At 32.8% G+C, this 922,746-nt stretch carries 835 protein-coding genes, 5 tRNA genes, 4 pseudogenes and 2 riboswitches (2 of these 846 only partly in view); of the genes and pseudogenes, 429 read left to right on the top strand and 415 right to left on the bottom strand.

Annotation, left to right across the window (positions count from 1 at the left end; all coding sequences use genetic code 11):
• Together ATE84_RS00725 and ATE84_RS00730 are read right to left on the bottom strand one after the other, a co-directional pair.
• Positions 1-407 carry the beginning of a hypothetical protein gene (locus ATE84_RS00725; protein WP_101444982.1) on the bottom strand. Its footprint begins 508 nt before the window's first position, so the window shows 407 of its 915 coding nt (coding positions 1-407); its start codon is at positions 405-407; its stop codon lies beyond the left edge, outside the window.
• Between the two features lie 90 nt (positions 408-497).
• Positions 498-1,208 (bottom strand): DUF547 domain-containing protein, encoded by a 711-nt coding sequence (locus ATE84_RS00730; protein WP_101444984.1) that lies wholly within the window; start codon positions 1,206-1,208, stop codon positions 498-500.
• Positions 1,209-1,525: 317 nt separating this feature from the next.
• Between ATE84_RS00730 and ATE84_RS00735 the strand changes: the two genes are divergently transcribed.
• The 7 genes from ATE84_RS00735 (at position 1,526) to ATE84_RS00765 (ending at position 9,542) form a co-directional block, all read left to right on the top strand.
• The gene (locus tag ATE84_RS00735) at positions 1,526-2,830 is read left to right on the top strand and encodes an NAD(P)/FAD-dependent oxidoreductase (RefSeq protein ID WP_101444985.1); all 1,305 of its coding nucleotides are present in this window, start codon (positions 1,526-1,528) and stop codon (positions 2,828-2,830) included.
• A 78-nt stretch (positions 2,831-2,908) separates the two neighbouring features.
• The gene (locus ATE84_RS00740) at positions 2,909-4,510 is read left to right on the top strand and encodes a 4Fe-4S dicluster domain-containing protein (RefSeq protein WP_101444987.1); all 1,602 of its coding nucleotides are present in this window, start codon (positions 2,909-2,911) and stop codon (positions 4,508-4,510) included.
• Between the two features lie 146 nt (positions 4,511-4,656).
• Complete coding sequence (locus tag ATE84_RS00745; protein ID WP_143273539.1) at positions 4,657-5,139, top strand: toxin-antitoxin system YwqK family antitoxin; 483 nt, start codon at positions 4,657-4,659, stop codon at positions 5,137-5,139.
• The gene (locus tag ATE84_RS00750) at positions 5,140-5,832 is read left to right on the top strand and encodes a glycosyltransferase family 2 protein (RefSeq protein ID WP_101444990.1); all 693 of its coding nucleotides are present in this window, start codon (positions 5,140-5,142) and stop codon (positions 5,830-5,832) included. It begins immediately after the preceding gene.
• Positions 5,832-7,304 carry a cellulose synthase family protein gene (locus tag ATE84_RS00755; protein ID WP_101444992.1) on the top strand — a complete coding sequence of 491 codons (1,473 nt, stop codon included), beginning with the start codon at positions 5,832-5,834 and terminating at the stop codon, positions 7,302-7,304. The genes ATE84_RS00750 and ATE84_RS00755 overlap by 1 nt, the downstream gene beginning before the upstream one ends.
• A 107-nt stretch (positions 7,305-7,411) precedes the next feature.
• Positions 7,412-8,701 carry a mannosyltransferase gene (locus ATE84_RS00760; protein WP_369828475.1) on the top strand — a complete coding sequence of 430 codons (1,290 nt, stop codon included), beginning with the start codon at positions 7,412-7,414 and terminating at the stop codon, positions 8,699-8,701.
• A gap of 13 nt (positions 8,702-8,714) precedes the next feature.
• Entirely contained in the window at positions 8,715-9,542 is an 828-nt protein-coding gene (locus ATE84_RS00765; protein WP_101444996.1) for an alpha/beta hydrolase, read from the top strand.
• Between the two features lie 26 nt (positions 9,543-9,568).
• On the opposite strand, the gene ATE84_RS00770 is transcribed toward ATE84_RS00765, so the two are convergent.
• Positions 9,569-10,453, bottom strand: coding sequence for a pseudouridine synthase (locus ATE84_RS00770; protein ID WP_101444998.1), 885 nt, complete (start codon positions 10,451-10,453; stop codon positions 9,569-9,571).
• Positions 10,454-10,504: 51 nt separating this feature from the next.
• Positions 10,505-11,458, bottom strand: coding sequence for a carbon-nitrogen hydrolase family protein (locus tag ATE84_RS00775; protein WP_101444999.1), 954 nt, complete (start codon positions 11,456-11,458; stop codon positions 10,505-10,507).
• Positions 11,459-11,911: 453 nt separating this feature from the next.
• Between ATE84_RS00775 and ATE84_RS00780 the strand changes: the two genes are divergently transcribed.
• Positions 11,912-12,250: a hypothetical protein gene (locus tag ATE84_RS00780; RefSeq protein ID WP_101445001.1), complete on the top strand. Its 339-nt coding sequence runs from the start codon at positions 11,912-11,914 to the stop codon at positions 12,248-12,250.
• A gap of 60 nt (positions 12,251-12,310) precedes the next feature.
• Here ATE84_RS00780 and ATE84_RS00785 read toward each other — a convergent pair whose 3' ends face one another.
• From ATE84_RS00785 to ATE84_RS00795, 3 genes are all read right to left on the bottom strand, one after another.
• The gene (locus tag ATE84_RS00785) at positions 12,311-13,219 is read right to left on the bottom strand and encodes a geranylgeranylglycerol-phosphate geranylgeranyltransferase (RefSeq protein ID WP_101445003.1); all 909 of its coding nucleotides are present in this window, start codon (positions 13,217-13,219) and stop codon (positions 12,311-12,313) included.
• Between the two features lie 11 nt (positions 13,220-13,230).
• Positions 13,231-14,166, bottom strand: coding sequence for a mevalonate kinase (locus ATE84_RS00790; protein WP_101445004.1), 936 nt, complete (start codon positions 14,164-14,166; stop codon positions 13,231-13,233).
• A 149-nt stretch (positions 14,167-14,315) separates the two neighbouring features.
• Positions 14,316-15,401, bottom strand: coding sequence for a diphosphomevalonate/mevalonate 3,5-bisphosphate decarboxylase family protein (locus ATE84_RS00795; protein WP_158237146.1), 1,086 nt, complete (start codon positions 15,399-15,401; stop codon positions 14,316-14,318).
• Positions 15,402-15,682: 281 nt separating this feature from the next.
• Here ATE84_RS00795 and ATE84_RS00800 point away from each other — a divergent pair, with 281 nt between their 5' ends.
• Entirely contained in the window at positions 15,683-16,156 is a 474-nt protein-coding gene (locus tag ATE84_RS00800; protein ID WP_024772464.1) for a TspO/MBR family protein, read from the top strand.
• 26 nt (positions 16,157-16,182) lie between these two features.
• Positions 16,183-16,752 carry a TetR/AcrR family transcriptional regulator gene (locus ATE84_RS00805; protein ID WP_101445006.1) on the top strand — a complete coding sequence of 190 codons (570 nt, stop codon included), beginning with the start codon at positions 16,183-16,185 and terminating at the stop codon, positions 16,750-16,752.
• A 108-nt stretch (positions 16,753-16,860) separates the two neighbouring features.
• On the opposite strand, the gene ATE84_RS00810 is transcribed toward ATE84_RS00805, so the two are convergent.
• The 4 genes from ATE84_RS00810 to ATE84_RS00830 form a co-directional block, all read right to left on the bottom strand.
• Complete coding sequence (locus ATE84_RS00810) at positions 16,861-17,649, bottom strand: hypothetical protein (RefSeq protein WP_101445008.1); 789 nt, start codon at positions 17,647-17,649, stop codon at positions 16,861-16,863.
• A 110-nt stretch (positions 17,650-17,759) separates the two neighbouring features.
• Complete coding sequence (locus ATE84_RS00815; RefSeq protein ID WP_101445010.1) at positions 17,760-18,974, bottom strand: NAD(P)/FAD-dependent oxidoreductase; 1,215 nt, start codon at positions 18,972-18,974, stop codon at positions 17,760-17,762.
• The gene (locus tag ATE84_RS00820; protein ID WP_101445012.1) at positions 18,971-19,648 is read right to left on the bottom strand and encodes a glycerophosphodiester phosphodiesterase family protein; all 678 of its coding nucleotides are present in this window, start codon (positions 19,646-19,648) and stop codon (positions 18,971-18,973) included. Before ATE84_RS00820 ends, ATE84_RS00815 begins: the two co-directional genes overlap by 4 nt.
• A gap of 423 nt (positions 19,649-20,071) precedes the next feature.
• Positions 20,072-23,479, bottom strand: coding sequence for a tetratricopeptide repeat protein (locus tag ATE84_RS00830; protein ID WP_101445015.1), 3,408 nt, complete (start codon positions 23,477-23,479; stop codon positions 20,072-20,074).
• Positions 23,480-23,791: 312 nt separating this feature from the next.
• Between ATE84_RS00830 and ATE84_RS00835 the strand changes: the two genes are divergently transcribed.
• The 3 genes from ATE84_RS00835 to ATE84_RS00845 all read left to right on the top strand — a co-directional run bounded on the left by ATE84_RS00835 (position 23,792) and on the right by ATE84_RS00845 (position 25,694).
• Complete coding sequence (locus ATE84_RS00835) at positions 23,792-24,376, top strand: RNA polymerase sigma factor (RefSeq protein ID WP_101445017.1); 585 nt, start codon at positions 23,792-23,794, stop codon at positions 24,374-24,376.
• Between the two features lies 1 nt (position 24,377).
• A complete protein-coding gene (locus ATE84_RS00840) occupies positions 24,378-25,115 on the top strand; it encodes a hypothetical protein (protein ID WP_101445019.1) in 738 nt (245 codons plus the stop codon).
• 336 nt (positions 25,116-25,451) lie between these two features.
• Entirely contained in the window at positions 25,452-25,694 is a 243-nt protein-coding gene (locus ATE84_RS00845; RefSeq protein ID WP_101445021.1) for a hypothetical protein, read from the top strand.
• A gap of 161 nt (positions 25,695-25,855) precedes the next feature.
• Here the strand turns inward: ATE84_RS00845 and ATE84_RS00850 are convergent, their stop codons facing one another.
• Complete coding sequence (locus tag ATE84_RS00850; RefSeq protein WP_101445023.1) at positions 25,856-27,034, bottom strand: acyl-CoA dehydrogenase family protein; 1,179 nt, start codon at positions 27,032-27,034, stop codon at positions 25,856-25,858.
• 534 nt (positions 27,035-27,568) lie between these two features.
• On the opposite strand from ATE84_RS00850, the gene ATE84_RS00855 reads away from it, so the two are divergent.
• Positions 27,569-27,886 (top strand): hypothetical protein, encoded by a 318-nt coding sequence (locus ATE84_RS00855; RefSeq protein WP_101445025.1) that lies wholly within the window; start codon positions 27,569-27,571, stop codon positions 27,884-27,886.
• Positions 27,887-27,996: 110 nt separating this feature from the next.
• Here ATE84_RS00855 and ATE84_RS00860 read toward each other — a convergent pair whose 3' ends face one another.
• Genes ATE84_RS00860 through ATE84_RS00870 form a run of 3 tightly spaced genes read right to left on the bottom strand, consistent with a single transcriptional unit; the run spans position 27,997 to position 29,843 of the window.
• Positions 27,997-28,710 carry a tRNA1(Val) (adenine(37)-N6)-methyltransferase gene (locus ATE84_RS00860; protein ID WP_101445027.1) on the bottom strand — a complete coding sequence of 238 codons (714 nt, stop codon included), beginning with the start codon at positions 28,708-28,710 and terminating at the stop codon, positions 27,997-27,999.
• 59 nt (positions 28,711-28,769) lie between these two features.
• On the bottom strand, positions 28,770-29,294 hold the full coding sequence (gene rimM, locus ATE84_RS00865) for a ribosome maturation factor RimM (RefSeq protein WP_101445029.1): 525 nt from the start codon (positions 29,292-29,294) through the stop codon (positions 28,770-28,772).
• A gap of 15 nt (positions 29,295-29,309) precedes the next feature.
• On the bottom strand, positions 29,310-29,843 hold the full coding sequence (locus ATE84_RS00870; protein ID WP_101445030.1) for a 30S ribosomal protein S16: 534 nt from the start codon (positions 29,841-29,843) through the stop codon (positions 29,310-29,312).
• A gap of 446 nt (positions 29,844-30,289) precedes the next feature.
• On the opposite strand from ATE84_RS00870, the gene ATE84_RS00875 reads away from it, so the two are divergent.
• The 9 genes from ATE84_RS00875 to ATE84_RS00915 all read left to right on the top strand — a co-directional run bounded on the left by ATE84_RS00875 (position 30,290) and on the right by ATE84_RS00915 (position 43,042).
• Positions 30,290-31,129 (top strand): DUF6252 family protein, encoded by an 840-nt coding sequence (locus ATE84_RS00875; protein WP_101445032.1) that lies wholly within the window; start codon positions 30,290-30,292, stop codon positions 31,127-31,129.
• Between the two features lie 216 nt (positions 31,130-31,345).
• On the top strand, positions 31,346-35,731 hold the full coding sequence (gene dnaE, locus ATE84_RS00880) for a DNA polymerase III subunit alpha (protein WP_101445034.1): 4,386 nt from the start codon (positions 31,346-31,348) through the stop codon (positions 35,729-35,731).
• A 269-nt stretch (positions 35,732-36,000) separates the two neighbouring features.
• Positions 36,001-36,687 (top strand): hypothetical protein, encoded by a 687-nt coding sequence (locus ATE84_RS00885; protein WP_101445035.1) that lies wholly within the window; start codon positions 36,001-36,003, stop codon positions 36,685-36,687.
• 187 nt (positions 36,688-36,874) lie between these two features.
• The gene (gene trxA / locus ATE84_RS00890; RefSeq protein ID WP_024772480.1) at positions 36,875-37,192 is read left to right on the top strand and encodes a thioredoxin; all 318 of its coding nucleotides are present in this window, start codon (positions 36,875-36,877) and stop codon (positions 37,190-37,192) included.
• A gap of 139 nt (positions 37,193-37,331) precedes the next feature.
• Complete coding sequence (locus tag ATE84_RS00895; protein ID WP_101445037.1) at positions 37,332-38,261, top strand: DUF58 domain-containing protein; 930 nt, start codon at positions 37,332-37,334, stop codon at positions 38,259-38,261.
• A gap of 86 nt (positions 38,262-38,347) precedes the next feature.
• A tRNA-Asp gene (locus tag ATE84_RS00900) sits at positions 38,348-38,421 on the top strand.
• Between the two features lie 151 nt (positions 38,422-38,572).
• Positions 38,573-38,830, top strand: coding sequence for a GIY-YIG nuclease family protein (locus ATE84_RS26780; protein WP_101445039.1), 258 nt, complete (start codon positions 38,573-38,575; stop codon positions 38,828-38,830).
• A 286-nt stretch (positions 38,831-39,116) separates the two neighbouring features.
• Entirely contained in the window at positions 39,117-39,848 is a 732-nt protein-coding gene (locus ATE84_RS00910) for an SIMPL domain-containing protein (protein WP_101445040.1), read from the top strand.
• Between the two features lie 332 nt (positions 39,849-40,180).
• The gene (locus tag ATE84_RS00915) at positions 40,181-43,042 is read left to right on the top strand and encodes a M4 family metallopeptidase (RefSeq protein ID WP_101445042.1); all 2,862 of its coding nucleotides are present in this window, start codon (positions 40,181-40,183) and stop codon (positions 43,040-43,042) included.
• A 264-nt stretch (positions 43,043-43,306) separates the two neighbouring features.
• Here ATE84_RS00915 and ATE84_RS00920 read toward each other — a convergent pair whose 3' ends face one another.
• From ATE84_RS00920 to ATE84_RS00930, 3 genes are all read right to left on the bottom strand, one after another.
• Positions 43,307-44,395, bottom strand: a complete 1,089-nt coding sequence (locus ATE84_RS00920; protein WP_101445043.1) for an AraC family transcriptional regulator — start codon at positions 44,393-44,395, stop codon at positions 43,307-43,309.
• A gap of 173 nt (positions 44,396-44,568) precedes the next feature.
• Positions 44,569-45,063, bottom strand: coding sequence for an AraC family transcriptional regulator (locus tag ATE84_RS25955; protein WP_158237147.1), 495 nt, complete (start codon positions 45,061-45,063; stop codon positions 44,569-44,571).
• A 774-nt stretch (positions 45,064-45,837) separates the two neighbouring features.
• Entirely contained in the window at positions 45,838-46,338 is a 501-nt protein-coding gene (locus ATE84_RS00930) for a DUF456 domain-containing protein (protein WP_101445046.1), read from the bottom strand.
• A 370-nt stretch (positions 46,339-46,708) separates the two neighbouring features.
• Here ATE84_RS00930 and ATE84_RS00935 point away from each other — a divergent pair, with 370 nt between their 5' ends.
• From ATE84_RS00935 to ATE84_RS00955, 5 genes are all read left to right on the top strand, one after another.
• Positions 46,709-47,161 (top strand): hypothetical protein, encoded by a 453-nt coding sequence (locus ATE84_RS00935; RefSeq protein WP_101445048.1) that lies wholly within the window; start codon positions 46,709-46,711, stop codon positions 47,159-47,161.
• 158 nt (positions 47,162-47,319) lie between these two features.
• A complete protein-coding gene (locus ATE84_RS00940) occupies positions 47,320-47,679 on the top strand; it encodes a BlaI/MecI/CopY family transcriptional regulator (RefSeq protein ID WP_101445049.1) in 360 nt (119 codons plus the stop codon).
• Between the two features lie 5 nt (positions 47,680-47,684).
• Complete coding sequence (locus tag ATE84_RS00945) at positions 47,685-49,322, top strand: M56 family metallopeptidase (RefSeq protein WP_101445051.1); 1,638 nt, start codon at positions 47,685-47,687, stop codon at positions 49,320-49,322.
• Positions 49,312-50,481, top strand: coding sequence for a lipopolysaccharide assembly protein LapB (locus ATE84_RS00950; RefSeq protein WP_101445052.1), 1,170 nt, complete (start codon positions 49,312-49,314; stop codon positions 50,479-50,481). The genes ATE84_RS00945 and ATE84_RS00950 overlap by 11 nt, the downstream gene beginning before the upstream one ends.
• Positions 50,482-50,712: 231 nt before the next feature.
• Positions 50,713-51,711 (top strand): IS1595 family transposase, encoded by a 999-nt coding sequence (locus tag ATE84_RS00955; protein WP_101444842.1) that lies wholly within the window; start codon positions 50,713-50,715, stop codon positions 51,709-51,711.
• Here ATE84_RS00955 and ATE84_RS00960 read toward each other — a convergent pair.
• Positions 51,708-52,100, bottom strand: a complete 393-nt coding sequence (locus ATE84_RS00960; RefSeq protein WP_101445054.1) for a hypothetical protein — start codon at positions 52,098-52,100, stop codon at positions 51,708-51,710. The two genes, ATE84_RS00955 and ATE84_RS00960, sit on opposite strands and share 4 nt — an antisense overlap.
• A 173-nt stretch (positions 52,101-52,273) precedes the next feature.
• Here ATE84_RS00960 and ATE84_RS00965 point away from each other — a divergent pair, with 173 nt between their 5' ends.
• The 13 genes from ATE84_RS00965 to ATE84_RS01025 all read left to right on the top strand — a co-directional run bounded on the left by ATE84_RS00965 (position 52,274) and on the right by ATE84_RS01025 (position 61,776).
• Complete coding sequence (locus ATE84_RS00965; protein WP_101445055.1) at positions 52,274-52,753, top strand: hypothetical protein; 480 nt, start codon at positions 52,274-52,276, stop codon at positions 52,751-52,753.
• Positions 52,754-52,807: 54 nt separating this feature from the next.
• Entirely contained in the window at positions 52,808-53,365 is a 558-nt protein-coding gene (gene ruvC / locus ATE84_RS00970; protein ID WP_074407176.1) for a crossover junction endodeoxyribonuclease RuvC, read from the top strand.
• 61 nt (positions 53,366-53,426) lie between these two features.
• Entirely contained in the window at positions 53,427-54,563 is a 1,137-nt protein-coding gene (gene hemW / locus ATE84_RS00975; RefSeq protein WP_101445057.1) for a radical SAM family heme chaperone HemW, read from the top strand.
• 30 nt (positions 54,564-54,593) lie between these two features.
• Positions 54,594-55,340: a cyclase family protein gene (locus ATE84_RS00980; RefSeq protein ID WP_101445058.1), complete on the top strand. Its 747-nt coding sequence runs from the start codon at positions 54,594-54,596 to the stop codon at positions 55,338-55,340.
• 2 nt (positions 55,341-55,342) lie between these two features.
• Positions 55,343-55,699: a DUF4260 domain-containing protein gene (locus tag ATE84_RS00985; RefSeq protein WP_101445060.1), complete on the top strand. Its 357-nt coding sequence runs from the start codon at positions 55,343-55,345 to the stop codon at positions 55,697-55,699.
• Between the two features lie 104 nt (positions 55,700-55,803).
• Positions 55,804-56,178: a hypothetical protein gene (locus ATE84_RS00990; RefSeq protein ID WP_101445061.1), complete on the top strand. Its 375-nt coding sequence runs from the start codon at positions 55,804-55,806 to the stop codon at positions 56,176-56,178.
• Positions 56,179-56,226: 48 nt separating this feature from the next.
• Positions 56,227-56,844, top strand: a complete 618-nt coding sequence (locus ATE84_RS00995) for a DUF4230 domain-containing protein (RefSeq protein ID WP_101445063.1) — start codon at positions 56,227-56,229, stop codon at positions 56,842-56,844.
• Between the two features lie 6 nt (positions 56,845-56,850).
• Positions 56,851-57,258, top strand: a complete 408-nt coding sequence (locus ATE84_RS01000) for a GNAT family N-acetyltransferase (protein WP_101445064.1) — start codon at positions 56,851-56,853, stop codon at positions 57,256-57,258.
• 3 nt (positions 57,259-57,261) lie between these two features.
• Positions 57,262-57,618 (top strand): MmcQ/YjbR family DNA-binding protein, encoded by a 357-nt coding sequence (locus ATE84_RS01005; protein ID WP_101445066.1) that lies wholly within the window; start codon positions 57,262-57,264, stop codon positions 57,616-57,618.
• Between the two features lie 114 nt (positions 57,619-57,732).
• Positions 57,733-59,502 carry a DNA mismatch repair protein MutS gene (locus tag ATE84_RS01010; RefSeq protein WP_101445068.1) on the top strand — a complete coding sequence of 590 codons (1,770 nt, stop codon included), beginning with the start codon at positions 57,733-57,735 and terminating at the stop codon, positions 59,500-59,502.
• A gap of 158 nt (positions 59,503-59,660) precedes the next feature.
• Complete coding sequence (locus ATE84_RS01015) at positions 59,661-60,026, top strand: cupin domain-containing protein (RefSeq protein WP_101445069.1); 366 nt, start codon at positions 59,661-59,663, stop codon at positions 60,024-60,026.
• Positions 60,027-60,114: 88 nt separating this feature from the next.
• Complete coding sequence (locus ATE84_RS01020) at positions 60,115-60,531, top strand: DUF3995 domain-containing protein (protein ID WP_101445071.1); 417 nt, start codon at positions 60,115-60,117, stop codon at positions 60,529-60,531.
• A 33-nt stretch (positions 60,532-60,564) separates the two neighbouring features.
• The gene (locus tag ATE84_RS01025; protein ID WP_101445072.1) at positions 60,565-61,776 is read left to right on the top strand and encodes a phytanoyl-CoA dioxygenase family protein; all 1,212 of its coding nucleotides are present in this window, start codon (positions 60,565-60,567) and stop codon (positions 61,774-61,776) included.
• Between the two features lie 12 nt (positions 61,777-61,788).
• On the opposite strand, the gene ATE84_RS01030 is transcribed toward ATE84_RS01025, so the two are convergent.
• Entirely contained in the window at positions 61,789-62,649 is an 861-nt protein-coding gene (locus ATE84_RS01030) for an AraC family transcriptional regulator (protein ID WP_101445074.1), read from the bottom strand.
• Positions 62,650-62,786: 137 nt separating this feature from the next.
• On the opposite strand from ATE84_RS01030, the gene ATE84_RS01035 reads away from it, so the two are divergent.
• The 5 genes from ATE84_RS01035 to ATE84_RS01055 all read left to right on the top strand — a co-directional run bounded on the left by ATE84_RS01035 (position 62,787) and on the right by ATE84_RS01055 (position 69,472).
• Positions 62,787-63,713: a dihydrodipicolinate synthase family protein gene (locus tag ATE84_RS01035; RefSeq protein WP_101445075.1), complete on the top strand. Its 927-nt coding sequence runs from the start codon at positions 62,787-62,789 to the stop codon at positions 63,711-63,713.
• A gap of 74 nt (positions 63,714-63,787) precedes the next feature.
• The gene (locus ATE84_RS01040) at positions 63,788-65,371 is read left to right on the top strand and encodes an aldehyde dehydrogenase (NADP(+)) (protein WP_101445077.1); all 1,584 of its coding nucleotides are present in this window, start codon (positions 63,788-63,790) and stop codon (positions 65,369-65,371) included.
• 44 nt (positions 65,372-65,415) lie between these two features.
• The gene (locus ATE84_RS01045; protein ID WP_101450762.1) at positions 65,416-67,146 is read left to right on the top strand and encodes a DUF885 domain-containing protein; all 1,731 of its coding nucleotides are present in this window, start codon (positions 65,416-65,418) and stop codon (positions 67,144-67,146) included.
• On the top strand, positions 67,139-68,149 hold the full coding sequence (locus ATE84_RS01050; RefSeq protein WP_101445078.1) for a 4-hydroxyproline epimerase: 1,011 nt from the start codon (positions 67,139-67,141) through the stop codon (positions 68,147-68,149). Before ATE84_RS01045 ends, ATE84_RS01050 begins: the two co-directional genes overlap by 8 nt.
• A gap of 75 nt (positions 68,150-68,224) precedes the next feature.
• Positions 68,225-69,472, top strand: coding sequence for an FAD-binding oxidoreductase (locus ATE84_RS01055; protein ID WP_101445080.1), 1,248 nt, complete (start codon positions 68,225-68,227; stop codon positions 69,470-69,472).
• 54 nt (positions 69,473-69,526) lie between these two features.
• On the opposite strand, the gene ATE84_RS25960 is transcribed toward ATE84_RS01055, so the two are convergent.
• Both ATE84_RS25960 and ATE84_RS01060 read right to left on the bottom strand, forming a co-directional pair.
• A complete protein-coding gene (locus ATE84_RS25960) occupies positions 69,527-69,700 on the bottom strand; it encodes a hypothetical protein (RefSeq protein ID WP_158237148.1) in 174 nt (57 codons plus the stop codon).
• Positions 69,701-69,836: 136 nt separating this feature from the next.
• Positions 69,837-71,477 carry a helix-turn-helix domain-containing protein gene (locus ATE84_RS01060; RefSeq protein ID WP_158237149.1) on the bottom strand — a complete coding sequence of 547 codons (1,641 nt, stop codon included), beginning with the start codon at positions 71,475-71,477 and terminating at the stop codon, positions 69,837-69,839.
• 425 nt (positions 71,478-71,902) lie between these two features.
• Here ATE84_RS01060 and ATE84_RS01065 point away from each other — a divergent pair, with 425 nt between their 5' ends.
• Entirely contained in the window at positions 71,903-74,173 is a 2,271-nt protein-coding gene (locus tag ATE84_RS01065) for a hypothetical protein (RefSeq protein WP_101445083.1), read from the top strand.
• Positions 74,174-74,414: 241 nt separating this feature from the next.
• On the opposite strand, the gene ATE84_RS01070 is transcribed toward ATE84_RS01065, so the two are convergent.
• From ATE84_RS01070 to ATE84_RS01100, 6 genes are all read right to left on the bottom strand, one after another.
• Positions 74,415-75,515, bottom strand: coding sequence for a DUF4407 domain-containing protein (locus ATE84_RS01070; protein ID WP_101445084.1), 1,101 nt, complete (start codon positions 75,513-75,515; stop codon positions 74,415-74,417).
• Between the two features lie 114 nt (positions 75,516-75,629).
• On the bottom strand, positions 75,630-77,540 hold the full coding sequence (locus ATE84_RS01075; protein ID WP_101445086.1) for a M56 family metallopeptidase: 1,911 nt from the start codon (positions 77,538-77,540) through the stop codon (positions 75,630-75,632).
• On the bottom strand, positions 77,537-77,908 hold the full coding sequence (locus ATE84_RS01080; protein ID WP_101445087.1) for a BlaI/MecI/CopY family transcriptional regulator: 372 nt from the start codon (positions 77,906-77,908) through the stop codon (positions 77,537-77,539). The genes ATE84_RS01075 and ATE84_RS01080 overlap by 4 nt, the downstream gene beginning before the upstream one ends.
• 144 nt (positions 77,909-78,052) lie before the next feature.
• Positions 78,053-81,202: a M43 family zinc metalloprotease gene (locus ATE84_RS01085; RefSeq protein WP_101445089.1), complete on the bottom strand. Its 3,150-nt coding sequence runs from the start codon at positions 81,200-81,202 to the stop codon at positions 78,053-78,055.
• A 254-nt stretch (positions 81,203-81,456) separates the two neighbouring features.
• Complete coding sequence (locus tag ATE84_RS01090) at positions 81,457-83,106, bottom strand: hypothetical protein (protein ID WP_101445090.1); 1,650 nt, start codon at positions 83,104-83,106, stop codon at positions 81,457-81,459.
• Positions 83,107-83,598: 492 nt separating this feature from the next.
• Positions 83,599-84,987 carry a dipeptidase gene (locus ATE84_RS01100; RefSeq protein WP_101445094.1) on the bottom strand — a complete coding sequence of 463 codons (1,389 nt, stop codon included), beginning with the start codon at positions 84,985-84,987 and terminating at the stop codon, positions 83,599-83,601.
• Between the two features lie 78 nt (positions 84,988-85,065).
• On the opposite strand from ATE84_RS01100, the gene ATE84_RS01105 reads away from it, so the two are divergent.
• Together ATE84_RS01105 and ATE84_RS01110 are read left to right on the top strand one after the other, a co-directional pair.
• Positions 85,066-85,755, top strand: a complete 690-nt coding sequence (locus ATE84_RS01105) for an aspartyl/asparaginyl beta-hydroxylase domain-containing protein (protein ID WP_101445095.1) — start codon at positions 85,066-85,068, stop codon at positions 85,753-85,755.
• 169 nt (positions 85,756-85,924) lie between these two features.
• A tRNA-Leu gene (locus ATE84_RS01110) sits at positions 85,925-86,006 on the top strand.
• A 73-nt stretch (positions 86,007-86,079) separates the two neighbouring features.
• Here the strand turns inward: ATE84_RS01110 and ATE84_RS01115 are convergent.
• The 10 genes from ATE84_RS01115 to ATE84_RS01155 form a co-directional block, all read right to left on the bottom strand.
• On the bottom strand, positions 86,080-86,883 hold the full coding sequence (locus ATE84_RS01115; protein ID WP_101445097.1) for an SDR family NAD(P)-dependent oxidoreductase: 804 nt from the start codon (positions 86,881-86,883) through the stop codon (positions 86,080-86,082).
• A 33-nt stretch (positions 86,884-86,916) separates the two neighbouring features.
• The gene (locus tag ATE84_RS01120; protein WP_101445099.1) at positions 86,917-87,855 is read right to left on the bottom strand and encodes an LLM class oxidoreductase; all 939 of its coding nucleotides are present in this window, start codon (positions 87,853-87,855) and stop codon (positions 86,917-86,919) included.
• Positions 87,856-87,925: 70 nt separating this feature from the next.
• Entirely contained in the window at positions 87,926-88,771 is an 846-nt protein-coding gene (locus ATE84_RS01125; protein ID WP_101445100.1) for an enoyl-CoA hydratase/isomerase family protein, read from the bottom strand.
• 15 nt (positions 88,772-88,786) lie between these two features.
• Positions 88,787-89,113: a nuclear transport factor 2 family protein gene (locus ATE84_RS01130; RefSeq protein ID WP_101445102.1), complete on the bottom strand. Its 327-nt coding sequence runs from the start codon at positions 89,111-89,113 to the stop codon at positions 88,787-88,789.
• Positions 89,114-89,225: 112 nt separating this feature from the next.
• The gene (locus ATE84_RS01135; RefSeq protein WP_101445104.1) at positions 89,226-90,068 is read right to left on the bottom strand and encodes an AraC family transcriptional regulator; all 843 of its coding nucleotides are present in this window, start codon (positions 90,066-90,068) and stop codon (positions 89,226-89,228) included.
• A 141-nt stretch (positions 90,069-90,209) separates the two neighbouring features.
• Positions 90,210-91,895 carry a glycosyltransferase family 4 protein gene (locus ATE84_RS01140; RefSeq protein ID WP_101445105.1) on the bottom strand — a complete coding sequence of 562 codons (1,686 nt, stop codon included), beginning with the start codon at positions 91,893-91,895 and terminating at the stop codon, positions 90,210-90,212.
• The gene (locus ATE84_RS01145; RefSeq protein ID WP_101445107.1) at positions 91,892-93,529 is read right to left on the bottom strand and encodes an asparagine synthase-related protein; all 1,638 of its coding nucleotides are present in this window, start codon (positions 93,527-93,529) and stop codon (positions 91,892-91,894) included. The genes ATE84_RS01140 and ATE84_RS01145 overlap by 4 nt, the downstream gene beginning before the upstream one ends.
• A gap of 147 nt (positions 93,530-93,676) precedes the next feature.
• Positions 93,677-93,817 (bottom strand): hypothetical protein, encoded by a 141-nt coding sequence (locus tag ATE84_RS25965; RefSeq protein ID WP_158237150.1) that lies wholly within the window; start codon positions 93,815-93,817, stop codon positions 93,677-93,679.
• 374 nt (positions 93,818-94,191) lie between these two features.
• Positions 94,192-94,638 carry a DUF6438 domain-containing protein gene (locus ATE84_RS01150; protein WP_101445109.1) on the bottom strand — a complete coding sequence of 149 codons (447 nt, stop codon included), beginning with the start codon at positions 94,636-94,638 and terminating at the stop codon, positions 94,192-94,194.
• Between the two features lie 79 nt (positions 94,639-94,717).
• The gene (locus ATE84_RS01155; protein WP_101445111.1) at positions 94,718-95,650 is read right to left on the bottom strand and encodes a hypothetical protein; all 933 of its coding nucleotides are present in this window, start codon (positions 95,648-95,650) and stop codon (positions 94,718-94,720) included.
• 577 nt (positions 95,651-96,227) lie between these two features.
• Between ATE84_RS01155 and ATE84_RS01165 the strand changes: the two genes are divergently transcribed.
• The gene (locus ATE84_RS01165; protein ID WP_101445114.1) at positions 96,228-97,136 is read left to right on the top strand and encodes a FecR family protein; all 909 of its coding nucleotides are present in this window, start codon (positions 96,228-96,230) and stop codon (positions 97,134-97,136) included.
• Positions 97,137-99,695 carry a carboxypeptidase-like regulatory domain-containing protein gene (locus ATE84_RS01170; protein WP_101445116.1) on the top strand — a complete coding sequence of 853 codons (2,559 nt, stop codon included), beginning with the start codon at positions 97,137-97,139 and terminating at the stop codon, positions 99,693-99,695.
• 126 nt (positions 99,696-99,821) lie between these two features.
• Here the strand turns inward: ATE84_RS01170 and ATE84_RS01175 are convergent, their stop codons facing one another.
• Positions 99,822-100,436: an HmuY family protein gene (locus ATE84_RS01175; protein ID WP_101450764.1), complete on the bottom strand. Its 615-nt coding sequence runs from the start codon at positions 100,434-100,436 to the stop codon at positions 99,822-99,824.
• 19 nt (positions 100,437-100,455) lie between these two features.
• The gene (locus tag ATE84_RS01180; protein WP_101445118.1) at positions 100,456-102,540 is read right to left on the bottom strand and encodes a TonB-dependent siderophore receptor; all 2,085 of its coding nucleotides are present in this window, start codon (positions 102,538-102,540) and stop codon (positions 100,456-100,458) included.
• Between the two features lie 108 nt (positions 102,541-102,648).
• On the opposite strand from ATE84_RS01180, the gene ATE84_RS01185 reads away from it, so the two are divergent.
• The gene (locus tag ATE84_RS01185) at positions 102,649-103,542 is read left to right on the top strand and encodes a DUF6607 family protein (protein WP_101445120.1); all 894 of its coding nucleotides are present in this window, start codon (positions 102,649-102,651) and stop codon (positions 103,540-103,542) included.
• Positions 103,543-103,565: 23 nt separating this feature from the next.
• On the opposite strand, the gene ATE84_RS01190 is transcribed toward ATE84_RS01185, so the two are convergent.
• On the bottom strand, positions 103,566-104,564 hold the full coding sequence (locus ATE84_RS01190) for an IS1595 family transposase (RefSeq protein ID WP_101444842.1): 999 nt from the start codon (positions 104,562-104,564) through the stop codon (positions 103,566-103,568).
• Between the two features lie 77 nt (positions 104,565-104,641).
• Between ATE84_RS01190 and ATE84_RS01195 the strand changes: the two genes are divergently transcribed.
• Positions 104,642-105,166: an FMN-binding protein gene (locus ATE84_RS01195; protein WP_143273541.1), complete on the top strand. Its 525-nt coding sequence runs from the start codon at positions 104,642-104,644 to the stop codon at positions 105,164-105,166.
• 1,257 nt (positions 105,167-106,423) lie between these two features.
• On the opposite strand, the gene ATE84_RS01205 is transcribed toward ATE84_RS01195, so the two are convergent.
• From ATE84_RS01205 to ATE84_RS25970, 3 genes are all read right to left on the bottom strand, one after another.
• A complete protein-coding gene (locus ATE84_RS01205) occupies positions 106,424-107,092 on the bottom strand; it encodes a response regulator (RefSeq protein ID WP_101445125.1) in 669 nt (222 codons plus the stop codon).
• Positions 107,093-107,108: 16 nt separating this feature from the next.
• Entirely contained in the window at positions 107,109-109,064 is a 1,956-nt protein-coding gene (locus tag ATE84_RS01210) for a hypothetical protein (protein ID WP_143273542.1), read from the bottom strand.
• 90 nt (positions 109,065-109,154) lie between these two features.
• The gene (locus ATE84_RS25970; protein WP_158237151.1) at positions 109,155-109,304 is read right to left on the bottom strand and encodes a hypothetical protein; all 150 of its coding nucleotides are present in this window, start codon (positions 109,302-109,304) and stop codon (positions 109,155-109,157) included.
• A 339-nt stretch (positions 109,305-109,643) separates the two neighbouring features.
• Here ATE84_RS25970 and ATE84_RS01215 point away from each other — a divergent pair, with 339 nt between their 5' ends.
• The 17 genes from ATE84_RS01215 (at position 109,644) to ATE84_RS01295 (ending at position 123,704) form a co-directional block, all read left to right on the top strand.
• Positions 109,644-110,192 carry a hypothetical protein gene (locus ATE84_RS01215; protein ID WP_143273543.1) on the top strand — a complete coding sequence of 183 codons (549 nt, stop codon included), beginning with the start codon at positions 109,644-109,646 and terminating at the stop codon, positions 110,190-110,192.
• 420 nt (positions 110,193-110,612) lie between these two features.
• The gene (glp, locus tag ATE84_RS01220; protein WP_101445131.1) at positions 110,613-111,788 is read left to right on the top strand and encodes a gephyrin-like molybdotransferase Glp; all 1,176 of its coding nucleotides are present in this window, start codon (positions 110,613-110,615) and stop codon (positions 111,786-111,788) included.
• A gap of 186 nt (positions 111,789-111,974) precedes the next feature.
• Positions 111,975-112,310 (top strand): winged helix-turn-helix domain-containing protein, encoded by a 336-nt coding sequence (locus tag ATE84_RS01225; RefSeq protein WP_101445132.1) that lies wholly within the window; start codon positions 111,975-111,977, stop codon positions 112,308-112,310.
• Between the two features lie 17 nt (positions 112,311-112,327).
• Positions 112,328-112,912, top strand: a complete 585-nt coding sequence (locus tag ATE84_RS01230) for a molybdenum cofactor guanylyltransferase (protein WP_101445134.1) — start codon at positions 112,328-112,330, stop codon at positions 112,910-112,912.
• A complete protein-coding gene (locus tag ATE84_RS01235; protein WP_101445135.1) occupies positions 112,896-113,132 on the top strand; it encodes a MoaD/ThiS family protein in 237 nt (78 codons plus the stop codon). The genes ATE84_RS01230 and ATE84_RS01235 overlap by 17 nt, the downstream gene beginning before the upstream one ends.
• Before the next feature lie 23 nt (positions 113,133-113,155).
• Complete coding sequence (gene moeB, locus ATE84_RS01240; protein ID WP_101445137.1) at positions 113,156-114,259, top strand: HesA/MoeB/ThiF family protein; 1,104 nt, start codon at positions 113,156-113,158, stop codon at positions 114,257-114,259.
• Positions 114,260-114,261: 2 nt separating this feature from the next.
• Positions 114,262-114,705 carry a molybdenum cofactor biosynthesis protein MoaE gene (locus ATE84_RS01245; RefSeq protein WP_101445138.1) on the top strand — a complete coding sequence of 148 codons (444 nt, stop codon included), beginning with the start codon at positions 114,262-114,264 and terminating at the stop codon, positions 114,703-114,705.
• A gap of 32 nt (positions 114,706-114,737) precedes the next feature.
• Complete coding sequence (gene moaCB, locus ATE84_RS01250; protein ID WP_101445140.1) at positions 114,738-115,649, top strand: bifunctional molybdenum cofactor biosynthesis protein MoaC/MoaB; 912 nt, start codon at positions 114,738-114,740, stop codon at positions 115,647-115,649.
• Entirely contained in the window at positions 115,642-116,646 is a 1,005-nt protein-coding gene (moaA, locus tag ATE84_RS01255; protein ID WP_101445142.1) for a GTP 3',8-cyclase MoaA, read from the top strand. The genes moaCB and moaA overlap by 8 nt, the downstream gene beginning before the upstream one ends.
• Positions 116,647-116,742: 96 nt before the next feature.
• A complete protein-coding gene (locus ATE84_RS01260; RefSeq protein WP_101445143.1) occupies positions 116,743-117,582 on the top strand; it encodes a universal stress protein in 840 nt (279 codons plus the stop codon).
• A gap of 23 nt (positions 117,583-117,605) precedes the next feature.
• Positions 117,606-119,027: a cardiolipin synthase gene (gene cls / locus ATE84_RS01265; protein ID WP_101445145.1), complete on the top strand. Its 1,422-nt coding sequence runs from the start codon at positions 117,606-117,608 to the stop codon at positions 119,025-119,027.
• 12 nt (positions 119,028-119,039) lie between these two features.
• Positions 119,040-119,822, top strand: a complete 783-nt coding sequence (locus ATE84_RS01270) for a patatin-like phospholipase family protein (RefSeq protein WP_101445146.1) — start codon at positions 119,040-119,042, stop codon at positions 119,820-119,822.
• Complete coding sequence (locus ATE84_RS01275; protein WP_101445148.1) at positions 119,815-120,447, top strand: Crp/Fnr family transcriptional regulator; 633 nt, start codon at positions 119,815-119,817, stop codon at positions 120,445-120,447. The genes ATE84_RS01270 and ATE84_RS01275 overlap by 8 nt, the downstream gene beginning before the upstream one ends.
• Positions 120,448-120,595: 148 nt before the next feature.
• Positions 120,596-122,008 (top strand): rhodanese-like domain-containing protein, encoded by a 1,413-nt coding sequence (locus tag ATE84_RS01280; RefSeq protein ID WP_101445149.1) that lies wholly within the window; start codon positions 120,596-120,598, stop codon positions 122,006-122,008.
• 26 nt (positions 122,009-122,034) lie between these two features.
• Positions 122,035-122,670: a trans-aconitate 2-methyltransferase gene (locus tag ATE84_RS01285; protein ID WP_101445151.1), complete on the top strand. Its 636-nt coding sequence runs from the start codon at positions 122,035-122,037 to the stop codon at positions 122,668-122,670.
• A 58-nt stretch (positions 122,671-122,728) separates the two neighbouring features.
• Positions 122,729-123,286, top strand: coding sequence for a YeeE/YedE family protein (locus ATE84_RS01290; RefSeq protein WP_101445152.1), 558 nt, complete (start codon positions 122,729-122,731; stop codon positions 123,284-123,286).
• 4 nt (positions 123,287-123,290) lie between these two features.
• Complete coding sequence (locus tag ATE84_RS01295; RefSeq protein ID WP_101445154.1) at positions 123,291-123,704, top strand: DUF6691 family protein; 414 nt, start codon at positions 123,291-123,293, stop codon at positions 123,702-123,704.
• Here the strand turns inward: ATE84_RS01295 and ATE84_RS01300 are convergent.
• From ATE84_RS01300 to ATE84_RS01370, 15 genes are all read right to left on the bottom strand, one after another.
• Positions 123,693-124,697, bottom strand: coding sequence for a 2-hydroxyacid dehydrogenase (locus ATE84_RS01300; protein WP_101445156.1), 1,005 nt, complete (start codon positions 124,695-124,697; stop codon positions 123,693-123,695). The two genes, ATE84_RS01295 and ATE84_RS01300, sit on opposite strands and share 12 nt — an antisense overlap.
• Positions 124,678-125,343, bottom strand: coding sequence for a hypothetical protein (locus ATE84_RS01305; protein WP_101445157.1), 666 nt, complete (start codon positions 125,341-125,343; stop codon positions 124,678-124,680). Before ATE84_RS01305 ends, ATE84_RS01300 begins: the two co-directional genes overlap by 20 nt.
• 39 nt (positions 125,344-125,382) lie before the next feature.
• Entirely contained in the window at positions 125,383-125,907 is a 525-nt protein-coding gene (locus ATE84_RS01310) for a hypothetical protein (RefSeq protein WP_101445159.1), read from the bottom strand.
• Complete coding sequence (locus ATE84_RS01315) at positions 125,904-126,347, bottom strand: hypothetical protein (RefSeq protein ID WP_101445160.1); 444 nt, start codon at positions 126,345-126,347, stop codon at positions 125,904-125,906. Before ATE84_RS01315 ends, ATE84_RS01310 begins: the two co-directional genes overlap by 4 nt.
• Before the next feature lie 92 nt (positions 126,348-126,439).
• Positions 126,440-126,883 (bottom strand): Hsp20/alpha crystallin family protein, encoded by a 444-nt coding sequence (locus tag ATE84_RS01320; RefSeq protein WP_101445162.1) that lies wholly within the window; start codon positions 126,881-126,883, stop codon positions 126,440-126,442.
• 100 nt (positions 126,884-126,983) lie between these two features.
• Entirely contained in the window at positions 126,984-127,406 is a 423-nt protein-coding gene (locus tag ATE84_RS01325; protein ID WP_101445163.1) for a hypothetical protein, read from the bottom strand.
• 275 nt (positions 127,407-127,681) lie between these two features.
• On the bottom strand, positions 127,682-128,638 hold the full coding sequence (locus tag ATE84_RS01330; protein WP_101445165.1) for a hypothetical protein: 957 nt from the start codon (positions 128,636-128,638) through the stop codon (positions 127,682-127,684).
• 106 nt (positions 128,639-128,744) lie between these two features.
• Positions 128,745-130,115: an MBL fold metallo-hydrolase RNA specificity domain-containing protein gene (locus ATE84_RS01335; RefSeq protein ID WP_101445167.1), complete on the bottom strand. Its 1,371-nt coding sequence runs from the start codon at positions 130,113-130,115 to the stop codon at positions 128,745-128,747.
• An 11-nt stretch (positions 130,116-130,126) separates the two neighbouring features.
• On the bottom strand, positions 130,127-130,963 hold the full coding sequence (locus ATE84_RS01340) for a restriction endonuclease (RefSeq protein WP_101445168.1): 837 nt from the start codon (positions 130,961-130,963) through the stop codon (positions 130,127-130,129).
• Positions 130,964-130,998: 35 nt separating this feature from the next.
• Positions 130,999-131,421: a hypothetical protein gene (locus ATE84_RS01345; RefSeq protein ID WP_101445170.1), complete on the bottom strand. Its 423-nt coding sequence runs from the start codon at positions 131,419-131,421 to the stop codon at positions 130,999-131,001.
• 79 nt (positions 131,422-131,500) lie between these two features.
• A complete protein-coding gene (locus ATE84_RS01350; protein ID WP_101445171.1) occupies positions 131,501-132,352 on the bottom strand; it encodes a universal stress protein in 852 nt (283 codons plus the stop codon).
• 66 nt (positions 132,353-132,418) lie between these two features.
• On the bottom strand, positions 132,419-133,267 hold the full coding sequence (locus ATE84_RS01355) for a universal stress protein (protein ID WP_101445173.1): 849 nt from the start codon (positions 133,265-133,267) through the stop codon (positions 132,419-132,421).
• A gap of 85 nt (positions 133,268-133,352) precedes the next feature.
• Entirely contained in the window at positions 133,353-134,207 is an 855-nt protein-coding gene (locus ATE84_RS01360) for a universal stress protein (protein WP_101445174.1), read from the bottom strand.
• A gap of 20 nt (positions 134,208-134,227) precedes the next feature.
• Positions 134,228-135,079, bottom strand: a complete 852-nt coding sequence (locus ATE84_RS01365) for a universal stress protein (RefSeq protein ID WP_101445176.1) — start codon at positions 135,077-135,079, stop codon at positions 134,228-134,230.
• Between the two features lie 12 nt (positions 135,080-135,091).
• Positions 135,092-135,940, bottom strand: coding sequence for a universal stress protein (locus ATE84_RS01370; protein WP_101445177.1), 849 nt, complete (start codon positions 135,938-135,940; stop codon positions 135,092-135,094).
• A 139-nt stretch (positions 135,941-136,079) separates the two neighbouring features.
• Here ATE84_RS01370 and ATE84_RS01375 point away from each other — a divergent pair, with 139 nt between their 5' ends.
• From ATE84_RS01375 to ATE84_RS01425, 11 genes are all read left to right on the top strand, one after another.
• Entirely contained in the window at positions 136,080-138,479 is a 2,400-nt protein-coding gene (locus tag ATE84_RS01375) for a heavy metal translocating P-type ATPase metal-binding domain-containing protein (RefSeq protein WP_101445179.1), read from the top strand.
• Positions 138,476-139,090: a pyridoxamine 5'-phosphate oxidase gene (gene pdxH / locus ATE84_RS01380; RefSeq protein WP_101445180.1), complete on the top strand. Its 615-nt coding sequence runs from the start codon at positions 138,476-138,478 to the stop codon at positions 139,088-139,090. The genes ATE84_RS01375 and pdxH overlap by 4 nt, the downstream gene beginning before the upstream one ends.
• Positions 139,091-139,246: 156 nt before the next feature.
• Complete coding sequence (locus ATE84_RS01385; protein ID WP_101445182.1) at positions 139,247-140,509, top strand: alginate export family protein; 1,263 nt, start codon at positions 139,247-139,249, stop codon at positions 140,507-140,509.
• Positions 140,510-140,514: 5 nt separating this feature from the next.
• Positions 140,515-140,754, top strand: a complete 240-nt coding sequence (locus ATE84_RS01390) for a hypothetical protein (RefSeq protein WP_101445183.1) — start codon at positions 140,515-140,517, stop codon at positions 140,752-140,754.
• 4 nt (positions 140,755-140,758) lie between these two features.
• Positions 140,759-143,083, top strand: a complete 2,325-nt coding sequence (locus ATE84_RS01395; protein ID WP_101445185.1) for a molybdopterin-dependent oxidoreductase — start codon at positions 140,759-140,761, stop codon at positions 143,081-143,083.
• Between the two features lie 3 nt (positions 143,084-143,086).
• The gene (locus ATE84_RS01400; RefSeq protein WP_101445186.1) at positions 143,087-143,785 is read left to right on the top strand and encodes a nitrate reductase cytochrome c-type subunit; all 699 of its coding nucleotides are present in this window, start codon (positions 143,087-143,089) and stop codon (positions 143,783-143,785) included.
• Complete coding sequence (locus tag ATE84_RS01405; protein ID WP_101445188.1) at positions 143,778-144,404, top strand: cytochrome c3 family protein; 627 nt, start codon at positions 143,778-143,780, stop codon at positions 144,402-144,404. The genes ATE84_RS01400 and ATE84_RS01405 overlap by 8 nt, the downstream gene beginning before the upstream one ends.
• Positions 144,405-144,448: 44 nt before the next feature.
• Entirely contained in the window at positions 144,449-145,570 is a 1,122-nt protein-coding gene (locus ATE84_RS01410) for a 4Fe-4S dicluster domain-containing protein (protein WP_101445189.1), read from the top strand.
• 126 nt (positions 145,571-145,696) lie between these two features.
• Positions 145,697-146,917 carry a sulfate reduction electron transfer complex DsrMKJOP subunit DsrP gene (gene dsrP, locus ATE84_RS01415; RefSeq protein ID WP_101445191.1) on the top strand — a complete coding sequence of 407 codons (1,221 nt, stop codon included), beginning with the start codon at positions 145,697-145,699 and terminating at the stop codon, positions 146,915-146,917.
• Between the two features lie 545 nt (positions 146,918-147,462).
• Positions 147,463-151,062: an Ig-like domain-containing protein gene (locus tag ATE84_RS01420; protein WP_101445192.1), complete on the top strand. Its 3,600-nt coding sequence runs from the start codon at positions 147,463-147,465 to the stop codon at positions 151,060-151,062.
• A gap of 50 nt (positions 151,063-151,112) precedes the next feature.
• Positions 151,113-151,997: a type IX secretion system membrane protein PorP/SprF gene (locus tag ATE84_RS01425; protein ID WP_101445194.1), complete on the top strand. Its 885-nt coding sequence runs from the start codon at positions 151,113-151,115 to the stop codon at positions 151,995-151,997.
• Positions 151,998-152,227: 230 nt separating this feature from the next.
• Here the strand turns inward: ATE84_RS01425 and ATE84_RS26700 are convergent, their stop codons facing one another.
• Complete coding sequence (locus ATE84_RS26700) at positions 152,228-152,362, bottom strand: hypothetical protein (RefSeq protein ID WP_255411970.1); 135 nt, start codon at positions 152,360-152,362, stop codon at positions 152,228-152,230.
• A 641-nt stretch (positions 152,363-153,003) separates the two neighbouring features.
• Between ATE84_RS26700 and ccoS the strand changes: the two genes are divergently transcribed.
• From ccoS to ATE84_RS26530, 8 genes and pseudogenes are all read left to right on the top strand, one after another.
• A complete protein-coding gene (gene ccoS / locus ATE84_RS01430; RefSeq protein ID WP_101445195.1) occupies positions 153,004-153,198 on the top strand; it encodes a cbb3-type cytochrome oxidase assembly protein CcoS in 195 nt (64 codons plus the stop codon).
• Positions 153,199-153,200: 2 nt separating this feature from the next.
• A complete protein-coding gene (gene ccoN / locus ATE84_RS01435; RefSeq protein ID WP_101445197.1) occupies positions 153,201-155,378 on the top strand; it encodes a cytochrome-c oxidase, cbb3-type subunit I in 2,178 nt (725 codons plus the stop codon).
• Positions 155,379-155,407: 29 nt separating this feature from the next.
• Positions 155,408-155,593, top strand: a complete 186-nt coding sequence (locus ATE84_RS01440) for a CcoQ/FixQ family Cbb3-type cytochrome c oxidase assembly chaperone (RefSeq protein ID WP_101445198.1) — start codon at positions 155,408-155,410, stop codon at positions 155,591-155,593.
• Positions 155,590-156,480, top strand: a complete 891-nt coding sequence (locus ATE84_RS01445) for a cbb3-type cytochrome c oxidase N-terminal domain-containing protein (protein ID WP_101445200.1) — start codon at positions 155,590-155,592, stop codon at positions 156,478-156,480. Before ATE84_RS01440 ends, ATE84_RS01445 begins: the two co-directional genes overlap by 4 nt.
• Positions 156,481-156,555: 75 nt before the next feature.
• Complete coding sequence (gene ccoG, locus ATE84_RS01450; RefSeq protein WP_101445202.1) at positions 156,556-157,977, top strand: cytochrome c oxidase accessory protein CcoG; 1,422 nt, start codon at positions 156,556-156,558, stop codon at positions 157,975-157,977.
• A 120-nt stretch (positions 157,978-158,097) separates the two neighbouring features.
• Positions 158,098-158,544 carry a FixH family protein gene (locus ATE84_RS01455; RefSeq protein ID WP_101445203.1) on the top strand — a complete coding sequence of 149 codons (447 nt, stop codon included), beginning with the start codon at positions 158,098-158,100 and terminating at the stop codon, positions 158,542-158,544.
• Positions 158,545-159,246: a sulfite exporter TauE/SafE family protein gene (locus tag ATE84_RS01460; RefSeq protein ID WP_101445205.1), complete on the top strand. Its 702-nt coding sequence runs from the start codon at positions 158,545-158,547 to the stop codon at positions 159,244-159,246.
• Between the two features lie 131 nt (positions 159,247-159,377).
• A pseudogene (locus tag ATE84_RS26530) lies at positions 159,378-159,676 on the top strand (sterol desaturase family protein); the annotation flags it as partial.
• On the opposite strand, the gene hemN reads toward ATE84_RS26530, so the two are convergent.
• From hemN to ATE84_RS01485, 4 genes are all read right to left on the bottom strand, one after another.
• Positions 159,624-160,988, bottom strand: a complete 1,365-nt coding sequence (gene hemN, locus ATE84_RS01470; RefSeq protein ID WP_101445207.1) for an oxygen-independent coproporphyrinogen III oxidase — start codon at positions 160,986-160,988, stop codon at positions 159,624-159,626. The pseudogene ATE84_RS26530 and the gene hemN overlap by 53 nt on opposite strands.
• Before the next feature lie 91 nt (positions 160,989-161,079).
• Positions 161,080-161,916, bottom strand: a complete 837-nt coding sequence (locus tag ATE84_RS01475; protein WP_101445209.1) for a universal stress protein — start codon at positions 161,914-161,916, stop codon at positions 161,080-161,082.
• A gap of 84 nt (positions 161,917-162,000) precedes the next feature.
• On the bottom strand, positions 162,001-163,062 hold the full coding sequence (locus tag ATE84_RS01480; protein WP_101445211.1) for a response regulator: 1,062 nt from the start codon (positions 163,060-163,062) through the stop codon (positions 162,001-162,003).
• Positions 163,059-164,294, bottom strand: coding sequence for a PAS domain-containing sensor histidine kinase (locus tag ATE84_RS01485; protein WP_101445212.1), 1,236 nt, complete (start codon positions 164,292-164,294; stop codon positions 163,059-163,061). The genes ATE84_RS01480 and ATE84_RS01485 overlap by 4 nt, the downstream gene beginning before the upstream one ends.
• A gap of 108 nt (positions 164,295-164,402) precedes the next feature.
• On the opposite strand from ATE84_RS01485, the gene ATE84_RS01490 reads away from it, so the two are divergent.
• From ATE84_RS01490 to deoD, 7 genes are all read left to right on the top strand, one after another.
• Entirely contained in the window at positions 164,403-164,807 is a 405-nt protein-coding gene (locus ATE84_RS01490) for a hypothetical protein (RefSeq protein WP_101445214.1), read from the top strand.
• Between the two features lie 22 nt (positions 164,808-164,829).
• On the top strand, positions 164,830-165,717 hold the full coding sequence (locus tag ATE84_RS01495; protein WP_101445216.1) for a DnaJ C-terminal domain-containing protein: 888 nt from the start codon (positions 164,830-164,832) through the stop codon (positions 165,715-165,717).
• A 10-nt stretch (positions 165,718-165,727) separates the two neighbouring features.
• On the top strand, positions 165,728-166,021 hold the full coding sequence (locus tag ATE84_RS01500) for a chaperone modulator CbpM (protein ID WP_101445217.1): 294 nt from the start codon (positions 165,728-165,730) through the stop codon (positions 166,019-166,021).
• Between the two features lie 203 nt (positions 166,022-166,224).
• Complete coding sequence (locus tag ATE84_RS01505) at positions 166,225-167,109, top strand: RsiV family protein (RefSeq protein ID WP_101445219.1); 885 nt, start codon at positions 166,225-166,227, stop codon at positions 167,107-167,109.
• Positions 167,110-167,196: 87 nt separating this feature from the next.
• Positions 167,197-167,496, top strand: coding sequence for a thioredoxin (trxA, locus tag ATE84_RS01510; RefSeq protein WP_101445221.1), 300 nt, complete (start codon positions 167,197-167,199; stop codon positions 167,494-167,496).
• Between the two features lie 2 nt (positions 167,497-167,498).
• Positions 167,499-168,143, top strand: a complete 645-nt coding sequence (gene deoC / locus ATE84_RS01515) for a deoxyribose-phosphate aldolase (RefSeq protein WP_101445223.1) — start codon at positions 167,499-167,501, stop codon at positions 168,141-168,143.
• Between the two features lie 6 nt (positions 168,144-168,149).
• Positions 168,150-168,848 (top strand): purine-nucleoside phosphorylase, encoded by a 699-nt coding sequence (gene deoD / locus ATE84_RS01520; RefSeq protein ID WP_101445225.1) that lies wholly within the window; start codon positions 168,150-168,152, stop codon positions 168,846-168,848.
• Positions 168,849-168,897: 49 nt separating this feature from the next.
• Here the strand turns inward: deoD and ATE84_RS01525 are convergent, their stop codons facing one another.
• A complete protein-coding gene (locus ATE84_RS01525) occupies positions 168,898-169,737 on the bottom strand; it encodes a universal stress protein (protein ID WP_101445227.1) in 840 nt (279 codons plus the stop codon).
• A 132-nt stretch (positions 169,738-169,869) separates the two neighbouring features.
• Here ATE84_RS01525 and ATE84_RS01530 point away from each other — a divergent pair, with 132 nt between their 5' ends.
• Positions 169,870-170,142 (top strand): acylphosphatase, encoded by a 273-nt coding sequence (locus ATE84_RS01530; RefSeq protein ID WP_101445229.1) that lies wholly within the window; start codon positions 169,870-169,872, stop codon positions 170,140-170,142.
• 219 nt (positions 170,143-170,361) lie between these two features.
• Positions 170,362-171,027: a peroxiredoxin gene (locus tag ATE84_RS01535; RefSeq protein ID WP_101445231.1), complete on the top strand. Its 666-nt coding sequence runs from the start codon at positions 170,362-170,364 to the stop codon at positions 171,025-171,027.
• 186 nt (positions 171,028-171,213) lie between these two features.
• Here ATE84_RS01535 and ATE84_RS01540 read toward each other — a convergent pair whose 3' ends face one another.
• From ATE84_RS01540 to ATE84_RS01560, 5 genes are all read right to left on the bottom strand, one after another.
• Positions 171,214-171,663 carry a YHS domain-containing (seleno)protein gene (locus ATE84_RS01540; RefSeq protein ID WP_101445232.1) on the bottom strand — a complete coding sequence of 150 codons (450 nt, stop codon included), beginning with the start codon at positions 171,661-171,663 and terminating at the stop codon, positions 171,214-171,216.
• An 85-nt stretch (positions 171,664-171,748) separates the two neighbouring features.
• Positions 171,749-172,267, bottom strand: a complete 519-nt coding sequence (locus ATE84_RS01545) for a DUF350 domain-containing protein (RefSeq protein ID WP_101445234.1) — start codon at positions 172,265-172,267, stop codon at positions 171,749-171,751.
• A gap of 5 nt (positions 172,268-172,272) precedes the next feature.
• The gene (locus ATE84_RS01550) at positions 172,273-173,187 is read right to left on the bottom strand and encodes a hypothetical protein (RefSeq protein ID WP_143273544.1); all 915 of its coding nucleotides are present in this window, start codon (positions 173,185-173,187) and stop codon (positions 172,273-172,275) included.
• Between the two features lie 107 nt (positions 173,188-173,294).
• Positions 173,295-174,275: an acyl transferase gene (locus tag ATE84_RS01555; protein WP_101445238.1), complete on the bottom strand. Its 981-nt coding sequence runs from the start codon at positions 174,273-174,275 to the stop codon at positions 173,295-173,297.
• A 118-nt stretch (positions 174,276-174,393) separates the two neighbouring features.
• Positions 174,394-174,741 (bottom strand): T9SS type A sorting domain-containing protein, encoded by a 348-nt coding sequence (locus ATE84_RS01560; protein ID WP_101445240.1) that lies wholly within the window; start codon positions 174,739-174,741, stop codon positions 174,394-174,396.
• A gap of 445 nt (positions 174,742-175,186) precedes the next feature.
• Between ATE84_RS01560 and ATE84_RS01565 the strand changes: the two genes are divergently transcribed.
• Positions 175,187-176,593, top strand: coding sequence for an MATE family efflux transporter (locus ATE84_RS01565; RefSeq protein WP_101445242.1), 1,407 nt, complete (start codon positions 175,187-175,189; stop codon positions 176,591-176,593).
• 73 nt (positions 176,594-176,666) lie between these two features.
• Here the strand turns inward: ATE84_RS01565 and ATE84_RS01570 are convergent, their stop codons facing one another.
• From ATE84_RS01570 to ATE84_RS01600, 7 genes are all read right to left on the bottom strand, one after another.
• Entirely contained in the window at positions 176,667-178,130 is a 1,464-nt protein-coding gene (locus ATE84_RS01570) for a T9SS type A sorting domain-containing protein (RefSeq protein ID WP_101445244.1), read from the bottom strand.
• Between the two features lie 107 nt (positions 178,131-178,237).
• Entirely contained in the window at positions 178,238-178,663 is a 426-nt protein-coding gene (locus tag ATE84_RS01575) for a hypothetical protein (protein WP_101445246.1), read from the bottom strand.
• A gap of 360 nt (positions 178,664-179,023) precedes the next feature.
• Positions 179,024-180,241: a hypothetical protein gene (locus ATE84_RS01580; RefSeq protein ID WP_101445248.1), complete on the bottom strand. Its 1,218-nt coding sequence runs from the start codon at positions 180,239-180,241 to the stop codon at positions 179,024-179,026.
• A gap of 135 nt (positions 180,242-180,376) precedes the next feature.
• Complete coding sequence (locus ATE84_RS01585) at positions 180,377-183,142, bottom strand: TonB-dependent receptor (protein WP_101445249.1); 2,766 nt, start codon at positions 183,140-183,142, stop codon at positions 180,377-180,379.
• A gap of 516 nt (positions 183,143-183,658) precedes the next feature.
• Positions 183,659-184,987 (bottom strand): hypothetical protein, encoded by a 1,329-nt coding sequence (locus ATE84_RS01590; RefSeq protein WP_101445251.1) that lies wholly within the window; start codon positions 184,985-184,987, stop codon positions 183,659-183,661.
• A 41-nt stretch (positions 184,988-185,028) separates the two neighbouring features.
• Positions 185,029-187,839 carry a TonB-dependent receptor gene (locus ATE84_RS01595; RefSeq protein WP_101445252.1) on the bottom strand — a complete coding sequence of 937 codons (2,811 nt, stop codon included), beginning with the start codon at positions 187,837-187,839 and terminating at the stop codon, positions 185,029-185,031.
• A 382-nt stretch (positions 187,840-188,221) separates the two neighbouring features.
• Positions 188,222-188,581 carry a toxin-antitoxin system YwqK family antitoxin gene (locus ATE84_RS01600; protein ID WP_101445254.1) on the bottom strand — a complete coding sequence of 120 codons (360 nt, stop codon included), beginning with the start codon at positions 188,579-188,581 and terminating at the stop codon, positions 188,222-188,224.
• A gap of 272 nt (positions 188,582-188,853) precedes the next feature.
• On the opposite strand from ATE84_RS01600, the gene chrA reads away from it, so the two are divergent.
• From chrA to ATE84_RS01625, 5 genes are all read left to right on the top strand, one after another.
• Positions 188,854-189,984, top strand: a complete 1,131-nt coding sequence (gene chrA / locus ATE84_RS01605; RefSeq protein ID WP_101445256.1) for a chromate efflux transporter — start codon at positions 188,854-188,856, stop codon at positions 189,982-189,984.
• 281 nt (positions 189,985-190,265) lie between these two features.
• Positions 190,266-191,465 carry a porin gene (locus ATE84_RS01610; protein ID WP_101445258.1) on the top strand — a complete coding sequence of 400 codons (1,200 nt, stop codon included), beginning with the start codon at positions 190,266-190,268 and terminating at the stop codon, positions 191,463-191,465.
• 77 nt (positions 191,466-191,542) lie between these two features.
• Entirely contained in the window at positions 191,543-193,930 is a 2,388-nt protein-coding gene (locus tag ATE84_RS01615) for an inorganic phosphate transporter (RefSeq protein WP_101445260.1), read from the top strand.
• A 214-nt stretch (positions 193,931-194,144) separates the two neighbouring features.
• Complete coding sequence (locus ATE84_RS01620) at positions 194,145-194,828, top strand: response regulator transcription factor (RefSeq protein ID WP_101445262.1); 684 nt, start codon at positions 194,145-194,147, stop codon at positions 194,826-194,828.
• The gene (locus tag ATE84_RS01625) at positions 194,828-195,907 is read left to right on the top strand and encodes a cell wall metabolism sensor histidine kinase WalK (RefSeq protein WP_101445264.1); all 1,080 of its coding nucleotides are present in this window, start codon (positions 194,828-194,830) and stop codon (positions 195,905-195,907) included. Before ATE84_RS01620 ends, ATE84_RS01625 begins: the two co-directional genes overlap by 1 nt.
• On the opposite strand, the gene ATE84_RS01630 is transcribed toward ATE84_RS01625, so the two are convergent.
• Positions 195,845-196,900: a glycosyltransferase gene (locus tag ATE84_RS01630; protein ID WP_101445266.1), complete on the bottom strand. Its 1,056-nt coding sequence runs from the start codon at positions 196,898-196,900 to the stop codon at positions 195,845-195,847. The two genes, ATE84_RS01625 and ATE84_RS01630, sit on opposite strands and share 63 nt — an antisense overlap.
• 332 nt (positions 196,901-197,232) lie before the next feature.
• On the opposite strand from ATE84_RS01630, the gene trmB reads away from it, so the two are divergent.
• From trmB to ATE84_RS01655, 5 genes are all read left to right on the top strand, one after another.
• Positions 197,233-197,907, top strand: coding sequence for a tRNA (guanosine(46)-N7)-methyltransferase TrmB (gene trmB, locus ATE84_RS01635; RefSeq protein WP_101445268.1), 675 nt, complete (start codon positions 197,233-197,235; stop codon positions 197,905-197,907).
• Positions 197,908-197,921: 14 nt separating this feature from the next.
• Positions 197,922-198,551: a LysE family translocator gene (locus ATE84_RS01640; RefSeq protein WP_101445270.1), complete on the top strand. Its 630-nt coding sequence runs from the start codon at positions 197,922-197,924 to the stop codon at positions 198,549-198,551.
• Positions 198,548-198,904, top strand: a complete 357-nt coding sequence (locus tag ATE84_RS01645) for an MGMT family protein (RefSeq protein WP_101450766.1) — start codon at positions 198,548-198,550, stop codon at positions 198,902-198,904. Before ATE84_RS01640 ends, ATE84_RS01645 begins: the two co-directional genes overlap by 4 nt.
• Before the next feature lie 172 nt (positions 198,905-199,076).
• Positions 199,077-200,216 carry an Mrp/NBP35 family ATP-binding protein gene (locus ATE84_RS01650; RefSeq protein WP_101445272.1) on the top strand — a complete coding sequence of 380 codons (1,140 nt, stop codon included), beginning with the start codon at positions 199,077-199,079 and terminating at the stop codon, positions 200,214-200,216.
• Between the two features lie 3 nt (positions 200,217-200,219).
• Positions 200,220-200,459: a NifU family protein gene (locus ATE84_RS01655; protein WP_101445273.1), complete on the top strand. Its 240-nt coding sequence runs from the start codon at positions 200,220-200,222 to the stop codon at positions 200,457-200,459.
• A 50-nt stretch (positions 200,460-200,509) separates the two neighbouring features.
• Here the strand turns inward: ATE84_RS01655 and ATE84_RS01660 are convergent, their stop codons facing one another.
• The 3 genes from ATE84_RS01660 to ATE84_RS01670 all read right to left on the bottom strand — a co-directional run bounded on the left by ATE84_RS01660 (position 200,510) and on the right by ATE84_RS01670 (position 203,849).
• Complete coding sequence (locus tag ATE84_RS01660; protein ID WP_199176847.1) at positions 200,510-201,637, bottom strand: acyltransferase family protein; 1,128 nt, start codon at positions 201,635-201,637, stop codon at positions 200,510-200,512.
• Positions 201,638-201,760: 123 nt separating this feature from the next.
• On the bottom strand, positions 201,761-202,939 hold the full coding sequence (locus ATE84_RS01665) for an AraC family transcriptional regulator (protein ID WP_101445275.1): 1,179 nt from the start codon (positions 202,937-202,939) through the stop codon (positions 201,761-201,763).
• 13 nt (positions 202,940-202,952) lie between these two features.
• The gene (locus tag ATE84_RS01670; RefSeq protein WP_101445276.1) at positions 202,953-203,849 is read right to left on the bottom strand and encodes a metallophosphoesterase family protein; all 897 of its coding nucleotides are present in this window, start codon (positions 203,847-203,849) and stop codon (positions 202,953-202,955) included.
• A gap of 191 nt (positions 203,850-204,040) precedes the next feature.
• On the opposite strand from ATE84_RS01670, the gene ATE84_RS01675 reads away from it, so the two are divergent.
• The 5 genes from ATE84_RS01675 to ATE84_RS01695 all read left to right on the top strand — a co-directional run bounded on the left by ATE84_RS01675 (position 204,041) and on the right by ATE84_RS01695 (position 207,935).
• The gene (locus tag ATE84_RS01675; RefSeq protein WP_101445278.1) at positions 204,041-204,769 is read left to right on the top strand and encodes a sulfite exporter TauE/SafE family protein; all 729 of its coding nucleotides are present in this window, start codon (positions 204,041-204,043) and stop codon (positions 204,767-204,769) included.
• A 124-nt stretch (positions 204,770-204,893) separates the two neighbouring features.
• Entirely contained in the window at positions 204,894-205,676 is a 783-nt protein-coding gene (locus ATE84_RS01680; protein ID WP_101445280.1) for an ABC transporter permease, read from the top strand.
• Complete coding sequence (locus ATE84_RS01685) at positions 205,676-206,428, top strand: ABC transporter ATP-binding protein (RefSeq protein WP_101445281.1); 753 nt, start codon at positions 205,676-205,678, stop codon at positions 206,426-206,428. The genes ATE84_RS01680 and ATE84_RS01685 overlap by 1 nt, the downstream gene beginning before the upstream one ends.
• 27 nt (positions 206,429-206,455) lie before the next feature.
• Positions 206,456-207,457 carry an MlaD family protein gene (locus ATE84_RS01690; protein ID WP_101445283.1) on the top strand — a complete coding sequence of 334 codons (1,002 nt, stop codon included), beginning with the start codon at positions 206,456-206,458 and terminating at the stop codon, positions 207,455-207,457.
• The gene (locus ATE84_RS01695; protein ID WP_101445284.1) at positions 207,447-207,935 is read left to right on the top strand and encodes a hypothetical protein; all 489 of its coding nucleotides are present in this window, start codon (positions 207,447-207,449) and stop codon (positions 207,933-207,935) included. The genes ATE84_RS01690 and ATE84_RS01695 overlap by 11 nt, the downstream gene beginning before the upstream one ends.
• On the opposite strand, the gene ATE84_RS01700 is transcribed toward ATE84_RS01695, so the two are convergent.
• The 5 genes from ATE84_RS01700 to ATE84_RS01720 form a co-directional block, all read right to left on the bottom strand.
• Positions 207,932-208,141 carry a hypothetical protein gene (locus ATE84_RS01700; RefSeq protein WP_101445286.1) on the bottom strand — a complete coding sequence of 70 codons (210 nt, stop codon included), beginning with the start codon at positions 208,139-208,141 and terminating at the stop codon, positions 207,932-207,934. The two genes, ATE84_RS01695 and ATE84_RS01700, sit on opposite strands and share 4 nt — an antisense overlap.
• A 111-nt stretch (positions 208,142-208,252) precedes the next feature.
• The gene (locus tag ATE84_RS01705) at positions 208,253-209,059 is read right to left on the bottom strand and encodes a DUF6544 family protein (protein ID WP_101445288.1); all 807 of its coding nucleotides are present in this window, start codon (positions 209,057-209,059) and stop codon (positions 208,253-208,255) included.
• Between the two features lie 20 nt (positions 209,060-209,079).
• Positions 209,080-209,754, bottom strand: coding sequence for an ABC transporter ATP-binding protein (locus ATE84_RS01710; RefSeq protein WP_101445290.1), 675 nt, complete (start codon positions 209,752-209,754; stop codon positions 209,080-209,082).
• A gap of 7 nt (positions 209,755-209,761) precedes the next feature.
• On the bottom strand, positions 209,762-211,024 hold the full coding sequence (locus tag ATE84_RS01715) for an FtsX-like permease family protein (protein ID WP_101445292.1): 1,263 nt from the start codon (positions 211,022-211,024) through the stop codon (positions 209,762-209,764).
• Positions 211,024-212,106 (bottom strand): efflux RND transporter periplasmic adaptor subunit, encoded by a 1,083-nt coding sequence (locus tag ATE84_RS01720; protein ID WP_101445293.1) that lies wholly within the window; start codon positions 212,104-212,106, stop codon positions 211,024-211,026. Before ATE84_RS01720 ends, ATE84_RS01715 begins: the two co-directional genes overlap by 1 nt.
• Positions 212,107-212,309: 203 nt before the next feature.
• On the opposite strand from ATE84_RS01720, the gene hpf reads away from it, so the two are divergent.
• Complete coding sequence (gene hpf / locus ATE84_RS01725) at positions 212,310-212,612, top strand: ribosome hibernation-promoting factor, HPF/YfiA family (RefSeq protein WP_101445295.1); 303 nt, start codon at positions 212,310-212,312, stop codon at positions 212,610-212,612.
• A 552-nt stretch (positions 212,613-213,164) separates the two neighbouring features.
• Positions 213,165-214,016: a M12 family metallopeptidase gene (locus ATE84_RS01730; RefSeq protein WP_101445296.1), complete on the top strand. Its 852-nt coding sequence runs from the start codon at positions 213,165-213,167 to the stop codon at positions 214,014-214,016.
• 117 nt (positions 214,017-214,133) lie between these two features.
• On the opposite strand, the gene tyrS is transcribed toward ATE84_RS01730, so the two are convergent.
• Positions 214,134-215,429, bottom strand: coding sequence for a tyrosine--tRNA ligase (gene tyrS, locus ATE84_RS01735; RefSeq protein ID WP_101445298.1), 1,296 nt, complete (start codon positions 215,427-215,429; stop codon positions 214,134-214,136).
• 265 nt (positions 215,430-215,694) lie between these two features.
• On the opposite strand from tyrS, the gene ATE84_RS01740 reads away from it, so the two are divergent.
• Positions 215,695-216,705: an NAD-dependent epimerase/dehydratase family protein gene (locus ATE84_RS01740; RefSeq protein WP_101445300.1), complete on the top strand. Its 1,011-nt coding sequence runs from the start codon at positions 215,695-215,697 to the stop codon at positions 216,703-216,705.
• Here ATE84_RS01740 and ATE84_RS01745 read toward each other — a convergent pair.
• Genes ATE84_RS01745 through ATE84_RS01755 form a run of 3 tightly spaced genes read right to left on the bottom strand, consistent with a single transcriptional unit; the run spans position 216,680 to position 219,227 of the window.
• Positions 216,680-217,156 carry a DUF4296 domain-containing protein gene (locus tag ATE84_RS01745; RefSeq protein WP_101445301.1) on the bottom strand — a complete coding sequence of 159 codons (477 nt, stop codon included), beginning with the start codon at positions 217,154-217,156 and terminating at the stop codon, positions 216,680-216,682. The two genes, ATE84_RS01740 and ATE84_RS01745, sit on opposite strands and share 26 nt — an antisense overlap.
• The gene (locus ATE84_RS01750; RefSeq protein ID WP_101450770.1) at positions 217,153-218,493 is read right to left on the bottom strand and encodes a dihydroorotase; all 1,341 of its coding nucleotides are present in this window, start codon (positions 218,491-218,493) and stop codon (positions 217,153-217,155) included. The genes ATE84_RS01745 and ATE84_RS01750 overlap by 4 nt, the downstream gene beginning before the upstream one ends.
• A 2-nt stretch (positions 218,494-218,495) precedes the next feature.
• Positions 218,496-219,227: a polyprenol monophosphomannose synthase gene (locus ATE84_RS01755; RefSeq protein ID WP_101445303.1), complete on the bottom strand. Its 732-nt coding sequence runs from the start codon at positions 219,225-219,227 to the stop codon at positions 218,496-218,498.
• 78 nt (positions 219,228-219,305) lie between these two features.
• Here ATE84_RS01755 and ATE84_RS01760 point away from each other — a divergent pair, with 78 nt between their 5' ends.
• Together ATE84_RS01760 and ATE84_RS01765 are read left to right on the top strand one after the other, a co-directional pair.
• Positions 219,306-219,977 carry a DUF4271 domain-containing protein gene (locus tag ATE84_RS01760; RefSeq protein WP_233195728.1) on the top strand — a complete coding sequence of 224 codons (672 nt, stop codon included), beginning with the start codon at positions 219,306-219,308 and terminating at the stop codon, positions 219,975-219,977.
• A 34-nt stretch (positions 219,978-220,011) separates the two neighbouring features.
• A complete protein-coding gene (locus ATE84_RS01765) occupies positions 220,012-220,758 on the top strand; it encodes a uroporphyrinogen-III synthase (RefSeq protein WP_101445306.1) in 747 nt (248 codons plus the stop codon).
• 77 nt (positions 220,759-220,835) lie between these two features.
• On the opposite strand, the gene pckA is transcribed toward ATE84_RS01765, so the two are convergent.
• Positions 220,836-222,392, bottom strand: a complete 1,557-nt coding sequence (gene pckA / locus ATE84_RS01770) for a phosphoenolpyruvate carboxykinase (ATP) (RefSeq protein WP_101445307.1) — start codon at positions 222,390-222,392, stop codon at positions 220,836-220,838.
• Between the two features lie 69 nt (positions 222,393-222,461).
• Entirely contained in the window at positions 222,462-222,860 is a 399-nt protein-coding gene (locus ATE84_RS01775) for a DUF423 domain-containing protein (RefSeq protein ID WP_101445309.1), read from the bottom strand.
• 137 nt (positions 222,861-222,997) lie between these two features.
• On the opposite strand from ATE84_RS01775, the gene ATE84_RS01780 reads away from it, so the two are divergent.
• Both ATE84_RS01780 and ATE84_RS01785 read left to right on the top strand, forming a co-directional pair.
• Entirely contained in the window at positions 222,998-224,368 is a 1,371-nt protein-coding gene (locus tag ATE84_RS01780; protein ID WP_101445310.1) for a saccharopine dehydrogenase family protein, read from the top strand.
• Positions 224,369-224,490: 122 nt separating this feature from the next.
• Entirely contained in the window at positions 224,491-224,961 is a 471-nt protein-coding gene (locus tag ATE84_RS01785; RefSeq protein WP_101445312.1) for an Lrp/AsnC ligand binding domain-containing protein, read from the top strand.
• 96 nt (positions 224,962-225,057) lie between these two features.
• On the opposite strand, the gene ATE84_RS01790 is transcribed toward ATE84_RS01785, so the two are convergent.
• The 17 genes from ATE84_RS01790 to ATE84_RS01860 form a co-directional block, all read right to left on the bottom strand.
• Positions 225,058-225,267, bottom strand: coding sequence for a DUF2892 domain-containing protein (locus ATE84_RS01790; protein WP_101445313.1), 210 nt, complete (start codon positions 225,265-225,267; stop codon positions 225,058-225,060).
• Positions 225,268-225,286: 19 nt separating this feature from the next.
• Positions 225,287-225,424 (bottom strand): hypothetical protein, encoded by a 138-nt coding sequence (locus ATE84_RS26435; RefSeq protein WP_199176848.1) that lies wholly within the window; start codon positions 225,422-225,424, stop codon positions 225,287-225,289.
• On the bottom strand, positions 225,424-228,624 hold the full coding sequence (locus ATE84_RS01795) for an efflux RND transporter permease subunit (RefSeq protein WP_101445315.1): 3,201 nt from the start codon (positions 228,622-228,624) through the stop codon (positions 225,424-225,426). The genes ATE84_RS26435 and ATE84_RS01795 overlap by 1 nt, the downstream gene beginning before the upstream one ends.
• Positions 228,625-228,754: 130 nt before the next feature.
• On the bottom strand, positions 228,755-229,831 hold the full coding sequence (locus ATE84_RS01800; RefSeq protein WP_101445317.1) for an efflux RND transporter periplasmic adaptor subunit: 1,077 nt from the start codon (positions 229,829-229,831) through the stop codon (positions 228,755-228,757).
• A 45-nt stretch (positions 229,832-229,876) separates the two neighbouring features.
• On the bottom strand, positions 229,877-231,190 hold the full coding sequence (locus ATE84_RS01805; protein WP_101445318.1) for a TolC family protein: 1,314 nt from the start codon (positions 231,188-231,190) through the stop codon (positions 229,877-229,879).
• Positions 231,191-231,402: 212 nt separating this feature from the next.
• A complete protein-coding gene (locus ATE84_RS26440) occupies positions 231,403-231,546 on the bottom strand; it encodes a hypothetical protein (RefSeq protein ID WP_199176849.1) in 144 nt (47 codons plus the stop codon).
• A gap of 55 nt (positions 231,547-231,601) precedes the next feature.
• The gene (locus ATE84_RS01810; RefSeq protein WP_101445320.1) at positions 231,602-233,062 is read right to left on the bottom strand and encodes an NAD(P)/FAD-dependent oxidoreductase; all 1,461 of its coding nucleotides are present in this window, start codon (positions 233,060-233,062) and stop codon (positions 231,602-231,604) included.
• Between the two features lie 144 nt (positions 233,063-233,206).
• The gene (locus ATE84_RS01815) at positions 233,207-234,214 is read right to left on the bottom strand and encodes a DUF3365 domain-containing protein (protein WP_101445321.1); all 1,008 of its coding nucleotides are present in this window, start codon (positions 234,212-234,214) and stop codon (positions 233,207-233,209) included.
• Positions 234,215-234,221: 7 nt separating this feature from the next.
• On the bottom strand, positions 234,222-234,590 hold the full coding sequence (locus ATE84_RS01820) for a cupin domain-containing protein (protein ID WP_101445323.1): 369 nt from the start codon (positions 234,588-234,590) through the stop codon (positions 234,222-234,224).
• A gap of 333 nt (positions 234,591-234,923) precedes the next feature.
• On the bottom strand, positions 234,924-235,619 hold the full coding sequence (locus tag ATE84_RS01825) for a zinc metallopeptidase (RefSeq protein ID WP_101445324.1): 696 nt from the start codon (positions 235,617-235,619) through the stop codon (positions 234,924-234,926).
• Between the two features lie 110 nt (positions 235,620-235,729).
• Positions 235,730-236,845: an alanine dehydrogenase gene (gene ald / locus ATE84_RS01830; protein WP_101445326.1), complete on the bottom strand. Its 1,116-nt coding sequence runs from the start codon at positions 236,843-236,845 to the stop codon at positions 235,730-235,732.
• A 348-nt stretch (positions 236,846-237,193) separates the two neighbouring features.
• Positions 237,194-240,190, bottom strand: coding sequence for a leucine--tRNA ligase (locus tag ATE84_RS01835; protein ID WP_101445327.1), 2,997 nt, complete (start codon positions 240,188-240,190; stop codon positions 237,194-237,196).
• A gap of 142 nt (positions 240,191-240,332) precedes the next feature.
• Positions 240,333-241,256, bottom strand: a complete 924-nt coding sequence (locus tag ATE84_RS01840; RefSeq protein ID WP_101445329.1) for a ketopantoate reductase family protein — start codon at positions 241,254-241,256, stop codon at positions 240,333-240,335.
• Between the two features lie 197 nt (positions 241,257-241,453).
• Positions 241,454-242,437, bottom strand: a complete 984-nt coding sequence (locus ATE84_RS01845; protein WP_101445330.1) for an IS110 family transposase — start codon at positions 242,435-242,437, stop codon at positions 241,454-241,456.
• A 387-nt stretch (positions 242,438-242,824) separates the two neighbouring features.
• Positions 242,825-244,585 (bottom strand): thiol-activated cytolysin family protein, encoded by a 1,761-nt coding sequence (locus ATE84_RS01850; protein WP_101445332.1) that lies wholly within the window; start codon positions 244,583-244,585, stop codon positions 242,825-242,827.
• 273 nt (positions 244,586-244,858) lie between these two features.
• Positions 244,859-246,604 carry a thiol-activated cytolysin family protein gene (locus ATE84_RS01855; protein WP_101445334.1) on the bottom strand — a complete coding sequence of 582 codons (1,746 nt, stop codon included), beginning with the start codon at positions 246,602-246,604 and terminating at the stop codon, positions 244,859-244,861.
• A 281-nt stretch (positions 246,605-246,885) separates the two neighbouring features.
• On the bottom strand, positions 246,886-247,872 hold the full coding sequence (locus tag ATE84_RS01860) for a phosphatidylinositol-specific phospholipase C (RefSeq protein WP_101445335.1): 987 nt from the start codon (positions 247,870-247,872) through the stop codon (positions 246,886-246,888).
• A gap of 454 nt (positions 247,873-248,326) precedes the next feature.
• Between ATE84_RS01860 and ATE84_RS01865 the strand changes: the two genes are divergently transcribed.
• Both ATE84_RS01865 and lgt read left to right on the top strand, forming a co-directional pair.
• On the top strand, positions 248,327-249,205 hold the full coding sequence (locus ATE84_RS01865; protein ID WP_101445337.1) for an ABC transporter permease: 879 nt from the start codon (positions 248,327-248,329) through the stop codon (positions 249,203-249,205).
• Between the two features lie 8 nt (positions 249,206-249,213).
• Complete coding sequence (lgt, locus tag ATE84_RS01870) at positions 249,214-250,035, top strand: prolipoprotein diacylglyceryl transferase (protein ID WP_101445339.1); 822 nt, start codon at positions 249,214-249,216, stop codon at positions 250,033-250,035.
• A gap of 164 nt (positions 250,036-250,199) precedes the next feature.
• Here lgt and ATE84_RS01875 read toward each other — a convergent pair whose 3' ends face one another.
• Complete coding sequence (locus tag ATE84_RS01875; RefSeq protein WP_101445341.1) at positions 250,200-251,615, bottom strand: CAP domain-containing protein; 1,416 nt, start codon at positions 251,613-251,615, stop codon at positions 250,200-250,202.
• Positions 251,616-251,863: 248 nt separating this feature from the next.
• Between ATE84_RS01875 and ATE84_RS01880 the strand changes: the two genes are divergently transcribed.
• The 6 genes from ATE84_RS01880 (at position 251,864) to ATE84_RS01905 (ending at position 256,189) form a co-directional block, all read left to right on the top strand.
• On the top strand, positions 251,864-252,268 hold the full coding sequence (locus ATE84_RS01880) for a hypothetical protein (RefSeq protein ID WP_101445343.1): 405 nt from the start codon (positions 251,864-251,866) through the stop codon (positions 252,266-252,268).
• Positions 252,252-252,518: a DUF3098 domain-containing protein gene (locus ATE84_RS01885; protein WP_101445344.1), complete on the top strand. Its 267-nt coding sequence runs from the start codon at positions 252,252-252,254 to the stop codon at positions 252,516-252,518. The genes ATE84_RS01880 and ATE84_RS01885 overlap by 17 nt, the downstream gene beginning before the upstream one ends.
• Before the next feature lie 64 nt (positions 252,519-252,582).
• Complete coding sequence (locus ATE84_RS01890) at positions 252,583-253,377, top strand: undecaprenyl-diphosphate phosphatase (protein WP_101445346.1); 795 nt, start codon at positions 252,583-252,585, stop codon at positions 253,375-253,377.
• Positions 253,378-253,389: 12 nt separating this feature from the next.
• Positions 253,390-254,097, top strand: a complete 708-nt coding sequence (truB, locus tag ATE84_RS01895; RefSeq protein ID WP_101445348.1) for a tRNA pseudouridine(55) synthase TruB — start codon at positions 253,390-253,392, stop codon at positions 254,095-254,097.
• A gap of 33 nt (positions 254,098-254,130) precedes the next feature.
• Complete coding sequence (locus ATE84_RS01900) at positions 254,131-254,823, top strand: hypothetical protein (RefSeq protein WP_101445349.1); 693 nt, start codon at positions 254,131-254,133, stop codon at positions 254,821-254,823.
• 661 nt (positions 254,824-255,484) lie between these two features.
• Positions 255,485-256,189, top strand: coding sequence for a hypothetical protein (locus ATE84_RS01905; protein ID WP_101445351.1), 705 nt, complete (start codon positions 255,485-255,487; stop codon positions 256,187-256,189).
• 111 nt (positions 256,190-256,300) lie between these two features.
• On the opposite strand, the gene ATE84_RS01910 is transcribed toward ATE84_RS01905, so the two are convergent.
• The gene (locus tag ATE84_RS01910) at positions 256,301-256,915 is read right to left on the bottom strand and encodes a thioredoxin family protein (RefSeq protein WP_199176850.1); all 615 of its coding nucleotides are present in this window, start codon (positions 256,913-256,915) and stop codon (positions 256,301-256,303) included.
• Positions 256,916-257,470: 555 nt separating this feature from the next.
• On the opposite strand from ATE84_RS01910, the gene ATE84_RS01915 reads away from it, so the two are divergent.
• Genes ATE84_RS01915 through ATE84_RS01925 form a run of 3 tightly spaced genes read left to right on the top strand, consistent with a single transcriptional unit; the run spans position 257,471 to position 259,832 of the window.
• The gene (locus ATE84_RS01915; RefSeq protein ID WP_101445352.1) at positions 257,471-258,778 is read left to right on the top strand and encodes a leucine-rich repeat domain-containing protein; all 1,308 of its coding nucleotides are present in this window, start codon (positions 257,471-257,473) and stop codon (positions 258,776-258,778) included.
• Between the two features lie 51 nt (positions 258,779-258,829).
• A complete protein-coding gene (locus tag ATE84_RS01920; protein ID WP_101445354.1) occupies positions 258,830-259,393 on the top strand; it encodes a DNA-3-methyladenine glycosylase I in 564 nt (187 codons plus the stop codon).
• A gap of 34 nt (positions 259,394-259,427) precedes the next feature.
• A complete protein-coding gene (locus ATE84_RS01925) occupies positions 259,428-259,832 on the top strand; it encodes an ACT domain-containing protein (RefSeq protein WP_101445356.1) in 405 nt (134 codons plus the stop codon).
• Between the two features lies 1 nt (position 259,833).
• On the opposite strand, the gene upp is transcribed toward ATE84_RS01925, so the two are convergent.
• The 4 genes from upp to ATE84_RS01945 all read right to left on the bottom strand — a co-directional run bounded on the left by upp (position 259,834) and on the right by ATE84_RS01945 (position 262,700).
• Positions 259,834-260,487 carry a uracil phosphoribosyltransferase gene (gene upp / locus ATE84_RS01930; RefSeq protein ID WP_101445358.1) on the bottom strand — a complete coding sequence of 218 codons (654 nt, stop codon included), beginning with the start codon at positions 260,485-260,487 and terminating at the stop codon, positions 259,834-259,836.
• Between the two features lie 90 nt (positions 260,488-260,577).
• Entirely contained in the window at positions 260,578-261,216 is a 639-nt protein-coding gene (aat, locus tag ATE84_RS01935) for a leucyl/phenylalanyl-tRNA--protein transferase (RefSeq protein ID WP_101445360.1), read from the bottom strand.
• A 221-nt stretch (positions 261,217-261,437) separates the two neighbouring features.
• Complete coding sequence (locus ATE84_RS01940; protein WP_101445361.1) at positions 261,438-261,815, bottom strand: DUF3127 domain-containing protein; 378 nt, start codon at positions 261,813-261,815, stop codon at positions 261,438-261,440.
• A 12-nt stretch (positions 261,816-261,827) separates the two neighbouring features.
• Complete coding sequence (locus ATE84_RS01945; RefSeq protein ID WP_101445363.1) at positions 261,828-262,700, bottom strand: flavin reductase family protein; 873 nt, start codon at positions 262,698-262,700, stop codon at positions 261,828-261,830.
• 135 nt (positions 262,701-262,835) lie between these two features.
• Here ATE84_RS01945 and ATE84_RS01950 point away from each other — a divergent pair, with 135 nt between their 5' ends.
• Positions 262,836-264,023, top strand: coding sequence for a HAMP domain-containing sensor histidine kinase (locus ATE84_RS01950; RefSeq protein ID WP_101445365.1), 1,188 nt, complete (start codon positions 262,836-262,838; stop codon positions 264,021-264,023).
• A 79-nt stretch (positions 264,024-264,102) separates the two neighbouring features.
• Positions 264,103-264,462: a hypothetical protein gene (locus ATE84_RS01955; protein ID WP_101445367.1), complete on the top strand. Its 360-nt coding sequence runs from the start codon at positions 264,103-264,105 to the stop codon at positions 264,460-264,462.
• On the opposite strand, the gene ATE84_RS01960 is transcribed toward ATE84_RS01955, so the two are convergent.
• The 3 genes from ATE84_RS01960 to greA form a co-directional block, all read right to left on the bottom strand.
• Positions 264,459-264,869: a thioesterase family protein gene (locus tag ATE84_RS01960; RefSeq protein WP_101445368.1), complete on the bottom strand. Its 411-nt coding sequence runs from the start codon at positions 264,867-264,869 to the stop codon at positions 264,459-264,461. The two genes, ATE84_RS01955 and ATE84_RS01960, sit on opposite strands and share 4 nt — an antisense overlap.
• 6 nt (positions 264,870-264,875) lie before the next feature.
• Positions 264,876-265,265: an HIT family protein gene (locus tag ATE84_RS01965; RefSeq protein ID WP_101445370.1), complete on the bottom strand. Its 390-nt coding sequence runs from the start codon at positions 265,263-265,265 to the stop codon at positions 264,876-264,878.
• Positions 265,266-265,391: 126 nt separating this feature from the next.
• A complete protein-coding gene (greA, locus tag ATE84_RS01970; protein ID WP_101445372.1) occupies positions 265,392-265,868 on the bottom strand; it encodes a transcription elongation factor GreA in 477 nt (158 codons plus the stop codon).
• 120 nt (positions 265,869-265,988) lie between these two features.
• On the opposite strand from greA, the gene ATE84_RS01975 reads away from it, so the two are divergent.
• Entirely contained in the window at positions 265,989-266,429 is a 441-nt protein-coding gene (locus ATE84_RS01975; RefSeq protein ID WP_101445374.1) for a hypothetical protein, read from the top strand.
• A gap of 4 nt (positions 266,430-266,433) precedes the next feature.
• Here the strand turns inward: ATE84_RS01975 and ATE84_RS01980 are convergent, their stop codons facing one another.
• The 11 genes from ATE84_RS01980 to ATE84_RS02030 form a co-directional block, all read right to left on the bottom strand.
• Positions 266,434-266,844, bottom strand: coding sequence for a hypothetical protein (locus ATE84_RS01980; RefSeq protein WP_143273545.1), 411 nt, complete (start codon positions 266,842-266,844; stop codon positions 266,434-266,436).
• A gap of 63 nt (positions 266,845-266,907) precedes the next feature.
• Complete coding sequence (thiH, locus tag ATE84_RS01985; protein ID WP_101445377.1) at positions 266,908-268,020, bottom strand: 2-iminoacetate synthase ThiH; 1,113 nt, start codon at positions 268,018-268,020, stop codon at positions 266,908-266,910.
• A 61-nt stretch (positions 268,021-268,081) separates the two neighbouring features.
• Positions 268,082-268,432 (bottom strand): four helix bundle protein, encoded by a 351-nt coding sequence (locus tag ATE84_RS01990; protein WP_101445379.1) that lies wholly within the window; start codon positions 268,430-268,432, stop codon positions 268,082-268,084.
• 85 nt (positions 268,433-268,517) lie between these two features.
• The gene (locus ATE84_RS01995; protein WP_101445381.1) at positions 268,518-269,291 is read right to left on the bottom strand and encodes a thiazole synthase; all 774 of its coding nucleotides are present in this window, start codon (positions 269,289-269,291) and stop codon (positions 268,518-268,520) included.
• 3 nt (positions 269,292-269,294) lie between these two features.
• Positions 269,295-269,921, bottom strand: coding sequence for a thiamine phosphate synthase (locus tag ATE84_RS02000; protein ID WP_101445383.1), 627 nt, complete (start codon positions 269,919-269,921; stop codon positions 269,295-269,297).
• A 62-nt stretch (positions 269,922-269,983) separates the two neighbouring features.
• On the bottom strand, positions 269,984-270,445 hold the full coding sequence (locus ATE84_RS02005) for a GNAT family N-acetyltransferase (protein WP_101445384.1): 462 nt from the start codon (positions 270,443-270,445) through the stop codon (positions 269,984-269,986).
• Positions 270,446-270,458: 13 nt separating this feature from the next.
• Complete coding sequence (locus ATE84_RS02010) at positions 270,459-271,235, bottom strand: hydroxymethylpyrimidine/phosphomethylpyrimidine kinase (RefSeq protein ID WP_101445386.1); 777 nt, start codon at positions 271,233-271,235, stop codon at positions 270,459-270,461.
• Positions 271,236-271,253: 18 nt separating this feature from the next.
• Positions 271,254-271,856 (bottom strand): thiamine phosphate synthase, encoded by a 603-nt coding sequence (locus ATE84_RS02015; RefSeq protein ID WP_101445388.1) that lies wholly within the window; start codon positions 271,854-271,856, stop codon positions 271,254-271,256.
• Between the two features lie 97 nt (positions 271,857-271,953).
• A complete protein-coding gene (gene thiC / locus ATE84_RS02020) occupies positions 271,954-273,813 on the bottom strand; it encodes a phosphomethylpyrimidine synthase ThiC (protein ID WP_101445390.1) in 1,860 nt (619 codons plus the stop codon).
• Positions 273,814-273,890: 77 nt separating this feature from the next.
• Positions 273,891-274,091 (bottom strand): sulfur carrier protein ThiS, encoded by a 201-nt coding sequence (thiS, locus tag ATE84_RS02025; protein ID WP_101445392.1) that lies wholly within the window; start codon positions 274,089-274,091, stop codon positions 273,891-273,893.
• A gap of 72 nt (positions 274,092-274,163) precedes the next feature.
• A riboswitch (TPP riboswitch) is annotated at positions 274,164-274,263 on the bottom strand.
• 54 nt (positions 274,264-274,317) lie between these two features.
• A complete protein-coding gene (locus ATE84_RS02030; RefSeq protein ID WP_101445394.1) occupies positions 274,318-276,537 on the bottom strand; it encodes a TonB-dependent receptor in 2,220 nt (739 codons plus the stop codon).
• 152 nt (positions 276,538-276,689) lie between these two features.
• Positions 276,690-276,796, bottom strand: a riboswitch (TPP riboswitch).
• A 110-nt stretch (positions 276,797-276,906) separates the two neighbouring features.
• On the opposite strand from ATE84_RS02030, the gene ATE84_RS02035 reads away from it, so the two are divergent.
• The gene (locus ATE84_RS02035) at positions 276,907-279,339 is read left to right on the top strand and encodes an ATP-binding protein (protein WP_101445396.1); all 2,433 of its coding nucleotides are present in this window, start codon (positions 276,907-276,909) and stop codon (positions 279,337-279,339) included.
• Here the strand turns inward: ATE84_RS02035 and ATE84_RS02040 are convergent.
• The 8 genes from ATE84_RS02040 to ATE84_RS02075 all read right to left on the bottom strand — a co-directional run bounded on the left by ATE84_RS02040 (position 279,336) and on the right by ATE84_RS02075 (position 285,465).
• Entirely contained in the window at positions 279,336-280,697 is a 1,362-nt protein-coding gene (locus tag ATE84_RS02040; RefSeq protein ID WP_101445397.1) for a sigma-54 dependent transcriptional regulator, read from the bottom strand. The two genes, ATE84_RS02035 and ATE84_RS02040, sit on opposite strands and share 4 nt — an antisense overlap.
• 171 nt (positions 280,698-280,868) lie before the next feature.
• A complete protein-coding gene (locus tag ATE84_RS02045) occupies positions 280,869-281,204 on the bottom strand; it encodes a hypothetical protein (RefSeq protein WP_143273546.1) in 336 nt (111 codons plus the stop codon).
• A gap of 194 nt (positions 281,205-281,398) precedes the next feature.
• Entirely contained in the window at positions 281,399-281,800 is a 402-nt protein-coding gene (arfB, locus tag ATE84_RS02050) for an alternative ribosome rescue aminoacyl-tRNA hydrolase ArfB (protein ID WP_101445401.1), read from the bottom strand.
• Positions 281,797-283,362, bottom strand: a complete 1,566-nt coding sequence (locus tag ATE84_RS02055; protein ID WP_101445403.1) for a DUF4301 family protein — start codon at positions 283,360-283,362, stop codon at positions 281,797-281,799. Before ATE84_RS02055 ends, arfB begins: the two co-directional genes overlap by 4 nt.
• Positions 283,346-283,927, bottom strand: a complete 582-nt coding sequence (locus ATE84_RS02060; protein WP_101445405.1) for an AAA family ATPase — start codon at positions 283,925-283,927, stop codon at positions 283,346-283,348. Before ATE84_RS02060 ends, ATE84_RS02055 begins: the two co-directional genes overlap by 17 nt.
• Entirely contained in the window at positions 283,888-284,520 is a 633-nt protein-coding gene (gene pnuC, locus ATE84_RS02065; RefSeq protein ID WP_101445415.1) for a nicotinamide riboside transporter PnuC, read from the bottom strand. The genes ATE84_RS02060 and pnuC overlap by 40 nt, the downstream gene beginning before the upstream one ends.
• On the bottom strand, positions 284,504-284,764 hold the full coding sequence (locus tag ATE84_RS02070; RefSeq protein WP_101445417.1) for a hypothetical protein: 261 nt from the start codon (positions 284,762-284,764) through the stop codon (positions 284,504-284,506). Before ATE84_RS02070 ends, pnuC begins: the two co-directional genes overlap by 17 nt.
• 59 nt (positions 284,765-284,823) lie before the next feature.
• Positions 284,824-285,465 (bottom strand): 4'-phosphopantetheinyl transferase superfamily protein, encoded by a 642-nt coding sequence (locus ATE84_RS02075; protein ID WP_101445418.1) that lies wholly within the window; start codon positions 285,463-285,465, stop codon positions 284,824-284,826.
• Positions 285,466-285,597: 132 nt separating this feature from the next.
• Between ATE84_RS02075 and ahcY the strand changes: the two genes are divergently transcribed.
• Entirely contained in the window at positions 285,598-286,908 is a 1,311-nt protein-coding gene (gene ahcY / locus ATE84_RS02080) for an adenosylhomocysteinase (protein ID WP_101445420.1), read from the top strand.
• Positions 286,909-287,008: 100 nt separating this feature from the next.
• Here ahcY and ATE84_RS02085 read toward each other — a convergent pair whose 3' ends face one another.
• The 10 genes from ATE84_RS02085 to mutY all read right to left on the bottom strand — a co-directional run bounded on the left by ATE84_RS02085 (position 287,009) and on the right by mutY (position 294,319).
• The gene (locus tag ATE84_RS02085) at positions 287,009-287,344 is read right to left on the bottom strand and encodes a hypothetical protein (protein ID WP_101445422.1); all 336 of its coding nucleotides are present in this window, start codon (positions 287,342-287,344) and stop codon (positions 287,009-287,011) included.
• Between the two features lie 41 nt (positions 287,345-287,385).
• Positions 287,386-287,988, bottom strand: coding sequence for a hypothetical protein (locus ATE84_RS02090; protein ID WP_101445424.1), 603 nt, complete (start codon positions 287,986-287,988; stop codon positions 287,386-287,388).
• Between the two features lie 194 nt (positions 287,989-288,182).
• Positions 288,183-288,443: a 50S ribosomal protein L27 gene (gene rpmA, locus ATE84_RS02095; protein ID WP_024768273.1), complete on the bottom strand. Its 261-nt coding sequence runs from the start codon at positions 288,441-288,443 to the stop codon at positions 288,183-288,185.
• 48 nt (positions 288,444-288,491) lie between these two features.
• Complete coding sequence (gene rplU, locus ATE84_RS02100) at positions 288,492-289,055, bottom strand: 50S ribosomal protein L21 (RefSeq protein WP_101445425.1); 564 nt, start codon at positions 289,053-289,055, stop codon at positions 288,492-288,494.
• 100 nt (positions 289,056-289,155) lie between these two features.
• Positions 289,156-289,629 (bottom strand): DUF4199 domain-containing protein, encoded by a 474-nt coding sequence (locus ATE84_RS02105; protein WP_101445427.1) that lies wholly within the window; start codon positions 289,627-289,629, stop codon positions 289,156-289,158.
• A 98-nt stretch (positions 289,630-289,727) separates the two neighbouring features.
• Positions 289,728-290,603: a DMT family transporter gene (locus ATE84_RS02110; RefSeq protein ID WP_101445429.1), complete on the bottom strand. Its 876-nt coding sequence runs from the start codon at positions 290,601-290,603 to the stop codon at positions 289,728-289,730.
• 94 nt (positions 290,604-290,697) lie between these two features.
• Positions 290,698-291,270 (bottom strand): gliding motility lipoprotein GldD, encoded by a 573-nt coding sequence (gene gldD / locus ATE84_RS02115; protein ID WP_233195729.1) that lies wholly within the window; start codon positions 291,268-291,270, stop codon positions 290,698-290,700.
• Complete coding sequence (locus ATE84_RS02120) at positions 291,251-292,582, bottom strand: gliding motility-associated protein GldE (RefSeq protein WP_233195730.1); 1,332 nt, start codon at positions 292,580-292,582, stop codon at positions 291,251-291,253. Before ATE84_RS02120 ends, gldD begins: the two co-directional genes overlap by 20 nt.
• A 24-nt stretch (positions 292,583-292,606) precedes the next feature.
• Positions 292,607-293,068, bottom strand: a complete 462-nt coding sequence (locus ATE84_RS02125; protein ID WP_101445431.1) for a single-stranded DNA-binding protein — start codon at positions 293,066-293,068, stop codon at positions 292,607-292,609.
• A gap of 192 nt (positions 293,069-293,260) precedes the next feature.
• Positions 293,261-294,319, bottom strand: a complete 1,059-nt coding sequence (mutY, locus tag ATE84_RS02130; protein ID WP_101445433.1) for an A/G-specific adenine glycosylase — start codon at positions 294,317-294,319, stop codon at positions 293,261-293,263.
• 130 nt (positions 294,320-294,449) lie between these two features.
• Between mutY and ATE84_RS02135 the strand changes: the two genes are divergently transcribed.
• Positions 294,450-294,740, top strand: coding sequence for an HU family DNA-binding protein (locus tag ATE84_RS02135; RefSeq protein WP_024768281.1), 291 nt, complete (start codon positions 294,450-294,452; stop codon positions 294,738-294,740).
• 284 nt (positions 294,741-295,024) lie between these two features.
• Positions 295,025-296,563, top strand: a complete 1,539-nt coding sequence (locus ATE84_RS02140; RefSeq protein ID WP_101445435.1) for a ribonuclease E/G — start codon at positions 295,025-295,027, stop codon at positions 296,561-296,563.
• Between the two features lie 238 nt (positions 296,564-296,801).
• On the opposite strand, the gene ATE84_RS02145 is transcribed toward ATE84_RS02140, so the two are convergent.
• Together ATE84_RS02145 and ATE84_RS02150 are read right to left on the bottom strand one after the other, a co-directional pair.
• Positions 296,802-297,029 (bottom strand): hypothetical protein, encoded by a 228-nt coding sequence (locus ATE84_RS02145; protein WP_143273547.1) that lies wholly within the window; start codon positions 297,027-297,029, stop codon positions 296,802-296,804.
• A gap of 135 nt (positions 297,030-297,164) precedes the next feature.
• A complete protein-coding gene (locus ATE84_RS02150) occupies positions 297,165-298,883 on the bottom strand; it encodes an AraC family transcriptional regulator (RefSeq protein WP_143273548.1) in 1,719 nt (572 codons plus the stop codon).
• 286 nt (positions 298,884-299,169) lie between these two features.
• On the opposite strand from ATE84_RS02150, the gene ATE84_RS02155 reads away from it, so the two are divergent.
• From ATE84_RS02155 to ATE84_RS02170, 4 genes are all read left to right on the top strand, one after another.
• Positions 299,170-299,682 (top strand): hypothetical protein, encoded by a 513-nt coding sequence (locus ATE84_RS02155; RefSeq protein WP_101445440.1) that lies wholly within the window; start codon positions 299,170-299,172, stop codon positions 299,680-299,682.
• Between the two features lie 46 nt (positions 299,683-299,728).
• A complete protein-coding gene (locus tag ATE84_RS02160; RefSeq protein ID WP_101444842.1) occupies positions 299,729-300,727 on the top strand; it encodes an IS1595 family transposase in 999 nt (332 codons plus the stop codon).
• A 91-nt stretch (positions 300,728-300,818) separates the two neighbouring features.
• Positions 300,819-301,445, top strand: a complete 627-nt coding sequence (locus ATE84_RS02165) for a hypothetical protein (RefSeq protein ID WP_101445441.1) — start codon at positions 300,819-300,821, stop codon at positions 301,443-301,445.
• Between the two features lie 114 nt (positions 301,446-301,559).
• Positions 301,560-301,883 carry a hypothetical protein gene (locus tag ATE84_RS02170; protein ID WP_101445442.1) on the top strand — a complete coding sequence of 108 codons (324 nt, stop codon included), beginning with the start codon at positions 301,560-301,562 and terminating at the stop codon, positions 301,881-301,883.
• Between the two features lie 50 nt (positions 301,884-301,933).
• On the opposite strand, the gene ATE84_RS02175 is transcribed toward ATE84_RS02170, so the two are convergent.
• Positions 301,934-302,806 carry a thiopeptide-type bacteriocin biosynthesis protein gene (locus ATE84_RS02175; protein ID WP_101445444.1) on the bottom strand — a complete coding sequence of 291 codons (873 nt, stop codon included), beginning with the start codon at positions 302,804-302,806 and terminating at the stop codon, positions 301,934-301,936.
• A gap of 73 nt (positions 302,807-302,879) precedes the next feature.
• Entirely contained in the window at positions 302,880-305,165 is a 2,286-nt protein-coding gene (locus ATE84_RS02180) for a lantibiotic dehydratase family protein (RefSeq protein WP_101445445.1), read from the bottom strand.
• Positions 305,166-305,388: 223 nt separating this feature from the next.
• Between ATE84_RS02180 and ATE84_RS02185 the strand changes: the two genes are divergently transcribed.
• Entirely contained in the window at positions 305,389-305,865 is a 477-nt protein-coding gene (locus tag ATE84_RS02185; protein ID WP_101445446.1) for a regulatory protein RecX, read from the top strand.
• A gap of 56 nt (positions 305,866-305,921) precedes the next feature.
• On the opposite strand, the gene ATE84_RS02190 is transcribed toward ATE84_RS02185, so the two are convergent.
• The 6 genes from ATE84_RS02190 to ATE84_RS02215 form a co-directional block, all read right to left on the bottom strand.
• A complete protein-coding gene (locus ATE84_RS02190; protein WP_158237153.1) occupies positions 305,922-307,310 on the bottom strand; it encodes a S41 family peptidase in 1,389 nt (462 codons plus the stop codon).
• 176 nt (positions 307,311-307,486) lie between these two features.
• Positions 307,487-308,632, bottom strand: coding sequence for an AraC family transcriptional regulator (locus ATE84_RS02195; protein WP_101445449.1), 1,146 nt, complete (start codon positions 308,630-308,632; stop codon positions 307,487-307,489).
• Between the two features lie 125 nt (positions 308,633-308,757).
• Positions 308,758-309,624 carry a cupin-like domain-containing protein gene (locus ATE84_RS02200; protein WP_101445450.1) on the bottom strand — a complete coding sequence of 289 codons (867 nt, stop codon included), beginning with the start codon at positions 309,622-309,624 and terminating at the stop codon, positions 308,758-308,760.
• A gap of 164 nt (positions 309,625-309,788) precedes the next feature.
• A complete protein-coding gene (gene bioB, locus ATE84_RS02205; protein WP_101445452.1) occupies positions 309,789-310,892 on the bottom strand; it encodes a biotin synthase BioB in 1,104 nt (367 codons plus the stop codon).
• A gap of 83 nt (positions 310,893-310,975) precedes the next feature.
• Positions 310,976-311,938 carry an alpha/beta fold hydrolase gene (locus ATE84_RS02210; protein ID WP_101445453.1) on the bottom strand — a complete coding sequence of 321 codons (963 nt, stop codon included), beginning with the start codon at positions 311,936-311,938 and terminating at the stop codon, positions 310,976-310,978.
• Positions 311,939-312,023: 85 nt separating this feature from the next.
• On the bottom strand, positions 312,024-313,184 hold the full coding sequence (locus tag ATE84_RS02215; RefSeq protein WP_101445455.1) for a beta-ketoacyl synthase N-terminal-like domain-containing protein: 1,161 nt from the start codon (positions 313,182-313,184) through the stop codon (positions 312,024-312,026).
• 128 nt (positions 313,185-313,312) lie between these two features.
• On the opposite strand from ATE84_RS02215, the gene ATE84_RS02220 reads away from it, so the two are divergent.
• Positions 313,313-313,762 carry a cytochrome c oxidase assembly factor Coa1 family protein gene (locus tag ATE84_RS02220; RefSeq protein WP_101450778.1) on the top strand — a complete coding sequence of 150 codons (450 nt, stop codon included), beginning with the start codon at positions 313,313-313,315 and terminating at the stop codon, positions 313,760-313,762.
• A complete protein-coding gene (locus ATE84_RS02225; protein ID WP_233195731.1) occupies positions 313,743-314,753 on the top strand; it encodes a hypothetical protein in 1,011 nt (336 codons plus the stop codon). The genes ATE84_RS02220 and ATE84_RS02225 overlap by 20 nt, the downstream gene beginning before the upstream one ends.
• On the opposite strand, the gene bioA is transcribed toward ATE84_RS02225, so the two are convergent.
• The 5 genes from bioA to ATE84_RS02250 all read right to left on the bottom strand — a co-directional run bounded on the left by bioA (position 314,750) and on the right by ATE84_RS02250 (position 321,874).
• Complete coding sequence (gene bioA, locus ATE84_RS02230) at positions 314,750-316,015, bottom strand: adenosylmethionine--8-amino-7-oxononanoate transaminase (protein WP_101445457.1); 1,266 nt, start codon at positions 316,013-316,015, stop codon at positions 314,750-314,752. The genes ATE84_RS02225 and bioA overlap by 4 nt on opposite strands.
• 43 nt (positions 316,016-316,058) lie before the next feature.
• The gene (gene bioD / locus ATE84_RS02235) at positions 316,059-316,679 is read right to left on the bottom strand and encodes a dethiobiotin synthase (RefSeq protein ID WP_101445459.1); all 621 of its coding nucleotides are present in this window, start codon (positions 316,677-316,679) and stop codon (positions 316,059-316,061) included.
• Positions 316,676-317,077: a DUF2007 domain-containing protein gene (locus ATE84_RS02240; protein WP_101445460.1), complete on the bottom strand. Its 402-nt coding sequence runs from the start codon at positions 317,075-317,077 to the stop codon at positions 316,676-316,678. The genes bioD and ATE84_RS02240 overlap by 4 nt, the downstream gene beginning before the upstream one ends.
• On the bottom strand, positions 317,074-318,222 hold the full coding sequence (locus ATE84_RS02245) for a pyridoxal phosphate-dependent aminotransferase family protein (protein WP_101445461.1): 1,149 nt from the start codon (positions 318,220-318,222) through the stop codon (positions 317,074-317,076). Before ATE84_RS02245 ends, ATE84_RS02240 begins: the two co-directional genes overlap by 4 nt.
• Positions 318,223-318,595: 373 nt before the next feature.
• A complete protein-coding gene (locus ATE84_RS02250; protein WP_101445463.1) occupies positions 318,596-321,874 on the bottom strand; it encodes a S41 family peptidase in 3,279 nt (1,092 codons plus the stop codon).
• Positions 321,875-322,432: 558 nt separating this feature from the next.
• Between ATE84_RS02250 and ATE84_RS02255 the strand changes: the two genes are divergently transcribed.
• Positions 322,433-322,972, top strand: coding sequence for a GNAT family N-acetyltransferase (locus ATE84_RS02255; protein ID WP_101445464.1), 540 nt, complete (start codon positions 322,433-322,435; stop codon positions 322,970-322,972).
• Here ATE84_RS02255 and ATE84_RS02260 read toward each other — a convergent pair.
• From ATE84_RS02260 to atpD, 3 genes are all read right to left on the bottom strand, one after another.
• Entirely contained in the window at positions 322,950-325,799 is a 2,850-nt protein-coding gene (locus tag ATE84_RS02260) for a S9 family peptidase (protein ID WP_101445465.1), read from the bottom strand. The two genes, ATE84_RS02255 and ATE84_RS02260, sit on opposite strands and share 23 nt — an antisense overlap.
• A gap of 266 nt (positions 325,800-326,065) precedes the next feature.
• Positions 326,066-326,344: a F0F1 ATP synthase subunit epsilon gene (locus ATE84_RS02265; protein WP_101445467.1), complete on the bottom strand. Its 279-nt coding sequence runs from the start codon at positions 326,342-326,344 to the stop codon at positions 326,066-326,068.
• A gap of 94 nt (positions 326,345-326,438) precedes the next feature.
• The gene (gene atpD / locus ATE84_RS02270; protein WP_101445468.1) at positions 326,439-327,947 is read right to left on the bottom strand and encodes a F0F1 ATP synthase subunit beta; all 1,509 of its coding nucleotides are present in this window, start codon (positions 327,945-327,947) and stop codon (positions 326,439-326,441) included.
• Positions 327,948-328,217: 270 nt separating this feature from the next.
• Here atpD and ATE84_RS02275 point away from each other — a divergent pair, with 270 nt between their 5' ends.
• Positions 328,218-329,492 (top strand): sterol desaturase family protein, encoded by a 1,275-nt coding sequence (locus tag ATE84_RS02275; RefSeq protein ID WP_101445469.1) that lies wholly within the window; start codon positions 328,218-328,220, stop codon positions 329,490-329,492.
• Positions 329,493-329,545: 53 nt separating this feature from the next.
• Here the strand turns inward: ATE84_RS02275 and ATE84_RS02280 are convergent, their stop codons facing one another.
• The 5 genes from ATE84_RS02280 to ATE84_RS02300 form a co-directional block, all read right to left on the bottom strand.
• On the bottom strand, positions 329,546-331,036 hold the full coding sequence (locus ATE84_RS02280; RefSeq protein ID WP_101445470.1) for a G-D-S-L family lipolytic protein: 1,491 nt from the start codon (positions 331,034-331,036) through the stop codon (positions 329,546-329,548).
• A 32-nt stretch (positions 331,037-331,068) separates the two neighbouring features.
• The gene (locus ATE84_RS02285) at positions 331,069-333,831 is read right to left on the bottom strand and encodes a TonB-dependent receptor domain-containing protein (protein WP_101445472.1); all 2,763 of its coding nucleotides are present in this window, start codon (positions 333,829-333,831) and stop codon (positions 331,069-331,071) included.
• 227 nt (positions 333,832-334,058) lie between these two features.
• A complete protein-coding gene (glmS, locus tag ATE84_RS02290) occupies positions 334,059-335,906 on the bottom strand; it encodes a glutamine--fructose-6-phosphate transaminase (isomerizing) (RefSeq protein WP_101445473.1) in 1,848 nt (615 codons plus the stop codon).
• Between the two features lie 22 nt (positions 335,907-335,928).
• Positions 335,929-337,620, bottom strand: a complete 1,692-nt coding sequence (locus ATE84_RS02295) for a DUF4270 domain-containing protein (protein ID WP_158237154.1) — start codon at positions 337,618-337,620, stop codon at positions 335,929-335,931.
• Positions 337,621-337,641: 21 nt separating this feature from the next.
• Positions 337,642-338,451, bottom strand: a complete 810-nt coding sequence (locus ATE84_RS02300) for a glycogen/starch synthase (RefSeq protein WP_101445476.1) — start codon at positions 338,449-338,451, stop codon at positions 337,642-337,644.
• A gap of 111 nt (positions 338,452-338,562) precedes the next feature.
• Between ATE84_RS02300 and panC the strand changes: the two genes are divergently transcribed.
• The 5 genes from panC to radA all read left to right on the top strand — a co-directional run bounded on the left by panC (position 338,563) and on the right by radA (position 343,415).
• Positions 338,563-339,411: a pantoate--beta-alanine ligase gene (panC, locus tag ATE84_RS02305; RefSeq protein WP_101445477.1), complete on the top strand. Its 849-nt coding sequence runs from the start codon at positions 338,563-338,565 to the stop codon at positions 339,409-339,411.
• Between the two features lie 19 nt (positions 339,412-339,430).
• Entirely contained in the window at positions 339,431-339,781 is a 351-nt protein-coding gene (gene panD / locus ATE84_RS02310) for an aspartate 1-decarboxylase (RefSeq protein ID WP_024768330.1), read from the top strand.
• 3 nt (positions 339,782-339,784) lie between these two features.
• On the top strand, positions 339,785-340,750 hold the full coding sequence (locus ATE84_RS02315) for a lysylphosphatidylglycerol synthase transmembrane domain-containing protein (protein ID WP_101445479.1): 966 nt from the start codon (positions 339,785-339,787) through the stop codon (positions 340,748-340,750).
• A 48-nt stretch (positions 340,751-340,798) separates the two neighbouring features.
• Positions 340,799-341,944: an alpha/beta hydrolase gene (locus ATE84_RS02320; RefSeq protein WP_101445480.1), complete on the top strand. Its 1,146-nt coding sequence runs from the start codon at positions 340,799-340,801 to the stop codon at positions 341,942-341,944.
• A gap of 103 nt (positions 341,945-342,047) precedes the next feature.
• Entirely contained in the window at positions 342,048-343,415 is a 1,368-nt protein-coding gene (gene radA / locus ATE84_RS02325; protein ID WP_101445482.1) for a DNA repair protein RadA, read from the top strand.
• Here radA and ATE84_RS02330 read toward each other — a convergent pair.
• Positions 343,412-344,443, bottom strand: a complete 1,032-nt coding sequence (locus ATE84_RS02330; protein WP_101445483.1) for an aldo/keto reductase — start codon at positions 344,441-344,443, stop codon at positions 343,412-343,414. The two genes, radA and ATE84_RS02330, sit on opposite strands and share 4 nt — an antisense overlap.
• A 370-nt stretch (positions 344,444-344,813) precedes the next feature.
• Between ATE84_RS02330 and ATE84_RS02335 the strand changes: the two genes are divergently transcribed.
• Positions 344,814-345,137, top strand: a complete 324-nt coding sequence (locus tag ATE84_RS02335) for a hypothetical protein (RefSeq protein WP_101445484.1) — start codon at positions 344,814-344,816, stop codon at positions 345,135-345,137.
• 400 nt (positions 345,138-345,537) lie between these two features.
• Here ATE84_RS02335 and ATE84_RS02340 read toward each other — a convergent pair whose 3' ends face one another.
• From ATE84_RS02340 to ATE84_RS02360, 5 genes are all read right to left on the bottom strand, one after another.
• Positions 345,538-346,251, bottom strand: coding sequence for a DUF434 domain-containing protein (locus tag ATE84_RS02340; protein WP_101445486.1), 714 nt, complete (start codon positions 346,249-346,251; stop codon positions 345,538-345,540).
• A 71-nt stretch (positions 346,252-346,322) separates the two neighbouring features.
• The gene (locus tag ATE84_RS02345) at positions 346,323-346,619 is read right to left on the bottom strand and encodes a phage repressor protein (RefSeq protein ID WP_199176851.1); all 297 of its coding nucleotides are present in this window, start codon (positions 346,617-346,619) and stop codon (positions 346,323-346,325) included.
• Between the two features lie 175 nt (positions 346,620-346,794).
• Positions 346,795-350,073, bottom strand: a complete 3,279-nt coding sequence (locus ATE84_RS02350) for a tetratricopeptide repeat protein (protein ID WP_101445488.1) — start codon at positions 350,071-350,073, stop codon at positions 346,795-346,797.
• A gap of 442 nt (positions 350,074-350,515) precedes the next feature.
• On the bottom strand, positions 350,516-351,196 hold the full coding sequence (locus ATE84_RS02355; RefSeq protein WP_101445490.1) for a TerB family tellurite resistance protein: 681 nt from the start codon (positions 351,194-351,196) through the stop codon (positions 350,516-350,518).
• Between the two features lie 299 nt (positions 351,197-351,495).
• Positions 351,496-352,008: a hypothetical protein gene (locus ATE84_RS02360; protein WP_101445492.1), complete on the bottom strand. Its 513-nt coding sequence runs from the start codon at positions 352,006-352,008 to the stop codon at positions 351,496-351,498.
• A gap of 301 nt (positions 352,009-352,309) precedes the next feature.
• Here ATE84_RS02360 and ATE84_RS02365 point away from each other — a divergent pair, with 301 nt between their 5' ends.
• Positions 352,310-352,708, top strand: coding sequence for a hypothetical protein (locus ATE84_RS02365; RefSeq protein WP_101445493.1), 399 nt, complete (start codon positions 352,310-352,312; stop codon positions 352,706-352,708).
• Between the two features lie 61 nt (positions 352,709-352,769).
• Here ATE84_RS02365 and ATE84_RS02370 read toward each other — a convergent pair whose 3' ends face one another.
• Together ATE84_RS02370 and ATE84_RS02375 are read right to left on the bottom strand one after the other, a co-directional pair.
• Positions 352,770-353,729, bottom strand: a complete 960-nt coding sequence (locus tag ATE84_RS02370; protein WP_101445495.1) for an OmpA family protein — start codon at positions 353,727-353,729, stop codon at positions 352,770-352,772.
• A gap of 174 nt (positions 353,730-353,903) precedes the next feature.
• A complete protein-coding gene (locus ATE84_RS02375) occupies positions 353,904-354,668 on the bottom strand; it encodes an exodeoxyribonuclease III (protein ID WP_101445496.1) in 765 nt (254 codons plus the stop codon).
• Between the two features lie 148 nt (positions 354,669-354,816).
• Here ATE84_RS02375 and ATE84_RS02380 point away from each other — a divergent pair, with 148 nt between their 5' ends.
• On the top strand, positions 354,817-355,185 hold the full coding sequence (locus ATE84_RS02380; RefSeq protein ID WP_143273549.1) for a hypothetical protein: 369 nt from the start codon (positions 354,817-354,819) through the stop codon (positions 355,183-355,185).
• Between the two features lies 1 nt (position 355,186).
• Here ATE84_RS02380 and ATE84_RS02385 read toward each other — a convergent pair whose 3' ends face one another.
• The 3 genes from ATE84_RS02385 to ATE84_RS02395 form a co-directional block, all read right to left on the bottom strand.
• Entirely contained in the window at positions 355,187-358,183 is a 2,997-nt protein-coding gene (locus ATE84_RS02385) for a T9SS type A sorting domain-containing protein (RefSeq protein ID WP_101445499.1), read from the bottom strand.
• 224 nt (positions 358,184-358,407) lie between these two features.
• On the bottom strand, positions 358,408-359,943 hold the full coding sequence (locus ATE84_RS02390; RefSeq protein ID WP_101445501.1) for a glycine--tRNA ligase: 1,536 nt from the start codon (positions 359,941-359,943) through the stop codon (positions 358,408-358,410).
• A 176-nt stretch (positions 359,944-360,119) separates the two neighbouring features.
• Positions 360,120-361,001, bottom strand: a complete 882-nt coding sequence (locus ATE84_RS02395) for a hypothetical protein (RefSeq protein WP_101445502.1) — start codon at positions 360,999-361,001, stop codon at positions 360,120-360,122.
• A gap of 73 nt (positions 361,002-361,074) precedes the next feature.
• On the opposite strand from ATE84_RS02395, the gene ATE84_RS02400 reads away from it, so the two are divergent.
• On the top strand, positions 361,075-361,755 hold the full coding sequence (locus ATE84_RS02400) for a ComF family protein (RefSeq protein ID WP_101445504.1): 681 nt from the start codon (positions 361,075-361,077) through the stop codon (positions 361,753-361,755).
• Positions 361,756-361,769: 14 nt separating this feature from the next.
• Here ATE84_RS02400 and ATE84_RS02405 read toward each other — a convergent pair whose 3' ends face one another.
• Positions 361,770-362,768, bottom strand: a complete 999-nt coding sequence (locus ATE84_RS02405; RefSeq protein WP_101444842.1) for an IS1595 family transposase — start codon at positions 362,766-362,768, stop codon at positions 361,770-361,772.
• A gap of 235 nt (positions 362,769-363,003) precedes the next feature.
• Here ATE84_RS02405 and ATE84_RS02410 point away from each other — a divergent pair, with 235 nt between their 5' ends.
• Complete coding sequence (locus ATE84_RS02410; protein ID WP_101445505.1) at positions 363,004-364,617, top strand: Ig-like domain-containing protein; 1,614 nt, start codon at positions 363,004-363,006, stop codon at positions 364,615-364,617.
• Here the strand turns inward: ATE84_RS02410 and ATE84_RS02415 are convergent.
• Entirely contained in the window at positions 364,609-365,391 is a 783-nt protein-coding gene (locus tag ATE84_RS02415) for an amidohydrolase (protein ID WP_101445507.1), read from the bottom strand. The two genes, ATE84_RS02410 and ATE84_RS02415, sit on opposite strands and share 9 nt — an antisense overlap.
• 330 nt (positions 365,392-365,721) lie before the next feature.
• Between ATE84_RS02415 and ileS the strand changes: the two genes are divergently transcribed.
• The 8 genes from ileS (at position 365,722) to ATE84_RS02455 (ending at position 374,969) form a co-directional block, all read left to right on the top strand.
• Positions 365,722-369,126: an isoleucine--tRNA ligase gene (gene ileS, locus ATE84_RS02420; protein ID WP_101450780.1), complete on the top strand. Its 3,405-nt coding sequence runs from the start codon at positions 365,722-365,724 to the stop codon at positions 369,124-369,126.
• A 5-nt stretch (positions 369,127-369,131) separates the two neighbouring features.
• Entirely contained in the window at positions 369,132-369,515 is a 384-nt protein-coding gene (locus ATE84_RS02425; RefSeq protein ID WP_101445508.1) for a TraR/DksA C4-type zinc finger protein, read from the top strand.
• Positions 369,516-369,832: 317 nt separating this feature from the next.
• Positions 369,833-370,366 (top strand): RNA polymerase sigma factor, encoded by a 534-nt coding sequence (locus ATE84_RS02430; RefSeq protein ID WP_101445510.1) that lies wholly within the window; start codon positions 369,833-369,835, stop codon positions 370,364-370,366.
• A 5-nt stretch (positions 370,367-370,371) separates the two neighbouring features.
• Positions 370,372-371,169 (top strand): HEAT repeat domain-containing protein, encoded by a 798-nt coding sequence (locus tag ATE84_RS02435; protein WP_101450782.1) that lies wholly within the window; start codon positions 370,372-370,374, stop codon positions 371,167-371,169.
• Between the two features lie 25 nt (positions 371,170-371,194).
• Positions 371,195-371,950 (top strand): DUF4097 family beta strand repeat-containing protein, encoded by a 756-nt coding sequence (locus ATE84_RS02440; RefSeq protein ID WP_101445511.1) that lies wholly within the window; start codon positions 371,195-371,197, stop codon positions 371,948-371,950.
• Between the two features lie 34 nt (positions 371,951-371,984).
• On the top strand, positions 371,985-372,698 hold the full coding sequence (locus tag ATE84_RS02445) for a hypothetical protein (RefSeq protein ID WP_101445513.1): 714 nt from the start codon (positions 371,985-371,987) through the stop codon (positions 372,696-372,698).
• An 81-nt stretch (positions 372,699-372,779) separates the two neighbouring features.
• Positions 372,780-374,228, top strand: a complete 1,449-nt coding sequence (locus tag ATE84_RS02450; RefSeq protein WP_101445514.1) for a S41 family peptidase — start codon at positions 372,780-372,782, stop codon at positions 374,226-374,228.
• 129 nt (positions 374,229-374,357) lie between these two features.
• Positions 374,358-374,969 (top strand): lipoprotein signal peptidase, encoded by a 612-nt coding sequence (locus ATE84_RS02455; protein ID WP_101445516.1) that lies wholly within the window; start codon positions 374,358-374,360, stop codon positions 374,967-374,969.
• A gap of 14 nt (positions 374,970-374,983) precedes the next feature.
• On the opposite strand, the gene ATE84_RS02460 is transcribed toward ATE84_RS02455, so the two are convergent.
• The 5 genes from ATE84_RS02460 to ATE84_RS02480 form a co-directional block, all read right to left on the bottom strand.
• A complete protein-coding gene (locus ATE84_RS02460; RefSeq protein ID WP_101445517.1) occupies positions 374,984-375,385 on the bottom strand; it encodes a two-component system response regulator in 402 nt (133 codons plus the stop codon).
• 65 nt (positions 375,386-375,450) lie between these two features.
• Positions 375,451-376,020 (bottom strand): 5-formyltetrahydrofolate cyclo-ligase, encoded by a 570-nt coding sequence (locus ATE84_RS02465; RefSeq protein WP_101445519.1) that lies wholly within the window; start codon positions 376,018-376,020, stop codon positions 375,451-375,453.
• Positions 376,013-376,993, bottom strand: coding sequence for a succinylglutamate desuccinylase/aspartoacylase family protein (locus ATE84_RS02470; protein WP_101450784.1), 981 nt, complete (start codon positions 376,991-376,993; stop codon positions 376,013-376,015). The genes ATE84_RS02465 and ATE84_RS02470 overlap by 8 nt, the downstream gene beginning before the upstream one ends.
• Before the next feature lie 4 nt (positions 376,994-376,997).
• Positions 376,998-377,870: a 30S ribosomal protein S6--L-glutamate ligase gene (gene rimK, locus ATE84_RS02475; protein ID WP_101445520.1), complete on the bottom strand. Its 873-nt coding sequence runs from the start codon at positions 377,868-377,870 to the stop codon at positions 376,998-377,000.
• Entirely contained in the window at positions 377,870-378,298 is a 429-nt protein-coding gene (locus tag ATE84_RS02480) for a RimK/LysX family protein (protein WP_101445522.1), read from the bottom strand. The genes rimK and ATE84_RS02480 overlap by 1 nt, the downstream gene beginning before the upstream one ends.
• A gap of 168 nt (positions 378,299-378,466) precedes the next feature.
• Between ATE84_RS02480 and uvrC the strand changes: the two genes are divergently transcribed.
• The 9 genes from uvrC (at position 378,467) to pgi (ending at position 391,578) form a co-directional block, all read left to right on the top strand.
• Positions 378,467-380,266: an excinuclease ABC subunit UvrC gene (gene uvrC, locus ATE84_RS02485; protein ID WP_101445523.1), complete on the top strand. Its 1,800-nt coding sequence runs from the start codon at positions 378,467-378,469 to the stop codon at positions 380,264-380,266.
• A gap of 2 nt (positions 380,267-380,268) precedes the next feature.
• Positions 380,269-382,551 carry a patatin-like phospholipase family protein gene (locus ATE84_RS02490; RefSeq protein WP_233195732.1) on the top strand — a complete coding sequence of 761 codons (2,283 nt, stop codon included), beginning with the start codon at positions 380,269-380,271 and terminating at the stop codon, positions 382,549-382,551.
• A gap of 176 nt (positions 382,552-382,727) precedes the next feature.
• The gene (locus ATE84_RS02495; protein WP_101445525.1) at positions 382,728-383,885 is read left to right on the top strand and encodes a homogentisate 1,2-dioxygenase; all 1,158 of its coding nucleotides are present in this window, start codon (positions 382,728-382,730) and stop codon (positions 383,883-383,885) included.
• A 179-nt stretch (positions 383,886-384,064) separates the two neighbouring features.
• The gene (gene hppD / locus ATE84_RS02500) at positions 384,065-385,204 is read left to right on the top strand and encodes a 4-hydroxyphenylpyruvate dioxygenase (RefSeq protein WP_101445527.1); all 1,140 of its coding nucleotides are present in this window, start codon (positions 384,065-384,067) and stop codon (positions 385,202-385,204) included.
• A gap of 205 nt (positions 385,205-385,409) precedes the next feature.
• Positions 385,410-386,402: a fumarylacetoacetate hydrolase family protein gene (locus ATE84_RS02505; RefSeq protein WP_101445529.1), complete on the top strand. Its 993-nt coding sequence runs from the start codon at positions 385,410-385,412 to the stop codon at positions 386,400-386,402.
• Positions 386,403-386,908: 506 nt separating this feature from the next.
• Positions 386,909-387,688, top strand: a complete 780-nt coding sequence (locus tag ATE84_RS02510; RefSeq protein WP_101445530.1) for a DUF3108 domain-containing protein — start codon at positions 386,909-386,911, stop codon at positions 387,686-387,688.
• Positions 387,688-388,653, top strand: a complete 966-nt coding sequence (locus ATE84_RS02515; RefSeq protein WP_101445532.1) for a tryptophan 2,3-dioxygenase family protein — start codon at positions 387,688-387,690, stop codon at positions 388,651-388,653. The genes ATE84_RS02510 and ATE84_RS02515 overlap by 1 nt, the downstream gene beginning before the upstream one ends.
• 12 nt (positions 388,654-388,665) lie before the next feature.
• Positions 388,666-389,928 (top strand): peptidoglycan DD-metalloendopeptidase family protein, encoded by a 1,263-nt coding sequence (locus ATE84_RS02520; RefSeq protein WP_101445534.1) that lies wholly within the window; start codon positions 388,666-388,668, stop codon positions 389,926-389,928.
• Between the two features lie 3 nt (positions 389,929-389,931).
• Entirely contained in the window at positions 389,932-391,578 is a 1,647-nt protein-coding gene (pgi, locus tag ATE84_RS02525; RefSeq protein ID WP_101445535.1) for a glucose-6-phosphate isomerase, read from the top strand.
• A gap of 128 nt (positions 391,579-391,706) precedes the next feature.
• On the opposite strand, the gene ATE84_RS02530 is transcribed toward pgi, so the two are convergent.
• Positions 391,707-392,705: an IS1595 family transposase gene (locus tag ATE84_RS02530; protein ID WP_101444842.1), complete on the bottom strand. Its 999-nt coding sequence runs from the start codon at positions 392,703-392,705 to the stop codon at positions 391,707-391,709.
• 342 nt (positions 392,706-393,047) lie between these two features.
• Between ATE84_RS02530 and ATE84_RS02535 the strand changes: the two genes are divergently transcribed.
• The 3 genes from ATE84_RS02535 to ATE84_RS02545 all read left to right on the top strand — a co-directional run bounded on the left by ATE84_RS02535 (position 393,048) and on the right by ATE84_RS02545 (position 398,222).
• A complete protein-coding gene (locus tag ATE84_RS02535) occupies positions 393,048-396,305 on the top strand; it encodes a carboxypeptidase regulatory-like domain-containing protein (protein ID WP_101445537.1) in 3,258 nt (1,085 codons plus the stop codon).
• Between the two features lie 262 nt (positions 396,306-396,567).
• Entirely contained in the window at positions 396,568-397,620 is a 1,053-nt protein-coding gene (locus ATE84_RS02540; RefSeq protein WP_101445538.1) for a cytochrome-c peroxidase, read from the top strand.
• Positions 397,621-397,781: 161 nt separating this feature from the next.
• A complete protein-coding gene (locus ATE84_RS02545; RefSeq protein WP_101445540.1) occupies positions 397,782-398,222 on the top strand; it encodes a hypothetical protein in 441 nt (146 codons plus the stop codon).
• Here ATE84_RS02545 and ATE84_RS02550 read toward each other — a convergent pair.
• Complete coding sequence (locus ATE84_RS02550) at positions 398,219-398,641, bottom strand: secondary thiamine-phosphate synthase enzyme YjbQ (protein ID WP_101445541.1); 423 nt, start codon at positions 398,639-398,641, stop codon at positions 398,219-398,221. The two genes, ATE84_RS02545 and ATE84_RS02550, sit on opposite strands and share 4 nt — an antisense overlap.
• 221 nt (positions 398,642-398,862) lie before the next feature.
• On the opposite strand from ATE84_RS02550, the gene ATE84_RS02555 reads away from it, so the two are divergent.
• Positions 398,863-399,675, top strand: coding sequence for an HAD family hydrolase (locus ATE84_RS02555; RefSeq protein ID WP_101445543.1), 813 nt, complete (start codon positions 398,863-398,865; stop codon positions 399,673-399,675).
• A 5-nt stretch (positions 399,676-399,680) separates the two neighbouring features.
• Here the strand turns inward: ATE84_RS02555 and ATE84_RS02560 are convergent, their stop codons facing one another.
• Together ATE84_RS02560 and lepA are read right to left on the bottom strand one after the other, a co-directional pair.
• On the bottom strand, positions 399,681-400,751 hold the full coding sequence (locus ATE84_RS02560; RefSeq protein WP_101445544.1) for a hypothetical protein: 1,071 nt from the start codon (positions 400,749-400,751) through the stop codon (positions 399,681-399,683).
• Between the two features lie 92 nt (positions 400,752-400,843).
• Positions 400,844-402,640: a translation elongation factor 4 gene (gene lepA / locus ATE84_RS02565; protein WP_101445546.1), complete on the bottom strand. Its 1,797-nt coding sequence runs from the start codon at positions 402,638-402,640 to the stop codon at positions 400,844-400,846.
• A gap of 349 nt (positions 402,641-402,989) precedes the next feature.
• On the opposite strand from lepA, the gene dusB reads away from it, so the two are divergent.
• The gene (gene dusB, locus ATE84_RS02570) at positions 402,990-403,982 is read left to right on the top strand and encodes a tRNA dihydrouridine synthase DusB (protein ID WP_101445547.1); all 993 of its coding nucleotides are present in this window, start codon (positions 402,990-402,992) and stop codon (positions 403,980-403,982) included.
• Positions 403,983-404,410: 428 nt separating this feature from the next.
• The gene (locus ATE84_RS02575; RefSeq protein ID WP_101445548.1) at positions 404,411-407,803 is read left to right on the top strand and encodes a CHAT domain-containing protein; all 3,393 of its coding nucleotides are present in this window, start codon (positions 404,411-404,413) and stop codon (positions 407,801-407,803) included.
• On the opposite strand, the gene ATE84_RS02580 is transcribed toward ATE84_RS02575, so the two are convergent.
• Positions 407,800-409,002, bottom strand: a complete 1,203-nt coding sequence (locus ATE84_RS02580) for an ABC transporter permease (RefSeq protein ID WP_101445549.1) — start codon at positions 409,000-409,002, stop codon at positions 407,800-407,802. The two genes, ATE84_RS02575 and ATE84_RS02580, sit on opposite strands and share 4 nt — an antisense overlap.
• A gap of 120 nt (positions 409,003-409,122) precedes the next feature.
• Complete coding sequence (gene rbfA, locus ATE84_RS02585) at positions 409,123-409,515, bottom strand: 30S ribosome-binding factor RbfA (RefSeq protein WP_101445551.1); 393 nt, start codon at positions 409,513-409,515, stop codon at positions 409,123-409,125.
• A 54-nt stretch (positions 409,516-409,569) separates the two neighbouring features.
• On the opposite strand from rbfA, the gene mce reads away from it, so the two are divergent.
• Positions 409,570-410,001 carry a methylmalonyl-CoA epimerase gene (gene mce, locus ATE84_RS02590; RefSeq protein ID WP_101445552.1) on the top strand — a complete coding sequence of 144 codons (432 nt, stop codon included), beginning with the start codon at positions 409,570-409,572 and terminating at the stop codon, positions 409,999-410,001.
• Positions 410,002-410,144: 143 nt separating this feature from the next.
• Positions 410,145-410,218: transfer RNA gene (locus tag ATE84_RS02595), tRNA-Ile, on the top strand.
• Positions 410,219-411,094: 876 nt separating this feature from the next.
• On the opposite strand, the gene ATE84_RS02605 is transcribed toward ATE84_RS02595, so the two are convergent.
• The 11 genes from ATE84_RS02605 to ATE84_RS02660 form a co-directional block, all read right to left on the bottom strand.
• Positions 411,095-411,526 carry a hypothetical protein gene (locus tag ATE84_RS02605; RefSeq protein ID WP_101445555.1) on the bottom strand — a complete coding sequence of 144 codons (432 nt, stop codon included), beginning with the start codon at positions 411,524-411,526 and terminating at the stop codon, positions 411,095-411,097.
• A 107-nt stretch (positions 411,527-411,633) separates the two neighbouring features.
• Positions 411,634-411,819, bottom strand: a complete 186-nt coding sequence (locus ATE84_RS02610) for a hypothetical protein (protein ID WP_101445556.1) — start codon at positions 411,817-411,819, stop codon at positions 411,634-411,636.
• A 19-nt stretch (positions 411,820-411,838) separates the two neighbouring features.
• Entirely contained in the window at positions 411,839-412,363 is a 525-nt protein-coding gene (locus tag ATE84_RS02615; protein ID WP_101445557.1) for a hypothetical protein, read from the bottom strand.
• A 39-nt stretch (positions 412,364-412,402) separates the two neighbouring features.
• Entirely contained in the window at positions 412,403-413,482 is a 1,080-nt protein-coding gene (locus ATE84_RS02620; RefSeq protein WP_143273550.1) for a hypothetical protein, read from the bottom strand.
• A 603-nt stretch (positions 413,483-414,085) separates the two neighbouring features.
• The gene (locus ATE84_RS02625) at positions 414,086-414,799 is read right to left on the bottom strand and encodes a hypothetical protein (RefSeq protein WP_101445561.1); all 714 of its coding nucleotides are present in this window, start codon (positions 414,797-414,799) and stop codon (positions 414,086-414,088) included.
• A gap of 3 nt (positions 414,800-414,802) precedes the next feature.
• Positions 414,803-415,459, bottom strand: coding sequence for a hypothetical protein (locus tag ATE84_RS02630; protein WP_101445562.1), 657 nt, complete (start codon positions 415,457-415,459; stop codon positions 414,803-414,805).
• Between the two features lie 53 nt (positions 415,460-415,512).
• Complete coding sequence (locus ATE84_RS02635; RefSeq protein WP_101445563.1) at positions 415,513-416,643, bottom strand: hypothetical protein; 1,131 nt, start codon at positions 416,641-416,643, stop codon at positions 415,513-415,515.
• Between the two features lie 350 nt (positions 416,644-416,993).
• The gene (locus ATE84_RS02640) at positions 416,994-417,266 is read right to left on the bottom strand and encodes a DNA-binding protein (RefSeq protein ID WP_101445565.1); all 273 of its coding nucleotides are present in this window, start codon (positions 417,264-417,266) and stop codon (positions 416,994-416,996) included.
• 289 nt (positions 417,267-417,555) lie between these two features.
• Positions 417,556-418,035 (bottom strand): hypothetical protein, encoded by a 480-nt coding sequence (locus tag ATE84_RS02650; protein WP_101445567.1) that lies wholly within the window; start codon positions 418,033-418,035, stop codon positions 417,556-417,558.
• 84 nt (positions 418,036-418,119) lie between these two features.
• Positions 418,120-418,338 carry a hypothetical protein gene (locus tag ATE84_RS02655; RefSeq protein ID WP_101445569.1) on the bottom strand — a complete coding sequence of 73 codons (219 nt, stop codon included), beginning with the start codon at positions 418,336-418,338 and terminating at the stop codon, positions 418,120-418,122.
• Positions 418,339-418,348: 10 nt separating this feature from the next.
• Positions 418,349-418,615 (bottom strand): hypothetical protein, encoded by a 267-nt coding sequence (locus ATE84_RS02660; RefSeq protein ID WP_101445570.1) that lies wholly within the window; start codon positions 418,613-418,615, stop codon positions 418,349-418,351.
• A 212-nt stretch (positions 418,616-418,827) separates the two neighbouring features.
• On the opposite strand from ATE84_RS02660, the gene ATE84_RS02665 reads away from it, so the two are divergent.
• The 3 genes from ATE84_RS02665 to ATE84_RS02675 all read left to right on the top strand — a co-directional run bounded on the left by ATE84_RS02665 (position 418,828) and on the right by ATE84_RS02675 (position 423,607).
• Positions 418,828-420,519 carry an AraC family transcriptional regulator gene (locus ATE84_RS02665; RefSeq protein ID WP_101445571.1) on the top strand — a complete coding sequence of 564 codons (1,692 nt, stop codon included), beginning with the start codon at positions 418,828-418,830 and terminating at the stop codon, positions 420,517-420,519.
• A gap of 136 nt (positions 420,520-420,655) precedes the next feature.
• Complete coding sequence (locus tag ATE84_RS02670; protein WP_101445573.1) at positions 420,656-421,744, top strand: S8 family serine peptidase; 1,089 nt, start codon at positions 420,656-420,658, stop codon at positions 421,742-421,744.
• A gap of 177 nt (positions 421,745-421,921) precedes the next feature.
• A complete protein-coding gene (locus ATE84_RS02675) occupies positions 421,922-423,607 on the top strand; it encodes an AraC family transcriptional regulator (protein ID WP_101445574.1) in 1,686 nt (561 codons plus the stop codon).
• A 5-nt stretch (positions 423,608-423,612) separates the two neighbouring features.
• Here ATE84_RS02675 and ATE84_RS02680 read toward each other — a convergent pair whose 3' ends face one another.
• The 3 genes from ATE84_RS02680 to ATE84_RS02690 are packed head-to-tail and all read right to left on the bottom strand — an operon-like array spanning position 423,613 to position 425,731.
• The gene (locus ATE84_RS02680; RefSeq protein WP_101445575.1) at positions 423,613-424,401 is read right to left on the bottom strand and encodes an MOSC domain-containing protein; all 789 of its coding nucleotides are present in this window, start codon (positions 424,399-424,401) and stop codon (positions 423,613-423,615) included.
• Positions 424,402-424,458: 57 nt separating this feature from the next.
• A complete protein-coding gene (locus ATE84_RS02685; protein WP_101445577.1) occupies positions 424,459-425,352 on the bottom strand; it encodes a DMT family transporter in 894 nt (297 codons plus the stop codon).
• Between the two features lie 58 nt (positions 425,353-425,410).
• Complete coding sequence (locus ATE84_RS02690; protein WP_101450788.1) at positions 425,411-425,731, bottom strand: antibiotic biosynthesis monooxygenase; 321 nt, start codon at positions 425,729-425,731, stop codon at positions 425,411-425,413.
• 89 nt (positions 425,732-425,820) lie between these two features.
• Between ATE84_RS02690 and ATE84_RS02695 the strand changes: the two genes are divergently transcribed.
• The 4 genes from ATE84_RS02695 to ATE84_RS02705 all read left to right on the top strand — a co-directional run bounded on the left by ATE84_RS02695 (position 425,821) and on the right by ATE84_RS02705 (position 427,979).
• Entirely contained in the window at positions 425,821-426,414 is a 594-nt protein-coding gene (locus ATE84_RS02695; protein ID WP_101445578.1) for a CGNR zinc finger domain-containing protein, read from the top strand.
• An 11-nt stretch (positions 426,415-426,425) separates the two neighbouring features.
• Positions 426,426-426,815 carry a RidA family protein gene (locus ATE84_RS02700; RefSeq protein WP_101445580.1) on the top strand — a complete coding sequence of 130 codons (390 nt, stop codon included), beginning with the start codon at positions 426,426-426,428 and terminating at the stop codon, positions 426,813-426,815.
• A 37-nt stretch (positions 426,816-426,852) separates the two neighbouring features.
• A complete protein-coding gene (locus tag ATE84_RS25980) occupies positions 426,853-426,996 on the top strand; it encodes a hypothetical protein (RefSeq protein ID WP_158237155.1) in 144 nt (47 codons plus the stop codon).
• Between the two features lie 143 nt (positions 426,997-427,139).
• A complete protein-coding gene (locus ATE84_RS02705) occupies positions 427,140-427,979 on the top strand; it encodes a PhzF family phenazine biosynthesis protein (protein ID WP_101445581.1) in 840 nt (279 codons plus the stop codon).
• Between the two features lie 43 nt (positions 427,980-428,022).
• Here the strand turns inward: ATE84_RS02705 and ATE84_RS02710 are convergent, their stop codons facing one another.
• On the bottom strand, positions 428,023-428,361 hold the full coding sequence (locus ATE84_RS02710) for a hypothetical protein (RefSeq protein ID WP_101445582.1): 339 nt from the start codon (positions 428,359-428,361) through the stop codon (positions 428,023-428,025).
• A gap of 474 nt (positions 428,362-428,835) precedes the next feature.
• On the opposite strand from ATE84_RS02710, the gene ATE84_RS25985 reads away from it, so the two are divergent.
• Complete coding sequence (locus ATE84_RS25985; RefSeq protein ID WP_158237156.1) at positions 428,836-428,991, top strand: hypothetical protein; 156 nt, start codon at positions 428,836-428,838, stop codon at positions 428,989-428,991.
• Between the two features lie 130 nt (positions 428,992-429,121).
• Here the strand turns inward: ATE84_RS25985 and ATE84_RS02715 are convergent, their stop codons facing one another.
• A complete protein-coding gene (locus ATE84_RS02715) occupies positions 429,122-429,709 on the bottom strand; it encodes a riboflavin synthase (RefSeq protein ID WP_101445584.1) in 588 nt (195 codons plus the stop codon).
• A gap of 87 nt (positions 429,710-429,796) precedes the next feature.
• Here ATE84_RS02715 and pdxA point away from each other — a divergent pair, with 87 nt between their 5' ends.
• From pdxA to ATE84_RS02775, 12 genes are all read left to right on the top strand, one after another.
• Complete coding sequence (pdxA, locus tag ATE84_RS02720) at positions 429,797-430,855, top strand: 4-hydroxythreonine-4-phosphate dehydrogenase PdxA (protein WP_101445586.1); 1,059 nt, start codon at positions 429,797-429,799, stop codon at positions 430,853-430,855.
• A 176-nt stretch (positions 430,856-431,031) separates the two neighbouring features.
• Entirely contained in the window at positions 431,032-431,574 is a 543-nt protein-coding gene (locus ATE84_RS02725; protein ID WP_074406846.1) for a DUF177 domain-containing protein, read from the top strand.
• Between the two features lie 7 nt (positions 431,575-431,581).
• Complete coding sequence (gene rpmF, locus ATE84_RS02730; protein ID WP_024768393.1) at positions 431,582-431,779, top strand: 50S ribosomal protein L32; 198 nt, start codon at positions 431,582-431,584, stop codon at positions 431,777-431,779.
• 173 nt (positions 431,780-431,952) lie between these two features.
• On the top strand, positions 431,953-432,948 hold the full coding sequence (locus ATE84_RS02735) for a beta-ketoacyl-ACP synthase III (protein WP_101445587.1): 996 nt from the start codon (positions 431,953-431,955) through the stop codon (positions 432,946-432,948).
• 28 nt (positions 432,949-432,976) lie between these two features.
• Complete coding sequence (gene accB, locus ATE84_RS02740; RefSeq protein WP_101445589.1) at positions 432,977-433,462, top strand: acetyl-CoA carboxylase biotin carboxyl carrier protein; 486 nt, start codon at positions 432,977-432,979, stop codon at positions 433,460-433,462.
• Between the two features lie 88 nt (positions 433,463-433,550).
• Entirely contained in the window at positions 433,551-434,900 is a 1,350-nt protein-coding gene (accC, locus tag ATE84_RS02745; protein WP_101445590.1) for an acetyl-CoA carboxylase biotin carboxylase subunit, read from the top strand.
• 103 nt (positions 434,901-435,003) lie between these two features.
• Positions 435,004-435,987 carry an AraC family transcriptional regulator gene (locus ATE84_RS02750; RefSeq protein ID WP_101445591.1) on the top strand — a complete coding sequence of 328 codons (984 nt, stop codon included), beginning with the start codon at positions 435,004-435,006 and terminating at the stop codon, positions 435,985-435,987.
• 182 nt (positions 435,988-436,169) lie between these two features.
• Positions 436,170-437,852 carry a CocE/NonD family hydrolase gene (locus ATE84_RS02755; RefSeq protein ID WP_101445593.1) on the top strand — a complete coding sequence of 561 codons (1,683 nt, stop codon included), beginning with the start codon at positions 436,170-436,172 and terminating at the stop codon, positions 437,850-437,852.
• 193 nt (positions 437,853-438,045) lie between these two features.
• Positions 438,046-439,167 (top strand): FAD-binding oxidoreductase, encoded by a 1,122-nt coding sequence (locus tag ATE84_RS02760; protein ID WP_101445595.1) that lies wholly within the window; start codon positions 438,046-438,048, stop codon positions 439,165-439,167.
• An 18-nt stretch (positions 439,168-439,185) separates the two neighbouring features.
• The gene (gene mtgA / locus ATE84_RS02765) at positions 439,186-439,863 is read left to right on the top strand and encodes a monofunctional biosynthetic peptidoglycan transglycosylase (protein WP_101445596.1); all 678 of its coding nucleotides are present in this window, start codon (positions 439,186-439,188) and stop codon (positions 439,861-439,863) included.
• 4 nt (positions 439,864-439,867) lie between these two features.
• Positions 439,868-440,323: a 3-oxoacyl-ACP synthase gene (locus ATE84_RS02770; protein WP_101445597.1), complete on the top strand. Its 456-nt coding sequence runs from the start codon at positions 439,868-439,870 to the stop codon at positions 440,321-440,323.
• Positions 440,324-440,431: 108 nt separating this feature from the next.
• Positions 440,432-441,373: an alpha/beta fold hydrolase gene (locus ATE84_RS02775; RefSeq protein WP_101445599.1), complete on the top strand. Its 942-nt coding sequence runs from the start codon at positions 440,432-440,434 to the stop codon at positions 441,371-441,373.
• Positions 441,374-441,484: 111 nt separating this feature from the next.
• Here the strand turns inward: ATE84_RS02775 and ATE84_RS02780 are convergent, their stop codons facing one another.
• Both ATE84_RS02780 and recJ read right to left on the bottom strand, forming a co-directional pair.
• Complete coding sequence (locus tag ATE84_RS02780) at positions 441,485-441,838, bottom strand: hypothetical protein (RefSeq protein ID WP_101445600.1); 354 nt, start codon at positions 441,836-441,838, stop codon at positions 441,485-441,487.
• A 61-nt stretch (positions 441,839-441,899) separates the two neighbouring features.
• Entirely contained in the window at positions 441,900-443,585 is a 1,686-nt protein-coding gene (gene recJ, locus ATE84_RS02785) for a single-stranded-DNA-specific exonuclease RecJ (protein WP_101445601.1), read from the bottom strand.
• Between the two features lie 129 nt (positions 443,586-443,714).
• Here recJ and ATE84_RS02790 point away from each other — a divergent pair, with 129 nt between their 5' ends.
• Positions 443,715-444,305 (top strand): carboxymuconolactone decarboxylase family protein, encoded by a 591-nt coding sequence (locus ATE84_RS02790; protein ID WP_101445603.1) that lies wholly within the window; start codon positions 443,715-443,717, stop codon positions 444,303-444,305.
• Between the two features lie 64 nt (positions 444,306-444,369).
• On the opposite strand, the gene ATE84_RS02795 is transcribed toward ATE84_RS02790, so the two are convergent.
• The 9 genes from ATE84_RS02795 to ATE84_RS02830 form a co-directional block, all read right to left on the bottom strand.
• Positions 444,370-445,023, bottom strand: coding sequence for a response regulator transcription factor (locus ATE84_RS02795; RefSeq protein ID WP_101445604.1), 654 nt, complete (start codon positions 445,021-445,023; stop codon positions 444,370-444,372).
• Positions 445,024-445,091: 68 nt separating this feature from the next.
• Positions 445,092-445,874, bottom strand: a complete 783-nt coding sequence (locus tag ATE84_RS02800) for a sensor histidine kinase (protein WP_101445606.1) — start codon at positions 445,872-445,874, stop codon at positions 445,092-445,094.
• Positions 445,875-446,142: 268 nt separating this feature from the next.
• The gene (locus ATE84_RS25990) at positions 446,143-446,283 is read right to left on the bottom strand and encodes a hypothetical protein (protein WP_158237157.1); all 141 of its coding nucleotides are present in this window, start codon (positions 446,281-446,283) and stop codon (positions 446,143-446,145) included.
• Between the two features lie 78 nt (positions 446,284-446,361).
• Positions 446,362-447,033 carry a hypothetical protein gene (locus tag ATE84_RS02805; protein WP_101445608.1) on the bottom strand — a complete coding sequence of 224 codons (672 nt, stop codon included), beginning with the start codon at positions 447,031-447,033 and terminating at the stop codon, positions 446,362-446,364.
• A gap of 19 nt (positions 447,034-447,052) precedes the next feature.
• Positions 447,053-447,799: a hypothetical protein gene (locus tag ATE84_RS02810; RefSeq protein ID WP_101445609.1), complete on the bottom strand. Its 747-nt coding sequence runs from the start codon at positions 447,797-447,799 to the stop codon at positions 447,053-447,055.
• A gap of 232 nt (positions 447,800-448,031) precedes the next feature.
• A complete protein-coding gene (locus tag ATE84_RS02815) occupies positions 448,032-448,730 on the bottom strand; it encodes a M50 family metallopeptidase (protein ID WP_101445611.1) in 699 nt (232 codons plus the stop codon).
• Positions 448,731-448,790: 60 nt separating this feature from the next.
• Entirely contained in the window at positions 448,791-449,462 is a 672-nt protein-coding gene (gene rsmI, locus ATE84_RS02820) for a 16S rRNA (cytidine(1402)-2'-O)-methyltransferase (protein ID WP_101445613.1), read from the bottom strand.
• The gene (locus ATE84_RS02825; RefSeq protein ID WP_369828486.1) at positions 449,462-449,806 is read right to left on the bottom strand and encodes a DoxX family protein; all 345 of its coding nucleotides are present in this window, start codon (positions 449,804-449,806) and stop codon (positions 449,462-449,464) included. The genes rsmI and ATE84_RS02825 overlap by 1 nt, the downstream gene beginning before the upstream one ends.
• A gap of 9 nt (positions 449,807-449,815) precedes the next feature.
• Positions 449,816-450,661: a hypothetical protein gene (locus ATE84_RS02830; protein WP_101445617.1), complete on the bottom strand. Its 846-nt coding sequence runs from the start codon at positions 450,659-450,661 to the stop codon at positions 449,816-449,818.
• Positions 450,662-450,766: 105 nt separating this feature from the next.
• Between ATE84_RS02830 and ATE84_RS02835 the strand changes: the two genes are divergently transcribed.
• Both ATE84_RS02835 and alr read left to right on the top strand, forming a co-directional pair.
• Positions 450,767-451,414 carry a thymidine kinase gene (locus tag ATE84_RS02835; RefSeq protein ID WP_101445619.1) on the top strand — a complete coding sequence of 216 codons (648 nt, stop codon included), beginning with the start codon at positions 450,767-450,769 and terminating at the stop codon, positions 451,412-451,414.
• Complete coding sequence (gene alr, locus ATE84_RS02840; protein ID WP_101445621.1) at positions 451,407-452,516, top strand: alanine racemase; 1,110 nt, start codon at positions 451,407-451,409, stop codon at positions 452,514-452,516. Before ATE84_RS02835 ends, alr begins: the two co-directional genes overlap by 8 nt.
• Positions 452,517-452,533: 17 nt before the next feature.
• On the opposite strand, the gene ATE84_RS02845 is transcribed toward alr, so the two are convergent.
• Positions 452,534-453,532 carry an IS1595 family transposase gene (locus tag ATE84_RS02845; protein ID WP_101444842.1) on the bottom strand — a complete coding sequence of 333 codons (999 nt, stop codon included), beginning with the start codon at positions 453,530-453,532 and terminating at the stop codon, positions 452,534-452,536.
• A gap of 146 nt (positions 453,533-453,678) precedes the next feature.
• Between ATE84_RS02845 and mscL the strand changes: the two genes are divergently transcribed.
• Together mscL and ATE84_RS02855 are read left to right on the top strand one after the other, a co-directional pair.
• A complete protein-coding gene (gene mscL / locus ATE84_RS02850; RefSeq protein WP_101445623.1) occupies positions 453,679-454,095 on the top strand; it encodes a large conductance mechanosensitive channel protein MscL in 417 nt (138 codons plus the stop codon).
• Positions 454,096-454,332: 237 nt separating this feature from the next.
• Positions 454,333-455,325 (top strand): aspartate-semialdehyde dehydrogenase, encoded by a 993-nt coding sequence (locus ATE84_RS02855; RefSeq protein WP_101450790.1) that lies wholly within the window; start codon positions 454,333-454,335, stop codon positions 455,323-455,325.
• Between the two features lie 176 nt (positions 455,326-455,501).
• On the opposite strand, the gene ATE84_RS02860 is transcribed toward ATE84_RS02855, so the two are convergent.
• A complete protein-coding gene (locus tag ATE84_RS02860) occupies positions 455,502-456,500 on the bottom strand; it encodes an IS1595 family transposase (RefSeq protein WP_101444842.1) in 999 nt (332 codons plus the stop codon).
• A gap of 56 nt (positions 456,501-456,556) precedes the next feature.
• Here ATE84_RS02860 and ATE84_RS02865 point away from each other — a divergent pair, with 56 nt between their 5' ends.
• The 3 genes from ATE84_RS02865 to ATE84_RS02875 all read left to right on the top strand — a co-directional run bounded on the left by ATE84_RS02865 (position 456,557) and on the right by ATE84_RS02875 (position 460,338).
• A complete protein-coding gene (locus ATE84_RS02865; RefSeq protein WP_255412048.1) occupies positions 456,557-456,913 on the top strand; it encodes a DoxX family membrane protein in 357 nt (118 codons plus the stop codon).
• Positions 456,914-457,112: 199 nt separating this feature from the next.
• Positions 457,113-459,281, top strand: coding sequence for a prolyl oligopeptidase family protein (locus ATE84_RS02870; protein ID WP_101445627.1), 2,169 nt, complete (start codon positions 457,113-457,115; stop codon positions 459,279-459,281).
• 91 nt (positions 459,282-459,372) lie between these two features.
• A complete protein-coding gene (locus ATE84_RS02875) occupies positions 459,373-460,338 on the top strand; it encodes an ABC transporter ATP-binding protein (protein WP_101445629.1) in 966 nt (321 codons plus the stop codon).
• A gap of 2 nt (positions 460,339-460,340) precedes the next feature.
• Here ATE84_RS02875 and ATE84_RS02880 read toward each other — a convergent pair whose 3' ends face one another.
• The 7 genes from ATE84_RS02880 to ATE84_RS02905 all read right to left on the bottom strand — a co-directional run bounded on the left by ATE84_RS02880 (position 460,341) and on the right by ATE84_RS02905 (position 465,815).
• Complete coding sequence (locus tag ATE84_RS02880) at positions 460,341-461,099, bottom strand: UDP-2,3-diacylglucosamine diphosphatase (protein ID WP_101445631.1); 759 nt, start codon at positions 461,097-461,099, stop codon at positions 460,341-460,343.
• A 51-nt stretch (positions 461,100-461,150) separates the two neighbouring features.
• A complete protein-coding gene (locus ATE84_RS02885; protein WP_101445633.1) occupies positions 461,151-461,603 on the bottom strand; it encodes a 6-carboxytetrahydropterin synthase in 453 nt (150 codons plus the stop codon).
• Between the two features lie 300 nt (positions 461,604-461,903).
• A complete protein-coding gene (locus ATE84_RS25815) occupies positions 461,904-462,269 on the bottom strand; it encodes a hypothetical protein (protein WP_143273551.1) in 366 nt (121 codons plus the stop codon).
• Between the two features lie 210 nt (positions 462,270-462,479).
• On the bottom strand, positions 462,480-462,656 hold the full coding sequence (locus ATE84_RS25995; RefSeq protein WP_158237158.1) for a hypothetical protein: 177 nt from the start codon (positions 462,654-462,656) through the stop codon (positions 462,480-462,482).
• A gap of 240 nt (positions 462,657-462,896) precedes the next feature.
• Entirely contained in the window at positions 462,897-463,661 is a 765-nt protein-coding gene (locus tag ATE84_RS02895) for an enoyl-CoA hydratase/isomerase family protein (RefSeq protein ID WP_101450792.1), read from the bottom strand.
• A gap of 328 nt (positions 463,662-463,989) precedes the next feature.
• Positions 463,990-465,318 (bottom strand): MATE family efflux transporter, encoded by a 1,329-nt coding sequence (locus tag ATE84_RS02900; RefSeq protein WP_101445637.1) that lies wholly within the window; start codon positions 465,316-465,318, stop codon positions 463,990-463,992.
• The gene (locus ATE84_RS02905; RefSeq protein ID WP_101445639.1) at positions 465,315-465,815 is read right to left on the bottom strand and encodes a GNAT family N-acetyltransferase; all 501 of its coding nucleotides are present in this window, start codon (positions 465,813-465,815) and stop codon (positions 465,315-465,317) included. The genes ATE84_RS02900 and ATE84_RS02905 overlap by 4 nt, the downstream gene beginning before the upstream one ends.
• A 211-nt stretch (positions 465,816-466,026) precedes the next feature.
• On the opposite strand from ATE84_RS02905, the gene ATE84_RS02910 reads away from it, so the two are divergent.
• From ATE84_RS02910 to ATE84_RS02925, 5 genes are all read left to right on the top strand, one after another.
• The gene (locus ATE84_RS02910) at positions 466,027-466,827 is read left to right on the top strand and encodes a universal stress protein (RefSeq protein ID WP_101445641.1); all 801 of its coding nucleotides are present in this window, start codon (positions 466,027-466,029) and stop codon (positions 466,825-466,827) included.
• A gap of 80 nt (positions 466,828-466,907) precedes the next feature.
• Positions 466,908-466,981 (top strand) — tRNA-Ala (locus ATE84_RS02915).
• Between the two features lie 327 nt (positions 466,982-467,308).
• A complete protein-coding gene (locus ATE84_RS02920; protein WP_369828487.1) occupies positions 467,309-470,350 on the top strand; it encodes an aminotransferase class III-fold pyridoxal phosphate-dependent enzyme in 3,042 nt (1,013 codons plus the stop codon).
• Positions 470,351-470,620: 270 nt separating this feature from the next.
• A complete protein-coding gene (locus ATE84_RS26705) occupies positions 470,621-470,752 on the top strand; it encodes a hypothetical protein (protein WP_255411974.1) in 132 nt (43 codons plus the stop codon).
• Positions 470,753-470,874: 122 nt separating this feature from the next.
• Positions 470,875-471,681: a hypothetical protein gene (locus ATE84_RS02925; RefSeq protein ID WP_101445643.1), complete on the top strand. Its 807-nt coding sequence runs from the start codon at positions 470,875-470,877 to the stop codon at positions 471,679-471,681.
• 133 nt (positions 471,682-471,814) lie between these two features.
• Here the strand turns inward: ATE84_RS02925 and ATE84_RS02930 are convergent, their stop codons facing one another.
• Both ATE84_RS02930 and ATE84_RS02935 read right to left on the bottom strand, forming a co-directional pair.
• Complete coding sequence (locus tag ATE84_RS02930; protein WP_101445645.1) at positions 471,815-472,030, bottom strand: hypothetical protein; 216 nt, start codon at positions 472,028-472,030, stop codon at positions 471,815-471,817.
• 202 nt (positions 472,031-472,232) lie between these two features.
• The gene (locus ATE84_RS02935; protein WP_143273552.1) at positions 472,233-472,436 is read right to left on the bottom strand and encodes a hypothetical protein; all 204 of its coding nucleotides are present in this window, start codon (positions 472,434-472,436) and stop codon (positions 472,233-472,235) included.
• Positions 472,437-472,759: 323 nt separating this feature from the next.
• Between ATE84_RS02935 and ATE84_RS02940 the strand changes: the two genes are divergently transcribed.
• Together ATE84_RS02940 and ATE84_RS02945 are read left to right on the top strand one after the other, a co-directional pair.
• The gene (locus ATE84_RS02940) at positions 472,760-475,636 is read left to right on the top strand and encodes a T9SS type A sorting domain-containing protein (protein ID WP_101445648.1); all 2,877 of its coding nucleotides are present in this window, start codon (positions 472,760-472,762) and stop codon (positions 475,634-475,636) included.
• Between the two features lie 155 nt (positions 475,637-475,791).
• Complete coding sequence (locus ATE84_RS02945) at positions 475,792-476,790, top strand: IS1595 family transposase (RefSeq protein ID WP_101444842.1); 999 nt, start codon at positions 475,792-475,794, stop codon at positions 476,788-476,790.
• Here ATE84_RS02945 and ATE84_RS02950 read toward each other — a convergent pair.
• The 16 genes from ATE84_RS02950 to ATE84_RS03025 all read right to left on the bottom strand — a co-directional run bounded on the left by ATE84_RS02950 (position 476,787) and on the right by ATE84_RS03025 (position 499,025).
• On the bottom strand, positions 476,787-478,364 hold the full coding sequence (locus tag ATE84_RS02950; protein ID WP_101445650.1) for a solute:sodium symporter family transporter: 1,578 nt from the start codon (positions 478,362-478,364) through the stop codon (positions 476,787-476,789). The genes ATE84_RS02945 and ATE84_RS02950 overlap by 4 nt on opposite strands.
• 166 nt (positions 478,365-478,530) lie before the next feature.
• Entirely contained in the window at positions 478,531-480,561 is a 2,031-nt protein-coding gene (locus ATE84_RS02955; protein WP_101445652.1) for a hypothetical protein, read from the bottom strand.
• 15 nt (positions 480,562-480,576) lie between these two features.
• Positions 480,577-480,852 carry a glycoside hydrolase family 97 N-terminal domain-containing protein gene (locus tag ATE84_RS02960; RefSeq protein ID WP_101445654.1) on the bottom strand — a complete coding sequence of 92 codons (276 nt, stop codon included), beginning with the start codon at positions 480,850-480,852 and terminating at the stop codon, positions 480,577-480,579.
• A 121-nt stretch (positions 480,853-480,973) separates the two neighbouring features.
• Positions 480,974-483,220, bottom strand: a complete 2,247-nt coding sequence (gene bglX / locus ATE84_RS02965; protein WP_101445656.1) for a beta-glucosidase BglX — start codon at positions 483,218-483,220, stop codon at positions 480,974-480,976.
• Positions 483,221-483,266: 46 nt separating this feature from the next.
• A complete protein-coding gene (locus tag ATE84_RS02970; RefSeq protein WP_101445658.1) occupies positions 483,267-484,637 on the bottom strand; it encodes a glucoamylase family protein in 1,371 nt (456 codons plus the stop codon).
• Between the two features lie 59 nt (positions 484,638-484,696).
• A complete protein-coding gene (locus ATE84_RS02975) occupies positions 484,697-486,139 on the bottom strand; it encodes a RagB/SusD family nutrient uptake outer membrane protein (RefSeq protein ID WP_233195733.1) in 1,443 nt (480 codons plus the stop codon).
• 10 nt (positions 486,140-486,149) lie between these two features.
• Positions 486,150-489,161, bottom strand: a complete 3,012-nt coding sequence (locus ATE84_RS02980) for a TonB-dependent receptor (RefSeq protein ID WP_101445660.1) — start codon at positions 489,159-489,161, stop codon at positions 486,150-486,152.
• Positions 489,162-489,356: 195 nt separating this feature from the next.
• Positions 489,357-492,110 (bottom strand): hypothetical protein, encoded by a 2,754-nt coding sequence (locus tag ATE84_RS02985; protein WP_143273554.1) that lies wholly within the window; start codon positions 492,108-492,110, stop codon positions 489,357-489,359.
• A gap of 190 nt (positions 492,111-492,300) precedes the next feature.
• Positions 492,301-493,350 carry a S41 family peptidase gene (locus ATE84_RS02990; RefSeq protein ID WP_101445664.1) on the bottom strand — a complete coding sequence of 350 codons (1,050 nt, stop codon included), beginning with the start codon at positions 493,348-493,350 and terminating at the stop codon, positions 492,301-492,303.
• Between the two features lie 39 nt (positions 493,351-493,389).
• Positions 493,390-494,163 (bottom strand): hypothetical protein, encoded by a 774-nt coding sequence (locus ATE84_RS02995; protein ID WP_101445665.1) that lies wholly within the window; start codon positions 494,161-494,163, stop codon positions 493,390-493,392.
• Positions 494,164-494,188: 25 nt separating this feature from the next.
• A complete protein-coding gene (locus tag ATE84_RS03000) occupies positions 494,189-494,656 on the bottom strand; it encodes a hypothetical protein (protein WP_101445667.1) in 468 nt (155 codons plus the stop codon).
• A 97-nt stretch (positions 494,657-494,753) separates the two neighbouring features.
• The gene (locus ATE84_RS03005) at positions 494,754-495,692 is read right to left on the bottom strand and encodes a S41 family peptidase (RefSeq protein WP_101445668.1); all 939 of its coding nucleotides are present in this window, start codon (positions 495,690-495,692) and stop codon (positions 494,754-494,756) included.
• A complete protein-coding gene (locus ATE84_RS03010; RefSeq protein ID WP_101445669.1) occupies positions 495,659-496,636 on the bottom strand; it encodes a hypothetical protein in 978 nt (325 codons plus the stop codon). The genes ATE84_RS03005 and ATE84_RS03010 overlap by 34 nt, the downstream gene beginning before the upstream one ends.
• Positions 496,633-496,836 (bottom strand): hypothetical protein, encoded by a 204-nt coding sequence (locus ATE84_RS03015; RefSeq protein WP_101445671.1) that lies wholly within the window; start codon positions 496,834-496,836, stop codon positions 496,633-496,635. Before ATE84_RS03015 ends, ATE84_RS03010 begins: the two co-directional genes overlap by 4 nt.
• A gap of 168 nt (positions 496,837-497,004) precedes the next feature.
• Complete coding sequence (locus ATE84_RS03020; protein ID WP_101445672.1) at positions 497,005-498,108, bottom strand: AraC family transcriptional regulator; 1,104 nt, start codon at positions 498,106-498,108, stop codon at positions 497,005-497,007.
• An 86-nt stretch (positions 498,109-498,194) separates the two neighbouring features.
• A complete protein-coding gene (locus tag ATE84_RS03025) occupies positions 498,195-499,025 on the bottom strand; it encodes an AraC family transcriptional regulator (RefSeq protein WP_101445674.1) in 831 nt (276 codons plus the stop codon).
• 102 nt (positions 499,026-499,127) lie between these two features.
• Between ATE84_RS03025 and ATE84_RS03030 the strand changes: the two genes are divergently transcribed.
• The 4 genes from ATE84_RS03030 to ATE84_RS03045 are packed head-to-tail and all read left to right on the top strand — an operon-like array spanning position 499,128 to position 502,006.
• Entirely contained in the window at positions 499,128-500,111 is a 984-nt protein-coding gene (locus ATE84_RS03030; protein WP_101445675.1) for a polysaccharide deacetylase family protein, read from the top strand.
• Complete coding sequence (locus tag ATE84_RS03035; protein WP_101445677.1) at positions 500,108-500,521, top strand: MauE/DoxX family redox-associated membrane protein; 414 nt, start codon at positions 500,108-500,110, stop codon at positions 500,519-500,521. The genes ATE84_RS03030 and ATE84_RS03035 overlap by 4 nt, the downstream gene beginning before the upstream one ends.
• Positions 500,518-501,624 (top strand): alkene reductase, encoded by a 1,107-nt coding sequence (locus ATE84_RS03040; RefSeq protein WP_101445678.1) that lies wholly within the window; start codon positions 500,518-500,520, stop codon positions 501,622-501,624. Before ATE84_RS03035 ends, ATE84_RS03040 begins: the two co-directional genes overlap by 4 nt.
• Positions 501,625-501,628: 4 nt before the next feature.
• On the top strand, positions 501,629-502,006 hold the full coding sequence (locus ATE84_RS03045; protein WP_143273555.1) for a hypothetical protein: 378 nt from the start codon (positions 501,629-501,631) through the stop codon (positions 502,004-502,006).
• 7 nt (positions 502,007-502,013) lie between these two features.
• On the opposite strand, the gene ATE84_RS03050 is transcribed toward ATE84_RS03045, so the two are convergent.
• The 13 genes from ATE84_RS03050 to ATE84_RS03110 form a co-directional block, all read right to left on the bottom strand.
• Positions 502,014-502,892 (bottom strand): cation diffusion facilitator family transporter, encoded by an 879-nt coding sequence (locus tag ATE84_RS03050; RefSeq protein ID WP_101445681.1) that lies wholly within the window; start codon positions 502,890-502,892, stop codon positions 502,014-502,016.
• A gap of 2 nt (positions 502,893-502,894) precedes the next feature.
• A complete protein-coding gene (locus ATE84_RS03055) occupies positions 502,895-503,263 on the bottom strand; it encodes a DUF3703 domain-containing protein (protein WP_101445682.1) in 369 nt (122 codons plus the stop codon).
• A 55-nt stretch (positions 503,264-503,318) separates the two neighbouring features.
• Positions 503,319-503,735, bottom strand: a complete 417-nt coding sequence (locus ATE84_RS03060) for a Fur family transcriptional regulator (protein WP_101450798.1) — start codon at positions 503,733-503,735, stop codon at positions 503,319-503,321.
• 2 nt (positions 503,736-503,737) lie between these two features.
• Positions 503,738-504,931, bottom strand: coding sequence for an efflux RND transporter periplasmic adaptor subunit (locus ATE84_RS03065; RefSeq protein ID WP_101445684.1), 1,194 nt, complete (start codon positions 504,929-504,931; stop codon positions 503,738-503,740).
• 2 nt (positions 504,932-504,933) lie between these two features.
• Positions 504,934-509,322: a CusA/CzcA family heavy metal efflux RND transporter gene (locus ATE84_RS03070; protein WP_101445685.1), complete on the bottom strand. Its 4,389-nt coding sequence runs from the start codon at positions 509,320-509,322 to the stop codon at positions 504,934-504,936.
• 127 nt (positions 509,323-509,449) lie between these two features.
• On the bottom strand, positions 509,450-509,764 hold the full coding sequence (locus tag ATE84_RS03075) for a DUF6660 family protein (protein ID WP_101445687.1): 315 nt from the start codon (positions 509,762-509,764) through the stop codon (positions 509,450-509,452).
• Between the two features lie 642 nt (positions 509,765-510,406).
• Positions 510,407-511,006 carry a type 1 periplasmic binding fold superfamily protein gene (locus tag ATE84_RS03080; protein WP_101445688.1) on the bottom strand — a complete coding sequence of 200 codons (600 nt, stop codon included), beginning with the start codon at positions 511,004-511,006 and terminating at the stop codon, positions 510,407-510,409.
• A gap of 16 nt (positions 511,007-511,022) precedes the next feature.
• Positions 511,023-513,416 carry a TonB-dependent receptor gene (locus ATE84_RS03085; RefSeq protein ID WP_101445690.1) on the bottom strand — a complete coding sequence of 798 codons (2,394 nt, stop codon included), beginning with the start codon at positions 513,414-513,416 and terminating at the stop codon, positions 511,023-511,025.
• A gap of 77 nt (positions 513,417-513,493) precedes the next feature.
• Positions 513,494-513,778, bottom strand: a complete 285-nt coding sequence (locus ATE84_RS03090; RefSeq protein ID WP_101445691.1) for a hypothetical protein — start codon at positions 513,776-513,778, stop codon at positions 513,494-513,496.
• A gap of 57 nt (positions 513,779-513,835) precedes the next feature.
• Positions 513,836-514,684 carry an alpha/beta hydrolase family protein gene (locus ATE84_RS03095; protein ID WP_369828489.1) on the bottom strand — a complete coding sequence of 283 codons (849 nt, stop codon included), beginning with the start codon at positions 514,682-514,684 and terminating at the stop codon, positions 513,836-513,838.
• Positions 514,685-514,726: 42 nt separating this feature from the next.
• Positions 514,727-517,462, bottom strand: a complete 2,736-nt coding sequence (locus tag ATE84_RS03100; protein ID WP_101445692.1) for a PD-(D/E)XK nuclease family protein — start codon at positions 517,460-517,462, stop codon at positions 514,727-514,729.
• 186 nt (positions 517,463-517,648) lie between these two features.
• The gene (locus tag ATE84_RS03105) at positions 517,649-519,037 is read right to left on the bottom strand and encodes an OmpA family protein (RefSeq protein WP_101445694.1); all 1,389 of its coding nucleotides are present in this window, start codon (positions 519,035-519,037) and stop codon (positions 517,649-517,651) included.
• 285 nt (positions 519,038-519,322) lie between these two features.
• Positions 519,323-522,475 (bottom strand): exodeoxyribonuclease V subunit beta, encoded by a 3,153-nt coding sequence (locus tag ATE84_RS03110; RefSeq protein WP_101445695.1) that lies wholly within the window; start codon positions 522,473-522,475, stop codon positions 519,323-519,325.
• A 193-nt stretch (positions 522,476-522,668) separates the two neighbouring features.
• On the opposite strand from ATE84_RS03110, the gene ATE84_RS03115 reads away from it, so the two are divergent.
• A complete protein-coding gene (locus ATE84_RS03115; RefSeq protein ID WP_101445697.1) occupies positions 522,669-523,277 on the top strand; it encodes a superoxide dismutase in 609 nt (202 codons plus the stop codon).
• A gap of 266 nt (positions 523,278-523,543) precedes the next feature.
• On the opposite strand, the gene ATE84_RS03120 is transcribed toward ATE84_RS03115, so the two are convergent.
• Together ATE84_RS03120 and ATE84_RS03125 are read right to left on the bottom strand one after the other, a co-directional pair.
• Positions 523,544-525,442 carry an amidophosphoribosyltransferase gene (locus ATE84_RS03120; RefSeq protein ID WP_101445698.1) on the bottom strand — a complete coding sequence of 633 codons (1,899 nt, stop codon included), beginning with the start codon at positions 525,440-525,442 and terminating at the stop codon, positions 523,544-523,546.
• A 79-nt stretch (positions 525,443-525,521) separates the two neighbouring features.
• Positions 525,522-526,451, bottom strand: coding sequence for a PfkB family carbohydrate kinase (locus tag ATE84_RS03125; RefSeq protein WP_101445699.1), 930 nt, complete (start codon positions 526,449-526,451; stop codon positions 525,522-525,524).
• A gap of 442 nt (positions 526,452-526,893) precedes the next feature.
• Here ATE84_RS03125 and ATE84_RS03130 point away from each other — a divergent pair, with 442 nt between their 5' ends.
• Entirely contained in the window at positions 526,894-527,859 is a 966-nt protein-coding gene (locus tag ATE84_RS03130; RefSeq protein WP_101445701.1) for a M12 family metallopeptidase, read from the top strand.
• 128 nt (positions 527,860-527,987) lie between these two features.
• Here the strand turns inward: ATE84_RS03130 and ATE84_RS03135 are convergent, their stop codons facing one another.
• Both ATE84_RS03135 and purN read right to left on the bottom strand, forming a co-directional pair.
• Positions 527,988-528,623: a viroplasmin family protein gene (locus tag ATE84_RS03135; RefSeq protein WP_101445702.1), complete on the bottom strand. Its 636-nt coding sequence runs from the start codon at positions 528,621-528,623 to the stop codon at positions 527,988-527,990.
• Between the two features lie 384 nt (positions 528,624-529,007).
• A complete protein-coding gene (gene purN / locus ATE84_RS03140; RefSeq protein WP_101445703.1) occupies positions 529,008-529,592 on the bottom strand; it encodes a phosphoribosylglycinamide formyltransferase in 585 nt (194 codons plus the stop codon).
• A gap of 181 nt (positions 529,593-529,773) precedes the next feature.
• Here purN and ATE84_RS03145 point away from each other — a divergent pair, with 181 nt between their 5' ends.
• From ATE84_RS03145 to pyk, 5 genes are all read left to right on the top strand, one after another.
• Complete coding sequence (locus tag ATE84_RS03145; RefSeq protein WP_024768509.1) at positions 529,774-530,007, top strand: acyl carrier protein; 234 nt, start codon at positions 529,774-529,776, stop codon at positions 530,005-530,007.
• Positions 530,008-530,024: 17 nt separating this feature from the next.
• Complete coding sequence (gene fabF, locus ATE84_RS03150; protein WP_101445705.1) at positions 530,025-531,278, top strand: beta-ketoacyl-ACP synthase II; 1,254 nt, start codon at positions 530,025-530,027, stop codon at positions 531,276-531,278.
• A complete protein-coding gene (gene rnc, locus ATE84_RS03155; RefSeq protein ID WP_101445706.1) occupies positions 531,279-532,013 on the top strand; it encodes a ribonuclease III in 735 nt (244 codons plus the stop codon). It begins immediately after the preceding gene.
• Between the two features lie 180 nt (positions 532,014-532,193).
• On the top strand, positions 532,194-532,685 hold the full coding sequence (locus ATE84_RS03160; protein ID WP_158237159.1) for an IPExxxVDY family protein: 492 nt from the start codon (positions 532,194-532,196) through the stop codon (positions 532,683-532,685).
• Entirely contained in the window at positions 532,685-534,112 is a 1,428-nt protein-coding gene (gene pyk / locus ATE84_RS03165) for a pyruvate kinase (protein ID WP_101445709.1), read from the top strand. The genes ATE84_RS03160 and pyk overlap by 1 nt, the downstream gene beginning before the upstream one ends.
• A gap of 57 nt (positions 534,113-534,169) precedes the next feature.
• On the opposite strand, the gene ATE84_RS03170 is transcribed toward pyk, so the two are convergent.
• From ATE84_RS03170 to ATE84_RS03185, 4 genes are all read right to left on the bottom strand, one after another.
• The gene (locus tag ATE84_RS03170; RefSeq protein ID WP_101445710.1) at positions 534,170-534,583 is read right to left on the bottom strand and encodes a response regulator; all 414 of its coding nucleotides are present in this window, start codon (positions 534,581-534,583) and stop codon (positions 534,170-534,172) included.
• Positions 534,584-534,602: 19 nt separating this feature from the next.
• The gene (locus ATE84_RS03175; RefSeq protein ID WP_101445711.1) at positions 534,603-536,054 is read right to left on the bottom strand and encodes a PAS domain-containing sensor histidine kinase; all 1,452 of its coding nucleotides are present in this window, start codon (positions 536,052-536,054) and stop codon (positions 534,603-534,605) included.
• 34 nt (positions 536,055-536,088) lie between these two features.
• Positions 536,089-536,484 (bottom strand): DUF2721 domain-containing protein, encoded by a 396-nt coding sequence (locus tag ATE84_RS03180; protein WP_101445713.1) that lies wholly within the window; start codon positions 536,482-536,484, stop codon positions 536,089-536,091.
• Positions 536,485-536,698: 214 nt separating this feature from the next.
• Entirely contained in the window at positions 536,699-539,551 is a 2,853-nt protein-coding gene (locus ATE84_RS03185) for a glycosyl hydrolase (protein WP_101445714.1), read from the bottom strand.
• 451 nt (positions 539,552-540,002) lie between these two features.
• Here ATE84_RS03185 and ATE84_RS03190 point away from each other — a divergent pair, with 451 nt between their 5' ends.
• The 4 genes from ATE84_RS03190 to ATE84_RS03210 all read left to right on the top strand — a co-directional run bounded on the left by ATE84_RS03190 (position 540,003) and on the right by ATE84_RS03210 (position 546,231).
• The gene (locus tag ATE84_RS03190) at positions 540,003-541,295 is read left to right on the top strand and encodes an aminopeptidase P family protein (protein WP_101445716.1); all 1,293 of its coding nucleotides are present in this window, start codon (positions 540,003-540,005) and stop codon (positions 541,293-541,295) included.
• Positions 541,296-541,378: 83 nt separating this feature from the next.
• Positions 541,379-543,034: an AraC family transcriptional regulator gene (locus tag ATE84_RS03195; RefSeq protein WP_101445717.1), complete on the top strand. Its 1,656-nt coding sequence runs from the start codon at positions 541,379-541,381 to the stop codon at positions 543,032-543,034.
• Between the two features lie 612 nt (positions 543,035-543,646).
• The gene (locus ATE84_RS03205; protein WP_101445721.1) at positions 543,647-544,708 is read left to right on the top strand and encodes a hypothetical protein; all 1,062 of its coding nucleotides are present in this window, start codon (positions 543,647-543,649) and stop codon (positions 544,706-544,708) included.
• Between the two features lie 71 nt (positions 544,709-544,779).
• A complete protein-coding gene (locus tag ATE84_RS03210) occupies positions 544,780-546,231 on the top strand; it encodes a hypothetical protein (RefSeq protein ID WP_101445723.1) in 1,452 nt (483 codons plus the stop codon).
• Here the strand turns inward: ATE84_RS03210 and ATE84_RS03215 are convergent.
• Positions 546,127-547,125, bottom strand: a complete 999-nt coding sequence (locus tag ATE84_RS03215) for an IS1595 family transposase (RefSeq protein WP_101444842.1) — start codon at positions 547,123-547,125, stop codon at positions 546,127-546,129. The two genes, ATE84_RS03210 and ATE84_RS03215, sit on opposite strands and share 105 nt — an antisense overlap.
• Positions 547,126-547,314: 189 nt before the next feature.
• On the opposite strand from ATE84_RS03215, the gene ATE84_RS03220 reads away from it, so the two are divergent.
• The 5 genes from ATE84_RS03220 to ATE84_RS03245 all read left to right on the top strand — a co-directional run bounded on the left by ATE84_RS03220 (position 547,315) and on the right by ATE84_RS03245 (position 552,327).
• On the top strand, positions 547,315-548,649 hold the full coding sequence (locus tag ATE84_RS03220) for a hypothetical protein (protein ID WP_101445724.1): 1,335 nt from the start codon (positions 547,315-547,317) through the stop codon (positions 548,647-548,649).
• A gap of 433 nt (positions 548,650-549,082) precedes the next feature.
• On the top strand, positions 549,083-549,370 hold the full coding sequence (locus ATE84_RS03230; RefSeq protein WP_101445727.1) for a hypothetical protein: 288 nt from the start codon (positions 549,083-549,085) through the stop codon (positions 549,368-549,370).
• A gap of 138 nt (positions 549,371-549,508) precedes the next feature.
• Positions 549,509-549,895 carry a lipocalin family protein gene (locus ATE84_RS03235; RefSeq protein WP_101445729.1) on the top strand — a complete coding sequence of 129 codons (387 nt, stop codon included), beginning with the start codon at positions 549,509-549,511 and terminating at the stop codon, positions 549,893-549,895.
• 253 nt (positions 549,896-550,148) lie between these two features.
• Positions 550,149-551,873 (top strand): AraC family transcriptional regulator, encoded by a 1,725-nt coding sequence (locus ATE84_RS03240; protein WP_101445731.1) that lies wholly within the window; start codon positions 550,149-550,151, stop codon positions 551,871-551,873.
• Between the two features lie 79 nt (positions 551,874-551,952).
• Positions 551,953-552,327 (top strand): glyoxalase/bleomycin resistance/extradiol dioxygenase family protein, encoded by a 375-nt coding sequence (locus ATE84_RS03245; RefSeq protein WP_233195735.1) that lies wholly within the window; start codon positions 551,953-551,955, stop codon positions 552,325-552,327.
• 27 nt (positions 552,328-552,354) lie between these two features.
• Here the strand turns inward: ATE84_RS03245 and ATE84_RS03250 are convergent, their stop codons facing one another.
• The 4 genes from ATE84_RS03250 to brnQ form a co-directional block, all read right to left on the bottom strand.
• Positions 552,355-553,032, bottom strand: a complete 678-nt coding sequence (locus ATE84_RS03250; protein ID WP_101445735.1) for a cytochrome-c peroxidase — start codon at positions 553,030-553,032, stop codon at positions 552,355-552,357.
• Between the two features lie 6 nt (positions 553,033-553,038).
• Positions 553,039-554,037, bottom strand: coding sequence for an IS1595 family transposase (locus tag ATE84_RS03255; protein WP_101444842.1), 999 nt, complete (start codon positions 554,035-554,037; stop codon positions 553,039-553,041).
• A gap of 35 nt (positions 554,038-554,072) precedes the next feature.
• Positions 554,073-554,759 carry a cytochrome-c peroxidase gene (locus ATE84_RS03260; RefSeq protein ID WP_101445736.1) on the bottom strand — a complete coding sequence of 229 codons (687 nt, stop codon included), beginning with the start codon at positions 554,757-554,759 and terminating at the stop codon, positions 554,073-554,075.
• Between the two features lie 90 nt (positions 554,760-554,849).
• Positions 554,850-556,121, bottom strand: a complete 1,272-nt coding sequence (gene brnQ / locus ATE84_RS03265) for a branched-chain amino acid transport system II carrier protein (protein WP_101445738.1) — start codon at positions 556,119-556,121, stop codon at positions 554,850-554,852.
• Positions 556,122-556,342: 221 nt separating this feature from the next.
• On the opposite strand from brnQ, the gene ATE84_RS03270 reads away from it, so the two are divergent.
• Complete coding sequence (locus ATE84_RS03270) at positions 556,343-557,122, top strand: alpha/beta fold hydrolase (RefSeq protein WP_101445739.1); 780 nt, start codon at positions 556,343-556,345, stop codon at positions 557,120-557,122.
• A 248-nt stretch (positions 557,123-557,370) separates the two neighbouring features.
• Positions 557,371-557,640, top strand: coding sequence for a hypothetical protein (locus ATE84_RS03275; RefSeq protein ID WP_101445741.1), 270 nt, complete (start codon positions 557,371-557,373; stop codon positions 557,638-557,640).
• Between the two features lie 8 nt (positions 557,641-557,648).
• Here the strand turns inward: ATE84_RS03275 and thiL are convergent, their stop codons facing one another.
• Positions 557,649-558,695: a thiamine-phosphate kinase gene (thiL, locus tag ATE84_RS03280; RefSeq protein ID WP_101445742.1), complete on the bottom strand. Its 1,047-nt coding sequence runs from the start codon at positions 558,693-558,695 to the stop codon at positions 557,649-557,651.
• A gap of 149 nt (positions 558,696-558,844) precedes the next feature.
• Between thiL and ATE84_RS03285 the strand changes: the two genes are divergently transcribed.
• From ATE84_RS03285 to gwsS, 16 genes and pseudogenes are all read left to right on the top strand, one after another.
• Positions 558,845-560,092, top strand: a complete 1,248-nt coding sequence (locus ATE84_RS03285) for a choice-of-anchor B family protein (protein ID WP_101445744.1) — start codon at positions 558,845-558,847, stop codon at positions 560,090-560,092.
• 295 nt (positions 560,093-560,387) lie between these two features.
• Positions 560,388-563,090, top strand: a complete 2,703-nt coding sequence (locus ATE84_RS26785) for a choice-of-anchor B family protein (protein WP_369828491.1) — start codon at positions 560,388-560,390, stop codon at positions 563,088-563,090.
• Positions 563,091-563,112: 22 nt separating this feature from the next.
• A complete protein-coding gene (locus tag ATE84_RS03295) occupies positions 563,113-564,477 on the top strand; it encodes a hypothetical protein (protein ID WP_101445745.1) in 1,365 nt (454 codons plus the stop codon).
• Positions 564,478-564,482: 5 nt separating this feature from the next.
• Positions 564,483-565,256 (top strand): MbnP family protein, encoded by a 774-nt coding sequence (locus ATE84_RS03300; RefSeq protein ID WP_101445747.1) that lies wholly within the window; start codon positions 564,483-564,485, stop codon positions 565,254-565,256.
• Between the two features lie 6 nt (positions 565,257-565,262).
• Positions 565,263-566,309 carry a cytochrome-c peroxidase gene (locus ATE84_RS03305; protein WP_199176916.1) on the top strand — a complete coding sequence of 349 codons (1,047 nt, stop codon included), beginning with the start codon at positions 565,263-565,265 and terminating at the stop codon, positions 566,307-566,309.
• A 132-nt stretch (positions 566,310-566,441) separates the two neighbouring features.
• The gene (locus ATE84_RS03310; protein ID WP_101450804.1) at positions 566,442-566,771 is read left to right on the top strand and encodes an iron-sulfur cluster assembly accessory protein; all 330 of its coding nucleotides are present in this window, start codon (positions 566,442-566,444) and stop codon (positions 566,769-566,771) included.
• A 39-nt stretch (positions 566,772-566,810) separates the two neighbouring features.
• Complete coding sequence (gene sufB, locus ATE84_RS03315) at positions 566,811-568,256, top strand: Fe-S cluster assembly protein SufB (protein WP_101445750.1); 1,446 nt, start codon at positions 566,811-566,813, stop codon at positions 568,254-568,256.
• A 27-nt stretch (positions 568,257-568,283) separates the two neighbouring features.
• Positions 568,284-568,667, top strand: a complete 384-nt coding sequence (locus ATE84_RS03320) for a hypothetical protein (RefSeq protein WP_199176852.1) — start codon at positions 568,284-568,286, stop codon at positions 568,665-568,667.
• 45 nt (positions 568,668-568,712) lie between these two features.
• On the top strand, positions 568,713-569,465 hold the full coding sequence (gene sufC / locus ATE84_RS03325; RefSeq protein ID WP_101445751.1) for a Fe-S cluster assembly ATPase SufC: 753 nt from the start codon (positions 568,713-568,715) through the stop codon (positions 569,463-569,465).
• 4 nt (positions 569,466-569,469) lie between these two features.
• Positions 569,470-570,783: a Fe-S cluster assembly protein SufD gene (gene sufD, locus ATE84_RS03330; RefSeq protein ID WP_101445753.1), complete on the top strand. Its 1,314-nt coding sequence runs from the start codon at positions 569,470-569,472 to the stop codon at positions 570,781-570,783.
• Between the two features lie 333 nt (positions 570,784-571,116).
• On the top strand, positions 571,117-571,398 hold the full coding sequence (locus tag ATE84_RS03335; protein WP_101445755.1) for a TIGR04149 family rSAM-modified RiPP: 282 nt from the start codon (positions 571,117-571,119) through the stop codon (positions 571,396-571,398).
• A gap of 157 nt (positions 571,399-571,555) precedes the next feature.
• Positions 571,556-571,987, top strand: a pseudogene (gene tnpA, locus ATE84_RS03340) (IS200/IS605 family transposase).
• Between the two features lie 326 nt (positions 571,988-572,313).
• A complete protein-coding gene (locus ATE84_RS03345; RefSeq protein WP_101445756.1) occupies positions 572,314-574,062 on the top strand; it encodes a hypothetical protein in 1,749 nt (582 codons plus the stop codon).
• Between the two features lie 9 nt (positions 574,063-574,071).
• Positions 574,072-574,998, top strand: coding sequence for a hypothetical protein (locus ATE84_RS03350; protein WP_101445758.1), 927 nt, complete (start codon positions 574,072-574,074; stop codon positions 574,996-574,998).
• A complete protein-coding gene (locus ATE84_RS26000) occupies positions 574,988-575,137 on the top strand; it encodes a hypothetical protein (RefSeq protein ID WP_158237160.1) in 150 nt (49 codons plus the stop codon). Before ATE84_RS03350 ends, ATE84_RS26000 begins: the two co-directional genes overlap by 11 nt.
• Before the next feature lies 1 nt (position 575,138).
• On the top strand, positions 575,139-576,218 hold the full coding sequence (gene gwsS / locus ATE84_RS03355; RefSeq protein WP_158237161.1) for a grasp-with-spasm system SPASM domain peptide maturase: 1,080 nt from the start codon (positions 575,139-575,141) through the stop codon (positions 576,216-576,218).
• Positions 576,219-576,233: 15 nt separating this feature from the next.
• Here the strand turns inward: gwsS and ATE84_RS03360 are convergent, their stop codons facing one another.
• Entirely contained in the window at positions 576,234-577,586 is a 1,353-nt protein-coding gene (locus ATE84_RS03360; RefSeq protein ID WP_101445762.1) for a serine hydrolase, read from the bottom strand.
• Between the two features lie 78 nt (positions 577,587-577,664).
• Between ATE84_RS03360 and ATE84_RS03365 the strand changes: the two genes are divergently transcribed.
• The 7 genes from ATE84_RS03365 (at position 577,665) to ATE84_RS03395 (ending at position 582,661) form a co-directional block, all read left to right on the top strand.
• On the top strand, positions 577,665-578,879 hold the full coding sequence (locus ATE84_RS03365; protein WP_101445763.1) for an aminotransferase class V-fold PLP-dependent enzyme: 1,215 nt from the start codon (positions 577,665-577,667) through the stop codon (positions 578,877-578,879).
• A gap of 76 nt (positions 578,880-578,955) precedes the next feature.
• Positions 578,956-579,666, top strand: a complete 711-nt coding sequence (locus ATE84_RS03370) for a DUF4377 domain-containing protein (protein WP_101445764.1) — start codon at positions 578,956-578,958, stop codon at positions 579,664-579,666.
• Between the two features lie 40 nt (positions 579,667-579,706).
• Complete coding sequence (locus ATE84_RS03375; RefSeq protein WP_101445766.1) at positions 579,707-580,129, top strand: SufE family protein; 423 nt, start codon at positions 579,707-579,709, stop codon at positions 580,127-580,129.
• A 50-nt stretch (positions 580,130-580,179) separates the two neighbouring features.
• Entirely contained in the window at positions 580,180-580,506 is a 327-nt protein-coding gene (locus ATE84_RS03380) for a DUF59 domain-containing protein (RefSeq protein WP_024768566.1), read from the top strand.
• A gap of 52 nt (positions 580,507-580,558) precedes the next feature.
• The gene (locus ATE84_RS03385) at positions 580,559-580,996 is read left to right on the top strand and encodes a PaaI family thioesterase (RefSeq protein ID WP_101445767.1); all 438 of its coding nucleotides are present in this window, start codon (positions 580,559-580,561) and stop codon (positions 580,994-580,996) included.
• A gap of 17 nt (positions 580,997-581,013) precedes the next feature.
• The gene (locus tag ATE84_RS03390) at positions 581,014-581,523 is read left to right on the top strand and encodes a DUF2480 family protein (RefSeq protein WP_101445768.1); all 510 of its coding nucleotides are present in this window, start codon (positions 581,014-581,016) and stop codon (positions 581,521-581,523) included.
• Between the two features lie 184 nt (positions 581,524-581,707).
• A complete protein-coding gene (locus tag ATE84_RS03395; RefSeq protein ID WP_101445769.1) occupies positions 581,708-582,661 on the top strand; it encodes a DUF3078 domain-containing protein in 954 nt (317 codons plus the stop codon).
• Between the two features lie 81 nt (positions 582,662-582,742).
• On the opposite strand, the gene ATE84_RS03400 is transcribed toward ATE84_RS03395, so the two are convergent.
• The gene (locus ATE84_RS03400; protein WP_101445771.1) at positions 582,743-583,186 is read right to left on the bottom strand and encodes an N-acetyltransferase; all 444 of its coding nucleotides are present in this window, start codon (positions 583,184-583,186) and stop codon (positions 582,743-582,745) included.
• A gap of 122 nt (positions 583,187-583,308) precedes the next feature.
• Entirely contained in the window at positions 583,309-586,563 is a 3,255-nt protein-coding gene (locus tag ATE84_RS03405) for a S41 family peptidase (protein WP_101445773.1), read from the bottom strand.
• 374 nt (positions 586,564-586,937) lie between these two features.
• Here ATE84_RS03405 and ATE84_RS03410 point away from each other — a divergent pair, with 374 nt between their 5' ends.
• Entirely contained in the window at positions 586,938-587,963 is a 1,026-nt protein-coding gene (locus tag ATE84_RS03410) for a DUF3078 domain-containing protein (protein ID WP_101450806.1), read from the top strand.
• Between the two features lies 1 nt (position 587,964).
• Here the strand turns inward: ATE84_RS03410 and hflX are convergent, their stop codons facing one another.
• Positions 587,965-589,173, bottom strand: a complete 1,209-nt coding sequence (hflX, locus tag ATE84_RS03415) for a GTPase HflX (RefSeq protein ID WP_101445774.1) — start codon at positions 589,171-589,173, stop codon at positions 587,965-587,967.
• A gap of 115 nt (positions 589,174-589,288) precedes the next feature.
• On the opposite strand from hflX, the gene ATE84_RS03420 reads away from it, so the two are divergent.
• Together ATE84_RS03420 and ATE84_RS03425 are read left to right on the top strand one after the other, a co-directional pair.
• Positions 589,289-590,260 carry an endonuclease gene (locus tag ATE84_RS03420; protein WP_101445775.1) on the top strand — a complete coding sequence of 324 codons (972 nt, stop codon included), beginning with the start codon at positions 589,289-589,291 and terminating at the stop codon, positions 590,258-590,260.
• A 212-nt stretch (positions 590,261-590,472) separates the two neighbouring features.
• Positions 590,473-595,083, top strand: coding sequence for a DUF5689 domain-containing protein (locus tag ATE84_RS03425; RefSeq protein WP_101445777.1), 4,611 nt, complete (start codon positions 590,473-590,475; stop codon positions 595,081-595,083).
• A gap of 44 nt (positions 595,084-595,127) precedes the next feature.
• Here the strand turns inward: ATE84_RS03425 and ATE84_RS03430 are convergent, their stop codons facing one another.
• The 13 genes from ATE84_RS03430 to ATE84_RS03475 all read right to left on the bottom strand — a co-directional run bounded on the left by ATE84_RS03430 (position 595,128) and on the right by ATE84_RS03475 (position 608,624).
• Positions 595,128-595,379: a hypothetical protein gene (locus ATE84_RS03430; protein ID WP_101445779.1), complete on the bottom strand. Its 252-nt coding sequence runs from the start codon at positions 595,377-595,379 to the stop codon at positions 595,128-595,130.
• Between the two features lie 276 nt (positions 595,380-595,655).
• Positions 595,656-596,735: a methyltransferase domain-containing protein gene (locus ATE84_RS03435; protein WP_101445780.1), complete on the bottom strand. Its 1,080-nt coding sequence runs from the start codon at positions 596,733-596,735 to the stop codon at positions 595,656-595,658.
• 200 nt (positions 596,736-596,935) lie between these two features.
• Positions 596,936-597,103, bottom strand: coding sequence for a hypothetical protein (locus ATE84_RS26005; RefSeq protein WP_158237162.1), 168 nt, complete (start codon positions 597,101-597,103; stop codon positions 596,936-596,938).
• A 31-nt stretch (positions 597,104-597,134) separates the two neighbouring features.
• Positions 597,135-597,707: a transposase gene (locus ATE84_RS03440; RefSeq protein ID WP_101445781.1), complete on the bottom strand. Its 573-nt coding sequence runs from the start codon at positions 597,705-597,707 to the stop codon at positions 597,135-597,137.
• 155 nt (positions 597,708-597,862) lie between these two features.
• Positions 597,863-598,438 carry a hypothetical protein gene (locus ATE84_RS03445; protein WP_101445783.1) on the bottom strand — a complete coding sequence of 192 codons (576 nt, stop codon included), beginning with the start codon at positions 598,436-598,438 and terminating at the stop codon, positions 597,863-597,865.
• 2 nt (positions 598,439-598,440) lie between these two features.
• Complete coding sequence (locus tag ATE84_RS26710; RefSeq protein WP_255411976.1) at positions 598,441-598,575, bottom strand: hypothetical protein; 135 nt, start codon at positions 598,573-598,575, stop codon at positions 598,441-598,443.
• 77 nt (positions 598,576-598,652) lie between these two features.
• On the bottom strand, positions 598,653-599,273 hold the full coding sequence (locus ATE84_RS03450; RefSeq protein ID WP_101445784.1) for a hypothetical protein: 621 nt from the start codon (positions 599,271-599,273) through the stop codon (positions 598,653-598,655).
• A complete protein-coding gene (locus ATE84_RS03455; protein WP_143273556.1) occupies positions 599,264-601,414 on the bottom strand; it encodes a hypothetical protein in 2,151 nt (716 codons plus the stop codon). Before ATE84_RS03455 ends, ATE84_RS03450 begins: the two co-directional genes overlap by 10 nt.
• A 141-nt stretch (positions 601,415-601,555) precedes the next feature.
• A complete protein-coding gene (locus tag ATE84_RS03460; RefSeq protein ID WP_101445787.1) occupies positions 601,556-602,749 on the bottom strand; it encodes a T9SS type A sorting domain-containing protein in 1,194 nt (397 codons plus the stop codon).
• Between the two features lie 168 nt (positions 602,750-602,917).
• On the bottom strand, positions 602,918-603,091 hold the full coding sequence (locus ATE84_RS26010; RefSeq protein WP_158237163.1) for a hypothetical protein: 174 nt from the start codon (positions 603,089-603,091) through the stop codon (positions 602,918-602,920).
• Between the two features lie 561 nt (positions 603,092-603,652).
• Positions 603,653-604,213, bottom strand: coding sequence for a transposase (locus ATE84_RS03465; RefSeq protein ID WP_101445789.1), 561 nt, complete (start codon positions 604,211-604,213; stop codon positions 603,653-603,655).
• 74 nt (positions 604,214-604,287) lie between these two features.
• On the bottom strand, positions 604,288-605,682 hold the full coding sequence (locus tag ATE84_RS03470; RefSeq protein ID WP_101445790.1) for a DUF5689 domain-containing protein: 1,395 nt from the start codon (positions 605,680-605,682) through the stop codon (positions 604,288-604,290).
• 53 nt (positions 605,683-605,735) lie between these two features.
• A complete protein-coding gene (locus ATE84_RS03475) occupies positions 605,736-608,624 on the bottom strand; it encodes a TonB-dependent receptor (RefSeq protein WP_233195736.1) in 2,889 nt (962 codons plus the stop codon).
• A gap of 204 nt (positions 608,625-608,828) precedes the next feature.
• Between ATE84_RS03475 and ATE84_RS03480 the strand changes: the two genes are divergently transcribed.
• Positions 608,829-609,878, top strand: a complete 1,050-nt coding sequence (locus ATE84_RS03480; RefSeq protein WP_101445792.1) for an endonuclease — start codon at positions 608,829-608,831, stop codon at positions 609,876-609,878.
• A 38-nt stretch (positions 609,879-609,916) separates the two neighbouring features.
• On the opposite strand, the gene ATE84_RS03485 is transcribed toward ATE84_RS03480, so the two are convergent.
• The 3 genes from ATE84_RS03485 to ATE84_RS03495 all read right to left on the bottom strand — a co-directional run bounded on the left by ATE84_RS03485 (position 609,917) and on the right by ATE84_RS03495 (position 612,761).
• A complete protein-coding gene (locus ATE84_RS03485; RefSeq protein ID WP_101445793.1) occupies positions 609,917-610,183 on the bottom strand; it encodes a hypothetical protein in 267 nt (88 codons plus the stop codon).
• A gap of 195 nt (positions 610,184-610,378) precedes the next feature.
• On the bottom strand, positions 610,379-610,807 hold the full coding sequence (locus ATE84_RS03490) for a hypothetical protein (protein WP_143273557.1): 429 nt from the start codon (positions 610,805-610,807) through the stop codon (positions 610,379-610,381).
• Positions 610,808-610,925: 118 nt separating this feature from the next.
• Positions 610,926-612,761 (bottom strand): sodium:proton antiporter, encoded by a 1,836-nt coding sequence (locus ATE84_RS03495; RefSeq protein ID WP_101445796.1) that lies wholly within the window; start codon positions 612,759-612,761, stop codon positions 610,926-610,928.
• Between the two features lie 133 nt (positions 612,762-612,894).
• Here ATE84_RS03495 and ATE84_RS03500 point away from each other — a divergent pair, with 133 nt between their 5' ends.
• The 7 genes and pseudogenes from ATE84_RS03500 (at position 612,895) to ATE84_RS03530 (ending at position 622,742) form a co-directional block, all read left to right on the top strand.
• A complete protein-coding gene (locus ATE84_RS03500) occupies positions 612,895-613,752 on the top strand; it encodes a universal stress protein (RefSeq protein ID WP_233195737.1) in 858 nt (285 codons plus the stop codon).
• Positions 613,753-616,016, top strand: a pseudogene (locus tag ATE84_RS03505) (SulP family inorganic anion transporter).
• A 180-nt stretch (positions 616,017-616,196) separates the two neighbouring features.
• Positions 616,197-617,057 carry an MBL fold metallo-hydrolase gene (locus ATE84_RS03510; protein ID WP_101445797.1) on the top strand — a complete coding sequence of 287 codons (861 nt, stop codon included), beginning with the start codon at positions 616,197-616,199 and terminating at the stop codon, positions 617,055-617,057.
• Positions 617,058-617,070: 13 nt separating this feature from the next.
• Positions 617,071-618,747: a S8 family peptidase gene (locus ATE84_RS03515; RefSeq protein WP_233195738.1), complete on the top strand. Its 1,677-nt coding sequence runs from the start codon at positions 617,071-617,073 to the stop codon at positions 618,745-618,747.
• 7 nt (positions 618,748-618,754) lie between these two features.
• A complete protein-coding gene (locus ATE84_RS03520; protein WP_101445800.1) occupies positions 618,755-620,584 on the top strand; it encodes a M1 family metallopeptidase in 1,830 nt (609 codons plus the stop codon).
• 111 nt (positions 620,585-620,695) lie between these two features.
• On the top strand, positions 620,696-621,073 hold the full coding sequence (gene rnpA, locus ATE84_RS03525; protein WP_101450811.1) for a ribonuclease P protein component: 378 nt from the start codon (positions 620,696-620,698) through the stop codon (positions 621,071-621,073).
• A 46-nt stretch (positions 621,074-621,119) separates the two neighbouring features.
• Entirely contained in the window at positions 621,120-622,742 is a 1,623-nt protein-coding gene (locus ATE84_RS03530; protein ID WP_101445801.1) for a S41 family peptidase, read from the top strand.
• A 23-nt stretch (positions 622,743-622,765) separates the two neighbouring features.
• Here ATE84_RS03530 and ATE84_RS03535 read toward each other — a convergent pair whose 3' ends face one another.
• From ATE84_RS03535 to ATE84_RS03555, 5 genes are all read right to left on the bottom strand, one after another.
• Positions 622,766-623,686, bottom strand: coding sequence for a helix-turn-helix domain-containing GNAT family N-acetyltransferase (locus ATE84_RS03535; RefSeq protein WP_101445802.1), 921 nt, complete (start codon positions 623,684-623,686; stop codon positions 622,766-622,768).
• A 69-nt stretch (positions 623,687-623,755) separates the two neighbouring features.
• On the bottom strand, positions 623,756-624,202 hold the full coding sequence (locus tag ATE84_RS03540; protein ID WP_199176853.1) for a GNAT family N-acetyltransferase: 447 nt from the start codon (positions 624,200-624,202) through the stop codon (positions 623,756-623,758).
• Positions 624,203-624,207: 5 nt separating this feature from the next.
• Entirely contained in the window at positions 624,208-625,125 is a 918-nt protein-coding gene (locus tag ATE84_RS03545) for a cation diffusion facilitator family transporter (RefSeq protein WP_101445804.1), read from the bottom strand.
• A 3-nt stretch (positions 625,126-625,128) separates the two neighbouring features.
• A complete protein-coding gene (rpiB, locus tag ATE84_RS03550; protein ID WP_101450815.1) occupies positions 625,129-625,563 on the bottom strand; it encodes a ribose 5-phosphate isomerase B in 435 nt (144 codons plus the stop codon).
• Between the two features lie 550 nt (positions 625,564-626,113).
• Entirely contained in the window at positions 626,114-626,353 is a 240-nt protein-coding gene (locus tag ATE84_RS03555) for a hypothetical protein (RefSeq protein ID WP_101445805.1), read from the bottom strand.
• 547 nt (positions 626,354-626,900) lie between these two features.
• On the opposite strand from ATE84_RS03555, the gene rnr reads away from it, so the two are divergent.
• The 3 genes from rnr (at position 626,901) to ATE84_RS03570 (ending at position 630,577) form a co-directional block, all read left to right on the top strand.
• Positions 626,901-629,099: a ribonuclease R gene (gene rnr, locus ATE84_RS03560; protein ID WP_101445806.1), complete on the top strand. Its 2,199-nt coding sequence runs from the start codon at positions 626,901-626,903 to the stop codon at positions 629,097-629,099.
• A 67-nt stretch (positions 629,100-629,166) separates the two neighbouring features.
• On the top strand, positions 629,167-629,844 hold the full coding sequence (locus ATE84_RS03565) for a head GIN domain-containing protein (protein WP_101445808.1): 678 nt from the start codon (positions 629,167-629,169) through the stop codon (positions 629,842-629,844).
• A gap of 37 nt (positions 629,845-629,881) precedes the next feature.
• The gene (locus tag ATE84_RS03570; protein WP_101445809.1) at positions 629,882-630,577 is read left to right on the top strand and encodes a LysE family translocator; all 696 of its coding nucleotides are present in this window, start codon (positions 629,882-629,884) and stop codon (positions 630,575-630,577) included.
• 30 nt (positions 630,578-630,607) lie between these two features.
• Here the strand turns inward: ATE84_RS03570 and ATE84_RS03575 are convergent.
• Together ATE84_RS03575 and folB are read right to left on the bottom strand one after the other, a co-directional pair.
• Positions 630,608-630,678, bottom strand: a tRNA-Cys gene (locus ATE84_RS03575).
• Between the two features lie 95 nt (positions 630,679-630,773).
• A complete protein-coding gene (gene folB / locus ATE84_RS03580; protein ID WP_101445810.1) occupies positions 630,774-631,130 on the bottom strand; it encodes a dihydroneopterin aldolase in 357 nt (118 codons plus the stop codon).
• A 161-nt stretch (positions 631,131-631,291) separates the two neighbouring features.
• Here folB and ATE84_RS03585 point away from each other — a divergent pair, with 161 nt between their 5' ends.
• Positions 631,292-633,334 carry a glutamine--tRNA ligase/YqeY domain fusion protein gene (locus tag ATE84_RS03585; RefSeq protein WP_101445812.1) on the top strand — a complete coding sequence of 681 codons (2,043 nt, stop codon included), beginning with the start codon at positions 631,292-631,294 and terminating at the stop codon, positions 633,332-633,334.
• 55 nt (positions 633,335-633,389) lie between these two features.
• Here the strand turns inward: ATE84_RS03585 and ATE84_RS03590 are convergent, their stop codons facing one another.
• From ATE84_RS03590 to ATE84_RS03605, 5 genes are all read right to left on the bottom strand, one after another.
• Entirely contained in the window at positions 633,390-633,842 is a 453-nt protein-coding gene (locus tag ATE84_RS03590; protein ID WP_143273558.1) for a hypothetical protein, read from the bottom strand.
• 337 nt (positions 633,843-634,179) lie between these two features.
• A complete protein-coding gene (locus ATE84_RS03595; protein ID WP_101445814.1) occupies positions 634,180-635,124 on the bottom strand; it encodes an SPFH domain-containing protein in 945 nt (314 codons plus the stop codon).
• 70 nt (positions 635,125-635,194) lie between these two features.
• On the bottom strand, positions 635,195-635,362 hold the full coding sequence (locus ATE84_RS26015) for a DUF4177 domain-containing protein (protein ID WP_158237164.1): 168 nt from the start codon (positions 635,360-635,362) through the stop codon (positions 635,195-635,197).
• Between the two features lie 129 nt (positions 635,363-635,491).
• Positions 635,492-637,003, bottom strand: a complete 1,512-nt coding sequence (gltX, locus tag ATE84_RS03600) for a glutamate--tRNA ligase (protein ID WP_101445816.1) — start codon at positions 637,001-637,003, stop codon at positions 635,492-635,494.
• A 104-nt stretch (positions 637,004-637,107) separates the two neighbouring features.
• Positions 637,108-638,154 (bottom strand): alkane 1-monooxygenase, encoded by a 1,047-nt coding sequence (locus ATE84_RS03605; RefSeq protein WP_101445818.1) that lies wholly within the window; start codon positions 638,152-638,154, stop codon positions 637,108-637,110.
• Positions 638,155-638,255: 101 nt separating this feature from the next.
• On the opposite strand from ATE84_RS03605, the gene ATE84_RS03610 reads away from it, so the two are divergent.
• From ATE84_RS03610 to ATE84_RS03670, 13 genes are all read left to right on the top strand, one after another.
• The gene (locus tag ATE84_RS03610) at positions 638,256-641,669 is read left to right on the top strand and encodes a DUF4175 family protein (protein WP_101445820.1); all 3,414 of its coding nucleotides are present in this window, start codon (positions 638,256-638,258) and stop codon (positions 641,667-641,669) included.
• On the top strand, positions 641,662-642,081 hold the full coding sequence (gene ybeY / locus ATE84_RS03615) for an rRNA maturation RNase YbeY (protein WP_101445822.1): 420 nt from the start codon (positions 641,662-641,664) through the stop codon (positions 642,079-642,081). The genes ATE84_RS03610 and ybeY overlap by 8 nt, the downstream gene beginning before the upstream one ends.
• A gap of 98 nt (positions 642,082-642,179) precedes the next feature.
• Positions 642,180-644,051 (top strand): tRNA uridine-5-carboxymethylaminomethyl(34) synthesis enzyme MnmG, encoded by a 1,872-nt coding sequence (mnmG, locus tag ATE84_RS03620; protein ID WP_101445824.1) that lies wholly within the window; start codon positions 642,180-642,182, stop codon positions 644,049-644,051.
• Positions 644,051-644,518, top strand: a complete 468-nt coding sequence (locus ATE84_RS03625) for a hypothetical protein (RefSeq protein ID WP_101445826.1) — start codon at positions 644,051-644,053, stop codon at positions 644,516-644,518. Before mnmG ends, ATE84_RS03625 begins: the two co-directional genes overlap by 1 nt.
• A gap of 73 nt (positions 644,519-644,591) precedes the next feature.
• Positions 644,592-645,077, top strand: coding sequence for a hypothetical protein (locus ATE84_RS03630; RefSeq protein WP_101445828.1), 486 nt, complete (start codon positions 644,592-644,594; stop codon positions 645,075-645,077).
• 16 nt (positions 645,078-645,093) lie between these two features.
• Positions 645,094-645,945 (top strand): class I SAM-dependent methyltransferase, encoded by an 852-nt coding sequence (locus ATE84_RS03635; protein ID WP_101445830.1) that lies wholly within the window; start codon positions 645,094-645,096, stop codon positions 645,943-645,945.
• Between the two features lie 229 nt (positions 645,946-646,174).
• On the top strand, positions 646,175-646,711 hold the full coding sequence (locus ATE84_RS03640) for an OmpH family outer membrane protein (protein WP_101445832.1): 537 nt from the start codon (positions 646,175-646,177) through the stop codon (positions 646,709-646,711).
• Between the two features lie 416 nt (positions 646,712-647,127).
• Positions 647,128-647,475: a T9SS type A sorting domain-containing protein gene (locus ATE84_RS03645; protein ID WP_101445834.1), complete on the top strand. Its 348-nt coding sequence runs from the start codon at positions 647,128-647,130 to the stop codon at positions 647,473-647,475.
• Between the two features lie 544 nt (positions 647,476-648,019).
• Positions 648,020-650,086: a gliding motility-associated C-terminal domain-containing protein gene (locus tag ATE84_RS03650; RefSeq protein ID WP_101445836.1), complete on the top strand. Its 2,067-nt coding sequence runs from the start codon at positions 648,020-648,022 to the stop codon at positions 650,084-650,086.
• Positions 650,087-650,090: 4 nt separating this feature from the next.
• Complete coding sequence (locus tag ATE84_RS03655) at positions 650,091-653,354, top strand: PorP/SprF family type IX secretion system membrane protein (RefSeq protein ID WP_101445837.1); 3,264 nt, start codon at positions 650,091-650,093, stop codon at positions 653,352-653,354.
• A gap of 56 nt (positions 653,355-653,410) precedes the next feature.
• Positions 653,411-668,077 carry a T9SS type B sorting domain-containing protein gene (locus tag ATE84_RS03660; RefSeq protein WP_101445839.1) on the top strand — a complete coding sequence of 4,889 codons (14,667 nt, stop codon included), beginning with the start codon at positions 653,411-653,413 and terminating at the stop codon, positions 668,075-668,077.
• 94 nt (positions 668,078-668,171) lie between these two features.
• On the top strand, positions 668,172-669,128 hold the full coding sequence (locus ATE84_RS03665; RefSeq protein WP_101445841.1) for a type IX secretion system membrane protein PorP/SprF: 957 nt from the start codon (positions 668,172-668,174) through the stop codon (positions 669,126-669,128).
• 321 nt (positions 669,129-669,449) lie between these two features.
• Positions 669,450-671,801, top strand: coding sequence for a T9SS type A sorting domain-containing protein (locus ATE84_RS03670; RefSeq protein ID WP_101445842.1), 2,352 nt, complete (start codon positions 669,450-669,452; stop codon positions 671,799-671,801).
• 183 nt (positions 671,802-671,984) lie between these two features.
• Here ATE84_RS03670 and ATE84_RS03675 read toward each other — a convergent pair whose 3' ends face one another.
• From ATE84_RS03675 to ATE84_RS03685, 3 genes are all read right to left on the bottom strand, one after another.
• Positions 671,985-672,383 carry a DoxX family protein gene (locus ATE84_RS03675; protein WP_101445844.1) on the bottom strand — a complete coding sequence of 133 codons (399 nt, stop codon included), beginning with the start codon at positions 672,381-672,383 and terminating at the stop codon, positions 671,985-671,987.
• Positions 672,384-672,486: 103 nt separating this feature from the next.
• On the bottom strand, positions 672,487-673,641 hold the full coding sequence (locus ATE84_RS03680) for a DNA polymerase III subunit (protein ID WP_101445846.1): 1,155 nt from the start codon (positions 673,639-673,641) through the stop codon (positions 672,487-672,489).
• A gap of 115 nt (positions 673,642-673,756) precedes the next feature.
• On the bottom strand, positions 673,757-674,560 hold the full coding sequence (locus ATE84_RS03685) for a M57 family metalloprotease (protein ID WP_101445854.1): 804 nt from the start codon (positions 674,558-674,560) through the stop codon (positions 673,757-673,759).
• 276 nt (positions 674,561-674,836) lie between these two features.
• Between ATE84_RS03685 and pgk the strand changes: the two genes are divergently transcribed.
• The 4 genes from pgk (at position 674,837) to ATE84_RS03705 (ending at position 681,174) form a co-directional block, all read left to right on the top strand.
• On the top strand, positions 674,837-676,027 hold the full coding sequence (gene pgk, locus ATE84_RS03690) for a phosphoglycerate kinase (protein ID WP_101445856.1): 1,191 nt from the start codon (positions 674,837-674,839) through the stop codon (positions 676,025-676,027).
• Between the two features lie 208 nt (positions 676,028-676,235).
• On the top strand, positions 676,236-677,864 hold the full coding sequence (locus ATE84_RS03695; protein ID WP_233195739.1) for a LysM peptidoglycan-binding domain-containing protein: 1,629 nt from the start codon (positions 676,236-676,238) through the stop codon (positions 677,862-677,864).
• 20 nt (positions 677,865-677,884) lie between these two features.
• A complete protein-coding gene (locus ATE84_RS03700) occupies positions 677,885-678,880 on the top strand; it encodes a DUF4837 family protein (RefSeq protein WP_101445877.1) in 996 nt (331 codons plus the stop codon).
• A gap of 167 nt (positions 678,881-679,047) precedes the next feature.
• Entirely contained in the window at positions 679,048-681,174 is a 2,127-nt protein-coding gene (locus ATE84_RS03705) for a Tex family protein (protein ID WP_101445879.1), read from the top strand.
• A 64-nt stretch (positions 681,175-681,238) separates the two neighbouring features.
• Here ATE84_RS03705 and ATE84_RS03710 read toward each other — a convergent pair whose 3' ends face one another.
• Positions 681,239-681,430 carry a twin-arginine translocase TatA/TatE family subunit gene (locus ATE84_RS03710; protein WP_062055063.1) on the bottom strand — a complete coding sequence of 64 codons (192 nt, stop codon included), beginning with the start codon at positions 681,428-681,430 and terminating at the stop codon, positions 681,239-681,241.
• A gap of 364 nt (positions 681,431-681,794) precedes the next feature.
• On the opposite strand from ATE84_RS03710, the gene ATE84_RS03715 reads away from it, so the two are divergent.
• The 16 genes from ATE84_RS03715 to ATE84_RS03790 all read left to right on the top strand — a co-directional run bounded on the left by ATE84_RS03715 (position 681,795) and on the right by ATE84_RS03790 (position 699,065).
• Positions 681,795-682,667 (top strand): M23 family metallopeptidase, encoded by an 873-nt coding sequence (locus tag ATE84_RS03715; protein WP_101445885.1) that lies wholly within the window; start codon positions 681,795-681,797, stop codon positions 682,665-682,667.
• A 6-nt stretch (positions 682,668-682,673) separates the two neighbouring features.
• Positions 682,674-684,173 (top strand): GH3 auxin-responsive promoter family protein, encoded by a 1,500-nt coding sequence (locus ATE84_RS03720; RefSeq protein WP_101445887.1) that lies wholly within the window; start codon positions 682,674-682,676, stop codon positions 684,171-684,173.
• A 55-nt stretch (positions 684,174-684,228) separates the two neighbouring features.
• Entirely contained in the window at positions 684,229-685,923 is a 1,695-nt protein-coding gene (locus ATE84_RS03725) for a hypothetical protein (RefSeq protein WP_101445888.1), read from the top strand.
• A 4-nt stretch (positions 685,924-685,927) separates the two neighbouring features.
• Positions 685,928-686,920 carry a hypothetical protein gene (locus ATE84_RS03730; protein WP_101445889.1) on the top strand — a complete coding sequence of 331 codons (993 nt, stop codon included), beginning with the start codon at positions 685,928-685,930 and terminating at the stop codon, positions 686,918-686,920.
• Between the two features lie 78 nt (positions 686,921-686,998).
• Complete coding sequence (locus ATE84_RS03735; RefSeq protein WP_101445890.1) at positions 686,999-687,970, top strand: type I phosphomannose isomerase catalytic subunit; 972 nt, start codon at positions 686,999-687,001, stop codon at positions 687,968-687,970.
• 7 nt (positions 687,971-687,977) lie between these two features.
• On the top strand, positions 687,978-688,991 hold the full coding sequence (gene rfbB / locus ATE84_RS03740) for a dTDP-glucose 4,6-dehydratase (protein ID WP_101445892.1): 1,014 nt from the start codon (positions 687,978-687,980) through the stop codon (positions 688,989-688,991).
• Positions 688,992-689,102: 111 nt separating this feature from the next.
• Positions 689,103-689,960 (top strand): glucose-1-phosphate thymidylyltransferase RfbA, encoded by an 858-nt coding sequence (gene rfbA / locus ATE84_RS03745; protein ID WP_101445893.1) that lies wholly within the window; start codon positions 689,103-689,105, stop codon positions 689,958-689,960.
• A 1-nt stretch (position 689,961) separates the two neighbouring features.
• On the top strand, positions 689,962-690,507 hold the full coding sequence (gene rfbC / locus ATE84_RS03750) for a dTDP-4-dehydrorhamnose 3,5-epimerase (RefSeq protein ID WP_101445894.1): 546 nt from the start codon (positions 689,962-689,964) through the stop codon (positions 690,505-690,507).
• A 316-nt stretch (positions 690,508-690,823) separates the two neighbouring features.
• Positions 690,824-691,864, top strand: coding sequence for a hypothetical protein (locus ATE84_RS03755; protein ID WP_101445896.1), 1,041 nt, complete (start codon positions 690,824-690,826; stop codon positions 691,862-691,864).
• A 17-nt stretch (positions 691,865-691,881) separates the two neighbouring features.
• Complete coding sequence (rfbD, locus tag ATE84_RS03760) at positions 691,882-692,751, top strand: dTDP-4-dehydrorhamnose reductase (RefSeq protein ID WP_101445897.1); 870 nt, start codon at positions 691,882-691,884, stop codon at positions 692,749-692,751.
• Positions 692,751-693,875, top strand: coding sequence for a non-hydrolyzing UDP-N-acetylglucosamine 2-epimerase (gene wecB, locus ATE84_RS03765; RefSeq protein WP_101450819.1), 1,125 nt, complete (start codon positions 692,751-692,753; stop codon positions 693,873-693,875). The genes rfbD and wecB overlap by 1 nt, the downstream gene beginning before the upstream one ends.
• Positions 693,876-693,877: 2 nt before the next feature.
• Positions 693,878-695,092 (top strand): UDP-N-acetyl-D-mannosamine dehydrogenase, encoded by a 1,215-nt coding sequence (gene wecC / locus ATE84_RS03770; RefSeq protein WP_101445898.1) that lies wholly within the window; start codon positions 693,878-693,880, stop codon positions 695,090-695,092.
• Positions 695,092-696,366 (top strand): nucleotide sugar dehydrogenase, encoded by a 1,275-nt coding sequence (locus ATE84_RS03775; protein WP_101445900.1) that lies wholly within the window; start codon positions 695,092-695,094, stop codon positions 696,364-696,366. The genes wecC and ATE84_RS03775 overlap by 1 nt, the downstream gene beginning before the upstream one ends.
• A 3-nt stretch (positions 696,367-696,369) precedes the next feature.
• Complete coding sequence (locus ATE84_RS03780) at positions 696,370-696,957, top strand: acyltransferase (RefSeq protein ID WP_101445901.1); 588 nt, start codon at positions 696,370-696,372, stop codon at positions 696,955-696,957.
• A 5-nt stretch (positions 696,958-696,962) separates the two neighbouring features.
• On the top strand, positions 696,963-698,057 hold the full coding sequence (locus ATE84_RS03785) for a DegT/DnrJ/EryC1/StrS aminotransferase family protein (RefSeq protein WP_101445903.1): 1,095 nt from the start codon (positions 696,963-696,965) through the stop codon (positions 698,055-698,057).
• 63 nt (positions 698,058-698,120) lie between these two features.
• Positions 698,121-699,065 carry a Gfo/Idh/MocA family protein gene (locus ATE84_RS03790; protein WP_101445905.1) on the top strand — a complete coding sequence of 315 codons (945 nt, stop codon included), beginning with the start codon at positions 698,121-698,123 and terminating at the stop codon, positions 699,063-699,065.
• A 550-nt stretch (positions 699,066-699,615) separates the two neighbouring features.
• Here ATE84_RS03790 and ATE84_RS25820 read toward each other — a convergent pair.
• The 3 genes from ATE84_RS25820 to ATE84_RS25830 form a co-directional block, all read right to left on the bottom strand.
• Positions 699,616-699,810: a transposase gene (locus ATE84_RS25820; protein ID WP_158237165.1), complete on the bottom strand. Its 195-nt coding sequence runs from the start codon at positions 699,808-699,810 to the stop codon at positions 699,616-699,618.
• A 75-nt stretch (positions 699,811-699,885) separates the two neighbouring features.
• Positions 699,886-700,146, bottom strand: coding sequence for a transposase (locus ATE84_RS25825; protein WP_158237166.1), 261 nt, complete (start codon positions 700,144-700,146; stop codon positions 699,886-699,888).
• A 13-nt stretch (positions 700,147-700,159) separates the two neighbouring features.
• Positions 700,160-700,672: a transposase gene (locus tag ATE84_RS25830; protein ID WP_143273561.1), complete on the bottom strand. Its 513-nt coding sequence runs from the start codon at positions 700,670-700,672 to the stop codon at positions 700,160-700,162.
• A 410-nt stretch (positions 700,673-701,082) separates the two neighbouring features.
• On the opposite strand from ATE84_RS25830, the gene ATE84_RS03805 reads away from it, so the two are divergent.
• From ATE84_RS03805 to purD, 23 genes are all read left to right on the top strand, one after another.
• Positions 701,083-701,373, top strand: a complete 291-nt coding sequence (locus ATE84_RS03805) for a transposase (protein WP_158237167.1) — start codon at positions 701,083-701,085, stop codon at positions 701,371-701,373.
• Between the two features lie 245 nt (positions 701,374-701,618).
• On the top strand, positions 701,619-703,433 hold the full coding sequence (gene asnB, locus ATE84_RS03810; protein WP_101445910.1) for an asparagine synthase (glutamine-hydrolyzing): 1,815 nt from the start codon (positions 701,619-701,621) through the stop codon (positions 703,431-703,433).
• A 393-nt stretch (positions 703,434-703,826) separates the two neighbouring features.
• Positions 703,827-704,915 (top strand): lipopolysaccharide biosynthesis protein, encoded by a 1,089-nt coding sequence (locus ATE84_RS03815; protein ID WP_101445919.1) that lies wholly within the window; start codon positions 703,827-703,829, stop codon positions 704,913-704,915.
• A gap of 191 nt (positions 704,916-705,106) precedes the next feature.
• Positions 705,107-705,715, top strand: coding sequence for an imidazole glycerol phosphate synthase subunit HisH (hisH, locus tag ATE84_RS03820; RefSeq protein ID WP_101445921.1), 609 nt, complete (start codon positions 705,107-705,109; stop codon positions 705,713-705,715).
• Positions 705,716-705,720: 5 nt separating this feature from the next.
• Positions 705,721-706,482 (top strand): AglZ/HisF2 family acetamidino modification protein, encoded by a 762-nt coding sequence (locus tag ATE84_RS03825; protein ID WP_101445922.1) that lies wholly within the window; start codon positions 705,721-705,723, stop codon positions 706,480-706,482.
• An 85-nt stretch (positions 706,483-706,567) separates the two neighbouring features.
• Positions 706,568-707,689 carry an N-acetyl sugar amidotransferase gene (locus tag ATE84_RS03830; RefSeq protein WP_101445924.1) on the top strand — a complete coding sequence of 374 codons (1,122 nt, stop codon included), beginning with the start codon at positions 706,568-706,570 and terminating at the stop codon, positions 707,687-707,689.
• Positions 707,690-707,841: 152 nt separating this feature from the next.
• Positions 707,842-709,053: an O-antigen ligase gene (locus ATE84_RS03835; RefSeq protein ID WP_158237168.1), complete on the top strand. Its 1,212-nt coding sequence runs from the start codon at positions 707,842-707,844 to the stop codon at positions 709,051-709,053.
• Positions 709,050-710,342, top strand: a complete 1,293-nt coding sequence (locus ATE84_RS03840) for an oligosaccharide repeat unit polymerase (RefSeq protein WP_101445928.1) — start codon at positions 709,050-709,052, stop codon at positions 710,340-710,342. The genes ATE84_RS03835 and ATE84_RS03840 overlap by 4 nt, the downstream gene beginning before the upstream one ends.
• 151 nt (positions 710,343-710,493) lie before the next feature.
• Entirely contained in the window at positions 710,494-711,561 is a 1,068-nt protein-coding gene (locus ATE84_RS03845) for a hypothetical protein (protein WP_101445929.1), read from the top strand.
• Positions 711,562-711,707: 146 nt separating this feature from the next.
• Positions 711,708-712,844 carry an N-acetyl sugar amidotransferase gene (locus ATE84_RS03850; protein WP_101445931.1) on the top strand — a complete coding sequence of 379 codons (1,137 nt, stop codon included), beginning with the start codon at positions 711,708-711,710 and terminating at the stop codon, positions 712,842-712,844.
• Positions 712,841-713,455, top strand: a complete 615-nt coding sequence (hisH, locus tag ATE84_RS03855; protein ID WP_101445932.1) for an imidazole glycerol phosphate synthase subunit HisH — start codon at positions 712,841-712,843, stop codon at positions 713,453-713,455. The genes ATE84_RS03850 and hisH (ATE84_RS03855) overlap by 4 nt, the downstream gene beginning before the upstream one ends.
• Positions 713,456-713,458: 3 nt before the next feature.
• Positions 713,459-714,223 (top strand): AglZ/HisF2 family acetamidino modification protein, encoded by a 765-nt coding sequence (locus ATE84_RS03860; protein WP_101445934.1) that lies wholly within the window; start codon positions 713,459-713,461, stop codon positions 714,221-714,223.
• Between the two features lie 7 nt (positions 714,224-714,230).
• A complete protein-coding gene (locus ATE84_RS03865; protein ID WP_101445936.1) occupies positions 714,231-715,694 on the top strand; it encodes an MBOAT family protein in 1,464 nt (487 codons plus the stop codon).
• A 10-nt stretch (positions 715,695-715,704) separates the two neighbouring features.
• Complete coding sequence (locus tag ATE84_RS03870; protein ID WP_101445938.1) at positions 715,705-716,655, top strand: hypothetical protein; 951 nt, start codon at positions 715,705-715,707, stop codon at positions 716,653-716,655.
• A gap of 88 nt (positions 716,656-716,743) precedes the next feature.
• Positions 716,744-718,198 carry a hypothetical protein gene (locus ATE84_RS03875; RefSeq protein ID WP_101445940.1) on the top strand — a complete coding sequence of 485 codons (1,455 nt, stop codon included), beginning with the start codon at positions 716,744-716,746 and terminating at the stop codon, positions 718,196-718,198.
• Between the two features lie 90 nt (positions 718,199-718,288).
• Positions 718,289-720,409 carry a bi-domain-containing oxidoreductase gene (locus tag ATE84_RS03880; RefSeq protein WP_101445942.1) on the top strand — a complete coding sequence of 707 codons (2,121 nt, stop codon included), beginning with the start codon at positions 718,289-718,291 and terminating at the stop codon, positions 720,407-720,409.
• A complete protein-coding gene (locus ATE84_RS03885) occupies positions 720,391-721,974 on the top strand; it encodes an alginate lyase family protein (RefSeq protein WP_101445944.1) in 1,584 nt (527 codons plus the stop codon). The genes ATE84_RS03880 and ATE84_RS03885 overlap by 19 nt, the downstream gene beginning before the upstream one ends.
• Before the next feature lie 7 nt (positions 721,975-721,981).
• Positions 721,982-723,175, top strand: coding sequence for a glycosyltransferase family 4 protein (locus tag ATE84_RS03890; protein WP_101445946.1), 1,194 nt, complete (start codon positions 721,982-721,984; stop codon positions 723,173-723,175).
• A 55-nt stretch (positions 723,176-723,230) separates the two neighbouring features.
• Positions 723,231-724,376, top strand: coding sequence for an MraY family glycosyltransferase (locus ATE84_RS03895; RefSeq protein WP_101445948.1), 1,146 nt, complete (start codon positions 723,231-723,233; stop codon positions 724,374-724,376).
• Positions 724,373-725,686, top strand: coding sequence for a UDP-glucose/GDP-mannose dehydrogenase family protein (locus ATE84_RS03900; RefSeq protein ID WP_101445950.1), 1,314 nt, complete (start codon positions 724,373-724,375; stop codon positions 725,684-725,686). The genes ATE84_RS03895 and ATE84_RS03900 overlap by 4 nt, the downstream gene beginning before the upstream one ends.
• 1 nt (position 725,687) lies before the next feature.
• The gene (locus tag ATE84_RS03905; RefSeq protein ID WP_101445952.1) at positions 725,688-726,659 is read left to right on the top strand and encodes a UDP-glucuronic acid decarboxylase family protein; all 972 of its coding nucleotides are present in this window, start codon (positions 725,688-725,690) and stop codon (positions 726,657-726,659) included.
• Between the two features lie 94 nt (positions 726,660-726,753).
• Positions 726,754-728,046: an O-antigen ligase gene (locus ATE84_RS03910; protein ID WP_143273562.1), complete on the top strand. Its 1,293-nt coding sequence runs from the start codon at positions 726,754-726,756 to the stop codon at positions 728,044-728,046.
• Between the two features lie 169 nt (positions 728,047-728,215).
• Positions 728,216-729,487: a phosphoribosylamine--glycine ligase gene (purD, locus tag ATE84_RS03915; protein WP_101445956.1), complete on the top strand. Its 1,272-nt coding sequence runs from the start codon at positions 728,216-728,218 to the stop codon at positions 729,485-729,487.
• Between the two features lie 109 nt (positions 729,488-729,596).
• Here purD and ATE84_RS03920 read toward each other — a convergent pair whose 3' ends face one another.
• Positions 729,597-729,827, bottom strand: coding sequence for a uracil phosphoribosyltransferase (locus ATE84_RS03920; protein ID WP_101445958.1), 231 nt, complete (start codon positions 729,825-729,827; stop codon positions 729,597-729,599).
• Positions 729,828-729,953: 126 nt separating this feature from the next.
• On the opposite strand from ATE84_RS03920, the gene ATE84_RS03925 reads away from it, so the two are divergent.
• The 3 genes from ATE84_RS03925 to ATE84_RS03935 all read left to right on the top strand — a co-directional run bounded on the left by ATE84_RS03925 (position 729,954) and on the right by ATE84_RS03935 (position 732,834).
• Complete coding sequence (locus ATE84_RS03925) at positions 729,954-730,874, top strand: DUF6427 family protein (RefSeq protein WP_143273563.1); 921 nt, start codon at positions 729,954-729,956, stop codon at positions 730,872-730,874.
• 306 nt (positions 730,875-731,180) lie between these two features.
• A complete protein-coding gene (locus tag ATE84_RS03930) occupies positions 731,181-731,789 on the top strand; it encodes a DUF4254 domain-containing protein (RefSeq protein WP_101445962.1) in 609 nt (202 codons plus the stop codon).
• Positions 731,776-732,834 (top strand): glycosyltransferase family 9 protein, encoded by a 1,059-nt coding sequence (locus ATE84_RS03935; protein ID WP_233195741.1) that lies wholly within the window; start codon positions 731,776-731,778, stop codon positions 732,832-732,834. The genes ATE84_RS03930 and ATE84_RS03935 overlap by 14 nt, the downstream gene beginning before the upstream one ends.
• Before the next feature lie 37 nt (positions 732,835-732,871).
• On the opposite strand, the gene ATE84_RS03940 is transcribed toward ATE84_RS03935, so the two are convergent.
• On the bottom strand, positions 732,872-733,924 hold the full coding sequence (locus ATE84_RS03940) for a ferredoxin--NADP reductase (protein WP_101450823.1): 1,053 nt from the start codon (positions 733,922-733,924) through the stop codon (positions 732,872-732,874).
• Positions 733,925-734,050: 126 nt separating this feature from the next.
• Here ATE84_RS03940 and ATE84_RS03945 point away from each other — a divergent pair, with 126 nt between their 5' ends.
• The 4 genes from ATE84_RS03945 to ATE84_RS03960 all read left to right on the top strand — a co-directional run bounded on the left by ATE84_RS03945 (position 734,051) and on the right by ATE84_RS03960 (position 737,548).
• Positions 734,051-734,389: a PadR family transcriptional regulator gene (locus tag ATE84_RS03945; protein WP_101445964.1), complete on the top strand. Its 339-nt coding sequence runs from the start codon at positions 734,051-734,053 to the stop codon at positions 734,387-734,389.
• Between the two features lie 7 nt (positions 734,390-734,396).
• Positions 734,397-735,020: a hypothetical protein gene (locus tag ATE84_RS03950; protein WP_101445966.1), complete on the top strand. Its 624-nt coding sequence runs from the start codon at positions 734,397-734,399 to the stop codon at positions 735,018-735,020.
• A gap of 312 nt (positions 735,021-735,332) precedes the next feature.
• The gene (locus ATE84_RS03955; protein ID WP_101445979.1) at positions 735,333-736,805 is read left to right on the top strand and encodes a DUF5687 family protein; all 1,473 of its coding nucleotides are present in this window, start codon (positions 735,333-735,335) and stop codon (positions 736,803-736,805) included.
• A 5-nt stretch (positions 736,806-736,810) separates the two neighbouring features.
• A complete protein-coding gene (locus ATE84_RS03960) occupies positions 736,811-737,548 on the top strand; it encodes an ABC transporter ATP-binding protein (protein ID WP_101445981.1) in 738 nt (245 codons plus the stop codon).
• A 4-nt stretch (positions 737,549-737,552) separates the two neighbouring features.
• On the opposite strand, the gene ATE84_RS03965 is transcribed toward ATE84_RS03960, so the two are convergent.
• The 5 genes from ATE84_RS03965 to ATE84_RS03985 form a co-directional block, all read right to left on the bottom strand.
• Positions 737,553-738,230 (bottom strand): hypothetical protein, encoded by a 678-nt coding sequence (locus ATE84_RS03965; RefSeq protein ID WP_101445983.1) that lies wholly within the window; start codon positions 738,228-738,230, stop codon positions 737,553-737,555.
• 54 nt (positions 738,231-738,284) lie between these two features.
• On the bottom strand, positions 738,285-738,596 hold the full coding sequence (locus ATE84_RS03970; RefSeq protein WP_101445985.1) for a hypothetical protein: 312 nt from the start codon (positions 738,594-738,596) through the stop codon (positions 738,285-738,287).
• 110 nt (positions 738,597-738,706) lie between these two features.
• Positions 738,707-739,768, bottom strand: coding sequence for an AraC family transcriptional regulator (locus tag ATE84_RS03975; RefSeq protein ID WP_101445987.1), 1,062 nt, complete (start codon positions 739,766-739,768; stop codon positions 738,707-738,709).
• 190 nt (positions 739,769-739,958) lie between these two features.
• Positions 739,959-740,150, bottom strand: coding sequence for a hypothetical protein (locus ATE84_RS03980; RefSeq protein ID WP_143273564.1), 192 nt, complete (start codon positions 740,148-740,150; stop codon positions 739,959-739,961).
• A gap of 523 nt (positions 740,151-740,673) precedes the next feature.
• Positions 740,674-741,330: a DUF3592 domain-containing protein gene (locus tag ATE84_RS03985; protein ID WP_101445990.1), complete on the bottom strand. Its 657-nt coding sequence runs from the start codon at positions 741,328-741,330 to the stop codon at positions 740,674-740,676.
• 259 nt (positions 741,331-741,589) lie between these two features.
• Here ATE84_RS03985 and ATE84_RS03990 point away from each other — a divergent pair, with 259 nt between their 5' ends.
• The 11 genes from ATE84_RS03990 (at position 741,590) to atpG (ending at position 752,431) form a co-directional block, all read left to right on the top strand.
• Complete coding sequence (locus tag ATE84_RS03990; protein ID WP_101445992.1) at positions 741,590-744,244, top strand: hypothetical protein; 2,655 nt, start codon at positions 741,590-741,592, stop codon at positions 744,242-744,244.
• Positions 744,245-744,265: 21 nt separating this feature from the next.
• Complete coding sequence (locus tag ATE84_RS03995; protein ID WP_101445994.1) at positions 744,266-744,712, top strand: polymer-forming cytoskeletal protein; 447 nt, start codon at positions 744,266-744,268, stop codon at positions 744,710-744,712.
• 88 nt (positions 744,713-744,800) lie between these two features.
• Positions 744,801-744,974 (top strand): hypothetical protein, encoded by a 174-nt coding sequence (locus ATE84_RS26020; RefSeq protein WP_158237169.1) that lies wholly within the window; start codon positions 744,801-744,803, stop codon positions 744,972-744,974.
• Positions 744,975-745,034: 60 nt separating this feature from the next.
• On the top strand, positions 745,035-745,265 hold the full coding sequence (locus tag ATE84_RS04000) for an AtpZ/AtpI family protein (protein WP_233195742.1): 231 nt from the start codon (positions 745,035-745,037) through the stop codon (positions 745,263-745,265).
• A gap of 611 nt (positions 745,266-745,876) precedes the next feature.
• On the top strand, positions 745,877-746,947 hold the full coding sequence (gene atpB, locus ATE84_RS04010) for a F0F1 ATP synthase subunit A (protein ID WP_101450827.1): 1,071 nt from the start codon (positions 745,877-745,879) through the stop codon (positions 746,945-746,947).
• 31 nt (positions 746,948-746,978) lie between these two features.
• A complete protein-coding gene (gene atpE / locus ATE84_RS04015) occupies positions 746,979-747,170 on the top strand; it encodes an ATP synthase F0 subunit C (protein WP_101445998.1) in 192 nt (63 codons plus the stop codon).
• Positions 747,171-747,268: 98 nt separating this feature from the next.
• On the top strand, positions 747,269-747,769 hold the full coding sequence (locus ATE84_RS04020) for a F0F1 ATP synthase subunit B (RefSeq protein WP_101446000.1): 501 nt from the start codon (positions 747,269-747,271) through the stop codon (positions 747,767-747,769).
• A gap of 5 nt (positions 747,770-747,774) precedes the next feature.
• On the top strand, positions 747,775-748,302 hold the full coding sequence (atpH, locus tag ATE84_RS04025; RefSeq protein WP_101446002.1) for an ATP synthase F1 subunit delta: 528 nt from the start codon (positions 747,775-747,777) through the stop codon (positions 748,300-748,302).
• 9 nt (positions 748,303-748,311) lie between these two features.
• On the top strand, positions 748,312-749,844 hold the full coding sequence (locus ATE84_RS04030; protein WP_101446004.1) for a hypothetical protein: 1,533 nt from the start codon (positions 748,312-748,314) through the stop codon (positions 749,842-749,844).
• A gap of 20 nt (positions 749,845-749,864) precedes the next feature.
• Positions 749,865-751,445 carry a F0F1 ATP synthase subunit alpha gene (atpA, locus tag ATE84_RS04035; protein ID WP_101446005.1) on the top strand — a complete coding sequence of 527 codons (1,581 nt, stop codon included), beginning with the start codon at positions 749,865-749,867 and terminating at the stop codon, positions 751,443-751,445.
• 122 nt (positions 751,446-751,567) lie between these two features.
• Entirely contained in the window at positions 751,568-752,431 is an 864-nt protein-coding gene (gene atpG, locus ATE84_RS04040) for an ATP synthase F1 subunit gamma (RefSeq protein WP_101446007.1), read from the top strand.
• A 79-nt stretch (positions 752,432-752,510) separates the two neighbouring features.
• Here atpG and ATE84_RS04045 read toward each other — a convergent pair whose 3' ends face one another.
• The gene (locus ATE84_RS04045) at positions 752,511-755,348 is read right to left on the bottom strand and encodes a T9SS type A sorting domain-containing protein (RefSeq protein ID WP_158237170.1); all 2,838 of its coding nucleotides are present in this window, start codon (positions 755,346-755,348) and stop codon (positions 752,511-752,513) included.
• A gap of 484 nt (positions 755,349-755,832) precedes the next feature.
• Here ATE84_RS04045 and ATE84_RS04050 point away from each other — a divergent pair, with 484 nt between their 5' ends.
• The 8 genes from ATE84_RS04050 (at position 755,833) to ATE84_RS04085 (ending at position 765,151) form a co-directional block, all read left to right on the top strand.
• Positions 755,833-756,243 (top strand): hypothetical protein, encoded by a 411-nt coding sequence (locus ATE84_RS04050; RefSeq protein ID WP_143273565.1) that lies wholly within the window; start codon positions 755,833-755,835, stop codon positions 756,241-756,243.
• Positions 756,244-756,547: 304 nt separating this feature from the next.
• Positions 756,548-758,422, top strand: coding sequence for a hydrolase/aminopeptidase (locus ATE84_RS04055; protein ID WP_101446012.1), 1,875 nt, complete (start codon positions 756,548-756,550; stop codon positions 758,420-758,422).
• 296 nt (positions 758,423-758,718) lie between these two features.
• Positions 758,719-760,170 carry an oligosaccharide flippase family protein gene (locus ATE84_RS04060; protein ID WP_101446014.1) on the top strand — a complete coding sequence of 484 codons (1,452 nt, stop codon included), beginning with the start codon at positions 758,719-758,721 and terminating at the stop codon, positions 760,168-760,170.
• A 76-nt stretch (positions 760,171-760,246) separates the two neighbouring features.
• Positions 760,247-760,681 (top strand): dUTP diphosphatase, encoded by a 435-nt coding sequence (dut, locus tag ATE84_RS04065; protein WP_101446016.1) that lies wholly within the window; start codon positions 760,247-760,249, stop codon positions 760,679-760,681.
• A gap of 34 nt (positions 760,682-760,715) precedes the next feature.
• Positions 760,716-761,732 (top strand): sugar phosphate nucleotidyltransferase, encoded by a 1,017-nt coding sequence (locus tag ATE84_RS04070; RefSeq protein WP_101446018.1) that lies wholly within the window; start codon positions 760,716-760,718, stop codon positions 761,730-761,732.
• Between the two features lie 38 nt (positions 761,733-761,770).
• Positions 761,771-763,144 carry a lipopolysaccharide assembly protein LapB gene (locus ATE84_RS04075; RefSeq protein ID WP_101446020.1) on the top strand — a complete coding sequence of 458 codons (1,374 nt, stop codon included), beginning with the start codon at positions 761,771-761,773 and terminating at the stop codon, positions 763,142-763,144.
• Positions 763,145-763,151: 7 nt separating this feature from the next.
• Positions 763,152-763,925 (top strand): DUF4292 domain-containing protein, encoded by a 774-nt coding sequence (locus ATE84_RS04080; protein WP_101446021.1) that lies wholly within the window; start codon positions 763,152-763,154, stop codon positions 763,923-763,925.
• Positions 763,922-765,151 carry a murein hydrolase activator EnvC gene (locus ATE84_RS04085; RefSeq protein ID WP_101446023.1) on the top strand — a complete coding sequence of 410 codons (1,230 nt, stop codon included), beginning with the start codon at positions 763,922-763,924 and terminating at the stop codon, positions 765,149-765,151. The genes ATE84_RS04080 and ATE84_RS04085 overlap by 4 nt, the downstream gene beginning before the upstream one ends.
• A gap of 12 nt (positions 765,152-765,163) precedes the next feature.
• On the opposite strand, the gene ATE84_RS04090 is transcribed toward ATE84_RS04085, so the two are convergent.
• Complete coding sequence (locus ATE84_RS04090; protein WP_101446025.1) at positions 765,164-765,673, bottom strand: acyl-CoA thioesterase; 510 nt, start codon at positions 765,671-765,673, stop codon at positions 765,164-765,166.
• Between the two features lie 151 nt (positions 765,674-765,824).
• The gene (locus ATE84_RS04095; RefSeq protein WP_101446027.1) at positions 765,825-766,820 is read right to left on the bottom strand and encodes an SPOR domain-containing protein; all 996 of its coding nucleotides are present in this window, start codon (positions 766,818-766,820) and stop codon (positions 765,825-765,827) included.
• A gap of 147 nt (positions 766,821-766,967) precedes the next feature.
• On the opposite strand from ATE84_RS04095, the gene dprA reads away from it, so the two are divergent.
• On the top strand, positions 766,968-768,071 hold the full coding sequence (dprA, locus tag ATE84_RS04100; protein ID WP_101446029.1) for a DNA-processing protein DprA: 1,104 nt from the start codon (positions 766,968-766,970) through the stop codon (positions 768,069-768,071).
• A gap of 46 nt (positions 768,072-768,117) precedes the next feature.
• Complete coding sequence (locus tag ATE84_RS04105; protein WP_101446031.1) at positions 768,118-769,071, top strand: tetratricopeptide repeat protein; 954 nt, start codon at positions 768,118-768,120, stop codon at positions 769,069-769,071.
• A 53-nt stretch (positions 769,072-769,124) separates the two neighbouring features.
• Here the strand turns inward: ATE84_RS04105 and ATE84_RS04110 are convergent, their stop codons facing one another.
• From ATE84_RS04110 to ATE84_RS04135, 6 genes are all read right to left on the bottom strand, one after another.
• A complete protein-coding gene (locus tag ATE84_RS04110) occupies positions 769,125-769,481 on the bottom strand; it encodes a SnoaL-like domain-containing protein (RefSeq protein ID WP_101446033.1) in 357 nt (118 codons plus the stop codon).
• Positions 769,459-770,361, bottom strand: a complete 903-nt coding sequence (locus ATE84_RS04115; protein ID WP_101446035.1) for a sterol desaturase family protein — start codon at positions 770,359-770,361, stop codon at positions 769,459-769,461. Before ATE84_RS04115 ends, ATE84_RS04110 begins: the two co-directional genes overlap by 23 nt.
• On the bottom strand, positions 770,358-770,537 hold the full coding sequence (locus ATE84_RS04120; RefSeq protein ID WP_101446037.1) for a hypothetical protein: 180 nt from the start codon (positions 770,535-770,537) through the stop codon (positions 770,358-770,360). Before ATE84_RS04120 ends, ATE84_RS04115 begins: the two co-directional genes overlap by 4 nt.
• A gap of 69 nt (positions 770,538-770,606) precedes the next feature.
• The gene (locus ATE84_RS04125; protein WP_158237171.1) at positions 770,607-771,476 is read right to left on the bottom strand and encodes a GyrI-like domain-containing protein; all 870 of its coding nucleotides are present in this window, start codon (positions 771,474-771,476) and stop codon (positions 770,607-770,609) included.
• 63 nt (positions 771,477-771,539) lie between these two features.
• Positions 771,540-774,689: a S41 family peptidase gene (locus tag ATE84_RS04130; RefSeq protein WP_101446040.1), complete on the bottom strand. Its 3,150-nt coding sequence runs from the start codon at positions 774,687-774,689 to the stop codon at positions 771,540-771,542.
• A 172-nt stretch (positions 774,690-774,861) separates the two neighbouring features.
• Complete coding sequence (locus tag ATE84_RS04135; protein WP_101446042.1) at positions 774,862-775,206, bottom strand: helix-turn-helix domain-containing protein; 345 nt, start codon at positions 775,204-775,206, stop codon at positions 774,862-774,864.
• A gap of 100 nt (positions 775,207-775,306) precedes the next feature.
• On the opposite strand from ATE84_RS04135, the gene ATE84_RS04140 reads away from it, so the two are divergent.
• A complete protein-coding gene (locus ATE84_RS04140) occupies positions 775,307-776,044 on the top strand; it encodes an SDR family oxidoreductase (protein WP_101446044.1) in 738 nt (245 codons plus the stop codon).
• A gap of 275 nt (positions 776,045-776,319) precedes the next feature.
• Here ATE84_RS04140 and ATE84_RS04145 read toward each other — a convergent pair whose 3' ends face one another.
• From ATE84_RS04145 to ATE84_RS04250, 22 genes and pseudogenes are all read right to left on the bottom strand, one after another.
• The gene (locus ATE84_RS04145) at positions 776,320-777,087 is read right to left on the bottom strand and encodes a carboxypeptidase-like regulatory domain-containing protein (RefSeq protein WP_101446046.1); all 768 of its coding nucleotides are present in this window, start codon (positions 777,085-777,087) and stop codon (positions 776,320-776,322) included.
• 334 nt (positions 777,088-777,421) lie between these two features.
• A complete protein-coding gene (locus ATE84_RS04150; RefSeq protein ID WP_101446048.1) occupies positions 777,422-778,768 on the bottom strand; it encodes an IS110 family transposase in 1,347 nt (448 codons plus the stop codon).
• Positions 778,769-779,114: 346 nt separating this feature from the next.
• The gene (locus ATE84_RS04155) at positions 779,115-779,738 is read right to left on the bottom strand and encodes a hypothetical protein (protein WP_101446049.1); all 624 of its coding nucleotides are present in this window, start codon (positions 779,736-779,738) and stop codon (positions 779,115-779,117) included.
• A gap of 220 nt (positions 779,739-779,958) precedes the next feature.
• Complete coding sequence (locus ATE84_RS04160; RefSeq protein ID WP_101446051.1) at positions 779,959-780,339, bottom strand: hypothetical protein; 381 nt, start codon at positions 780,337-780,339, stop codon at positions 779,959-779,961.
• A 54-nt stretch (positions 780,340-780,393) separates the two neighbouring features.
• Positions 780,394-781,740 carry an IS110 family transposase gene (locus ATE84_RS04165; RefSeq protein ID WP_101446053.1) on the bottom strand — a complete coding sequence of 449 codons (1,347 nt, stop codon included), beginning with the start codon at positions 781,738-781,740 and terminating at the stop codon, positions 780,394-780,396.
• Between the two features lie 293 nt (positions 781,741-782,033).
• Positions 782,034-782,441: a hypothetical protein gene (locus tag ATE84_RS04170; RefSeq protein ID WP_143273566.1), complete on the bottom strand. Its 408-nt coding sequence runs from the start codon at positions 782,439-782,441 to the stop codon at positions 782,034-782,036.
• Between the two features lie 261 nt (positions 782,442-782,702).
• Positions 782,703-783,278, bottom strand: coding sequence for a nucleotidyltransferase family protein (locus ATE84_RS04175; RefSeq protein ID WP_101446057.1), 576 nt, complete (start codon positions 783,276-783,278; stop codon positions 782,703-782,705).
• A gap of 35 nt (positions 783,279-783,313) precedes the next feature.
• A complete protein-coding gene (locus ATE84_RS04180; protein ID WP_101446058.1) occupies positions 783,314-783,889 on the bottom strand; it encodes a hypothetical protein in 576 nt (191 codons plus the stop codon).
• 187 nt (positions 783,890-784,076) lie between these two features.
• The gene (locus ATE84_RS04185) at positions 784,077-784,724 is read right to left on the bottom strand and encodes a hypothetical protein (RefSeq protein ID WP_101446060.1); all 648 of its coding nucleotides are present in this window, start codon (positions 784,722-784,724) and stop codon (positions 784,077-784,079) included.
• A gap of 50 nt (positions 784,725-784,774) precedes the next feature.
• Positions 784,775-786,121, bottom strand: coding sequence for an IS110 family transposase (locus ATE84_RS04190; RefSeq protein WP_101446053.1), 1,347 nt, complete (start codon positions 786,119-786,121; stop codon positions 784,775-784,777).
• Between the two features lie 325 nt (positions 786,122-786,446).
• Positions 786,447-786,857: a hypothetical protein gene (locus ATE84_RS04195; RefSeq protein ID WP_101446061.1), complete on the bottom strand. Its 411-nt coding sequence runs from the start codon at positions 786,855-786,857 to the stop codon at positions 786,447-786,449.
• Between the two features lie 343 nt (positions 786,858-787,200).
• Positions 787,201-788,112, bottom strand: coding sequence for a hypothetical protein (locus ATE84_RS26445; protein ID WP_199176854.1), 912 nt, complete (start codon positions 788,110-788,112; stop codon positions 787,201-787,203).
• Positions 788,113-788,221: 109 nt separating this feature from the next.
• Positions 788,222-788,604, bottom strand: a pseudogene (locus tag ATE84_RS04205) (VOC family protein).
• A 106-nt stretch (positions 788,605-788,710) separates the two neighbouring features.
• A complete protein-coding gene (locus ATE84_RS04210; protein ID WP_101446063.1) occupies positions 788,711-789,265 on the bottom strand; it encodes a nucleotidyltransferase family protein in 555 nt (184 codons plus the stop codon).
• A gap of 79 nt (positions 789,266-789,344) precedes the next feature.
• The gene (locus ATE84_RS04215) at positions 789,345-789,938 is read right to left on the bottom strand and encodes a hypothetical protein (protein WP_101446065.1); all 594 of its coding nucleotides are present in this window, start codon (positions 789,936-789,938) and stop codon (positions 789,345-789,347) included.
• Positions 789,939-790,018: 80 nt separating this feature from the next.
• Positions 790,019-790,504, bottom strand: a complete 486-nt coding sequence (locus ATE84_RS04220) for a hypothetical protein (RefSeq protein ID WP_101446067.1) — start codon at positions 790,502-790,504, stop codon at positions 790,019-790,021.
• Between the two features lie 315 nt (positions 790,505-790,819).
• Positions 790,820-791,449 carry a hypothetical protein gene (locus ATE84_RS04225; RefSeq protein ID WP_143273567.1) on the bottom strand — a complete coding sequence of 210 codons (630 nt, stop codon included), beginning with the start codon at positions 791,447-791,449 and terminating at the stop codon, positions 790,820-790,822.
• A 113-nt stretch (positions 791,450-791,562) separates the two neighbouring features.
• Positions 791,563-792,606, bottom strand: a complete 1,044-nt coding sequence (locus ATE84_RS04230; RefSeq protein ID WP_101446071.1) for an adenylate/guanylate cyclase domain-containing protein — start codon at positions 792,604-792,606, stop codon at positions 791,563-791,565.
• A 151-nt stretch (positions 792,607-792,757) separates the two neighbouring features.
• Entirely contained in the window at positions 792,758-793,672 is a 915-nt protein-coding gene (gene bla / locus ATE84_RS04235; protein ID WP_101446072.1) for a class A beta-lactamase, subclass A2, read from the bottom strand.
• Between the two features lie 161 nt (positions 793,673-793,833).
• Entirely contained in the window at positions 793,834-794,730 is an 897-nt protein-coding gene (locus ATE84_RS04240; RefSeq protein WP_143273568.1) for a hypothetical protein, read from the bottom strand.
• Between the two features lie 233 nt (positions 794,731-794,963).
• Positions 794,964-795,500: a DUF2199 domain-containing protein gene (locus tag ATE84_RS04245; RefSeq protein WP_101446076.1), complete on the bottom strand. Its 537-nt coding sequence runs from the start codon at positions 795,498-795,500 to the stop codon at positions 794,964-794,966.
• Positions 795,500-795,949, bottom strand: a complete 450-nt coding sequence (locus tag ATE84_RS04250; RefSeq protein WP_101446077.1) for a hypothetical protein — start codon at positions 795,947-795,949, stop codon at positions 795,500-795,502. Before ATE84_RS04250 ends, ATE84_RS04245 begins: the two co-directional genes overlap by 1 nt.
• A 362-nt stretch (positions 795,950-796,311) precedes the next feature.
• Here ATE84_RS04250 and ATE84_RS04255 point away from each other — a divergent pair, with 362 nt between their 5' ends.
• On the top strand, positions 796,312-796,983 hold the full coding sequence (locus tag ATE84_RS04255) for a hypothetical protein (RefSeq protein ID WP_143273569.1): 672 nt from the start codon (positions 796,312-796,314) through the stop codon (positions 796,981-796,983).
• 315 nt (positions 796,984-797,298) lie between these two features.
• On the opposite strand, the gene ATE84_RS04260 is transcribed toward ATE84_RS04255, so the two are convergent.
• From ATE84_RS04260 to ATE84_RS04290, 7 genes are all read right to left on the bottom strand, one after another.
• Entirely contained in the window at positions 797,299-799,611 is a 2,313-nt protein-coding gene (locus ATE84_RS04260) for a DEAD/DEAH box helicase (RefSeq protein WP_101446081.1), read from the bottom strand.
• Complete coding sequence (locus ATE84_RS04265) at positions 799,608-800,291, bottom strand: hypothetical protein (RefSeq protein ID WP_101446083.1); 684 nt, start codon at positions 800,289-800,291, stop codon at positions 799,608-799,610. Before ATE84_RS04265 ends, ATE84_RS04260 begins: the two co-directional genes overlap by 4 nt.
• A gap of 226 nt (positions 800,292-800,517) precedes the next feature.
• Positions 800,518-801,612 carry a hypothetical protein gene (locus ATE84_RS04270; protein WP_101446085.1) on the bottom strand — a complete coding sequence of 365 codons (1,095 nt, stop codon included), beginning with the start codon at positions 801,610-801,612 and terminating at the stop codon, positions 800,518-800,520.
• 612 nt (positions 801,613-802,224) lie between these two features.
• The gene (locus ATE84_RS04275) at positions 802,225-802,986 is read right to left on the bottom strand and encodes a DUF4272 domain-containing protein (RefSeq protein ID WP_101446086.1); all 762 of its coding nucleotides are present in this window, start codon (positions 802,984-802,986) and stop codon (positions 802,225-802,227) included.
• 154 nt (positions 802,987-803,140) lie between these two features.
• Positions 803,141-803,626 carry a hypothetical protein gene (locus ATE84_RS04280; RefSeq protein ID WP_101446087.1) on the bottom strand — a complete coding sequence of 162 codons (486 nt, stop codon included), beginning with the start codon at positions 803,624-803,626 and terminating at the stop codon, positions 803,141-803,143.
• Positions 803,627-803,819: 193 nt separating this feature from the next.
• The gene (locus tag ATE84_RS04285) at positions 803,820-804,482 is read right to left on the bottom strand and encodes a CPBP family intramembrane glutamic endopeptidase (RefSeq protein WP_101446088.1); all 663 of its coding nucleotides are present in this window, start codon (positions 804,480-804,482) and stop codon (positions 803,820-803,822) included.
• A 124-nt stretch (positions 804,483-804,606) separates the two neighbouring features.
• Positions 804,607-805,443, bottom strand: a complete 837-nt coding sequence (locus ATE84_RS04290) for a LytTR family DNA-binding domain-containing protein (RefSeq protein WP_101446089.1) — start codon at positions 805,441-805,443, stop codon at positions 804,607-804,609.
• Between the two features lie 145 nt (positions 805,444-805,588).
• On the opposite strand from ATE84_RS04290, the gene ATE84_RS04295 reads away from it, so the two are divergent.
• Positions 805,589-806,587: an IS1595 family transposase gene (locus tag ATE84_RS04295; RefSeq protein ID WP_101444842.1), complete on the top strand. Its 999-nt coding sequence runs from the start codon at positions 805,589-805,591 to the stop codon at positions 806,585-806,587.
• A gap of 245 nt (positions 806,588-806,832) precedes the next feature.
• Here ATE84_RS04295 and ATE84_RS04300 read toward each other — a convergent pair whose 3' ends face one another.
• From ATE84_RS04300 to ATE84_RS04345, 10 genes are all read right to left on the bottom strand, one after another.
• Positions 806,833-807,411, bottom strand: coding sequence for a tetratricopeptide repeat protein (locus ATE84_RS04300; protein ID WP_101446091.1), 579 nt, complete (start codon positions 807,409-807,411; stop codon positions 806,833-806,835).
• 254 nt (positions 807,412-807,665) lie between these two features.
• The gene (locus tag ATE84_RS04305; RefSeq protein WP_101446092.1) at positions 807,666-807,986 is read right to left on the bottom strand and encodes a hypothetical protein; all 321 of its coding nucleotides are present in this window, start codon (positions 807,984-807,986) and stop codon (positions 807,666-807,668) included.
• Between the two features lie 53 nt (positions 807,987-808,039).
• A complete protein-coding gene (locus ATE84_RS04310; protein WP_101446094.1) occupies positions 808,040-808,441 on the bottom strand; it encodes a hypothetical protein in 402 nt (133 codons plus the stop codon).
• A 245-nt stretch (positions 808,442-808,686) separates the two neighbouring features.
• The gene (locus ATE84_RS04315) at positions 808,687-809,151 is read right to left on the bottom strand and encodes a hypothetical protein (protein ID WP_143273570.1); all 465 of its coding nucleotides are present in this window, start codon (positions 809,149-809,151) and stop codon (positions 808,687-808,689) included.
• A complete protein-coding gene (locus tag ATE84_RS04320) occupies positions 809,108-809,842 on the bottom strand; it encodes a hypothetical protein (protein WP_101446097.1) in 735 nt (244 codons plus the stop codon). Before ATE84_RS04320 ends, ATE84_RS04315 begins: the two co-directional genes overlap by 44 nt.
• Before the next feature lie 3 nt (positions 809,843-809,845).
• On the bottom strand, positions 809,846-810,550 hold the full coding sequence (gene tssD / locus ATE84_RS04325; RefSeq protein WP_101446099.1) for a type VI secretion system tube protein TssD: 705 nt from the start codon (positions 810,548-810,550) through the stop codon (positions 809,846-809,848).
• Between the two features lie 136 nt (positions 810,551-810,686).
• On the bottom strand, positions 810,687-811,403 hold the full coding sequence (locus tag ATE84_RS04330) for a DUF2071 domain-containing protein (RefSeq protein ID WP_101446101.1): 717 nt from the start codon (positions 811,401-811,403) through the stop codon (positions 810,687-810,689).
• A 153-nt stretch (positions 811,404-811,556) separates the two neighbouring features.
• Complete coding sequence (locus ATE84_RS04335; protein WP_143273571.1) at positions 811,557-812,144, bottom strand: hypothetical protein; 588 nt, start codon at positions 812,142-812,144, stop codon at positions 811,557-811,559.
• 125 nt (positions 812,145-812,269) lie between these two features.
• Positions 812,270-812,668 carry a hypothetical protein gene (locus ATE84_RS04340; RefSeq protein WP_101446104.1) on the bottom strand — a complete coding sequence of 133 codons (399 nt, stop codon included), beginning with the start codon at positions 812,666-812,668 and terminating at the stop codon, positions 812,270-812,272.
• 40 nt (positions 812,669-812,708) lie between these two features.
• On the bottom strand, positions 812,709-812,933 hold the full coding sequence (locus ATE84_RS04345) for a helix-turn-helix transcriptional regulator (RefSeq protein WP_101446106.1): 225 nt from the start codon (positions 812,931-812,933) through the stop codon (positions 812,709-812,711).
• Between the two features lie 120 nt (positions 812,934-813,053).
• On the opposite strand from ATE84_RS04345, the gene ATE84_RS04350 reads away from it, so the two are divergent.
• The 3 genes from ATE84_RS04350 (at position 813,054) to ATE84_RS04360 (ending at position 814,402) form a co-directional block, all read left to right on the top strand.
• Positions 813,054-813,263, top strand: a complete 210-nt coding sequence (locus tag ATE84_RS04350) for a hypothetical protein (RefSeq protein ID WP_101446108.1) — start codon at positions 813,054-813,056, stop codon at positions 813,261-813,263.
• A gap of 81 nt (positions 813,264-813,344) precedes the next feature.
• Positions 813,345-813,650, top strand: coding sequence for a helix-turn-helix domain-containing protein (locus tag ATE84_RS04355; protein WP_101446110.1), 306 nt, complete (start codon positions 813,345-813,347; stop codon positions 813,648-813,650).
• Positions 813,651-814,060: 410 nt separating this feature from the next.
• Positions 814,061-814,402, top strand: coding sequence for a hypothetical protein (locus ATE84_RS04360; RefSeq protein ID WP_101446112.1), 342 nt, complete (start codon positions 814,061-814,063; stop codon positions 814,400-814,402).
• 72 nt (positions 814,403-814,474) lie between these two features.
• On the opposite strand, the gene ATE84_RS04365 is transcribed toward ATE84_RS04360, so the two are convergent.
• Genes ATE84_RS04365 through ATE84_RS04395 form a run of 7 tightly spaced genes read right to left on the bottom strand, consistent with a single transcriptional unit; the run spans position 814,475 to position 819,840 of the window.
• The gene (locus ATE84_RS04365; RefSeq protein ID WP_101446113.1) at positions 814,475-814,999 is read right to left on the bottom strand and encodes a nuclear transport factor 2 family protein; all 525 of its coding nucleotides are present in this window, start codon (positions 814,997-814,999) and stop codon (positions 814,475-814,477) included.
• Positions 815,000-815,051: 52 nt separating this feature from the next.
• Positions 815,052-815,582, bottom strand: coding sequence for a hypothetical protein (locus ATE84_RS04370; RefSeq protein ID WP_101446114.1), 531 nt, complete (start codon positions 815,580-815,582; stop codon positions 815,052-815,054).
• 25 nt (positions 815,583-815,607) lie between these two features.
• Entirely contained in the window at positions 815,608-816,342 is a 735-nt protein-coding gene (locus ATE84_RS04375; protein ID WP_101446115.1) for a YqjF family protein, read from the bottom strand.
• Positions 816,343-817,449: a glycoside hydrolase family 3 N-terminal domain-containing protein gene (locus ATE84_RS04380; RefSeq protein WP_101446117.1), complete on the bottom strand. Its 1,107-nt coding sequence runs from the start codon at positions 817,447-817,449 to the stop codon at positions 816,343-816,345.
• Positions 817,450-817,479: 30 nt separating this feature from the next.
• Complete coding sequence (locus ATE84_RS04385) at positions 817,480-818,331, bottom strand: sulfurtransferase (RefSeq protein ID WP_233195743.1); 852 nt, start codon at positions 818,329-818,331, stop codon at positions 817,480-817,482.
• Positions 818,332-818,348: 17 nt separating this feature from the next.
• Entirely contained in the window at positions 818,349-818,804 is a 456-nt protein-coding gene (locus ATE84_RS04390) for a nuclear transport factor 2 family protein (protein ID WP_101446119.1), read from the bottom strand.
• A 40-nt stretch (positions 818,805-818,844) separates the two neighbouring features.
• Positions 818,845-819,840 carry an NAD(P)H-dependent glycerol-3-phosphate dehydrogenase gene (locus ATE84_RS04395; protein WP_101446121.1) on the bottom strand — a complete coding sequence of 332 codons (996 nt, stop codon included), beginning with the start codon at positions 819,838-819,840 and terminating at the stop codon, positions 818,845-818,847.
• 123 nt (positions 819,841-819,963) lie between these two features.
• Here ATE84_RS04395 and ATE84_RS04400 point away from each other — a divergent pair, with 123 nt between their 5' ends.
• Positions 819,964-820,887: a nicotinic acid mononucleotide adenyltransferase gene (locus ATE84_RS04400; protein ID WP_101446123.1), complete on the top strand. Its 924-nt coding sequence runs from the start codon at positions 819,964-819,966 to the stop codon at positions 820,885-820,887.
• 180 nt (positions 820,888-821,067) lie between these two features.
• Here ATE84_RS04400 and ATE84_RS04405 read toward each other — a convergent pair whose 3' ends face one another.
• Positions 821,068-823,533 (bottom strand): T9SS type A sorting domain-containing protein, encoded by a 2,466-nt coding sequence (locus tag ATE84_RS04405; RefSeq protein ID WP_101446125.1) that lies wholly within the window; start codon positions 823,531-823,533, stop codon positions 821,068-821,070.
• A 290-nt stretch (positions 823,534-823,823) separates the two neighbouring features.
• Here ATE84_RS04405 and ATE84_RS04410 point away from each other — a divergent pair, with 290 nt between their 5' ends.
• The 4 genes from ATE84_RS04410 (at position 823,824) to ATE84_RS04425 (ending at position 830,237) form a co-directional block, all read left to right on the top strand.
• Entirely contained in the window at positions 823,824-825,377 is a 1,554-nt protein-coding gene (locus ATE84_RS04410) for an aldehyde dehydrogenase family protein (protein ID WP_101446126.1), read from the top strand.
• 192 nt (positions 825,378-825,569) lie between these two features.
• Positions 825,570-825,938 (top strand): hypothetical protein, encoded by a 369-nt coding sequence (locus tag ATE84_RS04415; protein ID WP_101446128.1) that lies wholly within the window; start codon positions 825,570-825,572, stop codon positions 825,936-825,938.
• Between the two features lie 86 nt (positions 825,939-826,024).
• On the top strand, positions 826,025-829,714 hold the full coding sequence (locus ATE84_RS04420) for a T9SS type A sorting domain-containing protein (protein ID WP_101446129.1): 3,690 nt from the start codon (positions 826,025-826,027) through the stop codon (positions 829,712-829,714).
• A 61-nt stretch (positions 829,715-829,775) separates the two neighbouring features.
• Positions 829,776-830,237 carry a hypothetical protein gene (locus ATE84_RS04425; RefSeq protein WP_101446131.1) on the top strand — a complete coding sequence of 154 codons (462 nt, stop codon included), beginning with the start codon at positions 829,776-829,778 and terminating at the stop codon, positions 830,235-830,237.
• A gap of 123 nt (positions 830,238-830,360) precedes the next feature.
• Here the strand turns inward: ATE84_RS04425 and ATE84_RS04430 are convergent, their stop codons facing one another.
• The 11 genes from ATE84_RS04430 to ATE84_RS26025 form a co-directional block, all read right to left on the bottom strand.
• Positions 830,361-831,464: a DNA helicase PriA gene (locus tag ATE84_RS04430; RefSeq protein ID WP_101446132.1), complete on the bottom strand. Its 1,104-nt coding sequence runs from the start codon at positions 831,462-831,464 to the stop codon at positions 830,361-830,363.
• Positions 831,465-831,568: 104 nt separating this feature from the next.
• Positions 831,569-832,705, bottom strand: a complete 1,137-nt coding sequence (locus tag ATE84_RS04435) for an SPFH domain-containing protein (protein ID WP_101450831.1) — start codon at positions 832,703-832,705, stop codon at positions 831,569-831,571.
• 194 nt (positions 832,706-832,899) lie between these two features.
• Positions 832,900-834,327: a hypothetical protein gene (locus ATE84_RS04440; protein WP_143273572.1), complete on the bottom strand. Its 1,428-nt coding sequence runs from the start codon at positions 834,325-834,327 to the stop codon at positions 832,900-832,902.
• 280 nt (positions 834,328-834,607) lie between these two features.
• On the bottom strand, positions 834,608-836,200 hold the full coding sequence (locus tag ATE84_RS04445; RefSeq protein WP_101446136.1) for an alpha/beta hydrolase: 1,593 nt from the start codon (positions 836,198-836,200) through the stop codon (positions 834,608-834,610).
• Between the two features lie 181 nt (positions 836,201-836,381).
• Positions 836,382-837,137: a LytTR family DNA-binding domain-containing protein gene (locus tag ATE84_RS04450; RefSeq protein WP_101446137.1), complete on the bottom strand. Its 756-nt coding sequence runs from the start codon at positions 837,135-837,137 to the stop codon at positions 836,382-836,384.
• Between the two features lie 12 nt (positions 837,138-837,149).
• Positions 837,150-838,997 carry a sensor histidine kinase gene (locus ATE84_RS04455; RefSeq protein WP_101446139.1) on the bottom strand — a complete coding sequence of 616 codons (1,848 nt, stop codon included), beginning with the start codon at positions 838,995-838,997 and terminating at the stop codon, positions 837,150-837,152.
• A gap of 359 nt (positions 838,998-839,356) precedes the next feature.
• On the bottom strand, positions 839,357-839,833 hold the full coding sequence (locus ATE84_RS04460; RefSeq protein WP_101446141.1) for a hypothetical protein: 477 nt from the start codon (positions 839,831-839,833) through the stop codon (positions 839,357-839,359).
• A 480-nt stretch (positions 839,834-840,313) separates the two neighbouring features.
• Positions 840,314-841,042, bottom strand: a complete 729-nt coding sequence (locus ATE84_RS04465) for a metallophosphoesterase family protein (protein ID WP_101446143.1) — start codon at positions 841,040-841,042, stop codon at positions 840,314-840,316.
• A 22-nt stretch (positions 841,043-841,064) separates the two neighbouring features.
• The gene (locus ATE84_RS04470; protein ID WP_101446145.1) at positions 841,065-842,201 is read right to left on the bottom strand and encodes an ATP-binding protein; all 1,137 of its coding nucleotides are present in this window, start codon (positions 842,199-842,201) and stop codon (positions 841,065-841,067) included.
• An 85-nt stretch (positions 842,202-842,286) separates the two neighbouring features.
• The gene (locus ATE84_RS04475) at positions 842,287-843,042 is read right to left on the bottom strand and encodes an SDR family NAD(P)-dependent oxidoreductase (RefSeq protein ID WP_101446147.1); all 756 of its coding nucleotides are present in this window, start codon (positions 843,040-843,042) and stop codon (positions 842,287-842,289) included.
• Positions 843,043-843,066: 24 nt separating this feature from the next.
• Positions 843,067-843,312 carry a hypothetical protein gene (locus tag ATE84_RS26025; RefSeq protein ID WP_158237172.1) on the bottom strand — a complete coding sequence of 82 codons (246 nt, stop codon included), beginning with the start codon at positions 843,310-843,312 and terminating at the stop codon, positions 843,067-843,069.
• 162 nt (positions 843,313-843,474) lie between these two features.
• Between ATE84_RS26025 and ATE84_RS04485 the strand changes: the two genes are divergently transcribed.
• The 11 genes from ATE84_RS04485 to ATE84_RS04535 all read left to right on the top strand — a co-directional run bounded on the left by ATE84_RS04485 (position 843,475) and on the right by ATE84_RS04535 (position 855,813).
• Positions 843,475-844,476 (top strand): MoxR family ATPase, encoded by a 1,002-nt coding sequence (locus ATE84_RS04485; protein WP_101446151.1) that lies wholly within the window; start codon positions 843,475-843,477, stop codon positions 844,474-844,476.
• A 90-nt stretch (positions 844,477-844,566) separates the two neighbouring features.
• Positions 844,567-845,433: a DUF58 domain-containing protein gene (locus tag ATE84_RS04490; RefSeq protein ID WP_101446153.1), complete on the top strand. Its 867-nt coding sequence runs from the start codon at positions 844,567-844,569 to the stop codon at positions 845,431-845,433.
• A gap of 13 nt (positions 845,434-845,446) precedes the next feature.
• On the top strand, positions 845,447-847,099 hold the full coding sequence (locus tag ATE84_RS04495; RefSeq protein WP_101446155.1) for a BatD family protein: 1,653 nt from the start codon (positions 845,447-845,449) through the stop codon (positions 847,097-847,099).
• 2 nt (positions 847,100-847,101) lie between these two features.
• Positions 847,102-848,106, top strand: coding sequence for a VWA domain-containing protein (locus ATE84_RS04500; RefSeq protein WP_101446157.1), 1,005 nt, complete (start codon positions 847,102-847,104; stop codon positions 848,104-848,106).
• 59 nt (positions 848,107-848,165) lie between these two features.
• The gene (locus ATE84_RS04505) at positions 848,166-849,200 is read left to right on the top strand and encodes a VWA domain-containing protein (protein ID WP_101446159.1); all 1,035 of its coding nucleotides are present in this window, start codon (positions 848,166-848,168) and stop codon (positions 849,198-849,200) included.
• 6 nt (positions 849,201-849,206) lie between these two features.
• Entirely contained in the window at positions 849,207-850,100 is an 894-nt protein-coding gene (locus ATE84_RS04510; RefSeq protein ID WP_101446161.1) for a tetratricopeptide repeat protein, read from the top strand.
• Between the two features lie 55 nt (positions 850,101-850,155).
• Positions 850,156-851,922 (top strand): BatD family protein, encoded by a 1,767-nt coding sequence (locus tag ATE84_RS04515; protein WP_101446163.1) that lies wholly within the window; start codon positions 850,156-850,158, stop codon positions 851,920-851,922.
• A gap of 4 nt (positions 851,923-851,926) precedes the next feature.
• On the top strand, positions 851,927-852,676 hold the full coding sequence (locus ATE84_RS04520; RefSeq protein WP_101446165.1) for a tetratricopeptide repeat protein: 750 nt from the start codon (positions 851,927-851,929) through the stop codon (positions 852,674-852,676).
• Between the two features lie 78 nt (positions 852,677-852,754).
• Positions 852,755-853,084 carry a hypothetical protein gene (locus tag ATE84_RS04525; RefSeq protein ID WP_143273573.1) on the top strand — a complete coding sequence of 110 codons (330 nt, stop codon included), beginning with the start codon at positions 852,755-852,757 and terminating at the stop codon, positions 853,082-853,084.
• A gap of 188 nt (positions 853,085-853,272) precedes the next feature.
• Positions 853,273-853,902, top strand: coding sequence for a carbonic anhydrase family protein (locus ATE84_RS04530; RefSeq protein ID WP_101446169.1), 630 nt, complete (start codon positions 853,273-853,275; stop codon positions 853,900-853,902).
• 45 nt (positions 853,903-853,947) lie between these two features.
• A complete protein-coding gene (locus tag ATE84_RS04535; RefSeq protein WP_101450833.1) occupies positions 853,948-855,813 on the top strand; it encodes a SulP family inorganic anion transporter in 1,866 nt (621 codons plus the stop codon).
• Between the two features lie 69 nt (positions 855,814-855,882).
• Here the strand turns inward: ATE84_RS04535 and ATE84_RS04540 are convergent, their stop codons facing one another.
• Positions 855,883-856,410 (bottom strand): CvpA family protein, encoded by a 528-nt coding sequence (locus ATE84_RS04540; protein ID WP_101446171.1) that lies wholly within the window; start codon positions 856,408-856,410, stop codon positions 855,883-855,885.
• A 170-nt stretch (positions 856,411-856,580) separates the two neighbouring features.
• On the opposite strand from ATE84_RS04540, the gene ATE84_RS04545 reads away from it, so the two are divergent.
• Positions 856,581-856,823 carry a hypothetical protein gene (locus tag ATE84_RS04545; RefSeq protein ID WP_101446173.1) on the top strand — a complete coding sequence of 81 codons (243 nt, stop codon included), beginning with the start codon at positions 856,581-856,583 and terminating at the stop codon, positions 856,821-856,823.
• Between the two features lie 5 nt (positions 856,824-856,828).
• A complete protein-coding gene (locus ATE84_RS04550; protein ID WP_101446175.1) occupies positions 856,829-857,104 on the top strand; it encodes a hypothetical protein in 276 nt (91 codons plus the stop codon).
• On the opposite strand, the gene ATE84_RS04555 is transcribed toward ATE84_RS04550, so the two are convergent.
• The 3 genes from ATE84_RS04555 to ATE84_RS04565 form a co-directional block, all read right to left on the bottom strand.
• Positions 857,101-859,674, bottom strand: coding sequence for a carboxypeptidase-like regulatory domain-containing protein (locus ATE84_RS04555; RefSeq protein ID WP_101446177.1), 2,574 nt, complete (start codon positions 859,672-859,674; stop codon positions 857,101-857,103). The genes ATE84_RS04550 and ATE84_RS04555 overlap by 4 nt on opposite strands.
• Positions 859,675-859,753: 79 nt before the next feature.
• Positions 859,754-860,656 (bottom strand): FecR family protein, encoded by a 903-nt coding sequence (locus tag ATE84_RS04560; RefSeq protein ID WP_101446179.1) that lies wholly within the window; start codon positions 860,654-860,656, stop codon positions 859,754-859,756.
• A 57-nt stretch (positions 860,657-860,713) separates the two neighbouring features.
• Positions 860,714-861,226: an RNA polymerase sigma factor gene (locus ATE84_RS04565; RefSeq protein WP_101446181.1), complete on the bottom strand. Its 513-nt coding sequence runs from the start codon at positions 861,224-861,226 to the stop codon at positions 860,714-860,716.
• Positions 861,227-861,300: 74 nt separating this feature from the next.
• On the opposite strand from ATE84_RS04565, the gene ATE84_RS04570 reads away from it, so the two are divergent.
• The 9 genes from ATE84_RS04570 (at position 861,301) to ATE84_RS04610 (ending at position 870,243) form a co-directional block, all read left to right on the top strand.
• Entirely contained in the window at positions 861,301-862,878 is a 1,578-nt protein-coding gene (locus ATE84_RS04570) for a 7TM domain-containing protein (RefSeq protein ID WP_101446183.1), read from the top strand.
• An 84-nt stretch (positions 862,879-862,962) separates the two neighbouring features.
• Positions 862,963-863,841, top strand: coding sequence for a sugar-transfer associated ATP-grasp domain-containing protein (locus tag ATE84_RS04575; protein WP_101446185.1), 879 nt, complete (start codon positions 862,963-862,965; stop codon positions 863,839-863,841).
• Positions 863,842-863,873: 32 nt separating this feature from the next.
• The gene (locus ATE84_RS04580; RefSeq protein WP_101446187.1) at positions 863,874-865,007 is read left to right on the top strand and encodes a hypothetical protein; all 1,134 of its coding nucleotides are present in this window, start codon (positions 863,874-863,876) and stop codon (positions 865,005-865,007) included.
• Between the two features lie 192 nt (positions 865,008-865,199).
• A complete protein-coding gene (locus ATE84_RS04585) occupies positions 865,200-865,556 on the top strand; it encodes a hypothetical protein (protein WP_101446189.1) in 357 nt (118 codons plus the stop codon).
• 121 nt (positions 865,557-865,677) lie between these two features.
• On the top strand, positions 865,678-866,442 hold the full coding sequence (locus ATE84_RS04590) for an AraC family transcriptional regulator (RefSeq protein WP_101446191.1): 765 nt from the start codon (positions 865,678-865,680) through the stop codon (positions 866,440-866,442).
• Positions 866,443-866,515: 73 nt separating this feature from the next.
• The gene (locus ATE84_RS04595; RefSeq protein ID WP_101446193.1) at positions 866,516-867,823 is read left to right on the top strand and encodes a DUF885 domain-containing protein; all 1,308 of its coding nucleotides are present in this window, start codon (positions 866,516-866,518) and stop codon (positions 867,821-867,823) included.
• 112 nt (positions 867,824-867,935) lie between these two features.
• Positions 867,936-868,760, top strand: a complete 825-nt coding sequence (locus ATE84_RS04600) for a GNAT family N-acetyltransferase (protein ID WP_101446195.1) — start codon at positions 867,936-867,938, stop codon at positions 868,758-868,760.
• Positions 868,761-868,818: 58 nt separating this feature from the next.
• Positions 868,819-869,838, top strand: coding sequence for a phenylalanine--tRNA ligase subunit alpha (locus ATE84_RS04605; RefSeq protein WP_101446197.1), 1,020 nt, complete (start codon positions 868,819-868,821; stop codon positions 869,836-869,838).
• A 9-nt stretch (positions 869,839-869,847) separates the two neighbouring features.
• Positions 869,848-870,243, top strand: a complete 396-nt coding sequence (locus ATE84_RS04610) for a hypothetical protein (RefSeq protein ID WP_101446199.1) — start codon at positions 869,848-869,850, stop codon at positions 870,241-870,243.
• A gap of 142 nt (positions 870,244-870,385) precedes the next feature.
• On the opposite strand, the gene ATE84_RS04615 is transcribed toward ATE84_RS04610, so the two are convergent.
• Positions 870,386-871,093, bottom strand: a complete 708-nt coding sequence (locus tag ATE84_RS04615; protein ID WP_101446201.1) for a hypothetical protein — start codon at positions 871,091-871,093, stop codon at positions 870,386-870,388.
• Between the two features lie 311 nt (positions 871,094-871,404).
• Between ATE84_RS04615 and ATE84_RS04620 the strand changes: the two genes are divergently transcribed.
• Complete coding sequence (locus tag ATE84_RS04620) at positions 871,405-871,881, top strand: hypothetical protein (protein WP_143273574.1); 477 nt, start codon at positions 871,405-871,407, stop codon at positions 871,879-871,881.
• Positions 871,882-871,941: 60 nt separating this feature from the next.
• Here ATE84_RS04620 and ATE84_RS26030 read toward each other — a convergent pair whose 3' ends face one another.
• Both ATE84_RS26030 and ATE84_RS26035 read right to left on the bottom strand, forming a co-directional pair.
• Positions 871,942-872,085, bottom strand: a complete 144-nt coding sequence (locus tag ATE84_RS26030; RefSeq protein WP_158237173.1) for a hypothetical protein — start codon at positions 872,083-872,085, stop codon at positions 871,942-871,944.
• A 72-nt stretch (positions 872,086-872,157) separates the two neighbouring features.
• Positions 872,158-872,307: a hypothetical protein gene (locus tag ATE84_RS26035; RefSeq protein WP_158237174.1), complete on the bottom strand. Its 150-nt coding sequence runs from the start codon at positions 872,305-872,307 to the stop codon at positions 872,158-872,160.
• A gap of 83 nt (positions 872,308-872,390) precedes the next feature.
• Here ATE84_RS26035 and ATE84_RS04625 point away from each other — a divergent pair, with 83 nt between their 5' ends.
• From ATE84_RS04625 to ATE84_RS04650, 6 genes are all read left to right on the top strand, one after another.
• Positions 872,391-872,615, top strand: a complete 225-nt coding sequence (locus tag ATE84_RS04625) for a helix-turn-helix domain-containing protein (protein WP_233195744.1) — start codon at positions 872,391-872,393, stop codon at positions 872,613-872,615.
• 284 nt (positions 872,616-872,899) lie between these two features.
• Positions 872,900-873,451 (top strand): TetR/AcrR family transcriptional regulator, encoded by a 552-nt coding sequence (locus ATE84_RS04630; RefSeq protein ID WP_101446207.1) that lies wholly within the window; start codon positions 872,900-872,902, stop codon positions 873,449-873,451.
• Positions 873,448-873,858 (top strand): DUF6463 family protein, encoded by a 411-nt coding sequence (locus ATE84_RS04635; protein ID WP_101446209.1) that lies wholly within the window; start codon positions 873,448-873,450, stop codon positions 873,856-873,858. Before ATE84_RS04630 ends, ATE84_RS04635 begins: the two co-directional genes overlap by 4 nt.
• A gap of 8 nt (positions 873,859-873,866) precedes the next feature.
• A complete protein-coding gene (locus ATE84_RS04640; RefSeq protein ID WP_101446210.1) occupies positions 873,867-874,256 on the top strand; it encodes a hypothetical protein in 390 nt (129 codons plus the stop codon).
• Entirely contained in the window at positions 874,249-874,656 is a 408-nt protein-coding gene (locus ATE84_RS04645) for a hypothetical protein (protein WP_101446212.1), read from the top strand. Before ATE84_RS04640 ends, ATE84_RS04645 begins: the two co-directional genes overlap by 8 nt.
• 236 nt (positions 874,657-874,892) lie before the next feature.
• Positions 874,893-876,452, top strand: coding sequence for a cadherin repeat domain-containing protein (locus ATE84_RS04650; RefSeq protein ID WP_143273575.1), 1,560 nt, complete (start codon positions 874,893-874,895; stop codon positions 876,450-876,452).
• A gap of 222 nt (positions 876,453-876,674) precedes the next feature.
• Here the strand turns inward: ATE84_RS04650 and ATE84_RS04655 are convergent, their stop codons facing one another.
• The 3 genes from ATE84_RS04655 to ATE84_RS26045 all read right to left on the bottom strand — a co-directional run bounded on the left by ATE84_RS04655 (position 876,675) and on the right by ATE84_RS26045 (position 878,218).
• Positions 876,675-877,781 (bottom strand): DNA alkylation repair protein, encoded by a 1,107-nt coding sequence (locus ATE84_RS04655; protein ID WP_101446216.1) that lies wholly within the window; start codon positions 877,779-877,781, stop codon positions 876,675-876,677.
• A gap of 122 nt (positions 877,782-877,903) precedes the next feature.
• Positions 877,904-878,056 (bottom strand): hypothetical protein, encoded by a 153-nt coding sequence (locus tag ATE84_RS26040; protein ID WP_158237175.1) that lies wholly within the window; start codon positions 878,054-878,056, stop codon positions 877,904-877,906.
• 24 nt (positions 878,057-878,080) lie between these two features.
• Entirely contained in the window at positions 878,081-878,218 is a 138-nt protein-coding gene (locus ATE84_RS26045; protein WP_158237176.1) for a hypothetical protein, read from the bottom strand.
• A gap of 64 nt (positions 878,219-878,282) precedes the next feature.
• On the opposite strand from ATE84_RS26045, the gene ATE84_RS04660 reads away from it, so the two are divergent.
• Together ATE84_RS04660 and ATE84_RS04665 are read left to right on the top strand one after the other, a co-directional pair.
• On the top strand, positions 878,283-878,570 hold the full coding sequence (locus ATE84_RS04660) for a helix-turn-helix domain-containing protein (protein WP_101446217.1): 288 nt from the start codon (positions 878,283-878,285) through the stop codon (positions 878,568-878,570).
• Between the two features lie 454 nt (positions 878,571-879,024).
• Positions 879,025-879,666 (top strand): hypothetical protein, encoded by a 642-nt coding sequence (locus ATE84_RS04665; protein WP_101446219.1) that lies wholly within the window; start codon positions 879,025-879,027, stop codon positions 879,664-879,666.
• Between the two features lie 123 nt (positions 879,667-879,789).
• Here ATE84_RS04665 and ATE84_RS04670 read toward each other — a convergent pair whose 3' ends face one another.
• Both ATE84_RS04670 and trpS read right to left on the bottom strand, forming a co-directional pair.
• Entirely contained in the window at positions 879,790-880,161 is a 372-nt protein-coding gene (locus ATE84_RS04670; protein WP_101446221.1) for a hypothetical protein, read from the bottom strand.
• Positions 880,162-880,176: 15 nt separating this feature from the next.
• Positions 880,177-881,145, bottom strand: coding sequence for a tryptophan--tRNA ligase (trpS, locus tag ATE84_RS04675; RefSeq protein WP_101446223.1), 969 nt, complete (start codon positions 881,143-881,145; stop codon positions 880,177-880,179).
• A 213-nt stretch (positions 881,146-881,358) separates the two neighbouring features.
• On the opposite strand from trpS, the gene ATE84_RS04680 reads away from it, so the two are divergent.
• Both ATE84_RS04680 and ATE84_RS04685 read left to right on the top strand, forming a co-directional pair.
• The gene (locus ATE84_RS04680; RefSeq protein WP_101446225.1) at positions 881,359-882,099 is read left to right on the top strand and encodes a 1-acyl-sn-glycerol-3-phosphate acyltransferase; all 741 of its coding nucleotides are present in this window, start codon (positions 881,359-881,361) and stop codon (positions 882,097-882,099) included.
• Between the two features lie 388 nt (positions 882,100-882,487).
• Positions 882,488-882,886: a hypothetical protein gene (locus ATE84_RS04685; protein WP_101446227.1), complete on the top strand. Its 399-nt coding sequence runs from the start codon at positions 882,488-882,490 to the stop codon at positions 882,884-882,886.
• A gap of 248 nt (positions 882,887-883,134) precedes the next feature.
• Here ATE84_RS04685 and ATE84_RS04690 read toward each other — a convergent pair whose 3' ends face one another.
• The 5 genes from ATE84_RS04690 to ATE84_RS26050 all read right to left on the bottom strand — a co-directional run bounded on the left by ATE84_RS04690 (position 883,135) and on the right by ATE84_RS26050 (position 887,505).
• On the bottom strand, positions 883,135-884,739 hold the full coding sequence (locus ATE84_RS04690) for an outer membrane beta-barrel protein (protein WP_101446229.1): 1,605 nt from the start codon (positions 884,737-884,739) through the stop codon (positions 883,135-883,137).
• Positions 884,736-885,287, bottom strand: coding sequence for an RNA polymerase sigma factor (locus ATE84_RS04695; RefSeq protein ID WP_101446231.1), 552 nt, complete (start codon positions 885,285-885,287; stop codon positions 884,736-884,738). Before ATE84_RS04695 ends, ATE84_RS04690 begins: the two co-directional genes overlap by 4 nt.
• Positions 885,288-885,339: 52 nt before the next feature.
• Positions 885,340-885,756, bottom strand: a complete 417-nt coding sequence (locus ATE84_RS04700; protein ID WP_101446233.1) for a lipoprotein — start codon at positions 885,754-885,756, stop codon at positions 885,340-885,342.
• Between the two features lie 128 nt (positions 885,757-885,884).
• Positions 885,885-886,892, bottom strand: a complete 1,008-nt coding sequence (recA, locus tag ATE84_RS04705; RefSeq protein WP_101450835.1) for a recombinase RecA — start codon at positions 886,890-886,892, stop codon at positions 885,885-885,887.
• Positions 886,893-887,340: 448 nt separating this feature from the next.
• Complete coding sequence (locus tag ATE84_RS26050) at positions 887,341-887,505, bottom strand: hypothetical protein (protein WP_158237177.1); 165 nt, start codon at positions 887,503-887,505, stop codon at positions 887,341-887,343.
• 284 nt (positions 887,506-887,789) lie between these two features.
• Here ATE84_RS26050 and ATE84_RS04710 point away from each other — a divergent pair, with 284 nt between their 5' ends.
• The 7 genes from ATE84_RS04710 to ATE84_RS04740 all read left to right on the top strand — a co-directional run bounded on the left by ATE84_RS04710 (position 887,790) and on the right by ATE84_RS04740 (position 895,056).
• Positions 887,790-888,821 (top strand): rhodanese-related sulfurtransferase, encoded by a 1,032-nt coding sequence (locus tag ATE84_RS04710; protein WP_101446235.1) that lies wholly within the window; start codon positions 887,790-887,792, stop codon positions 888,819-888,821.
• 161 nt (positions 888,822-888,982) lie between these two features.
• Complete coding sequence (locus ATE84_RS04715) at positions 888,983-890,251, top strand: regulatory iron-sulfur-containing complex subunit RicT (protein ID WP_101446237.1); 1,269 nt, start codon at positions 888,983-888,985, stop codon at positions 890,249-890,251.
• Positions 890,238-890,729: a gliding motility lipoprotein GldH gene (locus ATE84_RS04720; protein WP_101446239.1), complete on the top strand. Its 492-nt coding sequence runs from the start codon at positions 890,238-890,240 to the stop codon at positions 890,727-890,729. Before ATE84_RS04715 ends, ATE84_RS04720 begins: the two co-directional genes overlap by 14 nt.
• Before the next feature lie 141 nt (positions 890,730-890,870).
• Entirely contained in the window at positions 890,871-893,201 is a 2,331-nt protein-coding gene (locus tag ATE84_RS04725; RefSeq protein ID WP_101446241.1) for a penicillin-binding protein 1A, read from the top strand.
• Between the two features lie 103 nt (positions 893,202-893,304).
• Positions 893,305-894,006 (top strand): CoA transferase subunit A, encoded by a 702-nt coding sequence (locus tag ATE84_RS04730; RefSeq protein WP_101446243.1) that lies wholly within the window; start codon positions 893,305-893,307, stop codon positions 894,004-894,006.
• Between the two features lie 52 nt (positions 894,007-894,058).
• Positions 894,059-894,397, top strand: a complete 339-nt coding sequence (locus tag ATE84_RS04735) for a hypothetical protein (RefSeq protein WP_101446245.1) — start codon at positions 894,059-894,061, stop codon at positions 894,395-894,397.
• 2 nt (positions 894,398-894,399) lie between these two features.
• Positions 894,400-895,056 (top strand): CoA transferase subunit B, encoded by a 657-nt coding sequence (locus ATE84_RS04740; RefSeq protein WP_101446247.1) that lies wholly within the window; start codon positions 894,400-894,402, stop codon positions 895,054-895,056.
• A 474-nt stretch (positions 895,057-895,530) separates the two neighbouring features.
• Here the strand turns inward: ATE84_RS04740 and ATE84_RS04745 are convergent, their stop codons facing one another.
• Entirely contained in the window at positions 895,531-896,529 is a 999-nt protein-coding gene (locus tag ATE84_RS04745; RefSeq protein ID WP_101444842.1) for an IS1595 family transposase, read from the bottom strand.
• Positions 896,530-896,940: 411 nt separating this feature from the next.
• Positions 896,941-898,632 (bottom strand): ABC transporter ATP-binding protein, encoded by a 1,692-nt coding sequence (locus ATE84_RS04750; protein ID WP_101446249.1) that lies wholly within the window; start codon positions 898,630-898,632, stop codon positions 896,941-896,943.
• Positions 898,633-898,735: 103 nt separating this feature from the next.
• Between ATE84_RS04750 and ATE84_RS04755 the strand changes: the two genes are divergently transcribed.
• The 3 genes from ATE84_RS04755 to ATE84_RS04765 are packed head-to-tail and all read left to right on the top strand — an operon-like array spanning position 898,736 to position 901,248.
• A complete protein-coding gene (locus tag ATE84_RS04755; protein WP_101446251.1) occupies positions 898,736-900,193 on the top strand; it encodes a HAMP domain-containing sensor histidine kinase in 1,458 nt (485 codons plus the stop codon).
• 40 nt (positions 900,194-900,233) lie between these two features.
• Entirely contained in the window at positions 900,234-900,440 is a 207-nt protein-coding gene (locus ATE84_RS04760) for a DUF4177 domain-containing protein (protein WP_101446253.1), read from the top strand.
• Positions 900,441-900,465: 25 nt separating this feature from the next.
• On the top strand, positions 900,466-901,248 hold the full coding sequence (locus ATE84_RS04765) for an enoyl-CoA hydratase/isomerase family protein (protein ID WP_101446255.1): 783 nt from the start codon (positions 900,466-900,468) through the stop codon (positions 901,246-901,248).
• A 135-nt stretch (positions 901,249-901,383) separates the two neighbouring features.
• Here the strand turns inward: ATE84_RS04765 and nadD are convergent, their stop codons facing one another.
• The 5 genes from nadD to ATE84_RS04790 all read right to left on the bottom strand — a co-directional run bounded on the left by nadD (position 901,384) and on the right by ATE84_RS04790 (position 904,642).
• Positions 901,384-901,965 (bottom strand): nicotinate (nicotinamide) nucleotide adenylyltransferase, encoded by a 582-nt coding sequence (gene nadD / locus ATE84_RS04770; RefSeq protein ID WP_101446257.1) that lies wholly within the window; start codon positions 901,963-901,965, stop codon positions 901,384-901,386.
• Between the two features lie 38 nt (positions 901,966-902,003).
• Positions 902,004-902,585 (bottom strand): guanylate kinase, encoded by a 582-nt coding sequence (gene gmk / locus ATE84_RS04775; protein ID WP_101446259.1) that lies wholly within the window; start codon positions 902,583-902,585, stop codon positions 902,004-902,006.
• Entirely contained in the window at positions 902,586-903,443 is an 858-nt protein-coding gene (locus ATE84_RS04780; RefSeq protein ID WP_101446260.1) for a YicC/YloC family endoribonuclease, read from the bottom strand.
• Positions 903,444-903,535: 92 nt separating this feature from the next.
• Entirely contained in the window at positions 903,536-904,084 is a 549-nt protein-coding gene (locus tag ATE84_RS04785; protein WP_101446262.1) for a GNAT family N-acetyltransferase, read from the bottom strand.
• A 6-nt stretch (positions 904,085-904,090) separates the two neighbouring features.
• Positions 904,091-904,642 carry a CopD family protein gene (locus ATE84_RS04790; protein ID WP_101446264.1) on the bottom strand — a complete coding sequence of 184 codons (552 nt, stop codon included), beginning with the start codon at positions 904,640-904,642 and terminating at the stop codon, positions 904,091-904,093.
• 400 nt (positions 904,643-905,042) lie between these two features.
• Here ATE84_RS04790 and ATE84_RS04795 point away from each other — a divergent pair, with 400 nt between their 5' ends.
• From ATE84_RS04795 to ATE84_RS04805, 3 genes are all read left to right on the top strand, one after another.
• On the top strand, positions 905,043-906,134 hold the full coding sequence (locus ATE84_RS04795; RefSeq protein WP_101446266.1) for an AraC family transcriptional regulator: 1,092 nt from the start codon (positions 905,043-905,045) through the stop codon (positions 906,132-906,134).
• 101 nt (positions 906,135-906,235) lie between these two features.
• The gene (locus ATE84_RS04800) at positions 906,236-906,760 is read left to right on the top strand and encodes a hypothetical protein (RefSeq protein WP_101446268.1); all 525 of its coding nucleotides are present in this window, start codon (positions 906,236-906,238) and stop codon (positions 906,758-906,760) included.
• A gap of 114 nt (positions 906,761-906,874) precedes the next feature.
• Positions 906,875-908,287: a S41 family peptidase gene (locus tag ATE84_RS04805; protein WP_101446270.1), complete on the top strand. Its 1,413-nt coding sequence runs from the start codon at positions 906,875-906,877 to the stop codon at positions 908,285-908,287.
• Between the two features lie 263 nt (positions 908,288-908,550).
• Here ATE84_RS04805 and ATE84_RS04810 read toward each other — a convergent pair whose 3' ends face one another.
• The gene (locus ATE84_RS04810) at positions 908,551-911,664 is read right to left on the bottom strand and encodes a glycosyl hydrolase (protein ID WP_101446272.1); all 3,114 of its coding nucleotides are present in this window, start codon (positions 911,662-911,664) and stop codon (positions 908,551-908,553) included.
• 156 nt (positions 911,665-911,820) lie between these two features.
• On the opposite strand from ATE84_RS04810, the gene ATE84_RS04815 reads away from it, so the two are divergent.
• The 10 genes from ATE84_RS04815 to ATE84_RS04860 all read left to right on the top strand — a co-directional run bounded on the left by ATE84_RS04815 (position 911,821) and on the right by ATE84_RS04860 (position 920,538).
• Positions 911,821-912,834 carry an AraC family transcriptional regulator gene (locus ATE84_RS04815; RefSeq protein ID WP_101446274.1) on the top strand — a complete coding sequence of 338 codons (1,014 nt, stop codon included), beginning with the start codon at positions 911,821-911,823 and terminating at the stop codon, positions 912,832-912,834.
• Between the two features lie 89 nt (positions 912,835-912,923).
• Positions 912,924-914,084: a PQQ-dependent sugar dehydrogenase gene (locus tag ATE84_RS04820; RefSeq protein ID WP_101446276.1), complete on the top strand. Its 1,161-nt coding sequence runs from the start codon at positions 912,924-912,926 to the stop codon at positions 914,082-914,084.
• Between the two features lie 267 nt (positions 914,085-914,351).
• Complete coding sequence (locus tag ATE84_RS04825) at positions 914,352-914,774, top strand: nuclear transport factor 2 family protein (RefSeq protein ID WP_101446278.1); 423 nt, start codon at positions 914,352-914,354, stop codon at positions 914,772-914,774.
• A 219-nt stretch (positions 914,775-914,993) separates the two neighbouring features.
• On the top strand, positions 914,994-916,988 hold the full coding sequence (locus tag ATE84_RS04830; protein ID WP_101446280.1) for a hypothetical protein: 1,995 nt from the start codon (positions 914,994-914,996) through the stop codon (positions 916,986-916,988).
• 1 nt (position 916,989) lies between these two features.
• Positions 916,990-917,499, top strand: a complete 510-nt coding sequence (locus ATE84_RS04835; RefSeq protein WP_101446282.1) for a hypothetical protein — start codon at positions 916,990-916,992, stop codon at positions 917,497-917,499.
• 37 nt (positions 917,500-917,536) lie between these two features.
• Complete coding sequence (locus ATE84_RS04840; protein WP_101446284.1) at positions 917,537-917,917, top strand: hypothetical protein; 381 nt, start codon at positions 917,537-917,539, stop codon at positions 917,915-917,917.
• Positions 917,918-917,998: 81 nt separating this feature from the next.
• Entirely contained in the window at positions 917,999-918,385 is a 387-nt protein-coding gene (locus tag ATE84_RS04845) for a hypothetical protein (protein WP_255412050.1), read from the top strand.
• A 1-nt stretch (position 918,386) separates the two neighbouring features.
• Positions 918,387-918,902, top strand: coding sequence for a hypothetical protein (locus ATE84_RS04850; RefSeq protein WP_101446288.1), 516 nt, complete (start codon positions 918,387-918,389; stop codon positions 918,900-918,902).
• A gap of 87 nt (positions 918,903-918,989) precedes the next feature.
• Complete coding sequence (locus ATE84_RS04855) at positions 918,990-919,988, top strand: IS1595 family transposase (protein ID WP_101444842.1); 999 nt, start codon at positions 918,990-918,992, stop codon at positions 919,986-919,988.
• A 181-nt stretch (positions 919,989-920,169) separates the two neighbouring features.
• Positions 920,170-920,538 (top strand): hypothetical protein, encoded by a 369-nt coding sequence (locus ATE84_RS04860; protein ID WP_101446290.1) that lies wholly within the window; start codon positions 920,170-920,172, stop codon positions 920,536-920,538.
• 131 nt (positions 920,539-920,669) lie between these two features.
• On the opposite strand, the gene ATE84_RS04865 is transcribed toward ATE84_RS04860, so the two are convergent.
• Positions 920,670-922,055, bottom strand: coding sequence for an MATE family efflux transporter (locus tag ATE84_RS04865; protein ID WP_101446292.1), 1,386 nt, complete (start codon positions 922,053-922,055; stop codon positions 920,670-920,672).
• Positions 922,055-922,746 carry the 3' portion of a ferrochelatase gene (hemH, locus tag ATE84_RS04870; protein ID WP_101446294.1) on the bottom strand. Its footprint extends 343 nt past the window's final position, so the window shows 692 of its 1,035 coding nt (coding positions 344-1,035); the start codon falls outside the window, past its right edge — the gene reads right to left on this strand; its stop codon occupies positions 922,055-922,057. The genes ATE84_RS04865 and hemH overlap by 1 nt, the downstream gene beginning before the upstream one ends.

A 922,746-nucleotide genomic window follows, 5' to 3' on the forward strand; every position in this document is an offset into this window, starting at 1 on the left:
TGTATTCTTATTGATGGCGCAATTGTAGTAAGTCCACTTCTGGCATCAGTAGTATTATCTTTAAAACTCAATACTTCCAGTGCTCCTGCTCCTCCATAAGTATTTGCTCTAACCTGAAAGATAAGTCCAATATTCACTCTCGAATTTTTACTAATCCCCGTAAATATTTCAGTAGTATTCGTAAAAAAAGTTTGTCTATCTATAGTTACCGATTTAGACCCCGAGTCGGTTTGTTCTGTTTGAGTATATATGCTATTAAAAAATTTTACATCCCATTGCCCTTTGCTTAACAGTTTGGATGGTGTAAATTCCTGAATATTTGACTTTCCCGAATCCTCATCCTGTGCAAATCCTATGGCCATAACAAAAATGCTTAGTGCCGTTATTAATCTTTTTTTGATTTTCATTATTGCGGTTTTTTATATAAGTATCCTCTTTCAAAGTAGCTTTGAAAAAAATCTTATTTGTTGTTAAAGATTATTTTGAAAAAATTGTGATTATTTGACTTGATTTAAGCTCCAATCATAGGAGTAATATGATACTTTGGCATTTGTCGGAATTTTCTCTTTTCGGAATTTATTTACAAAATCCACTTCTGACCCGTTTTGAGTAAAATCTACTTTATACCATTCAAAAATTTGTGACAACTGTACTTTATTACCCTTCACTTTAATAAAATTAGGGTTATTTAAAGCTTTTACCGTTTGGCGTTGTAATTGAGCTTCTAATGTTGAAGGCTTATAAGCCGAAGGTATAATCGGAGGACATCCAAGACCTGCACATACTAACACAAAGTGAAATCGAGCTTCATTAGGAAATTTTTTGCGAAGGATTTTATTTTCTAAATCATTGAGTGTTGTTTTTTTACCTCCTAATGTATAAGTCGTTTTATCAAAAAAACCTTTGATGTCTAATGGTGATTTTGTTGGATATTTATCTACTATCCCCTTTATTACTGCTAAATTATAAGCATTGATATAAAAAGCCTGATAGGTTTTAACGTCACTTGTAGTAACTTTTACATTTGCAGCTATTTTTAATAATTCTTCTAATGAAGATGGGTCCTTTTTAATGCTTTTATAATGAATCCTTCCGTTAGATACATAGGTTTTAAAAAAGTCATCTGCTTTAGTAAAAAACGCAGTACTACTTTGCGAAAACCCAAATTGAATTGAGAGAAGAACCAATAGAATTGTTATTTTTTTCATCCTTTACCTTTTTACCAGTTCAATCAAAAAACTGAATTTATAGTATTTTAAATTGTTAAAATTTACCTTGGTAATCGGGAATTCAGTCGAATGGCAAATCATCAACTTACAAACAATTTTAGATTTTTGTTCTTTCGTCTGATTATATGTTTCAAAACTCAAAGCATGTTCGATATAAAGTAGCAACCCTTACAAAATCATCAGTTTTTAGATTCATTCTAAATTAATCCAGCTCCTTAAGTTCTTATATTTATATACGACTTACTGACCGAAGTGTTCACTTCTTAGTAAATATTGACAACCAACAATTATCTTTTATGGAAGAACATATAGCAATTATCGGAAATGGAATTTCAGGAATTACTGCTGCCAGGCATATACGTAAAATGTCTGACAAAAAAATCACTATCATTTCTGCCGAGACCGAGTATTTCTTTTCGCGTACTGCTCTTATGTACATTTATATGGGACATATGAAATTCGAACATACGCAACCCTACGAAAATTGGTTTTGGGAGAAAAATAGAATCGAACTTAAAAATGGTTTTGTTTCCGAAGTTAATCACAAGGCTAATGAGCTTGTATTTGCGAGTGGAGAAGTCATGGCATATGATAAACTTATTATTGCAGTAGGTTCTAAACCCAATAAATTTGGTTGGCCAGGTCAGGATCTTGATGGAGTGATGGGTATGTATCACAAACAAGACCTCGAAAATCTAGAAAAACACGCCCCCAATAATCAGGTGTGCAAACGTGCTGTAATTGTTGGAGGAGGATTAATAGGTATCGAATTAGCAGAAATGCTTCATTCTCGTAATATCCCAGTTACATTTTTGGTACGCGAAAATAGCTTTTGGGATGCTGTCTTACCTGCTGGTGAAAGCGGAATGATTAATAGACATATCCAAAATCATCATATAGACCTTAGATTAGGAATGAACCTAAAAGAAATAGTTGCCGATGATAACGGCAAAGTCAAAGCTGTAGTCGTGCAAGAAACAGGAGAAGTCATTGATTGTAATGTCGTTGGGCTAACACCAGGTGTGTCTCCCAATGTAGATTTCTTAAAAGATTCTGGTATCGAACTGGGTAGAGGCGTAAAAGTGAATAGATTTCTCGAAACCAATATCCCCAACATTTATGCTATTGGCGATTGTGCAGAACAACACGAAGCCATAGGAAATCGCCGTCCTATTGAAGCCGTTTGGTATACAGGTCGTATGATGGGAGAAACACTAGCGCAGACTATCTGCGGAAACAAAACCGAATACAAACCAGGGCATTGGTTTAATAGTGCCAAATTTCTTGATATCGAATATCAAACCTATGGTTGGGTATTTGGAAGAGCACAAGAATATGAACAACAGTTTCATTGGATACATGAGGATGATACCAAATGTATTACCGTATCCTATCATAAGGAAACCGCAGAGTTTTTGGGTATCAATACATTCGGAATCAGAATGCGACATGAAATTTTTGATCGTTGGCTTACAGAAAAAAGAGATGTGAATTACGTGATGCAGCATCTTGCAGAAGCCAATTTTGATCCAGAATTCTATTCGGTCTATGAGTCTGATATTCTTTCAGCTTATAAAAAATCACAGCTTCAAACCACTTAAAAAATAAATTACAGACCATACAAGCGTATACTAAACCTGTTTTAATATCTCTTGTGAAGTCTTACTAAAATATATACGATGAGTAATAAATTAGATCATAGCATGTCCCTTGCAAATCCCAATACTAAAGGGGTTTCAATACAGCAAAAAATAGCTCTAGCCATAGGCTTGGTTGGGCTCTTTATTTTGGCTCTTGCCATTTTTAATACTAATTTCCCGAATCAGGGAGTGTTTTTAACTCTTTCTCTAATATTAATTACAGCAGGTACCATATTATTTGCAAACGATTTATACTTAAAAAAGCTAGAGGGGATCAAAAATGATGGAGTCTGGTTTAAATCTATCTCTTCGAGAGGTATTTTAGGATGGCTCACCGGAGTAGGACTAACCGCTTTTTATATTGTATTATATTTTAAAGCAGAACTACTGGGATTAGGAACTAATGGTGAAGCCAATACTGGATTAGTAGCTTTATTCGATCCTTTAAGTAGAATTTTAAGTGGAAATCCTGCCAGTCAATGGTTTGTGTATGGCACCCTTTATACTGTAGCCATCATTGTTTTTGGATATAAGTTCATTCTTAAATACAGACACAATCGTTATCAACAGATACGAACTGTTTCAGTGATGTTTTTTCAACTTGGATTCGCATTCTTGATTCCAGAGTTTATGGCAAGATTAAACACAAGTCCAGAGTATAATCTCCCTTATTATGATTTAAAAAGTATGTGGCCTCTTAATTATTATCTATTTGATGGATGGTCTCTTGATGGTCTTTTATCATCCCAAAACCTTGGTCTGGGGATGCTAATTTTTGGAGTGGTCACTATATTTGTAATCAGTCCTATTTTAACCTACAAATTTGGAAAAAGATGGTATTGCTCCTGGGTTTGCGGTTGTGGTGGATTAGCAGAGACCGCCGGAGATTCTTTCAGGCAGTTATCCAGTAAAAAAATGAGTGCCTGGAGAATAGAACGTTGGTTAATCCATACCGTTTTAGTCTTCTCTGTAGTGATGACCATTGCCATGATATATACATATCTGGGGAGTGATCCAAATAAATATTGGTTAACCCGAGGTACTTTCCTTGCCGGGGCAGCCACTATCCTGACTCTTGTTTTTTCAGTAGTGATGATTTTTAAAAGAAAAGAACTCGGTAAAGATGCTAGATATGGTGCGATTGGATACTTTGCAATTATAATTTCATTATTGATAATGCATTATACCGGTACTACAAACGAGGTGTTTTTTATTAAATCCGGAAGTTTAAGATCTGCATACGGATTATACATTGGTTCTATATTTTCTGGTGTTATCGGTACTGGTTTCTATCCTATTTTGGGTAACCGAGCATGGTGTAGATTTGGTTGTCCTATGGCTGCAATCCTTGGGTTTCAACAGCGTTTATTTTCTAGATTTAGAATTACCACCAATGGTGGGCAGTGTATATCATGTGGGAATTGCTCTACCTATTGCGAAATGGGAATTGATGTACGTTCCTACGCCCAAAAAGGTGAAAATATAGTACGATCCAGCTGTGTAGGTTGTGGAGTTTGTTCTGCAGTTTGCCCACGTGGAGTACTAAAACTGGAAAATGATACACTAGATGGTCGTATCAATTCTAATGAAATCTTATTAGGTAACGATGTAGATTTAATGGATTTTGTAAATAAAAAATAGTTCTCGAATCAAATTGAGCTAGAATATATACAATAAAAGCCATATCTAGAATCCAACTCTGATATGGCTTTTTTTAATCAAATAATTAAAAAAAATGTTAGTATGGATATTTGTTTTCGTCTAAGAGTCCATATAAAACTGTAATCATGATTCAAAAGCTTTGTATCCTTTTAGTTATGTTTTCCTTCTCTGGAAATCAAATCATAGCTCAAAAAGAATATCATTATGAATACTATCCTAATGGTGTACTTAAAGCTGAAGGATGGAAATTAGGAGAGTACAAAGTTGATTTTTGGCATTTTTATTATCCCAATGGAAAAGTATCAAAAGAAGGACATTTCAGAAATAATAAAAAAAATGGATACTGGTATTTTTATTCAGAAAACAGTAAATTATTGAAAGAAGGGCATTTTGTATACGATAAAGCCGAGAAATGGTGGATTATTTACGATATTGCAGCCGAAATAACTCGAAAATATCAATATAAAAGTAACAAAAAAGAAGGATACTGTCTATTGTATAAAAACAACAAACTTTTTAAAGCCGAACGCTATATCAATGATAAGAAAACCGGTGAGTGGACTGATATTTTTAGTTTTAAAAGAGACAATCCTAACGCTTCCTTATAAATGCCTCCCATTATAAACGTAATCATACCTGCTTTTAACGAAGAAGATTCCATAGCACATGTAATCAAAGAAATTCCGGATATTGTTTCTGAGGTTATTGTGGTGAACAATAATTCTACAGATCAAACCGAAAATGTTGCAAAAAAGGCAGGAGCCACTGTGCTAAAAGAAAAGCAAAAAGGATATGGTTATGCATGTCTAAAAGGAATGGAGTATATAGCATCAAAAGATATTAAACCAGATATCATCGTATTTTTAGATGGGGATTATAGTGATTATCCTGCTGAGCTTACTCAAATAGTTGCACCTATTATAGAGCAAAATATGGATTTAGTTATTGGATCTAGAGTCAAACATCTACGGGAAGCTGGTTCTATGACATCTCCTCAAATTTTCGGAAACTGGTTGGCTACAGGATTAATGAAACTTTTTTTTGGTGCAAAATTCACAGATCTCGGGCCTTTTAGAGCCATTAAGTATGATAAACTATTAGCCCTCGGGATGATCGATAAAACCTATGGGTGGACTGTAGAAATGCAATTAAAAGTGTTAAAGAAACGTTATAACTATACCGAAGTCCCGGTGCATTACAAAAAGAGAATTGGTGTCTCAAAAGTTTCAGGAACCATAAAAGGTGCTATATTTGCAGGCGTTAAGATTTTAAGTTGGATTTTTAAATATAGCTTTACGTAATGGATATTGCTATCATCATAACCTACACACTAGCCTTACTAATCATATTTATGTATAGTCTGGCGCAGCTGAATCTACTTTTTAACTATCTGAAGTCTCGAAAGCAAGCTGATAATTCACCTACTTTTGATTTTTCTAAAAAAGAAGAAATTCCGCATGTTACTGTTCAGTTACCAGTATACAATGAATTATATGTAATGGATCGTTTATTGGATAACATCGCAGAACTTGATTATCCAAAAGATAAATTAGAGATACAAGTACTGGATGATTCTACAGATGAGTCTGTTATTACTACTACAGCGCATATAGAAAAGCTACAACAAACAGGTTTAGACATACAACACATTTGTCGTGAAGATCGAACCGGATTTAAAGCAGGAGCACTAAAAGAGGGGCTTAAAATTGCCAAAGGTGAATTTATAGCCATTTTTGATGCCGATTTTTTACCCGGTAAGAATTGGTTACTACAAACTATCCCATATTTTAAAGATCAAAATATAGGTGTGGTACAAACCCGATGGGGACATATTAATAGAGATTATTCAATGCTTACCAAAATTCAGGCATTTGCTTTGGATTTTCATTTTACTATGGAGCAGGTAGGTCGTAATTATAAAGATCACTTTATTAATTTTAATGGTACAGCTGGTGTTTGGAGGAAGACTTGTATTGAAGATGCCGGAAACTGGCAAGGAGATACATTAACCGAAGATCTGGACTTAAGTTATAGAGCACAATTAAAAAAGTGGAAGTTTAAATACCTTGAAGAAGTAGAGACTCCAGCAGAATTACCTGTAGTTATTAGTGCGGCCAGATCACAACAATTTAGATGGAATAAAGGTGCTGCAGAGAACTTCCAGAAGCTATACTGGAAAATGCTTAGAGATAAAACCGTTCCTTTTAAAACTAAGTTTCACAGCTTTTTCCACCTATTAAATAGTAGTATGTTCTTATTAGTATTACTAGTTGCTGTATTGAGCGTTCCGGTAATGTATATTAAAAATAGTAATCCATTATTTAGTTGGTATTTTAATGTAATTGCATTTTTTGCCTTAAGCACTGTTATATTTTTCTTTTGCTACTGGTTTACTTTTAAAAAGATTCATGGTAAAGGGTTTTGGAATTTTATGGAATACATAAAAATGTTCTTCACCTTTTTCTCTATTGCAATGGGCTTCTCTGTTCATAATTCTATGGCAGTTCTCGAAGGGCATTTTGGAAAAAAGAGTGAATTTATACGTACTCCAAAATTTAATATCGAGTCGTTCAAAGGTTCATGGAAAGAGAATAAATATATTAACAAAAATATCTCTGGAAATACTATTATAGAAGCATTACTCATGGGATATTTTGGTTTTGCTTTATACAGTGCTTTTAAGCTTCAGGATTTTGGATTATTCTTGTTTCATATTATGTTATTTCTCGGATTTGGATTTGTATTCTTTAAATCTGTAACGTCTAAATTTTAATGTTTCGGCAATGGAAACATAATCGATTTTCCATCCTCCTTATTGTTGCTGGTTTACTTTTTTACTGGAGTTTTTCTTATCAGTTAGAACGAACAGATTTCATTAAAATGATCAGTCTTTGGGCTGCCTTATTTTTTGTTTCTTATAAAATCATTCAGCTCAATTCTGATAATTGGAAACTATTGGCCATTACTGCATTATTATTTCGGGTGGTCTTCTTATTTGCTATACCTAATTTATCACAGGATTTTTATCGATTTATATGGGATGGACGTATGCTTTTAGAGGGTTTCAATCCTTACTTATCCCTTCCCAAGGTATGGATAGCCCAAGGAAATGCTCCTATTGCACAAGCACAGGAATTGTATACCGGTATGGGAACACTTAACGGAAGTCATTATACCAATTATCCTCCTGTAAGTCAGTTTTGTTATTTTATCGCAGCCTTATTTGCCAGTAAAAGTATTTTGGGGTCTGCAATAGTATTTAGAATACTTATCATTTTAGCAGATATTGGTACATTTTTCTTCGGAAGAAAGTTATTACAATCATTCAACCTACCCGAAAAAAGAATCTTCTGGTATATTCTTAATCCTTTTATCATTATAGAACTTACAGGTAACCTTCACTTTGAAGCTGTGATGGTATTTTTTATCATATGGTCATTATATCTGTTGCATAAAGGCTATTGGTATTGGGCTGCGGTTGTCTTGGCACTTTCTGTTTCAGTCAAACTAATCCCACTATTATTTTTACCTTTATTTTTTCAGAAATTTATTCTTGACAAACAAAAGAATTTCAATACATCTAGCCTCACTATTGGATTACCAAAATTACTTGGCTTTTACAGTATCGTTATAGGCACATGCCTTCTAATTTTTGCTCCTTTCTTATCAGGAGAATTCTTAGCCAATTTTAGCAAAACAATCACTCTTTGGTTTCAAACTTTCGAATTTAATGCAAGTATTTATTTTATCATTCGTTGGATTGGATACCAAGTTGTGGGGTGGAATATCATTGAGACTACTGGTAAAATTTTACCCCTGGTAGTCATAGTAATCCTTTTAGGGCTAACCTTCTTTAGAAACAATCGAAGCACTCTACAACTAATTACAGGTATGCTTTTAGGTATTTGCATCTACTATTTTTTATCAACTACGGTGCATCCCTGGTATATAGCTGTTCCACTATCACTGTGTGTGTTTACAAAGTATAAGTTTCCGATCGTTTGGTCTTTTGTAGTTATTTTTAGCTATACTGCGTATCTTCATCCTGATTTTAAAGAAAACCTATGGATGGTAGGGCTTGAGTATCTTTTTGTTTTTACTATCTTTAGTAGAGAGATTATAAAGACTTATCGAAACAGAGCCCATAATACATTAGAAAACAACTCATAAAAGCATATCAATTTTGAAAATTAATTTCAGGAAAATAGGTCGTAGATTTGCAAGATTTATAGTGTTTATTGTTATCCTGATTCTTTCTGGATACCTGTTTTTATATCTAAGGCAAGAGCGTTTTTTCTTTAATCCAAAAATTTTGGGAAAAAACTATATGTATTCTTTTGATCAGCCTTTTGAAGAAATCAATATTTCGGTAGAAAAAGATATTACTCTTAACGCTTTACTTTTTAAAACAAATACTACCAGTAAAGGTCTTATTTTATATTTTCATGGTAATGCCGGAGCAATTCATGAATGGGGAAGACGCGCTTCTTTATACACAGAAAATAAATTTGACATCTTATTTGTTGATTACAGAGGTTATGGAAAAAGTGATAGCTTTTATGAAGAAGAATCAGAACTATATAACGATGCACAAAAAGTCTATGATTATGCCAAAACACGATATGATGAAAAAAACATTATCGTTTTAGGATTTTCTCTGGGAACAGGATTCGCTGCCTATACCGCAGCAAAAAACAACCCAAAACTCCTTATACTGGAGGCTCCTTATTATGCCTGGAATGATTTTATAGCAAGTATTGCACCTGTACCAAAGATGCTTATCAATTATGAAATCCCTTCGTATAAATTCTTAAAAGAAGTATCCTGTCCTATTCGAATTTTTCATGGTACTCATGACTTCCTAATTAAACCAGAAGAAAACTCTAAACGATTAGAAGCGTTATATCCCGATAAAATCAAACATACAATGATCAAAGGTGCTGGTCATAATGGTATCTATATCACTAAACAATACTATGATGAGCTCAAGAATTTGTTAGAACAATATTAATAAGGGTTTATTCTAAAATAAATGCTTTACATCATTCTAAGATTAATTACCTCTTGTTCAGTAAGTATTCTCCAGTGACCCCGTGGTAAATCTTTTTTGGTTAATCCGGCAAAGATTACTCTATCCAATTTGACTACACTGTAATTAAGATGTTCAAAAAGCTTATGAATAATTCCATTTTTAGCAGATTGCAATTGAACCCCTATTTCGTTTTTAGAAGCACCTTCTATATAAGAGATCTCATCTACGTTTATAAAACCTTCTTCTAATTTGATTCCTTTCTCTATTTTTTGAAGATCTTCAAATTTTAGATTACGTTCTAATTCTACGTGGAATATTTTACGAACTCCGCTTTTATGATGTGTTAGTTTCTTTTCTAAATCTACATCATTGGTAAAGAGTAATAATCCAGTTGTATTTCTTTCTAGTCTACCTACCGGTTTTAGTACAGATTTAGATGCATTTGCTACTAGATCCATTACCGTTTTAGTTTTCTCTGGGCTAGTACTGGTTACGAAACCTTTAGGCTTATTAAGCAGCACATATTCTTTTTTATGAGGAGTAATGAGTCGTCCATCAAACTTAACCTCATCGGTAAGCTTTACTTTATATCCCATTTCGGTAATGGGTTTACCATTTACCCAAACGCTTCCTGTTTTAATATATAAATCAGCATCTCTTCTAGAGCAAACACCAGAATTAGCCACATATTTATTAAGTCTTATTTCATCAGAATCAGAGAGTTTTTTTGGTGCTGCATTACTAGCTTTTTTTGCTAATGCCTTACCTCTTACATAAGGTTTATTTCCATAATTGGATTTACCTTTATCATTTGCATTCGACTTACTCTTTCCTTTTCCTTCCTGTTTTCTGCTAGTTTTCCCTTTACCAGAATTATCTCCACGACTCATATCTTAAATTTTGTGCAAAGATAATTGTTTAAAGCATAGGTACAACATCTATTATTCATCAAACCGAACTGTACTTTGACGCTTTCTATTTACATGTAACTGGGTCACATCTGGTCTTGAATAATGACCAACAGGATCAAAATTCTGGCGCTCTTGTAATACCCTGTTAAAATCTAAGGTTTCGATTAAGAGTCCTTCTTTATTCACTACAGGTTCCATTATCCATTCTCCATCGGGTCCGGCAATACATGAGCCTCCATTACCTAAAACATCAGGAGCTCGCTTTAAAATTTCATCCAAATGCGGAGTAGTTTTAGGGAAATCTTCTTTTCGCATCAAACTAGAAACCGAAATCACGTACGAACGAGACTCTCTGGCTATAAAGCGAGTAATATCTTTGGTGTTATAATCACTCCCCGGCCATACCGATATGTGTAAATTTTCTCCTTGACCATATAGTGCAGCTCTGGGCAAAGGCATCCAATTCTCCCAACAGTTTAATCCTCCAACAGTAAAAGCTTTTAGTGGATGTACCAACAATCCATTACCATCTCCCGGAGCCCAGGTTAATCGTTCTTCATATGTTGGCTGTAATTTACGGTGTACAGATCTAATCTCTCCCTTTTGATCAATATATACCAATGATGCATATAAACTATGTCCTCCCCGATCCATCGGTCGTTCAATAATTCCTAAATAAATAGCCATATTATATTGGGCAGCAAGTTCGCATATGGTATCCAAATCTCCATTTTCGATAACAATCGAATTCTGAGCATAATGTGCATGAATTTCTTTTTGGATCTTGCTATCGAATTTTGCGCCATCTGTTAATGATACCCAAAACGGATAACCTGGTAGTAATGACTCTCCAAAAACGATAAGTTCTGCTTCCTTGGAGGCCGCCTCAGTAATAGAATTTTCAATTTTTTTAATTGTAGCTGTTTTATCCAACCAAACCGGAGAGATTTGAGCCAATGCAACTGTTAGTAATTGATTTTTCATGAAAATGTATTAATGATGTATATTTTTATTCTCAGCAATCCAATATTTTTAAGAGGTTTCCAATATATGATTAACAAACAGTTAATATATAAAAAATTGATTTGCAACACATTAAATAATCAAAAAGCATTATGGTAAAACCTTGTTTTAACCTTATGGTAACATTAGAATTCTACTAATAACCTAAAAATTGATACTATTATGCTGCAAATATTAAGAATTCACTATTCTATAATCAATTTTATATTCAACCCTAAAAAGTAAACATATAAAAAGTATTTATTCTGCAAAGTTTAATTTACGTTAAAACCTACCTCTTTTAACATAATCGTAATCATTGTAATACATTCTAATAAAATAAAAAACGAAAATATTGGAGTATTGGACTCTACATTTGTCCTGTACAATTAAAACAAATAAACAGTTTAAACTCAAATCTTAAAACATAAAAAAATGAAAAAGTTAACAATTTTATTCGCAGTATTCGTATTAGGGTCAACGCAAATTTTTGCTTCAGACAGTAACCCTATTAATTCAGAACAACAATTAAGAAACCAAATCGCAACTCTTTTAAAGAATCCAGCATTTAATTTAAACAAACAACAACTTAATGCTAATATCGAATTTACTTTAAACGGTGAAGGAGAAATTGTAGTATTAACTGTAAACTCAGAAAATATTGACGTAAAAAGTTTTGTAAAATCAAGATTGAATTACAAAAAAGTAGATTCAAAAATATCTAATATAGGAAATAAAATATTTAAGGTTTCTTTGAAAATCTTAAAATCATAAGGAGTCCTCTTACCTACACAGAACAAGAAAGCAGTTGTACATAGTTACAGCTGTTTTTTTTTACCACAGAATTCTATCTAGAATCATATGTACATCAATTAAAATAATACTAAATGTTCCTGCTACTATAATAAGTTTCAAAATATTATGCAACCAAACATAATGTGTTCTTCCTGTTGACTTCCATATACCAAATAGAAAAGCAAAAAGCAATACAATACAGATATAAAAATAGAAATACATAAATCCTATCTCATATCTAGTGAGTAGAAAATAAATTGGAATACAAGAAGTCAAAACCAAAATACTCACTATTCTTTTTGAAGCTAGCTCCCCATACACAATGGGTATCGTTTTATAGTTCTGAGCAAGATCTCCTCTCAAATTCCCTAAATCTTTAATCATTTCTCTCATGATCAACATCAAAAACAAAAATGTTGCATGAACAAAAATGACTTCATCAAAATTTTTATAATAGATGAACACTGCAAAAAAAGGAGTTATCGCCAATAGGGAAGCAACAATATTACCAATTATCGGGAATTTTTTTAGTTTATGAGAGTAAAACCATATCCCAAATATATAGAGAGAGAAAAAAACAACAGCTCGAAAAGAAACATAACTAGCACAAACTACAGAAAGAAAATTAAGAACAAAATATCCCGTAAGTTTTGTGCGCTGACTCACTAATCGATCCAGCATGGTCTTTTGTGGCCTATTGATTAGATCTTTTTCTTTGTCATAAAAATTATTAATGATATATCCAGCCGCAATAACACCAGCAGAAGCTAATACAATAACAAATAAATTTGGATCAAGAATAACTTGTCGTAGTCTAATCTGAGGGGCTAAAATAAATATCGAAGTAAGATATTGTGCAAATACAATAATCAGAATATTATACCCTCTAACGACAGAAAATAAACTCAATAACTTGAGAAAAATGAGTTTGTTTTTTCTGGTAAGCATAACAATGCTTATTAAAAATTGTATACTACCTCTAACTTATAGTCCTTAAGTGAGGCTTGTGCTTTATCAAAATCCTGCGTAAATCCTAAAATATAACCACCACCTCCAGAGCCACATAACTTAAGATAATAATCATTGGTTTCTATACCATGTTTCCATAACGTATGAAATTGCTTAGGAATCATTGGTTTAAAATTATCTAAAACCACATGAGAAAGTTCTTTTATATTAAAAAACAGGGACTTAACATCTCCTTTTAAGAAATCATCTACACAAGCGTCTGTATATTTTACAAACTGATTTTTTAGCATACTACGAAATCCTTCTTGCTTCATGCTTTCCATAAAAATACTAACCATTGGGGCCGTCTCACCAACTATGCCACTGTCTAATAAGAAAACAGCACCTTTTTTATTCTCTACACTCTGAGAAGGAATTCCTGCCGGCTCAATATTGTCTTTAGAATGAATAAGAATAGGTAAACTAAGGTAACTATTTAACGGATCCAGACCAGAACTCTTTCCGTGAAAGAAAGATTCCATAAGTCCAAAAATCTCTTTGAGTTTTAATAATTTATCTCGAGTAAGATTTTCTAATACTGTAATTTTATTCGCTGCATATTCATCATAAATAGCAGCCACTAATGCACCACTACTTCCCACCCCATATCCCTGAGGAATACTACTATCAAAGTACATCCCAGAATTGATGTCAGAATGAAGTTTTTCAAAATCAAATTTTACCACTCCTTTATCATGAATCTCTTCAAGATAGGTCGCAAAATTTTTAAGATTTTCATTTGATTGTATAGCTTCTTGATCAGGTGTTTCTGATACTTTTAAAGCACCTTTAAAAAAATTATAGGGTATCGAAAGACCTTTAGAATCTTTAATAATACCATATTCTCCAAACAAAAGTATTTTAGAATAAAATAACGGTCCTTTCATCTATTATTATATGTATTTTTTAGAGCTTAGATAGAATCTTTGACGATTAAAGTCATCATTATCTTTATATGTTTAAAGATTTTTTAATCGAATCGATTTCATGATCTCTATAAATGTTATATCTAATTTGTCTCCTTACTAGGATAAAGTTACACTATTTTTGCTCCTAATCCTATTTTGTCGCAAATATACTGTCCATTCTGACAATACGCAACTAACTCGTTGGTAATGAAATCTAAAACTTGATTTTTTTCGGTATTTGGATACAAAACATGAACATTTGCCCCGGCATCCAATGTAAAACAAACTTTAGACCCTGTTTTTTCGCGATACTCCCAAATTTTATGAATTGCAGACAACGTATTAGGTTTCATTAATATAAAATAAGGCAAAGAAGTCATCATCATTGCATGTAGTGTCAATGCTTCACTTTCTACTACTTCGATAAAACCATCTACATCTCCCGAAATTAATATTTCTTTTAATTTAGAAATATTACCTGCTGCTTGTTCAAATCGTTTTGCTGCAAAAGGATGGCCGTGCATTAGGTTATGACCAACAGTACTACTTACTTGTTTTTCCCCTTTATCAATCAATAAAATTGTATCCTGATACTCATCAAAATTTTGATGAACAGAAAACGGAAATGGTATTGCATATGCATCACTGCTTCCACTTATATCCATATGTTCTCCCCAAACGGTGACAGGGCCTTCTATACTTCGGCATGCGCTCCCTGATCCCAAACGTGCCAAAAATGAAGATTTTTGAAGACATTCTGATTCCGAAATGCCTGGATTTATCTTTTTTTCTAACTGCATCAAGCAATATGCCAGTGCACTCATTCCACTAGCCGACGAAGCAATCCCACTACTATGCGGAAACGTGTTATTGGTTTCTATTCTGAATGTATATTGTTTAAGAAAAGGTAGATACTCTTGAATTCTTTCAAAAAAACTTTGAATCTTAGGTTTAAAATCTGGTTTAGGTTTTCCTTCAAAAAAGAGTTCAAAATCAAAATCTTTTCCAGCACTATCCTTCTTTTTATACGTCAAACTTGTTGTTGTTTTACAATTATCCAACGTAAAACTAATCGATGCATTCTCAGGTAATTGAATTGGTTTTTTACCCCAATATTTAACTAAAGCAATATTACTGGGTGAAGTACAAGTTACCATACCTTCTTCGGGTAATTTTGAAATTACAGGCGAGGTAAATTCTGGATAATCCGTCATAGTATACAATGATTTTAAGCAAAGATAAGTGTATCGTATATTTTAACACGTTTTATGTATTAGAAAATCTATGACATCTTGAAATCACTTTAAAACTACTGCCCAATTTATTTTCTAATTTAATTCAGGTTTAGCTATAATTATACAACACTAAAATCAAGAAAACATAACTGTAAATTGCACTTTTAAGTTTTAATACAAGATTCTAATGCATAAAGCAGGTTTAAGGGCATTGGTAGTAAAAATAAATTGCTATTTTAGTACTGCTCTAATGGGTTTCAATGAAAAAAAAATTATTTCGTATTGGTATTGCGGTATTGATATGTGGTTTGATAGGATTTTTGAGTAGTATCGCTACCCAAACTTCTGTTAACACATGGTATGCTGCTTTAAACAAACCTTCTTTTACTCCTCCAAATTGGATTTTTGGCCCCATGTGGATTCTGTTATATATTATGATGGGAGTTGCAGCTGGAATTGTTTGGAGCAAAGGCTTTTATCATAAATGGGTGAAAACTGCGTTATACCACTTTGGGTTTCAATTGTTGCTTAATGCTGCATGGTCCATTTTTTTCTTTGGATTGCAAAATCCATTAATTGCATTACTGGATATAATAGCCCTATTTATCCTATTACTGTTTACCATTAAATGGTTTACCGTAGTAAATTCTACTGCTGCCTACCTACTTATCCCTTATGTTGTTTGGGTTGCTTTTGCAACTGCATTAAATTTTGGCATATGGCAACTAAATTAGATCAGGAATAAGGAATATGATTTTTTATGAGTAAAAAAGCAATAGTCTTACAGACTACTCTAGAATTAATAACTAAACAAGGTATCAATGCCACATCTCTTTCTCAAATTATTAAGGAATCAGGTGTAGCAAACGGAACCGTATACCATCATTTTAAGAATAAAGAAGAGATCATTACAGAACTCTATTTGATGCTCACTCAGGATTTTGGGACGGTGGTGATGCGTAATATTCCAGAAGATGACATGAAGAAACAATTTACTGTCATGTGGCTCAATCTGTTCTATTACTTTGTCAATAATCCTCTTGCTTTTATATTTTCTGAACAGATTGCACGTTCTCCAGAAATTCCTCAATCTCTAAAAGATAAAGCAAGGCTATATTATGGTGACATCGAAAACTATTTTAAAAAAGGTATAAAGCAAAAGATGTTTAAATCTTACAATACCCTGGTTATGGAAGAGCTTTTCTTTGGAAATGTGGTGTCTCTTGTTAAGATACATGAAAATGAACAGGTCAAACTACAGGAAAAACACATTAATCAGGCTATCGAAATCTCCTGGAGAGGTTTTTTGAAAGATCAAACGATTATTTAATCGGGATTAAATAGACATCATGTAAAAAGCCTATCCTGCTATAAAGCAGCATAGGCTTTGCTTAGTATCCTGAAAATCTCGTACAAAACTTTGAGAATAAAATTTCATTTAATTAAACACAATATTTACACAAGAATCTTTATATAGGTTCTTAAGTACAAATTCTACTGCTCTTCGAGAATTACTTGTTTGGCCAATTAACCCTCCTTTATAGGTGATTTTTCCTGTATTTTCATTCCAATAATACTCTTTGCTCTCTGATTTAATAATCCGTTTTTTGTCTTTTGTCAATACCTGAAAAGCATTAAGCTCCTGGCTATACTCAAGCCCCGAAGGGAAATATACTTCGGCGATAAACTTAGTAGTGCCTTTCTCATAAAAGTAACAAACACATTCTCCTATATCTTTTGCTTCAGAGACCCGAACCATATTATTTTGTACAATCTTCCATCCGCCATTAATACGTATAGCAACCATATCCATTAGCATAGTTCCTTTTTCGGCAAGTCTTTTATCGACAAATGATTCAAAACTGATAACCGCAGAAATAGTTCCCGCTCTTTCTTTCTGACTTTGAAAAACTATTTTATCTACAGTTAATCTAAATTGATAATTATTATCATTAATAATATCGTCTAATTGAGAAGAAACATCTTTTTTAGTATAATTTTTTCTCACTAAAGTTCCTGATAGATTAACATAAACAGTATTTCCTCTATATTTTTCGTCAAATAAACTTAGTACATCTTCTTTTTGGGTTCCCTGGGTTAGTGCATTCATTTTATTGATATAATCTACCAATAACTTCTTTATGGGATCTTTTTCATTATAAGCTTTGACTAGATGAACACTACTAAATAAAAATATAAGGGTAAGAATAAGTGTAATTTTTTTCATAGTGATGGGGTATTAGTTAAACCCCTTTAAGATACGAAAAATTACTCAGAATCACTAATATTACCACATCACACTTTAACTCAAATCACTTAATTACACTGGTTTAATCATTATTTGGATGTTATTGCTTTTGCTGCAATAAAAGCTCCCGTCCATGCATTCTGAAAATTAAACCCTCCGGTAATTGCATCTATATTTAATACTTCTCCTGCAAAATATAAATTCTGATGCTTCTTACTTTCAAAAGTTTTAAAATTAACTTCTTTAAGATCAATTCCACCCGCAGTAACAAACTCCTCTTTAAATGTACTCTTTCCTTTTATCTTAAAAATTCCTTGAGTAAGCTGTTCTGATAGTGTTTTAAGCTGAATTTTACTCATATCGGCCCAACGAGTATCATTTTTTATTCCTGAAGCTAGTACTAAACTCTGCCATAGTCTTTTGGGCAATTCAAATTGAGTATATGTATATATCTGCTGTTTTGGATGTTGATCTTTGAGCACTTTAAGTTCCTCAAAAATTTCCTGCGATGAATAGTGCTGAAGCCAATTTACAATGATTTCAAAATTATACTGACATGCATTGAGTTCTATAGCTCCCCAGGCAGAAAGTTTTAAAATTGCGGGGCCACTCATACCCCAATGTGTAATAAGCAATGGGCCATCACTTGATAATTTTGAATGCTTAACCTGTACCGAAGCATTGGTTACTACACCAGGTAAATTCGCTATTCTTGGATCTTTACTATTAAAAGTAAATAATGAAGGAACCGCAGTGATAGTCTGATGCCCTAAATCCTGAACAATCTTCCATATTTTAGGATTACTACCAGTGGTGATCATTAGCTTGGTAGTCACAAAATCTCCGTGATTGGTTTCTACGAACCATTGTCTATCTTTTGGATAGAAATTTTTAACTGCATGGTTTTTTAAAACTTCAATCCCATGTCGTTTTGTCTCTGATAAAAAACAATTGATAATCGTTTCTGAAGAATCTGAAACCGGAAATATCCTACCATCATCTTCTATCTTTAGTGCTACTCCACGGCGATCAAACCACTCCATCGTATCACCAGTCATAAATGTATGAAAAGGCCCTTTGAGTTCTTTTTCTCCCCTGGGATAGTTCTTGCTTAATTCATTAGGAATAAATTCTGCATGAGTTACATTGCATCGCCCACCACCAGATACCCGAACTTTGGATAACACTTCTTTTCCTCGTTCCAGGATCGCTATTTTTAGTTTCGGGTTATTTTCTGCTACATTAATCGCTGTAAAAAAACCAGCTGCACCGCCACCAACAATTATTAAATCATAGTTCATCATGCAAAATTCGGAAAATCTGTGATGATACCCTCAACTTTCCATGATTTTGATTGTTCAATTTGTGTTTCCGTATTTACAGTCCATACATATATCTTGTATCCCTGGTTTTGTGCAAGATTTACCTCATCCCGACTTAGTGAAAAAATTGGGGGATGTATAGAAAATGCTTCTAATGCTTCGGCTATAGACAAAACTTCACTGATATTTACTTCACTTAACACACCTATCTTAAAATTAGAAGTAATTGTTTTTAGTTCGAACAACTGTGAATGATCAAAACTAGAAATGATAAAATGATCGTATTCCCAATCTGTATTTTTGATATAGTCTTCTAGTAATGCAACAGTAGGCAGAACTGTATTTTTGCCTTTCAATTCTATATTTAGTTCGCATTGTGCATTAATTATATCCAGCACTTCGTGTAATGTAGGTATTATAAATCCTTCTTCTGTTTCGAACTGCTGCAGCTCTTGCAAAGTATATTCTGACACATTTCCCATACCATTGGTAGTTCTATCCAGAGTTTTATCATGAATAACGACCAATTCTCCACTTTTACAGCAATGTACGTCTATTTCAATGCCATCTACCTCATAGTTCAAGGCTTTGGTGATAGATTCTAATGTATTTTCGGCAACCAAACCTGCTGCACCACGATGTCCGAATATTTTCATGAGTTAGGTATTTATCCATTTTCGATGTCCCAAGTTACTATAATACCAATTCTGATGTATACCTTTTCTTTTAAAATCATTACTATACGAAGCCTTGTATGTGATACAAACTGATACAACTATTGGCAATCTATTGCTATTACTCGCCCCCGCTGCGAGGGAACCTTATCATGTTGCGGGGATTGGTTTTCCCCTTGCGGGGGAAGGTAGCGGTATGCCGATGGTCGATAAAAACAGTGCGAGGGAAGGTATCCCTGCTGTGGGGATTGATATCCATGTACCGATGGTCGATAAAACTAATGCGCGAAGAAGTATTCCACTATACTGACCTCAATGTCAGTCTAAGCCCTTCGATAAAATTAGGACAAGCACTGTCGAAAACGTTTTCAAACTTTAGACTTTAAAATTTATCATTTTACATTTTTAATTCTTTTTCCTCCTATACCAAAACAAACCTGCAAATACTAACACTATCAATACTCCAAAGATCCAATACAATAGGGTATCGTTTTCAAAAAGAATCGGCGACGAATCTCCTACCAAGTAAAATCCTCCCCAATAGAATGGTTGGGTACGATTGATATTGGCCGTAGCCAGGTATTGTAATTTGGCTTGCTGTAGTGCTTTCGCTTTATTCATCCCTGCTTTAAGATTTGTATAGAAATATTGCATCAATTCTGGGGTGGTTTGATCCGATACTTCCCAACTACTTAAGAGCAAACTCTTGGTACCTGCGTACTGAAAAGCACTTCCTAAACTCATAATCCCCTCTCCTTTAGCAATCTTACCGGTACCCGTATGACAGGCGCTAAGCACAGTAAGTTCTGCCGGAATATCGAGAGCAAATAATTCGTGACTATACAGCAGATTATCCTCTATCGTATCTTTACTTTTGGTAAAATAGAGTTTTGAGTGCTCTGGTCGCTCATTATCTACATCACCGTGCAATGCCAGGTGAAGTATTGCATATTGGCCTGCATTCTTCTTAAAGTTAGCCTCTATAGCTTGTGATCCATAATAATACTGCCCATCGATAATGTTAGAGATCGCTTTGATTTCTTTTCGCGTACCCGGAAGATCAATACCGGTATCTCTTAATGTAGCCAAACTCATCGTATTGGTCGTTATCGTACTATCTGAAAACGAAAAAGCAAGACACTCTTGTCGTTTTTGTATAGGCTGCTCACTTTTATCTTTGGCGAATAACAGATTGGCTGCATTGGCATAGGTAATCGCATATTCTTTAAGCAAATAGGATAAGTCTGGAGGATTATTTGCTGTATCTTTTTGGGTTAACAATAGCTCAAAATTTAGGTGCCATAATGGCCCATCGGGAATAATAATCAACTCATCACCTATACATGTGTTTGCTATGGGCGCTATAAGCGTATTATATAATGAATACCCTAATGTTTTGTATTTAGCTAAATTCTGCGAAATAATCGCTTCTCGTAATTGTTCTATGGAACCCTTAAGATTAGGAGTCTGTAGTTCTTGTACCGCAATCTTATCTTTTGAAATCGTAAAAGCATAGGTGAGACTATCTGAAGTAAAAAACTCGAGTAATGTTGTACTATCGTTTAGATGATGCTGAATATCACGAACCGTAACAATAGTATTCTCATGTTTAAGTTGATAATATTTAGGGTAGTTTTTTTCTAATACTTTAATTAATGAATCTTGTCTGGTATTAATATCAAATAATTTATTCTCATAACGTGTCATTTTTAAAGAATCTTTGTTACTTGCCTTTAAGTCGTAGGATGCTGTGATTTTAGATTGATAAAACGCTTTATCAATTCTTAGTTCTTTTTCTAATGCCACAAGATTTGCTGGTAATCCTGTAAAGTGTTTGGCATTAGCATCGGCAAGTAGTTCTTTTAAGGTATTGGCTTTACTTTTCTCTGCATAGTAAAAGGCTTTTTCTAAGGAGGATCGTTCTTTTTCTATGTTGTATAGTAGTAACTGTGCTCCTATCGCCCCCTGGTATACTGCCGCTGCTTTTTGAGCAAAGCGTACCTTATCTTGATAATTCGTATAGCTCTGTCTGATGGTATTGATAAGGACATCTGCATTTTGATACGTCTGGATTGCACTGTTAAGATCATCAATATCGTTACTTTCTTTATACAAGGCGGTATAGGTTTTGGCTTTTCCTAATAAAGAAGTTATTAGAATATCTAAGTTTAAGTATTGCTTTGGTTTAAAGGTTGCCCTAGTTTGAACATTAGATATAGTATTTGCCAGAACTGCTTTATCATAATACGTTAAACTGGTTGTAAACTCTTTTTGTGTAGCATATACTTTTGCAATATCGTTATACGACAGTGCAACTTTAGGGTGCTGCTTACCGAATATCTTTTGTCGTATCGTTAATGTGTTTTGATAATTATCCATAGCTTTACTAGGCTCTTCATTATCAAAATAAATATTTCCTAAACTAGTGTAAGAATCTGCCACAAAGGGGTTGTTTAATCCAAAAATAGCTGTTCTAATTTTTAAGGCTTTATTGGCATAGTATAACGCTTTATCATATTCCATTTTGAGAGTATACAACTCCCCAATATCATTATAGGATTCTGCTATCTGAGAGTTGTTTTGATCAAATAGCTTTGTCCGAATACTTAATGCTTTTTTATAATACAACAGCGATTGATCATACTCTCCTTTTAATCTATAAATATTACCGATATTATTATAATTGAGAGGAACAAATGGATGGTTTTCTCCTTTAACTTTCAGATTTCTGCGAAGAGCCTTTTTAAGATAGATCAAAGCTTTTTCATATTCTCCCTTATATTTATATACTATTCCAATATTATTATACATTGGGTTATTATATTTTTCGTCAGCTTTAGATATTTTATTTTTAATATCGATTGCTCGATTATAATAGTGTAACGCTATATCATATTCTCCTTTATACTGATATATAATACCTATTTTGTTGAAAGCATATACTATCTTAAAATGATTTTCTCCAAAAACACCAATTAATATTTTCAAGTATTCTTTATAATAGCTTAATCCTTTATTGTAATTACCCTTTTTCCTATATACATCTCCAATCACTTTAAAGGGTTTAGCTATTTCTTTCCAATTCTTATTAGAATGATTAACTTGAATAGATAGACTTTTATTCAGATACAATAATGCTATATCATATTCTTCTTTCCGATCATATACAAGGCCTATATTAAAACAAGAATCACTAATCTCAACATGATGCATACCTAATTGTTTCTTTCGAATAATTAAGGATTTTTGATAATAAGCTAGTGCTTTATTATAATCTTGTCGCATAAAAAAGATATTCCCCATATCTATGTAAGAATTCGCCATATCCAAGTGATCTTTTGAGAGAACTTCTTCCCTAACAGCAAGAGACTTTTGATAATATTCTAAACCTTTTTTATAATCTTTATTCTTCCAATAATAATAATCTCCAATGTTATCATACCCATATGCTTTTTCCCTATTATGTTCTGGTAGATATACTTTACATATTTCTAGACCTCTTTGCGCATTTTTATAGGATTTATCATAGGTTGCATTTCGTCTTTGGCCTTCAGAAATTTTATTATAACATCTGGCTACACGTTCCCAGGCGTTGGCCTTTTGATAGATGGGTAAGGCTTTCTTAAAATACACTACGGCACTATCTAGTTTTCTTGCAGTCAGCAATGTATCTGCTTTGGAAAAGTGTTGTGAGGCAACTGTCGTATCAATTACAGTTTGTGCATAGCCAAAAGCAGTATATAAAAACAAGAGACACTTTGTAAGATATAAAAGTGTGTTTTGTTGTTGTACAGATTTTATAGTGATCGTCATTATATACTATTAATGCGTTTTATTATTATTTATCCTATCGCTCGACGGAAATTCAAATTATATATCCTAAATGGATTCCGGTCTCGTTCTTCAATGGGATGCAAGTATTTCCTTTTCTCTTTCTCATGCTTTGTTATTCCTGCAATTTGTATCCTGTCAAAAAACAAGACTGAGATAATAACATTAATTGATTTCTGATAGATTCTTCAATTATCTTCTATACTATTAATAGCAAAGAAACTAAAATTGTTACTTTTACAACAATTTAACATTACCCAAAGGTAACAATCTGTTATTATAGTACATGAACCTATGAATACTACCAAGGACCACAAAATTTTGGAAGGTATTGTCACTGGAAATGAGGTGGTCATTACTACGTTTTATAGAAAAAACCTACCGTATATAAGACAATATGTCTTACAAAACTCTGGTAGTAGCGAGGATGCCGAAGATGTGTTTCAGGATGCTTTAATTTTGATATATCAGAAATTAAAAACAGATTCTCTGGAGTTACATTCTTCATTACGAACTTATTTTTATGGAGTTTGTAAAAATATGTGGAGAAACAGATTACGAAAAAACAAAAAAATGATCATCACCCAAAAATTTCCTGAGGATGCAGAAATAATTACCCCTATAGTTATCGAAGATATAGAATATAAAGAACGGGAGCATGTATATCGTAGACATTTCCTAAAATTAAGTAACACTTGTCGTGAAGTATTAAGCTTACTTTTTAAAGGAAATAGTATGAAAGATATTGCACGTATCACTGGATATTCTGAAGGATATACCCGAAAGAAAAAATTCGAATGTAAACGATATCTAATCGAAATGATTGAAAAAGACCCTGCTTATCAGGAGTTACAACTAAACCCTGAAAAAGAATTCTAGTATGGAAAGAACTCCAGAAATATTCGACAAGATAGAAGGGTATATTGCACATACATTACCTAAAGAAGAAATAATAGCTTTTGAAAAAGAATTAGCTACCAATCCAGAGCTACAAGAAGAAGTCGAAAAGCATAGGGTTCTGCATAAAACGTTAAGTGATCAGGATACTCTGGATTTTAAAGAAAAATTGATGAAAATCAGTGCTTCCATTAAAGAAGAACAGAGCAATTCTTCTGCTCCGGTATCTTCTTCATATTGGAAAATTGCAGCATCCATTGCTATACTTTTTGGTGTAGGAATGTTACTCTGGCATACATATACCAATCAGCATAATACTCAAGATTTATATGGTGCATATTACGAGCCTTTTCCTGTAGAAGACGTAATGCGGAGTAATACCAATACTGAAGTACAGAGGATTATAAAAAACTATGCTAAAGGTGCTTATGATTCTGTAGCCGTTGTATTAGAAAAACGTCCAAACTTAGATAACCAACTACAATTATATCTGGGTAATAGTTACTTAAATACTGATCAGGAAGAAAAAGCTGTTTCTTTATTTAAGGACATTAAGAGTAGTGGCAAATATTATGAAGTTGCTAAATGGTATTTATCGCTTACCTATTTGAAATTAAATACTCCTAAAAAAAGCATTCCACTGCTTAAAGAAATTATTACATATAATGGAGTTTATAAAGATAAAGCTATACGATTACTTGAAGCGTTAGAAAAAAAATAGACATTATTTCGCACGACCAATATCCATTTATAGTGACTGTTAGATTTCAAAAGAATACTAAAAACAAGACCAACACAAACCTGTGAGGCCTTATCCTTTTCACACCTCTTCCTTCATACTATTAACCTGAGTTCGATGTAAGGTTTTAATTTAAGAGAACGCCATCAAATTCAGAAAAACAATATCTATATCAATTATAAAAAAATAAGATAAATGAGGTAACAAAGTTATATGTCGAGACATAAACACATGAATTCTATATACTGATTAATTTAATAATTCAATCTTCACTCTAAAGAAACAATTATGAATGTTATCATCAAACACGTTGAGCTTATGAATCGAATCGACCAACTAATTCGTTTGAAAGCTACAGGGAACCCTGTAGAACTAGCAGAACGACTAGGAATTTCAAAAACAAAACTCTATCGCATCATCAACATTATGAAAGAACTAAATGCTCCTTTAGAATATGATGTCGACCTAAAAAGTTATGTCTATGTAAAAGCTGTGGGGTTTAAATTCGGTTTTTTTACAAAAGAAAGAAATACAAAAGAATTTCACTCTTCTGTGGGATAAAATCCTTATTTCACGTCTTACTTTTCAAATCTAATTATTTTCACACAAAAAACTAATACCTTAATATTTATATCACACTGAGTCTGTCGAGGACTATTTGTTATCACTTTTCAAATTATTTCGATAGACTCAGATAAATATTTTCACTTTTTAGAGAACTTCTATTTAAAAGCCGACATACCTGTAATATCCATTCCTGTAATTAGTAAATGTATATCGTGCGTTCCTTCATAAGTGATTACACTTTCGAGGTTCATCATATGACGCATGATACTATACTCTCCTGTGATTCCCATTCCGCCAAGAATTTGCCTTGCTTCTCTTGCAATCTTAATTGCCATTTCCACATTATTACGTTTTGCCATAGAGATTTGTGCACTAGTAGCTTTACCCTCGTTACGTAATACTCCTAATCGCCAAGCCATTAATTGTGCTTTGGTTATTTCGGTAATCATTTCTGCCAGTTTCTTTTGTTGCAATTGTGTTGCTCCAATAGGCTTATCAAACTGAACACGTTCTTTGGCATATCTCAATGCGGTATCATAACAATCCATAGCGGCACCAATCGCACCCCAGGCAATACCATATCTTGCAGAATCCAAACATCCCAACGGCGCACCAAGACCACTTTTGTTAGGTAATATATTCTCTTTTGGCACTTTTACATTATCAAATATCAATTCTCCTGTAGCAGAAGCACGAAGCGACCATTTATTATGTGTCTCTGGAGTTGTAAACCCTTCCATACCACGTTCTACTACAAGGCCATGGATTCTTCCTTCTTCATTTTTGGCCCAAACCACTGCAATATCAGCAAAAGGCGCATTAGAAATCCAAAGTTTAGCACCATTAAGTAAGTAATGATCTCCGTTATCTTTAAAATTAGTCGTCATCCCGCCAGGGTTTGATCCATGATCAGGTTCTGTAAGACCAAAACATCCTATAAATTCTCCAGATGCCAGTTTAGGTAAGTATTTTTTTCGTTGTTCTTCAGAACCATATTTCCAGATCGGATACATCACCAATGAAGATTGCACAGAAGATGTAGATCGTACACCAGAATCTCCTCGCTCAATCTCCTGCATGATTAAACCATAACTAATCTGATCTAATCCAGCACCACCATACTCTTCAGGTATATAAGGCCCAAACGCCCCTATTTCTGCAAGTCCTTTAATAATCTGTGTAGGAAATTCTGCTCGCTGCGCAAAATCTTCTATAATAGGAGATACTTCACGTTTTACCCAACTACGAGCAGCATCACGAACCATTTTATGTTCATCACTTAATAACTCGTCAATCTGATAATAATCTGGTGCCTGGAATAAGTCTGGTTTCATGCGTCTATTATTTATTATTTTTTCAATGGTCAGATGGAATTTTCATAATAATCAGTTAGATTCTGATGAAATTCTCAATATGCTCATTTTGTTTTTTAAGGTATTTTCTAAATTACTGCGTATAAGCACAAAACAAATGTAGGTAATGCTAAAAAAGCAAGCAATTTTTTCGACATTTTTAAAAAGATTGATCATTCTACTATTGTATTTATTGTTTTTTGATCAAAAAGATATCCAAATACATTATTTTATTGTATTCATTATAATGACAAAGTCAATCTAGCGCATTACAGAAGCCAAAACTTACCTTACCTACCAAATAAAAAATTTGTGTATAATTTCCGCAGTTCACTCCTTTTTTCTACACAAATAAGGTGTGATAAAAGAAAAAATATTAATTCACAAAATTCACAAAATTCTAAAAATCAATTATTTACATTTAAAAACAGCGTTTCTAACTTCTTCTGGCATAATTATTCTATATATAAACACATAACCGTTTAAAAATTTATTAAAACTAAAATTATAATAACAATGAAAAATTTATTTGTATTACCGGTATTGGCTTTTGGATTATTAGTAGGAACTCAAAACATGAACGCTCAGGAAGTAGCTTCTAATGAAGACACAGAAGTAATTGCTCCTGTTCAGGAAAAATATATAGACCTAGCTGTAGAAAATTTACCTCAACCTGTTCTTGATGCTGTTGCAAAAGATTATGCTGGTGCGACTATCGAAAGCGCTGGAGCTAAAGAAGATGCTTCAGAATTTAGATTAGTATTGAAACAAGGGGATAAAGAAATGGAAGTTTTCTGTGATGCAGAAGGAAAATGGATTTCTAAGAAAGGATAATTCCTTAATGATATTTAAAAAAAGGTTTAATTTATGGTGATATGAATTAAACTGTAGAGTGATTGAATTTAGAAAAAGGAAGATATATATGTCTTCCTTTTTTTTATAAATCACATTTTTAGATAAAACGCTTTAGTAAGATTCATATAGGCATCGGTATACTGATGGCGTTTCGTTTCTATAATCAATTCATCAACTTCGATATCCATTTGATCACGACCAAACAACATCAGGCTTCTTTTAATTCCTGAAACAGGTGTCCCTTTTACCCTTGTGATCTTTTGCGGAAACAAAGTTACCTGTGTGGCTATATCAATAATACGTGATTCTTCTTTATATGGTATAATCACTGCAAATCGTCCCTTATCTGATAAAAGCCTTGATGCCCCAACTAAAAGATGTTCAAAAGGTAAAGCATCTTCGAATCTAGCCATATCTCGTTTGGTATCAGAAGTTTTATAGTCCTCTACATAAAAAGGAGGATTACTGATTATCAAATCATACTGATCATCGATTTCTGTTACAAACTCTTGAAATGAAGCATGATAACAAAATAGTCTGTCTCCCCAGGCTGACATTTCAAAATTTTCGACTGCTTGTTCATAAGTATCTGCATCGATTTCTATAGCGTCAATAACCTCTGCTTGAGATCGCTGTGCTGTCATTAAAGCGATTACTCCTGTTCCTGCTCCTATATCAAGAATTGAAGACACAGTGCTACTAATCGGAACCCAAGCTCCAAGTAGTACTCCATCTGTACCTACTTTCATAGCACATCGATCCTGGTGAATCGTAAAGTCTTTAAATACAAAAGGTTTAGTCATACTTTTACTATTCGTCGAGAAATATGGATCTCGACATTTACCGGAATGGTAAAATAAAATTAAAGATACAAATCAATGAGTCCTTCTGGAGTATGAACGGTTATCGTTTTCGATTCTCTATCAATTTTATCAATAAACTCATCATTCATAGGAATAAGAATCTCGACACCATTACGATCAATCTCGAATAAAGCTTGAGCCGTTGTATCATTAATAGCTTTAATAATTCCTACTTCTCCAAAAACAGAATCAACAATAGTAAAACCAATTATTTCATGGTAATAAAACTGAGTTCCTTCAAGTTTTGGCAATAATGCAAGTGGTAAGTACAACTCTGTCTTCATGAGGTCGTCTGCACCTTCTTCTGAATCTACATCCTCAAATTTTATACGTAGTAAATCACTTTTATGTAGCGAACATCTTTCAATAAAAAATGGAACCAGATTATTGTTATAATTAACAAATACCGATTCCATTTTCGTATAACTTTCGGGTTCATCGGTATCTAGTTTAACCAATACCTCACCCCTAAAACTAAATTTACTTACGATTTTACCTAGATAGAAGCATTCTTCTTTCTTCATCGTGAATAATTACAACTATTCTTCTTCGTTGTTAGCTTCCTCTGTTACTTCTGCTTCTGCAGTAGCTTCGACAGCTTCTTCCGCTTCAGCAGCAGTTTCTTCTGCTTTTGCAGCAGCTTCACGTTTAGCATTTACTTCTTTTTCAGCTTCCAAAGCTTTAGCTTTTTCCACTGCTTCAGCTTTTGCTAACGCATCTTTCTTAGCATCAACAGATCCTTCTTTTTCTGATACCCAAGCCTGATATTTTTCTTCAGCTTGTTCTTCTGTTAAAGCACCTTTTCTTACTCCACCAGCAAGGTGATTTTTTAATAAAGCTCCTTTATAAGATAAGATAGCTTTTGCAGTATCAGTTGGTTGTGCACCATTCTGTAACCACTTTACAGCTCCATCAATATCCAAGTCAATACTTGCAGGATTTACATTAGGGTTATAAGTCCCTAATTTTTCAAGAAATCTACCATCTCTTTTTGATCTAGCATCTGCTGCTACGATCCAGTAAAAAGGCTTTCCTTTTTTACCGTGTCTCTGTAATCTAATTTTAACAGGCATATATAAATTAATTTTTGGGTACTCGACCCTATTCATAATTAAGGGCGCAAAGATAATTATTTTTAATCAATTCAAATCAATAAATAAAAGTTTATTCTCTATTACATAATCATTTAATATAAACAATGCTTACATAAAACTGGATTTATCAGAAAATACACCTTTTTATCCTACTTTTCATTATACGAAAATTGAATTTTATGCATTTCATCGATAAAATATGCTCTTTTTTGATAAAAAATTAATTTTTTACGATTAAAAATAGAGTCAAAAACATTTTTTACAGCTATTTTTCAATATAAAAAGCAATGTTTTGTGTATTTCATCGATAAAATATGTTTTTTTTCGATAAAAAAGTTGACTCTTAACATTTTAACTATATATTTGTAGATGTAAACATATTTTACGGTTTTTCCGTAAAAAAATCATATTAAAGCCCCAAGCCTATGATTAAAAAAATTACCCCTCTATTAGCAGTAATCTGCCTTTTTTCAGCTTCATGCTCTACAGATATCGAAATAAACACACCAGCTTTACAAGCAAAAATTGACGGTGAGTTGTTTAGATCATCTATTAAAAATGCTGTTATTTATGATGATGGAACATTAGTAATATCAGGAAGCTCGGGAGACAAATCCATTAGCTTTACAACTACATCTACTAATGTTGGAACTTATAAAACAACTCTTAAAACCATAAGTAAAGCTAGTTTTCAAAAAAATAAAATAAAATTCATTTCTAAAGACGGAGAAACCAAAGGTGAAGTATTAATAACAGAAGTGTATAATAATGAAATTTCTGGAAATTTTCATTTTAAAAACCTAAAAGATGACAATGGCAATCCAATGAATTTTAACAATGGATGGTTTTATAGATTACCATTAGAAAATGGTACAATTGAAGAAGAAGTAACTCCAACAATTAATCCTTGCTTACTTAATGCTTCTTTAACTGCCGTGGTTAATAATACAGAAATGATTACCGATAATCATACAGCCAAATTATTTGGTGTAGATAACGCTTCAATTCTCATTACAGCTACCAATGAAACCGAAGAAATTAACATCGTATTTCTAGCAGATGTAGCACCAGGAACATACCCATTAACCGGATCTGGAAATTATAGTGCCTCATACGAAGTAAGAAATGACAAGTCTTCTGCATTGTCCGGAACTCTTGTTATCACCAATCACGATATCGAAACCAAATGTATTACTGGAAGTTTTGAATTTGAAACCAGAAGTGGTTCTCAAATATCAGAAGGTTCCTTTGATTTTGGTTATTAATATAATTACCCCTAAATAATTATATCACTTGACTTTGCCGATAAAAAGTGATCATTTATGAAATGATCGCTTTTTGTCATTTTCCTATTTTCTTGTGTCAACTACACTTAAAAACATAGTTAATAATTCTGGATAACTTTTCAAAAATTAAAGTATCATTTTGGTTATTTTTGAAAGTCCTTTGTAAGGGATAATTTTCTTGAAATACTTCTTTTTATGTACTTAGTTTTTGATACTGAAACCACCGGGTTGCCAAAACGATGGGATGCCCCTATTAGTGATACCGATAACTGGCCAAGATGTATACAAATTGCATGGCAGCTACACGATGCTATGGGAAACTGTATCGAACATCAAGATTACCTGGTAACACCTGACGGGTTTAATATTCCATATGATGCAGAAAAAATTCATGGTATCTCGACCGAGTTAGCAACACAAGATGGTATTACACTACAAGAGGTGTTAGAAAAATTTAATATCGCTCTATCCAAAACCAAATTTGTTGTCGGACAAAATGTAGGGTTTGATGTTAATATCATGGGCGCAGAATTTTATCGTCTTGGCGTAGAAAACAAATTACAGGAGCTTCCTGTTTTGGATACCTGTACAGAAACTACAGCACAATTATGCCAAATCCCAGGTGGTCGTGGTGGCAAATTTAAACTCCCGACACTTACAGAACTTCATCAACATCTATTTGATACTGCTTTTGGCGAAGCACATAATGCTACTGCCGATGTAGAAGCCACTACACGATGTTTTCTTGAATTGATCCGTAAACAAGTTTTTACAATCGAAGAACTTGATGTAGCACCAGACTATTTTCAAAATTTTGCAGAAGCCAATCCTAAAACAGTTCAGTTAATAGGATTAAAACATATCAATCTTAAAAAGGCTTCTCAGAAAATTCAAGAAGCTCTTTCTAAAAAAGAAGATTCTGATTTATCCCAACAAGAGATTGAAGATAATATTGCGGCTCTGGATGAAGTTAACTTTGCCCACCTGCATAATCACACCCAATTTTCTGTATTACAATCAACAACCAGTATTCCTGACTTAATAAAAGTAGCTACACAACACAAAATGAACGCGGTTGCCATGACAGATCATGCCAACATGATGGGAGCTTTTCACTTTGTTCAAGGAGTTGCTAATCACAATGCAACTGTAAAAGCAGCCAATGCCGAAGCAATAGAAAATGGGCAAGAACCAGAAGGAGTAGAGATAAAACCTATTGTAGGTTGTGAATTTTTTGTTTGCGAAAATCACACAGATAAATCCAGAAAAGATAACGGATATCAAGTAGTGCTACTTGCCAAGAATAAAAACGGCTATCATAACCTGGCAAAAATGTCCTCTACCGCCTTTGTTAATGGATTTTACTATGTCCCAAGAATTGACAAAGAAGTCATCAAACAATACAAAGAAGACATCATTGTTCTCACCGGTAATCTATATGGTGAAGTCCCTAGTAAAGTCCTAAATATCGGAGAGAAACAAGCAGAAGAGGCATTACTCTGGTGGCATCAAGAATTTGGCGATGATCTATATATTGAGATTATGCGTCATAATCAAGAAGATGAAAATAGAGTAAATCAGGTATTAATTCAATTCGCAAAAAAACATAATGTTAAGACCGTTGCTACTAACAACACCTATTATTGCGAAAAAGAAGATGCCAATGCACATGATATTCTTTTATGTGTAAAAGACGGGGAAAAACAAGCAACTCCTATTGGTCGTGGTAGAGGATATCGATATGGTCTACCAAACCAGGAATATTATTTTAAATCTCAGAAAGAGATGAAAAACCTCTTTAAGGACTTACCAGAAGCGGTTATAAATATCCAGGAAATCGTGGATAAAATTGAACCTTTTGTGCTTGCCAGAGATGTATTATTACCTGCATTTGACATTCCCGAAGAATTTAGATCCGAAGAAGATTTAATTGATAGTGGTAAACGAGGAGAAAATAAATATTTAAGACACATCACTTATGAAGGTGCAAAAAAACGATACGGTGATATAACTCCCGAGATCGATGAGCGTCTGGATTTTGAATTACAAGTAATCGAAAAAACCGGATATCCGGGTTATTTTCTTATTGTAGAGGATTTTATTCGTGCCGCCCGTGACATGGGTGTTTCTGTAGGCCCCGGCCGTGGATCGGCAGCAGGATCAGCAGTAGCATACTGTTTATGGATCACCAATCTCGACCCTATCAAGTACGACCTTCTTTTTGAGAGATTCTTAAATCCGGATCGTGTGAGCATGCCCGATATCGATATTGATTTTGATGACGAAGGTAGAGGGCGCGTAATGGATTATGTAATCGAAAAATACGGTTCCAACCAGGTAGCGCAAATCATTACTTATGGTACGATGGCTGCCAAATCTTCTATTCGAGATACTGCACGAGTATTGGATCTTCCGCTTGGTGATGCAGATCGTATCGCAAAGCTTATCCCTAACATGTCGAAACTCGGAAAGATTTTTGGTGTAGACGAAGCTATATTGAAGAAAAAATTTAGAAGTGATGAATTAGAAAAAGTCAATGAGCTTCTTAATATTGCAGAAGGTAGCGATCTCGAAGCAGAAACCCTTAATCAGGCTCGCGTATTAGAAGGTTCTGTTAGAAATACCGGAATTCATGCCTGCGGAGTTATCATCACACCAGATGACATCACCAAATTCGTCCCTGTAGCATTAGCCAAGGATTCTGACATGTACTGCACACAATTTGACAACTCTGTGGTTGAAAATGCAGGACTACTAAAAATGGATTTCCTGGGATTAAAAACATTAACCTTAATTAAGGATACCGTTAAAATCGTAAAAGCAAAACATGGAGTAGAATTAGATCCCGAAAATTTCCCTCTTGACGATGAAGAAACTTATGCTCTTTTCCAAAGAGGAGAAACTGTAGGGGTGTTCCAATATGAATCTCCCGGGATGCAAAAATACATGAAGGAACTTAAACCTACTGTTTTTGCAGATCTAATTGCAATGAATGCTTTATACCGTCCTGGACCATTAGAATACATACCTAGTTTTATTAATAGAAAACATGGCACAGAAGAGATTATATATGATCTTGAAGCTTGTGAAGAGTACTTAAAAGAAACCTACGGGATTACGGTATATCAAGAGCAAGTGATGTTGCTTTCACAAAAATTGGCAAATTTCACCAAAGGTGAAGCCGATGTACTGCGTAAAGCAATGGGTAAAAAACAAAAGGCAGTTCTTGATAAGATGAAGCCTAAATTTATAAAGCAAGCTTCAGAAAAAGGTCATGCCGAGGATAAGCTAGAAAAGATATGGAAAGACTGGGAAGCTTTTGCCGCCTATGCATTTAATAAATCTCACTCTACCTGCTATGCATGGATTGCTTACCAGACAGCATATCTTAAAGCACATTATCCTGCAGAATACATGGCTGCCGTACTTTCTAATAATATGAATGACATCAAACAGGTTACTTTCTTTATGGAAGAATGTAAACGTATGAAACTAGATGTACTTGGGCCCGATGTAAATGAATCCTACCGTAAATTCTCGGTAAACAAAGATGGCGCCGTTCGTTTTGGAATGGGAGCCATTAAAGGTGTAGGTACTGGTGCCGTAGCCACCATAGTAGAAGGCCGAAAAGAAGATGGACCATATAGATCTATCTTTGACCTTGCTAAACGCATCGATCTTCGGGCCGCTAATAAAAAGGCATTTGAAAGTTTAGCTTTAGCCGGAGGTTTTGATTCTTTTTCTGAAACTCATAGAGGACAATATTTTCACGAAGAAGGAGATGGCGTTACTTTCTTAGAAAAAGCAGTACGCTACGGATCCAAATTTCAGGAAAGTGAAAACTCTTCACAGGTAAGTCTATTTGGAGAGGCTAGTGATGTACAAATCCCCGAACCTATCGTGCCACCTTGCGAAGAATGGGGAACCATGGAGAAATTAGCACGTGAAAAAGAAGTAGTAGGAATTTACCTCTCTGGTCACCCATTAGATGATTTTAAATATGAAATGAAATATTTCTGTAATGGAACCTTACTTAATTTTGCAGATCTCGAAGCCAATATTAATCGTGAAATCTCTTTTGGAGGAGTAATTTCTAATGTAGAGCATCGCACATCCAAAAATGGTAAAGGCTGGGCTACATTTATAATAGAAGACTATAACACAGCTCACGAATTCAGGATTTTTGGTGAAGAATACCTAAAACATCGTCCTTTCTTGGTAAAAAGCACCTTTGTATATTCCAAAGCTTTTATTAAAGAGGGCTGGGTAAACCGTGATACTGGTAAAAAAGGAGATCCTAGAATACAATTTAATAGTTTTCAATTATTGCATGATGTAATGGAAACCTATGCAAGAAAACTTACAATTCAAATGGATATTAATGAACTTTCTGACTCTAGAATAGATGACTTAAAAGGATTGTTAACAGAGCATTCTGGAAATCATACACTCAATTTTGTAATATATGAAATGGCCGAAAAATTAAAACTGCACATGCCTAGTCGAAAACAAAAAGTAAATATTTCTCAAGAATTACTTATAGCTCTTGAGGATGAATCTATATACTACAAGTTAAATTAAAACATTGTATCTACTCTTTTACACAAAGAGGCACCTTACATAACCAATGGTATTTATGAAAAAAACGGAAGGTTTTGATTAGTTAAATCAACCAAAACTTTCTTGTTTTAAAAAAACTACCAAAAACTTCTTACTATCTGATTTTCTTGCCATAAGGCAAGAAATTTAGTTTAGAAAGCCACTACATTTGTTGTGAACATATCCAAGGAAATATAAAATACTCATAGTATTAGAATAAACAGCAGCCTTGTTAGATATAAAACTCTGTTATGTTAGAAAATTTAGCTCCGCATATTTCAATTATTTTCATTATCACCACATTTGTTAGTGTCTTTTTATTTTACAAAGCATCTCATAGCTCTAAAAAAGTTTTATTTCTTATTATAGCATGGGCGAGCATACAGGCTATACTGGGATATTCATCTTTTTATTTAGACACCTCATTACCTCCCCGCTTTAGTTTAGCAATTATCCCTCCTTTATTACTTGTTGTTATTTTGTTTTTTACAAAAAAAGGAAAGACATTTATTAGTCAGCTTGATATCAAAATACTCACAATACTTCATACCATAAGGATACCCGTAGAATTAGTTTTATACTGGTTATTTTTACACAAATCAATACCAGAGCTCATGACTTTTTCGGGTAGAAATTTTGATATTCTTGCAGGAATTACTGCCCCGTTTATGTACTATTTTGGGTATATATATAAAATTGCTTCTCCCAAACTTCTATTAGGCTGGAATTTAGCATGCTTATCATTACTATTATTCATAGTAATAAATGCAGTACTTTCCTTTCCTTTTCCGTTTCAGCAGTTTGCTTTTGACCAACCAAACATTGCTTTGTTGTATTTTCCATTTGTGTGGTTGGCATCAATAGTAGTTCCTATTGTATTATTTTCTCATCTGGTATCCATACAATATTTATTCAAACAACTTAAAACCCTAAAATAATTCAACTGATATTAATCATTTTTGAGGTGTAATTTGTTATAAAGTAATACTTTCATATTATATTTGGTATCAGAAAATTAAATAACCCTATAGTCAAAACAAATATTATTGTTGTAAGCTTTGGTAGAATTATTGACTAATTTTGTGAATATTAAAATAACAAGAATTTTTAAAATAATAAATAACTATGGCACTAGAAATAACAGACGCTACTTTTGATGAAGTAGTACTTAAAAGTGACAAACCCGTATTGGTTGATTTTTGGGCGGCTTGGTGTGGTCCATGTAGAATGGTAGGCCCTATCATCGAACAAATTAGTGAAGAGTATGACGGAAAAGCCGTTGTTGGTAAAGTTGATGTTGATGCGAATCAAGAATTTGCTGCCAAATATGGTGTAAGAAATATTCCTACAGTATTGGTTTTTCAAAACGGAGAAGTAGTAGGACGTCAAGTAGGAGTTTCTCCTAAGAATGTATATGCAGAAGCATTAGATTCTTTGATGTAAAGAATATCATTAAAAAATAAAAAAAGGTTTGACTTACAAGTCAAACCTTTTTTTATAAATACTAATTTTGTAATACGTATATTGTTATCGTTAACAAATTAAGGATGTAGATCTTCGCTTTTTATAAAAGAATATTACCATGGACATTCAAAAAGAGATTAATAAAACCGGAGGGTTCACTAATCTGGAGTTACTTGCCAAGCAGGTTGTAGAAGGTTTCATCTCAGGCATGCACAAAAGTCCTTTTCATGGTTTTTCTGCAGAGTTTGCAGAACATAAGGTGTACAATAACGGAGAAAGCACAAAACATATAGACTGGAAACTTTTTGCTAAAACAGATAAGCTATATACTAAACGATATGAAGAAGAAACAAACCTAAGATGTCATATTATTATCGACAATTCTTCTTCTATGCACTATCCTTATGTAAAGGAGCATCATCTAGGTTCATTAAATAAAATTAGTTTTTCGGTTTTAGCCACAGCCTGTTTGATGAACATCCTTAAAAAGCAACGTGATGCTATTGGGTTAAGCATTTATAGTGATGAATATGATTATTACGCTCCAGAAAAAGGTAGTGAACGACATCATCAAATGTTACTTAACCGATTAAACAAAACCACAACCAGTGCATCCAAAAGCAAAAATACCGACACTTTTAAGTTTTTACATCTAATTGCCGAAAAAATACATCGCCGGTCATTGATTTTTTTGTTCACCGATATGCTACAAGCTACATCTAATCCCGAAAAATTATTTGAAGCTCTTAGACATCTTAAATACAACAAACATGAGGTTATTCTTTTTCATACATTTGATAGCGAGAAAGAATTAAATTTTGATTTTAGCAACCGACCTACCCGATTTGTAGATGTAGAAACAGGCGATCACATCAATCTATATGCCGATAATGTAAAGGATAATTATCAAAAAGCAGTATCCTCTTATTTTTACGATCTAAAAATGAAATGTGCTCAATATGGTATAAAATATGTTGAAGCTGATACCACCAAAGATTTCGACAAAATATTAACCACTTATTTTGTTGAAAGACAGAAATTTACATAACACAAACATTTTAAAGGTAAAAAAAACAAAAAAAACATTTGCGGGTAATAAAATGAGGTGTATATTTGCATCCGCAATAAGGCCTTGGTCTGGTAGTTCAGTTGGTTAGAATACCTGCCTGTCACGCAGGGGGTCGCGGGTTCGAGTCCCGTCCAGACCGCAAAATTGCAAAAAAGCTTCAATTTCTGTTGAAGCTTTTTTTAGCAAGAAAATGTTGTGTTGTTCCCGAGTCACTCGGGATGGTTTAGTAGTAAACCGATGAGAAGCTTTTCCATAAATTTGGAGAGGCTTTTTTTAATTCAATATAAAAAATGAATCCAATATACACGGTCTACATAATTCAGAGCTTGAAAGACGATTCTTTCTATATTGGATATTCTGCAAATATTGAAGAAAGAATAAACAAACACAACAATGGAAATAGCAGGTATACCTCCAAAAAAATTCCATGGAAATTAGTCTACACTGAGGAATTTTCTTCAAAAACTAACGCAATCAAAAGGGAACGTTTTCTCAAAAAACAGAAAAACAGAAATTTCTACCTCAGATTAATTCAAAATAAAAATTGAGATCGTGGGTTTCCCGAGTACTCGGGATCCAGACCGCAAAATTGCAAAAAAGCTTCAATTTCTGTTGAAGCTTTTTTTAGCAAGAAAATGTTGTGTTGTTCCCGAGTCACACGGGATGGTTTAGTAGTAAACCGATGAGAAGCTTTTCCATAAATTTGGAGAGGCTTTTTTTAATTTGGAAGAATTCTCCCTTTTCTGATCAAGTTAAAATTTCAAATCACCCTGAATTCAGGGGATTCTATTTTCTTTTTTATCCATATTTTAGATTTAGATAAAACTTCAAAAAATGAAAACGAATATTAGTTCTGTTGTATTTTCACTAGCCATTGTTATTTCTTCTATTGTTTTAGGGAATGCCTATATGAATCGTAATAAACCCGAAAGAACAATCGCCGTAACAGGACATGGTACCACCAATTTTACCTCGGATCTTATTGTTTGGGAAGGAGAATTTACCAAAACAAATGTCGATCTGCAGCAAGCCTTTAAGGGCCTCAAAGAAGATAAAAAAATTGTTACAGGTTATCTGAATGCTAACGGTATCGATGTAAAAACAGTTGTTTTTGATGCAGTAACAACCGATCGTATGACAAAACCTGATTATTCGAATACCGGTAATTATCTCGGAGAAAGCTTTACAGGATACCAATTATCACAAACCATAACCATTAGTTCTAATGAAATCGAAAAAGTTGAAAAAATATCTAGAGAAATTACAGAGTTGCTAAATAAAGGAGTTCAATTTTATTCAAAAAAACCTCGGTATTATTACACAAAGCTGGCAGAATTGAAGATTGAAATGATTTCAAAAGCAACTGAAAATGCTCAATTAAGAGCAGAAAAAATTGCTAAGAATTCTGGGTCAACCCTAGACAAATTAACACTCGCCAAAATGGGTATTTTTCAAATAACCGGAAGACACTCTGGAGAAGATCACTCCTGGGGTGGAGCACTAAACACTTCTTCGAGAGAAAAGACAGCTTCTATTACCACAAAACTCATCTATACATTAAAATAATTTTTCTAGAGTGCTAATAACATAAAAAAGCAAAAAACAACCTTTTACATTGTTAAAAAAAACAGAATCATACACTTTGAACTGATGTTATTCTCGAAAAAAACGTTAAAACATCATGAATTAAACATGTTTTTATCCTAAAAAACCACCAAAAACCACTTTCTTATCATTCTTTAACAAAATTTCGCATTTAGCTGATTATAAACACATTAAAGTGTCTCAATATTCCCCATAAGCCGTCTTAACCATAGTTTAGGACAGGTATTTGTTGATCTAAGACTTCGTTTAGAATACTTTCGTCTGCTTAATATACAAACACAAACTCAATAATTATGAAAAAAAGATTAAACATCTTAATTGCATTTGCAATGATGATTATGCTTTCTTCTTATGGACAGGAGAAGTATAACATTGTTCAAAAAGGAGGCAACGGAATGGCTCCCAATGCTATCGATTTTGACGCTACTCAAAACGGAGCAAAAAAATCATCATTCTCTTCTCCAGAGAATTTTATGACAGAACACTTTGGTAAGGTATCAGGACAAGGAGTTATCATTACTGAAGTAGTTAAAGATGAATTAGGCTTTACACATTACCGTTTACAACAATCTATTAATGGGATTCCTGTAGAGAGTTCTATGTATTTAATCCACGTTAAAAATGGGCAAGTAACTTCTGCCAACGGAGAATGGTTTACGGCAACACCAGCTAAATCTTTTGCAAAAAGCAGTACGCTATCTTCTGATCAAGCATTACAAAAAGCAAAAGACGTAATCAAAGCAAAACGATACGTTTGGGAAGCTAGAGCTCCCAAAACTAACAACAAAACTTTCAATGATGAGAAAGTAAGTGGTGAAGGCAAATTAGTATACATCACTAAAAACAATGCAATGAATGCCAACGCATTGAGATTAGCTTACAAATTCGACATGTACTCTGTAGAGCCTTTTGGGCGTAAAGAAGTTTTTGTAGATGCTTCAACTGGTGATATTCTTTTTATTGAAGAAAAGATACACCACGTAGATGGTACTACAGACACAGGATATTATGGTCCTCAAAATATTACGGTTACCCAAAATGGTGGTCAATATGAAATGAGACAATCTGGTGATAGAAAACTTGCTCTGTATGACGTACAAGGAGCAGAAATTAGAGTAAATTTTCAAGGAGCAGCTATTGAACCTACAGGTTCTCCAATTTACTCTAGCCAAACTAAAGATTTTAGAATTGGTGGAGAGCAAAACCACAGAACAGCTGCATACTGGGGAGCAGAAAAAACCTGGGATATGTTTAAAAACGAGTTTAACCGCTCTAGCTATGATAATAGAGGAAGTAATATCAACATATATGTAAACGGAGCAGGTCGATATGGTGATGATAATGCTTTCTGGTCTGGTACCTGGATGTATTTTGGAAATACTAAACAACTTCAAGGAACTCCTGTTACTCCATTAGATGTAGTTGGTCATGAAATGGCACACGGGGTTACTCAAGAAACAGGTAAAATGGTGTATCAAGGAGAATCTGGAGCGCTTAATGAATCGTACAGTGATATGTTTGGATCTTTGGTAGAATACTATTCATTTAATAAAGTAGTAGATGCGAAAGTTTGGAAACTAGCAGACAAGCACCCAGACCCAAGACTTAAAAGAGATCTTTCTAATCCTAAATTACATAACCAACCTGATACGTACAGAGGTACTAAATGGGTATCAACTGCGCAAGGTTCTGCTGATAATGGAGGTGTACACACTAATAGCGGTGTAATGAACCACTGGTTCTATATTGTATCTCAAGGAGGAAAAGGATCTAATGATAGCGGAACAGCTTATGATGTAGAAGGTATTGGTATCGAAAAAGCAGGAAAAATTGCTTATCGTTCTTTAACAAATTACTTAACAAGAAGCTCAAAATATGCTCAAGCTCGAAATGCAGTAATTAATGCGGCTAAAGATTTATACGGTGCTAATTCTTGTGAATTAAAAGTAGCGACTAACGCGATGAACGCGGTAGGTGTAGGTGCTAAATTTACTGGTAATGCAAACTGTGATGGTGGCGGTGGTGACTGTTCTGCTGTAAGTGGAGTAGCAGCATCTAACGTTACTAAAAATGGTGCTACAATTAACTGGAACGCAGTTACAGGTATCTCTACATACACTTTTGAGTACAAAAAAACAGCAGATGCGTCGTATACTACATCTTCTGTAACAGGTACTAGCAAAACATTAGACGGATTAACCGTTGACACAGCATATGAAGTACGTTTAAAATATGCTTGCACAAATGGTGAAACTGCACCATACTCAACCGTAGTAAAATTCACTACTACTGCTGATGGTGGTGGAGGTGAATGTAAAGCCGTTACGGGAGTTAACTCGTCTAATATAACTATTAACTCTGCGACGGTAAGCTGGACTGGTGTAAGTGGAGTATCTGGTTATACTTTTGAGTACAAAAAAGCTACAGATGCTTCTTATACAACTTCTACAGTTTCTGGAGCTACTACTAACCTAACAGGTTTAGCTGCAAACACCAAATATGAAGCAAGAGTAAAATATACTTGTTCTACAGATGGTGGTACAGATCCTTGTGCTGGTGTACCAGCACATCAGTCAGGTCAGACATACCAAGTAGGCGATAAAGTTACTTATCAAGGGTATTTATATGAGAGAACAGCCTTCGAATGGAAACAACTTGGTCCATGTGGTACAACTGGTGGTAACCAGGTAGACGCCCCTTACTCTGCTGTAATAAGCTTTACTACTCTAGAAGATACTAATGGTAACAACTGTGATAATATTCCAGAATATCAACCAGGAAATACGTATCCTGTTGGATCTAAAGTAAAATACTACGGTACAATTTACGAAAGAACAGCTTCTGGATGGGTTAATGTTGGTTCTTGTGATTCTGTATTTTTTGCCTCAGCATTCGGAAATAACCTAAACAACACTACTGGATTTAATGTTTATCCAAATCCAGCATCGAAAGATCTTAACATATCTTTCAATTCTTTAGATAATGTATCTTCTCAAATCAGAATTGTTAATATACTAGGAAAAGTAGTATATAACAAAGAAGTAAAATCAACTTTAGGAAATAACACCATAAAGGTTGATGTATCTAGATTAAACTCTGGAATTTACTTTGTAAAGAGAGGAAATCAAGATGTGAAGAAAGTAATTATTAAATAGTAAGTTATTTGTGTAGTTATGAATATCAGCTAACTCTCTTATCTCGATTAGATTTAGCAACAATGAATCGCCTGGAAGTATTTCTGGGCGATTCTATTTTTATACTTTACTTAAGTTAACCACTTTAAGATATTGTATTTTAAACAACACTAAGACAACGCCAAAATATTCTCATAGGGTCAACTATTTTAGTTTAGGATTCTGATCACTACATGTATCTCACATTTTATAAATCTATTACCTATTAGTCAATCCTATTTAAAACTAAATAATATCAGAATTTAGGCTTTCAAAATAATCTGAAGGAGAAATACCGGCAATATCTTTAAAGTTTTTATAAAAAGAAGCTCTTGAATTAAACCCAGCTTCTTTTGCTAATGCAGTATTACTATATTTTTGATATTTCTCAGATTCGATAAGTGCTTTAAATTCTTCGACTCGGTAATGATTAAGATACATATTAAAGTTCTTATACTTCATTTCGTTAATAGTCTTAGAAATGATACGGCTTGACACTCCTACTCTTTTTGCAAAAGTTTTTAACGTCAAATCCTGATCCAGAAACGCTCTTTCATCTACCATATGCCTCTCTATTTCTTTTGAAACCCGCTCATACACTTCCTTACTTTCTTCTTGTTTACGTCTTGATAATTTTACCTCACTTTCAGATGTGATATTAACAATGTTAATTTGTATCAAACTTCCTATTGTAAAGTAATACAATAATAATAAAGCCAAACCATCAAGCACAAATCGTATATACTCACCTTCAAACGAAGTAATCACAGCACCAAATGCAATTAAATGATAACCAATGAATATCATACAGAATACAGCTAACCATACTAAAGATTTATATTTTACATCAGTATAAAAGAAAGGTAAAAACTTATTGTGATCCTTGACTACCAGTATCGTTCTCACACACATATAGATTATAAAAATAGTAGAAGAAAGCAAATCAAAATATAAAAACAAGACATACTCTATAGACTGTGCAAGATCTGGGTTTCCAATTACTTTTATAAGGAGTATAGAAAAAACAAGGAATTCTAGTATTGCGGGAATATAATATCGATACTTATTCTTAATCTCAATACCCGCAGTCTCTGTAGCATAGAAAAAAACGAAGACCATATTCAAAAAATTGAATGTAAATGGATTATACGATTTGAATAGTTCGTCCATATCCCATAATAACACAAAACTTAGCAATTCAATACAAAGAGAGATAAAGAAAAATCCCAAATACCTATTTATTTTTGGTTTTTTGGATTTATAGAAAAGTAAGATTAAGGCAACGATCAAGGATTGTATTCCTAGAGCCAAATAGAATATAAATAAAGTATCCATTATTTTTTAAAAAAAATTGATGCGTTAAAAAAAAATGATTTTTTGAACTAAAAAAACCTAAATATATATGATTTTTTGATTTTTTTTCACATTCATGCCTTGTGCATTAAACGAAAGAATGCATGATATATTGGTTAATACTTTTTTTTAAAAGTACTAACCATCATAAAAACCTATATGGTATCCTGATTTAAACTCTCAAAATAATCTGAAGGAGAAATCCCTACAATATCTTTAAAGTTTTTATAAAAAGAAGCTCTCGAATTAAACCCAGCCTCCTTAGCTAATGCTGTATTGCTATATTTTTGATACTTCTCTGATCCTATAAGCATTTTAAATTCTTCAACTCTGTAATGATTAAGATACAAGTTAAAGTTCTTATACTCCATCTCATTAATAGTTTTAGAAATAAGACGACTCGACTCTCCCGCTCTTTTTGCAAAAGTTTTTAATGTCATATCATGATCCAAAAAAGCTTTTTCCTCTACCATACATCGCTCTATTGCTTTAGAAACCCGTCTATAAATTTCCTTATTTTCTTCTTGTTTACGTTTTGATGATTTTACCTCACTTTCAGATGTGATATTAACAATGTTAATTTGTATTAAACTTCCTATGGTAAAATAATATAATAACAATAAAGACAAACCATCAGATATAGTTGTCATATACTTAAATTCCGATAAAACAATTACAGATGCTAATGCCATTATATGATAAATAATAAATATAATACAGAATATCTTTAACCATAACAGAGATTTATATCTTGTATCTGTGTAAAAGAAGGGCAAAAAAGTAGTATGATCCTTAATAACAAGTAGTATTCTTATACACATATATGCAACAAAAGCCGTGCAAGAAATGATATAAGAATACAAAAATATTATAGTATTACGAGAATATACTAAATCCGGGGTATTATTTACTTTAACAAAAATCAAAGACAGAATAAGGAATTCTAATATACCAGAAATATAATATCGATACTTATTCTTGATTTTAATACCTGCAGTCTCTACAGTATAGAAATAAATAAAAATTATATTTAAAAAATTAAATCTAAAAGGATTATAAGATGCTATATATTGATCCGTATTTCGCATCAAAACGTAGCTGAATAATTCTATACTAAGAAAAATGAAAAAAAAACCTAAATACCTATTTACCTTTTGTTTTTTGGATTTATAAAAAAGCAAAATTAAAGCAACTATTAGGGATTGTACACCCAGGACTAAAAAGAAAATAAATAGCGTATCCATAAAAAAGTTGAGTTTGAGTTTGTTTTTGCAAAATACTTATTTTTTTCACAAAATTTATACCAAATATGCAGTGAAACCTGTAATACACCTTTTGCATACCTTATATGTATAGATAACCAGTATATGGAGATATTATCATCAAGATTATTGTTAAGAAAGCTATGCTATAGATGTAAGAATTTAAAACAGTTCTCCCCAACTTTCCCATACTTTTACAAAAAAGAATATCAGGAACCCTACTGATACTATAAACTTAAGAAATGTACCTGCCAAAAAGCCAATAAAAGAACCAAAGGCAGCCTTTAATGCTTTTGAAGATTCACTACTATCTCTTATAAGTTCTCCTATAAAAGCTCCTGCAAAAGGGCCGATTATAATACCTAAAGGTCCCATAAATAGAATCCCTATAATAAGACCAACAGAGCTACCGATCATTCCATACTTGGTACCGCCAAATCTTTTTGTACCTAGAGCGGGAACGATATAATCAAGTACCCAAACCACTATAGATATCCCTAACGTAATTCCTAAAAAAGTCCAATTTTGTGGGATTGCATCTGTAAAATGGATAATCAATAATCCTATCCACGAAGTAAATGGACCAGGTAATACAGGAAGAAAACTCCCAACTAAACCTAGGAGGCAAAATAAAAACCCTATAATGATTAACGCTATATCCATATGCTTTATTTACCTGTTGTGCATTTAGATAATTTCTTAACCAAAATCCGTCAATTCGAGTGCTTCGACCGTAGGAAGAAGTGTATCGAGAATAGGATTTTGGTTAAAAAAGCTATTCTCAATACATTTTGTCTTCATTTCATTACGACAAAACACTCGAATTGACGCTTTTTTATAGTATTAGTTTTAAAATGCACAACGGGCTTTATTTATATGACGATAATGTTTCTGATTTGTTACGCAAATATCAATTAACTATGTGTTTTAGCGATTAATGCTTTCATATGTACTTTAATACATATTTATTTTATTTTTTTGCTCGAACAAATACAAATAAACCATTAATTGATTTAAAACTACCCAAAAAATTATGCGTTCTTTTTTAGTATTATCTTTCGGATTAATGATATTTTCTTCATCTTTTTCTCAAGATAACCCTTTTCTAAAATGTAAGAATTCTACCAATGAACGAGTAAGAAAAAACTGTATCATTAATGCCATACAAGAATTTGTGGATGCCAATTACGATATTGCATCTGTAACACCCTATGCAAAACCAGGCACCAACCGAATTTATACCCGATTTAAAATTGATCCAATTGGTCGGATCATCGACATCAAGGCAAAGTCATCATCTATGGAGTTAGAACTAGAAGCCATAAAAACACTGCAATCTCTTCCATATATAATTCCAAGATTTGAAAAGACTTCTTCAGAAAAGAAAGAAGTTTTTGAAAACGTATACACTCTACTTATTGTGTTTGAAGTACAAACAACAGAAGTCAACCTATCTTCACAAAAAAGAATAACCGGTAACGATTAATTCTGAATCCTATTTTATTAAACGCGCAGTTATCTCTTTAATTCTTTTCAACTAAAAAATTAGTTTAAACTAATTTTTTAGTTATATTTGTTTTATAGAACTAAGTTTTTAGTTAAATTATTCTCGCCTTTGCGGAAATAAAACACAACAGCAAATAGATGAAACAACTCACAAAAGCAGAAGAAGAAGTAATGCAATGGTTATGGCAACTAGAAGAAGCCAATGTTGCTTCTATTATTGAGCAAATGGCAGAACCCAAACCTGCATACAACACCATTTCTACAATCATCAGAATCCTCGAAAATAAAGCATTTGTTTCTCATCGTAAAGAAGGTAAAGGCTATATCTACTTCCCTCTTATAAAAAAAGAAGAATATAGTAATCAATCTCTTAACAAGTTGATGAACAATTATTTTAATGGCTCTTTTAGGAATATGGTTTCTTTTTTTGTAAAAAAGAATGATATGAATATCGAAGACCTGGAACAGATTTTAAAAGAAGTAGATAACGAAAAATAGAAATTATGCTCTACTACCTACTACAAACTGTCTTTTTTCAAATCTTATTTTTAGTGCTTTATGATGTGTTTCATAAAAAAGATACGTTCTTCTCTTTAAACAGATTGTACTTGTTAAGCACCTCTGTACTTTCTTTTATTTTGCCCTTTATAAAAATCAAAAGTATACGAGAAAACATCCCTGAAGAATATATCTTTCAGCTACCAACAGTATTTATAGGACAACAAACCGAAGTCGAAACCCTTTCTGCATTATACATTTCGGATCCAACAGGAAATATAAATTGGTGGCAGCTATGTTATGGAATTGGAGTCTTTTTTATGCTCATTTTATTCATCCGGAAAATTATAAAACTTAGGCTATTAAAAAAGTGTTCAGGTTTTAATCGCATAGAAAATTATACTGTATACACATTAGTAAGTAGTAAAGATGCTTTCTCATTTTGGAACACAATATACTTGGGAGATCAAATATCAGATGTAGAAAAAGAACAGATTATCACTCATGAAATTATTCACCTCAAGGAAAAGCATTCTTTAGATTTATTATGGTTTGAATTTTTAAAAATTATCTTTTGGTTTAATCCGCTAGTATATGTGTATCAATCTAAGACAAACACGCTTCACGAATTTATTGCAGATGCAAAAAGCATTAAAATACTAGGAAAGAGAAAATACTACGAACAACTATTAACTACTGTTTTTGACACAGAAAACATAAAATTTATCAATCAATTTTATGATCACTCATTACTTAAAAAACGAATCATGATGTTACAAAAATCACAATCACAATCGATCGCTAAATATAAATATCTAGCCACTATACCTGTACTGGCTCTCATGTTAATCTTTACTTCTTTTTCTGAAAAAGAACAAATTACAACATCGATCATAAAAGAAACAAAGCAATTACAAGTAAAAAAACAAATCCCTTTTGACAGTATTAAAAAAGGAATTCCATTTACCGAAATCGATAAAATCCCTACAACAAAAACTTGTAAAGAGATCACTGATAAGAGTCAAATGAGAAAATGTGTGTCTGACGAGATCAAGAAATTTGTAAATACCAATTTTAACATAAAAGCTATACAACCATATGCAAAACCAGGTATAAATCGTATATACGTTCGTTTTAAAATTGACAATACAGGAACAATCACTGATGTTAATGCTCGTGGACCTGCTGCTGCTCTTGAAATCGAAGCCAAAAGAGTGGTTAGTTCAATACCACCAATGATCCCAGGAGAATATGAAGGTAAAAAAGTAGCCGTTTTATATTCATTACCCATTATAATCCAAATAAAAGAGGATAAAAGTGAAAAAACCAAAAAACCAATACCTAATAATAAAGAGAATAAAGTACTAGAAGAAACACTTCTCGATGATAAGAAATATATTGCTAAACCAGGATACTATATGATTACTAATATTTTTAAACATAAAAAATATTTGGATAAGCGTCTACAAGAATTAAAAACAAGAGGGTTTAATCCGAAATTCTTTAAAAACCCAAAAGACGGATATTTTTATATGTATCTCGAAAAATACGATACTCAGGAAGAAGCTAAAAAAATGCTTGATTCGAATATGAATGGAAAATATAATGAAGATCTATACATCCAACGAATAAATGGTAAATAAAAAAAAACGTACAGTTCTATCATTACTACTAGTATTTTGTTTAATCATTCAAGTCAAAGCTCAGTCTTCTGCCTTGACCATAGCTGATAGTTTATATAGTTTTGGAGATTACTCTAATGCGATTAAAAAGTATCAGGAAATAGTACCTAAAGATCAATACACACTATTACAAATCGCAAAATCGCATAGAGCCAAAGGAACCTATACAGATGCACTATCGTATTACAAACAGGTATTAAAAAGTACGAACCCTACAGCTTCTGTAAAATTAGAGTACGCCAAATTATTAATGATCACCGGTAAACTAAAAAAAGCAGATAGCATATACACAGACCTTGTTTCAAGGTACCCAAACAACCCTGATTTTCAATATCGATTAGGGGTAATAAAAAAAAGACAAAAAGATACACTAGCGATCTCTTATTTTAAAGAAGCTTTTCGACTAGACAATACACATCAAAAAAGCTGTTTTGAAATCTCTAAAAACTACTTGAAAAAGAGAAATTATGACATGGTTCTAAAAACTGCAAATCTAGGTCTACGTTCATATCCTGAAAATGTTGAACTCATAAGTGTTTTGGGACAGAATTTCTTATTTCGTAAAGATTATGATACCGCACTTCCGTATTTTCAAAAACTGCTTGAACTAAATCAGGAAAGTGAATTTATCCATTCTAAACTAGGATTGTGTTATAGCAAAACCTATGAATATAAAAAGGCAATTTCTCATTTTAATGAGGTACTAAAATATAATAACAAATCCCCGAACACATATTCATTACTGGGATATGCTTATCAACAACTCGAAAAATATGATAATGCATTAGAATATTACAAAAAAGCACTCGAATTAAAAGATATTCCCATAGAAGAAGATCTTCTTTCTATTGCATTGATATATCGTTTTCAGGAAAAATGGAAAAAAGCGATACAGTATGCCAAACTAGCAATTAAAGAAGACCCAAAGAATGATAGAGCTCATTACCAATTAGCGATGTTTGCAGATGCTCACTATCAAGATCCTGAAATCAAAATAAAATACTATAACACTTATCTACAAAAGTTTGGCACTGATAAAAAAAATTATTTCAATATGATTGTCAAAAAAAGAATAGTTCAATTGGAAGAAGAAATCCAAAATAAAACCAAAAACAATTAATGCATAAAAATCATGCACCTCGACCATGCAAAACCAGATACCAACCTATCTTTAACCTATTAAAATTGCATACAAAATCATAAAGAGCTCGACATATGGTGGGATTGCCGAGCTCTTTTACATAGCCACTATAGATAGTATCTATAGAACTATTTTCTTAAAAGTTATTTAAAACTTAAGGCTAAGTTCTAATTAGAATATGTTTTATCTTTACTTTATAAAAACGGAGAAATGATACCAGAAGATTTTAGAGATTTTTTCATTAGTTCATCGGCTTTGGTTCAATCAGAAATTGTTTCCACATTATTGGAGATCTCTACTGAGGGTTCAGCCCTGATTGATAGCAATCAGAGTAAAGCCATAAGCTGTCCTCATTGTAAGTGCAATAAAATTAAGGCTAATGGTAAGCTCAAAGGAGTACAGCGCTATGTTTGTAATACTTGTCATAAAAACTTTAGTGAAACTACCGGTAAGTTCTGGTACAACCTCAAGAAGAAAGACAAAGTTAATCGTTATTTATTCTGTTTACTCTCTGGATATAGTATTCGCAAGAGTGCCAAAGAAACAGGGATTTCTATTCAGACTTCTTTTGATTGGAGGCACAAATTACTTGTCTCCTTTGGGAGCGTAAGTGTGGATGAATTCCAAGGAATCCTAGAGAGTGATGATCTTTTCTTTGCTTACTCTGAAAAAGGGAATCGAAATTTGGATCGTCCTGCTAGAAAACGTGGCGCAAAGGCAAGTAAAGCTGGTCTCAGTAATGAAAAAGTAGCTGTGATAGCCAGTTGTGACCGATCAGGGAACAAAGATTTCAAAGTAGCTACCAGAGGTCGCATTAGTAAAAGTGACTTGGAGACTATATTACAAGGGAAGTTGGCTAAAGTAGAAACCCTTTGTAGCGACAGTCACAGAAGCTATACTGCATTTGCAAAAGACAAGAAGGTAGCACACAAAAAATTTAATGCTTCGAAGGGTCAAAGAGCTGTTGACAAAATATATCACGTACAAAATGTGAATAATATGGATATGCGTCTAAGGAAATTTATGGAGCCCTTCAATGGAGTGGCAACAAAATACCTTCAGAATTATCTGAATTGGTTTTTAGTCTTAGAAAAAATAAAAAATTCAACCAGTAAAATGGCAACCGTAGCAGCTATAGCCTTTGCTTCCAATACTGCCTGGATGGAATTTAAAAACATAGTAGTAAATAATATGCTTTTTAGAACTTAGCCAAACTTAAAAGAAGGAAATGATGGAAAGGAAGGAAATGAAAATCCTTTAAAGAAATCTCCAAAACTTGGAAACGTAAAAGGTTTTATTTTCACAGGAGTACTCTCTGTTGCCTCACAGGTAACTTTTTTATACAATTTCCCGTTTACATAAATCTCTGTTGAAGTTACCCCATTTGAAGTAGATGAAGAAACAGAAACAGAAGATGAATTAGAGCTAACTGTAGCAGTTGAGTTACCAGAAGTAACTACTTTTGATGAACTTTGTACACAATCAGCTACCGTGTATTCTCCACATGGTGTACTCACAGTACATTGTGCGATTAAAGAAGTTGAAGAAGCTACTGCAAATACTACTCCTGCAATTAAATTTTTTGAAATACTTTTCATTTGTGTGATTTTAATTAAACATTTAATACTAACACAACAGTGTTTCTTTAAATCACCCTATTCTCTTAATGTTAAAAAAACACTAATGTCAAATATCAAATAGTGAATACAACTAATACTTCTCTCTCTAAAAAAATTTATGTAGTTTGGCTATCCGAAATAGTCTACGCATAATGAGTGTAAGGAATTGGTATATAGGTCTATTAGTTTTTACGTTATTTTCTTGTAAAGATTTTGTGCTTAAAAAAGAGCATAAAGACGATATCATAAAAGAAGGGTTAGAGAAACTAAACTGGAATGAGGTAGAGCAACCTCCTCTATTCGAAGTTTGTAAACAAAAATCCGAAGAAGAACTAGAACAATGCTTTCAGAATACAATCACACAGCATATATATAACTACCTTATAAAACATACCATTACCGTAAAAGAAGCTGTTAATGATACTATTTGGGTTCCTTTACTCATAACCAATGAGGGAGAAATCATACTCGAAGATTTTAGATTACCACATGATATAGAAGTACAAATCCCGAATCTAAAAGATAGTTTAAAGAAAAGTATCAGCTCTCTTCCAAAGGTTAAACCTGCCCATACACGTAGTACACCAGTTACCACGTTATATAAACTTCCTTTGGTAATACATATCGATTAAAGCAGTACTTATTCTTAATTGCGTAGTTTTGTAGTATAAAACATATCCTTTCTTTTGAGTAACGAAAAAATTATACTAGGTATTGATCCCGGAACCACAATTATGGGATTTGGACTTATTAAAGTTCAAAATAAAAAAATGTCTTTTCTGCAATTAAATGAGCTTCAACTCGGGAAGTATGATGATCATTATTTAAAGCTAAAACTTATTTTTGAACGTACGGTAGAACTTATCGATACCTATCACCCTGATGAAATTGCGATAGAAGCTCCTTTTTTTGGTAAAAATGTACAATCAATGCTTAAACTGGGGAGAGCCCAAGGAGTGGCCATGGCAGCAGGACTTAGCCGGGAAGTGCCTATCACAGAGTATTCTCCAAAAAAAATAAAAATGGCAATTACCGGTAATGGTAATGCAAGTAAAGAACAGGTAGCCAAAATGTTACAAAACCTCTTACAGCTCAAAACACTTCCTAAAAACCTGGATTCTACCGATGGTCTTGCTGCAGCGGTATGCCATTTTTATAATATGGGTCGAGCCGATATCGTAGGTAAAAGTTATACAGGTTGGGCAGCTTTTGTAAAACAGAATGAGAAACGAGTGAAAAAGTAACTACAAATTATAGTTTTTGACGATTTCAAATTCATAAATTCTAATTCTAAAATCTAACAATATTAGCGGTATCTATATTCATATTCCTTTTTGCAAGCAAGCTTGCCACTATTGTGATTTTCATTTTTCGACTTCGATGAAGAAAAAAGATGAAATGATTACTGCGCTATGCAATGAAATTAAATTACGAAAACCAGGAGTCAATAGCAATGAAACCATCAAAACCATATATTTTGGTGGTGGTACACCAACTGTGCTATCTATAGATGAGTTACAGCGTATTATAGATGTGGTTTACAAATATTATCAAGTTGCTGACAAAGCAGAAATTACAATCGAAGCCAATCCAGATGATCTTACCGAAGAGAAAATAGAATTGTTAGCCAAAAGTAACGTAAATCGTTTGAGTATAGGTATCCAATCTTTCTTTGAAGAAGATCTCAAAATGATGAATCGTGCTCATAATGCCAAAGAAGCTAAAAAATGCCTCTCTCTGGCGACTCGCTACTTTGAGAATATTTCAATAGACTTGATTTATGGTATCCCAAATATGTCGATAGATCGATGGAAACAAAATATACAATTAGCATTAGATTTTAAAGCTCCACATATTTCCTGCTATGCCTTAACGGTAGAACCTAACACCGCATTACCAAAATTGATCGAAAAAGGAAAAATCCCTTCGATTGATGATAGCTTGGCACAAAAACACTTTGAAATCCTTGTAGAGTCTCTAGAAAACGAAGGGTTTATACATTATGAATTATCCAATTTTGGTAAACCCGGATACTTCAGTAAAAATAATACGGCATACTGGCAAGGGAAACGCTATCTGGGTATTGGACCCTCTGCACATTCCTATAACGGAAAACAACGAAGTTGGAACATTAATAACAATGTAAAATATATCAAAGCGTTACAGCAAAATCTACTCCCCAGAGAGATTGAAGACTTAACTATTACCGATACCTACAATGAATATATTATGACAGGATTACGTACTATTTGGGGAGTATCCTTGCAAAAAATAGAAAAAGATTTTGGAGAAAAATATAAAGAATACCTTCTCAAACAAGCTCAAAAACATATCGATACTCATCTTTTATTTTTAGATGGTGATACATTATTTGTAACCAAAAAAGGAAAGTTTTTAAGTGATGGTATTGCAAGTGATCTTTTCTTACTAAATTTAGAGTGATTTTCTCCCTAAAAATAGTTGGAAGAACATATGATCACAATAATAGAACACAATAATCAGTCTTACAAAATTGATCTTTCAAAACCGTTAGATATATCCATTCCTTTAAGAGCATCACAAGAAAATGTAAATGCCTGGTATATCGATGGCCCCAGAATTGAGCCTGTAACTGATGGTGAATGGATCGGAAAAGTATCCGAAGGTGCTTCAACCAACTTTAATAATATTTATTTTAACCCTCATGGCCATGGTACCCATACTGAATGCGTTGGCCATATCACTCCCGAATTTTATAGTATTAATGATGCGCTAAAACAATTTTTCTTTATTGCTGAAGTAATTTCAGTTCAACCAAAAAAACAAGGAGAAGATCATATAATTACTAAAGATCATATCGAAACTGCAATAACTTCTGTACAACCAGAAGCATTAATTATAAGAACGCTTCCTAATACCGAAAGTAAATGCAACAAACACTACTCTAATACCAACTGGCCTTATCTTACAGAAGAAGCTGCTAGATACATCAAAAAATTGAACATAGAACATCTCCTCATTGATCTACCATCGGTCGATAAAGAAAAAGATGATGGAAAATTACTGGCCCATAAAGCCTTCTGGGGGTATCCTGAAGCAACACGGCATAATGCCACCATCACAGAAATGATTTATGTCGACACCAAAATATCAGACGGGCAATATCTTCTTAATCTTCAGATAGCATCCTTTGTAAACGATGCTTCACCAAGTAAACCTGTTTTGTATAAAATGCTGTAAAAATGAAAACAACCCTAAAGCTCGAAGAAATTGCAATGCTTGGATTAGGAATCTATTTATTTAGTTTACTATCCTATCCTTGGTGGTTATTTTTGGCTTTATTCCTCCTACCCGATATCGGAATGTTAGGATACATTATAAATAATAGAGTTGGAGCATTAAGTTATAATACATTTCATCATAAAGGGATAGCAGTTTTGATTTATATTATTGGAGTATACATCTCTAATGAACTATTACTACTTTCTGGAATTATTCTTTTTTCGCACACTGCTTTCGACAGAATTCTGGGATACGGCTTGAAATATGAAAAAGGGTTCAAATTCACACATCTAGGTGAAATAGGCAAAAAGGATTAGAATAAAGTTATTCCTTTTATGATTTTAACTAAAATATAACAATCCCCAAAGACAACTTTTTTGATACTATTACATCTAGATAATACATCAAAAGTTCTAAATTCATGAAAACAACACCATTCTCTTGCACATCAAAAATTTTTAGTCTTCTGTTTTTATTTGCTTCTTTTTCATTCTCCTGTTCTGGTGGTAATACCAAAGAACCAAATCTCAATACTGATTTGGTAAAACTTAAAATAACACCTAAACAATGTAAAGAACCTTGGTTACATTCAGAAGGAAACACTTTAGAAAATAAAGTTCGCAATTACCTTAAAGACCTAAATATCAAGCTTAGAAATTTCGAAAACATCACCCCAAAAGATGTGGTAATGTGCCAAGCCTGTGAGATATGTTCTGGTCCTACAATTACTATAAAAGTAGACAAAACTCATGTCGATCGTTTGATTAAAGAAGGATTTTCTCTAGTACCAAATTAATATAAATACCGCTATTTTCTGAAACGATATTCTTCATATCTTTACGCCATGGAGTTATTGTTTATTGGACTTTTAGGGGGAGCTATTGTAGCTTATTTCATTTTTGCAAGGTTTACTGCCGCAAAAAATAAATCATCTGTACGAACACAATCTGTTGTACTTAAAGAAAAAATTAAAAATGTTTGCAAGTTGGTTACTGTTGAAGGTGATTTTGCTGAAATCTACCATTATGAAAGTGTAAAAGAAAAGTTCTTCAAATTACTATCTGGAACCAAAAAAGCATTAATTATTATCGAAGCCAAAGCGTATGTAGGATTTGATTTATCCCAAATAACATTAGAAAGTGATACCAAAAAAAAACAAATTATCCTTACTCATTTTCCGCAGCCAAAACTCTTAACTATAGAAACTGATTTTAAATACTATGACAAAAAAGAAGGCTGGCTAAACCCATTTACCTCTGGTGACCTTACAGACCTTAATAAAGAGGCTAAGCAATTTATAAAAGATAAAATACCGCAAAGTGGACTTATGGAATCTGCGAAAAAGGAAGCCCTGACAGCTATTTCACTTATGGAAACTCTCGCAGAATCTATTGGGTGGACATTAGATTACTCTGCTTTAAAAATAGATGACAATAATCAAGATACAAAACAGTTAGAATAAAGAACGATGAGTATAGTTATTTCTACCGATAAAGAAAAATTAGATCTTAACTTTATCCATGAGTTTTTAACTCACTCATACTGGGCATCGGGCAGAACCAAAGAAGAAGTAATGATCAGTATAAAAAACACCTTAGCCTTTGGTGTGTATCTTGATGGAAAACAGATTGGATTTGCACGCATATTAACAGATTATATAATCTTTGGATATATAATGGATGTATTTATTATAGAAGAATATCGGGGAAACGGATACTCAAAACTATTGATGAATACAATTATGGAACACTCAGATCTTAATTGCATTAAAACATGGATGCTGGCCACAAAAGATGCTCATACGCTATATCAAAAATTTGGATTCAAAGCTATTGATGACCCTACCAAACTTATGAAAAAACTCGTAACTAAATAAAAAATGAACATCGAAGCATTCAGAGAATATTGTTTGTCAAAAAAAGGAGTTACAGAAGAATTTCCTTTTGATGAAAGCACTTTGGTTTTTAAAGTAATGGGGAAAATGTTTGCTTTAACAGGATTACAACGAATACCGTTTAGTGTAAACCTAAAATGTGATCCTGATCATGCTATCGAACTTCGTGAATATCACCCAGAAATAACTCCAGGATATCATATGAGTAAAAAACATTGGAATACTGTTAACTTTTCTGGTGGTTTACCTACTAATATGATAATCGAATTGATCAATCACTCTTATGATTTAGTAGTAAGCGGTCTGACCAAAAAAATAAAACAAGAATTAGAAGATCTTTAATAATAAAAAAATAGTAGAACCATTGATTACCTTCTCTAAGGATAATAAGAAGATTTTGTGTCCTCAATCCTTTTTAAAGAGAGATTTTCAATATTCTCATTTGATAAGTAAAAAATGAACAATCCTCAACAATTTTATAAAGAGCAAATTTCTCTTCATACAATATCATTAAAAAAAGTAAAGAAACAATTGGCACTTTCAAGTACCATACGTCTTTTTGTTTTTTTAGCTATCATAGCCGGAATATATTTTGGATATCCTAATACTCAAATTATTATCGGAAGTATTGTGATCGGGATTGCTGCTTTTATATTCTTAGTAAACCGGCACACCGATCTCTCTTATTCTAAAAATAAACTACAAAAACTAATTGACATCAATACACTCGAGCTTAATGTTTTTAAAGGTGATGTCAGTGATCTTACTCCAGGAAAAGAGTATATCGACACTACACATCCTTATAGTCATGATATCGACCTGTTTGGAGAGCAATCTTTTTTTCAATATACCAATAGAACAACTACTCTGGCCGGAAAAAACAAACTAGCAACTATACTTAGTGCTAATGCAATTGACTATATCGAGAAAAAACAAGAAGCAATAAAAAATATATCAAAACTCCCAAAATGGCGACAAGAATTTAGTGCCATTGCATCACTGGTTAATGTAAGTATTTCAGTTTCTTCGATACAAAAATGGTTGCAAAACTATACCACTTTTGTCCCTAAAATTATGCGCATACTTCCTGCAATAGTATCTGGCATTTCTCTGATATTGTTAACACTACTATTCTTAGAAATGATCACTTTTGCTATGTTTTTGGTTTGGTTTTTTATTGGCCTGGGCATAACCGGAACACAACTTAAGAAGATCAATAAACTATATAGCAATGCTAATAGAGTAAAAGATACTTTTGAACAGTATTATAAGCTAGTCGATAAAATTGAAAATGCTAATTTTGAAGCTGCCTTATTACAAGAAAAGCAGCAATTGGTAATCAGCGAACAAGAAAAAGCCTCACAAACTCTAAAGCATTTTGCCAGTATTCTTAATGCCTTTGATCAGCGCAATAATATGATGTTTGGTGTTTTGGCCAATGGATTAATGCTATGGGATATTCTACAGAGTTATCGTATCGAAAAATGGATCACCAAAAACCATGAAAAAGTAGCACAATGGTTTGGAGTTATTGCCTTTTTTGATGCTTATAACTCCCTCGGTAATTTTACTTTTAATCATCCCGATTATGTATACCCTAAGATAACATCAGGCAATAGTATACTAAAAGCCAAAGAATTAGGTCACCCAATGCTTAATACTCATAAAAGAATAGATAATGATATTACTATAGACAACGAACAGTTTTTAATCATCACCGGAGCCAATATGGCTGGAAAAAGTACTTTTTTGCGTACCGTTGCTTTACAAATTGTGATGGCTAACATAGGGCTGCCTATTTGTGCAAAATCATGTGAGTATCGCCCTATCAAATTGATTAGTAGTATGAGAACATCAGATTCATTAAGCGACGATGCCTCTTATTTCTTTTCAGAATTAACACAGCTTAAAAAAATTGTAAATGCCCTCGAAAAAGATGAGTACTTTATTATCCTCGATGAGATTCTAAAAGGTACTAATAGTAAAGATAAAGCAGCTGGATCACGTAAATTTGTAGAAAAACTAGTTAAAGCAAAAGCAACAGGCATTATAGCAACACATGATTTAAGTCTATGTGAAATTGCATCAGAACTACCACAGGTAGAAAATCGTTTTTTTGATGCTCAAATTGTAAATGATGAACTATATTTTGATTATAAATTTAAAGATGGGGTTTGTCAAAACATGAATGCCTCATTCCTGTTAAAAAAGATGGGAATTGTATAATTAGGATACAGTATCTTGGTCTAATAGAATGTAACATACAGAAATCATATCAGAATCTTAAAATTAAGAATTATGTCGTAATTGAAGCCCTTATTATAGTTACTGCAAAAAATGATCACTAGTAATGATAACCATACTACTCTAAATCAATAGTATATATGAAACTAACAGAAAAATTTAAAGACATTAAAGGTTATTTCTCTCCAAAAATAATTGGAGAAGTCAATGACACCTATGTTAAGTTAGCGAAAATAAAAGGAGATAAAGTACCTTGGCACAGCCATGAACATGAAGATGAACTCTTCTATATTGTTGAAGGAAGTCTCCTTTTTGAAATAGAAGGACAAGATTCTTTTACTATGAATCAAGGGGATCTGTTTATTGTAAAACGTGGAGTTAATCACAGGGTTTCTTCAATAGAAGAATGCAAAATTATGCTCATAGAAAACAAAACAACAGCTCATACAGGAAAAGTAAAATCTGAAATCACCAAAAATATTGACGAGCAACAATTAGAATCATGAAAAATCTATTTTAATTGTAAAATAATTTATAATTGATGTCTAGATATAATATATCTTTTAGCTAATAGAATGTAATTAATCAATACCAATGATATTAACAATATTGTTAAGTTTTATCTTTTTTATTCTGGGGATTATTCATTTTAATTGGGTTGCAGGAGGGACATTTGGATTTGAAGCCTCATTACCAACTAAGGAAAGTGGTGAACGCATATTAAATCCTAAAAAAATTGATAGTGCAATTGTTGGATTCGGTCTTATTGCTTTTGCTTTTTTTTATGTACTCAAATCAGGACTTATTGATTATGATTTACCCGAATGGATTTTGAAATATGTAAAATGGATTATCCCTTCTATTTTTATGTTAAGAGCTTTTGGGGACCTTAAATATGTTGGTTTTTTAAAAAAAGTAAAACATACCAAATTTGGCAAATTAGATACCAAATTATTTTCTCCTTTATGTCTAATCATTGGATTAATCGGATTGATAATAGCAGCGACATAATAACATAACCAAGTGAACACAAAAGGTAATTTTATGATGGAAGGCTATGAAAGCCTAGATGACTACTGGACAAAGACAAAGCTAAGTTCGTTTAAGAAATTGAAAGTACATGCAGCTGCTGTTTTTATCACCATACTTAAATTTATCATTAAACCTATCAGGTTCTTATTTGGAAAGAATTTTAATTTATTAGCAAATCTTGATGAGGATTTAGGAGAATTCAATGTATTGGGCAGTAAAAGAAAAGAAGAATTCGAAGGCCACTATCTCACACAATCAGAAATAAATAAATTCATGGATAGTGGTATTCATGGACCATTTCGTGTATTAGACACTAAGAAAGCCGAAAATCTTGCAAATGAAAGTGATGATTTATTTAAAAATCACTTTCACAAAACCACCATATTTGGTGAGGATATTTTGAGTTCGCTAAAAGCTTCGGAAGATTACTCCATTAATTATCTGGGGTTTTTTCAGGGATCAAAATACAAAAGACTATGGGATGTTTTGGTGCATCCAAAATTATCACAGCCTCTTCAGAGCATTTTAGGAGATGATTTACTATGCTGGAGGTCCCAATTCTTTGAAAAAAAACCAGGTCAAGAAGGTACATTTTGGCATCAAACTGGTACTTTTCGAGAATCTGATGAAAAACCAAAATTAGAACCCACCCGTCATACACATCCTGCTATTGCACAATTATCTGTATGGATTGCTTTGCGAGACACTAATAAAGAAACAGGATGCTTACGTATGATAGAAGGCTCTTTTAGAGATGGGCGTTTTGAAAGAATTGCAACAAATATTCAGGGTGATTTATCCGGTTATCTAATGTCTCTACCCTACTCAGAAATTACTAAAACTTTAAAAACCATTTGGTATACTACAGGTAATTTCAAAAAAGCGCAATTGGTGTTCGAAAAAATAAAAAAGGAAAATCCATCTCTTTTTGATAATGTTGTTATAAGAGATCTAGAAATGAAAGCAGGAGAGGCAATCATTTTTACTTCTTTAAACACTCATGCATCTTATGCAAATACTTCTGATGATCATGTGCGTTTAGCTCTGATAGGAAGATACACTCGATCAGATGTTCATATTTTCAAACATGAATCAACTTCTGTATTACCAACCAAAAGTGGTGGTATCCCATATAACGTACATAAAGAACCTTCTATTCCTGTGTCTGGCAATCCTAAACATTCAAAAACCAATAATGCAATAGCAAAATATCCCTCATCCTGAAAAATATTAAAATCAACTAAAACTAGGTTCATGTACTCTTTTTTTATAATCAGAAGGAGTCATTCTCTTTATTTGCTTAAATTTTCTATTGAAGTTAGAAAGATTCTTAAAACCACTACGATAGGAAACTTCAGAAATAGTAATATCCAATTCTCTAGATAGTAATCTGCAAGCATTCTCGATCCGTACTTCAATCAAAAATTGAAAAAAAGTTTTATTGGTTCGTTGCTTAAAATATCTGCAAAAAGCATTAGGAGTCATATTAGTCAAATCAGCAACTTCTTTTAAAGAAAAATCCCTATAATACTCATCCATTACTGCTTGAAAAACCTTAGCCATTCTTTTTCCTTCATTATCAGTATACCCCCTTTTTGAAATAAATGAAGATATCGTTTCGGTTTTTGATGTTTTCAGTATTTTTAGAATCTTTAGAAAAATAGTAAAACGATCAAGTTTTTCTTTCTTTTCAACAATTTTAAGAAACTGTTTTTTTAATTTTTCCTTTTTAGAAAATACCTTGATTCCATATACCGAGTTTCTAAAAAAACTAGAGAAATCATTAAATTCTGGAAGATTAAAAAATAGATTCCCAAAAGATTCTTTAGTAAAAAAAAGAGAAATCATATAAGACTCTACAGAAGAAAAAGCACTCTTTAATACATGAGGAACATTACTCCCAAAAATCAAAATATCATTGGCCTTGTAATCGGTTATTGTATCTCCAACAATTAAACTTCCTTCCCCCGATATTATAATGGATATTTGTATCTCCTCATGTTGATGAAATTTATCATAAAAGACAATTTCCTTATCTTCCTGAACGATTAAAGTGTCTGTTGAAGATTTTGGTATTTTAAAAGGTAATGCTTTCATTTCTAAGTCATCTATAAATCAATATTAATCATAATTATGCATATATTAACAATAAAGGGTAATATAGTATCATATATAGGTAATTTCTCGGTGTATCTTTCATCGGTTTCCTGATATCTTTGAATAAAACTTAAAATATGGTAATAGATTGGAAAGGTGTAATGCCTGCAGTGACTACAAAATTCACTAAAGAGGACACACTAGACTTAAAAATGTTCGGAATTAATATCAATGCACAACTTAAAGCTGGGGTTCACGGAATTATACTTGGCGGTACTTTAGGTGAAGCAAGTACATTGAGTAATGACGAAAAAAGAATTTTAGTTAGAACTACAGTTGATATTGTTAAAAACAAAGTTCCGGTTATCATTAATATTGCAGAACAAACTACAAAGGGAGCTGTTGAAGCAGCCAAAAAAGCAAAAGAAGATGGTGCCAGTGGTTTGATGATACTGCCACCAATGCGTTATAACGCAGGGGATCGAGAAACTGTAGTTTATTTTAAAGAGATAGCTAAAAGCACAGACCTACCTATAATGATTTATAACAACCCTGTTGACTATAAGATAGAGGTCTCTCTAGATATGTTTGAAGAGTTATTAGCACTGGATAATATACAGGCAGTAAAAGAATCTACAAGAGATATTTCTAATGTAACACGAATTAAAAATCGCTTTGGTGATAGGCTAAAAATCATGAGTGGTGTAGACACATTAGCTCTCGAGAGTTTACTAATGGGCGCCGATGGCTGGGTCGCGGGATTAGTAGATGCTTTCCCAAAAGAAACTGTAGCTATTTATGAACTTCAAAAAGCTGGTCGAATAAAAGAAGCTATAGCAATATATCGCTGGTTTTTACCTTTGCTGGAGTTAGACATAAATTCTAAATTAGTACAAAATATAAAACTGGCAGAAGTAGCTACCGGAATCGGTACAGAACATGTGCGTCCTCCCAGGTTACCACTTGTTGGAAATGAACGTAAAAAAGTATTAGAAATCATTGAAAATGGTTTAAGAACGAGACCTCAACTACCAGAATACAAAAACATTGAATTAATAGATTAATCAAAAAAGTAATAATGACGACATTATTCTTTCATTAAAAACTAATCTATTTTCACATTAAATTATTTGAAACCATGATCACAGGCAAAAACTATATAGGAAATCAGCTTTCGGCTTTAGGAAATAAAACCTACACAACTTTTAACCCTAAGCTAAATATTGAAAATGAACATACATTTTTTGAAGCATCAGAAGAAGAAATCAAAAAAGCAGTATTATTAGCTTCAGAAGCTTTCGAAATTTTTAGAAATATTTCTGGCCCTAAAAAGGCAGAATTTCTACATGCAATTGCTGATGAAATTTTGACTTTAGACGATCTTCTAATAGAAACATATCGATCAGAAACTGGTTTGCCAGAAGGAAGAGCAAAAGGCGAACGAGGAAGAACCATAAATCAATTAAGAACATTTGCAAATCTGGTTGCTGAAGGCTCATGGGTAGAAGCTACTATAGACACTGCTGATTTAGAACGCAGTCCTATTCCTAAACAAGATATTCGCAAATTGTTGGTTCCTCTAGGGCCAGTTGTTGTTTTTGGAGCAAGTAACTTTCCTTTAGCCTATTCTACAGCTGGTGGTGATACTGCTGCCGCGTTTGCTGCTGGATGCCCCGTGATTGTAAAATCGCATCCTATGCATGCAGGAACCGGAGAATTAATCTCTGCTGCAATTATTAAAGCTGCTACAAAAACAGGAATGCCAAATGGAGTATTCTCTAACCTTAATAGTGCTGGTATTGAAGTAGGTGTTCAATTGGTAAAACACCCTAAAGTAAAAGCAGTTGGTTTTACAGGAAGTATTAATGGAGGTAGAGCTCTATTTGATTTGGCTTCAAAACGACCAGAACCAATCCCAGTATTTGCAGAAATGGGTAGTATAAATCCAGTAGTTCTTTTACCAAAGGCAACAACTACCAAAGGGGCAGATCTAGCTAAAACTTATGCAAAATCCATAACATTAGGAGCTGGGCAGTTTTGTACAAATCCAGGTTTACTAATAGGAATCAAAGGAGAAGCATTAACCAATTTTATAACAATACTTTCTGAAGAAATAGTGAAAATCGAACCTTCTTGTATGTTGCACCCCAATATTATTGGCAATTTTGAAAGAAACAAAACAAATGTATTACAACAAAATGGATTATCTGTCACTGCTGAATTTGATAGTGATATTGCTGTAAATTATGCCCGGCAAACAGTTACTACAGTTGAAGGGAAAACATTTCTAGAAAACACAACTTTGCACCAAGAAGTGTTTGGGCCATTTTCGATGGTTGTACAATGTGAAGATACAGAACAATTAGAAGCTATAATTAATAATCTTGAAGGACAGCTCACAGGCACAATTATTGCTGAAAACGAGGAAGCACTACAATACAATTCGGTTATTGATGCTTTACAAAACAGAGTGGGGAGAATCATCTTCAATGGTGTACCAACAGGAGTAGAAGTATGTCCTTCTATGCTACATGGAGGTCCTTATCCTGCTTCGACCGATAGTAGATTTACAGCAGTTGGTATTCATTCTATAAAACGATGGGTACGTCCATTTAGTTATCAAAGCTGGCCTAATCATTTACTACCTATCGAACTTAAAAATGAAAATCCTTTAGGCATTTTAAGATTAGTTGATGGTAAGCAGACAGATCGCAAAATTTGATTTTTTCTATGATTAACAATAAAGAAATGAATACCCAATCCAAAATGAAGCTTTTTAAAGTCATAGCAATCCTAACATTGTTTTTTGGTAGTAGTTGTACCCAACAAAAAAAGGAAGATACATCTACCCCACTACATCAAATTATATCAGAAATAGAAGATCGGGAAGCGTATGATGATTATACATACCCATTAGGTCTTTTTACTAAAGAACATTTTAAAAAAGAAGCAGATTTTGCGCAACAAAAGATAGAAGAACTAAATAATATCGATGCATCTCAACTTAAAGAAACCGATAAAATATCTCTTGACCTTTTAAAATTTACATTACAACAAAAAGTTGATTTTTATGAATTCGAAATGTATCTAAACCCTCTATTATCAGATTCTGGGTTTCATAGTAATCTTAATTATATGGTTAGACCATTAACCAATTATCAACAGATTAAAAAATACCTCAATAAACTTAGCGCCATACCCGAATTTGTAGACCAGCATTTTATAAACTTACGAGAAGGTCTTGAAAAAGGGGTTTCTCAACCTAAAATTATCTTTAAAGGATACGAGTCTACCTATAATGATCATATCGTTGATAGCGTAAAAAACAGTTATTTTTATTCTCCATTTAAACGTTTACCAGAGACGTTAAGCCAAATGCAAAAAGATTCTGTGCTTAATGCCGCAACAGAGGTTATTAAAGATAGTGTTATCCCACAATTTAAAAGAATAAAAACATTTTTTGAGACCGAATATTTACCTAAAACAAGAACCGCTATTGGTGTATCGCAAACCCTAAACGGTAATACATATTATCAAAACAGAATAAATTTTTATACCACAAGCACAAAATACACTGCAGACGAAATCCATACTATTGGATTAAAAGAAGTTAAGAGAATCAAAGCACAAATGGAAGTCATCATAAAAGAGCTTAATTTTCAAGGAAGTTTTGCCGATTTTTTTCAATTTCTTCGTACCGATGAGCAATTCTATGCAAAAACACCGAAAGAGTTGCTTATGATTGCTAGAGATATAGCTAAACGAGCAGATGAGCAATTACCACGCTTTTTTAAAACTTTACCCAGAAAACCATATGGGGTAGCTCCGGTACCAGATGCTATCGCTCCAAAATATACAACTGGTAGATATATAGGAACTGAAGCGAATAGTACCGATCCTGGTTATTATTGGGTAAACACTTATCATCTAGCCAGCAGAACACTTTATACACTACCATCACTCACAGTACACGAAGCCGTACCTGGCCATCATCTGCAAGGTAGTTTAAACAATGAATTAGGAGATAGTATCCCTCAATTCAGAAAAGATTTATACTTATCTGCATATGGTGAAGGTTGGGGGCTATATTCTGAATTTCTGGCAGAAGAAATGGGAATGTACACCACTCCTTATGAGCAATTTGGAAAACTAACTTACGAGATGTGGCGAGCTTGTCGCTTGGTAGTAGATACAGGGATTCATGCCAAAGGATGGACACGTGAACAAGTTGTAGATTTTATGGCTTCGAATACAGCACTATCGCTACATGAAATACAAACAGAAACCGATCGATATATCTCATGGCCAGGTCAGGCGTTGTCTTATAAAATTGGTGAATTAAAAATTAGAGAACTTCGTAAAAAAGCTGAAACCACATTAGGAGACAAATTTGATATTCGTGAATTTCATGAAATCATTCTGGAACAAGGAACAGTTACGCTTTCAATTTTAGAAAACAGAATTAATACTTATATCGAAAAAGCAAAAAATGGCTAAAACCACTTTTAAATGTATCGACGCACATACCTGCGGAAACCCTGTACGAGTGGTTACAACAGGTAGACCTGATTTAATCGGAAAGACAATGAGTGAAAAACGTCAACATTTTCTTACCACATACGATTGGATTAGAAAAGGATTAATGTTTGAACCTCGAGGGCATGATATGATGAGTGGTAGTTTTTTATTCGAACCTCATAATCCGGATAATGATTTTGCTATTTTATTTATAGAGACCTCTGGATGTTTACCTATGTGTGGTCATGGCACTATCGGGACCATTACTATTGCCATCGAAGAAGGTTTGATACAACCTAAAACTCCAGGGGAAATTAAAATGGAAGCTCCGGCTGGATTGGTAGAAATAGAATACCAGCAAACCAATAAAAAAGTGGATTGGGTAAAGCTTAAAAATGTAAAATCCTATTTGGCAGCAGAAGGCTTAACTATAGAGTGTCCTGAGTTAGGAGAACTTATTTTTGATGTAGCCTATGGTGGAAACTTTTATGCTATTATCGATCCTCAAAAAAACTTCAGCGGGGTTCATAATTTTACTGCAAGTAAGCTAATCCAGTACTCTCAAGTGATACGAGAACGTATTAACAAAAAATATCCCAACGCATTTATCCACCCAGAAAATAATACGATCAGAGATGTAAGTCATATACTTTGGACAGGAGATCCTATTCACCCTGATTCCTCGGGTAGAAATGCCGTTTTTTATGGAGATAAAGCTATTGACCGTTCTCCTTGCGGAACAGGAACTTCGGCTCGAATTGCACAATTACATGCCAAAGGGAAACTACAACAAGGAGAGGAATTCGTTCATGAAAGTTTTATTGGAAGTACATTTATAGGTAGAATTGAAGAGGAAACAGAAATCAAAGGTATAAAAGCCATAATTCCCAGTATTCAGGGCTGGGCAAAAGTTTATGGATACAATACCATTATTATAGATGATGAGGATGACCCTTATGCATATGGGTTTCAGGTTATTTAATTAGCGTCTAACAAAATTTGGGTTAAACAAAACACAGTAGAATGTAACGCTAAATTTGTCTAAGTGTATACAATTATGAATAAAGAAGTTATTATTATTGGTGGCGGAATCATAGGTTTGTGTTCTGCATATTATTTGCATAAAGAAGGACATCATGTAACCGTAATAGATCAATCTGCAATGGATTCTGGGGCCTCATACGTTAATGCCGGATATCTTTCTCCCAGTCACATTATCCCACTTGCTGCACCTGGAGTAATGAAAAAAGGATTAAAATGGATGTTTAATTCTACTAGTCCATTATTTATAAAACCTCGCTTAAATTCAGATTTTTTGCGATGGACTTGGGCATTTAATAAGTCTTGTTCAACAAAAAATGTGAATCGTGGTATTTCTGCCATTAAAGATATCGCCATACTAGGAAGAGATTTGTATTCTGAAATCAGATCAGAAGAAAATTTTACTTTTCAATTAGAAAAGAAAGGACTTTTGATGATATGTCAAACCGAAAAAATGCTGGAAGAAGAACTTCATGTTAGTAAGATTGCTACCAAAGAAGGGTTACCGGTAAAAGAGCTTTCATTTGACGAATTAAAAAAAATAGAACCTAATGTAAAAATCCAGGCAAAAGGTGCTGTACTTTATGAATGTGATTGGCATACCACTCCACATACCTTTATGGAAGAAATGAAAGCTTTTCTTGAAACCTCGGGGGTAGCGATTCATAAAAATGAAAAGATAGAGGATATTAGTGTGCAGAACAATAAAATTACTTCGATACATACTAAAAATAAATCGTATACAGCAGATGAGTTTGTATTAGCGGCAGGATCATGGTCAAATTTGTTAAGCAAAAAACTAGGGATTAAATTATTGCTTGAAGCCGGAAAAGGATATCGTATAAATTCTGAAAGAAATCTAGGAATAAGTATGCCAGCTATACTAACAGAGGCTAAAGTTGCGGTAACACCAATGCAAGGATTTACTCGATTTGCAGGTACTATGGAAATAGCTGGTATCAATCATACTATTAATAAAGTGAGAGTTGAAGCTATCGCAAATGCGACGCAGCAATACTACCCCGATATTAAACTTTCTAATGTAGAAAAAGAAGCGGCTACATCTGGCCTAAGACCTGTTTCTCCAGATGGATTACCATACATTGGTAAATCTCATACTTGTAATAACCTTACCATTGCTACAGGACATGCAATGATGGGTTGGACTATGGGAACTGCAACAGGGAAATTAGTTTCAGAAATTATTTCTGATCAAAAACCTTCTTTAGGTATAGAGCCTTATCATCCTGGTCGTAAGTTTTAATCAAAAAAATAATAGAATATTTCCTGTTTTTACTTTATTCTGTAGTATCAATATTTATAACTTACAAAGGTCATCTGTAGCCCCATTAGGTAGAGATAGTATGCCTCCTACATTGCTACAAAGCGTACCTTTTTCATCTCCTCCTTTTACTTTTGAAATATTTAAATTGGTAAGCTTAGCAACCTTAATTTTTTTTAACTTGATGTTATTTTTTTTGTTCATTTTCATGATAAATCTAATTTTAAATTCTATTACGCCATAAATATAATTAACACACGCTAATTCTTTCTTACATCCTTTTAAGTTGTGGTTAAAATTTATAAATACGTAGTAATTTTATCACCCCAAATAATAATTTAAAGCGTTAATTATCAGTGTTTTTAATATATTCTGCAGGATTACATTGGTTTTTCTTATAAAATGCTTTAACAAAAGACTGAATATTATTAAAACCTACTTCTTTTGCCATGGAAGTTACAGAATAGCACCTGAATTTTTTGTCATTTTTTATTTGCTCTATACAGTGTTCTATACGTAAATCATTAATATAGTTTGCAAAGTTTTTTTGTTTATCCAGGTTGATAATCTTGGATAAATATGTTGAATTTGTTTTTAGTTTTTTGGCTACAATTGATAATGTTAAATCATTTTTTAAAAACACCTTATTCTTTTCAAATTCTTCCAGTTTTTTTAAAATTTCATGTTTTAGTTCAGGTGCTAGTTCTATATCTTTTGTTCTTGATACTTTTTTTTGATGTAGATTTTGTACTTCTAGTAATTTTTTATGATACGCTTTTTCATAGTTATTCTTTCTCTTTTTATAATAATAGAAATACGCCAAACTTATAAGTGTGATTGCTAATCCTCCAAACAACCATAAACGAGATATTGTTATTCTACTCTGATTTTCAATACTATTGATCAATTGTTCTTTATCTCTAATAAGCTGTATATTATCATATTTCTTAACAATATTTACGTTCAACTTCTTGTATTTTACATTAAAACTACTATCCAGTTTTATCAGTTTTTCCAGTATCTCTAGTTGATTACTTTTGTCATCATTCTTTTTATAGTAATCAATTAATAAAGTAAAAGCCTCTCTCGTTTCTAATATATAGTTAGAGGTGTGTATTGCAGAATCTACTTTTTTAAAATATTCGATTGCCTTCTCTTCATTATCGAGTTTTAATAGTGTTTTGCCTAAATACAGATAAGTCACAATTACATTAGCATTTGTACTTTTTTTGGATAATTCTAGAGATTTTTTTAAACTATCTATTGCCGTAGTATATTCTTTTCTATAATAGCTATTTACACCATAACAGGACAGCAAATCAGGGTAATAATTTTTACCTCCTAATATACTAGAACTAATACCCTTTCTTAGATAAAAGTTTGCAGAATCGTATTGTTTTAATCGATTATAACTATCTGATAATTTATAGAGTGTAGCTATATAATATTGTCTGAATTTTTTAACCGTATCTTGAGTAATTAAAAAGTAAAAATTTTCTTTATATACTTTTAGAGCTTCCTTATTTTTTCCTAAGGTTGTCTTCAATATTGCGACATTATGTTTTAGCGCAATGATATGATCCATATTCTTATTTATTTCTGCATATTTTTTTGCAGTCAAATATGACTCTAAGGCTTCATTATATCTTTCTAATTTTTGCAGTAAAGATCCTTTCAGTAGATATCCCCTGGCAGGATAGTATTCATCTTTTACTCCTCTGGTAATATCAATCATAGAATCGGTATATGCCAAAGCAACTTCTGGGATATTTATGTTAATTTCAAAAAATATTCGATAGCCATTAGCTATTTCAACAGTATCCTTATTTTTTTTTGCTTTAAAAAGATATGTATCAGCAATTTCTTTTGCAAACATATAATCTTTCCGATATTCATCATAAAGTGTCCAAAGCTCATCAAATGTTTTATATCTTAATGAATCCGAAACTGAATAGTGTTTTTCACCAATTCTATTTTTTGTTATCATACTCACTCCCATATTAGGGAGAAAGATCAAGCTTATAAAAATTAAAATAATACGATAGATAATCTTCAGTTTTATATTAAAAATGCTTAGTTAAAATTACTGACAAGATAAGGGATAACCATATCAATAGAGTGCAATTTTAATAACAAATCATTAAACCTTTTTAAAAAAGCAAATCCCCTGATAAAAAGCATTTTGAAATTAAAAATGATGGTTAAGATTTATAAATATACTTATCAAAATTTATAAATCCTAAGTTACTTCTCTTGTTATAACGCAGTTTTCGCTTTTACCTTTGTTCAAATTAAAACCGACAGACTTACACAAAATTTGATATAAATAATCAAAAAACACTCTCAATACAAAGCCTAAAAAACAAATCTTATTTAATAATTTATCAAACTAAAACTAACTCATTCATACTTATGAAAAAAATTATCTTTTTAGGTATACTACTATGCCTTACCCTAACTTCTTATGCGCAAAATATTCATATTCCTGATGCTAATTTTAAAAATGCTTTACTAGCATCATCAATAAACACCAATAATGACGTAAATATAAGTAAGCAAGAAGCAGAAAAAGCTTTGTCCATAAAAGCTGTAAATAAGAATATTGAAAACCTTACTGGAATAGAACATTTCATAAATTTAAAATACCTTACTATTCCTAAAAACAAGGTAACCTCTTTAAATCTAACAAAAAATACAAAATTACAATACTTGGATGTTAGCCAAAATCAGTTGACTAGTTTAAATATATCCACATGTACACAATTAGAACGATTGGATGCAAATAGCAATCAATTAGCACAATTAGATGTATCTAAAAATTTGGAATTATTTGAATTAAAAATATACAATAATAGATTTAAAAGAATTAATATTGATAGTAATACAAAATTATCGATACTTCATGCATGGAGCAACCAGTTGGAAGAATTAAATACTACTAAAAACCTAAATTTAACAAGGTTGTATGTATGGGGTAATAAATTAACAAGGTTAGATGTTTCCAAAAACACAAAATTAGATGAATTAAATATCGGTAACAACTTACTAACTACTATAGACGCTTCTAAAAATACAATGCTTACTCATCTAGATGTAAGAGAAAGTCTGTTGATTAGTTTAAAATTGCCTGTATCCTCAACGTTGAGGTATATAACCGTTAATAGAAACAACTTAAAATCTATTGATCTTACTGGAAATCCTAACCTAGAGAGATTAAATATAAGTTCTAATCAATTAACATCTATTAATCTTTCTAAAAACACTAATCTAGTTAGACTAGAATGTGCAAAAAACAAAATAACTAGTATAGATGCAAGAAATTGTAAAATTGTTGATCTAGATGTTAGTGAAAATTATCAGTTAAAAACCATGTTTTTGACACACCAATATCTAAGTAAATATATTAAGATCGAGAAATGCCCAAAACTAGAGTTTATTTGCTTACATAAATATTACTCAGATACTGCTTATATACAAAATAGAGTTAATGCATTAGGATATAATTGTGTTATCAGTAGTGATTGTAATTTAGCTCCTACTTCTAAAATCATAAATTTTAATGATCTCAATTTTAAAGCTGGACTAGTATCAAAGTATGATACCAACAGTGATAACGAAATTTCTGTAGATGAAGCAGAAAAAGTAACTACTATCGATCTTGAAAATAGAAATATTAGTGATATTACAGGAATTGAATATTTTACTAATTTAGGAGTTCTTCGTCTCAAAAATAATAAAATTACTACTGCTAACATTAGTAAAAATCCTAAACTAGGTTCTGTAGATTTAACTAATAACAAACTAACTTCAATAGATTTTAGCAATCAAAAATCATTGCGTATGCTTAATATTGATAATAATCAATTAAGTAATATAAATCTTAGTAAGAGTACAAAATTAGCTTATCTTAATGCTAATTTCAATCAATTATCTGAGATAAGCGTAAATAACAATCCTGAATTAAAAGTACTACACTTATCTAATAATCAAATAACTCAATTAGATATAAGATCTAATACTCAATTAGAATCTTTAAATATTAGTAAAAACTTAATATCCAAAATTGATATTAGAAATTGTAACTCTATAAATACACTAAATATTAGTAACAACCCAAATCTAAGAGAAGCATATCTAACAGGAAACCATTCTTTTTATAAAAGTTACAAGCATTTCTCTGGTGTAGTTCACCATGCCAGACGTCTTTACTTAGATGGTTGTCCAAAATTAAATTTTGTTTGTGTTAATTCGGTATCTTTTTTAAACGACATTAAAAACTATATAAGATTTACATTAGGTTATTCTAAATGTAACGTCAATACTAGCTGTAAACCTACCAAAACAAGTGCTTTTGATAATCACTTTATACTTTCGCCAAACCCAGCAAGTAATTATATAGCAATAACTCCTAAAGATCCTTTAACTACAGGTAATGCTACTGTAACTATACTAAGACTTTCTGGAGAAATTGTAAAGAAAGTAGTCGTTAAATTTGCCGTTGATCCTAGAGAAGAACTTATAAGAGAAGATCCTTTTGGTTCTCCAAGTCCAAGAACTCCAAATAATATGTTAATCGGCCTTAATTCTGTTTTGATCGATGTTACAGGATTACCTGTTGGCCAGTACATTCTTCATCTTCAATCTAGCAAAGGATTATTAACCACTAAGTTTATTAAAAACTAAATCGATACTATTTAAAGAAAAGAGGTTGTGTTATTAGCTATTATTTGTAAATAATTTCAGGGAAATAGGTTGAGTTAGAAATACAAAACACCTGTCATAAGATGAAGAATACGTATTCACAACCTTTTTTACTACTGATAATATAACCAATCATTTTTATATAAAAACATTGTTAAACGAACAGACCTCACAAGCCATAGTATAAGCTTGTGAGGTCTGTTTTTTATTTGGTGTTCCAAATTTATAAAATACCGGTTTGCTTTTTATAAAAAGCATCTTGTTGCTTTTTCATCATCTCACGGGCAATCTTTTTCTTATACGCATACAATTCCTCTTCTTCAGAAAGATCACCATATACCTTATCATTAATCGTATGATCAGTTTCTAATAAAACTTTTCGCTGATCTTCTTTTTGCGCAACCCATGTTTTTATTTCGCTTTCTACATCTTCCAATTTAAAATCATACTCCCCTTTGGGAGAGAATAACTTTGCAAAAATAGGTGAGGTTTCTATAGCCAGAAATAATAAAAAGATAAAAAATGAAGGCAACCAGGGTAACTCACTTAAGGCATTTACTCGAGCCATTAATCCATCAAAATTATCAATAATAGGTTGTGATGTAGTCACTTGATTATCATACTGGGTAACCAATTCTGTTTTTTGAATTTCTAAAGCAGTAACTCTCTCTGCATTCGCTTTTTTCAATTCGGCTAATGCTATCAAAGCTGCATCATGTTTCTCTCGTTTTTCTTTATATACAGGCCCTTTACCAATGATCTCAGTGCCTTTTCTTCCTTCGGCCTCTGCAATATAGGTTTCATAAAGATCGTTTACCTCGGTTTCTTTGGTTGTTACTTCCTGTTTAAGTGTACTAATTTCAGAATCAATTGTAGCAATAGCTGGAGTATACTGCGTTGCAATTTGCTCTTTATTAGCTAAAGTGAAATCATTCTTTTGTTCAAGTAAAACACGATCAATTTCTTTTTCAAAAATCTTTAGCTCTAAAGGTTTAGAAATCACAACAGCGATTATAATGGCCAGAATAATTCTTGGTGACGCCTGCAGGAGTTCATCCATAAAATTATCTTTCTTCTTAATAGTAGACACAATAAATCGATCCAGATTAAAGATCAATAGCCCCCAGATTAGGCCAAAGAAGATGGCTGTAAAATAGTTATCAAATACGGTATATAAGGCATAACTGGCAGCGATAAAAGCCATTACTGCAGTAAAAAAAACTGTTGCTCCAATACCTGCATATTTATTCTGTTCTCCATCAGAACTATTAGCTAATATATCGGCATCTGCGCCCGAGCATAAAATAAAAAAACGTTTTAACATGATCTAAGGATTTTTGATTGACAATAAGTATAACGCTGATTTATAGCGATATGTTGCACAAAAAAACTCCCTAAGAGGAGTTTTTGTTCTTAAAATTATCAGAAAATTGAGCTGTTAATTATTCTCTTTTTGCACTTTTCTTCGAGCTCTTTGTTGTTCTTTTTTAGATTTTTGTATCCGCTTTCGTGCTTCTTTTCTCTCTTTGACAACTTCTTTTCTTGCTACATCACGAGCTATTTTAGCTTCGTCCATAGCTTTTCTACGAGCTTTTTCTGCTTTCCTTCTAGATTTATCAACATTACTTCGTGCCATCGCTCTTGCTTTCTCAGCTTGCTGCATAGCCATTCTAGCTTCTTCTCTAGCCATTTTTGTATGAACCATTGCCTGTTTTTCGGCCTCAAACCTTACTCTTTCAGCATGTCTCATCGCTTCTTCTCTTACCTTATGAGATCGTTCCCGGGCTCTATTCGATTCTTCCATAGCAACAACTCTGGCCTTCTCAGCTTGTTCCATCGCTATCTCTCTTACTTGTTCTGCTTCATATCTTGCTTCTTCTCTTCGTTCCATTGCCAAGGTTCTTTCTACTTCTATTTGTTCCACCAATGCTTCTCTTTCTGCTGCCTCTCTTTCTACTGCTTCCATTGCTACTTCAGCTGCTTGCATCGCAAGTTCTGCTTCATGTTCAATTTCTTCATGTTCTGTCTGAGAATAAGAAGGTACTTTTGGAAGCTTCGATACTTTTGGTGCCTTATGCGGTTTTGGAGGCTTTGGAGCTTTTAATGCCTTATGTGCTTTTGGATAAGATTGAGGCATAGGAACAGTATTTACTCCTACTTTTGGAGGTGCTAGAGGTGCTGGAGGTGGAGGTGGAATGAGATCATGCCCGTCTGGATTGGCCTTATACAATCTTGTATTTCGGTAGACTTTATTGAGTTTTTTGATAAATTTATCATTTGTGTTTTCTAATTTGACGTTAAATTGAAACTCTGTTAACTCATGATCTTTCCACTGTTTTGTAGCATTATCAATAACAGTAGCTAAACCTGATAGATCAGTAGTTGTACCATTAATATTAATTTGTTCTCCACTAACTCTAATCTTGATTTTTTTATCAGGATGTGTTGGTGCTACAGTAGTACTAACTGTAGTACTTTTTTGTTGGGCTACCATCTTATTGTTAAATAAAAGAATACACCCGAAAAGGATTGGTAAAAATAACAGCAACCGAGTTGCAGCTTTTGTTTTAGAAAATTGTTGTGACATCATAACGATTCGTTTTTTGGTTAATGAATAATTGATAGGACTCGCTAGTGCAGTTTGATGAGAACTGTTTGGATAATTAACGAGTAAGTCCATATATTGATGTATTGAAAACTGCTGCTTCAATACTTTTTGATCTGCAAGAAATTCATGATTTAATTTAATCGATTTTTTTACCCAAAACCACATTGGATTGAACCAAAAAATCACTTGAAAAATCTCTACAAACAGAATATCTAAAGTATGCTTTTGTCGAACATGAGTTTTCTCGTGTAATAGTACTTCTTGTGGAATAGTTTTTTTCTGAAACTCTTTTTTCGGAACAAAAATGTAATGTAAAAATGTATGCGGAATCATAGATTTAGTGAGAAGAACATTGATATGTGAAGATTCTTTTAGATTTTCATTTCTTCTTACTTTCTTAATCAAATGGTATATATTTTTTATAAACCTAACTGAAAAAATCAAGGCACCTATTGCATAAACGCTCCATAATAGTATCGAAAGATAATTTAATGATGGCGCTTGTGATTGTACATTATTCGCCAGAATTACTTCGTTTATAACAGGTTCTGATTTTTCAAGATTAACAATTACATCTGTTTCATAGGTGATAGTGATCAAGGGAATTGTATATGCAAAAATCAAACTAAAAAGAAGATAAAATCTTTTAAAATGATGCATATTCTCTCGTTCTAAAAACAGCCTGTAAAAAGACCATAACAGCATCAAACAAAGAGACGATTTTATTACATATATAATCATTGTTTTTGTTTTTGAATTTGTTCATCCACAATCTTCTTAAGTTCTTCTAATTCTGTAGTAGACAAATTTGTTTCTGATGTAAAAAATGATGCAAACTGTGATGCCGAATCATTAAAAAAATTCTTGATCAATCCATTTACATGTTTAGAGAAGTAATCTGTCTTTTTTACTAATGGATAATATTCTCTCGATTTTCCATATAATGTATAATTCACAAAACCTTTATCAATCATTCTTTTCAAAAGTGTAGCAACCGTAGTAGTCGCAGGTTTTGGTTCTGGAAAAGAATCTAATAAATCCTTCATAAAGGCTTTCTCCAGTTTCCAAAGGTATTGCATTAACTGTTCTTCACTTTTTGATAATTGCATTGTTCTACATTATTAGAATTAACTCTACAAATGTAGAATAAAATTTTATAATTACAAAAAAACTACCTAAAAAATGAATTAAAGTACCCCATACTCTAATATTCACTTATTAGGTAGCTTATAAAAACAACCTGATTTATTAGGTTATTTTTTTACAATCGTGTGTATTTCTGAAGTTCCTTTCGATGTTATTTTTACAAAATAATTTCCTTTTTCGGTTATTGCTCCTCCAAAAGGAAGTACTCCAGGATTTCTGTCATAGTTTTTATGATAAATACGTCTTCCTAAAAGATCGTATACACTCATAGTAAATCTTTCTTTACCTAATTTTGTCAGGTCAATATTTGTAGTCTCAGTAAATGAATTAGGGTATACCTTAACCAAATTCTCTGCTTTTTCTGGACCTGCCGCCGCTGGCCTTTTGGTTGTAAGTCCTTGACCTGCATTAGTGTTATAGGCATAATCCAATATACTATACGATAACCCATCATTTGCTACAGTAGCATAAAACCATCCGTAATGGGTATTGCCACTAATTTTAAAAGTAAACCCTATGTAACCTGATTTACCATTCCAATTACTATATGAAGAAGAGCTCACTACGTAGCTATTCGATTCGGCAACAAAATTATTGGCAGTCCCAACTTCTACTCCTTCACTAAGCATGGTTACATTTCGGCTAGTACCTTCACACACTACATCCTTATTATAGGTAACTAATCGTACCGAGTTATTAGAAAACCATGCTCCAAACCCATTATCATCTCCTACTTCTATTCTGAAAAAATTCCAGGTACTTGATGAGCTTACAGCGATATCTTCATTATTTACATAGACAACTCCATCGTTAGTAGCACAAGGAGTACAGGATCCACCACAATCTACTCCTGTTTCATCTCCATTTTGGATACCATCGTTACATGAAGGGCCAGAGCCACCTGTAATATTTACTGTGTAATCTTCAGTTTCACCATAATTGTGATTTGTTTTACAAATTTCAGGTAAGCTTGTCGTATTATTAAAGTACTCCATAATGATACGCATTCTTGTACTTCCTGCTTTAGCTGTACTAGGCACAGTAAAAGTTCCTGTTATTACTTTATCTGTTGTAGGTGTCTTAGTAAATACACGTTCACCAGAATCAGTAAAGTCTCCATCATTATTATAATCTATCCAAACTCCATATGCTTCTTTGTATGTATTAGCGCTATTGGGTGTAATAGTAATTGTAGCAGAAGTATTTTGAGCTAAATTAGTAGAAACAGAGGTATGATCACCATAACCATTCGTAGACCGTGTCGTAGTATTGTTAATTGTACCCAGTTCAACTTTACTAATATATTCACCAGATGTTCTAGTAGATTTATCTTCACAATATACTGATGTTGGGCAAGGGTCGCAAGAACCTCCACAATCTATTCCCGTTTCGTCTCCATTTTGAATCCCATCATTACATGTTGGAGTATCTGGTTCTAATGTTGTACTTCCTGCTTTTATTGGACCATTTGGTTTTGTAGTATATGCGTATTCCAGTACGCTCAATTCTGTCCCAGCAGAATTAACTTTAACTTTCATCCATCCATAATTTACTCTTCCTCCATACATCGCTAATTGAAATCCTACATAGGCTGTTTTACCTCGCCAAGTCGTATAGGTAGAAGTTTCAACATCATGAAGATCTGGGTGTGGTTTACTGTTAACCCAATTACTATTATCTGAAATTAATTGATTAGCCTGAATCAATGTAACATTTCTTGTTCCAGACTGGCATACTAATGCTTTTGCGTATGTCTCTAATCTAAGGTTGTTATTTTCATAAAATGCTCCATATCTATTTGATGCTCCTCCTGCTATAATTGTAAAAGGTTGCCATACTGCACTTGCTGTAGCAGTTTCATCAGGTATATTTACATACACTATTTTATATGGATCGAAGAATGAGAAATTATAAGATACTTTATTAGAATTAAGTGTAGAAGTTCCACCGTTTATAGCTGCGTTTGTAAATGTAATTGTTCCTACAGTATTATTTGCTAAAGCATGGTTTGATACTTGACCATTAAATTTTACACGAATTTTTGTGTTATTTACAACCGTAATTGCTGCAGATAGCCCTTGTGGTAAGCTTGCCGAAAAATGAGTTCCTTGATTCATTGATCCACTACTTAAAGCAAAGGTTCCATTCTGCATATCTATATCATATGTAGTATCTGCTAAAGTTCCATTATTAGTATCTGACTCTTCAACGGTACTGTCATCTGTTACAAGAGAAGCTCCTGTTAGTTTTACTCCTGTTGCAGTTAAGTTTGATTGTTGCCATAATGGTCTTCTTGCTGCATGATCAAGAGCAGTGTTCATTCTTGATATCTGACCAGCAGTAAACATTTTGGCGCATCCTCCAGAAGACTCGTACCCCATATAATTCTCATAATTAATCAAATTACCACATTCGGTAGCACCTACTGTACATCCAAGATTCGTTGCATTTGTATCTTCTGTTGGTGTATCATTTACAAAATCTCCATTAGGATCATCACACCCTGTACCATTAAATGTATGATGTAAGTTTAACCAATGTCCAAACTCATGAGATAATATAGAGGCAAATTCTGTATCTGTATTGCCATGAAGGTATCTACCATTATATACAACTCTAGCGGTACCTGCATTAGACATGGATGTCATAGGAAACCATGCTACTCCCGAGCGATTTAATTTACCATCATTCTTAAGATCATTCATTATATATACATTCATGTATTTATAATTATCCCAAGCATAAGTAGCTATTTTATCATCATATCCAACATCTCCAAACCCTTTTTCTTCCTCATGAAATACTACTCCACTAGTACTACCTCCGTTAGGATCAATTTTCGCCAATGCAAATTCTATGTTTAATGTTCCTCTACGGTCTTTAAAAAATGGATCTACCGTATTGAAATCGGGATTCTGCCCATTAAAATCTTCATTAACAACCTCTACTGCTCTTTTGATTTTATCATAAGTAACCGTTTTCCCACTTTGAACTTTTCCATAAACATGAAATACAACAGGGATAGTATAAGTTGCAGCGGCCTTTGATGTAGCTCCTTTATTTCTTCTTTCTTCAGCTCTAGCTACTTTATTAAAAGCTTTCTGAACAGCTATCTCTTGTGGATACTTCACCAAAGTTGATTTAAGTGCATCCTCAAAAGAACATCGGAGGGGAGTATCATCATTTTCTTGCTGACTAAAAAGAAAAGGAACATACAAGAATAGCATAGCTGTTAAAATAATAGTTTTAGTTTTCATAACCGTATTGATTTTGTGTTATAGTTAATTATGAAAATTAAAACTATTGAAGTATTTAAGATTATACTATTGTAACCAAACAACATACTATGTTATCTGTTTCAACACGTAAACAACCAAAACATCAATATGATAACACAATTATTGTTTTTTTAATAAAAAAACAATACAAATAAGCACCCTTAAAAAAGGGTGCTTATTATTTTCTTGATCTATTAACTATTGATAAACTAAAACTAAATTTTAAAAAGAAATCATTGAGAAATAACCGAATTATTTCTATTTCCTTCTTGAATTATCGTTACTGATAATGAGGTGCCTTCTTGAGAAGCTTTCAAACTATTAGCATTACCATTTTGTTTTGCATTAAGACTATTAGAATCTCCTATCTGAGAGGTATATGTAGTATTAAATGATCCATCCTGAGCAGAAATCACTATATTCTTATCCCCATGCTGTAACTGCGATAAAAGGTTCTCTTCTCCACTAAGGTTTATAGTATTTTGTGTGGCTTCCATAGTATTGAATTCTCCTTCTATTTGAATTTGTTCAATGCCATTAGATATCCCCTTTTGTATACTCACTATTTGATTTTCAATTCCATTACTCTGAGCTACTGCTGTATTTCTTTCTCCTTCCTGAGTTTGTGTAATCCTAGTATCAATTCCTTTTTGCAGTATAGCCGTGGCTTCATTATAATTCCCTACCTGATTTTGTTGTATCAAGACTCTGAAATCTTGATAAGAAAAACTAGATGAACTATTTATAACAGCTTTATTGTCCTCTCCTATTTGTTTTTGAGAAGTTCTTACATTAGAGGCATAAACATGCGTTGTAGAAGCATCATTTCTTACTCCTTCTTGCTTCTGAGTGACATAACCTCTTCCTTGTAGATTAGCTGAAGCATGATTATCTTCTCCTATCTGGCTTTGGGAAATATCAGAAGGGGATATACTAGACCGATCTATTTTATCCTTAGAAGCGTGTGCTATATTTCTTATCCCTTCTTGATATTGATTAATTATAGAAAATTCTCCAAGTTCTTGTTGAGCAAACGCTTGATTAAAATCACCTATTTGATTTTGTGTAACAGCATAGCCATTATTCTGGATCACAATAGCATTATTATTATTTCCGTTTTGGGATTGATTAATAGAACTGTCTCCTAAACCATATAGTTGAGATGATTGACTAGCATCTGCTGTGTTTCCTGATCCTTTTTGATCCTGAATAATACTGCTTTGATCAACGTTTCCATTATATTGGTTTGCTACTGCATTATTGTATTCTCCAGATTGCCTCTGTTCAATACTAAAACTATAATATCCCGAAAACGAATTTTGATTTGCGATTGCTTGATTAAATTCTCCTTCCTGATCTTGCGTAATAACTCTAAGGTTATAATCATTGTCGGATTGACTTGCCTTTGCTATATTAAAATTACCTCTTTGTGTTTGATCAATATTATTTTTAATATTCTCTTCAAATATTAAACCTGTTCCTTGTATTGCTATTGCTTTGTTATAATTTCCTATTTGAGTTTGTGTAATTTTACTTTCTAAAACATCTGAATACTGAGTAGCCTCTGCACTATTTGATATTCCTAACTGATTTTGATGTACTGCATTTAAATCTCCTTGCTGCATAACATATACATCGTTTTGATCTCCGGTTTGGATTTGACTAATCACACCATTTCCTTTTGCAGAATCTTTTGTTCCCTGTGCTACTTTTGCTTTATTAAAATTACCTTCCTGAACAATATCTAACGTATTGTTTACTCCTTTTTGAGAAATACCTGTCTCATTTCCTTTTCCGGTTTGATTGATATCTGTAACATTAGTCTGGGCAAAAGTAAACGCTACACTTAATAAAGCTGAAAAAGCCAATATTGTTTTTTTCATTTGAATATTTGTTAATGTTAAAATTGATTTGTTTAAATGCACATTAATCCAAATAATGTTTACTATAAAGTTTTGAAGAAATTTAAATTAAGGGGAATTTTTATTCTTTTAAAAATACAATTAAAAAAAAGCAAAAAAGCAATATATTTTGCATTTTCGACAAAAAGTATGGGCAATAATTTTCATGTAGGTTGTTTCATTCATTATGAAGAACTAATAGTTAAAAATCAAAAAAATCATCTCATCTATAATTTGAATTTAATGAGACTTTTGTATGCGTTAGGGATAGCAGTGGCATCCTTTTTTGTTATCCTTAAACCTCTTAAAAAAACGTTGGATCGGTAACAAAAAAGATATAACGAATAGCCCGACCCTGATTAAAAATCAGGGTAACGCCATTGTTATTATCGTAGAGTAATTAATTGGGTAAGCGCTATGAGGTAAAACCCAAATAGCTTAACAAGTTCTGTACTATTAATTTATACAAGAACATTACTCACTCAATTCTGTAAAATATTTATAGAAATAAGGAATTGTTTCTATTCCTTTTAGGTAGTTCCAAACTCCAAAATGCTCATTAGGGGAGTGTATTGCATCACTATCTAATCCAAATCCCATTAAGATTGTTTTACTTTTTAATTCTTTTTCAAATAAAGAAACAATGGGAATACTACCTCCGCTGCGTTGTGGAATTGGTGTTTTACCAAAAGTATCCTGATATGCTTTACTAGCTGCTTTATATCCAATATTATCTATTGGGGTTACATAGCCTTGTCCGCCATGATGTGGAGTCACTTTTACCGTTACTGCATCTGGTGCAATGTTTTCAAAATGATTTTTAAATAATTCTGTAATTTCTTCCCAATCTTGATTAGGAACCAAGCGCATAGAAATTTTGGCATAGGCTTTACTGGCAATAACTGTCTTAGCTCCTTCTCCCGTATAGCCTCCCCAGATTCCATTCACATCCAATGTTGGTCGAATAGAATTACGCTCATTGGTGGTATATCCTTCTTCTCCATATACTGCATTGATATCCAGTGATTTTTTATACTCATCGAGAGAGAAAGGTGCTTTTGCCATTTCTGCTCGCTCTTCTGTTGAAAGATTTTCGACTTTATCATAAAAACCCGGAATGGTAATATGATTATTCTCATCGTGTAAAGAAGCAATCATTTTTGTCAAAATGTTAATTGGGTTTGCTACTGCACCACCATATAAACCACTATGCAAATCTCTATTAGGTCCTGTTACCTCAACCTCAACATAACTTAATCCTCTTAACCCGGTAGTAATAGAAGGAACACCTTTAGCAATCATTCCTGTATCGCTAATTAAAATCACATCATTCGCCAGCTTATCTTGATTACGCTCTACAAACCAGCCTAAACTTTTACTTCCTACCTCTTCTTCTCCTTCGATCATAAATTTTACATTACACGGTAACTGGTTAGTTTTGGTCATAATTTCTAATGCCTTTACATGCATATACATCTGCCCTTTATCATCACATGATCCTCTGGCAAAAATGGCTCCTTCGGGATGGATATCTGTCTTTTTAATTACAGGTTCAAAAGGAGGACTATCCCATAATTCTATTGGGTCTGCTGGTTGCACATCATAATGCCCATAAACTAACACTGTTGGAAGGTCTTTATCTATAATTTTTTCTCCATATACAATTGGGTACCCGGGAGTTTCACATATTTCTACAGCATCACATCCGGCATCTTTAAGGCTTTTATGAATTTCTGATGCTGTTTTGATTACATCATCTTTATATGCTGTATCTGCACTAACTGATGGAATTTTAAGTAGTTCAAAAAGTTCATTTATAAATCGATCTTTATGTTCCTGAACGTAAGATTGTATGTTTTGCATGAATCTGAGTTTATTTTCGCCTAAAAGTAGTAAAAATGAAGTAAATTAGTTGTTGTCTATTTAAGTATATCTGCTGATATGAATGCATTTTTAAAACTTCCGTTTTTATTTTCTGAAAATCGGCTATTACAAGACTTGAAATATTGTAAATCTCATCCGTTCATTTCTCATTTTAATACCGGCGATTATTCTGGTGATTGGAAATCTATTGCACTTCGATCTCTTAATGGAGATATCAATCAAATTTATGCACACTCATCTGGTGCCCATAATTATAAGAATACTTCTCTACTGAAGCATTGTTCTTATTTTAAGGAAATAATTGCGCTTTTTGAATGTAAAAAAGAATCTATTCGTTTACTCAACCTTTCTCCTAATAGTAGCATAAAAGAACATACGGATCATAATTTAGGGTATGAGGATAGAAGTTTTAGAATTCATATTCCGATCACAACAAATCCGGATGTTCATTTTTATATAAATAACAAAGAAGTGATTATGGATATTGGAGAATGTTGGTATGGAAACTTTAATTTGCTTCATCGTGTAGAAAACAACGGAACAACCGATCGTATTCATTTAATTATAGATTGCATCCGTAATGAATGGTCGGATCGTCTCTTTGCAGAAATCGGTTATGATTTTACTGTTGAAAACAAACCACTTCAATACCCTAAGGAAACTAAATTGAAAATAATAGAAGAATTAAAAACAATGAATACCGAAGCATCAAAAGCATTGATTAATCAACTAAAATCAGAATTATAGCGGTCAAAAAAGTGAAGGAACCTAAAGGAAGTATCCTCATTTCTTAAATTATTAGCTATTACTTTTCATATTCTTCAAAAAAAGTAATTTAAGTTCTTTGAGATTTATAAGGAATATGTATATTTGCACTCGCTTTTACAGAAGTCCTAAGTATTGTAAAAGTATTAATGCGGGCGTGGTGGAATTGGTAGACACGCTAGACTTAGGATCTAGTGCCGCGAGGTGTGAGAGTTCGAGTCTCTCCGCCCGCACAGCAAAAAAAAGCTTCTCTTAATCGAGAAGCTTTTTTGTATACAAAAATTTCACAAACTCCGACTTTAATAATCAGTGTCCATGAAGGAATTGATGAGTGGTATCAATAAGCTTATTAATTTCTATTTCGCTATAAGCATCTGGATGTGCTTTTCCAAAATCACCTCTATCATTATCAAAATACAACCCTGAAACACCTTTGTATTCTTCTGAAATTGCCAATTCACATAAAATGTTTGCTCCTTTATCTGCTGATGACCAAAAATTTCCAAAAGCTTTTTTTACCATTTTTGTGTTAAGTAACGACCCCGGATTTACTGCAATTACAGATATTTCTTGTAAGGTTTTAGCCAAATAGAAACTCCACATGGTTAATGCTAGTTTACTTTGTGCATAAGTTTCTCCTTCAGATTGCTTTTCTTTTCCTAACAATGTTTTGTATGATATAGAAGATTGTGCTGCCGAACTTAAATTTATAATGCGAGGTTCTGATCCTTTATTTAATAACGGGAGTAATTCATTGGTAACGATATAAGGCGCAAAATAATTTACAACAAATCGCATATCTATGCCATCAGTATTATGAGATACCGAACTATTATAAACTCCTGCATTATTAATCAATACATCAATTTGCAATACTTCTTTCTTAATTTGATGTGTCATTCGTTTGACTGAATCTAAATCTGAAAAATCGCCTATCACTCCTTTTACGTTCTCATTTTTTGTTATAGTTTGTATTTCTGAAATTACCGCAGAAAGTTTTTCTGAACTTCTTCCATGAACATAAACCGTATGTCCTTTTTCAGCTAATTTTATGGCAGTAAGTTTTCCTATGCCATCTGTACTACCTGTGATTAATATTGTCTTTTTCATAATACTATTTACCTTTTTGTCTAAATAAAAATACTATAACACTTTATTTGCTAAGCACTCAAGTGTGTCATTTATATTCATAGAATTAAAACGTAGATTTAATGCAACATGATTGACACCTATATCTTGTAATTGATTCAAATGTTCAATTAAATAATTTGCTCCAGTTCTAAAACCCAGTGAGATCGGTTGGGGTTTAAAATCATCATTTTTCTGTAAATCAATATACAAAGGTTGCATAAATGGTTTATTATACTTTTGTGTTTCTGTTATAAGCTCTCGCCATTGTGCAATGGTATTTTGCTGTCGATATAAATCTTTAGGATATGACATCCAACCATCTGTATTCTGTACATTCCATTCTAATGTTTGCTGGCTATATCCTGTCATTAATAACGGAATTTTATGAGTTGTAGGCTTGGGTAGTACGTCTATAGTACCTTTTAAATTACCATAATGAATGGTTTCCAAATTAGGGAAATCATTTTGTGCTTCACGAATATAAGCAAATGACTCTCTAAATAATTCTCCTCGTTTCTCATAGTTAATATGCATTGCTGGATATTCATCATATCTATCTCCTGATGCCACTCCCAAAATTAATCTTCCATTAGATAGTTGATCTATGGTTGCAGCAGATTTTGCTATATGAACAGGGTGGCGTAGTGGTAAGGCAATACTTGCAACTCCTAGTGCAATATCTGTGGTTTTTCCAGCTAGGTAACCCAAATAAGTAAAAGGATCAAAAGTTTGTCCTGCATCTCCAAAAGAAGGCACATTAAATGGAATATCTCTTAACCAAACGGCTTGAAAGCCTAATTCCTCAGCTTTTTGTACTCGCTCTATATGATCTTTCATTGTAGGGATAGCTCCTTGTGCATAGTTTTCAACAGGAACCACAAGTCCTATACTCAATTGCCTGGTTTTAAAAACATTATTATACCCTCTGTTTATAGATTCAAAATTTTCCATTTTTCTTTTTTCACATAAAATGCCTCTAAAAAAGAGGCATTTCCATTTTCTAGTATGGTGTTTCTATGAACTATTTCACATCCTGAATCCCTATGACAAGATCATTCCATGCTCTTTGGTTATTCATGTCAAATTGAGCACCATTATCATCGGCATATTGGAAACGTTTTTGTGCTGGTGTTTTACTCATAGATTGGTACAACCAATAAGCTTCTTCTTTAATAGCATCATCAATTGATAAATCTACAGAGGCATACACGGTACGCTTACAAGCTTCAATAGATTCTGCAGGAAATTTAGAAATTCGATCTGCTAACTCTTCGACATAATTTCCTATTTCAGATGCATCAAGAGCTCTGTTTATAGTTCCAAAACGTTCTGCTTCATCGGCATCAAAATCCTTTGCCATTAAGATAATCTCTAATGCTTTTCCTAAGCCCACTTGACGTGCCATGCGTGCTGAGCCTCCTCCACAAGGTAAAATCCCCATACCAACTTCCATTTGCATAAATTTTGCTTTTCCACGAGCTGCAAATCGCATATCACAGGCAAGCATAAACTCATGTCCTCCTCCTCTGGCAAAACCTTCTACTTTAGCAATAGTTGCTTGTGGTAGCTTACTAATTCTGTTTAAAACATCTTGTATATACAATGTTTTCACTTCTTCTCTTGGTACGGCAACTGTAGACATATCTTTCAAGAAATTTGTATCTGCATGCGCTACAAATATCTCTGGATGTGCCGATTGAAATACAACTACTTTTATAGAACGATCATTTTCTAGTTGTTCTGCCAAATTGTTTAAATCATCAAGCATCGGAATACCTTGTATATTAACGGGGGCATAATCAAAAGTTACCCAAGCTTGTGCATTCTTTACTGTTACATTAAAAGTTTTAAATTCTGTAGTATTCATTTTTTTGTTTTTAAATTATTTAATTATCCCCGAACATCTTTGATACTGAATTTTTTCATTTATTATTATGTAAATATCAGTTTCGACATTTCTGTTTTTCACAAACCAAATAAGGTTTATAATATTCGAACACATCGATTGTCTAATTGATTTAGCATCAAAATTCTTCAGTTTCGGAAGTATTTTTTTGTAAAACTTTAGTATTTCCTTTTTTCCTTTATAAGTACCCTCCGGAGTAACAAATAGAGCATCAGCAGCATAATTATCCATCACAGCAATAGGGTTTAAAGCTTCTATTGCTTTAAGATGATCCTCAAAAACTTCTTGTGGTTTTTTCTTCATTACTAAATTGTTTTAATTTTCTAATACAAAATTACCACCACAATCAAGATTTGATTGTGTAAAAAACAAAGTGATTTAAGTAAAAAACGAAGTTAAAGATGTAAGAAAGTGTCTACTTTTGAGATGTTCGAAATTCTCCAATGGTTACTCCTTTGTATGCTAGGAAAGTTTTATTTAAATGGCTAGCATCAGTAAATCCAAGTTCTGAAGCAATTTCAGAGAAATGTAAATCTGTGTATTTTAAACGTGTTTCAGCTAATTTCAATTTATAATTAAGGATATATTTTTTAAGACTGATATCCATTTGTTTCTTGAAATATTGTCCAATATAATTGTCTGCAATATTAAATTTTTCAGCTAAAGTTTTGTTCGTAATTAAATCTGACTCATAGATATGGTGATGAATATAATTGATGATATCCTGGATTTTAGAATTTTGATGTTTTGAAGATTTCAATGTAGCTGCCTGACTTGCATTTCTTGCTATAACACGCAATATTGTGGATAATGTATTTTGAACTATAATAGCATCGAAGAATTGTTTGTCTTGATTTTCTTCATAAAGCATTTTCATTAACGAGGCTAGGTTTTGTTTATCTGATTTTGACTGAAATTCAAATTCTTCTAACCGGCTTTCGTTACTCAAAACTGTCTCAATCTTTCTAAACCAATCATTAACTGGGATAGTTGAATTATTAAAAAAGCTTTTTAAAAATTTTATAGTTGTTCCTGTAGTGGGGGTATCTACTTGTAATATATATACGTCATCTGGTATAAAAACAAAAAAACTATTAGGGTGATATGAAACATTACTTCCATTAATCTTTATTGTACCATTTCCTTTTATGAAATGTACAACTTCAAAAAAACGAATACTAGTATATTGACAAAAATCGAAAAAAGTCATTTTCTCAAAATGTTGAATTACAATATTGTCAAAAATTGTTCTTGGCATAATAACAAATATACCTTTTTAGCAACTCTGCCACAAACATACCTCACCACTCTTCTAAACGACAATTTAGTTGTGAATTCATCTTACTTAAAAATATAGAAAACGAATTAAATCTTTAGTTTTTAAATATTTACTAAAAAACTAGTCATTCAAGATTTTCACATACCCATATTTTAATAACCACATGATATGCCTGCTTACTTTTTCTAAAGATAGCTCATCACTCTTTATTTGTTTTTTTAGCGCCCCAAATTCCTGGCTTACGCATTCATGTAAATTACTTATAACACTATATAATACAGGAATAGAAAGGTCGTTAAACGAGTCGTAATAGGAAATAAGTGATTGTTCTTTATTCGCTATTTTTTTTCCTTGTTCTGAAAGTATTATTTGTGTTGTATTACTTATTTTTTTTGAAGCATAGTGATTGAAATTTTTATAAAAAGCCGGAATCTCATATGTTTTTATAAAATCTATAGTAGTATTCTGCTTGCTGGCTCTTTCTAATTGTTTTTCCCAAAGTTGTTCATGCAGGTAAATACTATTTTTCCAATCATAAATTTTTAAAGCTCGTTCTCTGGATTTTTTACTCATTTGTGAGCATAGTGATGGAAAATCTAATAGCATTTGTAATGCTTTTTGGTAGGCTTCTAAATCAATAGCTATGGTTTGGGCAAATTCAAAATGATCCATTAGATTGTAGTTGTCATATATTCCTGATTTGATTGTTATTTCCTCATCTAAATCAGACATATACGTTGGAATCAAAAAACCAGTTTCACCATGTTGTACGGTATCTTTATAACCATTCCAATCAGATACTACCTGTGGAACTCCGCTAGCCATCGCTTCTATAGGAGTAATTCCAAAGGTTTCCTGAATGTTATCTGCAGGAGAAACAAATACGTCTGCACAGGAATGATATAAATGACGTTCTGATGTAGGCAAAGGCCTAATTAAAATGACGTGATCATTTAATTGACGATCACGGATACATTCGTCGATAATTTTATTAAAAATAACTTCACCAGTACCTCCAAGCACTAACCTTATTTTCTTTTCAGGATTCTCTTTTATAAGATTCTGAAGAATTATTAATAACGGTAACAAGTCTGCTTTGTCTAAAGGTGAAATTCTACCAATCCACAATATAATAAATGCATCTAATGGAAGCCCAAGCTTATGTCTTAGCTCTTTTTTATCTCTTGGCTTAAAAACTGTAGTATCAATTCCTATAGGGATTACCTCTGTATCCCCTTTAAAACCTAAATCAATATTATGAGAGTTTTTTAATCTTTCACAAACATGGTCAAAAATAGTATGTAATGCTTTTTGAGCTGCTGTACTGGTACATATAATCGTATCATAATCATGTATTTTTTTTAATAGAATTTCTAAGTACCAATCATGCAAAAGATATTGATAACTTAACACATGAAAAGTTGCGCTTATTGGGTAAGCTTTCGCACTGTATCGTTCACGTAAAGAAACTGCTTTAGAGAAATCTGCATCAGTTTCGTGCCAGATATCAAAATCAAACGTGTTATTTTTTACCTTCAGGTCATTAATATCGTTAATAGTAATAGATATATCTCCTCGTTGATTACTAATATCTAATAACTCCTTACGAGCATTAAAGATATTTTTTAAAAAGTCGAAAGTTTGATAAAATTGATAGCTCCTTGGTTTACCATGTAAAAGTAGTCCCTTTAGAAAATCATTCACAGCAATATCCCTTCCAAATATAGTTTCACCTTCTTTAACTGGAGGATAACTATTAAGATATATCCCTATATTATTTTTAATAATCGACTTCTTTGTCATCATATCATTACTAAATTTTCATTTTGTTTAGTAAACAAAGAATACATGGTGTACTCTAAAGCTATTACTGTATAAAAATCAATATTTGAATATTTGCTTCTTTGTCTATTATTAATATGCTTATGATAAGCACTTATAAATCTTTTTGGTTCTATATATCCCATATCTGCTAAACAAGAGTTCTTAAAAAGGTTATCAACCTTAATACTAGATTGTTGCAGAGCATGAGACATAACGGGTCCAAAATCTTCTGATTGTTTTGGGTGGCTAATTTTTCTTGAACACCCATGTTGAGTAAGAAATTCTCGTTGTAATCTCCGGTTTTTTCGCCAGGAAAAAGGAAGGCTTCTGCAAAAATTAATCAGTTCGGGTGTACAATATGGGCTTACTGGCCATATATTATTAGTAAGGTAAACAGGAGAACCATAGGCCACCGCCTCTATAGACGAATCTGACATTAATGACTTAGGTGCTCTTTTTATCGAATTCACGGTATCAGAATAAGTTTCATACAAGTCATTTTTTATAAATAACGGTACTTTATCTCTAGATAAATGAGCATTGGAGATGTATGATTTTTTGTCTACCTCATCCATTTCATCCCAATACGGAAAGAACAATTCATCACCGCCAAAACCTGTAAACAACACATTATCTTTCTTTTGTTGAGTTAATGATAACAGATGATTAAATGCTGCATGATAACATCCTTCCCAAGGAACCATTTCTGCATTGGTTACTCTATAGCTATTCTCTGAAAAAGGTAAAAACCCTTCTATATCTATACTCGTATCTTTATATCCAAATTTGGTTATCAACTCATCTCTTCTTGATATCTGCGCCTCTTTATATTCATCCATCACCAACAAACCATAAGTTTGTAATTTGCCTGAAATTAAAGAAGAAGCTAAAATAGAAACAATCCCAGAATCAAGGCCACTGCTTAATTCGGCAGATATTGTTTTAGTATCATCATGTACCCATCGTTTCATAGAATGATAAAGAATTTCTTTAAACATCCCTATAACATCTGCATTTGGTTTAAGTTCTTTAGCAAAAGGTTGTTCCACAGATGGAGGGTAGATAATTTCTAAAGTACCCTTCCCTTTCCATTGAGCCACAGATCGTTCTGTAAGCCTATGCATTTCGGGAAATATTGTTTTTTTTGAGTATGGCCTATAATATGTAATAAGATAATGAGAAACCAGTTCTTTATCTAATTGAAATGAAGAAAGGTTTTTATAATGTTCTTTAGGGTTCCAGTGCCCACGTAATGTATTTTTGCTTTCGACCAGGTAAATTGGAGCCACACCCCATTTGCCCGTGTGTATAGTAATAGTACTTTTATCTATTAACAAAGAAATATAATGCAATGACCACTTTGTAAGGCTCTTTTTTATTTGATAAAACTCAGTGTCACAAACATTTCGTAGCGCTTGATTTTCATTTGTTTTAATTACCTCTTGAGAATTACGCTCTCTAACCACAAATAAATATTGTCTTCCATTAGTAATAGCAAAAGACTCTAGTGATTGATGCGCAAATGGTTCTATATAGCTTTCTTTAAAACACCATCTTTTTGATGTTACTATACATGAGTGAGCAACATCCTTTAAATTAATCGAAAAACTAATCATAAGTAATCAAGGACAAGGCTGCCTAAAAATATCCTCTCACTATACTATGAGGGGAATAGAGAAAAACCCTTGGTTTTCAATATATTTTTAGTTTTTTCGAATGGAAATAAGTTTATTATTATTAGAACAGCCCCATCTTAGTTTCGGTTACCCGTTCTTTTTACCTTGAGCATCTCTATCCCCATCTCTTTTCCCTCTCAATTCTACCATTGATGAGTTTCTTTCTGGAGAGAAAGTTTTGCTTTTAAAAAGATCTTCTCCTGTGGGTACATTGTTGTTAATTTTCATAATATCAGTTTTAAGAATTAATAATTTACATCATAAATATAGCTTATCAATGAGAGATAAGAAATACGTATTTATACGGGAAATTATATAACCATTCTTTATACGGTGATATATTCTAATCTTTTCACCAAGTTAAAATTGGCTTTCTAAAACACTCCTATTTTAACATTTCATTTCAACCATTATCAGCTTATACAACATACTATTGTATATCCTTTGTAAAACAAAAAAACCTGACAAGTTAAACTCATCAGGTTCATAAATAGACACTAAATTAAGGGCAACCTTTATAAAATCAAATCACTACTACTTATTAGCCTAATCCCTTAATTGCATCTATTTTAAAGATATCTAGTTCAAGGCCTACCCAATTACTATCCTTCCTTATTTTCATGATTCAAAACAATATTATTCATTACGTTTTTTAGTTTGACATCAATTTCTTTTAGGGCACCATCGATCTTATTAGAGTAATACTTATACTCTTTACCGTTAAAACGTAATGTAGTTATTGGCCGATCTCGTATTTTTTTAAATACCCGATCACCGTACGAATCTTTATTTAATATTCTTTTTAATTCTTTCAACTCCTGTTCTTCTAATTTCCTGCTGATATTTCCTTTTACAGAGACATGGTTTATCCCAGAATAAGAGATTGAACCATCATGATATATCCACAAATCATATACTGGGCATTTTCCTAAACAAGGCCCTTTTGAATAATATACCAGTGCTTCATCTTTTGAAACATTAGCGGAAGTACTTTTTGTAGATTGACAAGAAAATCCTACCATTATCAAAATCATCATTACACATTTCATACCATACCTATTTTAATATTGTCAAAATACAAGAGATTTGTTCTTTTCATTCAAAACACTCATATACTTCTCAATCATTTCAGTGCTTGTTATGGCGACCACAGTGCATTTTATCTTTGTTACCAAACGTATTTGCATTTTTCCATGATCCTGGAGCGGGCAAGAAGCTTCTACTACTTTTTGCTATATTTCCTCTAATATAATTTCGCAAATTTATCATTTCGGGATTATCATACATCTGTTGGATTTTTTGCTCTGCTCTACTATTTCCATGTACTCCGTTTGCTGTTGTTACGAACATAGCAAAGACCTCTGCAATATCTTCTCCTGGATTAGTAGACGCATATTGCGTTACATAGCGCTCTTTATATTTATCATAAAATTTTTGTGCATCATTTTCATTATTCACTTTTCGAAATTCTTCCCAGATATCGGCCCAATGATTTTGATATAGTTTATTGATATTAGAATTATCTCTAGAGCATCCTTCTCCTGTAAAGAAGCTTTTACAACCGCCTTGAGATACAGAAGAATCAACCTGTACTTTATCCAAAGTAATGATATGTCCAAATTCGTGCACTATGGTATATGCCAGTTCTCCTCTTGTATTGAACCCTCCTTGATATGCAAAATCTATGGCAATACCCATTTGCCATTTTGAAAGATCACGCGTTCTTTCTACCACATATCCAGCGGTTCCATCTTTTTCACCTGCAAAAATTACAAATTCACTCATTCTCGATCGGTAATTTGCAGGAATAATTCTTTTCACCAGATTCCATATTTCTTGATGTTTTTTAGTATCCTTTTGAAACTCTAGTAATTTTCCGGTTACTTTATAATCCTTTTCTTTTACTATTTTATCGCCTTCAACTTTATAAATGGTTATACTCCCGTCATCATCTTCAGTTCCACTATCAGTCCCCGTATTATTATTTTCCTCGGTATTTGTATTTGAATTCGGCTGTGGGCCTGCTGCTGCATCATCTTTACTACAAGATTGGATAGACATTATTACAATGCTCAGAAAAATGATCAGTATATAATTCCCCTTTTTCAGGCTCCTCATAGTTTAAGTTTAAAATTAAACATCCTTTCCTATACAACAGTAAACTTTTAAAACACCCTATTTTTTTTATTCACTTTTTTAAAAATTATCAATATTATCTTTTTAGAAATAGGGTAAAAGCAAAGTATACTGTTGTTATCGTATATGGAGATATCATTACACTAAAAACTTAATGTAGAAGACATCAATAGAAAGAAAAATAACATCTTTGTACATTTTTTCTTTAAATGCCGTAGTTTTGAAAAAAACGAAGTATTTCTTAAGATGTTAAAAAAACAAACGTTTGTTAGTGATAAAAACTTTAGACTAATTTTTGATAATCATTCTGAAGTGCTCCTGAATTTAATTTATTATAAGTGTGGAGATATGAAACAATCAAAAGATATAACAAAGGATACTTTTGTAAAACTTTTGAAAAATTGCAACACAGCATTTCTTAACTCCAACCAAAACAAAGAGAACTATTTCTATTGAAAGAAAAGATAAAAATTAGGGCGTACGGCATAACAGAAAATAAAAAATGAAAAAGTCTGATAACATAGATGATTTTTTAGCCAAATGGGCTAGTGGAGAATTATCCGAAGAAGAAATCAATGATTTCAAAAAATCTAAGGATTATATTTTATATGAAACTATTCTCGAAGGAACAAAGCTACTTGAAGTACCTAAAGTAGACGAGGGAAAACTTTTTGATCGTATTCAAAAAGACATCTCCAAAGAGAAAAAAGTCTTCTCCTTGATTCCTGCATGGGCATACACAATCGCCGCAAGTATTGCGTTGATCATTGGGTACACTATATTTTTTAATCAAAACATTACGCATCAATCCGGATTTGGCGAGCAGTTAGCGATAACACTTCCTGATGGTTCTGAAGCTATTTTGAATGCTAAATCCAAACTGTATTATAAAAAAGGAAGCTGGGAAAATAAAGAACGAATCGTGTTTTTGGATGGTGAAGCCTTTTTTAAAGTAAAAAAGGGAAGTACGTTTACTGTACAATCTAAAACCAATTCTGTTTTGGTACTGGGGACACAATTTAACGTTAATACTATCCCAAATTTCTTTGAAGTAATCTGTTATGAAGGAAAAGTAAAAGTAAACAATAGTGATTCTTCAAAAATCATTACCAAAGGACAAGCGGTAAGAAGTGTCAACTCATCCTTTGAAGAATGGGAACTGAATGATGTTTCTCCATCATGGTTACTAGGAGAAAGTAGTTTTTCTAATACTCCATTACAATATGTAATATCAGCTTTGGAAAAACAGTATAGTATTACTATTCAAAGTAAGAATATTAATATAAATCAACGATATAGTGGAGGATTTACACACAATAATCTACAAAATGCTTTGCATACTATTTTTGATGCAATGGATATTAAGTTTATTTTTACAGATAAGAATACTATAGAATTGTCTGAAAAATAAATGAAATACTTCTTTTTGTTACTTATTTTTCTTTTTTCTCTATCTGCGAATGCTCAAGAAAAAAAGGAAGATTTACATTATACTAACATCTCAATAGATACTTTTCTAACCGAAATGGAAGAGCTGTTTGATGTGAAATTTTCTTATAATTCTTCATCATTCGCAAACATAGTGATTACGATAGATCAAGATGCCATATCTTTAAAAGAAATTATATCAATAATTTCCAATCAATACCCTATCCATTTTACACAAGTCGATGAACGATATTATATCGTAAAACTCAACAAAACAATTTCTTTTTGCGGTTATCTTATCGATAAGACCCACACCCCCGTGGAGGGGGCAACTATAATTAATGAGAGCAGAAAAACAGGGACTTTATCTGATAAAAAAGGTTTTTTTTCTTTAAAAAATAATAGCATATCAGATACCTTAACAATCTCTTATCTTGGATATAAAACTATTTCTATTCCTATTAAGAATGAAATCAACAAAAAATGTGATACCTATATTCTATCTCCAGAGGATTTTGTTTTAAACGAAGTAATTATAAAAGAGTATCTAACCTCAGGAATCGTAAAAACCAGAGATGGATCGGTTAAAATTCAACCTAATAATCTTAATATAATTTCGGGATTATCTGAACCTGATATCCTGCAAAATATTCAACTTTTACCAGGTATTGAAAGTCCACTTGAAACTGCATCAGGAATTTACATAAGAGGTGGTACACCTGATCAAAATCTAATTTTATGGGATGGTATCAAAATGTATAACTCTGATCATTTTTTTGGACTCATTTCTGCTTTCAACCCTTATATCACTAAAGACATCACAATATATAAAAGCGGTACTCAGCCTATTTATGGAGATCGGGTTTCGGGAGTTATTGATATCAAAACTGATCAAAACGTTCCTGAGAAAATACAAGGTGGTTTAGGGGTTAATATGACACATGCCGATAGTTATTTAAAATTTCCGGTATCAAAAAAATTTGGTGTGTTACTATCCGCAAGAAGATCGATTACAGATGTTATAGAAACTCCCACAATTAATACTTATTCTGATCGGACTTTTCAAAACACCAATATTACTGCCAATAGATCTTTATTTAATCCGCAGTTTTCAGAAAAAAAAGAATTATTTTATTTTACCGATGTCACTTTGAAGTTGATTGCAAATCTTTCTGAAAAGCATAATATCGCAATTTCTAATTTGTTAACCCAAAACAAACTTGATTATTCTTTTCAGGATATTGATTTTGTAGATATGTCGAGTGATCAGCTTACTATCAAAAATTTTGGAACAAACGTTTCTTGGAAAAGCAAGTGGAATACTCAATTCTCAACTGAAACTCAACTTTCATATTCTGAATACACACTTGAATATGATGGGAGGAACCTCTTTATTAATCAAGATCAAACTGTTAGAAAAGAAAATACCATCAAAGAGTATGGTTTGTTATTTCATTCTAGCTGGAACATCGATCCCTATTTTACTTTTTCTAATGGATATCAGTTATATTCTAATATGGTAGCTTTTTATATAAAAGTTAATGATTCTGAAATCAGAAATTCAAAAGACAATCCCACTCATAGTTTTTATTCTAACTTACAATACAGTTCTCCTAAAAACTGGCTAATTAATTTTGGAGTAAGAGGAAGTTATTATTCTGGATTACAATCTACTTTTATAGAACCTAGGATCTATGCAGAACGAAAAATAGGAAAGCATTTTAGGATTAAAGGATCTGCAGAGGTAAAAAATCAATCTATTAGCCAGGTTATCGAGTTTGCCACTCTTAATTTTGGCCTCGAAAATCAGTTATGGGTGGCAGCACAAGAAGATGATATCCCATTATTGAGAAGTAAGCAATATACTTTGGGTACACTTTTTCATAAAAAAACCTGGAATATTGAGATTGACACCTATTACAAAAGAATAAAAGGACTTACCTCACTCACCAAGGGATTCGAATCTACCTTTGAAAATTTTTCTAAAGGAAAAAGTATTTCTAAAGGAGTTGATTTTTTAATCAAGAAGAAAGTTGGCAAATATTCAACTTGGCTAAGCTATTCTATTTCTGATACAGAATTTGTATTTAATGCCATTAATCAAGGTAAAGGGTTTAAAGGAAATAATAACATCGGCCATTCTTTTTCATGGTCACATGCTCTTCAATGGAAAAAATTTCAGTTTTCATTAGGATGGAAATATCGTACCGGTATCCCATATACCAGAGCATCGAGATATGTAACACGAAATGGTACACCTAAAATAATATACGCCCCTATAAATTCTAAATCTCTGCCTGATTATCACAGACTAGATTTTTCTGTAGTATATGATTTTAACTGGTCGTCAAAAAATGATAATATAAAAAGTCGCCTGGGTTTTTCTTTATTAAATCTATATGGAAGAAAAAATATTTTAGATCGAAGTTATCCTCTCTATAGAATACCTGATTCTGAAAATAATATTTCTTATGAATTAAGAGAAGTCGATAAATTGTCTTTAGGCATCACTCCTAATGTTACATTTAGATTGAGTTTTTAAATTACTATATATTATTGTTTCTCATATAAAACAAAAAAACTCCTCAAGTTTTGAGGAGTTTTTATCATGAGTATAAAGAATTAATTCAACTAGCTAGTTCATAAATTTTTGTATCAAAATCATTATTTAAAGAGATGTTTCTCCTTTGTTAGGATTATACACATAATTAAATGTATAATATTGTGACTTTTTAGAAGTATCTTCATCCTGATAATAACTCAGTATTTCTACTTTTACATAGTTACCGTTACGGGTTTTAAAAATAAGTATTTTTCCAGGAATTGGAGAGATCAAATGAGTTGGAGGTCCAGCATAATTATACCACCCCTTATCACTCACTGTAGGGATAGCAAATGCAGCATCTGCATCTTGAGTAAAAATAACATCTTTTGTACTGGTTACACCTGCAAATGTACCCGTAACTATTGCCGCTCCTACGCTACCATTACGTGTAGGTTCTTCTGCTGCACCAGTAACTGTCCCTCCATTAATTGCTATGGTAGTACCTCTAAATGCAACATCCCAATCGGTATCACTAGTCGTTGTTTTTCCAGTTTCAAAATCAAACTTGGTAAATACCCCGCCTATAGGATTTCCAGTTCCCTGACCACCTGTTTGTATAGCTTCAAGATTAGAAATTTTTTCGGATTTAACGGGTACTAGAGCAAGTGTATCATCATCACTGCTACACGAAACAAGCACTGTACTAAGTACTAAAAATAATATTGATAATTTTTTCATTGTCATGACATTTAAAATATTAAAATTGATAGTTAAGTTTTGCATATAATTGTATTCCCGGTAAGGTGGGAATGTTTTCTTCGGTATAATCAAAAAGATTATTTGCACCTATTTGTAGTGTGAATTTTTCATAAAAAGTTTTACTGGCAGCAATATTTGTTGTTACAAATCCATCGACAAAGCTAGTGTCATAATCATCAATAAGATCATTACCGTTAGTATCAAACAAAGCATATTTACTTCTATATAGCAGTCTTAAGTTTATATTTGCATTCGCGGAAACGATATCATAAAAAACTTTAAAGTTTGCATTATGTCGTGAACGATTCACAAGTCCAAAATATTCTGATCTCGAGACTAGCACTGTCTGGTTAGTTTCTGGATCACGAGCAAATACCTCATCATTTTTCACTTGTTTTTCTTTTTCTTTATCAAAAGCATAGAGTAACTGATAGCCTGCACTCAATCTTACATTATCGGTTATTCTATAGTTGGTATTAAGCTCTAGACCTGTAGTGTATATTTTATCAAAGTTGAAATAGCTAAACACATTTTGCCCATTAGTTTTACGAGCAATAACACGTGTATCAATCAAATTCTTAAAATCGTTTCTAAAGAGATTAAGTTCTGCATTCCATTGCTTTTTCTTATAGGTCAATCCTATGTTATATCCTATAGAGCTCTCTGCTTCTAGCGGGTCTTGTAAAGATGATTCAGGAACAACCACATCAAGAATTTGTCCCTGAGCTTGTAGTTCATTTAATTTTTCTAAAGCCACATTATATCCCAATATGGTGTATCCTACAGCAGAATTTGTAAAGTCAAAATAAAGCTGTCTAAAATCCGGAGCTTTAAAACCATAACCTATCGATGCTTTGGCAGCCAGTGCAGCTGTAATTTTATAACGTAATGCAAGCTTAGGACTAAACTGGTTGCTATATTCTGAATGGTTATCAAAACGCACCCCAGCAATGATGTTTAATCGTTCAATAAGATTTAAATCATATTGGGCATACGCATATTGGGAGTTAAAATCTACCTGTTTATCAAAAAAAGTACGATCTAGCTGATCGTATTGAAAACCTATCCCGGTAGTAAGTTTACTTCTATTTCTAAATGTATAAGTAGTTCGTATCTCGGGGCGTAATAACCGTTGATCAAAATCACTATCGCTTACAGTATCACCAGAGGCCTCATCTAACAGTTGTTCTTTAGCATTATAATTAGTATAATAAAGCTCGTATTGCGTAGCTAGATGATCACTCCATTTGTGATCGAGGCGTAAATGCCCGTTCCATTCCTGCTCCTCGCTATCTCCTTCAAAACTCATGGTATTTGCTATGAATCCCGCATCCTGATATTGCGTATATAAACGACCAGACAGAAACAACGAGAACTGGTCAGAAAAATCATAATACAGCCTACCATTAAATGTATAATTCTCAAATGGATTTACGGTCTGGCCCGCAGTATCCGGATTTAGATCATAACCCTCGCTAGAAAAACGGTTTGCAAAAACACCATAACCAAACTTCTTAATGCATTGCTTAATATCTACATTAATATCCTGCTGGGTATAGCTACCTATTCTATAGGAAGCATTCCCTGATAATACATCACTTTTTGGTTTCTCTGTAATGATATTAATTACACCACCCAAGGCATCAGAACCATAAAGACTACTAGATGGTCCTTTAACCACTTCGACTTGTTTTATATTACCGACAGTTAACCTGTTTACATCAAAATTTCCTGCTTTTCTACCTACCAGAGGAACACCATCTATGAGAATTAAAATATAATCCGAAGTAATTCCTTGAATTTGCACTCCTTCAAAACCGCTTTCATCAGCAACAGTAATAATACCTGTTTGCTCGTTTAGAATTTCATTAAGTCTAATGGTTCCTGATTGCTTAATTATTTCCTGAGAAACAATAGTAACCGGTAAAGGCAGCGAAGAAAGTTGTCGCTCTGTTCGAGTAGCAGTAAGAACCACTTCCTGTAGTTCATTAACCATAGTAGTATCTATAGCTTTTCCTTGTGAATACCCATTAATGATAACAAAACTCGTTAAAACCCAGATTATCAGACTTTCAATTTTCATTTTTATTTAGAATACTTCTTAATAGAGTGCAAATATATATTTATTTTTATTTATTCTAAATAAGAATAGATGTTTTGTTATCAAAATTATAGAAATAACTTACAAATCATGAAAACAATATTTTGCACACTTCTAGGAATACTATTACTATCTGCAGCAACTGCCCAGGTAAATAAAAAACAATTAGATCGCGAAGCCATTAAAAAAATGTGCGGTTGTTATGAGGTTACATTTAAGTATACCGAAACATTTGCTCCTGAGATCGATTATGAGAAAAAATTAGACTATTCTGCAGCAGCTTTAGAATGGGCCCAATTGATCGTTGATCAAGATGACAAATTATCAATACAACATTTACTCGTAGTGCATGATACTACAGTAATAAAACATTGGCGACAAGATTGGTTATATGAGAATCGCAATGTCTTCTATTATAATAAAGACAACTCATGGATTTTTAAAGAAATGGAAAAAAGCAACATTAAGGGACAATGGACTCAAAAAGTATATCAAGTTGATGATAGTCCGCGATATTCTGGTAGTGCTACCTGGATACATGCCGACGGAAAAACATATTGGGAAAATAAAACAGACTCTCCTTTACCCCGCCGGGAATACACAAAGCGTAAAGATTACAATGTTATGTTAAGAGGTAATAGACAAGAATTAACAGATTACGGCTGGTTACATGAGCAGGATAACGATAAAATTATAAGAAAAGAGGGGGAAGAAGACGTATTATTAGCTCAGGAAAAAGGATATAACACCTATAAAAAGATAGATGATTCTCGATGTAAACTTGCACAAGATTGGTGGAAAGAAAACAATAAACTATGGGAGAAAGTACGAACCGTATGGACAGATGTTTATAATCGCAAAGGTAGCTTGACTATGCAAAAAGCAGTCGATAAACAACCCTTATTCATGCATTTCTATTCGCTTGACAATAGTAGTTCAACAGATGATATAAAAAGTATCATCGATAAATTCATTGTTAACTAATGGTCTTTGACAATACATTTTGGCTAAGTTCTAAAAAGCATATTATTTACTACTATGTTTTTAAATTCCATCCAGGCAGTATTGGAAGCAAAGGCTATAGCTGCTACGGTTGCCATTTTACTGGTTGAATTTTTTATTTTTTCTAAGACTAAAAACCAATTCAGATAATTCTGAAGGTATTTTGTTGCCACTCCATTGAAGGGCTCCATAAATTTCCTTAGACGCATATCCATATTATTCACATTTTGTACGTGATATATTTTGTCAACAGCTCTTTGACCCTTCGAAGCATTAAATTTTTTGTGTGCTACCTTCTTGTCTTTTGCAAATGCAGTATAGCTTCTGTGACTGTCGCTACAAAGGGTTTCTACTTTAGCCAACTTCCCTTGTAATATAGTCTCCAAGTCACTTTTACTAATGCGACCTCTGGTAGCTACTTTGAAATCTTTGTTCCCTGATCGGTCACAACTGGCTATCACAGCTACTTTTTCATTACTGAGACCAGCTTTACTTGCCTTTGCGCCACGTTTTCTAGCAGGACGATCCAAATTTCGATTCCCTTTTTCAGAGTAAGCAAAGAAAAGATCATCACTCTCTAGGATTCCTTGGAATTCATCCACACTTACGCTCCCAAAGGAGACAAGTAATTTGTGCCTCCAATCAAAAGAAGTCTGAATAGAAATCCCTGTTTCTTTGGCACTCTTGCGAATACTATATCCAGAGAGTAAACAGAATAAATAACGATTAACTTTGTCTTTCTTCTTGAGGTTGTACCAGAACTTACCGGTAGTTTCACTAAAGTTTTTATGACAAGTATTACAAACATAGCGCTGTACTCCTTTGAGCTTACCATTAGCCTTAATTTTATTGCACTTACAATGAGGACAGCTTATGGCTTTACTCTGATTGCTATCAATCAGGGCTGAACCCTCAGTAGAGATCTCCAATAATGTGGAAACAATTTCTGATTGAACCAAAGCCGATGAACTAATGAAAAAATCTCTAAAATCTTCTGGTATCATTTCTCCGTTTTTATAAAGTAAAGATAAAACATATTCTAATTAGAACTTAGCCTACATTTTTAAAAAATACAGTAGCATTGCTAGTCATTGCTACTGTATTTATGGCTTTCTCTTCAATTGAGACAAAAGATATCCCTGAAAAAGTTATCATTAAAGTAAAAAAAGCTATTAATGATACCTATGAGGTAGCTTCATTTGACATGAAACCCATTACCGTACCCCAAAATATTGACAAACAAACCAAAATAGATTTTGGTAATGAGAGGCTCGTTAGCATAAAAAACAATGAAACCATTATAGGGTATGCTTATATAGGTGAAACTGCCAGTATGAAGAATCTTTTTGATTATGTGATTTTTTTTGAACCTGATCTACGTATCAAAAAATCAAAAGTTCTGATTTATCGAGAAGATTATGGAAGACAAATAGGTAGCCAACGTTGGCTAAAACAATTTATTGGTTTACAAATAAGTGATACTATTGAGTATGGTGGAAATATCGATGCTATTTCTGGCGCAACGATTTCGGCTAGATCAATGACAATCGCTACCCAAAATGTCCTAAAATCTATCGCAATTCTTAAAGAGAATACTATATTTTGATGTCGTCACTACACCCATGCTACAAAAAAAGAGGACTTTTCAGATAACTTCTTTTGTTGATGATGCATGCATTAAATATGTGATTTTTCACTCTCCAACTTTGTAAATCTTAAAGATTTATGAAGTTGAGTCAAAAAAGATTTTTATTAATAAAACTTATGCGAAATAAATCTCAATCATTGGTTTATCTTAAACAGAATCAAAGGAAAGAGGTCGTAAAGAACATACATATAATAGTAGTTAAACTGTTATTCTGGACTTGATCCAGAATCTATTATATACTTAGGTATAGATCTTACCGAGCCCATAAGTGCTTAATACAAGAGTAAGTGAAGTACGAGAATAATAAGAGATCGATCCTGAAACTAATCCCGAAACAGGTTTTAATACACTATTTTATGATTACTTTTAAACCGTAACTTCTTACAACCAACTCTATAAAACACACAATATAAATTACTGAATCTTAGATTTTTAGACTATTATCATGGAATTTAACATAGAAATACTACAAAAAAAAATAAAAAAAAAGGAGAAATATCTTACGGGAAACCGTAATTATTTGAAAGCTTCTTACTATATTGTGCTTTAGGAAAATAGAACTACTAAAAAAGATAAAATAGTTCGTTTTATATTTTTTGGACACAAATATCTAATAGAAATAATATATAAGGATTTAGGGTTAAATCATTCAGAATCATATCCTTTTTTGAGCTATTTACTCTAAAAACATCCTTATAATGGTTGGTTTATTAAATCAATCGTTATTCAGACCCTGCTTTTGTTGGCTCGCCAAAGTTTTACAATTGCGGGGTTGTTTCTGTTTTATAGCTACTTGAGATAGCCTTTTACGATTGATATCTGCATGTAATTGTTGCTTTTTTAAACCAACAATCTCAATTATTTTAAGTATTACCTCAAATTTAAAGCTAATAAACGACAATTCCATATGGATTTCCGTAATAAAAGCGTTAAACTAATGTGAATCTGGTGTTTTTAAAATTTAAAATTCTGATTTTTAAATACTTATATTTAAGCATCTCCATTACATTATCTGGTAGTACTTCCTATTAGTTCAAGTACTTCATCAAGCTCCATACTGGATTTATAGTAGGATTCAATTACTACTTCCATAAATTCTAAATATAAAATGTAAAAATTGAAAGAAGATTTTTTTAGTCTCAGGCTACTGAAACCAGGCACCTATCTCCCTAAGCTCTTTATTAAACTCAGTGTAGGGTTTGCAGAGGAACCGACTTATAAAAGTCCTAAATCTTTGGTCATTGCCACCAGATGAATGGCATTTTTGGCTTTAAAATTATATTTCAATTTATTAAGTCGCTTTTCTATAGAGCTTGTACTATTAGGGGAAATTTGATTCTTCTTAAAATAATCCCCTATCTCCTCCTGGGTAAGGCCATCAGACAAATGCTTTAATAATAAAATATCATAATCCTGGAGTTCGAAAACATTATTCTTACTCATTGCACTTTCTAACTGTGGGGATACATATCGAATGTTATTAAACACATCGGTAACAGATTTTACCAATTCGTTTAGTCCATAGCGTCCTTTGCACACATAGCCATCTATGCTTTGTTCTGCAAAAAACGATTTAATTTTACCGGGTCTATCTTCCATAGAATATATAATAACTTTAACATTAGGTTGGATCTCTCGTATGGCTTCTACAAGTTCAATCCCCGAAGCCAATTTTCGTTCTCTGTGGCTCTCTTTAAACGAAAGATCTGTGATCAACAGATCAAAAGGGGTATGATCACTAATTGCTCTTCTAAATTTTAGGAGCGCATCATCACAATATTGTGCTTGTTGTATTTCATCAATCCCAGTTCTTTCTCGAAGAATATGTGCGATACCATGGCTAATACTACCAAGATCTTCTGTGACTAAAACTTTCTTAAACATAAGCTCTATATTATAATTAATTCGGAAAATTTATCTTTGCTTTAAAGCCTTTTCCTTTCTCTGAATCAAAGATAAATGATCCTCCGATCGTTTTAATACGGTTTTCCGTATTTTGGAGTCCGTTACTATATATTATTTCTTCTTTAGATACGCCAACACCGGTGTCAGCATACGTGATTACTATACCTTTGGGCGTTTTCTTAAATGTAATCGCTACCAGTTCGGCATGACTATGTTTTTTCATATTTACCATTAATTCTTGCAAAGTACGGTGTACAATGATCTTTTTTTCTGGATTTATCGCCTGCCAGTTGATCTCATCTATATCTTTAATAATGATCTTGGTACCATTGGTACTATAGCTACTTAGCATACCATTAAGTTCTGTAGCGTATTCCTCACCGGTTCTAAAACTATTATGCTCCCTAGAGATATCCCGGGTAGTATGGTATATTTCTTCTAATTTATCTAATACCCCAGGATCATTTTGATCATTCTGCATTTGCATCATCACCTGGTATACATCATTGGCCAGCTCATCATGTAGTTTTTTAGAGATCCGTGCTTCTGCATTATACACCTCCCGTATTTTTTCTCGGCGCAGTCGTTGTCTATACAAATAGAACACCAATCCTCCTCCCAAAAGAATAAACAAGGTACTAAACAAATAAATAACCTGTTGTCGTTCTTTTCTGGCCGTTTCTGCTTTTAGGATCAGGTTCTCATTGGTGAGTTTATCATTCTCATACCGAGTTACCGCATAAATCTCCCGGTTGCTTTGGTTTATTTCTTGTATTTTTTTATGAATTCGGTCATACTCCTTTGCTTCTTCATTCGTTTTTTCTTTTAGCTTAAATATAAATCCTAAGGCTTCTAAGAGTGATGATAAGCTATGTTGTTCTTTTGCATTATAATAAGCAGCTTCAGCATATTGTAATGCCTTTTTTTTATCCCTATCTAGATAATACTTTGTCAAATAAATCCAACTTGTAATCGACCCTGTAACATCATTTATTTCTTGCTGTTTTTCTAATCCAATAAGTAATAGTTTTTCAGAATCTTTATTGTTTTTATCTTCTTGCCATTGTACATACCCTAAATTGCCTAACACTCTTGCATATTCTCTTTGATCTCGTTGTACTATAGAATCGGAAGCCAATGTTTTTAACATCTTTATTGCTTCAAGATAGTTTCCTTGATTTGCTAATATCAAGGCTTTGGTATTTTTAAAAATCAAAATATTTTTGATTCCTATAGTTTTTATAGATACACTGTCTTTACCAAGTGCTAAAGCTTGTTTATTATATTTTATGGCCTCTGAATAATTTTTTTGCACCCTATTCGCTACTGAAATAATATGATATAATCCTGCAAGATTTCTTAAATCGGAAGTGTGTTCTAAATAAGTTACCCCATCTACAGCCGTAGTTTTACTCCCAGAATAGTCTCCTAAAAATGTCTGAATATTTGCCATTTGAAGTAAACTTCTACCTGCTCTTATTGTATCTTTAACAATTCTGTATATTTTAAAGGCTTCATTATGGTGGTTAAAAGCTTTTACTAATTCATTATTCCTTCTATAGTAAATTCCTAGTTTAGTATAGGCCTTTACCATATACACAGTATCTTTATTTTGCTTTGCTATATCGTATAACTGATTAGAATATATGATAGCACTATCATATTGTTTAATCTGGCCTAATAATTTTGTTTTCCGCATCAACCCAATATAGAGTAAAGAATCCTGTTGAAACTTCTTCGCTCCTTTTAAAAAAGTGGTAACATGTTTCAACCGTTCTGGTACCGATAAAGAATCTGTTTTACTTAAGTTATAATAATAAGCAAGATTATCTAGTTCGTTTTGAGATAGAGATGCTTTTAATTTTGTTTGGCCAAAAATAGACTTAGCACTACATAAAAGTAGTAGTACTATCATCATAATAAAGAAGGAATCGACACGCCAAAGTTTCATCCCTCTAAAATACTAAATATATTGGGTGTATATAATATAAAATATACTATATACACCCAATTTTAATTATTATTATTTAATAGATTTATTTTAGCCTTCATCTTCAGCATCAACAGTTCCATCACCTGTAGCAACTGTCTCGGCAGAGATATCTTCTGTATCGTTAATATTATCTGCAGTACAAGATGCAAGGTTTGCAGTGATAAATAGGGTCATAAGTAGGTATAAAAAAGTTCTCATAATATTTAATTTTTTTAAGATTTAACATGGGGATTGCCGTCTGGTTTTACACCAGGGATTTGGGATAGCAATCAAATAGTGAGGGAATTTTCCCTTGTTTTTTTCGGAAAGTTGAAATCCGACGCGGTAGTGTTTAGCCACTTTCCTTTTGAGCTTTTACCATCGCACTACGGATTTCCGTAACAACTAAATCAATACATTTACTATGTTAGCAAAATGAAACTGGAACTAATTGTTGAAGCGAATTTATATAGACCCCAAGTCTATTCCTGTAAACAATTCCAAGGATTCCAAAGATTCCATTGAAATCCTAAAGATTCCTTAATAACCCAAATACCTATGAAGACAAAAACAAGTAAGACCTACATGAATGCAATCTTAGAAAAGTACAAACAAGAAAAAGGCGGTGAGATGAGTAGCTACCTTCTCGAACCTACCCGCAAACAAATTAAAGAAGCTTGCCTATGGTTATTTAATCGTAGAAAAGGAAAGTATGATGAAGGTATTTTAAATCGTTTTTTTCAATTTGAAGAAGGAGAAAATAAATCATATGCTATTGATCGTATTAATGGCGATAAATTTAAACCTATCATCAATTTTTTAACAGGAGAAACAAAATCAACCACGCCCGCGAACTTAGAATTGATTGCCTGGCTTATTGATTTTAAACAGCGTCCGTTATCTATTTATTTAAAATCAAATACAGAAAATGAAGAGACATTACTTAAATCATTTCAAAAAAATGAAAATGCCTACTATCTTAAGAATGAAAATCAGGTCGTAGATATTATTCCTGAGACCAAAGTGATTGAAAAAACAGATAAGAGTATTACAATTATCTCTCAGATCAATCCTACTCTTAGGATTACAACTATCGTATCTTTATAATAGGATACAAAAATCATTAAACTTGTGCTGAATCAAGTTCAGTATAAGTCCAACAATTCAACAATAACCAGTGTAGTCATAGCGTGTCTGTCAAAATGTAATTGGAAAAACATGATTTATAATCATTGACAAGGCCCAGACTAGCATTTTTTAACAGAGTTTATTCAAGGAATAGGATAAACTCAACCCTAAGTATAAGACCTCATAGGAATACTGAATCAAGTTCAGTATTCCTATGAGGTCTTTTTAATGATAAACATCCGTTATTCTTTGTCATCCTGAACACTTCTACAAATTCAACACAGATACTGTCGAAATACTTAAACAGATAGACATATACTTAAAGTTAAAAAACTGTTGACCAATATACCGGGAAAATAAAATTTCGCTGTATCTTTGTGTACATAACGAAATTACTTTATGATAGCTGTAGAAAAAGCCCTGGAACTCATCAATAATAACATCAAAAAAACAGATGTTATCACTACAACATCTATATCAAAAGCATTGGGATATGTACTGGCAAAAGATGTTATGTCTCCTATCAATATGCCCCCTTTTAGACAATCTGCAATGGATGGATATGCTTTGGGATCTACCGAAGAGAGAAAATTTGACCTCATCGGCGAAGTAAAAGCCGGGGATGATACTGATCCTAATCTCGAACAAGGTAAAGCGATTAGAATTTTTACGGGCGCCCCTGTGCCATCAGGAGCAAAGGCTGTTATCATGCAAGAAAAAATAGAAATACATGATAATCAGGTAGTATTACAAGAAGTTGTATCACCTAATGCTAATATTCGTCCTCTTGGTGAGCAAATAAAGAAAGAAGATGTTGCACTCTCTGAAGGAACTACAATCACTGCTGCCGGTATAGGATATCTTGCATCTTTGGGAATCACCCATGTAAATGTGTATCAAAAACCCGCTGTAGCAATCATCGCTACAGGAAATGAATTAGTACCACCAGGGCAAACCCTTAAATATGGACAAATCTATGAGAGTAATTCTATCATGTTATCAATGGCTCTTAATAAAATAGGTTGTACTGATATTTCTTATTTTAAAGTAGAAGACGAATATGACATCACCCTTTCTCTTTTAGAAAATACAATAGCACATTATGATGTCGTTTTAATTTCTGGCGGAATATCTGTTGGAGATTACGATTTTGTAGGTAAGGCATTAAGAGCATTAGATGTAGAAGAGGTTTTTTATAAAGTAAAGCAAAAACCAGGAAAGCCACTCTACTTCGCCAAAAAACAAGGCACAACCATATTTGCATTACCCGGTAACCCTGCTTCTTCACTAAGTTGTTTCTATATCTATGTACTGCCTGCATTGCTTAAAATATCAGGATATGAAGACTACAGTTTAAGACGAACTACTGCTATTTCTAATCTCAAATATGTAAAAAAAGGCCAAAGAGCTGAGTTTTTAAAAGCATATACTGAAGAGGAAAAAGTAACTATCCTAGATGGGCAGGCATCTTCTATGTTACGATCTTTTGCTCTGGCCAATGCTCTGGTTTATCTTCCCGAAGATGTAACAGAAGTTAATATTGGTGATATGGTACAAGTAATTAATTTGCCATAGAGTTGGTGAGCATATAAGATTTTTAAGACCGGATCTCACAGGTTTTAAAAACTTGTGAGATCCGGTCTGGATTATTTGTTTTGTAGTATTGAACTCGTTTAAACTTTTTTAATTGTATTAAAATCTTCCAAAAGAAAAACATCTCTAAAAAAATCGTTGTATCTTTGAAAACCTAACGGTTTTAATATGGATTACATAATAAAGAGTAGAATTTGGATAGAATCTGAGCATGGTGTTTTTCTGGGTGAGGGAAGAGTAAAATTATTAAAAGCAATCGCACAAACAGGCTCATTAAGCAAAGCAGCCAGTGCTTTAGAAATGTCATATAAAAAGGCTTGGAACTTATTAGATAGTATGAACAAATCTACCAAAGAACCTCTGGTAATTACTTCTACCGGTGGTAAAGGTGGCGGTGGTGCTAATCTTACTCCATATGGTGAGAAAGTAATAGAAACCTTTGAGAACATTAATCAAAAATGCTGGGAATTTTTGGATAAAGAACTAAAACAAATCTCGCTATAATTATTTTTAAAATTCATATGAATGACCCAAAAAATATAACAGGAATTATTCTTGCCGGAGGAAAGAGTTCTCGAATGGGAAGAGAAAAAGGATTGATTCTACTCGACGGCAAACCTTTTATTCAACATAGTATTGATGCATTACAACCGTTAGTCAATACAATAATTATCGTTAGTAGTAATTCTGATTATGACGTTTTTGGGGTGGATAGAGTTGAAGATATCATAGCCGAATCTGGGCCGTTGGCAGGGTTACATTCTGGATTAATGCACAGTAAAACAGATTATAATTTGGTCGTAAGCTGTGATGCTCCATTAATTACGACTGAATTTTTAAAAAAACTACTGTATTATAAAAAAGAAGATTATGATATCGTTCAATTTGAAGCCGAAGGAAAAAGTATTCCATTAATCGCATTATATAAAAAACGATGTGCATATCAATGCCAGAAATTACTTGCTAATGGAGAGCGACGTTTACGTAAACTCGTTTCCGCAGTAAAAACAAAAACCATTACAGTACTTGAAAAAGAACGCGTTTTGGTAACCAATATAAATACCGTTGAGGATTTAAAAACAATTACAAATGCAATTGACTATTAAATATTTTGGTATGTTGGCCGAGGCCACAACAATTAATGAAGAATACCTGCAAACTGAGGTTTGTTCGGTTTCTCAATTAGTAAAAAAGCTAAAAAACCAATATCCGAAATTAGATACTACTGATTTCAAAGTGGCTATTGACCAACAATTAGTTGACCAAAGTCATATTATTAACTCAGAAGTAGAAGTAGCTTTGCTGCCGCCATTCGCTGGTGGGTAATTTAAATATTCAAAACATAGCTAATGAATTCTATTCATTCCAGATATCATAGACAAATCATTTTGCCCGAAATCGGCACTGCTGGTCAGGAAAAACTAAACACTTCTAAAGTATTAGTTATTGGAGCAGGTGGACTAGGTTGCCCTGTATTACAATATCTTACTGCTGCTGGTGTAGGTACAATTGGTATTGTTGATTATGATACCGTAGATATCTCCAACTTACATCGCCAGATTTTGTATGGCACTAGTTCTCTGGGAACAAATAAGGCTGTAGCAGCAAAACAGCGTCTTACAGACCTTAACTCTACACTAACTATTAATACATATACAGAAAAACTAACTCCCAAAAATGCCATATCTCTTTTTTCTGAATATGATATTATCGTTGATGGAACCGACAATTTCTCTACCCGATATCTAGTTAATGATGCCTGTATTATCACAGGTAAACCTTTGGTATATGGTGCTATTTTTAAATATGAAGGGCAAGTATCTGTATTTAATTATCAAAACGGTCCTTCTTATCGATGCTTATTCCCCGAGCCTCCAAAAGCAGGAAGTGTTCCTTCTTGTTCAGAGATAGGTGTTCTGGGAGTATTACCAGGTATTATTGGGAGTATGCAAGCCAACGAGGTTCTTAAAATCATTCTAGATCTGGGTGATGTACTTAACGGAAAATTATTAATGTACAATTGCCTAACGACACAATTCTCATTTTTCACCATTAATCGAGTTGCGGTAGAAGTATCCAAAGTACTCCATTCTGCAAATCGTTTCGAAACTAATGATTATGACCTTTTTTGTGGTGTGAAGCAAATTTCAGAAATCACTGCCAAAGAAGCTTTTTTAGTAAAAAACGCACAATTTATAGATGTTCGTGAGCCTCATGAACAACCAAAAATTGAAAGTTTGAACCCTATTTATATCCCACTAGGTATTCTCGAACAAGAATTAGATATCATTTCTAAAGAAAAAGAAACGATAGTCTTTTGTCAATCTGGTATTCGAAGCAAAAAAGCTTTAGAGATTTTACTTCAGAATGGATTCAAAAATGTATCTCATATAGAAGGAGGGGCTATAGCTTTATATGAAATTATTCCAGATCTAATAGGTCTAAAAAAATAACTATGGAAAAAAAGAAACCAAAAAATGTATTTGTGCAAGGTGCTATTTCGTCAGAATTTATAGGAACATCTATTGCAAAACATCAAACTAAAACCAGTATAGGAGCTCATAACATTTTTTTGGGACAGGTTCGCGCAGATGAAATTGATGGCAAGACAGTTACGGCTATTGACTATACTACTTATGAGGAAATGGCGAATCAAAAATTTAACGATATACGAGAAGCCACTTTTGAAAAATTTGACCTTACCTGTATGCATATTTATCACAGTTTAGGAACCGTAAATGCCGGGGAGATTTGTCTTTTTGTGTTTGTGTCTTCCCCAAGAAGAAAAGTAGTTTTTAAAGCCCTAGAATATGTGGTTGAAGCTATTAAAGCAGATGTTCCCGTTTTTGGAAAAGAGATTTTTGAAGATCAAACGCATCAATGGAAACAGAATAGTTAGTCCTGTTTTTGAAACTTATTATTTAAAAAAATATGGTAGACATCACTCATAAAACATCTACATTAAGAATTGCAACAGCTCAAGCAATTGTAAAGGTTAGTAAACCAGAAACCATAGAGGCTATAGAACAAGGCACCGTTCCCAAGGGGGACGTATTTGCAATGAGTAAAGCTGCAGGATTACTTGGTGTGAAAAAAACTCCGGATTTACTGCCTGATTGCCACCCATTACCTATAGAATATACTGGAATTGAGTATACCATTGAAGGGCTAGAAATTACCGTTTTGGTTACTATAAAAACAATTTATAAAACTGGTGTAGAGGTAGAAGCAATGCACGGAGCAAGTGTTGTTGCTCTAAATATGTATGATATGCTGAAACCTATTGATAAAGGTGTCGAAATTCATCATATCAAATTGCTCAATAAAAAAGGGGGGAAATCTGATTATAAGGATAAATTTAGAAGAGATCTTAAAGCTGCGGTTATTGTTTGTTCTGATACTATTTCTGAAGGTAAGAAAGAAGATAAAGCTGGTAAAGCCATCATCGCTAAATTAGAAAAATGCGACGTTGATATTTTAGATTATGTAATCATCCCCGATGAAACTGAAATCATACAGGAAAATGCAAAACAGTATCAACAGCAAGGAGCGGATCTCATTATTTATACCGGAGGCACCGGCCTCTCTAAACGAGATGTTACCCCAGATGCATTAAAACCACTTTTAGATCGAACCATCCCTGGTATCGAAGAGGCCGTACGTAAATATGGACAAGATCGTATGCCCTACTCTATGTTATCTAGAAGCGTAGCAGGAACAATTAAAAATACCCTTGTATTGGCATTACCAGGATCTACTAACGGAGCAAAAGAATCTATGGATGCTATTTTTCCTGAAGTACTACATGTATTTAGAATTTTAAAAGGAGCGAGACATGACTAAATCAAACCTACTTACCGATACCTTTGGCAGAAAACACAATTACTTGCGTATTTCACTCACAGAGCGATGTAATCTTCGATGTACTTACTGTATGCCAGCAGATGGTATTCAATTATCTCCCAAAGATCACCTTATGACCTATGAGGAGATTTATACTATCGCCAAAGAATTTGTAAGTATGGGAGTTACCAAAATTCGATTAACAGGAGGAGAACCTTTGATACGCAAAGATGCGGCTCTTATTATAGAAAAACTCTCCTCACTTCCTGTTCAATTAACATTAACCACCAATGGTGTGATTGTAGATAAATTCATAGATCACTTCAAAAAATGTGGTATTAAAACCCTTAATGTTAGCCTGGATTCTCTGGATACCCAAAAAAATAAAGAAATTACCCGTAGATCATACTTCGAAAAAGTATATCAGAATATCATTTTATTGGTTAAAGAAGGTTTTCAAGTAAAAGTGAATTGTGTTTTGATGAAAGATTTTAATGATAATGAAGTCATTGATTTTATTAATTTGAGTAAAAACCTACCCGTACATGTTCGATTTATTGAGTTTATGCCCTTTGATGGAAATCAATGGAATATGAATAAACTGGTTTCTTTACAGGAGGTTCTCTCTAAAGTACATTCTAATTTTAAAGAGGATGAGGTTATAAAACTCAAAGACGCTCCTAATGACACTACAAAAAGCTATCAAATAAAAGGGTATCAAGGCACTTTTGCTATCATAAGCTCTGTGACTAATCCATTTTGTGATGGATGCAACAGAATACGTCTAACTGCAAACGGGCAGATTAAGAACTGTTTATTCTCTTCAAAAGAATCAGATCTTTTGACCAGCCTAAGAGCGGGAAAACCAATAACTCCTATCATTCAAAAAGCAGTACAAACAAAATTTAAAGTACGTAACGGGATGGATACACTGGATAAATTTAGCCGATCAGATATGCATACAAATAATCGTAGTATGATTGCTATTGGAGGCTAATTTATTCTGAATAAACACAATAGATTAACATCATGACGGATATCATAGTAACTCTATGTTATCTAGTTTACTTTTAAGAATATAAATTTTTTACACATGAAAAATATCCTTCTCCCTACTGACTTTTCAGACAATGCTCGAAACGCTATACATTATGCTCTAGAATTTTTCAAAAACGAGCTCTGTACTTTTCACCTCTTAAATGTACAAAAAGCATCTCATTATACTACAGATGATTTGATGGCTGCCCCAGCTAATACAACAATCCACCAGTCAGTGATCAGCGATGTTAAAAAGAAGCTAAACCAAATGGTCGAAGAACTAACCGACCAGTATTCTAACGAAAATTATACATTTAATACAATTACTGATTATGATGTTTTTACTGATGCTATACGTCAAGCCGTAAAATCAAAGAATATCGATATAATCATTATGGGAACAAATGGTGCTACAGGTGCATCAGAAGTTGTGTTTGGAAGTAATACACTTAATGTAATTCGTAAAATAGATTGCCCTTTGGTCGCAATCCCCCAAGGATGTAAATTTAAAGTCCCAAAAACTATTTTATATGCTATAGATTACTGGGATCATTTTAATACAGAAGGTATCGAACCTTTAATGGATACTATCATAAAACATAAATCTTCTTTACGAGTTCTTAAAATTAAAGAGGATGATACTATTACTGTAGCCGATTTTGATGATAAAAAGCATATGAAGAAGTTTTTTAAAGAAATAAATCATACCTTTCATTCTATTATCAATGTGCCTACTGCTTTGGCTATAAACAGTTTTGTACAAATCATGGATGTTGATATGACCGCTATGTTTATCAAAAGAGAAACATTTTTAGATCGGTTTTTTAAGGGATCTGAGACTTCTAAAATAAGTTATGGAACAAGAGTACCTCTTTTGATTATGCATAGTCAATAAATCTTATAAAACTCATACAATATATGTTATTATATATTGCTACAACGCTTTATATCTTACTAGGATTTTTTATTGTCATTCGATTGCTTTTAAACGGAATGCGTCCTACAAAAACACTGGCTTGGCTCCTTACTATTTTCACTATTCCTGTTGGTGGTATCTTTTTGTACTTAATGCTTGGTAGAAATCGTAGAAAAAACAAATTATTTAGACTAAAACACACCCCAAAAGTAACTTCATACATTACAAAAGCACTAAATCAATATTCCTCAATAACAAAAGAAGAACATGCAGAACACCACAAAATCATTTCTTTAATTACTAAAAACTCTCACTTTGCTCCCTGTACAGGAAATGACGTGAAATTGCTTAAAAATGGCGAAGCTACTTTTCAGGCTATATTTGACGCTTTAGAACGCGCAGAGCATTTTATCCATTTAGAATATTACATTTTTGAAGAAGGCAAATTAACCTCTGATCTATTTGATCTTTTTCAAAAAAAAGTAAAAAACGGAGTAAAAATACGTGTATTGTATGATGGTATAGGTAGTATGTCTTTAAGTAAAAAATACATTAAGAAGCTTCAAAATATCGGAGTTGAAATCCACAAATTCTTACCTATAAAATTTGGTAAGTTTTTATCCTCGATAAACTATAGAAACCATCGTAAAATCATTGTAATAGACGGCAAAGTTGCATTTACAGGGGGCATCAATGTATCTGATAAATACGTAAAAGGCGATGCTAATCTAGGAGTTTGGCATGATATGCATTTACAACTCAAAGGCCCTGTTGTTCATAGCCTCCAGGCTATTTTTGCAATGGATTGGTATATGATTAGTATTAATGATGAAATCTTGGAAACATCATATTTTCATAGATATGAAAAAATAGAAGGATCTACAGTTCAAATTGTACATAGCGGGCCAGACTCTGACTTTTCGGCAACCCAACAGATGTATTTCTCGATAATCAATGAAGCTAAAGACTATATCTATATCACGAATCCTTATATCATTCCTGGAGAATCCATTCTGGACGCACTAAAAGTGGCATCAATGAGCGGAGTTGATGTAAGCGTATTACTTTCAGAAAAATCAGATAATGTTATAGTCAAATGGTGTATTCGATCTTATTTTGAAGACCTGCTACAGGCTGGGGTAAAGATATACCTATTCTCAGAAGGGTTTTTACACAGTAAAACCATTGTAGCCGACAATACCATATCCTCTGTAGGGACAACTAATCTCGATGTTAGAAGTTTTGAACAAAACTATGAGGTGAATGCGGTCATCTATGATGATAACTTTGCGATAGAATTAAGAGATGATTTTTTAAACGATATTAAAAACAGTAAACAATTAGATTTTAATACATTTATACAACGTCCCTGGATTGAAAAATTAAAAGAAGGTTTTGCAAAAATCTTTAGTCCGGTTTTGTAAATTTATTGTGAAATGAAAACATCAAAAAAAATAGGATTAGTCCTCTCTGGAGGAGGGTTTAAAGGTATTGCACATATTGGTGTGATACATGCTCTGGAAGAAGCCGGAATGACTGCTGATTTTGTTTCGGGAACAAGTGCAGGAGCCATTGTAGGATCTTTATATGCCGGGGGATATTCTACCGAGGAAATAAAAAACTTTTTTACAAAAACATCGCTATTCAAGTTTAATCGGTTCTCTAGAAAAAAAGCCGGATTCTTAGATTCTGAAAAATTTTATGATGATCTGCTTACTTATTTTCCAGAAAATTCTTTCGAATCCTTGAACAAAAAACTATTTGTTACAGCGACTAATCTTATAGAAGGAACAACACAAGTGTTTAATACAGGAGAATTGATTAAACCTTTATTAGCTTCTGCTGCATTTCCGGGTGTTTTTACTCCAGTAACAATCGACAATGAACTATATGCCGATGGAGGTATTCTGGATAATTTCCCTGTATCTCCACTCAAAAAACATTGTGATCTAATTATTGGTGTAGATGTATCCCCAATTAAAAAACCAAAAATCACCGATTTTAAACATTCCTACAATGTTATGCAACGAGCATATTATCTTAGAGCTATGCCAAATGCCGAAGCTAAATTTAATCTCTGTGACATTATAGTGCAACCAAAAAAACTGGTTAATCATGGTATCTTTAGCAGTAGTAGTTTAGACAAAGTATATGATCTGGGATATCAGGAAGCAAAATTACAATTAGAATCATTTTTAAAAAACAGGAAGAATGATTAAAGAAATAAAAAATAAGTACGGTCACCTTTTTGAAGATGAATTACTTGAAGAAATTAATCAGGTAGGAACGTTTAAAGAAATTCCTGAAGGGTTTGAACTTATTAAACCCGGAAGCTATATTAAATTCATGCCTTTGATTATTAGTGGAGCCATAAAGATACTTAGGGGAGATAGTGATGGCGACGAATTGTTATTATATTTTTTAGAACAAGGGGATACTTGTGCCATGACATTATCTTGTTGTCTGGGATATCATAAAAGCGAAATTAAAGCTATTGCAGAAACAGATGCTAAACTGGTAATGATTCCTATTGAAAAAATGGAAGAATGGACAACCAAGTATAAGTCCTGGAGGAATTTTATTTTTAATAGTTATCATAAACGACTGATAGAAACCATTGAGACTATAGACAGTATTGCTTTTCTAAAAATGGATGATCGATTGTTAAAATATCTAAGAGATAAAACCAAAATCAGCCATACCAAAATTATCAATACTACGCATCAGCAAATCGCATATGATCTGCATACTTCACGAGTAGTAATCTCAAGATTGCTCAAAAAACTTGAAAAAGAAGGTATTGTTAAACTAAACAGAAACAATGTAGAAGTTGTATCAGTTTAAAATAACGCTATCTAAGCAAAAAATCAAGTCGTACTAGCTTTGTAACAATTGTTACTGTATTGCAATGATAATTGCCTTATTTTTGAACACTAATTAATAAATAGATAGCTTTCTCCCTAAAATTGAGAAAAGCTTAAAAATACAATATATGAAGATAGAGCAAATATATACCGGATGTCTCGCTCAAGGAGCTTATTATATAGAAAGTAACGGAGAAGTAGCGATTATAGACCCTCTAAGAGAAATAAAATCATATATAGAAACAGCGAATGAAGATAATGCAAAAATCAAATATATTTTTGAAACTCATTTTCATGCAGATTTTGTAAGTGGACACGTAACTCTAGCCAAGGAAACCGGAGCCAAGATCATTTATGGGCCTAGTGCTAATCCATCTTTTGAAGCTACAATTGCTGAGGATGGACAAGAGTTTCGATTAGGAGAAATTACAATAATTGCGCTACATACTCCAGGACACACTATGGAGAGTACAACCTATCTTCTTAAGGATGCAACTGGTAAAGATCATGCTATTTTTAGTGGTGATACTTTGTTTCTTGGTGATGTCGGTCGCCCTGATCTTGCTCAAAAAGCAGCAGATATGACTCAAGAAGAGTTGGCAGAAACACTTTATGATAGTTTACGTAACAAAATTATGCCTCTGGCAGATGATGTGATTGTATATCCTGCGCACGGTGCCGGTTCTGCCTGTGGTAAAAATATGATGAAAGAGACGGTTGATACTTTGGGAAATCAAAAGAAAATGAATTATGCGCTTAGAGTAGATATGACCAAAGAAGAATTTGTAAAAGAAGTTACTGATGGTTTACTTCCGCCTCCATTATATTTTCCACTTAATGTGAAAATGAATAAAGAAGGCTATACCGATATTGATGAGGTAATTCAAAAAGGAACAAGGCCTTTTTCTCCAGAAGAATTTGAAGCTTTTGCCAATGAAACCGGCGCAATAGTTCTTGATGTAAGATACCAGAGTGAATATGTAAAAGGACACATCCCTCGCTCTATATTTATTGGCATCGATGGTGGTTTTGCACCTTGGGTTGGTGCTTTAATTGCCGATGTGCAACAACCCATTTTGTTGGTAACACCAGAAGGAAGAGTAGAAGAAACAATTACACGACTATCAAGAGTAGGATTCGACAATACTCTGGGATACCTCGAAGGTGGTTTTGAAGCCTGGAAAAAAGCAAGTAAAGACTATGACACCTTAACTTCAATCTCTGCTTCAGAATTTAAAAATACTATGGCAAATGAAGAAATCCCTGTTTTTGATGTGCGTAAAGAAAGTGAATTTACAGCAGAACATGTAGATAAAGCTCATAATACACCTTTGGATTTTATTAATGATTATCTGGCAGAATTCCCTACTGATAAAACTTTTTATGTACATTGTGCCGGAGGATATCGTTCTGTAATTGCAGCCTCAATATTAAAAAGTCGTGGTATTCATAACCTTATAGATGTAGCCGGTGGTTTTAAGGATATTAAAGAAGTAGGTATTGAGACAACTGATTATGTATGCCCTAGCACTTTAAAATAAAAAGTGCGCTGTCAAGAATACTTATTATGAAAGATTTTGATAGAAAAAAACACTGGGAAACTATTTATAATACTAAAGAGTTAAAGGATGTTAGCTGGTTTCAGAAAACACCTTTAACTTCTATAGATCTTATTACACAATTAGAACTTCCTAAAACTTCAAAAATAATTGATGTTGGTGGTGGAAACAGTCTTTTAGCAGATCATTTATTGGATTTAGGGTATACTAATATTACTGTACTTGACATCTCTGAAACAGCAATAAATAAAGCAAAAGAACGACTAGGAAATCTTGCTCGAAATGTTATATGGATAGTAGCAGATATTGCTAATTTTATGCCTACAGAAAAATATGACATATGGCATGATCGTGCTGCATTTCATTTTTTAAACGATAAAAAAGAAATCAATCATTATATGAACTCTTTAGAGTATGGTATACAACCGAATGGTTTTTTAATAATGGGAACTTTTTCAGAAAATGGTCCAAAAAAATGTAGCAAAATTGATATCACTCAATATTCTGAGACATCAATGAATAACTTAGTAAAAAACTCTTTTGAAAAGGTGAAATGCACATATATAGATCATAAGACACCATTTGATACTCTTCAAAATTTTATTTTCTGTATATTCAAAAAAGGAAAAACGACGTTAATGTAACATTAGTTACAGAAAACTCTTTTTCTATTTAATTACTTTGTCTAAAAAAATAATATAAATGAATTGGATTTATAACCCCTGGCCATGGTATGTATCTGGACCGCTAATCGCATTAGTACTCTTTTTATTGCTAATGGTTGGAAAAAGATTTGGGATGTCATCCAATCTCAGAACGATATGTACTATCTGTGGTGCAGGAAAGACATCAGATTTTTTCAAATTTGACTGGAAAGCTCAACGATGGAACCTTATTGTTGTACTTGGCGTAATTATAGGAGGATTTATCGCAAATACTTTTTTAACAACAGATAATTCTGTATCTCTTAATCCAAAAGTAGTATCTGATCTTCAGTCTAAAGGTTTTAATAGTGCAGGAAAGGGATATATGCCAGATGCATTATTTTCTAACGAAGTTTTATCAGATCCTAAAATACTCTTTTTACTAATAATCGGAGGAATATTAGTAGGTTTCGGAGCTCGATATGCAGGTGGATGTACCTCGGGGCATGCAATCTCGGGATTAAGTAATTTACAAATCCCTTCTCTTATTGCGGTGATCGGTTTTTTCATTGGTGGACTTACCATGATACATTTTATTTTTCCTTTAATTTTTTAAACATATGCGCTCAATTATATATTTAGGTATTGGAATTTTCTTCGGAATTGTTTTATTCAAATCGGAAGCAGCTTCTTGGTTTAGAATCTATGAAATGTTTCAGTTTAGATCCTTTCATATGTACGGAATTATTGGCTCTGCCGTAGGGTTAGGCCTTATAATAACCCAAGTTATAAAAAGGTTTAAAATAAAGTCTTTTTATGGCGATCCTATAATTTTTGTTCCTAAAGAAAGAAGTTTCATCAAGTATATATTTGGAGGAACCTTATTTGGATTAGGTTGGGCTCTTGCTGGAGCTTGCCCTGGACCAATGTTTGTACTTTTAGGAGCCGGTTACCTTCCCATTTTAATTGTACTTATCTCTGCAATTCTGGGTACTTTACTATATGGAATAGTCAAAAATAAATTACCTCACTAATTCTAGAGTTAATTCATTTTTACCTGACTCATTTTGTTGCCAACAATTGATATTATAAAATGTTATCTCTGCAAGAATAGTAAGTGCTTCTTTGGTAGCAAAAGCTTGATGTGGAGTAAGAAAAACAGTTGGTAAATCGATAAGTTGCTGTAAGATTTTATCTTCAGGTTTATTTTCAGAATGATCGTAAAAAAAGATACCACTTTCATGTTCGTAAACATCTGTCCCATATCCCGCTATTCTTTTTGATACTAAAGCTTGCAATAGATCTTGTGTATGGACTAATGCACCCCGAGCAATATTGATAAGTATCACTTCTTTTTTCATATGTTTAATACGATCCTTATCTATGAGATGATGTGTTTGTGAATTGAGTGGTGCGCTTAAAAAAATAATATCAGATTGCTTACATAAATGTTCTAAATCTGTATATGTTACCTTATACTCGTGTTCTAGCTCTTTGTCTTCATTTATATCGTTACCTATAATCTCGCAATTAAATCCGTGCATTATTCTGGCAATTGCTTTTCCTATTCTACCAGTTCCGATAATACCAACAGTCTTTTTATTGATATCTAAACCTACAAGATTACTCAATGAAAAATTATAATTACTAACCTGATGATTTGAGGAAATAAGTTTACGATTAAGTGCTAACAATAATGCAATCGCATGCTCGGCTATAGTTTGCGGAGAATATCCTGCTGTATTAGCTACTTTTATCCCTAATTTTTTAGCTGTATTAATGTTTACATTGTCATATCCCGTTGAACGAAGTGCTATATATTTTACACCAAAATCTTTCAATCTTTCTAAAACCATAGAAGATCCGTTATCTGCAGAAAAAATAGATATTGCATCAAAACCTAATGCCAGTGCAGCAGTTTTTGGAGTAAGTCGTTCTGGTATGTATTTGACTTGATGCTCTTCATTATTTGCTTTTTCCAGAAAGGGGATTTCAAAGTCCTTAGCACTATATATCAATATCTTCATTAGTGAGTTCTTCAATGATTAATAATTGCTGTCCTTTTAGTGCCCATACCAGTACTTTAACATAATCGCTTATTGCTTTTTTAGTATTTTCGGGTTCGGTGATATCTATTGATCCTTTCCAAATTAATTCTCTTTCTTTATCAGGACAGATACAATAGAGCGAGGATTCTGCATGAAAAATTTGATATTCCTCATAATAATCTTCATCATAATAAATATCCTGATTTTCATAATAGTCATCTCTAAAACTGTCAAATGTTTTATCAAGGTTTCTGTATGCTTTTACAACAGAAACTTTATCTTCAACTCCTAATACCTTTGATAATAGAATTGCATCAAAACCGTTTTCTATAAGCTGGGACTCTAGAGCCATCATTTCTTTTTCAGACTTTGGAGAAGTCGTAAAAGAGCTTTTAAAATAATCCAAACTTCTTACAGCACTCACTCCACTTTTCTTCAATTCATTAGTCAGTTTCTTTTCAAATACTTTTCGTGCACTTTCATCTGGGGTAATTCCAATGACCAAAACTTTTTGTGCTTCAAATGTATCGATATCTGGGTTTTTCCAGTTTTCTACCAATTCACTAGATGTACAACTGAACAGTAATCCGCTAACAATTATAAGGTATATATATATCTTGTTCATACTTTCTTGATATAGGTTATTAAAATTTATTGTGTGTTATTACTTTATTATTTTGTTTAGTCGATCCACCACAATATTGGTATATTCTGGTGTTTTTTCAATAATAGATTCACCAGATATTACATCAATATCTTTTAAGGCAATATTACTACTTCCTACTGTAGATAAGATAATGAGTTTATCTAATTGATCTGGGTGGTTTTTAATAAAGTTTTTTACGTTTCTTGGCGGACTCCCGTACTCCCATGAATTAATGATAACCAAAGCATCCCACTTATCAATATTAACAGTAAACATGGTATATGCATCTATTACTTTAAAATGAATAGCATCATTTTGGTAATGTTTTAGTATTCCTTGAACTAATGAATCTTTAAATTTACTTCCTTGCGAGGCTATCAAAACTTTAGTTTTCAGACTAGAATCATTAACCTCAAAAGGTATTACAGTATCCATAGAATATGTATATTCATACCATACCCAAAATCCGGCAAAGAGTAATAATCCAAAAAGGATTATAATCTTCAGGATACGTTTGATCGATTTATATTTACTTTTAATCAATTTAATAAGCGTTTTTGTTTGCCTTGTTTTATTATGGCTTTTATCAAATCAAAAATCTTCCTTTTTATTTCTTTATAATTATTGAAGTACGTACTCACTTCTATGGTTAACCCCCAATGATCTTCTTTATATTGTTTTTCTTTGATAGGCTGATCAATTCCATCTAACAATATGGTAAGCTCATTATGGTGATTAATAATCTTCTTTAATAATGGATCAATATTTTTTCTGCAAAGTGACAGTTCTTGAATTATTTGCTTACTCTTTTCAAAAGTCTTTTTTGAAATTAGTTGTAATGTGTGGTTTTCAATAAGTTCATCTAAAAAATGCTGTTCATCTTTGATAAATTTAAGTTCTGATACCCAACTTAGAGAAATCTCATGCAATTCCTCTGGACTTCGCCATTCTACATATTTTATATTTGGTTGCTTTGCTTTCATGATTTATTAATAATTATTTCACGTCATTCTTCCTAGATAAAAAAAGACAGAGAATAATCTCCTAAATCTCTTCTCTGTCTTTCTTGTATAGATTAATCTATTTCAATTACCTTTTTGGGTTGTTCTTTTGCTTCTTCCTTTTTCAGAAGATTAAGGGTGAGGACCCCGTTTTTGTATGTAGCTTTAACCTTTTCATTCTGGTTTACGCTAGTAGGTAATTGTAATTTTCTATCGAACTCATTATAACTAAATTCTCTACGTGTATACCCTTCATCCTCTTCTACTTCTTCTTTACTTTTTTGAGCACAAATGTGTAATACATCGTCTTCCATAGTTACTTCAATATCCTTTTTTGAAAAACCAGGTACTGCGAGTTCAATTTCAAAATCATCCTTGTTTTCTTTAACATTCATGGCAGGGAGTTTTTTGTCTCTTACAAAAAAATCATCTGCAAAAAAATCATCTGTATCTAACCAGGTAGAAACCCGATCATTGATCCAAGGAAATCTGTTTTTGTTAAATTTAATTAATGACATAATGTTAAGGTTTATTTAGAGTTATTATTATACTAAAGTTAAGTTGATAACAGGTATATCAAAATGATAATTATCAGTTTGACAGTATTTTAACTTGGATTTAACTTTGTTTTTTATTCTTTCTTAAAACTCCTCCTGCATAAAGAAAAACTTCGGATTTTAGTGTATTAAAATTTCTATAGAAATCATCAAACTCTCCCTTTACCAGTGTGTGGTTTTTATAATAAAAATTATCACAAGAAATAGTATCACATTCTAGCATACCACCCAATTCACTTTCGTGTTTTCTTATCTCATCATTTATATTTTTTGTTTTTTCTTCAATAGCTACGATTTGCTGCTTAAATTCCTGTATTCTCTCAAAGAGGTTTGGAGTTGTAGGTTCGAATATATAAGAATTTAATAATTGATTAATGAAATGTATTTCACCTTCTATAAATCGAAGACTTGATTTCCATTTTAAAATATCAAAATGTATTTCTTTTATTTCTTTTTCTGGAGAGTTATTGGTTGCTGTCATCATTATTTCTAAGTTTTAAAACTTACTAAAAAGATATCTAATCTTTTGCAATTAAAAAGTGATAATTATCAGGTTTTGTGAGTTTTAACAAAGGAAAATTTACAAAATGAAGTAATATCTCCTCGAGTCTTTTAACTTCGCTCAAGGCAGGCAAAGTCTAGAGATCACACATAGTAAGAACATCTATAATAACTAGATCTAGATCGGGCTCGACCTAGCATTTATAAAATATTTTGCATTAGATTACAGTTCGTTTGGGGTTTTGTGATTATTAGTTTTTACTCTCTAATTATATCTTTAATATCTAATCTTTTTCGTCTCCTTTCTGAGTATTCTTTTACTTTTCCTATCCGTAGTAGCATTTGTATTTCTCTGTCTATCTTTAATGATGTCTTTAATAAATCATAATATTCTTTTTCTTCTAGTACTTGACTCATTGGATGAACTGCAATTTCATTATGTATACATTCCAACCAAACTTGTTCTAATAATCTTCCTGCTTGTATTAATTCGATTTTACTATAAGAATCAGATGTGATCAAGATATATCCTGAACAAGAATTTAATTGTTCTTTTGCACTCTTAATAGAACTTTTTATAAATGCTTTGCCTGTGACTGATTTTTTTGAAATAAAAAGATTGAATAGAAAACGTTTAATTCCTTTTATTTCTATTGCTTCGGGTGTTATCCCATCTTTTCTCTGTTTTTCTTCTTTATAAGAAAAAGTCATCCATTTTGCTAATTCTCTAAGCTTATCTGTATCTTTCATCTGGAAACTATACGCATCTAAAGAACAATCAATAATCTTTTTGGTTTCTTTACTTTCCGATGGAAAGTACAAGATACTATCTGATATATTGGTTAGTTTTGTTATTGTTGCATCATCTATTTTTTTTTCTAAATATGGTTTCCTAATTGTTAAACGTTTCTTTATTAATTCAATATTTCGCTTTGTTTTTATCAAGTTATGGTCTTGTTGAAAATCAAGAGTTATTTCATCATCATTAATCGTTACAATCGAACTATACCCTAAATCTTGTGCCGATAACACGCAGTTTTCAATAAACGCTCCTATCGAAATCCATGTTTCTCTATTATTTGGATCAACAAATGGTAATGTTCTATCGTAATTAGGATACACTTTAATCTTTTCATTCTCTGGCATCTCAACAATCCACATTTGAGCATTATGACTACTTGGAGCATAAGAACCGTATGTTATTATTTCTTTCATATCAGTAGCTTAAGAAGAACTAAGTTTTCTGATAAAAAGAAAACCTAATCAAGTTGTTATTTTGAATTCTTTCATTTCTTTTACTGGTTTCATTTATCATAAAAAATCAAACCAAAATTTCTATGGTTTCATATAGTTTAGGAGTATGAACTTTCCATTGATAAGTGTCTTGTATTTTTACTCTCAATACATCTGCAGCAGTTGCTTCACCATGAATCAGAAACACTTTTTCCGGAATATTTTTAATCTCACTCATCCAACCTAACAATTCTTGCTGATCTGCATGGGCCGATAGGCTTTCTATCCCATAAATCTTTGCATTTACAGGATAATACTTGCCAAATAGTTTGATCTCATGAGCTCCTTCCTGCAACTGCCTACCTCGTGTTCCTTCTGCCTGAAAACCTACAAGCACTACAGAAGTGTTATCATTATCTACAAGCTGTTGTAAATATGTAAGTACTCTACCTCCCGTAACCATTCCGCTACCTGCAATTACAATCTTAGGACGAGGATTATCAACCACTTCCCATGTTTCTTTATATGACATCACTATATTAATATGATTACAGATAGCGTAATAATCATTCATGGGTACTTTATGCCAATCAGGAAAGCTTTCAAACACCGAAAGCACATTGTTTCCCATTGGGCTATCTACATAAACCGGAAGGTTTGGGATTTGGTTTTTTTGATATAATTTCCAAAGAATATACATTAAAGCTTGCAGTCTTTCTACAGCAAAAGAAGGAATGATTAATACGCCTTTATTATACAAGGTATCATTAATCAAAGTGATAAGTTTTTCTTCAACATCTTCATTGGGGTGTAACTTATTACCATACGTACTTTCTACAAAAAGAAAATCTGCCCATTCTGGTTTTTCTGGGGCATGAAGCAATACATCATTTGTTCTTCCCAAGTCTCCAGAAAACACCAATATTTTTCCATAAAGATTTAACTCTATAAAAGTAGACCCTATTATATGACCATTATACCTAAACCTAAATTGGATATCCTGAGATAACGAAATCCAGATATCTTTCTCCTCTCTTTTAAAATATCCAATTGTTTTTTCGGCATCATTTTTAGTATAAAAAGGTAATGCGGGATGATGCTTAGAATATCCTTCTTTATTAGCTCTTTCTGCCTCCTCTTCATGAATCTTTGCACTATCTCGTAAAATAATTTCTGTAATTGCCAAAGTAGGTGCCGTAGCTATAATATCGCCTTTAAACCCTTGTTTAATCAAACGAGGCAAGTAACCTGTATGATCCAAATGCCCATGAGTAAGGAGCACAACATCAACTGCCGAAGCATCGATAGGTAAATCTTGCCAATTTAATTCACGCAGTTCTTTAATCCCTTGAAACATCCCACAATCAATCAATATGTTTTTCTGAGGAGTTTCAAGATAAAACTTGGATCCAGTAACAGTGCCCGCAGCTCCCAAAAAGTGAATTTTAATTGATGGCATACGATTCTATTTTATGTTGTACACAGCATTTTGATTTCATTTATAATATTTTGTTTTCGCTGTTCAGAAATGCCTAAATGATCCAGAAAAAAAATCTGTTCTATCAATTGTTTAACTAAAACAACATCTCTACTTAATAGAAATTGCTTTTCCCGATTTGTTAAAAATGTAGAAACCGTTATTGGATATAATCCAAGACGATCAACTCTATCTTTAAGGCTATTATCTTTGGGATAATCCCAACTTAGTAAATATAATCCTGCACATTTACCATATTGAATTGCGTCTTTTGTAAAACGAGTATTGGTTACTACCCAACCATGATTAGGAATCATTTCTCCATTATTTTCATGATGTGTTTCAATATCTCTAAATCTAGAATGGATATATAAAGGAACTTTTACATTACAATTACGCCCTTCTTCGCTATGAAATTTACATTCTATAACCAAATAATCGCTATTTTTTCTAGCTACTACATCGACTTCATGGGATACACACATGCCTTGAATGACTTGCCCTATTTCTACATGATATCCAGAATATTGTAATATTGACGCAACAAAACGTTCGAAAGGAAAACCAGTTGGTCCCAATTCATAAATCGCTTTTTTCAATTTATACTTCGAAGCAAAAACAGATTTTTTCTTCTTAAGTAATGCAAAAGCTCGATTATAAATTTCTCTGGTAGAAATACCCTGGTATAATTCGTCTCTAACAATTCCCAAAATATATTCTACTGCTTTATCATCCGCGCCACTCCGCTTTAACGAATTGCGAAGTTTATGGAGTGAAAATTTAACTTTTTCTCCAGAAGATTTTATAACATCAAGATTCTGGTTTTGCATTAAAAATATTTAAATATGAAACACAACTAAATACCTTAGTGAATACGCTGCTGATCTTTTTTAAAGTATGATCTTACCAAAGCTTTGGTTTGATTATCGGTCATACTATCTGCTTTGAGCACATCTTTTACCTTTTTACTTATATCTTTATAATTTGTCGCTAATTCTTTATTGAATTTTTCTCCCGTTTCTGCAGGCCCGTAAATCACGATACTATCTGCATCTTTTAAAAGAGAAGCTATCTTCTTGAAATACGCCTTAAACTGATGTTTCTCACGCTCCAGATATTTACTATCCTGAACCACATCCTGTGGTCCTCCTTTAAGTCGTGTACCTGAACCACCATGAATACGAAAATTTTCAATTTCTGATGGTATCGTATTCATATCCTCACTATCTTCTTTGACAGAAATGATATGAGCTTTCTCTTTATCTATCCAAATTCCTATATGTTTCATCTGTTTACATTTTATGGTTAAAGAGTATTAACAAGTTGTTATAAGGTGTAAACTGCTTGTTGAATACATATTTACTTATTTAATTTGCTATATCATGCAAAGCCAACACAGGTACTTTAGAATGATGTCCTAAGTTTTTCACCATTGGTTTTGAAAATATACTTCCAAAAAAACTGTGTTTTCTATTGATAAAAGTAATCATATCACTCTCTCTACTTTCTACAAAACTGCTCAGCCCTCCTTTTACATCTATATTGTGTAAAGTATGAAAAGTATATTTTATACCATCTAGGTATTCTACGAGCAATTTCTTGTTGTTTTCTTGTTCTTCGTCCAAGTTATCATCATTAGTAACATGAAGAATTTTTATTTCTGCATTGGTGATCTTTGCAATTTCAGTTAGATATTGGAGCTCTCTGCGTTTAATTTGAATTTTATAATCTGTTGGAAATACAATTTCTTTTGGCTCCTTATAATCAGCACCTTCTGGGATAGCCATAACAGGGCAATTTCTTACTTTTTCCATCACCAAAACAGTATTACTACCATAAATCAGATCTCCAGCATTAGTCGCCCCCTTTGTTCCCATAACGATCATTTCTATATCCTTTTTCTCTACAGTATCTTTAATAGCACTCAATACATTATTGAATTGTGATATCATAAAAAATTTATGATCAGGGTTATCATCTCTAAAACTCAATCTTTCTTTGATCTTATTTAATCCGTTTTCTGATTTCTCCTTAGCTTCTTCGTAAATTCGTTCTCCAGGTTCGGGAATCATCATACTTTCTAATGCATAACCCGTCGCATTAAACACATTAAGAACGTAAAAATCACATGTTTCATTCTTATATAGCTCTATAGCATATAGTATAGCATTCCACGCATTTTTTGAAAAATCCGTGGGCAATAAAATCTTTTTTTTCATCACTTTAGGTCTTTAGATTAGTCCTATAAATTTATAGATATAGCCTTGCAAAAACTATGATAATTATCAGCTTGGCTCAGGAATGACTAAGAAAGGTACCGAAAGATGAAAACCAATTTTTTTAATTACTGGTTCATGCACAATACTTTCCATTAGGCTATGTTTATATTGTGACATACAAAGCATATCAATATTCATTTCATCAATAAATTCATTGATGAGTTTTGCTTTTTGAGTAAATCGAGGAATCCAATGTATACAATAATTATGGCCTTTAAGATTTTCTTTAAGACTCTTAAGGTTATGCTCTTGTATTTCGTCTAATTTTTCTTCTTCATGAATGTGCATTACCCTGATGTTTGAAGAAAACACGGTAACAATTTCTAGAAGAGGTTTTAAAGATTCTATAGTATATAGACATTTAAAATCTGTTGCAAAGCCAATTTCTATGGGTTTTTTAAAATCAAATTCATCTGGCACTGCCAGTATTGTACAATCTTTAATTTTTTTAATAACCTTAACTGTATTACTTCCTATAAGAACTTCTTTGGCACCACTAGCTCCTTTAGTCCCCATAACTACAAGATCTATTTTTTTACTCTTTATGGTTTTATTAATAGTGTCTGTAAGTTTTTTGGAAACAGATATCGTCTCAAATGTATGATTAAGATCCTCTGTATCCCTAACTATTGAGTGAAGTGTCTCTGTAAGTTTTTCCTGGGATTCATTACTTAATTGCTGATATAATGAATCTCCTTTTGCTGTATTCATTCTGCTAGTTAAAACTGGAGTGTCTACATCAAAAGTGTTTAATATACAGAAATGGCATTCTTGATCTTGAAATAGCCGAGTGGCATAAAAAAGAGCACTATAGGCATTATTAGAAAAATCTGTGGGAACGAGTATTCTTTTCATCGCTTTTCAGTTTTACAAATTACATCATAAAACTAGCTTTATAATACTAAGAATACTATGACAAATCTCATGTCTGCACAAACTCTCAAATTGCAGTATCAGCCGGAATTACTAAAAAAGGAATTGTAGTATGAAATGTCATTTTCTTGATAATAGGTTCTTTTATTATTCTTTCTATAAAACTATGTTCATAATTAATCATTACCAGAATATCGATCTCTAACTCTTCAATAAATTCCTGAATAGCATTCTCTACAGTTGAGAAATCAGACATGACATGAAAATCATATTTTACTCGTTTAAAATAGTGTTCTAATGTACTAGAATTATAGTGTTGTAAAGGGCCTAATCCCGGCTCATCATATATATGAATCATCCTAATAGTCGCATTGTAATTTTTAGCAAACTCCAATATAGGAGTTACTTCTGCCTTATGGTACATTCTCTCAAAATCTGTTGCAAAAGCTATTGCTGAAATTTCTTTAAAATATGAATCATCAGGAATAACAAGAATCGGACAATATGATATATTCTTAACTACTTTTTGTGTATTACTCCCTAAAAAAATGTTTTTGCTTCCAGTTGCTCCTTTAGTGCCAATAATGATCATATTAAAAGGATTGTTTTTTGAAAGCTTGTTTATATTATCAACCAAAGCCCCTTTCTTACTAATCATTTTAAAAGTATGATCCACACCAGGTTTAGAGTTATGGATATCCTCTATTGTCATTTTTAAACCTTGCTCAGATTCTATCTTAACTGCTTCATAAAGATGGCCAATTCTTTGAGAGCTCACAACATTTATAAGTTGTACTGGTTCAAGATCATAGGTGTTTAACAAATGAAACTCACAAGGAACATTTCTATATAGCTCTATAGCATACAATATAGTATTCCATGCATTATCAGAAAAATCTGTAGGGATCAAAATTCGTTTCATCTATTAAAGTTTATTATGTCTCACTGCATTTTTTTTTCAGAAGGAATTACCAAAAAAGGAATATTGGTGTGGTATGCAATCTGATTAATTACGGGTTTAAATAAAAGGTTTTCAAAAAAAGAATGCTTGTTATGAATCATAACCAACAAATTGATAGTATACTTTTTCTGAAAATCTTCTACCGCGTCCAAAACATCCATTCCTTCTGCAATATGAAAAATATGGGCATTATCTTTAAAATATTCATCCAGCCTTTCCTTTGTCTTTTGTTGTTCACTATCTAAGGCAACCCCATAATATGCATTTAAGATATTGAGCCTGCATATATACTTATCGCAAATTTCTTTTACAAAAGGTAAATATTTATTATCCACACTAAGGTTATAATCTGTTGGAAATAAAACATCCTTAGGTTCTTCAAATGTAAAACCAGAAGGGACTGCAATAACGGGGCAATTCACTTTTTTTATCGTATACATAGTATGCGTACCAATAAAAACTTCTTTGGCTCCTGTAGCTCCTTTGGTTCCCATTACGATAAGGTCAATATTATATTTTTCGACAACTTCTTTAATCTCACCAATAAGAGTATTAAAAGTTGATAATCTAACAAAACTATGTTTTGGATTATCAAATTCTTCCTTTATTTTTTCTTCTGTTTGTTCTACATCCCGTTTAGAATTGATCATTGCAATATCTTCCATTCCATACGGTGCAGGATTCTCTATAAGATACCCTGTATGGTATGATACTGGCGTAAAGGTATTAAGCAAATAAAAAGTGGCTTCTTCATCTCTAAATAGATTCAATGCATATTTGATCGCATTAAATGCGTTATCAGAAAAATCAGTGGGTAATAAAATTCGTTTCATCATTATATAATTTTAATATCGTTGTAAATTCTGCATCGCTAAAAAAGGAATCTTAATATGTAATCCTATTTTATCAATTGTAGATTGGTGTAATAGGCTTTCTAAATAAGAACGTCTAGAATTTATCATTACCAAAAAATCTATTTCATTACTCTTTATAAATTGATTAATACCATCTGTAAGGTCTTCTGATGCCTTTTGATGAAATATTAATTCTGCTGTAGGTAATGATTGTTTTAAAAAGTGTTTATTATCTTCCTGTCTTATAGAAAGTTTATCAAAATCAGATATATATAAAAAATTAATCACCGATCTAAAACTTTTGGTGAGTGTACTTAATAACTTTAACTCTCTTCGTTTAAATGGTAATTGATAATCCGTTGGAAACAAAATGTTTTTTGGTGGACTATAACTACAACCACTCGGAATTACTAATAAAGGGCATTTTACATATTTAAGCACTTGCAAGGTATTACTCCCAAAAGTAAGTTTTCGGTCATCAGTTTCTCCTCTTGTACCCATAATTAGAATATCTAAGTTTTCTTTATCTACCAGATCATTAGCTTCATCAATCAGACTTCCGAACATTGATAGTAATTTAAACTCATGTCGGGGGTTAGGTGAAATATTTTTTATTTCTGAAAGCATCTTCTCTAGGACCACATCAGAGTTTTTATGTACTTTTTGTTTTAGCTCATTAAAAACTTCGCGGGATACCACAGTGTCGTGATCATATACCTCATCTGCATAAGCATGTAGAAGAAAAAAATCACAACGCTCATATTTAAAAAGTTCAACAGCATATCGTAAAGCATTCATGGCATTTTCTGAAAAATCTGTAGGAATCAATATTTTTCTCATCGCTTGCTTTTTTGATATGTTAGATTCAAAATTAGGTAATTACAGACACAGAAACTATGATTTTTGTCAGTTGAAGAATCATGATATTTGTCATATTATATAAACGCATACTTTTTCATATTTGTAACAAATAAATTCTATGTCAGAGCATACTTGTTTTCATTGCGGAGATGATTGCAATAAGACAGTAATCAAATTTGATCAAAAAACATTCTGCTGTAATGGGTGCAAAACTGTATTTGAAATTTTTTCGACTCATGATTTATCCTGTTATTATGACTTACAATCTGCTCCTGGTGCCATTCCTGAAGAAATTCAAGGAAAATACGATTATCTCGATACTCCTGCTATTGCTGAAAAATTAATAGAATTTAATGATGGTAACACCCAAATCATTACACTGTATATTCCACACATGCATTGTAGCTCTTGTATTTGGATATTAGAAAATTTACATAAACTTCAGCCTGCTATTACAGCATCACAAGTTAATTTCCCTAAAAAAACAGTTCGTATAACATTCAACAGTGATGGTATTTCCCTTAAAACATTAGTCAGTTTACTTAATTCTATAGGGTATGAACCCTATATCAGTCTGGATGACTACACCTCAGGGAAAACACAAATCAACCGAAGCTTAATTTACAAACTTGGTATCTCTGGTTTTGCTTTTGGAAATGTAATGTTCTTATCATTTCCAGAATATTTTGAAGTATCGGAGTACTGGTTAGAACAATATAAAAACATTTTCCGCTGGTTAATGTTTGCTTTTTCACTGCCCGTTGTATTTTATGCTGCACAAGATTATTTCATTTCTGCTTATAAAGGGTTGCGATCAAAAATACTAAATATTGATATTCCAATCGCTTTAGGAATTTTGGTTCTTTTTCTACGAAGTACTACAGAGATTATTTTTGATTGGGGAACCGGTTTTTTTGATAGTCTCACCGGGCTGGTATTTTTTCTATTGCTAGGAAAATTCTTCCAACAAAAAACCTATTCTTTTTTATCCTTCGAGAGAGATTATAAATCTTATTTCCCGATCGCAGTAACAAGAATTGCTACAACAAAACAAAACAAAAAAAGAAAGGAAGAGAATATACAAGTTTACGATATTGAAAAAGGAGATCGACTATTAATCAGAAACGGTGAATTGATTCCTGTAGATGCCATTCTTATTGAAGGTGATGCACAAATTGATTATAGTTTTGTAACTGGCGAAAGTGAATCGGTTACCAAACAATCGGGTGATACTCTTTTTGCTGGAGGCAGACAACTTTATGGAGCTATAGAAATTGAAGTTTTAAAATCTGTAGAACAAAGTTACCTTACACAATTATGGAGCAATGATGTGTTTAATAAAGATAAAACTGCTTCATTTACTAATCTTACCGATACGATAAGTAAATATTTCACCATTACAATCTTATGCATCGCTATACTTGCTACTTCTTTTTGGCTATTTGTTGACCCTTCAAAAGCAGCACAGGTATTCACTGCAGTACTTATTATTGCCTGTCCCTGTGCATTGGCATTAGCACGACCTTTCGCCTTGGGTAACATTCTTCGCATCTTCGGAAAAACCAAATTCTATCTCAAAAACGCAGATGTTATAGAACGATTAGCTCTGGTAGACACCATGATTTTTGATAAAACTGGCACCATAACAACTACCATAACCAACAAAGTGACTTACGAAGGAATGGAACTAACACCTGAAGAAGAATCTTTGCTTAAAAACACATTACGAGCATCAAATCATCCACTTAGCAGAACACTCTATGATATATTAGCAGAACATGATATTCTAACTCTAGACGAATATCATGAACATATAGGAAAAGGAATTGAAGGTAAACTCGAAGAAGATACTATCAAAATAGGGTCTGCAAATTTTGTAGGAAATGATATCAATTCTGAAATCACAAATACTTCAGTTCACATTAGTACAAATAAACAATATAAAGGTCGTTATGTTTTTCATAACCAATATAGAAAAGGAGTTAAAAAAGTATTTGATCAATTATCTAAAAACTATCAACTCGCTATTTTATCAGGAGATAATGAAGGTGAAAAAGAATATTTAAAAAAACTACTCCCAGAAAACACTTCATTGCTTTTTGACCAAAAACCAGACGATAAGTTAAACTATATCAAATCACTACAACAGCATAATCAAAACGTCATCATGGTTGGTGATGGATTAAACGATGCTGGGGCTTTGGCACAAAGTGATGTAGGTATAGCTGTTTCAGAAAATGTGAATGTCTTTTCTCCTGCATGTGATGCGATTCTTGATGCTTCAAAATTTGATTCCATATCTTCTTATCTCGATGTATCAAAAAAAGCGATTACGATCATAAAATCGAGTTTTGCCCTATCATTTTTATATAATATTATAGGGCTATATTTTGCTGTTACTGGTCAACTTTCTCCTGTGATAGCTGCAATACTAATGCCATTAAGTTCTATCTCTATTGTTGCATACGTTACTGTACTGACAAACTGGTCTGGAAGAAAATTAAAATCAAAACAATGATAAACTCTTCTGAGGATCATAATCCAATCCAACATTTTCAACAATGGTTTCATGAGGTAGATAAAGCTCATCCCGAGGATGAAGCTAATGCAATGTTACTCTCCACCATCGGGGTAGATGGTTTTCCCAAAAGTAGAATTGTATTATTAAAACGCTTCACCTGGGAGGGTTTTATCTTTTTTACAAATTACAACAGTGAGAAAGGAAAGGCCATAGCGCAAAACAATAAAATCTCTATTGCCTTTAATTGGGCAGCAGCAAAAAAGGAAGTCTTAATCACTGGAACAGCAGTAAAAATTGCCAAAAACTTATCAGAAGGTTATTTTGAATCACGGCCCGAAGGGAGCAAATTGGGCGCATGGGCTTCTGATCAAAGTGAAGTAGTTGCCTCACGTAAAGTGCTAGAAAATCAACTACAGCAGTATGAAATCAAATTCAAAAATCAAGTCATCCCAAAACCAGAACATTGGGGAGGGTATTTGATTAAGCCTAATGGATTTGAGTTTATAGAACATCAGGTAAGGGAAGGGTTCGATCATATCACAAAATATAAACTACAACCAAATTATAATTGGTCTCTATCTACTAAAATTACATTAGCGCAAATATAGTTTTTTTGCAATCTGATTTTATATTATTCATTTTCAAAGACATAGTGAATCACCTAGAACAATAGAAGACTATTAAGTCCTATAAATGATAAATATCATATTATACATTATTTAATAAGTTAACATTTGTAGTCATTAATTCATATTATACCTCTTATGAAACTCATTAAACTCAGTACCGCAGTATTATTCGCATTATTTTTCACAAACATCAATGCCCAATTAAAAATCGATGCAGAAGTACGACCTCGATTCGAGTACAGACATGGATTTAAAACATTGTTCCCAGACGATGCAGACCCCGCAGCTTTTGTATCCCAGCGTACACGATTAAATGCTGGTTACAAAATGGAAAAATTAAATTTTTATTTAAGCTTACAAGATGTAAGAGTATGGGGAGATGTGCCTCAACTCAATTCGGTAGATAAAAATGGTTTTAGTGTTCACCAAGCTTGGGGAGAAATTCTTTTTACTCCTAATATTTCAGTAAAACTAGGTCGTCAAGAAATTGTATACGACGATCATCGTATTTTTGGTAATGTAGGTTGGGCACAACAAGCACGAAGCCACGATGCTGCCCTTATAAGATACAATAAAGATAGTTTTAAGCTTGACTTAGGTTTTGCATTTAACCAAGGAGAAGAGTCCCTAACAGAAACAACACTTACAACACCTAATACATATAAAAGTATTCAATATGCCTGGTTACATAAAGACTGGGAGAGTTTTTCGGGAAGCCTCCTTTTTCTTAATAATGGATTACAGTTTACAGATCCTGCCAATTCTGATAATGATGAAACCCGATATAGCCAAACTGTAGGAACTCACCTGAAATACTCAAAAGGAAAATTTGGCCTTACATCTAATCTTTATTATCAATTTGGAAATGATTTAGGTGATAATGATCTAAGTGCATATCTATTAGGCCTAGAAGCAGATTATAAATTAACTGAACAATGGAAAATACTACTAGGTGGAGAACTGCAAAGTGGTAATGAAAATGGAGCTCCTGCCAATGGAGATAATGAAGCTTTTACTCCTTTTTATGGTACTAACCATAAATTTAACGGGCTAATGGATTATTTCTATGTGGGTAATCACATCGGAAATGTAGGATTGATTGACCTATATCTAAAAACGAATATAAAATTCAATCAAAAATCTGCTTTAAACTTAGCTGCTCACAATTTTATGGCTGCCGCAGATTTACCAGGAGATGAATCCAAACAATTGGGAACAGAAATAGATTTCGTATATTCATATGATTTTCAGAAAAACATAAACATCAAAGCTGGATATTCTCATCTCTTTGCTTCAGATGGAATGGAAATATTAAAAAACAATTTTGATGGAAATACCAATAATTGGGGATGGATCATGGTTACGATTAAACCCACTTTATTTACAACCGATAAATAAAAAATATGCCTATTAAGAGCTACTTAGCCCATCCACAAAAAGGAGAAAAAAATGAACTCATCAATGCACTATCTTCAATAGAGCAATGTGAAGTCATGCCTGCCGATAATAAAGATGTGCTCATCTTAATTACAGAAACCGAAAATGAAACTGAAGAAGCTATTCTAAAAGAAAAACTAGACACGATAGAAAGCCTAAAATTATTGGCTATGGTTTCTGGATTTAATACACCACAAAACAACTAGTATTATGTATACCTCTCTCACCAATAGAAGAAAATTCATAAAAAAAATGGCGATGTTGTCTGCGATGACTGCCGCAGCAACTATGTTTCCCGGAATATTATTTGCAGACGAACAGGAAAAAGGATTGCCAAGTGGTGATATCGATTGGAAAAAAGCTCCATGTCGATTTTGTGGTGTAGGATGTGGAGTGCTCGTAGGAACAGAGAACGGAAAAGCTGTAGCAGTAAAAGGAGACCCTAAGAGTGATGTCAATAAGGGATTACTTTGTGTAAAGGGATACCACCAAATCATGTGTATTCAATCAAAAGATAGACTCACTCATGCGTTGGTAAAGAAAAACGGTCAGTACGTTAAGACACCAATCAATGAAGCTTTGGATATTGTTGCCAACAAAATGAAGGAAACGATTAAAAAGCATGGTAAAGATAGTGTAGCCATGTATACTTCTGGTCAATCTACAATTCCTGAAGGATATGTTGCTTCAAAACTAATGAAAGGAGCAATCGGAACAAATAATCTAGATTGTAATGCTCGATTATGTATGGCAAGTGCAGTAGCAGGTTTTTTGACCACTTTTGGTGCTGATGAACCTATGGGCTGTTATGAAGATATCGACCATGCAGACTATTTTGTTACTTGGGGTAATAATATGGCAGAAATGCATCCGGTGCTATTCTCCAGAATGCTCGAACAAAAAAATAGAAGAGGTGCCAAAATTATTGATTTTGCCACCCGAACAACACGTTCTAGTACTGCTTCTGACAGGTCTATATTGTTTGAACCTCAAACCGACTTAGCCGTTGCCAATGCAATTTGTTATGAAATTATTAATAATGGATGGGTAAACAACTCTTTTGTAGAAAAACATTGCAACTTTAGCAAAGGATTAACCAATATGGGATATGGCCTGGAAGATAAATACAAATTTAAAGACAAGCCACAAAAAATAGATTTTGAAGCCTATAAAAAATTCTTAAGCGATTATACTCCAGAAAAAGTAGCTAAGTACTCAAAAGTATCTGTAAAAGATATTAAGTATTTAGCCGCTATATACGGAGATCCAAATAAAAAGGTAGTTTCTTATTGGTGTATGGGAATGAACCAACATACGAGAGGAACCTGGATAAATAACTTAGTTTACAATATTCATTTACTTACCGGAAAAATTTCACAGCCAGGAAATGGACCATTTTCATTGACAGGGCAACCATCTGCTTGCGGTACTGCAAGAGAAGTAGGTACTTTTACTCACAAGTTGCCTAAAGGAGTCGTGATGAATGAAAAACATAGACGCTTAGCAGCAAAAATATGGAAAGTACCCTATGAGCGTATCCCTTCTAAACCAACGTATCATGCTACAGAAATGTTTAGAGCAGTTGATCGTGGGGATATTAAATTTATTTGGACACAAGTTACCAATCCTTTGGTTTCAATGCCAAAAACAAGTAGGTATCGCCCAGCTATGGAAAAAGACTCTTGTTTTGTTGTAGTCTCTGATGTTTTTCCTACACCTACATCTGATGTAGCAGATGTAATTTTACCAGCATCATGGCATATAGAAAAAGGTGGATTGTATGGAAACTCTGAACGAAGAACACAACATTGGGATAAAATGGTAGATGGTCCGGGAGAAACAACTCCAGATGCATGGATGACCGTTGAAGTTGCAAAGCGAATGGGGTATGGTGATTTATTTCCGTATAGTGAAGAAAATCATGTTGAAGAAATTTATAATGAATACCGGCAGTTTCACGAAGGAGCAAAACACGGAATGGCTCCTTTAGAAGTTCTAAAAAAAGAATCTGGTGTAATATGGCCATATGTAAATGGAAAATCTACACAATGGCGTTTCAATTCAAAATATGACCCTGCTTGTTCTAATGGTGAAAATTTTCATTTTTATGGAAAACCAGACGGAAAAGCAATAATCTGGCAACGACCATATGAACCGGCTGCAGAATTCCCTGATAAGGAATATCCTTTTTGGCTCAATACCGGAAGAGTTATCGAGCATTGGCATACAGGTTCTATGACACGTAGGATACCTGTATTACACAAAGCGATGCCAAGTGCCTATGTAGAGTTTCACCCAGAAGATGCGACAGCATTAGGAATTAGAGATGGCGAAAATATAAAAGTAACATCACGTAGAGGTTCATGTGTATTACCCGCATCGATAAACAAAAGAGGGTTACCCACCAAAGGCCAGGTTTTTGTACCCTTCTTTGATGAAAACATGCTAATTAATGACGTTACTTTGGATGCTTTTTGTCCAATTTCTAAAGAACCTGATTATAAAAAATGTGCTGTTAAAGTAGAAAAAGCATAGGTTATGAAAAAGAGACTCGGAATCATATCACTGTTTTTATTGTTGTTCATAGCTTTTATCACTATCTGGAATTATAGTTATCAAGAAGGTTTGGAAGAAAGTTATATCCCTATTGAGGAAAACTCAGCAGAAACGTCTATCCCATCAGAGAGTGGAGTATTCAAACGTTCTGGACTGGCATTAGAATATGCAAACATGCCCGTTGATGAAGAACATCAAAGATCACTAGACACCTATTATGATAATAGAGCATATCCTGGAGCGCCCCCCAGTATCCCACATCCGGTTAAGGAAGAAATGAGTTTAGGAGCAAATACCTGTTTGCAATGCCATGAAAACGGAGGATTTGTGCAAAAATTCAATGCTTATGCACCAGTTACACCACATCCAGAAATGGTTAATTGCCGGCAATGCCACGTAGTACAAAAGACCGAAAATCTCTTTACAGAAAATGGTTTTGCAAAAGCTCATGCTCCTAAAGTTGGAATAAATAATGCTTTACCCGGGAGTCCACCAATGATCCCGCATCAAATACAGATGAGAGAAAATTGCTTGTCTTGCCATGCCGGACCTGCAGCTCCAAAAGAGATAAGAGTATCTCATCCAGAGCGTATAAATTGTAGGCAATGTCATGTTCCTAGAGATAAAAAAGTAACTGATATTGAAGTTTTCACCAGAGCTAATATTACTGAAAATGAATAGATATAATAACATACATATTCTGATGTATACTTTCCTTACCGTCATATTATTTTCATGTAAACACGGGGAAGGCGAATACCATAGTATTACTGACAAAATAGAAGCCAAGAGTAAAAATTATCACGGTACTTCTATTTCTTCAGAACAGTATTTAGAGGGTATTAAAACAATAAAGATTACAGAAGGAGAACATACATTTTTGATTCCTGAACGTAAAAGCGAAATCAAATCATACGCCTGTACCGAATGTCATACCAAACCAATAGAAAAATTAAAAAGTGAAGATCCTTCAAAAAAAGCACATTGGGATATTAAACTGGCTCATGCGGATCTAAATACTATGAACTGCATTACCTGTCATAATGGAAATGACATGGATAACCTAACTAGTTTAACAGGTTCAGACATTGATTTTAATAGGAGTTATACATTATGTAGTCAATGCCATAGTAAACAGTTTAAAGATTGGAAAGGTGGTGCACATGGTAAAAAGTTAGGAGGATGGGCTCCTCCCAGAGCATCAATGACCTGTGTAAATTGCCATAACCCGCACAATCCAGGTTTTGAAACCAGGTGGCCTGCCGGGTATAATACTCAAAAAGTAAAAGAACGAGAATAGTTTAGCTATCACACTTTCATGTAATACCTCTTAACAATTTAACAATGAGCGACAATACTAAAAAATGGTTTTCTCTAAACCTAAATAGCAAAAAGAAACAAAGTACAGGTTCTTGTGGTTGCGGAAAAACATCTGGTGGATGCGGCTCTCATACTAAAGATCAAATTACTAATCAGGAATTTGATGCTGCAGTAGATGCTGCTATTGGTGATGAACGCAAAAAAGATGGTTTTGATCAAGTTTTTGATGTACAAATGGATCGTCGAACTGCTTTTAGAAAACTAACCGCAAGTTTGGTAATTGGCGCCGGAGCTGTAAGTACATCTTGTAATCTGACTTCTGGAGAAGAAAGTAAAGAAAAAGCACAAATCGATTGGGAAGAGCAGTTTAAGGGCAACTATAAATTAATGACCAATGATGAAAAGAAGGCTACAGTTGACCGATTAGTACGCTCCTATCAACTACGAAAAGGGCAAAATATTGATATGTCGTCTAAAAATGCTGAGAAAGATGTGCTTTTTGGATATGCCTTTAATATCTCTAAATGTCAAGGCTACATGGATTGTGTAAGTGCTTGTGTAGAAGAAAATAATCAGGATCGAAATTCGCAAATGGAATATATACGAATTCATGAAATGAAAGATGGAAAAGGTCTTAAGTTTGATGAAGCCGATGACAATTATTACCACGAAGTCCCTGCAGAAGGTCATTTTTATATGGGAACACAATGTTTTCATTGTGATAACCCTCCATGTGTAGAGGTTTGCCCGGTACAAGCCACCTGGCGAGAAGAAGATGGATTGGTCGTTGTAGATTATGACTGGTGCGTTGGGTGTAGGTATTGTATGGCTGCCTGCCCTTATGACGGACGACGATTTAACTGGAGTACTCCCGAAGTTCCTGAAAATGAGATTAACAAAAATCAACATTATCTGGGAAATCGTATGCGTAAAAAAGGAGTAATGGAAAAATGTACTTTCTGTGTGCAACGATCTCGGGCTGGTAAAAACCCTGCTTGTGTAGAAGCTTGCCCAACAGGAGCTCGAATTTTTGGAAATTTATTAGATCCCGAAAGTACAATACGCTGGGTATTGGAAAACAAAAAAGTGTTTAGGTTAAAAGAAGATCTTGGGACAGAGCCTAAGTTCTGGTATTTTATGGATTGATATACCGCGTGAGGGATAGCAGTAAGCTACCCTGCCTGGCCGATAGGCAGGCATGTAGCACGAATAGCCCGACCGAAGGGCACGCTCAAAAAAATGAATTAAAAATAAAGCACAAAATATATAGTCATGAGACGACTCAAAGTTTTTCGCAGTTTAGTAAAAGATAGCCTGGATACCACCACTCAAGGTTCTAAAAAATATCACTTATGGATGGCATTTTTGACCTTTGTTATGCTAGTAGGAATGTATTGCTATTCTGTACAACTAGATCACGGCCTTAGTGTTACAGGAATGACTGATAGAGTTAGTTGGGGATTATATATTTCTAATTTTACGTTTCTGGTTGGTGTGGCTGCGGCTGCGGTCATGCTAGTGATGCCAACGTATGTTTTAAAGGATATAGATTTTAAACAAGCCGTACTTATTGGTGAAGGATTAGCCGTAGCAGCATTGATTATGTGCTTAGCTTTTGTTGTTGCAGATATGGGTGGACCATCTGTATTGTGGCATATGATACCGGGAATTGGAGTTTTTAATTTTCCAGCTTCAATGCTAACCTGGGATGTTATTGTCCTTAATGGATATTTATTTTTAAATATCTCAATCCCTTTTTACATTTTGTTTAGACGTTATCAGGGAAAAGTGCCTAATCCAAAAATCTATGTTCCTGGAGCAATTTTATCTGTTTTTTGGGCAGTAGCTATTCATCTGGTAACTGCTTTTTTATATCAAGGATTACAAGCTAGACCATTTTGGAATAACGCTTTATTAGGGCCTCGATTTTTGGCATCTGCATTTGCTGCCGGACCCGCTCTGATTATTCTAGTATTAGCAATTATTAGAACTTTTACAAATTTCAAAATCGAAGATAAAACGATCAAAAAAATCGGGATGATCGTAACTGTTGCGGCACAAATCAACTTGATTATGTTAGTTTCAGAATTATTTAAAGAATTCTATGCGCCAACACACCATAGTGAAAGTGCGTATTACTTATTCTTTGGTTTACATGGTAAAACAGCATTATTACCATGGATCTGGACTGCAATACCGTTAAATATATTAGCAACAGTACTATTAACTTTTGGTAAATTACGTAACAACTTAAAGGTGTTATATTTCTGCTGTTTTATTCTTTTTATAGCGATTTGGATAGAAAAAGGATTTGGTTTGATCGTTCCTGGTTTTATTCCTGGACCTTATGGAAAAATTTCAGAATACACTCCCACGGGTATAGAAATTGGTGTAACTATGGGTATTTGGGCTCTTGGTGCCTTTATATTTACAATTTTAGCCAAAACTGCAATCAAAATTGAAACAGGAAATTTAAGATTTAAGAATAGATAACCTTATACATTTAATCATAAAATTCTTCTGAAGCCTTTATTGACAAGGGATACAAAATTGTCCACTTTTTTGTCCACCTCTGTTTTAAGGCTTCAATCGCTTCTTTTCATAATTTAGCCCAATAATTCAATCAAAGATTCATTTCAAAAAATTCAAATTATGAAAACCAAGTATTTTGATCAGTTTTTTATAGGTTTCTCGGAAACAGTAGCGTCTAAAAACAATTATTATTAAGGAAGATTTTCATAATAGTGATTGCATGTCTTGAATAATCAGAAGCAAATTTTCAGTGTTAAAATGTAATATCGATTAAGCTCCCCTCTTTACCCCATAATACTTGTTTATTAAAGCGGTAGTTTCGACATACTGTACTGCCGCTTTCTTTAAAAAAGTAAAACATGTATAACCTTCTGTATATTCAAGTATAAACAGTCTATTTATAAAAGATCATCAAAAAGTAGATTTGCTTCAACTATCCCATAAAAAAAAGATATCTCTAGTAGAGATACGAAATAAAAAAAGTAAACATTTTAAAAAACAAAATCGTGAAAACAAAAATACTTCCCACAGTATTATTCGTACTTATAAGTTTTATAAGTCTAGCACAAACTACCATCACTTTTGATGATCGGGGTTTTTCAAACAACCAAGATATAACAACTCCTCTTCTTAGCGGAATCTCGGGATATAGATTTGAATATCTCCAAAACGATGTTCAAAAATTTGGGACGCGCTACATAAATGATGGAGGGTTTGGAAACTCTGGATATTTCTCCCCACCTTTATTATTTCGTAATCAAAAAATTCGAATTTCGCGAGTAGATGGAAAACCATTTAAACTTAATGAATTTTTCACAAGAGGTGCTTTCGGAAATTCAGTAGGAATGAATTTTACAGGGTACCTGGGAACCGTTCCTGTCGCTACACAGAGTACAACAGCACTTAATAATGGTCAATCTCGTACAATTACACTTAATGTAAATTTTGGCAACGTTACTTCGGTAGTTATCGATGATAATGAAGCCCGTTTTGGTCTTGATGCTAGTTTTGACCATTTTGTTTTTGAACAAATAATAGATAATACAGCACCATCGGGATATACCATAGCTTGGAATGACACTAAGATAAATGCTACAGAAGCTCCCTCCACTTCTTTTACCATTACTGGTGGTGAGATCGGTGATGTTGTCAACTACCGTATTACCAGCTCGGGAGATGGCAACACGGCTACCATAACAAGTAGTGTAGCCATAAGCAGTATCCCACAGACTGTTACAGTAGATGTAAGTTCGCTTCCAGATGGAGTATTAACCAATCGGGTAACCCTCACAGATCCATCTGGTAATATAGGAGTGGCAGTTTCTAGTACAGCTACCCTGGATAAAATCGTACCTGGCGGGTATTCTGTATCCTGGAGTGATACTTTGATCAACGCTACAGAAGCCAGCTACACATCTTCTTTTACTATTAGGGATGTAGAAATAGGAAATACGATGGTATTTTCGATTACCAGCTCAGGAGATCCTGGTTCGCCAGTTTCGAGTACTCCTTTTACAATGACAAGTAATACACAAAACTTTCCTTTAGTTTTAAATAGTATACCGGATGGCGTTTTAACCATAGAAGTAACGATTACTGATCCAGCTGGTAATGTAGGACCTACAGTTTCAGATAATTCTGCTACGTTGGATAAGACCGCCCCTTCTGGTTATTCAGTAGAATGGGATAGATTCTTAATTAATACTGTTCAAGCAACAACTGCTAATTTTGCAATTCGAGGAGGAGAAATCGGCACTACAGCTACTTATGAAATATCAAGTGCCGGAGATAGTAATACCGCTACAATTACCAATAGTATTTTAATTACTTCGGATCCACAGTTTTTTAGTGTAAACCTAAGCACATTGTCTGACGGTGTATTAACTACAAATTTAACGCTCACAGATCTTGCTGGTAATGCAGGAGATGTGGTCATCGATAATTCGACCACCTTAGATCAAACTCCACCAACAGGATATTTGGCAACCTGGGATGATGTACTGATCAATGCTTCTGAGGCTGCTACAGCAAGTTTTACTGTAGAAAATGTCGAGGTAAACTCTTTTATTGATTACACGATATCAAGCTCGGGCGATGGCAATACAGCAACCATTACAAAAGCTGCAACAATGATATTTAGCGATCCTCAAACGGTTACTGTAGATATAAGTTCCTTAACTGATGGAGTATTATCCTATGATATAAAATTCTCAGACCCAGCATATAATCCGGGAACACCCACTATATCGGGCAACGATGTTACCTTAGATACAAATGCACCTACCGGGTATACAGTAACTATAGATCAAAGTCCTGTCAATGCGGGTAATGATGATGCCGTAAGTTTTACTTTTGCTGGAGCAGAAATAGGAGCAACTTATGATTATACTTTCAGCAGTGCAGGAGGTGGTACTTCGGTAACAGGAACAGGAATAATTACAACTACAGCCGATCAAATTACTGGAATTGATCTAAGTAGCTTAGGAGATGGAACTATTACTCTTGAAGCTTCTCTTACAGATCCTGCAGGAAATAGCGGAGCCACCGTAATGGACACAAAAAATAAAGACGTGGCATTACCAACAGCGACTATAGCTATAAATGATTCTGAACTCTCTATAGGTGAAACTACAAATGTAACAATTACTTTTTCTGAAGTTATAACTGGTTTTAACAATGCAGATCTAACTATACCAAACGGAACGCTCTCTACCGTAAGTTCTACTGATGGGAATATTACTTTTACAGCAACCTATACGCCAAATACCAATATAGAAGATGCAACAAACATCATTACATTGGATAATACAGGAGTTACTGATAATGGTGGTAACGCGGGTATTGGAACAACAGACTCTACAAATTTTGTTATTGATACAGCATCACCTACCTCAACAATAACAATTAGTGATAATGAATTAACCGTAGCAGAAACTGCTATAGTAACCATCACATTCTCTGAACCTGTAACCAATTTTGATACTACTGATCTTACTATACCAAACGGAACACTCTCTACATTGAGTTCTTCTGATGGCAATATCACTTTTACCGCTATTTTTACTCCAACAGAAGGTATTGAAGATCCAACAAACATCATTACATTGGATAATACAGGAGTTACTGATACTATTGGTAATGCAGGTATTGGAACAACAGACGCTACAAATTTTGTTATTAATACTATAGTACCTATATCAACAATAACAATTAGTGATAATGAATTAATCATAGGAGAAACAGCTACAGTAATCATCACATTCTCTGAACCTGTAACTGGTTTTGATAATACAAATCTAACTGTACCAAACGGAACGCTCTCTACCGTAAGTTCTACCGATGGTAACATCACTTTTACAGCAACCTATACGCCAAATGATGATATCGAAGATGATACTAACATCATTATATTGGATAATACTGCAATTACTAACAATGTTGGTAACGCGGGTATTGGAACAACAGACTCTACAAATTTTGTTATTGATACCACATCGCCTACTTCGACAATAACAATTAGTGATAATGAATTAACAATAGAGGAAACAGCAACAGTAACCATCACATTCTCTGAACCTGTAACTGGTTTTGATAATACAAATCTAACTGTACCAAACGGAACGCTCTCTACCGTAAGTTCTACCGATGGTAACATCACTTTTACAGCAACCTATACGCCAAATGATGATATCGAAGATGATAACAACATCATAACTATAGATAATACTGGAGTCGTCGATGCTTTAGGAAACCCCGGGATAGATACTACAAATTCTGAAAACTTTAGCATTAACACCCAGAATGTAACTCCAGCTTCAACTACTTTAACTTTTAATAAAGGATTCTCTCCTAATGGAGATGGGATCAATGATACATGGGTAATTGAAGGGTTAGAAAACTTCCCTAATCACCAAATTCAACTTTTTAATAGAACAGGTAACCCAGTTTTTAAGTCCAGACAATATCAAAATGACTGGAACGGAATCTCCCAAGGGAGTTCGACTTTTGGAAATGGAAAACTTCCCTCTGGAGCGTATTATTATGTTATCGAAACCGGGAATACCGAAGTAGCTCCTTTAACTGGTTGGATATACATTAACTATTAACCTGTTTTATTACAAAAAAAATCAATCCTTATTTAATTAAAAGCGAATCGATGAAAGATTTTACTCATATATATATTGTCCTATTACTTTTTCTTGTTTCATTTTCTGGAAAGGCACAACAGGATCCTAATTTCAGTATGTATAGATACAACATGAATGTTATAAATCCTGCATATGCGGGTACCAATGGTAATCTGGAGGCTCTTGTTAGTATTCGAAGCCAATGGGCAGGTGTGCAAGATGCTCCTGAGACCTATACCTTTAATATCAACTCTCCTGTAGGCAAAAATGTGGGTGTTGGTTTAAGTGTCGTCAACGATCAAGTATTTGTACTTGATGAAACTCATCTATACGCTGATTTTTCATATAAAATTAAACTGACAGAGCAATTAGATTTACATGCAGGAATAAAAGCAGGAGGATCTTTCTTAAATATAGATCTTAACAAAGTGGGAATAGAAAACGATCCTTTATTTGCAGAAAATGTGAGTAGATTTAACCCTAACGTAGGGCTTGGATTTTACCTCAAAGCAGAACGCTTTTATATCACATTATCTGCTCCTAATCTGTTGTCTAATGATCGCTTCGAAAAAGAGGGAGTTAATCCTGTTTCGGCAAGTGATGATCAACAGTTCTATTTGGGAGGGGGATATACGATCCCTTTTAATGATAATTTTAAATTACAACCTTCTGTATTAGGTAGGGCTGTATCTGGTGTTCCTTTATCGGTAGATATCACTACATCTGCATGGTATAAAGACAGGTTAGAATTAGGAGTTAATTATCGATTAGATGAAAGTTTTACTACATTTTTAACTGCTAATTTTATGAATGACACGCTCAGTTTTGGCTATGCTTATGAACATACAACCACTGATATAGGTAAATTTAATAACGGAAGCCACGAGATCATATTAAAAATTAGTTTTAGGTAATCCCTCAACATCAATATATAACACCTTTACTGATGTATAAAGATCAAATAAATTGAATAGCGTGTCTAAAAAGTCGTTTTTTATATCATCCAGAGCATAGGCAAGAGATAATCAACTTTGATTACTTTTGTTTTGCCAATCAAAATTGAAACCGGAAGAAGTATAGTTTAGAAATAAAAAAGGCCGAATTTTAATAAAATTCGGCCTTTTAGTATATAATAGTTCTTAACTTAATGTGCGTAACGCTTAATCCTGGTGAACAAAGTATCTTCATAATTATAAAGCTTTGGCGCGCAATCCAAAAACATATTTTGTTTTTGTGTTGCTATTTTTAATTGTTTTCTAATATTTCGTATAGTTTTCATGATGGTTAGTTTTTGATCCCAAACTGTTGGGATAGATTGATAAATCTGTATTATCTGTATCGCCTCTTGGCATTCCAGGTATATCCGATTGGTGCATTTAATTTTCTAGTGATTCTGTTACTATCTATAGTTCTCATAATTTCTGTTTTTTAATTGATTTATAAATTGTTTTATTCTATACCTAAAGATTATCTATATCTCCTCTTAGCATTCCAGGTATATCCGATTGGCGCATTTAATTTTCTAGTGATTCTGTTGCTGTCTATAGTTCTCATAATTGTTGATTTTTAATTGATTTTGGTTTTTAATAGTTGTACTTAAAATTATCGGAAACGTCTTTTTGAATTCCAAACATAACCTTTGGTTGCAGTTAATTTTTTAGTGATTTGATTGTTGTCTAAAGTTCTCATAATTTCTGTTTTTATAATTGATTTATACTTACTAGACGTCGGTATTTCATTTTTGTTACAGTACTATGTATAAAAAGGTACTATTTTAACAATTATTAACATTATACGCCTATAAAAACTGTATAAAACCAGATATTCTTATTAAGAATAGTCTTAAATAATAAAACCTGATAAATGTCATTTTTTTAGAAAATGTTCGCGCATACTTTTGGCTTATAATCAAAAGTAAGTATGGGTGTAATCTATATACTCTTAACGATTAGTATAATCGTTGCCATCGTCTTTTTTATTAGCTTCATAATATCGGTCAGAAATGGTCAATATGATGATGTTTATACGCCTTCTGTTAGGATGCTTTTTGACGATGAACTTATAAAGGAAAGCAAAAAAAAATCTTCGGAATCCACTAAAACTAAACAATCTTAAATATGGAAATGGAACAATTCTATTACGATAATAAAATCGTAAAAAAATTCTTATATGCTACCATCTTTTGGGGCATAGTAGGTATGTCAGTAGGTCTACTACTCGCATTCATGTTTTTATTCCCCAATCTAACAGATGGCATATCATGGTTAAGTTTTGGACGATTAAGGCCATTACACACTAATGCTGTTATTTTTGCTTTTGTAGGTAATGCCATTTATGCGGGAGTATACTATTCTACTCAGCGATTACTAAAAGCTCGTATGTTTAGTGATGCTCTTAGTAACATCAATTTTTGGGGGTGGCAATTAATCATTGTCGGAGCCGCAATTACATTACCATTAGGGTATACTACTACAAAAGAGTACGCAGAACTCGAATGGCCTTTTGATATCGCAATTGCCATTATATGGGTAGCTTTTGGATGGAATCTTATAGGAACCATGTTAAAAAGAAGACAACGTCATTTATATGTTGCTATATGGTTTTACCTAGCGACTTTTGTTACAGTTGCTGTTCTTCATATTTTTAATAGTCTTGAGTTACCGGTAAGTGCATTAAAAAGTTATTCGGTATATGCTGGTGTTCAGGATGCTTTAGTACAATGGTGGTATGGTCATAATGCCGTTGCATTTTTTCTTACTACTCCTTTCTTAGGGCTGATGTACTATTTTGTTCCTAAAGCTGCAAATAGACCTGTATATTCATATCGATTATCTATTGTTCACTTTTGGTCTCTAATATTCATTTATATCTGGGCAGGGCCTCATCACCTTTTATATTCATCATTACCAGATTGGGCTCAGAATCTAGGAGTAGCATTCTCTGTTATGCTAATTGCTCCATCCTGGGGAGGTATGATTAATGGTTTATTAACCTTAAGAGGTGCCTGGGATAAAGTACGTACTGATCCTGTCTTAAAATTTATGGTAGTTGCTATTACCGGATATGGTATGGCCACTTTTGAAGGTCCCATGTTATCTTTAAAAAACGTGAATGCTATTGCACACTTTAGCGATTGGATTATTGCACACGTACATGTTGGAGCCTTAGCTTGGAATGGGTTTTTGACATTTGGAATGGTGTATTGGTTAATTCCCCGAATGACTAAGACAAAACTTTGGTCAACAGGATTAGCGAATCTTCACTTCTGGATTGGAACCCTAGGTATTATTATGTATGCGTTACCAATGTATGTTGCTGGATTTGTACAAGCTTCTATGTGGAAACAATTTAACCCAGATGGAACACTTACTTATGGTAATTTCTTAGAAACAGTTAACGAAATTATCCCAATGTACTGGATGCGAGCAATAGGAGGTAGTTTATATATCTTAGGTGCTTTTGTAATGCTTTATAATATTATAAAAACCGTGAGAAGTGGTAGTGCTGTTACAGACGAACTTGCTGAAGCTGCTCCGCTTACCAAAGTAACTAAACATAGAACTACTAAAGAAGGATATCACACTTGGCTAGAGAGAAGACCTGTAAAACTAACCATTTTTGCTACCATAGCAATCCTAATTGGAGGTATCGTACAAATAGTTCCTACTTTGATGGTAGAATCTAATATACCTACAATTACCAGTGTAAAACCATACACTCCTCTTGAGTTAGAAGGAAGAGATATCTACATCAGAGAAAGTTGTGTGTCTTGTCATTCACAAATGATTAGGCCTTTCCGTAGTGAAGTAGAACGATATGGAGAGTATTCTAAAGCTGGTGAATATGTTTATGATCATCCATTCTTATGGGGAAGTAAACGTACAGGGCCAGATTTAATGAGAATTGGAGGAAAATATTCTGATAACTGGCACTTAAATCACTTTTATGACCCACAAACAACCTCATCGGGATCTATTATGCCAAGTTATAAGTGGCTGATCAAAAATAAACTTGATCGTTCTCAAACCGAGGATAAGATGAATGCTATGGTAACCCTAGGTGTACCGTATACTCCCGAAGAAATAGCCAGAGCACAACAATGGATGGATGAACAGGGAACTACAATAGAAAAAAATCTGTATAGCGACCCAGATTTTGTAAAAACATACGAAGCTGATAAAAAATATGCACAGGAAAATGGATTGGATTTTATCGAAATGAAGGATAGAGAAGTTGTAGCCTTGATCGCCTATATCCAAAGGTTAGGAACTGATATAAAAGTTAAAAACAAATAAACTGTAGTTCAAACTAAAGAATAAACGCCATGCTAAAATTTATAAAAGGCCATATGGAAAGTATTGAAGGTATAGAAATCTATCCTATAATTTCACTCCTTATCTTTTCCATCTTCTTTGCCATCTTATTCTGGTGGGTTTTCACCGCAAAAAAAGAACATATAAAAGAAGTTAGTCAAATTCCATTAGAAACCGAAAACGAAAACATGTTATGAGAAGTACTGCATCCTATATAAGAATTATTGCTTTTCTATTCATAGCATATCTATTAATAGAAGTAACTGTAGAATCAGGAGAAGAATCTGCATTTATAGCACAACCACTCACTTGGTTAGTATTAGGCATGGTTTTATTGTTTATTGTAGCAATAGAAATCAGTTTAGAAGCATTAAGAAGTATCTTATTTCGCTCCTTAAAACCTGATGCTCAAGAACGCTATCTTCTGGCAGAAAAAGCTAAAAAAGAAAAGCAATTTAGATGGTTTAAAAATATCTATTTAAAACTTCTTGATAGCAAACCCGTAGAAAGTGAAGAAGAGATTATTCTGGATCATAATTATGACGGGATTAAAGAACTAGATAATAATCTTCCACCATGGTGGGTATATATGTTTTATGCTACAATTATATTTGGAATAGCCTATCTAGTTCGTTTTCATGTATACAATGATTATACCCAGACAGAAGAATATGAAACTGAAGTAGCCGAAGCTAAAATTGCAATTGAAGAATATAAAAAAACTGCCAAAGATTTAGTAGATATAAATACAGTTACGCTGCTCACAGAAGCTTCGGATATCAATGCTGGAAAGGCGGTCTACACTGCCAATTGTGTTGCCTGTCACAAAGCTGATGGTGGTGGTGGAATAGGACCTAACCTTACCGATGAACATTGGATTCTAGGTGGAGGTATCAAAAACGTATTTAGAACGATCTCTGAAGGAGGTCGAGATGGAAAAGGAATGGTCGCTTGGAAACAAACTCTTAAGCCCGTTGAAATGGCACAGGTAGCAAGTTATATTATTACCTTAGGAGGTACAACTCCAGCCGAACCTAAAGAGCCTCAGGGAGAAGTTTGGACTGATCCTGATGCACAGAAATAAGAAAGTAGAAGAACGAAACCCCAAAATTGTTTTGGATTAGATAACCATAGCGATCAATAAGTAAAATCAAGACCATTGGAAACACCTGCAGACGAAAAATTTAGAGATTCTATCGGTACCATAAACGATGAAGGAAAACGTGCATGGGTATATCCGAAAAAACCAAGTGGTAAGTATTATGAATACCGTAAATGGGTAAGTTATGGATTATTGATATTCTTATTTTCTGCTCCTTTTATCAAAATTAATGGGAACCAGTTTTTACTGTTTAATGTTTTAGAACGTCGTTTTAATATATTTGGAGCACCATTCTGGCCTCAGGATTTTCATTTATTTGTTATTTCGATGATAATCGGAGTTATATTTATTACCCTTTTTACTGTAGCTTTTGGTAGATTATTCTGTGGGTGGGTCTGCCCGCAGACCATCTTTATGGAAATGGTTTTTCGCAGAATAGAATACTGGATTGAAGGTGATCGTGGGAAACAAATTCGTCTCAACAAACAATCCTGGAATGCAGAAAAAATTAGAAAACGTGTTCTGAAATGGATTATATTTTTCATTATTTCATTCCTGATTGCTAATATATTTTTAGCATATCTGATTGGTAGTGATCAATTAATACGATACATCACCGATGGTCCTTTTCAGAATGTAAGTACTTTAATTTCCTTACTTATATTTACAGCTGTTTTCTATTTTATATTTGCATGGTTTAGAGAACAAGTTTGTATTATTGCATGCCCTTATGGCCGATTGCAAGGAGTACTACTTGATTCTAAATCAATTATAGTTGCCTATGATTATAAACGTGGAGAAAAAGAAGCAGGAAGAGCTAAGTTTAAGAAAAACGAAGACCGCCCTTCTACCGGAAAAGGAGATTGCATTGATTGTTTTCAGTGTGTACATGTTTGTCCGACTGGTATCGATATTCGTAACGGCACACAATTAGAATGTGTAAACTGTACAGCATGTATTGATGCCTGTGATCATATTATGGAAAGTGTTAACCTTCCTAAAGGATTAATACGGTATGCCAGCGAAGATAATATTGCTAAAAAAGCAAAATTTAAATTCACACCACGATTAAAAGGTTATAGTGCTGTTCTGGTTATCTTAACCGGTGTTTTATTAGGAATGTCATTGCTAAGAAACGATGTAGAAGCAAATATCTTACGATTACCAGGACAATTATATGAGAGAAAAAATGATAACATCATTAGTAACGTATACACCTATAAGCTGGTTAATAAAACCACTACAAAAATTGAAGATGTTCGTTTTGAATTGATGTCTCATAAAGGAAAAATAGAACTGGTTACTCATAAAAAATTTAGCGTTCCTGAACAAGGAATTGCAGAAGGCACTTTGTTTATTGAAATCAATGGTGCGGCTCTAAAAGGTGATAGTGATCGATTAAAAATTGGAGTGTATAGTAATGATAAATTGATCGAGACAACGACTACCGCATTTTTAGGACCTAGAAGTTATAAGTAGTAGAAAGTATAAATTACAGTGGATTGCAGCCTTTGCCTGAATGGCAAGTATTTTGATATTTTGTTCCTTTTTGTCATTCTGGCATAGGCCAAACCCATAACAGAACTAAAGAAAGATATTATGAAAATAAACTGGGGAACTGCCATCGTATTAGTATTTATAGGGTTTATCTCTTTTATCCTGTATTTTGTAGTAAAAATGAATACCAATCAAAATTATGAACACGATTTGGTAACAGAAGATTATTACAAAAAGGAGCTTGCTTTTCAAAAGGAAATCAATGCTGAAAAAAACTCAAAAACACTATTAAAAAACATCGTAGTTAAAAAAACAGCCGAAGGTCTGGTCATCTCTTTTCCGAAAGATAAAAACTATAGTGATATTTCTGGAACTATATCCTTATATAGACCATCAAGTAAGAAATTGGATTTCGAAATCCCTATTTCTCTCACTGCTTCAGAGCTAATAATTGATGACAAAAATATGCTCGAAGGGCGTTGGAACATCACTATCGATTGGAAGTATGAAAACACTTCATATTTATTTAAAAAATCATTTACATATTAAATGCTTATATCTGCATTCATACTTGGCTTATTGGGTAGTTTTCACTGTGTGGGAATGTGTGGCCCTATTGCCTTTATGTTGCCTGTAAACAAATCTAATACTACTCAAAAATTCTTCCAGGTATTTTTATATCATTTTGGGCGATTATTATCCTATAGCATCATTGGATTATTCTTTGGAATCATAGGAAAGAGCTTAAACCTTTTTGGGTTACAGCAAAAATTATCTATTGCAGTTGGTGTTTTGATGATTATAATTGTACTGATCCCCTATCAAACCTTTTCCAAATACAATTTCTCAAAACCAATCTATAAAATTATCTCCAAAGTCAAAAACGCACTGGGTACAGCTCTAAAAAAGAAAACTCCAGATACTTTTCTCTCTATTGGTTTCTTAAATGGTTTTTTGCCCTGTGGTTTGGTTTATATGGCGGTTTTTGGAGCCATTGCTTCTGGTCATATCCTCAAAGGTAGTTTGTATATGACTTTTTTTGGATTAGGAACTATACCCTTAATGACAATGGCTGTATATGCTGGTAATTTTTTAAACAGAAAAGCCCGGCAACACATTCAAAAAATGATTCCTGTATTTGTAGTCATAATCGGATTGTTATTTATCATACGAGGTCTTGGATTAGGGATCCCATATCTTTCTCCTAAACCTATAACCGAAATAGTTTCTGCAAATTTCGAGTGTCACTAATTACTTGCTTTGATAGGGTTTATTATTGTTTTTAAGAAGAGTACTTTTTTAAAACCAATATTCAATTCTATAGCAACAGTCGCAAATATGATATTTTTAATGGTTTACTCATATTTTACTTCATAAGGCTTCTTAAATACACCCTTAATAACCCAATGCATTTATATCATCATTCTTATGCATTACCCAAAGGCTCATATGGTGTAAATTTTGGAATTAGTTAAGTCTTTGGGATTATATCTTTAAGACCAGTTATATACCTGAGGATAGCAGAACAATAGTATTAGGTTTTTCTGGTGATGAAAAAGTACCTGAAAATTTTATTGGTCAAAGCATCAAAACAGGAAAAAGAATAGTTTTTCAAGTTTTTAATACGGTCAAACAGTCATCGAAAACAACATTGTCTCTGGTATTTTGCGTTGTAACCTAAGGTCAAAAGCCATACAAATATTACGAACAAAAGGCCTACCTTTTTCTGTAACGTGTATATGAGAATCATCTATAACTAATAATTGATCTGCTTCCAATTCTTTTAAATTCTGTAAAACCTCTGGCAACTCTTTAAAATACATATGATCATCTTCCCATTTGGTACTGAAATGACACATCAAATTAAGAATATGTTTTCGTATAATCTGATCTTCTAAAGTTAAAATATGCCCTCGATAAACCGGGATAATACCTTCTTTTACTAAATGTTGGTACTCTTCTACTCCCTTTACATTTTGCGCAAAACCATACCAACTATCACTAATTGCAGATACTCCCAAACCAATCATTGCATGCGTTTTGGAAGCAGTATATCCCATAAAATTACGATGCAGTGTTTGATTTTCCATAGATTGGTATAGTGAATCATTTTTTAAGGCAAAATGATCCATACCGATTTCTACATAACCTACTTCCGATAGTAATTTTTTTCCAACCTCATATTGCTTTCGCTTTTGCTCTCCTGTTGGAAGATCTGATTCGTTAAAACCGCGTTGTCCATTACCTTTCTGCCATGGTACGTGTGCATAACTGTAGAATGCTAATCGATCAGGCAATAGTTCTTTTGTCTTTAAAATAGTACTAACTACTGCTTCTTGTGTTTGAAAAGGTAATCCAAAAATAATATCATGTCCAACAGAGGTGAAACCAATTTCTCTGGCAGTCTCTGTTACATATTTCACATTTTCAAACGGTTGAATTCTATGGATTGCTCTTTGTACCGTTTCATTATAATCCTGTACACCAAAACTTACTCTTCTGAAACCAACATCATACAATGCTTGCAAATGTTCTCGGGTGGTATTATTTGGATGTCCTTCAAAACTTAATTCACAATCTTCTGCTCGTTCTACTCCCGAGAAAATACCATTAATTAAATATTGTAAGTTTTCGGGTGAAAAAAATGTGGGTGTACCTCCTCCCAAATGCAATTCTTTAATTCTGGGTTTATTCTCAAAAATATTAAGGTACAATTGCCATTCTTTTAAAACCGTATTGATATAAGGTTCTTCTACATCATGTCGTTTTGTAATACGTTTATTACATCCGCAAAAAGTACACATACTCTCACAAAATGGCAAATGGATGTATAGACTTATCCCATCTGTATCATTACTTTCTGCAAATGATTGTTGTATCGAAGTTGTCCATTTCTTTAATGAAAAAGTATCAATGTCCCAATAAGGAACAGTAGGATAACTTGTATATCGCGGTCCCGGAATATTATATTTGTGAATTAAATTTGCACCCATTTTATTGTTTTTTGAACTATTCTCGATTGTCAACTTAAACCTAGTTGATGATATAACCCGACTATTTCTTCTTTCACTATTTATAAGTCACTCACTCATGCAATACCAGGAAAGGGATATTAATATGATAGCTTATTTTTTCGACTGTAGGGTGAAATAAAATACGTTGGAAGAAATTGAGGTTTTTGGCAATCATAGTAATCATATCGATGTCTCTACTTTCAACAAAACATTGTATGGCTTCTTCAATATTTGGATTAGACAGGAAGTGAAAACTATGCTCTATTTCGTCAATAGAATCATCTAAAAAATCTTTATTTTTTCTTTGTCGATCAGTTAATTCTTTTTCTTTTTTTGCAACATGTAAAACTCGTAAAGCAGCTTCATTTAAAGAAAGCGTATCCATAATTGTATTTAACACCCTGCTTTTATAATACATATTATAATCTGTAGGAAATGCAATTTCTTTAGGTTTGCTATAGGTCGCTTTTTCGGGGATAACCAAAACAGGACATTTCACTTTTGTGATCACATCTCCTGTATTACTACCTATAGTTTTTTCTTTAATTCCTGAAGCCCCTTTGGTTCCCATAACAATGAGATCTATATTCTTTTCCTTAACCTGTTTTCTAATTGCATCAACAAAAAAGATATATTCATTACTTGAGAAAAAGTTATGTTTTGTGTTTAGCGATAATTTTTCTATTCTTTTTAGCAATAATTGCATTTGTTCTTTATCGCTTTGTGTGCTCTTTTCTAGGACTGTTTTTTTTGAACCATAAAATGAATCTCCTCCTATCATTTCTTCAAAGGGAGAGACGTGTAATAAATAAAAATTACATTTCACCCTTTTAAAAAATGACAACGCATATGTAATGGCATTCCACGAATTTTCAGAAAAATCTGTAGGGATCAGGATGTTCTTCATTTTAAATACTTTCTAATACAACAAATGTATTAGGATGTACTCATGAAAAATATGATAAAAATCAGTTTGGGTATTTTTGTGTTTTTATTCTACCAGTTGAAGACCAGGTAAATCCAAAATTTTTATGTTGCGTCCTTCAATTTCAATTAGACCATCTTTTTTAAAACTTGATAAGGTACGTATTAAACTTTCTGTAGCAATCCCGGCAACACTAGCCAGATCATTTCGCGATATTTTTATATTATCTTTTGGTTTTTTGTTTAATACATCAGCAAATTGAAGTATGGTTTGAGCTGTTTTTTTACGTACCGAACTATAGGCCATTTGTAATAATTGCTCTTTGATTTCAGAAAGATTTTCGGTTAGTAGCTCCATTAATTCAAGAGAGATGTTTTTACTCTTTTCTAATATCTCTTTTAAATTATTTTTTGATATTCCTGCTAATTCTGAATCTTCAACTGCTGTTGCAGATTCTAGATATGGAGTATTATCTATAAATGAAGTAAACCCAAGAAAATCATCTGTTTTATATAATGTAGTGATCAATTCTTTACCATTCTCATCCATTTTATGGCTTTTAACAACTCCTTTTAGGATCAGATATATATTATTAGAATGTTCTCCTTCTTCATAGACTACTGCTCCTTTTTTAAATTCAGAAATCTCACCATGATCATCAAAAAAATTCTTAAGCTCATGTAAATTTCTAAGTCCGTTATCCTCAGAAGTGTTTGTTGTTGTAGAAAATTGTTGATCTTTAACAACCTTAGAAAGTAATGCTGATTTTGCCAAACGACTCTCGACAGCACTCAATAATTCATCTTCTTCAAAAGGTTTGGTAAGGTAATCATCAGCTCCCAGATCCATTCCTTTTCGAATCTCCTTATGTTCAGTTTTTGCAGATAAAAATATAAATGGGATGTGATTGGTATTAACATCATAAGACAATGCTTCTAGAACTCCATATCCATCAACCTCGGGCATCATAATATCGCAAATAATAATATCTGGTTTTTCTTCTTTTGCTTTGGTAATACCTACTTTTCCATTTGGGGAGGTGATTACATTATAATCAGAAAGTTCTAAAAGTTCTGCCGTATTTTCTCTAAGCGCTGTATCATCTTCAATCAAAAGAATAGTTTTCATGACTCGTGGGTATTGGTTGTATGTATGGTGACAGTAAATGTAGAACCATAATTTTCCTTACTTGTAAAAGTAATACTCCCTCCTAGGTTTTCCAAATGACTTTTCACAATATTTAGCCCAATACCAGTCCCTTGATCTAACAAGGCGTTTTCTGCTCTAAAATATCGTTTAAAAATAAAAACTTGTTCTTTTTTTGGAATCCCAATACCTTGATCGATAATCTTAAATGTAAGGATATCATCCTCAAAGCATACCTGCAAATCTATAGTAGTATGCTCTCCAGAATATTTAATGGCATTATTAATTAGATTTGTAAGTGTAAGCTCTAAAATCTTTTCATCAAACTCTATAACATAATCATCAATATCTTTAGGATAATTTATTCTTTGCCCATCTTTTAGTAACATATTAGCATTATAAACCACTTCGTTAACAACCTTACTAAGAGGAAACTGGCTATACTTATAGGTTACCTTACCTGTTTCTAAGCGCTCAATAGATAAAAAGTCATTAAGAATATTATCCAGGTACTTTACTTTATTTTTTATCGTGTCGAGATGTTTTTCTCTTTTTTCCTGTTGTTCTGTTTTGGTATATTTTCCGGCAAGTGTAGCCGAAGTAAGGATACCACTTAATGGTGTTTTAAATTCATGCGAAACAAGTGAAAGAAATTTTGTCTTTAACTCACTTAAATCTCTTTCTTTTCTTAAAGATTCTTTGGTTTGAGCTTCTGCTTCCATACGCAGTGCTACTTCTTCTTTTAATTCTTCTATCGTATGATGTAATTCTACAGTACGCTCTTCTATTTTTTGCTCTAGCTTAACATTCAGATCCTGTATTTGTTGTTCTTGTTCTTTCCTAAGCGTAATATCTATGACCAGAGCCATTACATAGTTGTTACCATAAATTGCAAATGGGTTTAAACCTGCCTCTACAGGGAATACTGTTCCATCTTTTCGTACCCCAAAAAGATCTCTCCCAGCTCCCATATGCCGTTTTTTACTATGCGCTATAAAATTGTCATAATGTTTTTCATGACCGTGATGATGTTTTTTTGGTATCAAAGTATTAAGATGTTTTCCTACTAATTCATCTGCTTCATAAGCAAAAATATGATTGGCAGATCCATTCGTTGCAACTATAATTTGATCCTCATTTACTACAATGATACCCTCTGAAATGGCCTCAGAAAGTAATTTGAAAACGTTATTGTCTTTTTCGAAAACTTTCATTCTTCAAAAGTAATCATTTTGATTTGTTACCAGAACTGATTTATGTCATAAAAAATATGACTTGATCTAATTAAATTTATATTCATTAATCGATAATTTTTTTATGATATGAATACTGCTCAAAACATAGGAATTACATTTTATCAAAACCTAGGCAAGCTATTTTATGCAATTGCTGCATCTGATAAAGTAGTTCGTAAATCAGAATACGATTCTTTAAGAAAAATCGTAAAAACAGAATGGTTAAAAGTAGATGATATTGAAGATGAATTTGGTGTAGATGCCTCTTTTCAGATCGAAATCGTTTTTGATTGGCTTGATTATGAAGAATTGAGTGCAGAAGAGTGTTTTACCCAATTCGAAACATTTTTTAAAGAGCACAAATCTCATTTTACCGATAAATTAAAACAACTCATCTGGACCACTGCTAATGCTATCGCAGGTGCATTTTCTGGTAAAAACAAATCTGAATTAATGATGCTTGGACGACTGAAATTAATTTTTGAAAAATAGTAACTAATTTATTGGTTAGCATATGGAGTTTATTGATTACTATAAAATATTGGGTGTCTCAAAAAATGCTTCAGAAAGTGATATTAAAAAGGCATATAGAAAATTAGCCAGAAAATATCACCCTGATCTAAATCCTAATGACAATGAAGCAGAAAGAAAATTTAAGGAGATTAATGAGGCCAATGAAGTATTAAGTCATCCCGAAAACCGAAAAAAATACGATCAATACGGTAAAGATTGGAAACATGCTGAAGAGTTTGAAAAAGCTAAAAAATCACAGCAACAATCTAGAGGAACTGGACAACAACAATATCACAGAAATTACTCAGAAAGTGATTTTTCAGATTTCTTTGAATCTATGTTTGGAGGTGCGGGAAGAAGTTCTGCACAAGGTAGAGCCAGATACAGAGGCGAAGATTATAATGCAGAATTACATCTTGACTTGATGGATGTCTATAAGACCCACAAGAGAACACTTACTGTTAACAATAAAAATATTCGAATTACCATTCCTGCCGGCGTCGAAAACGGGCAAACTATAAAGATTAACAACCATGGTGGGTCAGGAATTGGAGGGGGCCCTAATGGCGATTTGTATATCACTTTTCTTATTGACAATAAAACCTTGTTTAAACGTATCAAAAGTGATCTTTACCAACAAGTCGATATCGATCTTTATACTGCTGTTTTGGGCGGTGAAATTACCATCGAAACCCTTGATGGGAAAGTGAAATTAAATGTAAAACCTGAAACTCAGAATGGCACCAAAATAAAACTAAAAGGAAAAGGGTTTCCTGTATACAAAAAAGAAGGCCAATTTGGGGATCTTTTTATTACATATACGATCAAAATCCCAAACAACCTATCAGAACAACAAAAAGAATTATTTAGAACATTATCCAAGCTTTAAATGTATTATAATGACTAAAGAACAACTTATACCAGCAATAGAATTCTGTGCACGCCATGAGATAGAATTCTCTTTTATAAACTCATTACACGAGTTTGGATTAATTGAGATTATTACTATTCGGCAAACCGCATTTTTAAACTCTGATGAATTACCCAGACTCGAGCAAATCATACTATTCAACAAAGAATTAGAAATCAATCTCGAAGGAGTTGAAGTCATCATGCGTTTACTAGAACGAGTTCATCAAATTCAAAATGAAATGAATATGCTTAAAAGCAAATTAGGACTCTATGAGAATTAGTATTCATAGTAGTTCAAAAACTTAATCTGTACAGATCAAACTTTCAAAAAGGTAGCTTGATTACAGGTTTTTTTAATTACACACTACATAATAAAAAGTGGGTTTCACTTGAAACTCACTTTTTTATTCACTAATCAAGCTGATCAATATCATATTTTTTGATAATTTGCTATTCTATTTTTATATAAATTAAAAACATTCATATGAAAACTCTTATCACTTGTTTCGTTTTTTTAAGTTTCATTGCTTGTAAAAAACAAACCTCTACTCAAAAACCATCAGAGCAAAAGGAAACTGAACAACATATAGAACAAAAAGTAGAAGATACGGTAATGGTTTTTTCTGAAGAAAATCTTGAGCTTAACAAAGAGAAAACAAAAGCCATTAAAAAAGAACGATTAATAACAGCCAAAGATGATAAAACCAAATTACAGGAATTAGTAATTTCTAAAAGCTTTTTTAAGGAAGAAGACCTTTATGTTCTGGATTACAAATACCCATATCTCAATGAGAAAATTGACCCTTCGTATTCGGTATTTAATAATTTTATTACAGAAAATTATCTCAATATAGAAAAAACAGAAAATCAAATTCTTGAAGACAAAGAGTTGCTTTGCGACACCTTAAAAATCAATAGGTTTAGAGACAAGAGAATTATTGATTATAAGATCTATAATGTAAAAAATGATCGTATTAGTGTAGTACTTTACAAAGAGAATTATTATTCTGGGATGTTATATTCTACATATCTCTTTGATTGTGTGAACTTTGATCTTAAAAAACATGACTTCATTTATTTTGATGATTTTTTTGAAACAGGTACCGAAGAAGAAGTGTTTACAACTATAAATACAATTATAAAGGAAGGTATTCGTTCTGGAGATTTATTCTACGACTGTTGGGAACTGTCAAAAGGTGATTTTAAAGCTTATAAGAACAATTTTGTCGTAAATGATGATACTGTAGAATTTTATTTTGATGATTGTGTCATTTGCCCTTCCTACACGGGAACATATTCTATAGAAATCCCTATCAAAGATATAATGCATCTTATCAAAAAGTATAATGATCGACCGATAATAGGTTAATTTCTCTATTAAAAAATTTCTCGGTTCATTATTATAACTTAGCAATTAAATGATTTAACAGTATAGATAACGATTAAAAAAGAATAGATGAAAAGTAATTTTAGCAATATCATTGAATCAAAAACACCAGTATTGGTAGATTTTTATGCAGATTGGTGTGGTCCTTGTAAAATGCTTGCGCCTATTCTTAAAGAGGTTAAAGATGAACTAGGAGATACTGTCAAGATTGTAAAAATAGATGTAGATAAGAATCAACCTTTGGCATCAAAATATCAGGTTCGTGGGGTACCCACAATGATTTTATTTAAAGATGGTAAACAACTATGGAGACAATCTGGAGTATTGCAAAAAAATGATTTAATTGGAGTAATAAATTCACATCAATAATCATGATACTCAATACCTATATAGATCACACATTGTTAAAAGCAAATGCTACAGTTGATGATATTAAAAAACTTTGTACAGAAGCAAAAGAGCATCATTTTTATGCAGTTTGTGTAAACAGTTATTATGTTGGTCTGGCAGAAAGTGAATTAATGCATACAGATATTAATATAGCAGCCGTGGTAGGTTTCCCTCTGGGTTCTACCGTTACCAAAGTAAAGGCATATGAGGCTCAACAATGCATTGATGACGGTGCAAATGAAATCGATATGGTACTTAATATTGGACTATTAAAATCAGGGTATTATAAAATTGTTGAAGAAGAAATAAGAGCAATAAAAAAAGTGATTGGGGAGCATACACTAAAAGTGATTTTTGAAAATTGCTACCTCACTGATGAAGAAAAGAAAATTGCCTGTCAACTATCACTGAATGCTGGAGCAGATTTCATAAAAACATCTACAGGTTTCGGAACCGGTGGTGCTACCTTAAATGATGTAAAACTCATGAAAAATGAAGTGCAGGATGTTATACAAATAAAAGCTTCTGGAGGAATTAGAGATGTAGAAACAGCAAAGCAATATATCAACTTAGGCGTTTCCAGAATTGGCACTTCATCTGGAGTCACTATAGTAACTTCAAAATAAAACAGAATGAGTATACATATCGCAGCGCAACAGGGAGAAATAGCAGAAACAATTCTATTACCAGGAGATCCTATGCGAGCCAAATGGATTGCACAAACCTTTCTTGACAACCCTATGTGTTACAATGATATTAGAGGAATGCTCGGGTACACAGGAACCTATAAGGGTAAACCTGTCTCTGTACAGGGTACCGGAATGGGGATTCCCTCGGCTCTAATATACTGCCATGAACTTATTAATGACTATGGAGTCAAAAATTTAATTCGAGTAGGCTCTGCAGGTTCATATCAAAAAGATATTCACCTCAAAGATATCGTTATTGCCATGGCCGCTTCTTCTACTTCAAATATCAATACTGCTAGATTTCTGAATTCAGACTATTCTCCTACCGTAGATTTTGAACTATTTATGAAAGCAATACAGTATGCAAAAGACAATAACATTCCTATTAAAGCCGGAAATGTGTTATCCTCTGATGAATTCTACGAAGATAATCCTGATTCATATAAGCGTTGGGCAGAATTTGGAGTACTTTGTGTTGAAATGGAAACTGCTGGATTATACACTATTGCAGCAAAATACAATGTTAAAGCTCTGGCAATTTTAACGATATCTGATTCATTAGTTACAGGAGAGAAAGCTTCTTCAGAAGAGAGAGCAACCACATTTAGCAAGATGATTGAAATTGCTTTAGGAACTCTATAAAATAGATATAAAACCTCACAAGTTTTTAAACCTGTGAGGTCTTTATACTTTATATTTTAAAGGTGACCACTGGCTTGTTTGCATGATTTGCAATATCCTCACCTATGCTTCCACTAAAGAAATGTGCCAGACCTCGTCGACCATGTGTTGGAATTGCAATCATATCTGCATTGATCTTTTTGGTATAATTAAAGACTCCGCTTTCTACACTATAATCATTAAAGTAAGCTACCTTATCATACATCTCCAGATTACCAGAATCTGCTTTAAAAAGGAATTCTTTTACTCTTTCTTCCATTTGATCCGAACTTCTAAATCGTTCTCCTGGTAAATTAACATACAGTAAATGCACATTAGCATTTAAAGAGTTAAATAACTTGATTGCATTATGGTATGCTCGAATATTTTCAATTTTAAAATCGCAAGCAAATACTACTTCTTTAAGAGCAAAATCATCTGCTGGGTTTTTTATTATTAAAACAGGAATATCAGATGTACGCACTACTTTTTCTGTGTTTGATCCTATAAACACTTCTTCATGCAAGCCACTAATACCATGAGACCCCATAACAATAAGATCTGCTTCATTTTCATGAGCTACTTCATTAATCTCACTAAAAACCTTATAGTTTTGTACTGTTTCTTTAACTTTGATACCTTCTAGATATTCTTTGTCTAAAAAAGTACTAAACCTCTTTTCGGCTAGCTTCATATAATACATAGCTTCATTTGCTTCTTGAGCTTCGTTTTTAATCAATACAGCTTCAGACAACCCTAGCATATGCAATACTATGATTTCAGCATTTTGTTGTTTAGCTAATAGTGCCGCCACCTGCAATGCGTACTCTGAATATTCAGAAAAGTCTATTGGTACAAGAATTTTTTTCATGATTATCTGTTTTTATACAATCAAATTTAAAAGATACTATCGCCAATTAATATGATAATTATCATATCAATACAACACATAGAATGAGTTAAAAATAATTTTTTATCGTATATTTCTACAGTACTACAAACAATGAAAAAACATTATAACATTACAGTAAAAGGAAAAGTGCAAGGAGTCTGGTATAGAAAAAGTACTCAAGAAAGAGCCATAGCACTCCAAATTAATGGGAATGTAAGAAACCTACCTAACGGAAATGTTTATATAGAAGCTGAAGGCAATAAAAACAAGCTTAATCTTTTATTAGAATGGTGTGCTGAAGGTCCCGAATTTGCAAAAGTAGATGTCGTTTCTTTTGAGGAGAGTGTATTGCAGTTTTTTGAAAGCTTTGATATTTTACGTTAGACTTCATTTAGACTCTATTCCTAATGAAATCACAAATTGATTTAAGTTCTTGTTAAGTATGACATTTCTCATTTTAATCTGCTTGAACAGATTGTATTTTTAACTTATAGACTTAAACAGTAGGAATGAAAAATGCGCTTATGTATATGTTTAGCAACCTTCCTTTTGTGAGGATCATATCATAAGTCTTTCTCTTACTTAAATTAAAACAACAAAACTATGGAATCAATAGAAACAGAAACCAATAGCATGCCCAGAATAGGTGATAATGCACCTGATTTTGAAGCACTAACTACACATGGTACTTTAAAACTTTCTGAATTTGCAGACGGAAAATGGATAATTCTATTTTCGCATCCTGCGGATTTCACTCCAGTCTGCACAACAGAATTAAGCGGTTTTGCAGAAAGGAAATCAGAGTTTGAAGCCCTAAATACTAAACTCATTGGTTTAAGTATAGATAGTATTCATTCTCATCTGGCTTGGGTAAATAATGTAAAAGAAAAAACCGGAGTATATCTCGACTTTCCTATAATTGCAGATCTAGACATGAAAGTTGCTAAATTATACGGCATGTTACAACCTAATGAAAGCGCAACAGCTGCTGTGCGGGCTGTCTTTTTTATCGACCCTTACCAAAAAATCAGACTCATCATGTACTATCCACTTAATGTAGGTCGTAATATGGACGAAATTCTTAGGGTATTGCATGGCCTACAAGTATCAGATGAACACAAAGTGGCTTTACCACTGAATTGGAAAAAAGGAGATAAAGTAATCGTTCCTCCTCCTAAAACTCTAGAACAAATGGAAGAAAGAATATTAGACACTTCTTGCGAAAAAATAGATTTTTATCTTGCCAAAAAAGAATTAAATCTCGATTAACTAATTGATAACAATACAACCCAACCTCCTGTTTTATTAATTCGGGAGGTTTTTGGTTATACACAAACAAAAATACCTCTAACAAAACAACAAAGCCTACCAAGGTCTCCCTCCTAGCAGGCTTTGTCAACTAACCAATCAATTATTGAAAAAACTTAGCATTACATGCAGCTCAATAAAACCGCATTACTTTTTTATTTTAATTTTTTGCCAATTCACATCAGCTTTTTTCTGCAATTTTGATGCATCTTCTTCTAGCCATTTATCCAATGTATTAATACCCCATGAATTATAAAACAAGTATAATTTACCATCTCTTACTTCAAAAGTTTTAGGGTTTATATCTACTTTTTCGTTATTTATTGCTACTGCATAAGCACAATATCCTCCATATTGTGGAACATATTTATTAGGATTCTTTTTAAATTTTTCCAAGTTTTTTTGAGTTGCAAATTTGTAGCCTACCTTATCATGAGTTGCTATAAATTTGCTATTACCCTTTACTGCTTTGTTATTGAAATATTCTGTAACATCATATCCTTCTGCCACAAAATTTTTATTGGTATTATAATCAACTTGTTGAGCACTTGCTGTTGTTATAATGACTAAGAATAGTATAGTTAAAAATGGTTTCATATATCGATTTTCTTACTCTTATCAATTGAGTCGTAAAAAAATACAATCATTACATTTTTAACATAATTATAAGGTATTTAAGCAATTATAGTAGAAAATTAGTAGTTTCAGGATATGGTATCAGGGCACTAATCAATAGACTAATACTATCTTTTGCTATTAAGGTAATCGATAACAATGTAGCAGTAACTACTACAGCAGAAGCCACATTATTTTGTTGAATATCTTTAAATTCATTTACACCTTTGGTAAGAGCAGAAAAAAGCAAAAAAACCGAAGTATTAATAAGTAAGGCAAATACAAACCCTATACACAAATACAATCCTGAGTATTGAATAATTTTCCCAAACGTAATTTCATTTCCTCCAGACATGGATAATCGTATCATATTAGTAATTGAAGGGATAATCTCTCCTAGAATCATACCAATCGACAAGATAATTCCAGCTGCAAAAACAGAAAAAGCCATATTATCTTCTCTAAAAGAAATATTCTTAAAAAATACTCTTTGTAGAATTTTAAATGAAATAAATAATATGAGTACAGAAACAACAATAGCTAAAGCTATTTCTATAAAAGCGAGAGTTAAGAGTTTTGTCTGCATGAGTTTTAAGTATTAGTTAGTACAATATACCAATGATTTATATTATCAAAATTTTTGGGTAATGTGCCAATGGTAAAATGTTTATTTGTTGTTTCCCAAATGTAATATCGTTTTCCGTTTTGTAATTTATATATTCCTTTTGCAGGAATATGTAACCCAAGGACAGAGTGTTTATAGTAATCACTATTAAGAATGGCTACTTCATATCCAAAATGACTTAAAATAGCATAAATAATAACTGTTCTGGTATCGCAATCTCCTTTTAAATTCCCCATAAAACCCACTGGATTTTGGATTCCGAAAGGAATATTTCCGATACAACAATCAGAACATTTTTCTAATACCACCCGAATAGTTTCTTCATATTTTTCTGGAGACTCACAGTCATTTTCAAAAACAAAAGAATAAGGAATATCTTGTATAAAAGTCACTACCATTTCTGCGAACTCAAACTGATTAAGTTTATTTGTGTTTTTAATTATAGTAAATTCTTCAAAAATTAAGTCCAATTTAGGTGTATCAGATGTTGCTAAATATTGATATAGCTTTCCCCAGGATTGTTGTTTGTGTTTTTCTATAGTATTAAAATATTCTTTTTTAGAAGAAAAATAATCCTTTTCTCGTACTGAAAATTTTCCTTCAAAAGTATTACCATAATTATCACTCCATTGTCTATTCTGCCTTAATAACACTATAGAATCTCCTTCTTCCAGAGCTTTCTCACGATAAATATATTCTGAAATATCCGATTGTTGATTTTCTATAGATAAAGGAATAGAATCTAATACAGATCGTAATCCTAAAATAGATCCCAATACAAATGTGCTATATAATATATAACGCCAATGAAACCCTTTTCGATCGTTGTCTGATTTTCCGAGCAACCACGAAAGTAGCAATAGCATTAATGCAAATGCCATAAATAAAGAAATAGAAAAAAAAGCCCGTATGAAACTACTGCTAATCAAAGAGATCAATATAATCGCCGGAAATGAAAAACAACCTAATTTCTTTTTAATCGCCATATTTATAGTGCCATTAAATTACAGCCTCTGATATCACTATGGTCAAATCTACCAATAATTTCAAAACTACCGTCAACATGAATCTTACCCAAATCCTGAGTGGCAATAAAAGAACATGAATTGATATTTGCCAGATCTATAACATTTATACCTCCTGTTTTATTAACTCCTAATTGAGTTAAAGCATCTTCTGGATTTCGGATAGAAATTTTCATCCAAGGTGGGCAGTAAAAAAGACCATTGTTTTTAGAATACGCTTGTGATAGTAATTCTGTCATCCCATATTCACTATGAATCTGAGAAACTCCAAAACCATTTTTAAGAACCTTATGTAATTCTTCCCGAATCATTTCTTTTCTTCTCCCCTTCATCCCTCCAGTTTCCATAATTATAGATGCCTCATTTAACTGTACATTATAACCCTCTACAAGATCTAATAAAGCAAATGAAACTCCCAGGAGTAGTATTTTTTTATCTTCTGCTACAAGTTGTCGAAGGGTTTCTACCAATTTCTTAGTGTCATGTAAATAAAATCCACTTTGGGGATGATTACTATCTCTAATTAATTTTTCTGCCATATACACCAGAGAAGATCCGTCTCTTTCTAAATAAGAAGGTAGTAGCGCTAATACTATATAATCAGTGACATCTCCATAGAAATATTGAAATGCTTTTCTAAAACTTCTTTCATATACAGCAAGATCACTAACATAGTGTTTACTGGTTACACTACCTGTAGTACCACTACTCGTGAAAATTTTTTGTATTGATGTCGAAGTGCTTACAATTTTCTCTTGTTTAAAGAATTGGATTGGCAAATACGGAATATCATCAATATGGTTTATTGAAGTTCTTGCAACTCCCAAAAGATTACAAAATCTTTGATATGTTATATTGTGACTGTATTGATGATTAAAAACATGTAAAGCTGATCTCTCAAAATCTGTGTCGTTTTGAATAGAAAAAATAGTATCAGCATGCATAAGATTTGTTCAACAGATTTTGTAGAACAAAGGTATAAAAAAGACCATCTTTTTTAGTAGTGTTTTTTATAAGATAATTTTTAAAGTATATATATTAAAAAGCGATTATGCTTAAAAATTATTTAATGATGAGTTTTTTAGTAGCTTTCAATTCTCCTTCGGTGACTTTAATCACATATACACCAGGATTTAAATGACTAATATCTAAGTCTCTACCAATTAAAACTTTAAAAAGTACTTTTTCTCCTAAAACTGTAAAAATTGAAACTGTTTTGGTAAGGTTTTTAGTTGAGGTAATAGATAACATACTTCCAGCAGGTGCTGGGTTAGGGTACAAACGCAATCCTTCGATTTTTATATTCTTCGAATCTTGTTTTTCGGCTATATCAGACTGTGCTTGAATTCCTGAAGCAAAGGAAAAGCAAATAAGACTAATACATATAAGCAGCAAGTAGATTTTTTTCATATAAAAATTTATTTTGGGGCAATAAAGATACAACATTAAAATTAAAAATATTACAAATTATTAGCATACTTGTACACAAACCCCAGATTTAATGGTAGTTCTGTAACCATATTACGGTTTTCACTTACTTTGTGTTTTAATTTTTATTCTTACTACAAATTCATCATTTTACCCTTAGTTTTATCTTCTTCTATACCTTAGTTAAGGCTATAATTTTTTTCAAAGATATCATCTACAGATTAAAAACTTTAAATTCTAACTATCAAAATGAAATCAAATTTAAATTTTGTAAATCAAAAATAATGCCTGATATTTGTTTCATCATGAAGTTATAAAAGAATTATGTACATAATTGTGCGCACAGAGACCACTCGATTCAGAAGCTAAGGATTTCCTTCTTTAGTCCTTATCCTTTATTTCATTTAACTCATAATTCTTAATTATCATGATTAAAAATAAACTTACACTTACTCGTATATTTTCATATTTCAAAATTGCATTAACTGGTAAAGAGCAAGAATTCACTTCTGGCAGTATTCGTAGAGCAGTATTTATGCTTTCTGTTCCTATGGTACTAGAAATGATGATGGAATCTATATTTTTTCTTGTAGATGCTTACTATGTTTCTAGTCTTGGAGCTAATGCTATTGCCACGGTAGGATTAACAGAATCTGTACTTACTCTAGTATATGCTATTGCTATTGGGCTTAGTATGGGAGTTACCGCAATTGTTGCCCGTAGAGTGGGTGAAAAAGATATTAGTGGTGCTTCGCAAACTGCAATACAATCTATCCTTTTAGGAATAGTAATAGCACTAATAATTAGTGCTATAGGCATCATTTTTCCAAAAGAAATACTTGGACTCATGGGAGCCGATCCAGATCTTATTGCAGATGGATATGGCTATACTCAAGTATTATTAGGCGGAAACGTGACCATAATGCTTTTGTTTTTAATCAATGCCGTATTTAGAGGTGCAGGTGACGCTTCTGTAGCTATGCGAGTATTAATATTTTCTAATGTATTAAACATTATTCTGGATCCAATTTTTATTTTTGGGTTTGGTCCTGTGCCTGCTTTTGGTGTTCAGGGAGCAGCAATTGCTACTACAATAGGAAGAGGTAGCGCAGTAATATTTCAATTGTTAATCCTTTTTTATGGCTGGAGTAAGATCAAGGTTGCTTTTAAAGATATTGTTTTTCGTGCAGCAATTATGGGTAACTTGATCAAAGTCTCTTTGGGAGGGATTGGACAATTCATTATCGGAACATCTAGCTGGGTATTTTTGATGCGGATTATGGCTGAGTTTGGTAGTGAAGTACTGGCAGGCTATACTATAGCTATTAGAGTATTAATGTTTACTCTAATGCCTTCCTGGGGGATGAGTAATGCTGCGGCTACGTTAGTAGGTCAAAACCTAGGTGCTGCAAAGCCAGAACGTGCCGAGCAATCAGTTTGGAAAACAGGAAAATACAATGCATATTTTATGGCTATTGTATCTATATTTTACCTCTTATTTGCAGAAGCAATCATAAGAATCTTTAGTGATGAAGCATTAATCATAGAATATGGAGCCTTAAGTTTACGTGTAATTGCAGCAGGATATGTATTTTATGCCTATGGGATGGTAATCATACAGTCTTTTAACGGGGCTGGTGACACCAAGACTCCTACTATCATTAATTTCTTTTGTTTCTGGATATTTCAGTTACCATTTGCATATCTCGCAGCCCTGGTGTTTGATTGGGGCGCAATGGGTGTGTTTCTAGCCATTACCTTTGCCGAAGTTTTAATCGCAGTGATTGGAATTATCTGGTTTAGGAAGGGAAAATGGAAAGAGGTAAAAGTGTAGAACTTAGCTATACTTTACAATAAACCCCGTAAAATAAATTTTACGGGATTTTATCTATTTGCAAATCTGTAAGTTATTTAACCACCTTATAGGTTTCTGTACCATTTTTAATGATATAAAAACCTTTTGGTAAGTTTTTGGCAAGAGTATTTTCTCCTTCTTTATTAGCAACTGTTTTTTTTGTTACTTGTGCTCCAAAAATTGTAAAAACAGATACTTCGTAAGGTTTATTTGCTAAATCAACTTTAAAGAAACTGTTTCGTAAAAGCCTAGAACTTGCCGTTGCACTACTATTGTATGTGATAGGTATCGCCAAAAAATTATCTGATTCTCCATTAGACCCTTCACTATTTGTATTTGTTGCATCAATATCTACCAAGATATAGTAATTCCCATTATTTGCAGAACTTGAAGCTCCACTTCCCCATAGATCCCATCCGGTAATTGAAGTTTGGATTCCATAAGAGCTATTAGGATTACGACTAGGGATTGAAATATTCTTAACCCGTTTATCATTGTTTTTCTCAAGTGTATTATTTCGTGAAAAATAGAAATCAACTTTTGCTCCATTGGATATAGAGTTTCCAATATTTCTAATCTCCAATCGATTAAAATTAATATTTCCTACACCACCAGCAATCAAATGTCTTTTTCCGCTATTCATAAATGTATCCAAAAAGGGAGAGCAGCTTTGGCATTGAGAAAAAACTTTAGAATCATTTAGGTCAATAACTAGATTAGGTGTTTTTGGACATCCATTATTAGAAGCGGGACCTGCTACATCTGGACAATTGTCTTGATTGTCTTCAACACCATCACCATCTCTATCACATTTAATTTCAAGAAGTCTTGGATTTACAGAATATGCCCCATCAGTATCATAATGAGGTGTATCGTAAGCTCTTTTTACCAAAAAATAGCTATATCTGGTCTCATCATTTTCTATAGAACTATTTAGATAATAAACTTTGCCTACCTGCAATTTGTTTCCTAAGTACAAATTGTGTCTTCCCACAGTTCCAGAGTATCCATTACATTTTCTTTGTTTAGCAATTGTTTCACTAGTCCCAAGATTAACCATTCGGTGATGTTTTAGAGTAAAAACTTGTGAACAGTCAATATTTAGTAATAAAGGATTAGGGGAATACGCACCATCAGTATCATTATGAGGTGTGTCGTAAGCTCTTTTAACTAAAAAATAACCATACCTTGTCTGATCTCTTTCAATAGAACTATTTAGATAATAAACCTTACCTACTTGCAATTTTGTATCTAGATATAGATTATGCCTTCTAACTTCACCAGAGTAATCAGTACAAAATCTTTTCCTAGCAATTTTTTCGTCATTACCAAGATAAACCATTCGATGATGTTTAAGGGAAAGTACTTTCTTGTCAGTTACTGATTTTTCGATTGGTGTTGTTCCTTTTAGGAAACAAAATTCAGAAAAATCTGCTTCAATATCTTTAGCATTACTAATTATGCTTATAAGCATATGGATAATAATAATAATAAAACAGTGTTTAGTAATTTTCATAATAGAAAAGTTTTAAAAGTTAGATTTATATTTTATGAGTTAATTCTGAGGGTGAATCTATAATATGGCTAATTCTAAATTTCTTATAGACCAGCAATTCTCCAAGTCTATGTAGAACTGTCCACTTGAGCACTTGTATTATGAGGTGCTATTGTAGTAGCATCTACTACATCAATTTGTACATTAGATAAAGGAACATTATCTTTCATCTGAAGTGTAGTTGCATAACCATCTAGTAAAATATTAGTTATTGTAGCTTTACCACAGATAATAAGACCTCCACAATCACCAGGGTTACCATTTTCAGAAGACATTCCCACAAGTATATCAGCAGTACCTTGGACATCTATTTCACCTGCTTTTAAGACAGCAATATAAGCACTTACGCCTCCTAATCTAGCAGTATTTTTTTTACCGTCTATATGGGAATATAAACGATGACCTATTTCTTTTCTTATAGCTATCTCCGCATTAGAAAAAGTACTAAATGTAATTAACGATAATAACTGTAAAATGTAATATTTAGTTTTCATTGTTGCTTAGGTTTAAGATTTATGTTCAACGAAATTTAGTCAATAATCCATATAGCTGTATTACGGTTTCACCGTAGTCCAGAGTTAAATAATAAAGTCTTAAAACCATTAATGTTTTTATGATATTTTACTCATAAAATATTAACTTATAGGTAATAGATAAATATCCAATTTATCATAACAAAAAGTTTTTATTGCTGCCTCTATAACATTTTTATAGTTATTTTCTAAATGATTAATCTGCGCTTCGTTTTTGGCTTGCGTTCATTTTCTACAACAACATCTTAATAAGTTTCTAATAAAAAAACACCCTCAAAAATATGAGGGTGTTTCTATAATATGACTAATCTATTGTAACTATTATTTTTTAACAGTATATTTTGTCCAAGCAAATTTTGAAAAATCTGCACCAACTCCAGCTTTTATGGTTACAGTACCATCGGTAGCTACTGTAATCGCATCATTATCTGTAGTAAAAGCACCTGTAATAGTACCTCCTATTTTATCATCACCTACTGCACCTTGTTGTATTGCATTTGTAAAAGTAACTGTTCCGTTTCCTTTGCTATCTTTAGTATCTATTCTGTTTCCAAAAGTAGCATCATTTAATGTCCCAAAGAATAAGTTGTTGATTGTTACTTCTGAACCTCTTCTAATTTCAGCTCCTGCTTTTAATGGAGTTATTTTAGAAAGATTTAATACGGTAACTTTCTCAAAAGTAGGCATAGAAACAGGAGTAGCTGCATTGTTAGAACCATTGCTATCACCTTCGATACCTCTTGTGTTTTCTGTAGCATCATTAAATCCACTTTCTCTAACTCCAAAAAGGTTCGTTAAAGTTCCTGTATATCCTTCTGTGAAGTCAAACATATCATCTTTGATATTCACACAAAGAATGTTCTCTACATTTACTGTCCCACCAAAGAATTCTACACCATCGTCTGCCCCGTTAAAAACAGCAATATTATTAATAGTCGTTCCTGTACCTATCGTGTATAAAGAAATTCCATTGAATTCTTGATCTCCATTAATCTTAGCACCTGTATATTCTGCTATTACATACGTAAGAGTTCCTGAGTTATCTGCGTTATCAGTACCTCCATACTTAAGTTCAGCAACTTCAGTTTCTGCATTTGCTCCCTTGTTGGTAGGGGTTTTTCCTGCAATTACTATCCCTCCCCAATCTCCAGGTCTTGGGTTAGTTGCATCTGATGTGAATTTTATAGGAGCCGCAGCAGTACCTTTGGCTTCTATTTTTGCTCCTCGCTCAACAGCTAAGTACACATCTGTACCTCCAGCTTTTGCTTTTACAGTTGTTCCTGCTTCTATAGTTAACGTCTGCCCTGATTTTACGGTTAATGATCCAGTAAGAAGCCAAGTTTTACTTGCAGCCAATGTAATATTACCAGTAATATTACCTTTTAGATCTGCCTCATCCAAATCTGGATCGTCTTGAGAAGCTATTTCACCATCCTTTTTTGGATCAGCAGAAGGTTTCGTTGGAGTATCATCATCACTAGAGCATGCGAATATTACTGCTGCTATTACTAATATTGATAAAAACTTTAATTTTTTCATTTTGTTTGTTTTTGAGTTATTATTTCATTCTTAACAAAGAACCCTATAGCATCTAAACCTATAGTAAAGAGTTCATTATGTATGCGTTAAGTATCTTACTTTAATTTTATTTTAAGGTAAAATGCTTTTTATGTGTTAAAATTTATAGTTAAGTCCTAGTGAAAAATTTATCCCTCTTTGGTAAGATCTCATAACAAATTCTTGAGGCACATCTCTTACTTGTTCAATTTTGGGGTTTAAAAGGTTGGTAGCTTTGAATTTAATTCCGATTTGGTCATTAAATTTTCGCTCCATAATAAAATCAAGATTTGCAACAGCTTTTTGAACGATATTATTATTAAAATTTGAACCTATACTAAATACTTTATCAGTCTGATATGCAAACACCATGGTTGCCAAAAACTCTTTCTTATCATTAACACTTCTATAAGTGATATCACTATTAATTAAAATAGGTGCAGCTCCTTCTAATTCAGAGTCTTTACCTGTAACAAGAATTCCTTGATTCTCAAGTTTATCTGTGTCTTTGAATTCTAAATTTGTATACATGTATGTTACATTTCCTCCTACACTCAGTTTTTGAGATTTATCATCATCTGTTTCATTTTTATACAAATTCTTTTTTACTTCTATTTCAATTCCTGCTATGGTAGCATCTCCTAAATTGGCATACGTGAAGTTCCTGTCAGCTGCAGATATACGTTCTATTCTATTGATTGCATCACTAACTTGTTTACCAAATACTGAAGCTGATATCAATTCATCACTTTGTGGATATATTTCCCATTTTAAATCGATATTATAATTATCTGATGGTTTCAATTCGGGGTTTCCAGATTCTAAATAATCAATTCCTTCATATATAAATGGTGCCACTTCTTTAAATTGAGGATATGTATAGGTTTGACTTGCCGAGAGACGAAGTATATTTTTTTCGTTGATGTTATATTTTAAGTTAACAGAAGGAAGAAAATAAGTCTCATCGATATTCAAAGGTCCTTCATTATCTCTGTCTGAATTTGTAAGATTGGTAAACCATTCTACCTCCATTTTCACGTCCTCAAATCTTCCTCCTACACTGGCATAAAATTTTTCAGAAAACTTGTAATCTATACCTAAAGCAGCACTGTTCATAGCTTTATTAGCATCATATGTAAAAGGATCAAGAGCATTATCTGCAAAGCCAAAACCAGTTGTAAATCTAAAGACATCATTATCTAATCCTGACTGGTTTAAAGTAGTTTCCAAGTTATTAGGATCAATAACAATAGTACTAGGTAAATTATAATCGAAATAAATGGCTTCAAATTCTCTTGTCGTATTTCTAAAATTATATGCAAGAGTTATTTTTCCTTTATTTTCATCTTTCGCTCTTCCTCCAAAATACCTTGTTATTGTTGCTTTAGCATTAAGATCATTTTCTTTAAGGTTGTGATAATAACGACTATTATTTCTTGGAGTTCCAGAAGCTAAACGAGTGATATTATCATCGGTATTAATGATAAAAATATTTCTCTTTCTATTAGGTTCATCATTTTTCACCAAGTTATAAGAGGCTCCAAGATCGATATCAAAAGATTTCCCTATTTCATGTTTTGAAATAAGTTGATTAACATACAAAAGATTTTGGTTTTGGGTTTGTTGTACCACTCGAGCCAGTTCTCCATCAGTATCTGCAACGTCCGGTTTTGTTCCTAAATAATCCTGAACTTTTTGACTATTGGAGTGTACTAAAAATGTGTTGTAAGATATATCATTGGATAAATTTATTTTATACTTAAAATTACCCATTGCCACCTTAGTATTCGAGTAGTCAAATTCTTCGGCACTTGTATAGCTACTCCCAAAAGTACCATCGTTATTAAAGTTTATTGAACTGCCATCCTTGTAATTATATCCGTTACTAAAAGAACCTACTAAGAACATGGATAGCGAGCTTTCATCTCCAAAATTATATTTCTTTCCCCAATCCAAGGAAACACCAAGATTCAAGGGTATAATTCCAGATTGATCTGGCGCTAAATTATCATCAAAAGCATACACTGTTAAATCTGTTAATTTTGGATCCGTATGATCTGCTATTCCGATCCAATTGGCTCCATCTATCATCTTAAAGTCTTTTTTTTCAACAGCTTGAGAGTTTAATCCACTTGATACACTCACCTTAAAACCACTTTTACCTTCAAAAACCTTACTATTAATATTTATATTTGCACCTCCTACATCTCCATTTTGGTTATTAGAAAAGGCCTTACTTACTCCTAAATTTTGAATAATATCTGTAGGGAACAAGTCTAAAGAAATATTTTTATATCTAGGATCATTTGATGGTAACGGAAGACTATTTAAGGTTGTACTATTATATCTGTCACCAAGTCCTCTAACATAAACCTTATTAGACCCCTCTTGTTTTGCAACTCCTGATATTTTAGAGGCAGCAGCTGTTGCATCGCTAACTCCTTTTCGCGAAAGTTCTTCTGCTCCAATTTTTTGTTCAATTTGAATAGCATTTTTCTGTTCTATTAAAAGAGCTTCTTCACGTTCTCTACTTGTAACCACTTTTATTAAAACTTCTTCTAATGCTGCTGCTGTAGCTCCCATAGTAGCATCTACTACCGCTACTTTGCCCGCCTCTACTACTACATTTGGTATTTCTACCGTTTGATATCCCGTAAAACTAAATTGTAACGTATATGTCCCTACAGGAACATCTGTAATCTCATATAACCCATCAAAATCTGTGGATCCTCCTTTGGTAGTACCTCCTACAATTACATTGGCAAAAGGAAGAGGTTGATTGTTTGACTCTTTGTCTAATAATTTACCGGCAATTGTTCCGGTTTCTTGTGCAAAAACAGCACCTAAACAAAGTAGAGCTGCTATCGTAAATAATTTTCTCATTTCGTGTTTTAAATCTTTTACAAATAAATACGGTTTTACAGTAATAGATTTTATGCCACTATTATGGTTAGTTTAAGGGATTGTGATGTAGGAAAAAATAAATAAAAAGGTGAAACCTGTAGGATTTTCATGTGATTTTCATCAAGGATTTCACACTATTAAATCGTTAATAAGCTACTGGTTTACAAGGAATACTCTAAACAAATTAAGACATTTTGATCTATACCTTATTTGAGTCTCAAATGGCTATAGTAATTCAAAATCTATTTTTATAAATTATTAGAGAATTGTTACGAAGGTGTTAAACCGAGTAAATCCATAAAACCTGTCTTAACACTAAGATAAAATGCTATCACAAAATACAAGATTCTAAGATCAGTTTTCTTTGCGTTTTCAAGCTTCCAAATTGATTCTTAACTATTTATAAATTATTTATTCTGAAATACACAAAAAAAAAGAAGCTTGGCGATTAACCAAGCTTCTACAATTCAAATACTTAAATTATGGGATATTATATTATTGACGAGTCCAATCTGATGTCCAGGTATCACTCTCTTGTAATGCTCCAGCATAGTTAGCAGCGTCAAAGAATGCTCCTAATGTAGAAGGATCAAAATTATCTACACCATCTACTGCAGTAGTATATGCATAGGTTCCTCTGAAACCAGTAATTTCAAAACCAGTTGGTATAGCAGAACCTGCACTATTAAATGGAGCACCAGAACCATCTACCGTAAAATTATTAAAAGCTGCAAAGTCTGCCAGATCAACAGTTGCACCACCATGATCCAAATCAAACGATTTTGCATTATCGATGATAGAATTTTTAACAATTACTTCATTATTATTAAGGTTGATCAATGTTTGGTCATCATCAACTTCAATTCCTTTTCCTGGAAATGCTTTGATTATAGCATTGTAAATTGTTACTTTGGTTCCTGCTCTAAATTCAATTCCTTTATTTTCACCATCACCATCTTCTGCCCCGATTAGAGTGATATTAGATAAGGTAGGATTAGAGAACGGAGCTGCATCAGGTGTAGAAGATAAATTATCTGCTTCGATTCCTTTATCTCCTCCGGCAGAAGTTTGCTGTGCTATCCAGAATTGCCCATTTCCTATCCATCCATCTGTCCAGTCAAACGAATCATCTCCCGCACCGGTCACAATAGCATATTTAAGATTTACTGTACCTCCAAAAAACTCGATACCATCATCATTACCGTTAAAAGCTTGGATATATTCTAAAGTAGTTCCGCTACCAACACCATATAATGAAAGCCCGTTATATTCTGCATTATCATTAATTTTCCCTCCAGTATACTCTAAACGTACGTAACGCAATATTCCTGAGTTATCTGCTGGATCAGTTCCCCCATAGGTAAGGTTTGCAACTTCGGTAGTTGCTGTAGTACCTCTATTGATAGGAGCTTTACCTGCCAACAATAATCCTCCCCAATCCCCGGGATTAGGAGTAGATTTATTTGAAGTAAATACAATAGGTTGCGCTGCAGTACCTTCTGCGATGATTTTTGCTCCTTGTTCAATAGCCAAATAAGAGAATACTCCTCCTGCATCACCTGCGATAATTTTTGTTCCAGCTTCGATCGTTAATGTTACTCCATCTACCACTGACACACCTCCTCTTAGCTCATACACTTCACTTGATTTTAATGTAACATTTTGTGTAATCTGACCTTCTAATACCTCAGCTCCGGAAGTCTCACCTCCAGTACCTCCCTGGTTGATTGTGATATCTCCAATATTATCTTCCTGTATGGTACAAGCATTAAACAAAACTGCTGTTCCAATTAATATTCCCGTAAGTAAATTTTTAGTTTTCATTTTTATATAATGATTAATTTTAATTGTGTTTTCGTTTATAATTAAAGTTTAAAAATAACTCCAAGGCTAAAGTTGATTCCGTTATCAAATTTATAGGTGGTAAACTCCTGACCTAAATCTTCTTGATCCTGATATCGTTCTATAGATGGGTTTAATAAATTTTTAGCTTTAAGACTTATTTCGACATGCTTTCCTATCTCATCTTTGAAATTAAAATTTAGCACTCCGAATCCTTTTTCAAAAATATCTCCTACTCCATTTCCACCAGCAGAATACACTCGATCTCCAAAAAGGTTAAAATCTAAAGCTGAAGTAATTTTGTGGTTACCAAATTCTTTGGCATACACCACATCTGCATTTACCAGAAAAGGAGAAGCGCCTTGTAATTGTCTTTCTACATTAGTTGGAGCAATATTAGAGCCATTAAATGTTGTAATTGTTGGGTCAATTTCTACCTGTGTATACATTACTGTAGTATTAATACCAAAGTTTAGGTTGTTCCAGATGGTTTCTTCTATTTTAAAAAGATTACCCAAATTCTTTCTGTATTCTAATTCTGCTCCAAAGATTATAGCATTATCAGAATTTATGAATGTGTTTACATTTGAAGCTGACGCTACATATACTTTTTCGATTGGGTTTTCTATATATTTACCAAATAATGTAGCCGCTACCAATTCGCCAGTTTGTTCAGGGAAATGTTCCCATTTGATATCAACATTATAGTTATCAGAATTACTAAGAATAGTATTTCCCAGAGTAGCTTCGGTAACATCTTCATCTAAGAAAGGTGCTATTTCTGTGAATTTTGGCAGTGTAACCGTTTTACTAGCTGCAAAACGAAGGTTTGATGTTGAGTTTAATTCATATTTCAAGCTTATACTAGGAAGGATAAAAGTTTCGTCAATCTTTTGTGTTTTGAAAGGAGACGTCTCTAAATCCTGTTGTTCTCTATAAAATATATTTTGCTCAAACAATTCTGCACGAACACCTCCATTGAAAGTTAGTTTCTCTGTGAACGCATATTGTAAATTTGCATATCCTGCAATGGTTGATAAATCTGCTTCGTAAATTCTTGTTGGATTAAGATTTTCTAAAACAATGTACTCTCCTCTAAGGAAATTAGTTTCGTTTAGTACTGCATCTGGATTATTAAAATCTACATTTTGATTTACAAGACTATTAAGGTTGTAGTTTAACTGATTAGATTCAAAATCTCTATCTTTTGATCTTGCTGCTAATCCAACAGTAAGTACATTTTTAAAATTATCATCTTCATCCTTTCCGAAATTGATATCAAAATCAATCTTACCAGAATAATCATTTTCATTTAATTCCTGATAAAAACGTTGGTTGTTTGCTAAATCCGGACTTGTACGATTTCCTAAAACAAGATTTCCATTTTGTAATTCTGTAAACACCAATTGACGTCTGTCTGGTATTAGGCCCTTTGCTTTATTATAAGCAACTCCCCAATTTAACTGATATTTTCCTTCGTTAAATCTATGTTCTCCTGTAAGTTGCTGTGTAAACAGGTTATTTTGTTCATAGGTCCCTCTTCTAAGGCGAATACCAACATCTGTATCTTCACTACTAACACCATCTGTAAACTCTCTAAGTTCGTCTTCGGTATCATTAACAAACAAGGTAGTTGCAAGAATCTTATTACTACTGTTCCAGCGGTATCCTAAACTTCCTAATATTGTAGTGTTAGTAAAATACTCATATCGATCTACATTCTTAAAGTTTCCTATTCCAGTAATACTTTCTCCTTGAGAGTTAAAAGCAGCCTGATTACCTCCAAGAGCTGTTCTATGGCTTTGATCAAATGATGCTGTAACCAATACATCTAACTTCTGATCTTCTGCAATTGTGAAGGTTTTACCACCAGTAACACTCATCCCTCCATCGGGAGCATTAAATCTTTTTACCGGATTAAAAGAAGTATCAAAAGGATAATAATCAATTTGTGTACTATTATAATTATAGTTCGGAATGTCTAAGAAAACAGGAACTCTTCTTGATCCATCATCTAATCCCCATTCATCGTATTGCCCACCATTAAGTAAGAAAAAATCATTACTAATAGCATTAGAATTTACTCCCGAACTAAAACCTACTTCTAAAAAACCTTTTCCAGGACGGTCCTTGGTGTCAATATTTACACTTGCTCCTGCAAAATCACCATATATATCTGGAGAATACGTTTTATAAATCCCTAAATTCTCAACTATATCGGTCGGAAATATCCCCAGATCAATAAGTTTTAACTTTGGATTTAATGATGGAATAGGCAATCCATTTAAATAGGCATTGTTATAACGATCTCCTAATCCACGAACATATAATTTATCACTCTGCTTAGAAATACCTGTTGCTTTAGTTAAACCAGTTGCAACATCACTTACTCCTTTTTTAGAAAGTTCTTGCGCACCTATCTTTTGTTGAATAGTTACCGCATTTTTTTGTTCTAATAAAATAGCTGCTTCAGATTCTTTCTTAGTCGTGGTTTTAATTATAACCTCATCTAATGCAGCTGCACTAGCTGCCAAGGCTGTATTGACTGTAGTAGTCTCATTTGATTTTACGATTACATCCTTAACGTCTAAAGTTTCATATCCTATAAAACTAAACTCTAGTACATATGTCCCTGGTTCTAGATTTTCAATAGTATATAAACCATCAAAATCTGTTGTCGTTCCTTTAGTTGTTCCTTTAACTAACACATTAGCAAAAGGCAAAGGTTGATTATTAGATTCCTTGTCTAACAATGTTCCGGTAATCGATCCGGTTTCTTGCGCGAAGAGTATTCCTACAAAAAATAACGCAAAAAGTGTAACAATTTTTTTCATTTAACTTGTTCTGAAATTCCCGGCAAAGAACGACAGGCAGTGTTAAATGTGTGTTATTCAAAAATTAATTATGTATCATATTAATGTTAGAAAATTGTTACCTCACATTGTTTATTGAATGTTTTCTCAACATTAATTCAGTGTTATAACCACACTTAAGCTGTTACAAGCAAACAATTAACAACAACAAAAAGCTTCTTAAAAAGACTCCCTTTATTGTTAAGAAAACATATAACATATCAGTAATGTAAAAAAAATGAAATATATCTTAGATTGAAAAGTCAAATCAAAGAAGTAATATCATTCTTTTTTGAAGGTATGGTAAACAAAAAAAGACTCCCATATCGGAAGTCTTTTTTTGTTTATTTTTTGTAATAAAAACCTAATTTTTATAATTCACAACTACATTGTCTTTACCTGACCAAGTTGTTACATCAGCGATTTGGTTTTTATCATAGTTTACTTCTGATAATTTTTCTGCATTCCAGAAAAACCATTTCCCTGTTTTTACTCCATTGTTGTATTGCCCCATGGCAATTTTCTTTCCAGTAGCATCATACGATTTCCATTCTCCATGAAGCACTCCTTCATTATTATAGAATCCTTGTTGTCTTACTGTTCCATCTTCAAAATAAAATGTTCCTTTAATCTGATCTCCCTGCTTTTCAAAAGTCGGTTTTACATCCTGAGCCATTACAGTTGCAGAAAATAAAATGGCCATTGCTACTATTATCTTTTTCATGATTTTAAATATTTTAGATTATTTGGGATGTCGACTTATACTATAAAAGTAGTATTTATTTTACATTTAAACAACATTTACGTAACATTAAATTAACATTAATCGTGCAATTATTTGACATTTAACACCTTAACCAATGCTAATCTTTACTTTTTATACTATTTATAATCATCAATCTCATACTATTTTTGGTACTACGACTGGTATTATATTTATATTTTTGATGACATTAAATCACCTGTGTTACTCCATAAACCTATTATTGGATTTGAATGAATAAAAAGAAAAAGCTTATTGAGGTCGCTATTGTTTTCTTTAAGTTAGGTTGTTTTGCTTTTGGTGGTCCGGCAGCACATATTGCCATGATGGAAAATGAAATAGTTGATAAGAGAAAATGGATGGATAAGCAACATTTTCTAGATCTTATTGGAGCCACAAACCTGATTCCTGGTCCTAATTCTACCGAAATGACCATGCATTGCGGCCATGAGCGTGCTGGTATCGCAGGTCTACTTGTTGCTGGAGCATGTTTTATTTTTCCAGCAGTAGTTATTACGGGAGTTTTGGCCTGGTTCTATACTTCTTATGGACAACTACCCGAGGTAACTCCTTTTATTTCTGGAATCAAACCTGCTGTATTAGCTATTATTTTATCGGCAATTCTAAAATTAGGGAAGAAAGCATTAAAAAACTGGGAACTAGGTACAATCGGAGTATTAGTGCTAATTTTTAGTTTATTGGGCGTAAATGAAGTTATTGCATTGTTAGGTGCTGGTCTTTTTGGAATATTATATTTTTATTCTAAATCTAAATTAAGTACTTCGTCTAAATCTGTTGCTCCGTTTTTCATATTTAAAATTGCTACGCTTACTTTTATCAAACTTTCTTCTATTAAAGTTTTTTGGACATTTTTTAAGGTTGGCGCTATATTATATGGTAGTGGATATGTTTTGTTTGCCTATCTGGATGCAGAATTAGTAACAAAAGGATGGTTAACCAGACTAGAATTGATAGATGCTATTGCAGTTGGGCAGTTTACACCAGGCCCTGTTTTATCTACTGCAACCTTTATCGGTTATCAATTAGCAGGGTTTTGGGGAGCTATAGCAGCTACAATAGGAATCTTTCTTCCTTCTTTTCTTTTTGTATTACTTCTTAACCCACTAGTACCTAAAATGAGGAAGTCCAAAATACTTGGTTATTTTCTCGATACTGTAAATATTGCAGCGGTGGCCATCATGTTATCAGTATTATTTGTGATGTCTTTAGATGCTTTAATCGACTGGAAAGCAATAAGTATCGCTTTAGTAAGCACTAGTATGATTTTTGGAATTAAGAAAGTAAATCCAATGTGGATTGTACTTGGCGGATCATTTCTCGGATACGTGTTAAGTCTTGTATAGAGCCATTTTTAACGATAGCTTAAAGTTTTGGTAACATAAAAACTCGCCAAATAAAATATTTTTGGCGAGTCGTAAGACGACATTTGTAGTTTCAAAAAATCATATTAGTTTTTGTCGACTTAGATTTTTGAAATACAGGGCTAACCGAAAACGGTTAGCCTTTTTCGTTTTGCATAAATACTCAAAAAAAACATTTTAATATAATTATTATAAAACATTAAGTTAACATTAAGTTAACATAGATACAGGTTATTTGCAAGCGACAAAAACTAGTATCGATTATGAAATTAAAGAATACACTAACGGCGTTAGTTCTATTTACGCTTTGTTTTGTAAATGCTCAGGAAACTACTGAGACTAAATTCGGAAAAGGAATCCTAAATGTTGTTGCCAAAGATAGCTCCTGGAGCATGAAATTTGCAACTAGATTTCAATTACTTTCTACTACCGGTTGGGATATTAATGATGGCGATTATAGCAAACCAGAAACCAATTTTTTGGTAAGAAGAGCGCGTTTAAAATTTAATGGTTTTGCTTATAGTCCAAAACTTCAATATAAAATAGAACTGGGATTATCTAATAGAGATATTTCAGGGGCTTCAGAATTCACAAATAACGCTCCACGTTATATCCTAGATGCTGTTATAAAATGGAATTTCTATAAAAACTTTACACTTTGGGCAGGGCAAACAAAACTGCCAGGTAATGTAGAGCGTGTTATTTCTTCAGCAAACTTACAATTAGTAGATCGGTCCAGATTAAATAGTCGATTTAATATAGATCGTGATTTGGGAGTACAATTAAGACATCACTTTAATCTTTCAGACAAATTTATAGTTAGAGAAGCTTTTGCAGTTTCTCAAGGGGAAGGAAGAAATATTACCAGTGGAAATTTAGGTGGTCATCAATATACAGGGAGACTCGAATTATTACCTTTTGGTAAATTTAAAGGTAAAGGAGATTATAAAGGAGGAGATCTTAAGAGAGAACAAACTCCTAAATTAATGCTAGCCGCAACTTATGATTTTAACGCTGATGCCGTTAAAAACAGAAGTAATCAAGGCTCCTATATGCAAACCAATACTGGTTTTTATGAGACTAATATCTCTACAATATTTGTAGATGCTGTGTTTAAGTATAAAGGTTTCTCTTTTATGGGAGAATTTGCCGATAGAGATGCTGATGAAGCGATTGCGATAGAAGAAGATGGGACACCAACAGGAGATATCGTTCAGGTTGGTAATGCATTAAATTTTCAAGCTGGATACTTATTTAAAAGCAATTGGGAAGTAGCAGGACGTTATACCAATCTAAATTATGATGCAATTGTTGGTAAAAATCTTGAAGAACAATATACCTTAGGGGTATCAAAATATATTGCAGGGCATAACTTAAAAGTTCAATCAGACATAAGTTATACCACTGAAGACGGGGATAGTAGTGGGTTAATGTATAGATTACAATTTGATATACATTTCTAAATCACAAGCTAATACATAACAGTTTGGTAACATTAAGCTGAGAATTGATTATAATATTTGCACCTTAAACAAAAAGTATGGATAATATTTATTTATTAATGGTAGTCGCGCTAGCGATATTAGCGATTGCCGACCTTATTGTAGGAGTTAGTAATGATGCTGTTAACTTCCTAAATTCGGCTATTGGTTCTAAAGCAGTGTCTTTTAGAACAATTATGATTGTTGCCAGTATTGGTATTGCTGCTGGAGCTGTTTTCTCTAGTGGATTAATGGAAGTAGCTCGTAAGGGTATATTTAATCCGGGCGAATTCTATTTTGATGAGATCATGATCATCTTTATGGCAGTTATGATCACAGACATACTCCTGCTCGATTTTTTTAATACGCTAGGAATGCCTACTTCGACAACGGTATCTATTGTATTTAACCTTTTAGGAGCAGCAGTAGCTATTGCATTAATTAAAATTGGAGCAGATCAAGGGCTAACTTTTTCTGATTTAGGGAATTATATTAATACTAAGACCGCAACAAAAATTATTAGTGGTATTCTACTCTCGGTCGTGATAGCATTCTCAGTGGGTGCTATTGTACAATTTATAACTCGTTTGCTATTATCTTATAATTTCGAAAAGAAAGCCAAATGGGTTGGTGCTTTATTTGGCGGGATTGCATTAACTGCATTACTATATTTCATTTTCATGAAAGGAATTAAAGGAACTAATTATGCTAAAGCCATAATTGATGTTGTTTATAATGGTGGTCCAGAAGGATTATTAGACTGGGCTAATAATTATTTTGGTAGTGCATACGAAAGTGTAAAAGAATTAGCAAAAGCACAGAAAAGCTTATTCAAAATAGATGGAGATGCAGGTACTATTAAAATGACACTAAGAGGGTTTTTAGAAACTTATGTGTTTCAGATTGTAGCTGCTGGTTTTGTACTATGGTCAGTATTGTCATATATTCTTATTAATTTCTTTAAAATAAATATTTATAAGCTTATTATCATTGTTGGTACATTTGGATTAGCGTTAGCTTTTTCTGGTAATGATTTGGTAAACTTTATTGGTGTTCCTATTGCTGGTTGGCAATCTTATGAGGCTTGGGTAGTTTCTGGTGTTCCTGCAGCAGAATTTTCTATGGATGTTTTAGCTAAAAAAAGTGAAACACCAGTGTTATTATTATTCTTGGCAGGAGGAATTATGGTGCTTACATTATGGTTTTCGAAAAAAGCACGATATGTTGCCGATACCGAAATTAACCTTTCCAGAGAAGGAGAAGCCAAAGAACGTTTCAAGCCAAATTTTCTATCTAGAGGCGTTGTTAGAGGTACAGTATTGATATCCCAAGTACTTGCTGCTATTACGCCAAAGCCTGCAATGGAATTTATAGAAAAAAGATTCACTAAACCTGTAATAGATCTACCAAAGAACAAAAACTATGAAATGCCAGCTTTTGATATGGTAAGAGCAGCAGTAAATCTTATGGTTGCCGGAGTTTTGATTTCTATTGCAACTTCTATGGGATTACCACTTTCTACAACTTATGTTACTTTTATGGTAGCAATGGGTACATCATTAGCAGATAGAGCATGGGGAACAGAGAGTGCTGTATATCGTGTAGCAGGAGTACTTAATGTAATTGGCGGATGGTTCTTTACGGCTATAAGTGCATTTGTTGCAGCAGCAACAGTAGCATTTTTGATTAATCTGGGTGGACCTATAATGGTTGCCGTACTATTACTTGTAGCAGTATTGCTTTTAGCAAGAAATACTATAAATTATAGAAAAAGGGTTAAAGCAGAAAAAGCTGAAGATAGTCTTAAAAATTCTGAGAGTAGCTCTGTTCAAGGAGTGATCGAAGAAAGTGCCGATAATATCAAATCTTTTGTGAACAGAGGAAATAAAATTTATACAAGCACAATCGATAGCCTTATAAAATATGACTTAATTGCCTTAAAGAAAAGTAAAAAAGGTATTGCCAAACTAGACGAAGAAGTCGAAGAACTAAGAGATAATATTTTCTACTTTATCAAGAACTTAGATGAATCCAGTATAGGCGCTAGTAATTTCTATATCAACATCTTAGGCTACCTACAAGATATGTCTCAATCTTTAGAATATATAACCAAAGCAAGTCATAAGCACGTAAACAATAATCATAAAAAACTTCGATTCAATCAAATTAAAGATTTAAAAGTAATCGAAGAGCAATTAAATGAGTTGTTTAGACAAATCAAAAAAGCATTTAGCGACAGAGATTTTGATCATATAGATAGCATTATTAGCGAGAAACAAGAACTCTTTAATAAGGTAAATCAAAAAATTGATAAACAAGTTGCTAGAACAAGAACTGAAGAAAGTAGCCCAAAAAATACAACTCTGTATTTTGGATTACTATTAGAAACCAAAGATCTCATTGCAGCAACAATGAACTTGTTAGAAACGTATAGAGATCATAAATAGTAAATTTCATCTCTAAATAAATTACAAAGAAGGCTAAATAAATTGATATTTAGCCTTCTTAATTTTTATAAGAACAATTCAAAAAATAACTACATTAAGTAAATGTTACCTGTTCATCCTCTTAATGTTAGTTTATCGTTACCAAGTCTATATAAATGTGTATACTTGGTATTAAGTAGTATATTTATCCAATGTTATGTAATGCTATACAATAATGAATAAAAAAGATATTACGATACTGTTAGTTGATGATGAACCTGATATTTTAGAAATTGTCGGGTACAATCTTACTGCAGAAGGATATACAGTATTAACTGCAGAAAATGGAGTTGAAGCTGTAAAAGTTGCAAAAAAGAAAAAACCACATCTGATCATTCTTGATGTAATGATGCCAGAGATGGATGGTATAGAAGCCTGTGAGCATATACGAAAGCTACCAGATTTGCAAAATACAATCATTACCTTTCTTACAGCACGTGGTGAAGATTATTCTCAGGTTGCCGGTTTTGATGCTGGAGCAGATGATTATATCACAAAACCAATTCGCCCAAAAGTTTTGGTAAGCAAAGTAAAAGCTCTGTTAAGAAGACTCAAAGAAGAAGATTCTTCGGATAATGTGGTTAAGATAGGAAATTTGGTAATCAACAGAGACGAATACAAAATTGTTAAAGATAAAAAGGAGATCGTATTACCTAGAAAAGAGTTCGAATTATTATCTTTATTGGCCTCTAAGCCGGGTAAAGTTTTTAAGCGAGAAGATATTCTTGACAAGGTTTGGGGTAATGAGGTTATTGTTGGCGGTCGTACAATTGATGTACATATTAGAAAATTAAGAGAGAAAATCGGCGACACTAGCTTTAAAACTATTAAAGGAGTAGGATATAAGTTTGTAGTTTAATGGCAGAAAACTTTAAAAAGTCGTATAGATTTGCATATCTATCGTCTTTATATATAACCATATTATTAACGCTCGCATTGAGCGTTTTTTTATACACCCAATCACTGTTTAACCCATTCTTCGTAATAGGTTTTTTATTGCTGTGCTATCTGTTTTGTTTCCTCATTATTCAATATAGAGTAGAGAAGTTTATTTATCGTAGAGTACGTAAAATCTATGATGATATAGAAATGCTGGAAGTAGACTCTATTGGAGAAGGGCTTGTAACAACGGATATGAGGACTCTTATCAAAGAAGTTGAAAAGTTTGCAAAACAAAGAAAAACAGAGATCGAAACTCTAAAAATAAGAGAAGCCTATCGTAAAGAATTTATGGGTAACGTTTCTCATGAATTAAAAACACCGTTGTTTACCGTTCAAGGATATATTCTCACTCTTCTCGATGGAGCAATGGATGATCCTGAAATCCTAGATAAATACTTAAACAGAGCTAATAAAGGAGTTGAGCGTTTAATTTATATTGTGAATGACCTAGATATGATTACCAAACTAGAAGTAGGTGATCTTAATCTTAACTACACCAATTTTGATATTATAGAATTGGTACAAAGTGTGTTTGACTTATATGAAATGAAAGCTTCAAAAAAGAATATCGCGCTTACTTTTGATATGAATTATAAAGAGCCAATACTTGTACATGCCGATAAAGAACGTATACAACAAGTACTTTCTAATCTAATTGTAAATTCAATAAAATACGGAAAAGAAGACGGTACTACCGAAGTAAGTATCGAAGATTTAATCCGTAATAAAACCATTATCAGAATTACCGACAATGGTGAAGGAATTGCACAAGCCCATATTCCAAGATTATTCGAACGTTTTTATCGTGTAGATAAAAGCGGGTCGCGTAAAGAAGGTGGATCTGGACTCGGACTAGCTATTGTAAAACACATTATCGAGGCGCATCATGAGCGTATTTATGTAGAAAGTGATTATCGTGTTGGGAGTGAATTTTCATTTACTCTGGAAAAAGTGAAAAAGTTCCCTATAGTCAATGTCAGTACTAAAGCTACTTAGCCCTCTATATGCATTTAGATCTCTTAGTTTTGTTAATGTAAATTCGCTCTGATTACAACTAGGAACCAATTTATTAATAGTTAGCCGCTCTGCAAGATATTCTTGTTCGAACTGCCCAGGGGTAGGTATAAAAAAAGCCTTTTTCTTCAGTTTTGCAAGATCCATTACTGTTGTATATCCAGATCGCGAAATAATAAGGTTGCTACTATTAATAGTATCTTCTAGGTCTTTTCCGGTTAGATAATTATGAATAGTAATATTATTTTTCACAAACGTCTGTTGGGTTTCCTCAATAATACCACGTACAAATACAATTCTTTTATCGCTTTGTTCAAATTCGTAAAACAATTTTTGCTCTAGTAATGTACGTTGTGGTTCTGGTCCCGAAAGCAGTACCATAATATCATATTTTTTAGGCACAATTTGATATTCAAATCTACTCAACGGCCCAAGATAAGTCACAGGAATATTGTTTTTCCGGGGATGTCCTAATTCCCCGCTTAGATTAGGGTCATCTGCCATATCTGGCACCCAACATACATCAAATTTCTTAATATACTTATTATGTAATTTAGTACTTATAGAAGTAGTTTTTCCACTTAAAACAGTAAGTTGATGCGTAATAAACACAGAAGGAATATTCTTATGACGAACCCCCATTCTATTATCAGAGATAATACCACAAAATTTTTCTTCTTCAATGATTTTTTTTATTGCTTTTTTTTCAGCGCTAATTGCATGAGCAATTTTAGGACTGTTTAGCAACATCTTTAATTTAAAGTTACTTCCTTTTTTAGAATATTCTATATTATACGAAGGAAGTTCTCTGGTATGCAACAAAGGAAATTCTTTTTTCAACAATGATAAGGCAACACCATCAGAAGCAATAACCGGCTCCAGGCCTTCTGCTATTAATGCATTAATAATCGGGATACATCGGGTTGCATGACCTAACCCCCAATTAAGGGGAGCAACAAGTACTTTTTTCTTCAAACGTTCTAGTATTTAAGTTGTTATAGTAACTATCAATTTGATTCTTAATAATAAAAGTAATCCTATTTTCTTATGCATATATTTCCTTAATTTTACCAAAAAATTATCTTTAGTGAAACTTCATATTCAAAAAATAGTTAATTGGATATGCTGATTGAACATAAATAGAAGATAATAACAGGTATATCCTGTTATATAACGAGAACTAATTAGCCTGTATATTAAAGCATCAATTATGTAATCTCATGATAGAAAGAATTATACGAAACATAATTAGTGTAACGCAAGTAGAGTTATAAAGACAAGTAAGTAAAGAAATTTAAGAGAAATCAGTGGGAAGTAAGAATAAATTAAAACGATTTAACGAAAACAGAACCTTTCATAATGTGGTAGAACCTACCCGAGAAGATGTACTTAACAATACACTAGGGTATAAAGGTAAATGGAAGGAGAAATTTTTCAAAAACCAAAAACCGATCGTTCTAGAGTTAGGCTGTGGTAAAGGAGAATATACAGTAGGATTAGCCGAAAAATACCCTGACAAGAATTTTATTGGTATTGATATCAAAGGAGCTCGCTTTTGGCGAGGAGCTAAAACTGCAATCGAAGATGAGATGCATAATGTAGGGTTTATAAGAACTCAAATAGAATTAATCGACCATATTTTTGAAGAAGGAGAAATTGACGAAATATGGATTACATTTCCTGATCCACAAATCAAATACAAACGCACAAAGCATCGATTAACCAATCATGACTTTTTACAGCGCTATAAAAAAGTTTTAAAACCAGACGGAATTATACATCTCAAAACTGATAGCGAATTTATGCACGGATACACATTAGGATTATTACATGGTGAAGGTCACGAAATACTTTATGCCAATCATAATGTATATCATAATGAAGGGTCTCCAGAGGTTGTAACTGCGATTCAAACTTTTTATGAAAAACAATATTTAGAACAAAATAAACCTATAACTTACATCCAGTTTAGGATCATATAATTACCCCCGTAATTTTGGAAACTACCAAACTATTTTTAGTTACATTTTTTGCATCACTCGTTGGAGTAATACCTCCTGGATTGGTAAATATGACCGTAGCCAGAACTTGTCTGGAGAGAGGTAAAAATAATGGAGTCTTAGTTGCAGTTGGTGCATCAATAGTTGTAATATTTCAGGCACTGATAGCAATTCTTTTGGCTAAATATATTTTTTTCAACCCATATGTTAGAAATATATTACTCCGTACAGGAGCAGTGATCTTTTTTTTCATGGCTATCTATTTTTTCGCTAAGGCGAAACAAAAAAGCACAAAAATAAAAGTCTATCGAAATAACGATACCAGAAGCTTTTTTAAAGGTATTATGATGTCTGCAATTAATGTATTACCCATACCCTATTTCTGTGCTATTGCGGCTGGGATGAGTGTTAGTGGTAAAATAGAGTATGATGTCTTACGAATTATTGCTTTTATCATAGCAGCAGGATCTGGAACGTTTGTAACCCTATATTTTTATGTATTTTCTTTCCTTAAAATCGAAAAGAAAACAGCATCTATTACTAAATATTCTAATTATTTTATGGCTATATTAATGTTGATTCTTGTCGCCATAACCTTAGCGAGAATTATATACACATGGGAATGAAGAAAAATGAGATAGATACCGGGTCAGAGTCTGGTACAAATTTTTTTGATAGAGTATATGACGTTGCCAAACTCATCCCGTATGGTAGAGTTACTTCTTATGGAGCAATTGCAAAATATTTAGGTGCTGCACGTAGTGCCAGAATGGTAGGTTGGGCAATGAATGCTTGTGGGGGTCGTGAAGATGTCCCCGCGCATCGTGTAGTAAATAGAAAAGGAATTCTTACTGGGAAACACCATTTTCAAGGAACAAATCTAATGCAACAGTTGTTAGAAAATGAAGATGTTGAAGTTGTAGATAACCAAATCATAGATTTCGAAAAGTTGTTCTGGGACCCTATGAAAGAATTATAGCCTTCCTTATTTCCTAATTTTTCAAAAATTTACAAATATTAGGATATCATCAATAGCGATACTACTATAAATCATTTCAATTTATAGACTTCATAATCTTAACTTTTCGACCTATCTTTGCGGCTAGGATCAATCTGTATTGATAAATTAGTTAGAAAAAGAAATAATACTCATGAAGTTAGAGAAATCGGATATCTTAAAAGCATTAGAAACTATCACTGTAGCTGGCGAAGGCAAGAACATGGTAGAAAGTGGTGCTGTGAAAAATGTAATTACTTTTGGTGATGAAGTCATTGTAGATTTGGTGTTGACCACCCCGGCATTGCATATTCGTAAACGTGCCGAAGTAGATGTAATGAAAGTTATTCATGAGAAAGTATATGAGAAGGCAAAAATAAAAGTTAATATTAAAGTTGAAGCTCCTGCAGCTCAACCTCAAAACAACGAGATTAAAGGAAAATCCATCCCAGGAATTACTAATATTATTGCGGTAGCTTCTGGTAAAGGAGGTGTAGGTAAATCTACCGTAACTTCTAATATTGCAGTAACTTTGGCTAAAATGGGATTCAAAGTTGGGGTGTTGGATGCAGACATTTATGGCCCTTCTGTTCCTATAATGTTTGATGTGGAACGTGAGCGACCTCTTTCTGTAAAAGAAGATGGGAAATCCAAAATGAAACCTATAGAAAATTACGGAGTTAAGATCTTATCTATTGGTTTTTTCACACAACCTAATCAGGCTGTAGTCTGGAGAGGACCAATGGCAGCAAAGGCACTTAATCAAATGATTTTTGATGCAGCATGGGGAGAGCTCGATTTTATGTTAATTGATTTACCACCAGGTACAGGAGATATACACTTGTCTATTATGCAATCTCTACCGATAACCGGAGCTGTGGTAGTTAGCACCCCACAAAATGTAGCTCTTGCAGATGCCAGAAAAGGAGTAGCCATGTTTCAGCAAGACAGTATTAATGTACCTGTCTTGGGGATTATAGAAAATATGGCATATTTTACACCAGAGGAACTTCCTAATAATAAATATTATATCTTTGGTAAAGAAGGAGCTAAGTATCTTGCAGAAGATCTTGATGTTCCGTTTTTAGGAGAAATCCCATTGGTGCAAAGTATACGTGAAGCTGGAGATGCAGGAAGACCTGCGGCATTGCAAACAGCAACTCCTACAGAACAAGCCTTTGAAGAATTGACAAAGAATGTGGTTCAGGAAGTAGTAAACAGAAATGATAATCTACCTCCTACCGAAGCAATTAAAATAACAACAATGGCAGGCTGCTCTGCTATAAAAAAATAGAAAATGACTTCTGAAGAATTAAAAATTAATGTAGAAAAGGCGCTAGATGAAATAAGACCTTTTTTGGAAAGTGATGGAGGAAATATTTCTTTAATTTCTATTGAAGATGATAAGGTCGTTAAAGTTCAGTTAGAAGGCGCATGTGTAGGATGTAGTGTAAATCAAATGACTCTTAAATCTGGAGTAGAAATGACGATTAAGAAATACGCACCTCAGATCGAAGAGGTGCTTAATATAGAATAAATAGTAGTTGTTTACTATTAAAAAGGCCTATAAGTAAGAAGTTAAACTTCTTACTTATAGGCCTTTTTAAGCCCAAAAAACGGGTGTAAAACAGGTATTCTTAAAATGATCAAATGATAGGTCATCCAACTACCTAAAAATGTACCAAAAATTAATATTGCGAACTTAGGTATAAATCCCCAATCCAGATTCATTACATAATATCCTATTGCAATCATAATCGTTTGATGTAAAATATAAAAAGGGTACACTGCACGGTTACAATATGCTAATTTTTTACTTTTCTTATTTAAGAATTTTGCTCCGTATCCAAATAGCACCAAAATCCAAGACCACAAATTAATCACTTTAACTAATGCTTCAGAAAAATGCACATATGTGCTATCTTCTAGTTGCAACCATATCCAGATTTGTGTACTAAATGCAATAATTCCTATGGTTAGTGCCTTAGATTTTATACGATCTATACTATTCCAGAATTCTTTTCCAGATGCAATGAGCATAAATCCATAAAAAAACAAAATAAGGCAGTTTACAAAATTGAACCAATCATCGATTAATGCATGAGTGACAGGAAAAAAAGGTTCTAAAAATGCTTCCGTTAGATATAATGGTATAATAAAAAGATATAATCCATACTTTTTTTTCACTTTTTCTTTGATCCAAACAACCAATTTTGTCGGTCTTTTTTTTATCCAGATAAATACTGGGGAAAGCACTAAAGAAAATATCAAAAGATAAGGCAAAAACCAAAGGTGATGCCAACTAAAATTACCTTCTGGGTATATCCCTGTGTATGCTATGGTAGTAAAATACTCTATTAACGAACCAGAAAACTGATGGTTTGCCATACGTTCAAAATATACTTGTGGAGGAACAATAAGCAACATCCCAAAGAGTAATGGAATTGCCAATCTTTTAATACGTTCTAAATTGAATTGCCATAAATTTCGGGAAGAAAGCGCATAGTAAGTTCCCATACCTGATATTACAAATAATATTGGTAAACGCCATTGATTTAAAAAAAGCATAGGCCAGCGTAGCCAATCATAAATTATGTTGTTTTTAATATGAAACCCCCAAGGCACAAAAAACATTCCTACATGATAAAAAATCAATAATCCAAATACAATTACCCTTAACCAGTCGAGATCATACCGACGAATTTGTTTTTCCATAATACTTCTGATATTAAAATTTGTTTCACCAAAAGTGAAGTATTCTACTCATAATCAGCTATCAAAAAAATAGTATTACGTCTAGAATTATAATTTTAGACATTTTTTGACTGGTGTTTAGTTTTAAGAAGCAGGTTTTTGAAATTTTATAAATGCTTTTGGAGACATTTCTACGTGTTTTTTAAAAGCGTTGTAGAATGTAGCTTTTGATTTAAAACCAACAGAATTACCAATAGCTTCAATAGTAAGATGGCTATAGTTTTCATCTAATAATCTTTTTTTCGATTCTTCAATTCTATATTGATTTATAAAATCATTAAAATTTAAATTAGTATTTGCATTTATTGCCTGAGAAATATAATTAGAATTAGACCCTAAGGTTTTTGCTAAATCTTTTAATGAAGCTGTAGGTAATAAATAGTATGCTTCATCTTTGATATATGCTTTTATTTCTTTTATAGAATTTTGATCATTCTTAATTTTTGAAGTTTCATACTTATCGGCTATCCACGAATTTTCAAAGAATCGCGACTCTGAAAGTAGAACAAAAGTTGTGATTAGAATAAGTATCGTAAGAAAAATAAAAATATAATGATCCCCCGCATCATCTTCAAAATTTAGAAATACTAAAAAAACAAGGATAAATGTGGCCAAAAATCCAATAATCGTGTTTCTAGAAAAATCATATTTATTAACTTTTATATTATTTGCATTTTTGGTCTCACTTGCATAAAAATGTCTTACTATAAGTTTTATAGATAGTATAATGTAAATGACAAAACTGGATAAAACGAGCCATCTAAATTCATCTTTTATCCACAGGTAAGAATAATCTATATCATCTGGAACAGGAATTCTTGACATTTCTGAAAAATATGCTCCTAAATATGCATTAATCTTTATAGAAACAGGTTGTGTATAGTATTTTACCTGAGACAAAAAATATATTGCAGATGGCAAAATGTGTATCCAATGCTTCTTAAAAGTAATTGAATTTCTTTCTAGCAATGCATAAACAAACATATATATCGATGGTCCCAAAAGCAATACCAGAGGCTCTGTACTATCATTTACATGTGGTACATATTTTAAAAGACCTGTATAACATAAGAAAACATCAATTGCAATAATAGATTGCAGCAATAAAGACCACCCATATATTCTAAAGGCAGTATTTTTTGAGGTTCTAAAAAGAATTACTAAACTCAATAATACTCCTAAAAATATACCCAAAAACATAAAATATGATACCAGATCATGACGTATCGGGATCTTATCGATTATATATTGAATACTTTCCATCAAATAGGATCATCTATTCTGTAATAAATTCAGTTAATTTTTGAGGCCCTTCCAAGGGAACTCTAATGATTTTTAGTATTCCATCTTCAGTAGTAGAAATTTGCCATTTAATTAAGGTTATACTTCCATTTTCAATTTCCATTCCTGTAATTGATCTAGGATGCACACAACTTCCATCATTAAACAAAGCTAGTTCTCCAGCTTCTGGAAACCGAGGTCTGTGCGTATGGCCAATAATAGTCAACAAGTTATTGTTATTGGCAATCCATTTTTTGATTCTACGCTCTATTCGTATGGTTCCTTTGTAATTTTTTGCAGGACTTGTTGGATCTGCTATTCCCACTACCTGAAGAGGTTTCCATAAAATTCGCACAAGAAATCTATTGACTCTCCAGCCTATATAATTCATGAAATCTGCCTGATGACCGTGTATCAAAAACACTTCCTGCTCAGTATTTTCATGCTTTAATACAATAGCCTCATGATATTTTATATCAGGAAACAAAGGGACTTCCTGATCGGTCTTATGGTCAAAATAAGAGCTAAGATGTTTTTTTACATATTTTGGATCACGATACACCATATCATGATTACCCCAAATCAAATTCAGCCTATACTCTGCATGAAACAATTGTAACAACTCATATATATCTTTATGCGCTCTAAACACAGTCTCGAAACCTAAATTTTCCCACAGCTCATCTCCATCACCTAATTCGCAATAAGTAAAGCCTTCATTATAATAATGCTTTAATGCGTGATAATAAATGTTTCTGTTATTTGCAAAATCATCTGCAAAACTATTATCTCCCCGATGACAGTCGCTAAAAAAGATAAATTTAGAAGTATCATCAAATGGAACTACTTTGGCATTTTTATAAGCACGATCCAAACGGTACTGAGAAGACATACACTACATTTTTAGTAAATATACAATACTATATATTTTATTTGTGTTCGACTGCCTAAAAAATATCCTGATAAATATCCAGAATAAAAATAATAGATTCAATACAAATTTTATTTCAAGTTATTTGATATTTATCATAAATGCTGATTTAAATAAAATAAATTTGAAAACATTTCATTCTACATCTCATGATGCTATCTAGATATCTGCCTATTTTCGTAATACTAGCTATTCTTTCAGAAATATTAGGAACAGTAGGAGGTTTTGGTTCTTCAGTATATTTTGTTCCTATTGCCAACCTTTTTCTTGATTTCCAATCTGTTTTGGGAATAACAGCATTATTTCACTTGTCTAGCAATACGACCAAAATTGTATTTTTCAGAAAGGGACTAGATAAAAAGATAGTATTAGCTTTAGGCATACCAGCTATAGTATTTGTTTCTGTGGGAGCATATTTCAGTAAGCATATAGACCCAGAAATACTTACATATATTCTAGGTTTTTTTCTGATAGGATTAAGCTTATTGTTCCTTATTTTTAAACAATTTAAGGTAAAATCAAATACTAAAAGTGCAATTATAGGAGGATCTTTGTCAGGATTAAGCGCAGGACTTCTAGGAACAGGAGGTGCAATAAGAGGCATTACTATGTCTGCTTTCAAAATGAATAAAGACAAGTTTATAGCTACTTCGGCAGTAATTGATTTGGGAGTAGATTTTAGCAGAACAGTAGTATACTATTTTAATGGGTATATACATCAACATGATATGTACTTAGTTCCTATTTTAATTGTTGTGAGTATTATAGGAACCTGGATAGGAAAGAAAATTCTAAATAAAATCTCTCAGGAACAATTTAGAAAATTTGTGCTATTTCTGATATTAGGAATAGGAATCATAAGTGTAATATCAAACCTTTGATTTCCCTTCTTTCTAGTTATTATTTCTTATTTTTCAAAATATTTAAACCTTAGCTACCTGATTTATATCATTTTTATTAGAAAATCCTACGCCTATCTTTGAGTAACCTTGAAGCAGATTATTTATGACACAATCACTTCGTATAGTAGAAAGAATCAAAGCTTTTTTCACAGAGATTGGCGATTTATCATATTTCTCAGGGCGCTTTTTTAAAGAAGTATTTACCAGACCTTTTGAGTTTCAGGAATTATTGCGGCAGTGTTATAACATGGGTAATCGTTCTTTACTTTTGGTTGGAGTAACCGGATTTATTTTAGGGTTAGTTTTTACTCTTCAATCTCGACCTACTTTAATGGAATTTGGCGCAGAATCCTGGATGCCTTCTATGGTAGGAATTTCTATTGTAAGAGAAATCGGACCAGTAATTACTGCTCTTATTTGTGCAGGACGTATTGGCTCCGGAATCGGCGCCGAACTTGGATCGATGCGTGTAACAGAACAAATCGATGCGATGGAAGTATCGGGAACCAACCCTTTTAAATATCTTGTCGTTACTCGCATTGCAGCAACAACCTTAATGCTCCCTATATTAATCATTTTTGGAGATGCAATTGCTTTATTGGGCTCTGCCATTGTTGAAAATCTAAAAGGAGCTGTATCTTATCGACTATATTTTAATCAGGTTTTTGATGCTATAAAGTATAGCGATATCATTCCGGCAACAGCAAAATCATTCTTTTTTGGTTATGCTATAGGATTAGTAGGGTGCTATAAAGGGTATTATTGTAAAAAAGGAACTGCGGGTGTTGGTGAAGCATCAAACTCTGCAGTAGTATATACCTCAATGTTATTATTTGTCATTGACTTCGTAGCCGTATTTCTAGCAGATATATTTTTTGAAATTTAATGAAACCTAAAAAAAACATATCCCCTGTTCTTGAGATCAAAGATCTAAGAAAAAACTTTGGTGAGAATCATGTCCTCAATGGGTTTAGCTTGCAATTATTTGAAGGAGAAAATCTGGTGGTCATGGGTAAATCCGGTTCTGGTAAATCAGTAATGATCAAATGTCTTGTTGGTTTGATGCAAGCAGATGGAGGTAGTATACGAATAAAAGGGCAAGACATTACTGTTCTGGGACAAATAGAATTAGATTTGCTTAGAACCGAAATTGGTTTTTTGTTTCAGGGCAGTGCCTTATATGATTCTATGACCGTAAGAGAGAATCTCGAGTTTCCCTTACGTAGACATAAGGATAAATTAAATATGACTGGGCATACCGAAACACTAGTTCTTGAAGCATTGAAAAATGTAGGCTTAGCACATGCAATAGACCTAATGCCTTCTGAGCTTTCGGGAGGAATGCAGCGTAGGGTAGCATTAGCAAGAGCCTTGATTTTGAAACCTAAAATTATTCTTTATGATGAACCTACCACAGGGCTAGACCCTATAACTGCTAAAGAGATTATTCAATTGATGCGTAGTATTCAAAAAAAATACGGAACCTCATCATTGATCATTACACATGATGTGGATTGCGCAAGGGTGATTTCTAACAGAATCATTTTATTGGTAGATGGCATTAATTATGCAGAAGGTACATATCAGGAATTATCTCAATCAGATGATCCTCAAGTAAAAGCCTTTTTTAAACACTAGAGAATATAAAAATTAAAGTGAAATGTTATGAAAAAAACCACATCTCAAAAATTGAAACTTGGTGTTTTTGTAGTGATAGGTACACTACTGCTTATAGCAGCATTATATTCTATAGGAAATCGACAAAATCTCTTTGGAAGCAATATTAGAATCATGACGCAATTCACTAATGTCAATGGTCTTGAATTAGGAAATAATGTTCGCTATTCTGGAATCAACGTGGGTATTGTGAGTAGAATTAAGATGATAGGAGATACACAGATTATTGTAGAAATGCTAATTCAGGAAAACATAGGAAAACATATCAAAAAAGATGCAGTAGCAACTATCGGATCAGATGGTTTGGTAGGTAATATGATCGTAAATATTATTCCTAGAGAAAGCAAAAAACCTCCTGTGGTTTCTGGAGATACTATTCAATCTTATAGTAAAATAGGAACAGATGATATGCTTACCACTCTTAATGTTACCAATGAAAATGCAGCGCTGCTTACCGCAGACTTGTTGAAAATAACAACAAAAATCATTGAAGGCAATGGAACCATCGGATTATTGATTAATGATTCTGTAATGGCAAAAGATTTGAAACATACCATTTTTCAGTTAAAAAATGCAAGTACAGGAGCATCACAGGCTATTACAGAACTTAAAGACATTATTTCTTCTATGAAACAGGGTCAAAGTGTCGCAAGTGTTTTGTTGCAGGATAGCCTATCTGGTCAAAAAATGAAAACTATAGTGAATAACCTGGAACAATCCAGTGTGGATATTAGTCAGATAACCAAAAACCTAAATCTTGTACTAAAAGACATGAAAGAAGGAAAAGGAGCACTGCATTATCTAACTGCCAACCCAAATCTGGTTAAAGATATTGATTCTACTATGAGCAATATTAAAGAAGGAACATATCGTTTTAACGAGAATATGGAGGCCCTAAAACATAATTTTTTATTTAGAGGGTATTTTAAAAAGCAAGAAAAAGAAAAGAAAAAAGAAGAATCTTTAAAAAACAACAACAATGAAAATTGAACATCTCGAAGAGCGAATCAATGATTATAGAAACTCTATAAAAACAGTTGTAGATAAAAGAATGCTTTGGGAAAATGAAACCAAACCTATCCTTCTTAAAACCCTAAATGAGGTTGTAAAACAATACGATATCGGGTGGAAAGTTCAGGAATTGAGCTGGATTCATAATAACGAAGCTATAAATATTACTTTTGATTCCTTTCCTAAAGAATTGATAGATTGCACTAATCTGATACCTGCCTATCAGTTTTTACCAGGAGGAGCTTTAATTTTCTCGCAATCCTACAATGGTGATATCTATGTTTTTTTACTATTTCCCGAGATCGAAAATAAACCTCAAGAAAATAATATGATAGAATTAGGAGTATATACTCCAGAATCCATAACAGAAAAATTTATTGTTGAAAAGATAGATGAATTTCTAAAAGAGATTATTAAATGGGAGGTCCCTTCATTAAAAAACAAAGTAGGTTATTAATTATTATGAGTATCCATATGATGCTGTAACAGTTGTTTTAAACTATCCAAATAATTAGACAAAGCCTTTTCATCGGTTTTAGGGTGATCACTAGAAGGAATTGTTATAGGTTGCTCTTCTATAAATCGATACAATTCTGGATAATTTGTTTCAATATGTGTCGTTAACTCATTAATTTGAGAAATTATATTTCCTGAAGTATGCATAGCGAAAATATTTAGAATTTATTTGATGTAATATTGCTAACTGATTTATGCTATATAAGATACTATAAAATGGTGTTTTTCATAGTTAAAAAAGTCATAACATTCAGATTTTCAACATGTAGCAGATACTAATTTGTAATCAACAATACTAGCCTTAAAATAATTTAGTTTGCCTTTTTTAAGATTCCAGGCAGCAGTCATCGTATCCGGAATTAATAACTCGTTACGATCTTGGTATTTTCCGACTTCTCCAATAAAATTTTCTAATTCTGTATCTCTGTATCTTTTGGTTTTAAAATGATCTATCATTCCGTTTTGATCAAATATAAAAAATCCATCAAGGGTATTATTCTTTTTAGTAATCGTAGCTTTTACTGTTCTATCATCTATAGGTTCCCATGAGATATCTGGATCCAGAAAACCTATCGGAAACCAGATAAGTTCTCCCAAACATCTACCTAGTGAGCTTTGATCTACTTTTTGACCTGTAAACAAAACTACATCTTTTAACCCCAACAAACTTACTTTTACTTCTCCGGTATCATTCGTATATCTATCCCTAATTAACATAGGTAATGCTTTAGCTTTCCAGATGAATCCCGAATTATTAGAAGACATATATTGCGTAGCAGAAAATGGTAGCCACTTTTTTTTTGAACCTGTTCTAATCTCTCCTTTTTGAGTAAAAATAACATTGCAATATTTTGGTTTCCCTACAATTTTGACTTTGCTAAGGTAATTTTTCATCAGATCAGGAAAATCATCCAAATCTTTCTGAGTGATTTTTATATCTATTTCTCTACTTGTATTGAATAACAGTACTTTTTCTTTTTCTACAGAAGCATTAAACGATACTATCCCTACTATGGATATTACAATTAATAGTATAAATATACTTGCGATTATAATTAATATCATTTCTAAAATTGTTTTTAAAATCAACCTATAATTCTTCCATCCCCCATCTCTATAATTCGATCTGTTTTATTTGCAAAATCTATATCATGAGTTACTACAAGAAGAGATAACCCTTCTTCATCACTTAATTGCTTAAAAATATTAAATACATTTTCAGAATTATAACTATCCAGATTTCCTGTAGGTTCATCTCCCATAATGATTGCTGGGTCATTGATCAAAGCTCTTGCGATGGCAACCCGTTGTTTTTCACCTCCTGATATTCGCGAAGCTCTTTTTTTGGCAAGGTGATCAATCTTAAGAATCTTCAATTTCATCATGGCATCATGCTCGATTTCTTCAATAGATTTTTCTGCTAGTTTTTTGGCAGGAAGCATTACATTTTCTAGCACAGAAAATTCTGACAATAAGTAATGAAACTGAAATACAAAACCGATATGTTTGTTTCGTATATAAGAAAGCTTCTCTCTTTCCTGCCCTGTCGCAAGTTCATTATTCAAATACAATTCCCCTTCATAATCCGTATCCATTGTAGATAAGATATATAATAATGTAGATTTACCACATCCCGATTTTCCCATGATAGAGGCAAATTCGCCTTGATTTACAGTAAAAGAAATATCTTTCAGTACATGAAAAAGCACTGGTTTTTTAAAATATTTATTAATGTTTTTAGCTTCGAGAACTGTTTTCATAATGTTCTTATTGCCCTCTGATGATACGTACAGGGTCTATTTTTTTTGCTTTCTGAGAAGGTAAATACCCTGCCAAAAAAGTTAAAATCATCGCAAAGGTAATCCCAATACCATAAAACCAGGGATTATGATTAACAGGATAAGTAGTAACCGTGGGTAATGCTTCTGTTTCAAAAGGTATTTGACCAATCAAATGAGATAATCCGAATCCAATTAATAACCCCAAAACACCACCAACCACGCCTATAATCATAGCTTGACTCATAAAAATCAATTGCACATCTTTACCCGAAAAACCAGTAGCTTTCAGGATAGCAATATCATTCATCTTTTCATAAATAAGCATATTTAGAATATTATAAATCCCAAAACCAGCTACAATTAATAATGTAATAGAAACAGCATAGGTTATTAAATTCCTGATCGTAGTTCCTGTCTTAAATTGGGCATTGGCGGTATTAATATCTATTGCTTTAAGTTTGAATTGTTGTTCAATTTGTTGAGATAACGGTATGGCGTTCTCAATATCATAAAGTTTTACATTAATATCTGTAATATAGTTTTCGGCTTCCCCCAGGATACGTTGTACTGTTTTAATATTAACAAAACTTTGAATGTTATCGATATCAGCAATCCCGCTTTGATAGATTCCTACTATTTTTAGCGGAAAAACATCTCCTTTTATAGTACTGATCTGCACCTTATCTCCTATATCAAGCGACATTTTTTTGGCAACACCTGCCCCCAACAAAATACCATTATCATTATGATGTAAAGCTTGCGGAGTTCCTTGAACAATATAATCTCTAAAATTGAAAAACTCGACCTCTTTCATGATATCAACACCTGTTACATTACCTCCTAATTCAATAGATCCTGCGATATAAAAAATTTGTGTTTTGATCTGTGGTATTGCTCCTCTAACCCGAGTGTCTTTATTAAGATAATTAATAATAGGTAAAGCATTATGAATTCTTTTTTGACTTTGCTTTGGTTTGATCGAATGTACTACATTAAACGTATGTCGAAGCTCACCATACAAATCTACAGGTTGTTTTTTTGAAGGTTCTATCTCATTAAAAACATGAACATGTGGTGTTTGATTAAGAATTAAATCATCTAGCATTTTATTCAATCCAGTCATAAAGCAAACCAAAGTGATATACGCTCCTATACCAAAAGTTACTCCCAAAGCTGCAGTTGCAGTTTGTTTGATTTTGGTAATCAGGTGCGTCTTGGCAATATTTAATATGACTTTCCAGTTGATCATCATTCGGGTTTATAAATCCAAGTATCTTTGGTAATTCCTGATAATACTTCGACAGTATCCATACTCTGAAGTCCGATAGTGATTTTTACTACTCCTTTTTCGGTTTTTACCTTATGATCCTCAATCAAGTATTCCTTTGGTACAGTAAGCACTTCTTTTTTTCTGGCGATAATGATATTTGCCTCTCCAGATAATCCCGGATACAAAACTTCTGGACTTTTCTCAAAAAGTGCTTCAACCATAAATGTTTGATTGCGTTCATCTTTTTTGGGATAGATCTTACTTACTATTGCAGTAAACACCTTTCCGTTATAAGCATCCAACGTTATTATAACTTTTTGACTCTTTTTAATTTTCACAATATCTACTTCATCAACTAGCATTTCTATAACAAAAACTGTAGCACTACCTATTGCTGCCAAAGGTTCTACAGTATTTACAATCTCTCCGGGATTCTTATATAAGGCATATACCTTACCATTAATCTTACTATTGATGGTAAAATCTTTTGTGGTAATTACCGAAGTTCTATAATTGTTTTTTGCCTGCTTTAATTGCGTTTGAAGTTCTTCTTCTGTTCGATCATACTTACTTCTTAATAGACCTAGTGAATTTGAAGATAGCTCATAAGCTAATTTTTTAGTATCATATTCTAATTTAGAACCAATCTGTTGACTCCATAGATTTTTCTGACGACAATAATTAATAGAATCATTGGTCATTTTAAGAGTTGCAGATTTTATCTCTTCTTCAATACTACTAAGTATGGCAGCACTACCGCTATAATTTTTTTGAGCAAGCTCAAAAGATAGTTTAGCATTTTCTGTATTTAATTTAGGATTACTATTTACAATCTGAAGTATTGGGGTTTCTTTTTTAACATCGTCCCCCTCTTCTACAAGGTTATTGTCCAAAATACCATGTACAGAAGCATAAGCCTGATATAAACTATCTGGTTGGATCGTAATAGACGAATATACAGATTCTGTAATATCGGTAACCGTGGGAAGTATTTTTTCTTTTTTATCCGTGCAGGATAAAAAAACGACGCCAAAAAACACCCATAATACATATTTAGACATACATACATATTTTTACCGAATTTCGCTGAAAAGAGTGATTTTCGGAATGATATTTGTCATATTTAAAAAAGATACTAGTCTTTATTTTAGCATAGAGGTTAGGTCAAGTATTAGCTCTAATGAAGCTCAGAAAATATGTGAATTTTATACCAATACAGAGCAAAGTATACATCTAACAATTAAAAACCATAAAATACAAACAAATGCAAATCAATATTCAATTTGTACAAATGCCAACTAGCGAAACTATGGAAGGTTATGTACACGAAAGACTAAATAAATTATATAAAAAATACGATTGGATAATCAAATCAGATGTGTTTTTTAAAAAGGAAAATGACCCTAAAGGAAAAGGTAAAATCTGTGATGTAGAGTTGAGTTTACCAGGGCCAAAACTATATGCTACCTCTAATGAGAAGAATTTTGAAATGGCTTTTAAAGAAACACTTAGTGACCTCGAAACACAACTCAAAAAACGAAAACAAGAAATGAAACCTTATATCTAATATGATCTTTCTATAAAATTAACAAACAAAACTTTAAAAACTGATATTTATCATGTTTTACTAATGTTATTTGAATTACCTTAGTTCACGGTTAACAAATGATTTCTTTAAATTTTTAGTTAAAAAGAAATGGGTTTTGTTGTAGAAATGTAACAAACCCGAAACAAAGAAATTAACTCTATTCTTAGGTGAATAGTCCGAAACTTATATTTAGCAATAAATTGAACATTGAGGATTAGTATACCAATTGATAAAATTAATTTCTTTGAAGAAAACAGGTAAGTGTACACTTACCTGTTTTTGTTTTTATGCAAACTTATTTTATAATTCATCAAAAAAAATATTTTTTTTATTGGTTGTAAGAAAATTCTGTAAGTACCTGTTATTAAATACAATTCAATTTCTCACTACAAGACAACCGCAACTTTATTACGTTAAACACTTGATTTACAGGTTTTAAAAACAATTTCAAAATCAATACAAATACAATATCAAGTAGCTATTGATCGTTAATCCCTATACATAACACAAATTTAACTTAAAATTTACATTATGAAAACTAGTAAGTTCTTAGGCCTTTCGGCTTTGACATTATCTGTATTGATGTTTACCAATTGTCAAACAGAAGATGAACCTTTAGCTACAGAGGTTAACCCAGAAGCCTTTACATCAGAAGCTTCTGCAGAAGTTTACCCATTAACAGGAAATGAAAAAAAGATTACCAAGATGTTTTTTGGTGAAGAAACCGAATTTGATCAAGTAAATGATAATCTTATCCTTGGAGATATGATATTATCTCCTGAACAAGTAGATGAATCTAACAATCTTGCAAAAGGGGTAATTCGTAAAAACAGACATTGGCCCAAATCAGGAAGCTACTATTACATTCCTTATACTGTTGATAGTAATTTACCAAACAAAGGTCGTGTAACTAGTGCAATTAATCACTGGCAAAGCAAAACCAAAATACGGTTTATAAAAAGAACAAACCAAAGAGCTTATATTCGTTTTAGATCAGGATCAGGGTGTTCTTCTTCAGTAGGAAGAACAGGAAGTAGACAAAATATCACTTTAGCTTCTGGTTGTTCTACCGGAAATACTATTCATGAAATCGGACATGCGATCGGTATGTATCATGAACAACAACACCCTAAGCGTGATAGCTATGTTACTGTTAATTTTAATAACATCAAAAGTGGTAAATCTTCTAATTTTAAGAAAAGATCTTCTTCTTCAGTTAGAACATCAACATTTGATATTGGATCTATAATGATGTATGGTTCTTATTTTTTTAGTAAAAACGGAAAACCTACAATCGTAAGAAAAAACGGAAGTACTTTTAATGTACAACGTAGCAAATTAAGTAGTAGAGACCTAAGCGTTATAAAACGATACTATAAGTAAAAAGAATAGTTATTAATTAAAAAGGAGAAGAATATTTGATATTCTTCTCCTTTTTATATTTCAATTTTTAAACAAATTTGGTGTAGTCTCCTTAAATAGACTCTACTCACATCTTACTTATACCACTCTGATCACAAAATAGTTTTTCTTACCACGCTGTAATAAAACGAATTGATCATTAATCAAATCATTTTCTGATATCGAATAACTATCGGTAACTTTTGCTTTATTTACCGAGATAGAATTTTCTTTCAGTGCTCGTCTGGCTTCGCCATTTGATTTAAGAAATCCTGTGTGTTCTGCCAAAGCACCAATCATATCAATACCCTTAGCTATCATATCTTTTGCAATCTCGGCTTGTGGTACTCCATCAAAAACATCTAAAAAAGTAGCTTCATCCAAACTTTTTAGATCTTCAGATGTAGATTTTCCGAAGAGAATTGCAGATGCTTTTATTGCATTATCAAGATCTTCTTGAGAATGTACAATAACAGTAACTTCATCGGCCAATTTTTTCTGTAAGATTCGCTGATGCGGAACTTCTTTATGAGCTACCACCAGAGTTTTTATCTCTTCCTCGGTTAAAAATGTAAAAATCTTGATGTATTTTTCGGCATCTTCATCACTGGTATTTAACCAATATTGATAGAATTTATATGGCGATGTTCGTTTGGCATCCAGCCATACATTTCCACCTTCAGACTTACCAAATTTAGATCCGTCAGACTTCGTAATCAATGGGCAGGTCAAAGCATATCCTTTTCCTCCTGCAATCCTTCTGATTAATTCGGTTCCTGTAGTGACATTACCCCATTGATCGCTTCCTCCCATCTGTAAAGTACAGTCATGTGCTCTATATAAATGTAGAAAATCATACCCCTGGACCAATTGATAGGTAAATTCTGTAAACGACATCCCTTCTGATGATTCTGATGAAATTCGATTCTTAACAGAATCTTTGGCCATCATATAATTTACGGTAATATGTTTCCCTACATCCCTAATAAACTCAAGGAATGAGAAATCCTTCATCCAATCATAGTTATTTACTAGCACTGCTGCATTGGGAGCATCACTTTCAAAATCCAGAAATCTGCTTAATTGTGATTTTATAGCCTCTTGATTATGACGTAGTGTTTTCTCATCCAACAAATTACGCTCTGCCGATTTTCCTGAAGGATCACCAATCATACCCGTAGCTCCGCCCACCAATGCAAAAGGCTTATGTCCTGCTCTCTGATAATGTGCCAATAACATGATAGGAACTAAGTTCCCGATATGTAAGGAATCTGCTGTAGGATCAAACCCCACATAAGCAGACCTCATTTGCTCCATTAGGTATTCTTCGGTTCCAGGCATGGCATCATGCAACATTCCTCTCCAACGTAATTCTTCTATAAAATTTGTAGTCATTGTACTATAATTCAATTAAGAGCGACAAAGATAAAAATATGGATAATATCCAGCTATGAATATGATAGAAATTGGATGGTATTGATTTATCATCCTCATCAATTGTAATAACACTTGTTATACTAATAATTATAGTACTAAAAAATCATTCAGCATTTCACTGAAAACAAGGGATGTTTTTTCTGGAAATAACAATAATTTTCATTTCTATTCATTAAAACCAATTTATATTAATTGTTTACTTTAGTATCGTAGAATATATATTATGATATTAGTCACAGGAGCAACAGGTTTGGTAGGCACACATCTACTGGTTAAACTTGTACAGGGGGGGAAAACTGTACGTGCCTTATACAGAACTGAGGCCAAAAAAGAACATGCAAAAAAAGTGTTTTCTTCCTACTTCACTTGTGAAGAAAAACACCTGTTTGATAGTATCGATTGGGTGAATACCGACATTAATAATATCCCAGCTCTAACTGAGGCTTTTGAAGGAGTAACTCATGTGTATCATTGTGCTGCCAAAATTAGTTTTAATCCTTCTCACTATAAAAAACTAAGAAAAGCAAACATTCATGGCACAGCAAATATTGTAAACCTTTGTTTGATCAAAAAAGTATCCAAGCTCTGCTATGTGAGTTCTATTGCAACACTTGGAGAAAATTTATCCAATTCTCATATCAATGAAAAAGCAGAATGGAATCCCGAAATCCCTAACTCGGTGTATGCTATTACAAAATACGGTGCAGAGATGGAAGTCTGGAGAGGGATACACGAAGGTCTTACTGCAGTAATTGTAAACCCTGGTATTATCATTGGCCCTGGTTTTTTTGATACTGGTAGTGGATATCTCTTCAAAAGGATTGATGCAGGCATGAAATATTACACAACCGGTACTACGGGTTATGTTGCCATACAAGATGTTATCGATATTATGTATCGACTTACTGTAGGTTCCTATAATAACCAACGCTATATTTTAGTCAGCGAAAATTTAAGTTACAAAAGCGCTTTCAACATGATCGCTCAGTCACTTCACAAACCATTACCTAAAAAGAAAATCTCTCCTTTCCTAATGAAATTTGCTTATTATGCGCAACGCATTAGTCATACTTTGTTTAGAACGAACAGATCTATATTTAAATCATCTATACGAAGTGCATTTTCTACAAAATACTATGAAAATGATAAAATAAAAAAAGAACTTATCTATAGTTTTACTCCAATCGAAAAAAGTATCAAAGAAACTGCTACTGCTTTTTTGAAAGAGCATTAATTCCTTTATCAATTGCCCTTTCTTTCACATCCAGTTCTTCTTCAATCTTCAATGTATCTTTATGTCTTGCAATAGAGTCTTTAATTTTTTTTATTGAATCTTCTTCTTTTTTCAATTTTTCATACTTCGTAGCTTCTTTATCCAGATTAGCCTTTACTCGAGTAATAATTCCTTTATACTTTTCTATCTGATCAGAATACCAAATATTATTCTCTGTAAAAACAATGCTATCTATACCATGTTTTTTTAGAATAAAAGCCTCTGGATTAATACTTTTTTCTTCAAAGGTTTTTCTATTTGAACTTTTGGCCGCTTTTACAAAGGCGATATCAGTTAAGATCTCAACCATACGGTCTTCCTCTATAAATGTTTCTGGTTTGGAAGGTTTATTTACGCTCTGACACGAAATAAAACTCAAGAAAACCGCAAAGTATATTACATTTCTAATCATCTGTCAAAAGTTAATCGCTGTGCATGTCGCACATTATAGAATTTAAAGTTTTTGTATACCAAACTACCATTAACAAAAGTATGTGTCACTCTTGATTTAAAGGTAGTTCCTTCAAAAGGAGACCATCCGCATTTATATGCAATATTATCTTTGTTTACTGTCCATGGAGCATTAATATCAACTAAAACAGCATCTGCATGGTATCCTTCTTTGATAAATCCTCTTTTCTCGATCTGAAATAATATTGCCGGATTGTGACACATCTTTTCAACGATTTTTTCCAGACTTATTTTATTCTGATGATAAAATTCTAACATAGCAGGAAGCGCATGCTGTACCAATGGCCCTCCAGAAGGCGCTTTAGTATACACATTATCTTTTTCTTCTTTAGTATGCGGAGCGTGATCTGTAGCAATTACATCTATTTTATCCTTTAGTAATGCTTCAAATAATGCATCCCTGTCTTTTGCTGTTTTTACAGCAGGGTTCCATTTAATCAATGTCCCTTTTTCTTCATAATCTACATCAGAAAACCACAAGTGATGAATACAAACTTCGGCTGTTATTCTCTTTTCCTTAAGAGGAATTTTATTAGTGAACAATTCTAATTCTTTTGCTGTCGAAAGATGAAAAATATGTAACCGTGCTCCTGTTTTTTTGGCTAATGCTACCGCTTGTGATGATGATAAATAACACGCTTCTTCACTTCTAATAACCGGATGAAATTTTACAGGAATGTCATCACCGTACTCTGCTATATATTTTGCTGTATTACTTTTAATCGTTTCTTCATCCTCACAATGCACTGCAATTAACAGATCTGTAGACGAGAATATTTTTTCTAATACTTCTGGATTATCTACCAGCATATTTCCTGTTGAAGAGCCCAAAAACAGTTTAAGTGCCGCTACTCTTTTAGGATCTACTTTAAGAATTTCTTCCAGATTATCATTTGTACCTCCAAACATAAAAGAATAATTCGCATAACTCGTTTTTGCAGCGATTTCAAACTTTTCTTCGAGTTTTTCTATTGTTGTTGTTTGAGGTACAGTATTAGGCATTTCTATAAAAGAAGTAATTCCACCAGCTATAGCTGCTCTGGATTCAGTTTCTATAGTTGCTTTATGTGTTAACCCAGGTTCTCTAAAATGTACCTGATCATCAATGATTCCAGGTAATAAGTATTTACCTTCTGCATCAAAAATGTGCACATCTGGAGACTTTGCACTTATCTGTGGTGCAATTTCTTTAAAAATACCATTTTCTATATATACATCTCCATTAAAAACCTGTCCCTCATTAACGATGTTAGCATTTTTAATAAGCACATTATCCATAGTCATATTTCGTAACGATTAAATAAACTGTTAAATTTCATTTTTATAACTCCAAAAACAGCCTCAGAAATAATTCCTTTGCTCATTTTTGATGTCCCCCTAGTTCTATCTGTAAAGATTACGGGAATTTCTTTTATTTTAAATTTCAGTAAATGTGCCTTAAATTTCATCTCTATCTGGAAAGCATATCCCACAAATCGAATTTTTTTAAGGTTTATTTTTTCTAATACTTCTCTTTTATAACAGACAAATCCTGCTGTTGTGTCATGAATATCCATTCCTGTTATAAATCGAACATATTTTGAAGCTCCCCAGGATAATAGAACTCTACTCATCGGCCAGTTCACTACATTTACTCCTGTCACATATCTGGATCCAATGGCAACCTGAGAAGACCCTTTGGCACAAGCATTATACAATCGTATAAGATCATTAGGGTTATGAGAAAAATCCGCATCCATTTCAAAAATGTACTCGTAAGATCGTTCTAATGCCCATTCAAAACCAGTAATATATGCAGTACCTAAACCTAATTTCCCTTCTCGTTCTATTAAAAAAAGGGCCTCTGGGTATTCTAACTGTAACTCTTTTACTTTATCCACAGTTCCATCAGGAGAATTGTCATCTACAATAAGAATATGGAAATCACGCTGAAGCGAAAACACATTTCTAATGATGCGTTCCACATTTTCAATTTCATTATAGGTAGGGATTATAACTAAGGCATCCACCATCTAGGCTATTTTTCAGGCAAATATAACTAAATAATTACTAGTTATTTTCTTGTTTTTATGAGTTAATTGATCGTAATTTTGACCCCAGAACAGAATATGGAATTTATTTTACGAGAAATAACATCAACAAATTGGCTTACTATCATAATCACAGTCTGCCTGATGCTACTAGCTGCAGCCAAAGGAGTGAATGTGCTTCGCTTTACTGATTTCATAATGCTTTTTAGTAATAGCAAATATATCATATCATATCAGAAGTTAAATAAGCTTTCTTCTTTGTTTAATGCAATTTTGCTATTATTTCAGGTGGTTTCGGTGTCGCTATTTCTATATCTATGCTTTGGTGTATTCGAGTGGCAAATAGTACCTGATCAAATTACATTGTATTTTAAGATTGTAATCATATATACTGTTATCGTTATTTGTAAGTTACTTATAGAAAAAATAGTTGCAACTATTTTTTCTATTGACTCTATAATTGATGAATATTTATTTTACAAAGTATCGTATCGTAATTTTATGGGAGTCATACTATTACCTATTAACATCATATTTATTTATGCGTTACAACCTTCTAAAATTGCATTTATAATATTGGTGTTTTTACTAATTATTCTCAATACAATCATGCTTGTTTCTTTTTATAAGAAAAACGAAAATATTATTTTGAACCACTTGTTTTATTTTATTTTGTATCTTTGCGCACTTGAAATCGCACCCTATTTTATACTATATAAGCTTATTAGTTAATTAGTAAGATCTTTACAAAAAAGAAAGAAAATATATGAAAGTGAAGACAATTTTGGTTTCACAGCCGGAGCCTAAAGTGGAAAATTCACCTTATTTTGATTTAGAAGAAAAGGAAAAAGTAAAAATTGACTTTATCCCCTTCATTCATGTAGAGGGAGTTGATGCAAAAGAAGTAAGGTTACAAAAAGTAGATTTATCACTATACACTGCTATTATCCTTACCAGTCGTAACTCTGTTGACCATTTCTTTAGAATAGCTGATGAAATGCGTTATAAAGTACCAGATACATTGAAGTATTTTTGTCAAAGTGAAGCTGTGGCATACTACCTACAGAAGTATGTGGTATATCGAAAAAGAAAGATCTATGTCGGGAAACGTACTTTTCAGGAACTATCTCCTTTGATCAAGAAATATAAAAATGAGAAATTTTTATTACCTTCTTCAGATAAATTAAAATCTCTAATTCCTGAAACATTAGATACTCTAAAGGTAGAATGGAAGCAAGCTGTTTTTTACAGAACTGTGGTAAGTGATCTCTCTAATTTAAGAGATGTGTTTTATGATATTTTGGTATTTTTTAGCCCATCTGGAATACAATCTTTATTCGAAAATTTCCCTGATTTCAAACAGAACAATACCAGAATTGCTGTATTTGGAAACTCAACGGTTAAAGCTGCCGAGGAACACAATTTGATTGTTAATATCCAAGCACCAACCCCGGAAACTCCATCTATGACAATGGCACTTCAAAAATATATCAAAGAAGCAAATAAGAAATAGATAGTTTTTATTTATTTTCAATGTATAAAAAAAGGGATCGAATATCGATCCCTTTTTTAGTATTAAAACGAAAGGTCTTATTCAAATTGTTTAAAATTCTTTTTGAAAGAATTTACCAACTCTCCAGCCTTAGTGTCATAAGCTTCTTTATCTGCCCATGTATTTCTTGGATTCAAAATATCTGAAGGCACATCAGGACAACTTTCTGGCATACTAAGATCAAAATGATTATCAGTAATATAAGTTACATCATCAAGCTTACCTTCTAAAGCTGCATTGATCATTGCACGAGTATATTTCAATTTCATTCGATTCCCTGTTCCATATGCTCCACCGGTCCATCCAGTGTTTACCAACCAAACATTAGCTCCAGTCTTTTCAATTTTTCCCATTAGCATATCACCGTATTCTTTGGGGTGTAACGGCATAAAAGGAGCTCCAAAACAAGCAGAAAAACTTGGTAACGGCTCATTAACTCCCGCTTCGGTACCTGCTACTTTAGCGGTATAACCACTAATAAAATGATAAGAAGCTTGCTCCTTGGTTAGCTTAGAGATAGGAGGCAATACACCAAAAGCATCTGCCGTAAGGAAAAAGATATTGGTCACGGTTTTACCTCTACTAGGTACTTTGATATTTTCTATATGATCAATCGGATAACTTACTCTTGTATTTTGAGTAATACTGGAATCTGTATAATCTACAACTCCATTATCATCTATCATTATGTTTTCTAATAGTGCTCCTTTTTTAATAGCACTATATATTTCAGGTTCTTTTTCTGAAGAAAGATCTATTACCTTGGCATAGCATCCTCCTTCAAAATTAAATACCGTGTCTTCTTCTGTCCAGGCGTGCTCATCATCTCCTATCAGTTTTCTCTTAGGATCTGTAGACAAGGTAGTTTTACCTGTTCCTGATAACCCAAAAAACAAAGCAGTTTTACCATCTTCTCCTTCATTTGCAGAGCAATGCATTGGTAAACAATTACGTTCTACAGGAAGAATAAAATTTAAAGCAGAGAAAATCCCTTTCTTTATCTCACCAGTATATCCAGTTCCTCCAATTAAGGCTATTTTTTTAGAAAAATTAAGGATTGCAAAATTATGCTGTCGTGTACCATCTACTTTTGGATCTGCCATAAAGCCAGGCGCATTAACGATCAACCAATCAGGATCAAAGGATTCTAATTCTTTGTTTTCTGGTCTTAAAAACATGTTATATGCAAACATATTAGACCAGGGATATTCATTAACTACCCGAATATTTAATTTATATTCTGGATCGGCACATGCATAGCTATCACGCACAAATACTTCCTTTCCTGAAAGATAATTTGTTACTTTATCATACAATGCATCGAATGCATTTTGATCAAAAGGAATATTAATATCTCCCCACCACACTTTATCTTGTGTGATATGATCTTTAACAATAAAACGATCCATAGGGGATCGACCAGTAAATTCGCCCGTGTTAATTGCTAGCGCACCTGATTCGGTAATTTTCCCTTGACCTTTTTGTACTACTTCTTCCTGAAGGTTTTCAGAAGATAATTGGTAGCGCATTGTAGCATTTTCAATACCGTAATTCTTTAACGAAAACGTTTTCGTAGTTGGATACAGTGGTTCCATATATAATATGTTGTGTTTGTTATGTACGTGCAAAATTATAAATAATAATTACACCAACCGACAAAAAAATCACTTAATCTTCACTAATGAAATCACTAAGAAAAACCACCCAAGTATCAACAATAGACCTCCCAAAGGGGTAATAAAACCAATGCTTGACAGAGAAATCCCTAAAACCTCATCGATCACCAAAAGGTATATTGACCCTGAAAAAAGGGTTATTCCCCCCATAAAAAAATAAAAAATGCGCTTTCTGGTAACTTCTTCTAAAACAGACATATTTCCCAAAATAATACAAACGATAGCGTGATACATTTGATATCGTACTCCGGTAGTAAAAGAGTCGATACTCTCTGGATCAACTAATTTTTTCAGTCCGTGAGCACCAAAAGCTCCTAATAGTACTGCTAATAATCCTAACACCGCACCGGTAATCAAAATTGTTTTGTTTGCTGATATTTTATCCATAATTGACTATAACAAGCATTAAATTTTAAACTTTAGACAAATTTTTAAAAAAAATATAATTAATCCGCTACGATAGCCAACCTATTTTTTGCGGTATTTATTACATTCGTATCAAAGTTATCAAAATATTAGAAGTTATGCGAAAGATCTTAGTTATTGGTGCCGGTAAATCTACAGCAATCCTGATTAAATATTTTCAGGATAAATCTATCTCAGAGAATTTACACATTACGATTGGTGATATTTCTATTGAAAATGCAAAAAAATTAGCAGGTGACCACACTAATACTGAAGCAATACTTCTAGATGTTTTTGATCAAAATTCGCGAGAAGAAGCTATTCAAAAAGCAGATATTGTAGTATCAATGCTACCTGCACGTTTTCATATCGAAGTAGCTAAAGATTGCTTACAATTCGGCAAATGTATGGTCACAGCTTCTTATGTTAGTCCCGAAATGCAGGAACTTGATGCAAAAGTTCGTAAAAAAGGACTCATCTTCATGAATGAGATTGGCCTAGATCCTGGTATCGATCATATGAGTGCGATGCAAGTTATAGATCGAATCAGAAATCAAGGCGGTAAAATCGTTTTGTTTGAGTCATTTACAGGTGGTCTGGTCGCTCCCGAAAGTGATACTAATTTATGGAATTACAAATTTACATGGAACCCTCGCAATGTTGTTATTGCCGGACAAGGTGGCGCAGCAGAGTTTCTACAGGAAGGAACATATAAATACATCCCTTATCATAAATTATTCAGACGAACAGAATTTCTTGAAGTCGAAAATTATGGCCGTTTTGAAGCCTATGCAAATCGAAATTCTTTAAAATATCAAAGTATCTATGGATTAGATGATATCCTAACTCTATATAGAGGAACTATAAGAAGAGTAGGGTTTTCTAGAGCCTGGAACACCTTTGTACAATTAGGTATGACTGCCGATGATTATACTCTGGCAAATTCTGAGCATATGAGCTATCGTGATTTCACTAATTCCTTTCTTGCATATTCCCCTTCTGATTCAGTAGAACTGAAACTTCGTCATTATCTTAAGATTGATCAAGATGATATCATGTGGGATAAACTCCTGGAACTTGATCTTTTTAATCCCAACAAAAAAGTTGGTATTCCTAATGCTACCCCAGCCCAAATCCTTCAAAAAATATTGATGGATAAATGGACTTTGGATGAAGAAGATAAAGATATGATCGTGATGTATCATAAATTTGGTTATGAGCTTAATGGGAAACATAAACAGATCGATGCTACTATGGTAAGTATTGGCGAAAATCAGACTTACACCGCAATGGCCAGAACCGTAGGTTTACCGGTTGCCATGGCTACGTTACGTATTCTCAATAAACAAATTACGTCTCCCGGAGTACAGATTCCAATTCAGGAAGAAGTATATACTCCTATACTCAAAGAACTTGAAGAGTATGGCATCATATTTAAAGAGAAAGAGTGCGATTACCTTGGCTATAACCCTGATGGTGTAAAAGGATAGTTTATAAAATCTAAAAGCCTGACAATTGACTTAACTATCTAAATTTATAATAATTCCTGATTTTAAATTTCAATTATAAACCATTAATTGTATTTTAGTTAATAATTGTAATTTTATACTCTATGAAAGGTCAAAACAATAACTTAAAAATTGATGGTATTGATAAAGAGATTTTACGTAATCTCATGGAAGATGCCAGAAGACCTATTCTAGAAATTGGCAGAAAAGTAGGAATATCTGGTGCTGCTATCCATCAAAGACTTCGTAAACTCGAAGCTTCTGGGCTTATTGCCGGATCAAAATTTATTATCGACCCCAAAGTACTAGGGTATAAAACAATGGCTTTTGTTGGTGTACATCTAGACAAAGCGGTAAGCAACCCAAAAGCAGTAAAGCAATTACGAGATATCCCAGAAGTAATCGAATGTCATTACACTACAGGAAACTGGTCTATTTTTATCAAAATACTTTGTAGAGACAATGAGCATTTAATGAATGTATTGAATAAAAACATTCAAGCTATAGAAGGTGTGTCTCGTACAGAGACTTTTATCTCTTTAGATCAGCAAATTGATCGTCAGATTAAAATATAACACAAACCTTCATTTTCATTTCACTATTTCACTCAAAGTTTTCTTCATTTTATAAGTAACTCATAAATTCAGCAGGCATAACGCTTATCCTAAAATCTAATCTTCAGCGCAACAATTCCCTTCTTTATGCACTCCTAACTTGCGCAAAATATCTTCCATTAAACACCATTTTGTAAAAGAAGACTGTAACAGATTAGCGCCTACAAAAATGGTAAACCATAACCAGTTTTGATTAACGTACATTCCTAAAAGTACACTTATCACTACAAAAACGCCAGCAATGGCTCTTATATATCTATTGATCATTTTAAATTAATTTTAAAGATTATACATGTTTTTCAACAGGAACTACAACCGCTTTAATAGGGGTATTAGTTTCTAAATTTTGATTAAAAGCTTTTATAAATAGTTTTAAAACCTCATTTTGAAATGTTTCTACTGCCGTGACAATTACCAATTTCATTATTTATAGTTTTTACGTTCAATCATATAGTATACTAAAGGCACCACCAATAGGGTTAATACTGTTGATACTATCGTTCCTCCCATTAGCGAGATCGCCAAGCCTTGAAAAATTGGATCAAATAGAATCACAAAAGCACCAATAACCACGGTACCAGCAGTTAGCAAAATAGGTGTAGTACGTACCGCTCCAGCTTCAATTACAGCCTGTTTTATAGGAACACCTTCAGCTAATCGAAGGTTTACAAAATCGATTAACAAAACCGAGTTTCGAACCATAATTCCTGCAAGTGCTATCATTCCAATAAAAGATGTTGCAGTAAAAAACGCTCCCATAACCCAATGTCCTAAAACAATTCCGACCAGTGACAATGGTATTGCAACCATCATCACTACTGGTGCTTTAAAATTTTGAAACCAGCCCACAATTAGGATATAAATGATAATGATAACACCTAAAAACGCAATTCCGAGGTCTCTAAAAACCTCAAGAGTAATTTGCCATTCTCCATCCCACTTTACCGTATAATCCTCTTCAAAATCAGGCTGTTTTATATATAATTCATCCATTTTATAACCTATAGGCAGGGCTATGTTTTGTAATTTATCAGATATTCCCAGGATCGCATACACCGGACTTTCTAATTCACCAGCCATATCTGCCATTACATACACTACACGTTTTTGGTTTTTACGGTAAATACTTTTTGCAAGTGTACGTTGCTGGATCGTAACCAAATCACTAATCGCAATCATCACTCCTCGTTGTGATTTTATCTTTAATTGCGAAATATCTAGTATAGTTGATTTCTCTTTTTCGTCTAGTGCCACTACAATTGCTACCTGGTTAGAAGCATCCTCATCATACAAATTAGTAATAGCGCTGTTAGAGAGTGCCATATTCATTGTATATGCTATTTGTTGAGGCGCTACACCATATAGCATTGCCTTTTCTTTATCGATGATAAACTCATATTCTATCTGATCATCTTCGACCATCCAATCGATATCTACTACGTCTGTAGTATTTTTTAAGATGTCCTGAACTTCATTAGCAACTTCAATTTGCTTATCATAATTAGGCCCATAAACTTCGGCAACAATGGTAGATAACACAGGTGGTCCCGGTGGCACTTCAACTAATTTTACATTGGCATTATATTTTTGAGCAATTTCCTGAATATCAGGGCGCATCATTTTAGCGATATCATGACTTTGTAAACTTCTATCATGCTTATCGGTAAGATTTACCTGTATATCTGCCATATTGCTTCCTCCACGTAAATCATAATGACGTACCAGGCCATTAAAAGTTATAGGAGCTGATGTTCCTACATAATTTTGATAATTTACCACTTCTGGTTGTGAAGATAGATACTGTGCAATTTCTTTTGCTACCACTGCAGTACGTTCTAATGTTGTACCTTCTGGCATATCTATAACAACCTGAAATTCATTTTTATTATCAAAAGGCAGCATTTTGACTGCCACTGATTTGGTAAAAAACAACCCAACAGATCCTAATAGTAATAAGAAAGTTATCCCTAAAAACAACCACCTTTTTGCTCGGTTTTCTATCAATGGAATTTCAAATTTTGAATACACCCTATAAATAAAAGTATCTGTAAGATCTCTACTTTCATTCTCTTTTACCGTATCTCTTTTCTTATCTTTCTCACGTAAAAAAACAAAGCCCAGATACGGTGTTATGGTTAAGGCAACAAAAAGAGATAATAACATTGCAATAGATGCACCTATAGGCATTGGACTCATATAAGGCCCCATTAACCCAGATACAAAAGCCATAGGCAATACAGAAGCAATAACTGTAAATGTTGCCAAAATGGTTGGGTTTCCTACCTCATTAATCGCATATAAGGCTGCTTGTTTAAAGGGCAGACGTTTCATCTTAAAATGCCTATGCATATTTTCGGCAATAATAATGGAGTCATCTACTACAATTCCGGTAACAAAAACTAATGCAAATAATGTAATACGGTTTAATGTATAATCGAGCATATAGTAGCTTAACAATGTTAATGCAAAAGTCACAGGAACCGACAAAAACACCACCAGCCCTCCGCGCCAGCCCATTGCCAACATTACCACTAGCGTTACCGCAATAATAGCTCCTATTAGATGCATTAATAATTCTGACACCTTTTGAGACGCTGTTTCTCCATAATTTCGGGTTACTTCGACATGTACATCATCAGGGATTAATGTAGTGCGTAAGTGTTCTACTTTATTTATGATCACATCAGAAATTTTCATAGCATCTGCTCCTTTTCTTTTAGCTACAGAAATAGTTACAGCCTGGTATTCTGATGTATACATTGCAGCTTTTTCACTCGCTTGCCCAAATCCTAAAGACACATAATTACTTGGTATTTCTGGACCATCTATAATTGTTGCGATTTGCTTGAGATAAATAGGCTGATTTTGTTGTACTCCTACCACTAAATTATTTACATCTTCAACCGATTCTAAAAACTTGCCTGTTGTGATTAAAAATTCAGTATCATTTTTAGTAATACTTCCTGCACTTAATTGTTGATTATTAGCCTTAATCATTTCAGAAACAGACAAGAAATCCAAACCGCTCGCAGATAATTTATCTTTATCAAGCACTACACGTAGCTGTCGATTACGACCTCCTATTTTATGTGTGATAGCGACATCATTTACTTTTTCAATCTCATTCGTAAGTTCATCGGCAATTTGCTTGATTTGATAGTCATCATAATTTTCGCTCCACAAGGTTAGACCCAGCATTGGCACATCATCAATCGCACGTGTTTTTACCAAAGGCATCGTAACGCCTTGTGGCATTTGATCCATATGCTTATTGATTTCGTTATAGAGTTTTACAAACGAACGCTCTATATCTTCACCCACATAAAATTGAACAATCACCATTGCTTTCTCCTTCATAGCAGTAGAATACACATATTCTACACCTTTAATATTAGAAATCAATTTTTCTAATGGTTTAATAATACGCGACTCTACTTCTGTAGGGCTAGCTCCGGGATAGCCCACAAAAATATCTGCCATAGGCACATCTATTTGCGGTTCTTCTTCGCGTGGTATCAAAAACGAACTATACACACCTACGACCATAAATACAATCATAAGTAGTACAGTAAGCTTAGAGCCTATAAAACTTTTGGCAATTTTTCCTGCTAAACCTTCTTTCATTTTTCTATGTTTTTTGGGCGTTCGAGCGGGCTATCCGTTACAATCTTTTTAAGTTTCTCACCGCACCTAATGGTATTTAACGAGGCCTTCAAAAAGGATTTTCACTGCTATCCCTAACGCAACTTTTTAGTTATTGAATGGTAATTTTTGCACCATTAAACAATTTTCCTTCTGCATAAACGATGTACGCTTCATCTGATGATAAGCCCGATAACACCTCTATTTGATCACCAAAAGTTCTTCCTAATCGCAACCAACGTAACAATGCAGTATTGCTCTGACTTACTGTATACACACCAGACAACTGACCATTTGTTATCAATGCTTCTGTGGGGATTAAAACCATTGTGGTTTTTGCTTGCTTTTTTATAGGAAATTGAACTGTTGTAAACATTCCGGATAAGATATTTGCATTGGTAGCATCCAAGGTAATTTTTACAAGGTACTGCCCCCCTGTATTTCTCGCCGATGTGCTGACTTCTGTTACTTTTCCTTTTATAGTTGTATCTATTGATTTTACTACTACATCTACTTGAGTTCCTGATTTAATTTGAGTTATTTCGGTTTCTGGTATCATTGCCATTACCTCATAAGCCCCTGGGGTTTCTATAGATAGTAAAGGGGTTCCTGGATTTGCCATATCCCCTTTATCCACAGATTTGCTGGTAACAACACCGCTAAAAGGCGCTGTAATATTAGAATAAGCAAACTGTGCGCTTACTTCATTTTTCATTTGTTTTGCTGCTTCTAATCGTGCTTTTGCCATCTCAAAACGAGCTGTCATATCATCCATTTCTTTTTGAGAAGCACTATTGTCTGCAAACAAATTCTTAAATCGATTATAATCTTTTTGAGCATTATTAAAAGCTACAGTAGCTTCAGTAATACTAGCATTTACCTGTGCTTTTTTTGCTTGTAAGTCTGCATTATTGATAGCAACCAGCAACTGACCTTTATGTACCTTATCACCTACGTCTACATATACATTATTTACAAATCCCATCATTCTCGTACTTAAATCAGCACTGTTTACAGCTTGAATCTTACCACTAGCAGATAAAAATTGGCTGTTATTATTTGTAGAGACTTTATTCACTTTTACAGGAATAGGATCAGCAGTATCTGCAACTACTTTTTTAGTATCATTTCCACAACTAGCCATAATTACTGTTAATGAAAAGATTGCTGTTTTATATATTTTTCTCATTTTCGATATTTTTTACTCTTCTATTCTTACTTTCTGTGACTTATTTCATTCTTTGGTTAAAAATTGCAGATACGCCTGTGCGTGATTGTACTCAAAAATAGTTTGATAATACTCCAGTTGCTTTTGCGCATATTGCGTTTCGGCCATTAATAAATCTGTTGTTTTTTCTAATCCTTCTTTAAACCTATTAGTTCGTATTCTTAAGGATTCTTCAGATTGCTGCAATGCCAATGTGGTGAGTTTCAATTTGTTTTCGGCATCTACCAACATTCGCTTTACTTTATTTAATTCTAGATTACTTTGAGAGACATATTGCTCATATTCTAATTTAGATTTCTCAAATTCAGCTTTACTCTTTTGTGCTTTTCCAAAACGTTTAGAGCCTTCAAAAAGATTCCATTTCATTTGCGCACCAAATATGTAACCACTAGCATCTGCCCGGAAAATTTCATCATCATATAACTCATAACTTCCAAATGCGTTAAGGCGCGGTAAAAAAGCCATTTTATCCGCCTTGTTCATTGCTCCATAAGCATTACTGGCCAGTTGCATTGCTTTAATATCTGAACGGTTTTCAGAAATACCAATGTGCTCTTTAGGTTGCAGTGTTCTAATTGTCAAACTATCTACGGGTTGATACGTCGTATATTCTTTTTCATTCATTAAAAATGATAAGTAATCAGATGCATTTTTCACATTGCTTTTTGCCATTTGCAATTGATTTTGTACTTCTGTTACACGCACTTCTACAGCCAGCACATCAGCGCGTTGTAAGTAACCTTGTTTATAACTATCATTTGCCAATTTTCTATTAGCATTTGCAGCTTCGAGTACTTTTTGAAGAACGTCAATAGCTTTATACGCTAGCTGTAATTGCATATAAGCCTTATCTACTTCAAATACCAAATAATCTATAGCTCTCTGGGTTTGAAGAGACATTGCTTTCATATTTGCTTTAGCTGCCTTACGTTGGTATATACCATCCAGATTAATTAATGGTTGTTGGATTTCAAAACGGGTAGCGTAATTCTCAATTTGAGAAGGATCATTTAATAAGGCTGGATTAAAATCGTTCTGTGTTAAAATTTCTTGATTTAATTTTGAACCAAAAGCCATCAATGGATTAGTCGTCGCCATACCTGTATAGGATGCTGTAATATTGGGTAAAAAAACAGCATGGGTTTGTCTATAATCTGCTTTAGCCTGATTAAATTCTTCCCTCGAAATTTTAATCGAGGTATTTTCTTCTGTCACTTTAGTAAGAATTTCAGTTTTACTTACCGGTCTTATTTTTTGAGAATAAGCGATGCTAGACAGTAAAAAAACAACTAGTACTAACTTATATATATGATTGTTCATCAATTCTAATTTTATGATAGAACAAAAATACTTTCAGATTAACACCTGGACAGTAACATAAGTTACAGTTAGTATATTTACTGTGTTTTTTATGAAAGCATAAACAAAAAAACACTCCGTTACAGAATGCTTTTTACTAAATCACAATGAGTATATTTCATTGCTTAGTAGGCGATTACAAAGCACAAAAGATCAATGTGTGCAATCGGAAATTATAATTTATTTTCTGTTCTTGTTCCGCCATGTTTTCCGGCTACTACAATCATTATTTTAATACTTAAATACATGAATTTGAAAAACTGAAGAACAGGATTCATCATTTTGAACCGTTGATATTTTGAAATACGTTGTGTCATCATTTCTTTTTTTACAGGTTAAGGATTCTATCACTTATACTAGTTTCATCAGGTTTTATTCTGGAATTAACCACCACAAAGGTTTCATTTTTGCTTTATAAATAAATGCGTAATGTAATGCTAGTTTTAGCCAGTGACTTGCCAGGCCTATTTCTCCGAAGGTTTTGCCTAGTTTTCTACCTTGTGTTTTTGGATATTTATTGTAGTCTGGAACAATAGGGTAGGTTGTAATACTAATCCCGCTTCCTGAGATTAATCCAAACCCGGCAGATGCGATACAGGCAGCTCCCATATTCCCCATAGAGCCCTTGTGATGTAACAATTCTTTTTTGTTTTTAATAGAGTCTATAATATTATCTGCGACTACTTTTGCTGTAATTCCGGAAGGCATTCCTGTTCTGGGGGGTGCTGGAAATATTGCTGTTCCATTTTTACTTTTACGAGGCATTGATATGCTATGAGGTGGTGCAAATGCTATCCCTGGAGCAAATATATTTTTATAACTTGGGTTTTGATAGGTTTCTGGCCAGTCTTGAACAGACCAGTCCTCATAAGGCCTTGAAGTATAATCTGCATCTACAATCATAAATCCTTTAAAAAGTTTTTCTGTAATATCATCTTCTTTTTTATCATAGGCTTTAAAACCATGTCCCGAAAAAGAAGGTATGAGCATCGCAAAATCATAGCTCTCGGTTTTAAATTCTCCTTCCAAGTTTTCGTAATGTGCGATTCCATCTTCAATTTTAGTAACTCCTGCACCAAGAATCCACTTAATGTCCCGGTCTTCAAAAATCATTTCTACCAGTTCATTTGACTTCATCGTCATACTACCATATTTCAGCAACATTCCATCCATTCCAAAATCACCCAATTTATATTCATTAGAAATCCAGGTAATCTCTGCCTTATCACGCACCTTATGTCTACATAGTTCTTTTTCTACATTTAGGATATATTCAAAAGCAGCACCCTGGCAAGTAGCTTTTGCATGACCTGTTCCTATAAGAATTTTGGCCTTTTTACCTTGTTTCATTTCTTGAATCAAAGCATTTAAACCTTTCCAGGCATGATTTGCATGTGTATATGTACATACAGAATACGTTTTGTTTTTTCCTGGGATTAAACCTTCAGTAGCTTCAAAATTAAGTTTAGGACCTGTAGCATTTATCAAATAATCATATGTTATCTTTTCTCGCTGCCCTTTCTTCTCCTCTCCCATAACATACTCTGCAAGTACATATGGTTTTTCCTCGTTCACATCACCTTCAGGGTAAAATACCACTGCTTTGGCTTGTACATATCCTATTTGTTTCTTTTTATATAAAGGTTTAAGAGGAAATAAAATACTTTTTGATTTCATTCTTCCTACCCCAACCCAAATATTAGAAGGAATCCATTGGTAGTTACTGTTAGGGGAAACAACAATAACTTCGTGTTCTTTTGATAGTTTTCTACGTAAGTGTGATGCAGCTACATGACCCGAAATACCTGCTCCTAGGACTACTATTTTTGACATCTTGACTGGTTTTTAATAAAGATAGTGTTTGCCAAGAAATCTCACTGTCACTTTTGTTACATAAGCTTAGCCTCGTTTTTATGACACTATACAGCACATCTGTTTATTAAAAACCTGAGTTTTGAGTAATCAGTTACTAAAAATTTACTTTTCAAATGAAATACTCCAAATGCCACGCACTTGATTGATATCATATCCTAAAGCTTTATCATCAGGATATAAATTTGCCAATATATTTAACGTTTTTGATTGCACATCTTTTTTAGGCTTACCATGGCATTGTAAACACATAAGGTTTGTGGTAATAGGATAATAGAAGTGCGTTTTTTTATCGGTTTCTACTGTGATAGGCTCATATCCCTCATCGTTAGTGATTTTATTTTTGAAAATTTCTATATATTCGAGTTCTTCAGCAGTAGCCCTATTTAACGGATTACGAGGCTTATCACTTACTCTTTTAATTTGGGCGTTATACACTGTCGCCATACTATCGGTAAGCGTGTAGGCTTTTTCATTACAAAATTCTAATGCTGCTACAACTCCTTTTTTCTGAATAGTTCCCATTAAATTTTTACCAAGTACTTTCTTTGTACCCAGTGCATATTTCAGACCTATTTCTTTGTAATCTTTTGTCTCTAATCCTATTGTATTTTTTTCAATTTTCCCATCATTACGGTATTGCATTCTACCTCTTCCTTTTTCTTCTATATGCTGCTTAAACCATTTTGGTTCTTCGATCTTAAACTCATACATATAATCTGCAATCAAACGGATTTCTTCTTCAGAAAAAACCTGATACGGCATTACGCCAAAACGTCTTACTGCTCCTGGCATTCTAGATTTTTCCTCAGATGGTTTTTGAAGAAAATTCCAGATAGCATCACCGAACTCTTTTTTGGTGGTATCGTCATTTAAATAATGTGATTTTATAGCAACCATAGGAGGTGCAATGCTGCCATCATGGTCTGCTGATGGACTATGGCATAGATAGCATTTGGTCTCCATAATTTTTTTCCCAGGATGGGGTTTATTATCAGAAATTTCCACTTCTGTTTTTACCTGATAACCCTCATTTTTATTTTTGCAACTTGTAAACGTAAGAACACCAAACAACAAGCCTATTACTGTAAAAGATAACTTCGAAATTTTCATGATTAGCCTATTTAATGAGTAAAAACTTACAATCTGTAATAGGATATACCCCATGCAAAATATTTTTAGGAAGCGTGATAATATCTCCGCTTTTCAGTATATGTTCAGCATCTCCTATGGTAATTTTTGCACTACCTTCTAACATTAACAAAGGTGCATCTACAGGTGCAGAATGTGGTTTCATAACCTGATCGCTTTTAAGGGCAAAAGCTATCATTTTATAATCATTACTACTATAAACAACTGTATTATTTATCTTATCAGCATAAGCAACTTTACTAGCTAGATTATTCTCATTTACTGTATCGGTTTTAGCCTCTGGTGTACAACTAGAAAGTCCTATTGTACCTATCAAAATTAGGATGTATTTTTTCATAAGTTTTTAAACGCTGTTTTGTAGAAAGTGTATTCAATTATTTAAATGAATCTATGAAGAATAGCTCTTCATAAAAATTTATAATCTCAAAGCACTTCTTTACGAATATTGTTTGTTTTCAATTCAGTTATCTAAATAACAACTAGGTATAAATAACTTTATTTTTGTCTAATGTACAGAATCCTTTTTGCTCCTAAAGTAACAAACGTTACACATCAAAATAAAATATAGTTCGGATACCTTTACTTAATAACATATTGGAAAATATGACAAATTACATTTATATTTCCGACAGCTGTTTTTCAAAAACTTAGCAGGTAATTGAGTTGAAGTTTAGTCTCTTCTACCCCCCATAAAAATTGAGATAAAATAGAGTAAAGTTGCTAAAGAACCTAAAGCAGCTACCACATAGGTACGTGCGGCCCATTTTAATGCATCTTTGGCTCCTGCATGCTCCTGAGGAGTAAGCATATTATTATTTTCTAACCATGCTAATGCTCTGTTACTGGCATCATACTCTACAGGCAAGGTGATAAATGCAAACAGTGTTGTTACTGCAAATAATATGATTCCTATTAAGAAAAGAGTATTCCCAAAGATCACCCCGGATGCCGAAAGAATAAGTCCTCCCATAATCACAAAATTAGAAAGCTTACTTGCTACTCCTACTGCGGGTACAATCTTAGACCTCATGGTTAGCCAACTATATGATGTAGCATGTTGTACAGCATGCCCACATTCGTGAGCAGCTACGGCAGCGGCAGCGGCATTACGCTGGTTATATACTCCTTCACTTAAGTTTACTGTCTTTTTTAATGGATTATAATGATCTGTAAGCATTCCTGCAGTAGAAACCACTTGCACATCACGAATCCCATTATCCTGTAACATCTTGGTCGCAATCTCTGCGCCACTCATCCTGTTTTGTAAGTTGATATTAGAATATTTCTTGAATTTACTTTTGAGTTTATTGCTTACAAATGAGCTCACTAAAAATATAACTCCCGCAATGATATAATATCCCATCATAACTATTCATTTTTTTTATTGTAATTAAACTTGATATATAAAATACAAAAACCTCGCCATAATAACGAGGTTTTTGATTAAATAAACTTGAGTTAGCCAATAAATCGAGTTTAATTCAAATATTCATTTACATCTTTTAAAGGGAGATTAAACGCTTCTGATATCGCAGGATACACGACATCACCGTTAATCACATTTAATCCTTTTTTAAGTGGTTCATTTTCGTTACACGCTTTTTTCCAACCTTTATTTGCCAATTGCACTGCATATGGCAAAGTGACATTGGTTAGTGCCAAAGTTGACGTATATGGTACTGCTCCTGGCATATTTGCAACAGAATAATGTACAATATCATCAATAATATATACTGGATCCTGGTGAGTTGTTGGTTTTGTAGTCTCAAAACAACCTCCCTGATCTACAGCTACATCTACTATTACAGTTCCTGGTCTCATATCTTTAAGCATATCGCGAGTAATTAATTTTGGTGCTTTTGCGCCAGGAATTAATACTCCTCCGATAATTAAATCAGAATCTTTTATATGCTTACGAATATTATATTCATTAGAAAACTCTGTCTTCACATTTGCTGCCATTACATCATCTAAGTAACGTAATCTCTTCATACTGATATCCAAAATCGTTACATCAGCTCCCATTCCTGCAGCCATTTTTGCGGCTTGAGTTCCTACTACACCACCACCAAGTACTAGTACTTTTGCTGGTGGAACACCAGGAACACCACCAAGAAGAATTCCTCTTCCTTTTAATGGTTTTTCTAAAAACTTAGCTCCTTGTTGAATAGACATACGACCTGCTACTTCACTCATCGGAGTTAATAAAGGCAAGCTACGATCAGGATCTTCTACTGTTTCATACGAAACACAAACCGAACCGCTTTCAATCATTGCATTGGTTAATGCTTCTCCCGAAGCAAAATGAAAATAGGTAAATACTAATTGATCCTTTTTGATCAATTTATATTCTGGCTCAATAGGTTCCTTGACCTTAATGATCATTTCAGCAATGCTATATACCTCCTCAATGGTAGGTAAAATTTTAGCTCCTGCTTTAATATATTCTTCATCTTCAAAACCACTTTGAAGACCAGCAGTATGCTGTATGAAAACAGTATGACCATGTCTAACAAGCTCCATTGTCCCAGCAGGTGTTACACCTACTCTGTTCTCGTTATTTTTGATTTCTTTGGGAACACCAATTACCATATCTATAATTTTTGTGCCGAAAATATATGTTTTTCGCAAAATACACAATTAAAAAAACCCAAAAAATACACTCTTAACAATTTTGAAGAATCATTGACTTTTCAAAAAAAAATTAGATTTTCAACAGTATATTCCGTTTTTACTGAAATTTTTTCGATAGAAATCAAAAATCATTTTCAGATCAATATTCTGTGATTATATAAGGATCGTTATTTTTTTGATTAAAAGATTAAAAAAACAACATTTTAACGTCAAACAATAGTAAAATCATCTCCTAAAATGAGATCGGTGGCTTTGTTTTTACTACCTAATCATTTTTATAAAAAGAACTAACTAACATTCAATAGTCTAACCGACTACATTTACAATTTTACCAGGCACCACGATTATCTTTTTAGGTTCTCGTCCAGCAAGTTGTTCTTGTGTTTTTTCATGAGCCATGACCGCTTCCTCAATCTCATCTTTACTTAGGTCTAATGACAACTCCATTGTAAAACGCATTTTACCATTAAACGAAATAGGGTATTGTTTGGTACTCTCTACCAGATGCTTCTCTTCGAATACAGGAAATGCAGCCGTAGATATAGATTCTTTATGTCCTAATCTGTTCCATAGCTCTTCTGCGATGTGAGGAGCATAAGGAGAAATTAACACAATCAAAGGTTCTAAGATTGCTCTAGAAGTACATTTCTGAGTTGTCAATTCATTTACCGCAATCATAAAGGTACTTACCGATGTATTAAACGAGAAATTCTCAATATCTTCTTCTACCTTTTTGATGGTTTTATGCAATATTTTTAAATCGTCTTTGGTAGGTTCTGTATCGGTGACACCAAATGTCTCGCCATTGTGGTATAATTTCCATAATTTTTTGAGGAAAGAATGCACTCCGGTAATTCCCGCGGTATTCCACGGTTTTGCTTGTTCTAATGGCCCAAGGAACATCTCATACAGACGTAAACTATCTGCTCCATACTGCTCACAAATACCATCTGGATTGACCACATTGTATTTAGACTTGGACATTTTTTCTACTTCGCGATTAGTGACATACTCGCCGTCTTCATTAAGAATGAAGATTGCATCCTTAACAAAACTAAATATTGGATCCTTAATTAATGCTTCGACATTTAAGTTATCTGTAAGACCTTTTAAATAATCAATATTGACTCTAAAAGGAGTAAATGTACCATCAAACTCTTCCCCAACATACTTAACATTAAAACCTTTTTCTTTATATTCTTGAACAATTTTATCTACAATTTCGCTTGTAATTTCATCTAATTCATGTTTCTTGCCCTTTTCGTATGAATCTTTCGGAATTACAAACTTTTTATTTTGTCTTATTCCTTCCCTAACTGAATCCCCTAAGTCGGATACTTTTTCATAAGAAAAAGCTGGCCCAAAACCATATGCAAAAGCACTAGTACCCAAAATCATCCCCTGGTTGATCAACTTTTTAAACGGCTCATCAACGGTAAGGTATGCTCTATCTTTTAAGAATTTTGTCCAGAAACGAGAATATAACAAGTGACCGGTTGCATGTTCATTTCCTCCGATATACAAGTCCACGTTTTCCCAGTATTGCATCGCTTCCGCGGAAGCGAATTCAGTATCATTACCAGCATCCATATATCGAAACGGGTACCACGAGCTCCCTGCCCATCCCGGCATGGTATTTAATTCTAAAGGAAAGACTATTTTATGATCAATTTTATCATTAGACACCACCTCATTCTTCTCTGCGTCCCATGCCCAAACATCGGCACGACCTAATGGCGGCTCACCAGTTTCTGTAGGTAAATACTTTTCTACTTCGGGTAGTGCTAACGGCAAATGTGCTACATTGATCATCTGCGGCATTCCATCTACATAATATACAGGAAACGGTTCTCCCCAATAACGCTGACGACTAAATACCGCATCACGCAATCTATAATTCGTTTTACCTTGTCCCTGACCTAGTTTTTCTAGCTCATAAATCGCAGTTTTGGTTGCTTTTTTATAGTTTAGTCCATTCAGGAAATCAGAATTGGCTATAATGGTCTTTTCTTTATCAGCAAAAGCTTCTTCAGAGATATTTACGCCATCAAAAATATTAGTAATAGGGATATCAAAATGTTTTGCAAAGTCATAATCTCGTTGATCCCCACATGGTACTGCCATCACTGCTCCGGTACCATATCCTGCCAATACATAATCTCCGATCCAAATAGGTGCGGGTGCCTTGGTAAACGGATGCTCTGCATAGGCCCCCGTAAACACTCCACTAATGGTTTTTACATCTGCCATACGTTCGCGTTCACTACGTTTGGCCGTTGCTTCGATATAGGCTTCTACATCTGCTTTCTGCTCAGGAGTTGTGATCTTGGCAACTAATTCATGCTCTGGAGCCAATGTCATAAATGTAGCTCCAAAAATAGTATCAGGACGTGTAGTAAACACTTCGATTACCTCATCATGTTCTTTTACAGTAAAGGTTACACTAGCACCTACAGATTTTCCGATCCAGTTGCGTTGTGATTCTTTTAATGAGTCAGTCCAATCAATCGTTTCTAATCCTTGAAGTAATCGTTCTGCATAGGCAGAGATTCGCATACTCCACTGTGTCATTTTTTTACGAATCACAGGATATCCTCCACGCTCAGAAACTCCGTTTACAATTTCATCATTTGCTAGTACTGTTCCTAATTGCGGACACCAATTTACTTCGGTCTCTGCCAAATAGGTTAATCTATATTTTAATAGTACTTCTTGTTTTTCTTTTGAAGAAAAATTATTCCAGTCCTCTGCAGTGAATGGTGTTATATCTTCATCACAAACTGCATTGACGTTTGTATTTCCTTCTGAAGCAAAAATCGTTTCAAGGTCATCAATCGCTCTTGCTTTATCTGCGTCATTATCATACCATGAATTAAACAACTCTATAAAGATCCATTGTGTCCATTTATAAAATTTTGGATCACTGGTTTTTACTTCGCGACTCCAATCAAAAGAGAATCCTATTTTATCTAATTGCTCACGATAGCGAGCTATATTTTCTTTGGTCGTTATTGCGGGATGCTGCCCTGTTTGGATCGCATACTGTTCTGCTGGCAACCCAAAAGAATCATATCCTTGCGGATGCAATACGTTAAATCCTTTATGACGTTTATATCTGGCATAGATATCACTAGCGATATATCCCAGTGGATGCCCAACATGTAATCCTGCACCAGATGGATATGGAAACATATCCAGTACATAATATTTAGGTTTATCACTATTGTTTTCAGCCTTAAAAGTGCCTTTTTCTGCCCAATATTTTTGCCATCTGGCTTCAATAGAATTAAAATCGTAGCTCATCATTCTGAAATTAAGACCGCAAATTTACTAAAACCTTCAAGATAGTAGGGTAACATCACTAGTTAATTCTTAATGACGATGTTCCAAATGTAATTCATATCAACCTCGGATTCCTTATTTGAAGTATTTTATGATGTAAAGGTTATTTTCGTGCTTTCGTTTCCATAGGCTGTAAACAACTATATATAAACGTATTTACAGGTGTTAGAACTCCTAATTTTGCTCCTTCTTTTACAATAAAGCCATTAAAATTATCTAATTCTGATGGTCTGCCTTCCATAATATCACGTTGCATAGAAGCTGTAGAATCATAGGGTTGTTTACCGATAAAAGCCAAAATCCGAGATACAATATCTTCTGGTAAAGAAACGCCTTTGGCAATTCCTATATTATAAATCTCTGTAGCGGTTTGTTCTAAAATACGATGGGTTTCCGGATTTTCATATACTTCTCCGATCGTAGCTCTGGTAAGTGCACCAATGCCACTAACCGCAGTAATAAACATAAACTTGCTCCAGATATCTACTTCAATATCTTTAGAGATTGCATTGTTAAATCCTGCTTTATCAAATACTTTTTTTACTTTTTGCAGACGCTCGGTTTCACTTTTGTCTAGTTCTCCAAAAACAACTTCGGGTTGATGGCCAAAATGAGAAATAATGCCCGGAGCTTCTATTTTACTGTAGATTTTGCACAACCCACCCAGAACATACTTTGTCTCTACTACAGAGCATACTTTTTCTGCATTATCGGCACCGTTTTGTAATGGAATAATAACTGTATCTTCTTTTAAAATCGGTTTGATCAATTTTGCCGCTTCTGCCACTTGCCAGGATTTTGTACAGATCAGTACTATATCTGCTTTTTCTGTAGTACCAATCTGATCTGTTGCATGAAATGGATGAGTTACAAAATCCCCATTGATGCTTTTAACTTGCAATCCATTCTTTTTAATAACTTCGAGATGCTCACCTCTGGCTACCAAAGTTACTTTTTGACCAGAATCACTGATTTTTCCTCCGAAATAGCCGCCGACTCCTCCAACTCCTATAATGACTGTATGCATCTTTTACATTATTTTTAACACGATCAAAACGTATGCTCAAATTTAGTAAATTCTTCAAGCTTCTTAACCTTATGAATCAAAACAAAAAAGGAAGTGTCTTTTATAATAACACTCCCTTTCTCGAAAAAACTAATTAAAATAATGTCACCTGTTGTGCATTTAGAAATTAATAGCATAAAAATTTGTCAATTCGATTTCTATGACAATACCAAACGGTTTTCATAAAAAGATTTGTTTTTTATTAATGCCATTGCGATATGTATTAGTTTGTTTCTAACAGCATTGAGTACACTCATTTTGTTCTTACCTTCTTCTACTTTTCTCAAGTAAAAGTGTTTAAGATCGTTATCCATTCTTACTGCTCTCATAGCTGCCATTTGGAGCACGGATTTAAGTTGCATATCCGCCATTTTTGATACTCTTGGTTTTGTCTTTAGACTTGTTCCACTTTGTTGTTCGAATGGAACAACGCCAGCAAAACAAGCTAGTTTTCTCGGATTAGTCAATCGCACAAAACCATCAGTTTTCACAGCTAAAGTCCAAGCTGTAACTGATCCTATTCCTGGTATAGTTCTGATACGTTCTATGTCCTTTTCCAAAACAGAATCATTAGCTATCTCCTCTTTAATCAATTTTTCTATAGCCGCTATATGTTTATTAATCTGCTCAATTTCTTTTAAATTGATTTTCATTGAGGAACTTATTATTTTAGTCCTTTTAACTGTTTTAAGCTCCTTATTTTGTTGTTTAATAGCCTGTCTAGTTTTTACCTTATGTCTACGTTGGCTCATCAGTATTTTTATATTTTGTACAGCCTCACTTGTGGGCTTCCAGCAATCAAAATCTTGATAGTTCCTTTCAATAAAAGTAGCAATGCGCTTAGCATCAACTTTATCATTCTTACCACGAACTAAACCGATGCTTCGTTTAATGTGCTTAGGATCGATCACATAAACATTAAATGAATAATCCTTCAAAACTTCATATAAATTATAATTATAAAGACCAGTATTTTCCATTGCAATAAAGATCTCAGCATCTAAAGTAGTTATCTGCTTAAAGAGTTTTTTAATCGCTTTGATTTTATTTTCAATCTTAAAGAATGCTTCTGATTTCTGATCAACTAAACAAATATCTAATGTTTTTTTACTAATGTCAATTCCTAAATAAATACTTTTCATAATTTTACCTCTCTGAATGAAAAGAGCATTTTCATCATAACTCGACTCCTTGATAATGGGCTTAAAATCCCGAATTTCTATTAGAGATTGTTGATGAAAGAAAGAACTTAAGTCTAAATCGAACTATGAAGTTTACCCTTCTGAGTGTTATTAGTGTACTTAAGTTCTGCTCTTTTTTATTTCAATAAATATAATTATGCAAGTCTAAAGGAGTGGTTTTTCGGAATAGAATGAAGAAAAATTGTACTTCGGCAAGCTCAGCAGAACTACCGAGAATAGCTTTTTTGATTCAAAATTCTATTCTCGATACACTTCTTCCTTTGGTCGAAGCACTCGAATTGACGAATTTTGAATTAAAAAACCTCAAATTCACAACGGGTTAATGTCTTATTTTTTTATTACATATGATAAATAATCAACATATGTAACAATTCCTCCATTAACTTTAGACCTAGCTCCATTCCAGGTTCTTTGGTAAAAGGATGTACCTATGTTATAATTTGGAACGTATGGATTGTGCCTCTTAAAATCTTCCCATTTCTTTGTCTGGCTATTATACTGATACGTAATATATCTTCTCCCGTTCGGTAATTCTGTATCAATATATGGGCGACATCTAGCATCACATTCTCCTACTTCTGAGACAACTCTAAAACGTTGACCACTTCCTGTTTTTACTTTAAAATCTATCACTTGTTCTTTTCCTATTTCTCTTTTCTTTCCATTTAGCGGATAATAATCCCTTGTGCGGTGTTCTACACCATACCCCCAATATATTGTTCCGTCTACAGAATACCATCTGCGATTTTTTGCATCATATTTCTCTACATATAATCTTCCAAAAAGCTCAGCACCATGAGTCCCATGATCATCACCTTTACTTAAATGAACAGTAAGAGGATCTATTCTAATCGTCTCATAATTTACAAGATCACATGTTTTAACTTTATATCTTATATTCTGAGTTACTTTAAAAGGTCTATTATTTTTAACATAATTAACTTTATATGAAATTGGATATCCTGGATTTTGACGAGATACTTCTGCTCCTTTTGCCAAAAATTCTACAACTTTATCTAAGTTATTCGCTAAACCAGATAATGATGATGCGATACCATCTGCAGGATTCCCTCCTAATTGCCTAACCTTTACAGTAGCATTTTTAAAAATCTTCTTATAACGAACATTCAGCTCAGAATTAACATTACCAAGCCCATTATAAGCAAATTTCAAAGCAGCTTCTACTTCTGATGCTCTTTCTGTAGACTCGTATATCATGGTGTATAACCGCCCATACGTTACTGATTCTATAAAAGAAGATGGGTTTGCCTGATCCGCACTAACCTCTTTAAAATCGGTTACATAGGGATCAAGTCTTTTGGGAGCAACATTATTATTTAACCATCCATATTGGCCGATTATGTTCTCTTTGGGAGAAACAGAAGTAGTAAAAAAACGTTGCTGAAGTGTAACGGCAAACCTTGTTTTTTGTTCATTAAAGTTAATTCCTAACTTTCCGGATACATCGACACTTGGTCCCGAATACCCTGCACCTAAAGCAAATTGTAATTGTTGTTCGTTATGTATTCTTTCTATAGATATTTGAAAACTTGCAGGGAAATTTGCGCCACTATCATAATAATTATTTAGAATAGTATTTAGATTATCCTGTACTTTTCCTGGTGTTGGAGCAGGGATCGTTCTATGTGTCGAAGCAGATGTTCCTGACAACACATTTATTTTTACTTCTATAGGATTTCGATCTTCTCCATAAATCGGGATTGACACAGGCGCTCCTTCTTGTATAGATCTAGAAGCTAATAAATTGCCAGGCCAAAGTAAAGAACTATTAGGATCTAATAGAAAAAAATCTGAATCTGTTTGGTTAAAAGAAATGTTTTTTGTCATACAATTTTCTTCTACTACTGTTTTTGCATTAGGATCTGTGCTGTATTGTTCTGTTATAACAAAGTCACTAATACCATCAGGAATATCTTCATTAAGATATTGTTCTCTTGCCTCTAGATTTGAGGTCGTTGTATCATTGGTAAGATCATCGTTTTGACAGGATATTAGCGCTCCTAAAAAAAGCCCTGTAAAAGCAATAGCTCTATACCTTACTAATAAATCAGGTTTATTTTTTTTCATAATTGATTGTGTTTACGTTAATAAATTGGTTTTACGTTAATAAAATTTAGTTTTTATTGAATCAAACCTAATTATTAACTAATGAAGAACAAAAAAACACAAGGGGACAAAAAGGGGACAAAAAGGGGACAAAAAAAATAAATATATTGACAATCAGTAAATTACAAAAGACAGAACCTGTAATTGTTGTTCTTAACCTTCTAAATCAAAACAAAAAAGGGAGTGTCTTTGTAATAACACTCCCTTATCTAATATGATAAACAAATTATTATTCTAATTATCTATTATCCAAGTATAATAATCAAGATATACATCGCCTCCTCCTTCAACCTTAGATCTAGCCCCATTCCAGGTCTTTTTTCCAAAAGATTCACCTATTGTATAATTTGAAACAGCCTTATTGTGTTTTTCGACATCTACCCATTTCTTTGTAGTAGTATTATATTCATAATCAATAAATCTTGTCCCATCCGTTAATACAATACACTTGTCATCACATTCTCCTACTCTTGAAACAACCCTAAAACGTTCACCACTTCCTGTTTTTACTTTAAAATCTATCACTTCCCCTTTTGCTATTTCTTTTTTCACTCCGTCTAGCGGGAAGTAATCTAATTCTTGGTTATTATACCTCCCCCAATATATTTTTTTGCCTACAGAATACCACTTATTGTTATCTTTATTGTATTTCTCCACATATAATTTTCCAAAAAGCTCGGCACCACTAGTACCATGATCACTACCTCCATACAAAGCGACATCAATAGGATCTAATCTAATCGTCTCATAATCTACAAGATCACATGTTTTAACTTTATATTTTATATTCTGAGTTACTTTAAAAGGCCTATTATTTTGAGCATAATTAACTTTATATGAAATTGGATATCCTGGATTTTCTTGAGATACTTCTGCTCCTTTTTTCAAAAGTGCTATAACTTCATCTAAGTTATTAGCAAAGGCTGCCAATGAAGATGCGATACCATCTGAAGCATTTCCTCCTAATTGCCTAACTATTACATTAGCACTTCTAAAAATCTTCTTATGCTTAACATTCATCTCAGCATTAGCACTACCAACCCCTTTATAAGCAAATTTCAAAGCAGCTTTTACATCTGATGCTCTTTCTGTAGACTCATATATCATGGTATATAACCGGCCATACGTTACTGATTCTACAAAAGCAGATGGGTTTGCCTTATCTGCACTAACATTTTCAAAATCGGTCACACCATACTTCTTAAGTCTCCTAGGATCAACATTCTTATTTAACCAGCCTTTTTCGCCGATTATCCCCTCTTTGGGGGTAACAGAAGCAGTAAAATAAGTTTGAATAAGTTTAACGGCATACCTGGTTTTTTGTTCATTAAAGTTAATTCCTAACTGTCCAGATATATCGACGCTTGGTCCCGAATACCCAGCACCTAACGCAGCTTGTAATTGTTGTTCGTTATGTATTCTTTTTATAGATACTGCAAATTTTGCGGGGAACTTTCCATGATTAACCTGGAATGTATTTAAAATAGCATTTAGATTATGCTGTACTAGTGATGGTGTTGGAGCTTTGATCTTTCTGTATGTCGAATCAATTATTCCTGTCACCGCATTTATTCTTATTTCAATAGGGTTTCGATCTTCTCCATCAATCGAGACTACCCAAGGCGCTCCTTCTTGTATAGACCTCGAACCTAATAAATTGCCCGGCCATTGTATAGAAGTATTACCATCTAATAGAAAAAAATCTGAATCGGTTTGGTCAAAAGAAAAGGTTTTTGTGTTACAGTTCTCTTCTTCTTTTGTTTTTGCATTAGAATCTGTACTGTATTGTTCTTTTATAACAAAGTTACTAATACCATCAGGGATATCTTCATTAAGATATTGTTCTCTTGCCTCTAGATTTGAGGTTATTGTATTATTGGTAAGATCATCGTTTTGACAAGATATCAGCCCTCCTAAAAAAAGCCCTGTAAAAGCAATAGCTCTATATTTTCTTAAGAAACTGGGTTTGTTTGTTCTCATAATTAATTGTGTTTTTGTTAATAATTAGGTTTTACGTTAATAAAATTTAGTTTTTATTGGGTCAAACGTAATTATTAACCGACAGGAAGTAAAAAAAAGCAAGGGGACAAAAAGGGGACGCATTATGATAATCAATGAATTATAAAAGACACAGGATCTTAATTGTTATTATACACTATAGCTAATACAATTGACAGTAAAACAAGAGGAATCACGTTCTGTAAAGGGATTCCTCTTGTTTTACTGGTGTTATTAGGAGTGTGATTTATTGGGTTTATGTACTAAAAATTAGTTTTAATAATTAATTTATTTCTACTAGCTGTGGCAAAATCCATCATGATAGATCCGTAACGGCCAGAAGTATTGTTTCTAAAATAACTACTTATTTTAGGATTAATATAGTTAGAAATTTCGGGTATTCTAGGTACGCCAAACCAACCTGGTTTGTAACCACTAGCAAAATTAATGTACATCGTATTACTATTTCCATTTTTGGCAGCTCTCAATAAGCTAGTTATCCTATTCCATTTATTATTCTTGTCAGAAATTTTGTATTTATCTTGTATCTGTAAAGTTGCATTTGCACTATTTATAGTAAAGGTGGTGTTATCTTTCCAATTGGTAGCATTTATACCTTTGGGTGTATTACTTCTTTTATTAAATCTTCTTAATACTACAATTTTACCTCTTACACTATTCAATTTAGGAATATTTTCCCCCAAATACCATTTACTGCGGTTTTGGTTGATGTAGCTGGTTAAAGTAGCTTCAAATGAACGGCTATTATTACTTGGATCATGCTCTTCTTTTACCGACATGATAATGGTTTCGGTAGGATTGCTATTTAAAAAATTAAAGCAATCGTTTAGTACATCATTAAAATTAAGTTTTTGATATACCGATCCATGGTGTATCGTGAAAATGTTATTAATATGCCTGCATCTGATATCCAAAAAACGAGTACCGCTATTTAGTTGTTCTCTAATGGTTAATTTTTGGTTTTTTGCAGTACCCAAAAGAATAGAGTGATCAAACCTTGCTCCTGAGTTATGTGTCCCCGGAATACTCAATTCTGAAAGGCTTACATTTTTATTAATTGCCCCCATCCAATTAGATAAGGAATAACTAGGCACAGCTTTTTTAATGTTGCTAGCATCTAATGTGGTTTGGGAAACAGTAGGTTCTATATTATCATCCTTTTCGCAAGATTGAAAAAATAAAATTGCCACTACAGCTAAAATAAATTTAGTAATACAATTGATTCTCATAATTATAAATTTTTGGTTTTTGTTAGAAAGTTAAGTTCGTAGTCTCTCAAACTTAATTACAGATTCGTGAAGAATAAAAAAACCCAAGGGGACAAAAAGTAGACAGATCTGCGGTATTGTTGAAAATAAAGAAGATACGTTTCTTTAATTCTTGTTTTTTGTACTTATCATTTTGATATAACATTACTATTTCTAGAAATTAGAACAAAGACTTATACCACGTTTTTCTAGAGTATTGTAACCATAAACTCAAAAATAATTACGTCTAAGAATACGTTATTGATATACCGTAGTTAATAGAAATTGAGAAATCTGTTTTCAAAATTGATAACAAAGTAAAACTGATTCTGATCTTCAAGAGGACTGATTCAGCTAATTTATTCTAAAATGAGGTGCTTTTTAGAATAAAAAGTCTCGTTAACTTTATTATTTTTACGCACAAATCGATTTATTTATGAGCTCATCTTTTGAAAAATACCAAAAACGACGACTAATCTCTTCTTATTTTTCTGTGGTTATTAGTATTTCTTTGGTACTATTTTTATTGGGCTTATTAGGTTTATTGGTCTTAAATACTAAAAAAGTAGCGGATCATTTTAAAGAAAAAATTGCACTTACGATTTATCTAAAAGATACCGCCAAAGATGTTGAAATTAAACAACTAGAAAAAACTCTGGCTCTGGCAGAATATACCAAATCAACTACTTTTATTTCTAAAGACGAAGCCGCCGAAGAACATAGTAAGGATATAGGGGAGAATTTTATGGATTTTCTTGGTTACAATCCGCTTCAAAATTCTATTGATGTCTATTTAAAAGCTGATTTTGTAGATCAGGTAAAAATTGAAGAAATAAATGCTTCTATTATCAAAAAAGATTTTGTGGACGAAGTAATCTATGATAAACCGCTGATTTCGTTATTAAACGATAACATAAAGCGCATTAGTTTTTGGGTACTTCTTATAAGTGGTGTTTTTACTTTTATTGCTGTATTATTAATTAATAGCTCTATCCGTTTGTCGGTATATTCAAAAAGATTTATTATTAAGACCATGCAAATGGTGGGAGCTACAAAGAAATTTATTCGAAAGCCTTTTGTATGGAAAAGTGTGCGACTTGGTATGATAGGAGCAATGGTAGCTTTAATTGGAGTTGGGATTGTATTGTATTATCTTAATAAAACATTTCCAGAACTGGCATTGCTAGATGATGAAATCTTACTTATTATTTTATTTGCAGGTATTTTTGGAATTGGAGTACTCATCACCTGGATCAGTACATTTTTTGCTACGCAACGATTCTTAAATCTAAGAACTGATGAATTATACTATTAATCTGTTTTATGGGACCTCTAGAGTGGAATATTGATCCAGAAATCATAAAACTATTTGGAGTATTTCCTCTTAAATACTATGGTCTTCTTTTTGTTTTGGGCATTATATTCGCATATGGAGTTGCCAAACGTATATATACATTTGAGAATGTTCCTTTAGAAAAACTAGAGAAACTATCTACTTTTCTTATGATAGGCATATTAGCTGGTATGCGGCTAGGTCATTGTCTTTTTTATGATTTTGAATATTACTCAGATCATATTCTTGAGATTTTCCTTCCTTTTAAGATTACAAACGACGGATGGCATTTTACAGGATTTACGGGACTAGCTAGTCACGGAGGTAGCCTTGGAGCCATTCTTGCCATTATTACATATTCTCGAAAATATAAAACTCCTGTACTATGGATAATGGATCGCATGGCAATTGTAACTCCTATTTTAGGTGCATTTATACGATTTGGAAACTTTATGAATTCTGAAATCTATGGAAAACCTACTAATGGTAATTATGGAGTTGTATTTGTGCGGGATGATATGATCCCAAGACACCCAACACAGTTATACGAAGCTTTTTCATATTTACTGATATTTGGCTTATTATGGTATCTCTATAAAAAAACTAGTGTCGTACAAAAACAAGGGTTTTTATTAGGGATATTATTAGCTGTACTATTTACAGCAAGATTAATCATCGAGTTTTTTAAAGAAAATCAAGTTGCTTTTGAAGATGGTATGATTCTAAATATGGGGCAACTATTAAGTATCCCATTTATACTTGCTGGAATACTTTTGTTAGTCTTTAGTAAAAAACAAACGCTATATAAATAAATCAGGCCCTTAAAATAAGGGCCTGATTACATTATAAACCTGAGTTAGACGTAAGTTAATCATGTCAATTCGATTTCTATGACAATACCAAACGGTTTTTATAACATTTTAGCTTAGGTCGAACTCAGGTTACAAATGTTATAGTGATACTATCTTTTCTGATTTTATTTTTTCACTAATCGTTTAGTGATGGTTTTTCCATCCATAACAAAATTCACCAAATACATTCCCGGTGATAAATTTACTTCCAAAGTATTACCATTTATTTTTCCTTGATGTATTATCCTACCTGTCATGTTATGTACTTTATATACAGTATTGGCATTGTGCCCCACTATATTAATTTGATTTTGATCACCTGATAACAAGCTAGGGTACATCTTTAATTGTCGACTCACTTTGCTTACTGCTATAGAATTATCTTGTGATAACGCAGAGGATAATGGTCTTGCAAATACCTGAACCCAAAGATTCGCTACTCTAGCCATTCCTATCTCTGTATAATTAGCACTTAAGATATTTCCTCTATGCCCAGAGCTATTCATCCACGTATTGTGTACTTCCTGAACAGTACGCTGTCCATTTGCTATGTTTTCTGCTACTCTACTCCATGAGTATCCTTGATTCTGAACTCTATTACTCACACTTGATCCATTAGAACCTGTATGTGAGAAAAAGTTATTATTCTTCATATCATTTGCATGAAACTCTGCTGCTGCAACTAATTTAGCATTCATTTTTAATGGTTGTTTACCATCTGCTGCTCTGGCTTGGTTTACCAATTTTAGAAGGTCTAACATTTCTTTAGAAAACCCACCATCGGTTCCTTTTAGCGTAGTGATACTTATTGTATTAGAAAACTCTGATAGATCCCCTTGAACATTTTTTGCTCTTATCGAAAGGCTATATGCTGTCTCTGGTGTTAATCCATCCAGAGTAACTGCTTTACTTCCTTTTATGCTTTTTACAACTTCATTATTATGATATACATCAAAAGTGGTAAGGTTTGTAACTTCCCCTTGAGTCTCCCAGGAAAGACGTACTGAATTACTTGTAATATCAGATCCTACCAAATTTAATGGAGTTGGCGGTGGCGAAGCTTTACCAATAGTAAACGATTTGGATTCTGAAGAAGTAAATGAGCTTCCCGAAACAAGTGCTGTTCCGTTTAATGATACTGCATATGATCCTTGCCCATAAGAACAACAAAGCCCATCACCATATGAATCATTAATAATAAATGTATAAATCCCATCTTCTAGGCATACATTTTCTGAAACATCTGGAGCAGAGTTTTGATAACTACTTCCTGATACTACAACTTGCCCATTTTCCCTTTCTATTTTCCAACTGATATCCGAAGCATATCGATCAAAAACAATAGCAACAACAACTTCTGTACAACTAGCAGTCGTACTATTTGTAAAATTATTTCTATTGCTGATTTCTGAAACATTTCCAGTTTCATCATAAATTGCTTTATTCTCAGAATTTCCGAAAATACCAGGTGTTGGACTATCAGCATGCTTAGCATAGATAATTGATGTCCAAACAAATACGAATAAAATGATTTTTTTCATGGTTTTAAATTTTTTGTGTAATTATTATTTTTGTTTTGGTTAAGGGACTAAAAACTTAAAACACGATTTTCTATTGCCCATATAATTGTTAAAGTTTATATAATTATTCTTGAAAAAACATAGTTTTGGGTTCTATAAAATACATCTCATCGTAATCGTTTTATGCATAATAGTTAAAAAGGTAAGATGCGTTGCTTTGAAAAAAATAGCATTTAATATTAAATCAAAAACATAATAATATTTCTGTAATGGGTAAAATCGGTAAAATATATCTTTCGATCATTTTTGTACTTTTTATTGCCTTTATGATAGCGGTAATTCAAACATTTAGACCTGTACGTAACGTACAGCCCGATGATGTTATGAAAATTGAAGGAGTTGTAACCGATATACAAGAAGGACCAGGATTTGATATTGTACTTATCCTTAAAAATGATGAGCATTATTATTATATTAATCGCGGATTACAATATCAACTCACTTTAGAACAATTGCGCACAGATATTCTTAATAAAAAAGTTACTTTGTATGGTATAAAAAGATGGACTATATTTACCCGTGATAAAAACATGGGACATATATCCAAATTGATCATTGATAATGATGTAATATTTAACGAAATTGATAACGATGAGCATGAAAAAACAATCTAATAAAAATACACCTTCAAAACCTGATTTTGTTTTTGGAAAGAAAAACTATGTTGTTATGGCTATTGGAATAGCAGTAATTGCTCTTGGCTTTATTCTCATGGCAGGAGGAGGAAGTGATGACCCCAATATTTTTAATCCTGATATCTATAATTTTAGAAGGATTCGATTGGCACCAACTATTGTTTTGATTGGTTTTGGCATCGAAGTGTATGCTATTCTCCTAAATCCTGATCAGAAGAAAAAACAGTAATTCTACATTTTATTTTACGGTAGTTATATATTTGCGTCAAATTTAAGAAAATCCAAAATTCTCTATGGAAATCATCGACGCAATTATTCTAGGTATAGTACAAGGGCTTACCGAATTCTTACCTGTTTCTTCTAGTGGTCATCTTGAGCTTGGCAAAGCTATTTTAGGAGACCAGAGTGTACCAGAAGAATCTCTACTTTTTACCGTAGTACTACATTTTGCAACTGCACTTAGTACCATAGTAGTATTTAGAAAAGATATATTAGAGATTATAAAAGGAATACTGAAATTCAAAAAAAACGAAGAAACTCTCTTTTCATTAAAAATTATCATTTCTATGATTCCTGCTGTTATAGTAGGTTTATTTTTTGAAGAACAATTAGAAAAGCTTTTTGGAGGGAATATTATGTTTGTTGGCTTTATGCTACTCATTACAGCTGCGTTATTATGGTTTGCAGATAAAGCAAAAAGCACCCGAAAATCGGTAAGCAATTCAAATGCATTTATAATTGGTATTGCACAGGCAATTGCAATGCTTCCTGGGATTTCAAGAAGTGGTGCAACAATATCTACATCGGTATTGTTAGGAAATGACAAAACCAAAGCCGCTCGCTTTTCTTTCTTAATGGTTATTCCCTTGATTCTAGGAAAAATTGCCAAAGATATGCTTGGTGGTGACCTTACTTTTTCATCAGAAAACAGTGTTCCATTAGCCCTTGGTTTTCTAGCTGCATTTGTCTCAGGGCTTTTTGCATGCACCTGGATGATTTCCTTAGTAAAAAAGAGTAAGTTAACTTATTTTGCCGTATATTGTATTCTTGTTGGCTTATTAGCCATCAGTTTTGGTTTTATTAAATAGCCCCCATCTATAATGCTAACCGAACAAAATTATAAAGACGGTCAAATCCTTTTGATCGATAAACCGCTGCAATGGACATCTTTCCAAGTTGTAAACAAACTTCGTTGGCTTATCCGGAAGAATTTTGGTATCAAAAAAATTAAAGTAGGTCATGCAGGAACACTTGATCCTCTAGCAACAGGATTATTAGTTATCTGTACTGGAAAATTCACTAAACGTATACAAGAATTTCAGGGACAAGTCAAGGAATATACCGGAACAATACGACTTGGAGCGACAACACCTTCTTATGATCTAGAAACCGAAGTTGATCAAACCTTTGCTATAGATCATATTTCTGAAGAAACTTTACACAAAACAACACCTCTTTTTATTGGAGAAATAGAGCAGTATCCTCCTATTTTTTCGGCATTAAAAAAAGACGGAAAACGATTATATGAATATGCACGAGAAGGAGAAGCTGTAGAAATTAGCTCTCGGAAAATCACTATTAATGAATTTGAAATCACTAGAATCCAATTACCAGAAGTAGATTTCAGAGTTGTATGTAGTAAAGGAACATATATCAGATCATTAGCACATGATTTTGGAAAAGCATTAGATAGTGGGGCTCACTTAACTGTTTTAAGAAGAACTAAAATAGGATCATTTTCGGTCGAAGATGCTACTACAATTGAATCTTTTGAAAACCAGTTATCCCCAAAAATTGAAACTACATAAAATATTGTAGAATAAAAGTAGTTATAGATACCTATGGAATTTGTAGAAAAACATAAAGCTCTGATTATCACGTCAATGTTGATGGGGATTATTGTTCTAAGCCTTTACAATATCAATATGATAAATAAGCAAAAAGAACAATCTGAAATCTTAATGGAAATTCCTGAAGAATTTCTTGCCCAAGAAGAAGAGCCTGAAGAAGAACTAATCGCTCAAGAAGATCGACAATTAATTGCTGCCAAAAGGACCCACGCCGCTTTTAATGAAGATTTTGAAGATCCCGAAGAGTTTGAACAACGAATGAAGTCGTTGACAGAAACCGAAACTGCTGCCGAAGATAGCGAAGAAGCTACACCAACAGAGGGTGAAGTTGCTATTGATGAAGAAGAGGGAAATGAAAAGGAAAAAAAGGAAAAACCAGAACCCGAAGGTAAAGAAACCAACAACAGAAATAGCTCTCTTACTTATAGCTTAAAAGATAGGAAATCCATAGATTTACCTAATCCTGTATACACTTGTAACGGAAGTGGTAAAGTAGTCGTAAAAATCGAGGTCAATAAAAATGGATATGTAGTTAATACCAAAATTGACAAGAGAAATTCTACTACCCGAAATGAATGTCTTTTTGATAATGCCATGGATTATGCCAGAAAAGCTTTATTTTCTCGTTCTGATATAGAAGAACAAAAGGGCACTATTACATATTATTTTAATTACGGATCTTAATTAAATAATCTAATATATTAGCTATTCCATATTATAAGGAAAGTTAGTGTTCTGTGATACTATTTAGTGTTGAAATCTTTCTTTTTAAACAATTCTCTAGTATTGTATTTATATAGTAAGTGAGAAAGAAAAGCTTTTCTTCAGTTTGAATGAGACACCAATCATAACATATAATTCCCTTTTGTTTTTAGAATCCTTACTATTTTAGTCAGACTATTATAGTTTTAACTACTTCTGAGATCAATATATCTAAATATGAAACGATGTGAATTGTGAACCTTAAACTGTAATCAAGATATATTGAAAAAAATATCAACCCCTTGATGAAGTTTATGTTTATCATGGTTTTTGCAAAAATTCACTTGTTTTTTAGGTTAATTTTCTTTCAAAACCATCCTTTCCAAAGGAAATTCTCTTATATGAATTTCATGTTATTTTAAAGTTACTATTTGTGAAAAATTAAATCAAAATTGTTTTTAAATTATTGATTATCAAAGTATTACATTTTTTCATGTTTTCATAAAAAGAAAATAATTATCAACTACGGAGAACCCGTATCCTACTTATATTGGTTATTAAGTACTTTTATATAGAAGCATTTTACACTTCGTAACATGGATCGATAAAAACTTAATCAACTTTATAATAAATCACAAAAATCATGAAAAAAACAATGACAAAAAGACGTTTTAATTTATTATCAAAACTTGCATTATCTACTTTTATTTGTTTAACAGCTTGTCAATCAAATTTAGATGATGAAATAGAAACAAGTATTGAAAATAATGTAGAAAAAGCAGGAACTGGTGCTAACAGAGATATCAAGCTTGATTTTTATCTGGGCGATAACGGACTAGGGAATCAACAAGGTAGTGTAGAGAGTACCGGATGGGTTGCAAATAAGCAGAATCAATGGTCAGAATGGGGAGGAGATTCAAACTTTTTTGATCCAGATTGGATTGTCTTAAATTTGGTTACCAGGGCAACAAAAAATTTAAAAAACCTAGATTTTAGGATTGCTATTCAATTATCAGATGGAGGTAGTTCTGGTAATAATGCTGGTTTAGTTAGATATACCCCTTGGGCAAGCCAAGGTGGAGGGTGGTCATCATGGGCTACAGATTCGAATGCATTTGATTTTGATGCTGTTAGGTTTATGATACAAACAAGACCATATTCGGGATTAACTATAGAGGATGTTCGGTTTGGAGTTCAATTAACAGATCACGGAACCAGTTCTTCAAAGAAAGGAGTTGCTAAATATACGCCATGGTTATCACAAGGTGGAGGTTCTACAGGATATGCAGGAGATTCAAACTTTTTTGATCCTGATGCTATTAGAGTTAAACTAGAAGTTATTAAGTAATCAAATTTATTTCAGAAAAAAAACCTAATATTATTACAATACGTTATTTTTTTTGAACGCATTTTACTAAACCTCACAAGCTAAAACTTGTGAGGTTTTGAAAATATATAACTATAACAAATTCAAAATATCTTCTGCAATATTTGCACCTTTATCCTTATTATACCAAACTTGTAGGTCTTCCTTAAATTCTGGATCCAAACTACCGTGTTGTTCTTTATAATCATTTACCATTTGAGTTGCTATAGAAGGTCTGGGACCCCATGAATTTAACACCTCTTTATTTTGATTATCATACACAATCAATTTAGGAATTGATTTTCCTCCGTTGGTCAAAAAATTGTCCATCAACTCATCATGATCATCTCTGGAGATGATTTTTAAATCTATCCCTTCATTTAAGTCTGCAAGTTTATTCAATACTGGCAATACATGCGCAGCATCCCCACACCATCCTTCTGTTAATACTACCCAGGTTACATCTAGATTGGCATTAGAAAATGAAGTAGTAATCGATTCGTCAATTTTCAAGGTCTTATCCCACCGTTTCATTCTACGATCATTAAGCGTACTATAATTTGTTAATGCTTCAGATTGTTCGTGACCCGTAGATTTACCTTCGGTTAACAAGTCGCTAATCAGCTTCCTATATTCTTGATAAGTGAATGAATTATCAATTCCTTGAGTTATCAATTCTGGTATTGTCATAGTAGTAGGTTGTTCCATAATTATAGGTTTCAAAAATAGGTAAAACAATATATTTTAACGTCTTCACTGTATAGCTTTTAATATCAAGCTCATGAGTACTTAATTCATTTATTAACAGTATCTAGTAATATCTTAAAACCAACTTTTCATATCAAAATCTTATATCTGTCAATTTTTGAAGGTTTCTTATACATAGGACGATAGTTATCCTTAAAACTTACAAATATTATATATACCCTGAAAACAGTGGGTCTCTTTTTACTATAAATAGTGTACTCTACGTGCAATTAGATTCGAATCTTTGTATTCAATCTTTTTTGAATTTTGGTATAAAAACATAGTACAAAAACAGCATCTCAAGAGGGTGAAAAAACTTATTGAGCAAAAGATAAAAAAAGGCACATCTCATACGTTGAAAAGCATTTTCATCAAAAATAAAACGAAAAAAACATGGTTTTGAAGCTAATAATCAGTAATTTAAGTAATAACTTTACAAGAGGGACATTACAGACTTTACACACTACAGACTTTTAGCATCATTTCAAGGGGTTTTCGATAGAAAGTTTTAGATACATGAAAAAATCATTTACTATAATTGTATTATTAATAGGGTGTATAGCCGCGATTGGTCAGGAAAATAAAATTTACACCTCATTGCAAGAGGCATTGACCAATAAAGATCAGGTGTATAAATTAGATCTTAGCCATACCAAGCTCACAAAATTACCTGAGTCTGTAGCACAATTAAAACAATTACAATACCTCAACCTGGAAGGAAATGAAATAAGTGAATTACCAGAATCTATTAGGGATCTAAAAAAATTAAGAACACTTAATATAAAAAAGAATAAGCTCGTTGAGCTACCAGAATCTTTTGGTGATTTACAAAATATAGAAGTTTTGTTTTTATCTGAAAATCAAATACTTACTCTACCCGAGTCTATTGGGAATTTAAAAAAATTAGGCTGGTTATTCTTAAAAAATAATCAAATCAAGATCTTACCCGAATCTTTTGGTAGTCTTACAAACCTAAAAAAATTGGATCTAAGACAGAATCAACTTATCGAGCTATCTAATACTTTTGGCAACCTGATTAGCTTACAAGAACTTCTTATAGAAGGAAATCGACTTTCTGAATTACCTCTAACATTTGGGAACTTAAAAAACATAGAAGCACTTAATCTATCAAACAACCAAATTGATGAATTGCCAGAATCTTTTGGAAATCTAAATAATCTGGAGTGGTTGATTTGTAAAGAAAATAGGTTAGATCGTATTCCTGAAACATTTGGAAACCTTTCAAAATTAAAACTTCTATATTTAAATGCCAATAAAATCAGTGAGTTACCAAAATCCTTTCAAAATCTCACAAATCTAAAAGATCTTAACCTATCTGGTAATAGACTTTCTAAAACTGAAAAAGAAACAAGTAAACAACTATTGCCAAATTGTGAAATTAATTTTGAAAATAGTTACTACTCTTTACAGAAAGCCTTAGAAAATAAAAAAAATGTTGACATCCTGTATCTTTCTGATAGTGAACTAACAGAACTGCCTGAAACAATAGGAGAACTTAAAAATTTGCAAAAACTATATCTAATAAGCAATCAACTTAAGAAATTACCCAAATCCTTTGAGAAACTAAGAAAACTGGAAACCCTTTCTTTATCCTATAATAGTATTGCAAGTTTACCTAAATCTCTAAATAAGCTTAAAAATTTAAAACAACTCTATTTAGATAGCAATAAACTCTCTTCTTTACCAGAGTCTATAAAAGATTTAAAAAAATTAAAAATCATTCACCTATCTGGCAATAATTTATCTGATTTAGAAAAGGAAAAAATAAAAAAACTACTTCCTGATTGTTCTATTTCTTTTTAAAATAAACAGTATTTTAGAAATTTGATCTATAAAACAAACTAAGTATATACTATGCAAAAACACAGATGTGGCTGGTGTATTGGCGATCCATTATACGAAGCTTATCATGATACTGAATGGGGAGTACCACTACACGACGAGCAGCTTTTATTCGAATTTTTAATCCTTGAAACCTTTCAGGCTGGATTAAGCTGGATTACTATCTTACGAAAGAGAGAAAATTTCAAGATAGCTTTTGATAATTTTGATTATAAAATTGTTGCCAAATACAACGAAGCAAAGAAAGAAGAATTACTACAAAACGCTGGGATCATTCGCAATAAACTGAAGGTAAATTCTGCAATAACCAATGCTCAGAATTTTATGAAAATCCAAGAGGAATTTGGTAGTTTCAATGAATATATCTGGGGTTTTGTAAACGGAAAACAAGTTCAAAACAATTGGCCTCATCATAAAGATTGCCCAGCTACTACAGAGATTTCTGATACAATAAGTAAAGATTTAAAAAAGCGAGGGTTTAAGTTTGTGGGTTCTACTGTAATGTATGCTTTTATGCAAGCTATCGGTATGGTAAACGATCATGAAGTAGGCTGTTTTAGATACAAAGAAGTTTAATTATCGTATAGAAATTCATTAAAAACATCAAAAAATGAGTGGAGAAACTAATTTAACTACCCTTATCAGAAATATGTCCCCTGTATTACAAGCTGGTGAGTTTGTTTTTTCTACAGTAAAAAATACAGATAATATTCCCAGAGAAGATAGTATTGGTGAATTTAAAGAACAAGAAGGGGTAACTATTATACTTGATCGTAAAAAAGCAGAACAGCTTAATCTTTCTTATGAATATATTGCCTCATGGATAACTTTAAAAATTCACTCTTCTTTGGATGCAGTAGGTCTTACAGCTATTTTTTCGACAGAATTAGCAAAACATGAGATTAGCTGTAATGTAATTTCCGGCTATTATCATGATCATATTTTTGTTGACAAAAAAGATGAAAACAAAGCAATTAGCGTACTAAAGAAACTATCTAAAAATTATGAAGAATAGCTTACATTTTTATCCCAAAAGACAAGTCTCCGGCATCACCGAGACCAGGAATAATGTAGCTCTTATCATTTAATTTTTCATCAACTGCAGCAATCCAAAGATGAGTATTCTCTGGAAAAACATTTTTAATATATGATATCCCTTGTTCTGAACCAATTACAGAAACAATATGCACTTGTTCTGGCATGCCATGCCTTTTCATCACGGTAAAAGTATTCTCCAAAGTTTTTCCCGTTGCCAGCATTGGATCTGCCAAAATCAAAGTCTTATCCTGTAGAGAAGGTGAAGCTAGGTATTTTACCACAATTTCAAAATCATCATCATCATTTTGATGATCCCTATATGCCGAAATAAATCCATTTTCTGCAGCATCAAAATAATTTAATAGCCCTTGATGTAATGGCAATCCAGCTCTAAGAATAGAACATAATACAAGCGCATTCTTAGGCACCGAAATTTCTTTGGTTCCTAAAGGTGTTTGTACTGTTTTAATCTCATAATCCAAAGTTTTACTCAGTTCATAGCTTAGAATCTCACCTATTCGTTCGATATTCTTTCTAAAACGCATTGCGTCTTTCTGTATAGTAATATCTCTTAGTTCTAAAACAAATTGATTTAAAATTGAATTTTTTAATCCTAAATTATGAATAACCATTGACGTTACATTTTAAGAAGTTATTAAAAATCTTTTTATTGTTGTTATTTTTGAAATCAGTCGAAAATTAGAATTGATTTCTAACCTATCTCACTTCAAATATTTTATAAACGTTGCCCTTGTAATTTCTCTGGCCCCTAGGCTTGCCAAATGATCAGTATACACCTGGCAATCGATCAATTGTATTCCTTGTGCTATCAACCACTCTACCAAAGTAATAAAACCATATTTAGAAGCATTACTGGTTTTAGAAAACATACTCTCACCGCAAAATACTTTTTTATCTCTTAACAAGATCCCATACAATCCACCTACCAAAACTGATTCTTCCCAAACCTCAACAGAGATGGCATATCCCAGCTCATGAAGTTTTTTATACGCCTTTTGCATATCGTTTGTAATCCAGGTTCCTTCTTGTTCTGGACGTTTGATTGTTGCACAATGCTGCACAACACTTTCAAAAGCCTTATTAAATGTTACTTCAAACTTATTTTTTCTAATAAGTTGACGCATACTTTTACTTACTCTAAGTTCTGATGGAAAAAGTACCATTCTTGGATCGGGACTATACCATAAAATAGGTTGATCATCATCATACCAGGGGAAAATTCCATTATGATATGCCTTCAGTAATCTATCGACAGAAAGATCCCCTCCTATAGCCAATAACCCATTAGTATCAGCAAGAGTAATCGGTGGAAATTGTATTGCTTCTGTTAGAATATACAAATTATACTTATAAAACTTTATACAACGTTAAATATCAGTCAGTTGTTTGAATTGACCAAAAAAATCGCAATCTTTGTTAAGACCTTTTAAGATAAATTTTGTTCATCATTGCTTTTTTAAGTTTTATTAAGAGGTTAAACCTAAAACCACAATAATGAAAAGTCCGATATAAAATATCGGACTTTTTTCTTTTTATTAAAATATTGTATTGAACAACCTAATTAGAAAGGTAGGTCATCATGTTCTTCTTTAGAAAAATCTGTTGCAGGCTCAAAGGCATCTGCAGGTGGAGTTGGAGGAGCAGAAGCATTCTGAGCTGCAGGTTGCAAACTCTCAATTCTCCATCCTTGAATAGAATTAAAATACTTAGTTTCTCCTTGTGGATTTACCCACTCACGACCACGTAAATTAATACTTATTTTCACATCCTGACCTACTTGAAAAGGGTTTAATAAGTCACATTTATCCTGAACAAACTCTACCATGATATGCTGTGGGTATTGCTCTTCAGTAGTAACTACAACTTCTCTCTTTCTAAAACCATTGCTTCCAAAGGTTTGAGTCTCACCGATCATCTTTACTTTACCTTGTACTTCCATCTTATTGAATTATTATTTTGCTGCTATAATGTTCCATGCTGTATCTATATCATCCTGATCAAGATACTGCTTTGCAAATTTATGAATTTCTATTAGGTTAACCTCCTGAATTTTATCCTTAATATCACTATGGTTATTAACAAACTCTAAAGCCTCGGTTTTTGTTGGCATTCCTTCTACATTTCCTAGTTTACCTAAATCATTTCCTGTAAAAACAGTACTGTTTCTTACTTCTTCTGGCAATGCATCTATACCAATCCCTATTGAACTTAATGGTTTAGGCACTTCAAACATCCCCATATTGGCTCTACTATACCAATTTCCTCCCATACGGGCAACCTGATCTATTTTATGTTGATCTATTCTATTATTTTCGTCCATAACATTCTTATTAATATGCATAAGAACTACTTCGCAAATAACAAGATTACCTGCTCCTCCTTCATCTCCCATAGGAACTACCTGATTAACTTTGCATTCAAACTGTACCGGAGACTCACCTACACGAAATGGTTTTATTTTTTCTGAAGGAACCATAGTAAGTCCAGATTTCACAAATTCATTAACCCCTTCAGGATACTCTGTACTTGATAATGACATCTGCTGAACAATATCATAATTCACAATATTAATCACTACTTCTTTGGTAGATTCTGCATTTTCTAATGTATGTTTAGTAGTATTATCTCTTACTCGTCTAGCTGGAGAAAAAATAAGAATCGGTGGATTCGCACTAAATACATTAAAAAAACTAAACGGAGATAAATTAGCATTGCCATTTACATCCATCGTACTCGCAAAAGCTATAGGTCTGGGACCGATTGCACCAAGAATTAAACCATGTAATTTTCCTGTAGTAACCTCTGATGGATCGATTGTAATCATAATTTGTTTTATATTGAGCAAATATAACCAAACTTTGGTTTTAGAATCATTAAAAAAACAGGTTTTAGAATCTGTTTTATAAACAATAAAATCGTTTTAAAACGTTTATATTTAGGATTTAGTTAACTGGTCTGTATGAATTTTTCTGATGAGCGTAATTTTTCAAGCTATTTCATTATTATAGCTGTTTTAGTAATAACTGGTCTCGTTTTATGGAATACGTCGTTATTCATGCAACGTCTTAAGGATGATGAACGAACAAAAGTTGAAATATGGGTGCAATCCCAGAAAGCATTAGACAGTGAACAATCTGATGATTACCTCGAATTATCTATTGTCATAAATACTACAAACAAATCTATCCCTATTATCATTACAGATTCTAAAGGTGATTTTATTAGAGATTCCTTAGGAAAACCTGATCCTAGTTATTTTAAAAATTTATCTAAAAATGAAATAACAGATGAAGAAAAACTTAAATCATATTTAAAAACGTTAAAATCAGAAAATGACCCTATAGAACTCGATCTTAAAGATACGGTTCAATATATTTACTATGGAAATTCGGATATTTTAAATAAACTGAAATATTACCCAATGACCATTGCCATCATTATATTTCTGTTAATTGGAGTAATCTATTTCTTTTTTACTACCTCTAAAGCCAGTGAACAAAATAAACTTTGGGCAGGTATGGCTAAGGAAACTGCCCACCAAATCGGTACACCTCTATCCTCCTTAGTAGGATGGAATGAAATCCTTAAAACCGAAAATGTAAACCCCGAATATATCGTAGAAATCGAAAAAGATATTGAACGATTAAAGATAATCACAGAACGTTTTTCTAAAATTGGTTCAATTCCCAATCTCGAAGATGTTGATATTGTAGAAGAAACCCGAAATGCCTATACATATCTTCAATCCAGAAGCTCTAAACTTATTAATTTTTCACTTAACTTACCCGATAATCCTATTCACGTATCTTTAAACTCCCAATTATATAGCTGGACAATCGAAAATCTTGTAAAAAATGCTATTGATGCGATGCGAGGAAAAGGAGATCTTGAAATTGATCTTGTAGATGATGCAAAACGAGTATTTATAAGAATTAAAGATACTGGTAAGGGTATTCCTAAAAGTAAATTTACCAAAATTTTTGAACCCGGTTATACATCTAAGAGCAGAGGGTGGGGTTTAGGCTTATCATTATCAAAGAGAATTATAGAAGAATATCACTTAGGAAAAATTAAAGTTCTTAGATCAGATATTGGTAAAGGCACTACTTTTCAAATCACACTTCGTAAGTCTGGAGTTGATTCTTAGATAATAAATTTTCTTAAAGGGTATAACAATATTTTTTTCGAAACGTTATAGAATACCTAGAACGCCAAATCGAAACAAAGTGAAAACTGAGTATATCATTTTAAAAGAAACAACTCTTAACAATAATTGCCCTGAATGTTATTCTACTGATGGCATGGTACTTTCTTTCAAACAACAAAGAGTAAAATCAAAACTTCTGGTTAAAACCAAAAGTAATATTGTCGAAAGTATTAACTGCAATAAGTGTGAAAATCAAATTTTTCCAGGGCAGTGGACCACAGATATAGAGAGAGTATATGATTATCATAAAAAAACAATCTCTCGCCAATCTGGATCATTGCGTTTCACCAAATTGTTTTATCTGCTAATACTTCTTGCGATAGGTATAGCGGTTTTTGTGTATATCTATCTTTACAGACCAGATCTTTTAGGAATCTAATATTGTTTCATAAGCTGTCGTAATTCATCTGTTATCATAAAGGTTTTATCTGTATTAAAATCAAAACAAACTGCTACATCATGACCTTCAGCACAAAGTACTCCTTCATCATTATACAATTTATGATGTAATCCAAAACTAGAGTTTTTAATAAATTCAACTTTAGTTTTAATTATTACATTTCCCGGGAAAAACAAAGGATTTTTAAAATCACATTGTGTAGAAACCAGCATTGGCCCTTTTTTAGTTTCGGCATATAATGTTGCCAAACCGGATACTTCCCAGAATTGAACACGTGCACTTTGCATATATTTCATGAAATTTACATTGTTCACATGCTGATAGGTATCCATTTCACTCCAATCAATACGAAGTTGTAGAGATAATTTAAAATCAGATTCTTGCATATGCCTTTATAAATTCGATTGAATATCTTCTGCTAGTGTTTTAAAATCTGACTCTGACATAGAAATTTTATGCTGAAAAGTCATTTCTTTCATTTCATTTAATGGAATTAAGTGTACGTGTACATGAGGTACTTCTAAACCTACAACGGCAATACCAACACGTTTACACGAGACTGTTTTCTCTAGAGCTTTAGCTACTTTACGAGAAAAGCGCATTAACTCCAGATACTCATCTTCTTCTAGATCAAATATTTGATCTTCTTCTTTTTTAGGAATACAAAGTGTATGTCCTTTTGCATTTGGACTAATATCCAAAAAGGCGTAATAATTCTCATCTTCGGCCACTTTATACGATGGAATTTCGCCATTTACAATTTTAGTAAATAGGGTAGACATTAATTAAATTTTAGTTGGGTTACGGTTTTGGAAATATAGTTTATTTATCTGTAAGTCAAAACCATAAAAAAGCCTTTTTTTTAAAATTAAAAAAGGCTTGTAATAAAATCTAATAAATTGCTTACTTTATTCTCTTGTAATCTCTACAACATCAAACTTCATAATCCCATTAGGGACCTGTATTTCGGCTATTTCGCCAACACTTTTCCCTAGGAGGCCTTTTCCGATAGGAGAATCTACAGATATTTTTCCCGTTTTAAGATCAGCTTCACTTTGTGCTACCAATTTATAAATCATTTCGGCACCATTAGTTTGATTTTTGATCTTTACAGTAGAATGTATAAGGGCTTTAGACGTGTCTAATTGAGATTCGTCTATTAAACGCGCATTTGAAAGAGTCTCTTCCAATTTAGAAATTCTCATCTCTAATAATCCCTGTGCTTCTTTTGCGGCGTCATATTCGGCATTTTCACTTAAATCCCCTTTATCACGTGCCTCAGCTATTGCCTGAGAAGCTTTTGGACGCTCTATATCCTTAAGTTGACCTAGTTCGTCTCTTAGTTTTTTAAGCCCCTCTGCAGTGTAATAAGATACTTTGCTCATAACTTCATCGTTTATATAAATACAAAAAATCCCATAAGAATGGGATTTGTTATTCAAAGATAACAAAAATTTTACTGAAGACTACAAATTTACGTAATTTGCCAATACAATAGTAGTGTTATGAAAAAGACTTTATTTTTAGCAAGTGTTCTTTTGATTTTATCATGTAGTAGTGATAATAAAGTAGATAATAATCAATTTCTACCTCCGTCAAATGTTAATTATCAAATCAACCTTAATTTACCTCAATTTAACCCGCTTAAATTTCCGGGTAATCATCTTGTAGATAACACAGAAAATGGGAGTATTAGAGGAATCATCATTTATAATATTGATAACACTCAGTATGCCGCTTTTGAACTTAGTGACCCAAACCATTCTCCCAACAACTGTTCCGCTGTAAGTGTTGAAAATCAAACATCAATTACTGCTACTTGTGGATGCGATGACGGAAATAGTTACAATATTGTTACAGGGCAGCAAACCTCTGGTGATGGCCAATTTGGATTAAGGCGATATAATGTGCGAAGAGAAGGAAATACGTTATTTATCTCTAATTAGTACACTACCTTTTTAAATCTTCACTATCTTTTTTTGAAATTACCACCTTAAAAGACATATCATCTTCGTGGCCTTTAAATTCAATTTTATACTCTTGCCAAAATGAAGCAGTATATGTATGTTTTGATTTTCCATCTATCCCATGTATAGAAATTTCTGTTTCACCACAAGCATTCCCTTTAGATAGTGCCAAGTGTATGGTTTCTTTCGTTGGGCCATTAATATAGGGGCGTTTATATGTAAATGATTTTAACAAAATAGACAACGAATCTACAAGGTGTACTGGTTCATTGATTTTTAACTTAACAAGCAAAGGATTTTTATACTGTACGGTTTTTATATTCTGTTCTTTTTGGGAGTAGATTGAATAACTACAAAAAAAGAGAAGAAAAGTTATCGTAATTATCTTATTCATATCAATAAAATCATACATTCTATATTCACAATTGTAATTTTAAGCGCTTAAAGATATTATAATTTATTTCCAATTATGAGCCCAATCTTTCCAAACTACTTCTAGTCCTTTATTTTTAAGCATCTTCACGACATCTCCTGTAGAGCGTTCATCCGAAATTTCGAACTGTTCTAATGATTGAGGTGCTACAGCATAACCTCCTGGATTAGTTTTAGACTCGGCACTTATAGAAGTGATTCCGAGATTTACAATATGTTCTCTAAACACTTCGCTTTCTCGGGTAGACATAGACAATTCTACATCTTCATCTAATAATCGAAAAGCACATATCAACTGTACTAAATCTGAATCTGTCATTTCTACTTTTGGTTCTAATCCACCACTATATGGTCTTAACCTCGGAAAGGATATCGAATATTTTGTTTTCCAGTATGTTTTTTGCAAATAATTAAGATGCAACGCTGTAAAAAAGCTATCTGCTCTCCAATCCTCTAAACCAAAAAGTGCTCCTAACCCTATTTTATGAACTCCTGCTTTACCTAATCGGTCTGGGGTTTCTAATCGATAATCAAAATTAGATTTTCTCCCTTTGGGATGATGTTTTTTATACGCTGACTTATGGTATGTTTCCTGGTACACTAATACTGCATACAAACCATTCTTGATCAATAGTTCGTACTCAGACTGATCCAACGGTTGCACTTCTATAGTAATATTAGCAAACTTTGATTGTATGAGCTGTATTACATTATTAATATAATCTACCCCTACTGTTTTATTTGCCTCACCTGTAACCAAAAGGATATGATCATAGCCTTTGGATTTCAGAAAATCTACCTCTTTTAGAATTTCTTTATCAGTTAATGTCCTTCTCCGAATTTTATTAGTCATACTAAACCCACAGTATGTACATATATTTTGACATTCATTACTCAGGTACATTGGAGTATACATCTGAATGGTGTTGCCAAAACGTTTTTTAGTAGTATAGCTACTCATTTGCGCCATATGTTCTAGATATGGTTTTGCAGCGGGAGAAATCAATGCTTTAAAATCTTCGAGATCTCTTTTGGGTTTGGCAAGAGCATTCGTAACATCAGCTTCTGTTTTAGAAAAAATACTGGAAAGTGTTTCATCCCAATCATATTGTTCGAATGTTTTTTTAAAGGTTTTCATTTTTAATGGCTATTAGGTTTTGGGCATCAGCTATTAGCTTTCGGGTATAGGTAAAATCAAATTATCTAAATGACTTAATCAAACCATAAATCATTTTCTTAATACTAATAATACATTCTAAAAGCTCTTTATAGTTATCATGTGAAACAAATCTCAGGTCTTTAGATAAAAAAAGTAAATATTCTACTTCTGAGGCTGACCCTGAAGCTATTCCTAAAAAACGAACAAAATTTTTATCTGAATCATATCCACAACCTTCTGAAATATTAGTAGGCACTGAAGATGAAGCTCTTCTAATTTGTGATATAAGTCCATATTTTTCTTCTTCAGGGAATTTTTTTGTTATTTCATAAACGAGCAAACACAATTCATGACTTTTCTCCCAGACTTTTAGTTCTCTAAAATTTCTCATAATTCTTTTTATCTAAGCTCTACTCTATGTAAATATATTATACTTAGATATCAGAAATCTAATACCCGAGACCTGATACCTTTTTTCAGCCTTGTGTTAAAAATGATGTTAACGGGCTACTCGCCTCTGCATGCTCTCGAATAGGGGCTAATTTTGAATGATACGCCATACGGCCAGCTTCTACGGCCATTCTAAATGCTTTTGCCATCGTTATTGGTTGCTGTGATACTGCAATAGCCGTATTTACCAATACAGCATCTGCACCAATCTCCATCGCTTGTGCTGCATGAGAAGGGCTTCCAATACCCGCATCTACAATTACAGGAACATTACTTTGATCTATGATAATTTCTAAAAACTCTAATGTTTTTAATCCTTTATTGCTTCCTATTGGAGCACCTAACGGCATCACACATTGTGCTCCTACTTCTTCTAATCGTTTACACAAAACCGGATCTGCATGGATATAAGGCATAATCACAAACCCTTGTTTCACCAATTCTGAAGCTGCTTTTAAGGTTTCAATAGGATCTGGCAATAAATATTTTGGATCCGGATGAATTTCTAATTTTATCCAGTTAGTTTCTAAAGCTTCTCTTGCTAATTGTGCCGCAAAAATAGCCTCTTTAGCATCACGAACTCCAGATGTATTAGGAAGTAAATTAATTCGTGGATGATCCAAATGTTTTAATATATCATCGTTTTCATTATCAACATCAACTCTTTTTAAAGCTACCGTTACCAGCTCACTTTCTGAAGCAAGTAACGCTTCTTTCATTAATAAAGAAGAACTAAACTTTCCTGTTCCCGTAAATAAACGGGATGAAAATTCTTTTCCTGCAATTTTTAATTTTTCCATTTCTTAACGATTAGCTAATAGCTTTTTTATAGTTTCTATTTTTTTCTTCAGATCCGTTTGGTTTGTTAACATTCCAGAAATAGCAATTCCCGACACTCCTGTTTGCATAAGTATTTCAATATCTTTCTCTGTGATTCCTCCAATTGCAACTACAGGTACTTTTAAGTTTTTGTTTTTAAGCTGACCAAGAATATTTCTATAACCTTCTACTCCTAATATCGGGCTCAGTTTTTTTTTGGTTACCGTATGTTTATATGGTCCAAGGCCTATGTAATCTACACTATCTTCTAGGTGCTGTAAGCAGTTTTCTATAGTATTTGCAGTACCACCAATAATAAAGTTATCTCCCAGAATTTTTCGTGCCTCCCGAGGATTCATATCACTTAATCCCAAATGTATGCCATCGGCCAGAACAGCTTTTGTCACACTTACATTATCATTGACAATCATAATGGCGTCATATTGATCGCAGATATTTCTACATTGCAATGCTGTATTTAAATACGTAGCCATGTCTACATCTTTAAGACGTAATTGTATCCATCTACAACCTGCTTTGCAGGCATTCTCTATATTTTTAAGATGTTCCTGCGGAGTTCTGCCTTGTGATATATATTGAAGTCTTATCATTAATTTTATGAGGTTATGGAATTAAGAATTGCTTTTACAATACCTGCTTAACATTTTGCTTATTATTTTATAGCTAATTCCATAACAGGTAAAAACCTATTAGGGATGCTACTTTCTATTTTACCGACCGTTTTAAATCCAAACTTTATATAAAACTTTTCAGCTTTCGGCTCTGCATATAATCGAACTTTTTCAAAATTACTTTCTTGTATTTTTTTCAAAAAATCATTCATCAAAACAGAACCGTACCCTTTCCCGATACTACTAGGATGAAGAAATATATTATCCAACTCAACTACACTCCCTTCTTTCTCTATATAAGAATAATACCCTTTTATAATATCATCAGAAGTCATTTTATACACCTCGTTTTTAATAATATACTCTTTTGTAATCGTAAGATCTTTTTCCCATTTTTTAATTTGTTCATCATCATATCCCCAAAATGCTTTTGATATTTTGGTCAAGCTAGTTATCTCTTCGGCATCATTAACATTGGCCTCTACTATTATTTCTTTTCTCATTTTACTAATAACTTTAAACCCTGTGGTACCCTAACAAACTACTATTAGAACTCAGTATTTTTTCGGTATATCTTTTTCCTCTATAACACGCTTTTATTAATGAAAACCCTAATGCTAAATAGGTAGTAATTGCAGAAGAAAGCACACAACCACTTCCATGCTTTTCTGATACATTTTGTCTTTTGGGGTTAAACGTAAAATTCTTTCCACTTGTAGTGAATAGTTCATCTTTCCCAACTGCTTCTTTTCTATGCCCTCCTTTTAGAAAAAGATTAGTTTTACTAGAGATATAAACAATTGTTTCTTCGATAGTTTTACTTGAGTATAACTTTTCTATTTCATTATAATTTGGTGTCAAAAGATAGATTTTATCTAATACTTCCTCAAACTGTTTCTCGATGTTATTCTGGTCATCTGAATCGTCGTTAGAAGAATGAAAATCAAAATCTGAACTAGATTTCAGTACTGGATCTAAGATTATTTTGATTCCATCATTTTTTTCTAATACAACATCAATAATTGCATTAAGTATTTTCCAATTCTGAACGATTCCTATTTTTACATATGTTATTGTGAAACGATCAAATAATATATCTACTTGACTTTTTATCACATCAATATCCGTCCAATAACATGTTTTGAATTCAACATCATTCTGGATCGTATTTGCAGTACAAACAGATAAACCATAGCCCTTTAATGCTTCAATCGTTTTAATATCTGCAGTAAGTCCAGCTCCGTTTGACGGATCAAAACCTGCAATAGTAAGTACATACGGTCTTTTTACCATTCTTATTAAGAATCAACTTTAAGTAATTTGTATTGTTTTAAGTTTATCATAAATCATTTTGAAACTTTGTAATGAATCCTCTGTATTCCATATTCCTCCTAAAACACCAACTCCTCTATATCCCAAATCGAATGTGGCTTGCAATGTATTCTCATTAATTCCGCCCATCCCTATTACAAATTCATTTAGGTCCGTAACATCAAATCCTTTTCCTTCATACCCTGCTTTAGAAATCGAGCCAAAAACCGGGCTTAATAAAACATATTCAAAATCAACTGAACAATTTTTAATATCCTCTTTAGAATGAAAAGAGCTACTTACTTTAAAACCTTTCGTTTTATAATTATTGACATACTCTTCTAACTTTTCTTCTAAATCTAGTCGTGGTTGTTCCTGAATATGAATTCCTCTCAAATTAAATTCTTCGCATAATTCATGAAATTGATGTATCATAATACAACTATGGTATTTTGCATCAATTTGGTTGAGCAAAGCTCTATATCCTTCTACATCAAATGTTGGTTTGCGAAAATGCAATATCTCCAGACCATTATCGAATAGTTTATTGATTTTATTTGCTTCATTTTCTAATTCTCGTTCTGAGGTTAATATGATTAGCATAGATCGGGTTTTGGGTTTCTGGTTTTGGGTATCAGCTATCTGGTTTTAGCTATCACGAATACCTGATACCCGATACCCAATAGCTGACACCTGATACCTACAAATATACTTCGCTTCCTTTTTCTTTAAACTCTTCTGCTTTTTCCTGCATTCCTGCTTCGAGTGCTTTTCGATCATCAATTTCTTTTTTTGCAGCATAATCACGTACCTCCTGAGATATTTTCATCGAACAAAATTTTGGACCACACATACTACAGAAATGAGCAATTTTTGCACCTTCTGCCGGTAGTGTTTCATCATGATATTCTCTTGCTAGTTCTGGATCCAGAGATAAATTGAATTGATCTTCCCATCGAAACTCAAAACGTGCCTTACTCAAGGCATCATCCCGATGTTGTGCTCCCGGGTGTCCTTTTGCTAAATCTGCGGCATGCGCTGCCAATTTATAAGTAATCACTCCTGTACGTACATCTTCCTTATTGGGTAATCCCAAATGTTCTTTTGGAGTCACATAGCACAACATTGCGGTTCCATACCAACCTATCATAGCAGCTCCGATTCCCGAAGTGATATGATCATAACCAGGGGCAATATCAGTAGTCAAAGGCCCTAAGGTATAAAAAGGTGCTTCTCCACAAGCTTCTAGCTGCTTATCCATATTTGCTTTTATCATATGCATTGGCACATGTCCTGGTCCTTCGATAAAAGTTTGCACATCGTGTTTCCATGCAATTTTTGTTAACTCTCCCAGGGTTTCTAATTCTGCAAACTGGGCTTCATCATTAGCATCTGCAATACAACCCGGGCGCAATCCATCACCTAAGGAAAATGCTACATCATAAGCTTTCATAATCTCGCATATTTCTTCAAAATGTGTATATAAAAAGCTTTCTTTATGATGTGCAAGGCACCACTTTGCCATAATAGATCCTCCTCTAGAAACGATACCAGTGATACGTTTTGCTGTCATAGGGACATATGCCAGACGTACTCCCGCATGAATCGTAAAATAATCTACTCCTTGTTCTGCCTGCTCGATCAATGTATCTTTAAAAATCTCCCACGTTAAATCTTCGGCCTTACCATTTACTTTTTCTAATGCTTGATAGATAGGTACCGTTCCTATGGGTACTGGTGAGTTACGAATAATCCATTCTCTGGTTTCGTGTATATTTTTTCCTGTAGAAAGATCCATAATATTATCTGCTCCCCAGCGGCATGCCCATACTGCTTTTTCTACTTCTTCTTCGATACTTGATGTTGTAGCAGAATTACCAATATTTGCATTTATTTTTACCAAAAAGTTTCTCCCCAATATCATCGGTTCACTTTCTGGGTGATTGATGTTAGATGGAATCACTGCTCTTCCTCTTGCAATTTCTTCTCTCACAAATTCTGGAGTAATTACCTCTGGAATACTTGCTCCAAAGTCTTGCCCAGGATGTTGTTTCGAAAGGCGTTTCACTTCTTGAAGTTTTTGATTTTCGCGTATAGCTACATACTCCATTTCGGGAGTAATGACACCTTGTTTCGCATAATACATCTGGGAAACATTCTTGTCTTGTTTAGCTCGTTTTGGCATGCGAAGATGATTAAATCTCAAGTGATCCAAACTAGAGTCCTGTAATCTCTCATTACAATATTCTGAAGAAAAACTACCTAACTCTTCTACATCTTCACGATCTAAAACCCATTGTTCTCGTATAGGTTCGATCCCATTATGCACATTGATCTTTTTTGAAGGATCTGTATATGGCCCACTTGTATCATACACCGTAACAGATTGATTAGTCGTTCTTTTTCCTGTAACACTATCAACGGTATCACTTAACTCAATCTCTCGCATTGCTACCTTAACTTCTGAATGAATAACCCCAGAGACATAGATTTTTTCTGAACTAGGAAAAGGTGTAGTACTAATTATAGTATCCTGTGGTGCTGTATCTTTTTTCTTCATAAATATTGTGTTTCAGGTTTTGATTATACTCTTTGCTATTCGTTTTTTATGATATTCTTAATGATCTATAATTAATCCTATCCGCCTTGAGTAGCTTTTATAATTACTACATCATCATCATTCTGTAATGTTGTTTGTTCCCATTTTTCTTTAGAAACAACTTCATTATTAATGGCAATAGCAATTCCGTTAGGAACAATATCTAATTGTTCTAACAACTTTTTTATTGAGCTGTTTTCTAAAATTGCTTGAGATTGATTGTTAACGTTTACGGTCATCTTTTTTAGATTAATTCCATAAACTTTAGGTCCTAATTGCCTAAATAGAGAAGAAAAATCACATCTATAAAAAATGTGACATTTACTTTTCCCTTCGTCGGTACTAACCGCATCAGGTTCAAAGGGTATTTCTCAGACCTAACCGAAGTTAAGGACACCCCTAAAGTTTATGTTATAAAAGTAATAAAACTCAAGTTTAAAAATACTTTTAAACTTGAGTTTTTAATTAAAATTTTAATGTTGCCCCAAGCAAAAAATTAATCCCTGCCTGTGGATAAAAGCCTGCCCCCTCGACAGTAGTTACTGTGCCAGGATTAGAAAAATCATCATCAAATGTAAAAAAGTATCCATTAGATACATATTCCTCATCAAAAACATTGTTTACCAACCCTGTTAGCACAATAGATTTAAAAACAGGAATATTTTTGATTTCATATACTATATTTAAATCATTAATAAAGAAACTATCTAGTTTCGAAGTTTTACTATCAATGTTCCCCATGTATTGCTCTCCTACAAACTTAGACAGCAACCCTAATTGAAGGTTTTTTATAGGGCGATACATAAACATATTACCTGCTACAATATTAGGTGAATATGAGATGTTTGTATCTCCAAGATTGACTAAACCACCATCTCTAGAGGTTACAAAATCTTTATTCTTATTCGTACTTAATGAAACATTGGGTTTAACTACAAATTGATCAGAAAGTGTAATATCTGCATCTATTTCGATTCCTAAACGATAGCTTTCTCCACTAGTTGCTCGAATTGGCGCACCTACATCATCCAGTGCCCCTGTTAACACCAATTGATCTTTATACCACATATAATAAAGGTTGGTATTTACTATTATTTTGTTTTTTGCAAATCGCCATCCTAATTCAATATCATTAAGTCTCTCTGCTGTATCGATACCATTTTCAAAATCATCTCTTCTTGGTTCTCTATTCGCTCTGGCATAGGATGCATATACATGATTTGCATCATTTACATGAAAGGTTGCTCCCATTTTTGGATTAAAGAATGCGTAGTTTTTATCTACTTGAAGCGGAACTCTTTTTGAAGTTAACCCTGTAGTTTCGTAATTTACAAAACGTCCTTGCAGGTCTAAAAATGCACTCCATTTATCATTGACTCTATAGGTTGTTTTACCAAAAACAGTGTATTCGGTTTTCTTCCCATTTCCATAGTAATATTTGTCTCCACTCTGAAAACCGATGGGGTTCTCTGTCCAAATAATTTCACCAAAATGGTCTCCATCATAATAACTATAGAATCCACCAAAATCGATATCAAAACTATTATCTTTATAATTTACACTTGCATTTACAACATAAAAATCATTCTTCAACCATCTTTTGCGTAAATAATCAGTTTGCGTAATTTCTTCTCCGTTAACAGTAACAGGATTTACTCCCAGAAATGCCAAAGTTGCCTGATTAGAAAATAATACATTACTATAATGCCACTCATCTACATATTGCTCAAAGAATCCTCGACCATACGTATAATTCAAACCTAAGTTTGTAGACCAATTATTGTTATATTTTTGATTCCAATGCAATTGGTAATGATCTTGTTTATAATTATCTACTTCATTCTCATAAAACCCTTGAAGATTTCCATCGGCATCATATTGAAACCCTATTGGATTAAATCGTCTGTCATTTTCTAAAGTAGTCTTATCGATACCATTCCATGATTGATATGTAATCTCGTGTCCTCCAAAAGTAATTGCTTTAATCAAAGTGTTATTATCTACATAAGATCCTTGAACGAAATACGATTTTAAATCTGAAGAAGCACGGTCGACATAACCGTCTGATGCAATAGCTGATAAACGACCTGCTATTTCTATCTTTTCATTGATCAAACCTGTACTAAATTTCAGATTATGTTTTCTGGTACCAAAGGATCCCACAGTATTCGAAATTTCTGCATTAGCTTTTTCAGAAACGGCATCTGTTAATAGGTTTAAACTAGCTCCAAAAGCTCCCGAACCATTGGTTGAAGTTCCTACACCACGCTGAAGCTGTAGATTTTCGACAGAAGATGCAAAATCAGGAAGGTTAACCCAAAATGTACCCTGGCTCTCGGCATCATTAAAAGGTATCCCATTTAATGTAACATTTACTCTTGATGCATCACTACCTCTTACTCTAATATATGTATACCCCACTCCTGTTCCTGCATCAGTAGTAGTAACTACTCCTGGTAAATAGTTTAATAAAACAGGGATATCCTGACCCAGATTGCGTGATGCCAGTTCCTCTTTAGACAGATTAGAGTGGGTGATAGGTGAATCTGCTTCTACACGTACAGATTTTACTAAGACTTCATCTAATTTTTCTGTTTTAGTTTGAGTAGAATCTGTTGATTTTTCCTGAGCTGTGATGTTAATGCTCAATACAGAAAGTGTAAGATAAAATAATACGTTTTTCATTCGTAAACATTCATTACGAATAAAAGGGGTTATTATTCTGTTATAAAATTAGTACTTAAAAAAGCTTGATAACATTAAGAATACATCTTCTACCTGAAGTTTCAGTATTTTCTATAGTGTCATCTCGCATGTTACAAAATAGGCACACAGTACCTTTTTTGGTTCCACAGTCCCTTGGCAACATTACCTGCCCAGGTTCATTGGGTATGATCTCAGCCTTTTACGTTATAAAACTTAAAAAGCACCCCTTTTGAGATTTTGGCGCAAAAATACTGTGTTTTATTGATTTATTGTACATTTATTTGATTAATATCGAATCTATACTAATACAAAGCAATGCTTTGGGATTTTTGAAGTTATAAAAGTGTTATGAAGAATACGAAAAGATCGGTTACTTTTAAAATTATTGCAGGTTATTTACTTGCAGGCTTACTTGCTGTAACTGCATTTTGGGTTATCTATCAGCAACTAGGCAATTATACTCAAATTAACGAAATCAAAAATCAAAATAATGAGAAACTATTCCTGGTTGGTGAAACTATAACAGGATTATATGAAGCCGAAAGTTTAACAAGAAATATCATTCAGACTTCTGACGTTAAAAAGTTTATTTCTTATAAAACCAAAATAGATACAATACTAAAAACAATTAATCAGGTTTCTGAAATATCTGATGATACGCTACAAACTCGAAAAATAGATAGTATCAAGCATCTTATTGATAGTAAAAATAAAAACCTTGAAGAGCTTATTAAAATTTATGAACAGCGAAAACAAAAAGGGTTATATGAGACTGCTATTAATGAGTTAGAAAAAGTAAATAAAAGCTTTGGTGGATATACTAAATATGATATCCGATTTAAAAAATACGATCCTCGTACTAGAAGAGCACTTATCAATATTTTAGAATTAACCAAACAAGATAATGCAAAACGACTTACCAATCAAACTGTCGATTCATTAGCTACTTCTGTAAAACAAGTACTTGCAGAACTTGAGCAAAAGGATAAAAAATATAGGCGTGAAATAACGCTAAAGGAGAACAATCTTCTCAAAAAGGATCAAATCATTACAAAACAACTAAGAGATTTACTTGCTTCTATTGAACGTAATGAAAGAAATGAATATTTTGCACGTTTAGAAGCTTCAAATCAAGTTTTAAATAATACCGCCGATATTATTGTAGTAATTGCTGCTATCAGCCTGCTAATAGCAATTATATTTCTGTTTTTGATTACTAAAGATGTCTCTAAAAGTCAAAAATATCGGAATGAACTCGAGGCCGAAAAAACATATACCGAATCTCTTTTAAAAACACGGGAATCCTTAATTAACACGGTTACTCATGATCTTCGTTCTCCTTTAAATACGGTTATTGGATATTCAGATTTATTAGAAAGAACAGGGTTAGACAATAAGCAAAAGCATTATTTGGATCACTTAAAAAAATCATCTGACTATATTCTTCATTTGGTAAATGACCTTCTTGATTTATCAAAGCTTGAAGCTGGCCGAATGGTGATTGAAGAACTTCCGTTTTCTCCAAAAAAATTAATAGAAAATACCATTTCTAGTGTTATTCCCATAAATGACAAAAAAAATATTGATGTCAGAATTATCATAGATAGTCAATTAAAAAAACAATATTTAGGAGATCCTTTTAGAATAAAACAGGTATTGACAAATTTGATGAATAATGCTTATAAATTTACTAATGATGGTTCTATTACAATTGATAGTAAAATTATTGAAAACGGTTTATCAGAAAAACAATTAGTTATATCTGTAAAAGATACAGGAATCGGAATTACAAAGGAGCAACAGCATTATATTTTTGAAGAGTTTTCTCAAGGAGATGATAATACTGAGAAAAAATATGGTGGTTTTGGTTTAGGGCTTGCTATTACCAAAAAAATAATTAAACTCCTAAAAGGTAAAATTGAATTAGATAGTGAGCTCAATGTAGGTAGTAAATTCACATTCTACATCCCTCTTAAACTATCTGATATATCAATCCCCGAAGAAGAATCAGAAGTTTCAGAAATACAGAATTTTACAAATAAGAAGGTTCTGATTGTTGATGATGATCCAAGTCAATTAGCATTAACTAGCGAGGTAGCCACATTGGCCGGCCTAAATTATGATATATGTAAAAACGGTATTGAAGCCATCTCATTATTACAAACCAACAAATACGATCTTGTACTCACCGATATTCAAATGCCAAAAATGGATGGCTTTGAACTTTTAAAATCTATAAAAAGCAATGCAAATCAATCCAACATACCAGTTGTTGCATTATCTGGTAGAACAGATACTTCTTTTATGGAGTATCAAGAAGCTGGATTTGCTGCAAGCTTACGAAAACCATATGCTCCAAAGGAGTTAATTGATCTTATTGCTCAGGTACTTAGCGTTGATATTACCAATTATAATGGGATAACTCAGAACGACCTGAGCCTTTCTGACGAACAATATTCTCTTAGTGATTTAATGCTTTTTGCACAAGGTGATTCTGATTCTCTATATGCTATTTTAGATACATTTTATGAAAGTACTATCAACAATGTTAAAGAGTTAAAAACAAGAGCTAGAAAAAAAGAGATATCTCATATTAAAAAGATTGCTCATAAAATGCTTCCCATGTTTAAGCAAATCAAAGCAAAAGAGGTAATACCTATTCTAGAAAAATTAGAACACCCCGATCAATATGATCTCAGCAAAAAAACTATACTTAATCTAACAGATGACGGAATCGAAAAAATTGAAGATTTAATCGATACATTAAAAGTAGAAAATTAAAGGCTAATATCGTACTGTTTTAATTTATTGTACAATGTTTTTCGATCTATTAAAAGCATTCTGGCTGCTTTAGCTTTATTTCCATTTGCTTTTTCTAACGCATCAAGAATCAATTCCTGTTCATTTTGATTTTTAAACAATCCGTAAGTTTGTTTTGCATTATGAGAAGCATAAGCAATATCATTTGGCAATACATCTAACGTAATCATATCACTTTGAGAAAGAAGAACAGATCGTTTTACCATATTTTTTAATTCTCTTAAATTACCAGGCCAATTGTATTTTTTAAATGCTTCTAATACTTCATCAGCAAATCCAACCACATGTTTTTCTAATTCGATATTCGATTCTTCAAGAAAGTGATTTGCAAAAAGCATCAGATCTTCAATTCTATCTCGCAATGGTGGTACCTTGATAGAAAATTCATTTAATCTATGATATAGATCTTCTCTAAACTCCCCTTCTTTTACGGCATGACTAAGATCTTCATTAGTAGCAACTATTACTCTAATATCTACTTCTATTTCTTTATTACTACCTACTGGCTTAATTTTTCGTTCCTGAAGTGCTCTTAACAATTGAACTTGTAACTCATAGCTTAAATTACCAATTTCATCTAAAAACAGTGTCCCTTTATTTGCAGCCTCAAAATGACCTACTTTATCATTTACAGCACCAGTAAAGGATCCTTTTATATGACCGAAGAATTCACTAGAGGCTATTTCTTTAGGAATAGCTCCACAATCTACTGCTACAAATGGTTTATCAGCTCGCTTACTTGCCTTATGAATACTGCTTGCAACATATTCTTTACCTGTACCACTATCACCTATTACTAAAACAGACATACGTGTTGGAGCTACAAGAGCAACATATTCGTTTAGCTTTTTGGAAGCGTCACTAACTCCACGAACAAAAGAATCATTGGTTCTTTTTGAGGTTTTAGATACTGTTGCATTCGTTTCTTTTTCTTTAGCTGTTTTGTCTGATATAACTCCTTGTTTGGATAGTGCCTTTTCTATAGTATGGAGTATAGCATCTGGGTTAAATGGTTTTGAAACATAATCAAAAGCTCCTTGTTTAATGGCACTAACTGCCATATTGATTTCGGCATAGCCGGTCATAATAATCACTTGGGTATCCGAATTATGTTTTAAAATTTCGGATAATAAGGTAATACCATCACTATCAGGTAATCTTACATCAGAAAGTACAACATCAAAAGTGTCTTTCTTAATTTTTTGAATAGCTTCATCACCAGAAAATGCTGTAAAGACCTCATATTCCTTTTTTTGTAAAAAGGTCTTAAGCATTGTACAAAAAGCCACATCATCTTCAACAATAAGTATTTTAGACATATTTAAAAATTTATTCCCTAAAAAAAGCTATTGTATAAAATTACGATTTAAAATACTTAGTTCGAATAAAAACATAAAAAAAGAGACCCTTGGGATTGAGTCTCTTTTTTAGCACTAAACAACTTTATATCGTCCTTGGTTGCAAAACGATATTCTTTTCTACCCCTAGATTTAAGATTTATTGTCGTTTGGCTTTATCCATTCGCCATTAGCACTTGCAAATACAACTTTGGTATTACCGTATCTATCTTGTAAGATAATTTTATACGTATTATCCTTAGACATATATGCTTGTACAATCCTTAACTTTCCAAAATCTTTGGCAGCTGCTTCTTGGATTGATAATGGCAATTCTACAATATTGATTTCAGTATATTCTTGCTGCTCATATTCATAATCTCTATACTCGAGATCATCGTTAAGGACTGCTAATTCGTCCTGAGCTAACACACCCTGTGCCGAAAAGATACTTACTACAATTGCTACTATCATTGGTAACTTTTTCATTTTGGGTTACTGAATTATTTCTACAGTTAATAAATAGTAATAATTGTTCCAAAGATGTAACTCAAAACAAAAATAACACAAATAACTGTATATCAATAGTTTACAATATTCACACATAAAGACAATTAAGTGTGGAAAATGTAGAATCCACACAAAAGTGTAGAAATATTACACGTTTTTCAGAAAAGAATAACTCATAAAGAAGGTTTTTTACGATTAGCTTTTTTTAATGAATGCTTTTGTTTGCTATCTAAACGTTTTTTGATAGCTGCCTTAGAAGGTTTAGTTTGTTTTCTTTTTTTAGTAATATAGAGGTTAGCTTTAAGAATATCCAAAAGTCTTTTTATCACTAGTTCTTTATTTCTATGTTGACTTCTACTATCACCGCATTGCAATAATAAAACACCAGATTTGGTTAATCGCGAAGATAATTTCTGGCTCAACCGTAATTTTTCATCATCAGTAAGTCCTGATGATGTCTTAATATCGAAAGTAAGTTCTATTTTTGAAGATACTTTATTTACATGTTGACCTCCTGCTCCAGAACTTCGAACAGCTTTAAATTTTAATTCATTTATGATTACTGCGGTATTCACGAAAAAAGAGTTACCTGGTGCGCAGATTTAAGTAAGTCGTTTACTGTTTTTACGGGGTTAAATGTAGTTAATGGTACTTCTATAAATACACTGATCCAATTTGCCATTGCACCATTCCATAATCCAGGAAGTTCTAGTGCTTTTAGAATCTTGCCATTCAGCGTTTTTTCTGTAATAAATCCTGCATCAGGATCCACAAAATCCAGTAGGTTAAATTTCTTTCCTTTATAGTCCCTTACACCACACACCAAATCAACTGGATTAAAATGAGTGGCATTACCAAGAATCTCTTCTTGTCTACGATCTTTCTTATCAATCTGTGGTGCTTCAATAATCTGTAATACTAATCTTCCATTTTCGCGCTTTATCCAAAATGGTCCTCCTCCTGGTTCCCCTTCATTAATTACCATACCACAAACCCGAATAGGTCGATTTAAGGATTCACGTAAGAATTGAAGTTTATATGTATCAGAGAACTTATCAAAATCCAATGGTAACCTAACATTAAGTTGCTTCACCAAAAATTTCTTGATATCCTTTAATTCTGCTTCTGATGGTTTCTTTTCATCAATTGCATTCAATATCCTAAATACTTCGTCCTGAATCTCGATTAACTTCCCAGCGAGCACTTTTTTATATCCCGAAACTTCATCCTGATATTTACGCACTACTACGTTGTCTATATTTTTAATGTAAATGATATCACCTTCCAAATCATTTAAGTTTTCGATCAACGCCCCATGTCCTCCAGGCCTAAATAACAAACATCCATTTTCTTTTCTAAACGGCTCATTATCCTCTGTCACAGCAATAGTATCTGTTTCTGATTTTTGAAATGAATATGTAATACTAAAATTAGTATTAGTCTTCTCTTCAACTTTTTTCTTAATTCTTTCAAACTCATCCTTAAAAGCTTCAAGATGTTCTTTAGAAATTGTAAAATGTAATTTAGAATCCCCTTTATCATTAGTATTATAACCTGCTGCCTCGTATAAATGCTCTTCAAAAGAAGTCGCTATACTAGCATCATATTTATGAAAAGGGAAAAGTCCTTTGGGAAAAGTCCCATAATTCAATCCTTTTTCCTTTAACATCATTTCTACAAAAATATACAATTGCTTCCCTTCAGATAAGGATCTAAATTTAGGGTATGCACTTTTTACTTTTTCCATAACGACATCATAGAATGGGAATTTTTCTAGGCCTATTAAAAAAAGTCGTATTGCATTTGCTTTTTCATGATTCGTATAAGAGTTAAGGCTTTCTTTCTCAAAATCATAATTATCAAGAAATCGAAATAAATCCTTAAACATTCGTGTAGCTGCACCAGAAGCAGGAACAAACTTTATTGTATCTAGATGTTGCACTCTAGAATCGTATAATTTGGTAAGTTCTGACTGGTAGTGTTCAGAAAACTTAAGGATTCCATTATCTAGAGTTGCTGCACTTCTTAATGCTACAAAAGGAATTTCATTTTTAAAAATTTCTATTTGTGAGAGTACTTTATCTACTGTTAATCCTTTTGATTTAATTAACTTAATATCTTTATCTGTTATATTCACTTTTATGTTCTATTAATTGGCTAATGTGTGTCAATGCTTTTTTAAAACGAGATATTTTATCTCCTTTTACGACTATATATGGAAGGTTATGCTTTTCAAGACATTCTTTAAATCTTAAAAACATTTCTTCTCGTTCGTGGGGTTTGTCTCTTAGATCATCGGGAACCCAAGGGATGTCAATATAAGTTAAAAGATATAAATCATAAACATTTTCTAATGAAATTTTATTTAAGATTTCGGGGACAACTCCATCATAATATACTTCTGAATATACTTTTAATTCTAAAAGGTTCGTATCACAAAATAATAAGGTATCAACTTTTTGTGCTACCTGATTTTCTAATTTCATCTGACCTTTTGCAATTTGAAGCATGTCATCATATACACATACTTCTTTAGTCTCATCCCATTTTTTTTGCAAATATTCTCGCATATATTCAGGAACACACTGGGTGTTATAATACGCTGCCAATTGTCTGGATAATGTAGTCTTGCCAGTACACTCTGGACCAAACAATACTACTCTTATACAGTTGGAGGATTGTTGTCTAAGGTTTTCTTCCATGCGATATATCCAAAAATTGCGATAATAGTAAATAATATATATTGTAAACTCGTAAATGTAAATCCTTTATAAAAATATAATGGCACCGAAATAATATCTCCAATAATCCAAAATATCCAATTCTCAATTTTCCTCCTTGCCATAAGCCACATTCCAACAAAGAATATTGCTGTTGTTAATGTATCTACATGTGCTGTCCAATCATTTAGTTTATCAAAAACAACATAAACTCCATACACAAAAACCAAAGTCATCACAAAGATTATCAATCCTATATTCTTTTCTTCAACAGTCGTTCTGGAAATTGGGGTAACATGGGTGTCATCAACTTTTCGGGTCCAGATATACCATCCATAAATACTCATTATAAAATAATATGCATTGATCATCATATCACCTAGTAATGACCATTGCAATAATAAATACACATAAATCGCAGTACTTATGATACCTGTTGGATATACCCAAATCTTATTAAACCAAGCAAAAAGCACACTCAATATTCCAAAAACTACAGCTATAATTTCAAGAGCTATATGCAAATCAGAATATTCTGAATACTGCCCAAATAAAAAATCAAAAATGGGGCTCATAATCACTTCTATTACTTTTTACCATTTTCATATACACTAAAACGTGATCCATATCTCCAAATGCATTTTTAATTTCTAAAGTCAAAAAAGACATTACTTTATCGTATTCTCCATAGATTTGAGTACTCAAAGGGTTTTCTAAAACTGTAAACTCAGACGCTCGTAACCGTTTTATAAAACGAATAATATGTTCTTCAAAATCGGTTTGAAGTGGGGTAAGGGTTAATTCTATTGATATTTGCATGTTATCTTTTTATAAATGATATTTCCCATAAAATATTCATGTAATCGTGGTTATAAAATTTATATTTCAGAAGCTGGTAAAGCATATACGCAGGTAAACCCTTCAAATTCTATAAATGCCATATCATAATGGGTTATTTCATCTTTATAATTAACAGCACCATACACAAATGGGTATTCTAGTGTAAAAGGAGAAATAAAAATATGTTGCTCAAAACTCAAACCTGCCGTTGCATATAACTTGTACAAAGATTCTTTGGTTCCCCAAATTATAGTTAATGCACGAGTTTTATCCAGGTTTTGTTTTTCTAAAGAATCATTCTCAAATTCATTCACAAACTTATGCGCAATTTTATGAATCTTTTCTCTTTGTTTTTCGATATCGATTCCAACAAGTTTATCACTAATTATGATTCCTGCAAATTCGTAGGAATGAGTAATTGAGATTTGTTTTCCATCTTTAAGATGTGGTTTTCCAAATTCATCGTAGTATAGATCATGATCTGTGTATCCAAATACAGCCAGCAGATGTCGAACGCTCATAAAACCTCTGCGATGCATATCAGATTTCATATTATCTACTCTATTCTGGCAATGTGGTGTTAATTCTATTCCCTGACAGAGAGCTTCATAAGACTCTTCAATCTTCCAAATCAACACATTAGTACTTTGATCTACTGTTATAGTTTTGTAAAGAGGCATTTAAATTCTTAAAGTTATTATGTACCTTTGCAAACCGAAAAAAGGAATAACATTCAATTTTTCGGGAAACGAATTTAGAACAATTTAGTGCAAAATACCAGAAAGCACTTCATAAACATAAAATTAACTACTATGAGTACCAAAACTGTACCTTATGTTCCTTACAAGGTGAAAGATATTTCATTAGCTGCTTGGGGAAGAAAAGAAATCGAATTAGCCGAAGCAGAAATGCCGGGGCTTATGTCTCTTCGTGAAGAATATAAAGATGAGCAACCTCTTAAAGGTGCCCGAATTGCAGGTTGTCTTCATATGACCATCCAGACTGCAGTGTTAATAGAAACACTTCAGGCTCTTGGTGCCGAGGTAACATGGAGTTCTTGTAATATATTTTCTACTCAAGATCAAGCTGCAGCTGCTATTGCAGAAGCAGGTACCCCAGTATACGCTTGGAAAGGTATGAATGATGAAGAATTTGACTGGTGTATCGAGCAAACTCTATTTTTTGGTGAAGATCGTAAGCCTTTAAATATGATTCTTGATGATGGAGGAGATTTAACTAATATGGTTTTAGATAAGTATCCTGAATTAGTAGAAGGAATTAATGGTTTATCTGAAGAAACAACTACTGGAGTTCATAGATTATATGAGCGTATGACAAATGGAACACTTCCAATGCCTGCAATTAATGTAAATGATAGTGTCACTAAATCAAAATTCGATAATAAATACGGATGTAAAGAAAGTGCTGTTGATGCTATTCGTCGTGCTACCGATGTAATGCTTGCTGGTAAACGTGTTGTTGTTTGCGGATATGGAGATGTAGGTAAAGGTACTGCTGCATCGTTTAGAGGAGCTGGTTCTATTGTAACTGTTACTGAAATTGACCCGATTTGTGCTTTACAAGCAGCCATGGACGGTTTTGAAGTAAAAAAACTAGAAACTGTTGTTGGAAATGCAGACGTTGTTATTACCACTACGGGAAATAAAGATATTGTTCGAGCAGAACACTTTCAAGCAATGAAAGATAAAACCATTGTTTGTAATATTGGACATTTTGATAATGAGATTGATGTAGCTTGGTTAAATTCGCAAAGTGAGAAAATTGAAATCAAACCTCAAGTCGATAAGTATAACATTAACGGTAACGATATTATACTTCTTGCTGAAGGTCGTTTAGTAAACCTAGGTTGCGCAACAGGACATCCAAGTTTTGTAATGAGTAATTCATTTACCAATCAGACTTTAGCACAAATTGAGCTTTGGACCAACATTGAAAATTACAAAAATGAAGTATACATGCTTCCAAAGCATTTAGATGAAAAAGTAGCAAAATTACACCTTGCTAAAATTGGAGTAGAACTTACTGATCTTAGCAAAGATCAAGCTGAATATATTGGTGTAACTGTTGAAGGACCTTACAAGCCTGAATATTACAGATACTAAAAAAAAAGATCGCTGTAGTTAAATTAAACTACTTAGCTTTTGGAATAAAAAACCCTTTATCTTTTGATAAAGGGTTTTTGTTTAGAATACCATAGTATTATTACTTCTTTTTCCTAAAGATATAACTCATCCATACCGGATCATTTTCTTCAGATACAATAGATTGCCGATCTACAAACTCCCAATTAGCAGCATTCATATAATTCAACAAATCTGAAGTCCTCTCTAGGTCCTCTAGTTGTTTAATGGTTATTTGTTTGCCTACCAAAGATGTCTGCTCCTCAACCTTAATTCTTTTCACCTTACCTCTATTATTTGCCTTTTGAATTACAATAACCTCAAGATAGTCGTATTTAGGAATATCTTGCGAAGTCGCATCAAAGGATATACATAAAAAGAGGATACAACATAATGTTTTAGTCATTAAAGTATTCATAGTTTTTCTATTTTTGAGTTACATCAAAGATTAACTAAATATTACTTTGCCTTTTTAAGGATATATTTTGCCATTTCCTTAGCTAGTTTAGCATAACTCTCGGCTATTCTGTATCCAGAATTATAATCAGCTCCATAAAAATTACTTCCTGGTACTTTAAAGTATTTTGTAGAGAATAATATCTTATCAGGATTAGCAGTTTCATATACAATAATCGTTGCATTAACTTTAGATGGCTGTTTCATAACACCTACATTATACCCTGGATAGATCCACGTTGTTTTAACTTTCATAGTATGGGTAGCACTTTCCAGGCCTTTTTCAACTTTAACAGCCCCACCATCAAAACGTTTGTTAAAAGATTCTATATACTTTGGTTCATACAAATTTTCGCGATCAGCAAACCAGGACTTTTTAAATTTTTCACCTTTACCAGCTTCTTTAGCTTCTCGCTTATCCATTTTATTTTTTAAGAATTCTTCTTCAGTATCAAACTTGTCAACCTTTAGATTTTCATAATCGAAAACCAAATTATATGCTGTGATACCTTTTAAATTTTTAATACTTCCTTCTTGATCTTTTCTTTTTTGACTAAAAGCAAGAGTAACAGTCATTAACAATGTTAATAATAATAACTTTTTCATGATTCGGTTTTTAAATTTGATGATAAATATATTTCTTTTTTTTAAGAATAGGACAAAAGTCTTTTATCTCTATATTCTGAAAAGGTCAAAACAGAAGATGCCATAAACTTAAAGTATGTATTAGAGAATTCATAACAAACAAAAACCCTTTATCAAAAGATAAAGGGTTTTTTATATTACAAAGGAAAGATCCTTTATGCTTCAAATGGAACTATAGAAACATAGGATTTATTATCTTTCTTTTTAGTAAATTTCACTAAACCATCTACTTTAGCATGTAGGGTGTGATCTTTACCAGCGTATACATTTTCGCCTGGTTTGTGGGCTGTACCTCTTTGTCTTACAATGATGTTACCAGCCACGGCAGCTTGTCCACCAAATATCTTCACACCTAAGCGTTTCGATTCTGATTCTCTACCGTTTTTCGAACTACCAACTCCTTTTTTATGAGCCATTTTCTTTCGGTTTTATTGTTAATACTTACAGGGGTTACCTGCCGTTGTTTATTTTCCTTGTAAAGCTTCAATTAATTCTGCTTTCTTCATAGAAGAAATTCCAGAGATTCCCTGAGCTTTAGCCATATCTTTTAATTCAGCTACTGTCTTAGTGCTTAAATCTTCTTTACCAGCTTTTGGCTTTGCTGCTTCTTTCTTAGGAGCGGCTGCTTTAGTTTCAGCTTTTGGAGCAGAAGCTTTTACTTCTTTCTCTGCTTTAGCTTTTGGTTCAGCTTTTTTAGCTGCTGTTTTCTTAGCTCCAGAAGTTACTATACTTTCGATAACAATTTCTGTAAGAGATTGACGGTGACCGTTTTTAACACGGTATCCTTTACGTCTCTTTTTCTTGAAAACAATAACTTTATCACCCTTAAGGTGTCTTGTGATTTTTGCTCCTACTTGAGCTCCATCTATAGCTGGGGCGCCTAAAGTAACTTTATCTCCATCTGCTGCAAGAAGAACTTTATCAAAAGAGACTTTATCTCCTTCTTCTCCTGCTAAACGATGTACAAATACTTTTTGGTCTTTTGCAACTTTAAATTGCTGCCCTGCTATCTCTACAATTGCGTACATAGCGTAACGTTTAATTAATTATTTTTATAAATAAAGAACTGCACCTATTTTTAAATAGGCGGGTGCAAATATACTGCTAATTAATTAAATGCCAAATATTTTATACCTCTATAGGCTTTGAATTGTGATTTTTTTTTGGATTCCAACTTTCTTTAAATAATTGCATAAAAGATAATGTGAGCACAAAAGTAGTGGCAAACCCCATGACTGCTGCAACAAACACAACTATTCCTACTCCCACATGATAATGCGAACTCCAATTTGCCAGCATTTCTGGTAAGAAATCAGTATTGATATTAGTTACATAGATCGCAAAGAAAATAATAAAAACAAATGTAGCATTAAACCCGGTAAAAAGCCCTGCCATAAATCCTTTTTGATATTCAAAATCACTTCCTTTTTCCTGCTTGTAGTTTTTCATGGCTTTGTACAAACCAAGAGCAACTATAATACCATTTCCTAAACTAAAAACAGGTTCTGTTTGCACACCAATCAAAGAAAGGATTAAAAAATACGCAATAAGTCCAATAGCAATAAGGAGTCCATATATAACAGGGATAGTTGATTTTTTCATGGTTTCGCTCTTTAGGATTCTCTCTTAAAAGTAAGAAATTTAAGAGTTTTTTAACCTTAAAAGCTTGTTAATTTATTGTTTTACAACAACATATGAAGTCACCTGTTCCTGTTAGCCAAATATACTCCCAGGATAATAACTCCAGAAGCAAGCACTTGATAAAATGTAAATTTCTCATTGTCTAATATCCCCCACAGCATAGCTACAATAGGAATAGTATAAGTTACCGAAGTCGCAAATACCGGAGTGCTGATCTGCACTAATTTATTAAATAATACTTTAGCAATACCTGTACCCACTACTGCAAGTATAGAAACATACATCAAGCTTATATGTACTTTTGAACTAGTTACCACTTCTGTTTTAAAAAAATCTGAAAAATACAATACAATCAAAGCCGGAATCACCAATACAATAAAATTTCCGTTAGCAATTGCCATAGGTGAGATATGCTGCATATATCTTTTTATGATATTTACATTTATTGCATAACATACCGAAGCACAAAGCACCAATACCGCATACCAATAGTTTTGATTCGGATTTACCGAGGCACCTTCTAATATTAGAGCAACACAACCTATTAGTCCTACAATCACACCAAAAAATTGGTTTTTATTAAATCGAATAGAGAAAATCAACACCCCCAGGATCAAAGTAACCAATGGGGTGGTAGAATTAAGGATTGATGCTATACCACTATCAATTTCTGTCTCGGCAAAGGCGAATAAAAACGCAGGAATGAATGTTCCTGCAAAAGCAGATATGATTACCCATTTCCAGTCTGGTGCTGCTATTTTTCTCATACTCCTAAACCCAATCAAGAATAAAAATGTTGCTGCAAACAATGTCCTTAATGCACCCAATTGAAGCGGTGTAAGACCAATCAATGATTTTTTGATAAGAATAAATGAACTACCCCAAACCAGAGAAAGCACTGCCAGATATATCCATTTTAGTTTTGTGTTTTGCATTTTTGCGAAGTAAGTTGCAAAAGTGATAAAATTATAAGTACACAGAATACCTTTTGGAAGAAAATTAACTATTAAAAAACCTATTTGAAGTCTTTTACTCTTTCCAACGAAGAGTTTCCATAAAATGCCTCATATCATTACGTAAATAATTCGCGGCAGGAAGTATGGAATCATAATTAGGTTTCACCTTAAAATATATAGACCCCACTATAAAATGCTTGACACTATCGGTTGCATAAAACTGAGATGGAGAAGCAGCATCTCCAGAAACCTCATAAAACATACCATACACCTTGTTTTCGTCATTCACATAAGGCCCTTGCACAATCCCATCTGCCTTGATCACATGTTCCTGAGTTAGATTTTGAGCATCTCTAAGCAACGAATTAAGGTTGTTATTGATTTCATAATAAGAAATATACATAGTAGCTCTCAGTTTTTCATACTCTAGATTGTACCAACAATTCTTGTTTCTTCTAGCTCTACGAAGTTCTGAAAATTCATTCTTTTCAAAAGAATAGGGACACGGCAATACCAGCTCTTTATATTCGGGAGCAGGGTAACTTAATCGAAGCATTCCTTCTGGCTTAGGCAATACTTCACCCCCACAAGAAAATAGCATACCTACGCTGAATACTAAAAAAAATCTAACTATTTTCATTTTCATTAATGGTCAATTTCACTTGTTTTATTCGCTTATTATCCAACGATTCTATTTTAAATGCATACTGATCTACTATGATGATTTCTCCTCGTTTCGGAAAACTTCCTGAAATCTCCAATAACAATCCTGCTATGGTTTCTGCATCTCCTTTCTTTTCTTCAAAAACACCGTTATTTTCGAGTTTCAGTACTTTATAAAAATCTTTTAAAGCTGTTCTTCCTTCAAAAACATAGTTTCGATCATCCAATTTTGAGAATATCAAATCTTCATCATCAAATTCATCACTGATATCTCCAACAATTTCTTCTATAATATCCTCGAGAGAAATCAAACCACTGGTTCCTCCATACTCATCTACAACTATAGCCAGGTGATTTTTTTTATCTTTAAAATCATTAAGTAAATCATCCAATTTTTTATTCTCTGGCACAAAATAAGGCGCTCTTAACAAAGATGTCCATTCAAAAGAAGGTGTATTAATATAAGGTAACAAGTCTTTTACATATAGAATCCCAGTTACATTATCAATACTATCTTCATATACCGGAATCCTAGAGTATCCTTTCTCAATAATTTCAGGAAGAATTTCCTGATACGCAGTTGCACTATTTAGTGCAAAAATATCCATACGGGGGTGCATCACCTGCTTAGTATCTGTATTTCCAAAAGACACAATACCCTCTAATATTTTCTTCTCTTCGTCTGTAGTATCCTTGTCTGAGGTTAATTCTAATGCCTGTGATAATTGATCTACACTCAAATTAGATTTTTGTTTTCCTAACCGATTATGAATCCCAACAGTAATATTACGCATAGGTACACTAATTGGTGAGATGAACCAATCTAAAATTGCCAGAGGTCGTGCCATAAACTTGGCAAACTTCACTTTATTTCTACTAGCGTATAGTTTAGGCAAAATTTCGCCAAACAATAAAATTAAAAAAGTAGCAACTCCTACTTCAACAACAAATCTTACATTAATCCATCCAAACCAAACATAATCCAAATTACTAAAATAAATTTTACCTAATGCATCAAAAAGCAATACTATCGCAATATTGATAAAGTTATTTGCCACTAATATGGTAGCCAATAATTTTTTAGGACTATCTAATAATCTCGATATAATTCTAAGGTTTTTTGATGTATCCTCATCATCCTTAAGATCTGTTGGGGTTAAAGAAAACAGAGCTACTTCACTACCTGATATCAATGCAGAAAAAATAAGCAACACCACCAAAACAATTATATTGATAGTTTGCATAATATCAAAAACAAATAATGAAATAAATAACGGTTCAGGATCAGGGTCCAAATTATCTTTGTTTAGTTAGACATATCAGAACGGAAGATCATCGTCTTCTTTCTCTGGCGAATTAGATGAAACCTCCTGCGAATTGCTAGCAGCAGGTGTATTCGTTTGCGGTGTATTCTGAGGGTTAGACGCAGAAGGTTGATTCTCATTCTTAGGAGTAAGAAAAGTAAAATCGGTACACTGTATTTCTGTACTATACCTGTCTTTTCCTTGCTCATCTTGCCATTTTCTGGTCTTAAGACGACCCTCAATATATACCTTATCTCCCTTATTAAGATATTTCTCGCAAATTTCTGCTGCTTTGTTTCTCACAACGATATTATGCCACTCTGTGGTATTTACACGTTCTCCTGTGCTTTTATTCACATATGAATCATTAGTAGCAAGAGGAAATCTGCCTATGCAACTACCTGCTTCAAAATAATGCATCTTTACCTCATCTCCTGTATGCCCTATAAGCATTACTTTATTTAGTGTTCCAGACATTCTAATTTATGATTTGTTGTTTTGGTTCATCACTACAAAGAAATGACAAACCATACTAAATAACGCTATCCTAATACTTCTTATTTTTCAAAGTAGCTTTAAATAACTTTGTTTATAGTAAATGTAATAAAAAAATTAATACATAAAAGATCTCCTAATGGTCTTAACTTAGGTTTTAGATCTTTCTAAATATCAATTTTTCTGAAAAAACACATCTATAAAATTACCTAACAGAATAGGAACAGGATACGTATGTATTTCTTCATAATCAACGATTTTTTGATCGTGATTCACTTTTGAAGGTGCATCAGATTTAATGATATAAAATCGAGTATACAAATGCTGATGAGATAATTTATGTACTATAGGTTCTTCTTGATATGATACAATCTCATATTCTTTATCTTTTATCATTTCTCTAAAAACAGAATGAGATGCAATAGTATCTGTATTTATAGTTTCACTTTCTATTAAAGGAAATTCATATAATCCTTTCCATATACCACTACCTACTCTTTGTTGGATAATCGTTTTCTTATTTTCTGTAAAAAACACCAGATAGTTAAAGTAACGTTTTTTGATTTTTAGTTTTTTGATTTTGACAGGCAACTCTTCTATTTTTCCATTTTTTAAAGCTTCACAACTATCTCGTAGTGGACATATAATACAATACGGTTTTTTGGGTTTGCATTGTAGTGCTCCAAACTCCATAATTGCCTGGTTATACTCTGCAGGCTCATCATGATCCATTAAGGTTATAGCAAGTTCTTTAAATTCTTTTACTCCTTTTGCACTATTAATAGGTGTATCGAGTCCAAAATATCGAGATAATACTCGATATACATTTCCGTCTACAACAGGAACCGCTTCGGCGTAACATATGGAAGCTATAGCACTCGCTGTATAATCTCCAACTCCTTTTAAATGTAAAAGACCTTTATATGAAGTAGGAAACACACCATTTAAATCATTTGCCACGTATTTTGCAGTTGCATGCAGGTTTCTGGCCCTCGAATAATACCCCAATCCCTGCCACAATTTCAGCACTTCCTCTTCACTTGCATTTGCAAGATCAAATACCGTTGAAAAAGTTTCTGTAAATGATATATAATAAGGTAATCCTTGCGCCACTCTGGTCTGTTGAAGTATAATTTCACTAAGCCAAATATGATATGGATTTTTAGTTTCTCGCCATGGCATCGATCTTTTGTTTTGTAAGTACCACGTAATGAGTTTTTTAGAAAATATCATAGTAAAATTATAAGTTTTACAAAATTAAACGATTAAACATGAAAATATCATCTTAAGTATTGATATTTTGGATTTTAAATTCTTATATTTGCCCCCTTGAAAATTTAAAAACCCCTAAATAGGTAATATAATGACTAAAGCAGATATTGTAGCAAAAATTTCAGAAAAATTAGGAATAGAAAAAGGTGATGTTCAGGCAACAGTTGAAACCTTTATGGAAGAGGTAAAAAGCTCATTAGAGAGTGGAGATAATGTATACCTTAGAGGATTTGGTAGTTTCATTATAAAAACTAGAGCAGAAAAAACAGGACGTAATATTTCTAAGAACACTACGATCAAAATTCCTGCACACAATATACCTGCGTTTAAACCTGCAAAAGTATTTGTAGAAGGTGTGAAAACTAACGTAGAAGTAAAATAAATAATTATAAATATAAAAAGTATACACTATGCCAAGTGGTAAAAAACGTAAAAGACACAAGGTAGCTACGCACAAGCGTAAAAAGAGAAGAAGAGCAAACCGCCATAAGAAAAAGTAGTTTCTAACTACTTTTTTTATTTAAAAAGTTAAGTTCTTTGAAATCGAAATAAAACACAATACCCCACTACCGGTATATCTGTTTTGTTTCAATGGAATTGTAAAAATTCCTGTGAAAAAATTGTTTAATCCATCTCGATAATTATCGGGATAAAAATCTAATCAGAGTGAACAACGAATTGATCATTAGGTCAGGTTCCTCTACGGATTTTGCCTTATTAAAGGATGGAAAACTAATTGAATTACATAAGGAAGAAGACGACAGTGATTTTGCGGTAGGTGATATTTTTATTGCCAAAATCCGTAAATCTGTCCCAGGTCTAAACGCCGCATTTGTTAATGTAGGCTATGAAAAAGATGCATTTTTGCATTATCATGATCTTGGTCCTCAAGTATCTTCTTTACTTAAATTCATAAAACGTGTAAGCACAGGTAAATTAAAAAATTATTCTCTTAAGGATTTTCCTTTTGAGAACGATATTGATAAACACGGTACTATTACCAATGTGTTAAAATCAAATCAATCACTATTAGTACAGATAGTAAAGGAACCTATATCTACCAAAGGTCCTCGAATTAGCTCAGAGCTTTCGATTGCCGGCAGATATATTGTTTTAGTTCCTTTTTCAAATCGAATTTCTATTTCTCAAAAAATAGAATCCTCAGAAGAAAAAGAACGCTTAAAAAGACTTGTAAAAAGTATTAAGCCAAAAGGTTTCGGAATTATTGTACGTACAGTAGCAGAAGGCAAAAAAGTAGCAGAACTAGACAAAGATTTAGAAAATCTAATGGGACGATGGCAAAGCATGTGCAAAAAACTGCACAAAGCTCATCACCCATCAAAAGTACTAGGTGAAATGAATAGAGCATCTTCTATATTAAGAGATGTATTTAACGACACTTTTACTTCTATTGTTGTAGATGATGAAGATCTCTGCAACCGAATCAAAGAGTATTTGCAAGAAATTGCTCCAAAAAAAGAGTCAATTGTAAAACTTCATAATCCTAAAATACCTGTTTTCGAGAAATACGGTATTGAACGGCAAATCAAAACAAGTTTTGGCAAGACGGTATCTATGAGTAAGGGTGCTTATTTGGTTATAGAGCATACAGAAGCGATGCATGTAATCGATGTAAATAGCGGTAACCGATCTAATAAAGCCAAAAACCAAGAAGATACTGCACTAGAGGTAAACCTTATTAGTGCAGCTGAAGTAGCCCGCCAACTGCGTCTTAGAGATATGGGAGGTATTATTGTAGTTGATTTCATCGACATGAATAATGCTGACAACCGTAGAACTCTCTTCAACCAATTGCGAGAAGAGATGAAAGACGATAGGGCGAAGCATAAAATTTTACCGCCAAGTAAATTTGGCTTGATTCAAATCACGCGACAGCGTGTTCGACCAGAAATGAATATCAAGACCCGGGAAGAAGATCCTAATGGAATAAATGGCGAAGTTGAGGCGCCTATAGTATTGGTAGAAAAAATGAAAGTCGAATTAGAAAAATTAATTAAAAAAGATCATAAAAAGATAACGCTTAGTGCGCATCCTTTTATTGCAGCTTTTTTAACCAAAGGATTTCCATCCACCCGATCCAAATGGTATTTTAACCATAAACGATGGGTAAAGATTGTACCTAGAGACGCTTACACGTATTTAGAATATCATTTTCACGATAAAAATGGTGAATTGATAAAATAAAATTAAACCCGGCCTGATAACAGTGCCGGGTTTTTTTATTGTATTTCATTATTCTTTTATCTCAAAGGCTAAGAATCATCATCTCTTATCACATCCTATAAAATACAACCTCTATTCGAAATTGATACTCAATTGGGAAAGCATTTACACAAAAGGTGGTTATGGTTATAACAAATAACTCTCCTACCTTCATTAACATTTTTTGCTCATTTTTTAAGCCTCTTAATCTCTTCCAATTTTAGCCAAAGTTTTCATATGCACAATTTTGTGAAGGCCTATTTGTTTGTCCATTACCCCCCAGGTTCGTTTTGGTTAAGGTACAAGAAAGAACCTCCGATGGCAATTCGATGGGGCCTACCACATGAATACAATATTCACTCCCGCCTCTAATTGTTATCCCATTAGATAGTTTTGTAATCTTTAATTTTTCTAAATTTAATTTTTTAGTAATCGACTTTTTTTTCATTATTCCTTTTTTGTTTCCGCTTACAAACATAATCAAAATAGCTCCCAAGTTTTATTTTTTTAAGCAATTACTAACCTGTTTTCCAGAATTGCTTATCACAAACCACTAACAACAAATACATTACAAAGAATCATCTCATTGTTGTTTTTCTAATTCACGAATAAAATACGAAGGCTGTATCTTTTTTATTTTATAAAAAGATTTAGAAAAAGCATCTGTAGAATTAAATCCAATTTCTCTAGCTATAGCCTTAATCGTGTATTTCATAAACTTTTTATCTGTTTTAAGTCTATCGATACAATAATCTATTCTTAGCTCATTAATATACATACTAAAACTTTTCTTTCTGTAGAAATTAACCACTCTAGACAAATATTTTGAGTTTGTATTCATTTTTTTAGCCAAATCATTAGTGGTGATACTTGGTTTTAGATATCCTAAATTTTGTTCAAATTCATCTAAATCATTTAAAATTTTATTCACAATATCTTCAGAGATTCCTATTGAATCTATTTCTGTGTAGGGTGATTTTTTTTCATTGTTTTTAACTTTTCCAGAACTAGAGTAATACAGTTCATCAAACCTTTTCTTATAATTCTTCTTTTTCTGATAATTAAAGATTAAAAAAACAAATGTTACTATACTAACTATAGCTAAAGAAATGATAATTCTGGTAGATGATTTTTTCGCTACTTGTAACGAATCAATGATTTCTTGTTTTAATGAAACAATAACTTCTTGTTTTTCAGAAAGAAGCCTTGGAGTATCATAATTCTGAACAACATTCTTGATAAGATATTTGTAATTACTATTTAAAACACTATCAATTTTAATAAGTTTTTCAATATATTTTAATTGATTATCCTTATCGTTATTGTCTTTATAATAATTAATTAAAACCTCATAACTCTCCCTAATTTCGGGAATAATCTGAGGGTTTTTCTGAAATATTTGATCTACCTTTTTATGTTCTTCAATAGCCTCTTTTTCAAAACCTAATGAAGATAGTGTCTTACCTAAATAAAAACGAGCTTGTCCTAAATTAGTTTTATCCCCATTAATAGTTAATTCGGCAACTGCTTTTGTTAAACTATCTTTTGCTGTATCATAATTTGCTTTACTATATTGATTAATCCCCTCATTTAATACAAAATAACATTTAAAACTTTCTGCTTCAAGCACTATAGATTCTTTATACCCCAATGTATTTATTATAGAAGCAGAATCTAATATTTTATTAAAATTGTAGGATTCTGATAATGCAAAAAGTGTGGTTAAATAATCATAAGGAGCTTTTTCTTTATATTTCGAATAAAATGAATAACACTCTCTTAAAGTTACTAACGCCGTTTCATTCTCCCCTAAAATTGCTTTTAGAATACCAATATTTTTCTTACTAGAATACACCAAGAATATATTATCATATTTTTTTGCTTCTTCATATAACTTTAAATAATAATCAAATGCTTTTTTAAAATCTCCTTTATCAAAATAACTAAAAGCCTTATTTAAATATGCAAAAGTTGGATAGTTTTTTGTTTGGTGATTTTTAGTAATTGCTATAATACTATCACAATATTTTAGTGATACATCACCTTTGCTTATGCTTGACAAAAAATAGTATCCGTCTGCAATTTTTATTGTATCGTTCTCTTTTTTTGCTTTAAGAAGATATTGATTAGCATAATTTACAGCAACAACAGAATCTAACTCATTTTCATAAAACTTATTGGTTAAAAACTGATAACTGTTGTCTGAGGATTCCTGAGTTTTTTGATAAGCAAGAATATCTTGCGTTTGACAAAACCAAAGAATCATTACTACACAAAAACTTCTACACATTATTTTCTTCAAATTTTACAGCTATTATATTAAAATTATTGATGATTTATATTGGACTTCCTTGCAAAAAGAGGAGCAAATATACCATTTTCTGATTTTTTATTAAGGCTTCATCAAAAACAATATTAAAAACCTTATAGTCAAGTATTTACATTAAAAAATAAAACCTGTGATTCTGAGAATTTATGACGTGTTTTCTGGAATAGCGGATTACTTCTTTTGTTTCTCCCTTGATATTGAAGATATATTTGCTCCAATCAAAATATAAGTTGCGCAACAAAACTAAAAAATAAATGAAATGAAAAAAATTGGAGTATTCATCGTAATATTATTGGCTACATTTTCTTGTTCAGAAGAACTAGATAACCATACCACTCAAGAAAATAGAATTCACGCAAAAGATCTAGAATTTTTAGGAGTTGAACATAATGAAGGGTTGAGAGATGCGTTCACATTCTTAAAGAAAAGTAAAGGCGCTAAAAACAACTTTGATACAAAAAAAGAATTACAAAGTCTAGAAGCCTTTTTAATATCAAGAACTAATTCTAACACAAAATACCCTAAAAAATCGAACCAAGTAGGAGTAGACTTGGTGAAAAAAATGTTTAAAAACCAAACATCTACTACCAAATTAGATTCAAAAGAAAAAAATGTATCTAATGCATTATCTCATGAAGAGAAGATATATTTAAATAAGTTAGATGAAGTATTAAAAAGTGCTAAAAATAAGGATGCTAATGTGTATAAAAGAATAGAAATCATAGAAGATGAGATAGAAAATAATCAAAAACTTAATAACAATCAAGGCTAAGTTCTAATTAGAATATGTTTTATCTTTACTTTATAAAAACGGAGAAATGATACCAGAAGATTTTAGAGATTTTTTCATTAGTTCATCGGCTTTGGTTCAATCAGAAATTGTTTCCACATTATTGGAGATCTCTACTGAGGGTTCAGCCCTGATTGATAGCAATCAGAGTAAAGCCATAAGCTGTCCTCATTGTAAGTGCAATAAAATTAAGGCTAATGGTAAGCTCAAAGGAGTACAGCGCTATGTTTGTAATACTTGTCATAAAAACTTTAGTGAAACTACCGGTAAGTTCTGGTACAACCTCAAGAAGAAAGACAAAGTTAATCGTTATTTATTCTGTTTACTCTCTGGATATAGTATTCGCAAGAGTGCCAAAGAAACAGGGATTTCTATTCAGACTTCTTTTGATTGGAGGCACAAATTACTTGTCTCCTTTGGGAGCGTAAGTGTGGATGAATTCCAAGGAATCCTAGAGAGTGATGATCTTTTCTTTGCTTACTCTGAAAAAGGGAATCGAAATTTGGATCGTCCTGCTAGAAAACGTGGCGCAAAGGCAAGTAAAGCTGGTCTCAGTAATGAAAAAGTAGCTGTGATAGCCAGTTGTGACCGATCAGGGAACAAAGATTTCAAAGTAGCTACCAGAGGTCGCATTAGTAAAAGTGACTTGGAGACTATATTACAAGGGAAGTTGGCTAAAGTAGAAACCCTTTGTAGCGACAGTCACAGAAGCTATACTGCATTTGCAAAAGACAAGAAGGTAGCACACAAAAAATTTAATGCTTCGAAGGGTCAAAGAGCTGTTGACAAAATATATCACGTACAAAATGTGAATAATATGGATATGCGTCTAAGGAAATTTATGGAGCCCTTCAATGGAGTGGCAACAAAATACCTTCAGAATTATCTGAATTGGTTTTTAGTCTTAGAAAAAATAAAAAATTCAACCAGTAAAATGGCAACCGTAGCAGCTATAGCCTTTGCTTCCAATACTGCCTGGATGGAATTTAAAAACATAGTAGTAAATAATATGCTTTTTAGAACTTAGCCTTAATCAATTACTTGTATTATTTTCTGCAACTCAAACAGCTAAATACTCATACCAATATTGGTCCAAAAATGCACATAATTGGAAAGAATTGATTTCAGGAAAATCAAATTCAAAATCCAGAAAAGGATGGCTAGATGATTTATATACTGTAGTTGCAGCTGATGCTGGTGGAGCGGTAGGCGGAGCAGTAGGTGCATTAGCCGTTAATCTTATCCCTGGTTTGGGGCAAGTAGCTTACGGAGGTGCTATTGTAGGAGGTGCTATAGGAGGATCTGCAACTGCTGCTTTTATGATCGTTGCAACTGGTAACGCTGGAAGTTATACACATGGAGCCTTATCAAGTTTCTTCCTAAATAAACCTGAATATAACGTTGTTGCAAATATAAAAGACTATAGCAAAGTTAAACTTCTAAACACCAATCCTCAACTTTCTCAAACAGATCTCTCTGGAGGGTGGAATCGTGTAGTATTATATATCGGAACTAGTTCTGACACCAGTATTGGACTTTATGCTTATATATTACAATATGGAGGGTTCATCAAGGGTTATTTAGAACATTATCAACATCAAGGTTCTGGAAATCCAATCTTTAAAAGGATAAAAGTAGCGGAAACCACACCCGATAATATCTGCTATAATGTAATTGCATGTTCAGGAGGTCCTTTAACCACCAATGACGGTCAAATTACCTTTTTTCCTATTCCACAAGAATAAAAAATCAAATTGAATTTATATAGCTCTCCCCTTTGAAATGAGCATAGGGGAGGGTAAATCAATATGTTTTCATCTCTAAAATCAATTAAGATTTTAAGCCATAAAAAAACTATTATGAAAATCATAACTAAGTACATAAAAATCATAGAGCGTATGGATCAGCTTATTCGTTTACAAGCTACAGGTCCTCCAGAAGATTTTGCATCTCGTTTGTGTTTATCAAAAACCAAATTCTATAGAATGCTTAAGCTAATGAAAAAATTAGATGCTCCCATAATATATGATATTGATATAAAAAGTTTTGTATATGAAGAACCTGTAGGGTTTTCTTTTGGATTTTATGCATATGAAGATACTAAAGTAAATACAGGTGCATTTGCAGAGGACAAAAATATAATAAAACAATCCGACCTTGCAAAAAAGTCAGCAGGGTTCTAAATTATATATTAAGCAAGCACTATTAAAACATACAACATAATGTAAAAATTTTATTGATGTAAGTTATAACTAGCTTTTGTTTTTTGGTATCGCATCAAAAAATCATAACACACTAACTCATAAAATCGTTGTTTGGATCTAAAGGCACGATTCACCAGCATATGTATATAACTGCTTAGTAAATCGTCTAATGACATTTCTAATTGACCGTCCTGATGTACTTTCATGATGTTTTGCACTACTCCTAGTGATTGCTTTGCTTTGTGATCTAGTAAATCATCTAAAACTCCATAGTCTTCCTGTATAGATGTTGTCTCTAAAAAAGAAGCAAGCTTGCTTTTTAACCCTCTGTACTTTTTATCTAATTGTTTATTTAATCCCTTATCAGCGTGAAATTCTCTTTTAAACCCCTTACTGTTTCGGGTAACCAGTTTTAGTTTTTCTTGTTGTTCATAGTTAAAACTGTTTAATAGCCTATCAATCGCTTTTACTACAAACAAAAAGTACAATTCTTCATCTTCGATCAATGCTATTGCATCCAGCAGCATGGTACTATCATAAAAAAACAAGGTTTCAGAGGCATCTATAGTGTTTGTACCATAACGTTCTAATTCTCTTATATAAGTATCAGTTTGTAATTTATATACCACTCGTTGTTCTATATACCGCTGCATTACTGCATTGATATGCAGGATCACAGTTCCTATAGCATGTATATCGGGCAGATGAAATCGTATCCTGATATGAAAATCAGGATCTCCATAGCGTATAAAAAACCAGGAGTCGATCAGGCCTTTTTCCAGTAACTGTGATGTAAGTGGTTTTATAGTTTCGGTAAGGAGCACATCAGACGTACGGGCACCACAATATATTTTGTAATATAGCCATTCGTCTCCCAGTATATATGTTCTTTTTGTGCTCATGTAATATTCCTTTGTTTTATGCTTTTATTATTTTGTCATTCCTGCGTAGACAGGAATCTAAAAGTGACCTTAATCATACCTCAACTGCTTTTGATGCTTCAGTTTTCTTTCTTTCCTGTTCCAGTTTTTCTTTATTAAACATCGAGATTATAAATTGATTGGTATAACTCATACCTTCTTGTTGTACAATACCTTTTTGTTCATTAGACTGCACTTCTTCAGCAAATAAAAACTCCTCTAGTCTACATCTCTTTTTATTTTTTATGGTATCTAACCACATATTTACCGAATTGACATTTTCTAGATTGATTAATAAGGTATTATCTCCATCAATCAATTGTACCATCACAGGAATATTATGTTTTGCTCTCCAGGCAACTATCATTTCCATTTTGTCTTTTTCATTGTTCTCTTTCAAAAAAGGCAAGTCAGCCGTAGTAATATCCCATCTGGCTTTTTCTATGATAAACTCTTTATATACCACTCTGGGTAAAAAGGTATGCTTCTCTAACACTTCTCCCCAATAAAACCCAAGACCTGATCGGCCGCCTTGTTTTTGCATATCACATAAGAAATGATATACAGGTAATGCATTGGCACTATAATTATGAGCATTGGTTAGGCGAGGAATAATTTCTTTATTAAGTGTTTTGGAGCGTAATACAATACGACCATATTGCACTGATATCATCAAATCTGATATCGCTACTTGTTGCTCTATGGGCACATTAGATTTTCCTAAATATGGAATTTCATAATCCCGTATCGTTGCCCTTCGAATCACATTACCCGTTCTGGATTCTGGTAAATGAACGACTTCGGCCAGGATCTGATTTTGATACATTTCTTGTTCTACAGCTGCAATATCCTGTACGTGTTTTAAAATATTCTTATTTCCGGTAGAAAACCGCCCTAACAGATTTGCCGCAGAGGATCCCCCTATTGAAGAAAATATCATTTTTTCTTCACCATCAATCGTTGCAATTTGAACGATCGTAGACATAGTATCGGGCAAATCACTCCAATCTAATTCGAGATGCTCAAAATCCTTATCTTCGAGTAATAGTGTATACTGGTTCTCTTTATGTATATCTTGTAATTTCTTGTTTAGAATTTCTTGTACCGCTGTCCATTGCATTTCTTGTCCTGAAACCGGTTTGGAAGGAATATATAGATCATCTAAAAAAGAAGTGGAGTCATTGGCATCCTGGTGCTGTAGGTATCCAATACCTACCTCGGTATCTAAGACTGTCGCCAGAGGAATTTCCTGAGTTTCATATCGCTTTACAAATGCATCTTTAAACCGTTGCAAATGCGTTTCTGATGAAGCACTACTTATTCTATTTAACAGTTCGAGTGCTCGTGTTAACTTATATCCCCATCGTATATTTAATTGATTAGATTGCGCCTGAGTATACATATCGGCCTGAAAAAGATATTTCAACTCAAAAGGAGTTTCCAGCTGTGCTATTCGCTCACTAAGCCTTAGGTATTCAACAGTTTCATTACCCAGTTTCTGATCTACTTGTTCCAGAAATTTTTTATAGTGCTGAATCTCTGTTAGTATAGCATCGGCACCTTCTATTTGACTCAAACAATCTTCTAATTGTTCTAAAAAATCATCTCCGGTTACAGAGGGTTCTATCTCACTCACCAGGATTTGATTATCTATCAATTCACTTATAAATTCTGAAGCCTCTTCATAGGTAATTTCGTCATCAACCAAGAGGGAAGCTAATTCCTTTATTTTTTTACCAGACCTAGCACTTTCTATTATGGCTTCAAGATACTCTGCATATGCAACTGCCTCGATAGAATGTTCTCGCCTATTATACTGATTATATTTGTATTCGATATATCGATATTGATCTCCGATTTTATAAAGACTGTTATTGGTATACCATAATAATTGTTTTTTGATTGCTTCTTCTTTGGCAAGCTTTTGTGAGAAGGCTACCAAAAAGTTCATATCAAACCGAGTCTGTCTTTGGTGTTTATCATAATTAGCTAATTCTATAGCGGTAGCTTTACCAAATGTTCCTATACTACAACCGGCAAACAACCCAAAAGGAGTACAACGAGAACTCATCCTGGATAAATATTTTAATAAAGAAGATTCTAGTCGTTTACTCTTTTTAACATCTTTAAGCTGTCCTGATAGCCATTTCTCAATTTCGGAAAATAGCTCAGGTGAAGCCAAGAAAATAGCTTCTCTGATGTTGTCATTTTTCCAGACATCTTTAAAGGTTGCTATTGTTATATTCTGTTCTCTTGTAAGATCATAATAAAAGTCTAAAGGTAAAATAGGAGTTCTTAGACAAAACTGATCAAAAAAGGTATATGGATTTTTTAGTTTCAAGAGGTATTGGTATTATTCTATACTTATTTAATAGGACATAAATATACTATTTTCTGTTTTAAGGTTTTTTCTAAATGATTACTAGAAAAACACGTATTATTCAGTTAGTTACCGAATTAAACTAAAAATTTGAATTCTGCGAATTCTATGTTTGCTTTCAGTAATCATGACTTCCTTCACTTGTTTTTGGGGTAATTACAAAAGTCAGTGTACATTTGTAGTAATGTATAAGAATCCCATTACATCAATAACTGTAGCTGAAGCATTACGAAAAATGGAACATTATTGTGCTTATCAAGAACGTTGTCATAAAGATGTAGAGGATAAACTAAGGACGATGAAACTTATTCCTGAGGCTAAAGAAAAAATCATTATACATCTTCTGGATCAAAATTTCCTTAATGAAGAACGTTTTGCCAAAGCCTTTGCTCGAGGAAAATTTAACATCAAAAAATGGGGTAAACAACGTATAGTTAGAGAACTTAAATTTCGTAACATCTCACCGTATAATGTAAAAACGGCACTTAAAGAAATACCTGAAAAAGATTATCTTGAGACTTTTCACAAACTTGCCGAAAAAAAATACAATACTCTTACCGAGCAAGACAAAAACAAGAAACGCAAAAAACTTGTAGATTATCTTTTATATCGAGGCTGGGAAACACATCTGGTTTATGAAAAAGTAAATGAGTTCTTTTAAATAAAAACCTCAAAGGGTTATTATAATATCTTTGAGGTTTTTATTTATAGTGCACTCTATTTGTTTAATAATTCTGTCGCCAAGTCTATTCCACTATCTTTTTCATCAATAAAATCACTGTTCGAGAATAGTGGAACTCTATTCTCTTCACTAGGACCCACCCCAATAGCTTCATAAATTTTTCCATTCGCATCACTATACACTTCATTAGACAACCCTACTGAAGCTCCGTTTGGTAAAGTGTGTACTAAAATATCTGAAAAAACTCCATTTGTATTATCACCCATTATAGTTACATACGGTAAATCTTTCATGCAAAGTGTAAAAATCTCTGCTGCACTTGCCGTTAAAGGGCTTGTAAGTAACATAATATCTCCAGTAAATTGAAAATCACCCTTGGGAGTCACATTTATTGATGTGCTTTTTGTAAAACCGTCACCTAATCTCGCTTTTTTAGAAAATGCTAATCGCTCTTGGTCCAAAAATCGTGAAGCAATATTCACTGAAACCATATCATACCCTCCACCGTTAAATCGAACATCAATTATTAATTTAGAAACTGCAGATTTTTTAAGATCATTCATTATTTTATCTAATACTGAGTTTAATGTTTCTAACTCATTTTTTGCAGTAGAAGCATAACCTTCCATTCCTAAAATATTGATATATGCAATATCACTACCAATCAACCCCCATGCTATTTTTCCATTTTCATCAACCTCAACTTTATTATTTAAATATTTTGATACTATGGTTTGTAATTTCTGGCTGTAAAGCATATTATAATCTTCTTGGGATTCAATAATTAGATCTCCGCTTAAACCTGAATTTAATCGAGAAATTAAACTAGGCGAACCAGCATCGATCGCAACATTATTAGCCTCATCATCAATAGCGACATGCCCATCCTTCAAAAGAAAAACTAGCTCCTCTAGAGTTTCATAAAAATTCTCTGAGGTTACCTGCTCTCTTAAATTCTTGTATTGTGACCAGTCTACATTTCTTGTTTCAAAAAAAGCATAATAATCATTAAAAATATTCCAGAAATGATCAAAATTAACTTTTGGATCTTTAGTATTTGCAATCTGATCAGGAAGACAAAACTCATTTTGATTTGACAATCTATTGAACTCAATATTTGATGCACTAAGCTCCGGTACTCCTATTAATTTGTCAGGACTAACAAGATTTAGACTTACACCAAAAGATTCTTCTGGCACAAAATTATCTTCTATAATAGTGCATCCAACCGAATTTACACCATACAACACTTTTTTTTTGTCTGTAATCTCAATGAGATACCCTTTGTCTTCGGCTAACCAAAAGCCATTTATAGTTTTTTCTGGTTGAGGTTGATCATCATCAGACTGACAGGCCATGAACAAAATCACGGATAAGAATAAAAAACATCTTTTTAAATTTTTGATACTGCTGTGTAAATTCATACTAATCATATTTTTAAAAGTTACATTTCATTGACAAATAAAAAATCTATCGGTTGCATTAAAAACGATCGCAATGAACTACTTGCCACCATCAATTTATAAATAGACCGATATGTGATTTATCATAGTCAAAACTAGATAGGACTCATAAAATCAGCGTTCGATATTATTAAAATTTAAAAATTCGGAACCTTTTTGTTTTTAGATCTAAATTGACTAGGTGTCAATCCTGTTTCTTTTTTGAACGAAGTGTAAAATGTGGTTTTGGATTTAAATCCTGCTTCTAGTCCTATGGCTAATAAGCTGTACTTATCAAATTCTGTATTAAGAATCATACACTTAACTTCTTTAACTCTATAGGAATTAATATATATCGTAAAATTCTTTTTTGTAATATCATTTACAATCTGTGATAAGTAACCCGAACTTATATTTAATAGCTTAGCTATCATTTCTTGACTCAGATTTGGATCACGATAAATACAATCTTTTTGAAGAAGGTTTTTTAACTTTTGAAAATATATGTTGTCTTCTGAAAATGAAGTATCTGGATTCGTTAGCTCTTTTTGTTGTCTTTTATCAAGAATTTCTGTAGGATTAACTAATAAAATATCATTTTTATCATTGGTAAGTTTTAATGTGTAAACTCCATAATACACAACCCAAAAAACAAATACTGAAGTACCTGTACATATAATAGATATTCCGATTTCATAACCTATATTAAAAATCATATCAGCAATATCTATTAATATCCAAGATATGATCAGAAGAAATATCCAAACACATAATTTTTTCAGCCATTTAGTATTAGGATGAGTTGAATATTTTTTTTCTTTAAGAATCTTATAAGACCAAATAACAAGAATGAAGTTGAATGAATAATAGCCTAATTCTTGAATATCAAAAATCATTTTGTACACAAAACCCTTATGTTCCCATGTATAAGCATACCATTTATAGGCATATTCCAGATTAAAAACCACATTAATGATAACAGAAAGCATAAAAGGTGTGTACAACCAATATAGCTTCTTGCTTTTTTCTAAATCATGATTGATTGATTTTAAAAAATAAATAAAGAAAAAAACTGGAAATAAAAATATCCATTCGATGTCGTATAATACCTTAACCTTTGGATATTTAATAAACACCGCTATATCATCAAGATAAACATTGAGCATCAATAAAGAAACTATCAATATTGCATAGCTCAAATAATTATTGGTTTTGCTTCTAAAAAATGGAGAAATTAAAATAACCAAACCAAAAATGACCCCTTGAGAAGCACTAATTATCAATAAAGAACTTACAGCGTTCATTGGTCAATATTTACTATTATACCTATAAAAATTCCTTGAGTTTTTGTTTTCATCTAGACGTATACGCTACGAATCATGTAATCAAAAAACTTCATCGAATTAGGTTTGTTGCAAAAATCAACTAACTAAGCATTTCTTTTATTGGTTTTTCTTATTGCTTCATTATTTTTATAATTGATCCACTTTTCTCCTCTGGTTTTTCGCATAAAATTATCCAGATATCTCATAAAAAACACATTATAACAAGCTTTAGAAAACTGAATAATCCCTTGAGGTGCAGAACGAATACTCATAGAAAACCCTGGAGTTAAATACGTCATCTGATGCCAATATCCTTCGGGCATATACAATGTTTCACCATGTTTTAAATTTGCAATATACCCTTTGGCATGCTTCAATGCAGGCCATTTTTCAAAATCCGGATTTGTATAATCTATTCCTTGATGAGACAGCAATGAGTGTGGCACTTTGTATAAATATTTTGTTTCTGAAGGAGGAAATAATATACATTGTTTTTCTCCATGAAAGTGAAAATGAAGAATGTTTGCTAAATCTATATCATAATGCATAAACACCTTAGATCCACTACTTCCAAAAAACAAAAATGGAAGTTTTTTCATAAATTTCAATCCTATCTCTACTGGATACCTGAAATCCTTTTGAAGCTGAGGCGCTTCTTTTAGTAAATTATATAAAAAAATACGATAATTGGTAGATCCTTTTTCAAGTAGATTAAGATATTCGCTCATTCTCATACTGGTATGAGCTTCATTAAATTTATGCTCAGATGAAATCGGTCTGTCATCATATAAAGGAACGGTCTTATCACCTGCTATATCATTGATATAAGAAAGATCCCATTTTTCATACGCTGGCCAATCCACAATCAACCTTTCAATTACAACTGGTTTTTGTGGTACAACATATTTCTTAAGAAATTCTTCTTTGGTAATTGTTTTTACCCTTGGTATTTGTTCTAAATCTAATTTCACTTACTAAAAAATAAGCCATAAAAATTAAGGCAATATCTGCCAAAAGTAGGCGATGGCAATTCCGTACTGATAGGTATCAGTATAATCTAATGATCAAAAAAATAAAAGATGCAGTTAAAAATTTGTATTCCCTTTATCTAACTTTAAAAAGCTATGATATGTTTCTATTTATCTGCTATTATTCCTTTAGCTTTCTGTTTTGCGGTTTCATTCCTTTCGATAGTATGATCTGGTCTTGACCATTTGGGTTTCTCTTCTAAAGAATCAAATTTAGAGTTTTCTGCTTCAATCGTTTCTGGCTGAGCCTTTTTAACAAATGGTTTTTGCGGATTAAGTCCTAATGTTTTAAACATCTCCATATCTTTATTTACATCTGGATTAGGAGTTGTTAGTAATTTATCTCCGGCAAAAATAGAATTTGCTCCAGCAAAGAAACACATTGCTTGTCCTTCTCTACTCATTTCGGTTCTTCCTGCAGATAATCGTACTTGTGTTTTTGGCATAACAATTCTGGTAGTAGCTACCATTCTAATCATATCCCATATCTCCACAGGCTTTTCCTCTTCCATTGGTGTCCCTTCTACAGCAACCAATGCATTTATAGGTACCGATTCGGGTTGAGGATTTAATTTTGATAATGCTGCCAACATTCCGGCTCTATCACTTATCTCTTCTCCCATACCAATAATACCTCCACTACAGACAGTTACATTAGTTTTACGAACATTATCAATTGTTTTTAAACGATCTTCATAACCTCTTGTAGAGATTACTTCTTTATAATATTCTTCTGAAGTATCTAAATTGTGGTTATAAGCATATAGTCCTGCCTCTGCTAATCGTTGTGCTTGATTTTCGGTAATCATACCCAAAGTACAGCACACTTCCATATCAAGTTTATTGATCGTACGAACCATTTCCAGTACATTTTCAAATTCTGGGCCATCCTTAACATTACGCCAAGCAGCTCCCATACATACTCTAGAGCTTCCAGAAGATTTTGCACGAAGTGCTTGTGCTTTTACTTGTTGTACGCTCATTAGGTCATTACCTTCAATATCGGTATGATATCTGGCTGCTTGTGGGCAATATCCACAATCTTCAGGACATCCTCCTGTTTTAATAGATAACAGGGTAGATACCTGTACAACATTTGGGTCATGATATTCGCGATGAATAGTTGCTGCTTTATACAGTAAATCCATCATAGGTGTATTGTAAATATCAAGAATCTCTTGCTTGGTCCAATCGTGTCTAATAACGCTCATAAATCATCTAAATCTAAAAGTCAAATGTAAGAAAATCTGGTTGTATTTATATCAATTAATACGATAAACTCATATCTCAAAAATTAATGCTTTATCTCTAAAAAACGCTCAAACAGTTTAAAAAACTTTTCTGGCTCTTCCAGATATGGGTTATGGCCACTTTTTTCAAACATTACAAACTCGGCCTTAGGCATATAGGTTTTATACTGTATTGCAAATTCTGGAGTAGATACCCCATCATAACGCCCGGCAATGATTAAAGTCGGCGATTGTATTTTTTTTAACTCTCTTCTGAAATCTATATCTCCCATATCACCCGTAACATGAAAATCAGCATCTCTACCAACAATGGTATAATACACATCAGAGTTCCATGAACGTTTTACTTCTTTAGGTACAGGTTGTCTTAATTCTGTATTATGATAGTATATATATTTTGTTGGAAAATCTCCATATACTTTCGAAAACTCTGAATCACTAGATACAAATCCCTCTGATCGTAATGAATCAACTACTTTCCATTTTTCTGGAAAGTGTGTCTTGGCATAATGATTATAACTATCGCAATTTGCCTGCCACATTAACCCACTATGAAACCCATTAATCAATATCATCTTCTCTGTATATTGAGGGTATTTTAAGGCATAGGCTTGAGCAACTACGGTACCATAAGAATGTCCTACTACTGTCCATTTAGACAACTGCAACGCTTTTCTAATACCTTCTAGCGTTTCTACATCACCTTGTATAGAATATTCCTTGATATCCTTGGCATCATCAGAAAGTCCTCTCCCCAAACCATCAAAAAAAACCACTTGTCGATTTTTATGATATTTCCCAAAATTACCCTGCATATAATCATGAGAATTTCCGGGTCCTCCTGCAATAAATACTATTGGATTTCCTTTACCTTTAGTTTCTACATTAATCTTGTATCCATTTATATTGATTAGCTGAGATTCAAACTCATCATGAATAGTTTCTTGCGCATGGGCCGAAAAAAGTAAGATAAGACTTACTAAAAAAAGAGTGGTTTGTGTTTTCATGTATTATAAATCTTTTTAATTACTCGAGAACGCATATAACCGCATTCTAATACCAAAAATTTTATATTTCAAATATCGCAAAAAATTAAAGACGCTCGAGCAAAATACTAACAGCATTACCTCCAAAACCAACAGCATTTACTATTATTTTATTTAACTGCTTAGGAAGTTTATCATATGTTACAAAGGGTACCGGAATAAATTCCTGATGTTTTAGCATTAGTACTGCAAGCTCCAGACTCAAGATCCCGCTGGCACCAAAGGTGTGTCCTATTTTCCATTTATTAGTCGTCAAAGCTGGTAATGAATCTTTAAAAACAGCTTTAATAGCATTATATTCTGCCAGATCTCCTTTTGCTGTGCCAGGTGCGTGTAATACAATAGCATCCACCTCATCTGCGGGGGTTTTGCCTAAAGCCAATTTCATGGATTTTTGAAAACAATCTGCCTCTGTAGATATGGATATGTTATGCTTTAGTGGTTCTGTAGCATAACCAATACCTCCTATTAAAGCCAAAGCATTTTCTTTTACTCCTTTTTCTAAACATGCAATAGCAGCACCTTCACCAAGAAACATAGAATTTCTTTTTTTATCCCAATTCATTGCCTGGCATGGATATGCCACCTTATCATTCGAAGCATATATCTTAAGGGCTTTCATTTGTGCAATAGTGAATGGCGTTAATGGGGCTTCGCTTCCGCCTACCAAAAATTGATCTGCCAAACCCGATTGCAACCAGGCAACACCATTAAGCACTGCATGTAATGCTGTAGAACATGTAATCGAGTGACTTATCTCTGGTCCGCTGGTTTGTAAATCATGAGCAATCCATGATGAAATATTTCCGAGTGTAGTCGTAGGAGAACTTAATGTAGACGATTTACCATTTTTCAGAAATTCCTGATGGTATTTTTCAAAAAGCCCTGTTGCACCACGAGAAGAACCTATATTAATTCCAAAATTACGATCTCCATGCCATCCAGCATTTTTAACTGCTTGTCTGGCGGCAAAAACACCAAAAAGAACAGAGTCATCCAATGCCTCATAATGAGAACTCTCTGCTCTTAATTCTTTTATTTTTTGTTTCGCGTGTTGAGAAAGTAATGCAATCGGGGCTTGTTCTCCTTCAAAATCTTTAAAAGAGATACGATGTGATGGATCTTTATATGCTTTCCATATATCGCCAGAAGAAACTCCCAATGGAGATATAGAAGAAATTCCTGTTATTGATATTTTTTGTTGCAATTTTCAAGTTTTGGCAAATGTACTGGTTTGTTCTATCTTGTTCAATAGTAATATCATTTATCATAAGATTTTAGTAACAAAAAACACATTTTAGATACTTATCTTTATAGGATATAATGATAAAAATTATGGAGGATCATATACAACAAAAAAGCTGGTTTGCCAGAAATTGGGGCTGGGCAGTTCCGGTAGGAGGCTGTCTTACTCTTATTGTCTTATTTTTTATTTTTTTGGGCTCTCTAATATTTGGTGTGAGTGAGTTAATTACTGAGTCTACCCCTTACAAGGATGCTCTTGTTAAAGTAAATGAAGATGAATATGTGGTAAATATCCTGGGAGAACCTATAGAAACTAATGGCATAATGAATGGTAGTCTTTCTTATAAAAACAACACAGGATCTGCAGATATATCGATCCCTATAAAAGGACCAGAAGGTGAAGCAAAATTATATGTTGTTGGCACTAAACAGAATGACCAATGGACCTACAGAGAAATGTATGTGATCATTGATGAAACCAATGAGCAAATTGATTTATTAGGATATCAACAAAATGAGTATGACAACGAAAACCCATAGTAATTTGGTAGTATTTGGAGTACCATTACTCCTTATTTTAACAGTGATTTTGATCACTAAATCACAAATGTTTGCTACGAATACTAGTGCACTATCTATTGGTATCACTCTTGATCTACTTTTTACTATACCTATTGTTTATTTTATATTAATCAAAAAGAAAAATATTCCTAAAACTACAGTCGTTCCTTTTTTTATCTTAGGAATGGTTATCGCTTCTTATATTATCCCGCAGGAACATCAGTCTACACTAAATTGGGCAAAAAACTGGATTTTTCCTTTTGTAGAACTAAGTGTTGGTCTTTTTGTGTTTTATAAATTTCGCCAAACCATAAAAAGATATAAAGCCAATGCAAAACAAGAGTTAGATTTTTTCTCTGCATTAAAGGAAACCTGTAGTGAAATTGCACCTGGTAAAATTGCAATATTTCTTACCATGGAGCTTGCGGTATTATATTATGGATTCATATCCTGGAAAAAGAGAATTCTAGCAGAAAATGAATTTACATATCATAAAAACAGTGGAACCATTTCTTTATTAGCAGCACTTATAGTAATCATAGGCGTTGAAACCTATGTGCTCCACATTCTTTTATTAAAATGGAGTGCAATTGCAGCTTGGATTGCAAGTATACTAAGTGTGTACTCTAGTATCCAGATCTTTGGCTTTCTAAAATCTATTACAAAAAGACCCGTTACCATAGAAGGTGATATCTTACATCTACGCTATGGTATCCTTAGTGAGACCACAATAAATATTAGCTCCATTGCATCTATCGAAATGACAAACAAAGAGATCGAATTCGATACTAAAACCATAAAGTTGTCTCCACTTGGTGAGTTAGAAAGTCATAATATGCTAATCACTTTGAAACAAGAAAATATATTTTCCGGACTTTATGGAATGAAAAAGACGTATAAAACGATCGCATTTTTTATTGATGACAAAGAGAAATTCACGTCTTTAATAAAAGAAAAGTTAAAGAGTTAAATATTCTCTAACAACTCAATAATAGTATCATACACCTTCTGTAATTGTTCCTGAGTAATCACATAAGGAGGTAAAATATAAACCGTGCTCCCCAATGGTCTTAATGCTACCCCATTTTTCATAAAATGGTCAAATATTTCATAACGTTTCTTACCATAACGATCCATTTCGATATCCAGATCTATGGCATAAATTACTCCTTGTTGTCTTGTCTTTTTAATTTTGGGATGATCCTTAATCTTAGTATCGAAATCCTTATGAGATCTCATGATTCTGTCAATATCACCCTGAATTTCTTCACTCTCTAAAAGCGCTATCGCTGCAAGAGCCACAGAACAGGCTATGGGGTTAGCAGAATAGGTATGTGCATGAAAAAAGGCTTTACCAATCGAATCATCAAGAAAGGCATCATAGATGTCCTGAGTACAGCTTGTTACTGCCATAGGTACGAATCCTGCTGTTAAAGCTTTAGACATCGAAATAATATCTGGTTTGGTTTCTACATAATCAGAAGCAAACGTTTTTCCGGTTTTTCCGAAACCTGTCATTACCTCATCTGCAATGGTAATTATAGTATTGTCTTTACAAATGGTAAGGATTTGATCCAGATATCTCGCTTCGTACATATGCATTGCATTGGCTCCCTGTACCAGTGGTTCATATATGAAAGCAGCTACTTCATGAGTTGTAATACACTCTTGTAATTCTTTTATTACACTGTCAATATTTTCAAAATTTGGAGTAGGAATACGTTTAACATTTATAAAAAAATCTTCAAACGGGCCATTATATACTGATAATCCTGAGGCAGACATAGCTCCAAAAGTATCCCCATGAAAACCATCTTCAAAAGCGATAATTGTATTTCTTTTTTCACCTCTATTAAAATGGTATTGTAGTGCCATTTTAATTCCTACTTCATTGGCGGTAGAACCATTATCAGAAAAGAATATCTTTTCTTGATTATCTGGTAATATTTTGATCAACTCTTCAGATAATTTTATAGCAGGTTCATGTGTAAAACCTGCAAATACAATCTGATCCAGCTGCTGCATCTGATATTTTACTTTTTCTAAAATATAATCATTACAATGACCATACATGGCAGTATACCAAGAAGCAATTCCATCGATATATATATTCTCATCTTCATCATAAAGCAAAGCTCCTTTTGCTTTTATAATTGGTAATGCTTCGGGATGTATTTTATGCTGAGTAAGTGGATGCCAAAGATGTTTTTTATCTCTTTCTTTTAAAGTCATATGTATATCATTTCCGCGAAAGCGAATATTTTTTTAGTGAATATTAAAGTGATTCTAATTTATCTCTAAATAATTCTGCATATTCCATCACTACCATTTTATCAAAATAAGGCTCATTATCAATTCTTCCTATAACTGTAACTCCTGTCATTTCTTTTATGATACTTTCTGTAGTTTTATGTGCTGCTCCATTAAAAATAATAGATACAGTACATCCTTTTTCTTTTAAAATCTGAATGGTCATTAAGGTATGATTAATACTCCCTAAATAATGTCTGGAAACTACAATAACATGGTAATCAGAGTGTATTAAATCCAGGATCGTATTGTTATTATTTAATGGTACCAATAATCCCCCGGCACCTTCAATAACCAAATGATTATTTGTTTTGGGAAGTGTTATTTTATCAATTTCAATAGAAACCTGGTCAATTTCTGCTGCAGCATGTGGGCTCATCGGGGTTTTTAAGGCATAGCTATTATTATGAAATTCAGATTTTGAATTAGACACTAACTCCTGTACTTTATCGGTATCCGAATATTCTAAATCCCCTGCCTGTATCGGTTTAAAGTAATCTGCCTGCAGTGCCTCAACCACAATTGCCGAAGCTATAGTTTTACCTACTTCTGTGCCTATTCCTGTAACGAATATCTTTTTATTCATTTTAAGTAAAATTTGTGATTACAGTCCTTACATCTATATTTCGTTTTTTGATTAATTGGTAACATAAACAATAGAAGAAGAACTAAACTTTTAAGGCTATCGATTGTCGAATCCAGAACTGTTTTTTCTCCATTACATTTTGGACAACAAATAGATTCTCCCTGATCATCTATAGCATATTCTTGTATACTTTCTATAATCTGCAGTGCTTTCTGTTCGTCTTCTGCTTTTACTTTCAATTTAACGCCTCCGATAGCATTACTAACCAAAGGATCAGTATCGATGGTATACATATCCATAGTAAAAACCTGGATTCCTTCTGATTCTATTCGTCCTTTGATAATCAATGCTTCTGACGAATATTGAAAAACAGCGACAGTTTTAAATATTTCGCTCATATGCGTACAAAAGTAGCAAGTAGTTCTAAGACTTCCGATATTTCTTCTTTAGAATTATAAGAATGTAAACAAAAGCGTAATCGCTCTTTACCTTGTGGCACAGTAGGTGACAAAATCGGTTTAACATCAAATCCTTTTTTCTGGATTTCATTTGCTACTTTTTTCACATTTTCATTTCCTGAAATAATACAGCAATGTATTGCAGAATTACTTTTAATGAATCTTGATGTTAGATGTTTGGATTTAAGTTCTTGGGTAAAAAAAGTAATATTCTCAATAAGTTTTTTAATTTCTGGTGTACGTTGAAGTTCTTCATACGCCATTTTGATAGTTGCAATAGAGTGTGGTGGTAATCCGGTAGTATATATAAAACTCCTACAAAAGTTGACTAAGTATGTTTTTAGATCCTTTGATCCTAAAACCACTGCTCCATGACAACCTAATGCTTTACCAAAGGTATTTATCCTTGCAAAAACCTGATCTTCTATTCCTAATTTCTGGAGTAGCCCCACGCCATAATCACCAAATACACCGGTCGCATGTGCCTCATCTACAATAAGATGGTAACTGTATTTCTGGCAAAATGCTATTAAAGATTTTAAGTCTGGACAATCTCCATCCATTGAAAAAACCGACTCTGTAACGATATATATTTCTTGATCACTTCTCTCTTTTTGATTTCGCTCAATCTGAAACTTTAGATCTTCTATATCATTGTGTTTAAACTTATACGATTTTGCATTACTCATCTGCATCCCATCTCTAATAGATGCATGTATTAATTCATCATAAAAAATAACATCTCCTCGTTGGGGTACAGAAGAAAAAAAGCCAACATTGGCGTCATACCCAGAATTAAAAATCAAAGCTTCTTCAGCATTATGAAAATCCGCAAGCATTTTTTCAGTTTCTACGTATAATTTATGATTTCCAGAAAGCAAACGAGAACCTGTCGCTCCGTTTTTTTGTATTGTTTTTTCAATCAATAATCGATGAGTCCCATTAAAAATTTCCTTTGATGATGTAAATCCCAAGTAATCATTAGACGAGAAATCGATGAGAGTCTTTTGTTCAGAGAGTTTACGAAGAGCATTACTCTTCTCTCTATTCTTAAATTTTTTATGAAGTTTTTCTGGAAATAGCATAATAATTTCAAAAATAAAACAAATACTTCTTACAAGCAGTCAGGTTTTTAATGAATACTAATTTGACTATAAAACTACTATTTTATTAATTCTGTTTTGGCTTAGTATAGTATCCTGAAACTTCTATAGTATTTAAATACATATCAACTACAGTTGGGGTGAATCTTGAAGAAGATAAATTTCCTCAATTGATAGTTTTCCTAGGCTGTTGGCTGATAGAGAAAATTTAGCTAATGAGTATCCTGATTATAAAGATGTAATGAAGTGATTTAAACTTTTTAATAACGAATTGAAAAAAGTTTAAATCACTTCATTAAGAAAATTCATCAGAAACTAAAAACACCTAATTATTATTTAAGTATTTGTTCTATGTTTAATTACGTGCTCTTTTAGGATAAGGCGGTCGTACTCGTTTTTTAGGAGGATTGTTTTGTAACTCCTTTAATACTATTTCAATTGCTTTTTCTAGTTGAGGGTCATTTCCTTTAATAACTTCTGAAGGTAATTGCTCAACCTCAATATCTGGAGCGACTCCCACATTTTCTACTATAAATCCATCTTCTGTCCAAATGGCAACATTAGGAGCAGTAACACTAGCACCATCAATAAATTCAGGAAATCCTAATATTCCAACCAAACCGCCCCAGGTTCGCTTACCAACAAGTTGGCCTACCTTAAATTTTCTGAACATCCAAGGCAACATATCACCTCCAGAACCTGCAGTTTCATCAATAAGCATGACTTTAGGACCCTGGATAGAAGCGCTTGGAGTTTTCAGATCTTTACCGTATCTAAAATTCCAATGAGCTTGATATGGGTTTAATAATAAATTAATATAATAGTCAGCTATCTGACCTCCACCATTGAATCGTTCGTCGATAATGATAGCTTTTTTATTCGCCTGAGGAAAAAAGTATCTTTTAAAATATTCATGTCCGGCTGTTGCTGTATTTGGCACATATACATAGGCAACCTGTCCATTAGTGGCTTCGTGAACTTTTTTTAGATTACCCTCAACCCAATCACGATTTCTTAATCTGTATTCGCTTGTTATTGGGGTTGCTTTAACCACTCTAGAGTCTTTATTATCCGAGCTTGATCCTACAGTTAGCTCTATTATTTTGTCTGCTGTGTTTTCAAAAAAGCTAAATAAATTATCATTACTATTTATATTTTTTCCGTTTACAGCTAGTAAATAATCTCCTTCTTTAATTTGAACACCAGGTTCTGTTAGAGGAGATCTAAGTTCTGGATTCCAGTTGAGACCACCATATATTTTTTTAAATCGATATCTGTTATTGACAATTTCATAATCTGCTCCCAGAAGTCCTCCAGGTATTTGTTTAGGGATATTCAATCTATCTCCTCTTCCTTGTAGACGATGGTGTCCTACAGATAATTCGCTACACATCCATTGGATTACTCGATTTAAATCATTTCTAGAAGACAAATGTGATAAAAACTGTGAGTATTTCTCTTTCATGGCTTTCCAGTCTGATCCGTGCATACCTGGGTCATAGAAATAATCTCTATTGATTCTCCATGCTTCCTCAAAAATGTTCTCCCATTCCTTAATAGGATTTATTTTTACCTGGATATCATTGATTTTTAAAACCCCTTTACCATCTTTTGGTTTTTTACCAGTTTCGGCAACCCCCCATTTATTACCTTTATTGTAAAGCATTTTTTTACCATCAGAAGAAATTACATAATTATCTAATTCCATAACTTCTTCATCTTTTCTTTCTTTTAGGTCATATTGATGTAGTTTTGAGGGTTCTTCAGAATCATTATTATTAAATGATATGTATAATATTTTATCATCTTCTCCTGAATTTAAATCATAATAGTTTCCGCCTTTTATAGGAAGATCAATAATTCTATTTTGAATTCCATCAATATCTATCTGTAAAGGTTCTTTAGGGTTGTTCTTTTCTTTTCCTGAGTCTTTTTTATCTTTAGTAGATTCTCCTTTCTCATCTTTTTTAGGTTTTTCTTCATCACTTTCTTTTGCAAATGGAGAGATGATATCTTTTTTCAGCGTTGCTAAATAAATTGAATTAGTCAGAGACATATCTTGGTTTGATTGATCAAACCAGTTAACTACAGGGCCGGCATCTGTTGAAGCGAAAAAATATAAGTATTTTCCACTGGGATCAAAAACAGGGTTACTGGCATTACTTAATCCATCAGATACTGGATAAGATTTAGAATCTTTAATGGAATAAAGGAATACTTGTTCAAAGTTACTGTCAATTATTTTAGAGTATACAATCCAATTAGAGTCTGAAGACCAATCTCCAAATAGATTTCTGAATGCACCGGGAAAATAGTATTCGTCATTAGCTATTTTAGTAATCTTTTTTGAGACGACATCTAAAATGTAGAGGTTTCGGCCATTATCTGAAAAACTAATTTTTTTACTATCAGGAGACCAAGTAGTATACGCATAAAACCCTGTTCCTGATAATTTATATTTCTTAGGTTCTCCTTTTCCATCTTGAGATTTGATATATAACTCATATTCACCAGAAGCATCAGAGAAATATGCGATTTGTTTACCATCAGGTGACCAAGCTGGATATTTCTCATGATCACCGGGACTTAATGTAATATTTCTAGGGTTTCCTTTGTTTTCAGGTACAGTAATGATTTCGCCTCTATAATCAAATACAACTCTTTTTCCTGAAGGTGATATATCTGCAGAACGAATATATCTATTTCCTTTAATGTAGCGTTCACGTAACTCTAATAAATCTGTAGCAATACCGATCTTTAGCTTGGTTGATTTTTGTTGTATAATATTATATAAATGAAGATACCCCGCTTGTTCAAAAATAATTTTATCAGAACCAAGTTTAGCATTTGTTATTGGGAAATCATTGAATTGTGTAAGTTGATTTATTGCTTTAGATGAGGTATTATAAGAAAATAGATTAAACTCTCCATTTCTATCGCTTAAGAAAAATACGTTATCTCCTTTCCACATAGGTTGCACATCATTGCTACCTCCTTTTGGTTGTGGAATCTTAACAATAGATTTATCGTTGAAAGAGAACAACCAAATATTAGCAGTTGTTCCTCCACGGTAATTTTTCCATTGAGAAAAACGCCCACGAATTGGGGTATAAGCCATATTTTTACCGTCTGGAGAATATGTTGCATGCCAAGCATTAGGAATCTCTAATTCTTTAGGAAAACCACCATCAATAGAAACTTGATATAATTTTGAATACCTATTGGTATGAACTGCTCTTTGTGAATTGAATAAAACTGATTTTCCATCAGGAGAAAAACCAAGCGTAAAATCTCGAACAGGATGCCAAGTAAGCCTTTTAGGTATCCCTCCATTTGTTGGAATGATAAAAACATCTAAGTTACCATCATATTCAGCGCTGAATGCTATAGATTGCCCATCAGGAGAAAAGACAGGGTTGGATTCAATACCTTTATCTATGGTAAGTCTTTTTGGTTCTGACCCATCAATATTGGCAATCCACAAATCATCTGCATATATAAATGCAATATGATTTTTTCCTATAGCAGGTTGCATCATCATTCTTGTGTCTATTGGATCGATAGAGAACAATTGAAATGGAATAAAAAATAAAATAAATAGAATAAGGGTAAGTGCTGAATTTAGTTTTTTCATGATTTATGTGATAAATAATTTTGAAAATAAAGAACCTCGTGAAAGTACAGTTTTTGTGGAAAAAGTTTTGTTAATCAAATTCTAAATTCCTAAAAACATTCTTTGTTATAAAGATTGTAAAATCGATACTTTTATGGAATGCTATTGCTTACTAAATGAAGAGCTTTAAACTTTTTTGAAAATAAAAAAAGGTTGTGGATATTTGTGTTGCAAAACACTAAAAAAACAATCTATTATACACTTGACACTCAACAAAAATACAATAGAAGTGGAAATTATAAATGTTATTCTCTTTAAGTTAAAGACTGACGCGCAATAGAGGTATTTAGTGATAAAATCTTTACCAAGAAAGGTAAGCTGTAGAACTCACTAATGCTTGGAAAAATAGTAGTTTCAGATCATTATAAACAGATCCGATATAATTGTAGAACACTGGAAAAAGTCTAACTATTTGTCATTCATCGTGATAACATTAAAAAAATCAAAAGAAAGAAGATAAAAAAGTTTAAACCACTTTAAGGTTAAATTTATTTTATATTGAATTTAAACACTGTACATATGAATATAACGTATACTGTAATCACTTCTGAAGTAGAATTACAGCAGGTTTTAGTCCTTCAACAAAATAATTTACCGATTTCAATTTCACAAAAAGAAAAAGAAGCAGAAGGCTTTGTTTCTGTGCAACATGATCTTGATATTCTAAGAAAAATGAATAGCAAACAACCTCATATCATTGCAAAGGATGGTGATAAAGTAGTTGGATATGCACTGTGTATGCTAAAAGATTTTAAAGATGATATAGAATTACTAAAACCTATGTTTTCTATAATCGAAGATCACTTAGATTCTTCTATATCTTATGTAATAATGGGGCAGGTATGTATTGATAAAGCCTATCGTAAACAAGGAATTTTTAGAGGCCTATACCAAACTATGAAAATCGAATTACAAGACAGTTATAACGTATTAATCACCGAAGTAGCCTCAAATAACTCTCGTTCTTTACAGGCACACTATGCTATTGGTTTCAAAACATTACTCACTCATGAGTCTGATGGTACAGAATGGCATCTTATTCATTGGGACTGGGCATAGTACTTGATGATCTCGTATTCTCTAAACCATATCCTAAGTCCTTTCCTTTTTGTACTCTAGGAACACCTTTTGTCATCCACACAGGAGCAGGCTCTCCTTTTAAGTAATAATCAAAAAATTGCATCATTCTGATAGAAAGATCCTGTTTGTTTTTTACTTTTTTCAAATTATGAGCTTCCTCATTATATACTAGCAACCATACTGGTTTTTGCAATCTTCGCATTCCCATAAACATCTCTATACCTTGATAATAAGGTACTGCTCCATCATTATCGTTATGCATCATTAGTAATGGGGTTTCTATTTTTGGGATACCAAAAAGCGGTGAATTTTCAATATATAGATCAAATCCATCCCATAGGTTTTTTCCTAATCTGCTTTGTGTTCTTTCGTATTGAAATGCTCTGCTCAATCCCGATTTCCATCTGATTCCACCATAAGCAGAAGTCATATTACTTACCGGAGCACCAGCCATCGCTGCTTTAAACTTATTAGTAACGGTTACCAGATATGCTACCTGATATCCTCCCCAGCTTTGTCCTTGTATCCCTATATTATCTCTATCTATATATCCCAATTCTCCCAAAGCTTCTACTCCCGAGACTATACAATTGTATGCACTGGCTCCAGGCTTACCTTCATCGTATACAATATCAGGAATAAACATGATATAATCATTACTTACCAAATACGAAGGATTTACAATAGAAGCACTGGGTTTAGGTATATGATAATTACGGTAGCTATCAGATCGTTTTTCATAAAAATAAGTGATCAAAGGATATTGCCTGGAAGGGTCAAAATCTTCCGGTTTATAAATAATTCCCTCTAGTTTTTTACCATCATATGTTTTCCAAGAGAATAACTCTGCAGTTCCCCATTTAAAATCTTTTTGATGTGGATTTATTGCTGTTATTCTATCTGAGTTTTGAAATGTATTCGTTGTTACATAAAGGTCAGGAAATGTAGTAAAGTTTTGTTTTCTATAGCTATAAACCTCGGCATTCTTTGCTTTTTGATAGGAGTTGATACGAAATTCTGAAGGCCGGATTTTTTCTATCAATTTTCCTTTTCTTAAAGTATATACTCCAGAAATTTTTGTCACCTTATCAAAACTGATAATCAATAATTCCTTATTACAATATGTTGCTTTATTTTTTTGTTCAGGATCCAACATTTTTGTTCTATACTCAACATTGTTTTTCCTTCCATTTTGTGTAAGATTTATTGGTTTTTCTTTCCCAGAAAGAGAAACTCGCCAAATATCAAATTTATCATAAATCAATGCATTTCCTTTCGAATCAAAACCTCCAAAACCATAAGGAGAAGGTAATGAAGGGTGATCATCATCCTCATCATAAAATGCTATATCTAAATTTTTGGTAAGATTAACTTTTTTTACTGTAGATAAATGAACTGAGAACCAATGCTTTTCCTTCATGTCATAATACAAAGCATACTGCCCATCTGGAGAAAGAACGGGTTTTAACCCTTTATTTTTCAAAATTAAATGCTTATGACCAGTATAGGTGTCGATGGCATAAAAATCTTTTGCCCATGGATAATCCCAGGAACGTTCGATTTCATATGGCGCAGCTACAGAACCCAATATAAACTGTTGCTCTTTTTTTCTATCAAAACTCAAGTCTTCAATAGTACTATCCTGAATATGTACATACTGATTAGACACTGTATTATAATAAGATACAAATGCTTTTTTGTTAAGTTTTTCTAATTTTGATTTTTGTTCTGGCTGAATTAGTTTATCCTGCCAGTTCCATACATCGACCTGTGGTATTTCATCTTTTAATAATGTGGTATCTTTTGAGTATACTGCTTTTGGTTTTGAGTAAAAATATAACCTATCTCCATTATCAGCGAAAAAAGGTGTTTGATCTTTACTCAATTCCCAGTTTTCTCTAAGGTTCTTATCTGGTGTGTTTACAAGTTTTTGTAGCTTCTTATTTTTATAATAATACAATTCATACTTTAGGGAGTCTATTGCTGTAGAATCAACTGCAGATAGATAAGCAAATTGATTTCCATCTTTATATACTGCCAGTTTATCATAAATATATTTTGTAGTATCAATAGCAATTTTTACTCCAGACGCCAAGTTATACTCATAAACTCCAATATCTTTTTGTTTATCCTTTTTATTTTTTAAAGTATAATAAAATGTTTTTGCTTTTTCTGGTAAGACAAAATCTTTTATTTGATGTATGGTATCTTTTTGCTTTGTTTTTAAATTGTAAACCAAAGCATAATTCTGTTTAAACGCCATTGGAGCATTTTTGTCTATACTATCGGTTTTTTGCTCAGAAAGCGTCTTTTTCTTTCCTTTTTCTTCCTTTTTTTCTTTTTTAAAATTTTCAATAACCAGCCAGCCTTCTTGTTTTTTTGGTATTTTATATTTTTTCACTCTTAAAATAGAATCATAAATCGTATTGTTTTTTACATCATAGATAAACAAAGCATCTTTAGTTCTATTTTCCTTTTTTACTTCTTCCTTTTTTTCTTTTCTGGTGAGTTGATAATTAGGTCTCTTTTTAAAAATAACATAATTTTCATTAAAAGATATTGAAGTATCATACCCATTAGGGTATTTAAATTTAGTTTTGTTTTGAGTATTATATATCTCTACATAACCATCTCCTCTTTTAGTATTGGTTTCTATAGTAGATACGATTAGCTTTCCTTTATCAGAGATTTTTACATCAGTAATATTTTTCCATAAATCGTAGTCAGCATGAGTCAATGTTTTTTTCTGAGCAGAAATCAATGAGGTAATTAGTATAGCTACAAAGGTGACTAGTCTTTGAATCATATGTAAGATTTTAATATTAGAGTGATTATATATGCTTTGGAAAAATATAAAACCTTTTTACCAAAAAAGTCTGTTTAACATAATTTTATCTAAAAATCAGCCATTTAGACAGCCTATTCTATTAATTTTATTGGAGAATCTAAATCCTGAACATAATATTAACACCTCTGTTCATCGTTTCTTGAGGTTTTAAATAAAAAATCCCTGTTACAATAGATGTAACAGGGATTCATATACTATATAATTAAATTATTGTATTGACCTAACTAATCTGCAAGTACAATAACCTTATTATCTTTCATTTCGATAGTTCCTGAGGCAATAGAAAGTAGTGTTGCTCCATTTTCACCTTTTGTGAATTTATCAGCAACTTCTTCTTCTAGATTCATCTCACCATACACTTTTACGTCTCCTTTTCCTAATAAAGAAACAATAGGTGCGTGATTATCTAACATCTGAAACTCTCCATCTATCCCTGGTACGGCAACCGAAGCTACTTCACCACTAAATAATATTGCTTCTGGAGTTACTATTTCTAAATACATATTTTTAAGTATTGAGTATTGAGTAATTAGTATTTAGACCATAATGAGAAAGAAACTAATCTCACTACTCAATTACTAACTTCTCACTACTAATTTATGCCTCTGCTAACATTTTTTCACCAGCTTCGATAGCTTCTTCGATTGTTCCTTTAAGGTTAAATGCAGCTTCTGGTAGGTGATCTAACTCACCATCCATAATCATTGTAAATGCCTTAATGGTATCTTTAATATCTACTAAGCATCCTGGGATACCAGTAAATTGTTCTGCTACATGGAATGGTTGAGATAAGAAACGTTGTACACGACGGGCACGCCCTACAGCCAGCTTATCTTCTTCAGATAGTTCTTCCATACCAAGGATGGCAATAATATCTTGTAATTCTTTATAGCGTTGTAATAACTCTTTTACTCGTTGTGCACAATTGTAGTGCTCATCACCAAGAATATCTGCCGAAAGGATTCTTGAAGTAGAATCTAATGGATCTACCGCTGGATAAATACCTAGCTCTGCAATTTTACGAGATAATACTGTTGTTGCATCTAAGTGAGCAAATGTTGTTGCTGGTGCAGGATCGGTAAGGTCATCTGCAGGTACATAAACTGCCTGTACAGATGTAATCGATCCTTTCTTTGTTGAAGTAATACGCTCTTGCATCACACCCATCTCTGTTGCTAATGTAGGTTGATATCCTACCGCTGATGGCATACGTCCCAGAAGTGCTGATACCTCAGAACCTGCTTGTGTAAAACGGAAAATATTATCTACGAAGAAAAGTACATCTTTCCCTTGTCCATCTCCAGCTCCATCACGGAAATATTCTGCTATTGTAAGACCAGATAGTGCTACACGTGCACGCGCTCCTGGAGGCTCATTCATTTGTCCGAATACGAAAGTAGCTTTAGATTCTTTCATTACTTCTTTATCTACTTTAGAAAGATCCCATCCTCCATTTTCCATAGAGTGCATAAAATCATCTCCGTATTTGATAATTCCAGATTCTAGCATTTCACGAAGAAGGTCATTCCCTTCACGCGTTCTTTCTCCTACTCCTGCAAATACAGAAAGACCACCATGTCCTTTTGCAATATTATTAATCAACTCCTGAATAAGTACTGTTTTACCTACCCCGGCACCACCAAATAACCCAATCTTACCTCCTTTTGCATAAGGCTCAATAAGATCGATCACTTTAATCCCAGTAAATAAAACTTCTGTAGAAGTTGACAAATCTTCAAATTTAGGCGCTTGACGGTGAATCGAAAGTCCATCTTTTCCTGATTTTGGAAGATCTCCAAGACCATCAATCGCATCTCCAATTACATTAAATAGACGTCCATATACATCACCACCTATTGGCATTTGAATAGGAGCTCCAGTTGCAACTACCTCAATTCCTCTGCTCAATCCATCACTGGAATCCATTGCAATAGTACGCACAGTATCTTCACCAATGTGAGACTGAACCTCTAACACTAGTATACTACCGTCTGTTTTGTTAATTTCTAACGAATCATAAATTTTTGGTAATTCAGTACCAGCTGCGAATTCTACATCGATAACCGGACCTACAATTTGAGATACTTTACCTGTAACTTTAGACATTATATAACTATTTAATGTTTAGTATTTAACTATGTTAAAAAAATCAAGTACTCAACCATACTGAATACTAGCTTTTTTCAGGCTGCAAATATAGTCTTTTAAAATGAAAAAAATAACTCAATTTCTTTAGTTTTTTTCAAGTCGTACTTTACTTCTTTTTTCAATTCTAAGAATCCTTCTTTTTTTGAGGTTAAATGGTAGCTTTGAATTGTTTGATGAATTAATTTTTCGAAATAAATATTTTCCTTATTTTTAGATAAAACCAGTTAAATGGAAACTTATGCTATCGCACTAAGCTATGCAATACCAGGCTTTATTGTACTCATTCTCGTTGAATATTTAATTAGTAGATGGAAAAGAATACCTGTTAACGAAGGCATGGATACAATTTCGAGTATTAGTTCTGGTATCACAAATACACTAAAAAGCTTGATTGGCCTTACTGTTATCATTTTAAGCTATGAATGGATGGTCGAACATCTGGCTTTAATAGAAATTAAGTCTACAATTTTGATATATATTTTAACTTTTATCGGGTTGGATTTTATTGGATATTGGTCACACCGTTTTAATCATACTATAAATGTATTCTGGAACCGGCATATCATACATCACAGTAGTGAAGAGTTTAATTTGGCATGTGCCTTACGGCAAAATGTATCTGCAATAGTTGCTATTTATTTTTTTCTTTATATCCCATTAGCATTAGTCGGGATTCCTGCAAATATTGTTGCATTTGTTGCTCCTATTCATTTCTTTGCTCAATTTTGGTACCATACCCGATTAATCAATAAAATGGGAATTTTAGAACATATTATTGTTACTCCCTCTCATCACAGAGTTCATCATGCAATTAACGACGAATATTTGGATAAAAACTATTCTGAAATATTCATTTTTTGGGATAAACTTTTTGGAACTTTTCAAGAAGAATTACCAGACAAACCACCGATTTATGGCGTAAAAAAACCTGTAAACACCTGGAATCCTTTCTTTATCAATTTCATGCACCTGTGGGGAATAATAAAAGATGCATGGAGAACCCAAAATTGGTTTGATAAAATCAGGATATGGTTTATGCCCACAGGATGGCGACCAGAGGATGTAAAAGAAAAATACCCCATACAGCTCATCACTAATCCTTACTCCAGACAGAAATACAAAACAGAAAGTTCATTGGTGTTAAAATTATGGTCCTGGTTTCAGCTTGTAACTACAGTAGCACTTATGTATTATCTATTGATTAGCGTTGCCGATCTAGAGTTTATTCAAATTGTAAACTACTCTATCTTTCTGGCGGTATCAATATTTGCTTATACCTCTCTAATGGACCGACATATAATTTCTTTGTTTGCAGAATGTATTAAGCTCGCAATGGGATTATATTTTATACTTTATTATGGTAGTTGGTTTGATATTGACACTATTTTTCAAGGGGCTACATTTGTAGTTTTAGGATATATAATTATATCTTTTTTACTATCCTTATATTTTCAATTAATAGAAAGGAACTACAATTCTCATTCTATTCAACAAACAGCATAAAAAACCCACTTTAGGATATCTACAGTGGGTTTTATTATTTTAGAATTTATGATCTATTTTAACAAAGGTGAATAAAAAGTTGGGTAATCCACTGCTTTTACCATAGGTAAATTAGAACCGTATGTAGTATTTATAGACTCCATTGCTTTATTTGCTAAAAAAGCATAACCTCTAGCTGTAGGATGCACTCCATCTAAAGAAAAAGCGCCACCAAAAACTAAATTATCATTCAAGAAAAATTCATCAAATGGCACTCCATTTTCGTTTTCAGAAATTTGATTAAGAAGCATATTTACATCTACAAAAGCTAAACCTGCTTGCTGGACTGTTGTACTTATTATCGTATTAAATGTATTAGTTGCGGTAGTTATCTCTTGTTGCTCGGTTGGTATCAATACCCATTTGTCTTCCAAAGGAACTGACACTCCATTAATTAATAATGGATTCCCTCCAACCGTAGTACCTATAAAAGAAGAACTTGGTAGTACTAATAAATCTTTTGCAGTAGCATGTCTGTAATTTGGCAAACCAGAACCAGTTAGGTTTGTTAAACTTTCATCTTCTATCACAACTGCATTTTGCCCTTCTACAAATTTAATTGTCCTAGCTTTTCTTTCTGCCTCATCAATGCCACCAAGATTTTCTGCTTGTAATAAACCTGCATTATACATTGCATACCCTTGATTAACCGCACCCGCTTTTGTCGCATCTAAAGGAACAGGGTTGTATGGTACTGTTGTAAAATGAGGTAAAGATGTTACATCAGGAATATTGAATACTACTCCTTTTGTTTCACCAGAAGTTAGCGTGGTAATTAACGCATTATACGCCTGTGTAAATGTAGTTTCATCTGTTATTGGGTCTGTACCATCTCCTCCGGATAAAGCATACCCCAGCACATCGTTATTACCGATCCACAACGAGAAAAATGTTGGATTCTGAGCTATAGCATCACCAAGTACAGATGCTGTAGGACTAGAAGCAATTCTCACAAAATAAGGATTAGCCAAATTTGGTAGTCCTGCTGCATTACCATATCCAGCTGCAGATAAATGAAAGCTTTTGGCTCCAGGGATTCCCATATTATTAAAAGGTCCTGATATTATATTTGTTATTTCTGTGGTGGGTACCTCGGGAGTATCATCATCTGGTGTGGTTCCTAATAATCGTGGTCCCGATTCATTTGGCGGATCAGGATTAGGGTCACTATAAAAATAAAATCTAGGATTTAAAGTAGGAGTTCCTGCTACAAGAGCTCCCCCGATATTATCGTTCATTAAAGGTTGTTTAAATTCTCCTCCTCCTGCTAAAGTAAATTGTTTTGCCAAAATATTAGATATTGAGTTTTCTTGTCCAGCAATAAACAGGGCCCCGTCAGTAAACCCGGCAGTCATAGAATTCCCTAAGGAAACAAATTTTGAAAAATCTGCATTCCCTGAAGTAACTACTATTTCTTCACCTACAGTAGAGGTATCATCATCTGATTCGCAAGAAATATATCCAAAAATCAACAGGAGTATTAACCATTTATATTGAGTATCCATCTGTTCTTTTTTTATTGTTTTTTAATCGTTGCTTACAAATTATTTATTGACAAGCTTATGTAATACTGGGATCCAATAAATCCAGTTCCAAATGCCGTGAAATATTCATCTCCTCCAATGTTAGTCGCACCAACTTTAAGAGTAGTTTTCAATTTTGGGATCTTATAATTTATCTGAGCATCGATAACCGAGAAAGATGGTATATTTCCATTTCCAAATGAAGCTTCCCAGAAGTAACTATCACTCCAACGATAACTAGCATTAAATCCAAAATTTTCAAACAAATTTGCATGCCCAAAAGTAGCTTTTACTTTATGTTTGGGGGTATTAAAATTAGTCACGAAATCAGGATCTTTATCTTTATCGAAATCCTGTTCGGCATAAGTATAATTAACTCCTAAATCAAAATCCCCAGGAATTCTTGTGTTTACTCCTATTGTAGCTCCAAAAGATTTTATATCTACATCTGAGTTTGTATAGGCCTGATATACTTTAAAATCATCATTCTGTAATGCAAGAAGTGATAATGTCCCATCTCCTACTTGACCATATAATGGTACAATTACATTTTCACTGGATATAAAATCTTTATATTGGTTATAATACCCGCTTAGATCAATAATAAGTTTCTTTACTTTACCACGATATCCCACTTCCAAAGCTGTAATTTTTTCTGGTTCTACAAGACTTGCATTAGAAGCTTCTGGTGTTCCATTTGTTACTGAGTTTGCTGAAAACGAATTTTCGTAAGCTGCTCTACCCGTTATAGTAACGGAATCAGACCCTACAATAGTTTCGCCGGCTCCACTTAAATCATCAAATGTCCTTACATCTCTATCTAAATTATCATTAGCAGACCCAACTAATATCGCTCGTCCTACATCCAATCCGATATACAAATCCTGTGTAGTTGGATTTCTAAACCCCGTTTGTACAGAAGCCCTGATATTATGATTTCTTTCGGCACCTAAAGTGTATCCTATCGATAATCTAGGTGATATATTACCTTCAAACAATTCAGATTTATCATATCGAACAGATCCTGTTGCTTTTAATCTTTCATCTGCAAATTTTTTCTGAATTTGTGTATACGCCCCGTATTCAGAATACCTAATAGGTCCATCAAAATCTGTAAAGATTGTACCTGAAGAATTCAATTTATACTCTCTAAATGATCCTCCTACCTGAATATCTGCAATATCCCCTATGATATGACTTAAATTATAATTAACGTCCACATGTTTTAACTGAGAAGCATCTTGAAATTTTGATCCCGTTAACAGGTTTGGATCATTAATTACCGCTTCAAAGGCTTGTTCAAACCCTGGTGTCCCCGGTCTAAGGCGACCTGTATCAGCTGTTTGTCTTGCAATAAGATGTGCTTGCTCTGGCAATTGACCAGCTAATGTTGCCTGGACGAAAGTACCTGCATATTGACCAAACCAAGTTTGATCATCTTTCCATTTTCTATTAACATTAATTCCAGTAAATCTTATATCATAAGAATCTCCTGCGTTTTCATCAGTTAAATACCCTCTAACAAAAAAGTTGTTGTTCTTAAATTCTAATTTATGCTGTTGTAAGAAAAAATTACGAATCGAATATCGATTTGCTCCCTGATAAATTGTAGTTCCTTTACCTATTTTTCCTTTATAAATAACTTCAAAATCATTAGCAAATGGTCTATAGTGTAATGCTGCATCAAATTTTATACTTTCTGCTTTATTAGCATTTAAGTCTTGCTCATTATATCCCGTTCTACTAACGCTCTCATCTGGTAACAAGTTTTCGGCTCCTGCTGGTAGAACCCCTCTATTTACAAGAGCTTCTCCTACACCTCTTATATTTGTACTTACCTCATCACCATACACATTAAGACCATCATAATTAAGGTCTGACCTATCGGTATCAGGATTTAAAACATTAACAGTGTTAGTTGCAAACCAATCTGTACCTCGCAGATACGAGAAATTAGCTTTTGCTGCGAATTTCTCTGAAAACTTATGCGCAACTCTGATTCCGTAATCATAAAACTCATTATCTCCTGCCGCTTCTTGCGAGGTAATTCCACCTTTAAAATATGCACTAATTCCATGATGATCAAATGGATTTTTGCTTGTCATAAACAGAATTCCATTAAAAGCATTCGCTCCATACAATGCAGAAGACGCTCCTGGCAATAATTCTACACTATTAACATCTAGCTCTGTCATCCCCAACAGGTTTCCTAATACGAAATTAAGAGCAGGTGCTGAATTATCCATTCCATCTACCAATTGAACGAAACGAGTATTCGAAAATGCTGCAAATCCTCTGGTATTAACAGATTTAAACGTTAAACTATTTGTATTAACATCAACTCCTTTAAGATTTTCCAATCCATCATAGAAATCTACTGAGGGCGTGTTTTTAATTTCTCTAATTCCGAAACGCTCAACACTTACTGGTGATTCGAAGATACGCTCTGGTGTTCTGGAAGCAGAAATAACTACTTCGTCAAGTTCTGTACCCGCTTTTAATACAATAGTTAAGTCTGCAGTTTGAGAAGATATTTCTATTGATGAGGATTCAAACCCTACAGAACTGGCTATTATTGTAAAAGGGGGTGATTCCTGAACTGTTAAAGTAAAAATACCGTCAAAATCTGTTACTGTTCCCGAAGAGGAGTTTTTTAACGTGATATTTGCTCCTGGAATGGGCTGACCGCTATCATCTACTACCTTTCCGCCAATTGTTGTTTGTGCAGTAGCAACAATGCATACCATCATCATTATTACTAATGTAATTTTTTTCATGCCCCTAAAAATTTAATAGTTATGATAACAATATACGTTTTTTCCATAATTTCTCAGCAAAATCAACAAACCTTTGTGATTTCATTACCAAAAACCCATCACGTAACATTATCATCATTTCATAGTTTTTATTTTTCATTCTATCTCTATCAAAAACTAAAAACCCTATCTGAAAATTTTCAGATAGGGTTACAGTATTATAATCGATCTCTATATAAGAGTATTAGTTATTCTACAGTTACAGATTTTGCAAGATTTCTTGGTTGATCTACGTTTTTATCCAACATTACAGCGATATGATATGATAATAATTGTAACGGTATTGTTGTAAGAAGAGGTGTCAAAAATTCTTCTGTTTCTGGTATTTCTATGACATGATCAGCAAGTTCCTTAACAGTAACATCTCCTTCTGTAACGATCCCGATAATCTTTCCTTTTCTAGATTTAATTTCCTGAATATTACTTACCACTTTATCATAGTGTCCTTTTTTGGTCGCTATTACAACAACTGGCATTTGTTCATCAATTAATGCAATCGGACCATGTTTCATTTCTGCTGCCGGATATCCTTCTGCATGTATATATGATATCTCCTTCAATTTTAAAGCTCCTTCTAAGGCAACAGGAAAATTATACCCTCTACCTAGATACAGGAAGTTTTTTGCATCTTTATATGTATCTGCAATAAACTTAATATGATCATTAGATTCTAATGTCTTTTTAACTTTTTCTGGAATTCTTTCTAACTCTTGCAGATAATAATGAAAGTCACTGTTAGCAATTGTTCCTTTTCTTTCTGCTAGCTTTAATGCAATTAAGGACAGTACTGTAATTTGAGTTGTAAATGCTTTTGTAGAAGCAACTCCAATTTCAGGTCCAGCATGAGTATATGCTCCTGCATGGGTTTCTCTCGAAATTGAGGATCCTACTACGTTACAGACTCCAAAAACAAAAGCTCCATTTTCTTTGGCTAGTTTAATTGCAGCCATTGTATCTGCTGTTTCACCACTTTGTGATATTGCAATTACAACGTCATCCTGGTGAATTACCGGATTTCGATACCTAAACTCTGATGCATATTCTACTTCGACAGGTACACGAACCAGCTCTTCAAAAATATATTCTGCTACTAAACCAGCATGCCATGAGGTACCACAAGCTATAACAATAATACGTTTTGCATTTAATAGTTTAGCAAGGTTATCATCGATACCTGCCATTTTTATAATTCCTTCTGCCACTCGTATTCTACCTCTATACGTATCACTAATAGCATTAGGCTGCTCATAAATTTCTTTGAGCATAAAATGATCATACCCTCCTTTTTCTATTTGCTCCAGATTGATTTGCAGTTCTTGTAAATATGGGTCTACAGGTTTATCATTTTTAATATTCCTTACTTTAACACCCTTATTCATTCTCACAACAGCCATTTCACCATCTTCGAGGTAAATCGCATTATTTGTATATTCTATGAAAGGAGAAGCGTCAGAGGCAATAAAGAATTCATCTTCACCTACCCCAATAGCTAGCGGACTACCTAATCTTGCAACAACAATCTCATCTGGTTTTTGCTTATCAAAAACAGCAATTGCATAAGCTCCTACAGTTTGATTTAGAGCAATCTGAACCGCCTTACCTAATTTTACATTTTCTTTAATTTTCACATCCTCTATAAGATTTACCAATACTTCTGTATCAGTTTCTGAAGTGAATGTATATCCTCGATTAATCAATTCTTTACGAAGAGCATCATAATTTTCTATGATTCCGTTATGAATGATTACCAGGTTCCCTGAATTAGAATAATGTGGATGCGAATTCACATCGTTAGGAACCCCGTGTGTGGCCCATCTTGTGTGTCCTATTCCTATAGTTCCTTTTGTAGGAATTTCATTTAGTAATCGCTTTTCCAGATCTACTACTTTACCTTTGGTTTTACACAATTTAATGTCGTTCCCATCATAAAGAGCAATCCCAGCAGAGTCATAGCCTCTGTACTCTAATCTTTTTAAACCTTTTAAAACAATTGGATAGGCATCTCTATACCCAATGTACCCTACAATTCCGCACATGATTTAAGTTTTTAAAATATTGTTAGTTTTCCTTTGATTTTGTATAAAAAATATTAAGCTTTAAACGTTTAGATTCAGGAACACCTGCTCCATTTCCATAGAGAATTGTTCCTTCATGGGAAACTATTGATGATGTAGGAATTATCTCACTATCATCTTTATTTGTAGGGGTATTATCAATTATAGTAGTAATGTTTACATTTTGAGATACTGACAGTCCTAGTTTGGCATTTTTCAATTCGCCTTTTATAATGTTTAGGATATATTGGGTCATTCTTATTTTATAAAATTCTCCATTCTTATCAGAATCACGACTAATTCTTCCCAGGTGACTAATGGCAGAAACTAAAGGAATATCAGTATTAATACTACCATCCAAAAAGTAATCAAGAAGAACTTCTCCCGTTTCAGCATTGAATATAAAAACTCTTTCTGGTTCTGCATCTCCTCCTGTCACTTCATTCTGATTAATGTAAAATTTTATACTTGCATCATTAATTAACCAATTTTGTCGTTTTAAAAAACTAAGCTCATTTTCCTGTTCTCCTTTTTCATTTGTCACATTACCACTAAACAAATCTATTATAGCATATGAGCCGTCTCCACCTTTTAGATATAAATTATCTTCTCCATTTACTGTATCCTGATTTTCTTTTTTTAATTCCTCTGCGATAGGTTGACCATTACTTAGAGTTCCATCTAATTTGGTGGTAATAGAATTAATAAAAGTATTCCCAAAATTCAATTCCAATTTATCTTGTTTACGTATAGTATTACCATTTGTGGTTTCATCAAAACTATAATGAAGAGTTATCTTTGCATCTCGTGTATTAAGGTATATTAAATTACCGTTATTATTAATAGGTTCTGCTTTAACATAAATTCCTCTAAAATAATTTCTGAAATTATTAGCATTACTAAGCTCTACACTACCTTGTTTATCTATAAACCATGTAGAAAACAGTGCTTTTATATCATCTGGAAGCTCTACTCGTAATCTAGGAGCTAGTCTTTCTCTTTTGGTTGTAGTCTCACCAGTATCGGTAACAGTTTCAGTCGTTACAATAATTTCATCAGCAGAAGGAACAAAGTCATTATTAGTGTATAATAAATTCTCAGGTTTCTCTACTTCAGGTTTAAAACCAGAATTAGGATCTATGTCTGGATCTATGTCATTAGAATAATATACTTGTCTTTCGTTGGATTCTGGATCAAAATCTCTTAAAAAATAATCGGATTTATACACCGATAGCTTAAAAGGTTGGTTTCCATAAATCGAATCTAATCTATAAGTAGTTGCGGTCTCTGTAGCATCTCCTACTTGAACCGGCGCTGTGCTTGTCGCTGTACTAAAATATGGTAAACTCAATACAACTTTATCTAACACTGCATTAGTTCCAAAAGATGGATTTAATTTTGATAGTTGAACCTGAGACAAAATACCATACACAGATTGCCCGTATATAGGATCATCATAAACTCCTAATAAATTAGAATGTACAGCACCTTGTTGATCAGCCACCAAATTATTAGTTCGTACTCTTTCGAATTTTTTACTATATGCTATTGGTGTTATAGAGTATTGCTTGTCTTCAAAATTAACATCTCCGAGAACCTCACTACCAACAGAATCAAAATCGTCGTCACAAGACAAAAAGGTAAAAACAACAGCTACTATAGCCGTTATTCTAATTAAAATATTCTTCAATTTCATAAATAATTTCATCGTTTTTACTTACACCAATACCTCTGTTTGATAGAAGTTTTCATAGGCGTCAGCAAATTCATCTGGTTTTTTATATTCTAAAACTGGTTGGTCTATTGTTTTTAAATGTTCTACAAGCTCTGATGGAATTTCTTCGGATCCCACAATAATTGCATCAGAATTATCAACAGCTACCTTCATAAGATTACTATATGTTGGTTGAGCCAGATCACTTATTTTTTCTTCATCTATTCCATCAAACTTCACCTTTTCCATCATATTTTTATCCAATATCCCGTCATAACCATTATTATACACTGAAGTAACAATTTTGCTCTGACCAAAAAGAGGTTCATTAGCATAATAATTCTTTAAGTATAATGGCAAAAGAGAAGCTAACCATCCATGTACATGAATTACATCTGGTGACCAGTTTAATTTTTTAACTGTTTCGATAACTCCCTTAGCAAAAAAGATTGCTCGTTCATCATTATCAGGAAATAACTTCCCTTCTTCATCAGTTAACGTTGCTTTTCTTTTAAAATAATCCTCATTATCGATAAAATAAACTTGCATTCGCTCTTTTGGAATAGAAGCAACTTTAATAATAAGAGGCATATCCAAGTCATTAATTACTAAATTCATACCCGAAAGTCGAATCACTTCATGCAACTGATGCCTTCTTTCATTGATATTGCCATATCTAGGCATAAAAATTCTTATTTGCCCCCCCTTGCTATTTACCATTCTTGGCGCTTCAAAAGACATAGATGAGATTTCAGTCTCTGGCAGGTAAGGTATTACTTCTGATGATACGTACAATATCCTCTTATCTTTCATATAATCGATACTTTTATCGTCCTCCTTTTGGAATTAATTTTGCAAAATTACGAAAATTTATGCAGTCTGCCAGTAATATCTTATTTTTGCACGCCTTTAAGTTATACATCAATGCGGGTACACGGAAAAAGACGAGACATACTAGAAGATGTTGCAGCTTTTAATAAGCAGAACAAAACTATTGGATTTGTTCCCACTATGGGAGCTTTGCATAAGGGTCATCTTGCCCTGATAGAAAGAGCTCTTAAGGAAAATCAAAAAGTTATAGTTAGTATTTTTGTGAACCCTACACAATTTAATACTACCGAAGATTTGGTTAATTATCCTCGAACTTTAGATTCTGATATTGAGCTTTTATCAGAATTATCTAAAGAGATAATTGTATTCGCTCCTACACCAAAAGAGATGTATGGCGACGATATGATATCTATTAAGTACGATTTTAAAGGACTAGAAAATGAAATGGAAGGCAAATTTAGACCAGGTCATTTTGATGGGGTAGGAACCGTTTTAAAACACTTCTTTATTATTGTTTCTCCAGATAAAGCATACTTTGGCGAAAAAGATTTTCAACAACTTCAAATTGTTAAAAAATTAGTTGAAATTGAAAAAATGTCAGTTCAAATCATTGGCTGTCCTATTTATAGGGAAAACAATGGATTGGCTTTAAGCTCTCGAAATAAAAGACTCAGTCAGAAACAACTTAGCGAATCCCCGATGATTTATTCAATCCTAGAACAGGTGAAAAATGACTTTGGCACAAAAAGTGTTTATACCTTAAACAAATGGGTATCAGAGCAATTCAAAAAAAATGACGAGTTAAAATTAGAATACTTTGAAATTGCAAAGGTATCTGACCTAAAATCCATTAAACGAAAACGAAAAGATATCAAATACAGAGCTTTTATAGCTGTATTTGCAGGAGAAATAAGACTCATTGATAACATTGCCCTAAATTAAAAATAACTAACTTTGTAACATGTTTGTACACGTAGTAAAATCAAAAATTCATCGCGTTAAAGTAACCGGTGCCGATCTTAATTATATCGGAAGTATAACCATAGATCAAGATCTAATGGATGCTGCCAATATTGTTGAAGGTGAAAAAGTACAGATTGTAAATAATAACAATGGAGAGCGTTTAGAAACATATGCTATCCCAGGACCTAGAAATAGTGGTGAAATAACACTAAATGGTGCTGCTGCAAGAAAAGTAGCAAAAGGAGACGTATTGATACTAATCACCTATGCTATGATGGATATTGAAGAAGCCAAAAACTTCAAACCAAGACTTCTTTTCCCAAATGAGGAAAATAATTTATTAAAATAGATAGTGAATCCTAAACTTATAAAGTTTCTAAAAATTATACTCCCATTAGCATTGGGAGTTTTTTTAATTTGGTATTCTATCACATCAGCCACCCCAGAAGAAAGACAAAAAACGCTTCAATATATTACGCAAGCAGACCCTAAGTGGATTATCCTCTCTGTTATTATGGGAATTATTTCTCATCTCTCGAGAGCATATCGTTGGAAATTTTTATTAGAACCTTTGGGATACCAGATCAAACTGTCCAATAGTTTTATGGCCGTTATGGCAGGATACCTTGCCAACCTGGGAATCCCGAGATCTGGAGAAATTCTACGAGGCGGTACAATATCTACATATGAAGGTGTTCCTTTTAAAAAAGCTTTTGGAACCATTATCTCTGAGCGAGTTATCGACTCTATTATGCTATTACTTGTAATAGGGATTACATTAATCTTTCAATCTCAGGACTTATTCTTATATCTAGAAGAAAAAATTACCAATACATTTATACTACTTATTGCATTAATAGGAGCCATTTTATTAGGAATAGTATTCCTTAGGATCATAAAAAAGTCTTCGCACCCTGTATTGATTAAAATAAAAAATTTTGGAGAAGGCCTCTTAGAAGGTGTTAAAAGTATTTCTAAATTAAAACAAAAAAGCGCTTTTATTTTCCATACATTTCTAATCTGGGTACTTTATATTGCCATGTTTTATGTCATAAAATTTACTGTTCCCGAAACAGCAAATCTATCTATTGGCCCTATGCTTGCTACTTTTGTAGCCGGGTCAATTGCCATGTCAACTACAAATGGAGGAATAGGAGCTTTTCCAATTGCTACAGCAGCCATTTTATTTTTATTCAATATCGAAAAACCAGCAGGGGAAGCTTTTGGATGGATATTATGGGGCTCACAAACCGCAATAAATGTAATCATTGGTGCGTTATCCTTTTTGTTTCTCCCTATCTTAAACAGAGAAAAATAAGGAAATAATTTATATATTGTCCCTTGCTTAACCTTAATCCTAATACTTATGAAAAAAAGTGTGACTCTTATTATAGCTTGTATTTTTGTTATTTCCAGTTATGGTCAGACAATATATGAGTCTTTCAGATCTATCAAATTAGACCAAAGTAGAGAGTTAAAAATTCAGCTTCCGCGTAATTACAAGAAAAATGAAGACAAAATATATCCCTTGATTATTGTTCTTGATGGGGATTATTTATTTGAACCTGTTGCCGGAAATGTAGATTACTTTTCTTATTGGGAAGATATGCCTGAATCAATTGTTGTTGGGGTTAATCAAAGAAAAACCAGAGAAGATGATTGCAGATATGATACTGCAGAGTTTTTACCTACTCTAAAAGGAGCAGAATTCTATGAATTTATAGGACAAGAACTTGTTCCTCATCTTAATCAAACTTATCGTACTGCACAACTTAAAATTATTGTCGGGCATGATTATACAGCTAACTTTATAAATTACTTTTTATTTAAAGACAATCCCATTTTTCAAGGATACATATGCATTAGTCCAGAGTTAGGGCCACCGATGGGGGATCGAATTTCAAGTAAATTAGAGACTTCTTCTGATATTTGGTATTATCTGGCTACTGCAACTAATGATGCCGACAATATCAAAAAGAACCTCATTACACTAGATGAAAAACTATCTGCAATAGAAAATCCTGAGATGAGTTATTTCTTTGATAATTTTGAAGAATCTTCTCATTATACTTTGGTTGGAAAAGCTATTCCTAATGCTCTCGAGGGTATTTTTGAAATGTATCGCCCTATAAGTAAAAAAACATATAAAGAAGTTCTCCTTACACTAGAAACTTCTCCCTATGACTACCTTGTAGATATGTATAAAACTACAGAACAGTTATATGGTATAAAACGCAAAATAAGAATCAACGATTTTATTGCAGTATCTACTGCTCTCGAAAAGAATGAAAACTGGTCAGAATTAGAACCCTTGGGTAAGCTTGCTATAAAAGAACATTCTGATTTAATGCTTGGGTATTATTATTTAGGTATGTTCTATGAACAAACAGGAGAACCTAAAAAAGCTATGCGGGCTTACGAAAATGGTTTTCAGCTTTCTGAAGTTGCTTTCTTAACCAAAGATTATATGTTGGATAAAGTAAACAAAATTAAAGAAGATTTTGGTTGGTAAACTTATCAACTCCATACACAAAAAAAGATCCTGTTTCCAGGATCTTTTTTTGTGTATGGAGTTTTTAAAATAATAGTATTTTTACAATCTTATCAATCTTTTTATGGCTAAAACTAAAACTGTTTTTTTCTGTCAAAATTGTGGAGCACAATATTCCAAATGGCAAGGGCAATGTACATCTTGTAAAGAGTGGAATACTATTGCCGAAGAAGTTGTTCAAAAAGCTTCGGCAAGTGATTGGAAAAGTGCTACATCTAGTTCTAAAACAAATAAAACAGCCAAGCCTTTACGAATTTCAGAAATTGACACTAGCCAGGAAGCTCGCTTTAATACAGATGATACTGAGTTAAATCGGGTACTTGGGGGTGGATTAGTCCCAGGCTCTTTAACCTTATTAGGTGGTGAGCCAGGAATAGGAAAAAGTACATTACTGCTTCAGATAAGTCTTAAACTACCTTATAAAACGTTATATGTTTCCGGAGAAGAAAGCCAACAGCAAATCAAGATGCGTGCAGAACGTATTCATTCTAAAACTGATAATTGCTTAATTCTTACCGAAACTAAGACTCAAAATATCTTTAGGCAAATTGAGGAAACTCAACCCGACATTGTTATTATAGATTCTATCCAAACCTTACACAGTGATTACATAGAAAGTAGTGCGGGTAGTATTTCTCAGATCAGAGAATGTACAACAGAATTAATCAAGTTTGCCAAAGAAACTGCAACACCTGTAATATTGATTGGTCATATTACAAAAGATGGTAATATTGCCGGGCCAAAAATTCTGGAGCATATGGTTGATACTGTTCTACAGTTTGAAGGAGATCGAAATCATGTATATAGAATTTTACGTGCTTTAAAAAATAGATTTGGTTCTACTTCAGAGCTAGGGATCTACGAAATGTTAGGAAGCGGCCTTCGGGAGGTTACAAATCCCAGTGAAATTCTAATTTCTAAAAAAGAAGAAGAATTGAGTGGTACTGCTATAGCTGCTACAGTAGAAGGTATGCGGCCACTTATGATAGAAGTACAAGCCTTGGTGAGTACTGCGGTATATGGGACTCCTCAACGTAGTGCAACAGGATACAACCTCAAACGCCTTAATATGATCCTGGCGGTTTTAGAGAAACGTGCTGGTTTTAGATTAGGAGCCAAAGATGTATTCCTTAATATCACAGGGGGGATCTCTGTAGATGATCCTGCCATCGATCTTGCAGTTGTTGCAGCCATATTATCCTCTAGTGAAGATATTCCAATTTCTAAAGATTTTTGTTTTGCTGCCGAAGTCGGCCTGGCGGGAGAAATACGACCTGTAGCCAAAGTAGAACAACGCATACAAGAAGCAGAGAAACTAGGTTTCTCTACTATCTTTGTTTCTAAATACAATAAAATATCTATGCAAAATACTCAAATTCAAATCAGGATGGTTACTAAAATCGAAGATGTAGTTGAGTTTTTATTTGGTTAAGGAGCCGGATTAGGGTTATTTTCATGTACCGTTTCAATCTCCTTTAAGATCGTATCAGAAAGGGTAATATCAATACTACCAATATTTTCTTTTAACTGATCCAGTGATGTAGCGCCAATAATATTACTGGTTACAAAAGGGCGATCATTTATAAACGCCAAAGCCATTTGAGCAAGGCTTATCCCATGTTTTTTTGCTATCTCGTTGTATGCTCTTGTTGCTTCAAACGATTTCTCATTGTGATATCTTGCAAATTGCGGAAACAAGGTTACCCTTGCATTTTTTGGAGTTTCATCAAGGTATTTTCCTGTTAATTGCCCAAAACCAAGAGGAGAATAAGGTAAATGCCCTATATTTTCACGATGTAAAACTTCAGTAAGACCGACCTCATCTTTTCGGTTTAATAGATTATATGGATTTTGAACCGTGATCATTTTTGGTACGCCCTTTCGAGCCTCTTCAGTATAACGCATCACCCCATAAGGCGTTTCGTTAGAAAGCCCTATTTGTCTTATCTTTCCTTCTGCAATAAAACCCTGAAGATAGTTTAACACCTCTCCAAAATTATCATTCCATCGTTCTGATTCGTCATGAGTATACCCTCTAACCCCAAAAAAATTAGCATTTCGTTCTGGCCAATGTAGTTGGTACAAATCAATATAATCTGTTTGTAATCGTTGTAAACTTTTATTGATTGCATCAGTAAATTCTTCTTTGGTAAAACCTCCTGTGCGAATATGATTTACAAAATCTCTTGGGCCAACAATTTTTGTAGCAATAACGACCTCATCGCGTTTACCTGTTTTTTTGAGCCATGTTCCAATAATTCGTTCTGTGCTTCCCTGAGTATCTTTATTTGCAGGTACAGAATACAATTCTGCCGTATCAACAAAATTAACTCCTTGATCAATCGCATAGTCCAACTGTTGGTGCCCTTCTTCTTCAGTGTTTTGTTCACCCCAGGTCATACTACCCAGGCATATTTTACTTACGCGTATATCTGTACCTGGTAATGTAGTGTACTTCATATCTTTTGGTTGTTGTTTTTAAGTTGAGAAAACTATAAAATTAGTTGTTCAAGTTGTTCTAAAACTCACCTTATAATTTATATAGTATAACATGATCAAAAGTAGAAACTCTCCTTTTAGTTAGTGTAAAAATTATCATAATAAATCTAATTAAAACACAATTTATATAGCTATATCTTTTCTCCATATATGTGAAATATATCCACAATTAACACTCTTTAATCAACAGTTTAGAAATAATCTATTAAAAATTACAAAATTACAAAATTCTAATAATCAGTATTTTACATTTAAAACATAATGATTTCATATTCTGGAATAATAATTTCTTTTTATAAATAGTAAAGTATAATCAAATTAATTTTAAAACATGAAAAAGACAAGTATCATAACTGCTGTAGGTGTTGTATTATTTTCGCTCCAAACTGTATCTGCCCAACAAGCTGAAGAAGCATTACCAATTACCAAAACTGAAGCTTCTACCGATCAGGATGACTACAAGCAAATCAAAGTAGATAATCTTTCTGAAATTATTAAAGCTGCCGTAGAAAAGGATTATCCAAAAGCTAGTATTGCTGAAGCCTATGCTGACAAAATCGGAAATTACAAATTGATTCTCGCTATGGGTAAAGATACTAAAACCGTATATACCAACGCTAGGGGAGAATGGTTTGATCCAAACAATAAAGGGTGATACCATGTCGTCACTGACTGCCCTATTTAACCAGAAAAGAGCTTCTCGTATAAGAAGCTCTTTTTTTTATCAAAACGGATACGACTACCCCTTGCCGCATCCGTTTCACACTACTAACCAACCTAAAATTATTCCTCCAACATCCATCAAATACATTTTAGGAATGAACCTATAAACTTTTCTCTATACATAAATGCTACATTTTTTCCTTTCTATTTTTACTTTTTTGAACCCCTATTCCAAGTTTAGATGCTAGATAAAGTATTTATATGTTCATTGGTTTACTCAAAAGTAGTGTACACTATCGTTTTACAAAATGCAGAATGAGGGAATGGTAGCTTTGAATGAGGGAACTCTCTATTTTGAAGTATTATACCAAACTAAGATATTTGTTTGGTAATTATTCTGCATATATTATATTCGCCTCCTGGATAAAGTGATCAATTAGATAAGCGGCCAGATTTGTGTTTTTTTGTGCTCTATCCAGTATCCAAGCATCAGAGCTTACTACAATATGTTCTGAGTTCGCTAATTCCTTATCCGGATTATTAACCAAATCTATTTTCCAGGAAAAATGGTGTTGCTCTGCTAATTCCCGAAGTCTTGTTTTTAGTTTTCCACTATTAGAAACCGGAGCATCAAAATACCAGTACACCCAACGTACTCCGAGCTCATCAAGTGTATTTCCTATTATCAGAATAGCTTCTTCTGTTTTTTGAACTCGTTTATAGGTACCATGAACACCTGATACATCACGATAATACCCATCAAGCCCTTTAAAAACATATGCCCCAGACAAGGCGCTTTCTAGAATAATCAATAGGTTAAATCCGTCTATTGCTACGGTTTGTCCTTTTAACATTTTTGGCCTTACCAAATTTTTATTACGAATCGCAATTTGTTGTTCACTACAACTCATACCATGTAAAGCTTTTTGTTGTCGTGCATTAAGGGTATAGCGATTTCCTACCAATTGTACAGATGATTTTTCTGCATAACCACGAGAAAGGAGATATAACATATCTTTTGCTGCTGCTTTTAATTTTTCCTGCATCGACAACTCTCCAAACAATCGATCATCACTAGCTTCTCTTCCTCTATTGCGGGTGGTCATTTAGATTTACTTTGATAAAACAGTATATAAGTTGATGTATACAAACAAAAAAAGCGCTCTTAGCGCTACTTCTATGACATTGGTAATATCTCTATTACTTTGCCATATACATTTTTGGTCCACCCGTTAAGGCGTCCTCGGTTATTACCGATCAGCAATCCTCGTTTTGCATTTTTTCCTTTGACTAAATGCGTAAAACAGTTCCCTCTTACTTTACAAAAAACAATATCTCCTGCTTCGCAATCTTCCCAATTTACGGGTTCAAGTACTACAGGTTGTTTTGATTTTAAGATGGGTAACATAGAATTACCAGGTTCTTTGGAGACAATAGTCTCACCATTCAATAGTTTTTGAATTTTCCAATTCATCATACATAGTTTTAAAAATTAAACATAAATTCATAAACTATGGAGTATGGTGTTATACCAAAGAACTTGTACAAAAGTACGTATTTAACTTGAATTATCCATAACTCTTAATCAATGGTCAGTCTTATTTAAGTAAATCTATACCATAAACATCTTTCAAATGATTAAACAAATATCAAGTATTGTTTGTTCTCTTCCTATACAAGAACACCACCAAAAGCATAATTCCTACAATACCCAATCCTAAAATCCAATACAGTTGGGTATCGTTACTAAAATGTATTGCAGTAGTATCTCCTACAAGATAAAATCCTCCCCAATAAAAAGGATCGGTTCGATTGATATCAGCTGTGGTCAGGTATTGTAGTTTAGCTTGTTGTAAAGCTTTGCCTTTATGCATTCCTCCCTTAAGATTGGTATAGAAATATTTCATTAACTCTGGAGTCGTTTGATCAGATACTTCCCAGCTGGTGAGCAACAAACTTTTGGTTCCTGCATACTGAAAAGCAGTACCTAAACTCATAATCCCTTCTCCTTTGGCAATCTTACCACTACCTGTATTACAAGCACTAAGTACAGTAAGTTCTGCAGGAATATCCAGAGCGAACAGCTCATGACTATAGAGCAGATTATCTTCTATCGTATCTTTACTCTTGGTAAAATAGAGTTTAGAGTTGTCTGGGCGTTCATTATCTACCTCTCCGTGTAGTGCCAGATGTAGGATATTGTATTGACCTGCATTACTCTTAAAATTAGCTTCTATCGCTTGTGATCCAAAATAATATTGCCCATCGATAATATCAGAAATGGCTTTGATCTCTTTACGGGTTCCTGGTAGGTCATCACCAACATCTCTTAGAGTGGCCATACTCATTGCACGTGTCTCTGCAGTTTGTATACTATCTGAAAAAGAAAACGCCAGACATTCTTGCAATGGTTTAGTCTCTCGATTACTTTTAAAAGTGGTAAACAACAGGTTTGCAGCATTGGCATAGGTGACTGCATAATCCCTGAGTAGATAAGATAACAGTGTAGGATTATTAGAATCATCTTTTATAGTGAGTAATAACTCAAAATTAAGATGCCATAATGGTCCATCGGGGATCATGATTAGTTGATCTCCAACCAATTTATCTTTAACCGGTGCTATAAGTGTATTGTATAACGCATATGCTTGTTGTTTATATGCTCCTGTGTTTTTGGCAATAATACTTTTTCGAAATGTCTCAATTTGCTCAGTAAGTTTTGGAGTGGATAGTTCTTGTACAGCAATATCATGTTTAGAAATCGTAAAAGCATAAGTGATACTATCTCCTGTAAAAAATTCTACTACCGTTGCCTTATCATCCAATTGTTGTTGAATATCTGATACCTTTACAATATCGTTTTTATACTTTAATTGATAATACTTGGGATAATTTTTTTCTAAGACCTGCGTTAATGAATCTTGTGTTCGGTTAATATCGAATAGCTTACTTTCATAATGGGTAACTTTTGAAGTATCAACCTCCTTTTCTAATTGCTCTTCTGTGATTCTGGATTGATAAAATGCTTTATTTGTTTTAATAACCTTTTCTAAGGTTAAAACATCTTGCGGTAATCCTGTAAAATTTTTGGCTGTAGATGTATTAAGTAGTTCTTTTAAGGTATTGGACTTGCTTTTTTCGGCATAATAAAATGCTTGCTTCAATGATTGTTGATCTTGTTTATTCTTGTAGAGCAATAATTGTGTTTGAATAGCATCTGCATAGATTTCTTTTGCTTGTTTCGCAAAAGAAATTTTATCCTGATAGTTCTGAAAAGACTGCCTAATATGATTAATTAACATATCTGCTTCTTTGTAGATTATAATGCTATGATCAAGGTCTAATATATTATTAGTTTGAAAATATTGTGATTGTAATGTTTTAGCTTTTCCTTTTAAGGTTTCTAAAAGAAATTTAGTGTTGTAATACTGATTAGGATTAAAATCCTGTTTAATATCAAGGTAGTTAGTGTTTTTTGTATTTGCTTCGGTTGCATTATCAAAATATTCTATTGCTTTTTGGTAGGCTTTTTGTTTACTACACACAGTTGCTATCTGATTTAAAGCTAATAAAGAGGAAGAAGAACCTTTTCCATATTCTTCTTCTAAAATTTCTAAACTCTTTTGAGAATATCTAAAAGCTTCTTTGTAAACCCCTTTTTCAAGGTAAAGATTTGCAACATTTATATAAGCTTTTGAAACCTCATAATCATTCTTTTCTAAGATATTATTGTATACTAGAAGTCCTTTTTGATGATACTCTAGTGCTTTGCTAAAATCTTTTTTATGGGCATAAACATTCCCAATATTACCATATAAAGCTGCTATACCTTCATAATTTTCACCATAAGTAGTTTTATAAATACTTAATGCTTTGTTATAATATTGCAATGCGTTTTCATAGCTCTGCTTATTTTCAAAAACTACACCAATATTCCAGTAACATGTACCAATATCCGGATGATCCCCTTCGTATATTTTTAAAGCCATATCTAAGCTCTTTTTATTATATTCCATGGCCTTGTCATGCTCTCCTTTATCTGATAAAAGGGTTCCAATATTATTATATGTCGCAAACAACGGATATAAGTTTTCTTCATTACCAAAAATTGGAATTACTTTTTGATAATATTCTAATGCTTTATCATATTGATTTAAATCATTATAAACTATACCTATGTTAAAATAGTTATAGCCGGAATTTAGATGATTTTCACCTAAATTGTTAATAGTTATAGTTAAGTTCTTTTTATAGTAATCCAGAGCTGTATTGTATTTTCCCATTCTACTATAAATATTACCTATATTATTATATTCTTTTCCTATTCTTTCATCGTTAGGTTCAGAATTTTTAAAGTAAATACTCAATGCTTTATTTTGGTAATAAATTGCCTTCTGATACTTAGAGAGATATCTACAAGCTATTCCTAAATTACTATATGTTGCACCCATATCTTCATGACCTTTAGGGAATATTTTTTTTTCAATATCAAGTGATTTTTCATAATTGACTAAAGCATCTTGATATTTGGATATTCTTAAATAATAAGTTCCTATGTTGTCATAAGCGACTGCTCTTTCTCTATTGTTTTCCCCTAAAATAGTTCTGCTCATTTTTAATACTTTTTTAGCACTAGACAAAGATTCTTTAAGGTTTTGTCTATTTCTCCACTGATTTTCTGATATTTTATTATAACAACTCGCTACTTTTTCCCAAGTCTTTCCTTTTTTATAAATAGGTAATGCTTTTTGAAACAATTCAATAGATTTTTCATATTTTCTATCTTTTAACAAAGAATCTGCTTTTTTATAATATTGTGAAGCTACTATGGTATCATTTGTTACTTGTGCATGAGTAGTATGTAACGATAACATAAACAAAATGACACAGAAAAAGGAGGTTAGAAAAATCGATGCTAATTTTTTCATAAGAGAGCTTTAATCAATAAACAAAATGATAATTTTATATCTTATCACATACAAAGTTCTATCTCTTTACAGAGAAGTGTACTGTTCTAAAAAATAGATCATCCAATAAAAGTATACTCCTTTTTAGATGATCTTTGGGTAGGATTAACAACAAAGATATAGGTTTATATCATCTCATTTATTATTATTTTAAAAACATAATAATCAATACTATTTTAGATGTCACATCGATTGGTTTCTATAGCGATAGTGAAAGAAATTAGCCTGCTCTCAACTTGATTGGAGGTATCAAGAAGCTATCCCATAAAAAAAACACTTGAACTTACATTGGTTCTCGATACATTTGCTTCACTGTATTTCACAAAACACTCCTTTAGACAATATTTTACTGGTTAAGTTTACACCAAATACCAAAACGCTAGATAAAAAATTATCGGAAGCCTTAATTCAGCTGACCTTCTTTAAGCTCAGTAATATCTTTTTGCATTAATTTATCGATCAATGCTTGGTACATTTCTTTTGGCAATCCACAAGCGATCAGGTATTCTTTCATGAGATTCTCTTCTTCTTTTTCGATTGCTCCATCGGCCAGTAACACTACAGCTGCTTGCGCCAAAATATTAAGTATTGCTTCTGATGATAATTCATTTCGTGCTTCGTTAAGAAAATTAAACACCTGGTTATCCTGGTTACCATTTGCTTTTACATTTTGATGTATCGTCATTAATTCTTCTTTCATTTCTGGAAAACCTTCGATAGCATCCATGATCTCACGTTCTTCTTCTGCAGCAAAATCTCCATCGATAATCGACATATGTGTCATCGCAGCTATAAGTGCTTTACTAAATACCTGTTTTGCACGTTTTTGATTTTCGTTAATCTCATCTTGCGAACGTTCTAAAACAGTTTTTATACTTTCGTTATAGGCACTCTTACAACTATCACATTGATAAAACCGATCTACTACATCTAATGGGATCATGGGGATAAAAAACAAAGTGAACCATCTGCGATAGAGCTTGTTTACAAGATTTCCATTATTACAATTTGGACATGAATTTGATAAAACAGGACTTTCACTCACCGTGTGTTTTAGTCCTCTTGTTCCGAAGATAATAAACATAATATGTAGGTTTTTAATGATTTAAGGTATTGCTAAAGATAGCATAATATTCTAAAAACATCTAACAATCATATTGTTGGGGTAATATAACGACTTAAGACTCGGCTGTCATGAATTAAAAAACTATGAAGTGTAACTTTACCAAAGAACGTGTTCATAACACGTGGTAAACATATATATTTTATAAGAACTTAAGTTATACTTGGACTGGAGCAGCAGGAGAAGTTATGTTTTTTGCCAATATATTGATATAAGACCGCCTGTGAATCGAATTTACTGGAATATAGAAACAGTTCGTGCTATGGTTTATTCACTTTTTTGGCGATACCACATTTTCTCCGGACAGTTCTTTCGGCGAGGGCTGCGACATTTCTGGCCCGATCCTCAGAGCTTCCATCTTTAATAACTTCATTATATATTGTTTTGTTTTCTATAAGGCCCCGTAAGATACAGGTAAACCCTGGGCTGTCTTTACCTTTGAAAGGGTTCTTTTTTCTGGGTTTTGCGATCAACTCCCCGAACAAACGATCTTTTAATACGTTATCTTTTTGGACTTCTACTACCAACGTATATAGGACATTTTGATCTTCTGGATACATATCATTCACTTTATCCATGGCATTGGAATATTCATCATTGGTGAAATTAAAATATGCATATAGGTCAAAGTAGTTGTTTTCTCCTTTTTCATCCTCCTGCACCTCTTCTTCACTTTGTGTTTCTTCTTCATTCTGGTACCCTTCTTCGCTTTCTTGGCTTATTCCTTTGATCACGGATACTATTAATATTATAAAAATGGATAGCCTCTTCATTTGTTCTATAGTTTTAAATTAATTGGGTATAATAAACGTTTGGCAACGTCCTTTTGTTACCTGCTTTCCTTATTTTTATACTTTTATATAAAAACAGTGTGCTTTTTCACTATATGCATAATTAAGGATTTTATTTTTGTTTACTAAATCCGTGGCACGCTTTTTGGTTTTTATCAAATAAATTACCTATTTTGAGGCAATTTTTAAGGTTATTTTAACAATAAAATAAATTTTATTACGTTCTGATAACCGGTGTAATTAACCTATAAACTATAATACATTATTTTAACACCCAAACATTATGAAAAAATTATTTCTACTTCTATTTGTGCTAGGCGCAGGATTATCAACTCAAGCTCAAGAAAACAATTGGCAAGAAGTTCATGAATTACATAGAGATAAATTATATCCCTTAGCAAAAGATGTTGCTGACATGACTGATATGGTAATAGCTAACGGAAATATCATTTCTATAGTAAAAGATAATGGAACTACTTCTTTGGTAAAAGAGCGAGCTAAAGACATGCCTGTTGAATATTACAATTATAAGCTAATTACTTCAAATGGAAGATCTATCAATTTAGACTTAATGATGACTAACAAAGTCGTAGATAAGTTTTTTGATGTCTTAAGAAGAGTTAAAGATAATACTAAAGGAAATGATGCTAAAGAAATTAGAGCAATTCTTAATAGCCTTTAAGACAATAATAGACATAAAAAGAGCGACACAATGTGTCGCTCTTTTCTTATTTAATTACTTCTTATATATCATTCAACAGCTTAGTGATTTCATCCAATTTTGGAGTTAGGATTACTTCTATTCGCCTGTTTTTACTTTTTCCTGCACTATTATCATTAGAGGCTACAGGTGCAAACTCTCCTCTACCTGCCGCAGTGATATTCTGAGGATCAATTTTCTGGTTTTGCAACAAAATATTTACAATGGCAGTGGCTCTCTTGGTAGACAAATCCCAGTTACCAGATAGCTGTCCGTTACCAGTATACGGTACATTATCGGTATGCCCTTCGATCAAAACAGCGATATCGGTATTATCGCCCAATACTCTACCTAATTGTTTTACTGCCTTTTGCCCTTGTGCTCCTACGGCCCAACTACCAGATTCAAACAGTAGTTTGTTTTCCATAGAAATATATACTTTGCCATTACGCTCTTCTACAGTAAGGCCTTTACCTTCAAAATTTCGTAGTGCTCTGGATATTGCATTTTTAAGCGCCTGCATTTTGGCATCTTTGGCTGCAATCAATCCTTCCAATTCATCTACTCGTTTAGAACGAGAAGCCAGATCTCGTTGTAATGCATCCAAACGACTACGTTCTTCGGCCAGAGCTCTTTCTTTTTCTTCCAACTGTTTTAATAGTTCTCTATTTTTCTTACTATTTGCTGCTATAGCTGCCGAGCTATTTTTTTCTAATGCGTCATACGAGTCTTTTAAATTTTCATAATTGGCTTGTGCAGCATTATACTTTCCTTGTAAATCATCTCTTTCGGCTTTAACCTTTTGATATTCGGCATCTAATTGTTCTAATGCCTTTCTAGTGGCATCACTTGTTTTTTCTAAAGCAGCCAGTTTGTCTTTAGTTTTACGATTTTCTCGCTTCAAACGAGCATACTTGCTTTCTAAATCTTTGTGCACTTTAGAAGAAACACAAGAAGTCATAAGAGTACCAATAAGTATAATAGATACGATTCTTTTTATCATTTTATGTTGTTTATGGGGTTGTTGTTTTTTACTTTTCTATTTACATTCAAAAAACTTATTCTCGATACACCGCACCTGAAAGCGCGGCACTCGAATTGACGGTCTTTATTTAATAGACTACTTAGATGTAACGATATTACATTGAAACAATAGCGTCAATGTTTTCAAATACACCTATACCTCTAATTCGACTACAATAGGGCAGTGGTCGCTATGTTTGGCTTCTGATAGAATAACGGCTCTTTTTAAATTATCTTGTAAGGGTTGAGACACCATACCATAATCCAAACGCCATCCTTTATTATTTGCTCTGGCATTGGCTCTATAACTCCACCATGAATATTGATCTGGTTCTGTATTAAAATGTCTAAAAGAATCAATAAAACCACTATCGATAAAATTACCAATCCACTCACGCTCTACTGGCAAAAACCCTGATACTTTTTTATTACGTACCGGATCATGAATATCAATGGCTTTATGACATATGTTATAATCTCCCAGTATCACCAGATTGGGGTGTTCTTTTTTTAATTCGTTTATATAGGTTTGAAAATCTGCCATATATTTTAGCTTATGCTCCAAACGGTCCATATTGGTACCACTGGGAAGGTATAAACTCATTATAGATACCCCATTAAAATCAGCTCTTAGATTACGGCCTTCAAAATCCATATAATCAATCCCGGTACCATACTCTACATGATCAGGTGCTGTTTTAGATAAAATTGCAACCCCGCTATATCCTTTTTTCTGAGCACTGTACCAGTAGTTATGTGGATATCCAGCTTCTGAAAACAGGTCGAGATCTAGCTGTTCTTTGTTTGCTTTTATTTCCTGAAGGCAAATCACATCTGGGTCGGTTTGTTGTAACCATTCTAAAAATCCCTTGTTTATTGCTGCTCTAATTCCGTTTACGTTATAGGAGACGATTTTCATTGAACTCGTGGTTTAAATTTTAGTAAAAATAAAAAATGAAGCGTCATATCGATACATTTTAATCATCTATTATGAATTTAAATTGACATATAAATTGTATTATATTCTAATAAATTTTTATCATCTTTATAGTAAACAACCACAAATCATGAAAAACATGCTTAAATTGACCTGCTTACTTCTCCTATTTAGCGCATACAATTGTGTTCCTGCAAAAGGAGTGGATACTAAAAATACTTCAGACTCAAAAAGTGATACTCAGCTTATAGCATCAAAAGAAATGATAGATAAAGGATTTAGTAAAGGCACTATAGTGAGTAGTAAATCTGTAGGATGTCCTTATATTTTAAATGTTGAAGAATATAAAGATAATCTGGATCCGATTAATCTTGGCGAGTTTTTTAAAGCCGAGGTTCCTCAATACGTTTGGGTAAAGTTTTCTAGCCTTAGAATGGCAAGTAGATGCGACAATGCTCGCCCTGTTTCTATAACAGAAATTACTACTCGCAATAAGTAGGTTACTGAACGTAAAACTTAGCAGCATATTGTTTTTTCTTTTCACCAAACCTAACAAAATAGATTCCTGATCTTGCGTATGACATATCTATAGTATACGCAAACCTGTCATTGGCATCTTTTCTTACTAGGTTGGAAGCAATAATCTGCCCAAGTACATTAAAAACATAAACTCTTAGTTCTTTTTCTAGCCCGGCATCTTCTTTGGTGATCAAAAACTGATTATTAGGATTAGCAATCACAAGAACCTCATTCTCTATACTTTTATTTTCTCCTATATCCACAGTATAATCATGAGTAGTTCCGAAATCCATAGAACTACAAGGGTCATTAAGGATTCCTCCATTATTTGTTCCTACATCTCCTGCCCTCACTCTAAGAAAATGTTTTCCTAAAGCTGCATCATTAGGCAATGAGAGTATAATATCCTGATTGCTATTTTCTTTTTTAAAAACTACATTATCCAATAATAATTCGGATTCTTCAAAAACGGTATTGTCATTAAAATCAATCCATAATGATAATCGTTCAGACTCTTCTTCATTAGCAAATCCAGATTGCACAGTAAGAATAAAGGTTCCTACTGAACGATTTAAATTGATCGTAAAATCATTTGAGAAATCCTCATATCCTGTAGAATCAATAGTACAGTTTATATCAGAATTGGTAACGTTTGATAGCCGAAAATATGTTACTCCATCATTAAATTTTGAACAATCAGAAGTTGGCCGGCAAAACTGTCTTTCTATTGTTCTAGTAATAACATCATTTTCTGCATTTTCATCAGCAGTTAAGGCAGTTCCTAATTGAAATTGGAAAGTTCCTGTTCCTGTTACGTCCGCCAAAGTAGTAAACGTATAACTTACTTCTGTTTGTGGTTGCAGGGTACCTGTAAAAACCTCTTCTACTCTGGCCCCATTATTTAAAGTATAAAAAACCGGAATATTAGTTTGTGCAGTAGAGCCATAGTTATAGAGAGTAATGACAATTGCTTCTTCAGAAACTGTAACTCCACTATCGGGAGCAGGAGAAATTAGTTCTGCCGCTCCTACATCTACAGAAAATAAATTATTAAGTGTTGCCTCGCTACAATCATTTTCTGGATTGGTATCTCCTGCCGCATTAGTTTCTGCTGTTATAGTATATACCCTTTCTGTACTAAGATCTGTATTGGTAGCAAATGAGAAAGAAACTGTCTCTAAAGGAGCTACAGGCCCCGCTAATAACTCATTAACTACTGGGCCTCCATTAATAGAATATGTAACTTGTATATTGTTCTGTGCCGTAGATCCGAAATTCTTAACCATTACAGTAATGTTTTCAGAATTGGTAAAAGTATCATCTTTTCCTGGGGCATCTATACTTACTACTCCCACATCGGTAGTAACCGTGCTCGCCACTTTAAAAACTCCTACTACATTCCTTGAATTGTTGCCCGTATTTTCAAAATATTCTGCAATGTGCCAAAATGTTTGATCATCAACAGGATCTACGGTAAGTTGTGCATAATCTCCGTATCGTTGTGGATCTCCTTCACGCTGTATATCGGTTCCTATTTTAATATCTTGTTCTGCTATGGTCATGGTTCCTAATGGGTCACTCGCAAGCCTACCGGTATATCGAATTGAAGCGAAACTATCTGCACTTGCCCCGGTACTGGTCGTACCCATTGTAGTATACCCCATACCAATATTACCATAAATATCCATTGCCATACTTCCACACCAAGCACTTTTACCATCAGGAGAAGTATAAGTTCCTTCTTGAAATACAGTCCAGGGTTGACCATCTCCATTTTGTCGTAGTTCGTACCACCGTATTCCTGCTACATCATCTGCATCTGCATCTATGTCTACTACATGATTGAGTAGTACAGAATTATAGTTACAAAACCTCCTGTAATTACTGGCAAACATAACTGCACCTTGCAATGCATCAATATTTCGATCACTACCTGGCTGTGGTAAGTTCCCAAAAGATCCGCCATCAAAAGTAGAATCAAATGATGTTACAGTAAGTTCTTCTGCTTCTGTAATTGTAGATTGACTAGGAGAAATCCAATCTACATTTATTTTCCATAGTTTTAAAATATCCTGATCGACACCTTCCCATTCATCATCCTGAAAATAAATAATTCTTGCATCTCCATCGGGAGGTAATGTTTTTCCTAAAGCATTAAATGATGCCGGACTATAAAAACCACCTATTCTAGCTCCTGGAAGCGGAAATCCTAACATTTTTACATTTCCTTCTTCTGCTCCTTGTAGCATTTTTTCTCTTTCGATCACAAATACAATCTCGCTGGTTTGTACCGAATTTTGATCTTTATTAGCCGTTACATAATATCCATCAGACCAAATTGAAAATTTTGTATAATCAGGAAAACTTTCTGTATTAAATCGATATGTAAACCATCCGTCATTTACAGGGTCTGGTCCTTGACCTACTGCTACCAAAAATCCATTAGGAGTATTAGAGAACTGAGTGATTACAAATCGATCTGCAAAACTATCATAAAATACAATTGGGTCTCCAAGAGTTTCTCCTGGGAATATATTAGCTAATGATGATGAAGCTACTAACTCATTACCACTTCTATCATGTATTGCAAATTCAAAGTTTTTGGCACTTACATAATGATTCGGGCCAATTGCTCCCGTTGGGTCTGAAGGAGCTCTATCACTAGAATTTACCTCAAATGTAAGTGAAGGGGCTTTACCAGCTCTCACCACCTGATTACTTTTTTGTTTTACAAGTAATGGATCCATTCCTTTGGGAAACCCTTTTCCTGGAACAATCTTATTTGCATCTGTTCTTCTAGGGTTAATCTTACCTTCTCTTGGCTTACCTGGTAATAATTTTTTTCCTGCCAATGGTTCTATCGTTCTCATATAAGCAGCAGTACTCACCATACTTGCATTCATGGTTTTTTTCTTTTGCGAAAACCCAATGGTAACAAAAAATAGAAAAGAAACTATTACAATTTTCTTCAATGGCATAAATAACAATTTATATTAAGATCTGACTGGCGCTTTACTTAGAGACTAAAATACAATTAAACTTCAAAATATGACAATGATTAGGCATCTTATCCTAAGTATTGATAAAAAAAACAGTCAATATTTAAAAAAACATCAATGATTACATCTTGCCATTGTTTCTATTAAAATAATAAAGCTGCCTTATAATAAGGCAGCTTTATCAGGGAGAATCTTTCCCAGAATTATTTTAACCAATACTCGGCATCTGTTTTTTCAGAGATGATTGCTTTAAGTTCTGTAATCGCCACTCGTTTCTGCTCCATAGTATCCCGATCTCGTATAGTGACCATGTTGTCTTTTTTAGTATCGTGATCTACTGTGATACAAAATGGAGTACCATTAGCATCTTGTCTTCTATATCGACGCCCAATAGCATCTTTTTCATCATAAATAACATTAAATTTCCATTTTAGGTCATCGACAATCTGCTGTGCTATCTCTGGCAAACCTTCTTTTTTAACCAATGGAAATATTGCCGCTTTTACAGGGGCAACAACTGCGGGTAATTTTAATACCACTCTACTGGTTCCATCTTCTAATTCTTCATCTTGTAATGCGGTAGAGAATACAGCCAGAAACATTCTATCTAATCCAACCGAAGTTTCGACAACATAAGGAACATAACTTTCTTTTAACTCGGGGTCAAAAAACTGTAGTTTCTTACCAGAATGCTCTTCATGTGCTTTAAGGTCAAAATCTGTTCTGGAGTGAATTCCTTCTAATTCTTTAAATCCAAATGGAAAATCAAATTCAATATCGGCTGCTGCATTTGCATAGTGTGCTAGCTTATCATGATCATGAAAACGATAGTTCTCTTTACCTAATCCTAATGATAAATGCCAATTTAATCGGGTTTCTTTCCAGTATTCATACCATTTCATTTCCTCACCAGGACGTACGAAGAATTGCATTTCCATTTGTTCAAACTCTCGCATCCTAAAAATAAACTGGCGCGCTACAATCTCATTTCTAAATGCTTTTCCGGTTTGAGCAATCCCAAACGGTATTTTCATTCGTCCTGTTTTCTGAACATTTAAAAAATTCACAAAAATACCTTGAGCAGTTTCTGGTCTTAAGAACAAATCGGTAGCAGATTCTGCAGATGCTCCTAGTTTAGTACCAAACATTAGGTTAAATTGTCGCACCTCTGTCCAGTTTTTAGAACCAGTATCCGGATCAGCAATTCCTAATTCTTCTATTAGTGCCTTTACATCTGCAAGATCTTCGTTTTCTAAAGATTTTGCCATACGCTGTATAACCTCTTCTTTTTTAGAAAGGTATTTGACCACTCTTGGGTTAGTAGCTACAAATTGAGCTTCATCAAAATCATCCCCAAAACGTTTTTTGGCTTTAGCGATTTCTTTTTGAGCCTTTTGATTAAGCTTCTCTGCGTAATCCTCTATAAGCACATCGGCTCTATATCTTTTTTTAGAATCTTTATTATCAATAAGCGGATCACTAAAAGCGTCTACGTGGCCAGAAGCCTTCCAAGTTGTAGGATGCATAAATATTGCAGCATCAAGACCAACAATATTCTGGTGCATATTCACCATGCTTTTCCACCAATATTCTCTTATATTCTTTTTAAGTTCTACGCCATTTTGACCATAATCATATACTGCACTTAGTCCATCATAAATTTCACTAGAACCAAAAATATACCCATACTCCTTAGCATGGGCAATAACTTTTTTAAATTTATCTTCTTGCTTTGCCATTGCGCAAAAATAACTGAATTTAAATGATTTGAAAACGAATCTGATTTTGTTTTTATTAAAATCTTCATCAGATGCTAATGTAGGGATTACATATCGAAAGCAATTTCTGGAAAAAGCATAAAAAAACCGTCATATTTTAAGCAATATGACGGTTTTTAATTCTGTATCTAAAAAATTTATCTTAGTTCAAACTGAGTGTTTGAGATCATTTTTGGTCCAGAGAATACATTTACGATATAGTTCCCTTTAACTAGTTCTCCTTCTACAGCATCTACTAATACACAAACATCTAATGCTTCATTTTCATAGAATACTTTATTAGTTCCACTATAAGTAAGTGTAGCACTATCAAAGTTTACTGCTATCTTATCTCCTATCAAAACATTACCAGGGTTAACTACTTGTACATAAAGGTTTTTATCTCCTTTTTCAGTTAATTTATTTGGTGCAAGTGTAAAACAAACTCTTACTTTTTCAGCTCTACTCGCTTTAGAAGTAGTTGATATTTTACCACTGTTACGCACACGTACTCCTTCAGCTTTAATATTTGCTGCTGTAAGCGCCGAGCCTCTTTCTACTATCTCAGCAAGTTTGCTGTTTTGAGTCTGTAAAGAATCTGATAAAATTATTCTTTTATTTAATGCAACAGAAGTACTATCTAAATCTGTAGTTAATTGCGTATTTGCAACTGTTAAACTATCAGCAAGCTTAAACAATCTTTCGCGTTCTTTCTTAAGTTTACCTACTTCTCTTCTGTAACGAGAGATTAAAGCTAGGTTAGCGTCATTATCTTTTACGCTATCTAATAAGACTACGATACGTTCTTTAGCCTTAAGTAAATGGTCATCCATTACTTCATTAAGAGCAATAGCATTGTCATACTTTGTTATCAATTCTCCTAATTCACTTTCAATAAGATCCTTTTCTTGTTGCAAAATTGCTTTATTTTGCTTCTCTTCGTTGTAAAACTTATACGTAAATATCCCTAAAATAAGTAGCAGTGCTCCTAGAACACCGATAAGAATCTTAAGGGTTAAGTTATTGTTTTGAGTTGTCATAATTAAGATTTATAATTTTTGATGGTTATTTTAATAGCTAAATATAATAATTAATGTTAATCTCCCTAATAAAATGCTAAGAGACTTAGCGTATTTATTCTATCCTATATATTGTGCTGCCTGTGACAGTCCTCTATATACTAATGAAAGGTTACTGTGTACTTCATGTAGGCACGAGCTTCCTTTGGGCAATTTCCATAACGTAAACGCAAAAAAAATTGAAAAAGTATTTTATGGTCGTGTCAAAATTGAAAATGCTACTGCTTTATTTGTATTTCATAAAGATAGTTTAGTACAAAATTTAATTCATAACCTAAAGTATAGGGGAAGAGAAGAAATAGGAGAAGAACTAGGTAAATGGCTTGGTCAGGAGCTAATTCAAACAGCTGAATACCAAATTATTGATTCTGTAATCCCAGTTCCTTTACACAAAAAGAGATTACAGGAAAGGGGGTATAATCAAGTAGGAAAATTCGGAGTCGAAATTGCCAAAAAACTAAATGCTGAATATGTCGATTCTGTTTTGAAAAAAATTTCTTACAATAAAAAACAATCCAAACACGGAAGACTTAGCAGGTGGATAAACACGGTTGAAACATTCGGAGTTCAAAATGAGTCCTTACTTGTGAATAAGCATATTTTGTTGGTTGATGATATTGTTACAACAGGTGCAACAATAGAATCTTGTGTAAACGCTTTAAAATCTATTCCTGGTATCAAAATAAGTGTTGCCACAATAGCTATAACAGAGTAATTAGAATAACATGGCTAAGTTCTAAAAAGCATATTATTTACTACTATGTTTTTAAATTCCATCCAGGCAGTATTGGAAGCAAAGGCTATAGCTGCTACGGTTGCCATTTTACTGGTTGAATTTTTTATTTTTTCTAAGACTAAAAACCAATTCAGATAATTCTGAAGGTATTTTGTTGCCACTCCATTGAAGGGCTCCATAAATTTCCTTAGACGCATATCCATATTATTCACATTTTGTACGTGATATATTTTGTCAACAGCTCTTTGACCCTTCGAAGCATTAAATTTTTTGTGTGCTACCTTCTTGTCTTTTGCAAATGCAGTATAGCTTCTGTGACTGTCGCTACAAAGGGTTTCTACTTTAGCCAACTTCCCTTGTAATATAGTCTCCAAGTCACTTTTACTAATGCGACCTCTGGTAGCTACTTTGAAATCTTTGTTCCCTGATCGGTCACAACTGGCTATCACAGCTACTTTTTCATTACTGAGACCAGCTTTACTTGCCTTTGCGCCACGTTTTCTAGCAGGACGATCCAAATTTCGATTCCCTTTTTCAGAGTAAGCAAAGAAAAGATCATCACTCTCTAGGATTCCTTGGAATTCATCCACACTTACGCTCCCAAAGGAGACAAGTAATTTGTGCCTCCAATCAAAAGAAGTCTGAATAGAAATCCCTGTTTCTTTGGCACTCTTGCGAATACTATATCCAGAGAGTAAACAGAATAAATAACGATTAACTTTGTCTTTCTTCTTGAGGTTGTACCAGAACTTACCGGTAGTTTCACTAAAGTTTTTATGACAAGTATTACAAACATAGCGCTGTACTCCTTTGAGCTTACCATTAGCCTTAATTTTATTGCACTTACAATGAGGACAGCTTATGGCTTTACTCTGATTGCTATCAATCAGGGCTGAACCCTCAGTAGAGATCTCCAATAATGTGGAAACAATTTCTGATTGAACCAAAGCCGATGAACTAATGAAAAAATCTCTAAAATCTTCTGGTATCATTTCTCCGTTTTTATAAAGTAAAGATAAAACATATTCTAATTAGAACTTAGCCAATAACATTTGATATAAAATAGATCAACAAATCTAAATTTGAAACCTTAATTATATAAGTAAAATCAATTCGATGTATTCTATTTGTAAGTCAATTTTGAATTAACCCTTAAATAGAATTTCATTAAGTTTTTTGTTTTTTAAATATAGTTGTTTCTTTGTGTCCTAAAATTATTGCGGAGATATGAGCAAAAGAATAAATACGATATTGCTTACCTTGGCATCACTTGTCATTGTGGTTAGTTGTGCCAAAAAAGGTTCTATAACCGGTGGTCCTAAAGATGAGACTCCTCCGGTTTTTATAAAAGCTACGCCTCCCAATTTCTCTACAAATTTTAACAAAAAAGAAATCAGAATCTATTTTGATGAATATGTAAAACTAAAAGATCCGCAAAAACAAATTATCGTTTCTCCTCCTATGGATCCTAAACCAACCATCACTCCTATGGGGGGAGCTAGTAAATACATAAAAATTAAATTTCTTGATACCTTATTAGAAAATACAACTTATAGCATCAATTTTGGCGAAAGTGTAGTAGATAATAATGAAGAAAATCCTAATCCTTTTTTTAGATATGTTTTTTCTACAGGAGACTTTCTCGATTCTCTAAGTATAAAAGGTACTGTTGGTGACGCTATTCAAAAAAAGGCAGATCCTTATATTACCGTAGCTTTGTACGAAGTTGATGAAAACTACTCAGATTCATTGGTATACAAAACTGTTCCCAGATATATTACCAATACCTTAGACAGCTTAGCTTTTAGTCTTCAAAATCTGAAAGAAGGAAAATTTAAACTCATTGCCTTAAAAGATGTTTCTAATAATTATATCTATGAGCCTAAACAGGATAAAATTGGGTTTTATGAAGAGGTAATATCACTTCCTGAGGACACTGCCAAAGTCTTCAACCTTAATATATTTAAAGAAATCCTAGATTTTAAAGCTTTAAATCCTAAACAAGTCTCAAAAAACAAATTTATTTTTCCGTATGAAGGTGAAGTAGATAGCATGAAAATCAAGTTGCTAAGTGAAGCACCAGATACATTTGAAACTCGAATCTTTCCTGACAAAGACAAAGACACATTACACTATTGGTTTAGGCCATTTTTTAAAGCAGATTCATTATTATTTGAAGTGACTAATATCAAAAAATATAGAGATACTGTACTTGCTCGATTCAAAGATCAGTATAAAGATTCTCTTGTAGTATCCTCTGATATTGGAGCTACACTTGCACCTAATAAAGATTTTGTTTTTTCGGCAAATACTGCTCTGGATAGTATTAATGAGCAACTAATCTCTCTAACTGATAAGGACACACTCGATGTTCCTTTTTCTATCAAATTAGATACTACAAAAAATGAAGCTCTACTAAATTTTGAAAAAGCAGAGAATAATGCCTACACTTTACAGTTTTTACCAAAAGCTATTAAAGATTTCATTGGCAATGTTAATGACACTATAAAAATCAATTTCCGGACAAATAAAGTAACCGATTATGGAACCATTTTCTTAACACTCAAAAAAGTAGAAACTTATCCGATTTTGGTTCAAGTAACCAATGAGAATGAAGAAGTGATCTCAGAAAAGATTGTACGAAGTCAAGAAACTTTGGTTTTTGATTATCTCGATCCGTCTAAATATTATATCAGAATCGTTTTTGACCGTAATGATAATGGCAAGTGGGACAGCGGTAATTTTTTAAAAGGAATACAACCCGAAGAAATTCGTTACTTTGAGGAACCAATAGATGTTAGAGCAAATTGGGAAATAAAGCAAACCTTCACATTAGATTAATTTAAAATTATCCTTATCATCAAGAAAAGGTAATTTATTTCTTATTTTTTTGACATGAGAACTATCTAATCTTGCATATAAAATAGCTTCTCTCTCGACAGGATTTTCTTCTAAAACCGAATCTCCTAAAACATCATATACTCCAGAATGGCCGTTGTATTCATATCCTTTACCATCAAGACCTACACGATTTACCCCGATACAATAACACATATTTTCGATAGCTCTGGCTTTTAGCAATGCATCCCATGCACTAATACGAGGTTTTGGCCAACTGGCAACATATAATAACACATCATATCCCGAAGTATTTCTTGCCCATACCGGAAACCTAAGGTCATAACAAATTAGTGGTTTAATTCTCCAACCTTTATAATCTATAATTACATCTTTTTGCCCTGCAGTAAATACTTCCTGTTCTTTGGCTAGTGTAAACAACTGATGTTTATCATACACCTCACAAGTCCCATCAGGTAGCATAAAAACCAATCGATTATAATAGTTTCCTTTTTCTTCAATAATAATACTTCCTACAATTGCACAATCTGCCGATTTGGCCATTTTTTCTAGCCATTGTAAAGTATTCTCTCCCATTTTTTCTGCTACTTCGATAGCATTCATTGTAAACCCTGTAGTGAACATTTCGGGTAAAATAATCAGATCCACTTTCTGGGATATCGAATTAATTTTTTGAGTAAAAGCTGCACGATTCTGTACCGGGTTTTCCCATGCCAAATGAGATTGGAGTAATGCGACATCTAGAGTTTCTTTCATCTGTGTATACTATAATTTAGAGATCAAATTTGTACTGAATAGATCAGTATAAAATCACATGCAATTATTTCACCGCCTAAAAATACTAAAATCTAATCGCCGACAAATGATTTTGAAAAGAGATCTCGTTATTCAACATTACATATTGTTTATTTCAAAATTAAATTTCAGTACTACTAGATATGTTTTCAATGAAAATTCAATGAAAAACCGAATACTTTGTTAAAAAATCATATTTACCTAACAATTATTTCATATCACAATCCAATTTCACCCTTCTTTTTTCCAGAAAATCCTTATTTTCGCACACTTAATAGAAAGAACGATCAAATGAGCACGAAGTTTCCTGAATATAAAGGACTTGACTTACCTAAAGTAGCTGACGAAATACTGGATTTCTGGCAACAGAATACCATATTTGAAAAAAGTATTAGTGAACGAGATGGAGCAAAACCGTTTATCTTTTTTGAAGGCCCTCCTTCTGCAAATGGATTACCGGGAATTCATCACGTAATGGCTCGTGCAATTAAAGATATTTTTTGTCGCTATAAGACACAAAAAGGATATCAGGTACAACGTAAAGCTGGTTGGGATACACACGGGCTTCCGATAGAACTTGGTGTAGAAAAAGAATTAGGAATTACCAAAGAAGATATCGGTAAAAAAATCACCGTAGAAGAGTATAATGAAGCTTGTAAAAAAGCAGTGATGCGTTATACAGATATCTGGAATGATCTTACACAAAAAATAGGATATTGGGTAGATATGGAAGATCCATATATCACCTATAAGTCTAAATATATGGAAAGTGTATGGTGGTTACTTTCTCAGATCTATAAAAAAGGATTATTATACAAAGGATATACCATACAGCCGTACTCTCCTAAAGCAGGTACAGGACTAAGCTCACACGAACTTAATCAGCCTGGTACGTATCAAGATGTTACCGATACCACAGTTGTAGCTCAATTTAAAGCTAAAAAAGAAACATTGCCTTCATTCTTGCAGGAGATAGAAGAAGCTATTTACTTTTTGGCATGGACGACAACTCCGTGGACGCTTCCTTCGAATACAGCATTAACAGTAGGTCTTAAAATTGATTATGTAGTTGTAAAAACATTTAATCAATATACTTTTGAACCGATTCATGTTGTTCTTGCAAAAAACTTGGTAGGAAAGCAGTTTTCTGGAAAATTTATTCAAGCGGAAACTGAAGAAGAACTTACTACTTTCAAAGAAGGAGATAAAAAGATTCCTTATTTCATCTTAAAAGAATGTAAAGGAACAGATCTGATCGATATTCGTTATGAGCAGCTTATAGATTATGTACAACCTCATCATAACCCAGAGAATGCCTTTAGAATCATTGCCGGTGATTTTGTAACCACCGAAGATGGAACAGGGATAGTACATACTTCGCCAACTTTTGGTGCAGATGATGCATTAGTAGCCAAACAAGCAAAGCCCGAAGTGCCTGCACTACTAGTAATGGATGGAAATGACAACTTGGTACCTACTGTAGATTTACAAGGACGATTTATCCCACAAATGGGAGATTTGGGTGGTAAGTATGTTAAAAATGAATATTACGATGATGGTGAAGCTCCAGAGAAATCTGTAGATGTAGAAATTGCCATTAAATTAAAAATAGAAAATAAAGCTTTTAAAGTCGAAAAATATGTACACAGCTACCCTAATTGTTGGCGTACAGATAAACCGGTTCTATATTATCCTTTAGACTCCTGGTTTATAAAAGTAACCGATTTTAAAGATCGCATGCATGAGCTTAATCTAGGTATCAACTGGAAACCTAAAGCAACTGGTGAGGGTCGTTTTGGTAACTGGCTGGCTAATGCTAATGATTGGAATCTATCTCGATCTCGATTCTGGGGAGTTCCATTACCAATCTGGAGAACAGAAGATGGCAAAGAAGAACTTATCATCGGTTCTGTTGAAGAATTAAAAGCCGAAATGACCAAGGCTGTTGATGCAGGAGTGCTCGATAAAGATATATTCTCAGATTTTGTTGTGGGTGATATGAGCGAAGAGAACTATGATAAAATTGATCTTCATAAAAATGTGGTAGACAAAATTACTCTGGTATCTTCTTCAGGAAAACCGATGAAACGTGAGAGCGATCTTATTGATGTATGGTTCGACTCTGGATCAATGCCTTATGCACAATGGCATTATCCTTTTGAAAATAAAGAAAAGGTAGAATCAGGAGGAAGAAAAGCAGATTTTATAGCCGAGGGAGTTGATCAAACTCGTGGATGGTTCTATACCCTGCATGCTATAGGAACTATGATTTTTGATGATGTTGCCTATAAAAATGTAGTATCTAATGGTCTTGTATTAGATAAAAATGGGCAGAAAATGTCTAAAAGACTTGGTAATGCAGCTGATCCTTTCGAGACTTTAAAAACTTTTGGACCAGATGCTACCCGTTGGTATATGATTAGCAATGCCAACCCCTGGGATAACCTAAAATTTGATTCTGAAGGAATTGCGGAGGTTCGCCGTAAATTTTTTGGCACACTATATAATACGTATTCATTCTTTACTTTATATGCCAATATTGATAATTTTACGTATACTGAAGCCGACATTCCATTGGCAGAACGACCCGAAATTGATCGTTGGATTCTAAGTGAATTACATACCTTGATCAAAAATGTAGACACGTATTATAATGATTACGAACCTACCAAGGCAACCAGAGCAATCTCTGATTTTGTTCAGGAAAATCTAAGTAACTGGTTTGTACGTCTAAGTAGAAGAAGATACTGGAAAGGTGATTATCAAAAAGATAAAGTTTCTGCTTATCAAACACTATATACTTGTATGCTCACTATTGCTAAATTGGGAGCACCCGTAGCGCCATTTTTTATGGATCGATTATATAAAGATTTGGTAACAGGAACCAAAAAAGAAGCTTTTGAAAGTGTTCATTTGGCACATTTTCCTGAGTATGATCAGGCTTTTGTAGATAAACCTTTAGAACACAAGATGCAGAAGGCACAGACTATTTCTTCTCTGGTACTTTCGCTACGTCAAAAAGAAAAAATCAAAGTTCGACAGCCACTACAGCGTATTATGATTCCTGTGCTAAACGAAGCTGAAAAGAATGAAATTAATGATATTGCAGATCTTATAAAAAGTGAGGTTAATGTTAAAGAGATAGAGCTTATAGATGATGCTTCTGGTATCTTGGTAAAGCAAATTAAACCTAATTTCAAAACATTAGGCCCTCGCTTTGGTAAAGATATGAAGTTGATATCCAGTGAGATACAGTCGTTTGATCAAGAAACCATTAAAATTCTTGAACAAACAGGGCATTTTGATGTAGAAATTAATGATAAAATTATTACATTAGGTACCGACGATGTAGAAATAAGTTCTCAGGATATTGAAGGTTGGTTAGTAGCAAATTCTGGAACTTTGACTGTAGCGTTGGATGTAACGATAAGTCCTGAGCTTAAAAAAGAAGGGATCGCCAGAGAACTTGTAAATCGTATTCAAAACATCCGTAAAGACAGTGGTCTTGAGGTGACAGATAAGATAGAAATTGTTTTCCAGGAAAACGAAGCTATCAAAGAAGCCATCGCCACTAATGAGAATTATATTAAAAATGAAACCTTAACCGAGACAATTGAATTTGCATCAGATGTAATAAATGGTACAGAAATTACGTTTGACGACATTGCAACCCAATTGATAATAAAAAAACATTAAGAAGTATGGCAGAAGATATCAAAGTAAGGTACAGCGACGCTGATTTAACGATGTTTAAGGAAATCATCGTAGACAAAATGGAAAAAGCACAGAAAGATTTGGAATTAATAAGAAGTGCTTACAAAAATGATGGAAATAACGGTACAGATGACACTTCACCAACATTTAAAGCGTTTGAAGAAGGAAGTGAAACCATGTCTAAAGAAGCAAACACACAACTTGCTATTAGACAAGAGAAATTTGTACGCGATTTAAAGAATGCTTTATTACGTATTGAAAACAAAACATATGGTATTTGTCGTGTAACAGGAAAATTAATTAATCCTGACCGATTAAAACTGGTTCCGCATGCTACATTAAGTATCGAAGCAAAAAATATGCAGAGTTAAATACAAAAAACAATCTATACCTATAGATTTGGCCTCACCGGTTTTTAAACCAGTGAGGTCTTTTTTTTATCTTATACCTGTTATACCTTGAATTTACCGTAAAAGAAAATCATTATTTTTTTCTTTGTATGAAATATAAAATTAAAGCATAGCCTTAGTTACGGTTTCATTTTATACTGAAATAGAAAGGAAAAAAGGGCGTTTTATTGTGGTAAATTCAAAGTGTAAATGGTATTATACCAAATAAATATAATTAAATGTAACCTTTTTAAAAAAACAAGGTATTAGTAATAGAAACCAACCAAAAGAGTAACATCTTGAAAAATCTAACTGACGAAGAATTAATGATTCTGGTATCCAACGGTAATCTGGATGTAATGAGTATCCTTTTTGAAAGATACCATATTAAAATCTTTAATTTCTTATTAAAAATGACGAGAGATCGAGAGATCAGCCAGGACATTACACAAGAAGTTTTCTATAAGGCAATTAAATATAGAACTTCTTATAAAAAAGGAAAGTTTTCATCTTGGATCTATACCATTGCCAGAAATATATTTAGTGATCATTATCAAAGTCAAAAAACAGCCCCTCAACGCTTTGAAAATATCGAATATAAAGCAGAACAAAAAGAGCAAGATCATGTCGAAATAAAAGAGACTAGTGAAGAATTATACCGAGCATTAAATCAACTCAATAAAACCGACAAAGAGCTCGTTGTTATGAATCGATATCAAGGAATAAAGTATCAGGAAATAGCTGAGATCACAGGCTCTACAGCAGGAGCTGTAAAAACCAAAGTTCATCGGGCTATCCATAAATTAAAAAATTATTATTTACAAAACATATAACTGTTATGAACTGTAAAGACATACAAAATCAACTGATTGATTATATAGATCATAATCTGGATCAGGAAACATATCAAAAGATAGAGACACATCTTAAAAGCTGCGAAAGCTGTACTAATGATTTACAAGAACTTCAAACCGTTTTTGAAGCTATAAAGAATGATAATTCTTCTAGAGAACTTCCGGATAAGAGTTTACAAATGAACTTTGAAGAAATGTTGAAGAAAGAAAAAGAGATACTCAATGATCCTAAGATTGTATCCTTAAGCTCACAAACCAAAAATCCTTGGAAAACAGCGTTACAGATCGCTGCAACCATTGCACTTGTTTTTTCGGGGTATTTCTACGGAAAACTAGAGAATACTGCATCACTCTCTGAGGAAATGGCCGTATTAGAAAAAGAAAAATATCAAATGAAGCAAACGATGACCATTTCTTTAATAGAAAATGAATCTGCAAGCAAACGCTTACAAGCTGTAAATTATGCAGAGGAATTTGACAAACCCGGAAATGACATCTTAAACGCCTTAATCAATAAAATGCATTACGACGATCATACCAATGTGCGATTAGCTGCAGCAGAAGCACTGGTAAAATTTTCGGATACTGAGATGGTTCGTAAAGCATTAATCAATGCCTTGGATATTGAACAAGATCCAGGTATACAAATTGAATTAATTCAAATATTAGTTTCTATTCAGGAAAAACGCGCAGTTCCTTCTATGGAAAAATTACTTCAGAAAGAAGAAACACCCAATTATGTAAAAGATCAAGTAAAAATTGGGCTACCTAGTTTAATTTAAAAGTTCAATCAAAAAACAAATAATCATGAAAAAAATAGCAATCGCATTACTAGTATTTATAGTAACAGGAAATCTAACTGCACAAGATTACAAACATTCTTTGCAAGGAATTAAAAAAGTAAGAATAGCCTCAGAATCTGGAGTTATCGCAAAAACTCACAGCCAAGATGAAGTATTGATCAAAGGAAAAGGAAGAGAAACTCCTGAAAAAGCCAGAGGATTAAAAGCAGTGTATTCTGGTGGAAGCGACAATACTGGTATAGGGATTTATGTTCAAAAAGAAGGAGAAACACTTATTATTAGAAACCTGAAAGGTATGCATAGCGAAACCTTAGAGATCTATCTTCCAAAAGAGATCAATATCACTACAGAGAGCGGTAATCTGGGGAGCCTATCTTTTAATGGGTTTTCTGCCGAAATAGAAGCCAGAACCAAGGTAGGAGGTATTACATTAAAAAATGTTACAGGTCCAATTGTAGCTAAAACCGCAACAGGTGAAATTAATATTGTATTCGATAAGGTAAGCCAAAGTTCACCAATTTCTATTGTATCTGCTACAGGAGCGATCGATGTAAGCCTGCCATCCAATACTCCTGCTAATCTGGAATTAAAGACTTCTATGGGAGAAATTTATACTGATTTTGATATAAAATTCCCTCTTGAAGATAAGAACATGAAAATAATTCGTGGTAAAAGAGCTATAAACACCAAAATAAATAATGGTGGGGTTGATATTACCCTAAGGTCATCTACAGGAAATATTTACCTGAGAAAAAAATAAATAGAGGTCATCAATTAATCAAAAAACATCGAATATGAAAACTGTATTAAAACTCATCCTGTTGTGCTTTGTTTCATTACAAATAAATGCACAGAAAGTAATCCAAAAAGAACTAAGTACTTCTGCTGATTTAATTAAAGTAGAATTTAAATTTGCCGAAGATATTGTTATCAAAACTTGGGACAAAAGTAATGTGTCTTTAAAAGCCAACGTAAGTATTAATGGTGGAGAATTTGACGATTATTTTAACTTAAAGATAAAGAACACCTCATCTGTTCTGGACATATCATCAGACTATGGTGATCTATTCGACAAGTGGAAGAAAGAACGTGGAGGATCAAACCGTAAAAACAATTGGGGTCCTTGTAATAATTTAGACATTGATGCTAAGTATACCTTGTATCTTCCAAAAAATTCTACACTAAGAGTAAAAAGTATTTCTGGAAACGTTCAGTCTGAAAACTATCAGGGGGAATTAATTGTAGATATTATTAGCGGAAATATCGATATTAAAAACTACAACGGAGATCTTAATCTTAAAACCATAAGTGGAGATATTGACATTAATGTTTCAAAATCAAGATTAAAAGCCGAAACAGTTACCGGAATGATTTATTCTGATAAAGACATGAAGTTTGATCACGGTAAAAACAGAATCGTAGGAAGTAAAGTAACAGGTACTTTTGGAGATGTAAGAAGCGAGCTACAACTTGAAACTGTGAGTGGTAGTATATTCATTAGAAAATAATAATGAGAAGAATATGAAAACAATTGCCTTAAAAAAATAAGGTAATTGTTTTCTATCATATAACTACAAATATTCAATGTAATGAAACCAGTATTTCTTTTATTCTTTTTTATTTCGTTTTTCACTTTTTCGCAAAATTGTTCTTGTGAAGATAATTACAACTGGCTTAAGAAAACATTTGAAGAAAACGATGCTGGTTTTATCTATGCACTAGAACAAAAAGGAAAAGATCTTTATGCAAATCATAATAAAAAATTTAGAGCTAAAATAAAACCTATTAAAACCATTAAAGAATGTTCTGCTGTACTAAATAATTGGCTTCGGTTTTTTAGATCAGGGCATATAGGAGTACGGATTAACAATCAACAAAACAAAGCTCAAAATGGATCTTCTGATGCTGAAATTTCGGATCAATTTAAGGGTTGGGAAAAATATAATATAGAAGAAAAAGAATTTGAACACTATATTTCTAAATTAAGAAATATTACTTATGAAGGAATATGGGAGTCCAAAGCATATAAAATTGGTGTCATAAAAACCAAAAACGAATATATTGGATTTATACTCGAAGCTGACGGGGTTTACTGGAAAAAAAATCAAATCAAATTTAGGATCAAAGTTTCTGAAAATGATCAGAAAGAAGCTGTTTATTTCATGAAGGATCATTCTGCCAGAACATTTAAAGATGTAAAGTTGGTTGGAAAAAATTACCTGCAAATGGGCTTTATAGTTTTAAAAAGATTAAAACCGCATTTTGAAGTTGATAAAACAATAGAGGAACATTTTGAGCTAATCAAAGCCCGAAGTCCTATGATCAAGGAAGTAAGTGAGAATACCATTCTTCTTAGAATTCCATCATTTTCATATTCTAACAAAAAATATATAGACAGCTTGATTATGGCAAATCACAATCAGTTGATCCGTAAAAAAAATCTCATCATTGATGTAAGAAATAATGGTGGTGGAAGTGATGCTAGCTATAAAAAAATCATCCCCTATTTGTATACTAACCCTATACGCACAGTGGGTGTTAAACTACTATCAACACCACTTAATAATAACCGAATGAAGAAATTCATGAAGGATCCTGACTGGTCTGCTGAAGAAAAGAAATGGGCAAAAAAAGGGTTAGAAAAATTAAATAAACATATGGGTGAATTTGTAAATCTTGATGGCACTATAATAGATATTACAAAAATGGATACGATATACCCTTATCCAAAAAATGTTGCTATTGTAATTAATAAAAATAATGGCAGTACGACAGAACAATTTTTATTAGCAGCAAAACAAAGTAAAAAAGTGAAGCTCTTTGGCACTACTACAACTGGTGTCTTAGATATTTCAAACATGAATTTTGTTGATTCTCCCTGTAAAGATCTACAATTGGGATATAGTTTATCTAAAAGTATGAGAATACCCGAAATGACGATTGACAATAAAGGCATTCAACCTGATTATTATATCGACAAGAGCATTCCTGATTATCAATGGATCAAATATGTCGAAAAAATACTAAAAGAAGACTAGTCATAAAATTCACCTTAATTCTGAACAAAAATCCATAAATCTTGCAGCTAAAACAATAAGTATCTATAAAACAAAATAAAACACTATTTTTGTCCGTCGCTTTTAACAGCCAAGCAAATTAATACTTATATGTCTTTAAAGAAATCTATTTTAGTTATAATTTTAGTGTTACTTATTGATCAGATCACCAAAATTTATATTAAAACTCATTTTACTCTTCACGATAGTGTAGAAGTATTTGATTGGTTTCGTATTATATTCGTAGAAAACAAAGGCATGGCCTGGGGATTTGAACTTCCTGGGAATTATGGAAAACTAGTTCTTACACTATTTAGAGTGGTTGCCATCACAGGAATCGGGTATTGGTTGTACGATTCTGTTCGCAAAAACAGCCCAACTATTCTTACTTTTTGTATTGCATTGATTTTTGCTGGTGCTTTTGGAAATATTATTGATTCTATTTTTTATGGTATTTTATTTAGTGAAAGCACACTGGTAGAGATTGCAAGTTTCTTACCAGAAGCGGGCGGTTATGAAAGTGTTTTTTATGGTAAGGTAGTCGACATGATTCAGTTTACTTTCTATGATGATATTTTACCAGATTGGATTCCGTTTATGGGAGGCAAACATTTTTCATTCTTTGATCCTGTATTTAATATTGCCGATTCTGCAATAAGTGTTGGTGTTTTCTTATTAATCATATTTAACAAAAAAGCTTTTCCAAAAAAAGTAGAAGAATAGTACAAAAACTACAATTAGATCAAAATTCTTTCAAAGTCGCCTAATTTAATAGGCTTGGTAAGATAATCTGATACTATATCGATAGATTTGGCGCGTTCTATATCTCTAGAATCTATTGAAGAACTCACCACATAAAGGTCAATTTTTTTTCCAATTTGATTTTTGATTTTAGAAAATTCACATAAAAATTCCCAACCATCCATAATTGGCATATTTAGATCTAAAAATATAACTTGTGGTACATCTTGATTTTCTTCTTTCTGTAAAGATTGTAGAAAAAAATCTAATGCTTCTTTTCCATTGTTAAAAACTAAAACAGATTCTGATAGTTTTTTTAGTTCAATGATCTTGCTTACCAGATTAATATAAATAAGGTCATCATCTATGATACAAACACTTTCTATATTTCGGGGCATTTTTTAGAGAGTACAAAATTAATAAGGTGAATATACAAAAGTATCCTTAATTCAGAAAACCCTATTTACTTCTTAATAGCGTATATTTCTGTTGGCGTGACACAAAAATCAAGAGATACATCTGTTATGGTTACATTCTCAATTTCTTCTTCAGCAGAAAAAAAAGAAAGGCCAATTTTTAAGGTATTAGGATTACATTTTGCCAAAAATTTATCATAAAACCCTTTGCCATATCCCACTCTATTCCCTTTTTGATCAAATGCTAATAGAGGTACAAAAACTACTTCTATTTTATCTTCAGGGATTGGGATTCCATCAACCGGTTCAGGAATTCCCCAAGAATTCACTTTTAATACAGTAGTATCTGTGAGTAAGAAGTGGTGAAGAGTATTGTCTTCGAAATTACTTTTTGATACGATTACATTTTTATCCTTTCCTAGAAGAATATTTAGCAAAAATTCTGTATTGATTTCCTTTTTTTGATCTATCGACAAAAAAATATGGTAATATGATTTTTCCCAAACTGGTAATTTAAGTAATTGATTGGCTATATCAATACTTAAATTTTCAACCTCTTCGTTACTTAAATGAGATCGAAGGGTTTTATATTTAGCTCGTAGTTCTTTTTTATTCATTTGCTAATTCTTTGGTAATACGGAAAATAGCATCTCCTTTATATACAATTGAAGATTCATTTACATTAATCACATATCCTTCATTATTTGCTTTAACTACATGTCTCATCTTACCATAAGGATCTGTAATTGTTGCCATAATCTCATCTTTTTCTATATGTTTTCCAACAGGTATTTTAATATGTAATAAACCACTATATTTTGCACGCATCCATACACTTTTTTTAATAATTAAAGTATCAGAATCCCGAGAAGGTAATTCGAATTCGGTACTCAGCATTTCCAGATGATTCAATATACGCATGGTTCCTTGTACTCCTTCTCTTGCTATTTCTTTACTACTATTTTGAGACTTTCCTCCTTCAAACAATAATATATCTTTACTTTTTTTGGAGCAGGTAGCTCGATATGAACCATCCAGATTTTTGGAAAAAAGAGTAAAAGGAGCATTAAAAATTTTTGCTAACTCTACTAATCTTTCATTTTTAGGATCCACTCTAATATGCGGAGCATTGAATCTACTGGCTCCTCCGGTATGAAAATCTAAACAAAAATCTGCTGCCGGTAAAATCTCATTTATAAATTGATAAGCAAAGCGACTGGCTAGAGACCCATTTTTGGTTCCCGGAAAAACCCTGTTAAGATCTCGTCCATCAGGAAAAAAGCGATCCATACTTAAAAAACCAAATACGTTAAGTACAGGGATACATATAATACTACCTTTTGCAGGTTTATTAATTTTTCTTGCAATGATTTGTCTCACAACTTCTACTCCATTAATCTCATCTCCATGAATTCCTGCAGTAATAAGTACAGTGGGGCCAGGGGTTTTTGATCTTTCTATGATTATAGGTATTTCTACCTTGGTAGAAGTATATAACTTGGCTATATTAAAATTTATAGTTGTACTAGTACCGGGCAATACTTCTTTACCGAGAATATTAAGTATATTTTTTCCTGTTACTTTAGTCATTGTGTTATAAACTTCTTTCAATATAACGAATAATAGTTTTTGCAATATCCGCTCCCGTTGCTTTTTCTATACCTTCTAATCCCGGAGAAGAATTAACTTCGAGAATAAGAGGCCCTCTTTCACTTTGTAGCATGTCTACACCTGCTACGCCCATTTTTAAAGCTTTGGCTGCTTTTATAGCCGCTTGTTCTTCTTCTTCACTAAGAGTGATCACTGATGCACTACCTCCTCTATGTAAATTAGATCGAAATTCTCCTTCTTTACCTTGTCTTTTCATTGCTCCAACTACCTTTTCATCAACAACTAGAACTCTAATATCCGCTCCTTTGGCTTCTTTTATAAATTCTTGTACAATTACACGAGCTTGTAACCCATTAAAAGCTTCTAACACAGACTCTGCAGCTGTTTTAGTTTCGGCCAATACAACTCCTAATCCCTGAGTACCTTCTAATAACTTAATAATTAGAGGAGCTCCTCCTACATGAGATATAACCTCAGAAACATCTTTAGAATAATTGGTAAATACTGTTTTTGGGAGTCCCAATCCTGCTTTAGATAATATCTGTAAACTTCTTAGTTTATCTCTGGATTGTAGTAATGCCTGTGACTTAAGTGTGGTAAATACATTCATTAATTCAAACTGTCGTACTACCGCAGTACCATAAAAAGTAGTAGAAGCTCCAATTCTGGGAATCACAGCATCTACATGATCTAATTTCTTCCCTCGATAATAAATTTCAGGTTTTTGTTTTTCAATAACAATATCGCAGTTAAGAGGGTCTATTACCTGTACATTATGCTTTCGTTTTACTGCCGCTTGAACCAAAGCATCAGTAGAATACAAATTTGCACTACGTGACAAGATTTTGATATTCATTACAGTTTTCTATTATAGGACTGATTTTCTAATTGGGGATCAACCAAAAATTTACCACTTAAAAACTTACGGCCAATCAATACTGGAAAACGCATATCATCACGAGGAGATAATGTGAGGGTTATTGAATATGTTTCATCAAATACAATAATTTGTGTTCTTACAGCATAGCGTACTTCTACTTTTCCGCTATTACTTTTTACCGCAGTAATGTCATAATTTTTAAATGTAAATCTTTTGCCATTATATTCAGAGTGTGTTGCATCAAGAAGATTGCATTGCAGTGTTTGATCAATCTCTCTTATATCAACGCAATGTATAGATGAAGTATATGCGCCCGTATCAATTTTGACATCGATATCTTTCAATTCTAAAAGAGGAAAATCCACTTTATCTGTTCTTCCAATTATTTTCTTTTCTTTCTCCAAAAGATATGATTAATATTGGGACTACTAATGTAATAAAAATCAATAAGCATTGTATTACATCCCTCCTTTTTAATACAAATTCATAATTCTAATCAATAGTTAACAAAAATTTAAACCTCTAATAGTTGTACTACAATTAAGGTAAACCCTTAACTTTACCATTAGAATATGCAAGAAGCAACGTTAGACATACAAATTAAAACATTACCTACCAGCCCTGGAGTATATCAATATTATGATAAAGACGAAAAACTTCTTTATGTTGGAAAAGCAAAAAATTTAAAAAAAAGAGTCTCTTCTTATTTTACAAAGAATCATGATAACTATAAAACCAAGGTTCTTGTAAAGAAAATTCATGCTATAAAACACATTGTTGTTGAAACAGAAACAGATGCCCTGTTATTAGAAAACAATCTGATTAAAAAATATTTACCAAGGTTTAATGTCATGCTCAAGGATGATAAGACATATCCTTGGATTTGTATCAAAAAAGAACGTTTTTCAAGAATATTTCTTACTCGTAACCTTATCAAAGATGGCTCAGAATACTATGGCCCCTATACTTCTGTGAAAACGGTACATATCCTTTTGGACCTTATCAAAGAACTCTATCAGCTTAGAACCTGTACTTATGATCTATCTCAGGAAAAAATAAATGCCGGAAAATATAAAGTCTGTTTAGAGTATCATTTAGGCAATTGCAAAGGCCCTTGCGAAGGATTACAAGACGAAGAAGAATATCTCGAAAACCTTGAAGCTATTCGTCAAATTGTAAAAGGAAATTTTAAAGATTCTCTTAATCGTTTTAGGAATCAAATGATGATACACGCAGAGAAAATGGAGTTTGAAGATGCACAGCGAATCAAGGAAAAAATACAAATACTAGAAAAATACCAAGCAAGATCAACTGTAGTTAATCCTAAAATAAGTAATGTCGATGTGTTTTCTATCATATCAGATGAATCCTATGGATATATTAATTTTCTTCAACTATCCTATGGCGCCATAATTAGATCACATACCACAGAGGTTAAAAAGAAATTGGACGAATCTGACAAAGAACTTTTAGAACTTGCCATTATCGAACTCCGACAACGTTTTAACTCTACATCCAAAGAAATATTTGTTCCTTTTAATGTAGAAGTAGGAGAAGCACTAAAAATTACAATCCCACAATTGGGTGATAAAAAAAAGATTGTAGACTTATCCTTGAGAAATGCAAAATACCATAGACAGGAGCGTTTTAAGCAAATCAAAATCATGGATCCCGATCGGCATATAAAACGCCTGATGGCGCAAATGAAAAAAGATTTAAGGTTACCCGAAGAGCCAAGACATATCGAATGTTTTGACAATTCGAATATCCAAGGAACTAACCCAGTCGCTGCCTGTGTAGTATTTAAAGATGGAAAACCCAGTAAAAAAGAATATAGAAAATTTAATATAAAAACGGTAGAAGGAGCCAATGATTTTGCCTCTATGGAAGAAGTCGTATATCGGCGTTATAAACGATTAACAGAAGAAAATCAACCTTTACCACAACTGGTCATCGTAGACGGAGGAAAAGGACAACTTTCCTCGGGATTAAAAGCTTTAGACACATTAGGATTAAGAGGAAAGATAACTATTATTGGTATTGCCAAGCGACTAGAAGAGATTTATTACCCTGGAGATTCTATACCTTTATATCTAGATAAAAAATCAGAATCCTTAAAGGTCATACAACATTTACGTAATGAAGCACACCGATTCGGAATCACTTTTCATAGACAAAAAAGAAGTAAAGCCGCTTTAGATACCGAACTGGATTTAATTCCTGGGATTGGAGAAAAAACTGTCATAGAATTATTAAAAAACTTTAGGTCTGTAAAAAGAATAAGTGAGGCTTCTAAACATGAATTAAGCGAAGTGATTGGGGATTCTCGCGCAACCAAAGTGTATAATTATTATCTTTCTAAAAAAGAGTAAACGTGGCCAAACGCAATACATCAAGATTTTTTTTATTAGGGATACTTCTTTTAGTGTTCTTTATTCCTGACACAATTTGGTCTCAAGAAAAACAAGACTCAGAGGGACGTAATGATTCGTCAATAGAGGATGTAAAAGTAGGCTTAGTCTTGAGTGGTGGCGGTGCAAAAGGACTTGCACATATTGGTGCCTTAAAAATAATAGAAGAAGCAGGGATACGTATCGATTATATTGGTGGTACTAGTATGGGAGCAATTGTAGGTGGGTTATACGCTTCTGGGTATCGCGCTGCAGAACTCGATTCTATCTTTAGAGCTGTTGACTTTGATGCATTTATACAAGATGAACTTCCGAGAAGTGCTAAAACTTTTTATGAACGAGAAGACTCAGAAAAATATGCAATAACCTTACCCTTTGACAAATTTAAAATTGGCTTACCCAAAGGACTATCTAAGGGACAGAATTTTTATAACCAATTCTCAAGATTTACAGCTCATGTAAGTGAAATACGTGACTTCAATAATCTCCCAATCCCTTTTTTCTGTATGGCTACTAATATTGAAACTGGGAAACAAGTTCTTCTGGATAAAGGATATTTACCAGATGCTGTAGCTGCTAGTGGAGCATTACCCTCTGTTTTTAGCCCTGTCGAACTAAATGGTATTTTAATGACAGATGGAGGAGTAGCTAATAATTACCCTGTAAAGGAAATAAAAGAAAAAGGAGCAGAAATAGTAATTGGAATTGATGTACAAGATAGCTTAATGTCTAGAGATGAGCTAAATTCGGTAACTAATATCATGCTTCAAATCAGTAATTTCAGAACTTATAATGCTATGAAAGACAAAGTTTCTGAAACCGATGTATACATTAAACCTTCAATAACAGATTTTTCGGTAATATCTTTTAATCAGGCCGATAAAATTATTACCAATGGAGAAAAAGCCGCATTTGCTAATTATGATAAACTAAAAGCAATTGCAATGCGTCAAAAACCTCAACCAAAGGAACCTCCTGTTACTAAAAATTCAGAAAACATATTAGTAAATAGTTTGGTTATTTCAGGAAATAAAAGGTATACAAGAGCTTATATAAAAGGAAAACTAAAACTTAAAACTCCTAGAATTACAACTTACGAAAAATTAAATGAAGGTATTAACAACTTATCTGCAACAGGGAACTTTGATCGTGTAAGCCATAAATTGATCGACACAAGAGAAGGTAAAAAACTAGATCTTAATGTAAAAGAGAGCGAAAACAAAATGTTATTACGTTTTGCACTTCATTATGACGACTTGTATCAGACCGCAGCTTTAATTAATGTAACCAGAAAAAGCCTATTATTTGATAATGATGTGCTCTCTGCAGATGTTGCTTTGGGCGATAATATTCGATATAACCTAGATTATTATATTGACAAGGGGTTTTATTGGAGTACTGGATTAAAATTTCGCTATACCAATTTTAAAAAAGCAATTGATTTTGATTTTATAGGAAGATTTGGAGAGATCCCTGATTTAGATATTAATACTATCGATGTAGATTATACCGATTATAATGCACAAATCTATGCAGAGACCTTATTACAACAAACCTTTTCTGTTGGATTAGGTGCAGAATATAAACGCCTTAGTATTATTTCTGAAACGTTTGGAGAAGATGAAAATCAAATTCCGAGAACTGTATTTGATAATAGTGATTATTGGAGTGCCTTTGGTTATATTAAACTGGATACTTATAATAATAAATATTTTCCGAAGCGAGGATTTTTATTTGAAGGTGATATTCATACCTATCTTTTTTCTTCTGATTTTACAAAAAGTTTTGATGAATTCTCAATTGCCAAAGCACAATTAGGATTTGCTACCCCATTATATAATGATTTTTCTATGAATATTAGCCTGGAAGCAGGTACCAAAATTGGAAATACTTCTCTAAGCTCTCTCGATTTTCTACTTGGAGGTTTTGGTGCTAAAACCATTAATAATTTTATCCCTTTTTATGGATATGATTTCTTCGGAATAACAGGGCAAAGTTTTATGAAAGCCCTGCTATCTGTGGATTATGAGGTATTTAAAAAGAATCATATTAATGCATCTGCTAATTTTGCCAATGTAGGTAATAAGTTATTCAGTACAGGAAAATGGTTTGAAAACCCAGAATTCTCTGGATATGCTATAGGGTATGGCTTAGACACCTTTGCTGGACCCATACAAGTTAAATATTCTTATTCTCCAGAACTAGATGAAAGTAACTGGTCCTTTAGTGTTGGTTTTTGGTTTTAAAAAATTATATTCTAAAGAATAGAAATATTTACGATATTTGTAATGTTATGAATTTATTCTGGCAAGATTTATTATTATTACTACACTACCTTATTAAGCGCAATCCCGAATAAGGTAGAGGTGCTATTTATTATTGTCTTAATTAAAAGTAGTTAATATCTTAAATTTGCAACATCATGCCTTTTTATCATACTCTAGGTGAAATACCCCCTAAGCGTCATACCATCTTTAAAAAACCAGATGGTAATTTATATTATGAGCAATTATTTGGAACAATTGGTTTTGACGGAATGTCAACCAATTTATATCATTGCCATAGACCAACACAAGTAAAAGAAATTAAAGGAAGTTATAGCGTAGCTCCCAAAGTAGCTATAAAAAACAATATCAAATCTTATAGATTCCACGGTTTCAAAGTCAATCCTGAAAAAGATTATCTACAAAGTAGAAAAAATGTATTAACTAATAGTGATGCAAGTATCATTTTATCTGCGCCTCAGGAATCTACTACCGATTATTTCTATAAAAACACAGATGCCGACGAATTAATTTTTATTCATCGTGGAAGCGGAAAATTTCGTAGTCATTTAGGGAATCTGGATTTTAAATACGGTGATTATATTCTTATCCCAAGAGGAACTATTTATAAACTTGATTTTGACACTTCTGATAATCGTTTGTTTATTGTAGAATCAAGAAGACCAATTTATACTCCAAAAAGATACCGTAACTGGTTTGGACAATTGCTAGAACATTCTCCATTTTGTGAGCGCGATATCAGGACTCCATACGAATTAGAAACTAACGATGAAAAAGGAGATTTTTTAATCAAAGTAAAAAAGCAAGACGAAATTTTTGATATGATCTATGCTACACATCCATTTGATGTAGTAGGATACGACGGATTTAATTTCCCTTATGCATTTTCGATACATGACTTTGAACCCATAACAGGTAGAATACATCAACCACCACCAGTGCACCAAACATTCGAGACCGATGCTTTTGTAATTTGTTCTTTTGTACCAAGATTGTATGATTACCACCCAGAGAGCATTCCTGCACCTTATAATCATAGTAATATAGATAGCGATGAAGTGTTATACTATGTCGATGGTGATTTTATGAGTAGAAACGATATTGATGCAGGACATATTTCTTTACATCCTGCAGGGATACCACATGGTCCACACCCCGGTGCAGCAGAACGAAGTATTGGAAAAACCAAAACCGATGAATTAGCTGTTATGGTAGATACCTTTAAACCTCTTATGGTTACAGAAGAGGCTATGAAAATAGCAGATGAAGATTATCATAAATCCTGGTTAGAGTAATTTTTCAAAGAATGTTTTTATATCTAAAACAATTTAAAAAACATTTATGCTAAATTACCGGAAAGACATTACAGCACATTTAAGAGCCATGTGGTAGCTTTTTAAACTGACCTTTACAGAAAAAATCGAATACATTTTTCTCATTGATTCATTTATTTAACTATAAAATTTAAAGCATTATGTCGACCAATATAACACCTCAGAATTTAGAAAAAATAGTTCCTCAGGCAGAAGATTTCTTACCACTGTTAGGAACAGATTATGTAGAACTCTATGTAGGTAATGCCAAGCAGGCAGCCTATTATTATCAAGCAGCATGGGGTTTTCAAATTATAGCCTATGCCGGATTAGAAACAGGATGTAAGGATAAGGTTTCTTATGTATTACAACAAGATAAAATACGCTTAGTTCTTACCTCACCTTTACAACCTGATGGAGATATTAACAAACACATTAATGCCCATGGTGATGCAGTAAAAGTAGTAGCTCTTTGGGTTGATGATGCTACCAAAAGCTATCAAGAAACTGTAAAACGTGGTGCTAAATCCTATATGGAACCCACTGTTGAGGAAGATGAAAATGGTAAAGTTGTGTTCTCAGGAATCCACACTTATGGAGAAACAGTACACATTTTTGTAGAACGAAAAAATTATCATGGGACATTCTTACCTGGCTATATGGCTTGGAACAAACCCTATAAAACAGAAACCACCGGTCTTAAGTTTATTGACCATATGGTAGGTAATGTAGGATGGAATGAAATGAACAAATGGTGTGAGTTCTATGCCAAAGTTATGGGGTTTGCGCAATTAGTATCTTTTGACGACAAAGATATTTCTACAGAATATACAGCCTTAATGAGTAAGGTAATGAGTAATGGTAACGGGCGTATAAAGTTTCCTATAAACGAACCTGCTGAAGGAAGAAAAAAATCCCAAATTGAAGAATACATCGATTTTTATAATGGTGCCGGAGTACAACACATAGCATTGGCTACCGATAACATTATTGAAACTGTTTCTGCACTTCAGAATCGAGGAATCGAATTTCTTACTGTTCCATCTAGTTATTATGAAACTGTTTTGGATCGAGTTGGTGAAATAGATGAAGATCTTGAGCCACTTAAAGAGTTAGGAATTCTAATTGATCGGGATGATGAAGGGTATCTTCTTCAGATTTTTACAAAACCGGTTCTAGATCGCCCTACAATGTTTTTTGAAATTATCCAACGTAAAGGAGCTCAGTCTTTTGGTAAAGGTAATTTTAAAGCATTATTCGAAGCTATCGAAAGAGAACAAGAACAAAGAGGTACGCTTTAAAAATATTCTAACACTACATTTTAAGAAAATAGACATATTATTTTCTTGCCATTTTTATATACCAATTATTTAGAACTTATCTTTTAATTGGTATATAATATATGGTATAGTATTTCCAAAAAACCAAACAAAAGTTCTTCGTAAAAATAGTTTCCTGGAAATGAAACTATAATACAGGATATGAACTTCTAAGAAAAACAATATAATGAAATTAGCAACCATAAAAAACGATACCCGAGACGGACAACTAGTTGTAGTAAGCAGGGATCTAACCAAAGCCGTAAAAGTTCCTGAAATTGCGCAAACAATGCAAGAGGCTTTGGATAATTGGGAAGATACTTCCCCTAAACTAGAAAAAGTATACGATCAGTTACAAAATAGCACATTACCAAATACTTTTGATTTTGATTCGACCGTAGCCATGGCTGCCATTCCCAGAGCTTATCATTGGGCAGACGGTAGTGCTTATGTTACTCATGTAGAACTAGTAAGAAAAGCAAGAAATGCCGAATTACCAGAGACTTTCTGGACCGATCCCTTAATGTATATGGGGGCTTCTGATGCATTTATTGGAGCAAATGATGATATTGAAATTGAAAAAGAAGAATGGGGAATAGATTTTGAGTCTGAAGTCGCTGTAATAACAGATGATGTTCCTGCTGGTGTTAGCGCTAAAAATGCTCAAAAGCATATTAAACTTGTGGCAATTATTAATGATGTTTCATTAAGGAATTTAATCCCTAATGAGTTAGCTAAACAATTTGGGTTCTATCAATCAAAACCATGGACTACATTTTCTCCAGTAGTAGTTACGCCAGATGAACTAGACGATGCCTGGGAAAATGCCAAGGTACATCTACCATTGATATCTACACTAAATTCTAAAGTTATAGGATCACCTAATGCCGGAATAGATATGACTTTTGATTTTGGTCAATTGATCGCTCATGCTGCTAAATCAAGATCTTTAATAGCCGGATCTGTAATAGGATCAGGTACTGTTGCAAATCAAGGGAGTCCAGATGGATCAAGCTGTTTGGCAGAAGTTAGATGTTTAGAAATTATTAAAAACGGAAAACCATCCACTCCCTTTATGAGTTTTGATGATCGTATAGAAATCGAAATGAAAAATAAACAAGGAGAAACTATTTTTGGAAAAATAGATCAGGTCGTAAAACAATACAAACCTATAAATTAAATAAATTGTGGACTTATTATTATGTAATCAAAGACAAATTAGTTCATACTATCGAGAAGTAGATCAAATCTATTTCCAGGCATAAAATGACACGAATTTTGGTTAGAAAAATAACTAAAAAAACACCCTTTTTATTGACTAAAATTGTTTTTTGCTTTTTTGAGAAAAATGCAATTTTCGCAGCAAATGATATAAACTTTTGTTAAATTTCATAATAAAAAAACGTTTTCGTTTGATAATTATTCAAAAAAAGTCCATTTTTGCATAAATAGGTGGAGTGGTTACCGCCTATATCTAAAACAATAATTATTCTCATAATTTAAGTTTTTAGTTGGTTAATAAAAGTAAAGAAGAGAGCTGTGGTGGCTCTCTTTTTTTGTCTATATTTTAAAATTAGATAACAATATTCATTTTTATCTCTTCATATTAAATAGTATTTTTGGAATGGATATTGTAATTGCATATTCAATTAACATGTATGTCAAATAATAACAATGCCCTAAACTATGAAAAAGTATATTATAATATTGCTTTTGATAACAAGTATATCTCCTGCTTTTGCGCAAGATAGCCATAAAGCATTCGATTCTGGAGAATGGTTTAAGTTCAGAATTCATTATGGCCTTTTTACAGCTAGTTATGCTACACTTGAAATTAAAAAAGAACAGTTAAATGGGAAATCAGTACACCATATCATTGGTACAGGTAAATCATCCGGTTTTTTAAGTGTCTTTTTTAAAGTAGAAGATTATTATGAAACTTATATTGACATAGATAGAGTAAAACCATATCGTTTCATTCGAAAAATAAATGAGGGAGGACATACCAAGAATATAGAAATTAACTTCGATCATAATGAAAACAAAGCATTAGTTTTCAACAAAAAACACAATACAAAAAAATCTTACCCAATACAATCTGATGTACAAGACATGATGTCTTCTTTTTATTATTTACGTAATAACATTAACACATCTTCTCTAAAAAAAGGAGATGAACAATATGTAAATATGTTTTTTGATAATGAAAGCTATCGTTTTAAGTTAAAATTCTTAGGAAGAGAAATCATTAAAACCAAAATGGGTAAAATTGCATGTTTAAAATTTAGACCCTATGTTCAAGCAGATAGAGTTTTTAAAGAAGAAGAAAGTATGACTGTATGGGTAAGCGATGATGACAACCGTATGCCCGTAAGAATAAAAGCAGATATTGTTGTAGGCTCGATAAAAGCAGATTTAGATGCATTTAAAGGACTTAAACACCCATTTAAAATTATAGTAGATTAATGAATGAATCTATAAAGCCAGAGATTGCCGAAAAAATAAAGCAACTAGAAAAAAAATTTAAAAACTCTGGCCAGGATCTGGGGTCATATTTAGACGGTCTACTTCACGATCGATATTTAACCTATTGGGATTATATACACCTGGACACTTTATTAAGCTTACAGATCCCAAGAACACATTTCCCTGACGAGGAGATCTTTATTACTTATCATCAAATTACAGAACTCTATTTCAAGCTAATTATACATGAATTAAAGCAGATCATTGATGACAAATTACAAAATGCCGCTTTTTTTACTACTAAAATTGATAGAGTAAATCGTTATTTCGGAGTTTTGATCAATTCTTTTGACGTTATGATTAGAGGAATGGACAGAGAACAATTTCTTAAATACCGAATGTCTCTTCTACCTGCAAGTGGTTTTCAATCTGTGCAATTTAGGTTAATCGAGATCTATTCAACTCCCCTGACGAATCTTGTAAGTGCTAAAGAAAGAGATATTTTTTCTGAAAAAGATGTCCTCGAAGAAGTATTCGAACATTTGTACTGGAAATCTGGTGCTACCGATAAAGAAACCGGTGAAAAAACACTTACTCTTAAGCAATTCGAATATCGATATACACCAAGAATGATGCGTATTGCTCACCAAGTACAACAGAGCACTATTTTTCACAAATACCTCGAACTACCAGAAAAAGAGCAAAATAATGTGCTCCTTATCGAAGCATTACGTACTTTTGACACTAATGTGAATGTTAATTGGTTATTAATGCACATGGGTGCTGCCTATAGGTATCTCAATAAAGAGAAAGGTGAAGTTTTGGCTACAGGAGGAACTAACTGGAAAAGTTTCTTGCCTCCAAGTTTTCAAAGGATTATGTTTTTTCCTAATCTTTGGACCAAGGAAGAAAAAGAAAACTGGGGTCAACAATGGGTTACTCATCAATTTAATACCGCAAAATAAAATAGTCGTCAGTTGAAGCAAATAGGTTATTTACTACTTACCGCGGTAGTATTATTTTCATGTCAAAAAGAAAAAAAAGAAGCAAAAGTTATTGTTCCAGAAGTTATAGAGGAAGAAAAAGCGCCTCCAATTATAACTGAATTTGGTTACGTTCTAAATGACTTTAATGTTGTTAAAGACACCATACGCCCCGGAGATAGTTTTGGAGCCATTATGGATACTCATGGGATAAGTAGAACTAAAGTATTTGAGATCACTAATACAATTAAAGACACCTTTAATGTAGCCAGAATTCAGGCAGGAAAACCTTATATGCTTCTTAAATCAAAAGATACTACAGAAAAAGCACAGGTATTTGTATATCAAAACAACAAAATCGATTATACCGTGATTGATTTTAGAGATAGTATCATTGCCAAAAAAAGCAAAAAACCAGTAGCGCTTGTTGATAAAACTGCTTCTGGAATCATAAACAGCAGTTTAATGCAAACATTTGACGATATGGATCTCAATTTTCTGGTTGCATATAACATGGCAGATATCTATGCATGGACTATTGATTTCACAAGATTACAAGCAGGAGATAGATTTAAGGTAATTTATACCGAAAAATTTATTGATGATACTATTCCCGCAGGAGTTGATAAAATCAAAGCCTGCTATTTTGAACATCGAGGTAAACCTATTTATGCTTTTAGGTTTATTGATGATTCTATTAACAATTCTATAGATTATTATGATGATGAAGCTAATAATTTACGTAGAGCATTTCTTACTGCTCCTGTAAAATTTAGTAGAATTTCTTCGCGATACAACCTTAAACGCAGAATCAAATATTATGGCAACAAAGTAAGGCCACATCGAGGGACAGATTTTGCTGCTCCTATAGGTACCCCGATATTGGCCACTGCAGATGGAGTCGTAACCAAATCTGAGCGAAGAGGCGGAAATGGTAAATATGTAAAAATAAGGCATAATGCCACTTATGATACTCAATATCTACACATGAGCAGACAAGCTGTAAAAGTAGGTGAATTTGTAAACCAAGGAGATGTTATAGGATATATTGGGATGACTGGTAACACAGGAGGTCCCCATGTGTGCTACAGATTCTGGAAAAACGGAAAAGAAGTAGACCCATTTAAACAAGATCTTCCGGCTTCAAAACCACTAGCCGATAGTCTTAAACAAGGTTTTTATAACCACGTTCAACCTTTAAAGACCGAATTAGATAGTATTCCTTTTAAACCACAAAAACCGCAGGAAATTTTATAAACCATGACATTACCAACTATTAACCCAACCACCACAAAAGCCTGGGAAGCATTAAAATCTCATTATGAAACCATAAAAGATACACACCTTACAACTCTTTTTAAACACAATCCGGATCGCGCACATGCTTTTTCGATTGAATGGAAGGATTTTTATGTAGATTATTCTAAAAACAGGATCGATAAAACCACAAAAAACCTGTTATTGGACCTGGCTAGAGAAGTAAAGCTCGATGAAGCTATACAACATTATTTTGATGGTAGTACTATTAATGAGACAGAGAATAGAGCCGTTCTACATACCGCTCTCAGAACACCATCTGAACATCAAGTTATCATTGATGGTAAAAATATAGTCTCAGAAGTTACAAACGTAAAAGAAAAAATAAAATCCTTTAGCCATCAGGTCATTTCAGGAAATCTTAAAGGATATACGGGTAAAGCTTTTACCGATATTGTAAATATTGGTATTGGAGGATCTGATCTTGGCCCTGCTATGATTACAGAGTCCTTAACGTATTATAAGAATCATCTTACTCTACATTTTATCTCTAATGTAGATGGAGATCATGTTCATCAAAACCTAAAAAAATTAGATCCAGAGACTACCTTATTTGTAGTCGTATCTAAAACCTTTTCTACTCAAGAAACCATATCCAATGCTACAACAGCAAGAAAGTGGTTCACCCAAAATGCGCCTAAAGAAGCTGTGGGAAAGCATTTTGTAGCCGTATCAAGTAATATTCTTAATGTGACCAATTTTGGGATTGCAGAAGAAAATATTTTCCCTTTATGGGATTGGGTTGGTGGTCGTTTTTCTTTATGGAGCGCAGTTGGATTGTCTATAAGTCTATCTATAGGCTTTGAAAATTTTGAAGCCCTACTAGCTGGAGCCTATGAAATGGATGAGCATTTTAAAAATACTCCTTTTGAAGAAAATATTCCCGTAATTTTAGGAATGCTTAGCATATGGTACAATAATTTTTTTAATGTAGAAAGCGAAGCTATTATTCCCTACTCTCAATATTTACATAGGTTACCAGCATATCTGCAACAAGGTATTATGGAAAGTAATGGAAAAAGTACAGATCGTAATGGTAATCCTATTACCTACCAAACCGGTACGATTATCTGGGGAGAGCCAGGAACTAATGCTCAGCATGCATTCTTTCAATTAATTCATCAAGGAACCAAATTGATTCCAGCAGAATTTATTGGCTTTAAACACTCCTTATTTAGTGATCAGGATCATCAAAATAAGTTAATGGCCAATTTTTTTGCACAAACAGAAGCCTTGATGAATGGTAAAACTCAAGAAGAAGTGCTTCAGGAATTAAGTGCTAAAAATACCTCTGATGAAAAATTAAAAAAACTACTCCCTTTTAAAGTATTTGCAGGTAATAAACCAACAACCACTATTTTAATTGATACCCTTACCCCTAAAAACTTAGGAGCATTAGTATCAATGTATGAACAACGTATTTTTATTCAAGGTATCATATGGAATATTTTTAGCTATGATCAATGGGGTGTAGAATTAGGTAAGCAACTGGCTACTGCTATCTTATCTGAAATCGATACTCATGAAGTTAAAGAACACGATTCGTCAACAAAAGCTCTTTTACAAAGATATTTAGACAACTCTGAATGATAAATCTATTTTCAGTTTTGTTCTCCTGTTTGAAAATAATATGTTAATCGCAATGTATTTAACATTCATTTTCTGAATTATGGACGTTTTTTTCGCCTAATGTTGCAACATTGTATTAAATTTTAAGGCTAAGTTCTAAAAAGCATATTATTTACTACTATGTTTTTAAATTCCATCCAGGCAGTATTGGAAGCAAAGGCTATAGCTGCTACGGTTGCCATTTTACTGGTTGAATTTTTTATTTTTTCTAAGACTAAAAACCAATTCAGATAATTCTGAAGGTATTTTGTTGCCACTCCATTGAAGGGCTCCATAAATTTCCTTAGACGCATATCCATATTATTCACATTTTGTACGTGATATATTTTGTCAACAGCTCTTTGACCCTTCGAAGCATTAAATTTTTTGTGTGCTACCTTCTTGTCTTTTGCAAATGCAGTATAGCTTCTGTGACTGTCGCTACAAAGGGTTTCTACTTTAGCCAACTTCCCTTGTAATATAGTCTCCAAGTCACTTTTACTAATGCGACCTCTGGTAGCTACTTTGAAATCTTTGTTCCCTGATCGGTCACAACTGGCTATCACAGCTACTTTTTCATTACTGAGACCAGCTTTACTTGCCTTTGCGCCACGTTTTCTAGCAGGACGATCCAAATTTCGATTCCCTTTTTCAGAGTAAGCAAAGAAAAGATCATCACTCTCTAGGATTCCTTGGAATTCATCCACACTTACGCTCCCAAAGGAGACAAGTAATTTGTGCCTCCAATCAAAAGAAGTCTGAATAGAAATCCCTGTTTCTTTGGCACTCTTGCGAATACTATATCCAGAGAGTAAACAGAATAAATAACGATTAACTTTGTCTTTCTTCTTGAGGTTGTACCAGAACTTACCGGTAGTTTCACTAAAGTTTTTATGACAAGTATTACAAACATAGCGCTGTACTCCTTTGAGCTTACCATTAGCCTTAATTTTATTGCACTTACAATGAGGACAGCTTATGGCTTTACTCTGATTGCTATCAATCAGGGCTGAACCCTCAGTAGAGATCTCCAATAATGTGGAAACAATTTCTGATTGAACCAAAGCCGATGAACTAATGAAAAAATCTCTAAAATCTTCTGGTATCATTTCTCCGTTTTTATAAAGTAAAGATAAAACATATTCTAATTAGAACTTAGCCAATTTTAATTAACAATCCACTAGTTAATAACTTGTTAATATCTTCAACCAATTACTAATCAATCTGATACTAAAAAAAATTATCTTAAAACTATAATACAAACCTGCAAAAGATTTAACATTTTAATAAACTATGCATACATAAAGATTCGTTCTTTTGCGAAGAGTATTAACACTATCAATTATTTACAAAACTGGATATGATTTAAATAATTTTTAAGCCACTTTTAGTGTCATTATTTCAATCGTTAAGAGTTTTATGAGACAATTAAAAACAATTAAAACACACTCATGAAAAAGATTACATTTTTATTTGTTGTAATCCTTATCGCAGTCGTTGGGAAAACGTTTGCGCAAGGGGTAACTACTTCTTCATTAGGAGGTAAAGTTACAGACAATGCAGGTGGTCCACTACCTGGAGCTAATATTGTGGCAGTTCATCAAGCATCAGGTACAACCTATGGTGCAACTACCGATTTTGATGGATTTTATAGAATTTCTGGTATGCGTACCGGAGGTCCTTATACTATTACCATTTCTTATCTTGGATTTAATGATTATGTAAGAGAGAATATATCTCTTCAATTAGGACAATCTTTCAGAATTAGTACTCAGATGGTTGAGGCATCAAGCGAATTAGAAAAGGTAGTTATAACCGTTACTAATAATGGTGTATTTAACTCTAACAAAAGTGGTGCAGAAACTAATATTTCGCAAAGAGATATTCAAAATTTACCACAAACTTCCCGATCTGTTGCAGATTTTGTTAGATTAACACCACAAGCTCAGGTATCTGAAGATGATGATGGTTTTAGCATCTCTTTGGCAGGTCAGAATAGTAGATATAATGCTATCTATATTGATGGTGCAGTTAATAATGATGTTTTTGGATTAGCAGACTCTGGAACTAATGGAGGACAAACTGGTGTAAATCCATTTTCAGTAGATGCTATTGAATCTTTTCAAGTACAAATAGCACCTTTTGATGTAAGAATTGCTGGTTTTGCTGGTGGTGCGATAAGTGCTGTTACAAGATCAGGAACAAATACTATTGAAGGATCTGCTTATGCATTTATAAGAAATCAAGATTTAGCTGGTAAAACACCTCCTAGTTTGCTTAATGAAGGTGAGTCTAGAGAAAAATTTCCTGATTTTTCATCTACTACATATGGGGTAAGAGTTGGTGGACCAATTATTAAAGATAAATTGTTCTACTTCATTAATTATGAAAGAGAAGATAGAGAAGTCCCTCAACCTTTCAATATCAACAATTATACTGGGGATTCTAACACACTTGCTGCAATAGAAAGTTTAAGATCCAGAACTCTTGCAACATATGGTTATGATATCGGTGGATTTCAGAGCAACGAAACTACTTTAGAAAGTGATAAATTTACTATTAAATTAGATTGGAATATTAATGAAAATAACAAATTATCTTTCAGACATGGTTATGTTAAAGGATCAAATTTAGAAGCTAGAAATTCTAATAGTAGAGGAATTGGTTTTGAAAATGGGTCAGAAAAATTTGTTACTGTTTCTAACTCTTCTGCATTAGAGATAAACTCTACTATTGGCTCAGATTATTCAAATAACCTTATTATAGGGTATACTAGAGTAAGAGACGACAGAGATCCTAGTGGTAGTCCATTCCCAACAGTAAGAATTGCCGACGGTTTAAATAACAGAGATTTTAGACAAGGTCTTATTTTTGGAAACGAGCCTTTCTCTACAGCAAACCTTTTAGATCAAGACATCTTTACATTAACAAATAATTTTGAGATTTATAAAGGAGCACATACTATAACCATAGGTACTCATAACGAATATTCAAAAATTAAAAACTTATTCTTTGCCTTTAATCATGGAGATTATACTTTTCTTACTGTAGATGATTTTCTTACAGGACAACCTGCTAGTTTTTACCAGAGAGAGTATTCTTTATTAGGAGGACTCGGTACTGGTGATGATTCTACAGGAGCATCAGAATTTGATGTACTTCAATTAGGTATTTATGCACAAGATGAAGTTCAGTTTACAGATAATTTTAAAATTACTATTGGTCTTAGATTTGACTTTCCTATTTGGGAAGATGGGCTTGCCAATGATGATTTTAATAACAGAACGATACCTTTACTTGAAGCAGCCGGATATGATTTACAAGGTGCAAGAGTTGGAAAAGGTGTTGACTCACAAGTTTATATCTCGCCTAGAGTTGGGTTTAACTGGAATGTAAATGGTGAACGTAAAACACAAATCCGTGGAGGTTTCGGTATCTTTACCTCAAGACTTCCTTTAGTATGGCCAGCAGCAACATATAATAATAATGGAGTTACAGGTGGAAGATCTAGAAGCTTTGAGCTTAGCGACCCTGTAGTGTTTAATCCAAATATTAACCAACAACCTGTTACAGTACAACCTGGTACAGGTGGCGTTGGTGGTCGAATTGATTTATTCGCTCCAGACTTCAAATTACCACAAGTATTCAAAGCAAATTTTGCAATAGATCAAAAATTACCTTTATGGGGATTGGTTGCAAGTGCAGATTTAATTTGGAATGATAATATAACTGCTCTTAATTACCAACAGTTGAATATAGTAGGTGAAGCAGGAGCTCTAAATGGTCCTGATAATAGACCTTATTATGATGATAATGAAATTGATGATACATACAGAGACATTATATTAGCTTCAAACACCGGTGAAGGATATTCTTGGAATGCTAGTTTTACACTTAGAAAACCTTTCGAAAATGGTTTCCAAGGGCAAGTATCTTATTCTTATGGTGATTCTAAATCCCTTTTTGATGGTACTTCATCAAGAAATATTTCACAATGGGCAAATATAGAAACGGTAAATGGAAAAAATGCACCTCAATTAAGCAGATCAGATTTTGCTCAAGGGCATAGAATCAACGCTAATGTTTCTTATGAAATCAAATGGACTGATAATTTAAAAACTACGTTTGGCGTATACTACGAAGGATCTCAAGGACAGCCTTATTCTTTCATATATGATGGATCATTACTTGGAGATAACAGATCTGACAATGCTTTATTGTATGTTCCTGCTAACCAGAGTGAAATTAACCTTGTTCCTTTTAGAGATCGTGACGGAAACATAATCCCAGGATCAGATACTCCTGCAGAGCAATGGGCAGCCTTAAATGCATTTATAGAAGGAAACGACTACTTAAGAAAAAGAAGAGGTCGTTATGCAGAGCGTAACGGAGATCAAGGTCCATGGAGTCATGTTATCGACTTACGTTTTGTTCAAGATTTCTCTATTAATTTTGGTGATAAAAAACACACATTACAAGCAACAGCTGATATAAATAACTTCACAAATCTAATTAATAAAGATTGGGGTAAACGTAAATTTATTCGCCAAACTGTAGATCTAATTAATGCAGAGACTGGTGGCCCAGATCCTGAGTATACTTTTGATGCAGATAGATTTAAAGATGGTATCGAAGAGCTTACTGATAGTGGTAGGTTAAATGCTTCGAGATGGCAAATGCAAGTAGGATTACGCTATCTATTTAACTAAAGAATTATAAAACCAAATATCAAAAACCTCATTCGAAAATCGAATGAGGTTTTTTTATGCTCTATGTTTTTAATCTTCATCATTTATCTTACAATAGAGAGTAATAAATTTCAGTAAAAATCGTTGTGAATTTCTACTATTTAATCATTTACAGCAAATCACCCTCTTTTTTAAAAAAAATACATATATATGTAAGTACTTCTAAATAATAACGACACTACTAAAACCAACTTAAATAGGTATAAACACAAAAATCTACAATATGAAAAACTTACTTTACTGGGGTTTATTTCTTGCACTGTGTGCAGGATGTAAAAACGATTCTAAACAAAAAGACAAAGATTACGTTCCAGTTTCTTCAAATGAAAATAAGACAGTTGCGGTATCTGAAATTGATAAGAAAGCCCGAAAAACTTTTGGTGCATTACCAAAAATAGCAGAAAACCCAGACAATCCTATAACCCATGAGAAAGTGACTCTGGGTAAAACCCTTTATTATGACAAACGTCTTTCAAAAGATAATACACAAAGTTGTAATACTTGCCATAATCTAAAAACGTATGGAGTAGATAATCAATCTTTTTCATTAGGTAACGATGGCAAACCAGGAGGGCGTAACTCTCCTACGACTCTAAATGCTGCGCTACATATCTCTCAATTTTGGGATGGACGAGAACCTGATGTAGAAGCACAAGCTGGAGGGCCCATATTAAATCCAATAGAAATGGCAATGCCCAACGAGACAGTAGTGGTAGATCGAATATCAAAAATCGATGAATATATTAACCTTTTTGCCAAAGCTTTTCCAGAGGAAAAAGATCCTATAACCTATAGAAATATAGAAAAAGCTATTGGTGCTTTTGAACGAAAACTAATTACTCCTTCTAAGTTTGACAAGTATATGGCAGGAGATGGTACCGCGTTAAACAAATATGAAAAGAAAGGTATGGAAACCTTTATAAATGTTGGTTGTATCACCTGCCACACAGGAGCTTTACTAGGTGGTAATATGTATCAAAAATTTGGACTTACCGTAAACTATTGGGAGCACACAAATAGTGAAAAAATAGATAATGGTAGGTTTGATGTTACTAAAAATGAAGCCGATAAATATGTCTTTAAGGTTCCTTCGTTACTTAATATTGAAAAAACAGCACCTTACTTTCATGATGGTAGTATTAAGGATCTTAAAAAAGCCATCTCAATTATGGGTGAAACTCAATTAAATCAAAAGTTAAATCCACAGCAAGTTAACGAGATTCATCTTTTTTTACAGACTTTAACAGGAGAGGTTCCAGAAGAAGCTTTAGAGTAAAATCGGGATAGTTATGTTTAGCTATAGCTAAACAATCTTGCTAAATAAGTCTTTACATTTTACAGAATATAGAATAAGTCTAAATAAAGACTACAATACCTGTAGAGTGAGGCTTTTTTATGCATTATATGTACCTTTGAACAAATTAAACACATCATTTTATGTACGAAGCTATTCAAATCGTTCACTCATATTGGGCTTATCTTGTCGTTCTTATCGTTACATTAGCAACAATTAATGCCCTTGCTGGCTTTTTCTCCAAAAGAGAATATGCTCCAAAAGATTTCAGAGTCTCTCTATTTGCGCTTATCGTTACTCATATTCAACTTTTAATAGGTATTATAATTTTCTTCATATCTCCTTTGGTAGTTTGGTTTTCGGGAACTCACAAAATGGGAGAAATCATGAAAGATGCTACCTTACGATTATATAATGTAGAACACCCTACAGTAATGATCTTAACCATTGTATTTATCACAATGGGATATTCTAAGCATAAAAAGAAACTTACTTCTACACCAAAATTTAAGGTGTTAGCTATTTTCTATACCGTTGCCTGGATTCTTATGCTATCAAGGATTCCTTGGGCACAATGGTTCTAAGATCCATAAGCTGTTAAAACCAGTTTTCTGGGGCCTCCATAATCTCTGTGCTCACAAAGATAGATCCCTTGCCATGTTCCCAGATTTAACCCTCCATTAGTAATAGGAACCAAAACAGATGTTCCCATTAAGGATGCTTTAATATGAGCAGGCATATCATCAGGTCCTTCGTAAGTATGGATATAATATGTGGCATTTTCTGGAACCATACTATTCATATGACTTTCAAAATCCTGTCGTACCGTGGGGTCTGCATTCTCATTTATAGTAAGACTAGCAGATGTATGCTTAATAAATACCTGTAATTGTCCTATTTGTATTTGTTTGATTTCGTGTATCTCGGCAAGAATCTTAGACGTTATCAAATGAAACCCCCTGGGATACGATGGTAATTGTATTTCTTTTTGAAAAAACTTCATGCTATTGCCCTGATGCAATTCAGGATTCTTTTAGTTAGTATTTAACATTACTTCAGACACATTTACTTAATTAAATCAGAACTGGTTTAATCTAATTTGACAGGCAATATCAAACTAAACAAAGGCCTTTATTTACCAGCAATTTAATACAAATTTTACAGTTATAATACTCTGTATTTATTCGAACTCTAATACCTTTACAATTAAAATTACAAATTACTATGGATCTATCACAAATTAAAATGGTTGCTACAGATATGGATGGCACACTTCTTAACACTAAAGGTGAAGTAAGTCGCCATTTTTTTGAGCTTTTTGAAGAGCTAAATAGCCTGGGAGTAACCTTTGTTGCCGCTAGTGGAAGACAATACTATAGTATTATTGATAAATTAAAACCTATTAAAGATGACATTTATGTCATTGCCGAAAATGGAGCTTTGACCATGCAACAAGATAAAGAGCTTCAAACTACAGAAATCGATCGCAAAACATATCTGGAGCTCCTTGATGTTACCAAAACATTACACGGTTCGCAAGTAATAGTTTGCGGAAGAAAACGAGGGTATATCGAAAACTACGGACAAGATTTTGTGGATATGTTTAGTGAATTTTATGACCGGTATGAGATTGTAGAAAATCTTTCTGAAGTAGTCGATGATCAATATCTCAAAATTGCAATTTGCAATCAAAAAGGAGCAGAAGAATATCTCTATCCTGCTTTAAAACATCTGGAAAACAAATTAAAAGTAAAAGTCTCTGGAGAAATCTGGCTGGATCTTTCTCACAACCTCGCTAATAAAGGTCATGCGCTACAACAATTGCAAAAAAACAATGATATATTACCTGAAGAGACTATGGTTTTTGGAGATTATAACAATGATCTTGAAATGATGACCAAAGCAACGTATAGCTTTGCTATGGAAAATGCCCACCCAAACATAAAAGCAATTGCTAATTACTCGACAAAGAGCAATAATGACAATGGTGTCGAATATATGTTACATAAAATGATTGAAGCTAAAAAAGCTAACTAAATCGACTATTTTATATTGGCTTGAGAAATATCAATCTCTAAAGTAGCCCTTTCACCTGTAGCCTGCCAAAAATTTAAAGCATTCCCCCATGATTGATCAGGGGCACTATTTTTCGAAAAATTATCCAGATTTACAGTAATAGATGTGATCTTTTCATCACTCAGCTTAGCAGTAGAAATAACTACTGTAATTGCTTTAAAGTTTTTTTGAGAGTTTTCTTGAGAAGGGATACGAGCACCATTTTTAGTGATAAGCTCTGTAGCAGTAATCGTAGTAATGGCATCAGCGGTAAATGTTCCATTACCCGTTGATGATGGGTTTTCTGCTACCTGCACTGATTGTAGTTCTCCTGCAGTAATTAACCCCATAAGATATAATTCTAAATTACTATAAGCTACTGTATTTCCACCATTAGCATTGACCCCAAAAGATGTCTTTCCTGTAATATTAGCTTTATAGCTACCACCTCCTAAGTCTGTGAGTTCATCAAAACCTCCTAATTGCCCACCAGCACTAGAGTATCCCCAATGTCCGCCAACGGTAGTCGGAATAAAATCATAATTCGCCCAGTAATGCATTATTTCGTGTAAAAACGGTCCTGTACGAATATATTCTGTTTTAGGCATATGAATAATACTCTTCAATGTACCCTGAGATCCATATGATGCAGTATTATTATATATAGACGAACCTATGCCTTCCACATCATTTTTAACCTTTTGGGTAATTCCAAAATACAATCCATCTGGTTGTTCTGTTTCAACAGAAAGAATGAAAATGAAATCAAAATTGTCATTTAAATACTCATACACTTTTTTAGACACCATAGCAAAATCACCATTTCCGGCAATAAATTTATTGTACTCTGCTTCTGGTAAAACATAGTTTATAAGTTTGCTGTCTTTGCCTAAAATAAAATTTTCTTCAAAAATAGTTTGTTCTCCTGATGGATCAGGATCACCTCCTGTATCTGTAGAGTCAGTAGTATCATCTTTACTACAAGATAAAAAACAAAAAACAAAGAAACCTACAAAAGATAAGGTCTTCAGGTATTGTTTTACGTGGGATTCTAACATAATATAAAACTTAGGCTATAAGAAAACAACGCTATGACAATAACTTTATTATAGAACAAGGGTATGTATAAGGATAAGAATCAATACCAATGCTAATCATTTAGCTTCAGTACTGCCATAAACGCTTCCTGAGGAATCTCTACATTTCCTACCTGACGCATTCGTTTCTTTCCTTTCTTCTGCTTCTCTAATAATTTACGTTTACGAGAAATATCACCACCATAACATTTGGCTGTTACATCTTTACGAAGCGCTTTTACCGTTTCACGAGCAATAAACTTAGCTCCAATTGCTGCTTGTATTGGGATATCAAATTGTTGACGAGGGATTAACTCTTTTAATTTCTCACAGATTTTTTTACCAATATCATAAGCATTATCCTTGTGTAATAATGCAGATAACGCATCTACAATATTTCCGTTAAGTAATATATCTACCTTTACCAGTTTAGAAGCACGTAAACCGATCGGCGTATAATCAAAAGACGCATATCCTTTTGATACTGTTTTTAAGCGATCATAAAAATCAAATACAATTTCTGCCAATGGCATATCAAAAGTAAGTTCTACTCGTTCTGTAGTTAAATAGGTCTGATTAGTAATCTCTCCACGTTTCTCAATACATAGAGACATTACAGATCCTACAAAATCAGATTTAGTAATAATAGAAGCTTTGATAAATGGTTCTTCTACTCTATTCATAGAAGAAGGATCTGGCAAATCCGATGGGTTATTTACAATTATAATATCATCGGGGTTTTTATTGGTAAATGCATGATACGATACATTAGGTACCGTAGTGATCACAGTCATGTTAAACTCACGCTCTAATCGCTCCTGGATAATCTCCATATGTAACATCCCCAAGAATCCACATCTAAAACCAAAACCTAATGCTGCCGAACTCTCTGGCACAAATACCAAAGAAGCATCATTAAGTTGTAATTTTTCCATAGAATTACGAAGCTCTTCATAATCCTCTGTATCTACAGGATAAATCCCTGCAAATACCATAGGTTTTACATCTTCAAAACCTTCGATTGCATTCTGTGTAGGTGTCTTGGCATCTGTAATCGTATCTCCTACTTTTACTTCTCTAGCATCTTTGATCCCTGTAATCAGGTATCCCACATCACCTGTTTTGATTACCTGCTTAGGTTCTTGATTTAACTTCAATGTTCCTACCTCATCAGCAGAATAGCTTTTTCCGGTAGCCACAAATTTAATCTGTTGCCCCTTTTTAATTTCACCATTAACCACCTTAAAATACGTTTCTACACCTCTAAACGAGTTATATACCGAATCAAAAATCAGGGCTTGTAATGGTTCTTCAGGATTTCCTTCTGGCGGCGGAACACGTTCTATGATTGCAGTAAGAATCTCTTCTATTCCAATTCCTGTTTTCGCACTTGCAGGAATTACTTCTTCGGCATCACACCCTAAAAGATCTACAATATCATCGGTTACTTCTTCTGGATTGGCACTTGGCAAATCTACTTTATTAAGTACCGGAATAATTTCCAGATCATTTTCAAGAGCCAGGTATAAATTAGAAATGGTCTGCGCCTGTATACTTTGTGCCGCATCTACAATTAGTAACGCTCCTTCACACGCTGCAATAGAACGAGAAACCTCGTATGAGAAATCAACATGACCAGGAGTATCAATAAGATTAAGGATATATTCTTCTCCTTTATGCGTATATTCCATCTGGATTGCATGACTCTTGATGGTAATCCCTCGCTCACGCTCCAAATCCATACTATCAAGTAATTGTGCTTGCGCCTCACGAGCAGTTACTGATCCGGTAAAGTCTAATAATCGATCTGCCAGTGTACTTTTACCGTGATCAATATGTGCAATAATGCAAAAATTTCTAATATTTTTCATGTAGTCTCTCTCTTGTATACCATCAAATCTAACATAATCATTTATAAAGGTATATCAATCATTTTTAAATACCCATTATGGGTTTTATTCTTCTTTTTCAATTAAGTTTTGGGCGTGACCCGCCATTACATTATGGGTCGGGCTATCCGCGCTACACGGTAGCTCGCTCCTATCCCTCACGCAATTTCCATACTCTTAATGACTTGCAAATATAATTGATTTTAGAAGCTTTATACTATCTCTCTCGGTATTTTTAGATCATACTCATTTCAAAAAAATAAGACCTCACAGGTCACAGAGACCTGTGAGGTCTTAAAGAATTTGTATTTTTACCAAAAAAATAGTTGCTGTGGCCAAAATAGGAGACATAGATGTAGGAGAATTCCCGTTGTTATTAGCACCAATGGAAGATGTAAGTGATCCTCCTTTTCGTGCATTATGTAAAGAGCAAGGTGCAGATGTAGTATATACAGAATTTATTTCTAGCGAAGGACTAATTCGTGATGCTGCCAAAAGTGTTATGAAGCTTGATATTTATGAAAAAGAACGTCCGGTTGGAATTCAGATTTTTGGAGCTAACTTGGATTCTATGCTTAAATCTGTTGAGATCGTAGAAGCGTCGGGACCTGATATTATTGATATCAATTTTGGGTGTCCCGTAAAAAAAGTAGTGAGCAAAGGTGCCGGAGCAGGAATTCTTAAGGATATTGATCTTATGGTTTCTCTTACCGAAGCCATGGTTAAACACACCAAATTACCAGTTACCATAAAGACACGGTTGGGTTGGGATCATGACTCTATTAGAATTGTAGAAGTTGCAGAGCGGCTACAGGATGTAGGAGCAAAAGCCATTTCTATTCATGGTCGTACCCGAGCACAAATGTATAAAGGCAATGCAGATTGGAAACCTATTGCCGACGTAAAAAACAACCCGAGAATGCACATTCCTGTATTTGGTAATGGTGATGTAGATACCCCCGAGCGTGCTATGGAAATGAGAGATCAATATGGTCTTGATGGTGCAATGATTGGCCGTGCAAGTATTGGTTATCCCTGGTTTTTTAAGGAGGTGAAACACTATTTTAAAACCGCCAAGCATTTACCTCCACCAACTATAGAAGAACGAGTACATGCAGCACGTAGACATTTACAAATGGCAATCGATTGGAAAGGTGAAAAATTAGGCGTTTTTGAAACCCGTAGACATTATACCAATTACTTTAAAGGAATACCTCATTTTAAAGAATACCGAACCAAAATGGTAACCAGTGACCTCCCAGAAGATGTATTTGCTGCTTTTGATGAAGTGCGGTCTACATTTACCGGATTTGAGTTTGTGTAGTCTTTTATGTTCAAAACAAGTACTGTTCAGATATAATGTATTTATCATCGTAATGTGGACAAGAATCTGTAGTTAAATACTATAAAATAGATCCCAGTACGACATTTATTATTATAGCAAATGATAAAAATGTCTGTTCCTTACCTTGTTGAAAGACTCAACCCTCAAAGAAAGAATAATATAAACAAACCGAAACATAGCGATCACTGAGCGTAGCCGAAGTGAGAACAAAGTATCGTTAAAGAATGGAGTTTAGAGTGTCTCAACATTACTAAGTAAAAAAACTAGGGTTTTGAAGGGCATTTCTCTATACAATACATTCTCGGTCTAAGTATCCTTTTTATGTAAAAAATCTTTAATCATACTATCAACAAGGTAACATTTTTACGTTATTTGTCAATAATTATAGTGTAACTATACTACCTCTTATGAAAAAACCACGATCGTCTTCTCCAGTTTCTTTACTATGGGCTATATTTTTTATAATACTATCTCAGACTACTCATGCTCAAGTAGAAAAAGACACCTTATTAGCATCACAGTTTTATAAAAAAGCAGATTCGTTGTTGACAGACAGGAAATTGGATAGTTCTATTGTTTACTTTAAAAAAGCATTACCTCTTTATAAGAAAGTAGAAGCTTGGGAAAAAGTGGCTGCCTGTTATAATGGGATTTCTCGAAGTCAAATACATATGGGCAGATACGAAGAATCGCTCTCTGCTGCTAAAAAAACATTAAAAATAAGTAATGAATACTTAGAACGCGATACTAGAGAGAAAGCAAATGCATTAGATAACATTGGGGAATATTATTTGAAAAAAAGAAGTTTAGACCAAGCTCTTTTATATTTTAAAAAAGCATTATTAATAAGGAAAGAAGTACTTTTTAAAAATCACTCTGATATTTCTAAGTCCTATAACAATATGGGTGAAACTTTAATAATGAAAAATGAGTTTGAAACAGCCTTAAATTATTTAGTTAAAGCTAGTGATTCAGTTTTTCTAGATAACCCACATCTTAGCAAGATTTATAATAATACTGCTCGAATATATTACATTAAGGGGGACTATAAAAAAGCTGTTGATTACATGCAACAAGCATTACAATTAAAAATTGAAGAGTTCGGAGAAAATCATCCAAAGAATGCACGATACTATAATAATATTGGAACTATTTTTGAAAGAATGGATAGGTATGACATGGCAATGTATCATTATACCAAAGCGGTAGAAATACAAAAAAAAGTATCTGGAGAGGAGCATCCAAATATAGCCTCTTTTTATAATAATATAGCAGGTATATTTTTAAATAAAGCTAATTATGACCGTGCTCTTGAATATCTCCAAAAATCTCTGGCTATTAAGGTGAAAAAGTTCGATAAAAACCATTCGAAAATAGTTAGTAGTTATAGTAACATAGGACTTGTTTATGCTTATAAAGGATTACCTAACGAGGCACTTGTTTATACTAAAAAAGCATTAGCTCTTCAAAAGAGAAAACTCAAAAATGATAATCCAGAAATAGCAACTACTCTTATTAACCTTGCTTCAATATACTATATCAAAAGAAAAGACACTCAAGCACTTGTTTTACTGGAGAAAGCGTTAAAAATTTTTATGACTTCCTATGGAGAACATCATCCCTCAATTGCTAAAGTATATATAAATATGGGAAACATTTATAAAGAGCAGCATCTATGGGAAAAAGCCTTATTCTACTATAATAAAACAGTAAGTATCCGAACCAACACATTAGGTGTGAATCATATATTTCTAGCAAATTTATATTTAGAAATTAGTGTTTTATATAGACAAAAAAAGGAATATAACAAAGCATTAGAGTATTCTAGCAAGGCAATAAGCATTTTTAAAAAAAATAACAATCCATTCATAGTTGATTGTTACCATATTATCGCATCTATTTATTCAGAAAAAGGAGAACACCAAAAAGCCTTGGATAATTATACCAAAGCTTTCAAAGCTAATTTAAAACCAAAAACAAACAATATTGATAAAAATACATCTAATTTAAATCAATATGTAAACCAAAATTTTCTACTAATCACTATTGCAGGTACAGCCAAAACTTATAAAAAATTATATTATCAAAAAAACAATCCTAATCATCTCAAAAAAGCAATCAAAACCTATCAGCAAGCAGATAAGTTAATTAATAACATTCGACATACCTACACCAATTATCAAGATAAGGTGGGTTTTTCCAAAGAAAGTAAAGAAATCTACCAAGAAGCTATAACCACTCAATTACTACGAAAAGATATAGAATCACTAGAAAAAGCTTTCTATTATAGTGAAAAAAGCAAGGCTAATACCTTAAAAGAATTGTTAAACGATGCTAATGCGAAGAATTTCGCAAGATTGCCTGAAAACTTAGTAACATTAGAAAAAGAACTAAGAATCAATAAAGCTTTTTATCAATCTAAAATCACAGAAGTATATTCTAAAAAAGAGATAGACAGCTCAAAAGTTACTCATTTCGAGAATAAACTTTTTGACATAAATAGGCGTCAGGATTCATTAACCCAGGTTTTAGAAAAAAATTACCCCAAATACCATCAATTAAAGTATAAAAACGATATTGTAAGCGTATCAGATATCCAAGAACAATTGGATGATATGACCACAGTAGTAGAATTTTTTACAGGAGATAGTACTACCTATGCTTTTACGATTTCTAAACATAATATTAGTGTACAAGAACTATCGACTCCAAAACTGACTGAGCAAATTGAAGCATTTCGTAAAAGTATTATTGCCAAAAACACAGGAGCTTATAAACAACAAGCATATGCGTTATACAATACACTTATAGCACCAGTTAAGGATAAATTGGTTGGGGATCAACTCATAATGATCCCCGATGGACCACTATGGCATCTTAATTTTGATCTACTGTTAACTCAGAATGACGATTCTAATAATCCAGCCCTTTTATCCTATTTACTTAAAGAGTATGCGGTTACTTATGCTAATGCTGCAAACCTGTTGTTTGCTACTTTTAAAAGTGATCTGGATACTAAACCATTACAAGAATGCCTGGCATTTTCTTTTTCAGATAGTACAAAGATCACAGATACATACACAATGAGCTTAGCAACCTTAAGAAGTGCTGGTATGGATCTGCCGGGAACCCGCAAAGAAATCAAAGCCATTTCTGATATCATCGATGGACAATACTATTTTGGATCACAAGCTATAGAAGCTAATTTTAAAAGCAATGCAGGTCAATACAACATTCTACACCTTGCTCTACATGGAGAAGTAGATAACGAACGCCCAGAGAACTCTAAACTCTATTTTACCAAGAGTAAAGACACCATAGAGGATAATCTACTCTATAGTCATGAGCTGTTTGCTCTGGATATCCCTGCAGAACTTACTGTACTTAGTGCCTGTAATACGGGTAGTGGTAAGATTGCCAAAGGAGAAGGGATTATGAGTTTGGGGACTGCTTTCCAGTATGCAGGAACCAAAAGCCTTCTATTAACCGGTTGGGAGGTATCTGACCAAACTACACCAGAATTAATGACTTATTTCTATACTAATCTTAAGAAAGGTATGAACAAAGCCAAAGCTCTGCAACAAGCAAAATTACAATACCTAGCCACTGCAAATATAAACCGAACAGCCCCCTTTTACTGGGGAGGTTTTTACCTGGTTGGGGATTCTGCTCCAATACATTTTAATGACAATACTTTGCTGTATTGGATTTTAGGAATAAGCGTTTTAGGGATACTACTTTTAGGTATGTTCTGGTATCAAAGAAAGGTGAAAAAGAAAAATCTTGAGCTTAGAGATTAATTCACCAATTTCTGATTAATTCTACTAGAAGCTAAGAGAGAAGCTATAAAACCGATAATAGTAATCGTAAAAAATACCACAACAAAGCTAATCATAGTAATACGAGTTGGATAAGGCAATGAAGGTGTAATCATCAATAATCCAAATTGCTGTTGCAACACAATAAGTATAAATCCTAATAATAGGCCCAATACCGTACCTAAAACAGTCATAAGTGAACCTTGAAACAAAAATATTTTTCTGATACTCGGCAGAGAAGCTCCCACATTATAGAGTGTTTTTACATTACTCCTCTTATCGATAATCATCATAATAATAGCTCCAGCGACATTAAACAGGGCAATAATAGCAATTAACGTGATCACCAGGTAGGATACTAAATTCTCGGTATTTAACATCTTATACAACGTATCATTAAGCTGTACCCTGTTTTTTACGATCACATTATTATCAAAAATCTGCTGTAATCCATGTATCACTACTTCTTCATTAGCTTGTGGTGATAGTTTAAGTTCTATATGAGTCACTTTATCTTCGGGTAATTCCAATAATTTTCGCACTAATCCTGTAGTTGCAAAAATGTACTTTTTATCAAGTTCTTCATTTACACTATAGACCCCAATATTTACTGCTTTCTCTGACCTAAATGCTTTTGAAGGATCACTAGGAATTCCTTTTCCCGGTTTTGGCACATAAATACTAAGTAAGTTAGTGTAGGTAGATTCTATTCCCATACTAAGTTCTCTGCTAATACCATTACCTGCAACTATCTGAAAATCATTATTGGTTAGCCAATCTCCCAATACTAGTATACTATCAGCATGGATAACATTATGATAATTAGCATCCACTCCCTTGATATACGACATCTTTTGTTTATCCATAAACTCTAGAAAGACACGCTCTTCTACGATTTCAGAAAAATGAGCAACTCCATCAAGTTTAGCTAGTTTTCCTTTTTGGGTATCGGTGAATGTAAATGTCTTTCCGCTTGACGGAAAAATCTTAAGATCGGGATCAAAATACGAAGAAAATTGAAGGCTAAAATCCTTAAGTCCTGCAAACCCTGATAATACAATAAATAATGCCATCGCTCCTATAACCACACCGGCCGCAGCAATAATTGTAATGATATTAATGGCATTACTACTACCGGGAGAAAACAGGTATCGCTTTGCGATGTAGTATGAAAAATTCAAATCCTTCTGATGAGCATTAGATGTGTATGAAATTTTGATTCTGCAATAAAGATAAGAGAAATGAAAATTCTATTTCTGCTACTTTCTATGATTTTTCTATTTTACGGGTACTACCAAAAATTACTTCTTTTTACGTTTTTCTAGAAGATCAGGGTTATTAATAGGGTCTTCTTTCCCTTTTACAGCTTCTTCTATATTAGAAATATACTCAAGAGAATCATCAATAAAATAGGACAATTCTGGCATGCGCCGTAATTGATTTTTGGTACGCTGTGCTACCTGATGTTTTATTTGTGATTTTACCTGGTTTACTTCTTTTAGTACTCTTTCTCCTTCCTGATGTGGAAAGACGCTCATATATACTTTTGCAATAGAGAGGTCTGTAGTCACGCTTACTTTGGTAACGGAAACCAAAATCCCCTGTATTCCCGCTTCACGTAATGCAAGTTGTATTACATCGGCAACATCGCGTTGTAATACTCCTCCAATTTTTTTCTGTCTGTTTGTTTCCATAGTGCAAAAGTACAATTTATATGTATTTTTGCGACATAGTGATAAAAGTATATTATGAACCATATCAATAAAATAGAACACCTGGGTATTGCCGTCAAAGATATTGAGCAAGCAAATACATTATATGAGAAACTTTTGGGAGTTGCTCCATATAAGCAAGAGGCCGTAGAAAGCGAAGCTGTAATCACCTCTTTTTTTAAAGTTGGAGATAGTAAAATAGAATTACTGGCCAGTACCCGGGAGGATGGACCTATCGGAAAATTTATTACCAAAAAGGGAGAAGGTATTCATCACATCGCTTTTGATGTCGATGATATCGAACTAGAACTGGATCGATTAGAAAAAGAAGGGTTTCAATTAATCAATAAAACTCCAAAACCTGGTGCCGATAATAAATTAGTTGCTTTTTTACATCCTAAAAGCACAAATGGGGTTTTGATAGAACTATGTCAAGAAAAACCTGTTAACCAGGATATTACAAAATAAATACTATCGTTTTTATAGTTCTTTTTTCCTTTTTTGAAGAGGAATCAAAGCTTTTATATCGTTTAGAAATAAAAGACAATTAAAATAATAGAAAAAAATGTTGGCGTGTTTATATCAAATCCTTAAATTTGCCCTCCGTTTTAGGTCCCATAGCTCAGCTGGTTAGAGCACCTGACTCATAATCAGGGGGTCCTTGGTTCGAGCCCAAGTGGGACCACTTAGTAAAATTAAGCCTTACAGAGATGTAGGGCTTTTTTTATGTACCATATCTAGGGTTATATAATTTTGCTATAATCTACTTTATCCATCTAGAATCTAAATTCATCTTCTTATTTAAACAAAAAAGAGACCTATTTGGTGTCCAAATAAAATTTGAAGAGACCAACTTTCGACCGAGTTGTATGCCAATTGTTAAATCTAAATCAATTGGTTATGAAAGAAAAACTATCAATTCTGTTTTTAATTAAACGAAACAAACAAAACAAAAAGGGTTCATGCCCTATCTTCACAAGGTTGATCTATCAGAAGAAAAGAATTTGCAACTGGATTGTTTGTAAAACTCAAAGATTGGGATGCAGGAAACCATCTAGTTCTAGCAAAAGATATGGACAATCATTTTTTAATCAGTGAATTAATGCTTATCAGGGGAAAAATCATTCCTTAGTATTACAACTAAAAGATATGTTTGTCTTTTGCTGCTACAAAGGCTTAGCATACAAAGAAATGGATAATCTAAAACCTCAACATATTATAAACTGAAGAATAAAACTTAAAATAATAATTGAAACAATACTTAAATTAATAATTAATGTAAATAATTTAAAAGCCTTACTAGAAAATTTTTCTTTAATCTTAAACCATACTATTACTCCGGCTGTACTTAATCCAAATACTAGTAATAATATAATACCATAAAAAAATAAAATAAAAATATTATTGGAGTCACTCTCTATCAATAAAATGTATATTAAAACACAAGAAAGGATTATAGATAACGTCGTAACAACTTTTAAAATTCTAAGATTGGAAACCTGTGTTTTCATAAAAAATTATTTAATGCTTCGTACCACTTTAAAAGTAAAAAGCTATTAGATTAGTATACTTTTTCTGTGTAGCCTGGTTTTTTATTGGTTATTATCGACAAATTATCATATGACTTTCCCAAAAAATTGAAATGTCCATCAATTCTATACCAATTACCTCTAGATGAGGTATCATCTTCTAGAAAAGCTTCAGGTATCTCATTAATATATTCCCCAATTAATTCTATTTTTTCTAATCTATATCGAGGGCAGTTTTCTTTTCCTAGTATTTGTTGTACCTGATCATTACACATTAACCCATAAAAACGTATTCTGGCTTCTGGTCTTATAAAAGAAGCTCCATAAAAATGATCATATTGTTTTTTCACAACACTATCTATCGGATAATTAACAACAGTTGTTGTAAATTTCACATGGTTAAAATCATTAATAATTGATTTATTACCATCTTCATCGATACAGGATAATCTATGATGTGTCAAAATAAGATTTTCTTGATCATAGCTAAAGTGATAATCAATATAGTTATCAGCATCTTTATGTATAAATGGCTTGTTTTTATAATCAATTTCTAGATTGCTTTCTCCAACTAAACTATCATAACTATAAGTAATTGATCTTTAATCTCAATGACTGGACATTCAATAGAAGTAAATGCAAGGTCATCTATAATCATTGCCCATTTACCTTCTAAGTCCTGACCAAAAATTAATTCTGTTAAAAAAAGAATTAAAAAACCTAAAATATCAAACAAGTAATTTAAGCCTGCCAACATAATAGTTTGTCTTTATTAACTAACGAACCCGAGGCAAATTAACTCCCGTAAAACTCACATAAATACTAATTTTATTAAGTTTTGGAGAGTATTCTTTTTTTACATACTCAATATATAGGTCGTTATATTTCCATCGTATTAAATAGGGATCATCAACAAAAGAGCATTTGTTGAATTGACCTCGACCCTCTTGAGTTGAAATACCATTATTAGTTGATTCCTCTCCCCAAATAAAACTATCCATACAATAAATACCTATCGGTTCTCCATACACTTCGCTCATCTCACGAAAAAGTTGAAGACTATTTTCTATAATCGGAATAGAAAAAGAGAGTTCCTTGATATGGTCGGTACTATCCGTCATTATGAAATATGTATTAACGGGTAAATTTAAAAAATTAGAAGTTTCATTAATAGTATAATGATTACCCTGATTATTAGGTAAGGTTTTATAACTCTCAAATTCGATTGAAATTCTTTTTATAATTAAGTCGATATGTTTACCGACTACATTAACATCTATAGAATCCTGATTTAAAAACATAAGGGTAAATATACAAATAAAAGAAATTCTCATAATAGATTAATCACAGTTACCAGTACCTATCAAATTCCATCTAAATTCCGCTCCACTATGTGTAAACCCGTTAAGATTATTTCTAGAAGCAGTGCCTCCGATTAATGTCATTTCCTGCTGTATAAATCCGTACCAGGTTTCACCAAGCATTTCTTTACTTGCAGAACTATTAGAATAGAACCAGATTTTTGCTCTTTCTTCTGCTCTGTAAAAGGCGCTAGCGGACATTGTTGCCGAACGACCATTTGTATGTCCTAATGAAGCTGTTAGATACAATTTTATAATATTAACTCGTATAATCCGAACATCTCCATCCGATGTTTCTGCTACAAAGGTATTATGAACATTATTTACGATAGCTCCTCTTACAGGCCCGGTTTTTGCATATTCAAAACTACTACAATGAGGGAAAGGATAAGAAAAATTGGGGTCATCATCTGTAGGTAAAGAATCATGGTCACCATGACCTCCATCGCCACCACCTCCACCAGAACCGCCTCCACTGCCACAGACTTGATAGCTATAAAGTATATCTATATGAACGGGTTTACTATCGACAAAAGTTGTTTTAATCACATAGTAAGTTTGGCAATTGCTTTTTGCTGCAATTTCATTAGAGTTAGTCTGATTAATAATAGCTCGACTTATCTTTTTATCTTCAGATTGAAAAAAAGCTACTTCTTCTGTTGCTATGTTTTCCTGAAAACCATCAATATGGTTGGTTGATAATGTATACCTCAAATATGATAATTTGAGCATCTCAGTTATAGAATCAAAATTATCATAATCAGAACTAAGAAAAACTTTCAAAGATTCTTTAAAACTATTCTTGCTAACTTGATTAAGTACTAAATACGATTTTGAATGGATCGTATTGTGCAAATCTTTGAGCTTTACCTGATTTTTAGAAGTAATATTAATTTTAGAAATCAATGGAAAATAAATATCATCTTCAACCTGAAAATAATTTTCCCAATCAGGAGCCCCATAAAAACTAGGGTTTTTCGTTAAATTTTTGATTGTGATTTTCTTCGTACCAAGATTTTGCCTTTTGACTAAGACCATCTTCAACGATAGGTAACTCATCTTTTTGACACCCAATCATCAAAAAGGCTATCAAAAGAAATGAAATGTACTTTAATGAATTTTTCATAAAATTTAATTAATTTGATTTGTGTATGCTTACTCTATTATTAATTGGATTTTCAGCTTCCTCCATATGTTGTAAAGCGTTTTCTGTTTTCAGCATTACTCATTAATTGTGTTTAGAAAATAGTACTAAATAGTGTCTCTAGTACAACAATTGTTACTAAAAAATTAGGTTATGGTTTTTATCTTTAGATTTCATCATGTGTTCTTTTTTAAGGTTTTAAAAAAATCTATAACTCATCTTGATTTTTTCTGTTTCTGTATAGTATTTCTAAATAACCAATACATAAAATTTATCGTATATACATAAGGGGTTTCGTCCCTATTTTTAAAAAGTAGTTGCAGTGATAATTATCATTACGACAAATGATTTAAAATATTCATAAAGCACAGATTTTAAGAAAATCCCCTGCCCCGAACTTATCGGGGGTTTTTTATTTTAAATGTATAGTATTTATTTTATGAATTTGCAGTTTAAGTACTTACCGTAGCGAAAAAAAGTGTCCTTATAAAATTTTTGAAATTTATTTTTAACTACAGTTAATTAGGAATAAAGGTTTTAGTTTTTTTAATCTCTTTAATCTCGTGTAGTTTTATAAATCCTTTTTTACCTGCAATCCCATATATAAGTAAATAATCTTCATTAATTTCTTTTATTGGAACTAACCATTTTTTATATTCTTCACTAGAATAATATACAATAAAGTATGTTTTATCTATTTTTTCTAATCTATATTGAGGGCAGTTTTCTTTTCCTAGTATTTGTTGTACCTGATCATTACACATTAATCCATAAAAACGTATTTTGGCTTCTGGTCTTATAAAGGAAGCTCCATAAAAATGATCATATTGTTTTTTTACAACACTATCTATCGGATAATTAACAATAGTTGTTGCAAATTTTACATAGTTAAAATCATTAATAATTGATTTATTACCATCTTCATCGATACCAGATAACCTATGATGTGTCAAAATAAGATTTTCTTGATCATAGCTAAAGTGATAATCAATATAATTATCAGCATCTTTATGTATAAATAGCTTGTTTTTATAATCAATTTCTAGATTGCTTTCTCCTACTAAACTATCATAACTATAAGTAATTAATCTTTGATCTTTAATCTCAATGACTGGACATTCAATAGAAGTAAATGTAAGGTCGTCAATAATCATTGCCCATTTACCTTCTAAGTCTTGACCAAAAATTAATTCTGTTAAAAAAAGAATTAAAAAACCTAAAATATTCCTCATAACTTATTGTAAATTTTCAATTGTAAAACTTTCTGCTAAGATATAAGGTTGTCCCATATTAAAATTATCTGGTGACACATAATCATTCGTAAATATCAATGCTTGCATTTTTTTATTTTCTTTTGGATATGAATCCTTAGTTTTTATAACTGTAAACTCTATTTGATGATTGTTACAGATTGTTTCAATGCTTGTTTTCAATTGAAAAGGGATCGTAAGGTTTTTTAAGCCTTTATTCTTATATGCATATTCTATCGCGGAAAAATCTTTACTTGCTTGTATCCAATTTTTGGAAACCTTGATATACGATTGATATAACTCTCCTAAAAACAAATCTTGATTTTTTGGAAATCCTTGTAATTGGCAGTCAATCTGTTTGCTATTGTAAGACCACAATAAAGGATGTGTTGTATATAACTTAATCTGTATGTAAGGCAGCAAAAATTTGCTTGTCATATTATAAATAAATTCACAATTATTAGCCCTTAACCTCCATTTTTGTTTTACAGGTTTTTCTAAACCAAAATCCATATCCAAAAGAAAATCAAAATATAAATTTTGGATATTTGATGTCTCTGATGCAATATGTATACAGGATAAATTTGCATTGAGGTAATACTGTTCAGAGTTTGTAAATTCTATAAATTCTGATAAATTCATTTTTATATATTTAAGACCGATAAATTTAAAACTTATCGGTCTTTTGATTTCAATTAATTACAATTTCCAAAACCAAACCAAGCGTGTGTAAATTGCGTAGGTGTTAACCCAAAAGGATTGCCAATTCTCATTTTACCACCGCCAGTCATATAATTAAATTCTCTTTTTAATACTTCCTTAAATCTCTGCTCAATAACAATTTGAGAAGTACCATATTTATACCTATAATAATCTGCTATTTCCTTCATTGCATTGTGCATAGCAGCAGCCGTTACCTCTGATGCATTTGCATTTCCAAATTCATTATCAAACCGATCAATATTATAAGTTTCAAAAGTAAACAATTCGTTTCCAAAATCAATATGGTAAACCCCCTGATTTTGTTGATTATTAGGGTCAATGAGTACAACATTGAAATAAACTCCTTTACTGACAGTAGCTTTCCAATTATTTGCTACTTTCTTATAAGGAAAACTTGAACAATCAGGTGCTTTTTCTTCATCAGCTGTTGGCAATGAACCATCACCTCCTCCTCCTCCAATTCCATCTCCAGAACCACCACCAGAACCACCGCCACCACTGCAAACTTGGTAACTATATAAAATGTCTATATGAACTGGATTACCATTTACAGAAGTAGTTTCGATAACATAATAGGTCTCACAATTTGATTTTTGAGATATTTCTAAAAAACTAGGTAATTTAGAGTTTTCTCCATAAGTTTCTTCTTCATTTGGCTTAGAATCTAGAATTCGATTATTATTAGCATCATAATGTAAAAAAGGTAAATTAAATGTATTATTACCTTTCAAATTTTCCTGAGCCTCACTAACAAAAACCTTTAATGATTCTATAAAATTATTTTCGCCATTTTGGCTAAGTATTAAATAGGGCTTTATATATCTCCAACTTTCTCCATAATCCTTGGAAACTTGATCTTCATCGTTTTCCAATTCGGAGATAATTGGAAAATAAATATCAGACCCAATTTTGTTAAAATTTTCCCAATCAGGTTTGCCATAAAAGAAAAAATTATTAGCTAGTTCTTTACTCTGATTTTTTTCGTACCAAGATTTTGCCTTTTGACTAAGACCATCTTCAACAATAGGTAACTCATCTTTTTGACACCCAATCATCAAAAAGGTGATCAAAAGAAATGAAATGTACTTTAATGAATTTTTCATAAAAATTTAATTAATTTGATTTGTGTATGCTTACTCTATTATTAATTGGATTTTCAGCTTCCTCCATATGTTTTATACATACTCTTTGTCACACAAATCGACATTATGATATCTTTTTTGACTATCTTTTTATAGTATAAGTTTGTGTTAGCGATTAAAAAATTATTCATAAAACTTGGTTATAGAGTTTGATACAATTTGATTTTTAAATTCTCTAAAAAATCTATAACTCATCTTGATTTTTTCTGTTTCTGTATAGTATTTCTTTTTTATTTATGATTTTGGAATACTAAACATTTCCAATCACATCTTTCATACTTATTCTAGTCAACCAATCCCCTTCCTGTTATTCATTTCATAAAAGAGTCCACATTGACAGTCCTGTTCTCACGGCGATAAAACCCAAACGTAAACCCTACAGCTTCTGCATAGACAAAACTTTGTATGGTAATATCATATTCTACAGGGGCCCCTAAGGATTTCATAGTATTAATGATACGATACAATTTGGTTTTAGAGATCCCTAAACGATACGCAAGATCATCTGGCGATCCTGTAGCTTGCAAGCGAATAAGTTGATCAACTCGCTCTATAAGTTCAATCTGTTTGATAATGATGTTCATAATGTGTTTCCCTTTATTTTATTTTTTGCAATTTTTAATACTTTGGATCGAATTTTTAACCATCAGGGTTAATTGTTCAATACCAGAGACAAACCGTTTAATGGTAAAGACGAAGTCATGCGTCTTTTTGACCAAGTGTTTAACTATTGATATAGGATTTTCAGCCTCTTTGGTTAAAATTTGCCTGTCTTTGGTTAAAATTTTGACTCTCAACCTTAAAATTTGCACACAACTGGTTAAAACCTTTGTCTTTTTGACCCGTAGGAAGGTCTTTTGGGGGTAAGCATGGTTATTCTTCTGTTTCATTGGTTGTCGGAGTACTCTTGGTACGAGAAAAAAACTGTTTAAGTTCAGCTACTTTTTCAGTAAATCCAGGTTTCCCAGCTCCTTTGCTATATTGTGAATAGGCATAATCATTAAGTGAGTCCTGGTAGTTATCATAATCATGCAAAATTTTGGTGCTTTCTAATCGATAGGCCAGGCTTTCTAAACGACCCAATAGGTTTTCTGCAAATACACGAGCTTTATAATCTTTTTCAAACTCTTCCCAGTCTACATCAGGAGAACTAAGCGTACTACTGTTTTGGCGATAGTCCCAAACCTTATTTACAAATAGCTTATTGGTCTCATTAATGGCCTTGTAGCTCCCTCGTTCTTTTTCGGTCAGAGCTGCTAGTTTATCGGTAAACATGGCTTCTAGTTGTTCTACTAATTGTCCTGCTTGATCTCTTTCTTCTTGTGTTAATAGATCTTGAATGATGTTTCTCATTTTTTTGTTTTTTGTTGACTGTTTTTTATTGTCCTCGACTCCCGGCTTCTCACTTTTACATTTATTATTTTTCGGTTTTACATTTCAATAATTCGTCATTCGTAATTCTTCTTGTATTCTCTGTTCTATCTTACTCATCATATAGTACATCATAAGCACATCCTTATCTATAATTTTTAATACGGGGTTAATATGTGTAAGTACCTTACATACGATCTCCTGGGGGGCTTTTGTTCTTGCTATTAATTTGCGATGTACCAAATCTTTTTGCGCAGTACATAATTGGTCATAATGCATAAACATAAGCAGGTGTTTAAGAAGGGGTATCGATAGGTTCTGGGGTACTACACAAACCATTTTTGGGATTAAGCAATAGTATATTACGGGCTTTATAAATCAATTGTATGGCATCATCTATAGATATTCCTTTACTATAAAGTTTGTGGATCCATCGATACAGTATCGTCTCATATGAGTTATGATGCGCCAGGTTATACATAAAAATATCCATTTTGAGGTGTAACATTTTTAGGATATTAGACATATACTGATGTTTGCTGTTATATTCTATATACTCCATGTTGGTTGTTTTTCGTTGAGTCAAATATAGTCGGGAGAATTACGTTAAAACAAGAAAAGTATGTCGTGATTTATGAACTAAGAGTCTTGATTAAAGAATTACGAGTTCTAATAGTTTTAATAACTAATGAATTGCTAATAATCATAATACACTATATAATTTATAATTAAAACAGATTACCTTATTTTTGATTCTATTTATTTTCTCAAAAAATGAACTATAAATTATTATTTTTACTACTACTTTGCATTAATATTGAAAGTGTATCCTATTCACAAGTGGTGAGAGATTCTTTATTAGGAAAATCAAATTCCGAATTAATAGAAGGTTTTAAAAAAATAAAAAATAAAAAAGTTAAAGAATCATATATAAAGGCCTACATCAAGAATGGAAAAATTAATAAAGACACTTTTTCAATTATAGATGGATATACAAATCTGTCAGATCTATATGCAAATGAGGAAAAAGGGATTAATTATGCCGATTCCATAATACTACTGACCAAAAATAATCCAAATTCTATTTACCCTGCTAATGGTTATATGTTAAAAGGAGAACGATATTTTTTTGGTCAAAAAAAGATAAAACTTGCACTTGATAATTATTTAATAGCTAATAAATATTCTGAACGTTACCGAAGTAAAGAGATCAATTTTGGCAGTAATCATATCATAGGAATATTAAAGGATAAAATCGGTTATTTTGAAGAAGCTATACAAATTCACCAAAAAAATATAAGATTGGTAGAAAAAGAATTTGATGAATCAATACAATCTCTTTTTATGACCTCATCTATACAAGCTATCGCCTTTACCTATAAAAATTTAGGAAAATTAGATTCTGCATTATATTATAATGACCTTGGTATGGAAAAAGCTTTGAAAATGAATCATAAATCCCTTATAAATCATCTTTTACTTAATGAAGGAGTGATTCATTATCACAATTTCAAATTAAAAAGTTCTACTAAAGCTATTAAAGAGTCTTTAGAATATTTTGAAAAAATTAATGATAAACCTAATATGGCTGAAGGGTATTTTTATTTAGCCAAGATATATGATCGACAGCAAGAGAAAGTTCAATCTCTTCAATATCTCAAACAAGTAGACTCAATTTTTATAGAAACCCAAGATTTACCACCTGATACTAGGGAAGCATATGAAATACTTATTAGTCATTATAATAGAATTAACAAACCTGATACGCAATTGGTCTATTTAAAAAGATTGATTTCATTGGATAGTATTTTGAGTTCAAATAAAAGTTATGTTTCTAAAAATTTGAAAAACAAATATGATATTCCCAAATTGATTAAGCAGAAGGAAATCTTAATCGGGAAGCTTAAAAATGACAAGGTAAATTTAAAGTACATTTCCATTATTATAAGCATAATCCTAATATTTATTATATTCGGATTATATCGTAGACAAAATAGTTTAAAAAAAAGATTTAACGCAATTATAATAAAAGAAGATGAGAACCTAGAGGTTCAAAAAATACTATCCGAAAAAACAGAAAGATTAGACGTGCCCAAAAATATTTCTAATGAAATTTCTCAAAGATTGCAGTTATTTGAAAAAAATCAAGAATTCACTGATAACAAATTAACATTATCATCACTTGCTATACTATTTAAAACCAACTCTACCTATTTGTCCAAAACTATAAATTATTATCATGATAAAAGTTTTACTAATTATATTAATGATTTAAGAATTGAGTATGCATTAAAAAAATTAAAAAATGATCATTCATTTAGAAAATATACGATAAGTGCAATTGCACAAGAATCAGGATTTAAAAGTGCTGAAACTTTTTCTAAGTTATTTAAAAAAAAGAATGGGATTTATCCTTCTTATTTTATTAAACGTATGAAAAAACAACCAAACAATGATTTTGATTAAAATATTGTTTATCAATAACTTAAAAGTCTTAATTAATAAATTAAGACATATGTTTGATTTTAATTAATATACGAAAGCAAAACAGAAGTTTAACGAAGAAATAAAATATGCAAGTGAAGATAAGGAATATGCAGCCATGCTGGTTAAAATTTCCACAAATGCAAGAAAAACCTTATCAACTTATTTTCCCAACCAGGATTATACAATAGCATCATTAGATAGTTTAAAAAGATTGTATCCTAAAAATACTATACTACAAGATGATATCTTAAGAATGTCTAATTTTATAAAATACAATTTTACAGAACAATATATTAACAATTATAAGTTGATAGCAGATCAACGTATTACCAAAATGCTAAACTTAGCATATAATGACAGGGTTATTATCGGAGATAATGCTGATGATATTACCGATAAGAATTATGGTAATGGAGTTATAAATAATAATTTAGACATATCAACTCATGGAACCATTGTGTCTGGTATTATTGGAGCCAAACGACATAATAAACTTGGCATTGACGGTATTGCTAATACTATAAAAATTATGCCTATATGCATCTCCGGTTTTGGGAATGAATATGATAAAGATCTAGCTTTGGGTATTCGATATGCAGTAGATAATGGTGCCAGAGTAATCAACATGAGTATTGGTAAAGAATTATCATTGCAGAAACATTGGGTAGATGAAGCTCTAAAATATGCGGAACAACATAACGTATTAATTGTATCTTCAGCAGGAAATAGACATCTAAAGCTAGACGGCACAAATGAGTATCCAACAGATAGTACTGGTGATGGAAAAGAGGTATCCTCAAATTTTATTCATGTTGGAGCAACATCCTATGCGGTAAATGAAAACCTGATCGCATCATTCTCTAATTATAGTAAGATAGAAGTAGATGTTTTTGCACCTGGTAATAAGATCAAAACATTACTTCCAAATAACCGATACAAGATTGATAGTGGCACCTCTATTTCATCTGCGATAGTTTCTGGTCTAACCTCATTAATATTTTCTTATTATCCTAAATTATCAGCTAAAGAAGTTAAAAACATACTTATAAAATCGGGAATTTCATATAATATTGATGTAGAAATAAAACAAAAGGATGGGACAAAAATAATGATTCCTTTCTCTGAGCTTTCAAAGTCTGGTAAGATTGTAAATGCATATAATGCCTTATTACTGGCTGAGCAGATATCTAAGAGTAAGAATTGATATCAAGTTTGATAAACTAGTACTTGAAATCTTAATAATACAATGAAGGCTTTTTTTAATACACTATAACAAACCTGCTTTTTACAAAACCCGTGTGCTATCTGGTATATTTTGAGTCATTAAGCCTCTAAGCATAGGATTATTCTACTACTTTTGATTCACAAAAAGGCACAGATTATGCAGCTAAGATGTTATAAAATTGTTTTGTTGTTTTTGATTTCCTTTATAGGATATGGGCAATCGTTTAAAGTGCCGGATTCTTTGGTTGAGCTAGATTTTAAAGAACTTGAGAATATGTTCAATAACTACATTAAAAACAACCCTAAAAAAGCTGAACCTCATGCCAAAGCCTATTTGCAAAAGGGAAAGAATACTGGCGATGTCCTAAACATAGCAAAAGGTTTTCATTTTTTAGCAAGTCTTGATCGAAATGACTTTGAAAAACGGATTAAATATCTTGATAGTGCAATTGTAATCACGAAAAATATAGGCCACATAAAATATCCTGTTGTATTTTATGTCAATAAGGGAGTTATCTATGAGAAAAATGGTCTTTCAGGAAAAGCTCTAGATCATTATCTAGAAGGTTTGGCATTTGCAAAAAAGACAAACAATATCCTTTTTGTAAATATTCTACAGCATAATATTGCTTTACTAAAAAGAAAACTTGGAAAATTTGAGGAAGCAAAATCTATCTTTAAAAAATGTTTGGTTTATGAGAAATCCATGATCGGCAAAAAGAAAAACGATACTTTAAATTATTTATTTACTCTCTCAGAGTTAATAACCACTTATAGACAAAATAAAGAAATAGATTCTGCTATACTACTAAATACCCAAGGTGTCAAAATGTCTCAAGAGAAAGATATAAAGTGTTTATTTAGATTACACAAAGGAATTTTCCAGTATTATAAAAAAGATTTTAAAAATGCAACTAATACAATAGATCAAGGATTAGATGAGTTATTAAAAAGCAAGTATTTTAAATATTATGAAAATGATAATTTAATCAACGGATATCTTTTTTTAGGAAAGTCATATTTGGCTGTTTCAAAACAAAAACTGGCGATTACCTATTTTAAAAAATTAGATTCTTTGATTCAGACAACCAATTATTTAATCCCAGAGACTCGATCAGCTTATCTAGAAATTATTGACTATTATAAATCTTTAGATGATAAAAATAATCAACTATATTATATCAATAGATTATTATATAATGATAGTATACTTAATCATAATTTTAGAGATATAAATGAAAAATTGATAAAAGATTATGATACCCCAATTTTATTGAAAGAAAAAGAAAAACTCATTGCTTCATTAAAACAAGAAAACACCAAAATATCATCTCAAAATATCCTAATATCAATACTATTAGCACTAAGCATGTTTGGTTTTGGATATTATTACTATCGACAACGTTTGTATAAAAAACGCTTTTTAAAACTACTCGATACAACTGCAGATCAAAGCAAAAAAAAGGGCTCATCAATTAATAAAAAAACCCTAAATCATCTACTGGATCAACTACAAAAATTCGAAGAAAAACATGGGTATTTACAATCAAATCTTAACGCCAAAGACCTGGCAAAGAGTTTTGGATCTAATTCTAGTTATCTCTCTAAAGTAGTGAATACCTTTAAAGAAAAAAGTTTTAGTAGTTATATTAATGATCTGCGTATCAATTTTGTGATTGATAAACTACGCGAAGATTCTATCTTTAGAAAATACACCGTAAAAGCTATCGCACAAGAAATTGGTTTTAATAATGCCGAAGCCTTTTCTAAGGCATTCTATAAAAAAACCGGAATCTATCCTTCATATTTTATAAAGGAACTAGAGAAACAGCAGTCGATATAAGAAAATCACATTACACTAATTTTATCTCCCACGGTGATAGTAAAATCTTTACTATCAACAAGCTTAAGATATCTTCCAAACCAGATTTTTCGCTCTGATAATCGATATTGTGATAAGGTTTTTAAAGGTTCTTCACCTTTTTCTCCCGTTTCCTGATTTACCGTCGTTACCGTACACCGTGCACATGATTTGGTGATTTCGAAAGTAGAATTGCTAATTCTAATCTTCTTCCATTGATCTTCAATAAACGAGCTTCCTCCTGTAAAGACAATATTGGGTCTAAATCTGTTCATTTTAACAGGAGAGGATAACCTACTATTTAGATCATCCAAAGAACTGTCTCCTACAACCAAATACTGAGCACCATCCTGAAAAAGAATTCGTGCATCATTATTTTGTTTAACCCATCTTTTCGCCGCACTTGATTGTCTAACCAGGTACATTTCTTTTCCTAAACAACCCGAAAACCAATCATTCACTACCTGTTCTTCTTTTATGGCCTCTACTTTTTCTTTAAAAACAGAAACCAAAATAGGTTCTTTTAAGGTTGGATTCTCTAATCGAATTTTAATCCTACTTTCTTTGTAAGTCACCAATAATGAATCCTGTGATAATGCCACCTGAAACAATGCTAATTTAGGCTCTTCTCGCTGGGTAATATGTTTTCCGTTTTTATTGGTCAGCATCCAATGCCGATCATACTCAAAACCTGTTTCGGATAAAGTAGCACTTTGTAATTCAATTCTACCCAGTGATTTAACCGGGTACACGTATAGTTTTGAGATTTTTAGCATCTTTTTACTTTTAGTATTCGTTATCTATAGTCTAGAAACCATAAGATTTTGTAAAGTTCATTTTTTCTTTTTAGTAAACCCAAATAGTAACAGACCAATAATTATAATACCTCCTCCTGCGAGCTGCACAGCATATAATGTTTCCCCGAAAGGAAACGCAAGTAGCACCGCAAAAAATGGAATAAGATTCATAAACAGTGTCGAGGTTGTTGCTCCTAATTTAACGACACAGAAATAAAATGCAGTATATGCGATTCCGGTTCCTAGCACTCCCATAAATAAGATGCTACTCCAAAAAGATAAATCTGTAGGCACATCGGTTGTTATAAATTCTGGTAATGAAAAAACTGCAAACAAAACAAAGGCCATTAGCGAAGTAATTGTGGTCATCACAACAACATCTACATGAGGAAGGTATTTACTGACAATGACTTGAGAAAGTGAGAATACAATAGCCATACTCATAATATACATATCTCCAATTTCGAACTGTAATTCTGCCAACTTACTAAAATCTCCTTTTACCAAAATAATTGCTACTCCAAAAAAGCTAATCGCAATAGCAATCCATTGTACTAATTTCACTTTCTTTCTTTGAAACAAAAAAGTAAAAACAGCAGTAATTGCTGGACTAGTTGCAATAATAAGAGATCCATTTACTGCACTGGTTGTTTTTAGACCCAGGTTAAAAAAGTATATGGTTAAAAAGATTCCGAAAAAGGAGGTAAGAAACATATACCACCATTCTTTTGCCGAAAACCTGAATTTGAATAATTGATTGCCAAATCTCAAATACACAAGAAGGAATAACGAGACAACCCCAAAGAAAAATCGCAAAGCAGCAACACTTACAGGAGAGTAAAACTCTAACGTTATTTTTACCACATGAAAATTAGCTGCCCAAAAAAGCATGGTTAGTATTAAAAACAGAAACGTAATTATTTTATTCATTGCAGATATACTAGTAATGGTTCATAATGAAATTATTGAATAGAAATTAGCCTATGTTTTAAAAAACAAAGGTTTCGAAATGCTGTACCTCTTCTTCAAACTCAAGAAGAAAATCCGTATCTCTAGCATAATATTTTGCTTTAGTATAATCCTTTCCAGCAAAAGTTTTGATACTCTCATAATCCTTCCATTTGGTCACTGTCCATACATGGCAAATATCATCTTCAAATCTTCTTAGAATTTCTACACTTAGTATTCCATCAACAGATTTATAATCCGCAATACCACTTTCTATTAAGTACTGTAGATATTCTTGAGCATCTATGGCATTAATTCTACCATGCCATTTTCTTGTAATTACACTTGATTTATAATTCATACCACTAAAATTAATTACACTAGTGCAAATATAGAATAATATTTTTACTACCAAAACTTGTTTTACTGGTTATAATTATTTTACTTTGCATGATGAATAATGTAGAACATATACAAAATAGTCTTTTAGACGGAGGAAATCTATCCCTCAATTTTATCAATACGATTAAAGACAGGCTAGTTGCAGACCCCATAGATTACCTTACCGGAAAAGAGGAATGGATTGCCTGGTTAAAACGCGTTGATATTTTAGAAAATGAAACCTCAAACTTTGATGAAGCTAGTTTTAATCTAAAAGAAGTTATAAGGAAAAGAGAATTTTTGCACCGTGTATTTCAAGGGCTTGTTTTTCAAAGAGAGATTAAAGAAAAAGATCTTAAATGTTTTGATACACTGCTACAAAAAATCAGAAGATCTACTAAGATTTTTGTAGTTGATAATAAACCTCAAGAACATTTAGAGATAGATCCAAATGATCTAAATAGTTATATTTTAAAAATTGGAAAAGCGGCACATGAACTATTGATGTCTGAAGAAATAGATCGAGTAAAAGAATGTGGTAATTGCGGATGGATTTACTTCGATTCGAGTAAAAACAAATGTAGAAAATGGTGTAATATGGATACTTGTGGCAATGAGGTAAAAGCCAGAAAATATTACGAAAGCAAAAAAAACAAAGTATAAAACTATATAAAATGAAAAACAGAAAAAACATTTCGTCTGGTAGCCCCTGGGAAGATATTGTAGGATATTCCAGAGCTGTAAAAGTAGGGAATATCATCGAGATTGCTGGTACTACTGCTACTGGTAAAGATGGTAATATTATTGGTATAGATGATCCTTATCTTCAGACCAAGACAATAATAGAAACCGCTAAACATGTTTTGGAAGATATGGGATACAGTTTAGACAATGTGATCCGGACAAGAATATATACTACAGATATATCCCAATGGGAAGCGATAGGAAAAGCACATGGAGAATATTTTAGTACCATAAAACCCGCTACCGCAATGGTAGAAATAGCCAAATTAATTAATCCTGATATGCTGGTAGAAATAGAATTTACAGCTATAACCGATTAAATTAAAAATTAGTATTAACCTCTAAATACCCATAATTATGAATTGTAATGTAGAATGTTTACCAAATGATTGTTCAGTAGTAAGAGAAAAAAGTGCTACCAAAGTTTTTATTCAATCTATTTCTGATTGGTTAAAAAAATTTAATATTCCTGGAGCCGAAGATGCTTCAAGAATTAAATAATTATATGAAAACATATTTATTAATTTGATTTTATAAATATGTTTAATGTTTATAAAATAGAAATAATACAGAAGCAATATAAGCACTGTTAAACTATACATCTATTCGGATACAGGGATGTAAATGAAAATCAAAAAACAATTATGAAAACAACTAAAATTCAAAAAATTGCAGCGTTCTCTCATAATAACAAGGGAGGAAACCCTGCAGGTGTTGTAATAGCAGATAGAATGCCCAAAGAAGAAGAAATGTTTAACATTGCTAAAGAGGTAGGATACTCTGAAACTGCTTTTTTGCATCCTAAAGCTGACGGGTGGCGTATTCGATATTTTTCACCAGAAATAGAAGTCGATTTTTGTGGTCATGCTACTATTGCTACTGGAGCAGGTTTAGGGCAAAGCCATGGAGAAGGCACATATAAGCTGTTTTTAAATAATGGAGAAATTAGCGTTGCTGTTAAAAAAACTTCAGAAAACGATTTTGAAATAACACTACAATCTCCCGAAACCTGGTCAAAACCTGCTCCACAAAATGTAATAGATGATGTTCTTGATTTATTCAATCTTCCAGCTTCAGCGCTTCATAAAGATTTTCCGATTCGATATGCTTTTGCAGGAGCCAAACACCTTATTCTTGTAGTAAACGATCGAAAAACGTTAGCCGACATGAATTATGAATTTGAAAAAACCAAAGCTCTTATGCTTAAAGAAGGCCTGGTTACCATAAGTTTACTATGGTTAGGTGCCGATAACGTATTTCATTCTAGAAATGCATTTGCCTCTGGAGGAGTATATGAAGATCCTGCTACGGGAGCGGCCGCAGCAGCTTTAGCTGGCTATTTGCGTGATATAAACTGGAAAGGAAATAACAAATTTGAAATTATCCAAGGTGAGGATATGCAATCTCCATCACGATTAATAGTAGAATATACTCCTGTAATCGGGGCCAGTGTAAAAATATCAGGTAACGCTCGAAATATCTAAAAACAAAACTCATTATAAGCCAAAAGATTTGTAGAATGGAGCATTAAACCAATTTAATATCCTCCTTAAATAACATATGAATATATTCAGCATGCACCTCTGCGTGATGTTGATTTTCCAAACAATGAAACAGGAGGTGAATCAATCCATAGTCACCTAAGCTATCCCTGTATTCATACTTAGCCTTGTTTTTTACCCATAGAATAAAACAACAGAGATGACCTATCTCACCCAGTTTCTGAGCATCTTTTAAACATTCTCTAAATTCATCTAATGTCATATGAGCATACTCATCATACTTTCTTTTACAGAAGTCATAATCAAAAGTATGCTTATACGATTGTAATTTTCGATTTTGTATTTCGTAGTTAATACCACTCATAACATAAGAATAATTTACATTAGGTTAAGTATTCATATTTTCATAAGTATACGATTCGGTCTTATCTCTGTTTTTGCAAAACGTATGCCATGACTTTAAAAAATTAACCCAAAAAAGCTTAAGTAAATCTTAAATTTTTAATTAATGACTTATACTTAATATGGAATAATTCCAATACAAAAATACAAAATTTGGAATAATTCCAATACTTATATTTCACTTTTATCCCTCTATTTTTCAATTTATCATTCAAAAAAACGAGAATATAGCGAAAATCAAATCAAATCTAATTGTTTGATTTGTAGATATTTAACATCAAAAATCAATATCTGTTGTTAATAAAACTTAATAAGTTTATTTTAAAAAACCAAGTGTGTCTATTAAATTTACTTTCGAATTTGATACGATATAGTATGTTTTTTGGGGAAAGAACTACTATAACGAAAAATTGGGAAATAAATCAAATCTAGAATTATGCGGTATAAAGTAATTGATGCAAAAAGCCAGTATTTTGGTAAAGTATTGGATTTCGAATCCTGCTCTACTTTAAGTGATTTAGGAGGAGTGCTCTTAAAGATCGAAAGTAACAGAGTTTCACTTTTTAAATTTAACGAAGTAGAATTGGTGTAATTGCCATTCTACTTCTTTCTATATCCCTTTGTTTATTACAATAAAACATTACAAATCTTATCGCTTCAATGAAGAAAAGAGTGATGCTGGTTTAAAAACATACTACCTTCTCAATACTATCAAATAAGAATTATCCTAGTTCTGTAATTCGTTTTACGTATTTACCAATAACATCAAACTCAAGATTAACAACACTGCCTACTTTAAAAGTGTTAAAGTTTGTATGTTCATAGGTATACGGAATAATAGCAACACTAAACTCATTCTTTTTAGAATTAACCACAGTTAAACTAACTCCATTAACCGTTACCGATCCTTTTTCGATAGTGATATTATTTAATGAAGGGTCATAATCAAAAGTAAAGTACCAACTTCCATCAGCTTCGGTAATAGCTTTACAAATTGCGGTTTGATCCACATGTCCCTGTACAATATGCCCATCTAACCTATCCCCCAATTTCATTCCCCTTTCCAGGTTTACCACAGTATCAACTGCAAGTGTATTAAGATTAGTTTTATCCAATGTTTCTTTGATCGCAGTAACTGTATACACATCTTCATTAATAGACACCACCGTTAAACAAACCCCATTATGTGCTACACTTTGATCAATCTTCAATTCTGAAGTAAAATTCGCACGTACTGTAATATCCAAATTTTCCTTATTCGTTTGTAAAGAAGTAACAATTCCTAATTCTTCGATGATTCCTGTAAACATAAATGCGAATTATTTAATTAAATTTGTGACCTTGAAGTTTGAAGTCTGATTTTAGATTTCAAAAATACTGATAAAGTAGTTTATATAATGAAGAAAGAAGAAAAAATAAGATTAGGGATTTCTATTGGTGATCTTAACGGAATAGGAAGTGAAGTTATCCTTAAAACTTTTGAAGATTCGCGAATGTTAGATTTTTGTACCCCGGTAATTTTTGCCTCGGTAAAAATTCTTTCTTTCTTAAAAAAACAATACACAAGCAACATAAACCTTCATGGTATAGATAAGACATCGCAGATTCTGGATGGCAAAATAAATGTTCTTAATGTTTGGAAAGAAGCCGTTAGTATTAATTTTGGGCAAGAAGATGAAAAAGTAGGAGGCTATGCGATCAAATCGCTAAAATCTGCAACCGAAGCTTTAAAAAATGATCAAATTGATGTACTGGTAACTGCACCTATTAATAAACACAGTATACAATCTGATGAATTTAAATTCCCAGGACATACTGATTATCTGGATCAGGAACTAGAAGGAAATAGTCTTATGTTTATGATCACAGATGATTTAAAAGTTGGATTACTTACTGATCATGTTGCCGTTAAGGATATTGCAGATACTATAACTCCAGAATTAATTGAACAAAAAATAAATACTATTCATCACGCACTTAAACAGGATTTTGGTATCTCAAAACCAAAAATCGCAGTACTAGGAATCAATCCACATAGTGGAGATAATGGCGTAATTGGCAAAGAAGATGAAGATGTATTAAAACCGACAATCCAAAACATTAATGAATCTGGCAAATTAGTATACGGACCCTACGCGGCAGATAGTTTTTTTGGTTCTAATAATTATAAAGCTTTTGATGCAGTTGTAGCTTCATATCATGATCAGGGATTAATTCCTTTTAAAACACTATCTTTTGGCAAAGGAGTAAACTATACTGCAGGCTTACATAAAGTTCGCACTTCTCCAGATCACGGTACTGCTTTTGAAATTGCAGGGAAAAATCTGGCTGATAACAGTTCATTTAAAGAAGCCGTTTTTGCTGCATTAAAAATTTTTAAAAATAGAAACGAATATAATGAACTAACCAAAAACCCTTTAAAAAGACAACCTCGTAAACCACAAAACAAATCATAAAAAGTTAATAATTAATCGCAAGAGTGTTCCTAAAATCCACTACCTCAACCCTCAAACCTGATTAATAAACTAACAATCTGATATAATTTTGTTTACAAAAATACTTTAATAACGAATTTTTATTATCTTTGCACCCGCCTTTATCAAATTGATAGGCACTTGAAACTGATGATGAAATGATACAACTTAAAGAGTATACTATTCCTTTTGTTGGACTGAAGCAAGGATTACACCAGTTTGAGTATCAAATTGACAACACGTTCTTTGAACATTTTGAGTATGATGAGTTTAATTCATCTGCAGTAAAAGTTGATATGGAGTTTAATAAAAAAACAACTTTATTAGAACTTCAATTTAAAGCAACCGGAACTGTAAATGTAAATTGTGATCTCACCAATGAACCTTTTGACTTACCTATTAAAAATGAATTCTTTTTGGTAGTGAAGTTTGGAGACGAATATAATGATGAAAATGAAGAGCTTCTTATTATTCCTCACGGGGACTATGAAGTAAACGTTCAACAATATATCTATGAACTTATTGTTTTGGCTATGCCATCCAAAAGAGTTCATCCAGGTGTTGAAAATGGAACATTAGAATCAGACATACTTGAAAAACTAGAAGAATTAAGTCCGAAAGAAAAAACAATAGTGAATAACAATGAGGAAACAGATCCTCGCTGGGACAAATTAAAAAACTTATTAAACGATAAACAATAGCTAAGCAATGGCACATCCTAAGAGAAAAATATCGAAAACAAGAAGAGATAAAAGAAGAACGCATTATAAAGCTTCTGTACCACAAATAGCTACTGATCCAACTACTGGAGAAGCGCATTTGTATCACAGAGCACATTGGCATGAAGGTAAATTATACTATCGTGGTCAAATTGTTATCGACAATACTGAAGAAGAAGTAGCGTAAGGATACTGTTAAAATTTTAAAAAGAGCTCTCACAAATGTGAGAGTTTTTTTGTTTTTAGTTGAATATGTGTCAAAATCCCGTTATTTTGCGCCATATTTGTGTATAATTTAGTAATTTCGACAACTTTTTGAGCGCATTTTTATGCTATAGTTTGTGAAACTAAAACTAAGATATGAGTAAAATCACAGCCGCTATCACCGCTGTAGGTGCATACGTGCCAGACTATGTGTTAACTAATGATATATTAGCGACAATGGTCGAAACTAACGACGAATGGATAACCAGTCGTACAGGTATCAAAGAACGTAGAATACTAAAAGATAAAGATAAGGGAACTTCTTTCTTGGGTATAAAAGCAGCAGAAGATCTAATCGCTAAAAAAAATCTCGACCCTAAAGAGATTGATATGGTGATTTTTGCAACTGCTACTCCGGATCTTCCAGTTGCTGCAACGGCAGCGTATACAGCTTCAAAAATTGGAGCCGTAAATGCTTTTTCTTATGACTTACAGGCAGCTTGTTCCAGTTTTTTATATGGAATGTCTACTGCCGCTAGTTATATAGAATCAGGAAGGTATAAAAAAGTATTAGTAATAGGAGCAGATAAAATGTCTTCTATTATTGATTATACTGATCGTACCACTTGCATCATTTTTGGTGATGGTGGTGGAGCAGTTCTTTTTGAACCCAATGATGAAGGTTTAGGACTTCAAGATGAATACCTGCGTACCGATGGTATCGGAAGAGAATTCTTAAAAATTGAAGCCGGAGGGTCTATTCTACCTCCTTCAGAAGAAACTGTGGCCAAAAGGCAACACTTTGTTCAACAAGACGGAAAAACTGTATTTAAATATGCAGTTTCTAATATGGCAGATGCCAGTTCTAAGATTATGGAACGTAATAGTTTAACAGGACAGGATGTAAATTGGCTTATTGCACATCAAGCCAACAAACGTATCATTGATGCTACAGCCAAAAGGATGGAGCTAGATCAGAATAAAGTTCTTATGAATATCCAGCGATATGGTAATACAACCTCAGCCACCTTACCATTACTGTTACACGATTACGAAAAACAACTCAAAAAAGGAGATAACATAGTATTTGCTTCATTCGGTGGAGGCTTTACTTGGGGATCTATTTATCTTAAATGGGCCTATAATTCCTAAACAACTAAAACACACAATACCCAACATTATGGATTTAAAAGAAATTCAGAATTTAATTAAATTCGTAGCCAAATCAGGAGCTAGCGAAGTAAAGTTAGAAATGGATGACATTAAAATCACCATTAAAACTGCATCAGAAGATGGTAAAGAAACCACAATTGTACAACAACTACCAATAACTCCTCAAGTGGTAGCTCCCGTACAATCAACACCTCCTGCAATTACACCTGCAGCAGTTGTAGAAGAAAAAAGTACTTCTGATGATAATTCAAAATACATAACTATCAAATCACCAATAATAGGTACTTTATACAGAAAACCATCACCAGACAAACCTACATTTGTAGAAGTTGGTGATTCAATAAAAGAAGGAGATGTACTTTGTATTATTGAGGCGATGAAACTCTTTAATGAAATTGAAAGTGAAGTTTCTGGTAAAATTGTAAAAGTATTAGTTGATGACTCTTCTCCAGTAGAATTTGATCAGCCACTATTCTTAGTAGACCCATCATAATTAAACCCATAATTTCAAATTTTTTAATTTCAAATCACATATCGAGAATTGTAATTTATCATTTGAATATTGTAATTTCTAAGAAGTTATGTTTAAAAAAATTCTAATTGCAAATAGAGGTGAGATTGCATTGCGTGTAATCAGAACCTGCAAAGAAATGGGGATAAAATCCGTTGCGGTCTATTCTACAGCAGATGCAGAAAGTTTACATGTTCGTTTCGCAGATGAAGCCGTTTGTATCGGACCTGCTCCCAGTAATGAATCTTATCTTAAAATGTCTAATATTATTGCAGCTGCAGAAATCACAAATGCAGACGCAATACACCCAGGTTATGGTTTCCTATCAGAGAATGCCAAGTTTTCTAAGATTTGTGAAGAGCACGAAATAAAATTTATTGGTGCCAGTGCCGAAATGATTGATCAAATGGGTGATAAAGCCTCTGCAAAAGCTACTATGAAAGCAGCAGGAGTACCTACAATCCCAGGTAGTGAGGGTATACTCGATTCTTTTGAAGAAACCGAAAAACTTGCCGATGAAATGGGATACCCAGTAATGCTAAAAGCTACAGCTGGTGGTGGTGGAAAAGGTATGCGAGCTGTATGGGCAAAAGAAGATTTGAGAAAAGCATGGGATAGCGCCCGCCAGGAAGCTGCAGCCTCATTTGGTAATGACGGCATGTACATGGAAAAACTCATCGAAGAACCACGTCATATCGAAATTCAGATTGTAGGAGATAGCAACGGACGAGCATGTCATCTATCTGAAAGAGATTGCTCGGTACAACGCAGACATCAAAAACTTACAGAAGAAACCCCTTCGCCATTCATGACGGATGAATTGCGTAAAAAAATGGGTGAAGCTGCAGTAAAAGCTTCAGAATATATCAAATATGAAGGTGCAGGAACTGTAGAATTTTTGGTTGACAAACACCGAAATTTCTACTTTATGGAAATGAATACCCGTATCCAGGTAGAACATCCTATCACAGAACAAGTAGTTGACTATGATTTAATTAGAGAACAAATTCTTGTTGCTGCAGGAGTGCCTATTTCAGGAAAAAACTATTTTCCACAATTACACTCTATAGAATGTAGGATCAATGCAGAAGATCCATATAAAGATTTTCGACCTTCACCAGGTAAAATTACTAATTTACATATACCAGGAGGTCATGGTGTGCGAGTAGATACTCACGTATATAGCGGATATATTATTCCACCTAACTACGATTCTATGATTGCCAAGTTAATAACCACTGCACAAACACGTGAAGAGGCGATTAATAAAATGAAGAGAGCATTAGATGAATTCGTAGTAGAAGGTATAAAAACTACCGTTCCTTTTCATAGACAACTTATGGATCATCCAGATTATATCGCTGGAAATTATACCACCAAGTTTATGGAAGATTTTGAAATGGAAGACCCAACTGAATAACAACCAATTAAGCCTCAGCAATGAGGCTTTTTTTTTACTATTTGATTTTCTGACATCATGAAAGTTTCATGCATAAAATTAGCTTTTTATCAAAGTTTCGAATATGAATAATGAAATAATCTATAGTATAACTAGTCCTCGAAAATGGCAAGAGATTCTGCATAAGAATACCTTTTCAAAATTAGAAGGAAAAAAATTAATTTTACAAGAAAAATCTGGTAGAGGTACAATTGATGTTGTTAATATCCAAGAAGGATTAGCTATTACATTCATAGACATAACTTTATCTAATAGTCTTAAATTAAAGAGGATAGCAACAAAAAATAACGATCACTTTATACTTAACTTTTATTTTTCTAGTATAAACATAAAAGAACAAATAGGTACTATGACTCAATTATTAGGGTTTGAGTTTTATAGCATTATGTTATACTCTTCGATGACCGAATCCGAATCAATAATACCTGCAAATATTCCTGTTAAAGTTTTCAACATTACCTTCTCAAAAGAATGGCTATATCAAAATGTTTTGGATACAGATAATAAAACTGATAATCTTCAACAGTTTTTTAGCGCACACGGCCCGATCTATTTATATGAAAACTTAGATTTTAAGTTTAATGCTATATTAAAAGACATTACACAATCTTCAGAAAATATTAATAAAATATCCTTGTTCTCTAACGTATTACAACTTCTAGTTAGCTTTTTTAAAAAAATAGAAGCAAGATCTACAATAGAAAAAGATGTATATATTAATCCTATAGATCTACAAAACTTGCTAAGAGTAAGAGAATTAATAGAGCAAAATTGGCAAGAAAAACCGTCTAATAAAGCATTAGCAGAACAGGCCAATATGAGTCTGAGCAAATTCAAACAATTATTCAAACATATTTTTGGAGATAGCCCGTATCAATATTATTTGAATTTCAAAATGGGAAAAGCTCTCGAGTTGCTTCAAAAAAAGGAGTATTCAATCTCAGATATTGGATATATTGTAGGGTACTCAAATCTTAGTCAGTTCTCAAAAATTTTTAAAAAGAAATATAATTTCCTTCCCAGCGAAGTAAACAACTACAAAGCTTAACTACTTTACCATCTTCAATTATGGCTTTTTGGAGTATTTAATTGCCTTTTAGGGGCACAATACTTTGATTCAACATAATAGCTTTGTTTTCATAAACTTAGTACCTATTTGGATCCAAATAGCCCACTACAGTAACCTAGTTTAATCAAAAATAAATTCAAAAGAATTTAAACTCAATTATTATGTTACCAAACACATTAAAACTTCTAATAATATCAATATTCGCTTTTTTGGCAGGCAATTGTGATCATGTAGATGACTCTATTGACAATTCACCACCACCTGTCGAATATAAAATATTAATCAAAAAGGATATCCAGATAAAAATGAGGGATGGTGTATTTCTATCTGCAAATGTATACCGACCAGACGCAGAAGGCAAATTTCCAGTAATTATGTCTTTAGGGCCTTACGGTAAGGACAATTTGCCTGCAGAATATGATTTGAAAGAAGATGGTGATATTCAAGTCTCAGAATATGCAGCTTTTGAAACACCAGATCCAGCATTTTGGGTGAAAAATGGATATATTGTAATTGCGGTAGATAGCAGAGGCACAGGCAAATCACCAGGAAAAGTAGCTTTATTAGAAAAAAATGAAGCACAAGACTTTTATGATGCAATAGAATGGGCAGGAGTTCAGGATTGGTCATCAGGAAAGGTTGGGTTAAATGGAGTTTCCTACTTTGGAGTCTCACAATGGAGAGTAGCAGCTATGAAGCCTCCTCATCTTAAAGCTATTATGCCCTATGAAGGGTTCACAGATTTATATCGTGACGGCACATACCATGGAGGTATCTCAAGCACATTTATTGATCGTTGGTTCAATTATAGAATACTTAACAACCTTTCCTTAGAAAATACAGGGTATAGGCACTTACCAAATGAAATAAATAAAAGTCCTCTCTCAACAGCACAAATCTATCAAGATCTGGATTTTGAAAACACGCTTTCTCAAATTAACATACCTGCATATGCTGCAGTAAGCATTCAGGATCATGGACTTCACACAAGAGGGACAATCAATGGATTTCAAAAAATTGGATCATCAAACAAATGGTTAGAGTTGTTTGGAAGAAAAAAATGGGAATACTACTATTCTGAAGATGCAACATCACGCCAAAAAATGTTTTTTGATCAATTCTTAAAAGATGAAAATTCTGGTATTTTAAATCAAGCTCCTATTCGTTATGAATTACGAGAAGCATTCTACAAGGGATCAGTTAAAACTGCTAACGAATGGCCAATTCGAGAAAGAGAATTCATCAAGATGTATCTCGATGCTGAAACCATGAACATGAGTACCCAACCTATTACTAATGAAAATACAACTTCTTACGATGCAACAGTAATTGAAGAACCAGACTTAATTATGAAAAAGCACCGAGTTATATTTAAATATTCTTTTGCTGAGGATACTGATATTGTTGGAAGTATAAAATTAAATTTATTCGTAAGTTCTGATATAGCAGATGATATAGATTTGTTTGTCGGTCTTCAAAAAGAGGATAGTAATGGAGAAACCATATATTTCCAAGGGCCTGCAAAAGAAAAAGGTCAAATTGCTTCAGGTTGGTTACGTGCATCTCATCGTGCATTAGATAAAAATAAATCTACACAAGAAATTCCATTTCATTTGCATGATCATATCGAGAAAATAAGTCCAAAAGAAATCGTAGAGGTACAAGTAGAAATATGGCCTACAACCGTTAAATTTAAACAAGGAGAAAAATTGAGGTTAGTGATTCAGGGAAATGATATTGTAGAATCACAAGAAGAACATAAAGGAATCTTAAACAAAGGAAATACAACAATTTATACAGGAGGAACATATAAGTCATACCTGCAAATCCCGGTTTTAAAATAGTCGGTAAAAAAATATTGTTATAAAAACAGTGTAAGTAACTATCATTTCATAATCCGGAACATACCTAAGATGTAGTATTCAAAGTAGTAAACTCATAAAATAATCTCTTCCTGAAAATTTGGTATAAAGGAGTACTTTAAAACATTAAGTACTCCTTTTTTTGATGTACTTTTGATAGTATTCAAAACACGATATGAAAGAAGCTAATTTTAGCTATTGGGAACATAAAACTTGGTTATCTAATATTGATTTTACTGTTATCGGCAGTGGAATTGTAGGGCTTACTTGCGCATTAAGGTTACAAAATAATTTTCCGAAAGCTAAAATTCTTGTCCTGGAGCGTGGTATATTACCAAATGGAGCTAGTACCAAAAATGCAGGTTTTGCTTGTTTTGGAAGCTTATCAGAAATTCTGGATGACTTAAATTCACACAGCGAAGAGGAAGTACTACAGCTTGTCAAAAAAAGGCATGATGGCCTTCAATTATTGAGAAAACATCTGGGAGATCAGACTATTGGTTATTTTCAAAATGGAGGGTACGAATTTTTTACCAAAGATGACCAAGCCCTTTATGAAGATTGTTTTTCAAAAAGAGAGCAAATAAACACCCTATTGAAACCAATTTTTGAAGATGATGTTTTTAGCACAAGTTCTAATATTTTTAATTTTGAAAATATTAAGCCCCAATACATCATTAATCAATTTGAAGGTCAAATCGATACCGGAAAAATGATGGAAGCATTACTAAAAAAGGTTCAAAATTCTGGGATTAAGATTCTAAATAATTGTACCGTCGAAACTTTTGATGATGACAATACTTCTGTTAAAATAAAAACCGATCAATTTACGTTCTCTACAAACAAAGTATTGATTGCTACCAATGGTTTTGCTTCTCAATTAGGAATCCAGGAAGTAAAACCCGCTCGTGCCCAGGTTTTGATTACCCAGCCTATAGAAAATTTACACATTAAAGGAACATTTCATCTAGATAAAGGATATTACTATTTTAGAAATATTGATAACAGAATCTTATTTGGAGGAGGTCGAAATTTAGATTTTAAGGCAGAAGAAACTACAGATTTAGCTCAAACAGAGTTGGTACAACAAAAATTAGAAGAAATTTTACGAGATGTTATTTTGCCCGATATTAATTTTGAAATCAATCATCGCTGGAGCGGAATTATGGGTGTAGGAAATCAAAAACAATCTATTGTTAAACAGTTATCCCAAAACGTATTTTGCGGTGTACGCCAGGGAGGAATGGGCGTTGCAATAGGAAGTTTGGTAGGTGCAGAATTAGCTGATCTTTTATAAATCTATTCTCACTGAGTTATGAAAAAACACCTTCGTTTTATACTTAAAAGCTGTATCGCATTTATCATACTAAGTGTGCTTTGGGTATTTGTATATACATGGGTTAATGTTCCTGCTACCCCGTTAATGGGAATTCGAAAATTACAATCTAAAAATAAATATACCATTCGCCATCAATGGGTACCATTATCCAAGATTTCTAAGAACCTACAATTAGCTGTTATTTGCAGTGAAGATCAACGATTTATTAACCATAATGGCTTTGACAAAGAAGCTATCGAAAAAGCAATGGCAGAATATAAATCAGGTAAACGATTGCGAGGCGCAAGTACGATTTCTCAACAAACTGCCAAAAATGTTTTTTTATGGCCACATCGCAGTTGGATACGAAAAGGATTTGAAACCTATTTTACATTTTTGATAGAGACTTTCTGGAGTAAAGAACGTATTCTCGAAGTGTACCTAAACAGCATAGAAATGGGAGATGGAATCTATGGAGCCGAAGCTGCCGCCCAATTTTGGTTTAACACTTCAGCTACTGCACTCAATAAGGATGAAGCTGTAGCTATTGCAGCAATACTTCCTAATCCTATACGCTTTTTGGCAAATCCACCTTCGGCATATACCCAAAAAAGAAAAAAATGGATTATGATACAAATGCGTAATTACGGTACTTTAGTATTTGATAAGAAATAGTAATATGAATCCACAAAAAATCAAAGAAGAAATACTTCATCAATGCCAAAATTATGTAGATCAAAGATTACAAAGAATTCAAAATACTATTACTGGTATCCAAGAATCTTTAACTTCTGAAACCAAAAGTACTGCTGGAGATAAACATGAAACCGGACGAGCAATGTTACAATTAGAACGTGAAAAAGCAGGAAAACAATTAGCCGAAGTACAGAAATTACAAGAAGTCTTGGCCAAAATTAACATTTCTCCCTCAGAACATATTCATTTAGGTAGTCTGGTGACTACCACGCAAGGTCATTATTTTATTAGTATCTCTGTTGGTAAACTCTCTATAGACGATGAATCTTTTTTTGCCATAGCGGCTAATTCTCCTATTGGTAAATTACTATTAGGAAAAACTACTGGTGACTGTTTTAGCTTCAATGGAAATGAAATAATAATCAAACAAGTCTCTTAGCTAAGGAATAAAAAAGCTGGTTTTAAACATAGTGGCTATTAAATTTTCAAACCTATAGCATACAAAAATGATTTTAAGTAAATTGCCAATTCATAAATCATCTTTACCATGAAGAAATTTTTTGTGCTTACCCTAATAGGGGTATTGCTTTTTTCGTGTAAACCATACGAGAATACCAAAATCAGAAAAAATCAAATCACCTATGAAGATTTTAGATCTGATCAAAGATTATACCCTACAGATGATGGTTTACTAAAATATATAGATAAAGGAAAAGGACCCGCAATTGTATTATTACATGGTGTACCGACTTCGGGATGGTTATATCGTAAAATGATTGACCCTTTAGTTGCAAATGGATTTAGGGTAATCGTACCCGATATGCTGGGATATGGTTCTAGTGATTCTCCCGAAGGTTTCGAAATCTATAATGGAGAAAATCATGCCAAACGCTTGTTAGAACTTATGGAAGCATTAGGAATCGATACCTGGTCTCATGTTATGCACGATGCTGGTGGACTATGGACTTGGGAACTGATGAAACAAGCTCCTGATAAAATCGAAAAACTAATTGTACTTAATACTATCATTTATGATGCTGGATTTTACCCTCCTGTACGTATGAAACCGGGAGGCCTTGCCAAAACAGCTATGTGGGGCTATAGAAATGGAGTTACAACCAATACCTTACTCAAAAATTTATTTAATCAGGGACTTAAAGAAAATATATTAAATTCTCTTGATGTAGAAGGGTATAAAACCCCTTTATTAGAAGGTAAAACACATGCCATGTATTATTTCTATAGTCAAACCTGTAATGAATTACCTGACTACTCAGAGATTTTTGAAAATATCAATATCCCTGTTACTGTTATATGGGGAATACATGACACAATGCTACAATGGCCTCCACAACAAGTCCGTGCAGCTAATGCACTAAAAGTTAAGAATGAAGATATTCATTTTATAGATGAGAAACATTTTTTGCAGGAAACAAAAGCAAAAGAAATCTCGTATAAAATTGTTGAGTTTTTATATAAAAAAGAATAAAACTTCGACCTTAAAAAAATAAAGCAGGACAAGATTACGGTTTAGTTGTGATTTTGATACTGAAATAAAAAAAGAACATTTTATTTCAGTACGTTCAAAACGTAAATGGTATTAATTTAGCGATAGATTCTTAACCCAATTTTGTAACTCTACTCTAAAAATAGTACCCTTAATTAGTTCCTGAATTTGATAAACCTCTTCTCTACTTACTGCTAAATCTATCTTATCAGAAGGTGTTCTCAATAATAGTGATCTACACTGCTGCGAATTTTTGCATTGGCTACAGCATTGAGATTCAATAGTGGTAGTGCATGAATTTGAAAAATCCTTTAATTCATTTATAGTAAGTAAAAAACCAATGTCTCTAAATACCAATTGAACTCTAGGCGTTGAAATATGCTTTTCTTGTTTCCAAAAGAAAGAAATACCTAATTTATTACTGTATATTTTATTTATAGCGTTCATCCTGAATACATATTTGAATCAAAAATACTAACTATTTATAATAAATCTAAATAAAAATAAGCTAATTTATATCTTTCAACTTTAATTGAAGAGACACTTCTCCATTCCATTCATTTTCATCAATAGTATACGCAGCTTTAAAGTATTGTCCTTTGGTAATCAAATCATATTTGGGGCCAAGATTGAAGCCAATAGTTCCTATAGCAACTTCATTTTTTTGCACTCTACACTTCAGATGTTTCTCATCTGCTCCCACACATTTTCCATATCCGGTATCATGTAATCCTTCTGTCATAAAAACGGGAGCCATATTCCCTGGACCAAATGGAGCAAATTGTTTTAAAATGCGATAGAATTTAGGAGTGATTTGATCTAATTCAAGAGCGGCATCAATAGCTATCTCAGGAATAAGCATTTTTTTATCAATAGTAGAAGATACTACTTTTTCAAATTTCTGCTTAAACGACAGGTATTGCTCTTCTTTTAATGTTAACCCTGCAGCATATTTATGACCTCCAAATTGTTCTATATGCTCCGAGCAGGCTTCTAATGCATTATACACATCATATCCTTTTACAGATCTTGCAGAAGCTGCTAATTTTGAGCCACTTTTTGTAAAAACCAAAGTTGGGCGATAATACGTCTCTGTCAATCGTGATGCGACAATACCAATCACTCCTTTATGCCAATTTTCGTCATATACAACTGTAGTATATCTATCCTCTTCTTTATTTTGAAGTACCTGAGTCAATGCCTCCTGAGTTATGCTTTTATCAGCATCTTTTCTATTGTTATTATAAAGTTCTATTTCTGCAGCATATTGTTGTGCAATATCTAGATTTTCTTCTGTCAACAAATTAACAGCATGTAACCCATGTTTCATTCTTCCGGCTGCATTAATCCTGGGTGCAATAATAAACACCAGATCTGTTATCGTCAGAGTTTCTTTTTTTACTTCAGACAACATTGCCTTAAATCCAATCCTAGGATTTGCATTAATAACCTGTAAGCCATAATATGCCAATACACGATTCTCACCTGTTATTGGCACAATATCTGCCCCAATAGCAGTAGCCACGAGATCTAAATATGGAAACAAATCTTCTATAGTTTGATTTTGATGAACTGCCAATCCTTGAATCAATTTAAACCCTACTCCACAACCGCATAATTCTTTATACGGGTACTCGCAATCCTTACGTTTTGGATCCAAAACTGCGACTGCATCAGGAATCTTATCTCCTGGCCTATGGTGATCACAAATAATAAAATCGATTCCTTTTTCTTTGGCATACGCTACCTTCTCTATAGCTTTAATTCCACAGTCTAAAGCAACAATAAGAGAAATATCATTATCATGTGCATAATCAATTCCTATATATGATATCCCATACCCTTCACTATATCGATCAGGAATATATGTAGCGATTTGATTAGATAATGTTTTTAAATAAGAAGACAGTAATGCTACAGATGTAGTACCATCTACATCATAATCTCCGTATACCATTATGTTTTCGCCATCGGCTACTGCTTTTTGGATTCTGGCAGTTGCCTTATCCATATCTTTCATCAAAAAAGGATCGTGTATATCTTCTAAAGACGGTCTAAAGAATTTTTTGGCCTGATCAAAAGTCGTTATCCCTCTTTGCACTAACAGTGACGCAATTATTATATCTACATTAAGAGTTTTTGCCAGATTTTCTATTGTTGAAATATCAGGTTTTGGTTGTAGTGTCCATCTCATTGGTGCGGTAAATTCCTATATTAAAAAATCCAAAGTACAAAAAACATCCTGACCTCTCCTGATTTGACATTAGTTTTGTATTTTGCTTTGCTTAAAATTTTATGTTTAAACTCAAAAAAAATACACAATATGGCATTAGTTACTCCATTATCGGCAGATCATGATCCGGAAACCAGGGAATTAGCAGAATTTTTTAATGAAACCTTAGGGTTTTGTCCTAATTCTGTACTTACCATGCAAAGAAGGCCTGCTATTTCTAAAGCATTTATCAATCTTAATAAAGCCGTAATGGCAAATGAAGGTAGGGTAACTTCTGCATTAAAACGTATGATTGCCTGGGTAAGCAGTAATGCCACAGGATGTAGATATTGCCAGGCACATGCTATTCGTGCAGCCGAACGATACGGTGCAGAGCAAGAGCAGTTAGATAATATATGGGAGTATAAAACGCATGCCGCTTTTAGTGATGCAGAACGTGCAGCACTTGATTTTTCGCTTGCTGCATCAATGGTTCCTAATGCTGTAAACGAGACCATTAAAGAAGAATTATATAAATACTGGAATGAAGGTGAAATTGTAGAAATGTTAGGAGTGATTTCTTTATTTGGATATTTAAATCGCTGGAATGATTCTATGGGTACAATGGTTGAAGAAGGAGCTATTCAATCTGGTGAAAAATATTTAGGAAAACATGGTTGGGAAAAAGGAAAGCATGTTTAATATAATAAACCTATCGGGATATTAATATCCCGACAGGTTTTGTTTATTTTACTTTCCAAATGATCTAAACAGAAATGATCTTCTCTTTAACTGCTTTAATCACTAAACCAGCTGTATTTTTTACACCTAATTTACCCATTAAGTTTTTTCGATGTCCTTCAATTGTTCTTACACTTAGAAAAAGTTGTTCTGCAATTTCTGCTGTTGTAAACTCTTGAGTAATCCCTTCTAACACTTCCAGTTCCCTAGAGGTAAGGTGATAATCTTTTCGTATCGCAGGAGGTTTAGAAGTTTTATGCTTCAACCCTTTTAATAATGCTTCTGACACAAAAGGATTAAAATAAAACCCTTTTTCGTACGTAGATCGTATTGCTGTTTCTAACTCATGCTGGGTAGTATCTTTTAATAGATATCCATTAGCTCCTGCTTCCATTAAATAAGAGATCATTCTTTCTTCTGTATGCATTGTTAGAATAATAATTTTTAGGTCAGGATACAATTCTTGTAATTTTAGAGTTGTGTCTACACCGTTCATATCTCCCATCTCTAAATCCAAAAGGATTACATCCGGAACCACATTATTCAACTGTGCTAACAGGTCTTTACCACTCACTGCTTCTAATACCAATGAAATATTGGCCATTCTTTTTAACAGCGACTTTATACCTTCGCGAAATAAGTTATGATCATCAATCAGTCCTAGTTTTATAGTCTCCATGATTAATTGTGATTAATTGTGTTAATGCTTCTTTTTACTTACTTAGGGGTTTTTTGCTGCTTTTATGATCAAACTGGTATTACAATTTTCACTTTCATACCAGAGCTTTTTTTTAAAAAATGTATATTTCCAGAAAGCACCGACAATCTACTTTCTATATTTTTGAGTCCTAGCCCTTTTTTATGTAAAAGGTTTTTTTGTTCCAAACCTTTCCCATCATCTTCATAAAGTATAATTAACGAACTTTCTTTATTTTTTAACTCAACATGTATCACCGAAGCCTCTGCATGTTTAAGCGTATTCGTAATTAATTCCTGAATGATTCTATACAGGTTAAGTTCTTTTGATTTGGCTATCGTTTTTATCGTGTTATTTTTAAAATGTACACTAATTTTTCCCGAATCATTTATGGTTTGCACCAAGCTTTGTATTGCTTCTATCAGCCCTAATTTCTCTAGAACAACTGGTCTTAGATCTTGTGAAATACTACGTACACTTTGTATCATGTCATCGAAAAAAGAGCTCATTTTTTTGGCAATACCTATAAGCTCTTTTGGAGGTAATTCTGGTGTAATTTGCCCAAAATACAATTTGGTGGTGGTTAACATCGCTCCCACATCGTCGTGTAATTCTTTGGCAATCCTACTCCTTTCTTCTTCCTGACTAATAATCGAAGTCTTAAGTAATTCTTTTTGATAATCAGATTCTATTTTTTGATGTTTCTGCTGTTGCGCCAACAACCTGCGTTGATAAAGAATAAAAAATATGATTACTGATAATGATAACAAAAAAATTACTACCATACCAATGATTATAACCTTTAATGCTACAGCTTCTTCGGGTTCACCCATAAACAAATCATATAAAAATAGTAAAGAGCTATACTTTTGTTTTTATTAGCAACTTAGCTATAAAATATAGCTCTTTACTTTTTAATTAATTATCTTTTACAGACCTAATCTATCAGTGGTGTACAAGTTGACGGACAAGGGCTTGAATACTCATAAATAAACGTTCCTGTTTTAGCCTAATTTTGATAAAAACCAAACATCATGACTTCTGGCAACTTTAAAGTAAATTATACCATTCTTTTAATATATTAAATCTATATTTTTAAGATTATCCGAAAGCTATTTCTGGATTCATCATTTTTCCAATCATGTATTGTTTTTTGTGTTCACTACTATCTGGAGGCTCTTTTTGTTGTCTAGCAATAAATGAGTCTAATGGGGTTAAAAATAATAAACGAATTGTTTTCATGATTTTAGGTTTTAAAAGTTTACATAAATATAGCTCAAAAAAAGAGTAAAACCAGTACTTAAAGCCAAAATCATTTGATCAAAAATCACTGTTTTTACTAGTATTTTCTTGAGGCTTTACCCATATCGCAATCGTATAAAAAATCGTTAGTACAATGTTTATTACCGCATGTAACCCCCAAAGAATATAACTAGCAGTCGTTATCCCTTTAAACAAGGTATTATTCATAAAAAACAAGATCAAATTGCTAGAAAAATAAATCAAAAATCCAGAATTGATCCAAAACATAGGATTTGTTTCCAGGGCACTATATTTTACTTCTTTAAGTAATGCATAAAAATAACCTAAAGAAAAAAAAATAACTAACGCTCCTAAAAGGGTTGTTGTATTAGAATTAAAGGTCATTAACCCTTGTAAAAATACCGTATTAATAACAGCAAATATGGCAAAACCAATACTTAAAATAGTAAAGAAATATTTTGAAAATATTTGTGATAACGCCATCTTATAAATATTAACTATCAATAGAAAATGAATTACCGTAAAAAAATGATACAATGGCATATTATTTATTTTTTTATACCAGAGTATATTAGAAATAACCTCTACAGTCAATACTCCTAATAATAAATATACCAGTTTAACTTGTATCCTATTTAGTGATTTAAACTTATATACCGATAATAGTAAAGGGATAGTCACTATAAAAGACGAAATCAACCTTAAAACATCAAAAAGCTCTTTACTCATTAGTTTCTAATTATATAAATCACCTCTTAGCACAAGTAGGTGGACATGGACTTGAATACTCAATAAATACTTCAGAATCGCTATATTCGATAATCCCCGCTCTTTGCGATATGTTTTCTACTGGGTTCTTGGGTGTGATTCCAATAACTGGGGTAAAAGATATCATATCCTTATACTGAAACTTATTCATATCTAATCCAGGATAAAATTTTATTGCTTCAATACCATTAGGTAAGTAGGGATTAATCAAACCTGCTGTCACCTTATAAAAAAGCACTCTTTCCATTGGTTTTTTCTTTGTTTTTACTGTAAACAAATCATCAACCAGACTCATATCTACCTGCTCCCAGTTATCATGAATCATTTGCTTAAAGGTTTGAGGTACAATCTCGGATCCCGGTTCATTTTCTTTATTCTGTGATTCGTTCATTTCTGGTTTTTGAAAAGCTTCTAGGCCAAAAAACTGTTCATTACCTTTTTCATCAACAATCTCAAAAATTGGAAAGAATGTAAACTTTTCTTTATATCCACGTTTCAACGCCATGTGCATAGTAAAAGTATCGATCTCTTGTATGGCATTAAAACGCTTAACATCATCATCGCTCATACTAAAATAATACACTCGTTCATATTGCCCAACAGAAGGATCTAGTTTATGAAAATGATGTGTTAATTGTAGTACATCGGCATTTTTCCAAAGAGAGGTAGATTTTTTAAAAGACTCTTTTGTGATTGAGGTGTTTTCTTGTGTGATTACGTTTTCCATTATATACTATATTTATAAGTTAATAATTAGTATTAAAGTTAGTCAAAAAAAACCTGCACACTTTGCTCTAAAAGGAATTTACAGGTAATTACCGTACAAAAACACGTATTTACCACGTATTTTAATTTTCGCTGTTTTAGTTTATCATACAAGAAGGATATATAGATACCTATAAGGTGTAAAACATGAATGGTTTACATAAAATAATAAGATTCGTATCCCATAAATGGTATTATTTTTTTAAGTAATACCGATAACTTTTATACAGTAGATACATGGTAATTAATAGAATCAATATTGCCCACATCCAATAGGTACCAGGTAGATGAGCTGCAATCATTTGCGTGTCAGAATATTGGATTTTACCATCTCGTTCGAATTGTTTTGTAAATAGGTACCCTATTTGCAGATATGTACTTAATACACATTGAGTTCCTAAAAACAAAAGTGTGAAAGCTTCGAGGTTTCTTACTCTAAGAATCGCAATAAAAAATAGAATTGCTGCAAAAACACTTAAGATAATTAATGCCAGCAGTTCATGAATCCATAAACATAATGATAGTACCATTATTATAATGAGTAGCCATAAGGCGATTTTAGAGCTAATTTTATTTCTGGCAGAAGCTATAAGTATGGCTCCCGAAATTGCAGGACCCAATAATCCTCCTGCTGCAGTAATACCTCTGGCAATATTAAAAGGCAAATAACTGGTCGAAACATTAGAGTAGGCAACACCTCCTCCGTTTTCATATATTTCGAGATAGATAAACTTCCCTCCCAGTAATATTGCAGTTAAGCCATGGCCCATTTCATGAAACCAAGTGCCTAACAGTAATAGCGGATACTGTATGAACCCAAAATAGGGTAGTTGCCACAATAAAAAAACAAGCAAGCTAATTCCTATTATAGAAAGCAAGGGGTAGTTTTTCACACACTCAAAGTTTTATACTTAACTTATATAACGATCTTTATCACTAAAAATTGAAGTACTCTATTTCTTTCCTTTTACAATAATTACAATTTCACCTTTAGGAGGTTTGTTTTCAAAATGCTGTATGACCTCTTCTGCTGTTCCTCGTATCGTTTCTTCATGTAGTTTACTCAATTCACGTGATACCGAAACTTGTCGATCTGCGCCAAAATAGGTTGCAAAATCTCCTAATGTCTTAATCAATTTGTGAGGAGATTCATAAAACACCATCGTTCTAGGTTCTTCTGATAAAAGTTTTAATCTGGTTTGTCTTCCTTTTTTTACGGGTAGAAATCCTTCAAAAATAAATTTATCATTGGGTAAGCCGCTATTAACCAAAGCAGGTACAAAAGCTGTTGCTCCAGGAAGACATTCTACGGCTATCCCTTGCTCGACACAAGCTCTAGTGAGTAAAAACCCAGGGTCACTTATTGCGGGAGTACCTGCATCGCTTATTAATGCAATAGTTTCTCCTGCGTTTAATTTTTGAATAATACGGTCCACCATTTTATGTTCATTATGCATATGGTGACTTTGCATAGGAGTAGTAATCTCAAAATGCTTTAACAATTTTCCGCTAGTTCGAGTATCTTCGGCCAATATCAAATCTGCCGCTTCAAGAACTTTGATAGCTCTAAAAGTCATATCATCAAGATTACCAATCGGTGTAGGTACAAGGTATAGTTTTGACATTAAGGTCTTATTTTTTTACCAACAGCATAAGAAACTATAAGAATTATAATCGCATACAACGATAATCCTATAGCATGCCCAGCATAATGATGCGCTAAAGTAGCTAATACCAAATCAAAAAAGAAACCGGCATATGCCCATTCTTTGAGCCATTTTATTTTATTTGTAAGAATAGCCGTTATTCCTAATACTTTAGCCACTGCCAAGGGAATTACTATATATGTTGGGTAATCAAAACTTTCGAAAAAACCTTTTATCATTTCAGTTTTAAAAAAATACATCTGAGCAGAGTATAGCATTATAGCACATAGAACAATCGTAGCAATCCAATATATAATTTTCATAACCTGTATTTAGTGATCAAATTTACTAAGAACGATATCCATAAAACGCTCCTCATATTCTTCTTTACCTTCCCAGTTATGATAATCTGGTTTTATCATAGTTGCAATAAACTCTTCTGCTTCACTTTTACCTCGAAGCGTGCTTAACTGGGATAACACCCGGTTATAATCGGAAGCATTTCCTTCAAAAAGGTATTTTATAAAGGCTAATCGATCATTAAGTCCAATATCAATTTCTTTTCTCAATTGATCATTAAGAGATTTAGGTCGATCATTAGTATCTGTATCATGATGTAAAGAAGATATATCTTGTTCCGTTGGAGTAACATTCTCCATATCATTTTTTTCATATGCTGATTGAGATGGGATCGAATCTGAAAAAGAGACAGCTTCTTCTACTACTTTAGTACTTGCAGGTACAAAAAGATCTTCAGTAACTCTCGCATTAATTTCTTCGATAATAATTTCGGGCTTATTTTCTATAGTAGTAACATCATTATCTTTTTGCTCCGGATCACTTTTTGGTGAAGAAAATTGTTCAGGAACTGATTCTTCTTTTATATCAGAAGTCGGTTTGGAATCAATATCTATTTTGATTTTTTGCTTTTCCTTTTTTAATTCATCTGACTCATTTGATTGATCAGGGGTATCTATTTCATTACTATCCAGGGATGCTTTAATCTGACCAATAGTAGGTTGTGGCCCTGCAAAATGAGACTCAGAAAAACTAAGAATAGTTAACTTCTCATATAGTTTACGGGCTTCTTCCTGTAACTCAGGTAAGGTAGTCTTATCTTTAAGTTGTAATATTCTATGGGCAATACTTATAAGTTCCGCTTCCAATTTCTTCTTCATAACTTTCTTATTCGTTTACAATACTGCTTTTTGTTTTTTAATAAATTTACCTCATCTTTAGAGTAAGGAGAAGGGATTTCTTTAATTGATGCTGAAAAATACAAAATGTTTCTCGAAAATACGGTAAATCATAAAGAGCAATTTGGGTGGATAGAAGTAATCTGTGGTTCTATGTTTTCGGGTAAAACCGAAGAATTGATTCGCAGATTAAAGCGCGCACAATTTGCCAAACAAAATGTTGAAATTTTTAAACCTGCTATTGATGTCAGGTATAACGATGAAATGGTAGTCTCTCATGATGCTAATGAAATTCGTTCTACCCCTGTTCCTGCAGCAGCTAATATTAGAATTCTAGCTGACACTTGTGATGTTGTTGGAATTGACGAAGCGCAATTCTTTGATGATGAAATTGTATCAGTCTGTAATGATTTAGCTAATAAAGGAATTCGTGTTATCGTTGCTGGATTGGATATGGATTTTAAAGGAAATCCTTTTGGACCCATGCCAGCATTGATGGCTACAGCAGAATATGTTACCAAAGTACATGCTGTTTGTACCAGAACAGGAAACCTCGCTCAATTTAGCTATAGAAAATCCGCAGAAGATGATTTGGTCTTATTAGGAGAGACAGATGAGTATGAACCTTTAAGTCGAGCGGCATACTATAAAGCCATGCTTAAGGAAAAAGTAAATCAAATGGAGGTTAAAGACCCTAAAGAAATATCTAAAAAAACTAAAAAAACTGATGAGTAGTGTAAAAGAAACCGTTTTGCAAATCAACCTGGCTCATCTTACTCATAATTTTAATTATTTAAAAAGCAAGGTTAACTCCAATGTTAAAATCTTGGCCGTAGTAAAAGCTTCGGGATATGGCAGTGATGCCCCTATAATTGCAAAACATTTAGAAAAGATAGGAGCAGACTATTTTGCCGTTGCTTATGTCTCAGAAGGGATTACACTTCGAGAATCAGGAATAAAAACTCCAATTTTAGTATTGCATCCACAGCCTGTAAATTTTCAAAAACTAATTGAATACCAATTAGAACCTAGCCTATATAGTGCGAGAGTTCTCAAAACATTTATAGCAACAGCTACTACTCTACATCAGAAAAATTATCCGGTTCATATCAAATTTAATACTGGATTAAACAGAATTGGTTTCTGGGAAAATGATGTTGATCATATTATTGAAAACCTCAATACAACTGAAGCAATTAAAGTAGTTGCTCTTCTTTCTCATCTGGCGGCTAGTGAAGATGCTTCAGAAAGGGATTTTACAATACAACAGATCAATTCTTTTAAAAGAATTGCTAATAATATGATTGAGAAGTTAGGGTATACGCCTATACTTCATCAATCCAATACTTCTGGGATTCTTAATTATCCCGAAGCACATTTTGGTATGGTACGAGCCGGCATAGGATTGTACGGATACGGAAACGATGCAAAATACGATGCAGCATTAAAGCCCGTAGCGGGTTTAAAATCCGTAATCTCACAGATTCATGAATTAGAACCCGGAGAATCAGTTGGGTATAACAGAGCATTTATTGCTTCAGAATATACCAAAACCGCTACAATACCTATTGGACATGCTGACGGAATTAGCAGGCAATATGGAAATAAAAAAGGGTTTGTAACTATACACAACAAAAGAGCGTATCTGATTGGTAATGTATGTATGGATATGATTATGGTAGATGTTACCGATATTGACTGTAAAGAAGGGGATGAAGTTGTTATTTTTGATGTAGATTCTAGTGCATCTGCTGTAGCCGAGAATATAGGAACAATCTCTTATGAATTACTTACCGCAATTTCTCCAAGAGTAAAACGTGTTGTCGATGATAATTGATTTTTAACGAAAAACGGCTAAGTTCTAAAAAGCATATTATTTACTACTATGTTTTTAAATTCCATCCAGGCAGTATTGGAAGCAAAGGCTATAGCTGCTACGGTTGCCATTTTACTGGTTGAATTTTTTATTTTTTCTAAGACTAAAAACCAATTCAGATAATTCTGAAGGTATTTTGTTGCCACTCCATTGAAGGGCTCCATAAATTTCCTTAGACGCATATCCATATTATTCACATTTTGTACGTGATATATTTTGTCAACAGCTCTTTGACCCTTCGAAGCATTAAATTTTTTGTGTGCTACCTTCTTGTCTTTTGCAAATGCAGTATAGCTTCTGTGACTGTCGCTACAAAGGGTTTCTACTTTAGCCAACTTCCCTTGTAATATAGTCTCCAAGTCACTTTTACTAATGCGACCTCTGGTAGCTACTTTGAAATCTTTGTTCCCTGATCGGTCACAACTGGCTATCACAGCTACTTTTTCATTACTGAGACCAGCTTTACTTGCCTTTGCGCCACGTTTTCTAGCAGGACGATCCAAATTTCGATTCCCTTTTTCAGAGTAAGCAAAGAAAAGATCATCACTCTCTAGGATTCCTTGGAATTCATCCACACTTACGCTCCCAAAGGAGACAAGTAATTTGTGCCTCCAATCAAAAGAAGTCTGAATAGAAATCCCTGTTTCTTTGGCACTCTTGCGAATACTATATCCAGAGAGTAAACAGAATAAATAACGATTAACTTTGTCTTTCTTCTTGAGGTTGTACCAGAACTTACCGGTAGTTTCACTAAAGTTTTTATGACAAGTATTACAAACATAGCGCTGTACTCCTTTGAGCTTACCATTAGCCTTAATTTTATTGCACTTACAATGAGGACAGCTTATGGCTTTACTCTGATTGCTATCAATCAGGGCTGAACCCTCAGTAGAGATCTCCAATAATGTGGAAACAATTTCTGATTGAACCAAAGCCGATGAACTAATGAAAAAATCTCTAAAATCTTCTGGTATCATTTCTCCGTTTTTATAAAGTAAAGATAAAACATATTCTAATTAGAACTTAGCCCGAAAAACCAATTGCATTAGACAGTATCACCCTTATAATTGGTCTAATTTTTTGTTAAATTAGTACATTACTAACTATCTAAATTTAATTAATTATGGGGTTTTTTAAAGATTTTAAATCTTTCCTATTAAAAGGAGATATTGTTGCACTAGCCACTGCTGTTGTCATCGGAGGTGCATTTAATAAAATTGTTGGTTCTGCTGTAGCAGATATTATAATGCCTATTGTTGGTGTTATAACCGGAGGAACAGATTTTACTCAAAAGTTTATTGCTCTCGATGGTGGAGAGTATGCTACTCTTGCTGCTGCCCAAGAAGCAGGAGCCGCCGTTATGACCTATGGCAACCTGATACAAGCAATAATTAACTTTATTATTGTTGGTTTGTTTATTTTTGTGGTACTCAAAGCATATGAAAAATCTAAAAAGAAAGAAGAAGAAGCTCCTGCTGCACCAGCGGGTCCAACTCAAGAAGAGTTATTGGCAGAGATCAGAGATTTACTTAAGAAGTAAAAATATTGCTTAAAAGAAAGAGTTATCTATAGCTACCGCTATACTACATATTCTAATCAGTAAACCGCCCCAAGTTTAGGGGCGGTTCTTTTTTACACATTGTTTAATATATAACAAATAGTGTAAATTTCTATATTTTTAATATAAACACTTGTCGTCTAGGAAATATTCCTCAAATTTGTATGAAATTAAAAGGAGTATAATTTTCGCTATGCGAAAATGAAAAAATATAAATTGATGAAAGTAGCTGTAGTAGGTGCTACCGGTCTGGTAGGAACCGTAATGTTAAAAGTATTAGAAGAAAGAAATTTTCCGGTAACAGAATTAATTCTCGTAGCCTCTGAACGATCTATTGGGAAACAAATTTCATATAAAGGCAAAGAGTTTTCTGTAGTAGGACTTGCTACTGCGATAGAAATGAAACCAGATGTTGCCTTATTCTCTGCTGGCGGAAGTACTTCTCAGGAATGGGCTCCAAAGTTTGCAGAAGCAGGAATAACTGTTATTGACAACTCATCTGCCTGGAGAATGGATCCTACAAAAAAACTAGTTGTTCCAGAAATCAATGCTAAATCATTGACCAAAGAAGATAAAATTATTGCCAACCCTAATTGTTCTACTATACAATTGGTTATGGCTTTAGGTCCATTACACGATAAATATAAAATAAACCGTGCTGTGATTTCTACGTATCAATCTATAACAGGTACCGGAGTAAAAGCAGTACAACAATTAGAAAATGAATATGCAGGTGAAAAAGGAGAAATGGCATATCCATATCCTATTCACCGTAATGCTATTCCACACTGTGATGTATTTCAGGAAAATGGATATACCAAAGAAGAGATGAAATTGGTGAACGAAACCCAAAAAATTCTTGATGACCGTACTATTGCAGTAACAGCAACAGCAATTCGTATTCCTGTAGTTGGTGGGCATAGTGAGAGTGTAAATCTCGAATTTGATAGTGATTTCAATGAAAATGAAATACGACAACTTCTAAATGAAACGTCTGGAGTTACCGTACAGGATAATCCTGATACAAATACGTATCCTATGCCTATCTATGCAGAAGGTAAAAATGATGTTTTTGTAGGTAGAATTAGAAGAGATCACTCTAGAAAAAATGCTTTAAATATGTGGATAGTATCAGATAATCTACGTAAAGGAGCAGCTACTAATGCAGTACAAATCGGAGAATACCTGGTGGAAAATGAACTTATAGGTTAATCCATCCTAATAATATACTATTAAAAAGACCCTTGCTTTTAAAGAGAAAGCAAGGGTCTTTTTATTTAAGAGCTAGATTACCTGTTTGTATAATTTCTGTAAGGTTTCCAACATTTCCTCCTCTAATACAGTAATTTAACTCCTTAAAAAATAGAAAAATGAATAAATTAATTTGGCTAAGTTCTAAAAAGCATATTATTTACTACTATGTTTTTAAATTCCATCCAGGCAGTATTGGAAGCAAAGGCTATAGCTGCTACGGTTGCCATTTTACTGGTTGAATTTTTTATTTTTTCTAAGACTAAAAACCAATTCAGATAATTCTGAAGGTATTTTGTTGCCACTCCATTGAAGGGCTCCATAAATTTCCTTAGACGCATATCCATATTATTCACATTTTGTACGTGATATATTTTGTCAACAGCTCTTTGACCCTTCGAAGCATTAAATTTTTTGTGTGCTACCTTCTTGTCTTTTGCAAATGCAGTATAGCTTCTGTGACTGTCGCTACAAAGGGTTTCTACTTTAGCCAACTTCCCTTGTAATATAGTCTCCAAGTCACTTTTACTAATGCGACCTCTGGTAGCTACTTTGAAATCTTTGTTCCCTGATCGGTCACAACTGGCTATCACAGCTACTTTTTCATTACTGAGACCAGCTTTACTTGCCTTTGCGCCACGTTTTCTAGCAGGACGATCCAAATTTCGATTCCCTTTTTCAGAGTAAGCAAAGAAAAGATCATCACTCTCTAGGATTCCTTGGAATTCATCCACACTTACGCTCCCAAAGGAGACAAGTAATTTGTGCCTCCAATCAAAAGAAGTCTGAATAGAAATCCCTGTTTCTTTGGCACTCTTGCGAATACTATATCCAGAGAGTAAACAGAATAAATAACGATTAACTTTGTCTTTCTTCTTGAGGTTGTACCAGAACTTACCGGTAGTTTCACTAAAGTTTTTATGACAAGTATTACAAACATAGCGCTGTACTCCTTTGAGCTTACCATTAGCCTTAATTTTATTGCACTTACAATGAGGACAGCTTATGGCTTTACTCTGATTGCTATCAATCAGGGCTGAACCCTCAGTAGAGATCTCCAATAATGTGGAAACAATTTCTGATTGAACCAAAGCCGATGAACTAATGAAAAAATCTCTAAAATCTTCTGGTATCATTTCTCCGTTTTTATAAAGTAAAGATAAAACATATTCTAATTAGAACTTAGCCATTAATTTTAGCCTTAAGAATACTTCTGGGAGTGATGTTGGTTGTTTTTGGAAGTAATAAATTTTTTGAATTCATGCCTGCTTTTGAATTTACTAATCCTGATGCAGGTATCTTTTTTGGTGCATTAGTCAACAGTTATGTACTAAAAGTTGTCGGGATTATCGAGGTAATTGTCGGACTTTTACTTCTTATAAATAAAGCTCTTCCTTTTGCTCTGATAGTATTAGCTCCTATTTCTGTAAATATTATTTTATTCCACGCTACATTAGATCCCGTCAATATTGGCCCCGGAGCATTGGTTTTCTTCATAAACGCTTTCTTAATATTTAAATATTGGGACAAGTATAAAACACTTTTCTAAAACCAAAATTTTTCGTTTCTTACAGAAAATTCCGACTGCTCCCGCATATTAATCCTACATAGTGCTATACCCCAAAGCAATATGGAAGAAATCTTATTTCTTTACAGGTAAATTTGCAGAGCAGTCTTTTTTATATTTTCTTTAGCATTAATAGTCACATCTTTTGATAGATTTGTGAATCATACTAACGCATTGCATCATGAAAAAAGCACTTTTTGTATTATCCATCATTACAATAATGGTGGCTTGTAAAAACAAAACTAAAGAAGAAACTTCTAAAACTACCATTGCATTGAACTACCCTGAAACTAAAACAGTAGATACAGTAGATACTTATTTTGGCACTCAAGTAGAAGATCCATATCGCTGGTTAGAAGATGACCGAAGTAAAGAAACTGAAGACTGGGTGGCGACACAAAACAAGACTACTTTTGGATATTTAGAAAACATTCCTTTTAGAAAAGATCTGAAGAAACGTCTATCTGATCTTTGGAATTACGAAAAAGTTGGTTCTCCGTTTAAAGAAGGGGATTATAGCTATTTTTATAAGAATGATGGCCTTCAAAATCAGTATGTTATCTACCGATTCAAGAATGAAGGTGATGAACCCGAAGTTTTTCTAGATCCTAACACCTTTAGTAAAGATGGTACTACATCTCTTGGAGGAATATCTTTTTCTAAAAACGGAAAACTTGTAGCCTATGCTATTTCTGAAGGGGGTAGTGACTGGCGTAAAGTAATCGTTAAAAATGCTGAAACCAAAGAGATCATAGAAGATACTATTGTTGATGTTAAGTTTTCTGGAATATCCTGGAAAGGTAACAAAGGGTTTTACTACTCTAGCTACGATAAGCCAGAAGGAAGTGAGCTTTCTGCCAAAACAGATCAACATAAAGTATATTATCATAAATTAGGTACGTCTCAAAAAGACGATGCCTTAATTTTTGGAGGTACTCCAGAAGAAAAACACCGATATATTGGTGCAAGTGTTACAGAAGATGATCAATATCTTATTATTTCTGCCAGTGTTTCTACTTCTGGAAATAAGTTATTTATCAAAGACCTTACAAACCCAAATAGTAAACTCATTACTATCATGGGTACTGCAGATAATGATACTTATATTATAGAAAATGTAGGTTCTAAACTTTATCTTGTTACCAATCTAAATGCACCCAACCAGAAGATTGTAACGGTAGATGCCTCCAATCCAACTCCAGAAAACTGGAAAGACTTTATTCCCGAAACTGAAAATGTATTAAGTCCTAATACAGGTGGAGGATACTTCTTTGCAGAATATATGGTTGATGCTGTTTCTAAAGTAATGCAATATGATTATGATGGTAAATTGATTCGTGAAGTAGAATTACCAGGAGTAGGAAGCGCAAATGGATTTGGTACTAAAAAGGAAGAAAAAGAACTATATTACTCCTTTACCAACTATAAAACACCTAGTAGTATTTATAAATATAATATTGCCGAAGGTACTTCAGAATTATATCGTAAACCAAAAATCGATTTCAATCCAGAGAATTATGAAAGCAAGCAGGTTTTTTATACCTCTAAGGATGGTACAAAAATACCAATGATTATTACCTATAAAAAAGGGATGGAGCTTAATGGTAAAAACCCAACTATCTTATATGGTTATGGAGGGTTTAATATTAGCCTTACCCCAGCGTTTAGTATTGCCAATGCTGTATGGATGGAACAAGGCGGAGTATATGCAGTACCTAACCTAAGAGGTGGTGGTGAGTATGGTAAAAAATGGCATGTTGCCGGAACAAAAATGCAAAAACAAAATGTATTTGATGATTTTATCGCAGCAGCAGAATACCTTATAGAAAACAAATATACATCTAGCGACTATTTGGCTATTCGTGGTGGATCTAATGGAGGATTACTTGTTGGTGCTACTATGACACAGCGACCAGACCTTATGAAAGTAGCTTTGCCAGCTGTTGGTGTTTTAGACATGTTACGCTACCATACCTTTACTGCCGGAGCAGGATGGGCTTATGATTATGGTACATCAGAAGAAAACAAAGAGATGTTTGATTACATCAAAGGGTATTCTCCTGTCCATAATGTAAAAGCAGGTGTACAATACCCTGCTACTTTGGTTACTACAGGAGACCATGATGATCGTGTGGTACCAGCACACTCGTTTAAATTTGCAGCACAACTACAAGCAAAGCAATCAGGTGATAATCCTACATTGATTAGAATTGAAACCAAAGCGGGACATGGTGCAGGAACACCAGTAAGCAAAACCATCGAACAGTATGCCGATATTTTTGGTTTTACACTCTATAATATGGGATATGAAGTATTACCAGAAAAAGTTACCGACGAAGTAAAAGGGTAATCTTTTTAACTTAGAACTTGTCTTAAAAAAATAAAAAATCCGTTTTCTGAAAAGAGGCGGATTTTTTGTTAAAGTTCAATATATTTGAGTAATGTTAAAAGTAGACAATATATCCTTCGCTTATGATAAACTTCCTGTTTTAAAAAACGTTAGTTTTACTATTAAAAAAGGGCAGCATATTGCCCTAATTGGTGCCAGTGGTTGTGGAAAAAGTACCTTGTTAAAAATCATTTATGGCCTTTTACAGGTGCAGGAAGGAGAACTATCCTGGAATGGCACTAAAATATTAGGGCCTCTTTTTAATCTTGTTCCCGGTGAAGAAAACATGAAATACCTCTCACAGGGTTTTGAGCTACAATCCTATCGTAGTGTCGCGGAAAATATTGGCCAATATTTGTCTAATTTTCAACCAGAGTTAAAACAAGGTCGGGTAGATGAGTTACTCGACATTGTAGAAATGACTGATTTTGCTGACACCAAAGTCGAAAACCTGAGTGGTGGTCAAAAACAAAGAGTAGCACTGGCAAAAGCATTAGCCAAAAGACCAGAATTATTACTGCTTGATGAACCTTTTGGCAATATTGATAACTTCAGACGTAGTTCTTTGAGAAGAAATCTATTTAGATATCTAAAACGTAATAAAATTACAAGTATCACCGCTACACATGATAAAACAGATATTCTCTCTTTTACAGATCAGACAATTGTTATTCGCCAGGGTAAAATTTTAACTCAAAAAGATACGATCACTTTATATCAAAACCCTACCGATTATTATATTGCCGCCCTCTTTGGAGAAGTAAACGAAATACAACTTTCTTCATTTACAACATCTGATAGTCAGGATACTATTTTGGTCTATCCTCATGAGATAGAAGTTAATCCTAATTCTATGATAAAAGTACGAGTGAAAAACGCATATTTCAATGGGAGTCATTATTTGATTGAAGCTGTACTGGACAATACAATTCTCTTTTTTAATCATCACAGTAAATTAACTGCTCCCAAAATGATTGGGATTACAATTCCTGAAGAAATCATTGAGAAAAGAAAATAAATCTAGTTGTTGTAGTCTACTAACTTAAGTTCATTCCCATCAAAAACACCATAGGTGTAATGAGTAATCCAGTCTCCTAGATTTATATATTGGGATTGTTCGTTTAATTGTATTTCCATAGGAAGATGTCTATGTCCAAACACAAAATAATCCCTGTGTTTACTTTCTAATTTTCTTTTGCAATATTGCACCAACCACTCATTATCTTCTCCTAAAAAAGTCACATCTTCATCTCCCGAAATCAATTTATTTTTAACAGAAAGATACTGTGCCAGTTTTACTCCAAGATCTGGATGTAACCATCTAAAAAACCATTTTGCTACAGGATTGGTAAATACTTTTTTCATTCGTTTATATCCTTTGTCTCCAGGTCCTAAACCATCACCATGGCCTATAAAAAAAGTAGTGTCGTTAAAAGTGAATTCCTGGGGTTTATGATACACAGGAATATTTAATTCTTCTTCAAAATATCCATTCATCCATAAGTCATGATTTCCTACAAAATAATAGATCGGTATTCCCGAATCTGTAATTTCTGCCAGTTTCCCTAAGGTTCTGGTAAAGCCTTTAGGCACCACAGTTTTATACTCGAACCAAAAGTCAAAAAGATCTCCTAACAAGAAGATAGCGGCTGCATCTTTTTTAACTTCATCCAACCATTTTACAAATTTTTGCTCTCTGGGAAAACTCTTTTCTGATGTTGGAGCCCCCAAGTGATTATCACTTGCAAAGTATATTTTTTTCCCTTCAGGAAGGTTCATACGTATAATTTAAAAGGTAAAGGTAAGAAAAGGACCTAAAATTTAAATGATCTATTCATTATCTGATGCATACCACTCTGCAAATGATGTTTCGGTTTCTTTAAGTTTTAAAGAAAATAACTTAATACCTTCAGGCAATCGAGAGGTAATCCTTTCAGCAAAATCAATTACCATATTTTCACTGGTAGGTTGATAATCTACTAAAATTACATTATGCCCTCTATCTTTTAATTCTTTTGCAAGTTCTATATGTGGTGTGTTTTTGTTAAATACTGTTGCATGATCAAAAACATCTTCAATATCTTCTTTTACAATCCTTTTAAGGTCTCCAAAATCAATCACCATTCCTAATTTTACATGCGAAGTATCTGTAATCGGTGTGCCAATTACAGTTACACTTAGCTTATAGCTATGACCATGAACATTTCTACATTTACCATCATATCCATATAAAGCATGTCCGGTTTCGAAAGAAAATTGTTTCGTAATACGAATTTTACTCATTGCTTACTTTGTAATTTTTGGCAAAGTTACGGAAGATTATCGTCTCTTTCTCTTATTTATAAAGTAAACCACAACCAAAACAATTCCTAATACCAGAAACAATCCATTACCTCCTAAAAAATTTAGTATATCCATTATTTATTTAGATTTTTAATTTATAACCCAGGTTCTACATAAGAAAACAACGGCATTTTGAGTATTTTCTTATAAAAAACTAATAAAAGCGGGTAAACCCGCTCTATAATCTAATACTGCTAGATGAAATACAATCTAAAAAAATAAATCACTACGCAATACGTATTAACACATAGATCTACATGCAGCTAAACTTGCCGCACAATGAGAATGACCATCTTCTCTACAATCTACAAAGTCTTGTCTACATTCTCGCAAACAACTATTTGCTCCTCCATTAATACTTGATTGCTCCGTTTTGTTTAAGGACTGAACATGATTTAGGTTTAAAATGTTTTTTAACATGGTTATAGGTTTTAATTTGTAATAATGTAATTTAAGTAAAATATAGGTGTACAACAAATTTCCTTTTTCAATTGAAGTTTGTTTTTCTATTGATTTTTTTGCGTGAGGGATAGTAACGGTTACCCCACAGTCTGACAGAAAGGAAGTACGAGGAGTAAAAGTGAATAGCCCGACCCTTTGGGTCACGTCTAAAAGACAAAAAAGAAAATAACCCCAGAAACAAACACACAAGTGATATGTTTAATGATGAAAACTTTCCTTTTCATACGAGGCGAGCCTTGAAATATTAAATGAGTCGTCCTAAAACAAGTTGACACAAATTCGACTTATTTTAGGACGAGACAAATAATGCTAAGTGAAATACAATCTAAAAAAGCAAATCACAATGCACAAGCATTAACACGCAGATCTACATGCAATATAATCTGCCAGACAGTTAGCACCTCCACTACCAAGACAACTAATATAGTCTTGCCTGCAAGCTAGAAAACAACTGCTTCCTCCATTAATACTTGATTGCTCTGTTTTGTTTAATGATTTAACATCATTACGGTTTAAAATGTTTTTTAACATAATTAAAGGTTTTAAATTTGTAATGATGTAATGTAAAGAAAATAACAAAGGCAAAATTGAGGTTTACCGTAGTCTCTGTTATTCAACTCGTTTATACTCTTTCCAACTGGCTACAAAATGGTCTTTTGCACCCATATTTTGTCTTTTTTTCGTTCCATAGCTCGCTATGCACCTCAAAAAAGACTTTATCTGGACACAAAACCTTAATTTTTCGCTTCAATCAAAAAAGTTTAAACGAGTTCATTTTTTAAATTTTTCTAATGCTTTTTTAGTAAACTCAGAAAGCACTAATTCACCAGAAATAGCCGCCCTTTCTATAAGAAGTTCTTGCCAATGCTCTGTTCCTTTCCAATTTACTTTTTTCATTTGTTGTATTGCTTCTGGGTTATACCCAGCAAGTTTTTCGGCAAATAGTTGTGTTTCTTTATCTAATTCTGATATGGTACTAAAAACGCGCGCATATAATCCTTGTTCTTTTGCCCAATACGCATTTTTCCACTGCGATGCATCCCATGCAAGAGCTTCAAAAGCGGCTAATCCTATTTTTCTTGATACTGCCGGTTCTATTACAAAAGGACCTATACCAATAGTTAATTCACTTAATTTAATCGATGCTGCTTCTGTAGCCAGGCAGTAATCACACGCAGAAGCTAATCCAACTCCTCCTCCTACAGTTTTACCTTGTATCCTTCCTATGATTGGTTTTTTACATTTTCGCATTGCATTAATCACATTGGCAAATCCAGAAAAGAATTGTTTTCCTTCTTCTAGATTTGTTATTGCTATGAGTTCATCAAAAGAAGCTCCTGCACAAAATGCCCGGTCTCCTTCTGATTTAAGAATGATTACAGATACCGATGTATCCTCTGATAATTCATCAAAAGCTTTAGCCAATCTTGCTAATAATTCTGATGGAAAAGAATTACTGGCATGGTGACCAAATTCTATCGTTGCAATGTTGTTTTCGGTATGAGTATATAAGCTTCCGCTAGATCTTGGTATCATTGTTGTTGTAACTTTTATAGTAAAAGTAACTAATCCCAACTGAAGATTAAAATACCACATATAATTATTTTGGTTGGTATCATTCACCCATCTGGTGACTCCTGTATTAAAATTGTTTAATGAATAATCTTAATACAATCAAATGGTTTATTTCTTAGTAAAAATTAATTGTAATTATCTAAAATATAATACGTTTATATATAGAGATGGTTCATAAAAAATATATGAAGAAGATGTTAGAAGAATTTTTTGAAAAAAACAGATTACGAATAGGGATTCTATTAATCCTTATCTATGCTCCATTACTATTTATTCTTATTTATCCTTTTTAAGAAATCAGGGGCAAAAACTTATTTCTAAACTTTATGACGAGTGCTACTCCTCTAAAAAGTGCCCAAACCGTAAACGCTATCCATATCCCGTATAGCTTTAAATCAAAAAAGTTACATAAATAAAGAGTAGGTATAAACCCTAAGAATGTTGCTCCCAATAATACATTTCTTAAATAACTCATTTCGCCAAGACCTTTAAAAATTCCATCAAAGACAAAAGCCAAACCATTAATGGGCTGTACAATTAAAACAATAAAAAAGACGCTATAAAATGTTTCTAACACTATGGTTTCACTTGTAAATACTTCTCCTATTGCATCATAAAATATAAATCCAAATATTGCTAAAATCAAACTCACACCAATACCATAAGTGCTTACACGCTTACCTAATTTCCATAGGGATTTATAATCTTTTGCGCCTAATAGTTTTCCACCAAGGATATTACCTGCTCCTCCATAACCGTCAATAAAAAATGCAGTAAACATCCAGATGTTCATTGCTATCGTATATGCAGCAATATATTCATCCCCATATTCTGTTGCATTAGAGGTTGCGAAATATAATGCTGTATTTAATGCTATAGATCGTACAAATAAATTAAGACTCATGGTAACTAGTCTACCCAATTCTTTATTTAGAGGGAAACGTAACTTGAGGCTTACATTGGTTTTAGTCAACAATAATATAAAGACAATAATTGCCATGAGTAATTGTGAAATTAAACTTGCCCATGCGGCTCCGCTAATCCCCATTGGAAGAATAAACCCTTCGATTCCATATACCAAAATGAAATCTAAAACAATATTGGCTACGGCACCAATTACAGCAACAATCATTGGCCAAAATGTATTCTGTAGCCCTCTAAAAATACCAAAAACAGCAAATGTGAATAAGGTTAAAGGAAACCCCCATACCCTGATATCATAATAGACTACACAGTATTTTAAAATTAATCCTGAAGCATTGTACAACTTAAAAATCTCTTCAACAAAGAAAACAGTAGAGATCAATACAAAAATACTAAGAGCCACATTGAAGAAAATAGCTTGCGCGGGCAATGTTTTTACTTCTTCTATTTTTCCTGCTCCCAGATATTGAGAAATGATAGCAGATATCGCACTTCGGGTTTGCCCGAGAATCCAAATTAGTGCCGACAAAAAAGACCCAACAATACCTACTGCTGCAAGGGATTCGGTACCATATTCGGGAATATTACCTACGATAGCTGTATCGGTTATCGATAGCAATGGTTCTGCAATACCGGCAATAATAGCCGGAATAGCCAGACGATTTATATTTTTAAAACCAATTATCTTACTCATAAAACCAACTCATAACAGTGAAATGGATGTTCGCTTTGCTTTGGAAAATAGATATCCTCCAAACGTTGATACCCTCTGATTTCATAAAATTTCTGGTTTCTTTTATTTTGACTGAAAGTGTCTAATCTAACCGATTGATATTGATTTTTTCGAGCATATTCTTCTCCAAAATCCATTAGTTTTTGAGCATATCCCTTTCCCCAATATTCTGGATCAACTGCTACACGATGTATATAAAGATTATTGGTGTTATCTGTTAACCACCCAACAGGAATATATTCTTCATCTACTAGATCAGTAAGCACAATAATTCCTTTGATATAATCTTCTTCTTCGAGAACATATAGCTCTTGTAACTCAACATCTTTTTGAAAACGTTCCTGTGTTGGATAATGCTCATTCCATTGATATATGCCATTAGCTATCATCGCTTTGGCGCAAGATCGAGTCAATGTGTAAATAGCATCCAAATCAGATAATACTGCTTTACGAATCATACTTTTTTTTTGGAGAAACCCAAAAGTACTAACTTTATATTTCAGTTAATAACCATACGTCATATTCTACAGAATATTTAAAAAAAAATTAAGAAAAAAATTCATTTTAAACCATTAGAAACGGGTTAGAAATAATATTATGTCAAGAAATTAGTTAGTAAAAGGTCTAAAATCGTAATTTTATACTTTAAATCACAAATCATAATCGTTAATGAAAAATATATTGGTTCCCTTGGGGTTGTCTGAACATTCAATTAGCATGGCCAGACTTCAATACACTATAGATTTTGCAAAAGAACTCAAAGCAACGGTCTATGTCGTAGAGGTTTTTAAAGAACTACCCAGATCTAGTAGTCTTCCCTCTGTAAACAAAACACTAAAGGAAATCACAGCCTCTTCTATTCAAGAAAAAGTTGCAAAAATTGACAAAAAAGGAGTAGAAGTAATTGCTTTACCATTAGAAGGAGAACTTCTTGAAGCTATCCCAAAATTTAATTTAAAGCACTCTATAAATTTACTCGTTTTAGGTGCAGAGGTTAAGGATATTAAAGACCTTTATTTTCTTGGTGCTGTTTCTGGAAGTCTTGTGAAAAATACAGAAATCCCTGTACTAATTATTCCTCAAATGTATACTTTTATGCCTATCAAAAAGACACTTATGGCAGTCAAATCAGGTATCGTGAAAAAGAAAAATGCATTAACTCCTGTAAAGGAAATTTTAAGTACTTTTGGTGGTGATTTGAAATTGCTTCAGGTAAAAACAGCAAATTTCTTAGCCGAAGATTCTAAGTTTGATAAGGATTTAGGTGAGATTACCTCATCATATAAGTCGTCTGAAAATGCTACCTTATTTCAAGGACTTTTAGAGCATCTTAATGAGAGTTATCCGGATCTTGTTTGTGTTTTTAGGAGAAAACGAGGTTTCTTTGCCAAACTTTGGGAAAAAGATGCTATCCTTAAAAAGGACTTTGATAGTAGAATTCCTTTATTAGTTTTAAGAGGGTCAGATTAAAAAAATACTGGGGATGTAGCTTCCTAAAAACGCTACGCTCATCGGGACAGGCACTTCGCTACATCCCCATGAGAAAAATTGGGGATGTAGCTCAGCTGGCTAGAGCGCTTGACTGGCAGTCAAGAGGTCGTGGGTTCGACTCCCATCTTCTCCACCTTAAATCTTCATGGCTTTAGAAAAAGCTATGAAGATTTTTATATTTGATTAAATTTGTTAATCCATAGTAAAAAAAGAAAATCGGTTACTCTAAAACTAACCACTCCATATCACGTCTTAATCCTAAAATTAAAACCATCTGTTCCAATAGCCAACAATAAAACTACTTTTCCTTTTATCATTGGTTAGTCACTCCTATTTCTTACTATTGAAAGGAGTAAAATTATAACATTGTAACTCTTATAGATATATTTACTATTTTGTAACATCATGTCAACAAATGGTAATAATTAACGAAGCACTACGCCTGAAAACGAATAAATAAATGATGCAATATTCTATTTTACAAATAACTACTAATCAGGCAGAACAAATACTGCATCAATTATTCGATATTAAAGGAAAAGCCTCATCTCTTCCTGGAGAAATTGATTTTAATTTTAGGATTAAAACTGAACATGGAAATGAATATATTCTTAAAATATCAAGACCTGATGAAAATATCAATTATCTGGATTATCAACAACAGCTATTAGAATATGTAGAAAAAAAAGAAAAGGATCTTATAGCACCCAGAGTAATCCGAGATAAAGAAGGGAATCACATATCCGAAATTATAGATGACAATAATACACTTAGAAAAGTACGTCTATTATCCTGGATAAGTGGTAGAGTATGGAGCAGTGTTAATCCGCAATTAGATACGTTACGACATAGCTTAGGAGAACAATGTGGATTGCTAACAAGTGCCTTACAAGGATTTGATCACCTTGAAGCACATCGTGAATTTGTTTGGGACATCGCACAATCTTTATGGACCAAAAAACATCTACATCTGTTTGAAGGAGAAGAAAAAGATATCATTTCTTTTTTTCAAAATAGATTTGAGACCGTTCAGGATTCGTATACTACACTTAGAAAATCGGTAGTTCACAACGATGCTAATGACAATAATGTTATTGTTTCAGAAGATTTGATCAACCCTAAGGTTAAAGCAGCAATAGATTATGGAGATGCAATACACACACAGATTATAAATGATGTAGCTATTGCATGTGCGTATGCTATAATGAATCATAATGATCCACTAGAAGCAACTTTACCAATACTGCAAGGATACCATACTACTTTTTCGTTAAAAGAAAGTGAATTGAAGCATCTGTATATAGCAATAGCCATGCGCTTGGTAATTTCCGTTACAAAATCTGCTATTAATAAAATCGAGGAACCCGATAATACATACTTACTAATTAGTGAAAAGCCAGCTTGGGAAGTCCTCAAGAAATGGAGGCAAATTAGCGAAGAGTATGCCCATTATAGTTTTAGACATATTTGTGAGTATTCTGCACATCCTAATGAACAAGCATTTAGAGCTTGGGCAGAAAATAACACCTATTCCTTATCAGAACTGTTTCCTTCAATTCAAAAAAATGAGATATGCCTCTTAGATTTAAGCGTATCCAGCAAATGGGTTGGGCACCAACAAGAATTTAATGATTTAGAGGTATTTCAATTTAAAATAGATCGGCTTCAAAAGGAAAACTCTAACAAGATTATCGCAGGTGGGTATCTAGAACCAAGAGCACTATACACATCAACTACCTATGATAAAACAGGAAATAGCGGACGAGAAAGTAGAACGGTTCATCTTGGGGTAGATTTTTGGTTACCAGCAAATACTCGGGTTCATGCTTTTTTAGATGGAGAAGTTGTAGCCGCATTTAACCATACCGGAGATAAAAACTACGGAGGGTTAATTATACTTAAACATCAAAATGATGCATTAGAATTCTATACCCTATATGGGCATTTAACAGTTGATAGTGTTATACAAAAACAGCCTGGAGATATCATAAAAAAAGGGGAGTGTATTGGATACCTTGGTGATCCTACTCAAAATGGAAATTGGGCTCCACATTTACATTTTCAGATAATGCTTTCTATGCTAAACTATACTGTAGACTTTCCTGGAGTAGCGTATTATAATCAAATAGACGTGTGGAAAGGACTATGCCCGGATCCTAACTTTTTATTCAAATTAGAAAGCCTGAATTCTCAAAGTGATGCGACTAATGAAGAGTTAATCACATATCGAAAAAAACACCTGGGTAAGAGCTTGAGTTTGCAATATAAAACACCAATTAAAATGGTACGTGGTGCCGGACAATATCTAATTGATCAATATGGTAAAAAGTATTTAGATACAGTAAACAATGTAGCTCATGTAGGACACGAAAATTATGCTGTAGTCAAAGCAGGGCAAGAACAAATGGCCTTGATTAATACTAATTCTCGCTATCTACACGATACTATTAATCAATTAGCAAAGGAGTTGATAGAAACTTTGCCTCCAGAGTTAAATGTATTGCATTTTGTTAATTCTGGAAGTGAAGCTAATGAACTAGCTATTAGAATGGTTAAGGCTGTAACGGGAGAGTGTGATATTATAGCTTCAGAAGTTGGTTATCATGGAAATGCTAATATGTGCATCGATATTAGTTCGTATAAATTTGATGGTAATGGAGGCCATGGAGCTCCAGAGCATACTCATATATTTCCCTTACCTGATGCCTATAGAGGAAAATACAGAGGAGAAAACACAGGAGAACACTATGCGTTAGAGGTTCAGAATTGTATTGAAGAGGTGCATAAAAAAGGAAGAGGTGTTGGTGCTTTTATCATAGAGCCTATTATAAGTTGTGGTGGCCAGATTGAATTACCAGATGGCTTTTTACCTAAAGCCTACGAATATACTCGGGCCGCAGGAGGGTTATGTATCTCTGATGAAGTACAAGTAGGCTGCGGAAGAGTAGGGAAGACCTTTTGGGGATTTCAGCTATACGATGTAATCCCAGATATTATAACCATAGGAAAGCCTTTAGGTAATGGACACCCATTGGCAGCAGTTGTTTGCACACAAGAGGTAGCAGACAAATTTGCTAATGGAATGGAATACTTTAACACCTTTGGAGGAAATCCAGTTTCTTCGGCTATAGGTACTGCAGTGCTTAAAACTGTAAAACGTGATAAACTACAACAACATGCTCTAAAAATCGGAACGTTTTTAAAAGAAGAATTAAAAAAGCTAACTATAAAATATCCCATCATAGGAGATGTTAGAGGGCAAGGGTTATTTCTGGGTTTTGAGCTTGTAGATGATAATATGAATCCTTTGGCAAATCATGCTGACTATTTGGCTAACAGGATAAAAGATTATGGCATCCTCATGAGCACAGATGGCCCGGATCACAATGTATTAAAAATTAAGCCTCCTATGATTTTTACTGAAGAAAATGCAGAAGAATTAATTTTTTACCTCGATAAAGTATGTGCAGAAGACTACATGCAGAGTATTAAAGAAATATAAGACAATGATGAAATTAAAATATGTAATCATATTATTAGGGTCAATAGGGATGTATAGCTGTAGTAAAGAGCCATTACAACCCGTTTCAGAACAAACCAATCATTTTAATCATTAGATATTCGAAGAAAATAAACTGCCTCCCAGAGCCACTTTCTTTGGCTATGAATCTAAGTTGGTAAAACAAAAAGAAAAATCGAAACGATTTTTAAGGGGTATATGACAAATTTCCCTTTTTGTTAGAATTTAGTATTTTTAGCATAAACAGATCTAATGGATATAAAGACTCAAGCCTCGTTAATCTTCGACAAACATTTTGAACAATGGTTATCTGATCCTTCTCGTATGGAGAATGGATATCAATACGAATCTACCTACACTGCAATGATGTCAAAGGTTGAGTAAGAAGTTTTACAATTATCTGCTGGCGATGTTCCAAAGAGTAAGAACTCAAAAAAAAACTTCAAACCCGATTTGGAAAGATAGAGTCTTGTAAGTCTCACGTTATTGCACAATCTCCAGGATTTATGGGTATTAGTAGTTTGGCTCAAGAAACCATGTGTTACATTGGTCAGTATTTGGTGTTTAGTGAAGCAGAAGATGTGATCAATAATTTGACAGCAGGGGTTAATGCTAAGCAAATAGAGCGTGTTTGCCACAAATATGGACAATGGATTGAAGATGCCGACAATACAGTTATCGAAAATCTGGTTTATAAAGAATATGAATCAGGCAAGGCGGATGAACTTCATTATGTTAGTGTAGATGGGGCTATGTACCTAACAAGAGAGGAAAGTTGGAAAGAGAGTAAGCTAGGTAGAATATACCAACCCAAGGATATCGTTCAAGTAAGCCCGAAACGCACAGAATTGACAGCTTCTACCTATGTTACCCATCTAGGGGATTATAAGGAATTCATTACAAAGATGGATTATCATTTGGAAAACCTAAACTCTCTTGTCTTTATAGCAGATGGCGCAAGGTGGATTTGGACATGGATAGAACAACACTATCCTGAAAGTATACAGATTGTAGATTATTATCATTGTAAAGAACATCTATGCGAATTTGCTAAACTTTACTATAAAGATGAAAAACAAAGATATAAGTGGATTGACACATGCTCAGAAATGATGCTCACCAAAGGGATTGACCCCATTATTGTAGCACTTGAAGAATTATCAGAACAGCGCAAAACAACTGGAAAAAGAAACACATTGATCAAATATTATCGTAAAAATAAAGACAGAATGCAGTATCATAAATATATTGAAAAAGGACTGCTAATAGGATCGGGAGCCATAGAATCTGCTCACAAAGATGTGTTGCAATAGCGATTGAAGTTATCTGGGCAGCGATGGACTATGGAATATTAAATCATCCCAGTTTCGTTTTTTGAGAATGAGAAAAAAAATAAAAGTTTTTTTGAAATAAGATAAAGAGGTTTTGGGCTAACCGTTCTCTTAGCTACCCTATAAAAGGAGTAATGATATTCGTTTTTTGACCTTTTTTATAAAATCCAAAACTAAATCCTACCGGTTCGGAGTATACAAAACTCTGTGTGAGTGTATCGAATTCTACAGGTGCATTCAATTCTTTCATAATACAAAGCGTACGATATAATTTGGTTTTAGAGATTCCTAACTTTGCTGCCAGTTCTATGGGAGATCCCGTAGCTTGCAAACGAATAAGTTGATCAATTGTATTTGCTTTAACATGATATTCATAACTATGGATTAAAAACGCATACTGTACTGCGAAAAATAATAATCATTGCTTTTTGATTATATTCTTTTCCCTATTGGCATCGTAATAAAAGCGAAATTATGGTTTTTCCATATTCAATACGTAAGGAAAACCGTAAGCTAAATTTTAATTCGTGATGTTACCGTTTCCTGTCTTGCATTTGAGTATAAGAGCGTATTTTAAAGCGTAATCTTATCGGAAAAAAGAGGTGTTTTTGTAATGAATTTAGTTTGTCTAAAGCGCATGTACCTGTTTTCTGAATCCTACCTATAATAAGTATACTATCCTGTATTTCTTTGGTTTCAGAATTATCTAAAACAGCTACATAAGGCACTAAATCCATGGAAAAAGCATTAATAAAGTAGTAATAGGTAGATAAACCCATACATCATACATACATTAATATGTTAAAAAACAGCGGTTTATCCCATAAATACTTATTTGTAAAATTTTGATTTTCAATACGTTATGCCATTTTTATATTTTCACTCAAAAAAAGGAGACTACTTTTACAAATACATCATCTAACTTTATGAAAGTATTAAAATAGTAAAGTAAATACCTACACTTCACCTTTATTAATTAGATACAAAAATTAAACAATGCAAAAAAAAGTAAGGTCGTTTTCTGCCCAAAAATCTAGTATTAACTTAACTATTATTAACTATGACAAAATTTGTACAATTACTATTATTTGTTCTATTTACAAACGGAATACAGGCACAAAAAGTTTATGAGGATTTTAAATCGAACACTGCTCAACTTCAATGGATTGCTTCTAATGGTATTTACGCCTTAGAAAGCAATCCCGAAAATAATCAATCACAAATAGGTACATACACAAAATCACCTTCGCATCCATATAGCCTATTCTTTGCATCCATAAATCAAGGAATAGACCTGACTATCTTTAATCAAATCAGAATTAAAATATACAGTAGTTCGCTAAGATCATTTACGATAAAATTAGAAGGAGATAGTGGTGCGATAGAGAAAACTACAACGATTACAGAAATCAATAAGTGGATCGAATACGAATTTGATTTTAGTGATGGTAGTTCTATCTCTGGATTAAACAAAATAATCTTGTTTTTTGACCCTGGTTCTAATCGCGGAGAGAAATTTTACTTTGATGATATTGTTGCTTATACCGCCGCGCAGGCAAACACTCAAATCGTTGATACTTTTGAAATTGGAGGTACAAACTGGAATGGTAATAATGGAGTTTTTAATACCGTTAATAACCCACAACCTTTACAGACACTAAATACAAGTGCTACTTGTGGTTTGTTTACAAAGAACAGTGATGCTTATTCTTTTGTTTCAACCACTATCGGAACTATTGATTATAGTACTCACAATGAATTACAAATCAAAATTCTACAAAATCAAAATTCTGGAAACGATCAATATACCCGGTTTACCGTAAAATTAGAAAACTCAATCACCCAAGAATCTATTGAGAGAAGAGGGTTTATCGGTAATACAAATACATGGACTACATATTCTTTTGATTTTAGTTCAATTCCTCAAAACACTACATACGATAAACTATCCATCTTTTTTGGCCATAACGATACTTCTAATACTAATTCCTTTTATTTTGATGATGTCCTTTTTAGAACAAAACGTACTTATCTTGTAAATACTAATCGTACTATAGATCAATTAACTCAGAATTCTTATGAAGTCTTCAAATTGCTTAGAACCAATAAAGGTGCGTATCGGGATGCTAAATTGATTTCTAGTAATAATGATTATCATCCTGGATCTACCGCATCTACAGGAATGGGATTGATCGCTTTATGTATCGCCAATGAAAAAAACTGGGAGTCTAATGCTCCTGATTTGGTTATAAAAACATTAGAAACAATGACAGGGCATACTTCTGGATTTAATTTGGATACAAATGCCAGTGGTTTTGTCAGACACTTTTTTGATCCAAATAGTGGAGTAAGGGCCTGGAATTCTGAATATAGCTCTATAGATACTGCTATCCTTATGTCTGGAGCGCTATTTGCAAAGGAATATTTTTCAGACCCTTCTGCACCTAACAGAGCTACAACACAACAAAAGACACGGATTACAACCCTTGTGAATCAGTTATGGAATTCTATAACTTGGGATGAAGCGATAGAAAATGCAGCTAATGGTACCATATATAGAGATTTAGATAGTGCAGGAAAAGGTATTCCTGGTACAACTACTCTACCTTATAATGAGTATATCATTGTAGCCGATTTAATACATCGATCGGGATCTGCATCGGGTAAAACGCTGTGGGACAAATTTTATAAAAACCCATATAATACAGACGGTAATGGGCAATATTTACTTCCCAGAGCAACTGCAAGCTACACTGCTCCCAATACCCAAGTAATCAACAACGAAACACTTACAGATAGTAATGGCAATTTCGTGTCTAGTTTTTTGGTTCAATTTTCATATTACCTAATCCATGATTTTGCATCTAGTACTTCTTATGTTAACTATATGAAAAATGCAAAAAATGCTGATAAAAATTGGTGGAAATATGTTTCTGAAGATCAATATTATAGCCCTGTTACCAGATCCTCTTTTGAATGGGGTACAGGAGCTGGTGCTGCCAATGCAATAAACGGTTATCATGCAGATAAAATTTATAATAATGATAATGATAATTGGACTAAGATCGTATCACCACACATTATTGCAGGTTTTTTACCCGTTGATCAAAATAATGAGATCAAAAACGATATTCTTAATCTATATACATCAGGAAAAGGAATTTATACGTTACCTAATGCTTCTCAAACTGAAATTTTATGGAGATATAGTAAAGAGGATATTAATTGGAAAGCAGAAACCATTCAAGGTGTAGATTTTTCTACTATGCTTTTTGGTTTATATCATATAGAAGACCCTGGGTTCTTTAAGAAATATAACAACTATACTATTGCAGGAATGCCTTCTACAAACGATGTAAAACTGCGTATTACTTTTGATAATTATCCCGAAGAAACCACATGGGAAATTAAAAATGCCAGCAACCAGGTAGTACACTCAGGAGGATCTTATGGTTCTCAAACAGATGGCTCTACTCTTAATGTTACTAAAACTCTGGATGCAGATTGCTACACATTAGTAGTTAAGGATACATATGGTGATGGGATTTGCTGTAGTTATGGTAATGGTTCTTATGAATTAACCAATAGTGTTTCGGGGGTTGTATTAGTCTCAGGTGGATCATTTTCTTCTCAAGATACTAAAACCTTCTGTTTAGAGAATGCTACACTACATAACCTTAATACAGGTATAAAAACGGATATAGAAAGCTCTGATATTGTTATTCATCCTATTCCCGCAAAAGACGTTATCATGATTCGAATGAACAATATCAAGGGTTCAAATTATAGAATCATTAACCATATTGGTCAGATAATAAAAAATGGGAAAGTATCTGAAAACAGAGTAGAATTAGGCAATTTACCAGATGGAATGTATTTCTTTTCGGTTATATTAAATGATAAAACACTAACCAAAAAGCTTATTATCAAGCAATAACGTAAATTCAATTATATAAAAAAGGCCTTGATACTAAATTTAGTATCAAGGCCTTTTTTATATTCCTCTAACTTGGTTAATTAAGAGAAATATAAATAAATAGGGCTAAGTTCTAATTAGAATATGTTTTATCTTTACTTTATAAAAACGGAGAAATGATACCAGAAGATTTTAGAGATTTTTTCATTAGTTCATCGGCTTTGGTTCAATCAGAAATTGTTTCCACATTATTGGAGATCTCTACTGAGGGTTCAGCCCTGATTGATAGCAATCAGAGTAAAGCCATAAGCTGTCCTCATTGTAAGTGCAATAAAATTAAGGCTAATGGTAAGCTCAAAGGAGTACAGCGCTATGTTTGTAATACTTGTCATAAAAACTTTAGTGAAACTACCGGTAAGTTCTGGTACAACCTCAAGAAGAAAGACAAAGTTAATCGTTATTTATTCTGTTTACTCTCTGGATATAGTATTCGCAAGAGTGCCAAAGAAACAGGGATTTCTATTCAGACTTCTTTTGATTGGAGGCACAAATTACTTGTCTCCTTTGGGAGCGTAAGTGTGGATGAATTCCAAGGAATCCTAGAGAGTGATGATCTTTTCTTTGCTTACTCTGAAAAAGGGAATCGAAATTTGGATCGTCCTGCTAGAAAACGTGGCGCAAAGGCAAGTAAAGCTGGTCTCAGTAATGAAAAAGTAGCTGTGATAGCCAGTTGTGACCGATCAGGGAACAAAGATTTCAAAGTAGCTACCAGAGGTCGCATTAGTAAAAGTGACTTGGAGACTATATTACAAGGGAAGTTGGCTAAAGTAGAAACCCTTTGTAGCGACAGTCACAGAAGCTATACTGCATTTGCAAAAGACAAGAAGGTAGCACACAAAAAATTTAATGCTTCGAAGGGTCAAAGAGCTGTTGACAAAATATATCACGTACAAAATGTGAATAATATGGATATGCGTCTAAGGAAATTTATGGAGCCCTTCAATGGAGTGGCAACAAAATACCTTCAGAATTATCTGAATTGGTTTTTAGTCTTAGAAAAAATAAAAAATTCAACCAGTAAAATGGCAACCGTAGCAGCTATAGCCTTTGCTTCCAATACTGCCTGGATGGAATTTAAAAACATAGTAGTAAATAATATGCTTTTTAGAACTTAGCCATAAATAGCTATAACAAGCAGGCAAATTATCCCTCCTGCTACTTCTACATATTTCCAGGGAGTGATATCCACTTGTTTTGTGTATTCTTGCTTATACTCTTCTTTTCTGGGGTAGAGCCTACCTATAATTAACATGATTATAATATTTAGCATAAATAATATTGCCATTACATGTAGAAAATGAGGGTAGTTCTCTGTTCCAATTACAAAGGGTTTTAGTATAAATTGACTAATAATATATAATAAGGATCCTGAAATAATTCCAATTTTTGCTGCAATAGCAGGAACACGTTTAGTTACATATCCAACAACTATAATCGTTAAGATTGGAATACTATAAATTCCATTTGCCTCTTGCAAATATCCAAACAATCCATTTGTTGCATACGCTAAAAGAGGAGCGATACACATCGAAATTAGTGCCAAAAATATTCCGAAGGTTTTCCCGGCATTAACAACTTTTTTTTCGCTTGCTTCTTTATGTATATATTCTTTGTAAATGTCTATCCCGAATAAAGTAACCGAACTATTTAAAGCACTATTAAATGAGCTTAAAATAGCCCCAAATAATACTGCAGCAAAAAAACCCACCAGAGATACGGGTAATACTTTACTTACCAGCATAGGATATGCTTCATCAGGGTTTGCAAGTTCTCCTTTAAACATATGAAATGCTATGATTCCTGGTAATACAACAATAACAGGTCCTAAAATCTTAATAAAAGACCCTAACAAAAGTCCTTTTTGACCTTCTTTCAAATTTTTTGCCCCTAATGCTCTTTGAATGATCGCTTGATTGGTACCCCAATAAAACAATTGTACTAACATCATTCCTGTAAAAATAGTTGAAAAAGGCACTGAAGCTTCTGGAGAACCTATTGCATCAAATTTTTCGGGATGAGATTCTAATAATACATTAACTCCTCCTAATAAACTCCCATCTCCTATGGCATATAATCCAAATACAGGAATCATTAAACCGCCTATTAACAATCCAACAGCATTTATGGTATCTGATACGGCTACTGCTTTTAAACCTCCAAAAATTGCATAAATTGAACCTATACCTCCTATCGCCCATACAGTAGTCCATAATGCTGTAGTATCTGATATCCCCATAAGCCTAGGAATATCAAACATGGTATTTATAGCTAGTGCTCCCGAATATAAAACTGTTGGTAACAAAATAATAGCATATCCTGTTAAAAATAGTCCAGATGCAATCGCTTTTGTTGTTCTATCATATCTTCTTTGTAAAAATTGAGGTATTGTAGTTATTCCTCCTTTTAGATATCTGGGTAATAAGAATATTGCAGTGACTACCATAGCAACTGCTGCTAGTGTTTCCCATACCATAACCAGGATTCCTTCTTTATAGGCAGCCCCGTTTAAACCTACAATTTGCTCTGTAGACAGGTTGGTTAATAATAACGATCCTGCTATTACTGATGCTGTTAAACTACGTCCTCCTAAAAAATATCCGTCAGATGATTTTTCATTAGTGTTTCTAGTTAGCATATATGAAATAACGCCAACGATAGCCGTAAAAGCTATAAATATAAGTACTCCCATGTTTTTAAATTTTTGTTTTGCTTTTGCTTTTTGTTATCCCATCATTAAAGTTTGGTGGCATATCTAAAAAAGGGAGAGGGTTTTTCCTCTCCCTTTATTGAATAACTTCAAATCATTCAGTTCAAATGGGGGGTATAACTGAATGTAAGAATTTATTCTTACGGGACTAGGGAGTTACAAATTTTAAATCATCGATATGATAGGTATCGGTAGCTGTACCGTCTGATTGCCCGCCATTAAAAAATAAGACTACTTTAGTATTTCCATTACCTGTCGCAGCACTAAAATCAAAAGTGTAGTTTTTCCATTCTCCTGCTACATCAATATTTCCCCATATTTCTACAGCTGTACCTCCTTCAAGTTTAGCTAAGAAAGGGACGGTTTTGCTCGAATGTATTTTAATACTCAATTGCGAGTTAACGGATAAATCGATAACTCCGCCAAAATCAATAGCCAGATTATCCCATGCATTGGTTCCGTCATCAGTATATTCTCCAACATTAGAACTTCTATTGGAGCAGCTAACATTAGGATTCGCAACTACGGGTACAAATCCAGGGCTGCCTCCTAGTTGGAAATTTTGTTGACAATCAAAATCACTTATAATACTAAGATCAGGAGTCACTCCTGTGCAATCTTCTACAATAATACTACAATCCTTAGGTGTGAATTTTATATCATCAATATGATAGATATCGGTAGCTGTACCGTCTGATTGACCTCCATTAAAAAACAAAACTACTTTAGTATTTCCATTACCTGCCGCAGCACTAAAATCAAAAATGTAGTTTTTCCATTCTCCGACTACATCAATATTTCCCCATATTTCTGCAGCAGTACCGCCCTCAAGTTTGGCTAATAATGGAACTGTTTTACTAGAGTGTATTTTGATATTCAATTGTGAGTTAACCGATAAATCGATAACTCCCCCAAAGTCAATAGCCAGATTATCCCATGCATTAGTTCCATCATCGGTATATTCTCCTACGGACTCACTTGTGTTAATTCCACTTTTATTTGGGTTTTCTACTACAGGTACAAATCCAGGACTATTGCCTAATTGAAAATTTTGTTGACATTCAAAATCACTTACAATACTTAAATCTGCAATGGTGCCCGCACAAGGGTCTATAAATTCTTTAAATCTAATATCATCTATATAATAAATATCTTCTGCTGTGCCATCTGTCATACCTGCATTAAAAAACAACAATACATTTGTATTTCCTCCTGCAATAGCCGTTCTAAAATCAAAAGTATATTCTACCCATTGATCTATCGTGCTTATCGTTTTTGTTATTTCAATAGGCGTACCTCCATCAAGTTTTACAGTTAATGGGCCGGTCTTCTTGGCAAGAACCTTTATACTCAATTGTGAATTGACAGATAAATCTATTGGTGATTCTAAGTCGATAAACAAATTATCAAAAGGCTCGGTGCCATTATCTTTATATTCTCCTACAAATTGGCTTGTGTTGATTCCACTTTTATTTGGATTCGCTATAACAGGAGCTGTAGTATCCATAGTAGGGTCTCCTAGGAATACATTTTGTTGACAGTCAAAGTCACTTAATATGCTTGAATCCTTTTGGACATTTTCACAAGGATCAGGAATAATAACGGACACATCAAAAAAGAGGTCATCTAAAAAATATACTTCTTTTGTTCCATCATTTTCTATACCCTGATTAAAGAATATTACAATTTTTGTATGATTTTGATCCTTTTGATCGCTAAAATCAAACTGATACTCTATCCATTTATTGTTACCATCAAGAGAAACTGTTATTTCTACAGGAGTCGAAGAACTCCCTTCTAATCTAACTTTTGCTGTTGCCGAAATATCAGTTTTAATCTTAATTTTAAATAGTGCATGAGTAGATAAATCTATTGGTTTTCCAAAATCTATAACCAAAGCATCCTGAATTCCGGTACCATCTACATATTTACCAACAAACTTACTTTTATTAATTCCAACTTCATTTGGATTTCTGATCACCTCTACTTTAGGTAAAGTTTGGTTCGATTGACATTCAAAATCTGTAACGACATTAAGGTTTGCAACAACATTATCGTCTTCGCATTGAGCATACTTTATGGTTTGTAGTTCCTCTAGATCATCTTCACATGATAAACTCAACACTAACACCATAAAGAGGATGTAATGTATACTCGAAAAAAACTTTACTATTTTCATGATAAAAAATTTACATTAATAATTGGCTACTTCTTTTATATGTATTGCCATGCCTCCTCCAGAAGCTAGCGACATATTTAATAAAGTAGTATGATTTACTTTTATTGTTTTATTTTTAAACTGAAACCCAACAAAAGAGGTATCTATAATAGTTTCGGTTTTATGATGAACCATATACCAAGGTTCTCCATTAGAGTTCACACTAAAATGCATAGATATTTTAGCGTTTGGCGACTTTAATTCTATTACAGATTCTTTTCTTTTATCGCAAGACGACAAAAGAAGTATCATGATAAGAATATATTTTACGCTTGTTAACATTATAAGCTATAGTTTAAATTGTAACTTATTTTTTTCAAAACCGATAAAAGAACACTAACATCCTTTTTTACCTGGTGTTAGTGTTCATAAACTAAAGTTGGTGATCAGAAAATGAGAACTGATGTGTGAATTTTTGATCTGAACTACCACCTACAAATAGGTCGTAGTTTCCTTTTTCGTTCACAAAATTTATAGTACTGTCATAAAACTTTAAATCATTAGCAGTTAGGGTAAATTCTACTTTTTTTGTTTCTCCTTTTTTTAGGAATACTTTTTTAAATCCTTTTAGTTCTTTAACTGGTCTGGTAATACTTCCAAATCTATCTTTGATATATAATTGAGCAATTTCTTCTCCATCATAGTCCCCTGTATTTGTAATACTGGCTGTAATCGTGATTTTAGAGTTTGATGTAAGCACATCAGAATCTAAAGCCACATCACTATATTGAAAGGTTGAATAACTTAATCCATATCCAAATGGAAACAATGGTGAGTTATCGACATCTAAGTATCTAGAAACAAATCTTGGATTTGCCCCTTCGAGATCGGCAGGTCTCCCAGTATTTTTCATATTATAAAAAACAGGTATTTGCCCAATATTTCGCGGAAATGTAACTGTTAGTTTTCCCGAAGGGTTATAATCTCCAAACAATACATCTGCAATAGCATGACCCCCACTTGTACCTGGGAACCATGCTTCTACAATAGCATCTACAGTTTCATTCTCCCATGATAAATCCAGCGGTCTCCCATTTAATAAGACCAGTACTATTGGTTTTCCTGTTTTTTTTACTTCAGCAATTAATTCTTGTTGATGACCCGGGAGTTTAATACTTGTTCTACTGGCTGCCTCACCACTCATATTTTCTAGTTCTCCCATAACCATAACTACCACATCAGCATTCTGTGCAGTCTTTACTGCCTCTGCAAAATTTGATGTATCTCCTTCTACAATCTCACAACCTTTGGTATATGTAAACGTGCTTTCTTTTGCTTCGAAACCTTCTTTTACGCTTACTGCAACCCCTTCTCTATTACCATGCGCAGCCCAGTTACCAATGATATGAAACTCATCACTTGCCAATGGACCAATAAGAGCAATCTTTTTTACCTTATTTAAAGGCAGTACCTCATCTTTATTTTTTAATAAAACGATAGATTTTCTGGCAGCATCTCTAGCTGTTTCTAGGTGATCATCATTAAGAATTACTTTGGCCTCCTTATCTTCATTACAATATTTATATGGGTCGTCAAAGAGGCCTAGTTTATATTTTAGTCTTAAAATATCTTTTACAGCTTTGTTCAATCTATTTTCTTCTATTTTACCTTCTTTTATAGATTGCTGCATATAATTTTTATATACTCCTCCCTGCATATCCATATCTACTCCGGCATTCATTGCTAATTCTCCTGCATGTTTTAGGTCTTCTGCATAGCCATGAGGGATCATTTCATTTATAGATGTGTAATCGGTTACTATAAAACCATTAAATCCCCATTCTTTTCGCAAAACCTGATCAAGTAAAAAGGTATTCCCTGTTGCTGGTATCCCATTAAGTTCGTTAAATGAGGTCATAAAAGTAGCTACTCCAGCATCTACCGCTGTTTTAAAAGGTGGTAAATACACATTTCTTAGTGTATTCATAGAAATATCAACAGTATGATAATCTCTCCCGGCTTGCGCTGCACCATATGCAGCATAATGCTTGGCGCAAGCCAAAATGGTATTCTTACTAGAAAGATCATTTCCCTGAAATCCTTTAATTCTTGCTTTGGCAATTAAACTCCCCAAATAAGTATCTTCTCCAGCACCTTCTGATATTCTACCCCATCTTGGATCTCTAGCAATATCTACCATAGGAGCAAAGGTCCAATGTAATCCTTCTACAGAAGCTTCTATAGCAGCAATACGAGCACTCTTTTCCATGAGTTCTAAATCCCAACTAGAAGCTTCTCCCATAGGGATAGGAAAAATAGTTTTATATCCATGAATTACATCATAACCAAAGAGTAACGGAATTCCTAAACGTGTTTCTTCTACTGCTATTTTTTGAAGTTTTCTTGTATAAGCAGAACCAGTAGCATTAAAAATAGCTCCTACTTGTCCTTTTCTAAGATATTCTACATAATTTTTATCCAGTACAGGCCCTGTAATATCAGCTCCACTAGAGTATAACACGGTTTGTCCAATTTTTTCCTCTAATGTCATTAAAACCATTAAAGAGTCTATTTTATGTTCTATTTGGGTATCCTGATCTGATAAACCAGATAATTTTGTTTTGTTTTTACAACTAAAACAGAATACTCCAAGTGATATGATCAATACTATTTTTTTCATCAAAAAAATGATTCTTATATTTATAATTGTTTGATTGAATTCTTTTCTAGAATCCTAATTTTGAGAGCCCATCTTTTATTTCCTGATCCTTCATGAAAAGTGACCATAGAAGTTGTGTCCTATAATTTTCTATCATTGCTACAATAGGTCCTTGATCAATTGCCAAATACCCATCAGAATACCAATCTTGCTGTTCTGAGTAAGCATCATAGAAACCATACTCGCCCCATAACTTGTCGTTTAGCTTATAATAAAAATATTCTAATGCCTTTTTTGATTCTTCTGGAGTATAAGGAAAAGAGGAAAGTGCTGCTGTTGGAGTGATAACCCCATTATCTTCTGTTGGGCTGTGCACACCATATCCACTAGGTTGATCACTTGCAGTAAGTCCCCAACTATTTTCTCCATACCCTTTAAAACCTTTTGGGTTTTCGATACAGTATTCATAATTGACAAGTGCATGTGCTTTATTCTGATCAAAATAATTCGCATATTGATCTTCTAATCCTCTTGGGTCTAAACCAATAAAGGAATACTGTGAGAAAAATAAGGGTCCTCCAAAATCTGGACCTAGAGGTAATACTGTACCAAAAAATGATTTTCCATTTTTCATTCCTCCATTAGATGCCCATCCATTATCATACGTCTCTTTGTCTATAGAATGAGTAGGGGATGATGCTCCTAATACATAGATGATAAGTGCTTCATTCCATCCTCGTATCTTTAGGTTTATATCAAAATTATGGTTGGGTGACCAATGCCATGTAAGTACTTTTTCTCCCTGAGTGTACCAATCCCATTCTACAGCTTCCCATAGTGCCGTTATTCTATCTCTAATATCCTTTTCTTCTGTAGTATTGGCAGAAAAATATTGTCTGTTTATTAATAATCCTTGTATTAAAAATGCTGTTTCAACAAGATCTCCACCATCATCCTGTGTACTGAAAGGTCTTGTTTTGGCTGTGTCGCCATAGTACCAATGCGAAAAAGCACCGTGATAAGAATCTGCTCCCTCCAGGAAACTCAATATTTTTTGTATCCGTTCTATGGCTTCTGCTTTGGTTATCCATCCTCTTTCGACTGCGGCAGGAAAACATGCTATTCCAAACCCAGATCCTCCTGTGGTTATTACTCTTTTAGACTGCCCTTCGAATGCATCTTCTTGTGAACGCTCTCTTGCCAAACCGCTATTTGGCTCGGCAAAATCCCAGAAATAATTAAAGGTGCGTTGCTGAACCAAATCCAATAATTCTTCAAAAGGAATTTCTGGTATTGGATTTTCTTCTTCAAATATCGCTACCACATCGGGTGGCGGCGGTGTAACATCGTCTGTATTACAACTATTAAAAAACAGTATCGAAGAACAGATAAATGAGAGTAAAAACATTTTTTCTTTAATTATTATTAATGATTTCATAAGATTATATTTTTATTTCTGAAGTCAGAAAATTTCTTCTAATTGAGTTTAGGGTTATTTTAATATCCAGGATTTTGGATAAGAAGCCCTCCACTTTTTTGGATTTGATCATTAGGTATAGGAAATACTTCGTGTTTTCCATCAACAAAGGACTTACCATGTGCTCTAAGAATAGTACCAGCTCTTCCTTGTCGTACCAAATCAAAATACCGATCATGCTCAAAAGCAAGTTCATACCTTCTCTCGTTCCAAACGGCCATTTGATTTACACTTATAGCATCACTTAGACCTGCTCTATTTCTAACTTGGTTTAATGGGATTGCGGCATCTCCTCCAACTTGTAAAGCTGCCTCGGCATTGATCAATAGTATTTCTGCAAAACGTAGTATTCGTATATTTTTACCGGTTTCCCAGGCATCTGATAATGCACTGGAGTATGCTTTCTGATTATACATTGGATTTACTACCGTATTTGCGACTAGTCTACCATCAAATAAAGTTTCACCTCTAAATATTATAGTACCATCTCTTCTTCTATCTCCTGGTTCGTATGAATCGGCAAGGTCTTGGGTTGGAGTATTAAATCCCCAGCCCCAGCCACCTTCGCCTCTGGCTCCTTGACTCACACTATACCCTTGTACTCCTGCAGTAGGTGTTTCTCCACGAGCTTGTATTTCAAAAATAGATTCGGTATTATTTTCTCCAATCTCTTTCCAGATATCTTCATAATTGGTAGTAAGACCGTATTCTCCAGATCCTATAATTTCATTAGTAAGCTCATATACTTTTATCCATTTATTTTGATACATACTCACTTTGGCCAACAATGCTTTTGCTGCTCCATTGGTTGCTCTACCCAAATCAGCACTGTCATATTCACTCTTTTTGGGTAATGCCAGTATAGCCTCTTGTAAATCTGTTTCGATAAAAGCATAGATTTCTTCTTTTGTAGCTCTTTTTAGAAGTTCATTCGGGTTTGAATTAAGATCTGGAACATCTCCAATTAAGGGTACACCTCCAAACATTTTAACCAATCTAAAATATAGTAATGCTCTTAAGAATTTTGTTTCTCCAATAAGTCTACTTTTTAACGTATCGTCTAATTCATTAAAGGATTCTAACCTACTTAATGCTTGGTTTGCTCTTTGTATACCGTCATAGTGGGCTTCCCATATTTCATTAAATGATATTGAGGTGGCATCAAAAGTAAGTGCATCTAATAGATGTTTATCTGTTCCTGTATCTCCCGGATCACTACCTTTATCTGCATCATCCGAAGTAATACTAGAAATCCCGTTCCATGAAAATGAACTCATTGGCCATTGTAAAAAACTATTATAAACGGCATTTACAAGCTCTGAAGCATTCTCGACAGTTATGGCTCCTTCTGTTTCTTGATTTGACTCTACTTCGAGAAAATCTTCACTGCACGCTAATATTAGGGTGAGCATACAAAACAAAGAAAGATGATATCGCATTGCGCTTTTTATTGAATTTTTCATATTAATTTTTTTAAAAAGAAGTGTTTATACCAAAATAAAATGACCTGAGTGTGGGATATGCATTTAGCTCAATCCCGGCTGTCCTCAGAGGGTCTCCCGGAAGTTCTGGTGTATACCCCGAAAATCTCTTGAAAATAAAAGGGTTTTTTGCCGATGCATAGATTCTGACTTTAGAGAAAATACTTATAACATCTTTTGGCAAAGAATACCCTAATGTGATGTTATTAATTCTAAAAAAATCTCCCGATTCTAAATAATAATTAGAAGACAGTGGTACATCATTAGAAGCAATTGGAGTAGTGTTACTCGGTCTACCAGAAGTCCATCTATTGTTAAATACAGATTCTTCTATATTTTCATTTCCGAACCGTTGTGCTTTTTTCCCGTTATAGACTTTGTTACCTAAATTACCAAAAGTATCTACAGAAAAGTCAAAGTTTTTATATTCAACTCCTAGATTAAGTCCAAAGAAAAATTTTGGAATATAAGATCCAAAGAATTTTCTGTCTCCTTCGTCGGTAATACCATTATTATTTACATCTTCATATACTAATTCTCCTCTGTCATCAATACCAATTGCATTATACAAGAAGAAACTTCCTAAAGGTTGTCCTACAGCTACTTTTTTGGTATACTGCCCATTATCAATATTTCCTCCTTGTTGTTCATTAAAAAACGGGCTGGTTACTTTGGTAAGTTCATTCTCATTAAAGGAGAAACTTCCTCCCAAATTATACTTTACCGCTCCTATAGTATCTGCCCAGTTTAATGTTACTTCTGCTCCTTTATTTACAATTTCTCCTACATGAGAATTAAAAGGATCAAAACCAAAAACATCTGGAAGTTGTACTTCTAAAGTAGCATTGGTATTGGTTCTTTGATAGTAATCTAGCTCTCCACTTAATTTATGATTTAAAAGAGCAAATTCTAACCCTACGTCAAATTCATTTGTTCTCTCCCAGGTCAGGTCTTCATTGATGGTACCTGTAACTGTAATCCCTTGCTGTAGCTCCTGATTAGGTCCGAAAGGGAAAAACCCGCCACTACCTGTTGTTGCGGTTACTACATTAAAAGGTACATTTTGATTACCCAACTCCCCATAACTTGCTCTAAGTTTTAGTTTATCAAACCATCCATCTTGCATAAAATCTTCTTTGGTCAATACCCAACCTACACTTACTGCATAAAAATTACCAAATCTTTTTCCGGGTTGAAATTTACTTGAGCCATCTCTTCTAAAAGAAGCATTAAATAAGTATTTATTATCATAATCATAATTTACTCTGGCTATATATGAATAAGCTGTTTTAAATATACTTCTATCATCATTTGGTTCTCCTGGATTACCAAATCCTCCATCAGATTCTTGTCTATTATCTTCATCTCCAGAATGCAAATTATATCTAAGATGATTATTTGGTACATTTACCCTTGAGCCTACTAAACGTTCGTTTCCTGATTTTTCAGAGGTAATTCCTAAAGTCGCTTTAACTGTATGAGATTCACCAAATGTTTTATTGAAGGTGAAATAATTATCTAAAAACCACCTATAGTTATTGGTATATGTAACGATCAATCTGGTTTTTGCAGGGTTTTCTATCCCTCCTTCAAAATTACTTTCAAGATTTGCAGGATTATTAGCAAGAAATAATCCTAATCTATCTTCGAACTTGTAAAATCTTCCGGATTCCGTTTCGATAGAAAAACGAGATGTAAATGTTAATGGATCTATTATTTTATAGTCTAGTTTAAATGCTCCTTGCAGTTTAAAGAATTTTTGCTTTTCGTCTTGAAAAAATAAATCTTTTACGGGATTAGATACATTATTATATGCTACTGATGACCCAAACCGTCCTTCTTCATCTCTTATAGGCACAATAGGGGATTGTTTATAAGCATTCGTGAATGCATTAAATCCTTTTGGAGTTACATTAGCCAATTGTGCATTTACATTATGAGAAAAATTTAATTTTTCGCTGATCTTATAATCAACATTACTACGTAATGTAAGTCTATCAAAGTTGTTACCTATTAATATCCCTTCTTCTTTATTAAAGCCTGCACTAAAAAAAGAATGAATTTTTTCTGACCCTCCTGATACCGATAGGTTGTAGTTAGATATACGACCTGTTCTTGTTATTGCGTCCAGCCAATTTGTATTATATTTTTGATTGGAGAAGAAAAAATCATTGGTATCATTATCATTATTTGGATCATCATCGTTTCTTAAATCTCTCAGGACTGCCTCGTTATTATACGTCACAAAAGATCCAGCATCTGCCAGTTTAACTCTACTTAATATATCTCGATACCCTGTATAGGAATCAAAAGAAATTTCCATCTTTCCGGTTTTTCCCCTTTTAGTAGTAATTATAATAACTCCATTAGCTCCTCTGTTTCCATAAATAGCCAGGGATGCAGCATCTTTTAAGATATTCATAGTAAGAATATCTAGTGTATTGATGTTATTAATATTATTAGTCAATACACCATCAACTACATATAATGGTTCTCTACCACCTTGAATAGTTCCTAACCCTCTAATAATAACTGTTGAAGCTTGCCCGGGTGCATCTGAAGCAATTACTTGCACACCTGCAGCTTTTCCTTGTAGTGCCTGAGAAGCGTTAATAATTGGTTCTCTGGATAATTCGCCTCCCTTAACAGTAGTTACTGCACTTGTAAGAATAGATTTTCTTTGTGTTCCATATCCTACAACTACCACCTGTTCTAGTTCTGAAGCGTTAGACTCCATGTATATAGTATAGTCAATACTTTTTGTTATTACGATTTCTTTGGTTTTAAAACCTAAATAACTTACCACAAGAGTATCTCCTATTTGAGTATTTATTGTGAATCTTCCATCAAAATCTGTTAATGCCCCTTTGGATGTTCCTTTTACTAAAACATTACATCCTGGTAGTGGCATATTGTTATCAGAATATATTGTTCCGGTAATAGTTTGCTGTGCCATTACACTATTATAGATCAACAGTAAGCAAATGAGAATTTGATTTTTCATCTAAAAATTAATTATTTGTTAACACTAGGTTAAAATTACTTATTGCCGTTGTAAAAAATTTTGTAGTATTAATAAATTCTTACATCATCAAACATAAACATCTCTTTTTCATTTATTTACAAAACAAAATACATCAATATTTTAACATATTGATGTATTTAAGATGTAATTATTTTTAGAAAATAAATGACGTATTTAGAGTTTCATTAAGAAACTTGATAGGCTATCTTTAGCATTAAGCTCTAGTTTTTTTCTTAATCGATAGCGTTGTAACTCTACACCTCTTACACTTATCCCTAATAATGGAGCTATATCTTTAGTAATTAATCCTATTTTAATATAGGCACAAAGTTTAAGATCTTTGGTGGTTAGTTTTGGAAATTTTGATATTAATGATTTGAAGAAATCCTCATGTAATTCATTGAAATTAGATTCAAAAATTTTCCAATTATCATTACTGCTAATATGCTTTTTAGACGTGTCTAGTAGTCGTTTAGTCCTATACTCATTTGTAGAAAACCTTTTTAACCTATTAAGTTCATTTCTTAACTCTATAATCATTTCATTTTTGTTCGTGACTGATAAAGTAGAATTAGTAAGCTCTCGTTTTTTATTTCTTATTTCCTTTTCGAGGTTTCTCTTTTCAATTTCATTTATTTTCTTTTGCGTCTCTCGCATGTAATCTTCTTGAAGTGCCAATTGTTGTTTTCTTATCTTTACTTTATTGATTTTATAAATCATAAATAGTAACCCCATTGCCAGAAGTGAGTACAAAAATTTCATAACATTAGACAAGTACCAAGGAGGTAGTACCTTTAAACCTATCTGTTTTATTGAATTTTCTCCCTTTTGATTATTATTTTCTAATGCTAATGTATAATTTCCATAAGGAAGATTTTGTAGGATCAACTTCCCTTCTTTAACAAAATCCTTTTGATCTACTTCTCCTGATAACGTATAGCTAAAATCATTTCCATAAGATTTTGGCATGTATATTTCAAATGCTAAATATTTAGCATCTTCAAACGGTATATGAATAAGTGTATCATGTATTGAGAATTGTTTTTTTCTAGAATATATTTTATCTATTACCGGAGTCTGTGAAATCTTTTTATCATTTCGTAACGCATTTATATTATACATTGCAAAACCATCATTAAGATTAATCATCCTTAAAGAATCATTTTTGAATATAATTTTTTCATATTTTGCAACAAGACGTTGCTTAATGCCAGCAACATTAATTTTATAGATTTCCTTATAGTTACTATCTGTAAGGGTTAATGTATTTTCACTTTTTCTATCTATAAACCAAGCTTCATTTTTTTCTTTGTCGATCAGTACCTTATCATCAAAATCTTTAAACTTCTTAAAGCTACCAATACTGTCTTTTTGTTGAAAATACTGAAACCATTTTCCTGAATTATAAAATACTATATCAGAATCAATCTTAAAGATATTGGTCTGGTATTGTTTGAAATTCTTATTCTCCCCATAGGGAGTAACTTTTATTGCTTTGGTATAATCTTCATTCAGTTCTATTCTAAAAACTCCTTTATATGAATGTGTAACCCAAATCACTTTATCAGATTCAAAAACAATAGTATTCATCAAAAAAGAAAGATTTTCAATTACATTAGAATACCAATCGTTTCCATCCTTTCTTAAGAGATTAATTCCGTAATACGTTCCTTGTAAATACCAATTTGATTGTCCTGGTACTTTTACAGTACAATAGACTCCTCCTGATGTTAATTTTCGGGATAATTTATTATCCTCGATCAGAAAGCTACCATCATTGTGTCCTGCAATAATTTGGTTTTCTATAATACTTAAATCCCACACCTGTCCTTCCGATCCTTCGATAAATTGTAATTTTTTATCATTAGAATAGGTATAAATTCCGGTATTACTCGCCAGGTAATATTTTTCATTTAAAAAGGCAACATCATATACTGTTCCTATGGTTCCTGTAAAATCTTTATAATACAAAAAAGGTGTTTTGAAATCAATCCTACCAAGCCCATTATCCAAAGCTGCCCAAAGATTCCCTTCATGAACTTTTAGTCCCAAAACTGTATTGTTTTGCAAACCCGATTCCTTATTAATATATTGAAGTGTTTTTCTGTTTAGATTATAAATTATAATCCCATTCTTAATTGTTCCTAAAGCCACATGATCTTCATCTAAAAAAACAGCTTTGTTAAGTACGTGAGTATTTAAAAATAAATTGACTTCTTCAGGCAGTGGTGACAACCTATTAGTATCGTAAATAAATCCCCCTTCATTCAAATCAAAAAAGAATAATTTATCTGAAATTACTGCAAGATTATTTACTGAGTTAATAGTATATGTATTCTCTGAAAATTCAAAAGATATTAACTCCTTTTCTTTTAATTCCTGAATTCCTTTATTTCTATTGGCAACTATTAATCTGCCTTTATAGATAGCAATATCATACACTCCCAAACTATCTTCTACATATTCAATTTGGTTGCCATCATAGATATAAACTCCTCCTGCAAAGGATTCAAAAATAATACGGTCTTTATACTCAATTATCTTCCAAAATTGTTCGTTCTTAAATTGGTGATTGACATCAAAAGAAGGAACTAGTGAGGTATACTTATAATTCCCGAAAATATCTTTTTCCCAAAATCCAAATTCTTCATAAGAGCCCGTATAAATCCTATTTCTCACACATAAAACTGACCTAACAATTGTTTTGTTTGGTAATTCAAATAATTCCCAGGATTGCCCATTATATCGTAGTAAACCTTTATTGTTAGCTACATAAACAACTCCATTAGAATCAATATCAATGCCCCAATTTTGGTTATCGGCTTTATAGTTGGCTATAGTATAGTTCTCTATTTCAGGGTGAAATGTTTGACTAAAAGAAATACTATATACTACAATAAAAAAAGTACGGAGTAACAATTTTTTCATATGAATTGTCGGCATTAATTAGCTAACATATGAATTGATTTTCAATAATTAACAATTATTTTGTAAGAATTAAAACATAGAAAACCTGGAGCCTTAGTCATTTCTAACTACTACCCCAGGCAACTACTCCCCCGAACCTATCTACATTTAATGCTTTATATAGAGATATCTATACCTTATTTTGTACCTACTATTTCAATTCTAATATTGCTCTTTCGATCACCTCATCCTTTGCAGTATCTTCCAAATTAAGTACTACAGGAATATCGGGTTCAACACCATCATCCAGATGTTTCCCCTGGGCATCGATAAATTCACTTGTAGACAGGCTCCAATACCACCCGTTTGCCAAATATCCATCGGCTACAGATCCACTTCCTCCTCCTGTTCTTTGTCCTATAGTTTTTATACTTTCTACCGGGTCTACAGAATACAAGAATGTAGTAGATGCACTATATACATTTCTATCGGTAAGTATCATCACAGGCTTCAAGTACTTGTTTGCACTGCCTGATGGTTGAAGAGTAATATGGCTATCCGAAAAATCCTTTGGTCCTGAACCTATTTTAAATCTTTCAAAACCTGAATAAATAGGTTTATCTGTAAAATAAGATGCAAATTTGGTTGCCAAAGCCGGATCACCTCCGGTATTAGCACGCATATCAAAAATAAGGCCTTTAGTATCTTTTAAATCCAAAAATATTCGCTCAATTTCATCATCAGAAATCTCAACATTCCATGAAGGAATCCATAGATATCCAACTTTTCTATCTTGTGGCAAAGTACCCCATACAGCTCTAAACCCCTGTCCTCCTGCTAATGTCTTTATTTCAGAATTAACTGTAGTACCGATATAATTATTCACTAAGATCGCTGCGTCTATTCCTGCCGGATATCCTTCTTCAAGATCAAAACTAACAGACATACCATTTGGATTACTCTGGTCTTCAATAAGGCTAGAATGCCCATCTCTTAAGCTTTTGGTAACCTCGCCTAGAATTTCAAAAAATTCTTTTTTAGTTGTAGCATTATTAACCTTTCCTCTAAGGTTATTTCTTAATGTATTTATGTTTACATTCTTAAATTCTAGCATAGCATATTTTTCCTGTACCAGAGTCATATACTCATCAAATACGGCAAGTGCATCTGTTTCTGGATTTGATTCCATCAACGCCTTCTCACAAGAACTGAACACAGCCAAAAACAGAAGCAAGCATATTTTTATTTTTAGATATTTCATTACAATGTTTTATTAAAAATTTAATTAAATCTATTCCTCTTACTTGGTACGCTTAAAAATATTATATCGAATAGAGAGTGAATGTGTACCATAGGTCACCGGGTAATTTTTTACTTCAGAAAACTTTCTTAGATGCCATTTATATGCCACAGAAAACCGGTTTGATAATTGATATCGTATGCTCGTTCTTACCTGGAAATGCCTGGGTATCGTTCTTAATTCGTAGTATTTAAAAGCAAAAGGGCTGTTAATTTTATCATTTTGATAATCAAAATTTCCATTTTCAAGAACATTTTGTGGTGCAGAAAAAGCAAATCCTGTGCTCTCTTTGAAATAAGAAACTAATCCTAAATCTACTCCAAATCGAAGCTTTTTATAGTCATAAATACCCGAAGCCCACAATGTGCTTCCTGTAACATCATACCCGCTATTATTACCCAAACCATCAAATTTCTTTGTGTAAAGATCTAATACATCCCATGTGGCACCAACAAACAAATTTTCTTTAATGCGATGAAGATATTTTGCTTGTAGCATAGAGTTATATGTACTCACTTTCTGATCATGGGTCGCAGCTTTTTCGGTTGTTATTATTGCTTGCAGATTAACTCCCCAGATTGTTTTTTCGTTTTCTTTCTGATATCCTAGCCCAAACACACTACCAAATCCATTATATCTTACATTTGAATATTTTACATCCTGAAAGGAAGAAAAGCCACCGCCGGCATCAACATAAAAAGATGATGTTTTTTGTGCATGAAGTTGTACTAGACTAACTACAAAAAAGAGCAAAATTAAATAGGTTTTTTTCATGTTTTCATTTTTATGAATTAATTCACTATTGTATTGCTCGTTTAAAAATGAAACGTGTAATAAATATTCCGTTACTATCTCCTTCACCTGCGTCACTTTCTACTGCACTGGTTACAAAAACAAGATCCCAACCTTCTGCTAGCATTGTGGTTATCTTTGATGAAATCACTGCATCATTTGCTGCAATATTTTGAAAACGAATCCCTACCAAGTTGTAAAAGTTTAAAAGTTTGGTCTCCTCAAAATCCTTAACACGAATTGCTTTTCTTTTTGATTTATTACGTGTATTATCATCTTCTGTTTGTGTGGAGGTGAACTCCTTATAATCTCTTTCTGCATTTGCTGAAATAAGTCTTGAACGTCCTAAACCACTTGGAACTATAGATTCTACACTTGTAATAACTTTTACTTCATATTTTGGAGTTGAAGTTTGCGCAGTACTCGTTACGATTGATGTGATAATAAATGCGCTTAATAAAATTACTTTCTTCATTTTTCTTACTTTTTTATTATTTACTATTAATTTCAGTGTTCTTCCTTCTTACAAAACAGTAAACTTCTAGAACATCCTATTTTTTACTGTCTAAATATTATTTTACTTCTTTTATCAATTGTTTCGCTTTCTCTAAAACAGCATCTTTTCCATTGTTAAACTCTTTGATTGTTGGATATACCTCATAATGTGGCATGGTACCACTTCCTTCTGGAAATAATCTCTTATCAACGTCTTGCTCATTAATCACGATGAAGATGGAAAAGATCAGTTTAGAATTGGGTAGATTATAAAACAGTGGGATAGATCCTGTATGCCTGTAATATCCTCCTCCAGTTTCTTCTCCTATAAAAATGGCATTACTTTTATCTCTCACGAGTGCACTAAACAGACCTCCTCCAGAAAAAACTCTACCACTCGTCAAGACAAATACATTTCCTTTAAACTTATTTTTTGCCGGATCACGATGAATAACTTTATCTTCTCTCCAATAATACGCTCCATCATCTCCTTTTATCATTTCTTCTTTCACCATCTTTTTCATAGTTTTCTGGATAGTCTCTGGGGTACTGTCCGAATCCAACTCCATCATATCATACCATTGCGATAGTAAATATTGTGGATATGGTGGTACATTATCAATGGTGCCTAATTTTCTATACTTATTCTCTTTAAAATGCGTATCAATTAAGTATGAGGCTAATTCCATGTCATTTCCATCATCTCCACCTGTATTTTCTCTGATATCCAAAATCAAATTCTTAACTCCTTTTTTACTTATTTCGCTAAAAGAATTTTTGAGGAACTTGAAAAATATTTTTTGATTTTTTCGAGTCTCGGTAGAAAATGTATTTACAGTTAATAAAACTGTACTACTATCAAGGTATTCCAGGTAATATGGTTTTTCATAATGACTTTCTGTAATTGTACTTTCTAATTCAAATTTCGGAATTCCCGGTAATTCTACGGTACAGCTTTCTTTATCTGAATTATGTAAATATGCTATGGTAAATTTCTCTTGTGGGCCAAAAGCCAAAAAGTATCATCTTCTAATTGTCTGTATTTAAAAGTAGTATTATACCCATCAGAGCTTAATAATTTAAAAGTTTCTGTAGTTATCTTTTTGGTTGTGTTTCCGTTAATACTTAAAATCTGATCCCCTTTCTTTAGTTTCCCATAGTCCTGTGCAGCAACCAATGTGTCTTTTAAGAATTTTACTTTGAAAGGGAAAAAGGCATTGGTAGCATTATTTTTTAATTCTGAAAAAATATCTCCCGAGGCATAAAAACTAGAATGTCCGCAATTTATTTTAGTATGAATTCCTGCAATTAGGTTATAAAATTCTCGAATATTTTGAAGTTTTGGTAGTCTTTCATTTGCTTTTTCAAATATCGAATCAAAGGTTTCTTTAGCAGTATACAAATACATTCCGCTATGTGCCGTTTCTATAATATCACGATAGATTTTTAAATCTTCTTTTAATACTAAAGGATCAAATGGTTGTTTAGGCAATGCTGGTGTAAATACTATTTCTTGTCCATCTTGATTAATAAAAACAAATTGCGTTTTGGTTAGTTTTTTAATAGCTCTAGTGTTGACTTCTTTAGTAGTACTATTTACATAACTTATCGTTTTGCTATCACTATTATAAGTCCATTTCTCTTCAGTAACATCTCCATTTATCTCTGTATTTAATGTATAGTCTGAATTGAATTTGAATCTGGCGTTAGACACCAACTCTTTAATAGATAATAGTATTTCCTGTTTATTAGATTTTAGTTCTTTACCTTCTTTTTTGTCTCCTTTTTTTTCTGCTTCGGTCAATATTTTTACATATAAACTCTCTGCTACAGATTCTATTCCCGATGGATCGTATTTCCATTCTCGGTCTAATAAATATTCTAAATCTTGAGTCTTCTGGCTATTTACAGAAATACTCATAAAAAATAAGAGACTGATTATGTATGTTAGTTTTTTCATTTCTTTTTTGATATTGTAATAATTTGATCAATTACATAAATTGTTATTCCGATCAGAATAGGTAGTATAAGAACCAGATCAACTCGTGTTGCCGGACCAGTTATGGTTCTTTCCCATTTAGTTATTTGCATTTCCCAGACAATAAAACTGGACCATACCACAATTAAAAAAACTAGTAATATTATAGCTACACGTTTCATTTTTAGATAGTTTAATTTTTAACTCTGTACAAAGATTTGCTAAAAGAAAAAAGACAGCCAAAAAAACCAACGGAGTAACTGTTCGGAATTCAGAAATCCGAACGGAATGAGCTATAAAATTGAAGATATTATTCCTTTTTCAGGAATCCGGACTTTTAAAAATAAAGGTTATGCACTGTTTTTAAAACGAGAAGGAGTAGTACCTGTATATTTTTTAAAAGCATCATAAAATGTGCTTTTACTTTGAAAACCTACTTCATTACCAATACCTTCGACACTTAAACTATTTGCAATATCACTTCTTAAAAGCTCTTTTGCTTTTTCAACTCTAAAACTATTGATATAGGTGTTGAAATTTTGATTAAGTTGAGAATTTATAACACCCGAAATACGTTTAGGGTGTGTTCCTATTTTTTCTGCAATATCAATGATGGTCAAATCGGGTACAGTATATACCTTTTCATCCTGAATATATTTCTTTATTTCTTGCAATAGCTTTGCTGTGTTTTCACTATTTGTTGAAGAATCATTGTTTTTGTCGCTTTTGTCAACAGTTTTTTCACTATTCTCAACAGGAATTAAAGTCTCTACATTTTGTTGAAGAATACCTCGTACAGATATCCAATACAATAACATAACATTAATGGTAGAAATAGTTAAATCAAAGTAAAAACCGGTGTCAAAAAAGTCAGAAGCTATTGTAATAAAAGTAAGGAGAAGTCCAAAACCAACAAATCCTCTTGCCCAACGTAGCTCTTTATATTTTGTAGAAGTATATTGATCTTTTAACTCCTTAGTATGTTTTTTAATAAAATTTAAGGTTTTAAAACCTATATAAAAAGAAAAAAGAACCCCTCCCAAAAGTATAAGATTATACCAAAGTGATTCTTCTATTTCCATTTTCGAATCATTATCCTGAAAAAACACAAATACTCCAATAATAAATTCTAATACTCCAGGAATTAGTGTCCAGTAACTAAGTTTGTTTTTAGAAAGTATTGAAACCTGCTGAACGTAGATATAAAATAAAGGAAACATCAACCAGGTAAAATCAAAAGGCAATAAATCATATTGAAGGTAATACGTTATAATATTTAAATCTTCTAAAATGACGGGAAGTAAGTTTAATGCATATACAATTATAAACAAGCCCAAAAACAAAGTAGACTTATCCTTTTTTCTATTTATGATAATGAGTAACAAGCCGAGAATAACACCTTGTATTAGCCCAAGAGTATCTATAAAGGATACAATATTATAATTTATTTCCATTATCTAAATGTGTAGAAATTTGTAGATGAAGCATTGTTACAATAATGACTCCAAAAAGTATTAATTTATAAAATTATTTTGGTTGATTAAAATTCACTCGGGTTCTTACCTGTATGTTTTTTAAATAGTTTATTAAAATGACTGGAGTCTGTAAAACCTGTTTTTTGAGCTATTTCAGAAATATTCAAATTTGTTTGTTTTAATAATCGTTCTGCCATTTTGATTTTTGTCTGAATCACATATTGTTGTATAGAAATGCCCGCATGTTTTTTAATAAATACACTTACATAACTAGGAGACATATTAAATGTTGCAGCAATTTCCTTTATTCTAATATTATCTTTATCTAAAACATTCTGCCGTATATACGTAAGTATATCACTCACCTTTTCTTCTTCAGAAATAGTATGTATAGCAGCATTTTTATTAAGATTTCTTGATATTATAATTAATAATGCACCTAATAGCTCTAATAAAATTGATCGGCTATAAAGTGAGGGAGTTATATACTCTTTTTTAATAATTCGAAACAATTCGAACACATGAGATCTGTCTGTAGTATTAGAAATAATATTTTCGGGAATACTATTGGCATGTAATACAATGGCATCTAAATTCTTTCGCCATTTTAAATCAGAAACAAGTTCTGTTTTTTCTATAAAAAGCTGCTCTGTGAATTTAATAAAACCAAAGTCTGTATGATCTCTAATCCTAAATTCGTGCTCATCTTTTGGGGTCAACAAGAAGATGTCCCCTTCGGTATATTCAAAAACACTTTCATTTAAAACATGTTGCCCAGTTCCTTTCAGAATAAAAATTAACTCGAAAAAATTATGAGAATGCTTTGGATACTCCCACTTATCAAGCGACAGCTCAAATACATTTAAAGATTTTGCACTAAAAAAACGTTTTGACACAACTATACTAACATAGATTTATACAAATATACAATGAATATATACCAAAAAAATGCTTCTTCCTTCATATAAATTTGCATTATAAATCAAATGGTAAACCCAATGAAACTAATAAAAGTATTTTTTTTAATACTATCTACAAGCGTATGTATAGTTCTATTTTCTAGCCATACTTCAGAAAAAGAGTTTATAAAAACGACCGCAATAGAAAACGACAGCATAGCAGATCATTTCTGGCCAAATGATGCGCGACTGGTAATCTCGTTCTCAATGCAATTTGAAACTGGCGGACAGCCTGAGGGTGCAGAAAGTCCTTTTGCTGCAAAACCATTACCAAAAGGAAATCCAGATCTTCCTGCAGAAAGTTGGTTTCGTTATGGTGCCAAAGAGGGCATTTACAGAATGCTGGATTTGTGGGATAAACACAATATCAAAGTTAGTTCTCATGTAGTTGGTGCTGCTGCTATCAAATATCCCGAAGTTGCCAAAGCTATAGCAAATCGTGGTCATGAAATTGCTGCACACGGTATCGCCTGGAACGATCAATGGGGTATGACTTATGAACAGGAATTAGCATTTATAAAAACCGGTATTGACACAGTTGAAACCATTACCGGACAACGCGGTAGAGGCTATAATGCCAATTGGTTACGACGTAGTCCCAACACATTAAAGGTTCTACAAGAACTTGATTTCTTATATCATATAGATGATTTAAGTCATGACGAACCATTTATCACAGAGGTTAGGGGAAAGGATTTTGTAGTCATGCCGTATACACTTCGTAATAATGATATCGTAAATATTGAAGGCAAAAATTGGTCTCCTAATCAGTTTTTAAATCAATTAAAAATGGAGTTTGATCAATTATATGATGAAGCGGGAAGTAAAAGAAGAATGATGTCTGTGAGTTTACACGATAGAATTGGTGGAGCACCATCAATTGTTCGTGTAGTAGATCTATTCATACAGTATGCTAAGAAGCATAAAGGCGTTGTATTTATGCGTAAAGATGATATCGCAAAAATGATAAAAGATGACCCAAAAACGCCAAGAGATAATTCTGAATTAATGTATAACAAATGAAAAGTACAACTTCAAAAAACCATGCCTATTTTCTACTACGATTAGCAATGGGCATCAATCTTCTAGCACATGGATTAGTGAGGATTCCAAAAATAAAAACCTTTAGCAACTGGATGGTAAACCTTTATAAAGAAACAATACTACCCGAAATATTTATTTCTCCTTTTGCAAAAATATTACCCTTTGTAGAACTTACTATTGGTGTATTCCTTGTTTTTGGATTGTATACTTATCGTACCTGTCTCGCCAGTGGAATACTAATGACTATTCTGATCTTTGGTTCTTGTTTAGCCGAACAATGGGAATGGGTTGGATTTCAAATGATCTACGTACTGTTCTTTTACCTTTTGATTAGTACATCGCAAAACAATCATTTTTCAATTGATAATCTCTTACAAAATAAATCATGAAAACTACACTATATACAAAATACAAAATGAATGAGCTTTCATTAAAAAATCGCTTTTTAATGGCACCCATGACACGCTCCAGGGCAGAAGAACCTGGAAACGAACCTAATGCCTTAATGGCAAAATATTATCAACAAAGAGCTTCTGCCGGGATTATTATTAGTGAGGCTACTCAAATTTCTGTACAAGGAATGGGTTATGCAAAAACTCCTGGAATCTATTCTCAGAAACAAATCGAAGGTTGGAAACTCGTTACCGACGCAGTGCATAAAAACGGAAGTAAAATCTTTTTACAACTATGGCATGTAGGACGTGTAAGCTCTTCGAAAGTAAATGGCTTGCAACCTATTGCTCCTTCTGCAGAAATAGCAAAAGATACACAAGTATATATTTTTGATGGTGCTCCTAATGGTGATGCTACATTTGTTCCTGTCGAAAAGCCTCGAGAAATGACCAAAGGTGATATTACCCAGGTTATCGAAGAATTTAGAATAGGAGCAAAGAATGCTATCGAAGCTGGCTTTGATGGGGTAGAAATTCATGGGGCAAATGGGTATCTAATTGATCAGTTTTTGCGAAGTAATAGCAATCATAGAACAGATGAATATGGCGGAACCAAAGAAAACAGAATTCGTATTCTTAAAGAAATTACTCAAGCTGTGGCAGATGAAATAGGTGTTGATAAAACAGGAGTGAGATTATCCCCTTTTATAAGCTTTAAGGACATGAATGATCCCGAAATTTTAGAAACCATTATGATCGCTGCCAAAACATTAAACAAAATAGGAGTAACCTATATTCATTTATGCGAAGCCGATTGGGATGATGCTCCCACAATTCCAGAAGATTTCAGAATTAAATTGAGAGCTAATTTTACACATACAATTATAGCTACAGGAAATAAAACCCCCAAAGAAGCTAACGATCTATTAGACAAAAAATTAGTTGATCTTGTGGGGTTTGGAAGAAAATTCCTAACCAATCCTGATTATCCTAAACGAGTACAACTAAATGCTATAATGAACGACATTTCTGACCCCCATACTCTTTTTGGCGGTGGTGACGCAAGAGGTTATACCGATTATCCATTTCTAGAAGTATAAAACTATGATGACAAAAGAAATTAATCCTGTTGGTAGTTTTAAAGATTGGGATAGTACTAAAATACTAGAACTACAAAACAGCAATGAAGGGGATCGCGTTGGAGATACTCTTTTATTTGAAGATGATAGTATTAAAGTTTGGTCTATTATTTTAAAACCCGGAGATAGGTTACCTTTTCATAAGCATACAAAAAACTATACCTGGGTTTGTTTAACCCAAGGAGTGGCCGTATCTCACTATGAAAATGGTAGAATTGTCGAAATACAGTATCAAAAAGGAGATTTGTCATATTACGATCACGATACTAAAGGTGATTTTGTCCATAATTTAGAAAATATCGGTGATCTGTTATTAAAGTTTAACACGGTAGAATATAAATAACTTCCTATTACTCTGTTAACTTACACACCTCACCATCTAATTCTATTTCAATAGTACAATGACTAAAATGATACACCATCAAGGTTTTTTTAATCTCTGATTTTACACTAATAATCTGGTCTATTTGCGTAATACCTTTTAGCTTAACATGCGCCGTAAAAACATGATGTTCTCCCTCTAGTGACCAAACATGTAGGTGATGTATAGAATCAACATGTGGCATTTGCAGTATTTCTGATTTTATTTCTTCTATATTAATACCCTTTGGGATTCCTTGTAGAAATACGAATAATGTTTCTTTTAATCGCTTAATAACATTATATAGAATATAGAGTGTTATTAAAAGAGAAAGAGCAGGGTCAAGGTACTGAACATCTGTAAAATATATAGCAATAGCTGCAAAGAGCACAGCAACCCACCCCAATACATCTTCTATTAAGTGCCAGGAAATCACTTTCTCATTCAATGATTTCCCACCACTTACTTTCCATGCAGCATAACCATTGACTGCTATTCCCAGAAGAGCAAAAACAATCATCCCCCGAGCATCAGAATGTTCGGGTTCTAATAACCTGCCTATGGCTTCATAAATCACATAAATGGATCCTAAAATCAAGATAATACTGTTAATCAATGCTCCTAAGAGAGAGAAACGTCTGTAACCAAATGAGAATTTGGCATCGGCTTCTTTTTTCGATTTCCCTTCGAGATACCATGCTGTACCCAAAGAAAGTGAATCTCCTAAATCATGAATGGCATCAGAAATAATAGCGATGCTATTTACATAAAACCCACCTATAATCTCTAAAATGGTAAATCCTAAATTCAGAAAAAATGCAATTTTCAAATTCTTTCCTGCATGGTCATGTGAGTGGTCGTGTCCCATAGTTATTTTTGGTATGATTCTAATCTCATTTTCAAATCATGAGGTATAGGTATTGTTTTAAGCGGTGGTACATTTATGCCTCCGGTATTACCAATAGGAACCCTATTGATAAATGATTTCCACCCACCTACAATTAAACGAATAACTTGTCCAAAAATTTCACGGTTGTTTTTGGTAAGAATACCATATTTGAGCATTAAATAATGTGTATACGAATGCTCTCTGGGATATGATTGTCCCAAAATATGGCAGCGCTCTAAATGATTCCAAGCCTTTGGTAAATTTTTATTGGATAATGCTATTTTATAAAGCGACAATTCTTTATCATATTCAATTTTAAGCTTTGGCGGTATTGTTATATTAAACTTCATATGATTACATCTTTTACACAAAAATAGATATCGTAACCATGCAACAGAAGTGCATTTATTGCCCACTACAATGCTCACACATACCTTTTACCACCAAATTCATATCTTCGGCTACATATCCATCTGGTAAATTGATTTGAGGAATTTTATGTTCTGTAAGACATATCGTTTCTCTACAATTACTACAATGAAAATGTAAATGCAAATCTCTATCAATATCACAATTACAACCCGCTTCGCAAAGTGCATATTTTATAGTGCCCGTTCCATCATCTACCTGGTGTACAATCCCTTTTTCTTCAAATGTCTTTAAGGTTCTATACAGTGTTGTTCTATCTGCTTTTGCAAAAGCATTTTCAATATCTCCAAGTGTTTTAGCTACATTACTTTGAGTCATATATTTATAGACCAGCAATCGCATCGCTGTTGGGCGTACTTTCTTTGATTCCAAAAAACTTTCAATAGTATTCATCATTAATGTCCGTGTCCGTGACCTCCTTCTTCACTATTTTTTGCCTTCGCCAATATGGTAAACGCATCTTTTAGTACTAATCGAGTAGTACTAATATCTTTATTTTTATCCTCTAATGTAATCGCTACAAACCCTTCTTCTTCGGTTCCTTTGGTGATGGGGATCATTTCAAAATCCGTAACTATTGATTTTCCCTCACTTCTTTTCTCTCCTGCTGCAAAAACATAATGGTCTCCATCAAAACGGACTATAGCTTCCTCTGGAACAGCATATGCTTCGCGAGCACCAACTTCAATTTTTGCGTTTACAAACATTCCCGGAAGCAACTCCTGGTTTTTCTCTTTTAAGTGCCCATGAATAGTTATAGATCTATCATCACTAACATTATTACCTATTAAGAAAATCTCTGCTTCCATCCATTTATCTGGTTCATTTGCTAAACGAAAACGAATACGTTGCTCATTTTTTATTAATGGGATATCATCTTCATATACTTTGAGTTCGACATGCAGATCTTCGGCATTGGTAATATCCATTAACACATCTTCTGAACCAAAATACTTTCCGGTATTTACATACACTTCTCTCACGACTCCATTAATAGGAGAATATACATTTACCATAGAAGATACTCTTCCATTAGTTACATGAGAAGGGTTGATACCTACCATTTTTAATTTACTTTCTAAAGCTTGAATATTTGCTTTATTAATCAAGTAATCACTTTTTGCTTTTTGAAATACTTTTGTTGAAGAGACACTTTCTTTATTTAGTATTTCCTGACGTTCATAATCTGCTTTCAGGTATTCATTTTTTGCAACTGCTTCCAGGTAATCTCTTTGAAATTCTATAAAATCAGGGTTTTCTACTCTTGCTACAAGTTGTCCTTTTCTTAATCGTGTACCAGGAAGCATATTGGTGAACTTCAAAAACCCGCCATAAGGAACGGTAATAGAAAGATTACTTTGTGGAGGAACATCGATCATTCCGTTTACACTTAACTCATTTCCTATTTTACGTTTCTGAGCTTTACCAATTTCTATTTGAGTTTGCTTCATTTGTTCATCTGTCAACTCGACGAGATTTTCGTTAGCTTCTTCATGTTTTTCTTCAGAAGTTGCAGCAGGTTTATTAGCACATCCTAAGGTAAACAGAAGTACGAATATGGCTATTAATTTATATATGTTTGTTTTCATTTTTATTGAATTGCGTTGATACTTTCAATTTCGATAAGAGTTTGATTGTAAGCGTTTATGAATTCTAAATATTTGGTTTGAATTTCTAGCGCCCGATTGAGCCCTTGTACATATTCTATATATCCAATAGCTCCTTCTGTAAAACCTCGCTGAGACTGTTTTAATAATAGTTCAGATTGTGAAAGGGCATTTTTTTTATAATATGACAAGTTCTTTTGGTTTTTTTCTAATTGCCTCAAAAGCATATTTAATTGAGTGGTGACTTCATTTTCTACCACATCCAACTGTGCCTGGCTTTCTTTTTGACGAATTTTGGCGGCTTTTATTTTTGCAGCATGTGGTTTGCCCCAAATCGGAATAGCCAGACCTAATTTTACCCCGGTAAATCTGTTTCCAGAATCAAAAACCACATCAGATCCATTTACTGTTTGTCCGGGACCATTAAAAGATTGATTAAAATACCCTAATGTGATATCTGGAAGCATTTTTGATACCTCAACCGATTTCTTAATATCGGCAATAGTTATTTGTTCCTTATAAAAAGATAGTACAGGGTTTTTCTCTATAGCCGTAGTATTTTGATCTACAGGCAATAGATTTGATTTTACTTTTAAATCTCCCACAGCAATATCAACATGGTTTTCAGAGTTTACCAATTTTTGCATACGCAATTGATATTGTTGTATGGTTGCATTATTCTCCTGTATTTTAATTTGTAAATCTGCAACTTCTGCATTGGCCGTTGCTTGCTCTAATGCATTACTTTCGCCTGTTTTAAATCGCAGGTTTGCAGCATAAACAAATCGTTGATAAATGCTATCTTGTTTTTGAAGCAATTGTTGTTTACTCTTTAGAAACCATAATTGATAATAGGTAGCTTTTAATTGTTTTACCACCTCGTTTTGAACTACTTCCTGGTTTAATTCACTGGATTTTATAGCTGCCTTTGCCAACTTATTCTGGTTAGTATAGAGCGTAGGAAAGGCAAATGTTTGACTGATACTAAATTTAGTATCGTTATCAAAATCGCTATTGGTTTGTCCATATATCAGATCAAAATCAGTTTTGGGAAGGTTAAAACTGGTTCTTTTTAAGGCATGTTCCTGCTCGGTTTGATATGCTGCAACTTTTAGATTTGGATTACTTCTTAAAGCTGCATCCATAACTTCTTCCAAATTTTGATATATCGTTTTTGCTTCACTAGTCTGAGCATTTATGCTAGTCATATTTCCTGCTACTCCAAGAAGTACTACTAGTAAAAGCATTGCTTTTTTTGGTTTCATTTGTACTCTTTTTTCAAAATAATAATAGAGAATAGGTAATACCACCAGGGTTAAAAAAGTAGCGGTAATCAATCCTCCTATAACTACTGTTGCAAGAGGTCGTTGTACCTCTGCTCCCGAGGTTTGAGAAATTGCCATTGGTAAAAACCCTAATGAAGCAACAGTTGCAGTCATAATTACGGGTCGTAATCTAGTTTTGGTTCCTTTATAAATTCGTTCAAAAACATCGGTAATACCTTCTTTTTTCAACCTATTAAACTCTGCAATAAGTACAATTCCGTTTAATACTGCTACACCAAATAAGGCTATAAAACCAACACCTGCAGAAATACTAAATGGCAAATCCCGAAGCCAAAGAGCAAAGACACCTCCTATAGCAGAAAGAGGAATCGCTGTAAATATTAAGAGTCCTTGTTTTAAAGAACCAAAAGTAAAATACAATAGAATGAAAATAAGCAATAATGCTAAAGGAACTGCTATCCCAAGGCGTTGCTTAGCTTTGACCAGGTTTTCAAATTGACCTCCATAAGCAACAGTATATCCCGGTGCAAAATTTACTTGATTATCAATCTTAGTACTAATTTCTTCTACAACACTCTCGACATCTCGATCCCTAACATTGAAAGCAATGATAATACGTCTTCTTGTATTGTCTCGTTGTATTTGATAAGGGCCATCCTTAATAGATACAGTTGCCAGTTGTTGTAATGGAATTTGTTCTCCTTTGTCTCCATTAATATAAAGGTTCTGCACATCTGCAAGACTGGTTCTGCTACTATTATCTAACCGCACTACTAAATCAAAACGTTTTTCTCCTTCATAAACCAATCCTGTAGATGCCCCTGCAAAAGCTGCTTGAATTGTATTATTAACTGTTTTAATATCCAAACCATACTTTGCTAATTGAGCTCTATTGTAATCTATTACAATTTGCGGCACCCCTGTTACTTCCTCAACATAAATATCTACTGCTCCTTTGACTTTTCTGGCAATTTTACCGATCTGATTGGCATAGGAAGAAAGTCGGGCTAAATCTTCTCCATATATTTTTATAGCCACATCCTGGCGTACCCCGGTCATTAGTTCATTAAATCGCATCTGTATAGGTTGTTGAAAACCAAAAGCCACTCCTGGTATCACTTCTAAAGCTTCGGTCATTTTATTAGCTAATTCTGAACGATTGGAAGCAGATACCCATTTTGATTTATCTTTAAGAATAATGATCATATCTGCAGCTTCTACAGGCATAGGATCGGTAGGTATTTCTCCCGAACCTATTTTTGAGACTACTTGTAATACTTCTGGAAATTTATCGAGTACTATTTTCTCTGCTTTGGTTGTAGCTTTTATTGTATTAGAAAGAGAGCTTCCTGTAAGTACTCTGGTTTCTACAGAAAAATCGCCTTCTTCTAGTGTTGGAATAAATTCTCCTCCAAAGTTATTAAACACCAGATATGCTATTATAAAAAGTCCTGATGTGATTGCCAGAATAAATATTCTACTACGCATTGACCATTTGATTATGGGTTCATACAGCTTATAGAAGAAATTCATGATTTTATCAGAAATATTTTCTTTATGGGTTCCTTTTTTACTCAATACTAATGCAGACATCATAGGAACATAAGTGAGTGATAATATAAAAGCTCCCAGGATAGCAAAACCAACTGTCTGAGCCATTGGGCCAAACATTTTTCCTTCTGTTCCTACCAGGGCTAAAATGGGTAAGTACACAATAAGAATAATGATTTCACCGAAAGCAGCAGAGTTTCTGATTTTACTAGCTGATTTATACACTTCTTCATCCATCTCTTTTTGTGTCAACTTCTTGTTAAGTTTAAGGGCTCCAAGATGAAACAAGGTGGCTTCTACAATAATTACTGCTCCATCTACTATCAAGCCAAAATCAATAGCTCCAAGGCTCATTAGATTTGCAGAAACATCAAAAAGATGCATCATACTAAAAGCGAACAAAAGTGATAGTGGTATTACCGATGCTGTAATAAGTCCTGCACGCCAATTCCCTAGTAATAATAATAGAATAAAAATGACAATCAACGCACCTTCTATGAGGTTGGTCGTCACTGTACCAATTGCATTATTGACTAATTTAGTTCTATCTAAGAAAGGTTCGATTATTACTCCTTCTGGAAGTGTTTTGGTAATAGATGCGATTTTATCTTTCACATTTTTAATTACCTCTGCAGAGTTTGCTCCTTTAAGCATCATTACAATAGCACTCACTACTTCTCCCTCTCCATTACGAGTAGTAGCTCCATAGCGAATAGCTTTTCCGGTTTGTACTTTAGCTACATCACTAATTAGAACTGGTATCCCATCAGATGTTTGTTTGATGAGAATGTTTTTTATATCCTCTATTGTTCCTATCAACCCTTCACTTCGTATAAATAAGGCTTTATCATTCTTCTCTATATAAGCACCTCCTGTATTTTGATTATTTGTTTCTAATGCACTAAATATTTCAGAAATAGATATATTCATAGCATTTAATCGTTCTGGTCGTATGGCAATTTCGTATTGTTTCAGATATCCTCCAAAACTACTTACATCTGCTACTCCTGGTGTACCTAATAGTTGACGTTTTATAATCCAATCCTGAATAGTTCTTAATTCTGTTGCATCATATTGGTCTTCATAACCTGGTTTTGTAGTTATAACATATTGATAAATTTCTCCCAGACCAGTGGTCAAAGGAGCGATCCCTGGTTTCCCTATATTTTCAGGAATTTGGGATTGTGCTTGGACAAGACGTTCACTAACCTGTTGTCTTGCCCAATATACATCTACGTTTTCTTCAAAAACAATGGTTACTACTGATAGCCCGAAACGTGAAAACGAACGTATTTCTTCAATTTCAGGAATGGTAGCCATTGTAATTTCTACAGGAAAAGTGATTAGCCGCTCTATTTCTGGTGATGCCAATGTTGGAGAAGAGGTGATCACCTGTACTTGATTATTTGTAATATCGGGAACAGCATCTACTGGCAGCTGTTTTAATGAATATATTCCCAAAATAATCAGTGCTAGTGTTAGTAATCCAATAATCAATTTATGAGTTATGGAATACCTAATTATTTTATTAAGCATATTATATTTTTAATTCAGTGAGACATCTCGATTCAATTCGATTAAGACAGAATTTCTCGATGTTAAATACATATAACCTCCTTTAAAAAAAGGAGATAACTAGATATAATTATTCTATAAAACTGAATTATACTTGTGGTGGCTGGAGTGGTGTATTAGAAATATCTTTTCCAACACTGTCGAAGTGAGCAAACATTTCTGTAGAAATTCCTGATAACAATAATTCACATGTATCAATATTGAGATCGATTACATGAACGTGGCAACAATGACATTGGCAAAAGGGTGAACATAAATCATTCTCTACATCATGATCATGATTTTCACAAGAATCAGCAAAAGTCTCAATTTGAGAATCATCTGTAATAGATACATTATCATTACAAGGCATAAAATTAAGTGCCAGAAAATATATTGATAATATGAATACTAAAACTTTCACATTACAAAGATAGCAATATTGTAATGCAATCGTATTGCAAAATTATTTATATAATGAGTATCATAAATTATTTTTCGGAGAATACTACTTATTTACAAAGACAGAAAAATTATTGGAATTTGACTATAATTTTATGGTTCTATATTCCAAAATACCGTAAAAAAACAACCCCCGGGTTAACTACTCCCAGGGGTCTAAATTGAAACTTAATTGTATTTAACACAAACTCAACTTATACTAATTATGATAGTTCCAATTATAATATATTATATTATTTGTCTAGGTCTTTGACACGAAGATAAGCCCTATCCTTTAAATATTTTAACGTTTTTTTAATGATAATTAACACTTAATAATACGTTAATACATTGATAAAATCAATGCCACTAACTTACTAAAAGTCAATTTTCAAACTACTTTCTTTTATGTACTAATTATGCTTATTGTATTCCCAGTGTTTTTTAAATTTTTCCCTAACACTGTAGATCTTTTACTTTTACAAAATTAATGCCAATTTTGTTTGGTTTACTTTTTTTAACTTAACTTTAAGTAAACCCTCGGGTAACTACTCCCGAGGGCATGAATTGAAACTAATTATGAAATTTTACACAAATTCAACTTACATAATTAATCGAGTTTCAATTATTGTACTGTAATATCAAAACTTTGAGTAATATCTGTTTCACCCCCTGCATTTGCGATATTACCTCCTGCTACTCCTTCCGCAGCTTTATTAGGTTTATGTTTTAGCGTTACTGTTAAAGTTCCGGTTCCAGCAGCTGTTGTCGTTAATGTAAATGTAAGTCCAACAGGATTCGTAGTAGTAAACGCTGTTCCGTCTTCTTTTTTATAATCAGATTCTTTATCGGTATAAACTGTCGTAATGTTTAGTGCAGAACTTGTTTCATAGAAAAACTGATGTTCATCTGCTTCTTTCTCTATTTCCTCATTAATTACTTCGACAGGGCTCTCAGATTCGTTAAGCAGTACTACAGAACCATTATATGTTGTATTGGCACTTAAATTACCTGAAACCGTTACTACTGGTTTTTTCGGACCATCTGCTCCGTCTTCATCGGTAACAACCAAAGTTGTGGTATTTGCACCGTCAACTAGAGACACTGTCATTTTGGTTATTAATTCTTCTTCATTAACGGGTACGGGATTATCATCATCACTAGAGCAAGATGCGAATAAAATACCTCCAACGATAAGTATTGATAAAAGTTTACGTGTGTTCATTATTTCTAAATTTAATTTAATAGTTAACTGATAATCTTAATAAAAAATTCCTACCCAAATCATCTGCAAAATATCGCTGACGATTTAAGTAATTTCTATAGTTTGTATTTAATATGTTGTTTATTGTTAATCCAACTTTTAGTTTATTTCGTTCTCCCAAAGAAAACTCCATACTAGTATCTGCATTTAATAAATGATATGCATCTGGAGGAGTATTGACCTCTAACAATACATTTTCATTTTGCTGTGGAGAAAACACAGGGATATTGGGCGGGTATTCATTTTGTCTAAAAAAATATTGACTTTCTAAAGAAACATTAAATCCGAACCAATTTTTGTTACTATAAGTAATACCGTTATTAAAAGTTGGCGCAGGGATATTAATCAACGCGATATCTTTTTCATTTTCTTTTCCTTTTACCATAGAAAAACTATGATCTGTTCTCCAGTTCTGATGCCAATTAGCGTAAGTCTTGGCGTCGACTCCTAATAATGTAACATTGGTTTGTCTATATCGCCATACAGGAAATGCTCCTCGTATCGATAATTCGAGACCTATAGGCTCTAGCAAAATATAATCATTTATAAAATTGGCATATGGTGCTATTTCCCATCCCCATTTTTCTGTATTCTTTTGTGCGGTTAGAGATATTTTATGAGATGTTTCCTGATCCATCCTTAAATCTCCCAACTCAATTCTGGCAGCCGAGTGGTGTAAACCATCACTAAATAACTCTGAAGGATTAGGAGCACGTTGTGCTAATGCATAATTAAATCTAAATTCGTAATCTTCTCTAAAAGTATATTGTATTCCGGCAGTACCAGAAACACTATGGTAATCAAAAACTGGATTAGTGAGCCATTGCGTATTAAAATCCTCAATAATAAGATCAGAAAAATCTACACCATATCCTCTTTCTTCCCATCTGGTTTTCAAATAAAACTTTTTAGCATCCATACGATTATAATCGTATCGAATACCTGCATCTACAATGATATCATTTGTTACGCCGTATTCACCTGTAATAAATGCTCCGACATCATACTTATCATAGTCGGGAATTAATCTTCTTACTCCTGTACTGGGATCTGCAAAATTATTCTGATATCTAAATAACACTCCTACATTCCACAGAAAATCAGGATTCGAATCAAATTTAAAATCTGAAGTTAGCGTATGTGTTTTTAGCTCAAGATCTATACTAGGTAATTTAGTAAGTTCTTCTGTTCTGCGAATATCAAACTCAAATCGTTTATTATATTGAAAATCATATTGTGTATTCCATTTCCCAAGTTCTTCAAAACGTTTAAAATACCGAAGACGTCCCAAATGGTGAGTAACTTCTTGCTTAGGATTATCAATCTCATAGGTAAAATCTCTAATAATTGCAGGTTGCTGTTCATTAATAGCATTTATAAGATCGTCTACATTACCAATATGAGATGTTGCTAATACTCCAATTTCATTATCAAAAAAAGAATAATATGCATCCCAGCCGTGGGTAAATTTATTTACTCCAAAAGATAGAGATGCTCCTTTTTGGAATACCCCTGTATTAGAGAGAATATAGTCTGGTGTTTCTACATCTCCAAAACGTTTTAACGATCCTTGTGCTTTAACAAACAAGCCGTTTTTGTATCCTTTTATCAATTCTGAAGAAATTGATCCTCCTCGTCCATTTGTAGCTCCTGCAACCAGAGTCTTACCAAACAATGTATCTTTTGAAGGTACTTTACGAGGTTCCATAATGATAACACCACCTATTGCGTCTCCTCCGTATTGTAATGCAGAAGCTCCTTTAACAACAGTAACATTTCCTGCTGTGTTAATATCTACATTAGGTGCATGTTCATCACCCCACTCCATATCTTGCATACGAACGCCATTATTCATGATCAACACACGACTTCCGCTAAGACCCTGAATAATCGGTTTTACAATCGTGGATCCAGTATTTAAAGACGAAACACCTGTAATTTCTTTAAGGGCATCTCCCAAAGAGGCACTGCCGTATTTTTCTATGATATCAGAACCTATAGTTTCTTCTTGAGCAGATGTTGTTTTAGTATCATTGGCTCCCGAAACTTTTACTTCTTCTAATTCATTAAGGTGGTGTTCTAAGGAGAAATCTTTTGAGGACGTTTTGCCTACATCAAGAGTTACTACCTGAGAATTACACTTTTCATGAGAAACAGTAAAAGCATATGCTGTTGCACATAAACCTGTAATAGAATATCTACCAGAAGCGTCTGTCACGATTGTACGATTATTAAATGTTATTGTAGCGCCTTCAAGGGGTTCTCCGTCATGAAAATCTATGACTCTGCCAGAAAGTATTTTATCACATTCTTGTGCCGAAAGGAGATGAATCCCTAAAAGAAACACAAATAACCAAGTGTGTCTTTTCATTTGTAAAATAAATAATAGATAAACTGATTGGTATGGATATACCACAGTTAAGTTTCGATAATAAAGTTTAGGTAAAACTAAGCTACAGGGGGAGCTTTGTTTAGAAAATTGTAAGCAACAGATGAATCAAAATATCGATTCACATAATTTGCTCGAACAATATCGGCAGGAACATGTACTGCTTCAGAAATAGTAACTGTGTCTGCAGATGTAAAATTATCATTATGATGATCAGAAGTAAATTTACAAAGAGTGCAATCTGTATCATCAGCATCATGACCCACAATATGTAAGTCTGCCAATTGAATGATACCGAAGAGTACCAAAAATACGGAAGCCAGTATTTGTCTATTAAACTTCATAACAACAAATAAACGAAAAAAAATGATTGCTTATTGTATTTTTTGGCTAATAAAGTGTTAAAGACCTGTAAGATCTATACTTTTTTGCACTATTAACTCAAGATGTTTTGATAAATTGTTGCCTTGCCAGGGATGTTTTACACCAAATATATGATCTGCTCCTTCTACTATATATAATTGACTATTGACACTCCAAGCATGTATATTTTTACTTTCTTGTATATCAACTGTTGGATCGCTTGTGCCATGAACAATCAAATGTGGTATTTTAATTTTTTTGGCAGCATTAGCGATGGTTAATCTATCTTCATTCTCTATAAAAGATGTATAAAACTGAAAATAATGCGGCATTTGCTGTTTGGTTCTTCCGTTTTCGATATAGGTTACTCCAGTATTCTTCCAGTACTCAAAGACTTTTCCTTTTGGAAATCGATTTTTATAATCAGAAACACTCGCCCATGTTATTAATTGCGTTACTCTCTTATCTTCTGCTGCTTTAATGGTTACGATTCCGCCACCACGAGAATGACCTATCAAAGAAATGTTTGAGGTATTAATTTCATTTCTAAATTTAAAATCTGAGGAAGTAGTCCAATCTATAATTGTTTCTAGATCATCTAATTCTTTGATATAATTATTATTACCAAAAGCTTCTAGATCAGGAAAGTCAATGGGTTGTTCTATAGTGCCTCCATTATGGGAAAAATTAAATTTTATAAAGAAAAATCCAGCATTGGCAAAAGCTTCTGCAACCAAATCCCAAGCACCCCAATCTTTAAAACCTTTATATCCATGGCAAAAAATAATAACCGGTTTTTGTACTCCATCTTTTTTGTAAAAGACATCTGTCAAAATTGGTTTTTGATATCTTCCTTTGACTATTATATTTTTGTTTTTGGCCATCATAATTTTAAATGCAATAGTTTAGTAATAACCTGTTGTATACAGTTATACTTCTTTTTCAATAAATGGGGTTTCAATATTAAAAATTTCCAGGATCAGTTTTTTTAACTGTAACAAATAATCATCAAATACTGCATTTGTAATTTCGTAATTTGCTTTCCCTCTTACGCTCTCTTTTGTTCCAAACTTAAGAAATCCTTCCTGAAGATTCTTAAATGAAATTATACCTGCCTGAAAGGCTTCTGAAATCGGATTTTCATTGTGTTGCATATATGCATATGCCAAAACCTGAATTACTTTGCTGTATTTATACTCATCGGTGATTATATCCCAATCCATAATAACAACATCGCTTCGACCTACTCTTCCTGTTTTATAATCTATTACTCGTACTTGTCCATCTAACTCATCAATTCGATCTACTTTTCCTTTAATATAAATAGGAAAATCCAACTCAGGAATATTCAATTTTGTTTTTAGATTACTTTCTATAGCCAGAATCTTTAATCGGGCTCCACTTCTTATTAATTTCTCCTCGGCTTTTAGGAAGTTATATACGTACTGCTTAGCTACTTCAAAAATTAAAAGATTTTTGCCTTGCGTGATATTGAGCTTTGTATATTCTTGCTTAAACTGACCTCGAAGTTCGATATCAATTTGATTTCTCATTGTATTGATGTCTTCTATAGCAAGAAATTTACCTTCTAATGGTTTATAAAAAGTTTCGAGTGTATTATGAATTACCGTCCCTAAAGTATTTGCGGCAATAGTTTCTTCTACCTCTTCGGTTTCTGTAACACCCAATACATATTTATAATAGAAATCCATTGGGTTTCTTATATAAGCAGTTAGTGCAGAAGGTGACAACCCATGAGCACTTAGTTTTTTTAGTTTTAGTAAAATAGCTTCATTTTTTCTAATCTGTAATGGTTGATTGATTAATTGAGGTACTTTTGCTGATACCACATATTTTGTAAGCTTATGTTTTGGTCTTTTATCAATATCTAGCTGAAGTAAGAACCTGCTCTTTTCTCCACCACCCACTCCTTCGTCTTCTGTATTATACAGTAGATATACTTTTTTAGCCCTTTGGATTAATCTATAAAAGTGATATGTATATATAGCGTCTTTTTCTTTATAGGTAGGGAGATTGTATGCCCTCTTCAAATCATAAGGAATAAAAGAATTCATGCTCTTTCCTGCAGGTAAAACTCCTTCATTAACCGAAGTGATAATGACTGTTTCAAAATCAAGACATCTGGATTCTAACATTCCCATGAGCTGTAACCCACTAAATGGTTCGCCAGAAAAATCCAGAGTTTCAGACATCATAATATCTTTATACAATGTATACAAAGATCCTATCGTTTTTAAATATTGATAGCTCGTATGTAATGTAAAAACTTTATTAAAAACTAAATAGAAATGATACACATATTCTAGTTCTAACTCGTCTTTTTTCTTATCCAGATTATTCTTGAGCAGTAGTATTATTTTCCTACAGTTTTCTAAAGCTATGGTGACATCTTTCCACGGTTCAAATAGTAATCCAAGAGCTTTCTTTTCCTTAGCTGGAACTTTCTCCTGTAGTTTGTCTAATGTTATGTAAACGATATTTTCTTTAGCAATGGTATTGATCAATCGTGTTACTTCAAATCCTAATATTCTATATGCCGGAAGGCTATTTAAAATTTCTAATACTAATTTATAATAGAATCCTTTGGGGCTAGAATTTTTATGAAGACTAAATAGCAACTCAAAAAATGCAGCTATTGGAACTTCTTTAAGAGGTAGTCCCATTGTAATATTTAGGGCTTCTATTGTATTGGGCAATGAATTAAGTAAGGGTTGTAATAGCGTTTCGTCTGCAAGTACCAAAGCTGTTTTTTCGACCTCAGATTTGGGTATCGAAGTAAGTATTTGACCAATAGATTTTGCTTGACCTATATTCTTAGGCACTCCTATTAGGGTAATGTCCTTTTCTGAAGAAAAATTGTTTTGTATCCATTGAAACGGTTTCTTTTTATAATATTCCCATTGATTTTTATATGTTCTTAAGAATAAAGACGCTTCGTGATAGGCATTTTCTACAAAAAACTGATCTGCATCCCAATATACCTGAGCAATGTCGGCTTCTAAAAGTGATTGAAAAATGATCTGCTCAGCATTATTAAGAGCATTAAACCCTACTAGGATATGTGTTCTATTTTCAGTATTAACATATGTTTTGATATCTTCTGATGCTTTTCTGTACAGCAACCCTTGATATCCAATTTTTTTTGAAAGCAATTTATTTTTAAAATTGCTGTAATAATCCATCAGGTTTTCCCAAAACCTAATATAATTTTTAACTAATTCTGTTTTCTCTTTTTGTAGGTACCAATGATTTAAGTCCTGTATTCCTGATAAATAAGTAAAGAAACTCTTATGATCTATACAATACCTATCGATTTCATTAAAATCATAAATTAGGGTCTGGGCCCAATTACTAAATGTTTCAAAATCCTCTTTTTCTAGGTGAGTATGAGTATTCAGATATGCTTCATAAAACTCAAATAATGTCTGAACATTATCAATTTGTTGAAGTCCTGACAATCGAACAATAAATTCTTCAATACTAAGGATTATTGGTGCAAAAAGAGTTTGATCAGGATATGTTTCTAAAAGTTCTTTTTTGAGAAAAAGCCCTGCTCTTTTACTAGGTACCAGAAAAATCAGATCGCTTATTTTTTCTGTCGTGCCCTGTACTTCTAGTATAACTTCTTTTAGAAAACTTTTCAAGTATGTATGATTTTATGTGCAAGATATTAAATCTTAAGACAAACCTGAACCTATTAAGTAGAATCGATCTTTGTTAAATTTTAGATGTCAAACTTTACTTTGGGATATCCGTTTAATTTTATAAAAATAAAAAACGTCCCGAAAATTTCGGGACGTTTTATTATTATAATCGAGAGACTTTTATTCTTATTTTACTAAGTTGATCTCTACACGTCTGTTTTCTTTTCTACCTTTTCTAGTTTTATTAGAAGAGATAGGTCTGTCTTCACCATAACCAACAGCTGATAATCTAAACTGATCGATACCGTTTTCTGTCAAGTAATTCTTAACAGAATTAGCTCTAGAGTCAGATAATCTTTGGTTAAGTTTAGCACTACCTACACTATCAGTATGTCCTTCTACTGTAAACTTAGCATTAGGATATTCTTTTAGTATAGAAATGATATCTCCAAGTACTTTATGAGACTGTTCTTTTATAGTAGACTTACCAGAATCAAACAAGATCGTTTTTGCGTACTCATTAAGAGTCTTCTGTACTTCTTCAGTTACTTCTGGGCAACCATTGTTTGCAACAGTACCAGCAACATCAGGACAGTTATCATCTTTATCTAATACACCGTCACCATCTTTATCTTGGTAAGGACATCCATTATTAGCAGCTGGTCCAGCTTCATTAGGACAACCATCTTTACCATCAGCGATTCCATCACCGTCAGCATCAGGACATCCATTAAGAGCAGGTAATCCAGCTTCAGTAGGACACTCATCTTTAGGATCTGGAACTCCGTCACCGTCAGTATCAGGACATCCATTAAATTCAGCAGTACCTGCAGTATCAGGACACTCATCTTTAGCATCAGTGATTCCATCACCATCAGTATCAGGACATCCGTTGAATTCTTCTAAACCAGGAACGTCTGGACATTCGTCATCTTTATCATATACTCCATCACCGTCAGTATCTTTACCTCCAAATGCGAAAGTAAGTCCTGCAGAATGTTGGAAATGAGTTGGAGGGTAACTACCAGTTTCATAATCTTCAAATACGTGCTTGTAAGTTGTTTGAAGGTTAAATGCTAAGTTTTCTGTTAACCAAAAGTTTAATCCAAGAGAACCGTTTAATGTTCCAGCTCCTTTTTCATCAACCCAAGCATAACCTCCACCTACACCTACGTAAGGATCAAACCAACTTGAAGAACTTCTAAAACTGTAGCTAATTTTACCATCTAAGGCATAATAAGATAAGTCGTCAACATTAACAGGTGTACCGTTTTCAAGTTCACCAAAATTTTCTATTTTGTTAACTGACCCTGCCGCTGTAAAGGCAAAACCACTTCCTATATATCTACCAACAGATAATTTGGAAACAGATGGAAGGATGTTCCAGTGGTCACTAGCATTAAAAAATTCATCGAAAATTTCTCCCTGACTGGTAAGGTCTCCCCCAGTAGGAAAGATGTCAACGGCATTAATGCCTATAGAAACCGCCCAAGGATTGTTTTCATCTTGTGCATTCGCCGTACTAAATCCAAGTACAAGTAACGAAGCCACTAAAAATCTGCTAAGATGTTTCATATTCAATAATTTAATTTTTAAGTGTTAATTAGAGCAAATGTAATATGTTAAAAATAACTGTCAAAGATAAATCTAATAAATTTTTCTTAACAAGCCAGTATATATCGCAGCTTTGGAGAGTGTAGTCGTTTTTTTTAACAGTTTTCTGGCCCCAAAAAAAGCAATAATTTTAACCTAACTAGAGAAAAATTAAAATATTTAGCTCAACAATTATGTTACAATTATAAGATAAAAATACCTTTTATCCTTAAATTTCTTTTAGTAATTGTAAAAATGACAGATTATTTATACGTGTTTTAAGGTGATATCGTCATTAAAGTAAATTAGAATTTTATCTTTTACAATGTGCCCTATTTTTTCAAGAAGTGATGCATAGCCCTGTATTTGCATTGTATGAGAAGTATTGTGAATTCCTGTTTTATAATCCATTATCGTCGTTAGATTATTTTTATCAATTACTATTCGATCAGGTCGAAATAATCTTCCATTAGAAATTATATCTCTTTCATTATGCACTGTATTCTCCAAAGAGAAGTATTGAGAAAGCTCTGGATGATCTACAATACCCTTTATTTCATCATAAAGTATTTCTTTTTCAGAAATAGTAATTTCTCCCTTTTGGTAGGCTTCTTCAACAACTCTTTCCACATCCTTATATGTATTGATAGAAGCCATAAGATCATGTATCAAATTTCCTTTTTCTATTGCACTCTGTTGAGACGTATCCCATAGTTTACCAGAATTAGTTACAATATTTACTTTATATTTTCCCGAGGAATCTTCGAATCGAGAAAGTTTAACCATTTTTGGCTTATCTTCTATATCTGTATTTATAACCCCTGGTCTTAAAGAACTACCAAAAACATACTCTGTTTTTTCAGAATTCCATTGATCCAAATGTTTTAAATATGCAATTAATTTTCCAGAAAAAGTATTTGGGTTACTTTCTCCTTTTGCATTCAATTTTAGGTTAGAAACAATATATAATTGCTCTTCTGCACGGGTAAGTACTACATATAATAAATTAAACGCATCTAATTCTAATTGCGCTTGTCTGTTTAAAACAATTTCTTCTGCATCTTTACCATACTCAGATATTGCTTTATTATAGTTAATAAATACTTCTTCAAAATTGCCGTATTGTTCACTATCTACTGCTAACCATATTTTAGGTTCTATTTCTTCATAGATATCTATATTAGCATATGGATAAATAACGCAAGGAAACTCTAGTCCTTTTGCTTTATGTATTGTCATAATCTGAATTGCCTCTTCTGTTTCTGGGGCAACAATGCTTAATTTATCTTTTTTTATATGCCAATATGCTAAAAAACCTATGATACCTTCTGTGTGTTTTTGAGTAAATGTAAATACTACATCCAGAAAAAATTGCACATATGCTATAGTGTTATCAGCAAGAGAGAAGCTCGTTATAATATATTCTACTGCATCATAAAGAGGTCTTATCGAAACCTGGGCAAGATCAAAATCAAGCCCTAAAATTTTAAGTTCTGAAGAAAATGTTTTCTTATCAACACCTATCATTTTTTCTAAAAACAAATGTTTTTCTTGTATTGAAAAATTTTCGGTTAAAAAATGTAATACATTGATTTTTGATTGCAGATGCTCTGGGTGTGTACACCAGGTAAGTAAATCGATAATAAATGTTACCTGAGGTGCATTCTTAATTAATAATGTTTCTGAAGAAATTATAGACAATCCTTTCTGAGTAAGAAAATCTGCGATAACAGTTCCTTCTTTTTGTTTTCTTACGATAACACATATTTCATTAAGAGGATATCCTTTTTTGTTTAGTTCAAGTATAGTCTCAAACACTCTTTCGGGATATAAGTCATTCTCTTGAGCTACATTTTTAGCTTCAATAAATGATATATTAACATATCCATCTTTTTTAGAGTTAACTTCTTGCTTATTCCCCAACACATATAATTCCCGATGTTTTTCATTTTTAAAATCACCAGATAAAAAGGTAAATAAGCTATTATTGAATTTAATAATTTCTTCGTGGCTACGATAATTTCTAGGGAGATTAAGAACTTGTTTTTCCTGTATTGAAAAAGGATTTTCATCAGAAGATAAATTAATAAATTGTTCTGCTTTTCCTCCTCTCCATCGATAAATTGCTTGTTTTGCATCTCCTACAATAGTAACCTGCCCTCTTTTACCTGTTAATGTTTCTGTTGACACTGCATTATCAATAAGAGGAATCAAATTATTCCACTGTAATTCTGAAGTATCCTGAAATTCATCAATAAAATAATCTCTATATCGCTCTCCTAAACGTTCGTATATAAATGGAGCTGGCTGATCCTTAATTGCCTTACTTATAATCGTATTAAATTCTGATATTAACAGAATTTTTCTTTCCTTTTTGATTCCAATTAATTCTTTATTAATTGCATTTAATACCGAAAGAGGTGTAAGGTTTTTGATAACATTCTTAAAAAAACCAATTTGTATTAATAGTTGCTTTGTTGTTAGAAAAACTTCTTCTACAGAAGATCTAATGCTATCGATTAGTTCTTTTTTATGAGAGTCTAACTTAGTACTATAGAAAGAGGCTTCTTGTATATTTTGTTTCCAGGCGGCTTTAAAATCCACTTTCACATCACCTTCTGTAAGTTTTAAAAAGTGGTTAGGAATTGAGCTCCGAGTAAAATCTGTATATTCTACTCCATGAGTTTTAATTACTTGTAAAATGGTATTCGACTCAGAAATGATATCCTTCTTACATCTGGCAACTCTTTCACTCAATTGTTTTTTCAGGCTTTCAAAATTGGCAATTGTTTTATGCGAAAGTTTATTGAGATGTCCTCTGTCATTTTCACTAAATAACAATCTGGCTATCTTATTAAGCTCTATAGTAATATCCCAACTTTTATCATCTTCGAGTTTGCTGATGGCAAAATCAATAATCAATTTGGTCAGCTCTTCATTTAGTCCTATTTTGGCAACCACTGCATCTACAGCTTCTTCAATTAAAGAATCTGTATCCATTTCGATCTCAAAATTCATAGGAATCCCCAAATCATGCGCAAATGTCCTGATCACTCTATGTGTAAATGTATCAATAGTAACGACATCAAATGCTGCATAATTATGAAGAATACTTCTAAGAATTCGTTTTGCTTTTTGTTTCAGTTCAAGCTCAGGAATTTTAGTCTCTACACTTAATTCATTTAGCAAATCTTGATATTTTGATGGAGTATCAAGCTCACTAATAGCGACAAGATTCTCTAATATCCTGGATTTCATCTCAGCAACTGCTTTATTTGTAAAAGTAATTGCCAAGATATTTTTATAACTATCCCTATACTCTCCTTTTAATAGGGCGATCAAATATGCTTTTACCAGGGTATAGGTTTTACCAGCACCAGCAGCAGCATTATAAACAATAAAAGCAGTAGTAGAATTCAATTCTTTTTTTTACTAAAATACTAAAACCCGAAAATCTTATACCATCGATTTCTATAAAATTATAATAACAAAAAAGTTGTTTTTACTATCCTGTGGGTTTTAATTAATTTATAACAATTATAAATTTTTATTCATCATTCGAATTGTTAAATTTGATGTCGCTTTTATTTTTTATTAATTAAAATAATAACATATGTCATTCGAATTACCAAAATTAAACTACGCTTTTGATGCGTTAGAACCTCATATAGATGCTCGTACCATGGAAATTCATCATGATAAACATCATGCCGGATACACTAGTAAATTAAACGCAGCAATAGAAGGAACGGATCTTGACGGTAAAACCATTGAAAATATTCTTATTAATCTTGATATGTCAAACGGAGCTGTTAGAAATAACGGTGGGGGATATTATAATCATAATTTATTTTGGGAGATAATGTCACCTAATGGAGGAGAAAAGCCTTCTGGTGAACTTGCAGATGCAATTAATGCAGCCTATGGATCTTTTGATGCTTTTAAAGAAACATTCTCAAAAGCAGCTGCTACTAGATTTGGATCAGGATGGGCTTGGTTATGTGTACACCAAGGCGGAAAAGTAGAAATTTGCTCTACTCCTAACCAAGATAACCCTTTAATGCCAGGTATTGCATGCGGAGGAACTCCTATACTTGCATTAGATGTTTGGGAACATGCATATTACTTAAACTATCAAAATCGTCGTCCTGATTATGTTACTGCATTTTTTAATGTAATTGACTGGAACGAAGTGGCAAGCCGATATGCTCAAGGAAAGTAAATAACAATACTTTAAACAAAAAGAAAAGAGTCACACTACAGTGACTCTTTTTTATATTAAAAATATTACGAAATGTCAGAAAATAAAAAAAGGTGGAAGAACCACCTTTTTTTGCCCCAAATCTACCATGAACTTAACCTACTTATGCTATGGCTTTGCTAATATAGAACGTTATTTCATAGTGAAAAAATGTTTTAGACGAAAGGTCAAAATAATTGTTGAAATACACAAATTAACCCTTTTTAACAACAAACATTTTTGTTTTTTTAATACGCTCTTTCATTTTTACCTTCAAAGAAATTTATAAAAGCCTTATTTACAACTCTATTTCCTCCTATTGTTGGATAATCTCCCGTAAAATACCAATCTCCCAAGTTCTTAGGGCAGGCTCGATGAAGATTGTCAACGGTCTGATAAATAATCTTTACATCAGCTTTTACTGATGTATCACTTAACAACTCTGATATTTTATCACTTATTTCCTGATCAGGAAATCCGCTATAGATTTCTTTTACAAAATTTTGCACTTCTGAGTCTACTAAGTTTTCTTGGGCTTTACATTTTTCATAAACCTGCTCTACCAAATCATAATTCCCATTTTCTTTTAAAAGTTCTAACGCAGCCTGAAATGCAATTAAACCTTCTAATCTAGCCATATCAATTCCATAACAATCAGGAAAACGAATTTGTGGTGCCGAAGAGACAATAACGATTTTCTTTGGATTTAATCTATCCATCATCTTGATAATACTCTTTTTCAAGGTTGTTCCCCTAACGATACTATCATCAATTATAACTAGATTATCTTCTTGCCTTACTACACCATAAGTCACATCATAAACATGGGCCACCAAATCATCCCTACTACTATCTTCTGTAATAAAAGTACGAAGCTTAGCATCTTTAATTGCAATTTTCTCTGTTCTTAATCTGTATGAGAGAATTTCTGATAGACGCTCATCTGTTAATGTCTCTTTTTCTGAAAGTATCGTTTCGTTTTTCTGCTTGTTTAATTCATCCTGAGCAGCTTCAACCATACCATAAAAAGAGGTCTCAGCTGTATTTGGAATAAAAGAAAAAACAGTATTTACTGTATCATGGTTAATTTCTTCTAAAACCTGAGGCATAATCAACCTTCCTAAACTCTTTCTTTCTTCATAAATCTCGGCATCACTTCCTCGTGAAAAATAAATACGTTCAAAAGAACACGCTTTTCGTTCTAGTGGTTCAATAATTCTATCTACAGAAGTTTCACCATTCTTTTTAACGATAATTGCTTTTCCTGGATCAAGTTCTAATACATCATCAAAAGCAACATCAAATACAGTTTGGATAACGGGTCTTTCTGATGCTACAACCACTATTTCATCATCTTTATAATAGTATGCCGGTCTGATCCCTGCCGGATCTCTTAAAACAAAAGCATCGCCATGCCCAAGCATTCCTGCCATAGCATAACCCCCATCCCAATCTCTTGATGATTTTTTAAGGATTTTCGCGACATTTAATCGTTCTGCAATTTGTGGAGAGGCTTCATTTTTATTAAATCCTTCTTTCTTTAATTTCTTATATAACTTGGCTACTTCAGAATCCAAAAAGTGGCCAATTTTTTCCATTACAGTAACGGTATCTACCTTATCTTTAGGATGCTGTCCTAATCGTACAAGATTATTAAACAACACATCATTGTTGGTCATATTGAAGTTACCTGCTACAATTAGATTACGGTGCATCCAATTGTTCTGTCTTAAAAATGGATGAACACTCTCTACACTATTTTTACCAAATGTCCCGTAGCGCACATGCCCAAGAAGGACTTCTCCTATGTAAGGAATATTTTTTTTCTGTAGTTCTACATCATCCGAATATTCTGGATGTTCTACCAATTCTTTATTAATTCTATCGTTAATCTGAGAAAATATATCTTGTATTGGCTGTGATTCACTCGATCGAACTCTACTTATATATCGTTCTCCAGGAGCAGTGTCTAATTTAATACTTGCAAATCCGGCACCATCCTGACCGCGATTATGTTGTTTTTCCATCATCAGATACATTTTATTTACTCCATAAAATGCACTACCATATTTCTCCTTATAATACTCTAATGGTTTTAGTAGTCTGATAAATGCTATACCGCATTCGTGTTTTAACGCATCACTCATTGTATTCCAAAATTCTAAATGTTGTTGTGTTAATCATAATTAAAAAAGCCCCAAACAATTACTTTAGGGCTATCCTTTATCAAGACAATTCTATTTCAAATTGTGTTAACTCTCTAAACTGCTGAAGTCGCCTTTGAACCTCATCTTTATTTAAATTCTCCATTCGTTCTGTACCAAATTTCTCTACACAAAAAGAGGCTAGATTTGAAGCATGAATAATTGCTTTCTTCATATTCTCAAATGAAATATCCCCAGTTTTGGTTAGATATCCAGAAAAACCTCCTGCAAATGTATCTCCAGCACCGGTAGGGTCAAAAACTTCTTCTAACGGTAATGCCGGGGCAAAGAAAATCTGTTCTTCATGAAATAACAAAGCTCCATGTTCACCTTTTTTAATCACGACATATTTTGGCCCCATCTTTTCGATTGCTCTAGCTGCTTTTACCAAAGAATATTCTCCGCTTAATTGTCTAGCTTCTTCATCATTAATAGTAATTACATCTACTTTTGAAATTACTTTTAGAAGATCTCCTAAAAAAGCATCTTCCATCCAAAAATTCATAGTATCTAATATCGTAAGTTTTGGTTTAGAAGTAAGTTGTTCTATAACACCAAGCTGCACCGATGGATTTAAATTTCCTAACATTATAATATCTGCATCCTTATAATTATCAGGAACTACAGGATTAAAATCAGCAAGTACATTAAGTTGTGTATCTAATGTGTCTCTTGAATTTAAATCATTATGATAGCGACCCCTCCAGAAAAAAGTCTTTCCTCCCTTTACAATTTCTACAGCAGAAGTGTCAATGTTTTTTTCCTGAAGTAGGGAAAGATAATCCAAAGGAAAATCTTCTCCAACCACAGAGACAATTGCTGAAGAAATGTTGAAATTAGAAGCAGAAAGTGCAATATATGGGGCTGCTCCACCTAAAATCTTATCAGTTTTACCAAAAGGTGTTTCAATAGCATCAAAGGCCATAGAACCTACAATAAGTAATTTACTCATACAACTAGCGTAATAATTTTTTTGCAAATATACGTTTTACTTTTAAGTAGTAAGAAGATTAATACAAAGGTTATTTTCTATCAAAAATTATAGATGCGTTTTTATGATTTTGTTTGCAATTTGATAAATATAGGTTAAGGAATCTATATTTTGTTACTTATACAGAAATAGTAAGCAAGTAATCCTCCTTTTACAGATTTCTTTATGATTTTAATTTCTTCTATTTTATCAATAACATGCTCTAAATCAAAACTTAAATTTCATATTTTATTTACTAAAAAAATAATTTTGACTTGTATTTACACATTTGTGAAAATGATAATTTTTTAGCACAAAACCCTTAATAAAATTAGAATTTTTGAAAAAAAAATTCAAAATGCTAAAATAAACTTAAAAAAACAGCGTTCTTTATACAATACAAACTCAAACTTATATATTAATTATGAAAAAATTAAATTTAGCTAAACTAGTTTTAGCTACGTCGCTTTCGGTTTTATTATTTAACTGTGAAAAAGATTCTGAAGGCATTTTTGAAACTGATCAAGATGCAACTGCAAAAGACGCTCATGTATGTATCGAAAAATGGAACACTAACAATTCAAAAGCTGCCAGTGTTAAAGATGTGCAATGGGAACCTGGTCAAACTATTCGTGTAAAATTCCTAAACGGAAGTAATTATCTTCAATCTAAAGTAAAGCAATATGCTGTACAATGGGAAGACCATGCTAACGTAAAATTCGAATTTGTTTCTTCAAACAGTAGTGCCAATATTAAAATTGGTTTTGGTAACTATAACAATGCAAAAGGGTATTGGTCATATTTAGGAACTGCATCTAATAATCAATCCCACAGTATGCATTATCAGTATTTTAATAATAGTACATCTGATACTGAATTTAGACGTGTTATAGTTCACGAATTTGGGCATGCACTTGGTTTGATTCACGAACATCAAAATCCTGTAGCAGGAATCAACTGGAATAAAGAAGTTGTTTACGAATATTACCAAAGAACTCAAGGATGGAGTAGAGCACAGGTAGACAATAACCTATTCAGACGTTATTCGGCAAGCACTACTAATTATAGTGCATATGATTCAAAATCAATAATGCATTACCCTATCCCTGCAGCACATACTACAGATGGTGTTGCCGTAGGAAGTAATACAAGACTATCTGCAACAGATAAATCTTTTATTGCTAGAATATATCCAGGTAGCACTAACCCTCCTACCGGTGATATCTGTGATGGAGTTGCTGAATATAATGGTGGTTTTTACTCTGTTGGAGATAAAGTGACTTATCGAGGAAATTTATTCGAAAGAACAGCTAGTGGTTGGAAACATCTTGGAGCATGTGGTACTGCAAAATCAAAAAGTAATACAGCAGTTACATATCCATCTGTTTAATAATCAATCAGATTAAAAAATCTAAATAAAATGTGATACATTTTATTTATCAATAAAAATGCCTCGGGATAACTCGGGGCATTTTTTTGTAAATTTTAGACTACTGTAAACAAATATTTTAGATCACTTTACTTTCTACCAAAATCTGCAGGTATTTCTCCCCATGCTTTGGTTTCCCATTTTACAATTGTAGTTGTATATGTATTTTCTTTGAGCCATTGTGTTGCTCGATCTACCAAATCAAAGACTTCTTTGTTTTTAGCAGTTCGTTGCAATTTTGTTCTACATGTTTTTTGTTTTACCCATCCAATTGCTATTTTAGAATCAGAATAAATAATACGATCACTATTTTTCTTTTTCAGATACGCAAGACCATGCACAAGCGCCAAAAACTCTCCTATATTATTTGTACCCTGTCTAAAAGGTCCCTGATGAAAAAGCTGTTTTTCGGTTTGGGTATCGACTCCTCGGTATTCCATCTTACCGGGGTTACCACTAGAAGCAGCATCTACTGCTATTGAATATAAATTAGGTTCTCCTATTTTTGATAATTGTGCTGCGGTAAGTGTTTTTTTGGGTTTACTCTTCCCTTTATAGTCCTCATAATCTCCGTTATATGCTTTTTTTGCTATATCAAAAGAGTCAAAAGACTTATATTTTGCGCCTGCATACCCCTCAACAGCAGCTTTACAATCATTCCATTTGGTATAAATTCCAGGCTTGTGTCCTTCCCAAACCACATAAAATTTTTCTTTCTTAGCCATTCTTATTAATTACTAGTTTATGATTGCTTGTTGATAAATGATTATGTGTGCATATTTTGCGTTAGGGATAGTAGTGAAAATCCCGCATCCCGAGCTATTCGGGAGAGGAATTGTAACGTATAGCCCGCTCGAACGCTATAATAAAGAATTAAAATAATAGTATATACAATATTCCTTCCGTTTCTCACTATTAACCTGAGTTCGATCTAAGAAAATTTACGTCAGTCAGAGTGATTTTCGATAGAAAATTGTATCGAAGACCAGTAAATTTTCAATCAAAAGCCTAATTTCGATACAATTTTTCTTCGTTTCACTATGAAAAATCACTCAATTTGATGACTTTTTTAATCAATCCCTTACATCAAAATCAGGTTATTAAGCACACTACTCATTACTTGTTTTATTAGCAAACAGGAGTTCTTTTATAACGATTGGAAAATGTTTATATTCTAATTGATGAATCGCCTGAGCTACATCTTCGGCAGAATCTTCTGCAGAAATTGGCGTTTTGGCCTGAAAAACTATTGCTCCCTCGTCATAATGTTCATTTACATAATGGATTGTTATCCCACTTTCTTTTTCTTTATTTCTAACTACAGCTTCATGCACGTGATGTCCATACATTCCCTTTCCACCATACTTTGGCAATAACGCAGGATGAACATTTATCACTTTATCAGGAAAAGCTTCAATGATTTTTTTAGGAAAAATCCATAAGAACCCAGCCAGTACAATAATGTCAGGTTTGGCATCTTTTAAGATATTAAGCACCTCATTTGTGTCATAAAATGACTCTTTGTCAAAGTGTAACGCCTTTACTTTCAAGGCATGAGCTCTTTTCAATACTTTGGCACGCAGGTTGTTAGAGAACACATGTGTAACCTCGGCAATTTTTCGCTCGTGGAAGTACTTAATTATATTTTCGGCATTGGTACCCGAGCCGGAAGCAAAAATTATAATACGCTTCATAGTATGATAAAATTGTTGATTAGAGAGCACAAAAAAAATAATTATTATTCAATTTTAGGTAGCAAAAAGCCAATACTTCGCTATATTTGATAAAATACAAATACATTTTTATGGGATTGTGGGGTTTTAAAATAAAGTTTTTTATTTTTGCCACCTAATTAAAAAATTAAAATTAAACATTATGTCAGACATTGCATCAAGAGTAAAAGCGATAATCGTTGACAAATTAGGAGTAGACGAAAACGAAGTTGTAAATGAAGCTAGTTTCACAAACGATTTAGGCGCTGATTCATTAGACACTGTAGAATTGATTATGGAATTCGAAAAAGAATTCGATATTCAGATTCCAGATGATCAAGCTGAAAACATTGCAACAGTAGGTCAAGCAATATCTTATATTGAAGACGCAAAGTAATAACTTCACGACAAAATATGAATCTTAAGCGAGTTGTAGTCACAGGACTAGGTGCATTGACACCTATAGGTAACAATATTGATGAATATTGGGATGGATTAGTAAATGGAAAAAGTGGTTGCGCTCCCATTACCTATTTTGATACCGAAAATTTCAAGACTAAATTTGCTTGCGAAGTCAAAAATTATTCTCCCACAGACTATTTTGATAGAAAAGAAGCACGAAAACTTGATAAATTTGCGCAGTATGCTATTGTATCTTCTGAAGAAGCTATAAAAGATGCTGCTATTGACTTGGAAAAGGTTGATAAATTTAGAGTTGGTGTGATCTGGGGTGCAGGAATTGGCGGAATAGAGACTTTTCAGGAAGAAGTAATTGGTTATGCCAATGGAAATGGAACACCTCGTTTCAATCCTTTCTTTATCCCGAAAATGATCGCCGATATTGCTCCTGGTCATATTTCTATACGAAACGGTTTTATGGGACCTAACTATACCACAGTTTCTGCTTGTGCTTCTTCTGCAAATGCAATGATCGATGCGCTAAACTATATTCGTTTAGGCCATTGTGATATTATCATTACAGGAGGAAGTGAAGCTGCCGTTACTATAGCTGGTATGGGAGGATTTAATGCGATGCACGCTTTGTCTACAAGAAATGAAAGTCCAGAAACTGCTTCTAGACCATTTGACGCAACCAGAGATGGTTTCGTTTTGGGAGAAGGTAGTGGAGCTCTTATTCTTGAAGAATACGAACACGCAAAAGCACGAGGTGCTAAAATCTACGCCGAAGTCGTTGGTGGTGGGATGTCTAGTGATGCATATCACATGACAGCTCCGCATCCTGACGGAATAGGAGTAGAACGCGTGATGCTTAATTGTTTAAGAGATGCGGGTGTATCCCCAGAACAGGTAGATGCTATAAACACTCATGGAACATCCACTCCATTAGGAGATGTTGCAGAATTGAAAGCTATTACCAAGGTTTTTGGAGATCATGCACCTAACATCAATATCAATTCAACAAAATCTATGACAGGACACTTACTTGGTGCAGCCGGAGCTATAGAAGCTATTTCTTCTATTTTGGCTATGCAAAAAGGTATAGTGCCTCCTACTATCAATCACACTACTGTGGATGAAAATATAGATTCTTCATTGAATTTGACATTAAACAAAGCTCAAAAACGTGAAATCACATACGCAATGAGTAATACTTTTGGTTTCGGAGGTCATAATGCTTGTGTGTTATTTAAAAAACTGAACGAATAAATGAATGTTATTCGAAACATACTAAATTCCCGCTCTGAAAAGAACGGGAATTTTTTTTCTAAAATTCAGAAAATAGTCGGTTTTAAACCCAAAAACATTAAGCCTTACGAAAAAGCATTTACGCACAGGTCTTTAAATTTAAAAGACAAAAAAGGAAATGCTGTTAATTTTGAAAGGTTAGAGTTTCTAGGTGATGCTATGTTAAGTAGTGTTATTGCTGCACACTTATTTAAAGAAGTACCCGAAGGGAATGAAGGGTATTTGACCAAAATGAGAGCCAAAGTAGTGAGTAGAAAACATCTTAATGAGCTGGGAAAAGATCTTAAATTAATTGAATTGGTGAGAACCAATATTCCTAAGTCTCAATTTGGAATAAATATACATGGAAATCTTTTTGAAGCTCTTATAGGTGCCATATATCTGGATCGTGGTTTTGTATATTGCGAACGCTTTATAAAAGAAGCTGTAATCGATCCATATGTTGATATCGAAAGCCTAGAAGGACAAATCATTAGCTATAAAAGCTTATTGATAGAATGGTGTCAAAAAGAGAAAAAAGTATTTAGTTACGAAGTATATGAAGATACCGGTAAGGATGAAATGAAGCATTTTGCCGTAAAGCTTTGGATAGATGACAAAGTAGTTGCAAAAGCGAGAGCTACATCAAAAAAGAAAGCAGAAGAAAAAGCTTCAAAAAGAGCTTATTTTGCATTTCAATCTAAAATAAATATCTAAATAACATTAGATTTTTCCTGCCAAACTAATCAAAATATATGCATATTAGAAAAACTATAATTTTTTATAGTTAAAAGATACTAACTCAATCGTTTTCGTAAAATAACTTTATCTTTAATTAAACTTGTTAGATGAATTTATTTGTATATTTCGCGTTAAATCGGAAATAAAAAAATAAAAGTGGCTGTTCAGCGGTTAGTATTAGATGCCTTTGCCGATGATGATCATGAACTCATTGCCATTCATTGTTCATTAGCTTCATATCGGTTAGCTTTTCTATTGAACAAAAATCTAAATCTAAAGCTCTATAGAAAAAAAGAAGATATCAATTTTGAGTATGATGATCTCTCTGCAAATTTTCCGCTGTACCAATATGATGATCATTTTCAATATAGCACATATAGCCTCATAGGGAATAAATTTCAATGCCAAATAAAATCAGAAAATCAGATTTCTGAAGGGCTATTTACTACTATTGAGAATACACATACCACAAAATATCTAATTCCAGAATTAAAAAATGTAGATTATTTTCTAAAAATTGAGACCGAAGCATCAAATTTTTCAAGTAAATCTTTACTTATAAACATGCTTACTATTTCACAAATTATAACAGCATATCCTTTAGAATATGCTACACTTAAATCAAAGAACAACTTAATATTCGAATAATGCCAAAACGTAAAAGAACTAAAATAGTTGCTACTCTTGGACCCGCGACAAGTAGTGAAGAGATATTAAAAAAAATGCTGGAAGCGGGTGTAAATGTTTTCAGAATAAATTTCTCTCATGCTGATTATAGTGATGTCAAAGAACGTATAAAGATTATACGAAAACTAAGTAAAGAACACGGTTATAATGCATCTATACTTGGGGATTTACAAGGTCCTAAATTGCGCGTCGGTGTTATGAAAAGAGATATCATAGCAAATGATGGTGATATCATTAATTTTGTGACCGGAAAACCCTTTGAAGGCAACTCTAAAGAGGTTTATATGAACTATGAAAGTTTTCCAAAAGATGTAAAAGCAGGCGAGAGGATATTATTAGACGATGGTAAGTTAATTTTTGAAGTCATCTCTTCCAACAAAAAAGACACAGTTAAGACCAAAGTAATACAAGGAGGCCCTCTAAAGTCTAAAAAAGGAGTAAACCTTCCTAATACTAGTATTTCTTTACCAGCACTGACAGAAAAAGATATAAAAGATGCGATTTTTGCATGCGAACAAGGAGTGGATTGGATGGCCTTATCTTTTGTGCGTCATGCTCAGGATTTAATGGAATTACAAGAGTTGATAAAAGAACATAGTGAACACAAAATTCCAATTATTGCCAAAATAGAGAAGCCTGAAGGAGTAGAAAATATAGATAAGATCGTAGCCTATTGTGATGGATTGATGGTGGCAAGAGGAGATCTTGGAGTAGAAATCCCTGCTCAGGAAGTACCTTTAATTCAGAAAAACTTAGTTCTTAAAGCTAAAACTGCAAGAATACCTGTGATTATTGCTACACAGATGATGGAAACGATGATCGATAGCCTTACACCAACACGTGCCGAGGTAAACGATGTCGCTAATTCTGTAATGGATGGTGCTGATGCCGTTATGCTATCAGGAGAAACTTCTGTAGGAAAATATCCAGTACAGGTGATTGAAACGATGTCTAAAATTATTAAAAGCGTAGAGAATTCTGAATTAATAACGGTTCCTCAAAACCCTCCTCACATCAGAACCAATAGATTCATTACAAAATCTATTTGTTATCATGCAGCTCATATGGCTAATGATATAAATGCTAAAGCAATTTGTACTCTTACTAATAGTGGTTATACGGCATTTCAAATTTCTGCCTGGAGACCAGACGCCCATATTCTAGTATTTACCAGCAATCATAGAATCTTATCTCAACTTAGTCTTTTATGGGGAGTAAAAGCTTTTTATTATGACAAGTTCGTAAGCACAGATGAAACTGTAGAAGATATTAATAAAATTGCTTTAGAACGTAAATTTGTAGAACAGGGAGATATGTTAATTAATCTAGCAGCAATGCCTATCACCGCAAAAGGAATGGTAAACACCCTTAGAGTATCACAAGTCTAAGGAATTCCTTCAATAGAATATTTTTAATAAAAAGGCTTCTTGTATATGAAGCCTTTTTTATGACGTTTGCTTTAAAAAAATAGTCTCTAAGTCTTCTATAGTAACTGGTTTTACAAGATAATCCTTTACAGTATTGATGCTTTTGGCCTTTTCTATATCTACAGGATTAATAGAAGAACTTACAATATATAGTGTAATTGTTTTTTCGAGTTTGTTTTTAATTTTAGTGAAATTATCCAAAAACTCCCATCCATCCATTACTGGCATATTTAAGTCAAGAAATATTATTTCTGGGATTGTCTTTTTATCCAAATTGGTTAAAATAGCTTCAAAATAATTAAGAGCTTCTTTGCCATTCTGAAATACCATTAAGTTTTTACAAAGATTTTTTGCTTCTACAATCCTTTTTACAAGATTTACATACATATTATCGTCATCAATAATACACGCTAATCCAATTTTATGACTCATGCTTTTCGGTTGTTTGTTTTTAAAATTCAATTATAAAAGTTGTCCCTTTATCTACTTCGCTCTCTACGGTAATCTTTCCATCTAGTGATTCTATCTGATTTTTTGTTAGAAATAGCCCAATTCCCACTGCATCCTTATTGTAATGAAATGTTTTATACATCCCAAATATTTTATCCCTATACAATTTCATATCAATTCCCTTACCATTGTCTGTGACTTTTAAATACTTTTTACTACCTATAGAATAGCTTTTGATTTCTACTACCGGATCTCTATCAGGATGTTTATATTTTATCGCGTTCGTTATTAAATTTAAAAGGATACTTTCTAAATATGCAGGAATATAATTAATCGTATTTAATTTACTAAAATCTGTCCTGATTTTAGTCTTACTCATAGCAATCATTTGCCCGATTCCACTGGTAACCAAATTAAAAGCATCCTGAAATTTGACCGAGCTTTTTTCCTGACCCTTATTCGTATGTATCGCTACAATTTCATTAAGGTGTTCAATGGTTGTATTTAGACTATATGATATCTGTTTAATTTCTTTGATCAATCCAATCTTTTCCTCGGGGTTATCTATATCTTCAATCAATTGCACTAATAAAGATAGATTACTGGTATGCGACCTGAGGTTATGAGATACGATATGAGCAAAATTGAATAATCTAGAGTTCTGAGATGCGATAATATCAATTGATTTTTGTAGGCTTAATTCTTTCCTTTTGATTTCATCTATGTCCTGAAAAACACCTCTAATTCCAATTATTTCTTTATTTTCATTATATACCGGCTTTCCTATGGCTCGTACCCAAAATTCTCTATTGTTAGCGGTTACCATTTTAATTTCAGTATTAAAAGGTGTTCCTACCATAGCACAATTAAAAAATAAATCTGCTGCTTGTTGCCTACAATCCTCTGCATAGTAATTGGCAGAATCCTTAAGGGAAGGAATATAGTCGTCGGCATATTCTAAAATTCTTCTGGTTTCAAAATCCCAGAAACTTTTCCTTTCCTCAAAATCTACATACCAACTCCCCGTAGCTGTCATTTGAGCAGTTTCTTTATAGTAGAAATTATCTTTTGTAATATCCTGCTCAGGCTCTAGCTTGATTTCAATAAAAAAAACAAGGCTAATCTTAGATTTTATATTTACCGGTAATTCATCATTAGTTGCACACCTATATAGTTTATAATTTCCTTTTTTATCAAGGATTTTTATATGTTGCTTAAAACTTACAGCATTACGTCGATAGCTAAAAAAATTATCTCTAAATAACTCGACATCGTCCTGGTGTATCAAGTGCTCTAAAAAATAATCTATTTTTGACTCTAGTTCATCTTTTGTATATCCTAAACTATCATAAAACTTTTCTGACCAAACCTCTCTTTCTGGATCATCATATAACTCCCAATATCCAGCATTGAAATCTTGAATTACATTATTAAAAAGTTCATTTTGAAGCATTCAATAAAATTTATCATAACAAGATAAGGATTTCTTAGGTATTTTCTTCGATTGTATCAAGCCTAATCGCCAATGCTTTGGTAGAAATCTGAACTTCAATAAATGATAAAAAAAGTGAAATCATAAGCGAAAAAAGACTAATTCCAAATATCACATTAGCCAAGGATATCTTTTCAACATATAATAAAAACATGGTGATCACACTAGTAAGAAAACTAATAATAGCAATCGCTTGCATATTTCTAATCAACCATAATCGTTTTCTTAAATTTTTGATCTGTAATACGGTGTTTTTTGATCTAGAAGTCAAATATTCATTATGCAATTGTCGTATTAATGCTGCAATTGCCAAATATCTTGCATTATAGGCCAGCATAGTTAGTGATATTGCTGGAAACAACAATGCAGGAATACTCATGGTTAGTGTCATAACAAACTTTTTAAAAGCCACTAATTTAGATCAAAAAATTGAGTGATCATTATCAAATATAGTAATAGCATTCATATTGATTACTCAAACCAAACATTCTAAATATATAATTTTCAAGTTTTTTTATAGTACACAACTTATACAAAAGTTGCTTTTTGAATTACTATGCACCTGAATTTTATCTTAAAAAACAAAAGAAGTGGATTGTAAAGCTTTAATTTAGTTCGAAATTTACTTTTTCCATTTGCTTATCAGCAGAAATTTCTATCGAATATCTTCCTGTCGGAAGGTAATATTTCCCATTTTTTCTTTTGGAAACTTCTTCATCAGGAAATTCTTTTTCTAATATATTTTTTCCTTTTTCTGTGATTGTAAGGTCATATTCTACATGGTTAAGCCCCTTATCAGCTTTTGTAGAAAATTCCTGAAGTATTTTCCCTTCTTCGGTAATAATTTTAATAGCAAAATCTCCTGATTTTCCAGAATAAAATTTGATGGTCATTGTTGGTTCGTATGGTGTAACCCATTTGCTCCATGAAACACCCCAACGATCTGACCATTTCATTTCAGATATATCAAAAACATGAAGTTCTTTATTCATGATTTCATTATCCAGAAGCTGTATTGCCTTTATATTTGTTTTGTATATGCTTCTACCATGTGTTCCTAACAGCAAATCATTAGCTTCTGGTTGAATAACAATATCATGCACTGCCACATTAGGTAATCCATTTGAAAAAGCTTGCCAGTTCGCTCCTCTATCCAATGAAACATAAGCACCATTATCTGTTCCTATATATACTACGTTTTCATTTTTAGGATCTTCTTTAATCACATTTATTGCAGATACAGGTAAATCGTTTCCTATATTTTTCCAACTCTGTCCATAATTTTCACTTACATAAACATAAGGTTTAAAATCATCCCATCGATATCCATTTAATGTAACATATACTCTTTCTTTTTTATGTGAAGATGCAATTACTCTTGACACCCAAAGATCTTTAGGAAAAGAATCCGAAATCTTGTTCCAGTTTCCACCAGAATTTTTGGTTATATACACCAAACCATCATCACTACCTGTATAAATCAATCCAAACTGAAATATAGACTCGGCAATAGCAGTTAATGTTCCATAAGCTACATTACCTTTTTTACCGCCATTAGTTAGATCATTAGATATCGCAGTCCACTCATCCCCTTGATTCATAGATCTCATTAATTTATTTCCTCCCAAATATAAAATATCCTGATTGTGTGATGATAATAAGATTGGTGTTTGCCAATTGAATCGATAAGGAGATTCGCCCAATTCGTGCTTAGGTTGAATATAAGTTTGTTTGTTTTCTACGCGGTTTATTCTGAAATAGTTTCCAAACTGAAATCCTGTATATACAATATTTGCATCCCGGTCATCAATCTGCACCTGCATACCGTCACCTCCCATAATGCTTTCCCAAGGGTAATGACCACTTTGATGCCACGATTCATCTTCTTTGGCATTATGGGCTCCTACCCAAACCCCATTGTCCTGTAATCCACCATATACATTATAAGGTTTCTCATGATCAATATTAATCGCATAAAATTGCCCTACACTAGGTTGATTTGCTTTTATCCAGTTTTCTCCATCATCATAAGAGATGTTTAGTCCTCCATCATTACCATTAACAAGATGCATTGGGTTTTTAGGATTGATCCACAACGAATGATGATCTGCATGAACATTTTTTCTATTAATATTGGTAAATGTTTTCCCAGCATCTTTAGATTTCAAAATAGGTACTCCAGATATATATATATGATCTTTATTAACAGGACTTACCTGTATCTGAGCAAAATAATATCCATAACTATAAAATAAATCATCAATATAGTCTTTATGGGTTTTTACCCAGGATTTCCCACCATCATCACTTCTATAAACCTCTGCTCCAATAACCGGAGTATCAAACAATATAGCATTAGCATTTTCGAGATATTTAGCAAGATCTATTGGCTTTACTGTACCACTTCGCACCAGTTGCTTTATGTTATCTGCTCTATATTTTTCATGAAACCCGTTTGTTTTCAAAAAAGCATTTAATTTTTTGTTTTCCAGTTTTAAAAATGCTTCCGGTAACATGATTTTAAAATCTTCCTTTGTTAATCCTGTACTACTTTTTTTAGTATCGCTTTTATCTCTTCTAAATTGACTATCATGTACAGCATATAGTGTATTTTCATTAAAAACAGCAAGTCCAATTCTACCTACTCCTTCTCCTGTAGGGAAACCACTTCCATCTATAGAAATTTTATTCCAGGTCATTCCTGCATCGGTACTTTTATAAATCCCGGATCCCAATCCACTCCCATCAAAGTTCCAAGCTTTTCGGTCTTTATCCCAAGCAGCAGCATATATAATATTAAAGTTATCTGGTGCATATGCCAGGTCAATAATACCTGTTTGGTCGTTTATAAACAATGTTTTTTTCCAGGTAACTCCTCCATCTGTGGTTTTATAAACTCCCCGTTCTTCATTAGAAGAATATAAGTGTCCGGTTACTCCCACTACTACCTCATCTGGATTATTAGGATTAATAATAATCCTACCGATATGATGTGAATCAGGTAGCCCAACATTTTTCCAGGTTTTGCCTTTATCTGTAGATTTTAGGATTCCCACTCCTGCATAGGAAGACCTAGACGAATTATTCTCACCAGTTCCTACCCAAATGGTATTGTTTTTCCAGTCTACTGCAATATCACCAACATTAATTGTCTCTGCTGTATCCAGAACAGGTTCAAAAGTAGTTCCGTTATTGGTTGTATACCACAATCCTCCCGAAGCATATCCTACATAAAACTCTGTAGTATTTTCTGGATTTACATCTACATCTACAACACGGCCACTCATTACGGTCGGACCTATATTTTTAAAAGGTACCTGTTTCACCAATGAGGTTTTTTCCATTTGCTTTTTCTTCAACAATCCATTTTGAACCAATTCTGTATTAGTAGCTGGTTGTTGAGAAAAAAGAAAAAAAGAAAGAAATAGGAAAAATAATGATGAAGTAAATTTTTTCATTTTGATTAGTGTTTAGTGCGCTGAAAGTAGATATTGTTATCACAAACTCAAAATTTTTAGATATTGTTTAACAATCATTTATTTTAAAACAATATTTATAAAATCAAGATTAATGTGCTTATTTTTTGTGTTTCTCTTTATTTTTTAGTTAATTTATTAATAATTAATCAAAACATACAATCATAGAATAGAACTTATCATTAATTAATTAGTCGTGATATATAGGGAAATATCACAGGCTTTTAATTAAAAAATATAATAAGCGAATAAAAATACATTCATATTAACAAAAAAAGTTAAGGTAAATTAGAAAAAAGGAACTCATAAGATTTTGAGTTCCTTTTTTTATTACCTAAATAATAATCATATTTTTGGGAAAAATCAGTATTCTTAATCCTCATTTGGTCTAGAGAGGGCTTATGAGGTTTGTAATTAAACAACATATCATACAATGAAATATCACCAAATCGATAGAAACCTCTTCATTAAAAATCGTAAAAACTTTACAGCACAAATGAAACCCAATAGCATTGCTGTATTTAATAGCAATGATATATATCCAATTAGTGCTGATAGTACTATGCCTTTTGAGCAACATAGAGATATTTTTTACCTAAGTGGTGTTGACCAGGAAGAAAGTGTATTATTGCTTTTTCCTGATGCTCCTAAAGAAAAGCATCGTGAAATTTTATTTCTAAAAGAAACCAATGAGCATATTGCTGTTTGGGAAGGAGAAAAATTAACAAAAGAACGTGCTCTTGAAGTTTCAGGAATTAAAACAGTGTATTGGCTTACTGATCTGGAAAAGATTTTTTTTGAGATAATGACCCAATGTGAAACGGTATATGTAAACACCAATGAGCATTATAGAGCAACTGTCGAAACAGAAACCAGAGAAGATCGTTTTACCAAATGGTGGAAAGCTAAATACCCTGCACACAGCGTAGCAAAAAGTAATCCTATTTTACAACGATTACGTGCAGTAAAAGATGCTATCGAAATCGATTTGATGCAAACAGCTTGTAATATTACCGAAAAAGGGTTTCGCAGACTTTTAAGTTTTGTAAAACCTGATGTTTGGGAGTATAATATTGAAGCAGAATTATTGCATGAATTTATCAATAATAGATCTAAAGGTTTTGCCTATACTCCTATCATCGCAAGTGGAAATAATGCTAATGTCCTTCATTACATTGAAAACAATCAACAGTGTAAAGCTGGGGATCTAATCCTTATGGATGTTGCTGCAGAATATGCTAATTACTCTAGTGATTTGTCTCGTACTATTCCTGTATCAGGAAGATATACTAAACGTCAACGGGATGTTTATGATGCTGTACTTCGAGTTAAAAATGAAGCTACCAAAATGTTGGTTCCGGGAACTATCTGGGCCGATTATCATATTGAAGTTGGTAAAATTATGACCTCAGAGCTTTTAAAATTAGGGCTTATAGATAAGGCTGATGTACAAAATGAAGATCCAGAATGGCCAGCATACAAAAAGTACTTTATGCATGGTACTTCTCACCACATTGGATTAGATACTCATGATTATGGTATTCTTACTGAACCCATGAAAGCTAATATGGTATTTACTGTTGAACCAGGGATTTATATTCCTGATGAAGGTTATGGAATTCGTATTGAGGATGATGTAGTGATCCAGGAAAAAGGAGAACCTTTTAACCTCATGGCTAATATCCCTATTGAAGCTGAAGAAATTGAAGAATTAATGAATAAATAATTATCTTAATTCATTGATTTATAATCAAATTATGGGTGTCTGTTAACACAGGTGCCCATTTAAAAACAACCTCTAATAAAAAGATGCTAAAGACGCTTTCTTTAATTCTTTGTTTTTATCTAAGCACTTATTCTATTTTTGCTCAAGATCAAAAAGAAATAGATCTTTCCCAGTTTGAGCAGGTAATTTCTGCTCCGCAAGATAGTGTCGCCAAATACAAGAAATTGCTGAGTGCATCCTACCGTACTGGTGATTTGAAAGCATTTAAAAATTATGGTCAAATAATTTTGCATATTGCAATAGCCAATGATTTAAAGGAAGAACAAGTTTCAGCATTGGTATATATAGCTATTTATTATCAACAAATAGATCAATATGATGAGTCTATAAGCAACTACCTTGAGGCTGAAAAATTAAGTGAATCTCTCCCTGAAAACTCTTTTTCTAGAATTCTTGTACAAGTTAATATGGGAAATTTATATAATCATATTCAAGATTATGAAAAGGTAAAATTATCCATGAAAAAGGTCATAGCATTAGCCATGTACCAGGAAAATCCCGATAAATTTATTATTTCAGCATACAGTTCCCTGGGTAAAGCAGATCTCAATGAAGGTAATTATTCAGAAGCTCTGAAATACATGTACAAAGTAAAAGATCTGGCTGAAAAAATGAACAGGAATGATAAAATAATTAGAGCCTTGATCAATATTGCCGAATGTCAGCGTTATTTAAAGCTTTACGACCAAGCTATAGAGAATAGCACAAAAGCGTTGGATAAAATTGATAAAAACGAATCAGCATCTCTAACCGCTTCGGCAAATGTTATTATTGGAGTTTCTCGTTATTTATCAAACCAACCTGCTAAAGCGCTCCCAAACTTAAAAAAGGCAAGAAATATTGCTGGCGAAGGTAATTTTCTATATATCAAAATGGAAGCCCATCAATATTTAGCAAAAACTTATGAGGCTCTAGATAGTATAAAAAAATCTTTACAAGAACAAAAAGCATATACCAATACTCGAGAAAAGTACTTAAAAACCCTCTCTAAAGCTCAGCGGTTAAAAATTGAAAAAGAGTCTGAAAACAAGTCTGATATTATATCTGAACAACAAAAATCTATTGTGTTTCTGAGCAAAGAAAAACAGGTATATGTATTTGCCGGAGTTGTTTTAATGATCGTATTAATTGTGTCCTCTATAATTTATTGGAACAAACGTAGAAAACTTGCAGAAGAATCTTTACAGTTACAAGATGATAAAGCTTTACTTAAAAATGAAAACGAAGCCTTAAAAGATAAATTGAATGCATTCGCTCAAAAGATTCAAAAACAAGAAGCCGTAAAAGGAAGCACCAAAACTCAACAGCAAAAAAAGTCTTCGCTTAGAGAAGAAGATCAACAAAGATACATGGAGCTTATCCTAAATTATATGGAAGAGGAAAAGCCTTATTTAGATCATGAGACCAAACAATCTGATATCGCAGATAAGTTAAACATGAGTGTCCATCTTTTTTCTGAAGTGCTGAATGTATGTTTTCAAAAAAACTTCAATAATTTTATTAATTTATATAGAGTTGATACGGCAAAACAGTTGATGAAAGAGCCCAAATACCAACACTACAAAATTCTGGCTATTGGCTATGAAGCTGGATTTCCTAGTAAAACATCATTTAACAGGGTTTTCAAAAAACTAGTAGGTCTTACACCTACCGAATATCAAAAGAAACTAACATACTAGTTTCAAAACCCAGAAATATTTAGATGCTCCATTTTATAATATGGCACTATCTTCTTTACCATTCTTTATACTTTTCCAACTTAATAAAAGTATAATTGAAAATGAAAACATTAAAAATTGTATTAGGTGTTTTTTTAATTTTAACGCTTCTCTTTCTAGGATCATTAATACTTATCTTTAATTATTTCAACAGTGTAGGAAATTATAGTAATAGAGGTAATGGTTCAGGTGTGTTCATTGAGCTTGTGTTATTTGAGGGAATCTTTCTGATTTGTTTGATTGGGTCGATAAGTATTAGTTCTATAGTACTTTTACCCAAATCTTCTAATATAATTCGATTTATAGTTGCCACATCACTTTCTGTACTTACCGCTTATTTTGTTTTGGCCCTCACATTTCTACCATATATCCGTTTTTGGTAACCTACACGTATGTTCTCTCAAAATTCAGATGAAAATCAGTTTTTTATATAGAACTCTGTAAACTCGTAATAACCAGATTAAAAATACACGTTCCAAATTATAATTTGGTACTCTTTTCTGATCAATGTAGTATACATTTGATCAAGATATTCTACCAATTATTAAAAAATATAACCTAGATCTTTTAATTATGAAATATGTATTTATCAAAGTTTTTTTGATAACCTTAATGTTATTATCTTTTTCTTGTAGTCCTGAAGATGGAAAAAATGGACTTGATGGTGTAGATGGTATAGACGGTATTACTAACGGGTTAGGAACTCTAATTCTTACTGGAGATATTACTAATGAAGATGCAGTAAAAATTATAGAGGAAGGTGTTGGAGAAGACACCCATACTATAGTAGTCTCTAATACTACCAATGTAACCACATTAGACTTATCAAGAATTTCGGTTTTAGCAAAACTAGAGGTTATTGGTAATGAAAAACTTGAAAACCTCAATTTATCAAATTTAAAATCCATTTTGGATGAAGGAATTATTAGGGCTAATAATACATTAACAGCTATTAATCTTGAGAATCTAACTGTTATAGAGAATCTTCGGGTTAGTGAGAATAATATATTGCCCCTTATAAGCCTACCTAAACTACTAAGTAATGCAAAAAATCTTTATTTTTTTCAAAATCCTTTACTAGAAAATCTTAGCATACCATCATTGACTCAAGCACGAACTTTATTTATTGCTAATCTTTACAACTTAACAAGTATAGATATCAATACTTTAGAAAATGTGAGTTCTTTAACTATTCGAGAAAATAAAAAATTAACAACTATTAATCTAGCCAATCTAGTTAATGCGTTTAGAATAAAGATTAATGATAATGACATGATCAAAAGTATTACATTTTCAAACTTAGAACGTGTAACTAGCAATATAGATATAAAAGAAGATCTCTTAGAAGTTGTTGAATTTAGTAAGCTTACTACTTTTCCTACTCTTAATATTGATTCTACAGTGTTATTAACTACAGTTGATTTTCCTTTGGCTCAAGATTTCAGCAGATTACAACTAAATAGTTCTGGTAAGCTTTCTACAGGGGCTATAGATCAAGTTATAACCACACTGGTTAATATCACCCCTTCAATTACAGAAACAGTAATTTCAATTAGTGGTATAGCATCTGCACAAGCATTGATAGATACAGAAACCTTAAGAACTAATGGGAATACTGTTAACATTACAGAATAGTTTTTGAATCCAGAATATATTCAAAAACTATTAATGCCAACTTTAAAAAGTAGCACCAAATTTTTTTAATTATGAAACATATATTTCTTTTAATAACCCTTACAATAATGACCATATCCTGTAGTTCTGACGGAGCAGATGGTATTGACGGAGCCAACGGTATTAATGGTACTGGTGGCAATAACGGATTAGGGCGTCTTGTGTTTTCTGGAGATATTACCAATGAAGATGCTGCAAAAATCATAGCAGAAAACACTGGAAAAAACACGCATACCCTTATCATCAAAAACACTACAAGTTTAACAACAATAGACATATCCGAAATCTCAACCTTGGTTGAACTAGAGGTAATCGGAAATGAAGAATTACACACGCTCACTATAGCTAATCTCGAATCTATTTTTGGAGGAGCAAAGATCCAAACAAACGTAGCACTAACCTCTATTAACTTTTCTAAGCTCACTACTGTAGGAAGCTTTTCCATTAGTGGAAGTCCTTTATTAGAAAGTTTAAGTTTCCCCTCACTAATTGATTCTAAAAACATTTTGTCTATATCAAATCTAGATAACTTAACTACGTTAGATCTAAGTTCTTTGGTATCTGCCAATCTTATTCAAATTAATCGAAATCAAAAACTACCTACTATTGATTTACCAAAACTAACCGCTCTAAGGGAGGCTTCGATTTCAGATAATATAGCTATAGAAACCATAAACCTGCCTGTACTTAAAATTCTTGAAGCTTCCGAAAATGAAGACAATGACGATGGACTGTTTATTGGAAGAAATACAAATCTAATAGCAATATACCTTAACGTCCTCACTTCTATAGATATGCTTACAATTAGAAACAATGAAAATTTAACTACGATAAATTTAGATAAATTAGTGTCTTTGGGGTCTGTTTCTTTTGGTTCAAACCCAAAAATAACTACGATATCTTTTCCTAATATAACAACTATAAAAAACATTAATTTTTCTGAAAATGATTTAGTAACAAATATTGCGTTTCCCGATTTAAAAACCCTGGAATCTAATCTTACAATTACCGGCAACAACATACTAGAGACATTGTCATTTCCTATGTTAACTTCTATAGGAACTGAAAATCGTTATAGTTTCAGGATTAGAGATAATATGATCAGAAATATCACATTTCCAAATTTAGAAACTGTTAATGCTAATACTATAAATATTGGTGAAGATCTGTTAGAAACTGTAGACTTCCCAAAACTTGCTTCTTTTTCTGTTTTAAATATAGATTCTACCGTTTTACTTAATTCAGTCACTCTTTCTTCTATTCAAAATTTCGAAAGATTAGATCTCAATAGTTCTGGTAAACTTTCTACAGCGGCAATAGATGGTATATTAAACCGATTGGTAAATATTACTCCTGTGATTACTAATAAAACAATTTGGCTAAGTTCTAAAAAGCATATTATTTACTACTATGTTTTTAAATTCCATCCAGGCAGTATTGGAAGCAAAGGCTATAGCTGCTACGGTTGCCATTTTACTGGTTGAATTTTTTATTTTTTCTAAGACTAAAAACCAATTCAGATAATTCTGAAGGTATTTTGTTGCCACTCCATTGAAGGGCTCCATAAATTTCCTTAGACGCATATCCATATTATTCACATTTTGTACGTGATATATTTTGTCAACAGCTCTTTGACCCTTCGAAGCATTAAATTTTTTGTGTGCTACCTTCTTGTCTTTTGCAAATGCAGTATAGCTTCTGTGACTGTCGCTACAAAGGGTTTCTACTTTAGCCAACTTCCCTTGTAATATAGTCTCCAAGTCACTTTTACTAATGCGACCTCTGGTAGCTACTTTGAAATCTTTGTTCCCTGATCGGTCACAACTGGCTATCACAGCTACTTTTTCATTACTGAGACCAGCTTTACTTGCCTTTGCGCCACGTTTTCTAGCAGGACGATCCAAATTTCGATTCCCTTTTTCAGAGTAAGCAAAGAAAAGATCATCACTCTCTAGGATTCCTTGGAATTCATCCACACTTACGCTCCCAAAGGAGACAAGTAATTTGTGCCTCCAATCAAAAGAAGTCTGAATAGAAATCCCTGTTTCTTTGGCACTCTTGCGAATACTATATCCAGAGAGTAAACAGAATAAATAACGATTAACTTTGTCTTTCTTCTTGAGGTTGTACCAGAACTTACCGGTAGTTTCACTAAAGTTTTTATGACAAGTATTACAAACATAGCGCTGTACTCCTTTGAGCTTACCATTAGCCTTAATTTTATTGCACTTACAATGAGGACAGCTTATGGCTTTACTCTGATTGCTATCAATCAGGGCTGAACCCTCAGTAGAGATCTCCAATAATGTGGAAACAATTTCTGATTGAACCAAAGCCGATGAACTAATGAAAAAATCTCTAAAATCTTCTGGTATCATTTCTCCGTTTTTATAAAGTAAAGATAAAACATATTCTAATTAGAACTTAGCCAACAATTTCAATACAAGGAACTGCATCTGCACAAGCACAAACTAATGCAGATATATTAAGATCTAATAGTAATACTGTAAATATTACTGAATAGTTTTTACAGCAGTTTAATTAAAAAAAACCTAAATCATTTAATTATGAAATATATATATCTTATACTTTTTTTGCTAACGCTAGCAATAACTACTATTTCATGCGAGGCAGAAGATGGGAAAAATGGAGTAGATGGCGTCAATGGGCTTAATGCAGGATTAGAGTTTTTGGTATTTGCAGGAGATATTACAGACGAAGATGCTGCAAAAATAATCTCAGAAAATTTCGGAAAGACCACAGTTGCTATTTTGGTTACAAATACCACAAATCTAACAACATTAGAGCTGCCTGACATAGCAAAAATGACCAAGTTAACACTAACCAATAACGAAAAACTTCAGCGTCTTGTTTTTCCGAGTCTAGAATCTGTTTCAGGTAAAATTGTTATCCAATCCAATCCTTCTTTGACAACAGTCGATTTAGAAAATTTGATTAGTGCAGGAGATATTTATTCTGAAAACAATAAAGCATTGACCTCAATTAATATGAGCAAGCTAGACAGAGCACAAAATTTTGTGTTCGATAAAAACCCTTTGTTACAAAGTATTAATTTACCAATGCTTACCAAAGTAGGAGACGAATTTAAAATATTAAATCATAAGAGTTTATCAACTCTTGATGCAAGCGCTTTAATAACTACAAACGAACTTTTTGTTAACAAAAATGCAAAACTGCTTACTATTGACCTCTCAAGTATAACAAATACAGGTAAGGTATCCATATCCCAAAATCCAAAATTAGAAGCTATCAATTTGTCACAACTCACAACAAACACAGATGCTATAGACCTAAACACTAATCCCAAATTAACAACAATAGCACTACCAAATTTAGTGAATTCTGAGAGTTTATATATTTCTAACAATACAAATCTACAAACTGTTTCTTGTCCCGCTTTAATCAAATTAAATGAGGGACTAACAATTACTAACAATACTAACTTAAAATCATTATATTTCCCTACAGTAACTTCAATTGGTTCTGAAACCAGTAGATCTTCCATTAGAATTACAGGGAATGAAATGATAAAAAATATTGATTTTTCAAGCCTAGAAACTCTTGTTGCAAATATTATCACCATTGAATCCAATGCTTTAGAAACCGTAAACTTTAATAGCCTCACTACTTTTTCTGATTTACGTATTAATTCTACAGCTACATTAACGTCAATGCAAATTTCTTCGGTTCTAGATTTTACAAACCTGCAACTACCCAAAATACCTACAGAAGATATAAACACGTTATTTACAAGACTCGTAAATATTTCTCCTGCAATCACTGGAAAAAGAATATCGGTGGGAGGAACTGCATCTTCACAAGCACTTACAGATGCAGAGGCATTAAGAACCAATGGAAATACAGTTATTATCAGACCTTAGTTTTTAAAACATAGATCAAAAAAGTTAAGAGTGACTTATAAGTCTAAATATCAATTTCAAAACCAAAATTAAAAACCATGTGGATATCGGTTAAGGAACAGATTATATAAGAGCGTGAATTTACATTGTTAACTGTAAACTGCTCGTCGGGTAAAGTACTATTGCAATTGATACTACGCGATGCAAGAGTGTCTTTTTTTCTTTTTCCAAAAAAAATCACAAAACTAATCTGTGAAGATACAGGTAAACGCATTAAAAGATCATATTGGAGTGCAGAGATCAAAGAAACGGCAGAGAAGAACTGAAAAGAAATCTAAAAGTTCCTACATAGGGTTACTGGAGCTTTGGTGTCATTGCTTTAACAGTTCTTCTTGCTGTTCCTATTGGTTTTTATTCAGAAATCAAAAATAATCAACGAGTCCAAGATTCTTTTATGATGCAAAATAATGAGCAAAAGAAACTTATCCTGAAAAAACTAGATGTTGGAGATTTGGTAGCTACTATGACTAAAGTATATCAAATCAAAGATGTTACTGATAAAGATATAATCTTGACCGAAAGCTCATATCCAGCAAAACCAGAAAATTATACGGAAGGATTAACCCTTAAAGAGTATCCCGAAGATAGTTTTGTTGGTGAACAAATTACAGTATCAAAAACAATTTTTGTGTCTGGAAGAATATCAAATAGCAACATGATTCTAAGCATATTGAATAATTAGACTTGTTTTAGAATGTGATGCGTTACTGATAACTTTTATTAGCAATAAAAACACTAAAAAAGTCGGCGGTAAAGCCGTAACGTAATCTCTCTTGTTTTTTATAGTTTAGTCAAGAATATCTCTAAAACCAGTTCTACTATGAAAAAGCTTCTCCTATGTTTTTTTGTCATTACGCTTTGTAATGCTTGCGCTAAGAAATCACCATTAATTGGTAAATGGAAACTAACACATGTATTGGTAGATCCAGGAAATGGAAAAGGCATCTTTCAAAAAGTGAACCAAGAAAAAATTATCGAATTCTTTAAGGATGGCACCTTAAAAGCAAATGTATCCTACTGCCCATTAGACAGTGATAAGGCTATTGGAATGTCTGGAACCTATGATATAAATCATACTCAGCTTATTATGCCTTGTACATCTTCAGAATCTAAAATAAATTTTGAAATAAATGAGTCTATATTAATTATCGATTATCCTACGCAATGCATGGAGCCTTGTAAAGAAAAGTATGCCAAAATTGATTGATAATGTTCTTTTTAAACAACTGAATTAAACCAAAATTCATATAAAACCTTATAATTACTAGCAGAAAACCCCTAATCTTGTTGTACAAATTACACTAAACATCATACGTTTTGAAAACCTTTGAGGTCTTATTAATTTTACAGAAATGAATTAAGAATATCTCGTAATTGATAAAAACCGTATTTCTTTTGTTGACTTTGATATCAGTATTTAAATACTTTTGACTCTTAATTAAAATTCAAAATGATATGGTATGCATTTAAAACTGCTTAGAAGCATCATTATTCTTTCTATCTCGTTTATAGGATATGGACAATCTTTTCGAGTTTCTGATTCCTTGATGCAAAAAACATATAAACAGCTTAGTGAAGACTTCCATACAAGCTTAGATGATAATAAGTCAAAAGCAATATTATATGTTCACGCTTATTTTAAGAAAGGAAAAAACAGTAAAGACAGCAGTCGCATAGCATGGGCTTATGTTTATAAAAGTCTATTATACAATGATTCAAAAAAAAGAAAAATAGCCGCTTTAGATAGTGCTATTTTTTTTGGAAAAAATATCGTTAAAAAGAATCATCCAGAGGTTTTCTATAACAAAAGAGGAATTGCCTATGGGGAGTTTGGTGATCTTAATAATAGCTTTAAGGACTACTTAACAGCATTAGACCACTCTAGAAAAAACAATAATACACCATATATATACCTTCTAAAGCATAACATTGCAAATCTGAAAAGGAAACTAGGAAAATATGATGAGGCCAAAAGATTATTTAAAGAATGTATAACTTATGAAAAAAGTATCAAGAACAAAACGACTCAAGATACTATTTCTTATCTATTGACACTAACAGAATTAATTTCTGTATATAGGTTAAGTAATCAAATAGATTCTGCAAAAATTTTAAATAAAGAAGGAATTAAATTATCTAAAAGTAAACCTGTCGAATTTTTGTTCGACTTAAATGATGGTATTTTAGATTATTACGATCAAGAATATAATTCGGCGGTAAATAAAATTAAAACAATATTACCTAAAATTATTAATCCAGAAAGAGGGTATGAAAGTACCACCGATCTAATTAATGCGTATCTATATTTAGGAAATTCTAATAAAAACTTAGGTAAAACCTCAAGGTCTATTACTTGCTTTAAAAAAATAGACTCTGTTTCTAAAACTTTAAATTATTTTTTACCCGAAAGTAGATTAGCCTATGTAGAACTGGTTGATTATTACAAATCTATTGGCGACCATACCAATCAACTACTGTATATAAATAAATTATTAAGTGCAGATAGTATTTTAACAAAAGACTACAGGATTGTTAGTGATAAACTATTAAGAGAATTTGACACCAGAGAACTCCTTGAACAAAAACAAAAAATCATAACCTCGTTAGAAAAAGAGAACAGAAAGATATCTTCTCAAAATATTATCATATCAATACTTTTGTTATTAAGTCTAATTGGTATTAGTTATTATTACTATCGACAGCAGCTTTACAAAAAGAGATTTTTAAAACTCTTACATCAAATTTCTAATCAAAACCAAAAAAAAAATCAATCTAATGATGATTCTAGTTCCTCATCAATCAACAAAGAGACCCTAGATAAACTACTTGATAACCTTCAACAATTTGAAGAAAAAAAAGCATTTTTAAGACCTCTAACCTCAAAAGATCTTGCCAAAAGCTTTGGATCAAACTCTAGTTATCTTTCTAAAGTGGTCAATACTTTTAAAGAAAAAAGCTTTAGCAATTATATCAATGATTTACGAATCGATTTTGTGATCGATAAATTAAACAAGGATTCGATGTTTAGAAAATATACAGTACAAGCCATTGCGCAAGAAATTGGCTTTAATAACTCTGAAGCATTTTCGAAAGCATTCTATAAAAAAACAGGGATTTACCCTTCATATTTTATTAAAAAGCTAGAAAAACAAAAAAATGATAAGCTTGATCAGCCTTCTCGTTGATATTTTTGCTTTTGTATAGAATATTTTCTATACTTCTTTCGTTGAATACAAAAACTCTCTTTTATATAGTATGCAACGAATGAAAATCACTGCTGGTCACCAGCAAGCTATGCCATATATAGTAGTCGAAAAAGCCGAAGATTTTATTGATTTTATTCGAAAAATCTTTCATGCGCAGGAAATGATACGAAGCCTGGATGTTGATAACAGAATACAACATTCAGAAATCAGGATCGGCGATACTACTATTCTTCTTACAGAAGCTTCACAACATAATCCTGCACACCCTGGGTGCATGTATGTCTATGTAAAAGATACTGATCAAACCTATTATGAAGCAATAGATGCAGGAGCCAAATCCTTGATGGAACCTATGGAAGAAGATTATGGCGCCAGAGGAGCCGGTTTTCAAGATCCATTTGGTAACACGTGGTGGATCGCTACATTAAATTAAGCTTCATCAAATACGATTACGTTATATTTAGTTACATCCCAAATCTTGTTGAGATTGTACATCATTAACCGGAAAGCATAATCCCGATTTCAACGTTTCAGGCACATATCGAGTAAGATTAGTATCTCGTAAACTTGTTTCTATAAAAGCGGTGAGATTATCTATTTCCTGATTTGTCAAATCAATAGTGCCAAATTGAGTTGCCAGATTTTCATATGATACTTCTGTTGATTGTGGGATTCCTTTATTTTTATACACTATAACGTCTCTAACCGATGTAAATGTACCTCCATGACCATAAAAACCATTATCGGTGATATTATAAAGGGTTGGTGTTTTAAATTTATAATCATCATTTGGGTTTTTAGTGAATCCCCCTCTTCCTTTCTTTACATTTTCAAAACCTGCACTATCTAGCACTAATGCTTTAGCAGAATTATCAAAATCCCCCATTCCAAAGGCATAAAAACTCTTATCATTTAGCGCTGGTCCAGTATGGCATTGGTAACATTTTCCGTTACCAAAAAATACAATTGCTCCTTTCTTTTCTGCAATACTCATAGCGTCATAATCTCCTTTTAACCATTCTTGCCAAGGTGATTTATTGGTAAGTAACGTTCTTTCATAAGCAGCCATAGCAAGTCCTGCATTCTTAGTAGTATATCGTTGACTTTCTATAATATCGCCATAAGCTTTGTCAAACATTTCTGGCTAAGTTCTAAAAAGCATATTATTTACTACTATGTTTTTAAATTCCATCCAGGCAGTATTGGAAGCAAAGGCTATAGCTGCTACGGTTGCCATTTTACTGGTTGAATTTTTTATTTTTTCTAAGACTAAAAACCAATTCAGATAATTCTGAAGGTATTTTGTTGCCACTCCATTGAAGGGCTCCATAAATTTCCTTAGACGCATATCCATATTATTCACATTTTGTACGTGATATATTTTGTCAACAGCTCTTTGACCCTTCGAAGCATTAAATTTTTTGTGTGCTACCTTCTTGTCTTTTGCAAATGCAGTATAGCTTCTGTGACTGTCGCTACAAAGGGTTTCTACTTTAGCCAACTTCCCTTGTAATATAGTCTCCAAGTCACTTTTACTAATGCGACCTCTGGTAGCTACTTTGAAATCTTTGTTCCCTGATCGGTCACAACTGGCTATCACAGCTACTTTTTCATTACTGAGACCAGCTTTACTTGCCTTTGCGCCACGTTTTCTAGCAGGACGATCCAAATTTCGATTCCCTTTTTCAGAGTAAGCAAAGAAAAGATCATCACTCTCTAGGATTCCTTGGAATTCATCCACACTTACGCTCCCAAAGGAGACAAGTAATTTGTGCCTCCAATCAAAAGAAGTCTGAATAGAAATCCCTGTTTCTTTGGCACTCTTGCGAATACTATATCCAGAGAGTAAACAGAATAAATAACGATTAACTTTGTCTTTCTTCTTGAGGTTGTACCAGAACTTACCGGTAGTTTCACTAAAGTTTTTATGACAAGTATTACAAACATAGCGCTGTACTCCTTTGAGCTTACCATTAGCCTTAATTTTATTGCACTTACAATGAGGACAGCTTATGGCTTTACTCTGATTGCTATCAATCAGGGCTGAACCCTCAGTAGAGATCTCCAATAATGTGGAAACAATTTCTGATTGAACCAAAGCCGATGAACTAATGAAAAAATCTCTAAAATCTTCTGGTATCATTTCTCCGTTTTTATAAAGTAAAGATAAAACATATTCTAATTAGAACTTAGCCACATTTCTTTATACCCAAAAGTATCTACAAAATCTCTATCAACCAGTAACCTGTGTACTCCTTGACCTTTTATTGCCTGAACTTCTATACCCTGAAATCCTAAAAAATTCTCTTGAATATTTGTCCAATTACTTTCTGTTCCTTCATTAGTTCCTGTAGCTCCAAATTGTCCATTCCATAACATTACATCTTGGTATGCCACGTTTAAAAGAGTAGGTGTGCGAAGTGGTTGAATGTCTACAGAATCAACAAGAACACTAGTGTTTATTAATCTACCATTACCATTAGTTCCAAAACCTACACCACATTCTCCAATACCCTGTCTTAATCCAGAACTAAATCCCGCGGCAACCTGATGACAAGAAGCACAAGAATATGTGGCTTTCATTTCATCCATTTTTGGGTTTCTACCAAGAGCTGTTTCATGTAATAACAGCTTTCCTAGTTCAACTTTTTCTTTAGTAATTGGATTTAGAGGATCCTGTGGTATTTTGACATAATCATCACTTTGTGGTAAGATAAAATATGCAAGACCTTTATCCTTAGAAATATCAGTTAAAAGAATTTTTAAATCTTTGTCCAAACCTGATGCTATAGGTACATAGTCATCATCATTAGTACAAGAAAATAAAAGTAATGTAATAAGTGTAAGAGTAGTTATTTTTCGCATAGATTTCCCTTTATATAATTTTTTTTTGTTTCCCAGTGCGAATGTAACAAAACTAATGCAATACTAAATGGGGAATTTACCCCTAAAAAATCATTTTATTTTTGAAAAGATGTTCATAACAACTAATGTTACCAATGCAGGTAATAACCAAGCTAAACTATATACTCCTAAAGGAAGGATTTTTAAAATCGGTGCAACATAATTCTGCATTCCTATAGATCCCAAAAAATCAGGAATACTAAATAAAATAGTTACAATAACAACAGCTCTAAATACTAATGAAGAAGTGAATCTATTGGGTAAAACATTCAAAAGAATCAAAATAATGGTTATAGGGTAAATAAACATTAATGCTGGTTTTGCTACATTAATGATATAATGCACATCAAATTGCCCCATTAACACCCCCAGAATACAAGCCACAAGTGCAGTAATAAGATATGCTTTTTGAGACCCATTATAAACACCTTTTATAAAATCTGCAGTACCAGTTACAATACCTACAGCTGTGGTAAAACAGGCTAGCCCAACCAAAATACTTAGAAAAACTTTACCAATATTACCCAAGGTTTTTAAACTCATCCCTGATAATAAATCTGTTCGGGAAATATCAGTATCAAAATCAGCACCAAATAATGCACCACTATAAATCATTCCGGCATAAATAACAAAAAGGCCAATTCCTGCTAATATGCCTGATCCAACAATCAGGTTTTGGTTTCTTTTAAAATCATTTTCTCTTTTAATTTTTAGAGAAACAATAATAACTCCACCAACAACAACCGCTCCTATTGCATCAAATGTTTGATACCCTTCTAGCAATCCTCTAATAAAAGGAGCTTGAAATTCTGAAGGGTTAATTCCAGGAGTTTGCATTGAAAAAATACTAATACAAATAATACTGAGTACAACAATAAATATAATAGGAGAAAGAAATTTACCTAATAAGCTAAGAATCTTAGATCGGTTGAGTACAAAAAGTAATACTAATGCAAAATAGATTGTACTGGTTAACCATGCACTTGTACCAAAAAAAGGTTGAATTGCCATCTCATGAGTCACAGATGCTGTTCTTGGAGAAGGCAACGTGATTGAGATCAAATAAACCAATATACAATAAACAAAACTAAATTTGGGAGATACTTTCTTTGCAAAATCAAGCATAGTCCCTTGTAAGCGAGCATGTGCAAAGATTCCTAACAAAGGAATAATTACTGCCGAAATGGTAAAACCCATAATAACCAGAAACCAAGCATCACCTGCTTTATACCCAAGAAGAGGTGGAAGCATCAGATTTCCTGCACCAAAAAACATTGAAAATAATGCAAATCCTGCAACAAAAGTTTCTTTATTAAATCTCATTTAGTTAGGTATTTAAGTGCCATTAATAAGCAATAATAATGAAACCATAATAAGCATACAAAAATAATCGTAATAGTATTTATAAATAGAAAAACAATAACAAACTGAAAATTGATATTTAACTATTTCCAATAAATGTAGTGCATTTATAAAAAAACATTCATTTACATTTTAAAAGAATATTGTTTCTAGTTTCTTTGCTCTTTAAATCAAAAAGCAAAATGATAGTTACATATAAAGGGATTAAGGTGAATTATAAAACCTTCGGAAAAGGTACTCCTGTAATTTTTCTACATGGGTTTTTAGAAAATTCTACTATGTGGGAAGAAACCATCGACCTTATATCAAGCACATATCATTGCATTTCTATCGATCTTTTAGGTCATGGTCATACCGATTGTATCGGGTATATACACACCATGGAGGATATGGCTCAAGCCGTCAAAGTTGTTTTGGACAATCTTGACATCTCTACGGCATCTTTTGTAGGTCATTCTATGGGTGGATATGTAACTCTTGCTTTCATAGATCTTTTTCCAGATATAGTTTCGGGATTAGTATTGTTAAATTCTACTTCTTTTCCTGATAGCGCCGAGAGAAAAAAAAACCGCAGTAGGGCTATTGATATTGTAAAAAATAATCCTAACGCATATACCAGCATGGCAATTGCTAATCTTTTTGCTGAAGAAAATCGATTACGATTTACCGATAGAATAAATATAATCAAAGATCAAGCTTCAAAGATTTCTTTGCAAGGAATCATTTCTGGTTTAGAAGGAATGAAAGTAAGAAAAAATCATACATCTCTTTTATCCAATTTTGAAAAACCCAAAATTATTTTTGCTGGCACTAAAGATCCAATTTTGTCATACGATCAAAGTATTAAAGAATCAAAACAATGTAATATTAACCTTGTTAGTTTTGATGGAGGGCATATGTCTTATTTAGAAAATAAAGACGAATATATTATAGAACTCTACCAGTTTCTAAACTCTTTTTAAGATAAAAACGTAGAAGATAACGAACCTCTTTTTGATTTCTTTAAAGACTAAGTTATCTTATGTGTTTTTTAGATGAAATACTCTTTTTTTAGGTCAAAAAACACTACAAAAGGAGTATTTAAGCCAAAAATCAATGGTTTGTGGTGATTTTTTCTTACAAAAATGTGGATAATAATAAAAAAAAGATTATTATTGTATTGATAATGAACCATTAACCCTTTTCTATGAATTTTTAACCCCTACGAATAATGAAAAATACTACCCCATCCTCCACATTTTCTTTTTCAAAAATTTACTGTTCTCTATTTGGCCATGATTATCTTCTTTCTAAAAATGTTACTCATCACATTAAAGAATATACCTGTTCACACTGTGGGGAGCAAGCCACTACTAATAGTAGAGGGCGATTAGAAGCAATGACTCCTAAGTTAAAAGAAATTAATAATGCTTTAGCCTCTGTACATGCCAAGAAACAGGCAAAAACTAAACGTGACACTCCATTTCAGGCAGCTTCATAATTATTTGATTATTCCTTAATTGGATTCCATCCTTGGGCTTGTATTGCTATCTTTTCATTTGCTCTGGTTACTAGTCCTATTCCACTTTTCTCATCTGTTATATGACCAATAACGGTAAGACTTGGATTTGCTTTTATTTTAGGATAATCTTCTTGTTTTATGGTAAACAATAATTCATAATCTTCACCTCCATTTAACGCTACTGTCGTACTATTCATTTTAAATTCTTCACATGTAGCTATAACTGTAGGGTCTAACGGGATTTTCTCTTCATATAAATTTACTCCAACTTTAGATTGAGAACAAAGGTGCATTATTTCTGATGACAATCCGTCACTTATATCAATCATACTTGTTGGTTTTACTTCTAATGCTTTAAGAAGTTCCCGTATATCTTTTCGCGCTTCTGGTTTAAGTTGCCTCTCAATAATGTAAGCATATTGATCCAGATCTGGTTGCGAATTAGGGTTAACCTCATAGACTTGTTTCTCTCTCTCTAGCACCTGAAGCCCCAAATATGCTGCCCCCAAATCACCAGTTACAACCAGAAGGTCATTTTCTTTGGCTCCACTACGATATACTAAATCTTCTTCATTTGCATATCCAACCGCTGTAATACTAATAAGCAACCCTGTTGTTGAAGAGGTGGTATCTCCTCCTACGACATCTACATTATAAATCTTTGCAGCAGTTTCAATTCCTGCATATAATTCTTCTAATGCTTCCAAGGGAAATCTATTTGATACCGCAATAGAAACTGTGATTTGTGATGCTCGTGCATTCATTGCATAAACATCAGAAAGATTAACTACCACTGCTTTATATCCTAAATGTTTTAATGGAACATACGACAAATCAAAATGTACTCCTTCTATCAATAAATCTGTTGTTAATACGCACTTTTTGTTTTCAAAATCCAAAACTGCCGCATCATCACCAATCCCAAGAGAAGTTGTTTTTTGTTTGATCTCAAAATTCTTGGTCAAATGGTTGATAAGTCCAAATTCTCCCAATTCAGATAGTTGTGTCTTCGGTGTATTCTTGTCTTCAATCATTTTGCAAAGGTAGGTAACAAAGTGATTTCAATTCATAAAAAACTTCTGATTTTTCAACCATCTAAACCTAACCTATAAGTCTTGTAGCTTAGGGATATTAAAATAATACTCGAAAAAGTTTAGTACATTTAGTAAAATTGAAAAACATTATGAAAAGGTATTTTATATACGAATTGTTATTATTTGCAGCTTTTATAAGTTGTAGTGGTGACGATAATGGTAATGACGTTTTTAATCCCCCTGTTGCTACAAATGACGTTAAATCTGGCCCCTGTGAAAATGGTTTAGCTGGTGGATTTTATCCTTGTAGCGGATATGATCTGATCTCTAGAATATCATTGGCAGAAATGTCTGCAGGTACCGGTAATGATAGCTGGGGTTGGACAGATCCACAAAATGGTAAAGAATATGCCGTGATAGGTCTGGATAATGGTACAGCTTTTATAGATATTTCTACACCAGACAGTCCAATATATTTAGGCAAATTACCAACAGCAACTGTAAATAGCCCATGGGGAGATGTAAAAGTGTATCAAAATCATGCTTTTATTGTAAGTGAGGCTACCAATCATGGAATGCAAGTTTTCGATCTTACCAGACTACGAAATGTAAAAAACCCTCCTCAAACTTTTAATGCCGATGTACATTTTACTGATTTTGGAAGTGCACATAATATAGTTATTAATGAAGATTCTGGATTTGCATATGCAGTAGGAACAAGTAGGTCGGGAACTTATCAAGGAGGTCCTGTATTTATTAATATACAAGATCCTAAAAATCCAATTGCAGCAGGAGGTTTTCTTTCTACAGGAGATAGAGCCTACAGTCATGATGCACAAGCAATCAATTATCAAGGACCTGATACCGATTATATCGGTAAAGAAATACTAATTGGCAGTAATGAAATAGAGGTTGTAATCGCGGATATTACAGATAAAAATAACCCAATTACTATATCAACTATTAAATATACAGATGTAGGATATACACATCAAGGGTGGTTTACCGAAAATATGAGATATTTTATATTAGGTGACGAAACCGATGAGCAAGGAGTTGGGTTTAATACCAGAACCATAGTTTTTGACTTTGAAGATCTTGATAATCCTAAATTTCATATGAATTATACTGGTCCTACTGCTGCTGCTGACCATAATGGATACATAAAAGGAAATACATTTTATCTTGCTAATTATAGAGCCGGAGTTAGAATACTTGACATTTCTGATATTGGAAATAAAAATATGACTGAAGTTGGTTTTTTTGATACTTTCCCTTCAAGTGATAGTGCAAATTTTAATGGTGTATGGAATGTATATCCCTATTTTGAAAGTGGAAATATTGTAATTAGTGATATCCAAGCAGGATTTTTATTGATCCGAAAAAGTACTCTATAAAATATAATAAGCTCCATTTCCATAAATACATCAAGATATGATTTTTATTTAGAGCCCTGATAAATCTTTACAATTTTGATTGATCAAAAAAAGAAGTGTTTTTTATACAATTCCTCATTTTTTAACTCAAAATTATGTGAAAAAATGTTAAAAATAGTTAAAATAATGCAAATCCTATGTGTCATCGATAAATACTTATATATAAAATCAATAAATTAGTTAATTCTTTAAAAATTAAACTATTAGCGTATGACATAAACTTTGATTTCTAACTAACTCTTAAAACACAAGCTCAATGAAAACTCTAACTACTCTTCTGCTGTTAATATCAGCAGTATTCTCTTATGGTCAGACTCCATGTCAAAATGGCCTTGCAGGTTCTTATCCCTGTAAAGATTACGATCTCATGTCTCAAGTCACATTATCCCAAATGAGTGCCGGGTCCGGTAATGATAGCTGGGGATGGACAGATCCACAAAATGGTAATGAATATGCAATAATTGGTTTGGATAACGGAACCGCATTTATAAACATTTCTAACCCAACTAACCCTATTTATCTTGGCAAACTACCAACAGCTACCACTAATAGTACTTGGGGAGATGTAAAAGTGTATAAAAATCATGCTTTTATTGTAAGTGAAGCCGCCAATCACGGAATGCAGGTTTTTGATCTTACAAGATTACGTAATGTAGCAAATCCCCCTCAAACTTTTACAGCAGATAAAAGGTATACAGAATTTGGAAATGCACATAATATTGTAATCAATGAAGATTCTGGATATGCCTATGTGGTTGGGGCTCAAAGAAACTCTGGCCCTTATAAAGGAGGACCTCTCTTTATTAATATTCAAGACCCTAAAAACCCTACTAATGCAGGAGGGCTTTTATCCACCGGTCAACGAGCATATACTCATGATGCTCAGGTTATTACTTATAATGGACCAGATAGTGATTATACCGGAAAAGAGATCTTAATCGGCAGCAACGAAATTGAAATCGTAATAGCTGATATAACTAATAAATCAAACCCTAAAACAATATCGACCATAAAATATTCTGATGTTAAATATACTCACCAAGGGTGGTTTACAGAAGACTTGAAATATTTCATATTGGGAGATGAACTCGATGAACAAGGGGTTGGTTTTAATACAAAAACAGTAGTTTTTGATTTTCAAGATTTAGATAATCCAAAATTCCATTTTAATTATTTTGGCCCTACACCTGCCACCGATCATAATGGCTATGTAAAAGGTAATTTATTCTACTTGGCAAATTATAGAGCAGGGATAAGAGTTCTAGATATTTCTAACATTGGTACCAAAACCATGACAGAAGTAGGGTTCTTTGATACTTATACCTCTAGCAATAGTGTAACTATGGATGGTGCGTGGAACGTATACCCCTATTTCAATAGCGGAAACATTGTTATAAGTGATATTCAAGGAGGGTTTTTCTTAATACGAAAAAGTGCACCCGCAGTATGTCAGGCAACCGTTCCTACAGGCGTCGGATCTTCTAACATAAATGCAACTTCTGCCACTATCAATTGGACCACTGTATCCAATGCATCTTATGATTTGAGATATCGTCAGACAGGAACTTCTTCCTGGACAACAAACGCGGTAAACGGAACTTCTTACACTATAACTGGCTTGTCTGCCAATACATCTTATGAAGCACAGGTAAGAAGTAAATGTCAAGATGGAACCTCTTCTAACTACAGTGGTTCTGTTAATTTTACAACTACAGATGTACAAGTGAATTATTGTAATTCTAATGGGAATAGTGTTTCTGATGAATATATTAGTAATGTATCTATTGGAAGTATAAATAATACATCTGGTGCATCCAACGGTGGTTATGAAGACAACACCTCTATATCTACTAGCCTTGCAAAAGGCACATCACATACAATTACCATTACTCCAACATGGTCAGGTACAGTATACAGTGAAGGGTATAGTGTATGGATCGACTTTAATCAAGATGGAGACTTTGCAGATTCTGGGGAACAAGTATGGTCGCAGAATGCAACCAGAAACACTCCTGTTAGCGGAACATTTTCAATCCCATCTAGTGCTTCTGCGGTATCAACCAGAATGCGTGTTTCTATGAAATACAATGCCGTTCCTAAACCTTGTGAGTCATTCCAATATGGCGAAGTAGAAGATTATACAGTTACTATTACTGAGGGTAGCGGCAATGTTTGTGCCGGTGGAGTATCATCATTTCCATACAATGAAAGCTTTGAAAATACTCTTGGCGCATGGACACAATCATCATCTGAAGATATTGATTGGACAATTGACTCCAGTGATACCCCATCACGAAACACAGGTCCATCAAGTGCGAATGAAGGAACATATTATTTGTATGTAGAAGCTTCCGGAAATGGAACAGGGTTTCCTAGTAAACGGGCAATACTAACATCTCCTTGTTTTGACCTAAGTGGTACTTCTTCGCCTGCATTTACATTTACATATCATATGTTTGGCGCATCTGACATGGGAAGTATTGCTGTTGAAGCATCAACAAATGATGGGACTTCATGGACAAGTATTTGGAATAAAACTGGCAATCAAGGAAACTCCTGGAACAGTATTAATCTTGATCTTTCTCCATATATTGGCGAGTCTTTAAAACTACGGTTTAATAGAGTTACAGGGGCTACATGGCAATCTGATGTAGCTATTGACAATGTCTCTCTTACAACCAGTGTTGCCGCTAGTGCTTCTTTGGTTTCAACAGAAAATATCTCCTTTTCGATCTTCCCAAATCCGGTTCAGGGATCTATCATGAATATATTTATGGGTCGTAAAAACGCTTCTAATCAGCCTTCAAATTTTGAAATCAAAAATTTCGTAGGGCAATTAGTAGGTAAAGGAACCGTTAAAAATACTATAGATGTTTCTAACTTGAAAACAGGAGTTTACTTCTTACAAATTACTACAAAAAATCAAGGTGTTATTACCAAACGTTTTGTAAAAAAATAATGCCTTTAAAATATATGAACAAATGAATCGCTCTAAATTCTTATTCAATGTATTTATTGTCTTTATAGCAACATTAAGTTTGATTGCTTGCGGTAGCGACGATGAAGATAGTGTGACACCTGTTCCCCCTTTAGAAGGATTTCTGGGTGAAATAGACTGGGTAAAAACATTTGGAGGAAGTAATGAAGATAATGCCCTATCAGTAGTCGAAACTACTGATGGGGGTTATGCAATAGCTGGATATACCCAAAGTATTGATGGGGATATTACAGATAAAACTGCTCCAGATAGTGACTATTGGTTACTCAAAATAACTAAAGAAGGAGAAATTGCATGGAGTAAAACCTATGGAGGTTCTGGAGATGAAAGAGGAGAGAAAATTATTCAAACTACCGATGGAGGATTCGTATTAGTTGGATATAGTAGAAGTGCCGATGAAGATGTAAGTGCAAATGCTGGATTACAAGATTATTGGATTGTAAAAACAGATGCATCCGGAGGTATACAATGGGAAAAGAGTTTTGGGTTTCCCGGAATAGACAGAGCTTTTTCTGTGGTACAAACTCGTGATGGCGGATACTTTATTACAGGTTTTCTTGATGTAACCGCTAGTGGTGGAGAAGGCAATGATAACAAAAATGGTTTTTCAAAACACGGAGTAGGAGAATTCTGGGGCATTAAACTCAATGCCTCTGGAGAAAAAGAGTGGCGACGCTTTTTTGGTGGCACCAATAATGATCGTAGCTATGATGTAGTACAAACTCAAGATGATGGGTTTTTAATGATCGGATCTTCAGAAAGTGTTGATTTTGATGTTACTGGTAGTAAAGGAAGTTATGATTTTTGGGCTGTAAAAATTAATAAAGAAGGCACCAAATTATGGGAAAAATCATTTGGCGGATCAGAGATTGACGTAGGCTACGCAATTGCAGCTACTGGTGATGGAAAATTTCTAATTGTAGGAGATTCCAGAAGTGTAGATGGTAATATTTCTAATGCCAATGGAAACGCTGATCTTTGGTTGATACAAATAGACGGAAATGGTAATTTACTTTGGGAAAAATCATTGGGAGGTACCGCTTTTGATACTGGAAGGGCTATTGCTAAAATGCAAAATGGCGGTTTCGTTATTACGGGTAACTCAAGAAGTAATGATATCGATGTGGCACAAAACAAAGGACAAAGTGATGTCTGGAGTATAATTATAACCTCTAATGGAGAAGTCCAATGGAAACTAGCCAGTGGTGGTAGTCAGGCAGAATTTGGAGAAGGTTGTATCGAAACTAGCGACAAAAAAATAGTCGTTGTCGGCAATTCTGAAAGTAACGACTTTGATGTACCCAATAATAAGGGATTCAAAGACGTACTAATAATTAAATATAAATAAACACAATGAAAAATATAATATACATTCTCATAGCAACATTAGTAATTGTATCATCATGTAAAAATGACGATGAAGGAACAATAAAAACCTTCGGAAATGTTGCCCTTGATTTTAAAAACACAATAAATAATAATGGCATCGAATTAACTACCGATTCTTATACCAATGCAAGTAATGAAGTGTATACCATTTCAGAATTAAAATATATTATTAGCAATGTTGTTTTAATTAAAGCTAATGGTGAAGAATTCACATACCCTGCAGATCGAAGCTACTTTGTAATCAATGAAGCGGCTATAGAAAGTAAAAAAGTAAGCCTTGCAGATATCGATGCAGGAGAATATACTAAAATCAGATTTGGCTTTGGAGTTGACCAATCAAAATATCCCCTTGATGGTAGCGGAATAGCTAATTTTATTCCTACAGCAGAAGAAAACGGAATGTTATGGTCCTGGTCTGCTGGATATAAATTCCTTAAATTTGAAGGAACATATACTGTAAATGGTGGCACCAATACTGATTATACAGTTCATGTAGGAAGTCATGGTACCACTTTAGACAATTATAAGGAAATAACACTCGAATTACCTAATACATTGACCATCAAAGAATCAAAATCACCAGAAGTAGCAATTAATGTGGATATTGCAAAGATATTTGATGGTACCAATACGCATTCACTAGAAGAAAAAAACAGTATTCAGGTAGATCCTGTGTTTGCTCCAAAAATTGCAGAAAATATAACTACTATGTTTAGTGCAACTAGTGTATCCAATTAAAATAATATTTTGAAATTAGTATCATATATAGCTATTATCCTTATTGGGACTTCCTGTAGTTCTGATAAGGATAATTATGTTCCAATAGAAAATGCAAAACTAGAGTTTACGATACCTTCAAACTTTCCCAACCCAACTTATGACATAACACTTAATCCTCCTACAGAAAAAGGTTTCGAGCTAGGAAAAAGGTTATTTTATGATGGTCGTCTAGCCTCTGATGGTGTAATCTCTTGCGGTTTTTGCCATATTCAGGATTTTGCATTTACCCACCATACTCACATTGTAAGCCATGGTGTAGGTGGTGCTTTAGGGACTCGTAATGCGCAGCCATTACATAATATGGCATTTATGAAAGAATTTACTTGGGATGGAGCTGCAATACACTTAGACCTTCAACCTATTATACCCATTACTGCCGAAGTAGAAATGAATGAAACCTTCAATGGCATTCTTAAAAAATTAGAAGAACAACCAGAGTATGTAAAATTATTTGCAGAAGCCTTTGACGATCAGAAAATCAATTCTGAAAATATGCTTAAGGCGATCTCTCAGTTTATGATTATGATGATTTCAGCAAATAGTAAATACGATAAAATAGAAAGAAATGAGGGCTCTGTATTCACAACAGAAGAAGCTGCTGGTTTTGAGCTTTTTAAAACCAAATGTGCTTCTTGTCACCAAGGCACTCTATTTACCGATCAATCATATCGCAATAACGGTTTACCCATTGACCCTCAATACAATGATATAGGACGAAAACGTGTTACAGGATTAACTGAGGATATACAAAAATTTAAAGTTCCTAGTTTAAGAAATATTGAACTTACTTTTCCATACATGCATGATGGTCGATTAAAAACCTTAGATGATGTTTTAAATCATTATAGTAATGGAATGGTAGATTCTGAAACTTTAGATCCAATGTTTAAAGATCAAAATGGAGTTTTGGGAATTCCAATGACAACTGAAGAAAAGCAACAAATCATTGCTTTTTTAAAAACACTTACAGATGATGATTTTCTAAATGACAGTCGTTTTTCAGAATTTTAAGATCTTCTTTCTATACCTCCATAGTTTTTACCTATTCTAATATATAGCAGATATATGTTAGGATTTGTGTATAAAATCTACTTATGTAGTATATTTGCATTTCATTTAGAATTAATCTATATTATAAAAAGTATGATTAAGGTATCAGACATAGCAAAAAATAAGGTCATCCAATTGATGAATGAGGATGGGTATGATGCAGTTACCGATTATGTGCGTGTAGGTGTAAAAAGCGGAGGATGTTCTGGTTTATCATATGATTTAAAGTTTGATAAAGCACAACAAGAAGGAGATAAAGTATTTGAAGATAATGGTGTGAAAATCATTGTAGATAAAAAAAGTTTTCTCTATTTAATCGGTACAACCCTAGAGTATTCTGGTGGTTTAAATGGTACCGGTTTTGTATTTAATAATCCTAATGCCAGTAGAACTTGTGGCTGTGGAGAAAGTTTTTCCCTTTAATCGATAAAAAAGTTCCTGAATTAATTTAGGGTAATAAAAATGGCATATACTGAAGACGACTTAAAAAAAGAATTAGAAACCAAAGAATATGAGTACGGGTTCTATACCGATATAGAATCTGATACTTTTCCTGTTGGTCTTAATGAAGATATAGTTCGTGCGATTTCTAAGAAAAAAGAAGAACCCGAATGGATGACAGAATGGAGGCTTGAAGCTTTTCGAGCATGGGAACAGATGGAAGAACCCGAATGGGCAAATGTTACTTATGAAAAGCCTGATTTTCAGAATATATCTTATTATTCTGCGCCAAATAAAAAACCTAAATACAATAGTATTGATGAGGTAGATCCAGAATTACTCGATACTTTTAAAAGACTTGGCATTTCTTTAGATGAACAGAAGAAATTAGCAGGAGTAGCCGTAGATATAGTAATGGATTCTGTATCCGTAGCGACAACGTTTAAAGAAACCCTTGCAGAAAAAGGAATTATATTTTGCTCTATTTCTGAAGCTATTCAGGAACATCCAGAATTGGTTAAAAAATACATTGGAGCTGTGGTTCCGCAAAAGGATAATTTTTATGCTGCTTTAAACTCTGCTGTTTTTAGTGATGGTTCTTTTTGCTATATTCCTAAAGGTGTTCGTTGTCCAATGGAGCTGTCTACCTATTTTAGAATCAATCAGGCAGGTACAGGTCAGTTCGAGCGTACTTTAGTTGTGGCAGATCAAGGGAGTTATGTAAGCTATTTAGAAGGATGTACTGCTCCTTCTCGTGATGAAAATCAATTACATGCCGCTGTTGTCGAACTCATAGCATTAGATGATGCAGAAATAAAATATTCTACAGTACAGAACTGGTATCCAGGAAATGCTGAAGGAAAAGGAGGAGTCTATAATTTTGTGACCAAAAGAGGAATTTGCGAAAACAACGCTAAAATTTCTTGGACACAAGTAGAAACAGGATCAGCAATTACCTGGAAATATCCTTCTTGTATATTAAAAGGGGATAACTCTGTAGGAGAATTTTATTCTATTGCAGTAACCAATAATTTTCAGCAAGCAGATACAGGTACAAAAATGATACACCTAGGCAAAAACACCAAAAGTACTATCATTTCTAAAGGTATTTCTGCAGGAAAATCCCAAAATAGTTATCGAGGATTAGTGCAAATAAGTAGTAGAGCAGCCAACGCACGTAATTTTTCACAATGTGATTCATTATTGATGGGCAATGAATGTGGCGCACATACGTTTCCTTATATAGAAACTAAAAACAAAACCGCTCAAATAGAACATGAAGCAACTACCAGCAAAATAGGAGAAGACCAAATTTTTTATTGTAACCAACGAGGAATCGATACAGAAAAAGCAATCGCTTTGATCGTTAATGGTTTTAGTAAAGAAGTATTGAATAAGCTACCTATGGAGTTCGCAGTAGAAGCTCAAAAACTTCTGGAGATTTCTTTAGAAGGTTCTGTAGGCTAATTGTGAAACCATCAAATCTACACACTAATGAAAAAATCATTTATTTTAATTGCACTAAGCCTTATTCTTTTTTCTTGCAAATCCGAAAACAAAAATGAAGAACCTAATTTAATTCGTGGCGAATTTATTCTTATTGATGATGCAGCAGTCTTAAAAGGTAAGGACTTTATATATGGTGTGATAATTAATGATATCACTCTTGAACTTGCTAAAAAAGTAGAACCTCTGCAAAGAGAAGAATATGATATGGTTCCTGTAGTAGTAAAAGGAATTATAAAACCCAATCCAGAACAAGGATGGGAAGAAATAGTAGAAATAAAAGAAATTATTGGAGTTAGTGCACCAACCTCAGAGTTGCCAACTAAGATTAAGTCCTCTGAAGAAGACAAAAGCTCTGATTTAGAAAAATAAGAATAAATAAATTATATCTCATAAGAGATAAAAGTTTTATATAACATGTTAGAGATAAAGGATTTACACGCAAGTGTCGAAGGGAAAGAAATTTTAAAAGGTCTTAACCTAAATGTAAAAGCAGGAGAAATACACGCAATCATGGGTCCTAACGGTGCCGGGAAAAGTACATTAGCCAGTATCGTTGCAGGTAAAGAAGAATATGAAGTTACCAAAGGAGGAATTCTTTTGGAAGGAGAAGATATTGAAGAACTTGCTGCGGAAGAACGTGCTCATAAAGGTGTTTTTCTGTCGTTTCAATACCCTGTAGAAATTCCTGGGGTAACGGTAACTAATTTTATGAAAACCGCCATAAATGAAACACGAAAAGCACAAGGTCTTGAAGAAATGCCTGCAAAAGACATGCTTAAAAAAATTCGTGAAAAATCTGAACTATTAGAAATCGATCGCAAATTCTTATCTCGCTCTCTTAACGAAGGATTCTCTGGTGGTGAGAAAAAGCGTAATGAAATCTTTCAGATGGCAATGATGGAGCCTAAGCTTGCTATCCTTGATGAAACAGATTCTGGACTTGATATAGATGCCCTGCGTATTGTAGCAAATGGAGTAAATAAACTAAAAAACGAAAACAATGCTATCGTAGTGATTACGCATTATCAACGTCTGTTAGATTATATAGTTCCGGATTTTGTACATGTGTTATATGATGGTAAAATTGTAAAATCTGGTACCAAAGAATTAGCTTTAGAACTAGAAGAAAAAGGATACGATTGGATTAAAGAAGAAATAAACGCTTAAGATTATGGAGTTGAAAGATAAATTGGTATCTTCTTTTTTGGCCTTTGAAAACACAGTAGATGTTGATACTGCTGTTCATGATATCAGAAGCCAAGCTATTAAAGCTTTTGAAGAAAAAGGATTTCCTACCAAAAAAGAAGAAGCGTGGAAATACACCTCTCTAAACACTGTATTAAAACATGATTACAGTGTTTTTCCAAGAGAAGAAAATGCTATAGAATTTAGAGATATAAAAAAGTATTTCCTTCATGATTTGGATACATATAAAATTGTGTTTATTGACGGAAAATATTCTTCTCATTTATCTGAAACAACTCATGATAAGATCGATGTATGTTTAATGTCATCAGCATTAACCAATGAAAAATATCGATTAATAATTGAAAACTATTTTAACAAAGTAGCTCGTAAAGATGGGCTTACTTCTTTGAACACAGCTTTTTCTAGAGAAGGGGCTTATATTTATATTCCAAAAAATAAACTGGCAGATAAACCTATACAGGTTTTACACTTTTCTACAGGAAATGAAGCTGCCCAAATGTTACAACCACGTAACTTGATTGTTGTTGGAGAAAATTCTCATGTGCAAATCATTGAACGCCATCAGAGTTTAACAGACAATCCTGTTCTTACGAATTCGGTAACTGAAATTTTTGCAGATAAAAGAGCATTTGTTGATTACTATAAAATTCAGAATGATAACCAAAATGCTTCTTTGATTGACAATACTTATATCGAACAGCATGCACAAAGTGTAGCATCGGTACATACTTTTGCTTTTGGCGGAAATATTACTAGAAATAACCTTAATTTCTATCAAAAAGGTGAAGGAATCGACTCCATTCTTAATGGGATAACGATTATTGAAGGAAAACAACATGTAGATCATAATACTCTGGTACATCATACTGAACCAAATTGTGAGAGTCATCAGGATTATAAAGGAATTTTTGGAGAAAAATCCACTGGAGTGTTTAATGGAAAAATTGTTGTGAATAAAGAAGCGCAAAAAACAAATGCCTTTCAGTCTAATAACAATATCTTATTAAGTGATAAGGCAACCATTAATTCTAAACCACAGTTAGAGATTTTTGCAGATGATGTAAAATGCTCGCATGGTTGTACTATTGGACAATTAGATGATAATGCATTGTTCTATATGAAATCCAGAGGTATTGGAGAAAAAGAAGCCAGAGCTTTGTTAATGTATGCATTCGCAAACAATGTATTATCTAGCGTAAAAATACCTCAGCTAAAAAGTAGAATTAATAAGCTAATTGCGACTAAACTCGGTGTAAATATTGGTTTTGATTTGTAGAAATTAATAACTATCATATATACAAAACCTCTTCATATATTTGTTGAGGTTTTTTTGTTTTTCATTTTTGTGTAAAGCTTGATACCCATACTTTAACCAATATTGGCTAAAAACACAAAATACTAGTAACATTTTATGGGAATGTGACATAAACTAATATAAGGCAATGTGTTTATTATGAAAAATTAGATGTTATTTTTTTCTTGTAAAAGTATCTGCAAAAACTTTTCTAAGTCAAAATTAGCCTTTTGTTTAAAATATGAATAAAAATATTTTTAATAAATTTATTTCCTTAAACATAAAGTATATTGTTTAATTATTAATTTTTAAAAGATGAAATTAGAAAGTTTGAAATTGGAAAAATTTAAAGAGAATGAGCTAAAGAAGGAACAAATGTTCTTTTTAAATGGAGGAGGTTCAGCAACAGGAGGTGGCCGTGTTGAAGGAACACATGGAGGAAGAGCGGCTATCTATAGTTATGGATATGATGCAATAAGATTAAATGGCGCTGGCGGCACATATCTCACCTTTCATAACAGATCAAATATCAATTACTTAGCACAACAGCAAAGGCAAGGTGCTGTTGTAATTTCTGAGGCTCCAGAACATGATTAAATAGAAACACTAACTATAATTACAAAAACAAGTTGTAATTATAGTTAGTGTTTTAATAAATATTTTGAAGTTTTTATTGGTCTCAAATTAGGGTGAAAACCCTGCAATATCATTGCAGCACTTTAGTAATGCTAAAAAATCCATATTTTTAGATGAGATGAGATCATATTTAAGAAAAGGTTCTCATAGCTCAAGTCGTTTGAGTTGCTATGTAGTTTGGTGTAATAAGTATCGTTATAAAGTTTTGAAAGGGGGTATTCAGGTTCGTCCCATGTAAATTCTAATTCAAATTTGTGAAGCTGAAGATATAGAGATTTTAAAAGGTATAGTTAGTTCAGATCACATTCATATGCATATAGAGTATGCTCCCAAGTTGAGTGTAAGCTATATTGTAAAACAGTTGAAAGGCAATACCTCAAGAAAATTACAGCAAGAATTTCCTAGATTGAGTTATCGATACTGGGGTAAGCATTTTTAGGCGAGTGGTTATGGAGTTTGGAGTACTGGAAATGTGACCGACCAGATTAATGAATATTTGGAATATCATAGAAAAGATGATAGTGATGATTCCAATTTTATATTGGCATAAGGCATAGGGACTTTAGTCCCTAGTAAAACCAAACCTCTGTACTTTCATTGCAGAGTGGTTTAGTTTTCAAAGAGATATTATCTTGAGAAATAAATATTACTAAAAACATAAACTTAAGAAACCCCTTTGTGTCGTTAAATAGTTTCACTATGTATCAAGGAATAATTTTTGAAACTCTATCAGATATCTAATAATAAAGAAATGAAATGGACACGATTAAAAAGATCTTTTGAGCACATAGCTATTGTTTAAAATATAGTAGAAAAAGAGTGCGATTAGATGCGAAATTTTTATGCGTAAATCGTATAAAACAATAAAATAAATAGATGAAAGTGTTTTTTAGTTTATTGATTATTACAATTTTTAATTTTTGTTTTATCAATAATTCTTTTGGGCAAAGAAATTTGAAAAAAGAGAATAATTTTTCTCAAGTTACTTTGGATACGTACAGAATTTCTTCAAACACTTATGAACTCTGGTGGTCTAAAGGGGGATATAACTGTTTTACTGCAGGGGATACACTTCCTGCTTTTGTTGATATGAGACAGTATAAAGGAGTATTGAATTATGGTGTAACATTTTCTTCGACAAATGGTCAAAATTTTCATTTTATAGAGAATTTTTCTATGTATAAGTTGAATATTGATATCGCTCATTGTAAATTCAATAAAAAAGATAGCATTGTCGAAATTGAAGGAACTATAACGGGAGGATGGTCTGGTAGTAGCTGGAATGGTATACAAAACAATGTTGATATTTTTATTGGCAAAAAAAAGGATACCGTTACTTTGGTCAGATCAAAACAATTCATAAAATCTAAAGATGTAGCTGTTTTTTATGAAGGGAAAAAAGTAATAGATCATAAAAGTATTACTTTGGATACCTTACCTTCTTTTTCTATATATGATTACACCCATTATAAAACAAATCAGGGAAATGAACGTACGTTTAAAATTAAGAGTAAAATTGATATAAATTCTCTATTGATTTTTGGGCTCGGTTCATGTTATACAGAGATTTATGATATAGGTAAGATGGTGTATGCTAAAAATATTGTAAAACCAAAAAAGAAGCGAAAACCAAAAAATCTAACTCCCGATGTTATTATCCGTAATAATATACAAGAATCTAATAAAGAAAACTCGCTTGTAAAAGAAAAGCCTTCATACTATATAATTACGGAAAAAGCAGAAAATTATATTTTACGTAAGCAATACGGCAAAGCAAAACAAGAGTACGATCAACTTTTAAAAGATAACCAATACGTATTTGCCAGAGATATGCATAATGCAGTACGTTGTGCCATATTTACCAGAGATTACAAAACTGCTATTAATTGGAGTGAAAAATTAGTATTAAAAGGTGTGCCTATCAAATATTTTGATGCGAAAATATTTGATAGAATTAAAAACCATAAAGATTGGAATGATTTTTTAAAACGTTTTGATTCTCTTCATAAAAAACATCTAGTAGGGTTAAATTATACTTTAATTAAACGGTTAGAGGAATTAATAGATATTGACCAAACGGAATATATTAAAAATAGTAAAGGAGAGATAGAGCAATCAGAATTAAGTAAAACAACAGAGTTTGTTGATAAAGAACTTATAAAGTTGATACAGAAAGAAGGATTTCCTACTGAAGAAAAAATAGGAGTTGTGTTAGCTAAAGATAGTATGAGCATAGCAACAGCTAGTAAGTACTTTGTGTTAATTGTACATAGTTATCAAAAGAACCATAAGACTTTTCAAGAGATCAAAAATATAAGGGAAAAAGCGACTAAAAATTTTGAGTATGATGCTATACGAGATAATTTAGAGGTATTTAAGTCAGTAGGTAATACCTGTCTAAAAATATATAAAGGTGATTTGTATACTGATAAAACCTGCAGCATTAATGAATTGCAGGTAAAGAAAATTGTTTTTAGATTTAATAATGAACATCGATTTATAATAGATGCTGGGAGATATACAATAATACCTCTGGAAAATGAAGATGAGGATGATAAATATGTAGCAGAAAACTTTGATTTTGTAATGAAGTTAACTGATGATTGGCTTTTTTATGAAAAATAAATCCTTTTTATGATCCTAATTTATAGCAAAGATATAGACGATTTTGTAAATCAAGTTATTGATTGTCTAGATGAGGATTTTATTAGAATTGCTGATCAGGATAAAATATGTATTGATGAGGTAAACATTACTAATGAAGAAAACACATTTTATATTCATAGTCCATATTTTGAAGAATTTGATATTGATGCATTAACATCTATTTGGTTTAATGGAGGTTCTGCCAAAACATATGGCAATGATTATGAGAATAGCTGTTACTCCCTGCTGATAAATTCCTTTTTGAACCACAAACAAACAAATAAGATTGGAAGATTAATTAGTAATTTTGAGCTTAATAAATTTGATGTTTTAAAAGAAGCTCAAGTACAAGGCTTTAAAGTGCCAGATACATTATTCACTGGAAGTAAAAAAAAGTTAAACACATTTTATAAGAAATATAGTGGGCAGAATGGAATCGTTTGCAAAAGGATGACTGATCAGTACTTTTATGATAGTGGAGAATATATTTTTGATTTTAGCCTAACATTTTCTATCAATTCCAATATTTTAACTGATATTCCTGAGCATTTTGCTATTTCGTTATTTCAAGAAAAAATAGTTGCTGATTATGAGATAAGAGTCATTTTTATAAAAGACACTTTTTATGCTATGTCGATACATGCTTTTGATAACGAAATTGATTATAGGTCTAAACTAATGTCATTAAATAATATTAGAACGATTCCTTATAATTTACCCTCAAATACTAAAAAGAAATTAGAAAAGATGCTTAAAAGGTTTGATTTGAATTTCGCATCTATAGATTTAATGTTTAGTAATAATGAATATTATTTTTTAGAAATAAACCCAGTTGGTCAAATCAGTTTCGTGAATAATACTTGTAATTTTTATATCGAAAATCAACTATCAGAAATATTAAAAAATGAAAAGTAAAGACCCTGTAAATATATTTAATGATAAAAAATATAAAGAAGTTGTTTCAGACTCATCTCATTTGGTATCTATAAAGGCATATAAAAACTCATACAACATTACAAAACCATTTGTTAAACCAATATCTAAAATATTTTAAATTGAATTCAAAAAACTTTATCCTTTTTTCTGATTGTATCCCTGTCAAGGGGGCAAACAGGAGTGTAATTTGTGATTTACAAAATAATAAATACCATTTTATACCTAATGGATTATATGAGATTCTTGAGACTTATAATGGAAAGACTATACAGTTTATAAAAAAAGAATTTAATAATTCCTATGATGAAATCATAGATGAATATTTTGAATTTTTATATTCACACAATTTAATTTTTTATGATGCTAACCCAGACTTATTTCCTAAGATTAGTTTAGATTGGAATTCACCTTCTTTAATCACTAATATGATAATTGATTATGATGCCATTGAACACGATTTCGAAAATATAATAAAGCAGTTAGAAATATTGAAGTGTTCTTGTATTCAGGTTAGATTTTTTAGTAAAATTAATCTCCATCGTATTACTGAAATGGTAGAATTACTGAATGAATTGAAATCTAGAATTATTTCTATTGATTTTATAATACCATATAGCGAAAGTATAGGTAATGAAGAATTAGAGATATTAATTAAAAAGAATCCAAGAATACATTCTGTCATTGTTTTTAATGCTCCTTATGATAAAAGTTATAATGCTATTTGGGAAAAAATGGGCTACTTAATGTTTGTGAAAAGGAATATTCTTGATGAGAAACATTGTGGTATCATAAATGAGGAATATTTTTATTCGAATATTAAATTATTTAGTGAATCTCACCATCATAATACATGCCTCAATCGTAAAATTTCTATTGACAAAAAAGGAAATATAAAGAACTGCCCGTCAATGCCACAATCCTTTGGAAATATTAATGATATTACACTAGTAGAGGCTCTAAATCTTACGGATTTCAAGAAATATTGGAATATAACTAAAGATCAAATAGAAGTTTGTAAAGATTGTGAGTTTAGATACATTTGTACGGATTGTAGAGCTTATTTAGAAAATCCTGATAACCAAAACTCTAAACCTCTAAAATGCGGATATGATCCATATACCAATCAGTGGGAAGAATGGAGTACTAACTCGTTAAAGGAAAAAGCGATAAGTTATTACGAAATGGAGGATGTATTCTAAAAAATCTGAAGTCTCCTATTTTATCGCACTCACCAACTCTTTTAAAAACGTATTGAAATCCACTCCTGCATCTCCAATGAGTCCAAACCGTACAATAACCAAATCTTTAGAAGGAATAATAAACACCCGTTGTCCCTGAAATCCATTTGCAGAAAACATATCTCTAGGAGCATCTGGATAAAACCCTCCTGCATTTAACCAAAAATGCCCTCCATAATCTCCTTCAGATGTTGGACTTGGTGTAGTCACATAATCGGCCCACGAAGGTTCAAAAATCTGCTCTCCGTTCCAATTCCCCTTATGAAGATATAACAATCCAAATTTACCCCAATCTCTTACTGTTGCCCAAGCATAAGAAGAACCTACATAATTACCTGTCATATCTGTTTCTATAAGCATAGAATTCATTCCTATTTTATCAATAAACTCACGATATGGATAATCAAGATACTCCTGATAACTTTTAAACTGTTTTCTCAAAACCCCAGATAGCAGGTTAGATACACCAGAAGAATAATACCAATGTTCATTGGGTTTGTGAATTGCTTTTTTATGAATTTGGGGCGTTGTCATATCTTTATCTACATATAACATTTTTGTAACATCAGAAATAGAACCATAATCTTCATCCCATTCTAATCCACAATTCATCTGTAAGAGATTATTAATTGTAATCTCTTTTCGTTCATCATTTTGCCAAGCTGATACCGGGGCTTTATCATGTATGTTAATAGCACCTTGTTTTTGTAACACTCCATAGACTGTAGAGAGAATACTTTTGGTCATAGACCACCCTAATAATTTAGAATCTTTATCCAATTCATCTATATACTTCTCTGCAATGATCTGATCTTTATATAGCACAAGAACAGCTCTTGTTTTCTTTATATACTCTCCATTGGTATCAAAAATTGAAGTAACAGTTTTATTCACCTTATCATAATCGACCGTAGTAAAAACTGTGTCTTTTTGTTCCAATTCACCATACGGATATGACAACCTTGTCTCTGTTTTAATTCTACGTGGTATTAAAACAGGTGTGTTTTCATCAAAATCATCATCAATCAGAACACTACCTAAGCCTTCTCTATAAATTGCTTTTCTCTCTTTAAGCCCAAAAACTGAAGCAACAGATGCTCTTTTCTTCATATCCACCTCATCATCTGCCAGATGAACCGGAGAAAAATTAGTATCATTTATGTCTGTAAATTCTACACTTCGATTTGCAATAAAAACCGATGAATTCATATACTTTGCAGAATATCCTGATAGAATTGTAAGTTTTGGATAATTCAGTGCAAATGCAATACAAATTCCTGCAAATAGAATAAGAAATGTAATCCCAATAATTTTTTTAAGTCGTTTCATTCTAAAAAGGGTTAAATCATTCTAAAAATAAACAATCCTAATTAGAAATACTTACTACTTTTGCAGAAAGAAATTAATATGTTAGATCTACAGAAGATACGAGAAGATTTTCCAATACTTACCAGAGAAGTAAATGGAAAACCTTTGGTATATTTTGATAATGCGGCCACATCCCAAACACCGCAGGTAGTTATAGATGCCATTGTTGATTATTATAGTAATTACAATGCCAATATTCATCGTGGTGTTCACACCTTATCACAAGAAGCAACAGATGCATACGAGATGGCTCGTAAAAAGGTGCAGAAACATTTTAATGCAACACACACACATGAGATTATTCTTACTTCGGGAACAACTCATAGTATTAATATTATTGCTACCGGCTTTACCTCTCTTCTTTCCGAAGGTGATGAAATCATTGTTTCCGCTTTAGAGCATCATTCTAATATTGTGCCTTGGCAAATGTTATGTGAACGTACTGGAGCCATCCTTAAGGTCATTCCTATGAACGAAGACGGTGAATTAGTAATGGATGTATATGATCAATTACTTTCTAACAGCACCAAACTTGTTTTTACCAATCATATCTCTAATGCATTAGGAACTATAAATCCTATTGAAGAAATTATTGAAAAAGCACATAACGTAGGCGCAGCTGTATTGATCGATGGTGCACAAGCCTGCCCTCATGTTAAACCTGATGTTCAAGCATTAGATGTCGATTTTTATGTTGCCTCTGCGCACAAACTCTGTGGACCTACAGGAGTAGGTATGCTTTACGGAAAAGAAGAGTGGCTAAATAAGCTACCTCCTTATCAAGGTGGTGGTGAAATGATCGAGCAAGTTACTTTTGAAAAAACCACCTATGCCGGGTTACCACATAAGTTTGAAGCTGGTACTCCTAATATTTGTGGCGGTATCGCTTTTGGAGTAGCACTTGATTATATGAATAGTATTGGTTTTGATAATATTGCTGCATATGAGAATGAACTTCTAGAATACGGCACGCAAAAATTATTAGAAATTGAAGGGTTAAAAATTTACGGCACTTCCAAAAACAAAACTTCTGTAATCTCTTTCAATCTAGATAATATCCATCCTTATGATGTGGGAACTATTGTAGATAAACTCGGTATTGCAGTGCGCACAGGACATCATTGTGCACAGCCTATTATGGATTTTTATAAAATACCCGGAACCGTACGAGCTTCTTTTTCATTCTATAATACTAAAGAAGAAATCGATGCTTTGGTCGAATCTGTTAAAAAAGCCAAGATGATGCTCTCGTAAATTATTTTTTATACCATTTGGTTTTGTACAACGTTATTTAATTACTAAACAATATGTTACACAAAACAACTCATCTATGTACAGGTCTTTTTTTTTATTGAGTATTATTATTTTGTTTTCTTCATGCCAGGAAACAAAACGAGTATTTATAGCTAATACTCTAATAGATTGCGTTGGTGTTGGCCCTCAAAAATGCATGTTGTATAAAGAAAATCCAAGCGATAAGTGGACTTATTTTTATGATACAATCGAGGGTTTTGAGTATGAAGATGGATATAACTATGAAATTGAAGTTACCGTTACTAAAGTAGAAAACCCTCCGGCTGATGGTTCTTCATTACATTATAGTTTAGTCAAAATAATATCAAAAGAAAAAAATCAATCCATAGCCCAAAACGTCCCTTTAAAGAATAAAAAAAATCAGGATACTATAATTGATATAGAATACCAGGCACTCTCCAGAGGTTCCTTTTTTCAAATCAAAATTAATAATGATCGTATTGAAAAAACTACCGATGTAAATTTAAAAAATAGTCATTCAAAAAAATGCTCAAAAAAAGATTGGAATACCATTATTTCACTTCTGGAAACTATAGACATTGATAAAATAAGCGAGCTAAAAGCACCTACAGAAAAAAGACTTTTTGATGGTGCTCCTCATGCACAACTAAAGATCACTTCTTTTACCAAAACGTTTGTCTCGAATGGCTTTGATCACGGACATCCTCCTCACGAAATACAACAATTAGTTAATACTATACTATCATTGGCAGAAAGTATTGAATAGCAACAATTCTTGTTGTACTTTTGTTGAAAATTTGTGCGTAATGACAATACAAGAAATCCAGGAAGAGATTGTTGATGAATTTAGCATGTTTGATGATTGGATGCAACGATATGAATACATGATTGAGCTAGGAAAGTCACTTCCTCTAATAGAAGAAAAATATAAGACAGACGACAATATCATAAAAGGATGCCAGAGTAAAGTATGGGTACATGCCGAAATGAAAGACGAAAAAGTTGAATTTACTGCAGATAGCGATGCCATTATTACCAAAGGTATCATTGCAATATTGATACGTGTCTTTTCTGGACAACATCCTGCGGCTATTATTGAAGCAGACACCAATTTTATTGATGAAATTGGCTTAAAAGAGCATTTATCGCCAACACGTGCTAATGGTTTGGTTAGTATGATTAAACAGCTAAAAATGTATGCTATCGCCTATCAAACACAATTGAATTAAATCAATGTTTGTCGCACAAAGCTTGTTATGGCAAAATTAAAACTAAAAAAATGAGTGAAACCACTATAGATACAAACGACTTAGGAGAAAAGATTGTACGAGTATTAAAGACAATTTTTGATCCAGAAATTCCTGTTGATATATATGAACTAGGGCTAATCTATGATGTATTTGTTAATGAGGATTATGAAGTAAAAATCCTAATGACACTTACTTCTCCTAACTGTCCTGTAGCAGAGTCACTACCAGAAGAAATACGAGAAAAAGTAAAATCTCTTGATGCAGTAAAAGATGTAGAAATGGAGCTTACTTTTGATCCGCCATGGTCACAAGATTTAATGAGTGAAGAGGCCAAACTAGAACTGGGAATGCTGTAATCAGTAATACAGTCATTTTGGAACATCTTTCTAAAATAAATAAAAAAGGAAAATGAATCCTGAGCATTATAGTAAATTAGAAAGAATGTATCTACAGGCAAATATCAACACTGCATTGTATGATACCACCACGGTTAAAATCTCTGAAGGTTTAGCACAAATTGAACTTGAAATTTCAGAAAAGTATTTTCATGCATTAGGAGCTATACACGGTTCAGTATATTTTAAACTACTCGACGATGCTGCTTTTTTTGCTGTAAATTCTATTGTAAAAGATGTTTTCGTTCTTACTACTTCTTTCAATATTAATTTAATACGGCCTGTCGATAAAGGAATAATTACAGCTGTCGGAAAGATAAAATTTAAATCCAGAAGTCTATTTGTTGCAGAATCAACTTTATACAATCAAGATGGTAAAGAAATTGCTTTTGGAACTGGAAATTTTGCAAAAAGCAAGATAGAGCTTTCAGAAAAAATAGGGTATAAATAACATAATACAACGATACAATGGCCGATGAAATTGTAAATAGAGTTGCAAATAATAAAAACCTTATCACTTTTGATTTAGAAGAGTATTATCCTAAAGGTGATCGTATTCTTTTTGATATTAAAGATTGGCTTTTTGAGGGGTTAATTTTACGTGAAAAAGAGCTTAGAAAATCTGTCTTGGATCATGACTGGAGTCAATATCAAGACGCTTATGTTGCATTAACTTGTTCTACAGACGCTATTATCCCAGGATGGGCATACCTTTTATTGACTAGCTCATTACAGCCCTTTGCAAAAAAAGTAGCCGTAGGATCTTTAGAAACTCTGGAAACGGTACTCTATGCCGAAATTATAAATACTATTGACATTTCAGAATATCAAAACAAGCTGATTATTATAAAGGGTTGCACTAACAAACCTGTTCCTCAAGGGGCTTATATCGATTTGATCCAAAAATTACAACCTGTCGCAAAAAGTATTATGTATGGGGAGGCATGTTCTTCTGTTCCGCTATACAAAAGGAAATAGACCCTTTTATCTATTAATATTGTTCTTTATCGAAAAATAATGGTCTACTACCATACTTTTAAAGTAAAAAACGTTTCTTAAAATATATTTGCCAACATAAAAATTTACGCTGGTTATTTGTACCGGTTAACAAATTATTTAACCATCAAAATAACCTGATTAAATCCCTTAAAACTATCATCAAATGAAAAAAACATTGCTAACAGTAGTTCTATTAATTAGTTCTACAATTCTATTTGCACAAGAAGAAACAAAAAAAGACGAAGCTCCCAAAGAAGGGTGGACCAGAGGAGGAAATATTAGCCTTTTATTAAATCAATCTGCTTTTAATGCAGATTGGCTTGGAGGAGGAACATCTAATGTTGCAGGAAATTTATCAGTATCCTATGACTTTAATTATCGTAAAGGGTCTATCACTTGGGATAATAAAATCCTTGCAGATTATGGTCTTACCAAACTTAAAGATCAAGAGTTTATACGTAAAACTAATGACCGCTTAGAGTTGAATTCATTATTGGGTAAACAGATCAAAGAATCTCTATGGTACTATTCTTTTTTCTTAAACTTTAAAACACAGTTTGATAAAGGATACGAATATGGAGAAGAACCTATTCTAGATACAACTACTGGAGATGTTATAGGAACAAGAGAAACCCGAACAGAAACAACACATATTTTCTCACCTGCATATTTGCAGTTAGGCCCAGGTATGCTATGGAAAAAAAGTGATAATCTAAAGGTTAATATAGCTCCTGCTACTGCAAAGTTTATCTTTGTAGATGGTGATTTTACAGATGTAGGTAATGATCAGACAGCAATAGACGCTTTTAACGATGCCGGTGGTTACTTTGGAATAGAAGCAAACGATGCTTTTCGTTTTGAATTTGGTGCAGCACTTAATGGGTATGCCAAATTTGAAATCATGAAGAATGTATCTATGGAAAACATTTTAAATTTGTATTCTAACTACTTAGAAGATCCACAAAATGTAGATATAGATTATACTGCAAACATCGTGATGACGATTAACAAGTATTTATCTACTAATCTAACCTTTCAGGCCATCTATGATGATAATGCTGTTGGCGCTTTTCAGATTAGAGAAGTATTTGGTCTAGGAGTAAATTATGGATTCTAGAAACAAGAAAATATAGCTCTTAAAAAAAGCATCTTTTATTTAATAAAAGATGCTTTTTTCTTTAGTAAATCTACTGTTTTTTTATCCTTTACCGGGTACTAATTTCATATGAAACTCATATTTATCCTCGTCAACTGTCTTAAAACCCATACGTTCATATAAATACTTCGCTGGGTTTTCTTTTAATACTTTTAATATCATATTTTTATTTGAAGCTTTGGTAGTTTCCATTAGCTCTTTAATCACACACTTCCCTATTCCATGACCTTGATATTCAGGTAACACTTGTATTTGTAGTATTTCTATCGCGTGTTCTGTTTCAATATATTTCAATACACCTGCTCTTTGATTTGATTTTAATATCACATAAGCATTATCATATTGAAAATCTATTCTGGATAAATGTTCTTCATCTGATAAGAAAATTCCCATTTCCTCTAAGTGCTCGACCATTGTTACCATTCTTAAATTAAATAAGAAACCTTTATCTGATTCTTTCGCTTTAATCAGTTCTAAATTTTCCATAGGAAATCATATAATACAGTATCACGAATATACCTTAAATTATGAAATACATATTATAAAAAAGTAAAAGCGAGAGTAAGGAAAATACTCTCGCTTTTTTATGTATCTCATTTGCAAGCAAATTACTTAGAACGATCCTCTGCTGCAGGCACTTTATTTTTTGGGTTTTTGTCACTTTCTTTAAGTGTTTTTAGCACTTCATTAATAGCGCGATCCAGTTGCACATCTATACCTTGAGCATCTTTTCCTGGGTTTTCTGGAACATGGATATCCGGCTCAACACCATGTCCTTCTGCAAACCAGGTTCCATCGGGATTATACATTCTAAATGTAGGTACTGTTACATATCCACCATCTATTAATTCTGGTGCTCCCGAAATTCCTATTAGTCCTCCCCAGGTTCTTGTACCAATAAGCGGCCCTACTTTTCTTTTCTTGAAATAATCAGGAAAAGCATCTCCTCCACTACCACTCCATCCATTGATAAGCATCGCCTTAGGGCCATAATGCCCTCTTGGAGGCCAAGCCCAATCTTTGCCTTCTCGCACCTTGTAATAGCTTAATAATGGTCTATTTAACAATTCTACAAATCTATCTGGTATTTGTCCACCGTTATTAAACCTTTCATCAATGATTAATCCATCTTTGTGATGTTGGGCATAGAACATTCTAACTAATTCTTCTTGGCCATCTATCCCTGTACTTGGTACATAAATATACCCAATTCGTCCACCTGATTTTTCTTCAACATATTTTCGCTTTTTTTCGATCCATGCAAGGTTTCTAAGTCTTGCTTCACTTTTTATGGGTTGGACAAGATATTTCTTACTATTCTTACCATCTGGTGTTTTGCTAACTGTAATCTCTATCGTTTCGTTTGCTTTTCCTTCTAATGCTACATAAGGATCAGCATACTCTGTTAATTCGATTCCATTGATACGTAATATATAATCACCTTCTTCAACTAATACTCCTGGTTTTCTAAGAGGAGATTTAACCTCGGTATCCCAAGGGGCTGGCATAATGATCTTTTTTATTCTGTATTTTCCCTGATGCATTTCCCAGTCAACACCGAGATAACCAGTAGATTTATTAGTGCTTGATACTACATCTCCTCCACCTCTATAGGTATGAGAAGCATTTAGCTCTGCTATTAATGCTCCTGTAATTTTATTCAGGTCATTTCGGCTTGCCGCATATTCGATCAATGGCTCGTATTTCTTTTTCATAGCTTCCCAATCCAATCCGTGTAGATTTTTATCATAGAAAAAATCTCTTTCTAAACGCCATATATCTGTAAAGATTTGTCTCCATTCTTCTTTTGGATTAACGGTCATTTCCATATTAGAGGTATCTATATAATCTTCTAGAGATTGATCTTTTGCTACTTCTATAATACCCATTTTTTCTTCGCTAAACACCAAAATACTATTGTTATCAAACGAAAGTTCATAATCATCTACATTTTCAAGGATTGTCTTTTCTTCATCTTCTTCAAAATCATAATATTTTAAAACTGATTTTTCATCCTTTGATCCTGTTCTAGGGTTTTTTAAGAAAATGATTTTACCCTTTGCAGCACTTATCCCTCCTGTATTACCCAATTCTACAGGCAAAATGATCATTCTGGATTCTATTCCATTAAAATCAATACGTATCGGTTTTACCTTTTGATCTTCTTCTTCTTTCTTCTTGTCTTTGGTATCCTCTTTCTTTTTATCTCCTTCATTTATGGCAACTTCATCATTTTTCAATTCAATAGGATGTACTGTATCTTTTGTAAGCGGAATGATTCCTATTTTAGTTGCATTGGGATATGTCCAACTATTATCATAATCACTGTATACCGGATCAAAAGTTCTATTAGTCGTACAATAGATATACTCATTATCGACAGAAAACACAGGATTACCATCATCATAAAAAGCAGAGGTAATGGTGTTCTTTTTCTTTTTATCGATATCGTATATAATGATATGCTGATTTCCATTTTCATGAGAATTTGCATAAGTAATATATTTGCTATCATTTGACCAGCTTACAGAGAACCCTGACAAACCTCCTTGAAACAACTGAATTTCCTGATCTATTTCAGTAATCGTATTGTTAGTAATATTTGCCAGTTTTATATGCATTTCCTGATCTACAAAAATCAATTTTTTACTATCGGGAGACCAGAACAATTGATATCTAAATCCGGGGCCTTGTTTTGAAATTTGTTTCTCTGTATTATTTTTAAGATCTCTTACCATTAATTCGTATTCGCCTGTTTTATCACTCCAATATGCAATATACCTTCCATTTGGTGACCAGCTAGGGTAACGTTCTGCAATACCACTTGTACGTGTTAGGTTCTTGGTAATCCCATCTTTTTTAGGCACAGAAAAGATATCTCCTCTAGCACCTACAATAATTCTATTACCGTCTGGTGCTATACCTACACTATGAATATATTTTTCTGCTTTCTTTACTTGAGGTTTTAATCCTGTAAAATCCCCAATAGCACTTATAGATATTTCTTTTGTTGTTTTTGTTACCACATCTAAAAGATATAGTGTTCCCCCAGCTTCAAAAACGATTTCAGATTTTCCTATAGATGGGCGCTCAATATCAAATTCTTTAAAAAATGTAATTTGCTCATGTTGTTTTGATTGCAGGTTATATTTCCAGATATTAAATTTCTTAGATGTGTCTTTATCCGAAAGATAATAGAGGTCATCGTTATTCCACATCGGTAACTCATCATTACTGTCGTTATTGGTAATGTTTTCAGAAGTTAAAGTCTTAATATCAAAAAGATAGATATCAGAAGCCATTCCTCCTCGATATCGTTTCCAGCTTCTACCAAGTCTTGATTTATCTGTCATAGCTACAAGATCACCATTAACATGTAGGTCTAATTCTTCAACCTTACTTATCGGTATTCTTACTGGTAACCCTCCATTAACTGATATTTTAAATGCTTTAGAAAAACGTTGTTTACCACTTTCCATTCTAGAAGTGTAAATTAAAAAATTTCCGTCTTTGGTCCATGCTTTAATATTATCAGACATTCCGTGAGTTGTAATTCGTTTAGGAACACCACCGGTTACAGGAATTGTATAGATGTCATGGTTACCATCATAATTAGCATTAAATGCAATGGTTTTTCCATCTGGAGAAAATTTCCCCTTTGTTTCTCGACCTGCTTTAGTTGTTAACCGATGTGCAGTCCCTCCTTGCTTATTTACAATCCATAGGTCATCTGCATAAGTAAAACAGATATGAGAATCAGAAACATCCGGGTATTGAATCATTTTTGCTGGTAGTTGACCATAATTTAGGTTTGGCAGCAAATACAATAAAAATAGTGTAATAATCTTCGGGAGATTTTTCATGACATTAAAGTTTGTTTTTGTGATTGATATATATTGTCTTTACCATGACCTATGATTATTTAAAACGTTACATCAAATGCTCTGATTATTATCTTGTTATATTCATATGTCATTATATCAAAAATATCCTAAATGGTTTTTATTTTTATACGATTCTGACACATTAACCTACTGTTAACGTTAATATAGTAGATAATTACCAAAAAAACAGAGGGTTACTTATCTATGTTAATAAGTAAGTAAATATGAATGATGCTATAGTATAGCCTATGCAGAACGACTCTTCTGTAAAATGTTTTTAAGAAATATCTCTAATTTGAAAAAGCTAAATGCATACCGTATCTTTGTATTCTACCCTTGCAACAAAAGATCAAATGAATAGATTTTTTTTAGCTGTTTTTCTGCTTTTGTTAGTAACAAAAATTTCAGGTCAGGAAAAAGAAAAAAGAAAACACCTGGATTCAATTCAAATTAATTTAAAACGTTCTCTTGATAGTATTTTAAAGAATACCACAAATGATTTAAATATCATTGTTTTAAAACAGAAATTAAAAGAGATCACTCCAAAAAAACCAAAGAAAGAACATATCGGATGGAAGGACAAAGCAAACTTCACTTTACTTTTTAATCAATCTGTTTTCAATTTTGACTGGCAAGGAGGAGGAACATCTAATGTTGCTGGAAATGCAACATTAAATTATGAATTTAATTATAAAAAAAATAGCTTAACCTGGGATAATAAAATTATTGCAGATTACGGGCTTACTTTCTTAAAGGATGAAGATTTTGCCCGTAAAACCAATGATAGGATTGAATTTAATACTCGATTGGGGCAAAAAATTGGTCAAGGATTCTGGAACTATTCTTTGTTTATCAATTTTAGATCTCAGTTTGATAAAGGGTATAGATTTACCAAAAACCCCGATTCCGAAGAGACCATACGTATAGAAGAAACTCATTTCTTTTCTCCTGCATTTATACAGGTTGGGCCAGGGTTATTATGGAAAAAAAGTGATAATTTAAACGTTAATATTGCTCCAGTCACATCTCGTATGATATTTGTAGATAAAGAATTTACCAATGTTACAGATTATGAAGATGGTGATTATTTTGGTGTAGATGCTGGTGAAAGTTCTCGTTTTGAGTTTGGTGGATCTCTTGCCGCTTATTCTAAATATACTATAATAAAAAACATAACACTAGAGCAACTTTTAAACTTATACTCTAACTATATTGAAGACCCAGCCAATGTCGATATTGATTATACATTAAGTATTAATTTACTTGTAAACAAATACATCACTGGTAGTTTTGTGTTTCAAGCAATTTATGATGATAATGCTACTGGTGGATTTCAGATACGGGAAGTAATTGGATTAGGGCTTAAATATAAATTTTAGACTATTCTTCGACAATCTCAGGGTACAAAAAGTTATTATAAGGGAAACGAGTTACGTGTATTGCTCTTATTTCTTTATATACTCGCTTTCTAAAATCATCTATGTTCTCCTTATTGATCGCAGAAATAAACAGAGCATTATCTCCTATTCTACTCATCCAGGTTTGTTTCCATTCCTCTAACGTATAATGTGCTTTGGTTCTTTCTGTTGTTAAATCATCGCTATCTATTGTCTCATGTTGATAGGCATCAATTTTATTAAAAACCATCATAGTAGGTTTATCTCTACAATCTATTTCATCAAGAATCTTATTCACTGATTCGATATGATCTTCGAACTGTGGATGAGAAATATCTACAACATGCAATAATAAATCTGCTTCTCTTACCTCATCCAATGTGCTTTTAAAACTTTCTACAAGTTGAGTGGGTAATTTCCTGATAAAACCTACCGTATCACTTAATAAAAACGGAAGATTGCCAATAACTACTTTTCTCACTGTAGTATCCAGAGTAGCAAAAAGCTTGTTTTCTGCAAAAACTTTACTCTTGGCAATAACATTCATCAATGTAGATTTACCCACATTGGTATATCCTACCAAAGCTACTCTAACCAATTTTCCACGATTACCACGTTGAGTAGCCATTTGTTTATCTATAGTAAGCAGTTTCTTCTTAAGTAGAGAAATTCGATCTCTAACAATACGACGGTCTGTTTCGATCTCTGTTTCTCCCGGACCACGCATTCCTATACCACCACGTTGTCTTTCTAAGTGAGTCCACAACCCCGTTAATCTAGGTAATAAATACTGATATTGTGCTAATTCTACTTGAGTGCGGGCATAACTAGTTTGAGCACGTTGGGCAAAAATATCAAGGATTAAATTCGTTCGATCTATAATTTTAGCTTTTAAAATACGCTCTATATTACGAAGTTGACCCGGCGACAATTCATCATCAAAAACTACGGTGCCTATGTCATGTTGTTCTACATAAATTCGTACATCCTCCATTTTTCCAGAACCTATAAAGGTTTTAGAGTTAGGCATATCCATTTTTTGGGTAAATCGTTTTACCACTTCACCACCAGCTGTATACGTAAGAAATTCTAATTCATCCAAAAACTCTTCAAGCTTCTCTTCATCCTGATTTTTGGTAATGATTCCTATCAAAATCGTTTTCTCGTACGCTATTTCTTCTCTCTCTAACATTAATTACTTAATCTTTCTATATCTTAATTTATTATATTGTGCCTTTGAACAAATGTACAACAATTATGTACTCTGGAATCAACATTATAACCGGTTTCTTATAAAATTAAATCCTATGGCTAACAAATTTTATTTCAATAAAAAAGAAACAAATCACTATACCGTAGCATTTTATAATTTAGAAAATTTATTTGATACCAAAGATGATCCATATACTCTGGATAATGATTTCTTACCTGATTCTGAAAAAAGGTGGAACCGAAAACGATATGAAAAAAAAGTATTCAAACTAGGTACGGCTATTTCTAATATTGGATTTTCAAAAACAAGAAAAGCTCCTGTTTTGGTTGGTGTAGCAGAAGTAGAAAATAAAGCTGTTCTTGAAGATCTTATTAACTCTAAACATTTAAAACAAAAAGAGTACGGTATTGTTCATTATGATTCTCCCGATGAACGAGGTATTGATGTAGGGTTACTGTATCAAAAACAATATTTTGAAGTAATAAATTCTAAAACCGTTACAGTCTTAGTAGATAATGTAGGGGGAGAACGGGACTATACTCGTGATATTTTATGGGTAACCGGTGTTTTAAATCAAGAGGAAGTTCATCTCTTAATTAATCATTGGCCATCTAGAAGAGATGGGGCAGAAAGTACAGCTTATAAGCGTATTGCTGCCGCAGAAAAAAATCGTGAGATTATCAGTCAGATTACTGATAAAGACCCTAATGCAAAAATTATCATTATGGGAGATTTTAATGACGATCCTTCTAGCGAAAGTATAAAAAATTTGGTGCAACATGATCTTTTTAACCCAATGGAACGCCTTCTTACCCGTTACCAAGGCAGTACAAATTACAGGAGTCAATGGAACCTATTTGATCAAATAATCTTTAGCCATAATTTTCATAAATATGAAGAAGGAAAACATAGCTTTTCTGATGCTACTATTTTTGACAAAAATTTTTTAAAGATATACAAAGGTCGCTATAAGGGTACTCCTTTTAGAACCTATGCAGGAGGAAAATATAAAGGTGGATACAGTGACCACTTTCCTGTATATGTGAGGTTAAAGTATAATGTATAAAAACTACGATCTTACATTAAGCTATTCATTGGTATTTTGGTCAACATCATTCAAGACATCTTTCTTGTTTCATTCATAATCATCTGATTTATAATGTTTTTAAAATAGAAATTAAGGTTTCTTAAACTTTTTTTAACATCTCTGCCCAATAATAATCATTCTAATACTCTAACTTGCATTACGCAAAAAATCACACAAATAAATTAATAGTCATGAAATTAAAATTACTCTTAATTCCATTCGTCATCTCCTGCTTTTTAGGAATTCAGAATGGGTTTACTCAATCCGTATTTATTAATGAAATACACTATGACAATGCAAGTACAGACGTAGAAGAAGCTATCGAAATTGCAGGGACAGCAGGAACAGATCTTTCTGGTTGGAGTATTGTTTTGTATAACGGGTCTAATAGTACCGTTTATAATACAATATCTATTTCGGGAGTGATTCCGGATCAGCAAAATGGTTTCGGAACTGTGGTAGAAATTCTTCCTGCCAATGGATTACAAAATGGTGCGCCAGATGGGATTGCATTAATTGACAACAACAATACTGTTATCCAGTTTTTAAGCTATGAAGGTGTTATTACTGCAACAGATGGACCCGCATCTGGGTTAACAAGTACCGATATAGGTGTGTCAGAATCTAGCAGTACTCCCGTTGGAGCCTCTTTACAACTGTCAGGTGCCGGAACAACTGCAACAGAATTTATCTGGGAATCAACTATCACCAACACATATGGTGCGGTGAATACCAATCAAACTTTTGGAACACCAGTTATCATACCAATAATTAACGAATTTGTATTTAATCATACTGGATCAGATACTGATGAATTTGTAGAAATATTAGCTAGTGTAGAAACAGACTTAAGCGAATATTGGTTACTAGAAATTGAAGGAGATAGCAATGCTTCTGGAGTTATCGATGAAGTAATACAATTAGGCACTACAGATATTAATGGGTATTTCACTACTGCTTTTGGTAGTAATGTATACGAAAACGGTACTGTCGCTCTACTTCTGGTAAAGAATTTCACGGGTAGTTTAGGACAAGATCTTGATACAGATGACAATGGTACTTTTGATATCACCCCATGGGAAGAACGCATTGATGATATTGGAGTTAACGATGGTGGTGCATCTGATCTTAACTATGCCAATGTTACCTTACTACAATCCTTTGATGGAAGTTCATTTACCGTAGGAGGAGCATCGAGATTTCCGAATGGTCAAGATACTAATACTGTCACCGATTGGAAAAGAAATGATTTTGATGGAAGTGGGTTACCCAGTTTCCCTGCAGCTATAGCAGAACCGGGAGAAGCTGTTAATACACCTAATCGAGAAAATGTAGTTATCGATGATACGAATCCAACAGCGGTATTAGTAATTAATGAAATTGATGCAGATACCGATGGATCTGATGTTTTAGAATTTGTAGAGCTGTTTGACGGCGGAGCCGGAAACACATCTCTGGATGGACACACATTAGTATTCTTTAACGGATCCAATAATCAGAGTTATGCTGCCTATGATTTAACCGGTTCTACTACAAATGCTAATGGATACTTTGTTATCGGTAATGCAGATGTAGCTAACGTCGGGATTACCTTTCCAGGTAATGGACTACAAAATGGAGCAGATGCTGTAGCACTATATAAAACTGCAGCTTCTAATTTTCCTAACGGAAGCACTATCACAACAGAAAATTTGGTAGATGCTATTGTATACGACACCAATGATAATGATGATGCAGAACTATTGGTGTTACTAAATAATAGTGAACCACAAGTAAATGAAGACGAGAAAAATGATAAGAATTTCCATTCATTACAACGTTTTCCTAATGGATCAGGAGGATTAAGAAATACCTCAACATACACACAGGCAATTCCTACTCCGGGGGGAGCAAATACCAATGCAACAGAAATAGTTAATCTTATTATTAATGAACTGGATGCAGATACTCAAGGCTCTGATGCTTTAGAGTTTGTAGAACTATATGATGGAGGAACCGGAAATACCTCACTTGATGGTTATGTATTGGTAAATTATAACGGAAGTAACAATACCAGTTATAATGCCATTGATTTAGATGGTTTTACTACCAATGCTGAAGGATATTTTGTGGTGGGTAATGCAGATGTTGCTAATGTAGGCCTTGTCATTCCCGGAAATACGTTCCAGAATGGTGCAGATGCTGTAGTCTTATATTTTGGTGATGCTACAAGCTTTCCTAACGGAACAGTGGTTACTACCCAAAACATCATTGATGCCATTGTATATGATACCGATGATGCTGATGATGTAGAATTATTAGTACTTCTAAATACTGATCAGCCACAGGTAAACGAAAACACAAATGGAAATAAAGATGGAGAATCTTTACAGCGAAGTCCTAATGGACAAGGAGGAGCTCGAAATACTGCTTCATATGTAGCTAAAGCTCCAACACCAGGTGCAGATAACGATGGTGTAATAGTAACTCCTGGTGACCCAATAAGCATTGCAGAAGCTAGAGCTATTGCTGAAGGCACACCAGTTACTATCGCTGGAGTATTAACTGTTACTAATAGTTTTAATGGTCCTGCATTTATTCAGGATGCCACAGGTGGTATTGCTGTTTTTGATGATCAGGTGCAAGCTAATGCTACTTTAAAAGTTGGGGATTCTATTACCATAACAGGGATCAGGGCTGCTTTTAATGATCAGATTCAGATCAGTTCTGTAACAGATGTAGTAAATAACGGTCTTCCTCAAAATCCAATTACACCACTAGACATTACACTTGCAGAGCTTGCAGAACATCCAGGAGAATTGGTTCGAGTACTTAATACTACATTCCCTAATCCGGGAGATCTTTTATTTGGAAACTCTAACTTCACCCTTACCGATGCTAGCGGAAACGGAGAACTGCGTGTTGATAACGATGTAGCTTCTATAGTAGGTAAAGCACAACCCGCTACCTGTTCAGAAATCACTGGTGTGATAGGTCGTTTTAGAGAATTCTTCCAGTTACTGCCAAGGCAAGTTTCAGATATTCCTTGTGCGGTAGAATTTATTCCACCGGGAGACACTGTAGGGTTCCCTAAAGAAGATACGTTTGATGTAGTAACATGGAATATCGAATGGTTTGGTGATGAAAACAACTCGCCTGTAGGTCAAAATCCTATGTCTGATGCAATTCAAAGAGATAGTACGGCTACAGTGCTTAAAAAACTAAAAGCAGATGTATATGCAGTAGAAGAAATTGCTGATGATGTATTATTTGAAGAATTAGTAAACCTGTTACCAGGATATGATTATATTTTATCTGATGCCGTTTCTCGTCCTAATTCTGGTGGAGTATCACAAAAAGTAGGATTTATTTATAATACAGAAACTGTTTCTGTGGTTGAAACAAGAGCAATGTTTACATCCATTCATCCACTATATAATGGTGGTGATGCATCTGCACTTGTGGATTATCCTAGCGAAACAGATCGTTTCTATGCTAGTGGAAGATTACCCTTTTTAATGACTGCTGATGTAACTATTAATGAGGTAACAGAACGTATTGATTTGATCGCACTACATGCCAGAGCAAATAGTAGCAATGGTCCTCAAAATCGATATGATATGCGTAAATACGATGTAGAAGTATTAAAAGATTCGCTAGATGCTAATTTTGCAAATAATAAGGTTATTCTTTTGGGAGATTATAATGACGATGTAGATGAAACCGTAGCAGACATCCCATCAACCATTTCTAGTTTTCAGGAATATGTAGATGATACAGCTAATTACACGATTATATCTTCTGCACTAAGCGAAGCAGGATTGCGATCATTTGTTTTTAGAGAAAATATGATTGATCATATTATGGTAACCAATGAACTTAATGAAGCTTATATCGAAAATTCTGTAACGGTTCATTACGACGTATATGATAATGATTATGCATTCACTACATCGGATCACTTACCCGTTTCTGCACGATTCTTGTTAGAACCAAAGTTTGTAAACAATACTTGTTCGGGGGCATCTGTGGTAGCTTTTGATCAAGGGAAGAGAAAAGATGGTGGAAGAATATCAAGACTTAGAAGTAAGACTAAGCGTGCCTTAGGAACCCCTAGAGAAAAAAGATATTTTAATTTTGTGAGTTTAGGGTTTGGCGGATCGATCACCATAGAACTAAACAACGAGATTTTTGATAATGCTGATACTAATGAATTTGCAGTATTCGAATCTACAGGGTTCTTTGACAACATCCCTTGTAATTATTATCCAGAATCTGCAGAAGTATTTGCTTCTCTAGACGGTATCGAGTTTGTTTCTTTAGGAACAACTTGCCAGGATGGAGAATTTGATCTTGCAACGGGCAACTTACGCTCTGCAAAATATATCAAAGTTGTGGATACAAGTGATAAAGCTAATTTTCCATGGTTTGCAGATGGCTATGACCTAGATGCTATTGTATGCCTTGAAAATGGTGAGCGTATCGCTACAAAAAATACTTTGGTCTATGCAGAAAATCCTACTGCACTAGAAAGTGAATTACTCACCGAAGATTTTGGATTTGAAGAAGCTAGTATTTTTGTTTCCCCAAACCCATTTAAAAATCAATTATCTATAGATTTTAATACTCTTGTTGAAGGAGATGTAGATGTTATAATTACTGATGTAACTGGCAAAACTGTATATACTCAAACGATACAACTTAATGCCGGACAATCTAAATTATCTATTGATATGAATCGTTACCCTAAAGGGTTTTATGTTGTACATGCTTCTAGCACAAACGGAAAACTTAATAAGACTCAAAAAATTATAAAACAGTAATAGATCAAAAAAGGCTGAATTATCAAATTCAGCCTTTTTACTATTTACTTTTTGTTCTTCTCGAGTTCGCGCTTTTTTCTTCTTGCCTGGCGTTCTCGTTTTCGTTGTTCTCTTCTTAATTTTCGCTGCTCTTTTTTAGATAGTGTTTTAGTAACCCTCTTTTTTTGAGTCTTTTTAACCACTACCGCAGTCTTTTTTGATTTCTCTGTAGCTTCAGCCTCTTTTTTCTTTTCACCGCAGGCCAATACTGCAAAAACTAATATTACTACTAATAAACACTTTTTTAAAGTTTTCATAATACAACATTTTTAGTTTGTACTGTCTATAAAACGCGGTAACAGGGTAATTGTTTTATAATTCTGGCATGCCCTAATTTCACTAGTAGTTACATAGCCTTCACACTAACAAAGGTACTCAAAATCAAACAACAAGCTATAATCCAGTGTACAAGAGCCGAGGTAAAACATATAAACAAATCCATTCATGAAGGATTTTAAATTCAACTCCTGCCAAACACTAAGATTATAGCTTTACTGTTAATTCTATCCGAATATACTGGACAACTTAATTCATTAATCTTTAATCGCTATTCCTTTAAAAAAAGTATAGCAAAATGTACCTCCTCCTTCTGTAGTCTTATACAAATCATTAATACCTCTATTCATTTCTTCTTTGCTAATAATTTTTTTTGCTAGTGCTTCTTCTGTAATTCCTCTGACCATAGCGGTAAAAGTATTTTTTATAAACCCATCTAATAATTCAGGTTTCGAATCATCAACATATACCTGTCTCGGAGAAATAGTGATATTTTTAAATCCTGAATCAAGTAACAACGGATATAGCGCTCTGCCAATATTAGCATTCCCTCCTTTTTTTTGTTGTAAAGCTACTTGTGCCTGGATCACTTTTTTCGCAGATGGACTATCTGGATAAAAGTATGCAGAACCATGATCTCCTTCAATTATCATAAGTGTTCCCCCGGGTTTAAGAACCCTCTTTAATTCCTGTATAGCTTCTTTTGGGTGGGATATATGTTCTAAAACAAAGCAAACAAAAATGTGATCAAAATGATCATCTTTAAAAGGTAGATTTAACAAATCGGCAACCTTAAACACTACATTTTTGATGCCATGCTCTTTTATTGATGCCTCTGCTTTTTCTAATGACGTAGTAGACAAGTCTACAGAAATAAAAGTTGAATCTAAGTTGTTTTTTGCTATGATTTTGGTTTGTGCCCCAACACCACAACCGGCCTCAAGAATTAGAGAGCCTTTTTCCCATTTTGAGTCCCAATGCAAAAGTTCTGCAATAGAATTAGCCTGATCATTTAATCGATTTGTCTCCTCTTGAGAATATCCATGAATATAATCCTTCATATGATCTTGACTTATTTCCTGGATATTATTCTCTGCCTGTTTCAAGCGTTCGAGTATTTCTTTGCTGGCATCTCGCAACTCTTTACCAGACGTAGTAAACACCAATTGATTATTAATCCTATAAAATATCGGAGTGCCTACATGAGATTCTAACTCTTTAAGTTGATGACTTAATGCCGATTGTGTAAGAAAGAGTTTTTCTGCCGCGTTTTTTAAGGTTCCTACGGCTGCAACGGTATCAATAAGTTTTAAATGACGGATTTCTATACTAGCCATTGTTTCTGCTTTTTTTATGCAAAGTACAACGCTTCACTAAAAGCCAACGACAAAAGAATATGAAAAAAATTAATAGGCTACTTGAATATAATTCAACCGTTTATAAAACCATAACTAATCATCTTATAAAAATTGTCTTTAAAGAGACCTCACAGGTCTTTAAGACCTGTGAGGTCTAATTAGGTCTTGATAATTACATCTTATTTTCCGATAATTTTTATATTATCAATATGATATCGTGTAGTGGCTCTGGGATCACCACCGACATATCGAAAACCTATACGGATGGTACCCTCCAAACAGGATAAGTTAATCGGTCCCGAGGGTGTAGCATTGCCAAAAGCATTTAATGGCCCTCTTGGGATCATCCCCGCTCCCGCTAGCGTCTCGCTAGTGGCATTAATGTTTTGTTAATCCAAATAGGTATCCATCGCTATCAATCTCTAACACTGTATGGTCATCCTGATAATTTCTTGCACTACTATATTTCCAATCTACCGAATTGGTTACAAAACCTGATTCGACAGGATTATTGTGAATATAATCTATTTTTTGTTGAATCACTTTATTACTCCATAATTCTATAGGTTTATTATGTTGCTGCCAAAATTGCATTCTGCTTACAGTAGCATTCTTTTTACCCGCCTTCTCAAACATCCATAATAACCATTCTTTCCTACTTTCCTGAGGGTTGTTCTCTATTACTTTTAACAATTTTTTTGAAGTACACCCTTTAAAATCCCTAATCAATCCTGAAGGGTTATTATTTGAAGAACGAAATATTAAATGTATATGACTAGTCATAAAACAATACGCATAAACCTCCATACCTTTTTCTAATCTACAATATGTAATACTTTCTGACAAAACAGATAAATATTGTTCTCGTATAAATACATCGATCCAATACACTGTAGCAAAACTTATAAAGTACAGACCTGATGTATTATAAAATTTATAATTCCTGCTCATCTTGCCAAAATACAATATTACAGTTTCAAAAAATGAAACTAGAATATTCTAATCCTAAGAAAATAACCAGCTACATTGCTGTAACTGGTTCTTATCATTTATATATTCTTATTCTCCAAGCTTTGACGCCACTAGCGAGACGCTAGCGGGAGTAATTAATAAATATAAATCATCTTACTATTCCGTATTTTCCATTTTTCTTTTTCTTTTTCTAATAAGCAAAGAAAATAACCACTATGTTTTATGGAGATTGCGGTCAAAGCTTTTTTAAAACTATCATCAAATGCGATTCTTGAAAAATATAACTGTTTGTCGTATGTAATGTACTGTTCTTGTTTTGATTTTAATGAATCCAGAAAGATTACAGTATAACCTTTATTGCTTTTTAGCTTAGTAATATCAAGATTTAAATCTTCATTATATTCACTAAAAACCTTTAATAATTCTAAATAAGATTCATCATCTATATTCTTTGTTATACTAAGATTTTCTTTTCTATGTTTAAGTAAGTGGTGTACTCCTATCGTTTGTTTTCGATTCATAATTGAATCTATCTGTTTATTGGTAAAATAAGGTTTTTGACCTTCTGGTGGTGGTGGCTTAATGGGTCTTCCAAATTCATCAACTAATAAAGATAGTATTTGATACGTGTGCTTTTCCTGCTTTTCTTCAATAGATGTACATGACAAAAGTACTGATGCAGATAAAATAATTAAAAATACAATTCTCATAATTAATTACAGTTAGTAGGGTTAAAATTAGTATTATCATTAACGATTGCTTGTAAACGGTAAAGTTCTTTACTTTCTTCTATAGATAAAATCCCTTGATAATCATAAGCTCTAAGACCATCCCAACCAAAGCCCATATAATAATTAAGAGGATATTTGTTAATTAAAAAGACCGTCTAAGATATGGTATAGACGGCCTTATAATTACATCAAATCAAGAGATAGTTAATAGTTTTCGTTTAAACACCCTCCAACTACCATCCTTTTTTTCAAGAAGAACTAAAATTGTATTTCCACTCAAAGGCCCTCTGTTATTAATCATATAAACCACAGCCTTATCCACATTTTTATTAAAAATAATGTTTGAGAAAGCAACATAATGTGAAGCATTATTATCTTTTAATAAATTTCTATAAACCTTATTAACAGGTATAATTTTACGATTGCTAGAAACAATAATAGAATCAAAATTTATTTTAGAATTTTCTATTTCATTATTTTCTAACCTTTCTATTAATAAGTGAAAATCTTTATGGATTTCTCTTTTAGCTTGAGTGAATGTTCTTTCACTTTCAATAAAATGATCAAATACAACTATAGATACATTTAATTTATTGATTGAATCTACGTATCTATTAAATGCAATAGTATCTTTTTTATACACTCCTGGTGGTGGTGGTGGTGGTGGCGGTCCAGCGGATAACTTCTCTATTAAAAGAGATATGATTTTATATTTATCTTCTTTTGAATCATTAGCTTTTTTTTTAGAATTATTACAAGAATAAATAATAAAACAAATCAAAATAATATATGATATTCTACTTGTTATTGACATGGTATGTTGTTATTTTCTAATACTTTATTTGACAAATTGGCCCATTCAGACAATTGTTGTGGAGTGGGTTTTATATATTCTGGTGCATGCTCTATTAGACCTTCCCATGCAAAATGCATATAATGATCTAATGAATATTGATTTTTATCCAATTCTCTTAACGCTTTTGCTATAGGCGTTACATATTTTTCTGTCATATGGATATGCTGTGCTTCATCATTCCAATCTGAATCTTTGTAATGTAAATATAGCTGAACTACTCTGGCTCTTTCTCTAGGTTTTACATTTGGGTCATTTTTATGGACAAATCTAAAAATTTCCGCATGTATACCTTCATGCAATATGTTGGCCGCCCATTGTATTGGATTATGAGTATTTACCATTCTTGAATTAAATCTAATAGTTATAAACCCTTTCGAATCCAGAAATTCATCATCTGTCCTTGCATCAGCATTATCGGAAGAAGGAAAAGGTTCAACAACCATTTTCAAATCATATTCTTTATTATCAATAAAATTACGAATTGTATTTCTAAATAGCGAACCATTGGTTTGTTTTATATAATCATAAACACATTTTCCTTTACTACTCACAAAACTACTATCAAAAATCACTTCATCATCAAAATAAACTTTACCACCGCCTAGAAAAGCATTCATAGCTTCGATAGCAAAACCTCTAACACCAGAAAAAGGATGTGCTAATGTAAGCGGTATGATAGATTCATTTGCTGTATTGTATTGTACATATCCAAAGTCAAAAAAACGTCCTAAATCTTCATCACTAACTGATGCTGCGATAGAAAAATTTCCGCCTTTTAAATAAGCTTTTATAAATGATCCTTCTAAGGCATATTGTTGGGCGGTACTATTATGCTTAAATAATTCTGCAAGTATGTTACTAAAGCCTTTGTAGTTGTAATAATAATTACCGTCTAACCATTCGACTTTATCTTTTAATTTAAAACCATGAACCATCATACGATTATTACCCGTATCAAAAAATGAAAATGCGGCATTAGGAATTACAAGCTGTTCAAATTCTTCATAAACTGTCGAAGTATTATTCTCTAAAAACTGAGTTAATACAGTATTGGGGTATACCATTGCATCATGACTATATGTATTAGTCTCAAAATGTTGTTTAAGCTGTTTTCTAAACTTGGGATGAGTTGCTATAAATTGTTTGTCTTTTTCTTCAAAAATAAATGCCGAGTTGGCATTAATAGCATATCTAAAAAGAGATTCGTCTCTGGATAATGCCTCCCAAACTGGATCAGGAGCAGTATTTGGAGTACTCTCAAAATTGGTCGTAAGCGTAGGCATGTACTCATTCACATGATCCTTAATACTAAAAACATTATTGGCAAGACCAAACGATTGATAGACATAAGGATAATGATTCTCATTTATGGCAACCATATATCTAGTCATAAACCGTACAGCTTGCTCGTAATCCAAATTATTATAATGCTTGATATATTGATTTGCTAAAAACTTCTGAATATATCCATCGTCATTTGCTAATTCTAACTTATAAAGTTTTTTTCTTAGATTTTTATATGTCGTTCTTTGACGATCTCTTTTTTGTCCTTCCTTATATATTGCGTTAGAAATTGCAGAGCCATTCATATTTCTAATAAGATTTCCTTCATACATAAGATCTCCATAATCAAGGTTTACAGACCCTCCATTAGCATTTCTATATTCTAAGACAGATGTTACCGTTGTTGTCTTATTTAATATAGATTGATCAAAGTTTGATGCTGCTCTATAATTTTGCTCAAGATTAGTATAATAAGATTCTGCGGCTTTATTTGTTTCTTTATTTCTAAAATAATTCATTTGCACATCATTAAAATTTTGCTGTGCATGCCCGCCCATTTCTTTTGATAATAATTTTTCCTGATTCTTTAACCATTGTTCTTTTAAGGTATTGTCCTGTTTTGGTATATAAAGATCAAAATAACCTAGTTGAACGATACCAAAACAATAACAGCTTTCTACTGTTTCAGAGTTTTTCTCTTCGCAATCAATACAGCTTTTTGTACCATCGTCTGAGTATTGAACAATCTGTGCATATGTGGTGTTTGATACTAGGTATACCATACCCAATATCAATAATTTAAATAGTATTTTCATATATAAATATTTTGTAACCTTATTTTGATTCAAAAGCTTATTCTCGATACATTTTTCTTTCATTGCATTACAGAAAAACACTCGAATCGACGACTTTTGACGATGTAACTCTTTATGCAGAATTAGCATATATAAGGTGTTTTATAGTTTTACAACAGTTTTAGAATAGGGCGCTCCATTTATAGTCATTTGTATCACATAAGTACCACTAGGTAGTGCAGCACTATCAACCGTAATGGTTTGTGTTCCTTTTGCAATATGTTTTTGACTAGGCACACGTATTTTTTGCTGTCCAAAAAAATCATATACCGCAACCTCTACCTCTGCTGCTTGATCTAGTGTATAAGTGATGTTAAACTCATTACCAATAGGGTTGGGTGAGATAGTTGCAAAGTTTTTATCCAATATTTTTGGTGTTGCTACGCTTCTGGCTGTTGATTGGTTTTGCGTTTCTTTATATAGCACCATTCTAAAAGGGTGAGATATGGTTTCATTAAACTCTACAATCTTACCAGAACCTTTTGCTATCAATGCAGGTTTATTATTAACAAGCCCTTCTCTTAATTCTAATCCTGTTATATCGTATGTTAAAGTGCCTATATCTGGATGGTCTTTAAGTAAATTTTTTACTTTATATTTTAAATTTGAAGTAGAACCGAATGGTACTATAGTTTTGCCTAGTTGCTCCTGTATGATTTGATTATCCTTAGAAAATGTATGACCATTTATATCAAAATTAAATAATGCTTTCTTATATCTTTCATGAATTTCTTTTACAACAATGCGCAAAGACATAGGAACGTATCTTTTTATACCAGTACCTGTCCAGTCGAATTCTATTAAATGACCACTAAAATGATTAGCCAAGAGGGGTAAGATTTCATCAGCACGTTTATGACGAGTATAATGCTCAAAAGAAGCTAAACGTTCTTCTGCAGATATAGCAATCCAATCGTTATTTTGATTTTGTAAGGTTTGTTTTAGGGTTCTACTATTAAAAATATCATTATCTGCTAACATTTGTAGCCATTTTACCCTGTCTTTGGGCACTCCATAACCAAAATAATGCATAATGGCTAACCAATGTTTTGCCATTTTATGATTACTAGCTTCAAAATGGGTTTTTGCTTTGTTAACTGTACTAGCATTAGTAAACTCTTGATTATAGGCTATCATGTTCTTAAGCGCAAGATAACCTAATACATAATGTACATCATCTGGTCGATAATTAAGCGTAAGTAATTTTTCAAAATCCTTATTTATCGTTATACTACTCGGTGAGTATGTCTTTATAAAAACATTATTTGCTAATAGATAAACACCTCTGGTAAACATGGCAGGAGGATATTTATGATGAGCTGCCCGGCTTATTTGTAAATAAGACGTTTCTCTTCTTTGACCATGAATATAAGTATAATCTCCTTTTTGTAAATGAAGTAGCCCTTTTGCATAGGCCGATGATGGATTGGTTTTACCCTGAGCCTCTTCTGCACATGGGGTGATCTAATTAATCATTTCATCGATCAGTTTTGGAGGATAGTTTTTAAAATCATTTTTAAATTTTAATATAAGTTCTGCTTTTTGATCACAGGTAAGTCCTGTTGATTCTTGTGCATAGCTTTGATGCACATATAGTAAGGCAAGGCATAGCAAGCCCCATACAAATGATGTGTTCATTTTAATGAATTTAAGATGTTAATAAATACTGGTGTTATACTAATTTGTGTACTTCAAACCTAAAGTGAATTTTCATGCATTCAAATAGGTGTCTAGAGAGATCAACTCCCTTTTTCAGGCTTTTCATCAAGAAGTCAAAAACATGGCTATAGTATCTAGAATGTAAACCAGTTTATATGCTTCTGTACATTTTGGGTTTTAATGCTAGTGAGGACTGTGCTGTTTTGTTTTCATATGTTGGTGTTTTATTAGGTTTGTAAAATTGATATTCTCTATGCAATAGTAGCACATGCCAGTTTCATTTTTCGGGACTGGGAATGATAAAATGTTAAAGTTTTGTGTCCTTTATCAAGTTTGTTTTTGGTTATAGATTTGAAGCGAAGCTAAAGCACCGTATCATAAAATCCATACAGAAATCTGTAGTCTGGCCCTATTTTTAAATGAACAAATAAAAAACATAAGCCGTAATTTAAAAATCAGCTATTTAATCTTTAGACCTCACTCTAGACCTCACAGGTCTTAAAGACCTGTGAGGTCTGTAACAACTATATTTTAACTAATCTATTCTAAAGTATAACGTTTCTCAATCTTTACTTTTTTATTTAAATGCACATACTCAAAATTAGATATGCCACCAAACAAAGAGAGTATAAACTCTCTACTGAGCCTGGAATGTTTAGAAGATAAAAAACTTTGATATGAAGAGAATGGATATTCTCTGAAATCTAAAGCCATTCTGTGGTGTTCTGGATTTAAATGTACATAGATGATAAGTTGTTTCAAATATACTTCATTATCTATTTTCTTTCTTAAAAATCTATCTTTGAACAAACTTCCATTTCTATCATAAACCTTGTTGATCGCTTTAACATAGGTGTTAAACATATTCGAAAATTTCTGTGAAATCAGCCTTCCTTCAACATCTGTATTTGTCTTAATTACCAAATGAAAATGATTCTTTAGTAAGCAATATGCATAAACTTCGCAGATATCGTTACAATACTTATCAAGAAGGCTTAAAAAGTACTTATAGTTACGCTCTTCTTTAAAAATATCTTCTTTATTGTTTCCTCTATTGTATATATGAAAATAAGTATCAGATACTAATGGTTCGTATTTCATTTTTCTATTTTTTAATAAAGACCTCACAGGTCTTAAAGACCTGTGAGGTCTGATTAGGTCTTGATAATTACATCTTATTTTCCGATAATTTTTATATTATCAATATGATATCGTGTAGTGGCTCTGGGATCACCACCGATATATCGAAAACCTATACGAATGGTACCCTCCAAACAGGATAAGTTAATCGGTCCCGAGGATGTAGCATTGCCAAAAGCATTTAATGGCCCTCTTGGAATCATAGCATCGAGCTTTATCCAGGATGTGGTTGTTGGGTCTCCGGTAAAATTATCGGTCGCAAAAACCTCAAGGATATTTCCGTTATCATATCCTGATTGTAAATCAAAATGTAAAGTCTCATCTATTGAAGCGCTTATATCAATATCCGGAGTGATAAACCATACCTTATATAGACTTTCTTTTGACCTATATCCCGTTATTTGTACATATTGATTTTCTCCAAATTTGCCTATCTTATATTTTAATTTCCCCCCTGTAATATTGCTATTCATCCACCCAGAATCTTCCAGATCCCCAATTTTGAGATCACTAAAATCTTCTTCAAATAGTATCGTTGTACCTTCAGAAACTGCCGGACATTCTAAAACTATAGGATCACATCTCGTTTCATTATTAAATACTAATCCTCGTGGATCATTAAGTACCAAGTTATATCTGTTTCCTAAAAAGTTTTTAGTTAATATTCCTTCAAAACTTCCTTGTTGATTTGGTAATTTTAGCCCTTTAAAATCTGAAAAAGTGCTTGTGCTCATTATCGTAGTCCTTCCTGTTGCACAACTCTCTACAATACGTTCTCCATCAAATTTATCATGATTTTCTGCCGCAAAAGTAAAAGTGTTGCCTTCTAAAACAAGACTTTTGGTAAACTGAATATTGTTTACCTTAATGTATAGGTTTACTAGTTTGTCTGTAAAATCCTCAATTGTTATTTCTAGTGGAGTTATAGTAGCTGTTTCTGTAGATCTTATTATAACCTCTTCTATAAAAAAAGAAGGAATTGCACCAATAGTATTTCCTTCTGAAATTCCAAGAGTTGGAACCCCATTTTCCATCCCAAGAAACAAACCATCTAGTTTGATATATACTTTACGTCCAAATTCATAAGTAGTAAATAATGGATTATCATCAATTAATACGCGAACTCCCGAAGAAGGGTTAACATGTTTATCCTGAAGTACCAATTCTTTAAAAAAATTACTGGCCTTGTCACTTGATACTACATACCCTTGGATAAAATTGTTAGTATCCTCAAAAACTACTTTAGCATTTTCTCTATCTTCTACAAGTTTCTGCCCTAGAATACCTAGTATTGCATCAATCGTAATTAGTGTACCTTCAATTTGTGGCTCATCAATAGTAACCGGAGATACTTTAAACTCATCTTCTGGTGAGCAAGCGATAATGGTATATGATACCATTAAAATCCAAAAAAAATTCTTTGTGTTCATTTTTGTATTATGTTTTTTTGTTGTGTTTATTGTTTTTGTAATGAGATCTATAACTAAAATCTTACATAGACATTGAGGTAGTAGGAAGTACCAAATCCATGAAAATATTTTGATCCAAAAACGGGAGTATCGCGTTGTGATTCTTCTAAAGCCAGTCGGTAATTCGCACTCCTCGCCTGCTCAAATCCTCCTGTTTTATATTTTTGATCAAGAATATTATTTATAGAAGCAAAAAAACCAATGTAGTATTTCTTGATTCTCCAGGATTTACCACCAATAGCATTTACAAGAAAATAATCCTTAAACTGCTCCTGTTGTAAAAGCTGCTTTGCAATATTCTCGTCATAATCATTAAAAGGTAATCCATCGGTATCTTGATAAAAATTCGAAGTTCTTGCAAAAGGACTTATATTGATATATGCATTAGAAAAATAATTTGTAGTCGCCCCAAACCACCAAAAATCTGGATCGCGATATTCAAAACCTAATTGCCCTGCATGTTGAGGTCCTCCTGCTATGTGATATCCCTCTAATGCTGATTTTCCGAAATTTCGTATCCCTTGAATATCTGAAAATGCTTCACTAGTACTAGTTAAGATTAAATCTGGATCATTATCAAACACAAAATCCCCAATAGCAGCAGCTCCTTTAATCTTAATCGTAGGGGTGATTTGGTATTCAATTCCAAATTCTCCTCCAATGTATCGTTTATCAATATCGGTAAGTATTTCCTGAACAAACCCTACATCTGATCCTGAGATAGCTTCGGTAAAAAAGAAAGAAATATTAGTAGCATCCTTAATTTTGGTATAATATCCTGTTAATCTCGCTTTTATTTTTGAAGAGCGGAATATATAACTACCATCTACAGATTGAATTTTTTCACTTTCTTGGGTTTCATCTAATAATTGAGCTATAGTACTATTATTCTGTCTAACATTTGCAAAAGTATTACGAATTGTAGGTGCTTTATTGAAATAAGCACCTTGTAGTTTAATAAAATGATGTCCATTGACAGTAAGGGTAGTTCCCGCCTTTATTCCATAATTCAAGAAGTTCAAAGCTTCACTTTTTCCATAAGAAGCGTTCCCAGGAAAATATCCATTTTCAAACAAACCATTTCTTTGATAGGACGTTTGTGAAATTGTTCCGCCTAAAAATAAATTAACTCTTTTCAACTTAAATTGCCCCTGAAGAAATCCCTTAATTGTCGAGGCCTCAATCTCATAATTATAATCATAACGATCTCCTACTCCTACAATACGGTTGGGATTGCGTAAATCACTCTGTGCTCTATTGGCTAATTCAGAAGGGGTTAACCTTGTTGAAGATAAAGCAAATACATCAACATCCAGAAAACCAGTACCCCCCAAAAGATCTGTTACCTCAGCAAAATTTTGACTCTTTAAATTTTTGTATCTGATTGCTGCATTTAATGTAATGTGTTTATTGAATTGACTATTTAGTATCATATTAGCACTCAACTGGGTGTCATCTGTTCTATCTTCGTATAAGATATATGTTGAATTATTACCTTTTTCTGCATTTTGTTGATTAGTTTGCAATATATCATTCCAGTCTAATTGTCCATCGTTGATAAGATTTTGTTGTGCTAAAAAAGCATTTTGATAATCCAGAGGAGTTGGGTTGGGATTCTCTAAAAAAGAACTTGGCATATTATCCGAGTGTACAGGATTAGTGTTTGCGCTTCTGCCTCCTCCAATATAGGTTTGTTGCCCATTAAAGCCTATTATTAAATCACTTCCTCCATTATCTATTCTACTGTTTGCAATTTTACCTGTCTGAAATGCTATATTAGTCTGTAAATGCGTTTTTTTCGAAATATTCCAATAATGGTTTATCATAAAGACCGGCTCTTCTATTTTTCGTTCTTTAGAGTTCCTTATTTCTCCGTCCAAATATCCCCAGTTTGGGTTATATCTGTTTCCTTTAAGGTTAAATACTTCATCGGTAATCGCTGTAGATCTCCCTCTACGATTTGGAGTATAAAAACCTGTTAGGTTTAGACTGTGTTTTCTTCCTAATTTCTTTTCGACCGAGACAAAAAACGAATTTGCATCATATAAAGTTCCTTCAATAAAACCTTCTTTTCCATATCTTCTGGCTAAGGATACAGAGAAGGCCCATCCTTTTTCGGTAATTCCAGAGTTATAAGTTCCTATTACTCTCCCTTGGTAACTACGATTAGAAACAGCATAAGATATTTTGCCTCCTTTTCTGTACTTAGAAGCTCTCATAATGATATTAGAAGTTCCCAAAAGATCTCCGAATGTATAATCGTTTTCTGAAACTCCCAGAGAAAATTCCTGATTGCGTTGTACATCATTTAATCCTCCCCAATTACTCCATTGTGGTCTTCCATTAGAAAACTTGTTCATTTCAATCCCATTAATCAGAACTTTTCCATTTTCATTTCCTAGACCTCTTGGGCGAAAAAAAGTTGAGCTAAAATCAAATGCTGCAGCAGTAAGAAATACATCTCGGGTGGATTGAAGTAATCCAGAAACACTAAAAGATACATCATTGTCTTCATCTAATTCATGATCAGAAAGACTAATCGTACCTATGTGTTGTTGCTTCGTATTAAAATCAAACTGCAGGTCTATTTTTTTAAGATCCAGGACATCTCCTTCGTTAATTATAATAGGAAAGCGTTTGGTTATATATCCATCTTTCGATAGTACAAGCAATTGCTCCCCAATAGGAAGCGTGGTATCTCTAAAATCAAACTCACCAAAAGTATTAGTGAATATTGTAACTTTTGTTTCTTTAATAGATACTCTAACTTTTTCAAGATTCTCACCAGAAATAGCATCAATAATTTGCCCTTTTAGACCAGTTTCCTGAGCATGTATGCCTAGAATACTACAAAAGAATAGTAGTAATATATTATGTTTTAAATCAAAAAGATAATAGTCCATAGTATGGGATTGAATAACTCAAAATGATACTGAATTACATATTAGTAATGAGCAAGTATAAAATATCCCAGTTTCATTTTTCGGAACTGGAAAAACCAATATTTGTAATTGATTTATAAATAGTATTTGTCTTAAGGTGGATACCAAGATATCTACCTTGGATAATTAACCCTCAGATCTGTGAGGTCTGAAAAAAATAACCTTATGTTTTCAAAAAGCATCTATACAGTATTCTTTTTATTCACCGCTACATTTCTTTTTTCACAAGAAAAAACGGAATATAAAATCCATACTATTGCATTTTACAATCTCGAAAACCTCTTTGATCCAGAAGATGATCCCATAACTTTTGATGACGATAGAACTCCTAAAGGAAAGGATCATTGGACTTATAAATTGTATAGACATAAGATAAAAAACATGGCCAGAACCATCTCTGAAATAGGTAAAGATTTAGCCACCAACTCTCCTGCTATTTTAGGCGTTGCAGAAATAGAAAATAGAAAAGTCCTCGAAGACCTCGTTAATGATCCTAATCTTAAATCTAAAGACTATGGTATTGTTCATTTTGATTCTCCGGACCGAAGAGGTATTGATGTAGCTTTACTCTATCAAAAAGCTCTGTTTAAAGTAAAAAACTACAATAAACATGAATTGATAATGTATGACAATAATACAGCTAAGCGAGTATTTACAAGAGATCAATTATTGGTTGGTGGTTATCTTGATGGGGATCTAATACATATAATTGTAAATCATTGGCCATCAAGAAGAGGTGGAGAAGCCAGAAGTCGATACAAAAGAGAAAAAGCTGCAGCGCTAAACAAAAAGATAATGGATTCCTTATTTGCAATTGATCCATATGCAAAAATTATTACCATGGGTGATCTTAATGATAATCCCAACAACTCAAGCGTAAAAAAAATACTAATGGCAAAACAGTATAGAAAAAATATTAAAATTAAAGGGCTCTACAATCCTATGGCAAAATTGGCTAAAAAGGGTTTGGGCTCTCTTGCATGGAGGGATCAATGGAGCCTGTTTGATCAAATTATTATTTCTAAAAACTTTCTAAATACTAACTATTCTTCTTACCGGTACTATAAAGCAGGTGTATTTAATCCCGAATATTTGATTACATCAACAGGCAAATATAAGGGATATCCTTTTCGCAGTTATGCTAATGGTACATATACAGGAGGATATAGTGATCATTTTCCTGTGTATATATATCTTATTAAACAAAAAAAGTGACCAAAACGGGTCACCTTTTTAAGTGTTTTATTCTTAAATTACACATTGCAATTAAGTTCTGCTAAAGTAGCTCTAGAAGAATCCTCTGTAGCTTGGTCTGCAAAACAATTATTATTCAAATAACTTTCTAAAGCAGCTTTATAAGCATTACAGTTTTCTGTTGATTGATCTGTACCATAATTGGCTGCTGCAGTAGTCAAAGTGCCAGCATTCGCAAGACAATCTATAGGATTAGCATCATCACTTCCACATGCAGTAAAACCTAAGGCAAAGATAAATACTGCTACGTACATAAGTTTTTTCATAATTTGGGTTTTATAAATAAAATTAATCTGACGAATATAAGTAGAACAAAGTTTAAATTAACAAATAATTATGTTAAAAACGTGTTTTTAGCACAAAAAAGTGCTTTTTGTCGATGTTTTTATTTTTACTACAAAAAAAAGGCAGTTCCTAAAAACCACCTTTTCTATCTATTTTTTTATAAAAATATTATCTAATTATTTGCAATCAGAAAGTTCTACATATCGTTCAAAAGGAACTCCAGAATCTCTAGGAGTTAATACTCCTTCATGATATTCTTGTATAAAAGCATTACCATTTTCCCCTCTACACACTCCAAAATTTACATCATTATTAGTACAATTTAAGCAGGTTTGTCCTCCAAACTTACAATCTCCTAATACTTTTAATTGCTCTTTATATATTTTAGTGGTTTCGTCATCAGGAGAGCAACCATTATTTAAAACTGCTTCTATTGCTGTTTTATATCCATTACAAGCCTCTGTAGATCCAATATTTTGGCTAAATACTACTGCTGCTTCTGATAATTCTACATTAGCTTTAGCACAATCTATATCATCATCGCTACCACATGCTACAAATCCCAGGGCAAGGACATAAGCAACGACATACATTAGTTTTTTCATTTTGATTCTCAATTTTTAGGTTAAGTAGATTCAAAAGTAAGAAAATTAAACTGGACTAAGTAACATCACCATATAATCCAATGGTATTATCACCTAAAAAATTAGCTGTAACTAACAATTATTTTACCTCTTCGATATCTATGGGTTTACCAATATAAGCGAGAAAACTACCTTCTTCTACTTGTTCTATTTCTTTACTAAATGATGATATAATCCTAATGTTTTTATATGTATCTTTTATAAATAATGGAATAATGTCTTTATCATCTTTAGTCAAATCAATCAACTTTTTATACTGCTTTTTATCCTTAATCTTTATTTCCTGAATTCCAGGATATTTTTCAGCAAGCTCAATAAGTTTATAGTAGTCATCTGTATGAGAAAATAGTCCTTCTTGAGGGTTCTTTTTGGGATCTTGCATTTCTTCAGAAGTAATTAATCTAAAAGCCCCATATTCTCCAAATTGATCTTTATACTTATTAATCGCATATTTATTTATATCACTATTCCCCGTAAGCGCCATTAGGTATCCCATATCATTTAGCTCAATATTATCTTTGAGCTGATCACCATAGATGTTACCTTCTAGTGCTTCTAATCCCAGATCCTTAGCTTTATTGATGTTATCTCTATTACTATCTACTAAAACCACGTGTCGATTGTTATCTTTGATATATACTGCAATTAATCTCGAAATTTTGGAGGCACCTATAATCAAAATACCTTCAGATTTTTTAAGAAATACTCCTACTAATTTGGCGAAAATACGTGCTGTAGTTGCATTAAGTAAAACAGTGCCCAACACAATCATAAATACCAGAGGCGTAATATACTCTGCTCCCTGGACTCCTTCTTTATACAATTTTAATCCAAATAATGATGCAATACCCGCTGCTACAATACCTCGAGGTCCTACCCAACTAATAAACAATTTTTCGTTGGTTTTAAGCCCTGAGTTTAAAGAGCTCAGAAATACACCTACGGGTCTCACTATAAAAACAACAATGATAAAAAGTAAAACAGCTTTCCAATTATAGATTAGCTGTAAATCCTCAATATTAATATTTGCTGCTAGAAGAATAAATAATATAGATATCAGAAGTACGCTTAGAGATTCTTTAAAATACAAGATTTCATCAATATGAGGAAGATTTATATTTCCTAGTACCATACCCATAACCACTACAGAGAGCAACCCTGATTCGTGAGCAAAAACATCAGACAACACAAAAACACCTAACACCAATGCAAGTGTTACTACATTAAGTAGGTAGTGAGGGATTATTTTTTTCTTTAGAGAAAATGCCAATGCATGTGCAAACGTAAAACCAAATGTAAAACCAACAAGTAGAATTTTTCCAAATTCGATCAAAGCTGTAAATGTAAATTCTTCACCACCACCTACTCTAATAAATTCGAATACCAAAACAGCAACCAAGGCACCAATAGGGTCAATCAAAATCCCTTCCCATTTTAAGACTGCAGACACATCTTTTTTAAGAGGAATATTTCTAAGAATTGGAGTTATTACTGTAGGGCCAGTTACAATAATCAATGACGAAAATAAAAAAGAAATAGGCCAGCTTAAGCCAAAAATATAGTGTGCTGCTAATCCTGCACCAAAAAAAGTAACAATAACTGCGATTGTAATTAATTTTATAATCACCGGACCTACATTAAGAATTTCGCTCCTTCTCAAGGTGAGACCACCTTCAAAAAGAATAATGCTTATCGCTAGAGAAACAAAATAAAATAAACTCTCACCAGGAAAAAGACCTTCCTTTCCGTTCCAGATAGGTTGTATTAATTTAGTACCATCACTAGTAAACAAAGTTGCAAAAGGACCAACCAGTAGACCAATTAAAATTAATGGTAAAATTGCGGGTATTTTAAATTTCCATGCTACCCATTGAGCTAAGATTCCCAATATAATTATTCCTGCCAGTTCTAACATTCCTTGTTATTAAATCAAATTATACGTGAGAAAGATCGGAATTTTTTTAAAAATAACAGAAATAAGTACTATTTTCTAATTTTAAAAAATTAAGTTTATATTTTACCACTTAAAATTATTACAAAATAAATCCTTGAGCGAATTACCTAATCATAAATTTAATACTATCCTTATTGGGGTAGCTTTTTCTCCTAACCTGAAAAACAACATTTTTGAGGCCATGCGAATGGTTGATTTTTTTGATTCTAAAATGATCATTGTTCATGTAGGTGAAAAAACTAAAGAGAAAGAAGATAATATAAAAGAGCTGATTTCTGGTTTTTCTGATGATGACGAAAAAGTAAATGTTATTTGGAAACAAGGAGATCCCGTTACTGTAATTATTGAAACTGCCAGAGAGAATAATGCTGATCTTATTATGCTTGGTGCTATACCAAGAGAAGATTTTCTTAAGTTTTATATTGGATCGATTGCACGAAAAATTACCAGAAATGCACATTGTTCTGTTTTGTTACTAATAAAGCCATCAGAAGATTTAAGACCCTGCAATCATATCGTAGTAAATGGTCTTAAAGATGAAAAAACCAAACAAACAATTCTTGATTCATTTGAAGTAGCTCAGAATCTTGGTGCACAAAAACTTACCATTGTAGAAGAAATTTCTCGCCAAGAGGTTAAAGTTGTTGTTGAAGATGACCAATCTTTACTTAAAGATACCTTGATAAAAGAACAGTTAACTAAAAAGGAAGATCTTAGAGTACAACATATCTTAAATGATGTTCCTGAAGATCTTAAGACTGGTATTTTAATAAAAACACAGTCCATATTTGGAAAAAGAGGGTATTCTATAGGTCATTATGCAAAAGTGGTAGCGGCTGACCTTCTTATTATGAATGCCCCAAAAAGAACTACGTTTTTAGATCGTATTTTTCTTCATGATCTTGAACATATTTTATCAGAATTACCTACAGATGTTTTAATTATGAGATAAATGAAAAAGGCGAACAACACTACATCTGGTTTTTTCTCTCAACTACCTAAGAACATTTTTTCGGGCTTTGTGGTCTCACTAATCGCTTTACCATTAGGATTAGGATTAGCCTTAGCTTCAGAAGCTCCTCCGATCTCGGGAGTTATTGCCGCAGTCGTTGGGGGTATCATTGTAAGCATTTTTGGAGGGTCTAAAGTTACAATTACAGGTCCTGGTAATGGATTAGTAGTCGTTTTACTAGGTGCTATAACAACACTTGCAAATGGCGATCTTTATCAAGGGTACATATTTACATTAGCAGCCATTATATGCTCTGGGGTACTAATGATTATTATAGGGCAATTGCGATTAGGGATTTTAAGTGATTTTTTTCCTTCTTCGGCAATTCAAGGAATGCTAGCTGCAATAGGAATAAGTATTTTTGCAAAACAGTTTCATGTTATGCTCGCCAATACTGGTATCAAAGGAGATACTATTTCCTTGTTAACAGATATTCCTCATAGTATTTCTTTACTATTTAAACCCGAATATAGTACTATTGCCATTGCTGCATTAATTGGAGTTTTAAGCTTATTGATTATGTTTTTTTATGGTAAAATCAGAAATAAGTATTTTCAATTGTTACCAGCACCTATGTGGATTGTTCTTATCGCTATTGGTTTAAGCTATTATTATGAGTTCTTTTCTAGTGCTCCTTATCCTATAGATGCTTCCTTATTAGTACAAATACCAGATGACATTTTTTCAAACTTTCCTACTCCAGACTTTTCATTAATTCTTGACCTTAAATTTATCGGGGTAGTCGTTGCAATAACTCTAATTTCAAGTATTGAGTCTCTATTAAGTATTAAGGCTGTAGACAAATTAGACCCACTAAAAAGAAGGTCTAATATAAACAAAGATCTTACTGCATTAGGTGTTGCATCTATTGTTAGTGGTTTTCTAGGGGGCTTAATGTAGTTACTGTAATTGCTCGTAGTTCTGTAAATGTTAATAATGGAGGCACCAATAGAACTTCTAACTTCTTTCACTCTGTGTTCTTAATATTATTTGTGGTTTTGTTTCAAGATCAACTAAAAAGAATTCCGCTCACAGCATTGGCAGCTATTTTGGTATATACAGGATATAAGCTGGCAGCTCCCCGAAACTTAAAAATTGTTGCCAAAATCGGTAAAGAACAACTTATTATTTTCTTTGCTACAATTATAGCAACAATAACAACAAACTTGATCACAGGAATCCTTATCGGAATCCTGACAACCATTGTTATACATTTTATCCTTAATAAAAGTGTACTCTTTTTTGTTAGAAATCTTTTTAAACCTAATGTGCTTATGTTTAAAGAAGGTTTCAACGACACCTATTTTGTTAGTGTAAAGAATTTTTCAAGCTTTCTTAATTATTCTCGATTAAAAAGAAAATTAGATACAATTCCTGAGAATCAGGATGCTATTATAGATTTTTCTCTCTGTGATTTCGTAGATTATACTGTGCAGGAAAGTTTATTAGGGTATCAGGAAACATTTAAGAGAAAAGGAGGGTCTTTTGAGATTACAGGGCTTGATATTCATGGTGCTTCTTCAGAACACCCCCTAGCGATAAGAAGCCTAATTCCTTTTTCTAAAAAAATTAAAATTGGAGTAAAATCAAATCTTACCAAAAGACAGAAAGATTTACAGAATATTGCAAACGACTTTTCCTGGCAATATGACCCTAAAAAGGATAATGATATTTCTGGTTTGCGTGATTTTGTGTTCTTTAAAACTAAAAAAATCAATTATCTGAATAATTCTATTTACGATCCTGAATCGATTTTTAGAATTTCTGATACCGAATTTTCTGAAGGTGAGTTTATCGCACGCACACTGGTTAGAACTACAATATTGACTATACAATTAGAAATAGAAATTCCTAAATTTACCTTAGATAAAGAAGGATTATTAGAGTTTATATATAAGTTTTCAGGTTTTAAAGATATTTTGATTTCTGGACATCCTGATTTTTCTAAACGATTCTTTCTTTTAGGAGAAAACCCAGAAAAGATCCGAATGTTATTTACTGATGATTTAGTACTGTTTTTAGAGAGTAACCCATATTATCATATCGAATGTAATGGTAGCTCTTTACTTGTAATGCGAAAAGAACGTTTAGCTAGTATTAAAGAGATTAAAGCACTATTAGATTATGGAACTCGCTTAGAAAAAGTGATCTCAAGTATACAATATGATGAAATATTGTTAAAAAGTACAAAAATTAAATCTTGATCCCTTCCATTTTTTCTATTTTGCAAAGATTTTTAGTTATTCCTGAAAATATCCCATTGAATGAAACACAAATAAAGTATGAAAAAGGTGTTTTGACAAAGAAAAGAATTTGTGTTTTGAATATGCTAACCAATTCTAGGTGATATCATATAATTGAAGACATAATTTAAAGATAAACAAATGAATTTATATCCCATAAAAGCTGGTAATTTTAAACTTGACGGAGGTGCTATGTTTGGAGTAGTTCCTAAAGTTTTATGGAACAAAACCAATCCTGCAGATGAAAAAAACCTAATTGATATTGCGGCAAGATGCTTATTGATTGAAGATGGCGATAGGTTAATTCTTATCGATTCTGGAATGGGAGATAAACAATCTGAAAAATTTTTCGGCCATTATTCACTCTGGGGTAATGATAGCATAGATGCTTCTCTAAAAGCAAAAGGTTTTCACAGAAATGATATTACCGATGTTTTTATTACTCATCTTCACTTTGATCATTGTGGTGGTGTGGTGCAATGGAATGATACTCGTACCGGATATGAATTGGCATTTAAAAATGCTCGGATATGGAGTAACGAAGAACATTGGCAATGGGCTACAAAACCCAATGCTCGAGAAAAAGCATCGTTCTTAAGCGAAAATATAATGCCAATACAAGAAAGTGGCCAATTAAATTTTATTTCCAGATCAGATACTACGTTCCAAAAAAACACTGAATTGGGTTTTGGCGTGCTATTTGTTAATGGACATACTGAAAAACAAATGATTCCTCATATAGAATATAAAGGCAAAACAATTGTGTTTATGGCAGATCTTCTACCCACAGCTGGTCATGTTCCCCTACCATATGTAATGGGTTATGATACCAGGCCTTTATTAACTTTGGATGAAAAAAGATTGTTTCTTGATAGTGCCGCCACCAATGGGTGGTATTTATTCTTAGAACATGATGCTCACAATGAAATAATAACAGTACAACATACCCAAAAAGGGGTACGTCTTAAAGAAGTTTTTACTTGTCATGAAATATTTAATTAAAATAAAAAATCAAATGATTCCCTCATCTAATAAAATTTTTACCGCCATTGCTTCATCTATGATTTTGGTAAGTTGTGGTGCTCCAACTATTGTTTCTACACCCATAGGAAATATTGATACCACTCCTTTAAAAAATATAGATCTAACCGATGCTCAACTTAAAGGTTGGAATTCACTTGATTTGGTTTCTGATACTGTTCCTGGGATGAGTGTAAATAAAGCATACAATACTCTTATTAAGAACAAAAAAGGTCAGACTGTCATTGTTGGTGTTATCGATAGTGGTGTTGATATTGAGCATGAGGACCTTGATGGGGTGATCTGGACAAATCCAAAAGAAATCAAAGGAAATGGTAAAGACGACGACAACAATGGATACATAGATGATATTCATGGCTGGAATTTTCTTGGGGATTCTGAAGATGAAAATTTGGAATATGTAAGAATCATAAAAAAACTTAAACCAAAATATGCCGGTAAAACGCTAGCTTCTGTATCCGAAAATGATAAAGGTGAATACCAAAATTATATTGAAGCAAAAGCAGAATTCGAAAAAGAATATCAAGAAAACTCTGCTCAAAAAATGCAATATGAGCAAATTCTTCAGCAATCCAAGATTTCGCACAAAGCAATTACAGATGCGCTAGGGAAAGAAGATTATTCTCGAGATGAAGTTTTAAAAGTAGAAGCAAAAACTCAGGAGATGCAACAGCATGTCGCTTTTATGGCTCAAATGTTCGGGTTTATGGAGCCGGGAGATGCTATACCTGATTTTATGAAAACCATTAAAGAAGGGGTTGATCATTTTACAGAACAACTTAATTATAATTTAAATCCTGAATTTGACGGTAGAAAGTTGGTGGGTGACAATGTAGACGACATCACAGATCTCAAGTATGGGAATAACAATGTTATGGGGCCAGATCCAAAAAAAGAAGGTATAAAACATGGAACCCACGTTGCAGGTATTATTGCTGCAGAGAGAAATAATGGGATAGGAATGAATGGTGTAGCACAAAATGTAAAAATAATGGCAGTTAGAGCGGTTCCTAATGGAGATGAATACGACAAAGATATTGCTCTTGCAATACGATATGTTGTAGACAATGGGGCCAAAGTAATTAATACTAGTTTTGGTAAATATTACAGTACCCATCCAGAATGGGTAAGAGAAGCTATTACTTATGCAGCCTCAAAAGATGTGTTGATTGTGAATGCCGCTGGAAATGAAGGAACAGATCTAGATAAAAAAGCAGTATATCCTAATGATCAAATTAATAATGACTCTGAAATCGCAGATAACTTTATTACCATTGGGGCTTTAAACTATGCTTATGGCTCAAATCTGGTAGCTGATTTTTCTAATTATGGTAAAAGTAATGTTGATGCTTTTGCTCCCGGAGTTAAAATATGGGCAACAACGCCCAATAATTCATACGAATATCTGCAAGGAACCTCTATGGCTGCTCCAGCTGTGGCAGGAGTTGCTGCTCTAATTAGATCATATTACCCTCGTTTAAAAGCTCCACAAGTAAAACAGATACTTATGGATAGTGGTTTAAGTACAAAATCTTCTGTAGTTATTGGTGGGAAACAAACTAATGTAGGAAGCTTTTCTGGGTTATCTAAATCTGGTAAAATGGTTAACCTATATAACGCCCTTATTATGGCGGATAAATTGTCTAAATAGTTTTATTATGTTTAAAAAAATTGGCTTTGTTTTTTTTGTTGGTATCTTTTGTGCAATCGCACAAAACAATACTCCCTATTGGCAACAACAGGTAGATTACACCATGAATGTGGATATGAATGTTGAAAATTTTCAATATGAAGGGACACAAGAATTAATATATTCTAATAATTCTCCTGATACGCTATATCAAGTATTTTATCATCTATATTTTAATGCCTTTCAACCAGGAAGTGAAATGGATATACGTTCCCGTAATCTTCCAGATCCAGATCCTAGGGTTGGAAGCAGAATAAATAAACTTACTCCAAAAGAAATTGGGTATTTAAAAGTTTCTTCCTTAACACAAAACGGAAAACCAATAAAATATGAAACTGCTGGAACTGTTTTAGAAGTATCGTTAGACAAACCTATTGCACCAGGAGAAAAGGTTACTTTTTCTATGAAATTTAACGGTCAAGTACCTAAACAAATACGTCGTTCTGGAAGAAATAACAAAGAAGGTATCGCATTATCAATGACACAATGGTATCCCAAACTTGCAGAATATGATTTTGAAGGGTGGCATGCTGACCCATATATTGCTAGAGAGTTTCATGGAGTATGGGGTAATTTTGATGTAACCATAAATATTGATAAAGACTATGTTCTGGGTGGTACTGGATACTTACAAAATCCACAAGAAATAGGATATGGATATGAAGAACCGGGTACAAAAGTGACAAGAAAAGGCAAGAAACTTTCATGGCATTTTAAAGCTCCTAATGTACATGATTTTGCATGGGTTGCAGACCCAGAATATGTGCATGATGTTGTAAAGGTGCCCAATGGTCCTACGCTTCATTTTTTGTATAAAAACAAGAAAGAAATTATAGAAAACTGGAAAGACCTACAGCCAAAAACTGTAGAGTTAGTAAATTATTATAGTGAAAAAATAGGGAAATACCCTTATGATCAATATTCTGTATTACAAGGTGGTGATGGCGGTATGGAATACGCCATGTCTACCCTAATCACAGGAGAAAGAAATTTTGGTAGCCTTGTTGGGGTTACAGCTCATGAAATGGCACATTCATGGTTTCAACATATTCTGGCAAACAACGAGTCTAAACATGAATGGATGGATGAAGGGTTTACCAGCTATATTTCTACTCTAGCTATGAATGATGTAATGAAACAAAATAACCCTAATTCATTAAAAGGAATGTATCAGGGATATTATCAATTAGCTACTTCTGGTATAGAGCAACCACAGACTACTCAAGCAGATCGTTATTCGCATAATACCGCTTATGGAGCCTCTGCCTATACAAAAGGAGCTGTTTTTCTTTCACAACTTGGTTATATAATCGGAGAAGATAATCTTGCAAAAACAATTAAGAGATATTTTAATGAATGGAAATTTAAACATCCTACTCCTAATGACTTTAAAAGGGTAGCAGAAAAAGTATCAGGAATACAATTGGATTGGTATCTAACTGATTGGACACAAACAACGAATACAATTGATTACGGAATTAAAGATGTTGTAGAAAATAATACCACGACCCAAATCACCTTAGAACGTATTGGATTAATGCCAATGCCTATCGACCTTTATGTAGAATATAAAGACAGTACTATAGAGTCATTCTATATCCCCTTAAGAGTAATGCGTAATGAAAAGGAAAACCCAATCCCGTCAATGAAGAGAACTATATTGCCTGATTGGCCTTGGACTAACCCAACCTATTCACTAAATCTTTCTAGACCAAAATCTGAAATAAAATCGATAGGAATTGATATTACAAATACTATGGCCGATATAAACCCTAATAATAACAGCTTTTCAGAATAATAACTGTTTGAAGAAGTAAACCATATAGACTAAAGTCTTATAAAAAACCGGTTTTAATGCCGGTTTTTTTTATTACTCATATAAGAAATCTAATCACTACATTTAATGCCAATGAAGGCTACTTTTAATAAAAAAGAAAAGTTAAAAAGCAAAAAGGAGATAGAATTACTTTTTTCTGAAGGAAAATCTATATCCAAATATCCCGTTAGATTAGTGTATAGAAGATCAAATTTTGAAGAGAACATCAAAATTAAGGCTGGAGTATCAGCTAGCAAACGTAACTTCAAAAAAGCAGTAGATCGTAATTGTATAAAGCGTTTAATGCGTGAAAGTTATAGAAAAAATAAGTATATTGTACCCAACACTACTCATCAATTCACTTTTATGTTTTTATTTTTAGGTAAAGAAATGCCTGAATATTCATTAATAGAATCTAAAATAAAAGGAATATTACAAAAATTTGTAGAACAAGAAATAAAATCAAAATAACAACATTTTATGTTTACTTGATTTGCAATATTTAAATAAAACATCAATGAAGAAGAAAATTATCTACCCCATAGTTGCTGTGATTATCTTACTATCTACTGTAAGTTTTAAATCAGATTTTTTTGAAATCGCTAAGCAGATTGAAATTTTCACTACAATGTTCAAAGAATTAAATATGAATTATGTAGATGAGACAAATCCTGCAGAATTAATGGATACGGCAATCAAAGCCATGTTAGATGATTTGGATCCATATACTAAATATTGGAACGAACAAGATGTTGAAGCTTCAAAAATACGTAACGCAGGAGAGTATACAGGTATTGGATCCTCTGTAAAAACGATAAAAGATAAAATCATTATCATAGAACCTTATAAAGGTTATCCTGCAGATAAAGCCGGTCTTAAAGCCGGTGATGAAATTATACAAATAGGAGATGTGAAAGTAGCCGACTTTAAAGATGATGCAGGAGAACTTCTTAAAGGGGCAAGCGGAACTAAAGTTAACATTACCTATAAAAGACAGGGAGATACAAAAACTACAGTGTTAACAAGAGAGGAAATAGAAGTAGATGCAGTTCCTTTTTATACATTGCTTGATGATAATACTGGATACATTGTATTATCAAAATTTAATAATAAAGCCTCTAGTGAAACTATTGATGCTTTAAAAAACCTAAAAGCCAAAGGTGCTAATAAGGTAATTTTAGACTTAAGAGGTAACCCTGGTGGTTTATTAAGTGAAGCTATAAATGTTACTAATATTTTTGTACCAAAAGGAGAGTTAATTACCACTACAAAATCAGTGGTTAAAAAGTATAATAAAGAATATTTCACAAAAAGAGAACCTGTTGATATCCAGATTCCTTTGGTGGTATTAGTAAACGGAAGAAGTGCATCGGCAAGTGAAATTGTTGCAGGTAGTATTCAGGATCTTGATAGAGGAGTGGTTATAGGCGCCAGAAGTTTTGGTAAGGGACTAGTACAGCGACCAAAAAAACTAACCTATGGTACTCAATTAAAAATCACTATTTCTAGATACTATACCCCTAGTGGTAGATGTATTCAAGCATTAGATTATTGGAATCGTGATCAAAATAATAAGGCAGTACGTATTAATGAGCAGGATTTTAAAGCCTATAAAACCAAAAACGGAAGAACGGTATATGATGGAGGTGGTATACAACCTGATATAGCATTAGAAACCTCTAAATTCAGTAAAATTACGACAGCCTTATTGCGATCTGATGCTATTTTTGAGTATGGAACAAAATATTATTATTCTCATCAACTAAAAAAATCCTCTGATTTTAAATTTACAGATAAAGATTATGAGGACTTTAAAAGTTTTGTAAAACAAAGTGAATTTAATTTTGAAACCGAAACCGAAAAATCATTTAAAAAATCATTAGAAATCGCGAAAAAAGAAAAGTTTGATAAGGATATAATCTCAACCTATAATACTCTTATTGCTTCGATAAACACTTCTAAACAAGCAGCTCTAGATACTTATAAAACTGAGATTGTTAATTTACTCACAGATGAGATCATCAAACGTTATTTCTATCGTGAGGGGTTATATGATTATTATGTAACGCATAATCCCGAAGTAGCTAAAAGTCAAGAAATACTTAACAACAAAAATAAATACGACGGAATTTTAAAATAGAATCCTGTAAACTTGTGGGGGTTTTAAATATGTAAATCATATCTTCTTTCTTTAACAGGTTTACCAAAGGATGTCGATTCTATTTCTTTTGTTAGTTTAAAACCGTGCTTAAGATATAATGAAGCAGCAGTTTCTAGCTCATCTGCTGTCCACAAATAGCTTGATGTATACCCGCAGGAGTAGAAAAAATCCATATATAATTGTAATAACTTTCTGCCTAAACCAATACCTCTGTATCTTTCTTCTAAATAAAAATAACGCAACTGGGCACTATTATTTTCTCTTTTCATAAGTAAAAGAAATCCAATAATTTGATCATTATGTTCACAAACCCAAACACGTTCTTTATTTGGGTTATAGGATTTATAAAATTCATAGATGCCATTTGCAACATAGGTTTCAAATGAGATGCCATATTGAAATTCTTCAGCATATAACTTTCCATGTCTATGTATAATAAATCCTAAATCGCCTGGTTTTAAATGTGTTCTAATTTTTATATCATCAAGTGCTATATTCGACTTCTCAGACAATGTTTTTATGGATCGCATATTTTGTACAAGTGTTTGCGATTCTGCAGGAGATAAATGTGAAAACACTCTTTTTAATTGATTTTCTGAATTAGTATTGAGTTTTAAAAATTCCTTTTCTCCCAACTTAGTAAGTCGTAACACAAAAACTCTTTTATCAGCACTAGAAACAGTTCTCGAAATTATTTTTTGTTTTTCAAAGCGTTTTAAAATACGACTTAAATACCCTTTATCTATCTCCAAAAGTTCAATAATATCTGATGCAGTAAAACCGGGATTATGGTAAATTTCAAATATAATTCTAGCCTCTGGTAGTGAATATTTGCTATCTAAAATATGAGTGTCTAAAAGACCTATTATGTTAGTATAGAACCGATTAAATATCCTTATCTTATTGATATAATTTCTATTCATAACGTATATTAGTTGACAATGTCAACTAATATACGTTATTTATAATACATATTAAAATAGTGTAAGTATTTATTGGATAACCATAACAATATGTGGAATTCCATCTTCTAAATATTCTTCACCTATTTTTTCAAAATTATGAGTTTCATAGAATTTTTCTAAATAGGTTTGAGCAGATATCTTAATTTTTTCAGTATTATAATGTTCTTCTATTGCATTAATGCAGGCTTTTATTAAATCGTGACCATATCCAAATTGTCTTTCATTTTTGGAAACTACTACTCTTCCTATACTTGCTTTTTCAAAATAATCACCGGCATCGAATAATCTTGCATACGCAACAACTTCCTGTTCTTTAAATCCTATTACATGAAGTCCTTTTTGATCCTTATCGTCAATATCTTGATATATACACTCCTGCTCTACTATAAACACATCTGCGCGTAAGCGCAAAATTTTATATAACTCGAGTGTGGTAAGTTCGTCAAAACGTTTAACTTTAAATCTTATATCCATAAACTTTAATCTTGTACAATAATATCTTTATTATCTTCTTTCCCAAATTCTGGTTGAAGTGTTACATGGTTAATTCCAAATTTATCCCGTAACACATCTTCAATTGTATTTAATATTTCTCCAAACTCTGAAACTTTTATATCGATATTAAAATCAATATGCGCTTCTAAGTGTGTTTCTTCTTCATTAAGTTGCCATACATGGATATGATGAATACTTTTAACCTTTGGCAAAGCATTAATTCTACTTACTATTTCTTTTAACTTAATAGTATCAGGGGTATACAGCATTAATACTTTGAAAGATTTTCTTAGGAGATCATAACCTACAAAAATCAAATAGATGGCAATCGCAAAAGTCAAAAGACTATCTACCCAAAAAAGTTTATAAAACTTCATTAATACCCCTCCTATTAAAACTGCAAAAGATGCCATTAAGTCTGTTATAAGGTGTAAATATGCCGATCTCATATTCATGTTTACCTTGCTATCTCTTCTTAAAAGCAGAACACTTAGTCCATTCCCAAAAATTGCAATTATAGAAAGTATAATTACAACACGCGCACTTATTTCTTGTGGATTTTGTAATCGTTCTATCGCTTCTAGTACAAGAATAATAGCTATTACAACTAATGAAATAGCATTTATAAATGCTGCCATAATTTCGGCTCTTTTAAAACCAAAAGTTCTTTTAATAGAGGCTTCTTTTTTTGCTAACCGATTCGCAAAAAAGCTAACTATTAAAGAAAGTACATCACTAAAATTATGTAATGCATCGGATAATAGAGAAAGGCTACCAGAAGTCAAACCACCAATTACCTGAGCAGTTGTGATTCCAATATTTAATAGAATAGAAAATAACAAATTACGCCCAGTAAGCTTATCTTGAGAATATGAATGGTTATGGGCGTTGGTTTTTATCATAGGCTAAATACACATTGGTATTTTTTGTACTCTATTTAGGTGTCTGCCTCCTTCAAATTCTGTCGATAAAAACGTTTTTACCATTTCAACAGCTTGATGTAATGATGTAAATCTTGCAGGAATACATATGATATTGGCATCATTATGAAGTCTGGTTAGTTCTGTAATTTCTTTCGTCCAACAAAGTCCTGCTCTAACATTTTTGTATTTATTAGCTGTCATAGCAACACCGTTTCCGCTTCCGCAAACTAAAATACCAAAACTTGCTTTTTCAGTGTTTACATCTTTTGCTACTGGATGCACAAAATCTGGATAATCAACACTATTGTTTTCATTAGTCCCGTAGTTAGTAACTTCGATTCCTTCAGATTCTAAATATTCTGTAATTGCAAATTTGTATTCAGTTCCTGCGTGATCGTTTCCAATAGCTATTTTCATTTGTTTATTCATTTCATTAGTTAAGCAAAGATAATTTAATCTAAAAAAAGTAAACTCCAAAAAACCAATAATTTAACCCAATATTACGGTAATGTTAATAACTCATAACCTTCTGTTAACACTGGGTGTGAATAAACAGTTCTTAAAATTCATAAAGTTTTTTTGGTAGTTTTAATTATTATTAGAATACAAGGATAGTAAGAACAAATCAAAATTATAAACCTTATTTTTTTGGCTAAGTTTTCAAATGTAAAGTCAATGTTATAAACTACGGTAAAACCGTAATAATATTAAAAATTTAAGCTGTTGATTAACTATTAACAGTTGTTAATTAAATTTCATTTTTAGAACATTTTCAAGCAATTAGAATAATGATATCCTGTTCATATATATTTTAAAATTCAGTTTAACTTAAAAAACAAATAAAAGTTAAAAAAGTTATACCGCTATCCACACTATATTATAATCATCATTATTTATTTTTAAATTTAAAAAAAGAAAAAGATATATTTAATATATGTTGAAAACTATAAAAAATAAGAATACAGATTTATACAATTCTTAGATGAGAATTAGTGTTAAGATCATTTATGATTTGAAGTACTTTTTCTTTGTCTCTTTGATGAACTTTTAAATTAATACCTCCTAATGCATTTGAATAAAAAGGAAAAACACCTACCATTGTTTCATTTTCAAAGAAATAAGAAATACCTTCTTGATCTAAAAGTAGTCTTAGTATAGCATATTCAAAAGGATATGTATATGTTTTAATAGTAATAAAATCTTTCATTTTTTTGAATTATTCCTTGATGATCTTCCTTCTACAAGATACAAAATAAGCGTAACAATCAAATTGATATTAACCAAAACGAATATCAATTTATTTTAGATTGATAAATAAGTTTAGATAGTAAAGGATTAATTGATTTGACTAGCTTCGCGATCAGTTTTTACAGAACTATTTATTTCTGATTCTTCTAAGTTTTCTTTTTTCTGATCTATTGTATTGTTGATGTATAAAGTAAACGAATATATACCCAATAGAAATATGAGTATGAAGAGTAATATTATCTTATGTATTTTTTTGATTTTATGCATATCGAACTAAATACTAAACGGATAAAATCGAATCCTAGTGTACTAAAATTAAGTAAATTTTAAGAAAAATAACTGTATTTGTTTACTTTTTTTTAATGTAATATCTTGATTTACAGATAGTGTATTTTAGAACTATTTGGAAATAATAATATTTAAGTATTAATAAAAGTTTAAAGTTAAAATTATTGATGTTAAAAGATAAGCTGTACTTTTATCATAAATATATAGAATAGATATTAATGAAAAGAAAGAGTAGAAGAAGAAAAAAGTCACCTAAAATAGAGAATATCACCCAGGAAATACTCAAAATATTAAAAGCTGAATCAAGTAAAAGTTTTAATTATAAGCAAATCGCATCAAAATTAGGAGTAGATGATGCAAGTAGCAGAAACCAAATTATAAAAAAATTATCTCAACTCGCTGCTAAGAAACAGATTGAAGAAGTAGAAAGAGGAAAGTTTAAAATTATACCTAATATCAATACCTATACAGGTGTTTTAGAAATCACTTCAAAAGGTACAGGATATGTAATTGTAAAAGATCTTGAAGAAGATATTTTTATTCCAAATAACAATCTTAATAAAGCGCTGAACGGAGATGAAGTTGAGGTTTACGTATATCGTAGAAAACGAAGAGGAAAGAGCGAAGGAGAGATTTCCAGGATTATTTCTAGAAAAAGAAGTGAATTTGTTGGCGTAATTGATATTCAAAAAAACTATGCCTTTGTAAATATGCAAGACGGCAAAATGTATACTGATATTTTTATACCTAAAAATAAAATTGCAGATGCAGAAAACGGTAATAAAGTTTTAGTAAAACTAGAAGATTGGCCAGAAAAAGCAGATTCTCCTTTTGGAAAAATAATTAAAGTATTAGGAAAACCAGGAGAACACAATACCGAGATACATGCTATTTTGGCTCAGTATGGTTTGCCCTATGAGTTTCCTGAAGAAGTCGAGAATTATGCAAATACTTTAGATACATCGATTCAAGAATCAGAGATCAAGAATCGTAGGGATATGAGAAAAATTCTTACGTTTACTATTGATCCCAAAGACGCTAAAGATTTTGATGATGCGTTATCATTTCAGGTTTTAGAAAATGGTAATTATGAAATCGGAATTCATATAGCAGATGTATCACACTATGTAAAACCAGGAACAATACTTGATGATGAAGCTTATGAAAGAGCAACATCAGTATATCTGGTAGATAGAGTAGTACCTATGTTACCCGAAGTTTTATCTAATAATGCCTGTTCTTTAAGACCAAATGAAGAGAAATATACATTTTCTGCAGTGTTTGAATTAAATGATAAAGCAGAAATTAAAAACCAATGGTTTGGAAGAACAGTAACGTATTCTGATGCAAGATTTGCGTATGAAGAAGCGCAACATATTATAGAAACAAGTGACAATGTAATTCCGGCAGAGATCTCACTTACCAGAAAAGAATATAAAGCCGATCAAAAAATCGCTGATGCCGTACTCAAATTAGATGAACTTGCCAAAATCATGCGAGGTAAACGAATGGGTGAAGGAGCTATTTCTTTTGATAAAGTAGAAGTGAAATTTAGTTTAAATGAAAATAACGAACCTGTAGGGGTGTTTTTTAAGACTTCTAAAGACGCTAATAAACTTATTGAAGAGTTTATGTTACTAGCTAATAAAAAGGTCGCAGAATTCATAGGAAAGCAAAATCCTAAAAAAACATTTATTTATCGTGTGCATGATGAACCAAATGATGAAAAATTAGCAGCGCTACAAAATATTATTGGAAGATTTGGATATAAACTGGATCTTAGAGATAGAAAAACTACTACAAAATCATTAAATGGATTATTAAAAGATGTTCAAGGTAAAAAAGAACAAAATTTGGTTGATACGCTAGCTATACGCAGTATGAGTAAAGCAGAATACACTACTCATAATATTGGTCATTATGGATTAGCATTTGATTATTATTCGCATTTTACGTCTCCGATACGAAGATATCCTGATGTTATGGCACATCGTTTGTTACAGCATTATTTAGATAAAGGGAAATCTGTTGCAGAAGATGAATATGAAGAAAAATGTAATCATAGTAGTAGTATGGAAAATCTTGCTGCCAGTGCAGAACGTGATTCTATAAAATTTATGCAAATAAAGTTTATGAAAGATCATGAGGATGAGCAATTTTTGGGAGTGATTTCTGGAGTAACCGAATGGGGTATTTATGTAGAAATCATTAGTAATAAATGTGAAGGTATGATTCGCCTTAGAGATATGAATGATGATCACTATATTTTTGATCAAGATGAATATGCTATTATAGGAGAACAGACCAAAAAAGTATATCAATTAGGAGATGAGGTATATGTAAAAGTAAAAAATGCTGATCTTATAAAAAGACACTTAGATTTTATCTTGTTAGGAAACAAGGAAGATATAGAATAATCAAAAATTAGTGTCGTTATATTTTATATAAGATCAAAATTGAAATATAAATATTAAAAATTTGGTGATGAAAAATTTGAAATTTCTTTTTGTGTTTTTATTGGTCGCATTAGGACAAGCACAAGAAGACGTTAAAACCAAAAACCTGGATTATTTTACAGAAGTAAAAGTTTTTGATAAAATAAAAGTAACTCTTGTTAAAAGTGATAAACATAAAGTTATAGTCTCTGGTTATAAAAGATACGATGTAGAAATTATTCAAGAAGGCCTTATTTTGAAAATTAGAATGTCTTTGAATAACCTATGGGATAAAAGCAATACTGAAGTTTTGGTTCATTATGAGGAACTTAGAAAAATTGATGCTAATGAAGGATCAACGGTAGAAGTAAAAGATGTTCTCAACAGAAATAAACTTGATATAAGAGCTCAAGAAGGAGCAGTCATACTAGCAAAAGCTGAAACAGAAACAATATTTATTAAAGCAGTTACAGGTGGAGAAGTGCATTTGGATGGTGCATCTAAAGAACAGGAAATTATTATAAATTCTGGAGGAAAATATTTTGGTAGCGAACTCAAAACAGAAAAAACACAAGTGAAAATTAGTGCAGGAGGAGTAGCAGAAGTATATGCTAAAGATTATATCAAAGCAAATACTAATGCAGGAGGAACTATTAGAATTTATGGAAACCCAAAACAAAAGGATACTAAAAAATTTTTAGGCGGAAAAATTGTTGAAGTTAACTAAGTAGTTTTTAACTTTGTAATAAATTCGCTTAGACCCTATGCTTCAAGATGCTCAAGCAGCTATACCATTAGGTTTTTTATTAGCCTTTTTGATTGGACCCGTTTTTTTTGTACTTCTGGAAACAGCAGCTATTAAAGGGTTTAGGGCAGCTTTAGCTGTGGATTTAGGAGTTATCTTTGCAGATATAGTATTTATTCTTATCGCTTATTTTAGTACCAATCAGATTTTAGAAAAAATTAAAGATGATCCTGCATTATTTATATTTGGGGGGATGTTATTATCTACTTATGGTGTAATTTCTTTTATACAGGAAAGAAAAAACTATAATAAAATTCGAGATACCTCAGTAGAAATTATCAATAAACACAATTATTTTGTGTTATTTATAAAAGGGTTTTTACTCAACTTTATAAATATTGGTGTATTAGGATTTTGGTTAAGCGTTGTTATTGTCATAGGACCACAATTAGACATGAACACGAATAGGATTCTACGTTTTTTTACAATGGTAATAGGCACATATCTTTTTATTGATTTCTTTAAAATGCTGTTAGCAAAACGATTGAAGAGAAAATTGACACCAAAAAGAACTTATATCATCAAGAGGATCATTAGTATTGTTATGATTGTGTTTGGCATATTTCTTATTTTAAAAGGTGTTTTACCAGATACTATGGAGAAACGAATTCAAGATGAAATTGAAAAAATAACACCAGAATCCAGGTTTAAATAAAAAATCCTGCACATAAGTACAGGATTTTTGAGGTGTCGAGCGGATTCGAACCGCTGTAGATGGTGTTGCAGACCACTGCCTAGCCACTCGGCCACGACACCCAATTTTTGATTGGAAGGCAAATGTAAAAAAATTTATGATTACTTCTTAAATGATTTTACAATAAAAAGCGTTTTATACAATTTTAACACTATAGTTAACGTTTTTTACTTCTTGTAATAGTAACCATTTCTACATTTCCACCAATAGGTGGATTAATTTTTGAAACATCTACAATAACTTTATCAACCAATGGCAGTTCATCTAATATACGAACTAGAATTCGCTCTGCAGCATGTTCTAATAATTTAGAACGAATAGCCATTTCTTCTTTTACAATATGATTAAGATGAACATAATCTACAGTTTCTGCTAAACGATCAGATATTGCAGACTCAGATAAATCAGCCTTAATCTTTAGATCTACTCTGTAATCAGATCCTATTTTTTTCTCTTCGACAAGGCATCCATGATAGGCGTAAACCTTGATGTTTTTTAATTTTATTAATCCCACGGGGTTTTTAGGCAAATGTAAAAAGAATCTTTATGATTTAAACAGGGAGAACACCCCTTTTCTGATGAATTTTAGTAATATTAAAATAATTGTATTAAAGATTTTTATACAATAGCAAGGCAGGATTAGAATTTGTAGTTTTGTGTTTTATTAGATTATAGATGTCAGAAGAAAAAAAACCGCTTAATTTTATAGAGCACATTGTAGAGGAGGACCTTACAACCGGTATGAGTCCAGAAAATTTACGTTTTCGTTTCCCTCCAGAACCCAATGGGTACTTACATATAGGGCATACCAAAGCAATAGGTATTAGTTTTGGTCTTGGTCTTAGGTATAATGCACCGGTAAATCTACGTTTTGATGATACTAATCCTGCCAAAGAAGAACAGGAATATGTAGACGCAATTAAGGAAGATATAACGTGGTTGGGATATCAGTGGGATAAAGAATGTTATTCGTCTGACTATTTTCAGCAATTATACGATTGGACCGTTCAACTTATTAAGGATGGGAAGGCTTATGTAGATTCTCAATCAGCAGAAACTATCGCTTCTCAAAAAGGGACTACGACAGAACCAGGAAGTAATAGTCCATACAGAGATCGTTCTATTGAAGAGAACTTAGAGCTGTTTCAGAAAATGAAAGAAGGTAAGTTTGATGAAGGCGAGCATGTAGTGAGAGCTAAGATCGATATGGCAGACCCAAATATGTTAATGCGAGATCCTTTGATGTATAGAATATTAAAAAAATCTCATCATAGAACAGGAGATGATTGGTGTATTTACCCAATGTATGATTGGACTCATGGCGAAAGTGATTATATAGAAAACATCTCACATTCACTATGTTCTTTAGAATTTAAACCTCATAGAAAATTATATGATTGGTTTCTTGATCAAATATATAATACTAATATACGACCAAAACAAAGAGAATTTGCAAGGCTTAATTTAAGCTATACTATTATGAGTAAACGTAAATTACTCAAGTTGGTAGAAGAAGGTGTAGTATCAGGATGGGATGACCCCAGAATGCCTACAATTTCGGGATTAAGAAGACGTGGATATACTCCAACATCAATACGAAAGTTTGTTGAAACTGTAGGTGTTGCAAAACGCGAAAACGTAATTGATGTATCATTGTTAGAATTTTGTATTAGAGAAGATCTTAATAAAACTGCATCAAGAGTAATGGCTGTTTTGGATCCTGTTAAACTTGTTATAACGAATTATCCAAAAGGAGAAGAAGAATGGTTAGAAGCAGAAAACAATCCAGAAGATGAAGCTGCAGGTTCTAGAAAAGTACCCTTTTCTGGTGAATTATATATTGAAAGAGAAGATTTTAAAGAAGAGGCAGGTAAAAAGTTCTTTAGATTGACGTTAGGAAAAGAAGTACGTCTTAAAAATGCATATATAATTAGGGGAGAACATGTGATCAAGGATGCCGAAGGAAATATTACAGAAATCCAATGTACATATGATCCAAAAAGTAGGTCGGGTAGTGGTACCGAAGAATCAAAACGTAATGTAAAAGGTACATTGCATTGGGTATCAATAGCGCATGCTATTCCTTCAGAAGTTAGAATATATGATCGATTGTTTAGCGATGAAGCACCAGATGGCCATAAGGATAAAGATTTTATTGAATTTTTGAATCCAGACTCTTTAAAAGTAATAACAGGCTATGTAGAACCCGGCTTAAAAGATGCTAAACAATTAGATCAGTTTCAGTTTCAAAGATTAGGGTATTTTAATGTAGATATTGATAGTAAACCTGATGCTTTAGTATTTAATAAAACTGTTGGTTTACGAGATACGTGGGCAAAGGCAAAACCAGTTTCTACATCTCAAAGTAATCAAAAGAAACCTCAGAATCAGCAAAATGGTATACCTCCAATCGAAGAAATAAAAAGAGCGGGGAAGAAGTATACAAATGTACCAGATGCTAAAAGAGAGGTGCTTAAAACTAAGATTATCGAAGCCGCTAAAATGGTGGAAATAGAAGAGCTTGTACCACTTTATGAAACAGCTGTTAAAAAAGCGGGAACTCGTATTGCTACTATGATTGCTTTAAATGTAATCCTTAAAAATAAAGGGATTCAGCCTGATCAGTTAGCAAAAGATTTTGTTACTAAAGCTCTTGATGATAAGAATGAACTATTACAATTAGAAGCCAAAGAAATTGCTTCTAACTATAATATATAATGGAAGAACTTATAGATACTGAATCATTTTCAGTATCTATAAGTTTTTTTAATTCTTAATTATCTGCAATATGCTCATCTAAAGGAATTTCAATGTTGGTTTTAAAATTTGGGAAAAGCTCTTTAGTTTGCGGATCGTTAAGAAGTTTATTAGATTCTACAAAATACCATTGAGACTTTTTCTTATTATAAAATCCGAATAATGAACTTTTTAAGGTAATTAATTTACCGTTAAAATCCATTTTTATGGTGTTTTTAACTAAACAATGATATTCTTTTTTTTCTTTTTTTATCTCAGTTACTTCATCAACTTCAGAACTAATGATTTTTATTTTTTGAGCATCCATGGTTCTAAAAATTTCGTTCATGGTATCCATTAGTTGTTTCTCTCCATAAGCTTTGTAAACTTCGGGGTGAGTATATTTTAGTATTGTACTTAAATTTCTATCCATTGATGCTTCAGAAGTTGCTTTTGCATCTCGTAATGCATATTCTTTTAGTGTATTCATATTTTGACAAAAAACACTTCCAGAAATTAAAAGGAAAATAAAAAGGAAATTTTTCATGAGGGAAAATTTTTCATAAAGATAAGTATTTTTGTGCCATAAGAAATTCTTATAATTTTCATTAAACTATTAATTTTCCTTATTAAAAATAGCTTTATATAAAACGATATAAAGGAAGAAAAAAAATTAGTAATATGATTGGATCATTTTTATATGTGGATTGTGTAAAAGTGCTTTATTTTGAGTTTTATAAAAAATAACTACAGTTTTTAAACATTAAAGAAAAAATAAACCCGATCATAAAATTTGATCGGGCTTGACAACTGAAATTATGTTTTTATTAATTTTTATCTGGTTTCTTACCAAGACCTTTTTTTGCATTTTGTTTTTTCATTTCTTCTCCAATTTGATTTGAAGCTGTAAATGATGCAATCATATTATTTAACATATCACTTCCGGCTTGTGGAGAATTGGGAAGTAAAATTAAGTTACTATTGGTTTCCTCTCCAATAGATTGTAAAGTATCATAATGCTGTGTTACTACAATTAGGGCAGAAGCTTCCTGAGAATTAATACCTACATTGTTTAAAACGTCAACACTTTCTTCTAAACCTCTGGCAATTTCTCTACGTTGATCTGCAATACCTTGTCCTTGTAACCTTTTACTTTCTGCTTCGGCACGGGCTTTTGCAACGATTTTAATTCTTTCAGCTTCAGCTTCATATTCTGCGGCAACCTTTTCACGTTCAGCTGCATTAATTCTATTCATAGCCTCTTTGACCTGTGCATCAGGATCTATATCGGTTACTAAAGTTTTAATGATGTCATAACCATAGTTTATCATAGCTTCATTAAGCTCTTGTTTTACAGCAATAGCTACATCATCTTTACGTTCAAAAACATCATCCAGTTTCATTTTTGGTACTTCAGCACGAACCACATCAAACACATAAGATGTAATTTGATCATGCGGATTTTCTAATTTATAAAAAGCATCGTATACTTTTTCTTTAATAACCTGAAATTGAACAGAAATTTTAAGACGTACAAATACATCATCTTTTGTTTTGGTTTCGACAAGAACATCAAGTTGTTGAATTTTTAGATTGATTCGCCCAGCAATTCTATCAAAAACAGGAATTTTAAAATGTAATCCTGAGTTTCTGATACTTAGAAATTTACCAAATCGTTCAACGACTGCAGAAGTTTGTTGTTTTACGGTAAATATTCCTGAAAGCAGAATGATAAACCCAAAGATTACTACTGGAATTAAATATAGGCTCATTGTTTTATATATTAATAGTTAAATTTTTTTCTGTAAATCAATGTACTAATAAATTGTAAATGATTGATTGTTATTTTGAAAGAGTTATCATTGCGATGTTAGTATTGGCTAAAAAAGAAATGTCTACAACATCCCAACCTTGTTTAGAAAATTCATTCATAGTATTTTCTACCTTTTTTCTTAGTTTTTCTGTAGACCAATTTTCTGATATACGTATAACTTTATATTGTTTTCCCATGACAAAATAATTCTTTAGATTTTATACTTTATAAGTATTAAATATGAAGGAAATGTTACAGATTTTTATAAACAAGAAGACCATTGTTTAGCTAAACAATGGTCTTCTTAATTTTTGATATCGATGTTGTTAATTTTTTTCGATAGCGTTTTCTATCCTTCTAATGGTTTCTTTTTTACCAATCATTGAAGCGATTTGAAATACATCAGGTCCTTGAAGTGAACCCACTAATGCTATACGCAATGGCATCATGATTTTACCAAAACCAATTTCTTTTCCTGTAATCCATCTTTTTACAATGGTCGAAGCATTGTCTTCAGAAAAATCTGGAATATCACTTAGTATTCTTGTTAATTCGTGCATTAAACCTGAAGTATCTTCTTTCCAGGCTTTTTTAATTGCTTTTTCATCATATTCACTAGGTGATAAAAAATAAAAATGACTTAGGCTCCAGAGATCTTTAGTAAATGTAGCTCGTTCTTTTATTGTATTTATAACAACATCTAGATCTAAGGTTGTAGCAATGTTTTTTTCAGATAGAATGGTTTTAAATTGTTTTGAGAGTAGGGTATTATCCATTTTTTGCAGCTGTTGCTGTTGGAACCATTTGGTTTTTTCAGGATCAAATTTTGCACCAGCTTTATTAACACGTTTTAGATCAAATTCCTGAATCAATTCTTGAAGAGAAAATAATTCCTGTTCTGTACCTGGATTCCATCCTAAAAAGGCAAGCATGTTAACAACAGCTTCTGGCAAATAACCATCTTCACGATATCCTGAAGAAATATTTTGAGTTTTAGGATCTGTCCACTGCAAAGGAAACACTGGGAATCCCATTTTATCACCATCTCTTTTGCTAAGTTTTCCTTTACCGACTGGTTTTAGTATTAGTGGTAAATGAGCAAAAATTGGTGACTCCCAACCAAAAGAGCGATACAAAAGAACATGAAGTGCTAAGGAAGGCAACCATTCTTCTCCTCGAATTACGTGTGTAATTTTCATTAAATGATCATCCACAATATTGGCAAGATGATACGTAGGCATCCCGTCACTTTTAAATAAGATTTTATCGTCAAGAATGTTAGTGTCAATTTTCATATCTCCTCGAATCTCATCTGTAAGATGTAAAATTTCATCTTTAGGAGATTTAAATCTAATGACATAAGATTCACCAGAATCAATTTTTGCTGTTACTTCATCCTTAGATAAAGATAAAGAATTGGTAAGTTTTTCTCTGTTATGCCAATTATAGATAAATGTTTTACCGTTGGCTTCATGATCTTTTCTGTGTTTATCAAGAGCTTCTGAAGTATCAAAAGCATAATAGGCGTGACCATCTTTTATCAATTGATCAGCATATTGCTTGTATAAATGTTTACGTTCACTTTGTTTATATGGGCCAAACCCTCCATCTTTTCCTGGTCCTTCATCAAACGGAATACTACACCAATCTAGTGCTTCTTTAATATATTCTTCTGCTCCGGGAACATATCTGTTTTGATCAGTATCTTCTATTCTAAGAATAAAGGTTCCATTGTGTTGCTTGGCAAATAGATAATTAAATAATGCAGTTCTCACACCTCCTATATGTAAGGGTCCGGTGGGACTTGGTGCAAATCGTACCCTAATGTCTTTTGTCATGATCGTGTTTTTTAAACTTTAAGAAGTCTTACAAATAAAAGGCAAAGATACAATCTTAAATATGCTATGGAAATGATTTTAATAGATAACCTTTTAATTTCTTACTACCGTTTATATACTTTCATTTCACGTGGAACACGTTTATTCATAATCCAAAACCATAGGGGAGGAAGTAATGATATTACCATGGATGTAGGATAACCAAAAGGTAATTGAGGACTGTTATCATGATGATCCAAAATCTGATATTTTTTTGATGCTCTGTGATGATGATCACTATGTCGTGTTAATTCATATAGCATAATTCTTCCTAAGGTATGGTTAGAATTCCAGGAATGAATTTCCTTTACACGCTCATAACGGCCAGAAGAAGTTTTTGTCCTTACTAGACCATAATGTTCTATATAATTTATAGTTTCAAGTAATAAGAATCCTGTTATTCCACTTAAGATAGCAACAAGTAATCCATAGAGACCGAAGAAATATGTAAGTAACATGAGATATATAATGGTAATTAAAAAGTACCAAAGCATGTCATTTTTTATAGAGAAGAAAGCTTGATTGTTTTGGTTTAATAGTTTTAGTTGTATTTTCCATGCACTTATGTATTGTCGTATAGTTGAAGTTATCCAAAACAAATAGACAGGTTGATTGTATCTTGCTGTAGCTGGATCTTCTTTGGTTGCAACTTTAAGGTGATGACCAAAATTATGTTCAATATAAAAGTGCATATACAAAGATGGTAGCAGAAGTGCTTTGCCTATATAACGTTCTTTGGTAAAACGATGACCTAACTCATGTCCTACATTTATACCATTAGATCCTAATACGATTCCTAAGGAAATAATAATACCAACAACTTCATACGTATCCAGATTTGATGATGTACAGGTATAAATAGCAAAGAGTAAAATACCATAAACCATTGGGAGATTAAAGTAAAGCATCCAGTCAAATATCTTTTTTTTGGATTGTAATATTTTATGGTTGCCATCTATATTTTTGGAAGATGAATTTGTAAATAATTCCAATATTGGAATGACACCAAAGGCATATATAGGAGTTAGGTAAGTATAAATTCCATGTAACCAGATACCAATAATTGCCATAAAAGGTATTGTGTATGCACAAATATATTTAAGATCTTTCATAACAACTTATGTTCTAGAGGATTGAATTATCATAAATATAACAATTCTATTAAAAATAAAATTGTAGATTTAGTGGTTAATGAAAAAGGAAGGTTTAAAATATGGATAATTTTCAATTCATAAAAAGTAAGTTAGAGCAGTTTACAAGAAAATATTATATCAATGAACTTATAAAAGGTATTATACTTTTTTTTGCTATTGGTGTTTTATATTTTTTAATAACACTGTTAATTGAGAATTTTTTGTGGCTTGGTAAGCTAGGAAGAACTATACTGTTTTGGCTGTTTATCGCTGTTGAATTTGGTTTATTTATAAAGTTTATACTAGTACCAATTGCTAAACTATTTAAGCTTACAAAAGGAATAGATTATGAAAAAGCATCTGGGATAATTGGAAATCATTTTCCTGAGGTAAGTGATAGACTTTTAAATTTATTACAGCTAAGCAAAAATGACGATTCATCTGCTTTGCTACTTGCGGGTATTGAACAAAAATCAAATGAACTAAAACCTATCCCTTTTAAGCTAGCTATTAACTTTAAAAAGAATGCTAAATATCTTAAATACGCAGCAATTCCTGTAGCTATATTCCTACTATTGTTTATTTTCAATAAGACTGGCTGGATTTCTGATAGTTATAAAAGAGTTGTAAATTATGAAGTCGCTTATGAGCCACCAGCACCATTTCAGTTTTTTATAATTAACAAAGATTTGAATGCTTTCGAAAATAAAGACTTTATACTTAAAGTGAGAACTGCAGGTGATATTGTTCCTGATAATGCTACAATTACATATAATGATGAAATATATTTTTTAAAAAATGTAGGCTTAGGTGAGTTTGAATATAGATTTATTCAACTAAAAGAATCTTTAGAATTTGTTATAAGCGCGAATGAAGTTAATTCGCTACCGCATAGTTTGTCGGTGGTTCCTATTCCGGCGTTACTTAATTTTGAGATGAAATTAGACTATCCTAATTACACTAAAAAGAAGGATGAAATTTTAAAAAGTTCTGGGAATGCAACCATCCCAGAAGGAACAAAAGTGGATTGGATAGTGTATACAAGAAACACAGATAAGGTAGAATTAAAGACCAAAGATTCTGTTGTTCCATTAACAAAGAACGGAACGAATTTTTCTTACCAGAAAAAGGTGTATTCTAATATGGATTATCAAATCACTACATCGAATAAAAACGTAAAGGATTATGATAATTTGGCGTTTAATCTTAATGTAATTAAGGACCAGTATCCAGAGTTAAATTTGAAATCTGAAAAAGATTCAGTTGACAATCAAACTATTTATTTTTTTGGTAGAATAAGTGATGATTATGGATTAAATAAACTTCGATTAGTATACTATGATAAGGAGAATGCATCTGATATTAAGATTAAAAATATAGCCATTAATAAAGCTGTGTTTGATGAATTTATATATGCTTTTCCTGCGGGAATTGATTTGATAGAAGGGCTTAATTATGAATTTTATTTCGAGGTTTTTGATAATGATATTATTCATAATTATAAGAGTACAAAAAGCCAGGTATTTAATTTTCGACAACTCACAAAAGAAGAGAGAGAAGATACATTATTAAAAAAGCAGAATGAGGCGATATCTGGATTGAATAAATCATTAGACAAGTTTAAGGAACAAGAACAAGAATTAAAAAACTTAAGTAAAACTCAAAAAGAGAAAAAGAATTTAGATTTTAATGATAAGAAGAAGTTAGAAGATTTCTTAAAAAGACAAAAAGAACAGGAGAAAATGATGCAGGATTTTTCTAAAAAATTAAAAGATAATCTTGAGCAGTTAGAGAATAAGGAAAAACAAGAACCTTTCAAAGATGCACTAAAAGAAAGACTAGAAAGGAACGAAGAAAAGTTAAAAAAGAACGAAAAACTTCTCGAAGAAATTGAACGTCTTGCTGACAAAATTCAAAAAGAAGAGTTAACAAAAAAACTAGAAGAGTTAGGTAAGGAAAATAAGAATATAAAGAAAAATCTAGAACAACTTTTAGAATTAACCAAGCGATATTATGTGATAGAGAAACACGAAAAACTGGTTAAGGAGTTAGAAGATTTATCAAAAAGACAAGAAGAATTGTCTGAGAAAAATGATGAGGAAAACACAAAAGAAAAGCAGGAGGAATTAAATAAAGAGTTTGAAAATTTCCAGAAGGAAATGAAAAAACTAAGAGAAGAAAATAAGGATTTAAAAAAACCAATGAGCCTGGATCAGAAAAAGGAAGATGAAAATGAGATAAAAAAAGAACAGGAAAAAGCAAGCGAGAACTTACAAAAGGAAAACAAATCTGACGCTAAAAAAAATCAAAAAAGTGCAGCTCAGAAAATGAAGCAGATGAGTAGTGGTATGATGATGCAAATGCAAATGGCAGGTGGAGAACAACAGCAAGAAGACATGGAGATGTTAAGACAGATTTTAGATAACCTTGTTGATTTTTCTATAGGACAAGAAGGTTTAATGAAAAGGTTTAAAGGTATAGATATTAATAATCCCAGCTATTCATCTAAACTTAGAAAACAAAGTATATTAAGGGAGAATTTTATACATATAGATGACAGCCTTTATGCTTTAGCATTACGAACACCACAAATAACAGAAAGTGTAACACAAAAGCTTACCGATATAGAATTTAATATTGATAAATCATTGGAAAGATTGGCAGAAAACCAAGTTGTTCAGGGTTCGGCTAATCAACAGTATACTGTTACTGGATCGAATGACTTAGCATATTTATTGAGTAGAACTTTGGATCAGATGCAAAACAGCATGTCGGCTTCAGGTAGTAAAGGCAAGAGTGGTTCTAATGAATTTCAGTTACCAGATATTATAAAGAAACAGGATGAGCTAAATAAGAAGATGGAAGAAGGTGCTGAAAAAGGAAAAAAGAAAGGCGATAAAAAAGGAGAACAAGAGGGAGAAAAGCAAGGAGAAAAGCAAGGAGAAAAGCAAGGAAAAAAACAGGGTAAAAATGGCAAAGGTGGTGGTAAGGAAGGAAACCAAAAAGGGAGCAAAGAAGGGAATAAAAAAAATGGAGAGGGTAAAAATGGAGAAGGTGAGTCACAGATGCAAAAGGAAGATATGAATGGTGAGTTATATGAAATATATAAACAACAACAACAACTTCGAAATGCACTACAAGATAAAATTAGAAAAGAAGGAAAAGGAAATAAAATTGGGAGTAGCTTGTTGCGTAAAATGGAAGAGGTAGAACAAGAACTTTTAGAAAAAGGATTTAATGAAAGAACGTTATCAAAGATGCTCAATTTAAAACATGAGTTGCTTAAACTGGAGGATGCAACTTTGGAACAAGGTGAGGAGGAAAAAAGAGAAAGCAAAACAAATCAAGTACAGTTTGGTAATCAAAATAGACAGCAATTAGAAAAGGCAAAACAATATTTTAATACTACTGAAATATTAAATAGACAAGTACTACCTTTGCGGCAAAATTATAAACAAAAGGTACAAGAGTATTTTAAGAAAGATAATGATTAATTTTTTTTACGAAACGAACATAAAACTACCCAATGAAGCCTCTTTATCTTCTTGGATTAATGCAGTTATTTTATCAGAAAACAAGTCAGAAGGAGAGATTAATTTCATCTTGTGTGATGATAAGTATTTGCTTAAAATAAATCAGGATTTTTTGGATCACGATACACTCACTGATGTTATAAGTTTTGATAATACAATAGGGAACCAATTAAATGGTGACATATTTATTTCTGCAGAAAGAGTAAAGGATAATGCCAATGAATTTATGGTTTCTGAGGAGGAAGAAATGAGACGAGTTTTGATACATGGGGTACTTCATTTTTGCGGATATAAGGATAAGTCTGATATAGACGAAAAGCTTATGAGACAAAAAGAAGAGGAGAAATTACTAATGTTCCACGTGGAACATTAGTGTATTATGATAGTGTATAAAGTAATAATTGTTCCACGTGGAACAATTATTTTTGATTAATAAATTTATGTTCCACGTGGAACAATTGTATAGAAATTATGTTTGATACGGAGTATGATGTAATAGTAGTTGGTGCAGGTCATGCAGGAAGTGAAGCGGCAGCGTCAGCTGCCAATTTAGGTTGTAGCACTTTACTTATTACAATGAATTTGCAGAACATTGCTCAAATGAGTTGTAACCCGGCTATGGGAGGAATTGCAAAAGGGCAAATTGTAAGAGAGATAGATGCACTTGGTGGGTATAGTGGAATCGTGAGTGATCGTACTGCCATACAATTTAAAATGTTGAATAAATCAAAAGGACCTGCAATGTGGAGTCCAAGAGTTCAAAGTGACAGAATGCGTTTTGCAGAAGAATGGAGGTTGCTGTTAGAGCAAACTCCTAATTTGGATTTTTACCAGGAAATGGTGAGTGGACTTTTGGTTGAAAATGGAGAAATAAAAGGAGTACAAACATCTCTTGGAATTGAAATAAAAGCAAAGACCGTTGTGTTAACTAACGGAACATTTTTGAATGGATTAATTCATATTGGAGAAAAACAATTTGGTGGAGGTAGAGCTGGTGAAAAAGCCGCAACCGGGATAACAGAACAATTGATTGATTTTGGTTTTGATGCTGGAAGAATGAAAACAGGAACTCCTCCTAGAGTGGATGGAAGATCTTTGGATTATTCTAAAATGATTGAACAACCAGGAGATGATAATCCTGAAAAGTTTTGCTATACAGATGCAACAAAACCACTCACAAAACAAAGATCATGTCATATGACGTATACCTCTTTAGAGGTTCATGATTTGTTACGAGAAGGCTTTGATCGTTCCCCAATGTTTAATGGTAGAATTAAAAGTATCGGGCCAAGATATTGTCCATCTATTGAGGATAAGATTAATAGATTTGCAGATAAAGAAAGACACCAATTGTTTGTAGAACCCGAAGGGTGGAATACAGTAGAAGTTTATGTAAACGGATTTTCTACATCCTTACCAGAGGATGTTCAATTTAAAGCTTTGAAATCTGTAGTAGGTTTTGAAAATGTAAAATTTTTTAGACCAGGATATGCCATAGAATATGATTACTTTCCTCCAACACAGTTAACGCATACTTTGGAGACAAAATTAATTTCAGGATTATTTTTTGCGGGACAAATTAATGGAACTACCGGATATGAAGAAGCAGCTTCTCAAGGATTAATGGCGGGGATAAATGCAGCGCTAAAAGTAAAGGAAAAAGAATCTTTTATTCTTAAAAGAAGCGAAGCGTATATCGGTGTTTTAATAGATGATCTTATAACTAAAGGAACAGAGGAACCATATCGAATGTTTACTTCACGTGCAGAGTACAGAACTTTGTTAAGACAAGATAATGCAGATTTTAGGCTTACACCAAAATCCCACGAAATTGGTTTGGCTTCAGATGAACGAATGAAGAGAATGGAAGAGAAGGAAAAGAAGGCAAGTAACTTTGTTCAGTTTTTTAAAGACACAAGTGTTTCTCCAGAGGAAGCAAATCCTGTTTTAGAAGAAAAGAAGTCATCAACGATTAATCAGAGCGGAAAACTATTTAAATTGTTTTCACGACCACAGATTACTTTAGATGATATAAAACATTTTGAAAAAGTTTCTGCATATATAAAAGAGAATAATTTGGATAAAGAAGTTTTAGAACAAACAGAGATTCAGGTTAAATATTCTGGTTATATAGAAAAAGAAAAAAATAATGCAGATAAACTAAATAGACTTGAAGATGTGAAAATTCCAAAGAATTTTGATTATACAAAATTGAAATCTTTGTCCTATGAAGCAAGAGAGAAAATGTCTAAAATAAAACCAGCAACCGTTTCTCAAGCATCACGAATTAGCGGAGTGTCACCAAGTGATATTTCTGTACTTTTGGTTTATATGGGTAGGTGATGGATTATGTCATAATTCGAGAGTCAGAAGCCCCAATAGTTAAAGTGTTTTCTTTTATTACAATTTTTGTTTTTGTAGTGACATCTTTTTTTATTTCTAAGTTTTCTATAATTTTAGGTGTTCTGTTTTTTTTGATTGGCTTGTTTTTGGCTGGATTTTCTAATGCTTATAGAATTACTAAAGATTTTAATAATGAAAAACTCTTTATTCTTTATGGGCGAATTTTTTGGAGATCAAAACTTGATTTAGAATTTCCGGATTATATTTCCGTTTTTCATGCTTCATTTGTGAGTAGAGATGAGGTAGAAGGAACTGAGGATAAATTTAAAAAGTGGGTAGTTCGATTTTTTAGTGACAATAGATTTTTTACAATTTTAGAAGAAAACGATTATCATATTGCTTTAAAAAGCGCTAATGAGTTAAGTGAACTTTTGGGAGTTGAAGTTTATGATAGATCTAAAAAATAGTTCCACGTGGAACATTTTTTGTTGCAAGGGATTAATGATGTCTTTTAATTTTTGAAAACAAGTAATTATATTAATGAAAAACACTTTTATCCTTTCTGTTGTTTTATTATCGTTTTATTCTTGTATCACAATACACAAGGTAAGGCAAGTTGATAATTTTAGAATTGAAACAGAAAATATGTTTAATGAAGAATCGTTTCTTTTTAAACCTAATATGTATCCAGAAGAAGCAAAGCGTTCATTACGAAAACAGTTTGGCTTAACAAATGATCAAAACCTGTCGGATTTTGATGTAAAACTGTTCGATAATTTTGATGTTGAATTTAATGTCAAAATAAGTTTTGATGTGGATAGAGAAGAATCTATGAATTTTGCCTCTTATTTAATTAATAAAGAAGATTATGAAAATGACATAGGAGATGCTGAAACTTTTGTAAAAATTATTATTGTAGATACTAATGGTGATAATTGCCTTTCTACAAGATCATTATTTTATAATAAAACCAGGTCGTACTTAATTGATATTAAAAACAACATAAAAATAGAACCCTTATATTAAATTTTCTAGTACATAAATGAATACACAAAAAACCTTAGATTTTTTTATTGAATGTGAAGATTATACGGTTTCTGGAGAAAAGTTTCAGTTGCTTTATGATAAAGAATATGATATGTTGGTTACTTCTCCAAAACCTAATGAAAAAGAATTGGGTAAATATTATGAGAGCGAAGATTATATTTCTCATACAGATTCAAAACGATCTCTTTTTGAAAAACTGTACCATTTAGTAAAAACCTATTCTTTAGGAAAAAAAGTTAAACTTATTTCCAAATTAAATAAACAACAAGGTTTCCTTTTGGATATTGGAGCAGGGACAGGCGATTTTTTAAGTGTTGCAAAAAATAGCGGTTGGAGAATTGAAGGAGTAGAACCAAACAATCAAGCAAAAGAATTAGCAATCCAAAAAGGGATTGATTTAAAATCCAAAACGGCTGATTTAGATTCAAAAAGTTTTGATGTTATTACGATGTGGCATGTTCTTGAACATGTACCAGATTTGAAAATTCAAATTAAAGAATTAAAACGTCTTTTAAAACCAAATGGATTTGCGATTATAGCTGTTCCAAATTTTAAATCATACGATGCAAAACAGTACAACTCTTTTTGGGCAGCATATGATGTGCCCAGACATCTTTGGCATTTTTCTAAAACTGCTATCCAAAAGCTTTTTGAAGAGGAAAATTTGAAGTTAGAAAAAACACTCCCTATGAAATTTGATTCATTTTATGTGTCGCTTTTGTCAGAAAAATACAAAAGTGGTAAAATGAACTTTTTAAATGCTTTTTGGATTGGATTACGTTCTAACCTTAAAGCAAAACGATCTGGTGAATATTCTTCACATATTTACATCCTTAAAAATGGCTAATTTTTGTTTTTAGGCGCTTTTTTTGTCTTTTTAATACATGCTATACGTATTTATACTTCTTTTTTTTAAAAACGGCTTAAATGAGCTTATTTTTAGTAGGTTTTGATAGTTTTTTTATATAATAAAAAATAAAATAATTGTTTTTTCTTATATGTTGTTTTTTGCTGCTATATAATGAATAACATAACATGAACTTTGATATTTTTGCTCAGAACTAAATTTTTGAAAAATGAAAAAAATAGTATGTGTTGCAAGTGCATTATTAATTTTAGCTTCTTGTAATCAACAAATAGAGAAAACGGGTTATGTAAATAATACCAAAGTTGTTTCTGATTTTAAAGACATGAAAACCGCACAAGAAAAATGGACAAAAAAGAATAATGAAGTTCGAGCGGAACTGGAAGAAAAAGCAAAGCAATTTCAGATTGAGGTAGAAGGATACAAAAACATTATGAAATCTATGTCTGCTTCAAATAGAGAAAAGAAAGAGCAGGAATTGATGGTTAAGCAACAAGGCTTACAAAGAGAACAGCAAGCTAAAATGCAAGAGATCCAACAAGGAAGTCAAGTAGAGATAGATTCTATTATAGGTAAAGTGAAGAGTTTCATAGAGGATTATGGCAAGAAAAATGGATATACTTATATATACGGTGACACAGAAACCAGTAATATACTTTATGGCAAAGAAGAATTAGATCTTACAGATAAGATTCTTAAAGAATTAAATGGTGGTGATACTGCCACCACAGATGAGACTAAAGAGTAGCCAATAATATACTCTTTTGATATGTTATCAACCCCGATTAGTAGAATACTAATCGGGGTTTTGCTTTTAATATATATTGCTAATAATTTACGTGAAGATTACAAGATTATAATAAACTTGAGAATAGAGATCTTAACAAAGTTTAACAAGTTATAGCATTTTAGAAGTGTATATATAATTAATTTTTACGGTAATACCATACTTTTTATCGTATAAAAACGTTTTTTGCCGATATTGTTATTTTCTAAAACATTTATAATAAGGTAGTTATATCGGCATTTACATTTTTGATGTAAATAACTGATTTTGAGATATATAAAACTAATAATACATATAACAAAACATTAACTTTGGATCATCATAAAGATAAAAACTTGTTCATAATTTAGTAGGATTAATCTTAAAACCTTTTAATTATGAAAAAATTATTATTCACATTAATTATAATGTTTGTCAGTTCTTTGATAAAAGGACAAACAATAAGTGAAATTTTAAGAACAAAAGGGTCTGATATAATAGAGTCTAAAGATATAATTGTTTTTCCAACACATATTGCTAATGGAGAAAAATTAACCGTTTTGGCTAAAGGATATGAATATTTTGATGTTTTAATCTATGATTTACATGGTAATTTAATTATAGATAGTAAAAATGTGTCAACAAAAGTTAATTTAGATATTTCTAAGTTTTTACCTGGGATGTATATAGTTAAAGTAAATAAAGATAGTGATGAATTCATCAAAAAAATTATTGTAGCTAAGTAAAGAAAAACTATAAATAATAGTAAAACTTTGATTTGGATTAATAAATGAGAGTTTTTATTGTATTTTTTTTATGTTAATATAGAAAAAATGATCATTTTTAACATTAGAGTTTTAACACTACATTTTACACTTCATCGAATAAAACTGCTTTTTCAGAGCATTTAGTTCTCGTTAAATGCACCAAAAGTAATGTAAATTATGCGACCTTTATTTTGTTTTTTTATAATATTTTGCTCAAAATATGGGGAAATTATAGTATGTTATGTAGGGTATAAATGATTTTTTAAAGCTATCTATTAGATTGATTAACAAAATTTTATGTATATTGACATGTTTTTTTGTTTTGAATTTCTTTGGGTCAAAATTTGGCAATCAGTTGAAGGTAAGAAAATTATTACAAAAAAAAGTTAAATTTTAGTTTGATATAAGCATTTAATTTATAATTTTATGTTTTGGTAAAAAATATATTAACAATATTATTAACAAGCGCCCCAAATCGCATTGTTAATACGATATATTCACCTTAAATAATAAGCGTGATATCATGAAAAAAAGACTTAACCTATCGTTATTAATTGGCATGTTGGTATTCTTGAACTTCCAAGAATTGCGAGCACAAGCTGCTAGTTCCAGAATTATCGGCGCTCCATCACTACAGTCGGGGGGTAGCCAGATATGTGCAAGGCCATCATTCAATTCATTTAGCGTTATAGCTAGCTTATCCTTAGGAGGTCCTTTTGATGGTGGGAATCAGTTTATATTAGAACTGTCGGATGAAAACGGAAGTTTTGATAACCCTGCTAATATCCAAGAATTAGCAAGAGCAAATGGACCAAATAACGGTACGATGACTACACAAGAAATTCTTTTTGAGAACTTTGCGGTTCCCGAAAACTCAAATAGTGATAATTTTAGGCTTAGAGTAAGGAGTTCTTCTCCCGAGGTTATAGGAGCTATTTCAACAGATCCTTTACCTGTACATTTTTTTAATGATGATTTTCAAATTATCTTAAATGATTTTGAAGATGTTATTTTTTGTAACGTAAGCTCATTTAACAAAACACTTTCTGTTCGCATTGAAGATGGAAGTGGCAATAGTGTGAATCCAGATAATTTTGAATGGGAATGGCTAAAAGACGGAGCAATAATTGTTGGAGAATCACAATCAAAGCTTGATGTAACCGAACAAGGAACATATTTTGCTAGAGTACCTTTGGGAGCATGTCAGTTTTTCTTTTCAGCTTTTGGTGGAGCAGGAAGATCAAATAATATTGGTGTTTCTATTACAGATGTTGCTTCAGTAGTTATTGAAACACCTGCTCCAGACTTTTCTTTTTGTCCAAATGAAGTTAAAATACTGAACTCTAGTCTTGTAGATACTAGATTTAAATATCAATGGATTAAAAACGGAGAACCTATTGAAGGAGCGGTTACTTCTTCTATTACGTTACCAGATAATGATTTTGGAGGTGAGTATACATTAAGAATTGCTATTAGTGAAGATTGTAGTAATCTAGAAACACCCCCTGTAACAATAATTAATGAGGGGTCATCTATTACTGAGCCATTGCCAGAAAACTTAATTCTTTTACCTAGCCAGACATTTACACTACAAATCACAACTGATGCTCCAGAAGGGAGTAATGTAAAATGGTTTGTAGAAACAGCCCTTCAAAGCCAGGGACCATTAGTAGGAACAACTAGTTCGTTTGATGCTCAATTTGTTGGTAAATATAGAGTAGAGATAGAGGCCACAGATACATGTAATAGTATTTTGTTTTCAGAAACTGAGTTATTTGCTCCAACCGGTTTTGAAATAAAAATTGGAACAAAAGATGAAAATGTCTGTGATGCAGAGACATTTACTCTAGAATTGTTAGAATTATTAGGCGAAACAGTTGCAGGTTTAAAGATTCCTTTAACTCAAGAACAATTTGCATTTTTTGATTTTGAATGGTTTAAAGATGGAGTTTCTACTGGAGAAACAACAACATCAATTAATGTTGATAGATCTGATGAGAATGCAGCATATGTACTTAGAGCAGACTTAAGAACCGGAGAGTTTACGAACATCTCCTCAGATCCATTAATCATTGCTTTATCTGGAGGTATAACGATACAAGCTGATCCACCTGTTTTGACAGAAGGAGGTACCATAACACTTTCTGTTCCTCAAAATGATGCACATACATACCAATGGTTTAGAAAGGTAGATGGAGAAGATGTTCTTTTAGAAGGACAAACAAATAATACATTGGAAATTAATGAAAACGGAGAATATTCTGTAAAAATAACAACTCAAATATGCTCTCTTACAATAAGTATAAATGTTGGCGGTGGTGGAATATCAGAGATTATTCCAAATATAGTTACCCCAAATAGTGATGGTATAAATGACAATTGGCTATTGCCTGCGTCATTATTTAATCAACAGGATGTAGAAGTTACTATTTATACTTCTCGAGGTCAAGTTGATTTTACTTCGGCAAGTTATCAGAACAACTGGCCATTAGAGAATTCCAAATCTTTGGGTAAAGATCCTATTTATTATTATATAATAACAAAAAACAATTCCGTGGTCAGAAAAGGTTCGATAACGGTAATGAGATAATTTTATGGTCAGAAAATTACTATTAATAATCATATGTATATCCTTTAATCTTCTTAGAGGACAGGATGAAAATACTACCACTTACGGTGTTCTTCCTACTGATATACCTACTCATAACCTTGTAAAATATAATAGATTTTATTTCAACCCAACTTTTTCTTTAGTGCGTGAAAATAAAAAATCGGTAAATGTCTATAATAAGACACAATGGGCATCATTCAATGATAACCCACAAACCTATCTAATTAATTATACTGCAAATTTTGATGAGAAAATAGGAGTTTCTATTGGTTTACATCAACAAAATGAAGGTATTTATAGATATTTTGGTGGTATTGCCAACTTTGCCTATAACGTAGAATTAAACAGGGATATGAATTTCACTTTTGGAGTAAACCTAGGTTTTTCTCAAAGTGGTATTAAATCTAATATAGATTCTGCAACCAGTACGGTATTAAATAATGGAGTTGAAATAAGTGACCCCGTTATTCTTAATTATGAAAAAAGTTCTGTTTTTCAATTAACACCTGGTGTTAACTTTAATTATGAAGAATTTGATGTTGGAGTTTCGGTATCGAATTTAGTTGCCTATAACTTAACATCTAGTGAACTATTAACAGATAATATGGCCTTTACTGGTCATGTTATGTATACGACAAGTTTACAAAGAAGGTCTGATAAAATAATTCGTGGAATTGGCTATGCTAATATGTTACCCGATTCTGGTACAGATACTTCTAATCTTAGATACGGAGGTAGTGTAATTGTTGAATTACCGGCTTTAGGATGGGCTCAAGCAGGATATAATAGTTTTTATGGAGCTTCATTAGGTATTGGTGGAAATATTACTTCTAATGTTTCGGTAGGATACACTTACGAAACAGGACTTGGAGACACTAGTAATTTTGGAGCGACTCATGAGGTAGGTTTAGCATATAATTTTGAGAAAGAAAAGCCAAGAAGAAGAAGAAGAGGTAGTAGAACAAAATCAAGTACTCAAAAAGCTTATGAAGAAAGAGATTCTGAAATCAGAAGACTTAAAAAAGAAATCTTAGAACAAAATAAGTTAATAAGGAATCTTCAAAATGAAAAAGGAGATTCTAGAAGTCAGGATCAAAAAGCGATGAATGAGCTTGAAAGATCAATTGCAGAAGCTAAAGAAAAAGAAGCCAAAGCAGCCAGAGAGTTAGAATTACAACGTGAAGAAGAAGTAAAACTACTTAACAAAAAAGCAGAGGAAGAGCGCTTAGCAGCTCAAAGACAAATAGAGCGCGAAGTATCTGAGCAAAAAACAGAAGAAGAGCGCTTAGCAGCTCAAAGGCGAATAGAGCGCGAGGTATCTGAACAAAAAGCAGAAGAAGAGCGTCTAGCAGCTCAAAGGCGAATAGAGCGCGAGGTGTCTGAACAAAAAGCAGAAGAAGAGCGTCTAGCAGCTCAAAGACGAATAGAGCGTGAGGTATCTGAGCAAAAAGCAGAAGAAGAAAGAATAGCCACAGAAGAAGCAGCACGTGAAGCAGAAGCAGCAGAACAAGAAAGAATAGTTGCTCAAAAAGAACTTGATCGAGAATTAGCAGAACAGAAAGCAGAGGAAGAACGTCTTATTGCCCAGAAACAGTTAGAACGAGAGGTATCTGAGCAAAAAGTAGAGGAAGAGCGTCTAGCAACTCAAAAACGATTAGAGCGTGAAGTAGCAGAACAAAAGATAGCCGATGAGGCCACAGAAGTAGCACGTTTAGCCGAGGAGAAGCGATTAGCAGATGAGGCTGCGGCAGAAGCAGCGCGTTTAGCTGAGGAGAAGCGATTAGCAGATGAGGCTGCGGCAGAAGCAGCGCGTTTAGCTGAGGAGAAGCGATTAGCAGATGAGGCTGCGGCAGAAGCAGCGCGTTTAGCTGAGGAGAAGCGATTAGCAGATGAGGCTGCGGCAGAAGCAGCACGTTTGGCCGAGGAGAAGCGATTAGCAGATGAGGCTGCGGCAGAAGCAGCACGTTTGGCCGAGGAGAAGCGATTAGCAGATGAGGCTGCGGCAGAAGTAGCACGTTTGGCCGAGGAGAAGCGATTAGCAGATGAGGCTGCGGCAGAAGCAGCACGTTTGGCCGAGGAGAAGCGATTAGCAGATGAGGCTGCGGCAGAAGCAGCACGTTTGGCCGAGGAGAAGCGATTAGCAGATGAGGCTGCGGCAGAAGTAGCACGTTTAGCTGAGGAGAAGCGATTAGCAGATGAGGCTGCGGCAGAAGTAGCACGTTTAGCCGAGGAGAAGCGATTAGCAGATGAGGCTGCGGCAGAAGTAGCACGTTTGGCCGAGGAGAAGCGATTAGCAGATGAAGCTGCGGCAGAAGCAGCACGTTTAGCCGAAGCAGAAAGATTAAGACAAGAAGCAGCAGCAACAACCAAGAATGAAGAAGGACTGGATGAAATTAAGAAGGAATTAGATAATAGTAGTCGAATCACAAGTAAGATATTTGCTCGTAGAGATTCATTATTGACGACCAGTTTAAATGTAGATAAGCGTGAATTTAGCAAGCTCTTAGAATCACTTGTTAGTATGAATGATGATGCTGATGAGGCTAAAAGAGAAGCTGATCCTACTAGTTCTAAAAGATTGACAGCTAAGAATAGATTTGTAAAATTTGCAGAAACAACAAGGCCTGAGGCTCAAATTGCAACCAAATTTATACCAGGATACCCAGAAGGATATTACTTAATAGGTAATGTGTTTAAAGGTGGAGCATATGCTGATAAGTTCACGGGCACTTTAAAAGATTTAGGATTTAATGATTCTAAAATAATACTTAATCCAGAAAATCAATTCCAATATGTAGCAATAGAAAGTTACGCAAATAGGGATGAAGCGACAGAAAAGTATTTAAATAATATTGATAACAGATACTTTGGTGATATGTGGATATTACACATTGCCAAGAGTAGAGTAGAATCTTATAAAAAGCTATTACAAGAAACACGACTTATTAAAGATACGGTTAAGGATGATACTGTTTTAGCAGAGAGTCTATCTTATATAGGAGGACATAATATTGAAAATGGATATTATTTAATAACTAATATTTTCAAAAGAGAAAATTACTTTGAAAGAGGAATGGCGAAGCTACGATCTCAAGGATTAGAGCCTCAATATTTCAGGAACCCAAAAGATAACTATATATACGTTTACTTAAAGAGATATGATAATCTTGATGAAGCAAAACAGAGTCTATTCTCTAATGTAAACAATTCATATGATGGAGAACTTTATATATTGAAAATTCAATAGTAGCATGTTTTAGTTATGATGAAAAGTACCCCAAAAAAACACTAAATACTCAGCTTATGAAAACCAAAATACACATTAAAATAGCATTGGCGACGTTATTTATTATCGTCAATACCATAGGCAATATATCTGCACAGGAAACGATTCCCTTAACCCCAGAAACAACCCAAAACAGGATTAATGGTAATCTAGTAATGGCAGGAAACTCTATTGTAGGTTTGTTAAGAGATGATAATGGTAATACTTATAACCCTAATGCATCATATAATGGTAATTTAAATAATGGAAATAGTGTTTCAGACTATATTGATATAGACGGTGATGGTTCTACTTTTAGTTCTAGTAGTGCGAATATTACTACTCCAAGACCAACCTGTTCTAGAATTGTATATGCAGGTTTATATTGGTCTGCGACCTATTATTTGGTAAGGAGTAATGATGGGGATTTTAATAATCCGGCACCTAATAATATTAATAATTTTGGTGATCCACAACTTACAGGGTTACCTCCTGCCGATGCCAGAAAAATTGGAGCTGCGGATTTTAGAAATATAAAATTTAAAGTTCCAGGGCGTCCTTATGTAGATGTAACGGCTCAAAATGTGATTTTTGATGGATATAGAAATACTCTAACAAATCCTTTTAATTCTGCTTCTGATGATGTTCCTTATGTGTGTTATTCTAATGTAACCGGCTTGATGAATCAAGCTATGACCAATGGTGAATATACAGTGGCTAATATGAATGCAACTATTGGAAATACAAGTGGTCAAGATGGAGCTTCAGGTGGTTGGGTACTTGTTGTTATTTATGAAGATCCATTAGAAAGCAGTAAATTTATAAGTACCAATCATGGTTTTGTACAGATAAATAATGGTGATGCGCCAGTAGATTTTACCTATACAGGATTTACATCACTTCCGGGAAGCTTACCGGTTGAAGTAAGCTATGGTATTGCTACGTTAGAAGGAGATAGAGGTTTATCTAATGATAGATTGCGAATTAGAAATACGGCGGGAACTTTTGTTAGTCTAGGAAGTGGCGTTAATCCAACAAATAACTTTTTTAACAGTTCGATATCAGTTTCGAGTCCTACCCCACCTTATCCAAGTATACATACGACCAATCGTAATCCTGCTTCTAGAAATACGTTAGGTTTTGATATTGACCTTTTTCGTCTACCTAATAGCGGTAATAATTTGATCGGAAACAATCAAACCAATGCAACATTTAGACTTGAAACAGATCAAGATACCTATCGAGTCTTCCTGAATTCATTTGCGATTGAAATTATTGAACCCGAATTAAGGGTTCTAAAGAGAGTATTTGATACCGATGGGGTTACCGAAATCACCAATGCCAATGTTGAGCTTGGTGACGAACTTTTTTATGATCTTGAGATTGAAAATGTAGGAAATGAAGATTTGGTAGATGGTTCTGTGGTTATAACCGATATATTACCGGATAATGTAGATCTGGTTAGTATACAAGATTCAACATTACCACCAGGAGTTACTTATACAATTACTCCTCCAAGTAGAATTGATTTTAGGATTCCGGCGAGTATAGTCGAAGAAACAGACGCACCGATATTTATAAGATTTAGAGTACGATTGGTAAGTGATTGTGAGGCATTACGAGATGCCTGTTCAAATAGAATACAAAACACGGCCTTAGCAGCATTTACAGGTGCTATATCGGGCGAGACGTTAACAAATAATAGTAGTAGTGTAATTGGTGCTTGTGGTAACACAGATGGAGAAGCCACTAACTTTTTAGTTAATGTTCCTTCTTGTAGTAGTGACATTACTTTTTGTAACAATAATTTACAATTGGTTGCTGGTTCAGGATATACTACATATACCTGGACAGGACCAGGGATTACGACCCCAATAATTGAGTTCGATCCTGTTTTTGATGTACCTAATCCACAATCAGGAACATATACTGTTGTTAAAGAAGATGCAACAGGTACATGTATGACCCTTACAGAAGAATTTGTAGTAGATGCTTTTAGAGATATAGAAAATCCGGTTCTTGCTTATGTTAATGGTACTTCAGTAATTGAGACAAACTGTAGTGGTTTGAGATTACCACAGATTTTACTTTGTGGAAACCAAACTTTTGATATCGCAACTAATTTTGGTACTGCCAATCTTAATAGTATATCGTGGCAGCAATTATCCCCTAGCGGTTCTTGTGTTCTTGATTCTAATGACCCTTGTTCATTATTGTCTGGTAATTGTACAGATGCAAATTGGATAGAACAACCAGGAGGAAACACCACTAACTTTACGGTTTCTGATGCTGGAGATTACAGAATATTAGCAGAATTTGATGGTGGATGTTTTATACCATTCTATTTTAGTGTATTTAAAAATGACTATCAACCAACACTTGATATGGCCCCTATAGAATGTGGGAATGATGGAAGTGTTAGTGTTACAAATGCACCAACAAATTTTGAGTTTAGTCTTATTTCAGGAGGACCATATAGTGCCACTACGATTTTCCCTATTGCTCCAGGAGGAGGAGGAGATATTACTGTTTATGGTATAGATACTACATTTCCTGGATGTGAATATACGGCAACAATCAATGTACCAGAAATCAACCCAACATTTAGTGTAACAGGAACAAACCCAACTTGTATTAATGATGGTAATGGAACTGGTACAGGTACAATAAACATACAAGTTACTAATGGATCTCCAGAGTTCCAATATACGATTACAGGTGGTACTTTAACTGCTCCAATAATAGTTCCAAATAGTAGTGCAAACAATGGAAATTATATTCAGACTAATTTAAACCCAGGAACATACCAGGTAGAAGTTATATCAAATCGCCCTAGTCCAGAATGTATTTTTAATCAACAAATAATAATTAATCCAGCTCCAGATTTTAGAGCAGAGGTGGTGTTATTAGCACCAGAGACATGTGATTCTGGAGCTTTAGTTCAGGTTAATGTACTTGCCGGATCAGGAAACTACTCTTATGATATCGGAATAGAAACGGCCCCTGGTAGTGGAGTATTTAATCCTTCAGGAAATTTTGTTTCCTGTAATATTTTTGAACTTCCAACACCTGCCAATCCAGCTACATCTTATACTTTCTATGTAAGTGATGAAAGCATAAATACCCCACCAGCAGGTATTCCTGCTTGTATAATAGAAGCAAATATTACTGGAATTACACCTTACGAAGCTATCGTAATCGACAATGTAATAGTAACACAACCAGCTTGTTTTGGAGATGATGGACAAATTAGAGTAGATGTTTCTCCTACTGTTGCAGGAAGAAATTATACGTATCAACTATGGGATTGTGCTAGTGATCCTAATTGTGGTGATTCTGCAAATTGGGACCCTACATTGTGGACTATTGTAAATCAAATAGGGCCTGTTAATGGTCAAACAGCTACATTTACAGGAGTAGGTGATGGAAACTCATATGCAATAGCTGTTTTACATGACAGTACTACACCCGCTATCGCGAACCCTAATTGTACTATTACTGCACCGCCAGCTTTAGTTTGCCCAGTTAGACAATCGATATTTTCGATTACAACTCCGAACGCTATTGATGCCACAGTGAGTACTACTCGAGAATTAAGCTGTGTTGTTGGTAGTGAAAATGCCATACTTACAGTAGATATTTTAGGTGGAGGTTCAGGAAACTATGAATGGAGTTTTAATTCTACTTCAGGTTTTGTTAATGTGCCTTCTGATCCGTTTACTATTCCTGTTACTACAGCTGGAAATTATACTGTTTATATCCGTAATCAGGCAACAGACGATTGTACAATAAATCGTACTACAACCGTTGCTCCACTTGTAACAGTAACCGATATAGATTTTACAAGAGGAGATTCTAATTGTGCTGCTCAGACAATTATGGTTACCCCTGCGGCTGTGCCAGCAGGTCCAGCATATACATATACCGTTGTTCCAGCTCCTGTTTCTGGAGATGCTACTTCAGGATTTGAGTTGAACAGAGGAACTACTTATACATTTACAGCTACAAACCCTACAAACAGTTGTTCATATAGTGAAGATTTTAATGAAGCTGTTTTACCAGAAATAAATATTACTAGTGCAACCCCAACTCCTGTTACTTGTTTTGGAGATGATGATGGTACATTTACATTTGTAGTAACTAATAGCACTACTTTTAATTATACGGTAACAGGACCTGGTACTAATATAACGGTTAATGGTGCGACAAGCCCAGTAACGATTCAAGGTCCAGCAAATCCTTTAGAAGTTGGTACGTATACTATTACAGTTACAGATACAAATCCTTTAGTAACAACTAATTGTACAGATACCGAAACGGTTATTATTACAGGACCACCAAGTGCTTTAACAATTAGTGCTAATGGAACACCAACCGATTGTACTGCAAGTACAGGTCAAATAGTAGCAACTGTAGGTGGAGGAAATGGTAATTACCAATTACAATTAATAGATGATGGAACTGGTTTACCAGTAACCGGGTATGCGTATCCAAATACAGATACTACATTTAATGGGTTACCAGCGGGTAGTTATACTGTTTTTGTAAGAGATGGTAATTCTAATGCAGCCTGTGAAGTATCCGATGGAGCGACAGTAGACCCATCTATAGCGCCTACACTTACTGCAATTGCAGGAGGAGAGGTTTGCGTTACTCCTGGCCCAGCCACACAATGGATTACTATTAATACTACGTTGCCTGGTCCGTTTGAGTATACCTTAACAGGACCTGTTACAGCAAATGATATTCCAGTAGTATTTTTACCACTGGCTACTCCAGCTCCGGCAAACACATTTGAGATTCCTAATTTGATTGCAGGAAATTACTCCGTTACAGTAACCAATACGGATACCAATTGTGTATCATCTCCGCCAGAAACATTTACGATAAATCCAGCAGTCACAATAATGGCTTCATCACCTAAAGGTATTGATTGTAATTCTGGAGCTACTATCGACTATACCATTACAAATGGTAGTCCAAATTATACGGTTTCATATAGTACTGATAATTTTGTAACCGAAACAAATGTAGTCACCAATGATCCTTCGTTAACAGGATCAATAACAGGGATAACTACTGCTGGAGATTATATTATTAGAGTACTAGATAATGCAGGATGTATTGCATCATCTAATACAACAACAATAGCCCCTTATGTGACATTGGCTCTGGATCCAAACCCAGTACTAACAGAACCCGCTTGTCCAGGAGGTACCGGATCAATAGAGGTTACTGTTACCGCAGGAGAAGGACCATTTACATATACACTTGGTGCTACACAAATAGGACCAACCGCATTAACCACGGTTACCTTTACTAATGTGCCTTCTGGTGTACTACAGACCATCACTGTTGAAGATGGTTCAGGAGCTGCTCCTGCATGTACACAAACGGTTACAGCAACACTCACAGATCCTGCGCCTATAACGGCAGTTATTTCAAATACAATTCTTAATTGTACAGTAGGAGCTCTAGATGCCATTGTAAGTGTTACAATTTCTGGCGGTTCTAGTAGTTATGAATGGACTACAGATGGCACTAATTATACAGCAGCAGGAACCACACTTTTTACAATACCTTTTACTACCAATGGAAATTATACATTATCTATTAGAAATGCAGCGAGTGATGATTGCGAGGTTGATTTCCCGATTGTTATAGATCCAAGATTAGAAATAACCGATATTACTTTTGCCGAGAGTAATGATGATTGTGCAAATCAAAGAGTAACAGTAATACCTTCTGCAGTGGGCGATGCTCCGGTGCCGGCATATTCATATGCGGTGGTTCCTGCGCCAATATCTGGTGATGCCGTTACTGGGTTTGTATTAAATCGAGGTACTAATTATACATTTACTGCAACCAGAGGAGATAATGATTGTACCTATAGCGAGGACTTTAGAAGAGAATTATTAGATGTAATACAAATTACAAATGCTGCACAGACACAGCCAGTAACTTGTTTAGGAGGAAATGATGGGGAATTCAATTTTACAGTAGATACAGCTACATTCCCTAATTTCACATATGTGATTACAGGACCAGCACCTGCAACTCCTGCCGCAGTAGTGACTACTGGAACTTTTCCTGCTGATCCTTTAACAATAACAGGACTAGTAGCGGGACAATATACCATTACAATCACAGATACAAATCCATTGATTACAAATAATTGTACAGCTACAAGAACAGTAGATATTACTGAGCCTACTAGTCTTATTACATTTACACCAGTATTAAATCAAACATGTAATGATAATACAGTTACCGTAACAGGAGTAACTGGTGGAAATGGCGCAACATATACCTATAGTATTACTCATCCTTCTAATGGCACTAATTTAGGGCCACAAGATATTGCGATTCCGTTTACGGGGATTCCTAATCATCCTACAGATCCGTATACAATAACTGTTTTTGATAATACAGGGGTATGTTCTGCAACAGATATATTACCGGTAAATGAATTAACACCTGTTACTTTAAATCTAACACCGGTAGATTTATGTTTAGATGATAATACTGCAATCTTAAATATTGATATTTTAACTGGAACACCTGGTCTTGTTGGATATTCTTATGATATTACCAGAGATGGAACACAAATAGTAGGAAACACTCTATTGGGTGTAGGAATAACCAATTTTAATACTCCAAATTTAACACAATCAGGTACTTATGTAATAACAGTAACTGATAGTGTAGGTTGTACAGAACAAGTTACACAGGTAATTGCACCACAAGTTGCTATTACAGCTTCTTTAACCAGAGACTTAACATGTTTGGTTAATGCAGAAATTGAAGTGACGGTGACACCTGGTACAGGTAATGGTGCAACGTCATTATTTATAGATATAGATGGAGTAGGTTATGTTCCTTATGGTGGAGCATTACCATTTACAACGGGTACGGCAGGAACATATCAATTTATGGTTACCGATTCTTCTACACCTACAATATGTTCTGCAGAAACTGCAATATTTACAGTGACTCCAGCACCAAATCCGATAGCAACTGTTACGGCAACAGATGTATCTTGTAATGGAGATTTAACAGGAATCATCAACTTTGCAATTGATAATACTGTTGGAACTTCACCGTATATAACAAGTATTGATAATGGAACTACGTTTAGTTCTCAAACAGTTTATTCTGGATTAGCGGCAAATACTTATAATTATATCGTAAGAGATGCTAAAGGATGTGATTTAACCGGGCAAGTTACAATTAATGAACCGAATCCAATAACAGCAACAGTTACAGGTACTTTTGTAGAATGTATGGGAGCAGGTGTGTTTAATTATGCCGAAATTAATGTTACAGGTGTAGCAGGAGGAACTATTAGCACAACAGGTTATAGATATAGAATATTTGATAATAGCACCAATACGTTGGTTGCAGGGCCTTTATTAACTTCTGGAAATGATATTACCACAACCAATAATTTTGTGTTGTTTGAAGAACTTAACTTTGGAACTTATTATGTAACTATCGAAGATGAAAACAGATGTTCATTTAGATCAGCACCAATTACAATTTCATCACCTATTGATGATATAGATATTACTGCGGTTCCTATACTTTCTGATTGTACTGTTACTGGAGCTGTTTACGATATAATCATTGAAAATGGAACAAGGCCATATCAAATACGAATTGTAGATGTACCTGGTTTTGATGTATTTATTCCAACAAACGGAATAATCAATGGGACTACTCCAGTTCCTCCACTTCCTTTTGTATTGGATGCTACCCCAGGAGGTAATGTTCATCAATATACAGGCTTGACATTTGATGTGCCGTATATTATTGAAGTGATTGATAATGGAGGGTGTGTTTATCGAGAACCTATTCTTCCAGTACCATCACCAAATGGTGTAACGGCAACAATTACTGGTGGGCCAAGAAATGTTTCATGTATTGGTCTGACAGATGGAGAAGTTGATTTCACTTTTGCTGGATATACAGGTAATGATGTTCAATGGGAAATTTTCAATTCTTCTTCTGGTATACCGATAGGAAGCGGAAGTGCATCTCCTGGAGCTGCACCATATAACTCTACCCTAACAGGTTTTGGATCTGGTAGTTATTTAGTTGTATTTTCCACCCCAACAGAACCATTTTGTGGGGCGACAATTACATTTGATATCACAGAACCTTCTCTATTAGAATTAGATTTTGTGAGTTTAACAGATGCTCTTTGTGATTTAAACGGTTCTCCAAGACCTGGTCAAATTACAGTTATTGGTAGAGGTGGTACACCACCATATACCTATGATTTGGATGGAGCAGGAACTTTTGCCAATACATCAGGAACCTTTAATCTTGCTGCGGGAACATATGATATTGATGTTAGAGATGCGAACGGATGTACCGCTGGAACGATAACTAGAACAATAAATGCTACACCAACACCATCATTTACAAACTTACCTATTGCGTTTGTTGATAATCCTTGTACCTATGATAATAGCTACACATTCACAGTAAACGCTGCCGGAGGGGTAGGTGATTTAGAATATGGAATTGATGATGGAGATCCTGGAACAGCAGACGCGCCTACTTTCGTGGCAGATACGCCTAGTGATGGTATATTTACATTTACGGTAACCAGCGCAGGTGACTATAATTTCTTTGTTAGAGATGCGAATGGTTGTACAGATACTGGAACAATAACGGTATATGATCCATTAGATATTTCAGCAGAATTCACTACAGCACCAAATTGTAATACTCCAACAGGAGAGATTACAGCAACTGTTACAGGTACCGTTGCAGGTACGTTAACCTTTGAATTATTAGATGCTGCTGGAGTAGTTACTGTTATTCCGGGAGCAATAGGGGTAAGTCCATTTGTTTTTGGAACTTTAGTGGCACCAGGAGATTATATTGTTAGAGTTACAGATGATGGTAGAGGACCAAATGCTGGAGACTGTTCGTTTACTACTCCAGTAAGTATAGAAGCACCAACATTACCAATATTATTACCACAGCCAGATACGCAAATTACATGTACTGGTGATACAGACGGGGTGGTAACAGCGGTATTGGATCCTGCTACTCTTGATCCTACAGCAACATATTTATACGAAACAATAGCTCCTTCACCAATAATAAGACCGCAACAAACAAGTCCTCAATTTACAGGACTACCAGCGGGAACCTATACAGTACAAGTTACCGCAACAGAAGCTAATGGAACCTTATCTGTTTTATGTACAGATGATCAAACATACATTATTGAAGATCCAGGAGCTATAGTTGCAGACAGAATTGCAGTAAACCCAATACTTTGTGGAGGAGGAAATAGTATAACTCCTGGTACTATAGAAGTAACTATAGATGCTACGGCAGGAACGGGACCAAATTACTTTGTTACGGTTACACAACCTGATGGAGTAATTATAGACAGAATTCCGGTACCAACACCAATACCTGCACCACCTGCAGCGGCATTAGTAATTAATGCACCTATCGATGGTGCTTATAATATTACGGTGTTTGATAGTAATAATTGTTCACTAGTATTAGCTCCTGTAAATGTATTACCGTTACCAGTTATGAGTAATCCTACGGTGAATCAAGGAGCACTTATAGATTGTAATACTAATGTACAGCAGATTACAATTTCTGTAGATGGAGGAATAGGACCATTTAATTTTGAGGAAGTTAATAATCCAGCATTAGTTCAAAATAATGTGGCAGCAACTTTACCAACCACCACGAGTGCTAATTTTACACTTCCACCAGATCCAAGTGTGGTTTATGTGTTTGAGATAACAGATGTGGGTACTGGATGTACAATTCTTACCCCAGGTTATTCTGTACCACTTTATGATACGATTGAAGCAACTATAACTGTGGGCAACCCACCGATAGACTGTTTCGGAGATTTAGATGGAGTAATAAACTTGGAAGTAACAGGACATGTAGGAGCCTATAATTATGTGGCAACGAACCTTACTACAACAGCTACTGTAGTAGGTGCTGGAACTGCTGGGACTACCGAAGTAATTAACTTAGGAGCAGGTAATATACAAGTTACTGTTACAGATCCAGTTTCAAATTGTACAGATGATTCTAATATAGAAACGATACTGCAACCAGAACAATTAACGCTTGCAATAGTACCAGGTAGTAATATCAATGCAAATTGTAATGAACTTGCACGAATTACGGTAAGAGCAACAGGAGGAACACCACCATATACGTTTAGAGCAGATGATGATGGTATAGCACCTTTCTTATTCGAAACCACTACTACAAATGCAACACATGAGTTTATATTACCAGCAGCAATTGCCGGTACGACATATATCTTTAGTGTGATTGATGACAATAGTTGTACATCAACACCAGTATCTATTACAGATGATGTATTTATGACAGATGCGCCTACAATTACATCTGCAAATTGGACAGATACTTGTGTATATGACAATAGTTATACGATTAGAGTTGTAGGAGCAAGCAATGTGGCAGCACCTAATGATTCATTAACTTTCCAGATAGGTAGTACTACTAGTACTCAAGAAAATGGTAATGTGAATGGAACAACTCATGACTTTGTAGTAACCACACCAGGAACTTATACCATACGAGTATATGATGAAAATGGATGTGTATCTACAGACACTACCGTTACGATACCTCCACAGTTATTTGTTGATGCCGAATTTACAGGAGATCCTGTTTGTCGAACGGATACAAATGGAGAGATTACAGTGACATTAACTGGTGGTTCGGATTTTATAGTCAACCCAGGAAACTTTATGTTTACCTTAATTAATGATGTTACCAATGTAATTGTATTAGGCCCACAGGCTTCTAATGTATTTAGTCCAGTAGCAGCCGGAGATTATAGAGTAGAAGTTACCGATGATATTTATGGAGATGCTTCTGTAATTTGTACTACAACAGGAGATATTCCAGATTTACCGGCTCCTGTTGATCCAATGCTTACGGCTAATACACCACAAGCTGTTTCTTGTATTGGAGCATCAGATGGGACGATTACTATTACAATAGATCCTACGACAGATGATGATGGACCGTATACCTACCAATTATTTGAGAATAACGGGGGAGGAATACCAGCTATTTTACCACCACCACCTGCACAACAGATAGGAGTGGATCAGATCGATAATGGTACATTTACAGGATTATCCTTTGATGCATTAGCGGCGCCTTATCCAACAGCAGGAGAATATTTGGTAGTAGTAACTTCAGATAGAGGATGTGTTAGTGCAATTGAATTTGTAATAGATAATGCAACACAAGTAACCGCGAGTTCAAGTCAAACTCCATACACCTGTACAGGAGGAACCACAGAGAATTTCCCAGAGATTATAGTAACCATACTAGATGGAACACCACCGTATAGTGTAACATATACATCTCCATCAGGAACTGTAGTAACCGACTTGAACATAACAGATGCAGATGGTGGTACACCGGGAGTACAATATATATTTACAGGTAATGAAGTAGGTAATTATGTAATTACGGTTACAGATAGTAATGGTTGTACAATACCAACACCACCAGGACCGACTATCACAGAGACTATAAACCCGTTACCTATAATGACGGACCCTACAGTAACGCGTGATACAAGTGGCCTTAATAATGGTGAGATTTCTTGTAGACCTGATCCAGAAACAGTTACTGTTTCTATTACAGGAGGAACAGCTCCTCCAACAGGAACATTTAATTTTGTAGTAATTACTAGTCCATTAGGTGCTGTGGTTCCTGATCAATTAGGAGTTGCTGCAGGAACATTCGATAATCCTGGTACAGTTGCAGTAGAGACAAATGCTGTTTTCCAATTACCCGAAGTTGGATTATATACGTTCGAAATTACGGATACCGTAACAGGATGTTCTATACAAGTTAACCATACGATTGATCCATTTGATAATGCTATTGTTACGGCAGATTCTACTAGCCCAGAGACTTGCTTTGGTGCAGCAGATGGGGTTGTGGCGATTACTGTAGCAGAATATATAGGAGACTTTAGTTATACAATTGTTGATATAGGAGTAACACCAGAGGTAATTGTGCATACAAGTGTAGTGAATCTTACTGCTACTGCACCACTTGCTACACCAACACCTTTTACATTACCAGAAACATTACCGGTAGGAAACTATAGAGTAGATATTGTCGAAATTAACACACCATTCTGCCCAAAATCATCAAATGCATTTGACGTGAAGGGACCATCAGTACCATTTGTTGTTGACATTACACCGATTAATGATCAAGAAGGCTGTAATCCTGCTAATAATATATCTTTTCAGGCAAGTGTGAGTGGTGCTCAGGGAACACCGATTAATTATACCTTGACAGAAACAGGAGCTACTAATACGACAGGATTGTTTGGAGGGTTATCAATAGCACAAGCTACTAATACAGCAGGGGTGTTTACTTTTGAGGTTACAGCGGTAGATGCTAACGGTTGTACCGCAACCAACACCATAACAGTAACACCTCCGGCAGATGATGTTGCAATAACTGCAATACCACCAAGTAGTATAAGTTGTTTTGGAGAAAGAGACGGTACAATTACGGTTAATGCAACAGCAACAGATACACCACTTAGATATTCTATTACACCTGCATCAACAGGTATAGAAAGTGTACTACAAACGGGTAATGTGTTTGCTAATTTAGGACCAGACACATATACAGTTACAGTATATGATCAATTGGGTTGTACAGAACAAACAACCGCAGTAATTAATGATGTGCCAGAAGTAACGGTAAATATAAATGTAGATAGAGGTGTAAGCTGTAGTAATGATACAGTTGATGTAACGGTTACTGGTGTGACCTCGATTGCTGGTGGTATTACACAATTTGTAATGGTGAATATTACGAATCCTAGTGCTCCGGTAGAAACGTCTCAGGGAACAGGTCTATTTACAGGAATTACACAAGGAGAATATGTGTTCTATGTTATTGATGCTAATGGGTGTAGATCTCAAAATTCTGACCCAGTACCGGTAATCCCAATTAACCCTGTTAATTTTGACTTAGACACTAGTGCGGCAAATATTAACTGTCGTGATGAGGCTACAGGAATAATAAATATTAATAATTTAACAGGAGGTATTGGAAATTATGAGTTCTATCTTCTTAATGGTACAGCTACGCTTCCTATACCAGCTGTCCCTGCAAATATATTTGCTGGACCGCAGAGCGCAACAGAGTTTAGAAATCTTCCTCCAGGAACGTATACGTACCTTGCAAGATCAGCAACAGATATTAGTTGTGCATTTATAGAAAGCTTTACGATTGATAATCCACCGTTATTCTTACCAACTGTAACTCCTACAGATGTTAGTTGTAATGGAGAAGATGATGGTTCGATTATGATAACTATTGACCCTGCGAATAATCAAGGTACACCACCGTATTCATTTGCTATAGATTCGCAACCAGGTGTGTTCTTTAATGATGCTTCAGATGGAGTGACTAATCAGCATATATTTGACAACCTTGCGCCAGGAACATATCTTGTTTTGGCTCAGGATGCTAATGGATGTGATCACATAGAAACTCATGTAATTTCAGAACCAATTACTTTAGAAGCAGCCATTACAGGAAATATAACTCCAGAAACTTGCTTTAACGCTAGTGATGGTGCTGTTACTATAACTGTAACAGGAGGAACCCCTCCATATCAAACGAACATCACTAATAATGATGCTGATTTTGTACAAGATATGTTTACATATACTGGTTTACCAGGAGGTACAACTACAATTTATGTAAGAGACGCGAACAACTGTAGAATTGAACTACCAGTACCGATTCCTGCGGGTGTTATCCTTAGTGGGGAATTAGAACCCAGAATCGATTGTCCTGTTAGAGACGAAAATGATCCTTCAGTTATTGTACAAGGACCAAGATATTTTGTAAACTATGCATTAAGCTCAACATCGGTAAATACAGATATTATATTTACGCTTACCGGTGTTAATGGAACTTCTAATCCAGTACAGACTACCAATCTTACAGGAGAATTTGAGGTAAGCCCAGGACAGTATCAAGGTACTATGGAACATGCTGGAGGATGTATTGTTAATTTAGGTACTATTACTATAGATGAGTATATTCCTTTATCTATTCCTGTGGCACAGATGACGAATAATCCTGAAGATCCAAACGAATATGAGATTGTAGTTTCTGGAGGAAGTCGATTTGAGAACAGTCCATTCTATTCATTCTCATTTGCAATGTTAGAAGAAGGAATGACCGTTGGTCAATTAGTACCTTCAGACTTTACAGAGCTAGAGGGTAATATTTTTGTGATACGAGAGACTGCCGATTATGTATTACGCGTAGTTGATGTGTATGGTTGTGAAGTGGTTATAGTTCAGAATCTGACCTATATTAATATTCGTATTCCGAACTACTTTACACCAGATAGCCCTAATAGTACAACAGAAGAGCGTTTCTGGTACCCTAGACAGATTACTCCTAACACAGATGATCCTTTCTTCTTTGAGAATATGGAAGTAATCGTCTTTGATCGATATGGAAGAATGCTGGCAGAGTTTAAAGGAAACCAACAAGGATGGGATGGTTTATACCAAGGAAAACAGCTTCCATCAGGAGATTATTGGTATTCTATAATTCTAAATGATGTAGATAATAGAGAATTTACGGGCCACTTTACACTATATAGATAATATATAGAGCCTTAGTAAGTTATAAGACTATATGGATAATAAGCCAGATAGTATAGAAAGAGAAAAATTAATGATCTGTAATTTTTAATGTTAGATGAAGAAGTATATTATCATATTTAGCCTATTTGCAAGTTATTGTACTTTTGCTCAGGAGTTTTTTGCTCCTGTACAAAATCAATATATCGCAGATAACCCATACTTGATATCCTCGGCATATGCGGGTATTGGAGATTGTTGGCAGATTAGAGCTTCAGGTTTTGAGCAATGGGTAAGTATCGAGGATTCTCCAGGTACACAATCATTATCCATAGATGGTAGAATATCTGATCGCTCAGGTGTTGGTGCTATTCTGTTTAATGATCAAAATGGATTTACAACTCAAAAAGGGATTCAGTTATCTTTTGCTCACCATTTAACATTGAATGAATACAATAATCAATATTTATCTTTTGGGATTAGCTATAAGTTTACTCAATTTGGTATTGATACTTCAAAGTTTAATAATGGAGATCCTGATAACCCATTTAATCCTGGTTTAGCAGATATAAGTGTAAATGATTCTAATTTTGATATTGGATTATTATATCGTATTGGCCGTTTCTTTTTGAGTGCTAATGCTGTGAATTTGTTACAGAAAGAGATTGATGACTTTAACCCCACAGAACCTTCACAGATACAGAACTATTATTTATATACCGGATATACATTTTATCATAGATTTAGTGATATCGAGGTAGAACCTTCTATGTTGTATCAAAACTTTGCTGGTGATGGTCGTTCTACAGCAGACTTGAACCTAAAAGTTCGCAAAATGCATCGAGAAGATTATTATTGGGTAGGAGTTAGTCTTCGATCTCTTGTGGATCAGGATTTTAAACCCCTTTCAGTATCTCCTATGTTAGGAATTAAAAAAGCCAATTTTTATGTTGCATATGGCTATCAGATTAATGTAAACGAAGTTTTACAACCCACCTCAGCAGCAGGATCACATATGATCACGCTAGGATTTGATTTTGGTTGTAGACAAAGTAAATGTGGCTGTACATATTAATAAGATTTTAAAAGAAATTCTAAAAACCTGCTTTGTTTAAGCAGGTTTTTTTTATCCAAATTATTTACTTCTGAAACCGGTAGTTTGTTTTGCAATACAGATAAATAATTAACAATTATTTATCTGTATTTTTTTGATTTTTTAATTTCTTTAACAAGTTTCAACATGTTGATTTTCAATATGTAAAACCCCTGAAAACCGTGATTTTTATTTAAATACTTCATTGTATTTTTAATAGATACGAATGAGCTTCAACACTATAGTATTATACTAATATTTGTGTGACTTATTTAAATACTTATAACTCTTAAAACCTAAAACATGAAAAAATTATTATGTAGTATTGCTATTCTTTCTAGCTCTATTTTAATTGCACAAGTACCTTTTAATCCAGTATCTAATAGTACTATGACAATAAAAGGCGAGCTAAAAACAATAGGAAATAGCATTGTCGGATTAAACGAAACATTAAATGGAGTTACATATACACCAAACGAAAACTACAACGGTCCTAGATCAAATAATCAAAGGACTTTTGGATATATTGATATAGATAATGACTCAAGTACTTTTAGTTCTAGCAGTGCAAATCTAAATCTATCTTCTGGTTGTGAAAGAATTGCTTATGCAGGATTATATTGGGCAGCCTCATATTTTGTAGATAGAGAAGGTCCCAATGGAAATTTTATAAAATACTTCGATTTACCTTTGCCAGATAGTAGACCAGACTTTAGAACATTAAAATTTAAACCACCAGGAGAAACTTATATTACTATTACACCAGCTCAGACCCAAGTGATTTATAATGGATACCGTAATACTCCTACCAATACAGAAAATAGAGCAAAATCAGATATACCGTATGTATGTTATGCCGATGTTACCGAAATAGTTAAAGGGTTATCTACACCTGATGGAACTTATACGGTTGCGGATATGAGGGCATCAACTGGTTTTTCTGGATATAATTCGAATGGTATATCTGGTGGGTGGATATTAGTAGTTGCTTATGAAGACCCGATGTCATCTACCAAGCATATAAGTACAGAACAAGGCTATATTGATATCGCTCCTGGTGATGCACCACAAACTTTTACATATTCGGGTTTTCAAACATCTCCTGCTCCAGAACCAGTTAATGCAAGATATGCCATTGCTACTTTAGGAGGAGATAGGCCATATAGTGGAGATATATTTCAAGTTGAAAAGCCTGATGGAACATTACAAGACGTTTTCACAACCCCTGCTAATCCGGTCGGGAATTTTTTTGATAGTTCGATCTCTGTAAATGGCTCCTATGTAACAAGTAGAAACCCAGCCTCGCAAAATACTTTAGGGTTTGATGCTGATATCTTTGATATCTCTAACCCATCTAATACGGTTATTGGTAATGATCAAAATTTTGTAAGGTTTGTAACAACTTCTAGTGGAGATGCATATAGTGTTTTTTTTAGCTCATTTCAGGTAGAAGTGATAGAACCTCAACTTATGATTACCGAGCGTGTATTAGATGTTAATGGAACCAACATTACAGGAGATCAAGTAAATTTTGGTGATCAATTATTCTATGAGTTTACTATAGAAAATCAAGGCAATGAAGATATTATAAATGCTAGTATTCGAAACATATTACCTGCCAATGTAGATTTTATACAAGGAACTATTATTACAAGTGAGCCTAATATAATTGCTACCTATAATGAGATCGATCGAGAGATTATGATTGCAATTGATGATGACCTATTGATGAAAAATAAAGAAATTTATACAGCTCGTTTTGCTGTAAGTGTAGTAGCTAATTGTACCGATTTAAGAGACGCATGCTCTAATGAAATTATAAATTCTGCTGTTTATACATATTCTGGATTAGCTTCTGGAATCACAAAAACAGGAGAGGTTTTAGGAAAAGATGCATGTGGATTCGAGAGTATCAATACATCCAATACTTTGATAAATAATAATATATGTTCTCAGGTACAATCAGTATCTATCTGCCCGGGATCTTCCTTAACACTTATAACCGATGGTGGATTTTCAAACTATAAATGGGTTGATCTTAGTAACCCAGAAACGATTGTTGGAACTGGCCAAAGTTTAGATGTTAGTAAAGCAGGTACATATAGTGTTTATAAATCTGATAATTTAGATTGCAGAGAATCGAAAGAGATTTTTGAAGTCACTAGCTATGATGCAATGGTAATCAATCAGATAATTAGTCAAGAAGATAAGAGTGTTGAGATTAGTATTACCGGAGGAACAGCTCCTTATATCTATGAGTTATTGGATACTTCTACTTCTATAGTTATAATACCTGCTCAAGCCAGTAATACATTTATTTTGGATATAACAGGAAATTACACAGTGCATGTACAAGATGCAAACGGTTGCAAGGCGATACACTCTTTTGTTTTTGTAGAAAAAATAGAAGATGAAGAAAACAATAAGATTGTTAATAATGCCGAAGAATTTAAAATATATCCTAATCCATCAAGTGATATTATAAATGTAAATACAAAGGTTACTAGTATAAAAATTTATGATAGAATGGGTAAACTCTTAATAGAAACTACAGAAAACACATACAATATTGCTAATCTTCGTGATGGTATTTATTTTGTTAAGATCTTAACAAAAGACAAGAAGGAAATTATCACTAAAATAGTAAAGAAATAGTATTCCCCAATATTTATTTCTTTAACCCGCCTTATGTAATAGAAAATCTATTCTGTTTTTAAGAAGAGGTGAAATATTACTCTACACTAGGTTGGTATTACTGTTTTATTCTAAAAAAGTTTATTACATAAGGCGGGCGACTAGAAGAGCACTAATTAGTGCTCTTCTATATTATAAAGCATTTTATAAAGAAACTACATATAATCCAAAGATGGACACTATAAAGTAACAGGTGATTGTTAAGGCCCCTTGATAATCTTTTGCTACTCTTTGTCCAAAAAGCAACATTAAAAGCGTTACACAGGCTAAAAACATAGCTAAAACAGCATAGTATGTAGTATTATTGTCAATAAGATAATACATACCAATAACACAGCATATTGCCGTTATCATTTCAATAATTAGAATAATTGTTAAAAGAAGAGGAACCATATTGCCCATAAAAGTAGACGCAAAATGCTCTTTTAACCAACCAAGATTTCCTTTCCAATCGATTAGTTTATCAACTCCAGATTGCAAAAAAGTAATGAGAAGAAATAGTAAGATGGTTATTGCAACAATATTGTTTAAAAAATTATCCATATGATATTAGTTTAGGATATCAAATATAGAATAAGATTTGAGACTAAAAAATGCTGATTTTTAATTTACTATCCTTAAGCATCATAAGGTGGTAACTTATACGCTATTCACTTTTTTTATGTAGTAATCTGGTAAGTTTTATAGAAAGATCTGTGAGAATGATTTTTGCATTTCCATTTCGTTCTATATGATAAGCAGCATCCTGAAGTTCATTACAGATATCCATGATATTAGCACCATGCACAAAAGGAGCGAAGTTTTTTAATTTAAAACCACTTGTGTTTGGTTCTAGAAAGACTAAATCTTCTGCACCATAATTAAGTAACATTGCTTGTCTGAAAAAATCGAGGCAATATTTTAGGAACTTTTTTTGCGTTTCTCTTCCTGTACCTGCAATAGACTCACTCCAGGTGATTAAGTCGTTTACAGCAGACTTGTTTCCCTTGGCTTTAAATGCAGTACGAACCCATTGTATAAACCACTCTTCAAATTGATCATCACCACCATCATGATGCAATAGGTGCAGAGCTTTACTATAATCACCATTAGCTTGGTGTGCTACTTTTAAGGCATCACTATCAGAAATGTTTTCTTTTTTCTGAAGTGCTTCTTTTATTACCTGTTCTCCCAAAGGAGGAAAATGTAATACTTGGCATCTGGATCTAATCGTTTGTATAAGCTGTTCCTCATCTTCTGTGATAAGTATAAATATTGTTTTTGCAGGAGGCTCTTCTATTAATTTGAGAAGTTTATTAGAAGCTGCAATATTCATTTTATCAGCCATCCAGATCAACATTATTTTATAACCTCCTTCATAGCTTTTCAGCGAAAGTTTTTTTACGATCTCAAGCGCCTCATCTACTCCGATCTGACCTTGTTTTTTTTCGATTCCGAGAGAAAGGTACCAGTCAAAAATACTCCCGTATGGATTTTCATTTACAAAACTTCTCCACTCTTCTGCAAATTGATCAGATGTGGGGTGTTTTTTCACCTTATCGTTTACAGCAACAGGATATACAAAATGTAAATCAGGGTGAGACAGATGATCAAACTTTACATTGCAAGCCTCAATACCACCTACATTTTCACCATTTTGATTTTGGCACAAGACATACTGTGCATAAGCAATAGCCATGGGCAATGTTCCACTACCATTAGGACCGACAAAAAGTTGTGCGTGAGGTATTCTTTGACGATTAGCACTGGTGGTCAAATAGTTTTTGATATGTTTTAAGCCTAGTATTTCTGAGAAAAGCATTGGCAAATATAGTGAACTCTATGTATAGTTAAACAAGAAAACATAGGTGTATCAATATCGACATAAAAAAGAGGTTGACATTAGCCAACCTCTTCTGTACTATAATTTGTTTTTGTTATTTGCAGATCTTATTTGCTTGATTGGAATATAAGCGTTTTGTAGCTTTTTTGTCGTTTTCAGTTAACCCACTCAATCCAACGATGTCATTGGTATAGGTGCGCATGATTGATTTTTTATCAAACTTTGGGGTTCCTGGAACGAGAATTGCTGTCGAAGAAGGCTCTTTTATATGTGCAAAACCTATATTATGTCCGATCTCATGAGTAATAACATTTACCCATTGTTTCTGCGTTAATTTTTTCCCATTATTTATTGAAGAATGTTTTGCATCTAATTTTAACTTAATAAGATCTCCTGCTTTACCATTTTTTGGAAATGTCCCTTGCCCATAAGTAACAGAATTATTTCTTGGCTTTAACTCATTTTTGTCTGCAAGACGAATATTGATGTCAGGGTCTTTCTTAACCACTTTAAGTTTTAAAAAACTTCCATTTACACTATTCCATCTTTTAACGGCTGCATCAAAAGCTTTACCCGCCACATTATCACCTAAACTGTTTTTAATTTTTATGTTTTTAGAGTTTTTGCAACTAATTAATCTAAAATATTTCTGTTTTGAAATATTTGGATTCGTTAGTTCTTTATTAGAAATATAAATATCTCCTTCGACTATAACACCATCCCCGTCCTTAAACACTGGAATAATTTCTGTATTGAACCCCATATTCTTTAGTTTGCCAAGTGTTTCTTCAGAAACTTCTTTTTGTTGTACTTCCTGATTTTCTTCCACGGTGTCACTTTCACAAGCTGAAATGGCTATTACTGTAAGCCACAAAATCAATAATTTTGAGTTTTTCATGTTTAATATATTTAAATTAGTTAATACACTATCACAACAGTTTAATTTTGAGACACCCTATTCATTTATTTGTTTTTGTGAACAGATTAACTTTTAATGTTTAATAATCATACATATAACACTGATTTGCTGTTAATTCTTTACAAAAAACACTTTTTTTATAAAGAATTGATAAAAGTGAAAATTTACATCGTTTTCGCACGAATTTTTCTACAGATTTCTAATGTTTTTAACGGAATAGAATTATTTTCGTTTGCCTAATACCAATCCAGTAAGATGAAGACAATTGACGATTTTAATTTTGAAGATAAAAAAGCACTAATTCGAGTAGATTTCAATGTTCCTTTAAATGAAAACTTTGAAGTAACAGATGACACTAGAATTCAAGCAGCAAAACCCACAATAATTAAAGTTTTGGAAGATGGAGGAAGTGCGATCCTAATGTCTCATTTGGGTAGACCAAAAGGTGTTCAGGATGAATTTTCATTAAGACATATCGTAGATAAAGTTGCAGATGTTCTTGGAGTACAAGTCAAATATGTAGCTAATTGTGTTGGTCAAGAAGCAGAAGATGCTGTTGCCGCATTAAACTCTGGTGAAGTTTTGTTATTAGAAAATTTAAGATTTCACCCCAATGAAACAAGTGGAGATGTTGTTTTTGCAGAACAATTATCAAAACTGGGTGACATTTATATAAATGATGCGTTTGGTACAGCACACAGAGCACATGCTTCTACTACTATTGTGGCACAATTTTTTGCTGAACGCAAGTGCTTTGGTAGCTTATTGGCAAAAGAAATAGAAAGTATTGATAAAGTATTAAGAAGCGGAGAGAAGCCTGTTACCGCAGTTCTGGGTGGATCAAAAGTATCTTCTAAAATTACAATAATCGAGAATATTCTGGATAAAATAGATCACTTGATTATTGGAGGAGGAATGACCTATACGTTTATTAAAGCCCTGGGAGGTCAAATAGGGAATTCTATTTGTGAAGATGATAAACAAGAGCTAGCGTTAGAGATTTTAAGAAAAGCTAAAGAAAAAGGAGTAGAAATTCACCTTCCTGTGGATGTGTTGGGCGCAGATGCATTTGATAATAATGCAAATACTAAGGTCGTTGCTGTTAATGCCATTCCTGATGGCTGGCAAGGACTTGATGTTGGACCCGAAACAATGAAAATTTTTCATGAAGTAATTTTGAAATCAAAAACCATATTATGGAATGGACCATTGGGGGTTTTTGAGATGGAAAATTTTGCTAATGGAACGATAGCATTAGGACACTCTATAGCAGAAGCTACTGAAAATGGAGCATTCTCTCTTGTAGGAGGAGGAGATTCTGTAGCGGCAGTAAAACAATTTGGTTTTGGAACCAAGGTAAGCTATGTTTCTACAGGAGGAGGAGCTATGCTAGAAAGCTTAGAAGGTAAAACACTACCAGGAATTGCTGCAATAGCAAATGAATAAGATCTAGTTTTGTAAGAAAACACTTATTTTTTGTAAAAATTATGAAAAAACGGTTGTTTTAACCGTTTTTTTCATGTTTTTAACGCTTTGATTTTTTGCAGTTTAGAAAAAAAAGTGCGATTTTCGTTGCGGTATTGTTGATAACATGTTAAAAACGATACAAATAGCCCCAAATTTCCGTTAAACTAAAAGTAAATGCATTTATAAAATGAATAACTATTACGCATTATTTCTTTCTTTCTTATTAGTTTCGGTTTCATTAATGGGACAAGAAACATCATCAGAGAAACAATCAAATTCCCAAAATACGAAGGAGATTGTACTTAATAAAACCCAAGACTTAAAACAAAATACGGTTAGGGTAGTAGATACAACTCAAGTAATTAAAACAACAGGTGAACTACAAACCACTACGTTAACATCAACGAGTGTAAAAGATAGTGTGATTTATGTAGCAAATGACCACCCCAGGATGTCACAGTTAGATTCTATCTGGAAACAAGAACTATATAACTCTAACCTTTTTGATACTATTTATAAATCTGTTACCGAACTGAAATATGAACCAGTAGAATATGTTGATCTTCCTACTGATACTTTAAAGGCAAGATTAGCAGCATTAAATGCACGTACTCCTTTTAATGTAGAGTATAATCCTTCATTAGAAAGTGTAATTAAAAGATATTTAAAAAACAGGCATAAACACCTAGAACGTTTAATGGCACTAAGCGAATTTTATTTTCCGCTTTTTGAGCAAGAGCTAGACAATCAGAATATTCCTTTAGAAATAAAATACCTTGCTATTGTAGAATCTGCTTTAAAACCTAGAGCAAAATCTAGAGTTGGAGCTACAGGATTATGGCAATTTATGTTTGGTACTGGTAAAATGTTTGGTTTAGAAGTAAGTTCATATGTCGATGAACGAATGGATCCTATTATGTCTACCAAAGCTGCTTGTAAGTATCTTTCTAATTTATATAAAGTATTCGGAGATTGGGATCTTGCTTTGGCTTCCTATAATTCGGGCCCAGGTAATGTAACCAAGGCTATTCGTCGTAGTGGTGGATATACAAACTATTGGAATATCAGACATAACCTTCCTAGAGAAACAGCTGGATATTTACCTGCTTTTTTGGCAACAATGTATATTTTTGAGTATGCAGACAAACATGGTCTTAAACCTAGAAAGCCTGAGTTTGCATATTTTGAGACTGATACCATACGAGTAAAGCAGATGATCACATTAGATCAGGTTTCAGAATATATGAATATTGATATTGAAGAATTGCAATTTTTAAATCCTTCCTATAAACTAGATATCATCCCATATATCAAAGATGAAGATTATGTATTGAGATTACCATTGGATAAGATAGGTTCTTTTGTTACTAACGAAGATCAAATCTATACATTGGCCAAGGCAGAATTTGATAAGCGCGAAAAACCATTACCTAAATACATAGAGGCAAACGATCGGATTCGATACCGAGTGCGCAGCGGCGACTATTTAGGAAAAATTGCAAGACGTTATGGCGTTAGGGTAAGTCAAATTAAAAAATGGAATGGTTTACGAAGTAATAATCTTAAAATTGGTCGACGCCTCACTATTTATCCCCGTAGACCAGTAGTAAATACACCTAGGAGAACTACAACAAAAAAGACCTTAACTAAGGTTGCAGCTAATAACTCAGAGGTATATACTGTTAAGACAGGAGATACTTTATGGAGTATTTCACAAAAATTTAAGGGAGTATCTGTCGAGAATCTTAAAAACTGGAACGATATTAGTGGTAGTGGTATAAAACCAGGTATGACACTGAAACTTTCAAAATCATAACCACTAATATTATCTACCTTATGAAAAAATTATCACTCGCAATTATTTGCCTGATTTGTATCGTTAGTTGTACAGAGGTTAAAAAAGACAAAAACCAGAAGAGTCAGGTGTCTATGGCACACTCTAATGGAAGAATAAATCATCTTTCTGTGGTTGTAGATAATGAACTATGGAACAGTAATGTTGGTGATACGATTAGAAAATATTTTGGAGCCGAAGTACCAGGCTTACCTCAAGAAGAACCATTGTTTACAATGCGACAAGTACCTATGGAAGCTTTTGCCGGACTTACAAAACAGAGCCGTATTTTTCTTTGGATTAAAAAAGAAGATGGAGGAGAAAGTAAATATGGATTATTGAAAAATAAATTTTCTAACCCTCAAATTGGCGCAGTAATTTCTGGAGCTACAGACGAGGATATAACGTCTTTGATTCGAGAGAAGCATGAAATGATTGTTTCAAAGTATAAATTTACAGAAACAAAGGAAAAACAAGAGATTATCAAAAAATCCTTAGAGAAGATTCCGCAGTTAAAAGAGAAATTGGGAATCACTTTAAACATTCCTTCGGCATATCGAATTGCTATTGAAGAAGACAAGTTTTTTTGGATACGTAAAAATGTAAAACATGGTAGTATGAATCTTATGATTTATGAATTACCATTGGGAATAGTGAAAAAAGATTCTAATACGGTTTCTAGCATCATAAAAATGAGAGATTCTATAGGAACAGTAAAAATCCCTACGCCAGAAGTTGGTCATTTTATTACAGAAAAGGCCTATGCACCCTATCTTTATGAAATAGAGTTAGACAACAGGTTTACTTTCGAAACCAAAGGAATCTGGGAAATCAAAGACCGTTTTATGTCAGGTCCATTTGTTAATTATGTTATAGAAGACATTGCTAATAATAGATTAATGGTATTAGAAGGCTTTGTATTTGCTCCTTCGGTAAGTAAAAGAGATAATATGTTTGAACTTGAAGCTATTATTAAGTCTATAAAATTTGACAAATAACACGTTACTATACTCTAGCTTTCATATAACATCAATTAGTAAAAGTATTACTTAGGTATATTTGTATGAAAATTAGTTTTTCTTACAAATTGTAGAAAACTTTCTCTTTTACATAAAATAATCCATCATTTTTGGCATTATATTTAGCGATTCTAAAACTTGATTTTATGAGTATCGTTTCTTTTATAGCGAAGCAGATTCCTGTTTCAGAAAAACAAATTGCTAAAACTATTTCATTACTTGATGATGGGGCTACGGTTCCGTTTATCTCTAGATATCGTAAAGAGATGACGGGAGATCTTGATGAGGTGGCTATCGGCGAAATAGTAAAATTTAAAGGCGCTTTTGAAGCTCTTCAAAAAAGAAAAGAAAGCGTATTAGCGGCAATCAAAGAACAAGAAGCGTTAACACCAGAATTGGAAAAAAAAATCCTTTCTGCTGATACGCTTATGCAAGTAGAAGATTTGTATTTGCCCTATAAGAAAAAAAGAAAAACCAAAGCTTCTGTAGCCAAAGAACAAGGATTAGAACCTTTGGCTAAGATCATTATGCAGCAAAGAGAAGAAGAAATTCTTTTTGTAGCCTCGCAGTACCTAAATGATATTATTACTAGTGAAGAGTTAGCATTACAGGGAGCAAGAGATATTATAGCAGAATGGATTAATGAAGATGAAAAAATAAGAAATAGATTACGAAGATTATATCAACGTAAAGCTACAATAACTTCTAAGGTTATTAAGACCAAAAAAGATGATGATGATGCTCAGAAGTATCAACAATATTTTGATTGGGAAGAATCACTTCATAAATGTCCCTCACATCGGTTATTAGCAATTCTAAGAGCCGAAAATGAAAAGATAGTAAGAGTAAAAATTACGGTACCAGAAGGTGATGCATTAGATATTATAGATGATGTGATGATCAAAACAAATATTGAAGCTTGTACAGATCATATGTTTTTGGCTAGTTCTGATGCCTATAAACGATTATTAACACCGGCAATTTCTACAGAAATACTCAATCAATTTAAAGAAAAAGCTGATGATAATGCGATAAAAGTTTTTGCACAAAATTTAAAACAATTACTGTTGGCTTCGCCACTTGGGCAAAAGAAGATATTGGCTTTGGACCCTGGTTTTAAATCAGGATGTAAGTTGGTTTGTCTTGACAAACAAGGAGATTTATTACATAATGAGAATATTTATCCTCATCCTCCACAAAGAGAAGTAACAGGAGCAATCAAAAAAATCAGATCTCTGGTAAATGCATATAAGATTGAAGCCATTGCAATTGGAAACGGAACTGCTGCCAGAGAAACAGAAGCTTTTATTAAAAAAATACCATTTGAGAAACCAATCCAGGTATTTATGGTGAATGAAAGTGGGGCTTCAGTATATTCAGCATCCAAAATTGCCAGGGCAGAGTTTCCAACTTATGATGTAACTGTACGGGGTGCAGTATCTATTGGAAGACGACTAGCCGATCCTTTGGCAGAATTAGTAAAAATTGACCCAAAAGCTATTGGTGTAGGGCAATATCAACATGATGTGGATCAATCTAAGCTCAAAAACGAATTAGATACCGTAGTAATGAGTTGTGTAAACGGTGTGGGAATTAATGTAAATACTGCTAGTGTTCCGCTATTAAGTTATGTTTCGGGTATTGGAGAAAAACTTGCAGAGAATATTGTAGCATATCGATCAGAAAATGGGGCAATACAATCACGCGAAGAACTAAAAAAAGTACCAAGACTAGGAGGAAAAGCTTATGAACAAGCAGCAGCTTTTTTAAGAATTACTAGCCCCAAAAACCCACTTGATAATTCTGCAGTACATCCAGAGCGATATAAATTAGTTTCGAAAATGGCAAAAGACGCAGGAGTTCCTATACGTGAATTAATAGGAAATCGAGAGGCAATTACAAAAATCAAACTGCAAAGTTATATTACCGATGAGGTAGGGCTTCCAACATTAACAGATATTGTTAAAGAATTAGAAAAACCAGGTGTGGATCCCAGAAAAAAAGTAACAGTCTTTGAATTTGACCCTAATGTAAAAACCATAGCAGATGTGAAAACTGGAATGAAATTGCCAGGGATTGTAAATAATATTACAAATTTTGGATGTTTTGTAGATATTGGGATTAAAGAAAGTGGATTAATTCATATTTCAAAATTAGCAAATGAATTTATCAGTGATGTCAATGCCGTAGTACAATTGCAGCAACACTTGATGGTTACTGTAATAGAAGTAGATATAAGTAGAAAGAGAATTCAACTTTCTCTTATTGATTAGATATAAAACCATAAAAAAACCCAGTTCCTAAGAACTGGGTTGCATATGTATTTGAATACAGAAATTATTTTTTTTCATCAATTTTAGGATCTTCCTCTTCTTCTTTTGTCGCATCCTTAAATTCTTTTATACCACTACCAAGCCCTCTCATTAATTCAGGAATTTTCTTTCCTCCAAATAAAAGTAATAAAGCTCCTACAATTAAAGCAATTTGCCATGGGCCAATCATTCCTAAAAATATACTAGATAATATCATGATCTTAACTATTAGATTACAAAGTTAGCAAGAAATGATTAAATATATGTTTTTAGCTGTTAAAAAACGGGTTTTTATATCATTTTATCAAAATTGATAAACGATTTCAGTATCAAAACCGTTGTGCTTTAATATAGTTAAGTTGAATTTACCTCTAATTTAGAGTTGTATCTCATATGTTTGACTTTCTTTTATAGAAAAGGCATTTTTGATTGCAATAACAATGTAGTAATTTGAAAAAACACAAAATTAAAAGGTAAAATGTAAATTTCGCAGGTAAAAAATAAACCCAAGATGAGTTCATTATGTATATTTGCGATTAATGATACCGATTTGATAACATTCTTTATTGAAGATGTAATCTATGGCAAAAAAAAACAAAGAACAAAAAAAAATAACCAAGAAGCTTCTTAATAAGTATCGCTTGGTCATCCTTAATGAAGACACTTTTGAAGAACGAATATCATTTAAGTTAAACAGACTTAATGTTTTTGTAATGGTCACGATTACCTCAATTGTTTTGGTAGCAGGCACTACCTTTTTAATTGCATTTACTCCGCTAAGAGAGTATATCCCGGGATATTCTTCTACGTCACTCAATTTGAGAGCAACCAGATTAGTAGCTACTACAGATTCTTTAGAGTCTGTAATTAATATAAATCAGGAATATTATAAATCGATCAGGAAAGTACTTACAGGAGATGTAAAAACTGTAGAATTTGATATTGATTCTGCAATACAATCCCAAAAACTAAATCCTGAAGAGGTTGATCTTAAACCTTCAGAACAAGATATACAACTTCGTGAAGAAGTATCTAAGGAAGATAAATATAGTCTATTTGAAAGTGAAAAATCAAGCTCTGATTTTTCATTATTTCCTCCAGTAAAAGGTAATATCACTTCTAACTATAACATGAATGAAAAACATTATGGTATAGATGTAGCGGTTCCCAAAGATACGCCAGTAAAAGCAGCGTCTTCTGGAACTGTAATTTTTTCAGAATGGACTGCAGAGACAGGTCATGTAATTATACTTAAGCATAATAATAACTTACTTACAGTATATAAACATAATGCTACTTTAACTAAGAAACAAGGAGAACAAGTTAAGGCCGGAGAAGTAATTGCTACAGCAGGTTCGACGGGAGAATTGTCTACTGGGCCTCATTTACATTTTGAATTATGGAGAGATGGATATCCTACTGATCCTTCTAACTTTATTGATTTTGAACAATAATTATCTATGTCCTTAAAAACATTAGGAGCTAAAGTATTTGCCAGGCGAATTCGCAAAAAAATTAATAAATGGGCATCAAACCCAATAAAAACTCAAGAACAAGTTTTTGCAAGCCTTATAGAACAAGCAAAAAACACTGCCTTTGGTAAAGATCATAATTTTCAGCATATAAAAACATATTCAGATTTTGCTCAAAATGTCCCAATACGGGATTATGAAGAATTAAAATCATATATAAATCGTGTTGTAGCTGGAGAGAATGATATACTTTGGCCAGGAAAACCATTATATTTTGCTAAGACATCAGGAACTACGAGTGGCGCAAAATACATTCCTCTTACCAAAGATTCTATGCCTACTCATATTAGAGCAGCACGTAATGCGATTTTATGTTATATTGAAGAAACCGGAAAAACTGATTTTGTAGATGGCAAGATGATATTTCTTCAAGGAAGCCCAGAGATGAGTGAAAAGAATGGAATACTATTAGGAAGACTTTCTGGAATAGTGGCACATTATGTACCAAAATATCTTCAAAAGAACAGAATGCCTAGCTGGGAAACTAATTGTATTGAAGATTGGGAACAAAAAGTTGATGCCATTGTTGAAGAAACGGTACATCAAAATATGACAGTGATAAGCGGTATTCCACCATGGGTACAAATGTATTTTGAAAAACTACAGCAAAAGGCAAACAAAACCATAGGAGAACTTTTTAAAGGTTTCGAGCTTTTTATATACGGTGGTGTAAATTTTGAACCCTATAAAGCTACATTCGAAAAATTAATTGGCAGAAAAGTAGCAGGTATCGAATTGTATCCGGCTTCAGAAGGGTTTTTTGCGTTTCAGGACAGTCAGAACGAAAAAGGAATGCTATTACAACTGGATTCGGGGATGTTTTATGAGTTTGTAAAGGCCGATGAATTTTTTGAAGATACCCGTAAAAGATTAACCATTGGAGAGGTTGAGGTAGGCGTTAATTATGTAATGCTTGTTTCTACTACTGCGGGATTATGGTCTTATAATGTTGGAGATACTATAATGTTTACCAGCACCTCACCTTATAGGTTGGTGGTTTCCGGTAGAATAAAGCATTTTATTTCAGCATTCGGAGAACATGTGATTGGTAAAGAAGTTGATCAAGCAATTAAGGATGGTATAGAAGCCACCGGGATAATGATTAATGATTTTACTGTAGCACCACAAGTCAATCCGAACCAAGGCGAACTACCATATCATGAATGGTTTATAGAATTTCGAGAAGCTCCAGAGGATATAGAAAAATTAGTTTTTGAAATTGAGAGCTCATTGCGAAAACAGAACTCATATTATGATGATTTGATCGAAGGAAAAATATTGAGAACATTAAAAATAACGCCTGTTCCTAAAGATGGATTTAAAGAGTATATGAAATCTGTGGGTAAGCTAGGAGGACAAAATAAACTTCCAAGACTTTCTAATGATAGAAATATTGTAGATATACTCACAGCTATAATAGACAAATAGTCCTAATTGAATTTTAATGTTCAGTTAGTATACTTATATTTGCTAGGAAAAATTTATGACAAATCTTATGTTAGAAGGAAGAACGAGAGCTCAGGAAAGCTCTAGCGCGATAGAACGTATGTACATAACTATGCGTCATCTTTTTAATAGAGGTTTTTATAAACCCATGGGAGTTTCTGGGGATACGCTTAGAGAAGCATTGCTAACACTACGCCCAGAAATTTATGGTTCTGTCGCAGAAGAAAAAGTAGAGCTTAATGGATTGCTTTATGTTATTGATCGTTTACCATTGGGTATTGAAGAATGTCGGTATATTAATCTAACCAGTGATGAAGGGTATAAAAATTCTCATTTTAAAGCCATAGTACCCCCAAAAAGACGCAGGAACTGTTATCGTATAGATGAAGAGCAAATGAATATCGAGATCACCCGAGGGCGTTCAGAAATTTATGATATTCTTACACACCTTACATTTTTGTTTATAGAATCACATAAGATCATGAATCGAGTGGTGATTAATGAGCAAGGTAATGTTACCAGAGATTGGCAAAAATTGGAAAAAGCTGTAACTTCTAAAAAAGATTTGACTAAGGCCGAAAGAGAGGTGGCTTTGACCCATACAGCTAATATTTTGGGAAGAACTTTTGAGGAGGTTTCTTCTGTGTATGGTAATTTTTCTTGTCCAGATAATAAAGAAAGGTTTTTAGATATCATTTATTGGCTAGGCAAGTTGGCAATAGAAGAATCAATTGAAGATGAAAAGAGAATCGTAACCTTTAGTCCGGTATTAAGAGAAAGACTAGGTCACCATATTCATGGAGAGGTTTGGGCAAATACAATTAAAAATAAACTAGAAGAACTAAATTTACTACATCGCCCAATCCACATTATTAGTGCTAATATGCATAGTGTGATGAATACGTTATACGCCCCAATAGCATTAAAAACAGAGTTAAAAGATAAAAGCACTTTTGATGTTTATGAATCATTAAGCGATAATAAAAATGATAAATTAAGAGCAAAAGTGCGAAAGTTAGCCTTGCAAAAAGGAATGACTTACATAGAAGATCATAGTGGTGCAAATATTAATATTCAGATATTTGATACTGCTCAATATGCCGATGGCGAATATAAAAATCTGATTGCTGATATTGAAGATGATAAAAAACCAGTGATTATTGTTATGGATTATGCGTTTGGTGAGCAGGCATATGAAACTATGGATGAGTTATTAAAACCGTATATAACTACCCAGGGAGTCAAAACACATATAGATGTTAAATCTATTTCTATTATGGGTAAAGCAGGTATTCTTGAAGGAGGAAAAGGAGATATTATGATACCATCTGCTCATGTTTTTGAAGGAACAGCAGACAATTATCCATTTAAAAACCAATTAAAAAAGAAAGAACTAGAAGGCCATGGCATTGATATTTATGATGGAGCAATGATTACAGTTTTAGGAACGTCTTTGCAAAATAGAGATATCTTAAAGTTTTTTCATGACTCTACGTGGAATGTAATAGGATTAGAAATGGAAGGAGCACATTATCAAAAGGCCATACAATCTGCTTCAAAACTTAGAAGTAGTATCAGCTCAAAAGTAAAAGTACGATATGCATACTATGCTTCAGACAACCCTTTAGAAACTGGCAGTACATTAGCTTCTGGAGGATTAGGAACTACAGGAGTAAAACCAACATACCTAATAACAGAAAAAATAATAGAACAAATATTTAAAGAAAGATAATATTATGAGTAATGAAAATTACAATGACGAAATAGATGTAATGCAAATTTTTGGCATGATTAAGAATGGTTTTAGGAAATTTCTAAAATTAATTATTTCTGTAATTATATTCTTTAAGAAAAAAGCACTTTTGTTTTTTATTTTATTGATTGTTGGAGCAGCAGCAGGATTTTTTGTGGATCAATATCAAGATACAAAAAACAATTATATACAAGAAATAATAATCGAACCTAAATATAATAGCACAAAATATATATATGATTTTATAGACGAATTGGATCGTAACTTTAAAGATGATTTTTTCTTAGAAAAATTAGGTATTAATCCAGATAATATCAAGAATTTGGATAAAGCTACTATAGAACCTTTGATTAAAGGAACAGATGTTTTAGATAATTTGCAGGAAAGATACGAGAATCGAGAATTCTTTAAGGATATAATGACAGCATATGAAGAAGATAAATTAAAAGAAGAAGAATTTAGGAATTTTTATAAGCACCATAGATTAACTCTCAAGTTCAAAAATAAAACTGATGAAAACGCTAAGATTGTTTCTTCAATTTTAAACTATATCAAATCCAATCAATATTATCAAGATATAAAGAATCTGACTATTACTCAAAATAAAAATAGTTTAGAAAGAAACAAAAAATCATTACAATTTATAGATAAGTATTTAAATAACTTAAATAACAATCCTTCTTCTAACCCTAATGAATTGGTTGTGATAGCAAATGAAGCTGAAACACCAACGATAGCATCTTTATTAAAACAAAAAGATCTTTTACTGGAGATAATCAATGAACAAGAAGAGGTGTTAGTATTAGATAAAGAAGTACTTTCTATTGTGGATTATGGCGATATTATTTCAGCAAGAAAAAAACTATTAAATCGAACAATATTTATAATCCCACTACTTCTTATTGGACTAGTTTCTTTATTCTATTTCTTTAAATATATGTCTAGAACAATAAACAATTTTGTTAAAGAAGAATAAACCTGTTGCAATTGTAATTCATAGTAAGTATGTATTCCTTATCAAAATCTATGAAAGAATTAATAAAAAGCAATAATTATGCTATATCCTTTAAAATTTCGACCAATTCTAAAAGAAAAAATATGGGGCGGAGATAAATTAAAAACTATTCTCAATAAACCTGCAATAGATGAGAATACTGGTGAAAGCTGGGAAATATCGACAGTGGGTGATGATATTTCAGTAGTATCTAGCGGGAAGTTAGAAGGAAAAAAACTAGATGACCTGATTAAAGAACATAAAGGAGAATTATTAGGTAATAAGGTATATCAGGAATTTGGAGATCAGTTTCCTTTGTTAATTAAATTTATCGACGCCAAAGAAGATTTATCTGTTCAATTACATCCAAATGATGAATTAGCAAAAAAACGACATAATTCCTTTGGGAAAACAGAAATGTGGTATGTGATTCAGGCAGATGAGGACGCTAAATTGATCGTTGATTTTAATAAAAAGACTTCAAAACAAGAATATGAAGCTTTTTTAGAAGACGGGAAAATAACAGAATTACTAAATTTTGAAAAAATATCAGAAGGAGACAGCTATTTTATTAAAGCAGGTAAAATACATGCAATAGGTGGAGGAACATTAATTGCAGAAATCCAACAAACATCTGATATTACATATAGGGTATATGATTGGGATCGAAAAGATAATGAAGGAAATCAAAGAGAATTACACACAGATCTTGCTCTGGAAGCATTAGACTTTAATGTAGACGGTTCTTCTAAATTAGAATATAATAAAATTGAAAATTGTGTAAATAAGTTAGCTTCTTCTACCTATTTTACCACTAATTTTATTGAAGTAAATGGTAGTTTAGAAAGAAATTATATAGGTTTGGATTCATTTAAAATTTTGATGTGTGTAGAAGGGAGTGGTTGCATAAGTATGCATGACCATTCTATAGACATCTCATTTGGTGAAACGATATTGATTCCTGCCAAGATTGAACATTTATCAATCAAAAGTGATGCTCTAACAATGAAAATGTTAGAGATATACATTTAGATATACGATGAAAAAAAATATACTAATAACAGGAGGTGCAGGATTTATAGGGTCGAATTTTGTGAACCTCATTTCAAAAAATAACGACTCAAAAATCATCAATCTTGATGCGTTAACCTATGCTGCTGATCTTACTAATGTTGAAGTCAAAAATGATATAAACTATACTTTTATAAAAGGAGATATCTGTGATTGGAGTGTAGTTGAAAAAGTTTTTATCGAACACAAAATCGATACCGTAGTTCATTTTGCTGCAGAATCTCATGTCGATAATTCTATTAAGGGCCCAAAAGCCTTTATTGAAACTAATATTGTGGGCACTTTTAATTTGCTACAAGCTGCATACCAGACATGGATGAAAGCTCCAAATCAACCAAAATTAGAATTTGAACACGCTCGCTTTTTACATGTTTCTACAGATGAGGTCTATGGTACATTAGGAAAAACAGGTCTTTTTACCGAAGAAACGCCTTATGCACCTAATAGTCCATATAGTGCTTCAAAAGCATCTTCTGATATGTTAGTTCGAAGTTATTTTCATACCTATGGTTTACCAGTAGTAACAACGAATTGTTCAAATAATTATGGCCCTAGACAGCATAATGAAAAACTGATCCCAACTATCATTAGAAAGGCTATTAATGAAGAAAACATACCTATATATGGTGATGGCAAAAATGTAAGAGATTGGTTATATGTTTTAGATCATTGTAAAGGAATAGATTTAGTATTACGTAAAGGAAAAATTGGAGAGACTTATAATATTGGAGGAAAAAACGAAAGAGAAAACATATATATTGCCACTACTATTTGTGAAATTTTAGACACTATAATTCCAAGGAGTACTGCTAAATCATATAAAGACCTTATTACTTATGTTACCGATAGACCTGGTCATGATTTTAGGTATGCCATTGATGCTTCTAAAATTGAAAATGAGTTAGAGTGGGGAGCAGAAGAAAATTTTGAAACAGGGATAGTAAAAACAATTAGATGGTACTTAGAAAAATATAAAAACTAAAAACGTTTATCATTCCAGAGTAGACTGGATTTATTTTGAATATTTGTGAAGTAATTTTGCAATTAATAAAATCACCTCGGATTTCAGACATCCGGCTTCAGACAAAAAGAGATGAAAGGAATAATATTAGCAGGAGGATCAGGAACACGTTTACATCCACTTACACTGGCAATTAGTAAACAATTAATGCCGGTTTATGACAAGCCAATGATATATTATCCGCTTTCTACGTTGATTTCTGCAGGAATTAAAGAGATTTTAATTATCTCTACTCCTCAAGATTTACCATTATTTGAAAAGCTATTGGGTGATGGTAAAATCTATGGTTGTCGATTTGAGTATGCTATTCAGGATCAACCTAACGGATTGGCAGAAGCTTTTATTATTGGAGAAAAATTTATTGGTGATGATAAAGTTGCCCTAATATTAGGGGATAATATATTTTATGGATCTGGATTAGAAAAACTTTTAGAAAACAACAATGATCCTAATGGCGGCATTATATATGCGTATCATGTTCAAGATCCCGAACGATATGGAGTTGTTGATTTTGATAAGAATGGTAAAGTCACTTCAATAGAAGAAAAACCTAAGCAACCGAAATCTAATTACGCTGTACCGGGAATTTACTTTTACGATAATAAAGTAGTAGAAATTGCTAAAGCCATTACACCAAGTGCACGAGGAGAACTAGAAATTACCGATATAAATAATGTTTACCTGCAACAAGGAAAATTAAAAGTAAGCATACTCGATAAGGGCACAGCATGGCTGGATACAGGAACATTTAACTCTCTCATGCAAGCGAGTCAATTTGTTCAAGTTATAGAAGAACGACAAGGACTTAAAATTGGAGCTATAGAAGAAATAGCATATAAAAAAGGTTTTATTGATAAAAATCAACTTCAGGAATTAGCAAAACCTTTATTAAAAAGTGGATATGGTAAATATTTATTACAACTAGATTAACATGGAAATTAAATCTACGTTTATTGATGGGTGTTTTGTAATTAAACCCAGAGTATTTAGTGATGAAAGAGGTTCTTTTTTTGAAAGCTTTAATCAAAAGATATTCGAAGAAATTACCGGATTAAAGATCGATTTTGTACAAGATAACCAGTCTGTTTCTAAAAGAGGAGTGCTTAGAGGATTACATTTTCAAACAGGAAAATATGAACAAGCAAAATTGGTTAGGGCAGTTAAAGGAGAAGTATTAGATGTGGTTGTCGATCTAAGACCCAATTCTAAAACATATAAAGAACACTTTTCTATTGTGTTAAATGATCATAATAATTTTCAGCTATTTGTTCCCAGAGGTTTTGCACACGGATTTATTACATTGAGTGAAAGCGCAATTTTTAATTATAAATGTGATAATTATTATCATAAATCTTCAGAGTCAGGAATCATATACAATGATCCTGAACTTGCAATTGACTGGAAATTAGATGTTTCCGAAATTCAATTGTCAGAAAAAGATAAAAAACTACTTTGTTTTAAAGATTTAGAAAACTAAGAAAATAATTGATATTTGTTAGCAAAATGTTAAGTTTTGTAAAAACGTTTCAAAACCATTTTTCTTTCATTAATTTGTGCCCGTTTTCTTTTCTAAGTGAAAAAAAAACATACTAAATAGCAGTTATTATAAATACAAGTAATTGTATTTTATCGTTGACGCTTTACCTACCCGATCGTCACTTTTATTCAATGGATTCTCAAAATTAATTCCTTTTTTAAGGGATCTATATGTATTCGAATCTGTTGGACTATTGATTTTTAAATTTATTAATTAAGGAACAGTTTAGTTCCTAAAATAAAGCTAACCTACGACGATGAGAGAACATACCTCGGAAGAAATTGATTTGGGACAATTATTTCAACTTATTGGAAATGTAATTAATAGTTTTTTTAAATTTATTAGAGATATATTTAATAACATTTTTCACCTATCAATCTTATTTCTTAAATTCATAAGAACTCATTTTTTAAAATTTATAATTGTTGTGTTTTTGGGAGTCATGCTGGGAGGATATTTGGATTATAAATCTCAACCTATATACAAATCTTCCATGATTATAGAACCTAATTTTAATAGTGTTCAACAGCTATATAATAATATTGAATTTTACAATCAATTGGCAAAACAGCAAGAAAATAAAGCTTTGGCTGAAGCTTTACATATTCCTGAAAAAGAAGCATTATATATTAAAAAAGTGATGATAGAATCATTTTCTGATGAAACACAGAGAATAAAACAATTTAGTGAATTTATTGGCGAATTAGATTCAATATCTCAAAAACAGGTAGATTACGAATACTATTTAAAAAACTTTAATGACATCAATGCAAAATTTCATAAAATACAGATAGAAGCAACATCTCCAGAAATTGCAAAAAAATGCCAGAATACAATTGTTAATTCTATAGAAAATAATGAATATTTCAAGCTTCAGAAAGAGATTAACGATTATAATATTGCTCTTGAGGATTCAATTATAGAACAACAACAAAAAGAGATAGATGATTTACAAGAATTCTATAAAAAGGTAAAAATTTTAGAAGCAAAAAAACCAGATGGCAGAACGAGTATTAATTTGGCAGAAAATAAACCTTATCAAACCTCAGAAATTGAATTGCTTAATCAAGCACAAAAATTAAAAGACGAAAAAATTGAATTGAATAATGAAAAAGGAAATACGAAGAATACCATTAATATTATTTCAGAATTTCCTAATAAAGGAGCATTGGTAAATGATTTTCTTAATAAAAAAATTGTATTAATGCCTATAATATTTGTTACTATCTTATTTTTGATTCTAATTCTAATTTCATTAAATATTTATTTAATGAATTATGATAAATTAAGTGCATGAATTTGGTAAGACAATAAATGGAAAAAAAATCAGAGAAAAATAATATTTTGATTACGGGGTCGAGTGGTCAGTTAGGACAATGTATAGAAAAAATTAAGAAAAACTATCCTGGATTACAATTGCATTTTGCTAGTTCTAAAGAGTTAGATATTACAAAAAAAGAGGAGATACAACGTTTTTTTGAGGGTAAGTCATTCAATTTTGTAGTGAATTGTGCTGCATATACCAACGTAGAACAAGCAGAAAAAGCACCAGAAAAAGCTTTTTTGGTTAATGCTACAGGAGTGTTAAATATAGCACAGGTTTGTAAAGAGTATGATACTACATTTATCCATATATCTACTGATTATGTTTTTGATGGTTCGAAAGAAACGCCTTATCTTGAAGAAGATATTCCAAACCCCATTAATGAGTACGGAAAATCAAAATTATCTGGTGAACAATACATCCAAGAAATCTTAGAGAAATATTTTATCATTAGAACTTCATGGTTGTACTCTGAATTTGGGCACAATTTTTTTAAAACTATTGTAAAAAAATCAGAAACAGAAACAGAGCTTATGATTACAACTTTTGAAACTGGGACTCCAACAAATGCAAATGATTTGGCTAAGTTTATCCTCGATTTGATCGTAAATAACAATCAAAAACACGGTATTTATAATTTCAGTAACCTTGGTGAAGCTACTTGGTATGATTTTGCTAAGGAAATTTTGAGGATTTCGGGTAAACTTGAGTACATAATACTTAAAAAAACCGATAATTACGCTACTTTTGCAGAAAGACCAAAATATAGTGTATTGATGAAACAAAAGTTAGAGAACACTTTTGATTTAAGTATTTTAACTTGGGAAGAATCTCTAATAAATTTATATTCAATTATTTAATGAAAAAAAATTTAATCGTTTTTGGAACTAGACCAGAAGCTATAAAGATGGCTCCTTTGGTTAAAGAATTTCAAAAACACACAGATATTTTTAATACCAAAGTATGTATTACAGCACAACATAGAGAAATGTTAGATCAGGTGCTGTCTTTTTTTGAAATTAGTCCTGATTATGATTTAGATTTAATGAAGCCTAATCAGAATCTATATAACCTTACTGCAGATATTATCGTTGGTTTGAAACCAATTCTGGAGGAATTTCAACCTGATTATGTTTATGTTCATGGTGATACTACAACTACCATGGCTTCGAGTATAGCTGCTTTTTATTCTGGAGCTAAAGTTTGTCATGTAGAAGCAGGATTAAGAACATTTAATATGAAATCTCCGTTTCCCGAAGAAATGAATAGGAGCGTGGCAGGGGTAATTTCTGAAATTCACTTTGCTCCAACTAAAACTTCAAGGCAAAATTTGATTAATGAGAATAAATCTTCTGATTCAATATTAATAACTGGTAACACAGTTATAGATGCATTGAAATTTAGTGTTGAGAAGGTTAATGCTAATAGATTTGAAGATAAGGAGATAGAACAACTTAAAAAAGTTGTTGAGGATGATAAGAAGTTAATACTTGTTACAGGGCATAGGAGAGAAAATCATGGTCAAGGATTTGTAAATATTTGTGAAGCGCTGAAACAAATAGCGACAGATAATCCTGAAGCGCAAATTATTTATCCAGTACATTTAAATCCGAATGTTCAAAAACCAGTATATGAACTTTTGGGTGAGGTAAAAAACATTCAGCTAATTTCACCATTATCATATCCTGCTTTCGTATGGTTAATGAATCAATCATATCTGATTATTACAGATAGTGGCGGAGTTCAAGAAGAAGCACCTAGCTTAGGAAAACCAGTTTTGGTTATGAGAGATACTACAGAAAGACCTGAAGCGGTTGATGCTGGAACTGTCATTTTGGTTGGTACAATTAAAGATAGAATAATAATAGAAACAAAGAAGCTTTTAAGAGATAATGAGGCTTATGAAAACATGAGTAAGCTTCATAATCCATATGGAGACGGTAAAGCTTGTCAGCGAATTGTAGAATATATTTCAAAGAACTAAATATGAATAATAAGCCTAGTGTAGTAATGATTGGTTTGGGTTATATTGGGCTCCCAACAGCAGCATTAATAGCACAAAACAAAACATATGTCCACGGAGTTGATATTAATCCTAAAGTTGTAGAAACCGTAAACGCAGGTAAAATTCACATTGTTGAGCCTGAATTGGATGAAGCTGTAGCAAATGCTGTGAAAAATGGTTACTTGAGTGCATCAACAACTCCTGTTGTTGCAGATACTTATTTAATAGTGGTTCCTACTCCATTTAAAGGTAAGAATGAACCAGATATTTCTTTTGTAGAAGCTGCAACACGAGGAATAATCCCATTACTGAAAGAGGATGATTTATATATTATTGAGTCAACATCTCCTATTGGAACCACAGAAAAAATGATGGAGATAATCTACTCAGAAAGATCTGATTTGGAAGGGAAATTGAATATTGCGTATTGTCCAGAACGTGTTCTTCCTGGAAATGTGATGTATGAATTAGTACATAATGATAGGGTAATTGGTGGTATCGATGAGAAATCAACAATCAAAGCATTAAATTTTTATCGAGAGTTCATCAAAGGAGAGTTGCATAAAACTAATGCTAGAACTGCCGAAATGTGTAAATTGGTTGAGAATTCATCTCGTGATGTTCAAATTGCATTTGCTAATGAGTTATCGCTTATTTGTGACAAAGCAGATATTAATGTTTGGGAATTAATAGAGCTTGCTAATAAGCATCCTAGAGTGAATATCTTACAGCCTGGTTGTGGTGTTGGAGGTCATTGTATAGCTGTTGACCCTTATTTTATTGTAGCAGATTATCCAATGGAATCCCAGATTATCGGTAAAGCTCGAGAAATTAATAATTATAAATCATTTTGGTGTGCCGAAAAGGTAAAAACAGCTAAACTCGAGTTTGAACTAAAAAAAGGACGTAAACCCAATATTGCACTAATGGGATTGGCATTTAAACCAAATATTGACGATTTAAGAGAATCACCAGCTAAGTATATTGTTCAAAAGGTTTTACAAAATGCAAATAACGAAGAGTATTATATTGTAGAACCCAATATTTCTGAGCATAAGGTTTTCAAATTGACTAACTATTTAGAAGCAATCAAAAAAGCAGATATTATTGTATTTTTGGTTGCTCATAAAGAATTTATAAATCTAAATGTTTCTAAAGATAAAGTTATTTTAGATTTTTGCGGAATAATAAATTGATGAAAAAGACGAATATAAAAGATAATAAAATTGCCATAATTGGATTAGGGTATGTAGGCTTGCCTCTGGCTGTTGAATTTAGTAAGAATGATTTTAATGTTATTGGTTATGACATTAATTCGTTGAGAATAGAAAATTTATGTAAAGGGATTGATTTTACAAATGAAGTTTCCGAAGATGATCTTAAAGAACTTAAATCAATCCATTATACTTCTGATAAAAAAGAAATACAAGTTGCAAATATATATATAGTAACCGTTCCTACACCAATAGATGAATTTAAGCAGCCTGATTTAAACCCTTTAAAGGAAGCAAGTAAATTAGTTGGAAGATATTTGTCCAAAGGAGATCTAGTTATATTTGAATCTACTGTTTTTCCTGGGTGTACCGAAGAAGTTTGTGTCCCTATTTTGGAAGAATATAGTGACTTTAAGTTTAATGTTGATTTCTTTTGTGGATATTCTCCAGAAAGAATAAATCCAGGGGATAAAGTCAGAAGGGTACATAATATTGTTAAAATTACTTCGGGAAGTAATGAGAGAATTGCTGAAGTAGTTGATCAATTATATAGTACTATTGTTACTGTAGGTACCCATAAAGCATCTTCAATTAAAGTGGCAGAAGCTGCCAAAATTATTGAAAACACGCAAAGAGATTTAAATATTTCGTTTGTAAATGAGTTGGCGTTAATTTTTGATAAAATGAACATTGACACTTTAGAAGTTTTAGAAGCAGCCGGAACCAAATGGAATTTTTTACCTTTTAGACCAGGATTAGTGGGAGGACATTGTATTGGTGTTGACCCATTTTACTTAACTCATAAGGCTGAGAGTCTTGGGTATCATCCACAGGTAATCTTGTCGGGAAGAAAAATCAATGACGAAATGGGGGTCCATATTGCTAATAAGGTTATAAAACTTATGGTTAAAGAAGGACTTAGAGTTAAAAATGCGAAAGCGTTAATTTTAGGAATTACGTTTAAAGAAAACTGTCCCGATATAAGAAACTCTAAAGTAATCGATGTAATTAATGAACTTAAAGAATTTGGAGTTGAAGTTGAGATTTATGACCCACATGCCGATCGTAAAGAAGTTAAAAAAGAATATGACGTTGATTTGATTAATGAACCAAAAAGAAAATATGACACTATTATTTTAACTGTGGGTCATGATGAATTCAAAAAACTAAATATTAAGGAGTTAGGTAATACTAATGTTGTGATTTATGATGTAAAAAGTTTTTTCCCAAAAGAATTAGTAACAGATAGACTTTAAGATATGAGTAAAAAAAAGTATTATGCTCATGAGACAGCAGTAATTGATGATAATTGTATCATTGGAAGAGACACAAAAATATGGCACTTTTCTCATATAATGCCTAATTGTGATATTGGCGAAGCATGTAATATTGGTCAAAATGTGGTCGTATCTCCAGAAGTTAAGCTTGGAAGCAACGTGAAAGTACAAAATAATGTTTCTATATATACAGGAGTAGTATGTGAGGATGATGTTTTCTTGGGGCCATCAATGGTGTTTACTAATGTTATCAATCCTAGAAGTGCTGTTAACAGAAGAGGAAAATATGCAATAACAAATGTAAAAAAAGGAGCATCAATAGGAGCTAACGCAACAATTATTTGTGGGAATGATATTGGTGAATATGCATTGATAGGCGCAGGTGCAGTGGTTACGAAATCAATCAAACCTTATGCATTGATTGTTGGTAATCCAGCAAGACAAATAGGTTGGGTTAGTGAATACGGGCATCGATTGACTTTTGATGAGAACAATGAAGCAGTTTGCCCGGAAAGTAATCAAGAATATAAATTAGACTCTAAGGGAGATATTGTAGAAAGAATTAGATAGTTAAGATGAAAATAGATTTTGCTAATTTGACAAAAGCCTATCTAGAGAATAGAAAAGCTATTGATAGGGCTATGAGTAATGTTGTTTCTTCCTCTAGATTTATAATGGGAGAGGAAGTACAAGAATTAGAAAAGCAATTACAACAATATACAGGCTCTAAGCATGCGATTACATGTGCATCAGGAACAGACGCCCTTATATTAGCTATGATGGCATTAGATATTAAGCCGGGAGATGAAATTATCACGTCTCCGTTTACTTTTATTGCTTCTGCAGAAACTATAGCATTTCTTGGAGCAATTCCTGTATTTGTAGATATTGATGAAGCTACATATAACATTGATGCTAATCAAATAGAAGGAAAAATCACTAAAAAGACTAAAGCGATAATGCCAGTATCGCTTTATGGACAGGTAGCAAATATGGATACTATTAATAATTTGGCAGAGAAATACGATTTAGCAGTTATTGAAGATGCAGCACAGAGTTTTGGAGCTACCTATAAAGGCAAGAAAAGCTGTAATCTTTCTACAATAGGTTGTACTTCTTTTTTTCCAGCAAAACCATTGGGATGCTTTGGTGATGGAGGAGCTCTTTTTACAGATAATAAAGCATTATCGGACAAAATAAAGAGTATACGTGTGCATGGCCAAACTCAACGATATATCCATAAATATATTGGTATCGGAGGGCGGTTGGATACTTTACAAGCTGCAATTTTGATTGAGAAATTAAAACACTACGACAAGGATGTTAAGAGAAGGCAAATAATAGCCAAAAAATATGATGAATATCTTACCGAATATACAACTATACCAATTATTGAAGAGCACAATACTTCGGTATGGGCTCAATATTCTATCCGAGTAAAGGATCGTAATAATGTTCAGGAAAAGTTGAAAGAGAAAGGAATACCTACAGCAGTTCATTATCCCAGACCTCTTCACTTACAAGAATGTTTCGAATATTTGGGATATAAAACAGGTGATTTTCCAATTGCTGAGAGCGTATCGGATGAAATTATGAGCTTACCCATGAATCCGTATTTAACAGCAGAAGAGATAAATTATATAGCAGAAGAATTGAAAAAAACGTTATAATAAATTTAAGTTTTTGCTTTTACTGAAATAGCTTTAGGCTTATGATATTAAATAAATAAACGAATGAAAAACTTTGCATTGATAGGTGCCGCAGGATATATTGCACCAAGACATATGAAAGCTATAAAAGATACTAATAACATACTTTTAGCTGCTTATGATAAGAACGATAGTGTAGGAGTTATAGATTCTCATTTCCCAAAAGCAGATTTTTTTGTGGAGTTTGAGAGGTTTGACAGACATATAGAAAAACTTAAATATGAACAAGATCTATTTTTGGATTATGTAAGTATATGTTCTCCAAATTATTTACACGATGCACATATTAGATTTGCATTACGTAGTGGAGCAGACGCCATATGCGAGAAACCACTTGTTTTGAACCCATGGAATATTGATAAACTTCAAAAGGTCGAAGAAAAGACAGGTAAAAAGATTTATAATATTCTTCAACTTAGGGTACACCCATCAATAATAGCATTAAAAGAGAAGGTAAAAAACACTAAAAAAGAGACTAAATTTGAAGTAGATTTAACATACTTAACCTCAAGAGGTAATTGGTATCATACCTCTTGGAAAGGTGACAAAAGTAAATCTGGAGGGATTGCAACAAATATTGGAGTACACTTTTATGATATGTTATCCTGGATTTTTGGAGATGTACAAGATAATGTAGTTCATATTCATGAAGAAGATAGAGCTGCGGGATACTTAGAATTTGAAAACGCACGTGTTCGCTGGTTTTTATCTATAAATGCTGAATATTTACCTAAGGAAGTAAAAGATAAAGGTCAAACAACCTATAGATCAATAACTATTAATGGTGAAGAATTAGAATTTAGTGGTGGTTTCACTGATCTTCATACGATGGTATATAAAGATATTTTAGAAGGAAAAGGATACGGCTTAGATGCGGCAAGGACAGCTATTGGAATTGTTCATGAAATAAGAAATACAAATCCGGTAGGACTTAAAGGAGAATATCACAGGTTTTTAAATAATGACTAACATCAATATATAATTTTGTATTAACAATTTTTATTGTATTTTCTAATCTATGGAAGACAACATCAGACAGTAATAATAGAAAGCTTGATCGATCTGAAAGGGTTTAGATTTAATATTTCGAACTATAAGAGCTCCAAAGCTGGATCTTTGATAACTATTAAGTCGAATAAATTCGATACGCTCTCTGATGTTGCCAAGCACCTTGATTTAAAGCTAGAATGTATATGTATCGCTGGTTTCGTAATTATCGTGAATCTGGGGAATCAGCAAGTTCCTTGAGAAAGAGCGAAGAGATAATAGTACCTCTGGTATTTCCCCCTGAGATTCATAAAGTGCTTGAGAGTTTTCTGAATGATCCCGAGAATAGTTTTTTAGATTTCTGGGATGCCAAGCAACGGGTAGAAGAGACTATGGTATAGAATTAGTTACCAGCGATTGTGGCATTATATGACTCATAAACTAAATGAGACCGTTGCAAAAGACTACGTAAATTGATTTTAAATCTGATTTTTTCAATTTTCTTTTGATTTTAGAGCATATATGCTTGTTTCTAATGCTCATTTCTATTAATTTTACAATTAGAGGCGAGTATCCCTGGACTTCGATACAGATTATAACACATCGCTTCCATAAGATTTGAGTGTGCATTTTTGATGCCTCTGTACCTTGCTGTACCGCCAGAAAACCATCGCTTTATGCCTCCAAAAGTACGTTCTACTTTAAATCTTATTTTTCCTATAAGCAAGCTTATTGAACTTCTTCCCCCAATGGGTTAAAGGTTTGTTTTTATATACCTTTTTTAGAATATGGTTTTTAGTTTTCATTCTTTAAGGAGTTCTGAGTTTTTCTTTGATTGATACCTTTTGTCTGCTTTTAGTGGAATACCTTCTGGTAAATCTGCAGTATTCGATACCTGCTCTAAATTGGCTACTTCATTAGTACTGGCTTTCGTGGTTAACATTCCTAGAACCAAGCCTTCGTTGTCGGTAAAATGGTGCCTTTTGTAACCAAATCTGTATTTACCTCCTTTCTTTAGCCAAGCAGTTTGCGAATCTACACTATCTGGATACTCTTTAACCACTTCAACTTCTTGTTCATATTTTCTGTCCTCTGTTACCTTGTGATTGGTTTTTTCTTTGGATTTTAGAGGAGGTATCTATAACAATTGCATCAACAATAACCCCTGTTTTAACTATGATTTTATGAGCTTCCAGTTGATGGTTAATTTCTTTTAATAGTGGTTGGTAAGCTTTTGCTTTTGTCAGGATGGTTCTAAAACGGGATAAGGTACTATGATCAGGAGCTACTTGGTCGATATGTAACCCACAAAAGTAGCTAAAAGAAATACTGTCATTAACCTGGTCTTCAACTTCATAATCACTTAAACCATACCAAGTTTGAAGCAAACTCATTTTAAAAAGCAATAATCCAATATAACTCGTTTTTCCTGTGGCACTTAGCTCTTTAGTATGATGCTCTTTCAAAACTGTTATAATAGGTTGCCAATTTAAAAGCGTATTGATTTGTGTAAAAAAGGTTTGCTTGATCTTACGAGAACGTATATTGCAAATACTATCTGCTAAGGTTGGGTATTGTACTAATTCCATAATCAAAAGATAAGCAATCTTATCAAATTATGAAAACCCTTACAACGGTCTCTAAATGCGAAGCTGAAAATCCCCAGGAGATCAAATATCAATAAAGATCGAGAAGCACAGCAGCTTTTTTAAAACTCCCTAATGTCTTTACTGAGATTGGAAACAGTCTATATAAAGATAAGTTCGACAGTGTAAACCTGGATTTTCAGGATAAATCCAGATACGGCTTAAAGACATTTGTTGGACGCTGCTTATCAATGGTTGGAGTAAGGCCTTTGGTAGCTTACCAGCACAGTTATCTCTGGGGAAGCTATTCTCCTATTGCTGGAGACAGCTTTGTATGGGAGATTAACGGAGTTGATAATAAAATATTGGAAACATATCTAAAGGAGTTTTAAAACCCCATAGAGTTTAAAATAGTGGTCATAGATAATGCGGCTTTTCACGTAACCAAAAACATTGCTACACCAAAGAGTATATACTTGTTGAGAATTCCTCCATACACCCCAGAATTTAATCCTTGTGGGCAGATATGGCAATATATAAAGCAAAGATTTAAGGACAGACAGTTCGATTCATTAATAGAACTAAAGAAATGGCTGAGTCAACAAGTTTGTCAAATGAAAACCCTTGCAACGGTCTCAATTCAATTGAAAAAACAAGGGATGGTTAAATTTAACTATAGTGTTTGGTTTAAACTAATCAAGTAATCTTTTTTAATTAAAAATTAGGGTATCAGTAATGTTATCTGTTGTATTAGTAAAAGCATTTCGATTTTTTTCATAAGTGGTAATCTAAGTTTTTAACTTTTGTGTAAATCATGTCCCTTAACGAACATTCAGAGCACATATTACAAGTATGAAAAGAGGCGAAATTATAGTTTAAAATGGCTTTAGAGTAAAAGGGAAAATTTTAAAGTTTTGTAATACTAATTGATTTTGTTAAAAATAAAAACATGTGTGGAATAACGGGAATTATTGATAAAAAAGGAAAAGTAATAATGGATAGTGTTTTAAGAAATGCTAATGACATAATAAAACATAGAGGCCCAGATGGAGAAGGTTTCTACCATCACAACAATATTGGCTTAGCACATAGAAGATTGTCAATTATCGATTTATCTGAAGAAGGAAAACAACCTATGACTTATGATCAAGATAATTACGTGATTACTTTTAATGGTGAAATCTATAATTATATTGAATTAAAAGAAGAGTTATTAAAATTAGGACATGAGTTTAATAATAAAACAGATACTGAAGTAATATTGGCAGCTTATAAAGAGTGGGGTGATAGTTGTGTTCAAAAATTTAATGGTATGTGGGCTTTTGCTATTTTAGATAAAACAAAAGAAATTCTATTTTTAAGTAGAGATAGGTTCGGAATCAAGCCATTATACTATTATTCTGATGAAAATATATTTATATTTGGATCAGAGATAAAACAACTACTTCCATCTTTACCTTCTATAAAGGTTAATAGACAAATAATGTTTGACTATTTGATGATAAATAAACAAAACCATTCTAACGAAACGTTTTTTAAGAATATCGACTCTTTACCAAATGGACACAATGCCATTTATAATTTGAAAACAAATGAGTATAATATTTTGAAGTATTATACACTAAATCAAAAGGAAGAATTTAATGATTTATCTAATGAAGAGCTTTATAATTCATTTGAGAAGACTTTAAATGATTCTATTAAGTTAAGACTCAGGTCGGATGTTAAAGTTGGATCTTGTCTTAGTGGAGGAATGGATAGTTCAGCAATAACAGCAAAAGCAGCCGTAATGTATAAAGAACAAAATCCTAAAAAGAAATTTTATAGTATTACTGCAAAATCTGAAGATATAATAAATGATGAATCCGAATTTGCTAAATTGGTGGTTGATCAACACAAATTAGATTGGAATGTTACAGAACCTTCATATTCAGAATATAAAGAAATATCTAATAACCTATCTTATATATTAGAAGAACCTTTTAAAAGTAATTCTTACCATATGCAGTACTTTGTTATGGAAAAAGCAAAAAAAGATAATTGTATTGTTTTATTGGACGGACAAGGTGGGGATGAAAGTTTGTTAGGATATGAAATATATTACATTCCATATTTAAATCAGTTAAAAGGTTGGATAAATAAAATTAAGGCTTTAAAGTCAATAACAGGTAATTCAAAATTGTCCAACAGGGATATATTTATATATTATTTTTATTTTAATTTCTTTTTTATAAAAAAACTTCGCTTTAAACGAAAATCAAAATATATTAGAAAAGAATTTTCTAAGTATTTTAATAATCAATTATTGATCCAAAATAGTTTTAAAAAGAAAAGCATTTTTGAAATACAAAAGCATCATTTCTTAAATTTTCAAATAAAAAACCAACTAGTTTTTGCTGATAAAATTGCTATGTGGCACTCTATAGAAGCAAGATTTCCTATGATTGATCATAGATTTATTGAAACATCACTTTCTTTACCACTTGATTTTAAAATAAATGAGGGTTGGACAAAATATGTTTTAAGAAAAATATCAGAAGAAATATTACCAAAAGAAGTCGTGTGGAGAACTAATAAAATGGGATTTGAATCTCCTTTATCTTGGGCTAAAAAAAATGATGAGATGCTAAAAACAATAAAAAAATCCAAATTTATTAAAAACTTTGTGGATGTAGATGTTTTAAGCGATAAGATAGACGAAAACACAATTTTGAGACTCCATAGCTTATCTATCTGGGCAAAAACTTTTAATGTTTCATTTTAGGAAGAGGTAATTCCTTGATTCTCTTTTTTTATAGAAGGCAACAGAAAAGCATGAAAAGAATAGGTTTTTATCAAAAAAGTTGTCCTAACTATAGTTTATAAAAAATACTTCATTATGATTAATTTAAATAAGGGTATGTGTATTAAACCCTATCTATTGTTCTAAGTAGGATATAATTTAGGGGGTGCTTATAAGTTTATTAAACTTTGAACGATATAATTTGAGAGAATAATGTTATTTTTGCGGTCGGAGAATGCATTTTTTTGTTATTCGATTCAAATACAGGTGCTTAAGTATAAAGCGTTTTTCTTTTTGCAGAAAGCTTTTGTTTATGTACTTGATTAAGCATATAAAGAAATATTATGGGTGTTGTGAGATAACCATTATAATATTATGAATAGAATATTATCTTATATAAAAAAATCAGAATATACAAAGCATGTTTCTACATTGATAAGTGGGACGTTATTATCACAAGGAGTATTTTTTGCTTCTTCAATTATTATTGCGAGGTTATATACTCCTACAGAATTAAGCGTTTTTGCTATTTTTTTTTCTATTACATTTGTAATTTCGGGAGCTTCTAGTTTGAAATATGATCATGCAATAATAATTGAAGAAAATGATAAAAACACATTAAATATTCTTATAGGGTCACTTGTTTTATCTGTTATATTCAATACTTTTTGTTTATTTATTGTATTAATTTTCGGGAAATCAATAGGTGCATTATTTTCAATGGAACCAAGTTTTATTAAAATTCTATACTTTATACCTGCTGCTTCATTTTTACTGAATGCATATAATTGCTTTAAGAATTTTAGTAATAGGAATAGGTTTTATAAAGTAATGGCAGTTAATAAGATAATTGATAGTTCATCTATATCAATTGGTCAAATATTACTTGGATTGTTAAAGATGTCTGCAATTGGTTTGGTGTTTGGATATATTTTTAGTAAAATTATTTCATTATTTCACTTTGTTTTTAAAACAAGGAAGATCATTTTTTTCAATGATATCTCCAGAGAACAAATATTATCACAATTAAAATCACATAATAGATTTCCAAAATATTCTTTACCAGGTGAAACTGTAGGAACATTGGCAACACATTTACCTGTTTTCCTAATAGGGAATTTTTTTGGGGGAAATGCTCTTGGAAATTACTCATTAGTAGAACGAGTATTGAATGCTCCATCAAGTTTAGTCGGATCTGCTGTTTTGGATGTGTTTAAACAAAAAGCTAGTATTGAATATCATGAAAATGGTGATTGTAAAAAGCTTTATGTCAATACTTTTAAAATATTGGTAATTTTAGGTATCTGTCCATCCATTATATTGTTTTTTTTTGGTACTGAACTATTTCTTTTTGTTTTTGGAGAGCAATGGAGACAAGCTGGGGAATATACTAAGGTTTTATCTGGTTTGTTTTTTTTTTCGTTTTGTTGCTTCTCCATTAACCTATATGTTTTATATTGCTAATAAACAGAACTATGATGCTATTTGGCAGGTCTCCGTACTAATTGTAACAATATTTTCCTTCATAATAGGAGTATTGAAAAATGATATATTTTCAGCATTAATTATTTACTCCGTATTATATTCTTGTTTATACATAATTAGTACGATTATTTGTTTTAGATTATCATTAGGGAAACTCATAAGTAAAAAAAATGATAGCAATAGTAGATTATAAAGTGGGCAACTTAGGGTCAATTCAAAATATGCTAAAAAAGATAGGAGAAAGATCTATAGTGACCTCAGACCCAAAAGAACTTTCCAACGCAAAAAAAATAATCCTACCAGGTGTTGGTGCTTTTGATTCTGGAATTAAAAATTTAAAAAAATATAATTTATGGGAAGTACTTAATCAAAAAGCGTTAATCGAGAAAACTCCAATATTGGGTATCTGTTTAGGGATGCAGTTACTTTGTAATTCTAGTGAAGAAGGAAAAGAAAAAGGGTTGGGATGGATAAATGCAGAAGTAAAAAAATTTCACTTTTTAGAAAATCGCTTTAAAAGTCCACACATGGGTTGGAACTATACGTATCAACAAAAAGAAAGCAAGCTTTTAAAAAACATGTACGAAAACCCTAAGTTTTATTTTGTACACTCATTTTATGTAGACGTTAAAGATGCTTCACTTCTGACAAAGTCAAACTATAGTTTCGATTTTGATTCATCGGTAGAGAAAGAAAACATTTTAGGAGTTCAATTTCATCCTGAAAAGAGTCATAAATATGGAATGAAATTGTTAGATAATTTTGTAAAAAACTATTAGGCAAAATGGCTTTAAAAAGAATAATTCCTTGTTTATTATTGAGAGATGAAGGATTAGTGAAAACTCAAAAATTTAAAAACTCAGTTTATGTAGGTGACCCTATAAATACGGTAAAAATATTTAACGAAAAAGAGGTCGATGAACTAATTTTCTTAGATATTGACGCTACTAACAAAAAAAAAGAACCTCCATACCATTTAATAGAAGATATTGCTACAGAATGTTTTATGCCTTTCTGTTACGGAGGAGGAATAAAGACAATTGATCAAATTGGAAAAATTATTGCTTCAGGCGCAGAGAAAGTTGCTATAAATTCTGAAGCATATTATAATCCTGAGTTGATTAAACAAGCCTCAGAAATTTTTGGAAGTTCTACTATTGTAGTTTCAATTGACTATAAAAATGATTTTTTTGGGAAAAAAATAGTTTATGTAAATGGTGGTAAAAAATCAACAAAAAAGGATCCTATAACCTATGCAAAAGAAATGGAAGCTCTAGGGGCAGGTGAAATATTTCTAAATTCGATCAGTAGAGACGGAATGAAAGTGGGATTGGATATAGATATGATAAAGGAAATGAGTGAAACGATTTCTATCCCTGTTGTAGCTTGCGGAGGTGTAGAATCTTTAAAAGATATAGAACAAGCATTTAAAGAGACAGAGGTGACAGCCATAGGGGCTGGAAGTTTCTTTGTTTTTCAGGGAAAAAGAAATGCAGTATTGATTTCTTATCCTTCTCAGGAAGACATAGAACAAATTATTAATTAAACAATTTACCTTCATGAGGTTTAACGATAGATTTAATTAACTTTTCATGATTAATCTATTGAAATTTATAAAAGGATGTAGACTAATGAAAAACGAAAAATACCAAATATGCAAACGTTGCATCATGGATACAACAGATTCAGAAATAGTGTTCGATGCAGAAGGAAATTGTAATCATTGCAATGATGCGTTAGCGCGCAAAAATGATTCTTGGAAACCAAATAAAGAAGGTGAGGAGCGATTACTTAAAATTGTTGATAGAATAAAAAAAGAAGAAAAAAATAAAGAATATGACTGTGTTTTGGGTTTGAGTGGAGGCGTAGACAGTTCGTATATGGCATATAAAGCGCATGAACTTGGTCTTAGACCACTTGTTGTACATGTTGATTGTGGTTGGAATTCTGAACTAGCAGTAAAAAATATTGAAAACATTATTACAATGTTAGGATTTGAGTTGCATACTCATGTAGTGGATTGGCAAGAAATGAAGGACTTACAATTGGCATATTTTAAAGCCAATGTCGCGAATCAGGATGTGCCACAAGATCATGCTATTTTTGCAGCACTTTATAGTTTTGCAGTAAAAAATAATATAAAGTATGTTCTAAATGGATCTAATTTTGCTACGGAGAGTATTTTACCAAAAACATGGGGCTATGGTGCTTCTGACTTAGTAAACTTAAAAGATATACATAAAAAATTTGGAAAGAAAAAGCTTAAAAAATTTCCAAAGGTATCATTTTTTAAATGGTATATTTATTTTCCTTTCATCAGGAAAATGAAAATTCTTAAAATTCTTAATCTATTACCATATTCAAAAGATGAGGCCATAGAAGTTATGAAAAAAGAAATAGGATGGCAATATTATGGTGGTAAACATCATGAATCCCGTTTCACAAAGTTTTTTCAAGCGTATTATTTACCAACTAAGTTTGGATATGATAAAAGAAGGGCACACTTATCTAGCCTTATCGTATCAAACCAATTATCTAGAGAAGAAGCCTTGAAAGAGATGGAAATAGAAATATATCCTAATAATTCGCATATCGATGATATGGAATTTGTAGCTAAGAAGTTAGGTGTTTCGCTTTCAGAATTCGAAAAAATAATCCAAATGCCAAATAAATCATATGATGACTATAAGAATATAGAGAAATGGTTTTCATTTGGAATGAAGGTCAGAGATTATTTCAAAAAAGATGTGTGATTCACAAATAAATTTTTCAGGAGTTTATTAAAACAACGTGATCTAGATTATTATTTGTGAGAGATTCAATATATAGGTATTAAATAATTATATTCTCTATGATTATATCAAAGAAATATTTTTCTAATAAACAGATTAATAGGAAGATACAGATGTCTTTACTATCTCTTTTTGCTTTTAGTATACCTTTACTAACAAAGCTTTCGACTATTATTTTAATAGTATTGGCTATATATTCTCTTTTTTGTAAAAAAAATAATAATTTTAAAAGATTACCTTTTCTATTATTCCCGATTCTTTATATTCTAACTATTATATTCGTTTTATTTTCTAAAAATATTGATTTAAGCCTCCTTGAGCAACGTGCTTCTTTTATTGCTTTCCCAATAATTTTTTGGGCATTAAAAATAGAGCATCATGAATATATGAGGATATTAAAATTATTTGTTTTAGGTTGTGTAACAGCAATATTAATATGCTTTATATATGCTTTTTACAATTCTTTCTCCATCGTTAATGGTTATATTTTTTTTCAACCTGTTGTGAATGAAGAATTTTCATTTTTCTATTCTGTAGTAAGAGATGGAAATTATTTTTTTTCTGATTTTTTTTCTATTTTTCATCAAACAACTTATTTTTCAATATATCTTAATACGGCTATAGCAATTATCTTATCTTATTCTTTATGGAAAAAACATAAATTATATTTACTTTATTTGATTTTATTTTTGATTGGTATTTTCCAACTATCTAGTAAAGCAGGTATTTTTACGATAATGATAATATCTTTGTTCTTTATTTTTACGAATATTCAAAATATATTATCAAGACTAATATTGGTTATTATAATTATAATTACAGGAGTATTTACTATAGTTAATAACCCAAGGGGAAAGATTATGGTTGATGAATTTTTTGATTATGGGATATCATTCGAGCCTAGTGAAAGATATGGCTTTGCTTTACGATTAATGAGTTGGAATTCAGCAATTGAAATTTTAAAAAAACATCCTTTTTTGGGAGTAAGTATAGGAGATGTACAAAATGAATTAAACAAAGTCTATACAGAAAAAGGATATAAAACACCATTAGAAAAACGTTTTAATGCACATAATCAATTTTTACAATTTTATTTAGAATATGGTTTAATAGGACTCATTTCAACATTACTTATTCTATATTTTATAGTTAATATAAATAAACATAAGAATAATGACAGAAAACTTAATGTAAGCATATTTTTAATTTTATTTTTTAATTTTTTTTACGAAAGTATGATAAATAGATATTCAGGTATATCATATATCTTATTCTTCTATTATTTAATAGATTGTAGATACTATAATAATAAAGAAATTGAATGAAATATTTCTTAGACCAAGAAAAGTATAAAAACTTTTTATTACTAATCTCTTTGTTTTTATTGATGCAATTATGTTTTTCATTGGTATTTGAAAACTTGGGAGTATATATTAAGGTAAAAGATAGTTTGAAGTTAACTTATGGAATCAACTATTTTAAGTTTTTTATAAGTTTAATGATTGTACTAACGAGTATTACAATACTTAGTGTTACTAAAATAAAAGATTTTGGTTATGTTGTAAGTTCATTATTCCTCATATTTTCTGTTTTTCCAAGTGCAATTCATTTTGCAAATATTGAACCATTTGATATTAGAATATTTGTTTCTCATATTTTGTTATTTATTACTGTTATTGTCTCATGCAAAATAAAAATTAGCTTTTATAATAAAGTATTTAATAAAAGGCATTCTATATTATTGTTATTATTCATATCTGTTATTGGAACTATTCCTTTTATAATTTATTATAGCCCATACATTAATTTAAAAAACCTAATGTTTAAAGAGATATATGAAACAAGAGCTATGATGGGTGAACAAATTAAAATTACTTATTTAGATTATATTTACTCTTGGTTAAATAAAATTATAATTCCTTGCTTATTAGTTTATGGTATTTATTATAAGAAGAGATTAATAGTTTTTTTTAGTGTGTTATCAATTGTTTTTCTGTTCTTATGTGGAGCAAATAAAATAGTTTTTGTTGGACTTTTTATGATGCTAATTTTATACCCTTTCACATACAAAGTTAAATTGACATTTTTTCTAAGATTTTTAATTGGTATAATTAGTATTGCATTATTTTTATCTATTGTATTTGATAATCATTTGCTGATGCAACATTCCTTACGAAGAAACTTCATGTTACCATCTCTATTAGATATACTCTATTTTGACTTTTTTGAAGATAATTATTTATTATGGTCTGAAGTAATTAATGGTCTATTTATTGATTACCCATACGATCGTTCATCAGCATTAATAATTGGGGAAAAATATTTTGGAATAGATATTTGGTCAGCAAATAATGGAGTGATTTCAAACAGTTTTGCAAACTTTGGAATAATTGGAAATATTATTAATATAGCAACTATCGGTTTTTATATTAGTATATTAAATCACTTAAATATTAGTAGTAAGTTTTTTGGAATTATATTTATGATGATTGTTCTTTTTTATAATTCTGCATTAACTACAGTTCTAGTTTCTCATGGAGGAATAATTCTATTGATGTTAGCTCTTTTTTTTCTGAAAAATACTAAAAGCACAATGGATTATGAAGAAAACTAATGCTGATGAAATTAGATAATTTCTGCAAAAAACATGTCAAATAGAAGGAAATTGATACATTAATCTTGAGATTATTTTATAAACAAAGTATATTTTAAATGATTGGTCTATTAATATAGGACTCATAATATCAATTTTAAATAAAGGAATAATGAAAAAAGTGCTGATATTAACAAAAACGAACTGGGGTGAACCTCCACGTATAAGACATCAGATCACTAGACTACTAAAAGAAAAAGGATATAAGATAACATATGTTGAGAAAAACTCCTATCGTAGTGTTTTTATTAAAAATAGAATAGAGGAAAGTATAGCTTTTTGTTCCCATGCAGAGCTAATTCATCATCAATTAAGATACTTCCCTTTTATACAAAGGCTAAATAATTTTGTTGTAAAGTATTATTTAAAAAAAATCTTAAAAGAAGTTGACTTTGATTTTATAATGAATTTTAGTTATGAGTATGACTTTTTAAAGGAATTAGCCCCAAATAAAAAAGTTATAACAATGATGGAGGATGATTTCGAAGCTCAAGCAAAATTTGGGATGACAAGAGCCATTAGAAATCAGATAAAAAGTACGTGTAGAAATTCTGATCATGTATTAACGGTTTCCTATCCTTTATTTGATAAATTAAGTTTATATAAAAATAATGTCACTATGCTCTTTCCTTGGAGTCAGAGAGAATATGAGAAGCCAAAACAGCAAAAAGACCGAAAAACGGTTTTATATTTTGGTTTTGTGGGTAGGTTAGACTGGGGAATTACAGAATCAATAATTAAAACTACTAATTATAACTATAGATTTGTTGGACCTACCATCAGAAACTCTGATGCTAAGATGGTAAATTATTTAATGCAGACATATGATAACTTTGAACATATTGGTTATAGTAAAATTGAAGAATTAGAAATTGAAGATGTTTTTTGCTCAATTTTACCCTATGATTCAACTTTAGGGAATGTACAAGCTTGTACAGTTAGCAATAGAGCGTTTAATTTGCTCTCGCTCGGACTTCCTTTGGTTTATGCTGACCTAAGGAATTTGATAAAAGCACCCAAAACAATAATGAGAACAAATAAGACATTAGAAGAGTATCAAGAAACATTACATTTTTACTTTGATAATTTTTACGAAGCACAAAATGATATTGAAACTTTTCTTGAAAACCATTATAAAGAATCAAGGTGGACGGTTTTAGAAAGCATTATTAATACGTGACGACAATTAGCAAATTTGGATCTCGCAATAGAATTTTTTTGTTTAATCGATAGCTCGAAATGTAATAATCTTGACATAATAACCTTATTTTTGCTTCAGAAAACAGTAAAAACATAGAATTATATTTTAACTATTAAGGTAAAATAATGAATAGAGAATATAGAATTTGTTCAAATTGTGTGATGGATATCACAGATTCAAAAATAACTTTTGATGAAAAAGGAGTATGTGATCATTGCAATACATATTATAAAGATATTTTACCGAACTGGCATACAGATGAAAGAGGAGACGAGACTCTTAAAGAAATAGTTTCTAAGATCAAAAAAGAAGGAGAAGGAAAAGATTTTGACTGCTTAATGGGGATGAGTGGTGGCATTGATAGTTCTTATCTTTTATATATGATGAAAGAAAAATACGACCTTAGACCGTTAGTTTTTCATGTAGATGCTGGGTGGAACTCTCAGGTCGCTGTAAATAATATAGAACGATTAGTAGATGGTTTAGGTTTAGATTTATATACAGAGGTTATTAATTGGGAAGAAATAAAGGATTTGCAATTGGCGTATTTTAAATCCGGAGTACCACATATAGATACCCCACAAGATCATGCATTTTTTGCTACCATGTATAAGTTTGCTTCAAAACATAAGATTAAACATATTCTTACAGGAGGAAACTATTCAACAGAATGTGTTAGAAACCCATTAGAATGGATGTATTATCAATCAGATTCAATTCAGTTAAAAGATATTTATAAAAAACATGGTACAGGTAAATTAAGAGATTATCCGGTAACTAATATCTTATGGCATAAAGTGTATTTACCTTATGTAAAAGGAATAAAACTAATCAGACCCTTAGACTATATTCCTTATCATAAGGATGACGCTATGCAAGAATTAGTCGATAAATTTGGCTATCAGAAATACCCACAAAAACATTTTGAATCTCGTTTTACGAGATTTTATGAAGCATACTGGTTACCTAAAAAATTTGGCTATGATACTAGAAAAGTACAATTTTCTAGTTTAATATTAACAGGGCAAATGACAAGAGAAGATGCTTTAGAAGAATTAAAGAAACCAGCCTATGATCCCGAAACAATCAAGCAAGATTTTGAATTTATAGCAAATAAATTAGGAATATCAGTGGAAAAGCTACAAAGCTATATGGATGCGCCTAATAAAACGTATAAGGATTATAAATCTCAAGAAAGCATTTATAATATTGGAGCAAAGATGATGCGTCTAATAGGATTAGAAAGAGGAGGTAAACGATGATTAAAATAGTTAATTATGGTTCAGGAAATATTCAAGCCATATTAAATATCTATAAGCAATTAAATATAGAATGTTTTGTGGCCAACACGCCTCAAGAGCTGCTAGGAGCTACTAAATTAGTTCTACCTGGTGTAGGAGCTTTTGATGAAACCATGGATCAATTAATTAGATCTGGATTTAAAAAAGAATTAGATCATTTGGTTTTAGAAGAAAAAATCCCCGTGATGGGTATTTGTGTTGGTATGCAGATTTTAGCAAAAAGAAGTGAAGAAGGAGAATTAGATGGATTGGGATACATTGATGGAGAGGTCAAAAAATTTGATAGTAGGAAATTTACAGAAAAGCCATATCTACCGCATCTAGGTTGGAACAGCATACAGCCAACTAAAGAAGGTAAAATTTTTGAAAATATTGACTTTGATCGTGGTTTCTATTTTTTACATACGTATTATTTTTCTTGCAATACCATAGAAGATAAACTCGCTAGTACGCAATATGGAGGTGAATTTTCATCAGCGGTAAATCATGATAATGTTTTTGGGATGCAATTTCATCCAGAAAAAAGCCATAGCAACGGTATTCAATTATTTAAAAATTTCGCTAATCTATAATATATGCTAAGATCACGAATAATACCATGTTTATTGGTCAGAAATAAAGGATTAGTAAAAACAGTTCAATTTAAAGATTCTAAGTACGTAGGAGATCCTATAAATGCCGTAAAGATATTTAATGAAAAAGAGGTAGATGAATTGATTGTTCTGGATATTGATGCTACCAAAGAAAAGCGCGAACCAGATTTTAAAATGATTGAAAACCTGGCCAACGAATCAAGAATGCCTCTTTGTTATGGTGGCGGTGTAAAAACTGTAGAACACGCTAAACAAATTATACATTTAGGTGCAGAAAAAGTTGCCTTAAGCTCTGCTGCGATAGAAAGCCCTAATTTAGTTGTTGATATAGCAAAAGCTGTTGGGGTACAAAGTGTAATAGTAGTTTTAGATGTTAAAAAGAAAGGACTTTTTGGTAAATATCAAGTGTATATCCATAACGGTACAAAAGCCACAGGAATAGACCCAAAAGAACTAGCAGTGCAGTTTGAAAAACTTGGAGTAGGAGAAATTGTGATTAACTCTATAGATAATGACGGGATGATGAAAGGATACGATTTAAAATTGATAGATTTAGTTAGATCTGCTATTAATATTCCTATGACGGTTTTGGGTGGAGCAGGAGAATTGACTCATATTAAAGAAATTATTAAAAAATATAAAGTAATTGGAGTAGCAGCCGGTAGTCTGTTTGTTTTTAAGGGTAAGTATAAAGCTGTTTTAATAAATTACCCTAATCGTGCCGAAATCAAAGAATTACTAAAATAAATTAGATATGCTTTTTAATTCTATTGATTTTGCAATATTTCTACCAGTAATCTTTGTTTTATATTGGTTTGTAGTTAATAAAAATTTAAAACTCCAGAATTTTCTAATTGTTATCGCTAGCTATTTTTTCTATGGTTGGTGGGATTGGAGATTCCTTGCACTAATTTTATTTAGTACATTAATAGATTATACGGTTGGCCGATTATTAGAAAATGAGAACAACCAGATTAAAAGGAAAACTTTGTTATGGATAAGTATCATTGTAAATTTAGGATTCTTAGGCTTTTTTAAATATTATAATTTCTTTCTGGATAATTTTATTGGAGCTTTTAGTTTTTTTGGAATTCAGTTTAACACGAATTCCTTAAATATTATTCTTCCGGTTGGAATCAGTTTTTACACATTTCAAACCTTAAGTTATACGATAGATGTATATAAAAAGAAATTAAAACCAACAAAAGATTTTATAGCGTTCTCTGCGTTTGTTAGCTTTTTTCCTCAATTGGTGGCAGGTCCTATAGAAAGGGCAACAAATTTATTACCTCAATTCTATAAAAAACGACAATTCGATTATGACAAAGCAATTGATGGAATGCGTCAAATACTTTTTGGATTGTTTAAAAAGATAGTTATAGCTGACAATGCAGCTATATATGTGAACCAGATTTTTGATAATCATACAGAATATTCAGGAAGTACTTTGTTGTTAGGAGCGGTGTTCTTTGCATTTCAGATTTATGGAGATTTTTCTGGATATTCTGATATTGCAATAGGAACCTCCAGGTTGTTTGGGTTTAACTTAATGAGAAATTTTAACTTTCCATACTTTTCAAGAGATATAGCAGAGTTTTGGAGAAAATGGCATATTTCTTTATCTACCTGGTTTAGAGATTACGTGTATATTCCTTTGGGAGGTAGTAAAGGAGGAACTTCAATGAAAATAAGAAACACCTTTATTATATTTATTGTAAGTGGGTTTTGGCATGGAGCCAATTGGACATTTGTTATTTGGGGATTTATTAATGCTTGCTATTTTTTACCTCTAATGCTATTTCAGAGAAATAGAAAGAATATAGGAATGATTTCAGAATTTAGGGTTTTACCTACGCTAAAAGAACTATTACAAATATGTACTACATTTTTATTAACTGTAATAGCCTGGGTATTTTTTAGAGCAGATAATCTTGGTGCCGCTTTTAGTTATTTAAAAAGAATTTTTTCGTCTAGCTTATTTCATGTGTCATCTCAGGATTTAAAGCATATTAGTGATGGGGCTCACATAATTTATTTTATCCTAATTTTGATACTATTTATTGTGGCAGAATGGTTGCAAAGAAAGAAGGAGCATGGACTTCAATTTGCACCTAGATCAACAAATAGAATTTTTCGATGGGGATTATATTATGTTATAGGGTTTATGATATTTTGGTTTGGAGGCTCTCAGCAAAGCTTTATCTATTTTCAGTTTTAAATAAAAAGTCATGAATAAATTTTTAAGTAGAACTCTTATATTTTTCATTCCATTATTTCTATATCTTATTATAGTTTTAGCTGTAGATCCATATAACTATTTTAGCTCTGAGGTAGTCTCTTCAGAAATCAAAAAGAATATTGCTTTTAAATTAAATTATCCATTGTTTAAGCTACTAGCTTATGAAAAAGAACCAACAAAGAATATAATTCTTGGGGATTCTAGATCAAATAATTTGGATATAGATTTTGTTAATAGTTGTGGAGACAAAAAGTTTACTAACCTAGCTTATGGAGGGGGAACATTACAAGAAATTATTAATACGTTTTGGGAGGTGTCAAAAAATGCAAAACTCGAAACGGTCGTTATTGGGGTGAATTTTAACCTTTACAATAAGGCTAATGCTATGGATAGAGTTTCAGAAGCAATATCTCTTAAAAATAATTTTGTTTCATATGCTACCAGTAAATACACATTTAAGTCTACAGGGCTTATCGTAAAAAGTATCTTATTGAACGAAACTTATGATTTAGAAGTACCAGAGATGTCAAGAGAAGAATTCTGGCGGTACCAATTAAATTCTTCGGCGAATAACTCCTATAGAATTTATAAGTACCCAGAAAATTATTTTCTAGAACTCCAGCAAATAGCAGTGTACTGTAAACAAAACAATATTAAGCTTTCATTCTTTATTCCTCCTACTCATGTGTCTCTACAAGAGAAAATAGATGAATTTAAACTTACAATGCAAGAAGAAAAATTTAAAAAAGATCTAATGGGACTGGGGTCTGTGTATGATTTTGATTTTTCTAATGAGATAACTAAGAATAAAGATAAGTTTAAAGACCCTTATCATTGTAAAGAATCGGTTACAGAAATTGTTGCCAAAATTGTTTTTTGCAAAAATACAACATCAAATTTGTCTCAATATTATAGGTATCATGCTATGGAGAATAAATAAGATTATTTAAAAAATGAAATAGTTTGGTAACATTTTATGTTTACGGAACATATATTTGAGAAAGAGAATTAATTAAAAAAACACAGTAATGAAAAACTTAGTTTATTTTTTACCAGTTTTACTTTTTATTAGTTGTAAAAGTGATGATGATCAGTCACCAGAATTAGAAGAGATTAATGTCTGTATTATTTTTAAGAATCAAAGTATAATAGGTTTATCCGATTTCCAATTTAAGATATTAGATAAAGATGGTAATACACTTTTACTAGATCGTACTCATTTTAACAAAGAAAATTGTTTAAAGATGCAAAAGAATGTACCTGTTTCTTTAGAACTTTATGTAAAAGACAATTGTAGAGACTTTGTTTATAAGAAAGAATTAGGAACTTATTCATTGAATGATAATATAGAAGTTGTTATTAATGATGAAGTTTTACAAATTGATAGTGTCTATGAAGGAGATATAGAGATAAAAAATCAAGAGGAATTGGATGCCTTTGGTTGTCAAGGGTATAAAAAAATTAACGGAAGACTTAGTATACATGGTGTAAATAATTTGAACTCTCTTATTAATTTAGAAGAAATAAAAGGTTGGTTACTCATAGGGAGTTCGTTTTTTACTTCGAATGGTCAATCAACTTTTCTTCAAAACAAAAGAAATCTTGATTTAAAATCTTTATCTGGCCTTGATAATTTGGTGACTATAGAAGGAGGGCTTGTAATACATATGAGTGGTATTTCAGATTTATCTGGATTGACTAACTTAGAGAATTTAGAAACTCTAGTTATTGGTGGTAATGATAACTTGGTAAGTTTGAAAGGAGCTTCTAAGCTTAAGAAAATATCAAAAAATTTTTACTTGGGAGGGTTAGCGACCTGGATGTGTGATTTTACTTTATCTTGTGCATATATATCAGGGAATACCAACCTTGAAACATTATCCGGTTTAAATGTAGAACACATTGGTGAGAATTTTGCAATACGTGGCTCAGGTATTAGGAATTTTGAAGGCTTATCCAATATGAAAAATATTGGAACTTTAATTGTAAGCTCAAATGCCAAATTGGTTAATTTTTTAGGTTTTCCTACAGGAAATATTGTTAGTAATAATATAACAATTGGAGAATATTTAAATTTCCGACTTAATTTTTTTAATGAATCTCATAATCCTGCATTAGATAACTTGAAAGGATTAGAAGGTATAACATCTCTAAAAGGTAAATTAAGTATAGGACTAAATGACAAGTTAACATCATTAGATGGATTAGAAAATTTGCAATCTGCTAAAAACATAACTATATTTTCCAATCCATTATTAACAAGTTTAGAAGGGTTATCTTCTTTAATTTCAGTAGAGAATTTAAATATTGGTAGCGGCCCAAAAAATTCGGATAATGACTCTTCTAAAAATGATGGGAACCCTTTTCTAAAGGATTTTTGTGCTCTTAAAAATACCACAATTACCGGTAGATATGAAGTTATACATAACGGCTACAATCCAACAAAAGAACAATTAACTACAGATCAGTGTAAAGTAAATTAGAATACTTTCTCAAAAATGAACAAAAACCCTTTAGATTACCTGATTAAACAGTAATTTTGGCAAAACCTCTGAAAAGACTAGAAAATAAAGATGAAGCAAATCATACAAGACCTTAAAAACGGAGAAACTATCTTAGAAGAGGTGCCAGTTCCTATGGTAAAATCAGGACATGTACTAATTAAAACAACTAAGTCATTAGTTTCTTTAGGAACAGAAAGAATGTTGGTGGAGTTTGGGAAAGCAAATTTTATCCAAAAGGCACGTCAGCAACCAGATAAAGTAAAGATGGTTTTAGATAAGGTAAAGACAGATGGCTTGAAACCAACTATGGACGCTGTTTTTAACAAATTGAATCAACCATTGCCGTTAGGGTATTGTAATGTGGGTGAGGTAGTAGCAGTAGGTAGAGGAGTTACAGAATTTACAGTTGGAGATAGAGTAGCCTCTAATGGTAATCATGTAGAATATGTTAACGTTCCTAAAAATCTGGTAGCTAAGATACCAGATAATGTAACCGATGAAGAAGCAGCTTTTACGGTAATTGGATCTATTGGTTTACAAGGCATCAGGTTATTAAATCCAACTTTTGGAGAGACTATGGTGGTAGTTGGATTAGGACTTATTGGTTTGGTAACAGCCGAGCTATTACTTGCTAATGGATGCAATGTTATCGGTTTTGATTTTGATCCCGAAAAAGTAAAAATTGCAAAAGAAAAGGGCATTGTAGCTATAAACCCTGCAGAAGGAACAGATCAGGTAAAATTTGTAGAATCATATACAGGAGGAATTGGTGCAGACGGAGTAATTATTACAGCATCCAACAAGAGTAATGAAATTATTTCGCAATCTGCAAATATGTGTAGAAAACGAGGTAGAGTAGTTCTCGTTGGAGTTATCGGATTAGATATCAGTAGAGCAGATTTTTATGAAAAAGAAATTTCTTTTCAGGTATCATGCTCATACGGGCCAGGAAGATATGATGAAGAATATGAACAAAAAGGGAATGATTATCCAATAGGGTATGTTCGATGGACAGAGAAAAGAAATTTTGAAGCTGTATTAAAGGCTATTTCTAGAGGAACACTGGATGTAAAACCATTAATTACAGAAAGAATCCCTTTACAGGACTACCAAAAGATTTATGGAGACATGGGGAACTCAAAATCGATTGCTTCGATTCTTGAGTATGATAGTACAGAAGAGATAACATCTACAGTAGCAATTTCTAAGAAAAGTTTCGAAGGTAAAAAAGGTGTGATTGGGATTGTTGGTGCAGGAAACTTTACCAGTTCGACAATATTACCTAGTCTTAAAAAATTAAGTGCAGATGTAAAATATATTGCAAGTTCTGGTGGTTTGTCATCTACTATAATGGCCAAACGCCATAATATTGCTATGTCAACCTCAAACTATAAAGAGATTTTAGGAGATAATGAAGTTGATCTAGTGTTTGTGACAACGCAACATCATATGCATGCTTCAATGGTTTTAGAAAGTTTAAAAGCCAAAAAAAGCGTTTTTGTAGAGAAGCCATTAGCACTTACAAGTGTAGAATTAGAAGATATTATTGCAGAATATAATACTCAAAATGTAAATGTTTCTGTTGGGTTCAATAGACGCTTTGCACCTTTGGCCAAAAAGATGAAAAAACTTTTGGGTAATGATAATACTCCTATCAATATTATAGCGACTATGAATGCCGGCTTTATTCCTGCAGATGTATGGGTACATGATATGGAAGTAGGAGGTGGTAGAATTATCGGTGAGGCATGCCATTATATAGATTTATGTACTTATTTTTCGGGAAGTAGGGTGACAGCTGTTTGCATGAATGCTATGGGAACAAACCCCGAAGAGAATACAGATAATGCTAGTATTCTTTTAAAATACGAAAATGGGACTAACGCAGTAATCAATTACTTTGCAAACGGAAGTAAAGCATATTCTAAAGAACGATTAGAGGTATATTCTCAAGAACGTACCTTGATTATGGATAATTGGAGAAAGTTAAAATCCTTTGGATTTAAAGGAGGAGGAAAAGCTTCGTCTAAACAAGATAAAGGCCATTATAACCAGTTTAAAGAGTTGATAGAGCAGCAGCAAAAAGGAGGAAATCCTATCATTCCTTTTGATGAGATAGTAAACACTACAAAAGCATCATTTGCGGCTATAGAATCTCTTAAGCAAGGAAAATGGATAGAAGTAAATTAGTATTACTCATACATACGGTAAAGCACCTTAAGTTTAAACAAGTCTATTATCAAGTTTTTTATAAAGTTAGGAATACATTTTTTAAAAAGGATTATGCCAAAAAATTAGTAAAAGAAATAGAACCTTTAAAGTGGAATGATTCTTTTTTTTATCAAAATAGTTATTCAAAAGAGAGTGCTTTTACTTTTCTCAACATAACACACAAATTTGAAGGTGAAATAGATTGGAATTATCAAGAGTTTGGAAAATTATGGACCTATAACTTAAATTATTTTGATTTCTTAAATCAAGAAGAAATCAATGTAAGCGAAGGGTTGAAATTGATCGAAAACTATTTGAAAAATGAAGAGAATTTAAAAGACGGAAAAGAACCATACCCTATTTCTTTAAGAGGTATTAATTGGATTAAGTTTTTATCAAAAAACAATATTTCTGATGCAGATATTGATCAAGTATTATATAATCACTATCAAACATTAACTCATAATTTAGAATATCATTTATTGGGAAATCATTTACTCGAAAATGGATATTCATTATTATTTGGTGCCTTTTACTTTAAGGATGAAGTTTTATACAAAATTGCAAAGCAAATTTTAACTAAAGAATTGTCTGAGCAAATACTATCTGATGGAGCTCATTTTGAGCTTTCACCTATGTACCATCAGATTTTATTACATCGCTTATTAGATTGTATTAACCTTGTGAAAAATAATCCTTGGAAAGAAGATACATTGATAGTTTTTTTAGAAGAGAAAGTCACTGTAATGCTTTCTTGGTTGCAAGGAGTTACCTACCGTAACGGAAACATTCCGATGGTCAATGATAGTGCTTATGATATAGCACCGTCATCAGATCAATTATTTACGTATGGATCCTATTTAGGTTTACAATGGGGTGAAATAAAAGTTTCAGAATCAGGGTATAGGATGTTTAGAAAAGACAGTTATGAACTTTTTGTAGATGTAGGTCAGATTGGTCCAAAATATCAACCTGGTCATGCGCATTCTGATACATTTAATTTTGAATTGTATGTAAAAGATAAACCAGTTATTGTAGACTTAGGTACGTCTACATATGAGAAAAATCAATTGAGGTTACAAGAACGACAAACAGCCAGTCATAATACAGTAAAGATTGGTTCTTATGAGCAATCAAAGGTTTGGGATGGTTTTAGAGTAGCAAAGCGGGCAAGTGTCATTAGTTTAAAAGAAGATAAGAACAAAATTGAGGCAACTCATAATGGATATAATGAACTTGGTCTTTTGCACACTAGGAAGTTTTTTCCTGAAACATCAGCAATTACTATAAAAGATGTGATTTCAAAAGAGACAGAGCAAGAACAAGTTGCTTTTTTTCATTTTCATCCTGACGTTAAAAATATTCAGATCGATCGTACAGAGGTACATTTACCAAATGAGAATATTTATATAAAGTTTGATAAAGAAATACTCAAAATTGAAGCAGAAAATTACGATTACGCTTTCGGATTTAATAAAAGAGAAAAAGCAAAAAAAATAAAAGTGTATTTTAATACAACTTTGTCTACCATAATTAATTTGTAAATAAAGAATGAAATTACTTTTTTTAACAGATAATTTTCCTCCAGAGGTAAATGCTCCTGCCACTAGAACCTATGAACATTGTAAAGAATGGGTACAAGATGGTGTAGATGTTACAGTAATCACATGCGCGCCAAATTTTCCAAAAGGAAGGGTTTTTGATGGTTACAAAAATAAACTGTACCAAAAAGAAATCGTTGATGGGATTAAAGTAATACGAGTTTGGACTTATATCTCTGCAAATGAAGGATTCTTAAAAAGAATTTTGGACTATTTAAGTTTCATGATAAGTTCTTTTATAGTAGGGTTATTTATAAAAACAGACCTTATTATAGCTACATCGCCTCAATTCTTTACGGTTATTTCTGGGCGCTGGTTGTCCTTTTGGAAACGAAGGAAATGGATTATGGAGGTAAGAGACATATGGCCAGAATCAATTAAAGCCGTTGGTGCTATGGATACGAATCCAGTAATACGGTTTTTTGAATTTTTAGAAAAGAGAATGTATAAAAGTGCATCAAAAATTGTTGTGGTGACAGATTCTTTTAGAAAAATTTTAATAGAAAGACATAATGTGCCTAGCTCCAAAATAGGAGTCGTTAAAAATGGAGCGAATACTTCATTATTTAAGCCTGTCGAAAAACATGCTGGTTTGTTAAAAGAATTAAATCTAGAGGATAAAATAGTAATAGGGTATATAGGAACTCATGGTATGGCTCATGCCTTAGATTTTATATTAAAATGCGCAAAAAAGATTCAGAATAAAAAAGTACATTTTCTTTTTTTGGGTGATGGTGCAAAAAAGGTAGAGTTGTTAGAACTTAAAAATACATTAAAATTAGACAATGTAACGATGTTACCTTCTGTTAATAAACAAGAAGTGGTTAACTATATTTCAATTCTTGATATAGCATTAGTAAACCTTAAAAAGTCGGATACATTTAAGCATGTAATTCCATCCAAAATTTTTGAATTATGTGCTATGAATAAGCCAATTTTATTAGGAGTTGAAGGAGAAACTAAAATTTTAATCGAAGAATATAAGGTGGGTGTGACTTTTGAACCAGAAAATGAGAAAGATTTTTTGGACAAGGTCATGATTATAATAGAAAAACAAAACCATAAAGAAGGTTTTGAGAACCTCATTAGAGATTTTGATAGAAAAATTTTAGCAAAAAAAATGCTGATGTTTATTAAGGATTAAATTTTAATCTAAAAACTTTCTCTACTTTTACCATATTTTCAAAAACTATATTGAATTGAATTTTCTAGAAACAGCAATATTAATTTTTATAGGGTCATTTTTGTTGACATATTTAACGATACCCAAAATTATTGGAGTTGTCTCATATAAAAGATTAATGGATTCCCCTAATGAGAGAAGTTCTCATAAAATCCAAACGCCTAGTTTAGGAGGAGTAGCTTTTTACTATACATTAATTATTGGCTTGTTTTTTATTAGTAGTTGGGACACTAATAGTGAAATTATACATATTATTCCTGGACTTACAATTTTGTTTATTATAGGGCTAAAGGATGATTTGGTTGTTTTATCACCAGGCTCCAAATTAATCGCTCAGATTGCGGCAGTATCTTTTGTTGTTGCTAATAGTGGGTTTACAATACATTCTTTAAATGGTTTTTTTAACATAGAAGAAATACCGTATTACATTTATTTTCTTATTGCAGTATTTATTATGGTAACGATAATAAATTCATATAATCTTATAGATGGGATAGATGGTTTAGCCTCAATTGTAGGAATAGTTATTTTAATTATTTACACAACTATTTTTTATTTAACTAAAGAATATTTTTATGCTTTGATAACTATAAGTTTAGATGCTTGCTTGCTTGCTTTTTTTGGATACAATGTGTCGTCAACCAAAAAAATATTTATGGGAGATACAGGATCACTAATTGTTGGATTTATTATTAGTATTATGACTTTGAAGTTTTTGGCTTTAAAACCATCTTCTTCGGCCGAGTTACCTTTCTTTTTAGAGAATATTCCATTGATTGCAATAAGTATTCTAATCGTGCCACTTTTTGATACAGCCAGAGTTTTTACCATAAGAATTGCAAATAAGAAAAGCCCATTTTCACCTGATCGGAATCATACGCATCATGTCCTTATAGATTATTGGGGCTTATCTCATAAGCAAGCTAGTTATTTAATAGGTGGGTTTAATCTAATTTTTGTAGTATTATTTATTATTCTAGGGAGTACTACTAAGAACTTATGGTTATTCATAATATTGTTGGTTAGTGTAATAATCTTAAGTTTTATTTTCTTTAGGTTTAATTATAATTTTACTTCATTGAAACAGAAGATTTTGTTTAAAAGAAAAGTAAAAGCCATGAAAGAAAATTTGAAACCAAAAAAGGATAAACACAATAAATGAAAATTGCAGTAATAGGAACCGGATATGTAGGTTTGGTAACAGGGACATGTTTAGCAGAAACTGGTAATGAGGTAGTTTGCATAGATATAAATAAAGAAAAGATTCAGAAAATGCGTAATGGTGAAGTTCCAATATACGAACCACATCTGGATGTGCTTTTTGATAGAAATATAAAAGCAGGGCGATTAGCATTTTCTACTTCTTTAGCAGAAGGCTTAGATCATGGAGATGTTGTTTTTTTGGCACTTCCTACACCTGAAGAAGAAGATGGTTCTGCCGATTTATCTTATGTTCTTGGAGTGGCTGATCAAATAGGTAAGTTAATAACAGAATATAAAGTTATTGTTGACAAAAGTACAGTTCCTGTTGGAACAGCGGAAAAAGTATATAAAACAATTGAAAAATCTGCTACATGTGATTTTGATGTAGTTTCAAACCCTGAGTTTTTAAGAGAAGGTTTTGCAGTAGATGATTTTTTAAAACCAGAAAGAATCGTAATTGGATCAAGTTCTGATAGAGCAACAGAACTAATGCAAAAATTGTATAAGCCTTTTGTCAGGTCAGGCAACCCAATTATTGTAATGGATGAAAAATCTGCAGAACTCACTAAATATGCAGCTAATTCTTTTCTGGCTGCAAAGATTACGTTTATGAATGAGATTGCCAACTATTGTGAGAAAGTTGGTGCAGATGTGGATGAAGTAAGAAGAGGGATGGGAACTGATTCAAGAATTGGGAAAAGATTTTTATTTCCAGGTATTGGATATGGAGGTTCATGTTTTCCAAAAGATGTAAAAGCACTTCATAAATCTGGAAAAGAAGTTGATTATGATTTTCAAATCTTAAACTCGGTAATTAAAGTAAATCAAAAACAGAAAATTGCTCTATTGCCAAAGATCAATATGTATTTTAATAATGGTCTTAGAGGCAAAACATTTGCTATCTGGGGATTAGCTTTTAAACCAGAAACAGATGATATTAGAGAAGCCCCATCATTATATCTTATCAATGAATTATTAAACGCAGGAGCAATAATCAAAGCTTTTGATCCCGAAGCGATGGATAATGTTGCAGAAAGGTACGGGGATAAAATACAATTTTCAAAAACTATGTATGAAGCTTTAGAAAATGCAGACTCACTAATCATTTGTACAGAATGGAGTATCTTTAGAACCCCTGATTTTAAAAAAATAAAAAATAGCTTACTATATAAAGTTATTTTTGACGGCAGAAATTTGTATGATATTAATGATATTGAGAAAGAAGGAATTTCTTACTTTTCAATAGGAAGAAAAGACATAAAATTGTAGGATGAAAAAAGTTCTAATTACAGGAGCAGCTGGTTTTCTAGGTTCTCATCTTTGTGATCGGTTTATTAAAGAAGGTTTTCATGTAATTGGTATGGATAACCTGATTACAGGTACACTAAAAAACATTGAACATTTGTTTAAACTAAAACAATTTGAATTCTATCACCATGATGTAACCAAATTTGTTCATGTTCCGGGTGAATTAGATTATATTTTACATTTTGCCTCTCCTGCAAGTCCAATAGATTATCTGAAAATCCCAATTCAAACCCTAAAAGTAGGTTCTTTGGGTACACATAATCTTTTAGGGTTAGCAAAAGAAAAAAAAGCAAGGATTTTAATCGCTTCTACTAGCGAAATTTATGGAGATCCATTAGTACACCCTCAGAATGAAGAATACTATGGTAATGTAAATACTATTGGCCCCAGAGGAGTATACGATGAAGCTAAACGTTTTCAGGAATCGATCACCATGGCCTATCATACTTATCATAAATTAGAAACAAGGATAGTACGTATTTTTAATACTTATGGGCCAAGAATGCGATTAAATGACGGTCGAGTAGTCCCTGCGTTTATCGGTCAGGCATTGAGAGGTGAAGATTTAACAATATTTGGTGATGGATTACAAACACGGTCTTTTTGTTATGTTGATGATTTGGTGGAAGGCATTTACAGACTTCTTTTTAGTGATTATGTATATCCTGTTAATATTGGTAATCCCGATGAGATTACAATCAAAGATTTTGCAGAAGAGATTATAAGGCTTACAAAAACAGATCAAAAAGTTATATATAAACCGCTGCCTACTAATGATCCATTACAGCGACAACCCGATATTACTAAAGCAAAAGAAATTTTGGATTGGGAACCAAAAACAAATAGGTCTGAAGGGATGAAATTTACTTTGAATTATTTTAAAGGTTTCTCTACAGAAGAATTACAAAAAAGTGAACATAGAGATTTTCAATAAAACATTTTTTAATGATTTGTATGTATTATTTAACTGTTATGGTAATACAAATCATTAAAAAACGTTAACTACCTCATAATAGATCTTATAACAAGTGCAATTAGGTAAAATAGTAGTGAAAGCTACCAGCATGTTCTATAGAGAAGATCATTGGGTTGTAATGACCTTTTGGAACAGTTTGTATATTGCCTTTTTTTTACTACCACTAGGAATCAACCTCCCAACACCGTTTTTTATAATTTCAATTATTTTTGGAATTGGAATGATGTTTAGATCTGAAAAGAAATTTGTTTTAGATAAATCATTATTGCTTTTTCCATTGTATTTTATTGTAATGTCCTTGGGGTTGATTTACACTGATAATTTGATCAGTGGATTCGACTTGGTACAACGATCACTTTCGTTATTGTTATTTCCTTTAATTTTTCTGTTTGTTAAAGAAGATGCTACTACCGTAAAAAGGTTATTTGATTTTTTACTTGTTGGACTGGTCGTTTCATTTTGTATTAATGTTTTTAAAGCAGCAGAGAATTTGGTGTGGCATGTTGTTGATGAAAAAGAAAATATAGAAATTTTTTTCTTCTTGGAAGGGGTTGCAAGAGAATGGCATCATTTTTTTGTAGGACCTCTTTTTTCTAGATCAGTTAATACAAATTATATTTCAATCTATATACTTTTAGTATTAAGTTATTATCTCAAAAACAAATTACAATCCAGATTGCAGTTGGCTATTGTTCTTATTTTGTTTTCGTATCTCTTTTTATTAGCTTCAGTTGCTGCTTACCTTATTTTATTTATCATGTCAATACTATTAATTTCTGATATTGCTGATAAGCAGGATAAATACACAATGACAATTATCTTCTTAATGGGAATGTTATTGTTTTTAAATAACCCTAGAATATCTGATTTTTACTCCAGAATGAAAGATTTCAATAGTACAGGAGAGTATTATGATATTATAACCTCAGAAAAATCAAAATTATTAGCATGGGATGCGAGCATCGAATTGATTAAAGATGCCCCTATATTTGGTTATGGAGTAGGAGATGCAAACGATGTTTTGATTGAAAAATATAAGGAACTAAACTACACCCTTAATTATACCAACAAGTATAATGCACACAATCAGTTTCTGCAAACGTATTTACAGTCGGGCATAATCGGATTTGGAGTTTTGGTTAGCATATTCGTTTTATTGGCCATACGTATGAAAAGAAGTCGAAATGAGTTTTCAGTCTTTCTAATTCTTTTTATCTCATTATTGTTCGAATCTATGTTAGTGAGATTTAATGGTATCGTATTCTTTTCTATTGTTACTCCTTTACTTTTAAAAAAGAGAAGTATTTTGAGCAGTAGAATTATCCGAAATGATAATAATACATAAACCTAAAGTGCAATTTTATAAGGTATTTCAATTACTATATAGTGAGGTAACTTATATTATTTATTTGAAAGGCACACCTGTAAAATCATGAGTTTTTATCTAAAAAGAATTAGCTATACAACTACGAATGAACTATTTTTGAATCCTTAAAAACAAGCTATATTAAATCATGAATATTTTAGTACTAGGATCAGGAGGAAGAGAGCATACATTCGCTTATAAAATTAAGCAAAGCCCAATTTGTGATACACTATTTGTAGCACCAGGAAATGCAGGAACGGCTGGTATAGCTACAAATGTGCATATTGCGGTTACAGATTTTCCCGCAATTAAAAACTTAGTGTTGCAAGAGAATATTGAAATGGTTGTAGTTGGGCCAGAAGATCCATTGGTAAAAGGTATTAGTAATTATTTTGCAGAAGACAGTCAATTAAAAAACATTGTAGTTATTGGCCCGTCTAAAGAAGGAGCAAAATTAGAAGGAAGTAAAGAATATGCCAAAGAGTTTTTAATTAGGCATAATATTCCTACTGCAGCCTATCAAAGTTTTACTGCTGATACCGTTGATAATGGAAAGCAATTTTTAGAAACCTTACAGGCGCCCTATGTGCTAAAAGCTGATGGTTTGGCAGCAGGGAAGGGTGTGTTAATCCTTGACGATATAGATAAGGCTAAAGCCGAGCTTGAAAACATGTTAACTAATAAAAAATTTGGTGCAGCTAGTGAGAAAGTTGTGATCGAAGAATTTCTTGATGGTATTGAACTTAGTGTTTTTGTGCTTACCGATGGTAAAAATTACCTAACCTTGCCAACTGCAAAAGATTACAAACGTATTGGAGAAGGAGATACAGGGTTAAATACAGGAGGTATGGGGGCTATTTCACCAGTTCCTTTTGTAGATGATACATTTATGACTAAAATCGAAGAGCGTATTATTAAACCTACTGTACAAGGATTAGAAAAGGAAAATATAGATTACAAAGGTTTTATTTTTATTGGACTTATTAAAGTAGGGGATGATCCAAAAGTGATTGAATATAATGTACGTATGGGTGATCCAGAAACTGAAGCAGTCCTACCGAGGGTAAAGACAGATTTGGTACAATTGTTTCAGCACGTTGGAAATCAATCTTTGGATAAGGTGAGTCTGGAATTAGATAAACGAAGTGCTGCTACCGTAGTAACTGTTTCTGGTGGATATCCAGAGGCTTATGAAAAAGGAAAAGAGATTACAGGTATAGATACTGTTACAAACTCTATTGTTTTTCATGCAGGTACATCTCTTGTAGCAGATAAAGTTGTTACTAGTGGTGGGAGAGTAATCGCTATAACATCATTAGATGAAGATTTTAAAGAGGCCATTAAAACATCATATCAAAGTATAGAAAAACTTAATTTTGATAAGATGTATTATAGAAAAGATCTTGGATTCGATTTATAATATCTCTTCTATATAAGACAATAAAAAGCGTTTAATTCATTATGAATTAAACGCTTTTTTATCTAAGTATTTTCAGACTCCAAGAATTCTTTCTTGTTTTGATGAGGCTTTAATTTAAAAAAGAATGAGCTTTAGGATCTCTATTCTCCTCATTATTGTCATTAAATTTCTTCAATTCCTTCATCCAGTATAGAAAAGCAATAAAACCGATCAACATAAACATCCAATTAAGCATATTGGCACCCGTCCAGTTTTCTAATTCTAATGCTCTAAACCAATCAAATGGAATAAATAATACATCAACAAAAAGAGATTCTATAGCTTCAAAAAAATCTTTCATAACTTGCTCTATATTTCTTTAATAAAAAGTCAGAAGAAGTAAACTAAAAACTTTTTATAAATTAGTTCAATAATATCTAAAGACAATATTGTGTTATTGTCTGGTGCAAAAATATAAAAAATAGTAGTGTTATCAAGCTTTTTTAGTAAATCAAAACCCATTAATTATATTGCTGTAGCATTATATATGGGTATACTCTTTGGTATTGCCCATTATAGAAAGGGTTTTGAGGCAGAAAGTAGTTATGTTTTATTAACTGTTGCGAGTATTTTTTTATACATTATACCAATGCTAGCACTTAATTTTGTTGCGCAAAAAAATGATCTTACTAATAAAGGCACTTTTACAATACTTTTATACGCTTCTCTTACAGCAATATTACCAAATTCATTAATAAACTTTCCCATTTTGTTATCAAATATATTTGTGTTGTTGGCGGCACAAAACATCTTATATATGCGAAATGAAAAAGATATCAAAGCCAAGATTTTTAATGCATCCATCTTTATCGGTTTGGCTTCAATAGCATATTTTTGGAGTATTGGATTTATAATTTTAGTTTTTTTAGGAATACTGTTTTTTGATTCCAAAAACTATCGAAATTGGATTATTCCTTTTATTGGGATTAGTATGATTTATGTATTTGCGAATTGTTTTACACTGTTGTTTTATGATTCTTTTTTTGCGATTACAACCTATATAGACCCAATATCATTTTCGTTTCAGAATTATTTTATAAAAGAACAGTTATTTTCTGTTGGTATAATATCTATTTGTATTGTATTCTTTTTCTCAATATACCTTATCAAGTTTGGTAGGAAAACAGCTAACACAAAACCAATATTAAGAGTTGTTATGACTTATCTAATTGTAGCTATTATAATCGCAGCTATTGCACCAAAAAAAGATACTTCTGAGCTGTTTTTTATTGTAACACCTCTTTCCATAATCGGAACAACATACCTTGAAATGAGTTATCATCAATTTGCAAAGGAAATTAATATTTGGGTATTCATATTAATTCCGTTTACGATTTTATTGTTTTGAAGGTTTATCACGTGATGTAAAACTAACAAATTGGTATTCAGTAATTCAATATAGATTATAATGCATTGATTAATCATATAGAAGAAGACATATAATATTAGGATTTATTATGCAATTTTTACCATTATAGATTAAGCAATCATGTGCTAAATACTATTGTAAAATATGATACCTTTGTATCCGCTAGAAAAGTAAGATTATAACAACAATTTATAATCGGTTTATGGCTCATAAGATAAAATAATATAGAAGGTATAAAGGCGTACAGATTAGAATATTAAACAATTTAGAAAAATAATAGTACAGATGTTTAGTGATAAAGCAAATTCCATTTTCAAAGAAGTTATAGAAAAATACCATGTGATCGATAGTGTAGATCAAGAATTTTCGAATCCCTATGATAGTAAATTACAAGCTATAGAGCATTTACTATATCGAAAATGTTGGATTGATACTGTGCAGTGGCATTATGAAGATATTATACGAGATCCCGAAATTGATCCGATTGCTGCTTTAAAATTAAAAAGACAGATTGATGCCTCTAATCAGGATCGAACAGATATGGTAGAATATATTGATAGTTATTTTTTAGAATTATACAAAGAGATAACTCCAAAAACAGATGCTACCATTAATACCGAAAGCCCAGCATGGGGAGTAGATCGATTATCTATTTTGGCATTAAAAGTATATCATATGCATGTAGAAACAATTCGCGAAGGTGCTACCGATCAACATAAAGCTGCTTGTCAGAATAAATTGAATATATTATTAGAACAACAAGTAGATTTATCTACGGCTATTGATACTTTATTGAAAGATATTGAAAAAGGGGATAAGTACATGAAAGTATATAAGCAAATGAAAATGTACAATGATGACGAATTAAACCCTGTATTGCGTGGAGGTAAGTAATATTGGGAAATCAAAAGAGTTTGAAACGAACGTTCTGGTGATTCGTCTTTCAGCTATGGGAGATATTGCAATGACTGTTCCTGTTTTAAGAGTTTTTAGAGCTACCTATCCCGATGTAAAGCTAACAGTACTTACTCGTAAATTCTTTGAACCCATATTTTCTGATATCGAAAACCTAGAGGTATACCATGCAGATGTAGACCATAAGCATAAAGGCTTTATTGGCCTTACTCGGTTAACGAATGAGTTGAATAAACTGAAGATAAATGCTGTTGCCGATTTACATAATGTATTACGCTCTAATGTGCTTAAAACGCTATTCTCGTTACGAGGGATAAAAACGGTTCAAGTAGATAAAGGTCGTGAAGAAAAAAAAGCATTGACTCGATCAAAAAATAAGGCTTTCAAACAATTAAAAACAACACACCAGCGGTATGCTGATGTTTTTTCTGCATTAGGATATCCTATTGATCTTACAACTCATAAGTTTCCAAAAAAGCAACCGCTAACACCTGAAATTCTTTCTATAACTCAAAATTCGACCAAAAAATGGTTAGGAATTGCACCATTCGCACAGTATGAAAGTAAAACCTACCCACTAGAATTAATGATTGAGGTAATCGAAACCTTGAACAAGGAAGACGGGTTTGAGATTTTCCTCTTTGGAGGAGGTAAACGAGAAATGGATATTCTAAACAATATAGAGAGTAAGTATAAGAACGTAACGAATATAGTTGGTAAATTATCTTTTGAAGATGAATTAAAACTTATAGGTAACCTAGACGCTATGTTATCAATGGATAGTGGTAATGCACATTTAGCAGCGATGTATGGAGTGCCAACAATTACCCTATGGGGTGTGACTCATCCTTTTACCGGATTTATGCCTTTTGGGCAACCTATGGAGCGTGCTATTTTACCAAATTTGGCAAAGTATGACCAGATTCCAACTTCAATTTATGGTAATAAAGTACCTCCAGGTTATGAAAAAGTGATGCATACCATCAAACCAGAAACTGTCGTTGACAAGATAAATAAATTATAAACTTATCATGAATTTTAATCTTGACTGAAACCTATTTTTAGACATCATCAAAATCAACAGTAATTGATGATGAGGTTGGGTGAGCCTGGCAAGCTAATACTAATCCTTCTGCGATTTCTCCATCAGTAAGGATGCTATTTTTTTCCATTACAGCACTACCTTCAGTGATTTTGCAAATACAAGAACTACATACTCCTCCCTGACAAGAATAAGGCGCATCGATATTCTGGTCTAGTGCTGCATCAAGAATTGTTTTTTTCTGATCCATAGTGAAGTTAAACTCTTCATCATCTACCAATACTTTAATATTGGATTTTCCTTCAAGATCAGTATCTATTTCTGTTGCAGAAGCACTACTGGTAAATAGCTCAAAATGGATATTGTCTTTAGTAGTACCGTTCTCTAGTAAAATTGAAGTTACCGTATTGATCATTTCTTCAGGACCACATAGATAAAATGAAGTAAAAGAAATGTCTTTAAATTTATTTTTCAACACGTAATTTACAGTTGACTTTTCTATTCTTCCAAAGTGAGCGTTATCTTCCTGACTTCTACTATATATAAATTCTATAAATAAACGGTTTGAATAGTTTGCTTGTAATTCTAGCAGTTCTTTATAAAAAATAGTTTCTTCTGGTGTCCTATTTCCATATACCAAAACAAAACGACTATTAGGTTCTTCTTCAAGAATCGCCTTGATCATACTCATTACAGGAGTAATACCACTACCTGCTGCAAAAGCAGCATAAGAGTTACTTGCTTGAGCATTAGGAGTAAGTGAGAAATTACCTTCGGGAGTGTGAACTTCGAGTACATCTCCCTCTTTTAATTTGTTATTAGCAATGACCGAAAATGTACCTCCGGTTATTTCTTTAACAGCCACTTTAAGGATATCACTTTTGGGAGAACTACAAATAGAATATGCTCTGCGCACTTCTTTTCCTTCTATAGTAGTCTTAATAGTAATATATTGACCAGGAATAAAAGAATAAGCATCCTGTAGTGCTGTTGGTACCGCAAAAGTAATAGAAACGGCTAGGGGAGTTTCTCTGGTAATATGTTGTATGGATAGCTTATGAAAATCTGACATTACTATTTTTTTTGCAAAAATAGTAAATACAGTAAAAGAGATATGGTTTTCCTTGAAAAATATATACATAAAATACTTATGCATAAATATTTTATGTATATTTGTTAGCAACAAATAATTTTTTGTATGGGCAATTCTAAATTATATAAAGGTAGTCTTACTACCATTATTTTGAAGCTTTTGGAAGAAAGCGAAAAAATGTATGGATATGAGATTACTCAAAAAGTAAAAGAAATTACCAAAGGAGAACTGAATATTACCGAAGGAGCTCTTTATCCAGCACTTCATAAATTAGAGGCCGAGGGATTATTAGATGTAGAAATGCAAAAAGTAGATAATCGTCTTCGTAAATACTATAAGCTTACTCAAAAAGGAACAAGAGAAACCGCTAATAGGTTATCTGAACTTGAAGAGTATATACGTACGATGCAAACCATCATAAACCCAAAATGGAGTATTAATTAGTTGTTATATGAAAAATAAATTAACCAAAGAGGATATACAGTTTATAGATACCTATTTATCAAATTCTGAGATTCATTATGAAGATATAAGGATAGAATTGATTGACCATGTGGCTTCAGAAATAGAAGATAAAATCAATCAAGGAGATACCCGAGATTTCTATTATATTTTTAAAGATTTTATGGTACAAAACAAAACTTTTCTGGAAAAACAAGGGAGTAAGTCTTTTAATTGGAAAATTTTTAGAAGTGTAACTAAACAGTTTTTAAAAAACATGTATTCATGGCAAGTGATTCTTGGCAGTGTATTTTGTTTTTGGATTTTTAAGAATATATATTCCTATTTCCATATCGAAAGTGTTATGAGATTGTTTTTCCCCACTTTTCTTATAGTGATGGTAATGTTTATTCCATTGTTTGTTTTTGGAAAGAAGAAGTTTTCCTTCATCGGCAATTTTGGAGCTTTAATGTCTTTCTTTTTTGCATTAAATTATTATACAGTTCCATACATCGAAGAATCATCACTTTTCTCTTATATTAACTTGGGAATTATGACATTTTTCTTTGTTTGCAGTCTAAAAACAATGCTTTCTCTAGTAATGTTCTACAAAAAACGCTTTGAGATAGTATAAAGTCAAGATGATTTCATTAGATAGGTTTTTTAAAAAAGAATGGGATCGAATATTATGAGAGTGTATGGCAAATTTCCGTTTTCATTCAAAACTTTTTTTGTTTTTGCGTGAGAGATAGTAGCGGTTACCCCACAGTCTGACGGTAGGAAGTACGAGGAGTAAAAGCGAATAACTCGACCCTTGGGTCACGCCCAAAAGATTAAAAAGAAATTTGCCCTGTACACCCCAACCATATCGTATTTGCATTTTTCAATATTTTTTTTGTAACAAAAAGGTGTTTTTGATTACTAAATAGTTAAATACATCTTAACTATGTTTACCCGCTTCATCAATTTACAATGGAAATCTTTTTGGCGATCAGCTTCTTTAACCTCTGGATTATTTATGAAGTTCTTTATGGGGTTTTGGGCACTTTGGTTTATTGTTATGATGGCTTCGGGAGGAATTGGTGCTTTTTTCTTAATTAAAGAAGAGCTTAATCTCGATCCTCTAGAAACAATAAACAGGTTTTTAATATACTGGCTAGTAGTCGATTTATTGTTTCGATATGCATTACAAAAAATGCCAGTTATTAATATTAAGCCTTTGTTGATCCTTCCTTTCAAGAAAAGAAAAATCGTTTCTTTTGCTTTTGGGAAAACAGTGTTCTCATTTTTTAATAGTATCCATGCTTTCTTTTTTATTCCGTTTTCTATTGTATTGATAGGTAATGAATATCCAGTATTTGATGTGTTATTGTGGAATATAGGACTGGCTGCACTAATCTACAGCAACAATTTCCTAAATATTATTTTAAACAAAAAAGACAACCTTATATTTGTCATAGGAGGTGTTTTGGCAATTTTAGGAGGATTACATTATTTTGAATATTTTGATATCACCACGTATACAGCACCATTTTTTAGAGGACTATACGAGATTCCATTTTTGGTATTGATACCTATAGCGATACTATTGTTTTTAATAACCATATCGTTTCGATCCTTTGTAACTGACCTCTATCTGGATGCCGGATTAGCTGCTAAAACTAAAAATGTAAAAACAGAAAACCTGGAGTGGTTAGATAGGTTTGGTAAGACCGCAACCTTTCTTAAAAATGATATAAAACTCATAAAAAGAAATAAACGAGCCAGATCTACAGTTTTGGTGAGTATTCTGTTCTTATTTTATGGATTGTTATTCTTCACAGGATCTGTAGAGACATATGATGGACCAGTTTGGAGGATTTTTGCTGCAATTTTTGTCACCGGTGGATTTCTATTAAGTTTTGGACAGTTCGTGCCTAGTTGGGATAGCTCTTATTATCCTTTGATGATGAGTCAAAATATTCGTTATAAAGAATATTTATCTTCTAAATGGTGGTTGATGGTAATTGCAACATTGATTTCTACAATATTAGCATCCGGGTATTTGTATTATGGATGGGAAGTATATCTTGCTATAGTGGTAGGAGCAATCTATAATATAGGAGTAAATTCTCATGTAGTATTATGGGCAGGAGCTTATGTAAAAACACCTATTGATTTGACCAGTAATAAAAATGCATTTGGAGATAAGCAGGCATTTAATATGAAAACCATGATGTTGGCTTTGCCCAAAATGGTGTTACCCATGATATTATATGCAATAGGTCATTATGCGTATAGTCCTTATGCAGGATATGCTCTTGTAACTGTAGCAGGTATCGCGGGGTTTGCATTTAAAGATGCTGTTTTTAATAAAATTGAAAGGATTTATAGAACAGAGAAGTATAAAACGATCTTGGCATACAAACAAAAAAAATAAGAAACATGATATCAGTACATAACCTTACTAAAACATATACCGGAAATACCGTACTCAATATAGAATCTCTAGAAATACCGAAAGGAAAAAGCTTTGGTCTGGTAGGTAATAACGGAGCCGGAAAAACAACTTTGTTTAGTGCTATATTAGATCTTATTCAACCCACAACAGGGTATATCGAAAATAAAGGAATTAAAGTTAATGAAAGTGAAGAATGGAAATCTGTAACTTCTGCATTTATTGACGAGACGTTCTTGATAGGGTATCTTACTGCAGAAGAGTATTTTTATTTTATAGGAGAACTTAGAGGGCAGAATAAAGCCGATGTAGATGCATTACTATCAGGTTTTGAAGACTTTTTTCACGGTGAAATTTTAGGGCAAAAAAAATATTTAAGAGATCTCTCTAAAGGAAACCAGAAAAAGGCGGGTATTGTTGCTGCGCTTATTGGTAATCCAGAAGTAATTGTTCTAGATGAACCTTTTGCTAATTTGGATCCAACGACACAAATTCGTTTGAAAAAAATAATTAAAGAATTATCTACAGATTCTAATATCACCGTTTTGGTATCTAGTCATGATCTAATGCATGTTACCGAGGTATGCGAGCGAATTGTAGTGCTGGATAAAGGAGAAGTAGTAAAGGATCTTTCTACATCTGAGGAGACGCTTAGAGAGCTTGAAGCACATTTTGGTTCGCAAGATATTCAAGATACGGTTTTGTCAAAACCGTATCTTGAATAAGGTGTTAAGAGTCTTGTGGGCAATAATGAAAAGGGAGATTATTACAAAGGTTTTCATATGGGTTTTGATATCCTTTTATTCTCGAATCACTACCATCAATCCACCCTTCAGAGCACTTATCTGATGGCCAGTTACCATGATTAACTTTGATCATATAACGATTGCTCGTATAATAAACAACTTTTTTGACAAACCCTACATGACCGGGTTCATTAAATGTATCACTATCATTATTTACGTCCATGATTACTGCAGAATATTTAACAGGGCGATTTGAATTTATGAGTGCCATTTTCCCATCTAAACAAACAGTACTAGTATATATTTTTTCATTATCACACATTATCCATGTAGGCATTAGAGTAACTCCATTTAGGTTACCTTTAATCATTACATGAGCAACACAATTTTTACAATGTTCATTCTGTTTTGATGGATTAGTAGTACCAGGAGAATAATATTCGAGAATAGTCAGAATTTGTTCGGGTGTTAGGTTTTTAAATCGTTCATCATTTGATAGATCAGTATAGGGTTTACTTAAATCAACCTTGTAATATTCATAATCTAATTCGGTTTCTGTTCCTTGCAAATAGATTGCTTTATCTTCTTTGCTACAGCTCATAAATAAAAAAGCAGATATGCAGAATATACTTAGATAAAGTTTTATTTTTTGTGGTTTCATAATTGTATGGTTTTAAGTGTGAAATTTTTTTGTGAATTGGTTCAATATATTCGTCTAATTACACCCTACAGAAAAACCGGTAAAAACATCTCGATATTCATTGGTAGGTATTTCCATCCCACCACAGAATTGGTATTTTCTGTCGGTTCTATAATTAGCACAAAGATTTGCAATACATGAACAACTATTACCGACAGGTCTCCAACCTGTGGTACAACCCATATTTTCTAAAGTAGATTTTTTTAGGTTGTTGGCATTTATTTTCTCTAATGGAGTCAATAAGAATATAGATACTAAAATTGCACATGCTAAGGCAAATGAAGTTTTTAAAAACTGTCCTTTTGATTTTAAGAAATACTTTTTCATGATTTGTTGTATTTAACTGATTAATAAATTGTTATTCAGTATAAAATTACTAACCAACCATCATGTGCAGGATATAAAAAACCTTGTAAAACGTTAACTTAAATTATTCTTTACTCTTTTTTATTCAAGTTTCGGTATTTAGAAGGTGTAGTAGAGGTGTGTTTTGTAAAAGCCTTATAAAAAGTTACCTTATTATTGAAACCCGACTCTGTTGCTATAGCTTCTATTTTGTAAATATTGTATGTAGTGTCTTTCAATAATTTTTGAGAATAGGCTATCCTGTATTTGTTTACGTAGTCGTTAAAATTTTCTTGAATGAGTTCAGAAAAAGTTTGTGAAATTTGATAAGGTTTCACATTAAGTTCTTTGGCCAAATAACCAATGGTAAGATCATTTTTTAAAAATATTAAATGATGAATAAACAGCTCAGTAATTTTCTTTTGAATTTGAGCCATGCCATCATAATCCAATGTAGAATTTGAGTATTTTTTCTTAATCTCGTTAAGAAATTGAGGGTTTGTATAGAGAATAATCCCAACAACAAAAATCATGGTATTATTAAACAAATAATAATAAGCAAATTGGCGCCATCCATCGGCAAATAAAGTAAGGAATGAAATAATTATAGTAGAACAGATGTATATAATCGCAAGCGTAAATAGATATACTAATACATTTGATGATAGTTTTGCCCGGTTTTTTATGGTTATATAAATAACGCCAATTGCATATAATAGTTGATGAATGGCCCTGGCGTAATTTATAGGCATGATTTGATCCAAAAAACGTTCTCTCATATATTGTAAGCGCTCTTCATTGGGGAGCATCAAAATATCTATAATGAGAATATATATAATTATAAATGCTATAAAATGTAAACCATCAATTTTTGAATACCTGTTTTTGTCATAGATAAAAGATTGAAAATGAAACCATAAAAAAGGGCCATAAAGAAAACCCATATCGAAATAAAACCATCCTAAAAATTGAGGATATACTATTGATAGTTTACTGGTGCCATAAAGAAACACAAATATTTCTAAACCAAATATTCCAGAAAAAAAAGCGATAGTCCAGCTTTTTAGATTTTTAGAATGTTTGAAGAAAATTCCTCCTGAAATAAAAAGGATTGTAAGAGCTTGTATGAGAAGAAAATACCTGATGATGGTCATATTGAAAAAATGATGGACAACTCAGCTCTTTTTTTAAACCAATGAGATGTTTCAATTTTCGAGAAGAGAGTGCCGTAAAATACCTTTCAATAGTAGAAGAAAGGTAAAAAAGACATGTTTTTTTGACATATAGGGTATTGAAATTCAATTTCAACACCCTACATTATTTTAGACTAAAAAGAAAAAGCAGTTAGTTCCAGCAGGTACCACCAGGCTGAAGACCAGGATAAGAATCTAAAAAACATAATTCTATAGCATAACAACACCCCTGACCACCAGGACAATCTTGGTGACTAGTGCAAGGTCTGTGTGCACCACCTTTAATTTTTTGCTGTTGCCTTTTGCTTAATGTTTTACCTAAGTTTAACAATTTTGATTTCATAATAAGAGTTTTAAGAGATTTTGCCTTAAACATTTATAGACACTTAAGACATGAGTCTAAAATTTTGACAGAATGATAGTATGTAAAAATTACAATGAATTTATTGAATAATTTTCACCTAGAAAACAAATCGCAATTATATTTAATAATTTGATAATCAATAACATGTTGATGTTATGATTGCCTTAATTCTCAGTATAATGTTCTGATCGATAATTAGTACATTAAAAATGGTAATCACTGTTATTGTACTTATTGATAACTCAGCAGTGATTGTTCTTGATGTAACCTTTGCCAATTTGAATACCAAGACACAAATTCGTTTAAAAAAATGAGAACTAACTAGAGACTCCAATATTACTCTTTAGGTATCCATTCATGATTTGATGTATGTTACTGAAGTGTGTAAGCGAATTGTTGTGTTGGACAAGGAGAAGTAGTAAATCCTTTCAATATCAGAAGAGGCATTTTAATAAATTATACGATGATATTCGACAGAAAGACTCCAAATAAAGAAGATATGTCAAAAAGAAAACATATTTCTAGCCACATATCCTATAACTATTAAAAAACCACCAAAAATTAATAACCCTGTAGGGAGACCATATTTTTCCCAAGAATTATCTAGAAATAGTTTTTTGTTTTTCGGAAATTCAGGACTTATATATAATGATATTTCTTCACCTTTTACATATTCTCGACTAGAAGAAGATACCTTAGCTTTTCTGTTATACATTTTTCCGTTCATTTCAAACTCAAAAACTGGAGTATACATTGTAGTTGTAGTGTTATCAGAGCGACTTTGATAAGAATCATATTTTACTATAATAGCTTCTATTTTTTTGGCATTTGATAAAAAAATAAGCCTTTCAGTAAATTGATATAAACTAGAGAGCAATAAAACAAATCCTATACCTGAGAGCAAAATAAAAATAACAAAAGAGACTCTCTTAGATTTTGTTTTCTTATGATCTAGAAAAAGAGTTTGTGAAGAAGATGAATCTGTATTATGTAGAACATTGCGATCATTATTTTTAAGAACATTTAATAACTCTTTTAATTCCTGTTGTCCTGGATTACAATTTTCCTTTATATACTTAAGAGCTTCTTTTTTATGATTTGATTCCCATAATTTGTTTATATGGTTTATATCACTTTTGGTAAAAGATGTGTTTTTCATAATTTTTTATAAAGGTTAAAAATTGAAACAATACAGAAAACACTGTTTTTTTGATAAACATCTTGGATTAGCAATTTATACAAATAATGTTTTGTGTCATTGTTAATAACCTAAGAAAACACAATGAAAATAGTATTAGTAGGTAGAAAAATATGTTAACAACCCGTTTTTTAACGAAAGAAATGTATTTTTACAACGCACACACAATTTTTGTGTACAATCAACATACTAAAAGTCAAGTTTTTTAGTTATCACACGTATGAATTTATCTGGTTTGGGCAGAAAATTATTAAAGACCGCGCTGATATTGCTTTTGGCAATTATAGGATTTGCTTGTTCTCGTAAAAAAGACAAGTTTATAAATCGTACGTGGCATGATGTTACCACAAAAAATAATACACTATATAATGGCCGATTGGCTTTTGATGTAGGTAAGCAAGATATTATTCAGTCCTACAAAGACAATTTTTGGGAGTTGTTACCTGTAGAAAGGATGATCGTAAGTGAAGACGTTAGACTTCCTAACGAAGTGCTTAATAAAAACTTTGATAGAGCAGAGGAAAAGTCGGTAAAAGCAATTCAAAAACACAGTATGCTTATTGATAATAAGGAACGTAATCCTAAGATCGATGAAGCATTTTTGTTATTAGGTAAAGCTCGTTATTTCGAACAACGTTTTGTGCCTGCGCTTGAAGCTTTTAACTATATCTTATATAAATACCCCACAAGTAATACGATCAATCACGCCAAAGTGTGGAGAGCTAAAACAAATCTTCGCCTCGATAATAATGATAAAGCGATAGAGGATTTGACTAGAATGATCGAGCAAGAGTTTATGAAACCTCAGGATTATGCAGATGCAGTAGCTATGATGGCTCAAGCATATATCAACCTAGAAAGAAAAGACTCTGCCGTTACTTATATTACTAAAGCTGCCGTTCATACCAGAAAAAATGAAGAGAAAGGCAGATATCTCTATATAAAGGGACAATTATTAAATGAATTGGGGTATAAGGATAGTGCAAATTATGCTTTTGATCAGGTTATAGACCTCAACAGAAGAGCACCTAGAAAATATATGATGAATGCCTATATGGCAAAAGCTCGAAATTTTAATTACGAAAACGGTAATAAAGAAGAATTTCTCGAATTATTAGCTGATCTTGAAAAAAATCGAGAAAATCGACCATTTTTGGATAAAATATACAACCAAAAAGCAGTTTATTTTAAAACCTTAGATTCTATTGATCTGGCTATAGCGTATTATAATAAATCATTGAGAACAAAGTCTGAAGATAAGTACTTAGAATCTCTTAACTATTATACCCTTGGAGATATTAGTTTTGATAGAAAAGAGTATGCTATTTCTGGAGCGTATTATGATAGCACACTTCAGCGAATGATTGTAGATTCAAAACGGTATAGAGTATTAAAGAAAAAAAGAGATAATCTTGACGACGTTATTCTATATGAAGGTATTGCCAAAACAAATGATAGTATTCTTACTATTTTGGCCATGGCACCAGAGCAGAGAATAACGTATTATGCAGAGTATACCGATGCGTTAAAAACAAAAGCTTTAGAAGAAGAAAAAGCTGCAGAAGTTGCCAGAATAAAAGATAATTTACCAGTAGAACAAAGGTACAGGCAACCAGGTTCCGGATTTAGGACAGACACTAAAGGACCAAAGGTAGAAGGAGGAATCTTTTACTTCTATAATCAAACTACGGTAGCTTATGGTAAAACTGCTTTCAAAAGAACGTATGGAAATAGAGAACTACAAGACAATTGGAGAGTTTCAAGTATTTCTAATCCGGGCGCTGTCTCTACAATAGAGAAAGAAAAAAAGGATGAATATTCTATCGATACAGATCCAACGTTTGATCCGCAAACCTATATTGCTCAATTACCAACTGATCCTTCAGCTATTGATAGCCTTCAAACTGATCGTAACTTTGCTTACTATCAACTTGGAGTTATATATAAAGAAAAATTTCAGGAGTATGGTTTAGCTATAGATAAATTAGAAGATCTATTGCAGAGCAATCCCGAAAAACGACTAATTGTTCCTTCTAAGTATAATTTGTATAAAATCTATTTGACACAGGGAAATACGTCGAAATCCAATGCAATGATGCAGGATATTATTAACAATCATGGAGAATCGAGATACGCCAAAATTCTTCAGAACCCTGATGAAGCATTAAAAGATGATGAAAATAGCCCTAAATCAATATATAATAGGTTGTATAGGGATTTTCAGAATCAAAAATATGCATCAGTAATAAAAGAAAGCGATGAGATGATTATAAAATTTGGAGGAGATGAAGATTTTTTACCCAAATTTGAATTATTAAAAGCTCAGGCGATAGGTCGATATAGAGGGTTTGAAGCCTATAAGGAAGCGCTTAATTATGTGTCTCTTAATTACCCTCAAAGCCCTGAAGGTAAAAAGGCCCAGGTGATTTATCAGGTTACGATTCCGCAAATTCAGGATAATGCATTTTTGATTGATGTAAATGAACAAAATAACCATAAGCTGGTTTATGCATTTTCTACTTTTGGAGACAATCAGGCACAAGGATTAAAAGAACAGATAGAAGCTATTATCAAAGAACTTCGATATGAGAAGATGAAAGTTTCCTTAGATATATATAATAAAGATCAACAATTTGTAGTTGTACATACAAATGGAAATAAATTAGCCGCAGAAGGGTTGGCAGAATTATTGTCTTTAGGTAAAACTGAAGATACTCGTGGTGTAGATTTAACTAAATGGGATAGAAAAAAGAAATATTATGAAAAAGTAGAGGCTGCGTTTTTTACGATAGCATCTCCAAATTATAGAATACTTCAGATTCATAAAAATCTCGAAAAATATATTCAATCAGAACCAGAACCAGAAACCGAATAATCATTTAATCCCCCTTATATTATGTTTTCAGACAACAAAAAAGGAAGAGATTACGGCAATACGACCGATTTCTCACGCAATCAAAACAAAATCTCAGAAGGAACTAAAATCGTTGGAGATGTTATTTCTGAAGGAGGTTTTAGAATTGAAGGGACCATCGAAGGAACTTTTAAAACTACTGGTAAAGTAGTAGTAGGAACATCAGGCTTTATTAAAGGAACATTAGAATGCTCTGATGCAGATTTCGAAGGTAAGTTCTCAGGAACTCTTAATGTATCAAACACCTTATCTTTAAAGCCAACTGCACATATCGAAGGCGAAGTTACTGTAGGTAAATTAGCTGTAGAGCCAGGAGCAAACTTTAACGCATCTTGTTCTATGAAAGGAAGTGTAAAATCGTTGGGTAAATCTGGTGAACAAAAATCTTCACAGCCACAAACGACGCAAGGGCAAGGGAAATCAGCTTAGGTTGAAAGTTTGTATTGCACATTAAGTTTCTCTTGATTGAGAAAATACAAACTTCTGATGTAAAAGTGTAATTCTAAATAAAGTGTAGATGAAAAACATCAATTCTATAAAAACACTCAATAAGAATCAATTAGAGAGTGTCAAGGGAGGAAGCTCTCCTCACAGAGCTAGAGGAGAATCATTCTCGTTGTTAAAAAATCTCGACGATTTAGTAATTACTTATTTTTCTGGCCATGGTGTTGGAGACGGAACTGGGGAATAAGTTTTCTGTATAATTAGAATGCTTATTAAAAGCAATACTTTTTCTTAATAAAAAGAAACCTTGAAAAAGAATAATCGAGGTAAAAAAACCTTTAACAAATATATTGCCCTTACAGGAATAGCTTTCCAAATGGGAGCTACCATATTCCTATGTGCTTATGCGGGAAAAAAACTGGATGCTTATTATGAGTTAGAAAAGCAATGGTTTACCATGGGATTTATACTCTTTGGGGTAACTGCTTCTATATATCTGGTAATTAAGCAACTCAATCGAATTAATAAATCAGATTGACTATTAATGTATCAGTATTAGATTTTTAAACTCCCTAAATGCTTCTGTACTATTTAGAAAATTTAGATATTTGATGAGTTTATTTTTTGAATAAAGAATTTTAATACGCTAATGGGAAAGAACGTATTCCGTTTTTTATTTCTTTTCACTATTGTAATATCGGGTAGTTATATGATCCATATGGGTATCATAAACACCTTTTTACTTGAAAGAAATATTAATATTATCAAGTTTTCGTACATATTCAATAGTGTATTCACCTTTGTGTTTACAATGGTTATATTAGTACTAAGCAAAAAATTTAAGGATCAACTTGGTTTTATTTTTATGGGAGGTAGTCTTATAAAAATTGGAGTTTTTATAGCCATCAGTAAGCTTAGTGATTTTGAAATGAGTAAAAGCGTCTTTCTTGATTTTTTTGTTGCCTATTTAATCTGTTTGATCTTCGAAGTCTACTATGTCTCAAGGATTTTGAATTCTTCTAAATAATTGAATTTCAGAAACTTAATGATTTTCGGGTAATCTTAAACTTATTTAGTCAAAATAGTTTAAGAATCTAACATAATTATGTACATTTGCACCGAAATTTAGGAACCGAAATTTTACGCGTAATGCAAAAATGTACTGTAGTTAAAATTTTATTGATTTTTAGTCTGGTCTTTACGACAGGAAACTTATTCGCCAAAGAATCCGAGAAAAAGGAAGGTGAAGGAGGTTTAAAGACAGAGATCAAAGAATTTATAGATCATCACCTTCAAGACTCACACGATTTCACATTGTTTTCTGATAAAGAAGCAAACAAGCATTATGGATTTCCATTACCAGTTATCTTATGGGATAATGGGTTGAAGCTTTTCTCTTCTTCCAAATTTCATCATGGAGAAACTGTTGCTGAGGTTGATGGTAATTACTATAAACTTTACCATTCAAAAATTTATAAAACAGATGCATCAGGGACGATCAATTATGATGAGGATCACCATGCGACCAATACAAAACCATTAGATTTTTCGATCACAAAAAATGTAGTGAGTATTTTATTAATTGGCTTGCTTATGTTTTTTATGTTTAGTCGTCTGGCTAAATCATATAAGAAAAATAATGGTATTCCTACAGGGGTTGGACGTTTCTTAGAGCCTCTTGTGCTTTTTGTTAGAGATGAGATTGCTATTCCAAATATTGGAGAAAAAAATTATAAAAGATATATGAGCTTTTTGCTTACAGTGTTTTTCTTTATCTGGTTATTAAACCTTTTAGGGATGACTCCATTGGCTGTTAATGTCACTGGAAATATTGCTGTAACATTTGCTTTGGCACTAATCACGTTTTTAATCACTAACCTTACTGCTAATAAAAATTACTGGGGTCACATTTTTTGGATGCCAGGAGTACCTACTTTTATGAAGGTGGTTTTAGCACCAATAGAGTTATTAGGGGTTTTTATCAAACCATTCTCGTTAATGATTCGTTTATATGCAAATATGACTGCAGGTCACGTGGTGATAATGAGTATCATTGGTATGATGTTCTTATTTAAAAGTTGGATTGGTAGCCCATTATCATTTGGATTGTCTTTTGCGTTGTCAATATTAGAATTGTTGGTAGCTGCATTACAAGCATATATATTTACGATGTTGTCTGCGTTATACTTTGGTATGGCGACTGAAGAGGCACATCACTAATTTTGAACGTTTAATTTTTAATTATATAATTATGGAAATTCCAAATATTGTTGGTGCAGGTTTAATCGTAATCGGAGCTGGTATTGGTATTGGTAGAATCGGTGGACAGGCAATGGAAGCTATCGCTCGTCAACCAGAAGCTTCTGGTAAAATCCAAACAGCTATGCTTATTGCAGCAGCACTTATTGAAGGTATTGGATTTGCTGCATTATTTGCAGCTTAATTCATTTAATACAGATGATAACAACTGCAACGGTTGGTTGCAGTTGTTCATTTTGAGTTTTTTTAAAATTAAACGGTAAAAAGATAACATAATTAATTATGGATAAGTTAATAAATGATTTTTCATTCGGTCTGTTTTTCTGGCAGATATTACTTTTTGTAGGTTTATTATTATTATTAAGAAAATTTGCCTGGAAACCTATTTTAGAGGCTGTAAATAATCGTGAAGAAGGAATCAAGAATGCATTAGAATCTGCAGAAGAAGCAAGAAAAGAAATGCAAAACCTTCAAGCTGATAATGAGCGAATCCTAAATGAAGCGAGAGCAGATCGTGATGGGATGCTTAAAGAAGCAAGACAGCTTAAAGAGAATATAATTACTGATGCAAAGTCTGAAGCACAAGCAGAAGCTGATAAAATTGTAGCACAAGCACAAGCTACTATAGCTAGTGAGAAAAAAGCAGCAATTGCAGAGCTTAAGAATCAGGTTGCAGGACTTTCTGTAGAGATTGCAGAAAAAGTAGTAAGAAAAGAATTATCTGGCAAAGAGAAACAACTAGAATTAGTTGAATCTATGTTAGAGGACGTTACTTTAAATTAAACTAAATGAGTAGAGCAGCAATACGTTATGCTAAAGCAGTTTTGAGTCTGGCTCAAGACAAAAAGGCTACTGAAGATGTTCAGAAGGACATGCAAAGTATTATCGCTACAGTTAGCGGTAGCGCCGAGCTCAGAATGGTGTTAAGTAGTCCATTGATCAAAAGTGAAGTAAAACTTTCTTCATTGCGTGAGATTTTTAAAAGTACGGGTGAGATTACTCAAAAACTTTTTGATGTGTTAATCGAAAATAAAAGAGTGAATTTGCTAGATGATGTAGCCAAGCAATACATTATTTTGTTTGATCAATTAAATAATACTCAAGTTGCAAAAGTAACTACAGCAGTACCATTGGATAAAGGATTAAGCGCTAAAGTTTTGGCCAAGATTAAAGAATTAACAGGTAATGAGGCTACCATAGAAAATGTAATCGATGAAAGTATTATCGGTGGATTTATTCTTAGAGTAGGTGATTTACAGTATAATGCAAGTATAGCAAATAAGCTTACTAGCTTAAGAAGAGAATTAAGTAATTAGTAAAGTTATATGAACACCCCAAAAATAATAGCAGTATTTGTATCCTTATTTTTTATTTTTTCAGCTTCGGCTCAAAAAATAAAAATAAAGAAGGGTGTTGTTTTTATTGATAAAGTAGAGATACCTATTAAGGTCGATTCTGAGTATGTAACGACAAAGGGAGGTATTATGGGGGATTTTCATCAAATCCTTACTTTTTCTAATACTTCAACGTCTAATGTATTTGTAATAGTAGAGCACATAGGAAAAATGATGTCTCCTAATGGTGTAAAAGAAACATGGCTAGAAATTTCTGATCCAAGTAAAGAAAAAACAAATAGTGTTGATCTTGATAGAGCATTTGGAGGTGGTAGCAAGAAGGGAATTATAAAACATTTGATTAATAAATATCAGTTCTTTAATGTCGAAGGCGTAGTTGATCAAAATAAGATCACAGAATTTTTTGATACAAAGACTGAAAGTAAAGCAAAAAATAAAGCAAATAAAGGGAAGGCTAAAGCAAAAAAATCCAAAGCATTAATAAGCAAAATAAGGCCCTTTGTTAAAAATGATTTAACGACTATTGTAACTGGAGGAGCAATGGGGACCAAAGTAATTGGAACCGTAAATGCCCCAGATAAATATCATGATACAAGAACTACACCAATCAAAGTATATGATTTGGATAATAACTTAGTGGCTTCAGCAACAACAGATATATTATCCCCAGTAATCATTTCTTTAATTGATGGTTCGACTTTTGAATATAAAAACAAATACCAATTAAGTGGTGGTTTGGGTAATAAAGATTTCCTTACTGAATTAGTAGAGAAAATTGTAGGTAAAGGATATGCGCTGGGAAGTCAAATAAATAAAGAAAAAGAAGTTGCGCATCAGGAGGAAAATGAAAAAAAAGCTATTCAACATGAAAAGGATAAAGCCAATTATGAAGTAGCTAAAAGAAATTCTTCAAATATCTACCATAAAAAAGGCTATGTAATTGATGAAAAAGGAGTGAAAAGGGAAGGAGATATTTCTATAGCTTTTCAAAAAATTAAAAACCCTGCAGATTGGGGTGGAATGGTTGATATTAGCTCCTATGGAAATAGTTTAGCATTAAGATATATAGATAAGAAAGGAAAGAAAAAAATTAAATCATTTTCAGCTAAGAAAGGAACACGTTTTTGCCTAATTAATGAAGATGGGTCTGAGGTATGTTATCAAGGAATGAAAATTCAAGGTAATGGACTTCTTGGTCAAGCGGCAACTGTAACTTTTGAAGGAGTGGGCGAAGTACAATATGTAAAAGAAGTGCTCAAAGAAGGAAAAATAACAGTATATCAAAGTACACCAAGTAATAAATATGTAATAAGAACTGAAGATCAAGAAAAAGCATTTAATTTTGTATTTGGTGCATTAATTAAGAAAGAAAAGAAATTAGCTAAGTTAAAGGAATATCTTAACGGATGTGATTATGGTGATGGCACATATGATGAGGCTAGTTTTGAAAATATTGATAAAATAAAAGAACTAATTAATTTTTATAACAACTCTTGTAAGTAACAAGAGAAATCATAATAGTTATGGCAGAAGTGAATCCTGCTGAAGTATCAGCAATATTAAAACAACAATTATCTGGATTTGAAGCATCAGCTTCATTAGAAGAGGTAGGAACAGTATTACAAATTGGGGATGGTATCGCCAGAGTATACGGATTGTCTAATGCTCAATATGGAGAATTAGTACAGTTTGAATCTGGTTTAGAAGGTATCGTACTTAACTTAGAAGAAGATAATGTTGGGGTAGTACTTTTAGGTTCTTCGATCGAAGTTAAAGAAGGTGCAACTGTAAAACGTACACAGCGTATTGCATCGATTAACGTTGGAGAAGGAATAGTAGGTCGTGTTGTAGACACACTTGGAGCTCCTATCGATGGTAAAGGTGCAATAGAAGGTGAAACTTTCGAAATGCCATTAGAACGTAAAGCTCCTGGTGTAATTTTTCGTCAACCAGTAACCGAGCCCCTTCAAACTGGGATTAAGTCTATTGATGCAATGGTACCTGTAGGTAGAGGACAACGTGAGTTGGTAATCGGTGACCGTCAAACTGGAAAAACAACAGTTTGTATTGATACGATCCTAAACCAAAAAGAATTTTATGATGCTGGGGAACCAGTATATTGTATATATGTTGCTATAGGGCAAAAAGCATCTACAGTAGCATTAATTGCTAAGGTACTTGAAGATAAGGGTGCAATGGCATATACTACTATCGTAGCGGCTAATGCTTCTGATCCTGCTCCAATGCAAGTATACGCTCCATTTGCCGGTGCTGCAATCGGAGAGTATTTTCGTGATACAGGACGTCCTGCTTTAATTATCTATGATGATCTATCTAAACAAGCAGTAGCATATCGTGAAGTATCATTATTATTACGTCGTCCACCAGGTCGTGAAGCATATCCTGGAGATGTTTTCTATCTTCACTCTAGATTATTAGAGCGTTCTGCAAAAGTAATTGCTGATGATACTATTGCTAAAGATATGAATGACCTTCCTGATTCTTTAAAAGATAAAGTAAAAGGTGGTGGATCATTAACAGCATTGCCGATTATCGAAACACAGGCAGGTGACGTATCTGCATATATCCCTACAAACGTAATCTCGATTACCGATGGTCAGATATTCTTAACGTCAGATTTATTTAACTCTGGTGTACGTCCGGCGATTAACGTAGGTATCTCTGTATCTCGTGTGGGTGGAAATGCACAGATTAAATCAATGAAAAAAGTAGCAGGTACACTAAAATTAGATCAAGCACAGTTTCGTGAATTAGAAGCGTTTGCTAAGTTTGGATCTGATCTTGATGCAGCTACCTTAAATGTGATCGAAAAAGGAAAACGTAACGTAGAGATTCTTAAGCAAGCACAAAATGACCCATATACTGTAGAAGATCAGATTGCGATCATCTATGCTGGTTCTAAGAACTTATTAAGAGATGTGCCTGTAAATAAAATAAAAGAATTTGAAAGTGACTATATAGAATATCTTAATGCAAAGCATAGAGATACACTAGACACTTTAAAAGCAGGAAAATTAACAGACGAGGTAATCGATGTGTTAATGGCAGCTTGTAAAGAAATTTCAGCAAAATATAAAAACTAGTATTAAGTACAGCGTATTAGAATCTAATACGCTGTACTTAATAAAATAAAGTTTACTATTTAGAATGGTATTGATCTAGAAGGTACTCACTACTAACTACTCAATACTCAATACTAAGAAAAATGGCAAATTTAAAAGAATTACGTAGTAGAATTACCTCTGTATCATCAACGATGCAAATTACCAGTGCCATGAAAATGGTATCTGCTGCAAAGTTGAATAAGGCACAGATGGCGATTACTGCAATGCGTCCTTATGCAAATAAACTTACCGAACTACTGCAAAACTTGAGTGCTTCACTAGAAGGAGATAGTGCTAGTACATATTCAGAACAGCGCGAAGTGAATAAAGTATTAGTTGTTGCTATAGCTTCTAATCGTGGTTTAGCTGGAGCTTTTAACTCTAATATTGTTAAGGCTTCAAAAGAGTTATATGGAAATGTGTATTCTGGAAAGCAAGTTGACTTTGTTACTATTGGTAAAAAAGTGAATGATATTATTTCTAAAACACATACTGTAGTTGCAAATAAGAATGAAGTTTATGATGATCTTACATTTGCTAATGTCGCTGCTATTGCAGAAGAATTGATGGAGTACTTTAATAGCGGTTCTTATGATAAGATTGTAGTTGTGTATAACAAGTTTAAAAATGCCGCTACACAAGAGGTTATAACAGAGCAATTTTTGCCAATTGTACCAATCGCTGGAGAAGCTGCTAATACAAATGTGGATTACATATTTGAACCTTCAAAAGAGGAGATTGTAGAACAATTAATTCCTAAGTCACTTAAAACACAATTGTATAAAGCAATACGTGATTCATTTGCATCAGAGCATGGTGCCCGTATGACAGCAATGCATAAGGCAACCGATAATGCAACTGAACTTAGAGATGCGCTTAAACTGTCATATAACAAAGCAAGACAAGCTTCTATCACCAATGAAATCCTTGAGATCGTAGGTGGTGCCGAAGCCTTGAATAATTAGAAGATACTTTTCTAAAATATACCAAAACCTCATAAGAAAACTTATGAGGTTTTTTATTGTTTTAAAATAATGTCATCTATTAGTTAATAATAATCTTTTGATGATAAATATTTTTGTTTGTAGATATAGTAATTAAATATAGCCCTAGATTATTTGTATTTATTCTTATAACACTAGTATTGTTTAAATAATCAATGCCAATATCAATTTCTTTTCCACTAGAATCATACACTCTAACCTTATTAATCGTCTCATTTTCGTTTACTAATATATTTAAAACACCATTTGTTGGGTTAGGGTGTATCTTTATGTTTTTATCGAATTTGTGGTTATTTGATGTTGATTTTGTAGACACTTTGTTGTTTCCTGAGACACTCTGTTTATTAGAGTCATTGCAACCGTCCCACCAGCCTATTTGACCAGTAAAGTCAAATTCTGTTGTATTACTATTTGAAACCCATACATGAGCTTTTGTATCATTTTCATCATACCGACTTAGACCCACGATATCTTCTGCGCCATTATTATCAAAATTACCGCTTGTTATTCTTCCGGTAATTGTTTTAGCATCATAACTTGTGGTATTCCACCAACCACTGGAGCCTTTGTCATAAGAGAAACCACCACCGTTAAATTTCCAGAAATGAATATTTCCAGAAGAATTGCCATTGTCATAAAAGGCGGCAATTTCATCTCTGTTGTGTGAATGGTTATAAAAGTTTCCACTAACTACTCTTCCAGTAATTTGATTAGCATCATATCCACTATTTGGATTCCACCAACCGTTAGAACCATTAGAATACGTGAAATTTGATCCATTATATTTCCAAACATGAATTACAGAGTTTCCATTTCCATTATCATAGAAAGCAGCAATTTCATCGGTATTATTGCCATCAAAATCACCACTAACTACTCTTCCAGTAATTTGATTAGCATCATATCCACTATTTGGATTCCACCAGCCTCCTGAACCTTTATAGCTAAGGGAGCTTCCATTAGATTTCCAGACATGAATCACAGAGTTTCCATTACCGTTGTCATAAAAAGCCGCTATGTCATCTTTAAAAGTATCTCCATCAAAGTCACCACTAACAACTCTTCCTGATACTTTGTCAGAATCATATCCATTAGTGTTCCACCAGCCATTAGAGCCGGCATATAAGAATTCTCCTCCATTAGATTTCCAAACGTGAATAGTTGTTTCGTAGGTTCCGGTTTTGTAGAACGCTGCAATATCATCTTCATACCCATCATTATCAAAATCTCCAACAACTACACGATCTGTAATATTGTTAGAGTTATACCATGAAGGACTTTGCCACCAACCATTACTTCCTTGGTACTCTAGGGATTCATTATTTGATTTCCAGACATTAATTTTGGTAAGACCATTTTGATAGTAAAAAAATGCTGCAATATCATCTTTATATCCATCATTATCAAAATCTCCACTCACCACTTTACCTGTGATTTCAGAAGCATTAAATCCTGCCTCTATATAGTTTGGACGTGTCCATGAAAGTACAGAGGTGTTATTACTTACTGCATTTAAATAATTTGTATAATAACCGACGGCATTCATATGTTCAGGTTCATTTGAACTTAATTCTTTAGCAAAACAATTGGCAATATTTTTTAGATGGTTGAGATCTTGTGCGGAGTAATGTTCACTATCTTTTCCATAATATGTAAGTAATACAATTGGTTCTATATAGGATCCTGCTCCACCTCTTGAATTAGTGTTACTAAAAACATAAAAATCAGAATGCTCTAATATTCCAGTATTTGTTGGGTGATCTTTTACCCACCATTCTTTTAATCTTTTTTTGGAACTATCGTACTCATTCACTCTGTATGTAGTAACATGATTTATTGCTCTATTAATTGTATTAACTACCTCTTTTTTGAAAACTGAATATTGTTCTGGAATAATATCAAATACTTCGACGAGCCCTCTTATTATTAACATATGATATCCGATTTTGGTGTCATGATAGGCTTCAGTAACTTTTTGGTCATTCTGTTTTATGTCGTCAATACCTCCGGTAAACCACACGCCTTTATTAATGGTAGAGGTTTTGTCTTGGCTATCAATTAGTTGTTGAGTTAGTACATAGATTAATGATAAATATTTACAGTCTAGGGTTGCTTTATATGCAGAACTTAATCCCCAAATGGTAAGCCCTTTTCCGTTAGAATTAACCATGGATTGCGCAATGTTTTTTTCATCACGAGTTAACCAATCGGAAGCTTTAACTATGGCATTATAAACTTCTGTTCGCTTATAATTGTATCCTGATAAGTAATACTCGGATAATAACCTCAAAGCAAAAGCAGTGGTATATGCATCTTCCGCATTTTTGTAATATTCTGCGACACTGAATTGAGATTCTCTATTAATATGAGCTATAAATCCTCCTCCTAGGCTATTTTGTTGTGGATCTGGTTTTACTTGTTGATCTAAAAGATAATCGATACCATCTTTTACAAATTCTATTTGGGTTGGATCATTAGTATGTAAATACGCCTGTAAGTGACCACGAGAAAATTTACTTGTTTCTCTAGGTAAGGGATGACATCCCCAAAATTTACCTTTACTTTCCTCTTCATTTACAAAGTTATCTTCTGCATTTTGAATTTCAGGATAATAATACCCTCTTCCCCATGCTCCTAATGGCCAGTTTACTGATGTTTCAGTTATCCAAGGTGAGGAATTCATAAGTTGTATTTTTTTTAGCCCTCTTAAGGCATTACTTCCAGATTTTAATAAATCAAAGTCTTGTGGGCTAAAAGTAACTTTAGAATATGTCTCGCTAAGATTAGCAATAGTTACATCTTGCGCGAAAACAGAAATATTAATCATAAAAAGAAGAAATATTCTGGTATTGCGATTTAAAAAAGATTGTTGTTTCATTATATAAACGGTATAGATTTTTAATTGAAATTTTATTTAAAATACAACCACACTATTATCTAAATCAGTAGTCTCTATTCTAAAAAAATGATATAGTTGAATATATATGTAGTAGCGAGACAAAATGTTACCTAAATCCAGACAATTTTGAGTTGATTTCATATTTATAAAAAATTAAGATTTTTACTTTTTCATATTAAGAAAACTCCTAACTATGCAATAAAACATATAAGATTTTTAATCAAAAATAGATTTTTTTTAACTTGACAGCTCTTATAACCATAAATTATAGTGAATTATATTATCATAATTCATTAATGTACTGCTATTAGACTTTAATGTATTAATTTCACTTTTGGCATTTGTTTTGTTTATAATATCAAAAATCTATGGAAAGATGAATTTAAAAATGATATATAGTGTTATAGGCGTTTTATTCCTACTTATAACTTGCACACAATGTGCCAGCAGTCAACAAATAGATATGAAAACTCCGATAGAGCTTAAAGATGTTTATTTTCAGAAATGGATAGCTGGGGTCGAAGGTGGCGGTTCTGGTTTTATGTTGTATATAGAAGTTAATGAGAAACCAGATGTACAATTAGAACATGCATATTTTAAAGGAAAAAAGATAGAACTGAGACATAAAACCAATGAACTTGTATATGTAGGTCATCATACGTATCCATCTAGAAAACAGGATTTGAGTATGAGCGATGATCCCAAAGAGGAATTTAAGAACCAATTACCAGTAGTTGAAGAAAAACCTCCTTTCGAACTTAAAGATAATGAGTGCATTGTTGCGTATACCAAAAATGGTAAAAAAGGATATTTTAAATTAAATAATGTACCCGAAAAAGAATTGCAAGCGTATCCGACCAGAAACAATCAGTAAATTGTATTGCTGTACTATTGGAAATTGTAAAGAAAAACTAGTCATATATTGGTGTGTTTAGAGAGACAATACATAGAACTCATCTTGAGTAGTGGTTTTAAGCCGAAAAGTATAGCTTTTGTGCCATAATGAAGTTAATTTTTTTCAGCATAGCCTTAGCTACGTTGAAAAAAAATAGCAAAATGAGGGTGCAAAATGTGAATTTTGTAGGCAAAAGCATTACTCAAGATGAGTTCATAAACTAGAAACACTACTTTTTTGAATAAAAGAGAATAATTCAACACTATAAATTTATAAATAGAAAATGAAAAAAGTAATTACCTTATTGGTGTGTGCAATACTATTGTTAGGAAGTTGTGCCGATACTAAAAAAGAAAAAATAGAATTGAAACAGGAAACTTCTTTACCTAAGTATGAAGAAGAACCACATTCTTTCGCGCAGCCAAATAAAGCAGTAATAAAACATTTGGATTTAGATATAGATGTCGATTTTGAAAAAGAAATCATTAAAGGAAGTGCTACGTATCAAATAGAAAACAACAATGCTTCAGAAATAGTTTTGGATGTTAAATTTTTGGAAATTGAGAACGTACAGGCAGATGGAGTTGATACCGATTTTTTATTAGGAAATTTTGATGAATACATGGGGCAACCGCTAAAAATTGATATTCAAAAAACCACAAAAACGATAACAATTCAATATAAAACCACCAATAAAACCGAAGCATTACAATGGTTAAGCCCACAACAAACAGCTGATAAAACACACCCTTTCTTGTTTACTCAGGGACAAGCAATATTGACTAGAACCTGGATTCCCATACAAGATAGTCCGCAGATTAGAATAACGTATAATGCTACAGTAAGTGTTCCGTCAGATTTGATGGCAGTAATGAGTGCAGAAAACCCAAAAGAGAAAACAGAAAATGGAGAGTATCAATTTAAAATGAAACAACCTATCTCCCCGTATCTGATTGCACTAGCAGTTGGGGATATTGAGTATAAGGCGATTAGTGACAGAACTGGGGTCTATGCTGAGAAATCTATGGTAGATGCTGTTCATAATGAGTTTTCAGATATGGAAAAAATGGTTGTTGCGGCCGAAAAATTATATGGAAAATATGCTTGGGAGCAATTTGATGTGATCGTATTACCACCAAGTTTTCCTTTTGGAGGAATGGAAAACCCACGCCTGACTTTTGCTACCCCTACACTAATAGCAGGAGATAAAAGCTTAACATCTGTTATAGCACATGAATTGGCACATTCCTGGTCAGGGAATTTGGTTACTAATTCAACCTGGGATGATTTTTGGCTTAATGAGGGATTTACGGTTTATTTTGAAACCCGTATAATGGAAGAATTGTATGGAGTAGATAGGGCAAATATGTTAGCATTAATTAGTAGACAAAGTTTAGATGATGAAATAGAGAGTTTTAAAGCAACACCAGATGAGACTAAATTAAAACTGAACTTAAAAGGACGAAATCCTGATGATGGTATGAATAGTATTGCCTATGAAAAAGGATACTTGTTTTTAAGAACATTGGAAGAAACAGCGGGACGTGAAAAATTCGATAAATTCCTTAACAATTACTTTCAAACACATGCCTTCTCTACTATCAGTACAGAGAAATTCATTGTTTTTTTGAATGAAAATTTATTGATTAAAGACGATATTAAGTTTAATGCTGAAGAGTGGATTTATAAAGCAGGTGTTCCAGATAATCAAGCAGTTGCAAAATCTGATAAATTTGATAAAGTCTTAGAAGCGTTAACGCAATTTATTGCAAATAATAAAGTAGATGTAAAAATTACCGAAAATTGGACAACTCAGGAATGGGTGTATTTTGTTCGCAATTTTCCAAAAGATATAAACAAAAAACATTTAGCAATGTTTGATAAAACTTTTAATCTAACAAATGCTACCAATTCTTATATTGCAATGGTTTGGTATGAGCAATCAATAAATCATGATTACCGTGGTAATAATGTAGATAAAAAAATTGAAGATTTTCTTATTACTGTTGGACGTCGTTGGTATGTTTCTACTATTTTTAAAGCCTATCAACGAAACAATAAAACAAAAGAAGCATTACTTATTTATGAGAAAGCACGACCAAACTATCATTCTGTGACTATAAATACTATTGATGATATTTTAGGTGTTAAGAAGTAATTTTTATTAGAGCATGTTTAAACAGAATACAAACTGAAGATGACTAGTTTAAGGTTTTGGCAATGGTTCAAAACATAGGTTTATCGAGATAAATACTCTTTTTTGAGCCGAAGCCAAGTTCTTGAAGTATTCTTTTTCAGGAAGTAAGGTGTTTAAACATACTCTTAGTTTTTAGTAACGAACTCGTTTAAGTTTTTTCAATTGGCTAAAAAATTTAAACGAGTTTGTTGGTAAGAAAAACGTGACAATACGTAAGACAAAAAATTGTATTTTTACAACTATAAGTACACCACCAATTGAGCATATTTCAGAAACTCTTTAAACAAACTTTTATTTATGGGCTGGCAACAGTACTCCCACGTATGTTGTCATTTATCCTAGTTCCCTTATATACAAAGATTTTACCAACAGAGGAGTATGGTAAAGTATCTATTATATTTTCATATTTTGTATTGTTTAATGTTATACTAGCCTATGGGATGGAAACTGCTTTTTTTAGGTTTTTTAATAAAGAATCTGATAAAGATGCAGTAGTAAGTACATCTGCAATATCTTTAGTGATATCATCATTTTGCTTTTTTGTTTTAGCCTTGCTATTTAAAAACCAAATAGCAATACTTACTGATATAAGAGTTGATTATATTACTTTGGTGATCTGGATTCTTTTATTAGATGCTTTAGTCATTGTCCCCTTTGCATGGCTAAGAGCAAATGAAAGACCAATGCGCTATTCATTGATTAAGATTGTAAATGTAATCGTTAATCTGGGATTGAATGTCATTTTGTTACTATACTTAAAAGAGTTATCAAAAGATTTTTCGATACTAAAGAGTATCACCATAGAGAATTATGAGATCAATTATATCTTCATTTCTAATTTGATTGCTAGTGGATTAACATTAGTATTATTGATCCCTTTCTATAGTAAGATTAAATATCGTTTTAACCGAGTCCTCTGGAAAAAAATGATGAACTATGCTTTTCCGGTTCTTATAGCGGGAGTTGCGTATTCTATTAATGAGACGTTTGATAGGATTTTATTGGATTATTTGTTACCAGAGGATGTAGCGGATCATTTGGTTGGAGTATATTCGGCTTGTTATAAACTTGCATTGTTCATGACTTTGTTTGCTACAGCATTTAGATTAGGAATAGAACCATTTTTCTTTAACTACTCCGAAAACAAGAATGCCCCCGAAACCTATGCCAGAATTACCAAATACTTTGTAGCTTTTGGAGCGGTTATTTTACTTGGAGTAGTCGTTTTTGTACATTTATTAAAAGACTTTATTATAAGAGATCAAGCATATTGGGAGGCCGTAAAAATTGTTCCGATAATTTTATTGGCAAATCTTTGCCTTGGGATATATCATAACCTCTCTGTATGGTATAAAATTACAGATAGAACTAAGTTTGGAGCTTATATTTCTGTAATAGGAGCCATAATTACATTGGTATTAAACTTTATTTTGATACCAAAATACAGTTACCTTGGATCGGCTATAGCAACATTAGCTGCTTATGGATCTATGATGATATTATCATGGTATTATGGCAGAAAGTATTACCCTATTCCTTATAATCTTAAGAAAATAGGAATGTATCTTTCTATATCCATTACCTTTTCGATTTTGTCATTTTATGTTTTTGATAGTAATTATATAATTTCTATCCCATTGTTACTTGGGTTTTTAGTAATTTTGTACGCCTCAGAAAAAAAAGAATTAAAACAAATTTTAAAAAGATAAATCCAGATAAAATTTTGATTTTCAGCTTTTTTGATAAAGTAATCTAAATTTTTTTACAGGATAATAGGATGTTAATATGCAGATAAAAATAATTAATCAATCATCACACGATTTACCTCATTACGAAACTATTGCTTCGGCAGGAATGGATCTAAGAGCTCATTTAGCAGAATCAATAATGTTAAAACCACTAGAGCGTACAATTGTAAAAACAGGATTGTTTATAGAGTTACCAGTAGGGTATGAGGCACAAGTACGTCCACGTAGTGGACTGGCAGCCAAAAAAGGAATTACAGTACTCAATGCACCAGGAACAATAGATGCAGACTATCGAGGAGAGATAGGAGTGATTTTGGTAAATCTGTCGAATGAAGATTTTACTATTCAAAATGGAGAAAGAGTAGCTCAAATGGTAATTGCAAAGCATGAAAGAGCAGAGTGGATTGAAGTAACAGAATTATCAGAAACCTCTAGAGGAGAAGGAGGATTTGGAAGTACAGGAGTTAAATAAAATAACAATCACCATAAAACCAATTTAAAGTCACATGAAAATCATAGTACCAATGGCAGGAAGAGGGTCGAGATTACGACCTCATACGCTCACAGTTCCAAAACCATTAATTCCGGTTGCCGGAAAACCAATAGTACACCGATTAGTAACTGATATTGCTAAAGTTTTAGGAGAACCAGTTGAGGAGATAGCCTTTGTATTAGGTGATCCCGCATTTTTTGGAGATGATGTAGTAGAAAGTTTAACAACATTGGCAGAAAATCTGGGAGCAAAAGCATCTATTTATAGACAAGATCAACCCTTGGGTACTGGTCATGCAATTATGTGCGCCAAAGAATCTTTGTCTGGACCTGCAGTAATTGCATATGCAGATACATTGATCAGAGCAGATTTTAACCTTGATAAAAATGCAGACTCTGTAATTTGGGTAAAGCAAGTAGATCAACCAGAAGCTTATGGTGTGGTAAAACTAAATGACAAAAATCAGATCGTAGAATTGGTAGAAAAACCTAAAGATTTTGTGTCAGACCTAGCGGTAATAGGAATATACTATTTTAAAGATGTAGCAGTTCTTAAAAATGAACTACAATATGTTCTGGATAATAACATTATTAATGGAGGAGAATACCAGATTAATGATGGTATTAAGAGAATGATGAGTAATGGAAAAGTCTTTGTAACCGGGCAAGTAGATGAATGGATGGATTGTGGAAACAAAAATGTCACTGTCGAAACAAATACCAGGATGCTAGGATTTTTACAAAATGATGGAGAGCATTTGGTTAGTAATGCAGTTACACAAGAAAATTCAACGGTTATTGCTCCCTGTTATTTGGGTGAAGGGGTAACGTTAAAAAATGCTACCGTAGGACCTAATGTTTCAATAGGAAATGGATGTACTGTTGAGAATGCTACAATCAAAAATAGTCTTATTCAGACCAAAACTGTCATAAAAAATGCTAACTTAGACAATGCTATGATAGGAAATAATGCTGTTTATGATGGAAACTTCACTACAGTAAGTATTGGAGACTATTCTGTTTTGGAATAATTTATGATGCAATACCAGTATTGTGCAGAACGCTATTTATGATTAACTATTGGAAACATATAGGTTTTTTATGTCTATTCTTTGGGAGTGGAAACAATATTGTCTTGTCTCAGGAGATAGTGCCTAAACAAGAGATAAATATTGACGATCTAGGAAATGTTTCTGATGAATTTCAAGAGAATTTTTTTGAAGCGCTAAAGCAAAAAGCAATTACCAATTATGATAAGGCAATTGAAGCCTTAGAAAAGTGTATTGAGATTGATCCAAAACCCGATTTTTTATATTTAGAACTAGGTAAGAATTATTTAGAACTAAAACGATATCAGGATGCAGAAGATAATTTCGTAAAAGTATTAGCTGACAAGCCTAATAATAGGTTTATTCTGGAGCTTTTGTTTGAAGTTTATTTTCAACAACGAAAATATAAAGAATCAGTAGCAGTAGTAGAAAAATTGGTTGCATTCAATCCTTTGTTTAAAGAGCAATTGGCAAATCTGTACTTTTTAGAAAAACGATATGAAGATGCATTAATCGTTCTTGATGAATTAGATGACGAATATGGAACCGATGAATATCGTAATCGAATAAGAAAAAGAATATCTTCAAAAATTATCGATCCAAATGGTCAAATTAGTAGACTAGAGCAAAAAATAAAAGAAAAACCCAAGGTAGAACAGAATTATTTAAACCTGATTTACCTTTATAGTAAAGATAATCAAAAAGAAAAAGCATTTGAAACGGCTAAATTACTTCTGAAGAAAAAACCAAAATCAGAATTCGTACACCTGGCGCTATATAAGTTTTATCTCGAAGAAAATAATATCGAACAAGCTATTAATTCAATGAAGATTGCTTTAAAAAGCAATAAAATAGATATTGAATCAAAATATAAAGTGATTAACGATTTTTTACCGTATCTCGATAAGAATCCACAATACGAATCTCAATTAACAAGTATTGTTTCTTTACTCTCTAATGGTCAAAATAATGGAAAAGTTTTTACAGAATTAGGTCATTATTATTATAAAAAAGACAAAAAAGAGCAAGCACTCAATTTTTATGAGCGAGGAATAAAAAGTAATGTCAATGATTTTGTATTGCTAAAAAGGATCTTATTATTACAACTGGACTTAGAACGATATGAAAAAGTAGAAACGGGGAGCGAGTTAGCTTTAGAAATGTATCCTGCTCAACCTATTTTCTATTTGGCCAATGGCGTAGCATTGATTCATCTCGAAAAAGCAGCAGAAGCTGTCGAAATTCTAACAATAGGTATAGATTATGTAATAGATGACTTAAAGATGGAATTAGATTTTTACCAACAAATGAGTGTGGCATATCGCAACCTTGGAGATACTACAAAAGCCTCAGAATATCAACAAAAAGCAAATCAACTTCAGAAAAAATCGTAAAAGGGTAATGAACAGAATATTTTATCTATTGTGCATTGCTTTGATGATGCTTAATTCTTGTAAAGGGACCAAGGCGATAAATGAAGCAGGTATCAAAAAACTAAATGCAGAAAAAGTAATTGCAAACCATTACAATCGGTCTTTTAATTTTAGAACACTTAATACCCGTATAAAGGTAAAATACGATGATGGTAGGCAATCTTACAGTCCTAATGCCACACTGCGAATAGAAAGGGATAAAACCATTTGGATTAGTGTAAAAATGTTGGGTATTACATTGGCAAAAGCACTCATAACACCAGAAAAAGTAAGTTATTACGAGAAAATCAATAGCACCTATTTTGAAGGAGATTTCAAACTCCTAAGCGAGTGGTTGGGCACAGATTTGGATTATGATAAAGTACAGCAGATGCTTTTAGGACAAGCATTGTTTAACTTGAGAAATGATAAGTACAAATCTTCAATAGCAGGAAAAGTATATCAACTACGACCCAAGACAGAATTAGCACTTTTTGAACGCTTGTTTTTAATACACCCAGGTACCTTCAAAATGTTCTCACAACGGCTAAAGCAATCTATCGAAAATAGAGATCTAACGATCAATTATCGAAGCTATCAAAAAGTAGGAAATCAAGATTTTCCTAAAGAGATTTATATTGAAGCATTGCAGGATAAAGAAAAAACCATGATTGAGATTGATTATAAAACGGTAGATTACAATGCTAAGGTGAGTTTTCCGTTTAAAATACCATCAGGGTATAAGCAAGTTACTATTCAATGAGGTTTTTAAAGAGTATATATTTTGTAGGTTTATTACTAGTTTGTAGTCCATCTTTCTCTCAAAGCGCTAAACAACAGCAGCTTGAAGAAGAACGCCAGAGACTTAGAGAAGAGATTGAACAAATGAAAGAACTACGTGCCAACAATAAACGTAAGGAACGTTCTGTTCTTTATGAAGTAGAAACGATCAACTCACAGATAGGGACACGTAAAAACCTAATAAAAATTACCAATCAACAAGCTAATTTATTGACTCGGGAGATCAATACAAATTTTAAAAAAATAGCCGCATATCGTAAGGAGCTCACAGCACTTAAAAAGGATTATGCCAAGATGATCACAAAATCCTATAAGAGTAAATCTCATCAAAGTAGAATTATGTTTTTACTTTCTTCTTCTGATTTTTCTCAGGCCTATAAGCGATTACAATATATGAAACAATATAATGAACATCGCAAAGAGCAGGCAGATCGGATAGAAAATGATACCAAAGAACTTCAGGTTTTAAATACAGATCTGTCAAGACAAAAAAAGGAAAAACAAGTACTGATTGAAGAGAATCGCGAAGAACAGAATAAGCTTAAAGAAGAGAAGAAGGAGCAACAAATTTTGATGACTTCTATTCGTAAAAAGCAAGGCACTTATACGAAACAAATCAAAGCAAAAGAACAACAAGCTAGTGCGATTGATAAAGCAATTGAGAAGTTGATTAGGGAAGCCATAGCTAAAGCCAATAAAAAAGCAGGTAAAAAAGTAACAAAAAAAGGATCTGCAACAACATTTGCCCTTACTGCTGAAGCCAAAATATTAGCCGATAATTTTACATCTAACAAAGGAAAATTACCTTGGCCTGTGGGAACAGGAAGAGTAACCAAGAAATTTGGTCGTCAGCCGCACCCTACGCTTCCAAATATACAAATCAATAGTAGTGGAGTAGAAATTGAAACAAGATCAGGAGAGCCTGCGAGAGCCATTTTTGAAGGAGAAGTAATCGCAATCCAAAAACTTAAAGGAGCAAGTCGTTTAATACAAATACGACATGGTAATTATATCACTACATATTATAATATAGAGAATATTAGTGTTAAAGAAGGGCAGAAAGTAGCTACCAAACAATCAATAGGTGAAGTGCGCACCAATCCAACAACAGGTAGAACGATTATGAAATTCTTAATTTACCAAAATGCAAAACGATTAAATCCTCAAAGTTGGATTTATAAGATGTGATGAGTGTATAGATTATACAAACAACGCTTTCAGTTCTGTAGCATCCTCAGGTTTCATTTTTCCTGCAAGAACCAAACTCAATTGTTTACGGCGTAAAGCGGCGTCATACCTCTGTTTTTCGAGTGCTGTCTCTGGCGTTATTGAAGGTACGGCTACTGGGTTTCCACTTTCATTTACAGCAACAAAGGTGTAGATAGCCTCATTAGCTTTAGTTTTATCTCCGCTCTGGCGATCTTCTACCCATACATCTATATACACTTCCATTGAAGATCTAAAGGCTCTAGAAACTTTTGCTTCAACGGTTACAACACTACCTAGTGGGATAGCCTTATTAAAAGCAACATGATTCACCGAAGCAGTTACCACAATTCGTCGAGAATGTCTACCTGCAGCAATTCCTGCTGCACGATCCATACGAGCTAAAAGTTCTCCTCCAAATAAGTTATTTAAAGGATTGGTTTCTCCTGTTAGTACCAAATCGGTTAAAGTAGTAAGAGATTCTGAAGGGTGTCTGGATTCCATGCAATTTTAAATTTTTGCAAAGATATGCGGTAATACCATAATGAGAAAATAACAACAGGTATAATTTATGAGTATTTAAACTTCATAGTACAGTATTTTGTTGCGGTGATAACAAAATACTTACAATATATAATTGTAGTGTGATTTTGGATTACTTTTTAATCAATAACCAGGCTTTAGAGCTTTGTTCTCTTTTAATTCTGGCTAAAGCTTGTATTGCTTCAGAACGATTTTCATAACTTTCATATGCTACCTGATGTAAGCCATATTTGTTTACCCCAATAAGATGAGCATTAAACCCTTGTGATTTAAGTTTTTGTATTTTATTATCTGCATTAGATACAACTCTAAAAGCTCCAGCGACAATATGAAAACTTCCTGATACAGTTTTAGATATTTCAGGAGTTGTAGTAGTGTTTTCTTTACCTTTTATAATATTAAGGTTGATTGCAGGGAGTGGGTTTGAAATTTCAAAAGTAGCTTCCTGTATTCTGTTTTCGATTTCTTGATTAGCTTTTTGCCATTCTTTGTTATTGTAACTTACATTAGTATCACTAACTTGTTTTAAACCAAAAAAACCACCAATTCCTAATACAATTGCTGCAACAGCTGCGTATTGTAAATAAGGACGTTCACGACGTTTTTCTGGAGTAAATGCAAGCGGGATTACTTCTTCGATAGCTTCAACATTTTCCTTATATACCTCACGTTTGATCTCAATCTCCCTTTTAATTACAGGGGATGCAAAAGAATGTAAACCAAAAGCTTCTGTAAGATAGTTTACTTCTTGTAAAGGTTCAAATTGTAATGTATTTTCTACCGAAGTATAGAATGAACCAATTTTCTCTAATTCTATACGTTGTCCTTTTGCCATCTTTTCATTAAGAGACAAAACATAACGCTGGATTTTGGCAACAGCATCTGTATATGAGATGTTCTCTGCAGATGCAATATAATTAGCTAACAAGCCATCATTGTTTTGTAATTGGCTATTAAAAGAAATTAATTTTTGAGGAGGATAAAAAGTAGTAGTGCCATCTTGGATTGTAGCTGGTTGACGCCTAGTTAAAAACGCTCCAAAACCCGGTAGGATTATACATTCATATCGATATAATAGTTCGCTTATGTAGTTAGCTGTGTTATTCATTACCCCTTCTAAAAATATGCTTTCCTTGTTAGTGACAATTAATTATTCCAAAGGTATAAAAAAATGGAAGTCATTTAAACTCTAGCGGCTGAATTTATTAACAGTTTCTATTTTTTTTGTTACTTGCACTGACTTACAATTTATTACATGAATATCGAAAAACTTCTGGCTTTACTCACTCTTAAAAAAGTAACCAATCTTGGAGATAGCTCTATCAAAAAATTAATACGTGAAGTTGGCGATGCAGAAGCGGTGCTTGCCGAAAAAACAAATAACCTACTCAAAATTGATGGAATAGGGAAAATGAAAATCAAAGATTTGCATAATCCGGAGTATCGAAGAATGGCAGAAAACGAGCTTCAATTTGTACAGGAAAATAATATTAATTATTTGGTGTATGATCAACAAGATTATCCAGAAAGATTAAAACATTGTATTGATAGCCCGGTGGTATTGTTTAGTTCGGGAAATATTGATCTTCAACACAAAAAAATTGTGAGTATTGTAGGTACTCGTCAAGTAACTCGATATGGAGTACAGTTTTGCGAAGAATTGATAGAAACACTGGCGCCTGTAAATCCTGTTATCGTATCGGGTTTTGCTTATGGTGTTGATATCACAGCGCAGCGAGCAGCTGTAAAACATAATCTACAAACTGTAGGTTGCCTGGCGCATGGCTTAAATCAAATTTACCCTAAAGCGCATAAGAAGTATGTTGCTCAGATCGAGGAAAATGGCGGGTTTTTTACAGATTTCTGGAGCACAGATACTTTTGATCGCAAAAATTTTCTGGGCCGTAATCGAATTATTGCAGGACTTAGTGAGGCAACTGTAGTTATTGAGAGTGCTGATAAAGGAGGCTCTTTGGTGACTGCTGATATTGCTAATTCTTATAATCGCGATGTATTCGCGGTTCCTGGCAGAGCACATGACCCTTTAAGCAAGGGATGTAATATGTTGATAAAAACCCAGCAAGCCCATATGCTTACCAGTGCTGCGGATCTAATGTATATGCTTAATTGGAAACTTGATGAGAATAAGCAACCTGCTGTACAAAAAAAATTATTTGTAGAGTTAGATGAGCAAGAAAAGAAAATCTATAATTTTTTAACCGATAACGGAAAAGAACTATTAGACGTTATAGCTTTACAGTGCCAAATCCCTACGTTTAAAACGGCTTCTGTTTTACTTAATATGGAGCTAAAAGGGGTTGTGAAACCGCTACCGGGAAAATTATTTGAGGCAGTCTGATTGTTTTTATATTAAGAACTCGCTCTTTTTTTATATTATATTTGAAATGAAATCAGGAATTCTTCAAATCAAAAACACACAAATGAAATTACTATCGATATTCATAGGGATATTCTGTTTTTTTGCTTGTTGTACTACTAAAGTAAATACTACTATGACAGATTATCAAAAGGCTAAGGAAATTCAGGAAAAAATTGAGAGGGGAGATTTGATGATTGCGATATTAAATATCAACAAGGTTGATGAAATGATTGACTTATTTACTAGATCAGGAGATTCTGGTAACGCTGGTGGTTGGTACGAATTAGGTATGATTTATTATAAAGGTATAGGTGTCGATCAAGATGCTGAGAAAGCGGTTTCTTACTTTAAATTGGCTGCAGAATCAGAATATGGCATCGATGCGTGGATAAAATATATAAGAATAGCCTATTTTGCTAATCTCACTTCTATACCCACTAATGATATTATCGGTTTAGTTAGAAAATTGGAGAAAGAAGATCCTAGCGGAGAATTATATTTACTAAAGGGTTATATGTTATATCAAGGGTATGCATACAAAGAAAACCCGGAAGCTTCTTTATTGGCACATCAGGAATCTGCCAATAAAGGAAATGCTGATGCGATGTTCGAATTGTGTATTTATTATACTCAGGGAATAGGAGCAGAACAAGATGTACAAAAAGCGTTGGATTGGTGTATTAGAGCTGCAGAAAACAATAATACCAGAGCAATCTATAATCTGGGGGCGTACTATGCTAGAGGATATGAAACTATACCAAAAGACACCAATAAAGCAATAGAATATTATACCAAAGCTGCTAATCTGGGTCATGGTAAAGCTGCAGGACAATTGGCTGCAATGTATATTATGGGAGAGGAAGTCGATAAAGATGAAGAAAAAGCCAAGATGTTTTATAAATTGGCTTTTGAAAATGATTTTGATATTGATATTTTCTTTGAAAATTTAGGCCTTGAAGAACTTAACTTAGACGATTAAGCATAATAATGATCTCTCTCTTAAGTATGTTATACAAAGCAATTTGATCATTACTACTTATAAAAAAATTGCTCTTTTATGATTTTTCCATCACTTACTTCATAAACAATGATCTCATCGATTTCTATATTGTCATTATTTACCATGGTTACATCTGTAATCATTCGTATACTAAAATGATCTTTACTCACTAATGGTTCTGAAACCTCAAAATGATTCCATTTTTTTACATACAAAAGAAAACGTTTTTCTTTTTGAACCATAGCTTCTAAACCTACTACTGATTTTTCTTTAAATTTATCAGGTTCTTGATTTATCGCATTTGTAGCAAATAATTGTTGCTGAGCCTCCAAGAATTTTTTTTCTCGTAACAATTCTACTAGTTTATTAGCTATTGTTATAGTTGTCATGTATTGTTTTTTTGTGGTTTTTAAAGTAAGAAGGGCGCCATATGAGACTACCAAAGATAATTCTAAATCGATCAACCCAGGTTCTGCATTGTTTTACATCTTTCCATATATTTTTGTATTCAATAAAATTGATAGTGATAGGATTATTAGAATTTATGTTTTTCGTTAACCCATAAATCACTTTTTCTTCTTCTCTCTGAAAAGTACCAAATAGTTTATCCCATAGTATTAGAACTCCACCATAATTTTTGTCGAGGTATTTTTGATTAGAACCATGATGAACTCTATGCACAGATGGAGTATTAAATATTTCGTCTAACCAACCCAGTTTGATAATTCTTTCAGTATGTATCCACGTTTGATATTGTGCAACAAAAATTAATGAAACTATTGCTTGAAAAGGATTAAAACCCATTAATATCATTGGTATAAGAAAGACCCACTCAATTGCACTTTCAATAATACTTAATCGCATAGATACCGTTAGGTTATAATCTTCAGAAGAATGATGTACGCTATGATTGGCCCATAAAATACGATGCTCATGTTCTAGCCTGTGCATCCAGTAATATGTAAAATCAGCAGCCAACAGACTTAAAATCCAGGTCCAGCCATTCATAGGAATCTCAAGTGGTGATAGATGGTAAAAGGGCAGGAGACAAATGATCCCAATAGAACCAAAGACTGTTTTTTCTAATAATTGTCCGAGAAAAAATATAATGATGTTAGCTCCTGTATCTTTCCATCTTCGTTCCTTGCTAGTAAAAAAGTCTAAGCAAATTTCAAAAAAGATAAGTGTTATATTGATGATAAAGAAATACGCTACATAGTTTAGTATCTCTGAAGTCTGGAAAAGGAAAACAATTTCTTCTATATTCATTTTTGCTGTTGGTTTTCTGGTATGAAGTATAAAAACCAAAGGAACCATAAGAGGCTTAATAATCCCCAAATGGAACCTTGACCATGGTAATAATCGATCACATCTGAGAATGTATAGAAACCAATACATCCTAAAACTCCTAAGTACCAGTGTTTTTGAAACGTAAAGTTCTTCATGTTTTTTTACTTATGAAGCAAAAGTAATAGCTATACTAAAGCACATGTTTGTTAATTTTGGACAATATGTTATTTGATAGGAATATAAATCTCGGTAAGTAATTCGTGTTGCGGAGTATCTGCATTATCATTAAGAAAAAACTCTAATGTAGGCTTATCTACTAATTCTAATTGTATGTCTGTGATCCAATGTGAATATATATAATCATAAGTGATTATGGAGTCTTCATGACTTCCCTTATGAAGAAATTTGGCATATTTTTGAGGCGCTATCGTTTTGATTCTAAACAACCCTTCTACTTCAAATTTTGATGATGATTCTATAACAATACCCGCATTATATCTACAATGTACACTATCAGTAATATCATTGTCATCTAATATTTCTGCCATACATATGGTATCATGATCAAATACATTATTTTTTGATGCATACGTTATGAGTTGCTTCCAGGTTTCTTTAATACCTTTAATATTCTCAAATGTACCTTGATAGGTTAGGTATAGAAAATCGAGACTGGGTAATTCTTCAATTTCAAAAGTAACTGAGGATTGTTGACTCACTTTATGTGGATCTATTGTTTTTTGAAATAGTTGTCGTTTAAACTCCTGATCTTCTCTAAATTGAGAAGGAGAACAATTAAATTGATTTTTAAATGCTTTACTAAAAGCTGCGATGTCACTATATCCAAGAAAAAAAGCGATTTCAGAAATAGTAGTGTCAGAATATTTAATGTATTGTGCTGCTTTCTCTAGCTTAATTCTTTTGATGTACTTTCCGATCGTTTCATGATGTAGCGCAAGAAATATTCGATTTATATTTCGATAGGAGTAATACGATACCTCTTCTATATCTTTGATAGTGATATCTTCTTTGAACTTCTTATCTAAAAAATCTAATAAAGACTTATACCTTTCAAGTTGCGTAGGATTACTCATAAACATACATTGTTAAGTAAGATACAAATACCATCACAATGTGATGTTGTTATTTTTAGACAATTATTTACTCCCTAATTGCTTCATTATTTCTGATACTGCTTTATCTAATTGTGGTTGATTATTTTCTAAACGATTTTTAAATGTTTCTTTGACATAAATATCTGGTGCAACTCCTGTTTTTTCTAAATTTTTACCATCTAATGTATAACATCCCCAGGAAGGTAAACGATAGGAGGAACCATCTACCAGGCCTTTGCTAGAGGTAAAAATAATCCATCTATAGGTTTCTGTTCCTATAACTTTACCCAGACCAAGTTCTTTAAAACCAGCAGAAGTCATCTCTGCATCACTTAAGGTTTGCTCATTTATCAGAATTACGATAGGTTTTACCGCGGGTGCAAAATTGGGCTGTGAGGTAAGTTTACCATCCCTATATTTCCATTTTAAGTAAGGTCTCTGAGATAAAAATTGTAATACCTCATCATGCACATTTCCTCCTGTATTATTTCGTAAATCCAGGATTAGGGCATCTCTTTTATACCCTTCAGAAACCATTTCCCTTTTAAAGTTTTTGAGTTCCCCACGTACCATATTTTTCATATGAACATAGGCAATTTTTTTATTGCTTTTTTGATCTATATAGGATTGGTTACTATCGACCCATTCATCATAGCGTAAGCTTCTTAAGCTTCTCGATGAGATTGGGTGTAGATTTACTGTTATCTTCTGCGAATTACGTTCGAGTGTTAATTGTATTTCCTGATCCAGAGATGGTTGCGTAAAATATAGTTCTCTATTATTTTTTGAATCGATTTTTTGGTTATTTACGGCGATTAATCGATCTCCTGGGAGTATATTTTTGTTGGCTACATCTGCAGGGCTGTCGGTAATAATTCTTTCTACCTGATATGGATCATTTTTAGAGAAAACAATTCCTGTTGCCAGTGTTTTAGTACTATAAAACTTCTTTTCCTCTTTACCGGTAGAACGAAACCCAAAGTGAGATGTATTTAGCTCACCCAACATATCATTAAATAATAGTCTTAAGTGAGAACGATTATTGATATAAGGTAAGTAAGCTGCATATTGATCTCTAAGTTTTTTCCAATCTTCTCCATGAAAATCCCCATCATAAAAGTTTTCTCCAAAACCGGCCCAGGCTTCCCAAAATATCTGTTGAAATTCATCAGACAATGTTTTTCTGAATTTATGGTCAATTTTGATTTCTTCGGTCTTATTATTTTCAATATTGAGAGTGTGAATATTACCTTCTAACAGTATATAATGATTTTCTTTTGCCGATGCTATTTGATAACCAGAAACTTTGGCATCTCCGACTTTCTCTGTTTTATTTTTCTCAAATGGTTTTATAGTAGTTTTCCATAGTTTAGCATCTCCTTCATCGTGATTAGAGATATAAAACACATAAGAGGTTTCTTCTTTATCAAAAACATAGGTTCCACCTTGATATCCAAAAGCAGGACTAATACGTTTTATACGCTCCATCAACCCTTTTGGATTAATATTGATCTTTATCGTTTCAGTTTTGTCTTTTTTATCGGCATCTTCCTTTTCATCTTTATCGTCTTCTTTTACTTCTACAAATAATTCTTTAAACTTATTAGAAGTATAGGGAGCTTCATACTTATCTAATGCCATTTGATAAATACCAGCTTCATCTAGTCCATAAGGGTAACTGGGTTGTGTAAGGTTAGAACTAAAGTAGATGTATTTACCATCAGGGGACCAGAAAGGACTACTTTCGTTTACCCCGGTTTGGGTAAGATTTATTATTTTTTTTGAAGGGATGTGATAGGTAAAAACATCTTGTTCAAAATCACGTATCGCATTATAAACGAGATACTGGCCATTTGGAGAAAACCTGGGTTGCGGTGGATATAGTGCCCAGAATTCATCTTTTACAACAGTAGTGCTTTTTAGGTTTTCGAGATTAAGAAGGCGTAATTCATCTCTACCACTTATATAGGCTACTTGGGTACGCTTTGGGTTTATTTCGAGATTTACATTACTTCGAGAATCAGAGGTGATTTGTTTTTCTTTGCCTTTTCCTTCCGCAGAAATAGTAAATAGATTAAGATATCCATCTACAGTCTGGTTGTATAACAAGGTGCGATTATCCTTAAGCCATTTTACCTCAACTACTCGTTCTGCAGGGTTGACAGGTATTTGCTGAATAAATTTACCTTTTGGATCAGAGACAAATAGTGCACCACGCGAAACGAAGGCCATCTTTTTATTATCAGAGGAAATATCAAAATTGGTAATGTTCCCCTTTGTCTTAAAATCCCGGGTTTTTTCTAATGTGTTATTAAGATAGATCTTAATCGGTACTTTTTTTGTGGTATTAGTGGCTACATCATACAGGTAAATTTGATAATCTTTACCAAAAACCACGTGACTTCCATTAGCGCTTACTTGTGGTCTTGCGATAGAGGTGTCAAATTTGGTTAGGGTCGTTTTTTTACCATTTTTAAATGTGTACAGATTATATTCTCCGTTAGCTTGGTCAGAAACAAAATAGAGGTTTCCATTTTTGTCTATTGTCGTCCAAAAATCTTTTCCTTTATACGAAGTGTGTTCTTTATATTCTTTAGTTTGGGGATTATAGGATTTTATATTAGGATTATAATCTCCTTTATATCGTTTTCTATGCGTAAAATTTTTGCTTTCCCAACTTTCATTAAAGAAAATTTCTCCTGTGGTAGGGTGGGGTACTATATTATGAACGGTATTAAAATAATGATTAAATAAACGATTTGGAGTCCCACCAGAAACAGCTACTTCATATCCACTAAAACGATTTTCTCTGGATGAGGTAAAATATATTTTTTTTGAATCCCATGACCAGCTATCTACATCATCGGTAGCATCATGAAAAGTAAGTTGACGAATTTCTCCTCCTTTTATAGGCATGATATACACGTCTTTATTACCATATTGGGTAGCACTAAAAGCTAACCATTTCCCATCGGGAGAAATAGTTGGTAATGTCTCGTCACCTTGCATTCCGGTAAGTCGGGATGCCTCGCCACCACGAGAGGGCACTTTCCATAAATCCCCATCATAACTAAATATAATAGTCTGCCCGTCTGGAGTTAAGGTGGGGTCGATTGTAAAGTATGCTTCTTGTGCATAAGACGCAATACTAAATACAAAACAAAGAATTGCAGTGAAGAGTGATTTGAACATATTGATGTTTTTGATTGAAGCAGGAAAGATACTAAACTTGAGTAATACAAATTTTAGAATAAAAAGTTAAAAAATTGATTATTAGGTATGATGTAATATTTGACGCGACTAGCGGGAGTGGGGAAAAGTAAGTGTAAACCTTTGGGTTTAGCACTTATTAGCTTGCGTAATTTTATTTCAGATTCGCATTGCTCCATTCCATTATTTTAGTTAAATTTTCTTTTAAAGATTTTCCTTTTTTCGTTAATCTGTATTCAACTTTAGGTGGAATTACTGGATATGATTTTCTGTTTACTATTTTTAATTTTTCCAAGTCTTTTAATTGCTGTGATAACATTTTTTGACTAATTCCGTCAATAGCTTTATCCAATTCATTAAATCGCATTACTTCGTTTAAGAGCAAAAGCCAAATAATAACAGGTTTCCATTTTCCTCCAATTTGCTCCATAAATATGGTTATTGGACATTCTTTGGCTTGTTGATATTTTTTTTCAATTATTTTTTCTTCTGTTTTCATTTAAAAGTTCATTTTTCCGACTTATTAGTTAGTTACTTACTAAAAAGTAAGTACTTGTTAAATGTAAAGTTATTTAGCAAATTTGCAAAAAAATGATAGAATGGATAACAAAATAATAGTAATTACAGGTGGAACAACAGGAATTGGTTTTGCCTGTGCAGAATACCTTTTGAATTTAAATTATCAAGTAATAATAACAGGAAGAACTAGAGAGAATTTAGATAATGCAGTTTCTAAATTAGGTAATAATTCTGTTGGAATTTTATCAGATACTTCATCTTTAAGCGATATTGATGATTTAGTAAGAAAAGTCAAGAGTCAGTTTGGAAAGATAGATGGATTATTCGTCAATGCAGGTATTTTTAAAGCATCTAATTTTGAGGGAACTTCTGAAGAATTGTTTGACGAAACTATGAATGTCAATTTTAAAGGTGCTTTTTTTACAGTTCAAAAGTTTATTCCAATTTTAAATAATCCATCAAGTATTGTTTTAAACACTTCGATTGTTGTTTTTAAAGCATTTGCAGATACGAGCGTCTATACAGCCAGTAAAGCGGCATTAGAGAGTTTGTCAAAAGTTTTAAATATTGAACTTGTAGATAAAGGAATTAGAGTGAATATCGTTAGTCCAGGGGTTACCGAAAGTCCAATTCAAAAAAAGTCGGGAATGAGTGATGAAGCTATTGATAATTTATTGGAGCATTTTTCGAGTACTTCTCCAATTGGTCGAATTGTTCAGCCAACAGATATTGCTCCAATTGTTGAGTTTCTACTTTCAGATAAGTCACAAGTTTTAAGAAATGAGAAAATCATTGTTGATGGCGGAACAACACTTTAATTATTAAATACAATGTTCTTACGAGTAGCCTTATGCAAGCTAACGTTTAGTGTATGGTGTCGTAGCTGACGTTAGGAAGCTATGCACTATGCTCTTATTGTAAGACGTACTTATTTAGTTCGTTCAAGTTTTTGATTCTATAATTTGCTATTTTGGAAGCCTCAATACCTTCTCTTAAAATCTGTATTGTTTCGATTCGAATAGTATTCCCAGCTTTTATCTCTGATTCAGGATTGTCTCCTTGGTTTAATCATGGAAATCGGTTTACATATGTGCTAATTGCCTATACGCTTCATAAAATATTCTCCTTTACCCATTTCATTGGTTTCTTTAGAGTGTAGTGTAATACTAATTTTGTCATAACCCTTAACCATTTCACTAGCTTTAATTTCGCTCTTATTATACTTTGGCTTTAGTATTTGAATAAGATAACCGAACATAGTCGTACCTCTAGCATATTCATTAACCTTGTTAATGGATACTATGTCAGCATCAATACCATTAAGTTGTACGCTTAATTCTTTTTTTGTAATGATCTTAGGAGCAATATCTATAATATCCATATTGGTCTTAGGTAATTTTAAAGCTTTGGTTAGACTCATTGGACGAAAGTAAATTTGATAGGTCTCAAAAGGACCAGTTTGAGGCTCCGAGGCGTTAATTCCATAGATTTCCATGCGATCGTATTGTGGGTTTATTTCCAGATCATGATAAATAGGTAAGTTCCAAGCCCAATATTCCAGTTTTGTTTTACCATAATCAGATTCTTTTATGGCGTATAAGCAATAATAAGTACCTTTTTCAACTTCGATAGAGAAGTTTCCGTTGCTATCTGTTAGCGTTTCATAGGCATTGTCAAACAAGGTTGTTTTCTTTTCGACTGAAATATCATTTATTTTATTCTTTAACCATACCGAAGCGCTATCAACAGGTTTGTTATTGATATCGGTTACTTTTCCATACAGGGTTACTGTTTTTTGTGCAACTATATTACCAAATGTTATAAAAGAGAGTAAAAGGACTAAGGCTTGTTTTTTTTTCATATTGAAATCGATATTTTCATTGTCTCTATTGAAGACCCTCTCAATATTAAATTTGTTACACTCGAGAAGTATTATTTTAAATTTAATCTTAGATCTAACACTATAAAATCATTACTATCGGTTAATTAGAATACTAACATATCGTGTTTTTAACTTTAGTCTCGGGAAAGGGCTTTACATAAGATATAGTGTTAGCCTATATTTTTATTTACAATTTCGAGAATTCTTTCCGGTTTTTAAAATTCAGATTCTCATTAATTTGTTCCAAGTTCAATTCTTGCCATAAGTTTTTATTCTGAGTAACGTTTTCTACATCCATTGATTTCACTAGCTTTTAAACGGGTTGTATTTTACTCATTCTAGCGTCTAAATTAGCTATTTGCTTTTGAAGTTCCAGAACTTTTCTCTTTCTTTTTTGATCAAGATACTCATAAATTGTTGGAGGAGTATATTGTATATTCTTGTATAGCATATTCCAAAGTATTGTAGCTATTTTTCTTGCGGTAGCAGAAACAGCAACGGCTCTACCTTTTCTGTATGCTATTCTATTGAAGAAGTTTGAAAGATGAGTGTCTTTTAAATTTCCAATTGCATTTGCAGCTTGTCTTAGTGCTATTTTAAGTCTATTACTGCCTTTGGGAGTTCTACTGCTAAGAATACGTCCGCCAGAGATTTTATTGTTGGGAGCTAGTCTTAACCAAGATGTAAAATGTTGTGCATTTTGGAATTTTAGTATTCCTTTTTCACCAAGTTCACTCATTAATGTAAGGACAGTCCCATGACTAAATCCTTCTATGGCATATAAATCTACACCATCAAAATATTGATATGAAATAAGGTTTAAATCTATGTTTTTAGGCGTGTTTTTATTTATTCTTTTATGTACTTTCTTATCAATATAAAGTGATTTTTTTATTTCATTTTGATTCACAAATTGCTCTAAAATATTTTTTATTTCAATATCACATTCTATTATTAATTTTTGAGTGTCTTGGTATTTTTGTAACTCTTGTTTTAAAACAAATAAGTAATCTTGACGATTATTACTTTGTAAAGCTTTAGCAATTTCTTCTTCTGATTTTTTACAATTCCCATGTCTTAATTTAGCAAGTTCTTTTCCACTTGTTTCTCCATTACAAATTTTATTAATAATTCGTAAACCTGTTAAACCAACAATGTCCTTTACCACAATGTCTAATCTTAAATTCATTAGTCTCATGTTTTGAGCCATTCTTTTGGATGCTTTTGAAGTAGTCTGAATTAAATTACCGCGGTGTCTAACCAAAGTTCTTAGGTGTTCTGTTTCTAAATCAGGTAAAAAACTGCCACTTAAAAGCCCTAAAGTATGTAGTCTTTGAATCCACATACAATCCAAAACATCTGTTTTTTTTCCTTTGATATTTTTGGTGAATTTTCCATTTGTTAGAATCACCTCAATAGATGAATTCTGTAATTCTGTATATAAATTTTGCCAATACGAACCTGTAGATTCCATAGCTACAGTTTTTACATCATTTTCAAGTAACCACTTGAGTAATTCTTTGATGTCCTGAGCATAAACTCCAAACTCTTTTACATCAGAGTGTTCTTGATTAATTGCTACAAAATGTGAGCGACTTCCAATATCAATTCCAGCTGCATTAGGATTAATGATATCCATTTTTAAATTTCTTTTTGCCATTCTTTTTGATTTAAATGAATAAAAATGCCCAAAGAGAATGTATATTGTAATCAAGAAAATATTCTGAACGAGATATCCATAAAGGATTCATCAATGAGATTATCACAAGCCTTTGATACTGGTATATCAAAGGCTTTTTACATTCCAACCAGAATTGCGCTCGAGCTTTGAAGGCATCAATTAAAAATCGGTCTAACAATGAACCCTAATAAGATACAAAACGTTACCTTAAAGAGATTATTTTTTTTGGAGAAGAGAGGAATTAGCTACAACGTTTCATGTAAAATGTGTTTTAATGTATGTTTAAGGTATCTTGTTAGGCATAGTTTTTAATTAAATAATTCTTTTATTTTTCGCCCGAATCTTTTCGTTTTTTGCTAAATTTGAACAGGTTACCTTCATTTTCAACTACCTTTTCTATAAACTTTACAGGATCAGTTAGAAACTTTACAGCATTTGATTTTCTTAAATCTTCAAAAATCAATTCTGAATTTGGCTCGAATAAATAACCTTCTGTATTCATAACCATTAGATTGTTTTTAGAACATATTTCTAGCATGCCATTCATAAACTTCATTGCATTCTCTTTATTCCTTAAATCTGTTCTGAAATAAAACTCACCTATCTCTTCGGTTTTCTCATCAAATGAAATCTGGCAATCATTGTCTTCTTTATTTTCTGTGTTTCCTTTCCACCCAATTAAATCTTTATCGTTGCTCCAATCTCCTCTTTTTACTAATTTATCAATATGATTAGCCGTGTTTCGAATATTTAACTTTGTATTTCTCCACCATTTTATTGTTCTGGCATCTTCGAAATCGGGTTCGGGAAAACCATTGTCATAATTGACATTTTCCCAATATTTTTCCCAACCTTTTTCATCAATAAAAAGCTTTTCAGGAATTTCTCCGTACTTATCAAGTACTGCATTTTTTGGAATGATATTTAATTGATATTGCCAAATTGCCATTTTTGATTTTAATTATGTTTGCTGTTTAATATATGTGTCGTAATTGTGCAAATTGTTATCGAGCTTTTAGACTTTTCTACGCATTAGTTGCTAACTTTTACTTTTTGCAAGTATTGTGCCTTTATAAATATACAAGAACGAATTGATTAATCATTAATCAACTAAGATCATATATATCGTGTTGTGAGTAGTTCTATTTTTCTCAACTTATTTAGTTTGTTTATTCATTTGGATATTGAAGATCCGTTTTGATTATTTCATCTTTCGAGTTTGAATTGTTATAAAATAAGCGGTAAAGAAAAACTTCCTGATTATTAAAAACCCATATATCTCGTTCCATATTTTCAGTTCTCAATTCCGCAATTATTTCCTCAATTTCATTTTCTGTTTCTAAATCAACAGATTTTGTCTTTAAATAAACGTGAAAAAAGCTTTTGAGACACTTGTCATTATACATTGTGTCAATTCGTTTCGCATTATAATTTAGTTCAGTTATTTTTAGGTATTGTTTCTCTGTTAATTTATCATAATTACAGTCAAGATAATTGCAATTGGTTGCTAGAAATGTTAATACTATAATTCCTAAATATTTGATTTTCAAAGTTGTTTTTTAATTCTGAGTAACGTTTTCTACATCCATTGATTTCACTAGCTTTTAAACGGGTTGTATTTTACTCATTCTAGCGTCTAAATTAGCTATTTGCTTTTGAAGTTCCAGAACTTTTCTCTTTCTTTTTTGGTCAAGATACTCATAAATTGTTGGAGGAGTATATTGTATATTCTTGTATAGCATATTCCAAAGTATTGTAGCTATTTTTCTTGCGGTAGCAGAAACAGCAACGACTCTACCTTTTCTGTATGCTATTCTATTGAAGAAGTTTGAAAGATGAGTGTCTTTTAAATTTCCAATTGCATTTCCAGCTTGTCTTAGTGCTATTTTAAGTCTATTACTGCCTTTGGGAGTTCTACTGCTAAGAATACGTCCGCCAGAGATTTTATTGTTGGGAGCTAGTCTTAACCAAGATGTAAAATGTTGTGCATTTTGGAATTTTAGTATTCCTTTTTCACCAAGTTCGCTCATTAATGTAAGTACAGTCCCATGACTAAATCCTTCTATGGCATATAAATCTACACCATCAAAATATTGATATGAAATAAGGTTTAAATCTATGTTTTTAGGCGTGTTTTTATTTATTCTTTTATGTACTTTCTTATCAATATAAAGTGATTTTTTTATTTCATTTTGATTCACAAATTGCTCTAAAATATTTTTTATTTCAATATCACATTCTATTATTAATTTTTGAGTGTCTTGGTATTTTTGTAACTCTTGTTTTAAAACAAATAAGTAATCTTGACGATTATTACTTTGTAAAGCTTTAGCAATTTCTTCTTCTGATTTTTTACAATTCCCATGTCTTAATTTAGCAAGTTCTTTTCCACTTGTTTCTCCATTACAAATTTTATTAATAATTCGTAAACCTGTTAAACCAACAATGTCCTTTACCACAATGTCTAATCTTAAATTCATTAGTCTCATGTTTTGAGCCATTCTTTTGGATGCTTTTGAAGTAGTCTGAATTAAATTACCGCGGTGTCTAACCAAAGTTCTTAGGTGTTCTGTTTCTAAATCAGGTAAAAAACTGCCACTTAAAAGCCCTAAAGTATGTAGTCTTTGAATCCACATACAATCCAAAACATCTGTTTTTTTTCCTTTGATATTTTTGGTGAATTTTCCATTTGTTAGAATCACCTCAATAGATGAATTCTGTAATTCTGTATATAAATTTTGCCAATACGAACCTGTAGATTCCATAGCTACAGTTTTTACATCATTTTCAAGTAACCACTTGAGTAATTCTTTGATGTCCTGAGCATAAACTCCAAACTCTTTTACATCAGAGTGTTCTTGATTAATTGCTACAAAATGTGAGCGACTTCCAATATCAATTCCAGCTGCATTAGGATTAATGATATCCATTTTTAAATTTCTTTTTGCCATTCTTTTTGATTTAAATGAATAAAAATGCCCAAAGAGAATGTATATTGTAATCAAGAAAATATTCTGAACGAGATATCCATAAAGGATTCATCAATGAGATTATCACAAGCCTTTGATACTGGTATATCAAAGGCTTTTTACATTCCAACCAGAATTGCGCTCGAGCTTTGAAGGCATCAATTAAAAATCGGTCTAACAATGAACCCTAATAAGATACAAAACGTTACCTTAAAGAGATTATTTTTTTTGGAGAAGAGAGGAATTGCGTATAACGTTCTGAATAAACACCTGCTTTAATGGTGTTTATTTTTTGTTGTAAGTTGTTCTTTATATTCTTTTATCATCAACTTAGCTTCCTTCAATTGGTTTTCTCCCCAAACATCCACTTTACTATTTTTTACATAATAATTATCGATAAATCCTTGCGCAAATTGTTCTGGAGAGTATTCAATTCCCTTTTTATCAGCAATTCGTAAGTTTTTTATCCATAGATGCCAAATAGCAATATCAATTGTAGGAGAAAAATTAAGTACAGCTGCAACGGTCTTTGTCCAATCTTCCTTTTCTCTATTATAAGCGATATATAGGTTTAATTTGTTTAAGGTTTGTTTTTTTTCTTCGGATAGAAAATCAAGTTCATTTAGAATGTAATTCGCAAATAGAACATTCATATAGTTAGTCTTACCATTGTTATCGTCCATAGTGGATTTTTTTGATTCTTGACTAAACGATGTTAAAGTAATACTTATAAAGAAAAGGTTAAAAAATAGATATTTCATATAGATCTTTTAATTGCTTATAGCTGTTAGTATAAGAAACGTAGGGCAGAGGATAAGCACTTTCGTTTCTGTTAATTACTTAGCTAAATATAAATATTTTGCTTTTACCTTTTTCTCATAAACGCCAAATTTTATATTTGGTGGTATTTACAAATAAGCGCAGACCTTTCAAGTTATCACTTATTAGCTATGTTTTATACAGGTGTTATAACCAGTTTTTATTTCCAATTTGTTCCATTTTTCTTTCCACCTTTTCTTTTCAATTCTTTCATTGTAAATGGTCAAATCAAATTTAGGTGTTGGTATTACTAAAAGATTAAATAAGTCTTCTAAACCATAAGGCGCAATATATTTAATTTGGTTTTTGAAATCCAATTTTACAGCTATTGAAGTTGCAGTTTCGGGCCAAAAAGAAATAGCCTCATTAGAGTCGGTATATTGTTCGTGTCCATTTCTGATATTCATTCTTGACTGATTTTTCACAGACCAATTCAGATTTGGATTAGCGATTCTTAATTTAGATTCAATTTGAGAATCGTATTGTTTAGTTGAATTTGATTTATCAAAGTGAATGACGTCAATATCATTAAGTTCCGTTCGGTTTTTTCCGTGTTTTTCATCCCAAATTTTATTCCTTATAAAACCAGCACCAACCCAACAATCATTTAGCCTTAAGTCTCTGACAATTTTCAGAATGCCAATCATCCATAAATCACTTTTAATAATTTTTATAAGTTCTTGTTCTAACTGTTGGTTCATTTTGGGTAATTACCTACACTTTGTTATAGCCTTTATTATTTTATTTCAATTTCTATTGTATTGCTCTCCAATTGGATATTAGGGACCATACTGAATAATTCTATTAATTCGGTATTCTCATCACCATCTCCAAGATAGTCATTTAGTTTTGTCGACTTTGTTGAATAGTGAAATGTTATCTTGTATTTACCTGGAGATTGAAAATTTTCTTTTCTTTCAATTTCGTATGAACTAAAGAATCCATAGCCGTCAATTGATTGATAGGGGTTAAATAATTCCCCGGACTTTACTAATTTAAAGTCATCTTTTCTTAATGAATTCATGTTTCCACAACGCCCAAGAATGGGGAGTGCTTTATTCGTTGGTTTTTTAATAGTGTAGTAGCAATATGGGCTTCTCCATTTTTCTTCTGATGCATCTAAACTTCCAATCAAGTAAACATCATTACTAGAGTTATTAGTGATTGAAACAGTTATTTCGGGAGTTTCCCCTATTCTATATACTTTTTTGGTCGTTTTAATAGAACATTCGAAGTTTTCAGAATTTACAGTCCTCTCGTTGGTCAGTCCAAAGAAAGTTAAAATCAATATACTTAGTATTCCTGTTTTCATTTTCTTAATGGCTTAGAACGTTAAATATATGCGTCGTAACTGCGCAAATTGTTATCGAGCTTTTAGACTTTTTCTACGCATTAGTTGCTAACTTTTACTTTTTGCAAGTATTATGCCTTTATAAAAATACAGAAACCATTCGATTCATCATTTAGCTGCTATTACAGATATGGTGTTGTAGCTAGTTTTACTCGCAAAAAATATTATAATCTTCAATAAGTTGATGAATGTCAAATTCTTCATAAAGATTATTTTCCAAATACTTTACTATTTTTTTACAATCTTTAAAATAATCGATAGCTTTTTCTTTAAATTTTTCCGTAGAACCAATTGAAATTTGAGTTACTTTTATTTCGTTGCTTCTAATAACATAATATTGATCAACAAGTTCAGTTTTCACTTGTCTATTATGATTTGGAGTATTGTTAAAATTTGTATTTGGAGAAGGAGTGAACAACCTGTTATTATAATTGGTACTTTTGACAACTCTTTTGTATAATTTTGACTTCCCATTAACTACTAATCTAAGTAGTTCCAATTTATTTTTGGTTATAGGAACATACTCAAAATATCCAATCTCAGAATTGGTTGAACCATAAAATACTTTATTGATTTCTTTATCGTTAAATCTTTTTACTTTTCCTTTTCTATTTTTCTTATATAGAACCTTAGATTTTTTTAGAGAAATTAATTCTCCTGTTGACATACTTAACTTTACAAAACCCTTTAACGTTTGTCCATCTTTTAATATAATCTTTCCTTCCCTCCAGTCATACTGGCCAAAGCACATTGAAAAAGATAGAAGAGTAATAAAAGTAATAATTATTCTTGCCATAAGTTTTTATTCTGAGTAACGTTTTCTACATCCATTGATTTCACTAGCTTTTAAACGGGTTGTATTTTACTCATTCTAGCGTCTAAATTAGCTATTTGCTTTTGAAGTTCCAGAACTTTTCTCTTTCTTTTTTGGTCAAGATACTCATAAATTGTTGGAGGAGTATATTGTATATTCTTGTATAGCATATTCCAAAGTATTGTAGCTATTTTTCTTGCGGTAGCAGAAACAGCAACGACTCTACCTTTTCTGTATGCTATTCTATTGAAGAAGTTTGAAAGATGAGTGTCTTTTAAATTTCCAATTGCATTTCCAGCTTGTCTTAGTGCTATTTTAAGTCTATTACTGCCTTTGGGAGTTCTACTGCTAAGAATACGTCCGCCAGAGATTTTATTGTTGGGAGCTAGTCTTAACCAAGATGTAAAATGTTGTGCATTTTGGAATTTTAGTATTCCTTTTTCACCAAGTTCGCTCATTAATGTAAGTACAGTCCCATGACTAAATCCTTCTATGGCATATAAATCTACACCATCAAAATATTGATATGAAATAAGGTTTAAATCTATGTTTTTAGGCGTGTTTTTATTTATTCTTTTATGTACTTTCTTATCAATATAAAGTGATTTTTTTATTTCATTTTGATTCACAAATTGCTCTAAAATATTTTTTATTTCAATATCACATTCTATTATTAATTTTTGAGTGTCTTGGTATTTTTGTAACTCTTGTTTTAAAACAAATAAGTAATCTTGACGATTATTACTTTGTAAAGCTTTAGCAATTTCTTCTTCTGATTTTTTACAATTCCCATGTCTTAATTTAGCAAGTTCTTTTCCACTTGTTTCTCCATTACAAATTTTATTAATAATTCGTAAACCTGTTAAACCAACAATGTCCTTTACCACAATGTCTAATCTTAAATTCATTAGTCTCATGTTTTGAGCCATTCTTTTGGATGCTTTTGAAGTAGTCTGAATTAAATTACCGCGGTGTCTAACCAAAGTTCTTAGGTGTTCTGTTTCTAAATCAGGTAAAAAACTGCCACTTAAAAGCCCTAAAGTATGTAGTCTTTGAATCCACATACAATCCAAAACATCTGTTTTTTTTCCTTTGATATTTTTGGTGAATTTTCCATTTGTTAGAATCACCTCAATAGATGAATTCTGTAATTCTGTATATAAATTTTGCCAATACGAACCTGTAGATTCCATAGCTACAGTTTTTACATCATTTTCAAGTAACCACTTGAGTAATTCTTTGATGTCCTGAGCATAAACTCCAAACTCTTTTACATCAGAGTGTTCTTGATTAATTGCTACAAAATGTGAGCGACTTCCAATATCAATTCCAGCTGCATTAGGATTAATGATATCCATTTTTAAATTTCTTTTTGCCATTCTTTTTGATTTAAATGAATAAAAATGCCCAAAGAGAATGTATATTGTAATCAAGAAAATATTCTGAACGAGATATCCATAAAGGATTCATCAATGAGATTATCACAAGCCTTTGATACTGGTATATCAAAGGCTTTTTACATTCCAACCAGAATTGCGCTCGAGCTTTGAAGGCATCAATTAAAAATCGGTCTAACAATGAACCCTAATAAGATACAAAACGTTACCTTAAAGAGATTATTTTTTTTGGAGAAGAGAGGAATTAGCTACAACGTTTCATGTAAAATGCGTTTTAATGTATTTTTACATAGTGTTGTAAGTAGTTTTATTTTGGTTTTATAAATAATATTTTTCGCTTAAACTCTTCCTCGAAAATATACAGAAAATCTAACTCTTCTCCATATTGTTTGTGTTTTTCCCACGGTGTCAATTTCTTTTCAGAATCAAGCTCAGTTTTAATTTTTATTAGCATTTTTTTACGGAATTGTTCCGATAAGTCTCCCTCAAAGTCTTCAATTCGATCATTCTCTTCGTAATTTGTCAAAACATTATAAAATTCTAACAATTGATTTTTGAAGTTATTTTTTATAAATATTTCAATACAAAATTCGAGGTCAGCCAAATCTTGTGATATCAGCATATCAAATATTGGAGTTACATCTAAATAAGGTTCACCCCAAGAAAATTTCTTTTTTTCCAATTTGCATTTCGGTAATGTTTCATTATCAATTTTCATTTAATATAGCTTAATCACAATTACTTGCAACAATAGAATAAAGGATATATGCCCTTTATATTCCATGTATTATTATTTTTAAATTTGATCTTAGATCAAACAATATCTGTAATATGCTTTTACAAGCATTGTGATTTTCCAAAGTTACTATTTGTTTTTACTTAATAAATATAACTATTGAGTATAAAAACCCCCCTCGATTCTAACATAGAAATCGAAGGTAGTCAACAATTCAACACTATAAAATAATTAGTATGAGATAATTAAAATAATAAAACATTGTCTTTTTAACCTGAGACTTGGTAGAGGGCTTTACATAGGATACCGTATTGTAGCCTGTTTTTTATATCCATTCAGTTTTAATTCCCATATCATTCAATTCATCAAGGATATTTTCATTGGCATAACATAATATTGCTTTTTTCAAATTAGGGAATTGTTTTGCATCTTTTGCTGTTTCAATATCCCAATAATCTTCCCAACCTTCACCAAACCTCAATAATTGTAGATAAATCTCATTCCCTCCGTCTTGGTAGATTTCAGTAATTTCTGAAGCTAATCTTTTCGGAATAGGTAAATCCTTAAAATACTGAGTGACTTCAGGTATTGGTTCGTATCCTTCTTTTTCTATATCAATTTCTCTTTTATCATACCATTCTATAAATTCATATAGGTCAAATTTAGGTTTCAAAAGTTCTTTATTATACATCAATTCTTGAATAACAGATAATTTAAAACCAAAATCACAAAATTCAATTTGTTCTTCGTATAATTTCTCAATAATATACTTATCCGTTGTCAGTTTAGCCTTAACAAAACCTTTGTCAAAAATTTGATTGTATGAAATACTAATTAGGCAAGGACTTTTCTCCCCATTGTAAGTAAAGTGCTTTACCTCATATTTTCGCATTGTGATGTTTTTAAAATGATTTTTATTGATTTCAACACCATCAACAACTAATTTACCCTTAAAGAAAGGCTTTTGTTCAGATTTCAACCTTACTTCCATTGGATTATAGTCTGTATGAAGTGATAAATGATTTGTTCGACCATTACCGTGTGGATTCGTACTTATTCCTATGTCTTTCCAATAAATTTCGTTTGTTTTGATTTCAGTTGGTTCTCCAAAACACTTTTTAAGTTCCTTCCAATCTACTGGAAATTCAAAAACATTTTCGTCGATAGAAAATTCATTATTCTCAATTTTGATAATGATTTTCGAAGATTTATTTTTTAGCTTGAATATGTTTATCATTTCCTGTGGCTATGTAGTATTTTATATTTGGAGACTTTGCAAATAAACACAGGCCTCACAATTTAGCAATTACAAGCTATGTTTTTAGCACGGTGTTGTGCGTAGTGTTTTAACTTCCTAACGGTTTTATATATTTTGTAAAATCAATTCCAATTCCATTTGGGTCTTCGGTTGAAAAATGCTTTTCTCCCCAGGGTTCGTCCCTAATGTCTACTTTAATTTCAATATTCTTTTTCTTTAAATCAATATAAAATTTATCAACATCATCAACCTCAATAGTCAAATACATTCCTTGTCCTTTAAATTCAGGGTGAAAAAAGGTTGTTGAGTAGGATGATTTGGTAATAGAAAACTCAGTAAATCTTTTCCATTAGGAGTATTTAATAACAGATAAAAGTCAGTTTCAAATTTAACAGTAAAGTTTAAATATTCAGTGTAAAAAGATTTAGTTTCTTTTAGCTTTTTAGTCAAAATCTCTGCATTTAATCTCATATTAGATTGTTTTTTTTCGTTTTTACACATGTTCGTTAAGATACATAGTTTACACAAGTTAAAGATTAGGTGTTTACACTAAATTAGTTTCTATTCTTGTTGCTTTTTATTCCCAAGGTTCTATTCGAATAGTGTTCCACCTTTTTTTAAAACTTGTAGTCATTTTAATATAATTGTCTTTATTCATAGTTCTTTTATTGGGTTTGACTTTCATATTAAAAGCATCTTCTAATCCGTATGGAGAGTATATTTCATAGGTTTTTGATTTCCTAATTCCAATTGCAAATGAAGAAAGCCAAGTTTGTATTCCGTCTTCAGTATTATTAAAAGGGTTTATTTTATTTCCAAATTTTTCAGGATACCATTCGTGAACATATGCTTGATTAATTATATCCAGAGGGAATTTGTGATTTACTAATTTACCTATTTCAGATTGATGAACTTTTGATTGCCCTCTTTCTTCGTTAGCTGAGAAGTATACAATGTCAAAATCTTTTACATTCTTAAGAGCTGATTCTCCGTTTAAATTATTCCAAATTACCTGGGTTATTACTCCGCCAGCGATATAATAATCTTTCAAACCGTATTGATTACAAGCATCAAGAGTCTCTAATATTTCAGGACAATTTATTAATAATGAAATTAGTTTTTTTTCAAGCACCTTCTTTAAATATTTTTTGATTTCTGTAAATTACAGCTAACAGTTTTATATCCTTTGTTTCCTGTTAGCATTATAAGTTTTAATCTTTAATTATCATCAATTCATTGTACAAATCATCTAGAAACCTTTGTTGATTTTTATCTTCCTTAAAATACCTTTGGTTATTCACACCACAAGATTCAACATCCAAAATATTTGTTTTGTTAAAAGACCAATCATTTGTGTTTTCTACAGTTATTCCCAAATCAGTATTACAACTTAGCCATAGATTAGAGAATTGAGTTTTTTTATTTTCATTTAATTTATCGAAATCTGGATAAACAGAAAACCCTTTCATTTCCGAATTAAAAAACTTAACAATTGAAGTGATTGGAACTCCTCCCCAGTTTATTGTTGTCCCTTCCTTTAAAAAAACACTTGTAATATCCTTCTCATTGAGTAATTCTTTCTGCTCATATTTTTCCCAAAAGTATTTTTTGTTATATATGATTTTCGTTCCTTCTGGTAGCAGTATATTTTTAATGATTATAGGTTTAGTAGTTACAAAAAAAGGTCTTTTATCAGGCTTGTTAGTAACCCACGCAGAACCAAGTGCCTTGAGATAGGCATAAAAAAAGCCAATAACTATAAGTATTATTATGCCAATTATTATAAATATTTTTTTCGCTTCCATCTTTGTTCTAAATTCTGATTTTGTTGATGCAGATAATGTTGAGTGTATGGTGCGTATCCCGAAGAGTATGCACTATAACCTTATTGTGTGCCGTATTTTTCTAAATATTTCTTTGCCTGCTTCTTAATCCAAGTTCGTTTATCATCAACAAAAGGCAATACTTCTTTCTCAAATCCACTTACTTGCATTTTATTCAGTCCTTCAATGATATGACCGTAGACATATTTGTCATTAATCAAGCCTATTAACCTGTTTGCATATTTTTGATTGTGTTTATACCATAGTAGCATTACAAATGACTCTCTTCCTCTTTTTGCATTTTTGTCCAAACAGAAATCTACAATTTTTTCAGTTATTGAATTTTCCTTCCTTAGACTTTTATGATCAGCCAAAATTTGCCTGATATCTTCTCCTAATTTCCAAATCTCATATTCGAAATCATGCCAAGAAGGAACATCAGGGAATTCTTCAAATACGGGCAAGTCAGTTTCAAGTGTATTCGGAGTTTTACCCTTTGCCTCTTCAATCAAATCAAGTACTGTATTTTTAGCTTCCTCTTTTGTCATTTGGAATTAGTTCTTATGGAACACAACGGTCTCGTATAACCGTCAGTTATGGATTAAATTAGCTATTATTTTCTAATTAAACACTAGCCTTAGCAATTCTGAGTGGATTCGTACGTATTCGAATCCGCCGTAATTGCGGTTATACATTGTGGCTGTTGCACAACTATAAAAATTATCAAAAGGGCTGTAAACTTTCTTTTTTAAAATTGTATTCAATTGATTTAGAGCACTAAATTATTTCTATAATCATTTAAAATATTGATTTATTCAAAATTATAAATTGTGCAACGGTTACCCTTGTTGTGTATAGTTTTTTTAATTTCCTGAAGTTTGTATCAATCTTAAGGAGTCTAAATGTTTAAGGTATTTATTTTCAGGATCTAATATATTCATAGCATTAGAGTATTCGAAACTAGTTCTTCTTGCTATACTTGAATAATCTAAAAGTACTTTTTGGTACTTTCGATAGATAATCTCAAGTTCTATCTTACTAATTTCTCTACTAAATGTGGTATTAAAAGAAGGAGAAATAAAACCAAATTTTTGTGATATTTTTTCAGTTTCTATTAATTTTTTACGCCTACTATGTGCTAAATTTAGTTGTTCTAGTTCGTGTATAGAAAATTGAGCTAATATTCCGCTTTGTTTTGATGATTTCCAACTTTCGTTTCTTAAATATTCACTAGGTGATTGCAAGCCCATAAAACTACTATTAATTTCTATTCTAAGTCTCCAAAGTTCCTGTTCATTTAAATTAGAATCCCCTTCTAAAAAAGAACGAAAATGAGAATCTATTTCCTTTTTTAAAACATCAATATCTTTATTGAATACCTCTTCAATAAACCAAAGACCACTTTTTAATTCTGCGACTATTACCCGTTTATAGTTTTCTTTCTTCTTATAATTACTGTAGTACTGAAAGCTTATGTAACAAATAGTTGTCAATATTAGAATAGTTAAACTAATACGAAATTGTTTCTTGTTTTTTATCATTATAATTCCTTTGTCATTTTTATATTATCTAGCTTCTATTGAGAACGAGGCATTATTACATAGTGTTATTTACTTTTTGTTTGATTAACTGCATAAAGACGTGTTTGGCTTCCTTTTCCTTTGAGTTCTATACTGCCAAGTTCAGAAAAAACAAAACCTAAATTATTCAAATCGTTTTTTAAACTCTCAGAAATCAAAAACTCTTGCTTAAGTTCATTGCATTGACCTTGAATCCTTGCAGCTGTGTTTATAGTATCTCCATGATATGCAATTTCTTTTTTGTATTTACCTACCTCAGCCACAGTAACAATACCCGAATTCATTCCTGCTTTAAAATGTGGTATACAATTATAATTCTGTAGGTAATGCTCCTTTCGTTTATCCAACCGCTGTTTAAAATTGAAATAGACTTTAAGACAGTTTTGTCCTTTTATTCCGTCCTGAAACTTCCATGTCAATATTACTTCATCACCAACATATTGGTAGATTTCCGCTTCGTTTTCGACAGAGATTCCTAAATCAATAAAGCAGTCTTGAATCATTTTACTGTATTCAACGTGACCTAAATTTTCGGCATGCATTGTTGAGGACTGAAGGTCGAGAAACATAAAAATTCTCTTTTCTTCTCGGGGTGTATAGAATCTGCCGCGAAAAAGTTTCCATAAATTATCACTTCCTAAAAAGAGATTTACTTGCCTTAGACCAAACATGAAAATATCGATAGATACTACATATAAATAAATAGCGAAACTACCAGGCTCAAATGCAAACTGAAGAAGCCCAATATCTTTACTGAAAATGAAATATGCTAATAGTATAATAGAAGCAACAAATAGAATAGCAAATAGAAACCGAAGAATCAACAGCTTTTGAAATGCTATCTGTTTATATCCGTGTTCTTCAGTCAATATTTGAGCAATACCAGAGATACTTCCGAAAATGGGTCCCATAAAAAAAGAAGCAAGGATCGCTTTCCAAACTTCCATTTGAACAGATCCCAACTCTTTTGTGCCTTCCCCCCGAACAATACTTAAAAAAACGAACGCAATAGTCCATCCAATAATATATTGTTTGAGGATTTGTAATCTGCGTTTATTTCTGAACTTCATTTTATTATAAATAAGGGTCTCGTATAACCGTCAGTTACGGGTTAAATTAGCGATTATTTTCGGTTTAAACACTAGCCTTAGCAATTCAGAGTGGGTTCGTACGTAGTCGAATCCGCCGTAATTACGGTTACACATTGTTGGTGGCAGTGTATTATTTCGTTTGTATAGTGTAAAAGTCATAAGTAGCTTTTGCAATATCCGCTATAATTTTCTCGTTCGTTTTAAAATTTTCTTGCGAATCTGTTACAAAAACACTGATGATAAAGTACTTCCCATCTGGCAAAAAGACAATTCCAATATTGTTTACTGCAGCGGTAATTCCAGTTTCTTTATTTGTACCAGACCAACCTGTCTTGTGAGCAACAATTGTTTCCTTAGGTAGTTGTCCTCTTATTCTGCCTTTTCCTGTTGTTGTTTCTTTATTGGTTTTCCAGAAAAAATCATAACTGCTTTTTGAAAGTAAGTTATTACTATTCTCAAAAAATATTTTAAGTGTCTCACTTGCGGCATTCGGGGTTGTCCAATTTTGGAACATATTTTCCCACTTTGCTTGCATTTCTTCTTCATTGAAAGTAATCTGTATATCTTCTATACCACTCTTTTTTATGTATTCTTCAACCGTTTTAGGTGTTCCGATAAGTCGTATTAAAACATCACAGGCTGTATTGTCGCTATGAGAAACTGTGTATTGAATTAATTTTTTAATTGTAAAGCTACCTCCATTAGGGTTTTCATCTCTAAGTGGACTCCAAAAGTCTTTTGGCAAAAGTTCATCTTTATCTATTTCTATTATTTGGTCCAATGACAATATCCCCTTATCAACCTCTGACAATACGGCTAATGCAATATGGAACTTGAACACACTTTGCATTGGAAATCGTTTATCTCCGTATAGCGAAAGAGTATCTTTTCCATTATTTCCGATTATTGAAACTCCAACTACTGCATTTTTTTCAGATACGATTTGCTCAATTTTTTTTCGTAGCACATCAGTTTTGCTGTTTGGGGTCGTGCAACTTATTAAAAGTAATAATAGTAAAGCTGTCAATTGAAATAGTCTATTCATTCTTTATTTTCTTTTAGTCTTTTTACGTTTTATCTTCAAAAATTGTCACCAACAGTCTTGTATATGAAAAGTAGCGCAGTAAAAAAGCGATAATTTTTGAATTATACACAAGCCGAACCTTTGTGTTAGCAATAACTCGCGCTATTTTTTATAGCCCACAGTTATTTTCCCGAAATCTTCATCACTTCCTCTAATAATGGTGGTAATCCGCTTGGGTTTATATTATCATTATTCCAAAAACTTAAAGTACAACTTACATAGTTGTCTCTTACTTTTTCTGAAATGTAGTAAATTGTTAAATTCTTTCCTCCCGACATTGAAGCCAAAAGAGAAGTTACTCCCGTAAAATCATAAGATGCTTTTTTGGCTTTTGTAGGAACGTTCTCAAATATAATATCAACTTCTTCTTCAGATACTACTTTTCCGCCATTCTTTATTTTAGTAGCTTTTAATTGGTTTTGGATTGATAAATCAGCACTCATCTTTGTTTTGTGAACAGACCAATTCATTTGTCCGTAATACGGACATTGTATATTATTAATGTTCATCCAATTACAATTACCGCCTAATTCAAGATCTCGTCCAGCAAAATTAATGTTGTCAGTTTTTATTGAGCTGAAACAAGTTTTTGGAATAGCATCATTTAAAATTAAATCAATCATTTTCCTTTCAAATTCTGGATTGCTTTTGTCGTAATAGCCAAACCAAAAAACAGAAATGCGATTGTCTTTGTTTTTAACGAAATAATTTATGCTAACAGAAACCAAACCATCTTCAAATTCCTCACGTTTGATTACTTTGTAATTGTCGAAATTCAGTTCTTTATCGGTTTTTTTTAAATCTTTCTTCTTGATTTTGTATTTGCGATACGCTTTTTTGAGATTTTTCTCGTTGAATTCTGAAGAAATATTTTGGTTAGTAAAATCAACGCCATCAACATTATAAAATGTGGTTCCGCTATTATGAATTGCTCGAAGTCGATTAAAGAGTTCTTCGTTTTGTCCGAAACTTGTTTGACTAACGATTAATAATATGAAAATTGATATTTGTTTTAGCATATATTCTGCGATTGTAAATGTATAGATAGGTTTCCCTTTTTCATAATTGTGTGTAACATTTAGCCATGCGTAGTGCGGGAGCAAAAAATCATAGATTTTCGAGCTAACACTTAGCCAAAGTTTATGTTTTGTTTTTATATTTTCTAAAATACTAAATTTAAATCTTTGGCGACAAACCAAATGAACAATAACATTTCGATTAAACCCTAATCCGCATTATCGCATAGGTGTTGTTACCCAACATTTTTTAGCATTTCATTTATCCGATTTTCCGCATCACTTTTTGAAATTCCGTTGTAATAATCTTTTACAAATGGATGGTCAAAATCTTCGTGAAGAAAAATTTCAGGTCTATCATTTCCGCTTTTTGTCATTACATCGCAAGGAATTGAAGATGTATCTCCATATTCAGGAACATTGCTACATAACCAACCAAAATACCCAGTTTCGTGATTCGGATTATTGTAATTTTCTTTATAATCTAAATAACTTTTTTCGCTTAATGAGACCCAAAGTCCATATTCCAGAGTTTCACAAGCGTCATTTACTTTTTGAGTAAGAGTTACTCTTATGAAACGGTCAATTTGGTCTTCGTAATGAATTTCGCAAAAGTCTGTGTTCAATTTTCCGATTTCGGATTTTTCATTGTCGGAAAGATTGTGATAATTAATGGGTGAACTAAAAGCTAAAGCAGGCCATTCCGAATGCACCTTTCCGCATTCAGGGCATTTAAATTCAGTTGATTTATTTTTCTTTCTTTTCCAGAACATTACTCAACGTTTTTTATTTCGCTTTTTATTTTTTCAATCCAGTTTTTGTCGGTAGATTCAACAATAATTGCTTTAAAATTATATCTTTCACTCTCAATTCCTACTCCTTTTAGATCGTCAATATGTAGGTCAAAATCAAATGCTGTTGGATATTTAGATGAGTTAATATTCCGAGATTTTAAGACTCTCCGATTTTCCTTTTCATTCACAATTCGACTGACTTTTATTCCGTAATATTTTAAAGTCCGTCTTATTTTTCTTTTGCTACGAAATGATGTAGTATAGATATGGATTTTGTGCCCTTGATTTTGTAAATCAGAAATTAACTCAGATGTTCCTTTTCGTATTTCTTCAATTCCAAAAAATTTAGCAATTCCACTTCTATTTTCAGTTTCAAATTCCTTTCCGTTCGGGATTAGTGTACTGTCAAGGTCAAAACTGATATTCATTTATTTAGATTCTATTTTTTTCAATGCCAATGATTTTTTCAAATGTTGGGTAACAATGGTATAAAGGATATATATCACATGTATTCTTATTTTTAAATTTGATCTTATATCAAACAATATCCATAATATATTTTACAAGCATTGTGGTTTTCCAAAGTTACCATTTGTTTTTTACCAAGCAACCTCTCGATTTCTACGGTAAAATTAATCACTACTATTTTTTACAGTTCCGAAAAATGAAACTGGCATAGTATATCATTGCACATAATTTATTAACTAATTACCTATTGTTATTATAAAGCAAACAATGGGTTTTCAAAACATGTTATACAATGTCTAAAGAAAATTATGACACCAAGTTGGTGCTGTTAGAATCGTTACCACAAGAAGAGGTAAAATCACCAACAATTCCTGTTGATGTATTTATGCAAGAAGCCGAAAACTTATTTGTATGGGCAGAGGAGGATAAAGAAACCTTACTTACCAGAGGATTAGATTGGCAGACGTATGCCGAAGATTTACCTACCCGAACCGGGGCATGTAGATATGCCCAGGCCGTTTGGATGAAAGAACGGTATAGCCAGGAAGAAGCAGCCAAGGCCTGGAGAGAAGAGTCTCCCAAAGCGTACGAATTTAGAAATGACCTGTTGGCCGATTTGCGGTTTGCGTTTCGCAAACGTTTGGATTTGTTAGCTCGTGTACGTGCGATTGCCGATGGAGAAGGCGATGCCGATATGATCCAGGATTTGATGGATATTAGTGTATTGGGCAAAGCCAATATAGTAGAGCTGGAAAAAGCAAAGTATGACCTTAGAAACTTTGATATTGCAGCCCAACAATCGGATGCCCTCGCAGAACTATTGGCCAAAGCCAATGGGGCGACCTTAGATAACTCTAAAGCCAAAGAAATACGGGATCGGGCCTATACCCACCTTAAGGAGGCTATAGACGAGCTTCGCGAAACGGGTAAATATGCGTTTAGAAAAGATCCCGAGCGTTATAAGGGATATATTAGCCGATACAAACGCAGATAATCTGTTACTATTACTAGCCCCCGCATAGGGTAGAGATCTCCGCGCAGCGAGGAAGGATCACTCTATTGCGGGGGTTTGTTTTATCCTTGCGGGGGAAGCTGCCGGTATGCCGATGGTCGATAAAAGTAGTGCGGGGAAGGAGTACACCTATACGCGGAAAGCTATCAGTATACCGATGGTCGATAAAAGTGGTGCGTGGGTGAGGTAAAGCTATGCGCGGGAGCGTTGATTTGTTATTTTGTTGAAGAAGTTTTTGAATATCTATCCATTATAGTACACTTTTGTGTAAACTTATTTTGGGACGAGATATACTTTTTAATTTTCATTTATAAACCTTTCTATTGATAGTCTCAATTCCTCTGGAACTGAATAAATAGAATTTTTAAATACTATTTCTTCAGAATCAATGGACTCTATATGTGGTTCTAATAATTCTATATCTTCAAATGACATCCCATATCTGAGCATCCAAATATGTCTCTCATTATCAGTTCCGTATCTAATGTACTTAGCTAGCTTTTCAGATCTTAAGTCCTGTGATTTCTCAAAATATTTCATAAACGAAGCATAGAATATATCACTTAGTTTAAAGCCTATCAGCTTATCAATGTAATCATAGGTATCATACATTATAAGATCATAGTCTACAGATGATGCTTTTGATCCTTTAGGATATATACTATAAACTCTATGGTTCTTATCAGGTATGTCATGATATCCAGTCAAAAATTCAGCTTCAATGTGATTAGTACTTTGTCCTATTTTTTCTAATCTGGATCTTTCATTAGTTTTACTAACATGTGAGTATCGGTACCAGCAAATATTTTTAAATGTTTTCCCATGAACTTTCCAGAGCATTATTTTAATTGCTGTATCTAAAACATTTCCTTCTCCATCTTCGAGGTTACGACCTAAGTATATTGAATACAGATGTCTGAAATATATATAAAGTTGTAGGCGATTTCTAGTATCTCGATTTAGTCTATTCAGTGGTACTATTTCATCATCACTGAAAAGAGAATTTAAAATTTTTATGACTACATCTTCTGTTGATTCTGATGATAATTTAGCTAAGTCTTTTTCTGTTAGATTGTACTCATCAGAATAAGTATCATTTAATATAGCCTCTTTAAAGTCATTATAATCATCATCTTTTTGTTCGGATTTTTCTAAAGAAGAAACATCATCCAATTCTTCGTCTTGGCTCATAATATTCCTGAAGCTGGACATTTTAGCGGCAGAGCTAACAATCACGTAACCATAATCAAATTTTTGTTGCACTGATGACCTACCCGCTCTTCCAATTAAATTTTTAACCGATAATGGTTTACTACTCTCCAGACGATCTAAAAAGACAACGTCAAACGGCATATTAATGCCTTGTTCTAATGTTGAAGTGGCAAAACAAATACGACATAATCCTTCTTGCGTGAAATTCTCAATTATTGATCTAGTTTGAAGCGGAAGCGATCCATGATGAATTACAATGCCTCTTTTTAATAATGCAATCAAGTGGGAATAATAATTCTTATCAGCGATTGAATCACCACCAGTGTATTCTTTTAGTTGCTCTATATATATATCAACTCTTTCATCTTCAATCTCGTTACATAAGTCAATATATTTCTTAAACCTAAAACGAAACTCATTGCTATATATTTTGCTTTTAGTGACATAGAATAATGCAGCTCCTCCATTTAGAATAGATTGTTCTATAGGATCAAATGAGCATTTTATTTTTCGATTACCCATTATCGATTTATCTATCCCAAAATGATAATAGTTCCATTCAGCATTCGAACATAAGAATATTTGTCCAACATTTTTTTGCTCGAATTGAATTGAACCAGATGTTTCAGGTAGGAAGTGGTTCTTTTTAATCTGCGATTCGGGGTTCTTTACGAACGGGTGAGCAAAAACAAATGATGCATCGGGGAAAGATTTTTGAGCTCGTCTAACAATACTATCAAAATACAAACCTCTTTTCGATTCCTCGTTACTGAGTTGCGCCTCATCAAAGAGAAAAAGGGCAACATTATACGAATTTTTGAATTTGAATAATTCTCTGCATCTTTCAGGAGTAACAATAAAAACGTTTCTATTTGAATGTTTAGTATTTATTTTATCAATAAAGGTCAATATGTTTACTGACTTATCTGCAATGAGTTCGTTGAGCTTAATAAAATATTCATTAATCAGAGCTCTAGAAGGCACTACAATAACTATGTCCTCTGTATTTTTTTGAATCAAATTCATAAAAACGAATGATTTACCCGTACTGGTAGGGGCAGAGAAGCTAAAGCATTTATTTGATTGAATACCTTTTATAATGTTTGCTTGTACAGGAGTGTACGTATATTCATATGTATCAGTTATATATTTTCTATACTGCCTGAATACAACCTCCTTTAGTGTCTTAGGTTCAATGTTTTTATAAAAGACTCCCATATAATTTAAAACCCTATCCTGATAAATTTCGAATTCTTCTGGATTGTATAATTTTAGATATGATAGAATTTCCATGTCCGTTGTAGAAACAGGTCCATTTTTATAAAGGTTTTCTAGAACATATGAAAACACACCATTGATGTTTTTCGATTCAATAATATTTGAAATGAGATTTTTCATACATTAACCGCTACACAAATTAATTCTTCAAAACCTATAAGCTTTTTGTAGTCATTATTGTTCTTGATTCCCCTTATAAGGCGATCTGTAGAAGTTGCTTTACTTGCGAACGAAGCAATAAAACCTTTTTTGCCTTTTGAATGATTGTTTAAAGATTCTTCGCAACAAAATTCCTTTATTTCTATTATGTCTGAGACATCTTGTTTTTGATTTTCAAATCTTGCGATTTGCTCAAAAGAAGCTCCATAAGCATTATCTCTTGAATTGAATTTTGCTTCCCCAAATAAAATTATTTTCCTCAAATTTTTAGAAAAAAAATCAAATCCATCATTCCCGACAGCTTGACTTTTGAAAAGTTCTGCTAAAGGGATGTTTAGATACCCCATTTCATTAATTACTGCTAATCTGGAAAGTTCCGAAACGACAATTTCTCCTGTATCTTTTGTTATTTCACTGTTTGATTTTGATATAATATTATTTGCTATATAATTAATGGTTTCAACAGCTCGAACCTCAAATGATTCTCTTGTATATTGTTTATCAAAATCACTAATCCAAGCAAGGTTTGACATAGATTTAAAAACGTCTCCTAGAGTCAAATTAATGTCTGTAGGTTCAATTCTAATGAACGTAATATGAGGCTCAATTTGTAGCTGATCTAATACTGTATATCCACTCATATTTCTTCTAGGTATTTAATTGCCTCTAACATCTCGGCTATGGTTAGTACGGGAATTAAAAGTGATGAACTTTCGATTAAGCACTTAGCCAAAACTTTTGTATTTTGATTTATCTTTTTCTTTATAAAGCCAAATCAAAAAGATTTGACGGACTTGAGTACAAGCTCTAAACTTTGGTTTAAGCATCGAAACCCGTATTAATTATAGCCACTGTTAACTGCTGGCTTTATTTTTCATTTCCACTATTTTCTGGCAATTTAAGTATCGATTCACCATCAGTTTCTATGAATTCTATTTTTTCTGAACTTTCCTGAATTGAAGTCACCAAATCAATTTCAGCTTGTTTTTCCTCCGTAACCTCTTCGTCTTTCTTTGGTTTTGGTAAAGGTTCAACTCTTATTTCTACATTAAACCCATTGTCAATTCTATTAGCTAGTTTATTGAGGGCAAATACAACGCCATTTTCAAGTTCGTTTTTTCTTCCATTGTCGCTTTTATAGTGTTCGTCAAGAACTTCCTTTGCAATTTTTTTAATTTCAGATTCCATCATTCCGTTAGCATATGAATCAACAGACTTAGTCTTAGCGGCAGGAACTCCTTTTTCACTAAGTTGGTTTCTTAAAACTTTAATTTCAAGTATTTGTTTATAATGATTAAGAATTCTTTCGGTGGCTTTGGATAATACATCTGCAACTTGTAGACCGATTATAACATATAGAAGAAAATCACTTGAAGAAATAGTTTTAATTTTGAATTCTTGTTTCTCTCCTTCTACAGCTTCTGAAATATGATTTAATATGAAGGTTAACTCCTTAATCTCATCTTTAAATGAAGAAAGTTTATTGTCAATGAACTCACGAGGGATAGTATAACCTAATTCGCATTGTCCTGGTTCAAGAATTTCTTCCTCAATTCCTAGTTCTTCAAATCCACTTAAAGTATTGGTTATTGCACTTTTGAATTGTTTGAAGTCATTATTTATTTCTTTAATATCTGCAAGTGCTTTTGCTGGAGTAATAGCGTTAGCAGATAAGATATTTTTTATTTTAGATTTAAGCTTAATTCCAAATAAATCATCAACTGCAATTTCATCTATTACTTGCTTCCAACTTGGAGAATATTTATTGTATTTAGATTTAGAAAGAGCTTGATATAAATTTTCAAGTGATTTTACAAGATTAGTTTGGTGAGAAGGCTGGTTTGGTTGACTTACTTGATTTTGTAGATGTATTTCTACTTGCTGTATTAAGTTGGCTTGGTTAATATTATCCAGTTCTTCTTGTAAGTCTAGTAAAATTCTGTGTAATCTTTCTATATTCATATTTTAGTTTTGATGGGATTGCAATTAACAACAGAATAAAGGATATATGTCCTTATATATTCCATGTATTATTATTTTTAATCTTATATCAAACTCATATTATGAGGTACAATATCCATGATTCATTGATAAAATGATTGTGGTAATCCACAATCACCATTTGTTTTTACCAAACAACCCCATTCTTCAACTCGTAAGAATTGAAGAATGGGGTTGTGTTTACTTGATAAATGTAATTATTATTATTGAGTATAAAAACCTCCTAAGCCATTACTTATTTTTTAACATACTATTAAAAATAGATAATGATGTAAATCTATTTTAGGGTTAAGTATAAATATGTAAACTTTTTTTAGGACGAGACACCCATAAAGTACCACACAAAATACAACCAATGTTCCATAATTTGGATGTAGGAATTTGTTTATTGTTTTATTAAGTTTTTGTTTTCTTACCTCTTTTTAAGAGTTATTGCCAACAGCTTGTATACGATATCGTAAGGAATTAAAACGCACTTACTTTTGGATTTAACGCATAGTCAAATTTATATGCACCAATTTGGGGTTTGGCATTTAGTCTTTATTATTTTACACGGTGTTGGCTATAATTATTTTACGTGCTTAAATCAGTGTCTTCCCAACTTATACCTTTAGATAACATCCAGGTCAAGGAATGTCTTCGTTCATGAATTACACCTCCATTTCCCATCGGATCAAAATCATTGGGAACTGTTTCACTACCCAATTGCGCACTTCTTACTGCATTATGTAGGCAATAAAATAAATCTTCTTTTTGCATCAACTTTTCTTCAGACAGGGTTTCTTTATCTTTAATCCAATCTTCTACACTTTCGTCTATAGGACAACTAAAATTTTTCAAAACATCTTGCATTTGATCTCCCGACATCATTTGTCCCGTAATATCAGGCTCTTTATATCCAAAAAACCAAGCTAAAGACCAAGCATTTTCGAATTTCCATCCAATAGAATTTCTTGCTTGTTCATCATCTCTTGATATATTGAGAATTTCTTTTTCTTCTTCGTCCATAAAATCCTTAAGATTATTTTTGTCTATGAAAGTCAGAATTTTATCACTTTCTAAATTGTCTTGGGGAACCATTAACCAAAGAACTAATGCTTTTATAGCGCTTAATCTTTGCGCGATTTCAATTGAAGGTCTTAGTTCTCGATCAAATTCTGTTGGTAAAGAGCTAGCTGGTTTAAATCCAGAGTCAAGACAAATAGATATATTTTCGAGTCTCAAATCTGTCATCCAAGGAACTTGTTTAAAAGGCTCTAAGTTATTCTCATTTTTAGTTTCTCGTTCGGATTCTTTATTTTCTTTTGAACCAAATATTTTTTTGAAAAAGCTCATATTTCTATTATTGTGTTTAATTGTAGCCAAGGTTATAAGTATGTGTCGTAGCAGAGCAAAATATTACCTAGCCATCGATTTTTTTTGCGCTGATTTTATAATTTCTCTCCATAAAACCTTTGTGCATAGTAAATATACAAGAACCTTTGGGTTATCACTTAACCGCTATGACATCATACTTGGTGTTATCATCATTTTTTAATTTTAAAAACCGAATCATTACATGCCAAAAACCGTAATAATCAAGTCTCTTATTGAGCCAGATATTAATAGGTTCTGAACTATGAATGTTTAAAGTCAATACTTCGTATTCAAACTTCCTATTCATTCGATCAGGTTGATTTCGTTTGGCTTTTTCCTTTTCCGTTTTTGGAACCTCAAAACCTTTGATTTGCTCAGCTGGAATAAAATTTAATACTTCCATTTTAATAGCAAGTTTTTTTGTTCCGATTATTACCCAATTCCCATTAGGGTGTCCGTACTTAACTATTGGTATTCCGAAATCAGTTATGTTTAAGGAGCTTTCAAATTCATTCTTAAAATCATCAGATAAATCATCATATAAAAATGAATAAATAGTGGGTATTCCATATTCGATAGCCTTATCGCTTATATTTTTTTTAATTTCCAAATCCGTCATATAAATTGATGCTAATGGTTTGGCTATGGCCCGTTTTAATGCGCTATAACTTTTGTTGGCAATAGTTATTTATTCTTCGATTTCCATATTAAATCCTTTTTTAAAAGCTTTTTTTTCAGGTTTAGTCAGTTTTCTTTTTTTAATTTCTTCCCAGAGTTTAGAAGCCTTTTTAATTGAAAATTGATTAGTATCGCTACGCCAAACCAAAGTAAATACAAATTAAAGCAATGGTGTTAAAAAAACCATGTACAGCAATAACAAACCACAAATCGTATTTACGCAAGTAGAATATCAGCGCTATCAGTGCTCCGGTAATCCAAGTAACAAGTTGTCCTGTAATGCCTTGTTGCCAATGCATGAAGCCAAAAAAACCAGTAACTAGGACAATATTAAGCACTATACTGATTTTGCTTTCTCCAAAGAATTTTACAAATTGTCGCATAAAATAACCGCGAAAGATTATTTCTTCTCCAAATCCAGCAGTAGCCCACACTATTAGCAAAGTGATTAATAAGGCAGGAAGATTTCCTTTTAATTCATCAAAACTTGAATAATCTATAGGAACTCCAGTTAGTTTTGTAATTACAGGAACCAATGCAAAGAAATAAAAAAGAAAGAGCCCTAGTGCAACTAATGGAGCAAATACAAAAATGTTTTTGGTTGTAAATTTTTCGCGTTGAAACCCAAGTTCTGAAAATGCTTTTCCTTTGTATTCTATGTAATTTGCTATAATGATTACTATTGAAGCAATAATATTTGGAAGGAAACTTAAATTAATTGGTCCAAACCATAAAAAGCATATGATTGCAAAGGTAATTGAAGGGATTAATATTTGACGTAAGGTGATTTTGTTCATTGTTTTTTGATTTTAAATTCTAAACGAAATAATGAACAAAATCCCTGAAAACCCCTTTAAACACTCATATTTTTACTGAGTGGTCGAAATTTATAACTGAATAGTCGGTAATTTTTGGCATCTTTTATTGAAACCAATCCATAAATGCTTTTCGCTTGTAACGACTGATATTGATTTCAGCAACCGTATCCCTTTTAATGAAAGATTTTAACCGAATACGCAACTTGCCATTTTCAATCTTTTCAATTAGGTCTACAGTGTCTTTGTGAATGATAATTTGCCGATTGGCTCTAAAAAACAATTGATCGTTTATTTTTTCTTCGAGCTCATTTAATGTAAAATCGGTGTTAATTGTTGTGCCATCATTTTGAACAGTATACACAATTTTGTTTTCGCTGTAAAAACACGCAATATTTTCATAGGTAAGCTTCGTCATTTTCGTGCCGCTGTCAATAGTAATTTCAGCATCTCTTATAGATAACTTATATAAACTGTATAGGTCTTGAGCATACAATAAACCTATGAGAATAAAACATAGCAATAAGGTAATTAGTAAACCAATTAATAAATAATAGAACACTGTCTGCCCGCCTACAACTTTATCTATAATAATATTTATAGGAATATACATGATTGTAATATATCCTAGAGTAGAAGCCATAAACCTTACAATAGCAGCAATTTCTACCTTTTTAGAGAAATGCTTTTTCTTGTAAAATTTAAAATTAAGATCTGCTATGATTCCAACGAGAATAGATAAAACAATAGTCGACATAAAACCTTCTATGGGAAATCTATACGATTCACTATCCAGAAAATTATCACTCGCAGCTAAATGATTTGCTACTAAAGAAAAAATGATCAATATAATTGCTTTCTGAGACCAACGCCATGCAGCGCTACTGATACATGTATGCGCTACTGTTTTTACTGTATTCTTGGTTGGTTGTGTGGTACTCATAAATTAGAAGCTCTTTTTTTATCAGATTCAAAAGTAGAGAATAATTTCTCTATAGAATTTTTGTCAAGAATATTGCTCGTCATTTATTAAATTGGCTAAGTTCTAATTAGAATATGTTTTATCTTTACTTTATAAAAACGGAGAAATGATACCAGAAGATTTTAGAGATTTTTTCATTAGTTCATCGGCTTTGGTTCAATCAGAAATTGTTTCCACATTATTGGAGATCTCTACTGAGGGTTCAGCCCTGATTGATAGCAATCAGAGTAAAGCCATAAGCTGTCCTCATTGTAAGTGCAATAAAATTAAGGCTAATGGTAAGCTCAAAGGAGTACAGCGCTATGTTTGTAATACTTGTCATAAAAACTTTAGTGAAACTACCGGTAAGTTCTGGTACAACCTCAAGAAGAAAGACAAAGTTAATCGTTATTTATTCTGTTTACTCTCTGGATATAGTATTCGCAAGAGTGCCAAAGAAACAGGGATTTCTATTCAGACTTCTTTTGATTGGAGGCACAAATTACTTGTCTCCTTTGGGAGCGTAAGTGTGGATGAATTCCAAGGAATCCTAGAGAGTGATGATCTTTTCTTTGCTTACTCTGAAAAAGGGAATCGAAATTTGGATCGTCCTGCTAGAAAACGTGGCGCAAAGGCAAGTAAAGCTGGTCTCAGTAATGAAAAAGTAGCTGTGATAGCCAGTTGTGACCGATCAGGGAACAAAGATTTCAAAGTAGCTACCAGAGGTCGCATTAGTAAAAGTGACTTGGAGACTATATTACAAGGGAAGTTGGCTAAAGTAGAAACCCTTTGTAGCGACAGTCACAGAAGCTATACTGCATTTGCAAAAGACAAGAAGGTAGCACACAAAAAATTTAATGCTTCGAAGGGTCAAAGAGCTGTTGACAAAATATATCACGTACAAAATGTGAATAATATGGATATGCGTCTAAGGAAATTTATGGAGCCCTTCAATGGAGTGGCAACAAAATACCTTCAGAATTATCTGAATTGGTTTTTAGTCTTAGAAAAAATAAAAAATTCAACCAGTAAAATGGCAACCGTAGCAGCTATAGCCTTTGCTTCCAATACTGCCTGGATGGAATTTAAAAACATAGTAGTAAATAATATGCTTTTTAGAACTTAGCCATTAAATTCAATCAAATTTTGACGTGTAATTGTAAAAAAAGTGAGCCTGATTAGGTAAAGATTACTTTGAAGAATATCCCTCGAATATTTTTACCAACAATGATATAAAGGATATATATCCTTTATATCACATGTATGGTTATTTTTAAATTTAATCTTGTATCAAACTCTTATTATTGAGGATAAAAAAACCTCCTAAGGTGTTCTTGTTTTTTAAATTACACTTTGTTATGTTTAGTGTTTTTAACCTAGTTCGTTATATTTTGGTCTTTTTCTTTTTCCAGAAACGACATCATTTATTAAAGAGTGAGCATTCTTATTTATTTCATCATTAGATTCCATTTCCATTGCTTTTTCAATATAAGTTATGGCTTCATCATCATTTCCTAATACCATCAAGTTCACAGCATGATTACAATAAAGCCCAGCGTCATTTGGTTCACGATTGATTGCTTCTTCAGAATATTTGACTGCTAATTTTACGTTGCCAAAATCCATTGCGGAAATTGAAGCTTCGCGTGGTAAGTCAGGATTTGTTTTTTCTATTCTAACCGCTATTTCGAAATGCTCTAAAGCCTTTTTATTTTCAGACATTGCTTGATAAACCTTTGCAATCAACCAATTTGTTTGCCAATGATTTGGTATTAAATTGAGGCATTCTGTATAATGTTTAATTGCTTTTTTAGCTTTTCTTTTATTCCAAAACCCTAATTTAGAATTGCTCTGGTCTTTGATTATCGTCAAACTTTCAGCTAATTCGTTCCCTTTTTCAAAGTTTGAATTAAAAATCGGAATTTTTTCTTCTGGTAATTCGTATTCCATTTATGCTTATTTTTAAATTCAATCTTGTATCAAACTATTATTATTGAGTATAAAAAACCTCCTAAGGCATTACTTAATTTTTAACATACAGTTTTAAAAACAGATAGAGATAGGTATCTATTTGAATTATCTAAGCAGTAATGCCACTAGCGAGAGCAATACTTTCCGATTGTTAAATGTATTAAAAAAGCGCAAACTTTGATGGTTTGCGCTTAATAAGCTATTTTTTATATATTTTGTTGGCAGTAGTTTTTTTATTCAATCAATTTAAGAGATTCAATAGTAATACCTTGCCCACAATATTCATTCGATTTCGTCCAGTTCAGTTTAACAGAAATAGGAAATTCTACAGTTTCTAAATTAATACCTGAATTTTGAGGTAGTTCAGAAAAGCGATTTTCAGATTCTTCTCCATCAATATCAATAATCCAACCTCCACAACAAGTACACAAAGTCATATCAAATCCAGAAATTAAAGCAGTTGATTCAAATTCTGGTTCATCATCATCACTATTACAACTTGTAAGAAATATTAATCCTAAAACTATTACCAATCCAATTTTTCCTATTTTCATAATTCTTTTTTTATGTTGTATTTATTAGATGCAGAAATAACCAAAGGGTTGTGTCAAATTACTGCCAACAATAATGTAAAGAATATATGTCCTTTATACTCCATGTGTTTTTTAATATGCTGTTGTATAGTTATATATAGTGTTAGTGGTTTTCTATTTTTATCACTCCTCTTTCTATATATCTTTAGAAGGTAATTTAGTTTTTGTGTACTTATATCGAGTTCGTTTATAAATATTTTTTCACTCCCATTTTTGTGGTCATAACTTAGATAATAATCACCAAATCTTCCTGAATAAGAAGGTTTAACAATTATATCTTCATTTTTTATTTCCGACCATTTTCTTACCTGACTCCCGTTAGAAACAATGCCATCGTCAGAAAGGATAAGTCGAGGGTTTTCATTTTTAGGAGATTTATAATAACTTCTTATTCCATAAATGGACAGAATAATCATTCCAATTCCTAAATAATAATTGTGATAGAAAAAAACATAAATTCCAAAACCAAAAAGTAAAATATAAGGTAGAATACCCTATTTACCTTTGAATAGTAGACATAAGTTTCTTTAGGCGCTTTCTTATTTTCAACAAATAAACTTTCTAGCATTTTTTAATGTTGTACAATGCCTACTATATTATTATGTAGCTATCCCGATAGGGTAAGGGTAGCTATTAATTATATAGATTGTTCTAAGCCGTTTTAATTGCGTGATTTTATTAATAGTAAAACATTCTTTTCCTTTAAGCATAAAATAGAATCTTTTACCTTATAAATGATTTTATATTTTTCTCCATTATCGATAATAAAATCATTTTCTATAATTGTTTTTGTTCTATCTCTGGATATTTTATAAGAATCAATTAAAACGCTATCATCCTCTAACTCTTTTCTTGAGTAAGTTAACATACTTTCTGCCTTTGCAATATCAACTTCTAATAAATCTAAACCTTTATTGTATCGTTCTATTTTTTTTATAAAGATGATATTATTACCAATTTTTTTAATTGATTCTCTATTATAAACAATATTCTCTTTTTTAGGAATTAGTTTACCAGAAGCCACTTCGTTAAAATCAAATTGACTACTACAAGAGGAAATAATTAATAAAATAAATAGAATACTATTTTTTCGTAAAAACAACATTATTTGGAATAATTTTTTCATCTCTTTTTTCTATTATTATTCTGATATGATTAGGGCGAGCTTTACTTTTTTTTGCTCGTTCCCAAATTGTATTTATAACTTTTTTTGTTAGTTTGTCAGAAGTATTAGTTGGTGAATTATTGTCATTAATGATACCAAAACATCCCTCGGAGGCTGAGATAGAATGACCATAATTTTCATTATCATAGCTGCCTCCTACATGAATCATAACACCTCTTGCAATATCTTCTTGGAATCGATAATCCAAAAGTAATCCATCAGGTCTAGCTTGTGCATGCATTTGCTCGGAACCTCTTTGCATTAATTTTATTGCAGGTGTATCATTCTTTTTAGGATAAGCACTCATATACTTTCCTGAATAATGATTTATTTTACCTTCTTTCGGCTCAAATGACATATTTGAAAGAATCATTGTTTTTCCTTTATCATTACCTGGTATAACAGCGGCAGCATCACGAGCAACCGAAAATTCCATTTTAAAACTAGCATCCTCATTATCGGTAACTATAGCTTTATATAAATCAATATCAACATATTGAAGTCCTCCACTATAAGAACCTATGATTTTTTGTTTTCCTGTTTTTCCTGTTTTTTGTTTGGTTATCCTTATAATAGGGTAGTCATCTAAAACCTCCAATTCTGCAGTTTTTATTATTCCAGCTACTTCTAATTTAAAAATATTCTTGCCCATATTTTATACCTCCTGTTTAATTACTTCTAGTTCTATTTTTTCGTGATTACTACCTATTCTATAGTTACTTAGAGTATCATCTGTTAAAACCTCTCCATTGTATTTAAAATCTATTGTTTTATTACTTAACTTGATGGTAAATAATTCATCTGTCATATTTTTACTATGGATATTAAGTAAAATTATATTACCTGCTAAAATCTTATCTATCCTCTTATTATTCAAATCCGTTATATAATAATCAATGACTTTTTTCTTTTCTGTTTCTTCTTCTTGTGTGGTTAAAGGTGCTTGGTTACTCAAAAACTCTGTTTCTTGTCTTGGAGTGGTATATTTACCTTGTGAATGAGAGTCTTCTATTCCTGCAGCAGTGATCAACAGGGTTTCGGTAAGTGGGTCTGTATCATTTGCCTTAAAGTGTATACTGTCAAAGGTTACGTAACAATCGACAAACCTGATTCTTCGGGTTCTTCTTCCCGGCATACTATCACTATATTCCAGAATAATTTCTTGTATTTGCTGTGTAGGATGTATAGCTTTTTCAAAAAAGTAGGTGTCTTTTGTAGATTCGATTGCTGCTTTTAGCCCAGTATGAAAAGGTCTGGAGGTTGGTCGCCCTGTCTCATCACTACTTTGTATAATACCTTGTTCACTTTCGAGTACGTTATATACTTGTCCGTTTACGTATAGTTTGGCAATGATGCCCATGTTTTTTTGGTTTTTAAGAGTTAGCCAAATTTATAGATTATTTTGGTCTAATGGCTTAGAACAACAATATAAAGAATATATGTCCTTTATACTCCATGTGTTTTTAATATGCTGTTGTATAGTTAGATATATAGTGTTAGTGGTTTTTTATTTTTTCTAACCCAATCCATTCGTGTTCAATATCTTTCATTAAAATAGCGTTATCAAATTTCACAGAACCTTTTGGGAAAATATTTTCATTCTCAAAAAAGCTAGAATGAACTTTCTTAACATTTAAAATAGATACTTTCCAGTTATATGCCTTGAGTTCTAATCCGTCAAAGTCATTTTTGTCAGGAGAATACCCAACTGAGCCATTCTCGAAAAACTCTGAGACACAATTTAGATTTTCAAATACACTTTCCTCATTCCATTTGTCAGTCTCATTTGCCTCAATTGATAAAGAGGTTTCATCATCACTAATAAATGCCACATTATAATTCCCGTCAGATTCAATAACTGTAAATTTAGCAAGATGATGAACTCCCGGAAAAATAGTTCCTCCAGCTAAGGAGTTTAATTTAGAAGAAGTATCCCTTCTCGGAATGTAAACTCCTTCTTTTAACTTTCCGTTTTCGTTCCATTGAACCGCAATCCTGTGAGCTCCGTTCTCAGAGGAGATTCCGATTTGTTTTGGTAATCCCTTTGGTCTAATTTCTTTTAGTCTAATTAAACATATTCCTGCAATACCTTTCCCATTAATAAGCTTGGGTTTAAATGGCTTTGGTAAATAATTTTCTAAGACTTCTTTGTCAACTTGATAGTTGATAAGGATTCGTCTGTCAATTATTCCTTTTATTTTCGGTATTTTCATTTTTTGAGAATTATCACTAACGTGATTGTATATGGTTTGTTGCGTGTTTTAAAGACCTAATTTAGCAAATACAAACCGAATAGAAAATCCGAGAGGATTTTTGTAAGTAGGCTAGAAGCAGCAATAAATTATATACGGTGTTACCACACGTTTTTATTCCACTCTTTTTAATTTCTCTCTATATTTATATGTTTTTGAATTTAGAAAAACCACTAATAATGCAGCGCCAGATGAAAGATTAGAAACATCTAAAATTAAATTTTTCTTTTTATCTAATGACAATCTCGCTTTTGTTAAGTCAAATCTCCCAAAAAGATATGGTACACCAATGAATTTTAAATTTTTCTTTTTCAAGTATAAATATCCATCTTTTTTTAATTCGGTTTTAACAACAACTTCTTGAAATATTTTTCCGTTTTCTAAATAAGTAATTCGTGTTTTTTTTGGACTTATTGTATTCAGTTCAAAATGGTAGCTTTTTAGGTTGTCTAATTTAATCCTCTCTTTTCCAGATTTTAGGTCAGTTAAAGTAAAGAAATTCCGATGGATTGATTTTTTAGTTTTATAAGCTTTAGAAATACTATCAAATTCCAAATACATAATTTCATATTTGCCATTTAAATCAGCCAAGTTGTTTTTAGTTAAAGTTTTTGGATTTGAAATACTATTGTCAAATGAAGCGCAATTCTGAAAAAATATTGCCAGAATTAAAATCAAATAAAGTGGTTTCTGTCTTTTCAAGAGTTTTTTGTTAAATGTGTGGTAACAACAATATAAAGAATATATGTCCATTATATTACATATGTTTTTTAATATCTGTTGTATAGTCATATACTATAGTGTAGTACAACGTTTTTATTTGATAATTAATTTGTTTCGAGTAATATTCGTGCCCTTTCTGTATTTGGCCATTTATCAGCTATCATGCATATTTTAATTTGTTCTATCCAATGATTTTTATCTGTAACGTCATTAAAATAGGTTAGTTGGGAATTGTTTTCAATAGAGGGTTGAACAATATTTTTTTTCGATACCAATTTCACAAATGTCAGAGCTAAAACTTCTTTCGTTAGCTTTAAAGATTGTAGATTTTTAGGTAGAATGTCTAGCGTACAAAATAATGAGTAATACAAATTATATAAATCCTCATAATCTAAGGAGTTTTGTAGTTTCTGATTAAGATAATTATAAAGTATTTCAATACTATCTTTTTCAGATTTAGATCCCAATTTGATTTTTCCTTTCAAAAAGTTAAATATCTTCATTCTCTTAATATCTGTTGTATAGTCATATAGTATAGTGCAATTATTTGCCTTCTTTTTTCAATTGTAAATCTCCACAAACATGTTCGAGCAGTTCGCAGGCATCTACTTCTATCGCTAAGGCAATTAGATACAATTCGTCTGCTCTAAGTTTTGTGTTTTCATTGATCGAGAGTTCGCTTATCCTTTGTTTGCTTATGCCCGTTCTCCTAGATACTTGGGATTTATTCACAGCTTTTCTTTTTAAATAAGCTCCTAGCTTTGTCATTTGGATTTCATTTTATTCGGTCTAATTATATGAATTATTATGACTAATGTGAAGAAATTCTTCATTTTATTTCCATATAGTCAATTTTATATGTATAATTGTCAAGAAAATATGTAAACAATGATTGATAACAACCAAAAAAAGTGCCAGACGTATATTAAAATCCCTCTTACAGGAGAAAAAGAACTAGAAGTATATAAAGATGGGATTCTGGGAATATTAAGTAAAGTAGAAATACATAGCGCAGACAAAAGAATGATAGGGCATCTTAAAACCGTATACAAATTATTAGATTGTATACAGGTGCAGGATATACGATCTGTTTCTTAATACCGATATCCCAAAAAATGAAAGCTATGATTATGATGGGATTAAAAAAAAGAGTAAATTTGTCAAAGATTGACAAAATGAATGAAAGAAACGTTTGGAGAATATATCAAAATGCTTAGAACAACAAAAGGGCTTACGCTAACCCAACTGGCAGGGCTATTACAAATGGATTTTGCAAATCTAAGCAGAATGGAGAATGGTATACGTGATTTTGATAAAAAGAAACTCTCTAAACTGGCAGAAGTTTTTGACCTTAGTATAGAAGAATTACAAGGCGAATACGCAAGTGATCAACTCGCAAAGCATATGTATGAAATAGGTTGTTCTAAAGAGCTACTTAAAGTTGCAGAAGAAAAAGCAGAATATCGCAGAACAATAAAAAAATAATACCTGTTGTGCATTTGGGATTTTTGATTCAAAAAAGCTATTCTCGATACATTTTGTCTTCATTTTACTAAGACAAAACACTCGAACTGACGCTTTTTTTACAATGTTTTTTCTAAACGCACAACAGATTACATACGATACCTTTTTTACAGATTTAAGGTATTCTTTTTTTCAGGGCTACATTGCACATCCTACCTGGCAATCCTGTAAATCTGTAATATATAAAGAGAGAAAGTGATGTATGTTTGATTATACATTCTAAACTCTTTAGAAGTCGAAAACACTTATATCCGCTTCTTTTTGAGAAGATAGCACTTGGCATGCATTTGGTTTTTCTAATGTGTGTTTTAGCAAAGGCCGGAGACTACGCTAATTTTATCTAAATCAAAGGAAACCATAAATATAAGCAGATGAAAATAGATCTAGACACTCAAATTTTTCCGCAATTTAAGCTATCAACACATCAGGATTTGATCTTATATCTTATTAAGAACGAATTATTAGGTACTCGATTTATAAATCAATTAGCCTCGGTTGGTTTCGACACTTCTTTTTTTAGTGTAGAGCTGGGGATGGCGATTTTATCACTAATGGGTTTTAAAAACCGAACTGATGCTTTGTGGGAGTGGTATCATGGTACTGTAGATGCCTATGCGGCAAAAGTTTGTCTAGAAGATCATGCTGCTACCAGAGCCGTTTCTTTTGATTTTTATATTGCATTACGAATAAAACTACATACCGAACAAGGGTGATACAAAAACTAGTTTGTGTTCAATTTAGAAAGCTATATAATTTGGCAAAACAATCTGTTTTTATAGTGCTATTTATTCTGTTGCGGTAGCCTTTGATTTAGTCTTTTCTATTGAGGATGCATGATCTTTGATTACATACCATTTGTTGTCTATTTTTTCTAAATCATAACTAACCATCATATGATTAAAGTAAGGGCTGCCATTTCTATTGGGTTCTCTATACATGGCCTCGGTAACGGCCATTCCGATTTTATCTCCCACTTTTATATTTGCTATTTTTGTCTCTATAGTCCAGGTAGTATCTTTAAACCATTCCTGGTGTAAAGCAACAAATTCATCTACAGTGTTTTTAATTTTTGAATCAGGTAAAATGAGCTGCATTTCTCCTATTGGAGATAGTGTTGATTTTAAGGAGTCGAGATTCTTATTCTCTAAGGCTATAAGATGTGTTTGTAATGTTTTTGTAAAAAGCAATTCGTTTTGTTCTTGGGCAGCTTTGTGATCAATGGGTTTTTTGGTGGTATTAGTACATGAGCTTAAAAATATTGCTAGCAACACAAAGGCTGCAACGAATTGAATTGTACGACTATTTTTCATGAGTTCTGTTTTAAAAGATGATTTGTTTTTGTTGTGATAGGATGCTATGTTTTTATCTTTTTTTTCTTAATGTGTTACTCATTACATGTGCATGTTCTAAAAATTTTGATTGTTCAAAAACTCGGTTAAACATGCGTTCTCCTTTTTTAAGTTCTTTTATGAGCCTGGAGTTATTAAAATAATAACGACCTTCGAATATGGTTTCTGGCTGCAAAGAGGTGTCAAAAGACATCCATTCACCAGATGCATCATAAACACTTTTAAACTTATTCTCTTGTTCATAAGCAAAAAACAGTTTGCCCTCTTTTAGGTAATATGCTATTACAATAGATCCATGAGAGACTCCAATCCATTCAATATATTTTACCAGTTGGCCATTTTCAAAATACCCGGTAAGCTGACCACCACCATCTGTTGTATACTCCATGAATTCCTCATTGTATAAGTCCATCTTTTCTAGTTGATGATTTGAATTAATACGTTGAAATTCAGCCCTGATTTTTAGGATTTGCTCATCGGTATTCTGAGAAACCCCTATGAAAGGAATGACTAGTATACCTATAAACAGTAAAATGGTTCTCATAGTAATGGTGTATAAAAACTAGTATTTATGATAGTGCAATTCTTTCTTTTTTGTTCTTCCCCCATGCAATTACATTTACCCCTTTTGAATATTGAATTTTATCGGGCTTCTCCTTAATCAATTTATCAAATCTTGGGTAGTTTACCTTTAGATGAGTAAGCTCGATTTTTTGTATTGGCCATTCGATATGATGAATCTCAAATTCATTGATCGATCTCTCTGTATCTTGAAACAAAGCATACCTTTCTGTAAGCCATTTGTCGAGAGTGCTTTTTTCTGTAATTTCTTCTCCAATAGAAAACTGTATGTCTAATTCATCCTTAAATTCAGGATTTATTGACTGATATTGGTGTTCGCTTCGCGTTATTTTTGAATACCGATATGGCAATTCAGAAATTGCCTTAGCTATTTTACAGGATAAGCTTGTTCCTCCTTCTATACTTAGAAAATAGACGCCCGTTTTTGAATTAGACTTGACATACGTTCTAATATTAATTTCATCAAAAGTAGAGATAGGAGGAAATGCCGGTAGATGTTTAGGTCGAATTTTTTCCATGGTAAAAGCTACCAAAGAAACCCAGGGTTTCCCTTCAAAAAGATCGATTTCTAGCTCTTTTGGAACATATTTTTGTAGTTCGGATAATTCGACCTGCCAATGAATAAATATTGCATTATTCCATTCCTGGTAGAATTTCCAGTTTTTATCTGGGATTTTCCAGGGACGGTGCTCTGTCGTATTTAATAGTTCCTTGATTGACATTTATTTAATGACCCCAGCACATACTTTTAATCTTAAGATTTTCTTTACCGATTGCATTACTTGTTTTTTATAGGCTGCATTGGTTTTCATTTCGGCAAGGATAGCATTTATCGTTTTTACTTCGTTTTGTGGCATCAGGATCAGGTCACAACCTGCTTTAGAGGCGAGTAGGGGAGCGTTGTCTAATATCGTAACGGCTTTCATAATATTAAGCGCATCGGATATAACAATACCTCTAAACCCCATTTTTTCTTTTAATAAGCCAGTAATAATTTTTCGAGAACAGCTAGAGGGTAATCCATCGGTATCATATTCCTTATTGTTTTTAATAGTGATATGAGCAACCATGATCGAAAGCACACCATCTTCGATAATTTTTTTATAATTATCTACCTCTTGTAAAGGGCCATCTATATATACACTTTGCTTATGGGTATCTCCCTTTACAAGCCCGTGACCGGGAAAATGTTTTGCGGTGGCTATGATCCCACTTTCTTGAGAACACTTTATAAATTGATTGGCAAGGCGAACTACATCTTCTTTATTATCTCCATAACTTCTGGATTTTATAGCTTCATTATTAGGGCTGATATCCAGTACGGGAGCATAGTTGTGGTGCACACCAATATCTCTAAGTTCCTGGTTGATAATATTAACTACAGAATCTGATTGTGCTTCGTTTTTGATATCAATAGTTTTACCTACTTTACGGGCTCCTTTGATCCTGGAAGAGAATAAACTAGGCTCGGCATCCATACTAAACAAAAGCGGGATGGTCTTGTTTTTTGCAGTAATAGCATTAAGCGTGTTGATGTCTTCGGTATGTTTTTGTTTGTGCCCTTTTAGATAAACTACACCTCCGATAGCATTTTGCATGGCTAATTTTTTGACTGTAGCTGCTGGCTTACCTATTTCTCCACCAGAGGTGATGATCATTTGGGCCACCTTTTGTCGATCGTTTAATGTATTAAAAATAGAATCTACTGTATATTCTAGTTCGGAAGTATAGGAGTAAAAATCTTGTAAGCTAAATTTTGGTGCTTTTTGGGCATAGCTAGAAGTTGATAACAGGGTAATGCAAAAAATCAATCGAAAAAAACAGTTCATATAATATAATTAAGCAGATATTTTTTTTGTTTAACATTGAATAGGAACTTCATCCAACTGTCCCCATTCACTCCATGATCCATCATATACAGATACATTATGATATCCTGCCAGCTCTGCAGCAAGCATAATAATACATGCGGTAATGCCTGATCCACATGTAAAGATCAGTTTTTTGTCTTCAATATTAAAATGCTGTAGCATTTTTTGTAATTCGACAGTAGATCGCATTTTACCATCATCAAGTACTTTTGTGTAATGCAGATTCATCGAATTTGGAATATGCCCTCCTTTAAGACTTTCTCTGGGTTCGGGTTCTGATGCAGTAAATCTACCCGGGGAACGCGCATCCAGTATTAAAGAACTTTCAGAATTCATTTCTATAAGTACCGTTTTTGCATTGGTAACCAAGTTAGGAATGTAATTGGCTTCAAAATTTCCGCGAGTGTATTCTTGTAGGCTGGTATCTTCAGTTTCACAAGGGTGCTCGGCTTTTTGCCAGGCCGGGAAACCACCATCTAATATGGCAACATTTTGATGCCCCATGGTTGTAAACATCCATCGTACTCTTGGGCTGGAGTAGATTCCTAATGTATCATAGATCACTATGGTATGATGAGAACTAATCCCAAGTGTTTTACAAGCTTCTGAGAAAGCTTCTGCAGAAGGAAGCATATTAGGGATATCGGTGGTTGGATCAGAAAAAACACCTTTAATATCAAAAAATCGAGCTCCTTTGATTTTTAGATTCGAATTTTTTGGCTGGTCTTGAGCAGTTACTTTTTTGATTGTAGCATCCAGAATCACCAAATCGGGATGGTCTAGATGTTTAGAAAGCCAGTTTACGGATACAATAGGTGGTGTGATTTGTAATGTACTCATAGGGTAAGGTATTAAGATCAGGAGGTCATAAATTTATCAAGCATTCTATTGGTTTGCTGGTTTAGTTTTTTCTTAAAAAAGCTAGTTCCACCGAGCAAAGCACCTTTCCATCCTATGGCTTGAGAAGCCCATCGATGCAGGTTAAAATCATCTGTGTGTTTTATGATTTTACCATCTTTAAATTCGAATTGAGCATCAATCTTATTATGAACAGATCTTCCTGTTTTACTAAAAGAGTACCATGCTTCCCAATGCGCAGATCCTTTTTGATCATTAGCTTCAACGTGTGAAAACTCTACTCTAAAATTTCTTGCATTTTTACATAGCATGCGCCACATGCCTTTTGCACGATTTCCTTTTAGTTTTCCAAAACCGGGATCTTCAAAAACCACATCATCGTGATAACATGATATCATGGTTTCGGCATCGAGATTGCTTAATCCGGTATAAAACGTTTCAATAAGCTTCTTCATAGGGTGATAGTAAAAATCAGTGGCATGAAGATAAGAATAATTAGTCTAGCTTATCGGTTAGTTTCTTAAATACTTTTTTCGGATTTTTATTTTCATATAATACAGCATGTACTGCATCAATGATAGGCGTTCGAGCAGCTTTTGTTGCATCGAGTTCATATGCAGTCTTTGCAGCATAATATCCTTCGGCAATCATACTCATTTCCATCTGGGCACTTTTTACTGTGTAGCCTTTACCGATCATATTACCAAACATTCGATTACGAGAGAAAATAGAATACCCGGTGACCAATAAATCACCCAAATAGGCAGAATCGTTAATGTTACGTTTCATTTTATGCACTTTTTTAATAAAACGTTTCATTTCTCTAATGGCATTACTCATAAGAACACTCTGAAAATTATCACCGTACCCAAGACCATGTGCAATACCTGCTGCTACAGAATAAATATTCTTGAGTACTGCAGCATATTCGGTACCGATAATATCATCACTGGTTTTGCATTTGATATAATCGCTACTTAAATGATTCGCCATTATTTTGGCTTTTTCTTCATCATTAGAAGCAATAGTAAGATATGACAATCGTTCTAGTGCAACTTCTTCTGCATGGCATGGCCCGGTAATCACCCCGATATTATTAAAAGGAATGTCATACTGATCGTGAAAATGCTCTCCTACAATAAGCCCTGTCTCTGGAACAATACCTTTTATAGCAGAAAAAATAACCTTGTCTTTTAAAGATGTTGTTAGTTTTTTGAGTTCGCTATTTAGAAAAGCAGAAGGAATAGCAAAGATCAGATAATCTGCATAGGTAACAGCTTCATTTATATCATTGGTAAGTTTAAGTTGTTTAACTTTAAATTCAACCGAACTTAAATAATTAGGATTGTGTTGTTGTCTTTTAATATGCTCTAAAGCATAGGTACTTCGCATATACCATCCAACTTCATTTAGATTCTCGGTAAGCATTTTTACAATGGCAGTTGCCCAACTACCACCTCCCAGTACTGCAAATTTTGGCTTTTTTTCCATAAAAAATATTGTGAGTTCAAAAGTAGGAAAAATACAACTCAAAATAAAAACCTGATAATCAGGTTTTTATAATTTTGGCACGCGTTTTGGTTCTCAATAAATGAAATTGAAAACACACAGCATATGAAAACGCTAAAATTACTTTCGGTTATTTTTTTAAGTTCAATACTATTAACTTCTTGTGTAGCAGAGGTTGTTATCGAAGAAGATGTTTATGTAGAGGAACCCACAATTACTTTAAACGAATTATTGAATACCTATGAGGTTTGGTATGTAGATATCGAACGCACAAAAGGTAATGGCGAGATCCCGTTTTTACAAAAAGCGTTTACAGTTTCTTTCCGAAACGGGAAATTTTATGCCAATAATAATCTAGTTGGTATGGGAAGCAATGGAAATGGTTATGGGTTAAATGTTGGTTTCTATGATACCTATAGAATGGATCTGGATATAGACCATGATATCGATGGTGTATATAAATTAGTAATTACTCAATTATCAAATAATCAGATAGAAGTATATGATAAGGTAACGAATACCAGTTATTTCTTGGTTGGATACCAACGTAATAATTTTGATTATGATCAGGTGTTTTATGATAATATCCATTATTTCCTGCAAGAGTATGAAACATGGGAAAAAGTTTTTACCAGTGAGTTTGGGGTATTAAATGAGTTTGATAACGAAAACTATTTGAAATTCTCATATTTCGGATCTGGAGAAAATTTTAAAAGTTCTCAGGATGAAAATGGAATTCCTATTAACGATATCTTCTATGATTATACCGGTCATTATGAGATTAATGATATTATTAACACTTTTGATAGGAAAACTTTAACACTTGATTACGATTATCTGGGCAATGAATTCTTCGAGTTGTCCGTTATCAATGATAGTAAAATAGAATTGTTTCATCCTACCTCTGAAACTGTGTACCAATTTGTAGGTAGAGGACATATACAATTTAAGAGTTCTGAGAAAGGAAAACCAACTCAGAATGAAAATAAAAGAATAAAAAAAGCTGATTTTATGAAGCTTTCAAAATAAAAGTAAGGTAGCACTTAACAATATTAACTTTTTGGTTGGTTATTTAGTTGGGAATCGCTCTACAAGAGAAATCTTGTTTGAGCGATTTCTTTTTTAGCCTAGTTTTTAAGGGTTAAAAAAAGGGATTCAAAATATTTTGAATCCCTTTTTCTAAACCTACAGTAGATGATTAGCTGTAAATTATCTTTTAAAGATTTTCTTTACAATAGTTTTTCCATTCATAGTAAGTCTCAAAAAGTAAATTCCTTTTTTCAGAGATGCTATATTTACTTGTTTTATGTGATTTCCTTTATCATAAAGATTTTTATGATTCGAAATAAGTACGTTCCCTTCAAAATCTCGAATTGAAACAGAAACATCAGTATTCGGTTTTGTAGCTGTAAAACTGATATTTAAGAATTTGTTTGATGGATTAGGAAAAATAGATAATGCAATATTATCGGCAATTATATCCTGTCTTGGGTTTTCCTTTTTATTCTGATATACAATATCAAAACGTTCCCCTCCTATAACCCCTCTTTTATTCTTTTGAATTACATCGAAAACAAAAGGCCTTCTAAAAGGTTTGTTATCATTTAACTTAAATCGCATTTGCATAGAAAAAGATTCTCCTGGTTTTAGGTGAATTCCTTTCATAACTGCTTTAGAATTATAAATCTGAATGGTGTTTTTATCAATAATTTTAATTCCTTCTCCTTCTTTTGGCCATCTTTCGAATAATTCTGGATCCATAGTTGCAGTTACAGTTCCATTTCTCAAGAAAGGATTTTCGCTTGAAGTACCATAATTTCCATCCATAAAATACAAGTCAATAATATCTTCTTTTTTCCTAAAAGTATTTCTGATATAGACATTTGTATACTCAATATTATTAGAAGGATTTACATCATATACAGAGATGTTTTTCCAGGCGATATTGTTATTGTTTTTTGTATTACTGTTGACTGATGAAGTTTCTAGACCTATAGGGTCAATTTGAGATTCTACTCTGGCAATTAGACAAAAATGATGTATGTCATGGTCAAAATCATTTGGATTAGGAGGGTACCAAGGGATTTCAATAATGGTTTCATCTCCAGGATTGAGTGTGGGGATACTTAAGGGCATATTAGTAATTTCATCTCCATGCAATATATAGGAACCACTTGTTGTAAAATCGTAATAATTAGACCAGTGTGTTGGCCAGGATAATCCGGTAGAAGCTTTAGAAAAATACACTCTTAATTTACCATCAGAGATAGGAGCGCATCCTCTATTTTTAACTCGTACATATACTCCATTAGGACTTGTTGTCTTGTACTCTGGATTTTCATGAGTTGTACCTCCATCCACATCTTGTCGTACCCAAATATCTCTACTTGTCCACATAGGTCCACCAAAAGTATTAGGTTCTACACCAGAATCAGTCACACTGTGATAAGGAGCACGATTATCTTTAATATAAAGGTCACCTGTTCCATTTAATGTAAGTTGATCCCCGAGATTTATTGGTGTTTCATCAAATTGTGGCGTCTCAGATTTGGTATCATTAGCTTCTGCATAATCAAATGCCTCACGTTTACTAATTACACTGTCAGAATTTGTATCGGGATTCACCACAGTACCAGAAGGCAACGCTTCATTCATTGCCGAAGTCCAATAATAAACAAATTCGTCGGTATTGATAGTCGGGCCTGCCCATGACAATTCAGTATGTTTTGCTGCAGTTGCAATTACTCTATTTGGGCCAGATAGATCATCAATAAACCCACCACTATTACATTGTTCCATAACGATAGAGATTTTACCGGCATTGACCTTATTTACTTCTATTGCAAATTGATCATCGGTAATTGTTTCTCCCCATAAGTATAATAATGTATCCCATGCCGAAGTCCCAGAGCCATCTACACCACCATGGTCTGTAGTAAAAATGAATAATTCATCATCTTCATCTAAAATTCCTGAAAGCGTGTTAAATACAGAAGTAATATTTGCTGTTGTTGCAGAAAACTGAATATCGTTGTCCCCATCACCATCTAAATCTGGATTAGAATTGGTTCCGTTAGAAATATCAGCTGCAGCATTGGTTCCGTCAGACATTAACGTATAAATATTTGCTTCGTCATATCCATACTTGTTGATTAATGTACTATATACAAAAGAGCAATCGTTCCAATACCGAATATGATTATTTCCTTGATTCCAACCTCCACTAATAATAACGGCATATTTATTACTGGATGTTCCACAAGCTATAGTATTTGTTTTTGCAAAATCTAAAAAACGCTCTCTGGTTTCGATATACTTTTTAAAAATCTTCATCTCGTGAATTATATCAGGAGGTGTAGTTGCTCTTTTGATCTCAAACTCACCAGATCGAATATCAAAGAATATGTATTTTGCAGGATGCTCCCAGTTTGCATAAGGATCCTCATCAATAAAAAACAACCAGGACTCAAATTTTGAAGATATTATGGTTTTGTTGAAACTTTTGATCTTGTAATTAGGAGGAATTGGTTTTTGTAATCCATATACCCATTGGTTTCGTCCTTCTGGAATAACTTGTTTTTCTACTAAGATTTTGTAGGCTTCTTCTTGCGAAATCTGGGACCAAGCCAGAGTTGAGCTCAAGAAAATAAAGGTTAAAAGAAATAATTTTTTCATGATTTTATATTTAAAAGTTAGTAACTATAAAAGTTAGATTTTAACATATAAAATGTAAGAGGTATTTAACGGTAAAATAATAGGTTAACACCTATAAAGAAGTGGGGTAATACCACAGGATAAGGAAACGAGAAAATCAATTATTTCTTTTTTGAAAACTAAAAGAGAAAATTTGATTAAATTTAGTCTCATAAATAAGAAAATAACTAAAAATAGTAGTGTCGGAAGAGTAAATAATATTTTCATTATAAAAACACAGTATCTTTACGTTTTCAAAAAGTAACTTATACATGGCAACAGCAATATTAGATTTCGGAATTCAGGAAGCACTACAACAATTGGGTGTTTCTGAACACAATAAAGGGACTTCAACTGGAGCAAACTGGCTCTCTTCGAAAGAAATGATTTCATCATATTCACCTGTAGATGGAGAATTGATAGGTAAAGTAGAAGTTACAACAGCAGAAGATTATGAAAAAGTAATACAAACTGCAGCTGAAGCATTCAAAACCTGGAAAATAATGCCAGCTCCACAACGTGGAGAAATCGTAAGACAATTCGGAGAAGCATTACGAGAATTAAAAGAACCTTTAGGGAAATTAGTTTCTTATGAGATGGGGAAATCCTATCAAGAAGGTTTAGGAGAAGTGCAGGAAATGATCGATATCTGTGATTTTGCTGTAGGATTGTCACGACAGTTGCATGGTTTAACAATGCACTCAGAACGACCAGGTCATAGAATGTATGAGCAGTACCATCCACTTGGGATTGTAGGGATTATTTCTGCATTTAATTTTCCGGTAGCAGTATGGGCTTGGAATACTGCATTAGCTTGGATTTCTGGAGATGTATGTGTATGGAAACCTAGTGAAAAAACACCGCTTTGTGGAATAGCGTGTCAAAATATTATTGCCAAAGTTTTAAAAGATAATAACCTGCCAGAAGGAATTTCTTGTTTGATTAATGGAGATTATAAGATAGGAGAGATGATGACGACAGATAAAAGAGTTCCTTTAATTTCTGCTACAGGTTCTACCAGAATGGGTAAAATTGTAGGAGCAACCGTTGGACAACGTTTAGGAAAATCACTTCTAGAATTAGGAGGAAACAATGCAATTATTGTTACACCGGATGCAGATATTAAAATGACTGTGATTGGAGCTGTGTTTGGTGCAGTAGGAACCGCAGGTCAACGTTGTACCTCGACACGCCGATTGATTATACATGAATCTATTTATGATAAAGTAAAAAATGCAGTAGTAGCAGCTTATGGACAGTTGAGAATCGGTAATCCTCTGGATGAAAATAATCATGTGGGACCATTAATAGATACTGATGCAGTGAAAGGTTACCAAAATGCATTACAAAAAGTAGTAGAAGAAGGAGGGAATATTGTGGTAGAAGGAGCCGTGCTTTCTGGAGAAGGTTATGAAAGTGGATGTTATGTAAAACCTGCTATTGCAGAAGCTGATAATTCGTTTGAAATTGTACAACACGAAACATTTGCACCAGTATTATACCTGTTAAAGTATAGTGGTGATGTAGAAAATGCTATCGAAACTCAAAATGGAGTGGCACAAGGATTATCCTCTGCAATTATGACAAATAATTTACGCGAAGCAGAACGTTTTCTATCTCATGCAGGATCAGATTGTGGGATTGCTAATGTAAATATAGGAACCTCTGGTGCCGAGATTGGTGGTGCTTTTGGTGGTGAAAAAGAAACAGGTGGTGGTCGCGAATCAGGATCAGATGCTTGGAAAGTTTACATGCGACGTCAAACCAATACAATAAATTATACTACAGAATTGCCATTGGCTCAAGGAATTAAATTCGATTTATAGCCAGATAATTTTGTGATAAATAATAAAAAATGCATCCCATGTGGGATGCATTTTTTATTAAATGTTGTACTAATATATAACTTTTGTGGTTTATGTATGTAATAAATACTGTATAGAGAATGTTAAAAAAACGCAACCATAGCTTTTTAAAAGCATCTTATGTACAAGTAATAACTTATAAAGTTAAAATAAATGAAAAAGTTTTTTTTACTTTTATTAATACTCTGTGTAGCTTGTAATGATGACGATAAAACAGAAGACCCTGTTTTATGCACGTTAGAAGCTAGACCAGGTTTAGAAGTAACGATTAAAGACACTATGGATGCCACATTTTTGGTAGATGGTATTACAGTAGTTGCTATGGATAATGAATATAAAGAAACACTCGAGAATATATCAGGAACTAATATTTTTGTTGGAGCCCATGAACGAACTGGTAATTACGTAGTTATGGTGAGTAAAACGGGGTATACAACAATTACCAGTGATCCTATTTCTGTAACTGAGGATATATGCCATGTAATTACAGAGAGTTTAGAGATTTTATTAGAGAAAAAGTAAAAAAATCGTAAAATTCTTGAATATTTAAGAAAAAAATTCAAAAATTTAAGCTAGTTTTGAAAAAATCACTCACAAATCAGCTTAAAATGAAAACACTTTTATTTTATCTCAAACGTTCCGTTTGGGTAGTTACCCTTATGGGGATTATTTCTTCAGTAAATTCGCAACAGCTTAAAACACAGGCAGATCAGAAAGAGAAACCTGGTGGTCATTCACTTTACAAACAATCTAAAATTTACGATAGTAAATATGGATCCAAATCCGATGTGAAAAAAGTTGGCGATAAAGCGTTAGAAAGAATGAAATGGGAATTTGAAAGACTCAAAGATCCTAACACAAATGAAATTCCTTTCGGAATTAGAGACAAAGAAGTAAACTTCTCTAGTAAGATTGCAGAAGGAAATGATTCGAAACAATCCATTAGCAATGCTGCAAAATCTTCAAAAGCCGGTCGTTTTTCGTATTGGAAAAACAGAGGTCCTTATAATGTAGGGGGAAGAACAAGAGCCTTAGCTATTGATCGTACAAACGAGAATGTAATTCTTGCCGGCGGAGTTTCGGGAGGATTATGGCGCTCTACTAATGGTGGAGATTCCTGGAAAAAGGTAACGTCTCGTAGACAATCACCAAGTATTACTTGTATTGTACAAGATCCTAGACCTGGTAAGCATAATACCTGGTATTATGGATCAGGAGAACGTTCTGGTAACTCTGCAGGAGCAGGAGGAGCGTTTTTTCAAGGAACAGGAATTTACAAGTCTATCAATGGCGGAAGAAGCTGGAGACTTCTTGAAGCCACTAACGATAATGACGTAAGAGCATTTTCTCCTTTTGATTTGATTAACTCTATTGTGGTTAACCCAACTAATGGAGATATTTTTGTAGGTACTTTTAATGGTGTACACAAATCTAAGGATGGTGGAAACTCATTTGAAGAAGTATTAGCAGGGGACTTTGATAATACAGCAGAAGTTGCAGTTACAAGTACAGGTCAAATCTATGCAACTATCGACTCTGGAGGAAATCCAAATAATGGGTATTTTACAGCTACAGATGGAGATGTTGATACCTGGACAGAAATATCACCAGAGCTTTTACCGGCAAGTTACGGAAGAACTGTTATGGGGATAGATCCTTCTAATGAAAATATCGTATACTTTTTTACTCAAAACTTAAGTAGTGGCGGACCAGCATTTTTATTTAAATATGATGCTACTGCAGCTACACCAGAAGAAACCTGGACAGATTTAAGTGCTAATCTACCTACTGCAATTGGTGGAAGAGTAGGGAATTTAAATCTTCAGGGAGGATACAATATGATCGTTAAGGTTAGCCCGGCAGATCCCAACCTAATGTTTGTAGGTGGAACTAACATATATAGATCTACAACCGGATTTACAACACCTGCCGGACAAGAAAGTTGGATTGCAGGATATTCTCCTTTAAACAATGTAAGTGTATACCCTGATCAACATCCTGATCAACATGCGTTACTTTTTTATCCATCTAATCCAAATAAAGTGTTATCCGGTAATGATGGAGGTGTATTTGTAGCTGAAGATGTTACTACTTCTACATCTGCAGCAGAACCAGTAGATTGGATTTCTTTGAATAATGGATATTTAACAACACAGCCATATCATGTATCTTTTGATCCAGAGCCGAATAGTGATGATCTACTAGCAGGTTTTCAGGATAATGGTACTTGGTTTACATCTTCTACAAGTTCTGTAGAACCTTGGGTAGAAGATTTTGGAGGTGACGGAGCTTATAGTGCAATTGCAGATAACGGAAGAACAAGATATGTATCTTCACAGAGAGGAAATGTATACAGGTTTAATTTTGATGAAGCGGGAGAATTCCAATCATTTACCAGAGTAAGACCTGCAGGAGCGAATAACCTTGCTTTTATTACACCTTTTATCTTAGATCCAAATAATGATAATATCATGTATTTACCCGCAGGTAATAGAATTTGGAGAAATAATAACTTGGATGAAATCCCTCTTTTCTCTAATGCATTAGCAACCGTAAACTGGGTAGATCTTCCTAATACAGATACACCAGCTGGAACTACAATATCTTCTTTAGATGTTTCTAAGTATCCAGTAGCAAACAGACTATATTATGGTACAAATGCAGGAGGTATCTATAGAATGGATAATGCTAATCTTGATAATCAGGAGGTAGTTGATATTTCTACAGGAAAAGGTTTGCCAGAAGGGTTTGTAAATGATATCAATGTAGATCCATCAAATTCTGATAGAGTTATTGTTACTTTTTCAAATTATAGAGTAATAAGTGTGTTCTTAACTATAAATGGTGGAGATACTTGGACAAATATTAGTGGTAATTTGGAAGAAAATGCAGATGGGTCTGGAAATGGGCCATCAGTAAGAAGTACGGCATTTTTTGGAAGTAGCCAAGGCTTCTTTGGTTCTAGATTACAAAAAGTGTACGCAGCAACAAGTACCGGATTATACTATACATTTAGATTAAATGGCGAAAGAACTCGTTGGATCAAAGAGCCTTTTGCTATTGGTAATGCAGTAACTGATGAAGTAAAAACTCGTAAAGATGGATTTATAGCAGTAGCTGCTCATGGTAGTGGAGTATATAGTGCAAGATTCCCGATATTTAATGAATTACCAGAATCTTCATTAAGCGTTGCTTATTTACTTGATGATCTTCTTGTAGCAGAAAATAGTGAAGATATAGAAGTTGATGTAACAGACTTGTTTGTTCATTCTAACGGAAACCCAATTGATATAGAATTCACGAATTCTAATCCTGAGTTGGTAACAGCAACTTTAAATGGAAATACAATTACGCTTTCTTTTGCACCTGATAGTTTGGGTAAAGCAACAATTGGCCTTATCGCTACCTCAGGAGATGAACAAGTTGCAGAAGGGTTTACAGTATCTGTTACTGAGCTAGCAATTTATGAACAAATTGCCGGTGCGACATCTTCATTACCATCTCAATTCTTTGTAGATTTTGGTGGTTTGGTACAATCTGCAGATGATTTCATTATTCCTGAAGGAAATACATGGACACTAGAGAGAATTGTAGCTTTTGGTGGTGCTAATAACTCACCAGCATTAACCAATGCAACTGTTGTAATATATAGTGATAATGCAGGAGTTCCTGGTGATGAGGTATATAATAGTGGAGAGATTACTCCAATCTCTAATCCAACAGATACGAACCTAAACCTAATGCTTCCAGCAGCGGTAACATTAGAGAGTGGTAACTATTGGTTATCTGTTTATGCTAACTTAGCCTTTGGTGCTGGACAAGAACAATGGTTCTGGTCTTCACAAAATGGAGGAATTGGTCTGGAACCACATTTTAAAGATAATTTAGACTTATTTGGTACCGGTGCGACAGATTGGACACCAGTCTCAGTTGCACTTGGTAGAGATCCTCTTGATCAGGTATTCCAGATTTATGGGATGGTAGATGATGGAGGTGCAGGTGAGCCTCAAGCTTCAGTAAATCCTTTGGCGGTAATTGAAGTGTCAAAGAACACTACAGCTTCTCCAAATCCATCTAATGGGATGTTCTCATTTAATTTTAATAATACGACATTAAAATCTAATGGAAATACTTCTAGATCTATCGAGATCTTTGATTCCGTAGGGAATAAGTTGTTTTCAAATAATAATGTTGGTGATAATTCGACTTGGGATGCTTCAAACGCAAGACCTGGATTGTATTTCGCAAGAGTTACAGAAGGTGGAAACCAAAGTACTCTTAAACTTATTAAAAAATAAGTTGCAATAGTTAAATTTAAAAGGAGTTGAAAATTTCAACTCCTTTTTTTATTTTTATAGGATGAATAAAATACTATATATATTAATAGTAATCGGTTTATTTTCTTGCAAATCAAATAGCATTGCCCAGGAAAAGGAAACCAAAACCGAAAAAACTAAACCAAAAGTAGAAAAACCGAAGTTTAGTGATCTTCAAGATAATACGATCGATCCTAATACAGTGCATTTGATTGCAGTAATACAACATGTAACTAAAAATGTATCTATCTGTGAAAAAAGCTTTAAAACGACAACTACAGTAAAAGTAAAACAGATTATAAATTCTGGTTCGGGTATTGTAAATATGATTTCTTCAGGGCAGGAGATTACTTTTGGTTTTATGAACTCACCAGCAAATGATTTTGATACTCTAAAACAACGTATACCTAAGGATAAGGAAGTTTCTTTTACAATTAGAGAAAACCCATGTCCTGATATGAGTAAGACGGTGTATGAAGTTATTAGGTTTAAAACCAAGGATTAGAAGCTCAGACTTTGCAGTAGTATTATTTTAGAAAAACAACAATAAAAAAGATACTGGTTTTCGATCAGTATCTTTTTTTATGATTTAAATTTTATGGCTGCTAATTTCCTTTCAGGGGTAACATTATTTCTCAGCAAACCAGACAATTATTGCAATAATAATGAGTATAAGCAGTACAAAGAAGAATATTTTCCAGAAAGAGTAAGGTCTGCTACCAGAAATAGCTCCTGTTTGGCCATTGATAAAGAAATTATACTTTTTACCACTAAAGCGATAGGCACTAATATATACCGGAAGCAGAATATGCTTAAAAGTCTCTTCACTTAAACTCATATCTATATGATGTACTCTTTGGGTATCTCCTCCTATATCACGTTTGGCCCAGAATGTAGCAATACGTTCGGCTTCTTTAGTAGATGATAAATGACCATCTTTTAATGGAATAGTATATTTTTCAGTAACAAAACCTGCTAAAAAATTCGTGTTAAATGGTACAAGAGCGTCCAGATTCCAATTTGATATTTTCCTTGGCACAGGATTTTTATTTTGATGTGATGCTTTAATTAAAGTATCATCAACAAAACCACTTACGTTTCCACTTGCCGAAGACCATCTTGTTCTACGTTCTTGTCGAGTTCTGGTAACAGACTTACCATTTACCGTTGTTGTATACGGAACGCTAACATAATAATAATCTCCACGTTGTCCTGTGTAATTAGCATACAATTGAGCATCAAAGGTCCAGTATGGCAAATAGAGGCCTTTGGTATTTTGAGGATCTAATGCTGCTTTTTTAAGATTATTCGGGGCAAACCATAACCCTTTTACCCATTTAGAGAATATCTGATGTGATTTTTTCTGATCAAATTGAAAAGGAAGAACTGCCCCGGGTAATATCCAATCTTCTTTATATGCATCTTCTATAATCAAAGGCATTGTGCAATACACACAATGTAAAGATTTATAGTTTTCTTCGATATGTTGGTTGGCACCACAATTTTTGCAATGCAGCATCATGATTTCTTCAGAATGCGATTGAGAGCCCATTTCTTCGAGATAGGGATTAAGTTCTAATTCTTGAAACCCATCTTGATCATGTATGATGGTTTCATGATGTCCGCAATACTCGCAAGTAATCTCAGTCGTTCCAGGTTTATATTTTAATTCTGCACCACAATTAGTACAGGATTTTTTACGTTCTGAAACTGCTTTTTTTTCTTCTTCCATTTAGGAATTAATAATACTGGATGTTATATAGAATAGTTCCTTCTCCCACTTGGGAGAAGGTTAAGTCCCGCTCCAAAATTAATTTTAGGACGAGTTTTTGTTTTTTAATTTCCGGGTAATGGAGGAGGAGTGCTTCCGCCTAGAAATGATTTTAGCTCTTCTACATCTTTTAATGCAACCCAGTTATCCATTCCTTGTTTCCATACCAAAGAATCTTTATTTATAGTTCTATTGGCAAATAGTGCTTTTAATTGCTCAAAGGATACGGGCCCTGCTTGTTGTCCGTTTTGAGCATAAAAATACTGTACTTGCACTGGCATTGGTGGTGGAGCTACTGGAGGAGTTTGTTGAGGTTGTACTTGTTGTTGTCCTCCCATTGGATTCATCATGCCTCCCATTTGTTGAGCCAGAACAAATCCCATTCCCATTCCCATTCCGGCTCCTGCTGTACCTCCTTCATTAGCCGCTGCAGCTTCAATAGCTTTAGCAGTCTTAAATTTGGTTAATTTGTCTAGATCAAGCTTATCAATTCTACTATACTCAAATATCTCTTTTTTCAACTCCTCTGGCATAGAGACATTCTCGATAAAGAATTTTTCAAGAGAAATACCCACAGCGTTAAATTCGGGTTGCATTACATCAAGACAAGTCTCAGATAATTCTGTAGTATTAGCGGCATATAGCTCGATAGGTAAATTAGCTTCACCAACCGTATCAGTAAATCGAGTAGAGATTAAACTTTTAAGATGTTCATTGATCTCGAAATTAGTGAAATTAGCATCTGTTCCTACAATATCAATTATAAATTTACCGGCATCATTAATCTTAAACGCATAGGTTCCAAAAGCACGAATTTCTACAAGTCCAAAACGATCATCGTTTAAGGTAATTGGGTTTTTGGTTCCCCATTTCTCATCAGTAAATAAATGTGTATTTACAAAATACACTTCAGCTTTAAAAGGACTATTAAATCCATATTTCCAACCTTTCAATGTGGTTAAAATAGGTAAGTTTTGTGTGTTTAAGGTATATGTTCCGGCAGTGAATACATCTGCCAGTTGTCCTTCATTAATGAAAACTGCAGTTTGGCCTTCTCTTACGATAAGCTTAGCTTCATTTTTAATTTCATTTTGATATCGTTCAAACCGATGCACAATAGTATCATCGGTATAGTCTAACCATTCTATGATATCTATAAATTCGTGGCTAAGCTTATTCTTTATTTCGTCAAAAATTCCCATTGATGAATTGATTTTAAATTTGTGTTCTAAAGCTACAAAATTGAATGGTTGATGAAAAATTTTTTTCGGCCAATCTGAAGTAGATAGAATATAAATAGAAATCTGAATTTTTAATTCTGAAAACAATGTTTTTGCAGCACAGTTGTTACAAAGACATTGTTTTAAAAATTAACTAGATTAAACATTAGGAAATATCACTTAAGGAAACTATCCATCAATATTGTAAATCTGCTTCTAGATGGAATGTTAGTGATTGCATCAATAGTTGGGTTAAGTGTTGCTGTTCCTTCAACATCATCTAATTGGAAAACTTTTGCATCGTTTCCAATACCTATTTGAAGTTCTTCAATGTCAGTGATATAGAAGTACGCAGTATTAACATGTCCACTGATGGATTTGTACTGCAACGTGATCGTTTTTTGCCCATCTGGGCCAGGAGGTGCGGTGATGTAATATCTTGCAGCTTCATCATGAACTGTTGGGTCGTCAATTACTGTTTCATAATTGTGGCCTATCATTACAAGAAGTGTCCCTTGTTCTGCATCTCCTGGTGAGGTAACGATTCTGGTAGTAGAAGGAATTCCTAGTATTAAACGATCAACACCGGTATCAGACCATAGTGCATTTCCCCATGCTCCTCCTCCAAAAAAATTAGGACCAAGCCATGTATTAGGTTGTTGATTTACTTCATCTACATGCCAGACAAAAAGATCTCCGCCATTTCCACCAAAGACTCTAAAGTCACGTGCATTCCCTCCAATAACAACAATATCTGTCCCGTCATAAGTATCCAGCGTATCTGTTCTACCATCGTTTCCATTTCCGGCGTCTACTGCTGCTCTTTCCCAGTTATTTACAAAAATTAAATCATTTCCAGGACCTGTATGAATACTGGTGGTTATAATATCATATACCCCTGGATTTAGTACTTCTGCGCTTCCAATAATTACTAGATCATTATCATGCTGGTGGCCTGTTGCGCTAGAACCTGTTCTGACTGTTGCTGAATGGCTATGACGAAACCTTAACATATCTGGGCCATCGCCAAAATTTGCAGGATCTCCATAAATAGGATTGCCTGCCGAACTAAAAGAACCTTGTAATCCTAAATCAATAATATCAGTACCTGGTGAACCATAAAATAGTTCTAGATGTGAAGTCACATCAACCCCAGTAATTATGTTGCGATTGAGTCTCCAACCAAATTCTTGGTTAGAAAAATCAACAAGTAGGTCAAAGTTTCCTACAGAATTTGAAAACCCTCGCCAATTTGCCAACAATGAGGTTATGTTCCAATCCCATTTTCCGGGAGGCAAAATAGGAGAAGCTTCTCCTTCCACAGTATGTCCATCAAAATAAATCTCGTCGTAAAGACCATCAAGAGGGAAATCATTAGTGGTAGGTTCCCAGGAACCATCCCAAGAATATGCATTGTGTTTCAATGGCCAATTGGTACCGAAATCATCAATAATATCCGAATTGGGAACCTCATCTATTAAAAAAGATTCATCTGTACAACTCCCTGTGAATACAATTATAAGGAGACAGAAATATTTAATACTATTTTGCTTTACGTAAACCTTCTTTAAGGTAGGTTTTGTGTCGGTAAATTTAATTCTCAAATTATCTAATTTTACCCAATTTTGAATGTAGTGAACAAAGTTCTTTAGTAAAAGAAGTCGTAAACCTTTATGATAGTGATACTCAATTCGGGAAAAAATGCCTGTAAAGTATTTCATTGTTTTAATCTTATTTTTAGTTTAAACACTCTCTAACTCTTGATCGAATTAGAGAGTGCGGGGATATTTAATAACCCAGATGGGGAATTAGAAGATTGGAAAACATTTAAAACGGCATAGTGATATTGAATTCAAAAAATATACTACACAAACTACTTCTGGGTTACTTATAAAATTCTAAATTATCAATCATAATTGCGCCAGTTTCATGACCTGGAACATCAAATACGAGGAATACTTCTTTTATATTTGAAAGATTAATAGCGTTACCAAATGCACTTAATGGGATGAGTGTACTGGCCATGGCACTTTTTGTAAGTTTAGAAACAGGTGTTTGTAAAGGAAATATAGTACTACCGCTGTGTTTTATTGGATAAGGGATCACACCAAAATCACTAAGTTTCACTTTTTTTGAGTAGGTGCCTTGTTTATCCTTAAGCCTGATGTAAAAATCCTGCTCTTTATCTGTGATATTATATATGTTCTTATAAATTTGAGATGCTCTAATACTTAGAAACGAGTAGGATGACAAATTATAAGAAGAAGGGTATTTAAATTTTACAAACGAACTCCCTACATTTCTTTCGGTCCATGTTATTCTCATTGCCTTAGTATGATGAGGTGAGTAGGGGCGAAGTTTCCAACTATTTCCTACCTTCATTGTATTAATTCCACTAGAAGACTTAACAATAGCTCCTCCTTGATAATTTTGGGTGGCGGAATTGTTTTCGAAGTTGGCAAGTACACTTTTTTTGGCATCTGTATGTTGTTGATAAAACTTGGATACATCATCTACAGGCATATTAGATGGTCTTCTTTGATATTTAAAAAACTGATCGTATTGTTGATGATTTTCAAGATACAATTTCAGATGTGCCAAAATATAAGCATTGATCACTTTATTTTGATTAACACCGCTGTATTGATAATTAAGAGATTGCTGACTCCTATCGGTATACATAGTATGACGTCCATCTTTAAAAAAGATCATGTCCTTTGCAGGAAATAGGTTGCTAAAAGTTGATCCTTCCGTAGAGCACTCATCATAAAATTTAAAGCCACTTTGCTCTCTTCCGTCAAAACTTTTTGCCCCATATCTATCCTCATCATTTCCAGAGTATATGACCAATAATCCTTTTATGGTATTAATAAGGTTATGTTTTACATTCATATCATGTTGAAGTGCGGGAGCTAGTGATATTACAGATTTCACGTTTTTACCAGTCGTGGTTTCGAGATCATCGGCGAATCTTACTACTGCACCACCACCCATGCTATGTCCTATAAGTGCTATCGAATTAGTTAGTTGTGGATATTGATTAAATAACAAATTAATATGCTTTGTCATTTCTGTATTTACACTCAGATCATGTTTACCAGAATCCCATTGTATACTAGCACTGGCAATACCATGTTTGGCGAGGTGTCTTTGTAAAACGTCATATTCATCGTATACAAATCCATTTCCGTGCATGATTAATGCGAAAGGGTAATTAGAAGGGCCACCGACAGGCATGTAATATTTACCCTTATGCTCTTCTTGGTTTTGTGTAAAAAAAGAATATTTTTTAGCTTTATAGTTATAGGGTCCATCAGATATAATTGGAGGAAGGGGAGCGTCAAAAATTAATCCTTTATTTTCGACTAAGTTTTCATTTTCTAATACCATATCCTCATCGTAGCTACACGAATAGAATAAGAAGAAATAGAGCATTGTTACAACTCCTGCTAAATTAAATTTGATTTTGTTTTTCATGGTTGTAAGTTTTAAGATTAAGGTCAAACTTAAAGCTACTTGAAAACAATGATGGGTAGAAATTAATAACCATATGGTTTCAATTGATAGATATAGCTTATCAATTGATAAGACAACACATTAATCGAAATATGAATTCATTTTGGATATGCAAATAACAAGAATACTTTTTGTTGTACAATTACTGTAAATGACTCATGGCAATGAGAAACTTCTCTTTTTTACTTTTAGAAATGTTAATGATATCATTATTATTCATCATAATATAACCTCCATCTGACTTCACAAATTTTTTAACTTCTTTTAAATTGATCAAAAAACTATTATGTGTTCTCATAAATTGTTGTTCGATCAATAAGTTTTCATATTCTTTGAGATGTTTGCTAACCAATAGAGATATATTATCTTTAAGAATAAAGGAAGTGTAGGCACCATTGGCTTTACAATAAATAATATCTTCTACATTAATAAACTCTACACTATCGGCTGTAGAGAGACATATTTTATTAAATTTAGGTTGTTGAAGTTTGAGATTTTCTATTAATGTTTCTAATTGCCTTTTATAAATTGCTAGGCTTTTCTTTTTCTTTGCCTTTTCTACAGCATTTTTAAGTTCTTCAATACCAATTGGTTTAAGTAAATAATCTAAAGATGAAAATTTTATAGCTTGTATAGCATATTGCTCATAAGCAGTGGTAAAAATTACTTCAAAATTTATAGTGTCGATTTGGGTTAATATGTCAAAACCTATTCCTGTTTGTAGTTCTATATCCAAAAAGACAATATCGGGTTTATAATTTGAAATTTTATCGACAGCGTCTGTTACAGAATTTGCAGTGGTTACAACGGTGGTCTCCAAGCAAAACTCTTCAAGTAATTTTGTTAAGGTCTCTCTACTGTGCTTTTCATCATCTACAATTATTGCTGTTAGGCTCATAATTAGAAAATTTTATTCTGTTTGAATTTTGATAATCACCCTTGTTCCTATAGACGCACCATAGGTATCTATTTTGTCTATAATTTCTATATTTTTTTCTTCAGATTTATGAAATCTTTGTAATCTTTTTTCAGTTAATTCTAAACCTCTGGATTTTGTGGTTTTTTTAAGAGATGAATTTATGTTTTTAGCAGCACTTCTTCCTATACCATTATCATCTACTTCACAAATAATATATTTTTTTTCTTTTCTGAAACAAATATTTAGTTTTTTGCTGCCTCCATTTTTATTCAATAAACCATACAGGATTGCATTTTCGACAAAGGGTTGAATGATTAACATTGGTACTTCTTCGGCATCTGTGTTTAGAACATCATCTACATGAATAGTATACTCAAAAGAAGTATCAAAACGTAAAGTTTCTAATTCTAGATATTGGTGTAGTAAATTGATTTCATCAGATAATAGAATATTTGTTTCTATAGAATTTTCCAAAAGATTTCGCATCAGAAGACTAAACTTTTTAAGATATTTTAAGGCAGCTTCTTTTTTTTCGAATACTATTAAATGTTGAATTGACCCTAAAGAATTAAAAATAAAATGTGGGTTTATTTGAGCTCTTAGGGCTTTACAATTATTAATAAATGATTCTTTTTCGAAGAGGAGTTTCTCTTTGTGTTCTTGATGTATTTTATACGCCAAACCTAATGCAAAAATTATGATTTCAAGAGTAGCTCCTGCCATCATGTAAATGCTTGTCTTGAAAAAAAAGAAACCCAGAGTACCTATCATAAATAGAAATGATCCAGCAACTATAAAATAGGCTAAACGATTTTTGGCAGTTAAAAGTAAATAAATCATTCCGCCAATACCAAAGAGAGTCATTACAAAACGCTGAATATTCATGATATAAATAGCTCCTGTAAAATAGTTAAAATACAAAAAGAGACTATCTAGAATTATGATGGTGATAAGTGTGTAAATGATCCATTTTATGATACGATTGAGCGTAGGATAATCTTTTTTTGTAGCTAGATAAAACGAAACAAAATAAACATAACATAAATTAATTAGTACTTGTGCAATCTGAAAAAACCAATAAGTGATAATGCTATAGTTATCAAAAATGATATTGTTTGCTATAAGCAAAGTACCATTTAGGTAGATAAATAAGCAGAAAATGTATAAAGAGTAAAATAAGAATTCAATATTCCTTGAAGTTATAAAGAAAGCAAGAGTAAGAATGAACATAACCAGACAGACTCCTGAAAAAACATATTTACGTATTGGAATTTTAATGTTTTTTTGAGAGTAATAATTTTGTGCAGACTGGTTTATGGTTTGTGAAGCATAGTGAAATTTCCAATTAGTAACACGATCTGAATATCTTAAACGTCTTATTTTTAAATATATAAATCGATTTTTGATAAGAGACCTTTGTTCAAAAGGTATTTTGGCAATATAGAATATAGAATTCATTTTTTCTGAACCGTCAAATAAACCAAATTTCTTTTCTACCAGTGTATTGTTCTCGATACAAAACATAGATGCATGTCCATAATTACAAGATTTTAAAAACCAGAGGCTATCGGTTTCTAATACTTTTAACTCTTTGGTGAGATCGATTTTTATCCAATAAATATCTTTAGGGCTGGTTTTTTTAGTAAAATATTTGGATGATCGAAAAAGGGTGTCAGATTTTATAATATCGTGTATCGATATGGTATCATTAGTAGTTTTATATACTTCAAAAGGAATTTGGATTGTGCTTTTATCTAAGTTGTTTTGAGCACTAAGACTACAATAATATACGCTTGATACAATAAGAACAGAAATTACATATAGTAAATTTTTTGGCATGCGTCCTTTTGCTATTTTTTGTTGAGAATGAGTTTATAATATAACGTTTATAGAAGACAAGACCCCAGCCCTTCATATGGATCTTGTTCGAAATATTTTCCGTTTTTAGATTAGCACTTATTCTGTAATGGTAAAATAGAATGTTACTGCCTATGTTGGTTTATTATTCTTTAAGTCATACGCTGATCTGTTTTTTGATCATAGAATATGTTTTTTAAGAAAAAAATAAATCAATTGATTTTGAAACGCTGTAATAAAACAACCCCTACCCATGAAGAAATTGGGTAAGGGTTGTTTATCGTTTATTGTTTAGTCAAAAATTTCTTTAAATACTCATGTTTGACTACGACATATTGAAGTTAATCTGTTAGGTTATAAAATGACTGTACTTCTAGATAGTTCTCAAAATCAATACCGCTGGCATCATTGCCTTCTACCAACACAAACCGAAGCCTAAGATTAGATTGAGTAAAAGTAGCACGTAATGTAGCTTTTCCAACCTCAATCTTGTCAATTTCCAGAATGATATCCTGACCTAGACTAAGTGGTAAAGTTTCCCAATAGGTATTACCTGTTACTGTAACATAGGCATAAACAATACCGGTGTCAAATATTTCCTGAGTTAATTCGGGAATGTCAAAAACATTATCTCCGTTAGATATCGTTTGGTTTTCGAATAAAACAGAGACTACATTAGCGTTTCCATCTTGTCCATCAGTTCCTGCAGGCCCCTGTGGTCCTATTTGACCATCGACCCCATCTTCTGCAGAGCAAGAGCCTAAAAATAAGATTAGTACCAAAATACCATACTTAAAGTTTTTCATTATTGTTTCCATACTTTTTATGTTATTAATTATTAATTGTGTGAATATTCGATCGTTTATTTATGAAGTGTTTTAATAATAGACCTCACCTACAATTACAGCCATGTACTATAAAGGTGCTGTGAGCTCAAAAAGTCATTAAGAGGTTAACTATATTTTTATAAAGAATTATTTCCTGAGTTCGTATTGCCTTAAACCCATGTTTTAAAAATGCAGTCAGTTCTGTAGTCTATTTCATTTTGTAGAATAGAACAAAAAAGGGAGTTGTAATTGAACCTAATATTTATCTAGCTAGGTTCTGCTTTGAGGATTGATTTTTCTATTAGACTGATCTTTTCCTTTATAATTATAAAAATTAAGGAAAATGCTATTAATAAATACGCTAGAAATTTGATTGTTGTTTTCATGATATGTGATTTTTTATCATTTACAACCTTATATCAATAGCTTTGAATTTTTGTTACCCTTTGAATGGTGTTTTTTACTATTTTTTTAGTTTCTACCATTCTCATGGGTATATAGTTGGTATACTGGATCGCTTTGCCAAAACTCTTTGGTGTTAATATCCATTATGGTAAGTGAACCTTTAAATGCAGCTCCTGTATCCATATTCCACACACAAGTAGCCTGTGTTGGGATAGTCTTATTGATTCGTGTAACGGGAGTATGGCCAATATAGATCTCATCAAAAAGTAGTAATCGTTTTGGGTATTTTAGATCTGTTTTTTTTAGATTGGGATCTGTTGCCAATGCAGTTTCCCATAAAGTCCTGTCCCAATAGAATAATTTGCTAAAATATTCTCGATGAGGGCCATGAAGATTAGTAAATCCGGCATGAAGAAACAACCGATTATGATCATCTATGTGATAATTATTGAGGCTTTCATAAAAGTGGAGATGCGTATTGATTTCCTTTTGTGATAATTTGGCATATGAATCCATAGTTGCTTGACCGCCATGTTGAATCCATTCGGGATTGTGAGTGTGTTGTGTAAGCCAGGTATAACAAAGATCGTCATGATTCCCTCTAATAAAAATACAATTATGTGATGTTTTGAGTTCGATAAGGAACGAAACTAGCTGGGCACTATGACTCCAACCATCCACATAATCCCCTAAGAATATAAGAGTGTCTTTTTGAGTTGTCTTTGCTTTTTTTAATACTTGTTTTAATGCAGTTAGTGCACCGTGAATATCTCCAATTACTAAAGTTCTTCCCATGATTGGTTAAGCGTTGTTATTTTTAACTATATCTAACTTTTCTCAAGATTCGAATACTTTCTTTGCAGAGTGAATATATGGTATCACTATAGGCTTTTAAGTATGGTTTTGCCTCTTCTAATTTTTCTTTAGCATCGCTAAGGTCATTAAAATAACAGATCAAATAGGTGGCAGGAAGATTTACGATATCTTTTTCTTCGTTTTTTGATAAAGGAATTCTATTTTTTAGTTTTTCGATTAATGCATTGTTGCTATTGTACAAATGATGTAATGTTTTACGATCAAACTGGGGCGGTTCAAAGAGAAGTTTACTTTCAATATCATAACTGGCGTTATCCTTAAAAGTGATCACGACCTCTTCTAAAGGGTAATAGCTAAAAGTATCCTGTAAACCTAATTGCACATATTCTATAATCTTAAATTGATCATCTGTTAATGATATACTTACTTCATCCAATTCTGAGTAAAATAGTTTTACATGTTCATTGATTAATTCAATATCTACTCGAGAGTAATATATTTCTCCATTTTGTCGTTTTTCTTTTGCAGCCCAACAAACCACAAAGTATTCTTTAAAAACTTTATATGCAGGGCTATAATCTGTTCTTGAATTCATAAAATCAAAAACTCCATCAAGAGTAAGTTCAATATTGTTCTGGGCATGGCTTTCGATAGCGGTTACAATTTCTGAATTGACATCTTTGATCTCGATATCAAAAACTTTAGGCATACTAATACTACCATCTCTAAAAAATACACTACCACCATAATATTTCCATATGTTTTTGCGAAGAGAACAGAGTTTTCCTCCTTTAGGCCGAATTGTTACTAGACCAACGACCTTATCCGATGATAGATGTGGAAAAGGAATGTTTTCATAAGAGACAATAGGAGGGTTGTCTAAATATGCATTCACTAAGTTTTGGATTTTACTATCGTCAAAAAAGTCAACACCAAGAATTTGATTATCTTCATCCTCTACACCTATTACGATATAGGAGTTGTTTTTTGGATTAGAATTTGCGAGTGCACAAATATGCTTTAAGAATTTTGCTTTACCCTCTTTCTCTCCAATATTAAGCTTGCGCTTCTTGTCATAAAAACTATTTTCGTCATTATGTGCAAGTAGGTTCTTTATAAGGAGGCGTTTGTTGATCATTCCTTTTACAAATAGCAATTGAAACTTTTCCCAATATAAACTTAGCTATTTTTATTGGGGCAGCAATGCAATGAGAATAAAGAAATTATAAACTTTTGTTAACTATTGTGCTACTGGCTTGTGCAGTAGGAAATACAATAAGGTCTGCAATATTAACGTGATATGGTCGTGTGACTACAAAAGCTATAATATCAGCAATATCTTCTGGAGTTAATGGATCAAAACCTTTATATACGGTGTCTGCTTTTTGATCATCGCCTTTAAATCTAACATTACTAAACTCGGTTTCTACTAGTCCTGGGTGAATGGCACCTACTCTAATACCGTATGGATTAAGATCCATACGCATCCCTTTATTAATTGCATCTACAGCATGTTTACTTGCACAATAGATGTTCCCGTTTGGATAGACTTCTTTTCCTGCAATTGAACCAATATTGATAATATGACCCGATTGTTGTGCAATCATTTTGGGTATAACTGCTTTAGAAACATATAACAATCCTTTAACATTAATATCTATCATAGCATCCCAATCATCAAGATTTCCGGTTTGAATAGGGTCAAGTCCATGCGCATTTCCTGCATTATTGATTAGAATATCAATTGTATTGAACTCAGGTGGAATACTATCAATAGCAGAAAAAACTTTGTCTTTATCTCTAACATCAAAACAAAGTGTGTGTACTTGTACTTTTTTATTTAGTTCATTCTGTAGTGAGTCTAATCGATCTTGCCTTCTACCACAAAGAATAAGATTTATATTATGTTTGGCCAATTCTATTGCAGTAAATTTTCCGATTCCGCTGGTGGCCCCTGTGATTAGTGCTGTCTTTGTCATATTAGGATTATATAGTTTGTATAGTCAATGCTTTTTTTTGAATTTCTTGATTAAAATAAAAGCCAATCCAATAACTCCATAAATAAATACAGATTCATAGTTTTGATTTCCAAATGCTCCAAATGCCGCTAAAAAGAAAAACCCGGCAATTATATAAGAGAAAAATGATAGTCCTTTCATTTCTATTATTCTAAAAAAATGCAACACCTTTACATTAGATACGTCTTTTGATAAGATCATCGTAAAAACGATGAAAATCTTTATGTCCAATTTTTTGTAAAAGTGGTTTAAATATACTGTAAAATTTGTGCCAAAAACAGGTTTTGCAGTGCACATTTAACCAAGAATTAACAAGAGTATGAAAATTAATTCGACAATTTGCAATGTTGGATTATGAGTGTTAAATTCACGCCTTAAAAAAAAATAAAATAGATGGAAGAGAATAATGCTATTGATATTGCTTCAATCAATCAGAAAATAGAGAAAGAATCTGCATTTGTAGATTTACTGGCTCTAGAAATAAACAAAGTGATTGTAGGCCAGAAACATATGGTCGAACGATTACTCATTGGGTTATTGGGTCAAGGTCATATTTTGCTTGAAGGAGTTCCTGGTTTGGCAAAAACATTAGCAATTAATACATTGTCTAAAGCCGTTCATGGTAGTTTTAGTCGTATTCAATTTACACCAGATTTATTACCAGCCGATGTAGTGGGAACTCTTATTTTTAATATGAAAGAGAATGATTTTTCGATTAAGAAAGGACCAATTTTTGCCAATTTTGTTCTAGCGGATGAGATTAACCGTGCTCCGGCAAAAGTGCAAAGTGCTTTACTAGAAGCTATGCAGGAGAAACAGGTAACCATTGGTGATGAGACTTTTATATTAGACAAACCATTTTTGGTAATGGCAACGCAGAACCCGGTTGAGCAAGAAGGAACATATCCCTTACCAGAAGCTCAGGTTGACCGTTTTATGCTAAAAACAGTAATTGATTATCCAAAATTAGATGAAGAACAACTAATTGTTCGTGCTAATCTCAAAGGATCTTTCGAGCAGGTAAACCCTGTTGTTTCGGTAGAGCAGATTATTAATGCTCAGAAAGCGGTTAGAGAAGTATATATGGATGAAAAGATCGAAAAATATATCCTTGATATCATTTTTGCTACTCGTTATCCAGAAAAATATGGTTTAGAAGAACTTAAACCTTTAATCAATTTTGGAGCATCGCCTCGTGGAAGTATCAATTTGGCTACTGCAGCAAAATGTTATGCCTTTATTAAACGAAGAGGATATGTGATTCCAGAAGATGTTCGAGCAGTAATTCTTGATGTACTTCGCCATCGTATAGGGATTACCTATGAGGCCGAAGCAGAGAATGTAACTTCAGAGGACATCATCAATAAGATTGTAAACGAAATTGAAGTACCATAGAGATTTTAGATTTTAGAATTACGATTTTGGATTTCTAATATGAGAATCCTAAATCGTCAATCGCTGAATCATCAATCATCAATCATAATAATGGATACTAAAGAGTTACTAAAAAAAGTTCGAAAAATTGAAATCAAGACACGTCGCTTAAGCGACCACATTTTTGGAGGAGAGTATCACTCTACCTTTAAAGGACGTGGTATGACGTTTAGCGAAGTGAGACAATATCAATTTGGTGATGATGTACGTAATATTGATTGGAATGTAACAGCTCGGTATAATGAACCTTATATAAAGGTATTTGAAGAAGAGCGAGAACTTACTATGATGCTGATGGTAGATGTTTCGGGATCACAACTTTTTGGTACTCAAGAACAATTTAAAAAAGGGATCATTACTGAAATTGCAGCAACTTTAGCATTTTCGGCAACCCAAAATAATGATAAGATCGGATTGATTTTATTTACCGATGAAATAGAGTTATATATTCCGCCTAAAAAAGGAAGATCCCATGTGCTAAGAATTATACGAGAATTATTAGAGTTCAACCCTAAAAGTAAGAAAACTAATATTACAGAAGCATTGAAGTTTTTATCCAATGTGATGAAAAAGAAAGCTATAGTCTTTATACTTTCTGATTTTATTACAGATGATTATCAACATACATTAAAAATTGTAGGAGGAAAACACGATGTTACCGGGATAAGAGTGTATGATAGAAGAGAAGAAGAAATTCCTAATCTGGGAATGGTGCAAATGGAAGATGAGGAGACGGGAGAACTTTTGCTGGTGAATACAGGTTCAAAAAAAACACGCACTAATTACAGTAAATATTATCATGAAAGAGTAGAGTACTTTAAAGATAGTTTTACTCGAAGTGGAGCGGGTTCTTTAAGTAGTAGAATTGATGAGAGCTATGTGAAGAAATTATTAGGCTATTTTAAAAGAAGAGGATAAGGAAGATTTAAGAATGACAAATTACAAATTACGATTTGAAAAAAGAATAATACAACCAGGGGCCTTTAGGTTTTTTACCTGGATGATATTCTTTGTCTTTAGTGGATTTGGTGCTTTTGCGCAGGTTTCGGCAACAATCGACTCCACTACAATAGAAATAGGCAATGAGATTCGATATAAAATGCAAGTCGAAGCAGATTCGACCCAAATTGTTGTTTTCCCAGAGGGACAAACTTTTACTCCCTTAGAAGTAATCGAATCACAGAAAATAGATACCTCTAGAAACGGAAAACGTTTTAACCTTACCAAAGAATATGCATTAACTCAATTTGATTCTGGCCATTATACGATACCAAGGCAAAAAATAATGATCGGCGACAAGGTCTTTTTTACAGATTCTCTTAAAGTTGAGGTTAGAGATATTTTGGTAGATACTACCAAACAAAAGATGTATGAGATCAAACCTCTGGTTGATGTAGATGCTAAATTTGCTTTTAACTGGAAGAAATGGTTCTTATGGATTGGTATTTCACTACTTATATTAGGGTTGATCGCTTTTTTTATGTTCAGAAGAAAAAAACGGAAAGCAAATAAAGAAGATGAGCTGCCTCCTTATGAAAGAGCAATACTAGCACTTCAGAAAATTGATGAGTCTCATTTGTTAGAAAAAGATTCTCATAAAGAATACTATTCACAGTTAAGTGATACAGCTCGTAAATATATAGATGAAGAAGTGTATGACCATGCTATGGAAAGTACCACAGATGAACTAATTACACGGCTTGATGAAGAAATTAGATCAGGGAACCTTAACCTTGATAAAACCACTATTGAAGAACTTAAAAATGTTCTGAAAACTGCAGATATGGCTAAGTTCGCTAAATCTAAACCCGATATCATAACAGCAAAATCAGATCGTAATGTTATCGAGCAGGTGATTCATAAAACAAAAAGTGCGATACCAGAACCCACAGAAGAAGAACTGCTGGCAGATGAAGAATATAGAAAAACAGTAGCCGAGAAAAAACGCAGGAAGAAAATTATTTTTGGAAGCCTTGGAGCTGTAGCAGTAGTTGCTATTACATTACTCATTTTTATTTTTGTTATGGGTTATGATGTTGTAAAAGATACACTACTTGGGCATCCAACAAAAGAGTTGGCGGAAACCGAATGGATTACAAGTGCATATGGTTCTCCCCCTGTAACAGTTGCTACTCCCAGAGTATTGATTCGTAATGCGTATCAAATGACAGAAGAACAAAAGCAAATTCTTAAAGGAAATGAAACTTTTGTATATGGAAGCTTGGCGGGAAATTTCTATGTAGTAGTAACCACAATACAATATAAACAACCTACCGAAATAAAATTAAATGAAGTGGTCGAAGGTGTCGTAGGAAAATTTGAATCTTTGGGTGCAAAGAATATTTCTGTAAAAGATGAAGAATATGAAACTTTGGGCGGAGCAAAAGGAGTTAAAGTATTTGGGGATTTAGAAATAGTGAATCCTGTAACCAAAAAGAAACAAAAAAATAGCTACCTAATGTTGAATTTTGCTGAAAATGGCGGGTTTCAACAAATCACTTTGGTATATGATATTGAAGACCGTTATGCAAAAGATGTTGCTGAGCGTATTATTAATTCTGTTGAACTTAAAAATACCAAATAACGATGTTTGAAAATTTTACATTTGAGAATCCACAGTTTTTTTGGTTGTTTTTACTACTTCCATTAGCAATAGGATGGTATATATGGAAACGAAATAAACAACAAGCGACCTTAAAAATATCTAGCGTTAAAGGATTTAAAATTTCTGGAAGTTGGCTAACCAAATTAAAACCATTGTTGTTTATCATACGCCTAATAGCATTATCTTTAATTATTACTGCGTTGGCAAGGCCTAGAACGGTAGATGTATCTACAAAAACTAAGACTACCAAAGGTATTGATATTGTAATGTCTATTGATGTATCTGCCAGTATGTTGGCAAAGGATCTTAGGCCTAATAGATTAGAAGCATTAAAAGAGGTAGCGGCAGAATTTATTAAGGATCGTCCTAATGACCGTATTGGTTTGGTGGTATATGCAGGAGAGAGTTTTACTAAAACTCCAATTACAAGTGATAAATCAATTGTGCTGGGTAGTTTAAAAGATGTGAAATATGATAACGTTTTAGAGAATGGTACAGCCATAGGGATGGGATTAGCAACATCTGTAAATCGACTTAAAGACAGCAAGGCTAAGAGTAAAGTGATTATTTTACTTACAGACGGTTCTAATAATGCTGGTTTTATAGACCCTAAGATTGCTTCAGAATTGGCAGTAGAATATGGTATTAAAACCTATACAATTGGTCTTGGTACTAATGGAATGGCTTTGGCTCCTGTAGCTATTCTACCAAATGGATCTTTTCAATATGGCAGAGTACAGGTAGAAATCGATGAAGATTTATTAAAAGAAATTGCTAAGGTTACCGGAGGTAAATATTTTAGAGCAACAAACAATAAAAAATTACAACAGATTTATCAAGAAATTGATAAATTAGAAAGAACAGATATCGAAGAATTTAAATTCTATAATTACGAAGAAAAATTTAGATCACTAGTGCTACTAGCTGGATTATTAATTTTTGTAGAAATTTTGTTTAGATATACAATATTTAGAAGTTTTATTTAAAAAAAATAGGAATCTTATGAGTTTTCTAAACTGGTGAGATTTAATGAATAAGGTAGAAAATGTACGTATTAGAAGAGAAAATATATTTCTGGTTGTTATTGGGTATTCCAGTACTAATTCTGCTGTTTTTAGGAGTATTAGTTTGGCAAAAGACAGCTCAAAAGAAGTTTGCAGATGCCGCACTTCTTAAAAAATTGAGCCCTAATAAATCTATCTTTAAATCGATATTAAAGATTATAATAATTAGTTTAGCTCTGGCTTGTCTAGTGATAGCTCTGGTTAACCCTAAGGTAGGTACAAAACTTGAAACCGTAAAACGAGAAGGAGTAGATGTCGTTTTTGCGATAGACGTGTCTAAAAGTATGCTGGCAGAAGATATTGCACCTAATAGACTAGAAAAATCAAAGCAATTAGTTACACAGATTATCAATAATCTGGCAAGTGATCGTATTGGGATTATTGCATATGCAGCTAGTGCTTTTCCTCAATTACCAATTACTACAGATTATGCTTCGGGAAAGATGTTTCTACAATCTATGAATACAGACATGTTATCTTCTCAGGGAACTGCAATTTATGAAGCTATAGAATTGGCAAAAACATATTATAATGATGAAGAGCAGACCAATAGAGTTTTATTTATTGTAAGTGATGGAGAAGATCACGAAGGTAATGTAAAGGCTATTGCAGAAGAAGCTGCCAAAGAAGGAATTAAGATTTTCACTATAGGTGTTGGATTAGAAAAAGGAGCACCTATACCTATAAAACGGAACGGAATTATACAAAGTTATAAGAAAAATAGTCAGGGAGGTACCGTTATTACCAAATTAAACCCGACAACTTTACAGGAAATTGCTAATCAGGCAAATGGCATATACATTGATGGTAGAAATACAAGCAAAGTTGTAGAAGAAGTAACCACAGTATTGCAAAATATGGATAAGAAAGAATTCGAAGCCAAGCAGTTTGCAGATTTTAAAGATCAGTTTCAGTGGTTTCTGTTTGCCGGATTATTATTATTGTTTTCAGATATTTTCCTGTTGGAAAGAAAGACATCCTGGGTGAAAAAATTAAATCTGTTTAACGAACAATAGCGAGGTATGAAAAAGATTTTATGTATTATATTATGTTTTCAGATAGGGATGATATATTCTCAAGAAGAGAATCGTGACCAAATTATTAATGAAGCGAATCAGCTAATAGCCACTGGTAATAAAGTCCTTGTTAAAGATGGTAATTTCCCTAAAGCCGAAGGGGAATATAGAAAAGCAATTGCCAAAAACCCCGTAAACGCTACAGCAAAATACAATTTGGCTAATGCATATTATAATTCTGAAAAATATGATGAAGCTACCCATCGTTATACAGAAGCAGCTAAGGCAGCATCGGCTAGATCAGAAAAACATAAAGCGTTTCATAATCAGGGAAATACCTATATGGAGCAAAAAAAATATAAAGAAGCAGTTGAAGCTTATAAAAATGCACTTAGAAATAACCCTAAAGACAATGAAACCCGTTATAATCTGGCATTAGCGAAGAAAATGCTGGAGCAACAGCAACAGCAGAACGATCAGAATAAGGATAAAGATCAAGATCAAGACAAAGACAAGAAGGAGGATAATAAGGATAAGAAAGAAGGAGACGATAAAGAGGATAAAAAGGGAGATGATGGAGATAAGGAAAAAGAAAAAGGAGAAGATCAAAAAGATAAAGAAGGAGATAAAGGAGAGGACAAAAAAGATGAAGGAGATAAAGAAAAAGATGATAAGGGTGAACCTAAGGACGAGAAAAAGGATAAAGGAAAAGATCAAAAAGATGAAGAAGGTAAGCCTAAAGATCAACAACAGCAACAACAACAGGTTCAAGGTAAATTATCCCCAGAACAAGTTAAAAGTTTACTTGAAGCTATGAATAATCAAGAAAAGAAAGTTCAAGATAAAATTAACGCCAAAAAAGCTCAAGGGTCAAAAGTTAAAACGGATAAAGACTGGTAATTTGATAAAAGACGGGTTAGGTTCTTAAAACCTAACAGTCTAAATAGTATAAAAAATGAAACTAAAACTAATTTTTCTAACACTATTTCTGGCCACAGCACAGTTCGCAATGGCACAGGTGAGGTTTGAGGCAAAAGTAAGCAAGAAAAAGTTAGGTGTAAATGAAAGATTACGAGTAGATTTTGAAATGAATAAGGATGGAGATAATTTTACACCTCCTTCCTTTTCGGGATTTACAGTTGTAGGTGGACCCAATCAATCTATTAGTAATTCATGGATTAATGGAAAAAGATCATACGCCAAAACGTTTAGTTATTTTCTTGAGCCAACACGTAGAGGACAATTTTCGATAAAACAAGCAACCATAGAGATTGATGGTCAGACGTATAAAACATTACCAATTAGAATTGAAGTTACAGGTGCAGTAGAAAAACCAAAAGATGGTAATAACACCGATTTTGTTGCCAGTGAAAACCTTCATCTTATCGCAGAAGTTTCTAAAGCAAACCCTTATTTGAATGAAGCAATTACTGTAGTTTATAAACTATATGTTAGTCCGCGTATTAGCGTAAGCAACTGGAGAGAGCTCGATAGCCCAAAATATAGTGATTTTTGGAGTCAGGCAATCGATATGAAACAACTCAAAATTGAAAATGGAGAATATAAAGGAGAGCCGTACCGGTATGTAGTACTTCGTAAAACAGTACTATACCCACAAAAAACAGGTAAATTAAATATAGCACCGCTTACCTTAACCGTTTCTGTAGATGTTCCTACAAAGAGAAGAGATATTTTTGGAGGTAGATTGTATACAACCGTTAATAAGACTGTAGCCGCTGGTAATAGAGTGATAGAAGCAAAACCTTTACCCTTACAAGGAAAACCTGATGATTTTTCTGGTGCAGTAGGAGATTTTGACTTCAAAGTGACTACTAATAAAACAGAACTAGATGCTACAGAATCTCTGGATGCAAAAGTTTTGGTTACAGGAAATGGAAATTTGAAACTATTTGATTTACCAAAACTTAATGTGCCCAATGGTTTAGAACAATACGAGCCACAGCATAATGAAAGAGTACGAACAAATCTAACGGGTATGGGAGGTAATATATCTGACACCTATACTCTTGTACCACAATATAAAGGTAAATATCCAATACCTTCAATTTCATTTTCTTACTTTGACTTAAAAACAGAAACGTATAAAAGAATTACCTCAGATGAGATTGTAATTAATGTAAAAACTGGTCCAGATGATGGAGATACAGTCGTTACATCAGAATCTGGAGGAACAAATAAGAAATTAGTAACTCAAGTAGGAAATCAGTTTAGATTTTTAAAATTAAAAGCAGATCTTCAACCTATTAAAAAGGAATACTTTTTTAAATCTACTGTATATTGGTTGTCATTAACGGCACCTTTATTAGCAATTCCTCTATTCCTCTTTTTTGGTAAAAAAAGACAAGAACGATTAAGTGATGTAAGTGGTAACCGAGTTCGTAAAGCAGATAAATTAGCTCGTAAATATCTTTCTGAAGCTAAAAAAAATCTGGGCAATCAAAAAGAGTTCTATATAGCTATGGAACGAGCATTACACAATTATTTAAAAGCAAAACTGCATATCCAGACAAGCGATATGAGTAAAGAACGTATTCAGCGATTACTAAAGGAGCGTGATGTTGAAGATGCAATATCTATAGAATTTATTGCTCTATTAGAGAGTTGTGAGTTTGCAAGATATACCCCGTCTTCTACCTCGGCAATGCAACAAGATTATGATAAAGCTTCCAGAGTAATTGCTTCAATAGACAAACAACTATAAATGTATGAAAAGAATAGTTGAAGCACTTATTTTTTTAAGTATAGTATTTGGTTTTTCTCAGAATAATGAAGCATTTCAGAGAGGAAATTCATTATATAATCAAGAAAAATATCAAGAAGCTATAGATGCATATAAATCGATTTTGGATGCAGGTCAAGAATCGGCTTCTTTATATTATAACCTTGGGAACGCAAATTACAAATTGAGTAATATTGGTCCCAGTATTTTTTATTATGAAAAAGCGTTAGCATTATCGCCAAATGATGAAGATATCAAAAATAATCTGGTTTTTGCACAGAAGACTACAATAGATGCAATAGATGTAATCCCAGAAGGTTTTATTTCGAGAACATTTAGGAGGTTTACTAATATGCTGGATTTTGATAGCTGGGCATGGTTTTCAGTGTTTTGTATTATTACATTTGTAACCCTGTTTATTTTGTATTATACAGCGCGTAGTTCTTCAAAAAAAAGAGTATTCTTTGTAAGCTCATGGGCGATTTTAATTTTTGGATTATTTGGATTATTTTTTGCTTTTTCACAGTATAATGATATTAAAAATAACCAGTTTGCAATCATTTTTGCTCAAGAGACAACCATAAAAAGTGAACCAAACCTTAGAAGTGAAGAAGTTTTTGAGCTTCATGAAGGAACTAAAGTACAGGTTACAGAAACGGTAAATGATTGGAAGAAAATTAAGCTTGCAGATGGTAAAATAGGATGGATTCCTAAAACTGATCTAAAAGAGCTATAATGGTTACCAAAATTTGCCATACATTTAACAACATTTGAAAGCAATACTGTTATTTTTGTTTTCTGAAATTTCATAATAGTGATCATTAAACTTCAAATAGCCAGATTATTGATAGTATTCGGATTTTTTCTGAATCTAGTTGATTATGGCGTTGAATTAATGCATTTATATGAAGGAAATAAAAGCGATATTGTATTTAATATTGAAGATACTGAAGAAAACTCTGATCCGTTAGAAAAAGAAGGTTCTGAAACCGAAGACTTTAAAGAGAATGATAAGATTTCTCAATATTATATGGATGAGATAACTTCTATATCACATTTAAATATTAACCACTATCCAGAATTTTATATTCAAAATTCTTCTGTTTTTTTAGAATATACCACACCACCTCCCAAAGTCGTATAGAAAATATACAATCAAAAATACCTTTTTAATCATTCCGTATAAGGTGTTTTATAGCAAAAAACAATATACAAATTGAATACATAGTTTTTCAAAACCTAGAAATATATAGGTGTTGAATTGTATTTGATGTTATTGATACTAGATTTTATCTCAAATAAAGTTGTGATAACACAGATTTAAAAATATATATGAAAACACAGACTAAAGAAACACAATCTAAAATGACACCACAAATGTCATTAACATATTTACAAGAGGGTAACCAACGTTTTTTAAAAAGCTCAAAAGCAGAGAGAGACTTGTTAGGTCAAGTTAAGGATACTAAAGAGGGGCAATACCCTTTTGCAGCTGTTCTTAGCTGTATAGATTCCAGAGTTCCTGTAGAGATCGTTTTTGATCAAGGTATAGGAGATCTTTTTAGCGCTAGGGTAGCAGGTAATTTTGTAAATGAAGATATTCTAGGAAGTATAGAATATGCTTGTAAAGTAGCAGGATCTAATCTAGTAGTTGTATTAGGTCATACAAGTTGTGGAGCAGTAAAAGGAGCTTGTGATGATGTTAAATTAGGTAATATTACAGGTTTGTTAAGTAAGATTAAACCTGCTGTAGAAGCAGTAAAAGAACCGAATGAGGTGTCGCTTAGAAATTCGAGTAATATCGAATTTGTAAATAATGTTTCAAAACAAAATGTGATACTAACCATAGAGAATATGAGAAATGGGAGTGAAGTTTTGAAAGAATTAGAAACCAGCGGAGATATTCAAATCATAGGAGCTATGTATCATGTAGACTCTGGAGAAGTTGAATTTTATAAATAATTAGGAAATACCTAAATAATCACTAAGAAATAAATAATTATGAAGATCAAAGAGCTATTTAGCAATTTTAAAGGAGATGCATTTGGAGGATTAACAGCGGGTATTGTAGCGCTTCCTTTGGCACTAGCATTTGGGGTATCTTCGGGTTTGGGACCAAGTGCAGGATTATACGGAGCAATTTTTATTAGCTTTTTTGCTGCCCTATTTGGAGGAACTAATACTCAAATTTCTGGCCCTACAGCACCTATGACAGCTGTAAGTATTTTGGTAATTGCTGGAATAATAGGTGCTAACGATGGAGATGTAGAAAAAGCTTTGCCAGCTATTTTAACAGTATTTCTCCTTGCAGGATTAATGCAGATCGGTTTAGGAGTCATAGGAATAGGAAAATACATCAGATACATTCCTTATCCAGTAGTATCGGGATTTATGACCGCAATTGGGGTAATGATTCTGATTACTCAATTTTTGCCAGCACTAGGCTATTACCCAAAAGAAGACACCGAATTTGTAAATACATTTAAGCCTCAAGCAGAGGAAGTTATTTTAGATAAGATTCTGAAAGAAGAAGCAGGAGAAGGAATTTTGGTACTCGAGGATTTTAAGGAAACCATAAAAAGGGCAGAAAGCATTTCTAATGAAGAAATAGCACTTGAGGCTGTTACCTTAGCAGGAAGTGATGCTTCAGGTGTAATAGGTTCAATTAAAAGTTTACCAAATGCATTGTCTAATATTAACTATTTAGAACTGATACTATGTTTAATTACCATAGTCATTATTTACGGTTTTAAAAAGATTACAACTGCCATACCTAGTACCTTAGTGGCTTTGGCTCTGGTTTCTGGAGTAGCCTATGGTTTCAATTTAAATTATAGACCAATTGAAGAAATACCAAGCGGTTTTCCGGTTCCAAATTTATCCATATTTTCAAACTTTAGTTTAGGATCTGTAACACCTTATATTTTTACCGCATTATCTTTAGCATTTTTAGGAGCTATTGATTCATTGCTAACGTCGGTTGTGGCAGATAATATGACTAAGACCAAACATAAACCAAATAAAGAATTAGTTGGTCAGGGAATAGGTAATAGTATTGCAGCAATATTCGGAGGGATTCCGGGAGCAGGAGCTACGATCAGAACAGTAGTTAATATTAATGCTGGTGGTAAAACCAGACTGTCAGGAATGGTTGCTGGAATTATGCTACTGGTTATACTGCTAGCTCTGGGACCTGTGGCTTCTCAGATTCCTGCAGCTGTTTTAGCAGGGATTTTAATTACGGTAGGTATAGGAGTAATGGATTATAAAGGGTTAAAAGCAATACCTCATATACCTAAGATAGAAGTTGCAATCATGATTATTGTTTTGGTTTTATCTGTATTCTGGAACCTGGTATTTGCTGTTGGTATAGGTTTAGTAATTGCATCTCTGATTTTTATGAAGAAAATGGGAGATGTTACCGCAAGTGAATCTAGAGTAGAATCATTAGATGGATTAGAACGTAATAATAATGGAGAAAAACTCTGGAAAGATGAAATCAATTTTCCAAAAGAGCTTAAAGAAGAAATATTTATCAAACATCTTAATGGCCCCGTATTTTTTGGGTTTACGAGCGAATTACAACAGCTAGCTACCCAAATACCCGAATCCGCCACTCACGTTATTTTGAGAATGGATAGAGTACCTTATATGGACCAGTCGGGATTATATACACTAGAGGAAATTATTTTGGGTCTTGAACAAAAAGGAATTCATACGCATATCGTAGGTATCCAAAAACAACCTCTATATCTGGCAAAGAATATTGATATTATTCCTGATTTAATACCAGAAAACTGTGTGTTTGAAGATTTTGATTCCTGTATCACTTATTTAGGAAATATTGTAGAAGATACTATTACGATCAAGTAGTTACCTAATCATATTCCAATAAGCCTCTGAATTTCTCTATGATTTTCAGAGGTTTTTTATTTATAGACACTAAATTTGGACATCCTTTTTAGAGTCTTCAGAGTCGTTTGAGTCCTCTTCTTTTAGAATACTAGGTAATATCATTGGTGCCAACTTCCGAACAGGAGTGTACAGTACAGAAGATGTAAGTGTCTCTTCTTTGATAATTGTAATATTTCTATTTAGGGCATCTATAAAAATAATAATAACACTGGCAATAAACGCCATTTTTAGTACCCCAAAAGCACCACCTAGGATTTTATTTAGAATACCTAGTGCAGCATAATCAGCTATTTTAGTAAGAATCTTACCGGCTAAAGCAACAAGAATTACCACCACAATAAAAGTTATGGCAAAAGCTACTAGTTTCATAGCTCCTTCTTCCCAATCTACATATTGTTCAAGATATCCCCCCGCGATATGAGAAAAATGAACTGCAATATATATACCCACTATAAGAGCAACAAGAGAAGCTAATGAAGAGAAAAGTCCTTTACTAAACCCTTTTATTAATCCCCACAATAAAAGAATCCCTAAAATAATATCGATGTAATTCATTAATGAATAGTTATTGAATCTCAAATATAATTCTTTCTACGTATAAGTACACATTCAATTTCGTTTTGTAGGATGCGCTCATACTAGAATTTGTTTTGTTGCAGAGTCTATAAAATTAAAAATTGAATTATTTTATATATATTTATCATATTATATATATAATATATACCATGAGAAAAATAGTAGATATCGATGAGCAAATAATCCCTAAACTTAAGATTATAGCTGCAATAGAAGGCTCCAGTGTGAAAAAAATCATGGAAAAAGCTATTGTCTGTTATATTGAACAAAAACAAAAAGAACAGATGGATGCAATGTCTTTAGAGCAAAAAGAGGATCTGGGGTTGTTGCTTTTGATGCAACAGGCAAATGTGCAATCTACAGTGAGTGAAGAAGAACTGTTTAATTCTTAACAGATATGGTATTAAAAACCTCTTCACAATTCGCTAAAGATTTTAAAAGTTTGAAAGATGTTTCTCTAGAGGAGAAAGTGAAACATGTTTTAGAATCAATAAAAAATGCTAAAAATATAGATGGCATACCTCATTTTCGAAAAATAAGAGGTAATGAGAAAGCATATAAAATGGGGATAGGGTTTTATTATTTGGTCGGGATTATAACATCAGAACAGGAAATAACATTGATGCGATTATTACACCGGGATCAGGTGCTGCAAGTGATTAAAAACAATTAAAAATAGATTCTTAAAACCACATTAGGAGTAATCCCCAAAGATTGTTGCCGTAACTTATCTAATTCTATTTCTCCGGTAGTAGCATTATCATCTACCCTATAACTTATAGAAACCGGAACTTGTCTGTTATATAGATTTTGTATTGAAGCTCCTATTTGACCTCTCCAGTTACCAGTTTTATTGAAATCAAATCGATAAATTGCAGAGATGTCTAATCTATGATATTCTGGTAAACGCTTTGCATTGATAGCCCCATATTTGATTTTATCATTTACAAGACCAGCATCGGTAAAAGGAGCTCCTGATCGCCACAACCAGCCCAAAGAAAACTCCCAATCATTGATTTTATATGTATTAGAAATTCTAAAATTATGAGTGATATCGTTATTCCCTGGGAAAGAAGCTTCCTGTATTTCAGGAAAAGTATATTTAATATCGTTAAAAGTATATCCCAGCCATGTCCTGAAATTTTTAAACTTCTTTTTTAATAACACATCTATTCCATAAATTATACTTTCACCAGTAGACAAATCACGGTTGATAGTGCTAAATCCATTGGTGATCGATGTCAAACCATTGATGTTTTTATAATAGCCGTCAATCTCAAAATTCCAACCTTTTTTGGAAAACAAAAATCCTGTAGAAAACTGAGTGCTTTTTAATACAGGCACTTCTTCATTGGCATGTATCCATAAATTATTTTCAAGGCGAAGCTGGGTGTCTTCAAATTCTATCAATTGACTTATTGGCTGATATCTAAGTTCTCCTGTTACTTTCATTCTTAAAAAATTAGTAAAAGGATATTCAATATTTACTCTGGGTTCTAAATACAATTTATTTACTATCGAGTAATGAGAGGCTCTAAGACCAAGGTTGATAAAACTCTTATTTTTAGGTAAAAATTTGTAGTTTACATACATGGTATTCGCATTATTTTTCACCCTGCCAGAACCATTTAAAGGCGTCTCAAATTCAGCTTCTCTTGTGATTGCATAAAACACTTCATTATTAGAAAATTGGTATCCCAACATCAGTGAATTTTTGGTGTTTAGATCATAAGCGATATTAAGATCTAGTCCTACATCTTCTACAGTGTTTTTTCTAATCGATTGTTTTTCTATTTGCAATTCTTGTTTTTTGGTAAATAAATAATCAGAATCATACTTCGAATAATATGCTTTTAGGCTATGGTCAAAATGCTTTAGTTTTGTGCCTTCCCAGGAAAAACTAGCTCCTTTATTTTGAATCTTAAGGTTATCTGTAATCAAATCCTCTTCATCATTGATTTCGAATGCAAGATCATTGTTGGTATATATAGTACTAGCTAGAATTTTGTCATTCTCTGAAGCATCAATAATGAGTTTAGTACTAGCATCATAAAAGAAAAAATTATTTTCGGCAATTGCTTCTTCACGTTCTTCTTCGTCATCGTCGTCATCATCTTCTTCACCTGGAATAGGTGTTTGATTTGGGTTTTTAACTATTTTTGTGTTTTGAAATACTTTTTCAGAAAGAGCTTTATAGGTAGGAGTTTCAAAAATATCAGTATAAGATCGTCTCCCGGAAATTACCAAACCTACAGTTTTTGCAACAGGAACTTTCATAAAAACATCTGCATGAGTCCCATTAACTCCAGTACCACCATTAAATTTTTCAGGTACTTTTTTGTCACTAGAAATGTCAATAATTCCTGATGCCCGATCACCGTATCTCGGATCTGCTCCTCCTTTAAAAATTTTGGCACTTTTAACTATATTAGGATTAAAAGCAGAGAACATCCCAAAGAAATGACCGGTGTTATACATTTTTATGTTATCCCAAAGCACCAGGTTTTGATCTGGTGACCCGCCTCGAATTTGTATCCCAGTTGCGGTTTCATCGGGACTGTTTATTCCAGGAATTAATTGGATGCTTTGCATAATATCAGGTTCACTTTGACCGGGTAGAATACCAAGTTCTTCATTAGAAATTCTAAATGACCCATCAATATTTTTGTCAATCCCGGTAGTAATATATTCTACAATAAGCACTTCTGCTAGCGAAGTACTCTCTATAAAAAGAGGGATTCTAGGACAGTCTGAGGTTTTGAAAGAAGAAGCCTTTATCACCTTGTCTTTATAACCAACATACTGTATTGTGATTGATGTATTCTCATCGATAGTACCTAACTGAAAAAACCCATCATCATTAGCTATTGTACCTGTTTTAGTGCTTTCAATACTTATTGATGCATAGGAGAGAGGTTCATTAGTAGTTTCATCAAAGAGATATCCACAAACTTCAACTTTATTGTTGGGGGAACTAACAATCACCTGTCGATTAGATATTTTTTTAAAATTAAGGTTAGTTAATGTTTTTAGTGTAATTAAAATTTCGTCTATTGGAGTATTGTTTACCGTTAATGTAATGATCTTGTTTTTTACGGTTTCATTACTGAATGAAAAAATAAGATTATATGATTCTGATAACTCATTGAGTACCTGTTGCAAGGGTGTTTCACTATAATCTTTAGTGATTTGTGATTGTAGAGAATAAGTGCAAAAAAATAACAGTAACAGAGTTTTTTTCATTGTGTATTTTGGTTTTAGAAGATTCTAAAACGTTAAGATCCTAAAATGACTAATGTGTTAATTGAATTGATTCGTAAAACTATGGAGTAGAAAGCGAAACATTGGTTCCATTAACTACATATTCTATACCCATAGGAATTAAAACTGACTCTAAGGCGATATTTAAATTATTATAGTTAAACCCACCAGTGAATAACTGATTTTGATCAATTTTATTACGTTTAAAAGTGATATCATATTGCCTTTCTAATTCATCTAATACATTTATTAACGGATCACTACTAAAAATACTCTCTCCTTTTTTCCATAAGGGCTCAGGATCTGTTATAATTTCTTCTATAAGCTTCTTATCTTTTAAAGAAACACCTTCTCCTTTTTGTAATATCTTTTGTTCATTTTCTTGTGTAGAGACACGAACTTTACCTTGGTAGCAGCCTACTTTAAATTCATTAGACCTGCTCTTTACATTAAATTGAGTTCCTAAGACCTCAATTTCTCCAAATTTGGTTGTTACTTTAAAATTAGTGCCAGGAGTTACTTTGAAATAAGCTTCTCCATCCAAAGTGATTTTTCGGTTTTTTGACCAGAAAAAACGTTGGTGAGTGATCGTTGATGCTGCATTAAGATCAACCGAGCTTCCATCTGGTAAAACGATGGCTAATTGTTGCCCTGACTCAACGGTATAACTTACTGTGTTAAAGAAAAGTCCGATAATTAATAAGATAGAGGCTGCGGCTGTGATAGCATAAACAATTGGTTTTAGATTGATCACCTTTGCTTTTTTGGGTCGATAAATCTTACCTAAAGTTGTTGCTAATGATGGTTGAAGATTAAAAGAGGGTGCTCTAAAATATGTTAACCCCTCTACGATTTTTTTATAATCATCATATTCTGGAAGCTTTTTTAATTCTTCCAGTTCTTCGGGAGTAAGGTCATTATTTAACCACTTTGCCAGGTATGTATTTTCTTTTTCGTCGAGCATAATTTCTACCTTGTATCAGGAGAATAACAGGTAAGGTTTAAAATACCCTACCGGTTTTTATATGTTTTTTACCAATTTTCTTAATTGCTTTAATGCATTATGCATTCTTTTTTCTACAGCTTTTACCGAAATGTCAAGCATTTCACTAATTTCATTATATGTCTTTTTATCAATTCTATTGAGTAAAAAAACTTCTCTTTGACCATCAGAAAGTTCGGCAATGGCACTCTGAAGCTTATCCATAAACTCTTTTTCTTCCATCACATAATCTGGAGACTCAATATTCTTAGTGCTATGAGGCATTTTTGTGTATTCTAGCCTAACCTTCTTGCGGGCAACTTGATTTAGAAATACATTATTGGCAACAGTGCATAAAAATCCTTTTACTCTTTCAAAAATTACTTTTTTGCAATTATCCCAAAGTTTTATAAATGCTTCCTGCATTACATCTTCAGCCTGTTCCTTATCCCCGCACTTGTAGTATATAAAATTTCTTATATCCTCTGCATGTGTCTCGAATAGTTTGGTGAATACCGGTTGTTCACAAACAGATTTTTGGGGTTGCACCATAAAAAAAGATTTTTTTTCGATTTCAGGTAGGGTGAAATAGCTCCTACCTGTTATTAATCCAAAAATAGCTGATTATGAATTCGAAAACAAATCTTAAAATCTCATTAACTTTAATTATAATAGTTGCTATAATCTCTATAGGGCTTAAAGTAAAACCAATTCTCAATAACTATGATGATTTTAATTCTGAAGAAGTTTATAAAATAAACTATAGATTCTTTTTTAAATCCGGAGATAAAAACACTTCATTAAAAACATATGTACCTAGAAGCAACTCCAGACAAAGAATTTCTAAAGAAAATATTAAAAATGACAGCACCTTGTCTTTTGTTAAGAAAGAAGAAATTGGTCAGAATATAAGAGCAATTTGGAATACTAAAGATAAAAATACATATCATTCTGTAAATTATGAATTTGTTTTCGAAGGAAAAGATAGAAATTTTAAAATCCCAAAGATCTTTAATGTCGCATCTGGAAAGTATAGAAAGTATCTTAAATCTACCCAAAATATTCAATCAGACAATGAAATTATCAATGGATTAGCTACTCAACTTGGACAAAATACCAAGAATGATAAAGAAGTAATCAAAAATATTTTTGATTATGTATATGCTATTCCTTCAGCACCAATTATTACACTCACAGATGCGGTAACTACAATTGAACAGAATAGAGCTTCTTGCAATGGTAAAAGCAGATTATTGGTGGCATTATGTAGAAATTTAGGATACCCGGCTAGGATAAAAGGAGGCATTATTGTAGAAAGTACAGATAAAAGAACATCCCATGCCTGGTCAGAGATATTGATTAATGAAACATGGGTTCCTTTTGATGCTTTAAATAATCATTTTGGGTATTTACCCGCTAATTACTTAGAGATTTATCATGGAGATAAATCTTTGATTACTCATACCTCGGGCATTCAGTTTGATTACACCTATAAGATGGATCAAGTACAACATATTTCTTTTTTAAAAATGAATTCTGAAGAACTTCATGATCTACCTGGCTTCTCTCTTTGGTATCTGATTGATAAAAATGTTGTACCAACAGGAGCTTTACATCTTTTATTATTACTACCTATTGGGGGATTTTTGGTTGCTTTTTTAAGAAATATTGTTGGATTGAAAACATTTGGAGTATTTCTGCCTGTATTGATAGCTTTTTCTTTGTTGCATACAGGCTTCGTTTCTGGAATTGTAATTTTCGTGGGACTTATCATGTTTATTGGATTGATATCGTATCCCTTTGATAAACTAGGGTTGTTATATACACCAAAATTGGTAATCTCGCTTACCACGATGGTATCGGTGATTCTTTTGGCAACACATTTTGGAATTAAGAATGACATAGAATGGCTTACAAAGCTAACATTCTTCCCAATTATTATTCTTACGATCTCAGCAGAACGTTTTTCTCGTTCTACTCTTGAAGATGGATATATAAACGCTATAGATAAGCTGTTTCAAACATTAATAGCAACATCAATTTCTTACCTCATCCTATCCTTTTCATGGTTGCCTTCTGTTCTGGTATTATTCCCCGAGATAGCTCTTTTAATTATTGCATTATCCACATTATTAGGTAGATATATCGGAATACGATGGGTAGAATTGTTCCGGTTTAAACCTCTTTTAAAGGCAGGAAAATAAAATTTCACCTTTTTTAGGTAGGGTATATAAATACTCATCTGTTTCTATAGAAAATAAAGAAAGATAACAGTAAAATATACGATTATGTTCTCAATAATTTTCAATAAAAAATCAGCTAAAGCATCTGGTGTAATCGGTTTGAATGAAAGAAACATAAAACTTATTTATCCTAATAATCCAAAAAGACACTATCCATTAGCCGATGATAAAGTATTGACCAAAGAGATATTACATCAGTACAATATTCCTTGTGCAGAAACCTATGCAGTAATCGAATATAATAGTGATATTAAAGAAGCGTGGAAGTCCTGTAAACACTATAATTCTGTAGCAATAAAACCAGCAAATGGTTGTGGGGGTGGCGGAATTAAAATTCTTAAAAAGAACAAGAAAGGTGATTGGATGAGCAATGGTGAAATGATTACCGATCGCCAGGTATTTCAGCATATGGCATCTATTATCATGGGATTCTTTTCATTAGGATCTCACGATAGAGTACTTATCGAAGAATGCATAGAACCACACCCTTTCTTCTGTGAGATATATCCACAAGGAGTTCCCGATTTTAGAATTATAACACTTAATAAGGTACCATTGATGGGAATGCTAAGAATGCCTACAGATAGATCTGATGGTAAGGCCAATCTTCATCAAAATGGAGTGGGTATAGGTATCGATATGAAAGAAGGAAGATTATTAGAGGTGTATGATGGTAAAGAATATAGTAATCATCACCCGGATAGTACATTTTTGGTTAATGGAACCCCCATACCATATTGGAAAGAAATTTTGAAAATAGCTGTAGCAACAGCTAAGGCATTTCCATTAAACTATCTGGGGATTGATATTGTGATCGATAAAAATAAAGGTCCACAAATTATGGAAATTAATGTTCGGCCAGGCCTTGGAATTCAACTAGTAAATAAAACGGGATTAAACGAAGTAATAAAACGAGCTATTTAAATAACTCATTAAACAAAAGAAGAAAAATTGTAATGGAAAAAAGAAATATAATACTTGTTGGGATCATGTCATTTATATACTCTTTAAGTTTTTCACAAAGTAAAAACACTTTTGATATCGAGACACAAGGAGGATATGAATACAATTATTTTAAAAGTCCTAAAGAAGTAAGAGTGAATGATAGTATACTTACAAAAGAAGATTTGATATCAAGCAGTGCGTATCAGGATATCTCGATCGATTATAAGTATCGTTACAAATGGCAAAAAAACAGAGTGAGATTATATTTAAATCCTTTTTCGAGAATATTCTACGAGAATTTTGATGACAGTTATTGGAGTTTAGACACAAAGGCGAAATATGATCATAAGTTCACAAAAAAAATTACTTTTTTGGCAGAAGCTAGATTTAAAAGAATGAATAGAGAAGGTTTGGGGGGTGATCAGGATGTGTTAATCAATCCATTGGGATATACAAACTACGGAGTAACGATTGGAACAGAGTTCATGCCTTTTGATGCTAATGAGATGACCTTAGAAGGATTTTATAATTTTAAAGATTTTGATGCTTTTGGAATAAGAGATTTGCAATTTGATGAGTTTGGAGTTCAGTTTTCGAGCGTTCAATCCTTTGAAGTAAATCGATTAGAACACAAACTAGGGGTGAATACATATTTCAAAAAAAGACTGTATGATACTTTTAATGCCAGTGAAATTGATACAAATGGTGAAAGAGATTGGGATTATGTAAAAGGAAATTTGTTTTATGAATTGCCATTTAGTGAAAAACTTAAAGTAAAACCCAATTTTGTATACTATACTAGAATAGATAACTCTACCAGAAGATCCGGATTTGATCAGTTTGGTCCGGGAATCAATATGGTATACAAAAGTAAAGTAACCAAAATTCGAACCTCTCTGTCTTTTATCACTAGAAAATATAAAGAAATTGAAGCCAGAAATACAGATATGGTGATAGGAGAAAATCTTAAATATCAATACGCAATTTTTCAATTATATGCTTCACATGAAATAGGAAACGGATTTTCATTAACAGCAAAACTGTATTCTAGAGTAAGAAGTACAAATTATACAGATATAGACGCTCGTTCTTTCAGAAATTATAGAAACCAATATGCAGGAATAGGCGTTCTATGGAAATTGTAACATATTCCCCTAGTTTATTGTTAGTTTTTTTTCGGTTAAGCGTTACTTTTGTAGCGCTTAACTTTTTAATAAAATCAAGCTGGTAAAATTATGACTGGAAGTATTTGAATTATTAATCTAATTCATTCCGCTTGAAAGTGACTTTTATTAAATATCCAAAGTACATTTGACAACTATAATTGAGTAATGACTATGGCAAGAGACGAAGAACTAAAACAACGCTGGGAGACCTTGATAAAAAAACTGTCAGATCAGTTTGCAGATGGAGAAGATTTAGATCTTGATGGAATTATATATCTAATAGGAGTACAAGAATTAGGTCAATTACATCGAAAGTTTAAAAAAGAAGAAAAATTAGATCTGATGCATATTGCCATATGCCGTCTGTTAGAACCTTATGGGTATTATGAATTTGATTACTATGACGATGATGGTTGGCCACATTATATGGTGAAAGAACAATTGCCAAGTCTTAAAGCAGGTGAACAATCTGTATTGATGAAAGAAGCTATTGTGAGTTATTTTTTGGTAAGTCAGTACATAGTATAGGCAACCTTTTATGATTTTAATAGTATATTTAGTTACTTGATTTCAATATGTAAAAAGAATCGATAACCAAACCAGATACCAACATCGAGATTTTGGGAAAATAAATTTCTCACGAAGTAGTATGCCAGCAATTTACAATGGTAAAACCACTGGTATTGCTTTAAAATATGTAGTAGAAGGAAAGGAACATTATAAAACAAATAGAAATCAATTAGATGTATATAAGAGTCAGTTTATTATCCTGAGAGAAAATGTAGACTATGAAGTATATTCTAAAAATATAAATACCAAAGGTTTTTGTCTAGATATCAATCCAGAATTATTAGATATAGAGATCTCAGATTTTTTGCAAAACGATTTATTATTTAACCAACCATTTTCGGGAACTTTATCTATACCATTAGGTAAATCTTTATACGATTTTTCTAATACTACTTCAGAATATGATTTTTTGCAAGAGCCTATTGGAATTATTACTAATTTTAAAGATGATTTACTTAGTTTTCAAAAAGAATTAGACATAATTGAGGATTCTTTGCAGAAGATAACTACAAGAATTCACACACAAAAGCTTCTCGTCTCAAAACTTTTTAAGGCAAGAGAATATATTCATTTATACTATTCCCATAAAATCTCACTAAGTACCCTTGCTAGTATATCTGGAATCTCTAAATATCATTTTGCCAGAGTTTTTAAAATTTGTTTTAAAATGACTCCATTACAAATGCAGGAAAAGTTGCGAATGGAAAAAGCCAAAGAACTATTGCATGATGACAAGATTTCTTTAACTTCGATAGCGTATCAACTTGGGTACACAGATTTATCCTCGTTTTCTAAAAGATTTAAAAAATATTATAAAATGCCTCCTTCGCAATATATAAAATAGCAAGATTGTACAAACTATCGTAGGATATCCATAGTATCATTGTATTAAAAAGAGGTTTGAAAATCAAAGGAATATGGTAAATCGATATATAAAAAATATAGTACAGGTATTTGTGTTCGTTCTATTTAGTTGCCATAACAAAACAGAAAGTCAATCTATTGAATGGGAAACTATAACCAAACAATTTATAAAGGATTATAAAAAACTAGATCTTCCGGGACTAGAACTTTCTTTTGTAGAAAATCTCAAACACATTAGAGATAAGAAATCTGTCCAAAAACAGGAAGAAGTATTTATCTCCTTAGAAAATAATTTGCAGAAGATTAAGAAAAATCAATTGCCTGATCAGGATAGATTGGATTATGAAGTATTGCTATATCAATGTGAGCTTAACCTAGAGAGAATTCATATTGAAAAAAAGTGGATAAATACGATTAGAGACAGTATCCCAACCACTAAAATATTTGATGTGTCAAATGGAAAAGATTGGTATGAGTATTTCTTGAAAAAGTGGGTAGATAAAGAAGCAACACCAGATCAGATATATGCATTGGGGATGGAAGAAATCGAGAAGGTAAGCTCAAAAATCAAAGAAATACAAATCAAATCCGGGATGGATAGCCTCGATTTTAGTAAACATATCAAGGATTCAGCGTTTTTTTATTCTAATGTTAGAATGGTTCAAAAGAGCTTTTTTCAAATCAGAGAAACCGTAGCGAACAAATTACCAGAAATATTTCCGTTTTTGGATAGAATTCCAGAAGTAAAAATCAAACAAGGAACCAATAAAAATTTATCTCAGGTTCCAGGGTTTTATATGAATGGTACCTTTTATTATAACTATTTCAATACATCTTTTAATAAGAGACAAGTAGGTTGGTTATACATTCATGAAGGAATGCCAGGGCATCATTATCAGGCAATGGTCGAAACTTTGTTACCCCGTTCTGATATTCAAAAGATGTTTAGATATAGAGGAGTCGCAGAAGGATGGGCTGCATATGTAGAAGAAATAGGAAGGGAAATAGGAGCATACCAAAATATATATGACGAATTAGGAAAATGGGAATGGGATATTATTCGCTCTGTACGAGTAGTATTGGATGTGGGTCTTAATTACTATGACTGGAGCGACCAAAAAGCATTAAAATTTTGGCAGCAATATATCAAAGGACAAGATGATATTGCTTTTCGCGAAATAGCTAGAATGAAAAGGTGGCCAGTACAAGTTATCACGTATAAATATGGATCTAATAAGATACTTCAATGGAAATTAGAACTCGAAAAAAATCAAAATTTTAACCTTAAAGAATTTCACAAAAACATTTTAAAAAACGGATTATTGCCATATTCAATTTTAGAAAAACAATTGGGGTTATAATTATTCCTAATTTATGAAATCATTATCGTATGATAATCGTGAAGATTATTATATTTAGACTGCTTATTTTGATAAGATAATCATGTCGAACAAATACAGATAGATTTATAATATGGTGGTTAGAAGTTTAGAAAAAGTCGCGTTTAAATCAATAATAGATTGCTTTCTCATTTCATTTAAAAACTACTTTGTAGAAATGCCTACCGATGTAGAATATTACAAAGAAAGATGGGATAATGCAAAAGTTCGTCTAGAGCTGTCCTATGGTATGTTTGATGATGAAAAACTTGTTGGATTCATTATAAATGGTATTGATAAAAGAAACGGAGATATAATTGCTTTTAATACAGGAACAGGGGTTATCCCTGAGTATAGAGGAAAAAAAATAGTAAAATCTATCTATGAATATGCACTTAAAGATTTAAAACAAAATGGTATTACTAAATGTGCTTTAGAAGTAATAAAAGAAAATGTAATTGCTATTAAATCATATGAAAGCATCGGTTTTAAGAAAAGTAAAGATTATAAGTGTTTTAAAGGTAAACTGGATAATGTAGAAGATAAGACGGTTATTGAATTAAACGAAATTGATTACACCCTATTCGATACAATGAATTTACCCAATCAGGAATACTATTCCTGGGACAATCACAAAAAATCGGTCAGAGGTGTAAATTATAGATATTTTCAGGTTTTAAAAGATGAAGTTCCAGAATCCTATTTTGTTATCAATCCAATAAATGGATATTTGGCTCAATTTGATCTTTTGAGTAACAATGAATTGGGATGGAATCATTTGTTTTTGGGAATTAAAAATATTTGTAAATCCATAAAAATTAATAATGTTGATGCAAGATTGGTTGATAAAATAAGCTATTTAAATTCAATAGGTGTCGAAAACATAATTGATCAATACGAAATGGAATTAACAATATAAATGTACTATTGCATTAACCTAAATTATGTAAATTTGCCGTTCTATTAAGAAAATAGTGATGATTGATAAGATTAAAGAGTACATAGAGGAAGTTGATCGTTTTAAAGCTAAAACTAAAGAAGATGTTGAGGCATTTAGAATTAAGTTTTCGGGTAAAAAAGGATTGATTAATGAGTTCTTTGCAGAGTTTAGAAATGTAGCTAATGACCAGAAAAAAGAATTTGGGCAAGCTATTAATGCTCTTAAAGTAGCGGCAGAAGGAAAGGTGAAATCCTTAAAAGATGAATTAGAATCCAAAGATGAAGAAAAAGGACGCTATGGCGACCTTACGCGACCTGCAGAACCTATTGCTTTGGGGTCTAGGCATCCTATCTCTCTGGTGAAAAATCAAATCATCGATATTTTCTCTCGCATAGGGTTTAATGTAAGTGAAGGTCCAGAAATAGAAGATGACTGGCATAACTTTACAGCACTTAATTTACCAGAATATCATCCAGCACGAGATATGCAGGATACATTTTTTATTCAAACCGATCCTGATATTTTGTTACGTACTCATACCTCATCGGTTCAAGTACGATATATGGAAAACAACAAACCACCAATTCGTACAATTTCTCCAGGAAGAGTATATCGTAATGAAGCTATTTCTGCACGATCACATTGCTTTTTTCATCAGGTAGAAGGATTATATATCGATAAAGATGTGTCGTTTGCAGATTTGAAACAGACACTTCAATACTTCACTACAGAGATGTTTGGTAAATCGCGAATTAGATTACGACCATCATATTTTCCGTTTACCGAACCTAGTGCAGAAGTAGATGTATATTGGGGGCTAGAGACCGAGACTGATTACAAAATGACCAAAGGTACAGGTTGGTTAGAAATAATGGGTTGCGGTATGGTAGATCCAAATGTACTCAAGAATTGTAATATAGATCCTGAGGAATATAGCGGTTTTGCTTTTGGAATGGGAATCGATCGTATAGCACTATTGTTATATGGAGTATCTGATATTCGTATGCTTAGCGAAAATGATGTTCGTTTCTTAGAACAATTTAAATCTTCACTATAGAGTACAAGTATGAAGAAAGATATAGAAATACCTATTGTAAAAGGTGTTTATATTGCAGTGGTCAAAGAATGGGATGAAGAATTTCTTGCTCAGCATTGGAACTCCTATATTATTAATGATCGCGATACTGCTATAGAAATGGTTTTGGTTGTGACCAAAGGATACGATGATGATCGAAAAACCTCATTGTTACGTCATGGTATAGGAATAATGGAAGCAAAGTCTTCTGCCAAAATTGAAATGCTTCAGGAAGAACTACTTAAGATGAATAATGAATTTGTGGTTACTTTCTTTGCAGACAGTAAATTATATGATAAGAAATACCTGTTTAGAAAGCATACCATAAACGAAAATGCTTTTCAGGATTTACCGGTAATGAACCAACGAGGAGTTCTGGTAAAGTAAATTTATTACCTATTAAAAAACCCTGAGCGTATTTAAACACTTAGGGCTTTTTGATTTCTAATACTACCTATGTCTTTATAAGTGTAAAAATAGAATCGTAGTTATCCTATTTTGGTATTCAGGATATAGAACTATAATCTTATTATTCGTTTATAGGACCAGCATATCTGGACCAGAAAAATTTAGTTTTTGTTTGAATAGGACACCCCTTTGTAGATACAGTAATTGTTACATCTGATCCTCCAGAAGGAATAAAAACGTGTGATTTCCTACTATAATACCGGGTGTATCCGTTATTAACTACTTTCCATTTATAGGTATAAGAAGAATTGTAACTTCCTACAGAAACAGAAGATTGACGATATTTTTCATTTAGATTATTACCATACATTTTAACATTTTCACCAGTAGGACATGTAACAATAGAGTCAGGAATCTCAATGAAATTTCTGTAGCTGGTGTTGATCTTACCATTAATATGGTAGGAATAAAGGATAGTTCCCGCTTCTCTACTAATTCTTTTAATTTTAACCTGATTTTGATTGCTTGGACCAACAATCTCAAACCCACCCGCTACATTCCACCGGAGGGTAGGGTTCGTTAGCCCCTCTGCATAGATATATGATCCTACATGTGGTATAGTTTCTCCATTCATATATGTTGTAGTTCCTTCATATTTTGTGATTCTCCATTTATTTGAGGATTTATTAGATCCGATGGCACTTTCTGATGATGAAACTGTTGGGTTTTCATCAATAAGCAACAAATCATTCTCATCATTAGTTTCACAACTGCTTGCAAAGATGACAACTATTAAAATAGTGATTGTTTTAAAAATTGATTTTTTCATAATTTGATTTTAAGAGTTTAATTTTTGATATAAATAATAATAGATGAATAATATTCATAGACAAAGGTAGATGTATTATAAGACCTGTACTACACAGTTTTCAGTGATAATTTTATGTAAGAATTTTATATATGATTCCTTATAAATAACTATCTAATTTATACTATGGTTGTAAGCTATGATTAATAAACAAGACTAATAAGTATCGATAAAAAGCTATTATAATCGGTAAAATGCACATTTTAACGTTAAATATTTGTTAATGAGAAGTATTTTTCTGATTTTTGTAGCTGTAATTGGAAATACAGCATATGAAGAGACTTTTACCCGTTTACATTACGTTTCTGGTCTTGACACTTTTTGGAATATATTCTTGTGGAAAGAGTGATTCTAATACTTCTGATATTATGATAGTTGGGATGTGGCAATTGAAGCAAGAATTTAGTAATGAAGAGGAGAATGCGCCATTGGAAGAATTCCCGCTTACTTCTTGTGAAAAAATGACGACTCTAGAGGTGCTACTGAATGGTAGGTTTATTGAGAAAAATTATTATGATGATTTTGGGACTGGAGGAGAGTGTATAAAAGATACAGAAGATACCCGAGGGAATTGGAAAAAGGAATCAGATGGAACTTTTTATTTTATATATGATAAAAGTGAGATTTTGCTATTTAATAAATCCTATGTGACTATCAAAAATGGAAACTTAGTGGTTACCATCGAATATGATGATCCTGATTTGGGATATGAAACTACCCTTAAATTTGTTTATGCAAAAAAGCATTAGTAAATTACTTACTTATCAAAATAAAAGAACCCGTATTGGGGTATACGGGATTGTTGTAGGTTAAAATTTTAGATGGGATTCTTGAGAGGCGTTGCTTTTTTGTAATGTTTCTAACGCCCATAAATAATGTTGTTGCGTTTCCTGGGTAACGCCATACTTCTTTTTGTGAAGTAAAAGTCGTTCATAAAGTTTTTGCTCTGTCATAGATGTCGATTTTTATTAAAAGCAGTGTTAATATCTGTATCTTTTATTCACCCATAGAAATGTTGCAGATGCTTACGAACTTGAAAGCTCTGATGGTGTTGTATCAGTGTTACTGGGCTTAAGTGCTTCTAGTAAAGCAATAAAATTGCTTTGATCTTCTTCACAAAACTGATGCTCCTTTTGATAGGCTAACATATATTGATATAACTCTTCTTGGGTCATACATAATCATCTGGTGTAACAAATATAATAAAAATTACCGAACGGTAATTGAAATTGTGTTTTATTAAACTGAATTTTCCATTGTGGAAGAAATTGATAAAAAAGAGCTACTTAATATATTAGCTAAGCGTATAAAAGAATTAAGGTCAAAAAAAGATGTGACCCAAGAAGATGCGCTTAATGATACTGGAATTCACTTTGGAAGAATTGAACAAGGTAAACGAGATATTTCTTTTTCAACACTTTTTAAAATCTGTCAATATTTTGAAATATCTCCAAAAGATTTCTTTACCAAAGACTTTGATTAAATCTTTATGATCTAAATTTTCTTAAGCTTTATTACCAGGTTTATAGACGAAACTCGCATTTATTTTTTTGATTACTAATACATATCCTTGTATTACTACTCTATATGATTTAAATACATCAGCTCTATGTTCTGGTAAGAATTTTGCTCTTAAGAAAGCCTAAGATTAATTTCACCTGCCTTATTTCATCTTCAATTAATTATTAAACTCAAAACCTTTATTAAACGATATCGTTTAATAAAGGTTTTGTTGTATATTTGTTTATTAAACGAAACCGTCTAATAATGCCAAAAGTAATAGCACAAAGAAATGATTGGATAAAACTGGGATACAAACTCTTTTCTGAGCAGGGAATTTCTGGTATTGTCATAGAAAAGATTGCCAAAAAGTTAGAATGTAATAAATCAAGCTTTTATTGGCATTTTAAATCCAAGAAGAAATTCATCACTGAACTTATAAATTTTTGGATCACTTCAGAAACAGATCAAATAATACAGCAGATCGAAAAAGCAAAATCTTCAGAAGAAAAAATCGAACAATTCTTGAAAATCACCTTTAAGAATGACCCTTATTTAGAATTCATTTTTTTCTTAAAACGCTATGCCATAAAGAATAAGGAGGTTCAAGCTATCATAGACGAAATTGACAATAGAAGATTAGAATTTACAACTCAGTTGTTCCAGGAAATTGGGTATTCTAAGAAAGATGCGGTTATAAAAGCAAGTATTTTTTACAAATACTTAATAGGGTATCATGAAATGCTAAAAAACAAAAAGCAATCCAAAAATTATCTCGTAGAGGTTAAAAAGGAATTAAAACACTTTATAACTATATGAAAATAGTACACGGAAAAATATTAATATTCTTTGGGGTTGTTCACTCACTATTAGGGATTTCACCATGGGCATTTTGGAAACAGTTTTCAGGATTTGCAGACAAATTCTTTTTCAAAATAAGTGAAGGTCTTTTTGAGTTTCCTTTACTCGATGGCCAAATGAATTATGAAAATTTCGCAGCATTTTGGTTTTTCTATTTTGGACTTTTACTTATCCCCATGGGGATTCTGGTAAACCATGCAGAGAAAACGAATGTACAAATTCCCAAAAACTTCATGTTGGTATATTTGATAATCGTGGGTATTGGAGTGTATATGATTCCTTTTTCAGGCATGACTTTCTTAATGCTACCCCATGCGATTTATATGCTCTATAATAGTAATAAAATACATAACACATCAAAATAAACTAAGTAATGAAGCGAAATAAGTATTGGATAATCGCAGGTATAATTAACATTTTTACTGCAATCCTGCATCTAATTGGAGGTCAATTAGATTTGATTAACCCTTTTATGGAAAGCAACACTGATCTACAAATAAAAACCGAACTATTGGGGGTTTGGCATATGGTTACTATAATGCTATTTGCTTCTTCAATACTTTATTTTAAATATGGTTTTAGTATAACAAAGAAAGTAGACATCGCGTTAGTTTCTTTCATAAGCTATTTATACATCGCTTTTTCATTCGCTTTTATCCTTTCAAGTGTATATAAATCAGTACTAGCGCCTCAATGGGTTTTACTTCTTCCTATTGGTTTATTAGGAATTATTGGAGCCAAAAAATTAAAGACTAATGCTTAAAATCGGTGGATACATAAATCTAATAATTGGTATAGGTCATTTAATCGGACTCATTTGGCCAGAACAAATGTTTGAAAAAACTGGCGTACTAGAAGAAATGAAAGCACTTGCTCAACTTCATTTTTCTCTTCCATACTTGCTAACGGTTTTTGTTGCACTAATTTTTTTAATTTTTGGGTTTTATGGACTCTCTGCAAGCGAAAAAATCAAAAAACTTCCTTTCTTAAAATTTGGTACCTATACAATTGCTTCTATATATCTTTTTCGTGGGATAGCAGAACAGTTGTATAATATAAGCCAACAGACAACTACAATATCCGAAACCATTCAATCTATTGTAGCAGTAATTATTGGTCTACTATTTCTAATTGGTGGTTTAAAAAAATGGAAGTTAAAATAGAATGAAGCTTATTAAGTAAATTAAAGATTCTACAGAAATAATGTCCAACCCAGGAACATGCTATATTTTGAAATTAGATATGATAGCGTAAGAAATAGAAATATAATAGCTCACCCTTCTTTATAGTTCATTTACCAAATAAATAGAGTACTACACCATATTGATTTAGAGGCGAAATCATATTGTAGTTATTTTGTCCGAATAAAATAAACTAAAGGAAATAAAGAATGAACAATATGATTAAACTATTAAAATCCGGAAGTGTGATTTTTGCAATTAGTCTTATGTTTGGGTGTGGCTCTGATGATGACACTCTGGCACCAGTTGAAGCAACCATGATCACCGTAAAAGATTTTGAAATTACGATGGATGAGAATCCTGCTACAGGACAAGAACTCGGAGCTATAGAAGCTACGACCAACCGAAGTGTTTTAGCATATACTATAAAAAAAGAAGAGCCAACAGGAGCTTTTGTTATAGATTCTAAAACAGGAAAACTTACTGTAAAAGATGCGATGTTATTTGATTTTGAAAGCAGAACAACCCTTACTGCAATAGTACAGGTAAAAAACGGGGATCTGACTAAAGAAGCTAAAATCATCGTAACGTTAAACGATGTGAATGATGCAGTTATTACAGTACAAGATTTTGAAGCTACTATAGATGAAAACCCCACTATCGATCAGGAATTGGGTACTATAGAAGCCACTATCGATACGGGAGAATTAACCTATAGCCTTACAGCCGAAGAGCCATCAGGAGCTTTTGCTATAGATGCTAAAACAGGAAAACTTACTGTAAAAGACGCTACATTATTTAATTTTGAAACCAGAACAGCCCTTACTGCAACAGTACAGGTAAACAAAGGAAAACAGCGTAAAGAAGCTAGGGTAACAATAACGATAAATAATGTTATAGAGAATATTGTATTTGCAGATGCTAACTTTAAAAACGCATTACTAGCGCATACTAACCCTACAATAGACACTAATAACGATGGAGAAATATCTGATGAAGAAGCTCAAGTTATTGGAAAGATAGACGTTAGGGGAAAAAATATATCAGACCTTTCGGGAATTGAATATTTTACTGGGTTAATTAGATTGCATTGTGCTAACAATCAACTTAGGACTTTGGATGTACGTAAAAATACTGCCTTAGCTAGATTGTATTGTTACACCAATGGACTTACTATTTTGGATGTAAGTAAAAATACTGCCTTAGATATATTGAATTGTAGTGACAATCGACTTACTGATTTGGATGTACGTAAAAATACTGCCTTAACTGTATTGTCTTGTGACAGGAATAAACTTACTATTTTGGATGTACATAAAAATAGGGCGTTAACTGGATTGTATTGTTACATCAATCAACTTACTACTTTGGATGTACGTAAAAATACTGCCTTAATTAGATTGGATTGTAGAGAGAATCAACTTACTGATTTGGATGTAAGTAAAAATAGGGCGTTAACTAGATTGTCTTGTAACACCAATCAACTTACTGATTTGGATGTAAGTAAAAATACTGCCTTAGATATATTGAATTGTGGTGGCAATAAACTTACTACTTTGGATGTAAGTACAAATACTGCATTAACTGAATTGTATTGTTACGGGAATCGACTCACTTCTCTGAATTTGAATAATGGAGAGAATAATAGTTTAACAAAGGTAGAAGCAAACAATAACAGCCCCTCTCTTACCTGCATACAGGTAAATAGCCTTACCGATCCAAATACCTATTGGAAAAAAGATGCGGCTGCTAGTTATTCCGTCAATTGTGGTAGTTAACCAATAATCTGAGTTCGATTTTATAATAACACAGATAATTAGTGTTTCTAAAATTCAACTGGTAATTAAATTCTCTTTTTCTAAGAGAAGTTTAGAGTCTGCTCTAAATTGTTTAGAACAGACTCTAATTCTTTTTTATTGGAAAGAACAAAACCTTAATTTTTCGCTTAAAAACAAAAAGTTCAAATGAGTTTTATATAAAAACATCAAAGAAAAACCTATTTATATGACAAGTTCAAAATTGTGTTTTTCAAACTCATTTCCATTAATAATGATAGATAATTTATGTAATCCTGTATGAAATTTTCGGGTCGTAATTATTTTAAAAGACTGCTTTCTATTAATAATCGTTATTGATTTCTCGGGATATATTTTTTCACTTATTTTAAAAACTTTTTTAGATAAGCTACCATTAGCTTTCTGATAATAAAGCCCATATTCTAATCGTAGCTTAGATTCAGAATTGCCGGTGTTATTAAGTTGAAAGGTGAATTCTAAAAGACCTCCGAGCTTGACCTTTGGTGTAAGAATCTGTAATTCATCAATTTTGATATGTTGAGTATTGCCAAAGCCAAACAATTTCATGATTTCTGCATTTCCCTGTTTCAAAAGGGTTCTACACCCATGTTTTACCAACCAATCGGTTTCTTTTGATTTTCTGTACCATTCTTTTGCGAGACCAATAACAATATCCGGATTGTCCTTTGCAATATCATTTAGATTATTAGCAACACTTCTTCGTACAGATTCTGATGTATCATTTTTTAAATGTTCGAGAATAGGGAGGATAGATGTTGGATCGGTTTTTAAGAATGGAAGCGCCATAGCCCAGGGTAAACGAGGTCTACAACCTTCAGACGATAACCTTCTTACCATAGGGTGTTTATGCTGTGACCATTTCTTCATTTGTAGGATTCCTTTTTTAGGATGCTTTATAAGAAAAGGGCGAATAGCAAATTCACAACTTGTGAATTGGGTAATTTTTTCGATGGCTAGTATAGAAGCATCATAATGATCCAACCCATAGTATTCTACAAAATCCGGAAGAAACATATACTCAAAACTATTTTCTTTAATACCATCCTTTTGAAGTTGTATAATAGCTTTTAATAAAACATCTACGTTTTTGATATAATCGAGAGATAAATGGTGTTGCAATACGATGGTAATATGACGCATTCGTTGCTTCAGTTCTCTGTGTTGCCATTCGGCATCAAAAATTTGCTTATAAAAAGATGAAGCATCAAAATCCGGAACAATTTTTTGAAGAGCCGCTGTAAATTTTTCAAAAAACTCATGAGTATAAACATGTTTCAATAATTCTGCCATTATAAATAGTGGATTAATTTGAAACAAAAATAAAACAGGGGTGTGACAACAGTATGTCAGTTATGTTGAATTAATTTGGCAATGGTAGATTCTGGATAGTAATACCTTATGATTACTGTATTTTAAACACCTTCTTCCTGGCTATTACTATTAACTGTAAGTTGCCTTTGCTTAAGTAGTTCTACTGCCCATTTGTAATGCTGCAACATCTCTTGAGTTACACCATATTTTTTTTTGTAACACATTAATCGTTCGTGTAATTTTTTCTCTGTCATGACTATTGATTTTTATTTATTTATTCATATTTTTTCTTCTTTTTGGTTATTATCAGGTTTTAAGGTTCTTAATATTGAAATAAAATTGCTTTGGTCTTTTTCACTAAATAGATGTTCTTTTTGATACGCCAACATATAGTGATATAACTCTTCTTTGGTCATAACTTGAGATATCTTTACTATTTTACAATATGCAATATAGTGCATATTTGTAACAGATAGTCAAATGATTAACAAACTAAAGATATCTGTTGTATTTTTGCTAACAGGAAATTGGTCATTTTTGAGGATGGCTAAGGATGATAAATTCAAAGAAGCATTAGGCAATCGACTGCGAAGTTTAAGGCTAGACGCTGGATTTACATTAGTAGAATTAGCCGAAAAATCCGGAGTTAGTTACCGAACGATTATTGATATTGAAAAAGCAGACACCAGACCTTCTGTCGAAGTAATCAGATTGCTCTGCAATGCATTAAAGTACCCTCTCCCTGACTTTTTTAAATTCAAATATTAGTAAGCTGTTAAAAAACCTAACCTATATATGTTTATTCTAGGTATAGGCAGTATCCCACAATTAAGAAATTGTTTAAAAAATGTACTTTCTAGAAAACTACTGATTTTCGACTTAAATGATTTCTAAACATATTCTTAAGATTTTTCCCTGATCTTAAATTACGACGAAAATTCTTACACCTCTTACGGGAACCCGTATGAGATGTATTCATTTTTTTTATATGAGTTATGTATTTTGACCATTATTCACTCAAAATAATGGCTAAAACTAGTTCTTTACCCTTTTAAAAAAGGGGGTAAATCCCCCTTTGTTACGATGTTACATATTTTTTAGGATTCGTTACATCTTTGATATTGTCTTGATATAATGCTTTATAACTTTATAGTATTCGATTAATTGATTATAAAATGTTGGGCCAAACAAAGTAATAACTCTTATTAAAACCATATTGATCATGAAAAAAATAATATTAAGTTTTGTAGTTATGTTGCTTATTACCCTATGGGCTTGTGAGCAAGAAAGCAATATAGAAGAACAAAATAGTATAGAGAATGTAAAAGAAGTGAAAATCGTAGGAGAAATAGATAATAAACTCTTTACTCCTTATAGAAATTGTATTGTGATTCCGAAAGGGAGGTTAGTTGGAGGTCGATGTCAAGACCGCCTTAGTTTTCAATGTGGGCGCGAAGAGATTTGTTTTCCTCAATCAATCGATCCTTGCAAATTTATACCTTGTAATATTGAAATTTTAGACCCTTGGGTTCTCTATGATAAACTAATAAAAACCCCCGAAGTATTTGGTTCACTTAGAGAATATATTGATTTTCCTATCAAGAACAAATCGCAGTTTTTTCCGTTTGGGATCAATAAAGGCATTCTGGGACTACAATATTATGCAGAAAATCACCTGATGAACATTAACTATGGAGACCCAATGCCACAACCCAATATATTTTATCTAGAAGAAAACCTTACCCTGGATTGTTCATTTGCCAAAGAATTGGGCCTTGAAGGTAATATTATCAAATCAGGGAAATATCCTTTGATATTTAATGAAAAGAATAATACCTATAATGTAATTCTAAAGGTAAAATGATGAACTTATTTTAACGCATTAAAAATCCCCATCATACGATTGTCAAGTCAGGTTTGTCGAAGTTAGTACTCCCAACGCTTCTTCGATAGGCCTGGATTGATTTTTTTATCATATAAAATGAGATTATCTTTTTTTGAAATATGCATTTCTAATGAGTAAACCGTAGATTAAAATTGGAATAAATAAACAAATCACAACAGAAGAAGTCTTGTAATTACTCCCGATATTATTGAAAAGATTTAAAAAACTAACAGAACTATCAAATGACCAATTGGAAAAATTCTCAAAATCCGGAATCGCTATTAGCATAATGAGAACAACTAGAACAAATACAATTTTAAAATAATTTTTCCCCCCAATCTTATCTAATAGAAACATCCAGGTAAAAGGAATTAAGAAAAACCAAATAATAATATTGATCTCCTTGTAGGAAAAACCAGTAAGTTTTTCAAGAAATTTTAAAAAGTCATATGTAATTTCGAATAGAAATTCCATAATAATTTCTTACATCTAATACCCTACTTTCTCTCTAACTCTTGCTAGTACAGTATCGGCAATAGCAGTAGCTTTTTTGGCTCCGATTGCCAGAGCTTCGTCTACTTCATTAAGGTTATCCATATAATAGGCATAGCGTTCGCGTTCTGTAGCAAATTTTTCAATCAATAATTCATAAAAAGCTTGCTTTGCATGACCGTATCCGTAGTTTCCACCTTGATAATTCTTACGCATTTCCTCTTGTTGTTCTACAGTAGCAATAAGCTTATATAAGGCAAATAAATTGCAGGTATCCGGATCTTTTGGTTCTTCTAGCGGAGTGCTATCAGTAGCAATAGACATGATCTGTTTACGTAGTTTCTTATCTGGCAAAAACAGGTTAATGATGTTTCCTTTTGATTTACTCATCTTGCCACCATCAGTCCCTGGTACATACATGGTTTCTTTTTGTACCTGGGCTTCGGGTATTACAAACATTTCACCCACTTGATTGTGCATTCGCGAAGCTACGTCACGAGTCATTTCAAGATGCTGTAATTGATCTTTTCCCACAGGAATAATTTCTGCATCATAGAGCAGGATATCAGCTGCCATAAGCATAGGGTATGTAAATAATCCGGCATTTACATCCTCAAGACGATCTGCTTTATCCTTAAACGAATGTGCAAGCGTTAGTCGTTGATACGGAAAAAAACAACTTAAGTACCAGGACAATTCTGTTACTTGTGGGATATCACTTTGTCGATAAAAAACTGTCTTTTCTATATCCAATCCAAAAGCTAACCAGGCAGCAGCAGTAGAATAGGTGTTTTCTCGTAATGTATTGGCATCCTTGATTTGTGTAAGCGAATGCATATTAGCAATAAATAAGAATGATTCGTTTTCTGGTTCATTGGCCATTTGGATTGCCGGAATGATTGCTCCCAGTAGGTTTCCTAAATGCGGAGTGCCTGTACTCTGTATTCCTGTTAGAATTCTGGACATGGTGATATATTATCTTTTATTATAGTTTAAGTCTTAAGTTTGGGTTAAGCACCTTTTAATTTCTAAAATTTAATCCTGTATTTAATTCACAGATTTTAGTATCATGAACTACCTTCTATTTACTTCATACTTTTAAGTATATAACGGTACTATTTTCGGCAAAGGTAATTTTTTTGTTCACATAGCTCAAACCAATTGTGTATTTTTGGGGAGATGCATATACTAAGAAATATACTTATCCTGCTATGGCGCATTTGGTTTTATATCGTTATGGGTGTTCCTATACTTATTATGTTTCCTTTATTATTGGTGTTTTCGTCTAGAGAAGAATGGTATCCACAGTTTTTTGTAGTTGCTAGGTTTTGGGCAAAAATTGTGTTGTATGGGTCAGGTTTTTTACCAAGGATGACCAAAGAAGCAGAACCAGATCGTAAAAAGAGTTACATGTTTGTAGCTAATCATACTTCTATGACAGACATCATGCTAATGTTATATTCGGTAAAAAACCCTTTTGTATTTGTAGGAAAAAAAGAATTGGCAAAAATTCCGGTTTTTGGATTTTTCTATAAACGTACTTGTATATTGGTAGATCGTAGTAGCCAGCGAAGCCGAAAAGAAGTATTTGATCGAGCACAAGCAAGGTTACATGATGGCACAAGTATTTGTATTTTTCCCGAAGGAGGAGTTCCTGATGATGAATCTGTTATTTTAGATGAATTTAAAGATGGAGCCTTCAGGTTAGCGATAGACCACCAAATCCCTATAGTGCCATTAGCATTTCTAGATAATAAAAAACGATTTTCATATACTTTTTTTAGTGGAAGTCCAGGGATTATGAGAGCCCGTGTTCTTAAAGAGGTTCCTACCAAAGGATTAACACAAGAGCATAAAAAGGAGTTGAAAGAAACAATACGTGATCTTATTTTAAAAAAATTGAAAACAGATCACACATGATAAAAAATAGAAAGCCGTTTCTCCATATAGACGGGAAGAATATTTGCTGTTGTAAGAAAATAAGCTAAAAAAACAAAAGCGTAATTATGAACTTTGAAAACCTAGTTAAGGACATTCTTGTTGAAACAAGAGTTTGGGTAGTATAGAGGCTTACTTTTTACATAAAAATAGGGGCAGTTTTTTTATTCCTTGTGATAAAAAAGGAGATTTTAAAACAAAACGAGAAGATACTTAAGAAGGCAGACCCCATAATCAATCTTGTTTTGGAAGAAATAAAACAATGGAAAAAAGACGGCATGCCGGATTGAATATGAAAGATTTTCCTTAATACTAAATATTTATGTCTTGTTTTTTTATTTTAGTATAGTTATTACCTAACACAAATATTATGAAAAAAGCCAGCCTCTTAAAACCAATAGCAACCCTTCTATTATTATGCTCCTTAAACTTTGTTGTTGCTCAAACTAAACAGGTAGGAGGCACAAAAAGGATTACTTCAGTTTTATTAGGCACTTCAGTTCCTTTAGAATTTAATAATAAATCAATGAGTGTTTACGAAAAGAACATAGAGGATTTTACACGAGCACAAGACTCGATTACCGTGTTGAATATTGTCTTAACCGATAAAGACTTAATTAAAAGGGTTAAAAATGAATCTAAATTATTAAACAAAATCACAGATAAACATTTACGATCGTCTAAGTATGGTCTAAAATTAAAAAACATAATCGAGATTTTGTCTAAGATATCACAAGAACACAGAAGACTTTTAAAAGAAAATGAATAAAATAGACATGAAAGAGCTTAAACCATTAGAAATAAAGAAATGTCTTTTCCGGTTGTGACGTGGATTGTGAGCTTATTAAAAAGAACTAAAAGAAGAAACAAGAGGTCTTATTTTGAAGACATTAGAATTTGGTTCTTATCTTGTAAAAAGCTAAAGCCGTTTCTCCCCAGAAACGGCTTTGTTCATCATTGCTTTAACCTGAGTTTTATAGCAATAATTACCGAACCAACTAAAAATCTTTATATCTCTTAAAATTTGATACTTACTCCAGTATATACCCCAAAATAGTAGGGTTTAAAATTATTAGCATTATCATTAAATGCATTAAACTGATATTTAAAAATAGGTTCAAGGTTAATCTCAAATTGATCTGATATTTTATAATCGACACCCAGTCCTATATTACCACTAAAACTCACATCATTAAGATTACTGGCTTCACCTATAGGAGTTTCAAAGTCACCAGCCTCTATAGAGATTTCATTATCCTGCAAGAATAATGTACTTATACCACCAATCATATTCACTCCAATTTTTTTATCAACCAAGGCATATTTCATTTCTAACGGAACTTCTAAATAGGCAATACTCTGATTAAGTAATCCTGCATTTTGTTTTTGATTTATCGCATTTCTGTTAATATCTGAAAACTCAGCCCCAATATCAGTATTTCTTACGTTTCCGATGTCAGAAATCAAAATGGCTCCAGCGGTAGAGTTATAGTTTACATTTTCTAGGTTTTGACCTACTGCCGAAGGAGAAAAACCAACACCTTCGGTGTTATAACTAAGATCTACCTTATTTACTCCAGAACGTACACTAAACCTTTTATTTATAGCATAAGAAACATGTACACCATAACTCATATTTACTTGCCCGTTCTTGTTATTATCTGCAAATTGAGAATCGATCGAAGATCCATTTCCTATAGAACTATAATATACGGGAGCAACATTAGGAGCAACATTCCATTTTTTTGTTGATGTGGATTCTTCAGCTATTTCTTCTTCCTCTTCTTTGTTTATAACGTCAAAAATGGATTTCTTACCATTATCATCTAGGTTTTCAACATCTTCTTCAGGAATTTTGTTCTTTATATCGTTATCATTACTCTTTTCTGCTAAGCCTTGAGTATTCGTATTATCTTTCTCCTTAGGTGTTGTAAAAAGAGGATGTTCTTTTTCTGGAGTAGATTTTTTATTCTGTTGATTAGCAATAGTAGTTTTCTCAATTGTGTTTTCTTGAGTAATAATAGGATCCTCTTTTTGCTTAAAAGGAGTTTGTGCTGTTCTGCTATTATTTGTTGTGGTATGATTTACGATTCGATTTTTAGTTCCAGAATGGGAGGCAGGGTCTAATTCACTACCATTTTTAGGTTGTGATGGTACCTGTTTCAGGGTCTTAGCAACAGCATTTTCTTTTGTAACAGAAGGCTCAAAATAGTTATGTTGACCAGCATCATTGTCTTGATCTGGATTAGTGCTTTTTGTTTTTTGGTCAACAGGGTTAGTTTCTTTTTCTTCTGAAGTTACTATGACATTTTCTTTAGGAGGGTTAGTCTTTTTATCAGGTGCTGTTTTCTTCTGTTCAATTATATGTTGAGTATCAGAATCAGTGATTGTATTATTTTGTTGTTGAACGTTATTATTTAGTGGTAAAAAAGATATACCGAATATAAGTGTAATTAATGCTGCAACACCTGCAACTCTGTACCAAAATGGAATCAAAAAAACTCTTTTTTTGTTTTTATTTTGACGTGCTTTTATTTTTTCCCATACTATTTCATCAGGAATGACTTCAAAATCCTTGAATTTTTCCTGAAATAAACGATCTATATTTTTTTTATCTTTCATCTTCGTTCTTCAATTGATCGAACATAAAGCTCTTGATTGGTTTGTAATTTTTCTTTTAAAATATTTCTTGCCCTCGCCAGATTAGATTTAGAAGTCCCAACAGATATCTCTAACATTTCTGCAACTTCTTTATGAGAATAACCATCTAATACATATAGATTAAATACTAATCGATACCGATCAGGTAGTTGTTGTATAATTTCTAAAAGATAATCCAGTGAAATTTCTTCTTCATCGACTTCAACTTCAACTTCTTCAATCTGCTCTTCATTAATGATATCAAAAACTTTTTGTTTTCGATATTTCTGTAATGCTGTATTAATCGTTACTCGTTTTATCCATCCTTCAAAAGAACCTTGGTTTTTATATTGACCAATTTTATCAAAAATGGTTATAAAAGCATCTTGTAAGGTGTCTTCTGCACTCGAAGCATCACTAGAATATTTTAAGCAAATCGAAAACAACTTGCTGCTGAACAATCTATACAATTGTTCTTGCGCCAGAGCATTCTTTTTTTTACATCTTTTTATGAGTTGGTCTAAACCCACTAACAATTATTTTTAGTTTACCTGCTTTATAATACATAAAAACAGGTTTAATTTATAAAACAGGTACTTCTACAGTTAAAAATTGATTATCTCCATTTTCGTCTCTTCCTTGCCAGAACCTAAAGGTGTAAGAATCTTCATTTCCTACAATAAAATCAAAAGATACTTCGACTAGATCTGTCGTTTCTAAATCTTTACAATTACCTTGATTAACTACTAGATTGACCACAGATACTGTTCGTTCATTTCCTAGTTTGTCGTAATCAAATCCTGCAAAAGAATGACAATCTGTTGATCTAAAATAAGACACAGTAATTGTATAGATTTCTCCTCGATTAAACTGATTGGGTAGTGAAGCTTCCTGTACGGTAGCTAATTCATAAAAGAAACTTGTTCCATTGTCGTCATCAGAACATCCAGTCAAGATGACTACAAGAAAAAATGTTAAAACTATTTTTATCCTTCTCATTTTCTTGGGGTTTTTGAAAGATCATATAACCTATCCATTAGGTAGATGCTCTAATGTAGATAAGGTTGCTTTTAAGGTATAAAAAAATCCCGAAGCTTCGGGATTTTAGTATTTTTATTAAGAAAGTTTTATTCTTTTGCAATTTTTATGGCTTCCTTGATTTTTTGTTCAAGTTCTTCCATAAGTTCTGGATTATCATTAAGTAAAGATTTCACCGCATCTCGTCCTTGTCCTAATTTGGTATCTTGATAGCTAAACCAAGAGCCACTTTTCTTGACAATCTCGTAGTCTACACCAATATCAATGATTTCTCCATTTTTAGAAATACCCTCTCCATACATGATATCAAATTCTGCAGTTCTAAAAGGCGGAGCTACTTTGTTTTTTACTACTTTAACCCGTGTTTTGTTTCCTTGTACTTCACTATTACTATTTTTGATCTGTGTAGAACGACGAATATCTAAACGTACCGAAGCATAAAATTTTAAAGCATTACCACCAGTAGTCGTTTCAGGATTTCCAAACATTACTCCAATTTTTTCACGAAGCTGGTTAATAAAAATTACGGTACAATTGGTTTTACTAATTGAGCTGGTTAATTTTCGAAGTGCCTGAGACATTAATCGAGCATGAAGACCCATTTTAGAATCCCCCATTTCACCTTCGATTTCACTTTTAGGTGTAAGTGCTGCCACAGAATCAATAACAATAATATCAATAGCTCCAGATCTGATTAGATTATCAGTAATTTCTAGGGCCTGCTCACCGTGATCTGGTTGAGAAATAATCAAATTGTCTATATCTACACCTAGTTTTTCTGCATAAAAACGATCAAAAGCATGTTCTGCGTCAATAAATGCTGCAATACCACCAGCTTTTTGTGCCTGGGCGATAGCATGCAGAGTAAGTGTTGTTTTACCAGAAGATTCTGGCCCATAAATTTCAACGACTCTTCCTCTGGGATACCCACCAACACCTAATGCAAGGTCTAAACCAAGAGAACCTGTAGGGATTACATCTACTTCCTGTACAGAACTGTCACTCATTTTCATTACAGTTCCTTTTCCGTAGGCTTTATCTAATTTATCAAGGGTAAGTTTTAATGCTTTTAATTTTGCGTCTTTCTCTGTACTCATTTGTTGTTCAAATATATCGGGATTTGACATTGATAATAAACTTTTTGCTAAAGTACTATTTCTTTTTGTAGTTGGGATATGGATTCTAAAATCGTTATTAACAACGAATGTCCGTGTTTTATCTAAAACTTTAGAGTTTTAAGCAGTTGTTAAACATCAGGTTAACTGTTTTTTTGATTGATATAGCGCAACCTTTTTGTTTTTATAGCATCTACATAAAAAGCAAACATGAACAAAAGCAGAAGGAAGGAGAGAAATGAAATTTCTTAAAAAGGTCGTAAGACATAATCTTGATGGCTGCACAATTACTAAAATTAGTAATTGTATAGTAGAAGGTGGCTAGCTTCGTTATTATATTTTTTAATCGTTAAATTATTTAATAACGAATTAGCCCAAAAAATGCCTTGAAACTTATTTCAAGGCATTTTTTATACTCAGAAATTAGAATTTATTGATTTGCATTATCTGAATTATCTGTATCTCTAGGTTTGCATAATGGAATTGCAGAATAATCATCACAATTACCGCTTCCGGTAAAATATCCACCATTAATGATCTGTTGTTGTCTTTTGTCAAGCACTATTGCACCCATTAGATTTTTTAAGCTATTCATTATAATTTTTTTTAAAGAATTTATGTTCCTTGAACATTTAATGACACTCAAGGTTTGTGTCTATCTTTCGCGAAAAGATGAATTACTTCAGATAAAAGTATAGGTTGCGAGTTTCATTTTTCAGGACTGGATTTTTTTAACAAAAAAATAATATTTTGATAGTAGTGAATAGGGTAAAATCCTTTTTTTGTTAAAAACACAAATAAGAGTTTTTGGATATTACTTTACGATTTGTACTTTTGCAAAAAAAATAGTTTCTTTTTAACTTAAAACGTAAGTATAGCATGCAACTGTACAACAAATTAAGTGCAAAAGAGAGAGCAGCTCTTATAGATGAGGCCGGTACAGACCGACTTACGCTATCTTTCTATGCATATGCACATATTGGTAATCCACAAATTTTTAGAAATCACCTTTTTATTCATTGGGACGAACTCGAGGTTTTGGGGCGTATTTATGTAGCCAAAGAAGGTATAAACGGGCAATTATCTGTTCCGGCACCAAATTTTGAAGCTTTTAAAAAACACCTGGATAGTATTTCTTTTCTTGAAAATGTACGCCTCAATATTGCACGAGAGCAAGACGCAAAATCTTTTTTAAAGCTAAAAGTAAAAGTTCGTAAAAAAATTGTGGCAGATGGATTAAATGATACCACATTTGATGTAACCAACAAAGGAGTTCATGTTGATGCTTCTGTATTTAATGAACTTATCGAAGATCCAGATACTGTACTGGTTGATATGCGTAATCATTATGAAAGTGAAATTGGTCATTTTAAAGGAGCTGTTACACCAGATGTAGATACTTTTAGAGACTCGTTGGATATTATCGAAGAAGATCTTAAAGATCATAAAGAGGATAAAAAACTAGTAATGTATTGTACCGGGGGTATACGTTGTGAGAAGGCTAGTGCATATTATAAGCATAAAGGATTTAAAAATGTATTTCAATTAGAAGGAGGTATTATAGAATATGCGAGACAAGTAGAAGCTCAAGGCTTAGAAAATAAATTCCTGGGTAAAAATTTTGTTTTTGATCATAGAAGAGCAGAACGTATTTCTGGTGATATAATAGCTAATTGTCATCAATGTGGTGCCTCGTGTGATGTTCACGTAAATTGTGAGAACGAAGCATGTCATCTATTGTTTATACAGTGTGAGAATTGTGCAGCAGAACTAGAAAACTGTTGCTCTACAGAATGTATGGAAATTAATAGGTTGTCATTTGAAGAACAAAAAGCATTGCGAAAAGGTAAAGGGAATAGTAATAAGATCTTTAAAAAAGGTCGTTCTGAAGCATTAAAATACAAGAAGTAATATCCAAAAAGGTAAAGATACTGTGGCAGATAGTTTTTTTTTATACCATTTCATAGTATCTTTAACGATTAATATGTTAGGAAGAGTAAGTTTCTAACTTTAGTAAGAACCATATTTGTTGCGATTATGATCGCAGACAAATTTCAATATAGATAAAAAATATGGGGTGTAACAGTTGTTCCTCCGCAAAAGACGGGCAGCCGAAAGGTTGTAAGAATAATGGTACCTGTGGTACAGATGGTTGCAATAAATTAACAGTTTTTGATTGGTTATCCAATATGTCACTTCCCAGTGGATCACTGCCTTTTTCTTATGTTGAAATACGATTTAAGAATGGTAGAAAAAACTTCTTTAAAAATACAGAAAATCTTTCTTTAAGCATTGGAGATATTGTTGCAACAGAATCTTCTCCTGGTCACGATGTAGGAATTGTAACCCTTACTGGGGAGTTAGTTCGTATCCAAATGAAAAAAAAGAAGGTAGAATTGGATAGTGAAGAAATAAAAAAAGTCTACCGAAAAGCATCTCAAAAAGATATTGATATATGGCAGAAAGCGCGTGACAGAGAGGAAGTCATGAAGGTACGTGCTCGTGAAATTGCAATTAGATTAGAGTTGCAAATGAAAATTTCTGATATCGAATTTCAAGGAGATGGATCAAAAGCTACTTTTTATTATACGGCAGAAGAAAGAGTAGATTTTAGGCAATTGATAAAGGAGTTTGCTCACGAATTTAGTACGCGTATAGAAATGCGACAAGTAGGTTTCAGGCAAGAAGCTGCAAGATTAGGAGGTATAGGATCCTGTGGGCGTGAGCTTTGCTGTTCTACCTGGCTTACCGATTTTAGATCAGTAAATACCAGTGCAGCAAGGTATCAACAATTATCTTTAAATCCACAAAAGTTGGCCGGTCAATGCGGAAAACTAAAATGTTGTCTTAATTACGAATTGGATGCATATATCGATGCGCTTAATAATTTTCCTAAAACAGACATAAAGCTTCAAACAGAGAAAGGAACAGCTGTATGTCAAAAAATAGATATATTTAAAGGGTTGTTGTGGTACGCCTATGAAGGTGAATGGATGAATTGGCATAGAATATCGACAGAGGATGTTAATGAAATTATTACTACAAACAAAAACAATGAAAAAGTAGCAAGCTTAGAAGATTTTGCTTCAGAATTATTAGAAGATACTAAAACAGATTTTGAGAACGTTGTAGGACAGGATAGTTTAACGAGATTTGATCAGCCAAAACGTAGTAAGAGAAGAAATCGCAATAAAAGAAAAAGTAAGAATAAGAAGCCTTCAGAAAAACAAACAACAGCTTCAAACAAAACAAAAGAAGGGAATTCCAACAATACAAACAAATCAAATAATCAACGTAATAAAAAACGGAAGTCTCGTAATAGGAATAATGATAAAACTTAGGCTTTTTTTAGTAGTGTGTATTGTAATTAGTATTGTTTCATGTGATGACAATCAGGTTTTTGATACATACCACACCGTAGCTAATGCATGGGAGATGGATGAGAAAGTAAGTTTTACACTTCCTGAACTCGATGCTTCAAAATCGTACAATTTATTTATTAATGTTCGTAACAATAATGAATATAAGTACAGTAATTTGTTTTTAATTAGTGAAATGAATTTTCCAAATGGTAAAGTTGTTACAGATACAATAGAATATCGTATGGCAGCTCCTGATGGGCAATGGTTAGGTACAGGTTTTTCTGATCTGAAAGAAAATAAGTTGTGGTATAAAGAAAATGTAAGTTTTAAAGAAGAAGGAAGTTATTCGATAACCTTACAGCATGCTATGCGTAAAAATGGCGAAGTAAATGGAATATCATCATTAGAAGGAATTACAGATATTGGATTTAGGATAGAAAATGCTCAAAATCCTTAAAAATTAGAATAGATTATTTGCTCATAGACGGGCATAAAAAACATCATCAAAACATATAGAGAAAGGCTAGATTAGGAAGTATCGACAAAAAGGAGAATATTCCCTCTAGACTTGAATAAAATAGATTTAAATAGCTGAGATATGGCAAAGGCAAAGGCAAAATCAACAAAAAAAAGAGCAAAAACTCCAGCAATTAGTACCCTAAAATACATAAAAGGATTTTGGATACTATTTGGATCTGGAGTGTTTTTGATAACCTTGCTATTTCTTCTGGCTAGTTGGGGCGTTTATGGAGAAATGCCTAAATTCGAAGAGCTAGAAAACCCGCAAAATGACCTTGCTACCCAGATAATTTCTTCAGATGGGGTGCAAATAGGAACCTTTTTTAAAGAAAATCGTACTCCCGTAAGTTATGAAGATCTACCACAACATTTGGTTGATGCTTTGGTAGCAACAGAAGATGCGAGATATTATGATCACTCGGGGATTGATGCCAGAGGAACCTTAAGGGCTTTTGTTTTTTTAGGAACCAGAGGAGGAGCAAGTACCATATCACAGCAGTTGGCAAAGCAATTGTTTACAGGAGGATCAAAGAATAAACTTGAGCGGTATCTGCAAAAAATTCAGGAATGGGTAATAGCAACTCGTTTAGAAAGACAATATACCAAGAAAGAAATTGTAACGATGTACCTTAATAAATATGACTTTCTTAATCAGGCAATCGGGATAAGTTCTGCATCGCGAATTTACTTCGGGAAAAATCCAAAAGATCTTAATGTAGAAGAAGCAGCTGTATTGGTAGGGATGCTAAAAAATTCATCATTGTATAATCCACTGCGTAGACCAGAAATGGTGAAAAATAGAAGAGATGTAGTTCTTAATCAGATGGAAAAATATGAGTACATCACAGAAAAACAAAGAGATAGTTTAAAACAATTACCGCTTAAACTAGATTACTCTCCAGAAGGCCATAATGATGGAACAGCAACTTATTTTAGAGAATATGTTAGAAGCTGGATGTCTAAATGGGTAAAAGAGAATCCTAAAGGAGAAAATGCAGAAGGCGAACCCGAATATTTCGATATCTATAGAGATGGGTTACGAATTAATGTAACCATAGATTCTCGTATGCAAAAATATGCTGAAGAAGCAGTGCAGGAGCATATGGCTAACCTTCAGAAAGAATTTGATAAGCAAGAAAAAGATAATAAAACCAGTCCTTTTAGAGATTTAACAAAAGCTGAAGTAGAAAGAATACTTAATCGAAGTATTAAATCATCTGCCAGATGGAAAAAAATGCTTAGCCAAGGTAAAAGTGAAAAAGAAATAAGAAAATCTTTTGATGAAAAGGCAGAGATGAGCATTTTTAGTTGGAAAGGAGAAATAGACACCATAATGACTCCTAAAGATTCTATCTTATATTATAAAAAGTTTTTACGCTCAGGATTAATGTCTATGGAGCCACAAACAGGTCATGTTAGAGCTTGGGTTGGAGGAGTAAACTATAAGCATTTTCAGTATGATCATGTATATCAGGGAGCACGCCAGGTGGGATCTACATTTAAACCTTTTGTATATGCTACAGCAATCGATCAACTTAAACTCTCACCTTGTGATACCATACCAAAATCTCAAATAACTATCCCGGCTGGTTCTCATGGTGTAATCGATAATGACTGGACACCAAAAAATAGTGATGCAGACTATACTGGATATATGAGTCTTAAAGAAGCATTAGCCAAATCTGTAAATACAATCTCTGCGCGTTTAATGGATAGGATAGGGCCAGAGCCGATTGTGCGTCTTGCAAAGAAAACTGGAGTGAAATCAGACATTCTTGAGGTGGCTTCTATAGCATTAGGATCGGTAGATTTGAAATTGTCAGAAATGGTAGGAGCCTATAGTACATTTGCTAATCAGGGGATATATACCAAACCGGTAACCATTACTAGTGTTGAAGATAAAAATGGAACCGTTTTATTTCAATTTGTTCCCGAGACACGTGATGTGATAAGTAAGGAAGCGGCTTATGTTACTATTAACTTAATGGAAGGTGTTACGCAATCTGGTTCTGGAGTTCGTTTACGTACAGGGCCTTCATCGAGATATGATATAAAAAATGTAGTCACTGGCCACCCGTATAAGTTTACAAATCCTATAGCAGGAAAAACCGGAACAACACAAAATCAAAGTGATGGTTGGTTTATGGGTATTGTTCCTAATCTTTGTACAGGAGTTTGGGTTGGAGGAGATGATAGAGCAACCCACTTTAGAACGACTACATTTGGTCAAGGAGCTACAATGGCATTACCTGTTTGGGGGTTATTTATGAAAAAATGCTATGCAGATAAAACATTAAAAATTTCTACAAAGGCTTTTCCGAGGCCAGAAAATTTATCTATCGAAGTAGATTGTAATGCCTTTAAAAGAAATACTATTCAAGATGAAAATATAGACGAATTCAGTCTATAAGATGACTTTTATTTAGCGACAAAAATATTCGTAAAACTATCAGATCTCAAACGATGTAGTACTGTTTTTTTTAGTACTTTTAGTCTGCTAAAATTAGAACATTATGATTCGTAAAACGGTACCCAATATTACCGAAGCTCTGGTTGGTATCAAAGATGATATGACCTTTATGCTTGGAGGGTTTGGCCTATGTGGTATTCCTGAAAATAGTATTGCACATCTTGTAAAATCAAATATCAAAGGTCTTACCTGTATATCTAATAATGCAGGAGTTGATGATTTTGGATTAGGGCTTTTGCTTCAAAAAAAACAAATCAAAAAAATGATTTCTTCCTATGTAGGAGAAAATGATGAATTCGAACGTCAAATGCTTAGTGGCGAATTGGATGTCGAACTTATTCCACAAGGAACGTTGGCAGAACGATGTCGTGCAGCTCAAGGTGGTTTTCCTGCAATTTATACCCCGGCAGGTTATGGTACCGAAGTGGCCGAAGGAAAAGAAACTCGTGAATTTGATGGTAAAATGTATGTGCTAGAACATGCGTTTAAAGCTGATTTTGCGTTTGTGAAGGCCTGGAAAGGAGATGAAGCCGGAAATTTGATTTTTAAAGGAACAGCAAGAAATTTTAACCCATGTATGTGTGGTGCCGCAAAAATAACTGTTGCCGAAGTTGAAGAATTAGTACCTGCAGGAACTCTGGACCCTAATCACATTCATATTCCTGGCATATTTGTACAACGGATATTTCAGGGAGAAAGCTATGAAAAAAGAATAGAACAACGTACAGTACGAAAAAAAGAATAATCTCCTTTTAGATCCAGTTAAAAAGATAAAAGAATTTATTTAAATTAATTGTATGAAATTAGAGTTTACCTGTTCTCAATGTAAGATTCAAAATAAATTTAAACCAGTAACTGCAACTAGGGGTGAACTACAAATGAAAGTTGGTGATGAGGTTCAGGTTACTTGTAATTATTGTAGTAAAGAAGACAAAAAACATATCAATAGGATAGATGCAGTTGTTGATAATAAGAAAATACTTTTTGCGCTTATAATAAGTGCAGTAGTTGCTGTTGTTCTTTTAAGCTTTTATGGTCTTATAGCTTTGGCTGTGATCTCAATACCATTATTAGTATGGGTTCAGGAAAGTAAGTCAACCAATCATTTTAATTCATATAAGATTAGAAGAAAATAATTATGTTAGATAAAAACGGAATTGCAAAGCGTATTGCTAAAGAACTACAGGATGGATATTTTGTTAACCTGGGGATTGGTATACCTACATTAGTTGCTAATTATATCCCTCAAGGTATAGAAGTAGAGTTTCAGAGCGAAAATGGTGTCTTAGGAATGGGGCCTTTTCCTATAGAAGGAGAAGAAGATGCTGATATTATTAATGCAGGAAAACAAACTATTACCACAATGCCAGGAGCATCATTTTTTGACTCTGCAATGAGTTTTGGTATGATTCGAGGGCAACATGTTGACTTAACGATTCTAGGAGCAATGGAAGTTTCTGAAAGCGGTGATATAGCAAACTGGAAAATCCCTGGTAAAATGGTTAAGGGAATGGGAGGTGCGATGGATCTTGTGGCCAGCGCAGAGAATATAATTGTGGCCATGATGCATACCAATAAAGCTGGAGCATCTAAATTGCTTAAAAAATGCTCACTTCCGCTTACAGGAGTTGGTTGTGTGAAAAAGATAGTTACGAATCTGGCTTTTCTAGAAGTTACCGATAAAGGCTTTAAACTTTTAGAAAGAGCTCCAGGTGTATCTGTAGAAGAAATTAAAAATGCAACAGAAGGAAATCTCATAATTGAGGGAGATATTCCTGAAATGATATTAGATTGATTTAAATCTAATTCTATGAATATGGTAACGAATAATAATTAAATCTCTACGAATAATAAATTAGTAAAAGAGTCGTTTAGTAATAACAAGATAATTTTATCTTGTTATTGAAAGAAAAATACTACACTTTCAACAGATTTCCTGTGTCCTTAAACCTTTACTTTAACCTTTAAAAACTAGTGATAAGCATTTAAATGTTAAAATTTAGTGTATTTCATCGATTTTTTTGTGTATTTAAACGTTGTTGTTGAAAATAATTTGCATATTAGTGTCCCGTTAAAAAATAATGCCCCTATAAACATTATTTTTTATTAAGGATTAAAAAAATTATTAACCCACACAAGTTTCCCCTATTATGAAAAAACGTATAAATCGTCTGCAGAAATCAATCAAACCTACAATAGAATTGATTTCAAACTGTGTTTATGTGGCGAAAAAAGTATTTTTGTTGATGTGATTTTTTGTTGTTAATGGCTAAGTTCTAAAAAGCATATTATTTACTACTATGTTTTTAAATTCCATCCAGGCAGTATTGGAAGCAAAGGCTATAGCTGCTACGGTTGCCATTTTACTGGTTGAATTTTTTATTTTTTCTAAGACTAAAAACCAATTCAGATAATTCTGAAGGTATTTTGTTGCCACTCCATTGAAGGGCTCCATAAATTTCCTTAGACGCATATCCATATTATTCACATTTTGTACGTGATATATTTTGTCAACAGCTCTTTGACCCTTCGAAGCATTAAATTTTTTGTGTGCTACCTTCTTGTCTTTTGCAAATGCAGTATAGCTTCTGTGACTGTCGCTACAAAGGGTTTCTACTTTAGCCAACTTCCCTTGTAATATAGTCTCCAAGTCACTTTTACTAATGCGACCTCTGGTAGCTACTTTGAAATCTTTGTTCCCTGATCGGTCACAACTGGCTATCACAGCTACTTTTTCATTACTGAGACCAGCTTTACTTGCCTTTGCGCCACGTTTTCTAGCAGGACGATCCAAATTTCGATTCCCTTTTTCAGAGTAAGCAAAGAAAAGATCATCACTCTCTAGGATTCCTTGGAATTCATCCACACTTACGCTCCCAAAGGAGACAAGTAATTTGTGCCTCCAATCAAAAGAAGTCTGAATAGAAATCCCTGTTTCTTTGGCACTCTTGCGAATACTATATCCAGAGAGTAAACAGAATAAATAACGATTAACTTTGTCTTTCTTCTTGAGGTTGTACCAGAACTTACCGGTAGTTTCACTAAAGTTTTTATGACAAGTATTACAAACATAGCGCTGTACTCCTTTGAGCTTACCATTAGCCTTAATTTTATTGCACTTACAATGAGGACAGCTTATGGCTTTACTCTGATTGCTATCAATCAGGGCTGAACCCTCAGTAGAGATCTCCAATAATGTGGAAACAATTTCTGATTGAACCAAAGCCGATGAACTAATGAAAAAATCTCTAAAATCTTCTGGTATCATTTCTCCGTTTTTATAAAGTAAAGATAAAACATATTCTAATTAGAACTTAGCCTTGTTAATTAATCGCAACCTCCCCAAGTCGCGATGAATGAAACCCGTTAGACTGTTTAAGCTTAACAGGTTTTTTTTATGTACTGCATTTCATTTCTTGAATAATTGTAGGGACTCACGCCTTACTTTCTGATAACATCAGTTCGATTAATATTTGGATATACGATAAAAACCGTCAATTCGAGTGGTTTTTCATAGTGAAACAAAGAAAAATTGTACTTCGACAAGCTCAGTAGGACTATCGAGAATAGGTTTTAGTACTGAAATGCTGATTTTCGATACAAAATTCTTAACAGAATTTCACTCAAACTGACACATTTCGGATTAATAGAACTGAGGTTGATAACTACTTTTTTGAAACTATTTCCCTTGGGGGATCGCATGTATTAATTTCTTAGTATAATCTCTTTTTGGATTTTCATATATCAAATCTGCATCTCCTTGTTCTTCAATTTTACCTTTATTCATCACCAATAATTGATCAGACATATATTTTACGACAGCCAGGTCATGTGATATAAAGATATAAGTGAAACCAAAATTATTTTTTAACTCATTTAGTAAATTAAGTACTTGTGCTTGTACAGAGATATCCAATGCACTTACAGATTCATCACAGATGATAAGTTTTGGCTGTAAGGCGATAGTACGAGCAATGCCTATTCGTTGTCGTTGTCCACCACTAAACTCATGTGGATAACGGTTAAAATGTTCTTCGGTTAGGCTTACTCGCTTTAGTAGTTCTATTACCTTTTGCTTTCTTTCTGTATCATTACTGTACAAATTATGGGCCTGCATAGGCTCCATAATCGCTTTTCCGACTGTTAATCTTGGATTGAGTGATGCAAAAGGATCCTGAAATATCAACTGAATTTCTTTTCGAAGACTTCGTATCCCAGAAGAAGATAATTGTGTAATATCTTGCCCCTTGTATATGATCTGACCTCTATTGGCTTTATCTAATTGTAAAATTGTATTTCCCAAAGTAGATTTACCACAACCAGATTCTCCGACAAGGCCTAAAGTCTCACCTTCATAGAGCTTAAAACTTACATCATCTACAGCTTTAAATTCTGCTTTCCCAAATAAACCAACCTTAGAAAAATAGCTTTTTTCTACATTTACAACTTCTAGTAAGGGAGGGTGACTATATAAATTCTGATGATGTTGTTCTCGCTGTTCTTTAGTAATGATTTCTTTTTTTTGACCGGTATCTTCAAGAAAATCAGCAATGGTAGGTAGCTTTTGATATCTAATATCCATCGGAGGTCTTGCATTAATTAATGCTTTGGTGTATTCTTTTTGTGGATTGTGAAAAATAGTATTGGTTGTTCCATACTCTATCATCTTTCCTTGGTACATAACCAAAACATGATCTGCAACTTCTGAAACTAGTGAGAGATCATGAGAAATAAATAAAATACTCATTTTATATTCTTCCTGCAGGCTTTTTAACAAACCGATAATCTCTTTTTGTACTGTTACATCAAGCGCAGTTGTAGGCTCATCTGCAATAAGAAGTTTTGGCTTGCAAGCAATGGCCATAGCAATCATGATGCGTTGTTTTTGACCTCCGCTTAATTGATGAGGATATGATTTGTATGCTCGATCAGGTTCAGGGAGTTTTACTTTTTCAAATAAAGAAAGTACTTCTGTTTTTATTTCTGCTTTAGAGAGTGATGTATGTTGAAATAAGATTTCTGCGACTTGTTTTCCGCATTTCATAGAAGGATTTAAAGAACTCATAGGTTCCTGAAAAATCATGGCTATCTCATTACCACGAATCGCTCTATATTCTTTTTCATTAAAACTTAATAAAGAGATACCATCATAGATAATATTTCCTTTTGTGATTTTAGAAATTTTGTTAGGTAGTAATCCCAGGATAGCCAACGAAGCTACAGATTTTCCGCTACCAGATTCTCCTACAACTCCTAATATCTCATTTTTATGAATATCAAAAGTGATATCATGAAGTACCTGATTTTCTTTTTCTTCTGATAAAAAAGACACACAGAGATTTTGTACAGAAAGCAGTGTAGTATTATCCATAACTTAAACGTTAGGTAAATTTAGGGAATTCAACGCTTTCAGAGATTTCTTTTTAGAACTATTTTGGTGTGATATTTGTTATCTTTATCCACCAAAGTATATTATGAAGCTACTAAAACTTTCTCTTCGTACACGAATTTTTATCTCTATGACTGTATTGGTATTATTAGCTTCAATTTTGATTGCTGCTATTACGATCTATCAGTATAAGGAGGAAGCAGAAGAATATCATCAAGGCCGATTAGAACGAAAAGAAGAACGAATTCAGATTGCGATTAACAATGTACTAAAAAGCACTACATATCCTGTAAACCAAAAAAATCTCCCTCTGATTTTTAGAGAAAGACAACGAATCTATCAAATCTCTGAAGAACATTCTATGCCAATTAATATTTATGGGCTTTCCGGAAAATTATTGGTTAAATCAGAAGGAGGATTTACAAAAGATACTACCGATATTCAAATTAATCCTGTTATTTTAGATACACTGGCTTCTCTTTACAATAAAAAGTATTTGGTGAAATCTGAAAAAAATGGAGAAAGATTTTTAACCTCCTATACCTATATTACAGATTTTAGATTAAAACCTTTAGGAATTCTACATTTACCATATCTTGAAGATGATGATTTAATTACAAGAGAATTATTAGAATTTTTGCAACGCCTGGGACAGGTATATTTACTAATGCTTTTAATGGCAGTTGTTCTGGCTTATTTTTTATCAAAGTACATTACCAGATCTTTAAAAACAATTTCTGAAACTATAGACCAAACTCGATTAGATAAGAGAAATAAACGAATAGATATTGGTGATGCCAGCGAAGAAATTTATTCATTAGTGAATGCTTATAATAGTATGATCGATGAACTCGAAGAAAGTGCAGCAATGCTAGCTAAGAGTGAACGAGAGGCAGCTTGGAGAGAAATGGCTAAGCAAGTAGCGCACGAAATTAAAAATCCATTAACACCAATGCGATTAACAGTACAGAGTTTTCAGAGAAAATTTGATCCTGAAGACCCTAATATTCAACAAAAAGTTCAGGAATATAGCGATACTCTGATTCAGCAGATCGATACTATGAGTTCTATTGCTTCAGCATTTTCGAATTTTGCACAGATGCCCGCACAAAAAAGTGAAACTTTAGATGTGGTAAAGATTATAGGGCTGGCATTGGATATCTTTAACGAAGATTACATCGTTTTTCCTTCAGAAAAAGAAAAAATCATAGCTAAATTTGATAGAACACAACTTATACGAGTAGTCACCAATTTGGTGAAAAACGGTATACAGGCAATTCCCGAAGATCGTATTCCCAAAATTATGGTGGATGTGTTTTCAGAAAATGAAGAAGTTCTTATTACTGTTGCTGATAATGGAATTGGGATAACCGAGGAAAATACAAAGAAAGTTTTCGAACCTAAATTTACCACTAAAACCAGCGGTATGGGACTTGGATTAGGAATGGTTAAAAATATTGTGGAAACCTATAACGGAAGTATTACCTTTACATCAAAAGAAGGAAAAGGTACTGTTTTTAAAGTTAGATTCCCGAAAGAATAGTACACTTTATTTCGATTATTATTCAATATTATATAGTGCTATGAAAGAGTATAAGTTAGAATCTTTGGTCTATTATTCAAAATTAACTTTAGACAAAGAACATACTTTGAAATCTTCCTCTAAAGATATACAGGTGAAGCTAGATGAGTATGGAAAAGAAGGGTGGAGACTAGTATCTACCGATGTAGAGGATTTTGGAATGGGGATGTATTTTTATCTGTATTTTGAAAGAGATTTAAAACAATAAAGAAAATATAAACAAACATATAATTATAATGTATACCAACATTCTAACATCTCAAAACAGCGGAGTTACAAGAGTAACTATCAATCGTCCATCAAAATTAAATGCACTTAATAAAGAAACTATTCAAGAATTACATGCTGCTTTTAGAGTGGCTGATCTTGATGCTGACACCAAAGTCATTATTATTACAGGAAGTGGTGAAAAGGCCTTTGTTGCAGGTGCAGATATTAGTGAGTTTGCAGATTTTTCGGTATCGGAAGGAGGAAACCTTGCTGCAAAAGGACAAGAACTACTTTTTGATTTTGTAGCCAATCTTTCTACACCAGTAATTGCTGCGATAAATGGATTTGCTCTGGGTGGGGGATTAGAATTAGCGATGGCAGCACATTTTAGAATTGCCAGTAATAATGCGAAAATGGGATTGCCAGAAGTTTCTTTAGGAGTAATACCCGGGTATGGCGGTACACAGCGTTTACCACAGTTAGTGGGTAAAGGCAGAGCTATGGAAATGATTATGACCGCAGGAATGATAGATGCCAATCAGGCATTGCAGTACGGATTGGTAAATCATGTAACGGCTCAGGATGAACTAATACCACTAGCAGAGAAGTTAGCAGGAAAAATTATGAGAAACTCGTCTGTGGCAATTGGTGCAGCTATCAAAGCTATAAATTCTGGTTATGAAGATGGAGTAAATGGGTATAAAGCAGAGATCGAACAATTTGGAAACTGTTTTGGTACCGAAGATTTTAAAGAAGGAACTACAGCATTTTTAGAAAAACGTAAAGCTGATTTCCCAGGAAGGTAAAGTGACTATAATATAATGTATAGACCTCACAGGTTTTTAAAAACCTGTGAGGTCTATATTTTTTAATCTCATTTTACAAGTAAACAATATACAGGTAAAAGAATTAAAAAAAACTTAAAGATTTAATGCATTCCTCTACCTATAAAAATTCATTTCGTCAATATATTCCCATACAGTAGAGGGGAGCAATGGTCTTACATTTTTATTAGCTGCGATTGCCTTGCGAATGAATGTAGAAGAAATCTCCATAATAGGAGCGTCAATTCGATGTATTTTGGGATGATCTGTAAACTGAGTTTCTATAACTCCTTTTGCAATTCTAGGATATACATAGATGTTATGGTTTTCGAGAATAACTTCATAGTTTTTCCATTTATGAAAGTTCTTTAGGTTATCCTCTCCCATGATAAGATGAAATTGATCATCGGGATATTTTTCTTGCAAGTGCGCAAGCGTATGTACAGTATAATTGGGTTGTGGTAGTTTAAATTCTACGTCACTAGGTTTTAGCTTAGGATAAGATTGTGTAGCACGATATACCATTTCATACCGATGATGATTGTCTAGTAACGAATTTTTCTTCTTATGAGGATTATGAGGAGTAACAACCATCCACAGCTCATCGAGATCAGAGAACTCAGCCATATGATTGGCAATCGCCAAATGACCGATATGGATAGGATTAAACGTCCCAAAATACAATCCGATTTTTTTCATGGAAAATTTATTTTTCCATTTCCACGAAGGTGGAAATCTTATTTTAATTCTTTAAAAAGAAACTTTTTAACCAGCTGATATACTTCGTTTTTAGCTTTTTCGAGATCATCATTTGTTATGATCGCATCAAATTGCGGAGCAGTAGCCATTTCGGTAGAGGCTTTGGCAACTCTCATATTGATCTTGTCTTCAGATTCGGTTTTACGTTTCTTCAAACGAATCTTTAGTTCTTCAATGCTAGGTGGTTTTACAAAAATTGCCAATGTACGATCTGGATATATGCTTTTAATATCTAAACCGCCTACAACATCGATATCAAAAATCACATGCTTACCGTTGTCCCAAAGTCGTTGTACTTCAGTTTTCAATGTTCCATAAAAGTTATCTCGATATACTTCTTCCCATTCGAGGAATTCTTCGGCTTTAATCTTGTCTTTAAATTCTCGTAAAGATAAAAAGTAGTAATCTTTTCCATGAACTTCTCCTCCACGAGGCTCCCGAGAAGCTGCAGAAATAGAAAATCCAAGATTTAATTCTTCTTGATTGAGTAAGTATTTAACTAAAGTAGTTTTTCCACTTCCAGAAGGTGCCGAAAGTACAATAAGTTTACCTTGGTTCATTTACAACACATTTAGTAATTGTTCTTTAATTTTTTCGAGCTCATCTTTCATCTGAACTACCAGTTGTTGCATAGGGGCATAATTAGATTTACTACCAATAGTATTAATTTCACGACCTATTTCCTGAGTAATAAAACCAAGTTTCTTTCCGTTAGAATCTGAAGAATTTAACGTAGTAGTAAAATACTCTAAATGATTTGCTAATCGAACTTTTTCTTCTGTAATATCAAATTTCTCGAGATAGTAAATCAACTCCTGTTCAAAACGGTTTTGATCCACTTCTTCTTTTAGGTCAGACACTGCTTTATGTAATCGCTCTCTAACTGCTTCCATACGCTCGGGATCAATTTTTATAACGTTATCCAAGAGCTCACTTATGTTTTTAACACGAATATTGAAATCTTTTTCTAATGCTTTTCCTTCGTCGATTCTATAGTCCTCTATTGCTGTTAAAGCCTTGGTAAGTTCATCCTTTATAGCTTTAAATTCTTGCTCATCGATTTGTTCACGTTCTGTTTTTAGAGCATCAGGCATACGAACTGCCATTTTTAATAACTCTATAGTGTCACCTTCGTGTACATTTGATAATTGTCTGATATATTCTTTTACAATAGCTTCATTAACCTTGTTAGATGTTTCTTCACCAGTTGCTTCAACATATAATCCAAAATCAACTTTACCTCTTGCTAGTTTTTTTGCAATGGTATTTCGCATTTCAAGTTCCTTTTCACGGTATTGTGAAGGAATTCTGGCATTAAGGTCTAAGTTTTTACTATTAAGTGATTTAACCTCAATAGTTATTTTTTTTGTAGGTAGCTGAAGGATAGACTTCCCGAAACCTGTCATAGATTTGATCATAGAATTATGCTAAAAAGTTGCACGAAGATAATGAAAACTGTTGAGGTAGCACACGGAACTGTGATTTACAAAGTAATAACTGCCTTACTAAGTTAGCCAACTTTGGTTGCCATAGTTATTTTATCAATATACTCTTCTTTTTCAAGAAAGAAGCCTTGGATACTACCTGAAGGTATAAACCCCATTTTTTTGTACAAAGAAATCCCGGCGATATTAGTTGCATATACTTCTAACCATAGTACTTTTAATAACTCATTTTCTTTTGACCATTCTAATACATTTTGAATCAAAAGAGTACCTATACCCTGGTTTTGGCATTGGGTATGAATTCCCATTCCAATCATGGCGGTATGTTGCATCTTTTTACGCCAACTACCAGTAAGGTCAATATTTCCAATAATATCTCCATCACTTTCGGCAACCAATAATAGACTATTAGCTTGTTCATGAAGGTTTTGAATAAGTTCACCTTCTTCTTTTACAGTATTAGAGTATTCATAATCAAATAAAGGAATAGTGTTGGTATCTTTAAGATACTCCAGTTTTAATGCTAATAATTGCTTAGCATCTGCCGGTGTTGCCTCTCTAACTAAAAGAGACTTCCCTGATTTGGTATGGTATGTTTTCGAGATAAAGTTCAATCGATATTATGCCTCAGGATTCTTATCCCGAATTCTTTTATAAAGTTTAATTCCCATCATAAGTATAATTGCGAGTGATAGTATCCCTACAACTCCATATATCCAGTTTACTGCATCACGTACGATGACTAAGAAAATTACTGAAAAGAGAATAATTGTCGAACCTTCATTCCACATTCGCATTTGCCCAGAAGACCATTTTATGACATCATTTTGAAGCTGCTTGTAGATGTGATGGCATTTTAGATGATACATGAAAAGTAATACTATAAATCCAAGCTTAACATGCATCCAGGGTTGTTGTAGCCAACCTGGCATTAAAACAAGTAACCAAATTGCAAATAAAGTGGCTAATATAGCAGAAGGCCAAGTAATAATGAACCAAAGGCGTTTAGCCATTAATTTAAGTTGCTTGCCTAATATGTCTCGATCGGGTAGAGGCTTTTGAGAAGCTTCTATTTGATAGATAAACAATCTGGGAATATAAAATAACCCGGCAAACCATGTGATCACAAAGATCAGGTGCAAGGATTTTATGTAATTATAATATTCTAGCATTGGTTGACTTTAAAACTATCTCCTAAATCTGTTCAGGATGATAGAATTTGTATACTTAATCAAAAATAGAAAATAATTATGTACCGTCACCTCGAGCCGAGTCGAGAAGTAAGTAATTTTTTAAATGACTATGATTTTTATGTTCTGACAAGATGTTACAGGAGGTGATTTAAACTTCTTTCGAATTACTTATTTTTTATGAGAAAAATGGTATTTGATTAGTTTTTGATATCAAAAACTAGCAAATCAGCTTATATTTACCCTAAAACAAAAAAACTCTTGTAATATCTTAGAATATTTATAGTTATTAGTGTGATGTATTATATAGGAGTATGAAACATTCGTACTCAAGTAATTTATACTTCTTATTGAATTTTAATATCATTAATTTCAACAAAGATTGAATACTATATTATTAGGTTTTGCAATTATTGTCAGTGGAAGTATAGGATATTTTATAAGTATCGCATTAGTCACTACTTCTTTTTATAAGAATCGCGCAAATAACTATCTCTCCCTATCATTATTTTTGCTAACAAGTTTGACTTTATTTGGGTGGTTTGACATAGAAGATACGGTTTTAGAATTTTTAAACAATCCTGTATTGGAGTACCTATTTGGAGTTACTCTATTTACCTATTTTCTAATTCAAATTCAACATAAGTACCTTAAAGAAAGTTGGTATAAATGGCTTTATCTTCCCTTCATTTGCTCTTTGATTATAGAAACTATTCTTTATTTAGATACTATTTTTAACTTCTATAGTTCGGATTTTGTTGATCTGCAATTTCATATTATGGATAATGCATCATTTGTCTATAATGTGTTTTTAATCTTTTGGGGAAGGAAATTAATAAAAGGTTCTCATACTATTTCAGAAGATAAAAAGAGTTGGTTATTAAGATTAAACCTTTTTATAATATGCATTATAACATGCTGGCTTTTATCTACTATAGAGTTCTATGTATTTAATTCAGAATATGCTACAAGTTTTCTATGGATACTGCTTTCCTTTTTATTGTGGTGGGTATTATATTACGGAGTGTTCAAACTACAGATAATAGTTCAAAAAGACGAAATACACCAATATTTAGTTTCAAAAAACACACATAATACTCAAGCAAAAAAGAAAATAAGAGAGACTACTGTTTCTAAAATTATTACTCAGCTTTATGTACTAATGGAGGAGGAAGAGTTATATAAAAATCCTCTTTTAAGCAGGTTAGATCTGGCAAATCGGTTAGGAACAAGCGAAGGGTATTTATCTCAAATCATAAATCAGGAAATCAATAAAAGCGTTATTCAGTTTGTAAATGAATATCGAATTGAAGCGGCTAAAAACTTATTGCATGATCCGGTATTTAATAAATATTCTATCGAAGCTATAGGTATGGAAGCTGGTTTTAAATCTAAAAGTGCTTTCTATAACGCTTTTAATACTAGTTTAGGTATGTCTCCGGGAGCCTATAGAAAACTTCAAAAAAAGTCCTGATTTGTATTGATCTACCGTTTCAGTACTTCTTCAATCCCAAAATTACTTTTTTATTTTTTTGATACAGATACTTTTACTTCAGTTAATCAAAAAACATAAAAATGACTAAAGTATTTTTTACTTCCCTTTTAGTAATGAGTTCATATTTTGGGTTTTCTCAAAATGAAAAAGACATATCAGTAGAAAAATCAGTTTTTGGGATTCAAACTGGATTATTAGGTATATGGGCTCACAATGAATTAAAATTATCAAATCAAGTTGCTTTACGAAGTGAAGTTGGTTTAGGAGGTCTTAATACAGCAAATATTAGACCTGTGTTAGCATTAGAACCTCGTTGGTACTACAATCTAAAAAAACGCGCTGATAAGAATAAAAGAATAGATGGGAATAGTGGGAATTACATGTCACTCAGAGCTCGTTATCATTTTCATAGTACTGAAGAAGCTGAAAAATCTGATCTATATCATCTATTGACTGTTGCTACTTGGGGTATTAGAAGAAACATTGGCAAGCATTTTAATTACGAAGCTGGAGTTGGTGTAGGGCTTGGTTTTGAAAAAGGCAATAGTAGAAATATTGATTTCATGGTGCCTTATGCTGCTTTCAGTATTGGATATCGTTTTTAGCAATTTTTGTAATCTTTAAATAGCACAGAATACCGTTTTCTTTTGATCAAATGTTTTTTGAATAGATCATCAAACTTTACAATTTTCAATTATAATAATTTCAAAAATAAAATTATGATGAATTCATATATTAAGATAAAAACAGAAATAATAAAGCATTTTAAAAAGTGCTTTCCAATCTTGATTTTATTAATTTTTACTGCCTGTCAATCTGATGATGATACACTTTCTCCTATAGTAGATCCAATTAATGGTTTTTGGTTGTCAGCCGAAAAAGGGTATATTTTAGAATTTACTGATGGTAAAGATATATTGTATAATATAAATACTGCGGGATGTTCAATTCAAGATGATGATTTTATTCCCGAAGAATTTTTTGGATTGAAATTAGATCTCGCTAGCGAAAATGAGCTAATAGCCTCTACAGACTTATCGGATTCAGAAGTAAAATTTACCCGACTATCAAATCAAAACCCAAATTGTCTACCTGATCAGATTTCTGCTACAGAAGATCCACAGGTTAATTTTGATCATTTCTGGAATATTTTTAATGACCACTATGCTTTTTTTGAAACCAGAGACATAAACTGGTCTCAATATGAAAGTCTAAGAAATCAAGTCACAGCCGATAATTTTTATGATATTTTAGAAGGGTTAGCGTATTTGTTAGAAGATGGACACGTGAGTGTTATCGATGAAGAGAATGGTGTTCAAATTGAATCAGGAGATCCAATACTGTTAGAAAGATTGAATACAAACCTAAGTGGAGATCTTATCATGGATAATATAGATGATTTCTTTGACCTTGGTAATGAAAAATTAATAACCATAGTAACCGATTATTTGGGAGGAAATTTTGAAATAGATGAAAGAGAGAATATCATATGGGGATTGATTAACGATGATATTGGTTATATTAATGTTTTAACAATGACAGGATATGGGACAGATTTTAGTGATGAATTGACAACATTAAATGCTGTATTAGATACAATTATGGATGATCTTGAAGCATCAGGAGTTTCTAAACTGATTCTCGATATACGTTTTAACGATGGAGGCTATGATACGGCAGCCTTGAATATCGCATCCCGTTTTATAGATCAAGAACGCATTTCATATTTTAAAAAAGCGAGATTAGGTGACGGTTTTACAGAAAACAAACCTTTTTCTGTAGGACCTCGTGGGGATTTTCAATTTACTGGGGATATCATATTACTTACCAGTCCCTATAGTATAAGTGCAGCAGAACTTTTCGCTTTATGTATAAAAGATTTACCGTATGTGACCATTGTAGGGGAAAGTACTACTGGAGCTTTTTCTACCATTCTTACGCATGTATTGCCTAATGGAGCAGAAGTAGGACTATCTAATGAAATATATACTGATGCACAAGGAGAAGTTTTTGAAGTTATTGGTATTGGCCCCGAAAATGAAGAAAATCGAGTGCCATTTTTGTCAACTATAGATTTTGAAAAAGAAAAAGATAGTGGAATAGAACGTGCTTTGGAATTACTTAGTAATTAGATAATTTACTCAGCGTGGTTCAAGAAGAGAATCCGATTCGAAATAAATTACGTTTGTTGTTAAGTATAGATATAACAGGAATTATCTTAGCTCTATATAATATAAACCCGTTGTGCATTTTGAAAATAATACTTTAAAAAAGAGTCAATTTTTGAGATTTAGACATATCAAAATGCACAACAGGAAATATAAACGCAATAGTATTATTTCATAGGCTATACACGTTTCCAATGCTCTCGAAATAACAAAAGAATTTTTTGAATTTATTTTTCTACAAAAAGATAATTAAGCTGCAAGGTATTGAACTCCGCATTAAAACTTTTAATTTCTTCAGTAATTAATTTATCAAAATTTGCTAATTGATTATTGATTTTTTTGGTAAGCTCATTTTTTACAGCAACATCTTGTTCTGTAGGACCAAAATCTCCCATGCCTACCAAAGAATTCAGGTGTCCTAGCTTATTAGTGAGTTTAATAGGAAAGTTCAAGGGGTCCTGATTACTTTTATTTTTGGTTTGGTATAATGCCTTTTCGATTTCACCAAATTGTTTTTGCAAGTCTGAAGCTTTTTTAACCAGATCTTTAGTCGCTGAATTGTCTTTGTACTGTATAGAAAAAGCTTTAAGCTGGGCGTTAATTTTCCTAATTTTTTTTATGGATTTATGCGCTTTGTCTACGGTTTTATTAACACTGATAATAAAGTCAAACTGTGATTGCATTTGTTGTGGTGATGCTTCTGTCCTAGGATCGGCTACAATAGTAAAAGATTGTTTAGATACTTCTTTTCCATTTACTGAAAGACTTACGGCATAATTACCGGGTACAGCTTTTGGCCCGTTAAGATTTGCCCACCATAGGATCATACCATCTAATTTTTCTGCTCCTTTTCCTCTCATATTCCAGGCAAACAGTTGAGCTCCTTTTTTCTCTATTTTCAATTGATCTTTTTTCTCTTTTGCTTTTGTACTAAATGATTTTAGTGTATCATTTTTAGTATTAAAATAGGTTAAAGAAACCGTATCTTTTGCTACATCATAATTTTTGAGATAGAAATAAGTCATAACACCAGCAGGGTGATTAGTTCCTTCTGTTTTAGAGTCTTTAACACTTCCACCATCCATGCGATAAGAATTTTTGGGTTTAAATAGAATATGATTTTGAGTTTTCATTGTGTTGTTTAATTGATGTAAGACCGTTAAATCATCAATTATCCAGAGACTCCTTCCTTGTGTAGCAACAATTAAATTGTTGTCTTTGATTGTTAAATCAGTTATTGGAACAATAGGTAAATTTAACTGCAAAGGTTGCCAGGCAGCCCCATCATTAAAAGAGATGTACATACCTGTTTCTGTACCGGCATATAATAATCCTTTTTGCTTAGGATCCTCACGAAGCACACGTGTGAAATGTTCGTTTTCGATTCCATTCGTAATTTTTGTCCATGACTTACCATAATCGGTAGTCTTGTAGAGGTAAGGAGCAAAATCACCAGACTTATATTTGGTTCCGGCAATATAGCAAGTACCCTCTGTAAAAACACTGGGTTCGATACTATTGATCATCATCCATTCTGGCATACCCTTTGGCGTTACATTATTCCAGGACTTTCCTCCATCCTGGCTTACATGTAGAAGTCCATCATCACTCCCTACCCAAAGTAACCCTTCTTTGACAGGGCTTTCTGCAGCGGCAAAAATAGTGGAATAATATTCTACAGACGTATTGTCTTGCGTGATAGGGCCTCCAGAAGATTTTTGTTTGTCAGGATCATTTCTAGTTAAATCGGGACTGATCACTTTCCAGCTTTGTCCTTCATTTTCGGTAACATGAACATGATTAGAGAATGTATATAATCTGTTTGGATTATGTTTGGAGAATAGTATTGGGAAATTCCATTGAAAACGATATTTCATATCCTCTGCACCATGTCCCATAGGATTATCCGGCCATACACTAATTGAGCGTAAGGTTTCTGTTTTATGATTTACTCGGGTAAGAAAACCATCGTAACTTCCTCCATAAACAATATCATTATCTTTAGGATCGACAGCAATATGAGCTGATTCTCCCCCTGCGGTACGTTCCCAATCATTTTTAGATATAGATCTCCCCGTACTTCTATGATTGATGCGTATAGTAGAATTATCCTGTTGAGCGGCATAAATTCGATATGGGAAACTATTATCAGTAGTCACTCTATAAAATTGTGAAGTGGGTTGATTGTGATAAGTACTCCAGGTTTCGCCACCATCATAGGTGATTTGTGCACCTCCGTCATCCCCAATTATGATACGTTTCGGATTTTCTGGAGCAATCCACAGATCATGGTGGTCTCCATGTGGAGCACTATAACTACTAAAGTTTTTACCTCCGTCTTTGCTTTTATGATAGGACACATTAACGACATAAACAACATCTATATCTTGAGGGTCGGCATAAATTCTACTATAGTACCATGCGCGTTGACGTAAACTTCTACTGCTATTTAATTGACTCCAGGTGTCACCTCCATCATCACTACGATATACTCCGCCTTTTTCTTTATTCTCTACTATAGCCCAAACTCGTTCACTATTGACAGGAGAAACAGTGACTCCCATTATTCCTAAAGTATCTTTGGCAAACCCTTTGTGTTGCGAAATCTCATTCCATGTTTTTCCACTATCCGTACTTTTCCATAGGGCAGAACCCTTTCCTCCAGAACTAAGGCTATAAGGTGTTCTTCTTGCATTCCATGTCGAGGCATATAAAATTCGAGGATTATTAGGGTCTAAAGTCAAATCTACCGCTCCAGAATCCACATTTGCAAACAACACTTTGTTCCAGGTTTTACCTCCATCGATACTTTTGTATACACCACGATCTTGAGTAGATTTATATATATTTCCTAATGCTGCAGCATATACAATATCAGGATTAGTAGGATGAATAGCTATTCTTGGGATATGTCTACTTTTAGGAAGACCCGCTTGCACCCATGTTTTGCCTGCATCCACACTTTTCCAAACACCATAACCCGAAGATACATTACCACGTAACGTTTTTTCTCCACCACCAACATAGATTACATTGGGATCACTTTTTGATATGGCAATAGCACCAATTGATCCTCCAAAAAAGCCATCAGAAATATTTTTCCAGGTACGTCCACCATCTGTAGTTTTCCATACTCCACCACCAGTAGCTCCAAAATAAAATAAATTAGGCTTTCCGGGTACTCCGGTTACTGCAGCACTTCGACCGCCACGAAACGGTCCAATAAGTCTATATTCCAAAGCGTCATAAAGTTCCTGATTATATGTTTGAGAGTTGGATGTGAAAATAGTTGAGAAAGCAAAAAAGAGTATAAGGATTACTCTGCCGAATTGTGAATGCATAGTTAGTTGAGATTTAATTTAAAAGCCTTGCGTTTTCAGAGAAATTACAGATAAAATAGATTTGATGGGATACTAAAGTCAGGAATTAAAAATTATTCCAAAAGATTTTCACGTAATTTTAACCTTAGCTATTGAGATCATTTCTAATTTTGAAGCATGGTTATAGAAGGTTTTATACTTGTCTTAAGTTGTTTGGGAGTTATCCAGGCTCTTTTCTTATGTTTTTATCTTTTTACGCTGAAAAAAGGAAATAGAAAAGCGAATGCATTTTTGGCTTTGGTATTGTTAGGGCTAACAATACGGATAGGAAAATCTGTTTTTCATAATTATATTGAAGTTGATCCCAGATTAAGAAATTTAGCGATTTCAACTATATTGGCTGTAGGTCCTTTTCTTTGGTTTTATGGTAAAGCTCTTTTTGAGAAACAACAAACGTTTTCAAACCAAAACTATATTCATTTGATACCTTTTGTATTATTTGTTTTATGTAGTCCTATTATTCCTAATAGGGGAGATTTATTTTCATCTATAGCGTATTCTTTGGTTCTCCTTCACTTTGGTATCTATCTATCCATTTGCTGGAGAGGTATTTTAAAAATCACAAATGATGCAAATCCACAACTTTTAAAATGGTATAGAAATATTGTGATTGGAATTAGCTTGATTTGGGTACTGTATCTTGGTATTTTTGTTAGGGTTATTCCATTTTATATTCTTGGAGCGATTTCTTTTTCATTTTTAATATATATGTTTTCTTACCTGCTTTTAAAAAGGCATGTTTTTGCATTAGAAAAATATAGTAATTCTAGAATTGACCGAGAAGCTTCCAAAAAATTACTTAATCGTGTAAAGGAACTATTCGAAAATGAAAACGTTTATTTAGATAGTAATATTTCTTTACAGACCATAGCAGAAAAACTATCAGTTTCCTCAAGAGAATTATCACAGGTAATTAATGAGAATGAACAAAAGAATTTCTCTGAGTTTGTAAATCATTTTCGAATAACAAAAGCCAAAAAGTTACTTGTGGATTCTGAGTATGCTTTAGAAAAAATTGCAACTGTAGCTTATGATTGCGGTTTTGGTAATGTTACATCTTTTAACCTCGCTTTTAAAGCAGAAACTCAGCTTACACCTTCACAATATAGAACTCAATTTAGTGCTGCTTAATTGATTTTTCGTTTTAAAGATCATGTTTTTTAAAGGATTTTGATGTATTCTTTTGGATTTTGCACTCAGAAAAATTCAAAATAATATTAATGAATAAATCAATATTCTTACTGCTTTTGATTGTGGCGGCTTGTGCCAAAATTGAAAAACCTTCAGAGGTTTCAAAAAAGAAAATGCAGCCAATAAAAGAAATCATAATAGATAGCCTTAAACACCCCTGGAGCATGGCTTTTTTATCAGAAGATGAGGTTCTGGTATCAGAAAAGGATGGAAATTTGGTTAAAGTAAATCTCATTTCAAAAGAAAAAAGAATTATTAAAGGTTTTCCTCGTGACCTTACTGATAGCATTCGAATGATTACAGGAGGAGATAATTCGGGTATTTTTGAAGTAGTGTTGGATCCGGATTTTAACAACAATGAACATATATATCTTTCGTATGCTGCAAAAAGGAAAGGGGAAGGAAGTGCTACAAAAGTAGTACGAGCTGTACTAAACAATGACTCCTTAACTAGTATAAAAACATTGCTCGAAGCCGGACCGTTTACAAGAGAATATTTTCATTATGGAGGAGGGATGACTTTTGGACCCGATGGTAAATTATACATTACCATGGGAGAGCGATTATTTAAGGAAATTGATGAACCTGAAATACCTATCGCTCAGGACTTGAAAGATAAACGAGGAAAAATATATAGAATAAACCCTGATGGAAGTATACCTGATGATAATCCAGATTTTGGAACAACTGCGGTTCCGGGAATTTATGCTATTGGGATTAGAGCCGCACAAGGGATAACTGTAAATACTGCAACAGGAGAGATATGGTTTAGTGAGCATGGTACCCGACAAGGAGATGAGGTTAATAGGTTGAAACCTGGAGCTAATTATGGCTGGCCGATTATTACGACCGGGGGCTATCGAAGTAAAGAGTATTATCCTCCTAAAATTGAAGGAGCAGTGTATACCGATCCCATTTGGTATTGGATGCATACTGTAGCACCTACTGGGCTCCTATTTTATACAGGCGATGAATTTCCAGAATGGAAAAATGATCTACTCGTTCCTGGATTGAGTAGAGGGAGTCTGTGGAGATTCAGAATCGAAAATAAAATCATAAAAAGCGCTGAAGAATTGTTTGTTGATGATAGAATACGATCCAGGAAAATAGCGCAAAGTCCAGAAGGGAAACTCTATCTACTTACCGATGAACCTAATGGGAAAATCTTAAGAATAGAAAATAATCAATAAACCCGTTGTGCATTTAGAAATCAACAGCATAAAAAAAGCGTCAATTCGAGTGGTTTTTCGGAATAGCCTCTCGACTACGCTCGAGATGATATGAAGAAAAATTGTATCGAGAATAGCTTTTTTGATTCAAAATTCTATTCTGGATAGCTCTGCTGAACTTGCCGAAGTACAAGACTCCTAAGTCGGATCGAAATCGAATTGACGAATTTTGAATTAAAAAATCTTAAATGCACAATGGACTAATCAATAACATAAATAAAAAAACACATGAAAACCTATTTTTGGATAACCCTATTTTTAGTTAGTTGTAACATTATCATTGCACAATCAGAAGAAGATAATATACGTGCTTCGATTAATAAATACCTAGAAGGAACCTCATATAACAAGCCTGAAACAATTAAAGAAGCTTTTTATGATGAAGCAAATTTGTTTCTAACTCATAAAGAGAAAAAACTATGGATTGTACCGATTAATGAATATGCTTCATGGTTTGAAAAAAGAGAGCAAGGAAAATTTAATGGTAGGATAGGTAAAATACTATCTATAGACAGAGAAAATGATATCGCTATGGCAAAAGCCGAAATTTTGATAGAAGGTGAAGATATAAGATATATCGATATTTTTCTTCTGAAAAAGATTGATGCAGAGTGGAAAATTATTAGTAAAGCTGCTACAACCAAAAAATAAAAACAACTAGTTACTTTCTGTAATAAGCTTAGTTCTCACTTCCCGATTCAGAAAATATCTGACAGTGTGAATTTGAAATCCGTATAAGAAAACAAAAACAGTCATATATAATTTGGCTGTTTTTTTGTTTTAACGCTAAAAAATACTCAGTCCCGAAAAATGAAACTGGCATGTGTTTAATTTGTACCAAGTTAAATATTCACATTAAATAAAATTAGTATGAAAAACCATTTTACGAGCTATGCATTTATGACCATAGCTGTATTATTAACCTTCTTTTTCTCTAGTTGCGAAAAAGAAGAGGGTTTTATAACAGAATCAGTATCATTAAATACTACAGAAGAACACTCTTCTTCAAGTTATACATATGCCAGCGGGACAGAAGTGCCAGAGGTTTTTGAAGCGTTTAACATTGCATTGAATGCTCCTAAATCCAAATCATTTGATAATGTTACGGTTGATAAGAATCAGGTCGTAGAGCTAACTACCTTATCAGGAGATAAGACGTATAGTATGTTACTTACCGTTCCTAATACAAGTGCATACGAGTTTTATAATTTAGTGGTAAAAAAATATGCAGATGGTACGATCGGAGAACCTTTTGTATTACAATATCAAACCGATAAAAAAGCTCATGAGATCACAGCAGAGGATTACAATAGTCTAAACTGGCAAATTACTAGTTATGAAGCCAAAGATTTTTTTGGTCGTGAGATAAGTGTATTATCATCAAAATCATCTTCTCCTTGTTCTTCTGTTGATATACGGCCCGACACTCCAAATAGTGTTGGTGGTTTTTCTGCAGAAGGTAGTTTATCGAGCTATTTTATAAAAGGCAAACGATTACCAAGAACCTCGAATGCAGGACCTAATGGAGTTCTTGGTACAGTTACGACATGTGTTAAACAAACCAGAAGGGTGCATCATCAATGTAAAGGCCCTAATAGTGAGACAAATCACCCAGAAGGTCCTAATAGTGGAGCAGCAGGAGATGGTCGTTGTGGAGATGCAAGGTCAAGTTATAGCGGTACAGGTGATAAACTGGTTACTCAAATTACCTGTATTGATGTTAATGTTGTAGTTAAAGGACAATACTCTTCTACTAACGCTATAGATGGAACTGTAATATATGATTATACCGACATCTATTTTAATAAAGGAAAGTACAGCCTTTGTCAATTAGAAAATATATATAATGGATTAGTAGAGAATCAAGCGAATCTTAATCCCGGAGGGATTAAGTTAAGAGATCGCATAAAGACTACTTTGGGCCTAGATGGGTATAGTAGTTATTGTAGTGGTCAAAGAAGAGATGGTGGTGCAGTGAAAGCTCATAGCAAAGGAGCTGTTGGTCCAGGTAGTGCTACTCCAGATGCTTCTATTGCTGGTTCACAGGTAAGGTGTGCTGATAATATTGATAATGTAGCAATTAGTACCCCATCAGAAATTCATAACCTGATCAAATCTTTAAAAACCATTGGAAGAGATGATTTTCATGGAATAACCACAGCACAGGAGAAATGGCTGTTAGATCCCAAAAACCAAACTGAAGCTCGTAAAATTGCCTATTTTGTAGAAAGTAAGCAAGGGAATGGTGAGGCGAAAAAAACAGCTAAAGAGATGATAATAGCAGCTATAGATGGCGCTTTAGTTAGTATACAGCCTTTTGTGAAATATCCAAAAGATAAAGCAGAACAGTATAAAAGAGATTATCCTGCGTTAACAGAATTTTTAAAGAATGAAATACCAAAAATAGCTAATAATGACAAAATTATTAATGAAATACATGGTATTACTGATGCTCCTGTTGAAACTATTAAAGAAGCATTACAATGGGGAAAAGGCCCCGAAATTGTAATTGAGCAATTACATGGAGAAGGTAACAAGGAGCAATATGGGGCATATCGAGGAACTTTCAACCCTGAGCTTAGGAATAAACTTTTTATAGATATTGATTTGATAAATGATATAGAAAATTTAAAAAATAGCGATAAGTTTAGAGAAGAAATAGGTTTTCTCATTGCTGTAACTATTTTACATGAATATAATCATTTCGGTGATACTGTTTTTGGCAATAATTTCTGGGGCGAATTATATCTTGATGATCCAGTAGATCAAAATGAAGCTGGCGCGGTTTTTGAAGTAGCTATTTTTGGTGAAACTGTATGGCGAAGTAATGTAGGAGTAATAATGAGAAATTTCGGAAATTGGTAATATGAAAAAGGTTATTTTAATTATAATAGCATTAGGAACTTTCGTTTCTAAAGGACAAGAAAGAGATTGTAGTAATACAAAAATTTACAATCTTGTTTTTCAAGAAATGCAATTATATAAGAAAAAAGCAGTTGAGATCAAAGTTGGTTATAAACCAAGTAAATTTATTATTGAGAGTATTGACAAGATGAATATTTTTGACACTAAAGAAATGGAACAATTTAATAATCTACCTAAAGATATGGATTACCTTTCTTGTAGTAAATTTAAAAGGCAAATAGAATTAATATTAAGTGATGATCTGATAAAGGAAAATGGTAGTTATAATAGCTATAAATTTTCTAAAGTAATATCTCTTTCAGATTCTAAAAAATGTATTCTTATGTATACAGTTGCTAAAAACAGAAAATATGAAGGGGGAAAAGCAATAGGTGGTGAGATCTTATATATATATGATTATCATAAAGGAAAATGGTCTTTAAGCGATAAGAAAATTGTTGTAATGTACTAATTCTTCCGAATAATATTATGTTCGTATAAATAATAATATGAATCGTAAATGTAGAGATAAAGATTTTGATAAGGTTAATAAAGAACTTAACCTTATTAGTACTCCTGATTGGGGTATTGTAAATGATGATGCAAACAGAGTTGTAGAGTTTATTAAGTATTATAACAATAATGTTGATGAATTAGATGAAGGTGTTGAATTTGAGTTTTTAGAACTAGTTATCTCATCAATGAATGAAGCTATTCTCGAAAATAAAGTGGATAACGAAATGACATTTTTGTTTAAAGAATTTATATATCCACATCTTAGTAATGAACTTGCTCTTCATTTTCAAACTATTATTTATTGGAGTGTTATCGCAGATCAAGAGGAGTTTCCTGTTGGTTTTTTAATACGTGAAATGCTTGGCGATGATTAAAAGTATGTAATAAACCGTAATCATCAGACCCCACAGGTCTTAGAGACCTGTGAGGTCTGAAAAAATAAATTAATCAAAAGTATACAATGGGGTAAAGGCCCTGAAATTCTTATTCTACAATTAGGAGGTGAAGGAATAAATGAACGATATGGTAGATACCTTGGTCATGTACTTCCAGAGGAAATAAATAGACTTCGAATAGATATTGATTTGGTAAATGATATAGAAAACTTAAAGAATAGTGCTAAGTTTAGAGAAGAAATAAGGTTTCTCATTGCTGTAACTATTTCGCATGAATATGTTCACTTCGCTGATACTAATTATGGGTTTAATTTTTGGAGTGATGCTTTTTTTGAAGATAGGTTAGAAGAAAGTGAAGCTGGTATTCTTTTTGAGAAAGCAGTATTTGGAGAAACCGTTTGGCGATCAAATGTAGGAATAATAATGAGAAATTTCGGAAACTGGTAATATGAAAAAAATAATTTTATTTTTAGGTATAACAATGTTTATAATAATCAATTGTAAAGGGCAAGAAAACAATTGTACTGATACAGAATTATATACTATTGTTTTTGAAGAAATGAAGATAAATAAGCGTAAAGCAGTTGAAATTGAAATTGGTTTTCAGGTCGAACCCTCACATATTGAAATTATCAGTAAATTAAATATTTTTAATAAGAAAGAGCTAGAACAGTTTAATAGTCAAACTGAGAATATGGATTATATGTTATGTTCTAAGTTAAAAAAACAAGTTCAATCGATATTGAGTGATGAAATAATAAAAGAAGATGGTAGTTATATAAAGCATTTCTTTTCACAAATAATTTTTCTTTCAGATTCTAAAAAATGTATTTTAAATAAAACTGCTATCAAAAACAAAAATTATGAAGGTGGTAAAATTATTGGTCATGAAATCATTTACATTTTTAGTCTTATTGATGATAAATGGGTTTTAATAGATAAAAAAAGTATAGGAATGAGTTAATCGTGCAACAACAGTATATTTACATAAATAATTTTGGCTAAGTTCTAATTAGAATATGTTTTATCTTTACTTTATAAAAACGGAGAAATGATACCAGAAGATTTTAGAGATTTTTTCATTAGTTCATCGGCTTTGGTTCAATCAGAAATTGTTTCCACATTATTGGAGATCTCTACTGAGGGTTCAGCCCTGATTGATAGCAATCAGAGTAAAGCCATAAGCTGTCCTCATTGTAAGTGCAATAAAATTAAGGCTAATGGTAAGCTCAAAGGAGTACAGCGCTATGTTTGTAATACTTGTCATAAAAACTTTAGTGAAACTACCGGTAAGTTCTGGTACAACCTCAAGAAGAAAGACAAAGTTAATCGTTATTTATTCTGTTTACTCTCTGGATATAGTATTCGCAAGAGTGCCAAAGAAACAGGGATTTCTATTCAGACTTCTTTTGATTGGAGGCACAAATTACTTGTCTCCTTTGGGAGCGTAAGTGTGGATGAATTCCAAGGAATCCTAGAGAGTGATGATCTTTTCTTTGCTTACTCTGAAAAAGGGAATCGAAATTTGGATCGTCCTGCTAGAAAACGTGGCGCAAAGGCAAGTAAAGCTGGTCTCAGTAATGAAAAAGTAGCTGTGATAGCCAGTTGTGACCGATCAGGGAACAAAGATTTCAAAGTAGCTACCAGAGGTCGCATTAGTAAAAGTGACTTGGAGACTATATTACAAGGGAAGTTGGCTAAAGTAGAAACCCTTTGTAGCGACAGTCACAGAAGCTATACTGCATTTGCAAAAGACAAGAAGGTAGCACACAAAAAATTTAATGCTTCGAAGGGTCAAAGAGCTGTTGACAAAATATATCACGTACAAAATGTGAATAATATGGATATGCGTCTAAGGAAATTTATGGAGCCCTTCAATGGAGTGGCAACAAAATACCTTCAGAATTATCTGAATTGGTTTTTAGTCTTAGAAAAAATAAAAAATTCAACCAGTAAAATGGCAACCGTAGCAGCTATAGCCTTTGCTTCCAATACTGCCTGGATGGAATTTAAAAACATAGTAGTAAATAATATGCTTTTTAGAACTTAGCCATAATTTTTAAAAACAGCTAAACTCATTATTTGAGTTTGGCTGTAAACATTTAAAAGATGAATCTAAAGGGTGTTATATTTTTGCTTATAACGATTTATGGACCTTGTAATTCTATGTTACAAGAATTACTGTATTTAGGAAATTATATCTCTTAAAATAATATATGCATTTACATTAAATGGAAGAAAAATCGTTTAAAGAAGTTAATAAGGAATTAAACTTGATAATGACAGGGGATTGGAGTATCGAAAATGATGATGCAAACAGAGTTGTAGAATTTATTAAGTATTATAACAATAATATTGATGAATTAGATGAAGGTGTTGAATTTGAGTTTTTAGAACTAGTTATCTCATCAATGAATGAAGCTATTCTCGAAAATAAAGTGGATAACGAAATGACATTTTTGTTTAAAGAATTTATATATCCACATCTTAGTAATGAACTAGCACTTCATTTTCAAACTATTATTTATTGGGATGCCATCGCAGATCAAGAAGAGTTTCCTGTTGGTTTTTTAATACGTGAAATGCTTGGCGATGATTAAAATAAAATATAAAAAAAGAAAATAAGTTAAAAAGAATAGACAACCAGGTTATTAAAAAATAGCTTGGTTGTTTTTTTAACAGATTGGTGTTCTGAAATTTTAAAAGATGAGAAGTAAAAATAAAGAGTTAGCTAGTTTTCTGTAATAAGCTTAGTTCTCACTTCCCGATTCAGAAAATACCCAGTAACAATGGTTGCTAATATATCTGCAATCGGGAAAGAAATCCAAACTCCTAATTCGCCATAAAACTTTGGAAGAATCAAAATCAAAGGAATAAAGAAGAAACCTTGCCTTGATAACGTAAGTAATAAAGCGGGAATGGCTTTCCCTACAGCCTGAAAATAGGCAGCCCCAATTAGCTGAAGCGCAATAATAGGCGTAGCAGCAAATACCCATCGCATAGGTTCTGCAGTATGAGATAATACATATTGATTTAGAGCTAATTCTTTGGGAGCTAGATTGGGGTTGTTACTCAGAAATAAAGTTGTTATTTCTGCAGGAAAAATCATTAGCCCAATAAAAACTAAGGTGGCTAGAATCGCAGCATATTTGATTGCGGTATTAATAGATTCTCTAACGCGAGGGTAGCGTTTTGCACCATAATTATATCCAGCAATGGGTAAGAATCCCTGGGTTACTCCAAACACAGGAAACAAGGCAAACATTAGCATTCGACCAATAATAGCATACACAGCTACCAAGCCTTCTTGCCCAAGATCGAATAAAATATTATTCATTAATAGATAGGTAATGCTTACTACAGCTTGTCTGGCTAGAGTTACTCCGCCAAGTGAAGCAATTTCTGAAACAATCTCTTTTTGTAGTCCAAGATGACGAAAGCTGATTTTTAATTCAGAGTTTTTAGAACTGAAAAACCAAAATATATATAAAAAACAAGCAAGATACGAGCCTGTTGTCGCCCATGCAGCACCATGCATTCCCATATCCATTACATTAATAAAAAGATAGTCCATTAGCAGATTACCAACTGTAGGGATGATCATAGCCGTCATAGCAAATTTAGGCTTTCCTTCTGCTCTGACTACAGTATTACCCATCATAGCAAAACCAAGGATAGGTACACCATATAAAATAATCGTATAGTAGATTTTTGCGGGTTCAAAAATATCTCCTTTCCCACCAAATTTTGGAATAATATCATCGACAAAAACTAAACCTAAAACAACCAAAGAAACCATAAAAAGCAGAGAAAGAGTAATCTGGTTTCCAAAAGTCTTGAGTGCTTTTTCTTTATTATTTGCACCTAATGCCCTAGAAATTATACTAGAACCTCCTACACCGATAGACATTCCTAATGCAGCAATAAAAAAGGATACGGGGAGTACTACATTAATAGCTGCAATCGCAATAGAACCAATCCAATTACCTACAAAAATAGAATCAATTAGGATATTAAGAGACATCACTAATATTCCTATAGATGCAGGAACTGCTTGTTTTATGAGTAATTTCCCTATGGGTTCTACCCCCAGAGCTTCGGCCGTTATTTTTGCCATTATACGGTTTGGGTTTTAACAGTAACCCATTCATTTACCCAATTTGCAAGCAGACCTGCCCAATCATCACGATCATTAAGACAAGGGATGGTTGTGAATTCTTTACCACCAACTTCGTGAAAAATTTCTTCTCCTTCCATTGCTATTTCTTCCAAAGTTTCTAAACAATCTGATACAAAAGCAGGAGTTACAATAGCCATTTTTTTAATTCCTTCTTTTCCCATACGTTCTATGGTACGATCAGTATATGGTTGTAACCATGGATCAAAGCCTAAACGAGATTGAAAAGAGGTAGAATAGGTTCCTTCTTTTAATTTTAATTTTTGAGCTACTTGTTGTGTAGTAGAATAACATTGATGGCGATAGCAAAACTCATGAGCTGCAGAGGGAGTATTGCAACATGATCCATCAATTTTACAATGGGATTTTGTAATGTCACTTTTACGAATATGCCTTTCTGGTACTCCATGATAAGAAAATAGAAGATGTTCGTAATCTAATGTTTCTAACTTTTCGGCTATACTTTTGGATAAGATTTTGATATACTCAGATTTGTTATAAAAAGCAGGAAGATCAATAAGTTTCATGTTAGGGAAATGCTCTTTACGTAATTCTTCGGCAAGAACTAAAATAGTCTCTGTAGTTGCCATAGCAAATTGTGGATAAAGCGGAATAATCATGACTTCATTTA

The sequence above is a fragment of the Aquimarina sp. MAR_2010_214 genome, assembly GCF_002846555.1.
GTDB lineage: Bacteria > Bacteroidota > Bacteroidia > Flavobacteriales > Flavobacteriaceae > Aquimarina.

Coding starts and splice junctions, on each gene's coding strand:
- ATE84_RS00730 (WP_101444984.1), bottom strand. CDS start 1,208: ATGAAAAAAATAACAATTCTATTGGTTCTTCTCTCAATTCAATTTGGG.
- ATE84_RS00735 (WP_101444985.1), top strand. CDS start 1,526: ATGGAAGAACATATAGCAATTATCGGAAATGGAATTTCAGGAATTACT.
- ATE84_RS00740 (WP_101444987.1), top strand. CDS start 2,909: ATGAGTAATAAATTAGATCATAGCATGTCCCTTGCAAATCCCAATACT.
- ATE84_RS00745 (WP_143273539.1), top strand. CDS start 4,657: ATGATTCAAAAGCTTTGTATCCTTTTAGTTATGTTTTCCTTCTCTGGA.
- ATE84_RS00750 (WP_101444990.1), top strand. CDS start 5,140: ATGCCTCCCATTATAAACGTAATCATACCTGCTTTTAACGAAGAAGAT.
- ATE84_RS00755 (WP_101444992.1), top strand. CDS start 5,832: ATGGATATTGCTATCATCATAACCTACACACTAGCCTTACTAATCATA.
- ATE84_RS00760 (WP_369828475.1), top strand. CDS start 7,412: ATGATCAGTCTTTGGGCTGCCTTATTTTTTGTTTCTTATAAAATCATT.
- ATE84_RS00770 (WP_101444998.1), bottom strand. CDS start 10,453: ATGAGTCGTGGAGATAATTCTGGTAAAGGGAAAACTAGCAGAAAACAG.
- ATE84_RS00775 (WP_101444999.1), bottom strand. CDS start 11,458: ATGAAAAATCAATTACTAACAGTTGCATTGGCTCAAATCTCTCCGGTT.
- ATE84_RS00780 (WP_101445001.1), top strand. CDS start 11,912: ATGAAAAAGTTAACAATTTTATTCGCAGTATTCGTATTAGGGTCAACG.
- ATE84_RS00785 (WP_101445003.1), bottom strand. CDS start 13,219: ATGCTTACCAGAAAAAACAAACTCATTTTTCTCAAGTTATTGAGTTTA.
- ATE84_RS00790 (WP_101445004.1), bottom strand. CDS start 14,166: ATGAAAGGACCGTTATTTTATTCTAAAATACTTTTGTTTGGAGAATAT.
- ATE84_RS00795 (WP_158237146.1), bottom strand. CDS start 15,401: ATGACGGATTATCCAGAATTTACCTCGCCTGTAATTTCAAAATTACCC.
- ATE84_RS00800 (WP_024772464.1), top strand. CDS start 15,683: ATGAAAAAAAAATTATTTCGTATTGGTATTGCGGTATTGATATGTGGT.
- ATE84_RS00805 (WP_101445006.1), top strand. CDS start 16,183: ATGAGTAAAAAAGCAATAGTCTTACAGACTACTCTAGAATTAATAACT.
- ATE84_RS00810 (WP_101445008.1), bottom strand. CDS start 17,649: ATGAAAAAAATTACACTTATTCTTACCCTTATATTTTTATTTAGTAGT.
- ATE84_RS00815 (WP_101445010.1), bottom strand. CDS start 18,974: ATGATGAACTATGATTTAATAATTGTTGGTGGCGGTGCAGCTGGTTTT.
- ATE84_RS00820 (WP_101445012.1), bottom strand. CDS start 19,648: ATGAAAATATTCGGACATCGTGGTGCAGCAGGTTTGGTTGCCGAAAAT.
- ATE84_RS00830 (WP_101445015.1), bottom strand. CDS start 23,479: ATGACGATCACTATAAAATCTGTACAACAACAAAACACACTTTTATAT.
- ATE84_RS00835 (WP_101445017.1), top strand. CDS start 23,792: ATGAATACTACCAAGGACCACAAAATTTTGGAAGGTATTGTCACTGGA.
- ATE84_RS00840 (WP_101445019.1), top strand. CDS start 24,378: ATGGAAAGAACTCCAGAAATATTCGACAAGATAGAAGGGTATATTGCA.
- ATE84_RS00845 (WP_101445021.1), top strand. CDS start 25,452: ATGAATCGAATCGACCAACTAATTCGTTTGAAAGCTACAGGGAACCCT.
- ATE84_RS00850 (WP_101445023.1), bottom strand. CDS start 27,034: ATGAAACCAGACTTATTCCAGGCACCAGATTATTATCAGATTGACGAG.
- ATE84_RS00855 (WP_101445025.1), top strand. CDS start 27,569: ATGAAAAATTTATTTGTATTACCGGTATTGGCTTTTGGATTATTAGTA.
- ATE84_RS00860 (WP_101445027.1), bottom strand. CDS start 28,710: ATGACTAAACCTTTTGTATTTAAAGACTTTACGATTCACCAGGATCGA.
- rimM (WP_101445029.1), bottom strand. CDS start 29,294: ATGAAGAAAGAAGAATGCTTCTATCTAGGTAAAATCGTAAGTAAATTT.
- ATE84_RS00870 (WP_101445030.1), bottom strand. CDS start 29,843: ATGCCTGTTAAAATTAGATTACAGAGACACGGTAAAAAAGGAAAGCCT.
- ATE84_RS00875 (WP_101445032.1), top strand. CDS start 30,290: ATGATTAAAAAAATTACCCCTCTATTAGCAGTAATCTGCCTTTTTTCA.
- dnaE (WP_101445034.1), top strand. CDS start 31,346: ATGTACTTAGTTTTTGATACTGAAACCACCGGGTTGCCAAAACGATGG.
- ATE84_RS00885 (WP_101445035.1), top strand. CDS start 36,001: ATGTTAGAAAATTTAGCTCCGCATATTTCAATTATTTTCATTATCACC.
- trxA (WP_024772480.1), top strand. CDS start 36,875: ATGGCACTAGAAATAACAGACGCTACTTTTGATGAAGTAGTACTTAAA.
- ATE84_RS00895 (WP_101445037.1), top strand. CDS start 37,332: ATGGACATTCAAAAAGAGATTAATAAAACCGGAGGGTTCACTAATCTG.
- ATE84_RS26780 (WP_101445039.1), top strand. CDS start 38,573: ATGAATCCAATATACACGGTCTACATAATTCAGAGCTTGAAAGACGAT.
- ATE84_RS00910 (WP_101445040.1), top strand. CDS start 39,117: ATGAAAACGAATATTAGTTCTGTTGTATTTTCACTAGCCATTGTTATT.
- ATE84_RS00915 (WP_101445042.1), top strand. CDS start 40,181: ATGAAAAAAAGATTAAACATCTTAATTGCATTTGCAATGATGATTATG.
- ATE84_RS00920 (WP_101445043.1), bottom strand. CDS start 44,395: ATGGATACTTTATTTATATTCTATTTGGCTCTAGGAATACAATCCTTG.
- ATE84_RS25955 (WP_158237147.1), bottom strand. CDS start 45,063: ATGACAACTATATCTGATGGTTTGTCTTTATTGTTATTATATTATTTT.
- ATE84_RS00930 (WP_101445046.1), bottom strand. CDS start 46,338: ATGGATATAGCGTTAATCATTATAGGGTTTTTATTTTGCCTCCTAGGT.
- ATE84_RS00935 (WP_101445048.1), top strand. CDS start 46,709: ATGCGTTCTTTTTTAGTATTATCTTTCGGATTAATGATATTTTCTTCA.
- ATE84_RS00940 (WP_101445049.1), top strand. CDS start 47,320: ATGAAACAACTCACAAAAGCAGAAGAAGAAGTAATGCAATGGTTATGG.
- ATE84_RS00945 (WP_101445051.1), top strand. CDS start 47,685: ATGCTCTACTACCTACTACAAACTGTCTTTTTTCAAATCTTATTTTTA.
- ATE84_RS00950 (WP_101445052.1), top strand. CDS start 49,312: ATGGTAAATAAAAAAAAACGTACAGTTCTATCATTACTACTAGTATTT.
- ATE84_RS00955 (WP_101444842.1), top strand. CDS start 50,713: ATGATACCAGAAGATTTTAGAGATTTTTTCATTAGTTCATCGGCTTTG.
- ATE84_RS00960 (WP_101445054.1), bottom strand. CDS start 52,100: ATGAAAAGTATTTCAAAAAATTTAATTGCAGGAGTAGTATTTGCAGTA.
- ATE84_RS00965 (WP_101445055.1), top strand. CDS start 52,274: ATGAGTGTAAGGAATTGGTATATAGGTCTATTAGTTTTTACGTTATTT.
- ATE84_RS00980 (WP_101445058.1), top strand. CDS start 54,594: ATGATCACAATAATAGAACACAATAATCAGTCTTACAAAATTGATCTT.
- ATE84_RS00985 (WP_101445060.1), top strand. CDS start 55,343: ATGAAAACAACCCTAAAGCTCGAAGAAATTGCAATGCTTGGATTAGGA.
- ATE84_RS00990 (WP_101445061.1), top strand. CDS start 55,804: ATGAAAACAACACCATTCTCTTGCACATCAAAAATTTTTAGTCTTCTG.
- ATE84_RS00995 (WP_101445063.1), top strand. CDS start 56,227: ATGGAGTTATTGTTTATTGGACTTTTAGGGGGAGCTATTGTAGCTTAT.
- ATE84_RS01000 (WP_101445064.1), top strand. CDS start 56,851: ATGAGTATAGTTATTTCTACCGATAAAGAAAAATTAGATCTTAACTTT.
- ATE84_RS01005 (WP_101445066.1), top strand. CDS start 57,262: ATGAACATCGAAGCATTCAGAGAATATTGTTTGTCAAAAAAAGGAGTT.
- ATE84_RS01010 (WP_101445068.1), top strand. CDS start 57,733: ATGAACAATCCTCAACAATTTTATAAAGAGCAAATTTCTCTTCATACA.
- ATE84_RS01015 (WP_101445069.1), top strand. CDS start 59,661: ATGAAACTAACAGAAAAATTTAAAGACATTAAAGGTTATTTCTCTCCA.
- ATE84_RS01020 (WP_101445071.1), top strand. CDS start 60,115: ATGATATTAACAATATTGTTAAGTTTTATCTTTTTTATTCTGGGGATT.
- ATE84_RS01025 (WP_101445072.1), top strand. CDS start 60,565: ATGATGGAAGGCTATGAAAGCCTAGATGACTACTGGACAAAGACAAAG.
- ATE84_RS01030 (WP_101445074.1), bottom strand. CDS start 62,649: ATGAAAGCATTACCTTTTAAAATACCAAAATCTTCAACAGACACTTTA.
- ATE84_RS01035 (WP_101445075.1), top strand. CDS start 62,787: ATGGTAATAGATTGGAAAGGTGTAATGCCTGCAGTGACTACAAAATTC.
- ATE84_RS01040 (WP_101445077.1), top strand. CDS start 63,788: ATGATCACAGGCAAAAACTATATAGGAAATCAGCTTTCGGCTTTAGGA.
- ATE84_RS01045 (WP_101450762.1), top strand. CDS start 65,416: ATGAAGCTTTTTAAAGTCATAGCAATCCTAACATTGTTTTTTGGTAGT.
- ATE84_RS01050 (WP_101445078.1), top strand. CDS start 67,139: ATGGCTAAAACCACTTTTAAATGTATCGACGCACATACCTGCGGAAAC.
- ATE84_RS01055 (WP_101445080.1), top strand. CDS start 68,225: ATGAATAAAGAAGTTATTATTATTGGTGGCGGAATCATAGGTTTGTGT.
- ATE84_RS25960 (WP_158237148.1), bottom strand. CDS start 69,700: ATGAAAATGAACAAAAAAAATAACATCAAGTTAAAAAAAATTAAGGTT.
- ATE84_RS01060 (WP_158237149.1), bottom strand. CDS start 71,477: ATGATAACAAAAAATAGAATTGGTGAAAAACACTATTCAGTTTCGGAT.
- ATE84_RS01065 (WP_101445083.1), top strand. CDS start 71,903: ATGAAAAAAATTATCTTTTTAGGTATACTACTATGCCTTACCCTAACT.
- ATE84_RS01070 (WP_101445084.1), bottom strand. CDS start 75,515: ATGTTAAAACGTTTTTTTATTTTATGCTCGGGCGCAGATGCCGATATA.
- ATE84_RS01075 (WP_101445086.1), bottom strand. CDS start 77,540: ATGATTATATATGTAATAAAATCGTCTCTTTGTTTGATGCTGTTATGG.
- ATE84_RS01080 (WP_101445087.1), bottom strand. CDS start 77,908: ATGCAATTATCAAAAAGTGAAGAACAGTTAATGCAATACCTTTGGAAA.
- ATE84_RS01085 (WP_101445089.1), bottom strand. CDS start 81,202: ATGAAAACTAAAACTATTATTTTAACAGCTATGCTATTCTTGTATGTT.
- ATE84_RS01090 (WP_101445090.1), bottom strand. CDS start 83,106: ATGAAAAAAACAATATTGGCTTTTTCAGCTTTATTAAGTGTAGCGTTT.
- ATE84_RS01100 (WP_101445094.1), bottom strand. CDS start 84,987: ATGCAAAACATACAATCTTACGTTCAGGAACATAAAGATCGATTTATA.
- ATE84_RS01105 (WP_101445095.1), top strand. CDS start 85,066: ATGAATGCATTTTTAAAACTTCCGTTTTTATTTTCTGAAAATCGGCTA.
- ATE84_RS01115 (WP_101445097.1), bottom strand. CDS start 86,883: ATGAAAAAGACAATATTAATCACAGGTAGTACAGATGGCATAGGAAAA.
- ATE84_RS01120 (WP_101445099.1), bottom strand. CDS start 87,855: ATGGAAAATTTTGAATCTATAAACAGAGGGTATAATAATGTTTTTAAA.
- ATE84_RS01125 (WP_101445100.1), bottom strand. CDS start 88,771: ATGAATACTACAGAATTTAAAACTTTTAATGTAACAGTAAAGAATGCA.
- ATE84_RS01130 (WP_101445102.1), bottom strand. CDS start 89,113: ATGAAGAAAAAACCACAAGAAGTTTTTGAGGATCATCTTAAAGCAATA.
- ATE84_RS01135 (WP_101445104.1), bottom strand. CDS start 90,068: ATGCCAAGAACAATTTTTGACAATATTGTAATTCAACATTTTGAGAAA.
- ATE84_RS01140 (WP_101445105.1), bottom strand. CDS start 91,895: ATGATGACAAAGAAGTCGATTATTAAAAATAATATAGGGATATATCTT.
- ATE84_RS01145 (WP_101445107.1), bottom strand. CDS start 93,529: ATGATTAGTTTTTCGATTAATTTAAAGGATGTTGCTCACTCATGTATA.
- ATE84_RS25965 (WP_158237150.1), bottom strand. CDS start 93,817: ATGAAAATTAACAACAATGTACCCACAGGAGAAGATCTTTTTAAAAGC.
- ATE84_RS01150 (WP_101445109.1), bottom strand. CDS start 94,638: ATGAAATGTGTAATGATGATTTTGATAATGGTAGGATTTTCTTGTCAA.
- ATE84_RS01155 (WP_101445111.1), bottom strand. CDS start 95,650: ATGTCTATCCAATCTTGTAGTAAAGATGATGCAGCAGCAGGCCCACAG.
- ATE84_RS01165 (WP_101445114.1), top strand. CDS start 96,228: ATGAAAAAGTCTGATAACATAGATGATTTTTTAGCCAAATGGGCTAGT.
- ATE84_RS01170 (WP_101445116.1), top strand. CDS start 97,137: ATGAAATACTTCTTTTTGTTACTTATTTTTCTTTTTTCTCTATCTGCG.
- ATE84_RS01175 (WP_101450764.1), bottom strand. CDS start 100,436: ATGAAAAAATTATCAATATTATTTTTAGTACTTAGTACAGTGCTTGTT.
- ATE84_RS01180 (WP_101445118.1), bottom strand. CDS start 102,540: ATGAAAATTGAAAGTCTGATAATCTGGGTTTTAACGAGTTTTGTTATC.
- ATE84_RS01185 (WP_101445120.1), top strand. CDS start 102,649: ATGAAAACAATATTTTGCACACTTCTAGGAATACTATTACTATCTGCA.
- ATE84_RS01190 (WP_101444842.1), bottom strand. CDS start 104,564: ATGATACCAGAAGATTTTAGAGATTTTTTCATTAGTTCATCGGCTTTG.
- ATE84_RS01205 (WP_101445125.1), bottom strand. CDS start 107,092: ATGTTTAAGAAAGTTTTAGTCACAGAAGATCTTGGTAGTATTAGCCAT.
- ATE84_RS01210 (WP_143273542.1), bottom strand. CDS start 109,064: ATGAAACTTTGGCGTGTCGATTCCTTCTTTATTATGATGATAGTACTA.
- ATE84_RS25970 (WP_158237151.1), bottom strand. CDS start 109,304: ATGAGAACTTTTTTATACCTACTTATGACCCTATTTATCACTGCAAAC.
- ATE84_RS01215 (WP_143273543.1), top strand. CDS start 109,644: ATGAAGACAAAAACAAGTAAGACCTACATGAATGCAATCTTAGAAAAG.
- glp (WP_101445131.1), top strand. CDS start 110,613: ATGATAGCTGTAGAAAAAGCCCTGGAACTCATCAATAATAACATCAAA.
- ATE84_RS01225 (WP_101445132.1), top strand. CDS start 111,975: ATGGATTACATAATAAAGAGTAGAATTTGGATAGAATCTGAGCATGGT.
- ATE84_RS01230 (WP_101445134.1), top strand. CDS start 112,328: ATGAATGACCCAAAAAATATAACAGGAATTATTCTTGCCGGAGGAAAG.
- ATE84_RS01235 (WP_101445135.1), top strand. CDS start 112,896: ATGCAATTGACTATTAAATATTTTGGTATGTTGGCCGAGGCCACAACA.
- moeB (WP_101445137.1), top strand. CDS start 113,156: ATGAATTCTATTCATTCCAGATATCATAGACAAATCATTTTGCCCGAA.
- ATE84_RS01245 (WP_101445138.1), top strand. CDS start 114,262: ATGGAAAAAAAGAAACCAAAAAATGTATTTGTGCAAGGTGCTATTTCG.
- moaCB (WP_101445140.1), top strand. CDS start 114,738: ATGGTAGACATCACTCATAAAACATCTACATTAAGAATTGCAACAGCT.
- moaA (WP_101445142.1), top strand. CDS start 115,642: ATGACTAAATCAAACCTACTTACCGATACCTTTGGCAGAAAACACAAT.
- ATE84_RS01260 (WP_101445143.1), top strand. CDS start 116,743: ATGAAAAATATCCTTCTCCCTACTGACTTTTCAGACAATGCTCGAAAC.
- cls (WP_101445145.1), top strand. CDS start 117,606: ATGTTATTATATATTGCTACAACGCTTTATATCTTACTAGGATTTTTT.
- ATE84_RS01270 (WP_101445146.1), top strand. CDS start 119,040: ATGAAAACATCAAAAAAAATAGGATTAGTCCTCTCTGGAGGAGGGTTT.
- ATE84_RS01275 (WP_101445148.1), top strand. CDS start 119,815: ATGATTAAAGAAATAAAAAATAAGTACGGTCACCTTTTTGAAGATGAA.
- ATE84_RS01280 (WP_101445149.1), top strand. CDS start 120,596: ATGAAGATAGAGCAAATATATACCGGATGTCTCGCTCAAGGAGCTTAT.
- ATE84_RS01285 (WP_101445151.1), top strand. CDS start 122,035: ATGAAAGATTTTGATAGAAAAAAACACTGGGAAACTATTTATAATACT.
- ATE84_RS01290 (WP_101445152.1), top strand. CDS start 122,729: ATGAATTGGATTTATAACCCCTGGCCATGGTATGTATCTGGACCGCTA.
- ATE84_RS01295 (WP_101445154.1), top strand. CDS start 123,291: ATGCGCTCAATTATATATTTAGGTATTGGAATTTTCTTCGGAATTGTT.
- ATE84_RS01300 (WP_101445156.1), bottom strand. CDS start 124,697: ATGAAGATATTGATATATAGTGCTAAGGACTTTGAAATCCCCTTTCTG.
- ATE84_RS01305 (WP_101445157.1), bottom strand. CDS start 125,343: ATGAACAAGATATATATATACCTTATAATTGTTAGCGGATTACTGTTC.
- ATE84_RS01315 (WP_101445160.1), bottom strand. CDS start 126,347: ATGAAAGCAAAGCAACCAAATATAAAATATGTAGAATGGCGAAGTCCA.
- ATE84_RS01320 (WP_101445162.1), bottom strand. CDS start 126,883: ATGTCATTAATTAAATTTAACAAAAACAGATTTCCTTGGATCAATGAT.
- ATE84_RS01325 (WP_101445163.1), bottom strand. CDS start 127,406: ATGATGACAGCAACCAATAACTCTCCAGAAAAAGAAATAAAAGAAATA.
- ATE84_RS01330 (WP_101445165.1), bottom strand. CDS start 128,638: ATGAAAGAAATAATAACATACGGTTCTTATGCTCCAAGTAGTCATAAT.
- ATE84_RS01335 (WP_101445167.1), bottom strand. CDS start 130,115: ATGCCATCAATTAAAATTCACTTTTTGGGAGCTGCGGGCACTGTTACT.
- ATE84_RS01340 (WP_101445168.1), bottom strand. CDS start 130,963: ATGCAAAACCAGAATCTTGATGTTATAAAATCTTCTGGAGAAAAAGTT.
- ATE84_RS01345 (WP_101445170.1), bottom strand. CDS start 131,421: ATGAAACATATAGGAATTTGGATAGATAAAGAGAAAGCTCATATCATT.
- ATE84_RS01350 (WP_101445171.1), bottom strand. CDS start 132,352: ATGAAAAAAAAGATTTTATTGCCCACGGATTTTTCAAAAAATGCGTGG.
- ATE84_RS01355 (WP_101445173.1), bottom strand. CDS start 133,267: ATGAAAAGAATACTCGTTCCCACAGATTTTTCTAATAATGCCTATAGT.
- ATE84_RS01360 (WP_101445174.1), bottom strand. CDS start 134,207: ATGAAACGAATTTTGATCCCTACAGATTTTTCTGATAATGCATGGAAT.
- ATE84_RS01365 (WP_101445176.1), bottom strand. CDS start 135,079: ATGAAACGAATTTTATTACCCACTGATTTTTCTGATAACGCATTTAAT.
- ATE84_RS01370 (WP_101445177.1), bottom strand. CDS start 135,940: ATGAGAAAAATATTGATTCCTACAGATTTTTCAGAAAATGCCATGAAT.
- ATE84_RS01375 (WP_101445179.1), top strand. CDS start 136,080: ATGTCAGAGCATACTTGTTTTCATTGCGGAGATGATTGCAATAAGACA.
- pdxH (WP_101445180.1), top strand. CDS start 138,476: ATGATAAACTCTTCTGAGGATCATAATCCAATCCAACATTTTCAACAA.
- ATE84_RS01385 (WP_101445182.1), top strand. CDS start 139,247: ATGAAACTCATTAAACTCAGTACCGCAGTATTATTCGCATTATTTTTC.
- ATE84_RS01390 (WP_101445183.1), top strand. CDS start 140,515: ATGCCTATTAAGAGCTACTTAGCCCATCCACAAAAAGGAGAAAAAAAT.
- ATE84_RS01395 (WP_101445185.1), top strand. CDS start 140,759: ATGTATACCTCTCTCACCAATAGAAGAAAATTCATAAAAAAAATGGCG.
- ATE84_RS01400 (WP_101445186.1), top strand. CDS start 143,087: ATGAAAAAGAGACTCGGAATCATATCACTGTTTTTATTGTTGTTCATA.
- ATE84_RS01405 (WP_101445188.1), top strand. CDS start 143,778: ATGAATAGATATAATAACATACATATTCTGATGTATACTTTCCTTACC.
- ATE84_RS01410 (WP_101445189.1), top strand. CDS start 144,449: ATGAGCGACAATACTAAAAAATGGTTTTCTCTAAACCTAAATAGCAAA.
- dsrP (WP_101445191.1), top strand. CDS start 145,697: ATGAGACGACTCAAAGTTTTTCGCAGTTTAGTAAAAGATAGCCTGGAT.
- ATE84_RS01425 (WP_101445194.1), top strand. CDS start 151,113: ATGAAAGATTTTACTCATATATATATTGTCCTATTACTTTTTCTTGTT.
- ATE84_RS26700 (WP_255411970.1), bottom strand. CDS start 152,362: ATGAAAACTATACGAAATATTAGAAAACAATTAAAAATAGCAACACAA.
- ccoS (WP_101445195.1), top strand. CDS start 153,004: ATGGGTGTAATCTATATACTCTTAACGATTAGTATAATCGTTGCCATC.
- ccoN (WP_101445197.1), top strand. CDS start 153,201: ATGGAAATGGAACAATTCTATTACGATAATAAAATCGTAAAAAAATTC.
- ATE84_RS01440 (WP_101445198.1), top strand. CDS start 155,408: ATGCTAAAATTTATAAAAGGCCATATGGAAAGTATTGAAGGTATAGAA.
- ATE84_RS01445 (WP_101445200.1), top strand. CDS start 155,590: ATGAGAAGTACTGCATCCTATATAAGAATTATTGCTTTTCTATTCATA.
- ATE84_RS01455 (WP_101445203.1), top strand. CDS start 158,098: ATGAAAATAAACTGGGGAACTGCCATCGTATTAGTATTTATAGGGTTT.
- ATE84_RS01460 (WP_101445205.1), top strand. CDS start 158,545: ATGCTTATATCTGCATTCATACTTGGCTTATTGGGTAGTTTTCACTGT.
- hemN (WP_101445207.1), bottom strand. CDS start 160,988: ATGGGTGCAAATTTAATTCACAAATATAATATTCCGGGACCGCGATAT.
- ATE84_RS01475 (WP_101445209.1), bottom strand. CDS start 161,916: ATGAAGAACATCCTGATCCCTACAGATTTTTCTGAAAATTCGTGGAAT.
- ATE84_RS01480 (WP_101445211.1), bottom strand. CDS start 163,062: ATGAAAACTATTCTTTTGATTGAAGATGATACAGCGCTTAGAGAAAAT.
- ATE84_RS01485 (WP_101445212.1), bottom strand. CDS start 164,294: ATGAAAGTTTTCGAAAAAGACAATAACGTTTTCAAATTACTTTCTGAG.
- ATE84_RS01490 (WP_101445214.1), top strand. CDS start 164,403: ATGAATACTGCTCAAAACATAGGAATTACATTTTATCAAAACCTAGGC.
- ATE84_RS01495 (WP_101445216.1), top strand. CDS start 164,830: ATGGAGTTTATTGATTACTATAAAATATTGGGTGTCTCAAAAAATGCT.
- ATE84_RS01500 (WP_101445217.1), top strand. CDS start 165,728: ATGACTAAAGAACAACTTATACCAGCAATAGAATTCTGTGCACGCCAT.
- ATE84_RS01505 (WP_101445219.1), top strand. CDS start 166,225: ATGAAAACTCTTATCACTTGTTTCGTTTTTTTAAGTTTCATTGCTTGT.
- trxA (WP_101445221.1), top strand. CDS start 167,197: ATGAAAAGTAATTTTAGCAATATCATTGAATCAAAAACACCAGTATTG.
- deoC (WP_101445223.1), top strand. CDS start 167,499: ATGATACTCAATACCTATATAGATCACACATTGTTAAAAGCAAATGCT.
- deoD (WP_101445225.1), top strand. CDS start 168,150: ATGAGTATACATATCGCAGCGCAACAGGGAGAAATAGCAGAAACAATT.
- ATE84_RS01525 (WP_101445227.1), bottom strand. CDS start 169,737: ATGAAAAAAATTCTTGTACCAATAGACTTTTCTGAATATTCAGAGTAC.
- ATE84_RS01530 (WP_101445229.1), top strand. CDS start 169,870: ATGAAAAAACATTATAACATTACAGTAAAAGGAAAAGTGCAAGGAGTC.
- ATE84_RS01535 (WP_101445231.1), top strand. CDS start 170,362: ATGGAATCAATAGAAACAGAAACCAATAGCATGCCCAGAATAGGTGAT.
- ATE84_RS01540 (WP_101445232.1), bottom strand. CDS start 171,663: ATGAAACCATTTTTAACTATACTATTCTTAGTCATTATAACAACAGCA.
- ATE84_RS01545 (WP_101445234.1), bottom strand. CDS start 172,267: ATGCAGACAAAACTCTTAACTCTCGCTTTTATAGAAATAGCTTTAGCT.
- ATE84_RS01550 (WP_143273544.1), bottom strand. CDS start 173,187: ATGGCATTTGCATTAATGCTATTGCTACTTTCGTGGTTGCTCGGAAAA.
- ATE84_RS01555 (WP_101445238.1), bottom strand. CDS start 174,275: ATGCATGCTGATACTATTTTTTCTATTCAAAACGACACAGATTTTGAG.
- ATE84_RS01560 (WP_101445240.1), bottom strand. CDS start 174,741: ATGAAAAAAATCTACTTGCTGCTTATATGTATTAGTCTTATTTGCTTT.
- ATE84_RS01565 (WP_101445242.1), top strand. CDS start 175,187: ATGATTAAAAATAAACTTACACTTACTCGTATATTTTCATATTTCAAA.
- ATE84_RS01570 (WP_101445244.1), bottom strand. CDS start 178,130: ATGAAAATTACTAAACACTGTTTTATTATTATTATTATCCATATGCTT.
- ATE84_RS01575 (WP_101445246.1), bottom strand. CDS start 178,663: ATGAAAACTAAATATTACATTTTACAGTTATTATCGTTAATTACATTT.
- ATE84_RS01580 (WP_101445248.1), bottom strand. CDS start 180,241: ATGAAAAAATTAAAGTTTTTATCAATATTAGTAATAGCAGCAGTAATA.
- ATE84_RS01585 (WP_101445249.1), bottom strand. CDS start 183,142: ATGAGAAAATTATTTACGATAGCAGCTCTACTTTGTTTAGGTGCTGTT.
- ATE84_RS01590 (WP_101445251.1), bottom strand. CDS start 184,987: ATGAAAACTAAAAATTTACTTACGGGAATATTAATTGGAACAGCAGTT.
- ATE84_RS01595 (WP_101445252.1), bottom strand. CDS start 187,839: ATGAAAAAAATTGTTACACTTTTTGCGTTATTTTTTGTAGGAATACTC.
- ATE84_RS01600 (WP_101445254.1), bottom strand. CDS start 188,581: ATGAAAAAGATAATAGTAGCAATGGCCATTTTATTTTCTGCAACTGTA.
- chrA (WP_101445256.1), top strand. CDS start 188,854: ATGAATAAAAAGAAAAAGCTTATTGAGGTCGCTATTGTTTTCTTTAAG.
- ATE84_RS01610 (WP_101445258.1), top strand. CDS start 190,266: ATGAAATTAAAGAATACACTAACGGCGTTAGTTCTATTTACGCTTTGT.
- ATE84_RS01615 (WP_101445260.1), top strand. CDS start 191,543: ATGGATAATATTTATTTATTAATGGTAGTCGCGCTAGCGATATTAGCG.
- ATE84_RS01620 (WP_101445262.1), top strand. CDS start 194,145: ATGAATAAAAAAGATATTACGATACTGTTAGTTGATGATGAACCTGAT.
- ATE84_RS01625 (WP_101445264.1), top strand. CDS start 194,828: ATGGCAGAAAACTTTAAAAAGTCGTATAGATTTGCATATCTATCGTCT.
- ATE84_RS01645 (WP_101450766.1), top strand. CDS start 198,548: ATGAAGAAAAATGAGATAGATACCGGGTCAGAGTCTGGTACAAATTTT.
- ATE84_RS01650 (WP_101445272.1), top strand. CDS start 199,077: ATGAAGTTAGAGAAATCGGATATCTTAAAAGCATTAGAAACTATCACT.
- ATE84_RS01655 (WP_101445273.1), top strand. CDS start 200,220: ATGACTTCTGAAGAATTAAAAATTAATGTAGAAAAGGCGCTAGATGAA.
- ATE84_RS01660 (WP_199176847.1), bottom strand. CDS start 201,637: ATGGAAAAACAAATTCGTCGGTATGATCTCGACTGGTTAAGGGTAATT.
- ATE84_RS01665 (WP_101445275.1), bottom strand. CDS start 202,939: ATGGAAAGTATTCAATATATAATCGATAAGATCCCGATACGTCATGAT.
- ATE84_RS01670 (WP_101445276.1), bottom strand. CDS start 203,849: ATGTCTTCTCAGTACCGTTTGGATCGTGCTTATAAAAATGCCAAAGTA.
- ATE84_RS01675 (WP_101445278.1), top strand. CDS start 204,041: ATGCTATCTAGATATCTGCCTATTTTCGTAATACTAGCTATTCTTTCA.
- ATE84_RS01680 (WP_101445280.1), top strand. CDS start 204,894: ATGACACAATCACTTCGTATAGTAGAAAGAATCAAAGCTTTTTTCACA.
- ATE84_RS01685 (WP_101445281.1), top strand. CDS start 205,676: ATGAAACCTAAAAAAAACATATCCCCTGTTCTTGAGATCAAAGATCTA.
- ATE84_RS01690 (WP_101445283.1), top strand. CDS start 206,456: ATGAAAAAAACCACATCTCAAAAATTGAAACTTGGTGTTTTTGTAGTG.
- ATE84_RS01695 (WP_101445284.1), top strand. CDS start 207,447: ATGAAAATTGAACATCTCGAAGAGCGAATCAATGATTATAGAAACTCT.
- ATE84_RS01700 (WP_101445286.1), bottom strand. CDS start 208,141: ATGCATACTTCAGGAAATATAATTTCTCAAATTAATGAGTTAACGACA.
- ATE84_RS01705 (WP_101445288.1), bottom strand. CDS start 209,059: ATGATATTAATTATAATCGCAAGTATATTTATACTATTAATTGTAATA.
- ATE84_RS01710 (WP_101445290.1), bottom strand. CDS start 209,754: ATGAAAACAGTTCTCGAAGCTAAAAACATTAATAAATATTTTAAAAAA.
- ATE84_RS01715 (WP_101445292.1), bottom strand. CDS start 211,024: ATGATCAACTGGAAAGTCATATTAAATATTGCCAAGACGCACCTGATT.
- ATE84_RS01720 (WP_101445293.1), bottom strand. CDS start 212,106: ATGTCTAAATATGTATTATGGGTGTTTTTTGGCGTCGTTTTTTTATCC.
- hpf (WP_101445295.1), top strand. CDS start 212,310: ATGCAAATCAATATTCAATTTGTACAAATGCCAACTAGCGAAACTATG.
- ATE84_RS01730 (WP_101445296.1), top strand. CDS start 213,165: ATGAAAACTAGTAAGTTCTTAGGCCTTTCGGCTTTGACATTATCTGTA.
- tyrS (WP_101445298.1), bottom strand. CDS start 215,429: ATGACTACAAATTTTATAGAAGAATTACGTTGGAGAGGAATGTTGCAT.
- ATE84_RS01740 (WP_101445300.1), top strand. CDS start 215,695: ATGATATTAGTCACAGGAGCAACAGGTTTGGTAGGCACACATCTACTG.
- ATE84_RS01745 (WP_101445301.1), bottom strand. CDS start 217,156: ATGATTAGAAATGTAATATACTTTGCGGTTTTCTTGAGTTTTATTTCG.
- ATE84_RS01750 (WP_101450770.1), bottom strand. CDS start 218,493: ATGGATAATGTGCTTATTAAAAATGCTAACATCGTTAATGAGGGACAG.
- ATE84_RS01755 (WP_101445303.1), bottom strand. CDS start 219,227: ATGGTGGATGCCTTAGTTATAATCCCTACCTATAATGAAATTGAAAAT.
- ATE84_RS01765 (WP_101445306.1), top strand. CDS start 220,012: ATGAAAGTGAAGACAATTTTGGTTTCACAGCCGGAGCCTAAAGTGGAA.
- pckA (WP_101445307.1), bottom strand. CDS start 222,392: ATGGAACCACTGTATCCAACTACGAAAACGTTTTCGTTAAAGAATTAC.
- ATE84_RS01775 (WP_101445309.1), bottom strand. CDS start 222,860: ATGGATAAAATATCAGCAAACAAAACAATTTTGATTACCGGTGCGGTG.
- ATE84_RS01780 (WP_101445310.1), top strand. CDS start 222,998: ATGCGAAAGATCTTAGTTATTGGTGCCGGTAAATCTACAGCAATCCTG.
- ATE84_RS01785 (WP_101445312.1), top strand. CDS start 224,491: ATGAAAGGTCAAAACAATAACTTAAAAATTGATGGTATTGATAAAGAG.
- ATE84_RS01790 (WP_101445313.1), bottom strand. CDS start 225,267: ATGATCAATAGATATATAAGAGCCATTGCTGGCGTTTTTGTAGTGATA.
- ATE84_RS26435 (WP_199176848.1), bottom strand. CDS start 225,424: ATGAAATTGGTAATTGTCACGGCAGTAGAAACATTTCAAAATGAGGTT.
- ATE84_RS01795 (WP_101445315.1), bottom strand. CDS start 228,624: ATGAAAGAAGGTTTAGCAGGAAAAATTGCCAAAAGTTTTATAGGCTCT.
- ATE84_RS01800 (WP_101445317.1), bottom strand. CDS start 229,831: ATGAGAAAAATATATAAAACAGCAATCTTTTCATTAACAGTAATTATG.
- ATE84_RS01805 (WP_101445318.1), bottom strand. CDS start 231,190: ATGAACAATCATATATATAAGTTAGTACTAGTTGTTTTTTTACTGTCT.
- ATE84_RS26440 (WP_199176849.1), bottom strand. CDS start 231,546: ATGACACAACGTATTTCAAAATATCAACGGTTCAAAATGATGAATCCT.
- ATE84_RS01810 (WP_101445320.1), bottom strand. CDS start 233,062: ATGTCAAAAATAGTAGTCCTAGGAGCAGGTATTTCGGGTCATGTAGCT.
- ATE84_RS01815 (WP_101445321.1), bottom strand. CDS start 234,214: ATGAAAATTTCGAAGTTATCTTTTACAGTAATAGGCTTGTTGTTTGGT.
- ATE84_RS01820 (WP_101445323.1), bottom strand. CDS start 234,590: ATGAAAAAATACATCCTAATTTTGATAGGTACAATAGGACTTTCTAGT.
- ATE84_RS01825 (WP_101445324.1), bottom strand. CDS start 235,619: ATGATGGGATATTATATCATTGCGGGAGTTATATTTTTAGTGAGCTCA.
- ald (WP_101445326.1), bottom strand. CDS start 236,845: ATGGTAATTGGTGTTCCCAAAGAAATCAAAAATAACGAGAACAGAGTA.
- ATE84_RS01835 (WP_101445327.1), bottom strand. CDS start 240,190: ATGAGCTACGATTTTAATTCTATTGAAGCCAGATGGCAAAAATATTGG.
- ATE84_RS01840 (WP_101445329.1), bottom strand. CDS start 241,256: ATGCATACAGTCATTATAGGAGTTGGAGGAGTCGGCGGCTATTTCGGA.
- ATE84_RS01845 (WP_101445330.1), bottom strand. CDS start 242,437: ATGAAAAGTATTTATTTAGGAATTGACATTAGTAAAAAAACATTAGAT.
- ATE84_RS01850 (WP_101445332.1), bottom strand. CDS start 244,585: ATGAAAAAAAATAAACCTGATTTATTAGTAAGGTATAGAGCTATTGCT.
- ATE84_RS01855 (WP_101445334.1), bottom strand. CDS start 246,604: ATGAGAACAAACAAACCCAGTTTCTTAAGAAAATATAGAGCTATTGCT.
- ATE84_RS01860 (WP_101445335.1), bottom strand. CDS start 247,872: ATGAGAATCAATTGTATTACTAAATTTATTTTAGCTGTAGTGGCAATT.
- ATE84_RS01865 (WP_101445337.1), top strand. CDS start 248,327: ATGAGCTCATCTTTTGAAAAATACCAAAAACGACGACTAATCTCTTCT.
- lgt (WP_101445339.1), top strand. CDS start 249,214: ATGGGACCTCTAGAGTGGAATATTGATCCAGAAATCATAAAACTATTT.
- ATE84_RS01875 (WP_101445341.1), bottom strand. CDS start 251,615: ATGAAAAAAATCATTTTATTCGTATTTGTTTGGACATCAATTATCTAT.
- ATE84_RS01880 (WP_101445343.1), top strand. CDS start 251,864: ATGGGTAAAATCGGTAAAATATATCTTTCGATCATTTTTGTACTTTTT.
- ATE84_RS01885 (WP_101445344.1), top strand. CDS start 252,252: ATGAAAAAACAATCTAATAAAAATACACCTTCAAAACCTGATTTTGTT.
- ATE84_RS01890 (WP_101445346.1), top strand. CDS start 252,583: ATGGAAATCATCGACGCAATTATTCTAGGTATAGTACAAGGGCTTACC.
- truB (WP_101445348.1), top strand. CDS start 253,390: ATGCTAACCGAACAAAATTATAAAGACGGTCAAATCCTTTTGATCGAT.
- ATE84_RS01900 (WP_101445349.1), top strand. CDS start 254,131: ATGGAATTTGTAGAAAAACATAAAGCTCTGATTATCACGTCAATGTTG.
- ATE84_RS01905 (WP_101445351.1), top strand. CDS start 255,485: ATGAAAAAAACAATGACAAAAAGACGTTTTAATTTATTATCAAAACTT.
- ATE84_RS01910 (WP_199176850.1), bottom strand. CDS start 256,915: ATGGAACAACCTACTACTATGACAATACCAGAATTGATAACTCAAGGA.
- ATE84_RS01915 (WP_101445352.1), top strand. CDS start 257,471: ATGAAAAAATCATTTACTATAATTGTATTATTAATAGGGTGTATAGCC.
- ATE84_RS01920 (WP_101445354.1), top strand. CDS start 258,830: ATGCAAAAACACAGATGTGGCTGGTGTATTGGCGATCCATTATACGAA.
- ATE84_RS01925 (WP_101445356.1), top strand. CDS start 259,428: ATGAGTGGAGAAACTAATTTAACTACCCTTATCAGAAATATGTCCCCT.
- upp (WP_101445358.1), bottom strand. CDS start 260,487: ATGGTTATTCATAATTTAGGATTAAAAAATTCAATTTTAAATCAATTT.
- ATE84_RS01940 (WP_101445361.1), bottom strand. CDS start 261,815: ATGGAAGTACAAGGTAAAGTAAAGATGATCGGTGAGACTCAAACCTTT.
- ATE84_RS01945 (WP_101445363.1), bottom strand. CDS start 262,700: ATGATTACAATCGATCCATCAGAGGTTACTACAGGAAAATTACATGGT.
- ATE84_RS01950 (WP_101445365.1), top strand. CDS start 262,836: ATGAATTTTTCTGATGAGCGTAATTTTTCAAGCTATTTCATTATTATA.
- ATE84_RS01960 (WP_101445368.1), bottom strand. CDS start 264,869: ATGCAAGAATCTGATTTTAAATTATCTCTACAACTTCGTATTGATTGG.
- ATE84_RS01965 (WP_101445370.1), bottom strand. CDS start 265,265: ATGTCTACCCTATTTACTAAAATTGTAAATGGCGAAATTCCATCGTAT.
- greA (WP_101445372.1), bottom strand. CDS start 265,868: ATGAGCAAAGTATCTTATTACACTGCAGAGGGGCTTAAAAAACTAAGA.
- ATE84_RS01975 (WP_101445374.1), top strand. CDS start 265,989: ATGAAAAAGACTTTATTTTTAGCAAGTGTTCTTTTGATTTTATCATGT.
- ATE84_RS01980 (WP_143273545.1), bottom strand. CDS start 266,844: ATGAATAAGATAATTACGATAACTTTTCTTCTCTTTTTTTGTAGTTAT.
- thiH (WP_101445377.1), bottom strand. CDS start 268,020: ATGAAAACCTTTAAAAAAACATTCGAACAATATGATTGGGATGAAACA.
- ATE84_RS01990 (WP_101445379.1), bottom strand. CDS start 268,432: ATGAGAAATTTTAGAGAACTAAAAGTCTGGGAGAAAAGTCATGAATTG.
- ATE84_RS01995 (WP_101445381.1), bottom strand. CDS start 269,291: ATGGAAAAATTAAAAATTGCAGGAAAAGAATTTTCATCCCGTTTATTT.
- ATE84_RS02000 (WP_101445383.1), bottom strand. CDS start 269,921: ATGATAAGACTTCAATATATATCACAAGGCAGAACTCCGCAGGAACAT.
- ATE84_RS02005 (WP_101445384.1), bottom strand. CDS start 270,445: ATGAGAAAAGAAATAATAGTAGAGGCCAATGTTAATGATGCCGAAGAG.
- ATE84_RS02010 (WP_101445386.1), bottom strand. CDS start 271,235: ATGGTAAAAAGACCGTATGTACTTACTATTGCAGGTTTTGATCCGTCA.
- ATE84_RS02015 (WP_101445388.1), bottom strand. CDS start 271,856: ATGCTAATCATATTAACCTCAGAACGAGAATTAGAAAATGAAGCAAAT.
- thiC (WP_101445390.1), bottom strand. CDS start 273,813: ATGAAGAAAAAAGATACAGCACCACAGGATACTATAATTAGTACTACA.
- thiS (WP_101445392.1), bottom strand. CDS start 274,091: ATGACCGTAAACGTTAACAATCAATCTCAAGCAATTTTAGAAAACAGC.
- ATE84_RS02030 (WP_101445394.1), bottom strand. CDS start 276,537: ATGAAAAACGTATTATTTTATCTTACACTTTCTGTATTGAGCATTAAC.
- ATE84_RS02035 (WP_101445396.1), top strand. CDS start 276,907: ATGAAGAATACGAAAAGATCGGTTACTTTTAAAATTATTGCAGGTTAT.
- ATE84_RS02040 (WP_101445397.1), bottom strand. CDS start 280,697: ATGTCTAAAATACTTATTGTTGAAGATGATGTGGCTTTTTGTACAATG.
- ATE84_RS02045 (WP_143273546.1), bottom strand. CDS start 281,204: ATGAAAAAGTTACCAATGATAGTAGCAATTGTAGTAAGTATCTTTTCG.
- ATE84_RS02060 (WP_101445405.1), bottom strand. CDS start 283,927: ATGGAAGAAAACCTTAGACAACAATCCTCCAACTGTATAAGAGTAGTA.
- pnuC (WP_101445415.1), bottom strand. CDS start 284,520: ATGAGCCCCATTTTTGATTTTTTATTTGGGCAGTATTCAGAATATTCT.
- ATE84_RS02070 (WP_101445417.1), bottom strand. CDS start 284,764: ATGCAAATATCAATAGAATTAACCCTTACCCCACTTCAAACCGATTTT.
- ATE84_RS02075 (WP_101445418.1), bottom strand. CDS start 285,465: ATGCCTCTTTACAAAACTATAACAGTAGATCAAAGTACTAATGTGTTG.
- ahcY (WP_101445420.1), top strand. CDS start 285,598: ATGAGTACCAAAACTGTACCTTATGTTCCTTACAAGGTGAAAGATATT.
- ATE84_RS02085 (WP_101445422.1), bottom strand. CDS start 287,344: ATGAATACTTTAATGACTAAAACATTATGTTGTATCCTCTTTTTATGT.
- ATE84_RS02090 (WP_101445424.1), bottom strand. CDS start 287,988: ATGAAAAAGTTATTATTATTAACATTGTTAATGACTGTTACTCTTGCT.
- rpmA (WP_024768273.1), bottom strand. CDS start 288,443: ATGGCTCATAAAAAAGGAGTTGGTAGTTCGAAAAACGGTAGAGAATCA.
- rplU (WP_101445425.1), bottom strand. CDS start 289,055: ATGTACGCAATTGTAGAGATAGCAGGGCAGCAATTTAAAGTTGCAAAA.
- ATE84_RS02105 (WP_101445427.1), bottom strand. CDS start 289,629: ATGAAAAAATCAACTATCCCTGTTATATATGGACTCCTTATTGCTATT.
- ATE84_RS02110 (WP_101445429.1), bottom strand. CDS start 290,603: ATGCAAAACACAAAACTAAAATGGATATATCTGGCAGTGCTTTCTCTG.
- gldD (WP_233195729.1), bottom strand. CDS start 291,270: ATGAAAATGAAAATAGTTAGATTTTTTTTAGTATTCAGCGTAGGTATG.
- ATE84_RS02125 (WP_101445431.1), bottom strand. CDS start 293,068: ATGTCTGGAACACTAAATAAAGTAATGCTTATAGGGCATACAGGAGAT.
- mutY (WP_101445433.1), bottom strand. CDS start 294,319: ATGATATTTTCTAAAAAACTCATTACGTGGTACTTACAAAACAAAAGA.
- ATE84_RS02135 (WP_024768281.1), top strand. CDS start 294,450: ATGACTAAAGCAGATATTGTAGCAAAAATTTCAGAAAAATTAGGAATA.
- ATE84_RS02145 (WP_143273547.1), bottom strand. CDS start 297,029: ATGAAAAAAAAGTCGATTACTAAAAAATTAAATTTAGAAAAATTAAAG.
- ATE84_RS02155 (WP_101445440.1), top strand. CDS start 299,170: ATGAAAAAAATTGGAGTATTCATCGTAATATTATTGGCTACATTTTCT.
- ATE84_RS02160 (WP_101444842.1), top strand. CDS start 299,729: ATGATACCAGAAGATTTTAGAGATTTTTTCATTAGTTCATCGGCTTTG.
- ATE84_RS02170 (WP_101445442.1), top strand. CDS start 301,560: ATGAAAATCATAACTAAGTACATAAAAATCATAGAGCGTATGGATCAG.
- ATE84_RS02175 (WP_101445444.1), bottom strand. CDS start 302,806: ATGAGCACAAAAAGAACATATATACTGGGAGACGAATGGCTATATTAC.
- ATE84_RS02185 (WP_101445446.1), top strand. CDS start 305,389: ATGTATAAGAATCCCATTACATCAATAACTGTAGCTGAAGCATTACGA.
- ATE84_RS02190 (WP_158237153.1), bottom strand. CDS start 307,310: ATGAATTTACACAGCAGTATCAAAAATTTAAAAAGATGTTTTTTATTC.
- ATE84_RS02195 (WP_101445449.1), bottom strand. CDS start 308,632: ATGAACGCTGTAAGTTCTTTATTGATAATTAGTGCTTCTCAAGGGGTC.
- bioB (WP_101445452.1), bottom strand. CDS start 310,892: ATGAGCGTTATTAGACACGATTGGACCAAGCAAGAGATTCTTGATATT.
- ATE84_RS02210 (WP_101445453.1), bottom strand. CDS start 311,938: ATGAAAACACAAACCACTCTTTTTTTAGTAAGTCTTATCTTACTTTTT.
- ATE84_RS02220 (WP_101450778.1), top strand. CDS start 313,313: ATGGAGGATCATATACAACAAAAAAGCTGGTTTGCCAGAAATTGGGGC.
- ATE84_RS02225 (WP_233195731.1), top strand. CDS start 313,743: ATGACAACGAAAACCCATAGTAATTTGGTAGTATTTGGAGTACCATTA.
- bioA (WP_101445457.1), bottom strand. CDS start 316,015: ATGACTTTAAAAGAAAGAGATAAAAAACATCTTTGGCATCCACTTACT.
- bioD (WP_101445459.1), bottom strand. CDS start 316,679: ATGAATAAAAAGATATTCGTTACAGGAATAGGCACAGAAGTAGGTAAA.
- ATE84_RS02240 (WP_101445460.1), bottom strand. CDS start 317,077: ATGAGCGAAATATTTAAAACTGTCGCTGTTTTTCAATATTCGTCAGAA.
- ATE84_RS02245 (WP_101445461.1), bottom strand. CDS start 318,222: ATGCTATTTCCAGAAAAACTTCATAAAAAATTTAAGAATAGAGAGAAG.
- ATE84_RS02250 (WP_101445463.1), bottom strand. CDS start 321,874: ATGAAAAAACTAAATTCAGCACTTACCCTTATTCTATTTATTTTATTT.
- ATE84_RS02255 (WP_101445464.1), top strand. CDS start 322,433: ATGAATATAACGTATACTGTAATCACTTCTGAAGTAGAATTACAGCAG.
- ATE84_RS02260 (WP_101445465.1), bottom strand. CDS start 325,799: ATGATTCAAAGACTAGTCACCTTTGTAGCTATACTAATTACCTCATTG.
- ATE84_RS02265 (WP_101445467.1), bottom strand. CDS start 326,344: ATGTATTTAGAAATAGTAACTCCAGAAGCAATATTATTTAGTGGTGAA.
- atpD (WP_101445468.1), bottom strand. CDS start 327,947: ATGTCTAAAGTTACAGGTAAAGTATCTCAAATTGTAGGTCCGGTTATC.
- ATE84_RS02275 (WP_101445469.1), top strand. CDS start 328,218: ATGGAAACTTATGCTATCGCACTAAGCTATGCAATACCAGGCTTTATT.
- ATE84_RS02280 (WP_101445470.1), bottom strand. CDS start 331,036: ATGGATACTCAATATAAATGGTTAATACTCCTGTTGATTTTTGGATAT.
- ATE84_RS02285 (WP_101445472.1), bottom strand. CDS start 333,831: ATGAAAAAAATTACATTAGTAATAATGATGATGGTATGCATTGTTGCT.
- glmS (WP_101445473.1), bottom strand. CDS start 335,906: ATGTGCGGAATTGTAGGGTACATTGGGTATAGAGATGCCTATCCAATT.
- ATE84_RS02295 (WP_158237154.1), bottom strand. CDS start 337,620: ATGAAATTGAAGAATATTTTAATTAGAATAACGGCTATAGTAGCTGTT.
- ATE84_RS02300 (WP_101445476.1), bottom strand. CDS start 338,451: ATGAAAGATAAGAGGATATTGTACGTATCATCAGAAGTAATACCTTAC.
- panC (WP_101445477.1), top strand. CDS start 338,563: ATGCGGGTACACGGAAAAAGACGAGACATACTAGAAGATGTTGCAGCT.
- panD (WP_024768330.1), top strand. CDS start 339,431: ATGTTTGTACACGTAGTAAAATCAAAAATTCATCGCGTTAAAGTAACC.
- ATE84_RS02320 (WP_101445480.1), top strand. CDS start 340,799: ATGAAAAAAAGTGTGACTCTTATTATAGCTTGTATTTTTGTTATTTCC.
- radA (WP_101445482.1), top strand. CDS start 342,048: ATGGCTAAAACTAAAACTGTTTTTTTCTGTCAAAATTGTGGAGCACAA.
- ATE84_RS02330 (WP_101445483.1), bottom strand. CDS start 344,443: ATGAAGTACACTACATTACCAGGTACAGATATACGCGTAAGTAAAATA.
- ATE84_RS02335 (WP_101445484.1), top strand. CDS start 344,814: ATGAAAAAGACAAGTATCATAACTGCTGTAGGTGTTGTATTATTTTCG.
- ATE84_RS02340 (WP_101445486.1), bottom strand. CDS start 346,251: ATGACCACCCGCAATAGAGGAAGAGAAGCTAGTGATGATCGATTGTTT.
- ATE84_RS02345 (WP_199176851.1), bottom strand. CDS start 346,619: ATGAATTGGAAAATTCAAAAACTATTGAATGGTGAGACTATTGTCTCC.
- ATE84_RS02350 (WP_101445488.1), bottom strand. CDS start 350,073: ATGAAAAAATTAGCATCGATTTTTCTAACCTCCTTTTTCTGTGTCATT.
- ATE84_RS02355 (WP_101445490.1), bottom strand. CDS start 351,196: ATGTTTATTATCTTCGGAACAAGAGGACTAAAACACACGGTGAGTGAA.
- ATE84_RS02360 (WP_101445492.1), bottom strand. CDS start 352,008: ATGAAGAGGCTATCCATTTTTATAATATTAATAGTATCCGTGATCAAA.
- ATE84_RS02365 (WP_101445493.1), top strand. CDS start 352,310: ATGAAAAAATTATTTCTACTTCTATTTGTGCTAGGCGCAGGATTATCA.
- ATE84_RS02370 (WP_101445495.1), bottom strand. CDS start 353,729: ATGATAAAAAGAATCGTATCTATTATACTTATTGGTACTCTTATGACT.
- ATE84_RS02375 (WP_101445496.1), bottom strand. CDS start 354,668: ATGAAAATCGTCTCCTATAACGTAAACGGAATTAGAGCAGCAATAAAC.
- ATE84_RS02380 (WP_143273549.1), top strand. CDS start 354,817: ATGAAAAACATGCTTAAATTGACCTGCTTACTTCTCCTATTTAGCGCA.
- ATE84_RS02385 (WP_101445499.1), bottom strand. CDS start 358,183: ATGCCATTGAAGAAAATTGTAATAGTTTCTTTTCTATTTTTTGTTACC.
- ATE84_RS02390 (WP_101445501.1), bottom strand. CDS start 359,943: ATGGCAAAGCAAGAAGATAAATTTAAAAAAGTTATTGCCCATGCTAAG.
- ATE84_RS02395 (WP_101445502.1), bottom strand. CDS start 361,001: ATGACAACTCAAAACAATAACTTAACCCTTAAGATTCTTATCGGTGTT.
- ATE84_RS02400 (WP_101445504.1), top strand. CDS start 361,075: ATGCTAAGAGACTTAGCGTATTTATTCTATCCTATATATTGTGCTGCC.
- ATE84_RS02405 (WP_101444842.1), bottom strand. CDS start 362,768: ATGATACCAGAAGATTTTAGAGATTTTTTCATTAGTTCATCGGCTTTG.
- ATE84_RS02410 (WP_101445505.1), top strand. CDS start 363,004: ATGAGCAAAAGAATAAATACGATATTGCTTACCTTGGCATCACTTGTC.
- ATE84_RS02415 (WP_101445507.1), bottom strand. CDS start 365,391: ATGAAAGAAACTCTAGATGTCGCATTACTCCAATCTCATTTGGCATGG.
- ileS (WP_101450780.1), top strand. CDS start 365,722: ATGAGCACGAAGTTTCCTGAATATAAAGGACTTGACTTACCTAAAGTA.
- ATE84_RS02425 (WP_101445508.1), top strand. CDS start 369,132: ATGGCAGAAGATATCAAAGTAAGGTACAGCGACGCTGATTTAACGATG.
- ATE84_RS02435 (WP_101450782.1), top strand. CDS start 370,372: ATGAACTGTAAAGACATACAAAATCAACTGATTGATTATATAGATCAT.
- ATE84_RS02440 (WP_101445511.1), top strand. CDS start 371,195: ATGAAAAAAATAGCAATCGCATTACTAGTATTTATAGTAACAGGAAAT.
- ATE84_RS02445 (WP_101445513.1), top strand. CDS start 371,985: ATGAAAACTGTATTAAAACTCATCCTGTTGTGCTTTGTTTCATTACAA.
- ATE84_RS02450 (WP_101445514.1), top strand. CDS start 372,780: ATGAAACCAGTATTTCTTTTATTCTTTTTTATTTCGTTTTTCACTTTT.
- ATE84_RS02455 (WP_101445516.1), top strand. CDS start 374,358: ATGTCTTTAAAGAAATCTATTTTAGTTATAATTTTAGTGTTACTTATT.
- ATE84_RS02460 (WP_101445517.1), bottom strand. CDS start 375,385: ATGCCCCGAAATATAGAAAGTGTTTGTATCATAGATGATGACCTTATT.
- ATE84_RS02465 (WP_101445519.1), bottom strand. CDS start 376,020: ATGAATAAAAAAGAACTACGAGCTAAATATAAAACCCTTCGATCTCAT.
- ATE84_RS02470 (WP_101450784.1), bottom strand. CDS start 376,993: ATGACTAAAGTAACAGGAAAAAATATACTTAATATTCTCGGTAAAGAA.
- rimK (WP_101445520.1), bottom strand. CDS start 377,870: ATGAATATCAAAATCTTGTCACGTAGTGCAAATTTGTATTCTACTGAT.
- uvrC (WP_101445523.1), top strand. CDS start 378,467: ATGCAAGAAGCAACGTTAGACATACAAATTAAAACATTACCTACCAGC.
- ATE84_RS02495 (WP_101445525.1), top strand. CDS start 382,728: ATGCCTTTTTATCATACTCTAGGTGAAATACCCCCTAAGCGTCATACC.
- hppD (WP_101445527.1), top strand. CDS start 384,065: ATGTCGACCAATATAACACCTCAGAATTTAGAAAAAATAGTTCCTCAG.
- ATE84_RS02505 (WP_101445529.1), top strand. CDS start 385,410: ATGAAATTAGCAACCATAAAAAACGATACCCGAGACGGACAACTAGTT.
- ATE84_RS02510 (WP_101445530.1), top strand. CDS start 386,909: ATGAAAAAGTATATTATAATATTGCTTTTGATAACAAGTATATCTCCT.
- ATE84_RS02515 (WP_101445532.1), top strand. CDS start 387,688: ATGAATGAATCTATAAAGCCAGAGATTGCCGAAAAAATAAAGCAACTA.
- pgi (WP_101445535.1), top strand. CDS start 389,932: ATGACATTACCAACTATTAACCCAACCACCACAAAAGCCTGGGAAGCA.
- ATE84_RS02530 (WP_101444842.1), bottom strand. CDS start 392,705: ATGATACCAGAAGATTTTAGAGATTTTTTCATTAGTTCATCGGCTTTG.
- ATE84_RS02535 (WP_101445537.1), top strand. CDS start 393,048: ATGAAAAAGATTACATTTTTATTTGTTGTAATCCTTATCGCAGTCGTT.
- ATE84_RS02540 (WP_101445538.1), top strand. CDS start 396,568: ATGAAAAACTTACTTTACTGGGGTTTATTTCTTGCACTGTGTGCAGGA.
- ATE84_RS02545 (WP_101445540.1), top strand. CDS start 397,782: ATGTACGAAGCTATTCAAATCGTTCACTCATATTGGGCTTATCTTGTC.
- ATE84_RS02550 (WP_101445541.1), bottom strand. CDS start 398,641: ATGAAGTTTTTTCAAAAAGAAATACAATTACCATCGTATCCCAGGGGG.
- ATE84_RS02555 (WP_101445543.1), top strand. CDS start 398,863: ATGGATCTATCACAAATTAAAATGGTTGCTACAGATATGGATGGCACA.
- ATE84_RS02560 (WP_101445544.1), bottom strand. CDS start 400,751: ATGTTAGAATCCCACGTAAAACAATACCTGAAGACCTTATCTTTTGTA.
- lepA (WP_101445546.1), bottom strand. CDS start 402,640: ATGAAAAATATTAGAAATTTTTGCATTATTGCACATATTGATCACGGT.
- ATE84_RS02575 (WP_101445548.1), top strand. CDS start 404,411: ATGAAAAAACCACGATCGTCTTCTCCAGTTTCTTTACTATGGGCTATA.
- rbfA (WP_101445551.1), bottom strand. CDS start 409,515: ATGGAAACAAACAGACAGAAAAAAATTGGAGGAGTATTACAACGCGAT.
- mce (WP_101445552.1), top strand. CDS start 409,570: ATGAACCATATCAATAAAATAGAACACCTGGGTATTGCCGTCAAAGAT.
- ATE84_RS02610 (WP_101445556.1), bottom strand. CDS start 411,819: ATGTTGGCAGGCTTAAATTACTTGTTTGATATTTTAGGTTTTTTAATT.
- ATE84_RS02615 (WP_101445557.1), bottom strand. CDS start 412,363: ATGTTTTTAAATCAGGATTCTATAGATGTTAATGTAGTCGGTAAACAT.
- ATE84_RS02620 (WP_143273550.1), bottom strand. CDS start 413,482: ATGAGTTACCTATCGTTGAAGATGGTCTTAGTCAAAAGGCAAAATCTT.
- ATE84_RS02625 (WP_101445561.1), bottom strand. CDS start 414,799: ATGAGGAATATTTTAGGTTTTTTAATTCTTTTTTTAACAGAATTAATT.
- ATE84_RS02630 (WP_101445562.1), bottom strand. CDS start 415,459: ATGAATTTATCAGAATTTATAGAATTTACAAACTCTGAACAGTATTAC.
- ATE84_RS02635 (WP_101445563.1), bottom strand. CDS start 416,643: ATGAAAAATTCATTAAAGTACATTTCATTTCTTTTGATCACCTTTTTG.
- ATE84_RS02640 (WP_101445565.1), bottom strand. CDS start 417,266: ATGAACATCATTATCAAACAGATTGAACTTATAGAGCGAGTTGATCAA.
- ATE84_RS02650 (WP_101445567.1), bottom strand. CDS start 418,035: ATGAGAAACATCATTCAAGATCTATTAACACAAGAAGAAAGAGATCAA.
- ATE84_RS02655 (WP_101445569.1), bottom strand. CDS start 418,338: ATGTTTATGCATTATGACCAATTATGTACTGCGCAAAAAGATTTGGTA.
- ATE84_RS02660 (WP_101445570.1), bottom strand. CDS start 418,615: ATGGAGTATATAGAATATAACAGCAAACATCAGTATATGTCTAATATC.
- ATE84_RS02665 (WP_101445571.1), top strand. CDS start 418,828: ATGAACTATAAATTATTATTTTTACTACTACTTTGCATTAATATTGAA.
- ATE84_RS02670 (WP_101445573.1), top strand. CDS start 420,656: ATGCTGGTTAAAATTTCCACAAATGCAAGAAAAACCTTATCAACTTAT.
- ATE84_RS02675 (WP_101445574.1), top strand. CDS start 421,922: ATGCAGCTAAGATGTTATAAAATTGTTTTGTTGTTTTTGATTTCCTTT.
- ATE84_RS02680 (WP_101445575.1), bottom strand. CDS start 424,401: ATGCTAAAAATCTCAAAACTATACGTGTACCCGGTTAAATCACTGGGT.
- ATE84_RS02685 (WP_101445577.1), bottom strand. CDS start 425,352: ATGAATAAAATAATTACGTTTCTGTTTTTAATACTAACCATGCTTTTT.
- ATE84_RS02690 (WP_101450788.1), bottom strand. CDS start 425,731: ATGAATTATAAATCAAGTGTAATTACAAGAAAATGGCATGGTAGAATT.
- ATE84_RS02695 (WP_101445578.1), top strand. CDS start 425,821: ATGATGAATAATGTAGAACATATACAAAATAGTCTTTTAGACGGAGGA.
- ATE84_RS02700 (WP_101445580.1), top strand. CDS start 426,426: ATGAAAAACAGAAAAAACATTTCGTCTGGTAGCCCCTGGGAAGATATT.
- ATE84_RS25980 (WP_158237155.1), top strand. CDS start 426,853: ATGAATTGTAATGTAGAATGTTTACCAAATGATTGTTCAGTAGTAAGA.
- ATE84_RS02705 (WP_101445581.1), top strand. CDS start 427,140: ATGAAAACAACTAAAATTCAAAAAATTGCAGCGTTCTCTCATAATAAC.
- ATE84_RS02710 (WP_101445582.1), bottom strand. CDS start 428,361: ATGAGTGGTATTAACTACGAAATACAAAATCGAAAATTACAATCGTAT.
- ATE84_RS25985 (WP_158237156.1), top strand. CDS start 428,836: ATGCGGTATAAAGTAATTGATGCAAAAAGCCAGTATTTTGGTAAAGTA.
- ATE84_RS02715 (WP_101445584.1), bottom strand. CDS start 429,709: ATGTTTACAGGAATCATCGAAGAATTAGGAATTGTTACTTCTTTACAA.
- pdxA (WP_101445586.1), top strand. CDS start 429,797: ATGAAGAAAGAAGAAAAAATAAGATTAGGGATTTCTATTGGTGATCTT.
- ATE84_RS02725 (WP_074406846.1), top strand. CDS start 431,032: ATGATACAACTTAAAGAGTATACTATTCCTTTTGTTGGACTGAAGCAA.
- rpmF (WP_024768393.1), top strand. CDS start 431,582: ATGGCACATCCTAAGAGAAAAATATCGAAAACAAGAAGAGATAAAAGA.
- ATE84_RS02735 (WP_101445587.1), top strand. CDS start 431,953: ATGAGTAAAATCACAGCCGCTATCACCGCTGTAGGTGCATACGTGCCA.
- accB (WP_101445589.1), top strand. CDS start 432,977: ATGGATTTAAAAGAAATTCAGAATTTAATTAAATTCGTAGCCAAATCA.
- accC (WP_101445590.1), top strand. CDS start 433,551: ATGTTTAAAAAAATTCTAATTGCAAATAGAGGTGAGATTGCATTGCGT.
- ATE84_RS02750 (WP_101445591.1), top strand. CDS start 435,004: ATGAATAATGAAATAATCTATAGTATAACTAGTCCTCGAAAATGGCAA.
- ATE84_RS02755 (WP_101445593.1), top strand. CDS start 436,170: ATGTTACCAAACACATTAAAACTTCTAATAATATCAATATTCGCTTTT.
- ATE84_RS02760 (WP_101445595.1), top strand. CDS start 438,046: ATGAAAGAAGCTAATTTTAGCTATTGGGAACATAAAACTTGGTTATCT.
- mtgA (WP_101445596.1), top strand. CDS start 439,186: ATGAAAAAACACCTTCGTTTTATACTTAAAAGCTGTATCGCATTTATC.
- ATE84_RS02770 (WP_101445597.1), top strand. CDS start 439,868: ATGAATCCACAAAAAATCAAAGAAGAAATACTTCATCAATGCCAAAAT.
- ATE84_RS02775 (WP_101445599.1), top strand. CDS start 440,432: ATGAAGAAATTTTTTGTGCTTACCCTAATAGGGGTATTGCTTTTTTCG.
- ATE84_RS02780 (WP_101445600.1), bottom strand. CDS start 441,838: ATGAACGCTATAAATAAAATATACAGTAATAAATTAGGTATTTCTTTC.
- recJ (WP_101445601.1), bottom strand. CDS start 443,585: ATGAGATGGACACTACAACCAAAACCTGATATTTCAACAATAGAAAAT.
- ATE84_RS02790 (WP_101445603.1), top strand. CDS start 443,715: ATGGCATTAGTTACTCCATTATCGGCAGATCATGATCCGGAAACCAGG.
- ATE84_RS02795 (WP_101445604.1), bottom strand. CDS start 445,023: ATGGAGACTATAAAACTAGGACTGATTGATGATCATAACTTATTTCGC.
- ATE84_RS02800 (WP_101445606.1), bottom strand. CDS start 445,874: ATGGGTGAACCCGAAGAAGCTGTAGCATTAAAGGTTATAATCATTGGT.
- ATE84_RS25990 (WP_158237157.1), bottom strand. CDS start 446,283: ATGAAAACAATTCGTTTATTATTTTTAACCCCATTAGACTCATTTATT.
- ATE84_RS02805 (WP_101445608.1), bottom strand. CDS start 447,033: ATGAGTAAAGAGCTTTTTGATGTTTTAAGGTTGATTTCGTCTTTTATA.
- ATE84_RS02810 (WP_101445609.1), bottom strand. CDS start 447,799: ATGGAAAACGTAATCACACAAGAAAACACCTCAATCACAAAAGAGTCT.
- rsmI (WP_101445613.1), bottom strand. CDS start 449,462: ATGTCAAAACTATACCTTGTACCTACACCGATTGGTAATCTTGATGAT.
- ATE84_RS02825 (WP_369828486.1), bottom strand. CDS start 449,806: ATGAAAATTATATATTGGATTGCTACGATTGTTCTATGTGCTATAATG.
- ATE84_RS02830 (WP_101445617.1), bottom strand. CDS start 450,661: ATGAAGAAGAAATTGGAAGCGGAACTTATAAGTATTGCCCATAGAATA.
- ATE84_RS02835 (WP_101445619.1), top strand. CDS start 450,767: ATGTTTCTCGAAAATACGGTAAATCATAAAGAGCAATTTGGGTGGATA.
- alr (WP_101445621.1), top strand. CDS start 451,407: ATGAGTAGTGTAAAAGAAACCGTTTTGCAAATCAACCTGGCTCATCTT.
- ATE84_RS02845 (WP_101444842.1), bottom strand. CDS start 453,532: ATGATACCAGAAGATTTTAGAGATTTTTTCATTAGTTCATCGGCTTTG.
- mscL (WP_101445623.1), top strand. CDS start 453,679: ATGGGGTTTTTTAAAGATTTTAAATCTTTCCTATTAAAAGGAGATATT.
- ATE84_RS02855 (WP_101450790.1), top strand. CDS start 454,333: ATGAAAGTAGCTGTAGTAGGTGCTACCGGTCTGGTAGGAACCGTAATG.
- ATE84_RS02860 (WP_101444842.1), bottom strand. CDS start 456,500: ATGATACCAGAAGATTTTAGAGATTTTTTCATTAGTTCATCGGCTTTG.
- ATE84_RS02870 (WP_101445627.1), top strand. CDS start 457,113: ATGAAAAAAGCACTTTTTGTATTATCCATCATTACAATAATGGTGGCT.
- ATE84_RS02875 (WP_101445629.1), top strand. CDS start 459,373: ATGTTAAAAGTAGACAATATATCCTTCGCTTATGATAAACTTCCTGTT.
- ATE84_RS02880 (WP_101445631.1), bottom strand. CDS start 461,099: ATGAACCTTCCTGAAGGGAAAAAAATATACTTTGCAAGTGATAATCAC.
- ATE84_RS02885 (WP_101445633.1), bottom strand. CDS start 461,603: ATGAGTAAAATTCGTATTACGAAACAATTTTCTTTCGAAACCGGACAT.
- ATE84_RS25995 (WP_158237158.1), bottom strand. CDS start 462,656: ATGTTAAAAAACATTTTAAACCGTAATGATGTTAAATCATTAAACAAA.
- ATE84_RS02895 (WP_101450792.1), bottom strand. CDS start 463,661: ATGATACCAAGATCTAGCGGAAGCTTATATACTCATACCGAAAACAAC.
- ATE84_RS02900 (WP_101445637.1), bottom strand. CDS start 465,318: ATGAGTAAGATAATTGGTTTTAAAAATATAAATCGTCTGGCTATTCCG.
- ATE84_RS02905 (WP_101445639.1), bottom strand. CDS start 465,815: ATGATTCGTAAAGCAGTATTATCTGATTTGGATGCTATTTACACATTG.
- ATE84_RS02910 (WP_101445641.1), top strand. CDS start 466,027: ATGAAAAATATATTGGTTCCCTTGGGGTTGTCTGAACATTCAATTAGC.
- ATE84_RS02920 (WP_369828487.1), top strand. CDS start 467,309: ATGATGCAATATTCTATTTTACAAATAACTACTAATCAGGCAGAACAA.
- ATE84_RS26705 (WP_255411974.1), top strand. CDS start 470,621: ATGGATATAAAGACTCAAGCCTCGTTAATCTTCGACAAACATTTTGAA.
- ATE84_RS02925 (WP_101445643.1), top strand. CDS start 470,875: ATGGGTATTAGTAGTTTGGCTCAAGAAACCATGTGTTACATTGGTCAG.
- ATE84_RS02935 (WP_143273552.1), bottom strand. CDS start 472,436: ATGGATTTAGTGCCTTATGTAGCTGTTTTAGATAATTCTGAAACCAAA.
- ATE84_RS02940 (WP_101445648.1), top strand. CDS start 472,760: ATGACAAAATTTGTACAATTACTATTATTTGTTCTATTTACAAACGGA.
- ATE84_RS02945 (WP_101444842.1), top strand. CDS start 475,792: ATGATACCAGAAGATTTTAGAGATTTTTTCATTAGTTCATCGGCTTTG.
- ATE84_RS02950 (WP_101445650.1), bottom strand. CDS start 478,364: ATGGGAGTACTTATATTTATAGCTTTTACGGCTATCGTTGGCGTTATT.
- ATE84_RS02955 (WP_101445652.1), bottom strand. CDS start 480,561: ATGAAAATAGTAAAGTTTTTTTCGAGTATACATTACATCCTCTTTATG.
- ATE84_RS02960 (WP_101445654.1), bottom strand. CDS start 480,852: ATGATACTTCTTTTGTCGTCTTGCGATAAAAGAAAAGAATCTGTAATA.
- bglX (WP_101445656.1), bottom strand. CDS start 483,220: ATGAAAAAAATAGTATTGATCATATCACTTGGAGTATTCTGTTTTAGT.
- ATE84_RS02970 (WP_101445658.1), bottom strand. CDS start 484,637: ATGAAATCATTAATAATAATTAAAGAAAAAATGTTTTTACTCTCATTT.
- ATE84_RS02975 (WP_233195733.1), bottom strand. CDS start 486,139: ATGAAAAATTCAATAAAAAGCGCAATGCGATATCATCTTTCTTTGTTT.
- ATE84_RS02980 (WP_101445660.1), bottom strand. CDS start 489,161: ATGAAAAATCAAATTCTCATTTGCTTACTGTTGATCTATAATAGTGTA.
- ATE84_RS02985 (WP_143273554.1), bottom strand. CDS start 492,110: ATGAAAAAATTGTTACTCCGTACTTTTTTTATTGTAGTATATAGTATT.
- ATE84_RS02990 (WP_101445664.1), bottom strand. CDS start 493,350: ATGAAATATCTAAAAATAAAAATATGCTTGCTTCTGTTTTTGGCTGTG.
- ATE84_RS02995 (WP_101445665.1), bottom strand. CDS start 494,163: ATGAAAAAAACCTATTTAATTTTGCTCTTTTTTGTAGTTAGTCTAGTA.
- ATE84_RS03000 (WP_101445667.1), bottom strand. CDS start 494,656: ATGAAGAAAGTAATTTTATTAAGCGCATTTATTATCACATCAATCGTA.
- ATE84_RS03010 (WP_101445669.1), bottom strand. CDS start 496,636: ATGAAAAAACTAACATACATAATCAGTCTCTTATTTTTTATGAGTATT.
- ATE84_RS03015 (WP_101445671.1), bottom strand. CDS start 496,836: ATGAAACGTGTAGCTATAATATTACTAGTTTTTTTAATTGTGGTATGG.
- ATE84_RS03020 (WP_101445672.1), bottom strand. CDS start 498,108: ATGGAAATAAATTATAATATTGTATCCTTTATAGATACTCTTGGGCTA.
- ATE84_RS03030 (WP_101445675.1), top strand. CDS start 499,128: ATGAAACTAATAAAAGTATTTTTTTTAATACTATCTACAAGCGTATGT.
- ATE84_RS03035 (WP_101445677.1), top strand. CDS start 500,108: ATGAAAAGTACAACTTCAAAAAACCATGCCTATTTTCTACTACGATTA.
- ATE84_RS03040 (WP_101445678.1), top strand. CDS start 500,518: ATGAAAACTACACTATATACAAAATACAAAATGAATGAGCTTTCATTA.
- ATE84_RS03045 (WP_143273555.1), top strand. CDS start 501,629: ATGATGACAAAAGAAATTAATCCTGTTGGTAGTTTTAAAGATTGGGAT.
- ATE84_RS03050 (WP_101445681.1), bottom strand. CDS start 502,892: ATGGGACACGACCACTCACATGACCATGCAGGAAAGAATTTGAAAATT.
- ATE84_RS03055 (WP_101445682.1), bottom strand. CDS start 503,263: ATGAAGTTTAATATAACAATACCGCCAAAGCTTAAAATTGAATATGAT.
- ATE84_RS03060 (WP_101450798.1), bottom strand. CDS start 503,735: ATGAATACTATTGAAAGTTTTTTGGAATCAAAGAAAGTACGCCCAACA.
- ATE84_RS03065 (WP_101445684.1), bottom strand. CDS start 504,931: ATGAAAACAAACATATATAAATTAATAGCCATATTCGTACTTCTGTTT.
- ATE84_RS03070 (WP_101445685.1), bottom strand. CDS start 509,322: ATGCTTAATAAAATAATTAGGTATTCCATAACTCATAAATTGATTATT.
- ATE84_RS03080 (WP_101445688.1), bottom strand. CDS start 511,006: ATGAACACACGTAAACTTTTATCAATACTTATCGTTGGAGGTATTTTA.
- ATE84_RS03085 (WP_101445690.1), bottom strand. CDS start 513,416: ATGAAAAGACACACTTGGTTATTTGTGTTTCTTTTAGGGATTCATCTC.
- ATE84_RS03090 (WP_101445691.1), bottom strand. CDS start 513,778: ATGAAGTTTAATAGACAAATACTGGCTTCCGTATTTTTGGTACTCTTC.
- ATE84_RS03095 (WP_369828489.1), bottom strand. CDS start 514,684: ATGATGGCCAAAAACAAAAATATAATAGTCAAAGGAAGATATCAAAAA.
- ATE84_RS03105 (WP_101445694.1), bottom strand. CDS start 519,037: ATGAAACATCTTAGCAGATTTTTAGTGGCTTCGTTACTTGTACTTGGA.
- ATE84_RS03115 (WP_101445697.1), top strand. CDS start 522,669: ATGTCATTCGAATTACCAAAATTAAACTACGCTTTTGATGCGTTAGAA.
- ATE84_RS03120 (WP_101445698.1), bottom strand. CDS start 525,442: ATGAGTGATGCGTTAAAACACGAATGCGGTATAGCATTTATCAGACTA.
- ATE84_RS03125 (WP_101445699.1), bottom strand. CDS start 526,451: ATGAGTAAATTACTTATTGTAGGTTCTATGGCCTTTGATGCTATTGAA.
- ATE84_RS03130 (WP_101445701.1), top strand. CDS start 526,894: ATGAAAAAATTAAATTTAGCTAAACTAGTTTTAGCTACGTCGCTTTCG.
- ATE84_RS03135 (WP_101445702.1), bottom strand. CDS start 528,623: ATGGCTAAGAAAGAAAAATTTTATGTGGTTTGGGAAGGACACAAGCCT.
- purN (WP_101445703.1), bottom strand. CDS start 529,592: ATGAAGCGTATTATAATTTTTGCTTCCGGCTCGGGTACCAATGCCGAA.
- ATE84_RS03145 (WP_024768509.1), top strand. CDS start 529,774: ATGTCAGACATTGCATCAAGAGTAAAAGCGATAATCGTTGACAAATTA.
- fabF (WP_101445705.1), top strand. CDS start 530,025: ATGAATCTTAAGCGAGTTGTAGTCACAGGACTAGGTGCATTGACACCT.
- rnc (WP_101445706.1), top strand. CDS start 531,279: ATGAATGTTATTCGAAACATACTAAATTCCCGCTCTGAAAAGAACGGG.
- pyk (WP_101445709.1), top strand. CDS start 532,685: ATGCCAAAACGTAAAAGAACTAAAATAGTTGCTACTCTTGGACCCGCG.
- ATE84_RS03170 (WP_101445710.1), bottom strand. CDS start 534,583: ATGAGTCATAAAATTGGATTAGCGTGTATTATTGATGACGATAATATG.
- ATE84_RS03175 (WP_101445711.1), bottom strand. CDS start 536,054: ATGCTTCAAAATGAACTTTTTAATAATGTAATTCAAGATTTCAATGCT.
- ATE84_RS03180 (WP_101445713.1), bottom strand. CDS start 536,484: ATGACACTAACCATGAGTATTCCTGCATTGTTGTTTCCAGCAATATCA.
- ATE84_RS03185 (WP_101445714.1), bottom strand. CDS start 539,551: ATGAAAAAATTTACTTCATCATTATTTTTCCTATTTCTTTCTTTTTTT.
- ATE84_RS03190 (WP_101445716.1), top strand. CDS start 540,003: ATGAAATATCACCAAATCGATAGAAACCTCTTCATTAAAAATCGTAAA.
- ATE84_RS03195 (WP_101445717.1), top strand. CDS start 541,379: ATGCTAAAGACGCTTTCTTTAATTCTTTGTTTTTATCTAAGCACTTAT.
- ATE84_RS03205 (WP_101445721.1), top strand. CDS start 543,647: ATGAAATATGTATTTATCAAAGTTTTTTTGATAACCTTAATGTTATTA.
- ATE84_RS03210 (WP_101445723.1), top strand. CDS start 544,780: ATGAAACATATATTTCTTTTAATAACCCTTACAATAATGACCATATCC.
- ATE84_RS03215 (WP_101444842.1), bottom strand. CDS start 547,125: ATGATACCAGAAGATTTTAGAGATTTTTTCATTAGTTCATCGGCTTTG.
- ATE84_RS03220 (WP_101445724.1), top strand. CDS start 547,315: ATGAAATATATATATCTTATACTTTTTTTGCTAACGCTAGCAATAACT.
- ATE84_RS03230 (WP_101445727.1), top strand. CDS start 549,083: ATGATGCAAAATAATGAGCAAAAGAAACTTATCCTGAAAAAACTAGAT.
- ATE84_RS03235 (WP_101445729.1), top strand. CDS start 549,509: ATGAAAAAGCTTCTCCTATGTTTTTTTGTCATTACGCTTTGTAATGCT.
- ATE84_RS03240 (WP_101445731.1), top strand. CDS start 550,149: ATGCATTTAAAACTGCTTAGAAGCATCATTATTCTTTCTATCTCGTTT.
- ATE84_RS03245 (WP_233195735.1), top strand. CDS start 551,953: ATGAAAATCACTGCTGGTCACCAGCAAGCTATGCCATATATAGTAGTC.
- ATE84_RS03250 (WP_101445735.1), bottom strand. CDS start 553,032: ATGTTTGACAAAGCTTATGGCGATATTATAGAAAGTCAACGATATACT.
- ATE84_RS03255 (WP_101444842.1), bottom strand. CDS start 554,037: ATGATACCAGAAGATTTTAGAGATTTTTTCATTAGTTCATCGGCTTTG.
- ATE84_RS03260 (WP_101445736.1), bottom strand. CDS start 554,759: ATGCGAAAAATAACTACTCTTACACTTATTACATTACTTTTATTTTCT.
- brnQ (WP_101445738.1), bottom strand. CDS start 556,121: ATGAGATTTAATAAAGAAACTTTTGTTGCAGGATTTGCATTATTTTCA.
- ATE84_RS03270 (WP_101445739.1), top strand. CDS start 556,343: ATGATAGTTACATATAAAGGGATTAAGGTGAATTATAAAACCTTCGGA.
- ATE84_RS03275 (WP_101445741.1), top strand. CDS start 557,371: ATGAAAAATACTACCCCATCCTCCACATTTTCTTTTTCAAAAATTTAC.
- thiL (WP_101445742.1), bottom strand. CDS start 558,695: ATGATTGAAGACAAGAATACACCGAAGACACAACTATCTGAATTGGGA.
- ATE84_RS03285 (WP_101445744.1), top strand. CDS start 558,845: ATGAAAAGGTATTTTATATACGAATTGTTATTATTTGCAGCTTTTATA.
- ATE84_RS26785 (WP_369828491.1), top strand. CDS start 560,388: ATGAAAACTCTAACTACTCTTCTGCTGTTAATATCAGCAGTATTCTCT.
- ATE84_RS03295 (WP_101445745.1), top strand. CDS start 563,113: ATGAATCGCTCTAAATTCTTATTCAATGTATTTATTGTCTTTATAGCA.
- ATE84_RS03300 (WP_101445747.1), top strand. CDS start 564,483: ATGAAAAATATAATATACATTCTCATAGCAACATTAGTAATTGTATCA.
- ATE84_RS03310 (WP_101450804.1), top strand. CDS start 566,442: ATGATTAAGGTATCAGACATAGCAAAAAATAAGGTCATCCAATTGATG.
- sufB (WP_101445750.1), top strand. CDS start 566,811: ATGGCATATACTGAAGACGACTTAAAAAAAGAATTAGAAACCAAAGAA.
- ATE84_RS03320 (WP_199176852.1), top strand. CDS start 568,284: ATGAAAAAATCATTTATTTTAATTGCACTAAGCCTTATTCTTTTTTCT.
- sufC (WP_101445751.1), top strand. CDS start 568,713: ATGTTAGAGATAAAGGATTTACACGCAAGTGTCGAAGGGAAAGAAATT.
- sufD (WP_101445753.1), top strand. CDS start 569,470: ATGGAGTTGAAAGATAAATTGGTATCTTCTTTTTTGGCCTTTGAAAAC.
- ATE84_RS03335 (WP_101445755.1), top strand. CDS start 571,117: ATGAAATTAGAAAGTTTGAAATTGGAAAAATTTAAAGAGAATGAGCTA.
- ATE84_RS03345 (WP_101445756.1), top strand. CDS start 572,314: ATGAAAGTGTTTTTTAGTTTATTGATTATTACAATTTTTAATTTTTGT.
- ATE84_RS03350 (WP_101445758.1), top strand. CDS start 574,072: ATGATCCTAATTTATAGCAAAGATATAGACGATTTTGTAAATCAAGTT.
- ATE84_RS26000 (WP_158237160.1), top strand. CDS start 574,988: ATGAAAAGTAAAGACCCTGTAAATATATTTAATGATAAAAAATATAAA.
- ATE84_RS03360 (WP_101445762.1), bottom strand. CDS start 577,586: ATGAAACGACTTAAAAAAATTATTGGGATTACATTTCTTATTCTATTT.
- ATE84_RS03365 (WP_101445763.1), top strand. CDS start 577,665: ATGTTAGATCTACAGAAGATACGAGAAGATTTTCCAATACTTACCAGA.
- ATE84_RS03370 (WP_101445764.1), top strand. CDS start 578,956: ATGTACAGGTCTTTTTTTTTATTGAGTATTATTATTTTGTTTTCTTCA.
- ATE84_RS03375 (WP_101445766.1), top strand. CDS start 579,707: ATGACAATACAAGAAATCCAGGAAGAGATTGTTGATGAATTTAGCATG.
- ATE84_RS03380 (WP_024768566.1), top strand. CDS start 580,180: ATGAGTGAAACCACTATAGATACAAACGACTTAGGAGAAAAGATTGTA.
- ATE84_RS03385 (WP_101445767.1), top strand. CDS start 580,559: ATGAATCCTGAGCATTATAGTAAATTAGAAAGAATGTATCTACAGGCA.
- ATE84_RS03390 (WP_101445768.1), top strand. CDS start 581,014: ATGGCCGATGAAATTGTAAATAGAGTTGCAAATAATAAAAACCTTATC.
- ATE84_RS03395 (WP_101445769.1), top strand. CDS start 581,708: ATGAAAAAAACATTGCTAACAGTAGTTCTATTAATTAGTTCTACAATT.
- ATE84_RS03400 (WP_101445771.1), bottom strand. CDS start 583,186: ATGGAAAATTTAGAACTGATTAAAGCGAAAGAATCAGATAAAGGTTTC.
- ATE84_RS03405 (WP_101445773.1), bottom strand. CDS start 586,563: ATGAAAAATCTCCCGAAGATTATTACACTATTTTTATTGTATTTGCTG.
- ATE84_RS03410 (WP_101450806.1), top strand. CDS start 586,938: ATGAATAGATTTTTTTTAGCTGTTTTTCTGCTTTTGTTAGTAACAAAA.
- hflX (WP_101445774.1), bottom strand. CDS start 589,173: ATGTTAGAGAGAGAAGAAATAGCGTACGAGAAAACGATTTTGATAGGA.
- ATE84_RS03420 (WP_101445775.1), top strand. CDS start 589,289: ATGGCTAACAAATTTTATTTCAATAAAAAAGAAACAAATCACTATACC.
- ATE84_RS03425 (WP_101445777.1), top strand. CDS start 590,473: ATGAAATTAAAATTACTCTTAATTCCATTCGTCATCTCCTGCTTTTTA.
- ATE84_RS03430 (WP_101445779.1), bottom strand. CDS start 595,379: ATGAAAACTTTAAAAAAGTGTTTATTAGTAGTAATATTAGTTTTTGCA.
- ATE84_RS03435 (WP_101445780.1), bottom strand. CDS start 596,735: ATGGCTAGTATAGAAATCCGTCATTTAAAACTTATTGATACCGTTGCA.
- ATE84_RS26005 (WP_158237162.1), bottom strand. CDS start 597,103: ATGATCCCAAGAGGGCCATTAAATGCTTTTGGCAATGCTACACCCTCG.
- ATE84_RS03440 (WP_101445781.1), bottom strand. CDS start 597,707: ATGAGCAGGAATTATAAATTTTATAATACATCAGGTCTGTACTTTATA.
- ATE84_RS03445 (WP_101445783.1), bottom strand. CDS start 598,438: ATGAGAATTGTATTTTTAATTATTTTATCTGCATCAGTACTTTTGTCA.
- ATE84_RS26710 (WP_255411976.1), bottom strand. CDS start 598,575: ATGGGCTTTGGTTGGGATGGTCTTAGAGCTTATGATTATCAAGGGATT.
- ATE84_RS03450 (WP_101445784.1), bottom strand. CDS start 599,273: ATGTCAATAACAAGTAGAATATCATATATTATTTTGATTTGTTTTATT.
- ATE84_RS03455 (WP_143273556.1), bottom strand. CDS start 601,414: ATGAAAATACTATTTAAATTATTGATATTGGGTATGGTATACCTAGTA.
- ATE84_RS03460 (WP_101445787.1), bottom strand. CDS start 602,749: ATGTTTACCAGAGGTGTTTATCTATTAGCAAATAATGTTTTTATAAAG.
- ATE84_RS26010 (WP_158237163.1), bottom strand. CDS start 603,091: ATGAACACATCATTTGTATGGGGCTTGCTATGCCTTGCCTTACTATAT.
- ATE84_RS03465 (WP_101445789.1), bottom strand. CDS start 604,213: ATGAAATACGAACCATTAGTATCTGATACTTATTTTCATATATACAAT.
- ATE84_RS03470 (WP_101445790.1), bottom strand. CDS start 605,682: ATGAACACAAAGAATTTTTTTTGGATTTTAATGGTATCATATACCATT.
- ATE84_RS03475 (WP_233195736.1), bottom strand. CDS start 608,624: ATGGACTATTATCTTTTTGATTTAAAACATAATATATTACTACTATTC.
- ATE84_RS03480 (WP_101445792.1), top strand. CDS start 608,829: ATGTTTTCAAAAAGCATCTATACAGTATTCTTTTTATTCACCGCTACA.
- ATE84_RS03485 (WP_101445793.1), bottom strand. CDS start 610,183: ATGAAAAAACTTATGTACGTAGCAGTATTTATCTTTGCCTTAGGTTTT.
- ATE84_RS03490 (WP_143273557.1), bottom strand. CDS start 610,807: ATGAAAAAACTAATGTATGTCGTTGCTTATGTCCTTGCCCTGGGATTT.
- ATE84_RS03495 (WP_101445796.1), bottom strand. CDS start 612,761: ATGTTAGAACTGGCAGGAATAATTATATTGGGAATCTTAGCTCAATGG.
- ATE84_RS03510 (WP_101445797.1), top strand. CDS start 616,197: ATGAATTTATATCCCATAAAAGCTGGTAATTTTAAACTTGACGGAGGT.
- ATE84_RS03515 (WP_233195738.1), top strand. CDS start 617,071: ATGATTCCCTCATCTAATAAAATTTTTACCGCCATTGCTTCATCTATG.
- ATE84_RS03520 (WP_101445800.1), top strand. CDS start 618,755: ATGTTTAAAAAAATTGGCTTTGTTTTTTTTGTTGGTATCTTTTGTGCA.
- rnpA (WP_101450811.1), top strand. CDS start 620,696: ATGAAGGCTACTTTTAATAAAAAAGAAAAGTTAAAAAGCAAAAAGGAG.
- ATE84_RS03530 (WP_101445801.1), top strand. CDS start 621,120: ATGAAGAAGAAAATTATCTACCCCATAGTTGCTGTGATTATCTTACTA.
- ATE84_RS03535 (WP_101445802.1), bottom strand. CDS start 623,686: ATGAATAGAAATTATATCAATAAGATAAGGATATTTAATCGGTTCTAT.
- ATE84_RS03540 (WP_199176853.1), bottom strand. CDS start 624,202: ATGGATATAAGATTTAAAGTTAAACGTTTTGACGAACTTACCACACTC.
- ATE84_RS03545 (WP_101445804.1), bottom strand. CDS start 625,125: ATGATAAAAACCAACGCCCATAACCATTCATATTCTCAAGATAAGCTT.
- rpiB (WP_101450815.1), bottom strand. CDS start 625,563: ATGAAAATAGCTATTGGAAACGATCACGCAGGAACTGAATACAAATTT.
- ATE84_RS03555 (WP_101445805.1), bottom strand. CDS start 626,353: ATGAAAGATTTTATTACTATTAAAACATATACATATCCTTTTGAATAT.
- rnr (WP_101445806.1), top strand. CDS start 626,901: ATGAAAAGAAAGAGTAGAAGAAGAAAAAAGTCACCTAAAATAGAGAAT.
- ATE84_RS03565 (WP_101445808.1), top strand. CDS start 629,167: ATGAAAAATTTGAAATTTCTTTTTGTGTTTTTATTGGTCGCATTAGGA.
- ATE84_RS03570 (WP_101445809.1), top strand. CDS start 629,882: ATGCTTCAAGATGCTCAAGCAGCTATACCATTAGGTTTTTTATTAGCC.
- ATE84_RS03585 (WP_101445812.1), top strand. CDS start 631,292: ATGTCAGAAGAAAAAAAACCGCTTAATTTTATAGAGCACATTGTAGAG.
- ATE84_RS03590 (WP_143273558.1), bottom strand. CDS start 633,842: ATGAATACACTAAAAGAATATGCATTACGAGATGCAAAAGCAACTTCT.
- ATE84_RS03595 (WP_101445814.1), bottom strand. CDS start 635,124: ATGAGCCTATATTTAATTCCAGTAGTAATCTTTGGGTTTATCATTCTG.
- ATE84_RS26015 (WP_158237164.1), bottom strand. CDS start 635,362: ATGGGAAAACAATATAAAGTTATACGTATATCAGAAAATTGGTCTACA.
- gltX (WP_101445816.1), bottom strand. CDS start 637,003: ATGACAAAAGACATTAGGGTACGATTTGCACCAAGTCCCACCGGACCC.
- ATE84_RS03605 (WP_101445818.1), bottom strand. CDS start 638,154: ATGAAAGATCTTAAATATATTTGTGCATACACAATACCTTTTATGGCA.
- ATE84_RS03610 (WP_101445820.1), top strand. CDS start 638,256: ATGGATAATTTTCAATTCATAAAAAGTAAGTTAGAGCAGTTTACAAGA.
- ybeY (WP_101445822.1), top strand. CDS start 641,662: ATGATTAATTTTTTTTACGAAACGAACATAAAACTACCCAATGAAGCC.
- mnmG (WP_101445824.1), top strand. CDS start 642,180: ATGTTTGATACGGAGTATGATGTAATAGTAGTTGGTGCAGGTCATGCA.
- ATE84_RS03625 (WP_101445826.1), top strand. CDS start 644,051: ATGGATTATGTCATAATTCGAGAGTCAGAAGCCCCAATAGTTAAAGTG.
- ATE84_RS03630 (WP_101445828.1), top strand. CDS start 644,592: ATGAAAAACACTTTTATCCTTTCTGTTGTTTTATTATCGTTTTATTCT.
- ATE84_RS03635 (WP_101445830.1), top strand. CDS start 645,094: ATGAATACACAAAAAACCTTAGATTTTTTTATTGAATGTGAAGATTAT.
- ATE84_RS03640 (WP_101445832.1), top strand. CDS start 646,175: ATGAAAAAAATAGTATGTGTTGCAAGTGCATTATTAATTTTAGCTTCT.
- ATE84_RS03645 (WP_101445834.1), top strand. CDS start 647,128: ATGAAAAAATTATTATTCACATTAATTATAATGTTTGTCAGTTCTTTG.
- ATE84_RS03650 (WP_101445836.1), top strand. CDS start 648,020: ATGAAAAAAAGACTTAACCTATCGTTATTAATTGGCATGTTGGTATTC.
- ATE84_RS03655 (WP_101445837.1), top strand. CDS start 650,091: ATGGTCAGAAAATTACTATTAATAATCATATGTATATCCTTTAATCTT.
- ATE84_RS03660 (WP_101445839.1), top strand. CDS start 653,411: ATGAAAACCAAAATACACATTAAAATAGCATTGGCGACGTTATTTATT.
- ATE84_RS03665 (WP_101445841.1), top strand. CDS start 668,172: ATGAAGAAGTATATTATCATATTTAGCCTATTTGCAAGTTATTGTACT.
- ATE84_RS03670 (WP_101445842.1), top strand. CDS start 669,450: ATGAAAAAATTATTATGTAGTATTGCTATTCTTTCTAGCTCTATTTTA.
- ATE84_RS03675 (WP_101445844.1), bottom strand. CDS start 672,383: ATGGATAATTTTTTAAACAATATTGTTGCAATAACCATCTTACTATTT.
- ATE84_RS03680 (WP_101445846.1), bottom strand. CDS start 673,641: ATGCTTTTCTCAGAAATACTAGGCTTAAAACATATCAAAAACTATTTG.
- ATE84_RS03685 (WP_101445854.1), bottom strand. CDS start 674,560: ATGAAAAACTCAAAATTATTGATTTTGTGGCTTACAGTAATAGCCATT.
- pgk (WP_101445856.1), top strand. CDS start 674,837: ATGAAGACAATTGACGATTTTAATTTTGAAGATAAAAAAGCACTAATT.
- ATE84_RS03695 (WP_233195739.1), top strand. CDS start 676,236: ATGAATAACTATTACGCATTATTTCTTTCTTTCTTATTAGTTTCGGTT.
- ATE84_RS03700 (WP_101445877.1), top strand. CDS start 677,885: ATGAAAAAATTATCACTCGCAATTATTTGCCTGATTTGTATCGTTAGT.
- ATE84_RS03705 (WP_101445879.1), top strand. CDS start 679,048: ATGAGTATCGTTTCTTTTATAGCGAAGCAGATTCCTGTTTCAGAAAAA.
- ATE84_RS03710 (WP_062055063.1), bottom strand. CDS start 681,430: ATGATATTATCTAGTATATTTTTAGGAATGATTGGCCCATGGCAAATT.
- ATE84_RS03715 (WP_101445885.1), top strand. CDS start 681,795: ATGGCAAAAAAAAACAAAGAACAAAAAAAAATAACCAAGAAGCTTCTT.
- ATE84_RS03720 (WP_101445887.1), top strand. CDS start 682,674: ATGTCCTTAAAAACATTAGGAGCTAAAGTATTTGCCAGGCGAATTCGC.
- ATE84_RS03725 (WP_101445888.1), top strand. CDS start 684,229: ATGACAAATCTTATGTTAGAAGGAAGAACGAGAGCTCAGGAAAGCTCT.
- ATE84_RS03730 (WP_101445889.1), top strand. CDS start 685,928: ATGAGTAATGAAAATTACAATGACGAAATAGATGTAATGCAAATTTTT.
- ATE84_RS03735 (WP_101445890.1), top strand. CDS start 686,999: ATGCTATATCCTTTAAAATTTCGACCAATTCTAAAAGAAAAAATATGG.
- rfbB (WP_101445892.1), top strand. CDS start 687,978: ATGAAAAAAAATATACTAATAACAGGAGGTGCAGGATTTATAGGGTCG.
- rfbA (WP_101445893.1), top strand. CDS start 689,103: ATGAAAGGAATAATATTAGCAGGAGGATCAGGAACACGTTTACATCCA.
- rfbC (WP_101445894.1), top strand. CDS start 689,962: ATGGAAATTAAATCTACGTTTATTGATGGGTGTTTTGTAATTAAACCC.
- ATE84_RS03755 (WP_101445896.1), top strand. CDS start 690,824: ATGAGAGAACATACCTCGGAAGAAATTGATTTGGGACAATTATTTCAA.
- rfbD (WP_101445897.1), top strand. CDS start 691,882: ATGGAAAAAAAATCAGAGAAAAATAATATTTTGATTACGGGGTCGAGT.
- wecB (WP_101450819.1), top strand. CDS start 692,751: ATGAAAAAAAATTTAATCGTTTTTGGAACTAGACCAGAAGCTATAAAG.
- wecC (WP_101445898.1), top strand. CDS start 693,878: ATGAATAATAAGCCTAGTGTAGTAATGATTGGTTTGGGTTATATTGGG.
- ATE84_RS03775 (WP_101445900.1), top strand. CDS start 695,092: ATGAAAAAGACGAATATAAAAGATAATAAAATTGCCATAATTGGATTA.
- ATE84_RS03780 (WP_101445901.1), top strand. CDS start 696,370: ATGAGTAAAAAAAAGTATTATGCTCATGAGACAGCAGTAATTGATGAT.
- ATE84_RS03785 (WP_101445903.1), top strand. CDS start 696,963: ATGAAAATAGATTTTGCTAATTTGACAAAAGCCTATCTAGAGAATAGA.
- ATE84_RS03790 (WP_101445905.1), top strand. CDS start 698,121: ATGAAAAACTTTGCATTGATAGGTGCCGCAGGATATATTGCACCAAGA.
- ATE84_RS25830 (WP_143273561.1), bottom strand. CDS start 700,672: ATGGAATTAGTACAATACCCAACCTTAGCAGATAGTATTTGCAATATA.
- asnB (WP_101445910.1), top strand. CDS start 701,619: ATGTGTGGAATAACGGGAATTATTGATAAAAAAGGAAAAGTAATAATG.
- ATE84_RS03815 (WP_101445919.1), top strand. CDS start 703,827: ATGAATAGAATATTATCTTATATAAAAAAATCAGAATATACAAAGCAT.
- hisH (WP_101445921.1), top strand. CDS start 705,107: ATGATAGCAATAGTAGATTATAAAGTGGGCAACTTAGGGTCAATTCAA.
- ATE84_RS03825 (WP_101445922.1), top strand. CDS start 705,721: ATGGCTTTAAAAAGAATAATTCCTTGTTTATTATTGAGAGATGAAGGA.
- ATE84_RS03830 (WP_101445924.1), top strand. CDS start 706,568: ATGAAAAACGAAAAATACCAAATATGCAAACGTTGCATCATGGATACA.
- ATE84_RS03835 (WP_158237168.1), top strand. CDS start 707,842: ATGTCTTTACTATCTCTTTTTGCTTTTAGTATACCTTTACTAACAAAG.
- ATE84_RS03840 (WP_101445928.1), top strand. CDS start 709,050: ATGAAATATTTCTTAGACCAAGAAAAGTATAAAAACTTTTTATTACTA.
- ATE84_RS03845 (WP_101445929.1), top strand. CDS start 710,494: ATGAAAAAAGTGCTGATATTAACAAAAACGAACTGGGGTGAACCTCCA.
- ATE84_RS03850 (WP_101445931.1), top strand. CDS start 711,708: ATGAATAGAGAATATAGAATTTGTTCAAATTGTGTGATGGATATCACA.
- hisH (WP_101445932.1), top strand. CDS start 712,841: ATGATTAAAATAGTTAATTATGGTTCAGGAAATATTCAAGCCATATTA.
- ATE84_RS03860 (WP_101445934.1), top strand. CDS start 713,459: ATGCTAAGATCACGAATAATACCATGTTTATTGGTCAGAAATAAAGGA.
- ATE84_RS03865 (WP_101445936.1), top strand. CDS start 714,231: ATGCTTTTTAATTCTATTGATTTTGCAATATTTCTACCAGTAATCTTT.
- ATE84_RS03870 (WP_101445938.1), top strand. CDS start 715,705: ATGAATAAATTTTTAAGTAGAACTCTTATATTTTTCATTCCATTATTT.
- ATE84_RS03875 (WP_101445940.1), top strand. CDS start 716,744: ATGAAAAACTTAGTTTATTTTTTACCAGTTTTACTTTTTATTAGTTGT.
- ATE84_RS03880 (WP_101445942.1), top strand. CDS start 718,289: ATGAAGCAAATCATACAAGACCTTAAAAACGGAGAAACTATCTTAGAA.
- ATE84_RS03885 (WP_101445944.1), top strand. CDS start 720,391: ATGGATAGAAGTAAATTAGTATTACTCATACATACGGTAAAGCACCTT.
- ATE84_RS03890 (WP_101445946.1), top strand. CDS start 721,982: ATGAAATTACTTTTTTTAACAGATAATTTTCCTCCAGAGGTAAATGCT.
- ATE84_RS03900 (WP_101445950.1), top strand. CDS start 724,373: ATGAAAATTGCAGTAATAGGAACCGGATATGTAGGTTTGGTAACAGGG.
- ATE84_RS03905 (WP_101445952.1), top strand. CDS start 725,688: ATGAAAAAAGTTCTAATTACAGGAGCAGCTGGTTTTCTAGGTTCTCAT.
- purD (WP_101445956.1), top strand. CDS start 728,216: ATGAATATTTTAGTACTAGGATCAGGAGGAAGAGAGCATACATTCGCT.
- ATE84_RS03920 (WP_101445958.1), bottom strand. CDS start 729,827: ATGAAAGATTTTTTTGAAGCTATAGAATCTCTTTTTGTTGATGTATTA.
- ATE84_RS03930 (WP_101445962.1), top strand. CDS start 731,181: ATGTTTAGTGATAAAGCAAATTCCATTTTCAAAGAAGTTATAGAAAAA.
- ATE84_RS03940 (WP_101450823.1), bottom strand. CDS start 733,924: ATGTCAGATTTTCATAAGCTATCCATACAACATATTACCAGAGAAACT.
- ATE84_RS03945 (WP_101445964.1), top strand. CDS start 734,051: ATGGGCAATTCTAAATTATATAAAGGTAGTCTTACTACCATTATTTTG.
- ATE84_RS03950 (WP_101445966.1), top strand. CDS start 734,397: ATGAAAAATAAATTAACCAAAGAGGATATACAGTTTATAGATACCTAT.
- ATE84_RS03955 (WP_101445979.1), top strand. CDS start 735,333: ATGTTTACCCGCTTCATCAATTTACAATGGAAATCTTTTTGGCGATCA.
- ATE84_RS03960 (WP_101445981.1), top strand. CDS start 736,811: ATGATATCAGTACATAACCTTACTAAAACATATACCGGAAATACCGTA.
- ATE84_RS03965 (WP_101445983.1), bottom strand. CDS start 738,230: ATGAAACCACAAAAAATAAAACTTTATCTAAGTATATTCTGCATATCT.
- ATE84_RS03970 (WP_101445985.1), bottom strand. CDS start 738,596: ATGAAAAAGTATTTCTTAAAATCAAAAGGACAGTTTTTAAAAACTTCA.
- ATE84_RS03975 (WP_101445987.1), bottom strand. CDS start 739,768: ATGACCATCATCAGGTATTTTCTTCTCATACAAGCTCTTACAATCCTT.
- ATE84_RS03980 (WP_143273564.1), bottom strand. CDS start 740,150: ATGAAATCAAAATTGTTAAACTTAGGTAAAACATTAAGCAAAAGGCAA.
- ATE84_RS03985 (WP_101445990.1), bottom strand. CDS start 741,330: ATGAAAAACACATCTTTTACCAAAAGTGATATAAACCATATAAACAAA.
- ATE84_RS03990 (WP_101445992.1), top strand. CDS start 741,590: ATGAATTTATCTGGTTTGGGCAGAAAATTATTAAAGACCGCGCTGATA.
- ATE84_RS03995 (WP_101445994.1), top strand. CDS start 744,266: ATGTTTTCAGACAACAAAAAAGGAAGAGATTACGGCAATACGACCGAT.
- ATE84_RS26020 (WP_158237169.1), top strand. CDS start 744,801: ATGAAAAACATCAATTCTATAAAAACACTCAATAAGAATCAATTAGAG.
- atpB (WP_101450827.1), top strand. CDS start 745,877: ATGCAAAAATGTACTGTAGTTAAAATTTTATTGATTTTTAGTCTGGTC.
- atpE (WP_101445998.1), top strand. CDS start 746,979: ATGGAAATTCCAAATATTGTTGGTGCAGGTTTAATCGTAATCGGAGCT.
- ATE84_RS04020 (WP_101446000.1), top strand. CDS start 747,269: ATGGATAAGTTAATAAATGATTTTTCATTCGGTCTGTTTTTCTGGCAG.
- atpH (WP_101446002.1), top strand. CDS start 747,775: ATGAGTAGAGCAGCAATACGTTATGCTAAAGCAGTTTTGAGTCTGGCT.
- ATE84_RS04030 (WP_101446004.1), top strand. CDS start 748,312: ATGAACACCCCAAAAATAATAGCAGTATTTGTATCCTTATTTTTTATT.
- atpA (WP_101446005.1), top strand. CDS start 749,865: ATGGCAGAAGTGAATCCTGCTGAAGTATCAGCAATATTAAAACAACAA.
- atpG (WP_101446007.1), top strand. CDS start 751,568: ATGGCAAATTTAAAAGAATTACGTAGTAGAATTACCTCTGTATCATCA.
- ATE84_RS04045 (WP_158237170.1), bottom strand. CDS start 755,348: ATGAAACAACAATCTTTTTTAAATCGCAATACCAGAATATTTCTTCTT.
- ATE84_RS04050 (WP_143273565.1), top strand. CDS start 755,833: ATGAAAACTCCGATAGAGCTTAAAGATGTTTATTTTCAGAAATGGATA.
- ATE84_RS04055 (WP_101446012.1), top strand. CDS start 756,548: ATGAAAAAAGTAATTACCTTATTGGTGTGTGCAATACTATTGTTAGGA.
- dut (WP_101446016.1), top strand. CDS start 760,247: ATGCAGATAAAAATAATTAATCAATCATCACACGATTTACCTCATTAC.
- ATE84_RS04070 (WP_101446018.1), top strand. CDS start 760,716: ATGAAAATCATAGTACCAATGGCAGGAAGAGGGTCGAGATTACGACCT.
- ATE84_RS04075 (WP_101446020.1), top strand. CDS start 761,771: ATGATTAACTATTGGAAACATATAGGTTTTTTATGTCTATTCTTTGGG.
- ATE84_RS04080 (WP_101446021.1), top strand. CDS start 763,152: ATGAACAGAATATTTTATCTATTGTGCATTGCTTTGATGATGCTTAAT.
- ATE84_RS04085 (WP_101446023.1), top strand. CDS start 763,922: ATGAGGTTTTTAAAGAGTATATATTTTGTAGGTTTATTACTAGTTTGT.
- ATE84_RS04090 (WP_101446025.1), bottom strand. CDS start 765,673: ATGGAATCCAGACACCCTTCAGAATCTCTTACTACTTTAACCGATTTG.
- ATE84_RS04095 (WP_101446027.1), bottom strand. CDS start 766,820: ATGAATAACACAGCTAACTACATAAGCGAACTATTATATCGATATGAA.
- dprA (WP_101446029.1), top strand. CDS start 766,968: ATGAATATCGAAAAACTTCTGGCTTTACTCACTCTTAAAAAAGTAACC.
- ATE84_RS04105 (WP_101446031.1), top strand. CDS start 768,118: ATGAAATCAGGAATTCTTCAAATCAAAAACACACAAATGAAATTACTA.
- ATE84_RS04110 (WP_101446033.1), bottom strand. CDS start 769,481: ATGACAACTATAACAATAGCTAATAAACTAGTAGAATTGTTACGAGAA.
- ATE84_RS04115 (WP_101446035.1), bottom strand. CDS start 770,361: ATGAATATAGAAGAAATTGTTTTCCTTTTCCAGACTTCAGAGATACTA.
- ATE84_RS04120 (WP_101446037.1), bottom strand. CDS start 770,537: ATGAAGAACTTTACGTTTCAAAAACACTGGTACTTAGGAGTTTTAGGA.
- ATE84_RS04125 (WP_158237171.1), bottom strand. CDS start 771,476: ATGAGTAATCCTACGCAACTTGAAAGGTATAAGTCTTTATTAGATTTT.
- ATE84_RS04130 (WP_101446040.1), bottom strand. CDS start 774,689: ATGTTCAAATCACTCTTCACTGCAATTCTTTGTTTTGTATTTAGTATT.
- ATE84_RS04135 (WP_101446042.1), bottom strand. CDS start 775,206: ATGAAAACAGAAGAAAAAATAATTGAAAAAAAATATCAACAAGCCAAA.
- ATE84_RS04140 (WP_101446044.1), top strand. CDS start 775,307: ATGGATAACAAAATAATAGTAATTACAGGTGGAACAACAGGAATTGGT.
- ATE84_RS04145 (WP_101446046.1), bottom strand. CDS start 777,087: ATGAAAAAAAAACAAGCCTTAGTCCTTTTACTCTCTTTTATAACATTT.
- ATE84_RS04150 (WP_101446048.1), bottom strand. CDS start 778,768: ATGGCAAAAAGAAATTTAAAAATGGATATCATTAATCCTAATGCAGCT.
- ATE84_RS04155 (WP_101446049.1), bottom strand. CDS start 779,738: ATGGCAATTTGGCAATATCAATTAAATATCATTCCAAAAAATGCAGTA.
- ATE84_RS04165 (WP_101446053.1), bottom strand. CDS start 781,740: ATGGCAAAAAGAAATTTAAAAATGGATATCATTAATCCTAATGCAGCT.
- ATE84_RS04170 (WP_143273566.1), bottom strand. CDS start 782,441: ATGGACGATAACAATGGTAAGACTAACTATATGAATGTTCTATTTGCG.
- ATE84_RS04175 (WP_101446057.1), bottom strand. CDS start 783,278: ATGAACCAACAGTTAGAACAAGAACTTATAAAAATTATTAAAAGTGAT.
- ATE84_RS04180 (WP_101446058.1), bottom strand. CDS start 783,889: ATGAAAACAGGAATACTAAGTATATTGATTTTAACTTTCTTTGGACTG.
- ATE84_RS04185 (WP_101446060.1), bottom strand. CDS start 784,724: ATGGCAAGAATAATTATTACTTTTATTACTCTTCTATCTTTTTCAATG.
- ATE84_RS04190 (WP_101446053.1), bottom strand. CDS start 786,121: ATGGCAAAAAGAAATTTAAAAATGGATATCATTAATCCTAATGCAGCT.
- ATE84_RS04195 (WP_101446061.1), bottom strand. CDS start 786,857: ATGAAAATTGATAATGAAACATTACCGAAATGCAAATTGGAAAAAAAG.
- ATE84_RS26445 (WP_199176854.1), bottom strand. CDS start 788,112: ATGATAAACATATTCAAGCTAAAAAATAAATCTTCGAAAATCATTATC.
- ATE84_RS04215 (WP_101446065.1), bottom strand. CDS start 789,938: ATGGAAGCGAAAAAAATATTTATAATAATTGGCATAATAATACTTATA.
- ATE84_RS04220 (WP_101446067.1), bottom strand. CDS start 790,504: ATGACAAAAGAGGAAGCTAAAAATACAGTACTTGATTTGATTGAAGAG.
- ATE84_RS04230 (WP_101446071.1), bottom strand. CDS start 792,606: ATGAAGTTCAGAAATAAACGCAGATTACAAATCCTCAAACAATATATT.
- bla (WP_101446072.1), bottom strand. CDS start 793,672: ATGAATAGACTATTTCAATTGACAGCTTTACTATTATTACTTTTAATA.
- ATE84_RS04240 (WP_143273568.1), bottom strand. CDS start 794,730: ATGCTAAAACAAATATCAATTTTCATATTATTAATCGTTAGTCAAACA.
- ATE84_RS04245 (WP_101446076.1), bottom strand. CDS start 795,500: ATGTTCTGGAAAAGAAAGAAAAATAAATCAACTGAATTTAAATGCCCT.
- ATE84_RS04250 (WP_101446077.1), bottom strand. CDS start 795,949: ATGAATATCAGTTTTGACCTTGACAGTACACTAATCCCGAACGGAAAG.
- ATE84_RS04260 (WP_101446081.1), bottom strand. CDS start 799,611: ATGAAAAATCTCATTTCAAATATTATTGAATCGAAAAACATCAATGGT.
- ATE84_RS04265 (WP_101446083.1), bottom strand. CDS start 800,291: ATGAGTGGATATACAGTATTAGATCAGCTACAAATTGAGCCTCATATT.
- ATE84_RS04270 (WP_101446085.1), bottom strand. CDS start 801,612: ATGAATATAGAAAGATTACACAGAATTTTACTAGACTTACAAGAAGAA.
- ATE84_RS04275 (WP_101446086.1), bottom strand. CDS start 802,986: ATGAGCTTTTTCAAAAAAATATTTGGTTCAAAAGAAAATAAAGAATCC.
- ATE84_RS04280 (WP_101446087.1), bottom strand. CDS start 803,626: ATGACGGATTTGGAAATTAAAAAAAATATAAGCGATAAGGCTATCGAA.
- ATE84_RS04285 (WP_101446088.1), bottom strand. CDS start 804,482: ATGAACAAAATCACCTTACGTCAAATATTAATCCCTTCAATTACCTTT.
- ATE84_RS04290 (WP_101446089.1), bottom strand. CDS start 805,443: ATGAGTACCACACAACCAACCAAGAATACAGTAAAAACAGTAGCGCAT.
- ATE84_RS04295 (WP_101444842.1), top strand. CDS start 805,589: ATGATACCAGAAGATTTTAGAGATTTTTTCATTAGTTCATCGGCTTTG.
- ATE84_RS04300 (WP_101446091.1), bottom strand. CDS start 807,411: ATGGAATACGAATTACCAGAAGAAAAAATTCCGATTTTTAATTCAAAC.
- ATE84_RS04305 (WP_101446092.1), bottom strand. CDS start 807,986: ATGAAAATAGGAAAAATTGGATTGGTAATAGTTTTAGGATTAATATTT.
- ATE84_RS04310 (WP_101446094.1), bottom strand. CDS start 808,441: ATGATTATTCTGTCCATTTATGGAATAAGAAGTTATTATAAATCTCCT.
- ATE84_RS04315 (WP_143273570.1), bottom strand. CDS start 809,151: ATGAAAAAATTATTCCAAATAATGTTGTTTTTACGAAAAAATAGTATT.
- ATE84_RS04320 (WP_101446097.1), bottom strand. CDS start 809,842: ATGGGCAAGAATATTTTTAAATTAGAAGTAGCTGGAATAATAAAAACT.
- tssD (WP_101446099.1), bottom strand. CDS start 810,550: ATGGGCATCATTGCCAAACTATACGTAAACGGACAAGTATATAACGTA.
- ATE84_RS04330 (WP_101446101.1), bottom strand. CDS start 811,403: ATGAAAATACCGAAAATAAAAGGAATAATTGACAGACGAATCCTTATC.
- ATE84_RS04340 (WP_101446104.1), bottom strand. CDS start 812,668: ATGAAGATATTTAACTTTTTGAAAGGAAAAATCAAATTGGGATCTAAA.
- ATE84_RS04345 (WP_101446106.1), bottom strand. CDS start 812,933: ATGACAAAGCTAGGAGCTTATTTAAAAAGAAAAGCTGTGAATAAATCC.
- ATE84_RS04350 (WP_101446108.1), top strand. CDS start 813,054: ATGATTGATAACAACCAAAAAAAGTGCCAGACGTATATTAAAATCCCT.
- ATE84_RS04355 (WP_101446110.1), top strand. CDS start 813,345: ATGAAAGAAACGTTTGGAGAATATATCAAAATGCTTAGAACAACAAAA.
- ATE84_RS04360 (WP_101446112.1), top strand. CDS start 814,061: ATGAAAATAGATCTAGACACTCAAATTTTTCCGCAATTTAAGCTATCA.
- ATE84_RS04365 (WP_101446113.1), bottom strand. CDS start 814,999: ATGAAAAATAGTCGTACAATTCAATTCGTTGCAGCCTTTGTGTTGCTA.
- ATE84_RS04370 (WP_101446114.1), bottom strand. CDS start 815,582: ATGAGAACCATTTTACTGTTTATAGGTATACTAGTCATTCCTTTCATA.
- ATE84_RS04375 (WP_101446115.1), bottom strand. CDS start 816,342: ATGTCAATCAAGGAACTATTAAATACGACAGAGCACCGTCCCTGGAAA.
- ATE84_RS04380 (WP_101446117.1), bottom strand. CDS start 817,449: ATGAACTGTTTTTTTCGATTGATTTTTTGCATTACCCTGTTATCAACT.
- ATE84_RS04385 (WP_233195743.1), bottom strand. CDS start 818,331: ATGAGTACATTACAAATCACACCACCTATTGTATCCGTAAACTGGCTT.
- ATE84_RS04390 (WP_101446119.1), bottom strand. CDS start 818,804: ATGAAGAAGCTTATTGAAACGTTTTATACCGGATTAAGCAATCTCGAT.
- ATE84_RS04395 (WP_101446121.1), bottom strand. CDS start 819,840: ATGGAAAAAAAGCCAAAATTTGCAGTACTGGGAGGTGGTAGTTGGGCA.
- ATE84_RS04400 (WP_101446123.1), top strand. CDS start 819,964: ATGAAAACGCTAAAATTACTTTCGGTTATTTTTTTAAGTTCAATACTA.
- ATE84_RS04405 (WP_101446125.1), bottom strand. CDS start 823,533: ATGAAAAAATTATTTCTTTTAACCTTTATTTTCTTGAGCTCAACTCTG.
- ATE84_RS04410 (WP_101446126.1), top strand. CDS start 823,824: ATGGCAACAGCAATATTAGATTTCGGAATTCAGGAAGCACTACAACAA.
- ATE84_RS04415 (WP_101446128.1), top strand. CDS start 825,570: ATGAAAAAGTTTTTTTTACTTTTATTAATACTCTGTGTAGCTTGTAAT.
- ATE84_RS04420 (WP_101446129.1), top strand. CDS start 826,025: ATGAAAACACTTTTATTTTATCTCAAACGTTCCGTTTGGGTAGTTACC.
- ATE84_RS04425 (WP_101446131.1), top strand. CDS start 829,776: ATGAATAAAATACTATATATATTAATAGTAATCGGTTTATTTTCTTGC.
- ATE84_RS04430 (WP_101446132.1), bottom strand. CDS start 831,464: ATGGAAGAAGAAAAAAAAGCAGTTTCAGAACGTAAAAAATCCTGTACT.
- ATE84_RS04435 (WP_101450831.1), bottom strand. CDS start 832,705: ATGGGAATTTTTGACGAAATAAAGAATAAGCTTAGCCACGAATTTATA.
- ATE84_RS04445 (WP_101446136.1), bottom strand. CDS start 836,200: ATGAAAAACAAAATCAAATTTAATTTAGCAGGAGTTGTAACAATGCTC.
- ATE84_RS04450 (WP_101446137.1), bottom strand. CDS start 837,137: ATGAGCCTAACAGCAATAATTGTAGATGATGAAAAGCACAGTAGAGAG.
- ATE84_RS04455 (WP_101446139.1), bottom strand. CDS start 838,997: ATGCCAAAAAATTTACTATATGTAATTTCTGTTCTTATTGTATCAAGC.
- ATE84_RS04460 (WP_101446141.1), bottom strand. CDS start 839,833: ATGGAAACAATAATGAAAAACTTTAAGTATGGTATTTTGGTACTAATC.
- ATE84_RS04465 (WP_101446143.1), bottom strand. CDS start 841,042: ATGGGAAGAACTTTAGTAATTGGAGATATTCACGGTGCACTAACTGCA.
- ATE84_RS04470 (WP_101446145.1), bottom strand. CDS start 842,201: ATGATCAACAAACGCCTCCTTATAAAGAACCTACTTGCACATAATGAC.
- ATE84_RS04475 (WP_101446147.1), bottom strand. CDS start 843,042: ATGACAAAGACAGCACTAATCACAGGGGCCACCAGCGGAATCGGAAAA.
- ATE84_RS04485 (WP_101446151.1), top strand. CDS start 843,475: ATGGAAGAGAATAATGCTATTGATATTGCTTCAATCAATCAGAAAATA.
- ATE84_RS04490 (WP_101446153.1), top strand. CDS start 844,567: ATGGATACTAAAGAGTTACTAAAAAAAGTTCGAAAAATTGAAATCAAG.
- ATE84_RS04495 (WP_101446155.1), top strand. CDS start 845,447: ATGACAAATTACAAATTACGATTTGAAAAAAGAATAATACAACCAGGG.
- ATE84_RS04500 (WP_101446157.1), top strand. CDS start 847,102: ATGTTTGAAAATTTTACATTTGAGAATCCACAGTTTTTTTGGTTGTTT.
- ATE84_RS04505 (WP_101446159.1), top strand. CDS start 848,166: ATGTACGTATTAGAAGAGAAAATATATTTCTGGTTGTTATTGGGTATT.
- ATE84_RS04510 (WP_101446161.1), top strand. CDS start 849,207: ATGAAAAAGATTTTATGTATTATATTATGTTTTCAGATAGGGATGATA.
- ATE84_RS04515 (WP_101446163.1), top strand. CDS start 850,156: ATGAAACTAAAACTAATTTTTCTAACACTATTTCTGGCCACAGCACAG.
- ATE84_RS04520 (WP_101446165.1), top strand. CDS start 851,927: ATGAAAAGAATAGTTGAAGCACTTATTTTTTTAAGTATAGTATTTGGT.
- ATE84_RS04530 (WP_101446169.1), top strand. CDS start 853,273: ATGAAAACACAGACTAAAGAAACACAATCTAAAATGACACCACAAATG.
- ATE84_RS04540 (WP_101446171.1), bottom strand. CDS start 856,410: ATGAATTACATCGATATTATTTTAGGGATTCTTTTATTGTGGGGATTA.
- ATE84_RS04545 (WP_101446173.1), top strand. CDS start 856,581: ATGAGAAAAATAGTAGATATCGATGAGCAAATAATCCCTAAACTTAAG.
- ATE84_RS04550 (WP_101446175.1), top strand. CDS start 856,829: ATGGTATTAAAAACCTCTTCACAATTCGCTAAAGATTTTAAAAGTTTG.
- ATE84_RS04555 (WP_101446177.1), bottom strand. CDS start 859,674: ATGAAAAAAACTCTGTTACTGTTATTTTTTTGCACTTATTCTCTACAA.
- ATE84_RS04560 (WP_101446179.1), bottom strand. CDS start 860,656: ATGCTCGACGAAAAAGAAAATACATACCTGGCAAAGTGGTTAAATAAT.
- ATE84_RS04565 (WP_101446181.1), bottom strand. CDS start 861,226: ATGGTGCAACCCCAAAAATCTGTTTGTGAACAACCGGTATTCACCAAA.
- ATE84_RS04570 (WP_101446183.1), top strand. CDS start 861,301: ATGAATTCGAAAACAAATCTTAAAATCTCATTAACTTTAATTATAATA.
- ATE84_RS04575 (WP_101446185.1), top strand. CDS start 862,963: ATGTTCTCAATAATTTTCAATAAAAAATCAGCTAAAGCATCTGGTGTA.
- ATE84_RS04580 (WP_101446187.1), top strand. CDS start 863,874: ATGGAAAAAAGAAATATAATACTTGTTGGGATCATGTCATTTATATAC.
- ATE84_RS04585 (WP_101446189.1), top strand. CDS start 865,200: ATGGCAAGAGACGAAGAACTAAAACAACGCTGGGAGACCTTGATAAAA.
- ATE84_RS04590 (WP_101446191.1), top strand. CDS start 865,678: ATGCCAGCAATTTACAATGGTAAAACCACTGGTATTGCTTTAAAATAT.
- ATE84_RS04595 (WP_101446193.1), top strand. CDS start 866,516: ATGGTAAATCGATATATAAAAAATATAGTACAGGTATTTGTGTTCGTT.
- ATE84_RS04600 (WP_101446195.1), top strand. CDS start 867,936: ATGGTGGTTAGAAGTTTAGAAAAAGTCGCGTTTAAATCAATAATAGAT.
- ATE84_RS04605 (WP_101446197.1), top strand. CDS start 868,819: ATGATTGATAAGATTAAAGAGTACATAGAGGAAGTTGATCGTTTTAAA.
- ATE84_RS04610 (WP_101446199.1), top strand. CDS start 869,848: ATGAAGAAAGATATAGAAATACCTATTGTAAAAGGTGTTTATATTGCA.
- ATE84_RS04615 (WP_101446201.1), bottom strand. CDS start 871,093: ATGAAAAAATCAATTTTTAAAACAATCACTATTTTAATAGTTGTCATC.
- ATE84_RS04620 (WP_143273574.1), top strand. CDS start 871,405: ATGAAGAGACTTTTACCCGTTTACATTACGTTTCTGGTCTTGACACTT.
- ATE84_RS26030 (WP_158237173.1), bottom strand. CDS start 872,085: ATGACAGAGCAAAAACTTTATGAACGACTTTTACTTCACAAAAAGAAG.
- ATE84_RS26035 (WP_158237174.1), bottom strand. CDS start 872,307: ATGACCCAAGAAGAGTTATATCAATATATGTTAGCCTATCAAAAGGAG.
- ATE84_RS04630 (WP_101446207.1), top strand. CDS start 872,900: ATGCCAAAAGTAATAGCACAAAGAAATGATTGGATAAAACTGGGATAC.
- ATE84_RS04635 (WP_101446209.1), top strand. CDS start 873,448: ATGAAAATAGTACACGGAAAAATATTAATATTCTTTGGGGTTGTTCAC.
- ATE84_RS04640 (WP_101446210.1), top strand. CDS start 873,867: ATGAAGCGAAATAAGTATTGGATAATCGCAGGTATAATTAACATTTTT.
- ATE84_RS04645 (WP_101446212.1), top strand. CDS start 874,249: ATGCTTAAAATCGGTGGATACATAAATCTAATAATTGGTATAGGTCAT.
- ATE84_RS04650 (WP_143273575.1), top strand. CDS start 874,893: ATGATTAAACTATTAAAATCCGGAAGTGTGATTTTTGCAATTAGTCTT.
- ATE84_RS04655 (WP_101446216.1), bottom strand. CDS start 877,781: ATGGCAGAATTATTGAAACATGTTTATACTCATGAGTTTTTTGAAAAA.
- ATE84_RS26040 (WP_158237175.1), bottom strand. CDS start 878,056: ATGACAGAGAAAAAATTACACGAACGATTAATGTGTTACAAAAAAAAA.
- ATE84_RS26045 (WP_158237176.1), bottom strand. CDS start 878,218: ATGACCAAAGAAGAGTTATATCACTATATGTTGGCGTATCAAAAAGAA.
- ATE84_RS04660 (WP_101446217.1), top strand. CDS start 878,283: ATGATTAACAAACTAAAGATATCTGTTGTATTTTTGCTAACAGGAAAT.
- ATE84_RS04665 (WP_101446219.1), top strand. CDS start 879,025: ATGAAAAAAATAATATTAAGTTTTGTAGTTATGTTGCTTATTACCCTA.
- ATE84_RS04670 (WP_101446221.1), bottom strand. CDS start 880,161: ATGGAATTTCTATTCGAAATTACATATGACTTTTTAAAATTTCTTGAA.
- trpS (WP_101446223.1), bottom strand. CDS start 881,145: ATGTCCAGAATTCTAACAGGAATACAGAGTACAGGCACTCCGCATTTA.
- ATE84_RS04680 (WP_101446225.1), top strand. CDS start 881,359: ATGCATATACTAAGAAATATACTTATCCTGCTATGGCGCATTTGGTTT.
- ATE84_RS04685 (WP_101446227.1), top strand. CDS start 882,488: ATGAAAAAAGCCAGCCTCTTAAAACCAATAGCAACCCTTCTATTATTA.
- ATE84_RS04690 (WP_101446229.1), bottom strand. CDS start 884,739: ATGAAAGATAAAAAAAATATAGATCGTTTATTTCAGGAAAAATTCAAG.
- ATE84_RS04700 (WP_101446233.1), bottom strand. CDS start 885,756: ATGAGAAGGATAAAAATAGTTTTAACATTTTTTCTTGTAGTCATCTTG.
- recA (WP_101450835.1), bottom strand. CDS start 886,892: ATGAGTACAGAGAAAGACGCAAAATTAAAAGCATTAAAACTTACCCTT.
- ATE84_RS26050 (WP_158237177.1), bottom strand. CDS start 887,505: ATGAATAGCTTAAAAAATCTAATGGGTGCAATAGTGCTTGACAAAAGA.
- ATE84_RS04710 (WP_101446235.1), top strand. CDS start 887,790: ATGCAACTGTACAACAAATTAAGTGCAAAAGAGAGAGCAGCTCTTATA.
- ATE84_RS04715 (WP_101446237.1), top strand. CDS start 888,983: ATGGGGTGTAACAGTTGTTCCTCCGCAAAAGACGGGCAGCCGAAAGGT.
- ATE84_RS04720 (WP_101446239.1), top strand. CDS start 890,238: ATGATAAAACTTAGGCTTTTTTTAGTAGTGTGTATTGTAATTAGTATT.
- ATE84_RS04725 (WP_101446241.1), top strand. CDS start 890,871: ATGGCAAAGGCAAAGGCAAAATCAACAAAAAAAAGAGCAAAAACTCCA.
- ATE84_RS04730 (WP_101446243.1), top strand. CDS start 893,305: ATGATTCGTAAAACGGTACCCAATATTACCGAAGCTCTGGTTGGTATC.
- ATE84_RS04735 (WP_101446245.1), top strand. CDS start 894,059: ATGAAATTAGAGTTTACCTGTTCTCAATGTAAGATTCAAAATAAATTT.
- ATE84_RS04740 (WP_101446247.1), top strand. CDS start 894,400: ATGTTAGATAAAAACGGAATTGCAAAGCGTATTGCTAAAGAACTACAG.
- ATE84_RS04745 (WP_101444842.1), bottom strand. CDS start 896,529: ATGATACCAGAAGATTTTAGAGATTTTTTCATTAGTTCATCGGCTTTG.
- ATE84_RS04750 (WP_101446249.1), bottom strand. CDS start 898,632: ATGGATAATACTACACTGCTTTCTGTACAAAATCTCTGTGTGTCTTTT.
- ATE84_RS04755 (WP_101446251.1), top strand. CDS start 898,736: ATGAAGCTACTAAAACTTTCTCTTCGTACACGAATTTTTATCTCTATG.
- ATE84_RS04760 (WP_101446253.1), top strand. CDS start 900,234: ATGAAAGAGTATAAGTTAGAATCTTTGGTCTATTATTCAAAATTAACT.
- nadD (WP_101446257.1), bottom strand. CDS start 901,965: ATGAAAAAAATCGGATTGTATTTTGGGACGTTTAATCCTATCCATATC.
- gmk (WP_101446259.1), bottom strand. CDS start 902,585: ATGAACCAAGGTAAACTTATTGTACTTTCGGCACCTTCTGGAAGTGGA.
- ATE84_RS04780 (WP_101446260.1), bottom strand. CDS start 903,443: ATGATCAAATCTATGACAGGTTTCGGGAAGTCTATCCTTCAGCTACCT.
- ATE84_RS04790 (WP_101446264.1), bottom strand. CDS start 904,642: ATGCTAGAATATTATAATTACATAAAATCCTTGCACCTGATCTTTGTG.
- ATE84_RS04800 (WP_101446268.1), top strand. CDS start 906,236: ATGACTAAAGTATTTTTTACTTCCCTTTTAGTAATGAGTTCATATTTT.
- ATE84_RS04805 (WP_101446270.1), top strand. CDS start 906,875: ATGATGAATTCATATATTAAGATAAAAACAGAAATAATAAAGCATTTT.
- ATE84_RS04810 (WP_101446272.1), bottom strand. CDS start 911,664: ATGCATTCACAATTCGGCAGAGTAATCCTTATACTCTTTTTTGCTTTC.
- ATE84_RS04815 (WP_101446274.1), top strand. CDS start 911,821: ATGGTTATAGAAGGTTTTATACTTGTCTTAAGTTGTTTGGGAGTTATC.
- ATE84_RS04820 (WP_101446276.1), top strand. CDS start 912,924: ATGAATAAATCAATATTCTTACTGCTTTTGATTGTGGCGGCTTGTGCC.
- ATE84_RS04825 (WP_101446278.1), top strand. CDS start 914,352: ATGAAAACCTATTTTTGGATAACCCTATTTTTAGTTAGTTGTAACATT.
- ATE84_RS04830 (WP_101446280.1), top strand. CDS start 914,994: ATGAAAAACCATTTTACGAGCTATGCATTTATGACCATAGCTGTATTA.
- ATE84_RS04835 (WP_101446282.1), top strand. CDS start 916,990: ATGAAAAAGGTTATTTTAATTATAATAGCATTAGGAACTTTCGTTTCT.
- ATE84_RS04840 (WP_101446284.1), top strand. CDS start 917,537: ATGAATCGTAAATGTAGAGATAAAGATTTTGATAAGGTTAATAAAGAA.
- ATE84_RS04850 (WP_101446288.1), top strand. CDS start 918,387: ATGAAAAAAATAATTTTATTTTTAGGTATAACAATGTTTATAATAATC.
- ATE84_RS04855 (WP_101444842.1), top strand. CDS start 918,990: ATGATACCAGAAGATTTTAGAGATTTTTTCATTAGTTCATCGGCTTTG.
- ATE84_RS04860 (WP_101446290.1), top strand. CDS start 920,170: ATGGAAGAAAAATCGTTTAAAGAAGTTAATAAGGAATTAAACTTGATA.
- ATE84_RS04865 (WP_101446292.1), bottom strand. CDS start 922,055: ATGGCAAAAATAACGGCCGAAGCTCTGGGGGTAGAACCCATAGGGAAA.